Source organism: Inediibacterium massiliense (genome assembly GCF_001282725.1).
In the GTDB taxonomy this organism is placed as follows: domain Bacteria; phylum Bacillota; class Clostridia; order Peptostreptococcales; family Thermotaleaceae; genus Anaerophilus; species Anaerophilus massiliensis.
This window is the reverse complement of sequence record NZ_LN876587.1, coordinates 115344-1038089: the sequence shown is the minus strand read 5'-3', so window position 1 is coordinate 1038089 and position 922746 is coordinate 115344. Positions and strand designations below refer to the sequence as shown.

Sequence of the window (922746 nt, the reverse complement as noted above, 5' to 3'; positions counted from 1 at the left end):
TAAATCCTCGAACTGTCTGAAATATTCACTCAATTCATTTTTAATAATTTCAATTTTTTGCATTACACCTAACCCCTTCCAATTAGATAATTTTAATAAATAATAATATAATTTAGTCAGATTACTCCACAAAAAGAGGACATGTAGCCTTGGAAAGGCGAAATGTCCCTATATAATACAGTTAACAATATATTTGATACAACATATAATAATAACTATCATTGACAATAATTTTAATAAGATATACAATCAAGATAACAATAGTTATAGAGAGAAAAAAAGAGACACGCAGGTTTAGCATTAGCGAAACCTATAATAGTAATTCTAATATATTTATTAATTCTCTTTTTTTTATTAATTCTCTTTTATTTAAAGTGACCCATAAACTGTCTAAATTTGATCAATCTATTCTGCACGAACTGACTGGATTTAATCAGTTTGTTTTGTATTAACTGACTGGATTTGGTCAATTTATACCCCACAGTCAACATGTTGCAAACACTGTTATTTAGCCTGTTTTTATCTAAATTATTGTTTTATATAATATTTGTTTGTTACATCAACTTTTGGATAAACTACATATCTATTAGGTCGCCATTTCTTGACTTCTTCTCCAAATTCATTTGTTTCAAAATATTCCTCTTGTGGCAATATCTTAATTAAATTTCTTGCTTTCTTAATCTTATCTGTATATTTTGAAATAGTTTTTACAGAAGATAGTCCTAAAATTCTTCCTATATGGTCTCTATTTACTTCTGCATAACCTAGTCCATTTGTAGAATCCTGATTTCCATTTTCTTGCCTATGATACTTAAATAGAAAACAAAATATCATAAATCCAATACATTCTAATCTATTAATTTTGTCTGCATATAAGTCTGTAGAAATCATCGCCCAACCTTTTGGATAATCTTCCTCCGTGATAGGTTTTATTTTTACATTCAACAAATCTGTTGGTTTTGTTTTATTTGTCAATGTATTACATTCTATAAGTTTGGCTTTTTTCAATTCCAGCAACATCTTTTTTACCTGCATAGGTCGAGAAAATCCTTTTAAAAAATTTAATTCATCTATAAGTTGTTTAATTTGCAATTGAACAACTTTACTCATATTCATTTCCACACTTACTTTATTAATAGCAAACCATAATGTAAATCTCTTTGCTCCTAACTTACTTATAAAACTATCTCCGCTTTTATCCATTTCATACCATTGATGTGGTACTTTTACAAAACTGTTACTCATATTTAATCTATTCCTTTCGCTTAATTTTCGTATAATTTTAATTACTTACCTTGAATAATTTTTAAATCTTGTTGGATATTACCTTCATTTTTAAAATAAAAAACAGTCTTACCTTCTTCATTTTTGTTTTTCCTTAAGTTTACAATTTGATATTTAAGTTCCAATAATCGTTTTGCAACATATGTTGTGTACACTGCAACATCATCATATCTTTTTTTACACATATTAATTAACTCCCCTTTCGTATACTTATTTGAAAGTTATTTTACACAACTTCCACAAAAAGCGGACATAAGGGATGGAATCCCGTTGTCCCTAACCCTATACCCTTGCCATTACACCAAAATTTTTCTTATTAATGGATTCCGTTCCATCCTTTTTAAGGTGAAATCCAACGATAGTAATGTTTTTTCTATCTTTTAATAAATCAGTAAAATCTTCAAATGCTTCAATTCTTTCATCTTTTAAATTTAATTCATATGCTCCATCTTTCAACCCTTCTCTGATTTCACCAATGATGCTTTCATCTGTCATTCTAAATCTTACTTTCTGTTCTAGTTTTAATCTTATTTTATCTTCTGTAGCAATACGATCTACTACTTTACTATTATCGAATCCTTCTTTTTTTATCTTTCTATATCTTTCATACAAATACTCAATATCACCATTATTACATTTTTGATATCTACATCTAGTCCCTTCGGTTTTTAAGCAGGTAAAAAACAAACTTAATATAAAATTCTCTGTCATTTTCTTCATATTAGAGATAGTTTTACATATAGTCTCTTTATCAAAAGTTTTAACTATCTGATTTGCTACGAGAATATATTTTTTATCTATTTCTTTGTAAGAATCATATTTCTTTTGTTTATTTAATTTTAAGCATAATTGATAATCTCTTTCATCAGTATCAGTCCATATGTCAAATCTGCTTTTATCTCTCTTATACTCCCAGTCTTTTTTGTCTTGTTCTTTACATATTTTTTCAGCTTCTTCTCGCTCTGCATTATAATCTATATATAATTTTTCTATTTCAGCTTTGCATAGCTCATATGTTTCTTGGCAAAATTCTTCATTATCTAAGAATTTTTGTAATATATCTTCCCTTTTTTTAAACTGTGTTTTACTATTGTTTATAATATTTAAAAGATGTCTTTTTACATAATCTGAAAATCTATCTAATAAAGCATTACTTGAATGATAATATTCTCTTTTTCTGACATCTTCTTTGTTTTCTTTATATTGTAAAAAATTTACTTTTCTATCATACTTGTTATCTATAACTTCCATATACTCTTTACTTAGAAATTTTAGTGTCTTTGGTGCATCTATAGCACACATAGAATTGTATAAGCAAATATAAATCTCTTTCTCATTATCATAAAATCTATTCTTGATATATTGTTTTAGCTTATCTTCCATACTCCAACTATTCATAAATATCCCATTCTCTTTTTGTTCGTCAATATGTTCATTAACTTTTTCATTTTTACCTTCTAATTGATCTCTAATCTCTACCCAATCTACAAATTTATTTTCTACAGTGTTATAATAATCTGGAATATGTTGAGCATCAGAATTTATATTGGCTGCCTTCAAAGCTATTCTGCCTATTAGATTTCCTGAAGCTCTAAATGTAGAAATAAATCTATTTTCTTTGTTATATATTAATGACACCTTTTCACCATCATTTTTTGTAATAAAATATTTTCCATCTTGTGGCTTTACCACTGCATTTCTAATGATTTCATTATCAATTTGTGTGATCCCGTCCCCATCACAATCTGCTGAACTCAATAGGCTTAAAATATCTGATTTTTGATTAAAATAAACTAATTCTTTACAATCACTCAACCACCTATCGAGGAATTCATTTTTAACAAAACTTACATTATGTACTTCTGAATAGGCTGATAATGGATTTCTTGAAATTGTTCTTATATCTTCATCATTACAATCATAGCTGTAGAATTGACCTGCATCCAATCCATTTTTACCTTGATCTCTAGTTATGGCAAAATTCATATATGAAATTGGATCAACTGCTATATATTGAAATTTTGCTTTTACTGTAACTTTGCCACATGCAAATTCTCTGACCTTCTTTTCAATTAATTTTTTCAAATTCATTTTTACATAATTTAATTTCACAAATTCGGGATTAATATTAATTAATTCATCTACTTTCTCAACTACATTTTCACATGATTCATTTAATTTTTCTTCAAAATCGTCTTGTTCTTCACTTAAATCTTCACCTACACAATTTTTATAGAATATATTGATATAATCTGTATTGATCACAAATTCTTTGGTATCTTTGATGCAATCATAAGGTTTTAATATTTTTCTAAATAGTTTTAAATCTTGTTTTACCAATTCTTTATAATTGTTTATTGTAAGTGCAAGCACATTTATTAACTGATAATTAGTTCTACGATAATCCTTTATTTCTTTATCAGGTTTATTTACTTTTGTGATATATAATTTATTTAACAAAGCACCATATTTTCTGTATTGCCTTTTATTTAATTTTTCCATTCTATCTCTATACTCTTGCATATTATCAAAATATTTGGCTAGTTTTACCATGCTGTCATTTAACAAGATTGTATTATCTGTTACTGGTTGCCAATCTTTCCAACGATCTAATAATTCATATCCTTTATCAGTTTTTCTGCAAAATTCTGTATCACCTTTATACATATAATCTAAATATTCAATAATATCAAATTTAGTTATAAGCCCTTTTACAGCTATTCCATATGCTCTAATTATCGAAAATTCTATATCATTTCTATTTAATTGTTTTCCAATTGACTCAAATACTTTTGGAGTTGCAATTCCACCACCATCGAAAACATCTATATCATCATCAAAATGAACATCTACAAGATTATAATCAATTTTATCAATCATCTCGCCATCTTCATTTTTTACTTGATGTGTAAATGGTTCTACTGTCTTGTAATCTTTAACAATATGATATGTAGCTTGTGGCAACACTATAAAATTTGGCATATCTATTTCGGCTATTAGATCACTTGTAATAAGGCTTAGACGAGATAATACATCTTTATTAATACAAATTATTTTTTTGGGGTCTGCATCATCTAATTTTTCAATTTCTGCAAATTTGCCCAATGATATTAAATTTTCAACTAACTCACTAAAACCTTGATAATCTTCTCTTATAAATATAGTTTCACATATTCCTTCATACCTTCTTGTATTATCTTCGTTCTTCATGCCACCAACTGTTGCAAACCATGCAATATAATTATTTCCTTCATACTCGATTCCATTAAACCATTGATCTCTTGCTTTATCTTCATCCTTTGGTAAATTAATTTTCAAAAATTCTGTTATTAATTCATTGTTTTTAAATTTTTCACCTTTATACGTTTCTAGTGCATTGATTAAAAAGTTGTATGTACTTTGCTTTGTAATATTTTCATCTGTTATATTTACTACTTTTTTTGCTCTATCTAAATTTCTTTGACTTAATTTTAATACTTTCACAAAATCCATTGTTTTCATATTAAATCCTCCATTGTTTTACGTCCATTGGACTTATTTTATAGTTTGTAAGTTTTACATATATGAAAGGATACTACCCTTCATAAAAAGAGAACATTGCGAATGGAATGAAGCAATGTTCTCAATCATCCATCCCCTATTTAATATTTAAATTTAAAACATACACTTTTTTAAAGCCTGTTTCTGTATCTCATAGGCTAGATTTTTATTTAAACTAGCATGTTGTGGTACTGGAATAGATTTTTGTCCGTTTGAATATATCTTGTGACTTGTTTTTCCTTGCCTTATTGGTTCATAGCCTAAATTATTCAACAACAAATCCATTCTTCTACAATCTGTAATTTTCTTTAATTTTTCATCTTTAGAATCCTTTATTTTTATATAATTTTTCATTTCCTCAGTTTTTGCACTTATTTTTGAATTCATATCTTCTAAAATCTTATTCATACTGTCTTTATATGGACTAATTACTTCTGCTACTATTTCATTTAATAAGTGTGCTATATTGTTAAAAGTTTTTTTGATTTGAAAAAGTAGATTATTTGCTGTTTTTCCAAATTGACAATATTGTGCCATTGCTACAAACTCATATAATCCATCAATTTTTTGTTTTAGCTCGTCTTTTCTCAAAGCAAGAATTTCTTGACTTAATGTAGAAGATGTATCCATGTAGTTTTTTGTATCTATAACATGTTTATCTAATAAATCAAATCTCTTGAAATATTCATCTGCGTATAAAGTTACTGTTTCCCAACTATTTATTTTTTCTAAACTATCTACTATCTCATCAGCTAAATTTTGAGTTATCTTATATCTTTCGTACATTTTTTTATCAACATATTCGCTGATTAGATCATTCATTTCCTCCATCATAAAATTTTCAATTTCCATTTTTTTAGCTTTAAATTTCCTTATAATTTTTAATTCTTCTGGTCTCATTCCCAATTCTCCCCTTTGTAATTTTCAATTTTTGAATATAAAAAGGAAGGGCATAGAAGTTTATACCCTTCTCGGCTTTTGGTACTATGTAGTTTTGTAGGATTTAACCTTTAAATTTTACACCATAATCTATCACATTTTACACTTGATACACTTTCCCTGAAATCTTATTCTTATCCCCTCGAACCTGTGGTTTAATCCATGTCTTTTTACCACTTTTATACGTTCTCCAATGTCCTCTTACTGTCCAACCAAAAGTATGACGTTCATATTGTTTTTTCTCTTCTTCTGTCAATTGAATATGATCTGTATTTAATCTAATGATATTTTGCTTAATCAATTTTATCTTTGATTTCTTACCTGTTTTCTTGGCTTTTTTAGATTGAGATTTTCTTTTGTGAATTTTGATTTGTTTAATTATTTGTTCTTGGTTGAATGATGTATATGCATTAATATATAAAACAGATTGTATATCTTGATTTATCCATGTACGCAAATGTTTTTCAGCCTCATCTTTATCTTTTACTTCATCTTCATTATATTTTATTTCATAATACACCTGATTATTGCATATTATATCCTCTTTTGTTTTCTCAAAATTAAAATCAAATTCATACAATTTAACCAATTCACCAGTTTTTTCATTTTCTAAATAATACATACAAAATTCATTATTTTTCTTGTGAATTATATTATTTGAATATATTATTATCACTTCATCGAATACATCTTTTATTTGCTGAGTATTCTCTTTTAAATAACTTAAATTATCCATATACCACTTTGCTAATATATGTGTATTTTCATCTGTAAGTTCAATTCTATCCAGTTTCGATAATTTTTCTAATGTTGTTTTTTTTCTATCTACCATCAATATTCCCCCTTGGTAAAATAAAAATTTTAAACTTTTTTCAAAAAAAGTATGACATAATATATATTATGTAGTATAATAGTTAAAACGAAGTTAATAATAACAATTAAGAATACATACATATTTGATGCGATGCAAAAACAATATAGCTTGTCTAGTTGCAAAAAACAGGTATTAATTTCATTGTACCATGTTTTTGTTGTGTTTGTACAACTTCAAATTTGGTCAATTTTGGTAATGATATGGATTTATATTACATATTCTCTACTTTTCTTTGTGTTTATTAAAATATCTGAATATTTCACATAAATGACTACTTGTGGGAGTAGTTATTTTTTATGCAATTTTGATTCTATTTTCGCACTCGTTTTTAATCATACATACATCGCAAGATAAACTCTGAATCTCTCTTGGAGCAGCTTGTCTGAATTCACAATCTACCATTTCATATGTACCAAAATCCTCATCCCACTCGTATATTTTATGAAATCTAACGGTCATAAGCGATTCAGTTTCATCATTCCATACCTGAAATAATCCTTTGTACATTTCCTCAACATCATAGTCCCCACTTGAAAAGTTCAAATCTTCTAATGTAGCGACTCTAAATGTTGTACCTTGTTTAGCTTCTTTAATATCAAAAGTAAAATGTGGATGACAGTATTCTTCACCATTTCTAACTTCGTGTTTGTCTGTGTATCTGTACAATGTTCTAATCATTTGTTTTTTCCCCCTTGTGGTTTTTATTATAAACCCATTTTTTTCATTTTACAACGATGGGTTTTTCGACACGATTTGTAAAAGTTTTACAAATGCTTTGTGTTTTGTAACTGCTTAATTGCTCTCAAGTAGATTAGAAATTCCTTTGCAGATCCTGCAAAAGCAAGTATCAATTTATTCACCTCCTGTTTAATATCTCTCTTACAATTCTTAGTATATCACCACTCGTATTATATGTCAACATATATTATTGTATTTTTATATATTATATGTTAGAATATATTATTGTATGTTTACATATAATATGATAAAATATAATGTTAGGCTTTTGTATTGTATATTCATGTATTATATGTTAAAATATAATACGAAAGGGATGATGGACATGGGGAAAATAATATTAAAATTAGAAGAAGTTTTAGATAAGAAAGAAAAAACGGTGTATTGGTTAGCGAAACAAACAGGAATATCTAATAATAATTTACACAAAATTGTTGCTAATGACACTACATCTATTCGATTCGATAAGTTAGTTTCCATTATGGAAGCTCTTGAAATTACTAATATAGAAGATATAATGCAATATGCTTCAAACGAAAAAGAAGACTAGAAATTGATCTAGTCTTCTTATGTCTATATTATTATCTTGGATATATTGTCAATTGTTCGCGAAAATCTTGTACAACATGCTCATCAAAATTTGTTAGCATAACTAGGGTATATTCGTATGTATTTTCATATTTTGCTACATATCTTAAAAACGCTTCAACTCTATGCCATCCATCTATTACATTTACCTCTCCTGAATGGACAGTTACAACATGATCTTTGTATTCAATATTTTCATTACCATCTTTAAAGACATTCAAACAAATAACATATGGAATATACTTCTTGTTTTCGAGTACTTCATATATGAAATCTACTAACTCATATTCTTTTGCTTCTACGATAGTTTTATAACCAGATTTTGTTTTTTTAACTACTTCATGATTCTGTGAGCTAAAATCATAATTTATCTTTCCTAAATGTATTAGATTAACAATATCTTTTATTTTCATCACGCCTATCCATTCATCAGGTTCTGCTTGTAATGCCTTTTCAACCTTAAAACTTCTAAGTGTTCTATTTTTATGTTTTATTTCTCTTTTTTTAAAAATTTCTACACAATACTCTTGTACATTTTTCCCTGCCTTTTTCGATTCTTCTAATAACTCTTGATATACTCCCTTTGGTATTGTAATTTTTGATTTATCTAATTCATCTTTTTTTTCTTTGTCCAAAACTGAATCCTCCTAGTATCTATTTTTTTTTGTACAAGTAATATATTACAAAAAGTCATCTTGATTAGCAACTCTAATTTTTTTATTTTACATACTTTCTGCTATTAGTATTTCAAATCACCTTACAAGGATTTTAAGGTGTTTTATTTCAGAACAAGTATAATCTATCCAATCCAAAAATTAAATTGCTTAAAATTGATTGTAGTGGGTTTTCTTTAAAGGAAGGTTTGGAAATACTAGAGTAAAAAGGGTACAATCTACCAAAATTACTTGCTATAAGTTGAACATATTGCTAATGCTGATGTTTTTGATATAAAACAAACAACAAAACAAACAACAATAACAATACACAAGGAACAAGGTTTTAGGTTGTTGTGAGTTTTTGTGAAAGTTGACCAAAATTTATTTTGGGAAACTTAGAAATGTAAATCTAATATATTATTAAATCTATATTTTATTAAATCTAATATATTAAGAAAGTGGGTGTATTTTTGTCCAAAAATCAGCAAAAATTCTAGAAAATTTGTTCGTTTTTAAACAAAAATTCTAGAAAATTTGTTTAAAAATCAGCAAAAATTACCCATATAGTAATTGCAACGGTTTGAGGGGTGCGAAATGAGATGAAAATTTTACCTGTTCCTAGATTCAAAGGCGACTTTGATTCTCCATTCACTTTATGAGGTTGAGAAATAAAATCTTCACGTTGTTCTTGAGGAATAGAAAGAAGTGAAAAAATTTTACCCGTTCCTAAATTACGCATCGATGCGTAATCTTTATATTCATTTGCTACTCGCATAAACTTATTAGCTGTTTGTTGACTAAATTCAACTCTTTTATCTAACCATTTTCCCCATTCCCCATGAGGTAAACTTTTAAGCCATTTTATTTTTAAAGTGGACTCATTATACCTATTCACTCATCAATGCTCTTAAATTTTTCATAGCGTCATTTTAGACAAATAAACAGGGTATAGATGACTTGATTTTGGGTATACTAAATACACCTTTTCAATATACTTTTTGAAAAAGTTTTTAAATACCCTTGAAAAATCTCATAACTTTGATAAAATTATTTTAGCAACATCTTTTCTAATTCTTCTTTAGAATAAAGAGATGTTCTTTGGAAAAAGTTATGAAATTTGTTTTTACCTTGATACCTAGTGTTGGTGGCACTAGGTATTTTACTTTTTTGAGGTTCTTTGTGTACATCGTGTACATTACTATCTGATATACTAGCAATTAAGTTTAATTGTGCCTTTATATTGACACATAACGTGTTTAAATATGATTTAAGGTTATTTACTATAGTCCCATGTTTTACAGCTCTTTGTAGACATTGTACGGCTTTTTTAACTATATCTATAGAATACTTTTTTTCTAATTGTTTCTTTATAGATTCTACATCTATAGTTTTCTCTACAATCACACTCTTATCAGTATTATTCTTGTTATGTTCCTTTTTATGAACTACCTCATCCCCCTCGTGAACCACATGTTCATAACTTTTCGACTTCTTCTCCTTGTATATTAATTCTGCTTCTTTATAGAAGTAATATTCATTTGTATTATATTCCATTTTTTCTTTGTTAAAGCTTTTCTTTTTAATTAAGAATTCATTTTCTACTAAATATCTAATAGCTTTTAAAACTGTATTCTTTGATCTTCCTGTTTCTTCTACTAAACGTTTAATACTTACAGTAGATTTCATTGTACTAAAATTCATGAATCTTTTAATTTTTTCATATACAAGATAAGGATCACCTTTTAGCATATCCTGTATATCGTGTCTAGTAATTGAGGTGTACATATTATCTAGCACCTCCTCTTAAATTCATGAGTGGGCTAAATTGTTGATAATTTTTTCTAATATCATCATTTGTAAGGTCTAAATATGCTTGTTCTGTGATTTTTACTGAACTATGCCCAAGGATCACAGAAAGTGTATGAATATTCCCACCACTCATAAGGAATCTTTTAGCAAAGTTATTTCTAAGTTGATGAGGATGAATTTTAAGCCCTACTCTATTACCATATTCTTTTATTTTCTTTTCAAAAGAGTGAATTAGAATAGGAGTACCTTTTTTAGAACAAAATAGATAATTTGATTCTGTATATCTATCTTTATATTGAATCCATCTTTTTAGTTGTGTATACATAATTTGACTGAAATATATATATCTACTTTTCTTTGATTTTGTATTCTCTGCTTTTAGAAATATACTCTTATAATTCAAATCTATATTATCTGATTGAATTAATAAACATTCTCCAATCCGCATTCCAGTATCGAGTAATAATTGAATTATAATATAATCTCTATATTCATGAAATTTAGTAGTATCAATGTGTCTAAGCATATTCATAAATTGTTCATCTGTTATAAAATCTTTTGGTTTTCTATCATTTTTTAATTGCTTAATTTTTGAAACAACATCTTTTTGTATATAGTTTTGATCTTTTAAGAAATTAAAAAATACCTTTAAGTTTCTTATGTAATTATTAATTGTAGTAATAGATATTTTTTTTGCATAATCTTTTCTATTACTAGGCATATTATAATGTGAAGTATTTTCGTTAGATACTATAGTATATTTACCTCTTTCTTTGGTATAATTGATATATTCTCTTAATATTTTTTCATCTACTTGTTTTATATTTATAATATTTTTTTCATATTCTAAATATTTAGAAAATAATTTCAGTGTTTGTTCATAACTCATCATAGTTTTTTTAGCTAAATTTTTTGATTCACAATAGATCATAAAATCGTCAATTAAAAAATCAATTTTTTGCATAAAAATAGACTCCTCTCATTTAGCAATAAATAAAAGAAGTCTATTGATATTTTTTTAAAGATTTATTGGTATATTTAAAGGTTTTTTATAGTTTGGACTACTTGCCGATTCCATACAATAGTTGGAAATACCAATTTATACAGCAGTTCTTTCTATTCTTAATTTATCTGCAACCATAGCGATAAATTCACTATTTGTAGGTTTTCCTTTATCATTATGTACAGTATATCCAAATAAATTATTAATAGTATCTACTTTGCCTCTACTCCATGCTACTTCAATAGCATGTCTTATAGCTCTTTCTACTCTACTTGGAGTAGTATTAAATTTTTTAGCAATCGATGGATATAATTCTTTTGTAACGGCACTTAACATTTCTATATTTTCTACTACCATAGAAATAGCTTCTCTTAAGTATAAGTATCCTTTAATATGTGCAGGAACACCTATTTCATGAATAATATTTGTAATTTTTGCTTCTAAACTTTGTGAGACATTATTAGAAGTAGTTGAAGATGGGTTAATCAATAAATTTTTAAATTCATTTTTCTTTTCTGGAACAAATTGTACGTTTCCAGACAATTGACGAATTCTTTTGATAAAAATTTCAAAATCAAAAGGTTTTACCACATAGTAATCTGCTCCTAAATTAATTGCTCTTTGTGTAATTTTATCTTGCCCTACAGCTGATAAGACAATAATTTTAGGTGCTTTTTTCAAGTTCATAGAAGCTAATCTTTCTAATACTCCTAATCCATCAAGATGTGGCATAATAATATCTAATACTAATACATCAGGTAATTCTTTAGACACAAGATCTACTGCTTCTAATCCATCTTTAGCAATGCCTACAACTTCCAAACCATTTTGTTTTTCTAGATATTCACTTAGAATGTCACAAAAATCCTTATTATCATCCGCAATTAAAACACTAATATTCTTCACTGAGTTACCCCCCCAAACATTTTTACACTAAAAAATTTATTTCTTTAAAACTTATTCGACAACGAGATGATATTTCCTTCTATTTTGGAAAAGATTACTATATATTTTTGTATTTTTCTAAAAACTTCCATATTCCTATTAAAATTGCTAATAATATAAATAAAATTTTTTTATTATCTTATTAAAAATAGAAGATACTCTAAAGAGCATCTTCTATTGTGCTAAACCATAATCATCTGCAACTTGGTTATTTTGAAGTAAATCTATTCCTGCTTCTTGCATCATCCATTCAATAAATAGACCGTAACCTTTAGAGGGATCATTTACAAATACATGAGTTACTGCTCCTATGAGTTTGTTATTTTGTATAATAGGACTGCCACTCATTCCTTGTACAATTCCTCCACTTTTTTTGAGTAATCTAGGGTCTGTTACTCTTATGACCATACTTTTTGTATTTGGGGTACGTTGTCTATTAACTTTTTCAATATAAACTTCAAAAGCTTCTACTTTATTATTATCAATAGTGGTTAAAATAGTTGCTTTTCCTTCTTTTACTTGATATTGATATCCAATTTCTATAGGTTTTTGATAAAGCTCATTGATCAAAGGATCATGTGCTTCTCCATAGATACCAAAATTTGTATTTTTCTTTAAGTTTCCAATAGGATTGCTGGTTTCATAAAAAATTCCTTTTATTTCTCCAGGTTTTCCTTTTTTACCTTGTTCTATAGATGTAACCTTAGATTTAACAATTTGTCCATTGTCTACAGTTAATAATAAACCTGTATCTACATCTGTAATGGCATGTCCTAAAGCACCAAATTGATTTGTAGCAGGATGATAGAAAGTTAGGGTTCCAATCCCAGCAGTTTTGTCTCTTACCCATACTCCTATTTTATACTCTTCATCTTCTACAGATTGAATAGGTAAAACATCTACATGAAATACTTCATTTCTACGTTTTACTTTTAAATTCAATTTATGATTTTTATTGTCATTTACTATTTTTGTCACATGATCAGCATCTTTTATTTTTATGTGATTCATTTCAAGAATACTATCTCCTATAGTAAGTCCAGCTTCTTCTGCAGGATTATGGTATTTATGATCTATTCCTTTGATTTCTTCTAATCCAACTACCAAAACGCCTTTTGTATTTAGTCTTACTCCTACGGATTGACCACCAGGAATGATTTTTGTCTTAGGTACTACATCTACTTTTACGCTTCCAAAAGGTATAATCCCTAATAGCTTTACTTGAATATTTGTTTTACCAATGTTTACAGGATCCAAGTATAGCATTTTTTTGTCTTTTTCAGTTTTAGGAGATAATTTTAAAATATTTGTATCTATTTTAGTATGATCAATTTGAAAAGGAAATCTAATATGGAGAGATTGCTTTTCATCCTCCAATATTTTAATTTCCGCAGGAACATTGATTATTTTTTCAAAGCTTAAGGAATAGAAACTGACTAATAACAGTAATACAAAAAATATCAAAAAAATACGATTTGACTTATTGCTGAACAATCAATATCACACTCCTATTTTCCCCTAAAAGCTTTTTTGCCTTCAAAAAGAGTGTTCATGATATATAATTAATTTAGCCTAATTTTAAAAGGTTTATTCTTCATAAAAATTGTAATCTACTTATACACCTTTAAATCAATAGGTTGGATAATATTTCAAAAACAATAAAATCTACCTTTAGAATTTTAAAAGGTAGATTTTTATATTTTATGATTTTTTTTAAAAAAATTGCGATATTTTTTATAACAGGAATTTTTGTTTGAAGGATTTTCCTATTTCTAGCATTTCTTTGGCATGCTCCATTGTTAAGTCAGTTAATGAAGTTCCTCCTAATAATCGTCCCAATTCGGTAATTCTTTCTTCGTGAGATAATTTTTTGATGTTTGTAATGGTCATATTATTTTGAACTTGTTTTTCAATATAAAAATGATGATCTGCCATTAATGCAATTTGTGGTAGATGAGTAATACATAAAATTTGATGAGTTTGAGATATGGTAGCTAATTTTTCACCTACAATATTTGCAGTTCTTCCACTAATTCCCGTATCTATTTCGTCAAAAATTAAGGTCGAAATATTATCAGACTTTGCTAAAATTGTTTTAAAAGCTAACATCATTCTAGATAGTTCTCCTCCAGAAGCAACTTTTGATAATGGTTTAGGTTCTTCACCTAAATTTGTAGAAATTAAAAACTCGATCTTATCTATTCCATTAGCATGAAAATAATTTTCATCTAAATTTTTGGCATCATGAATAAAATGAGTTTGAAATGTGGCTTTATTCATATTTAAACTCATCAATTCTTGAGATATTTTATTTTGTAAACGATCTCCTATGGATCGTCTTGATTCACTTAATTTTATAGCTACTTTCATATATTCTTTTTTGACTTTTTCTATTTGTTCTTGTAACTCTATGGAAATGTTTTCGCTATTTTCAATTTCTTCTAATTCCAAACCAATTTGTTTTCTGTATTTCAGTATTTCTTCTATATTATTTCCATATTTTCTCTTTAAATCATTGATTGTATCTAATCTTTTTTCTACATATTCCAATAATGCAGGATCAAATTCTACCTGATCTCTATAATCCATAATATCTCTAGAGACATCTTCAATAGTATATAAAGATTCTTGAAGGGTTTCAGAAATAAGGCGAAGTTTTAGATCGAAGTCTCTGATGCTTTCTAGATCTTTCACAATACGTCCAATTTCATCAATAATAGATGTATGAATATGATCACCATGGTATAGTTTTTCATGTGCATTAGACATGATATGAAATATTTTTTCACTATTAGAAAGAAGCTGATGCTTTGTAATTAGCTCTGTTTCTTCTTCTTCTTTTAAATTACATGCATCAATTTCTTGAATTTGAAATTTAAGCAAATCTTTTTTTCTTTCTCTTTCTATTTTATTTCCACATAAAGATTCCAATTTATTTTCTAAAGATTTTAATTGATAAAATTTAGAAGAAACTTCCTGTTTGAGTATGTAAATTTCTTTTTCATCAAAAGAATCTAGTATATGAATATGATTTTCTGGATAAAGCAAAGATTGGTGTTGATGTTGGCCATGAATATCAATAAAATGTCTGCTAATTTCTTTCACTAATGAAACTGTAATGACTCTATCGTTTATCCTACAAGTACTTCTACCACTACTATAAATTTCTCTTGTCAAAATAATTGTATGATCTTCTAATAAATCAATGCCTTTATCTTTTAATAAATTTTCTAGATTTTTATCATTACATTTAAAAATTAATTGAATGACAGATTTATCTGAACCTGTTCGAATATAATTTTTATCTGCTCGTTCTCCAATAGCCATATTTACTGCATCTATAATAATAGATTTACCAGCGCCTGTTTCTCCTGTAAGAATGTTTAATCCTTCATAAAAATGAATATCTAAATGTTCGATCAATGCAAAATCATGGATGATTAACTCCAAGAGCATATATATACCCCCAGCCTATTTCATAAGTTGTTTAAAATGTTCTACCAATTCTTCTATTTTTTCTTCATGACGAACAAGAATAAAAATGGTATCATCGCCTGCTATAGTTCCTACAATTTCCTTTAATCCTAGTGCATCAATAGAAGCACATGCAGCATTTCCAGCTCCTACTAGAGTTTTTAAAACAATCATATTTCCAGCGTAATCTATAGATAAAATACAATCTTTAAAAAGTTTTACCAATCTATCAGAAATAGCAGGTTCTTGCTGATGCATAGCAGCATATTTATACCTTCCATTTTTTCCTAAAACTTTAATTAATCTTAATTCTTTTATATCTCGAGATACGGTAGCTTGTGTGACTTGAATATTATTTTTTTTGAGTGCTTCTGCTAATTCTTCTTGAGTTTCGATTTCATATTCATCTATAATTTCCAATATTTTAGCATGTCTTGCATATTTCATAATGTACCTCCTATTATTTATGATTTTGAACAAAGTCAAAAGTTAAATTCAAGAGACTGTGTTCAAATACATAACTTTATACATATAATAAAATTATGTAAGCATATGAAATATTCTACATCTTTCATCTTTATCCTTTATATTTTATACATTATTTATGCAAAAAACAAAATCTTCTAAAAGAAGATTTATAGATAGATCCTTTAAAAGGTTATTTGTCATTAAGGATTTCATGAGAGGCTTTCACGACAGATTCAATTATATTCATATCAAGAGGTTCATTAGATTCAACATTTTCAAGGTATCCAAGATATTCAATGTTTCCTTCTGGTCCCTTAATAGGAGAAAAGGATAATCCTTTTATGGTAAATCCTGCGCTTAGTGCAAAGGAAAGAATATTTTCAATGACTTCTTTATGAACTTTTATATCTCTGACAACTCCTTTTTTTCCTACCTTCTCCCTACCTGCTTCAAATTGAGGTTTGATTAGACAAACAATTTCACCATTTTTTTTCATTAATTTTTTTAGTACAGGAAGTACTAATTTCAAAGATATAAAAGAAACGTCTATCGAAGCAAAATCAATTTCTTCATTGATATCCTCTTTTTCTACATATCTTATGTTGGTTCTTTCCATGACAACTACTCTATCATCTTGTCTTAACTTCCAATCAAGTTGTCCATATCCAACATCAATAGAAAAAACTTTAGTAGCTCCATTTTGGAGCATACAATCCGTAAATCCTCCTGTAGATGAACCAATATCCATAGCTTTTTTATTGGAAAGCTCTATAGAAAATTCTTTCATAGCTTTTTCTAGTTTTAATCCCCCACGACTTACATAGGGAAGGACATTACCTTTTACTTCTATTTCTGCATCAATAGGGACTTTCATTCCTGCTTTATCTATTCGTTGATGATTTACAAATATAATTCCTGCCATAATATTTTTTTTTGCTTTTTCACGGGAATCAAAAAATCCCCTTTCTACCAAAAGCATATCCAATCTGTTCTTTTCTCCCATTTTTATCGCTCCTATTGATTGATCATTTCTTTAATTTGATTTATAATGCCTGATACATCTAGTTTATACTCTCTAAAGAGTTCATCTGTATTTCCGTGTTCTACAAATTGGTCAGGAAGCCCAAGTAAATTTACATTTTTGTCAGTAATTTTTTTTCTTTCAAAGAGTTCTAGAATCTGACTTCCGAATCCACCAATAATTACATTGTCTTCTAATGTAATAATACGATTGATATTAGAACAGGCTGAAATGATTGTTTCTTCATCTAATGGTTTTATAAATCTTGCATTGATTACTGTAGCAAAAATGTTTTCAGACTGTAGTTTTTCTGCTGCTTCATAAGCTATTTGTACCATTTTTCCACAAGCAATCAAACAAATATCTTTTCCTTTTAATAAAATTTCTGATTTTATGCTTTGAATTGGTTCTTGAGCAACTTTACAAAAATTATCACTTGCTCCTCTTGGATATCTTATAGCAACAGGACTATTAAGAGTAGTAGCAAATTTCATCATATCAGAAAGTTCATGTCCATCTTTTGGTGCCATAATGGTTATATTAGGAATATGACTTAAAAATGACAAGTCAAATACACCATGATGAGTTTCGCCATCATTTCCTACTAATCCACTGCGATCTATACAAAAGATCACTGGCAAATTTTGAAGACATACATCATGAACAATTTGATCATAAGCTCTTTGTAAAAAAGTAGAATATACAGCGAATATAGGTTTAGATCCATTAGAAGCAAGTCCAGCAGAAAATGTTACTGCATGCTGTTCAGCGATGCCTACATCAAAGAAACGGTCAGGATAAGTAGCTGCAAAATCATTTAAACCCGTTCCAGATGGCATGGCAGCAGTAATGGCTACAATATTGGGATCTTCCTTTGCTAAGTCCATAATAGTTTTTCCAAATATAGAAGAATAGCTTGGGCTTTTTTTATTGCTTCCAATGACATTACCACTTTCGATTTCAAAAGGACCAATTCCATGAAATTTATCGGGATTTTTTTCAGCATAGGAATACCCTTTTCCTTTTTTTGTAAGAACGTGAATAAATACAGGCCCTTTGATGTTTTTAGCTCTTTTTAAAACAACCTTTAGCTCTTTTATATCATGTCCATTTACAGGTCCTAAATAAGTAAATCCTAATTCTTCAAAAATAATTCCTGGAACTAAGAAGTATTTTAAACTATCTTTTGCCTTTCCAGCTGTCTTATACATGACTTTTCCGAAAGCAGGAATTTTATTCAAAAAGTATTCTACATCATCTTTGACTTTAAAATATTTAGGATCAGATCGAAGTCTATTTAAATATTTGGATAATCCACCTACATTTTGAGAAATAGACATTTCATTATCATTTAATATAACAATAATATCTGTATTCATATGTCCTGCATGATTTAAAGCTTCAAAGGACATACCTCCTGTTAAAGCACCATCTCCTATTAAAGCAATGACAGAGTAATTTTCTTTCTTTAAATCTCGAGCTTTTGCTATACCTAAAGCTGCAGATATAGAAGTACTACTATGGCCTGTTTCAAAGCAGTCATGTTCACTTTCACATCTTTTAGGAAATCCACTCAGTCCCTGATATTGTCTTAGAGTATGAAAAAGCTCTTTTCTTCCTGTTAACAATTTATGTACATAAGATTGATGTCCTACATCCCATACAATTCGATCCTTTGGAGTATCGAAAATACTATGTATTGCTAGCGTCAATTCTACAATTCCTAAATTAGATGCTAAATGTCCTCCTGTTTTTGATACATTTTTAATTAAAAAATTTCTAATTTCATTTGCCAATTGTTTTAGTGAGTCATCGCTAATATGTTTTAATGCTTGAGGAGATTCTATATTAGACAGTAGATCTATCACTTAATTCATCTCTCTTTCCCATCCAGTGTATCGTTTATTTTTTGCTTTTTTTAGGTAAAAAATCTATACCCAGTTTATGGTTCATATAATATAATACCTTTCCAACATAAAAAACAATTTCTTTTGATTTTTTCAAAGCAATTTGTTTACCAAATGCTTTCCCTCCTACTGTAAAAGCTGCTACAAAGGCACTTAAGACTACACTTAAATAGGATAGGTTCATAGAAATTATTTTATTAAATTGCAAAATAATAATGGTAGCAGCGGCACCGCTCACAATACCACAAACATCTCCGATTACATCGTTACAAAAACTTGATACCAATCCTGCATTTCTTACTAATTTAACAGCAAATTTGGCTCCATGAATTTTTTTTGATGCCATAGCATGAAAGGGCTTTTCTATAGATGCAGCCACTGCAATGCCTATAATGTCAAATAATATCCCTGTTAATATAATAAAAATTAGAATAAAAAAAGCTACAATAATATTTACATTTTTTAATATATTTTCAGAAATAAAACTCATTCCAATAGCTAAAAAAAATGTCCATATGGTTATAAAAATAATTCCTTTAATAGGATTGGATTTATTTTTCTTATCATTTTTTTTCCTTTTGGAAACACTGTTTTTCTTTGATTCTGTTTCCATATTCTCACCTTTTTGATCATGACATATTAAAATAATATATTGTAAGTGGCAACATAATAAGTAAATTTTGCGACTTAGGTCTAGTTGGATTTCCCAAAGAGATACTGGTTTGTCGCCAAATCAGTAGTTTCCTTTTCAATCTCTTTTTATCTTGTCGCCAAAGATATGACTAGATTACCACTTAGTTCGCACTGCAATCCTTAATATGCTTCAAAAGAACAGTCTAGGAGTTTTCCTCAACAGTCAAACCATTTCTTAGCCTCTTTTGCAGAATGGGTTTCGAATAGCAATAGTTAATTTTCATGGGCCCCATGAAAGTTTAACCTGTATCTATTATCCGCCGTACTCCACTCAAGGCAGGCTACGCTACATATAACACAAATGTATTATATAATAGGTTTATCCTAAAAATAATTTTTAGGTCTCCACGAAGAGAGGGTCATCGCCCACATGCCATTGTGGATCGCCCCGTTCTTCTTACTCCCAGAATTGACCCCCGACTGGGCGTCAGCAGCCAATACCAGGAACTTCATCGATGTGCCCTTTGACGGATTTTTAGCCCCGCCTTCAAAAATGGTAGATCTGACTAGAATACTGCACCACTTACAAAATAAATTATATTATAGCATATCAAAATATGAATATCAAATTACCAAGTTTGCTATAAAAATTCCTAAGATCGCTCCAGCTATTACTTCAATAGGAGTATGCCCAACAAGTTCTTTAAGTCTTTTTTCACCAATGGGCTTATGTTTTTGTTTATCTTCTATTATTTTATTGAGTATAATAGCCTGTTTACCAACGGCTCTTCTGACTCCAGATGCATCATACATAATGATGAGGGCAAAAGCAATAGAAATAGCATACTCTAAAGAATCCCATCCTTTTTTTAAACCAACAGCAGTAGATAGTCCCATAACTAAAGCAGAGTGAGAGCTTGGCATTCCACCTGAACCTACAAATCTATATAAATTTATCTTTTTATCTTTTATAAGACTAGTCAAAACCTTAAGTACCTGTGCAATAAACCAAGATAGTAAGGCTACGCCAAGCATCTCGTTTTTTAAAACTTGCTGAACAAAGAACAACTTGTCTCCTCCTTAATATTAATAGTCCCTTTTTACCAAGAAATCTGATAATTCGATAAGAAATTCTGATTTTGTTCCGAATCTTTCTATGGAATGGATACCATCTGTAAATAATTTTTGTACTTTTTGTATAGAAGCGTCTAGTCCATAAATAGATGGATAAGTAGCTTTATGATTTTGCTCATCACTTCCAATTTTTTTACCTAATTTCTTTTCATCTCCTATGATATCTAAAATATCATCTGTAATTTGAAATCCTAAACCAATATTTTTAGAAAAATCTGTAAGAGAAGATAACTCTTCATCGTTTGCTCCTCCTAATATAGCTCCCGCACGAATAGATGATATAATTAGTGCCGCTGTTTTGTTTTTATGTATAAACTCTAGGGTTTCTCCATCTATTTTTTTATTTTCACTAAGTAGATCGACAACTTGCCCTCCGATCATACCATAAACTCCTGCAGCTGTAGCAATTTCTTTTATAGCTAAAATCTTTTTATAAGCATCATCTTTATTTTTTAAAGCTCCATCTATCATTAATTCAAAAGCATAATTTAGAAGGGCATCTCCTGCTAAAATGGCCATTCCTTCTCCATATATTTTATGATTTGTAGGTTTTCCTCTTCTAAAATCATCATTATCCATAGCAGGCAAATCATCATGAATCAATGAATAAGTATGAATCATTTCTACTGCACATGCAAATGGTAAAGCTTCGTCTATATTTCCTCCTACAAATTCAGTTGCAGCAAGTAATAAAATAGGTCTTAATCTTTTTCCTCCTGCAAAAATACTATAGCTCATAGCATCAAAAATTTCTTTTTGTAAAGAATCTTCTTGAGGTAAATAAGTATGCATAGCTTTATCAATGTATGTGATCTTTTCTTTCAGTGCCTGTTGTAGATTCATATTCATCCCCCTTTATTTATTCATCAGATAGCTCGAAAGAAGTTTCTTTTCCATTCATGAGTATTTGAATTTTTTGTTCACTTTTATCTAATTGATCATTACAATATCTATAAATATGTATTCCTTCTTCATATAAAGCTAGAGTTTTATCTAAAGATAGAGTTCCTTCATCCAATAAATTTACTATGGATTCTAATTTTTCTATAGCTTCTTCAAATGAATCTTCTTTTTTAAATTTAAGATTTGTGGAAGTGTTCAATGGAATGAGCCTCCTTCTTTTTATGAGTTACAGTACAATCTATATGTCCGTCTGTTAACATAATATTTATATGATCACCTTTTTTGACTTGATTGATCTTATAAATATTATTTCCATTTTCATCAAATGTAATAGAATATCCTCTTAAAATAGTTGAAAAGGGACTTAATGCTTCTAATTTAGATGCATTTTTCATAAGCTGCGATTGATAATTTTGTATTTTTCTATTTGTATAGTTACATAAATTCCTTTGAAGTATATCTAGTCTTTGTGTTTCTTCAATAAGTTTATGCTTTGTTATAGACAATAATCTATTTGTATCTATTCTTATCATTTGGTTACGTTTTTTTTGTATATAATGATTGAATGAAGTATTTAGTTTTCTATAAAAATTATCTAAATGATTTTTAAAGTCTCCTATATGGGGGACAGCTATTTCAGCGGCAGCAGAGGGAGTAGGGGCGCGAAGATCTGCCACGAAATCTGCTATGGTATAATCCGTTTCATGTCCTATAGCCGATATAATAGGGATTTTTGAATCCCAGATACTTCTAGCTACTATTTCCTCATTAAAAGCCCATAACTCCTCTATAGAGCCCCCTCCTCTAGTTACAATGATCACATCTATATCTGTATATTCTTTGTTCAAATAATCTATGGCATTAGAGATTTCTAATGCTGCATTTTCACCTTGAACCAAAACCGGATAGATGAGTAAATCTATATAGTTACTTCTTCTTTTAGAAACAGAAATGATATCTCTAATTGCAGCTCCTGTAGGAGATGTAACTATAGCAATTTTCTTAGGAAAAGAAGGTATTTTTTTCTTACAATCAAATAACCCTTCTTCTTTGAGTTTTATCTTTAGTTGCTCAAAGGCTAAATGTAGTGCTCCGACTCCATCAGGCTCCATTTCTCTAATATACAATTGATATTGCCCATCTCGTTCATAGGTTGAAATATAACCCTTTACTAATATATGCATTCCATTCTGCGGTTCGAATTTTATTTTACTATAATGATCTTTAAATATCACACAATTGATTTTACTTGTCTTATCTTTCAAAGAAAAATACGCATGACCACTTCCATGAAGTTTGAAATTTGAAATTTCTCCTTTTAGATAAATGGAATTTAAAATTGGATCACTGCTTAGTAATCTATGAATATATCTATTTAATTCTGATACACTTAAAGTCCTTATTTGCATTGATCTTTTGCTGCCTTTAATGTATTCTCAAGTAACATAGTTATTGTCATAGGGCCTACTCCACCTGGAACAGGAGTAATCCAAGAAGCTTTATCTTTAGCTTTATCAAATTCTACATCTCCAACTAATTTTCCATTTACCTTTCTTGTTCCTGCATCAATAATTATAGCACCTTCTTTAATCATATCTCCTGTAATAAGATTAGGACTTCCAACAGCAGCTACTACAATATCTGCCATAGTTACATGGCTTTTAAGATCTTTTGTTTTAGAATGGCAAATCGTTACGGTTGCATTTTCCCTTAATAAAAGTATTGAAACGGGTTTCCCTAAAATATTGCTTCTTCCGATGACTACTGCATGTTTTCCAGTAATATCTTCTCCTGTTCTTTTGATGAGTTCCATAATTCCCTTGGGCGTACAAGGAATAAAAGAAGGATTTCCTAAAAAAAGATTGCCTGAATTTACTGCGTGAAATCCATCTACATCTTTACTAGGAAGAATATGCGAATTGATAATATTTTCATCTATTCCCTTTGGAAGGGGAACCTGTACTAAAATACCATGAATTTTAGAATCTTTATTTAATTTTTCTACTAAGTCAATAATTTCATTTTGAGTAGTATTTTGAGGAAGTTTATGTACTTGTGAATAAAAGCCTACATTTTTACAAGCTTTTTCCTTCATAGAAACATATACACAAGAAGCTTCATCCTCACCTACTATGATTACAGCAAGACCAGGAGTAATCCCATGAGATTTTTTTAAATCATTTACTTCTTTTATAATATTTTCACGAATTTGCCCAGAAATTTTTTTACCATCAATAATTTGAGCTTTCATTTATAATTCCTCCTTTTTTATTTTATTGCCTAAAAGAGCTATGCCTACTGCATTATCTGTACAATATTTTGCATTTCCAAAAAAAATATCATATTTTTTATCTTTAAAATATGTATCAAGATATTGCGTGATATATGTACTTGAAGCTACTCCTCCAGAAATTAAAACTTGTGTTATTTTTGTTTCTTGGATTGCTTTTTCTATAGTTTTTGCTAAAGCTGATCCAATACATTTAAAAACAGATGCACAAATGATACTTGTTTCATATTTTTTTTCTAAAAGTTTATATGTAAATGTTTCAGGACCTGAAAAGCTCATATATGTATTTTTTATAGATACAGGAATTAAAATTTCATTAGTTTTCCCCTTACATGCCAATGTATCCATTTCTTTTCCACAAGGAAAAGAAAATCCTAACGCTACACCGATACGGTCTATAAATTGGCCTGCACTAATATCAGAGCTACCTCCTATAATATCTATGATATATCCACCTTGGTCATTGTTTTTTACATGAAGAATTTCTGAAGTTCCTCCTGATAAATGTATAGCCAAAAATTCATTTTTTAAATTATTTTTTATAGACCATATTGCGGCTTCAATATGTCCTTCTTGATGACTAAATTCTTTATATTCACAATCAAGAGTACTTGCGATTACTTTTCCAAAAGATTGCGATGCTTTAAAAACAGGCATATATGAATCTTCTGTAGGTCTAGGTTTATGACTTACACAAACTGTTTGAATGAGATGTCCTATAGATAATTTGGATATTTTTTCAAATAGAAGAGGAAGATTGACAACATGTTGAAAGAGGGCATCAGATTGTCTTAATCCCCTCTTTCCTGTTTGTACATCTAGTAGCTTTCTATCTTCAAATAATAAATGATTATTTTTATCTACAATAGCTATAGAAGTTGTATAATTGCTTGTATCTATTCCTAATACAAGATTTTTCATTTTTATTTATCCTCTAATATACTTCCTAGGACACCATTTATAAATTTACTTGATTCATCTGTGCTAAATTTTTTAGAAAGCTCAACAGCTTCATTAATTGAAACAACTTCTGGAACATCCTCTATATAATAAATTTCTGTAATGGCTATTCTAAGAATGGTAAGATCTACTTTGGCAAGTCTATTTATTTTCCAACCCTTTGAATGTTTTTCAATTAACTGATCAATTTTTTCTTTATTTGAAATAAAACTTGTAGCTACTTTTTTTATATAATTTTCTTGATCGTTTTCAGGTAAGTCTTTTAGAAATTTCTCAATCATTTCTTCAGAAAAATCATTTTGGATGTCCATTTGAAAGCATAATTTCATTACCATTTCACGTGCTAGTTTTCTATTCATAAATTTCCTCCTAATATTATCATCATCTATATTTATTGTTTATACTTTCCTAGAGGAAGTATTTTATCTAATATTTCTATCAAATTTTCTTTGTTATCTAGTTTACTTCCAATAAAATACCCTATATAGATGAATATGCTTATAAAAATTGTTTTGATTATTCCTATAGTTAAAATTAATATACTAGATAGTAAGCCTATACATATACCTATAATTTTCCAAAAATGTTTATGAAATATACAAATTATTTTTTCTTTATCCATGATCATACCCCACTTGTATTTATTCTACTCTTTTTTTGCTTTGTAGTGCAATATCATGAATCATGATTTTTACGTCTGTGACTTTAATTCCTGTAGTGGCTTCAATATGTTCTTTTACCTTTTGTTGAATAGAAATAGAAGTTTCAGGAATATTTGTATCACTAAGGGCAAAAGCTTTTATTTCTATGAAAAGGTGATCATCCTTATATTTTGCTGTTGCTTTTAAGTCTTTTAATCCATGAATACATTTAGAAGCTTTTTCGGCCATATTTTGAATAGCTTCTATTGAAATTTGTATTTCCCCATAATTTGAATGTCTAATGATGGATTTTATTTCTGATTTAGAGTTTTTCGTTCCTGAAAGAAGAAATCTTATACTCATGATAAAAAAGATCATAGGAATGATACTATTTTCCAAATTCATTTGATATTTTTCAAAAAAATAGATGGCCCAATTATAAGTAAACGCATTAAAAGGAATTACTATAAGTACTAAAGATATCACAGCAATGCATAAAGTATATATACCTAAAAAAAATCTGTCTATAAACTTCATCTTCAGTCTCCTTTCTCAAAAATATTTAAACTAACCCTCTGAAATTTCAGAGGGTTAGTTTAAATTCTTATTTTACTCTTAAAGCATTTTCTTCTTTTTCATCTTTATCAATATTTACACCTTGTACATGTATATTGACTTCTACAACTTTAAGACCTGTCATAGTTTCAATTGCTTTTTTTACATTTTCTTGTATTTTCCAAGCAACATCAGGAATTTTTACACCGTATTCTACAATAATGTATAGGTCTATTGCAGTTTCCTTTTCTCCAACTTCAACTTTTACTCCTTTTGCTAGGTTTTTACGACCTAACATTTCTGCAATGCCACCACCAATGCCACCACTCATGCCAGCTACACCATCAATTTCAGTAGCTGCTAATCCTGCAATTACTCCAACCACTTCATCTGCAATCTTGATTTGTCCATTTTCAACTGCATCTACATTATTATTGCTCACTGACGATACCCCCTGCTCTTATGTAAATAGCTTTTACCTTACAAACATTATACCAAAACCTTTTGTGATTTACAAACCTAACTAAAATTTATTTAATATTTTTATATGTTCTGGAGAATATTTTGTCTCTCTCATCACAATATCTAATATTTTTGCTACATCAGAATCTGCCAATTGCTCTATTCCTACAATTACATTTACAGAGTTTTCTGTAATAAATACCAACGCATCTTCAAAACCTTTTGACTGAATCAAGTTTTCAATTACTTTTTCTTTATTCATAATGTCAATCAATTTCATTTTTTCATTTGTAGCTGCTTTTCTGTTTTCTTCATCTGTTTTATCGTTATTAATAATTTCATTTAATAAGGATACCATTTTTTCTCTTTCTAAGTTCATATTTAATCTAGATTCTATAAAATAATTTGTCTTACTTACCTTTTGACTATGGATACTTTCTTTAATATTTTTACTCGTTTTTTGAATAATATCATTTATTTCCTGATTGCTGCTATCTACCACATTTTTTTCTGCTTTTGCAGTTTCGCTTGGATCAGTAGATTCTACTGGATTATTTTCTTTTTTTGAATTTTGTTTAAGTTGTTCTTCTTCATATTTTTGAAAATCTGTAGATGTTTCTAATGCGGTATATTTATTGATTGCATAATTTAAATAACCAATTAAACAAAGTGTAAATGCTAATGATAAAACTAAAACGTTCCTTCCTCGTATTTTAAACATTTTTCATACCTCCTAAACTATTTTTTTTCATACACCATTACTTTATTTGAGGGAACTTGGAAAACAGTTTGTACAGCTTCAATTAATGCTGTTTTAACCATTATATCTCCTGCTCCTTCTGCCACTACTACTACCCCTCGTATTTGTGGCTTTATTTCTTTGATGATCATTAACTTGTCATTTTGTCCACTCATCACCATATTTTGACTGGCATCATCTTGAGTAGTAGTTCTTGTCCCACCTTGCGCATCTTTTTCTTCTGTAATTTGTGTAGATTTGGTTATATTTGAAGCTGGAACAACTTCTGTACTTGATTCAAAGGTAACCATAACCTCAACTTCCCCTACTCCTTTGATTTGACTGAGTATTTTTTTGAGTTGAACTTGGGCAGTATCTTGGTAATTATTTTGCGAAGCAGCTTCTTCTTTTACATTCTCAATAGAAATATCTTGATTTTTGTTGCTTTTTGTAGGGAAAAGTGTGTCCCATGTAATTAATCCTATGATGCATACAATAATAACAATGAGTAAATTGTATACGATTTTTTTGTGGTTATGGTTTGTAAGATACTCTTTTATAGGACCGAATATTTTCATAATGGATCACTCCTTATATCATTTTTCATCATACATAGAAATAGAAATTTGATCTTTATCCATTTGGTATATATTTGAAACACTTTCTTTTATTTTTTTGATAACAGGAATAGCATCGAGAGATTCATAAGTTGCATCGGGTTGCTTTCCTATTGGTAAAATAGAAATGGTTTGAATATTTTTTGTTGTAGAATGATCAGTAGGATTTTTTAAAACAATCTCCATTTTTTTTATAGTTCCAAAGTGATTATGATCTTTAGATGTTTCTATTTCAGCATTGACTTTTAACACTATATACTGTGTATCTTGTTCAATTTTTTCTTTGACATTTGACTCTATTTTTTGTGTATATAAATTCATTACTTGTTGATCTTGAATATTTTCTAGATTATGAGAGTTTAAAGAAAGATTTTTTTTATCTATTTCTAAAGATGTTTTCAAAACTTCTTCTTCTATATTAAAATTTCCATGTACGATTTGTAGCAGTGGGCTTAAAATCACAATCATGACCAAAAGTCCGATAACCATTTTGATATATTTTTTCATATTACTATTGGGCAATAACATTTCTAGAAAAGTAATGAAAATTACAACAGATACAATATTCAGAATCCAAGATCGTAAAAAGTCCATCATGTTCATCACCTACCTCATCATCATGGTAATATTACCAGCTCCTACAATCATAGTTACTGCTAAAAAAAACATAATGGCTACACAGATTACACTTCCTAATATTAAAATCATTGCATTGCTCATATCATTAAGACATTCTATTAATGGATTTTCAGCTATAGGTTCTATGACTGCTGTTGTGACCTTATAGATAAAAATTAAAGATAGTATTTTCAAAAGAGGCATCATTACAATAAAAGCTAAGACAATTAATCCTAAAGCCCCTGTGGCATTTTTAAGAAGCAAAGAATAGCCAACAATGGTATCAAAAGCATCTGATATGAATCCTCCTACTACGGGAATAAATTGATCCGCTGCAAATTTAGCTGTTCGAATAGTGACTCCATCCGTAGTAGAAGCTGTAAGACCTTGAATGGTAATAATTCCTGTAAATATTGTAAGCATAAATCCTATAAGTACAATGCAAACTTGCTTAAGAAAAGATGCAAGTCTAGACACTTGTAATTTAGAGGAAAGATGATTTACTATAGATAGTATCACTGAAAAAAATATAATGGGCATGATTAAATCTTTTATAAGAGTACTGATAATACTTACAGAAGCTACAACAACTGGCTGAAAAAGAGCCGTTGAAGTAATTGCTCCCATAGATATTAAAAATGTTAATAATACAGGAAGCAATGCTTGCATAAAAGAGACCATATCATCAATAGCTTGTATTCCTATGCTTGTAGCAATAGAAAAACTTTTTACAGCAATAGAAATAACCATTAAATAGCAGGCCATATAAGCCATTTTCCCTACTGCTTCACTTTCAAAAGCAGTAGATAAATTATTTAAAAAAGCACAAAGAATAGATAGAACAATAAGTTTTGCCAGTAATGAAGAATTTGCTACAATTTCTTTAAAAATGTATTTAAATAAACCTTGTAATATTTTTTTTAGTTCAAAAGTTTCTTCTCCTTTTACAAAAGAAAGTAATAATTTTTTTATATCTATTGTGGGAAAATAATCTTCTAGATCATGATTCAAACTCTTCACAGATTCTTCTAATCCCTCTAAGTCTGTGTTTTCCAATTGTTCTAAGATCAATTGATCCTTAATGGGTTCTTCATTTTGTGCATAAATACAATGAGGATACAAAAAAGAGAGTAGAACTAATGTGATTAATAATTTTTTCATTTTATTCACATCCTATGGCATTAGTTGTACAATCAAATCAAAAAGTGCAAGTAAAATAGGAATAGATAGTACCATAATAAGAATTTTGCCAGCCAATTCAATTTTAGAAGCAATTGTTGTTTCTCCTGCATCTTTACAAACTTGAGCACCAAATTCTGCTACATATGCAATACCTACTATTTTTAAAATTGTTGTAATATATACTACATCCATATTAATTTTTTTAGCAAACATATTTAACACTTCTAATACAGATGCTAATTTTGTAGCTATGAAGATAAAGATGATGATTCCTGTTGCTATGCTAATTTGTATTGATATTTCTGGTTTTTGATTTTTAAGTACAATGGTTAAGACTGTTGCTATAATTCCCAAAGCTACTATTTTAAATATCTCCATCTAAACCACACCTTTATTAATATAGTTGAAACATTGTCTTTACAGTAGAAAATAGATTACTAATGAGTTGAATAACCATAAAAAGGACTACTACAATGCCTACAAGAGTAGTCATCATAGCTTGTTCTTCTCTTCCAGAATGCTTGAGAACTAAATTTAATACAGATACTAATATCCCTATTGCTGCGATTTTAAAAATTAAATCTACATTTATATTCATCAAAAGACCTCCTTATATCAATATAATAACAATAGCCAAACCAGCTAGAACACCCATATTCTTACATAACTTGCCATTTTTGTTTTTTAATTCATCTGCATTTTGTTGATGTTTTTGCAATTGCAAATAGATCCATTTAAAATTTTTTGTTTGATTTTCTTGATCTGTACATCCTAAATTTTTTCCAAAATCTATTAATATTTCTCTATCTTCTTCTGTTAAAGCTGTGTGATTAAAATGATTTTCGATAGCTTGATACCAAGCTTCTTCTACACTATATCCCATTCTTTGAGAAAGAATTTTATGAACATTTTTAAATATTTGATGAATAGGTTGATTACTTTGATTTCCTATTTTTTGCATAGCTGTAGCAAGAGGCGTAGCTACATAAGTGATTTCTGTTTCAAGAAGCTGAAAGGATATATATAAATCTTTTAATTGCTGCAATCTTTGAAAGTATCGAAGTGAATATAAATATCCTATGGTTGAAGAAGATAAAATAATAAATATAGAACATAAAATTTTAACGATCAAATACATTCCTCCTCTCTTTTAGAGGATAGGTAGTGATTGTTTTTTTTGTTTTTCCATCTATAATCATTTTTATGGTTCCAACTTTAGGATGATTAGAAAGAATAATAATTCTTTCAAACGTTCCTTGAGAAAGTAAATGATTTAGATTTTCTCTTTTTTCTATTTCTTCAATACTTTTTCCATGAACAGTTGTAATAAGTTTAATCCCTGCATGAAGTGCTTCTTCTAGTGCCTCAATATCTTCTTTTTTTCCGATCTCATCTGTAGCAATGACTTGAGGAGACATGGAACGAATGAGCATCATCATGCCCTGAGCCTTAGGACAAGCATTGAGTATATCTGTCCTTATCCCTATATCATTTTGAGCTGTTCCTTGATATACTCCACAAATTTCAGATCTCTCATCTACAACACCTATTTTAAATCCTCTAAAATTTAACGAAGGTATGCCATTGCTTAAATTTCTTATAATATCTCTAAGTAAAGTCGTTTTTCCACACTGAGGAGGAGATACAATCAACGTATTATAAAAAGTTTCTTGATCTAGAAGATAACTCATAATATGATCAGATATCCCTATTTTTTGTTTTGAAATTCTAATATTAAGACCAGAAATATCCTTTATTGTTTTAATTTGATTATTGTTAAGGACAGAGGTGCCACAAATCCCAACTCTATGTCCACCTTTTAGGGTGACAAATCCATTTTTTATTTCTTCTTCTAATGCGTAAACAGAATAATCTGTAATGAGTTCGTATGCTTTATGGATATCTTCTTTTGTAATCATATAACTCTGGGAAGGATCTTTTATAATTTTTCCGTCTTTACTAATGAAAAAATCTTGGTTTTTTGCAAAAAACATTAGAGGCTTTCCATTTCTGAGTCTGATTTCTTCCATATCTTTTATATAGTTAGAAGGAAGTCTAATAAATATTTCTCTTAATTGAATAGGAAGTGATTCTAATATTTCTTTTTTTAATCCGTTACTTACAAACTGCCTATTTTTAAAATTTTTATCTTTTTGTATTTCCATAACATGTCCCCCTTTCTATCATTAATATTTTCATAGGACAAATATTATGATTAAATTTTTCATAAAAAGAAGGAAAAGAGTATGTCATATTTAGACAAAAAAGAGCATAAAAAAAAACTGATACATTATGTATCAGTTTTCAAAAGTATTAGATCTTATTCGTGGTCATGATCTCCACAGCAACAACAATCATTGTCATCACAACATTCATCAATATATATTTGTTCGTGGCAACTTGGACAAACTAATTCGCTGTCTTCGTCATCTAATAACTCATCTTCAAGATAAATAATTTCATGACAATTTGGACATTCAACTTCTACAAAGTCCATATCTTCTTCATCTTCTTCAAAGATTTCATCTTCAACTACTGCTAAGTCTTCATCTATACTTTCAACATATTCATCTAAATCTTCTACTTCTTCATGTAATTCTTCTACAGAGTCAGCAAAATCTTCTAATACGTCTAAAATGTTCAAAAGAAGTTTTCCTTCTTTTGATTCTTCGCTGATTTCCATTCCTTCTGCTAAACCTCTTAGATATGCTACTTTTTCATAAAGATAACTCATTACATAGCCCTCCTTTTTATTTTTAATATATATGCTTATAGTATTTCCTAAGCTCTTGATAAATAATCTCCTGTTCTTGTATCAATTTTAATTCGATCTCCTTCATTGATAAAGACAGGGACTTGTACAACTGCACCAGTTTCTAATGTAGCTGGTTTTGTTACATTTGTTGCAGTAGCTCCTTTTACAGCAGGTTCTGTATATGTAACTTCTAATTCTACAAAATTTGGTGGATCAACTTGGAAAGCTTTGCCTTTGAAGAATTTAACAGTCGCTGTATCATTTTCTCTTAAATAAAGCATAGCTTCTTCTACTTCATCTTTTGTAAGAGGAATTTGATCATAAGTTTCATTATCCATAAAATAATATAAATCTCCATCACTATATAAGTATTGCATTTCTTTTGTTTCTATATGAGCTTTTGGAAATTTGTCATTAGGGTTAAAAGCTTCTTCACGAGTAGCTCCTGTTAATATACTTTTGTATTTGGTTCTTACAAAAGCAGCTCCTTTTCCTGGTTTAACATGTTGAAAATCTAAAACCACATAAGGTTCTCCATTTATTTCAAATGTAATACCTTTTCTAAAATCACTAGCATAAATCATTTGTATCCCTCCATATTAAATTTATTGTGCTATTAGATATTATCTACTAGTATGTCTTATAATTCAATAAGTTTTTTTGAAGATTTTGAAAGAATTTCACAACCTGCCTCTGTAACAAGTATCAAATCTTCAATTCTTACTCCTCCGAACTTAGGAATATAAATGCCTGGTTCGTCTGTAACAACCATACCTGGTTGAAGAATAATATTTCCTTTAGGAGATAATGTAGGTTCTTCATGAATCTCTAATCCAACTCCATGTCCTAAACCATGTCCAAAATTTTCTCCATATCCTCTAGATGAAATGATCTCTCTTGCAATTTGATCTATATCTAGTCCTTTCATACCCGGTTTTATTGCTGCTAAAGCATTTTCTTGTGCTTCTAAAACAATATTATAAATTTCTTTTTGTTTAACATTTGCTTTTCCTAATACAATGGTTCTTGTCATATCAGAACAATATCCATCATAAATACAACCAAAGTCCATGGTAATAAAGTCTCCCTCTTCTATTTTTTTAGAGGATGCGACTCCATGAGGAAGAGAAGATCGAATTCCTGAAGCTACAATGGTATCAAAAGATAATGAAGATGCACCTTTTTTCTTCATAAAAAATTCTAATTCCAAAGCTACCTCATTTTCTGTCATTCCTGATTTTATATATGAACAAACATGTTTAAAAGCTTCATCTGCAATAGATGCAGCTTTTCTTATAGATTGAATTTCTTTTTCATCTTTTATAATTCTTAAATCATTTATGATTCCTTGAATGGGAACAAGATTGATTCCATTCAAATTTTTTTTAAATTCTAAGTATTGATCATATGTAATAAAATCATCTTCAAATCCTATGTTTTTAAGATTTAATTTCTGAATAATAGAATAAATATTATGTTGATAATTATGTTCTAAAATATCATAATCTATACATTGTTTAGATGCTTGTTGTATATATCGAGAGTCTGTAATAAATATGGCTTGATCCATTGTAATAAGTACATATCCATGGGTTCCAGTAAAACCACTTATGTATCTTCTATTTTCAGGTTTGAAAATTAGGATACCTTCTAAATCTCTTTCTTGTAGAACACTTCTTAATTTAGAAATTCTATGTAACACCAAAATCCCCCCCTAAGAAATATATCCATCTATTTCCCAAAATACTAAAGAATCTCTCCTTTTAATCCTATAATATGATAACATAATTTTAGTATTTTGAGTAGAATTTTTCATAGATGAATGCTTGAATGGATCTAAATTTATTTTATTATACCCTATTTTTATGGAAATTTTTCATCTGATTCATAGAACTGAAAATATTCTTGTATTTCTAATGGATGTATTTGAATCATAGGCAATCCTTGTAGATCTTTTCCAATGATCTTTTCTTGAGGGAATAATACTATGGCTTTTATTTGTTTTTTCGAGCGATTATAAATGCCTAAGCTTTCAACAAATATACAAATAGACTCATGAGATTTTTTACATAATATACGTGTTTCATAAGAGTGGGTAAGTTTATAGTTGTGAAAAGGATTAGATTTCTTTTTTTTATAAGATTTTATTTGTGGGATAAAGTTTTTACAAATATAATCATGTAAAATAGGAGGATGATAATCTATCGATATATTTTCATCCATAGATTGTATATAATTTCTTTTGTATTCTTTCAAATCTTTTAAATACAAACAAACAATTTCATCTATTTTATTTGAGCAGTAACATAATCCTTCATCTACTCCAGATTCTGCAAGATAATAAGCTTTGATGCTATCTAAATATGAAGAAATCATATAATAATGATTAAAAAACAATGTAGTACTTAAAATAAATAAAACCAATAAAAGCATACCAATCATAAAAGCGCCTATACTAATGGTTCCTTCATTTTGATAGATATAATTTTTCATAAGAATCTACCTTCCATTTATTCTTAATTGAATAGCTTCATGATGGTATTGTCCAAATACTTCTATCTTTACAAGTTTTTTTGGAATAATTTCATACACAGAAACTTTTTTTATATTTTCTATGAAAACGTTGTTTTCATGATCTTTATTGCTTCTGAGCTCTTCTTTACTTTTATGAAAATATAACAAAGTGTGACGGGAATTTATTTTATGACCACTTAAATCTATAACTCCTATTTTATTTTCACGACTTTTTATTTCAAAAACTTTTTTTTGGGAATCATAGATAATTTGTTGTTGATTACATTCTCTTAGATTGCTCTGTATGATCCATAAGGCTTCATGAACATTTTGCTGATCATTTAAAATTTTTAATTGCTGGTTACAATTTTTAAGTTGAAATAAAAAAAAGTATGTAAAGGATCCTATAATGATAGAAAATAAAGTGAGCGATAATAATGCTTCTATTAAAGTAAATCCTCTATCATTTTTTATATATTTCATTTTTTTTACTCCTTTGAGAATGATTCATAATCATCTTTGTATTTTTTAGGATCCATATAAGATGACAATTCATACTTTTCTTTTGTTTTATGATCTGCAATACGAAAATGGATTTGTATAATACCCTGTATATGAGTTTGTTCTGCTATAATTTTTATTTCATAAGACTGTAAAAAAAATTTCATCTCTTTTTTCATAAAATCATCTAGAGAATATGAATGATTTTCTATGGAAATATTTCCTGATGCTTTAACTTCCTCCATATAACTTTCTGCTAAGTTCCCCAATTCATACTGAACTTTGCTTTTTTGATAGAGTGTATTTATTTGCAAACATAAAGGGAATGTAGTTGTAATCATAAAGCTTAATAGAGTTAAGGAAATTAAGACTTCTATGAAAGTAAAACCCTTTTTATTCATTATTAAAATCTCCTTAATAAATATTAGATATTACTATTTTTCCTGTTCCTATCATGGTTTCAATTTTAATTTTATCTTTTTTAGTATTCATAATAATAAATTTCCCATAAGAAGTCATTCCTCTTCTATTGTAAATAATTTTACGATTACAATTTTTTTCTTGCAAATCAAATTTTATAGAAGGATGAAATTTTTCTATAAAAATAATTTTTCCAGGTATTTTATTTTCTCTAAGACGAAAACCTCTTCCTTCACATACAGATTCTACACAATAGATATTATATTCATCTCTACTTAAATGTTTGGCTAATAATAAGGTACTTTGAATTTTTTGAGCAGTACTTTCTAATATTTTTCTTTCATAAATCTTAGAAGTCGCAGGAAATACAATACAAGAACATATTCCCATGATGAATAGAACCAATATAATTTCAATGAATGTAAATCCTTTTTCTTTTGTATTCAATGAAAACCCTCTATTCTTATAGTTTATTATATGCTTGCAATGTATACAGCATATATACTGCTTCTGCCCTTAAGATGTATTGCTTTTTTCCATGTAAACTCTTTGAACGAGTATATTTTTCATAAAGTATTTTTTGTGCAATATCATCCCAATTAAAATTTTCATTTCCTAGTAATCTTTGCATGATTTTTTCTATTTCCCCATAAGTCATAAAAGAATTAGAATCTACTATTTCATTTACAAAAGAAATATCATCTGATTTTTTGATTCTTTTTAATAAAGCTATAAACTCTTCTTCTGTGATAGGTTGATTGGGTTTGAAAGTTTGATCTATGTATCCGTATATATAATGCCTTCTGACAAATGAATAAATTTCTTCTTTTGCCCAGTGGGTTTGTATATCTTTTAAATGGGGATACATAGGATCATCTAATATAGCATATATTCCTCCTTTATAAGAAACAGGTGGAATATATGTAGATATAGTATTTTCATCTATTTTGCTATAGAGGTATCTCCATTCTCCATGAATAAATTGATAGATGCCTCCTGTACCATCTCCATAGTATGTAAAGCTTAAAAGAACTGGTTTTTTAAAAGAAATTTGATCTATATCATTTTTAATTTTAATTTCATAGGGTGTACTCATATATTCATAATGTGTATTTGAATTTTTAAACCAAGAATAATCCTTTTTTTGCAAGGAGAAAAAAACTTCTTCATAAAAAGTTCCTGGAAGAATAGACAAAGTGACATTTTTATCTAAATTCTTTATATCTCCTCCTTCTATTTTTATATTTGTATAATTACTATTTTCTTTTATATATTCTAGATTTGCATTTTGAAAAGAGTGTATATATCCTTTTTTAAATCCATCTTTATATCCTACTAAAAAAGCATCTCTATATACAGAGGATTCTTTTAATAAATGAAAATTGAATATGATTTCATCATCTTTAGGAAGAGAGTTTTTCCAATTATTATTTTTATTTTTTAAAAAATCAATTTTTCCATAAGTTTGTCCAATGTGATGTCCTGTTTGTGTTCCATGAAGAATACCATTTTCTTTTGAAAGTTTTTGATCATCTATATTTTCCATTTGAAAAGCATATATATAATTTTGTTGATAAGCTATTTTATAAGAATCAATAAAGCTTATTTTATATTCTTCTCCTGTATTATTTAAATCATATGTTTGAAGGATATCTATAGAAGAAGGAATCTTTCTTTGATAGTCATTGGTTTTATGATGATAAAAATCTTCTTTTCCATGAATGGTACCAAGCAATCCTCCAAACCATTCGCCATGTTCTACTCCCAAATTTGAGGATGTTTTTTGTTCATATTTATTTTGAGATATATTTTTGTATCCCAAGTAGAATCCATCTTTAAAGCCTTTTTTAAAATCATTTCTATGGGTATTTGTTTTTTGATTGAAGTAATCCTCTTTTAAGATATTACTTTTTTCATTTTCAAAAACTTCTTCCCAGTTTGTATTTTGATCATAATTTTTATCTTTTTGTTTGTAGAGTTGGCCTATAATTTTTCCCATTGTTTTACCTTCTTCATAGGATCGGCTTGTATTTTTTTCATCATAAGTAAATCCTAAAGAGGGGATTAAAATGACAATTCCTAACAATAAACAAAATCCTCTTATTTTTTTCATATATGAGCACTCCTTTTAAAATACTATTCACAAGTAATTGCTAGATTGTCAAATAAAAAGTTTCCTTTCACTGTAGAATCAAAATTTATACTCTGCATATAAATCCTCTCTACAGTAGCTGGATAGGAGATTTCTGCAGGAAGATTATGTTCTAAATATCTCCACCCTGTCCAATTGATTGTATCTGCTAAAGGAATAGAATAGATTTTTCCATTTATATCTTTTATGACAATCCCAATTTTGTGATTATTTTGTTGAAAGGAATATATAGAAATTCCTAATTTTCCTTTATTAGAAATGGATATTTTTTTATCCTCATATACTACATTTGCAATACTATTTCTTGAAGGACTCATAAAATCATAAGTTACTTTTAATGAATAATTTCCTTCTTCTCTTTGAGAAGATTTTTTAATAGTTCCTTGTATATTTGCATTTGAACCTATGAAAAAAGTATTTATGTTTTCAAATCCATCTAAAAGAATTTTTTTAGAAATATTTGGCTCTTGTTTTGTTTCTTGTACAGTAAGATTCATTTCTTTACTTTTAAGAACTTGCACTTCATCTATCTTTATAGAAGGTGAAAAAGGATCTTCTTTGATAGAATCTATTTCTTTAAAAACTTCTTGATCATGTTGAAAAGAATCTTTCATAGGTACAGATAAACTATAAAAATTTAATGAAATGGATATGGATAATGTGTGATCTTGGATACTTTCTATTTGGAGTTTATCAACAACTATTTTCCTTTTATATTCTCTTATTTTTTTCAAAAAAGTTATTAGATCATTATAATTACATTGCATTGGAAGAGTTACTTTCATACAATAGATTTCTTGATTTTTTAATTTCTCTTTTTTCTCCTTTAAAAATTCAATAGAATCAAATTCTACATTACTATTTTCAAGAATCTCATTTAAAACTGTAAGAATATAATCTTGTTTAATAGATAGAAAGTATTGATTATTTCCTTTTTGTATTTCTTTATTTAACTTTTCATATTCTTTATCAATCATTTCTTTTTGATTTAAAATATTTTTTCTTTTTTCTAGTTTTTCTGTATGATCTTGTAGTGTTTCTTTTAAAAAATTTAGCTTACCTATTTGGGGAGAAAAAATATAAAAGTAATAAAAAGAAAAAACAATCAGTAGGATGAAAGTTTTTATGAGTAAGGTCTTTCTTTTTAAATTCATGATCTCAAAACTCCTTTATAGAAAAAACAAGAGTAAAATCATAATTCCCTCTATTTTCAATATTAGAGATAAATATTTCTTCAAAACAATTTGTAGCTTCTAAATTATGTTCAAACTGTGCGATAGCTATTTGAGTTGTAGCAAAACCTTGTATTTTAATTTCTTTAGAATTCATTTCAATAGTTTGAAAAAACAAATTGTTAGGAACCATATTTTTAAGAGTATATAATAAACAATCATTAACCATATCTTTATTTTTTATATATAATTTAAAATCATTGAATTCATCTATACGAAGTTTTAACTTTTTCATATTTTCTTTTTTCTTCTGAATCATTTTTATTTCTTCATAAGAAAGATTTGAAATTTCTTTGTCAACATACTGTATTTGATGACGGATTTTTTTCATATAGGAAAAATTAAAAAAAGGAACGATTAAGAATATAATTATAAAAATCAGCATCATCATATAAAAAATTATTTTTTTGATATGTTCTTTTCTGTAATCCTGTAAGTGCATAGTAAAAAAGTTAAAAGCATTCACCTTTTATTCCTTCTTTCTATTTTCTAATCATTGCACCTATGGCGTTGATATATCTTTTTATGTCCATATGAGAATCTAAAGATGCTATTTTTATATGATCGATAGAATTCATTTCTTCTACTAAGATTCCAAAATATTTTTCAAGACTTGCTTTCATATGAATGTCATTTGCTTTGCCTCCTATCAAATAGATTTTATGAATTTCATTTCCTAAATTTGTACTACTGTGATAGATAAAAACTCTTTCTATTTCATCTATCCACTGATTTTCATTGTAGGACAGTGTTTTAGTTATTTGAAGAATTCCTTTGTAAAAAATATATATGTGAATCCATTTGTGACCTAAATCTAAAACGGCTATTGTTTCTTGGTTATGAATCAATATCTGATCTAAATAAAACAATTTGCAGATAGAGTGAAAATGGCTATCTAATAAAAGAGGCTGTAATCCAAGATTTTTTCCTAGTTCCCAATAGTCTTTTATAAAAGATTTGGGTAAGCTTGCTAGAATCATACGGCTTTTTGGAATACCATCTATAGATAAATCTTCTAGTTTTTTATATTGTAGGATACGTTCTTTTAATAAACTGGGGAATTTTTGTAAAACTTCATATTCTATCATTTGGGATAGCTGTTTAGAGGGTGCATATGGCAAAATGATTTGACGAGTAATCATCTCTTCGCTTTCTATTGTAAAAATAACTTTTTTGATTTTAATATTTTGAAAGGACAAGGTACTATGCAAAGCTTCTTTTAATTTTATTGGATCTATAATTTTTCCATTTAAAATGCAATTGCTTGGCGTAGGAATACAAATAGCTTGCTCAATGATAATTGTATTTTTTTTATATTTTCCTATGACTATTTTTGTACTGTGATTTCCTATATCTATAGATAAAACACTCTCAAAAATCACTTTCTCACCTCTTATGGATTATCTTTAGGATATAATTTTTCTCCTAGCGTGCCATTCTTGTCATAATGAATAAAAATATTTTTATTTTCATCTATTTTTACTCTAAAAGCTGTCTCTCCAGTTTTTTGAGGCTTTGGAATCGTTTCAAAATATTCTTTATAAGCTACTTCGCCTGATACTTTTTCGCCATTTGCACTGGTTATAAGATCACTAAAAGTTTCTTGCGTATCTATAGAATATAATCTAATGGCATTCACAATGGTTATGGCTGTAGCTTCATCTGCTTTATGAGCTGCACTTTCTTTGAATTTTCCAAAGAAAGGTGTACTGATAGAAGCTAAGATACCTATTATGGCTAATACGATAATTAATTCTAATAAAGTATATCCTCTTTGGTTGTTTATTTTTTGATTCACTTGATTACCTCCCCTCTAAGATATGGTGTATACCATATTGAATAAAGGCAACACGATGGATATGCTTATAAATCCAATAATGATAGCCATGATTATAGTCATACATGGTTCAAATAAAGCAATCATTTTTTGTACCCCTAATTCTATTTCTTCATCATAAAAATCGGCCATTTTATCTAAGATAATATCTAATTGTCCAGAAACTTCACCAATATTTACCATAGATATAAGTATAGTAGGAAAAAATGATGTATTCATCATAGCTTCTTTTAAACTTTTTCCACTCATGATATTTTTGGAGATAGTATTGATATATTTTTTTACATCTGAATTACGAATCACATTTTTTGTTATTTCTAAAGCTTTCATAAGAGGTATTCCACTAGAAAGAAGAATCCCTAGTGTTCTTGCGAACTTATAAAATATAATTTTTTTAATGAGTGTTTTTACAAAAGGTATTTTTAAGAGTAGGTGATGAAATATAGATTTTCCGTTTTCTTTATGAAGAAATCGCTGGATTATATAGACCCATAAAATGCATAAAAATAAAAAATTATATTTATGTTTCATATATAAATGGCTTATCCATAATAAGATTTTAGTAGGAATAGGAAGAGGAATATTTTCTTGTTTAAATATTTCAATAAATGTAGGCATTACAAATTGAACCATAAAAAAACTTACGAAAATACATAAAAAAAAGAGGATCATAGGGTAAAACATAGCTTTTTTAATTACTTCTTTTGTTTTTGTTTCTTTTTCATAATATAAGGATAAATTTTTTAATATTTTTTCTAATTGTCCAGATATTTCTCCTGCTTCTATCATATGAATAAAAAATTCAGGGAAAAATTTTTTCTGTCTTTCCAATGATTGTGAAAAAGACATACCTTTATTCAAATTTTTTATAATATATTTGATTGTATCCTTAAATTTTTTATTTTCTATTTGTTCTAAAATAGATTCAATGCTTTGCAAAATAGGAATTCCTGCATGGATCATAGTAAAGAGTTGTCTGCAAAATACAGATAAATCTTTGGAATGAAATTTATTTTTAAAAAGATTGATTTCAAAAAATATAGGAATTATTTTTATAGGATAATATTTTTTTTGTATCAATATATTTAATACTTCATTTTTATCTTTTGCATAATAAGTTCCTTTTTTATTTTCTCCATCTTCAGTAAGAGCTATATAACGATAGTTAGGCATGAATCCACCTCTTTGAAATTACAACATTTTGTATTATATTTAAATCTTTACCATATTATAAAATTTAATACATAAAAAAACACTATCATGGATATATTTTTGATAGTGTTTTTTAGAAATTCAATTATATCATTAGTTTGCAGATATTGTTTGTAAATTCTACAGGATCATTGATTGCTAATCCTTCAATAAGCAATGCTTGATTATATAATACATTGGTATATACTTTTAGCTTTTCTTGATCATGATCAAAAGCTTCTTTTAGAGCTTTAAATACTTCATGATGAATGTTGATTTCTAAAACTTTTTCTGCTTTAATTTCTTGATTGTTTGGCATAGCATTTAATATTTTTTCCATTTCGATTGTTAATTCCCCATCTGTAGCAAGACATACTGGATGGTTTTTCAGTCTTTTAGATGGTCGAACATCTGTTACTTTATCAGACAAAGCTTTTTTCATAAATTCAAAGATTTCTTTGCTATTTTCAATTTCAGGGTTTTCTTCTTCTTGTTTCTCTTTTTCTTCTATACCTAAGTCTCCACTAGATACAGACTTGAATTCTTTTTCTTTATAATTCATCATCATACGAACAGCAAATTCGTCTACATCATCTGTAAAGTATAAAATTTCATAGCCTTGGTCTGATAGAAGTTCTGTTTGAGGCATTTTATCTATTCTTTCTACAGAATCTCCAGAAGCATAATAAATATATTTTTGATCTTCCTTCATTCTATTTACATATTCTTCTAAGGTAACCATTTTCTTTTCTTTTGAAGAATAAAACATTAATAAATCTTGTAGTATCTCTTTGTTTTGTCCAAAATTTTCATAAACTCCATATTTGATTTGTCTACCAAAGTTTTTATAGAATTCTTCATATTTTTCTCTTTCATTTTTTAGTAAAACTTGTAATTCACTCTTAATTTTTTCTTTAATTTTTTTAGCAATGATCTTTAATTGTCGATCATGTTGAAGTATTTCCCTTGAAATATTTAAAGATAAATCTTCAGAATCCACCATACCTTTTACGAAGCTAAAATAATCTGGTACAAGATCAGAACATTTATTCATAATTAATACGCCATTTGAGTATAATTCTAATCCCTTTTCATACTCTTTTGTATAAAAATCATATGGCATTTTTTCTGGTATGAATAATATGGAATTGTATCTTACTGCCCCATCTGCTTTCATATGAATATAGCTTAGGGGTTTGTCAAAACCATAACGTTTTTCAGAATAAAAGTTTTCATAATCTTCTTTGGTAAGCTCGTTTTTATTTTTACGCCACATTGGCACCATGCTATTTATAATTTTTTCTTCTATCATGTCTTCATACTCATCTTCTGAGCCTTCTTTTAGTTTACTTGTAGTAATATCCATTTTAATAGGATATCTAATAAAATCTGAATATTTTTTGATAATAGATTTTAATCTATACTCTTGCAAAAATTCTTCATATTTTTCATCTTCTGTGTCTTCTTTGATTTTAAGAATAATTTCTGTTCCAATATTTTCTTTTTCATATTCTTCGATGGTATATCCATCTGCTCCTGTTGATTCCCATTTATACCCTTGATTGCTTCCTAATGCTTTACTGATTACCACAACAGATTCTGCAACCATAAATGCAGAATAAAAGCCTACGCCAAATTGGCCTATGATGTCAAATCCATCTTTTAGTTCATTTTCCTTTTTAAATGCAAAGGAACCACTCTTTGCAATTACTCCTAAATTTTCCTCTAACTCTTCCTTTGTCATTCCGATTCCAGTATCGGATATAGTTAAGGTTCTATTCTTTTTATCAGGTGTGATTTTTATGTAATAATCACTTTGATTAAATGTAATATTTTCATCTGTTAATGCTTTATAATACATTTTGTCAATGGCATCGCTTGCATTGGAAATAAGTTCTCTTAAGAATATTTCTTTGTGGGTATAAATAGAGTGAACCATTAAATCTAACAATCTTTTAGATTCTGCTTTAAATTCTTTTTTTACCATTTTCTTTTTCTCCTTTCGTAGAAACTTCTTCCCATGAATTAGCACTCTATTAAATAGAGTGCTAATTATAATTTACCAAATTCATTTTATTTGTCAATTGTTTTATGTATAAAATGGATATTTTCATTTAAATTTTATTATTCTAAATTGGGAAGGGGTACAATATTTACGCTCAAATCATCTGATATTCCCTCAATTTCTACATGATTAACAATACTTATAGGACATTTTTTACTAATAGGATTGAATGTATATACAAAAATATAATTACTATTCATATCATCAATATCTAAATTCATACTATATTGATCATTACCTAAAGAATTTACTTGTATATTTTCTTGAATCAAATGTAATTGATTTTCATGATTTATTTTATAAAGTGAAGCTTTAGGCGTTTGTATTTCTTTTATTTGAGAATCATTATTTTTGTTAAAAGTAAGTATAGCTTTTTTGATTCCTTTTTTATTGGTATGAAATAATACTCCAAATTTTGTCTCATAGCTATTTACAATATTAATGCTATCATCTTTGTTACTTACATTCATATTATTGATGAGAAAGATTCCATGGTTGATAATTTGATTGATTTCATTTTCATAAACAAAAATATCTAATTTTTCAAAAAATCTTTGAGTGTCTTTTCCATTTAAATCTTGATAAGTTATTTGGGTTTGATCTAAAGTATATTTCCCAGTATTTTTAGCTTTTAAAGTAATAAAAAAATCAATAGGTTCAGCTATAAATTCTTTTTTTTCTTTATCCAGTATATAAGAGACACTTCCTATATTTCCTTTAACGGTTTGACCATTTACTTCTAAAGCTTGAGAAGTTCTAATGATTTCAAAATCCTCTGGGAAAGTTTCCTCGTATTCTATTGCATAAATAGGTAAATCACTTCTTATTACATCTGCTAATTCTTGATACACATCCTCTAATGCATTCCCATCTTCTGCTTTTTTATAGTGACCATTAGCAGAGTTAGCAATTTCTTTTAAAATAGATTTATCTGCATCATTACTAAAAGCAATCATATAAGAATAAATATGATGATTACCATTTTTGATTAATTTATTAGCAACTAGCTTTGCATATTCTATATCTTCATATGTAGAATAGTTTCCACCTCCAGCATATCTATACTCCTCAGGAAAGTCTCCATTTTCTATATAAAAATACTGTCTATTTCTATGAATATAATAACTATGAAAAGTAGGTTCTCCATCTGTCATTAATATGATATATTTTTGTGCATCTTTTGAAGATGAAAATTTATAATATCCTTTTCTTAATCCATCGCCTATATTCGTTCCTCCTCTAGATCCAGATACAATTGGATATAAAGATTCAATTTTGTCAATTAAATCATTGTATCTATTTTTATCAGATAATTGAACAGAATCTTGTCCATTTTGAGCATAGCTGTCATAAGGGACCAATGAAATTTTTACTTTTTCTTTTATTCTTTCATCCTTTTGCAATTTTTCTAAAAAGTTTTTTGTAACTTCTTTCATAACATCTATTTTAGGTTTTGTCTTTGTTTTTGTTCCATAACCTATTTTGACATTTGATCTAGTTAGACCTATGACTTTTTTAGAATCCTTATCTAAAGTTGCTATATATAAATAATAAGATTTGTTAGAATTAAAATAATTTCCATTTATATCATGTAAAGCTGGATTGAGCCAAAAATTTTTAGAATAGTAATTTTTTATCCACATTCCTCTAGGATAAAACATCCACCAAGAGTCTGATAAAGTATATAAATCATTTGCATATTTATTGACGATCCAATTTTCTATTTCATTCATATTTTTTTCAGAATAAAATACAAAATATCTCGTATTTTTATTTTCTCCAGTTTCAGGTTTTTTAAATTTTATTCTGTAATCACTAATAAACAGTCCACTATATCTGTTTTGTAATATAACTTCTATATTTTGTGCTGCATTTTTTTTATTAAATTTATTTGAATAAATAGAATCGCCTGGTACAGATGATGAATCTCTTTTATTATATCTAATAAGTTCCTTCATACTTCCAGATGTATCCATAACTAATACAACTTCTTTATCTTTCAAATTATCAATATTAGATACAGGAATAGGTTTAGGTTGTATTTCATAATGAATGGTAAATTCTTCATCTTTTAATATATTTGTATTACTAACTTGACGAGTAAAGTTCATAGGAGCTTCAATTTTAATTAAGTTATTTTTTTCATATGCATAACTGACAGGAATCATAATGCTATAAAGTAAAAGTAAAAAAGAGAAAGTATAAGATAATATTTCAAAAACATCATTTTTTTTCATCTGTATCTTGCCCCTTTATTTCTTTAGAATTTCTAAACCAAAATTGATTCGTAGCTTTATCCTCTTTATTGCCTTTCTTAAAGTATATGGTTACCTTGATTCCGTTTTGAATATCCCTTATGAAAATAGGCTCAATAAAAATAGATTCAATGTATTGCCCGATTTGAGAAAATTCAGTGGAAGTAGTATTATTTTTATAAAACAATTTATGATCTTTACATTTAAAGGTATGTTCTATGGAATTTTTAGGATTGTTTGGATCAGGTGATTTTAGAATTAGTGTATTTGTATTAAATTCAGAGGACACAGATTCCATAGCCTCTTTTTCTATAAAACTCATAACAAATTGTTTTTCAGATTGAATAGATATTTCTTCATGAGAATCTTTAAAAGATCTTAAATTAACAAATAAAAAAGATGCAATCATACTTATTACAATTCCTACAATTCCAAGAGTTACAATAATTTCAACTAATGTAAAACCTTTATGATCTAATTTTTTCATAAAATAAACTCCTTACCTATTTTACAAAGAACCAATTCATCAATTGAATATATTGATCTTTCATATATCCTGATTGAACGATTTTTTCGTCTATATTGCCTTTTAACTCTACATCTATATATGCTATAGAATCTTTGTAATATTCTTTATAAGCTTGGTTATCAAATATTTTATCAAAAAAAATCATATGGTTTTGAATCAATTGAGCTAAAAAGTGTCTATCATGTATGATTGTTTTTTTATTTTTATCATGAATAATAATATCATCTCCTGTGATAATAGTTCCTCTAAAATCTATTGTTCCACTCATATACAATTTTCCTTTTGAAATGATGATTCCATTCACTTCTTGAGATTCTAAATTAATTTTTTGAACTCCCTTAGGAATAGCACATGAATCTCCGTCTTTTCCTATTAAAGCAATATCATTATTTTTATTTAAAAAAATCAATTTATTTTCTTCAGGTTCATAAAAAGATATATTATGAAGGTTTTCAAACTGAATATATCTTTTTATTCCTTGTTTGAAATCGTCTGTATTTTTTTCTAAATATCCTGTATTTTTATTAAATTCATCCTTTTTTTTATTCAATTTTTGTGCTTCATCTTCTACTTTTATATTTCCTGATTTTACAATAGTATCTTTGCCATTTTTGTAAATCACTGCTCCAGAATAAATAAATTCATTAGGTTCAAGATAAATTCCTTCTCCAGACAATCCTGCATCTTTTCCATATTCATCATAATAACATTTAAAATAATCACTTTTATCTTGAAGAAGCATATCTTTTTCCTTTCCAAATTTCATACCATATTTAGAGGCTACTACTAAGGGATCATAATATTCAAATTTTACATTATCAGAACTTAAGCTTTCTTCTGAATCAATTTTTCCGTCTTTTTTTCTTTCTCCATTTTTAATGGGATATGAATAAGCTTTATAGTTTCCTTTGATAGAAATCGATTCTCCTGTTTGATATTTTTTACCTTCATTGTTCATTACATCAATAAAAGATGAACCATGAATCATAATATCTCCTTTAATAGATAAACTTGATCCATCTTTTTTTCCAAGATCTTCTGTATTGATAATAATACTTCCTGATTGATTAGATTTATTGGCATCAGAGCTATCTGATAAAGCATAAAACCCATCTTTAATATCAATATTTGTTCGTAATCCATTTATTTCTAAGTCGTCTAAAGTAAATAAGGAACCATTAATAGAAATATTAGTATCTATAGAATCCTTTTGAGTTAATAAATTTTTTACATATGAATTTCCATGTATTTTAATATTATTATTTTTTCCAGTTACAATGACTCCACCATTATTTTCTCCTCGTACATAGATATCTCCATCAATATTTAATTGAGTATTAGCAAGATCTAAATTCCCATCTGTAGTAATGGCTTTATCCCAAATAATATGGATCATTTGTTTGGATACATTTGTCATAGTATAAAGATTTTCTCCATATTTAGGAATAGTGATTTTATAAGTAGCAACAAGAATTTTTTCTATACCATTTTCTTCATAAGAAGATTGAATTTCTATAGGGAGATATTTTTCTTCATTTTCTTGAATAAATTTTATATTGTTAGATTTTATTATGATAGTAGGATGTTTTTCTTCCTTAATTTTTTTTTGAATTTCATTTATATCTTCTTTAAATTGTTCATGCCATTCTCCTGGTGATTCTTCTAATTTTTTTAATTCATTTGTAATATATTCTTTATATTCATTTTCAAAGCATTCTTGTTTTTTTATTCTTATGTATTTTTGATTAATAGTTCCATCTTCATTAAAATATTCACTTTTTTGCCCTAAAACTATTTTTTCTTTTTCTTGGTTTAAATCTAAATTTTCTATAAATTCTTTAGCTGCTCGATTTCCTTTTTGAATTCCATATTCTATCAATTGAGACATGATAGCATAAGCTTCATCTAATCCTGATTCAGCAAAATAGAAGTTGGTTTTTATCTGACTATCGGTTTTGTTAACTTTATATCCTGCTATGGATAAAGAGAGGATTCCAATACCTAAAATAGATAGTAGACATAAAGTCATAATAACGATCATAAGAGTAGAACCTTGATTGTCTAATTTTTTCAATGGAGTTCCTCCTATTTAAGAAATGTTTTATATCCATTTAGTTCTTTAAGGATTTGACCATTTTTTGTAATGATAATATTAATTTTATATAATCGATAAGCATAAGCACCTAGACTTAAATTTTTATAAACTCCTACCTTTCCTCCAATATTTTCAACGTGTGAATAATCTACTTTTGCATCTTGTGTTTGAAAAAAATATAGATCTAGAGTGGAATTTGCTACTGTATTGTTTGCTTCTATATTGATATTATATTTTTTAGAAGTTTTATAAGTTTCAAATTTAATGAGGATATTTTTTGATTCAATTTCTTCTTTTGTATAAGGAATAGTTATATTTTTTAATTCACCTTCAAATTCAAATAATATTTTATTTTCTTCATGAGTAATACTTATCGTATCTACAAGTGTATCTAAAGTTTCTATAGGTTCATCTTTGTTTTTTAATACAAGTATTTGATCTTCTCTGATTTGAATAGTGGCCAAATAGTTTTCTTTAAATTTAGATTCTTCTATGGGTGTTATATAAATTTTATATTGATATCCAGGTTCTTCTGAATCTTCTCTATATGGATCCATATCTGATGTTTCTGGAAGAATAGGAGCAGATTTAATTTCCTCCATCTTCTTTTGGGCTAATAAAGTAGCTTTTAAAAGATCATCTGATTCTTTTACATTTTTGTGTGCAGACAAAAACAAAGTAATACATGGTATAAGAATTATTCCCAGTATGGCAATGGACAAAATGACTTCTATTAAAGTAAACCCCTTAGTATCTAAGGTTTTCATATATTTCCTCCATTTTATTTTTTATGAATCTTTACTTTCCCTGATTTTTTAGTAATATGAATTCTTGGTTTTTCAAAGTCATCTTCTTGTATTTCAACATAAACTTCTTTATCTGTTTCGTTAAATATTTTAACATTTGCTCCTGAAAAATCATTTGCTCCATTACGATGATGTGTAAATATCAACAAATTAATTTGATTTTCATTAGGAATAAATTCTTCAGAGCTCTCATCTTTAGGGTATGCTTCACGACTTGTTTTATATTTGTAATAATATTGATCATTTTCTTGAGTAAAATAAATCTCTACATTTTCTACTTCATTTTTATCTGCATACACATATGTTTTTCTAGATTCATCTGCTACTTTTCCTAAAGTAAGAGTAGGTAAATCGGAGGTAATAGGCTTTACATTCATAGCAAAATCAAATGAAATTTCTTCTTTTGTAGGAGCAGCATTTTTGATAAAATCATTCCAAAAAGGATTACTTTTTCCGTATTCTCTTTTAAAAGGCCAATCTATTTTTTCATTTTCTTCATGAATCATAGGAATAGAATATATTTCTATAATCATAGTGGCAGACAATTGATTATTTTCATCTCTTACTAAATTTACATTTTTTACAAGCATTCTTTTATCTAATTGATTGATTTTATCAATGAAGTTTGTAATTTGATAATAACTTCCTTGTGTATGAATATTGATTTCCATTTTTTCAATTTCTAGATTTTGATCTTCAGATATAGAATCAGATGTAGAAAATGATTGATTTTTGTAAGTATCTGCAAATTCTTTTAGTACATAAGACTTTTCTTTTTCTTTCTCTTTTTTAATTTCTAAAGGTTTGATTTCAGGTTTCTGAAAGCTAATGGTATGACTTTGAAGCTTTGTTTCATTAAATATTTTATCTAATAAAAGAATATATTTTTCTTGAATTTCATAAGGAAAATATCTATTGGATGTATGGAGTATCTTATCATTAAGTATTTTAAATTCTTCGTCTAATCTTTTCCTTTTCATAAGTTCCACTTCATTTTCATCTATGGTCATTTGATATTTAGCAATTTTCTCTTTAAGATGATTCATTTCTTTTATCTTAGGAGAGATGATCCATATATAAGTACCATAGATAAAAATAAGAATCATAAGAATACTTACTAAAATTTTTTCTCTTTTCGTTAGCTTCATTTTTTCACATCCTTTAGCTTGCAGAGGATGGTAAAGGTATATCCATTTTCTTCATCTGCTGTAATATTGGGAATATGTACATTTTCAAATGTGTCTAAATTTTTTAAATTATGCTCTAATTCTGCAATAGCTGTTCTATTCTTTGAAATTCCTTGAATTTGAAGTTCTTCTAAAGAAAGATTCATAACGTTTAAGGAAATTTCTTCAGGTATTGTATTGGATAAGGTGATGAAGAAATTTTTATGGATAAAAGATAGATCATCTATTTGATCATCTAATTGTATAAGAGTCTTGTAATATTTTTCCATGATGTTTATTTTCTCTTGCTTTTCTTGTATTTTTTGAAGTTGAGCATGTGTTTTTTTAGATTGAATTATATTTTCCATTGTATGAGCTTGTTTTTTCAATTCTTCTATAGTATGGTGATACCAATATATGCTCATAAATAATATACTTATTATAAAGATTCCAATAAAAACTCCATAAGTTTTTTTCTTTTGATATGTTTTTTTTGTATTTATATAAGGAGAGAAAAAATTAAAATCCATTATATACACCTACTTTCTTAACAGAGCTGTACAAGAATTAAAATAGTCTGAAAGCAAAATAGAAGCATCTTTTTTCTGAAATTCAATACTGCTGACTTTTTTTAGTAAAAAGGTAGGAATATTTAAATTCTCTATCAGATATTCTTTCAAATAAGGAATTTTAGAACTTCCACCATATAAATAAATGGAGTCAATTTGTTTCTCTCTTTCCCGGCTGGTATAATATTGAAATACTCTTTGAATTTCTCGAATCCACAAGTCTATAGTTATCTTTATATGTTCATTGACCATATAGGAAGAAGTATTTGTATTGAGTTCATTTAAATTTGCATATTCAATCTTTTTTTGTTCAGCTTCTTTTAAAGATAAGCTAAAGGCATTGGCAATATTTTCATTAATTTCTTTTCCACCTTGAAGAATTAATCGATTAAATTTAAAAGTACCTCGTTCAATAATTGTAATATCTATCGTTTCATGACCTATATCAATAAATGCAAGAGTTTTAGCAAGATGTCCATTTTCTTCATTAATCAATACTTCTTCTTCAAAAGCTTTCATAATTCCATTAAAATGAAGATCTAATGCAATAGGTTTTAATTGTAGAGACTGAATCAACTCTAAATATCTTTCAATAATTTTTTTGGGAAGGGCTACTACTAAGATCCTTTGTTTTTCTATATCTTCTTCTTTGAATGTTTCTAGAATTTTATATTCTACTACATATTGATCTAATTTTACTGGAATATATTTTTCTATTTCAAAATAAATCATAGCATCAAGATCAGATTCTTTTGCATGAGGGAGAGTCATTTCTCTAACAATAGCTGTACTGCTTTGTACTGTACATATAACATGTTTTGTTTTTATTTTATTTTCACTTAAAACAGATTGAATTATCTCTTGAAGAGAAGAAATATTTTTGATATATCCATTTTCGTAAGAATCTGATGGCGTTGAAATCATAAATTGATTTTGTATCCATATATATTCCTTATGCACTTTGCCAATAACTATTTTGGTAGTCATTCTTCCTATATCTATAGATATAATTTGTTTTTTTAGCAAATTTGTCACCTCGTTTATATTTACGGCATAAAAATTTCGTATATTTTAACTTCCTAAGTATAATAAAAAAGATAAGTATCGATTGATGATTTCTGTACCATAAAATATGGCTAAACATACTGCAAGAGATATAAAGGGTCCAAAAGCAATAGGATCTTTTTTATTTTTAATTTTAAATAAAATCAAAAGAATAGAAAGAATAGATCCAATACAAAAAGAAAAAAAAGTAATGAATACAATCATCTTCCATCCAAAAAATAATCCTAAAACTCCCATTAATTTAATGTCTCCGCCTCCCATGGCATTTGTAAGGATAGCAATGATTAAAAAAAATCCTCCTCCTATAAGCAGTCCAAAAAAAGCATCCTTAAAAGATAAAAGAGTAGGATTCTTAAATAAAATCAAAATAATTGCTGTTATAAATCCAAATAGATTACATGCATCTGGTATAATTTTAAATTGAATATCTATCATAGAAATTACAATTAATAAGCTAGTAAGAATCATATATTGTATAAAAAATATAGATGTATCATATTTTATATACAAAAATAAATAAATGAATCCGTTTAATAGTTCTATAAAGGGATACTGTAGAGAAATATTTTCTCCACAGTATCTACATTTTCTTTTATGAAATAAAAAACTAATGACAGGTATTAAATCTATAGGTTTTAAATTCGTATTACATTTGGGACAATGAGAAGAAGGATAAATAATCGATTCCCCTTTAGGAATTCTATAAATGCATACATTTAAGAAAGATCCTATAAACAGTCCAAATATAAAAATGAGTAGTTTCATTTTATCAATCCTCGGATCTTTAAATTATTTTTATTTTGATGATTATTTCGATAAATTTTAATCATCTTTGTCCGTATCATCTTCATTTGAAGTTACTGTGCCATCTTTTGCAACTTTAAACTCAATCTTTCCCTCATAATGTTGAAACTTAATTTCATCAGTATAAGTTTTCAATAATTTTTCAGTATCTATATACTTATTATCTTTGATCCAAATTACATGAGGCGTATATCTGTTAGGTTCCTCCTTTTTTACTGTAACTGTTATAGTAGTATCTTTAATCTTCTCTGTTGCCCAATCCATTTGAAGTCCTTTTTTAATAACTGCGATTAACTGGTCATCCGTTGCTTTTTTTGCCTTATCTGTAAAACCTGAGAATTTTGGAACTGCAATACCTGCTAATATACCAATAACTGCAATAACTACAATCAATTCTACTAAAGTAACTCCTTTTTTGTTTTTTAATTTTTTACTAAACATTTGAATCATTTTATTCCCTCCTTTAATTTTTAATGCTGAAACAACACATGGGTCATTTCTTACAAATTATTTATACTGAAATGGTGTTGACCATATCAATCATAGGCAGAAGCATAGCAATAATAATACTGCCCACAATGACAGCCATCACTACAATCATAAGAGGTTCTATCAGTGTAGTGATCTTTTGAAGAGCTACTTCTACTTCTTCATCATAAAAGTTTGCAGTTTCATCTAATATATCATCTAAAGAACCAGATTCTTCTCCAATACGAATCATAGCGTGAAGCATTGGAGGAAAGACACTGATTTTTTCAATCATACTAGAAAGGTTGATCCCTTTTTTTATATCTTCTTTCGCAATTAAAATTTCTTTTTGAACCACTGTATTTCCAACAATTTCAGATATAATATCTAAGGCTTGCAGTAAAGGAATTCCACTGGCTAATAAGGTGGATAAGGTCCTTGAAAATCTGGAAGTAATAATTTTTTGAGTAGTCCCCTTCACAATAGGAATTTTAAGCTTTAATTGATCTATAAAAAGCTGTCCTTTTTTCATACTTATAGATTTTTTTAATCCATATATAAGTAATACAAAAATAAGAAAAATGATATGTAAATAGTTTTTTATTATGTCTGTTATACTAAGCAATATTTGAGTAGGGATAGGAAGTGCTGTATTACTCTCTTTAAAAAGCCCAATGAAGGTTGGTATAACAAATATAAGTAAAAATACTACCACAGTGATAGCTACAATGCTTAATACAATAGGATAGATCATAGCCCCTTTTACTTTATTTGAAATTTTATTTTCTTTTGCATAGTGATTGGCCATGCGAGCTATAATTACATCTAAAGTACCACTAAATTCTCCAGTTTCTACCATATGGATCAGTAAATCTGGAAATATGTCTTTATGATTTTTTAAAGATTCAGAAAGAGTAAGTCCCTTTTGAACTTCTTCATAAATCTGACCAATTACTATTTTAAATTTTTTATTTTGTGTTTGTTGCCTAAGAGTATCTAGACAATTCAGAATGGAAATTCCTGCATGAAGCATTGTATAAAATTGTCTGCAAAATATAGCAATGTCTTTTATTTTTATTCTATTCCAGAAAGAAAAGGATATTGCTCTTTTTACTTCAAATTTTTCTTCTACATGAATAGGATAATGATTATTTTTTCTTAACATATGAAAAACTTCTTCTATTGTATTAGAAGTATAAACTCCTTTGAGTTTTTCTCCTGTTTGACTCATCGCTTTGTATTCATAAGTAGGCATAAAATCCTTCCTAACCTTTATAATATATGTCTTTCTAAGTTTTCTCTTTCTATGGCATAAGTAAGAGCAGTTTTTTGATCAATAATCATTTGATTGTATAATTCTAAAATAGAATGATCCATAGTTTTCATTCCAAATTTTGAACCTGTTTGTATATTTGTTTGTAATTGATGTGTTTTTCCCTCTCGAATTAGATTTCTTATGGCGGAAGTAGCAATCAAAATTTCCATAGCTGCAATTCTACCTTTTTTATCATTTCTTGGAAGAAGCTGTTGTGAAATAATTCCCTCAAGTACGGTTGACAATTGTACTCTAATTTGTTGTTGCTGATGTGAAGGAAAAATATCAATAATTCTATCAATTGTTTTGGCAGCTCCTACTGTATGAAGGGTAGATAGCACCAGATGTCCTGTTTCAGCCGCTGTTAAAGCAATACTAATAGTTTCTAAATCTCTCATTTCTCCTACTAAGATAACGTCTGGATCTTGGCGAAGAGCAGCCCTCAGTGCATTTTTAAAGCTTTGTGAATCATTTCCTATTTCTCTTTGATTGACAATACTTTTATTATGCTTATGTAAATATTCTATAGGATCTTCTAATGTTAGAATATGACAATTTCTATTTTCATTAATATAATCAAGCATAGATGCCAAGGTAGTTGATTTTCCACTTCCAGTAGGGCCTGTGACCAATATGAGTCCTCTTTGCTTTAATGCTAAATCTTTTAAAACATATGGTAATCCAAGTTCATCAATAGTTGGAATCCTAAGAGATACACACCTTAAAGCCATTCCATAACTACCTCTTTGTTTGTAAATATTTACTCTAAATCTTCCAAGTCCTGGATGTGAAAAAGACAGATCTATTTCTCCTTTTTCTTGTAACTCTATAAAAAGTTTTTGAGTAAGAAGTTCTTGTATCAAAAGCTCCGTGTCTTGAGGTAATAAAGGTTTTTCATCTATTTTCTGAAGATTTCCATTTACTCTAATGACAGGGGGTATACCTACTGTTATGTGTAAATCAGATGCACTTCGTTCAATTGTTTTTTTTAATAGTCCTATAATATTCATAATATCACCACCTAATCTAGGCTATAAGCTACTTTTATCATTTCCTCTACAGTTGTAATTCCTGAGAGTACTAACTCCATACAGTTTTCTTTTAAAGAAATCATTCCTTGATGGATAGCTTTTTGTCTAAGTAGATCAATACTTTCTTCTTTATCAATACTTTCTCTTATTTCTTTGTTGATTCCCATAATTTCATGAACAGCTATTCTTCTTTTATATCCTGTATAATTACATTGACTACAACCTTCTCCTTTATAAGAAACAAAGGGCTTTTCTATATTTAATAATTTTTTTTCATCTTCTGTAAGGGTATATGCTTTTTTACAATGCTCACATATTTTTTTTACAAGCCTTTGAGAGATAATTCCTGTAACGGCAGAAGAAACAAGATAAGGTTCAACTCCCATATCTACTAATCTAGCTATTGTGGCAGGAGAATTGTTTGTATGCATGGTACTTAAAACCAAATGACCTGTAATAGCTGCTCGAACAGCTATATGAGCAGTTTCTGTATCTCTGATTTCTCCAATCATAACAATATCAGGGTCTTGTCTTAAAATAGATCTTAATGTACTCGCAAAAGTCAAATCCGCTTTTGTATTGACTTGTACTTGATTAATACCATGGAGTCTATATTCTACAGGATCTTCTACAGTAATAATATTTTTTTGTAGTTCATTTAATTCCTTTAAAATTGTATACATAGTCGTAGTTTTTCCACTTCCAGTAGGACCTGTAATTAATATCATTCCACTTGGACTTTTCACAACAGAATTAAAAATTTCTAAATTTTTTTTTGAGAAACCTAATTGACTTTTAGATAACAAAAAATTACTTCTATCCAATAATCGAATTACTATTTTTTCTCCATATACAGTAGGAAGGGTTGAAATACGAAGATCAATTTCTTTTCCATCAATATTTGTCTCGACTCTTCCATCTTGAGGAATTCTTCTCTCTGCAATATTCATTTTTCCCATAATTTTAATCCGAGTAACAATAGCTGAGTGAGTATTTTTTTCCGTAGACATAATCTCTTGTAAATCTCCATCGATTCTAAATCGGACTCTTACTTTGTGCTCAAATGGTTCAATATGTATATCACTAGCTTTTGATTTTACTCCTTGACGAATAATAGAATTCATTAATCGAACAACAGGAGCATTATTAATTTCATTTGAAATAGCTTCATCCATTTCTGTAAAATTCTCTATAGGATACTGATTCTTAAAATCTTTAATAGCTTTTTCAGCACTTTCTTTTCCATAATAATAATCAATTGCATTTAAGATAGAATCCTTTGTGGCAATAGTAGGATTTACTTCTAAATTTGTGGCAATTTTTACATCATCTATTGCAAAAATATTAAGCGGATCTGCCATGGCTACTGTTAATCTATTTTTTTCTCTTTTGATAGGAATGAGTATATGTCTTCTAGCTAAAGCTTCACTAATCAATAAAGGAACTTTAGGTTCTATAAAATATTTTTCAATATCCATATGAGGAATTCCTAATTGAAATTCTAAAGCCTCTATAATTTGTTGTTCTGTTACAAATCCTTCATCAATCAAAATTTCTCCAAGTTTTTTTCCCGATGAGCGTTGTAGTTTCAAAACTTCATTTAATTGATCTTGTGTAATAAAATTTGCTTGAACTAACAAATCGCCTAATCTTTTTTTAAACGGTTTCATTCCTTTTCACCTTCAATCTTTTTGGTTTTATAATACAAAAAAGCTAACAACATATGTTGTTAGCCGGTTACGCCGCTACATCTACATGGCATAGGCGTCCAGATATAGCCATGTATCATTTGTTCCAACATTTTTTGGTATATATTTATTATATAGATTCTGATGTTATTTCATAATTCTATAAGAATTATCAAAATCCTTCATGATATATAAATATATACTAATTTTTACATAATAAGGAACAAACTATATGGGTATGAAAATTTTCAAAATTTCAGTTATATATTTTAGAACATTCGATGGATCAATGTTTCAAGGTCAGACTTATTCATATGAGACTCTATCAGAGTAATTGTGTTGGTTTTAGAATTTTTAGCTCTCCATAAACTATCTTTAGTATATAAATGATATTTTTCATAATCATCTAAATCATCCATTAAAGGGACAATTTCATATATCTTTTTTCCCTTATTGTAATATTTATTTACCCATGTAGGTAAATAAGTTACTCTTTCTAATTGTGTTTTATTCTTTTCAAAGTCTTTTTTAAAGGTTACATAAATCATTAAACCATCTTCTGTAGCTCTATTTTTCATAAATTCATAGCGTTGATTAGATAAAAAATTGCCCATTGAATATAGTACTAAAGTCTTTTTATTTTGTTTTTGATTTTCTAAAATCTCAATGGGTTGGAGAACATGAGGATGACTCCCAAAGATTACATCTACTCCTATATCTTTTAAGAAATATGCAATTTTCTTTTGAGTTTTATTAGGAATTTGATGGTACTCTTCTCCCCAATGTAAATAAAATATTATCACATCTACTCCTTCTTCTTTCATCTTGTTCACAGTATTTTTCATTTCTTGGAAGTTTTTTTCTAAATGATTATTATTAAAAGTATGGATGCAATTTTTTATTTCATTAGGAATCGGTAATCCATTTAAAGCTTTGTTTTTTTTATCTGTAGAAATTTCATAAGTATAAGCTGTAATTCCAAATTTTATTCCTTTTACATCTTTAATGATGTAGTCTTTGATTTCTTCTTTTTCCTTTGTACCTATAGTATCTAATTGAAAGTCAGAAAGAGTACGAATTGTTCTTAGTACCCCTTGAGCCCCAGTATCCATAGTATGATTATTGGCAGTTACTACTACATCAAATCCAGCATTTTTTATAGCTTGTCCTAATGCATCTGGACTATTAAATTGTGGATAACTAGAATATCCTTTTTCTGGTCCACCTAATGTAGTTTCTAAATTGCATAATGCAAGGTCTGCTTTTTCTATATAAGGTTTAACCAATTGAAAATTATTATTAAAATCATATTCTTTAGTGTGAGTATTATATTGTGCTTTCAATTGAGGACCATGAACCATAATATCTCCAACAGAAAGTATCGTTGCTTCTACTGGTGGCGGATAACTTATATTTTCTTTTAATGGATCAGGACCTGCTAATACAGTATCTGAATGGATATTGCTACATGCTGTGATGCAAAGTATGAAGATAAGATAAAATGATAATATTTTTTTATTCATATAAAATCTCCTTTTTATTAATGACTATAAAATATGATGAGCAATAATTTTTTAGATATATGATGTAAATGATTTATTTTTCTAACTTCCAGTATATTGTATTTTTAGGTTAAGTAAAATATATTTTTATATTTATTTTATAATTTATTTCATTTCTATTTACTACTCGGAATATAATATGCAAATCTCTTTTCATATCCTAATATATCCATCAAAGATATTTCATTACCCCTAATAGATTCTCCACTTATTATTATGTGTATTTTATTATTCAATTATATTGGCTTTGACAATTTGATTATAAGCTTTGCATATCCTTTATTTTTTCTATATTTGCCATAATTTTATGTCCCCGAGGTGTCAAATGTACTCCATCTATATAAAATTCATATTTATTCTCTTTCGTAACGCATTCATTGATTTCTGAGCAAAAATCAATAATTTTCACACGGTATACAAATGATTCCTTAAATTGCTTATAGGCTTTGGATTTTAAAATATTATATATATATTACATATATCTTCTGAATAAATGCATCATTTCTACAAAAGCTATGAATGAGGTGATTCTATAATGAAAAAATCATGTAAAAAAAATGTAGGCAATATTGATAGAGCAATTAGAATTGTTCTCGGCTCATTATTAATTATGGAAGGAGTCTTTGGATATTGCATTGGTTATGATTTGTTTAATATATCCACCTCTAAGTGTAAAAAATAGGGTAGTATTCATCTACCCTATTAATAGTTTATACATATATCCTTTAATACCTATCTTTGTATGTGGCTTATTAATTTACTACTGCCTTAGGTACTTATTAGGATCTACAGGTATCCCATATTCTCTTACTTCAAAATGTAAACATGGTCCTGTAGTATACCCTGTATTTCCTGATTTTGCAATTTCATCTCCTGCTTTTACCTGACTATCTTCATTTACAAGTAGTTCACTACAATGTGCATAGAGTGTACAAATACCATTTCCATGGTCAATAATTATAGTTTTGCCATATGTACCTAATCGAGCGGAATATATTATCTGTCCATCCGCTACTGAAACAATTGGCATTCCTTGGGGTGCTGGTATAAAAATACCTGTATATAGCTTTTTCTTTTTTAGTATCGGATGAAAATAGAATCCAAAGTTCCTACTTACTTTAGTACACCTTGGTATAGGCCAAATCATTTTTAGCGTTGTAATTGATATTTTTTTGTTAGTATCATCCCAATCTACCTTTCCTCCAAATATCTCAGCAATAAACTTTATTGGAACTAGCATTACTCCATTACTATTTCTAGGAACAACGGGCAAAGTAACTTGTTTATTATTGATCACTGCTAATATGTTCCCTTGTTGCAACCAAACACTAGTATCATTCTTCACAACAAATACAGATTGATCTTCCCCATTCCATGTAACGGTTGCTCCTAAAGTTTCACAAATATCTTTTATAGGAACAAGTATAGTTTGATTTTCAATAATAGGATTAACAGAAACGGTCATCTCTTCGCCATTGAAGGTTATCTCATTAATGTCTAGTGCATATATCTTATAGGTACAAAGTAAAACAAAGCATATTGAAATTGATAATAATTTTTTCATTAATTAATATTCCTCCTTATGAAATATCCAATTTTAGTTTAATAATATATATTTTATCATATTATGTAATATATAGAAATGAAGTAAAATACAAAAAAATTTTTCTTTTTTATATAACTAAATTAAGTTTCTATATAAAAAATAGGTGGCAAAATGATATTGTCACCTATTTTTTTACCCTCTTATTTCACTTAATCCTCTATCTGTTATTTTGATTGATCTATGTATATTATCTCTCTTAGTTATAAATCCTTGACTCTCTAGCTCGGTTAAATGACTATATACTGTACGTTTTGATTTTAAACCTAATAAATCACAGAGATTTCTAATAGAAGGACTCATACCATTTGCATTGTTATAATAATATATTGCTTTTAAAACTTCTTTCTGTCTTTTAGTTAGCATACCCATTCCCCTTTTGTAAAAATTTTTGACAGTTATATTATAACAAAACGTACGTTCGATGTTAAGATGCAAAAAAAGTGGCATTTTATTTCTCTTTATTATATAACTTACGTTACCTACACGTTTAGGATATAAAAACAGGAGCTGTTATGCCTCCTATCCTTAGTTTCCTTGTACCAAATATAATTAGTAATAATCATTTTCTTAGGAAAGTTTCACAAACACTCATTAATATTGGCTTCCAGCAAATAAACCCAATAGGAATCAACACCCATAACAAAACTGGTATCACCATAGCTACAACACATACTCCAAATAGTACACTTATTAACTTTAAAAACTTCATCAGCAGTTCCTCCCTATCAAATATAATACTGGAATATGGATAATGGAAAGTTACTGAGTCACTCATCCATATATTTATGATACACTTACTACTTTATAATTTATATTCCAAACGCAAAAAGAGAGCTTTCACTCTCTTTTTGCTATATTCCACAACTTTCGTTTATAAGTTTCCACAATGCACAATCTCTATGTGTTAAACACACTTTTTATGTATAACAACCTTTTTACTTTCTTTTTCCCTATTTTCAAGTTTTCTAATAATCTTCTTTATTATCGCAATCGTTTTTTCATCCATCTTTGTAACCCCCTTTACTTACTCAATTCGATAAAAAAATTTATAATCCTACTTAAATCGTTCGACAAAAGAAACCTTTTTAGTGAATGTAATATATTTTTCCCTCTTTTCTTCTTTGTTTGAGCTACCATAAATATAATAATGCAAATGAATAAACTCCTCCTTGTATAGCAGATTTCACTCCATTATATAAAACTTTTTTCTTTGTATCAGACTCAGATAACTGTTGATTGATAAAAATAAAATGCTAGCATAAGCTAACATTTTTATCATTCTTCATTTTTTTCTTTTTTATCTAAATTATTGATATAAAAAGCTTTACCTAATTTTTTAATAGCCCTTTTTTCTATTCTAGAAACATAAGATCTAGAAATTCCTAAAAGTTGTGCAATTTCTCGTTGTGTTTTACTTCCTCCATTGGCTAAACCATATCTAAGTTGTAGAACGGTTTTTTCTCTGTTTTTTAATACATTTGCCATTTTTTCATATAATTTTTTTACTTGTATTTTTAATTCTACTTCATCTAGTACTTCATCTGTTTCTGTTCCTAATATATCCATCAAAGATATTTCATTGCCTTCTTTGTCGATTCCAATGGGATCTTGCAAGGATACTTCATTTTTGGTTTTTTTGTTAGAACGTATTGTCATCAATATTTCATTCTCTATGTTTTTTAAATGCCACTTATTTGAGGCTTGTCCAAATATAGAAATAATTAAATACTACTTCATTCCTAGATATTTCATGATTTCTTCTTTTGATTTGTTTTCTTTAATCATACTAATTACTTTTCTTTTAATTTGTTTTTTATAAGTTTCCATTATATTTTCTTTTACTTTTTCTTTTACATCATGAGATAATTCTTCTAATCTTTTATTTTGAATAAAAATTTTTATTTCTATGTTTTTCATACTATCACTCCCCTTTCTAATCTATGAAAAAGAAGATATTATATGCTAAATTTAGTCATTTCTTCTATTATTTTTGAATTGTTTTCTTTCTATAAAGAATATATAATATTGAGTAATTATGATAGGAGGAATGCCTATGAAAAAACGAACACTTTCCTTATTCCTTTCCTTAGGAATACTCTTATCCAGCACATGCGCTTATGCAGATTCTTATATGATGCATACCATTCAATGGAATGATACCTACCAAAAAATAGCTAAAAAATACAATCAATCTGTTGACGAATTAGAAGAATTGAATAATGACTTAGGAAAATCATTATATGCTGGAAACTTAATGAAAATAGAAGCTTTACCAAATCACAAAAATATTTCCATTCAAGTAGATGGAAAAGAAATTCATACAGATACAACCCCTTATTTAGAAAATGGTAGAACTTTTGTACCTATTCGCTTTATTAGCAATGCATTAGGTGTTGAAGAAATTCAATGGGACGCAAATAAAAATACAGTAATCATCCAAAACAACCAATCCACTATTTCGCTTCCTATTCGCTCACAAACTGCAATGATTAATGATCAAAATATACCTTTAGATGCTCCAATTAATATTTACAATGGTAGAACCTTTGTTCCTCTTCGTTTTATAGCTGAGACTTTTCATTGCACAGTAGCATGGGATCCAGAAAAATACATAGTCTATATTCAGACTAAAGAAAATACTACTTATCTTGAAGAAGACCTTTATTGGTTATCTCGAATTGTAGAAGCTGAAGCTTCTGATGAACCCTTTGATGGAAAATTAGCCGTGGCCAATGTAATTATCAATCGAAAAAATAGTGCCGATTTTCCAAATACTATAAAAGAAGTAGTTTTTGATAAAGAGTATGGTTTTCAGTTCACTCCTGTAATGAATAATACTATTTATAATACTCCCTCACAAGAAAGTATTATAGCCGCAAAAGAAGCTCTTTTAGGAAATAATAATATTGGAAATGCATTATATTTTTTAAATCCACGCATTTCAACAAGCTTTTGGATTACTGCCAATAGAACATTTTACAAAACCATTAATCTTCATAATTTTTATCTATAATCTATGCTAAAAAAGAATCTATTTTAAGATAGATTCTTTTTTGTGTTCTGATTTTATACATATTTTTATATACTTCTATAAAGACTTTCAATCAATTCTTTTTACCCTATCTTATTTTTTAAAAAGGTGATCTTATGAATATAGGAATTTATTCTAGAAAATCAAAATTTAGTTCTACAGGAGAATCTATTCAAAATCAAATTAAATTATGTAAAAAATATGCATATGAAAAATTTAAATACATCCATAATTTTCTTATTTATGAGGATGAAGGTTTTAGTGGTAGCAATGCATATAGACCAGCATATGAGAAAATGCTACAAGATGCTCAAAAAAAGAATTTTAGTATATTAATATGTTATCGCTTAGATAGGATATCCAGAAATGTTTCTGATTTTTCTTATCTTATGCAATTACTCAAAAAAAATAAAATAGAATTTATATCCTTAAAAGAGCAGTTTGATACCTCTACTTCTATGGGTAAAGCCATGCTATATATTTCATCTGTTTTCTCACAATTCGAAAGAGAAACGATTCAAGAAAGAATCAAAGATCATTTTATAGAGCTATCACGCACTGGAAGATGGCTTGGAGGAATGACTCCCACTGGATATGAGTCTATTCCTACTTTTTATATAGATCAACACAAATGCAAAAAAAAAATGTACCAACTTACTCCTATTGAAAAAGAATTGAAAACTGTCAAATTATTATTTGATAAATTCTTGGAATTTCACTCTCTATCTCTTTTAAAATCCTATTGTATAAAAAATAGGATTCATACAAAGACAGGAAAAAATTATTCCGAACATTCTCTTAAACTTATTCTCACCAATCCTGTTTATGCCATAGCAGATACACACATATATGAATATTTCTCAAATAACAAAGTTCAAATAAGCAACTCTAAAGAAGATTTTACTGGTGATTATGGAATCATGGTATATAATAAAAAAATAGTTCAAAAAGGGAAAAATATAAAAACAAAAGATATGTCTGATTGGATTTGTGCAATAGGAAACCATAAAGGAATCATAAAGGGAAAAGATTGGATATATGTACAAAAATTTTTAAATTCAAAAAAAACAAAGTATTCTCGTCAAGGTACTTCAGAAACTGGAATTTTATCTGGTCTTCTCATTTGTGCATATTGTAATGAGTTTATGAAAATTAAATACGGTCAGAGGATAAAAAATACAAATCAAAGACATTTCTATTACGTTTGTAGTAATAAAAGTAATTGTCACTGTCCTAATTTATCTGGCTCTTTGATAGATCAATTGATAATAGATAAATTAAAAGAAATTTTATCCTCTCCAATTATTCTTAATATAGATTTTTCTCAAACAAATTCTTCCTATAAAAATTTATTACATCAATTAAACATGAACAATAAAAAAATCGAAAATTTATCTAATCAGGTATCTTTATATCAAGCTTCTTCTGTATCTAAATATGTTCTACAAGAAATTAAAAATCTCTATACAGAAAATAAACAAATAACATTTTTAATAGATTCCTATTTCCAAAATGATAATAAACATTTTGTATATGATTTTCATAATATTTCTATTGATTTTTCAAATCAAATTAATTATTTATTCAATACAGAAAAAAAAATTTTTTTAACAAATATTATCGATCGAATTTACTGGAATGGTGAAGAAGTAAAAATATATTTGTCTACTTGATAGCTTATTGTACACCTTTTTTAATAATATTGATAGTTGCCGTCATATTTTTACTATTACCTCGGAAATACCTTCTTCATTTCCTACTTTGCTCTTTTTTAATTTCCCGTTGGATATTCATCCAAATCATATTTTTTTCTTCTTCTGAAAGAGATAACTCATTTATATATTCTTTCATCATATTTATATGTTGTATAGCTATTTTTTCTTTAAACTTGTTCTTGTCATTTTTACCTTCCGGAAAATATACTCTAACTTTCATAGGATCACCTCTTGGTATGTATATGAATTTTAGAGTTTGTACTATACTGAAAATATCTGTCTAATTTTCACTATTACCTCGGAAATACTAAAACTATTTGTATTTCCCATTCTTCACATATTTTTAGAAATAGAAAAAGAATTAGAGGGGGATTTTATGAATATAGCCATTTATTCAAGAAAATCTAGATTTACTGGAAAAGGTGAATCCATATATACTCAAATCAATCTTTGTAAAGAATATGCTCAAAAAAATTTTGATCCTATTGAAAATTTTATCATCTATGAAGATGAGGGCTTCTCAGGTGGAAATATTGATAGACCAAAATATCAAGAGATGATCCATGATGCTCTTAAACATAAGTTTCAAATTTTAATATGTTATAGATTAGATAGAATATCTAGAAATATTTCAGATTTTTCAAATACGATTCAAATATTACAAAATCAAAATATAGACTTTATATCTTTGCGTGAACAATTTGATACTTCTACTCCCATGGGACGTGCTATGATGTATATGGCTTCTGTTTTTGCTCAACTTGAAAGAGAAACCATAGCTGAAAGAATTCGTGATAATATGCTAGAGCTTGCAAAAACAGGTAGATGGCTTGGAGGTGTTACCCCTACAGGCTTCATTTCAAAATCTTCTCAGACCCTAGACAAGGATGGTAAAACACGTAAAATGTTTCAATTATCACCTGTACCTGATGAACTCAAAATCATTAAAATATTATATAATCAGTTTTTATTGCTCAAATCTTTAACAAAACTTGAAACCTATTGTATTCAAAATCATATAAAAACAAAAAATAATATAGATTTTACACGTTTTTCATTAAAAGCTATTTTAACCAATCCTGTATATGCTACAGCAGATCAATCTCTTTATGATTATTTTATTTCTCATGGTTTTGAAGTATATCCTAGGAAAAGTGATTTTGATGGAAAAAATGGTATTATGGCTTATAATAAAACCTTTCAGCAAAAACATAAAACAAATACCTTAAAAAGTCCATCTGAATGGATTATCTCTATAGGAACTCATCCAGGAATCATTCCAAGTAATATATGGATTCGTGTTCAACAATTAATCTCTCAAAATAAATCAAAATCCTTTAGAAAAATTAAAAATACTCAAGCTCTACTCTCTGGAATATTAATATGTAATCATTGTGGCAGCTTTATGAGACCTAAGATGGGTAGAACGAAAAAAAATGGTGAGAAAGCATATTATTATATATGCGAACAAAAAGAAAAAAGTAAAAGACAAAATTGTAATATAAAAAATCTAAATGGAAATGAACTTGATCAGTTGGTTATTGAATCTATCCAAAAGCTACCTTCTGAAGCTTCAATATTATATGAAATGATAAAAAAAAACAAAGTAACCATTCCACTTATTCCAAATAAAATAAACTCAGAAATCAAAAGAATTCAAAAAAATATAAAGAACAAAGAAAAATCTATTCAAAATCTAGTTTATACTTTATCTGAAGGACAGAATCAGAATATAATAAAGTATATTATGAAACAAATGAATCAATTAAATGAAGAAATTGAACAAATGAAAAAAAAGTTAATCTATTTACAAGAAGAAAGTAAAAATACACAGATCTATAAAAAGAAAACACTCAATAACATATTCATGAATTTTTCTGATTTAATCCATACTCTTACTATTTCTAAAAAAAGAAAATTAATTCAAAACTTAATTGAAAAAATAAAATGGGATGGAGAATATGTTCATATCTTCTTCATAGGATCCAATAAATCAATCTAAATATTGTAAAATGTTTCCATAACGATAGGATAGCATTTTCAATACATCTTGCTGCATAAGTAGCAAGTCTCGTTCCTTTACTTCTATCAAAAGAAGTAATGGCTTTAATGAGACCTATGGTTCCAATAGATATAAGATCATCTACTTCTCTCCCTGTATTATGATATTTTTTGACAATATGGGCAACCAATCTTAAATTTCTCTCTACTAAAATATTCTTTGCTGTTTCATCCCCTCGCTCATATAATTTTAAATAATGCTCCTCTTCTTCTGGAGTTAATGGTTTTGGAAAAGATGTATTACTAGATACATAAGAAACAAATGTAAAAATAGGCTTTGCTAAAATCAATGATAAAGTTGCCATTGTCATCCACATAAAGATGCACACCTCCTAATTTTATGTCATTTTTAATTATATGTGTAATAAGCAAAAGGTGTGCATGTCTTTTCAATAAAATTACTTTATTTGTAAAATTCCTTCTAAAATTTTCTTAAACAAAGGAGCTGCTACTTTTCCGCCTGATTTTCCATCCTCAATCATGACAGTAATGGTATATTTAGGATCATGACTTGGAAAATATCCTGTAAACCACGCATGAACTACCTTTTTTCCTCCATCACTTGATTCTGATGATCCAGTTTTTCCAGCTACATGACCTATTTCATATAATTTGACACGCTTCGCTGTTCCTACTTCAATTACTTTTTCCATCATCCTTTGAATTCTTTGTGCTGTTTCATAAGCAATCACTCTTTGAATAGGTTTTTTTTCTATTTTTTTTATGATGTCTCCATTTTCATTACTAATTCCTTGAATCAATGAAATCCCTTGGTCTACTCCTCCATTTGCAATAATATTAGTCATTTTGGCCATTTGAATTGGAGTCACTTCTAAAGTACCTTGTCCAATAGATAAATTTCCTATTCCTGCTCCTTTTATATGATCTTTTGTAGGAATTTTTCCCTCTATCTCTTCTGCTAAACCTACTTCTGTTTTTGCTCCTAATCCAAATTTTTTCGCCATATCTATAATTTTTTCGCCACCTATTCTTTGACCCATTTGTATAAAAGCAGTATTGCATGACTGAGCAAACGCATCCTCTAAATGAATTTCTCCATGTCCACCTTTCTTAAAACTAGAACATTTTATTTGCACTCCATCAATTTCCTCATATCCTTTACAAAAAAAAGTATCTTCTTTTATATTTTCTTCTAAAAAAGCTGCTGCTACAATAATCTTAAAGATGGAACCTGGTGGATAAGCAATTTGAACAGCTCTATTATAAAGCTCTTGTTTTGTACTTTTTAAATATTTTGCAACTTGATCTTGTTTAAAATTGGGCCTGCTCGCCATGGCTAAAACTTCTCCATTCTTTGAATCTAATACAACAACACTTCCCTTTTTATTTAATTTGTCTAATTCTTCTTCTACTAGTTTTTGAATTTTATAATCCAATGTAGTAACAACATTTTTCTGTGTAGATGAACCATTGATCATCTCATACTTAAGTCCTGGAATACGTCTTTTCTGTGCATCTACAATAGCAGCAACTTTAGACACTTGATTTTCTTTTAAGATTTCATCATAGACCTTTTCTATTCCTTTTTCTCCTCTATTATCAATCGTATTAATGTATCCTATCACATGAGCTGCTAAGCCTATTTTTTCATATCTATCTGTATATTCAATGGGGAACACCCCTTTCATATGTACAGCTTGATCTATGAATTCTTTATTATGGTTTATAATTTCTAATTTTATAGGTTCATATCTTAATATTTTTTTATCTTTAAGTACATTTGCTTTATTTCCACTTATTTTTTTTAGAATTTCTATATTTGGATTAGATGCTACAAAATATTTAGGAAAAACCATCAAATATTCTTTTTTGTGTCGATTGGTTAATAAATTTTGATTTCTATCATATATTTTTCCTCTACTAATTCCTATAGGAATTTCCTTGGTCCATTGCTTTTTAGCAGCTGCATAGTATTCATCCCCTTTTACCATTTGAATATAATAAAGTCTTCCTATTAAAGCCAATAGTAAAAAAGTAGATATACTTCCTATAAATATAATTCTTTTTCTTCTTTCCTCCATATATTGATTTTTCTTTTTACGTTCTATTCTAGATTCCACAAAAAAGAAACACCTCCTTGATCGTTAAAGATACTTTAAGTATCTCCAAGTTCAAAAAGGTGTATACTTATATGAATTTATTTATGATCTTCTCTAGGCTTTCTTAAAATATAATATTTCTCAATAGGCTCCTTCATTTTTATTTTTATAATTTGTTGGGCATGAGGAGCTACAGAAATTTCTTCTCCTTTTTCATTCCACATATATTCAACCTTTTGAGTAAATATCCTCATATTGGGTCCCATAACCTCAATTTCATCACCCTTAAAAAGTCTATTTCTTTGTTCTATAGTAGCTATGCCGCTTTCATGATCATAATCCTTTACCAAGCCTAAAAAATCATATTCTCTTACATAAGAGCTTGTTTGATACAATTGTTCTTTGTGTGTAGGTTTATTCATATAAAATCCTGTTGTAAACTCTCTATGACTTGCTTTTTTAATCTCATCCATCCACTTTGGATCATACTCATATTGATCTTTCTTTTCATAATAAGTATCTATTGCTTTTCTATATACATTTACAATATTTGCAACATAATAAGCGCTTTTCATTCTACCTTCTATCTTTAAGCTATATATTCCAGACTCAATCAATTCAGGAATATATTCAATCATACATAAATCTTTTGAATTAAAGAAATAAGTTCCTCTCTCATCCTCAAACACAGGAATATATTCACCAGGTCTTTTTTCCTCCATTAAATAATACTCCCATCTACATGGATGAGCACATTCTCCTCTATTGGCATCACGATTGGCCATATAATTACTTAAAAGACATCTTCCAGAATAAGAAATACACATGGCTCCATGAATAAAAGCTTCGAGCTCTAAATCAACTGGAATATTTTCTCTTATTTCTTTGATTTCTTCAAAAGCTAGCTCTCTAGCTAATACTACTCTTTTGACTCCTTGAGAATACCAAAATTTAGCACTCATGTAATTTGTATTGTTAGCTTGTGTACTTAAATGAATTTCCATATGAGGCATATATTCTTTTACATACATCAGTGTTCCTGGGTCTGATAAAATAACAGCATCTATGTTGATTCTAGAAAGCTCTTTTAAATATTCATCAAGCTCCTTTAAATCTTCATTATGAGGAATAATATTTAAAGTAACATAAACCTTTTTTCCTCTATCATGTGCAAATTCAACTCCACGCTTTATATCTTCCAAAGAAAAGTTTTTTGCACTGGCTCTAAGGCCAAAAACTTGACCTCCTATGTAAACTGCATCTGCTCCATAAATAATAGCCATCTTTAATCTTTCTAAATCTCCTGCTGGCGCTAATAATTCAATTTTTTTCATTTTATTTCCTCCTCGGCTTTATAACTAATTGCTACACCATCTCCAATAGGTAGGATAGAAGTGGTTAATTGAGGATGCTTCATAATATAGTCTAAATATTTTCTCATTCTTTTTACAATTGTTATTTTTCTTCTTATCACATATTCATTAGAAGCAGTCATTCCCTTATACAACACATTATCTGAAATCAATACCCCACCAGGTTTTAATTGATCAATAGTGGAAGATAAAAATTTCATATATTGTCCTTTAGCTGCATCTAAAAATATAAGATCAAATTTTCCATCTAGGTTAGGTAAAATTTCTTCTGCGTTTCCTTGTATCACTTCTATTTTTGAATTTAACCCTGCTTTTTCAATATTTTTTCTAGCTAAATCTACCATGTCTTCTCTTTTTTCTATACTGATTAATTTACCATCTTCCATAGCATTTGTAAAAACAATAGCTGAATAACCTATAGCTGTTCCTACTTCTAAAATAGATTTTGTTCTATTTATTTTAGTCATCACCTTTAATAATTGTGCTACTTCTGGATGAACAATAGGTACATGATGAATTTGCGCAAATTCTTCCATTTCTTTTAATAGACCATTTTTTTCAGGCAACAACTCTCTAATATATTCTTCTACTAGTTCATTTACTATATTGCTCAAAATTTACAACTCCTTTAATTTTAAATAAACAAAAAGGAATACGTGAAGAGCCTTCACGTATTAGTTTTCCCTATTTGTTAATTAGCATTCTTAGCAGCATTTAAATGTTCTTCATAGGTTTGACTAAAATGATGTGCGCCATTTTTAGAAACTACAAAATATAAATAATTTGTATCTTTAGGATATAAAGCAGCTTTTATAGAAGCTTCTCCAGGTGATGCAATTGGTTTAGGAGGGAGGCCATCATGTTTATAAGTATTGTATGGAGAATCAATAGAAGTATCTTTATTTGTTAAATGAGGTTTTCTCTCTCCTAATACATATTGAACTGTAGCACAAGACCTAAGTCTTATCTTCTTTTTGAGTCGATTATGAAAAACACTAGATACAATAGTTCTTTCCTCGTCTAACTTTGCTTCTCTTTCTATGATAGATGCTAACGTAACCACTTCATTGATATTCATGTTTAACTCTTTTGCTCTTTTATAATATTCATCTTTAAATACATGATTAAAACGATCTAACATTTTAATAATAATTTCTCTTTCGGTTTCTTCTTTTCCTATTTCATAAGTATCTGGAAATAAAAAACCTTCTAATCTATTTTCCCCTTTAGGTATTTCTTTTAAAAAAGGATAATCAAAATCTCCGTAATTTGCCATCTCTATAAACTTATTTCTATCAATTAATCCTCTTGCTTCTAATCGATCCACAATTTGTTTAAATTCAAAGCCTTCTGGAATAGTAATCTTTGTAATAGTTTTTGCTGTTTCTCCATTAGATAAAATTTTTATGATTTCATCTGCTGACATATTTTCCTTTAACAAATATGTTCCTGCCTTCATTTGTCCATCTGCTTCAGACCATTTACTAAGAAGTCTAAAAGTATAAGAACTTTGAATTAAATTTTTTTCTTTTAAAATACTAGCAATATTCCCTGTAGATGCCCCTTTTGGAATAATTACCATAGTTTCACGATTACTTTGCACATCTACAGGTTTAATAGATTGATAAAAATAAAACCTTCCTCCAACTATTCCCAAAACCCCTACCATTAACATCACAATTATTATTCTTTTGATCTTTGATATCATCCACATACCTCCACGAACATATATTCATTATTTAATTATACAATTGTCTACAAGGTTTTACAACATATTCTCATAGAAAAAAGCTATGATAGATTAAATCTATCTATAGCTTTTTAAATGATTGATTCATTTAACTATATTATTTACCCTCTATACTTCCATAATAATTGGTAAAATCATTGGACTTCTCTTTGTTTTTTCATATAAGAAACCTCTTAAGCTGTCCTTTATAGATGATTTTAAAGCTGCCCATTCTCTTACTCCGTTTGCTTGACAGAGTTGCAGAGAATTTCTCACTACTGCTCTTGCTTCATCCATTAGTGCTTCGGATTCTCTTACATATACAAAACCTCTAGAAATAATATCTGGTCCTGAAACTACCAATCCATCCTCTTTGCTAATAGTAACTACTACTACCATTAACCCATCTTCAGATAAATGTTTTCGATCTCTTAATACAATATTTCCTACATCTCCAACTCCTAATCCATCCACTAAAATATTTCCTGCTGGAACATTTCCACAAACTCTTGCATAGTCTTTAGAAAATTCAACAATTTGTCCATTCTCAATTGTAAATATATTGCTAGTTGGCATTCCTAAACTTTCAGCTAATTTTGCATGTTGCTTTAAATGCCTATATTCTCCATGAACAGGAATAAAATATTTAGGTTTAATCAAAGAATGCATAAGTTTTAATTCTTCTTGACATGCATGCCCTGAAACGTGTACATCTGCTAATGCTTCATAAATAACGTTTGCTCCCTTTTGAAACAATTGATTGACTACTCTTGCTACTGTTTTTTCATTTCCTGGTATTGGAGTTGCAGAAAGAATGACCATATCTCCTGGTTGAATTTCTAATTTCCTATGCTCAGAAGATGCCATTCTAGATAGTGCAGACATAGGTTCACCCTGACTTCCAGTAGTAATTACCACTACTTCATCATTTGGATATTTATTAATATCATTGATATCTATAAGCATATCTTCTGGTACTTTTAGATATCCTAACTCCATTGCTACATTTACTACATTGATCATACTTCTTCCTGAAACAGAAATTTTTCTATTGAATTTGTATGCTGCATCAATAATTTGTTGTACTCTATGTACATTCGATGCAAAAGTAGCAACAATAATTCTTTGATGTGCATTTCTAAATATATTTTCAAAAGTCGCACCAACAGTTCTCTCTGACATAGTATAACCTGGTCTTTCAACATTTGTACTATCTGCAAATAATAAAAGTACTCCTTTTTTTCCTAATTCAGCTAATCTATGAAAATCTATAGGTTCTCCATCAATAGGTGTAAAATCAATTTTAAAATCTCCTGTATGTACAATCGTTCCTAAATGCGTATGGATTGCTAGACATACTGAATCTGCAATAGAATGACTTGTACGAATAAATTCAACTTTAAACTCTCCTAATTTCACTGTATCTCCAGGCTTTACAATCTCCATATGTACACTTGAAAACAATTTATGCTCCTTTAATTTGTTTTCTACAAGTCCTAAAGTAAGTTTTGTACCATACACTGGAACATTTAATTTTTTTAATACATAAGGTAACGCACCAATATGATCCTCATGTCCATGAGTTAAAACAATTCCTCTTACTTTATCTTTATTTTTCATCAAATACGTAATATCTGGTATTACCATATCAATTCCTAACATCTCATCCTCAGGAAAACTTAGACCACAATCTATGATCATGATATCATCTTTGTATTCGATGGCCATCATATTTTTCCCTATTTCATTGAGTCCTCCTATAGGAATTACTCTAATTTTTGCTGTTCTTCTTACCACAATGTCACACTCCTTTAATATTTAAGCCGCCCTGACCTTTGTTATTTTATACTGAAAACCCGGACAATTACACCTAATTTATTATACTTTATTTAGTATACATTAGCAATATGTAACAATTTTAATGAAAATATTTATTCCTTTTATATAGTATTACTCATTTTTTTATAACTAAACAATGTATTTCATGTTTTATATATACACAATTTCATTAAATATTTTATATAAAAAGAAATAAATCCTGTACCTACATGGGATACAGGATTTATTTGCACTTAGAACAATATCCAAAGAATTTTACTTTATGATCATGAATCTTAAAATCATAATTTTTTTCTATTTCTTCTTCTAGTGTTTCTAGTAAATCCACTTCTACTTCAATAACCTCACCACATTTTACACAAATGAGATGATGATGCTGATGATTATCCTCATGATTATTTAGTTCATATCTACTACATCCATCATCAAAATTAATTTTTGTAATAATATCCAATTCATCTAAAAGTTGTAATGTCCTATATACAGTAGCCAAGCCAATTTCAGGGCATTCTGTTTTTACCATATCATAAATTTCTTCAGTACTTAGGTGTTTTCCTTGATTATTAATAATTGTATCTAAGGTTGCTCTTCTCTGAGGCGTTAATTTGTACCCTTTCTCTTTTAATCTATCTTTTAATTTCTCCATAACATCATTCACTTTAGCACCTTCTTTTTCAATTAATAATATCTTTTATATGCAATAGTTTACTTGTAAAATCTGTAAAAGTCAAGGATATTTTATATTTCTACTGCTATTTTATATCTTTTTATTACAATTTATTTTTTTTAGAGAACAACCCTTGCAATTTTCACATTTAGGTAACTCTTTTAATAGAGTATAACATCTTGGACATCTATTTACTCTCAAATCCTTTATACGATTTCCACACACTTTGCATATAAGCTCCATACTCTTCACATCCTTAACTTTTATTAATTGAAACATCTTATCAATTAAATTTTACTATATATTTACTATATGGTCAATAATAAAAAATAGAAAAGTCATCCATTTCCTAGGGTTATATAAATTGTTAACTACATAATCTCTAGAAAGGATGACTAAAATAACTTAATAAATATTATATTTAACCTCTAAATCTCATATTTTTGCCCCACCTATGTCTATAATTTATACATCTGTCGCAACATTCTTTATCTGTAAAATCATTACACAGCTTATAATCTCCTCCTTCTATTTTTAATATTTTACCATTTACCAAGCTATCTGCTAATTTTTTACGAGCACTTTCATATATTCTTTGTATGGTTGAGCGTGCAACTCCCATTATATCTGCACTTTGCTCTTGATTCAATCCTTCTAAATCCATAAGTCTTATTGTTTCATATTCCTCTACAGTCATAATAATTGACTGCTCTGTATTTTTACTAAGATCTACAGGACCAAATTTATTCACTTCTGGTAATTGACAAACTCTTCTCCATTTTTTTGGTCTTGCCATTACTTATTTCACTTCCTCAATTTTATTCTTTCTATAATATTGTAATGCTATTGCACATTCAATTCTTTTCCTTTGCATCTTGCAACCTATTTCATAAGGTATTTTTGTATCTCTATTAAAATTATAATTATTAGCTTGACAACCTCCACTACAATAAAATCTTGCAAAGCATTTTTTACACTCTAATTTATTATATATATTAGATTCTCTAAAATTACTTGATATTTTATTATTTTGGATCCCATCATATATAGTTCCCACCAAAAAATCTTTATTTCCTACAAATTGATGACAAGGATATATATCTCCATCTGGAGTAATTGCAACATACTCAAATCCTGCTCCACAACCAGATAATCTTTTATAAATACATGCTCCTCCATTCATATCAATATTAAAATGATAAAAAGTAACATCATTATGATTGATAAGTTTATCTACAATTTTATCATATTGATTAAAAATTTCATCTAAATGTTCTTCTTGAATAGCAAGCACATGATCATCAGGTAATACTACAGGTTCAATTGAAATTTCTTTAAATCCAAGATCTACAAAGTGTTCTATATCCTTAGAAAAATCTAAATTTTGTATAGTAAATGTTCCTCTTATATAATATTGCTTTTTCGATTTATGCCTTCTTTGAACCATACTTTTTATTTTAGGAACAATAGAATCATAAGTTCCTCTGCCGTCTATACTTAATCTTATGCTATCTTGTACCTCTTTCCTTCCATCTATACTTAAAACAATATTAACCATATTTTCTTCTAAATAATCCATAATCTCTTCCGTTAATAATGTAGCATTTGTAGTAATTGTAAACCTAAAATTTTTATTATATTGTTTTTCCTTACCTCTAGCATAATCAACTGTTTTTTTCACAACATCCATATTTAGAAGAGGTTCTCCTCCAAAAAAATCTACTTCTATATTTCTCCTTTTACCTGAATTTTCAATTAAAAAATCAACACTTTTTTTAGCAACCTCAAAACTCATTATTGTTTTTTGTTGATCATAGCCTTCTCCATCTGCAAAGCAATATTTACATCTTAAATTGCAATCATGAGCAACATGAAGACAGACTGATTTTATACAATTAGGTTCATCTTGAAAGCTTTTGGCAAAATCCTCATATATATCTTCAGAATATAACTGTCCTCTTTCTATCAATTCTTCTATTTCATCATAACATTCATTTAATATATTTTCATCATATTTTCCTTTGTATTTAGTTATAATATTATTTCTACTATCTATCCCCTCTTCATCAATGATATCATAAATAATTTTATCTACTACATGAATAGATCCTGAACTTACATCTAAAATAAAATAGTCATCTTTATATTGAAATTTATGTATATCTTTCATTATTTTAAGATCCTTTCTTTACTAAATATTAATATTTCAAATCATTTTATAGGCAATAGAAATAAGAGGTAAAAATCACCTCTTATTTACTTATCATCCTGTAACATATTTAATTGATTATCTATTACATTGAGTCTACTTTTAAGAATTTCTTTTTGCTCCATCAATAAATCTTTTTGATTCATTGTACTCAAGCCACTTCTTTTAAATCCTTTTCTACATCCTAACCCTAGTCCTAATCCTCCCATTATATTTGCACTTTTAGATACATTACAAAAACCCATACCTCTTCCTGTTTTTGATCCCATCCCCATTGGACCCGTACCATCTCTTCTTGGCATAAAGCCACCTCCATTTTTGTTTTGGGTATTTACCCTTTATCACTAGTATATCCTATTTTGGGTATATGTCAATAACTTTTTATAATAACTTTATAAATCTTGTAGTTTTAATTTTTCTCTACATTTGCTACATATTCCTATAAACATAATATTTGAATCGTATATTTCTAGATTATTTTCTTTTTCAATTATTCTATTTAATTTTAAATAATCAGAATTGATCTTTTGACTATCTATATCCATTATTGTATTACATCGATGACATTGAAAATGAATATGCAAGGGCTTGCCACTAAAAATTTTCATTTCATAATAACTGATTCCATTCATGTTTATTTCTTTTACTATTCCTAACTCCACAAATACCTTTAAAGCTCTATATACTGTGGCCAATCCTATATTTTTTTCTTTTATTTTTACTTTTTCATATATCTCTTTTGCATTTAAATGTGTTTTATTTTTTAAAATAGTTATTAATATAATTTGTTTTTGAGGTGTAAATTCATAATCATTTTTTTCTAGAATCTTTTTAAAAGGCATTAAATCGTCCTTCATAAAATCAACTCCTATATTAATATTGGCATTTGCCATTTTAATTCTACTATTGTTTTTAGTTATTGTCAAATGCCCATTACTTATCTCTTGAATTTATAAAAATAAAAGCTGCAACCTAAGGTTGCAGCTTTTATTCTTCCTCCATCATTAATTCTTCATATGCACTTAATACTTGACTTAATTCTTCATCATCTTGAATGTTTTCTAGTACCTCTTCTCCATCTACATCTATAATTTTAAAAATCACTACTCCCTCTTCATCATCTAAGGGTTGTAGTATTGCATATTCTGTCTCTTCAATGTTTAGAGTCGCAATAATCTCAAAATCTATTTCTTTTTCATTTTCATCTATTAAAGTAATTTTATTGTTTTCCATTTCATCACCTCTTTAAAATTTTTGTGCATCTAAATAACCTTGTAAAATATATGTAGCAGCTACCATATCTATCACTTTTTTTCTATTTTCTCGTCTTACATCTCCCTCAATCAAAGTTCTTTCTGCTGCTACAGTTGTAAGTCTTTCATCCCATAAAATAATTTCTACTTTAAATCTATTTTTTAGTCCTTCTACAAAAGATAATACTTTTTCTCCTTGAGGACCTATAGTGCCATTCATATTTTTAGGAAGCCCCACTACAATTTTTGTAACATCCTTTTCTTTCATGATCTCTTCTAATCTTTTGTAATCTGCTTTTTTTCCAACTCTTCGAATCGTCTCTACTCCTTGAGCAATCATCCCCATTATATCACTAACAGCAACACCTATGGTTTTGTCTCCTACATCTAATCCCATTGTTCTCATCATTGATCCTCATCTCTATACAATTTTAATACAAAACTGTGGGCAATAACTACTACAATATCCACACAAGACACATTTTGCTGGATCTACAACTACTTGATTATTCTCAATTTTTAATGCCTTATGCTTACAATGTGCTACACAGCTCCCACATTTTTCACACCAGAAATCTATATGTAATTTTCTTGGCTTTTTAGATATTTTATTTTTAATATGAGAAGGTACTTCCTCTCCACTAAATTTCATAACATTTGCAATGACTTCTTCTTTTGTTTGCATTCCTACTGCTATAGAATGCAATTCTTTAATAGATAAAGCATATTCTAAGGATTCATCTACAGAGGAGATTAAATTTCCTCCTCCAATAGGTTTCATCCCATAAATACCTTTTCCATTTTCATAAGCCATATGAATAGCCTCAAGCATTTGATCCCTTGTACCATCTTGAATTCCAATACCTGTTTTATTAATAATAGGATGAATCACATCAATTTCTTTCATACTTGCTGCTGCTTTTACTGCTCTTATAGTGTGAGTAGAAATTCCTACAGCTTTTATTATACCCAACTCTTTCATTTTTAAATAATACTTTAAAGCTTCATAATGTCCTCTTAAAGTATGTTCACTTTCTTGCTCATGAAGTAAAAATATACCTATTTTATTGACTCCTAGTCCTTTTAAAGCCTTATCTAGACTTTTTTTGGCAGTTTCTTCATCATAAGCATAAGATTTACTAGCAATAATAATATCATCTTTTCCATAAATCTCTAATGCTTTTTTAATATGAGCATAAGTTTCATAAAGTTCAGCAGTATCTATAAAATTTACTCCTCTTAAAAAAGCTTCTGCAATAATTTCTCCTCCCTCATCAGGGGATAAATTTGCTTGCAATGGACCTACTGTCAATCCTCCAAAACACAGTCTAGATACTTTTATTCCTGTGTTTCCTAATGCTTGATACTCCATAAAAAAGACTCCTAACTATCTTGATTTAAACTAAACAAAGTAAGATACAACATACTCATTACTAAAAAAATAATTCCTGTAGCAGCTGCCACAACTCCTGAATCATTTACAAAAAAAGCTACAATAGATGCCATTACAATTCCTGACCATCCAATAGAAAGATTTGGATATTTATTACTTAGCTTACGAATTGTTCCTACTGGTCTGTAAAATAAGGTCCCCAATATAACAATAGCAGATAATAAAACCTTACTCCAAATCGTAACTCCAATAAGCTTTGCATTCATCTCCAATTTTCTTTTTATAATCAGTAAAATAGCACCAGGCCCACTTGACATAATTTGTTCAATGGCTCTAGCTAAATGAGATTGACTTTTAGAAAACTTTATATCAATAAATGCCATAAATGAAACTACTAGTACAACAGCTATTCCAATTACTACAAATTGTTTGAACTTTATTTTTACTTTAAATAATCTTAACAAAGTAAAGATAAACGCTACTACTGCTGCAATAGTTCCACCTACGTTTGCTCCTAATTTTGGATATCCAATGATTAACATAGTCACAAAAAATATACCCATAGACCATTTTTTACTTAGTTTGAATCTATCTAAAATAATAGTTGCAAGTACCAAAGTAGAACCTATCAAAACACCCATATATTCATTTCCTACTCCATAATATCTAGCTCCAATAATAGGGTCATATCCTAAAAGAGAGTCCTTTATTAAAGTAGCATTCGTTAAAATATCTAAAAGCAAGCCTACTGTAGTAATAAAAGACAATATGAATAAGCCATCTAATATGCTTTTACTAAGCTTTTTCGTCATATAAATAATAAGAATAGTCAGTCCTATGATTAAAAGATAAATAACAAAAATATTTTGAATGTGAAATAAAGGTAAAATCAATAAAACAAAAGGAATGACCATAGTACTTAGTAATACATTTTTAAAATGCAATATAATGTTTTTGTTTATTTTTTTCTCAAATAAAATAAACAATAAAGCAACAATAGATACAATGATTTCAAATATAGCAAAAGTAGATAATACAGGAGCTCGATTTACAGATGTACTCACAATTTTGTCTTTAAAATCCATTAAAAAATCAAAAGAATCATTTTTTTCTATAAATGCTATATCTCTTCCACTCATTTGATTTGTATCTGCATGTAAGTAGCTTAAAATAGATGGAGCAATATCTACATTTCCTATAATTCCATCTCTTCTAGTTGTAGAAGAAGTTACTATTCCTTTTACAACTCCATCTCCATAAAAAATTACAGGTGTTAGCTTATCTCCATTTTTAATATTATCTGAAGATGGATAAGGAGTTACAAGAATAAGTCTTGTATGATTAAAATCTATTTTTTCTACTAATTTATGCATATAATCATTTGCATCTTTTAATATCTTTTGTTTCTCCACAATATACATTTCATCAGATAGATTAGGCTTGTATCTTTCTAATCTATTCATATCACCTATATCTATTACAACTAAATCTGACTCATCATATGATTTCTCAAATACATCTATCATTTTAGAAAAATTACTTTTAAGCCCAAAAGGATAGGATTCATCTTTCATTAAAATCTCTTGTCCAACACTTCCATAGTCTACATATCCTCTATCATCCATAGCCACAATTGGAGCTAAGCGACAAAATTCTTCCTCTATGTCTCCATTTCCTATGGCAGCAGTTTTCATACCTTTATCATGCAGTGCTTGTCCTAAACTTCCTACAATAGCTCCATAATCTCCTTCTAAATTTGATCGAGTCAATGCAGGCATATCCACATTGACAATTCCACTATTGGGCAAATTCATTCCTGTTCTTCTTTTGTATATCTTCTTTATTTGGTCATTTACTTCAAAACATCCTATTGTAGTAGCTGAGGCTTCTGCCCCTGTTCCTGCTCCTAAAGTAGCATATGCTTTATATCCATTTGCTCTACCAGAAGTTCTATTGTTTAAAAGTCCAATACTACCATGATCTATTAAGTTTTTTACAGCACTCATCTGATATAAATCCTCATAGTTCACTTCATTCATAAGAACCAATACTACTTTTTCCTTTTCATTTCCATAGGAAAATGAAGTAAGTAAAATCAATATTAAAAGAATAGCCATGTAGATTTTCTTTTTCAATTTTTCTCTCTCCTATTGTTTTTCTAAATAATTTTTTAATAGTTCTTCTAATAGTTCATCTCTTTCTAGTTTTCTAATTAAACTTCTTGCATTATTATAGCTTGTAATATAAGTAGGATCTCCTGAAAGAATATAACCAACCAATTGATTAATAGGATTATATCCTTTCTCTTTTAATGATTGATACACACTTTTTAAAATCTCTTCTGCTTCATTTATATTTTCCTTTTCTACATTAAATTTCATAGTATAGTTGGATGGATCATACATTTTATACACTCCTTTCTCTCTTATATTGTATATATTCTGTCTAATTATACATAATCCTTTTAAAAATTACAAAAATAGAATGGAATGGACGAAAGCATTGATCACCTCCGTCCACATTTTTGATTATTTTTTCTGTTCTTTTACTAAATTTTCTACTATTTCTAAAGCTTCATCTATTTTAGATAAATCTTTTCCTCCTGCTTGTGCCATGGTTGGTCTTCCACCACCGCCTCCACCTGTAACTTTTGCAACTTGTTTAATAATATTTCCTGCATGAATACCTTGTTTTACCATGTCTTCTGTCACCATGGAAATAAAGTTTAATTTATTATCCTTTATACTCGCTAATACAATCACACCTGATTTGATCTTATCTTTTAATTGATCTCCCAAATTTCTTAATTCTTCTGCATCTAATCCTAATAATTTATATCTTATCACTTTTATTCCATCTATTTCAATCATATTTTCTAAAATTTCTTCAACTGCTCCACTGGCCATTTTATTTTTTAGAACTTCCATTTCTTTATAAGCATTCTTTAACTCTTCTACTAAGCTTTCTACCTTACTTACCACATCTTTTGGATTACTTTTTATAATTTTTACAATTTCTTTGATCTTCATTTCTTCTGATTTTATATATTCATAAGCTTTAGGCCCTGTTAATGCTTCAATTCTTCTTACCCCTGCAGCAACTCCGCCTTCACTTATGATTTTAAATAAACCTATGTGACTTGTGTTATTTAAATGAGTTCCTCCACATAGTTCTATGCTATAATCTCCCATAGTTACTACACGAACTACATTTCCATATTTTTCCCCAAATAAAGCTGTTGCACCTCTTTTTTTAGCTTCTTCCATATTCATTTCCTGTGCTGTAACTTTTAATCCTTCTAATATTTTTTGATTTACTAAATCTTCTACTCTTTCAATTTCTTCTTCATTAAGAGGTTGAAAATGGGAAAAATCAAATCTTAATCTTTCTGATGTTACTAAAGATCCAGATTGCTCTACATGCTCTCCTAATACTTCTCTTAAAGCTGCTTGAAGTATGTGAGTTGCAGTATGATTTCTTCCTGTATTGATTCTATTTTCTATATCTATTGCAGCAAAAATAGTTCCTTCTGTAGATAAACTGCCCTCTAATACTTTTCCTATATGAATAATCCTATCTTGATTTACTCTTTTACAATCTAATACTTTAAATACAAAACCTTCTCCATATAAGACTCCTTGATCTCCCTTTTGTCCTCCACCTTCTGGATAAAAAGGTGTCTCATCTAATATGATAATTGCTTCATTATCTTTTGAAATTTCTTGAACCATTTCTCCATCTTTGATGATAGCTAATACTTTTGAAGTAGTTTTGTCACATTCATATCCCTTAAAGTTAGATTTAATTTTTTCATCTAACTTACTATATAAATCTTCCTTCCATCCTACTTCATCGTTATTTTGTCTAGCACTTCTTGCCCTTTGTCTTTGTTTTTCCATCTCTTCTTTAAAAGCTTCTTCGTCTACATCTATATTTTCTTCTTGAAGAATTTCTTTTGTAAGCTCTAATGGAAATCCATACGTATCATATAATCTAAAAGCATTTTCTCCTGATAATACTTTTTTATTTTCTTTTTTCAATAATTCAATATATCCTTTTAATATTTCACTTCCTTGATCAATTGTTTCTTGGAATCTTTCTTCTTCAATAGAAATAATTTTTTTAATATATTCTTTCTTTTCTATAAGCTCTTCATAAGCCTCGCCTGATACTTCTATGACAGAATCTACAATGTTTGTTAAAAAGCTTTCTTTCATTCCTAATAATTTTCCATGTCTTGCTGCTCTTCTTAAAAGTCTTCTTAAAACATAACCTCTTCCTTCATTGCTTGGTAAAATACCATCACTTACCATGAATGTAACAGAACGGATATGGTCTGTAATAATTCTTATAGATACATCTTCTTTGCAATCTCCACCTTTATAATCTTGCTGTGAAATTTTTACTACTTCATCTAATATATGCTTAATTGTATCGATTTCAAATATATTGTCTACTTCTTGCATAATACATGCAACTCTTTCAAGCCCCATTCCTGTATCAATATTAGGATGTGGTAGAGGATTATAATTTCCTTTTTCATCTTTATCAAATTGTGTGAATACATGATTCCAAAATTCCACATATCGATCACATTCGCAACCTGGCTTACAGTCTACATGTCCACATCCATATTTTTCTCCTCTATCATAATAAATCTCAGAACATGGACCACATGGACCCGTTCCAATTTCCCAAAAATTATCATCTTTTCCAAGTTTAACTATTCTTTCCTTTGAAAGTCCTATTTTTTCGTTCCAAATTTTATAAGCTTCCTCATCTTCTTCATATACAGTTACCCATAATTTTTCTACTGGAAGATTTAAATATTTTGTTACAAACTCCCAACCCCAATGAATAGATTCATTTTTAAAATAATCTCCAAAAGAAAAATTTCCAAGCATTTCAAAAAAAGTAGCATGTCTTGCAGTAATTCCTACATTTTCAATATCTCCTGTACGAATACATTTTTGACAAGTAGACATTCTTTTTTTAGGGGGTGTATCTATACCCATAAAATAGTTTTTCAAAGGTGCCATTCCTGCATTAATTAATAATAAACTTTTATCATTCTCAGGAACCAATGAATAGCTTTTTCTCACATAATGATCTTTACTTTCAAAGAAATCTAAAAAACTTTTTCTTATTTCATTTAATCCCATCTTTTTCACTGTATCTACCTCCAATATTTATTTATGCAAAAAAAATAAACTCCTATCCCTATATAGGGACGAGAGTTTTCTCGCGGTACCACCCTACTTACCAAAAAAATTGGTCTCTTTATAATACCTGGCATGATAACAGTTGCCATCTGTTAATCTCTACTTGATTTCAAGACTAATACTCTGAAGCTGCTTCTAAAGATCCTAATCAGAAATCTCTCAGCCTATGGATTTCTTCTCTATAGATTAAAGATCGATGTACTCCTCTTCATCATCGTACTTATCATATGAACTTGAATTGATTATATAAAAATTCATACTTCTTGTCAATTCTTTATATGTCTTATCCTTTGACCATCCAATCCATTATATGTCCTGAAACAATCTTTATAATTGCAGCAATTGGAACAGCAAATAAAAGACCTATTAAACCAAACCATTCACCTCCTAATAATAAAGACAATATCACTGTAATAGGATGAAGTCCTACACTTTCTCCTACTATTTTAGGAGTAATAATCGCACTTTCTATTTGTTGTATAATCGTAAAAGCTAAAATCACCCATAAAGCCTTTATAGGACTATCTAATAAAGCAATAAATACTCCTGGAACAGCACCTATGATAGGTCCAAAGTAAGGAATAATATTTGAAATTCCTGCAATCATACCTATTAAAAAAGCAAAATCTACTTGAATAAATAATAAAGCTATCACACTTAATATGCCTACTAAAAACGCTACAATAAATTGTCCTCTGATGAATTTATTTAATAATAAGTGAATATCTCTAAAAATTCTAATACATTCACATCTACAACTTTTAGGTATACAAAACATGATTTTCTTTTTAAAATATTCTATGTCCTTTAAAAAATAAAAAGAAAATATAGGAATTAACACAATCGTAACTATTTTAGAAAATATATTAAATATACCCAATGTGATATTTTTCATACCTTTTGTAAAAATGTTTTGTATTTTATACAAATTTTCTTCAACACTATCCTTCATAAATCTTAGTTCAGGAGAAAAATGATCTAATTTTTCAATTTTTATATATAAATCATTTAAAAATTGATTTGTTTCTTTTGTATATTGAGGAAATAATTCTACTAATTTTTTCGTCTCTTTCATCATAGCAGGAGTTACTATAAACGATATGAGAAAAATAATCATAATAATAGACAAATACACAATGGTTACACTCCAAACTCTTTTTATTCCTTTTTTATCAATTTGTGTTACGATGGGATTTAATAAGTAAGAAAATACAATAGCCCAAAGAATAGGAATCACTAATTTCCATAAAATACTTCTAAAATGATAAATTAAAAGAATGAATAAAAAACCAATCATACCAATCCATAAATAAAAAAAATATTTTTTTTTCATTTTCAGTCTTTTATGTACATCAATATATTGATTTCCAATATGAATTAAATAATAAATACAAAACCCTAATAACAAAACAAGAAATAAACGAATTCCTATATTTAAAATATAAAAAAGATAATATACAGGTTTACTCATTCTTTTCCTCCTCATACTCATATTCAATCTGACTTTGTAAAAAGCAGCTAGAATTAGCTGCTTTTTGTAAAGTCATCTTAAAATGCTCATAGATTGAACCATATCTATTACATTAGATGCATTCTTTATTAATTTTCTACCTCTCTTCATAATCATTCTTCTTTGTCTAGGACTCATTTTTTTATATGCATATACTCCAGTAGTCATTCCAAGCATACTTCCTGCAATCATCCCTGAAAAAAATCTGTTTTTCATTTGGGACACTCCTTTCTTTGATCATTCTAGAGAAAATTTTTTTTTGATGCCTCCTGTATCATAAAGAATAGAGTGAATCATATTTTGAGGTAACCTAATAGATTTTTCATGAATATCAAAAATATTTGTGACTGGCAAATAGGGTCTTCCTTCCATTAAATCATCAAACAAACTTTCTGCTAAAACTAAATTTACTATTCTTCCAGTCTCTGTTTCTATCATAACATCTTGTACCATTCCTATTGTATTATCATCACTGGTCCTAATATCTAATCCTATAATACTTTGAATAGAATCTACCTTTTCTATCTTCCTTTTGATGGTATGAATATTTTTTTGACTTTGAATCTTAATACTATTTTCATGAATTTCTAAAATATCTTTAAAAAATATCATTTTAGGCTCATAAAAATAGCCACCTTCTTGAACTAGAAAAGAAAAAATATGAAAATTTTGATTACAATAAAGAACATCTTTTACAGTAGTAACTCTACAGCCTTCTTCTAAACATAGTACTGGTAATCCTATACATTCACTTCCTCTTTTAAGCATCTTATCTCACCACACATTTAATTGCTATATTTTTATGATTCCACTTATAAATAAAAAAAATGCACTCAAAAGTGCATTTCAATTATATTACTTTTCTTACAATTGTTCCTCCTCCTAAGAGTTCATCTCCATTATAAAATACAGCTGCTTGTCCAGGTGTAATCGCTCTTTGAGGTTTTTCAAATATAATACGTACTTGATTATTTTCTTCCACATATAAAGTAGCTTCTGAAGGCTTTGCATTGTATCTTATTTGTGCTTTTATATTCATTTTGGGGCTTATTTGACTAGGTACAATAAAATTAACATCTTCTACTAAAAGTTCTTTCCCAAAAACTTCTTCATTTTCTCCTAATACAACTTGATTTTTCTTTGGAATAATATCTACTACATACATAGGTTTCCCTAAAGCAATTCCTAAACCTTTTCTTTGACCTATAGTATAATAAATAATTCCATGATGTTTTCCTAATATATTTCCATCTTTATCAACAAAATTTCCCGGAACAATTTTGTTTGGTTTTCTTTTTGAAATAAAATTTCCATAGTCATTATCTTTTACAAAACAAATTTCTTGACTATCTGGTTTTGCAGCTGTCTCCAGTCCGAGCTCTGCTGCAATTTTTCTCACTTCATCCTTTGATGAAAACTCCCCTAAGGGCATTAGTGTATGCTTTAACTGTTCTTGTGTAAAATTGTATAAAGCATAAGTTTGATCTTTAGCTACTGCATTAGATCTTTTGATTTTATACTCATTATTTTCATATGAAATTTTAGCATAATGTCCTGTAGCTACATAATAAGCTCCTAAATTATGAGCTCGTCTTAAGAGCTCTTCAAACTTCATAAATTTATTACAGGCAATACAAGGATTAGGAGTTCTCCCCTTTACATATTCATCTACAAAATAGTCAATTACTTTTTTTTCAAAAATTTCTTTAAAATTCATAACATAAAAGGGAATTCCCAATTTATCTGCTACTCTTCTTGCATCATCTACAGCAGATAGCCCACAGCAGCCTCCTACTCTTTCTACTTCTTCTTCCTCCATATCTGGCCAAACCTGCATGGTTACTCCAATCACTTCATATCCTTGTTTTTGCAAAACATAAGCAGCTACTGAACTATCTACACCACCACTCATTCCTACTACTACTTTTTTCTTATCTAATAAAGTCACTTGATCACCTGCTTTTATTATTTATTTTTCTATAATATATATATAATTATGTATTCAAATCGTTAATAAATTATATAAAAACAAAGTCTAAACATAAGGAACAATTATTGAGAATTTGTGAAAATATAGAATAAGTGAGAAAATGATTAGCATTACACTGTTTGAGCGCAAGCGAGTTTGTAATGCTATTTTCGATTGTTTCTATATATTTTCCAAATTTGAAAATTAGTGACGTTGTTTATAACTTTGTTTCAAACTTGTCTTCAAAGAATAAGCCCAGGAATTCCTGGGCTTATTCTGCTTCCTCATCATGATGATGATCTTCATTAGGATCAAAATCTTCTAATCCATCTAATTGAATATTGTGCTTTTGTGCATAATCATACAACGCTGATTTGATGGCTTGTTCTGCTAATACAGAACAATGAATTTTTTGTGGTGGAAGTCCTTCTAGTGCTTCTACTACAGCTTTGTTTGTAAGCTTAATTGCATCTTGTATAGATTTTCCTTTGATCATTTCTGTTGCAATACTAGAAGATGCAATAGCAGATCCACATCCAAAAGTCTTAAACTTTACATCTTCAATGATATCATTTTCTACTTTTAAATAGATTTTCATGATATCTCCACATTTTGCATTTCCTACTTGTCCTACTCCATCTGCATTTTCTATTTCTCCAACATTTCTTGGATTTGTAAAATGATCCATTACTTTTTCTGTATACATTATTTTTGACCCCCTTGTACATTTTCATATAGTGGTGACATTTGTCTTAGTCGATCTACAATTTTAGGAAGTTCCTCAAGCACATAATCTATATCTTCTTCTGTAGTAAAATCACCAATAGTAAGTCTTAATGATCCATGAGCAATCTCATGAGGAAGTCCAATAGCCATTAAAACATGAGATGGGTCTAATGAACCTGATGTACAAGCAGAACCGCTTGAACCTGCAATTCCAACTAAATCTAAGCTTAATAAAAGGGATTCTCCTTCAATAAATTCAAATACTATATTTGCATTTCCTGGTAATCTTTTTTCTCTATGTCCATTCACTCTTACATAATCTATTTTTTCTATAACTCCATTTATTAATCTATCTCTTAATTTTATTAATTTTTCAATATGATTGTCCATATTCTCTAAAGCTATTTCACAGGCTTTTCCAAATCCTACGATTCCTGGAGTATTTTCAGTTCCTGCTCTTCTTCTTTTTTCTTGTGCTCCACCATGAATAAAAGAATGTATCTTTACTCCTTTTTTAATATATAAAGCTCCTATTCCCTTTGGACCATAAATTTTATGAGCAGACATAGACATTAAATCAATATTTAATTTTTTCACATCAATCTCTACATTTCCCAAAGCCTGAACAGCATCAGTATGAAAATATATTTTCTTTTCTTTTGCAATTTTTCCTATTTCTTCGATAGGCTCTATAGTTCCTATTTCATTATTTGCAAACATGATAGAAATAAGTATGGTTTGATCTGTAATAGCATTTTTAAAATCTTCTATATTAATTAAACCATCCTCATCTACATCTAGATAAGTAACTTCAAAACCATCTTTTTCTAAGTATTCACAAACATGGAGTACTGCATGATGTTCTATTTTTGTAGTAATAATATGATTTCCTTTTTGCTTATTTGCATAAGCAATTCCTTTAATAGCCCAGTTGTCTGCTTCAGATCCTCCAGCTGTAAAATATATTTCATCTGCTTGAGCACCAATTAAATTAGCCACATTTTTTCTTCCTAAATCTATTGCTTTTTTTGCTTCTCTTCCATAAGAATATATACTTGAAGCATTTCCAAATTCTTCAGTAAAATATGGATACATGGCATCTAAAACTTCTTTTTTGACTGGTGTTGTTGCAGAATAATCAAGATACACTCTTTTATTCATTCCATCATCTCCCTGCAAGTTTATATATAATACATATAAGCATCTTTATTGATTTTTTTGTAATCATTAATCATATCTTGAAGTGTAATATTATCTACCACTTCATTAATACTGTCTCTTATTCTTTCCCATATAGTTCTTGTTACACAATAATCCGCTTTATAACATTCTGTTTTTTCATCCTCTATAACACATTCTGAGGGAGCTACGGGTCCTTCTAAAGTTCTTATGATATCCCCAACAGTAATCTCTTCAGGTTTTTTAGAGAGCATATAACCTCCTTGTGCCCCCCTTATACTCTTAACAAGTCCTGCTTTCCTAAGACTAGCAAAGAGCTGTTCTAGATAATGAACAGAAATATTTTGTTTTTCTGCAATGCTATTTAAAGCTATAGGTCCTTCCCCAAAGGTTAATGCTAATTCAAACATAGCTTTTACTCCATACCTTCCCTTGGTAGATAGCTTCATTCTATCACTCCTTCGGAATCCCAAGTAATTTACTATGAATTCTGTTTTAAGTATATTATACCCAAGTAAATTTGTCAACATTCAACTGAAATTTTTTGAGCTTTTCTACTCATCTTCTTTAAAGTAAGTATCAATAATTTTTTCTGCCAACCTTTTTTGTGCATGAGCTTGTGCTACTAACATAATTACTACTAAAAATAATTCTGCCATTTCTTGGTCTTTTTCTTTTTCTTGAGGATTTTGACTGTTAATATTTTTGGTTTTTTCTAAAATAGCATCTAAATTTCTAGATAACGTATCATTAATTCCTCTAAACTCATCATTTTTAAGATCTATGAAAATAGAATAAATATCCTCTAAAGCAATTACATCATCTTCTGTAGTAGACATATCCTTTAACACTACTTTAAATATTCTTTTTATATCATCTAAAGATAAAATCTGTTTTAAATAATATAACAAAATCATTAAAATAATATGCTCTTTTGTATATTGTTTACTTTTTGTTGGTTTCATTAGCAAATTATCTTTTGTATAATTGTTAATCATAGTCGTAGTTAAAATTTTATCTTTTTTAGATCTCTTTAAATGACTTAACTTATCTGTTAAAAAGTTTTGAACTTGTCCTATATATAAATGTAGATCTGGAATATCAGAAAGCTTTATTTCATCTGAAAAAGATAATTCTTCTACAAGTTTTAGTATTTCATCCTTATGAATCATATTATCACCCCAAATCTATTATACGGTATTTAATACTATCTATAAACATATAAATAAGTATACTTACTAATACTAAAAGATATTCTTAGAAAAACAAAGAATAAAAGAGATATTTTATGATTTTTTCTTATATACCCCCAAAAACATATACATTCATATATTGCAATATATTAAACTAAATAATATTATATCTATATAGTTTGGATATGGTTTTCAAAACTATATCTTTCTACATTTAGATAAGGAGGATAAAAAACATGAAATTTTACAATGGATTAACATCAGAAGAAGTAGAACTTTCTCGTCAGAAGCATGGAACCAATCAACTTACTCCTTCACAAGGAGAAACATTTTGGGACAAGTTAAAAGGAAATTTAAATGACCCTATCATTAAAATACTTATTGTAGCATTACTGATTAATGTAGTCTTTTTTTTCTTTGGAAAATCTGAATGGTATGAATCCTTAGGAATTGCCTTAGCAGTAGTTTTAGCAACACTTATTTCTACTATTAGTGAATATAGTAATGAAAACTCATTTCAAAAATTACAGGAAGAAGCTTCTAAAATTCGTATTAAAGTATTCAGAGACGGATTCGCTCAGGAACTATTAATTGATGAAATTGTAAAAGGAGATCATATTCTTCTACAACCTGGAGATAAAGTTCCAGTAGATGGATTTATTCTTGATGGAAGTATTAAAGTAGATCAATCTACTTTAAATGGTGAATCAGAGGAAGTATCTAAAGTATCTTCTTCCACTCCAATTGATTTTTCAAAAGAAGATTTTTCAGACCCTAAAAAAGTTTATAGAGGTTCTGTAGTCACTTCAGGTGAAGCCATTTTAATTGCTGCAAGAATTGGCGATGCAACTACCTTTGGAAAAATTGCTCAAGAGTTATCTATGGGAGATGACATCGAATCTCCTTTAAAAATCAAGTTAAAGGATTTAGCAGATAAAATTGCTCTTTTTGGATATATTGGCGGAACATTAATTGCTATCTCTTATTTCTTTAAAACTGCAGTAATTGATAATCAGTTTAATACCCAAGCGATATTACAATACTTAAGCAATTGGACAAATCAATATCCTGCCCTTGGAAATCCTTTGAATGATTTGGTTACAGCTTTCATATTGGCAATCGTCATTATTGTTGTAGCTGTTCCTGAAGGTTTACCTATGATGATCGCTATTGTATTATCTCTTAATATGCGTAAGCTTTTGGCTGACAACTTATTAGTAAGAAAGTTAATAGGAATTGAAACAGCAGGAAGTATCAATATTTTGTTTAGTGATAAAACAGGTACTATTACAAAGGGACATCTTGAATGTGTAGAATTTATGACAGGAAATGGAGAAAGCTTCAAATCCTTTGGACAGCTCTCTACACCCCTTAAAAAACTGATGAAAACTTCTATACAATATAATACAGCAGCAGTACTTAGTAATACCCATACAGATCACCCTCAAATAGTAGGAGGAAATGCTACAGATCGAGCTTTAATGAATTTTGTAGATTTCACATTTGATTCTTCAAATACATTTAGTAAAATAGCAGACATTGAATTTAGCAGCAGTAGAAAATTCTCAGCAAGTCAATTAAATGGTGATTTTAATGGTGTCTTAATCAAAGGTGCTCCTGAAAAATTATTAGATAAATGTACACAATATTATGACTCAGAAGGAAATAAACAAACTTTTTCAAAAGACCTTTATGATCGTTTAGATAAACAAATGGAAACTTTAGCAAGTCGTTCTATGAGATTATTAGCTTTTGTTACTTCAGATGGCAAAATTAAAGATGACCAAGTAACAGGAGATTATACCCTTGTAGGAATTATAGGAATCAGAGATGAAATTAGATTAGAATCAATAAAAGCTATAAAAGAAGCCCAAAATGCAGGTATTCAAGTAGTAATGATTACAGGAGATCGTAAAGAAACAGCCGTAGCTATTGCAAAAGAAACAGGACTTTTAAAAAATGATACAGACTTAGCTTTTACTTCAGAAGAAATTAATCATATGACAGATGATGAACTAAAAAAAGTTCTTCCTCATATTCGTGTCATAAGCCGTGCACTTCCTAGTGATAAATCTAGACTTGTAAAAATTTCTCAAGAACTAGGATTAGTAGTTGGTATGACAGGAGATGGTGTCAATGACTCTCCTGCACTAAAAAGAGCTGATGTTGGCTTTGCAATGGGATCAGGTACAGAAGTAGCAAAAGAAGCTGGAGATATTGTAGTACTTGATGACAACTTCTTATCTATTACAAAATCTATTCTTTATGGAAGAACTATCTTTAAGAGTATACAAAAGTTTATTATATTCCAATTAACTATTAATGTAGCAGCTGTACTCGTAGCTTTTATGGGACCTTTTTTAGGACTAGCAGGAGGACTACCTCTTACCATGACTCAAATGCTTTGGGTAAACCTTGTAATGGATACTCTAGCTGCCTTAGCCTTTGGTGGAGAACCTGCACTTTTAAGATATATGCTTGAAAAACCAAAAACTAGAACAGAAGGCATTGTATCTAAATCTATGTGGAACTCGATTTTATTTAATGGAATCTTTGTATCAATAGTTAGTATTTTGTTTCTTTCTTCTGATATGATTCGTAAAGCTTTTAGATCTTCTGAAGGAGACATAGTGTTTTTAACAGGCTTTTTCTCATTCTTTATATTTTTAAATGTATTTAATATGTTTAATGCAAGAACAGAAAAAGCAAATATATTTGACAATATTAGAAAAAATCCTGGTTTTTCAAAAGTTGTACTATTCATCACCTTTGTTCAAATCATGCTTACTTTTATAGGTGGAAAGATACTTCGTACCACACCTTTAAATATACATGAATGGATGATTATAATAGGTTTATCTTTCTGTATCATTCCTTTGAATATGATAAGAAAAAAATTATTTACAAAGAAAGAAACTTCTTATATCGGAGAAGAAATCAAGACAAATATTTAAATGCAAAAAAGATAAGCAAAGACTAAAGTCTTTGCTTATTATTTTTGTAAATGAAAATAGTGAATATCTCTAATACTCCCTCTTTTGATCCATCCTTTTTCGATTTTAAGATATCTTTTTTTAATATATTGAATCATATCATTTAATTCTTTTAAATAAGGTATATAAATATATTTTACAATTTGATCTGATAATCCTTCAAACCAAGAAAGATTAAATTCTTGATCATTGTATATACTTAGTCCTGAAAAATGATAAAAAATTATTTTTTCATCTTCTACATATAGATGATCTTCTTTGGAAGATAACCTATAATTATCTATATTCCATATGGCTACATTGGCTCCTATTGTTTTTATTACATGTACATTTGAAAATTTTTCCTCCCACATTTCTACATATCTTTGATCTCCAAACCTCTTATTTTCTATATCTGCATCTTTATAACACCAAAGAATACATTGTTCCTTCCACCATTTTACTGCCTTAAAACCTATTTTATCATTCCTACATCCTACAAATCCTGTATTATATTTTCCAGTTATATCATAGGTATTTAAAAATTTTTTTGAATTATAATGATCTGTCAAATAAAGAGAGGCTTCATGATTTTCATTAAATATTTTTTCTATATCATCATAAAAATAAAGATCACCATCTAAATGAGCAAAATATTTTGCATCTTTGAAATGTATCATCATATAATGCATCATGGCAGGCTTTAGAGTCCATGCATATTCTCCTTTTGTACGAGCATATTTTATTTTCTTTAAATGAATATCTTCTATACTAGCTACATGAATAGGTACTACATATGAAAGTTTTAAATCATATAAGATGTTATATGCCCATTGGTCTATACACAAAATATATAATTTAAAATCATTACAATACTTTTTAAGACTTTTATACATAACAAGTACTTTATATAAATACTCATTAGATATAACCGTAGAAAAATGAAACTTACTCATATCCTTTCTCCCCCATTTAAGAAATGGTATAAATAGTTACTCCTTGTAATAAACTTTTATCATGAAAATATTTTGGAAAATGCGGAGAAATATTTTTTACTATTTCAATAGATTTTTGAATTTTTTTCATATATGGAAGATATATATGATCTATAAATTCATTTCTAAATCCAACGATAATTGCAAATTCTTGTTCATTTAAAATTCTAAATCCTGCAAAATGATAAAAAATTAAAGGAACATTATTAATATATACCTTATCCTTTACTATACTTGTTTTATATCTTCCATGATTCCAAAAACCTATATTCACTCCGATTGTTTTAATTTCTTCTACTCCATCCCATAAAAGAATCATTTTATCTAAATATTTTTGATCTCCAAATCTCTCTTTTTCAATAACTTCACTACACCATGACAAACACTTTTCTTTCCACCATTTTAATGCATTAAGCCCTTTTTCATCTCTTTTAAAACTAATAAACCCTGAATTATATTTTCCACATATAGCTTCATATTTTTTTAAGCTCTTTGTATAATGATGGTTTGATAATAACACAGAAGTATGGATATTTTCTTCGAAAATAGATTGCATATCATTAAAAAAATAAAGATCAGCATCTAAATAAGTTACCCTTTTTATATTTGAAAAATGCTTGATTACATATTCTAAAAATACAGGTTTAAGCGTCCAGCAATATGCATTAAAGGTTCTTTCTCTTTTTTTAGAAAGAAGTAGTTCATCCTCTATGTCGTCAATAGAAATTACTTTTATATTATTTTTCTTATAATTAGATAAAATTTCATATCCTTCATGATCCATGCACAAAACAAATACTTGGGGACTTTCTATATTTTCAAATAATGATTCTATGAGTACTATTCCTTGATATATCCTATATTTAGATACGACCATACAAAAACCATTATCCATATCTCACCTCTCCTTGAGCATATTTCTTATACCAATTGATAGTTTTTTTCAGTCCCTCATCTAAAGTAAAATGAGGCTTCCAATTTAATATTTGTTTTGCTTTTTCTATAGAAAGATATTGATTTTTAATTTCATGATTTCCTTCATTTAAAATAATAGGTTTTAGATGACTATTCATTACCTTTAATATGAGATTTACAATTTCTAATACAGATAAATATCCTTCACTACCAAAATTAAAAGCTTCTCCATACAACTTAAGTTCACTCATTTTTTCTCCTAACAATAAATAAGCCTCCACTGCATCTTCTACATAAAAATAATCTCTCACAAAAGTTCCATCACTTCGAATAATAGGAGATTTTTGATTTAAAACAAACTCAATCGTCTGAGGAATAATTCGATTAAAGTTCATATCTCCTCCTCCATATAAATTCCCACATCTTGTAACACAAACAGGAAGTTTATAGGTATGATAATAAGACATACTCATTAAATCTGCACAGCTTTTAGATACATCATAAGGATGTTTTCCCATAAGGGCCATCTCTTCTTTATAAGGAAGCTCCTGCTCTCCATATGCTTTATCACTAGAAGCTACAATAATATTTTTAACAGAAGGACTTCTCCTGCAAGCTTCTAGTATATTCCATGTTCCTAATACATTGGATTCAAAAGTAGATATAGGATTTTTATTAGCAATTCCTACAATAGCTTGAGCAGCTAAATGAAACACTGTATCAATTTCATATTCTCCTAGTATTCTTTCTAATAAAGTTCTATCTTTTAGATCTCCTTCTATCCAATTTATATCTTCACTTAATTTTATATTTTGAATGCGATCTCTAAATAAAGCAGTTATATTTGCTCCTTTTTCTATTAATCTATTTGTTAAATATCCTCCTAAAAATCCTGTAGCCCCTGTAATAAATACATTTCTATTTTTCCAATGATTCTTCATTTTTCCATACCTCCCATGGGGCTTTTTTTTGACTGCACATTTCATTAACAAGTACTAATTCTTTATAAGTATCTATTCCTATCCAAAACCCCTTGTGAGGATAAACCGCCAATTGTCCATCTTTTGTAAGATTTATCAAAGGTTCTTGTTCAAATATACAATTTTTTTCATCTGAAATGTACTCAAATATTTTTTTATTCAATACAAAAAATCCACCATTTATGATTTCTCCAGTAGAAGGCTTCTCTTCAAAAGATTTAGCAATGTGATTCTTTACAGTCAATTGTCCATAAGAACTATTCTTTTGAATACCTGCAAGTGTAGCAATTTTTTTATGTTTATTATGAAAATCTAATAAATTTTTAATATGAATATCAGAAAGTCCATCTCCATAGGTAAGCATAAAGGTTTCATCATCAATTAAGCTTTCAATCTGTTTGATTCTTCCACCTGTCATGGTTTCTTTTCCTGTATCTACAAAAGTAATTTTCCACTTTTCATATTCTTCCATAATATGAATTTTATTTTCTCTTCTATCTAATACAAAATTGTTATTTTTCCAATAATCATTCATAAAATATTCCTTTATTTTTTCTCCCTCATATCCTAAAAGTAAAATAAATTCATCCAATCCATAATACATATACGTCTTCATAATATGCCATAATATAGGTTTATCCCCTACCTTTTGTAGAGGTTTTGGAAGATCATCCTCGCCTTTCATTCTTAAGCCTTTTCCTCCACACAAAATAACTACTTTCATACTCCTCCTCCATTCTATATTTCTTTATCTTATGATGAATGATCCTAATTATTTTCTTATTTTATCTACTCAATTTACACTATGTATTCTTTTTAGAAATGGTTACCTATTTTTTAGAATAACCCTATAGTAATGATATGGATTCAACACACAATCTCTTATCATACAAAAAAAAGAACTGACCCATAAGATCAGTTCTTTTTCTGTATCTATCCTATAAACACTTTTATAACTCCATTTGATTTAAAATCTCTCTTAACTTTTTTAATTCTTCTTGGGTAAGAGTGATTCCTTTTCCCATCTTTTCATGCTCTGGAGCCCAATCTCTCAAGTCATATTTTGCTTCTCTACCATTCCAGCTTATTAAATTTAATTCTTTTGTCCATCCTTTAGATGATTCTGAAACAGCTCCAATAGTTTCTTGAATTTCATACTTGATTTCTGCCATTTTTATATCCTCCCAGTCTCATTTTATCAATCAATTATATTTTCAATATATATCGCTATTATATCAAATTTATTTTGTTTTTATATATTGAACATTTTTAAGAGACGGTTTTGGAATATTTAATATTTTTAAACTATCTTCATTAATGTATACATCTGTTTCATCAGATATTTTAATTGGCATTTTAGAAATATCCTCTCCTTTTAATACAGAAGCTGCCATTTTGCCTGTTTCATAGCCTAATTTATAATAATTAATTCCTACAGTAGCTAATGCTCCTGATTCTACACTTCCCTTTTCAGCTGCAATAACAGGTATCTTTGCTTCTAATGTATGCTTTGCAATGATAGGCATAGATGATACAATTAATTGATCTGTTGGTACATACAATACATCTATCTTTTTGATTAAGCTCACAATATTACTATTGACTTCATTTGTACTCGTCACTCCTGCAGGAACAATTTCATAATCCTTTGCAACCTTTTTGAGCTCATTTAATTGAACTTCTGAATTTACTTCACTTGTATTATAGATAAACCCTATTTTTTTTGCCTTCGGTACAAGTTGTTTGATCAACTCCAATTGCTTTTCCACAGGCAAATAATCTGAAGTTCCTGATACATTTGTTTCAGGCTTTTCCATAGATTTTACTAATTCAGCTTGTACTGGATCTGTAACAGAACTAATCATAATTGGTATTTCTTTTGTTGTATTCACTGCCCCTTGGGCTGCAGGAGTACCTATAGCAAAAATCAAATCTTTTTTTTCTGATGAAAATTTCTTTGCTATGGTTTGAGCTACAGCAATATCTCCTTGAGCATTTTGATAATCTATTTGTATATTTTCTCCATCTTTATAGCCACTATCCTCAAGAGCCTTGATAAATCCTTCCCTATTTTGATCTAATGCCACATATTCTACAATTTGATTAATCCCTATATGGATTACTTTCTTTGTATCTTCTGTTTTTGCACATCCTGATAAAATACTTACTATAATTAACATTCCCACAATTATCTTTTTCATAATATTTCCTCCTTTATACTGCATATTCAAATTTTTTTAATATATCTTCCACAGTGATTCTTTTCTTTTGTTCTTCATCTAAATCTAATATAACCTGACCTTTATGCAACATAATAAGTCTGTTCCCATACTGTATGGCATCCTTTAAATTATGCGTTACCATCAATGTAATCATATTTTTTTCTTTTACAATTTTTTCAGTGAGTTTCATCACTTCACTAGATGTTTTAGGATCTAATGCAGCTGTATGTTCATCTAATAACAATACCTTTGGATTACATACACTTGCCATAATTAATGATAAAGCCTGTCTTTGTCCACCTGAAAGATATTTTACTTCTACATCTAATAGGCTTTTTAAATCTAAGGATATATCCTCTAATAACTTTTCTAAATCCTCGGTCTTGTATCTTAAACAATATTTAAGAGTAATCAATTTGCCTTTATTTAATGCTAAAGATAGATTTTCTCTTACTGTCATAGAAGGACATGTCCCTACAGCTGGATTTTGAAAAACTCTACTTATGATTTTAGTTCTTTTATGATTTTGCATGTGGATAATATCTTTTTCTTCAAGTACAATATTTCCTGATGTTTCCTGAATATCTCCTGAGATAATATTTAGTAACGTTGACTTACCTGTACCATTGCTACCAATAATGCTTACAAAATCACCTTTATGAATATCTAAATTGAGATTTGAAAACAATCTATTTTCACCTATATAAGAATTGTAAAAGCTCTTTGATAAATTTTGAATTTTTAACATTTGCAATCCACCTCCCCTCTTTTGTTTTTCATTCCACTAATGGCTAAAAATATAATTATTACTAAAGATGTAATCATCTTTAAATCAACTGGAGTAAGTCCTATATTCATAGCAAAATATATAGTAATTTGATAAATCAATGTACCTATTATTACTAAAGTTGTCTCCTGTATCAATTTTGTCTTTTTTATGATTGATGTTCCAATAATGATAGATGCTATTCCCAATACAAGTGTCCCTATACCCATAGATATATCTGTAAATCCTTGGTATTGTGCCATCATACTCCCTGAAAATGCAATCAGTCCATTAGAGATCATCATGCCTAATATTTTAATTTTTCCTATTTCTATTCCTAATGATTGAATCATCTGAGGATTATCTCCAACACCCTTTAATGTATATCCCAATCCTGTTTTTAAAAATAGGTCTATAAAAATTTTAATGATAACAACAAATATAACAGCAATCATAAAAGGATTAAAATGATAAAATATATTTGTTTCGCTGAAAATAGGAATATTCGCTTTTCCCATAATCCTTAAATTGAATGAATACAAAATTCCCATCACTAAAATTCCAGAAAGTAAATTCGATATTCTAAGTTTTACATGAAGTATTCCTGTTAATAGTCCTGCTATTGCTCCAGCTACTATAGCCAATAAACTTCCTACAATTGGAGATGTCCCCCCCTTTAACATCACAGCTATTATTGCTCCTCCTAAAGTAAAGCTTCCATCTGCAGATAAATCTGGAAAATCTAAAATTTTATAACTTATATACACCCCTAACACCATAATGGATAAAATTAGACTTTGTGCCAATACACTCATTACTATTTCCATAAAAATTCTCCTCTCTATATTTTTGTATGCAAAAAGCCACATGGCACTCCATGTGGCTTTTCAATAAAGATATAAAGAAAAAACGTAAAAGCCACATAGATGATCTATGTGGCTTTCTATAAAATAATTATGAAACACTTATATTTTATAGCCAACATAGATACAAACCTTTGAATTCAAAGAATTTCTGGGTTTGTACCTATGTCAACTTTCAGTACAAACCCTATCTAAATTGGCTATTAAAGACATGTTGGATTGTTATAATTAATAAGTTTTTCATAATTCTTTCCTCCTAAAATTTATATTTGATATCATATCATTTCTATTTATTAAAGTCAATCATTTTTAAATTTATATTTTAAAAATATTTTCCTTCTTATTCATATTCCTATCTCATAAAAATAAATTTGAAATGGTTTTTTGAATATTAAAATTATTACTACATTTTATGTAGATATCATCGTCTCATAAATCTGTTTTACAGTGAATCCTATTTTTTCCCATGTATAATGTTCTTTTATGAACTCTTGTAGTTGAGTATTCTTCTTCTTTTCATAAGCTTTCATGGTTTCTTTATAAATAGAATTGATTTCGTAAGGATTACAATAATCTGCAAAATCCTTTAAAATAGATTTTGCAGTTCCTATTTGAGTAGTAATCACATTACATCCTGCAATCCCTGCCTCTAAGTTTACCAATCCTGGATATTCTAAAAAACTAGGAAGGACATGAACCTTTGCACTTTTATAAATAGAAGGCAGATGACTCCTTTGCGTATTTTTTATAAAATATATATTTTCTCCTGCTTCTTTCATACATTTTCTTAAATATATATCATCATTGACTCCTCCTACCAGTACGATAGGAATTTTTTCTCTTTGAAAAGCTTTGATAAGACCTAATTGATTTTTCTGAATATGAATTCTTCCTACACATAGAATATACTCATCTATTCCGTATTTTTGTTTTAAATAATGAGTCTCTCCCTTATTAAAGTTTTCATCTATTCCATAAGGAATCACTTTATAAGGTGTATTACAATCATATTTTTTAATAATCAGTTCTGCTTCTTCTTGACAATGAGGCAAATACATATCACAATTTTTGAAAATAAACGCTCTTTTTTTTTCGCTCATTTCCCAAAACTTTAGTTTTTCACTCTGCCCTGTTGTTTTGAAATATTCTTTTAAATCCCAATATATAGGAGTAAGTATAATTTTTTTTTCATTTTTTTTAGCATGTCTAATAAATTCATAAGTTTCTCTTACTCTTATGGTATTAAAAATATGGATCATATCATATTTTTGTAAATCAATGTTACAATCTGTATATGCATCTACTTTTATTCCTAGTTGAATCAAATTTTTTCTTAAATTGTTAAAAATCACAGTATCTCCAGCTGGATTTTTTAAATAATCTTTTCTAATTTGGAATAATACTTTCATATTTTTCTCCTTTATTTCTAAACCCCTATATTTTTGTCCTCAAATTCCATTGGAAAAAAATCATATGGAAAAGGTCTTTTTTCAAATTCTCGATACATCTTCTTTTCACATTCTTCATAATTTTCTGCTTCAGGTGGTTCCGTATTTAAAGAATATGCTGCAACTAAAAGTTCAATTTTTCCTACAACCCGAATCACAGAAAGTACTCCTATGGGTATGGTGATATAATCTTTGAATAGCTCTACAGGAGCCAAAACTTCCGAACGAGTTTCTACCACTATTTTAAAATTAAATTCATTTCTTGCTTGAGGCATGTACATAACAATATCCTTTATGATATCTGGTAAAAATCCATTGATATCTATAATTTCTCCTGATAATATATTTCTTAATTGAACAGTAAAAGGTATTTTTAGATGAAATTGAATTCTAGAAAAATTGGGTCGCTTTGCACCTAAAGGAGTCACTTGTAAGGTTCCTTCACATATATAGCCTTCTTGAAAATAAATTCCTACAAATTGAAATTGCTCTCCTTTATACCCTATCTCTACTTTCAATTTTGGAAAACAATCTCTTTGTTGACAATAAGAATATACTTTATCTGCTAATATACATACGGGTTGTAAATCTTTTATATTTGGAGATTTCTTTTTTAATTGTGCATCATTAGCCGTTGCATATGGAGAAGGCTCCATCATTTTTTGATAAGGTGAATTTTTTATCATCTCTCAGCCCTCCTTTTTATAATCATATGAATCATATAGTATTTTCATTATCAATTCTTTTACTCTTTATATACTTTTGAAAATAAAAATTATAATTGAATGAAAATCTCCTCATTCATTGAAAAACAGTTATAATTTTGTATCCATAAAAATACACATACAGTATAATATTAAAATTTTTATAGGAGGTATAAAAATATGAATATACCTTGTACTTCTCAATACATCTGTTATGATTTATCAGGCTTTACATATTATTTTTATATGGAAGAAGATCATCTTTATTTAAAAATTTTCAAAGATCATACCCTTTATGAAACTTCAAAAATTAGTGAAAATATTATTGATTATTGCGTAACTATGGATTCTTTTGGAGTATTTCATCTTGTAAGTATTTCTTCTTATGGAGACTTAAAATATTGTATCTATCAAGACCATAAGTGGGAATATCGCTATCTTACAAAATATGATTCCAAATCTTTTCTATTTAAAAACTTAAAATTATTTATAGTGGATGATCATATTCATATTCTTATGGCTATCTCTAATATTATTCATCCCGAATTATGGATATTAAAGCATCACTATTGGAACGGTTCCTCTTGGAGCAATAGAAAAGTATGCGATATGGTGACAGAAAAATATGATGTTCCATTTTGTTGTGATACTGACCCTGATGGACACATACATATTGTATTTAAATCATCCTATGAAAAACAATATCAATTATATTATTGTAAATATCATATTGTATATGATTCCTGGAGCATCCCTATAAAAATCAGTAGTTCTGATTATGATCATTCTCATCCTTTTATTCTTTGTGACTCTGCTGGATCTACTCATATTATATGGTCTAGCTTTTATGATAATAATCTTACCATATTTTATATGTATCAAGAAAAATCAAATCATCAAAAAAATGATTGGAGCCAGCCTATATGCTTGTCTAATATAAATACAAATAGCACTCACCCTATTCTTATTCAAATAGATGACCAAATTTATATGATATGGAAAGAGAGTAATAAATATTTTGTCACAAGTAGAAATATTTACGAAAAATTATGGAGTCCCCTTGATGAAATCAATATAGAAAATGACCATAAACCTTTTTGTATTTCTGTATTAGGAAATCAATATAAGTCTTTAGAAAAGGTAAAAATTTTAAATAGCTATGGGTTATTCTTTGAAAATGAATTTTTCCTCATAGGAGTAGATCATCATCTTCCATCCTTCTCTCCACAGGAAGATATTTCTTGTGATACAAAAGATTTAGAAGCTGATCTAGTTAATGATACAAATAATGTATTCTCTCAAGAAAATCATCTATTAAAACTCACAGAAGAAATAGAAAATATAAAAACTATGCAACAAGAAATCAAAAAAAATTTTTATACTCTCTATCAACAACAAATTTCACAAAGTAAAAAAACAGATGAGTTGCTTCAATTACATTCCAATCTGTATGCCCTTTTAGAAAACAATCAAAATCATTTTCTTAATAAACTTAAAAATCTATTCAAATAAAAATGCACTGAAAATTTTCAGTGCATTTTTAAAATTATTTAACAATCTATTCCAGGTCCTGTAATAAAATTATCTAATTGTGGTGGGAAGAAATCTGGAGGAAGTTCTTGATTGAATATCTCACAAGGTTCTCCCATTCTTTCACATGGAGCAGGTGGTGGACAGAATCCAAATGCTGGAATAACTAATTGTACAATTAATTCACATTTTATAATGTGATAAATTCCTACTGTAAATACTGCAAAGCATTGATCATCATAAGGGTCACAAGGTGTCTTACAATCATCCCTTATAATTTGTGCATCTAAAACTTTTGCTATAATCTCTAATTTCACAATTTCATCATCTACATCTTCAGCTGGATGAATGGTTCCTGATTGATCTACCTTACTTTCTCTAATAATTGCCAATGACTCTGGACAATATATAGGTCCTACTGTTTCACTTCTTCTTAATAAAAGCTCATTATCTCTAGAGATAGTTCCATCATCAAATACAATATCATATAAAATCCTTAATTGATAAGTGAAAGTAATAAACTTTCTATCTGGATCTGATGACATACTCTTTTTATCCAATACTTTAAAAGATCCTGGTACAATTCCAACTACTCTTGGGTTTACAATACCATCTGCACTACAATCAATTCTTACTTTAAGATCTGGATCAAATAAAATACCTTCTTTTGGGTTTGCTTTTTTAGCATTTCCTACTAAGCATACTCTTAATAGACATGAATCATAAACTTTAGGAACTTGAACACATACTAATTCACATGCATTTCCAAATTGTTCTCTTATTTCCTCTGGAATTACACCTGGAGTGTATATGCTCGTTCCACAAGATGTTGACTTATACATATATTTTCCCCCTTCTACCCATAAAATACTTTTTAAGTAGGTATGAATCATGCTTCTTTACTTGTATATTATGTATCTAGACTTCTTTTGGTGATTCAAATTCATAAATTCTTTATAAAATCTTTTTCATAATATATTTATATCATTAATATATTTAAAATGGGTAGGTGATGATCATGTGCTTTTCTAAAAATATTATTTTAAATACCAATAAAGATATTTTACGATTTTATATAGATGATGGATCTATCCTTCATTATCAATACAAAGAAGAGGATATTATATTATATGAAAAAAAAGTACTAGAATTTGATGTAGATATAACTAAAAGTAATCATATAGGAATTGTACTCTTAGATGAAGAAGGAAAGCTTTTTTATATGTATGAAGAAAACAAAGAATGGTTTTTTTATTTATTGTATGAGGTAAATTTTGAATTGGAAGAATTTAAATATATCAGCATTAAATTTTCATTGGAATTTCCTTATATCTTATTTTGTTGGCATAATCTTTCGTCTCCTTTTGAATGGTCCATTCTCTCTTACTATAAAAAGGATGAAATATGGAAAAAAGATGTCATTCATAGACTTTACTTAAAAGAGAAAATTAAGCCCTATATTCTAATAAAAGATTTTCATAATAATCTTTATTGTATTTACTTAAAAAAACAAAATATGATTTATGATTTAACTCTTACAAAGCTTTCTACCAAAAATGATTATTGGGAAACCCCTATTTTCTTATGTCCTTGTATATTTTTAAAAAATTTTTTAATAGATGCTTTCATAGATGATCAGAATACAATTCATATTTTATTTGCAGATAAAATTAAAAAATCTTATTGTATAAAGTATGTATCTATAAAAGAAAATCAAAATTCTTCTGATGATCCTCAAATTATTATAAGTAGTACTGCCCCCTTTATAAGTTGTATTCTTCTTTTGCAAAAAGATTTACTTACTGCGTATGGAATAATAGATGATACGATTTATTATTCATCTAAACCATTCAAAACTATATCTAATGTTTGGAATAAACCATCTAATATAGATCCTTCTTCTAATGATATTTTTATCCTTAAACTTATTAAAAATGATCAATCTTTTTCTATTCCTTATAAAGGAAATTATATATTGTCAAAAGTTTCATATGATGTGATTCCTATTCATAATCCTTCTTATGTTGATTTGAATACTGAAAAATCCTCTAACAGTTTAAAAGGAGAATTATATAAAAAAAATAATGAACTAGAAAATAAAAATAAACTTTTACAAGCATTACAGGGTAATATCAATTATTTAAAAGAAGAAATCAATCGACTTGAGATACAAAATAAAGAGTATATAGATAGAATAAGAAAAAATAGTGAAATCTATCAAGAAAAAATCAATCAATTTACTCAAGAACATGAAAAAATATCTTCTCTTTTAGAAAAATATAAAAAAGAAAACAATAATTTGAAAATGGAATTAGAAAACAATAATAATAAAAATTGGATTCAAAAGCTTTTTGGATAGGCATCACATGCCTATTTATTTTTTTATATAAAAAATTATGACACAAAAAAAACACTCTAAGTATATGATAAATCAAGAGAAAAGATTGTTTAAATTTTTATATAAAGGAGTAGATTCAATGATTCCAATTGCAAAGCCCAGTATTGGAACTGAAGAAATATTTCATGTACAACAAGTACTAAAAAGTGGAAATATAGCATCCGGTCAAGTCGTTTCAGATTTTGAAAATGATTTTGCAACTTATTTTAAAATGCCTTATGGAGTAGCCACATCATCTGGAACAACAGCTCTTCATGCAGCTATCATTGCATGTAATATCAAAAAAGGAGACAAGATTATTACCACACCTTTTACTTTTGCAGCTACCGCCAACAGTTTATTATTTGAAGGAGCCATCCCTATTTTTGCTGATATTGATCCTAATACATTCAATATAGATGTAAATCATGTAGAAGAACTTCTAAAAGTTCATAAAGATATCAAAGGCATATTGATTGTACACTTATTTGGACTTCCTTGTAATATGGACAGGATTATGGAGCTTGTAAAAAAATACAATTTACTTCTCATAGAAGATTGTGCTCAAGCTCATGGAGCAAAATATAATGATCAATATGTAGGAACCTTTGGCACTACATCTGCTTATAGCTTTTACCCCACTAAAAATATGACCACTGGAGAAGGTGGCATGATTCTTACAAAGGATAAAAGTATTTATGAAAATATACAAAGAATCATCAGTCATGGTCAAAAAGAAAGGTATCTTCATACACAGCTTGGTTATAACTTTAGAATGACAAATATTGCTGCAGCTTTAGGAATTGAACAATTAAATAAATTAAATGATTTTAATGATAAAAGAAAAGAAAATGCCAAATTTTATAATGAAAATATAAAAAATAATCAAATCACACTTCCTTTTGTACCTTCTAAGTGTGATCCTGTATATCATCAATATACAGTAAAAGTAAAAAATCGCACTTCATTCATAAAACATTTAGAAGAAAATAATATTGGATATGGCATTTATTATCCTATTCCACTCAATACTCAACCTTATTATAAAGAGCTTGGATATGATCCTACAACTACTCCTATTGCCCTTCAAATCAGTCAAGAAGTGGTATCTATCCCCGTTCATCCTCTTTTATCTAAAGAGGAAATTTTAAAAATTATTGAGGTCATTAATCTTTATGAATAATTTAAATATAGGGATTATAGGAGCAGGAAACATGGGACAAAAACATATACAACTCTGTAAAGAAATAAAGAATATCAATTTAGTAGGATTTTTTGATATAGATCATAAAAAAGCAAAAGAAATATCAGAACAATTAGATACCCCTTTTTTTTCAGAAATAAATGATCTCTTAAAAAAAATAGATGCTGTCATTATTTGTGTTCCTACTTCTTTTCACTTTAAATATGGCATATTATGTGCAAAGAAACAAAAGCATATTTTAATGGAAAAACCTATTTGCAAAACTCCTGATGAAGCCAAAAAATTAATAGATCTATGCAAAGAAAATAAAATCATTCTGCAAGTTGGCCACATTGAGAGATTTAATCCAGTCATAGATGAGCTTTCAAAGATTCTAAAGGATGAAGAAATTATCTCTTTAGAATTTAGGAGACTTAGCCCTTATACCAATAGAATCTCTGACACAGATGTCATTCATGATCTTATGATTCATGATATAGATATTATGCACTATATTATAACTTCTTCTATAAAAAATATCTTTGCACAAGGCCAATCTATTTATAGCCATGAATCCATAGATTATGCCCAAGCTCTTATTGAATATGAAAATCATATTTTAGTTAGTCTTACAGCTAGTCGTATTACAGAAGAAAAGATACGAGAACTTGTAATTCATACAAAGAATACCTATATTGATGTAGACTTTCTAAAAAGATCCATAACTATTTCAAGATATTCTCATATAAATAATCAAAAAAAATATTCTCTAGATGGAATTGTAGAGAATATTTATATCCCTGATAAAAATCCTCTAAAAAATGAGATTGTTTCCTTTGTAACAAGTATACAAATGAATAAATCTCCTTTTGTAGATGGAAATGATGGTCTTAATAATTTAATCACTGCAAATAAAATTTTAAGTAAAATTAAAAAATGTAAAATCTCTATCTTGTGATAGGGATTTTGCATTCTACAATACTTTTTGTAAAGGAGGTGCTCTATTGCGTATATTTTTTATTGAATCTAGTGTAGTATGGGAATACCTACTACCCCAAGCATTTAAAAATTTAGGCCATGAAATAAAAATTTCTGGAATAGAAGGTCTACAGACAGAGTATCATATTCCTCAAATGATTCATGAATTTCAGCCTGATCTTATCATCTCTATGGGATGGGGAATTTATCAAACTCCTCAATATTATCATTGGATTGCCAAACATATTCTAAAGACAAATATTCCTCATATTTACTGGTCCTTAGAAGATCCTGATCATACAGATACAGCGGTACTTCCTTATATAAGAACTGTTCGTCCTCATTTTGTATTCACTATCTGTAAAGAAAGAGTGGATTATTTTAAAAAATTAGGATTTAAAGCAGCTCATATGGACTATGGATATCTTCCTAGTATTCATTATAAGACAGAGCCTGATCCTAAATATAAGTGTTCTATTGCAGTCATTGCCAATCCTTATCCTACTATATTGAACCAATATCCTTATCTTTATCGTCATCAATCCATAAAAAATTTAATTACCCCATTGATTCAAAAAAATATAAGGGTTGACTTTTGGGGAAATGATTGGGATTTGATGAAAGATATTATGGGTGTTGAAATTCCAAAGGATTGGATTCACGGATATTTACATTATTTAGATGCAAACAAAGTTTATTCTTCTGCTGATATCATTTTAGGTCTCCAAAATAAAAATACACAGCTTACTCAAAGAACTTATGAAATACTAGGTTGTGGAGGATTTTTAATAACCTCTGACACCTTAGGTGTAAGGAAAATCTTCAAACCTGGATACGATCTCATTGCTTCTTCATCTCCTGAAGAAACAATTCATTATATCCATTATTATCAAAAACATCCACAAGAAAGAAAAAAAATACAATCACAAGGTCATACTACTATATCACAACATTCCTATGAAAATAGGATACTCTATATGTTAGATACTTTAAAAAAAGAGGGTATTATTTAATATATTCGCCATTGATTCATCGAATAGATTTTAAAAAAGAAATAAATCTATCATGATCAATGGCGAAATTTCCACTAACAGATTGTCTGTCTCCTACATTTTTCGTGACAACTGCACCTATCTTTATATTCGCCTCATCTCCTATATCAAGCATATTGCTAATGCTTGCAGAAGGTCCAATCCACACATCTTCTCCAATAGTTGTATATCCTGCAATCATAGCATTTGCTGCAACCAAACATCTTTTTCCCATATGTACCCCATGAGCAATATGAACTAAATTATCAAATTTACATTTCTCTTCAATTTCTGTGGCCTCACCAAAAATTCCTTTAGATACACAACAATTGGCTTGAAATTCTACATGATCATGAATAATTACTTTTCCTGCATGAGATATAGGTAAAATATCATTTTCTATTCTTGCAAACTGAAATCCCTCTGTTCCGATCACACATCCTGCTCTTATAATGGTGTTTTCTCCAATATATACATCATTCAATATAGTAACATTTGCCTCTATTTTCACTCCATCTTTAATAATTACATTGTGATCTGATATATATGCTGTTGGATGAATCTGTGCCGTCATACTAATTTGGCTTTTAAACTTTTTTCCATAAAACTCTGTATTTTTTACTAAATCATTATGCAATCTATAAAAGGTAATCTTTGGATCATTGGCTATACATATACCTATATCCTTGTCTTTTATTTTTTCTAAAATATTTTCAGAACAAATTACACAGCTAATATTAGGATTCTTTTCTAAATCAGATAAATATTTTTCATCATTTAAAAATACCAATAAGTCTTCTTTTTCATGTTCCTTTATAAATCCTAAGCTTTTATATATTCCATCCTTATATACTTTTATATTTTTATCCATTTGTAAAATAGAAGATAATCTTCTCTTTTCCATATGATCACCCCTTCTTTTTCCATTCATTATATGATAATATCACAATGGTTATTCCAAAAGAAAAGGTCTATAACAAGACCTTTTCTATCTTAGCAATATTAATATTTGATTCAATGAAATCCTTTCTAATACTCTATATCCTACGGAAGCATTTGTTGCAATTCCATCCTGATTTACTTTACAATATCCATCTATTTTGCAAGTACCATCATCTCTTACAAGAATTTGCCCTAATAGCCCTACATAAATCCATTCTTCTCTATTTCTTCTTGGTATATATTCTTTATTTTCATCCCATTGTTTATTTACTATGGGTATTATTTCATATGAATTGTTTCCTCCTTGATCTGGTGCAATCCATGTATTTTCATATTGAACATTTCCCCATTCATCTGTAGTATATTTATTTCTCCATCTTAATTCTTTATGACCTCCTATTACAGCTAGATTCTTTGTAGTAACCCCTAAAATATAATCATCTTGGTGATTTGCTGTTCTGATTTTTCTTCCTTCTAAAGTTACAAAATATCCTATATCTATGCCTTTCCCATCTATTGTTTCAAACATTTCTCCATACCCATTATAAAAGCTCCCATATGTTCCATCAATATCCATATTTCCAGTTTGCCCTACTATCTTTCCACCAATCCCTTTTATTTGTTCACTGATTCCATTGGCTATATACCAAGAATAAGGTGCATCTGCATCTCCATATTTGCCCATAATATGTGTCCCACAAAAATAATTGGTATTCGTTCCCTTTCCTTGAGCATGAGAATACATACCACTGGCAGTAGTTTTATATCCTTGAGCGTGAGAACATGTTCCTTTAGCTATAGTCTCATCTCCTTGAGCATGAGAATATCTTCCTTCAGCACTAGTTTTCATGCCTTGAGAATGAGAACATATCCCTGTAGCTTTTGTTCCCCAACCTTGAGCATGGGATCCATCTCCCTTAGCTATGCTTTCAATTCCTTGGGCATGAGAAGCAAATCCTTCTGCTTGAGTATGCCATCCTTCTCCATGAGCACTATTTCCATCTACTATTGTTTCTGTACCTTGTGAATGAGATGCTGCTCCATTTGCTTTTGTTGATTGTCCTTCTGCATGGGAGGATTCTCCATAAGCTATACTTAATTGTCCTTCTCCATGTGAAGCCTTTCCCTTTGCCATTCCAAATTGACCTTCTATATGAGCTCCTTCTCCACTAGCATGAGTACAAAACCCTTCTGCATGAGATGCTGCTCCATCTGCTTTTGTTAAAATTCCTTCTGCATGAGATCCATCTCCATTTGCAATAGACTGTATTCCTTCTGAATGAGAATAAGGTCCATTCGCCTCTGTAGCAGCTCCTTGTTGATCCTGTGCCTTTTTACTGTTTCTTTCTATATAGGATCTCTTACTGATACCCTGTCTAGCCAAAATACTTCTCCTTCCTATTTGTATTTAATTTCCAATTTTTTATAATCTAATAGACTTCCCCTAGGAATGATTTCATAAATACCTTGAGGTAATATTTTAGAATTTAAAACAAGCTTTATTGCTAATTCCAAATCCTTTTCTTGTATATAAATAGCTGTATGACAAGACTGCCCCACAGCTCTTGGAGCCTTTCTAAAAGTATTTTTAATATTATTTCTTCTAAATAACTCCTCCATATAGTATCCATGGTAGTTAGATGTAAATACAATAAGATATTTTTCTTTCTCATACACCATACACATCAACTCCAAATACTTTTTTTAATATTATATTCTTCATTATCAATTAATGACATTGTTAAACATAATTCATTTCTGTCTATACTTTTTAATATTTTTAATCTATTTTCTTTACAACTGCTTTTCCCTTTAATATTACTTTCTGTGCTTTGTTCGTTACAATCGTTTCTAATATAATAATGTTTTTATGATCTTTTTTCTCTAAAACTGTTACAGTAGCTGTTAAGATATCTCCAATAAAAGCTGGTGCTAAAAATTGAAGATCTTGGCTCAAATAGATGGTATTCGCACCTGGAAGCTTTGTTCCTAGCACAGCAGAAATAAGAGATGCTACTAAAAATCCATGAACAATTCTTTTTTTAAACATACTTTGCTTTGCAAAATTTTTATCCATATGAAGAGGATTGATATCTTGACTGATTTCAGAGAACATTAAAACATCTTCTTCAGTAATCATTTTTGTAATACTTGCTTTTTGTCCAATTTTTATTTTTTCATAACTTTCATTACAGATCATTTTATCCCCCCTTTTACCATATGAAGAATCCTACCATAAAGTTTCAAAAGAAAGAATAAAACATCTATAATATTATTGAATACACAAAAATAAGACAGGCATAACCTGTCTTATACTATTTTTATAACTGAATGATTTTATTTATATAAGAAGATGTCATAAGCTGAAGTATTCCTCCATAGGAAAGTTTAAATCTTACTTCATCTCCTGCTTCATATTTGTCTTTTGCATCTGTTATATCTAATATTAAATGATCACTACTTGCTCCTAAAATTTTCATATTTTCATCTATAGGAATAATATTTTCTGTTTGAACATCTTGTCTTCCTACTGCTAAAATAGCTCTTTTTCGAATTCCATTGTCTTCAAATATGGGTTTATTACCAAATGCATCCATTCCTATTTCTCCTATAGGAACAGAAGGTTTTTCCTTTAATTCTATAATTTCAGCAACAAAAGTAAAAGCATCTTCATATGTATTTTCTATTTTATCTCCATAAGCTGTTTCTCTTCCTAATACAATCGCTTCACCTAATCTTAAATGATTAATCTTTGATGGCATACGTCCCTTTTCTATTAAATACAAACTACTTGAATTTCCTCCAGATAAAATGGATAAAGAAATATTAAATCTTTCTTCTATTTCTTCCCTAATTTTTATCAATCTACCAAGATTTTCTTCTGATGGAATAACTCCTCCATAACAAGTTAGATTGGTTCCTACTCCTATTATTTCTATTCCTTCTAAATCTTTTATTTCTTTTATTGTATCTATAGGATCTCCCCATATTCCTTCTCTTAGATCTCCTAAATCTATCATCAAAATAATTTTATGCTTTTTATTTTGTTTGATGGCTTCTTTTGAAAGATTTTTTATGGTTTTGATTTCAGAATTGAGACTTATATCTGAATAAGTCACTACTTCTTTTACTTGACTATTCATGGGTAGTCTTAAAAGAATCTTTGGTATATTTATGTTTTCTAATTTCTTTAAATTTTCAATTCTAGCATCTGCTAAAAAATTTACTCCTCCTCTAACTATGGCCTTTGCAATTTCTTCATGTCCACAAAATACTTTAGTTACTCCTGCTATTTGAATATTTTCACATAAATCTACCAACACTTTTGTATTATGCTCTATTTTTTTGATGTCTACTTCAATTCTTGGGCATCGATTCATATTTTTGCCTCCCTTTACATAAACAGCCGGGATATATCCCGGCTCATACTGTTAACAAATTATATTTTAGCAAAGTCATAAAAACAAGGAACAATTACTGAGAATTTGTGAAAATATAGAATAAGTGAAAAAAATGATTAGCATTACACTGTTTGAGCAAAGCGAGTTTGTAATGCTATTTTTGATCGTTTCTATATATTTTCCAAATTTAAAAGTTAGTGACGTTTTTTACGACTTTGTCTGCAAACTACTTAGAGTTATAGTAAGCCTAAACTCTTCTTCATTAAAATTAAAGCAGCTTCTTTATATTTTTTAGATAAAACTCCTAAAGATGCCATAATATAATCATCATCAATAAGTATTTTTGCTTCTTTATTTGGGAGCAAATAATCTCCCTTATTACTTTTTGCTATTTGTTTTAATATTTCTACCCGATGAGGAAGCCTAGTGAGTGCTCCTCCAGTTCCAATAATCCATTTGATATTGGTAAGATCTTTTCCTTCTGCAAATGTCTTCTTTCCCGCAGGACCATATAAATTCCTTAATTTTCCTCCATGGCGATAAACAGAAGTTAAAACTGCTTCTTCCGTCAATAATTCTACAAACTCCTTTAGTTGATCTGTATCTGGAATAGGTTTATGTTGTTTGATTAATTCTTCCACATCACAATTTAGTTTTTTGGATAAAACATCTTTTCCAATCCTATCTACAATATTTTTCATATTTACATAAACTCCCAAGTCTCCTTCTACCGTTCTTTTTGCAGTAGGCTCAGGACTAATTAAAATTCTGCTGATTTCTTCGCTTCCTTCTGTAACAGAATGAATATCTGTTGTGGCTCCCCCTACATCCAGAGTCATTAAATCTCCTATCTCTTCTTGCAATACCTTTGATGCTTCCATAACTGCCCCAGGAGTAGGAATAATTGGTCCTGTAATCATAGTTCTGACCTTACTCATGCCCGGTGCATGGATAATATGCTCTTCAAATGCATCTTGAATAACTTTTCTAGTAGGTTCAATATTTAATTCATCTATTTTAGGATATACATTCTCTACAACATATAGCTTATTTTCTTTCTCTTTAAATATTTCACGAATTTCTTCTTGATTTTCAATATTACCTGCATAAATAATAGGTGCTTTGATTCCTGAATCAGCAATCATTTCTGCATTCAAAAGGGCTGTATCTCTTTCTCCGTAATCTACTCCTCCAGCAATCAATATAAGATTTGGACTGATTTCTTTTATCTTTTTTATATCTGTCCTTCTTAACTTACCTCCTGTTACTTGATGAATAATTGCTCCTGCTCCTAATGCAGCTTCTTTTGCAGCACGAACTGTCATATCATAAACAAGTCCATGTACACTCATTTTGAGTCCCCCTGCTGCACTACTTGTAGCAAGCATCTCTTCATAATCAATGCTAGATAGGTTTAAACTTTTTCTTAAATCCTCAATAGCTCCTTCAAGACCAATGGTTACATCTCCTTCTAATACACTAGTAGGAGCTTGCCCCTGACCCAAAAATTTAGGATCACTAGTGTGAATGCCTAAAAAGGCATTCACTACAGTAGTAGTACTTCCAATTTCTGCTACTAACAGATCAATTTTCATTTTGCATTTCCCTTCTTTTTTTAACTAGGAATGTAGCCATATGAACGCCTTTACTACCTCTTCCAAAACCTGCATCTACTCCTTGTTTTACTGCTATTTCAGGTGTAACTTGTGTTCCTCCACAAGCAATCATTATTTTATCTCTTATACCTTTTTCTACACACAATTCATGAATCCTCTTCATATTCTTATAATGGATATCATCATGACTAATAATTGTAGATGCTAGTATGGCGTCTGCATTTAATTCTATGGCTGCATCTACTAATTTTTCTACTGGAACAGATGTACCTAAATAATGACATTCAATACCATATTTTTCAATTCCTCCATGTTTAATATCAATAATTTCTCTTAGTCCTACAGAATGTTCATCTTCTCCTACTGTTGCAGCAACAATCTTCATTGGAGTTTCTTCAATATCCTGACGAATTTCTTCATCAGACATAATCTCAGGCTCTGGAGGAATAACTAATTGATCTACATCTATACTAAAATCTATTTTTCCTTTTAATTGTATTCTTGTACCTTCACATGGATGCATAATTTCTTTATGAATCACTTCAGGATCTACAAGTCCCATTTTCTTTCCAATTTCTACAGCTGCTACTTCTGCAATTCTTCTACTAGTTGGTAAGAATAAATCCATTTGGACAATTCCATCTCCTAGCCACTCTACTTCTGGCTTGATTTTACTAGATTCTCTTAATTCTTTTGTTTCTTCTAATCTTACATTTACATTATCTGTTTCATCTAATTCATCTATATAGACAATTTTTTCTGGTTTTTCAAAGGTACAGCCTCCAATTAATTTTGCAGGGTCATCTACTGCTGACTCATCATATTGAGATACATTATTGTATCCAAAATGAGCTGTAACTGGAGCAAAATAATCTTCATCTCTCTCATAAACAGTTCCTACTCCTACTCCTCCATCACTCTTTCTTGCAATTCCATCTCCATTTCTTTCAGGATAGCAACCAGAGTCTATAAAAAAACCTTCTTCTATGGCTTTAAAATATCCTCCTACTTTGATCATCTCTTCCATAAATAATACGGCTCTTTCTTTTAATTCTCTAACCTTTTCTGGAAGATATCCTTCCTTTTTAAGATCCACTAAATCTAGTATATTATCCATGCCTACTAATGCTTGTTTTGCAGTATCACAAGCTTCTATATTATAGATATGCCAAGGTACGTTTCTTCCTTCATCAGGAGTAATGGTAGATTGAATATCTGCACTTGTAAGTCTTGAGATCAATAAATTGATTACATGGGTAACAGTAGCTTCTCTTGTAGAAGATTCCATATACTTCGTATTCATTTGAGCTCTCATTCTATATTCAGAGAATAAATCTCTTAAAGCTACTGCATAAGGAAGGTCAATATAAAGACATGGCGCAGGTGGAGCTGTTGGTGGTACAGTTGATAAACAAATATTAGATTTTTTCATACCTGCTCTTACAGAAAAAATTGAGTTTAATGAATGCTGAACCATCAATTCTGGCATTACCTTCCATGCCTCTCTTGCTGTTGCATTGGCATTATGCGCTCCATCAATTTGAGCGATATCTGCCCATTTCATAATTGTTTTAGATTCTGCTGCATCTACAAAAGAACGAATCATATTGATATTTCTATACAAAACATTATATTGAGGATCTTGATGGGCTCCATTTACTCCTTCTTCTGCAAACATAACTGCAATTTCAGGTCCTGCAACACCACTAACATAAGAGTGATAGTTAATAGGTCTTCCTACTTCTTCTTCTATTAAATCAAGTGCTTTTCTTTGAGCACGAACTTGCTTTCTTGTAACAGGAATCCCACCTATTCCTTGTGGCGTTCCTTCTATGAGTCCATCAAAGTGAGATTGTCCTGCTGTTCTAATAACCATGATATGATCTGCTCCATGCCATGCAGCCATTCTCATTCTTCTTATGTCATCTTCAAACCTACCGGATGCAATTTCTGTAGTAATAGAATACTCAGGTTGTGGGTCAATATCTCCAAAATATTTTGCAGATGGCAAAGGAACACTTTGGGTAAGAGGCTCTGAACAGTTTTGATAAGTAAAAGGCCCCATGTGTAGATCATTTTTTTTCTCTCTCCAAACCCAACCTCTTCTATTTGGTACATATTTATCTAGATCCTTTAAAATTTCTTTAATGTCTAATTTTTCATTTTTATCTAGTTTCACTTTGCACACCTCCTTTAAATAAATCTATTACTTCATCCCAGTATTCTCCATTAGAAAGGGCAACTCCTGCATCTCTAATGTCCATGTTCTTTGATTTTGCAAGCTTATAAACTACATGCCCTGCGCCTTTTCCCATAAGTCCTCTGTCTCTTACCCCTTCTACAATAACTTTTGCCTCCATGCTTGAAAATCCCATACGAAGAAGGATAGATCTTTCAATAGATGGTGAAGTATTTTTATATGCAAGATCCAAAAGAGGATCTACCAATTGATTTGCCAATTCCCAAAATCTTAGTTTTAATTCTTCATCTGTTAAATTTTTCAAATGGTCTCTTCGTTTTTCAAAATCATCCGCTCTTTTCATTTTTTCACCCCAATTCTATATTTTGAGAGAAGTTTGGCATACATATGTATGCCAAACAATTTTATTCAGAAATTTTTATATTTTTCTCTTTGAGTATTTCCTTTACAAACTCTATGCTAGATTTTGTATCTTGTACTAAGAAATCTAAATCTTCACTAGAGATTTCTTTTTGTCCATAATCATCAATACAATGATTGATATAAGATCTTCTTAGTTTGTTTACATCCACTTCTTGTGCCTGAATGAGTCTTGGATGTTCTGGTAATATAATGTTTTGTCCTGGAACTTCATCTCTTGGATTTCCAAATCTTATATCGATTCCATTGTCTCTAGCAAAAGAAAGCTGAGGCTGTACATGTTTTCCTGCTCCTGTATATTCTGTTTCTTGTACTACAATAATTTTATCTTCATCTAGCTCTTGAGCTAAACTAAATGCAGCAGTTAGAGATGTATTTCCTGCAGGACCTCTTTCTAATCCTTCAATTTGAGCTAGTGTTTCTGTCATATAGAACACTTCTCCTTGCGCTACTGTTACATATCTATCCATGTATCTAAGTGGTCTTGCAGCAGATCTTGGCACATCAGAACGATCTGGTCCTGTAGCAAAAGGTATTCCAAATCCTGTATGTCCTGTAGTAAATGATTTTTTATTAAACTGACTATCGCTCGCCATATGAAGGCCACTTAAATTCACGCTTGCTGCAACAATTTGAGTTTGATCTGCACCAGCTTTTATAATACCTCTAGCTGTTCCTGTTAAGTTTCCTCCGCCAGCGTTTGTACAAACTACTACATCTGGATCTCTTCCTTCTCTTTCTCTAAACTGCATAGCAATTTCATATCCTAACGTTTCCACTCCTGCAATTCCAAAAGGAGTATATAAAGAAGCATTGAAATATCCTGTTTCTTCTAAAAGTCTTAAGAAAGTATAGAATAGTTCTGGACCTACAGTAAGTTGTACAACTTCAGCACCATAAGCTTCGCATTTTCTAGCTTTCTCAATAATTTCAGGCTGCCCTATTCCTTTGCTATCATAACATTCTTGAACAATGATACATTTAAGTCCATGCATTGCTGCTTGAGATGCTACAGCTGCACCATAGTTTCCACTAGTAGCTGCAATCACACCTTTGTATCCTAATCTTTTTGCATGATATACAGCAGTAGCTGCTCTTCTTGCTTTAAAACTTCCAGATGGGTTCGAAGCTTCATCTTTTATAAATATTCTTGCTCCTTTTCCTTGAGGAGCCACTTTTCTTGCTAACTTTGTTAAATTTTTAAGCTCTAATAGTGGAGTATTTCCAACACCTGTATCTGTTTGTATTTTTTGAATTTCATCCAAACTATAACCTGTATCTCTCATCATTTTTTCATAATCAAATCTTATTTCCCCTGATTCAAAAATATTATAATCAATTCCTACTGCCTTTTTCATAATTTCATTTTTTCTTCCCATTACACTTTCATAACTTGTATTATTCATTTTGTTCCCCTCCCCACAGAATAGATTTTAGTTGCATCCCTACTTGAAGAAGTTCTGGAACAAAATTTCCAAAATTATGTTGATAAGCTGGATTTACCTCCAACAATTTTCCTCTTGCCATTCTTCCGGTAATAGTTTTTATGGTTACTTCATCACCAATTTCTGCATCTTCTTGTAAAAAACCCTTTACCCATGATTCAAGTGAAACCTCTTTTGTATCATCTGGAACCTGTGGTGCCCTTTGATCTTTAGTTAACACAACATGATATGTAAGTACCCAATCTCCTTTTTTAACCTTCATTTTTATCCCTACCTTTCTATCATATCTCTCATGTCTCCCATAATTGCTCTTGGTACAGGAAGATCGATCATAGTTTTTACTCCTGGTCTTGCATTAATAATATGAGGAATCATATTTACACACATAGCAATCGTTCCAATTCCTCCAGGAACTTCTGGATTGATAGCCATATTGATATTTGGTACTCCTGTAATTTCTACATAATCCCCTGTATGAGTTCCTTCTGTTTCAGGTTCAATTTGTTGAGGATGATCCATTTCAATTTTTAGCTCTCCATCTACATATCCAAAGCCTTTCATAGCGCATCCTGCTACATCTCCTGGTTGTACTTCTGCATAAGGTGACTTTCTATATACATTTGAAACAATTGGTTCCATGCTTTGTTTTACTTTATCACTTAATTTCCAACCAATAGCATCTGCAATCATAGTTACAGATTCAGCAAAGCCTACATGTCCTGCCAAAGTTCCCTCTTCTACACCTTTTTTAAATGCTTCTACTGTTATACCTATTCCTTGTTCTTCCATTACTGCAGGTCCAAAAGGAGATAAACTGTTTACTCTCCTTGCTACAATATGATCTACAGATTCACATGCTCCTGTTAAAATGACTACCAATAAATCCATAATAAGACCTGGATTGATTCCTGTTCCTAATACAGATACTCCATTTTCTTTTGCAATTTTATCCATTTCTTTTGCAAGCTCTGGTTCTTGAGCCATTGGATAAGACATTTCTTCTGCACTAGAAATTACATTAATTTTCTTCTCTAAGCAAAATTTAATTTTTTCAAATGCATTTTTCGTAAAAGAATCTGTGCAAATCAAAACTACATCTGCAGCTTTCTCTGTAATCATTTCATCATAAGCCCCTAATAAAATGTCTGGTCGGTCTCCTCTTTCAACAGATAAATAATCATACATACTTGTTCCTATTTTTTTACCTCTTCCTACTACTCCTACTATGTCTACACCTTTCTTTTTAAGAAGCATCTCTGCCATTCCTTTTCCCATTGCACCAAGTCCCCAAATAATCACTTTCACATTTTCCATATGTATCCCTCCCATAAATTAAATAATTTGTATTTGATATTTATTAAAGCAACTTTTATGCCAAGTGTTAAAATAAAAAATAAATCAATTTATGTCTTTTTTGATAGTATTGTGCATATTTATTCTATGACATAAAGAATATTTAATCTATTTAGTCTAAATTTTCCGAAAAATAAATAAGGCTGCAAATGATTTTGCAGCCTTTCGCAAATATTTTTGCGCCTTATTTTGTGGAAATATTATATTTTTTCATCTTATGTTGAAGAGTTTGCCTCTTGACTCCTAATTGCTCTGAAGCTTTCGTAATATTATCTTTACAAGATGTGAGTACTTTTTGAATCATATTTCTTTCCATTTCAGCTAAAGTGGTAGGTAAGTCTTTTTTAAATTCATATTCTATAGGATAAGTAAGCGCAAATATTTTTGCATTGGCTTGAGGAGAAAAATGATCTTGTTTTAATATTCGTTCTTCTTCAATAATATTCATAGCTCCCTCTATGACATTTTCAAGCTCTCTTACATTTCCAGGCCATCTATATCTTTGAAAGGCTTCTAATACAGATTCTTCTACCCCTTTTATTTCCTTTTTTAGCTGTTGATTATACTTTCGTATAAAATAGTTTGTTAATACTTTAATATCATCTTTTCTTTCTCTTAAAGGAGGTAATGTAATGGGTATGACATTAATACGGTAAAATAAATCTTTTCTTAATTGTCCTTTTTCAATGGCCTCATAAGGTTCCTCATTGGTACTAGCAATGACTCTTACATCTATAGGAATATCTTTTACTCCTCCTACCCGTCTAATCATGCCTTCTTGTAAAACTCTTAAAAGTTTAGATTGAAGTTGCATTCCCATAGAATTTAACTCATCTAAAAATAGTGTCCCTCCATTGGCTTGTTCAAATAATCCTGGCCGATCGATAGCTCCTGTAAATCCACCCTTTACTGTTCCAAATAGCATTCCTTCTAATAGAGTTTCTGGTATGGCTGCACAATTTTGTGCTAAAAACGGTTTATTGGATCTTAAGCTTTCATAGTGAATACTTTGAGCTACCAGTTCTTTACCTGTTCCAGTTTCTCCGTATATGAGGACACTTGAAGAAAATTTAGAGGCCTTCTTAGCATAATCAATAGCTTTTTTAAAGTTTTCATTTTCACCTATAATACTTAAAAAAGTGAATCTTTTTTTTATCTTTACATGCTTTTCTGGTTGAGTCAGTTGTTCTTGTAAAGACATAATTTGATCTGATAATTCCTTTATTTTTGTAATATTTTTAGAAATTTCTAAAGCTCCAACTTTCTCATCTTCTAAAAATATAGGAATGGTCGTATTAATAGTAGTAATTTCTTTATCATGATGGTTAAAATAAGTTTGGGGATGATCTATAATACTTTGTCCTGTACCTAATACTTTTAAAAGGGTACTACTATTTTGATTTAAAGTGGGAAATACTTCTAATAATTGCTTTTGTAATACATCTTGTTTTTTCATTCCCTCTAGTTTTTCCATAGTTTTATTATATAAAATAGTCTTTCCATCTTGGTCAATCACATGAATTCCTTCATCAATATATTCTAATAATATTTCTAATATCTGTTTTGTAAAATCTTTCATAAAATTCTTCCTCTCATTTGTACAAGTAAAACATATCTATATGAATAAAACATGACAAAAGTCATGTTTTATTCATATAGTGGAAATCTATCACACAATTTCTTTACCAATTTTTTTGCTTCCTCCATCTTTTCTGGTGAATCAATAATCATTCCTATAATTTGTGCAATATCTTTCATGTCCTCTTCTTTCATTCCCCTTGTAGTAACGGCTGGAGTACCAATTCTTATACCACTTGTTACAAATGGACTTTCAGGATCAAATGGAATGGTATTTTTATTGACTGTCACTCCTGCTTCATCTAATCGTTTTTCAGCTTCTTTTCCTGTTATATTTTTATTCCTTAGATCTAAAAGAAGTAAGTGATTATCTGTTCCTCCTGAAACAAGTCTAAAATCTCTTTTAATTAATTCTTCTGCTAATCTTTTTGCATTTTTTATAATTTGGTTTTGATAAGTCTTAAATTCATCTGTTAAAGCTTCTTTAAAGCTTACTGCCTTTGCTGCAATAACATGCATTAAAGGTCCTCCTTGTATTCCAGGAAAGATTGCTTTGTCTATCTTTTTTGCAAATTCCTCTTTACAAAGAATAACTCCTCCTCTAGGTCCTCTTAGAGTCTTATGAGTAGTAGTAGTTACAAAATGTGCATACTCACATGGATTTGGATGAAGTCCTGCTGCTACCAATCCTGCAATATGAGCCATATCTACCATTAAATATGCTCCTACTTCATCTGCAATTTCTCTAAATTTCTTAAAGTCTATTATTCTAGGATATGCACTAGCTCCTGCTACAATTAATTTTGGCTTTGCCTCTTTTGCAATTTTTAAAACTTCATTATAATCTATCACTTCTGATTCTTTGTCTACACCATATTCTATAAATTTAAAATATGTTCCTGAGATATTTACAGGACTTCCATGAGTTAAGTGTCCTCCATGAGAAAGATTCATACCCAAAACTGTATCTCCAGGCTTTAGCATTGCAAAATACACTGCTAAATTTGCATTTGCCCCTGAGTGAGGTTGTACATTTGCATGATCTGCACCAAATAATTCTTTTAATCTTTCTCTTGCTAAATCTTCTACAATATCTACATACTCGCATCCTCCATAATATCTTTTATGAGGATATCCTTCTGCGTATTTATTTGTTAATTGACTTCCCATAGCCTCCATTACTGCTTCTGTTACAAAATTTTCTGATGCAATGAGCTCAATTTTATTTCTTTGTCTTTCTATTTCTTTTTCAATAGCATCGAATACTTCTCTATCCGTATTCTTCACATTTTCAAAATTCATAATTTTATTCTCCTCCCTATGTATATTTGTTTCATGATAGGTCCTATACTTATTATAATTTTAATTGCTTAATTTTACAAGTTTTGTATAAATTCTATAAAATATAAATCTTCGCTCATACTATATTGTAACCTTATTTCCATTTTGATATAATGTGCTGGAAGAATAAAGGAGTGACAATATGAACTCTAGAGAAAAAGATGTTTTAGTCATGGCTCTTTATGCAGGAGAAATAATGCTCAAAAACGGTGCAGAAACCTATAGAGTCGAAGATACCGTAATAAGAATTTGCAAAGCCTATAGAATTTCTTATGTAGAATCTTTTGTAACACCTACTGGAATATTTGTTTCTGTAGATTGCAGAGAAAAGGGTGGAGATGTACTTACATTCATCAAAAGAATTGTAGAAAGAACTATTGATTTAAATAAAATTTCAAAGGTAAATGATTTTTCTCGCAAAGTCTCTAGTTCTGTTTTGTCTATTGAAGATGCACTAGAAATTTTAAAAGAAATTGATCATCTTCCAAAATATCCAAAGCCTCTTAAAATATTTGGAGCAGGTATTGCATCTGCTTTTTTTGGAGTTATGCTAGGCGCGACCTATAGTGATTTTATTTGTGTTTTCATCACATCAGTATGTATTTATATGTCTATATCCTTCACCGAAAAGTTAAATTCTAATTTTTTTATTCAAAATCTATTTGGTGGAGCCATTGCAGCTTTTTTAGCCATATTGTCTGTTCATATGGGAATAGGTATGCACCTTGATAAAATTATTATTAGTTCTATCATGATATTGGTCCCTGGTGTAGCAATCACTAATGCTGTAAGAGATTATATTTCTGGAGATCTATTATCTGGTGCTGCAAGAACTGCAGAAGCTTTTATTGTAGCTATTGCTATTGCAGTTGGGGCTGGAGCTGTAATGAATACTTGGATTTATATTTTTGGAGGGATTTCATAATGCATCTACAATTTATATTTTCTTTTTTAGCTACCATTGGATTTGCTATTCTTTTTAATATTCCTCAGAAATCTATCATCAAAGCTTCTTTTGTTGGAGGCTGTGGATGGATTGCTTTTGTATATTGGAGAGAAAATTTTGGCTCCTTGATTGCAGCTTCTTTTGTCGGAGCATCCGTTGTAGCTATCATCAGTGAAATTTTTGCTAGAAAATTTAAAGAAACAGTTACTGTATTTGTAATTCCTGGAATTATCCCTCTTGTTCCAGGAGCTGGAATGTATTATGCAATGCTTGCAGCTATGGAAAAAGACTTTAGTAAATTTTCTGTAGTAGGAAGTGAAACCATGTTTATGGCAGGAGGTATAGCAGCTGCCATTTTACTCGTTTCTTCTATTACAAGAATGTTTTTTGAATTTAAAAAATCCCAAAAAAATAGAGATTAATAATCTCTATTTTTCATTCTCTACAACTTTTGATATCACTGGTACATATTTATCTTGTTTTTTAAAAGAATTTTCATTTAATTTAATAAATCCAAAAGCAATAATAGTTAAAATAAATCCAACTACTATAGAATATACTTCTACATTTCCAGTAAACCCTGTTTTAGGGAGTATAAAGCTAGTCCCAATTACCCCTACCAAAAGAGCAACAAGTGGTATTACATAAGCAATAAAAGCTGCTCCTAATACATTTTGTGTCTCTAAATTTACTTCTACTGTATCTCCTTCTTTAGCATTCACTTGATTCATTGCTATAATTTTTAAATTCATATTTTCTTGTCCATACTGACAAGCTCCACATTCTCCACATGCAGAATGTTTTCTCATTAAAACCTGAGCTCTATGATCTTCTAAAACCTCTATTACTTTTCCTACTTGATTCATTTTTATCACCTCTTTTTTATTATACCCATTTTTTATTCAATAGCAAAGTATAATTTAATACTTCAAACGTATGAAAATATATCTTAAGTAATTAATTTTTACAACTCTTAATTTTCCATTATATGCTAAATATATTTAGCTAGCTTAATACCGATTCTATAGCGTTTCATTTTTAAACTCCATTTTTTCTGTTCTTGCTAATGTTAGTTGAAAATGAACTATAGTATCAAAAAATTTAAGTTACTTTTATTCTTGTGGCAGAAATTTTACCTTCAACCTTACTTAAGTTTTTAATCTTTAAAGTTGGGTCTGTTACACCACATTCATGCATAATATTTTCAAATACTTTAAATTCTTTTCTCGTTATAACAACCTCTACCTTATATCTTCTACCGCCATTATTTCCTCGAGCTAAAAAATTATTCACTGTATATCCTTCTTCTCTAAGTTTTTCTGCTATTTCTATCATCTTGCTCTTATTATTTAAAAATACATCTACTTCTAAAATACCAAGTGCAAGTTGTTCTTCGATTTTACTACCAATAAAAACTCCTAATGTTTTCCCTAAAGCATATGCAATCGCAAAATGAAAACCTTTTGAACTAGTAACTTTGCCTAGCACTGTTGCAAAAATAATAGCATCTATAAACACTAAAAGATAAACCGGGTTCATAATATTTTTCGCAAGTAGTATGCTTTTTAATGTTGCTAAAATATTTGTAAATGTTGTTACTAAAAATAAACCAATAAGTGTTAATATTATATGTTGTGTCATTAAAACACCTCCTCTTACATTTTTAATTTTCCTTTAATATAATTGAATTATATTTATTAGCATATTATTTTTTTACATGTAAGTATCATGTAACAAAAAAAGCTAACATAATAGCATGTTAGCAAATAATCAGTGTATTTTATAACTCCATCATTAATCTAAAAATTTAACAATATACATAACCTCCATTAGTAGAAGCATAATGAAGTAAGCACACATATAGCATGAATGAGATTAATCATGTAATTATTTATTTTAATAATTCATATTGAAAATTCAAGAATAGAATAAATCTACTTTTTATTAGATAGTATAAAAACTCTAATATATCTTAAGGAAGGCATCTAGATTCTTATAAACCTTAGACATAAATGAAAAGCATCTTCATAACAATTTTGAAACTAACGATAAAATTATTGCAAAAAATAATCTAATTATACATTAATTAGTTTTGCATAACAAATAAACTAACTTATATATTATAACATATTCTATCACTCTTTGCAAATTTATTCTTTTTCAGTAATAAGTATACTCATATATAAATCTATATTGAGAAAAAGAGTAATGTACTTCCAGCAAGTACAAAGAGATGCCATATAAAATGATGATATTTGAACCAATTAAATACAAAAATAAAACTCCACTACTATACCATCCTCCAACAATTAGTGCTTAATTTCACTAAAAATAAACCTCTATGTTTTTATTTTTAAATTTTTGCTCAAGAATAAGATCCATCCATTCCAACTGATAAGTAACTAAAATACGTCACAGTTTTTTAAATATTAGTTCTACAGAATATTCTTTATTTTTTATGTGCAAAAAATGATGGCTATAATCCATTTCAAAGTTAACAATAGCAGACTGAATATCAATACTTCTTAAAAAATGGATGGTACAAATAGGGTTATTTTTCAATGTACAAAATCGAATCAATATGTTTTTAATCATAGGAAACTGTATTTTTTTACTTAAATAATCAGGTAGATGATCCATATATAAATTCAGTGTTCTATCCTCTATAGGAATTAACAAATCTACATCTTCTCCCACTTCTCTAAGTACTCTTATTTCAAAGTCGCTTTCAATATGAAAATTTCCATTAGTATAAAGCATTTATCTATCCTCCTAGAATCAAAAAGAACTAACAAATAAGTCAATTCTTTTTGAGCATTCTATAACTCTATTTCATTCAATATATCTCTTAATTTCTTTAATTCTTCAGCTTTGATACTAAATGAAACTATACTTATTACCTTCTATTTCACTTCATAATTAGGGCGTTCTTCTGCAATTTCTTCTGTTTCATAAATATCAATTTCCTGCTTAGTTGTCTTATTAAGATATTCCTCAAAATCATCACATAATTTATCTATAACATCTTCTGTCTCCTTGAAGAAAAATTCTCCAATTTCTCTATTATACTTAATTTTAAATTTCCTATATATTTTAGTAAAATCACTATGAATTTCTTCTTCATTAAATTCAGTTCCTATATCTTTCATTTTAGCTATTAGATTTCTACCATTCTCTGGTTTCATAATAAATAAAAATAGTTTTTCAATTTTTTCTTCAAATTCTTTTATTAATTCCCCGATAGTTTCTTCTTCTTGATTTTTTTGTTGAATTATTTTTAATATATCAACCTTCATTTGTTTTCCGCCATCTTCATCATTACCCTTATCTTTGGATTTCTTAGTATTCTCCTCTTTCTCGGGTGGACTAACAATTCCAATTCGATTATCAAAGTATACTTCTACATCATCTTTTATAACTTGATAATCCATCTTCAAAATCCACAATTGATGAATATTTTTTTCTTTATCTAATTTGATACTTAAAAATATTTTGAAGTATTTTTTGTATGATGAAGAATCTCTTAGCACCTATTAGTAAGTCTGCTGTTGCCCAAATATTAGATTAATACTGCATTATATCCTGCTTCATACTTCTACTCCTTCTCTATGTTTTTTATTACTATCTATAATAGTTATATTAATTTTTATACAACAACTTAAGTTAAATTATAACACAATATGAATCCACTTTCCATACGCTGTAAACTGTCAACATATTGAAAAATCTACATTGTAGCATATTGTTGTTTTTTTAGGTTCTATAATAAATGTTGGGGCGCTTTAAACTTCAACATTTAATTTTTTGCAAAAAAATAAAGCACTTACCGAAAATTCCTGCTAAATTATAGTTGCTCACACCAAATTAAAGGAGGCGTTCAATAAGTGTATTCTAATTACGAGTGTCTTTCGGACTTAAAAATTTTCATAAATTTCTTAATAAAATTATTCATTGTACTAACTAATTATGAATTAGATACCTATTACATGACAATAAAAAAGCCTATATTCTAGCTAGGTGTTCTGGTCAAGTAAAATTGTAACATTATGTGCTAGTTTTGATTTCCATACCTAGCTTCGAAGGGTGTCCTTCCTTGATTATGCGAATGTGGTCTTGAAAAATTATACCATTCATAAACATAGTCATTAACAGCTTCATTGAGAAGCTGATCAGTATCAAAACGATATTGTTTAATAAGTTCATTTTTAAATGTATTATAAAATCGTTCCATAACTGCATTATCATAAGGACAACCAGCTTTGCTCATGCTTTGTGTGACACCCTTAGATTCACAGAATTTTACGAATTCTTTTGAAGCAAACTGCGCTCCTTGATCACTATGCAAAATTAAATTATTTTTGATTAGGTTATTTTTTAATGCTATTTTCAACGTATCTATAGCTAAATTTGAATCAATCCATTTACTGTTCAACGTTGCAACTACACTTCTGTCATACAGATCTATGATGCTACAATTATAACGCTTCTGACCATTGCTTAATGTAAGATAGGTAAAATCAGTACACCACTTTTCATTTCGCTTGGAAGCAGTAAAATCTTGATTTAAGAGATTTTTAAAAGTTTTATGAATACTTCCTTTTATATATTTTTGTTTCTTTTTCATAATTATAGCTTTTAAATTTAGCTCTTTCATATACTTATAAATCGTGGGATAACTGCATGATACATTACTTAATTTAAGTAAATCTGCTATCATGCGATAACCTACAGTACCATTTTTACTATGATAAATTGTCTCAATTAATTCTTTTAATTGAGCTTTGTGTTTAAAATATTTTTGTGTTCTCTTTTTAAGATAATTGTAATAGGCATTAGGGGATAATTTAAATTTGGATAATAGCCATCGTAAACCGAATTCATTGCAGTATTTTTTTATGAATTCATAAATTTTTAATCGATTTCTTTCGCGAAGAATGCAGCCGCCTTTTTTAGAAAACGATTCTCCTTTTCAAGTTCTTCCAGCTGTTTACGCAGCTTTTGAATTTCAATATAAGAATCTGTTTCTTCTTTTAAATCAGTATTTGTCTTGCATTCTTCACGGTGCTTGTTTAACCAATATCTCAATGTACCATTCCCTAAATTATATTCTTCAGTTAAGCTTTTTACAGTCCGACCTTCTTCAAGATAAAGACGTAATACTTTCTTTTGTAATTCTGGGTCATATTTTTTATTCGCCATTTTGCAACTCCTTTTCTATGTTTGAATTATAACATCAAACTAGCGTTAGGTGTTACAACTTTAGTATAGCAGGACAAGGTTTATTAAATGTACCCATAACGTTACTTTTATATTGAAATAGTCTCTAATAAAGTAATGGAGCGGGATTATAAACAATCCCACCCCAACTATTAATATAGAGCCCAACAAAAAACACTCAACCCAATGGGATCGAATGCCTTTTCTTCATAATTCATTATATGCAAATGGAAAGTATGAGTATTACCTTCTATATTTTTTAACATTTCATCTTAAAATCTTAAATTAATTTATTTCACTATGAACTTATTCATAATTTTAAATTTTATTTACTAACTACCAATTTTTCAAAATCTATGATAATACCATTTTGATACATAAAATCTACTCCCAAAATAGCATCAAATCCATAATTCTCCTTAGTTATGCCTAGTTGTATAGTAAAATCTCTTAATAAAAAATTTTCAATCTCTAGGTCTGAAACTATTTGCTCATAACATAGTTCACTTTCTCCTCCAACACCATACATACGTCTTGCTTTTCCTTTAATAGGATCAATAACTAAGTCTATGTCTTCTACTGCATCTGTATCAAATATAGTATTAGAACATCCTGTATCTAATAAAACATTTTTAAGTATTTTTTCTTTGTTCATATACTTGATTTTCATCTCTACTAAAGGTAATCCATGCTCCATACGGATTTTCATTAATTGCTCCTCCTTCTTACTCCAATGAATTTCTGCTCAATTACTTCGATTTCTTCATTTGAAGTATGAAAGATATATAGTTCCCTTGATGGCTCACTTAAATGTAAATCTTTATATTGTTTCCATGCCTCCGTAGAATTACTATGATTCGATATAACTGCCATATCTTGAATGATTCTTTTATTATCTATAGAATTAGCTTTCAATGCTTCTACTAATACCCATTTATTGGAATATTGATCTCTGATATCTTTCCATTTCATAAAATTCCCTCCAATCTAAAAGTTTCATTTATTAGTTTTATTATATCATAAGTGAGTAATGCTTATCACAACGTTAAATAAAATCATTTAATAAGCTTATTCTTATTTTTCAGCAACAAAAAGCACTCAACCCACGGGATTGAATGCCTTCTATCATATAAATATTATATTTTTCACTCTATTTTTCACTCTTTAAAGCAATATGCAATTCATCTAATTGATTTTGATCTGCTATACTTGGAGCTTCTGTCATCGGACATATTGCATTTTGATTTTTAGGAAAAGCAATAACTTCTCGAATACTATCATTTCCTGTTAAAAGCATAACAAGTCTATCTAATCCATATGCAATTCCACCATGAGGAGGTGTTCCATATTTAAATGCTTCTAATAGGAATCCAAATTTTGACCATGCTTCTTCTTCTGTAAAGCCTAATGCTTTAAACATTTTTTGTTGAAGATCACTTTTATGAATTCTTATACTTCCTCCACCTATTTCTACTCCATTGAGTACAATATCATAAGCTTTTGCTCTTACTTTATCAGGCTCAGTCTCTAATAAAGGAAGATCTTCTTCTCTTGGACAAGTAAATGGATGATGTTTTGCTACATATCTATTTTCTTCCTCATCGTATTCAAACAATGGAAAATCTGTAACCCATAATAATTTATAATCATTTTTATCTAAAATATTCAATTGTTTTGCAATTTCTACTCTTAAATGACCTAAAGCATCAAATACAACATTTGGTTTGTCTGCTACAATTAAAATTAAATCTCCTGTCTTTGCTTCAAATCTTTCTATGATGTTTTGCAATTCATCCTCACTAAAGAATTTAGCAATAGGAGCATTCATCCCTTCAGAAGTCATCTTAATCCATGCAAGACCTTTTGCTCCATAAGTTTTTACATAGTCTTCTAATTTTGTAATTTGTTTTCTACTAAATTGACTTTCTCCTCCGTCAATTTTAATTCCTCGTACATCTCCACCATTTTTTATAGTATCTGAAAATACTTTAAATCCACAATTCTCTACTAGATCATTCATATTTTTTAATTCAAAGCCAAATCGAATATCTGGTTTGTCTGATCCAAATCTCTCCATTGCTTCTTGATAAGGCATTCTTTGAAGAGGTAATGTAACATCTACATTTAACATTTCTTTAAACATCTTTTGTATTAATTTTTCATTCATAGATAATACATCTTCTACTTCTACAAAAGACATCTCTATATCAATTTGTGTAAATTCTGGTTGTCTGTCTGCTCTTAAATCTTCATCTCTAAAGCATTTTACAATTTGAAAATATTTATCTATTCCAGATACCATTAATAATTGTTTAAAAAGCTGTGGAGACTGAGGAAGACCATAAAATTTTCCTTCATTTACTCTACTTGGAACTAAATAATCTCTTGCTCCCTCTGGAGTAGTTTTTGCAAGCATTGGAGTTTCTACTTCTAAAAATCCATTTTCATCTAAAAAGTCTCTTGTTAATTTTGCTAGTTTATGTCTAAACATAAGATTTTTTTGCATCTTAGGCTTTCTTAAATCCAGATATCTATATTTTAATCTTAAATTTTCAGAAACTTCATCTTCATCTTCTATGTAAATAGGTGGAGTTTGTGCTTCTGAAAATATTTTTAATTCATTTGCAAATATTTCAATATCTCCTGTTGGTATATTTTTATTTACGGATTGTCTATGTTTTACAACTCCCTTAATTCCAATTACATATTCTCCTCTTATGGTTTCAGCTTTTTTAAATGCTTCTTCAGATACATCTTTATCAAATATAATTTGAACAATTCCTGTTCGATCTCTTAAATCTGTAAATATAAGTCCACCTAAATCTCTTCTTTTTTGGACCCATCCCATTAAAACAACTTCCTTGTCTATGTGCTCCATTCTTAGTGTACCACACATATGGGTTCTTTTCATATTTCCTAATGCTTCAGCCATTGTTCTTCCTCCTATAATCTATTTCTTAATTCATCTAATAAATTGCTAAGCTTAATGGTAGTTTGTTCACTTGTATTCATATTTTTTAAAGAAACCATATCTTGATTTAATTCATCATCTCCTAATACAATCGTATAAGAAGCATTACATTTATTTGCATATTTAAATTGAGCTTTAATACTTCTGCTTAAATAATCTTTATCAGCAGAAATACCTTCTCTTCTTAAATTTTGAAGAATTCCTATAGCTTCTTTTTCTGCACGTTCTCCTATGGATACAATAAAAATATCTAATCCCTTAGGACTTGGGATTGGTATTTCATTATTCTCTAAAGTAAGGAGTAATCTTTCTATTCCCATTCCAAAACCAATTCCTGGTGTATGTGGTCCTCCTAATTCTTCTACAAGACCATCATAACGTCCTCCCCCACATACAGTTCCTTGTGCTCCTATATTATGAGAGACTATCTCAAATGCAGTTTTTCTATAATAATCTAATCCCCTTACAATATTTGGATCTATCACATATTCAAGTCCCATTGCTGAAAGACTTTCTTTTAATATTTCAAAATCTTCCTTGCATTCGTCGCATAAGTAATCCAACATAAGAGGTATATTGGTAAGTTCATTTTTACAAGATTCTACTTTACAATCAATAATTCGCATTGGATTTCTTTCATATCGGTCTTTGCAAGTATTACATAAATTAGGAAGCTTTTCTTTTAAATAATCTTTTAATATATCATTATATTTTTTACGACAATGAGGACAGCCAATACTATTGATTCTAAGTTCTAAATTTTTTATACCTAATCTTTCATAAAATACCATAGCAATCCCTATTACTTCTGCATCTATTGAAGGATGATTACTTCCAAAAGCTTCTACTCCTAATTGATGAAAAGCTCTAAGTCTTCCTGCTTGTGGTCTTTCATATCTAAAACATGGAGTAATATAAAAAAGCTTTGTAGGCTGAGTATCTGCATATAATTTATTTTCAATAAAAGCTCTTACTACAGGAGCTGTTCCTTCTGGCTTTAAAGTAATCTCTCTTTTCCCATTGTCTTCAAAGGAATACATTTCCTTTTGTACAATATCTGTAGTTTCTCCTACTCCTCTTTTAAATAACTCAGTATGTTCAAATATTGGAGTTCTAATTTCTTTATATCCAAAATGATCACAAACTTCTCTAAATAAATTCTCAACATATCTCCATTTATACACTTCTGATGGTAAAACATCTTTTGTTCCTCTAGGTGCCTTTGTTAACATATATAACCCTCCTTGAAACAAAGTAAAAACAAAAAATACTCCTATATCCCTATTGAATTAGGGACGAGAAGTATTGAATCCCGCGGTACCACCCTGATTGGAAAATCCCACTTTTATTCGTTAACGCCGAAATACGAACGATCTTACTTTTTTTCAGATCATTTGCTCTAAGGTGTCTTCAGTATAACCTGTATTATTGAGCTCTCACCAAATCTCAACTCGCTTTCAATAGTATTACACTTACTTTTCCTCTTCTTTGCAAATACTATATACAATTGTTTATTATTATAATGAAATGACCTTTATCTGTCAATAGAATTTCCATTTTATATAAAAAACTCTTTTCTCTTTCTTTCGATCATTTCATCAATTCGATTGATATATTCATCTACATTTGTTACATTTGGAACTCTTTCTAATCTATTTTCTTTAGGATAAAAGAATTTAGATACACCTCCTGCTCCAAGGGCAATAATACTTTGTTTTTCTTCAATAATTTGTATATTATAAATGCATTCATAATTCTCTTTTGCATATCCTATATTTTCAAGGTTTCCTAACATATACTTTTGCCTATACATATAATAAGGAGTCAGTCCCATTTTTTGTGCATACTCTTGTGTAATATGAATCATTCTTTGTACTTGTTCTTCTTTTGCTAATTCATAATTTTGAATACTTTCTTTTAATTTAGAGCTTCTTTTAATGGCTAAAGTATGTACTGTTAAATTCTTTGGATCAAGTTTTTGAATTTCTTTCATAGTATGCTCAACCATTTTTTCATCTTCATCAGGAAGTCCTATAATCAGGTCCATATTAATAGACTCAAAACCTATTTGGTTTGCCATATGATAAGTATCTATAATATCTTGCACTTTATGATGCCTTCCTATCTTTATAAGTGTTTCATCATTCATTGTTTGAGGATTGATACTAATACGATTGATTTTATTTTCCTTTAATACTTCTAATTTTTCTTTTGTAATAGTATCTGGTCTTCCTGCTTCTACAGTCATTTCTTTTACAAATTGAAGATCTATATACTGATATATAGTTTTTAATAAAATATTAAGCTGCTCTGCTGTAAGAGTAGTAGGAGTTCCTCCTCCTATATACAGAGTTTCTACTTTTTTATTTAACTTTTTTAAAGTATGTCCAATTTCCTTGATTTCATAACATAAAGCATTTAAATAATTTTTTATTTTCTCTTCTTCATATGGATGAGATGGAAAAGAGCAATAAAGACATCTTGTTGGACAAAATGGAATACTAATATATACACTCACTCTATCTTCTTGTTCACTATGAATAAAATTCTTTTCAATTTGAGCAATACGAGTCACTAAATCTATCTTTTCATCACTCATTCGATATTGACTTTTTAATCTTTTTTGAATATCTTCTATATGAAAACCTTCATAAATTAACTCATGTACAATTTTTGTAGGTCTAATTCCCGTAAGAATTCCCCAAGGAGGAACCACATGATAAAACTCACTTAAAAGATCATACATGACAATTTTTATACTTCTTTTAATGATTTTTTTTAAATTCAAAGGATCATTTGTTATTTTATGCTCTATAGATTTTGTAAGAAGTGCTTTTTCCTTTTGAAACAAAGTAGCTTTTGCAATACATTCATCTTTTATATATTCACTAACTAGCAAAAAGCTTTGGTCATCCTCCAAAGCTTTTTGCTGTACAAATTTGAAATTTTCTTTGTGAATAAATATTTTTAAAAGTTCTCCTACCTCATACTCAAAATTATGTCCCTTTAATAATACATTCATCAATTTTATCACCTACACTAAAAGTCCTTTTTTATTTCGTTTTTAAGCCTCTTTATATATTCCTTATGAACACCTAATTCACTAGCCATTTCTTCATCACAAAGATTTGACTCAACCATATTCATAAAATCATGAAAATCAATTTCTCTAAGAAGCTCTTGATTTTTTTTCATAATATATTTTCCTATACTTTTTTTCATAATAGACCTCCTGAAGAATTGATACTACTATTATTCTCCCAATTCTTCAGGGATATACTACTCAGCCAAAAAAGGATTATAAATTTTTTCTCTTCCTATAGTAGAGCTCGGTCCATGTCCTGGAAATACTTTGACCTGATCTCCTAAATTTAGCAATTTACTTTTAATAGAATGAATAATAGCTTCAAAAGATCCTCCTTCAAAGTCTGTTCTGCCAATAGAGCCTGCAAATAATGTATCTCCTGTAAAAACTACATTCTCTACATAAATAGAGATCCCACCTCTTGTATGACCTGGAGTATGCATAATATGAAGATTTAAATTTCCTAACTTAATTGTGTCTTGATCTTTTAAATATTGATCTGCTTTCATCTCTACAGTGGGTCCACTCATCATACTAGATAAATTCTTATTTGCATCGCTAAATAAATCTTCATCTTCTTCATGAAGATACACAGGCAAATCTATTTTTTCTTTAATTGCAGGAATTCCTCCAATATGATCTCCATGGGCATGAGTCAAAAGAATAAATTGAGGCTTTAAATCATTGTCATTAATATATTTTAAAATTTTCTCCCCATCTCCACCTGGATCAATGATACAAGCTTTCTTTGTTTCTTCACAGGCTAAAATATAGCAGTTTACCGCATAGATCCCTGCTTCTATTTTGTGTATGATCATCTTACCCCTCCTAGAAGTTCTTTTTGCTATCCACAAGCATTGTGACAGGTCCATCATTACATAAATTCACTTGCATATGAGCTTGAAAAACACCAGTTTGAATATTTAATTTAAATTCTCTGCATTTTTTTATAAATTTTATATAAAGTTCATTGGCTTTCTCTGGATGAGCTGCGTTCATAAAATTAGGTCTTCTTCCTTTTCGACAATCTCCTAATAGAGTAAATTGTGAAACTACTAGCATTTCTCCTTTTATATCTAATAGAGAAAGATTCATTTTTTCATTTTCATCTTCAAAAACTCTTAAATTTATAATTTTTTCCGCCATATATATTACATCTTTTTCATCATCGTCTTCTTCTACCCCTAATAAAACTAAAAAACCTTTTTTAATTTTTCCTTTAATATTTTCATCCACTATCACATTTGCTTGACTGACTCTTTGAATGACTGCTCTCATTTTATACTTCCTCCCCTTAAGATGTCACTCTATATACATCTAATACACCTTGCATAGATTTTATTTTTTTAATTAATTTATCTAATTGCTCAACATTTGTAATTTCTATAGTTAAATTTACAATGGCTACTCGATCTTTTGTAGTTCTTGCATTAATAGCAGTAACAGAAAGTTTGATATCTGATAAAACATTTGTCACTTCTGATAATAATCCTTTCCGATCTGATGCAATAATCTGAATTTCTGTCTCATAAGAGTTTTGTCTATCTGCATCCCATTCTACTTCTATGAAGCGGTCAATACATTCTCTTTCTTTTAGAATATTCACACAATCCGTACGATGAATAGATACGCCTCTTCCTCTTGTAATAAAACCTATAATTTCATCTCCAGGAACAGGTGTACAACATTTTGCAAAACGAACCAATATATTATCGATTCCTTTTACCTTTATCCCTTGGGTGTCTTTTTTCTCTTTTTTAGGTTTATTTGTTTTATTTTGCAGAGAAATTGTTTCTTGAAGATTCTTTTCTTCCTTTACCGATTCTTTATAAAGCTGCTTTAACCTTGGAACAACTTGTCCTAATAAAATTCCTCCATATCCAATAGCAGCATATAAGTCTTCTATACTATTTAGTCTCAGTTTTTTTACAATTTCATTGAGCCATGGAGATTTGGCAAGTTCATGAACTTCATAATTATTACGCCTAATTTCCTTCTCAAGCATTTCTCTTCCTTTTTCAATATTTTCTTCTTTTCTTTCTTTTTTAAACCACTGACGAATTCTATTTTTTGCTTGAGTACTTTTTACAAACTTTAACCAGTCTCTACTAGGACCATGGCTATTCTTGGATGCAAGAACTTCCACAATATTCCCATTTTTCAGTTTATAATCAATAGGAACAATTCTTCCATCTACCTTTGCTCCAATACAACTATTTCCTATAGCCGAGTGAATTTTATAAGCAAAGTCAATAGGTGTAGATCCTGCTGGAAGGTCAATGACATCTCCTTTTGGAGTAAACACAAAAACTTCATTGGTAAATAAATCAATTTTAAGACTTTCCATAAACTCTTTAGGATCATTCATATCCCTTTGCCATTCTAATAATTGTCTAAGCCATCTTAATTTATCATCTAAATTGTCTTTATTTTGTCCTGTTTTGCCTTCCTTATACTTCCAATGAGCTGCAATCCCGTATTCTGCAATACGATGCATTTCCCAAGTTCTGATTTGAATTTCAAAAGGCTCTCCATCTGGTCCTATAACTGTAGTGTGCAGAGATTGGTACATATTGGGTTTAGGCATGGCAATATAGTCTTTAAATCTTCCTGGGATTGGCCTCCACATAGTGTGTACAATTCCTAATACTCCATAACAATCCTTTACATTATCTACAACGACTCTTATGGCTGTTAAATCAAAAATTTCTTCAAATGCCTTATTTCTATATACCATTTTTCTATAGATACTATAAAAATGCTTCGATCTTCCATTGATCTCAAATTTTATCTTTACATCTTTTAATGCATTTCCCAATTGTTTAATAACCTGATTGATATATTCTTCCCTTTCTCTTTTCTTTTTGGCTACTTTATCAACCAAATCATAATATCCTTCTGGATCAATATATCGAAGAGATAAATCTTCAAGCTCCCATTTTATTTTTGATATTCCAAGCCTATGAGCAATAGGTGCATAAATTTCTAATGTCTCTACTGCCTTTTCTCTTTTTTTCTCTTCATTCATATATTTTAAAGTTCTCATATTATGAAGACGATCAGCAAGTTTTATGATAATTACTCTTATGTCCTTTGCCATAGCCAAAAACATTTTTCTAAGACTTTCAGCTTGTCTTTCTTCTTTTGTTTCATAAGTAAATCTTCCTAATTTTGTTACTCCTTCAACTAAAATAGCAACTTCTTCACCAAATTCTAATTTTACTTCCTCATAAGTGTACTTCGTATCCTCAATTACATCATGTAAAAGACCTGCAACAATGGTTGCATCATCCATCTCTAGTTCTGCTAATATTTTTGCTACTCTTTCAGGATGTACAAAATATTTTTCTCCTGATTTTCTCACCTGTCCTTCATGGGCAGCCTCTGCAAAATTATAGGCTTTAATAATAAAGCCCATATCACTGTTTGGATTATACTGTTGTATTTGTGCTAGTAAATTTTCTAACATATCATCACCCTATTACTACGTCATAACAATAAGATTATACGCATGATTAAAATATTACATACATTATATAACAAATAAAAAAAAAATCCTAGTACACAATAATAGTTTTGACAAAAAAGAATGAGTGGTTGGAAATCCAACCACTAATCATATTGAATCAATGATTTTACATCGTAATCTTTTAATAATTCTCTTCCACCCAAATAAGTCAATTCAATTAAGCATACGATTCCTACAACTTTACCGCCCAAACCCTCAATCATTTTAATAGTTGAAAGAAGAGTCCCTCCAGTAGCAAGTAAATCATCTACGATAATAACTTCTTGTCCAGGTTTGATAGCATCTTTATGCATTTCTAATGAATCACTGCCATATTCTAGATCATATGTATATTTTACCGTTTCTCCTGGAAGTTTTCCTGGCTTTCTCACTGGAATAAAACCTTTTTGGGTCGCATAAGCAAGAGGTGTTCCTACAATAAAACCTCTTGATTCTGGCCCTACAATTAAATCAAATTGTTTATCTTTGATTTGATCAGCCATTTTATTAATCGTATATTGAAAAGCTTCTCCGTCCTGTAAAAGAGTAGTAATATCTTTAAAACTTATTCCTTTTTCTGGGAAATCCTCAATGACTCTGATCTTATCTTTTAAATCCATAAAAATTCCTCCCTTATTTATAAGGATTATACTGAACAATTCATCATTTTTTATTTAACTGTACATCTTATTATATGATATATACTGTTTCTATTCAATATGATTTGTTTCATTGATTTACTTTATAAATACAAAATAAGTGGCCCATAGGCCACTTATTTAACTAGGATTATATCCATTTTTTTTACTTTCCCATTCTTTTAATGTAACCCAAATAGGGCTAGCAATAAAGATAGAAGAATAAGTTCCTATTGCAACTCCCAAGATTAATGGAAGCGTAAATGCTTTAATCGCTTCTACTCCAAAAATATATAAAACTATAATTGTAATTAATGTAGTCAAAGAAGTATTGATAGTACGAGTAATCGTTTGATTGATACTCATATCTACGACTTCTTCATAATTTCTCTTTTTCATATATCTCATATTTTCTCTAATTCTATCAAAAACTACAATGGTATCATTAATTGAATATCCTACAATGGTAAGCATAGCTGCCACAAAAGAACTATTTAAAGGGATTCTAAAAATAGCAAATATAGCAAGTACCACTAAAATATCATGAATCAAAGCTAAAATAGCAGATGCTCCAAATTTAATTTCAAAACGAAAAGTAATATAAATAAGCATACCTATAGCTGCAATTCCTATTGAAATCAATGCTTTTCTTTGTATTTCACTTCCCATAGAAGGTCCAAATTGCTCTGCTTGTCTAAAATCTTTGTCGTTTAAATTGTATTTAGCTTTTAATACTTCAAATACTTCTTGTCTTTGATTGGTATTTAAATCTTTTTTTGTTTTGATAATAATCTCTTCTTTTTGATCTCCTACATGAATAATTTCTGCATCTAAATCAAATTTTGAAATCTCTGTTTTTATTTCATTTACAGGTACTGTTTTTCCTAAATAAACTTGCATCATAGTTCCACCTGTAAAATCTATTCCTAGATTAAAGCCTTGAAACATTCCCATTATTAATCCTATTACGATCACAGCAATAGAAAGACTAAACCATATCTTCTTTTTAGAAATAATATTCATTTTCTACACTTCCTTTCTATGCTCCATAAAATTTTGTACTTTTAAAAATATTCATATCAATAATTGATTTTAATAGTGTTTTCGTTACTATTACTGCTGTAAACATACTTGCCAATAAACCCACCATTAAAGTTACTGCAAATCCTTTGATAGGTCCTGATCCAAATTGATAAAGAACAATTCCTGCAATTAATGTAGTAATGTTAGAATCTAGGATCGTTCCTATTGCCTTTGAGAATCCTGAATTTACTGAAGCTCTAAGGCTTTTACCATTTCTAATTTCTTCTTTTATTCTTTCGAATATAATGACATTTGCATCTACTGCCATACCTACTGATAAAATCAGTCCTGCGATACCAGGAAGTGTAAGTACTGCACCAAATCCTATTAATACCCATAAAACAATTAAAATATAAATGATCAAAGCAATACTTGCAATAAATCCAGGCACTCTATAATAAAGTAGCATAAATAAGAATATCAATCCAATTCCTATCCCTGCTGCAAAAATACTTTTATTGAATGAATCCATACCAAGAGTTGGTCCTATAGCAGAAGTTTGAACCTCTACTAACTCAACAGGCAATGCTCCTCCTCTAATAAGTGCTGCAAGTTGAGCTGCTTCATCCATAGTAAAGTTTCCTGTGATAGAAGCTTTTCCATTTGGAATTTCATTTTGTACATTTGGTGTAGAAATAGCTTGTCCATCCAATACAATTGCAATGATTCTTCCTGCTGAACCTACTGGTTGAGAAGCTGCTTCTTTTGTTGCGATTTGAAAAGCTTTTGCTCCTTCGCTATTAAATTCTAATGAAACCCCTGGAGCATTTCCTTTATCTTTTTCAAATATTACTTCTGCATTTTTTACTTCTTTTCCTGTTAAAATAATTTCACCTTTTGCATTGACAAATTGAAGCTGAGCTGTTTTACCTATGGCCTTAACAGCTTCTTGGGCATCTTTAGCTCCTGGAAGCTCTACTCTTATTCTATTGCTTCCTTCTCTCATTACATTTGGTTCTGTAAGACCCATTGCATTTACTCTTCGTTCAATGACTTCTTTTGTTTGAACCATAATTTTATCAAGTTCTTTTCCTTTTGCATCTGTTTGTGCTTCAAGTACTACAAATACTCCACCTTTTAAATCCAGTCCAAGCTTTAACATATCTTTAATCGGCTTTATATGAGCACCTTCAAACCCTTTAATCCCTGTAAAAGCTCCTGCTGTAACAAGGACAAGCACTAATAACAAGATGATTGCATTTTTCATTTTCATATTCTCTGATCCTCCTTTTTTGCTCATAGAAATATTATATACTTAGTATATATAACGGTCAATGGTTACTTTTCCATATTATGTTTATGCTTTTTCGCTAAGTTTACATAGTGAAGAGCTGAATCTTTTAATTTTTCATAGTCTTTTTGAGTTAATTCCCTTACTACTTTTGCAGGAGAACCCATTACCAATGTATTAGATGGAATTTTTTTCCCTGGTGGAATCACGGATCCTGCTGCAACAATCACATGATCTCCTATTTGGGCTCCATTTAAAATGATAGCACCCATTCCTACTAACACATAATTTCCCACTGTACAAGCATGTACAATTGCATTATGTCCTACCGTCACATAATCACCTATAATGGTTTGAAAATCCTTAGCAATATGAATGGTGCAATTATCTTGTATATTTGTATTTTCTCCAATAATTACTTCATTATCATCAGCTCTTACAACTGTTCCATACCATATATTTGCATTTTTTTTCAGTGTTACTTTTCCTACAATCGTAGCATTATCTGCTACGTAGCAACTTTCATCAATATTTGGAGTATATCCTTCATAAGATAAAATCATCTTTATACCCTCCTATTTTAATAAACTCGCCTCAATAAACAATGCACACTCAATTCTTTTTTTCTCCATTTCACATCCCATTTCATAAGGCTTATAAATGGTTTGATTGAAATTGTAAGCATTGGCATGACAGCCTCCACTACAATAGAATTTTGCCCAGCAATCCTTACATTTTTCTTTACTATATACATGAGCATGCTTAAAATTTTCTCTTATTTCTTCATTCAAAATACCTGTATCTACACTTCCTAAACGAAAATCTTCATTGCCTACAAATTGATGACATGGGTAAAGATCACCCTCTGGAGTTACAGCTAAATATTCAGTTCCTGCTCCACATCCTGATAATCTTTTTACGACACAAGGACCTTGATTTAAGTCTATCATAAAATGGAAGAAATGGAATCCATTTCCTTCTTTTTTTCTTTTGATATATTCTTTTGCTAAAATTTCGTATTCTTCATAAATTTTATTTAAATTTTCTTCTGATATAGCATACTCTTCTTTAGGATCTGTTACAACAGGCTCTATGGAAGTACTCTTAAATCCTAAATCTGCTAAATGAAGTACATCTTTAGAAAAATCTAAATTGTTTTTAGTAAAAGTTCCTCTTACAAAATAACTTTTTCCATTTCTCATTTCTGCCATTTTTAAAAACTTAGGAATAATCACATCATAAGTGCCAGATCCATCTACAGTACATCTCATATAATCATTTACATCTTTTCTTCCATCTATACTAAGTACGACATTGTCCATATTTTCCTCAATATATTTCATTTTTTCATCATTTAATAATACACCATTGGTAGTGATAGTAAATCTAAATCTTTTATTGGTTTCTTTTTCTCTTTTTCTTCCATACTCTACTAATTTTTTAACCACTTCAAAATTCATCAGAGGTTCTCCTCCAAAGAAATCTACCTCTAGATTTCTTCTACTTCCTGAGTGCTCAATTAAAAAGTCTAATGCTTTTTTACCAACTTCTTCACTCATTAAACTTCTTTGTCCTTTAAAATCTCCTTGAGATGCAAAACAATATTTACATCGAATATTGCAATCATGGGCAACATGCAAACATAAAGCCTTAATGAAAGGTTTTTTATTTAAAAATGCAGGATGATTTTGATAAGAATCCTCTGCATATAAAAGTCCTTCTGATTCTAAAGTTTTTATTTCTTCTATAGCTTCTATAATATCTTCTTTTTTATACTTATTAGATAATAAATCTATGATTTGATCTGTAGATTTTTCTTTATAATAATCTAATACATCATATATGATTTCATCTATAACATGTACTGCTCCACTATTTACATCTAAAACAATTCTTGTATCTTCTTGCATAAATTTGTGTATCATCTATTATCCTCCTTTAATTGAAAACATTTTAAAATTTTAATGTATCTCATATGCTCATGGCACCCATAAAATTTTTTTATTCAGAATTTCCGTTGCTTAAAATTACTAGAAAGTTTAACTTTCTAGAATTGTCCACAGTTTACCTCTAGATATAATTTCCTAACGAATAAAAAACAGTAATATGAAAATATTACTGTTTTTTGAATATGTATTATCTATTTTCACATTCTTGATTTGCAACTGTGCAAGAAGTCTTGCATGCTGACTGACATGAAGTTTGGCACTCTCCACATCCGCCTTTTGCTGCAGTCTCTTTTAATGTTGCTTTTGTTAAAGTCTTTACATGCTTCATCCTTATGCCTCCTCTAATTTGATTTCTACTAAATTATAACACAATCGATTATGATGTCAAAGTTTTTATTTAAAATTTACACCAATCATTCCACCGATACCACCTGCTCCTATTCCCAACATCATTTTGTAAAATGCATACATTTCAAATTTAAAATCCTTTATAAGTAAAAAACTCATACAAACAATAACGATCATAAAAAAAACTCCTACTAAAAGTCCATTTAAAAGTCCTTTTCTTTTTATTTTCACACCTGCATACATACCACTTATAAGCGTACTAAGAATCATAACAATAGATGCAAGTATAGGAATAATAGTTTCAGAAATATCTGTATAAGTAATAAGTAATGCCATAATTACAAACACAAATAACGAAAAAATACAAGCAATCATTATAGATTTTACATAAATACCAATCCTATTTTCACTTACTGATTTCACCTTCTCCACCTCCAAAAACATTCTTATAAAATATTTATGTATGAAAATTTAAAATAGAACTAACAAAAAGAAGATGACCTATGTCATCTTCTTTTATGCTACATCATCAGTTTTTAATACATTACCTACTGCCCATCTAGCAATTTGAAGTTTTGTTTTGTCAGCGCCTACTTCAATTGTAACAAAGTCATCTTTAATTTTAGATATTTTTCCATATATACCACCTATTGTTGTAATTTGATCTCCTATTTTCAAATTATTTCTCATTTCTTTTACTTGTTTTTCTCTCTTCTTTTGCGGTCTGATAATGAGAAAATAAAATATCGCAATAAATATGACCGTCATTAAAATAGGTGAATACATCTGCTGATTCATAATAAAATGCCTCCTTTTCTGATATCTATTACTATTCTACATAAAAATATTAATTCCTTTTAAAATTAGAAAATTTTATAAATCATATCCATACTTTGTAAAAAATTCTTTTCGAAAATCCAAAAGTCTATCTTCCATAATAGCTTGTCTTATATCTTTCATTAAATTTAATAAAAAGTGAAGATTGTGATAAGTGACAAGTCTTCCTGATAAAATTTCTTCTGCCTTATAAAGATGTCTTAAATAAGCTTTTGAATAATTTCTGCAAGTATAACAATCACAATTTGGATCTAATGGAGAAAAATCTTCTTTATACTTAGCATTTTTAATAACTACTTTTCCAGTAGATGTCATAGCCGTACCATTTCTTGCAATTCTTGTAGGCAGTACACAATCAAACATATCAATTCCTCTTATTACTCCTTCTATTAAACAATCAGGACTTCCTACTCCCATTAAGTATCTTGGTTTATCCTTTGGAAGAAGTGGTGTCGTATATTCTAATACTTCATACATAAGGGGCTTAGGCTCTCCTACACTCAACCCTCCTACTGCATATCCTGGAAAATCAATTTCTGTAATTTCTTTTATGCTTTGCTCTCTTAAATCCTTATACATACCTCCTTGAACAATTCCAAACAACGCTTGAGTATCAGTATTTTTATGAGCTTCTTTACATCTTTTGGCCCATCTTGTGGTTCTTTCTAAAGAGTTTTTTACATAATCCCGATCAGCAGGATAAGGAGCACATTCATCAAATGCCATAATAATATCTGCTCCTAATGCATTCTCTATTTCAATAGCCTTTTCAGGACTAATAAAATGCTTAGATCCATCTAAATGAGAACGAAATTCTACTCCTTCTTCTGATATCTTTCTTAAATCTCCTAAACTAAATACTTGAAACCCTCCGCTATCCGTAAGAATGGGTCTATCCCAATTCATAAATTTATGTAATCCTCCTGCTTTTTCTACAAGATCATGACCTGGTCTTAAGTACAAATGATAAGTGTTACTTAAAATAATTTGAGCATTGATTTCTTTTAATTCTTCTGGTGTCATAGTCTTTACAGTAGCTTGAGTTCCTACTGGCATAAATATAGGAGTTTCAATAATCCCATGTGGAGTATGAAGCCTTCCTAATCTTGCTCCACTTTGTTTACATTCTTTAATGAGTTCATATCTAATAGCCATTTTTTACCTCCTGTTTTTAAATGATGAGCATGGCATCTCCAAAACTAAAAAATCTATATCTATTTTTTATAGCTTCTTCATAAGCCTTAAGTGTAAATTCTCTTCCACAAAATGCGCTTACAAGCATGATTAAAGTAGATTCTGGAAGATGGAAATTTGTAATGAGTCCATCAATCATTTTAAATTCATATCCTGGATAAATAAAAATATCTGTCCATCCATTCCCTGCTTGAATCTTCCCTTTTTCCTTTGCAATACTTTCTAGAGTCCTTGTAGAAGTAGTTCCAACTGCTATAACTTTTTTTCCATTTGCTTTTGTATCATTGATTAATTTTTCTGTTTCTTTGCTTACCATATAAAATTCTGAATGCATCTTATGGTTTAATACATCATCTACCTTTACAGGTCTAAAAGTTCCAAGCCCTACATGGAGAGTAATATAAGCTACATTTACACCCTTTTGTTTTATTTTTTCTAATAAATCCGGAGTAAAATGAAGTCCTGCTGTAGGTGCTGCTGCTGAGCCTTCATGCTTTGCATAAACAGTTTGGTATCTATTTTGATCTTTCAAAGTCTCTGTTATATAAGGAGGAAGAGGCATCGTTCCTAATTGATCTAGAATCTGTTCAAAAATTCCTTCATATTCAAATTTTATAATTCTTGAACCTTCTTCACCCATATCTACAATATGAGCTTTTAAAATTCCATCTCCAAAAGAAACAGTATCTCCAACTCTTGCTTTTTTACCAGGTTTAACTAATGTTTCCCATAAATCTTTATCTGTTCTTTTTAAAAGTAAAAACTCTATCTTCGCTCCTGTTTTTTCTTTGATTCCAAAAAGCCTTGCAGGAAGTACTCTTGTATCATTTAAAACTAAACAATCCCCTGGATTTAAATAATCGATTACATCCTTAAATACTTTATGATTGATTTGTTGATTTTTTTTATCTAAAATCATAAGCTTGGATTCATCTCTATTCTTAAGAGGTGTTTGTGCAATTAACTCTTCTGGTAAATCAAAATTAAAATCACTTGTTCTCATTTTCAAAACTCCTTATTCTATATGAATTCCTGTATAATAGTGCTTCAATATTTGCTCATAAGAAAAACCTTGTTCTGCCATTTTTTTAGCTCCCCATTGACTCATTCCAAGTCCATGACCCCAACCTTTTCCAGAAAAAGTATAAGAATCTGATGAATGATTAAATATAGGCTGAGATAAAGATTTTGTTTTTTCTCCATTACTTACATAAATATTTTCATTTGCTTTTTTTATTTTTTCACTACTTATCAGATACAAGGAAGAATCCTCTATAGATTTTGATAGAAAATCTTTATCAGAATTTATAAACAATTGGCCACTATTTTCTTCTCTCAAACCATTTCCATTATTGGAGTTATTTCCTATCATATCAAACCATGTACTTTTAATATTATTATAACCAAATACACTACGAATCTCATCTTTTTGTAAAATTTTTTCTCCATTTGTTCCTTGAATAGATAGCTTTAAAACTCTTCCATTTTTTGAACGTTCTATAATATTTATACTTTGTATATTTCCTACATATATATTTTTAGCCATTAAAATATCTTCTATTTGTTTTTTCGTATAAACAACAGTCCATTCTGAGTTTGGAGCTCCTATAGAATATGGATCATCTACTCCCCTTAAATATCCTATTGGATTTGACCATATATTCTCACTATCTTCTGTATGTCCTCCACTATTGGAATGGTAAAGGGCTGTAACGGCTTTTCCTTCATAAGTCATTATTTTTCCTCTTGTTTGATCTACTGCTTCATTACTTCTTGGTTTCTCACTACTATATCCTCCATACACTTGACAATCTGTACTAGAACATAAATCAAATCCATAGGCTTTATGCTTATTCATATTGACAAGAGTATAACTTCTTGCAGCAACCGCTTGGGCTTTCTGTGCTTCTATAGGCCAGTCTCCTGAAATTTCTTTGGGTAAAACACCATATAAATATTCTTCTAATCCTAATTGATTGATCACTGTAAAATCACTATTTGAATATCTCTTAATCATAATACTGCCTCGATATTTTTTATGATCTACTTGTATGATTCCTGATGCATCCTTGTGTAAACTTTCTCTAAAATGATATTCTCCATCCAAACTATCATATACAAATAAAATCTTTCCTGACTGGTTTACAACTTGAATCCCTTTTCCTAATGAAGAAACTATCATCATATTATATTCTGGTAGAATTGATTTTATATTTTCCAATGAAGCTTGGGCATCTGTAAAGTTTTCATAAGGTCCTGCCCACACCTTTACTCCATTTTTATAGGCTATAAACGAATTATGTACAGATGAAGAGATTTGACTTAAAAAAGTATAAGCTTCATTATTGCTTAAAAAATCTTGTCCTATTTGAATATAAATAGAGTTCTGAGGATCTTTTTTCACAATAACTTCTTTTTCAAAAAAGTCCATTATAATGTTAAATTCATGCCCAACGAAATATCCCATTTCTATGTCATTAGAAGCAGACAATTTTACTTGAGCAGGACAACTTTGTCCATACAGGATTCCAATTTTTACTTCATTATATGATGAGTAAAAATCAGCATACCCGAATGTAGCAAAACCAAAGGATACCATGAGTATTGCAATAGTGATTACTTTGTAAAAATTTTTCATAAATTTCTCTCCTTGATTATTGTTTTTTTAAAAAATTCGACAAAACTAGAGAAATTCCTTTTTTATATGGCTACAAATCTATTTTTACGTATCTTTGTTTATTTATTCCTCTGTAGAAATCCCCAGATGTTTGTATCCTAACTGAGTAATTGTTCTTCCCTTAGGTGTTCTTTGCATAAATCCTAATTGAAGAAGGTACGGTTCATATACATCCTCAATCGTGTTTCTTTCTTCTCCAGTTGAAGCTGCCAAAGTATCTAACCCTACAGGGCCTCCACTAAATTTTTCAACAATTGTAAACATTATATTTCGATCTACTTGATCTAGACCTAATTCATCTATTTCTAAAAGAGCTAAACCATCTTTTGCAATTTTTAGAGTAATGAGTCCATCTCCCTTTACTTGTGCAAAATCTCTCACTCTCTTTAATAATCTATTGGCAATTCTAGGTGTTCCTCTAGATCTTTTTGCAATCTCTATGGCAGCTTTTTGCTCTATTTCTATTCCTAGAATCGATGCAGATCGAATCACTATATTTTTTAAATCTTCTACCTCATAAAGCTCCAGCTTACATATTACTCCAAATCGATCTCTAAGAGGAGAGGTTAACAGTCCCGCTCTTGTGGTAGCACCTATTAATGTAAATCTTGATAAATCCAACCGAATAGACCTTGCACTTGGTCCTTTTCCAATAATAATATCTAATGCATAATCCTCCATAGCAGGATATAATATTTCTTCTACAGTTCTATTAAGCCTATGTATTTCATCAATAAACAGCACATCATTTTCTCCTAAATTGGTAAGTATAGCTGCCAAATCACCTGGTCTTTCAATAGCAGGACCTGAAGTTACTCGAATATTTACGCCTAACTCATTGGCAATAATATTAGATAAAGTAGTTTTTCCAAGACCAGGAGGTCCGTATAAAAGCACATGATCTAGAGATTCATCTCTCATCATGGCAGCATCTATAAAAATTTTAAGCTTTTCTTTGGCTTTATCTTGTCCCATATAATCATCTAGTTTTCTAGGTCTTAGGTTGTTTTCTACTTCATAATCCTCTGTTCTAGGTGCTGTAGTAATAATTCTTCCTTCATCCATATCTTGTATCATATCTCCACCCCCTTTGCTCTACTTCCCTAATATTTTAAGTGCCTTTTTAATCATCATCTCTACACTTTTAGAAGAATCTTTTACAGCTTCTATGGCTTTACTTGCCTCTGCCTTTGTATATCCTAAAATCATTAATGCATCCAAAGCTTCATTTGTATCACAAGATTCATTTGTTTGTATTTGAAGTAAATTTGGTTCAAAGGTAGCTATATTATGGTCTACTTTGTCTTTTAGCTCTAATATAATTCTTTGTGCTGTTTTTTTCCCTACTCCCTGTGCTTTGATTAAAGTATTCATATCCTCTGATATAATCACTCCTACCAAGCTTTTATAATTAATAGAAGAAAGTATTCCTAATGCCACCTTTGGCCCTATTCCATTGACAGTAATTAAAAGCCTAAAAATTTTTAATTCATCTTGATTTGAAAATCCAAAGATACTTATATCATCTTCTCTTACTATAAGTTGTGTATATATAATTATTTTTTCATGAATTTTTTCAAATTCTACTATAGATGAAGAAGTTGTAAAAATTTTGTAACCCATATCATTATGATCTAGCACAATATAATCTTCTTTGATTCCTACAAGGTCTCCCTTTATGTACTCTAACATAAAATATCCTCCATTATCTAATTTTAAACAATCCTTTAAATGCTCCTGAATGAGCATGACAAATAGCTACAGCCAATGCATCTGCTACATCATCAGGCTTTGGTATTTTAGGTAAATTAAGAAGTGTCTTAGTCATTTGTTGTACTTGCTTTTTATCTGCCCTTCCATATCCTACCACCCCTTGTTTGACTTGTAGGGGTGTATATTCATAAATATCTATACCTTTATTGGCCGCTCCTAAAATAAGTACACCTCGAGCATGTCCAACCATTAAAGCAGTTTTGACATTTTTGTTGAAAAATAACTCTTCTATTGCCACTACATCTGGTTTAAACCGATCTAATAAAATCTCTAAATCATCATAGACTTTTTTAAGTCTTTGGGGCATCTCTTCATCAGCATGTGTTAAAATTGCTCCATACCCTAAAGTTTTCATATGATTTCCTTTATATTCTATGACTCCATATCCTACAATAGCAATTCCTGGATCAATACCTAATATTCTCATAAATTTTTCTCCCTTGTACAAACAAATATTCGATCTTTTATATTGTATCATACACAAACAAAAATGTACTCAAAAGAGTACATTTTAGCTACTATAATCTTCTAAAATTTGATCAATTTCTTCTCTGCTTTTTTTTACAATTCCCTCTTCTATATACTGTGAATCTGTCTCACTTAAAGAAGATATCGGAATCTCTGTTTGCTCTAATAAAATTTTTTCACCTTTTTCATTTACTTGATACACACTTATATATCCATTATATTCTTTTACAATATAATAATTAGGTGGCACTTTATTTGTTACTTTATATAATTCTACCATATCTTCATTACATTGTCTTACTTCCCAATCTGTATATTTTTCTTGTAAATAATTTCTAACATCCTCTAAGCTTCTTCCTATACATTCTTTAGGCAAGCTAATTTTCTTTGTAGTTGTGTCTCTCGTCTTTTCATAATATGTATTAAATACAATCTGGGTTTGTTTTGTCATTTTCTTTTCACTTTCTACAATAGGGATAGATTGAATTTCTTCATTGTCTTCATTATTGTTGTTATTGTTTTTATTGTTGTTTTTCTTCGTTATTTGTTTTTCTTCATCTTTTGATGGTTCTAAAATATTAGTTCCCCACTGGGTAGGTTTATTTTCTTCATTGTTATTCAGTTTCCTATCCTTGTATCCATATAAAAATGCTATTGAAAACAAAATGATACATGCTAAAAGAATTTTTCTTTTTCTTTTACGCCTTCTATTCCACATAAAAATCCCTCCTAGTCTATCTAGAAGGGATTATTTCCATATATTATCAAATTATACATGAAGATCAAATTTTATGATATTGGCGGGAGTATGTGGGAATCGAACCCACCTAAGAAGCTATTAACCCCTCAAACTGGTTTTGAAGACCATTTTTTGATTTCAGATAACTTTTTGTTGTATTTTCAATAGTTTCAAAGTTTTTATGTTCAACTTTTTGCATAGTCTACTCTTAATATCAATGTTATACAATAAAACTTAAAAAGTCAAATATTTCTTCATCAAAATACAAAAACAAACCAAGCATGGAATTAATTTTCCCACTGCTATCTTAGCTTAATCTAAAGAATCAGATATTTCTTCTATAGTTTCAATACTTTCTTCTAACATAGGTATTTCCATACCTAATTGCTTAAACAAAATATTTCCACCTTTTAATACTTTAAATGCAGTTGCTCTTTTTTGCTCATCACTAAAAAACTCTTTGATTTTTCTGGTATATTTCTTACACCAATTTCTTTTCGTCATAATAATTGAAGCTGTTTTTAGTTTTTGAAAATCTTCTTTTACCTTATTCAGTTCTTCTTGTAATTTTTCTTGATCTGATATAAGACTATTCAATTCTTTTTCAAATTTGCTCTGCACTTCATTTAACTTATTGTTTAATGCTTCTATTTCTTCATTAGAAAACATTTCATTTGGTATATTTTCATCTATCTGTTTTTCAATATTCTCTAAATCCAATTCATGTATTCTATTTTCATTATTATTTGTATCATCATTGTTTAAATTTATTTTAGGTTTATTTAATTCTTCAAATAGATAGTCTTTCCATAAATTCAATTCATATTTTACTTCTTTAAAATTATTACACTCAAAACTTTCACTATTCGCATATTTACCAGGTGTCAGTTCTCCTTCAAAAAGGTAAACTTTTTTTACTTTTTGTCCAAGTCCAAAATTCACACTTGTCTTGTCTATAATTTCTGTTCTTTGATTTGGTATATAAAATCTAAATATGTAATCTAAATCGCTATATGCATATTTTATAATTATTTTATTCTCACTTTCATATATCTCAAAATCATCTATATCAAACTTATCACACTTTAACATCTTTGTAATTTCAGCATTAATATTAACCCTCACCTAAGCTCCCCCCTGTTTTTCCTCTCATAATATTACATATATTTCTATATTAACATAATTTTATGGATATGTTATAATTTTCTCTCTCAAAAATAAATAACAAAAAATAAATCAAGCAATGGGTAATTTTCCCTTGCTTTTTTGGTAAACTATGCTTGTTGTTTATCACTGTAATAAAACAATTCAGTATTAACCTTATTGATAAACTCACTATTTAATATATTCATTATCTGATCTGTTCTTAAATTCTCTCTAAAAATCTTTCTTTCAAAACACTCTAACCATGAATATATTATTTTACTTGAAATATAAAGTGCAATCAGTTCTAATGCAGGAACAATACCAAATATGTATACGCAGTTTTTAAACATATCTACATATTGAAACACGAATTCCTGTCCTATATACATCATTGACAGAAATAAAATAGCTGAACATATAAATAGAATTCTTCCAACCGTACAGTATCCTTTTTGAATTATAGGTATTTTGCTTTCCATATAATTAAAACACCGTCTATATTTTTCAGCATTTTCCCCCTGCGATTCTATTTGTTCTATAAGTGCATTACTTCTCTCTTTAAATATGTCAATACTATCCCTCTCATTCTCATCATGTTTTCGTAAATAATTGCTACACAGAACCTGTATTTTACTTAAAAACAATATCGTACTATCCGTGAAAAAACAAAAATATGAAATAAAAGCTATTTTTAGCAAAATACTTGATGAACTAATAATTTTTGAAGAATTAACTAAAGGTACAATTATCTCTTTAGCAATACTTATATTCTTATATAAATAAATATTTCCCCCCAAAACCCCTATATCATGAATAAATTCATTAACAAATCCTAATAATAATACTTGTTTATCTAATTTACTGTATTTCTTGATACTTATACCTCTAGTTGTGCTTTTACGAAAAAGTGAATTTATTGAAAACCATCCAATTCTATAAACATTATTTATAGATATTAAAAGAAATACAAGTATATATATTTGTACTGAATCATTTTTAACCTTTGCATCTGATAGAATTGTTAATAATTTATTCCCGACAGTAATAATAAAAATAATTAATGCGGCGATTTTAAATGATGAGAGATTCATCTTCCTAAATTCTTCTACCCTTAATGTTCTTATATACTCAATCAGTTCTGACCTATCAAATTCAGAATCATGTATTTCTTCCATACTATATTACCGCTCCTTTCTTTTTTTACAATATTCATCATATATCAAAAGCAATTATATTACATAATGGAATTTTTTACAATATATTTCATATTCTCTCATCACTATATTCTTCCCCCCACTAAACTAACACCAAATCTCACTCCTTCTTTTTGAACGAGTTTCTTCATTAAAAATCATCCTTTCTTCTCTTTATTTTAATTTTTTTAATTAAATAAATTATCTAAAATACTGTCCAAATCACTTCCTAAGCCTGTAGCGTCTCCAAACAATCCGAACATGATTTATATTCACCTCCTACCATTCCCTCTAATCTGCTGTCTACAACTTTTACAGTACCTTTAAAACTTTCTATAGTAAGTTCTTTTACACTTAAATTTGTGGGAATATCGGCTGCTGAATAATTATCAGCTAAGTTTGTAGCAACATTTGTACCTAAAACTGTTGTAGCAATTAATCCAATAGCAATTTAATTCTTAAATTTCATCATTGTACTCATCCTCTAATAATACCTCCTTCGCTAACCATTCTATATCCTTCTGTTCTTGTCTTTGTTTTATCTTTTCTTCCATTTCTATTCCCCATCTGAGCATTGTATTTTCATATTGTTCTCCTAAAAAAAAATCCATCTTAAATCAATTCTCCTTTTTGAAGTATTGTTCTTTATACGTATTACTACGTAAAAGAAATTAAGGAACGGTAAAAAATTTATAATTTTAATGTTAAAGCAATATCAAAATAGCTGTGATATAGTCATTTCAATGCTTTAACTTTAAAAATAAATTAAAAAATAAAACCCTGCTGTTTATGCAAGGTCTCAAGTACTGGGTATTTAGATATATAATTATTAATTAGTTTCCCAATATTTTAATATAAATTCTCTATAATCTCTTACATTTGAAAAATAATATCTGTCATGAACCTCAACTTTTTCACCAATAGTAGTATTTGTTCCTCTGCAATGAGGACAAATAATAGATTCTTTTTCTTCCTTAAAATAATCTACAGCAAAATCATTAATCATCAATTTTTTTGAACAATTATTGCACTTTACTTTATATACAAAGAAAAATTTTCCCTCATTTACCTTTTGATTAGATAGGTCATTAGTAAATATAATATCAATAGTCCTTTGTATAGCAGTTCTAATAGCAGATAGATTTTTTTCAAGTTTATCATGTAATCCTTTTAAATCATACCATCCCTGCGGATCAATGTTTACCCCCTGAGCAGGCATAATATCAACAGATGCTACCGAAAACTTTGCTCCTAAAGGTCTTCCATGTACAATTTTATTTCTTAAATCAATAATTTTTTTTACATCTTTATTATCATACAAATCTAAAATAAATTGCAAGTTCTTATTTGATGTATACATTTTTTTAAACGCTTTAAGGAAAGAATTCTTTTTACCCTTCAATGAAATATTAAAAAGTTTATTTTCATTTTTTATTGTAGGTTTAATCTCATCAATTATATCATCTGGTAGGCGAGTAATTACTGGTTTATATCCATTTCCATGTTTAACAAAATCAATATTATGACATTTTGCTTCTATTATTTCATTCCTTAATTCTCTACCTATAATTAAATCAGTATATAAAAATTCATTTAAAATGATAAACAAGTACTCCCATATATTTGAAATTCTAAATATCGCATTTTCAGCATAATACGCATGGGTTCTTAAATTAAAGTTAGTACTTTTCAGCACTGCAAAACTTGTTGCTACAGCGATACATAAATCATTATTGTAAAAATATTTCAATTCTTCAATCAATGGAGTAGTACGTAGTAGCATAGCTGTATCTGTAGTGCTGTTTTCCTTTAATAAATTCGGCTTAAAATCATCTCTATAAGTTTTTAAGATTTCACTTACTTGTTTCTTTATCTTATCATCAAAAATAAATTCTTCTATATCATACATTTTATGAGTTTTATAAACTTCCTTATCCCTCTCTTTTTCTTTCCTTTTAAACCATTTTTTCAAAATAAATTCCCCTCCCTATTAACTATTACTCTAATAATGTTTTTGGATTCATTTCTACATATTTACATAAAATTCCTTTATTTTTTCTAAAATAACTTATTATCTATTGTAATATAGTAATCTCCCCAAATTTGCATAACCATAAAAAGCAAAAAAATAAAGAGAGAATTTTTTTATCTCCCTACAATAATACTTCTTTTAAATCACTATATTTTTCCATCTGCTCTAAAACCCTTTTATCCACTAATTTAATATTTTTCCTGTTTTCTTCGATTTTTCTTTTCTGTAAATCTTCTATAGATTTAAAAGAGGTGGTTTCTCTTTCTTTAGTAAATCTCTTTGCACCTTTTTCTCCAAAATATTTTAATGTTACCAGTGGTGGTATTATCCATCCATCATTAACGATAAACTTAGTCTCATGACTTTTAAGAATGCCTACCCTTCTAATTTTAACCCCTCTTTCTATACATTCCTTTAAAGCAAGTAACAGCAGTAGTTGTTTTTTATCATCAATTCTAAATTCATCATCCTCATCAATCGTGATTGAATCATCACTAAAATGTTTCCCCATCCCTAATTTTTCTAAGTATTTAATTCTGTAAGTAATATCTTTAAGATCAATTTCACTTTTCCTTTCTATCTCTTTTATCTTTTCATCTATCTTTTTTATGAACATCTTATTATTTTTATAGATTTTTTTTAATTTATTCAATTTCTCTATTTCTTTTTCTACATCTGCGGTAGGCTTTTTATAGATTTTTTCTATACTTCCTATTGTATTACCAACTATCTCCCAATCAAAACCTTTAGTCTTTGTTGTAAAGAATGCGGAATAAAATACTTCGGAGTGATGTAGCTTCATCCATGCCTGTTTATAAGAATTATTAGTATATTCAACCGCATGAGCTTTAGGAAACATATACTTAATCTTATTACAGGATTGTATATACCAATCTTGAACTCCCTTTTCCTTTAATAAAGGAAATTTTTTTGAGTCTATCCCCTTACCTTTTCTTACTTTATTGGTTATCTCATATGCGATTTTTTCTTCTATTCCTTTACTAATAAGGTCTAGCATAATATCATCTCTACTAGCAATCACTTCTCTAAATTCACAAATTCCCTCTCTAATCAATTTTTGAGCATTATTAAACCATACATCCGTTCCATGCGATAAGCCACTAATACGAATAAGGTCATCAAAATTTTTAGGATTGATTTCTTTCAGCATACCATTTACAAAAGGTGTCATAAACTCGGATATTCCATGTGTTTTGTTCTCTTGGAAGAAAGTTTCTATTACTTTTTTATATTCATAGGTATATTACTGTAATCAATATCTGTCATTTCTTCATACATCTTAGCAATCGTTGGACTTTCGTGACCTAATACATCAATCTTCATGAAACATTCTTCTAAAGAATGATAATCAAAATGAATTGTAAGTGGCTTTTGTTTATGATAATCTAAAATTCGCTCTTTATATAAAAACCCATTCTTCAAATAAGTATACCACATATCTTTTTATACCTACAAAAATACAAAAATAAAAAATAGGGGTATCTCCCCTGCTAACACAATTCTATAACAAAAAGTGGTTTAATATATTGCTCTCTTTATGCTTTTGCATTATATCATCATCATCCAAATACACATACAATATTATTATGCCCCATCATTCTTTGTAATGTAAATATATCTACACCTTTTTTAACCATCTCTGTAGCAAAGGTATGTCGTAATACATAAGGTGTGCATTTACTATCAATTCTTGCCTCTTCTTTATATTTTCTAAAATTATTAAAAATATCTTGTTGTTTCATAGTTTTATCCCCTGCCGTGGATAGAAAAAGATATTGTTGTCTTTGTTCTATTGCTATATCTTTTAATTCTTGTAAATAATCTAATGTTGTTCTTGACAGAGGTAATATTCTTTCTGTTCTAGTTTTACTGACTTTCGCCCTAACAATAAGATATCCATCATTAAAATTAATATCGTGTATAGTTGTTTGAAGTAATTCTCCGATTCTTATTCCACAATCAAGGATGCAAAGAGTAATTGTCAAATCTCTAAACCTTGCATAAGTAGTATTACCAATCGCATTAATTAGTTTTTTAACTTCTATCTTGCTTAATGGTTTTAATCTATCTTCTGGTACTTTTACAAGCTTCAAATGATTATTAAAATTATTTTTTATATATTCATTTTTTAATAGCCAATTTATATATGCTTTTAACGGCCTAAGCCTTACATTTACAGTACATGGAGCATATTTCTTCTCATATATCATGTGTTCTTTATAATCTACAAATAATGTTTTTTTAACATCTTGGTTTATATCAGACCAGTTAGATTGAGCAATCCATCTTGTAAAAAAGTAAATAAATATTTATGATCGTGAATTGTCTTCTCTGATAGATTTTCCAACATTTTATCCCTAACAAATTCAGTATGTAGTTCAATGAATCTTCGTATAGTAATTTCATTATTTGAAGTATGTTCACTTTTTACACTGGTTTTAATTCTCTTTCTTCCTTTCATAGAAATAGCCATTTTCAATACCTCCGTAGATTTTTATTTTAGAACAAACCTACTTGGGCATATTGGTTATAATTGTTTTCAAAAATAAAAAGTGACTCCAACAAATTATATTGGAATCACTGCTAATACTTATATTGGCGGGAGTATGTGGGAATCGAACCCACCTAAGAAGCTATTAACCCCTCAAACTGGTTTTGAAGACCAGAGGGCACACCAGCACCCATCTACCCCCAAATAGTATTTTTTAATATTTACTTTTCAATTATAACATATGATGTCCTTGTGTCAAGGCAACTATCTACATTCTTCATATATTATAAGGCAATCGTATGGTAAAGGTAGTTCCTTTATGTTCTTCACTGCTTACTTCAATCTTCCCTTGATGAAGTTCAATAATTTGTTTGGATATAGATAATCCTAAACCTGTTCCTCCGGTTTGTCTTGACCTTGCTTTATCTACTCTATAAAATCTTTCAAAAATATAAGGAATACTATCTTTTGGTATGCCTATCCCATTATCTTTAATTTTGATTACTACTTCGTGTTCTTCTTCGTAAAGCAATACTTTAATAACTCCTTCTTGATTCGTATATTTGATAGCATTAGATAAAATATTTGTAAGAGCTTGTTGTATCTTAATAGGATCTATTTTTATTTGTATTTTTTCAAAATGAATAAAAGATATATAGATATTTTTTTCATTGGCTAAAGGTTTTAAATTATAGATTAATTTGTCTATTAAATCATTCATATAAGTCAGTTGATATTCTACCTCTAATTTTTCTTTATCAATATCTACTAATGACAATAAATTTTCGATAATCTTATTCAACCTGTCCACCTCTGAGACAATATCTTTTAAAAATTCTTTATACATATGAGGATCTACTGTATCTTCAAGCAATAAAGATTCAGATAAAAGTTTTACAGCACTTAGCGGAGTTCTAAGTTCATGTGAAACATTTCCAACAAATTCTTTTCTTTGTTTATCTACTTGAAAAAGCTTTGTACTCATTAAATTAAAAGCCCGGGCCATATCTGCTAATTCATCATTTCCTCTTATTTCAACTCTTTGTTCTAGATCCCCTTGGCACATTTTTTTGATACTTTTTGTAAATCTTTCAATAGGAGTAGCAATTACATGTGCAAGTAAAAAACTAATAAATCCTGTAATAGATAAACATAATAAAGATAAATAAAAATATCTTCTTTTCATATCTTTAATACTTTTATATACATCTTCTAATGAAGAAGATATAAATATAGATCCATATACTTCATTATCCAATAAAATAGGTATCGCAATATGTATGCTTCTTTCATTTAATGCATATTCTTTTGCAGTAGTTCTTCCTTTTAAAGACTCTTCAATCTCCCAATAGCTTATTTTTTTATTGATAGAAATTTTACTTGTATCATAAAAAACTTTTCTATCCTTACGAACCATTAAAATCCTTGCTCCTAATTCTTTGCTATATTGATCCATAAAATTTATAATCTCATTTTTATTAGTACTTCTAATTGGATACGTACTAGCATGAGAAGCCATCATTTTTCCTTGAGAAATTAAATACATTTTCTTTTCATAAATACTATTGAATCGAATCACTTCGCTCACAAAAGAATTAATCAAAAAAAGGGTAATGACATTTAATAATAAATAGGTAAAAACTAGCTTCCATCTTATACTAATGAATTTTGTCCTTGGATCTAAAATAATAACCCACTCCCCACTTGGTCCGTATATATTCTGGTTTGCTAGCATTTGGCTCTATTTTTTCTCTGAGTCTTCTAATATGTACATCTACTGTTCTTAAATCTCCAAAATATTCATATCCCCAAACTACTTCTAATAATTCTTCCCTACTATATACTTTATTAGGATTCATAGTCAAAAGTATAAATAAATCAAATTCCTTTGCTGTTAAATTAATTTCCTGATTTTTCAAAAATACCTTTCTTCCTAAAGTATTAATAATAAATTCATCTATCTCTATTATATTTGAAGATACAGGTTCCTTTATACTCACTCTTCTTAAAATAGCTTTCATTCTAGCTTTTAATTCTAATATATTAAATGGCTTTGTAAGATAATCATCTGCTCCATATTCCAATCCCAATATTTTACTAGAATCTTCACCCTTAGCCGTTAAAATAATAATTGGAACCATAGAATTTTGTCTTACTTTTTGACAAACCTCTAAACCATCTATTTTAGGAAGCATAAGATCTAATATAATCAAATCATATTCATTCTCAAGTGCTTTGCATAGAGCTTCTTCTCCATCTATGGCTGTATCAATCATATAATTATCTTGTTTCAAACTATATTGTAGCCCTTTTAAAAGAATGGGTTCATCATCTACAATCAATAATTTATAGCTCATCACTACACCTCTTTTATATATTTGTTGTTGCTTTATTATGCGTCCCTCATAAAAATAGCTACCTTCCTTGGTAGCTACTATAGTACTCTTTTTTCTCCTACTCTCTTTGTAATTTTTCTCTGATCAAAAATTTCTAAAATAGGTAGGGCATATTTTCTTGTAGTATTTAGGAGGTCTCTAAATTCACCAAGGGTGATGGATCCATTTTCTTTTATGTAATTTTTTGTAATTTCTATAGCTTGCTGATAATTTTTGACATGCATCCATATATTTTCATCTATTTTTACTAAAATTCCTATATCTATCATACCATATAAAACTTGTGCATATTGTTTTTGATTTTTTATATCTTTGAATATTTCTTGTATAGAAGGAGGCCTAAATCTACTCTCCAGATAAATTTTTTCTATTTCATTTTTTATTTTTTCTTGCTCTTTTGTATATTGTACTTTAAAATCATAAAGAGCAATAAAATAATCATATTGCTGTATTGTCTTTTTCCCTATAAAATATTGGAGCATTTCATCATATAATTTTGATTTTATTTGATTAAATATTTTATTTTTTAATTCTTCTTTTAACATACCCACCTTCAAAGGATTCTTATGATGATATTCATTCAAAATATCCATCATTTTTTCTTCTATTTTCTCTACATAAGACCTATGTAATATAATATTTTCTGCAAATTTTATTAAAATATTGTCCCTCACAAGAATCTCAATAACATTTAAAGTTTCTTCTTTGCTTATTCCAGTTTGCATCTTATAAAAATCAATATTTTCAAATTGACTGCTAAATCTTTTTACTATTTCTTCTAAAATAACTTCATTTTTTCCTTCTTCTTTTGTTTGAAGGCTTTGAATCGTATCTTGTTTAAATCTTTTATGCTTCATAGGATTTGCTTCTAAAACTATCCCTCCTCCGATGGTCTCCATTGGAGAATAAAAACGAATGACTATATGATCTCCTCTTTTTACTACAATCTCTTCTTCTAATCGAAGTTGAGCATAGCAGCTTTCTCCTGGATTTAATTCTTCCCTATCTAATAAAACAATTCTACATAGTATTTCACTTGTTCCATGATAAAGTCTCACTCGATCCCTATTTTTGAGAATTCTATTTGTATGCTTTAACAAACGCATTTTTACATCTATCATCATAGAAGATTCCATAGAACGTACTTGTGCTAAAACATTTCCTCTAAAAATTTCTTCCTTTTTTATATTAGCTAAATTCATAGCAACTCTTTGTCCTGCATAAGATGTATCTACATTTTTTCCATGCACTTGGAGATTCCTTACTCTTACTTGTATATTTTGAGGATATAATGTAATAAGGTCTCCAACATGAACGATTCCTTCCATCTGTGTTCCTGTAACCACCGTTCCAAAACCTGCTATAGAAAAAACTCTATCAATAGGAAGTCTAAAAGGAAGATGCATATCTTTTGCCTCTGTAGTATAAGTCATTTCATCTATGATTTTTATCAGATCTTCTAATCCATCTCCCTTTGTAGCAGATAGGGAAACCATCGGTGCATCTTCAAGAAAACTCCCTTTTATTTTTTCTTTTACTTCTTCTTTTACAAGATCTAGCCACTCTTCATCAATCAAATCTACTTTTGTAAGAACTACAATACCTTTTTTTATTTCTAATAAAGAAAGAATATCTAAATGCTCTTGAGTCTGAGGCATAAACCCTTCATCTGAAGCAATTACCAATAATACAATATCTATTCCCAATGCCCCTGCAAGCATATTTTTAATAAATTTTTCATGTCCAGGTACATCTATTATACCTGCTGTTTTCCCACTTGGTAAATGAAAATGAGCAAAACCTAATTCAATAGTAATTCCTCTCTTTTTTTCTTCTTGTAAACGATCTGCATCTACCCCTGTTAATGCTTTGATCAAAGTAGTTTTTCCATGGTCTATATGTCCAGCTGTACCTATAATGATATGACCCACCTTATGCACCTCTTCTCTTTGACAATACAGCTTCTACTCCCTTTAAAATAGTCAAAAATTCATCTTCATGAATGGTACGAACATCCAAAAGAATATAATCTTCATGAATTCTTGTAATAATAGGTATTTCGTAACTTCTAAGAAGGTATTCAAATTCATTAGAAGAAATTTCACTGCACTTTATTCTAATTAAAATCGTTGGAAGCGTCTCAAGAGGCATAGATCCTCCTCCTACTTGTGAAAATCCATCTGTCTTTTCTATTTGGCAATCCTTTATATTTTCATTTAAAAGATTATATAAAATTTCTGCCTTTTTATGAATTTCTTTTATATCCATAGTTAACATATGAAGAGTTGGAATTTCTTTTATAGCTTTTTCTTCATCTAGATAAATTTTTAGCGTAGCTTCTAAGGCTGCTAATGTCAATTTATCCACTCTGAAAGCTCTTGTATATGGATTTTTTTTCATTTTATCTATATATTCTTTTTTTCCTATGATCATTCCTGCTTGTGGTCCGCCTAATAATTTATCTCCACTAAAGGTTACAATATCTGCACCACTTATAATACTTTCACAAACAGTAGGTTCCTTGAAAAGTCCATATTTAGAAAAATCTATCAAGGTTCCACTACCTATATCTTCAATAACAGGAATATGATATTTTTTACCTAAATGCACAAGTTCTTTTAAATCTACATCTTGTGTAAAACCTAAAATTTTATAATTACTTGTATGTACTTTTAATAAAGCTGCTGTATCCTCTGTAATATTTTTTTCGTAATCAAACAAATGAGTTTTATTCGTAGTTCCTACTTCAACTAAATTTGCTCCACTTTGTTCCATTACATCTGGAATTCGAAAAGATCCTCCTATTTCTACAAGTTGTCCACGAGACACAATTACTTCCTTGTTCTTTGCTAAAGTATTTAATACAAGAAATACAGCTGCTGCATTATTATTGACTACAATAGCTGATTCTGCTTTTGTTAATTTTACAAGCAAATTTTCAATATGATCATATCTTGACCCTCTTTTCCCAAGCTTTACATCATATTCTAAATTAGAATAACTTGAAGCAATCTCCCATACCTCTTCTTTGATAGATGAACTTAGCAGTGCTCTACCTAAATTAGTATGCAGTACAACTCCTGTTGCATTCACTACTTTTTTTAGATTCATTTTATTTTTTTCTTTTACTTTTTGAATAATTCTGTCTTGCAATATTTCATCATCTATATGAAAACTTTTGAGATGATCCTCACACTTTAATATCTCTATTCGAATCTCATCTAAAACCTCTCTAATACTTTCAACAATAATATTTCTTGATTCTTTTTGCAACAGATTCTGAATTTTTATTTTGCTTAACAATTGATCTACTTTAGGAATCGATGCAAGCATTTCTTTTTTCGTAGACATAAAAACGCCTCCATTTTTTATCATACATAAAAGATTATGTACTTAATAAAAATCTAGATAAATCCACAATTTTCATTATTGTCTATAGTTATTTAAAATTATAACATATTATTTGAAAATATTTATCTTTGATTTTATATATATTTTTCAAACTTATTTTCAGATTTTTTTAATTTTTCTGAAAATTCATTGCTTAAATTTAAAAATTCTTTTATAATAATATTAAGGGGTATTATATTATTTTTAAAAGGAGGTTATAGTATGGAATCAATCGCTCATCTTATTAGTGCAATTGCTAACTTTGCCTGGGGACCTATCATGATTGTACTATTAGTAGGTACTGGTTTTATTCTTACTGTAGGAACAAGAATTATTCAATTTAGAAAATTAGGAACTGCCTTTAAGCTTCTTTTTTCAAAAGATGAATGTGACGATGGAGATATTTCAGCTTTTCAAGCACTCATGACTTCTTTGGCTGCAACTATAGGAACTGGTAATATTGCTGGAGTTGCAACAGCCATATCTGTAGGAGGTCCTGGTTCTATTTTTTGGATGTGGGTCACTGCAGCTGTAGGTGGTGCTACAAAATATGGCGAAGCTGTACTTGCCATTAAATATAGAATTACAAATGAAAAAGGTGAAAAATCTGGAGGTCCTATGTATTATGCAAGCATGGGTATGGAAGATCAATATGGTGGGAATTGGAAATGGCTTGGATGGATATTTGCTTTCTTTGGAGTGGTAGCTTCTTTTGGTATTGGAAATATGGTTCAAGCCAATTCAGTTGCATCTTCTCTAAATACTTCATTAGGATTACCTTATTTTGTATCTGGAATCATTATTGCAGTATGTACTGCATTAGTAATTATAGGAGGAATCAAAAGTATAGGAAGTGTTACAGAAAAGATGGTTCCTACTATGTCTATTATTTATGTAATTGGTGCTTTAATCATATTATTTACAAAAGCTTCTATGATTCCTACAGCTTTTTCTTTAATTTTTTCAAATGCTTTTACTGGAAGTGCTGTAGGTGGAGGATTAGTAGGGACAGTCATTCGTATGGGAGTTGCAAGAGGTGTATTCTCAAATGAAGCAGGACTTGGAAGTGCTCCTATTGCTCATGCAGCATCTACTACAAACGATCCTATTCGGCAAGGTATTATAGGGTCTTTAGGATCTTTTTTAGATACAATATTAGTCTGTACTATGACTGCTTTGGTGATCTTAGTATCTGGACTTGTTAATATTGGAAAAGATGGCCTTATGGTTGTTCAAGATAATCTTACAGGAGCATCTCTAACCACTACTGCTTTTAGTCAGTCTCTTCCTGGTTTTGGAGCTTTTATCGTATCTTTTGGATTAATATTTTTCGCTTTTTCTACAATATTAGGATGGTATTATTATGGATCTAAATGTTTAGAATATATTGCTGGTATTAAAGCTGTAGAAGTTTATAAATGGTTTTGGGTTTTATTATGCTTTATAGGTTGTATTGCAAAATTAAATCTTGTATGGGATTTATCAGATGCATTTAATGGCTTAATGGCTATTCCAAACTTAGTTGCACTCATTGGACTTAGTCCTATGATCTTTCGTATGACAAAAGAATATGAAAAAAAACAAAAACAACTCAGTTGAAAAGTTTAAATTTTTCTATATATGTCTTATTTAAACGCTTTTATTTCTTAAAAGATAAAGCTTCATCTTGAAAGCTTTATCTTTTTTGTCTTTTTTTGATATAGTTTCTTTAATTTTCTGTTTATTTGTAAATTTTAAAATTTTAAGAACATTCATTGAACTAATTTCTTCTTTGTTGTATACTTGTAAATATATGAAAAACATAAAGAAAAGGAGGTTTTTTATATGGAAGCCATCAATGGCTTAATCCTAATAATTCGCAACTTTGTATGGGGTCCCATTATGATTATTCTCCTAGTTGGAACAGGTATTTTCCTTACTATAGGAACACGAGCCATTCAGTTTAGAAAGCTAGGATATGCTTTTAAAATGCTGTTTTCAAGAGAAGATAAGGAGGATGGGGATATCTCTTCTTTTCAAGCACTTATGACATCTTTAGCTGCTACTATTGGTACAGGCAATATTGCAGGTGTTGCTACTGCTATCTCTATAGGGGGTCCAGGTTCTATTTTTTGGATGTGGATCACAGCAGCTATCGGGGGAGCTACAAAATTTAGCGAAGCCTTTCTTGCAATCAAATACAGAATCACCAATGAAAAAGGTGAAAAATCTGGAGGTCCTATGTATTATGCAAATATAGGAATGCATCACAAATATGGAGGGGACTGGCATTGGCTTGGATGGTTATTTGCTGTATTTGGATTTTTTGCTTCTTTTGGTACTGGTAATTTGGTTCAAGCAAACTCCGTTGCATCTTCTTTACAGACTTCTATAGGCTTATCTCCTTACATATGCGGAATTATTTTATCCATTGCTGCCGGAATCGTTATTATAGGTGGAATTCAAAGTATTGCAAAAATCACAGATAAAATTGTTCCTGCTATGGGCATCATATACATTCTTGGCTCATTGATCATATTAATCAATCAACATCATATGATTCCAAAGGCTTTTTTTATGATTTTTTCTAATGCTTTTACAGGGAAAGCTGTCAGTGGAGGATTTATCGGATCTGTCTTACGTATGGGGGTAGCAAGAGGAATATTCTCAAATGAAGCAGGCCTTGGAAGCGCTCCTATTATACATGCTGCATCTAAAAATAATAATCCTATCAAAGAAGGTCTTATTAGTTCATTGGGATGTTTTTTCGCTACGTTAGTCATATGTACTATGACAGCTTTAGTTATTTTAGTCTCTGGTCTGATTTCTATAGACAATAATGGTCTTATGACAATATCTAATAATCTTTCTGGTGCTGCTTTAACTACCATTGCTTTTAATACATCTCTTCCGCAGATAGGTGCTTTTACCATTTCTTTTGGATTAATTTTTTTTGCTTTCTCCACTATATTAGGTTGGTATTATTATGGTGCTAAATGTCTTGAATATATAGCTGGTGTCAAAGCTATTGAAATTTACAAATGGTTTTGGATTTTTGCCTGTTTTGTAGGCTGTATCATAAAATTAGAATTAGTATGGAATTTATCTGATGCTTTAAATGGTCTTATGGCCATTCCTAACTTAATTGCACTCACCGCTTTAGGTCCTATGGTTTTTACAATGACTAAAGAATATGAACAAAAAAATAAGATAGATCCTATTGCTTTTTCTATAAAATATAACAAATAAAAATAAGATAAAGTACTTCAATGTGAAGTACTTTATCTTATTTTTATATATTTATCTTCCTTAGTCTTTACTTCTCCTACAATAGCAAATTCAGTAGGTAAATTTTCTGTATAAAATTCTTCTAATTTTTTTGCATTCTCTTTTGGTAATGATATCAATAATCCTCCTGAAGTTTGAGGATCAAACAAAATATCTTGCATATACGTTGGTACATTTTTTTCAAAAAATACAGAATCATGGATATAAGCTGCATTTTTATATGCTCCTGCAGGAACTAATCCCATCTGTGCATTTTCTATAGTCCCCTTTAAAAGAGGGACTTTATCACTATCAATATATAAAGTAACACCACTAGCTTTTGCCATTTCATAGGCATGTCCTAAAAATCCAAAACCTGTTATATCTGTACACGAATTTGCTCCTACTTTTTTCATTCCTTCTGCCGCCCAATTATTTAGGCTAGCCATGACTTTCATAGTATAATCCATTAATTCTTTTGAAAGCATTTCTGCTTTTATAGCTGTATTTAAAATTCCAGTTCCTAAAGGTTTGGTAAGAATCAATAAATCTCCTGGTTTTGATGTATGATTTCCCATTACTTTATTAGGAGATACAATTCCAGTTACAGAAAGACCATATTTAGGTTCATTGTCATCGACACTATGTCCTCCTACTAATAATGCTCCTGCTTGTTTCACCTTATCTGCTCCTCCTTTTAGTATCTGTGTCAAAACATCCATAGATACACAAGTTGGAAAACAAACTATATTCATAGCAAGTAAAGGCGTACCCCCCATTGCATATATATCACTTAAAGAATTTGCTGCTGCAATTTGTCCAAACATATAAGGATCATCTACTATTGGAGTAAAAAAATCCAAACTCTGTATAATAGCTAAATCTTCACTAATCTTATATACTGCTGCATCATCTGAAGTCTCTAACCCTATTAAAAGATTCTTGTCTTCTACTTTTGGTAAGTGACACAAAACTTGTGCCAAGGTCTCAGGACCAATTTTTGCCGCTCATCCTGATGATCTACTCATTTGCGTTAAACGCTTATGAATCGTCATCTTCTCACCCCCTTATCATGAATGATCGTATCATATTTATTTTAAAAACTCAATGAGTACATATTTGATCTTGAATGTTTTCAAATTTTTTCTTTCCTATTCCAGATACATTCATAATATCCTCTATTTTTTTAAAATTGCCATTTTTATCTCTATACTCTATTATTCTTTGCGCTAGAGCCGTACCTATTCCATTCAAAGACTCAAGATCTGTTATAGATGCTGTATTGATATCTAGTTTTTTATCATTTGAATTTTGATTTTCTAAAGCATCACTTTCCTTTATATATTCACCAATTTTAGGGATATAAACTTGTTCGCCATCAGATAATTTTTGAGCCATATTTATTTTTCTTCGATCTGCTGTTTCTTTTAATCCACCTGCAAGTGTAACTGCATCTATGATTCGATCTCCTTTTTTAATCTTTACTACTCCTTCCATATTCACTTCTCCACAAACATCTACCATCATCCAGACTTCTTCCTTGTCATCCTCTGTTGTATCCTCTGAATTTTTTTTTATACTTTCCTCAATAATCATCTCTTGTGATTCATTTATATGTTTATACATTCCTATAAAACATATTCCTACTACCAAAACTCCTAAAAGAATAATCTCCTTTTTTTTAAACTTTTCCATAGCCCTTCCTCCTTATTACTTTATTGATATATTGTTCAATTTTCTTTTTTCTTATAAGCATTAAAATATTTTTATGGTTTTTATTAAGTTTTTGCTTATTTTTTGTTATACTAATAAAGTAATGCTTCTTTCATGTACATTAAATTTTAATATTTCATACGAGGTGGCTTATGAAAAAACGAACTCTACTTTTTATTTTCTTATTGATATGCTCAAACTTATCCATTGGATTTTGCCAACCAATAGAACCTACTATTACAGCCCCAAGTGCTATATTACTAGATGGAGATACAGGCGATATATTATATGAAAAAGATTCTCATACTCCTATGTATCCTGCTAGTACCACAAAAATAATGACTGCTATTTTAACTTTAGAAAATACAAATTTAAATGATAAAGTCATTATTGACAAAGATTCTCCTTATACTGGCGGAAGTAGAATTTATATTATAGAAGGTGAAGAATTTACTGTTGAACAACTTCTTCATGCACTGCTCATTGATTCTGCCAATGATGCGGCTGTTGCATTAGCCATACATATTTCTGATAGTGTAGAAGATTTTACAAAGCTTATGAACAAAAGGGCACAAGAATTGGGCGCAAAAAATACACATTTTACAAATCCTAATGGGCTTCCAGATCCTGATCATCTGACAACTTCTTATGACTTAGCTATGATTGCTAAACATGCTATGACCATCCCTAAATTTAGAGAAATTGTAAAAACTGTAAAGTATGATATTCCTCCTACTAATAAACAAGAAGAAACTCGTCATCTTTATAATTCTAATAGACTTCTTTGGGGAACAGGAAGACGCAATCAAATACTTTATCAAGGAAAGTATGTAAATATCAAATATGATATAGTAGAAGGAATTAAAACAGGATATACTGATATAGCTAGACAATGTTTAGTCACTTCAGCTAAAAAAAATAATCACCGCTTAATTAGCGTAGTTTTAAAAGCGGAAGGAAAAAATATATATATCGATTCAAGAACTCTTATTGACTATGGATTTGATAACTTTAAACTTAAGAAAATCATAGATTCTGGAGAAAAAATTCAATCCATATCTATTGAAAATGGAACAAAAAAAAGCATCGATGTATTGACAAAATCTCCATTATACAAAGTCATTCCCAAAAATGAAAAATTAGGTTCTATTGAACAAACCATTAGTCTAAATAAGAACATTAAAGCACCTGTTGAGAAGGGTCAATCCATTGGAAAGATCACTTATACAACAGATGGTGAAATTTTAGGGAATATTACCCTCATTGCATCAGATTCTGTTTCTGTGGAAAAAATAAGTTCTTTTTCTTGGATAAAAATCATATTATATTTTTTATTTTTCCTATTTATTATTTTTTTAATTCTTAGAACTATCATAACTATCAATCGTATACAAAAAAGAAAGAAAAGATTAACAAGGAGGTTATAAAATGTATCAAAAACTTTTTATTCCTGGACCTGTCAACGTAACAGAAGATGTACTTCAAAAAATGGCAACTCCTATGATTGGACATAGAAGTAAAGATGCATCTGTATTACAAAAGAGTATTTCTCAAAAGATGAAAAAAATAATGTCTACAAATAATGAAATTCTTCTCTCTACCTCTTCTGGTACTGGTCTTATGGAAGGTGCTGTAAGATCTTGTACAAAAAAAAGAGCAGCTATCTTCTCTGTAGGGGCTTTTGGGGAAAAATGGTACGAAATGGCTGTTGCAAATGGAGTTTCTGCAGATTTATTTTCATCTGAACTTGGAAAAGCAACTTCTCCAAAATTAGTAGATGAAGTTTTAGCTACTGGAAAATACGATTTAATTACTATTACTCATAATGAAACCTCAACAGGAATTATGAATCCTGTTGAAGAAATTTCTAAAGTTATTAAAAAATATCCAGAAGTAGTTTTTTGCCTAGATACAGTAAGTTCTATGGGTGGTGTAAACATTAATATAGATGATTTAGGTGTAGATATATGCATTACTTCTACTCAAAAATGTTTAGGTCTCCCTCCAGGAATGAGTATTTGTTCTATCTCACAAAAAGCCATAGAAGCTGCTCAAAATGTAAAAAATAGAGGATTTTATTTTGATCTTTTAAAATTATATGAATATATTCAAAAGAAGGATTATCAATACCCTTCTACTCCTTCTTTGCCTCATATGTTCGCTTTAGATTATCAATTAGATAAAATTTTAGATGAAGGATTAGAAAACAGGTTTGCTCGTCACAAACAAATGGCTCAATGCGTACAGCAATGGGCAAAGAAAAATTTTGATCTATTTGCAGATGAAGCATATGCATCTTATACGGTAACTACTATTAAAAATACAAAAAATATTTCTGTTGCAGAGCTAAATGAAAATTTATCTAAATACGGATATATGATTTCTAATGGATACGGAAATTTAAAAGAAAAAACTTTTAGAATTGGTCATATGGCTGATACTACCCTAAAAGAAGTGCAAGAACTACTTGCTATTATAGAAAAAATCATCCCATTATAAAAATAAAAATGGTGACCATTAGGTCACCATTTCAAACTAAAAACAAACTACATCTTAGAAAAGTCATAAAAATTAGAAACAATTATTGAGAATTTGTGAAAATATAGAATAAGTGAGAAAATCATTAGCATTACACTGTTTGAGCAAAGCGAGTTTGTAATGCTATTTTCGACCGTTTCTATATATTTTCCAAATTTAAAAATTAGTGACGTTTTTTATGACTTTTTCTACAAATAAAATGGTGACCATTAGGTCACCATTTTTATTGGATGAAAGCTACAACTTCTATTTCAACGTCTGCATCTTTTGGAAGTCTTGCTACTTCTATACAAGATCTAGCTGGCTTATCATTTAAAAAATACTGTCCATATACTTCATTGACTTTTGAAAACTCATTCATATCTTTAATAAACACAGTAGTTTTTACAACATTGTCCATACTTGTACCTGCTTCTTTTAAAATAGCTGCTACATTTTCAAGGGATTGTCTTGTAGCCTTTTGAATGTCTCCCCTTATCAATTCTCCTGTTTTAGGGTCTACAGGAAGCTGTCCTGATGTAAATACAAAATTTCCTACCTTTACTGCTTGTGAATAAGGTCCTATTGCCTCTGGAGCGTTATTCGTATGAATCATAGATTTTTCCATAATACCCCTCCTAAAAATGATTTAGTTTATTTAATTACAATATTGACTAATTTTTTAGGAACTACAATTACCTTTATCAATGTTTTTCCTTCTATCAATGCACTAATTTTTTCATTTGAAAGTGCTTCTTTTTCTAATTCTTCTTTTGTAGCATTAGATGAAACTTCTATTTTATCACGAACTTTTCCATTGATTTGAATAACCATTTCTACTTGGTCTTTTAAAGTAGCCCCTACATCATAAGTTGGCCACATTTGTTCATGGACACTAACGTTATTTCCTATATTTTGCCATAATTCTTCTGTCATATGAGGTGCAAAAGGAGATAATAGAATAATAATAGTTTCTAGTCCTTGTCTTAATAGAGGCTTATTGCAACTTTCTCCTAGCTCTTTATATTTATAAATTTCATTTACTAACTCCATTATAGCACTAATAGCTGTATTAAAGTTAAATCTTTCTTCAATATCCTCTGTAACCCTCTTAATCGTTGTATGAATCATATATTCTAAATTTTTATCTTCTTCCTTTAAAGAACCTATTTCTTTTTCAGTTCCAATAAAATCTTTTAATTCATCTACTACTCTCCACACTCTATTTAAAAATCTAAAGCATCCTTCAACTCCTGTATCACTCCATTCAAGATCTCTCTCTGGTGGAGCTGCAAATAAAATAAATAATCTTGCTGTATCCGCTCCATATGTTTTTATAATTTCCTCCGGACTGACTACATTTCCTTTAGATTTTGACATCTTTGTTCCTTCTTTTAATACCATTCCTTGTGTCAAAAGATTGTCAAATGGTTCTTCTATAGGAGAATATCCTAAATCATAAAGTACCTTTGTAAAAAATCTAGCATATAATAGATGCAGTATAGCATGTTCTACTCCACCAATATATTGATCTACTCCCATCCAATATTTTGCATTGTCTTTTTTAAATATTTCTTCTTGGTTTTTTGCATCTGTATATCTTAAGAAATACCAAGAAGAATCTACAAAAGTATCCATTGTATCTGTTTCTCTTCTTGCTCTTTTACCACATTTTGGGCATTCTGTATAAACAAACTCTTTACTTGTTGTAAGAGGAGATTCTCCTTTTCCAGAGAAAACTACATCTGTTGGAAGCATCACTGGTAAATCTTTCTCCGGCACAGGTACAACTCCACATTCTTCACAATACACTATAGGAATAGGTGTTCCCCAATATCTTTGTCTTGAAAGTAACCAATCTCTTAATCTAAAGTTAATAGTTTTTTTGCCTAACCCTTTTTCTTCAAGATATTCAGAAATTTTTACAAGAGCCTCTTTATTATTTAGTCCATTAAATAATTCTGAATTGATCATAACACCTTCATGAGTGTAAGCTTCTTTTAGCTCTTGTATTTCTTCATCTTTTCCCTTTATAACAGGAATAATAGGAAGATCATATTTTTTTGCAAATTCAAAGTCTCTTTCATCATGAGCAGGTACTGCCATAACTGCTCCTGTTCCATAATCCATTAATACATAATTTGCAATATAAATAGGGATTTTCTTTTCACTTACAGGATTAATAGCATATTTTCCTATGAATAGTCCTTCTTTTTCTACATTAGTAGATGTTCTTTCAATTTCTGATAAATGTTGAAGTTTTTCTTTAAACTTTATAACTTCTTCTTCATATTGAGTTCCTTTTGTAAATTGAGACACATATGGATGCTCAGGGGCTAATACCATATAAGTTACACCATAAATAGTATCTGGTCTAGTTGTAAAAACTTTTAATTTTTCATCATGTCCATCAATAGAAAAGTCTACTTCTGCTCCTATACTTTTCCCAATCCAATTTTTTTGCATCAATTTTACTTTTTCTGGCCAACCTTCTAATTTGTCTATATCTTTTAACAAACGATCTGCATAATCTGTAATTTTAAAATACCATTGATCTAAATCTTTTTTTCCTACTACACTATCACAACGTTCACATTTTCCTCCAACTACTTGTTCATTTGCTAAAACTGTTTCACAGGAAGGACACCAATTTACTGGATATTGTTTTTTATATGCTAAACCATGCTTATAAAATTGTAAGAAAATCCACTGTGTCCATTTATAATAATCTGGATGACAAGTTGTCACTTCTCGATCCCAATCATAACTAAGACCTAGTTGTTTTAATTGCTCACGCATCTCTTCAAGATTTTTCCATGTCCATTCATTTGGATGAATACCATGTTTAATAGCAGCATTTTCAGCTGGAAGTCCAAATGCATCCCATCCCATAGGATGTAGCACATTATATCCTTTCATTTTTTTAAATCTAGCTACTACATCTCCAATAGAATAATTTCTTACATGTCCCATATGAAGTTTTCCTGATGGATATGGAAACATCTCTAATGCATAATATTTTTCTTTTTCATTTTCATTGGTTTGAAATACTTTATTTTCGTCCCAATGAATCTGCCATTTTTTCTCAATTTCTTTAAAATTATATTTTGTCATCTGCATTTCCTCCTATATATTTAAAATAATATTTTATGTATTAAAAAAAGTACCTCAGAAAAATTTCATCCCTACATAGGGACGAGGATTCCCCCGCGGTACCACCCTAATTGACAAATATTGTCCTCTTCATTGATTTCAATAAGTAAATTTTATAAAGACAAGTTCAAAAGGTATCTTTATCGATTTACACCAACCATCGACTCTCTGAAAAAGCTTTCCTTCTTACTACTTCTTATTACTTATTTGATGATCATTTTTGATAGAATTTTATCATTATTATAAATGCTTTTTCATAGATTGTCAATATCTACTACAATAGCATCTCTCCATACTCTCTCTATATCATAAAAGCTTCTCTCTTCCTCTATAAAAATATGTACTACTACTTGAATATAATCTAATAAAATCCATCTACCTTCTTGATATCCTTCTTTATGATCAAGGAGGATTCCTTTTTTATCTAATTGATCTTGTATTTCATCTGCTATAGCTTTTACTTGTCTTGTGGAAGTTCCATGAGCAATGACAAAATAATCTGCAAAACTAGAAATATTTTTTATATCTAATATGCGAATATCTTGACCTTTTTTCTCATCTATATATTTGGCAATACCACAAGCAATTTTTCTAGATGTGTTCATATAAAACCTCCTAATTATACCTTTTGTAATAACTTTTAAAAAGAAATTGCGCCCAATAATCCTATATACACTACGTATATTGTAAATAACAACATTCCATGCTTTCTATCAATCTGTTTCTTCATTGTCCCACATAATACCAATATACTCATTAAAAGAAGAGCAAATGGAATATCAAACACTAAAGTTTGAGGAACATGTAAAAGACTTTGATTTAAAAAAGTTATATCTCTAGTAGATAAGTATAATCCATTTTTAGGGATCATACAAGAAGTTCCTAACACCATAGTGATGTTTAACACATTTGCACCTACTATATTTCCCACAGATATCCCTTCATGCCCCTTTAGTGTTGCAGTAACTGATGTAACCAATTCTGGTAAAGAAGTCCCTAAAGCAATCAATGTAAGACTTATGATTTGTTCTGGAATATGAAAAATCTTTGCCATTTCTACTCCATTGTCTACTAATAGTCTTGCCCCTAATACAACTAAAAAACCACCTAAAATAAATTTTATCCCATTAAAAAATATATTTTTCTTATGAATATGCTTACGTAAATCCTTTGAAGTTTTAGACCCTTTATAATTTACTTCTAATATATTGATTATAATATAGAGAATTAATAATAATAGCAACATGAATCCTTCAGTTTTTAAAACCACTTTATCTATTGCAAAGAAATAAAAACATCCTAAAGAAACAATCATCAAAAATCCTTTTATACTAAAAAACCTTCGTCTTATAGAGATGGGAGAAATGCATGCACAAATTCCTAATATAAAGCCTATATTACAGATGGTAGAACCTATAGCATTCCCTACAGCCATTTCTGGATGTCCTTTCAGTGTTGCAATAGTAGAGACAAAAAATTCTGGTAGAGTAGTAGCCAAGCTCACCAAAGTTGCTCCTATTAAAATAGGAGGTATCCCTGTTGCCATAGCAATCTCTACTGCTGCATCTACAAATAAATCTCCTCCTTTGATAATCATGATTAAGCCTATTAGAAACAATCCATAAATCATTAAGTTTTCCATAATATCCTCCCAATTCATTTTATATCACTATATATATACAAAAAAAATTGGTTAGATATTACAAATAAAAATAAAACAATCTGTATATTTCATTAAATATGAAACAATAGCTGAAATATTTCAGCTATTGTTTCATATCTGCTCCTACTATAATAGTAATATCCACCTTTGTATCTGTATGAATATCACTTTCTATTTGTTTGACTCCTAAGATTTTTGCAATATGCTTTGCATCAGATTCTTTGTTCTTTCTATCATAAATATGAGTTTTAGTATACTTAATTCCTTCTACGTTTCCTACTTTGACAACATCATATCCTTCTTCCTTTAATTGTTTCCCTATTTTTGTAGCCAACCCATTAATATTCGCTCCATTTAAAACCTCAACTGTAACTTTCTTTTTATTTTTATTTTGATTCATGTCATTTGTTGTAGAACTATTGTCACTCTTTTTCGTTTCATAGTTCCCACTAAATATTTGTTCTATCATTTTTTCTATATTTTTCATATCAGGTTCATAATAAGAAATTCCGTTGATCATTTTAGGTGTTCCAGGAATGGTAACCATATGAATATCTTCTCTCTTTATATCTTTTGCATACAATGCATAAGAACTAATCTGAGAAACTGACATATTTGTATCTACATAAGTAATAAAAGTACTTAATAATTTCGGTAATCTTATAATCGTTTTAGGAGACAACAATTTATCCGATAATGCCATTAAAAAATTATGTTGTGCATTAATTCTTCCAATATCTCCATCTGGATATCCAGTGCCATTTTTCCCTTTTCTAAATCTCAAAAATTGCATGGATTTATCACTATCTAATACTTGTACACCTTTTTTCAAGTTGATTTTTAATGGTGGATCTGCCTTTGGATCATAATAATTCATATTGATAGGTACATCTACTTCTACTCCTCCTATATCATCTATAATCTTTGCTACTCCTGTATAATTGATTCGAACATAATAATGAATAGGAACACCTAAAAGATCCTTTACTGCCTTCATAGAAAGATCTATCCCTTCATAGGCATGGGCATGATTAATTTTATCTTTTCCTTTTCTTCCTCTTATCAATACTCTTGTATCTCTCGGAATAGAAATCACATCTACCTTTTCTGTATTCGGATCAAAGGTTGCTAACATCATAGTGTCTGTTCTAGCAGTTTTACTAGCTTTCTCATCCTTGGCATCTACCCCAACAACTAATACATTTACTCTTTCTTTTTTCTCTGGCATTTTATCCTCATTGGTGATTTTTTCATCATTATAACTTTGGCCTTTACTAATACTACTAACAAATATATAAGTTCCGGTAACCATAGCAATAGTAAAACAGGTAAACGCTATGATCAGTACTTTAAAAAATTTCTTCACAATCTCACTCCTATCAAAATTACTTTCTCTGTAATAGGAGAAAATTTCTAGCATGAATAGTATCTGGATGCAGAAGTTCTCCTTTTTGTACAACGTAATGAATTGTATGATCGAGTGCCTTTAAAACACCTTCATCTAAGTTTAAAAAAGCAACCTTTCTCAATTCCTCCACTTTTGGAAAGAATCTATTTGGTTCTATATAGTCAGCTAAATAAATAATTTTTTCAAGCACAGACATATCTTTTTTTCCTGTAGTATGAAAACGAATGGCATCTAGAATTTCTTCATCTTCAATATGAAACTTTCTCTTTGCTAGTTCTGCTCCAACCATTCCATGAAGCAATGAGGGATGAAAAGAAAATATACCATTGTGTAGTATATCAAAATCTTTTGCATAATGCAATAATTCATTATTAGAAAAATCTTTTGCCAAATCATGAATAAGACCTGCTATAGATGCTTTTTCAATGGGTACATTATAAATTTGTGCAAGTTTTATAGCTGTTTCTTCTACTCCTAAAGAATGGACATACCTTTTATGAGATAATGAATGTTTAAGTTCCTCTTTCATTTTATTCCTATCTATCAATTTAGACACCTCTTTATATATATAGGTTGTTTTTATAAACATAGTATTCAACAGGCTCAGGTAATAAATATTTAATAGATTGTCCTTTGCTCACTCTATTTCTTATATCTGTTGAAGAAATCGCCAGAGCTGGTAAATCAATTTTTTTGATACAGGTGCCATATTTTTGTTTTAATTCCTTAATTTTTTCATCTACATGAGATGAATTCATTCCAGGCCTTGTAGCTGCTATAAATTTACATAACCTCGATAGTTTGTCTACACTTTTCCATGTTCCTAGTTCACAAATAGCATCTGCTCCTGTAATAAAAAAAAGTTCAGTATCCTCTCTATATATTTTTTTCAATTTCTCTATGGTACGAATCGTATAAGATATTTCATTACTTTCTAATTCAATTTTAGATACTTCAAAATGTGGATTTGTAATGGTAGCTAAAAGAGTCATAAAATACCTATGCTTACCATCTGTTAAACAAGAATCTGCTTTATGAGGCGGGATTCCTGCAGGAATAAAAATAATTTTTTCAAGATCATATTCACAGCGGATTTGCTCTGCAATCACAAGATGACCATAATGAATAGGGTCAAAAGTTCCACCCATAATCCCAATCTTTGTATGCTCTTTTTTAGGCTTTTGAATAATATCTAATCCATGTATGGTTGACATATATTCTCCTCCAGAATATTTATTAAAATTATATTTTATTTCGTAACTCTATTATATATGATTATCGAATTTTGACAATAAGAATCAAAACTTTCACATGCAAAAAATCGAGTATACACTCGATTTCTACTTTGGTATTTGTATTTGTGGATCTTTTTGAGCCTGTCTATATAATACAAACTTATTTCCAATAGCTTGTACAAAATGTGAATTTGTCTTTTTTGCTACTTCATTTGCCGTTTCTTTTGCATCTAAAAGACTATTCTCGAGCACATGAATTTTAACAATTTCTCTTGCTTCTAATGCATCATCTAATTGTTTAATAAAGCTATCTGTAACTCCGCCTTTACCAATTTGCCCAATTGGTTTGATCCCATTTGCAATTCCTTTTAAATAACTTCTTTGTTTTCCTGTTAATATATCAATTTTTTTCATTGAAACCTCCATTAATCATAAAATTCAAATTCAAAATCAAATATTTTTACTATTTCTCCATCTTCAATACCTAATTCCTTAAGCTGATCTACTACTCCATTTTTCATTAAGAAATTTTGAAAATATCTTAATGAATCCATATCTTCAAAATTAGTAGAATAAAAAAGTTTTTCTATTCGTCTTCCTTCTAGAATATAATAATCATTTTCTTTTCGAACAATGATACCATTTTTGTCTTCTTCTGTTAATGTATACTCTTTATACACTTCATCTTCTTCAATGAAAGGAGTATCTTCTATTTCGTCTAATTTTTTACCTACATAACTCATTAATTCTTTTAATCCCTTACCTGTTGCAGCAGAAATAGGAAAGACTTCGTGGCCTTCTTTTTCCATTTTTTCTTTAAATTCATAAAATGTACTTTCATCAGAAAGAATATCTATTTTATTAGCAGCAATCACTTGATGTTTTTGTGCTAATTTTTTTGTATATTGATTTAATTCTTCATTTATTTTGCAAAAATCATCATAAGGATCTCTTCCTTCTACTGAAGAAATATCTACCACATGAATCAAAAGCTTTGTTCTCTCTACATGTCTTAAGAATTCTAATCCTAACCCTACTCCTTCATGAGCTCCTTCAATCAGACCTGGGATATCTGCTAATACAAAGCTATTTTGATTAACAGATACTACTCCTAAATTAGGTGTAATAGTTGTAAAATGATAATTTGCAATTTTAGGTTTTGCACTGGTTACTGTAGCTAAAATTGTAGATTTACCTACATTAGGAAATCCTACTAATCCTACATCTGCTAAAAGCTTTAATTCAAGAATCACCCATCTTTCTTCTGGAAGATTCCCACTTTCAGCAAAATTTGGAGCTTGTCTTGTGGAAGTAGTAAAATGAACATTCCCTTTTCCACCTTTTCCACCCTTTGCAATCACTTCCTTTTGTCCACCTTCTACTAAATCTGCAATAACTTTTCCTGTTTCTTCATCTCTTACAATAGTTCCTGGTGGAACCTTCACAATTAAATCCTTTGCATCTTTTCCAAATTGCTTTTTTCCTTTTCCACTTTCACCATTTTCAGCTATATATCTTTTTTGATATCTAAAATCCATTAGAGTTCTTAATCCTTCATCTACGATAAAGATGACACTTCCGCCTCTTCCGCCATCTCCCCCATCTGGACCTCCTGCGGGGATATATTTTTCTCTTCTAAAGGAGACAGCGCCATCTCCACCTTTTCCACCTTTTATAAAAATCCTTGCTTTATCTACAAACATATCATCACCCTTAAATTTCAACTTATTAATTCTTTTATTATTTCCAAATTTTTTATTTATTATTTACATATTATAAAACCCATGCCGTAAAGCATGGGTTTTAATTATTTTGCAGCTGCAACTTCTCTTGCATATACGCTTACTTGTTTCTTGTCTTTTCCTTTTCTTTCGAACTTTACAACTCCATCGATCTTAGCAAAAAGAGTGTCATCTCCACCAATACCTACATTGTTTCCAGGGTGAATTTTTGTTCCTCTTTGACGAACAAGTATACTTCCGCCGCTTACAAATTGTCCATCTGCTCTTTTTACACCTAATCTTTTCGCTTCACTATCTCTACCATTTTTAGAAGAACCTACTCCTTTTTTACTGGCAAATAATTGAAGATTCATTTGAAATAACATATCCTACACCTCCTCTTCTACAAGACTTATATACTGTTTATAGGACTCTTCTGTCCCTTTCATTCCAATAACCATTGCTTCTAGAATCAAATCTGCCTTCTGTCTTAAATCATCTGTTAAAGAAGGAATATTACAATGTAAATATCCATCTTCCATCTTATAAACAACATCTATACCTAATAATTCATGAAGTGACAGAATAGCAGTTTGTGCAAGAACAGAGATGCTTGCACAAACAATATCTTTTCCATATTCAGAAGCATTTGCATGTCCTATTACAGAATAGGACATAATCTCTTTTTTAAAGTTTCTTTTAATAGAAATAGAAATCATTTATCAAACGACCTTATCCATTAATTTTTTCAACTTTAATTTTTGTGTAAGGTTGACGATGTCCTTGTTTCTTTCTGTAGTCTTTTTTGGACTTGTATTTGAATATAATAACTTTTGGTCCTTTTCCATTTTCAACTACAGTAGCAGAAACTTTCGCTCCTTCTACAACTGGTGCTCCAACAGATAATTTTCCGTCTTTAGATAGAGCTAATACTTTATCGAATTCAACCGCTTCACCTTCACTTACTTCTAACTTTTCAATGAATAAAGTGTCTCCTTCTTGTACTCTATATTGTTTTCCACCTGTTTCAATGATTGCGTACATAATTACACCTCCTCTAACCAGACTCGCCAAATGCTAGGTAACAAAGTTTTAAAACCCGATTTGTGCGGCTACCTACAGATAAGTATGATATCATATTCATTATTAAAAGTCAACTTTATTTTCCAATATTTTATCTATAAAAATTTTTTCTTCCTTACTTAAGTTTTTCCCTTGTATATATTTTCTAAACAAATCCGGTCTATTTTTTCTTGTAGTCTTTAAAGATTCCATTTTACGCCACTGTGCAATTTTTTTATGATTCCCAGATAAAAGTATATCAGGTACCTTAAGATCTAAAAAATCACTTGGTCTTGTATATTGAGGATATTCTAAAAGTCCATCATAGAACGATTCTTCCATATACGACTCCTCTTGTCCTAAAACTCCAGGAAGCAACCTACAAATCGTATCAATCACTACCATTGTAGGAAGTTCTCCTCCTGTAAGTACATAATCTCCTATAGAAATTTCATCTGTTACCCATGTGTCAATGACTCTTTGATCAATTCCTTCATAATGGCCACATAAAAAAATTAAACTTTCCTCTTTTGAAAGATCCATTGCTATCTTTTGATTGAAGGTTGTACCCTTTGGAGACATATATATGACTTTTTTACCTTTTGCACCTATACTCTCCATTGCAGAATAAATAGGTTGAGGTGTCATAACCATTCCCGCTCCTCCACCATAAGGATAATCATCCACCTTCTTATGTTTATCTATACTAAAATCTCTTATATTGATTGTATTTATATCTACTATATTCTTTTCTCTAGCTCTTCCAATGATACTTTCAGTTAATGGTACAAACATATCTGGAAAAAGAGTTAAAATATCTATTTTCATTCTATCAACCCTTCAATAGTGGCAATGGTCATTGTTTTATTTTGTATGTCTACTTCTTTAATAAATTCACCTACAGCAGGAATCAATATTGTTTTTTTAGGATTTTTTGCATCTACTATTTCATAAAGATCTTGAGCAGTATTTTGTATAATATTTTTAACCTCTCCAACAAGTACTTTATCTTCTGTATAAACTTTTATTCCTATTAAGTCTGAAATATAATAAGTATCTTCAGGCAATTCTCTTCGATCTTCTTCATCAATCATTAAATATTTTGTCTTAAGTTTTTCTGCTTCATTTCGATCATCTATTCCTTTAAACTTTAAAAGAACTAAATTATTTTTATACTTTACATGATCAATATAAAACTTTTTATCAGAATCCTCTATATATACAAATTCTAATTCTTCAAATCTTTCTTTATAATCCGTCAGAGGATAAACTCTTATTTCTCCACGAATTCCTTGAACATTTACAATTTGTCCTACTTTAAATAATTTGACCATCACATCACCCTTTTTCTTATATATTACCCACTTCAAAGGATAAGATTCTAAAAATTCGAATACTCCTAATGAATACAAACATTCATCTTTATATTACAAAAGGATTAGGTATCCCCTAATCCTTTTACATTATTGAATGATTTCTACTACTACCCTTTTATTTTCTTTCGTAGCAGCAGCCTTTGCTACAGTTCTTATTGCTTTTGCAATCCTACCTTGTTTTCCTATAACTTTTCCCATATCTTCTGGGGCAACCTTAAGTTCAACAATTAAAGATTGGCTTCCTTCTATTTCTGTAACACATACTTCATCTGGGTTATCCACTAAAGCCTTAGCAATAGTTTTTACTAATTCACCCATTTTTTACACCCCCTGAAAGCCTTACTATGCTTTCTTAGACTGTTCAAATTTTTCTAAAACACCATATTTTTTGAATAGTCCTTTTACTGTATCAGTTGGTTGAGCTCCATTTTGTAACCATTTAATAGCTTTTTCATCATCAATTTTTACTACTACTGGTTCAACTACAGGATTATAGTAACCCACCTCTTCAATGAATCTTCCATCTCTAGGTGAACGAGAATCTGCAACTACAACTCTATAGAAAGGTTTCTTTTTAGCTCCCATTCTTTTTAATCTGATTTTTACTGACATGATCTTCACCTCCTTCAATAGTAAGTTTGAATCTATCTTCCAAAGAATGGAAATTTCATTTTTCCACCCTTTTTCATACTTTTTTCCATACTGGAGAATTGCTTCATCATTTTCTTAGTTTGAGCAAATTGCTTTAATAAACTATTTACTTTATTTACAGTCATACCACTACCCTTTGCAATTCTCTTTCTTCTGCTTCCATTAATAATACTTGGGTCATTTCTTTCTTTTTTAGTCATGGATTGAATCATAGCTTCAATATGCACAAGTTCTTTTTCATCAATCTCCAAACCTTTTAATTGTTTACTATTCACTCCTGGAATCATCTCTAGCAATTGACTCATAGGTCCCATTTTCTTCATTTGCTGTAATTGATCTAAAAAGTCATCAAATGAAAATTCTTGGTTTTTTATTCTTTTTTCAAGCTCTTTTGCTTTTTGAGCATCAAAGTTGGCTTGTGCTTTTTCAATTAAGCTAAGGACATCTCCCATACCTAATATTCTTGAAGCCATTCGATCTGGATAAAAAGGTTCTAAATCATCTAGTTTTTCACCCATACCTACGAATTTAATAGGCTTTTGAGTCACAGCTCTAACAGAAAGGGCTGCTCCTCCTCTTGTATCTCCATCTAATTTGGTAAGAACCACTCCATCTATTCCTAATTTTTCATTGAAATGCTCTGCTACATTGACTGCATCTTGACCTGTCATAGAATCTACTACAAGAAGAATTTCCTGAGGACCAACTTCTTTTTTTATATTTTCTAATTCATCCATCAATTCCTCGTCAATATGAAGTCTACCAGCTGTATCAATAATCACTATATCATTTCCATGTTGATTGGCATGATTCACTCCTGCTTTTGCAATATTTACAGGACTTACTTTATCTCCCATAGAAAACACTGGAATATCTAATTGTTTACCTACCACTTGTAACTGCTTGATAGCAGCAGGTCTATAAACATCTCCTGCAACCAATAATGGTCTTTTACCCATTTTCTTAAGATATCCACCCAATTTTCCTCCAGTAGTTGTCTTTCCGGCTCCTTGGAGTCCTACCAACATATAAACAGTAGGTGGTTTGGAAGAAAAAGTTAATTTGCTTTGGGTCATACCCATGAGATTGGTTAACTCTTCATTTACAATTTTTATCACATGCTGTCCTGGTGTTAAACTTTCCATTACTTCTGCTCCGACAGCTCTTTCTTTTACCTTGTTGATAAAATCCTTTACTACTTTAAAGTTAACATCAGCTTCTAAAAGAGCAAGTTTTACTTCTCTCATAGCTTCCTTAACATCTTTTTCAGTAAGCTTACCTTTACTCTTTAGCTTCTTTAATGCATCTTGAAGCTTATCTGCTAATCCTTCAAAAACCACTTTTCCACCTCCTCAGGGGGCTATTTTTCTAATATGGCATAGGATAGCTTTTTTATAGTTTCAATTTCTTCTTCTATATATGAAATACTACTTTGTATATTTTCATTTTTTTCTATTTTTTCTACAATACTTAAAATTTCTTCTACTTGCTTTTTATTCAATAGAAATTTTTTTAAAAGCCCTAATTTTTCTTCATATGCAAATAATAATTTTTCTGTTCGTTTAATTGTATCATAGATAGCTTGTCTGCTTACTCCTAATTCTTCAGAGATCTCTCCTAATGAAAAATCATTTCCATAATACAATTCAAGTATCTCCTGTTGTTTCTTTGTCAATAATTGACCATAAAAATCATATAATAAACTCATTTGGAGTATTTTATCAAACATGATGACACTCCTTTGACTGTAAAGGTATTTTGCTTTACAGATGTATTGTATACTACATTTTTAAAACTGTCAATAATTTTTTTAATCTTCTTCTCCAAATAATGCATCTACAAAATCTTTAGGCACAAATTTTTGTAGATCATCCATTCCTTCCCCTACTCCAATTAGTTTTACCGGTATCCCTAGCTCTGCACTAATCCCTAGAACTACCCCTCCTTTTGCTGTTCCATCCAACTTAGTAAGAACAACACCTGTAATGTTTGTTACTTCTTTAAATGTTTTGGCTTGTTGAATAGCATTTTGACCTGTAGTTGCATCTAATACCAACAAAATTTCTTGTGTAGCATTGCCATATTCTCTTTCTACAATTTTAGATACTTTTCCAAGCTCATTCATCAAATTCTTTTTATTATGAAGCCTTCCTGCTGTATCACAAATAAGAACATCTATATTTCTAGCTTTTGCAGAAGCAATAGCATCATAAATAACAGCTGCTGTATCTGCTCCCTCTTGATGTTTAATTACATCTACGCCTACTCTATTTCCCCAAATCTCTAATTGATCAATGGCTGCTGCTCTAAACGTATCTCCTGCTGCTAACAATACTTTTTTACCCTCTGATTTAAATCTGTGTGCAATTTTTCCAATAGATGTAGTTTTTCCTACTCCATTGACTCCTACTACTAAAACAATAGCTGGAGAAGGCTCTATATTTACTTCATTTTCTTGCCCTTTATCTAATAATTCAATTAAAATTTCTTTTAATAATCCTTTTAAACTTTCTGCTTCTGTGATTTTTCTTTCTTTAGATAAATCTCTTAATTTTTCAATAATCTCCATAGTAGTCTGAACACCTACATCAGATGTAATTAATATTTCTTCAATTTCTTCAAATAATTCCTCATCTATTTTTTTATAGCTTTTTAAAACTGCATCTACTTTTCCAGCTATTCCTTCTCTTGTCTTTGTAAGACCTCTCTTTAATTTTGCAAAAAAGCTAATTTTTTCTTCAGGTTCTTCTTCTATTGATTCTTCTTTGATCTCTTTTACTGGTTCTTCTTTTATGATTTCTTCTTTGATCTCTTCTACTGGCTCTTCTTTTATAATTTCTTCTTTGATCTCTTCTACTGGTTCTTCTTTTATAATTTCTTCTTTGATCTCTTCTACTGGTTCTTCTTTTATGACTTCTTCTTTGATCTCTTCTACTGGTTCTTCTTTTATGATTTCTTCTTTGATCTCTTCTACTGGTTCTTCTTTTATGATTTCTTCTTTGATCTCTTCTACTGGTTCTTCTTTTATGATTTCTTCTTTGATCTCTTCTACTGGTTCTTCTTTTATGATTTCTTCTTTGATCTCTTCTACTGGTTCTTCTTTTATAATTTCTTCTTTGATCTCTTCTACTGGTTCTTCTTTATTTTTTTTGAATTTTGAAAAAAACTTTTTAAACATATATTTTCCTCCTTAGCTAGCTTGTTCTTCCAATTTTACAGAAACTAGTGTAGACACTCCATGTTCTTGCATAGTCACTCCATATAAAGCATCTACTGATTCCATTGTTCCTTTTCTATGAGTCACAACAATAAATTGAGTCTCTTTCGAAAACTCTTTTAAAAAATTTGCATATCGATAAACATTGGCATCATCCAATGCTGCTTCAATTTCATCTAAAATACAAAATGGAGTAGGTTTTACCTTTAAAATAGCAAATAATAAGGCAATGGCAGTAAGTGCTCTTTCTCCTCCTGATAATAGTGAAAGGTTTTGAAGTTTCTTTCCTGGTGGTTGAGCAATAATCTCTATGCCTGAATTTAAAAGATCTTCTTCATTTTCTAATAAAAGTTGTGCTTTTCCCCCTCCAAAAAGCTTTTGGAACACCTCATTAAAATTGATTTTTATTTTTGCAAAAGATTCAGCAAACTGATCCTTCATAGTATGTTCCATTTCTTTGATTACTTTTTTAAGAGATTCTATAGCAGTTTTCAAATCATCCTTTTGTCCTGTTAAAAATTCATATCTTTCTAATACCTCTTTATATTCTTCTATAGACCCTACATGTACCGTTCCTAATTCTTTTATCTTCTTTTTAATCATTTTAATTTCTTTTCCTGATTCGGTTACATTCACAGGCTCTCTTTTATATTCTAATGCCTCCATATAAGTAATTTCATATTCTTCCAATAATTTATCGCAAAATGATTCTTGTTGCATTTCTAATCTAGCAAGTTTTACTTCAATTTTATGACTACTGTCTTGTAATTCAACTACATTTTGTGTAACATTTTTTAATTTTTCTTGAATTTCTTCAAAGTTTTTTGTGTTTTTATTCTTTTTTTCTTTTTCCTGTGCCATATTGAATTCACATTGTTTTTTTAAAACTTCAGCATCTTTTATTTCTAATTTGAATTGGTTTAATTCTTTTTGTAAAAATTCTTTGTTTTTAATGAATTCTTCAATTTCTTTTTTCTTAATTTCTCTTGTTTCTTTGAATTGACCTAGTTTATTTTTAAAATCTTGGATATTCTTATTTATATGTTCCTTTTTTTCTTCTAAAGAAGCAATTTTTATTTGAAGCTGGGTCACTTCTTGAGAAACCTCTTCTTTTTGAATTTTTTTCTCCTCATATACCTCTTTTTTAGAAGATACTCCATTTTTAAGCTCCATTTCCTCTTGTTGTAATTTTTGGATTTGATCTTCTTTCTGTTGTATCTCATTCTGTGTATGAATGGTATCTGCTTCTAATTGATCCATTTCTAAATGAATTCTTTCTATATTTTCTTCATAATTTTTTATATCTTTATAAAATTGTTCTTTTCTGTTTTTTACATGAATGAGTTCAATTTCTTTTTCTTTTAATTCTTGCTCTTTATTCTTAAATTGTTGTATTCTTTTTTCTAATGCTTCTTTTCTTTCTTGTATTCCTTCATTTTTTTGATCATATTCTTTATAAAGCATACCTAAATCACAATTTAATTCTTCAATTTCTGTCTTTCTACTTAATATATTTAATGTTTTAGAATGATAACTTCCTCCTGTTATAGCTCCACTTGGATTAATAACATCTCCATCTAAGGAAACAATTTTATATTTTGTTTTTTTAGATAATAGAATTCCATTTTCTATTTTGTCTACTAAAATGATTCTTCCTAATAAATATTCAAAAATATTTTTATATTCATTTGGAAAACTTACTAAATCTACAGCAAATCCTATAAACCCTTTTTCATCTTTAAAAGATTCTTTGTGAGAATATGGTTTATCCAAAAAACGATCCATAGGAAGAAAAGTCACTCTTCCTAATTTGTTTTTCTTTAAATGCTGAATCATTTTATTTGCATCTTGAGTTTTTTGACAAACTATATTTTGCATACTATTTCCTAAAGCTACTTCGATAGCTGTCTCGTATCCTCTTGGAACTGTTAAAAGCTTTGCTACGACACCCTCTATACCATTTCCTAAATTTTCATTTTTTTGAGCTTCTAGCAAAGTATTTTTTACACTTTTGTGAAACCCTTCATAGTCTTTCTCCATTTCTTCTAATAAACTTTTTCTTGTTGTCTTTTGCTGTATTTTTTCTTTGCTAATTATATTTTGCTCTTGATCTTTTTGTATGATATTTTGAAATTGTTCTATTTCTTTTTGAAGAACATCCTTCTCTTCTATCATCTTGTTTAAATTTTCTTCTTTTTCTTGCAAAATCTTTTCTAAATGATTTTTCTCTTGAAGCATCCTATTTTTATTTGTCTGTATCTGATTTTTTTCTTCTTCAATTTGACTTTTTCTTTTAAGCATGTTCTTTTGCAAATGGATTAACCCTTGCATATACGTTTTATGAGATGCCATTTCATTTAATATTTCAATGACATTTGTTTTTTCATTCTCCATTTCATCTTCTTGCTGCTTTAACACTTGATTGATGCTTTTAAGTAACTTAAGCTTATCCTCTAAATTTTTTTTGTTTACTTGTGCAAATTCATTTTCTTCTTCATAATCCTTCTTCATGCTTTCTAACTCAATCAAATATTTTTCTTCATCTTTTTGTGTATCTTCTATTTCTTTATTGAGCCGATCTATATTATTCATGTGATTATGAATTTTTTCTTGATAAAGTCCTATTTCCCCATCTTTTTTTTCTATAAAGTGAACGGTATCAAATATATTGTTTTGAAGTTGTCCAATAGATGTTTCTAACTCTTCCATTTCCTTTTTATAATAAATATAAGTTTCTTCAATTTGTTTTTTCTCTTTTGAATAATGATGAAACTGATCTGATATGATTTCTTTTTGTTCCTGTAATTCTTTGATTTCATATTTCAAACTTTCCATCTCATGAACAAATAAATTGATTTCTAAATCTTTTAGTTTTTCTTGTAATTCTAAAAAGCTTTTTGCTTTTTCACTTTGTATCTTTAAGGGATCTATCCTATTTTTTAATTCTTTAATAATATCATCAATACGAATTAAATTTTGTGTTGTATTTTCTAATTTTTTTTGAGCATCTTCTTTTCTTGTTCTATATTTTACAATTCCAGCAGCTTCCTCAAATAAAAGTCTTCTATTTCCTGATTTATTATTTAATATTTCATCTATTTTTCCTTGTCCAATAATAGAATACCCATCTACCCCTACTCCTGTATCCATAAAAAGTTCTTTTACATCTTTTAATCTACATAAAGATTTATTAATCGAGTATTCGCTTTCTCCAGAACGATACACTCTCCTTGTAACAGTTATTTCCGTATAATCTACTGGAAGTTTTCCAGATTCATTACTTAATGTTAGAGATACCTCTGCCATTCCCACAGGCTTTCTTTGTGTCGTTCCAGCAAATATTACATCATCCATTCGACTTCCTCTTAAAGTTTTTGCACTTTGTTCTCCTAGTACCCATCTAATGGCATCAGAAATATTACTCTTTCCACTTCCATTAGGTCCTACAATCCCTGTAACCCCTTTTTCAAAATCTATTTGTGTTTTATTTGCAAAAGATTTAAATCCTTGAAGTTCAATTTTCTTTAGGTACAAATTTGAAACACCTCTTCTTTTTTAGTCGCATTTCATTATTTTATCATATATCAAAAATCAATTACAATGCAATTTAAAGCCTATCTTTCATAGATAAGTTTTAAATTGCATTATCCAAATACTATTTTATGGAATAAAGAATGTTATTGTCTTCATAAAAAATTTGTACTTGGTCTAATTTTAAATCATTATTCTTTGAAATGCTAATCTTATGGATTTTATATTTTTCTTCAATAAAATCTATATTTTCTTTTTTATGTCCCACTATATTTGAAATATTTTTCTCATGAACCCTTAACTTTACAAATGGAATATGGTTTATTTTATGTATAGAAAATGTACGATCTAGCACTTCCTTAAAAATTTTTGATTCTACTAATTGTCTAAAAGCAGGATGAAAAGGACCTGCAATAACCTCTCTTCCTAACAAAATATTCTCTGTAGGCTGTAGTCCTATTCTGATAACCGGAATATTATATTTCATAAAGCTTAGTAATAATTTTTTGCTTATACTTACTGCCTTTTCTATAGACAATGGATCATATTCTCCTCTTTCATACATTTTCTCTAGATATGTGCCCTTAATGACTAAAGTAGGATATATCCTAACGAAGTGAGGTTTTAGCTTAATAATTTCACTTGCTGTATATTCTGCCTTCTTCAGGGTATCCAATGGAAGTCCTATCATCATTTGAAGACCAATTTGTACATTAAATTTTCTCAAAACTTCAACAGCTTGTATGACATCTTTAGGTGTATGTCCTCTATTACTTTTTTTGAGTACTTCCTCATCCATAGATTGTACACCTAATCCTATAATAGATACACCATATTTTTCTAAAAATTCAACAATAGATTCATTGATATAATCAGGACGAGTAGAAATTCTTATATCATTCACAACACCTTTATTCTTCCATTTATATGCTACCTCTAAAAGCTCTTGTTGCTTTTTTTGTTCTATTCCTGTAAAACTTCCTCCAAAAAATGCAATCTCTACATGTTTATCTTCTATATCTTGTATCGTAGCCATATAATCTATAATTTGCTGATTGACTTTCTCTTTTGTAACTTCTTCTTCACATCCAGTAATTTTTTTTTGATTACAAAAAACACAATCAAAAGGACACCCTCTATGAGGAACAAATATAGGAATAATATAGTGTTTCTTTGCCATATTACATCACCTTCTTTAAAGCTTTTTGTGCTGCATTTTGTTCTGCTTCTTTTTTGCTTTTACCTGACCCTTCTCCTAAAACTTCATCTCCTATTTTTACCTGTACATAAAAAATCTTATTATGATCTGGTCCTTCTTCATGAACTACTTCATAAGAAATCTTTTTTGTATTGATACTTTGAATAAATTCTTGTAAATGAGTTTTATAATCTTTAAAAATTTTCCCTTCAATAGCATCTTCTATAGTTTGATGTAATGTTCTTAATATAAACTCACTTACCTTTGTTAATCCACCATCTAAATAAATAGCTCCTATGATGGCTTCAAAAGTATCTGCTAATATGGATACTCTTTCTCTTCCTCCTGTTACTTCCTCCCCTTTTCCTAAAAGAAGATAATTACCCATCTGCATACTCATAGAACAATTAGCTAGTGATGGCTCACATACGATACTTGCCCTAATCTTAGTAAGTTCTCCTTCTTGTAGAGTAGATAAATGATTGTAAAGATAATCACTAATCACAATACTCAGTACAGAATCCCCTAAAAACTCTAATCTTTCATTATAAGGGATCTTCCTTTTTTTATGTTCATTTGCATAAGAGCTATGTGTTAAGGCTTCATTCAAAAGTTCAATATTGTTAAATTCATATCCTAATTTTTTCACTAGTTCCTTTAAAGTTTCTTCTCTTTCTTTTTTTATACGCTGCAATTTTTGTCCTCCTTCGTATTCATACACTTTTTTACCTTAGTTTATTGTACACTTTTTTGATCTATTTTAAAAGTTTCCATTTTTAAAAATGGGAAGTCTTTAAAAGACTCCCCTATTTTACACAATATTTTTTTAATAAAATAGATGCATTATGACCGCCAAAACCTAATGAATTAGATAGTGCATATTCTACATCTGCTTTTCTTCCTTCATTTGGAACATAGTCTAGATCACATTCTTCATCTTTTGTAGTATAGTTCATAGTTGGAGGTATAAAATTTTCTGTAAGTGCCATTACACACGCAATAGCTTCTATTCCTCCTGCAGCTCCTAATAAATGTCCTGTCATAGATTTTGTTGAACTTACTGCTAGCTTATAAGCATGATCTTTAAATAAAGATTTGATCGCCATAGTTTCAAATTTATCATTATATGCTGTTGATGTTCCATGAGCATTAATATAATCAACATCTTCAGGTGAAATGCCTGCATCTTTTATAGCATTTTCCATAGATCTTTTCGCTCCTTCTCCTTCTGGAGCTGGAGTTGTAATATGATATGCATCTCCACTCATTCCATAACCTACAACTTCTGCATAAATATGAGCACCACGAGCCACTGCATGTTCTAATTCTTCAAGAATTAAAATTCCTGCTCCTTCTCCCATTATAAAACCATCTCTGTCTTTATCAAAAGGTCTACTTGCTTTTTCTGGCTCATCATTTCTTGTAGACAATGCTTTCATAGATGAAAATCCTGCTACAGCCAAAGGAGTAATCGAAGCTTCTGCTCCTCCTGTAATCATAATATCTGCATCACCCCTTTGGATGATTTTAAAAGCATCTCCAACGGCATTGGTTGAAGTTGCACATGCAGTTACTACTGTAGTATTAGGTCCCTTTGCTCCAAAAGCAATAGAAACCTGTCCTGCTCCAATATTTGAGATCATCATTGGAATAAAAAATGGGCTCACTCTTCCTGGTCCTTTGTTTAAAAGCTTTTCATGTTCTCTTTCAAAAGTTTCGATTCCACCGATTCCAGAACCTACTACTACTCCAAATCTATTTTTATCTATTTCATCTAAATCTAATTTAGAATCTTCTATAGCCATCTTGCTTGCAGCTACTGCATATTGAGTAAATCTATCCATTCTTTTTGCTTCTTTTTTCTCTATATAATCTGTTGGCTCAAAATTTTTTACTTCTGCTGCAATTTTAGTAGAAAAATCTTCTGTATCAAATTTTGTAATTTTTCCTACTCCATTTTTCCCTTCTCTTAATCCTTTAAAAAACTCCTCTTTTCCAATTCCTATGGGAGTAATTGCTCCAAGCCCAGTCACAACAACTCTTCTATTCAAAATAAAAACCTCCCTATCCTATTTTTAAAAATAGTTTTTTATATTACATAGCCATCCCGCCATCTATATGAATCACTTGTCCTGTAATGTATTTTGCCTCATCCATACATAAAAAAGCTACAGCATTGGCTACATCTTCAGGCTTTCCTAATTCTTTCATTGGAATTTGTTCCATAATTTGTTTTTTTACTTCGTCAGATAAAACCTCTGTCATATCTGTTTGAATAAATCCTGGTGCTACTGCATTTACATTAATCCCTCTTGATCCTAATTCTTTTGCAATAGACTTAGTAAATCCTATGACTCCAGCTTTAGATGCAGCATAATTTGCTTGTCCAGCATTTCCAGTAACCCCTACTACAGATGCTATATTTACAATCTTACCACTTCTTTGCTTCATCATTTTTTTAGTCACTGCCTTTGTGCAGTTGTATGTGCCTTTTAAATTAATGTTGATTACTTGATCCCAGTCTTCTTCTTTCATTCTCATTAATAAATTATCTTTTGTAACTCCTGCATTATTGATTAAAATATCAATAGAGTCAAATTGTTCTTCTACTTCTTTTATAAAATTTGCTACTTCCTCACTATTAGAAACATCTGCTTTTATTGCAATAGCTTCTCTTCCCATATTTTTTATTTCTGCTACTACTTCCTCTGCTCTTTTGGGATTACTTGTATAATTGACAACAATATTTGCTCCTAAATTTGCAAGTGTCAATGCAATAGCTTTTCCTATTCCTCTAGAACCTCCTGTGACAATAGCAGTTTTTCCTTCTAATTTCATTATAATCTCCTCCTATTTCAAAACAGCTTCTATTACTGCTTCTAAAGTTTTTTGATCTTCTACATTATAGATCTCTACTTTTTGATCTTCTTTTTTGCTGATTTTTTTAATAAATCCACTCAATGATTTTCCTGGTCCTATTTCTATAAAAGTATTGATTCCTTCATGAAGCATTTTTGTAACACTATCTTCCCATAATACAGAATTGCTTACTTGTTTGATAAGTAGTTCTTTCGCTTCTGATGAATCTTTATAATAATCTCCATTGACATTTGCAATGACTGGTACTTTTAACTCTTTGATAGAAATATTTTCTAACTCCTTAGATAATTTTTCTCCCGCAGGGATAAGCATTGAACAATGAAAAGGTGCACTTACTGGAAGAATCACTGCCTTTTTAGCACCTAATTCTTTTGCAAACTCACAAGTTTTTTCTACAGCTATAATTTCTCCAGAGATAACAATTTGTCCTGGACTGTTAAAATTTGCAGCTTCTACAATTCCAAATTCTTTTCCTTTTTCTAATGCTTTATATAAATCTTCTCTGTCCATTCCAAGAATTGCAGCCATTGTTCCTACTCCTAGAGGAACTGCTTCTTGCATATATTTGCCTCTTTTTTTCACTAATGCTACTGCATCTTTAAATTCCATTGCACCGGAAATCACTAAAGATGCATATTCTCCTAAACTAAGTCCTGCTGTAACTTGAGGATGTATTCCTTTTTCTTCTAAAACCTTTGCAATCGCTATACAAGTAGTTAATATAGCAGGTTGTGTGTTTTCTGTTTTTTTAAGCTCCTCTTCTGGTCCTTCAAAACACATTTTTTTCATATCATATCCTACAGATAAGGTTGCCTCTTGAAATATTTCATTTGCTACTTTATAGTGTTTTGAAATTTCTTCTCCCATTCCAACATATTGAGCTCCTTGTCCAGGGAAGACAAATGCAATTTTTTTCATAATATCCACTCCTTATTGCCATATATGATTCATTGCTTGGTAATTTTCTTTCATTCCTAACATGATTTCTTCTATGATTTCTTTACAGCTTTTAATATCATTAATCATTCCTGCAATTTGACCTGACATAATAGATCCATTTTCTATGTCTCCATCAATAGCTGCTATTTTTAATTTTCCTGCCCCTAATTGCTCTAATTCTTCTATAGAGCAACCTTTCTTTTCTAACCGATCAAATTCCTTAGCTAGTTTATTTTTAATGATTCTTACAGGATGTCCTGTACTTCTTCCTGTCACTACTGTATCTCGATCCTTTGCCTTTAAGATTATTTCTTTGTATTTATCATGAACTTGACATTCCTTAGAACATACAAATCTTGTTCCTATTTGTACAGCTTCTGCCCCTAGAGAAAATGCTGCCATCATTCCTCTTCCATCTGCAACTCCCCCTGCTGCAATCACAGGAATATTTACTGCATCTGCAATTTGAGGAACTAAAACCATAGTCGTAAGTTCTCCAATATGACCTCCTGCTTCTGTTCCTTCTACAATTATTGCATCTGCCCCAGATTTTTCAACTCTTTTTGCAAGAGCAATCGAAGGAACTACTGGAATAACTTTTGTACCTATACTTTTTAAATCTTTGATATACTTTGATGGATTTCCTGCACCAGTCGTTACAACAGGTACTTTCTCAGAAAAAACAAGTTCCATGATTTCATCTATATAAGGAGACAATAACATGACATTGATTCCATAAGGTTTATCTGTGAGTGACTTTATTTTGTCTATTTCTTTTTTAACAATATGAGCAGGTGCATTTCCAGCAGCTATAATTCCTAATCCGCCTGCATTAGATACTGCTGCCGCTAACTCTGCTGTAGAAATCCATGCCATTGCTCCTTGAAATATTGGATACTCAATTCCCAATAATTTACACACTCTTGAATGGATCATATACACACCCCCTTATTTACTTATTCCAACGTATCACATTGGACCCCCAAGTAAGTCCTGCACCAAATCCTACTAAAACAATCAAATCCCCTTTTTTTATTTTACTTTGTTTTACCGCTTCATCTAAAGCAACAGGAATAGATGCAGCAGACATATTTCCTACTTTATCTAAATTTACAAATATTTTTTCCATAGGAAGATTTAATTTTTTTGCTGCTGATTTAATAATTCTAATGTTTGCTTGATGTGGAATCAAACAATCTACATCATCTATATTATATCCGCTTAAATTTAGGGCTTCTATAGAAGCTTTAGGCATCGTTCTCGCTGCAAACTTAAATACTTCACTTCCATCCATCTTTAGATAATGAAGTCTTTGTTCTATCGTTTCTATAGATGCAGGCATCAATGAACCTCCTGCAGGCATAGTTAAGAATTTTCCTCCTTCTCCATCCGCTCCCATGGTAGAAGATAAAATTCCAAATCCTTCCTCTGTAGGCCCTAAAACTGCTGCCCCTGCTCCATCTCCAAATAAAACACAGGTATTTCGATCCTTCCAATCTAATATTTTAGATAGAGTCTCTGCTCCAATAACTAAAACTCTTTGATACATCCCTGTAGCAATAAATTGTTTTGCAACACTTAATCCATATAAAAATCCAGAACAACCTGCTGCTAAATCAAAAGCTGCTGCGTTTATAGCTTTGATCTCCTTCTGTACAATACAAGCTGTAGATGGAAAAAGCATATCAGGTGTTACTGTAGCTACAATGATAAGATCTATTTCCTCTGGTAAAACTTTTGCATCTTCTAATGCAAGCTTTGCAGCCTTTGTAGCAAGATGAGCAGTAGCTGTATTTTCATCTGCAATATGTCTTCCTTTGATTCCAGTTCTTGCTACAATCCATTCATCACTTGTATCTACTATTTGTTCAATGTCATGATTGGTCATAATCTTTGGTGGAAGATAACTTCCAGTCCCTAGTATTCCTACTGGCCTTATTTGATTTTGCATCCTATTCATCTCCTATTTTCTGAATCTGTACCTTTATGTTTTTGATCACTTCTTCTTGGGCAAAAGCTTTTGCTTGTTTTATTGCATTTTTTATTGCCTTAGCATTTGAGCTTCCATGTGCTTTGATTACTGCACCCTCTACTCCTAATAATGGTGCCCCTCCATACTCTGTATAATCCATTATTTTTTTAAATTCCTTTAAGGAAGGTTTTAAAAGCATAGCACCTATTTTTGTCATCATATTTTTTAAAAATTGTTCCTTTAGCATAGCCATCATATTCATAGCTACACCCTCTGTTAATTTTAATATAATGTTTCCAACAAAACCATCACATACAATCACATCTACAATTCCTGATGGAAGGTCTCTTGCTTCTGCATTTCCATAAAAATTCATAGAAGCTTTTGAAAGCAACTCAAAAGAATCTTTTGCTAAAGGATTTCCTTTTCCTTCTTCTGTACCAATATTTGCAATGCCTATAGAAGGATTTTCTATTTTAAGCACTCTTTGAGCATAAATAGATCCCATTATCCCAAATTCCAATAAATTTCTAGGCTTACATTCTGCATTTGCCCCTGCATCTACTAAAAGAGATTTTCCTTTTTTTGTAGGATAAAAGGATGCAATAGCTGGCCGGTCTATTCCTTTGATTCTTCCAAGTCCAAACAGACTTCCTGCAAGTAATGCCCCTGTATTACCTGCTGACACAAAAGCATCTACTTTTTTTTCTTTCAATAAGTTAATTCCTACTACCATAGAAGAATCCTTTTTCTTTCTCACTGCTGCTACAGGTTTATCTGTATTTTCAATAACCTCCTGGGCATAAATTATATGCAATTGATCTTTATCAAATTTTTTCCCATTCAATGCATTTTTTAGGGCATCTTCTTTTCCTATTAAAAAAATTTCTACATCTAGTTGAGAGATAGCGTCTATACAACCTTTGACAATTTCTATTGGAGCATTGTCTCCTCCCATCCCATCTACAGCAATTTTTATTTTATTCATCTTTTATTCCTCCCCAATAGCTACGAGAATAAATTTCCCCCTAAATACTTGTTCTGTTTTTACATATATTTTCACATGAACAAAGTACTTATTCCCTCTTTGATTTACTACTTCAGCTTTTGCTACTAATTTCTGTCCTGATAAAACAGGAACTCTATATTTCATATTGGCAACTCCTGTTAAAGCTACTTTTGTATTAATGACTGCCATAGCTAAAGATTCAGCCATAGAAAAGATATGATGTCCCTTTACTACCTTTGTCTTTTTAAAAGCCAAATCAATGGTTGTCTCAAGGATAGAAATACCATTTTCATTTAAATTTAAATCAATCAATTCTCCTACGATTTCAGTTTCTCTTAAACTAATAACTTTTGAATAGTTTTTTTGGGCAACCTTTTTAATTCTTTCTCTCAATTCTGGTATTCTAAGTTCTAATCTATCTAAACGAATAGTTTGTATGCTTACTCCAAAATGCTCGCTTAATTCTTCATCTGTTACAAAAGGTTCTTTTTCAATTTTTTCTATTAATTCCAATTGTCTTGCCTTTTTACTTTTTCTTTTACTAGGCATATATTTCACCTCTTTTAGTATCTGAAATTAGTACCTGATACTAACATTAAGTATATAATAAGTTTTTCCACAAATCAACCATTTTAAAAAAAAATAGTAATGATGATGTCATCATTACTATCTTAGATTACTTTACTTCCATTACCTCTTTGTCATTATAAAAACCACATTTTTTACATACTCTATGTTGCATTTTTGGTTCATGACATTGTGGACATTCTACAACATTAATTGCTGTCATTTTTATATTTGATGCTCTTCTTTTATCTCTTCTTGCTTTGGATGTTTTTCTCTTAGGTACTGCCATTTTTTCCACCTCCTTACCATTATTGTAGCAAATCTTTTAGCTTAGCTAGTCTAGGGTCTATATCATCTTTTGAACAATCACATGTATCTTCATTCAAATTTTTCCCACAGACCAAACATAATCCCTTACAATTTTCATCACAAACAATTTTCATTGGAAGTGCTTCCACTAATGTGTTCTCTATAATTTCTGATAACTCTACTTGCTTATTCTTGATTATATAGTATTCTCCAGTTTCAGCTTCAAAAGAACCTTCTGTTACTAGCTTTTCATCCACTTCCCCATAAAAAGTTTGTTCAAATTTCTTTAAACATCTATGACAATGAAATACTCCTGTACTTTGAGCTATTCCTTTTATATAAAAATCTCCATTTGAAATATATACATTTCCTTTAAAAACAGTCGGACCAACTAATACAATTTCATCTCCAAAACTATCTAATTTTTCAATTTCATCTTTCATTTCTATAGATAATTGATTTTTTTGACCATCCATCAATTCTGCTATATTTATTTTCATTACTTTCACCTCATTGTATTAACAGAATTAATTATACAAACGGAGCTGGTATTTGTCAAGTAAAAATACTTGATAGATGTCTTATTATAGATAAAAGGTAGGAAAATTCCTACCTTTTATCCCTATTTTACAAGTTCTAATGTATCTTGTGCAATCATTAACTCTTCATTTGTAGGGATAACTAAAACTTTTACTTTTGAATTGTCTGTGCTCACAACAGCATCTTTTCCTCTGATATTATTTTTTGCAGGATCTACTTCAATACCCATAAATTCTAACCCTTTACAAATATCTTCTCTATTAGAAATAGAATTTTCTCCAAGTCCTGCTGTAAATACTAAAACATCTGCTCCGCCTAATAGTGCTACATAAGATCCTATATATTTTTTTACACGTTGATTGAAAGTATCTAAAGCTAATTGAGCTCTTTCATTTCCTTGTTCTGCTGCATTTTCTATATCTCTAAAATCACTACTTACTCCAGAAATACCTAATACTCCTGATTTTTTATTTAAAAGGTTATTCACTTCTTCAAGATTTAATTTTTCTTTTTCCATAATATAAGTAACAATAGCAGGGTCAATATCTCCACATCTTGTACCCATTACAAGACCTTCTAGCGGTGTAAAGCCCATACTTGTATCCACACATTTTCCATTTTCAATTGCTGCTAAGCTTGCACCATTTCCTAAGTGGCATGTAATAATTTTTAAATCTTCTAATTTTTTACCAAGAAAATCTGCTGCTCTTTGACAAACATATCTGTGACTTGTTCCATGGAATCCGTATCTACGAACTCCATATTTTTCATAAAGTTCATAAGGAAGTGGGTAAATATAAGATGCTTTTGGCATAGTTTGATGGAATGCTGTATCAAATACTGCTACCATTGGTGTATTTGGCATTAATTCTTTACAAGCATCAATTCCCATTAAGTTAGCTGGGTTATGTAGTGGCGCTAATTCTATACAATCTTCTAATGCTTTCAACACTTCATCTGTAATGATTACAGATTCACTAAATTTCTCTCCAGCATGAACCACTCTATGTCCTACTGCAGAAATTTCACTCATATCTTTGATAGCACCATGTTTTTCATCTACTAAAGCATTTAAAACAAGTCCTAAAGCTACCTTATGATCCTTCATAGGTGTTTTGATAACTACTTTGTCCATTCCTTCTATTTCATGTTTTAAAACAGAACCTTCAATTCCTATTCTTTCTACAAGACCCTTTGCTAAAACACTTTCATCACTCATATTAATTAATTGATATTTAAGTGATGAACTACCACAATTAATCACTAGTATGTTCATTTTATATCCTCCTTCATAATTTTATATCATAAACTAAGACTAAATATAGATAGAGTCATTGCACCATCTAAAATCTAAGTTATGTTATCTATGGACTATACAATTCTTATACTACATTTATAAAGTTAAATAAATTAGAACCCTTAGTCATAAGATAAATTTGCTACAAATCTAATGCAATACATCGTTCACCATTTTAATTATAATGGACTATAAAACTTTTTCAAGTAGGAAAAACAATATTTATCTTATTTTTTGATATTATTAACAAAATCTTGTAATATTATATATAAGTTTATCATTTTATTAGGGAGGAATTTTATTGAAAGTATTAGGACTCATTACAGAATATAATCCTTTTCATAATGGGCATATATATCATCTTTTATCCTCTAAGAAAAAAACAAATTCTACTCATACCATTGCCATTATGAGCGGAAACTTTTTACAAAGAGGAGAACCTGCACTATTCAATAAATGGATTCGTGCTAAAATGGCTGTAGCAGAAGGAATTGATTTAGTTATCGAACTTCCTGTTTTATACGCATGTAACAGTGCTGAATTTTTTTCATATGGAGCCATATCACTACTTGAAAATATAGGGATTGTAGACTGTCTTTGTTTTGGAAGTGAATCAGGAGAGCTTTCTTCTTTGAAAAAAATAGCACAAATATTAATAGACGAACCTATCTTTTATCAAAATAATTTAAAAAATTTTTTATCACAAGGAATGTCTTTTCCTAAAGCACGTCAAAAGGCTATAGAGAATTATCTAAAAGATTCCAATATTTATAAAGATCTATTGACGCCTAATAATATTTTAGGAATTGAATACTTAAAAAGCTTGATTAAATTAAATAGCACAATGATCCCTTATACCATTTCAAGAATCAAGGCAGATTATCATTCTAAAAATATAGAAGAAAATATATGTAGTGCTACTGCTATTCGAGAATATCTCTTTCATCATAAAGATTGCATTGACCATTTAAAAAAAGTAATGCCAAAGGAAAGCTTTTCTATTTTAAAAGAAAACATACAAAATCAATATGGTCCTATTGAATATAAAAATTTTGAAGATCTAATTTTATACAAGCTTCGTACAATACCCATAGAAGAACTCATAAAGATTACAGATGTAGTAGAGGGACTTGAAAACAAGCTAAAAGTAGCATCTAAAAGAGCTTATGACCTTGAGAGCTTAATTTCTTTATCTAAGTCCAAAAGATACACCCAAACAAGGCTTCAACGAATTTTCGTTCATGCTCTTTTAGGAATTACAAAAAAAGATATTTTTTCCTTTTCAGGACCTCAATATGCAAGAATATTAGCTTTCTCTAACAATGGAACTGAATTATTGAAAAAAATGAAAAAAACTTCTAAAATTCCTATTCTTACAAATATCAACAAACAGCCTTTGGAAAATACTTTCTCTCAAAAAATGCTTAATTTTGATATTTTAGCTACAGACATTTATGCACTTGGTCATAAAAATATTTCTTATAAAAAAGCAGGGCAAGATTATTATCAAACACCCTTTATTCAATAAATGAAAGCATAAAGATCCTCTTTAAAAATATATATAATATAATCAGACTTTTAGGAGGATCCCTATCATGAATTATAAATGGCGAAATTTTAATTTTGTTTTTAACATAAAGAAATTCTTTATTATTTTTATAGTCTCTTTTTTAGTTTTTAGTATTATAAAATTTCCAAAAGAATCTTTTGAAGCTGCAAAGCTTGGAATAGATACTTGGTTTTATATTGTATTTCCTGCACTTCTTCCCTTTTTTGTTGGAGCGGAATTACTTATAAGCCTAGGTCTTGTAAATTTTTTAGGTGTTTTATTAGAGCCGTTAGTGCGTCCTCTTTTTAACGTTCCAGGAGAAGGCTCTTTTATCTTAGCTATGAGTGTTACCTCAGGATATCCTATGGGTGTAAAACTCATTACACAGCTTCGTTCTAATGGTATATGTAACAAAACTGAAGGGCAAAGACTCCTTTCATTTTGTAGTACATCAGGTCCTTTATTTATGATTGGAGCCGTATCTATTGGAATGTTTAAAAATCCACAGCTTGGTACAAGTATTGCACTTTCCCACTATCTAGGAGCTATTGCAACAGGACTTCTTTTTAGATTTTATCCTTTTACAATACAAAGAACATCTTTTAGAAAAAAAGAAAATACATCTATTAAAAAAGCTTTTTTAGATCTATTTAGTACTTCAAACAAAAACGAAACTACTTTTGGTGTTCTTTTAGGTAAAGCTGTAAAAAATTCTGTCGAAACCCTTTTAAGCATAGGAGGCTTTATTATTTTATTTTCTGTAATCATTAAGCTTTTAAATACTTTAGGTATACTAAGTTATATTTCTTATTGTATACAAAGCCTTTTACCTATCCCTAAAAACATTTGCAATGCATTCATCGGTGGAATATTTGAAATGACTGTAGGCTGTAAAGCTTTATCAGAAATCCCTCATCTTTCTTTTTTACAACAAGCTTTATTTTCTACCATTCTTATTTCTTTTAGTGGTTTTTCTATTCATGCTCAAGCTTCTAGTTTAATTAGTAAAACAGATTTAAGCATCAGTATTTATATTTTCTCCAAAATCATTCATGCAATCTTTTCAGGTATTTTTGTAGTTTTAACTATGCCAGTGATTTTTTTAAGCTTGCATCATATACATATACCTACTTTTTCATCTTCCAAAGCAATATTTTTTGATTTACCTTGGATCTCTAGGCTTATTTTTTCTTCTGAGTTATTTTTGTTTATACTTTTGATATATATATTATTTGCTTTATTGACTAAAATTTTATCTTTTATATCTATAAAATAGAGTCTTCATTAGAAAGATAAATGAGAAAAATATACATGATCAAAACATTTTAGAATGATTATTTGTATAATTTATTTTTATAATAGCTATTTGAAATATACAACGCACTCATAGGATTATGAGCAAGCACTCTATCTTTCACTGCAAAAACAGTTATAGGTGCATCAGAATATTTTATAAATAACGAATCATGTCCTACGCATAATCCTAAAATAATATTTAAATCTGTTTTAGAATGATTCAGAAATATTGCCTGTCCTATAGGATTACACATAGCTTCATAAGTACCTGGTCTTACTTTTTTATGATCTTCAATCTTTAAAAACTCTTTAGGTATACTTCCGTTTTTACATACCACAGAATGAACCTCAAACCCATTATGTTTTAATATAGAAGATAATATTTTCGCCTCATTACTTAACCCAATACAAAAAGCTAGTCCTAACTTTTTAAAATTACATTTGTTTGCAAAATCCATAATCTCTTCAAGTCTTGTCTTTTCACAATACCCTTCTGCTTCAACCAATGCTGAATGATATGCTAATTTATAATTTGCATCTTCAAGATACAATTTTTTTATATTTTCTATTTCTTCTTTTTCATTACAAGGACAGTTTAATGGTACTTTTTCTAGTTCTCCTTTTTTGCAATAATGTTCACTACACACGGCACAAGTATGCATATTCTTCCCCTCCAACCTTTTTAGATAATTTTTGCATTGTTTTTATTATTCTATTTTCATATTATCCCTCTTTTTAGTTATCGTCAAATGCCAATAACTGAAATAAAAATGAAGGGATTATCCCTTCATTCCTCTTAGCTCATTTCGATTATCTTTTATCGTATCTAATATCCTTTCAATGCTTTTTTCTACACTTCCTAATAATTCATCTGTATATTGTCTTGCTCCGAGTCTAACCTCTTTTGCATTCATCTGAGCCTCAGAAATCATTTCTTCTGCTCTTTTTTGTGCTTCTTTTGTAATTTCATCTCGATCTACTAGTTCTTCTATATGTATCTTTGCATCTTCTATAATAGCATCTGCTTCTTTTTGTGCTTCTAGAAGAATTCTTTGTCTTTCTTCTTTAATCCATTGTGCTTGCTTTACTTCGTCTGGTAATTGAATTCTAATTTCCTTAATAAGATCTAATATCTCTTCTTTGTCTACCAAACTCTTTCCCGCAAATGGAATTGAAGAACTATTTTCTATAATATCTTCTAGTTCGTCTAGCAAATGTAGAGCATCCATAATTCTCCCCTCCTTTGCTTTTACTCATATTTTTTCATTAAAGCATCTTTTACTTTATCAGGAACTAGTCCATCAATACATCCTTTAAATTTACATGTTTCTTTTATTACACTTGAACTTAAATAAGAATACTCATTGCTAGTCATCATAAAAATAGTTTCTACCTCTGGACTTAATTTTTTATTCATGAGTGCCATTTGAAATTCATATTCAAAATCTGATATAGCTCTTAATCCTTTTACAATTACATCTATCTTTCTCTCTTTCACATAATCTACTAATAATCCAGAAAAACAATCAATTTCTACATTAGGAATTTCTTTAAGAACTTCTGTTAAAAGCTGTATTCTTTCTTCCACTGTAAAAAGAGGATTTTTATTTGGATTATAAAGTACAGCTACAATCACTTTGTCTACCATTTTAGCAGTCCTTTTGATAATATCTAAATGACCATTTGTAACTGGATCAAAGCTTCCTGGACATACTGCTGTTCTCATTTTATCACTCCTTTGAGTAAATGGTTATCAATGTATTTCCGTATTTTTTTTCTTTCAACTTAGTAAGATTTTGAATTTGATCAGGTAAAAGATCTTCTATATCATGCTCTACAACAATTATACCTTCTTCTTTTAATATTTTATGAATAGATATGTCTTCTATACAAGGTATAATAAAATCCTTTAAATAAGGTGGATCCATAAAAATAACATCAAATTTTTTCTCTTTTTGTCCAAACTCTTTTATCATTTTTCCCACATCTGAAAAAAAAACATTACTTATTTCTTTATATCCAGTATGTTCAATATTGTCTTTGATCACCTGAATACTCATTTTATTATTATCTACAAAATAAGCAGCTTCTGCTCCTCTACTTAAAGCTTCTATTCCTAAACTTCCAGTACCTGAAAACAGATCTAAAACAAAGCTGTCTACTAAGTAAGAATGTATCATACTAAATAAAGATTCCTTTACCCTATCTGTAGTAGGTCTTGTATTTTGTCCTTTTGGTGCCTTTAATTTCATTCCTTTTGCAGAACCTGCAATCACTCTCAAATATCATTCTCTCCTTTCAATAAATATATTGTAGCATATATGTAATTGAGAAACAAAATTTTCTTTTTATATTTTAAAAATCCATACATAATATAATCATTTTATAGCCATATTATAACTAGTACAGAAAAATTTCATTCCCCTTAGAGCTCTTCCTTCATTTCTCCTCTCATAATACTGGTGATTTTTTCACCAGTATTTTTTACATTATAGCTAATTTTTTATATAATAATAAAGAAGAGACATTCTATCTCTTCTTTATTATTATATATGAAGTTTTATTTACCAGACATTTGTTGTTCAGCCATTTCAACTAATCTTTTAGTCATGTATCCACCTACATAACCATTTTGTCTAGCTGTTAAATTTCCTTTATCCATACCTTGGTAGTTGTTTAATCCTAATTCATTTGCAATTTCATATTTCATTTGGTTTAAAGCAGCTTTTGCTTCTGGAACTACCTTTTGATTTGTGTTTGGCATTTTAGAAGTCACCTCCTTATTTCGTTGTACTATTAATTTAACCAATATCGTTAATTTTATATCTAGTATATTTTAGATGTAGTGTAACAGAATGGTAATTGTTTATAAGCAAATTTCTGTTATATGATCTCCAAATTTCTCTATAACTTTATTTTTCAAAGCTACATTTTGAGATAATAATAGACTTGGATCTTCTTTCAAAAGAAGAGCAGCTTCCTGTTGGGCTTGTTTTAGTATATTTATATGTTTAAATAAATTTGCAATTTTAAGCTCTGGAAGTCCATGTTGTCTTGTTCCAAAAAATTCTCCTGGACCTCTTAATTCTAAATCTTTTTGCGCGATCATAAATCCATTATTGCTTTTTTGCATAATATCCATTCTTTCTTTAGATAATTTACTTTTACTATAATTGATTAAAGCACAATAAGATTGATACGCTCCTCTTCCTACTCTTCCTCTGAGCTGATGGAGTTGAGCAAGTCCAAACCTTTCGCTATTTTCAATAATCATAACAGATGCATTAGGAACATTGACTCCTACTTCTATGACTGTAGTAGAAACTAAAACTTTTAAATATCCTTTTTTAAATGCTTCCATTATTTCGTCTTTCTCATAAGGTTTCATTTTCCCATGTAAAAGCCCTATAGGAAATTCTTTGAAATATGTATTTTTAAGTTCTTCATAAAGTTGTGTAGCTGATTTTGCTTCTATATTTTCTGATTCTTCCACAAGTGGTGCTACTACATAAATTTGTCTTCCTTCTACTATTTCTTTTTTTGCAAAATCATATACATCATTTCTTTTTTCTTCTTTTACACAATAAGTTTTTATTTTTTTTCTTCCTGGAGGAAGCTTATCTATAATGGATATATCCAAATCTCCATAAAGTATAAGTCCTAAGGTTCTTGGAATAGGTGTAGCCGTCATAACTAACACATGAGGATTGATTCCCTTGCTAGAGAGAATTTTTCTCTGTCTTACCCCAAATCTATGTTGTTCATCTGTAATCACAAGTCCTAAACTTTTAAAAGCTATATACTCCTCAATAAGAGCATGTGTTCCTATGATAATATGAATTTCTCCATTTTCTAATTTTTCCCGTATATCCTCTTTTCTTTTTTTAGAAACACTTCCTACTAGAAGTTCAATATTGAGTCCTAATGGGGCTAAAAGCTCTTGTGCTGATAGGAAATGTTGCTGTGCTAATATTTCTGTTGGTGCCATTAAAACTCCTTGGTATCCATTTAATACACTCAAATATAGCGAAACAAAAGCAATAATTGTTTTTCCAGAGCCTACATCTCCTTGAACAAGCCTATTCATTATTTTTTTACTTGTCAGATCTTGTATAATTTCATCTAATACTTTATTTTGTGCATCTGTCAATTGATATGGCAATGAGTGAATAAAATCATCTACTTTTTTATCTTTATGAAATAAAATACCTTCTTTGTTATCATGAAATTTATTTTTAATGAGCCACAAACCTATCTGTAAAATAAATAGTTCTTCAAAAACAAGACGAAATTTTGCAATTTTAAGCTTTTTAACAGAATCTGGTCTATGAATATTTAAAAGAGCTTCACAAAGACTACAAAGCCTATTTCTTTTTATAGTTTCTTTTGGAAGGTATTCATCTTCCATATGTAAATACTCTAGTACATGATCTATAAATTTTGACATATCTTTATTTGTAAGGCCTTGTGTTAGTGGATATACACTTAAAATCCCACTATTTTTTGTATCTCCTTCAATAAATTCATAACTTGGATGTAATATTTGTATTTCTCCAAATGCTTTTTTTATTTTTCCATATAAATATAATCTAGCATCTTTTTTAAATATCTTTTTTATAAAAGGAGTGTTATAAAATACTGCATATGCTCTTCCTGTATAATCTTTAATAGGTACTTTATAAACTGTAAGTCCTTTTCTAATAGATTTTTCTACTGTTTTTTCACAAACTGTAACCTTTAATGTAACTTTTTCTTCATCATAAAGAGTAGCTATATTTTTTATCTCCCTTCGATCTTCGTATTCTCTAGGAAAAAAATATAGTAAGTCCTCTATAGTACATATCCCTAAATTTTTAAGATATTGTGCTTTTTTAGGTCCCACACCTTTTAAATACTGTATATCTTTTTTTAGATACTCCATACAATCACCTTCCACATAAAAAACAAGAAATGACTTACGTCATTTCTTTATACTATTAACAAATAATCTTTTATCAAAGCTATAAAAATAAGGAACAATTATTGAGAATTTGTGAAAATATAGAATAAGTAAGAAAATCATTAGCATTACACTGTTTGAACATAGCGAGTTTGTAATGCTATTTTCGACCGTTTCTTCATATTTTCCAAATTTAAAAATTAGTGACGTTTTTTATAACTTTGTGTATAAGCTAAAGAAATGACTTGCGTCATTTCTTATTCTATAGAAAATATGTAATAATAAAGAGGTTGTCCTCCAGAATAAACTTCTACATCAATATCTTCATACTCTTCTTGTATTTTTTGTGCAAGCTCATGAGCACAATCTTCATCTTCATCTTTTCCATAAAAAATAGTAACAATCTCATCATCTTCTTGAATCATATATTTTAGAAGCTTATAAGCCTCTTCTTCAATATCTTTTCCTACCCCTATAATTTCCCCATCCATCATTCCTAAAATATCATCTTTATAAATATCTAAATCATTAAATTTTGTGTCTCTGACAGAATAAGTGATTTGTCCTGTTTTTACATTTTGTAAAGCTTGTATCATATTTTTTTCATTTTCTTTTATATCCAAATCTTCATGATACGCTAAAATACTTGCAATTCCTTGTGGAACAGTCTTAGTGGGGATCACTGTAATTTGTTTTTCACTTAATTGTTTTGCTTGATTAGCAGCTAGTATGATATTGCTATTATTTGGGAATATAAATATATGCTTTGCACGGACTTCATCAATTGCTTTTTTAATATCTTCTGTACTAGGGTTCATAGTTTGCCCTCCTGTAATAACCCTATCTACATTTAAATCTTTAAAAATATTTGTAAGTCCTTCTCCCATAGTGACTGTAATCATTCCAACTTCCTTTATTTCTTCTTTTTCATCTACTTGATCAAAAATTTTATTTTCATGTTGTAGTCTCATATTATCAATTTTTAAGTTCATCAATTCTCCTAATTCAAGACCACTTTCTATAATAATACCTGGATGATTTGTATGAATATGTACCTTTACTAAATTTCCATCTCCTACTACTAACATACAATCTCCAAATTTACCTATTTTATTTTTAAACATATCTATATCGACTTGTTTACCTTTAATAATAAATTCTGTACAATACCCAAATTCAATATTTTGCATTCCTCTATTTTCTGTTTGTACAGGATTTGAGATTTTAATTGGCTCTATCTTTACCTCTTTTCCTGTAATTGCTTCATAAAAACCTTTATAAATAAAAATAAGACCTTTTCCGCCTGCGTCTACTACACCTGCTTCTTTTAACACTTTCAACATATTAGGAGTTTGAGATAATGTATATTCTCCATATTCTATTACAGACTTTAAAAATATATCTATATCCTTTGTCTCTTTTGCTATATGAATAGCTTTTTCTCCCATTTCCCTTGCTACAGTAAGAATAGTTCCCTCAATAGGCTTCATAACTGCTTTATATGCTGTTTCTGAAGCACTCTTAATGGCATTTGCCAAGTCTACTACTGTTAATTCTTCTTTATTTTCACACTCCTTGGCAAACCCTCTAAAAAGCTGTGATAAAATTACCCCGGAATTTCCTCTAGCTCCCATTAAAGATCCATTTGCCATACTCTCTGCTATATCTTTTACATTATTATTTTCTAATTCTTTGATCTCTTTTGCTGCCGAACGCATAGTAAGAGACATATTTGTTCCAGTATCTCCATCTGGAACTGGAAATACATTTAATCCATCTACCTCTTCTTTATTTTCTTCTAATATATTTGCTCCTTGAATGAACATCTTTTTGAGCAATACTCCATCTATTATTTGAACCTTCAAGATCGTACCTCCTCAAATTACTTTTGTACTCTAACTCCTTGCACATGAATATTTACGGTTTCTACCTTTAATCCTGTGATAGTTTCAATATTATATTTTACCTTGTCAATGATATTTTGAGCAACCGTAGATATTCGAATTCCAAACTGTACTACAATAAAGAGATCTATAATAATCTGATCCTCTTCGGATCGTACCTTTACTCCCTTCCCTAAATTTTCTCTTTTTAAAAGTTCTACTAACCCATTTCCAGTTGATTTTTTAGCCATGCCTACTAATCCATAACATTCCATTGCGGATATTCCAGCAATACTTGCCAAAACCTCATCATCTATGAAAATATTTCCTAATTCATTTACTAATTTGGCACTCATTTGAATCCTCCTTTTTTGTCCTTTCTAAAACCTTATCATATCCATACTCTATTTTATATGAATTTATTTAATGATTCAACTGAAATGATATTTCTTTCCATTTTTAAAATGTTTTCCATCAATTTCTTCATAATAGTTGCATAAAACCCTATACATGTGGTAAAATGTTAATGTTTGTAATAGGTGGATACTCACTCGAAGGAGGTGTTATATATGTCAAAAGCATGCGACGTATGTGGAAAAGGTAAAATATCTGGTAATGCAGTAAGTCACTCTAATCGTCATATCAGAAGATCTTGGAGTGCAAATATAAAAAAAGTAAAAGCTATCGTAGATGGTTCTCCAAAGAGAATTCATGTATGCACTAGATGTCTTCGTTCTAATAAGGTCGAAAGAGCTATATAGCTTTCAAGAGCCTGCCTATTTAGGTAGGCTTTTCCTTTATCATCAACAACTACAAAACAATTTATACCCTATATAAATCATAATAATTCCTCCTAAAACAATCCAAGCACTTGGAGGAAGTAACATAAATGCAACAATTGCAATTCCAATACCTAAGAGACAACATCCTATTATTTTTTTTTGTGCTCTTCTATGGATATATTTTCTTCTTCTCAAAATCATTCCTCCATTTCAATGATTTTTAAAAATTCCCATGATCCTATCGAATCAAAAATAATAATATTAAAATAATACATAACACTCCTAATGTAGTATACCAAATCCACAAAGGTACACATTCTATCAACACTACCGCTCCACCTAAAGCTATTAAAATTCCCAATATTTTTTTGATTGAATTTCTTCTTTTCAAAAAAACCACCTCAGTATTCATACATATTATTATATATTATTCATAATCATAAATATTTGCTACAAAAAAATAAAAACCCATTTAAAATATGGATTAGCAGACTATTGAATAAATTTATGTTTTAGCATAGTTATAAAAACAAGGAACATCTTTGGTGACGTTTTTTATAACTTTGCTATAAAGACAAAAGCCCATTTAAAATGGGCTTTTGTCTTTTGCTTTTATAATTAAAATGATTCCTTTTTTAATCTCAATCCTTGCCTTTTTTTCCTTAAATTCATTACTAATGCCAATGGATGATCCCATAGAAATAGTAGCCTCAAAAAGTGGATACTTTAGCCCCTTTAATGTAATTCCTTCTACTTTCTCACATAGGGGAATGATAGAAAGATATTCTCCTTTTTCTCCTTCTATCTCTATATTTTTATTTGTTGCTATGATTTCATTTTGTTCATTAATAATCTTTGCCTTTATTCCTTTTTTTAATAAATCTACCAATAAAGTTACGTTGGCTAGAGTATGATCCATTCTACTTCCTATTGCTCCTAAAAATAAAATTTCTGTTGCACCTTTTTGAAGAGCATATTCTACCGCTAGTTCTGTATCTGTATAATCTTTTTCCTTAGGAAATTTATAAAATATCACTTTTTTCTCTTGAAAATATTTTTTAACCTCTTCGTCAATAGAATCCAAATCACCTACAATAAAATGAGGTACTAGATCCATTTTTAATAGATGTTTTGCTCCTCCATCAGCACAAATTAAAAAATCATAATCTTTCATTTTATTCTTTATGCTTTCATAATGAAGGATCTCTCCATTTGTAACAATGACACACCTCATAATAAACCTCCTACAGGCTTGTCTCTTCTTTAAACCTTCTCACTGCTTTGGATACATCATCTGCTCCAAATACAGCAGAACCTGCAACCAATATATGAGCTCCTGCCTTTACCACATCTTTGGCATTATCTATTTTAACTCCTCCATCAATCTCAATCTCTACATTTAGATTCTTTTCTTGGATCATTTTTCTTAATTTTTTAATCTTATCTATTACAGAAGGAATAAATTTTTGACCTCCAAATCCAGGATTTACGGACATGAGTAAAACCATGTCTACATCCTCTAGGATATATTCAATAGTACTTAAACTTGTTGCAGGGTTTAAAGAGACAGCTGCTTTTACTCCATATGATTTTATATTTTGTATCGTTCTATGTAGATGAGGACATGCCTCTACATGTACTGTAATGATATCTGCTCCTTTCTTTACAAACTCTTCAATATAAAGATCTGGATTTTCTATCATTAAATGTACATCAAAAGGAAGATTTGTTTTTCCTTTTATACTTTGTAAAATCAATGGTCCTATTGTAATATTGGGAACAAAATGACCATCCATTACGTCTATATGCAATAAATCCGCCCCTGCATTCTCTACCTTTTTTATATCTTCTAAAAGATTTGAAAAATCTGCTGATAATATAGATGGTGCTAACTTTGCCATATTTAATACCTCCTCTTTTGACTCATTTCCTGTAATAATTGAATATAGCTTTCGTATCTTGATAAACTAATTTTTCCACTTTCTACTGCATCTTTTACAGAACAATCTGGCTCATTTATATGCTTACATCCATTAAATCTGCATTGTCCTAATAAAGAATTAAACTCTTTGAATAAAAATGGAAGATCTTCTTCTGAAAAATCAAGCTCTAAGGAACTAAATCCTGGAGTATCTAATACCCACCCTCCAAAATCTAATGGAAGCAATTCTACGTGTCTTGTAGTATGCTTTCCTCTTTTATTTTTTTGACTAATTTCTCCTGTTTGTAAAGATAAATTCGGTTGAATAGAATTAAGTAATGAAGATTTTCCTACTCCGGAAGGCCCTGCAAAAACTGTAACTCTATTTTTCAAAGTCTCTATTACATCATCTATCCCCTTATTTTCTTTTACACTAGTAGCTACCACTTTATATCCTGCTTGAGAATAAATTTCTTTTAAATTTGTACATTTTTCTTCACTTAAATCCATTTTATTAAAGCAAATCACCACATCTATTTCTCTACTTTCTGCCATAACTAAAAAACGATCTAATAAAGTAAGATTTGGATCAGGTTTTTTTACAGCAAATACAATCATAGCTTGATCGATGTTTGCAACAGGAGGCCTAATAAGCTCTGTAGACCTCTGTAGTATTTCTTCTACAACACCTTTTTGGTTTTCTTGAACTTGAATCTTTACTTGATCTCCCACTAAAGGAATAATTTTTTCTTTTCTAAACTTTCCTCTTGCTCTACATTCATAAACATCTTTCCCTGATTGTACATAATAAAATCCCCCGATCCCTTTTATAATCCTTCCATCAATCATAATATTTCCCCGTTTCAAAATCTATTTGCTTTGTTGTAATTTTTTCATTATCAAAATAGACTTCAATAGTTGCTTTATTTCTACCTGAAATAGAAATAGACTCTTTTCCGTTATTTGATTTTTTATGAGTACCATTATATATAGTAGTAGAAACTCCATTTTGAATTTTTACGATTTTTAAATCAAATTCTTCTCTCTTTGCTGGATCATAACTAATAGGCAATGATACAGTTTTCATTTGAAGCTCTTCTTCTTCTGACGGCTGTGTTAATCCTTCAGCACCTTTACTTACCAATAGATCTATAACTTTATTTTCTTCTACCTCTGATCCTGCTTTTAGACTTTGTGTAATTACTTTGTTTTTGTCAACACTGTCATCATATTTATATTCAACTTTGCCACATATTAAGTTCTTTGATTCAATGATTCTCTTGGCTACATTTATTTCTTCTCCCTCTACATTAGGTACTTCTACTAATTTCACTTCTGGTCCTTGACTTACAATAAAATTTACTTCAGTTCCTTCTTTGACCTCTTTATAGGCCTTTGGGCTTTGATTAATAATTACTCCATTTGGCAAATTACTATATTCTGGTTTTACAATTCCTTCTTTTAGCCCTGCATTCTCTAATAAATCATCTATTTCATCAATATTTTCATTTACAAAAGAAGGTACTTCTACTAACTTAGCTCCTGTACTTACAGTTAACTTAATGGTATAACCGGCTTTTTTTACTTCTCCATCAGAAGGATCTTGAGCCATTACATAACCATTTTCATATTCAGCACTGCTTTTTTCTGAAGCTTTTTCTACTTTAAATCCAAGATTTTCAAGATTTGTTTTTGCTTCTTCGTAAGGAATACCTACTACATTTGGAACTGGCTTTTCATCTACTGTCAATAAATCTTTTGCATAAAATACTCCTACTGTAAATAAAATCGCTAGTACAAAAGCTGTAATAATTGCACCCCATACAATTTTTTTATTTGTTTTGTTCTTTGGTTTATCTTTTTTTCTATCATCTATTCTTTTCATATCTACAGGCTCTCCTTTAATGGCAGGAATCACTTGTGTTGGACTATCATCATCTTCTTCAAAATTTACAAAATCTCCTTGTGGATATGCTAAAACTTTATCTAAGTCTTCACATATTTCCTCTGTATTGTTATATCTTTTTAACTGATCTTTTTGAGTAGCTTTGATAATAATATCTTCTAATCCCTTAGGAATATTCTCATTAATTAAAGATGGTGGTGCTACCTCTTCATGAATATGCTTTAATGCAATAGAAATAGGACTTTCTCCTTCAAAAGGAACTTTTCCTGTAGCCATCTCATAAAGAACAATTCCTAAAGAGTATAAATCGGATTTTTCATCAATATATCCACCTCTAGCTTGCTCTGGTGAAAAATAATGTACTGATCCTATTACATTCCCTGTATTAGTAACTGTTGAAGAAGTAACTGCTCTAGCGATCCCAAAATCTGTAACCTTCACTCTTCCATCTTCTGTAATTAATATATTATGAGGCTTTATATCTCTATGAATAATATGATTTGTATGGGCATGTTTTAAAGCTAAAGCAATTTGTTTTCCAATATGAATGGTTTCATTAAAATTTAAAATACCTTTTTCTTTGATCAATTGCTTTAATGTTTTTCCTTTTACATACTCCATAACAATATAATAAATATCTTTTTCATCTCCTACATCATAAATATTTACAATATTAGGATGAGATAAACTTGCAGCAGCTTGTGATTCTTTTCTAAAAGACTGAATAAACTCTTCATCACTTGTAAATTCTGGTCTTAATATTTTTACAGCAACGAATCTATTTAGTAGTCTACATTTTGCTTTGTAGACTAATGCCATTCCTCCGCCACCTATTTTTTCAATAATTTCATAACGGTCTCCTAAAATTTTTCCTATCATTTTCTCACCTCGATTCTTTCTATCTATCTATTTTTTATAGCAATAATAGTAATATTATCATATCCGCCTCTTTCATTTGCAAGGTCTACTAAATGTTCACATGCTTTTTGAATGTTTGCACAATCTATTAATGTATCCTTTATTTCTTCAATCTCTATAAGATTTGTAAGTCCATCTGTACACAATACAATAATATCTTCTTTTTCTACATCGAGTGTATACAAATCTATATTAATATCTTCATCTGTTCCTAGAGCTCTTGTAATCATATTTCTTTGTGGATGAATCTTCGCTTCATTTTCTGTGATACTTCCATTCCTTACAAGCTCAGCAACTAATGAATGATCTTGAGTAATTTGAGATATGCTATTTTTTCGAATAAGATAAGCTCGACTATCTCCTACATGAGCAACATAAATCTTTGACGCAATGAGCACTACTGTTAAAGTAGTTCCCATTCCCTCATACTCTTCATTTTGTTGTGCTTTTTTTAAAATATCTAAATTGGCATGAGTAGTGGCATCTTTTAATGCATGGCAAATTTCTTGATCATTTTTTGAAACTACCCCTTTGTTTTTTTCCATAAAATCTTTTATAGAATGAATTGCCTCATTGCTTGCTACTTCTCCTGCATTATGTCCTCCCATTCCATCTGCAACAATAAATAAATTTAAATCTCCACTAGATATACAATAAGCATCTTCATTCATTTCTCTTACTCTACCTTTATGAGAATAAGCTCCAATTTCCATTCAATCACCCCACATAAATCAATAAATATTGATTTTTCGCCTTTTTTTACAAACACTATTATACCACATTTCGATTCATTTCCTTATGATTTCTTTCTTAATTTGCAGATAAAAAATCCATCCGTATGATGAATATGAGGATAAAGCTGTATCATCTTTTCTTCTCCTCTAAACTTTTTAGGAATGTATGGATTTACATCTATGATTTCAAAATTTTTATCATATTCTATAAATTTTTTAATTACTTCTATATTTTCTTCTTTCTCTATTGTGCAAGTACTATAAACTAATACTCCATTGTCTTTTACATATTGACTTGCATTTTTTAGTATTTCTAATTGAATTTTTGTAATTTCTTTGATATGGTCTGGAGTCTTGTTGTACTTTAATTCAGGTTTTCTTCTAATAATTCCAAGACCTGAACAAGGAGCATCTACCAATACCCGATCTGCCTTTTGAATCAAATCGACATCTATCTTTTGGGCATCAAATTCTTGAACTATAATATTTTCAATTCCTAACTTTTTAGCATTTTCTTTAATGAGATTGAGTTTATGAGGGTAAATATCTCTAGCTATAATTTGACCTTGATTCTTCATAATTTGGGCAATATGAGTTGTTTTCCCTCCAGGAGCTGCACATACATCTACAATACATTCGCCACTCTTTGGATTTAATACAAGTCCTACTAACATGGAACTTTCATCTTGAATCTGGAAAAGTCCTTCTTGATAAGATTTTAGCTCTTCTATATTCCCTACATGATCTAGATGTAAACATTCCTCTGCATTTGTATTTTTATCTACCTCTACCCCTTCAGTCTGTAACATTTTTATTAACTTTTCTTTTGTAGTTTTTAGCGTATTCACTCGAATAGACAACTTTGGTGTTTCATTATTTGCTTTTAAAAGTTTCATAGTGAAGTCTTGTCCAAATTCGTTTAACCATTTTTTTACTAACCATAATGGGTGAGAATATTGAATAGAGAGGTGCATTTCTAAATTTTCTTTTAAAGAAGGAATTTTTATTTTCTCTTGATTTCTTAAATAGTTCCTCAAAATTCCATTTGTAAAACCTGCTGCTCTTGGATTGATTTTTTTCATAATATTTACACTTTCTGATACAGCTGCAAAAGCAGGAATTTTATCTAAAAATATAATTTGATAAAGTCCTATTCTAAGAATTATAATCACTTTTCTATCCATTTTATTCATTTTTGTATTAGAAAGTTTTGAAATGATAAAATCTAAATAAATTTTATTCTCCAAAACTCCATATACAAGCTCTCTAATTAATCTTCTATCTACTGATGAGATATCTTTTCCTCTTAATTCTTTATTCACTGCAATATTAGAAAAAGCATTATTTTGTTCAATGTCTAATAATATTTTATAAGCATATTTTCTTGCATTCATATTTTTCCTCCTATATACAAAATCAATGCACCCATATGGGTGCATTACTCGTCTCTATTTCTAAGTAGCATAAGTCTTAATAAATGCGCAATAGACACAGCCATAGCTGCTACATAAGTTAGAGCTGCTGCAGATAACACCTTTTTTGAAGGTTTTATTTCATCTATAGCAATCACTCCTCTTTCTTGAAGTTCATTTATTGCTCTACTGCTTGCATTTAATTCTACTGGTAAAGTAATCACTTGAAATACAACTGCTGCTAAATAAAACAAAATGCCTAAATCTATTAAAGAACCAATTCTTAAAGCAAAACCTGCAAATACAAGTATCCAAACAAACTGGGAACCAAAGCTTGCAATAGGTGCTATAGTATTTCTAAGGATCAGTGGAGTATAGCCATGATCATGCTGTATAGCATGACCTACCTCATGAGCTGCTACACTAATAGATGCTATACTTCTTCCATTGTATACTTGTGGAGATAATCTAAGAACTTTGTGTCTTGGATCATAATGATCTGATAAGTACCCTCCTATAGGCTCAATAGAAACATGGTATATACCATTTTTATCCAAAATCATTCTAGCCACTTCTGCTCCTGTATATCCTCTTGTACTAGCTACATTCAAATATTTATGAAAAGTACTTTTTACTTTCATTTGTGCATAAAAAGCTAAGAGCATAGCAGGAATTAAAAAAATCATTCCTGATGGTAAATAAAGTCCTCTACCATACATACTACTCCTCCTCACCAATAAAATACTTTATAGTTTTTTCTATTTTTTCTACATTCACACAAGTATTCACACAAGGGCCTTCTGGTCTTTCATTAAGAATGCCTATAACTGGTATACTTTGGACATCTTTAATCCCACTACTTAAATCTCTCTCACAAGCTACCGCAATAATAAGTTTTGGTTTTAATTCTTTGATAATCTTTCTTGCCAATGTTCCTCCTGTAGCCACAAATATTTGTACTTTATATTTTTCTTTTAATTTCAGTAATTCATCAATATTACACAACCCACATCTTTTACAGTTCTCAATATTCGTAGTAATTTTATGAGGACAAATTGACTTTTGAATACAATGAGGAAGTAATATTAATATATCTTCTTTGGATACAGATATATGAGACGATAAAATAAGTTTATTATTAATTTGTGCAAAAACACTTCTAATGGAATCTTTATCTATTCTTACAAAAGAAGAAAGATACATAATATTAGAATAAATCACTCGTAATGAATATTTTAACCAATTGATTGAAAAGCTAGAGATTTGTTTATTATATAAAATACGAATCATTATGATCATACTAACAAGAGTAAAAAAACTAAGGAATAAGGTTATAATCAGTATTATAGTCAAAATAAAATCATATAATACTCTGTTGGTAGATTTTACTAAATAAAAAGCTGCTCCTCCGATAAAAACAAATAGTAAAATCATCACAAAAACCATACCCATAAATACTTTATTGTTTTTAGTATTCATATGCATATTATTCACCTAATATGATATTTTCTTCTATGTCATGACCTCTTAAGTAAGCATCTACCGTCATTCTTTTACTATTTGGAAATTGTATCTCTTCTATCAAAAGAATTTTCTCTTTGGTACATACAAACAAGCCTTCTTTATTGACCTTTATAATTTTTCCTGAAATTTCATTACAACTCTCTTGTGTGACCTTTGCTTTCCATATTTTCATTTTTTGTCCATTATAAGTTGTGTAGGCAGTAGGCCAAGGATTCACCCCTCGAATCAGATTATAAATGTCTTGTGCTGTATTTTTCCAATCAATTTTGCCTGTATCTTTATTAAGAATAGATGCATAATTACTTTGTTCGTCTATTTGTTTTTCTCTAGGGGCACATTTCTTTTCAATAAGTACTAGAGTCTCTTTTAATAATTTTGCTCCTTCTATAGAAAGCTCATCATGAAGCTCTCCTGCTATTTTATCTTCAATAGGTACCTCTCTTTTTAAAATCATATCCCCAGTATCTAATCCTTCATCCATGTACATAGTTGTAACACCTGAAATCTTCTCTCCATTGATGATAGCCCAATGAATAGGTGCTGCTCCTCTATACTTTGGAAGTAAAGATGCATGAACATTAATGCATCCAAACTTAGGAATGTCTAAAATACTTTTAGGTAAAATTTGGCCAAAAGCAACTACTACAATACAATCTGGTTTTAACTCTCTTATTTGTTGTACTGATTCTTCTTCTCTAATTTTTTGTGGTTGAAAAACTGGAATATTGTACTCCATTGCTATCTCTTTTACAGGTGGAGATGTCAATTTTTTTCCTCTTCCTTTTGGTCGATCTGGTTGAGTAAACACCCCTATTACTTCATGTCCATCTTGTATAATTTGTTTTAAACAAGGTACAGAAAAATCTGGCGTTCCCATAAATACAATTTTCATTTTTATCACCTACTTTATAACTTTATCTATGAATAATATTCCTTCTAAGTGGTCAATTTCATGACAAAAAGCTCGTGCCAAAAGTTCTTCTCCTTCTAGTTCTACTTCTTGACCATGTCTATTTAAGCCTTTTACTTTAACCCACATAGGTCTTTTTACTTCACCTGTAGCTCCAGGCACACTTAAACATCCTTCATTATCTATTTGTGAACCTTTTCGTTCTATAATCTCAGGATTAATAAGCTCTATAATCCCATCTCCTACATCAATAACGATAATTCTTTTTAAAATTCCTACTTGTGGAGCTGCAAGACCTACCCCATCTGCTTCATACATAGTTTCAACCATATCATCAATAAGTGTTTGAATTCGATCGTCAATTTTATCAACCGTTCTAGATTTTTTTCTTAAGGTTGGATCTCCTTCTTTAATAATATTTCTAATTGCCATACTATTCCTCCTCTACATCATACTAAATGGATTTATATCTATACTTATATTTATACTAGAAAAATGATTTTGTTCATGATATCTCATATCATTTATTATACCTTTTATTGTTTTTTGGTCAACTAATTTGCATTTGATAATAGTTTGCCATCTATATTTTTCCTTTATTTTAGAAAGGGGAGCAGGATGGGCTCCAAAAACTATTTCCTCTGAATTTATATTGTATTTTAAAAGATGATTTTTTAACATTTGTGTAAAATCATTTGCTCCTTCAATGACTTCTTTTTCTTTGTCTCCAGAAAATAAAATGGTAAAAATCACTGTATAGGGAGGATATAAAAATTCTTTTCTAAGTAAAATTTCTTCATGATAAAAAGACTTATAATCATGATATTTTGCGGCTTGAATAGAAAAATGATCTGGTTCATAGGTTTGTACGATTACATTACCTAAAAGATCACCTCTTCCTGCTCTTCCTGCAACTTGAGTAATCAGTTGAAATGTTTTTTCTGCTGCTCTAAAATCAGGTAAATTAAGGCTTGTATCACCAGCAATAACACCTACCAAAGTTACATTTGGAAAATCTAATCCTTTTGCAATCATTTGAGTTCCTATGAGAATATCTAACTGTCTTTTTTTAAACTTTTTTATAATTTGATCCATTGAACCTTTTTTTGTAGTAGTATCTAAATCTAATCTTGCCACATTGGCATGAGGAAAATATTTTTTAGTAATTCTTTCAATCTTTTCTGTCCCTACTCCAAAATACTTAATATATTTACTATTACACTGAGGACATAGAGAAGGAGGATTTTGTATAAATCCACAATAATGGCACTGAGCTTTATGTGTCTGTGCATGATAAGTAAGAGAAATGTCACAATGAGGACATTTTACTACATAGCCACATTTTCTACAGGAAATAAATGTAGAATACCCCCTACGATTTAAAAATAATATAATTTGTTCTTTCTTATTCAACTTTTCTTCAATGGCATCATATAACTTTTTGCTAAAGATGCTTTTATTTCCTCTTTCTAACTCTTCTCTCATATCTACAATTTCTACTTTAGGAAGAGGATTTTTATTAAATCGATCCAACATCTCTATTTTTTCATATTCTCCCTCTAATCCTTTGGTATAACTTTCAAGAGATGGCGTAGCTGATCCTAATACAAGTATTGCATTATTTTTTTGACATCTAAACTTTGCCACATCTATAGCATGATACTTGGGCGTATACTCGGATTTGTAAGTATATTCATGTTCCTCATCCACAATAATAATACCTAGATTCCGAAAAGGTGCAAAAACTGCTGATCTTGCTCCTATCACAATTTTTACTTCTCCTTCTTTGATACGCGCCCACTCATCATATCTTTCTCCTAAAGATAATTTGCTGTGCAGTATTGCAACTTGATTTCCAAATCTTCCTTTAAATCTTTCAATCATTTGTGTAGTCAAAGAAATCTCTGGAACAAGCACGATGGCTTCTTTAGATTTTTTTAAAACTTCATCAATCAATCTCATATATACTTCAGTTTTCCCACTTCCTGTAACTCCATGAATTAAAAAAGTATGATGCATTTCTTTTTTTATAAAAGGAACGATTTTCTCCATTGCATACATCTGTTCTTTTGTAAGAGGAAAATTATATGTTTTTTCTATATCCATATGCTCATAAGGATCTCTTCTATTTTGAACCATAATCATACGAACAATTCCTTTTTTTTCAAGGGCTTGTATGGTAGCCAATGATACATTTGTTTCTTTTCTTAATTCATTCCACTCTACTTGATTTTTGCTTAATAAATAAGATACAACTTCCCTTTGCTTGATAGCACGATTACTTATACACTCTAATACATTTTCTTTTTCACAAAGCTTTATCATTTTTTTAAAGGACGGATTGACATGACTTTTAAAATGATTTTTGATTTGAATAAGCTTCTTCTCTTTTAGTTTCTTCAAAACTTCTTTTGTATCTTTATCAGAAAATGTTTTCATAAATATTTCTTCTTGTATTTTTTTATTTCGAATCAAATAATTCATTATTTTGTATTCTTTATTTGAAAGATCATAATTGAATAAATCACTTTCTTCTATATGTTCAGAAAGAATAATATATTTTTGTAATTTCAATGACTTTCCTGTAGGCATTACACATCCTATAGCATCAATAAATTTACACATATATTCCTCTTTCATCCATTTACATAACTCAATCATCTCTTTTGAAAGAATATGATCTACTACTCTTTGAATATACTTTATTTTATTTTTAGGAATATCTATATGGTCTATTATATCTACTACAAAACCTTCTATAGGTCGATTTCCTTGTCCAAAAGGAACAATCACTCTTGACCCTATCCATATTTTTTCATACATACTTTCTAAAATACCATAAGTATATTCCATATCTGTTTGATTGCTTTTATGATTGATAATAATTTTTGCAAATTTATCCATAGATTTTTCCTCCATGGCCTTATTATATCAAAAGCAATAGGGTATACACAACAAAGGAGCAGGTATCCCTACTCCTGAATCATTAAATTTTTTACTCTATCTAATATAATTTGTGCCAATTCTGTTTTAGACATTTTTTCATAGTGATCTATTGATCCATTTTTATCTATAATGCTTACAATATTGGTATCACTCTTAAATCCTGCACCCTCTTTAGTCAAATCATTTGCAACAATAAAATCCAAGTTTTTCTTTTTGATTTTATCATTTGCATTTTCTAACAAATTTTGAGTTTCTGCAGCAAATCCTACAAGAATTTGATGTTCTTTTTTTGCTCCTAATTCTTTTAATATATCTGGATTTCTAGTAAGAGTAATCGATAAGTCATTATCTTTCTTTTTTATTTTATTTTCTTGTACGTAAGCTGGACGATAATCTGCTACAGCAGCTGACTTAATTACAACATCTGCCCAAGAAAAATGTTTTAACACTTCTTCATACATATTTTTTGTTGTAACTACATCAATCTTTTTTACGCCCTTTGGTGTTTCTAAATTGGTAGATCCTGAAATGAGTAAAACCTCTGCTCCTCTATTTGCTGCACACTCTGAAATAGCATAACCCATCTTTCCAGAGGAATGGTTGGTGATATATCTAACAGGATCAATAGGCTCTTTTGTAGGACCGGCTGTAATTAAAATCTTTTTACCTTTTAAGTCTTGTTCATTTTTCAGTAATAAAGAAGCTTCTTTGACAATTTCTTCTGGCTCTGGAAGTTTTCCTCTTCCCACATCTCCACATGCAAGTCTTCCCTTTGCAGGCTCTATGAAATAATATCCAAAATCTTTAAGTTTCTTTATATTTTCTTGCACAATAGGATTTTCATACATATTTGTATTCATAGCAGGTGCCAAAAGTACAGGTGCTTTTGTTGCCATTACAGTAGTAGTTAACATATCGTCTGCAATTCCATTTGCAATTTTTCCTATTGCATTTGCAGTTGCAGGAACAATCACAAATAAATCAGCCTTCTTTGCTAAAGATATATGCTCCACTTCCCATGTTTTTGGCTCTTTAAACATATCTGTAATCACATAGTTTTGTGATAAAGATTGAAAAGTCAAAGGATTGATAAATTCTTGTGCAGATTCTGTCATGATTACAAACACTTCAAATCCTTGCTTTTTGAGTCTGCTAACTACATCGGCTCCTTTATATGCTGCAATGCCTCCAGTTATTCCCACTACAACATTTTTTTTCATTCCTACACCTCATTATTTTTCGATTTGTTCTCTTCCACTTATACATTTAATTAAATCTTCAGCAATTTCATGAGTTGCAATGGTAACAGGTTTATTTGATGGTGCTGTTGTCATCTTTTCAGATCCATCAATAATTTCTCTTGCTCTTTTGGATGCTGCAATGACTAATGAATACCTACTATCTACTTTTTTCATTAATTCAGCTACAGATGGATTTAACATGAACACTCCTCCTTAAATTTAGAAATTATTTTTTCAATATCTTTTGTCACTTTATATTTATGTGCTGTTATAATATTTATTATTCGATCTACAGCCTTTTTTACTTCATCATTTACAATATAATAATCATATTCTTTTACATATTGTATTTCTTCTATAGCACTGCTAAATCTTTTTTCAATATCTTTTTGTGATTCTGTTCCTCTTCCTATAATTCTATTTTTTAATTCCTTCATAGATGGAGGCAATATAAATAGTAATACTGCTTCAGGATATTTCTTTTTTACTTGTAGTGCTCCTTGTACATCGATTTCTAATAAAACATTATTGCCATCATTGATTTGATCAATTACATATTTTTTAGGTGTTCCATAATAATGATCAAATACTTTTGCATATTCTAAAAATCCATCTTGAGAAATCTCTTTCTCAAAAAAATCTTTGTCTACAAAAAAGTAGTTTTTTCCATCTACTTCCCCTTCTCTGGGATTTCTTGTAGTGGCAGAAATGGAAAGACCTATATTTTTTTGTATTTGTAATAGTTCCTTACAAATAGTACCTTTTCCAGTTCCAGAAGGACCTGACACTACAATTAGCAAACCTTTTTTCATTTCTTAGTCCCCTTTTTATCTATTCTATTGTTCATTCTAAAGTACAGCATCTTTTCCTTCGTCTTTATTAGATAATCTGTGAGCTACTGTTTCCGGTTGAACAGCAGATAATATAATATGATCACTATCTGTAATAATTACAGCTCTTGTTCTTCTTCCATAAGTAGCATCAATTAACATTCCTCTGTCTCTTGCTTCTTGAATAATTCTTTTAATAGGTGCTGATTCTGGACTTACGATAGCTACTAATCTATTTGCAGATACAATATTTCCAAATCCTATGTTAATTAATTTAATACTCATTTGTAAACCCCCTATTCAATATTTTGTACTTGTTCTCTAATCTTTTCTAACTCACTTTTTATTTCTACTACATTATTGGTAATTTCTAAGTCATTTGCTTTTGAACCTATTGTATTCACTTCTCTATTCATCTCTTGGATCAAAAAGTCTAACTTTCTTCCTACTGGATTCTTTTCTTTGAATGTATTTTTTAATTGATCAATATGACTTTTAAGTCTTACGATTTCTTCTGTAATACTACTTTTGTCTGCCATAAAAGCAACTTCTACATTTAACCTATTTTCATCTATTTCAATACCCTCTTCTAATATTTCATGAATTCTATCGTTTAATTTACATTTGTATTCCTCTACTACTTTCGGTCCTCTTTGCTCAACTACATCTACTATTGTCTTTATATATTCACATCTACTTTCTATATCTTCTACTAGTTTTTTACCTTCTGCGATCCTCATTTTCATAAGCATGTCTAAAGCTTTCATAGCTGCATCCTTTAGACAATTCCATACTGCTTCTTCATCTTCTTCTTTGGATTCTATTTTTAATACATCTGGAAACCTTCCTACCAAAGAAACAGAAATATCATCTATTACATGAAATTGTTCTTTAATTTCTTTGAGAGAGTCTATATATTCCTTTGCTAGTGATGTATTTACAGAAATTTTTGTATCTGTGTCCCCTATATTCTCCATAGTTACATAGATTTCTATTCTTCCTCTTCTAATTTCTGTCTTTATAAAATTTTTTAATTTTTCCTCTAAATATGTAAGCCTTTTGGGCATTCTAACTACCATATCATTGTATCTGTGATTTACAGATTTTATTTCTACAATAAATTGTCTATCTAGATCCTTTGCTTCACCTCTTCCAAACCCTGTCATGCTCTTGATCATGCTTTTCATCCTTCCATCTATTTATTTTAAAATGAAATAAATTTATTAGAAATATTCTACTCTCGTAAGTAATGATTATATCACTTTTACATGGAAAATTTAAGACTTCAAATAGATTTTTCTAAAGATTTATCAAATTTTCTAAGAAATACTTAAGATCTTAGCATTTCCATTATACAAAATTTTACTTATTTCATCTACCTATTCTTTATTTTTTACAATATGTATCCTTTCTATGAAAACTTTTAAATCTATACAAACAGTGGTATACTTAGAAAAACAAGAATAAATATTTGGAGGAATATATATGCCTTTTGACGGAATTGTAGTTTCATCAATTGTCCATGAATTAAAAGAAAAAATATTAATGGGTAAAATAGATAAAATTTATCAACCTGAAAACGATGAAATTCATATCTTGATTCGTTGCTTTAAAGAAAAATACAAACTTTTAATTTCTGCAAGTAGCAATCATCCACGAATTCATCTTACCCATACAGATAAAATCAACCCTCAAACCCCTCCTATCTTTTGTATGCTTTTAAGAAAGCATCTTCAAGGAGGAAAAATCATAGATATCTATCAAAAAGAATTTGAAAGAATTGTGGTTCTAAGTATAGAAAGCTATGATGAACTAGGAGTTTTATCTATCAAACAATTGGTTGTTGAGATTATGGGAAAACATAGTAATATTATATTATTAGATCCTTCTCAAAATAAAATATTAGATAGCATTAAAAGAATTTCAGGAGATATAAATAGATATAGAGAAATTTTACCTGGAAAAAATTATATTGCACCCCCTACACAAGGAAAACAAAATCCACTAAATCTATCCTTTGAAGATTTTGTATTCAAACTCAAAGAATCCAGCAATGGAACTCCTATTTACAAAGGAATCTATAAAAGTTTTCAAGGAATTAGTCCTGTAGCTGCACGAGAAATTTGTTTATTATCTCATATAGAAGAAGATAAAGGAGTCATAGAGCTTTTAGATGCAGATTATAAAAATTTATGGAACAATTTTCATAAATTTTTATGTATAAAAAATCAAAATCCTCACATAATCATCTCTAAAGAAAATGGTCAAATTGTTGATTTTTATCCTATCCCTCTTAAGATTTATCAATCTGTTTATACATCTATTGATTTTGATTGCATGAGTGATCTTTTAGAACAATTTTATATTCAAAGGGATTTATTTGACAGAATCAAGCAAAAATCTACAGATTTAAGAAAATTAATCAACCATACCATGCAAAAGCTATTGAATAAAAAGCAAAAGCTAAACGAAGAGCTTTTATCCGCTATGAAAGCTCAAAAATATAGAATCTATGGAGAATTATTAACTGCAAACCTTCACACTATAACAAAAGGAGACAAATCCGTAGAAGTCATAAACTTTTATGATGAAAACTGTGGTAAAGTCACTATTTCATTAAATGAACATCTAACTCCTGCACAAAATGCACAAAAATATTTTAAAAAATATACAAAATCTAAAAATGCACAAAATGAAATAGATACTCAATTAAAAGATGCAGATGATGAAATCCTTTATTTTGAAAATCTTATACAAACTATAGAAAACACATCAGATTTAGAAAATATTGAAGAAATTCGACTAGAACTTATGGAAGAAGGTTATATAAAAAAGAAGAAAATTTCTTCTAAAAAACATACTCCTAGTAAACCTATGTCTTTTATATCCTCAGATGGGTATTCTATATTAGTAGGAAAAAACAATAAACAAAATGATCAGCTCACACTAAAAATAGCTTCAAAAAAAGATTTATGGCTTCATACAAAAGATATTCCTGGATCTCATGTCATTATTGTCACACATAATGAAGAAGTCCCTCAAGCTACTATTTTAGAAGCAGCTGAACTTGCAGCATACTTTAGCAAAGGAAAAATATCAAGTAATGTACCAGTAGATTATACTACTGTTAAATATGTCAAAAAACCTAATGGTGCAAAACCAGGAATGGTTATATATGAAAATAATAAAACTATTTATATTACCCCAAGGTCTAACATAGTAGAAATTCTTCAAAAGAATCAGTCCAAATCTCAATAGATTTGGACTGATTCTTTCTTTTCAATTTTTTATTGATTAATACTCACTCCATTACTTCCATCTATTTCATTAAATTGTACACGAACAATTTCTTCTCTTGAAGTAGGAACATTTTTCCCTACAAAATCTGCACGAATAGGAAGTTCTCTATGTCCTCTATCTATCAAAACAGCTAGCTGTATAGACTTGGGTCTTCCCATATCCATAATAGCATCCATAGCTGCTCTTACAGTCCTTCCTGTATACAAAACATCATCTACTAATACAACTACTTTATTTGTAATATCAAAAGGAATGTCCGTACTATTCAGTACAGGATTTTCATCTACTTGTGTCAAATCATCTCTGTATAAAGTAATATCTAAAATACCCATATTTACATTTACATCTTCAATAGATCTTATTTTCTCTGCAATTTTTTTAGCAAAAGGAATTCCTCTTGTTTTGATTCCCACAAGGACGATCCCTTCTACCCCTTTATTTCTTTCAATAATTTCATGAGCAATTCTTGTAATTGCTCTTTGCATAGCTTTTTCATCCATAATATTTGCTTTAAATTCCATATTGTCACCTCTATTCATTTTTTGAAAGATTATTATTTTCTAAAATTTTTAGGATTCGTGTAAAATGATTTGGAAGAGGTACTTCAAATTCCATAAATTTTTCCTTTGTAGGATGTATAAATCCTAAAATTTTAGCATGCAACATTTGTCCATTTAAATGAAACTTTTCTTTTTTGGGTCCATATACAGGATCTCCTACTAGAGGATATTTGATATAAGCCATATGTACTCTTATTTGGTGGGTTCTCCCTGTTTCTAATCTAGCTTCTATCCAAGTATATTCTTTAAATCTCTTTAACACCTTAAAATGAGTAATGGCATCTTTTCCATTTCTTTGTACAACTGCCATCTTTAATCGATCCTGAGGATGTCTTCCTATCGGTGCATGGATGGTTCCTTCCTCTTCTTTTATATTGCCATGAACAAGCGCTGTATACACTCTTTTAATCGTATGTTCCTTTAATTGCTCTGCAAGGTGTCTATGTACATGATCTTTTTTAGCTACCATTAAAAGGCCACTGGTATCCTTATCAATTCTATGGACAATACCTGGACGGATAACTCCATTAATAGATGATAAATTTTTACAATGATATAATAATGCATTGACTAAGGTTCCATTAAAGTTTCCTGGGGCTGGATGGACAACCATTCCCTGTGGCTTATTGACTACTAAAAGATCATCATCTTCATAAATAATTTCAATAGGTATATTCTCAGCTTGAATATTTAATTTTTCAGGCTTAGGAATTTCTACTTCAATAAGATCATTTTCTTTTATCTTGTATTTTTTTGCTTGTATAGTCTCTCCATTTACTTTCACTTTTTCTTTTTCAATTAACTTTTGTATAAAACTTCTTGAAAAATCTGCTAATTCTTTAGATAAATACAAATCAATTCTTGTTTCTTCATCTAAATCATCCACAATAAACTCTATATGATCCAATCCAATCTTTCCTTTCTAGCTACGATTTTCTAAAAAAATCATATAATAACAAAGTCCTATTGCTCCAAATACAATACACATATCCGCAATATTAAAAACAGGCCAAATTCTAAAATCAAAAAAATCTACTACGTATCCAAATCGAATACGATCTATAAAGTTTCCTATAGCTCCCGCTATGACTAAACTTAGACTACCTGTTAATATTTTATGTAAATTTTTTTGCTTATATATATAAATAAAAATACTAGAAACAATAAAAACAGTAGCTATGATAAAAAACATTTTTTGATTTTTCAATATGCCAAAAGCTGCTCCTACATTTTGAACATAAGTAATATGGAATATATTTTTTACAATAGGTATAGACTCATGGACTGAAAATCTACTTTGGATGATCCATTTAGAACATTGATCTAAAAAAATCAATAAAATAATTAAAAAGTAATTCATTATACACCTCCCTAAAATACATATCTATCTGATTATAACATAACTTATATGGGTTTCGTACTAGCTTTGTCTATTTTTCATACAAAAAGTGAAGCATAGCTTCACTTTTTAGGTATATCTTCTCTTTCTTCGTCCTTTAATTGTCCTTTATAAAAACCATTACTAATTTGATCCACATATTCTACTGTTCCTGATACATTTTCATCATACATATTGTTATCATACCAATCAAGAGCCATATTATGTTCATCTGTTTTATTAAATCGAGCTACAGCTTGCCATGCATCTTCCCCATCAAATCCATTATAATCTTCATTTGTATCCATATAAGTTCTTCCAAAAGGGGGATATAGATTTTGTTCCTCTACAGGTCTTGTACGAACCTCATAATCTACACTTAATTTGTCCTTTTGGCAGTTCATGCATTGTAGTGCAGTAGGAAGCATTTCAAGTCTTTCATTTGGAATATCTCCTCCACAATCTATACATTTTCCATATGTGCCTCTTTGGATTCGATCTAGTGCATCTTCAATTTCTTTTAAATATAGTTCCTCATTATTTTTAAGATTAAAATTCATTTCCATTTCAAAAGTTTCTGTGCCTATATCAGCAGGATGATTGTCATATACAGATAATTCATCATAATATTCCTGCAAAGAAGCATTGGGTTCATTTTCATTCATACGTTCAATAGTTTTTATGGTTTCTTCTTTTTCATTCAATAACTTATTTTTATAATAATTTAATTTCTCCCTTTTCAAACTCAATTCCTCCTTTACTTATAATTTTCAATAATTTTAATCAATTGGGCAATATATTTTCCTATAAGAGGTAAATCTACTGTACTCTTTAGCATATAAAAAAATACGGCTGCCAATATAGTAAGTCCTATAGCTGTTCCTAATCCTCTTGCTAAACCTGCTATAAAGTTTATATACAACAATCTTTTAGAATCATTCATGATGTTTACATATTCACATATTTTCGTTTTTTCTAAATCTGTTGCTAATTTTTCTATATTTTTTTCAAATTTCATTAATCTTTTATCATCCATTATTATTCCCTCATTTTAAAAAGATTATTTTATGCTATTTTTCCCTCTTCGTGATTCTTATATGTAAAAATTTCTTCATTATTCTATCCACAAAAAAAGATAGAATGTTTTCACATTCTATCTTATAGTTTTTAATACATGTATTACAATATCAACAGAATTTCTTGCTGCCGTATGAACAAATTCATTAAAATTTACATCTGCTGTTCCATCTGCTTTATCAGACATGGCACGAATAATTAAAAAAGGAATATTACTTAAATAACAAGTATGTCCAATTGCAGCTCCTTCCATTTCCGCACAATATCCACTAAATTCTTTCCATAGAAAATCTTTCTTTTCTTTTGAAGCTACAAATATATCTCCTGATACTATTCTTCCCCTCTTTACTTCATAATTCTCATTTTTCTGTGCTTCTATAGCTGCTTTTATCAATTTCTCATCTGCTTTAAATATGTATTCCTCCATTCTAGGAATTTGTCCTAGTTTATATCCTCCAAATGCTGTCACATCAAAATCATGTTCAATCACGTCTTCTGATACTACAATGTCTCCTACTTCTAATTCCTCAAAAACAGCTCCAGCAACTCCTGTATTCATAATAGCATCTACAGAAAAATTACTAATCAATATTTGTGCACAAATAGCTGCATTCACTTTTCCAATTCCACTTCTTACTAAAACAATTTCTTTATTTTCTAAGTTTCCTTTATAAAATTTCATTCCTGCAAATACAGTTTCTTCTTTTAATTCCATTTTATCTTTTAAAATTTCAATTTCCTCATCCATTGCTCCTATAATTCCTATAGTATTCATTATATTTCCTCCCTATATCTTATTTTAAAAAACTTTATCAATTCTTTCTTTATTATACTTAAGATCAAATCCTTTTCAAGGATTTTATTTTTCATATCATATATCAAAAAATAAAATCCTCGCCGTAAACGAGAATTTTCAATTATATGGATTCAGTTTCTTCTACAAGTTCTTCTGACTCTCTATCAATGGTTTCAAGCTGTGCTTCTAAAAGCGTCTTAAATCTAGTTTTAAAAATTTGCAACTGCTTTTTCCCTTGTTCATATTCTCTTTGAATTTTTATTATTTCATCTTCTGCATTTTTTATAATTCTAGTAGCTTTACTTTGTGCTTCTTCTATAATTAACTCTGCTTTTTTTTGTGCATTTTGAGCTACTTCTTCAGCTGTACTCTGTGCAAAAACTAATGTATTGTTAAGAGTTTTTTCTAAATTTTCATATTTATTCACTTGATCATTTAAAAGAACAATTTTATCTTTTAATTCAATATTCTCTTTGTATAAATTTTCATAATCCATAATCACTTGGTCTAAAAATTCATCTACTTCACTTTCTTTATAGCCTCTTAATACTTTTTTAAACTCTTTATTTTGAATTTCAAGTGGTGTAATCATGTTATCCTCTCCTCTAGATCATTCTTTTTATGATCACCCTATATCTGTCCTTTTTTGTCTTATTTTCAATTTGATCTAATATAATCCTGCCCTTTCCCTTTACCGAAATCAAATCCCCTTGTTTTAAAATATATGAGGACTGATTGACAGGCTTGAAATTCACCTTCACTTTATCATATTGAATATTTTTTCCTATGGAACTTCTTGATTCTTTAAATCCTGCACTTAAAATACTATCTAGCCTTAGAGAAGCCACTGTAGTATGTATCCACTCCACTTTTTCTTCTATATCTATGATATTAGAAAAAGGAATAAGCTCTACATTTACTTTATACTTAGATATTTTCTCCAAATTCATTTGAATATACTCATATAATTCTTTAAATATAATTACATGGGCTTGTCCATCGTCAATTAAAATATCTCCTATTTTCTCTCTTTTTAATCCTAAATTTAAAATCGCTCCTAAAAAATCTCTATGACTAATATCTTCTTTGCTAAACTTTCCATAAATCCGAATAGCACAAATGGGACAATCTTTTTCTTCTAATGTCAAATATTCCGGATAAAAAATCATTACTTTTCTCTCTGCTTTTTCATATCCTCCAAATATTTTATAAGTAATATCATGAAAATGATGAAAAATAGGAACACAGAGAGAAATCTGATACGGATCATAAAAATCGCTAGATTTTATAGTATGTCCTCTAAATGTACTTTCCATTTTATTAAGTACTTTCATGACTACTTTTCTTTCTTCGTCATCTTTTATATGTTTGATTATCATTTCTTTGTCAATCAAAAAATCACACTTTCTAATAAAGTAAGCTAAGAATAACTTTTCTAATAAGGTCTAAAAATAATACAGCTAAAATAGGAGATATATCTATCATTCCCATTCCTATATTAAAATTTTGAAGTAATTTTCTAAAAGGTGCTAATATAGGCTCAGTTAATTGATAAATAACTTTTGTAATGGTTCCATATCCATGAGGCTGAATCCAAGATAATAAGATTCTTACTAAAATTAAAAAGTTTAATACTCTAAAAAAATACTCAACAGATCGCACCATCATCCACATTTTTTCACCACCTAAGGTCTATTTACTCCATGGAAATAAAGCTTTATTTTTTATTTCTTCATTAATATTGGCAGATATATCTACATTGCTAGGAGCTAAAATAAAAATACCCTTTGAAACTTTTTGAATACTTCCATCAAGTGCATAGACTGCTCCATTTACAAAATCAAATATTTTTTTTGCTAATTCTGAATCTAAATTTTCTAAATTGACCACTACAGGCTTTCTGTTTTTTAGATTATCAACAATACTTTGAGACTCTTCAAAATCAGTAGGTTCGTAAAGTACTACTTTCATTTGAGTCGTTGTATGTATATTAACAATTCTATTTCTTTTAGTAGGGAAAGGTGTAATATTATCTTCTTCTTCTTCAACAGTAGTTTCCATTACTTCTTCTTCCTCTTCTTCATAATCATCTAAACCCATAAAATATTTTACCTTTTCAACTAATTTACTCATATCATATCTCCTCTCTATTGATTATAATTTCTTTTTCCAAAAATTCCAGTTCCTACTCGGATGAAATTAGCGCCCTCTTCAATGGCAATTTGAAAATCATTTGTCATTCCCATGGATAAATATTTCATTTCTACATGAGAAAAATCTTTTGTCTTAATTTCTTCAAATATTTCTTTAAGTTCTTTAAAATATTTTCTTACCTCCTCAGGATCTTCCTCATAAGGAGCAATCGTCATCAACCCTTTCACCTTTATATTCTCAAAACATTTTATTTGTTCTAAAAAATCATATACCTCTTCTTTATACATACCAAATTTAGTATCTTCTTTTGCCACATTAATTTGAACCAGTACATCCATAACTTTATTATTTTGTTTTGCTCTTTTGTCAATTTCCTTTGCCAAACTGATTCTATCTAATGAATGAATAAGTTTTACCTTATCTATAATATATTTCACTTTATTCGTTTGTAAATGACCAATCATATGAAAAGAAACTGGGGATACTTGATCATATTTGTTGATAATTTCTTGAACTTTATTCTCTCCTACATCTTCTATTCCTTGTGCAATTGCTTCATTGATTTTAGAACTATCTACTGTCTTTGTAACAGCAATGAGTTTTACTTCCTCTGGATTTCTGTTAGATTTTTCACAAGCCTTATGAATTTCTTGTCTAATATGTATAATATTTTCCTCAATAGACATTATATATTCCCTCCATTTAATAAATCATTTGACCTTCCTTTACTTTGGAAGCATTTCTAGCTACTTCATCATATAATTTTACAGTGGATACAGCTTTTATTTCTTCTCCTTCTTTTTCATAAAAAATATTATTTTGAATAATTACATAATCTTCATCATAACCAATCACTTTTACTGGCTTAAATTTTGCATATCTATTAATATCTAAAACATAAACTCCTTGTTTTCCATCTTTTTGTATCAAACTATCTTTATAAAGCTTTAATCCCTCATAGTTGATGGCAATCACATCTAAATCAACTTTTCTTGTATTAAAAAATTTTTCAGCATATTGATCTATTTGAAATACAATCATACTCTTTTTTTTATTTTCTATAATACGACATACTTTTCCTTTTACTTCCCCACTAGAGAATTTAAAGGTTACTGTTTTTCCTTCTTTATAATTTTCTAACTGCTCCTCGTCTACATAGGTAATCATATACCATAAATTATTATTGACTACTTTAAATAATGGCTGATTTTGAATCACCTTTTCTACTTTCAAATCTGTTACTTCACTTTTGATATCTTTTAATTTATTTAATTCTATAGTAGTCATATTCTGAGGAGTCAATACACCCTCATATCCATCTATATTATAGCTAATTATTCCAGATATTGGACTTTTCATTCTTAAAACAGAAGCATTTATTTTTTCTTCTAATTGTTCTTGTTCTGCTGTCAATGTCTCTAAATTTTTTCCTGCAAAGCTTTTATCTCCTGAAATAATTTTCATCTTCTCTACTTTTGTATCTAATTCTTTTTTTAATTGTTCAATTTTAAGCAAATCATTTTTTTCCTTACATTCTTGAATAGATTTAATAATTTCTTGAATATCTTGATTAATTTTTGTTACATCGCTTTGAAATAAATCATTTTCATCATTTTTAATATTATCAATTCTTTGATTGACAACTTCTAACTTTCTCCTTGTAGTATAATCTACTGTATCTTTATAAATTTCTGCAATTCTATAACCTTTCTCAACTTTTTCTCCTTCTTGTGCAAAATATTTTATATCTCCCTCTACAGAACTCTTTACAAGCCTTTCATCTCTAATGATATAGCAGGAGAGTTGATCTATAATTTGAATAGTTCCATATTCAGCAATACTTGTTTCTTTTGTCATAGACCACATCATAGGCAAAAATTTAATCATTAAATATAAAATAATAATGCCAAGAAAAAAAGTTCTTAACTTATTCTTTTTTCTTTTCTTCTGAGTCTTTTTTTTCACTTCCTTCACCTGCACGCTTTCTTTTATTTAAATAATTCTTCACTTTTGTTGATTTTCCTGCATATTATTTATATTTATTAAAATTAGTTTTATAGTCCTACTTTACATTGGAAAATTATTACTTTCACGTACTTGTTACTCAAAGAAATTAAAAAATTTTCCATACCGACTAATAATTTTTATATCTTTAATTTCATCTACATTTACAAATTCAACTTCATCTTTAGGATTCACAATAAGCAAACGATTATCCTTTAATTTTGCTCCCACTATAATTCCTTTGGTTACATTTTTATTATGAAAATAAATTTTCATTTCATCTCCTGCCATAATTCTTATTTTCCCAATCTTAAAATATCTTGTTTCTACTTCATCAATATGCTCTTGTGAGATGGCTTTGCTATCTATAAAAATAAAATGATTCCATAAATAATATTTTTCTTTTAATATAGTAAAAATATAACCTAAAAAAAATATAATAAAAATAGCCCATAGGATATTCATTAGATACATCCACATAATCCTTCTCCTTAAATTTCAATATATTCATTTTACTGTATCTATTTTACTTGTATACTATTTTTTAGTCAACATCAACAAAGCCGATCTATTCTACTATTTTAACAATAGTGTAATAAATCGGCTGTCAAAAAAGTAAATACTTTCATACCTACTTTCCTATTTGGTCTGAGTGGGGAGACTTGAACTCCCGGCCTCTAGAACCCCATTCTAGCGCGCTACCAAACTGCGCCACACCCAGATAGCTCATAAGCAACTGATTTTTCATTTAAATATTATTATAAAATATATATCCATAAATTTCAAGTCATTTCTAATATGAATTCAATAAAAGAGTTAGATTTTTGCTAACTCTTTTATTGAATATTTATTTTATAAAATGATACAAATCAATCCACCACTACCATCATTAACAATTTTTTGCAATGTTCTTTGCATTTTCACTCTTGTATCCTCTGGCATAGTAAACAATTTATTTTGCATTTGCTCTTTCACCATATCATGAAGAGACTTTCCAAACATATTCGTCTGCCATATTTTTTTAGGATCTGATTGAAATTCATCTAAAAGATATTTTAATAATTCTTCACTTTCTTTTTCTGTTCCTACAATAGGAGATACTTCTGTCTTTATATCTGTTCTAATTAAATGTAGGGATGGAGCATTGGCTCTTAATTTTACACCAAATCTATTTCCATGTTTGAAGATTTCAGGTTCTTGAAGCTCTAATTCTTCAAGAGTAGGAGCTACTAGTCCATACCCTGTTTCTTTTACATTATTTAATGCTTCTTCTACTCTATCATATTCCTTTTTCGCTCTAGAAAATTCTTTAATGAGTCCTAGTATTTGATGATCTCCTTCTATTTTATATCCTGTAATTTCTTGCAATATATTATAAAAAAGTCCATCTTTCATTTTCATTTGAATATGGGCAATTCCTTCTCCTAATGAAATATCACTTAAACTTACTTCAGATACAACTTCCATATCTATAAATTTTTCTACATAACTTCTAATATGATTAATTTTTTTAACTTCTTGACTCCATTCTTTTACTGCATAAATGATTTTATCCTTTAACCAATGGGTCATATCTAATCCTTCTACCCATCCAGGAAGATGAATATTAATTTCTTTAATTGGAAACTCAAATAATACATTCTCTAATATTTGATTAATATCTTCTATCTCCATTTTTGCACAATCTGTAACCACTACTGGTACATTATATTTTTTTTCTAATTCTTCTTTTAATACTAAAGTTTCTTCTGCATAGGGTTGAATTGAATTTAAAACTAAAACAAAAGGCTTTTCAATCTCTTTTAGCTCTTTTATGACTCTCTCTTCTGCTTGTATATAGCTTGCCCTTTCAAGATCTGTCACGCTTCCATCTGTTGTAATTACCAGTCCTATCGTAGAATGATCCTTAATAACTTTTCTTGTGCCTATTTCTGCAGCTTCTTCAAAAGGAATTTCCTTTTCATACCAAGGAGTAGTTACCATTCTAGGCTTTCCATTCTCTTCATGGCCAATGGCTCCCTTTACTAAATATCCTACACAATCTACTAACCTGACTTTAAATTTTGCATGATCTTTTAATGTTAGCTCAATAGCTTCATTAGGTACAAATTTAGGTTCTGTAGTCATAATTGTTTTTCCTGCTCCGCTTTGTGGCAATTCATCTGTGGCTCTTTCTTTTCTATATGCATTTTCAATATTGGGTAATACTAGTAATTCCATAAATCTTTTGATGAAAGTAGATTTTCCTGTTCGAACTGGACCTACAACTCCTATATAAATATCTCCTTGTGTTCTTTCAGCAATGTCATTATATATATCGAATTTCTCCATTCCGTTCACTCCTTTATTTAAAAATATTTATAAAAAACCTTTCTTTACAAACATCATAAGTAAGCTTTTTTAATACATAAAAAATTACAATTTGATCTACTGATCATTATTATAGTTTTATTTAATAATTGTACTAACAGTATATATATATGACCTCTTTATAAACATTATGACTAAAAAAAAGATAGCCTAAGGCTATCTTTACCAATTAAATTTTTCATTTGCAACTACTTCTTCAATTTCATGAGTCCTACTTCTCATCATAAGATTGACTACAGCTTCTTTTACATTATGGTTATGATATAAAATATTATAAATTTCAGAAGTAATAGGCATATCTATATTATATTTTTTAGAAAGTTCATAAGCCACCTTTGTAGTTACCACTCCCTCTACAACCATACCTATAGATTCAATGGCTTCTTCTAGCTTTTTTCCTTCTCCAATTTTAATTCCACATCTTCTATTTCTACTATGCATACTCGTACAAGTTACAATCAAATCTCCAATACCTGTAAGTCCTGCAAAGGTACTCATATCTGCTCCCATAGCTGACCCAAGTCTTGCTATTTCTGTAATTCCTCTTGTCATAAGTGCAGCTTTTGCATTATCTCCAAACCCTAAGCCATCTGACACCCCAGCCCCTAATGCAATGACATTTTTAAGAGCTCCTCCTAGTTCTACTCCTACCACATCTGGATTTGTATATATTCTAAGCTTTGGAGAAATAAATATATCTTGTATATACTCAGCAACTTTTTTTGACTTGGATGCAACTACTAACGTAGTGGGCATATCCCTACATACCTCTTCTGCATGAGAAGGTCCTGATAAAACAGCAAATGAATTTTTGGGTAATTCCTGTTCTACTACTTGAGAAATTCTAAGTAATGTATTATTTTCAAGACCCTTTGCTGCGTTGACAATAATTTGATCACTAGAAATAATTTCTTTGCATTGACCAATTACTTTTCTAACAGCTTGAGATGATACAGTAAGTAAAATGACTTGGGTATCTTTTACTGCTTCATGAATATCAGAAAATAGATGTATATTTTCTGGTAAAAGTACTCCTGATAAATACTTTATATTCTCTCTCGTTTTTTGCATTTGTTCAAATTGTTCTTTATTTCTCATCCATAAATTTACATCATGTCCCTTTTTAGAAAGAGAAATAGCTAAAGCTGTTCCCCAACTTCCAGCTCCAAGTACACAAATATTATGTTTCATAACAAGGCCCCCTATATGATGAAAAGTTACCTTATTTTAGATTCAATCCCCTTCATCAGTCTTTCTATATTTTGTCTATGTCTATACAATGCCATAATAGCGATTACTAAACCAAAAATAAAATAATTTATACCTTTATCAAATAACAGCAAAAAAGGAAATATACTAATAGCTGTAATAGACGCTAAAGATACGTATTTACTTTTTATTAAAATCATAATTCCTATAAATATACAAATCATTGCAGCAAGAGAATGGACAGAAAGTCCTACTCCTATGGCTGTAGCAATTCCTTTTCCACCTTTAAATCCAAATAGTACTGGCCAATTGTGACCTATAATCACTAAAACGCCACAAATCAACGCAGTATTTTCTCCCCCTAATGCTCTTCCCAAAGCTACTGCAACCACACCTTTTAAGGCATCTCCTAAAAGTGTTATAATAGCAGCCTTCGCCCCTAAAGTCCTATATACATTGGTAGCTCCAGCATTTCCACTACCATAGTTTCTAATATCTATATTTGCCAACACCTTTGATACAATAACAGAAGTTGAAAAATTTCCCAATAGGTAACTGATAACCATAGCAAGTATTTTAAACATTAAATTTCTTCACCCTTTTCTCTATATAAAATACTTATTGGTGTTCCTTCAAATCCAAATGCTTCTCTAATTTTATTTTCAAGGTATCTAGAATATGAAAAATGTGTAAGTTCCTTATCATTTACAAAGATCACAAACATAGGAGGTCTAACAGATGCTTGAGTGACATAAAATATTTTGAGTCTTTTTCCTTTATCTGATGGTGGCTGATTGAGAAGGATTGCTTCTCCTATTACATCATTTAATCTACCTGTTTGCACTCTCAAAGCATGTTGATTAGAGACAAACTTAATCGTCTCTAGAATTTGCCCAACCCTCTGCTTAGTAACTGCTGAAACAAATAAAATAGGCGCATACGACATAAATGCAAGTTCATTTCTAATATCTTTTGTAAATTGATTCATAGTATTGGTTTCTTTTTCTAAAAGGTCCCACTTATTTACTACAATTACAGTTGCTTTTCCTGCTTCATGCGCATATCCCGCAATTTTTTTATCTTGTTCTGTAACTCCTTCTGTAGCATCAATCATAAGCATACATACATGAGCTCGATCAATAGCATTTAAAGAACGGATCACACTATATTTTTCTATATTCTCATTTACTTTACTTTTTCTTCGAATTCCTGCTGTATCTATAAATACATATTCATCTTCTCCATGCATAAAAGGAGTATCAATAGCATCTCTTGTTGTTCCTGCAATATCACTTACAATGACTCTTTCTTCTCCCAAAATAGTATTGATAATAGAAGATTTTCCTACATTTGGTTTTCCAATTACAGCTACTGTTATTCTTTCTTGATTCTCTTCTTCTCCATGTTCATCAGGAAATCTAGCTACAATTTCATCTAATAAATCTCCAAGTCCTAATTGATTGGTTGAAGAAATACATATAGGATCTCCAAGTCCTAATTGATAAAATTCATAAAATGAATCTGGCAATTTACTAGTATCTACTTTATTGACCACTACTAAAACAGGTTTTCCAGTTCTTCTAAGTAAAGTAGCAATGGCTTCATCATCTGCTACTAGTCCTGTTCTTCCATCTACCATAAATACTATTACATCTGCAGTTTCTATAGCCATCTGGGCTTGATTTTTCATTTGAGATAAAATAATATCTTTTGTATCTGGTTCCATTCCTCCTGTATCAATTAATGTAAATGAATGATTTAACCACTCTACATCTGTATATATTCTATCTCTTGTAACTCCTGGATGATCTTCTACAATAGATATTCTTTTTCCTGCAAGTTTATTAAAAAAAGTAGATTTTCCTACATTGGGTCTTCCTACAACTGCAACTACTGGTTTAGACATATACGCACCTCCCATATTTATTGAATAATTTTATTTACAAAATCTTTTCCTTCTACCTCAGAAACTACAACTTTAATATTTAATTCTTTTTCTACATCTTGTAGTGTTACATCATCTAAAAAAATTTCTTCTCCTGTCTTTAACATACTTGTAGGTATAAGCAGCTTCTCCCCTAAAGATTTTTCTCTTAACTGATAGATTAAATCTGTACCTGTAATTAATCCTGCTACCGTGATTGTTTCTCCAAAGAAAAAGTTTTTAATTTCAAACACATTGATTTCTACAGATGAGAATTTTTTTTCAACTTGTCGTGCTATTTTTTCTATAAATTCTTTCGCAGATTTTCCTGTAGCAATAGATACTTTTTTATGTACTTTAGGATCTGATTCTAATTCTTTAAGATAATGGATAACTTCATGTTGAAATTTAGCCATAAGTCCTACTCCATTTTCTATCTGCAAAAATTGTTCATATTTTTCATAGGATGGAAGCGGCTCCTTTGCCACTACATAAAATTCATCTGAAAGATAAACAAATCGAGTTCCTATCTCCTTTAACAAAATATTTTGTAACTTTTCTACTTGCTTAATCACTTCTTTAGATGAATTTTCATCATATATTTTAAGTGGATACAACCCTTCTCTAAATTTTGTAATTCCAACTGGAACTACTGCAACACTTTCCATATGAGGATATAAGCTAGATAAGTCTTTTATTGTTTTTTCTAACTCATCCTTATCATTAATATCTCTACAAAGAACAATTTGTCCATTCATTTTAATTCCTGCATGAGCTAATTTTTCAATTCTTTCATATATATTTCCTGCTTTTTTATTATGAAGCATTTTAACACGTAAAGCAGGATTTGTAGTATGAACAGAAACATTCACAGGACTAATTCTATATCTAATCATTTTTTCTATATCTTGATCTGCCATATTGGTTAAGGTAATAAAATTTCCTTGAAGAAATGAAAGCCTTGAATCGTCATCTTTAAAATAAAGAGTTTCTCTCATGTCGGGTGGTAATTGATCTATAAAACAAAATACACATTTATTTTGACAACTCTTTGCTTTATCAATAATAGGATTTTCAAATTCCATTCCTAAATCTTCATCAAAATCTTTATAAAGAGAATATTTTTGAATAGATTCATCTTTCTTTTTAATTTCTATCTCTATATATTCATCTGCCATCAAAAACATATATTCAATAATGTCTTCAATCTCTTCTCCATTTATTTTTAGAAGTTGATCTCCTTCTTCAATTCCTAATTTTTTTGCTCTACTTTGATCATATACTTTTGAAATGATGTTTTTATGCATTATATCCACCCACTTAAAATCTAGTTTTAATACCTGCTACTAATATTATATCATAATTTTTGCTAACCTTCACCACAATTAGTAATCATATCACGGTAGTTTATTACACGTCAAGAATCTTTAATGCTTCACAATGACATAAGAACCATTTTCTAAATCATGAACCATACCCATTGTAACTTTTGCAACCAAAAGAGCAGTTTTTTCTTGTTGTTCTTGTGAATTGGCATAAAAAACAGGTACAGTTGTAGTAGAAATCATATTTTTATCTGTAGTGACAATTGCAACAATATTATCTTTAATTCCAAAATCCATTAAAGTTCTCCTTTCAATTGATTATTTTCTGCTGTTCCTTTTTTAGATTCTAAAGGTTTTCTTTTTGCAGTTTCTAAAACTGGTGTTCTTTTGACTGCTTCTACTAAAAGATCTATATCAGGTTCCATAGGAATAAGAGAGAATACAATATTTCCATTATTAGGATTTCTTCTAAGCATAGGAGTAAAATCAGGCTCATCTACATCTTTTCTTATTCCAAGCTGAACAGCCGTATTATGTGCAATAGCTTGTCTTTGTCCTAGATTTGCTAAAGTCTCTCTTCCATTGGCATCATGAGGAATAATTTCTACAGCTATTCCTACCTCTTCATATATTTTTCTAGAACCTTTTAGTCCTATATTCATAATCACTACATCATTTACCATAAGAAGGGGTCCTTCAAAATGTATTTTGGCAGGTTTAACTTCTGCAATTTCTTCGACCAACTGTCTTTTTAATACTCTTTTTAATATAGCTGCCATAATCATTCCTGTCAAAACTCCTAAAAAAATTTGCCCGTAAATAGGAAATTTCATTTTTTGGCCTATATAAAAAAATATGCTCGTAGTAAGAGATGTAATGATTACCATATAATTTCTTGCTTCAAAGGCTTTTGCAATTTCTTCAATGTATGCTGTTCCTCTAGGTACTAACTCTGTGCCTTCAATATTGTCAAGACTCTGTCTTTCCATATTTCTAACATCTCTAAATTGTTGAGCAGCTAATGCTAAAAAAGTAACTGCACTATATTCTTTTTGAAGTAAAGATGGTAATGCCACTGCTCCTAAAGATGATGCAATCACTCCTAATGTTAAATGAGAAATCAATCCTTGTGGATAGCTTGGATATTGTCTTTGATCAATTCTAATCATATATATTCTAGCCAAAAGTCCCATAAATAGAGCTACCATAATTTGAACACTAAATTTTCCCATAAAAGTCCTCCTATTTTTATATGATAACTCTATTATTTGTTATTTTTAAGGTTTTATGAAAAAAACAGCCTCACTGGGCTGTTTTTAATCCATCTTCATATTATAATTACCCGTCTGAATATACACTACCTTTTCACACACATTTTTTGCATAGTCCGCAATTCTTTCTATATGAGAACAAATAAATAAAAAATAGGTAGATTGAGTGATTTTTTTAGGATCTTCTAACATATAAGTTAATAGTTCTCTATACACTTGCTTATAAATTTCATCTACTGTTTCATCCAAAGCCCAAGTTTCTTTAGCCAAAGCAATATCTTTTTTTACAAAAGCATCTAATGATCTTTTTACCATATGAGTAGCTAAATCTGCCATCCTAGGGATATCTATAAGAGACTTCATATATTTTTCTCCTGATAATTTAATAGTTATTTTGGCAATATCTTCAGCATGGTCTGCCATTCTCTCTAAATCTGCAATGAGTCTTAATATAGAACAGATCTCTCTTAAATCAATAGCCATAGGTTGTTGAGTTGCAATTAATTTTATACATTTGTCTTCTATAGCTTCTTCTAATATATTAATATTTTTATCAAAATCAATTACCTTTTGAGCAAGAATATTGTCTTGATCTTTTAACGATTTAATGCTGTCTAATATAGCTTCTTCTGTCATACTCCCTAACTTTAATAAATCATTATGAAGTTTTTGTAGTTCATGAGATAATTGTAATCTTGGCATACTCTACTCTCCTCGTATAATATATTTAAATTTAAAAATTTTCATCTATCGACTTGGATATTGAGTCCTATTCCTAGATAATAGAAGTATGGAATAAGGATCTATCTGGATTAAGGCTGTTCTCTCCTGCAGCAAGACTGCATTTAAAGACTGTCTCCCAGCCAACAGGTGTACTGCAAACTCACAAGCTGTATCTCTTGCCTATCATACCGAATGTTAGTAGCTTCGGGCAGCTTATGGTGGACAAGTATTGAATACTCATACGCGAGGTTGTTGCCATCCGGTTGGTAACTAGGGATAGGTTTCAGTATCCAAGCCGTTCCAAATTCATAGAAAGGAGGTCCTATCCATGAAATTATTTGTTGGTATTGATGTTAGTTCTGAAAAACTTGATACTTGTTTTCTCACCAGTGAAGATCAAATTTTACTAGAAGTTTCTCTACCCAATAATGTTGTTGGTGCTAGTAAAATCAAAGAACATATTAGCCATTTCACTGATCTAATTCAGTATGATCGTATTATAATCGGTATGGAAGCAACTTCTATTTACAGCTTTCACCCTTCAACTTTTCTAGCAGAAGACTGTGAGCTTAAGTCTTTAGGAGTCGAAGTTGTTGTTATGAATCCTAAGGCTATACATCGGTTTAAAGGCCTATTTGAAGAAGATAAAACCGATAAAATAGATGCTTATCGTATTGCTGACTTTCTTCGCTTTGATCGTTTCAATACTTCCTTGATTAAAGAAGAACAATATATGGCTTTACAAAGATTAACTAGATCACGTTACCAGCTCATTGGCCAATTGACTGAAATGAAGCAACATTTTTTAGAAAATATTTATTACAAGTGTAATACCCTCACTAAAGAAATTGATACATCTGTCTTTGGTACAACCATGATGGACTTAGTAACCGACTCTATGACTCTTGAAGACATCGCCAATATGTCTTTAGAGGATTTGGCTGCTATTTTACAAGAAAAAGGCCGTGGTCGATTTAGCAATCCTGAAAAGCTTGCGAAATCACTTTCAAAAGCCATTAGAGACTCTTATCGACTAGGAAAAGTCATGCAAAATTCAGTCGATGTTATTTTGGCTTCATATGCTATGATGATTAAAACCATAAAAAAACAGATCAAAGAACTTGATAAAGCAATTCAGCAATTATTTGAAATTTTACCTGAATCCAAATCATTGCTTAGTGTTCCAGGCATTGGACCAGTTTATGCTGCTGGCATAATAGCCGAAATTGGTCAAATTCAACGCTTCGAAAATGAAGCCAAAATTGCCAAGTATGCAGGTCTTTACTGGAAGCGAAAACAATCTGGTAATTTTGAATCTGAAAGAACTACAATGACTAAAACAGGGAATCATTACCTTCGCTATTACTTGATTGAAGCTGCCAATTCACTTATGCGTAATGAACCTGTTTATAGAGAATACTATCTCAAGAAATATCATGAAGTTCCTAAGCATCAACATAAAAGAGCTCTCGTCCTTACTGCAAGAAAATTTGTGCGCATGGTGGATGTGCTGCTACGCAATCACCAACTTTATGCACCAGAAAGGAGTGTATAATATCGAATAATCTTCGATGCGCAATCTTTTCGTTTTAATCCTAATTTACCTTAGGTTTATTAAGTGCTGACTTTTTTAGAAAATATTATTGTAAGTTTAATCAAAACCTATCTTTTTCTATCTTGACTTATTACCACAAGTCTTTTTAACCAAATCTTCCAGTAATATAATCTTCAGTTCTTTTATCTCTTGGTTTTGAAAATATATTATCTGTAAGGTCAGTCTCTATAATTTCTCCATTTAAGAAAAAAGATGTATAATCTGATACCCTTCCTGCTTGCTGCATATTATGAGTAACAATAACAATGGTATAATCTTTTTTCAATTCCTCTAATAAATTTTCAACCTTTAAAGTAGAAATAGGATCTAATGCGGAAGTTGGCTCATCCATTAAAATAACATCTGGTTCTACTGCTAAGCATCTAGCAATACAAAGTCTTTGCTGTTGCCCTCCTGATAATCCTAAAGCAGGCTTGTTTAATCTATCCTTTACTTCCTCCCAAAGTGCAGCCTTCTTTAAACTTTTTTCTACAATTTCATCTAATACTGATTTTTCCTTTATTCCATGAATCTTAGGTCCATATGCAATATTCTCATAAATTGTTTTCGGAAAAGGATTTGGTTTTTGAAAAACCATTCCTACTCTTTTTCTTAAATGTATTAAATCACATGAAGAATCATAAATATCCATTTCATCTATAAATACATTTCCTTTAATTTTCACATGATCTATCAAGTCATTCATCCTATTTAAAGTTCTTAAAAAAGTTGATTTTCCACAACCTGAAGGTCCTATTAAAGCTGTAACCTTATTTTCCATAACATCCATATTAATATCCATAAGTGCATGAAATTCTCCATAGTACAGTTGGAGATCTTTGACACGAATCTTTACATTGCTCATAATTTATCTCCCTTCTATGAAACTTTTGTATTCTTTATAAATTTATTGACAACTACATTAGATAAAAAATTGATACATAAAACCAATATAATGAGTACTGATGCTGTAGCAAAAGTCTTTTCTTTAGATAGTCCTTCAGATGCCAATAAATATAAGTGCACCGACATAGTTCTCGTAGGATCTAGTATAGAAGTAGGAACTCCTAATGAGCTTCCTGCTGTAAGCATCACTGCTGCCGTTTCTCCTACAGCCCTTCCAATTCCTAAAATAAGTCCTGTTAAAATTCCTGATATACTACTTGGAAGAACTACTTTTACTATAGTTTGCCATTTTGTAGCACCTAGTGCTAAACTTCCTTCCCTAAATGATCTCGGCACAGTTTTGATGGATTCCTCCGTTGTTCGAATGAGAGTTGGCAAAATCATCATAGCTAGAGTGAGTCCACCTGATAAAATAGACCACCTAAATCCTAAAAAAATAACAAAGAATACAAATCCAAACAATCCAAATATAATAGATGGAATTCCTGCTAAAGTTTCTGTTCCAAACCGAATCAATTTTACAAACTTATTTTCTTTTGCATATTCTGTTGAATAAATAGCTGCACAAACTCCTATAGGTGTTGCAATTCCAATAGATACTACTGTTAAATAAATTGTTCCTACAATAACTGAAAAAATTCCACCTTCTCTTCCCATGCTTTTTGGCTCTTGAATAAAAAACTCAAGATTTAAATGTTTGATTCCATTTATGAGTATATAACCAATAATAGATAATAACGCTAAAATTGTAAGAAAAGCTATCGCATAAATCCATATAGATACAATTTTTTCTTTTATATTTAATTTATTTTTTTTAAACAATACATTTGGTGTATGAACTTTTGTATGAACTACCATATTTTATTTCGCCCCCATTCTCTTCATGGTAAAAGTTGCTGTCATATTTAAAAGCATAATAAATACAAAGAGGAGGATTCCTGTAGCAAATAAAGCCTTTTGATGAGTAGGGGTTGCATAACCCATTTCCATGGCAATGGTTCCTGTTAGTGTAGAAACTGAATCTAATATTCCGCCTGGAACTTTTGGCATATTCCCAGTGATTAATATAACTGCCATAGTCTCTCCTACCGCTCTACCCATTCCTAAAACTACAGATGCTATGATTCCTGATTTAGCTGCTGGAAGAATAACTTTTGTAATAGTTTCAAAATGAGTTGCCCCTAGAGCTAGTGATCCTGCTTTATACTCATCTGGTACTGATCTTATAGCATTTTCTGAAATACTTACGATAGTTGGTAGAATCATAATAGCTAGTACGATTGATCCTGCCAAAATACTATATCCAGATGTATAAGCATCAGCATTAAATTTTTGTACAATAGGTAATATATATACTCTAATAAAAGGTACCAATATAGAAAGTCCAAATAATCCATATACAACAGATGGAATACCTGCTAACAACTCAATAGCGGGTTTGAAAATCCTTACAATCGATTTCGGTGCAATTTCTGCTAAAAATACTGCACAAGTAATTCCCGCTGGAATTCCAATCACTAATGCTCCTAGTGTAACGGATATAGAGCCTACAATCATAGGAAATGCTCCATATTGTCCATTTGTAGGGCTCCAATCTTTCCCAAATACAAAGGAAAATAATCCATAACTTTTAATCATAGGCATTCCTTCTTTGAAAATAAAAAAAGTAATTAAAAAAACTGATAAGGTTGCTATGGTGGCACAAACAAATAAAAAGATTTCGATCCATTTTTCATATATTTTCATTTTTATTTCCTCCCACTATGAAATCTCTCATTTTCATTTTATCTAGAATTTTCATTTACTTGTTTATGGAACCATTAACTTTTTGTTAATTTCATGTTAATTCATAACCAAAATACAAAAGATGGATTTCTCCATCTTTTGTATTTTATTCCATATCTATTTAATTGAGATAAATTCCTCTTTTACAATCTCTTGTCCTTCATTCATTACAAAATCTATATATTGTTTTACTGCTTCTGATTTCTCTCCCTTTATTAGATAATTAAAAGGTCTAGAGATCTTATAGATTCCTGCTTTTGCATTTTCCTCTGTAGCGTCTACTCCTTCAACTTTTATACTCTTTATTGTATCATCTTTTGCTCCCATAGATATATATCCAATTGCATTTGGTGTATTTGCAACTGTCTGTTTTACTGCTCCTGTAGATGGTTGTACTAATGCTTTTTTAGTAGTTTGATCTATTTTTTCTCCATTTGCATCTTTAGCCTCTACTCCTGTAATTTCTACAAAAGCTCCTCTTGTTCCAGATCCTTCTTCTCTACTTACGACTATAATTTCTTGATCGTCTCCTCCAACTTCTTTCCAGTTTTTAATTTCACCTGTAAAAATCTTTTTAATTTGCTCTAATGTCAAATCTTCTACTTCATTAGATGGATTCACCGAAACAGCAATACCATCTTTAGCTATAGTATATACTTCTAGCCCCAAATCTTTTTCATCTTCTTTTAATTCTCTTGAGCTAGCTCCAATATCTGCAATCCCATCATTTGCAGATTTCACTCCTACACTTGATCCTCCACCTTGTACTTCAATAGATACGTCAGGATATTTTTGATTAAATGCATTGACCAATTCCTCAGATAATGGTTGTACCGATGTAGATCCTGCAATAATAATTTTACCCGATACTTTTGATTCTGATTGTTGATCTTTTGGTTCTTCCTTTTGTCCACAAGCTGCTAAAACTCCCAAACTTAAAATAAGTACCATCATTAAAGATAATATTTTCTTCATCTCACTTTCCCCCATTTTTATAAAATTTAAAGTTTGCTATTTCATTTTTCTTTCAAACTTTACATTCTTAGTATATTGTTCTCTTGTTAAAAACAAATAAACAGATTGTTAAATATGTGTAAAAAAAATTCGCATATTCCTCTCGAAATTGCTCATATCGCCAACGAAATTCTTTCATTTCATTCAGAATTTCCGTTGCTTAAAATTTGATGAAAATCTAACTTTCTAAAATGATCTACAATTTATTCATTTATATAGTTTCCTAATGAATAAAAAAAGAGAAAACTAGTTTGTTTTCTCTTCAATAGGAATTCTTACAGTAAACTCTGAACCTTTCCCTACTTTACTATTTACTTTTATATCACCACCAAAAGATAGAACAATATGCTTTACAATAGCAAGTCCTAATCCAGTTCCCCCTACCTTTCGAGATCTTGCTTTGTCTACTCTATAAAATCTTTCGAATAATCTTGGAATATGTTCTTTAGGTATTCCAATTCCTGTGTCCTTTATCATGATAAAGATATTATTGTATCTTTCATATACAAAAACCTTCACCTTTCCTTTTTCCCCTGTATATTTAATTGCATTTTCTATTAAGTTTAAAATCATTTGTTTAAACCAATCTCGATCTCCATAAATTCTAGGTAAATCCACCTCTATTTCTGTAGTATAATCAATCTCTTTGTGATCTGCTAATGATTTCATCATGACATGAATTTCTTGAAATACTTCATGGATACAGAGAGGGTCTTTTTTTACTGCAATCTTATGATTTTCAATAGAAGATAAGGTAAGCAAATCATCAATTAATCTTTTGAGTCTCTCTGTTTCTATATCGATAATGTCTAAAAAACGATTTCGTACCTTCTCATTATCCATCGCGCCTTCTTTTAGTGTTTCTATAAATCCGCTAATAGAAGTAAGAGGGGTTTTTAATTCATGAGATACATTTGCAACAAATTCAGAACGCATATTCTCGAGCTTTCTCATATCTGTTACATCTTGAATGAGTGCCATTACACCAATAATTCTTGTAGGGTCCATATCTAATCGAATAAAATTGGTATGAATTTTAAGTATCTTAGTATCCGGATAATCTATACTAATTTCCTTGCTTCCAATCCAATTATTATCTAAAATATTTTTTAATATATCATGAATTTTATTATTTCTGATGACTTCTAATATGTGCTTTCCATCCACATCTTTATCTTCAATATGAAAAAGCTTCATTGCAATAGAGTTCATAAGCATAATATTATAATTTTTATCAATTGCAAACAATCCCTCATTCATACTTTCTAATGTAGATTGCAATTTTGTATTTTTATCTCTTATCTCCGATATAGTATGATTAAGCTTTCGTGCCATCAGATTAAATGTATCTGCTAAAATACCTATTTCATCATTACTTTTTGTATAAACTTTATGATGAAAGTGTCCATTTGCTATTTTTTTTGCACTCTTTGTAATTTCTTCAATAGGTTTTGTAACTTTATTTACAAATCTATATCCTAATATAATCGTTACCAAAAAACCACACAAAGCAGCAATCAATATACTTTGCAAAAGCCTACTATTTAACTCTCTTAGTTCTATAAATGGAAAAGCCAGCCTTGTTACTCCATATACCTCATTATCTACTATAATAGGAACAGCAATATACAAATAATCTATATTTGTAGTAGTACTTCTTCTTTCATTTTTTCCTATCTCTCCTTTTAATGCACTTTTAACCTCTGGTCTAGATAAATGATTTTCCATATAACTTATATCTTTTTCTAGTACTTGGGAATCACCTATGACATTTCCATTTTTATCAATAAACGTTACTCTTGCATTGATTTCTTTTGAATATTTATGTGCAAAATCATAAAATTTTATGGGATTAGATGTTTTATTTTCAATTTTTTCTTCTATAAAACAATTCATTAAGTTGGCATTTGTTATCAATTTGTTTTCTATATGCTCTATATACCCTGTTTTGATAAAATTAAGAGTCAATGCTCCTGTTAAAATAATTCCTAAACAAATTAATACCATATAAGTTGCAAAAATTTTTTTTTGCATTTTCTTCACCTATTTCATTTTGTATCCTATTCCTCTGATGGTTTCTATGTAGATAGGATATTTATCATTATCTTCTATTTTCTTTCTGAGATGTCTAATATGAACATCTACAGTTCTAGTTTCTCCAAAATAGTCATATCCCCATACCTCATCTAATAAGAAATTTCGTGATAAAACTTTTCCTCTATTTTTAGCTAATATCTTTAACAATTCAAATTCTTTTAAAGTTAATTCTAATTGCTTTCCATCTTTGATGACCTCATGTTTTTGTGTATCAATTACAATATCATTAAATTTAATGACTTGAAGAGTTTCTTTTGAAGGCTCTTCAAATCTTCTCAAAACAGCTTTCATTCTAGCAATTAATTCACGAACACTAAAAGGTTTTGTAAGATAATCATCTGCACCTAATTCTAACCCTAAAACTTTATCTGTTTCTTCTCCTTTTGCTGTAAGCATAATAATAGGAATTTTACTAGTAGCTTCATGATTTCTAATTTGTTTACAAGCTTCAAATCCATCTATTCCAGGAAGCATCAAATCTAATAAAATCAAATCTGGAATTTCCTTTTGTGCAATCTTGATAGCATCTTCTCCATTTTCACTAGTGATTACAAAAAATCCATTTTTTTCTAGATTGAATTGAATAAGCTCTATGATATGCTGTTCATCATCTACCACTAAAACTTTTCTTTTAGGCATTTGATCTCTCCTTTCACCCATCATTTTAATTCTATGATGGCAGCCATCCTTCCAGTTATACCCTGATCTCTTCTATAAGAGAAAAATTTTTCACTATGACACATGGTACACATATTACTTATGCTTATGTTTCTTTCTAAAAGTCCTATTTCCTTTAAAGTAATTTGATTTGCTTTCCATAAATCTAGCATATACTTTCCATTCCCCTTGGAAAATACAAACTTATTGAGATTTGTAAAATCTTTGTTAAATTCTTTTATAACATTTTCATCTACTTCATAGCAACACTTTCCAATTGATGGTCCTATAGCTGCTAAACAATCCTTTGGATTTGTTTCATAGACGTTTATCATTTTTTCAACAGTTTTTTTTCCAATTTTAAGAACAGTACCTCTCCATCCTGCATGAGCTAAAGCAATAACCTTCTTTACAGGATCTAATAAAAAAATAGGTACACAATCTGCATAAACAGTTGCTAAAGCTACATTTGTTTCATTGGTAATGAGTGCATCAATCTCTTTTATATCACTTTCTTTTATGATTCCCTTTCCACAATCTTTTTTTGTAACAATTTTGATATGATCTTTATGAACTTGATCAGAAAAAACTAGATTTTCTATAGAAATATCTAAAGCCTTAGCTATTTTTTTATAATTATTTTCTACCTTTTCGTTTGAATCTTCTGTTTTAAATCCTAAATTTAAGCTTGCATATTTTCCTTGACTCACGCCTCCTATTTTGCTACTAAATCCATGTTTTACAAGATTCGTTTGTTCAAAACTAGGAATGGTAAAAAAAACTACTTCATCTGTACTTTTATTTTCTATAAAAGGATACATATTTTTCCTCCTTCTTTTATTCTATACAAAAAATTCGCATGTTCCTATGGTCACTGCTCATATGGCCAACGAAATTCTTTCATTTCATTTAGAATTTCCGTTGCTTAAAATTTGATGAAAATCTAACTTTCTAAAGTTATCCACAATTTATTCATTTATATAATTTCCTAAAGGGCAAAATAATAGCAAGTTATTTCATAACTTGCTATCTACACTATTTTTCATTAAGCATTTTTCTTAATTCTTCCATAAATGTATTAATATCTTTAAATTGTCTATACACAGAAGCAAATCTTACATAAGCTACTTCATCTAAGTCCTTCAAATGATTCATAACTTGTTCTCCTATATAAGTACTCCTTATTTCCTTCTCCATAGTATTATGAAGATTCTTTTCTATATCGTCTAGCATCATTTCAATCTCTTTCATAGGTACAGGTCTTTTTTCACAAGCTCGTATAATTCCATTTAAAACTTTATTTCTATTATAAGCTTCTCTATTGCCATCTTTTTTTATAACGATTAACGGAATCTCTTCTATTTTTTCATAGGTCGTAAATCTCTTTTTACACTTTCCACATTCTCTTCTTCTGCGAATTGCTTGTCCTTCCTCTGTAGGTCTTGAATCTACTACTTTTGTATCAAAATATTCGCAAAATGGACAATTCATCTCTCTCCCCCCCCTATACAACTGGAAACTTGATTATCTGCTGTTATCCCAATTATAATATGCTTAATAGGGGATGTCTACTCATTTTTTCCATTTTCCTCATCTTTTACGATGATTTCATCTCTTAATGCAACCAATATTACATCTACTCCAATTTTTTTTATTTCACTCCATGTAATTAAATAATCATTCTCTTTTCCAAAAAAATTTAATATTTTTCCTGGACCTGGTAATACAAGTGCTTCTATTCTTCCCTTTTCTAAGTTTACCTCTATATCTGATACATATCCTAATCTTCTTCCATCTGTTATATTGATAATTTCTTTTTCTCTTAAATCATAGGTACTAATCATTTTCTCACCCACTTTTACTTATATTGTCTTTTATACCATTATATAATCTGTCCATAAAATATATGCATTAAAAAACAAAAGCATCGAAATGCTTTTGTTCATACTATTTAAAAAATTATATTTTAGAAAAGCTATAAAATACGAAACATTTATTAAAAATTTGCGAAAATATAGAATAAGTGAGAAAATGATTAACATTACACTGTTTGAGCATAAGCCAGTTTGTAATGCTATTTTCGATCGTTTCTTTATATTTTCCAAATTTGAAAATTAGTGAAGTTTTTTATGGCTTTTTCTATAAGCTAAACAAAAGCATAAAAATGCTTTTGTTTTAAACATATTTGCGCATATGTTTTAGTGCTGTTTTTTCAAGTCTAGACACTTGTGCTTGAGATATTCCAATTTCATCTGCCACCTCCATTTGAGTTCTTCCTTCGAAAAATCTTAAGGTTAATATATGTTTTTCCCTTCCAGTTAATTTTCTTAAAGCATCTTTTAGAGCAATACTCTCTAACCACGTTTCATCTTCACTTTTTTCATCACTCACTTGATCCATTACAAATATCGCATCTCCACTATCATGATATATTGGTTCAAACAAAGATATAGGATCTTGTATGGCATCTAGTGCAAATACTACTTCCTCTCTTGGAATATCTAATTCTTTTGCAATATCTGATACAGTAGGTTCTTTTGAATTTTTACTAATTAATTGATCTCTTACTTGAAGTGCCTTATAAGCTGTATCTCTTAGAGACCTACTTACACGTATAGAATTATTATCTCTTAAATATCTTCTGATTTCTCCTATGATCATAGGAACAGCATATGTAGAAAACTTTACATTGTGACTTAAATCAAAGTTATCTATAGCTTTAATCAAACCAATACATCCTACTTGAAACAAATCATCTACATGCTCTCCTCTATTGTTAAATCTTTGAATTACACTTAAAACCAATCTCAAATTTCCTCTTATAAACTCCTCTCTTGCTGTTAAATCTCCCTGATAGATTCTTTCAAATAGTTTTTTCATTTGTGCATTTGTTAAAACTGGTAACTTTGCTGTATTTACTCCGCAAATTTCTACTTTATTAATATGCATGACAATGCCTCCATTTCTATGGATTATTGCCCCCTTACAATAGAAATTATTGCCTCATTGCTTTTTCTTTATACTTTCCGTTTTATACCATAAAAAAAAGAAGTCGTATGACTTCTTTATGTTAATCTCTTAATTTCCTTTCTTAACCTTGTAATAATCCTCTTTTCTAACCTTGATATGTAAGATTGAGAAATTCCTAATAAATCTGCAACTTCCTTTTGAGTTTTCTCTTCTCCATTATTTAGACCAAATCTAAGTTCCATAATTTTCTTTTCTCTTTTAGACAACTTCTTTAATGCAATTCCTAATAATTCTTTATCTACCTCTTCTTCAAGAAACTTATAAATCAAATCGTTTTCTGTTCCTAATATATCTGAGAGCAATAATTCATTTCCATCCCAATCAATATTAAGTGGCTCATCAAATGATACTTCTGATTTTGCCTTACTATTTCTTCTTAAATACATTAAAATTTCATTTTCAATACATCTAGATGCATACGTAGCTAATTTAATTTTTTTCTTAGGATCAAAGGTATTCACAGCTTTAATAAGTCCTATCGTTCCAATAGAAATAAGATCTTCTACTCCAATTCCAGTATTTTCAAACTTTCTTGCAATATACACTACTAATCTTAAGTTTCTTTCTATTAATATACTTCTTATTTCACCATTATCTTGCTCCAATCGATCCATTAAAATTAATTCTTCATCAGGAGTCAATGGAGGAGGCAATGCCTCACTGCCTCCTATATAAAATACACTTTCTTCATCTATCCATTTTAATTTTTTAAATAATTTTACAATCAATGCTCTGAAGAATCGCTTTGTTTTTTGGATAACCCTAATCACTGTAACTCCTCCCCTTTAATCCATCAGCTTATTTTAATAGATCTGGATGTAATAAGGCTTCATAGTCTCCATCCTGAGATAACTTTTTTGTATATACGCCTATAATAATATTTTGGATACATTTTAAATTCTTTTCATCTTGCATTTTGACTTGATCCGGTTTAAATCCCATGAGCATTCCATTTTCTTGCCCTAAAGACTTAAATGGAATCATTCTAAATCGATGAATCCATTTAGAACCGTCAATAATCTGAGTAATCAAGTCTAAATTCCCACTCTCTCCCTTAGAAAATACATCTTGTATATCTGTAGGAAACAAATCCTTAATGGCTGTATATTCTACAATAATCACAGGAGATTTAGATAATGGATCAAATAAAGAATTTCCTGTATCTAATAAAGCATTTAATTTACTACTATGATTTTCTACCTCGATACAAATGGGAATATATAGCTCATCTCTTGAAATCCTTACTTGAATATATTCTAGACAAAACTTTATCAATATGTATGCAACAATTCCAGAATAGATTAAAAGCTTCATTGTAAAATTTCCCATATAAAAAATACCATTACTAACCATTCCATGAAAATCTGTAAGATAAAACAATGCAAATGCTGCCCCTCCAAACATGAAGGAAATCAAATAAAAAATACCTAAAAGCTTTGCAAAATCTTTAAATTTATAAGGTGTAAATGTAACAATAATAATAAATATAGAAACAATAAATTTCATTAAAAAAGAATATAAAAAACTTAATGATGGGAAAAAAATTACAAAAGCATAGCATGCCCCAATAGAAGCTCCAACCCAGATTTTCCATTTCTTCATATCATATTTGCTAAAATATCCAGTCAGATGAAGGATCAGCCAATTCATTAATAAATTTTCAATAAACAAATATTCTCCATATACTTCAAACATATACACGCCTCCAACAAGGAGATACTCTACTTGTTATAGAAATATTCAATTGTCCTTTTACTTATAACTATTATATATAATTTTTGATTCAAACTTTGTCATTCTCTGAAGTCGAAAAAGACTATTTTATGATAAAAAAATCTATATTCCTAAGAGAATTGTTCTTGAAATCAATAAAATTCTTTATTTCATTGAAAATTTTCTTTACTTAAAATTTTATGAAAATCTAATTTTCTAAAATTATCCACAATTTGTCCTTTTATATAAATTCTTTTTAAAAAATACATTCAATTTAACTACCATATTTAAAAGGGAAAAAAGGGATGATTAAAGGGGATTAAAAGGGTAGATTTCCCTTTTAAAGAGAAAATCATAGTACAAGTTTATTGTATAATGATTACTATACTTCAAAATAATCAATTGCAAAACGCAGAATATTCTGGCATATTTATTGCATATTAATGAAATCAGATGTATTTATAAATAACTATATTAAGGAGGATTTCTGATGGAGAAAAGTATGGGAGAGAAAAATGGATTATCGAAAGAAGAAAAATCAAAAAACAAAAAAAGGTTTGTCATGCCAGATACTTACATAATTGTAGCATTTATTGTTATGTTAATGGCACTACTAACTTGGATTGTTCCTCCTGGAACATACGATTATCAGGAAGTGGATATTAACGGAAAAATGAGAACCATCGCCATCGATGGTACATTCCATTATTTGGCCAGATCTGAAGCAAATCCAACAGGATTCCTTGAGTACTTCAAATCCCTTTATGCAGGATGTGTAGATGCTGCTGATATCATCTTTGTAATTTTTACTTGCGCAGGGACTTTTGGTATTTTAGTTAAGACAGGGGCATTTCATGCAGGTATTGGATCAGTTCTTCGGAAGATGGGTAATAAAGATATCATACTTGTACCAATTTTGATGTCTATATTTGCGCTGGGTGGATCCATGTTTGGAATGTTGAGTGAATTTTATGGCTTTATTCCCCTTATGGTAGGACTCGGTGTTGCCATGGGCTATGATGCCATGTTTGGATTTGCAATAATCGTGCTGGGAGAGTATGTTGGATTCATGGGAGCTACTTTGAATCCGTATACTGTAGGAGTATCCCAGGCCATCGCAGGTGTCCCCATTTATTCTTCTACAGGTTTTCGAGCATTTTGTTTAATATGCTTTATCCTTGCATGCTCTGTTTATGTTATTCTTTATGGTAAAAAGATAAAGAATAATCCAAAGTTATCTGTTGTATATGGAGAAAGGTCTGTTCATGAATTTAAAAAGAAAGATTTGGATCAATACCAAATGAACAAAAAATCAATACTGATCATGATTGACGTAGTGATTACCCTTACTTTTTTAATGTATGGTATGATGAAGCTGGGATGGGGTTATGGTGAGCTTTGTGGTCTATTCCTTATCATGTCCATGGTGGCTGCTGGTATTGACGGATGGTCTCCAAATAAATATGTAGATGAATTTATGACAGGAGTAAAAACTGTTGTATGGGGTGGTCTTTTAACAGGGGTTGCAAAGGCAATCGTAATTGTAATGAAAGATGCTTCTATTATGGATACAATTATTTATACATTGTCCAATTTATTAAAAGGATTTCCAAGCATGCTGTCTGCTCAAGCAATGCTAGTTTTCCAGACAATATTAAACTTTTTCATCCCATCAGGAAGTGGGCAGGCTGCTGCAACCATGCCAATCATGGCTCCCCTTGCTGATATGTTAGGCGTAAGCAGACAAATAGCTTGTCTTACCTTTCAATTTGGCGATGGACTTTCAAATCTAGTGTGGCCCACATGTGGATGTGTCATTGTTTGTGGGATAGGTGGTATTTCACTACAAAAATGGTGGAAATGGTTTTTACCTCTTGCAGGTATACTATTCGCAATGCAAGTAGTCTTTATAGGTGTGGCTATGATGTTAGGTTTATAGTTTAGCTATTAGAAATAACCATATCTAGATATAGATGAGATCATAAAACCGAAGGTCTTCTTGAAGATGCCCCTTCGGTTTTATTGTATTATTGTCTGGACTTTAGGTAGTCAATGCCAGCAGCTGTTATTTTTGCACCAGCCCTACCAATACGGATCTCTATCCATTGATTGGATGCTAATTCTCTCATAATTTTCCTGATTTCTGATTCCGAAAGATTTACAGAATGTAGTTTAGATTCCTTTAGAATACTTCTTCTTCCTATAGATTTTTTCTGACAATTATAGTAATAAATTGTATCCAGAACAAATAATAATAGGTCAGGTTGTTCAAGGTTGTAGATGATTTCTTTTGGTAGCTCCAGCAATTTAGACAGAGCTCCCCGTTGTTGTCTTAAATTTTCCTTGTGAAAGGATTTAGGTAGATCTTTCTTTGTAATAATTTCTTTATCTAGACAATAAAAATATTCAATGCAGTTTTCTAGCTCTCTAATGTTGCCGTTCCAAGGATGATTACGAAATGCATCCAAAACATCTTCTCTTAGGATAAAGTGAAAGTTGTTCTTATGGATAAAATGATTTGCAAGGAGTGGAATATCTTCTATGCGCTCACGTAGAGGTGGAAGCTCTAGCTGCAATGTATTTAATCTATAATACAAGTCTTTTCTGATAGCGCCATTTTTCACCATTTGGTCTATCTCTACATTGGTTGCTGCAATAATTCGAACATCCACATTGATGATTTTATGACCACCAATACGCATAACTTCTTTTTCCTGTAATACACGAAGAAGTTTTACCTGTAGAGACGGACTCATGTCTTCAATTTCATCAAGAAAAAGAGTTCCTCTATGGGCATACTCAAAGAGTCCAAGCTTTCCAGATTTTTTAGCCCCTGTGAATGCACCTCCTTCATAACCAAACAATTCACTTTCCAGAAGATTCTCAGGCATAGCTGCACAATTTATTGCTATATATGGATGGACTGCTCTGGTAGAGGCATTATGAATTGCACTTGCAAGAAGCTCCTTGCCCGTACCACTTTCTCCTGTAATGAGTATTGCAGAGGATGTTTTTGACATCTTCTGTGCCAGTTGCAAAGTAGCAGTCATTTTTGAACTAATGCTAAGAATATCTGAAAAATAGTATTTAGCCTGATGACCTTTCTTAAGGATTTGAGCTCTCGCTTTTTGCTGCTTGTTCTCCATTTCCATGAATTTTTCAAGAATGACGAAGTGACCACGAAATTTGCTGTCAATGACAATTGGATGAATAGTCACCATAATATCTGTGTGAAGATAATGGACAATTTTATTTATCATTTGAAGCTGCTTTTTGCTCGTCGATTCGAAGTCAATAAAAGGAAGTATAGATTTGTAATGCATTTCCTGCTCTTTTTTGCCATCCATTTGCAATATATTTTTCGCCTTTTGATTAATGCAAAATACGCGACCATGTTCATCAATACCAATGACACCTGTATCCATGATTTCCATCAGATTATTCAGCCATATTTCCAGCTGGGATGTTTTCTGAAATAGAACAGATGAATTATATGTATTGGAAGGAAATTGTTCAGAGTAGTCACTAAATTTTTCGTTTAGCAAGAGATTTTCAATATGTAATTTCAGAGCGATTTCCAGCAAGGTACGTGGAGTCAGATACCGATAACCGAGGTCGATCACCTCATTTACAAAGGACGGGACTAGCTGATGTTCTCCTGGTGTTAGAGCAAAGCTGATATCCTCCCAGATTTCCATTCCAGGTGCATAGGGATAAAGTGCAATGTTGTGAATGCCACGGTGGCGCAAATTTACAATACCTTCTAGAGATAAGTTTTCAGACGTATTGACGTAAAGACATTTCTTCCCTTTTTTAATGCTACGGAGCACCTTGATAGAATCTTCCTTGTAATCAACTTTGAGGTCCACCACAGGAACACCAAACGGAATAGAGCAAGTGATATCACTGGCACCTTCAATTGCGTTTTTTGAAATAAGATACAAATCAATATGTGACAATGGCGTTTCTTTTGTATAGGAAACAGGCGTGTGAACCACCACGTCAATACTATTGGGCGGAAAAAGTTCTAGTAGTGTCTCCTTATAAAAATTTCCGGCTTTTGTATTCATCGTAAGAATAAGAATGTGTTTTGTATCCATTTCAATCACCTAATTCCATTATTGTATAAAATACTTATCCGATACATTTACTTACATTATATCATAAGCGAGTGATTAAATATTATTTAATAATTGGCATAATAATTGCAAATATATCTAAGTAAATTAAGGTAAATAAAACAGTTATATATAGATTGGAGGAAACTATAAAATGAAAGAACGTATTATAGATATGGCGGATGAGATATTTGAAGAAATTGTAGAAATAAGGAGAGACTTTCATCAACATCCTGAACTTAGTGAACAGGAATTCAGAACATCCCAAAAGATCTGCGAGCATCTTGAATCTTTTGGAATAAAATACCAAAATGACATCGCACAAACAGGTGTGGTAGGAATAATTCACGGGGCAAAGCCTGGAAAAACTGTGGCTATTCGTGCAGATATAGATGCTCTACCTATTTCTGAAAACCATAATATACCCTATAAGTCAGTAAACGATGGCGTCATGCATGCTTGCGGCCATGATTTACATACCAGTATTCTCCTTGGAGCTGCAAAACTGCTAAAGTCTATGGAGAAGGATATAGAAGGAAATGTCAAGCTATTTTTCCAGCCAGCTGAAGAAACGGTAGGAGGGGCAAAACGTATGGTACAGGAGGGTTGTATGAAAGATCCAGACGTAGATTATGTAATAGGTCTTCATGTGATGCCTTATCTGCCTACTGGATGGATTGAAATACGTCATGGAAAACTAAACGCTGCATCTAACGAATTTTATATTAAGGTAAAAGGTATCTCTGGTCATGGAGCATATCCTGAAAAATCAGTAGATAGTCTTTTGGTTGGGTGCAATATAGTAAATGCTCTTCAGAGCCTTGTCAGCAGGAATGTTTCACCGCTGAATTCTGTTGTCTTATCTGTTGGGAAATTTAATGCAGGCACACGCAACAACATTATACCAGGAGAAGCCACTTTTTCAGGCATATTTAGGACGTTAGATCCTGCTACAAGACAGCAGACAAAGGATAGAATCAAAGAGATATGCGAAAACACAGCTAAGGCATACGGTGCATGGGCAGAAGTACGTATTGAAGATGGCTATGCATCTCTTATTAACGATGATGATGTTTTAGATGTTATTGTTTCTTGTGCAGAAGATTTTATAGGGAAAGAGCATATTCAATATAAGGAGTACCCAAGCCTTGGGGTAGAAGACTTCTCATTTTTTAACGAAGTGGCGAAAGGTGCTTTTTTTCACTTGGGATGCGGTTTTAAAGAAAAGGAAAATGCACCCCTTCACAATGATCAATTTCTCCCAGATGAAAATTGTATAAAATACGGAATAGTTTTGGAAGTAATGAGTGTATTAAAGCTTTTGAAAAAATAAAACAGGAGGCGTTTAGATGAACCCAATATTAAGAGATACCATTGTAGAAATCAATCTTGATCGAATTGCTCATAACGTTAGAAAAATCAAAGAAATGGCAGGAAAAAATGTAGCTATAGCAGCTGTAGTAAAAGCTAATGGGTATGGACTTGGGGCTATAGGAATAGCTCAAACCATTATGGAAAACGGAGGGGATTATCTAGCTGTTGCAGCACTCAATGAAGGATTGAACTTAAGAAAGGTATATGGAAACTATCCTATTTTAATTATGGGACATACACCAGATAGCAATCTTTTATATGTTGTAGAAAATGATCTTACTCAAACAATCTTTACGCTACATCAAGCAAAGCTGTTGAATGCATTGGGGAAAGAATATGAAAAAAAAGTAAAGGTTCATATCAAGTATGATACAGGATTTAATCGATTAGGATTTAAAGACAATAAAAAGAGCCTAGAGGATATTGAAAAAATTAGTAAGTTAGAATTTTTAGAAATAGAAGGAATATTCTCTCATCTAGCACTGAAAAATGATGAAGAAAATAAAATTCAATATGAAAAATTTACGAAAGCTTTAGATTATTTAAAAGCAAAAGGCGTTACTTTTACCTTTAAGCATATTGCTGATAGCATTGCTTCAGTAGATTATCCACAATATCGTATGAATATGATTCGTCCAGGTGCCATTCTTTATGGATTGAAAGGGTTTCACAAAGGAGAGCTAAATATTTATCAGGCTTTTACTTTCAAAACAAAGATTTCTTATATCAAGGAACTATCTAAAGGAGAGGGTGTCAGCTACGATTATCTATGGAAAGCAACAAGAGATAGTATCATTGGCACACTACCATTTGGATATGCAGATGGTTATCCCCGCAATATGAGAGATAAGGGATATGTTACAGTCAATGGCAAAAAAGCGCCCATTATTGGTGTAATTTGTATGGATCAGTGCATGGTAGATTTAACAGATATAGGTCCTGTAAAAGAAGGAGATGAGGTGATAATTTATGGAGATGGAACAGACAATACCATGAGCATCCAAGAGGCCTCTGAACTAGCCCAAACAAATAAAAATGAGATTGCAGCACGTATTACAATGAGACCCCCTAGAGTTTACGTTAAAGGGGGTAAAATAGTAAAAGTAACGAATTATCTATAAGTAAACGTTATAAAAATAAAGACGAATAGCGTAAAAGGATACCTCTAGTTTTCGTCCATACTATTAAACACCTTTTAAAAAAAGATCGTTTAGTAAACTAAACGATCTTTATCTTCTTCTTCTTAAAAAAGTTGGTATGTCTAAATCATCTGAAATTGGATTTTCAGCTACCTCTTTTTCAACTATTTGTTCATTTGGCTTAGGCTGTTCATTTTGCTTTTCTATGATTTTTTTATTAATTGTTTTTTTACTTTCAAATCCTGTAGCAATAACTGTAATAATCAATTCATCTTTTAAGTTTTCATCAATAACAGCACCAAAAATGATGTTTGCCTCTGGATCTGCTGCTTGTGCTACCAATTCAGCTGCTTCATTCACTTCAAACAATCCTAAATTTTGTCCTCCTGTAATATTTAAAAGAACTCCCTTAGCTCCCTCAATAGAAGTTTCTAGAAGCGGACTTTGTATTGCTTGTTTTGCTGCTTCTGCAGCTCTATTTTCTCCACTTACTCTTCCTACTCCCATATGAGCAAGGCCTTGTTCAAACATAATGGTCTTTACATCCGCAAAGTCTAAGTTTACAAGTCCAGGAACTGCTATTAAATCAGATATACCTTGTACACCCTGTTTTAAAACATCATCTGCAATCTTAAAAGCATCCATAATAGATGTTTTCTTTTCTGCAACCTGTAAAAGTCTATCATTTGGAATCGTTACCAAAGTATCAACTTTATCTTTTAATTGTTCAATTCCCAGTTCTGCATGCTGTAGTCTTCTCTTTCCTTCAAAAGTAAATGGCTTTGTTACAACACCTACTGTTAAAATACCCATTTCTTTTGCAATTTGTGCCACTACAGGTGCAGCTCCTGTTCCAGTTCCTCCACCCATTCCAGCAGTAACAAATACCATATCTGCTCCTTGTAATGCTTGACAAATGTCTTCTCTACTTTCCTCAGCAGCTTTTCTTCCTATTTCAGGATTTGCACCAGCTCCTAAACCTTTTGTAAGTTTGTCTCCTATTTGTATTTTATACTCAGCTTTAGATGTAAATAAAGCTTGCTTATCCGTATTAATGGCCACAAATTGTACACCCTTAAGTTGAGATTCTATCATTCTATTGACTGCATTATTCCCACCGCCTCCAACACCTATTACCTTAATTTGTGCAAATTGTTCCATATCTACGTCGAATTCTAACATAAGTTTACCTCCTCCATACAGCTATGAAAATATTCAACTAGCCTAATAAATTACTATTCTTTACTTTTATGTATTAAGGATTCTACGCTACTCTCATCCATCCTCTTACTTCTAAATTTCATAAGGGCATAATGTCTCATCCATTATAACTAAATTCAACGTAATCGTAAAATATCCTTTTTTTTTTAAATAAAAAGTTTATTTTTGTCCTATTTTTTCAATAAATAATCTTCGAATCACTGCGAAGTTTTGGAATAACCTTCCTCCAAATGTAAATATAGCAGCGTAATACAATGGAACCCCTAATCGATCTCCAGTATATGCTAAAAATCCAGCTAAAATAGCATTTCCAAAAAAACCTGATATAAATATAGCACTATTAAACTTTTCTTCCATATATGCTCTAATCCCTCCAAATACGGAATCTAGTGCAGCTAGTATTGCTACAGACATATATAGAGAATAGGATGTAGGATAGGTAACTGGAAGATACCATCCTAAAGATACTCCTATAATCAAACCTATAATTGCAATGATCAACTTTATTCACCCTCTTCTACAACTTTTAAATATTTAAAATCTACTTCTTCAGAAAACTTAGGTATTTTTATGTTGATACTTGTATTCACTTCAACATACAATTCATAAATTTCTTTTATATACTGAGCAGTACTTTCAGGTGCCAACATTGCTGCTTCTAACTTTTTAGGATCTCCAATGGCTTTGATAATAAAAGGTTGGGCAAAAACTTGGTTGTTAATTCTTATGGTATGTCCTGCACATACCATTTCACTCATAGAAAGCAATCTCTGTCCATTTATCGATATAGCCTCTGCACCTGCTACTTTTAAATCATTTACAATATTTAGAACATATATATCATGAACTATTACATCTTCAGCTTTTTCTCCTTCATATAGTTCTCTAGTACTATCATCTAAAGTTATCACAACACCAGATCCTTCTACATCTGTAAAGCCACTAATCAATTTTTGTTCTTCTAATTCTTTGATCATCGTCTCTTTAAATTTACCACCTTCTTCTTTACTTTGTTCGTATTCATGAATACTTTTTGTTCGGTCTTTTAACATTTCTTTTAATTTTTCTACTTCTTTATTTTGACTCTCAATAGATAACTTATAATCATGAATCACTTTTAATGGTACATACTGATAATGTCCTTGGACATTTTTAAGCTGCATTGCAATAACTACTCCTAATAATATACAAAACATTAAAATATTGATTCTCCACATATTGTGCTTCATGAGTTCACCTCAATCACTATTCCTTATCTTCAACAGGCTTAGCATATCTAAATTTTATCACTTCATTATATCTAGGAATTACAATCTCATCTTTCTTTTTTACAGACACAGATAGATTATATGCTTCACTTTTCATTTGCTCTACAATTCCAAATCGAATATTTAATGCCGATTCTAGTGTATCTGCATTTCCAATGGCTTTGATTTCAAAAGGAGGTGCTGTAGGTACAGAATTAATATTTACATTATTTCCTGCAAGACTAATTTCTGTTCTTGATACAATTCTTTGTCCATTAATAGAAATGGCTTCTGCCCCTGCATCATTGAGTCTATTAATTAAACTTAATAAAAGATCAAAATTATACATAATGACACTTATATCTGATGGAAATTCTGGATTAGCCGGTGGATCATCTACTACTACAACTACCCCTGGTCCTTTTACTTCTCTAAGCCCTGAAATAATCTTGTATTTCTCCAATTCTGCACTTATACTTTTTACCAAAACATCTTCTTTGGATTCTGATTCTTCAATTTCTTTTAATTTAGCTTCTAATGAATTTACTTCTCCTACTAAAGCATCTTTTTCATCTCTTGCTTTTTTTAATTCTGCAGCTAGTTCTTGAGCCTTTTGGCCAGAAGCTATTCCTCCTAAAATATTATTTTGTACAGTTCTAAATTGAAGGGTTAGAACAAGTCCTAATATAATACATATTCCTCCAATAGCCAATTGTGCTTTGACTTTTTTCATACTACTTCCTCCTACTCCACAGGCCTATAGGTTGGATAGCCTTCATGACTAATATCCACCACCCCTCTTGTAATTTGTCTTTTGCTTAAATCTTTTAATATTTCATTTAATGCTTCTAATCTATAATCTAAATCATTTCCTTTTCCTATTTTACAAATCAAATCATTTGTAATCTTAATTTTAATATCTTTTTTATTGCTAATATCTAACTCTTGAATCATAACTTTATGTCTGTTCAAACCTCTTACAATTTCAAGTGCTTGTTTAAATTGGCTCTTATCCTTTACCTTTAGTATAGATCCTGCCATAAAATTTGAAAAAGCCAAACCCTTTATTACTTTTAAATTCTCCATTTGAGAAGATGATCTTAAAACCATGCCATCTTCATCAATAATAAGGTATTCATTCATAAATTGAATGAGCGCTTCTTCTTTTCTTTCTGTAATATGAATCACAATTTTATTTGGAAACTTTCTCTCTATTTCAACCGTTTTAATATATGGATCTTTGTACAAATTTATTTTTGCATTTTCTAATTTTTCTTTTAAAATATGATTTCCTATGGTAATAGCTGATTTTGAGATAATTGCATTTTCTGAAATTTGCTTGTTTCCTATTACTTCTACATTTTTAATAGTAAATACATCCGTTTTAAAAATAACAATAAAAGCCACAATTCCTATGAGTAACAAAATTAAAGAGAATAGTTTTTTATTGCTCCTATGAACTTTTTCTTCTAGCATGAATTTTTTCATATTTTCCACCCTCACTGCAAGGTTGTCCTATGTTTTTTCTTGTTTAAGAGGCGTAAAAGCCACCTCTTAATCCATTCTATGAACATTTGCTCCTAAACTCTTAAGCATACAATCTAAATCTTCATAACCTCTATCTATGTGTTTAATATTTTCAACGGTTGTAAATCCTTCAGCAGCTAAACCTGCAATCACTAAAGCTGCTCCTCCTCTTAAATCCTTTGCATACACTCTTGCACCCGTAAGCTTTTTAACTCCTTGAATTACTGCTACCCTACCATCAATTTTGATATTTGCTCCCATTCTTATTAATTCATCTACCTGTTTATATCGGTTTTCAAAAACTGTTTCTGTAATAATACTTGTTCCTTGCGCTATAGTCATAAAAGCCATAAATTGAGCCTGCATATCTGTTGGAAATCCGGGATAAGGCAATGTTTTGGTCATCTCTATTGCTTTAGGTCTGTGTATCATTTTTATTTTTAAAGCTTTATTTTTTTGAAGTATTAGACATCCTGCTTCTTTTAACTTTGCAATAATAGGACCTAAATGATCTGCTATTACATTGTCTAAGACAGCTTCTCCTCCTGTAATCGCTACTGCTGTAGCAATGGTTCCTGCTACAATTCTATCAGAAATAATTTGATGTTCTACATTATGCAGTTTTTCTACTCCCTCAATAATAATTTCACTCGTACCTGCCCCTACTACTTTAGCACCCATTTTATTTAAATAATCCTGCAAGTCTATTATTTCTGGCTCTTTTGCCGCATTACGTATTTTTGTAGTTCCTTTTGCCATCACTGCAATAAGCATGGCGTTTTCAGTAGCTCCTACACTTGGATAATCTAGATGAATTTCTTTTCCTTCTAAGCTTATTACTTCACATTCTAAAAAGCCATGGACTTCTGTAATTTTTACTCCTAATTCCCTTAAAGCTTTTAAATGAAGATCTATAGGTCTAGGACCTATTTCACATCCCCCTGGATAACTAATTTTTATTTTACCACATCTAGCTAACATAGGCCCCATTAAAAATATGGAAGATCTCATTTCTCTTACCAAATTCTCTGGAATTTCATAAGAAGATAAAGTGCTAGAATCAACTGTAAGTGTAGATTGGTCAAAATGTACTCTACAACCTATAGATCTTAAAATTTCAATCATAGAATGGACATCTCTTAAATTAGGACAATCAAATAATATACTTTCTCCTCCATTCATGACAGTCGCAGCTAAAATTGGAAGAACTGCATTTTTAGCTCCTCCAATTCTTATTGTACCCTTTAACGGATTTCCCCCTTCTATTAAAAAACTACTCACAAACTTCACCTCCGAGATATATCCTTTAAGGCAATCATTCCTTTTATACATAAATAATCAATAATATATTAATCATTTTATGCATAATTCTCAAAGGTGTTCCCATAGAAAGGGAAAAATCCTTTAGGATTCTATGATTTGTAAAATATTGTCATAAATCAAATCTGTTGCATTTGATTTTGCCAATAATTTACTTTTATGAGCCATATCTTTTAGTTTTTTTTCATCCTTATATAAAGTATCTATTAAATTTATCATTTCATTGGATTGTAATGTTTTTTCAGAAAGCAATACAGCCGCTCCATTTTTTTCGATTGCTTTCGCGTTATGTTCTTGATGATTATTTGTTACATAGGGAGATGGAATCAAAATAGAAGGAAGTCCCATTGCTGCAATTTCTGCTAATGCAATGGCTCCTGCCCTACTAATAATTAAATCACTCGCTCCCATAAATTTTGCCATGTCGTAAACATATTCTTTAATAATAATATTATTTTCAATCTTTAACCCATTTTCTTTCAACTTATGAACTGTTTTTTCATAATGTTTACTTCCTGTTATATGAATCATTGTGATATTTTTGTTCCCGTTAAATTTTTTTAATACTTCTATCATAGTATCATTAATTTTTTCTGCTCCTCTGCTTCCTCCAAATGACATAATGACAAATTGATCTTCTTTGATATCTAAAGACTTCCGACACTGACTTTTATGAACATGGATAAAGTCTTTTCTAACTGGATTTCCGGTTATTACAATTTTTTCATTATGATTAAAATAGGGCTTAGACTCTTCAAAACTAGCAAAAATCCTACTTACAAATTTGCCTAATATTTTATTTGTCATTCCTGGAATTACATTTTGCTCATGAATTACAGTTTTAATATTGAATAAAGAAGCAATAAATACAACAGGGCCACATACATACCCACCTGTTCCAATCACTAAATTCGGTTTGAAATCTTTAACAATTTTTACAGCATCTTTTATTCCTATCAATAAATCTTTTACAGATTTTGCTGTATCTAAAGATATTTTTCTTTTAAACCCACTTACAGTAATGGTTTTTAATGAATAGCCAGCTTTAGGAACCAAATCACTTTCTAGACCTTTTTTTGTGCCTACAAATAATATTTCTACCCCTTTGATTTCTTCTTTTATTTTATTAGCAATTGCAATAGCAGGGTAAATATGTCCTCCCGTTCCTCCACCTGAAATTAATACTTTCATTGCTTCAACTCCTATCTAAATGTGAATACCTAGAAATATTTAATAATATTCCTATCGCTGCCATAAATATAGCTAATGAATTTCCTCCCCAGCTAATAAAAGGTAGTGGAATCCCTGTAACAGGCATAGAAGAGGTTGCAACTGCAATATTGATAACTACTTGTACAGCAACCATAGCTGTAATACCTGTTGCAATCAGACACCCAAATAGATCTGGTGCATTAATGGCAATTTTTACTCCCCTCCAAATAAGTATAAGAAATAAAGTAATCACTACAATGCATCCTATAAATCCTAGTTCTTCTCCTATAATGGCAAATATAAAATCATTTTGAGGTTCTGGAATATAAAGATATTTTTGTATGCTTTTTCCAAGACCTACTCCAAATAATCCTCCTGATCCTAATGCGTACAAAGACTGGATCACTTGATATCCTGTATCTTGAGGATCTGCAAAAGGATCTAAAAACCCTGTTAGCCTTCTCATACGATAAGGTTCCAAGATGATCATCACAATAATTAATCCTACTCCACCTAGTCCCATCATACTAACATGAAGCCATCTCATTCCTGTTACAAACATCATAGATGCTATAATTAAACTAATAGTTAATGCTGTACTCATATTAGGCTGCAGTATAATTAAAACAAAATATATTCCTATAATCATCAGAGTTGGAACTACCCCTGTGAAAAAATCTTTAATTTTTTCAGGTTTTCTAGAAAGATAAGATGCCGCAAATAAAATTCCACAAATTTTTGCCACTTCTCCAGGCATAATGGTAAAGCCTCCTACTCCTAACCATCTTTTGGCACCATTAAATTCCTTTCCTAGAGGTGTAAGTACTAATATCAATAACACTAAACTTACTATGTAAGCATAAGGTGCTAGTTTTTTATATTTCCAATAGTCAAAATTCATAGTAAAAAACATAGCTACAAGACCAAGTCCCGCCCATATCAATTCTTTTTTTAAAAAATGATAGGAATCATTCATCTTAGACAAAGCATAATAATGACTTGAGCTAAAAACCATTACAACTCCTACTACCACCAATACTAAAACTGTAAGCATAAGGGTAAAATCACTTGTCTTTTTCTTGGGCACTATTTATTACCCCCTTAATTTTTTCACACTTTCTTTAAAATGTCTTCCTCTTACCTCATAACTTGGATACATATCCCAGCTTGCGCAAGCAGGTGATAATAACACACAATCTCCTTCTTTTGCAATCTTTGCTGACAATGAAACTGCTTCTTCCATATCTCTTACCATACTACATTCTAAAAAATTATTTTCTACTGCTGTGTTTTTAATTTTTTCTGATGTTTCTCCAAAAAGAATCATATGTTTTACTTTGCCATTAAAGCTTTGAATAAACTCTGTAAAGTCACTTCCTTTATCCATTCCTCCAGCAATCAAAACAATAGGACTTTTCATAGCTTCTATAGCTCTCATAGCTGCATCTGGATTGGTTCCTTTCGAATCATTTACAAAGCGTACTTTATGAATTTCATCTACAAATTCTATCCTATGCTCTACTCCCATAAAACTTTTTAATGTATCTTCAATGATGTTTTGATCAATTCCTGCAAAATGGGCAATAGCTACAGCTGCCAGTGCATTTTCTAAGTTGTGTTTTCCTGGAATTTTTAAATCATCCACTTTACAGATTCTTTCACATTCCTTATTTTCTTCTTTTACAACAATATATTCATCTTTTACAAAAACTCCATTGTCTAATATTAGTTTTCTACTAAAAGGAATGACTTTTGATTTTGCTATCTCCTTTAAGTCATAAGTCGTAGAATTATCTAAATTTAGAATGAGTATATCATCTTTGTTTTGATTTTTAAATATATTGGCCTTTGCATTTATATAATTTCCCATTGTCTTATGTCTGTTTAAATGATCTGGTGTAATGTTAAGAATAGCTGCAATCTTAGGCTTAAAATCAATAATGCTTTCTAGTTGAAAACTACTTACCTCTGTGATCATAAAGGCGTATTCACTGGCCTTTTGTGCTTTAGATACAGCAGCTACACCAATATTTCCTACCACATAAGTTTCTTTTTGTGCATTTTTAAAAATTTCTCCTACTAAAGAAGTTGTGGTAGTTTTTCCATTGGTACCTGTAATGGCAATAAACTGTCCCTTACATAACCTGTAAGCTAGTTCTAATTCTCCAATAACAATCATTCCTAATTTTTTAGCTTCTTGAATAAAAGAAAGATCTGTAGGGACTCCTGGACTTAAAACAACTACATCAAACATTACCATGTTTTCTGGATGCTTTCCTAAAATAAAATCTACTTTATCTTCTTTTAAATCTTTTGTAATTTCTTTTAACTCTTCTTTTGTTTTTTGATCATTTACAGTTACCTTTGCCCCTAAATCTATGAGTGTATTCACTGTAGGAATCCCAGAAGTTCCAAGCCCTACTACTAAAACCTTTTTATCTTTAAGTTTCATGATCTACACCTGCTTTCCTATTTTAAAATTATTTAATTTAAGCCAAATAAGCCTATGATACATAATAATAAAGTTATAGACCAAAATACAGCTACCACTTTTGTCTCCTTCCATCCTATAAGCTCAAAATGATGATGAAGAGGACTCATTTTAAATATTCTCTTTCCTGTAAGTTTAAAAGACGTTACTTGTAAAATAACAGATAATGCCTCTACGAAATAAATTCCTCCTACAATTGGAATGATTAAAGTTAAATTCATTAAAATGGCTATCGTTGCAATAGCCCCACCTAATGCCATAGATCCTGTATCTCCCATAAATACTTTTGCAGGATGAGCATTAAATCTTAAAAAACCTAAACAAGCACCTGTAAGTGCTCCACTAAACACAGCAATACTAGTAAATCCTAAGTTCATAGCTACCAAGCTAAAAAAGGAAGAAACAATCAACGTAACTCCTGCCGCCAATCCATCTAAGCCATCTGTAAGATTTACACTATTGGCTGTTGCTACTACCACTGTAGCAATAAAAGGAATATATAAAATACCAAGGTCTAGATACTCGTTTATAAAAGGAACTAATATTTTTGTTCCTGATATAGATATAGAAGATTGATAAATAGCTATAATAATTGCAACAATAATTTGACCAATTAACTTTTGATAAGCTTTAAGTCCTAAATTTCTTCTTAGAACAACTTTTATAAAATCGTCTATAAAACCTATAATCCCAAATGAAATAGTAGCAAACAAAACTACATATAAATCTTTGTTTTCATTTCCTGAAGTCAATGTTGTAATTAAAATAGCAACAATCATAATTAGGCCACCCATAGTAGGAGTCCCAGATTTTTTCATATGAGATTTTGGTCCTTCATCTCTTATACTTTGTCCTACCTTTAATCTTTGTAATATAGGTATTACTAGAGGCCCTAAAATTAGTGTAATGAGGAAAGATGTGATAATTGTAATAATAAGTTGTTTATACTGCATCATTTATTTAACTCCTCTCTTGTATATAGTCTACGATCTCTTCCATATGTATTCCCCTCGAACCTTTAATAAGTATTGCATCTTCTTTTTGTAATAATTTTTTTAATACTTCTATCGCCTCTTGATTATTTTTGCATACATAGGTTTTTTCCTTCTTAAATCCATTCTCTGTGGCCCCCATAACCATATGTTCTCCTTGATTTCCTACAGCTATCAAATAATCTATATTTGCTTTTGCTACATCACTACCTACATGATAGTGCCCAATTTGAGCATATTCTCCCATCTCTAGCATAGTTCCTAAAACAGCAATCTTCCTTTTGCATTTCATTTTATCAAGGACACATAAAGCTGCTCTCATAGAGTCTGGACTTGCATTGTATGCATCATTAATCACTTTTATTTCTTCTTTAGTAGTAAAAATATGAAGACGCATATTGCTTCCTTCAAATTCTCTAATCCCTTTCTGGATCAAATTCATATCTACTTTAAATAAGATTCCAACTGCAATAGCACACAAAGCATTATATACATTATGAATTCCAGGTACTTTTAAAAAGAAAGAATATTCTTCATTGTCAAGGATCAAATCAAAAGATATTCCTTTTTCCCCCAAATCCTTTATATTGCTTACTCTATAGTCACATCTTTCTCTTCCTACAAAATATTTCTTGTAATGAGTTTTCTTTCCCTTTAATGTCTTTAAAAGATCATCATCTCCATTGACAATAAGTATATGATCATCTTGAAAGTAGTTAGTAATCTCCATCTTCGCCTTCATAATATTCTCTTGAGTTTTTAAATGTTCGATATGAGAAAGTCCTACATTTGTAATCACCCCTACATGAGGCTTTACTAAACTAGCAAGTAAATCTATTTCACCAAGTGCACTCATTCCCATCTCTAAAATAGCCATCTCATGTTCTTTCGTCAACTCAAAAATAGTCAAAGGAAGACCAATATGATTATTAAAATTCCCTTTATTTCTTAGAACTTTATACTTTTTAGATAAGACACTATAGATCATATCTTTTGTAGATGTTTTTCCAGTACTGCCTGTCACTCCTATAATAGGAATAGAAAATTTTGATGCATAATATCTTGCAAGATCCTGAAGTGCTTGTAAAGTATTTTTAACTTTAATAATAGATATGTTATCTATTTCCTCAAAATTCCCTTCACTAGTTAGTACTGCACAGGCCCCTTTTTCGATTGCATCTTTTATAAAATCATGTCCATTAAAATTTTCTCCCACTAAAGGAATAAACAATTCATCTTTTACTACCTTCCTTGAGTCTATACAGATCCCTTTTATTTCTTTTTGTATGTCTCCTTCTAAAAGGTCTCCTTTGGTAGCCTCTACAATCTCTTTTATGGTTAATTTCATATTTACATTTCCTCCCTAAGTATTTCAGAAGCTACTGCTTTATCATCAAAATCAATAATTTTATCTTTAAGAATTTGATAAGTTTCATGACCCTTTCCTGCTATTAAAATTACATCTTCAGGCTTACTCATTTTAATAGCTTCTTTGATTGCTTCTTTTCTATCTACTATCATTTTATATTTACATGAAGTCTTTTTTATTCCTACTTCTATATCTTTCATAATTGCATCTGGATCTTCTGATCTAGGATTATCACTTGTAATTACACAATAGTCAGAAATTTTCCCAGCAATTTCTCCCATCATAGGTCTCTTTGTTCTATCCCTGTCTCCTCCACATCCAAAAACAGTAATAATTTTTCCCTCTACAAACTCTTTTATAGTATCTAATGCATTTTCTAATGCATCAGGAGTGTGAGAATAGTCTACAATAATTGTATGATCTTTTGTATCAGGAACTGTTTCAAATCTTCCTGGTACTTTTACTGATTCTATCCCTAACTTTATTTCTTCAAAGCTATATCCTAACACATAACATACACCCATAGCCGCCAAAGCATTATATACAGAAAACATTCCTGGAGTCTTTATAGAAATTTTTCCATTAAATTTAGGTGTCATCAAAGTAAAGGTTGTTCCCTTTGAAGAAGTCTCTATGTCTTTTGCATAAATATCTGCTTGATTATAAACTCCATAAGTAACAATCTTTGTATCTAATTTTTTTACTTCTTGTACAATTTCATGGCCATATGGATCATCTACATTGATGACATTTGCCTTTGTAGTTTGATAAAAAAGCTTTGTCTTGGCTCTTTTATAATTTTCTATCGTCTCATGAAAATCCATATGATCTGGTGTTAAATTTGTAAATATTCCTATTTCATAAGGTATGCCTGCTACCCTATCTAAATCTAAAGAGTGAGAAGATACTTCCATCACACAAGTATTTACTTTGTTGTCTACCATTTCTTTAAAAAGCTTATGTAGATCTAAAGATTCAGGAGTTGTATTATTTGCCTTATATTTTTTATCTAAAATCTCATGAGCTATAGTTCCAATCAGTCCAGTAGCTACATGATTTTTTTCTAATATGCTTTTTATCAAATGAGTAATTGTAGTTTTTCCATTGGTTCCTGTCACCCCAATAATACGCATCTCTTTGGTAGGATTATCATAAAACTGAGATGAAATATAAGCTAATGTCTTTCTGCTATTTTCTACTTGAATGATGGTAACCCCTTCTATAGGATTTATATTTTTTTGAACAATCACTACTTTGGCTCCGTTTTTTACTGCTTGATCAATATACTCATGTCCATCTGCCTTAAACCCCATAATGGCTACAAAAGCATATCCTTTTTGTACTTGTCTTGAATCATAAGCAATTCCTTTTACTTCTACATCTTTTTTCCCTATAATTTTAGTAACATTTAATCCTTCCAGTAATTGATCTATTTTCATATGATCTCCCCTTAGTCAATAATTTGGTATCTTCATATTATAGACTTTTATTTTATTTCATAAACAAAACTCAGCAAAAGGCAACTTCATCCCAAATAATTTTACTATGAATGAAGTTGCCTTTTATATAGTATTTATTTTCATTATAGCACATAATTTTTATCTTTCTTTAAAATTATTATGGATTCACTAAATAAATTCAGTTGTTTACTGTTTTTTTAGATATAAAATAATTACAGATTGTTCTGGAATACTTGCTCCTGGTTTTGGAAATTGATCTACAATAATTGTATCTGGATTGTCTACTTCATAAGGCTCTGTTTCATATTGCAACTTATGTTCTCCTAATACTTTCGCAGCAGCAGTTAATGTCTTATTTCTCACTTCTGGAACTACTACTTGATTTTTCTTGTATTCCTTAGCCTCTACATCATTAAATTTTGGTTCTACATCTAAATATCTTAGAGTGTCTTGTAAAATATCATGAGCCGCAGGCGCTGCTGTTTGACTTCCAAAATGCACTCCTTGTGGTTCATCAATTACTACTAAAACAGCAATTTTAGGATCATCAACAGGTGCAAGTGCTATAAATGAAGAATATACTTTTCCTTTAGCATACTTTCTATTTTCTATTTTATCTGCTGTTCCAGTCTTTCCACCAATTCTATACCCAGGAATATATGCATTTTTTCCTGATCCACTAGATACTACAGATTCCATAATTAATCTTAAATCTGCTGCTGTTTTTTCAGAAACTACCTGTCTAATCATTTTAGGTTCATATCGATGCATAACATTTCCAGAATCATCTACTAATTCTTTTACAATTCTAGGTTGCATGAGTTTTCCATCATTTCCAATAGCAGATATAGCATTGATTAGTTGTAGTGGTGTCACAGAAATTCCGTGCCCATAAGACATGGTAGCTAACTCCACAGGCCCTACATATTTTTTATTTTGTAAAATCCCACCACTTTCTCCTGGCAAATCAATTCCTGTAGGCTTTTTAAATCCAAAAGCTTCTATATAATCATAGTATTTATCTACTCCTAATCGTTGAGCTACTTCTATAAAAACTGGGTTACATGAATTTTGAACCGCTTGTGTAAAAGTTTCTGCTCCATGAGGATTATAATATCTCCAACATCTTAATCTTTGCCCTGCTACCATAATATATCCCTTGCAATAAAAAGGAGAATTTGGAGTCACTACTCCTTCTTCTAACCCAGCTGCGGATGTAATCAGCTTGAAGGTAGACCCTGGTTCATAAGTATCACTAATAATTGGATTTCTCCACATATCATTCCATATTTTACTTTTCCCTTTTTGATCTGTATTTTCATATTCTCTTTTTTGATTTTCATCTAAAGGGGTTCTCGGATCATTTGGATTATAATCTGGCTTTACGGCCATAGCCAAAATATCTCCTGTTTTAGGTTCCATAACAATTCCAAATACTCTTTTAGCTTGAGTCTTCATAGCAGCATCTTCAATTGCTTTTTCTACAAAATGTTGTATTACTTCATCTATAGTTAATACAACATTTAATCCATTTTCTGCTTCATAATACTTATCTGTTCCATAATGTAGCTGTCTTCCTGCTGCATCTGTATTTTTAATCCATCTTCCTGGTAAACCACTTAAATATTTATCATATTGAAGCTCTATACCTATAAGTCCCTGGTTATCATAAGTGGTATGACCTAAAATATGAGACGCGAAATCTCCAAAGGGATAATGTCTTCTATTATCTTCTGCAATCCATATGCCCTTTAATTTTGCCTTTCTAACTTGATCTGCTTTATCTTTGTCAATCCACATTTTAAGTTTTATAAGTCCAACATTTCTTTGAGATAACTTTTCTTTTAATTCTTTCTCATCCATTTCAAGAATTTTAGCTAGTTTCTTTACTGTTGCATCCAATTCTTTAGATTCAATCACTTCTACTGGTCTTGCCCACACTGTATTGGTACTTGCGCTAATAGCTAATTCCTTTCCTTTACGATCATAAATAGTTCCTCTTTTAGCCGGAATAGGAATATCCCTTGTCTGCTGAATATGTGCAAGCTGTCTATATTTTTCTCCATTTACAATTTGAATCCATCCAACTCTAAAAATCAATAAAAACAATACAGTGCTTACTACAAATAATAAAAGAACTAATCTTTTTTTATTAGCAATAGTAGGTGTTGCCAATGATACTGCCCCCTTATAATCAAATACTAATCTAATAACCCTATTATTTTGCTTGCAGTTTTTTTGATGACTGCTACTAGACCAGTCTGATCTCTTTCTTCATATTTTTGTGCTTTTTCTTGTGTATTTAAAGCATTTTGTATGCTATTGCTATTTACATGAATAAATTCCATTTGTGATTTTTCAGGATACTGCATTCCTAGTTCTTCTGTTGCTTTTTTTTCAATCCAATCACTTCTTTTGATTTCTTCCACTTCTACTTTTAAATTTTCTATTTGTGCCTCCATTTGATGAATATCTTTATTCATTCCATTAATTTTATATTTTAATTCTGTTAGTTTCGCATATCCTAATAAAATTCCTATACATAAACTTCCTACTATTAAAAGTCCAAAAATAATTTGTAGCTTGTGACTTGCTTTGATTTTTTTCTCTGTATTTTTCTTTCTCTCATTTTTAGGTTCAGGTTGTAAATATTTCTCATTCATATGCTTATATTTCCGCTGTGCTATTATCAAACTTATTCCCCCCCCTCTTTTTTTAGAACTTTTAAATCTTCTCTGCTACTCTTAATTTCGCACTTCTAGATCTTGGATTTTCCTCCACCTCTGTATCAGATGGTAAAATAGGTTTTTTAGATATTCTTTTTAAAACAGCTACTCCTCCACATTGACATATAGGATACTCTTTAGGACATTTGCAAGCCGTACTCAAATCTTTAAAAACATTCTTAATAATACGATCTTCTAAAGAATGAAATGTAATAATACAAATTCTTCCTCCTTCATTTAATTTTTCTGAAACATCTCGTACTGTATCTTCTAAAATTCCCAATTCATTATTTACTTCTATTCTTATGGCTTGGAAAGTTCTTTTGGCAGGATGAGGCCCTTCTCTTCTTGCTGCAGCAGGAATTGCCTTTTTAATGACTTCTACTAATTCCCCTGTAGTTTCAATAGGCTTTGATGCTCTTTCTTTTACAATAAAGCTTGCAATTCTTTTAGCCCATCTATCTTCACCATATTCTTTGATAATTCTTGCTATCTCTTTTTCATCATAATCATTGACAACATCTCTTGCAGTAAAATTTCCTCTTCGATCCATTCTCATATCCAAAGGAGCATCGTGCATATAAGAAAAACCTCTACTTTCTTCATCAAGTTGATAAGAGGAAACCCCTAAATCTAATAAAATACCATCTATTTTTTCTATTTGATTGTCTTCTAATATCTTTTTAATATTAGAAAAATTATTATGTACAAAAAGTTTTTGATTATCATAGATGCTTAATCTATTTTGAGCTGCACATAAAGCTTCTTGATCTTGATCTATCCCAATAAGGAGTCCATCTTTTCCTAATTTTTCACAAATTTTTTGCGAATGACCTCCTCCCCCTAATGTTCCATCTACATAAATGCCATTAGGCTTTATATTCAAATTTTCAATACATTCTTCTAATAATACAGAAACGTGTTTAAAATCCAAAACTACACCTGCTTTCTACTTTTTAACATATTATCTACACATAGGATCTAAAATATTTAAATTCCTAGTTCAACCATTTTTTCTGCTATATCATCATAGCTTAGATCTGCCATATCATTATAAGTTTCCCATTCTTCTTTACTCCAGATTTCTACTCTTGTAGATACTCCAATAATAATTACTTCTTTTTCCACCTTTGCATGAGATCTTAGATTCGGTGCAATGGTAATTCTCCCTTGCTTATCTAATTCGCATTCAGTAGCTCCGGAGAAAAAAAATCTTACAAAAGCTCTCGCCTCTTTATTAGTGAATGGCAAACTTTTTAATTTTTCCTCAATTTCTCTCCATTCCTTAAGAGCATATACAAATAAGCAATGATCTAAACCTTTTGTCATAATGAATTTTTCCCCTAATTCATCTCTGAATTTTGAAGGAATAATCACTCTTCCCTTAGTATCAATTGTATGAAAATATTCTCCAATAAACAAATTTTTTCACCCCATTTTAGGAAAGAGTCCCCACTTCTCACCACTTCTCACCACTACTATTTCTATAGGAATAGAAAAAATCCTTCTAATAAAATATATTTTTTTATAGGTAGATGCTCCTATTTTTATAAGAGTAATGAAATTTCTTCCTAAATTAGCATTTTTTATTGTATAAAACAAAAATACCTTTTAGCTCATGCTTAAAGGTATTTTTGTTTTATACAACTACTTCTTTATTTTGATTTTTATAAAATGTAGTAATTAATTCATCTAATTGAACGCTAACTCTATAAATTTGCTCGTAATTTGACTCTACTTGTATAAGGTCATTTAATCTCTGTCTTAAAATTTCTATTTCTTTCTTCACCATCTCTACACCCCATGTTTTGTAAAATTCATACGTGTATATACTATTACAATTTCCAATTCATGTCAACAGCATTCTATGACAATATAATTACAGTTTTATGACATTTCTATGTATTCATGAAAATTCATTAAAATATATACTCTATTCGACTTTTTTAATTACTTGTCTTTTTCGACCTATATACAGTAAAATTCCACAAATCATAACAGCACCAAGGCTTACCAATTGTGCAACTCTAAAGGAACCAAGCATTAAACTATCTATGCGAAGACCCTCAATAAAAAATCTTGCTACAGAATATAACATTGCATAAAGTAGGAATATTTCTCCATTAAATTTTTTCTTTTTATCATACCAAAGAAGAAATATAAATACACATAAATTCCATGTAGATTCATATAAAAAAGTAGGATGTACTCGTACACCATCTACTGTAATAGCCCATGGAAGATTTGTAGGCCTTCCATATGCTTCTTGATTCACAAAATTCCCCCATCTTCCAATGGCTTGCCCTAAAATAATACTTGGTGCAAATAAATCTGCCATCTTTCTAAAGGAAAGTTTATGTTTCTTGCAATAAAAGTATCCTACTAAAACTCCTCCTATAACACCTCCATGAATGGCCAATCCTCCTTCTCTAATATTGACCATATGATAAATATTTCCTGCATAATCACTAAAGTTAAAAAGAACATAGTACGTTCTTGCTCCTATAATAGCTACAGGAATAGCAAAAAGAAGAAGATCAAAGATATGATCCTCTTTAATATTTTCTTTTTTTGCTCTTTTTAATACTAAAAGAGTTCCTAATACCATTCCTATAGAAATCAAAATTCCATACCATCTTATTTCTAATCCAAATAATTGAAAGGCAATGGGATCCAATAAAATCAACTCCTTTTCCAAATCGTATACATATTAAAATTCATATTTTTTATTCAAAGTCTTTTGGAGAAATAATAGATAATACGCAACGATCTTGATTAAAATGTTCTTTAAATCTTTTTTGAATATAGTCAAATTCCATTTCTTTAAGAGTCGTAATATAATCAAAAATATTAATCCCCTTAAAATGATAAGCGACAAAAGTAGTAGCAATAAATTCTACAGAATTGTAATAACTTACATGCTCTCCAATATGTTTTCTTTTGATTCTTTCAAAATCTTCTTGATTAAGACCTGACATTTTAAGATTTTCAATGTGATCTAAAACTTTTTTAAATACTTCCTTTGGATTTTTAGATTCTCCTCCAATCATAGAATGTCCATAGCCCATTTCTCCTGTATATTCATTTTCAAATGTATCATTGATAAGCCCTTCTTCATAAAGCTTTGTATAGAAGGAGGAACTTCTTCCAAATACCATATCCAATATTATTTTTGTAGCAATATCTTTTTTTAACAACTCTTTTCCATCTAAAGAATTTTCTATATCTTTAAATGCAATATTAAAAAGAGGAATAGAAACATCTAAATGTTCTTCTATGGTATTTTGTACAATAGTATTTGGCTCATCAGGATAAATTCTTTCGATCTTTTCTTTTATCTTCTCTTTCTTTTTTTGATTTTTTTCAATAATAGAAAATACCTTATCACAATCTAGATCGCCTACCACAAATAAAATCATATTCGAAGGATCATAAAAAGTATTATAGCACTTATATAAGTCTTCCTTTGTTATTTTAGAAATACTTTCTATCGTACCTGCAATATCTATTTTTACAGGATGATTGTGATACATTGCCTTTAGAGAATTAAAAAACACCTTCCAATTTGGGTTATCATCATACATTTTTATTTCTTGCCCAATAATCCCCTTTTCTTTTTCTACATTTTCATCTGTAAAATAAGGAGATTGCACAAAATGAACCAAAAGCTCAAGATTTTCATAAAATTTGTCAGTTGAAGAAAAAAGATAGCAAGTAGAATTAAAATTTGTATATGCATTTACATTAGAACCTAATTCAGAAAATTTATCAAATATACTTCCCTCTGGTTCTTCAAATAATTTATGCTCTAAAAAATGGGCAATGCCATCTGGAACTTGTGTTACTTCACTTTCTCCTGGAATGATAAACTTACTATCATTTGATCCATAGTTGGTAGCAAAGATCGCATATTGTTTCGTATATCCTTCTTTGGGCATAAAGAAAATCTTAAGTCCATTGGATAATTCTTTTACAAACATTTTTTCTTTTAATACTTTACTGTTTATTTCATTTCCACTCATTTATTTAACCTCCTCTTTCCCTGTAAGGAAGTATATAGTATCTAGCTTTATATTTTGTCCTACTTTTATAATATCTTCTTTTGTGACACTCCTAATTTTTTCTATCATCTCTTCTATCGTATCTTCGTTATGAGAAATAGCTTGGGTATAATAAAAATCAGAAAGCATATAAGGACTGTCTGTCATAGAGCGAATAGAAGTAATAATAGAATTTTTTGCACTTTCTATATCTTCTTGTGAAAACTCTCCTTTATTCATAGATGATACTTGTTCTTTTACTAAAGATAAAGTTTTCTCATAATTTTCAAATTCTATTCCAGAGCTTATAAGCATAAGTGACTTAAACTTGTCCACTCTAGAATAAATATAATAGCAGAGGCTTTCTTTTTCACGTATATTTCTAAATAATTTGGAATTGGCTCCTCCTCCTAAAATATTAGAATAAACAATTAAAGGCTGATAAAGCTCACTTTCAAAAGGAATATTTGTTCTATATCCTAAAGAAAGCTTTCCTTGGTTTACATCCATAGGTTCTTTTATAAGTTTTACTTCATATAGGTCTTTCTCTATTTTTTCTCTTTCTACCAAAACAACTTCCTTTTGATCAATTTTAATATTTTCTTTGATCATTTTCTCCATATTGTCTGGATTAAAATCTCCCACTACACAAATGTCCACAACAGATGTATGAAGAATTTCTTGATAATGTCTATAAAGTTCTTCTTCAGATAATTTTTCTAATTCTTCTACACTTCCATAAACATATAAAGCATAATTTTCATCTTTGCACATTTCTTCTACGCAACGGTCATATGCATACTTCATTTTATCATTTTTTCTGCCTTCAATTTTTTCTTTTAAATTTTCTTTTTCTTGATTTACATAATCTTTTTTAAACAAACCATTTGTGATATAAGGATCATTGATAAATTCATTTAAAATATTCATTCCCTTTTGAAAAATTTCTGGGTCCTCTATATAATTTCCATTAGGAAGCTTCATAAAAAATTGTAAAATATTTCTTTCTCCTTTTTTAGCTACATCACAACCTATATATGAGCCATACAAATACTCTAATACTTTTGCGATCTCTTTAGAAGTAGGATATGTTTTGGTTCCTCTTGGTAGAATCATAGAGAGTAGTGCATTTTGGGTAACTTCTTCTTTTTTAAGAGGTCTTTGAAAATATACACTAATCAAATTGGTTTTAAATTTGTCTGTTTGAATCATATGTAGATTTATATGCTCTCCTATTTGAATAGGTTTTAATTTTTTTAACAAATAAACTCCCTCCTTAAATTTATATTTCCTTATATATTTATATCTTAAAACCTGCATATTGTCACTACTTATTATGGTTAATTTTTTCCAATCTATTCATTTAAATCATCTATGCTCCAATCATCTACATTCATCAAACGTATCCTAAATTCTAATTCTTCAGTGACTTGATTTGTTTTTCCCCAACCCTTCATATATTCAAATTCTATACTTTCTGTCTTTTTTTCCTTTATAAAATCTTTAAGATAATGTTGATCTTCTATTTTATCTACAATGTCATCTACTCCAATCAAAAATATTTTACCCACTCCATATTGTTGCAATTGTTGTATACTGTCTTCTATCTCTTCTTTTTTTGATCTCATTTGAACAAATTTTATTTTTCTTTCCTCATATCCAATACTTATTAGTTCCTCTTTGATTTTATCCATAAAAACTCTTTCCTGCTGAAGAGCTTTAGGATTGATGGAACGATCCATCTTTTCAAAAACACTTCCCATAAGTATGATCCCTGTTTCTACTTTTTTATATTCTGTATCTACTATTTTGTTTGCAATAGACTTAGGAATTTTTTCACTATCCCATAGTGAAGGCATAAATTTAATTTGATCATTTGCTTTATAAAGATTCTCTACCTCTAAAGTATGTACAATATATTCATAATCTTTTGTTTCTGTCAAAAAAACAGGAGCTACCACTATTTTTTCATAATTTCCCTTTATAATCATCTGAATCACCTGAGAATAATAAGGCGTATTATTCAAATAAGATACATACACATCATATCCATGATCCAATTTATTTTTAAGTTCTGTATGAATCTTTTGGGCAGTATCTATATATCTACTCATCCCTGCTTCTTCATATATTCTTTTATAAGAATAAAGTTCATAGGGCATAAGGATCTTATCCTTTATATTGGGTTTTCTATTCATATTATATAATAATATAGGGATATTATATTGCATAGGTTCTCCATCAAAAATTAACAATACAGCTGTATTATGATTCTTCTCTATAGAGATACCCTCACTTTGCACATTGGATTCATATTCAAAAAAATGCAAATTATATCCGCCTATACACATACCTATTATTATTCCTAAAATAGCTACCCATAAAGAATATACATTTTTTATTTTTATATTCTTTATAAATGTATATAAAAATATAGTAATACATACTATACTTACTCTCTCTATATGACAATCCCCTACAAGATACACAATAATGAGTATTCCAAATAAAATAGATAAAGACAAATCCTTCATACTTTTACTAGATATCATAGTCTCACCCCTTATTGTATTGTATTGAAGCTTTTTATAAAATATGTGAAGAATATAGAGGATTGCCTTCTCTACATTTATCCGTTATAATTGAATTTGTATAAAAACACAGATCGTTTGAAAGGAAGAATTATAGATGAAATTAGGTATCGTAGGTCTACCCAACGTAGGAAAAAGTACATTATTCAACGCTATTACAAAAGCTGGTGCTGAATCTGCAAATTATCCATTTTGTACGATAGAACCAAATGTAGGTGTAGTTTCTGTTCCAGATCACAGATTAGATGTATTACAAAAAATGTATGATTCTCAAAAAATTGTTCCAACTGCTATAGAATTTTATGATATTGCAGGCCTTGTAAGAGGAGCAAGTAAAGGCGAAGGTTTAGGAAATAAATTTCTATCTCATATTCGTGAAGTTGCAGCAATTGTTCATGTAGTAAGATGTTTTGAAGATGAAAATATTGTACACGTAGAAGGATCTGTAGGTCCCCTACGAGACATTGAAACTATCAATCTTGAACTTATTTTTTCAGATATTGAGGTAATTGATCGTCGTATTCAAAAGACTAGAAAATTACTTAAAGGAGATAAATCTCTTCAAAAAGAATTAGAACTTCTAGAACGTATTAAAGAAACACTAGAAGAAGGAAAATCTGCTAGAACTCTAGATTTAACAGATGATGAAAGAGAAGTAGTAAAAGGATATAGCCTTCTTTCTTATAAACCTATTATCTATGTTGCTAACGTTTCTGAAGAAGACCTTTTAGAAGGTGCAGAAAATGATATGGTAAAAGAAGTAAGAGGTCATGCTCAAGAAGAAAATGCAGAAGTAGTAGTAGTTTGTGCAAAAATAGAAGCTGAAATATCAGAGCTTGATGATGAAGAAAAACAACAATTCTTAGAAGAATTAGGACTTGAAGAATCTGGACTTGATAAATTAATCAAAGCTGGATATAGATTATTAGGTCTTATGAGCTTTTTAACTGCTGGTCCTCAAGAAGTACGTGCATGGACTATTAAAATAGGTACCAAGGCACCACAAGCTGCTGGAAAAATCCATACAGATATTGAAAGAGGATTCATTCGAGCTGAAACTATTTCCTTTGATGATTTAGTACAAGCAGGAAATATGACTACTGCAAAAGAAAAAGGCGTTGTAAGACTTGAGGGAAAAGAATATGTTGTACAAGATGGAGATGTAATATTATTTAGATTTAATGTGTAAATAATATTGAAGTTAAAAACAAATGAATATCATCTATAAATAGCTTGATATCAACCATATAACACATTATTTTGTTGGTTTATAAAACAGTAATTTAATAATTTACTGCAATTTTACTACAACCGGTTAAAAAACACCTCTAAATTCAACTTTAGAGGTGTTTTCCTATTTGAAAATCGTATTAAGTTTTTCAGCAGCTTCTTCTTTCATATCTAATGAAACATGAGAATAAATATCTAAGGTTGTTGTGATACTACTATGTCCTAATAACTCTTGAACTACTTTCGGATGTTCATTCATTCTCAATAATTCTCTAACTTAGGCAGATGTCTAGATGCTATTTCGAAAATTTCGGATTTTGTCCAAATCTCGTAATCACCAATAATATAAAATCGATACTTTGCTCTTGTTGCTGCTACATTCAGTATGTTTCTATTCACCCACTTAACAGCGCCCATTGCATTTTTATCACAACCTAGTGCAAAAATCACTTCATTTGCTTCTTTGCCTTGAAACTTATGAACAGTACCCAGACTCTCATCAAGCCAGTCCTCAAAGTAATCAAATTTAGATAAACTTTTGTCTTTACTTAGTAAATCTCTCAATGCGTTAATTACCGTAGTAAATGGTGAAATTATATATAGACTAGGCTTGCTAGAATCTCCAGCCGTACTACTATATGTATTAAAACTCTTCTTAACCAACTCCAATATTGCCTTCCCTTGCTCTCTGACATAATGATTCTTATGCCCTACTTCTGTACCTTTAATATCTATCCAACACGAGTTTAAGATCAGGAATTTATTACATGATGATTCATCAGGCTGATTCGTCTGATACTTCATAGTTTTTCCATAGGAAAGTTCATTCGAAATATCAAACATAGGATTAATACATCTTCTATGTACAACCAGTGGACAACCCACCCAATCCCCTTTACTTTCTATCAATGATTGATCTTTTATAAAAGATCCAATTGGATTAATCGCATCCGCAAAGCCTTGTACAGAAAGCGTCTTATTCTGATAGGAAGATAAAATATCATCGGAGAATGCCTTCATAATGATTTCCGTATCTGATGTAACAACAGGTTCAACTTGTTTAGGATCACCAACTATGATTGCTTTCCTAGATCTCCAAAGAGCACCTAACGCAATTTGTGGGGTTGCCTGACCTGCCTCATCAACAATAAGCAACCCTATACTATTTCCTTGTTTTACATTTTTTAAGAATCTTCCTACTGATGCAAATGTCGTTGAAAAAACTGGTGTAAGCAAAAACAATGTATTTAACAAATGAGGAAATGCCTGGTCTTTATGTTCAGGATAAAAAACCTTAATTTCATTATTTTCATCACCTACATATCCCCATAACATTCCAAGTAAGTTGAAATTACATCTACACGATTTTGATGATAAAATAAAATTTTTATGCAGCTGTAGAGCATAGTAAAATAACTTCTCTCGTTCTCTATTAAAATCACTAGTAATCCAAGGGTTAGTAAGTTGAGCCTTGGTAGACGCTTTCTCATCTTTTGAGTTCAAATTTTCCCAAAATTCATTGTCAATAATAGCTCTAGTTGCTTTTATATAATCAAGCTTTTCATTCAGAACTTTCATTGCTTGCTCAATTTTTTGATGTAATTCTAATTTTGAACTGTCAATTTCATTTAACTTCTTTCTGTACTCTTCTAAAACATTCAAATTATCATCAATACTATTATCAATTTTTTTAATTTTCTTTTGAAGATCACGTTGTTGTCTCAAGAGTTTTTTTATCTCACCTTTATGTTCCTTTAGCTTTTTTCTTACTTTCATTAGATCATTGTGAATCTCAGTGCGCTTTACTTTTTCTCTATCTACTTCATTCATCTTTTCTGTTTTATAGAATTTGTAGATAAGCTTATCGATAAGTCCAATGTTTTCTTCCATTTTTTTAATCGTGTCACTAATATTTTTTAGGTTCTCTTCATTTTGAAATACATCGGCTTCTAACAATTCAACTTCGACATATTCATCCTGCCTCTTCTCTTCAATCTTAGAAACCTCAATCTCTTTAATTTTTTTACTCCTTGATAAGTTATTATTCTCATCTATAACTTTATTGATCTGTTTCTTTAACTTATTCTCAGAGTCTTCAAGATCGCGAAGTTTCTTCTCAATTTTCTTTTTCCTAATTTCAAAATCTTTTTCTGCTTTTAAATCTAATATTAGCTCTTTCTTTAGCTTCTCTACCAGTTTTAATTGACTAAGAAACTTCTTTCTAGAAACTTCATACTGAATTAACCGTTCACTACAGGTTTTTGTATATTTCATTGCGGTTTTAACAAAGTGACTTAAAACATTATAGTAATAAGTATTTAAATTAGATTTTTTTCCAAGAGGAGCTGAAATTAATCCCCATGTATTGATCTCTTTTGGATCTGTTCCGTTCTCCCCATTAGTGAGCCTTTTGTGGGCTAACCAGGAAAAGTATATATCTTCTTTAAACTCTTTAACTTCAATTTTTTTCTTAGCATTCTTATCTTTTTCAGCTTCAGGATTATCTCTATATTCACTGTACAATTCTTTGGTCTTGCATTTCGAAATATCAAACAAATCATGATTTTGTCTTAATTTCATTGTGTCTTTAGTATTATCAGATAGACTTGGACTTAACCCTTTTAGCAGGCTGTTTGAGTTCGGAAGTTCAACAGTAATATTTTCGACTGCAGCATTATTGTTAGATGCAACCAACATACTATGATGATTAATAGACTCATCTTTAAATACATAATAGTTAGGAAAAAATTGATGATATACTTTTTTCTTCCCTTGATCATCATAAAATGAAATGGGAAAAAATGCGTCATCTGGATTATCATATTCAGATAACTTTATTGCTCGCTCAACAATATTGTGTGCAATTATTTCTTTTAACAGTGTTGTTTTACCTGTTCCGGGAGGTCCATTTACCGAAAATATATTCTGCAATTCATTTTCAAACATTCCATAATTAATTGCTACTTGTTGCATCAACGCAGGATTAAACTTCGAAGGCCATTTACCCAGTGAAATATTTTCAATAGAAAGCACAGATTCCAGCTCATGCTTGTCAGTACGTATATTTATTTTATTTTCTTCAATATGTTTTGGTTTCTTATCTGAATAATATCGATTTATTATATATTCAATAACATCATTTTGCATATCATTAAACGAATCTAGTTGACTTAGCTCGCTACTTATCATTGATAAATCATCTGAGTAAAAGCTCTTGACTAGTTCACTGACATCTTCTAGTTTCTCCTCTTCCTTTTCTTTTATCTCCTCATTTTTAAATCTTGAATAAATGAATACGCCCACTTTTTTCGTGTATGATTCTAGTTCCAGTGGCACAATATATTTGTCAAACAGTAACTTGTAAATCTTATCGATGAACTCATTATTAACCTTTAAGTCATCACCAAATTCTCGCTCAATCAATTCAACTTCATCTTGATAATCATCATGAGAAATCCCTTTATGCTTCTTATCCTTATTTGCATAACATTTGTAGACGCCCCAAATGAGTGGGGACACTTGCAAGCTTTTTTCCTCATATTCCCCGGTGAAAGAACTTTTAAATGTGAATAAACAAATATCATCAATTTCCTTCTCCTGTCTTTTGTCCTCAACCTTTAACACCTCATAGAGTTTTCGGACTATACCCTCACGCTGCACTTTGCCGTAGCATATATGACCTATGCTACTAACCTCTTGATGAAACTTATAATTCTCATCATCTTTTTTTACCTTATCACTGATTTCACATTGACCTTTCAATTCAGTATAGATCGTGAATTTGTTATACTTAATACCTTTAGGATCAGTATTTTTCGTATTAATTGAATATTCTCTGACCCTATCTGTGATTTTCCGGCTTATATAATCTTGTTTAGGAAACTTCTCTTGAGTCAAAATCTCAATTATATACCAAAAATTTACTATTTTTTTTGTTACTTTCTTTTTTTCCAACAGTATTCTCCTCATCATCTATAGTAATCAATCCAATTAACCGCCATTATCCCCATTACCCACTTCCATAACTCAAATAGAAGCGATTCCTCAAAACCCGAACTTACTTGTGATACGGTTCTCCATTTCATATCTTAAACAACTACATACCTTCGCTTCTCATTATGGACATACTAAGTATATGTGATATTAAAGAACAATCATTTATAACAAAATAATACAATACTCTTTGTCATTATTAATACTGCCATGATTTCAATTTAATCTACATCTAATATATTAATTAGATGAATTTTGTAGAATTCCTTTGACTATTATTGTCGTTTTTTCCCTTGTTTCGTCAATTCAAAAACGAGAATCACTTCACACATCAACTCCCAATTCTTGTTAAATACTGAATATTTTTCGTTTGTTATATAAGCTAAATTATCATTCTTTAATGCATATTATCATAATCTCATTCAGACAAATATCACTGTAAAGTATGAACTTATAAAATAAACTTATAACTCCAATTTTATAATCTTTAATCGTCTCTCATAACATTTCTAAAAAAATAGTAGAAATTAGCGTTATTTGAAACTATGCTGACTCCTAAATAAGCTCAAATCTTTATTGATTGAAATATAATTTTTCTCGCCTAACACATCATCTATCAAACCAGCCTTAATTAAAATATTAATGTATACTGCATTTACTGCAATTTTACCACAAATACGATACTCTATAATAGATTTATTGATATATAATAGATACGTCATGGACATAAAAATACTTATTATCATCCTTTTTCATCTAAAAAATTCTATAAATCAGGTTCAATGTATAATAATTTCAAAATATATTAAAAACTCGATTCAGAACGAATCGAGTTTTTCTCTTAAATAAAAAAATTTTATTCCACTTTTTTAATAATCAACTTTACCTTAAGACATTCTTGAAAATCGAATAGGTTTATCATATCTACAATGCATTCAATCATATATTTTTTTTCTATAGCCATAGATACAGTTTTACTGAAATATCTAGGAATATACCCTAATTTTATTTTTTGATCATTACATACTATTACTGCAAATTGATCAAACTCATTGTTATTTTCTTGAAATAATTTAAGTTCAAAGCCCTCTTTAATATTTAAATCTTGAAAGTTTGTTTTAGATTCTTTTAGATAATATCTCGTACCTGCTACATAAAATTTTCTCTCAATTTTTTCAAAATCATAGCTTAAAAAAATAGGCTCAACAAACTCTAATGTATCAATTGGTAACTTACCTCCATTTTTCTTTAAGAATTCAAAAGCATCATATCTCTCTAGTCCATATTTCTTCAAAATTTCATCAATATTTCTTCTTCTCTTATCTGGAAGTCTAGTAGAAAATACTGGAAACATTTTGTCATTTTCATATGTGCTGTTTAATTGTGAAAAAGATGGTAATAATTCGAAGTTGTATTTTTTTGCTTCCTTTACTCCTTCTAAATCATATCTAAAATAATACATTTCATTTTCTTTATACAATTCTCCAATTTTATAACGTTGTCTCTTTACTGGATCTTGCCAAATTAACCAAAGAATTTCTCTACTTTTATTCATTTTTAACACCTACCATCAAATCTCTTCTATCTAATAAAAATTTGCATATTAGTCTTTTTCTATTCAAATAGACTCCAATTAAATATAATATGCAAGCCCAAGATCATCTATTTCTTAGGCTTTACTTATATAATTAAGAGCTATTTAATTTTTTCTTTAAGTACTTCCTTAAGTAATTCAAGAGCACTTTCTTCTGTAGGATCGTTTGTTCCTAATTCTCCTCTAAAGACTTTTAATAAGATTGATTTTTTTATAAGTTCTATTTGGTCTTCTAGTTGGGTTAGTTCGTCAAGTAAATTTTCCTTATCGAGTAAATTTTCTATTATATCCACTATTTCATCTTGTTCTTCTCTAGATGGTATTGCTATAAAAATACTCCTGACTGATTTCTTATCAATTGATTTGGTTGTTACACCTCTAACATACTGCATGATATCTTTTTTGGAACTTATTGTCTTTAGATGATAATAAATATATTTTGAATTTATATGTGATGAAATTCTTAAGGCAAATAAATTCATTGCCAAAGAAGCTGGGTGGTTTAAATTTGGCATATAATACACCGTACCTGCATTTCCAATTTTACTAATAAGTATCTCTCCACCAAACAATTTACTTTTGCTAAGGAATTCATAGGCTTGCTTCGATATATATTTCATTAATGTAGTAAAATTATTTTGTTCAAAATTTGTTGCACGAATCATAAATGCGTAGTCTTTCTCATCTAACAGTTCAACATTTTCTTTTAATACTTTATAACTTCCATTAGCATGATAATCGGTTAAGTCCTCAATAATATCTGCTATTCTGCACCACTTCCAATTATTTGGAATCTTAACATCAGGATATTCATTTTCTATATATGAAGTATCTAATCTTTTGGGCCTTTTTCTACCTACTTCGTTTGCTTCTAAACAAGCCTTATTATAATTTTCTTCTTGTTCATAGCAAATTTTGTAAATAAGTTTCTCACCAGTTCCTACAATTTTATGTTCTTCCCGCCATTCTTTTGTCAATTCACCTCTAAATGCCTTTGTAAGAATAGCAGCTTTTCTATTTTCAAACCCTTCCCTTGCTTCCTCTATCAGTTCTTTTGCTTTGTTTATTTTAGAGAAAAGGCATTCTATTTTGTTTACGATGCGTTGTTGTTCTGCCAAAGTTGGGATGGGTATAGGAATCTCTTTCATCTTACTCTGCGTAAGTTTTAATCTAGTAGTACCATTTACATAGCCATGATAATTAAACTGATTTAAATAATGCATCAAATATAAATTACCATAATTCCCAAAATACGATTTTAGAATATGTGCATGATTATTTACCCAAGCTTTACCCTCAATAATGTATGCTTTATTTTTAAGCAGTTCATAAAATGGCGCTCCGTCTTCTCCTACTAATACTAACTCTTCGTCTGTCAAATAATCATCTATCCACCCTACCTGCCCAGTAGCACCATAGTAAGGAACATCTCCTTTTCTATTCTCTCTTTCTGTTGCATTAACAGGTTTCCTAAATCTATCTAGACACTCAGCTCCACCGTCTAAAAGCTTAACCCACACCCAATTACTTGGCACTTCATAAGGCTGGTCATCTTCTGGCACTATAGCTTCTTCTAGTAGTTCTTCTAAAGTTTTTTTCTTCTTTGCCATTACTTACCCTCCTCCAAGTGTTTAAGCTCTTTTATAACACTCATAAGAAGGTCTGTAGCTTCTTCAAGCTTTACTACTGCGTCTTCAGCACTTTCAATAGGATCTGGCAACTCATCATAATCTGTTAAGGATTCATCCTTAATAAGTCCTAAATCTAATGAATATCCCTTAGCTTTTATTTCATCTCTAGTGAATACATTCCATCTTTCATCTTTGATATTACTTCTATCCTCTGCTGTATAAGCTTTTATAAAATTCTCAAAATGCTCTTCTTTTAACATATTTCTTTTTCCAAAGGACTCCATATTGGTTCTTAAATCATAAAACCATACTTCCTTTGTGTTATCTTTATCTGTAGTTCCTCTCGTAAAGAAAAGTACATTAGTCTTTACTCCTTGAGCATAGAAAATACCTGTAGGTAACCTCAATATTGTATGAAGGTTACATTTATCCATCAAGTCTTCTCTAATTTTTTGTCCATCGCCATCTTGAAACAAGACATTATCAGGTAACACTACAGCTGCCCTTGCTTTACCATCCTTCTTTAATGATCGATAAATATGTTGAAGAAAGTTTAATTGTTTATTAGATGATAAATAAGTTAAATCATCTCTACTTGGTCTTTCTCCACCTTTTTTTGTTCCAAAAGGTGGATTTGTCATAACTACATCAAAATCCTTCATCTTTTTCCCAAGGTTAGATAAGCTATCTCCTAAATAAAGCTCTCCTTCTATCTCATGAAGCATTGCATTCATTAAAGCTAACCTATGGGTTTCATGTACTAGTTCACAACCTGTAAAAGCATCCTTTTTTTGAAACTCTTGCAGTTTTTCGTCCAAATCAAATAATTCATCTGTCTTATCTTTTATATATTGATCCGCAGCAATCATGAATCCAAAGGTTCCAGCAGCAGGGTCATTACATTTTTCCCCTGGTTGTGGATCTATTAACTGAACAATTACATTAATTAATGGTCTAGGAGTAAAATATTGTCCTGCCCCTGATTTTTTTTCATTGGCATTTTTCTCTAATAATCCTTCATAAAGATTTCCTAGTCCTTCTTCTTTTGCACTATACCAATCTAAGGCATCAATAGATTTTATGATTTTTTCTAAGTTTTTAGGCTCGTCTATATTAGAATTGGCATTGGTATAAATTTCTTTAATTTTTCCTTCTCCCTTTGTACCTAACTCTAATAATAATTTTCTATAAAAATTTTTAAGCTCAATCCCTTCTTTTTCAATCAATTTATCCCATCTATATTCTTCAAGGATATTCTTTTCTCTATTTGTTTCCTTTGCCATTTTTAAAAATAAGATATAGGTTAACTCTGTAACATATTGATGATATGTAATCCCATCATCCCTTAATACATTGCATAAATTCCAAAGTTTATTTACGATCTCTTGATTGTTCATATTTTATGCTGTTCCCCTTTCAGTGTATAAGTTTTGTTTAATTGATTGAATGATTTCTTCTAATTGGCCACCAAAATACTTATTAATTCTATCATATCCCCCGTTACTTTTAAATGCACCTGTTTCAAAGGATTCTCTATCAATAATATACTCCTTTAGTAGCTGCTTTTCTATCCTATTTAGCCATTGAAATTGTACTTTTGTCCAGTTTTGTAGCTTTTTAACTTTTTTCATAGCCATTTTAATTCTTTCTTCATGATCCATAAGTGCACTACCTATTGCTTGTTGTCTTATAAAACTAATAATATCAGCAGTTATATCTGCATTTGTCATTTGATTATACGCACTATTTAAATTCATCTCTGTAAATCCATTTTTATTTAACTCTAAAATTAACGATTTTAATGTAGCTCTTGTAAGCTCCTGTGGTCTTTGACATACAATTTCAAGGGCAGGGATTTTATTAATATTATCATTAATAAATGCTTTAAATTCTTCTAAATAATCCTCTGGCCTTGTAGCATTACCATATCCTATAGAATGCTCCATAAGCCTATCTTCATGATTAGATATAATTATTTTTCTAGGAGTATAGCTAGAATCATCTAACGAGCTAAACAACTCTTTATTTCTTTCAATTGTTTCAACGATTTCATCTATATCTTTAGTCTTTAAATCCTTTATAAACTCTTCTGGAGTTTTTCCATTTGTATACGACTTAAACTCCTCTAGCTTTGCATCCTTTATCTTATTTTTCCTTCTTTGTAGTTTAGCAATAATTTCATCAATATGATTTTTCTTTTTCTCTTGTGTATCTAGCTGTAATAATTCATCCACAAGTGCACTAAATTTCACACTACTCTTTGCTACTACTGGCTTCATATTAGTTACTTTTTCTAACCCCTCATAAAGTCTTACAGCATCAAATATATTAAAATGGTTTTTTTCTATATCATCACATAATCTTGTAGCACGTCCTAGCATTTGCTCATATAATATTCTGGATTTTACTCTTCTTAAAAATACCAAATTACAAATACTTGGAACATCTACCCCAGTAGAAAGTAAATCTACGGTAACTGCTATAGATGGATACTGTTCATTTTTATATTTTTTAATGGCAAGTAGTGGATCTTTAATAGACCCTGTAATCTTCATTACAGCATCATCGTCCATATCTATTCCCTTTTTTTCATAGATCTCTTTAATTAATCTTACAATTATATCTGCATGATTGTCTGTTGCTGCAAAAATTAATGTCTTTTCAGGTCCTTCTGGAGAAATATAGTCTAATATTTCTTCTAAAGCAACTCTATTGAAATTTTCATTTAAAACCTTTTTATTAAAATGATCTATCTCTATATTTAAATCATCAGGTAATTCTGCACTATTTATGATTTGATTTGTAACAGGATCATATACAGGCACTACCTCTCCTGCTTTATAAGAAATTCCTTCTTTGCTTAATTCCGTTACAATTTGATGAGGTGGTTCATGGTCAACTAGGTAGCCATCCACTACTGCTTCTCTATAAGAATATTCAAATACTGGCTTTCCAAAAATAGCTGTAGTATGTAGAGCTGGTGTAGCTGTAAGAGCTACTTTCACAGCATCAAAATACTCTAGCACATTTCTATATTTACTAACATAATCATCTTGATTTCTAAATTCTAGTTCTACTTCTCCCATTTCTTTGTCTAGTAAATATCCCCTATGGGCTTCATCCACTATAATACAATCATAATCATCAATAGCGGGCACCCTATCATCTGAATACATAATTCGCTTTACCATTCCTTGTACAGTTGCAATATGTAGTTTTGTAGTAAACTCTGGTATTTTTTCTTCAAGCCCTTTTATATCATACATTTCATTGAAGGTCTGCAAATCTTCAATAATGGTTTCTTTAAAGGTATCCTCTGTTTGATTTCCTAAAGCAGATCTATCTACTAAAAATAATATTCTCTTAAATCTTTTTGTTTTAATCATTCTATAGACTAATCCTAAAATTGTTCTTGTCTTTCCTGTACCAGTTGCCATGGATAATAATATGTTTTCTTTTCCATTAGCAATAGCTTTCTCTGTAGCTTTTATAGCATTAATTTGATACTGACGGAGACTTAACCCCTTTGGATTTTTTAAATAATCAAAAGATTCCTCTTCAAGGCTTTTCGTAGCTTTTTCTATATCCTTATCTAATAAATCCTTAAGTCCCTTGGGAGTATACCATGACTGTAAAGCCTTTGGATGATTTGTAGGCTTTCTACCATCTAAAAACCATATTCCTGACTTTTCCTCTAGTTGCTTTAAATATTTTCTCCCATTAGTAGCAAATAGAAATGGTGCCTTATAATCTCCCCATCTATTGATTACATATTCATTATGTTCTTCTTTAATTTTTTTTGCATAATCCTTACAATCATCTATATCAGAAGGAATATCTTTGCTCCCTCTTTTGGCTTCTACTAATCCTACTAACTTAAGTCCTACAAACAATGCATAGTCAGCTCTGCCACTTTTTCTAGAGCCAACAGCATCAGTAGGCCACTCAGCGATTGCCATATTCTTATTTTTGTGTGGTCTTGTTCCATTAGAATATCTAAGATTTTTAGTATCTGCTTCCCATCCACAGCTTCTTAGTTGCTCATCTATAAGCTTTCTTGTTTCTTCTTCATTTAATTTGATTAAAGAAGCTGCCTTTGCAGATTTTTGTTGTCTTTCCTTAATATCCTCATCAGTATTTTGACTTCTTAGTTGATTAAGCTCCTCTTGTAGTTGATTTAATTTATTCTCATAATCTTTAGTTAAATCTTCACTTTCCTTCTTTAACTGATCTATGTACACCTTCTCATTACTTTCTATTGGCATAACAAACTTTTCTGGCTCAAAGCTCCACTCTCCATAGGTCTGCATAAACCAAACTCCTAATTTAAAAGCAAAGCTTGTATTGATTTTAGCATCCTCAACACTACTATAATTTTCATGTGCTGCTTTATTTCTTGATACTCTCAATGTATAAAGTATCTGGTCTATCTCATAAGGTAACAAATCATTTTGTTTCAAAATTTTTATTTTATTTACTTGAGTATTGCTATAAGGATCTTCTAGGTTATCATATGCAAACATATAATCAACCATTAACTCTGCAAACATACCTAGTTTTATTAAAGTTGTATTTGAATCTTGATAAATATTCTTTTCAGCTAACTTTCCTAAGTCACTAAGCATAGGCCATCTTTGTTCTAAAAATTTAAAATTACTAGCAACCATATTCTCACCGCCTTATGTTACTGTATTAATATTTAAACCCCTGCTAAAATATTCAGTTTGTTCCATACTGATTCATAAATTAAATCTTCCATTTTTTATGATATAGATTTATTTTACCTCTATTTTACTTAATTTTCAAATTTAAAGAAATCTATATAACCATGATCTATACCTACCATACTTTTCCTAGGATTTATTCAAATTCATATCCTTCATCATGCCAAAAGGAACCTTTCTATGGTGCTTGGATGATTGAAAAACTTAGTTCATACCCTTTCCTTTACACTATAGAACCTACATGACTTCTAGAGAAAGAATAGAAAGCTGTAGATGGTAAGATTAGAAAATACTACAAAATTACTACACTAGGAAATGCAAACTTAAGATAATCTCAAAAAAGCCTATGAATTATTTAAAGAAATTAAAAATGAATAAAAGGGAGAGATTTTGTATGTTTTTATTCAAACAAGTGAAGTAGAGTGTTAAAATTCAGTGGATCGTGGACAATGCAGTTAATATGATTTCATTTGTGTATAAATAAAAAAGCTCTTTTCTGATAAAAATCAAAATAAGATTTTAACCAGAAAAGAGCTTTGATACGAGTGTTATTATTTTCATTCTTTATTATCAATGATTTTATACTAATAATATGAAACAACTTCTTATAATTTATACAGTAGCATAGATAATAAATACTCAATGATCTCAAAATCAATATCTTTTCTTTATATCATTTAACTATCTCTCCCCTTCAGATCATTCCATTATTTTAAAAAGAGAAATTCTTTACATGATATTTTTATTTCCAATCTTTAAACTTGTTTCTTATTTCTTTTATATTTAATTTTAGTTTAGATATCTTGTTATTTTTTTGCATTTCATGAATACTTGCTGTTGTAATGAGCACTATACCTGTAATTAATAAATAACCCCACCAAGGAATATTTGCCCATAATTTTTGATTTTTAATGATAACATTTATTATCAAACTTCCTATTCCTACAAAAAAATAAGATTTTTTCCTAAATTGCATACCTCCTATTACAGAAATAAGAGACAGTACTCCAAATATTAAAGCATCTTTCGTATCACCATACACCACAATATCTGCTAATAAAATTGTAGATATTACAATCAATATGCCCCACTCTACTTTTCTCATTAAAGATTCATATTTTGTCCATATTTTACGAGAAGACATCACCTGTATTCCTATCCATGGTAAAATATCCAATTCCCTTTGAATCACTTTTGGTATGGATATATTATTTAATAATCTATAGTATGGAATCATTAACACTATTAAAGTTATTGTTTTCATTATTTTTTTAGCCATTTCCTCTTCCACTCTCTTAATTTGTGAATAGAAGAAATATACCATAAGTACAGGTACTATTAATTTTCCTGCTATACCCCAATTATCTACTGTATCATAAAATACTGAAATAAGCATATATAATGAAAATACTGAATACCAATCTATGTGAACAATCTTTACTTTCATTCCATCTTTGTTGACTGTATACAATTTATTAAATAATAATTTTCCTGCTATTTTAAGAACCATAAACACTACAATAGATATTATAAATATTTTGCTTTGATCAGCATCAAGTCCCTCTTCATAAAAAACATATAAAGATGCGGTAAATAAACTAAGGGGTAAGATATTGAATAATTGTAGTTTCTCATAATGTAAAATAGTAAGCATCAATATCGTGTACCCTAAAATAAAAGAGAAATCTATAATTGGATGTTTAAAATAATAGTTTATATAACAAATACTCACAATATTAAATGGAATTAAAAACATTGTAATTCTTTTTTTCCAAAGATCACTACATTTAAACCAAAGTGCAACTACTAAAATTCCTACTATGAAAGGAATGTAGTAATCTAAATTTTTCATCACATGAAAATATACTGACATATCTGAAATGAATTTTCCAAAATAAATGAATGATGCATATAAAAACATTCTAATGAAAAACTCTTCTTTGTATTTAAATATGCTATATATATATGCTCCTATTGCAACTATAGATATGAAAGAAAAAATATTTGTGCTTGTTGGACAAATAGCATTTGTAACTAGTATAAATATTTGGGAAACCATAAAAAATGATTTTTCTAAAGGATTATTTTTCTTTTCAAAAAATATACTGAGTCCAAATAAAAGTACTAAACTCAAAGCAAAATGCTGCTCAAAATAATATATTTTATTATACAATCGCAAAGATTCATATATTGTAACTGTTCCAAATAATACTACAAAAGGCATGATCCACTGAATTATTTTTTTACCTATTAAACTTATACTATTTTTATGCAGTATATATAATACACATGCATATACATAAGACAATAAAGAAATCATCATATATTGTTCTTGGGATAATATTTCCATCATACAAAAAGGAAAATATATAGAAGTTACAACAGCAGCCCCTTCTTTTAATACCCTAGTATATTTCCAATTGTTTTTATAATAAAAAATAATAAATATAGTAAGGGTTGCTATAAACATAAATAGTCCATAATAGTGCTTGGTTTCTGGCCAGAAAATAAAATATTTTTCACGTCCTGCTATGAGTAAAAATATACTCGTTAGATATGAAAATATCTTGTTTTCAGTTTTATAAGACAAATACATATAATTAAAAGCAATCAATATATAAGAAATCCATCTTACTATTGAACCTTCTTCTATATTTCCTGCTAGTCCCTTAAAATGTATGTATACAAATACCAAAATCTGTACGATTGCACTTGTATATTTAAAATTCTTTTTAAGCATTTCATTCTTTATTAAATACTTATCTAATCCTAAAAATACAAATCCCACCGTTGCAAAAATAACTATATCCCATTCTTTCAATTCTAAATGACCAACAAATTGATAGATTCCATAAATTAATAATATACTAAAGACATAATGATATTCTTTTTTGTTATAGATCAGCATAATACCAAAATATAAGATTGAAGCAAGAATAATATTAAGTCCATAAAAAACTGTATTCTCAAATAAAATCAACATCCCTAATGCACTAAGTCCTAAATTAAATTGTATAAATAAAAAAAGCTCATTGATAAATAAAGATATATTTTTTCTTTCTTTTAATTTCCTATATCCTAATAGTAGTAGACTATTATAAATAATAATTCCTAAGTAAAATAGATCTCTTGGAGGATATAACGAAGCCAAAATAAAATTCACATTGAAACTTAGAGTAATAAAACTAAACCAAACATAAAGCCTATTCTTATATTTAAAAGAACTATATACATATACTCCTAAGCAAATAAACGATCCTATGATTCCAAGTACATATTTACCTTCTCCAAAAATAGAAAGCCATGAACCAAATAGTTTAAAAAAACCTGCTGATAATATGGAGATAGGAATCATCAAGCTCCCCAATGCCCAAAATGCAATGGAAGTTTTCTTGATTTTTAATTTTTTTTCTGCAAACACACTTATTCCAAAAAATATTACTGAAACCATAGTAAGAATGATGGTTTTCGTCATATTATTCATTATACTCCAATTTGTAGTAGCCAAAATAAGGCCAGCCATTAAAATAAAAAACACACCTAAAAATAATACTAAGCTAATGTTTTTTTCTCTTATTTCTTGAGAAGATAATACTTTTTTAGGTTTTGGCTGAACTGTCGATATTCGTTCTTTATCAGATTTCTTTTGTTTTTGCTTCTCTTGTATTTGCATGTTTCTTACATGACAATAATTTGAATAAGCATTTTTAACTTTCTCATATTCTTCTGTAGAAATAAAATCTCCTTGTTTCATATTCCATAATTCTTCGTGAAAAATTTGATTTCTCATAGAGTTCATACATTCCTCCATCTTCTAAATTTATGCAATGCATTATTTTTTTCTTCGATATTTTATAGAATGGTTCTGCATACATTTTACCTTGAATTACTAAATTTTTCAAATTAATAATGCTTATGAAATGTGATATTCAAAAAAATGCTTATAGACTAAAATAGTTCAGTCTATAAGCATTTCAATTTAAAAACCTTTCTATAGAAGGCTTTTTTATATTTATATATCAATGTCCTTTATGTTTTTCTTTTTTCTTTTGTTGTTTCATCTCAAATCTTCTTCTTTGATCTTCTTCTTTCTTTTCTTTGGATCTCTTTTTTCCTTCTACTTTATTTTCTTGGTATTGAAGTTTTATAGCCAGTTGAGCCTTTGTTTCTATTCCATTGTTTTCTACCTGTTTTTTTATTTTCCTCTGCAATCTTTTAGGATTTATTTTTTTATCTATTTTTTTATCCATAAAAATAGGTTTCGTAAATTTTATATTGTAAAATTCTTTTAATATAAAATCATATACATCATAATCTTTAGGCTCTGAACCAAATACGATTCTTGAAACTTCATATTTTTCATCATAATTTCTTTCAAATACTCCTATCCAAAAAGGATCTTCAAATAAAACAGTCAACCCAATACTAATTTTCATTTTTAAATACCTCCTGATTCAATCATCATCAATGAAGAATGGACAACCCCAGGAGGGAAGGTTACTGCTATCTATTTATGATAGATAGGTTCGGACTACCAACCGAAACTGTGTTTTTATCTCCACCACTTACTATATGTTTTTACTGAGCATCATAAGCCTTCAGTGCTATTGGAAGGAATGAAATGTTCTGGTGCTTCATTCATAAAAGTCTCAAATGCATTACTAACTAAAGATTTTTCCATACTATACATCTCCTCTTTCAAAATTTTCTTTAATAAAGTTTTCAATCCAATTCATTTCAGCATCTATGCATACAATAGGTCTTTCAAATAAAGCCTTTATATGTGGTCTTGTTTGAGCTGTAGGATGCTGGTGATATTTTTTCAAAATAAAATCCTTCCTTTTTATCAAATTCTCTTTACGTTTTACAATAGATTTGTAAAATTCTTCATTTGAAATCAAATAAGAAAATGCCATGCCTACATCAAATTCACTTGGGTCACGACTATACTCACTTAGTTTTTTTATAATATTTTTCTTAAGAATTTCCTTTGTTTCCTCTTTTATAAAATATACTTTTCTTTTAGGAGAACCATATTCTTTTTCATATCTCGAATCTATTAAATCTTTTTTTTGAAGTTTATTTAAAGAATTGTAAATAGAAGAAAATCCTATATCTGTCCACTCTCTCATATTTCTTTGTTCTATAATCAATTCCATTTCATACCCATAATAATCTTTATCATATAAAAGGGATAACAGTACAACTTCAATTTGAGTCATAAGCTTCCTCCTATTCTATATATAGAATAGCATTTTATAATATATTTGTAAATCATATATTTATCATTTACAAAATAAGTTCTATGCCATGAACCTTTAACCACTCTCTTCTTTTTTTATAATCAGGGATGATACTTTCTACCAATCCCCAAAAGTTTTTTGAATGATCCATATGTATAAGATGGCACATTTCATGAACTACTAAATAATCTATGATTTCAATAGGTGCTATGATAATTCTAAAGTTAAAATTTAGATTTCTCTTTGAACTACAGCTTCCCCAACGGGTTTTTTGATTTTTTATTGTAATTTTATTAGGTTTTACTTCAAAATACTTTTGAAAATCATTTACTCTCTCGACTATTTTTTCTAAAGCTTTTTGTGCATACCAATTTATAACTATATCTTTTAAAGCTTGTTGATCATTTTCTTTCATTGTTACCACCAGATTTTGATCTATTCCTTCTACTGTAGAATTTTTGACAGTAGAATTTATGATTATTTTCAATAAATAGTTTTTTCCTAAATATAAAAAATTTTCTCCATTTATGTATTGCTTTTGTAGACAATTTATTTTCTTTAAAAGCTGTAATTTATTTCGGATCCACTTCTCTTTTCTTTTTAAAATTTTTATAATATCTTCTTCTTTAGCTTTTTTAGGTGCTTTTAAAATAACTAAATCTGGTGGTTCTATTCTTATTTCAAAAGTTTTTCTATCACTTTTCTTTACTATATGTGAAAATTCAAATTCTTTATATATCATTTTTATATCTAATCTCCTTTTTTCTATTTATTATATCTTATCTTATTATATTTTCGAATCATTTTATCTCTACGATCATCTATTCTTTTAAAAATTTTAAGTATGTTCACTTATGTAAAAATAATATTTTTTAGAATTAATTTATAATTTTTTTATATTACGCTTGAATTTTTATTCATTAATAAGTATAATTATAAAAAATGAAATATTTAGGAGGAATTAAAGATGTTTAAAAATGTTATTGTAAGAAAACCAGGTAAATCTATAGTAGATGGAATAGGATCTGAATGTTTGGGCAAACCAAATTATGAAAAAGCATTAAAACAACATAACTTTTATGTTGAAGCTTTAAAGAAAACAGGAGTAGAAGTAACTATCCTAGAATCTCTAGAAGAGTATCCCGATTCTTGTTTTGTAGAAGATACAGCTGTATTAACTAAAAAATGTGCAATCATATGTAATCCAGGAGCTGATTCAAGAAATGGTGAAAAAATATTTATGCATGAAACTCTAAAAAGTTTTTATGAAAATATAGAAGAAGTAAAAGCTCCAGGAACTATTGATGGCGGAGATGTTATGATGGTTGGAGATTTTTTCTATATAGGATTATCCAACAGAACTAATAAAGAAGGGGCTATACAATTTATAGAATTCCTTAGAAAGTATGGTTATAGCGGAACTATAGTACCTCTAAAAGAAGTACTTCATTTAAAAACAGGTTTAGCCTACTTAGAAAACAATAACCTATTAATAGCTGGTGAATTCATAGAAGATCCAAGATTTAAAGATTTTAATAAAATAATCATTCCCGAAGATGAAAGTTATGGAGCTAATTGTATTTGGATGAATGGTTATGTATTAGTCCCACAAGGATATCCAAAGACTAAGAAAGCTATAGAAGATTTAGGGTATGGTGTGATTGAAGTAGACACATCAGAATACAAAAAATTAGACGGAGGCCTTAGTTGTTTATCTCTTAGATTTTAATAAGGAGGCATATGATGTTCTTAAAATTTTTAGAAGTTCTCGTTTGGGAATATATGTGGGGTGTACCTCTTATTGTGATAATATTAGGAGCTGGTCTTTATTTTACAATATCTACAAATTTTTTTCAATGTAGATATCTATCTCATGCCTTTAGAAAAACAAAGGAGGAGGTATTTAAAAAAAATCCTGATAAAACAAGCGATGGTGTAGTTTCACCTTTACAAGCTATGAATATTGCAATAGGAACAACAGTTGGAGTAGGAAATATAGGAGGAGTAGCTACTGCTATTGCATTTGGAGGTCCAGGAGCTATATTTTGGATGTGGGTTGCTGGTCTTGTTGGACAAATCATAAAAATGACAGAAATCACTTTGGCAGTTCATTATCGCTCTAAGAATACCTATGGTTATGCATATGGTGGTCCAAATTACTATATGCAAAAAGGTATTGGCGCAGAAAAGAAAATGAAATCACTATACCATTTCTTGAGTTTTCTTTTTGCTTTTGGATTTCTTGTAGCTTTCTTTATCAATATACAAACCTATACTGTTGCTGAAGCCATTGCAGATACCTTTAATATTAATATGATCACCTCAGGGATCATATATACCGTATTACTATATATCATGATAGCAGGTGGGCTTACATCTCTTGGTAAAATTGCTTCCATTCTAGTTCCTTTTATGGTTTTATTTTATTTAAGTAGTGGACTTTTTATTATATTTAAAAATATAGTTCAATTGCCTTATGCCTTTGAATTAATATTCAAAAGTGCCTTTACTGGTACAGCTGCAACAGGAGGATTTGCAGGAGCAGCTTTTTCTCAAGCTATAAAAGTTGGGATGTCACGTTCTGTATTCAGTAATGAAGCAGGTTGGGGTTCTGCCCCTATGATACATGCCTCTGCAAAGACAAATCATCCTATAAATCAAGGTATACTGGGAGTATTTGAAGTTTTTATTGATACTTTTGTAATATGTTCTATTACAGCTTTAACTATAATTATGACAGGTCAATGGTCTTCTGGTTTAGATGGAGCTACTCTTACTCTTTCTGCCTTTGAAGTAGGAATAGGAACACCAGCTAAAATTATCATAGCTATAGGAGTATTTTTATTTGGTCTTACCACATCCTCTGGTATATATGCTCAAATGGAAGTTGTTGTAAGATATCTTGTAGGAGAAAATAAAAAGAAAGATTTATTATTAAATTTGTATAAATGGCTTTACCCAATACCAAGTTTAGCTTTAGTATTTATTGCAGTTTATTATGAGTTTCCAGGTACTATAGTTTGGCTATTTTCAGATGCATCATCAGCTTTGCCCATTTTTGCTAATGTTATAGCTTTAGTATTATTGTTCCCTAGATTTATGGAATTACTAAAAGACTATAAAGCTAAATATTTAGGAATTGGTAAGGTTGATCCTGATTTCAAAGTATTTTATGAAGATAGGAATAAACTAAATACACAAAAATTCAAATAATTACATTGCATAAAAAAACCATCTCTATTCTAGAGATGGTTTTACTTTATGACAATATGGCACTAATCACATCTTTGAATGAATTGATTAGAATGATAAAAACTGCTGGTGGAACAATAAATTTTATTAAAAATTTCCATATAGGCGCTAAAGAAAATTTTACGCCTCCTCTTCTGATCTCCTTTATTGCATTGTCTGCTCCCCATATCCATCCTACAAATATAGAAAGAAATAATCCTCCTGAAGTAAGAAGTATATTAGAAGTTAGTTTATCATAAAAATCAAAGAAATTTAAACTTCCAAGAATACGAAGATCACTCCAAGGTCCCATAGATAAAGATGCTGGCAATCCTACAAAGTATATGATAATTGAAATAATAATAGAAGATTTTATTCGGTCTGCACCTTTTTCATCCACAAAATAGGATACACATACTTCTAACATAGATATAGAAGAAGTAAGAGCTGCAAAAAGTACAAGTATGAAAAATAATATACAAAATATATTTCCCAAAGGCATACTAGCAAATACTGCTGGCAATGTAACAAACATCAGCCCTGGTCCCTCAGAAGCTTCAAATCCTAGCGCAAATACTGCTGGCAATGTTGCAAATCCTGCTACCATAGCTACAGCAGTATCTAATAGTGGAATAGAATTAGAAGGTCCTAAAAGATTCGTATTTCTGTCTAAATAACTTCCATAAGTGACCATAACACCCATTCCTATACTTAAAGAAAAGAATACCTGCCCTAATGCGTTCATAATTACATTCATATCTATTTTTGAAAAATCAGGTACTAAGAAAAATTCTATTCCTTTCATAGCTCCAGGAAGTGTTACAGATCTTATAGCTATCATAATTAATAAAATAAGAAGTGCTGGCATCATTATTTTACTGGCTTTTTCTATTCCTCCACTAATTCCTCTTATCACAATGAGTAATGTGATCAAAAGAAATATTCCTTGATAAGCAATACTAGCAGTTGGAGAAGATATAAATCCTCCAAATATTTCTCCTAAAAGTTTTGGATCCTTAATAGCTAAACCTCCACTTAGTGCTTTTACCAAATAATAAATTACCCATCCTCCTACAGTACTATAAAACGCTAATATAAAGAATCCACATACAACACCTAATCCTCCTACAAAAGCCCAATTCTTTTTAATACTTCTATATGCACCTACAGCAGAAAGCTGAGTTTTTCTCCCTATTGTAATAGCAGCAAGCATAAGAGGAAAGCCTATCAAAACTAAAAATATAAAATAAAGCATAACAAACGCTCCACCACCATTTGTTCCCACACTATAAGGAAACTTCCAAAGGTTGCCTAGACCTACTGCTGAACCTGCTGCAGCAAGGATAAACCCTATCTTAGATGTCCATTGATCTCTTTGCTTTCCTTGACCTTTTTCTATGATATCCATTTTAACCCTCCTCTTTTTTAAACAAATATATTTTTTCACATTTGACCAGTCACATTTCGTTTATATTTTCTAATACAAAGCGCTTTTTGAGAAAATAAAAAAGCCTCGCCCCTATATAGAGGCGAAGCTTGGATTCACGGTACCACTCTACTTGATCTATATGATAAAACCATCTAGATCATCTCTTTTCCAGTCTGCCCTTAAAATATATTGATCAAGTATATTTAAAAGCTAAACTGTAGTCTTGATAAGGGAGACAACCCTTTGCTCCTACTTGGAAACCTTTTGGAACAAAAACTCTAGAGTGAATATTCACATCGTCTTATAACATCAGGCTCTCATCTACCCTGACTCTCTGTAGTTACAGTTTCAATGCTTTTCTCTCTGTCATAATCTTTTTCTATATTATTTTTATATATTTTATCATATTCTAAATCTATAGTCAATTATTTTGAAATATTTTTTATTCAATTTTAAATTTGTCAATCATATCATTTAAATGACCTGATAAATTAGATACTTCATTTACCTGACTTAATATATTTTGCATATGACTATTTTGCTCTTCTATGGAAGCTGTAGTTTCCTCTACACTTGCTGAACTTTCTTCTGTGATAGACGCAATATCTGAAATAGATGTATTGATCTTTTGACTATCGTTAGTAATTTCTATTAAACGATTAGATATTTCCTTAATCCTATCTCCCATATAAGAAACCTTTTGATTAATTTCCTCAAAAGTTTTTCCTGTATTTTTCACAAGAGCAGTTCCTTCTTCTACTTGCAAATATCCTTTTTTCAAAGATTCTCCCATTGATTTAGATTCATATTGTATTCCTACTACTATCTTTGTAATTTCTTCAAGGGATTGCTCTACTTGTTCAGCTAACTTTCTAATTTCTTCTGCAACAACTGCAAAGCCTCTTCCTGCTTCTCCTGCCCTTGCTGCTTCTATAGCAGCATTTAATGCCAATAAATTAGTTTGTCCAGCAATTTCATTGACTACTTGCACTAATGTAGAAATTTCTTCTGATTTTTTTTCCAATTCTTCTACCTTTACAACAGAATTTTTAACTGTATTATTTACAGAATTCATTTGTTCTACCGATTCTATCATCTGATCATTTCCCTTTTGAGACATATTTAAAACAACCATAGATAAATCATTCAATTCTTGCCCATCTTTATTTGCTTGTTCAATTAATCGATTAAAGCCTTCTACTGCATAAGAAACTTCACTAGCTGAATGCGCTTGTTGCTCTATTCCGGCTGCCATCTCTTGCATGGTAGCAGATATTTGTTCATTTCCTGTTTGTACTTCTTGTGAGGATTGGTTTAATATATTGGTATTGTTGCTTACATTTTGTGACACTTGAGAGATGGATTGAATCATCCCCCTTAAATCTTGTAAAAATCTATTGATTGCATAAGCCAATTCTCCCATTTCATCTTTACTATTTATATTGATTTCTTGGGTTAGATCTCCCCCATTTTCTACTAGTGCATTTAATTCTTGTTTTAATATGTTAATAGGACGAATAATACTTTTAATAATTAAAACCGCCATGATCACTGCTAATATGAAAAATGTGATAATTCCCCCCGACATTTTTTTCATAGAACTTTTATAAAGATGATCTCCATATTCACTAGATCTTTTAGCACTATCTTCATTATATTGTAAAAGCTCTACCAATTTACTTGATATGTCATAAAATAATTTTCTAGATTCATTAGACATTATATATACTGCTTGTTCTTTATTAAATTCTCTACTTACATTTATAATTTGATTATGAATATCTATGTATTGATTCCATTTAACTTTTACATCTTCAAATATTTTTCTTTCTTCTTCTTGTTTAATATATTTTTTATAATCCTCTAATTCTTTTTGAATCTTTCTATTATTTTCATTCATCTCTTTTTCTAAATCTTCTTTTTCTTCAATCGTTGCAGAGGCAATATGATCAAATTCTTTGATTCTAAAATCAAAAGCCATAGTATTAATAGAATGTAATAGACGAATACAGGGTATTTCTTCACTAGCAATGATAGAAGATTGATCGTTCACATCATTCATAATGCTTTGCATATATACTAAAAACCCTATAAAGATGATGAATAGTATTATAAAGCTTAAAGATAATTTTGATTTAATATTTAGTTTCATACTTTTTCTTTCCTTTCCTTAAACCCTTTATTATATATTTTAATGAAATTGCGAATCTTGTTATATTTTATCATATTTTGTATAATTGTATATTTCTATTAAGCTTTGTAGCATCCTTTATTTTTATAAAAATTTTGTGTATTTTTTATATATAAAATAAAGCTTCCTCTAAAGAAGATGTTGAATTTATATAAATGCAAAGTCATTTAACTGCTCTTTATAGTATATAATATAACCTATTATTTCATATTGTGTGTTGTACCAATAGCCAAGCTTCTTGATTAAACACTTAAAAAAGGAATTCCTTTAAAAGGAATTCCTTTTTTACATTTTATAAACAGCCGAAATATTGTTTTTTTTATTATTTAATTACTTCAACCATTTGTCCATTTTTCATTGCTCCTGCATTTCCTTCATCCATATCTACATGTAATTCAAGAGCATGTGTATCTCCTACTCTTGCCAAGACATTTTCAAAAATCATTCCTCTTTCTCCATCTACTTTGATTTTTACAATGTCTTTATCTTTGATTCCAAATTTTTCTCCATCAGAAGTATGCATGTGAAGATGTCTTGCAGCTACAATAACTCCTTCTTCTAAATCTACTTCTCCTTTTGGTCCTACAATTTTTGCACCAGGAGTTCCTGCTAAATCTCCAGAAGCTTTGATTGGAGCCTTAGTTCCTAATACAAATCCATCAGCAAGTGAAATCTCAATTTGAGTTTTTTCTCTTGCAGGACCTAATACTCTCACACCTTTTAATGTTCCTTTTGGACCTACAATATCAACTTTTTCATCACAGGCAAATTGAGCAGGTTGTCCTAAGTCTTTAATTGGTGTTAATTCATGACCTTCTCCAAATAAAATATTAATATGTTCTTTGCTTAAGTGGATATGTTTATTGGATAATCCAACAGGTACTAAAATTTTTGACATAAAAAACACCCCTAATCTATAAATAGTATCGCATTACTTATATATAAAATGCTCACATTACTATGATATATGTATCAGTTCAAAAAATCAATGAAAAAATATTTTTTTGTCTTATTTTGAAATTTCAGCCAATTTTTTTCCTATTTCAAAAGCTTCTTGCAATAATTTAGGTCTATCCCCTGTAAATACTTGATCTGTGTCTTGTGCCAAAAGATTATACATATACTTTGTATTGATAGCTTTGAAAAATAAGTCCATTACAAGAGTTGCTCCTAAAAATTCTTGCCCTTTTTGTATACTTCCACAAGTAGCAATAAATACACCTCTTCTTTTTTTATTTTGATTGATAGATGGTTGATTTAGAACATATTTGCTAGACCAAAACATCTGACATCGATCTACCATAATTTTTGTTAAACTACTGATAGAATTAAAATAAATAGGAGAAGCTATGATCACAATATCTGCTTCATCAAATTTTTTATAAAGCTTACTCATATCATCCTTTATGATACAAAATCCTGTTTTTTCACAAGCCCCACATGCAGTACAAGGATGAATTTGTAAATCTACAAGTGCTACTTTTTCTACTTCTATATCATTCTCTTTCATTCCTTCTATTGCTTTATTTAAAAGCGTATCTGTATTCATGTTTTTTCTAGGACTTCCTAAAATCACTAATGCTTTCAATTTTTTCACTCCTCTATTTTATATATTTTTTATTATATATAAACTTTCTATTCAAAACAATCTTTGTTATTTTTGAATTTTATTCTAAATTTTTATAATTTTTATAATATTCGGTAATAATAGTAATAGTTCAATAGAGGAGGTTTCATTGTGCAAACGTTAAATTTACCAGATCACACCAAAGTTGAATTACAAAATCATATCAAAAAAAATATTAGAAGATATTATAAAGGATTAAAAAATGGTTCTTTAAAATATGATTTTTTTGTAGAAACCATTTTAACAAAAAAACCAAAGCCTTCTTGGCTACAAGATTATCCGAAACTTGAAAAGGATCAAAAATTTAAGAATCATCTTATTGAATACATAAATAGAGAAATCACAAGATATATAGAATTAGAAGAAGAAAACAAATACAAACATGCATACAAAACTGCTGTATTATGTAAAGATCGAGAAATAGAAAAAGTGATCCCACTCTACATCAAAGAAAAGCATGAACTAAAAAAAATACTATCTCAAAATGGATATACTTTATGTATTCCAATAAAATTTTTAAGCCATACTGAATCCAACTATTTAAAGGAATATATCCTTTATGGACAACCCATTCCTTTAGAATGGTCTAAGATATTGAATTATAAAAAAAAAGTATAGTCAAAATGCAAATCAACCCGTACTTTATGAACCATAAAGTATGGGTTGATTTGCACTCTTATAAAGACTACGCCATGGCTCTTTCTAATTTGTCTAAATACTGAAGAGGAAACATCTTTAAAAGTTCTTTAAATTGTTCTACTGTTAATCCTTCAGTAGTTGTATATATTCTTATCTTTTCATCTACATCTGCATTTTTAAATTTTTGTTTTACCTCTTCAAAATTAGTGTTCATATTATCACTCCTATAGAATATAAATAGTTTCTATATTATTATGAGGAGTAATTTTTTTTTTATTCTTGTCATATTTTATTTTTCATATACTTCTCTTTTAAGTATAGCCACATAAGGAAGATTTCTATATTTTTCAGCATAATCAATTCCATAACCAATAATAAATTCATCTGGTATGTCAAATCCCTTATAATCTACCTTTAAATCTATTTTTCTTCTTTCCGGCTTATCTAATAGTGTACATATTTTTAAGCTCTTAGGCTTTCTTGAAAGAAGGTTTTTACATAAATAATGAAGGGTAAGTCCTGTATCAATAATGTCTTCTACAATCAAAACATTTTTTCCTTCTATACTATCATCTAAATCTTTTATAATTTTTACTACACCTGAACTAGTAGTAGAAAATCCATAACTAGAGACAGCCATAAAGTCAATAGATACTGGAAGATCTATTTTTCTTATCAAATCACTCATAAATACATTTGCACCTTTTAAAACCCCTACAACTAAAAGATCTTTATCTTTATAATCCTTTGCAATTTGTTTCCCTAACTCTTCTACTTTTTCATTCAATACTTCTTCACTAAATAATATTTGTGCTATATCCTCTTTCACAACTTTCACCTCTTTTATTTTTTCATACTGATATTATAGCATAGTTTCTTATAAAGTGTACATTGATTTTTAAATCTTCTATATCGTTCGTCTTTTTCACTTAAAATAAAAGCTATCTATTTAAAATAGTAGACATTTTATAGATCATATATAGAAAAACCATCTATTTTGATGGTTTCTCAAATTTTACATATGCTAGATCTGTTTCCAAAAACCTTCCTAACGCATAAATCAAATCAGACAGTCTATTTACATATTTAATCAAAATAGGACTTACTTCCTCTTGTCTACTCAATGTAAGTATTCTTCTTTCTGCTCTTCTACAAACGGTTCTTGCTACATGCAAATAAGCGCTTTCTATATTACTTCCTGGAATAATAAACTGATTTACAGAATCCATTTTTCCTACATAAACATCAATTATTTTTTCCAATTGATTGATATGTTCTTCCTTTATTTTTTCTGGAAATTTTTCACGATTCTTTGTAGCAAGCTCTCCTGCTACATCAAATAATTGCCTTTGAACATCATATATAATATCTCTTATTTCTTGATCTTTTATATAACTTCTTGCTACTCCTAATATAGAGGTTAATTCATCAATCGTTCCATAGCTTTCAACTCTTATACTATCTTTATCTACTCTTGTGTTATCATATAGACTAGTTTGTCCTTTATCTCCTGTCTTTGTATAAATCTTCATAATCATTACCTCCTATACCTTTTTTTATTATATACCCAACCTATTCCATATAATCACTCACTACTTCATGCATTATTATTTCTCATCATCTATTCTATAATCTACATCCTCAATAATTTTCCCTTTTTTAAACGATACCGAATCCTTTTCTATATATTTATCTAATTCATTAGAAATTCTAGAAATTATATAACCTATGACTATACCATCATCTATCCATCCTAAACCAAATACAGGATCTGGTATTAAATCAATTGGACTGATTACATATACAATAGCTCCAAATATCATTATTTTTTTCCATTTGGAAACCTCAGGATCTTTAATGAATTTATAAATTCCTTTTGTTTTTTTGAATACTTTTATAGATTTCTTGAATAATTTCATAAGAATAAATCCTCTCTTTATTTTTACTCTTTTATAATATATTTATTATTTCCTTTATTTAAAATTAAGTGTATAAAGGAATAATCCTTTTTATTCCTTCATATATAATAACAGAGACAAGCTTTTAAAACAGGAGGTTTTCTCTATATGAAAAAACAAAAGAATCCTATTCCCATCTACGAAAAATTTTTTCCTATGAAATGGATGCAACTTACAAAAACATTTGAAAAAATGACAAATCAAAAGTTTTCTTGCCAAGTACTTACTCATTCTTTACAAGATCATTGGGAATTTATTTATCATTCTAAAGATGGTATAAAAATTGTTCTTGCTTTTTCTTATGAAAAAATTTATTCTTATGTACATATTAAAGATTTTTGTATTCCTAAAATATATGTACAAAGAAATTTAGATCAAAAAATTCTAACTACTCTTATTCAAAATATACTTCCGCTAGATTTTCATATGATTTTTTTTCATATAAAAAATTCACATCATCTAGAACTTTGTATCAAAAATAAATTTCAAAAGAAAGATTTATGTACTATGATTCTTTCCATAAAACCTATATTTATAAAAAAAAGATAAAAGTTTTCCTTTTATCTTTTTGTTGCCCATTTTATTCCAGGCATGACTACTTTGAAAATATTTCTTTTTTCTAAATTTAAGAATTTCACTTTTCCTATCGTTTCAAAAATTTTATTTATTTTTTCTAATCCAATCCCTGTCCTTAGAAATTGATTGTGATCATCTAATAATAAAAGTCTATCATAAAGCCAATGGTTTCTTTTAGATGGATTTGCATCTCTCATAATCGTATGGATATTACTTCCCTTAGGAAGAGTTCCAGGATTGCTTATTTCTATCTTTTCATCTCCTATTAAAACTACAATATCTCTTAATATGTCTGTATAGTCTCTATGAACTACAGCATTTGCAATACATTCATAAATAGCTTCCTTAGGATAATTTATATCTTTTAGATAATTGCATATAAATTGTTTACTTTTATTAAGCATATCAATGATATTACCATTTATCATATGAATGACTTTTTTTCCTTTATCAAATGTAATAATCTTAATCCCACAATAACTTAAATATATCTGAGGATTATCACAAAAAAGCAAGAGTCCTCCAATAGTAGGATGCATTTGGTTTGTTTCATTATCTAAATAAATAATACCCAGACTGCTCCAAATCTGTTTTTCAAGATCCTTATAGGCTTTCATCCCCATTTTATTCATATATTGGCCAATAGATACTCTATTTAAAACATCTATATCTAAATTGTATAAAGGTGTAAGTTCATTATGGATCAATCCTACTTCTTGAAATATACTTGCAATCTCATCTCTTCTTGCTATATCTGTAGTAGATCCTCTTCTTATATAAAAAGCTCCAGTTTGTCTCATTTGATGTGGTCTTTGAAAACTTTTAAAAATAGTAATAACTCCTATATATTTTTCATCGTATAAGACATTTTCTACTCTAATATTAACAGGTGGATCACATCGTTGACTAATAATTTGTTGCAATCTTTCTTCCATCAGATGATTTGGATGAATTCCTATAATCTTCTTTTCTTTATCTTTTATTCCTATAATTAAATATCCTCTTCCCCCAATACTATTAGCAATGGCAATAACATCCTTTGCAAATTCTTTTTTTTGAGATTCTGTCTCAAGATGAAGACTTTCCTTAAAATCTAGTTTCATTCCTTCTCTTTGTTTAAGCAAAATTTTAAGTTTTTGCAGATTCATAAAATCATTCCCTTCAAAGATGGTAAAATGATTGTTATACTATCATATGCTTCATTTTATGTATTCAGTATACCTTATTTTTTCTAAAAAAAACAAATATTTGATAATTATTCTAGTAAATGATACTATTAACATAGACTATAAACTTAGGGGGTGACCTAATGGACTTTAGACAACTGGAAACTTTTATAACTATTGCTAGGTTAAAAAGTTTTTCCAAAGCAGCGGATGCCCTTTTTTTAACCCAACCTACTATCAGCAATCATATCCAAAATTTAGAAAATGAATTAAGTACAGTACTTATCAATAGATCTAATAAAAAGGTAACCTTAACAAAAGCTGGTGAAATATTATTTACACATGCTATAGAAATTTTAAACAAAAGAGAACAAGCCTTGTTTTCTTTAGAATCTTTTAAAGATAGAATAGAAGGTACCCTAGAAATTGCTTGCAGTACAATTCCTGAACAATATATATTGCCTCCACTACTTCAATCCTTTCATAAAAAATATCCTGAAGTACAATACAATCTTTTACATTATGATTCTGAGCAAGTAGTACAATCCATTTTAAATGGTAAAATAGATTTTGGCTTTGTAGGTGCAAAAATCGATCACAAGCATCTAGAATATATTGAGGTATTCCAAGATAATCTAGTACTTATTGCCCCTAATAAAGATCTTTACAAAAATATAGATCATGTATCTATTGATTTTTTATTAACAGAAAATATTATATTGAGAGAAAAAGGATCTGGTACTCGAAAAATATTTGAACAAATCCTTCATGATCATGATTTATCCTTAGATCAATTACATATAGTAGCTTACATAGAAAATACAGGGGCTCTAAAACAATGTGTAAGAAATGGATTGGGTATAAGTATCATTTCTAATTTAGCTATACAAGATGAAATGAAATTTAATCTTCTTAAAAAAATTGAACTCATTCATATAGATACTTTGCGTAAATTTTATTTCGTATATTATAAACCTAGAACTTTATCTCCTTTAGCAGAAACTTTCAAAACCTTTATGCTCACATCTCAAAATGAAAGCATATTATAAAAATCGGGTATATACCCGATTTTTTTGTTCTACCTTTATTATAATTTATCTATCCAAAAAAGCATGATAAGCCTTATAGGTCATGTAAATATCAAATTTACTAGCAAGCTCCATAGGAGCATGCATACTTAAAAGAGGGGTTCCACAATCTATGACTTCTGCTCCATATCCAGCAAGAATATAAGCAATTGTTCCTCCTCCTCCTTGATCTACTTTCCCTAATTCTCCAATCTGCCATAAAACATTACGATCATTAAAGATATTTCTTATTTCTCCTAGGAATTCTGCATTGGCATCATTTGAGCCTGATTTTCCTCTAGCACCTGTATATTTAGACACTAAAACTCCTTTACCTAAAAAAGCTGCATTTCTTTTATCTAAAACATCAGGAAAATTAGGATCAAAAGCAGCTCCTACATCTGCAGATAAAACTTTAGAATTGGATAATGCTCTTCTTAATTTTAGATCTACTAACTCTATTTCTTGTAAACTGATGAGTTCTGCAATGGCATTTTCAAAAAATCTTGATTGCATACCAGTATTTCCTACACTTCCTATTTCTTCCTTATCCGCAAATAATGCAACTGCTGTTTGAATAGGATGATCTACATCAAGTATAGCTTCAAAAGCAGTATAAGCACATACTCTATCATCTTGACCATAAGCTCCTACAAGACTTCTATCGATACCTACATCTCTTGCTTTTCCAGAAGGAACAATTTCAATTTCAGCAGTTAGAAAATCTTCCTCTTTCATATTATATTTTTCATATAATAAATGAAGCACATTATATTTTATTTTTTCTTTTATATCTTTATCTTCATAAGGAATACTGCCTATAACAACATTCAATCCTTCCCCTGTAATTGCATCACCTAATTTTTTTTCATTTTGATCTTTTGCAAGATGTGGAAGTAAATCTGTAATATAAAATACAGGGTCTGTTTCTTCTTCTCCAATACACATATGTATCTTTTCTCCATCTTTATTAATAAAAACTCCATGAATCGCTAGAGGAATAGTTGTCCATTGATATTTTTTAATTCCTCCATAGTAATGAGTTTTTAAAAGAGCTAATTCTCCATCTTCATATAGAGGAAAAGGTTTTAAATCAAGTCTTGGAGAATCAATATGAGCTGCAATAATATTCATTCCTGATTGTATGCTTTCTTTTCCTATTACAAATAGTGCTAGAGCTTTTCCTTTTTGATTGACATAAATTTTTTCTCCTATTTGAATTTTCTCTTTTCCGCTTATGTATTCTTCTATATTTTTATATCCATGCTCTTTTGCTTTTTGAATCATTTCTTCAACACATTTTCTTTCTGTTTTTCCTTTATCAAGGAATTTTTTATAGTTTTCACAAAAACCAAATACTGTTTCTTTCCTTTTCTCATCAACTGTTTCCCACCCCTTTTGAAAAGAAAAAGAAAGAACATCTCTTGTACTCATAATACTCCCTCCTATATTTTTTTAATATTATGCTTATAAGCATAAATGGCAGCTTGTGTTCGATCACTTACTTCAATTTTTCTAAATATATTGGATACATGATTTTTTACTGTTTTTTCACTTATAAACAAATTATCTGCAATCTCTCTATTATTTTTTCCCTCTGCAATCAAACTTAATACCTCATATTCTCTTCTTGTCAACTTATCTTTTTTATACCCATCGTCTGATTTATCGTGTTTGTTGTATTCTTTCACCAAGTTGGAAGCAAGCGAAGGATGAATATAAGAATGGCCTGTATAAACATCTCTTATAGCTTTCACCAAGCTAGAAGATTCTGCATCCTTTAATACATACCCTGATGCACCTATATTGATGGTTTCAAATAAGTATTCTTGATCCTCATGAATGGTTAACATAATGATTCTAGAATCTGTCCCCATATCTTTTAACCTTCTTAAGGCTTGAATTCCATTCATATTCGGCATATTGATATCTAGTAAAATTACATCTGGCTTGAATTTTTGAGATTTCTTAATAGTATCCTCTCCATCTACTGCTAATGCTACTACTTGAATATCATCTTCTAGCTCTATAATTTGTTTTAACCCTTGTCTCATCAATTCATGATCATCTGCTATTAAGACCCTTATTACATCATACACTTATTTTCCCCCCTCGTCATTTAAGGGAATGGTTACTTTTATTCTTGTTCCCATTCCAACACTACTTTGAATGTCTATTTTTCCTTTCAACAGTTCTACTCTCTCTTTCATAATAAATAAACCAAATCCACTTTCTTGTTTATTTGTAGGTGACATTTTTTCCATATCAAAACCTACTCCATCATCCATAATCAAAAGATTAATTTTGTGATCAATAGATTCTAGCTTGACAATCACAGTAGATGATTTGGCATATTTTCTTATATTATTTAAAGCTTCTTGAATAATTCTAAATAGAGAAAGTTGTACTACTGTTCGTTCTACCTCTTGAATACAATTAGCAGAAAAATTTACAGGTATTTTTGTTTCTTCTTTAAAATTTATAATCAATCTTTCAATAGTAGGAACCAATCCTAGGTCATCTAACGACATAGGTCTTAAATCATATATAATCTTTCTTACATCCTTTAGACATCCTCTTACAATACTTTTTAACTGTCCTAATTCATATTTTGTTTGATCTATATCCTTTTGGAGAAGTTTTTCGCAAATCTCTGCTTTAATCACTACATTTGCCATAGATTGTGCAGGTCCATCATGTATTTCTCTAGCTACTCTTTGTCTTTCTTCTTCTTGTCCTTTGATGATTCGAATGCCTATTTCTTCTTTTTGTTGAATTCCTTCTAAATGTTCCATTACATCTTTTAAATTTCCACTTAGATATCCTAATGCAACTCCTACTTGGGCAACTAACTTCTCTGCACTTTTTACTACTTCATATGCACTTTTTAATCTTTTTTCTAAATCTGATCTTTGTCTAAGTAACTCTTTTTCTTCATTTCTTTTTAGTTTTATATTTACCTGCAATTCACTTGCTTCCTCATAAGCTGTTTTAATATCTTTTTCAGAGTATTTGCTAAAATTTTTACTCACCATAGCCAATCTATATCTACTCTTTCTTTCTAGCACTTCTAATGTATCTACTTCATTAATGATATGAAGTGTCTTTTTTTTAATAAGCTGAAGTTCTTCTTCTAATGCTTGACATTCTTTTCTAGCCCTTTCAGCAATTTCAAATATTTCGTTTTTGCCTTTTTCAATGGCTTCAATAGTATGCCCTAATATTTCATTCATTTTTTTTGCACTTAATGCAGGTTTATACATAGTACACCTCTATTATATACTTTTTAAAAAATAAGATGTAATTAAATCTCTATTCCACATCTTTCTATAAAAATCATTCTTCATAGTTTATATTATATACACACAAATAATAAACTGTCTATATAGACAGTTTTATTCATTTACATTATAATCAGAAATCTTCCAACGTCCGTCTTCTTTATTTAGAAGAACAGTATACGTGATTTCCTCTTTGTATTTTTGATCCAAACTTTCCATTTTCCATAATATATTCACTTTAGCTTTGATCTCATTTTTTTTACATACTACATCTCCTATATTTAAAATCTTTACATCTAATACTTTATCCATATCTGTGGGGTATTCATATACTTGCCTAAATGCTTCTTCATCAAAAGATAATAAAGGATCTGTCACAATTTTTTGTAATTCTTCGATCCAAGTTTTTTGATCCATATCTTCTTTATAAATTTCATTCCACAAACGAACTCTTTCTTCAAACAGTTGTTCAATTAAATTTTTTTCTCGTTCAAAGTTATTTTGTGTAGGGACTTTTGCATTTGCATCTACAAAACCTATTTTCCCATAAATCATAATCGTCACTAATATTAAAAAAAACAGCAAAGTCTTTTTCATGGTAAAGCTCCTCCTATATCTTGTGTATTTGCATTTATTATACACTAGCTATAGTTTGAAATTTGACCTTTGCTGTTGTCAAATACTTTTTTTTTATCTACACAAAAATCTATTTTTTTAAATTTTCATCATAAATCCATGATAAATTATAGAATTATTATAATTTTTCTCATTCTCGTCAATAAATATTAGTTTTCAGAAATTTCTTGTATTTTTTCCTTTTCTTCATCTGTCAAAACATATTCTAAATCTAGAAGTAAAACAATCTTATCTTCTAGTTTTCCAACTCCAGTAATATATTTTTTATCTACTCCTGTAATCATATCTGGTGCAGGTTCAATATTTTCTTCTGTAATTCTTAATACCTGTGAAGCTTCATCTACAACAAATCCTACTTGTTTCTCCTTTAGATGAATTACAATTACTCTTGTATCTGAATGAACTCCTGTATCCTCTAAATGAAATCTTTGTTTCAAATTAATGATAGGAATAATCTCTCCTCTAAGATTAATAATGCCATCTACAAAATCAGGTGTATTTGGAACTTTTACAGTTTGTTTATATTCTGTAATTTCCTTTACATTCATAATATCTACTCCATAAGATTCTCCCGAAAGTTTAAATATTACATATTGACATTCTGCCAATTTTAAGTCCCCCTCTCTATGTATAAAACATTTATGAACTAGCTACCATGGTAGCATGGAAGTTTTTAATATACTCTTTTCATAATATATATTCTATACAACTAAACATTTTCCTTTTTCTTTTACAAAAAAAGAATAAATTTACATTTATTCTTTTTTAGTCTACCAACTCAATATTGTCTAATTGTTTTCTAAAATTCTCACGAAAACCTTTTAAATAGGCTTCTCTTAATTTTTTCTGTTCGATTTTCTCTTCCTCTGTCAATCCCTCTTGTTTGGACTTTTTGGCTAAAAAATTAATACGATCTATTAATTCTTTTGTAATCACAATTTTCCACCTCTCTTTGTTCTCTTAATATTTTATAAGAAATAAAATTTTTCGTCAAATTACTTTCTTTTTCTTCTATGTCTTTTTCCTTTAAAATCTTTTGTTTTAGAATCTTTTCCTTTAAAATCTTTTGTTCTTATCTTTTGTTTATCTTCTCCTTTAGGTTGAATCAAAGCTTTAGGACCATATCCTATCAAATCTTTTCTTCCTGCTAAAAGAAGTGCTTTTTTTACTAATTCATAATTTTTAGGATTTCTATATTGAAGCAATGCCCTTTGCATAGCTTTCTCTTCTCTACTTCTTGGAACATATACTTCCTTCATAGTTCTTGGATCTACTCCCGTATAAAACATACAAGTAGATAAAGTTCCAGGGGTAGGATAAAAATCTTGTACTTGTTCAGGATGATAGTGAATATCTCTTAGATATTCTGCCATCTCAATAGCAGCTTCTAAATCACTTCCTGGATGACTCGACATTAAATAAGGAACTAAAAATTGTTTTTTTCCTATCTTTTCATTAATTTTATAATATTTATCTACAAATTTATCATATATTTCTCTTCTTGGTTTTCCCATTAAGTCTAGTACCTTAGGGGATACATGTTCCGGAGCTACTTTTAATTGTCCACTGACATGATGTTTACATAGCTCTTCTAAAAATTCATCTTTTTTATCTGCCATAATATAATCATAACGAAGTCCTGATCGAACAAAAACTTTTTTTATACCTTCTATGTTTCTTATTTTTTTCAAAAGATCTAAATATTCTTCATGATCTACATCTAAATTTTTACAAGGCTTAGGATATAAACATTGTTTATCTTTACATGTTCCATGTTTTTTTTGTTTTTCGCAAGCTACATGTCTAAAATTTGCAGTAGGACCTCCTACGTCATGAATATAACCTTTAAAGTCTTTATCTTCTACGATTTTGTGTGCTTCTTCTAAAATAGATTCTTGACTTCTACTTTGAATGACTCTTCCTTGATGAAAAGTAAGTGCACAAAAAGAGCAACCTCCAAAGCATCCTCTTTCACTAATAATACTATGCTTCACCTCTTGAATAGAAGGAACTCCACCCATTTTTTCATAAACAGTATGATAATTTCTCATATATGGAAGATCATATACTCTATCTAGTTCCACTTGACTCAAAGGAAGTACTGGAGGATTTTGTACAATATAAACATCTTTATGCTTTTGAATCAATACCTTTCCTCTGATGCTATCTTGCTCCTCATATTGGATTTTAAAAGCTTTTGCATAAGCCTTTTTATCTGTAGACACTTTCTCATAAGAAGGGACCTCTATATAATCATAGACTTCTTCTAAACTTTCTACCGTATAACATGTACCTTGAATATGTCTAATGTATTTTATATCTAATCCATTATTTAAAAGATCGGCAATTTCAATAACTTGTCGCTCTCCCATTCCAAATATTAAAAGATCAGCTTCACTGTCAAATAAAACAGATCTCCTTACCTTATCACTCCAATAATCATAATGAGCAAATCTTCTTAAACTTGCTTCTATTCCTCCTAAAATAATAGGTACTTTTTTGTATGCTTGTTTGACCATATTGGTATAAACAATAGTTGCCCGATCAGGTCTAAGTCCCATTTTTCCTCCTGGGGAGTATAGATCTTTATCTCTTCTTCTTTTACTCACTGTATAATGATTGACCATAGAGTCTAGATTTCCAGCATTGATTAAAAAAGCGAGTCTTGGCCTTCCTAACTTTTTAAAATCAGAAGTACTTCTCCAATCTGGCTGAGCAATAATTCCTACTTTATATCCTGCATCTTCTAATACTCTTGAAATAACAGCCGTTCCAAAGCTGGGATGATCTACATATGCATCTCCTGTAATAATAATAAAATCTAATTGTTCCCAACCTCTTTTTTTCATATCCTCTTTGCAAATAGGTAAAAACTCACTTTTTATCATCTTTTCTCTCTCTCCTATCATGACAATACCTATATTATAATATGTTTTATACAAAATGACTACAAAAAAAGACCTCCAATGAGGTCTTTAGCTGAAACGATTATTTAACTGATTCGCCACATCTTCTGGAGTCATACCTGCTGCATTGATTACAGATGCTTTTGTATTGGTATCATGCATTCCTAGTAAATTGCTATTTTGTCCTGATACAATAATAGCATCAAAATTTTTTAGATTTCTTCTACTACTTTCTAAATCTCTTACTTCATATCCTTGTATACTTAAATAACTTTTTATATTTTTTAATGATTTTTCGACAGCTACTTTTTTCAAAGCTTATACACCTCCTAATGTAGGACTTTGCAATTTTATTATTCCTACTTAGAAGAAAAAATATACTTTATATTTTTTTACTGCTTTCTCTCTCAATAAGCTCATGAGGAAGAGTCACTGCTTTACGATCCACTTCTTCTCCATTAATTTGTTTTACAATCATTCTCATAGCTACTGCACCAATATCATAAATAGGTTGATGAATAGTTGTAAGCTTTGGTCTATATATAGATGCTAGTTTAATATCATTAAAGCCTACTACTGAAATATCATCCGGAACTTTATATCCATGATCGAATAAACAGTTTATGGCTCCTACAGCCATTACATCACTAGTGGCAAAAATTGCACTAGGAAGATTTCCTTTTTCTATAAATTCTTTTACAATTTCATAGCTATGATCTAGCTTTAGATTTCCATATTGGATCAAATCTTCTTCTAATGGCAGATTATATTCTTCTAATGCTTTTTTGTATCCTCTATATTGATCATATCCAAAAGCATCTTGATCCAAAGTATTTCGAATGAGTGCAATTCTTTTATGTCCATTTTCAATTAAATATTTTGTCATTTCATAAGCAGCCTCAAAATTATCAATAGATACAGAAGGAATTTCCAATTCACGAGTATTTCTATTTATTGTAACCATTGGAATATCTATATGCTCTAAATCATCTACAATATTTTGAAATTTCCATGTCATAAATATAATTCCTTCTACTTGCTTTGATTTTAAAAAGTTTAGATACCTTTTTTCCTGCTCTACATCTGCATATGTATTACATAAAATCATATCATACCCATACATTTTTCCTACTTCTTCTATTCCATTTAATATTTCTCCAATAAAAAAGTTCGATATATCTGGAACAACTACTCCAATTAATTGACTTTTTTTCATCACTAGGCTTCTTGCTACAGGATTGGGGCGATATCCTGTTTCTTCAATGACTTGTAATACCTTTTGTCTAATTTCACTGCTTACAGGTTTAGATCCATTAATCACACGAGAAACGGTAGATATAGACACACCTGCCTTTTTTGCTACATCTTTAATTGTTATACTCAAAGTATCCACTCCCATTCCCATATATTTTCATTTATATTTTATATTTTTCTACAACTCATATACAATTTCCTTCTTAGTATATAACTATTTTTTAAGGTACAAAAACTTCTAAAGCTTTTGGAATCACTTCAATAGTTGCAGGAAGAGACCCTCCTTCTTCTCCATCTATATCTAAATTTACTTTTGTATAGTCTTTACATTCTAATTTTATTTTAGGAGATTGTAAATAAACTACTTTAGGATGATAAATATGTTCTCCTTTCATAGCTTGAAAAAACAATCCAATAAATTCAGGTATATCAGATTTTTTTATAATACATATATCAAGCATTCCATCATCAATCTTAGCCTTTGGAGCTAATCTTTTAAATCCTCCTACCATAGGAGTATTGCTAATAATAAACATAAAAGTATCTTCTTCTTTAAGCCATTTTTCTGTCTCCATAGAAAGTTTAATACTTTTAAACATTTGCTTAGGAATTTCTCTCATTCCTTCTACATAATAAGCATATTTTCCTAGCCATGTTTTTACATTAGAGGAAACCTTGTATCCTACGTCTGTTAAAATTCCACCCGCTAAAACATTTATAAAGTATTGGTCTCCTATTTTCCCTACATCTACTTTTTTCTTTTTATTTTCTTTTAACATATTGGAAAATCCTCTTACATCTGTAGGAATTTCTAGATAATTTGCAAAATCATTTACAGTTCCTGCTGGCAAAATAGCAAGGGGAATTTGATTGTTTCCTACCATAAGCCCATTGATTACTTCGTTGACTGTTCCATCTCCTCCTACAGCCACTACATAATCATATTCATCCTTTTTTAATTCTTTGACCCCTTCATAAGCATCCCCTTTTTTCTTTAATGTAAGTACATCTATGTGATTAAGAATCCCTTCTAATATTAAATTCCCAATAATTCTATCTAAATTTTTTTGAACCATCTGCTTTCCTGACGAAGGATTAATAATAAACTTTGCCTTCAATTTTATCACCTCATGTTTTTGTTCATGATTTCTTTATTATAAAAGTGGTGTATATCCATCTGATGCTTTTATTTGTGAAGAATCTTTTTGAATAAACATATCTAGTACTTGAGCTAATTTTTTCATTCCTACTTCAATGTCTTTAGGATATACAGAAGCAATACTCAGTCTAAAAAATCTACTTTCTGCTTTCGTAGGAAAAAATATAGATCCAGGTAAAATGAGTATGTTGTATTTTGCAGCTTCTAAATAAAGCTGATCTGCATCATATCCTTGTGGAAGGGCAAACCAAAAATTTAACCCTCCTGATGGAAGAATATATTCAATATCTAAGGATTTAAAATATTTTTCTATACAAATTTTCATTTGATCAAATCGTTCTTTATATATTTTTTCCATATACTCAATATGCTTTTTCCATATTCCTTGTCTTAAATACAAATCAAATACTCTTTGGTTAAGCCCCGAAGTTGAAATATCTGATGTATGTTTGGCTGCTAAAATCTTATGATGTATTTTTTTAGGAAGAACCAAAAATCCTAATCTCAATCCAGGCATAAAAATTTTTGAAAAACTTTTAATATAAATTACACAATCCTCTGTATCAAGACTCTTTAAGGTCGTATTATCTTTACTATAAAAACTCAAATCACTTAAATAATCATCTTCTACAATAAACACTCCATATTTTTTAGCTAATTCAATAATCTTTAATTTTTTCTCTTTACTATAAGAGTATCCTGTGGGATTTTGAAAATTAGGCATCAAATAAATTAATTTTGGATGATGTATTTTAATACTTTCTTCTAAAAGTTCTATATTGATTCCATCTCCTTCAATAGGAACACTTAAAATTTTTGCTCCTCTTGACTTAAAGGTTCCAATAGCACCTGTATAAGTAGGATTTTCTGCAATAATAGTATCTTTATAATCTACAAAAGCTTTTGAAATCACATCAATCCCTTGTTGGGCTCCAGAAATAATTTGAATATTTTCAAACTTCGTATGGATACCAATCTCTTTTAAGTAATCTACTAACGCTTCTCTCAATGGATAATATCCTTGACTTTCTTGATAACTAAATGCATCTCCTTTATCTCGATCCAACACTTCGTTTAAAAGCCTTTTGAAATCTTCTACTGGAAATAAATCTGACGTAGGCGTAGCACTAGCAAAACTAATCATATTCTCCTTAATTTGAATTTGTCCCCGATCCATTAATTTAAAATCTTCATCTAAAGGATATTTTTCAAATAACTCTCCTGAAAAGCTTTCTTCTTTGATAGGCGCTACAAAAGTACCGCTACCAATTTTTTTATGTACAAACCCCTCTTTTTCTAAAAGATCATATGCATTTACAATTGTGCTTGTATTCACTCCTAAAGTATGAGCAAGTTGTCTAATGGGTGGAAGCTTTTCATTGGCGCTTACTTTTTTATCTAAAATGAGTTGGCGTACCTTTTGAAATAACTGTATATAAAGATGCTGAGAAGCTTCCTTATCTAAAGAAATATTTTTATAAACGTCCATTGTAACCTCCTGTATCTAAACATTTTATTAGATTTTACTTTGTTATGGTACATTTTATCTGCTTACATACATTATACAAGACTTTATCATATTTTGCTACAAATTAATAAAGTGCGGTATTCCGCACTTTATTAATGTTTATCATATTTATCTATTAATTGTTGTAATCTTCTTGCTTGCATTCCTGACTCTTCTGCAAATTTTTTAAAAGTACTTGCAACTTCTTCGTTTTCTACTTTCTTTGAAAACATTTCATAATCACGAACATTTTCCTGAGCATCTAGTAATTTTTTCATAATTGTATCTCTTGTATTCATTTCCATCCTGAGCACCTCCTTACCTTTTCACTATATTTTTTTCTTTTTCCATATTTATTATGTACATTTTCACAAAATATATTTTTATTTTAAAATCAAAACCCCTAAAAATTATTAGTATTTTTACATTTCTACATAATGAATAGGAACTCTTTTGTCATAGTGACAACCTTCACAATAAAATAAATGCATACAATGATTTTTATCTGCACCATCACTTAATTGTGTAATTTCTATAGGTAAGTATGGACTATAATCATCTAAAAAATCAGTCAATGGTCCTTTATTTTCCATTTGTTTCCCACATATAGGACATTTTAATAAATACACTGCCATACCATTACAAATAGGACAAACCAGCTCCATTATTTTGCCTCCATTTCTTTATCCTTTCTTATATTGTTTGCCCAATTTCTAATCTTTTTATTAATCTTTTTTTAGGGTCTAGATCTGGATACCATAGTTCTAAATGGTCAATCAGAGATGATTCATTCAATTTAAAATCTCTTACTTTTTCCCAAGCCTGTTTCATCTCTTCTTCACTCCATTCTCTTCCATGTATCCCCGCAAGGCTAATATGAAAAACCATTTCCTCTGGACTAAATTCCCTTACTTTAAAACCTTTCTGCTGCATATTTTTATGAATAAAGCCATAAGTCTTTTTTAATTCTTCAGTTTTTACAATATGTAGAGTAATGCATTTATGTGGACTGGGAATATACCCAAACCCATTTGATCTTATTTCAAAAGGATCAATTTTTGAAATAAGCTTTTCTAAATTTTTTTGTATTTCATCTAGTTCTTTCTCATCATCATAATAAAATCCATCTATTGTCAGATGAATCTGTGGTAATAAATCATTTCCTAGATCATACTCTTTCCAAAGAAATTTTTGTATTTTCATACAACAATTATAAAGAGGTCCCTTTGGAACTGCAACTAAAAAAACTATATTATCCATATTCGTTCTCCTATTTTTAAAAATTATATATTCATCATATTATATATCTATACCCTCTTATAGACATTTGTAACACTTATCATCTCATTAAAATGCTATAATTTTGTAATATAACCCCTCTTATTAGAATATGTATAAACAGTAAATTGCTATACAAAGAGGGGTTTTCTATGCGAAAAAATTCATTTATCTATGCTACTTTTGTTTTAGTAATTGTAAATTTCATTGTAAGATTTTTAGGATTTGCCTATAAAATTTTTCTCTCTCGTATGATTGGAGCAGAAGGAATAGGGATTTTTCATTTAGTTTTCCCTATATTAATGATCCTGATTACTTTTACTACGGCTGGAATTCCTGTGGCCGTATCTAAACTTACAGCTCATTATTCTTCTTTACATGATGAAAAAACATGTAGAAAAATTTTAAAAACAGCTTTGGTCTTAGGTCTTTTCATAAGCACCATTCTTTGTATATTCCTAATTTTATATGCAAAACATATAAGTTTTTATTTTATTAAAAACAAAGATACTTATGAAAGTCTTATAGTACTCCCTCCTGCTATTATTTTTATTACATTATCATCTATCTTTAGAGGATATTATTATGGTATAAAAAATGTAGAACCACCTGGCGTATCTCAAATTTTAGAACAAATTATGAGAATTGCTTTTGTATTAGGGAGTTTATACTTACTTTCTCCTTTAGAAATGAAATACGCCTCCATGATCGCAGTCATAGGAATAGCTATTGGAGAATTGGCAGGTTTATTGTGGCTTATTTTTAAATTTCAATCTAATAAAAATATTCATATTCCAAGTCTGCAAATAAAAAATACAAATAAAAAACTATTGGGAAAAATTATATATATCTCTCTTCCTATTACCCTTACACGACTGATCGCTGTTGTTATGCAATCTATAAATGCAGTACTTATTCCACAAAGATTACAACTAGCAGGCTATAGTTTACAATCAGCTATCACTACCTTTGGCAAAATCACGGGAATGGCTATGCCTCTTTTATTTCTCCCTTTCATTGTGACTTCTGCATTGGTAGTCAATATTATTCCATCTGTATCTGAAGAAATGGCTTTGAAAAATTTTAGGGACATACGTTTGAAATCTCATATTGCCATTCGGATTACTTTACTTATTGCGCTTCCTATCATGGGTGTATTTTTATTTTTTTCAAAACCCATATGTAGCTTTTTATATGATGTAGATTATGTAGATCAGTATCTATCTTACCTTTCTTATGGAACCGTGTTTTTGTGTCTGCATCATACTGTATCAGGAATCCTTCATGGAATGGGAAAACAAGTAGTAACAACAATCCATCATCTCATTGGAACAATGATTCAATTATTTTGTACCTATTATCTAGTCGCAAATCCTTCTTTTGCAGAAAATGGATTTATCTTAGGTTTCATTCTTTCTACAGCTATTATTTGTATATTAAATATAAAAAGTCTAAATCACTTTATGCGACTAGACTTTCATTTTCTCAATCATATTCTAAAACCTATATTGGCAACGATTATAATGATTTTTTCCATAAAATTTACTTATGCTCAATGTATCCGTATGGATTGCATTCCTTTTATCAACATTTCCTTAAGTATGGGAATAGGATTTATTGTTTATATAAGTATCATTATATTATCTAAAAGCATTAACTTTGAAACCTTAAAATGGATTATTACAAAAAAATAGAAGAGGGCTATATAGCCCTCCCCAGAATGCCGTTTACCTGAAAATTCACACCCGCCACTCACCTAAGTGGGTGATCTATCCTTTACTTTTGAAGTCCTCTCCTTGGAGGCATTTCATCCGCAAAGGAACACGAGCTCCCGTATGTCCTTTGTAGGTTGAATTTTAAGGTTTTAACGCACACTCCAGGATTCATTAAATATATTATACACTATTTTGTGACATTTTAAAAGAGTAGATATGCATGAATCTTTATATTTTCCTTAAGCAACTCTTTTAATAATCTCTTCGATATTTTCTTCATTTAAAGTTTCTTTGCATAGAAGTTCTTGTGCCAATTGATCTAAAACTTCTTGATGAAACTTTAATAATTCTTTTGTTTCTTGATACAAAGTCTCCATAGTCTTTGTACATTCTTCTAATAAGTTTTGATCTATACTTCCCTTGTTTCCATAAAGCACATCATAATTAATCATACCTATTTTTTTGTTCATACCAAATTTCTTCATCATAGCTACAATGATTTCTGTAGCTTTTTGTATGTCATTGCTTGCACCTGTAGTAATATTTTCTTCTCCAAAGATCATTTCTTCTGCACATCTTCCTGCTAAAGCAATTTTTATATGGCTAAGCATTTCTTTTTTCGTTTGATACATTCTATCTGGAGGAATATTCATACTAAAACCTCCAGCTCCTTTTGTGCTTGGAATAATAGTCACTTTTGTCACCTTATTTTCAGGCGCAACAAGCTTTGTAACAAGTGCATGTCCAGCTTCATGATAAGCAGTAATTTTTCTGTCTATGTGAGAGATTGTGCTTCTATCTTTTTTCTCTTCTCCTGCAATTACTGTATAAAAAGCTTTATCTATATGGTTTGCATCAATTTGTTTTGCATCTTCTTTAGCCGCTAAAATAGCAGCTTCGTTTAAAAGAGCTTCTAATTGAGCGCCACTAAAATAAACTGTTTCATGGGCTAAATTCTTTAAATTAATATTTTTTGAAATAGGCTTTGTTTTACTATATAGTTTTAAAATTTCATACCTAGCATTTACATCCGGAAGTGAAACTTCAATTTGTCTATCAAATCTACCTGGACGAAGAAGTGCTTCATCTAAAGTATCTAGTCTATTTGTTGCTGCCATTACAATAATTCCTTCATTGTCATGAAATCCTGACATTTCTGTTAATAAGGCATTTAAAGTTCGATCTGTTTCATCATTTCCACCTAGTCCATCTCTTTTTTTGCCTAGAGCATCAATTTCGTCAATAAATATTACACATTTCTCTTTTTCTCTTGCTTTCTTGAATAAACTTCTTATTCTTCCTGCTCCTAATCCCGCATAAATTTGTACAAAATCTGATCCAGAAACTGCATAAAAAGGAACATTCGCTTCTCCTGCTAAAGCTTTTGCAAGTAAAGTTTTTCCTGTCCCTGGAGGTCCATAAAGAATCACTCCCCTTGGAATTCTGGCTCCATATTTTGCATATTTGTCTGGATTCTGTAAAAAATCTCCTAAATCTTTTATGCTTTCTTTTGCTTCTTCATTTCCAGCTACACTTGCAAAAGTAACTTTTATACTTCCTTGATCAATAGCTTCCATACTAGACATTTTGGAAAACTCTCTAGAAGTTTGTCTTGACGATTGTCTAGATAAAAAAATCCCCATAGCACCAAAAGCTATAATAAATCCTATAAAGCTAATAATATTTGTCACCATAAGGCTTCCCTTATTTTCATCTACTAAAACATTATTAGTTAGAAGAATTTCTTTGAAATTTTCCGTTCTTGGATTATCTGTTATAAACTCTTCCCCATCCTTTAACGTTCCCTTAATTTTGGGCTCATCTAACAAATATACTTGTTTCACCTTATTATTTTCAATCAAATTCATAAATTGATTATAAGATAGCTTTTGGGGTTCTTTTTGATTCCATAATGTAAAATAAGCTGTAATAGCCACTAAACCTATTATAATACTAGTCACTATTAAAAATAATTTTTTCTTATTCTTTAAAATAATAATACCCCCTTTAATAATCATTTCGAGCCGGGCGGTTTACATAATGTATTATAGCATAATTTTATGTGATTTCAAAGAATTGATTTTTTCCTATATATGGAGCTTATTTGAGATTCTTTCCAAGTATAAGGTTTTTTTTTCTACAAAAACTATTACTGAAAGGATTGATGCATTATGAAAAAAAAGACATTTAAAAAAAATGGAAAAGCTTTTACTACCTATGATGCCGAGATTTCTAGTGAACTAGTAACTCAAAAGGTAACAGACGAAAATGATCTTACCTATCGTCAAAATAGTGGAGATTATGTAGGTGGAAAGTCTATGGAAGATTTAATACAATTTGCTGAGGATCAAGTTATAAAAAAATAGTTTATCTAGACATTATAAATATTCAAAATCAAAAGTCGAGTTTCTCCTTTCGAACCTCGACTTTTGTATTTTTTAAATCAATATTTATAAATATATTTACATTTTAATTGTAAACCTTATTTTTGTTTTTAGTTTACAATTAAAATTGTATATGTTATACTTTTTTAAAAATAGGAGGTAGAATATATGTCACTCAAAACCAATGAACTTATTTTATGTGCATTGTTTTCAGCACTCATAAGTATAGGAGCATTTATTAAAATTCCAGTTCCTATGGTTCCCTTCACACTGCAATTTTTATTTACAAATCTTTCTGGCCTTCTTCTTGGAAAAAAACTTGGATCTCTTTCAGTAGGTATATACATAGTAATAGGACTTTTAGGACTTCCTATATTCACAAGTGGCGGAGGAATCGGATATATTTTTGAGCCCACATTTGGATATATTATTGGAATGGCTTACTACTATTTTATTGCAAATTACTATATACACTCACCTATAGGGATTAATGCTTTACTGTGGTATTGTTTTGTCTTGGCAGTACCAGGTGATATAATCATTTGTTTTATCAGCGCTATTTTAAGTAAACGTTTATTGCCAGTTATTTTAAAAGGAGGTATATATAGATGATACAAAAGTTAAAGAAAAAAGTATTAAATGAGCATGAAATAAATAGACAAGATGCAATGAAACTAATCCATACAGATTTAGACGAGTTATGCTTTTCCGCTGATGAAATAAGAAAATATTTTTGTGGGAATGGATTTGATATTTGTACCATCATCAATGGAAAAAGCGGCAAATGCTCAGAAAACTGTAAATATTGTGCACAATCTTCTCATTATACAGCTTGTGTTGAAGAATATTCACTACTTGATCATGATCGTCTTCTTAAAGAAGCTGTTTATAATCATAGCAGAGGAATTCTAAGATACTCTGTTGTAACATCTGGTAGAAAATTAACAGATGAAGAAATAGTTCATATATGCAAAAGTTATAAACATATAAAATCAAACTGTAATATTGCTTTGTGTGCTTCTCACGGATTATCATCCTATAAACAATTTGTCCAATTAAAGGAATCAGGCGTAAAAAGATATCACAATAACCTTGAAACTTCACGAAGAAATTTTATCAATATCTGCACAACTCATACCTATGATGATAAAATCACTGCCATAAAAAATGCTCAAAAAGCAGGACTTGAAGTATGTAGTGGAGGTATTATGGGACTTGGAGAAACTATGAAAGATAGAATTGACATGGCCCTTGATTTAAGAAGGCTTTTTATAAAATCTATTCCTATTAATATCTTAAATCCTATTCAAGGAACTCCATATGAAAAATCTCCAATACTTACAATGGATGAAGTACGAAGAATCATTGCAATTTTTCGCTTTATCCTTCCAAAAGCTACTCTACGTCTCGCTGGAGGAAGGGGACTTTTAGAAGATAAAGGTAAAAGTGTTTTTAAATCTGGAGCAAACGCTGCTATATCAGGTGATATGCTCACAACAAAAGGTATTTCCATTGATGAAGATATGAATATGATTTCAGAACTTGGATTTGAGGTGAAAATCATATGAGCAAAGGAATATTTATAACAGCTACAGGAACAGACAGGTAGATATATGCCCATGGCCCTTGCAGTTACTACAGATCATATCTATAATGCCTTTTATGCAGATTATAATGAACAAAAAGCATTTATGCATAGTCATACTTATTGTGGAAATCCCCTTGCCTGTTCAGCAGCTTTGGAGGTTTTGAATATTCTTGATGAAGAAAATATTTTAGCAAAGGCAAAAGAAAATGGAAAATATTTTCATGAATTAATTCAAGAAACATTCTCGAATCATCCATATGTAGGAGACATACGAAGTATTGGATTGATTAATGCTATTGAACTTGTAGAAGATACCTCAAAGAAAAAATCCTTTGACAGTAAAAAACGTATAGGGTATGAAATTTATAAGAAAGCTCTTAAAATGGGTATTCTCTTACGCCCCCTTGGAGATGTCATTTATTTTAACCCTCCTCTTATTATAGAAAAAAAGGATATGGATATTGTAACTCAAATTTGTAAAAAAGCTATTGACAACATATTAAAATAAATAGAACAAAGTCTTTCTTTGAAAAATTTATTAATAGACCATAATTTCGTATGTATTATAAAAAAGGATACACAATATAAACATATTATGTATCCTTTTGTTATCTGAAAAAACATATTGATAAAATTTCTTATTCTTTTTCTGATTCCATCATCTCTGTATAAATAAATCGATCAATAATAATTTCTTCTATCCCAGGATTATTTTTTTGAATCACTCCATATACAAATTCAAATAAATCCTCTGATAAATTTTTATACGTATGATGAATATTAATAATTACATGAATGATAGGTTCACAAATATTTTCAAAAAATTTTTCTTTTGTAGACTCATCTCTTAATTCTTCATCAATATAACTTTTCCATAAGGGTTGTTCCATCATCATCTGTTTATTATTTTCTGGAGATATGTAGTGAATATATACTTCACAAATCCCCTCTTCTTTTTTTGTATTACTAAAAATCCAAGATTGCGAAGTATCTGTAATAAAATGAGCATTCATACGAATAGACATTTTATTTAAAACTGTTATATTTTGTTTTTTTATATCTAGAAAATTCAACATTTTTTCTCCTCCTTATCTTTCTTGAAAACTTCTTACATTTTTAATAATGATACTTACAGTACCATCACCATTTCTTCTGATTTCAAATTTCATTTTGTCTTCTATATCTTCATATTCCCCTTTGATTTCTAAGCCTGTATCTGTTTTGATGGTTCTTTTTTTCATTTTTTTTTCTACCCATTTTTTATCAATATCAAAATTTTCTAAAGGAAGTCCTTCTTGATCTAGATGTTGAATAAAATTTTCCTGCATTTTTTGATCATTTCCAAATATATTTTGGGTAAATTTTTCTACATCTATTTCTGCACCATTCTTCAAAGAATTTATAGCTTCTTCACGTACTTCTTGAGCTTTATCTATATCTTCCTTTAAATTTCTTCTTGTCCATTTTTCAGTGGCTTTCTTAAATAGCTTTGTTTTATCTCTATTATCTACTAGTATACTGCAATTTAAGAAATTTTGAATAAAAAATTGAGCAATTTCTCCATCTTCCTCATTTCCATAACTTTGTTTATCTAAAACAATCAAATCATAGTCATCGTCTTCATTGATTTCTTTTATAAAAGCACATTTTTGAAGTCTCTGACTCATTCCAGGTAAACTAATGGTTTGAGGTATAATAGAAACTTTAAGCTTATCTTCTACAAATTCCACTTGATGAATAAAAGACTTCTTATAATCAAGCTTTAAAATTCCTATGTAATTTTTTTCAAAGGATTCATACAAACAAATCACTAAATCAGAAGAAGAAATATTATTATTGCTTTTCATAGCTTTAAATAAGTGAGCTGCTATTTCTTTTGAACATTCTATAAAATCTTGTTCATCTGTAAAAATTTTCATACATGCGTCTTTCACAACTGTCACTCCACCACGAAATTTTCCTTTTCTATTTTCTTCATCCTGTAAAGATTTAACAATATGCTTTTCTAAAAATTCATGCACATCCTCTTGTATCTCTTGTTCAAAATCCGTAAAAATGGGTTCATCACTATTTCGATCTAGTACATGAACAATTGCTTTTTTAATGATTACTGCATCCGTATTTCTCATACATTTCTCTCCTCTAAAACAACTTTCAAGCTATTTTTATTATACTATAGTTATCTATAGAATAAAAGAATTCCTCTATTTTTTAAAAATAGAGGAAGAGATTAAACTTTTTTAAATTCCCCAGAAGGTCTGAATCACTTCTTTTGATGGTTTTTCTGTACTCAAACTCACGATAACAAATGCAAATAAAGACAATACCAAAGGAAGTACGATGGTATGCATTCCTAATGGTCTTTCCCATATTTTGCTAAATAAAATATAGCTTCCTACTCCTGTGATAATAGATGCAAATGCTCCTTTTGTATTGGCACCCTTCCAATAAAGACCTAGTAAAATAGGCCATAAAAAAGTAGATATCAATCCTGCATTAGCATAAAGATTGAGCCATACCATAATAGGTGGAGGATTAAAAGCAGTAATAAACACTAAAATTCCTACTACAATGGTACTTACAAAGCTGATCTTTGCCATCTTCTTACTATCTTTCTTTGCAGCAGGATTGATATAATTAGAATAAACATCATTTACAATAGCTCCTACTACAATCAATAGTTGTGAATCTACAGTAGACATAACAGCCGCTAATGGTCCTGCTAAAATAACCCCTGCAATCCATGCTGGAAATAGCTTTGTAGTAATAGTTGGAATAACCAAATCTCCTGAATCAATTCCTGGTACTACTGCAATTCCAAACGCTCCAATTAAATGCATTCCAAGCACTAATACAATAGAAACTACCGTTCCATAAATAATCCCTCTTTTTAAGCTTTTACTATCTTTATAACTCATAGCACGCATTCCCACACTAGGAAGACCTACAACAGCAAATCCTACTAAAATCCAAAAAGATGTAACCCACGCCTTTGTTGCAAAACCTTCTTTTATGCTATATGGAGTAATGAGTCCTGGATTGATTTGATACATTTTTTGAATAACAGAAGAAATTCCTCCTCCTGCATGAATGGTAGCAACAAATAATGCTATAGTTCCTATGGTCATAATAATACCTTGTAATGTATCTGTTAAAGCTACTGCACGAAACCCTCCAATAGTTGTATACATTAAAACGGTTATAGCAAAGAAAATCAGTGCACTTTTATATGAAATTCCAACAGATCCTTCAATCAGTCTTGCTGCTCCAATCCATTGAGCGCCCATAGCTGCAATAAAAAAGGCAACAATAGATAAGGAACAAACCATAACCAAAGCATCACTTTTATAACGAGCTCTAATAAAATCTGTAATCGTCACTGCATTAATTTTTCTAGCTACAATTGCAAATTTTTTCCCTAAGATAGCTAAAGTAAAATATCCTGTTGGCATTTGACTCATAGCAAGAAACACCCATGCCATTCCAAATGTATAAGCTGCTCCTGGTCCTCCAATAAAGCTTCCTGCACTTAAATAGGTAGTTACTAGAGTCATTGCAAGTACAAACCCTCCTAGATCTCTACCTCCTGCTAGATACTCCGATAAGAATCCATTTTCTTCTCCTTCAGATTGACTTGCTTTAGAAACAAATTTCATACTATAAAATCCGATTGCAAAAACTCCTATAAAATATAGTATCAAAGGAATCAATACATTAAAATTAATATGATTCATCTAATTTATCTCCTCTTTATTATATTTCATCTTCATCCATTTTATCTAAATGCATATCCTTAAAAAACTTTGTTACCATAACAATAGTAAGAATTGAAAAAAGAACAGCTCCTACTATACAACTCATAAAAAACCACATAGGTAATCCAAATACATAAGTATACTTTTCAGGAGATTGTGATCCTAATCCATATCCCCATGCATACCACCAAATTAAATTTAAAATCCCAAGACCTATCCCCATTAATGCTTCTTTATTACATTGTTTATAACGTGGATCTTCTACAAAATCTTCTTTTTTATATTCTTTCATCTTCTGTCCTCCTTCCATTAAAAAAACCTTTTTATGACCAAATGGCATAAAAAGGTTTTCATCAAAATATGACTTCATACATAAGATTTCACAAATATATGATCTTATGCAAAAAATTCAAAAATACTTTGACACAATTTTCCCCTTCGCCGCTTCAGTCCCTGTCTTATAGATCAGAGCAGAAATTTGCTATAGGTATATGCAATTAAATGGATAAAATGAGTGGGTTTGACTGTCTCCATGTCAACCGAATTTATATTACCATATTTTTTTTTGAAATACAATATTCATTTTACTTTTTTTATATAATTTTACATTAGACTTTCATATCTGTAACTACCTTTATATATTATTCTCTTTATTAGATGCTAAAATGCAAATCATGTTGTAAAAATACATCCACTTCATAAGTGAATGTATTTTGTATTAATTGATATTTTTTACTTATTTTAAGTCAATTCGGATATATCCCATGTTGCAAATTTACAATAAAAAATATTTTTACATTTATAGCAAATGAACTAAACTCCTTATAATACCAATATTTATAAACAAAGTAATATATTGGCATGATTTTTGCACTGTAAATTGCTAAAATCTAATAGAAAGGAGCTATACATTTATGAACAATCAAAAACTTCCTGTTGGAAAATTTCCAATCTACAAAAGATCATATGGAGAAGAACAGCCATATATTTCTATAGGTCCATTTAAAGTTAGACTACCCCTTATTCATTATGAATGGGAATGGACAGAATGTTTTGCAGCTATGTTTTTAGGAGTAGCTTGTCTAGGCTCAGGAGTAGCTGTAACAATGGATGTTTTAGGAATTAATAGTTTTGAGATTGCTCTTACATTTGGTGTATTAAACGCTATTTGTTATGCACTTCCCGCTCATTTAGGAGATCCTGTTGTACCTGGATGGATCACACCTGCTTTACCTTTAACAATAGGATATCTAAGTAAATATGCTATTGGTGTTGAACGAATTGAAGCTATGATTGCATTACAAATATTAGTAGCTTTATTATTCTTTTTAATGGGTGTTACAGGTATTGGGAAAAAATTAATAAGCTTAGTTCCTGTATCTATTAGAGGAGGAATTATACTAGGTGCAGGTCTTTCAGCTGCCATCAATGTTATGAATACAAAATTAAAGCTAGCACCTCTTACAATCATTTTATCTACTATTCTTGCTTACTTTTTCTTATTTTCAAAAAATTTTGAAAGAATGGCAAGTCACAACAAATGGATTCGAATTTTAAGAAATCAAGGAATTGTCCCTGCTCAGGTTTTTGCAATCATTGTAGGTCCTTACATATTAAAAGAATTACCCAAGCCAGAGATTCTATGGGGCTTCACACCTATAAATTTTGGAGTCGTCTTTAAAAATTATACCCTATTTGGATTAGGATTCCCGGAATTAAAATTATTTTTAGCAGCAATTCCTATGGCAATTACAGCTTATATTATTGCCTTTGGAGATTTTATTCTAGCCAAAGAAATTGTTACAGATGCAACAGCTACTCGTGATGATGAAAAAGTAGAATTTGATGCTTCTCGTTCTAATTTAGTTTCTGCTTTAAGAAATATGATTATGGCTTTATTTGCTCCTTGGGTTCCTATGAATGGACCTTTATGGGCATCTGGACTTTTAACGATTACAGAAAGATACAAAATGGGATATAAAACCTTACCTTCTTATTGGGGAGGCGTAGGTACCTTTAGAGCAGCTACTGTACTTGCTGTTATGTTCATGCCTTTAGTTACATTAATCAAGCCTGCTTTTGGTATTTTCTTTGCACTCACTATGGTAGTTCAAGCCTTTGCTTGTGGATATATTGGTATGAAAATGCTAGAAGACAATCAACAAAGAGGAATAGCTATGGTCATTGCTTGCGTATTAGCTGTAGAAGGTGCTACTTACGGACTTTTGACAGGAGTTATTTTATTTTTCTTAATTGAATATAAATTATCTAAACAAGTAAGTAAACATACAAATTAATAATTATTTTTAAAAAAATACACCTTTTCTAGTTTTAAATAAACTATAAGAGGTGTATTTTCTATTTTGACTATTTTAAAAATAATTGTGCCTCATTTAACAACAATTCTTTTTGGTTTAATTTAGGATTGTCTAGTACCTTTTCTAATAATTTATTTAGTATTCTTCCTATTTCTTTCCCTGGTGGAACACCTAAATTGATTAAATCTTTTCCATTAATCTCTAAATCCTTTACATTTAATGGTTGCTTTTCAGTTAATATCTTTTCACATGCAAATTTTAACCTGTAAATTTCTTCAAAATCATAAGGTGGCTTACTGCTTACTCTATCTGCAACAAACAATTTAAATAAATCATCTAATTTATCTACTCCAACTTTGTTAATAAATTTTTTCACTGAAGATGATCTTAATTTTCTATACCTTGCCATATGATGATAGACTAGTTCAGAAACATACTCTATCTCCTTGTTTGAATATTTTAAATCCACCATAATTTTTCTACATATTCTTGAAGATTCTTTATGATGAGAATAAAAATGACCTATTCCATTTTCATCCATAGTAAATACATTTGGTTTTCCTATATCATGAAATAAAGCAGCTAATCTTAACATAAGCTTTGGTTCTATATGATCTATAACAGATAGTATATGTTCAAAAACATCTTTATTATGATTAGGATTATGTTGGTTAAAATCATAGCATTTAGAAATATCAGGTATGATTTGTTCTAATAATCCAAATTCCCTCATCTTTATTAGCCATACACTAGGTTTTTCACTTACTATAATTTTGTTTAATTCTTCTCTAAGGCGTTCTTTACTTAAATGAGAAATATCATTATCTATCAAAATAGCATGAGTTATTTCATCACTTATAGTAAAATTATATCTACTTGCAAATCTAAAAGCTCTCAGAATTCTCAATTTGTCTTCTTTAAACCTCTTTGTTGCATCTCCAACACATTTTATTTGCCTATGATATAAATCATCTTTTCCACCAAAATGATCTATGATATTTCCTTCTATATCCATTGCCATAGAATTAATAGTAAAATCTCTTCTTGACAAATCCTCTTTTAATTCATTAGAAAATTGAACAACTTTAGGTCTTCTACCATCATAATCACATTCAAGTCTATATGTAGTTACTTCATATCCTTCATTCTCAATCATTACAGTAATAGTTCCATAGTCTTTTCCAGTAGGTATGGTCTTGTCAAATATGGTCTCTACTTGTTCAGGAGTTGCATTGGTACATAAATCATAATCTTTTGGAACTAAGCCTAATAACATATCTCGAACACATCCACCCACTAAAAAACATTCATATCCATTCTCAATTAATTTTTCCATTATTATTTTTGCATTACTTGAGATTTTATTTTTATTGATCAATTGCAAATCACCTTCTTATTTACTTCCATTACAAATTCTTCTACCTTTTTCATATCTGGAGATTTTTGCAATACAGTATTTTTTTTGGCATATTGTAACTTTTCATCTAAATCATTAACCATTTCAAAAAATTCTTGTCTATAACTTCCATCTTCTTTCATGTACGTTCCACGTCTTATAGATAGAAGTAATTCTCTATCATTTTCTCTATAAGTATGTATTCCTTTTCCTTCTAATATTTCAATTGCCATTAAATACAATCTAATTAAATGTTGAGCATGTTTATTTAAATGTAACTCATCTTTTTTCCTATTTCTATGATTTAATTTTCCATATTCTTTTACTATATTATTCATTTCTGCATAAATGCCTTTAAAATCTCTTAATGGATAATGTTTTGTGTTGATATCCATAAAAATTTCATTTTCATAATCTTCCTTATCCGATTGATCTATATATAATATTATTCCATGTTCTTGCGCATAAGTTCTTTCAAAATGAGCCATCTGATTATTTATACTATTTAATATATGTTGTTCTTTTTCAGCTTGTGGATAATGATCTCTTGCTAATGCATTTTGTAATCTTCTTAATTGTCGGGTAGGTCAGAAGTATCACTACTTCCTTCCCCCCTAAGAACCGTACTTGTGAGTTTCCCCACATACGGCTCAAGCCCACTTTTTATCTAAAAGACATTACATTCTATCGTCCAGTTATAACTCTCAATTTCTTTCTATTTCTTAGAACATCTTTTATAGTTGGTATTGCTCCCTTTATTGGATATATCCTATGGAACTCTGTGTGGCATGATATGTGCACTAATGCTAAGTTCTTTATGTCATCTTTACCACCTCTGGATTTTGGCACTTTATGATGAATTTCTGTCCCCTCTTTTCCGTCAACTAATTGGCAACCACACAGGTAGCATTTATAGTCTTGGAATTTAACCATTTTCTGTCTTGATTTAATATTGTTTTTGTTGAACTCTTTAATATCTCTTTTAAAGAAATATTCTTCAAGTTCTTTATTAAATGGCGAATTATTCATCTTAATTAAAGTGTGTCGCTCAATGTTAGTCCATCCCATTTGTTGTAATTGTCTATGTTTATTGTTTGGATCAGTTAAAATCCATTTATTTTTACTTTGCCCTGTTACATCTGAATAGAAGTATCTTTTAACTTTCCACTTCCATGATTTTGTAGGGTGAAGTCTTTTTAGGAATTTAACTATTTTTCCAAATATATAACTATCCATAGACGAGAATATTTCACTTGAGCAAGTTGTTTTCCAGTAGTTTGCAGTTCCTCTGATTATAGGGTTTAATTTATTGATTAGATGGTCTACGTTTTTACCATGACTTTCTTTAAAAGTATCTTTAACTTTTGCTTTAAATTTCTTGATACTTTCTTTAGATGGTTTAATTAGTAGCTTTGTTTTGTTATCAGTATCTTTATAACTTCTAACATTAAATCCTAAGAAATCGAAGCCTTCTGAAATATGAACTATTTTAGTTTTTTCACTTGCAAGTTCTAAACCTCTATCCTTTAAATAAGGTTTAAGTTTATCATACATTCCTTCTGCTTCTTCTTTCTTTTCACATATTATAACAAAGTCATCTGCATATCTAATAACACTTACGCTACCTCTATTTTCAATTTCTTCAACACCTTTTCTCTTATACTTATAATATTTAACACCTACTGCTTCTTCTAAGCCATGTAAGGCTATGTTAGCTAATAATGGTGATATTATACCTCCTTGTGGAGTTCCATTTTCTGTTGTGTTGAATACTTTATGATCAACAAATCCTGCTTTTAACCATTGTTTGATTATATCTTTTCCGGGGAAGTCCCCTAATTGTTCAAGAATATAATCATGGTTAAGATTATCAAAACATCCTTTGAAATCTCCTTCAAAAATCCATTGTTTCTTTTTAGGAGCTAACTTATTAAATATTGCTTCTATTGAGTCATGAGCACTTCTTTTTGGTCTAAAACCATATGAAGTAGGTTCAAATTTAAATTCCCATTGTGGCTCTAAAGCTAATTTAATTATGTTTTGATATACCCTATCTTTGATTGTAGGAATACCCAAAGGTCTTAATTTACCATTTTTCTTTTCTATATAAACCCTTTTTGCAGGTTTAGGTTTATGGTATACAATTGTTTCTTTCACCATTTTGTTATAAAGATTAGTTCTTTCTTTTGGTGTAAGGGCTTTGTATCCGTCCACCCCAGAAGTTCTTTTTCCTTTATTATTTTGAGTTACCTGTTTTATAGATAAAAGTAACGCAGATTTACTTCTAATGAGTAATCTTTGTAAATCTCTTACCTTTCTATGATTTCCTTGTCTTTCAGCATTAAATATCCGTTGTTGAAGTTTCCTTACATATCTTTCAACCTTATCCCATTCAACCTGCGATAAGTCAGATATATGAGAAGTCGTGGACTTGCTGTAGACATATTTAATTGTTCTTTCCGAAGTATTCATCACTAACTCCTCCTTTTAAAATTAACTTCTTTCCGTTTTAATAATGTTGTGAACCAATCTAAAGTCAGCACTCTTTCAAGTTGTACCATAGGGTACTATCCAGTAGGTTATTTCCATTCCCTTTGTCTTTCGACTTACTGGCATTAGCTTATTTAGAAATCCTCTACCCTCTAAAGAATTGTATCTCCCTTACGGTTGACCTACATAGTTTCCTATGACTTTATAGGGCTTACCTTGTTTAACTACTGTCAGATACAAGTAGGTTAGGTTTATCCAATACACCGATGAGTATTTAGGTTATCACACAAGAGTCCCAACATTCTCTTTTTCTTGACTCATGCTAAAGGTATCAATTCCATTTCCTTTATCTATGCTTACGATGATTATAGATATTCACTTAACGTTAACCATACTACTTTTTCCCTCGCCCGTATTTCATTGGAATTACTCAATACTTAGACTTTCTCTCATGCAACCCACATACCAATTACTTAGTATGCAGTTTCGAGTAGGAATATCACGATAACTGTGACACCTTATATCTCTATAAGGACTGACGACTGTTGGAAGTAGTTACTTACAAGTCGCACATTGGATTGTTTATCGAAAAAAGCTAGTGTAACTGCTAATACTACACTCTTATCATCTAGAAAATTAGGATATTCTGTTCTGGTCAAGTAAAATTGTAACATTATGTGCTAGTTTTGATTTCCATACCTAGCTTCGAAGGGTGTCCTTCCTTGATTATGCGAATGTGGTCTTGAAAAATTATACCATTCATAAACATAGTCATTAACAGCTTCATTGAGAAGCTGATCAGTATCAAAACGATATTGTTTAATAAGTTCATTTTTAAATGTATTATAAAATCGTTCCATAACTGCATTATCATAAGGACAACCAGCTTTGCTCATGCTTTGTGTGACACCCTTAGATTCACAGAATTTTACGAATTCTTTTGAAGCAAACTGCGCTCCTTGATCACTATGCAAAATTAAATTATTTTTGATTAGGTTATTTTTTAATGCTATTTTCAACGTATCTATAGCTAAATTTGAATCAATCCATTTACTGTTCAACGTTGCAACTACACTTCTGTCATACAGATCTATGATGCTACAATTATAACGCTTCTGACCATTGCTTAATGTAAGATAGGTAAAATCAGTACACCACTTTTCATTTCGCTTGGAAGCAGTAAAATCTTGATTTAAGAGATTTTTAAAAGTTTTATGAATACTTCCTTTTATATATTTTTGTTTCTTTTTCATAATTATAGCTTTTAAATTTAGCTCTTTCATATACTTATAAATCGTGGGATAACTGCATGATACATTACTTAATTTAAGTAAATCTGCTATCATGCGATAACCTACAGTACCATTTTTACTATGATAAATTGTCTCAATTAATTCTTTTAATTGAGCTTTGTGTTTAAAATATTTTTGTGTTCTCTTTTTAAGATAATTGTAATAGGCATTAGGGGATAATTTAAATTTGGATAATAGCCATCGTAAACCGAATTCATTGCAGTATTTTTTTATGAATTCATAAATTTTTAATCGATTTCTTTCGCGAAGAATGCAGCCGCCTTTTTTAGAAAACGATTCTCCTTTTCAAGTTCTTCCAGCTGTTTACGCAGCTTTTGAATTTCAATATAAGAATCTGTTTCTTCTTTTAAATCAGTATTTGTCTTGCATTCTTCACGGTGCTTGTTTAACCAATATCTCAATGTACCATTCCCTAAATTATATTCTTCAGTTAAGCTTTTTACAGTCCGACCTTCTTCAAGATAAAGACGTAATACTTTCTTTTGTAATTCTGGGTCATATTTTTTATTCGCCATTTTGCAACTCCTTTTCTATGTTTGAATTATAACATCAAACTAGCGTTAGGTGTTACAACTTTAGTATAGCAGGACATATGTATATATATTCTCTTTTGTATACAAATCTATATACTTACTATCATCAAAGAAATTTTTACTATATATATAGAAGAAATATTCAATCTCATCAAAATCATTCTTTATAATAAATGAGTTTAAGGGATTGTATATTTTAGATTTTAAAATATATTTTTCCCCTGCAACACTCGAAGGAACATAATATAGTAGTTTATATGCTTCTCCAAAAATTCCAACATGTCTTAATAAATTAAGATAACAATTCTTGCTAAATCCTTTAATATATCTATATAAAGTATCTATATGTAAATTGTCTTTAGTTGTACTTGTAAAGCATATAGGATTACTAGCTACATATGAGGATTCTTCATCTACGAATTTTTGAATATAATTACTTATTATGATTTCATTACTTCTCTTACTACCTTTCAAAATATTATAATCTCTAACAATATCATGCTCACCATTATAATATTTCATTTTTTTACCATATTGATAATCTTTTGCTGTCTGCAATTTATTAAAAGTATCAAACATCATGTTTAACATATCATTTGTTATTATGTTATCCGACATTTATTACACCTTCCTTTCTAAAGTATAAATGAAGTATCTATTTTTATATATTGAGTTGTTTTAATCTCGTCAATATTATTGATTAACATTTCTAAACTATCTATTGCATCATCATTTTCACTAAAGTTCTGACCTCTGAAACTTTTTACTTGTTTCCAATAATCTTCATCCTCTTCGCAAAATATAATTTGTGCATTATTTATTTTTGGACAAATAGTGCTAATTCTTTCATCTTTATTCTTTGTATTAAAAATCAAATGAACTTTTATTCTTCTTCTTTTTAAATCTTTATCTTTTTCTATAGCTTGTTCAAGTCTTGTAGCATCAACACCTTTAAACACATTCTTTTCTAAAAACACATCAGTTATAGGATATTTTCGCAATAAATCAACCAACGTATCTATATAAAGATCAAATTCGGTTACACTATCAAATTTTTCTAATAATCCTTTTCTAATATAATAAAAATCATTATATTTTGAACCTATCGTTATAGCAGTAAAGTCACTTGATTTTTTATTACCTGTTGATTGGTCTACACTCATAGCAGTTTTAGAAAATTTCAACTCTTCTATTTTATTTCTTTTCTTAGTAACTAATGTAGTTACCCATTCTTCACATATAGAATCAAGGTCTGATTGTACTTCTTGTTTAAATTTACTTGGATTATCATAATAATCCTTAGCTAATTCTACCTTATCCCAAAATGATTCCCATAGGACTGGATAATTCATTTCTTCTTTATTATCATAGAAAAATTGTCTTGCTTTATATAATCTTTCTTCATCACTTTGTAATGTTTCATCAGATAATATAGATTTAAATTCTAGCCACTTAGGACTGTTAAATAATTTATCTACATCATCCACCAACACACCTTTTTCAACTCTAAAACTCCATGAAATACTATTATATAATCTCATATAGAAATCAGATTTATGCTGAACTGTTCCAAATGCAAGGATTACTGTGCCTTTCTTAACCACTTCACCATTTGCATTATATAATGTTCTTTGTTTAGCATATTTTAAATCAGAACAATATCTATCCCATTTATTTTCTCTTCCTTGCTCTGTTTTAACATCAATTTTTGAATCCTGATAATCGTCTAATATTATTAAATCTGGTCTTAAATTTAACTTTTCATTTTTGACACCACGTAAACTAGACTCAGAACCATAAGCTTCAATTTGAACACCATTCAGTAATTGAATTACCTCATCATTACATTTATAGTCTCTACTTTTTAAATCTATTAATTTACCAAAACTTCCTTCTATTTTTTTGTTTCCTTTAATGCATTCTTTTATTTGACTTAAAAACTTCTTGGCTAATTTTGCTGTAGATGAACATATAACTATCATTTTTTTAAATCCATAACAAGCACTCCAAACACTAGCACTTAAAGTCCCGAAGGTTGATTTCCCCGTACCTCTTGGCAAAATATATCCTTTTTGGTCTATATTTTGACCTAATATAATATCATTAACATCTTTCCATATTTCTTTATGTATTGGTGCTATTTCTGCATTTCCTTTAGCACAAAATATCTCACTCAAAAAATACAAACAGAAATATTCTAAACTCTTTTTACCTACACTCCATGCTAACCCATGATATCCAAATACATTATCTGTTTCCTCTACCGTTATAATAGCTTCTTTTACTGCTTGTTCTTGTGTTAATCCTATTGTCATATACTCTATAGCTAAATATTTTATTAATAGTTCCAGATCATCTAATTCACTTACTTTTTTATTGAATATATCCATTTTTAAATCACATCCTTTTATTAAAATTTTTTATATTTATATTTTTAGAACTAGGTAATAACAGGGTACCGTTATACTACTCCGTATAACAACTTCTTGCCTTAAAAATTATTGTACATTTACCATTATTATGATATTGTGTATAATAATAAATGGAATTATGGATCATTTTGACAAAGGAGTGAGATTTATGAAAAAAATATTAGGACTATTTGTTATAATAGCAGTTATTAGCACATTTTTTATTCAATTTGAAACAACCAGCAATAAAAAAATCAACTTGGAAAAAGAAGGTATTGGCGATTTAATTGAACTGTCAATGATAGAAACTGACTTTGACGTAATAGCCTATCTTGTAGGAAACCAAGATAATAAATATCATGAAAATAATAATCTATCATTTATAGATGGACTAAAGAATGGATTTCTTGTTGTAGCAAGTTATTTTAGAGATGCAATAGTAGGAACTATTTGTGGTTATTTATCAGGTTTTTATGGCAAAGGTGTTATAATGAAGATTGTATGGGCAATTTTTGGAGTACCTATAGAACTTATCAAAAATGTTATAACCTCTTTTATTGGAACAATTATACTTATGTTTCAATTATTAACGCAAAAAGGATCATTTATGTATTATATAGGGTATGTATTATCCTTAATTATAGCAGCAGCAATAACTAAAAGAGCATCTGTCGAAGATTAATCTAATGATGATAGCTACCGTCATACTACCCCATATAGTGGAAATTTTTATATTTTTAAAACAATAAGATTAAAAATAAGTAGGCTATTTGAATATATCAGGTAGCCTACTTATAAAGAGAGGGATTATGTAAAAAGAGTTTGAGTAAGTACTCTTACTCTTTTAAAAATATAAAATTACTTGGTTTTATTTTTTGTTATGAAAATGTTCTGAGGTTACTCTAGCCTATATTTTATTTTCTCAAATAGAAGTACCCCTATTGTTGCAATAAAAAAAGATACTAAACAAATTAGTACCTAATTATTTCCTATTATTTTAATGTATTTATTTAAACTCGGTCTGCTTATATCACACATTCTAGCACATTCAGATTTATTTATCTTTCCACTTTTTAATAATTCATATGCTTTTAATACATTTGCTGGTATATCCTCAATAGTTGTTTGTGGTCTACCTATTACCTTCCCCTTAGCTCTAGCATTATTCATGCCACTTTTAACCCTTTGACTTATCATATTACGTTCTAATTCACTAAATACACCCATCATTTTAAGCATACCTTCAGTCATTGCATCTAGTTCCTTTGTACAATCTACTACAAAATTACCTAATATAAGTTTAATTTTATTTTCCTTAGCAAATTCTATAATCTCACAAAGCTGTTTTGTACTTCTTGTTATTCTGCTTACTTCTGTTGCAACTATTGTATCACCTTCAGTAACTTTATCCATTAACCTTTTTAACTCTATTCTATCTGTTTTAGTACCACTTTCATATTCAAAGTATATATTATCTTCACTTACCCCTAATTGCTTTAATTCTCTTGTTTGTCTTGTTATATCTTGCTTAATATTATCAGTAGAACATCTTGCATAACCGTAAACCATATTATCACCATACCTTTTCGTTTACATTTTATATTATTATCATAACATATAACAATATGTTTGTAAACAAAAAGGTGATAACAATTTCTTTTACATTTTTAAGTATAAAATATACTTATAACTATTGATTTACAGTTAATACATGATGTCAATGATATAGATATTAGTTGTAAACAAAATCATTTGTTTTCTTTTACTAACATACGTTCGTTAAACTATTTAAAATTACAATAAATATTATTCTTCTTCATCTTCTACATCATTATCGGATATACTATTATTAGATAGATTATATTTCTTCTTCAATTCATTTAGTCTATCTGAATCAATATTATCATTGTTTATATCCTCTACTGTTACATGTGATTCTGATCTCGGAGAACCTAACAAATATGCAAGTAATGTTTCTGTTGCTTTTAAAGAACTTCTTACATCTGTTGATTTTGAAGCTATCTCCTTTAATTTATCAATGTAGGTCATTCCATCCTTTACCAGCTCGTTTTTGACTTGGTTTTTTACATAACAGCGTAAACTTTCCAGTTCTTTAATACAATAATCACTTTTCAATAAATTATATATTGTTCTTCTTTTCATTCCGGTTTTCTTTTCAATTTCAGAAACTTCGTAACCTTTCATATACAATCCTAACATCTCATCTATATCTTCTTTTGGAGTTGGCACACCTCTAGCCATATGTATCACTTCCTTTCTGCATAATAAAAGACACCCTCTCGGATGCCTTAATATTTACACTCTAAATATATATAATCTATTTGTTTATTTAAATCATCTTCTTCCAACTCGATTTGTTGTTCTTCATAGTTACAAACTTTAACTTCATTACCAAAATATAAATCTATTCTTACACCATTATTATAGTCAATACCATGTTTAAATTTTCTCATAACTTCACTATTTTTTAATTGCTCAATGTATTCTCCAAGAGTAGGATAATTTAACTTGTTTTTTATTTTCTTCACAACTTCTATATTCTTAACTTCATATTTTTCTTCATTACTAAATATAACTTGATTATCATCTTCATCCATAAATATTATATTGTCTCCATCATAAGAACAAGAATATTTTTGTTGTTTCTTAATTTCTAAATTTTTAAGTATAATATATAAAGTTAAAGATTCTGATACTAGTTCCTTTAAATAATCTATAAACTTGGGATCACTCACTACCTCTTTAAAATTTCTCCTACAAAAATCTTTACCTTTTAAACCTCCCATTTCTTGAATTGTTATATATTCGTCACCTGATTTATACATATTATTTTGTTTGCTTTGTTGCTCATAATTCCTTAAATATTTATTTACTGCATAAGTACATTTGACATCTAACTTTTTACCCTCTTCAATAATTTCACTCATTCTCTACCACTCCCTATACAGAATATTTTTACACATTTTACAATATTCTACATATACCCTATATATCCTGCTATTTATTCATAAATAACTCCTTATAGAATTAATTCATCACTAAATATTTAAAATCAATATCTTCTCCTTCATCAATAAAAAAAGGAATAGTCATTGTCTTGATGCTATCCCTCTCAATACATACTGTATTTTTAGTTTTATAATCATCAAAAAAGTAGAACTGATTATCAAACATTTCCTTTTCAGCCCTACTCATCTTTTTAAATTTATTCTTATTTAGCCAATTGACAAAATTACAGGCTTCAGTTGCTATCGTATGTACTGTAAACATTTGTCTATTACCCTTCAGTACAAATTTCAGTTCTACTAATGTAGTATCTAAATCAAGCATATTCTTTTTTATTTTAGCCATAATATCCTCCTTTACAATCTCATCAATTCCTCTTTTGTAATTTCTTGTATCATACCATTTTGTTTTCTATGATATATATGTTCAATAGCATCTGCATCTATATTATCGAATACAAAATACTCGTAAAAAGGAATAAATGTATATGTATTATATTTAAATAAATTTAATGCAAATATAATTCCTTCTTCATTATTATCTGTTTTACAGAAAGTATCTTTATACATAGGATTAAATAATTTAGCCCCCGTATCTCCTAATTTAGCATACCAACATGCAGTAAAAAAATATGCAGTAACAAATATTTTTTTATAGTCAAAATCCTCTACATTATCACGACTAGATATTATTTTTCCTTCTTCCATTATATTTTTAGCATTATTTACACTCGTGCCATGAAAAAGAAGAGTAGGGATTCTAATTTCTTTATTTTGTTCTCTTCTCTTTTGTTCATCCTTACTCAAACTAACTTTTTGTATAATATATTTAATTGCCTTTCTTAACTTGTTTGGAAAAAAGCAAAACTTATTAAAATATCCATCCGAAAAATACTTATCTTCCATATCCTTTAGACAATCTACAATACTATTTAATCTATACATTTTTTCATTTTCATTCAATTCCTCATCCATCAAAACTTCTTCTACTTCTTGTATAATCCCATATACAAAACTTTCAATCGAATCAATTGAATCTTTAAAATGTATATCTTCTTTCATTAACCTTATATAATCATGTATATCTTTACATTTTTCTTTAAACTCTTGTAAGTAGTCCATAACCTACCCTACCTTTTTTCTTATTCTTATAATCATTTCTTTTCTTATCTTCTCTACACTTCAATTGTTTTAATTTTTCATTAGATTCTTGTTTGAACTGCCTCAACATTTTTTCAAACTCCATATATATCAACCTTTCAAGTATTATTTTCAAAAGAAATAGTAGCAGTCATTTTAACTGCTACTTTGACTATATATCCTCGTATAGCCTCAGCATCTAAGCACTTTAATTAGGCGGAGTAGGCAGGGTTCGAACCTGCAAGTAGATGCACTTTTCCATGGTAATTTTGAAATTTACATATATAATAAAAAAGAACACATACTAATGTATCCCTTCTATTATCGAATTTAATTAAAATAAGTTCATATTTTTATATTACTACTCAGAAATAAAAATATATAAAAGGAGATACTAAACTAATAGTATCCCTAATTGATCGCAAATTCTCCGAAATATTCCTTTTCGGCTTCCATTCTAGCTATTCTTGCATCTTCAATATCGTCAAAGTAGCCAAGATTGATATATCTATAATTTACACATATTCTTGATATGTATTTTTGATATGTATTATCCCAACTTACTCCGTTAACTCCAGTACTGTTTCTTGCAGAAATTCTTCGATTCCTTGCGTTGTCTTGGCTTGTTACTATCCTTAAATTTTCATCTCTGTTATCTAAAGTATTTCTATTGATATGATCTACAACATCTTCATCATTCTCTACACCCATAACAATTCTGTGTAAATAAGCACGTTCCCCTGTAAAAGAGTTATATCCATGCACATACCCTTCTCCAAGATTTTTATTATAGTACCATTTATTATATTTTTTTACCTTATTCAAATGTTTTGTATTAAATTTTGTTATAATATGTTCACCTTTAAGATTAATTATTTCAAGCTGTGTTACACCGTTTTCTAAATTCTTGTATATATTTTCTACACTCATTTTGTCTTCTTGATTCTCCTATCATCATCTTATTTTTCTNACTTGATAAAGCAATTCAGCAATTATTTGAAATTTTACCTGAATCCAAATCATTGCTTAGCATTCCAGGCATTGGACCTGTTTATGCTGCTGGCATAATAGCCGAAATTGGTCAAATTCAACGCTTCGAAAATGAAGCCAAAATTGCCAAATATGCAGGTCTTTACTGGAAGCGAAAACAATCTGGTAATTTTGAATCTGAAAGAACTACAATGACTAAAACGGGAAATCATTACCTTCGCTATTACTTGATTGAAGCTGCCAATTCACTTATGCGAAATGAACCCGTTTATAGAGAATACTATCTCAAGAAATATCATGAAGTTCCTAAGCATCAACATAAAAGAGCTCTCGTCCTTACTGCAAGAAAATTTGTGCGCATGGTGGATGTGCTGCTACGCAATCACCAACTTTATACACCAGAAAGGAGTGTATAATATCGAATAATATTCGATGCGCAATCCTTTCGTTTTAATCCTAATTTACCTTAGGTTTATTAAGTGCTGACTTTTTTAGAAAATATTATTGTAAGTTTAATCAAAACCTATCTTTTTCTATCTTGACTTATTACCACAAGTCTTTTTATTGTTGAATTTTTAAATTAACTATCATTTTAAAATTAATCTAATTCTTCAATAATTTCTTTTAATCTTTGTTTACGTTTTTCATTAAAGTCATTATTAATTTCTTCTAAATCTTTGTAGAAATCTCCAGCAACCTCAAATACAAATACACTAGATTTTGGATATTTTCTATGTTGTCTTACATCCACAATCGTATAACCTTTTCGCAATAACTTTCTAGCAATCATGCCCTTTTTTACTACCTTAACTTCTTTTTCTTCCATCTTTTTCACCTCTCTTTTATTGTTTTTAGATACTAAAATAGCATCTATTTTACACACCTTTTCGATGTGCAAAATACATACATCCTCCCTCAATTTTTTAATTTTTATAGTAACCTAAGAAAAGCTACTATAAAGAAGAGACTATAATTGTTCTAATCTCTTCTCCTATTAAAGTGGAGGGGGATGGATTAGAATAGATATAATCTACTCTTTATAATAGCTTTATATAAATATGAATAGGATAGCCGACCTATCCTACTCACCTAAAAATTTTTCTATCTTATCTAAATTATCTTTTGTCAAATTTCTTTTATTTGCTAAGAACATGCTTATCGAAGTTTGCGAAATGCCAACATTTTTACTTACAAAACCTTGCTTAATTCCATTTTTAAATAGATGTTCTTTTAGCCGTTCCCTCAAACTATCATTCATTTCATCAAGATTCATTTTTTCACACCCTTTTTTAGTTATTTTTTAAAATTTATTTTTATGTATTGACTTTATTTTGTATTAGTTATATAATAAAATTGGAAAAATATTTTCAAAATTCCAAGTTATACCCTTCCACTATGTAAAACATGATTTTTTAAAAATAATGTCAATTTTTTCTTGTTTTTATTATACTTTTTGACGTTTCAATCTATTAAATTGTAAAATATTTTTTCTTAAATATGCCCCTCAAACCATTGGTGTTACTATATTTGAAGTCAATTTTTAAAAATTTTCTATTTACGACATCACGACTCAAATAAAAAAGAGATAGTCTATTTCAACTATCTCTCAAAATTAATCTTGACATAATCTTCTTAAATTTATTTCCTTAATTTTATCTTCATATTTACATATGTTATCAATTAATTTTTCCAACTCAGTATCTGAATATTTAAAACCCAATATATCATAACATTGAAGAATTTTATGTACTGCGATTTCATATTTTCCTAATGCCTTTTCCATTTCAATAATATCATCTCTATGAAGTGGATATATTTCGTTATAATAATTTATTGAGTATTCTACACCTCTTATAATATTATCTATATCTTCCGTTGTAGTAATTTTTGCAAATAAATTGTTATCTTTTAAAAAATACTTGTTTGAATATTTTTTTATTGATTGATCGTACATATATTTATCAATTATTTCCTTTATCTTATTCATCTAATCTATCCCCTTTTATTTATTTTTTCAATATCTCTTGTCCTTTAATATAAGCTTTTGCCATATTAATTTTAATTTTCAAATGTTTTATTGCGTCTTCTTCATCTTCCCCATGAGAACTTTCTCTAAAATTTCCATTACGACCTTCAGCTAAATATCCATTTCCATATTTTTTAGTAATTATTAGATAACCCTCATATTCCATAGAAACACCTCCTAAATTTTATTGTATTATATTATATAATTCTATTAATTACTTATATGAAAAGGAGGATTATACTAAATCTCCCCCTATATAAACTTATAAATTTGCAGCTCTCTTCTTAGCAACTCTTTCCCTATCCTTTATTCTTTTAGCTTCTTTTTTACATTCATCTGAACAATATTTTTGTTTGTTTGACGAAGGATCAATAATCTCTTTCTTACAATAAGAACAATATTTTTTCTTAGTTTCTTTCATTTTCTTTTTACAACTATTACAATATTTTTGATTATTAGAATTACTTTTAACTCTTTTACCACATTCAGAACAAGTTATATATCCATCATCTAAATCTTTATTGATATTTTTTCTAAGATTCTTAACTATCTCTTCACCAAATACTGTAAATAACAATGTTTTTCTTCGATTCCTTAGTTTCTTATCTATATAGATATGTTTAATAATCATATCTACAGCATCTTCATATTTAATATAATTATCTGTAATGACTTGTATAAATTCATTTTTAATGCTTGTATAAATCGAATTGCTTACATCTTGTTTTTCATGTTTTGTAGATTTAAATAACATATTCTTTTTACCATCTAATACCTCATAAGCTTTAATAATATTTTTATTTATTTCAATTTTAGGATTATTCATTAATATTTTGTATGAAAATCTACCAACTTTACTAAAATCAAAGTTTTGTTTGTTAAGTGTTTCAATCTCTTTAGCAATTCTATCAACTACACTACTTCCACATTCGTTTGTTTGACGTTCTTCCTTATCTTTAGCAAACAAAAAGAAATATGGCAATTTTTCCTTTTCAAGTTGTTTAATTTCTTTATCAACTTTATCAACTGCTTCAGCTGATATCAAAGTTTTTGCACTATCAATTTGGAAATTATTTTGTGCTGTAATTATTTTATGTACTGTTAAATCGTCACCTTTTTTCGTTTTTGCCCATAATTTTGTTAATTGATTACTAAACTTACCTATATTACTACTTGTAAAAGCACTCTTAAGCGATTTATAAAAATTATCTGCATTTAATTCCTGACCTTTAGCAATCGACATCTCATAATAAAGTGGAACTATTTTCTCCATATTCCAATTACCTTCACTATCTTTATATGGTAAATCCTGCCCCATATTTCTTTTAGCTATTTGAATGAGTTTTGGTTCATCTATACAAAGTGCCAAATCGCCGTCCTCATCATACATTAAGAGCAAACTCAAAAGATCATGGCAACTTACATATATAGCATTTGTATCTAACCATTTCTTAGTATCTTCATTATTAATATTCTTTCTGATTCCCCACTCTCTGTAAAGATGAGGTGATCTATTAACAATTAATTCATCTGACTTAAATAAGCTACAACTAACTTCTCCATCTCGCAGCAATCCTATTTTCCCTTTTTTTGATAACCTGTCAAATTTTTCTTTACTATAAAAAGTATATTGCATCCAACTAAATAAATCTGGAACAATGAATGTATTATATGCTGATTTCATTTCAAATTTACCTGATTTATATTTTTTCATCTTACTAGATATTTTATTTTGTAACTCACTTTTACAATGAGCATCTTTTAGCAATTCTGGATATATATTTAAAGCTTGTTGAAAATAATTCTTCTTTTTATTTTCCTTATCTGCTTTTAGCTCATGAATCATGGTATCTTTATCAATATAGATACTTTTTAAATATTCCTTTGCAGGATTAGTAAATTGTTTTATTTCTTCATTTGTAATATCAGTAAGAGTTTGCCACATCTGATAATTCAGTTTGGCTTGTTTAAAATCTTTTTTTCTTGTTGGCTCTACATTACACATATTAGCTTTACAATTGTATGTTTTAAATGCTTCTTTATATTTATCCCAACCATATTTAATTAAATTTCCATTTTTATCATATTCATTTTTATAAAATTTCCATAATTTAAATTGAGATTTTGAAAATACATATTCAATTTTATCAGCTTTTAAATCCCATTCCTTACCATATATATCTATTATTTTATAGCTGCCATCATTGTATTCATCACACCATTCAAACACCTTATTATTTTTAGCCATCAACCCTTTAATCCAGGGTAATCTGATCATGTGATTAGTTTTTCCTTTCAGAGTCCATCCACAGCCATCAGAATGTTCTATATTAATAGTCATTTCTTTTCGTTCAATATTATCTTGTAATTCTAATACTTTTTTAGTAACTTTCTTTTTTTTCTTCTTACCATTTTCATCTCTATAATCTTCATATTTATTTCTTTCAACTTCTTTTTTATCTATATAATCTACAACTCCTGTAACTCCCCCCTCAAAATCAGCTATAACAATACATTTATCTATATCAAATCCTTTAATTTCCTGTAAATCTTTATCTTTTAATCTTTCTTCATCTTCTTCAATATCTTCTATTTCATCTTCTAATATTTCTTTAACTGCTATAATCATTTCTTCTGTTCCACTTGAATTAAGTGCAACATAACTTAAAAATTTATTTGTATTAATCATTCCCATATTATTAATATCTTCTCTTGTAAGTCCACATAAGAAGGTTTTTTCAAACTTATTGTATACAGATTCTTTCATCATAACAATTTTCTTTTCTCTTATTTGTCCTGCTGAAGCTGTAAAGAAAATATATTTTTCATTGTTATATGTAAATCCATTTTTAATTAAACTATTCATAATATCATAGTGAAATATGCTAACAACCATAATATCTAAACTCAATTCATTTGTTTCTATTCCAAGTGTCCTTGTTAGAGCTGATTCAAATATGCTTATTTGCTTATTTTCTTTCAACTCAGCTTCATTTAATTTCCTTGTTATATCTCCTTTTAAATTTTTATATATCATATTTCCTAATTTTTTCTTATAAACAGTATATTCTTTTGATAAATCTTTACATATTTCATTTGAGTTTCTAAACTTACTATACTCACTACTTTTCAGCTTGTAATATTCTTTCCCTTCTGCATCTTCCTTTTCTTTATTCCGATTCTTGCGAGGTTTATCTTTATTTATTAGTTTTCTCATTTTTCTTTGTTCATCTGCAAATTCATAAAATAGTTTATTCATTTCGTAGATTTCATCTAAACTATATGCTCCATGTAAATATTTTAAATGTTTCATTCTTTTGCAATTGTAAATATAATCTTCTATATCTTTTTTAATAACTTCTTTTTCATTAGATAAATAACAATATTTTAAATATTCATCTGCAACCTTCATATCTATTTTAGCTTCTACCATCTTTTTATTTAATTCTTGTTCTTCCTCTGTATAGAAAGCTTTTGTATCTAAAGAATAAATTTTCACTTGATTTTTTAGCATTAACATTCCTCCACCTATCATATTTTTAAAAAATGTATATAAACGATCCTAATTGACAATAATTACAATAAGATATATAATATAAGAAATTAAATTGTATATTTTACATAAAGCTGAGTATAATAATAGTAACCAAAATTACATAATACTTATCTTCACAATCAAACTATTGACGACCACCTTTGCTAAAGCAAAGATTTCTTGAAGTGTGGATTTCCTTCCACATCAGTAAATTTTTTACTTTTTAAAACAGCTGAAACCATTGGAATTTCAACGATTATTTTTTAAAACTGCTTAAATGTTGAAATATCAATGTTTATTAGTGTTTTTTGGTGTGAAAATAGTCCATTTTTAAAACTACTTTTTTATATCCAAAGTAGCATAAACGTTGAAAATTACACATTTTACAATGAATTTTCGAGGTGTCTTCATTGATTCTTATATAAAGAACTACAAATGACGATACCTTTTTTTATTATGTTATAGTATTCTATACTATACTACATTAAATGTTTTAAGCGATAGCGAAAAACATACAAAGTTAATAGTATGATTATGACGATACTAACTAGCTTTAATAAATATATACGGTCTATCTATTACTTCTCCACTTGTATAGAAATCATCATTGAACCATTTCCATTTTTTTATTTCTCTTGATAAATTCTTTTTATTTAATTCTATCCGATCACATAATTCATCTTTTAAAACTTTATTTTTGCCATCTTCTTTTTCTTGATACAACCATTCTTTAGCAACTTTTTCCCTCTTCATCCCTTTGGTCTTTTTCTTACCATTATTTTTTCGTTTGTCTTGTTTTAATTCTAATTGAAATGGCAACTCCTGTTTTTCTATTTTCTCTACATTCTTGAATTGTTTTGCAACTAATCTAAATATACTTACATTATCTATTGCAACATGCATAGTACACTTTGTAATTGTATCTATCCTTGCAATTCTTTTTAAAGCCTGATATATCTCCCCTGCAACAATCGAATTTTTAAGCCGATCAAATTTTTTATTATCAAATATCGAATATTTATTTTTAAATCCATCTGTTCTTTCCATTCTCTCAATCTTACAGTTTTCATTACCACTGAAATAATCAGTCGGAGAATAATACATATACATTATCAGATAACTATGCCATGCATAATACGATGTAGATAAAATCCATACATCATTACAATGCTTCCAATCATTTTTTCCTATAATAAAACCAAAATGAGTATAATAGATACCATTAAATAATCTTTCCTTCTCAAGTTGTATATCAGTAAGATTCATTTTACCTTCTACTTTTTTTGAGCATACCAATAGTGTATCTATTTTTTTCTCAAATCCCACTTTCTTTTTTTCTAATAAATATTTTCTAGTATCTTCAATAATATTCTTTGTCCCATTCAATGCCCTTTTTGTAGTTGCAACTTGATATAGTGTTATACTACTGTTTGTATAATCAAATACTTTTGATTGCTTATCTAGCTTAAATAAAGGACTTAATTGATACCTTTCATCAAAACCACCATTTGCATCGAGCATTATATTTGCTTTTTTTGCTAATAGATACTTATATCTATTGTCATATGTGTAGAATGATTTTTTAATCTCCTTTTTCTTTTTATCTTCTTCTCCAGCATACAAACATGTTCTTGTTAGTATTTGTCTACACACATACAGCACTTCTTTTATATCTTCGAGAGTATTGTCCTTCTTAGCCATTTCTTCTAACTTTTCTAATATCTCCATAATCTTTTTTGAAGGTCTTAGATTGACAAAACTCATATCATTAGTACCATAGATTTTATATTTCTTATCTATTTCTTGCTTAACATAATCATGCAGCTGTAATATTTCTTTTCTATAATCTTTAAAAATACTCGTTGCTGAAGATAATATTTTCAATTCCTCATCGCTTATTTTCAATTCTTTGCATAAATCTATAAATTCATCGCATATCAATATATCTGCATTTGTGATAAAATTGCTCTTTCCTTTGCAAGATTCTATATATTTTCTATGTGTAATGCAGATAATAGGATACTCTCTAGTAATTTTATTGTGATCTCTTTTATTATCCGATGCCAAATAATTTACCATTTTTTCCTTACCTTTAGTCCATTTGCTTATTTGTTTTACGGTTTCTTTTATTTTCTCTGCATCCTGCTTATCTGTATCCTCATTTGCAAATTTTTGAACATATACTACTTTGTATCCTTTCAATGCTATATCTGCAATTGCTTCATAACTTGTATAACTTTTTCCAAATCCTGCTTCATTATTTAATACACGAAACTTATCATTATACCAATATTTTTCATTTGTAATAATATCTTTAATATGTTGTATTTGTTTTTGTTTTGTTTTTTCATTGATTATTTTCAATTCGTTGATCACCACCAAACAATTAAGCTAACAATGCTTTGAACTCATTATATTTTTCCATGCATTGTCTTAATTCTGGTGTATCATTAAATATATATATTTTCTTACCATTATTCTTCCAATCATTTTTTTCATCTACTTTTCCAAATCTATTAAACATAAGCCATCCAGCCATAGTGCTTGATAATATTACAATTGTATTTTTCTTCATAGAAATTAAATCCTCACCTTTCATTACATTTTAGGGTATGCCCCTATAAAGGGACACACCTTTATAGAAATCGCTTTAATGTTTTTAGTTTCTTTTTCTTTAATTCGTCTTTACTGTCATTATCTACTTTCACTTCTACTACTTCATCAGAAAATTGAGATAAATCTATTGTAAAATCATCCGTATTCTTTTGTACCTCATTATCCCATTTTGTATCAATTTCTACCTTTTTATCATCAATTGCCTTTTCTACCTTTTGGGTGTTATCTGCACCCTTTTGTACCTTATTATTACTTAACTTTTTAGTATTATTTTTCATCTTATTATCACCTTTAGATACTATTTGCACCTTTTCGATACTATTAGTATCATTTTGCAACGATTGGGTATTATTAGTTGCTAATCGGTATATAGCTTCTTTTATAGCATCTTTTTCTGAATATGATTGAGAAAGATAGGTTTCTATTATCCTATCCTTCTCTTTATTATCATTTAATGTTATATAGATTCTTCTACTTGCCATCTATGCCACATCCCATGCAAGTTTACTTGCTTCATATGCTCCATATACATTTGAATTTAAGGCATCTTCATGAATTTTGTAACTAATAATTGAAGAAGGAAGTTTATTGATACACTCATCTAACATCAATGAAGTTCCACCAGTAAATATATTATGATATGTCTTAATGTTCACATAAGGCTTGATATAGTTTAGAATATCATTAAAAAACTCACCATACTGTTTCTGTGTTACTTTAATTGTTCCGTTCTTTATTAGTCTTGGAATATCTTCCTCTTTGTAATCTTCACCTTTTGCTTGTTCTAAAACTCTTAACTTATTATAGAAGTCAAAAGCTCCAAATTTTACGGTTTGTAATAGTTGAATCTCTTGATCTACCATACAACAAATATTGATAGTCCTAGAACCTAAATCTAATATACATACATCTTTTTCTTGTTCTTCCTCATTTAAACTATAGAATGAAGCAAATCCTTCTGGTAACACCATCATTTCATTAATTTTAACGATCTTATCTATCCCATTGAATTTAAATGAAAACTCATTTCCTTTTAAATTGTCAATCATTTTTTGTTTATTGTCCATTTGTAAAGAAGGCAAAAGTAAAGTCAGATTTGTTTCAATAACATCTTCTCCTTCATTAGCTTTACATATTGCATATATCAATTGAGCCATATAGTCCCTTTCACATTTGTTAAATTCTCTACTCAGCTCTCCTATACCGATATATGTAATTCTTCCATCAATTTCTACTCTTTGCAAACCCTCTTGATAAGCCTGATAATCTGTGCTGATTCTACTACTGAAGTTCTCTTTATTTTCTCCATGTTGTCCAATATATTTGATATTCATATTTCCTAAATCTACAACTGTGATTTTCATTTCATTTTTAATATTTTCCATCTATAAATTCCCCCATTATCTTTTTATTTTTTCTTATCAATTTATTGAATCTGTTGTATTTTCCGTTCTTGTTGTATATACTATTTATAAATACATATTTCAAACCGTACTAGGGGAGGTGAGAGTCCCCATAGTACAAGTACACTACATATTTAGAGAAAAGGCTTATTTAATAAGTCCTTTTTTCATTAAAAATCCACTTTTGAAACACATGGTGGTATTTTACTTAAATCAATTTTTTCTTCAACTTCCAAATTGATAATTTCACTTCTCCTTAAAACAATTCTGTCATTAATTTCTTCGGTTAAATCTCCAGTCTCCCAATCAGAATCAAAAAGTATAAATGTGAATGTTTCTGTGCCTTCTTCATGATTTACTTTATGAAAGGTAAAACTTCTATTCTTTTTTTGCTGTCCTTGCCTATAAATAACTCTATAATCATATTTTTCATTATTGCATTCTAAATTTTTTAATTGGTCAATTGTTTCAACCCAATCTTTATCATTCATTAAAGCTAATATCTTTTCTCCTTCTTTGTAATCCATATTTACATTTCCTCCTTTAATTCTGTAACTTCTTGCATTCCCTTTTCTGTTAATCTTCCTTCTATTGTTATAGCAGAAATAGTATCATGACCTTCAAAACGTGGATCTTCATGTAATATTATTTCTTCTCTAGATATTAAATTGTTTAATTTATCAAATATTCCTTGTACTTCATATTCATTATCAACTTTAAACTTGTATTTAAATGTACTACCCACACTTGATGCTCTCTTTAGTGATTTCAACAATCCTGCTTCTTGTACTAAATATCTATACAATTTCCCATAAAATTCTTCTGCTTCTATACTTCTATTACCGAAACCATCTATTGGTATTTGTAGTTCATGTATTTTTTCACTCACTGCTTCTATCATCTGACCTAAAGATAATCCATCTTCTTTCATTTCTTCAATCTCTTGATCTATTTCTCTTTGATCTTCTTTAGTTACATACATACTTCTTTCATAGTCTGCATGAGCATGTATTATCTTATTTGCACTACTAACAACATCTTTTAACAGTTCTGTAATTGCATCTATGCTCCCTGCATACTCTAGAAATTCATCATCCGTTTCTCCTTTATAGATATAATCAATAATACCCTCTGCTGTAATATTTGCATTACTATATCTGCGTAAATTTTCTACAAACTCTTTAGTTTCATCCATAGTCTCATTTTCATTTTCTTCATAAAAGTTGAAAATCTTCTCGTATATCTCACAAGCAATATCATCATCTTTTATATATTCTTTACAATCATCTGCTGTTTTGCATCCAAATTCATTCATTGCCCACAATCCACCTGCATCCCACGCAACATCTATTGCTTTGTTATTTACAACTCTATCAGTATTAATAGCTGAAATATTAACTTGATCATCTGTACAATTTAGCATAAGAACTGCATCAACTATCGATCCTTGGATACCTTCAATCAACTCTCTGACTTCCTTTGCATTATCTGAATTATATGTTTTAATTACTCTTTCAATTTTTTCCTTAATCCAATCAATCTCTTTGTCTGTAAATTTTAAAATTCTTGTATTTTCCATAACATATTCCTCCTTATTTTTTCTCTCTAATAAAATTTCGATTTTACTTTCATATTCCAATTCTGTAAAATATTTCTGTAGCATGGTAAAAAAATTTAAGTACCTTGTGATTTTATTACTCTCTTCATCAAATTCACCTCCTTTCTAAGCAACCATATTATTCAAATAGTTTATAACCTTCATCTGTAAATTCTCCAAATAATTCTTCCATTTCCTTTCTTTGTTTTTCTATCCTTTCTTTTTCTAATTTCAATACTTTTATTAAATCTAGTGTCAACTTATTAGAATCAAAACCTTTAGTAATTCCAAATGTCAGTTCAATTGCTCTTAGTGCTGACTTTAATACATTAATACCGACTTTATCGCTATTAATAATTTTCAATAATTGTCCATAAACTTTCAATGTTTCGTCTGGAAATTCTAGGTATCCAAATTCTTTATTTTCTGTTGGTTGAAGAGTTCCTTTTATTTGCTCCAATATTTCAGATTTATTAATATCAAATTGATTTATTTGACTATGCAATATTAAACCTTCATCTAAATATGGTCTATTTATGGTTATTTCTTCTCCAGTCGCTGGATCAATAACTGTATCTTCAAACTCTACATAACTTTCTTGAAGCAATTCATCAATTTCTTTTCTTTCAATCTTCAATTTCTTTCTATCAATATAACTTTTATCTTTTTCACTTAATTTTTTATCAAAATATTCTGGTGGGATATCAAATATTTCAGATAAAGTTTTTAAATGTTTTTTAGGAATACTTCTAGTTCCTTTTATCCATATACTTACGTTTTGCCTTGAAATCCCTAAATCCTTAGCAATATCACTGTATTTTTTATCAAATACTTCGCAGATATATTCAAGCCCTTTCATAGAACCACCTCTTTGTTTAACTTTCTATTCATATATTATAATATTTTTTAAATTTTGTCAACATATTGTTTTACATTTTTTTATTTTGTTAAACAAAGTTTATTTTTATCCATATTCTTATGATGCAATTTGCACCCTATTCTTACACTCATTTCTAATTACACACTCATCACAACTCAAACTCTGAATTTCCTTCGGAGTAGCTTGTCTAAATTCACAATCTACTAAATCATAGGTATTATCTGAATCATCAAACTCATATACCTCCTGAAATCTAACTATCATAGGTGATTCAGTTTCCTCGTTCCATGCTTGAAATAATCCTTCATACATTTCATCTACATCATAGACACCGCTTGAATTGTTCAAATCTTCCATAGTAGCGACTCTAAATGTTGTACCTTGTTTAGCTTCCTTAGCACTAAATGTGAAATGTGGATGATAGTATTCTTCACCGTTTCTGACTTCGTGTCCATCCTCGTAATAAAACAATGTTCTAACCATTATCAAATCCCCCTTTTCATTCGTTGAAAATCATCATCATGCTCGGAAACCATTTACATATATTTGATTTTTTCTAAGTCTCTTAGTGCTTTTAAATAGACTCTCAGTTCCTTTACACTTCCACTAAATGATAAAAACATATTTTCACCTCCTGTTTAATATTAGTATATAGTTCAATAACCTATTCGTCAATACCCTATTGAAAAATATTTTAAGCTCTTTTATACTAGGTATAGGAGGGGAACTAATATGAAAATATTGCGTGTGAAAACGGAAAATATACGGAAAATAATGGGTAATAAAAACATATCTCTATATAAATTAGAAAAAGAAACTGGTACATCTGCAAATAATATAAAAAATTGGATGTATAATAAAACAAAAAATTGTAACTATGAAGTTGTTGGTAGAATATGCACTGTATTAGAAATAGATGATATGAATGATATACTAGAAATCACACCTAAGGAGTAGATATTAAGTCTACTCTTTATTCAATTTGTTAGCTTGTCCACCTGTTCAACTAAAACTGTCCCTTCACTAACTAATTTTGCCCCCCCTTATAACTATTTTTGTCCACTTTAATATTAATTTTCTTAAAAACAAAAAAGACGATAAAACAAGAATACACACATAAAAAATTTCATCTAAAGTAGACCTCAAAATAACGCTTTGACATTAATGCTCAAAACATTATTCTTAGTTCCATATTCCCTTTACTCAGATGTAATTTAATTTTTTATGTATTCTTGTTTTACCGCCTTTGCGATAGAACGAAATAATAAAATAACTATTTATTATATATTTTAAATATTATGCTAATAATGTATTTATCTTCCAACAAGTTAAATATTACCACTCTCTAATATAAAAGTCAACCATTTTTTCTAAATTTTTATTTGTAATATCTTTCATGGTAGCTTCTTTTTTAAGAAAGCTTGTAGTATCAATGACTAAATTATATAATTTGATCTTAAAACTATACGATAATAACAAATTATATTGATATCTAGTCCCAAAATATTGATATTGAAGTCAAAATTTTATTATTTTTATTGATATCTAATCCCATTTTTTAATTATCTAGTCCGAAATATCTATTAATCTAGTCTAAAATCCAATATTTTCGCTTATATTTTCTAGATATTCAGTTCCAAATGTATATTGATATTCAGTCCCAAAATTTATAATAGTCGCTATTAACGACAAAATCACACCCAAAAAGAGACAAAAACAATTGTTAAAGTGGCATACGTTAATAGAAATGCCACCGTTAGGATAGGTTTTGTCTTAATCAAAGCTGAATTTTATAATATATCCATATAAAGGTGTAAATTTGTCCTTAATAATTATTTTTGTCCACCGTTGGAATGAATTTATACAAGTAAAATATTACAAAATGAAAAACTGCCTTGATTGGCAGTTCTGTAATTTTTATCTTATTTAATATAGGTAATACTATTGACCAATTTATTCACTTACATTTTCTTCAAGTATTTCAACTTTTATTTTTTTAATCATATTATATTTTTCGTCGCTAAAACAATAGTAATCCCCTCCTTTATCAGATAATATTGAATAGTGTAGTTCTTTATATATAGGTGCTATTAATACATCTTTCATTTCATTCATTACCCCATACTTATTATTGAATTTTATTTTTATAAGACCACTATCATAAGTTTCAATTATCTCTACTTGTTCTAATATTTCTTCTTCACTCATAGTTTCTATTTGCTTTAATGCTTTCTTTTCACTTATATTATTAATAATTGATTCATAAGGAATAAAAGTACCTATTAATAAGGTAATGCCTATTAATGAAGCAATACCCAAACCTATTTTAGTTAATTTATTTTTTCTTTTTGCTTGTTCTTCGTTTTTTTTATTTGCTTTAGCTAATTCAGCTAATTCAGCTAATTCAATTAACTTATTTGTATTTGCATAATTTTGAAATACATATTCTTTTTTTCTGTCACAACCGATGCACTTCATATAATTTTTTCTGTTAACTATACCACAAACACAAACCCAAAATTTTTCATTTTCTTTTGGATAGCATTTTGAATCATTTCCTGCAACAAGTTTTAAATTTTCTAATTCTTCTTCTGATAATGTTTTTATATTAATCATATCTTCTTTTTCATAATATTGTTTTTCCCAAATAGAATTGTCTTTAAATAGAATCTTATCTATCGTTACTTTTATTTGTCGTGTGTCTGTGTAATTTGGGAGAGGTATTTTTTTATTTTCTCCAAAATATGTTTTAGGATATCCTAATTCATCTTGTATAGTAAAGTTTTTTTTATTATTTTCTAATCCATTTACAGGTTCTCCAAAGGAATTGAAACATTCAAAAGTACCTTTTATAGAACTGATTATTTTTGCTGATAAATTAAAAAACTTGATTGAACAATATAATATATTTGTATTTTCATTAATTTCAATTTTTAAACTATCAGCTTCAACAGGACAAGTAATATCATTATCTCTTATTTTTGTTTTCAATTTTCTCCAATTCATGACAGTTTTCATCGATTTTTCTTTAGATTCAGGCAATATTATTGCATGTATCATAGCAAAGAAAAATAAAAAAGCTCCGTATAAATACCATATTTTAAAATCTCTACCTTTTGATTGAGCTATAAATGCAGGTATAATTCCTAAAATTAAACAAGTAATGCATATAACTAACCCATACTCTGTTAAATAAAAATTCATGTAATTTTTCCTCCTATTTATAATGATTTTATTTTTCAAAAAATAATATTATGAAATTTATAAACCCTATCTATTATAAAATATATCATAATTTCATGGATGAATGTACCAAATTTTGATCTTTTATACTTTTGTTGCAATGAAACTATATTTAGAAAGAAAGGATAGCAAGAGATTAATCCTACTATCCTTCATTAACACTTTGTAAATAATTTAATAATTCTTTCTTTTCTTCGTGCAATAAATCTAAAAGATCAATCATATTGTCAATTTGTACATCTAATATTTCACATTTATTTATAAATAAATACTGATTTGCATTTTGCTCTCGTTGCATAATTTCATTTAATTCATTTAGAATAACAGCTTTTTCATATGTCCTGAAATACATCCTTTTTTAGTGTAATTATTGACGAAAAGGATATACTTTTTACATATTTTAAATAGATAGTTTTTTACGACCTTTAAATAGTTGAGTATCATTTTTTTCAACAAAGTGTGCTATTGTCGTTAACTATCAATTAAATTACCCTACGAGGATTTTAAGACGTTTAATTTTGGAATAGGATAAATAGTATCTCTCAACTATTTTAAATTAAATTTGAGCCTGTTTTGTGGATTTTGCTATCTTATCTCAGCTATTTCCGCTGATACAGATTTCCAACCTTCACGCTTAGTCATTTTCGTTAACACTTGACTAGCACCTGGTTTTATATCCGAGTTATCATTTGTCCATTCACTTTTGACAACTTCTTCATTTTCATTTTTATAATATAAATTTATTTTTATATAGCTTACCGATGTCTCTCCTCCATTGTTTACAGTAACATTGATATCCACATAATCACTCGAATAATCCTTTGAAACAATATCTACATTTGTTATTTTTACATTTTCATAATCTGATATACTCCTGCCATATTCATTTTCAAAATCTTGATTAATTTTTTCTATACATAAGGACAAAACCTTCCCCTTATTCTCTATATTTTTTTCTGTAAATAAACCTAAGAATCCACCGTCTTCAGGATAAACTTCATCCAAATAAGCCATTATATCATCATTTTCATAATTTTTTATTTTCTGAAATACGTCTTCTGCTACTGGAGGTTTAACTATTGCATATCCAATAATAAAAATCAATACTAAAATACCACCTATTGCAAGTATTTTATTTTCTTTAAACTTTGCCTTTATATTCACTTTAATCCTCCTTTAATTCTTCTATTTCAGATTCAGATGTTTTATTTTTATTTAATTTATTAAGGCTTTCTATTATTAACGCTGTAGATCCCAAAATAGTAAATGATAACGCCAGTACAAAATATCCAGTCGCATAATTGCTGTTGATAATATAATTGTAGGCATCTCCACCCACATATGCATTTACAGGGTCTTTAGTATAGCTCTCACCACTATCGTAACAAAACATCTTATAAAATCCAGTACATATAAAAATTGCACTTATCGAATAGAAAATACCTGCTAATTTTTTACCATTACTGAAGATGTAGTCAAAAAATATATTCATAAATAACCCCTCCCCAAATACAAATTATACCTTATTTATATAGAATATTTTGTAAAACACTGTCGTTTATGTAAAATAAAGCAGGAGTTATCTCCTGCATATAATATCTATGTTACTAAAGTTCTCATGTATTTGTATTACTCTAAATTCTTCTACTTTTGGTACTTTCTTATCTGTAACCAATATTAAAGTTGGCATAGTATTAAAATACTTTTTATACTGTCCTGTCTTATAGAATTTTCTATAGGCATCTATTTTCTTTGATATTGGATTGTTGGATATCTCTATTTCAATACACCCTATATATTTATTACCTTTATATTCATATGCCATTATTGCATCTGGAATAATTGAGCCTACAGCTTTCTCGACTACAAAATGTTTTATATCTACCATTTGATTTAATCGGTTATAAAAATCACTTAATAGTAACTTATGTTGAAATTGCTTAGGCTTTTTTAGATAATAAATATACTCCTTTATTACATATTCACGGGATCTCTTGATAACTTTATTGTCATGTAGCCATTTTAACCTTATTTGTGCTGTTCTAAGATTACTAAAGAATAATCGTTTTATAGTAGATGTATTTGCAACCTTAAAAGCAGTTATAAAGTTGGTTATTTCTTTGTCCCTTTTAGTCAGCATAATAAATCATCCTTAAATATTTCTAAATTTAAATCATCTTCTTCAACTTTTACATTTTGTTTAGGAATAAATACAGCTTTTTTATCCTTACTTTTCTTGAATTTATCCTTTAAAATGTTTCTTGCTTGATCTGCATCTAAAAACATAAATTGTAATTCTGTATCCTTTCCTTCAAACTGAAGTATTGAATGACCATTACCTCGTAATTTTTCTAATCCTTCAATACCTATAATTCTGCTATTTACATTATCTCTAGTTTTTAAGCCAATCACAGTTGGACAGTTTGCCTTAATACGTGGACTTAATATCTTAGCATCTGGTCTTTGAGTACATAATATTAAATGTATTCCTGAAGCTCTTGCCAAAGCTCCCAAATCTTCAATTACTTTGATTAAATCTTTTGTATCTTTATCATTTCCTAATACAGAAAACTCATCTATTATTAAAAATTCCCTTGATAATTGATTCTCCTTATGTTTACGGTTATACTCATCTATATCTACACAATTTGATTTGAATAATAAATCATATCTTCTCTCAACTTCTTCTTTGATCTTGTATATAAGCATTTCAGCATTCTCTATATCCTTTACAAAAGTTTTAACATATTGCTGAAATAGTCTACCCTCAACCCCTCCTTTAAGGTCTATTAAATGTACCTTTGCATTAGTTTTTTTGACCAAATAAGTAAGTAATAATCTTAATACAGAAGATTTCCCTCCACCTGTTTCAGATGCAATTAAAATATGAATCGCTTTCCTTAAGTCTAAGGTAATCAATTTTTCTCCAAATCCATACCCCAAAGGTACTATATATGGTTTAGTTTCAATATTTTCATAAGGATACATCTTCTTTAATTCATTCTCAAATACTTTAATAACTGCATTTTTTCCGTTATCATATCCAATCTTTACCCTATGTTTTAAAAATGATTCTATTGCTTTTTGATGCTTTTCAAAATCATCTAATGATAATCCTATAGGTATACTAAATCTTAATTCATGCCCATATGAAGTATCTTTTTTACTTAGCTTGATTGGATATGACCCATCTTTATTACACAAACCTAAATTCTCAAACAGATTAGTATATTCACTTTTTCTATTGCTAATAAAATTACATACAATACTCCCAATCCCTGCTGAATATAAAGCATCTGCATATAATGGATTTGCTACAAAAGCACTACACATAGCACCTACAATAATACTTCCTGTTCCTGCAACTAGCAATGAATTTTCTGGATTCATTTCTTTATTCATTATTTTTCACCTCTAAAAAATCTGACATATGCCTTTAGGTGATCTGTTTCTTTTTGAATATCTTCTAATTTCCTTTCAACTTTATCGCTTAAAATCTGATTCTTTCGTGTAAAATTAATATCTTTGTTTTGTTGCTTGTATGCTGTTTGTTCATCATCTAATTTTTCTATAATGTTATTTGCCAGATTAGGACATTTTTTATTGATAAATTTAGCCGATCTATTAATAATTTTATCTGCTTCATGAAATACATCTATATGTTTTGCAGGAGTAATCATCCACTCTGGTAACTTTCCTGAAAGATAATTTTCAATATTTTGTTCACTATCTTTTGTATATTGCAAAATTGTAAGTATAGTAATAGGTTCTTTCGCTTCGTAAGCATATACACAATGCGTTGTAATACTAAAAGCAATAATACTAGCAATAAACATTCTTTTCATTTCAAATCCCCCTTTTGGCATATAAGACAATCGCCAAGACTATACTCTTTTTTGTCTCCTTCTTTCCCTCTCTCCCCCTACATTTTCTGCCGCCTACCTTCTTATATCGTTGTTTTTAGCATCTCAAAACATTGGAAAATCCACATTTATCCTTTCGTTAGGAGTTCATGTAAAAGTGATCGTTTAAAAGAGTTACAATGTGATTGTCTTTTATACTATTAATATATGCTGAATATGATAAAAATTGCTTGTACAATATATTGTTTTATCATTTTGTGATAAATAAAAGCAAAAAAATATGATACTCACTTTTCTAAGTACCATATATCATTTACAGTTTTATTTAATTTTTCCGATACTTTTAATGCTCGTTCTATGGGTGGTACTGTATCACCATTTTCCCATTTTGTATAGGTTTGAATATTAACTCCGATCATTTTAGCAAATTCGCTTTTATTATCCATTAAATGTTCTTTTAGTCTGATCTCCTTTAATTTATTCTTTACTCCCATAATTAATTATCCCCCTGTTTTGTCTTTTGTAATAATTTTAATACATTTTACATCAAATAGTGTAATACTTGTAATAATATTAATAATTTTACATTTATGAGGATAATCCTTTTTAAATTAAAAAATACTTGCTAAATCAAATGCTTTTATAGCATATAAAATCAATCCAACTATTCCTACTACAGTTATAATATCCATTTTCCTTCTAAATTTCTTTTGACTTAATTTCTGCAATTCAGCTTCTTTGCTTTTAGCCTGATCTTGTTTTATTTTTTCTTCTATCTTCTTTTGTATCCTACTATCCTTTTCATCTAAATAAATGTTTATCACTTCTTTTGCTATATTTTTAACTTCTTTTTCATCCATATCATCACCTCATTGAAATATATGAGGACAAAATATCAAGTATACATAATAAACAAAAAGAAAAAAAAAGGATAGCAGGAGATTTTCCCACTATCCTTTTATACTTTGCAAATAGTTTAATAATTTTTTCTTTTCTTCGTGCAATAAATCTAAAAGATCAATCATATTGTCTATGGATATTTTTTTACGACCAATGGATAGAAATAAAGTGGCTTAAAATCCTCATAGAGTCATTTTAGATGAATAAATAAGACACTATCATCATTGATTTAATTTTTTATTAACGACAAGTTCACACCTTATCCAAGACAAAAACACACCCTATTACTTAATTTTGAGTACACTAAATACACCTTTTCAATATACTTTTTGAAAAAGTTTTTAAATACCCTTGAAAAATTCACTAACTTTGATAAAATTATTTTAACAACATCTTTTCTAGTTCCTCTTTGGAATATAAAGATGTACGTTGGAAAAAGTTATGAAATTTGTTATTTTTAGAGAATCTACTGTTTGCGGCAGTAGATTTTTTCTTTTGTTGAGATTGAGGTGGGTAGTGACCACCTTGGACATTACTATTGTCGTTTGCTACACTAGCAATTAACTGTAATTGTGCTTTTATATTGATACATAACGTGTTTAAATATGATTTAAGGTTATTTACTATAGTCCCATGTTTTACGGCTTTCTTTAAGCATTGTACGGCTTTTTTAACTATATCTATAGAATACTTTTCTTCTAGTTGTTTCTTAATAGATTCTACGTCTATAGTTTTCTCTACAATCACACTCTTATCAGTATTAGATAGTTTCGGCTCACCTGCTTGACTAGATTCATTATTTTTTTGAACTAGGTGTGTAAAAAAATATTGGTTTATATCGAATGCTTTTTTAATTGGATTATAATTAGTACGTTTTATAATAACTTTTTTCTCTACTAACTTATTTATATATTTGAGGGCAGTATTTTTAGATACTCCCATTTCTTCTGAAATACGTCTAACTCCTACTTTTGCAATTTGAGTTCTAAAATTAACAAATTTCTTGATTGCTATGTAGCAGGTTATTTCTAGACCTGCTAGTTTATCGAGTACAGTATTATCTATTGAGGTGTACATTATTTTCTGCCCCCTTTCTTGTTTAAAGTAACAAGGGGACTATTTATACCACCATCTTTTATTATTTCGTCTTGTGATAAACTTTGTAAGTAAATTTGCGTCACTTTTAAATCTGAGTGTCCGAGAAGTTTAGAAATTGTCATAATATTATTAAATTTAAGCATTTGACATGCCCAAAAATGTCTGGCTGTGTGAGGTGAACATCTTATTTGTTTTCTTACATTAGCTTTTTTTCCTGCTATTGTAAAAATCCTTTCCATAGCCTCTACAGTTAAAGGTCTTCCTGTTCTACTTAGAAAATAATTATTATATTCTAATTCTTTTCCCATGAAATATATTTTTTTCCACTTATCATATTTTTTCATTTCTTTTTTAAGTTTTATTGACATTGATGCAAAACGTTCTTTTTTTCCTTTACCATAGATGTAAATTCTATCATCTTGAATATGATCATTTTGTATATTGCAACATTCAGTATTTCTTATACCTGTATCGAAAAAGGTAGCCAAAATACATCTATTACGAGAGTTTAAATAATTATCATGTTTGTATACTTCTAACATTTTTTTTACTTCTTCTTCATTAAAAGTTTCTATTACTTTTTTTGTATCTTTTACATTAGATACTTTGTCAATTATGTTATTTACTACATATTCCTCTTCTTCACAAAATTTAAAAAAGGATCTTAATGTCTTGATGATTGTATTGACATATCTTGTGCTTTGTTCATTCTCTAATTTTTCAGATATAAATTTTTTTACATGCACAGATTTAATTCTGCTTACTTTCTCAATTCCAAATTCTTCGTTGCAGTAATTAAGAAAAAACAAAGTATTATTTCTATAACTTTTTAATGTCTTTTTAGTTAATCCTTTCGCTTCACAATCTAGTAAAAAATCTTCAATTTCTATTAACATAAAAAACACACCTTCCTTAGTTTTTTAGTTAACTAAATAAAAGGTGTGTTCATCATTAATCACATGACATGAAGTATGCTATATGTCCAAAACGTCTATAACCGTTCAAATATCAACGTTTATTCCATATCCCAGTTGTGGTAAACGTTTTGTACGTCATCATCTTCTTCAAGCATATCAATAATTTTATTCATAGCTTTGATTTGTGCTTCATCAGTAAGCTCTACCATAGTTTGTGGAATCATATTTACATCTGATTCTAATAATTCATATCCCTTTTGCATTAAAGCTTCTTTGACTTCATAAAAATCTTCTGGTGCTGTAAGAATTTCATAAATTTCTTCATCATCTGAAATAAAATCCTCAGCTCCTGCTTCTAATGCTGCTTCCATGATTTCATCTTCATTGTACTCATCTTTTTTCTCTATAAGTATTTGACCTTTTCTATCAAACATATATCCTACACATCCAGGGGTTCCTAGATTTCCACCATTTTTATCAAAATAGTATCTAATGTTGCTTCCTGCTCTATTTCTATTGTCCGTAAGAACTTCAACAATTACTGCAATTCCATTGATTCCATATCCTTCATAAGTAATTCTTTCAAAGTCCTCTCCAGCTCCTGCGCCTGCACCTTTTTTGATAGCTCTTGTGATATTATCATTGGGCATATTAATGGATTTTGCTTTATCTATTGCATTTTTAAGATTTGCATTATATTCTGGATCTGCTCCTCCTTCTTTTGCTGCAACAGTAATTAGACGTGCATACTTTGTAAAGATTTGTGCTCTTTTTGCATCTTGCTTGCTTTTTCTATTGGCAATCGTTCCGTGTCTTCCCATGTTTTATTCATCTCCTTAGTCATACATGACGAAATTCCAATGTTTATTTTATCATATTAAAAAAAAATAGTAAATAATCCAACAAAAATGAATACAAAAAGCACCTATATTTATATACAGGTACTTCTTATAAAATATTAATATATTTTAAGTAAATCAATCCATGATTTCTTCATTATCTATTATAATTTGAGACTCAAGTACATATGCATTATTCATAGGAATTACTTTTTTAAAAAAGCTTAGAGGAACATAGGTTCTTCCCTTTACTATTGTTGGTGCTGTTCCTAACTCTATAGGTGCTGTTTTCATGTAGTTATATTGATCTTTTCCTATTGTTAAAGAAATGCCTTTTCCTATCATAACGCTTTGTGACTCTTCATTCCACACTAAATCATATCCTAATGCTTTAGAAATTGCAGCTACTGGAACCATCACCATACCTTGCTCATCGGTATAAGGTATAGGCGCCTCTATTTTTTCATTGTTCACAATAATGTCCATAGTAGAAATATCCTCTGGAAGAGTAACTGCTTTTTCAAACAATACAATTATTTTTGTTGGCGTTGTTTGTGCTGGGATACTTCTTGTAGATATATCATAAAATACTATAAGTTTTCTGTTTTGTAGATCTCCTGTAAACTCTTTCTCATCTTGTGTAATGATTTTAGTATCCTTAGAAATATTTAATTTCAATGAATAGTCTGCACTTATTAAATCTTTATCAAATTCATCTACCTTTAAGTTTTGTTCTTGATCATTCACAACAATCACTTCTGCATTGTATTGTGGGGGATAAATCATAATCATTGGTGCATTAGCTTTATAAAATCCAGTGATCGTAGCTCCTACTTCAATTTTCTTATCATCTACAATATACGTATCCTCAGATACAATCATATTGCCTAATGATCCATCTTTATTTTCTATCATAATAGCTTTACGATTTTCTAAATCTCTTATTTCTTTTACAACTCCAGTAAAAGAATTAAAATACGATTGTGCTTTTGCATTTAAATCAGCATGTATAGGCATAATGTTCTTAATTTGTCCTACATCATTAATTGGTTTTATATTTTCTATATTAGCAGCAAACCCCGTAACAGATGCAAGGGACAAAATACCAACTGATAAACATCCTGCAAGTAATTTTTTTGATTTCATAACGTCATCTCTCCTTTTTGTTTTGTGTTACACATGATTAGACGCTCATTATAAAAAAAAGTTCCACGTTATACTAAAAATTTAAAAGCTGCTTTTTTCAAAGCAGCTTTTAATTATACATCATAAAAATATTTCTTTACCTCTATCATTTTTTCTGGAGACATAGCATCAATATGATCAAGCTTATAAGGAATATTCATCTCTTTATATTTATTTACACCTAACTTATGATAAGGCAAAAGCTCTATCTTTTCTACATTAGGAATTTCTTTCACAAAACTTTTAAGCTCATCTAAATATTTATAGGTATCTGTAATTTCAGGAACAATCACTTGCCTCATCCACATAGGAATATTTTTCTTACATACTATTTTAAAGAATTCTTGAAAAGCATTCATATCTTTTCCTGTAATTTTTTCATACCCATATTTTGTAACATGCTTGATATCTAATAAAATCAAGTCTGTATAAGAGAGGATTTCTTCATAGTTTCCTACTCCTACACCTGCTGTATCCAGTACTGTATGAATATTATGTTCTTTACAAAGCTTAAAAAATTCCATTAAAAAATCTGGCTGCATAAGGGGCTCCCCTCCTGAACAAGTTACCCCTCCTGTTTTTCCAAAATAAGGTTTATATCTTAATACTTTTGTGAATAAATCTTTTGGACTAATTTCTATTCCTTTTTTAAAATCCCATGTATCTGGATTATGACAATACATACATCTTAAAGTACATCCTTGAAAAAATACAACAAATCTTATACCAGGGCCATCTACTAGCCCCATACTTTCATAAGAATGAATTCTTCCCATTTATCCTACCATGCTTTCATGAAAAGTTCTTGCTATAACTTCAAGCTGTTGTTTTCTTGTTAATCTATTAAAATGAACTGCATATCCAGATACTCTTATGGTCAAAGTCGGATATTTTTCTGGATGATCCATTGCATCTAACAAAGTCTCTCTGTTTAGTACATTTACATTTAAATGGTGTGCACCTTGTGAAAAATATCCATCCATAATTTGTACCAAATTCCTCTCTCTATCTTCTTCATTTGATCCTAAAGCTTCTGGAACAATAGTAAAAGTATTAGAAACTCCATCTTGACATATTTCTTCATATGGAATCTTTGCTACAGAATTTAATGATGCCAACGCTCCCCTTTGATCTCTTCCATGCATAGGATTTGCCCCTGGTGCAAAAGCCTCTCCAGCTTTTCTTCCATCTGGAGTTGCTCCTGTTTTTTGTCCATATACTACATTTGAAGTAATGGTAAGAACAGATAAAGTATGTTCTGCATTCTTATATGTTTGATGTTTTTTAAGTTCTCCTGAAAAATATTTTAAAACTTCTATAGCTAATTCATCTACTTGATCCTCATCATTTCCATACTTAGGAAAATCCCCTTCTATTTGAAAATCTACTGCAATATGATCTTTTCGAATAGGTTTTACTTTTGCATATTTAATAGCACTTAATGAATCTGCTACTACAGAAAGTCCTGCTACTCCAAATGCCATAAATGGATGTACCTCTGTATCATGCAAACTCATTAAAGCAGCCTCATAAGCATATTTATCATGCATAAAATGAATAATATTCATAGTATTTACATATAAATTGGCTACATAAGACAATACTTTAAAATAATTTTCTTTTGTTTTTTCAAAAGATAGTATCTTATCTTCAATAGGATCAATATTAGGTACAACTAAAGTTTTCTTTTTTTCATCTACACCACCATTAATAGCATACAAAAGAGCTTTTGCTAAATTACATCTTGCCCCAAAGAATTGCATTTCTTTTCCCATTCTCATAGCAGATACACAGCATGCAATTCCATAATCATCTCCATAAATTGGTCTCATCAAATCATCATTTTCATATTGAATAGAGCCTGTTTGAATAGACATTTTTGTGCAATATTTTTTGAAGCCTTCTGGCAAATTCTCTGACCATAGTACTGTCATATTAGGTTCAGGCGCTGGATTTAGATTGGTCAAAGTATGAAGTATTCTAAAAGAAGTTTTTGTAACTAAAGTTCTTCCATCTAACCCCATACCTCCTATTGCTTCTGTGATCCAGTTTGGATCTCCTGCAAACAATTCATTGTACTCAGGAGTTCTAAGGTGTCTTACCATTCTTAATTTGATTACAAATTGGTCAATAATCTCTTGTGCCTCATTCTCTGTAAGAATCCCTTTTTCTAGATCTCTTTTGATATAAATATCTATAAATGTACTTGTCCTTCCCAAAGACATAGCCGCTCCATTGTTTTCCTTAACGCCTGCTAAATATCCAAAATATAAAAACTGTACTGCTTCTTTGGCATTTTTTGCAGGATTTGAAATATCTATTCCATAACTTAAAGCCATATTTTTTATCTTTTTAAGTGCATTGATCTGTTTTGCTACTTCTTCTCTTTTTCTAATGATCTCTTCGCTCATAGGCCCTATTAAATCATCGTAATCCTTCTTCTTATCTTCTATTAAAAAGTCAATTCCATATAAAGAAATTCTTCTATAATCTCCTATAACCCGTCCTCTTCCATAAGCATCAGGAAGACCTGTCAAAAGACCTGCACTCCTAGCATTTCTCATATCTTGTGTATATACATCAAATACTCCTTCATTATGAGTTCTCATTCCATTTTCAAAGAAGTAATCCATTTGTTCATCCATTTTATATCCGTAATCATCTAATGCACCTTTAACCATTCTGATTCCCCCAAAAGGATTAATCATTCTCTTTAGAGGCTCATCTGTTTGTAGTCCTACAATAACTTCATTTTCTTTATCTATATAACCTTTTTTAAAATTGTCTATTCCTGAAATATGATGAAGGTCTACTCCTAAAATCCCCTTTTCAAGCTCCTCTTTTAGAAGTACCTCACACTTTTCCCATACTCTTAAAGTCTTTGAAGTAGGCTTTTGTAAAAAACTTTCATCTCCTTCATAAAGCATATAATTTTTTTGTATAAAGCTTCTTACATCTACTTGTTTTGTCCAATTTCCTTCTTCAAATCCTACCCATTCTCTTTTCATCATAAAAAACCCCTCCTTGACTATTTTTGTATCAAGTCCGGGGGCTTTTCAAAAAAATATAAGACCCCCCGGACGTTTAGCCCAGGCGGTCGGCTTTTCTTCTGATCACACTCCATGTGGTTTATTCCACTTCCGCCAGTCATGTGATAGATTTCATAATTACTATATTGGATAAATTTATATTACCAACTTATATTATGCTTGTCAATAAAAAATTAGTTCTTTTCATAGACCCATATGGTAATCCTTATTGAAAATATTATCTATACTTCTTTTAATATAATAATCTTTTTTGATTTTAAACTTTCTTTTACATCTATTATTCTTTGATTTGTAGACCCTACATATTTAAAAGCATCATTTTTTAGATTTTCATTAAATTTTCCATCTATAAGAACATCTATATGTTTTAATAAGTTTAGTTTGTGTGCATCGTTACTTTGTAATATTTCTTCATATGTATATCCTGTATAACACCATAAATTTAACTCCTCATCTTTAATTTTTTTAGCAAGAGTAGCTAATGGTTGTGCTTGATCGAAAGGTTCTCCTCCTGAAAAAGTTACCCCTAAAATTAAAGGGATATTATGTTGGATTCTATGAAATATATGATCTAAAGATACCTTATCTCCATAATTACAATCTTGCATATCTTTATTATGACATCCAATGCAATTATGATTGCACCCAGATACAAATAAAACACTTCTAAGTCCTTTGCCATTTACTGTAGAATTATCTAAAAAACCTGCAACTTGAAGCATCTATAGACTCCTCCTGTCTACAACAAAAAACCCCTTTACAATCATAAATATTGTATCAGAGCTTTTGTTTGTTAAAAATTTCATATATTTAAATATGGTAAGTATTGATGTGCACTTCATTATTATGAGAAGTTCTATCTTTTCTTTCAGCAACTTTTCCGTTTCCAAATCTTTCATCTAGCGAAAGATAGCCTGTAACCCTTGATATACCTTGTATATTTTCACTTTTACATTTAGGGCATGTATGTTTAGAAGCTTCTACTCTTTCTCCACAATCTCTACAATACTTCATATGAAAATTTATACCCATATAACTAATATTCGTGTTCTTATAAGCATAATCAATAATCCTTTTCACATCTTCAGGTTCTGGATATCCATCCATTTCGATGTAAGTTATATGTCCACCATTACATAATTTATGAAACGGTGCTTCTAAATCTATCTTATCTTTTATAGATATTTTGTATGAAACAGGGATATGATAGCTATTCGTATAATAATCTTTATCTGTAACTCCTTTGATATTTCCAAATACTTTTTTATCTTGAAGGATAAATTTTCCTGAGAGCCCTTCAGCAGGAGTTGCATAACATGACCAATTTAGTTTATCAAGTTCTTTATATTGATCACAAAATTCTCTTATATGAGTAATGATTTTTAATCCTAATTCATGAACATTTTGATCTTCCCCATGATGTTTACCTGTTAAAGCTATTAATGTTTCAGCAAGTCCAATAAACCCAATCCCCCATGTACCTTGTTTTAAAATAGGTTCTATAGAATCATCAGGAGATAAGTTTTCAGACCCCTTCATTAAGTGTTCACCTGCTACAAAAGGTAAATCTTTTACCTTCAATTTTTTAAGAACATTATATCTATGTAACAATGACTCTCTAGCAATAGATAATCTGTTATCTAAAAGAGAAAAGAATTTATCTATGTTCCTTTTAGCTAATATTCCTATACGAGGAAGATTTATTGTAGTAGGAGCAATATTTCCTCTCCCTGCAGGACCAGCCTCTCCATTTACATTAGACATTATATAAGTTCTACATCCCATAGTAGCTGCAATAGTACCTTTGTCATAGTACTCTTTATTAAAGTCAGCATCTAAATTCATAAACATAGGATTCATTCTTTTGCTTGCAACTTTACAAGCAAGTTCATATAAATAGTAGTACGGATCCTCTTGTTCCCTATTTACACCTTTTTTTACTCTAAATATTATATTTGGAAATATAGGTTGCTCTCCTTTACCTAAGCCTTTTTCATATTCTTGTAAAAATATTTCGCACACCATAGCTGCATCTTTGCTTCTAGGAAGTCCTAGGTTAATTGAACTAAAAGGAACTTGACTTCCAGCTCTAGAATGCATAGTATTCAAATTATAAACTATACCTTGCATAGATTGATGAACAACTTTTTTTAATTTTTTTTCTGCTATTTTTTCTATATCTGCTCCTAAATCTCTAAATTCCTCATTATATTCTTGTAGTATTTCTTGTCTTGTCATATTCACAAAGTCTGCCATATCATTATCAAAATCAACATGTGCTTGACCACCAAACATATCATTTTGAGTACTTTGAAGTAATATACAAGATAATTCTGCAGCAGATTCTATTCTTTTTGCAGGGAGAATTGTACCATATCCTGTATTAAAGCCTCGTTTTAATATTTTACCCGTTTCTATATTTAAACAATTGGTAGTTAGATTATAACTATCTAAATCATGATAGTATATATCTCCATTCTCATGTGCTTTAGCCAAATGTTTAGGCATAGCAGCAAGATTATACCATTTATTAGATTCACTGGCGATTCTTAAAAGCTTGGAACTGAAATTATTCCCTACATTTGCATTATCTCGATCTGTTTCAATTCCTATATTTTTAATACTTCGCATTAAATCTGATTTTATTTCTCTTAATTTTGTTCTTTCTTTTCTATAGTTTGAATATGCTAGTCCTATAGGTCTGTATCCATTTTGTAATAAAATGTCTTCCACAATATTTTGTATTTCTTCTACTTTTATTTTAGTATATCCTTTTTTTTCAATACACTCTATAACTCTTTGAGTAGCTTCTATGGCTTCGCTTTCTTTTAACGTAAAAGCTATTTCATCTGCAGAAGCTTTAATAGCATTAGTAATTTTAATCGAGTCAAAAGGTACTTCTCTATCATCTCTTTTAACAACATATAGCATTTCATCCACATCCAATCACAACATATTGTACAGTGGATATTATACCTTACAAAGAATTTTATGGCAATTTTAAAATATACTAAAAAAATTAATACAAATAGTTTTAGTCAATATACCTTCTTTTTCTGCTAATTTTTACACCTATATTCATGTTGACATGAATAATTTGTAGTACCCATTGAAATATCAATTTTTTCATGAATAAAATAAAACAGAGATTACATCATTCATTGTAATCCCTCAAAATCTACTTTCCTCAAAGATTACCAATATAATACTCTCTCTTCTTTATAGATTTTCCTACAAGTACAATTCCTATAAGTAAAATCAATGTTGCTGCCAGTCCTGCTTCTGGTCCAAACGCCCCCCCTGTGATCCACTGAATCCCAGTTAATTTCGTTTGAAAGAAACTGACAGAAGGAATAGAATTTCCACTGACTTCTAGTCCAAAAATATTTCCTTGAACCCAATTCCATGCACTATGGGCACCACAAGCGCCCCAAATATTATCTGTTTTTAAAGCATAAAGTCCAAAAAATAGCCCGACTAAAATAATATTTAAAATAGCTAAGAAACTTACATGATTATTCAATAAATGTAAAACGCCAAACAACGATGAGGATACGAAAAGGCCTGCAGCCATGTTATATCTTGCACTAAGAACATTCATCAGCCATCCACGGGTAACTACTTCCTCTGATCCACCTTGAATCATCCACCCTGGCAAAACAATCAAAATACCTGAAATAGTAGAAATTCCAAATGAAATAGTGGTATCTAGATTTATTTTTGCCTGTCCTGAAACAAAGAGCAAAATCATAACTGCAAAAAACATGAGTGCACCTACTCCAAATCCAATCAAATATTGAGAAATTACATTTTCTTTAAAAAATCCAATAGATGAAAATGATCGTTTTTCAACCAATTTTACCCATGCAAACACACACATAAAAACAAAACCACATGATAAAATCATAAAGATCGTAAAATTCAACTCCTCATGTAGTATGTATGGTACAAGCATTTTATATGAAATGACTCCAATAATTTGACCTACAATAATAAAAATAATGGTTAAAATAGGGGCTACAAAGAAATTTGGTAAAAATCTTGAATCTAACGCACTTGATATGAGTTTGAATTGATTTTTTTTCATAAGATTCTCCTTATTTTTTAGTGTATAGTATACATTTTTTATTTCTTCTATTATATTCCATACGTTTTATTATATCTATATATATAACATTTTACAAATCCTCCCAAAAGTAACTTTCATAAAATTCATCCTATAATTCTAGTAAAAAGAAGTATAATAAACTAAAGCAAAATAAAATAGGAGGATTCTATTTTGAAAAAATCTATAAAATTTTTTATGATTCGTATAATCCTTTTTATTCTCAATTTAAGTATTCGTTACACAGCATCATTTTATCCCTTCTGGATAGAAAATTGGTATTCTAATGGTTTATATAGAATGATTAGCATGATTTTAAACTTTTTTAATCGTATTTTTGATTTTTCTATAGGAGAATATCTTTTTATATTTTTGATTTTATTTATTCTATATAAAGTTATCATTTTTATAAAAAAAATAATTACTTACAAAAAAAATAGAAAATCTATTCTTTTGTCTTTTTTCATTTCAATTTTTATTTCTATTAATATCATTTATTTTTTATTTATGCTTCTTTGGGGACTAAATTATTATAGACTTCCCCTTTCAGAAATCACTCATCTTTCGATAGCTCCTTATTCTGTTGAAGACCTTGAAAATTTATGTGTTATTCTTACAAACAAAGCTAATATTCTCAGAACAAAGGTAGATGAAAATCATCAAGGTATTATGACTTTGAAAAAAGAAGGTAACAATTTATTAGAAAAAGCGAATACGGGATATATTTTAGCATCCAATACTTATCCTATTCTTAAAGGTAAATATTCAACACCAAAAGAAATATATTTTTCTAATGCTCTTTCATGGATGGGTATATCAGGAATTTACTCTCCTTTTACAGGAGAAGCCAATATCAATAAAAAAGTACCTGACTGCATGATTCCTAGTACCATCTGTCATGAAATGGCACATCAAAGAGGCTTTGCAAGAGAAGATGAAGCAAACTATATAGCTTATATTACCTGTAAGATTCATCCCGATGAAAATTTTCAGTACTCTGGAGTTTTATTGGCACTCATTCATTCTATGAATGCTCTTTATACCTATGATGAAAAAAAGTATGTAAAGATTCGCAATACCTATAGCATTGGAGTAAAAAAAGACTTAGAAAACATTCATGAGTTTTGGGAACAATACAAAGGACCAATAGAAGAAACCTCTTCAAAGGTTAATGATGCCTATTTAAAATCCAATCAACAATCAGATGGTATTCATAGTTACGGAAGAATGGTCGATCTTCTTTTAGCAGAAACTCAACAAAAATAAAGGAATTTATATTTTTAACTAGAACTTAATTTTTAAATATCATTTCATTCATAGAAAGGATTGATTCTATGTACTTTGCTACTTTTATTTATCAAGAAAAAGAAACTTTTGGTGTATTAACAGAGAGTAAAACCCACGTTATTCTTATAGAAGATGTTTTTGAGTATATTCAAAAAGAGTGTCCTAAAACTTTAATGGATTTCATAGAATGGGATCATAAAAATTTGGGGGTTAAAAAAATAAAAGATATTTTAGAGGAAAATCAATTTGCTGAAATCTCTTTAGAAAATATTAAATTACATGCCCCTATTCCTTATCCTAAAAGAAATCTCTTTTGTCTAGGGAAAAATTACATAGATCATGTAAAAGAAGTATCTGGGCTATCTGGAGCTGATGACTCTATTCCTAAATTTCCTATTTATTTTTCTAAAGTTGCAAACCCTGCCATTGGCCATAAAGATTTTATTAATTCTCATTCTGATCTTACAGATAAACTAGATTATGAAGTGGAATTAGCTATCGTCATTGGCAAAGACGGAATCAATATTAAACCAGAAGATGCACAAGATTATATTTTTGGATATACCATTGTCAATGATATATCTGCTAGAAATATTCAGAGAAAGCATATGCAGTGGTTTAAAGGCAAAAGTTTAGAAACCTTTTGCCCTATGGGTCCTTACTTAGTTCATAAAAGTGAAATTCCTTTTCCTATTAAATTAGATATAAAATGTATGGTAAATGGAGAAGTAAGACAAAATTCCAATACAAAGAATATGATTTTTGACATTTCTCACATTATTAGTGATTTATCTAAAGGAATGTATCTAAAAGCAGGAGATATTATCATTACGGGCACGCCTTCAGGAGTAGGTCTTGGTTTTACTCCTTTTAAATTTTTAAAATCAGGAGATCAAATAGATTGTTTTATCGAAAAAATAGGAACACTCACTAATTTTGTAAAATAAGGAGTATTTTATGATTTTATTTAAAAAATATTATAATAAACAATTTTTAAATCAAATTCGAAAAGCCATTGATGATTTTAATATGATTCAAAAGGGTGATTCTATTGCTGTTGGATTATCAGGTGGAAAGGATAGTATTTTTCTTTTATTTTGCTTAAAGCTTATTCAACTTACTTATATAAAAGATTTTGAGCTTATAGGAATCCATATTGATTTAGGATTTGAAATGGATATGAGACCTTTAAAAGACTTTTGTGAAGAAAATAATATTCCACTTATTGTTGAAAAAACAAATATTTCTCATGTAGTATTTCATGAAAGAAAAGAAAAAAATCCATGTTCTCTTTGTTCTACCCTAAGAAGAGGCGCTCTTTCTAGAGTAGCAAAAGACCATCATATCAAAAAAATTGCACTTGGCCATAATACGGATGATGTAATTGAAACTCTTTTTATGAATGTACTCAAGGTAGGAAAGCTAGGGACCTTTCATCCTAATACATATAATCCTAAAAAAGATATGCATATTATAAGACCTTTGATTTATCTCAGAGAAGATTTGATTGAATCTTTGACCAATCAATATGATCTTCCTATCATCCAAAGCACTTGTCCTATGGATAAAAAAACTACTAGAGAAGAAATGAAGCATTTACTTTTTAGTTTAGAAAAAACTTATCCTGATGCTTCTCAAAAAATATTATCTTCTTTGTCTAATGTTGATTTAAATAAATTTTGGAATAAAGCAAATCAATAAAAAATACAGCATAGTTTTATACCATGCTGTATTTTTTAATTCATATCCATAAAATAAACCACTATAATTTTCATCTAATAAGTACTATATTTTAGTGATTGCAATCATGATGATCACATGTCATCAAGTTATCTTTAACCTTTCCTTCTAGCCAATCCTTTACAACTGTATCCACATCTCCTGAGCATCCTCTTACAACCTTAATATTTTGTGAAGCAAGAACATTTACTGCTCCTTGCCCCATATTTCCTGCTAACATCCACTCTACCCCTATCTCTGATAGAGTATATGCAATATTTGATTTACAACCACAACCTTCTGGTGATTCTAATGTTTCTTTTGAAACAACTTCTTTCTTGTCATTGATTTCAACAATAGTATAGTATTCACAATGTCCAAAATGACTATCTATCTTTCCACCTCTAGTTGGTAACGCTATTTTCATTTATATTCCTCCTTATCATATTCTTTTAAATTATATTATACACTATTTATTGCCAATAGATAATAAATTATGTTTTAAAAGAATATATTTCATTTTCTACTCTAAAGTTTCTTTTAAAATATTATAGGTATACTCTATGATTTCATTGCAAGATACACCTTTTTTCTTTAACTCCAAACAATCAAATGTACCATATTTTTCTTTTATTTTGTTCATGATTTCTTTTGTATATTTTCTTGATTCATTCTTATCTTTTGCTTCTTTTCTCCCTTTAAGTGATCCTACAGCAATAATAGCTCCTGTAATTGCTCCACAGGTACTTCCTACTGTCATACCACTTCCAAAAGGACTTGCAATAGAAACTGGAATATCTGTACCTTTTTCTTCATTTAATGCCTTTACTATAGATTCCGCACAATTATATCCTTCCTTATGATATTTTGTTGCATCTATCATTGGTATATCCTCTCCTTTTTTATATATCATATTATTTCTTTGGTACTATAACCTTCTATATCTTATTAAAAATAGACTATACTTTTGTATCCAAGCATATTCTATATAAATATTCTCATTTTGTCACCTTTATATTACTATTTTCTATAGTTATTGTAAAATGCCAATTATATGTTTAAAAAATTTATTTTTTATTATATATTTAAAAAAACAGGTGTGACTGCACCTGCTTTTTCGATACCCATTTTACTCTATTGATTAAGATCATGATACCTGTGTTTTGGGCAAAATATCAAAATCCGTATTTCTATAGCTTATCACAATATCTCCAGCCTCTTTTCCATATCTGTCGGTAAAATTCTTCAGCCCAGTTGCCATGACTTTTTCTGCTCGTTGTCCTAACTCTTCACCAACTACTTCTCCCATAGTCTTATACAAATGTCCCGAATGATATTCCCAAGACATAATGGCTTTTTTCCCTGGTTTAATCAGCTTCTTATAAATCAATTTAATTATATTTAAGGGTGTCAAATAAGCATCCTTAAAAATTAGATCACAACACTTTGCATTATTAGGCTGAGTACCCTTCACATCGATTGCTAACTCTTCATTAAATCCTTCTACTAGGGCTTTATCTACTTCCATACAAAAATAACGACCATATGTCATTAAATTATTTTCTTTCCAAGCTGTATGCCATGGGCATTTAAATACATTCACCCTAGTGTGGGGACTTCTTTGAACTAACTTTTGTTCCATTTCCCCTTTTTGAGGCATCCACTCTATATAAGCCATATAATTTGCCATTGTCAGTGGATCTCCATTAGCCTTGGCCCGCAGTGCCATTCTTTTACCTCTTTGATGTGCATATTTTATTACTGCCCTTCGAAGGATCCTCTCTCCCTCTTTTTCACCTACTGCTTGCACTACAGCTTTAGATATCCAAGCAAATAAAAGCGCATGATGAGTTGCTGTAAATCCGTCCATAATATTCATCTCCTTTTAATCCTTTCAGATCTAGTTTTCTTTCTACAAACTTGAATTTTATAATAATGAACGATATAATAAATGAAATTGAAAATCATTACCTCGCTTCATATTATAATTTATGCATTATATGAGGTAAATAAAATTTATGTATATAAGTCTCTTTGTGATATTTTTTCGTCCAATCATGCCATAGGTGGTGAATAAAATGAAAGATCTCATGAATCAAGTGTATATTCCTTATTTAATAGAAAATGGATTTTATTTAGATAATGATACTAAGCAATATAGCAGCGAAGGAAGTTGTTTTTCTCTTTCCCCTGAAAAAGGAAAAGGTTATTATTGGGTGTATACTCATGACAATCTTTTCTCTATTTCTATTATGGACTTTGTCTTTTATGAAGATTTATTTTTACAATGTCAACAACCTAAACATTTAAGTGTAAATTATTATGATTCCATTTCAGGTGAAGAATTAAAACCATACAAACGCTTATTCTGTAATTGCATTAAGGGTCATATTGGCTATAATACTCTTTATCAAGCTGTATATCATAAAAATATCCCCATTCGTTCCACAGGAATTACCATTATGCCAGAGTATTACGAAGATTATTTAAAAAAGAAATATCCTGGAGAATATAAAGATCCTCATTCTGCTTTTATTAGTATAGATGGATCAAATAATTTTTTAGAGATGGTTTTTCTTTTAAAACAGATTAAAAACTTTAGAGGATCTGGTATATCCGCAAAGCTATATTATGAAGGAAAAGTATCAGAAGCTATGTCTCTTATTATTGAAAAAACAAAGCAAGAACAAATATCTTATCCATTTAAAAACCTATATAGACAAGATTTAGATAGTTTAGCATCCGTTACCACATACATAAATGATCATTTTGCTTTCGATATCACACTTAATCACCTTGTAAAAATTGCTTGTATGGGAACGACAAAGCTGAAATCTACCTTCAAAAAGGTTTATAAATGCACCATTACAGAATATATACAAAACAGACGCATAAGTCATGCAGAGTATTTACTTACAAATACCGACTTAGCAATTCATCAAATCTCCCACATTGTAGGCTATAAAAATGCCAGTAGATTTTCTCAATTATTTCGAAAAAATACAGGACTATTGCCTAGCGAATATCGAAAACTATCTCTATCAAAATAAAATACACCCTATCTTTATGGTGTATTTTTCATTTAAATTATCTAAATTATTTTTTATATAAAATTCAAATACATCTTATGTTAACAACTTTATATTCAGCTTCTATAAATACATTCTCATTTAAATACATCTTATGTTGAGGTTTACTACAAATAATATACTAATATTGAAATTTTGTATTGAATAAATACCTTCTATTATGGTATATTATAAATAAGTAAAGAACACTTATCGAGACAATAAGGTTCAAAAACAAAATAGAAAAGCAGGTGTTGCCGCACCTGCTTTTCTATTGCTTACTTTACTGCATTTATTAGAGTGGCTATTAAAGTTGCTACTGCTGTAATAACTTTTGCTATGTACTTCTGCTTCTTCTTTTGTTATACGAGACAATAAGGTTCACCTCCTTTCACAGAGGATAAAATTATTATAGCATATATTATGAATATCTTTAAAATACAAAAATAGTCAGAATACATAAATGTATCCTGACTATTTCTTTTCTTATTTTTATTATCCTAAAAATATATCTAAATCACCATCTACAGTTCCCATGCCTGCTATCCCAAAATTCTCTACTAAAACTTTCGCTACATTTGGAGATAAGAATCCTGGTAGTGTAGGTCCTAAATGAATATTTTTAACTCCTAAATATAATAATGCTAAAAGAACAATAACAGCCTTTTGTTCATACCATGCTATATTATAAGCGATAGGAAGCTCATTGACATCATTTAACTCAAATATTTCTTTTAATTTTAAAGCAATTACTGCTAATGAATAGGAATCATTACATTGTCCTGCATCTAAAACTCTTGGAATGCCACCAATATCACCTAAATTCAATTTATTATAACGATATTTAGCACATCCTGCTGTTAATATTACTGTATCTTTTGGTAATTTTTCTGCAAACTCTGTGTAATAGTCTCTAGATTTCATTCTTCCATCACAGCCAGCCATTACAAAGAATTTTTTGATTGCTCCAGATTTTACAGCATCTACTACTTGATCTGCTAAAGCAAATACTTGAGCGTGAGCAAAACCTCCTATAATTTTTCCATTTTCAATTTCTGTTGGAGATTCTAATCTTTTTGCATGTTCTATAATTTCACTAAAGTCTTTTGTTGTTCCATCTTCTCTATCTTTGATATGTTTAAACCCTGGGTATCCCGTTGCACCTGTAGTATACACTCTGTCTACATAGCTTTCTTTTGGAGGTATAATACAATTTGTTGTAAATAAAATAGGTCCATTGAAAGATTCGAATTCCTCATTTTGTTTCCACCAAGCATTTCCATAGTTTCCTATAAAGTTTGAATATTTTTTAAAAAAAGGATAATAATGAGCAGGTAACATCTCTCCATGAGTATATACATCTACTCCAGTATCCTTTGTTTGTTCTAATAATTCCTCTAGATCTTTCAAATCATGTCCTGATATTAATATAGCTGGGTTGTTTCTAACACCAATATTTACTTCTGTTATTTCTGGGTTCCCATAAGCTCCTGTATTCGCAGCATCAAGCATTGCCATCGTATCTACACCATATTTTCCAGTTTCTAATGTAAGTTTTACTAAGTCATCTGCACCCAACGTATCATCTAATGTGGCAGCTAACGCTTTTGACATAAAATGATAAACTTCTTCATTTTCTTTTCCTAAGTTATAAGCATGCTCAGCATAAGCTGCCATACCTTTTACACCGTATATAATTAATTCTCTTAGTGAACGAATATCTTCATTTTCAGTAGCTAAAATTCCTACTTCATAAGAATTGGCTTTTTGTTGAATTTCTAAGTCAGATTTTGCCATCCATGTAGCTGCATCATGTAATGCATCCAATATGATCCCTTGATCTTTTAGTTCTCTTTTCATTTCTTCTCTTAATTCTAAACCTTCTTTTATTTTTTCAATAAACTTAGAATCATCAAAGTTTGCATTTGTGATAGTCATAAACAAACCATTCATCATAAAATGATTTGAATGTGGGAATTGAATCCCTGCCTTTAACCCTTCTTGCTCAATTAATGCAATACCTTTTAATGTATAAATCATCAAATCTTGTAAATTTGAAACTTTATCTGTCTTTCCACATACTCCTCTTACTGTACAACCTGTCCCTTTTGCTGTTTCTTGACATTGATAACAAAACATACTCATCTTAAACTGCCTCCCCCTTATAAATTTAATTTTTTTATACTTTACACGTTCAATAATATAGGATATTGATTTCGAATTCCGTATCATATATCACCAAATTAAAAATTTTTTAATTTTTCACCTTTTCTTAATTGAGATCTAAAATCTTGTATAAGCTGATCCATTTTTTCCAGTTTTTTAAGAACTTCTTTTTCTTCATGATCCGTCTCTATGATTTTATATATTCCTCCATTTTGAATGACAATTCTCTTGTCTGCCATTAAAGCCAAATTAGGATCATGGGTCGCCATTAATACTATTTTTTCTTCATTTACCAAAAGATTTAATGCTCTTTTTCTATCTATTCCTGCATTTTCTATCTCATCAATTAGTACTATAGGTGAAGTACTTAATATAGCTGTATCAGCAATCATTAAAGCTCTAGATTGTCCACCACTTAAGCCTGTTATAGGTGTATCCAAATTAAATTTTTCACCTGCCAATTCATTAGCTGCATCTATGATTTTTTTCACAACCTCTTCTTCATGATCAATCATTCTACTTTTAGCATGTAACTCTAAAAATTCTTTTACCGTTAAATCCATTACAAAATTCATATTTTGAGATAATTGTGCAACTAATTTATTACTCATTGAAAATCTAAGACTTTTATCAGGTACCTCTCCATTGATTAAAATTGTTCTTTCTGTAGGAGTATCCTTATTAGCAGCCCATTCTATATCTGCTAATAATCTACTTTTACCAGAGCCTGTAGGACCTACAATTGAAATAATTTGACTCTTATAAATGGTAAGTTCTTCAAAGTTTTCTTTATTTCCATATTTATCTTTACCCGCAATGATCGTTAAATAATCTACTTTATCATTTTCCAGTCCCAAAAATTCAATCATTTGGTTGATATATATTTTAAGATCTATTTTCATTTTTTCTATATCTATTGCCCATTCTTCTACATCTTCTTGTGTAAAATGATTTAAATAATCTTCAAAGGTACAATCTTCATATCCAGTAGTATTTAATTTGTTGTTTTCAAAGAAAGATAATATAAAAGGATATTTTTTCTCTAATTCTTTTATTGTAAGAAAGTCTAGCTCATTTTTTCTAATCATTTTCATCACCTAATTTCATTTTTCTAACATTTCCCATTTGATAATCTTCTCCAATTCTTGTTTCTCCTAAGCAATAAGAGCAAAGAGCAGATGGCATTGAAAATCTTAGTTGTTTTCCTTTTACTGTTTCAATATGATTTTTCTCATCATATAATAGTGTGCTCAATTCAAATGCTCCTTGACCTGTTAGTCCATTCACATGTATGGTTATAGCTTTAGGATTTACCAAGTGAACCTTTGAAGCAAATACTTCTCTTTCTGCTTGAGATACAATATCACCTTTTGTGATCACTACAATATCTGCAGATTTTAACATGGGCCCTATTTTTTTAGGAGTATTGATACCACTTAAATTATCTATAACACATATGGACTTTATATCTTTAATATAAGGTGAACATCTATTACAAAGACCTGCACTTTCAGTAATTAACAAATCTAAGTTTTGTTTTTTACCCCATTTTACAACTTCTTCAATATTACTTACAAAATAATGATCTGGGCATAAAGATCCGGATAATCCTTTTTTCACAGGAACTCCTGCTTTTTCATATAAAATATCATCGTCTGTATATAAACAATCAAACTTTACAACTCCTACTTTTAAACTCCTTTTTTGTATAGCATCAATAATTTTTAATATAACTGAAGTTTTTCCTGATGAAGGAGGTCCTGATATAGTTACTAAATTCATTTTTGATCATCTCCATTCACAACTTTATTAAATATTTCTTCACACTTATGAATTAAAAGTGATATATCATTACTTTTGATATAATCCCAACCTAGCCACATATATTTATTATTCTTTGAAATTCTATTGTCTACCTCTGGATGAATACTAGGAAATTTTCCATTATGAGATAAAATTTCTCCTACTTGTTTAGAGCCAAAGAAATCTACAATTGGTTTTAATTGTTCTTTTTTATTTTTTTTAGTAAGCATAAAGATAGGACTTATAATTGCTCCATCCTCTGGCCACACAAAAGACATAGGTCCTCCTTCTTTTACCATCCATGTGAAAAAATAAGGCATAATTGTTACCACAGGTTTTTCTGATTTTTTCATATGTGATTTTACCATTTCTGATGGATGCATACTTTTTTGAAGGATTTGACCTAATTTTTTGACTCCTTTCTCCCCAAATGTTTTAAATATATTTAATAATATAGAATTAAATAAATCTAAATCCCCTACTGGAAGACTTACACTGTTTTCAAATTCATCACTTAATAAATCCCCCCAGCTCTTTGGCATATTTCTTTCACCTAATTCTTCTGTATTTACTAAAAATACAGCAGGAACGACACCTAACATGGAGTATTGATGTTGCGGATCTTTTAATGTGATATATTCATTGTCAAAATCCTTGTTATAATGTTCAAAACCAGTAAAATCTTCAAAAACATTTTGAGATTTAAATTTTCCAAATAATTTTTCATCAAAAAACATATCAAATCCAGCAGATATAAATAAATCTGGTATTCCTTCTTCCCTATGATCTGTTATAGATTCTTTTAACCAATCTAATCCCATTGAAGCTGCTTTTAATTCATAATCTATATCTAAATTGAATTTTTCTTTATTTTCATATAGCCAATGATCAAATGCTTCTGTTAATGGGACTCTTACCGGACAAGGGAGTACCCCTGCTATTTTTAAAGAACCCTCTTTATTTGAATCTTTCTCGTAAAACACTTCACCTGAATTGTTTTGATTGCTTTCAATTCTTTCTATTAATTGCTGTTCAAAATGATCAACATTAATTTTTTTTATTTTTAAAGCATTTTCTAGTGAAATAGCTTTTCCAAATGTTTTTCTTTGATTTTCATCTTTTATATTTTCAAATCCAATAGATATTAACAAATCAATGGCTTCATTATATCTTTGAGTAATTTCGTATAAACTATCTTTTCTATCAAAATATTTGTTATTCATTTCTAGTCCCAACTCCTTTACATGCATTTTTATTTCTTGATCCTTAGTTTATCATCATATATCCTATAAATTCGGTATCTTATGTTACAAAATAAATAAAAAAGCAACATAAGTATTCAAATCAACTTATGTTGCTTCAGCTGCTTATACAATATATTGTATCCAAGTTATAAAAGTCGGAACAATTATTGAGAATTTGTGAAAATATAGAATAAGTAAGAAAATGACTAGCATTACACTGTTTGAGCATAGCGAGTTTGTAATGCTATTTTCGATCGTTTCTTTATATTTCCCAAATTTGAAAATTTAGTGACGTTTTTTATAACTTCGCCTACAAACTAAAGCAACATAAGTATTTCAATCAAACTTATGTTGCCCACTATGATTCTATTTCATCTATAAACATTCCTTAAGTCCATCAAGATTTAGTATTTTAAATGAATTTCTATGAAAGTCTAAAATCCCTTCTCCTTTCATTTTTATAAGCTCCCTCGATAATGAAGGTCTTGATACAAGCAAGTATTCTGCTAATTCATTTCTTTTTAGTGGAATTTCAAATAAAAGACTTCCCTTCATAGAATATTGTTTTAATAAATAAGTACTTATTTTTTTTCGTATGCTTTTTAAAGATAACATTTCAATTTTTTGATTCAACATCAATGCTTTTTGTGAAACAATCTGTAACATGTTTTGTATCAAAACTCTATGTGCCAAACAAGCTTTAGGACATACCCCTATAATTTTGTCAGAAGGAAAAAAAAGTATCACACAATCCGTATCAGCAACAACTGTTGCTGGCCATTTATGATTTGCAAAAGCTGCTACTTCACCAAACATATTTCCTTTATTGATTTTCGCCATAATCACTCGGTCACCTGCCATGGTTTCTTTTGTAATCACAGCCTCTCCTTTTAAAATAATTCCTATTGCAGTAATTTCACTTTGTTCTAGTGTGATCAGCTCCTTTTTTTTATAAGAGGAGATTGTAGGCATCACACAAGATAACACAGTATACAACTCATCTTCTGGAATGTTTTTAAACAATTCAACCTTCATCAATATGTGTATCCATTTTCTATACATTTCATCTCCCCTTATGATCTATTATTTACTTGGAAAAGTATTTTCCCATTTCTCTACATAGCTTGCTGTAGCCCATTCTGCCATTACAACTTTTTCTCCTTCTTGTAATTTTATTTTTTCAGTAGGCTTTAAAGCAAGCGTTTTGTTCTCAATCATATAAACATATATTTCTTCATTAGTTATAATCACTGCAAAATCTTTATTCGGAGAAGTATAGGCATCTATTGCCTCTGGTACTCTTCCCTTTATTTCATTCCATGATACATGAAGTTCATCATAATGAACCATTTTATAAGGCGGAAACATATTGATATTAAATTCTAAAGATTCATCTTTTTTTGTATTTATTTTTCCCTTTAAAATCCAATGCCCGTTTCTTCTAGCCAAACTAAAATTTTCTTCATTCATTTCATAATGCTCTTTTGGTTTCCAAGAAAAATTTAAATAACTTTGAGCCGATTGTGTATATACTTCTTTTCCATGTTCTCCTACCACATCAGATAATTTGATTCCTTTACTTCCCTGTATATGATCAATCAAAAGTACTTGGAATTTTTTTGTATCGTTTTGATATTCTAATGCTACATAATCATTTCCTACAAACTTTATTTTTCTATATATATCTTGATTTATATCTTCTTCTTCATCATAAGGTGGCTCTTCTGTCTTCTCAAGAGGAATAGAAAATAATTGATCTCTCACTTTATCATCATAGAATTTTCTATTTTCACCTATCATCCAAAATCCACTTTTTCTAGGCACAATTAAATGGGGCATTTCTAAGATAGAATGCATTTTTCTATTTTGAGCTGCAATCCATAAGGTTCTGTAAACTTCATTTTCTTTTGTAGGATCTAATACATCCTTCCTTAGTCCTATAAGTACTCCTGAAGAAAGGATATCTGGTTCCTTTGTTTGCAAATCTATATTATCTCGGTTGATTTTATTTTTATCTTTAACAAATATTTGATTGGTTGTATCAGAAACTTTCTCCAAATAATAAAATACATGATCTATATAAACAATTAATCTATGCTCATCTATTTTAATAAAATCATAGAAATGTTTTTCTTTTGAACTAATAGAGATAATTTCTATTCTCTTATTTTGGACATTTAATTCTTTCTCACTTATTTTATGAGTATATAAAAAATATTCTTTTGCATCCACATTTTTCATTTTGTATTCTGGTGCTTCACTGATCTCATCTGCGAAAACAGCATAATGCTCATGAAAAATAGCAGTTTTTCCTATCCACTCATTGACTTGTGCTTGTTGTACTTTTTCATCTACTATTTTATATTTCTCTACTTTCCAAGTTCCTCCAACAGGAATCCTCTTATTTTTAGGAGGAACAATACTTTGTCCTACATCTAATTTTACATCTATACATCCTTGTAAAAATATACTCATGATCATCATCAAAATTAAAAAAGTTTTTTTCATATCTTTTGTCTCCAGATCTATTCAATTGGTAATAAAATTTGTATTCTCGTACCTTTATTAAGCTCACTTTCTATATTGAATTCTCCTTTATGAAGCTTTATGATCTCATCACAAATAGATAATCCAATACCATTTTGAGATTTGCTGTTTTTACCCTTATAAAATTTTTCTTTTACCTTAGGAAGATCTTCTTTACTAATACCACATCCATTATCTTCTATATTCATACATATATATCTGTCTTGATAAAAAGTATAAAAATTTACTTTTCCACCTTTTGGTGTAAATTTAAAAGCATTGTCTAATATATTAATTAAAACCTGCTTCATTCTATTTTCATCTAAATTCATAGAAGGCATATTATCTTCACAATCTACTACAAACTCTATTTCATCTCTTTGTGCTCTTGGTCTTATATACTTTTCAATATATCTAACTAAAGTTTTTATATTTACATTTTCTTTATTTAGTGTAATCCTCCCTGAAACAAACTTTGAAAAATCTAAAAGTTCTTCTACCATAAAGGTTAGTCTTTCACTTTCTTTTTCTATAATGTTTAAACCTTCTTTCATAGTTTCTTTGTCTTCAAAATTATCTTGATTTAAAACAATAGCCCATCCCTTAATGGCCGTAAGAGGAGTTCTTATTTCATGAGAAATGGAAGATATAAAATCATTTTTGAGTTGATCTTTTTTAATAATCTCTTCTGCCATAAAATTTAAGGTGTCTGAAAGCTTTCCCATCTCATCATCAAATTTTTTGTGGCTTTTTATTTTAAAATTTCCTAAAGCCATTTTTTCTGCTACCTTTGTAACTTCTTTGATGGGTCCTGTAATGGTATTGGCTAAGAAAATACTAACCATACCACAAATAATGGTTACAAAAGCCCCTATGCTTAAAAAGATCAATGAAATTCTCTTTATCCCCTCATTCACTTCTTTTAAAGATGTAGTAAATCTTAATACTCCAACAATTTTTTTGTCAGATTGTAAAGGATAAGAAACAGACATTACATTGTAATCATCATAATTTACAGATCCAGTCCATGTGCCTTTTTGTCCTCCTAGAGCTATCTTTACATCTTCTGTTTCTATTTTTTTATTATAATCTACACCAATAGAATCCATTAAAACTTCTCCTGAAAGATTGATAATTTGAACTTGAGCAGGAGTCTGTCTCCAAAATACATCTACATTATCTAATACATTATCCTCTAAATTAGAATTTGAAAAATATCTAGAATAAAATTCAGAAGAAATCATGATCTGGTTGGTAAGCACATCTTCTACATTTTTATAATAATATTGTCGTACAAAACTAATTAACAATATTTCTAAAAATAAAACACTAATAAAAATTACCAACATAAAATTAATCACTAATCTTTTTTTTATACTTTTCATAATTTCTCCCTAAATTAATTCTTCATCTATTTTTTTCCATCTATATCCTACTCCCCAAACGGTTTCAATATAAAAAGGTTTAGAAGAATCTTCTTCTATTTTTGTTCTGAGTCTTCGAATATTTACATCTACAATCTTTGTATCTCCTACAAATTGCCATCCCCATACACAATCTAATAATTCATCTCTTGTAAAAGCTTTTCCTTCATTTTCTAAAAACAATTTCATAAGTAAATATTCTTTGGGTGTCATGTCAATAACTTTTTCATTTTTATATACAAGATGGGCATGTGTATCAATATGAAAAGGTCCACTTTTCAAGATACTCGTATCATTCTTTTGTTCATGGCCAATACGTCGAATCAATGCTTGTACCCTTAAAACTAGTTCTGTAGGATTAAAAGGTTTAATCATATAATCGTCTGCTCCTAATTGAAGCCCTGATATTTTATCCATGTCTTGTCCTCGGGCTGTAAGCATGATAATTCCTATATTTTGAAATTCTTTTCTTAATTTTTCACATACTTCAAATCCATCAATCCCTGGTAACATAACATCTAAAAGTGCTAAGATAGGTTTTTCTTCTCTTGCCTTTTTAAGACCTTCCTCTCCACTTTGTGCTTCTATCACATCATAGCCATTTGTCCTAAATGTAACTTTTAATAAGCTTCTTATACTACTCTCATCTTCTACAATCAATATCTTTTGTTTCATTTTAAAACTCCTTATCTATAACCTTATTGTATTTCATTTTATCATAAAATATATTATCCTAAAAATATAAAAATATTGTACAAATATCATTTTATTAATATCTATTATAAGATATTCAGATTATTGACAAATTTTATGACTTGATCTACAAACTCACTATCTATTATAAGATATACATCACTTGTAAATAATAAAATTAACTTTATTTCATGATTTTTTTAAAACTCTATTCACAATATTCTCTTTTTCCGATAGGATTATAACATATACATGATTATCCAATTATAGAAATGGAGGGATACATATGAATCTTGCATCCATGATTGATCATACTTTATTAAAACCAGATGCAACCAAAGAAAATATTCACAAAATATGTGAAGAAGCAAAAGAATATCATTTTGCATCTGTATGTGTAAATAGTTGCTTTACAGAATATGTAGCACATGAGCTTAAAGGTACTTCTATTGGGGTAACTACTGTAATAGGATTTCCATTAGGAGCAGTAGCTCCAAAAGGAAAAGCTTTTGAAGCTTCTTTAGCTATAGAACTTGGCGCTACTGAAATTGATATGGTTATTAATATAGGAGCTTTGAAAGAAAAAAAATACGATTTTGTATATAATGACATTAAAGGAGTGGTAGATGCAGTAAATCATAAAGCCTTAGTAAAAGTTATTTTGGAAAACTGTCTTCTCACCAAAGAAGAAATTGTAACAGCTTGTGAGATCTCAAAAAAAGCAGGTGCTCATTTTGTAAAAACTTCTACAGGTTTTAGTACAGGAGGAGCAACTATAGAAGATGTGGCTTTAATGAAAAAAACTGTAGGAGACTCAATGGGTGTCAAAGCATCTGGAGGAATTCGCACACAAGAAGATGTATTAAAAATGATCGAAGCTGGTGCTACTAGAATTGGTGCGAGTGCATCTGTTGCCATTTTAAAAAATGAAATGACAAATACTAACTATTAAGGAGGAAAATTTATGCAATTATATGAAAGAATCCAAGAATCAGCTAAGTATATATTGAATCAAACAAAAATAAAACCTGAAATAGGTTTAATATTAGGATCAGGACTTGGATCCTTAGCAGATCAGATCGAAGAAAAAGAAATATATCCTTATAGTAAAATTCCACATTTCCCTATATCTACTGTAGAAGGTCATGCAGGACAATTGGTAATAGGAACTTTGGAAGGAAAAAGAGTCATTGCTATGCAAGGGCGTTTTCATTTTTATGAAGGTTATAAAATGGAAGAAGTTACTTTTCCTGTACGAGTTATGAAGCTTTTAGGTGTAGAAACTTTGATCGTTACAAATGCTGCTGGTGCCGTAAACACTTCTTATGAACCTGGCGACTTGATGGTTATTTCTGATCATATAAATCTTTCTGGAGATCATCCTTTAATTGGAAAAAACCTAGCACAATTCGGTACAAGATTTCCTGATATGTCTAATGCTTATGATAGAGATTTAAGAGAAAGAGTAAAAGGAATTGCAAAATCTTTAAGTATTCCTATCAAAGAAGGAGTATATGCTTGTATGAGTGGTCCTACCTACGAAACTCCTGCAGAGGTAAAAATGGTTCGAATACTGGGAGCAGATGCTGTAGGTATGTCTACTGTTCCAGAGGTAATTATTGCTATACATAGTGGAATCAAAGTTGTAGGTATTTCTTGTATGACCAATATGGCGTCAGGAATACTTGATCAGCCTTTAAATCATGATGAAGTAATGGAAACTTCACAAAGAGTACGAGAACAGTTTCTCATTCTCATGAAAAATGTAATCAAAAATATATAGAGGTGAAGAAAATGAGAATGTATGACATTATTATAAAAAAAAGAGATGGAAAAGAATTAACTACAGAGGAAATAAACTTTTTCATAGAAGAATATACAAAAGGAACTATTCCAGATTATCAAGTATCAGCTCTTATGATGGCTATTTATTTTCAAAAGATGAACAAAAGAGAAACCGTAGATCTAACAAAGGCTATGGTCAATAGTGGAGATACCATAGATCTTTCAAAAATAGAAGGTATAAAGGTAGATAAACATAGTACAGGTGGTGTAGGAGATACTACTACTCTTATATTAGCTCCTTTAGTAGCAGCAGCAGGTGTTCCTGTTGCTAAAATGTCTGGAAGAGGTTTAGGTCATACTGGAGGAACAATAGATAAATTAGAATCCTTTGAAGGCTTTTGTACAAACTTACCTATTGAACAATTTATCGAAAATGTAAATAATATAAAAATATCTTTAGGAGGACAAACTGGAAATTTAACTCCTGCTGATAAAAAACTCTATGCCCTTAGAGATGTAACAGCTACTGTTGATAATTTATCATTGATTGCAAGCAGTATTATGAGTAAAAAAATTTCATCTGGTGCAGAGGCTATTGTATTAGATGTAAAAACTGGTAGCGGTGCATTCATGAAAGATTTAGATAGTTCTTTTAATCTTGCAAGAGAAATGGTAGATATAGGAATAGGTATGAATAAAGATACTATTGCTGTGATTACAGATATGGATCAACCTCTTGGCTTTGCTGTGGGAAATATATTAGAAGTCAAAGAAGCCATTGATACATTAAATGGAAATGGTCCAGATGATTTAACAGAGCTTTGCTTAACTTTGGGCTCTCATATGCTTGTATTAGGAAAAAAAGCAAAAGATACGCAAGAAGGAAGAAATATCCTTCAAAATATTATTTCTTCTAAAAAAGGAATTGATAAATTAAAAGAATGGATTCATATGCAAGGTGGAGATGAGAAACTTGTAGATAATCCTGATCTTTTTCCTACACCAAAATTTGTTACTGCTATTTCTTCTTCTTGTGAAGGATATGTCAATCGTATTCATGCAGATTCAATAGGAATGGCATCTCTTGTATTAGGAGCAGGTAGAGAAACAAAGGAGAGTCCTATTGATTTGTCTGTTGGAATTGTTCTTCATAAAAAAATAGGAGATTTTGTAAAAAAAGGAGAAAAGATTGCTACCATTTATGCAAATGATTCTTACAAACAAACACAAGCTACAGCTATGATTATAAATGCCTATGATATGATTAAAGAAAAGGTATATAAAAAACCACTAATTAAGGGAATCGTAACAAAAAATGATTCTATTCGGTATTAAACACACAAGGAGCGTAATTTTATGAAAATATTAATTCAAAATGGATCTTTACTATTGTTTGAAAATGAAGAAGTATCCATACAAAAAAAAGATATTGGTATAGAAAATGGAATCATCTCAAATATTGGAAATGTACATGAAATTTCCTATTATGATAAAGTCATAGATGGATCGGATAAAATTATTATGCCAGGACTTATCAATACTCATACCCACCTACCTATGTCTTTAGTAAGAAATTATGCAGATGACCTCCCCCTTTGGGAATGGCTTACAGAAAAGGTGTGGCCTGTAGAAAAGAATTTGACACATGAAATGGTATACTGGGGAAGTCTACTAAGTATTGCAGAACTTATCTTATCAGGAGTTACTTGTTTTAATGATATGTATAATTTTGCAGATGCTGTAGGATGTGCCGCAAAAGATTCAAAGATGAGAGGATTTATTTGTGAAACATTATTTGACCATTCAAAGGATAATACCTTTAAAGAAAGTAAGTCTTTATATAAAAAATGGCATGGATCTAATCATAATAGAATCAAAACTTTTATTGCACCTCATGCTCCTTATACTTGTTCTTCTGATTATTTGAAGAAAATGATTCCTATTGCCAAAGAATTAAAAACAGGAATTCACATTCATCTTAGTGAAAGTAAAAAAGAAGTAGAAGATAGTTTTAAGGCATACGGTAAATCTCCTGTAAAACACCTTTACGATCTTGGGTTGTTTGATGTTAGAACCTTAGCTGCTCATTGTGTTCATTTGTCTGAGGAAGATATACAGATTTTAAAAGAAAAAAATGTTCATGTACTTAATAATCCTGTAAGTAATTTAAAGCTTGCAAATGGCTTTGCTCCTATACCTAAGCTTTTAGATACAGGTGTAAATGTAGCTTTAGGAACAGACAGTTCTTGTAGTAATAATAATTTAAATATGTTTGAAGAAGTAAAATTGGCATGTATTCTTAATAAAGCAGTTACAAATAATAGTACTGTTCTCCCTGCTCATACCGCCCTTAAGATGGCTACCCTAAATGGGGCACGCGCTTTAGGAATAGAGGATCAAGTGGGATCTCTTCAGGTAGGAAAATGTGCTGATTTAATTTTAATTGATTTAAATCAACCTCATTTATTTCCTAAGCACAATTTAATTTCCGCTCTTGCTTATTCTGTTTATCCATCTGATGTAGACACCGTTATAGTAGATGGGAATATATTATTAGAAAATAGAAAACTCACAACCATTGATTTAAATTTAGTTTATGAGAATGTAGAAAAATGCTGTAAAAAACTAATCCCATAAAATCCAAAATTGGAGGCAAGATCATGAAGCTTGTTCTTATGGCTTTATTAACAGGAGCAGTAACCGGAAGTATTTTTCCATGGTTTAAACTTCCATTACCTGCTCCTCCTACTTTGGCAGGAATAGCTGGAATTGTTGGTCTTTTTCTTGGATTTAAAGGTACTGAATACCTTATGAAACTTTTCATCAAATAAACTCAAATAGCCAAGATAAATTTTTATCTCGGCTATTTGAGTTTATTACATATTTTCAGTTACATTTCTAATCCATTTATTGGATAACAATCTTGGAAGACCCAAACTAAATTTGACTATTTCTTCTACCGTCACTAATGCTGCTACATAATGAACAGGTAATTTAAAATAAAAAGCTCCTAAAAATGCTAGTGGCACACCAATACACCACATACTAAAACCTTCTATTAAAAGGGCAGTCTTTGCATCTCCCCCAGCTCTTAAAATTCCTACGATCAAAATACAATTAAATACCCGTATAATTAAAACCCCAGAATTAATATATAAAATCATAAGAGCACTATGATATACCTCATAGGATATCTTAAAAAAAGATAATATAAAAGGAGCGCTAATTGCCAAAATGGATGCCAAACCAATTCCCGCTAAACATGCTAATAAAGAAAATCTCTTTGCATAGATCTTAGCTTGTTCTTCATGTCCTGCTCCTATTTGATTTCCAATCATAACAACTGATCCATTTGACATACCAAATATAAACACCATAAATATATTGATTATAGTATTACAAATTTGAACAGAAGCCATAGCCTGCATACCTATTCTTCCATATGCTACAGAATATATAACAAATCCTAAGGCCCAGCACCCTTCATTTAAAACTACAGGAATGACTGTATCAAAAACTTTCTTAATAAAATCTTTAGTTAAAGAAAACATTTCCCTAGCTTTAGCTGCCAACACTCCCTTTGTAAAATAAATATATCCTACCAAAAGACCTGCTTCAATGATTCTTGCAAGCAGTGTTGCCAAAGCTGCTCCTTCGACACCCATAGCCTTTGATCCAAAATTTCCAAATATAAATACGTAGTTGAAAAACGTATTAAAAAGAAGGGCAAAACTACTAACGACCATTGGTAAAATCGTATTTTCTATACATCTTGATGCAAAACCAAAATTAAAAGTAATAGCAGTAAATATATAACTTATACAAACAATTTTTAAGTACTTAGCACCTTCTAATATAACTTGTGGGTCTGTATTAAAAATATGAATGATCTGATTTGGCATACAAGAAGCTATGACTGTAAAAATAGTAGATAAAGCTGCTCCTGCAATCATACCAATTCCTAATACTTTCTTTATATTTATAGTATCTCTTTTTCCCCAAAATTGAGAAATAAAAATACCACAACCACTACATATCCCTATGAGCAATAGATTAAATAAAAAAAAGTATTGATTTGCAATACCTACCGCTGCAATTTGAATTTCTCCTACTCTCCCAATCATCATGGTATCTACCATATTTAGGGAAGAAGCAATAAAGTTTTGTATAATAATGGGTAAAGCAATTTTATATAAGTTTTCATAAAATTTTTTATCTTGAAATAAATACTTGTATAAATTCTGAATCATTCTTATTTACTCCTTTCTTCCTAATTTTCAAAAATAAAACCACCTTGAAGTTTTTTCAAAGTGGTTAGCTTCTTCACTTGTCTATCGTTAATCAAAACTTTTTTAAATATCAATTTACATTTTACTAATAATTGATAAATTTGTCAATGAGTTGTCTTAAAAATTATAGATACAAAAAGAACCCCAAAGGGTTCTTTACTATATACACACTTAGATTACATCTGAGTATACATCATTTTCAATCTTATTCACAAACCAATCTGGTACATCTGAACAGCTAGAACAATAAAAATAAGGTTTGATTAAATGGATCCTAGCTTTTTCTCCATCCCACTTCTCCGGGTGACTTTTTAAAAATGTTATAAAATGATCAGGTTTAATTTGAAATACTTTCTTTTTCCCAAATCTTCTTCCTTTCATAAATCCTTCTCTAATCCATCTATAAATCAAACTAGGATTTTTATTTAAAAGATATCCGATATCTCCTGTAGTCAGAAACTCTCCATTTGCAATAATTTCTGGTCCTAATTTTAATTCAATAGCTTTTTTTCTAATAGAAACAAGACTTCGATCTAACTCATTGGCAATAAACTCTGCAGTCTTTTTTCCCCATTTGTCTAATAAAAATTCTACCTCTTCCTCTGACCAATATCTTAATTCTGTTGTAAGGCCTATTCTTTTTGCTTTTTTAAACACTGAGTCTTTTGTTCGATCTAAGTCATTTGCAATATTCATAATACTTTTTTTACTATAATTACAAACTAAATATTCTATTTCTTCTTGCATCCATTTTTTATATGCCATATTTTTTTCCCCCTTAAATCCCATAATCATATTCTGTATTAATTCAATATGACCCTTAATTCTTTAAAAAAGTTTTTATATTTTCATCTCCGGAGATTATTTTTATCTACATACTTTCTAAAAAAACAAAAATGGCCCACAATAAAAGATCTAAAAATCTTTTATTATGGACCATTTAAATTGCAAATATATTATTTGATTCAAATAGTTGTTCCATAATTGAATTTATTTTATTTTTATACTATGTATGATATTCTTAAGATAAAAACAGCTTATATATACATATATCTATTTTTATTCATTAAGATATATTGTTCTTATGTGTGTCTTCCTTGTAAATATAATATCATATATTATGATATTTTGTCAAATGTTTCTTGTATATTAGTATATATTTAATAAAAGTCTTTCATATTTTTCCCTTGGGCATATTTCTATTTTTTTTACATTTACTTTTCGATTGATTAAATCTCCTATTTCTTTTTCAACTTCTTTGATTGTATGTTCGTAAATGGTTGTTCGAATCACTTCTATACTTTTAAAATGATCTCCTGTCCTTAAAAGATTTTCTTCTAATGTAGTTAAATTTTCTTTTAAAAGGATTTCAATCTCTTTACCTTTTATAAATACTTGAATCAATTTTGCTCCTTTTCCTGTAACCTTTTTTAAGTATTTTGAATATAAATTTCTAATTTCAAGCTCTAATTCAATTTTTTTATCATCTGTTAAAATAAATTCATGATTGACTACTAATAAGTCTTCTTGCTCCTCTAATTCTTCAATGGCAATTTCTATTAAATTTTTCATCAATATATTTATATCTATAGGTTTAATTAAATACTTTTCTATTTTTAAATCTACTGTTTCCAAAATAGTATTAGAATCTGATAAGGCAGAAGTAATAATTACAGGACAACGATGACCATCCCCTCTTATTTTTTTCATCATCTCAATCCCACTCATATCTGGCATCACTAAATCTGTAATGATTACATCAGGTTGATGTTCTATAAACTTTCTAATACCATCTTCTCCGTTTTCTGCTGTAATTACTTTTCCAATCCTCTTTTTTAAGAATCTAAAAACTTGACTTCTTGTGATGGGTTCATCCTCTACATATAAAACTTTTATATTTTTTAGTGCATTTATTCCTTCCATATCCCATTCCCCCTTATATCTAAAGGAAACCGTATCATGACCTTTTTATGATCCTCATCGTTTTTTAATTCAATAGCACCATTCATATTTTTCCTTATAATATTATCAAGCATAGATAAATGATTTAGATTCAGTAAAATATCTTTGTATTTTTCTTGATCATATTCATTTTCAATCATAATATATATATGTTCTTCATTTTCTTCAATTTGAATATTTAAATTTCTATCATAAATATCAAAAACTTCTTTACAATATTCTAGAATATCAAAAAATATATAATACATAAGTTGTACAAATTCATTGGGCGAACCATACATTTTTATATCTTCTTCTGTTAATATATTTATTTTTATATTTTCTTTTTTGATCTTTTCTTCCATGATTTCAAAAACTAAATCCAGATATTTTTTTATATCAAAAAATTCCTTTTTATAATTCATTTCAAAAAATGATTTGAATTTTTCTATTTTTCTAGATAAATTCTTTATAATCTGCCATATTTCTTGGTAATATTCATCTAAAATTTCACAATCTTCTGGCTCATTTCCTATTTCATCTATAAGATTAATAATAGAAAAGTTTAGACTATTTAAAGGTTGTCTCCATGCATGAGACAAATTAGAAATCATATCTGACATACTCATAATTTTATCATTATAAATTTCTATATCCTGTATCGTTCTTTTTTCCTTCATGCTGTTAAAATCGTTACTCATATCCTTTATTACGATAAATAATTTGATTAGATCCGTTTCTCTTCTAAAAGGATATGCCATGACCTGCCAGAAATCACAATCCTCTTGCATAATTTCTTTAAAATCTACAATTTCTGGAGTTTCGTTCTTTTTCTTCACATATATGCTAATACTTTCTTTCATAGGATTTTGAAATAAGTAATTTCCTACTTCATAATAGATATTGGCAAAGCCATCATATATATGAGAAATGTTTTTTCCTATAATATCACTTCTTTTTACCTTTAAGTGATTAATATAAGGACTATTCATATTATTTACATAAAATTGTAATTGACGATTTTCTATTTTACCTTCTATTTCTATGGTAAAATCTAAAGATTGATTCATAGAACTCATTGGATCTTCTATCAAAATACTTCCTCCTTTTATCTCCTAAAATAACTTATCTTTCCTTTATTGTATTCAAGAAACACCCATTCGTCAATAAAGTAAATGGGTGTTTCGCTCTTTAATACTTTTTCCCTTTTGTATTTTTATTTCTTTTAGAAGCACTTTCTTTTCTCCATTTATTATTTCTTTCTGTTTTAATTTTCTTTCCTTTTGCTGAATTTTTCTTCTTAAAATCATCACTTTTCTTATTTTGTCTATCTCTTGTTGTGTTATGATTTATATCTTTTTTAGGAACATTCTTCTTTCTATTTAAATTCATTTTTATTCCTTTTTCAATGATATGCAAAGCTTCTTTATCCTTTGGAGTTACAAAAGTAATAGCAATACCAGCTTGTCCTGCTCTTCCTGTACGACCAATTCTATGAATATAGCTTTCTGCATCCTGTGGGATATCATAATTAAACACATGAGTAATTCCTTCAATATCTAATCCTCTAGCTGCTACATCTGTTGCTACTAAATATTGTATTTCAAATTTTCTAAAAGCTTTCATGACCTTTTCTCTTTTTGCTTGACTAAGATCTCCATGAAGTTCATCTGACTGATATCCTTTACTTTGTAGTGCTTCATTTAATGATTTTGCTCTTCTTTTCGTACGGCAAAAAATCATTGCCATGAAAGGCTTATATTCATCTATAGCAGTGCAAAGAGCATCCTGCTTACCTCTATCAGTAGTTTCAATAACAATTTGCTTAATTTCATCTAATGTAATTTTTTCTCCTTCTACCTTTATTACTTTAGGTTCTTTCATATATCTTTTAGCAAGAGATTGTACTTTAGAAGGCATAGTAGCAGAAAAAAGCATAGTTTGTCTTGCCTTTGGTGTATGATAAATGATATCCTCAACTTCTTTTAAAAACCCCATATGTAACATTTGATCTGCTTCATCTAATATAAGAATCTTTAGTTTACCAAAATCAATAGTTTTTCGTCTTAAATGATCTAATAATCTTCCAGGTGTACCTATTACCATATGAATACCACTTTTTAATTTTTTTATTTGTCTCTCTACATCTTGTCCACCATATGCAGCCAGTAAGTTAATGTTTTTTGCATGAATCAATTTTTTTGCTTCATCTGTAACTTGAATCGCCAGTTCTCTAGTAGGAGTTACAATCAATGCTTGTATATAAGGTTTACTTGTATCTATCTTTTCCATAGTGGGTAGTATAAAAGCAAGGGTTTTTCCTGTTCCTGTTTGAGCTTGGCCAATGATATCGTGTCCTCTTAAAAGCTCTGGAATAGATTTTTGTTGTATAGGAGTTGGTTTTGTAATTCCATTTTGTTTTAATACATTTACTAATTCATCTTGTATTCCAAGTCCTTTAAAATCAGTTGTCATATTCTTGTCTTCCTCTCTTCTTTCATATAAAATATCCTCTTTTCTAATAATATTCCCAATAATTGAATTCTTACCATTATATCATTAACTTCATAGATTGGATAACAAAAAATCCTCCTTAAAGTATTTTCTTAAGAAGGATTTTAGAGTTATACATTTTTGAGTTCTGCCAAAATGAGTCCCCCTATAATAAAACAGCATCCTATAATGCTTGAAATGGTAAGGATCTCATGTAAAAAAATAAAAGCTAGAATAGCCGCTGACACAGGCTCTAATAAAACGATCATTCCGATTTTAGTAGGAGTAGTATATTTTTGACAAATCATTTGTGCTGGAATTACTAATGCTGTTGAAAATATCCCAACAAAAGCAAGAATATACCAAGAATCAATAATTGGAGCTAGAGCAATTTTTTCTGTAAAGAGAGCAATGATAAGACTTAATACTGCTGCCGTCAACAATTGAATAATAGATAAATTAATACCATTTAAATGTTTTCCTTTTCGATCAATTAATAATGTATAAAAAGAATAAGAAATAGCACACAACAAGCATAAAAAATCTCCAAAATTAAAACTACCACTCCATCCTGTAAGTAAATATAATCCTATGACGCACAAAAATACACTTATAAAAAGGGTTCTATGGGGTAATTTTTTCTTTAAAATAGATTCAATAACAGGAATAATGATTACACTTAAAGCTGAGATGAAAGTTGCATTGGTTACAGTTGTATACAAAAGACTGACTACTTGAAAAGAATATGTAGCACATATAGCAATACCTGAAAGAACACCTATACTCCATTCATTTTTACTTACTTTTATAAAACTCTTATAGAAAATAACAGCTAATATGAAAAATGCAATTGAAAATCTTAAAGTTTGAAATGTAAAGGGTGATAAATTTACTAATGCTACTTTTGTTATTACTGTACTGGTTCCCCAAATAATAGCTGCTACAACCATTCCCAAATCAGCGTACATTTGACTTTTGGTAGTTGAAGTCTTTAAAACATTTGTTTTGTCCATAAACTTTCCACTTCCCCTTCATAATAAATGGCATCATTCAAATTCATTTTTTAGATTATTCTTAATTTTTATTATATCAATAATTTCTTCATATGTCCTCTAAATCCTATTTTCTTTATACATTTCATATAACCTTTTCATTTGGTTATACTAATAAAAATACTTCATAAGCAAGGTGGTTATATTATGGATTTACAGACAGGAAAATTTTATTGGGATACAACACTGAAAAACCCTCCTACTTATCCTCCCCTGCAAAATGATATTACATGCGATGTATTGATTATAGGAGGAGGAAGCTCTGGAGCTCAATGTGCTCATTATTTGAGTGAATATGATTTGAATGTAGTTGTTGTAGAAAAAAATAAAGTAGGATATGGAAGTACTCGATCTAATACATCCCTAATTCAATATGCAGGAGAAAAAACATTTTTGCAATTGATCAATAGTTTCGGAGAAGATTATGCTTTAAGACATATATTATTATGTAAAGATGCAATCAATGAAATTGAAAAAGCATCTTCATCTTTAGAAATAAATCCAGATTTTATTCGAAGAAATAGTCTTTATTATGCAAGTTATAAAGAAGATGTTTCAAAACTAGAAGAAGAATACAATCTATTAAAAAAACATAATTTTTCTGTTGAATTTTGGACTGAAGAGCAAATCATAAAAAAATTTCCTTTTAGAAAATATGCAGGCTTATATTACATAAACGATGCAGAATTAAATCCTTATAAATTTACTATTGGTCTATTGGAAAAAGCAAGAAAGAAGGGTGTTCGTATTTTTGAACAAACAGAAATACAAGGAAAAAATTTCAAAAAAAATCACAATATTTTTCACACAAAGAATGGAAATGTTATTCATGCTAATTATGTCATTATAGCTGCCGGATATGAATGTTTAGATTTTAAAAATGAAAAAAATGCAGTTATGGTAAGTTCTTATGCCGTCATTACCAATCCAGTAAATGACTTTTCCACTTGGTATAAAAGGTCTCTTATTTGGGAAAGCGCTCGTCCTTATGTTTATATGAGAACTACACCCGATAATCGAATTATTATTGGAGGTCTAGATGAAAATACACTGTTTCCTCAAAAAAGAGACTCAAAACTTATCCATAAAAAAGACGAGTTAATTGCAGAGTTTCAAAAACTTTTCCCAAATATAGAGGTCTCTTCTGAGTTTTATATAGCAGCCCTTTATGGAGGCACTCATGATGGATTACCTATCATAGGAAAATATGAAGAATTTCCTAATTGCTATTTTTTAATGGCTTATGGAGACAATGGTACAGTTTACAGTATGTCTTTGGCAAAAATAATTTCTCAAACTATTACAAAGGGACATCATAAAGATTTAGATCTATATCTTCAAACTCGTCCATTTTTAAACTCATAAAAAACCACAAATTTAATATTTGTGGTTTTTTACATGTAAGTTTTTTCAATCTATCTCATAAGCATAAAACAATCTAGTGCATCCTTTGTAATAATCTCTTCATCTGCAAATAATGATAACAATGTAAGAAGCTTTTCTTTATTGTAAGGAATGATCCAGCTCTTTTTCTTTTCATTCCAATAGCTTCCTTCAATAGATTTCATTTTTTTTACTCTTTCAAAATCATAAGGAAAACTAATAACTAAATTTTTATCCTCTTCTTTTTCAATTTGAATTGTCATGTTTATACACCTCTTCTTTACTTTAAAGAAATATTTTTTTCAAAATGTTGATAATCCTTTAAAGACTTCCACTCTCCACCCCAAGTCCATCCTCTATTTTTAAAAGCTTTATAGCAAATATCATCTTTCACAATCATTCCCTTTTGAATATGGAGTCTATTCATATATTGTTTTCCTTGTAATGGGGCCACTTTTTTTCCCTTTATGTAAGGATTTTGAATAGGATTAATATCAATAGCTATTCCATAACTGTGCTTAGACAAATTTTTATTGTTTCCTGTCACTTCTCTAAAACAAAATGCAGATGTATTATTATCTGCCATAGATAATTCATCACTCGCTCCATATTCATCAATTAGTTTAATTTTTTCTATAGGAAATTTAGATTTATATAATTCTTCGAAAATTTCTACTACTTCTTTTGCAACCTTTTTATGTACAATTAATTCCCCTTGATGATCTTGATTATCAAATCCAACATAGCAAACTCTTGCATAAGCCAAATCATCTAAAGATATATAAGGATTTTTCTTCCATGATACGCCTTGTATTTTCTGTTTGATCTCCTCAGGCAAAGGCTCATATGTAAATTGATTTATATCTTCTATAGAAGCTTGTTCATCTATAGAATTTTCTTTGTTATATTCATTCATAATTTTTATTTGCTCCTCCAACTTTCCTTTTATTTGTATATCTTCTGAATAGGTAAAACTACTTAAAATAGCAGTACTTCCTATAAGCAAAATAGATTTATGGAAAAGTGTAATCCATTTTTTATTTTTCATACCTCACCTCTATCCTTTATTCTTAATAATTCATTATAACACACAAAGAGAGTGTATAAACACTCTCCAAACTATCTAAAAATTATACTTTATGAATTTATATTTTCCAAAAAATAAAGCATCATGGTTACTGCCAAAAGATCTGCAGACCCTCCCGGACTAATATGTTTACTAATAAATTCAGAATCCATATGAAAAATTCTTTGTCTACCTTCTTTTGTAGATATTCCTCCTAGATTTAATACCTCTTTTGCCATCCTTTGAACATCCTTTAAAGTATTTACATCATGTCTTCCTAAAATATTACTATCTTCTGTTACACTCATAAGATGTAACAACACCTGAACCAAAACATCATTCATATTTTTATTTTCTCTCATAAGTTTTTTACATATAGGTAAAGAATATTTTCTAACTGTTAAAAACCCTGATTCTACTTCTCCACGTATTCCTTTTATTCCATATTTTTTAAATAGATTTTCTCCATAAGTTAACTTTTCCTTTTTTTGTACATCTCCTAATTCCTGTTGAGAAATTCCTTGGCTCATTTTTTGAATGATTCTGCAAATCTCTTCTACATTCATGGATAAGCTTTTTACTTCTTTATATTTATAAGCAGAAGCTGCACAAATAATTCCTAAAGAAAAAATGAGTCCCTTATGGGTATTCACTTTATTCGTTGCACAAAACATTTTATTTTCGCCTTTTATTCCTATTGGACGAATTTTATTTAATAGTTTTTTAAGATCATCTTCTTCAAAAGTAAAGCCTTCATAAGCACATTCATGAAAAGTATGTGCTAAAGATGCACTACTCGCCATAAAAGAGTAAAAGTCCATATCTTTATGCGCTCCTGAGTTGTTTCGATCTACAAGCCCAGGCTTTGGTGTAGCAGATACTTCAAATAACATAGCCTTCAGTGCCATTTCACTAATATACTGACAAATTTCAAAATCTTTCTGCAAACTTTCTTCCTCCATCTATTTCAGGCTTTCATGTAATTGTATATACTCCTCAATCATTTGATCTACATGATCTAGTACTTCTTTTGTACTATGACGTTTTGTTTTTATGCATACCCTAGCATCTTCATGGCAAAGCATACAATTTCTGCCTTTCATCCCTATATTTTTCCGATCTAGTGGAGCTCCATCTTGTTTATACACATCTATATCAAAAGCTCTACCTAAGAAATGATTGTCTTCTATACTTACTGCTATTTTTTTCGCTTCTTCCATATTTAAATTTACTACGATTAATATACTATTTCCATCAGATCCAGAAAGAATTTCCTTATATACAATAAAATCATTTAATTTTGAAATCAGTAATTTTTGTAATACATCAAAAGCTATATAAGCTTTTGATGTATTTTTATCATTTCCTGGATAATTTATTTTTCCACAAACTACAGATAATTTATATTGTTGTATAAGCTGTAGTATTTTGTCATATCTTTTTTCTCTATCTTCTAATACTTCTTTCATCAATGGGGAGAGTCACTCCTTTTTATTCTTTGTATGATCTCTTGTGCATCATGAGATTTTAAAAAATCATAGGTACTTTCAGGAAGAAGTTTTTTCATATCCTCCCAATTTTCTTCTTTAATCAATTGCCTCACAAAAGAAGCACTAATAGGATGATTATTCTTAAGAATTCTATCTACTTCTATTACTTCTATTCCCTCTTTTGGAAGTACTTCATGAAGTGTTTTATTGTATGCATGGGTTACATTACAATAAGGCTCTGTTCCTACATATCTTTTTTGTATATTAAAAATAGGAGCAATAAATTTGGCAAATATTCCTGCATCTAGCTTTGTATAAGCTTTTAATCTTTCATCTGCCTCTCTTATAAAATAAGATGGGAAAGTAGCAGATGAAATAATATAATTTCCTCCTGGTAATATATGAACGTTCTTCAAATCTTTTGTTCCTTCTTTTACCAAATTCATTCTTACATGAAAAGGAAACAAAGATCTATTTTCTTCCACAATAAATACTACAACCTCATCATTCTCCTGAGAAGCTTTTTCTATAATATACCTATGGCCTAATGTAAATGGATTACAATTCATCACTAAAGCTGCTTTTTTTTCACTTCCAAGGCCGCTTTTTTTTAACATATTTTGTATAGCCTTCTTTATATTCGCCATTCCACCTTCTAATAAAACAACTTCATCTGTAGCATAAACTTCATGATAATGAAGTCCTTTAAATATATTTTTATTTTTAGGTTTTGTAAAAATAAATGTTTCATAAATCCCTTCATCAAAAAGCTTATTGGTAATATGAGTAATCAATTTTGAAGCAATACCTTCTCCTTGTATTTCTTCGTTGACTGCAAAACATTTTAATATTTTTCCAAAATGAGAACAGGTTCCTACAATTTCTTCTTCCTTTTTGGCTACAATTGTATATTCTACATCTTTATCTAAAAATAGGTTAAAAGTTGAAAGAAAACTTTCAACCTTTAACCTTTGTGAACTATTTAAATTGATTTTTTCAATTCTTATATCATTCATAAAATCAATCCTTCACTCTTTTTACTGTATCAATAATGGTACCATCTCTATATTCTACTACGGCTACGATTTCATTGCCTTTTTCAATTTTTTCTGGTACCCCTGTCATATTTTCTGCCATTTCCTTTAAATCTTTTATAGATAAAATTGGCAAATTAGTTTTTTCTAATTTTTCTATTAAATCTTCTCTTTTTGGATTCACTGCAATTCCTCTTTCTGTTACTAATACATCTATAGTCTCTCCAGGGGTAGTTACAGTCGTTACCTCATCTACAACAATAGGAAGTCTTCCCTTTACAAGTTGTGTTACTACAATAGCAAGCTTTGCTCCCGCTGCTGTATCACTATGTCCTCCTGAACCTCCCATAATCATTCCATCTGATCCAGTAGTTACATTTACATTGAAATCTACATCAATCTCTGTTGCCCCTAAAATCATTACATCCAGATTATTTACAACGGCACCTTTGTTATGAGGATTTCCATACATAGAAGCTGACATTCCTTGATGTGCTTTATTATTTTTATAAGATTCGATTGCTTTTAAATCAAAACATTGTACATCAAAGATTCCATTAAATAACCCTTCTTCAAACATTTCAACCATATATCCTGTGATACCACCTGCTGCAAAACTTCCCTTTATTTCATTTTTTTCCATAAGTTCTTTTACATAAGCTGCAACAGCTAGTGATGTTCCTCCTGCTCCTGTCTGAAAAGAAAATCCATTCTTTAAAAGTCCAGAAGCTTCTATGACTTGAGATGTCATCTTAGCAATTTTTAGTCCTACAGGATCTTTTGTAATTTTTGTAGTTCCAGATACAATTCCTTTTGGATCTCCTATACTTTCTACTTCTACAATATAATCTACATATTCTTGACTAATCTCAATTGGACATGCAGGATAAGGTATAAGATGATCTGTAATCGCTACTACATTTTGGGCATATAAAGCATCTGGAATCGCATAACCTAAACTTCCACATGCAGCTTTTCCCTCTACTCCATTGATATTTCCATAAGTATCGCATGTAGGAGCTGCAATAAATGCTATATCTATAGAAAGATCTCCGGACTCAATAGCTCTTGCTCTTCCTCCATGAGTATGCATAATAGCTGGATTTTTAAGCTGTCCTTTTGAAATAGCTTCAGCTACAGGTCCTGACATATAATTTGCATATATACCTGTTACTACACCATTTTTCATATGCTCAACAAGGGGAGCATGAACCGGAAAAATAGAGCTTGCTGCAATTTTTATATCTTTAATATCCCTTTTTGAAATCTCTTCCATAACCATATTGAGTACATAATCACCATTTCTTAAATGATGGTGAAAAGAAATAGTCATACCATCTTTTATATCACATTTTTTAAGTGCTTCTTCAATAGATTGCACGATCTTTTCTTCTCCTGGCATTACGCTCTTTAGTAAAACTTCTTTCTTTTTTACCTCTCCTAAACCTACAAAAGCTCCTTGAAATGGTTTGACTACTTTATACCCTTGGATCTCTTCTGGAATATTTCTTCCAAGTATATTTTTCATATTCTTCACCCCTTTAAATCAAGCCCGCAAGCTTTGCTTTTGTGATTGTATTTTGCGCTCTTGCAATAATAGGTGCGTCAACCATTTTTCCATCTAATGAAAATACACCTTTACCTTCTCCTTTTGCTTCTTCCATAGCATAAATGACTCTTTGAGCATGAATAATTTCATCTTTAGAAGGGGCAAATACTTCATGAATGGTATCTACTTGACGGGGATTAATAGCAGCTTTTCCAGTCATTCCTAAAGATTTTGCTGTTTGAATATCTTTTTCAAAACCTTCTAAATCATCCATATCTGCAAAAGGTGTATCGATTGCATCCACTTTACAAGCTTTACAAGCAGTAGCAATTCTACTTCTTGCATAAAAAATTTCTTTTCCTTCTCTTGTTCTCTTAATAGAAAGATCTGCTGTTAAATCTTCTGCTCCTAATAAAATACCTATTACTCTACTTGATGATTGTATAATAGAATATACATTTTCAAGACCATAAGCTGTTTCAATCAAAGGAAAAAGCTTAATGCTTCCTTTTTCAAAACCTTGTTCTTCTTCAATTTTTGTAAGCATTTTACAGACTGTTTCTATATCCTCTTCTGTAGCTTTTGGTACCATAATTACATCTGGTTTTGCTCTTCCTATTACATCTACATCTTCCATTCCAAAATCAGAGGAAAGAGGATTAACTCTTATAACTACTTCTACACCATAAAAGTCTACCGTTTTTACAGCATTTCTTACTAGAATTCTTGCTGAATCCTTTTCTGTAATGCTTACTGCATCCTCAAGATCTAGTATAATACTATCCGCTCCTAGAATTCCAGAATTCTGCAACATACCAGGATTATTTCCTGGCATAAAAAGCATAGTTCTTCTTAATCTCTCCATGAAATCACCCCTACATTCCTCTTTTTACTGCTGTCTCTATTCTTGCTTGAATGGTACAATCTAGTGCACCTCTATCTTTTGCCATAACATATATATTTTCAATTCCTAAATCTTTTAAAGTACTTAAAATGATCTTCTCAATTTGTTTTCCAAATTGTTTCATTACAATACTTTCGAGATCAATGACAATACCACCTTCATCATTTGGTTTTACCATTACATATATGTCATTAGACTCCATAGTTCCTGCTTTTGCCGCAGTCTTAATATTCATAGGTCCCACCTACCTTAGTGTTTTTAAATATTCCTCTTGTCCTAATTCATAATAGTTATTTCCATCTTTATCTATTACTACAATAACAGGAAGGTCTTCCACATAAAGTTTTCTAATTGCTTCCGCTCCTAAATCTTCGTATGCAATTACTTCGGCTTTCTTTACACACTTTGCCATAAGAGCTGCTGCACCACCTATAGCTGCAAAGTAAACTGCTCCCACTTTTTTTATAGTCTCTATAACCTTTTCATCTCTTTTTCCTTTTCCGATCATACCCTTTAATCCTTTTTCTAAAAGAATTGGAGCATAAGGATCCATTCTATAGCTAGTCGTAGGTCCTGCTGATCCTATAGGATGTCCTTCTTTTGCTGGTGTAGGGCCTACATAATAAATGACTTGATCCACTATATCAAATGGTAACTCCTTCCCTTCTTCTACAAGCTCTACTAATCTTTTATGAGCTGCATCTCTTGCTGTGTAAATAGTTCCTGTAATAAGTACACTGTCTCCAACTTTTAAATCCTTTACTTTATCTATGGTTAGGGGCATAGTTATTTTTTTACTCATCCTAAAAACCTCCTATATATGAGCCTTTACATGTCTTGTTGCATGACAATTGATATTCACTGCAACAGGCAATCCTGCAATATGAGTTGCATAAGTCTCAACATTTACAGAAAGAGCTGTGGTTTTTCCTCCAAAGCCTTGCGGTCCTATTCCCAATTCATTAATCGCCCCTAATAGTTCCTTTTCTAGATTTTCATAAAAAGGATTTTTGTTTCTTTCATTTGTAGATCTTAATAGTGCTTTTTTTGCAAGAAAAGCTGCTTTATCAAAAGTACCACCAATACCCACACCTACTACAATAGGTGGGCATGGATTTGGACCAGCTTCTTTAACTACTTTTAAAACAAATTCCTTTACTCCCTCTATACCATCTGCTGGCTTTAGCATTTTTAACTGGCTCATATTTTCACTTCCAAACCCTTTTGGAGCTACTGTAATGCTAAAGTCATCTCCTTCAATGATATTATAATAAATTACCGCTGGAGTATTGTCCTTTGTGTTTATTCTTTCAATGGGATCATTTACAACAGACTTTCTTAAATAACCTTGTGTATAGCCTCGTCTAACTCCTTCATGAATCGCTTCTTCTAAGCTTCCTCCTACTACATGTACATCTTGGCCCATTTCTATAAATACCACAGTCATTCCAGTATCTTGACACATAGGTCTTTGTTCGTCTTTTGCTATATCTGCGTTTTCAATGAGTATATCTAAGATATTCTTTGCAGTAGAGAAATTTTCATTTTCCTTTGCTTCTTCTAGTCTTTCTCTCATATCATCTGTAAGATAATAATTTGCATCTATGCAAAGTTTTTTTGTCGTTTCTACAATTTTAGAAACATGTATTTCTCTCATAATTTAGCACTCCCATTTATTTTTTTCTTCTATTTGCTAAAGCTAGTACTCTGTTCATTTCATTATACACGATCATAAAACCTTCATCAACGCCCATTCCAGGTTTTGCAAGACATTGGTCTGCTCCACAAGCGATAGCTATATTTGTACAAATTTGTGCAGATCTATCTGTTTCATTACAAGTTCCTCCACTATATGCTCCAATGCCTTTTTCTTTACAATATAAAATAGATTCTACTATATTGTTAATTCCTCCAAGGTCTGGTGTTTTGATTTGAACCATATCTGCTGCTTCTTCATCTACAAATAATTTAATATCTTCCCAAGTATTACACCATTCATCTGCAACCAATTCCACTTTAATATTTTTTTCTTTTAGAGCTACTCTTAATGCTTTTAATGCTTTTACTTGTCCTTCTCTGTTTTCTACATCCATAGGTCCTTCTATTCTTAATTTAAGAGGAGATGCAGCTTCTTCAAGTTCGCCTAAGTAATTTGCCATTTTTTCTGTATCATTGTCAAAAGCAATACCAATAGTTCCATAAACATCTATATGAAGAACAAAATTGTCTTCTTCTGAAGCTTTTAATTCTTGTATTCTATTTTTTAACCAAATGACATATTCTTTTAATTTTTCTCCATTATTTCCAAGCTTTGTTTCAACATGATTAATCAAACCATGTGGAAGTACATCTGCACCTTTTATAATCATTTTATCTACATTATTATATCGATCATCACCAGATTGAGTAAAGATAGGAACTCTTTTCCATTCCTTTGGTGTATCGTATTCATTTCTAATCACTTCAGCCATAGTCATTTTATTTGCTTTTGAAGTTGCATCTAAAATAGCTTGTGTAATCCCATATCTAATAGCCGTATGAAGTCTTTTTCCATCTATAGTCATATGATCTACTTCTTCCGCTAATTCTTTAAATCTATTCACTTCTCTTCCAATTAATTTTGGTGCAATTTTTTCTTGTATAATTGGAATAAACTCATCTGCAAGAAATAATGGATCTCTTCCTCCTGCACCTGAATATTGTACTGCTGCACAATCTCCATAAGCTACTTGTCCATCTTCTAAAACAAACATTACAGAAATACATTCTCCTGCTTGTCTAATTTTTGTAAATCCTTCTGTAACAGGGTCTCCTACATAAGTGAATCCATCATGATCTGCTCCTTGTTTAATAGCTCTTTGGTCATCAAAATAAAATCCTGTTCTTCCCTTTGCACATACAATATCCATAATTTTCATTGTCATAGCCCCCAGTTTTATTTTATTATTTATTGATCACTCATCGTCTTTTAATGTTTAGATGGAGTTTTCCCTCCATCTAAACCAAATGAATATTCTATTTATTTTCTGGTCTTCCTACTAACGTTCCTTTTCCTACAGCATAGATATCATCTACAACCATTTGGAATCCAACTTTTCTACCTTCTAAATTTGCTCTTTCTTCTAATAATTGTCTATTGAAATCTTTAATGTCTTGTGACATTGGAATATTTCCAAATTCTAAGAATCTTACAGCCCCATTATTATCTCTTGCTGGAAGTATTTTTCCTGCATTATAATTACTTGGAGCAAAAGGAATGTCCATAACTCCTGTTTGGAAAGCTTTTACTGTACCTACTGCTAAATCTCCTTTGCCTAGTTCAAATACTTTATCTAATATACACTTAGTCTCTGCTTTGATTAATTTTATTTCAGCTTCTAATTCTTTAGACATTGGCAATCTTTGACCTTTTAGGAGATTTAGAGTTTGTTTTGTAGCTTTTATTCCTTGTGCATTTGCTTCCATTGTTGGAATTCCAACTGCCTCATGTGGAGTTTTTACAATTACTTTTGTAGCTCCTGCTAAAGCTGCTGTAGCTGATCCCCAAGAAATTACTCCAAATGCTTTTGATTCATCAGCTGGGAATCCTCCCATCCATTGATGGAAAACAGTTGTTAATTCTACATTATATCCATAAGCTCTAAAATACTCTCCTGCTTGCTCTACTAAAGCTCTAATAGCTGCTACGTCTTGTACTAGATTTCCACATTGTCCATATCCTAAAGTAATATTTTTTACTCCTTGCTCTGCTGCTAAAAGTCCTTCAATAATAGCTACAACATTAGAAATACTTGGAGGCACTAAAGTTCCTGTTAATGGTCCAAAAGGCTCTCTATTGATTTCTACTCCCATTTCTTCATACATTCCTGCTAACCTATCACAATATTGCCAATCTAGAATTGTTTTTTCTAAGCTCACGCTCTTTGCATAAGGAATATTATAAGATATTCCTCCTCCTTCATTAGATGTCCATCCTCCAGCGTGAATAATTTCTGATAATAATCTTGAATCCGGTGTACCATGTCTTGCTTGAAGTGGAAGATTTACAGATTCTAATACTTTTCTACAATTTTTCACTCCATGATTTACTGCAGGAAATCCATTTAACATAGAACGATTTTCTTTAATACTCTCCTCAATGCCTACTTCGCACTCATGATATCTATTTTGTCTTGTATAACTATCAATGGTACTTGGAAGAAGATCTGCTCCACCTTCTCTTTCAAGATATCTTAAAAGTTTAATATGCTCATCTACTAATGCTACTCCAGCTCTAGGTTGTGCCAAAGTAATTCCTTCTTGACTTGCTTTTCTAAGCTTTTTAGCAAAATTTTTCTCTTCAGGAAGTTGTTTTATATAGTCTGCTGCTTCTTTTAAATCCACATCTTTTCCAGTAGACCATTGCTTTAATACATCTTCTCTTATTTTTAAGAATTCTTCTTCAGTCCATTTTTTATTTTTAAGCTCCATTATTTTTCCTCCTATTATACATTCATAAGATTTTTTTTGAGTATTCGAATTGCTATATCTGGATATTTTTCTGCCATCAGTCCCATGGATGAAAGAATATAATCTTTATCGATCAATAACTTAGGATTCATAGGTTTTAAATACTTTGGATTCTCTTCATTATACAAACCTGCTCGTAATATTTTGGCTGGATTCTTACTATGAACAAGTACTCCTCCTGTACCTATAATATACTTCGTATCTAATAGATCCTTTCCTACTTGAGAATAAATTTTTCCCATAGGTGTATATACATCTTCTATAACTCCTACATGTCTTTCCATAGCTACCTCTGTTGCAACCATACTTAGCGCTTCATCAAACTCAATTTCTTCAGGAGTATTTGGAATTTCATTTACATGTTGAGTAAGATACTTGCACCTTTCCTCGATATTATATTTTATATTAGGTGCAAATTTCATAATTTTCTTATTAGATACGCTATGACAAAGAGATTCAGCACTTACACGCATTCCCAAATCTCCCTCAACAGTTCTCTTTGCATAAGGTTCTTCTAATCCTATTTTCATAACACCTGGCTTTGTAGGTTCTCCATCTGCTATAGAATGAATATCTGTAGTCGCTCCTCCAATATCTACAACAACTAAATCTCCAATCCCCTCTTCTGTATTGGTTCCATCTGCTAATATTTTAGCTGCATTTAAAACAGCTGCAGGAGTTGGCATCAATATTCCATTGATCATAGATTCTGCACTTTTCATTCCTTTTGCCTCTACAATCTTTTGCATAAAAATTTGTCGAATGGCTTCTCTTGCAGGTTCTACATTCAGTTTATTTAATTTAGGCATTACATTATCTGTAATTTCATAATATACTTTATTTTCTTGAAAAATCTCTTCGATTTCATCACTAGCTTTTATATTTCCCGCTACTACTACGGGTACATCTTTCATATTCTTTGCAATCATTTTTGCATTATGAATAATGCAATCCTTATTGCCTCCGTCTGTTCCTCCTGCTAATAAAATGATATCTGGTGTTTGCTGCATCATATTTTTCATTTCTCTTTGAGTAAGTTCGTGACTATACACTCCCAACACTCTAGATCCTGCACCTAAAGCTGCTCTTTTTGCAGCTTCTGCTGTAAGCTCTGGAACAAGACCAACAGCTACCATCCTTAATCCTCCTGCTGCACTACTACAGGCAAGTATTTCATCAAAATGCATATCCCTACATTTTTCTTTTATCTGATCATAAGCATTTTGAAAGCCTATCATAATATCCGTTTGAACAGTAGTTAAAGATTTGGCATTAGCAATAATTTCTTCATTCTTCATATCTACAGCAGTAAGCTTTGTATACGTACTTCCAAAATCAATCAATAATAGTGCATTCATATAATCACCTTTACTAACAAATTTTTAAGTCCTCTTTTAAATGTTCTATATCTACTTCTGGTGGAGTACCTGGTGCATATACTCGGTCAAATCCCATGTCTTCGAATCTTTTTTTCACCTCATCAAAGTCTTGTTTTCCTACTACAAGATTTCCACCTACATAAAGCAATATATCCTTAAGACCTGCTTCTTCACATTTTTCTCTTAATCCTCTACAATCAATCTCTCCATGTCCATAAAGAGATGATACAATGATTGCAGATGCATTTGTTTCAATTGCTGCATTAATAAAATCTTCTTGTGAACTTAATACTCCAATGTTTACCACTTCAAATCCAGCTTCTGTAAGAGCAAAATCTAAAACTTTATTTCCAACTGCATGACAATCTGCTCCTATAACACCTAGCACAATGGTTTTTTTCATAAATTTTTCCTCTCCTTATTCTCTCTTTTTTTCTATATTCTTTTTTTTATAATATTAGAGATGATGGCATTGACAGATCCTTTATCCAGAACATAATCAAATCTTATCACCTCTTTTGAAACCTCTACCATTTGTTGCATTTCTTTGCCTCTTCCAGGCGAAACAATAATCACATCTGATTGATTAATAATTCTTTGAAGCTCTTTTGGATCTTTACTAGTAGTAGCCTCAATGAAAAGGTTTTCTAACCCTGCTAACCTTAATGCATATTCAACCTTAAAATGAAATTCTTTTGAAAGACTAATTAGTGCAAATTTTGTTCCTTTAGGATACTTTGCAATCTTTACTATAGTTTCCATATTAGGATTGATGGTGACTCCAAATATTTCTTTTTGAAAATCTCCTATTAAGTCTTTCACTTCATTGATATGATTAAAAGTAGTAATAATTATTTGACTATCCTTTATTGTTGTTTCAGTTTCTTCATTTCTTTCTTGCAGTTGTGGGATCGTCATTGGTTTTACATTAGTATTTGTAATTCTACTCAATTCATCAGAGAAAATTTTGGCTTGTTCTATATTACATTCTATAAAAATGACATCTATATTTTTAACTAATTTTTCTTTTTCTTTTACTCTATCTTTTACAATAGATAAAAACTCTTTTGTATTTAGTCCTGTTTCCATAGCTTCTTCTAATGCTAAATCTATATTTTCAATTACTTTATGATTGATATGATGGCATTTACATATCTGAATATCTTGTGCAACAAAAGTACCTCTTCCTTGATAGGAGACTAGAATACCTTCTTGTTCTAGCAAGTTGTATGCTGTGGAAATAGTATTTCTACTTACTTTTAATATTTGAGACAGTTCTCTTTCTGTTGGCAATTTATCACCTATCTTAAGTACTCCATTTTTTATATCTTCTAAAATATGATTTTTGACTTGTATATAAATAGGTATGCCACTTTTTCTTTCAATCTTCATTTCCAAACAATCCCCTTTTTTGTTGCATTGGACCAATCCAATTTATACACATTTTAACATGGTTTTGAAAATTTGTTTAACTCTATATTGAGCTATTTTCATCTATTTTAAAGAATGAGCAGTGTTTAGACAAATTTTGATACATTATTGTTTCTTTATTACGCTCTTATACTTAGTTATCTCCAGTTTGAAACAATTGAAATTTCAACATTCTCATCTTGCATTTATATTTTTTTGGTTTTTTGCAAGTTTTTTATAAACTCTTCCATTATTAACAGTGCCAATTTAAAAAATTGGCACTGTTATACTTTTTTTATTTTTTGAATTTTTAGAATGAATTTTACTATATTCTTCTCGTTTACTCTCATTGATACACATCCTAAATATAAATTGTATATTTTAAGTTTAGATTGTATATATGCTTCTTATTTTTATCATGCAAGAAACACACATTCTTCCTGTCATTATTTTGTCATTTTATTTTCAAATATATTGAATACTCTCTTATAAAATTTTTTATTTTTTTATATTCTTTTTCTTTTTTACTTTATCAAAAATTAACTCCTCTGAAGATTCCATCTGCCACTTAGGAAGAACTGTATCTATTCCTTTTAAAAGATTTCTCTTCTTTGCAGCTTGTAAATTCTCACTAAGCCTTTTTATATAATATTTTTTCATAAAATAAAATCCTATATATAAAATAGTTAAACCAAGCCCTGCCATCAATCCTGATCCTTGACCTTTAACTAGTGGCATACTTAAAATAATCAAAACAATACTAATCATAGCAATCCAAGATACAAAGGGATATCCTTTTAACTGACATTTTCCATTAGGGGGACAACCATTCTTTTTTCTAAACTTATAATGAGTAGCCAATATAATAAGATAAGTAAATAAAAGAGAGAATCCTCCTGAACTGACTAAAAAGATATACACTTGCTCTGGCAAGATAAGACCCATAAACAATCCTATGAGCATTGCTCCTCCAGAAAATAAAATTCCACGATAGGGAATATCTCCTTTATCCTGTAACCAAGAGGGAGCATGTCCTTCATCTGCTAAAGACCTCATCATCCGTCCTAATCCAAACATGGCAGCTAACATAGTAGAAAGAATTGCGCTAATGAGTACAATATTCATTACATTTCCCGCCCAACCTAATCTCCATCTAGTTAAAGCAAGAACCATCGGACTTTCTTCTGAATTTAAAATATCTGTAGGAATCAAAGGAAGTAATACAACTATAGCTGTAATATATAATCCTACTAATGCCAATACAGTATAAAAAATTGCCCTTGGCACAATTACCTGAGGTTCACTAGTTTCAGAAGCTGCAAGTCCTATCACTTCAAATCCTGCATAAGTAAACATCACAATAAGCATACTTCCTGCAATCCCTCCAATTCCACCAGAAAACAATGGTTCTGTATAAAGGGCACCTGCTCCTACTGTAGGTGAATTGGGAATCATCCCAAAAATCAATCCGATTCCTAATACAATAAAACCTACAATAGCTAAAAGCTTAATAGCAGCTAATCCACTTTCTAATTTGCTTAACTTATCTGCTCCTAATAAATTCATAAGGGTCACTATAATAATTACACTAGATCCGATAATAGGTAATGAAATTTTAGGAAACCACGTTCTCAAAAAAATAGATACAGCAGTAGCTTCACTAGACATAGCTAAAATAATTCCTGTCCAATAAACCCATCCAACCACAAAGCCCACTCCTGGTCCATACATATTTTCTGCAAAGGTTCGAAAAGACCCAGGATGAGGACTTGCTACAGTCATTTCCGACAAAGCAAATAAAATAAAATAGATTAAAATACCTCCTAATATATAAGAAATAACCACTGAAGGACCTGCTGCTTGAATAGCTACAGAAGAACCTAAAAAAAATGATCCTCCTACTACTGTTCCAAGGGCCATCATAGTTAATTGCCATGCTGATAAACCTTTATGATTCATATCAATGCCTCCTTATGCACTTCTTTTACAATAGTATTTACAAATCTATATTTAGTTATCATATAAATTTATATACAAAAAAGCTGAAAGAATTTATCTCTCAGCTTTCATATCTATATCTTTTTTTGATTTCTTCCCATTTTTTATCTCTTTCCTCTGTAATAAGTTGAATATCTTTTTCATCTAAATGTTTAAATCTTCCTTGTTTCAAAAGATAATCTTGAATAGATGTAAACTCTTTTGGCTTTTTATTTAATATAAATTCTCCACCTTCATATTCTGCCAAATACCAAAGGCCACAATCCACTACATCTCTTGCAATTTGGACCATTGAGTCAGATTCTATTCCCCATCCTGTAGGACATGGTGCATACACATGTATATAAGAAGTCCCTTTTATATTTTTTGCTTTATTTACTTTTTTAATAAAATCATGAATATATCCTATACTTGCTGTAGCTGCGTAATCAATTCTATGAGCTGCAACAATTTCAAACATATTCTTTTTTTTATTCAAAGATCCATGTATGTTCTGCCCAACAGGAGTAGTCGTAGTCTTTGCTCCATAAGGGGTAAGTCCACTTTGTTGAATCCCTGTATTCATATAAGCTTCATTGTCATAACAAATATAGATCATTTCTTCTTTTCGATCAATGGCTCCTGATAAGGCTTGTAGTCCTATATCTGCAGTTCCTCCATCTCCAGCAAATCCCACTGCATGAAAATCATCAACCCCTAATGCTCTAAGTCCTGCTGCTACACCTGATAGCATAGAGGCTGTTCCAGCAAAGGTAGATATGGCTGCATTTACTGTAAAAGATAGCTGAGGATAAATAAATCCAACTGCTGACATACAGCCTGCTGGTAAAACTGCAAAACTCTTTTGACCTAAAACCTTTAAAACTGTTCTTACAGCAAGACTTCCTCCACATCCTGCACATGCTTTATGTCCATAAAAATACTCCTTTTCATCTAATAATTTAATGCTCATCCGTATTCACCCCCAAATTTATAAAATTAACTTTTTTTAATTTTTTTCCACGTAATGTCTCTTTTAACTCTTTAAAAATTTTGTCTATATCTTCTTTAGAAATATTCCTTCCTCCCAATCCTCCTATGAAATTATAAGCCTTTGGACTTTTTTCTAACTTGGCCAATGTAGAATTAAAATTTGTATAAACCGTTCCTTCATATCCAAAGGAAATATCTTTTTCCAAAACTCCAAAAACTTTTGTTTTCTTTGCAATTTCTATAATCTCCTTTTCTGGAAATGGTCTTACAAATCTTATTTTTAAAAGTCCAACCTTTTCTCCACTTTTTCTCAGTTCATCCACCACTACTTTAGCTGTACCTGTAATGCTTCCTAGAGTTACTAAAACAACTTCTGCATCTTCACATAGATATGTTTCTATCATCCCTCCATATTTTCTTCCAAATACTTGGTAAAACTTTTCATCTACTTCATCAACTACATCTACTGCATTGACTAACGCCATATGTTGCTGGTATTTAAATTCCATATTATCTTTGGGAGTTGAACTAAAAAACAAATTTTTAGGATTTTTTAAGCTCATGGGATAAGAAGGTTCAAATTTGGGTAAAAATTTTTGTACATCTTCATCACTGGGAACCTCAACAGATTCATAGGTATGAGTAAGTACAAATCCATCTAAATTTATCATAATAGGAGTAAGAACTCTTTCATCTTCTGCAATGGCATAAGCTTGCAAAATCATATCCAAGCTTTCCTGAGCATCTTCTACATATACTTGTATCCATCCGCTATCTAAAAGAGAAAGGGAATCTCTTTGATCCCCATATATGCTCCATGGAAGAGCTAAGGAACGATTTGCATTCATCATTACAATTGGAAGTCTTCCTCCACTAGCATAATGAAGGCATTCTGCCATATATAAAAGTCCTTGAGAAGACGTTGCTGTAAAGGTTCTTGCTCCTACAGCACTGGCTCCAATACATGCAGACAATGCTGAGTGTTCTGATTCTACATGCAAATACTCACATTTTAATTCCTTTTTCTCTACCATCTCAGATAATCTTTCCACTACTATTGTTTGTGGGGTAATAGGATAGGCAGAAACCACATGGGGCTTTGCTAATTTTACTCCTATAGCTACTGCTTCATTTCCTGAAACAAATACTCTCTCCTTCTTCATTTTCTCTCCTCCCTTACCATCTGGATAGATCCAGCCTTACATTCCTTTGCACAAATGCCACACCCTTTGCAAAAATCATAATCTATTTGAATTTTTTCATTTTCTTTAAATATGGTTCCTTCAGGACAATAAAGATAACATATCATACACTTTACACATTTTTCATAGTCTATCACTGGCTTTATAGTTCTCCATCCTGCATTTTTTTCCACTAAATGACCTGCTTGAAAACTTGTTCCAATAGGATAATCTTTAATATGCTTTGGTGGATGAAACTTTTTTATTATTGGTCTATTCAATTCTTTTCCCTCCCTTTATACAATCAAAAGCTCTTTGTAAAACCTCAATATTTTTATCTAATATTGAAGGTGAAAGACCTTTTTTAAATCCTTCTATGCCAGCTTTTAAAGATATGATTTCACTTATCCCTATCAACGCACCTAACATGGCTGTATTGGTAATAGGTCTTTTTAAAACTTTTAATGCTATACCCGTTGCATCTATGCCTTTTATTTTATAATCCTTGTATAATTGATATTTTTCAACATGAGCTGTATTAATTAAAATCTTGCCATCTTTTTTTACATCTTTAAAAATATCTTTATGAATAAGACTTTCATCTAAAACAATTAAATAGTCACATGTATTGCTTTGACTTCTATCTGTAATTTTTTGATCATCTATCTTTGTAAAAGCCTCTACAGGAGCTCCTCTTCTTTCTGGTCCAAAGGAAGGAAATGCTAAAGCATATTTATTTTCAAAGAGAGCCGCTGAAAGACCTAAAAGTCTCGCAGCTGTAAATGCTCCTTGTCCTCCTCTACCTAGCCACTTGATTTCTATCATGAAACAGTCCTCCTTGCTTTTTCCTTTAATTTTTTTAATCTTTTGATGGCTTCTTTTAATGTTTCTTCTTTTTTTGCAAAATGAAAACGTACATAATCATTAATTTCCTCTTTAAAAAAGCTAGAGCCAGGTACTGCAGCTACTCCAATTTCTTTGATCATCCATTCACAAAATTGATGATCATCTTGAAATCCAAATTCAGAAATATCAACCATCACATAATAAGCTCCTTGAGGAGGAATATATTTTAAACCGGCTTCATCTAATCCTTGTAAAAATAAATCTCTCTTTTTGGTATACTCCCTTTGAAGATTTATATAATATTCATCTGAAAATCTAAGTCCTGCTACTGCTGCCTTCTGAAGAGGTGCCGCTGCACCAACGGTTAAAAAATCATGTATCTTTCTTGCTCCGTCAATAACTTGTGATGGACCTATAATATATCCTAATCTCCATCCTGTAATAGAATAAGTTTTAGAAAGAGAGCTACAAGATAAAGTTCTGTCTTTCATTCCTTTTAGTCCTGCAAAATAAATATGCTCATAAGGCTCAAAAACAATATGTTCATACACTTCATCTGTAATCACAAAAGTATCAAATTCTTCAGCCAGTTCTGCTATGTATAAAAGCTCTTCTCTTGTAAATACCTTTCCTATAGGATTAGATGGATTACAAAGAATAATTGCCTTTGGTCTTTCTTCAAAAGCCTTTCTTAATTCATCCTTACGAAATTTAAAATTAGGAGGACAAAGGGGAACATAAATAGGCTTGGCACCCGTTAATATTGTATCTGCAGCATAATTTTCATAAAATGGAGAAAATACAATCACTTTGTCATTAGGATTACAAACTGTCATCACAGCTACCATCATAGCTTCTGTACTTCCACAAGTAACTACAATATCTGTATTAGGATCAATATCTATCCTCATAAGCTTTGATTGTTTTTTAGCAAGAGCCTCTCTAAATTGTTGTGAACCCCATGTAATCTCATATTGGTGCGGTCCTTCTAATGCTCCTTTTATAAGCTCATTTTTTAATTCCTCTGGAGGGTCAAAATCAGGAAATCCCTGTGAAAGGTTAATAGCTCCATATTCATTACTAATCCTAGTCATTTTTCTGATAATAGATTCTGTAAACTTTTCTAATCGATTTGCTACTTTAGGCATATAATCACTCCTTATCTTTCATCAATCAACCTCTTTGCTTTATGAGTTGCCCTTGGAAGTTCTCCTTCTCTTAAAACATCAACTACTTTTGGTCTAACACCAAGATGTGCCTTTATTTTATTAGAAATTCTATGAGCAATTTCCTCTTTATCTATCAATGAACTATTTGATTTTTCAATTTCCACTCTAAATTTTGTAATATGGTTTTCATTAAATACAAAGATCCTATATTCTCCTGTAGTATCTTTATCATTTCTTACAATAAATTCAATATCACTTGGAAAAACATTCACCCCTGCTGCAATAAACATATCATCTAATCTTCCTACTACATGAATTCTTTTATGAGTTCTTCCGCATATACATGGTTTAGACGTATATGTCACAATATCTCCTGTTCTAAAACGAATCATAGGTCTTGCTTTCTTTTTAAGAGTAGTAAGTACCATCTCGCCTCTTTCTCCATCGGCTACAGGATTTAATGTTATAGGATCTAATACTTCCAATAAAATTTGGTCTTCAGCCAAATGGAGTCCATCTTTTGCTTCACACATTCCTGCACAAGCTCCAAATATATCTGAAATACCATAAAAATCAAAAACATCTGCTCCCCAAAGTTTTTCTATTGCACTTTTTGTTACATCAATAGAGCCTCCTGGTTCTCCTGCTACAATAATTTTTTGAATAGATAAATCTTTTGCTGGATCTATACCTTGTTTTTTGGCCGTTTCTCCTAGATACCACGCATAAGAAGGTGTGGTCCAAATTGCTGTTGGTTGAAACTCTTTTAAAATAAACAAAAGTCTATCAGATGGAAGAGTTCCTGCCCAAATACATAAAGCTCCAAGATTTTGTGCTCCTATTACATCTGGTCCCCCAACAAAAAGGGAGAAATTTAATGCATGGACATATCGATCCGTTGATCTCATACCTACTCCCCAAAATAACCTGCTCTCTATATCTTGGAATTGTTCAAAATCTTCCTTCGTAAATGGACTTACTGTAGGAACTCCAGTAGAACCGCTAGATGTAGACATAAATACAATCTCTTTTTCATCAACTGCACACATATCCCCTAAAATAGGCTTTTTCTTTTGCCTTTCTCTTTCTACTTGTTTATTTACAAATGGAAATTTCCTCAAATCGTCTAAAGTTTTTAAATCCTCAGGTTTCACACCTACTTGATCAAAAGACTCTTTATAATATGGAGAATTTTCATAGGCAAACTTAATTTCATTTCTTAATTCTTTAAGTTGATAATCTTCTAATTCTTCTCTTGTTAAAGTTTCAATTGCTTCATTCCAGTATTTTCCTTCCATTTGACAACCTCCTAGGTATTTGTTTGAATTCTTCAAATTGATTTAGCGTATTTTTTACTCCATAAAAAAAGCTGCTTCATAAGAAAGCAGCTTTTTAAGATACTTTCTTATCTATCAGAATGAAACACATTCTGCAGGATTTAGCACATTTCTTAGATTTCTTACAATCTAAGTTGTTGCTGGGCTTCATTGGGCCAGTCCCTCCGCCTCTCTTGATAAGAATTTTATTATTTAATTTATTTTGTCGATGCATCAACAACAAAAGTCCTCTTCTGATATCAGAAGAGGACTCAATATATATACTTCCTCCTCTTATCTATCAGAATGAAATCACATTCTGCAGGATTTAGCACATTTCTTAGATCTCTTATAGTCTAAGTTGTTGCTGGGCTTCATTGGGCCAGTCCCTCCACCTCTCTTGATAAGAGTATACTATTTAGTTTCGAAACTTAAGATTAATGGAATTATAACAAAAGTACTTAATTACGTCAATACTATTTTTGAAAAAAGTACAAATTTTTCCTATGCATAAAATATCTCATTAGGATACAAACTGTAAAAATTCATCCATAGAAATAGAATATTGAATTTCTTTTAGTAATTCTTTATCTTGTGTAAAACCTACTTTTTTAAAAGCTTTTCTGGATCGTTTGTTTTTAAAATTAATTTTTGCTATTACTTCCTTTGCTCTCCAATTGAAAAATGCTTGTTTAAGCCCTTCAAAAATTGCATTTGTACCTAAACCTTTTCCCCATTCTTTTCGCTCTCCAATAACTACTACTATTTCTACATTTTCCTTTTTAGGTACAAGTCTTAAAAATCCTATAGGTTCTTTTTCATCTTTGGTAATCATAAAAAAGCTTCCATTTTGATTAAATAAATGAGTAAGAATAGGCATATTAATTCTATGAATCATCTGCTGAATACTTTGATTTACATTATGTTTTTCATTTAAATATTGAGTTACTTCATGGTCCTTTAGCCAATCCACAATTTTCCATGCATCTGATTTAAAAACTTCTCTTCGTAATTTTATGTAATGATTATTCATGATTAAAAAGTCCTCCTTAAACTAAAAAAACCTGTTATAAACACCTTTTCGTGTCTATAATAGGTTTTCAAACCAAACCATGAAGATTATATCAAAGTAAGCAATTTCAATCAAATTGAATATTTATGCTTTTAAATGAGTTACTGATGTTTATATAAGCATACCCATCAAAAGGGGTTCTTTCCTTCTCTTTTCTTCATAATATTAACTATTTTTACTTTTATTTGTTCTTATGGATTTCATTTCTATAAAATGTATTTTTTATTCTTATACAAATTGAATTAAATTTTTATCTAATCTAGCAACTCTAGCCAAAGAGTACACATCATATCCCTGATCTTCTAGCTTTTTACGTCCAGGTTGAAAAGATTTTTCAATAACAATCCCAATGCCACAAACCTTGGCTCCTGCTTCTTCTACTAAACGTACAGCTCCTAATGCTGCTTCTCCATTCGCCAAAAAATCATCAATAATTAAAGTTCGATCTTCTGGCAAAATATATTTTTTAGAGAGCGTTAACTCATAATCTACTCCTTTGGTAAAAGAATGTATTGTTGTTTGATAAATATCATCCTTTAAAGTTTTTGATTTGCTTTTTTTCAATATAATCATAGGTACATTCATTTGCATAGCAGTCATAACAGCAGGTGCAATACCAGAACTTTCAATTGTCAGTATTTTTGTAATATTATATTTATTGAAATATTTTTTAAAATAAGTTCCCATTTCATACATCAATTGAGGATCTACTTGATGATTTAAAAAAGCATCTACTTTTAATACAGTTTCACTTAGTGCCTGTCCATCTTCTAAAATTCTTTTTTCTAATTTTTCCATTTCTATCACCTTATCCTTTTCACAATATATCCTATTATAGAAGTATTTTCCTCAAAAAATAATATAAAAAAGCACCTTAATTTAGATTAAGGTGTTACATTTTATAGATAGCTATAAACACTATACCTTATGGTCTGATAATTAATATCACCAATTAGGAACTTTTAAATGTCTATCCCTTATTCCATTGCACATATATTATATAGCATTATAACATATTTTTTGACCAATAGGATAATTTTTCTTCCTTCCCTTTTAAATGATTTTCATATTGAATAATAAATCACCAAAGGGATATTCCTTTGGTGATTATTATCTAAAACTATTTTTTAATACTTTGGCATTTTTATAATAGCTTTGAATAAATCTCCGTCTACTTCTATACGAAAACTTCCTCTTTGAAGATCAACTAAACTTTTAGCAATGGATAATCCCAGTCCACTTCCTTGAGAAGTTCTTGATTCATCGCCTCTCTTAAAACGCTCCATAAGTTCATCTGAGGAAATATTTAGTTCATAAGCTGATATATTTTTAACAGTTAAAACAACCTCATTTTTTAACTCTTCCATATCTATATATACCCTAGAACCTTTAAGAGCATATTTAAAAATATTAGATAATAGATTCTCAATAGCTCTCCATAATAATTTTCCATCTGCTTTTACATATACTTTATCTTTAGGATGGTTTATTTTAAATTCTAGATTAGATGCTTCTATCTTATCATTTAATTCCCCTAACCCCTGAGTAATCAAAGATGTCATATCTATTTTTTCGTAATTTACTGGCATATCCCCACTAGAAGCTTTGGAGGCTTCAAACAAATCATCTGTCAATATCTTTAATCTTTGAGATTTTTGATCTATGATTTCTATATATTCCTCTCTCTTAGATTGATCCTTTTCTTTTTTTAATAAATCCACATAGGTAATAATAGAAGTAAGAGGTGTTCTAATATCATGAGATACATTTGTAATCAATTCTGTTTTTAATCTTTGACTTTTTAATTCATTATCTACTGCTTTATTTAATCCCTCCGTAATACTATTAATATTAGAAGCAAGTGTTTTAAACTCTCCACCTTTAGATATATCTATAGTGTGATGGATATCTCCATTTTTTATTTTTTCTACACCTTCTTTGATTGCATTAAATTCTTTTACTTTCTTTAATGCTACCCAAGCTCCTATTCCTATGGTAATAGGAGCCATAAAAAATGTTAAACCAACTAAAATTGGATATCCTATGACAATCACTACAATCTTTACAGCTGTGCTTCCACTATCAAAAATATCTTTTATAAATGCATAAAACTTATATAATACCTTAAAAGTAAGTGTATGCTTTATAAGAGTTTTATTTTTAATATGTTTTGCTAACGATAAAATCAATATAAGTCCAAATGTACCTATCAAAAAAGTAATTGGAAATATAATTTTGTATAAGTTGTTATGAAATACACCCTGCATAAATGCAAACCATAATATAATAAGAGACAAACACATAGCTATATTGATATCATTATATATTTTGTCTACAAAGTTTAAATGAACTTCCTTTTCTTTAAAATAATCTTTCCCTATAATCCATATTAAATAAATTAAACTAGCTAAAGTAGCAATTACAAATACTATAATCTTATATAAATAGTCCATTACAATTGCTTTATCTTTTTTCCACTTTTCTATTTTGTCATGAGCAGAATCCTCTTTAAGTGCAATATACATGACTTGATTTTGTGGGTTTACTTCATCCATTGATAAATATCCATAACGATACATTGTTTTTTCAATATTTTGTGGATAAATTTCTTCTTCTGATGAGTCAATTATAATATAAGAAGGATGAGATTTAAAATACTCTTTACTTATATTTTCACTATTGGAATACACTTTTTTTATATCATCTACATAAGTACTTAAATAATATATAAAGTCTTTATTTTGTTCCATTCTATTTAAACATGATTTATATTCTTCTAAATCTTTTTGAATCAATTCATCTTTTATTTTTGAAATTTTATCTACATATATCTCCTGAAATCTTTTATAATTTTCCACATCAGATAACTCATAATTATAAAGTTTTTCATCATATTTAAAATCTGAATATAAATTTTCTTCTTCTGTCTTTATATCTTCTTCCGTAACAGTCCTACCACTTAAAATATACTCTTCACTTTTATATTCATTCATCAATTCAATAGCATCCTCAGTTATAGACTCTAATTGACGCCTATATTCTTTTCCACTATAGTAATTGTTTTCAAAAGCAAGCTCTATATCTATTTCTTTAACACCTATTAAATTTAAAATCAGTGTTACTGCACTACTAAAACAAAGTATTACTATCATAAAAACAATAATTTTTGTAATCCATGAATGACTATAATTTTTCCACTTTATATCCAATCCCCCACACCACCTTTAAATATTTTGGATCTTTTGGATTGATCTCAATCTTTTCTCTTATTTTTCTTATGTGTACAGCTACTGTATTTTCTGGATTGAAGGCAGTTTCTTTCCACACCTTTTCATATATTTCATCTATAGAATATACTCTTCCTGCATTTTGAGTTAAAAGCTTTAAAATTTTGTATTGTACAGGAGTCAATTTTACTTCTTCCCCATCTACTGTTACAATCTTACTTTCATCATCAATCTCAAGGCCTCCTGTTTGAAATACATTACTTCTCATTTCAAAACTTCCTAAAGAGGTATATCTTCTAAGCTGAGATTTTACCCTTGCAATAAGTTCTAATGGATTAAATGGTTTGGTTATATAATCATCTGCTCCCATATTCAATCCCATTATTTTATCCGTATCTTCAGATTTTGCAGAAAGCATAATAACAGGTATATTCTTATCTTCTCTGATTTTCATGGTAGCTCTTAATCCATTCATTTTAGGCATCATAATATCCATAATAATCAGATGAATTTCATTTTCTTCTATGATCTCTAAAGCTTCTATTCCATTAGACGCTTTAAAAATTTTATAGCCTTCATTGCTTAAATAAATTTTTATAGCATCTAGTATTTCTTTATCATCGTCACACACTAATATGTTCAAGAAGGATCACCCCTACATATAATTTTGTACATATTATACCACATCCTTTATATTTTTCTTTAAAGACATAATATCATCTAAATCTTAACAAATTCTTGATACAATTCTTAAGATTTCCTTAAGATTAAAAGAATGAGCACAAAATCACTAAATTAGTAATTTTATGCTCATTCTTTTTTAAATCTTTATTTACTTATTTTCCATCTTTTCAGGGTAGGTAAAAATTCCTTTAAATTTCTTCTTGCCTCTTCTTCACTCATATGAGGATGTGCATTAACCATATGTGGTACACAAAATTCAATCATCTGATTCATTGTCATATCTCCTCTAAATTTACCTTCTCCAAAACAATACACACAATAGTCCTTATTTTTGCTTCCATCCTCATTAAATCCCATTTCTTTTTCATCTAAAATAGGCATTCCACAGCTTTGACAATACATTGTTTTCATTATAGACACACTCCTTTTTCTTATTTGTATCTATAATAGCAAAATAAATATGACATCTATATGTCATATTTTATATTTTTTTACTATATTTTTAAGTCTTATCTTTATTTCTTCTTTTACAAACTCAGGTTCAATAACCTCTACATGATCCCCATAAGACAATATATGAGAATAAATCCACTCATCATATGGAAATTCTGCTTTTATTATATAAGTCCCATCGGGTTGTTCCAATATTTGATCTTCACTATATTCATCAATAATTCTATACAGCATATTAGAATCAAAAAGAAGCTTTAATTGAACCATAACCAATCCATCATTGTTTTTGATACCTTCAAAAAATTTTTCAATCTCTTTTCTTTCAAAAGATACATTTGTCATTTTTACATCTCTCATCCTTGTGATTTTAAATATTCTCCCACATTTTTTTTCGCAACAAAATCCTAACAAATACCAAGCTCTACTTTTAAATATGATTTTAAAAGGCATTACTCTTCTTTCCCTTTTAATATTTTTAGAATTTACATATTGAAATTCTAAAATTTTTTGCTCTAAAACTGCTTTTTTGATCATCTCAAATCTTTCATCCATATTTCTTTTACTTCCCCAATGGGTAAAATCAACTTCTAACCAATCCAATCCATTCATATTTCCAAAAATACTTTTTAATTTTTCTAAAGTATGATCTATTGATAGGTGGTTTGTAGCTTGTAGAGTTTTTAGTCCTAAAATCATGTGATCTCTTTCCTCATTTGAAAGAATAACTTTGCTTACAGTATAATGCTTTAAAAGAGAAATTCCTCCCCCTCTTCCTTTACTCATATATACAGGTACTCCTGCACTAGACAATATATCTATATCTCGATAGATTGTCCTTTGTGATACTCCAAACCTTTCTGAAAGCTCTTTGGATGTTATAGTTTCTCTATTTAATAAAATAATTATAATTTCCATGAGTCTATTAATTTTCATTTTAATCACCTATTATATTATAACAAAAATTTAAAAACAAAAAAGAAACTGACAACAATAGTCTAATTTTCATTATAGAACTTCTCTAATATCTTAATCATCTCTTTTTCTGATCTTATATTGAGGCTATGATTCCATTCCCTGGGAAATATTTTTTTATAAGTAATATAATTAAATCTTTCATCTATTAAAAGTACTACCCCTTTATCCTTTTCTGTACGAATGACCCTTCCTGCTGCTTGTAAGACTTTGTTCATTCCTGGATAAGTATATGAATAATGAAATCCATTATTGTTTTTTTCGTTAAAATAATCTTTTATGATATTTCTCTCTAAACAAATCTGTGGAAGTCCTACCCCTACTATAATTGCCCCTATTAATCGGTCCCCTTTTAGATCTATTCCCTCACCAAATATTCCTCCCATTACAGCAAAACCAATGAACGTATTTTCAGGATTTGTCTCAAATGCTGATAAATATATTTCTCTTTCTTCTTCATTCATGGTATTGGATTGTATGATTGTTTCATATTCAGGATAATTTCTTTGGAATATTTCATAAACATCCTGCATATATTTATAGGATGGGAAAAAAATTAAATAATTCCCCTTTCGTTTAGATGCAATTGATTTTATATAATCTGCTATAGAATCATAGCTATTTTCACGATCTTTATATTTAGTTGAAATGTTACTTCCTATCATAAGACAAAGATTCTCTTGATGAAATGGAGAAGGCAGTATGATTGTCTGATCTTTTTCATCTCCACCTAAAATATTCTTAAAATATTCTATAGGTGTTAAAGTAGCTGAAAAAAATATGGCTGATTTTCCTCTCTTGATTGCTTCACTTAATAAATAAGAAGGATCTAGACAAAACATTTTTAGTAACACATCTTTATTTTCCTTCTCTACATAAGTTACATATCTCTCATCGTAAAGATCGGCGATTCTTATAAATGTCAAACAATCAAAAAATATTTCCAATAATTCTTGGTAGCCTTTCTTTCCCTTTTTTTCTGCTAAAAATTCTTCACTTTCAGAAATGAGTCTATTTAATAAATACAATATATCCTCAAACATTTCTTTTTGAACATAGTGATTTTGATTCTCACAAAGTTTTTTTATCTTTAACATATATCCATTGATTTTATCTAATGCTTTTGCAATCCTAGGCTCTTGATCTTTAAATATTTTTTTCAGTTCTAAAAAAGGCTGTTTATAAAGAGTAGCTGAAAACATTTCTCTTGCTCTATCTACTAAATTATGTGCTTCATCTATTAAAAAAGTACAATCATTATGATAAAATTCAAATAAGCCTTTTAAATATACTCTAGGATCAAATATATAATTATAATCACAAATCAATGCATCCACCCATGTAGCTAAATCTAGGGAAAGTTCAAAAGGACAGACATGATATTTTCTTGAATATTCTTCTATTACTTTTCTTGATAATTCATCTTCCTTTTGAAGTATGTGAAAAATAGCATCATTGACTCTATCAAAATGTCCTTTTGCATATTCACAGTATTCTGGTTCACACATTCTTTCTTCCTTAAAACAGATTTTATCCTTTGCTGTTAATGTTAGAGTCTTAAATCTTAATCCTCTTTCCCTCATTTTTGTAAAAGCCTCCTCAGCAACTTGACGTGTAATGGTCTTTGCTGTCAAATAAAAAATCTTTGCAGTATGACCTTCACTAAATGCTTTTACAGTAGGAAAAAGAGTAGATATGGTTTTTCCTATTCCTGTAGGGGCTTGTACAAATAATTTTTTCTCATCTCTAATAGTTCTATAAACTGAAATAGCAAGTTTTCTTTGTCCAATCCTATACTTTTCAAAAGGAAATGTTAAGTCTTTTACTGAACAATCACGAATATAAGCCCAATCAGAAGTAAAATTTGCAAAGATCATATACCTGTCTATGATTTCATAAAAAAAACTTTCTAAATCCATAAAGCTAAAACTTTTTTTCAAATATTTAATTTTCTCAGTCTCCAAATGAAAATAAGTTAACTGAACATCTATCTTGTCTAATTCATTTTGAAGAGCATAAATATATGCATAGCATTTTGCTTGTGCCCAATGAACTTCATTGTAATTTTCATCTATCATTTCAAGGGGCTTTGTAGTAGATTTTATTTCATCTATACAGATAGAAGTATTTTCTTTGATGATTCCATCTGCTCTTCCTTCTATTAAAAATCTATAATCTTTATATTCAAATTTATGTTTTAGGGTAACTTCTGCTTCATAATTTTCATCTTTAGAGTTTTGAACTTTTTGATGAGCTTTTGTTCCCTCTACAGCCCTTGTCATACTTCTAAAGCTTGTATCTAAGTCTCCAGAACGAAGTATAAATTCAACTAGATTTCTAACAGATATTTTTATTTCTTTTGTATTACTCATATTCGTCAACCTCTCACTTATTTGGAATATATGGTTTTTATAACTAAAAAGAATTTTTCTAGTTTATTTCTTATTTATGAAGAAATATAAGATAAATTATTTCTTTACTTGCTTTTCAAGATATTCAATTTGTTTTTTTAGATATTCAATCTGCAATTGAATCTGCTCATTTTGCTGTTGTTGCTCTTGTTGTGATTGTTGTGATTGGGCTTGTGCACTAACAGTCAATATAGTTTGTCCTAGCTGTTCAATAAAATTTCCTAATGAATTTTGTTGGTTTAAATCTAATCCGTTGGCTATTCCTAATCCAAGTAGTGTAGCTAATATAGAAAATGTATCAGGGGGAAGATTGAAAAAAGACATGATCTATTGCCTCCTAAATAAACTTTTCTTTTTTATTTTAATATACTCATACTTTCAGCCATATGTGCTACAATCTCCCTTGTCTTAAGCACTAAATTGTTTGAGTACACTACATAGATCATTTTATCCATTATTTTTTTCCATATTTTAAGAATATCATAAAAATTTCAATACAATATATTGAATCACTAGTGTTCAAATTTTAGATAATATTACTATTGACTTTTATAAGTTCTATGCGCTCATTTAAAGAACTATACTGTTTTTACTACAAGGAATATATTTCCATTAAAAACAGACGCACTTATCTGCAGAAACGTTAGCTTAATTATTTTTATGGAATTATTTCTCAGTTAACTTCCAAGCCAAGTATTCCATCTGAATGTTGTAGTATTTACTAACTTAGTTATGGAGTGTTTGATTAAACGCTTAATTTTCAATAATCCGTAGGATGTCTTTGTAGTTTGTTGAATTAATTGCAACATGATAAAAGCAATGATACCCGTTATGATTTGATTCATTACTGCATTTAAGCTATAACCTATAAATTTTTTGATTTTTAAATGTTGCTTAATCCATTTGAAGAATAATTCTATCTCCCAACGTTTTTTATATAGAAAGGCTATTTCTTCACTGGATAAATTAAAAATATTTGTTACAAAGATTAATTCTTTTCCTTTGGTATCAATAATTTTAATAATTCTATACTGCTTTTTGGTTTTGTTTATATATTCATTACCAAGAAACACAATTTTATCATAGATAATTTTTACTCCATTGTCCAAAAGATTAATTTCAGAGTAAGTAATATTAAGCGCTTCAACTTCTTCTATTGCAGCATTAGCTTTTAATCTTGTAATAAAGTATTTTTGATTAATAGTAAATTTGTGTATTTGTCAATGGATGTTATATTCATTTATTGAACACTAGTGGAAAATAATATAAAATATTATGTCACTTATACAACAAATCCTCTTACAGGATGGAAAGTACTTGGAATTATAGAAGAAGAAAAAATTTATGAAAAAACAAAAAAGATCATCCAAGAAATATTTACAAGCAGTTTTATTATTATTCTTATAGGAATGATGTGTATTGCATATGCTAAAAATGTCTGCAAAAGATTTAAATGGCTTTTTAAATAAAAATGAAAATAATTCTAATATTTTTGTAGATTCAAACCATAATTTATCTAACAAATTTAATCTTTTACTTGAAAAAACAAAAGAAATCAAAGAAAAAAACATGGCTATCCCTCTGAAGTACATGAAATTGTAAATAAAATTGAACAACAAATTATTATACGTAATAACAAACACAAATAAAAGTATTAAAAATCAGATTGTTTAGTACTCATAATGGTACCAAACAATCTGTACATATAGTAAATTTTATTGAATTATATTATCTGATTATTATTTAAATACCATTTTATAGTATTTATAATACCTTCATCAAATAACATCTTCGGTTTCCAATATAATTCTGTAGATATCTTTGTTGTATCAAGAGCATATCTCCTATCATGTCCCTTTCTATCTTCAATATATTTAATTTGATTGTCACATATAAATTTTTTTCGTGTATCATCATTGGACAAAATATTTCTCAATGTATTTATAATTATTTTTACAATCTCTATATTAGTTTTTTCATTACCTGCTCCTATATTATATACTTCTCCTAACTGACCTTTATGAATTACTAAATCGATAGCCTCAATATGATCCTCTACATAAATCCAATCTCTAATATTTTTACCATCTCCATAAATAGTTAAATCTTTTCCATATAAGCAATTATTAACCATTAATGGTATTAATTTTTCGGGAAATTGACGAGGTCCATAATTATTAGAACACCTCGTAATATTGATAGGCATTTTATATGTATGATAATAGGACTTTACTAACATATCTGCAGAAGCTTTACTAGCAGAATAAGGATTTCTTGGGTCTAATGGTGTTATTTCAGAAAAATATCCTGTATCTTCTAAAGATCCATATACTTCATCTGTAGACACCTGAAGAAATTTCTTTCCTTTTTTCCATACATCTTTGTTTAACCAAGCTTTTTTTGCACCTTCTAACAATTGAAAAGTTCCTTTAATATTCGTCTTGATAAATTGCACAGGATTTTCTATACTTCTATCTACATGGGTCTCTGCTGCAAAATTGATAACATAATCAATATCATGCTTTTGAAACAAAGAATTTATCAGTTCTGTATCAGTAATATCACCTTTGATAAATATATATTTCCCATTTTTTTTAATATCTTTCAGATTCTTAAGACTTCCTGCATAAGTAAGCTTATCAATATTAATAATAAAAACATCATTATATTTTTTAAACATATAATGAATAAAGTTAGAACCAATAAAACCCGCTCCACCAGTTATTAGATAAGTTTTCATTATATTCTCTCCCATTATTATGGACTAAAACTTATAATAAAACTCGTCATCATAAAAAAGAGGATAATTTCTATCCTTTTCTGATAACAACAATTTCCTTATTCTCTCTATAGGCCATATAATATTAAACGTAGGATCATCCCAACGATACCCACCTTCATCTTCTCGATAATAAAAATCCGTACATTTATAATTAAATACAGCCTTCTCTGATAATACTAAAAATCCATGTGCAAAACCTTTAGGGATATACATTTGTTTCCTATTCTCTTCACTCAATACACATCCAAACCACTTTTTAAATGTAGAAGAATTTTTTCTTAAATCAACTGCAACATCAAAAACTTTTCCTTGAATAGTTCGTACTAGTTTCCCTTGTGGATATTGTTTTTGAAAATGTAATCCCCTTAATACCCCTTTTTTAGATTTAGACTGATTATCTTGCACAAATTTTATATTTAATCCTTCCTCCTTAAATGCTTTTTCATTATAGGTCTCCATAAAATACCCCCTGGCATCATTAAAACAATTTTGCTCTATAATATAAAGACCTTTCATTTTTGTTTTTATAAATTTAAAATTACTCATTAATCTATCTCCTAAATCTTTAAAACATTTTTTATAAAATCATACAGTGCTTCTTCCCAATTCCTCATATTATCTCCTATCGTACTTCTTAACATCATATTATCTAAGCAAGAATAAACAGGTCTTTTAGCTTTTGTGTTATACTTCTCTGAATTAGCAGCTTCAATTATACATTTGATTCTAGTATATTCAATAATTCTACGTGCAAAATCATACCAACTTGCCACCCCATTTCCTGTACAATGATAGATCCCATATTCCTTTGTAGCACTTATTTCTAGAACATGTTTTGCCAAATCCTCTGCATTTGTGGGATTTCCTACTTGATCATTAACCACCTGTAACTTTCCATTTGCTTTGGCTGCCTTAATAATAGCTTTAACAAAATTTTTCCCATGTTTCCCATAAAGCCACGATGTCCGTATAATAAAATACCTACTACAAAACTCCCTTACATAGTTTTCCCCTAATAACTTTGTTTTTCCATAGACATTAATAGGATTTGGAATATCATATTCTCTATAAGGAACTATTTTACTATCTAATACAACTCCTTTACCATCAAAAACATAATCTGTAGAAATATGAATAAGCTTTGTTCCCACAGCTTCACAAGAAATAGCTAAATTTCTAGGTCCCATAGCATTGACTTGAAATGCTCTTTCATATTCTGTTTCTGCTTCATCTACATTAGTATATGCAGCACAATTTATAATAACATCTGGTTTTACTTCATCTATAAATTTAAAAATAGAAATATTATCCGTTATATCTAATTGATTTGAATATATTTTAATTACTTGAATATCATTTCTACAAAAATGCTTTTTAAACCATGTATTAGAATCCAACTGTTTTAAAATTGTATATCCCAGTTGACTATTCGCACCTATTATTATTAATTTCATTTTTATAATCCTTTCTTGCTAAGACAATATACTAAGATGATACTAATTATTTTAAATATTGCACTCATTCTACTTTAAATATATGCTTTATATTATGAAATATATGAATGATTGTATTTCTTTAACAAGCTTAAATGTAAAATAATTTGATGCATATAAATGATTTGTTTTATCAACATTTCAATTTAAAAGGCCCTTACTTTATTATATCTACAGTAAGCCATTTCTCTCCTGCTAATTTTACTCCTAAAGCTCCTAAAGGTGCTGTAATGATAATAGCTAAAACAGCAATGGCCAATATCACTTCTCCTGAATCAACTCCTGCTGATAAAGGTACCGCTCCAATAGCTGCTTGTACAGTAGCTTTTGGTACATACGCAATAATGCAAAACAGCTTCTCTTTTAATATTAGATTTGTACCCTTTATAGAAATAAAAACCCCTATACTTCTTGCAATTAATCCTATAAAAATAATGACAAATCCTATCAGTCCAAAGTGTAGCGCAACATGTATATTTACTTGAGCTCCTACTAAAATAAATAAAAGTAATTCTGCAAATACCCAAATTTTATTTAATTTCTGAGACAATCGCTTCCCTACATTTGAATATTTTTCTAATATCACAAATCCTATTGTCATGACTCCTAAAAGGCTAGCGATAGGTATGATTCCTTTTAATACATCTTCTAAGGAAGTCATAAGAATTGCTACTCCAATCAATATTAATACTTTTTTTGTATCTCTTATATGAAACTTGTTAAATAAAAATACCATAACAATGCCTGCTATAAATCCTAACAAAATTCCCAACAAAATAGAAATTGGAATTTCAAATATTTTTGAAAAAATATTTATATTTTTACCACCATATAAGCCTAAAAAGGTAGAAAACAAAGTAATTGCAAAAACATCATCTATAGATGCTCCTGCCAAAATTAAGGTTGGAATTCCTTTATCATATCCTCTTTTATCATTTATAAAATTGAGCATCTGAGGTACAATTACAGCTGGAGATACAGCAGCAATAATAAATCCAAGCATTCCAGCTTCAATTTTAGATATACCTAACAAATAGCTTCCCACAAACATAATGGTAAATCCTTCACACAATCCTGGAATACAACTCATTTTCACAGCAGGTATTCCTATCTTATTTAAAGTTTCTCTTTCAATTCCGAGTCCTGCACGTAATAAAATCACAATTAAAGCAATTTTTCTTAAATCTGAAGATATATTCAAAATATCCTCACTAATAAAATTGAAGCCAAAAGGTCCTATAGTCACGCCTAAAATCAACATTCCTAAAAGCCCTGGAAGCTTCATTTTTTCAAACACTTTGTTAAATATCAACCCCAAAATAATAATCAAACTCAAACTTAAAGCCATTTTAAATCTTCCCTTCTCTATAATATTGTCTTTAATATGATTCCCACAATACAAAAAACTCCTACAAGCAATAAAAATATATTACTTGTAGGAGTCATCAGCATTAATGCATTTAAAGGCGAACTCCATCACCTATTCTCATATTCTTCATTTATTATATTACTAAAATAAATTTTTATCAATTATTTTTTAATATAAGATGTGCTTTCTTCATTTCCAAAAACTATTCGCATTGCATTATATAATTATAAAAATGTTTCTATGATAAAAGCCAAATACAAATTATAATATGATCCCTAGCTTTTGTATACTTCTTCTTTTATTTTCATAATTTTATCATGATTTTTTAAATAATATTTATTAATCTTATCCAATTTTTCATTAGATAAAGTAGCTTGTATACAATGCTCATTGATTTTTTTAATTTCAGGATTTTTGTCTATATAATCTACAACATCATATAAATTGATTATATCATTGTACTGTAATTTATTATATAAAATTCTAAAAAGTTCATAATCTTCCTCATAATCTAAAGTTAATCTTAAATCCGGTCTTTTTAATTTATTTTGAACCTCTATTTCCTTAATATTAAATACTTCAGGCCTATCTATTAATGCTCCCCAGATTTCTGTATCTATCACATTTTTTATATTGCACACTGTCTCAAGAGTCTTTACATTTACACCATAAGTAGCACATCCTAATGGAAGCCCTTTAATTTTTATATAATCATATTTATTTTTTTCTATCTCATTAACTATTAAATTCGAATAATCTATAGTAAATAATGGATCATCTGCAGTTATTCCTACAATATAATCTAATCTAAAAAATTTAGCTGCATCTAATAATCTTTGTACAACATCCACATCATTTCCATTAAAATAATAAATATCATTTTTCTTAGCAATCTCTATTAATGGTTTGTCTTGTGGATTCATGGAAGTACATAATATGATTTCTGATATTCCTTGTACTTTCTTAGCTCTGTCAATAATTCTCTCAATAACCATTTTTCCACCTAAATCTTTAATTACCTTAAATGGTAATCTAGTTGATTTTAATCTAGCTATGATTATAAAACCTATTCTCATTGTATTTCCTCCAACCCTCCAGTTAAATTTGAATATGATTTTTGATGAAACTTATATTTCACTTTACTATAATCAATCATTTCATCTTCTTTAATATTTACTAGTGCTTCTAAGCCTATTAGCCCTAAAAAATCCTTCTGCATAATACTGCCTTCCCTTTTTGTTCTTTTAAAACATAGATTTTCTAGACTTAGTCGTTCTCCTTTTTTTATATTTCTTTTTGCAACAACTGCTTTTTTCATAGGGCCAACATTTCCATATTGGCGCTCTAATTGACTAAGCTCTAACATACCATCTCCAAAAACTTTCAAATAAAGCTCCATTTTTATCTGTATTGCTTTCATTTGTTCTTTTCCTACAGCCGCATGATAATCTAATCGCTTTTGGCCCATATTAGGTGTATAATGCTTTTCTAGTACATAAATTCCCATTGCTGCTGCTATAGCGGATATATCTACATTGTTTTTATCATCAAAAGATGTGTGATCTGCATACCCTACAGGCACATCAAATAAATCTCTTATCTTTAATATTTTTGATAAATTAACATCTTCATATCTTGTTGGATATGATTGAAAGCCATACATAAGCCATATATTTTTTTTCCCATTTTTCTTTAAAAAATTAACTGCAAAATCTACTTCATCTAAAGTTGACCCTCCTATGCCTAAAATGATTAAATTTTCAAACTTCAAAGCCTCCTTCAACATATAGTATTCATTTAAGCTTGATGAATGAATTTCAATAGCTTTAATATCTTTATGCTCTTTATTAATATACTGAATAGATTCTATATCATCACACAATGCAATTACATCTAAATTATTTTCTTTAGAAATCTCAAACGCTTCATTCCATTGTTTCTGACTAAACATCCATTTTTCAATATGCTTATATAGGGGATGTTGTTTTTGAAAGTAACTATCTAAATTAAATAACAAATGAAATTTTACCGCATTTAAATTCATCTCACCTATATCTAAAATCATCTTCTTTAAATACTCAAAATCCCCTTCATGATGATATGCAGTTTCCCCAATAATATATGGTTTCATAATTTAAAATCCCCTTTATAAATTGGATTTATCTTTGTTGCCTTATCCATTTTACCCTCATTTTTAATTCATCCACTGTACTTATATCATAAAAATCCTTACCATAAAATTTTTTTAGTACATAAGTAAAATCTTCAAATCTTGGATCTCCAATAGGAATTTTACTATATTGATCTATTACCTTTCTCAATCGTATAGCATAATGATTAATCCCTAATTTACTTAAAAAAAGATGAGTAGTAATCAGGGTGTCTGAAAAATATGATACAAAAACCTTGTTTTGTACATTATTTGCTCTAATCTCATTTAAAAGTACAACTTCCCATGGAACTTTATTTTCATTAATGACCTTTACGTGAAAATCCTTATATTTATTTTCCAAACTAGAACGAGGATGATTTTTTACAGTAACTTTCATACCTTGAAATTCATTTAAAAGTTCTTTAAAAATCATCTTTTCAGTTTTTTCATCTAATAACCTTCTAAGAGGTTGATCTAAAAATAAAACATCATATTTCATAGGAGTATATTTATACCCAAATATCATATTCAATTCATAACAAAATTCTTTCAATAGAGCTTTATTACGGAAATATTCTCCAATCTTAATCTCTTTTATAGGTCTTTTCAATAATCTATCTATATATAATCTCTTATCATAAAGCCAAATCTCGGATACTCTATCATAATTTATATTAATTTTGATATTACGCCCTTTTAATAATTTTTTGACATATAAATAATATTCTTTGACATAGTAAGATGATGCTGTAAAAACAGTCTGTATAATCTTTGTTTTTTTTGGAATATAATCAAAAAGTGTTAACAAATAAGAATTTTGATTAATCTGAAAATAATGGACAATATCAGCATTTTTTATATTTAAACATATAAGTTGCTTTTTAATCTCTAAAAGACGTTCATCATATCTTTTAGCTCCTGCTTCTTTCATAAGTATTACCTTATCCCATATATAATTTCCATTAATAATTCTTTCATATATTTCTTTACAATTCCAATCAGATAAAATTAATACTTTATAATCATTTTTATATACAGTCTTTGACAATATATATGAATTAAATATATTGGGTGCGGTAAAACATGCAAAGCACACTACCTTTTTACCAGCTACCTTTTCTATTGTATGATTACTCATTTTTTCCTCTTGACAATTTTTCACTGGCGCTCCTCCTACACATATAATTTTGTCATATATCTTATTCTAATAAATATAAAAATATCTCACTCATATATGTTCAACACCAACTACTACAAAGAAATTTTTATATCATAAAATGATTTTTTTATTTGAATTTCCATTTTTAAATAATCTTTTAAAATATTCATTACTTTCTCAGAAACATTACCATCTCCATAAGGATTATCCTTATTTATCAATTCTTTTCTAAAATTTGACGATAATGCTTTTAGAATAGAAGTTATAATACAATTCTTACTAGGATTACAATTAATAATACTACATCCTTGTATTCTTCCTCTTTGTCTATCACCTATATTCACAGTAGGAACACTAAAGTAAGGAGCTTCAACAAGTCCACTAGATGAATTTCCTACAACTACATCTGAATACTTCATAGCACTTAAATACCTAAGGTAACCCATATTTATAAAATAAATTGCTTTATGACTATTTTCACTTGCATATTTCTGAATCAATTGGTTCATCATTCTTCCATCTGTATCTGAATTGGATCCAGTAAATATAATTTTTAAGTTCTCTATCTCATCTAAAGCATCTAAAAGATTTTTCATATGATGAAAATTATAACTTTCATCTAAAGTTGTTGAATGAAATGTGACTAAAGCAGTTCTTTTCCCAAATTTAAATCCAATCGTTTTCTCTAATTCTTCCTTTGAAAATAGTTTTAATTTTTTTATATTTTCTATACCCATTGCTCCAACAGTAAAGACCCTATCTGGATGTTCTCCAAGTTGTATTACTCTTTTTCTATATTCTTTTGTGCTCGTAAAGTGTAAATAACTCATTTTGGTTATAGAATGTCTAAACCCTTCGTCAAATGCCCCTTGTGTAGTTTCTCCTCCATATAGATGTGCTACTGGAATTTTGGCTATATAAGCAGTACTCACTGCTGCAAATATTTCATATCTATCCCCTAGTACTACTATAATATCTGGCTTTAATCTTTCATAAGCTTCTGAAAAACTTATCATTGCAAGTCCCATAGATTTTGATATTCCTATAGATGTATCTGAACTCAATAAAATTTCAATTTTTTCATCAATATCATAGCCATCCTTATTGATTTCTTTATACGTACAATCAAATTCTGGTGATAAGTGCATTCCTGTAGCTATTAATTGTAATTTTATATTTTTATCTTTTCTAATTCTTTCTATCAATGGTCTTAAAAGACCATATTCTGCTCTTGTGCCTGTCACTACACATATTTTTTTCATATCTGTATCAACTCATCTTCTTCATAGTCTCTATCTGCTATTTTATTAACTACTTCATACCATCTCATTGGTGATATTCCATTTCCTGGTCTTTTTGTAGTAATATTATTTTGTGAAAAGATCTCACCTTTTTTGATCTTACAATTTGCTACTATACTTTTTCTCACTAAACAAATATTTTTTCGTTCAGATTCTGATGGATGTTTAATACCATCCCCTAAAGCCATCTCTATATTTCTAATAGTCTTTACCATTTCTTTGAACTCATTTGGTTCTAAGCTCGCTTTATGATCTGGTCCATACATATTTTTATCAAGTGTAAAATGCTTTTCAATGACCTTAGCTCCCATAGCCACTGCTGCTATTGGAATTTCTATTCCTAAAGTATGATCTGAATAACCTACCTCCCTTTTAAATGCTTCTCTAATAGTTCTCATTGCTCTTAAATTTACATCTTGCATAGGAGTTGGATATTGTGTATTACAATGAAGAATCGTAATATCTTTCGTCCCATTTTCTGTAAGAATATTTAAAGCAGCCTCTATCTCTCCAAGAGTGCACATACCCGTTGATAATATAACTTTCTTTCTTATTTTTCCAACAGCTTCTAAAAATGGTCGATTTGTAAGTTCTCCAGATGCTATTTTAAAAGCTTTTATTCCTAATGATTCTAAGAATTTCATACTTTCTATATCAAAAGGAGTAGATAAAAATATTATATTCTTTTTATCACAATAATCTTTGATGCCTTTAAAATCATCAAAAGAAAGTTCTATTTTTTTTACCATATCTAGTTGTGATTCTTGATCATTTGTAGTTTTTTTTTGATAATCTGCTTTTTGTACATATTTAGAAATAACCTTTTCGGCTTTATAGGTTTGAAATTTTATTGCGTCTGCTCCTGCCTCTACAGCTCTATCAATCATTTTATATGCTAAATGAATATCCCCATTATGATTTACTCCTGCTTCAGCTATTATAAAAACTTTTTGTTTATTCATTAAATCAACCTCTTTTCAATACCTTTTTATAATACTTTTAGCAGGAACTCCTACTACTACATCCTTCTCTTTTACATCTTTTATTACCACTGCTCCTGCTCCTATAGTAGTATTATTTTTTATTGTAATTCCTTGCAATATTTGTGCACCCGTACCTATTAAGCACTGATCTGTAATAGTTACATTTCCTGATATATTTGAACCTGGATTGATTATATTAAAATTTCCTATTTTTACATCATGTCCTACAGTACAGTTTAAATTGAGTAAATTAAAATTTCCTAATTCTATATTACAAGTCAATTTCACCCCTGAAGTAATCACATTACCTTGACCTAAAAAAATAGTATTTCTATTTAGAACTACATTAGGATGTATAATATTTGGAAAAATGATATTTTTTATATCTTTTATTTTATGATAAATGTTTTTTTTCACCTTTGGATTACCTATAGGAATTACTACTCCCAATATGGGATATTCTTTTGTAAATTCTTCAAACTCTTCATCATTGGTAACAATCTTATATCTATCTATAATCTCTTTGCCTATTTGTCTTTTATCATTATCTACAAATCCCAAAAAATCAAACACGTTCATTTTACATTGACTATTTATTTCTTCAATTAAATGAAATACTTCCTTAGATATTCCCCCACTTCCAAAAATAACAGTTGGTATACCGTTCCAATACATATCTTTCACCTCTATTTTTCTAGACCTAACATATGCATCATATTCTTTAACTCATTAAACTGTCCCATATCCAACCAATCATCTTCTCTTATAGAAAAAACTCCTACTCGCTCTCCTCTATTAACATATATTTTTATCAAGTCCGTAATGTGAAAGAATTGATTTTTAGGTATATCTTCAAGTATTTCTGGTTCCAAAATATACATCCCTGTATTTACCAAATAATCATACTGTGGTTTTTCAGCTATTCCTTTTACAAATCCTTTATCATCTAACTTTATAACTCCATAAGGAAGTGTTAAAATCTTGCTACATGCTACAAGTGTTATTTTATTCTTATTTTTTTTATGAAATTCTAACATTTCACTATAGTCTCCATCTATTAATATATCGCAGTTACTAAGAAAAAATGAAATTTTTATCTTATCTTTAAGCATATATAGACTTCCTACTGTTCCTAATGGTTTTTCCTCTTCTATATATTTGATATCATAGGTTTTCTTCATATGATTAAAATAAGCTTTAATTAAATCCTTCTTAAAATTTATGGTTATATAAAAGTCAGTACATCCAAACTTTAAAAATCTATTAATAATTCTCTGGGCTATAGGAATATCTCCTATAGGTATTAAAGGTTTTGGCAATACTTTTGTTATAGGCTCAAGTCTTTTTCCCTCTCCTCCTGCCATAATTACAACTGGATTATTCATCTACATCCCTCTTTTATGGTTCTGATTTAATATGTCTACTATTGTCATAATATCTTTTTTCATAAGATCGGTACTACATGGTATATTTAAAACTCTTTGTATATAATATTTTGCTCTTTCAATTTTGTAGCTTTGATTTTCATAATAAGGTTTTTGTTCATGAATAAGACCCCATATCGGTCTTGTTTGTATCTTCTCCTTATACAATTTTTTTAGGATTTCATCTCTGTTAAGTCCATATTTTTCTTTATCTATCATTAAAGAATAAAACCAATAGTTTGACCTTATATTCTTGTTAAAATCTAATAAGCTTAAACCTTCAATTTTTTTTATCTCATTTTTATAGGTATCATAGTTTTCTCTTTTTATTTTTATGAAATTTTCAATCTGTTCTAGTTGTGCAATTCCTAATGCAGCCTGTAAATTTGTCATTCTATAGTTATATCCAATCTCATCATGTATATAATATAGTGGATCATTCTTAGCCTGAGTTGACAAGTAACTTGCCTTTTTCAACAAAGATATATCCTTTGCTACTAACATACCTCCTCCACCAGTAGTTATAATCTTGTTTCCATTAAATGAATATGCCCCAAAATCTCCTATGGTTCCTGCAAATTTTCCCTTATATTTTCCTTTTATATAAAAAGTCCCAAAAGCTTCTGTAGCATCTTCTATAACCTTTAATCTATATTTTTGGGCTATCTCCATTATCCCTTCCATATTAGCCATATTGCCAAATATATGCACAACAACGATTGCTTTTATTGCTCTTTTTGTTTTTTTATTGATTAGTCCATCTTTACTCAATAAACATTCTCTTTTACAAAATTCATCTAATTTTTCTATATCCATATTCAAACTATTGTCACAATCCATAAATATTGGATATCCCCCTTGATATTTAACTGGATTCACTGCAGCTATAAATGTAAGAGTAGGTACAATTACCTCATCCCCTACTGTGATCCCTGTAAGCCTTAATGCTAGATGTATAGCAGCCGTACCACTTTGACAAGCTACAGCACTTTGAACATTTAAATAATTTGCTACCTTTATTTCAAATTCATTTATATAACTGCCTGATGTAGATACCCATTCTTCCTTTAAGGCTTTCATTACATATTCAGACTCTTTTCCTATAAAATTAGGTACTGATAATGGTATCCCTTTATCCATAATTCATCTCCTTTATGCAACTAAATATTATATATATCTACCTTATATCGATCTAAATGATTCTTTAACCAAGCTATACTTTCTGACAATCCATTTCTTAGTGAATATCTAGGCCTCCAGTTTGTTAACTGTTTAATTTTTTCATTTGAACCCAATAGTCTATTGACCTCACTATTTTGTGGTCTTATTCTTTCTTCTTCACAAATAATTCTTGCATTGGGATTAATTTGAGATATTAATTCATCCGCTAATTCTTTTATAGATATTTCTCTTTCACTAGCTATATTAATTTCTTCACCTATGGAAGCCTCTGATTTTGCTATTTCTATAAATCCTCTTACAGTATCTTTTACATAATTAAAATCTCTTTTAGTTGTAATACAACCTAACTTTATCTCTTTTTTTCCTGATAATAATTGGGTAATTATTGTTGGTATTACAGCCCTTGCCGATTGTCTTGGTCCATACGTATTAAAAGGTCTTACAATTGTTATAGGCATATCAAAACTTCTATAAAAAGATTCAGCTAATTTATCTGCCCCTATTTTCGTTGCTGAATATGGCGATTGTCCCTGCAAAGGATGTTTTTCATCTATAGGTATATATTTTGCACTTCCATATACTTCTGAAGTAGATGTTATTAAAATTCTTTTTGTATCTAAATTTTTCGAAGCCTGAAGTATATTTAAAGTTCCCTTTATATTTGTATCTACATATAAATCTGGAGAATAATAACTAAAAGGTATTCCTATCAGTGCAGCCAAATGATATACTTCATCTACTCCTTTTAAAGCTTCTCTTACTCCATTTGGATCTCTAACATCTCCTGTAAATATTTCTATTTCCTTTAGTTTATGCTTTGGAATTGTCTCTAGCCATCCCCATGTATTTAAAGAGTTATAATGTACAAATGCCTTTACTTGATATCCTTCTTCTACTAATTCTTCTACCAGATGACTTCCTATAAATCCACCTGATCCAGTAACTAAAACTGTCTCCATGATTTTCCTCCCATCTGCAAAGCCTTACTTTTTTTAATACATTTATACTCAAATACACATTGAAATGTTCATCATAAATTATCCATAAAACTTTTCTTTATCAAAGATATAATAAAGCTATAGCAAAGAATAAATCTTTGCTATAGCTTTATTATATCTTTGATCTCTTCTATGGAATTTATATCATACATATATTCAGAGTAATATGATTTGAAATTATACATAAATTTTTGAAATGCTAAATCAGAAACAGACTTTTGTATAGATGGTTTGATAAGCTTATACATAAAAATAGATGTACATGGTATTTTAAAAATATTATAAAGTATTCTTGTATTGATTAACGCAGCTGAGTTATATGATATAAAAACTTTCCCATATAAATTAGCTTTATTATTTATATATTCATTTAAAAGTACTAGCTCCCATGGAATATCTTGATAATTCATAATTTTAACACCTATATTGCCATATTTATCATAAGAATCAGAAGGATGCTTTTTAACTAAAACTTTATATTTCATGAAATTATTAAGCACTGTATATAACAGCTTTTTCTCTTGTTGTTCATTTATTATTCTTGTCTTTGAAAGAGGTTGATCAAAAAAAACTACGTTTGAATTTATAGGCTTATGTTTATATCCAAAGATTTTATTTAATTTTTTACAAATATAGCGTAATTTTACTTTATCCCTCACACACGTTTCTAATTCTATATTTTGAACAGGTTTATTCAGTGTGCTTATATACAATCTTTTATCTAAAACTAAAACCTGCGATACCTTTTCTATATCCCATCCTTGAATTTTCCTACATTCTAAACACTCTTTAAAAATATATGTCATAACGCCCTCATCCGTTAGTATTATTTTTGTTCTTTCTTTCACAAAGGGAAATAATAAAACATTATAAGATGAATACGTAAAGTAATGGATAATGTCTATAGAGTCGAAATTTATTTTATTTAGTTGTTTTCTTCTTTTCACTATACTATTATCTTCTATTAAAATAACTTGCTTCCAAATTTTAGACTCCAATAATATTTCATTATATGCCCTTTTTAAAATACTATAATGACCTGAAAGGATAAGTATTTTGTCGTCATTTTCATATCTTATATTTGATAAAATATAAGATATGAACAAATGGTAAGCATTTAAACATGCAAAACATACTACTTTTTTTTCATATGATTGACCCATGGAGAACCCCCCTAAGTTTATTCATACTCTATATTATTATATACAAACAAATCTCCATGTTTCTTTAATCATCATCTACTCTAAATAATCCATGTACCTCTCAATAAATATTTCTCTATATTTATCATAATCTTTATATGTTTGATGATCATGTCTTTTACAGTTATGAACACACCATACTTTTTCCATTTTAGGAACAACCACATCATACCCAGCCTTTATAAACTCCATACTCTGAGAAATATCATAAAAATGCCATCCTGTAAAAAGATCTTCCCTCCACTTAATATCATATTGGGTAATCATCATTAATCCATCTATACATTTTACTTTTTCATAATCATTTTTAAAATAACCGAATTTCCAATATATTTTCTTTCCAGTTGGCGAAATGATATGCATTAGATTTCCATATTTAAATCTTGATTGTGAATATACGCCACTTTTGGGTATTATTTTAGACCCTGCCATACCTATCATGCCTATATTGATGTTAGACTTAAAAATATTGATCACATCATATATAAAATTTTTATTTAAAATATTAACATCTTGATGCATATATACTTTATATTTTGCATCTGTTCTTTCCATAGCCCTATTATATGCCTCTGTCATAGATCTTGCATCATCTATACATATTTTTTCTACCTGTATACCTTCTACATTCTTTATTAAATTTATATAATTTAAAGCAGTCTTATATTTTTGTTTATCATTGACACAGGTTATAAAACAAATTTTTTTTAAATCCATCCTTTTCTCCTTCTTTTCTTATAATCTATTTCCTATATCTACCAAATATCTTCCATACTCCGTCTTTAAAAGAGGCTTAGCTAGTTCTAGTAACTGTTCTTTATCTATATATTCCATTCTATATGTAATTTCTTCTAAACAAGCAATATGAATTCCTTGCTTTTTTTGAACACTTTCAACAAAATGAGAAGCTTCCATAAGTCTGTTATATGTCCCTGCATCTAACCACACTATCCCTCTTTCAAGTATTTTTACATTTAGTTTTCCTCTTCTTAAATATTCTTTGTTGACAGAAGTTATTTCAAGTTCTCCTCTATGAGATGGTTTGATATCTTGAGCAATTTGAACTACTTCATTATCATAAAAATATAATCCTGGCACTGCATAATTTGATTTAGGCCTCTTCGGCTTTTCTTCTAAAGATATACCTTGACCTCTATAATCTATTTCAACAACTCCAAAATCAGTGGGATTTTTGACATAATATCCAAATATAATAGCTCCTTCCTTTAAAAGAGTAGCTCTTTGAACGATCTCTGTAAATGTGTATCCAAAAAATATATTGTCACCTAATATTAAAGCTACCTTATCTTCACCAATAAATTCTCTACCTATTATAAAAGCTTCGGCAATCCCCCGTGGCTTTTCTTGAACCGCAAATGAAAAGGAAACCCCTAATTGACTCCCATCTCCTAATAAAGTTTTAAACATATGTAAATCCCATGGGTTTGAAATAATTAATATTTCTTTTATTCCTGCCCACAATAAAACTGATACGGGATAATATATCATCGGTTTATCATATACTGGTAACAGATGTTTTGATATTACCTTCGTAATTGGATATAATCTCGTTCCTAAACCTCCTGCTAATACAATTCCCTTCATGATATCCCTCATTTATTATTTAAACTTAAGTATTATAAATTATATGTGGGTATAATATTTATTATTAATAAAATCTATTAATCTATTTTTTGTCTAAGATAAAAAATCTTTTCCTACTCTCTTCATTTTTAAAATGCTCAATCCACTAAATATCATTACAAATACAATGCAGGAAATCATAAAAGTAATCATATCATATTCCATATTCCCAGATGGATTGTTTGAACACATTCCAATTGAAAATAAAGAATATGGAAAATAAAGTCCAAATCCCTTTGCACTAATTACAAGACCTAAAATACCGCCAATCAAAGCAATCCCTATTGGTATAGAAAAACTACGCATTACAAGTGAAAATGCAAGCTGAAGAGACGAAATAGCAATACTTGCAAAAAAACCAAATAACAACCATAAAAACAATTCGTTAGGCATGGGAATATGAAACCCTACTATTCTTCCAGAAATATAGAATAGTATTCCTACAAGAATTTGTGTACACAATGTGATTTTTATAACTGTAATAAGCTTTGAAAAATAAATAGTGCTAATTTTAATTGGCATTGTCATAACACCATTCCAATTGTTATTCATATGCTCTAATCTACATATGTATGAACAATAAACTCCTATTAAAGCTGGAAAACAAAAGTAACAATAAAATAATGTATGTTGTGTCCAAAGACTATACCATTCTTTACTTAATACCTCTGTATTGTTTAAATAGTTAAAGGTTCCCATAACCGCTGAAATAAATGGTATGATAAAAAATGCCATCCATATAGGAGAGTTACGAAGTTTTAATTGTTCTGCTTTTAATGCTCGTACCAGCATATCTAAATCTCCTTCCCTATAAAAAGTTTTTTTCCAATAATATATAATAAAACAAATACTCCAAGTAATATGAAACATTCTCTTAATGGAATAGACGTCCAATAAAGATTTAAGATACGGGTACTTCTATTCCAATCTATTCTCACTGGTGATAACAAACCATAGTAACCCCATAATACGAATCTAGCTATATTTTCAGAAACAAACAATGAATATAAACCTAAAAATGCACCAGCAATTGCTATAATAAATGCAATCATTTGATTGATGAATAGTAAAGAAAATATAAACTGTAACAATAACAAAGTTAAATTCGTTAATAAAGTAAATAATATATAGTAGAAAAAATAACCAATTGGAAACTCTTGAGTAAATCCTCTTAAATTGTCCATAAAAACCATAATTCCAATCTGTAAAATCACAGTAATGATCATATAAAATGTACCACATAAAAATTTTGCCATAAATAGTTGATGATCAGGCATAATAGTTTTTAGTAATTTAAGAGTACATCCTTTATGCTCAATATCACTCAACCGCGATGCTACAACAGCCACTACAATTGGCATCATGATACAATTAATTTGTGAAAAAATATATATACAATACATCCACCCTTGTGATAATTTATGAGCGTCCATATTTCTCATTGCCCATAAAGCCCACATAAACTGCACACCCATGATCATAAATACAGTAAGTCCTATTCTACGACAACGTATTTTATAAAATTCCATAGAAAGTGCTGTAATCATAAACTCACCGTCTTTCCTGTTAACTCTAAGAAAATATCTTCTAAACTTTTCTGACGCTCTTCTATACGCAAGGTTATAATCTGATTTTCATACAAAACTTTAGTACATCTTACAATAAACGAATCAGAAGTATTTGGTAATAATAAATAGTCATTCTTTTCTTCACAAAAAATACCTTGTCTACTGAATATATTTATTGCCTCCTTGTTATTCAAAGTTTTCATTGCAATCTTATGTTGACTTCTTTCATGAAGTACTTCAAGGTTATCTTGAAAAATCAGTTCTCCATGATTAATAATTCCAACAGTAGTTGCCATTTGATCAATTTCACTTAATAAGTGACTTGATACCACAACTGTCATGTCATATTTTTTAGGAAGAGAGCATATTAATTCCCTCATTTCTTGTATTCCAGCTGGATCAAGTCCATTTGTAGGTTCATCCAAAATAAGAAGTTTAGGAAAGTTCAGTAGTGCACAAGCAAGACCTAATCTTTGTTTCATTCCCAATGAATATTGATTTACTTTTTTATTTTTTTCATTTTCTAATCGAACAATATTGAGTACTTTTTTTATATTTTCTTGTGGTACATTACGTAGAGTTTGAACAACTTTTAAATTTTCTTCTCCTGTTAAATGTCCATAATAGCTAGGAGATTCAATCAAACTTCCTACATTTTTTAGAATTTCTAATCTATTTTTATCATTTGAAGTTTTACCAAATACACTTATCTCACCATTTGTTGGTTGAACAAGCCCTAAAATCATTTTTAATGTTGTAGATTTTCCTGCACCATTAGGACCTAAAAAACCATAAACAGCACCTTTTTGTATTTTTAAATCAACATCTTTTACTCTAAAAACATTTCCATATTTTTTGCAAAGATGATTTGTTATAATGATATGTTCCATATTTTAAAACTCCTTTCAATACATTTTCATTTACTTAAAATATAAAACACCTACATTACATCTTAATGAAATTTACCTTACATTTACCTTAACATTATAAATATAATTTCTGATCAATGAATGTTCATGTATAATATATTCAGTTACTATATACACTCAGAAAGGCAAGGTAGTTGAATATGGATGATATTAAAAACTCTAAAATATTAATAGTAGATGATGAGCTTCCATTATTGGAAATGGTTAAAAGTATTTTATTAAAGGAAGAATTTCATAATGTATTTATAGCATCAAATTGCCATATGGCCATAGAACAATTTGAAAAGATCAATCCTCATATTATTATTTTAGACGTGATGCTCCCTGATGGAGATGGTTTTTCTCTTATGCAAAAATTTCGTGAAACTTCTATGCTTCCTATACTTTTTTTATCAGCTAGAGATGAAGATGAAAATAGATTATTAGGACTGGGTCTTGGAGCAGATGATTATATTACAAAACCATTTCTTCCTAGGGAACTCATTCTTAGGCTTAGCATTATCCTTAAAAGAACCTATTTTCCATACATCACACAAACAAATAAAAAGCCTGCTTTTTATTTAGGAAATAGATTCATAGATTTAAATAGCGGTACTATAAAAACACAAGAAGAAGAACTCACCCTTACAGCTAAAGAATATACTTTATTAGATAAGTTATATTCTAATAAAGGAAATATTGTAACTATTGATGCTCTATGCAGAGCTGCTTGGGATGGTAATTTGTTTGGATATGAAAATACATTAATGGTTCATATTCGTAGATTAAGAGAAAAAATAGAATCAGAGCCTTCTCATCCAAAATATCTTTTAACAGTAAGAGGCCTTGGATATAAGCTCGTATTGGAGAAATAAAATGAAGGGTTTTATGAAAATAATAATGCGCTATGTACTATCTGCAGGAGGAATTGCCGTATTATTATTATTAACTAATTTTATTGTTTTAGTTGCATGGATCACGTCATCTATGCAATATGCCAATACAAAATATAAGGTCTCTGAAATTAGTCAAGGACTTATAAAAGAAAATCATAATTTTGTATTATCTGATGAAGCTTCCTTTGCGATTGACCATAAATATAAATGGGCAATGCTTTTAGATGATGATGGAAAAGTTGTTTGGAGTAAAAATTTGCCAAAATCTATTCCATTAAGTTATACTTCTTCCGATATTGCTTCTTTTAGTAAATGGTATTTAAATGACTATCCCGTTCATGTATGGAAACATCCTAATGGGCTTTTTGTCCTTGCAAATAATAAAAATAGTGCTTGGAAATTGCAGCTTGAAGTACCACAAAAAAATATGGAAGATAGTGCAAAATGGTTATTCGCTTCATTAATCATAAATTTTGCAGTTGCTATACTTCTGACATTTTTATTTGGAATTCGCTTTTTTCTTTCTCTTCGTATAGTTATAAAAGGCATAGATAACCTAGCTAAAAAGAAACCTATTTTTATTAATCCCAAAGGTGTATTCAAAGATCTAGCATATAATATCAATGGCACCTCTAAGGAACTTTTAAGACAGGAAAAGTTAATAGAAAAGAGAGATACAGCTCGTAACAACTGGATTACTTGCGTATCCCATGATATTCGTACTCCCCTTTCTATGATTATGGGCTATTCTAGTTCCTTAGAAGATAATGAAAAATTTTCTGAAGAAGAAAGAAAACAATTTAGTATCATAAGGTCACAAAGTGAAAAAATAAAACAACTCATCAATGATTTGAATCTGACTGTAAAACTTGAATATGATATGGAGCCTCTACATATAGAACCTTTTTATATTTCAGAACTTATAAGAAAAGTAGTTGCAGATTATTTAAATAATCTATCTGATGAAAAATATACCTTACAACTTTCCATTTCTAATGAAACTCAAAATTATATGATCGATGGTGATATGAGATTATTTGAACGTGCCCTTTGTAACATTATAGGAAATAGTATAAAGCATAATGAAGAGGGATGTGATATCTACATTAAATTAGAAAAAAAAGATGATGGTTGTTTAATTGAAATTAAAGACAACGGAATTGGGTTTAAAGATGATATTTTAGAAAATCTAAATTTCTCTAATGAAATTCCTAATGATACTTCTCATGGCCTTGGACTTTTTATTGTAAAGCAAATTATGAAGGTACATCATTGGAAAATTCATTTTAAAAATTGGGAAAACGGTAGTAGTATAGTTTTGAAGATAAAATAATAAGAGAAACTTTCATTATTCCAAAGTTTCTCTTATTATTTTATTAAGCTTCTTCATCTATTTTATATCCTATTTCAGCATTTCTATATTCATAACTTATATTAACCATATACTCACATCATTTTATTTCATAAAGTTTTTTACTTTCTCTTTGAAAGATTTATGCGTACAATCTTTTTCACACATCTCTAACAATTGCTCTGCAATATTACTATTTCTATTTCCAAAATCCCCATATACAGTTTCTGTGCCTGTTATGGCAACCATTACTTGCGTTTGATTATCATTCATCTCTGTCAATTTAATATAGTATGGAACATATCCGCCTCCATGGCTTATAAAGGAAAGTAAGTTTACTCCCCCATAAGATGAAGTGACACCAAAATAAATTTTAACTTTATTCCCTTCTATAGTTCTTAAATCTTCCATATGCTCAATTTCCCATTCCAGACCTATCAAATTAGTTTTTAGTTGTTTTTCGATATATTCTAAAGATTGAGCTATAGTCCTTTCCATAATTTTAGCTATTTTCATTTATATTTATCACTCCTAATCTTTTGTATTGATTATATATTAACATAATTTTTCCTATTATTCATGTGATTTCCAAAATTACTATTTACCATTGTAAAAGTTGCTATTTTTTAATTATTTCTTACTATATTTTTATATCCTAAATACGTGGCATAAGCATATCCTCCATAGATTATTATAGTCCCTATAGCTGCTATCATCCCAGTTACAAACTTAATATTAAGGAGTAATATTCCATTTTCCTGTAATCGCTTTACAATCTGTAAAGCTGCTACAGAATGTACACATGCTAATCCTAAGGGTAACATGAAATATATGAAAACCTGTTCTGGTCAAGTAAAATTGTAACATTATGTGCTAGTTTTGATTTCCATACCTAGCTTCGAAGGGTGTCCTTCCTTGATTATGCGAATGTGGTCTTGAAAAATTATACCATTCATAAACATAGTCATTAACAGCTTCATTGAGAAGCTGATCAGTATCAAAACGATATTGTTTAATAAGTTCATTTTTAAATGTATTATAAAATCGTTCCATAACTGCATTATCATAAGGACAACCAGCTTTGCTCATGCTTTGTGTGACACCCTTAGATTCACAGAATTTTACGAATTCTTTTGAAGCAAACTGCGCTCCTTGATCACTATGCAAAATTAAATTATTTTTGATTAGGTTATTTTTTAATGCTATTTTCAACGTATCTATAGCTAAATTTGAATCAATCCATTTACTGTTCAACGTTGCAACTACACTTCTGTCATACAGATCTATGATGCTACAATTATAACGCTTCTGACCATTGCTTAATGTAAGATAGGTAAAATCAGTACACCACTTTTCATTTCGCTTGGAAGCAGTAAAATCTTGATTTAAGAGATTTTTAAAAGTTTTATGAATACTTCCTTTTATATATTTTTGTTTCTTTTTCATAATTATAGCTTTTAAATTTAGCTCTTTCATATACTTATAAATCGTGGGATAACTGCATGATACATTACTTAATTTAAGTAAATCTGCTATCATGCGATAACCTACAGTACCATTTTTACTATGATAAATTGTCTCAATTAATTCTTTTAATTGAGCTTTGTGTTTAAAATATTTTTGTGTTCTCTTTTTAAGATAATTGTAATAGGCATTAGGGGATAATTTAAATTTGGATAATAGCCATCGTAAACCGAATTCATTGCAGTATTTTTTTATGAATTCATAAATTTTTAATCGATTTCTTTCGCGAAGAATGCAGCCGCCTTTTTTAGAAAACGATTCTCCTTTTCAAGTTCTTCCAGCTGTTTACGCAGCTTTTGAATTTCAATATAAGAATCTGTTTCTTCTTTTAAATCAGTATTTGTCTTGCATTCTTCACGGTGCTTGTTTAACCAATATCTCAATGTACCATTCCCTAAATTATATTCTTCAGTTAAGCTTTTTACAGTCCGACCTTCTTCAAGATAAAGACGTAATACTTTCTTTTGTAATTCTGGGTCATATTTTTTATTCGCCATTTTGCAACTCCTTTTCTATGTTTGAATTATAACATCAAACTAGCGTTAGGTGTTACAACTTTAGTATAGCAGGACAACCTGAACGAATATGCTTTTATTAATCATATCATCTGATACACCTATTTTTTTTAATGCAATATATCTACTGATACTATCACTAGCTTCTGTTAATTGTTGAATGGCAAGTACTGCAGCACTTGCTATTAGAAATACAAAGCCTATATATATACCTATATACACAAGGGTTCCTATGACCCCTTTTGCCTCATCATATATTTGCATTTTTGTATCTGCATACATAATAAAGCCATATTGATTGAAAAGCTCGTCATAATGATATGATACATCTTTAAACTTTGTCTTTATCTCTTTAATCTGCTCTTCCAGTCTCTCTTTATTTTTTTCATTTGCTTTTATCTCCATAGTAGAAAAAGTTTTTATCATATTTTTCGTGGCATCATCATCTACTATTGCTATCAGACGACTATCTATTCCTTTGATTCCTATATTGTTTTTTATACTATAGGATTTTTTATTTATATTTATTGTTTTTTTACTTTTTATTATATTCTGTATTGCTTCGTTTTCATCATCATTATTTGTTAGGAGTAAAATCTCATTCTCTTTTAGATCTATTGGCTTCTCTCCTTTTAATTTCCTCATTTCATTATATTGTGATATTTTTCTTAGCCCTAAAATTCCATGATAGTCTGTCAGCTCTTTTTTTAGATTTTCATTTGCATAGTCATTTAGTAAAGTTGCTATTTTCATATTTGTTACATAATCATCTAAAACCACATACTCAAAATCATTATATTTAAACCCTACTCTCTTTAAAGCTTCTTTAATATCTCTCACTTCCTGCTTTTCATCTATATTAAGCTCAATTTTTGCATCCAAGGACATACTATTTTTAAATATTTTTTCCGTTTCATATTTCATCATTAAACTAAATGATAATAGATTAATAGTTGTAAATAGCATAAGACATATGATTGACATAGATATAAAATTTGTATTGATCTTTCTAGCAAACTGTTTGATAACAAACATATTTAATTGTTTAAAATATATTTGTTTCCGATTTCTAAGCACTATAAATATAAAACCAGCCAATCCAAAGAAAAACAATAATGTCCCAAAGCTTCCCCATAAAATAGATGCTGGAAAATTTATATTTTTAGGAGTAAGTGAATATTTCCATGCTAAATAATAGCCTCTTCCTAAAACCATTAATGATAAAATAAATATAATTACAGAAATGATAGGATTTTTGACCTTTATCTCTTCATTTTTCTTTGAAGCATAAATCATATCAATTAATTTATGTCTAGACACAACTATTTTATTAAAAATCATCACCAGCATGAACATGATGCCAAAGTACATACAGGTTTTATATATTGCACTCATAGATATAATAAATTGATACTCACTCATATTAAATTCAAACAACTTACCTGTAAGAGCTGACATACCTTGTGATAGTAAAATACCCATAAGTATCCCTATGATTAATGACATACCCCCTACTATTAAAGTCTCGTAGATCAATATTTGGGATACCTTTCTCTTTGTCATTCCTAAGATAGCATAAATTCCAAGCTCTTTTTTTCGTTTTTTGACTAATGCATTATTGGCATATAGCATTAATCCTCCAAAAATAATAGAAATAAATATAGAAATATAAGATATTGCTTTCATTAACATCTTTACTTTATTGATATTTTCCATTGCTGCTTGATTGTCTATTGAATTGAAATTATAAAATATACATACAGCTAATGTAAGAGTTATAAAATATATGGCATAATTCTTAAAACTCTTTTTTATATTATTCATGGCTAGTTTAAAATACATGGTCTATATCTCCTCCTAGAAAAGTTACTACTTCAATAATTTTGTTAAAAAATTCCTTTCTAGAATCCTTTCCTCGAACAATTTCATTAAAAATCTTCCCATCTTTTAAAAATAGAATTCTGCGGACATAACTTGCAGTAAAAGCATCATGGGTTACTAGTAATATAGTAGCATCTAATTCTTTGTTTAATCTTTCAAAACTCTCTAGTAATAATCTTGCAGATTTAGAATCTAATGCTCCTGTAGGTTCATCTGCTAAGATTAAGGATGGATTGGTGACCATAGCTCTAGCGCTTGCAACTCTTTGCTTTTCTCCTCCGGACATTTCATAGGGATACTTATTTAAAACAGATGATATTTCAAGGGCCTGTGAAATTTTTTTGATTAAACCATCTATTTCCTTTGGATCTTTCTCCTGTATGGTTAAAGCCAAAGCAATGTTTTCATATCCTATTAAAGTATCTAGCAAATTAAAATCTTGAAAGATAAACCCTAGCTCATCTCTTCTAAATTGATCTAAGTTTTTAGACTTTAATTGTGTAATATTTTGCCCATTGATGATAATTTGACCTGTTGTTACGTTATCAATCGTTGAAATACAATTAAGCAATGTAGTTTTCCCACTCCCTGATGGCCCCATAATCCCTACAAATTCTCCTTGATCTACTTTAAAACTTATATGATCTAATGCCTTAGTAACATTTCCTTTTCTTCCGTAATACTTTTCTATTTTTTCAACGCTTAAAATATTGCTCATATTCATCTCCTCCATATCGCTATTTACAACTCATTTGTTCTTTTAAAAGCTTGCTTATAGAGTTATTATAATCTACTATATAAAAATTACATATTGCATTCTCTTTCATTAAAGTTACATTTTCGTAAGATAACTTTTGTAAAATAAAAAAGTGTAAATATTATAATTCACACTTTTTTAAATCTCTAAGTTAAATTGCCCCAATGGAAATACAATATGTACCTTTGTTCCTACTCCCAATTGAGATGTAATATTTATTTCTAGCCCTAGCTTATGACAAAGCTTTTTGCAAAGATATAGTCCCATGCCTGTAGATGTATTGTACTTTCTTCCATGTTCTCCTGTAAATCCCTTTTCAAAAACTCTATGAATATCCTTCTCTGAAATACCTATTCCATTATCTTCAATTGTCAATATCACATTCTGCTTATGACTCGTAGCATATATTTTTATTTTGCAATCATTGTCTTGCATATACTTTATTGAATTGTTCATAATTTGATGAAGCATAAATTGCAACCATTTTATGTCACTATATACAACTATATCCATTTCATCATCTAATTCCAAACTAATCTTTTTAGCAATAAAATCTTTAGCATTTCTTCTAATGGTATTATGAATAGCTGTTATTAATTTAAATTTTTTTATTAAATAGTCTTTACTCACATCATTACTTCGTGCATAATATAAGGCCTGCTCTACAAACCCATCTATTTTCTTTATTTCTTGACCGATATTATCCGTAACCTTACTTTTATTATTTTCTATCATTAGCATACTTGATGCAATAGGTGTTTTGATTTCATGAACCCAAGCCTCTATATATTCTCTATACTCTAATTGAAGATCTTTGTACTCATTTACATCTTCATGCATTGCTTTATTACATTCTTTTAATATTTCATAAAGAAGCTTTCCTTCTAAACTTGTAGATCTTTTCATAACTTCTGATAGTAAATACTTCTTGTCAAGACTTTGAAGTACATCATCTATATGATCATAATATTTTTTACACTTTATAAATTCTATGAATATATAACTTGTCAATGGGAAAAACCATATGATAAAAATTGAAAATATTATCTTATTTTCAATATCTAATATAAAGAATATAAAAGCCAAAATAAAAAATCCTATGAAGTTTATAAATAAGTATAAAAACCTTTCTTTCAAATAATCTCTTAAATTCATGGTATGATATATCCTAATCCTCGTCTTGTCTCTATTACATCTTGTACACCTATTTGTTCAAGTTTTTTTCTCAATCTTGTTATATTTACAGATAATGTATTGTCATCAATAAAAACATTTGAATTCCATAAAGATTCCATTAATACATCTCTTGATATAATATTCCCCTTATTTTTTATCAAATATGAAAGGATCTTTAGTTCATTCTTCGTTAACTGCTCTTTTTCTCCTTTATAGGTAATACAACTATTTGATAGATTTAATTCTATATCTTTATACAACAATATGTCTTTATACTGATCTTTACTGGTTCTTTTTAAAACTGCTGCAATACGTGCTAATAGTATTTGTGTATTATATGGTTTTACAATAAAATCATCTGCACCAAAGTTCATGCTCATCAATTCATCTACTTCGCTATCTCTACTTGTAACGATGATGATAGGTATATCAGAATTTTTTCTTACTTCTCTACATATGTGGTATCCATCAAAAACAGGCAAATTAATATCTAATAGTATCAAATCAGCATCTGCTTCGTATATATATTCTATTATATTTTCAAATCTATCTGGAGCATCCACCTCATATCCATACTTAGATAAAAATATTTTTAACTCTTCTTTTATAGCTTCTGTATCTTCTATGATCATAATTTTTTTCATATTTAACCTCCACTATATGTTTGAAACTATCTACTGACTTATTATTTATTATATCAAAAATGTATATTTAATAAAAATATTAAGTCTTCTATCCATTCTTTATCTAGTAAATCTCCATATTTTGTGCTCAGTATAAAATATTCTTTCATAAATGTAAGAATACTGTCATCAAAATCAATATGAATGAAAAAAAACACATGTTACTATCAAATAGAATTAAATATTGTATACCATTTTATATAAAAAATTTGACTTACTTAAAAAGGAGGAATTTTAATGAAAAAATATCTTTTGTCTTTCATATCATTGATTATAGGGATCAGTTGTTTAGTGACCTATCATATCATAGGATCAGAAGTAGCTCCAGATGGTACTCTTTTAGAACCATTTTTTTTGATACCAATAAGTTACTTCTTCATAGCTATTGGTATTATTCTTGGATTAGTCATAGGTATAGTATCATTTTCTCGTAACCATAATAAATGTGATTAAATATATAATAAATGTTAAGAGGAACTTTTTTATCAAAGATTTATTTCTATATAATCAAAATGATCATAAAATTACTAAATTAGTAATTTTATGATCATTTTTTCATACCACTCAAAGTATTCGATTACATCGTATATCTATTCCTACTATATACTTTCCATATAAAAATTGTATAAATCCAATCATAAATAAATATAGCTATAGAGACAATTGTGATCAAACATGATCTAGAATACATAAAAAAAGCAATAGATGCTAATAAAGTTCCCATCATTTTAAAAACTGCTATGTACCTAGATTGACCTTTCAAATTGCCTCTTCCTATGAATAATAAAATAAATAGACCTGACATCATTAAATTTTGTAAAAAAACAGTCATAAACCTCATAAGAATTCATATCCATATAACTAAAAAACCGTATCACTTGTTTGTGATACAGTTCGTCATTATCCTGTATTAGAATTTCTGACATTCTAATACATAAGCTGGCGGAAGATTTATAAGTACTTTTTTTCTTTTAATATTTCTAAAATAGTCTCTAAAAAGTTGCTCTTTTAGTAAAGTATACTGAAAAGTTATAAAGTTCCCTTCTCTACTAAGAATATCTTTTGTAATAGCTAATATATTCTCACTCATAGCCTCTGGTAAACTAGCAAAAGGAATACCCGATACAATATAATCTACTTGCTCAATGTTATATTGATGAAGATGTTCTTTTAAATTTTCTACTGAATCATTTATAAGTATAAAATTTTTTTTATCTCTAAACTTATTTTTTAATATTTCATAGAAATCTTTATTATATTCTATGGCTATAAATACAGTTTCGTCTTTCTTATTTTCCAATATTTTCTCCGTAAACACTCCGGTACCAGGGCCATACTCAACAATACAGGCAGTATTAAAAAAATTAATATCTTCAATCATTTTATATGCTAATTTTTTTGAACTTGGAGCAATAGCCCCAACAGTCCTAGGATTTTTAATATATTGTTTTATAAAATTCTTCCATTCCATTATATGCTACCTCCTTTTTGATATAAAAGTAGTATATAATATAAATCTTAAAATATCACTAAAAAAATCTTAATTTTCTCTTAAAATTTAAAAAGATCAGCTCATGGATTTTATCCATGAACTGATCCTAAATTTGTATTTTGTAAAATCTACTTCATTGAATCAATAATACTATCCGCAATAGAATCCATTAAGTCTCCATCATCTTCTTTCATACTAGAGCTTACTGTTAGATCACTATCTAAAATAGTCATTTCTTTCATCCCATCTAAAAGCTCACGCATCAATTTGCCAGATTGAGGAGCCCATGATCCATTCTCTATAATAGCAAAAGTACGTTTTTGAAGATTTAATGCCTTCATATCCATTAAATAATTTAACATAGGTGGATAGATATTTAAGTTATAGGTTACTGAAGCAAGAACCACATGACTATATTTAAATGTCTCAGAAATCAAATGGGAAACATGCGTTGTTGAAACATCATGCATGACTACATTAGTCATTCCCTTTTTCACCAACCTTGTTGCTAAATCATTAGCAGCGGCCTCCGTATTTCCATACATTGTTCCATAAATAATCATTACGCCCTTTTCCTCAGGTTCATAACGACTCCACTTATCATATTTGTCTAAAAAGTATTCAAAATCATTGCGCCATACGAGTCCATGTAGTGGACAGATCATCTTAATATCAATACTGCCTGCCTTCTTCAAAAGAGATTGAACATGAGGACCATACTTTCCTACAATATTTGTATAATATCTTCTAGCCTCATCAATCCAATCTCGATCAAAGTCCACTTCGTCATTAAATAATTTACCATCTAATGCACCGAAAGAACCGAAGGCATCCGCAGAAAATAGTACTCCATCAGTAGTATCATATGTCACCATAGCTTCTGGCCAGTGTACCATTGGAGCAGCCACAAATACAACGTTATGTTTTCCAAAAGACATCGTATCGCCTTCTTTAACTTCTATTAATTGGCTATCGATTTGAAAACCAAACTGATTCATAAACATAGAAGCTTTTTGAGTACATATAATCTTTACATTCGGATAACGAAGAATGATTTCTTCAATACACGCTGCATGATCTGGTTCCATATGGTTAATTACCATATAATCTAAAGGTCTATCTCCCAAAACTCCTTTAATATTTTCAAGGAACTGACGACAAATTGACCAGTCCACCGTATCAAAAAGTACTGTCTTTTCATCTAAAAGTAAATAAGAGTTATAAGAAACACCTCGTGAAATAGGATGAATATTTTCAAAAAGAGCAAGACGTCGATCGTTTCCACCAACCCAATAAAGATCTTCCGTTATATTTCTAACACAATACATAATAAAATCCTCCTTTACATTAAAGCACATTATAATATTTATCTATAAGAATCATACTTCTATAAACATGTCTTTTTCTTCACCACAAGCAGGACAAGTCCACTCTTCAGGTAGATTTTCAAATAGTGTACCTGGCATTATTTCCCCTTCTGGATCTCCTACGCTAGGATCGTATTCATAACCACATCCGTTGCATACATGATATTTCCAAGTCGGAGCAACTTTCTTTGGAACTACTCTTTTCATCTTCTTCATTGGTGGAGCCTCCTTCTTTGGTTCTCCATTATCTAAAGCAGCAGTAAGGAGTGGTAATATTTCCATTAGATCACCAACTATACCATAATCTGAGTTCTTAAAAATTTTCGCATTCGGATTAATATTTATAGCAACAATTGTACTAGCATCTTTTATACCTTTCAAATGCTGACCTGCACCTGAAATCCCGCAGGCAATGTAAAGATTTCCTTTAAACTTTTGACCAGACATACCTACATAACGATTGAGGGGTACATATTTAAGGGTTTCAGCTACTGGACGAGAGGAACCTATAGCCGCACCAGCTTGAACTGCTAAATCTTCTATAAGTTTCATATTTTCTTTTTCCCCTATGCCTAAGCCTACACTAACTACCCTTTCAGCTTTACTAATAGGAGTATCCAAAGGAATTCCAACAGTAAAATCATATCCATCTTCCTTAAGAGCTTTTACTAGAGCATTTACTCTTTCTTCAGGAGTTCCTTCTTTGAAAATCACTTTCTTACGATAACCTGTAGCAGGTTCTTTTCTAGAAATCTTACCTGTGTTATCATTCTTAGGCATTTTACCTATAATATTAGCAGCAATCACTACTCTCTGAATCTCATTTGTACCTTCATATATTGTACAAATCTTAGCATCTCTGTAAGCACGCTCAACTTCCATACCTTTCATATAGCCACTTCCACCAAATATTTGGAGAGCATCATTAACAATCTCAAGACAAACGTCTGAAGCATATTGTTTCGCCATAGCAGATTCCATACCATAATGCTCATGATTTTCTTTAAGCTCTGCCGCGCTATAAATAAGCATTCTAGCTGCTCTAAGCTTTGTAGCCATATCAGCCAACTTAAATGCAATAATTTGTTGTTGACAAATAGGTTTACCAAACTGAATTCTTTCTTTTGAATACTCTAGTGCATGCTCATAAGCACCTTGAGCGATTCCAAGAGCCTGGGCTGCAATACCAATACGACCACCATCTAATGTAGACATAGCAATCTTAAAGCCTTCTCCTTCTTTTCCTAATAAGTTTTCTTTAGGAACTTTCACATCGTTAAAAATCAACTCTCCAGTAGCAGAAGAACGGATGCCCATCTTGTCGTAATGTTTGCCAAAGCTAAATCCTTCCCATCCCTTTTCCACAATAAAAGCACTAATACCACGAGTACCTATATCGGGTGTAGTAACGGCAAAAATAATATAAGTATCAGCTTCACCTGCATTGGTAATAAAAATCTTTTCACCATTTAAAATATAATAATCTCCTTCTAAAACAGCAGTAGTCTCTGTACCTCCTGCGTCACTACCAGCATTTTCCTCCGTCAATCCAAATGCTCCAATTTTTTCTCCCTTTGCTAGAGGAATCAAGTATTTTTGTTTTTGCTCTTCTGTCCCATAAGCAGCAATTGGATATGCACCTAAAGATGTATGAGCAGAAAGAATTACACCTGTACCACCATCTACTCTTGATAATTCCTCAACGGCAATTGCATAACTAATTACATCCAGACCTGCTCCCCCGTACTTTTTTGGATATGGAAGTCCCATCATACCCATATGAGCTAACTTTTGAATTGCTTCTGAAGGAAATTTATTTTCCTGATCTAACAAAAATGCAATCGGTTTTACTTCCTCCTCGGCAAACTCTCTGATTTTTATTCTCAAATTTTCATGCTGTTCTGTAGTCTTAAAAAACATACATATACCTCCTCATAATAAAGCCATTTCATAAATGTATTTAACTAATGAATTACAACAATCCAAATTCATTAATCTATATTAATTCCTTCAACTCTTTTTTACCCCTTTATAAATCATCTAATCAAATCATTTGTTATTTTTTATCATATTTTAGTAATGTTTACTAAATTTATAGAAGCATTACATGATTGATTGTCCTGTTTAATGACAATAAAATTCCCCCAAACCTAAGTTTGAGGGAACATAAAACATACTTGCATTTTTAGTTAAAATTCTTCAAGGTATTTGAGTTGTCTTTTCAAATTCAGACTCTGTAGCGGTTATTCTTATAAGATTATTCTTTTTTTGCCCATGTCATTATATATTCCATAAAGCCTGAATCTTCATTTTGTTGCTCTTTTTTCACCACAAAACCACAATGTTTATAAAAATTAACTGAAGATACATTTTCAGTATAAACCGCTAATTCTAAACTTGGATATAAAGATTTACAATAGTTTAGTAGTTTTTTCCCTATGCCTTGTCCTTGATAATCCTCTAAAACAAATAATGCACCAATAAATGAATGATCTATCATACTTATAAATGCTTTAATTATACTATCCTCTTTATAAACAAAAGTTTTAGAAACGGGTATATATTCATCTTTAACAAGGTTATAATTTTTAATCCAATACTTTTCTGGTATAAAACTATGAGCAGTAATGTTAGTCTTTAACCAGATATCCATAATTTCTTCAATTTCAGACTTCTCTAATGGTTTAATCATATTTTTGTCCTTTCTTCTTTCTATAAATTACTTATATTTTTGTCTTCTAGTTTTTCAGTCCATAGTTCCAGCAAAGTACTTACATCATCTGAAAATTCACGTGCTGTTTGTGTTTCCTTCTTTTGAATTTCCTCAAGTATTTCAAAGGAAAAAGCAGATGCCCCAAACTGATTCCATGCTTCAATCATGCATCCTTCAGGACAAGAATTCGTAGACACAGAAAATACAAAACGATTCTTCGAACCTTGCATGTCTGTTGTCGCTCGAATCCAAAAATTAGTATTGGCATTACATTTAATACAATATATTCCTCCAATGATCACTCTGTTTTTATACTGTTCTTTCATAGCTTTTTTTGATAGTTTATCCATTAATGAATCCCCATCCTTCTAATGACAAATTAAAAATATATTTATTCAACTTTGTTATTCTTCATCATTCCTCCTCTTTAAAATAATTGTATCGAAACTTCGTTGATCGTTCAATAAACACTCCGTAGAGTTCCAAAACGAGTAGCAAATATCACATTAAAATTTTTCAACTTAATATTGATAACACTTTTTATAATACTATATATATAAAAGTTGCCTACTGCATTTCAAAGCAAGCAACTTTTTATTGTCATATTCATTTACATTTTGCATTATGATGTTGATATTTTTGTACATATTCATCTTTTAACATTGACATTAAATGAACATCATACAATTTTCCATTTTTTCTACAATTGTTTCTCAAAACGCCCTCATACTTAAAACCTAGTGATTGATATAAGAAGGAAGCAGGATTCCCAGTATAATGATCAAGATATATTCTCTCAAGATTCCACTCTTCAAAACAAAGTTTCATAATTGCCTCCATAGCTTGCCTGCCATAGCCTTTATTTCTCAATGCTAGATCACCAATATAAATTCTAAACACTTCAACTTTCCAACCCTCAATTAAATCTCCAAGTACAATTCTTCCTATTGGCATTCCTGTCTCTTTAAGGACTATAGTATACTGTCTCTGGCTAGGATTATCATCATCATGGATATATGTACGCACAACCATTTCATAGCTTTGATTTTCAGAAATACTAAAAAATTCATTCACCTCAGGTGTTAATTCCCACTTGTAGAAAATATCAAGATCATCCCATATAGAATTCCTAATGATTAAGTCTTTTGTTTCCATACTATTCTCCCCCATATTTTAATTGCCAATTATAATTTATACATACAGTATATCATAGTTATGTGCTATTCATTTCATGAAACAATAATTCTATCCTTTGTACCGATAGTTATAAGAGTTATATTCAATTTACTAGAGATTTTTCATTAGAGCATAAGCATATACAAAGAAAAAAACATGATGTATCAGTAATTATATGTACTGATTCAAATGGGTACAATTATTTGAAAATCATTTTGTTTAACGATATACAGTATATGGAAATTAATGTTACAATATAGATATTCTACAATTTAGTACACGCTTGTAGAATAGAAATAAGGTAATTTATAATTTGTGGGGTGAACATTTTTGGGGAAAGCAAAGGATTTAAAAAAGGAATTAGGTGAGCAATGATGACAAAGAATGAAATTATAACATACCTAAATAAGATTAGTTCTAATAAATTTAAAAATAATGTAGTTAAGATGGGGATTCCCAAAGAAAATAGTATAGGTGTATCTACAGCAGATATAAGAAAACTTGCAAAAAAACTTGGAATATCTCAAACACTATCTAATGAGTTATGGGAAACAGGATACCATGAAGCAAAATTACTTTCTGTCTTAATTGCTGATATAGACATGATTAATTTTACTTATATTGATAGAATTATGAAAGATGTTGTATCATGGGATTTGTGTGACCATATATGTAAAAATCTGATTATAAATATACCCAATTACGAACAACTTATTTTCCAATGGTGTGATGATAGCAGACTATATTATAAAAGAGCCTCATATTGCCTCATAGCAACTACAGTAATACATAATAAAAATCTTGCTACAGAAGAAATTGATAGATATTTAGATTTAATCAAATCTTATGCTGAGGATGGTAGATCTCATGTCAAAAAAGCAATTAGTTGGGCATTAAGAGAAATTGGAAAAAGGGATTCTCTTTGTCACGATAAAGCAATTATATTAGCCTATGAATTTTGTGAAAGTTCAAGTAAAAATGTAGTCTGGATAGGCAAAAACGCTCTAAAAGAATTAGAAACTTTAGTCTCTGTTAAAGAACGTGGTCGATTCATAATATCAAATTCTAAAATGGGCAAACAAAAATAGATTATTGGTATAATCCATATCCTCAAATTGATATATAATTTTCAAAGACATACACACATAAGTAGTATATAATAGATACAATGACAAAATATTCATTTTAGCATTATGGCTAAGAATGTTTAGGGGGATAAACCAATGGCATTGACAAAAATTACAATTACAAGAGGTTTAGTAGAGTTAAAGCTACTAGATAAAAGAATACTTGATCGAATAGGATCTATTCATTTCGTTGGAGCTATTCAAGGTAAAAAAGATATCACAACAAAGCTTTTGAAAAAAGAAACATTAGAAAAAGAAGCAAAATCCGGATTACAAAGTATAAAAGATTTAATTGAAAGAAGAAAAAAGATCAAATCTGCAATTGTAGCATCAAATGCAGAAACACATGTTACAATAGCTGATAAGAAATATACCGTTGCTGATGCCATTGAAAGAAAAAATAGTATCGGCTATGAAAAAGAACTTTTAAGAGAACTTAAATCTCAGCTTGAAAAAACAGAATCAGAAATAATCAGACAAAATAAAAACATGGAAGAAACACTAGAAAGTCTTTTAGGCCAACAATTAATGTCTGAAAAAAAGAAAACAGAAGATGCTGAGATGTTTATTAAATCATATAAAGAGTTAAATGAGCATAAACTCTTTGATCCAATATCAATTAGAAAAACAATCAAAAAGCTTGAAGAGGAAATAGATACGTTTTTAGCTGAAGTTGATTTTATTTTAAGCGAATCTAATGCGACTACATTTATTGAAGTAGATTAATCATACCAGGGCTAATTATACGAAAATCTAAAAATATATCCCCTTGTGCTTAGGGTTACAAAGCACATTTTATCTATAGACGATTAAGAATAAATAAAACGTTTAGCGATAAAAATCCAAAGAAAAAAGATTAAGATTAAAAGATCTTCTTTTTAACGTTTACATTTCAAATATAAAAAATCGATAAAATCCTAGGGCAAGGTTTTAAGTGCTGATATATTTTACTTTGGTATTCCACTAGGCTGTATCGTTAGCTTTAAAAGTTAGATACGATGTAAATTTGCATCATATCTAATTTTTTATTGTTAAAATGATGATCCATTAAACAATAAGCATCTACCTTGAATTGAAACTTCTTTTGATATTTTTGAATTAACTTAAAATATTTAATCTTGTCTTGATCCTCTAAAGATAAATTGGCTTCGCTTATACTACGAAACATAATATGGTAAATTCCTTCTTCACTTTTTATTCGGGCTACTCTAGGCATAAAAAACTACTCCTTTCTTCTTTATAAAAGTAGTTTTTGTATGTTTTCATTCATTATTCTTAATGTTTAACTGTCCCCTTTCACACCATTTCACATTGCCGGAATTCAATTTAAAAGAAGGTCTGCGTAACTATACCATAAGTGAAATTTTAGTGAATGATTGTAATATTATTTTATACATACAGGTAATTTTCAACAAACATAGATGGGTATCACCATCTATGAAGGCTTTTTTATCAATCACTTCTAATTATTTTTATCACACTGGTCTATAATGAACAATTTTCTTATTTAACGTCATAACAGCCACAAGAAAGTATCTCCATTTTTTAATTATGGAAAATACTGTCTTGTGGCTGTTTTTTACACGAATGGTTGTCGTATCCCAAACTTTCTCAATAGCAAAAGAAAAATTACGTCTCCCTTATCCATTACTTTAAACGTACCTGATTTTATACTATTTATAAATAGAATCTAAATTTGAAGATAACCCTTTCTAAATATTTGACGTAATTTATATTAGATAGCTACAATAGTTTTTAAATTTTTATTTCCATGCATAAACGAAACAATTTTAGCATCAATATCAAAAAATCTTTTTATATTCTTTTCTGTAATGATTTGTTTTGTATTTCCAACAATATATTCGCTAGTACCTAAAAATAGCGTTTTATCTGAAATTTTCAAAGCATGTTCTGGATAATGAGTATTTATTATACAAGCCAAATCTTTTTCTTTCGTCAATCTTTTTACAAGTTTCAATATCATTAGTTGATTTTTAAAATCCAAGTGTGATTCTGGTTCATCAAGTATCAAGACCTTTGGATTTGCTACTAAAGCTCTTGCAATATACACCAGCTGTAACTGTCCTCCACTTAACTCTGTGCATGGACTATTTTTTATATGTTGTATTCCAATCTCTTCAATAGTTTCTTCTACTTTCATCTTATCTTCTTTAGAAGGCATAGAAAATAAGCCAATATGCTTAGCTCTTCCCATAGCTATCATTTCACTTACAGTATAGGGAAAAGGTAAATTATGAGCCTGCGGTACATATCCAATCTCATTGATGTTCGACCTAAAGCTAATATTTTTACCGTTAATAAAAGTCTGTCCTCTTTCCCATTTTAATATGCCGGTTAAACACTTCAACATGGTAGTTTTTCCTGTACCATTTTGTCCCAAGATAGTCATTATTTCACTTTTATTTAATGAGAATGAAATGTTTGCTAAAAGCATATTTTTACCTGGGTATCTATAATAACAATTCTTTAACTCTACCATCATTATAATTCCCCTCTTGATTTTCTAACACGTTTTAATAAGAATGCAAAAAATGGCGCTCCTAATAAGGCTGTAATAATTCCTATTGGTATCTCAACACTAGACGCTGACCTTGCTATAATATCAACACTTGTCAAAAATATTGCTCCAAGTATACATGATGCAGGGATTAAATCTTTATGATCGACGCCTACAAGCAATCTACTGATATGAGGAATAACTAAACCAACCCATCCTACAATTCCTACAACTGTAACTGATGCTGCTGTTAGTACAGTTGACATCACAATTGCTACAATTCTTATTTTCACTGGATTTATTCCCATCGATAAGGATTCTTCATCACCCAAAGATAAAATATTTATTCTCCATCTTAAAAGATTCAACACTGTAATTCCCAATATCATAGGAATAACAACTAGTTTTAGATCTTCAAAGGTAGCTTTTGAGAAGCTTCCCATCAGCCAATACGTTATAGCTGGTAATTTATCATATGGATCAGCAATATACTTAACTAATGAAATCAACGCAGAAAATATTGATGAAACAATCATACCAGATAGAACTAAAGACATCATTGAAATTTCTTTTCTTGCTTTAGCGAAAAAATATGTTATAAAAACACTGATAATTCCAAGTCCAAAAGCATATAACGAAGTAGTACTAGAAATACCCGATAAAAGAATTCCTAAAACCGCTCCGAATCCTGCACCGCTACTTACTCCTAATACATCTGGACTAACAAGAGGATTTCTAAATAACCCTTGATATGTAGCCCCTGAAACCGCTAAAGCTGCCCCAATTAGCATACTTAAAATAGTCCTTGGTAGTCTAATTCCAATAACAATGGATGATTCCATTTCAAAGGTATTCATGTTTATATTAAACATACTGTTAATAAGTACATTTAATACTGTTTTTGGAGGGATAATATATCTCCCTAAAAACAGTGATACAAAAAATGTTATAATTATTGCAATGCCCATAAAAATCCATTTTGTAGTATTATTTCCCTTAAAAATATCCAATTTAATCATTTCCTTTTATTTACCATTTAATTCTTTTTGTAGAATTGAATCCATTTCTTCTTGAGATAAGTCATAGTTTAAATACTTATTATAAAAACTTTTGATATCACTTTCTAAATCGAAATCATTAAACACTTCTGGTTGTAATTGCTTAGCGATCCATTTTGTCATAAGAGGTGTTTCAGCACAAGGCGCATCCCATCGATATATTCCCATAGGTGCTTTCAACACTTTCTTATTTTTTACTGCATCAACCTTACTCCAATCTTGTCCTTCAATTTTATTGTTCAATAAATCTTCTGGTTGGAAATTAGAAAAATTGCTCATAACAATGACTTCCGGATTCCACGCCATTATTTGTTCCATAGTCACATTTACCCATTGACCAGTTACTTCTTTTGCTACGTTTTCTCCACCAGCCATCTCAATAAGAATTGTATTAACAGCTCCACCACCAGCTACTTTAAGTTGCTCATCCCTTAAATATAGGACTCTTGGTTTTTTAGTACCTTCAATTTGATTCTTTTTTGAATTAAAATATTCTATGCTTTCTTTATGATAATCAACTAACTTTGTCGCCTTATCTTCTTTTCCAAGCATTTTACCGATGACTTTCATTCCATTTTGTAAATCTTCTAAAGTACCATATTTTAAAGACACTGCTGGAATACCCAAGCCTTTTAATTGTTCAATTTCTTTTTCCTGATAATCCCATACAATCATAGCATCTAATTTGAGTTTTCCGCTTTCTTCCATGTGAATTGTAAAGTCTTTACCCACAAAATCAGTAGAGGCATTACTTAATTTAGGTTCCATAGTCTTTAAAATACACTTTTCGTAAGATGTTTTTGCTGTAGGATGCATCCCGACAATTCTATCACCAGACCCATCTACAGCGTATACAATAGATGTCCATGGAATTGGCACAACCGCAATTTTTTCTACATTTTTTTTCAATTTAACTTCTTTACCAGTAGTATCTGTTATTGTTACTTTTTCTTCATTGTTGTTAGTATTTGTATTTGCAGTGTCATCTACCTTCTGATCTGACGAATTAGCTGTTTCAGCATCTCCTGTTTTTTGTTCTGTTGAACATCCCCCTAAAGTAAATAGAGTAACAATCAAAATTATTACAAACAGGTTTTTCAAAAATCTGTTTCTTATTTTCATATCACATTTCTCCTTTTTTATTTAAATCCTTGGATTTAGATATTTTTTAAAATAGCCAAATCCAGTTTTTCCAATGTATTCATATTCCATGCTTGTAAACTCTCTACCGCTTAAACCTATATGAGGGAACGGTATAAAAAGCTTTTTTTCCTCCTCTCTAATAAAATTTCTATATAATGGATCTGCAATGATAATATCAGCTTCCTTTATATATCTCATTATGTTTTCTTCATCTTCTACAAATATCACTTGCGAGAACAACTCTTCATTGTAAATCCTTCTGGCTTTTCTAGTAGAATTAAAATTTGATATTGCTTTCACTTTGCTGATTCCAAAATCTCCCCTCAAACATTTGTAAACCCCAATGCAAGTCAATGGTTCTCCAATCACTAAAACACTTTTATCAAGATATTTATGAGAATTCGCTAATTCCAATACTGGGCTTATAGATTCTTCGATTCTAGATCTATCAATATTAAGTTGAGTTTCAATTAATCTGAATACTCTTGATATTCCATTTAATCCTATAGGCAGATCCATTAAAAAAGGAATCTGAAACTCTTCTTTAAAATATTCACCAACACCCATTCCTTCTGGTGTTATCACAAGATTAATTGCTGCTTTAGTTGCCTCTGTGATGCTTTTTAAAGACCGCTCTGCAAAAAATGTCACTTTCAATCCCATGTTTTCTAGTGATTCCACCAACTCATCTAAATGATATTTATAGCCCAAGGAAAGCGGCGAATAGCCTATCACATTCACATGTTTTGGATTCGTAACTGCCACCTTAGAAAATCGTTTAGCAAGCTGTAATAAACCTTCATAAATTCCAATATTATAGCTTTCGAATCCATTCGTATCAAAAACAATTACAGGTTTATTCGTTTTTTTCTCAAGCTTTTCAGCAATTTTTTGAAAATCAACATTTGTAATATTAGAAACTGGTGTTCCAATAATTGAAATAAATTCTACCCTTGGATTATTTGTAACGAGCAATTCAACTTCTTTTAAAAATCTATCTTCCACACCCATAATGACATCAATATCGCTCAGATTAGTTTTATAAAAAAACATATCATTAGGACTTCTAATCTCATCCACTTCAACAATAGGATGAATACATCCACTTGGAGTATACAATATATTCAATGAATTTAATTCAAATAGCATTGAACAAACACCAGAATAGTCACTCGTTAAAGGAGGAATACTGTTCCATATTTTATTCATTATCTCTCCTCCTTATTTTTAATCGCATTATTAAATTCTTGCTCAGAACACTCTATTGAAATACTAGCGTAGGGAATTTTGAAACGCTCTTTTAGATATTTAGCTAGATTGATTCCAAATTTATCAGTAACAATACTAAAAGTTGCTTTGCTTAAATTTTTAAAGTCACTAAAAGAATTGCACGCTATGAATTCCTGAATTTTGAAATATCCTTTATTTTTTAACAATGTTTTTAATTGACATTGCTCAATTAATTTTTCTTCTCCAAGAATATTAATAATGGGATTTTCGATGTTTTTTCCATCAATGTTATTGTCAAGATAAGTATCCAATATCTCTGTAAAGATCAAACTTAGTCTTTCTTTTGGTGTTATCCGCCTTTTAGAAAGTGGTCCTCTTTTAAAAAGTTTCACTGGAATGCTATGGCTTCTTTGTATAGACTTTAAAATACTGTCAAAGTCACTTCCTATAAGCATATCACTACATGAAATATAAACAATCACAGCTTTAACTTTTCGATCATTATGATCTATAATTTCTCTTAGTGCCATCTCTGCCACATCTAAATGCTGAGATGATGCTAAGTCATTTTGGCTCATCGTCTGAAGATATAACCTTTGATTTTGCTTCTTTCTTAAAGCTCTAAAATAGAGAACTCTTAAGCATGATTCTGGTCCTATGGCTAAAACATATATATCAGGAATACTCAATGCTAAATTAATAATTTCCATACAGCTTTTTTTATAAAAAACTTTACTTAAAAAATCATTACCATGATTTGTGTTTGAAATATTATTGATACTCATTTTTTTATCTCCATATGCAACATTTCTTTTCTAAATCGCTCTAATTCATCATCATCCATAGGACTTGGTACATTAACATTTTTATTGTTTTTGATAACATGAGCTAATCTTATAAAAATTTCGTAAGATTTTGATTCAGGTAATGTTTCTATGACTGTTTTTCCCATTAATTCAGATAAAACAATTTCATTAGTGTAGGGGATATTCTCCAAAACTTTAGTGTTTGTATTCTTTGAAAAGTTTTCTATTATATGAACTTTTGAATTCTCTGTTCTTTGATTATGAATAAGTCCACCAAAAATATTCTTTTCTTTATCTGAAAACCTACATACACTTTTTAGGATATTATTAGCAGCATATATAGACATAAATTCTGAGGATGATACAATATATACTTGATCAACATATTTTTCACGCATAGGGACTGCAAATCCACCACAAACAACATCACCTAACACATCATAAATAACAATATCCCATGACTTATTCAATATTCCTAGTGTATGTAATTCTTCAGTCATCGTTGTTATCCCCATACCTGCACAACCCATTCCAGCCTTTGGTCCACCTGCTTCTATGCATGCAACATTATTAAATCCATAATGCACAATATTTTTTTCTTCTATGCTTGTCCCCTTTTTTTGAATCACTTCCATCACTGTTGGAATCTTTTGCCCTGCCAAATTCCTTGTAGAATCACCTTTTGGGTCACAACCAATATGTAAGACCTTTAATCCAATTTTTGAAAAAGCAGCAGATAGATTAGTCGCTATAGTAGACTTACCAATTCCTCCTTTTCCGTAAAAAGCAATTTTTAATGTTTTATTATTTAACATAATTTCAACCTTCTCTTTTATTATTTTGCAAAACTTAAAACGAACATCACCACTTCTTGTATTTTGCTGAATTAAATAAAATAGATCTTTACTTACATTATCTCAATGTTTCTTTAAAAACATCAAAAAAGCCACCTTATCTCATAGATAAGTGGCTTTAATCTACAATGAAATCATAATAGTAATAGTACAAGTACACTTCATTTTGCAACCCCTATCATCCGTAAAGTTATTAGCAAATTAATACAGGCAGGTCTTCTGACTTAAGCTTCAACACTATTTATACCTTCCCACCTTATTAAGGCAGTGGCTAAACATAAATAGCTCCACTATTACAGCGGCGGGACCGTGCAGGATTTTCACCTATCTTCCCAATTATCCATAAACTTCTTTTATGGACCTGTATCATAAATATTCAATTCATATTTCCTAATTATATATGATTCTAATATGTTTGTCTATAAGTCAATTGTTCTGGTTAAGCAAAATGTAACATTATGTGCTAGTTTTGATTTCCATACCTAGCCTCAAAGGGTGTCTTTCCTTGATTATGAGTATGTGGTCTCAAAAAATTATACCATTCGTAAACATAGTCATTAACAGCTTCATCAAGAAGCTCGTCAGTATCAAAACGATATTGCTTAATAAGTTCATTTTTACATGTATTGAATCTTTCCATTATGCTTTAAAGAAAGAAGAAATACATCATCATAAATATTATGGTTTCAAAATAGCTAGCAGAGCAATCTTTGAATATATTGAATCTTGGTACACTATAAATTCAATTGATTATATGACCCCTCAATCAGTATATGAAGCTGCTTTGAGAGTAGCATAAATAGTTAAACTTTCTGTGTCTATTCTATTGACATAAGTCCAAACTTAATGTCTTCTTTAAACATATTCATCAAATTATGCTCCTTCCAAAGATGTTGAACTTTTTATCTAATAGTAATAGTATATTAGTTTCGAACTATTATTTCAATTAAAACTGTTTTCCAAAAAACCGCCGTCACTTATGATACAATTCCCCTTTTCTAATACTAAAAGCTTAACTAAGTCTATTAAATATTTATAAATCTAATACATATTTTCAATCAATTAATATCAAACTAATATTAGAACATACGTTTGGAGGTTTTCTGCATGTTGGACTGTGAAAAATCTTATATCGCTGGTATTATCGATGGAGAAGGAAGTATCATGCTCATTAAATTTCACAAAAATCAATTTCCATCTCCCTGCATTACTATTGCTTCTACTACTTTAAATTTATTACAATGGATTCAAGAAAAATCTAAAGTAGGACATATTAAATCTAAAAAAAATTATAATCCTCAAAAACATAAAGACTCCTATACCTATATTGCTAAATACGAAGATGCCATCTATTTATTAAAAGCAATAGAACCTTATCTTATTATCCCAGAAAAGAAATTAAAAGCTAGAATGATTATTTATGAATACAAACAAGTAACGCCTAGAAATGGAAAATATTCACAAGAACTTCTTGAGCAAAAAGAAGATTTTTATAAAAGATTTGTTTCTATATAACAAAATAAGCATAAAATTACTAAATTAGTAATTTTATGCTTATTTTTTATTGGTGGAGGCGAGGGGACACTATATTCCATTGTTGTCCAATGGCGCTGACTATATCTTGAAGTTATATATTTAAAACTTCTCTGGCGTATTATAAAAGTCTTAATATAGTTTATGACTTCTATCCTAGTACATCCTATAGGATGCCTATAAGTCGATACAGAGCTGTTGGATTTCTCCACATACCCCTCGGTATTGCCGTCGTCTTTACGTTACGGTTTCACCGATTAAGCCAGATTTTCACTTATAGTTCACACTATAAGGCGACTCTTTTTGAATCGAACCCCTGTCCGAAAGTCCTTCACAAACAGATTCTCCGAGTGCAGTCATTGTTTTGATTTCTCGTCGCAAGATTCGCCCAATGACAGGCTAACCTCTTGACCAGTCCCAATTAGTCTGCTATTGGATCGAGACACCTCCAAGGCAGTTCCCCACTTGGTTGACGCCCTAGTCTAAGCCGTGGGTAACTTAGGTAGGACGAGCTGCGCTATTAGGCAGCTAATGCGTAATTATCGTTTGCGTTTATCTTTAATTCCCCAGTTTTTTAAGGCGGACCCCAAGGAAAAACCTCCACTCGCTACTGCAGGCTCCAAACCCCCGTCGAGACCTGTACGCCCCCATGTCATTAATACTCTTTTTGCCTTTGTCTTAACTCTTGTTGAATCCTTCTATTGGCTTCTTTTTGAGCAATATCAGATCTTTTGTCATACAATTTCTTTCCTTTTGCAACAGCAAGCTCTAATTTTACAAGTCCTCTAGAATTAATATACACTTTAAGAGGAACTAAAGTCAATCCCTTTTGAGTTGTATATCCTAATAACTTGTTGATTTCTCTTTTGTGCAAAAGAAGTTTTCTTGTTCTTGTAGGATCAACATTGTAGATATTTCCCTGTTCATAAGGACTAATATGCATATGATGGACAAATATTTCTCCATGATCTATTTCTGCATAACTATCTTTTAAATTGATTCTTCCCATTCGAATAGACTTTACTTCTGTTCCTGTCAATTCAATGCCAGCTTCGTAAGTCTCTTCAATAAAATAGTCATGTCTTGCTTTTTTATTATTTGCAACTAATTTACCTTGTCCCATGCAAACACCTACTTTATATTGATCTTAAGATACAAATATAATGTTAACATAAAAAATATATACTGTCAAGCATTGAGATTCTCACTAGCTTGCTCTAATACAAGTTCTTTAATGTTATCAATTTGTCCATATAAAATTACTTTGTCTCCTTCTTGAAAAACAAATTTGCTACTTGGAAAATGTACAATATGAGAGCCTCGATCTACATTGAGTACTTGAATATATTTTTCTTTTAGTCCTGAATCTTCTAATGCCACATGAATCAATTTGTTATTTTCCTCTAGTACAAATTCTACTACACCATATTCTTCATTGAGTTTTAAAACCTCTTCTACTGTTTTATATTTTTTATTTCTCTCCATTTGTATAGAAAGCTTTTTTTCAATAACAGTTTCCATTTTATGTAATACCCATTTATTTCTAGACAAAAATAATATAAAAAAAACCAATTCCTATAATTCCTAACACTCCATATAAAAATCTTTCACCTCTAGTAATAGCATTGACAATCCCCATGATAAGACCTATTAAGGTAGCTGTTCCTACATAGCTTATGAGCATTAAAAGTTCTGCAATTTTCCTTCTTGTTGGATGCTGAGTAATCAATTCTGCTTCCTTTGTAGTAAAACCAGTTCCTGTAATAATAGATATGACTTGAAATCTTGCTTTTTCCATCTCAAGTCCTGTAATCTTTAAGGCAATGGCTAAAATCTCTACAAAAACAAGAAGTACTAAAATAATGAGAACGACATACAATATGCCCAAATAAATCTCCCCTTTTTTATCTCTTTCTACATATATATGCTACAAAACAAATTTATATAAAGCTTTTGCTACCCCATCTTCATCATTTGTAGAAGTTACATAATCAGCACTTTTTTTTACAATTTCTTCAGAATTCCCCATGGCTACCCCTAATCCTGCATAAGTAAGCATGCTAATATCATTTTCATTATCTCCAAAGGATATAATTTCTTCTTGTTTTACTCCTAAAGATTTTGCCAATTGTTCAATAGCATTTCCTTTTGAAACTCCTTTGTTCATCACTTCAATGTTATTATACCATGATTTACTTATTTCAAGAGTCTGTATACTCTCTAATTCTTTTCTAGCTTCTCTTAAAACATTTTGGTCATCACTCATTAAAGACATCTTATAAATTTTTTCATCATGATTTTGAATATACTGATAGCCATCTTGAATGACTTCTATACGCACACGATCTTCTTCTTTTAATGTTTTATTCCATTCAGAATATTTTAAAGAACTATAAGCTAACTTTTCTGTAAAAAATGTATCTTCATTATAAAACTGATAATATAGTCCATATTTTTTGCAAATCTCTATGACATTTAAAACATCTTCTTTTTTCATATAACTTTCATATAAAATCTCATCGTTCTTTAGATCTTTTACAATAGCACCATTACAAGCAATAATAGGTGTTACAACATCTAAATATTTTGCATAAACCTTTGCTGAAGTATAAATTCTTCCTGTAGCAATAGCTATATGAATATTTTGATCTATTAATTTTTGAAATGCTCTTTTATTTTCTTCTGAAACTATATTTTTACTATTAAGTAAAGTTCCATCCATATCACTCACAATTAGTTTGTACATTGCAATCTTCCTTTCCTGCTATTCTTTAAAAAAGAAGATACATATGTATCTTCTTTTTTTATTGTACTACTGAATAAGAGTAAAATCAATTTCTCGTTGAGCTATATCCGCTCTTGTAACTTTTATTTTTACTTCATCTCCTATTCGATAAGTCTTCTTTGTTCTTTCTCCTCTAAATAAATGATTTTCTTCATCATAAATATAATAATCATCTACTAATGAACTAATTCTTACTAATCCTTCAATAGTATTTTCAAGCTCTATAAACATACCAAAAGATACTACACTGCTAATAATCCCTTCAAATATTTCTCCTACATGATGAGTCATATATTCTGTTTTCTTTAAATCATCTGTTTCTCTTTCTGCTTCAATAGCAATTCTTTCTCTTTCAGAAGAAATATCAGATGCATTTTCTACAATTCCTTTTAATTTTTTAATTCTCTTTCCATTTAGATCTCCTGATAGTGATTCCTTTATAATACGATGAATCTGAAGATCTGGATATCTTCTAATAGGAGATGTAAAGTGGCAATAGTTCTCTGCTGCAAGTCCAAAATGTCCTGTATTTTGTGGTGAATATCTAGCCTTTTTTAGAGATCTTAACATAATAGTATTAACAATTCTTTCTTCTTTTTTTCCTTCTACTTTTTTGATTAAGTCTTGAAGTGCATGTGGATGAATCTGATTGTTTACACCCTTTAGATGATAACCAAAATTGTGAATAAACTTGTTAAAGTTTTCTATTTTTTCCATATCTGGATCTTCATGAATTCTGTACACAAATGGAATATCTGCCCAATGAAAATGTTCGGCTACAGTTTCATTACAAATAAGCATAAACTCTTCAATAATTCTATTTGCAATTCTTCTTTCTGCTTTCCTAATTTCCACAGGAACACCTTTTTCATCTAGTATAATTTTAGATTCATCAAAATCAAAATCTATACTGCCTCTATCTTCTCTTCTCTTTCTTAATTTTTTAGCTAACTGCTCCATCATTTTAAAATCTTCTAGTAAATAATCATATCTTTCTTTTAATGTTTCATCATCTTTTTCAAGTAGATCTGATACATCTGTATAAGTCATTCTCTCACTGGTTTTAATCACACTTTCATAAATTTCATGTTTCACTACATTTCCCTTTTGATCAATTTCCATATTTACAGATAAAGTTAATCGATCTACCTTAGGATTTAAACTACAAACTCCATTGGATAACTTTTTAGGAAGCATAGGAATTACTCGATCTACTAAATAAACACTTGTTGCTCTTTTTAATGCTTCCTTATCTAATGGACTATGTTCTCTTACATAATGAGTTACATCAGCGATGTGTACTCCTAATAGATAGTTTCCATTTGGAAGAATCTTCACACCCACAGCATCATCCAAATCTTTTGCATCTGCTCCATCAATCGTTACAATTCTTTCTTCTCTTAAATCTCTTCTTCTTTTTATTTCTTCTTCAGAAATCATTTCTTCAATATTTGCTGCCTCTTCTTCTACTTTTTTTGGAAAATTTAATGGAAGTTTATATTTTTTGATAACAGAAATAATATCTGTCCCTATGTCATTTTTGTGACCTAATACTTCTATAATAGTTCCTTCTGGATTTCTTCTCGGTTGAGGCCATTTTGTAATTTTAGCCACTACCTTGTATCCATCCTTTGCATCTCCTATTTCAGCTTTAGGGATAAATATATCCATGTTAATTCTAGGATCATCAGGAACCACAAATCCAAAATTCTTACTACTTTCAAAGGTTCCTACGATTTCATCATTGGCTCTATGAATAATCCTTATGACTTCTGCTTCTCCATTTTTTCCATCTGTTCCCTTCTTTACAATTCTACCAATGACTCTATCATTATGCATAGCTCCATTTAAATCATTTGCAGAAACAAACATGTCTTTATATCCTTCTAGTTCAGATAAAATAAATCCAAATCCTCTTCCATGAATTTGAATCTTCCCTACGATCAAATTCATTCTCTCAGGTGCAGCATATCTATTCTTCTTTGTTTTAATAACTTGACCTTCTCTTTCCATTTCATCTAAGATAGTATAAAATTCTCCTATTTCTGTAGATTCTATTTTAAATACATCAGCAAGTTCTACATCTAACATAGGACTATATGCTTTTTCTCTCATAAACTCTAATATCTGATCTTTAATATTCAATAAAATTCCTCCCATCTATTTTTATCAATTATGCTTATTTTACCCATTTCATTTATTTTTAAAACTTTTATATTTCCTAGGAAATGGCTTTTCTATATAACCAAAATAAAATACCTACAATATGTAATAAATAAATGAATGGTATCCCTATATAAAAGCTTTTATGTTGAGTTTTATGCCGAAATATACTCATTCCTATCATCACACCTACAGCTCCGCCAAAAAATGATACGATAAAAAAAGTTCTTTCTCTGATTCTCCATCCATCCTTTTTTGATTTATATTTATCTATAAAGGTGAGTAAAAAAGAATAAATATTGATAAGAATCAAATAAATGATAAAGTAAAATTCTTTCATTTTTAATAAAATCTTTATATGATCCATATTATCCCTCCAAAAAAAATAAATACCATCTGTATTATATCACAGATGGTATTTATTTTGACTATTTCTAGCCTTATCCTTAGAATAATTTTCCGCCTATTTTTAAGAACAATGGTGCGAAAACAACTGCAACGATTGTCATTAATTTGATTAAGATATTGATAGATGGACCAGATGTATCTTTGAATGGATCCCCTACTGTATCTCCAACTACAGCTGCTTTATGTGCTTCACTACCTTTTCCACCATGATGTCCTTCTTCAACATATTTTTTAGCATTATCCCATGCTCCACCAGCATTTGCCATCATGATAGCAAGTAATACTCCTGATACTAATGATCCTGCAAGTAATCCTCCTAATGCAGCAGTTCCAAGAAGTAAACCTACTGCTAAAGGTGCTACAACTGCCATAATTCCAGGAACCATCATTTCTTTTAATGCAGCCCCAGTACTGATATCCACACATTTTGCATAATCTGGTTTTGCTTTTCCTTCCATAATTCCAGGAATATCTTTAAATTGTCTTCTTACTTCTTCTATCATTTGGAAAGCAGCTTTTCCTACTGATTCCATAGTCATAGCAGAGAATAAGAACGGAAGCATACCTCCGATTAATAAACCAATTACTACTAATGGATCTAATATATCAATAGATTTTAATCCTACTACTTGCGCATAAGAAACAAATAATGCTAAAGCTGTTAATGCAGCAGATCCGATTGCAAATCCTTTACCAATAGCTGCTGTTGTATTTCCTACAGCATCTAGTTTGTCTGTAATTTCTCTAACACCGCTTGGTAATTCACACATTTCAGCAATACCACCAGCATTATCTGCGATTGGACCATAAGCATCTACTGCTACAGTGATTCCTGTTGTAGATAACATACCTACTGCTGCTAGGGCAATACCATATAATCCAAAGAAGTTATATGCTACTAAAATACCCACTGCAATTAATAAAACTGGAATAGCCGTTGAATACATACCTACTGCCAAACCACTAATAATTGTTGTAGCAGGTCCTGTTTCTGATTGATCTGCAATTTTTTTAACAGATGCATAATCTCCTGAAGTATAGATTTCTGTAACCTTACCAATTGCCATACCTACAATCAATCCTGCAATGATTGCAAAGAATGCATTTAAATCTCCAAAAATCTTCTTACTTAAAAAGAAAGTTCCTATAATTACAATAGCTCCTGCAATATAAGTTCCTCTATGAAGTGCTGCTGCAGGGTTTGTATTTTCATCCCCTCTAACAAATAAACTTCCTATGATAGATGCAATAATTCCTAAAGATGCTAATGCTAATGGGAATATAGATCCACTTTGTGGATCAATGTTTGTCATTACAACTCCTAATGTAATAACTGATATAATAGAACCTACATAAGATTCAAAAAGGTCAGCTCCCATACCTGCTACGTCTCCAACATTATCTCCTACGTTATCTGCAATAACAGCTGGATTTCTTGGATCGTCTTCTGGGATACCTGCTTCTACTTTACCAACTAAGTCAGCTCCTACGTCAGCTGCTTTTGTATAAATTCCTCCACCTACACGACCAAATAATGCAATAGAGGATGCTCCTAAACCAAATCCTGTAATAATACTTGGATCTCTAAAGATATAATATAGAACACCTACTCCTAAAAGTCCTAGTCCTACAACACTCATACCCATAACAGCTCCACCACTGAAAGCTACTCCTAATGCCTTATTCATTCCACCTTCTCTTGCTGCATTAGCTGTTCTAACATTTGCTTTTGTTGCAACTTTCATACCAAAGAATCCTGCTAATGCAGAGAAACATGCTCCAACTAAGAAACATATTGCTGTTTCTAGTCCAACACCAAAAATCAATGCTACAAATAAAACGATTACAAAAATAACTAATGTCTTATATTCTCTTGATAGGAAAGCCATGGATCCCTCATAAATATATGTAGAGATTTCCTTCATTCTTTCTGTCCCTACATCTACTTTATTGATTTTTGCTGCAAGCATATAAGCAAAAATCAATGCAACTACACCTATAATAGGTGCTAGTATTTCAAAATTCATTTTCTATTTCCTCCTTTGTGTCCCCATCACTTTATGATATTATTGAATGCTAACTAAAATAATAGAAGTAATGATAAATATAACTGCACCCACAGTAGTTACTTTACTTAACATTCCTTCATAACTTCTTCCCTTTTGTTTCCCCATTAACTGTTCCGCTCCACCAGCAATAGACCCTGATAAACCAGCACTTTTACCAGATTGTAGTAAAATACTTCCAATTAGTATAAGACTAGCAATTACTTGTATAATCATAAATACAGTCTTCATATTCACACCTCCTCCGTCTCATTAACATACCTATTTTAACACAGGTATTTTTTAAAATCAATAATAATTATACCCCTCTGTCTTATAGCATATTTCACGCATACAAGATTTTTGCATAGATTTAAAAAGCCGTAAGAAAAGGGTAGAGATTCTACCCTTAATGTTTTCCAAGTTCTACTAAATCTATACCTTTATTTTAAATTATAAAAGGCCTTCATTCCTGCATATTTTCCTGTAACATCAAGCATCTCTTCAATTCTTAATAATTGATTGTATTTTGCTACTCTATCTGTTCTAGATGGAGCACCTGTTTTGATTTGACCAGCATTTACTGCTACTACTAAGTCTGCAATCGTTACATCTTCTGTTTCTCCAGATCTGTGAGATATTACTGCAGTATATCCAGCTCTCTTTGCCATTTCAATAGCATCTAATGTTTCTGTAATAGTTCCTATTTGATTTAATTTAATTAAAATAGAATTAGCTGTTTTTCTTTCAATTCCTTTTTCAAGTCTTTGAGTATTGGTTACAAATAAATCGTCTCCTACTAATTGAACCTTTCTTCCTAGTTTTTCAGTAAGAAGCTTCCATCCTTCCCAGTCCTCTTCATCTAATCCATCTTCTATAGAAATAATTGGATATTTGCTTACTAATTTTTCATAAAACTCTACCATTTGTTCTGATGTTTTTACAACACCTTCTCCAGCCAAATTATATTTTCTTTCTTCTTTATCATATAATTCTGTAGCTGCTACATCAAGTGCTAGCATAATATCTTCTTCTGGCACATATCCAGCTTTTTTGATAGCTTCTATGATTACTTCTAAAGCCTCTTCATTAGAAGTAAGATTTGGTGCAAATCCACCTTCATCTCCTACTGCAGTATTAAGCCCTTTATCTTTTAATACTTTCTTTAAATTATGGAATACTTCTGCTCCCATTCTTAATGCTTGTCTAAAAGAATTTGCTCCAACAGGCATAATCATGAATTCTTGAATATCTACATTATTATCTGCATGTTTTCCACCATTTAAAATATTCATCATAGGAACCGGAAGAGTTTTTCCATTTACACCACCTATATATTGATAAAGTGGTAATCCTAAATATTCGCTAGCTGCTCTTACTACTGCCATAGATACTCCTAATATTGCATTTGCTCCAAGTCTTCCTTTATTATCTGTTCCATCTAATTCGATCATTAACAAATCTATTGCTACTTGATCTAATGCATCCATACCAATAATTTCATCTGCTATTTCTTCATTTACATTTTCTACTGCTTTTCTTACACCTTTTCCTAAAAATCTTTCTTTGTCATCATCCCTAAGTTCTACAGCTTCAAATGCCCCAGTAGATGCTCCAGAAGGCACAATAGCTCTTCCCATACTTCCATCTTCAAGATACACTTCTACTTCTACTGTTGGATTTCCTCTAGAATCTAAGACCTCTCTCGCATAAACATCTATAATTGTACTTGACATATGTACTACTCCTCTCTCTTAAAAATTTACAAGTTTTACAAAATCTTCTGGATTTAAACTTGCTCCACCTACTAAAGCTCCATCAATATCTTCTTGATTCATAATTTCTTCTACATTAGAAGGCTTTACACTTCCTCCATATTGAATACGAATCTCTGAACATATATCTTCTCCATAAAGTTCCTTAATTCCTTCTCGAATGGTAAAAATTACTTCATTTGCTTCTTGTGGTGTTGCAGTTTTCCCTGTTCCTATAGCCCATATAGGCTCATATGCAATTACAATTTCCTTTACATTTTGTGGACTGACATCTTTTAAAGCTTTGATTACTTGATTTTTTACGATATGATCTGTTTCATTTTTTTCTCTTTGTTCTAAAGTTTCTCCTACACAAAGGATAGGATTGATTTTATACTTTAAAGCTGTATGTATTTTTTTATTTACTGTTTCATCTGTTTCATTAAAATACTGTCTTCTTTCAGAATGGCCAATAATACAATAGTCTATACCTATTTCCCCTAACATAATAGGAGAAATTTCTCCTGTATATGCACCATTTTCTTCCCAATGCATATTTTGAGCTCCAACTTTTATATTTGTTCCCTCTGCTGCTTTTTTTACTGTTTCTAAAGATGTATAAGGTACACATAAAACAACCTCTACGTCTGTACCTGCAACGTCTTCCTTAATTTTTTCTACAAATTCATTTGATTCTTTTATTGTTTTATGCATTTTCCAGTTTCCCGCAATAATCGGTAATCTCATATTTACTCCCCCCTATTTTTCTTCTATTACTGCAATACCTGGGAGTTCTTTTCCCTCTAAAAATTCTAAAGAAGCTCCTCCTCCTGTAGAAATATGTGTCATTTCGTCCTTAAACCCTAATTGTTCTACAGCTGCTGCACTATCTCCTCCACCAATTATAGTTGTTCCACAAGACTCTGCCATAGCTTTTGCAACTCCTTTTGTACCTAATGCAAAGTTAGGCATTTCAAATACACCCATAGGACCATTCCATATAATTGTTTTTGCATTTTTTATCTCTTTAGCAAATATTTTAACACTTTCTTCTCCTATATCAAGCCCCATCATATTTTTTGGCATTTCTTCTGATTTTACTGTTTTATGTACTGAGTCTTCTTTAAATTCCTCTGCCACTACTACATCTACTGGTAATAAGAATTTTACATTTTTATCTTTTGCTTTTTCCATAAGCTCTTTTGCAAGGTCAATCTTATCTTCTTCAAGAAGTGAATTTCCAATCTCATATCCTTTTGCTTTTAAAAAGGTATATGCCATTCCTCCACCTACAATAAGTGTGTCTACTTTTTCTAATAGATTTGTAATCACACCTATTTTATCAGATACTTTAGCTCCTCCTAAAATAGCTACAAAAGGCTTTTCAGGATTTGTCAAAGCTTTTCCTATAATATCTATTTCCTTTTGAATCAAATATCCTGATACACATGGTAAAAATTTTGCAATGCCTGCTGTAGAAGCATGAGCTCTATGAGCAGTTCCAAACGCATCATTTACAAATAACTCTCCAAGACTTGCTAAATCTTTTGAAAAAGCTTCATCATTTTTTTCTTCTTCTTTTCTAAATCTTACGTTTTCAAGTAATACAATTTCTCCATCTTTCATTTGATCTACAGCTTTTTTAGCACTTTTACCCACTACTTCTTCATCAGCAGCAAAGGTTACTTCTTTTTGTAAAAGTTCTGCAAGTCTTTTAGCTACTGGCTCTAATGTATATTTCTCATTCGGTTGTCCTTTTGGTCTACCTAAATGAGACATTAAAATTACTTTTGCACCCTCTTTAATTAAATATTGTATAGTTGGAAGAGCTGCTTTTATACGAATATCATCTGTTATACTCTTATTCTCATCCATAGGCACATTAAAATCACAACGTACTAATACTTTTTTTCCTTTTACCTGAACATCTTCAATATTTTTCTTTTTCAATTTTTTCACCTCTGCTTTTAATAATTGTATACTCCTATTAATATATGTAACATACTATTTAACGCTAGTCAATGATTTATGTTATATAATTTTAAAGAAAGGTTCAACCTAAATAAGATTGAACCCTGTTTGATTTATAATCCTTTTTGTATTACATATTTTACTAAATCTACTACTCTAGTAGAATATCCCCATTCATTATCATACCAAGAAACAATTTTTGCTAAATTTTTATCCATAACCATAGTAGAAAGTCCATCTATAATAGAAGATCTACTATCCTGTCTATAATCTATTGATACTAAAGGTTCTTCACTATAACCTAAAATTCCTTTTAATTCATTTTCTGAAGCTTCTTTTAAAGCTTGATTGATTTGTTCTGCTGTTGTCTCTTTTTCTAATTCACAAACTAAATCTACTACTGAAACAGTAGGAGTAGGTACACGCATGGCCATACCATTTAATTTTCCTTTTAATTTTGGGAGCACTAGTGCTACTGCTTTTGCAGCTCCTGTAGTAGTAGGAATAATAGATTCTGCTGCAGCTCTTGCTCTTCTTAAATCTTTGTGAGGAAGATCTAGTATTCTTTGATCATTTGTATATGAATGTACTGTTGTCATCAACCCTCTTTGAATACCAAATTTTTCATCAATAACTTTTGCAAAAGGAGCAAGACAATTTGTGGTACATGAAGCATTAGATATAACATGATGATTTTTTGGATCATAGTCTTTTTCGTTTACTCCTAATACAATTGTAATATCTTCATTTTTAGCTGGAGCACTAATGATTACTTTTTTTGCTCCTGCTTTTATATGCTTTATTGCTTTTTCTTTATCTGTAAATACTCCTGTAGATTCTATTACAATATCTACGCCTAATTCTTTCCATGGAATATTTTCAGGATCTCTTTCTGCATAAATTTTAATTTCTTTTCCATCCACTACAATAGAATTTTCTTTTGCTTCTACAGTCTTACTGAATTTCCCAAAACAACTATCATATTTTAATAAGTGCGCTAAAGTACGAGCATCTGTTAAATCATTAATGGCTACAATTTCAAAATCCTTTTTTTCTTGTTCCATAGCTATTTTAAAAGCGTTTCTTCCTATTCTACCAAATCCATTAATACCAACTTTCACACTCATGTAAAATCCTCCCTCATAGTCTATTTATTTTAATATTTCTTTTGCTAGCCCTTCATCAATGATCAATGTAAGATTTTTATTTAATCTGCTTATAGACATAATTGCTTGAGCCTTTTCCCTTCCTGCTGCTACACCAATAGGATTTTTTAATTCTTTATAAGTTTCTAAACTTACTCCAACAGTATTAACTTCTTCTATAATTTTTCCTTCTAGGTTAAAGTAATACCCAAAAGCTTCTGCAACAGCACATTTTTTGTTGAGATCCTCAATTTCTTCATCAGAAAGACCTCTTCTCTTAGCCATTTTGTCAGCTCTTCCTATACCAAATAATAATATATTGATTTTTTTAATATAATCTACAACCTCTTTTGTATTAGGATCTTTTGAAAGAGTTTCTAATAAATCTTTTGAAATATTATCAGGCATATGTAAAAGTTCATATGGGCAATTTAATTTTTTTGCAATTTTTGCAGTAATATGATTTGCCTGACTTTCAGCGTTTTTACCTAAACCTCCTCTAGCAGGAACAATCATCACATTATGTTTTATATCTGCCTTCACCATTTCATCGGCTACCATAGCCATGGTAGTGCCTCCTGTAACTCCTACAATGACATGATCTTTAAGAATCGTCTTAAAATAATTACTGGCGACTTTTCCTACTTCTCTTAAAATCAATTCATCTTCATCATAAAAACCTGGAACAACGATCACATTTTTAATTTTTAGCTTTTGTACGATTTCTTCTTCCATAGAATTTAAGTTTTTAAAAATATGGATAAAACTTCTTAATACTTCTAAACTAGTGTAACCAGATTCAGTAATGTTCATTCCCTCAGCCTTAATCTCTATAAGCTCCTGTTCTTTTAAAATATTTACCTCTTTTCTTATGACTCTTTCACTCATTTGTAAAAAAGCAGATAAACTTCTTCTTCCTATGGGCTGATGATAGGAGATCATACGAAGAATATGATACCGATCCATCAAAAGCTCAATTATTTCAGGAACTATTTTCTTTTGTGTTTTTATAAACTCGGCAGCAGAAAATTCTTCTTTATTAACCATTTGTTGTCTCCTTATCATATATTTTACTTGTCGGGACCACATCGGTCCCTATAGACATTTTTAGTCCCGTTTATGCTAAAAAAATATTCACCTATAGATTAACATAATTTTCTAAAATTATCAACAAAAAAATGACGTGATCTTCACGTCATTTTAAAATCTTTTTCTCTTAGATGAAGATAATATATGCATCTCATCTCTATATTTTGCAACTGTTCTTCTAGAAATTTGGATTCCTTTTTCTTGTAACACATCAGATATAACTTGATCACTCAAAGGCTTTTTCACATCTTCTTGTTCAATTAAATCTTTAATCATAGTCTTAATACTTTCTGATGCAATTCCTTCCCCCATATCATTGGCAACCCCACTGGTGAAGAAGAATTTTATTTCAAATACTCCTCTAGGTGATTGCATATACTTTCCATTGACTGCCCTGCTTACAGTAGATTCGTGAATTCCTACTTCATCAGCTATTTGTTTTAAAGTAAGAGGTTTTAAATATTTTCTTCCCTTTTCAAAAAAGTCTATCTGATAATCTACAATAGCTTTTACTACATTATAAATCGTTTGCCTTCTTTGCTCTATACTTTTAATCAACCACATGGCCGAATTTAATCTTCCTGTTAAAAATTTTGAAGTATTGGAATCTTTACTTTCATGCAAAAGCATTTTTCTATAATAAGGACTAATAGAAAGTCTAGGAGCTGTTGTATCATTGACTAAAATTAAATATTCTCCATCTATTTTTTCAACTGTTACATCTGGAGTAATATATTTGATTTCTTCTCCTGAAGCAAAAGATCTTCCAGGTTTTGGTTCTAATGTTTTTATAAAATCTGTTATTTTCTGTACTTTTTTTGTAGAGATGTTTAGTACCTTGGCAATGTTAGAAAGTCTATTTTCAGCTACATCATCTAAATGCTCTGAAATAACCTTTATAATATATGGATCTTTTATTCCTTTTTGTCTGACTTGGATTAATAAACATTCTTTTAAATTTTGAGCAGCAATTCCAATAGGCTCAAAGGTTTGAATGATAGATAAAATATTTCCTACCACCTTTTCATCTGTATGAAAATACTCTGCAACCTCAAAAATACTTGTATTTAAATATCCATTTACATCTAAACTTTCAATAATATATCTTCCAATCCTTTTATATTTTTCTTTTAATACAGCAAACTGTAGCTGAAATAATAAATGCTCTGTTAAAGTAATATCCGCTGATACAAACTGTTCAAATGATGTTTCTTCTTTTTCTTGATAAAAATTATATTGTTTATAGCTTATATCATCATATTCTCTAATATATTCTTTCCAATCTACATCTTCTTTTTCTCTTTTTTCTACTGTCTCTTCTTTCTTTTTTATATCTATATCTTTAGGTAAACCTACTTCAAGAACAGGGTTGGTGAGTACTTGTTCATCAATAAATTCATTTAATTCTTGATGATTGAATTGTAAGATTTGAATAGCTTGTTTTAATTCAGGAGTCATCACCAACTTTTGTACCTGTTCAATATTTAATTGGAATCCTAGTCTCATCTTAAACCCTCACCCACTCCCTTGTTCGAATAAATATAATTTTTTTAAATGATTTGATTGATATTATTATAACATTAAATAGGCTGTAAAGAAAGTTTCAAGAAATAATTGTATACTAACATTCTACTATAATAAAAAAAATAGGCTTTATTTTGCCTATTTTATCTTTTTCCTTTTTCATAAGGTATACCATTTGCAGTAGGTCCTGTGGATCTCCCTACAAATCCCATTAATACGATCAATGTAATAATATATGGAATCATAGATAATAAATGAGTAGAAATTTTAAGTCCTACCGTAGGACTTCCTAAGTAAATCTGCAAAGCTGTTGTAGCTCCAAATAAAAGACATGCCCACATGGCACCCTGTGGCCTCCACTTCCCAAAAATCATAGCTGCAAGTGCTATAAATCCTTGGCCTGATACAAGTGTAGGTCTAAAATTAGCAATAATAGCCATACTTAAAGATGCTCCCCCAAGGCCTGATAAAAATCCAGATATCATAACAGCTATATATCTAATCTGGTATACATTTATTCCTAAAGTATCAGCAGCTTTAGGATGTTCTCCTACAGCTCTCATTCGAAGTCCAAATTTAGTTTTGTATAAAATATACCAAGATATACCTACTAATAAAAATGCAATATATACTGAAATATATTGATTCAATATAAGCCCTAATAATGGTCTTCTTTGTAATATACTTTCAAAGGGCCTTATTAATTTTGCTTCTAATGGAATAGTAGGAGTTGTACCTGAACCCCCAAATATTCTTCCTCCCAAAAACATAGCTAGTCCTGGTCCTAAAAAATTGATAGCGATTCCTGATACTACTTGATCTGCACGAAAAGTAATAGAAGCTATCGCATGTAATAGTGCCAAAAAACATCCTGCTAACCCTGCAATCAAAAAACCTGCCCAAGGTACCCATAAAGCATTACCATATAATTCTGATAGTATAAAGGTAGATGCTGCTCCACTAAAGGCTCCAATTGTCATCATGCCTTCGATTCCAATATTTACAACTCCACTATTTTCTGAGAATACCCCTCCTAAAGCCCCATACAACAAAGGGGTAGAATACATAAAAGTAGTTCCAAGTATAAAAGCTATATCCTTTAGCATCACTCATCCTCCTTTTGAGGTTTTTTATGATTGAAAAATATAGTAACAAATTGAAATATTCTATAGGTAGCAACAAAGAAAACAATAGATCCAATTACAATATTAATTACTTCTGTAGGTATTCCTAAAAGCTGCATATTTGATCCACCATAAGTAATACCTCCAAATAAAAATGATGAAAGAACAACTCCGAATGGAGAATTATTGCCAATAAGAGAAACCGCTATGCCGTTAAACCCATATCCTTCCATAGCTGCTAATGTAGATACATGATAAGAAACTCCCATCACATGAACAGCTCCTGCAGCTCCTGCTAAAGCGCCTGCAATACTCATAGAAAGAATCGTATTTCTTTTGATATGAATTCCTCCATATTCTGCTGCATCTTTATTGTAACCTACAGCTCTCAATTCATATCCTAAAGTAGTTTGAAACAATATATAATAAATAACAAAAGCCGCCAATACTGCAATGACAATTCCAAAGTTTACTTTCGTAGATGCTCCTATGATTCCTTTAAACCAATCTATACTAATTCTCGCAGTTTCTAAAATATTATAAGAAGATTCAGTTGCAGGCATTTTCACTTTTTCTAAAGACACTATATAATTTGACGTATAAAGAGCAATCCAGTTTAACATAATAGTTGCTATAACCTCATGTACACCAAATTTTGCCTTAAGATAACCTGCAACCCCGCCCCAAATAGAAGCCATCAGTATAGCACCTACAAATACAATAGGAATATGAAAAATCATAGGTAGATGTATAAAGTATCCTAACAAAGCTGCCGTTAATGCTCCTATAATAAACTGTCCTTCTGCTCCAATATTAAAAAGCCCTGTTCGAAAGGCAAAAGCTACAGACAAACCCGTTAAAATTAATGGAGTAGCTCGAATAATAGTTCTTGCTATATACTTAGATTTTGAAAAAATTCCTTTCATCATAAGCCCATAAGCTTCAATAGGGTTGTATCCAGAGATTAAAATCACAATAGCTCCTACCAAAAGTCCCATAACAATGGCTAAAATAGTAAACATAAAAGTTTCATTCATGATCTTTTTCTTCACTTATGCCCACCTCCTGCCATCATCAATCCTAATTCATTCTCATTTGTTCTTTTAGCATCTACAATGCCTACAATTTTTCCCTCGTAAATTACTGCAATTCTATCTGAAACACTCATCACTTCATCTAATTCGAAAGAAACCAAAAGTACAGCTTTATTTTTATTTCTCTGATCTATTAAAGATTTGTGGACAAATTCTATAGCGCCTACATCAAGACCTCTTGTAGGTTGAACTGCGATTAAAAGTTCTGGATCATTGGTTACTTCTCTTGCAATAATTACCTTTTGTTGATTTCCTCCTGATAAAGAACGAGCTAAATTTTTTTCATTCCTTGGACGTATATCAAATTCTTCCATTAATTTTTTTGAAAAATTTATAATATTGTCTTTTTGTAATTTCACTCCCCTTGAAAAAGGCTCTTTTCTGAAATTTTCTAAAATCATATTCTCATAAACTGTAAAATCAAGAACCAATCCATGTTTTTGTCGATCTTCTGGAATATTTGAAATTCCAGATTCAAAAACTTCTCTTGGTGTTTTATTTGTAATATCTTTATCTCCTATTAAAATCTGTCCAAATTTTGCTTTTCTAAGTCCTGTAATAGTCTCTATAAGTTCTGTCTGTCCGTTCCCATCTACTCCAGCAATTCCTAAAACTTCTCCTGCTTGCACGAATAAATTAAGTCCATTTACTGTAGAAATACCTCTATTGTCTTCTACGATTAGATCTTTAATTTCTAATATAACTTTTCCAGGTATTTTTTCTTCTTTAGATACTTTAAAATTTACTTCTCTCCCTACCATCATAGCTGCTAATTGATTTTCATCTGTCTTAGATACTTCTACCCTATCTATTTTTTTGCCTCTTCTAATAATAGTACAAAAATCAGCAGATTCTTTTATTTCTTTTAATTTATGCGTAATTAAAATAATAGATTTTCCTTGTTTCGTTAAATTTCTCATAATTTGAATGAGTTCTTTAATCTCTTGAGGTGTAAGGACTGCTGTAGGTTCATCTAATATTAATATTTCTGCTCCTCTATATAAAGCCTTTAAAATTTCAACCCTTTGCTGCATACTTACAGAAATATCTTCTATTTTTGCTCTTGGATCTACATACAATCCATACCTCTTTGAAATTTTTTCTACATCTTCAATAGCTTTTTTCATATCCAATTCATGAAAAGAATTAATAGGTTCCATTCCCAATACAATATTTTCTGCTACCGTAAAAGGTTTGATAAGCATAAAATGTTGATGTACCATTCCTATTCCATGATGAATTGCCACGTTAGGATTTTTAACATCTACTTTTTCACCTTTAATGTAGATTTCTCCACTTGTAGGTGTGTATAAGCCATATAATATGTTCATAAGTGTTGATTTTCCTGCTCCATTTTCTCCTAACAGAGCATGCACTTCTCCTTTATGAACTTTTAAATCAATAGAATCATTTGCAACAAAATTTCCAAATTTCTTTGTAATCTTTTTCATGTCTATTACTATTTCTTTTAAGTCTATGTGACTTTTTGAGTCATTCAAATCGAACCCTCCTTTTCATCATTTATTATGTCCTCTACTCTTTTTAAAAAATCTATACCTTCTAAGGAATAAACCCAGAACTATAGTTCTGGGCTATGAAACTATTTCATTGCTTTATATTCCTCTTCATTTTGAGGAATTTTTATTTCTCCATCTATAATTTTTTGCTTTAATTTTTCTACTTCATCTAAAATTTCTTTTGGAACATGTTTGTCAGATGTAGGAGCAATATCTACGCCACCTTCTGATAATCCATAAACCGTGGTTTCTCCTCCACTCCATTTTCCTTCTTTTAAATCTTTAGCCACATTAAACATAGCATTGTCTACTCTTTTTATAGCAGAAGTAATCACATGATCTGGAGCTTCTTTATTTTGATCTCTATCTACTCCAATAGCATATTTATTTTTTTCTTTAGCTACTTCAATCATTCCATTTCCTGTATCCCCTGATGCATGGAAAATAATATCTGCTCCATTTCCATACATAGATTCTGCAATACTTCTTCCTATTGCTGGTTTATCAAAAGCCCCAGCATATTGTGTTAATACTTCACAATCAGGATTTGCATATTTTACCCCTGTCATATATCCATATTGGAATCGATCAATTACATCACCTTTTACTCCTCCAATAAAACCTACTTTATTTGTTTTTGTCATCTTACCTGCAATATATCCTACTAAAAATGAAGACTCTTGGTCTTTAAATATTACAGGTTGTAAATTTTTTGGAATTTCATCATATGTATTGTCAATAATACCAAATTTTATGTCAGGATAATTGAGTGCTGCTTCTTTTACTTGGTTTGCCATAATATAGCCAACACCCCATACCAAATTATTTTCTTGTTCTACCAATCTTTCTAAATTATCCTCATAATCTGCCTCTTGTTTAGATTCTTGATATCCTACATCAATTCCCAATTCTTTTTCAGCTCTTTGTAATCCTTCCCAAGCAGATTGATTGAATGCTTTATCATGAACTCCCCCTACATCTGTAACCATTCCTATTTTTAAAGCTTCCTCTGTTTGCTTATCTGTAGGTTCTTTTTCTTCCTGTGGAGCTTGATTTGCACAACCTACAAATAAACTCATTGTTAAAAGTAACACCAATAATAAGGCACACCCCTTTTTGAACACAATAAATCCCTCCCTTTTTTTTCATTTCTTACAATATTAGTATTCTTCAAAATATTTAAAATTCCTGCCCTTTTCCTATCTTTTGTTATTATGTACAAAATAAACTTCGGCTATGCCGAAGTTTTAAACTGTTCACAAACTGTATTTCAACAAATATCTCCTCTTTTTGCAACAAATCCTTCTTTTTCTAAAGTTTTTGTAGCAAACTCTATCTTTTCTTCATGAACCAATACAATAGGTCCTGTACAACCCATTCCACTCTCTGCATAAATTCCTGCTTTCCATAAAGCTTTTACTGCATCCTCTAAATCCATAATATCTATTCCTGCTATAGAGCCTGTAACTACTTCTTTTTGGGGTATTTTCATATCTTGTTCATCTTCTTTTTTGTTTTCTTTGACAAAGGATTTTAAAATATCATCTAATTTTGCCTTTTTTGCTTTTTCTAATTCTTCTTTTGCTATATTTACTAGATTTCCTTGAGCAAGCTTGGATGCATATTGAATGGCATTACAAACTACAGGAGCCCCCGATGCTCTTGATAGAATCAAAATTACTCTTTCATAATCTTTTCCTATTCCAGGTCCATAACCATATCCTAAAGCTTCATAACTTCCTCCTGTTGTATAAGAGGAAAATACTTTCATCATAATATTTCCTGTTAATGTATCTGTTACCATCACATCTGCACTCCCACATAATAAATCATTCCCTCTCATAATTGCTCCACCATCTAAGCGCATAGACTCTGCAAAATACATTTCATATCCATTATGATTTAATTCTTTTAATGCTCTTTCTACTTGTCTTCCTCCATCGAGATTTAAAATTCCCACAGTAGGTTTTAAAATACCCATGGCTTTTGCGGTGATTATCCCATAAAGAGCATTTTTTACCATAGCTTCTGTTCTATGAGTAGCCGAAGTTCCTGTAGTAGTTGCAAGATACATTTCTTTTCCAAGTCCAGGAGTAATGACCTTTCCAACAGTAGAAACCCCTATAGGAAAATTGTAGTGCATTGTGACACAACCTTGAATATACTTATTGTCTAAAAGTTCTTCCATTCTTTTATGAGCTTCTTCTTCTGTTTTTGCTTCTATGATTTCTAATGAAGTGTCCACCTTTGGTCCTATAAGTACAACATCAATATTTTCTTCTTTTTTAGCTAACTCTGCACCTTTTACCATATTTTTTATTCCATGCTCACTACCTAAAGTAGTTATCCCTATTTTTACTTTTTTACCAAATTTTCCTGTTTCTATAGACTCTGCAATCTCTAAAAATGTTTTTCCGATCATTTGTTTTAATAGTTTTTCATTCAAACCCATCACCTCCTATTCTTGAAGCAGATGTGATGCAAAATCTCTCATAGCCTCTGCTATGAAACTTTTAATTTGTTCCTTTGATATTTCTTTATGATCATCTTCTACTTTTCCATTATTTCTTTCTATTACAATAGATACTCCATCAAATAAATTCGTCATACGACCTAAAAACAAACTACCTTTTCCTATAATCATAACTTTGTTCAATTCTCCATTTGTCAAATCTTCTTTAGCAAATCCAATATATGGAACACCAGACGGAATATGTCCTTGGGTAGGAGCCCATCCAACCATCCCATGTTTTTTTACAAAGGATAAAAGGTCTTTTCTATCTAATTCTTTTCTTTTTACACCTAATGCACCTATCATCTTGTAATTTGCTTCTGGTACATCTCCTGCTCCTGCTGGTTTTGTAATATCAGGATTTTGCATTTCTACAGAATATTTATCTATGTCTGTTATTTTCAGTCCTCCCTTATCTAATGGGGCCGTAACTAAAGAAGTAATCACAGCTTGTGGTGATGAACCGGTTCCTACTGTATGTCTTCCCACTAGATCTGTACGAAGTATTGGATGAATTCCATCATTTTTACTTACTAAAATTGCAAATGCCCCAACCACATCTTCTAATATAGGTATTCCTTTTTTTACATGATCCTTTCCATTCATGCCAAGCTTTGCAGTAGCTCCTCCAGCTACAATCACTACATTTTCATAAGTTCCTGCCTTTACCAGTGAAGACGCTAAAATTAAAGCATGAGTAGGCGCTGCACAAAATCCTCTTGTATCTGACCCTGTTGCATGAATAGCTCCTGAACATTCTGCAATAGATTTTGCAAAGTTTCCTCCTCCTCTTTGGTTCATATCTCCACAAGCTTCCTCTGAACATTCAATGACATAATCTATATCTTCAATAGAAATATTATTTTTATCAATCAAATGTTTAAAAGCTAATACTCCAGATGCTTTCACAACTAAATTTTCAAATAAAATATGACTTGTTAAATTGATATCTACATCATGAGCCCTTTTTACACATCCTACTAATTTCCCTTCATGATAAATGGCCTCTGCATGTTGCTCTTTCACATATTTTTCTATTTCTTCTATGGCTTCTCCCTCTTTTAATTTTCCAATATCCTCTTTAAACAAAGGATGGTTTGAAAGTTTTTTCTTCATATCTTCCATAAAATGATTTTCAAGTTTTACCAAATCAAAAGCATCTACTACTTTCATCAAAGCAATAAATTCATCCTGAGGCATTATTTCTCCGAATTTTCCAAATCTTTCATTTGTCTTAGCTTCTTTATCATACCATGGCATTTCATAAGTAGCTAAATCACTAGGTGTCATATTTCCTATATAAACTTGATTTGGAGGATATTTTAGTACTTCTTCATAGTCTCTTATGTGATTTTTTAATTCTTTTAGATATTCAGAATTAGGATTTGTGATTCTCTCAGTAGTTTGAGTTGTTCCATTATGTACAATCATATCCGGTGTATGGATCAGTGCATATCCAGCACCTTTTATTACTGCATAACTCATTTTTTCTACACCTCCATATAGTTTGGAAATTTCATATGCCGCAAGACCTAAAGCAGCTCGCAGCCACAGACTACACTTTTTAAATATTGAAATTTCTGATAATTATTGCGATAAAAAATCTTAAATAAATGGGTGATGAAAACCCACCCATTTATTTTTAGTCAAGTAGCTGCCAGCTGCCAAATGCAGCTGGCTTTTATGATTAATCTTCAAAAACAGTTTGATCCACAACTTCTGTCTCTAATGCTTTTAATGCTTTTTCAATTAATTTTCTTCTTAATTTTTTCTCATCTGTTGGGTCTAAGGATGGATTTCCTAATGGATGTGGTATAGCAATAGTAGGTACAATCCTGTTGGCTCCAACTGTCAATGAAATTGGAACAACTGTGCACATGTGTACTACAGGAATACCTGTTCTTTCTATTTCTTTTACCATTGTTGCACCGCAACGTGTACAGGTACCTCAGGTAGATGTGAGAATAACAGCTTTTACTCCATCTGCTATTAATTCTTTTGCATATTCTGCTGCAAACTTTTTAGCATTGGCAACAGAAGTACCATTTCCTACAGTAGTATAGAAATATCTATGAAGTTCTCCAATTCTTCCTTCTCTTTCTAGATCCCTTAAAACATCTACAGGAAGTACTCTATCTGCATCTGCATTGGCATAAACAGGATCATATCCACCATGAGCTGTTTCATGAGTTTGTTCTGTTAAGTCATTAAATCCTTCAATAGAATATTTTCCATATTTGGATGCGCTTGAAGATTCAATATGGTCTGGATTTCCTTTTGGAACAATCCCACCAGAAGTAACTACTGCTATTTTTATTTTAGAAACATCGTCAACAGCTTTACCTGGTGTCACATGATCAAAGTTTGGCATTGGATATTCTGTGACAAATTCTTCTCCTTTGAGTTTTTGAATCAACATATCTACTGCACGTTTCGATCCTCTTTCTTCTCTAAAAAGATTTTTTCTTACACCTCTAGAAATATATCCCTCTTCACTAGGTGAACCAATTTCTTCGTTCTTTCCTAACTTTAAAGCAAGCTTTGCTAAAACTGGAATAGCTTTTCTCATAGTAGCAGCTGAATTTCCTGTTTTTATGATATAAACATCTTTTTTAAATAAATCTACTCCTGGATTTTCAGGATACATAGCCGTTACAACAGGAATACCTAATTTCTCTTGTACAGCTTTACTAATTGTTCCACAAGCCACTCCATATCTTCCTGCATTAAAAGCAGGTCCTGCAATAAATAAATCTGGGTTGTATTTTTTTACCATATCTAAAACAACAGTTTTGGCTTCTTCTAGGTTTTCATTAAAATAAGAGTCTCCACAAATAACTGTAGCCACAATTTCTGCTTCTTCTTTAAATGCAGCCTTTAAAGCCATCCCTGGTCCTACTATCCCTTCTCTTAACTCAGGTTTTAGATCTGCTTTTTCTTCTCCACCAATTCCTGCAAAGAATTGATTTATATAATGAACAACTCGAATTTTGCTCATGTTTCCCCCCCTCTCAGCTTTTTAACGGGAATGATTAATATTTACAAAATTGTTCTCTAATAGATGTCATTTCAGAAATGATCTCTTCTACATCTAAAACCATCTCCATCATTCCTATTTGTTCTTCATATACATCTTCATCTACTGCTTCTTTAAACTCTGGCTCTACTGCATGATATACTCTGAGTCCTAACTGGACTCCTGCCAATGAACCTGCAAAAGTAGGGTCTCCATTTGTAACAGTTTCAGCAGCTAATCCTGCTGCTTCTGCTTCTGCTGCACCTAAAAGTACGATGATATTTTCAGCACCATACTTTTCAGTCATATTTTTTACCCTATTTTGATTTTCTAGGTCCATTGCCCCTGCAGCCGTTCAGACAAAACATTCAGTAGAAGAAAATACCACTTCTGCTTCTGTTGCCTTTAGACATTCTTCAATAGCAGGTCCTGGTATCCCATCTCTGTCACCGATGATAATAACTTTTTTACCATCAAACATGCTCATATTTACCATCCTTTCTTTTTTTATTAAAACTCTGTAGTAGATAACTTGTTAAATCCTAATTCATTTGTAGCGCCTGTAATCACTTGAAGCTCTACTTCAATACTTCCATTTTCTCTTAAACTTCCATCAAAGCCTCCAGCTATTTTATCTACATAATCTAACATTCCAATGACTTTTTTCATAGGAGGGAGTACAATGATTTCATTCGCATTTCCACCTGTTACAACTGCATTAGCCAAAGGATCTGCATCTGCTAAAGATTGAGATGCACCATCTCTTCCTGCATATTCATCTGTAACAATAACAGTTTTTACTCCTTGAGATTCTATTTTTTTACAATTCATAATTAAATCTGTATCTGGATTGCCAAAACCTTCTTGAGATACAATCACTCCATCTAATCCAAGATATCTACAAAGTTTTGCAGTCCAATTAGAAGATCTCTCTTTATCCGCAAGATATACATTTTCATTTGTAATAATTACACCTACAAAGTTGATATCTTTTCCATGCCTTTCATATAAATCATGGATAATAGGGTTATTTTGATGGTGATAAGAGGTATTTTTGTCACAAGCTGATACACAATTACCACTAAGAATAGCTCCATCCATTATTTCTGTTGGATAAAGAATAGTCGGAACAATTTTTTTAGCATCTACCCCGTATACATACGTATCATGCAAAAGTCCTTGTGTTTGAAGCATATATACATATCCCACTTTAGGTAGATTAGGATATTCCTTGATACTTTCTAATAATGGTTTTGTTTCATAAATTTCTATTTCATTAGGTTCTACTTCTTTTCCTGCCTTTCCTATTAATGAAGCTACTTTTAATCCTGCCATTCTTACAGCAGCTTCATATTCATGTTGTTTGAGTTCATCGATAGGTTCAATCACTAAACAAATATTGTTAAGCTTTGAAAACGGAGTATACTCTGCACCAGGGCCACTCATATCAATAATACCTTCCTGAAAACCTACAATCTTACCGCAGGTAACTACTGCAGCTCCCTTTAATACATGTGTGCGGCCACCACCTACTGTAGTCACTTTACTTACAATACCAGGAAATATCCCTCCTTCTCCTGAAACCTTCACTCTAGGTTCAATAACATCTTTTACAGGAGTAATCCTAGTTTCTTCCCCTGGTTTTGCCAGCTCTACCTCTACATGTTTGATGTGATCATCTTCCATCACAAGACTAATGACCTCATCCTTATTCACATATAGGGTCTCATTTTCCACTTTGGTAGTACTTCCAAACTGGACATCTGAAATATTAATTTTTCCTAACTCTAGGCGCACATCATTCACCTCCCTTTATATTTTAACCTGCAATAGGGGAAGTAATTCCCCTATTACAAGTTATTGTCTAATCTACATATTTTTGAAGCATAGAAAGAATATTTGCTTTTGTTGCATCTTCTTTGGTTACTTCATCTACCTTTTCTCCATTTTTATATAAAGCAATAGTAGGAAGTCCTAGTACCTTTTGAGATATAGCCAATCTTCTAGCTTTTGTAGTATTCAACTTTGTAAATTTTACTTTTTCCTCGTATTCCTTAGCAAGCTCCTCAACATCAGGCATTAATGCTTTACAAGGTTCACATCCATCACTCCAATAATCTACTAAAACATAGCCCTTAGCTTCTAATACCTCCCCTTGAAAAGTTTCTTTGTCTACAGATAACATAATCCCGCCTCCCTTATTATTCAAAATGACTTTCTATGTATTTCTCTGCATTTACAGCTGCTAGTGCTCCATCAGCTGTTGCAGTGACTACCTGTCTTAATGATTTTTCTCTAATATCCCCTGCTGCAAAGACACCTGCTATATTTGTCTTCATTTCTACATCTGTAATAATATAGCCTGCCTCATTCATTTGTATCTTATCCTTATATACTTCACTTAATGGTTGATATCCTACAAAAGGAAATATTCCAAAAGTACCATCTTCTTCATTGGCATGATATTGTGTTACTTCCCCAGTTTTTTTGTTTTTAAACACTACAGATTCTACAATTCCATCTCCTTTGATTTCCTCAATACCTGTATCCCACATAAATTCAATTTTAGAATTTTTAAATGCTTTTTCTTGAATAGATTTTGCAGCCCTTAACTCATCTCTTCTATGTACAATCGTTACTTTTCGTGCAAATTTAGTAAGATAAAGAGCTTCCTCCACAGCAGAATCTCCTCCTCCTACTACAAATACTTCAAGATCTGTAAAAAAGTCAGCATCACAAGTTGCACAATAAGATACGCCTTTTCCAGTTAATTCTTTTTCTCCAGGGCATCCAATCAATTTAGGCTTTGCTCCACTAGCTATAATGACAGCTTTAGCATGATATTCTCCTAGTTCTCCTTTAATTACTTTAATCTTTTGTGTAAAATCTACATCTATTACTGTATCCTTTTTTCTCTCTACTCCAAATTCTTCTGCTTGTTCAACCATTCTAGCAACCAAACTAGGTCCTGTAGCATCTTTTATAGACCCTGGGTAATTAGCCACCTCATTGGTGGTAACAATTTGCCCACCTACTCTTTCTTTTTCTAGTATTAATGTTTTCATTTTTGCTCTTGCTGCATAAAGCCCAGCTGAAAGGCCAGCAGGCCCTGCTCCAATAATTATTACATCGTATAAGTTTTCCATTTTATTACCTCCTTCATATTGAAATTTTACTAAAATTGCTTCATACTTTCAATTGCACTTTGAATCAAACAATAATCGATCAGTTGAAAGTCCTTTAAAATTTTTTTTGTCCAACAAGGAGTTTTTTTTGTCCTTAAAAATTTTTGAACCGTTTGAATACTTTCTTCTATTATTTTTATAGAATCTATATCTACTTCTCCCTTCTCTTTGGTTATTGCAATAGATTTGTAAGGTGTTTCATTAGGTTTTACACTTCCAGATAAAGGATGTGTCAAAAGTTTATATCCTTTATGAATCTTATCTCTCGCCAATAAAAGTACTGAAAGATAAGGGACATCCTCTAAATAGATTATATCCGTTTTTCCTTGATTTCCTTCAAAAACTTTAGGATTATTTGTGATAATGGTTTCTTTCATCTTTTCACCTCATTTTAGGAAAAGGTTTCTTCATTTATACAAAAAAGACACATGACAAATATAGAATTGCCATATGTCTCTGTCTTTAACTTAACAGTCTCTCCTTAATTGAAATCATACTCCTTTGATGCTTTATAAGCTTTCCAGAGTTCCGTCCAAATACGGTCCTTTAGCCTGAGAATTTCACAAAAAGATAGGCAATATCTTTCGCTTGTCCCTTCGGCGATCCTTTATGGATTCTCTCCCGCATTTTTCACCCAGAATTAAGAATTTTTATTTAATTTTTTTTATTATTAATTATCTTTATAATCATTATATTATAAAATCATTACTATTGACAATATGTTTTTAACATTTTTTTCATATTATTACTTTTATATGATTTTGATTTATTCATTTTTTATATATAAAATAGCTAATAAACCTGGTCCTGTATAAGTTCCTATGGTACATCCTATTTCCATTTCTATCATATTTTTAGGCTCAAATACTTTTATGATTTCTTCCTTTAATTTTTTAAAATTTTCTTTATTTCCTCCATGAGCTACACAAATATAATCAGATCCCTTCTTAAGACCTCTTTCTTGTGCAAGCTCTATCATTCTTGGAATAATTTTTTTGCTTCCTCTTACTTTATCAAAAGGTTCTACTTTTCCATCTTCTATAGTTAATATAGGCTTTACATTTAAAATTTTTCCTATAGTAGCCTTTGTAGGACTCAGCCTTCCTCCTTTTTGTAAATAATCTAATGTATCTACAGAAAAGATATGATCTACCTTCTCTTTCATTTCTTCTACCCTGTTAACAATTTCTTCTTTTGATTTTCCTTCCTTGGCCATTTTAGCCGCTTCTACTACAATCATTCCACATCCATAACATAAAGCTAAAGTATCAATAATGGTGATATCTTCGCTTCCTATTTCATTTTTAGCCATAATAGATGATTCATGGGTACCACTTACTCCAGAAGAACCATTAATTAAAATGATTTGGTATCCTTCTTCTAAAATAGCCTTCATCTCTTTTATAAAAATAATTGGAGAGATTTGAGAACTTTGTGAAACTTCTCCAGTATCTTTTAGTCTTTGAAAAAATTCTTCTCCATGTAAATCTACACCATCTTTAAATTCTTCCTCTCCAAATCTTATACAAAGTGGTAGTATTGTAATATCGTATTCTTTTGCTAATTCTTTTGGCACATCTGCTAGACTCGTAGTCATAATTTTTATAGGTTTCACGTTAATCTCCTCCCCTAGTACATTGTTTTCTTCTTCTATTTTATTATTTATGTAGAAATTTTACAACAAAATAGACTTCTTTATATAAAGAAGTCTATCTTTTATCTACTGAATCAATAACTGAAAAAGCAATTTTTGCTGCATGATCTCCTATTCTTTCTAAATTACTAATAATATCTAAAAATATAATTCCTGCACTTGGTGCACATTGTTGCTTATTTAATCTTGCAATATGATTTGCTCTCAAGAATTTTTCCATATGATCAATTTCTCCTTCTCTTTCTACAACTCTTCTTGCAAGATTTACATCTCCTATTCTTAATGCTAGTATTGCTTGCTCATAAGACTTAATTACTCGATCATGCATATCTTTTAAATCTTTAAAAGCTTTTTCACTAAACATTAACCTATTGTCTGAACTAAATATAGCAAGTTCTGCTAAATTTTCTGCATGGTCTCCTACTCTTTCAATATCATTAATGGTATTAAAAAGACCATCTATCAATTCATGTTGCTTTCCAGACAAAGGAGTGTTAGATAGCTTTACTAAATATTCAGCAATTTGTCTTTCCATTCTATTGATTATTTTTTCTGTTGCAAAAGTTTTATCTGCTAACTTTTCACTTTGTGCAAAGAAAGCTTCCATAGAAGTTTTATAACTTTCTAACACTAAATCTCCCATATTTAAAATTTCTTTAATCACCTGCACAATAGCAATAGATGGAGTTTCTAACATTCTATCATCTAAATGGCTTACACCTATTTGATCTCTTTGCTCTGCTGCATTTACAGGAATCACCTTATTTGCTAATTTCACTAATAACGGTGCAAATGGAAGCAATAAAAAAGTATTCATAATATTAAATAATGTATGAGCATTTGCCAATTGTCTTGCTGCATCTGTTGGAGAAAATTTCTGTACAACAACTACTGTTACATTCTTAAAAAGTAACATAAAAAGAATCGTTCCAACTACATTAAAAGTAAAATGAATAAATGCAGCTCTTTTCGCTGTACGATTTGCCCCAATACTAGATAACATGGCTGTCACGCAAGTTCCTATATTGGTTCCAAATATAATTGGCAAAGAAGCCTCTATAGGAAGAAGTCCTTCACTCGCCAAAGCAATTAAAACTCCTGTAGTAGCACTACTACTTTGCACAACTGCAGTAATAAAAAATCCTGTAAATATGGCCATTAAAGAATCTGTAAAAGTACCACTGCCAAAGCTTAATAACATGTCCCTAAATCCTGCATATTCACGAAGAGGCTTCACAGCTTCTTTCATAAAATCCATACCTATAAATAATATCCCAAAGCCTATAAAAATTTCTGCCATATTTTTCGTCTTTTTATTGTTTGTAAAAAGCCAAATTACTACTGCAAGACCTACTACAGCAGGAGCAATATAACTAAGTTCTAATGATGCAATCTGAGCTGTTACAGTTGTCCCAATATTGGCTCCCATAATCACTCCAGTAGCTTGAGTAAGATTCATAATCCCTGCATTTACAAATCCTACTACCATTACAGTAGTCGCACTACTACTTTGGATAATCATAGTCACTAATGATCCAATAATGACGGCCATAATTCTGTTATTTGTAAGTACCTCGATGATTCTCTTCATCTTATCCCCAGCAGATTTTTGTAAACCATCTCCCATTATGGTCATTCCATAAAGAAACAAACCTAATCCTCCAAGTACTCCAAAAAATATTTCCATTTATGCCCCTCCTATATTCTATTGTGCATTCACACCTTATCTATAATACACTATTTTGTATTATTTTTGTTAAATCTATGTTAAATTTATTAAAATATGTCGAATTAAAAATAATGTTTATAATCATTATTATTCTCTTTGCTTTATTGTTTTATATCATACCATAAATACAAAATAGTATTTTTATTTTTTAGAATTTTAAGAATTATTTATATTCCATAAAAAAAGAGAGTTTTACCTCTCTATTTTAAATGCATAAACCCAGTTTGTCTTAAAGCCTCATAGAGCACAATATTTACTGAATTTGCAAGATTTAAAGATCGAGCCTTTTCATTTTCAATCATGGGAATTTTAATAGCTTTGTCCATGTTTTTATGAAGTAGCTCCTTGGGTAGCCCTGCCGTTTCCTTTCCAAATACTAAAAAGCACTCATCTTCATAAGTCACATCTGTATAGAATTGGTTTCCTTTTGTTGTAGAAAAGAAAAATTTTCCTTTTGGATGTATTTCAAAAAATTCTTCTAAATTTTGGTAAATATGTAAATCTAACAAATCCCAATAATCCAATCCTGCTCTTTTTAAATGCTTGTCATCTACTGAGAATCCTAAGGGTTCAATTAAATGAAGACTGCTCCCTGTAGCAGCACAAGTTCTTGCAATATTTCCTGTGTTTGGGGGTATCTCCGGTTCAAATAAAACTACATTAATCGCCATACTCATTACTCCTTTATTGCAATATCTAGCTCAATTATACCATAATCTGTATTTAAAGGTACAGTAATTGTTTGATTAGAATTTGTAGAAATTGAAACTTTTTTTCCTACCAAGAGCGTTGGAGGCGTAATATCTACCTCAAAACCTTGATCACTAAGGAGGGTAGCGGTATTTCCTAAAATCATATTTCCAAGTTCAGATATGGCACTTTTTGCCATTTCATCTAAGTCATTTACAGGCATCCCACACATCATATGAGAAGCAATTTCCTTTGCCAGTTCTTCATTCATTCCTAAAATAGCTTGCCCTTTCAATTTCCCTGTAAGTCCTATTAAAATCATCACATCAGGAGCATCAAAAGATCCATCTTTTACATAAATTTTTCCTTTATCACAAGATATATTTGCCATTTGCTCTAAGATCATTTTACTCGCTTCAATAAAAGGATTAATCCATTCTACCTTCATCTTGAAATCCCCCCTCTTCACTTATCCTATATGCTTTTGTCATTATATCATATTTTTATCTCTTTTTTCTACATTTTTCACACTATGTTCATGCAGTTTTACTAAAAATTCTTTTAACTTCTTCTTTTGTATCTTTCATAATAGTAGCACTAGGTTCTTTTATTCTTCTGTCTTTTCTCAAATGATCACCCCTTTTATCATTATCTATACACTAGCCATATCATCATAAAAATATACAAGATCAATAGAAAAGCTGAGGAAAATCCTCAGCTATTTTTTCTCTATCAATTGCCATTCTATTGCCTCATAAGAAGTTGGAGCTGCAATGATATTTTTAAGTCTTTTATTATATACATATTGTACTTTAGGATAATATAAAGGTACTGTCACAGCAGATTCTTCTATATATTTAAAAATTTCATCATATTTTTTCTGTCTTTCTTTTTCATCCATAATGGTAATTACTTGATCTAAATTTTTATTTAAATCTTCGTCATACCAACATACACTTTTTTCACCTTTTGATTGATAAAATAATGATCTTAAAAATCCATGAGGATTCCATGAATCTTCATAAGTACGATAAATAATCAAATCATAATCACGAGTCTTCCAAATGGCATCATAATAAGCCGCTGACTCCAAAAGCACAGGTTTTACTTCTATTCCAATTTTTGCATATGCCGATTGCAAATACTCACACAAAGATTTCCAAGAAGCATATTCTTCTGTTTGAAATACAAGACGAATAGACAATTTCTTTCCATCTTTCTCTAATATTCCATCTTTGTCTGTATCCTTGTATCCTGAACTTGCAAGTAGCTCTGCTGCTTTTTTTGTATCAAATGGATATCCTTTACTATTTTGGTTCGTTACATAAGGAACTGTTTGTGGCAAAAGTCCTTTCGCCTCTGTTCCTTCTCCATTTAAAAGGTCATTTCCTATACTTTTTTTATCAATTCCATAATTCAAAGCTTTTCTAACATTTATATCTTGAAAAATAGGATTTTCATAATTCATAATTAAGTAAAATCCCATAGTTCCCTCTTTTTCAAAAATATCTAGATTTTTATCATCCCTAACTACTTGATAATTTTCAGTAGGTATAGAAGCTATAGAAATATCAGCTTCTCCACTTTGAAGTGCCATAAGACGAGATTGCCCATCAGGTACTTCTTTTAAAACAAGCTTTTCTACTTTAGGCTTTTCTCCATAATAATAAGGATTTGGCACCAATACTACTTCTTGATTAGACTTATAACTTTCAATCATCCATTGACCTGTTCCAATCATCCCTTTAAATTTTCCAGTTTTATCATCATAAGCATTTGGACTAGAGATACGATAAGGTCTAGGATAAGTAAATTCTGTCAAACATGGATAGCTCTTTTTCTCAAAACTAATTCGAATAGTATAATCATCTATCTTTTCAATCCCAGTCATAGGCGAAGAAAAGCTATGAGGATCCCATCTTTTGGCACTTAAAATAACACTATCTGCATTAAAATCTGCTCCATCAGAAAATTTAACATCTTTTCTCAAATAAAAAGTATAGGATTTACCATCTTCACTCATTTCCCATCTTTGCGCAAGAGCAGGTTCATATTTTCCTTTTTCTCCATACTTTATCAAAGGTTCATAAATAGCTTCATATAAAGAAATTGCAGCTGATCCAGTATGTGCTTCTCCTACGTCAGGATTTAGCGCCCTGCTTTCTAGTATGGTTATAGTTTTATCTTCATTAGGAGTATTACTTGAACTTACATTTTGCATAGATGTGCACCCTACTGTAGCAATCATCATTAAAGATATTACTCCTAAAGCTAATTTTTTAACCCATTGTTTTTTTCTCATATCTTATCTCCTCTCATATTTTTTTAGGAAATATCTACGCTTACTTCAACTTACTCTTATATATATTCCATATTATGACAAGCAATTTTATGTCCTTTTTCAAACTCTTTTAAAACTGGCTGCTCCATTTTACACTGATCTGTTTTGTATGGACATCTTCCATAAAACTTACAGCCTCTTTCATGCAATATATTTTCTACATCTTCCAATATAATAGGTAATTGCCTTCTTTTTCTATGCAAAGGGTCTTTTACAGGTATAGAATGGAATAATAGTCTTGTATATGGGTGTCTTATAGACTTATCCATATTATTTGTCCAATCTATATACTCTACAATACTTCCTTTATACATAATTGCCACACAATCGCTTATATATGATACATTGGATAAATCATGGGTTATAAATAAATAGGTAGTATTGAAACAATCCTTCATATCATTGAGCAAGTTTAATATTTGTTTTCTAAGAGAATAATCTAAACTTGATACAGGCTCATCACACACTACAAATTCAGGATGAATCATTAAAGCTCGTGCAATATTAGCTCTTTGTTTTTGTCCCCCACTTAATTCATTGATATACCGATGTACATAAGTTTGATTCAATCCCACAGCACAAAGCATTTCTTCTACTTTCCATTGACTTTCTTTTTTAGACATATGGAAATAATTTTTTAGAATCTCTTTTAAACTCTCTCCAATTGTATAAGATGGATCAAATACTCCTGCACTATTTTGAAAAATAATTTGCATATCCTTTCTAATAGGCTTCATTTCTTTTAGCGATAATTGGGTAATATCTTTTTTTTTAAAACAAATTTGTCCCCCTGTAGGTTTTTCTAATCCAACTATCATTTTTCCTAAAGTAGTCTTACCACTCCCACTTTCTCCTATAAGAGCAAGTGTTCTTCCTTTTTCAATTTTTAAAGAAACATCATCTACTGCACAAATTTGATTCTCTTTTTTTAAAAATGACCTTTTTTTGGGATAATATTTTGTAACTTTATTTATTTCTATCAAAGCAGACATATGATTTAACTCCTTTAGAACAAAATCTTTCATTCAAAAGATTTATAATTTAAAATAATTTTATCCATTACATCATTTTCTATAGATTATAAAATAGAATGAATGAGTTGTTTTGTATATGGATGTGTTGGTTTATGAAAAATTTCATATACACTTTGATTTTCTACAATCATTCCATCCTTCATTACAAAAACTTCATCTGCTATTTCTGCTACTACACTCAAATCATGTGTTATAAACAACACTCCAGTGTTGTTTTTTCTACTCATATTATAAATTTGCTTTAAAATTTCAGCTTGTACAGTGACATCTAAAGCTGTTGTAGGTTCATCTGCAATAAGTAGTGATGGCATAAAAATCGTAGCCATTGCAATCATAACACGCTGACACATGCCTCCACTCAGTTCAAAAGGATATTTATGCATAAGACTTTGAGGATTATGAAATTGCATTTTTTTTAGATGTTCTATAGCTTTTTTTAAAGCCTCTTCTTTAGACATTTCTTTTCTAGCTAAAATACTCTCCATCAATTGGTTTCCAATAGTATACAATGGATTTAAAGAATTTAATGGATCTTGAAAAATGATTCCTGCATAAGAGGAACATATTTTTTTTCTATCTTTTTTTGAAATAGAACTTATTTGAATTCCATCTATATAAATTTCACCTTTGGTAACCTTTGCATTTGAATCCATAAGCCCCATTATGGCTAAAGCTGTAGCTGATTTACCACTACCACTTTCTCCTACTAAAGCTGTTATAGTTCCTTTTTTTACTTCTAAATTTACACCTCTTACTGCTTGTATGCTACCCTTTTGCACTTTAAATTCAATATGAAGATTATTAATCTTTAAAACATCACTTTGTTGTCTGCATTGCATTTCTCATCCCTCTTCCTAAAAGATTAAAGGACATTACCGTCACTACAATAACAATTCCAGGATAAAACATAAGCTGTGGATAAGATTGTAGATAATCTTTGCTATCACTTAGCATAATTCCCCATTCAGGAATAGGTGGTTGAATACCTAGTCCAATAAATGAAAATGTTGCTATAGCCAATATGATAGATCCTATCTCCAATGTGGCCAATATAATAATAGGTGGAATCATATTTTTCAATAAATGTCTAAAAATAATTTGAATATGACTACATCCTCCTGATATAGCAGCCATTATGTAATCACTTTCTTTCATTTGTATAGTAAGTCCTCTAAAAAATCGAGCATACCCAGACCACCATACCATACACATGGCTAGTAACATATTTTTTGTACTAGGACCTAATACACCTGCAATAGCAAGTGCCACCATAAAACTAGGTAATGCCAATACCAAATCAATTATTCTCATCATTACCAAATCTACTTTTCCACCTATATATCCCGAAACCATTCCAATAGGAATACCAATCCCCAATGTAATAATCAGTACAATCACACTATAAAACAAAGAATTTCTTGTTCCAAAGATCAGCCTTGAAACCACACATCTTCCTAAGTTATCTGTCCCCAACCAATATTGAGCATTGGGATGTTGCAATTTGTTTGCAATATTTACCTCTAAAGGATCATTTGGAGCAATCCACGGTGCACATAATGCTGCAAAGCATAAAATAATAATAATACTAAATCCTAAAATACTTTTTTTCTGTTTAAAAAAGAAGTACCAAAAATCTGATTTGAAAATTCGTTTTGTTATTCTAAACAACTTATTTCCTCCTTAATCTAACTTAATACGAGGATCAATCATTTGATATAAAATATCAATCATAAGATTTATAAGTACAATAAAAATGGCTATAAGCATTACAAAAGCTTGAATGACAGGAATATCTTTTACAGCAACTGAATCTAATATGAGCTTCCCAAGACCTTGTACCGAAAAAATAGATTCAATAATAGCAGAACCAGATAAAAAACTGCAAAATATCATGCTCATTTGTGTCATAACAGGTAAAATAGCATTTTTTAGACTATGTTTGAATATAATTTTCCACTCTCCAATACCTTTTGCTCTTGCAGAACGAATATAATCTTGTTTTAGAACTTGCCTCATGCTGGTGTTTATAAGTCCTATCACAATACCTATATAACTAAAAGCAAGTGTAAAAGCTGGAATCATAATATAATCTTGCATACAACCTAAAACAGAAATACATTGTAGCTTTACACCAAAAATATAGAGTAGAATAAGTCCTACTAAAAATGATGGAATGGAAACACTCGTAAAAGACACTACTTGACACATTTTATCCAATAAACTATTTGGATAGAGAGCACAAAATATTCCCATAGGTATAGCAATACCTATTAGAATTAAAAATGCTACCAAAGATAACTTTATAGTAATTGTAACTCTTTCTTGTATTTCTTCCATAACTGGTCTCGATGTTTTATATGAAATACCAAAATCTTTATTTAATACTTTTTTCATCCAAAAAATATATTGCTGATAAAAAGGTTTATCTAATCCATGCATTATTCTTATTTTTTGAATTTGTCCTAATGTTGGTCTTCCATACTCTTTTTCTGCAATCACTCTAGCTGGATCACCTGAAGAAACATGACTCAAAGAAAATGTAATAATAGATAAAAGAAACAATATTGGAATCAAAAGAAGTATTCTGTGAAATATATATTTCATTATCCCATCACCTCAATAGGCATTTTTGCATTGACTTTTTTAAATTGAGAGGAAATCATCTGTCTGTAGAATCCATCTTTTTTCATTAATTCATCATGAGAACCTATTTCTTCAATTTTTCCTTCCCGAATAAATATAATACGATCAGCTTGTTGAATCGTAGACAATCTATGTGCAATAACTAAAATTGTCCTATCTTGAAAATTTGTTTTTAAAGCTTTTTGTATTTCTTTTTCATTTTCTGTATCCAAACTAGACATAGCTTCATCTAATATTAAAATAGGAGCATTTTTTAATATAGCCCTAGCAATTGCAATTCTTTGCCTTTGTCCTCCTGATAAAGACGTTCCTCTTTCTCCTACTACAGTATCATAACCCTTTGGAAATTTCATAATAAAATCATGTGCTAAAGCAGATTTACAAGCTTTCTCTACATCCTCATTTGTAGCTTCAGGATTACTTAGTTTAATATTTTCGCGTATGGTTGTATTAAATAAATAAACTTCCTGTAATACAGCTGAGGTTATTTGACGCAAATTTGATAATGAAATATTTTTTATATTTTTATCACCAATACATATTCGTCCTTCTTTAACATCCCAATATCTTAAAAGTAAATTCATACAGGTAGTTTTTCCTGCTCCTGATTCTCCTACTAACGCTACCGTTTCTCCATGATCTACCTTAAAACTTATATTTTTAACAGCTTTTTTTTGTTTCTCTTGATACCAAAAAGATACATTTTCAAAACAAATTTTAGGATATATATCCTTATTGTTTATATGTTCTCCTTCATCTTTTACTAAAGGCTCTGCCTCTAAAACTAAAAACACTCTATTGGCTGCAGCAAATATAAGTCCAAAATTGCGTGCTGTATTACATATTTCAATCACTGGATTAAATGTCATACCTGATAAAATCACAATTACTGGAAACCATTCAAATTCCATTTTCCCCTGTACTACTAACATAGCAGCAACTCCCATTATACTAAGTGTTGCAATCCCTAATACCCCTTGTATCAAAGCTCCTTCTGTTCCTAACCTTTTTCCATACTCCAATTGGCTAGTATACATTTTTTTCATATAATTTTTATTTTTTTCTTTATATTTTTTTAGATAATTCAATGTCAAAATCTCTTTCATCCCTTGTATGCCTTCTACCGTTACTGCACTTGCATCTCCTAACTGACACCTTACTTTTTCGCCTTGACGATCAGCCTTATCCTTTAATAAACAAGGTATACTAACAAGTACTCCTAAAAATATAAGCATCATGATTGGAAATATGGGATGAATCCATCCCATAAAAGCAATTAAAACCATAGGTACGATCACAGCAACAAGGGTACTTCCAAAAGAATGGGCAAAAAACCATTCTAATAGTTCTACATCACTCATTAAAGTAGAAGCTAGCTGTCCTGATCTCATATCTAATAAAATTGCTGGTGAAACTTTCTCTATGGACTGAAAAAGCATAATTCTAAAATCAGCTAATACTTTAAATGCCACATCATGAGCAAGCCACATTTCACTAAAATATGCAATCACTCTCATAATCAAACAAATAACCATAGTACTTGCAAGAACAAAAAAACAATCCTTTAATTTATCTTGTACAGCTAAACCAACCATGTAAGCAGATATAGCCGCTATCGCAATAGTAAAAAGATGGTTTAAAATTCCACTTACAATTGCCCCAATCACTCTCGGTAGATAAACATGTAGTTTTTTAGAAAGTTTCATAATATAAGTAAATCGATATTTATTACTTTTTATAGTTTTTTTATTCGTATTCATATGTTTTCTCCTATATTTTCCTGTGCACGAATAAGTCCTTGATACGTTTCACAGTTGCATAAAAGTTCTTCGTGTGTTCCTTCCCCTTTGACCTTTCCGTCTTTTAGCACATATATTTTATCTGCTTTTTCTATGGTAGATAATCTATGAGCAATTACAATAGTTGTTTTATTCTTCATCAATTTTTCTAAAGCATCTTGAATTAATTTCTCACTTTTCATATCCACACTTGAAGTAGCTTCATCCAAAATTAAAATAGGTGCATTCTTTAAAATTGCTCTTGCTATAGAGATTCTCTGTCTTTGTCCACCAGATAAAGTAGCACCTCTTTCTCCTACCACAGTTTCATAAGCATTTGGAAGATTGATAATAAAATCATGTGCATTGGCAACCTTGGCTGCATCTATGATTTCTTCTTCTGTTGCATGGGGATTTGCCATACGTAAATTCTCTTTAACTGTCCCATAAAACAAATATGTATCTTGAAATACTGCTGCAATTTGATTTCTTAAATACGAAATATCATATTCTTCAATATCTATAGAATCTAATTTGATTTCTCCTAGTTCTGTATCAAAAAATCTCAATAGTAGATTGACAATAGTTGACTTTCCTGAACCAGATTCCCCTACAATTGCAGTCATACTTCCAGGCTGCATATCCATATTTACATCTTTTAATACATAGCCTGAATCTTCATTGTATCTAAAAAATACACCATCTAACTTTATATTAAGGTTCTTACTAGATACAACCTTATTCTTCGTATGATCTCCTTGCTTTAATGGTTCATCAAGAATCTGGTATAACTCTTCTGCAACAGAAAAACCCAAATAACTTCCATGCCAATACGTATTTAACTCATAAAAAGGCTTCATACACTCACCAGATAAAAATAATATAATCAATAGCTCATTATATCCAAGTTGTCCATTTGACATATGAAAAGCTCCTATCAATACTGCCAATGCTGTACCTAACATAGTAAAAAACACAATTATTGCAGAATCTGCCAAAGACATTCCTGTATTTTTTATAGATTCCTTCGCAAAATCTCGGGCATCACTAGCCAATTGTTTTCCTATTCTTGTACTAGCATCAAAAGCTTTTAAAGTGCTCATTCCTTGCATAGAATCAATATATTGTGCATTTAAAAATGCATAAGACTTCCAATACTCAATCATAATTTTAGAAATGGCTGGCATAAGGAAATGAGGTATCAAAATAGATAAAAGCCCCATGAATATAATCACAACCCCCACAATCTTGTCTAATTGAATCATATATGTAATCGCACAACTTATTGCAATAAATACAACTATCCCATGGGGAATGTAATACACTAGAAAAGTTTCAAAAGATTCCACTCCATCTGTAATTAAAGATTGGATATTGCCACTTCTTTTCTTATTTTGATATGCGGGACCTAATACCATTAACTTATCTAGTAATTTTTCTCTAATCATTCCTTTAATCTTTGCAGCCATTTTTTTTGCATAACCTTCTTGATATCGTATCAAATAACATTTTGTTATAATTACCAAAACAATCATCATCAAATAAGTAATCATCTTCATAAAGCTACATCTTTCAATGACATTACTAATACCTTTTGCAAGAAGCATTGCTTGCATAAAATTTAAAGCAATTATAGACAGTCCCAAAAAAACTTTACACAAAGTTTCTTTTTTCGCTTGTTTTAAAAAAGTCACTAATCTTAAATAGTTTCCACCCATCTTTAAGCCACCTTGCCTATTTTTCTGCTCCCACTAAAAATTGTGGAGTCGTTGCATTTAATTCTTTTCCCATATCATCCCAAACTTGATCTACGATATTAATTTCTGAAAAGACTTTTGAAAATTTCATTTGAATCAATTGATTCAAATCCCATTGTGGTCGAACTTTATTACTCATAAACAACTTTTTGCTAAGCGCATCTCCTTCTACATTGTTTTTATGATTATGTGTTTTTCTTCCGTATTTTTCAATAAGTTTTTTTTCATTTTCTTCGTATTTTTCTCTTAGCTTCTCATCAAATAAATGCAAGTACCAATTGGCATCAAAAATTAATAATCTTCCTGAAGGTTTTAATACTCTATGCCATTCTTCATAGGCTTGAATAGGATTATCTAATGTCCAAGTCAAATTTCTACACACAATCAAATCAAAAGTATCATCCTCAAACTCTAAATTATGACAATCCATTGTTAAAAGATTTGCTTTACTTCCAGCCCTCTCAACATTTTTTCTTGCATAAGAAATCATATTTTCTGTTATATCAATTCCTGTTACATGATGTCCTTCCTCTCCAAGAACAATAGGAAAAAATCCTGGGCCCGTTCCGATATCAAGGATATCTAAACATTGTTTTTTGGGTGCATACTCTAATACTATTTTTTTCCATGCCTCTCTTTGAAAGTTTCCTAATTCCTCTTCTATACAAACACTATAAATATCTGCTTCCCCTTCCCAATATTGTTTAATTCTTTTTCCAAAATCCATATATATTCCTCCTATTTTATTATTTTTGTGCACAAATCATAAATGGTGGTGTCAAATGATTTAATTCAATAGTCTTTGAATCCCATATAATGTCAGAAACACTATGTTGAATTTGAATATTATGAAAACCAATACTTTTGAGTACATCTATATCCCAATCTGGTCTATACTTATCACTTAAGTATGTTTTTTTATCAATTTCTTCTCCATAAAATAAGTCTTTATATGTATGTGTCCCTCTGCCATATTTATGGATTAGATACTCTTGGTATTGTTGATACTTCTTTCTTTCTAACGGGTTATACCGCCATAAATTCCAATTTGCATCCAATACTATTAACTTTCCTTGAGGCTTTAGTACTCTATACCATTCTTCATAGGCTTTGACTGGATTTTCAAGAGTCCAAACAACATTGCTTCCAACTAATAAATCAAATGAATCCTCTTCAAATAGCATAGAATGTACATCCATCTGATACACTTCAATAGGAACATTTAAAATTTTCCCATGATCTTTTGCTATTTTTAGCATATTCCAAGATATATCCACTCCCATTACGTTGTGATGAGTTTTAGATAATTCTATCAACAACCTTCCTGTTCCACAGCCTAACTCTAATATATTTAATGATTGTTTTTTTTCAATATCTGGAATATAAGAAAAAATATAGTTAGCCAAACCTTTCAATAGATCCTCATATTTCACATTTGAAGGAAGCGTTTCATCATACCAATCTGCTTCTTCTTCCCAGTAATTATAAATATATTTCTTCATATTACCATCCTTACTTTTTACCTTAACAATAATATTTAGTATCATTATCAATGTTAAAAATTCTTGTATACCCCCTCCACCATCTCCTGCCCTTATAAAATAAAAAAGTACCCTTTTACAAGGGTACAAAAAATCAGAGACACTATCTCTCTAAGATTTTTCATCGCTCGTAAAAAATCTTTTATACAAATCATAAACCAGGTATTCCGACTCAAGCTTTGTCACTTTATGCGCCTTCCCAGTATTTCCAGTGGCATCTGCATAAGCTAGCTTATACGGCAGCGGGACTGTTCAGGATTTTCACCTGATTCCCTGAAGATAGATTGCTCTATCAAAATTTATGATCCTATAAAATTGTCTACTACAAATATACCTTTATGAATTTCATTTGACATTATTCATTATAAACTATATTGTTACTATATAGTCAAATATTTTAAGGAGGAATTATGTCAAATTTTCATTTTTTATCTGGACAAATATGTAAAATATTTAATATCACCAAACAAACACTTATTTTTTATGATAAAATCAATCTAATTAAACCTTCCTATGTAAATGAAAAAACAAAATATAGATATTATTCCTTAAACCAATTCCCTAAATTTTACTTAATACTGTCTTTAAAAGCCAGTGGTTTTTCATTAAATGATATTCAAACTATATTAAGTAATCATTCATTAGAAACAACAAAACAAATGCTCACCACTCAAATTGAAACATTAAGTACTGAAATTAAAAAACTAAAAACAATGAAAAAATCTTTAGAACATAATCTTTCTCGTATCAAAGAAGGAGAAACTTTATATGATCCCCATAAAATTTATCAAAAGTATATAAAAGATCAATATCTTTTCACATTAGATATTGATCCTAATGATCATACCAATGATTTTTCTTTAACATTTTCTAAATTGGCACAATATCATTTTAAAGGCTATACACAAATGCCCTGGTCTTATGGATGGGTTGTAACTTTAGATCCCAATAGAAATTTTTTAGTCAAAAAAATTTCTATTAAACTAGACAACCCTTATAAGTCAAAAAGTTGCTTATACAAGCCAGAAGGACTTTATTTATGCGCCTATCACTACGGATCTTATGAAAATCTACATGAAACAAGAAATACTTTATTGTCCTATGCTCGAGAAAAAAAGCTTGCTATTACTGGATTTATCTACGAAACACAAATCATTAACAGTTTTTTCACAAATGATCCTTCAAACTATGTAACAGAGGTATCTATATCTATTTATTAAAAAACAAAGCTGAGGAAAATCCTCAGCTATATTTCTTTTGCTACAATATCTTTTTTTAGTTTTACATCTGGTTCAGATGGAAGCTTAAATAGAGGAATAAAACGATCCCATCCTGTAATCGTAAGAAGTAGCATAGATCCTACTGCGATAAATGCCATGAAATTGTATTGAATGATATCAATTGGTACAAAATTATGAAGTGGATACACTGCTTTTGCAATAGATACATAAAAGAGTACAAAGCAATGCCATGGAATAAGTTGTGATCCATATACACCAAATGCATCTGCAAATGTTGCATTTCTAAGTCTTAAGGTATACATATCCTCTTCACTTGCTTCTACATTTTCATCTGTAATGGTCTTGATAATAGGACTGATGGTAACAATTTCTGCCGTTTCATCTCCAAAAGCTGCATTTCCAATTAAACAAAGTAAAGAATTACAAAACATAAGTTGTTTTACACTTTTTACTCCTTTTACAATAGTTTTTGACAAAGGTTCAAAAGCATGCATACTATTCATAATTCCACCAAAAGATGCTACCCACATCATCATCACAATAGACCAACTTCCAGCTCCTGAAAATCCTGTATAAATAAGGTCTAAAAAACTTACAATACTTGTTACAGTTCCTGCTACAAATCCTAAAATCAAAGAAGAAATAATTCCAGCTCCTAAACAAATCATTGTTTGAATTCCCTTTATTGCCATTCCAATTACTATAATAAGAGGAATGACCATAAATATTGGTACACCTGTCTTTACTTGATCTAATAAAGTTACTGCTGACGGTCTTGCTTCATTGAGTGCATCCCATGCTTCTTTTGGAATAGAATTAATAGCCTCTGTTGCACTACCTACTGTATCAGGAAGTCCCATAGATGATCCTACTAAAAAAATTACTATAGCTGTTATAATCAAACAAATTCCTGACCAAACACCTTGATGTCTAATTCTATGAATCACTTCAACCTTTTGAAGTCCTGAACTTAATACAGTAGTATCAGATATAAGTCCAATATTGTCTCCAAAACAAGCTCCCCCTGCAATAGAACATACAGTTAAAATAAGGTCTCCTCCTACAATATGATTGAGCCATAAAAATACTGGAGCACAAGCTGCAAAAGTTCCCCATGAAGTACCTGTTGCAATAGATAATACACAAGTTACCAAAAATCCAACCAAAGCTACTGTCTTGGCTGTGATCCCTAAATTTAAAGCAATATTGATAATAGCTGCTCCTACTCCTGTTGCCATAAAAGATTCTGCTAATCCATAAGCAAACATCAAAATAAAAAATACAATGACTATTTCTCTTACGTTGTTAAATGCAAACTCTAAAAGTTCATTAAACTTATACTTTTGTGTAAGCATAGCAACCATAATCGCATAACAAGTTGCTATAGGGGCAGCTACCAAAACATCTAATCCACTAATCATAAGTCCTGCTAATAAAAATACAGGTGAAATTTTAAACAATCCTAACATACAATAATTCCTCCTTTTAGGTTTTCACATTTTTCATTTCACTGCATTTTTGTGAAACTAAAAATAATTTTCCTGCAATATCCTCTCCTTTCTTTCCGTTTATGTACTTTTGCTTACGTTCTTTAGCATGATATGAAATTTTATCTGTTTTATGAATTTATCGTTAGATATATTTCAATATTATAAATATAATGAATTATCTGAAAATTTTAGTGAAAAAAAATTATTTTTCCCATTAAATATCTATTTTATATACTACTTGTTCTTTATATCCAATCGTTACTTTTATATATCCTTTTAATCTCTTATCAAGATTTATATCTCCTGTATCTACTAAAAAAGGCCTATGCTGTAACGTTCGTAGTTTTCCATTGGTAGCAATCACAATAATATTTTCTTTTCCTACTTTCTCTATAACAAGAGGACTTAATTGCTGATTTCCTCTTCCAAATAAATAACCTTGCCCACCAATAGGAGTGATAATCATTTTAGCTTTTCTACCCTTAATGATCTTTAATATTTCTTTTTCTGTAAGGTCTTTTCCCACGATCTGTTTATTATATATAATATCAACACCTAATAGTGTATACGGTAAATCTAAAAGCTTCATAATAGGTCTTGTAGTAGATCCTGGTCCTATAATATAATATACATTTTCCTCCATATGATCTACTATATTATATGCAATAGCTTCTTGAGAAGTTTGATCATCCATCATACTTCCTGATTTTTTACCTTGTAAAAATCTTTTCTCAAAAGGAATTTTTAAATATCCATACAGTTTTGTTTTTACCTCTCCTTTTCTAAAAGCATCTTCATCAATATCCATCACTTCTACTTCTAAAACTTTAGGGACACTTTCCTTTAAATATAACAAAGCCAGATCTCCTGCCTTTTGAGGACTACTTGCATAAACTGCTGAATGTATCTTGACTCCTGCTGGAATCCCTATTACTGTTAAACAGTCTCCTACAGCTTCATAAATGTCTCTTGCTGTTCCATCTCCTCCCGCAAACATTAAAAGATCTACTTTTTCTTTTATCATTTTTTGTGCTGCATAGATTGTATCTTCTCTATTTGTATCATTTTTTGTACTTAAGATGACTTTTGTTTGGAATCCTAATTTTTTTGATTCATTTTCTCCCATATCACCAAAACATGTAATGATTTCTATTTCATCTTTTAATTCTTCTAAAACTTCAAGTGCTAAGATACTTCTGTATGGGGCTTGAGGAAGGGCCCCTAAGGCCCTTGCTTTTTCAATTACACCATCTGTTCCTTTAATCCCAACTCTGCCTCCCATTCCAGCGATGGGATTTACAATAAATCCTAGTTTTTTCAATTGATCCCATCCTTTTCATCATTTATTTTACATTTGTTTTTTTCAAATAACTTCTCCAAGTAATAGCCCATTGATCTTTATCGTCTAAACTTGATTCATCTATTTTATGACAAACACTTCTGTGAGGTGCAGTTTTTATAATTTCAGGATTTTCATAAGCTTCTTTAAATATATGTTTTAATGTTTCGATATACTCGTCAAGGTCTTCTTTAGATGGGGTTTCTGTTGGCTCTAAAGTAATAGGTTCTTCCACATAATATGGATGATGACTGGTCCAGTAATGCATACCAAAATCCATCATTCTTCTTTGTATATCTTCCGTTTTAATGCCTGTATCATTTGCTAATTTTTCTATAGTGTATCTTACTTGTTCTATTCTTTGCTTTCCTTTAATATATGGTGCATCTACCACATCTAATTCCATTAATTTTTTAAATAAATAATTATTATTCAAAACTGCGATCTTGGCTACTTCATATAAACCTTCTGCTCCAAGGCTCATAATCCAAGCATAGGTTTTTAGTATAACTGGTGCTACTCCATGGAAAAGTCTTACTTTACCAAGAGCATAAGGATTATTTGTTACTTCATAATTTAGAAAATATTTATTTTGGTCATAATCCACAAGTGGTCCTGGAAGATATTTTTCTAATCCCTCTCTTACTCCCATTGCACCTGTAGCAGGTCCTCCACAACCATGAGGAGTTGAAAATGTTTTATGAAGATTAAAATGGCACATATCAAAGCCTGCTTCTTTTGCTCTTGTGACTCCTAAGAGTCCATTGGCATTAGCTTGGTCATAACAGCAAAGTCCTCCATATTCATGGACAAGATCTGTAAATTGTTTGATTCTTTTATTGTATACTCCTGTATCTTCTGGGTTGGCTACAATAAATCCAGCAGTTTTTTCTGATACTGCTGCTTTAAATGCTTCAAAATCTGGATATCCCTCTTCATCTGGATGAATATATATAATTTTATATCCCATCAAAGCTGGCGCTGCCGCATCAGATGGATGAGAATAAATAGTTGTAATCATCTCATCTTTTTCTTTATTTCCTTTTTCCTTATGATAAGCTCTGACTAAAGATGCCATTGCCATAATAGCTTGGCTTCCTCCTCCTGGTTGAAACGTAAATCGATTCATTCCAGAAATTTCTCTCATAAATAAATCTGTTTTATATATAATTTCTAAAATTCCTTGTACAGTATCTTCATCTTGAAGAGGATGAAGCTCTGTCATCTCTTTTAATTTTGCCAATTCTTCATTCACTTTTGGACTATATTTTACTGTACAAGTTCCCTGTCCTATTTCTATATTCACATCTGCTCCTAAAGTTTCTTGTGAAAGTCTCATGTAATGTCTTAATACTCTAGGTTGTGAGATTTCTGGCAACTTTGGTGCTTCTTTTCTTATCATAGACTTAGGAATTTTAGATACTCCATCTCCAATAGCTTCTACAATTTCTTCTTCTGCCTTAGGTACTAATATTCCTTTTTCCCCTTTTTTGCTAAGTTCAAATATAATAGGTTCATCCCATTTTGCTTGATGAAAATTTCTTACTTTATAATCTCTATGAATTCTCTTCACGATCATCATCCCTTTCTAGTATACTTATGCTCTTATACATTCTTTTATTTGTGTAATCAATTGATCAATATCCATCTTTGTATGCACTTCTGTCACACAATACAAAGCACTTTCTCCTAGCTCTGGGAAATCACAAGATAAATCCTTTCCACCAAAAATTCCTTTTTTCTTTAATAGTTGATTTATTTCTTTTACTGTTTTACCCGTTTCATTAAAATCTACTACAAATTCTTTAAAGCTTAGTGAATTGAAACGTGAACCCTTTATTCCTTTTATTTCATTTAATTTTTTAATTGCATATTGAGATTTTTGTAAAATATTTTGCCCTAATTCATACATTCCAGCAGGTCCCATAGTTGCAAGATAAACCCCTGCTGTAATTCCCCAAAGAGCAGATTGAGTTCCTACATATTCTTTTCCTTTATGTCTATGGTGTCCAAAGGATGTTCGATCATAAGCAACATCACCAAATCCATATTCTCCTTCTACACAAGTAGGAGCAATTCCAAATAATCTAGATGGAAATTCCATCACAAATTTTTCTTCATCTCGAGTAGCCATAAATCCAGATTGGCCTCCCCCATAATTCATATGCATACCAAGAGGCTGTAAATCTCCACAAACAATATCTGCACCATATTGACTAGGAGGTGCTAATACTCCTAAAGAACTAGGATCTACATATACTACACTTAATGCTCCTACATTATGAGCAAGATCTGAAATCATTTGTCCTCCCTCTTCAATAAAACCTAGAAAACTAGGGTTTTCAAAATATACTGCACAAGTTCTTGAAGATAATTTATTTTTTAAATCGTCAAGATCTAACATACCTGTTTCTTGTTTGTAATCTACTATAACAAAAGTAATATCAGGAGCACAATAATTTTTAATAATCAAAAGCTTTTCATAATCCATAAGCTTTGGTACTAAGACCTCATATCTACCATTAATTCTAGATGCCATTCGAATAGCAGTAGCAGAAGCTTGTGCTCCATCCATGGTAGGTACGTTTACAACATCCATATCTACTAGTTCTGCAACTAAGCTTTGATATTCAAATAAAGCTTGAAATCTTCCATGATCATTATAGGGTTCTCCTCCATAGGCGGTTAAAAATTCTCCTCTTGAATTTATTTCATCACAAATTGCAGGTACATAATGTTGGTAACATCCGGCTCCTAAGAAATTCAAATTTTCTTTACATGTTTTATTTTTATTTAAAATTCCTTCCACATGTCTTTTTAATTCATATTCTGACTTTAATGGTTTTGGAAGATTCATATTTTCCTTTAATTTAATTTCATCTGGAACTTCTGCGTGAAGCTCTTCTAAATTATTTAATCCTATTTCTTTTAGCATTTCTTCTTGTACCTGTGGTACTGAATTTGGAATATATGGATGTGATTTAAATCCTTTAATAGTCATTTTATCCCCTCCTGAATTTATTCTTTTAATTATGCAATGCCTCCACCGTCTACTACAAGTGCTGTACCACTAACCCAGCTAGAAAGATCACTAGCTAAAAATAATACTGCATTTGCAATATCTTCTGGCGTTCCAATTCTTCCTAGGGGTCTATCTTTCCCACAAGCTTTTAAGTATTCATCTTGAGATGCTTCATCTTTTACAACTCCAGTTTGGCGTCCTTCATCTCTTAACATGGCCGTATCTGTATCTCCTGGATTTACGCTATTGACTCTTATATTTTTAGGTCCATGGTCAATAGCCATTGCACGAGTTAAATTTACAATTCCTCCTTTAACTGCACAATAAGCTGCTGCATCATCTCCTCCTTTTAGTCCCCATCCTGATCCTGTATTGATGATACTGCCTCCACCACATTCCTCCATTACTGGAATCACATATTTAGATAATAAAAATGTTCCTTTTAATCCTACATCTAATACAAAGTCCCATTCTTTTTCTTCTAATCCTACTACTGTCTTTCTTACTGTAACCCCTGCATTATTAAATAAGATATTGATTTTCCCGAATTTTTCTTTTATTTTCCTCACTGTTTCTTTTACTTCTTCTTGATTGGTTACATTACATTTAAAAAACTCAGCTACTCTTCCCTCTTGTCTAATTTTTTGTGCTTCTTCTTCTCCCTTTGGATTTAAATCAATCATTAAAACCTTTGCTCCATAAGCAGATAAAAGCTGTGAGGTAGCCAAACCTATTCCCCCCGCCGCTCCTGATACAATAGCTACTCTTCCCTCTAAAGATAAAATATCTTTTTTATATAACACAAAATCTCCTCCTCATATATAAAAGTTTCCTTCCTATTTCTAAAAAATGAATGGATACGTTCTATGTATATTTTTATACACCCCCTTGTATTCTTACTTTTGCAAGATCCCTGCCAAAAACTTCATTTTATAAAAAGAAAGATAAAATTTTTTACTTTTACTCATTCTCCATAGTCATAGTCTTGTTTTTGATGAAATATTTCATAGATCTTTATTCAATTGATCTAACATTTACTTCAAACTAAATATTTATTTGCCAACTTTGTCATGATATTTGCCAATATTTTCAATATATTTTATAATAAAAATAATTCATCTTATTTTTCAGAAAAAGAGGTGTTTTTATGGTTTCTTTACTATCTCTCCAACCAACTTTAGAGAAAATTGTAAACAGTCTGTCCAATATCATTCATGTAGAAGTTGCAATTTTTGACAGACACTATCATTTGATTACAAGTACTAAAAATTATTTAGATAAAAAAGGAAATACCGTTCATACTCCTTCTTTAGAAGAAGTTTTATATGAAGGAAATGTATTGGTCAATAAGCCTGGATATATGAAATCATGTATAGGCTGTCGCTTTAAAGATCATTGTCCTGCAACAATAGAAATATTAAGCTGTATCCATCTTAAAAATGATCCTATAGGAGTCATTGCTCTTACCTCCTTTACAAAAGAAGGTCATGACATTCTTTTAAAAAATATAGAAACTTATCTAAACTTATTAAAAGAAATTTCAGATCTCATAGGAATGATTGCTTTTCATAGATCCTATAAAAATAAAATCATTCATCTAAATACATCTCTTCAAACAATCATAGACCTTTCAAAAAAAAGTACGATCATTATTGATAAAAAAGGATTGATCACTCATTCTAATGATTCTGCACTAAAATTATTCTCATTTTGTAATTTATACACCCATTCTCTTGATACCATTTTTCCTCTCAGTTTAGTAGAAGATATTTTAGAAGGAATACCTTTCTCTAAAAAGTATGTTAAAAATAAAAGTTTAGAAGGTTTTATATCTTCTTATCCTATTCAAAATAATAATTCTTTAGAAGGCGCCATCATTGCAATAGATCAGAAAACACCTTTGAATAAGGATATAAAAATTGAGCTTTCAAATTCTTTAGATCGAATCAAAGGAAATAGTAAATCTATTTTACATGTAAAAAACATTATTAAGAAAATATCAAAGAGTACTTCCTCAGTCTTAATTACAGGTGAAACAGGAACAGGAAAAGAGCTTCTTGCTAAAGCTATTCATGAAAATAGTAATAGAGCTAAACTCCCTATTATTTCCATAAATTGTGCAAGTATTCCGGACTCTCTATTTGAAAGTGAATTATTTGGCTATGAAGAAGGGGCTTTTACTGGTGCAAAAAAAGGAGGTAAAATAGGAAGAATAGAACTTGCACAAGGTGGAACTTTATTTTTAGACGAAATTGGAGAACTACCTCTTTTCATGCAATCTAAACTTTTAAGAGTTCTTCAAGAACACTCCATAGAAAAAGTTGGGGGTACAAAAAGTATTCCTATCAATGTAAGAATTATTGCTGCTACCAATAGAAATCTAGAAGAAATGATTGAAAAAAAAGAATTTAGAGCAGATCTTTATTATAGATTAAATGTAATTCCTTTAAAAATTTCTCCACTACGTCATAGAAAAGAAGATATAGAAATATTAGCTCTAGACTTCCTAAAAAAATATAGCCATCAATTAGGAAAGCACTTGGTCTCTTTTTCTGATGATGCACTAAACCTATTCATAAACTATGATTGGCCTGGAAATGTTAGAGAACTTGAAAATGCTATTGAATATGCTGTAAATATGGAAGATGACTCTATCATTCATACTCATAGTCTCCCTCATTCTATTATAGATGCACAATATATACCTAAAAATCAAACTTCCATAAAAGGAAAAATAAAGGAATTAGAGATAGAAGTCATAAAAGCTACCTTAGATCAATATGGATGGGATGTAGCAGGAAAAACAAAAACAGCCAAAGAATTAGGTATAGGACTTAGAACTTTGTATAGAAAACTAAAAGACTTTGAATCTATTTAAAGAACACAAATGGTGTTCTTTTTTTATAAAATCTATTGTCTATCTTGTTTAAATATGGTACTATTAATCCTATAGTTTTCAAAATAAATACATTTGTTTTTATTATGCATACATTTAGAACAGGAGGCCCTAATTATGAAAACAATAAAAATAGGATTATTAGGATTAGGAAATATAGGAAAAGGTGTATGGAATATTACTCAAAAAAATATGTCACAAATTCAATCTTATACAGGTGCTCAGTTAGAAATAAAAAACATACTTGTACGAAATCCAGCTAAACATAATGAAGTCCCTAAAGAAATTTTAACTACAAATGCTGATGAAATATTACTAGATCCTGAAATAGATATAATTATTGAGCTTATAGGAGGAATCGAATCTGCTTTTTCATATATAAAAAAAGCTATTGAAAATAATAAGCATGTAGTTACAGCAAATAAAGCTGTTATTGCAACTTATGGAGAAATTCTGCACACTCTTTCTAAGGAGCATAAAGTAGCTTTAAGATATGAAGCAAGTGTAGGTGGTGGAATCCCTATTATCAACACTTTAACTAAAAGTCTTGCAGCCAATGAAATTGAAGAAATGGTAGGAATTATTAATGGAACAACAAATTATATTCTTACACAAATGACAGAAAATGGAATGGATTTTGATGAAGCTTTAAAACTTGCACAAGAAAAAGGATATGCAGAAGCTGATCCTACATCTGATATAGAAGGAGAAGATGCTGCTTTTAAACTATCTATTTTAATGTCCATAGCTTTTGGAATATATATTTCTCCTAATCAAATTCAAAGAGAAGGAATTAGAAAAATATCTAAAAAAGATATAGATTATGCAAAACAATTAGATTATAAAATCAAATTATTTGCTACAGCTAAAAAAGACGATGACCACTTAGAGTTTTATGTATATCCTACATTGATTCCTAATGACCATCCATTAGCTTCTGTAAATAATGAATTTAATGCTTTATTTGTAAAAGGAAATGCAGTAGGAGAATTAATGCTTTATGGAAAAGGAGCAGGCTCTATGCCTACAGGAAGTGCAGTTATGGGAGATGTATTAGAAATTGCCAAGGGTATTGTAAATAAAGATCATCTTTTAATTTCTCCTATTCCTTGCGAAAATCTTCCAAAAATAGAAGAAGGATTGAGTCAATATTATATAAGAACTCTAGTAGATGATGAGCCTGGAATACTTGGAAAAATTTCTTCTACTTTCGGAAAATATGGTATTAGTTTATCTTCTGTTGTTCAAAGAGGAAAGGGAGGTTTCTCTGTTCCTTTGGTATTGATTACTCATGAAGTAAAAAAATCAATATTAAATGAAGCTTTAGAAGAAATACTTAAAAACCAAATGGTAACTGAAATCTCTAGCATATTAAAAGTAGAAAATTTAGACTAAAAAGTCAGCTTATGCTGACTTTTCTTTATAAAATATCGCTTTTATGCTATTATAAAATTTAAGGAAGTGATTAATATGTCATTAAAATCTATATTAAAACCCTTAAATAATATAATATCCTGTGCAGTTGCAATTGCAGTAATAAGTGTTGCTATTTTTCATTTTTTTGTTCATAAAATTCACCTTGATAAATCAGGTTTTATTATTTTATGGTCTTGTATGGCTTTATTAAGTTTATCAAACGTGATAGATGCAAAATTCTTTCAAGATGATTCTTCAGTTAAAGTACAAAAAAAAGATATTTTTGTACTCTGCATATATAGTATATTTATTATGATTGAAATTATATTATAGAAAAACCTAGGAAAAACTAGGGACGGTTAAAGATTTTCTGGAAAAAAACTAGGGACGGTTAAAGATTTTCTGGTAAAATAAAAATGAAATATTAATTGAAAAGAAAATTTCTTAAATAAGGAAGTGGTCTAATATGCAATCTTTTTATGAACATATTATTGATGATGTACTAGGCAAGAAAATTCCCAAATCTAATGCTAGTAGCGTATTTCATTTCACTTCTGTACCAGCTTTATATTCAATGATCAAAACCCATTCTTTAAGATTAACAAATTCGATGTATTTAAATGATAGAAATGAATTTGCAGATTTTTTGCATTCCATGTGTGATACTGTAAGAAATTTGATTGATACAGAAAAAGATGAGCAGACTAAAAATAATTATAAGATTTTACTTGAGGAGTATAAAAAAGCCTTAGAAAAAAATGAACAAAAACGTACAGATTATTATTATCATGCTTCGTACTTTATATTTTCTGCGTCAGAGTATGATAATTCAATACCAATGTGGAATTATTATTCTCAAAATTCAGGAATATGTATAGAATTTGATTTGAACCTATTACGTAATTTTTTTGAATACTGTATCAAAGATTGTGGCGAATCAATATTTATAGATTACAAATGCATTTATGAAAAACAAGAAAAACATAACATCTTAAAAACATACATTATAGAAAGAATCAATGAAATCCAGCCTCAATTTTGGAAATCTGCATTAAAATATTCATATGCATTCAAAGATAAGATTTTTAAATATGAACGAGAAACAAGATTTGTAATTCGATTAGATAAGAAATATTTTGAAGAACAATGTGATTTTGATAAAGAAGAAAAACAAATTACCAAAAGATTATCACTAGGTTTTTATAATGCTAATGATACCATAAGACCAGTAATCAAGCTTCGAGGAAATAAACAGCTTCCCATCAAAAGAATTATTATTTCTCCCTTTAATGAAACAGAAACTTTGTATAGTGGTTTGAAGAGATTTTTAGATTTTCATGGATATTCTAATGTGATAGTAGATACGGTAGAAACAAGTATGAGAAAAGATTTTTAGACATTATAAACAACCCCTTAACTTTATATCGTATTTTTTAAAACTTAAGCACTTCTTAAAAATTCATCTAATAATTCCTGTTCTTCAAATGTCATCTTCATCCCTATCGTAGATAAAGTAGAAACTTGAGTCTGAGTAATATTCCCTATTAATTGACATATACTTTTTTGATTCATATTACAATAACAGCTCATTAAAAAACAACTAATGGCTCTTAATTTTACATATTGCCTTTTATACTTTATATGAACTCTACTTTTATCCATTTTTAAATATTCCGCTACGATCTGTATAACTTCTTCTCCTGTATAATGTCTTGGAATAATTCTTCTTTCACTTTTGTATACATTTTCAACTTTTTCAAATTCTACATCCATAACATCTCTTTCACTCTCGCATTTTTTAACAAATTCAATATAAGCCTTTTTATTGTTCTTATTTCTTAAATTAAGTAAATCACTTAAAAAAGAAGTATCTAATATTTCAAAGGTATTGCTCCCTGTTATATAATCATTTAAACTAGAAAATTGATATTTCTCTACTTGTTCTTTATAATCAGGTAAATCTTTAGGATTATTGTGAATATAAGCAGATAAAGTAATTAAATATTTTTCATCTTTAATTATTTTACTTTTAAATCTATCTTGAAACAAATGCCCATGTCTTTTATATTTTCTATTGAAATATTGAGCATAGCAAAAATTAATACTATGCATAATTCTCGATATATCTGCTCCATTGCAATCTATGATCATATGTCCATGATTATCCATTAAACAATAGCTATATACCTTAAATTGAAACTTTTTTTGATATTTTTGAATCAATTTAAGATATTTGATTTTATCTAAATCATCTGAAAATAATTTTACTTCACTTATGCTTCTAAACATAATATGATAAATTCCTTCTTCACTTTTTACTCGAGCCACTCTAGGCATGAAAAACTACTCCTTTCTTTGATATGCTCCCTTTCTATAAGGGGAGCATATCACTTTTAAGAGTAGTTTTTGCATTTTTTTATTTATTATTCTTAATGTTTAACTGTCCCGTAGTCCATTTTAACCTTTCAACAATATTTTTTTCATATCCGTTTTCTTTAGGAAAATAATATTTTGTGTTCTTTAATGGATCAGGCATATATTGCTGTTTTACATATGCTCCTTCATAGTCATGGGGATAAAGATAACACCCTTTTATTTTATCATTATATTTATTTTGTATATTTTGAGAAGTCATATCTCTTAAATGAGGAGGAACTTGTCCAATATCCTTTCTCTCTATATCTTTTAATGCTTGATTGATTCCTTCATATGCCTTGTTGCTTTTAGGAGCAGTAGCTATATATAATGAAGCCTGTGATAATATAATTCTAGCTTCAGGCATTCCTACAAATTTTACAGCTTGTGCTGCATTATTGGCAATAACTATTGCATTTGGATCTGCAAGTCCTACATCCTCTGCTGCTGCTATTACTATTCTTCTTGCAATAAATACTGGGTCTTCACCTGCATATAACATTCGAGCCAAATAATGTAGTGTTGCATCTGGATCAGAGCCTCTCATACTTTTAATAAAAGCTGAAATCACATCATAATGTTCGTTTCCATTTTTATCATAAGTCACATGCTTCTTTTGAACACAGTCTTGTAAAACATCTAAAGTGATATGAATTTTTCCATCTTCTCCTTTTGGCGTAGTAAGTACTCCTAACTCTAAAGTATTTAACGCTCTTCTTCCATCTCCATTTGAAATATCTACTAAAAATTCAAATGCATTTTCTTCCATATAAATAGGAAGCATACCTAATCCTTTTTTTGAATCTGTTATTGCTTTTTGAATCATTTTTTTTATAGATATTTTATCTAAAGGCTTTAATAAAAAAAGCATAGATCTAGATAAAAGTGCAGCATTTACCTCAAAATATGGATTTTCTGTAGTTGCCCCAATCAAGGTTAAAGTTCCATTTTCTACATATGGAAGCAATGCATCCTGTTGTGATTTATTAAATCTATGAATTTCATCTATAAAAAGAATTGTTTTTTTATTGTACATTCCTAGTATATTTTCTGCTTCTTTAACAACTTCTTTTAATTCTTTTATACCTGATGTAACTGCATTTAAATTTACAAAATTTGCTTTTGTAGAATTTGCTATCACTTTTGCCAAACTTGTTTTTCCTGTTCCAGGTGATCCATATAATATTAAAGAGGTAATTTTATCTGCTTGTATGGCTCTTCTTAACAATTTTCCTTTTCCTAATATATGTTCTTGCCCAAAAAACTCATCTAAAGATTCTGGCTTCATTCTCTCTGCCAAAGGAGCATCTTTTTTTATATTTTTTTCTTTTAACATTTCAAATAAGTCCAATCTTCTCACCTCGTATAAAAAAATCTATTTTAAGTGTAACACATATCTTTGTTATTGCGTATTTTAATATAGAAGAAAATATTTTATCTTCTTGAAAAGGGGTGCTAAATGATGGCTGATCAACAATATGGTATTGGCGGATTATTTGGGGGATGTGATAGTAGTTTACTTTTCTTTTTCTTATTGCTTGTAATTTTATTCTGTTATCCATATTTCTATGACAGATGTTAATATGTTACTTTCATTTTTCTGTCTTTTAATATAATAAAAATCTCCTTAAATGGAGATTTTTATTATATCTTTTTTCTTGACTGTATCATCATGTTTTGCTAATATAGTAATGTTACATATTTTACATTATTCTTTATATTTAGACTAAATCGTAACAAATTACAAAATATTATATCAATTAGGAGGTCCTATGAAAAATTTTTCTAAAAGAATCATGACTATGGAAGCATCTCCTATTCGAAAGTTAACTCCTTATGCTGAAGCAGCCAAATCGAATGGGAAAAAAATCTATCATTTAAATATTGGACAACCAGATATTGTTACCCCTGAAGGATTTATGAAAGCCATTAAAAATTTTGATGAAAAAATACTAGCTTATTCTTTTTCTCAAGGAATGCCAAAATTAATTTCTGCCATGATAGAGTATTATAAAAAATATAATTTATTTTTTGAAGAAGATGAAATGTTAATTACAAACGGAGGAAGTGAAGCTTTATCCTTTGCTCTTCAAGCTGTAGCTGACCCTTTAGATGAAGTAATTGTACCTGAACCTTTTTATTCTAATTATGCAGGCTTTTCTACTATTGCAGGAATCAAAACCATTCCTCTTATTACAAAAGCCGAAGATGGTTTTCATCTTCCACCTAAAGGAGAAATTGAAAAATTAATTACTTCTCGTACAAAAGCTATTCTTCTTTCTAACCCAGGAAATCCTACTGGAGTAGTTTATACAAAAGAAGAAGTTAGACTTTTAGCAGATGTAGCAAAAGAACATGGTCTTTTTATTATTTCGGATGAAGTATATAGGGAATTTGTTTATGACGGCTTAGAATTTACAAGCTTTTGTGATATGAAAGATATTGAGAAGCAAGTCATTTTAGTAGATAGTGTATCTAAAAGATTTAGTGCTTGTGGTGCAAGAATTGGTGCTGTTTTAAGTAAAAATAAAGAATTAATTGCACAAATTTTAAAGCTATGTCAAGGAAGACTTTGTTGTCCTACCCTTGAACAAATAGGAGCTACAGAGCTTTATCATGTAGAAGAAAATTACTTTGATAAGGTTTTATGTGAATACCAAAAAAGAAGAGATGCAGTTTATGAAGGTCTTATGAAGATTCCAGGAGTTTTTTGTCAAAAACCAAAAGGAGCTTTTTATGTAATAGCCAAACTACCTGTACAAGATGCTGAAGAGTTTGTAATATGGCTTTTAAAGGACTTTGACTTGAATAATGAAACAGTTATGTTCGCTCCTGCTCAAGGTTTTTATACCACTAAAGGTATGGGAAAAGACGAAGTAAGAATTGCACATATTCTAAAAGAAGAAGATTTAAGAAGAGCTATGGAAATTTTAAAAGTAGCCCTTGAAAAATATCCAAACAAAAAGACTATTTCCTTGGATTAAAACTCCAAAGGCAATAGTCTTTTTTATATCAGACTTTCTATTTACCACAACATTTTTTGTATTTTTTTCCGCTTCCACAAGGACAAGGATCATTTCTTCCAACCTTATCTCCTTTTACTACAGTTTTAGCAGTTCTGTGCTCTTTTGTAATTTCTTTTCTTTTTTCTTCATCTAAAATAACATCCCACTGTGATAATGTATAAAGATAATCAGCTTTTGCTTCTAACATATTATAATAAAGTTTTTCAAAATCAATTTCAAGATGGATTGAAGTATCTTCATTAATTTCTTCTATTTCTAATGGTTTTTTTAAACTTTCATTGATTCCATCTAAAAATCCCATAAAATACGGTCCTGTAGTTTCATATTTTTCTATAAGATCTTTTACAACACCTTCTACATTTTCTTTATAATTTTCTAAAACATCTGCATAAATTCTTTTTTCTGTAATAGCATATTGATTCCAAAATTTATTAAAACTTTCTTTACTTTCGTGTTCATAGGCAACTGCCTTCCATTCTTCATATAAGCTCATATTGAATTCTCCTTCTTCCTTAAATTTTCATCATTCATTATATCATCTATTTTAGATCTATAAAATAACTTTTTTTAGTGCATGATAATTTGCTTCAATGGTTTTTTGTATTTCTTCTTTCGTATGAACTGCACTCATGAAGGTTGCTTCAAATTGAGAAGGTGCTAAATAAATTCCTTGTTTTAACATTTCCTCAAAATAAATAGCAAATTGATTTGTATCACTTGTCATAGCAGATGAAAAATCTACCACTTCTTTTTCAGTAAAGAACATACAAAGCATAGACCCTACTCTATTAAACGTAGCTTTTACTCCTAATTTTTTTACATTTTCTTTAAAACCAATCTCTAACATTTTAGACTTTTCTTCTAATTCTTTATAAATATTAGGATTGTCTTTTAATATTTTTAAAGTCTTATATCCTGCTGTCATAGCTAATGGATTTCCAGACAAAGTGCCGGCTTGATAAATATCTCCCCTTGGAGAAATATGCTCCATGATTTCTCTTTTTCCTCCATAAGCTCCTACAGGAAGTCCTCCTCCTATGATTTTTCCAAATGTTGTAATATCTGGATCTACATCATATAAGCTTTGAGCACAATGAAAAGATACTCTAAAACCTGTCATTACCTCATCTATAATGAGAAGTGAACCATATTCTATTGTAATTTTTCTAAGATGATCCATAAATTCCTTTGTAGCAGGAACTACTCCCATATTTCCTGAGATGGGCTCAATAATCACACCTGCTATATCTTTTCCATACTTTTCAAATATATCCGTAAGTCCTTCTATGTCATTATATTTTGCAGTAATTGTATTTTTTGCAATAGATTCTGGAACTCCAGGGCTATTAGGAACTCCAAAGGTTAAAGCACCAGATCCTGCTTTTATGAGTAAACTATCTGAATGTCCATGATAATTTCCTTCAAATTTAACAATAATATCTCTTTTTGTATATCCTCTTGCTAATCTTAAAGCACTCATAGTTGCTTCAGTTCCAGAATTTACCATTCTTATCATTTCAACAGATGGTACTGCTTCACAAACAAGCTTTGAAAGTTTTGTTTCAAGCTCTGTAGGTGCTCCATAGCTTGTTCCTAAATCCATAACATCTTTTAATGCACTCATAACTTCAGGATGAGCATGTCCTAAGATAAGGGGCCCCCATGACCCTACATAATCAATATATTCATTTCCATCTACATCATATATTTTACTTCCTTTACCTCTTTGGATAAAAGGAGGATCTACATTTACAGAAGGAAATGCTCTTACAGGTGAATTTACCCCTCCTGGAATAAACTTTTTTGCTTCTTCAAATAAAGCTTTTGATTTTGTAAAATCCATATGATCACTCCTCTCTTAACCATCTAGCTGCATCTTTTGCATGATAAGTAATAATAATCCCTGCTCCTGCTCTTTTCATAGATAATAATTTCTCTAATACAATTCCTTTTTCATCAATCCATCCTCGTTCAGAAGCGGCTTTTACCATTGCATATTCACCACTTACATTGTAAGCCGCGATTGGAACATAAAATTTTTCTTTTACTCTTCTTACTACATCTAGATAAGAAAGTGCAGGTTTTACCATAACAATATCTGCCCCTTCTTCTATATCTAATTCTACTTCTCTTATGGCTTCATCCGTATTAGCAGGATCCATTTGATAAGTTTTTCGATCTCCAAAGCTAGGAGTAGAATGAGCCGCAGCTCTAAAAGGTCCATAAAAAGCTGAAGCATATTTTGCACTATAAGCCATAATGGATACTTCCTCGAATCCATTATGATCTAATTCTTCTCGAATAGCTCTTATTCTTCCATCCATCATATCAGATGGTGCTACCATATCTGCTCCTGCTTTTGCATGAGATAGAGCAATCTTTGCAATATATTCTAAAGTCATGTCGTTTTGTACATAATCATTTTGTATGATTCCACAATGGCCATGGTCTGTATATTGACACATACAAACATCTGTAATAACAAGAATATCTTTATTTATTTTTTTTATCTCTCTTATAGCTCTTTGCACAATTCCGTCATCACTATAAGCTTCACTTCCATAAGGATCTTTTTTAGTTGGTAATCCAAATAAAATAACCCCTTTTATTCCAAGACTTACAATCTCTTTGATCTCATCTTTTAACATATCTATTGAAAAGTGATAATTATTTTCTAAGCTTTCAATTTCTTCTTTAATTCCTTCTCCTTCCACTACAAATAAAGGATAAATCAAATCATCTACATGAAGTACTGTTTCTCTTACTAAACTTCTTATAGCTTTGTTTGTTCTTAACCTTCTAGGTCTAGAAATTAAATCCATTTTTTGCCCCTCCTATTCATTCCATTTTAAAATGGAATTTACAAGTCCATCAATGGTAAATTCATCTGCACTGATATCTACATTCATTCCAATATCTTTTACAGTTTGTGCTGTAATAGGTCCAATCACTGCAATTTTTATATCTTTTAATAATTCTTTATTTTCTTCTCCTAAAATCGCTATAAAATTTTTAGCTGTAGAAGAACTCGTAAAAGTAATAAAATCTATTCCTTCTTGTAATATATGGACTAATTTTTCTCTATCAGAATTTGGAATAGTTGTATGATAAATATCTATATGATCTACAATTGCATGCATTTTTTCTAATTCTTCAATAAGAATCGTTCTTGCAATATCCGCTCTAGGTAGAAGAATATGATCTCCTTTATTAATTTTATCTTTTAATCCTTCTACAATAGCTTCTGCACGAAAAACCTCTGGTACATATTCTACTAGTAGCCCTTTATCTTCTAAAACTTTTTGAGTAGCCGTTCCTATAGCAACCAGCTTAGCGCCATAAAGACTTCTCACATCTAATTTTAGTTCTTTTAATCTTTCAAAGAAAGCATGTACTCCATTGACACTAGTAAATATAATCCATTTATATTTTTGTATTTGTTTGATGGCCTCATCAATTTTTGTATAATCTTTAGGTTTTTCAATTTGAATGGTAGGAAACTCTATGGCATTTGCTCCTAAATCCTCTAATTGTTCAGATAAAACACTTGCTTGCGTTCTCGTTCTTGTAACTAATATTTTTTTCCCAAATAGAGGTTTATTTTCAAACCAATTTAGAGTTTCAGATAAATTTACTACTTCTCCTACAATAATAATAGATGGATTTTGAATGTTATTTTCTTTTATCATTTGGTATATATTGGATAATGTGCCTTTTGCCATTTTCTGATTTGCAGTAGTTCCTCTCATAATTACTGCTACAGGTCTATTTGGATCTTGTCCAAATTTTATAAGACTACTACAAATCTTATCTAAATTTTTAATCCCCATTAAAAAAATAAGTGTACCCTCTACCTTTGCCAATGCTTCATAATCAATTACATTTTCTTCTTTTGTAGGATCTTCATTTCCTGTAATCACATGAAAGGAAGAGCTTACATTTCTGTGAGTTACTGGAATTCCAGCATAAGAAGGAACAGCTATAGAAGATGTAATGCCTGGTACAATTTCAAAATGTACCCCATGATCTTTTAGAACCTTTGCTTCTTCTCCACCTCTTCCAAACACATAAGGGTCTCCCCCTTTAAGCCTTGCAACAACTTTTCCTTCTAAAGCTTTTTGTAAAATCAATTCATTGATTTCATCTTGAGTATAGGCATGATTATTAGGAGCTTTTCCTACATAAATCATTTCTGCATTTTCTTTTGCAAAAGATAAAAGTCTAGGACTTGCTAATCGATCATAAAGTACTACATCTGCCTTTTGAATACACTCTAACCCTTTTATAGTAATGAGTTTGTAATCTCCAGGACCTGCTCCAATTAAAAAAACCTTTCCTTTATTCATCTTATCACCTGCCTACAAATTTTTTAATATATCTTGACCACCCATTTTTAATGTTTCTTGTGCCATTTGGACTCCCAATTGCTCTGCATCCCATTTTCTGCAAGAATTTTCAAGTTTTATTATCTTTTTCCCATCTTCACTTGCCACTACAGTAGTCATATGAATTTTTTCTCCATCTACTTTTGCATAAGCTCCCATAGGTACATGGCAACCACCATTTAACTTTTTCATAAAACTTCTTTCTGCAGATATGCTCATTTGAACTTCTTTGTTGTTTAATGCTTTTACAATAGATTGAATCCATTGATCATCTTTCCTGATTTGGATAGCTAATGTTCCTTGTCCTACAGCAGGAGTAGAAATTTCTGTAGAAATATATTCTGTAATTTTATCTTCCCATCCCATTCGAATAATTCCTGCAGCAGCTAAAATAATTCCATCTAGCTTCATAGTTTCCATTTTTTCTATTCTTGTTTTAATATTTCCTCTAATAGGTTCAATAACAAGATCTGGTCTATAAGCAAGAATTTGAGCTGCTCTTCTTAAACTACTTGTACCAATTCTTGCTCCTTGTTTTAATTGATCTAATTGAATATGATTTTTACTAATAAGTACATCTCTTGGATCTTCTCTGTCTGTAACAGCACCAATAATCAATTCATCAATCATTTGATTGGGAACATCCTTCATACTGTGTACTGCTAAATCTATTTTGTTTTCAATAAGTGCGGCTTCAATTTCTTTTACAAAAAGTCCTTTGCCTCCAATTTTATTTAATGTTTGATCTAAAATTTTGTCTCCCATTGTTTTAATTTTGACTACTTCATATTCAAGATCAGGAAATTTTTCTTTGAGGCATTCTACAATCCAATACGTTTGCTTTAAAGCTAGATCACTTGCTCTAGAACCAATCACAATCCTTTTTTTCATAATTTTCACCTTTTCACTTTATATTTTCCTTATACAGTTGAATCAAAGCTTCCTTTATATTTTTAATTTCTTTGTTTTTGTATTTCTCCAATACATCATTATACACTAATTTTTCAAAAATTTCCTTCCTTAGATGAATATCTTTTACTTCTTTGATCATCATTTTCCTGATCTCTCCTAATACATAGATAAACTCTTCATATTCTTTAGGAAAAAGCTCCTTTAATTCTTCTTTAATTTTCTTAGTAAGCATAGGACTTTTTCCATTGGTAGAGATACACACTTGAAGATCTCCTCTATGAAATACTGCCGGTATAAAAAAATCACATTCTTTTGGATGATCTGCTATATTGACTAAGACGCCTTCTTTTCTTGCTTCCTTTATGCATAATTCATTGACTTTTTTATAGTTGGTAGTAATATAAGCTAAAAAATATCCTTTTAAATCTCCCTCTTTGTATTCTCTTTTTATATATTTTATTTTTCCTTCTTCTACAAGACTATTTAATTTTTCCGTTATATGAGGACTGATTAATGTTATATTTGCACCATAGCTTAAAAGGGAGGATATTTTTCTTTGGGCAACTTCTCCTCCTCCTATGACTAAGCATGGTTGATTATAAATATTTAACATCATAGGATAATATTTATTCATAAATTTTTCTCACTTTATCTATAATATAGTCTATATGATCAAAAACATGAGGATAATTAAGCTTTGGTCTTTGAATCATTACTACAAAAACATTCATTTTCTTAGCTGCTTCTAACTTTTGTATTGTTCCTCCATAATCGCCACTATCTTTAGATACTAAAATATCAATTTTATATTTTTTTATAATTTCCATATTCATTTGGGTAGAAAAAGGTCCTTGCATAGCAATAATATGAGAAGGTTTTATATTTAAATCTTCACATTTTTGAATTACGTTGCTTACAGGTAATACTCTTGGAAAAAGTCTATCTATATCTATCTTTTTTGTAAAAACTTCTAGTGTTTTGCTTCCAGTAGTAAGAAGAATATTTCCATTTAAAGTATTTAATTTATCTGCTGCTTCTTCATAATCAGAAACATAATCAATGATCTCTTCATATTGAAACAAAAGACTTTCTTTTCTTTGAAATCGAAGGTAGCATATATTCATTTTTTTACAAACATCTATTGCATTTTGTGAGACTTCTACTGCATAAGGATGAGTAGCATCAATAAGAATTTTTACATTCTTATTGATGATGATCTCTTCCATTTCCTCTTTGGAAAGTTTTTTGTGAATTACTGTGGATGTGTTGTTCTTGGGAATAAGTTCTGCTCCATAAGCAGTCGCCGTGGTAACTAAAAGTGGATATCCTAAATTTTGCAATTGATCTACAATCTCTCTTCCATCTTGGGTACCACTAAGAATCATGATCATAGTGTATATCCTCTAGGTGTAATCATTTTTCCATTTTTTACATATGTCTTTTGATTTCCTATAATCACAACCGTGAGCATATCAATAGGATAACTCAACATATGTTCTAAATCTGTAATGAAAATTTCTTCTTCTTCTCTTTTGGCATTTCTTACAATTCCAACAGGAGTACTAGGCGATTTATATTTTAACATAATTTCTCTTGCTTCTTCTATTTGATGAATTCTTCCTTTACTTTTAGGATTATAAATAGATATAATAAAATCACCCATAGAAGCACATTCAATTCTTTTTTTGATCAATTCCCAATCTGTGAGTAGATCACTTAAAGAAATTACAGCTGAATCATGCATAATAGGAGCTCCTAAACTAGATGCTGCTGCATTGGCAGCTGTAATACCAGGAACTACCTCTACCTCTACTTCTTCATCTCTTTCATGAACTACTTCTAGCATAATTCCTGCCATTCCATAAATCCCTGCATCTCCACTGCTGATAATACAGACATTTTTTCCTTTTAAAGCTTCATCCAAAGTAATATTACATCTTTCTACTTCTTTTCTCATTCCAGAGTCAATCACTTCTTTTTCATTTAATAAATCTTTGATTAAATCTATATAAGTTTTATACCCTACAATTACTTGCGAATCCTCTATTGCTTTTTTCGCTCTATCACTCATATGTTCATAACTTCCCGGTCCTAACCCAACTACATATATTTTACCCTTATGCATTTTTTTGCCTCCTATCTTTTTTACAGCTATATATATTCACTCCAAATAATTCACTTGCAATTTGAGCATATAAAATTCCTTTTCGATCTTCTCCAGCTCTTTTTAAATTAAGAATTGGCCTTTTTAACAATTTTTTAGTCAAACTTTTCATAACAATTTGAATTAATTCTTTATCCTTTTGTGAAGCATCTTCAAGTCTGTCCATTAAACTTTCAATCTCTGTTTCTAAGATTTCCGTACTATGCTCTTGAAGCTCTTCTATGACAGGAAATACCGAAAGACAATTGTACCAATTCTCAAATTGAATACATTCTTCAATAATCATTTTCATAGCATCTTTTGCTGCTTCTAATCTTGATTCCATATTTTCAAGAGACACTCTTTTTAATGCATCTAATTCATATAAAGATACCCCTTCTTCTTGTCCAATTTTAGGATCAATATCTCTAGGTATGGCAATATCCACCATGCATAATTTTTCTCCCCCATGATATTTTATAAACTCATCTTTCCTTAACACATAATGTGGTGCACTTGTAGAGCTTATAATAATATCTACTTTTGGAATCCATTCATATCTTTTAGAAAACTCTACTACCTGAATTTCTTTATATCTTTCTGACAAATCCATCACATGTCCTACTGTTCGATTGGTAACATGTATTTCTTTAACGCCCTTATCAATTAAATTTTCTATAGCAATACGACTCATTGTTCCAACACCAATGACTAAAACTTTTTTTTCTCTTAAATCCTTAAATATTTCTTCAATAAATTTTACTGCTATAGAGCTAATAGATAATGAGTTTTGAGAAATAGCAGTTTCTCTTTTGATTCTTTTTGCAGTTGTAATGACTTCTCTATAAAGTTTATTTAAAACTTTCCCTGTTTTTCCTATTTCTAAAGCATACTCATGGGCATTTCTTACTTGTCCTAATATCTGATCTTCTCCTAAAATTAAAGATTCAAGGCCTGCAGCTAGTTGAAATACATGTTTGACAGCTTCATTAGAATTTTTTACAAAGAAATAATCATCTATCATATCTTCTAATGAAAAAAAATCTTTATAAAAATTTTTAAGAACTTCTATTCCTTTATTTTCATTTTTCACAAAAGCTGTAATCTCACTTCTATTGCAAGTAGATAATATGACAACTTCTTCAATGTAAGGGTTTTCTCCTAAATATTCATATGCTCTTTCTAAATCACTTTTACTAAAAGATACTTTTTCCCGAATCTCAACCGGTGCATCTTTATGATTTACACCTACTACTACGATCTCCATTATTATCACCTTCTTCAAAGACTGCTATGGTTATTCCATCATAAGCTTTTTTATTTTGAATAAAATTTCCACCTTTACTACTTAAATAAGCTACTGGTTCACAAACGGCTCCCACCCCAGTAATTTTCTTTACAAATTCAGATGTTTTAAATTGATCTTGTACTTTTTTGATTTCTTCTCGATCTATAATGACCAATGGAATCTTTAATTCTTTTGCTGCTTCTATGAGTCCTTTTTCATCTTTTTTTAAATCTACTGTTGCTATATGCTTGATAGATTTTTGTGAAATGTTAAGCTTTATTAAGCTATCCTCAATAGCATTTAATATTTCTTCTTTTGATTTTCCTCTTCTACAACCTACCCCTAGTATAATGTTTTTGAGCCTTATAATTACTTGATCTATTGAATTAGATTCTATTTTTTCTTTGTTTGTAACATATATAATTCCTTTACAGTCCTCTATATCATTTTGAATGAATACTATATTTTCAGGTAGCGGGATCTTTATGGGAATATCTGAAGTAATCCCTACTTTTTCTTTATTGACAATATGAGCTGTAACTTTGGTAGCATCATAAAAACTTTCAATTTCTCCACCTATCATTATAGACAAAGTATCTACTGCAATAGAATCATTTACATCAGATGCTGTTGTAATTACAGGGTTGGCTCCTAATATTTTAGCAATATTTTTTGTATACTCGTTGGCTCCTCCAATATGTCCTGATAAAAGACTAATGACATTTCTCCCTTTTTCATCTAAAACAAGAACCGCTGGATCTATTTTTTTATCTTTTATATGTGGAGCAATAGATCTTACTACAATTCCTGTAGCCATAATAAATATTAAACATTCATACTCATGGAATATATGGGATACAAAATCAGAAACCTTTTCTTCAATAGGATAAATATTATCTTCTTTTATGATAAATTTAGGATTTACATATAATACGGTTTTGTCTAAATTTTTTAATAATCTATATCCTAGATTTGCCCCACCTTTTGTAAGGGTAATAATTGCTTTCATTCCTTTGCAGTCCTATATTCATGAGAAAAAGTTTTATCATAAAGTTTAGAATATTCGTATTCATTTCCTAGGAAATGTCCTACCAATATTTGAGCTGTCTTATTAATATCTGCTTCTTTTACCTTTTCCTCAATATTTTCTAATGTTCCTAAAACAATTTTTTGATCTTCCCAAGTAGCCTTTTGAATCACTGCAATAGGTGTATGACTTTCATAATGAGTCAAAAGTTTTTTTACTACTTCCCCAATCATATGAACTGATAAGAATATGCACATGGAAGCCTTGTGTTTAGCTAAACTTTCTAAGCTTTCTTTTTCTGGGACAGGAGTTCTTCCTTCCATTCTTGTAAGAATAACAGTTTGAGTCACCCCTGGCAAAGTAAATTCTTTTCCAATAGCCGCAGCTGCCCCTACAAAGGAACTAACACCTGGAATCACTTCATAAGAAATATTTTTTTCCTCTAATATATCTATTTGTTCTCTTATAGCACCATAAATACTTGGATCTCCTGTATGAACTCTGGCTACTAATTTTTTTTCTTTTTCTGCTGTTTCTATAACTTCAATCACTTCTTCTAATGTCATAGACGCACTATTATAAACTTGTGCTTCTTCTTTTCTACAATTAATAATTTCTTTATTTACTAAAGACCCTGCATAAATAATTACATCTGCTTTTTCTACAATTTTTCTTCCCTTTACTGTAATTAAATCTGGATCTCCTGGTCCTGCTCCTATAAAATACACCATTATATTTCCTCCTTTTGTTTTCTAGCTGATATCACATAAATAGGATTTAAAGCTTCCATAAGTGTATATTTTCCTAATGCTCTTCCTTTTGATATATTGATAGAAATTACATCTATATCTTTAAATCCTGTAGCCTTTAAAAGTTCCATAGACTTGTATAAAGTCTCAATAGTAATACAATTGATTACACATATTCCTTGATCTGTTAATTTTTCATAGCATAACTTTATAATGTCTTCTAATTCTCCTCCACTTCCTCCAATAAACGCTCTATCAAAGGTATTGATTTGTTTTAGAGCATCTTTTCCATTATTGTGAATGATTTGTATAGGCACATTAAATTTTTCACTATTCTTTTTAATGAGTTCTATTCCCTCTGGATTTCTTTCAATAGCTATGACCTTTTTACATATATGAGCCGATTCAATGGAAATTGATCCTGTTCCTGCTCCTATATCTACCATAACTAGATCTTCTTTTAATCTCAGTTTTGAAATGGTAAGGGCCCGTACTTCTTCTTTTGTCATAGGAACTTTCCCTCTAATAAAATACTCATCTGGGATTCCTGGCGTTTTAAATTTCCAATTCATCTACAATCACCACCACGCACATATTAAATTCACTGATATGAATTACTTCTTCTAACGATGCAAAAGTAATTTTTTCATTTGGATAAGAAAGATTTTCTCCTATAATCATGATTTTTCCTTGTATATGATTATTTAGCATTTTTCTTGCAATTTCCTTTGGAGAATATTTCTGATCTGTCAAAAGAATGACTTTTTTATATTTCTTTACAACGTCTAAAAAATCAAATTCTCTTCCATGAAGACTTCCTATATATGCATCATGCCAAGTCTGTCCTACTTTTGCCATCAAATATTGATAAGAACTAATTCCTGGAATCACTTCTAACTCATTTGATTTAAAATGCTTTTTTAAAAATCCTAACATACTATAAAAGCCTGTATCTCCTGAAAGAAGATAAGCTATTTTTTTGTTTTCTTTATTTTGTTTTGTATATTCTATAAGCTCTTTTAAATTAGATCCTATATAAAGCATTTCTTTCTCTAAATCTTTAAAATCCTCTAAATGCCTTTTTCCTCCAATTAATACATCACAATTGTAAATTGCATTCTTAACCGCAGGCAAAATGTAGTCTTTATGACCAGGGCCTATTCCAAGTATATAAATCTTACCCATTTTTAAATTCCTCCAGTAATTTTTTTGCCACTTGTCCTTGTCCTAAAATTTTTCGACCCATGCCAAACATAATCACTCCTATTTCTAATTCATTATGTACCCTAATCGTACATCTTTCTTCTGCTTTGTTACATAATTTTTCATAAATTTCTTCGTACCCTCTTTTTTCGATGATTTCTATAGCAGCTTCTGTTGTGACACACTCAAATAATTCTTCGATCACATGAGTAGGTGCACCCATCAAAGCAAGATTAGCTGCTAATATTTCTATTCTTCCATCAGAAACCTTACTATGAGTATGAAAAATACCTCCTGCTAATTTAACAAACTTACCTATATGTCCAATCATCAGCACTTTTTTAACTTTATATTCTACACATTTTTCTAATATAAATCCTATAAAATTGCTTGTTTTTGCTATTTTTTGTTTTGGTAAATGATAATAATGAATGGCTAAATCCTCACCAAAATTTCCTGGCACCAAAATAAGCTTTTCTGGATTTTCATAGATAGCCGCCTTCATCTCAATAGCTAAAGATTCTCTATAAGCTTCTTCGGACATGGGAACTACAATTCCAGAAGTTCCTAAAATAGAAATACCTCCTACAATTCCCAGTCTAGGATTAAATGTTTTTTTTGCAATTTCTTCTCCTTTGGGTACAGAAATAGTAATAATTGCTCCTTTATCTTTTGGTAAAACTTCTGAGACTTCTTTTTGAATCATCTTTTGAGGGACTGGATTAATGGCTGGATTTCCAGGAGCTATAGAAAGTCCAGGTTTGGTCACAACTCCTACTCCAACTCCACCTTTTATTTCTATTTTAGGTTCATCGATAATTTCTACTACTGCATGAATAAATATGCCATGGGTATTATCAGGATCATCTCCTGCATCTTTTTGTACTGCACAAAAGGCCCAATCCTTTTTTATTTCATATTCTTTCACCTCTATGTCTAGATCCCATCCCTTAGGAGTATGGATTCTTACAAAATCTACCTTTTTTTCAGTAATAGCCATCAAAGCAGCAGCTTTAGAAGCTGCTGCTGCACAAGAACCCGTTGTATATCCATATTTCATTTTTTTACCATTTTTTATAATATACTTATCCATTTTCTCTCCTTCTTTACAGCATATATAAAATGGCATTTACAATAGCTGCTGCTACTGTACTTCCACCTTTACGTCCCTTTACAATAATATATGGAACATCTAATTTAGAAAACTCATCTTTTGATTCAGCCGCTCCTACAAATCCTACAGGAACTCCAATTACAAGCTCTGGCTTTACTTCCCCTTTTTCTATACATTCTTTTAAAGTAAACAGTGCTGTAGGAGCATTCCCTATTACAAATATTTTATTTTTAGGGTCTTTTATCGCTTTTTTCATAGCTGCCATAGCTCTTGTTGTTCCTTCTTCTTTCGCTGTTTTTGCCACATCTTCATCAGAAATAAAACAATGTACTTCTCCACCATATTGAGACAGTCTATTTTTATTAATTCCTGACATTGCCATCTTTGTATCTGTCACAATATGAGATCCTGATTGTATAGCTTCTTTGGCTTTTTCTATTGCATCAGGAGAAATGACTGTGAGATCTGCATATTCAAAATCCGCAGTAGTATGAATAATACGTTTTACAATTTTTCCAATCTCCTCTGGAAAAGTTTTATCTCCTAGTTCCTCCGTAATAATTTCAAAGCTTCTTTCTTCAATTAAATGTGGTATTTTTATATATTCACTCATTTTATTCCTCCTAATTATTTAAATAAAATTTTAGGTCCACCTTTTACCATTTTTGTAAAATAATCCTTGTAATAAATTTCAAAAATGCTCTTTTTTTCCATTTCATTTGCAAATTTCTCTATATCTACTTTATCTTTTTGAAATAATATGCCTAGTACAGTCCCACTATGAGCTACATTGACTCCATAGCAATTCATTTTCAAGGCCATATCCATGATTTCTTCTAATTTATCTTTATAAAGTATATTTTGGTTTGTCATAGCACTTATATTTGCAGCTTTCCCTAAAAGATGAAAATCTTTCTTTACATAACTTTCCTCAAAAACTTTATATGCTTTTTCTACATTCTCTTTATTTTTGATTCTTAAACTTTCATAATTATTTTTTCTAAAAGTCTGGGTATTTACTTGACCTCTTGATTCTAATACCCATATGTCAAGATGGGGATTCCAATCAAAGCTTTTTACTTTTACACCATTTAGATGATCAAATAAAGTTAGTTGTTGAAAAATAGTACTATCTGTAGGTTCTATTTGAGTACATATTTTTGCTAATGCTTCATCTGTTATTTCTTTCCCTAAATAAGCTGCTGTAGCTATAATAGTTGATGCTAAATCAGCTGTACTACTCGCCATACCTTTTTCTATAGGAATATTGGAATCAACATCTACACTTAGCTCATCTCCTATTTGATCACTTTCTCCAAAAAAATCTAGAGTTTTATACATAGCCTTTATAGCTTTTTTCTTATTTGGATCTCTTATAGGATTTTTACATTCTTTCAAAGTCACTACAGAATACATGTCTATAGGATAGGATATTAATTTTTCTCCATCTTTTATATATCCTTGTAATAATTCCCCACAAGAAGCAGGACAAATTCCCTTAATCTTCATAAGATACCTCTTTTAATGCGTTTAATAATTTTAGATTAGACTCTTCGTCTTTAATAGCAATTCTATAAAAGGAATCATCTAAATTTTTATAATTATCGCAACTTCTAATCAATATTTTTCTTTTGAGTAAAGCCTCTTTTAAATTTTTATTAGATTCCATATATTTGAATAATATATAATTTGAGCTTGGAGGATAAACTTTTAGATTCTTGATCTTTAAAAGTTCTTCATAAAGTTTTTTTCTTTCCTTTATAATCCATTCTTTACTTTTTTGTATATAATATTCATCTTTTAGAACCATTCCTGCCATTGCTGCATAACTATTTATACTCCAAGGCTCTTGATTGTTTTTGATCTCTTCTAATATTTTTATATTGCTACTTAATCCGTATCCTATTCTTAGTCCTGGTAATGCATAAAATTTTGTTAATGCTTTAATAATATATAAATGATCATAATCTTTTAGAAGGGAAATCACACTTTCTTTCTCTCCATTTTCTACAAATTCCATAAAAGCTTCATCAATCATTACATGAATATTTCTAGATTTACATATGTTTAATATCTTTTCCATTTTACTTTTTGCAATCAACTGACTTGTTGGATTGTTAGGATTACAAAGAATCAATAAATCTATAGAATCATGTAAAATATTAAAAAAGTCATCATCTATTTGAAAATTATTTTCTTCTTTTAATAAATAGTATTCTACATTGCTTCTTGCTTTTTTAAGTGCTCTTTCATATTCTAAAAAAGTAGGTGCTAAAATTAAACTATTTTTTGGTTTTATTTCACGAATCATAGAAAAAATCACTTCTGTTGCACCATTTCCTACAACAATCCAATTAGAATTAATTTTATGATATTCTGAAATATCTTTGATCAAATCCTTATATTTAGGATCTGGATACTTTTGAATTGTATCTATATTCAAAATCATACATTCTTTAAAATCTTTTGGAATTCCTAGTGGATTAATATTTGCACTAAAATCTATGATTTCTTCTTCCTGTATCCCTAGTCTCTGTGCAATTTCATATATATTTCCGCCATGCTCTACTCGCTTCATCCTACCTCTCCCTTTGTCCTTTTAGGCAAACATAAAATAAAATACTAAAAATCCTACTACCGAGGATGCATACATTATTTTTATTGATTTTTTTATATGCTCCTCTTCTAATGAATAGATTTCATCTCCAATAGTAGGCTTGTATATTTCTTGTCCAAAATAAGTATTGGTTCCTCCTAATTGAATATTCAGTGCTCCTGCTGTAGCAGCCTCTGGATATCCACAGTTTGGACTTTTGTGATTTTTATGATCTCTTCTTACTATTTTAATTGCACTTTTATAATCATAAAAAAGATAAAAAGAACCTATAATCATAAAAATAGCCGTCAGTCTTGCAGGTATATAATTGAGTAAATCATCAAATTTAGCAGAAGCCCATCCAAAATGAATATATTTCTCGTTTTTATATCCTACCATAGAATCTAGTGTATTGGCTGCTTTATATGCCATCCCTAAAGGCGCTCCTCCTATAAAAATATAAAAAAGAGGGGCAATTACTCCATCAGAAGCATTTTCTGCAACAGTTTCTACTGTTGCTCTTATAATTTCTTTTTCATTTAAATGACTTGTTTCTCTTCCTACAATATAAGATAAATACTTTCTCGCCTCTAGAATATCATTTTTTTCTAGTGCATTTAAAACTTTTCTGCTTTCTTTATCCAAACTTTTAGATGCAAGAATTTGAAAAATTAAAAAACCTTCCACTGCATATCCTAAATAGATATTTATGTATTTTGCCAAAAATACAATAGAAAAAGTAATGCCATAGGTAGCTCCTACAATAACCATCGTTAGAAAGATCCCGAGTCTTTTTTCATCTTCACTATTTTTCACGAATTTCCTTAAAAAAGCTTCTGTTTTAGAAATACATTTCCCAATCAAACATATAGGATGGGGAATAAAATAAGGATCTCCAAACAAAAGATCAGCTACATAACCGATTAGTATATGAATCATTTTTTATCCCCTTGTAAAATTTTATATATTTTATCTAAATCTACATTTTCGCGAACAATCTTTGCAAGCTTTTCATATTCTTTTTCTTTAAACTCTTTAAAGGTTTCCACACTACTTTGTTTCTCATCAAGGCCTTTAGCCTTTCTGATATTATTTAATATTTTTCTTGTAAATCCGATATTATCAAAAACTCCATGGATATAACTTCCCATTACATTTCCTTCTTTATTAATGGCTCCATCTTCTATATTGACTTCTTCACCTAGTCTCTTTATGATTCTATGAAATGGAGTAGCTTCTTTTCCTAGCTTTGTTTGACCCATATGAATTTCATATCCTTCAATATCCATATCCAATACTTCTGAAAATAAGTTTTCTTCCTTAGCAATAACTTTTGCTTTTACTTGCGTTGTAGTTTTTTCTAGTTCAAATATAGTCTCTGTATCTAAAAGTCCTAATCCATTGATTTCTTTTATACTACTTTCTGTTTCATGAGGATCTGATATTTTTCTTCCAAGCATTTGATATCCTCCACAAATGCCTATAATGAGTTTTCCTTTTCTATGAAGTCTTAAAATTTCTTCTTCTAATCCTGTTTCTCTTAAATAAGCCAAATCTTCAATAGTATTTTTAGATCCCGGGATAATTAAAAGATCTGGATCTCCAATTTTCTCGCCTCTCATAATATATCTTAAATGTACATCTTCTTGTGTTTCAAATACATTAAAATCTGTAAAATTTGAAACATGGGGAAGATACAATACACCCACTTCTATTTGTCCACCTTCATTTTTTTTATATCTAAATCTTTCAGCCAAACTATCTTCATCTTCAATTTGCACATTAGAATATGGAACAACTCCTAATACTGGAATATGAATAAGATCTTCAAGCATTTTAATTCCAGGCTTTAATATATTAATATCTCCTCTAAATTTATTGATAATCACTCCCTTTACTCTTTTTCTTTCTTCTTCTGTAAGAAGCATAATGGTTCCATATAAAGAAGCAAATACGCCCCCTCTATCTATATCTCCAATTAATATAACTGGAGAATCAGCAATCTCTGCCATTCCCATATTTACAATATCTTTATCTCTTAAATTGATTTCTGCTGGACTTCCAGCCCCTTCTATAACGACAATATCATTTTCACTTGAAAGCTTATGAAAAGTTTTTTGAACCATTTCTAAAAGTTCAGGCTTAAAGTCATGATATTCAGCAGCAGACATATTTTTATATACTTTCCCATTTAAAATAACCTGACACTTTTTATCTGTTGTAGGTTTTAATAAAACAGGATTCATTAAAACACTAGGCTCTATAGAAGAAGCCTCTGCTTGTACCACCTGAGCTCTTCCCATTTCTAGTCCTTCTTTTGTAATGTAAGAATTAAGTGCCATATTTTGAGATTTAAAAGGTGCTACCTTATATCCATCTTCATAAAAAATTCTACAAAAAGCAGCTGTAAGAAGGCTCTTTCCTACAGAAGATGCTGTTCCTTGAAACATTAAAGATTTATTTTTCATAGGTTGTACAACTCCTATCCTTATAATTCGAACAATTTTTTAAAAAAGATTGTGCAATATTTTTATTGCTATAAAAATGAATATGAGCATATGCTCCTAATGCATTATATTTTTTCACTCCACATCCCCAGCTTTTGATCTTTTTTTCATTTTTTATTTTATCTACAACATAAGCATATTCCATTGTTTCGTTTTCTTCAATCAATGAACGATGAAATTCATGAGCTTTGATATAACTTTTCTCTTTAGAAATACTACACGGTTTATCTATATTTACATGGACATATCCAAATCTTTGAAGCCTTGTTGTCATCTTTGCTATTGTATCAAATACACCCACCATTTCATAAGTTTCTTCCTCTAATGTAGTAATAGCTTTTGTAAGATACATAAGCCCTCCACATTCTGCATAAGTAGGAACTCCATTTTTTATATGCTCTTTTATAGATTCCCTCATTAAAACGTTTTCTGATAATTCTTTTGCAAATACTTCTGGAAACCCCCCGCCTATATACAAACCGTGAATATTCTTAGGAATGGATTGATCTTTTAAAGGACTAAAATAAATGAGATTTGCTCCCATCTCTTTTAAAAGATCTAAATTATCTTCATAATAGAAATTAAATGCTTCATCAAAAGCTACTCCAATATTTACATTCTTCACAATTTTTTCTTCTTCATATGTAAAATCTTCTAAAGCTTCTGCCTCTTGAGCAATTTTGATTAATGCATCTAGATCAATGGTCTCTTCTACCATATCTGCAATAGTATTTATTTTGTCTTTTAGATCTTTTACTTCTACACTAGGAATAAGTCCTAAATGTCTACTTTCAAGGGAAATATTTTGATTTGGCTTTAAATATCCAACGCATTTTATATTTGTATCTCTTTCAATACTTTCTTTTAAAAGCTCATAATGAGCATCCCCTGATATATTATTTAAAATAACTCCTTGAATGTTTACATCCTCATCATATATTTTATATCCTAAAATTTGTGCTGCTGCACTGGTGGAGACACCTTTTCCATTTGCAATCAAAATAACAGGTGATTTTAATATTTTAGATACATGAGCTGTACTTCCCTCGTCTTTACTTGTACCATATCCATCATAAAGTCCCATAACACCTTCTATGATAGAAATTTTTCCTCTTGCATTTTTTATAAATAGTCTTTTGATTGTGTCTTCTTCTAAAAGCCAGCTATCTAAATTTCTTGATTTATTATTTGTGACAAATGTATGAAAAGCTGGATCTATATAATCTGGGCCTACTTTAAATGGAGCTATATTTATCCCTCTTCTTGTAAGAGCCGCCATAATCCCTATAGATACAGTGGTTTTCCCAACTCCACTTTGAGTTCCAGCCAGTACAAATCTAGGTAGGTTCATATTGATCATCCCTTCATAATAAAATACCCTAACCATCAATGGCTAGGGCACGAACATACAATCGTTCTTTTCCCTTCCCGCCGAAGGTACAAAATCCATAAAAACAGGAAAGTCTCCTGACTCGTGAATCACCTTACTTTCGACGCCTTCCTTGGATCATCCAAGTGACATTTTGTCGATTTCATCCTCACTTACAGTAGCGGGGGCTGTATCGGATTTTCACCGAACTTCCTTTTTAAGCCTTTCGGCACCTGTTCTCATTTATTTGTCTTATCTCATGGTATCAAAATATCTTTTTCATTTCAATATTTTTCACATATGTATTTATTTTTATTACTGATTTAAAGCTGTTAGGACTGGAAAATCGTCTACAATTTCTATTTTGGTTATTCTACAATTTTCTATTTTATATCTCCAATAATCTTTTACTCCATTTCCTATTAAATAAGATACAATAGCACGAATACATCCTGCATGAGATACTATTAAAATATTTTGATTTTCATATTCTTTTTGTATTTTTTCGATGACTTTTACCACTCTTTCATACATTTGCATCAAACTTTCTCCTTGTGGAACTTGATACTCTACCCAATCTTTTTGCCACTTTTCAAGCTCTTTTGGGTATTTTTCTTTTATAGTATGATAATCTAATCCTTCCCACAGCCCAAAATTCATTTCTCTTAGATTTTCATCTTGGGTCATTTTTATAGAATGATGCTTATGAATCATATTTGCTGTTTCTATTGTTCTTTTTAAATTACTACTGATAATCATATCGATCTTTTCTTCTCTTAATTTTTCACTCATTTCTTTGGCTTGTAAAATCCCTCTTTCTGTTAAAGAAGAATCTATAAAACCACAATATAATCCTTTATGATTCTCCTCAATTTCTCCATGTCTTATCAAAATTAAATTCATAAAATCACCTTTTCCAAAATTAAAAAATAAAATAAATAAACAATTTCTGCAAGTTCAGATATGGCTCCTAAGGTATCTCCTGTCATTCCACCAATCTTGTCTGTAATATGTTTTACATATCCTATACTGAATAAATACCCTACTAGTACAAAAGGAATCGCCTTTATATAAATCAACCCAATAATTATAGATGAAACAATAGCAATTATAAGATGTTTATTGTTTGTTTTTCCTATAAAAAAGTTTCCCATACCACTTTTTCTTGCATAAGTAGAAAATCTTGCTGCATATACAACACATAATTTTGAAAAAGTAGGCATGACAATAAGTACACCATACACATATGGAACAGGAAGTGAAAAAATGAATGATATTTTCAATAAAAGAGTTAAAAATATAGCCAAAGCAGCATTTGTTCCAAGTCTACTGTCTTTCATAATTTCTAATATTTGATCTTTGGGACGATTGCTATATACTCCATCAAAGGTATCTCCTAATCCATCTAAGTGAAGACCTCCTGTAATAAAAACCTCTCCTGTTACACAAAGCACACTTCCTAATAAAATTCCTCCTAATTTATATCCTATGTAATATAACGATACGATAAACATTCCAATAATAAGCCCTACAAGAGGAAAATAAACAATTCCCTCTGAAAAATCTTCTTCTGTTACTTCTAAATTTACAGAAATGGGTATTCTTGTGAAAAATTGAATCATTAAAATTAGTCTTTTCATAATTTCCTCCTACTTAATCTTCATAGGAATACCAGATACAGTAAAATATACTTCATCTGCTTTTTTCGCTATCATTTGATTCATTCTTCCTGCTATATCTCTAAAAATACGAGACATTCTGTTTTCAGGAACAATACCCATTCCAACTTCATTGGTAACCATGATACACCAAATATTATTTTTTCTAATCTCTTCTATAAGTTTTATCATTTGATCCTGAATATATGTTTCTATTTCATCTATTTTTTCATGACTTATATTTTCCCAATCCTCTTCACATTCAAACATTAAATTTGTTGTCATAATGGTTACACAATCTAAAAGAATGGTTTGATGCTTTAAACCAATCTCTTTTATTATTTTGTATACATCCTTATATCCTTCATAAGTTGTCCACTCACTAGGCCTTGAAGCTTGATGTTTTTTGATTCTATCTTTCATTCCCTCATCAAATGCAATCGCTGTAGCTAAATAAGCTACGAATCCCTGTGAAGTTTTTGCAAGATGTTCTGCATAGCTGCTTTTTCCACTTCTTGCTCCTCCTGTTACAAGGGTAATTTTCCCTGCCATAAAATCACCTCTTACTTTCTTAAATCATCTATTATTTTAAAATTTTAGATTCCCTAGATATTCAAAAAAATATGTCCCCATGAGGGACAAAATGCCTTCTTAACTATATCAAATTTTTTATACACATGCAATTCTAGGATAAATTAATTTTATAAGCTTGTTGCATATATCCTTTTCTTTCTTGAATTTTTTTCTTTCTCCCTAAATGATCTCTGATCACAATCTCTATAGGCTCTTTCTCCATAGGTGTATATTCCATATATAAATGCTTATCTGAGAAACCTTTTATAAGTATCCATATATTTTTCTCATCCGTCTTTTGTACATATATATCTTTGTGGCGCTTTGTTCCATCATATAATAAAATATTATTCCCTCTCTCATAAGTTTTAATCCGAATTTGTCCTTTGCCACTCACTAAAACACTTACATAGTCATCTACTGATGGCATGCTTTCCTTATACGATATATCTTCTTTTATTCCTAGTTTTTCTTGAAGGATAAATTTACATCTTTGTAAAATTTCAGTATGAGTTGCCTCAAAAACATAAGTATCTCCTTCTATTTCACATAAACTATCTAAAAGGACTGTTCCATCCCCTTCCTTTGACTGATATGAACCTACTACTTTTCCATCCTTCCATCTCTCATCTTCATTTTTATATCTTCTATCTATTTGTAATTTTTGATTGGTATTGATACTCTTTCCTCCAATTAAAGTAACTTGTATTTTTCTATTTTTAAGAATACCTTTTTTATCATTTAATTCATCTAAAAATTCATTATGATAATTCATTTCTTTATATGAGATATAATTGGTATTTTGCTTGTTTCCTATATAATAAAGGTAATTTCCATATGTCTTGCTAGGCAAAAGATCCTTTACCCCTTGTAGATGTTTACGAATTACCTCCATAGTATTTTCATTTTTATATTTTTTTTCTAATATCCACAGATATCCTTCTAATAAAGTAGTAAATATACTAGATTTTATATTTCTTTCATATGGGAGCTCTCCTCCTGCCCAAAAATAATAAGCATTTGCAGATCCTCCATTAGGTGTTCCTATAAAAATCAATTGATCTACATCATAACCATACTGATTTCCTTGTACATAAGCTCTTGCTACCAATCCTCCCATACTATGGCAAATTAAGTTTACTTTTTTACTTCTTGTTTGAGCTTTTGCTTGATAAATTGTCTTTTGAAGATATTCCTCTGAAGAAAATCTACAATCTTTTCTCCAATCATAAAAACATATAAATAAATCTTTTTCCTTTTCATAACCCATATTGGTTAATATTTCTATAAACGGCTCATAAACAGAAGCTGCCATTCCAAATCCCCATTCACCAGTTCCAGGAATAATATCTTCTCCCATAGATCCATAAAGACCCGGTACAAATACAATAGGCTTTTTTATTTCTTGTGTTCCCATCCTCATAAGCTCTAACATTCCTACGGTAGCTAAAAGTGGATGCATCCTTCTCCCCCCTTGTATCCTCTCTCTATTTCCACCCCTCTAATACATATATACTACAAATTTGTTCTTTATATTTCTAAAAAAATAAAGTTACTACTTATTTGTAGTAACTTCAGACTGAAGACAAACTATCTTTTAGCAAAGTCATAAAAATTAGAAACAATTATTGAGAATTTGTGAAAATATAGAATAAGTGAGAAAATGCTTAGCATTACACTGTTTGAGCATAGCGAGTTTGTAATGCTATTTTCGAGCGTTTCTTTATATTTTCCAAATTTGAAAATTAGTGACTTTTTTTATGACTTTATCTATAAGCTAGAGTGACTACTTATTGTAGTAACTTTTTTATGCTCCTTCTTCTTTTTGTTGTCTATATGCTTCTTTCGCAATTCTCCACTGTTCTCTTGCTTGTGTATCTAATTTCTTTTTTTGCTTGATAGCTCTATTATTCACTGTTTTATTAAACCAATCAATAGATTCATCATATTTTTGAAGTCTTCTATTGAGTTCACCTAATAAATACAGTAAGGATACTTCATCCATATTTCCTATGGGTAATGGTTCATAAAGAAATGCTTGTTCAAAACAAATTGTTGCATGCTCTATAAAATGTATTTCTCTTGCATTATGAATATACCTATACATCCAAGCTAGCCTAAGACATAGTGTTCCTAGAATCCCATTTTTTTGATTTAACAATTGAGCACAAACTATAGCAAGTTTATAGGTTTCAATAGCTTCATAAATAGTTCTTTCTTCTCCATAACTTCTTTGTACCCAATACTTTGAAATATTTTCTTCAATTGTTTTTCTTCCTGAAGGACTCATTTCTCCAAATACACTCTCTAGTGCACTATATCCACAATTAGGACATACAAATACCCCATAATAAATAGGGTTTACTCCTTTATAATAAACACAAAAGTCTGTGTCTCTTTTATCTATTCGAATGGCTGAGCTTCTTACCTTTTTCGTAGAAAATACATTTTTACACACAGGACAATGTACTTCTTTATCATATAATGGTGGTACTGCCATTCCTTCACCTCTTTATCTTTTGTATCAATAAATAGTTTGATCATGAGAAGGAATATTTGTTTCCTTATGATCTTCCTTTTTCTGAGTCTTTACAGAATTAGATGGAGTTGCTTTTTTAGTTCCTTTTACAACAACCTGAGTTTTAGGCTTATAATAATCATTTGAAATTTGTTTTCTCTCTATTTCTTTCCCATTTTCACATACAATTTTATAGGTACTAACTTTATATCCATCTCTTCCTTTTTGCTCTATTCTTTCTTTTCCTTCTGCAAGTGTAGAATCATATTTGACTTCTATTGGTCTTTTGATCACTTCATTTTCTATAGATTGAATTTCTACTCTCCTTGAATCTGCTTTATGTCCATAAATTCTAAATTTAACCTTATTTCCACCTACATAGCTTTCTATATAAACTGGATTTGCAGTTGAATTTTTAAATTTAAAGTCTAATACTCCATAAGATACGGTTGCATCTCTTCCTTTTGGAACATAAGTAGATGGAATAGTATGTTTTACTCTTTGTACAGTATCTAAATTACTTAAAAGTACTGCATTATATAAAGTACTAGAAGTCTGACAAACGCCACCTCCTAATCCTTCTACAAATTCTCCTTCAAATATCACAGTAGCTCCTTGATATCCTTTTTCTTTACTTCTTGGTCCTACAACATCATTAAAAGAAAAAACTTCTGTAGGCATTAAAACAGTTCCATTGATTGATTTTGCAGATAATCTTATATTTTCACTTCTACTTGCATTAGAAGCATTGAAAGTAGTTTCATACTCTCCTAATACATCTTGGATCGTGCTTAAACTTTCTGCACTTACTTTAGGAGAAATACTTGATACAGATAACTGAATATATATATCTTCTTTAAGTTTCGTATTTTTCAATGATTCCCCTACAAGCTGTTGTGTTTTTTTTACATCTAACTGTAATCCCACCACTTCATTGGTAATATGAAATCTGCCACCACTTCTTGTAATCGTTGCATCTTTTTCCTTTTTATTAATTTCATTTTCAATAGTATCTATAAATTGATTCATTTTTTCATGATCATAAATAGGTTTTAAGCTTATAGAATAAGGATTTTTATACAGGGAAAGAATAGTCTGTAATCTTTCAAAATAACTTCCCTCTCTTCCCACTTGATAAGCCTCTTGGACAGCTTTTGTATAATCATAAGTATATCCAATGTCTTTACTACTTACCTCCCAATTTTTATCTCCATAAGAAAAACAAATTTTGCCATCTATCCCTATAGTATCAAAATGATTTCTTGCTTTCTCTTGAGCTTCCATGATAGAAATTCCACCTACATCTAGATTCTCTATATTTACACCATCATAAATAGTATCTTGATATAGTAAAAAGAATCCAATTGCCGTAATAGACAAAAGAAAACTTAATAATACAATAATAAGACCAGTACCAAGCTTTAACTTCTTTTCTTTGCTCTTTATATTTTCGCTCAAAATAACTCCTCCTTCCTATTCTGCGATAAATATTATATATACTATTGTATTAAATGACTTATATCTGTAGTACAAATAATATAGTTTCCCTTATTACTATACATCATATTTATTTTCTAGCATAGAGGATACTTTTTGATCCATTTTCCATTTTGTGTAACGTTTTTTTTGTACATGCATACTATGTAGTGAACAAAAACCCACAGTTTTTTCCCCCTTTTAAGATGAGGGAATTTTTTCCCTCTCTTTTTTATCTCACAAAAAATTACTAGAGCTATGCTCTAGTTCATTTTTTCCAATATATTTCTATTCTATCTCCATCTTGAATAGAATCTGTATAAGCCGCTCTTTCTCCATTTAACTCCATAATCAGTGTTCCTTGAGCTTTTGTTCTATCAAAATCAAAATAATCAAATATATCTACAAAAATAGGTTCTTTTCCTTTTTTAAGCATTTCTATTTCTTCATTATTTACTGTTATTTTTATTGTATCTTCTTTAATAAGTTTTGCATCGTTAGATATTTTTTCTCCTTTTTCACAAATCACAATCTCATCTTCACTTTTTAGTATAAAATATGGATCTGCCTCTATTCCATTTACATATATATGATATTGTTCTTCCTCTATATTAAATTTCTTTAAAACCTCTAATACATTATGGATCTCTGTAGTAGTGATTTGATCCCCATCTTTTAAAATATAATCTACATCTTTTTTCTCTTCATTGACTAATACATGATTCACCAAATGAATCTCTACATCATTCAATCGTACAACTCCTGTTTTTTCTATAAAATCTTTTAAAGATAACACTCCATCCTGTCCATTTACAGCAGGATGAAAGATAATTTGATCCATATGATAAATTCTTTCATCTAAATTAGACAATTTTCCATTCACATAAATTTGAGCAGCTTCTCCAAAAGTACCTTTGATCAATTTCTTTTCACCATTTATAAATAGATTTAAATTTTTTCCACTTCTTCCAATTAACTGTTTAGCATTCACTCCTGCTTTAATTAAAGCATCCGATACAAAAAGCTCTTTGGTCTGAAACAACTTTACTACATTCTCATTGACACCTACCTTGATAAAATTTTCAGCTTGTTCTTTTGTACTAATCATACAAATTCCTATTGGTGTAATAAACTCTGGTCCTTGTAATTTTTCACATAAAAACTCTACATTTTGTATAATTTCTGTTCCTCTTACTACAACCCTTTCTTCCTTTAATCCTAAATCATCGGCTATATATTGAGTAAGTGTTGGAATTTGGCTTCCTCCTCCTATACAAAATACTGCACTGGGAGCTTTTCCATTATATTCTATAATCTTTTGAGAAATTTCTTTTGCAAGATTTTCTATAGCCAAAGCAATTCTTTTTACAATTTCTTCTGTAGTCATAGTATAAGAAATTCCTACAATATCTTCAAAAGTATGACTTTCATTTTGATTTAAATCTATTTTTAACTTTTCAGCTGTATCAAAATCTAGTAAAAATTCTTTTGCAATAGCTTCTGTAATTTCATCTCCTGCAATAGATGCCATGGCATAAGATACAATTGTACCATCTTGTGTGATGGCAATATCTGATGTCCCTGCCCCAATATCTACTAAAGCTAAATTTAAAAGCCTTACTTTAGGGGGTATAGCCACATGAATCGCTGCAATAGGCTCTAGGGTTAAATAAACTACTTCAAGTCCTATCTTATCCATTACTGCATACAAGCTATCTACAACTACATGAGGAAGAAATGTAGCCAATATATCTGCTTCTATTTTATCTCCTCTATGTCCTTTTAAGGATGTAATCATACTTCCATTTAAATAATAATGGATCACTGTATGTCCTACACAATAATATTTAACATCTTTCATATTTTCGCCATCTAATATTTTTTGAGCTTTCTGAATTCCTTCTATTTCTAGGCTTTGAATAGTAGCTTGATCAATTTCTTTTGTAGAATCAATATCCATACCTACTTGAACTCTATGGGTTTTCAATGCTCTACCTGCTGCTGCAATAGCGACTTCTGTTAACTGAAATCCCAGTCTTTCCTCTAGTTTCTCTTTTACAATGGTAGCTGCCCTAGCTACTTTATCAATATCATGAATTTGTCCATCATACATAGCTCGCTCAGAATATTCCATAATCTCCGTATCTACTATAATAAACTTTTCATCTTGTTTCTTTGCAACAATTCCAGTTATACTCTTTGTTCCAATATCCAATGAAAAAACAGCTTCATAAGGAGCAATTTTTCCCATTATGGATTTTGTCATAATTCGCACCTCTTTCAACTTCAAACCTTCTTTTTACTTAATTTTATTATATTCTTCATAATTTTACAATTTCCTTTTTTCCTTTTTACTCTCATTATCTAAAAAATATCCTTTAGAATACTATTTTCTAAAAGATATTTTACTTATAGATTAAAGTCTATAGTCTTAAAGTACGATTTTTAAAGTTATTAGTTATATAATAATTCAGCTTATTTAAGAGTCGTTTTTTGAATCAGTTTTAGATAAAATCAATCTAATCAGTAGTTGTATAGTTGATCTCATAATTATGATCCTCCATCCTTTTTTCATTTATCCATAATTGTTCTTTCTTTAAAATACGATCATGTATTTTGCTGAGAAAGATCAAGGAAATAACAGCTCCACATAATGCCATAAACATGTCCCACTGTGTATCCCATACATCCCCTTGTGTTCCTAAAAATGCTTCTGCAGCAGTACCTGTTAATTCTGCCACAAACCATTCTATCAATTCATAAATTGCACTAATGGCTAAACAAATAGAAACAATAATAAAATTCAATAACTTTCCTTTCTCTAATGTAGATTTACGCAAAAGTATTTCTCTTGTAATCATAGCAGGTACAAATCCTTGAAAAAAATGACCAAATCTATCATAATAATTTCTACTTAAATCAAAACTATCCTTAAGCCAATTAAATAGTGGCATCTCTGCATAGGTATAGTGACCTCCAATCACCAGAATAACTGCATGTATCCATATTAATCCATACAAAAGAGTAGATAATCTAAACCTTTTAAAAGTAATGAATACCACAATCAGCCCTATTACCGCTGGAGCCACCTCCAAAAACCATGTAAACAAATCCTTAGGATTGATAAAAGACCAAATAAATACCCCCATAAAACTTGTCAGTAAAATAGAAAATATGATTTTATTATTTTTATCCATATAAAAATTCCTCTCGCAAAGATACCATATAAAACCTTTGCTTATATTTTTCACCAAAAGGTTTATATGAATATTTTTATTGTATTATCTTACTTGATCAATATAATATTTAATTTTATCTGTTTTATAATAAGATTTGTAAGTTTCAAATGGAACCTCAACATTATTAATCATTCCAAATGTAACCGCCCTAAACAACAATACAGGAAAACCACTTCCTAAATTCAAGTGTTGTGATACATGTTCTGGAGCAATAACAGCCTCTAAACTTTGGGTTGCTCTAGTAATCTTTAGATGATAAAAATTTTCTAAAATTGCATATAATGAATGATTGGAAAAGTCGAAACATTCTATTTTAGGAAATAATTTATAAGGCAACATGGCTTTTGTAACACAGATAGGATCTTGATCCGCATAATAAATACGTTCTAAAACAAACAGATCCTCTTCACTTTGTATATTAAATATATTTCTTCTTTTTTTATCAGGTTTTTCTATATTGGAATATAAAACTTTCCTGCTAGGTTTCATCCCCTGCTGTTGTATACTTTCTGTATAGCTATGTACTTTTGTAAGACCTTGTTTTAAATGATCTCCTTTCACAAAACTTCCCTTTCCTTGTATTTTGTATATATATCCTTCCTTTTCTAATTCCTCAATAGCCCTTCTGACTGTTATTCTGCTTACTTTATATTCTTCCATAAGCTCTCTTTCTGAAGGAAGAAGCTCATTGACATATATCTCTTCTTTATTTATTTTATTGATAATACTTTCTTTTATTAAATAATACTTGGGTAACATACTTTTCATATCATAATCTCCTTATTGATATTCCTTATGTTAGTATTATACCTACCTATTGTATAACATTTCAAGCTAATAAAATACCTGTTTTATAATATAACAAATTCGTACTCAAATTTATTGACATAAAAACAATCTATTATTATAATATATGTTGTTATCTTCATAATACAACTTGTTATATTTATATTAATTAGATTGAGGTGATCAACGCATGATAGATAAAATAGCAGGCACTCTATACGGCATGGCATTGGGAGATGCTATGGGAATGCCTTCAGAGCTGTGGAGCAGAAGAAAAGTAAAAGCATATTTTGGAAAAATAGATGGCTTTTTAGATGGTCCTAAGGAAAATGAAGTAGCTTGTAATTTTATAAAGGGACAATTTACAGATGATACATCACAAGCTCTCATCTTATTAGATTCACTATTTGCAAATCATTTTAAAATCAATGTTTATGATATAGCCCAAAGAATGCTTAAATGGGCAGAAAAAGAAAATGCCTTTGACAATAACATTTTAGGTCCTACTTCCAAGGAAGCATTACTAAAATTTAAAGAAGGTAAAGACGCAAGTATTATAACTAACAATGCACAAACAAATGGAGCAGCTATGAGAATCGCACCTATAGGCTGTTTATTTGATCCTAAACAAAAAAAAGAACTTGCTGACTATGTATATCATATTTCTAAAATTACTCATAGTAGTGATATCACTATTGCAGGAGCTTCTATGATCGCAATGGCTGTAAGTTCTGCATTTTATAATAATGAATTTAAAGATATCTTACAAGATGTCTTTGAGATAGAAAGTCTTGCCTTACGTTTAGGAAACGAGACCTTCAATCCTCTGTTAAGTTCAAGAATTAAATTGGGAGTACAACTTGCACACAAATATAAAGGAGAAGATGAAAAATTCTTAGAAGAAATATATAACACTATAGGTTCTGGAGTTTTAATGAGTGAATCTGTTCCTACAGCTTTATCTATAGCTTATTATGCTCAAGATCCTGTAAAGTGTAGTCTGCTTTGCGCCAATTTAGGTGGAGATACAGATACTATTGGAGCTATGGCAACAGCTATCTGTGGAGCCTTAAAAGGATATAAAAGTATTGATCAAAAATATATTGATCAAATCAATGTATCTAATGATATAAATTTATTTCATTATATAAATACATTAAACGAAAAAAGAGGTGAGCAACATTAAAACTTTAGTTTTAGGAGCTGCCATAGTAGATATTGTAATGAAAATACCTATCCTCCCCCAAACAGGAGAAGATATTACAAGTAAAGAACAAACCATAATGGTAGGCGGTTGTGCTTATAATGTTTCCAATATATTAAAAAATTTTCATGTGGATCATAGCTTAATTGTCCCTGTAGGCAATGGTCCTTACGGAGATCTTGTAAAAAAAGAACTAAAAAGAAATGATTACAAAATATTTATTGAGGATCATCAAAAGGATAATGGCTATTGTCTATGTTTAGTAGAAGATACTGGTGAAAGAACTTTTATCACACTTCAAGGAATAGAATGTGATTTTCAATCCCAGTGGTTAGAAAATTTAGATACGAGTTTATATCAAAATATTTATATATCTGGATATGAAATAGAGGGCCCAAGCGGTCATGTAATATCTTCTTGGCTATGCAAACAAAATATAAAAAATATATATTTTGCACCTGGACCTAGAATTACATATATTGCCAAACCTGTTCTAAAGAAAATATTTGATTTATCACCTATTATCCATTTAAACGAAAAGGAGATTTTAGATTACACTGGTGAAAAAACAGTTGTAGAAGCTTCTAATAAATTATATGCACAAACAAATAATATTGTATTTGTAACCCTAGGTCCTAACGGAGTAATGTTTTTTAATGGAAAAGATCATAAATTGATAAAAGGAAGATCAGCCAATGTTGTAGATACAATAGGAGCAGGTGATAGTCATATAGGAACTATTATTGCAGCCACTTCTATGGGATATGATTATGAAAATGCTTGTAAAATTGCAAATATGGTCTCTGCTAAAATAGTGGAAACTCAAGGACCCATAATGAAAAAAGAAGAATTTTCTAAGGAGGATTATGTATTGTGATGAATAATAAAAAAAGTATTATAAGTTATTTTGATGACTGGTCGAAATTTGAAATTGTATGGCTAGTATTATCTACTTTAATAATGATTAGTCTAAGTTTTATTTGGAAAGATAGCTTAATTGCTCTTATAAGTGGAGTTACCGGAATTATTGGCGTAGTTCTTTGTGCAAAAGGTAAAATCTCTACATATTTTTTTGCTACAATAAATGTTGCTTTATATGCTTATCTTAGTTATCAAAACAAACTATTTGGAGAAGTCATGCTCAATGCAGTTTATTTCTTGCCTATGAATGCCATTGGCTTTTTTCTTTGGAAAAATAAAGAAAATGAAGATGGTAATGTAATTGCTAAAGAATTAACAAAAAAATCCCTAGCATTATTATTCATTACTTTAATTTTATGTATACTTGGATATTGGAAGATTTTAAGCATGTTAGATGGAAATCTTCAATTAATAGATTCCATTACAACCATTTCATCTGTAATGGCACTTATTCTGCAAGTTTTAAGATATAAAGAACAATGGCTGTTATGGATCATTGTAAATATTGTATCCATCGTAATGTGGACTTTATTATTAAATACTCCACAGGGAAGTATCACAATGATTGTTATGTGGGTAGCTTATTTATTTAACTCTGCATATGGCTATATAAACTGGACAAAACTAAGTCATCAAGAAAACACGAGTCTATAATAAAAAACTTCAGCAAATTGTGTGGATCAATGATAACACATATGCTGAAGTTTTTTGCAACTAAGAACCTATTTTAAGAGTCTTTCTCTCATTTTATCATTTCTTTATAATATAAACATTCCTCACAAAGAGAACATTCCTCACATAAAGGCTTTCTTGCCTTACATACTCTTCTTCCATGATAAATGAGCCAGTGATGTGCATCAGACCATTTCTCTTTTTCTATATTTTTCATAAGCTGCTGTTCTGTTTCCTCTACATTATTACTACTGGCGAGACCTATTCGATTTGACACTCTAAATACATGAGTATCTACTGCAATAGCAGGCTTTGAAAAAGCATTGCTCATGACTACATTTGCTGTTTTTCTTCCTACTCCAGGAAGTTTCATAAGTTCTTCTCTACTTGATGGAACTTCTCCATTATATTCTTCTATTAAAATTCTACAAGTAGCCAATATATTCTTTGATTTTGTTCTATAAAATCCACAGCTTCTAATTTTTTCTCCTAACTCTTCCTCTGTTAATGTAATAAAAGCTTGGGGCGTATTGTATTTTTTATATAATTCTTTTGTCACTTTATTAACACGTACATCTGTACATTGAGCAGACAATATGGTAGAAATCAAAAGTTCAAATGGACTTTGAAATACAAGCTCACAAACAGCTTCTGGATACATTTGATACAATTTATTTAATACAGTATGAATTTCTTTTTTTGTAAGAGATTTTTTTTTCATTCAGCTTTCTTCCTTTCGTTTACAATATTTCCATGTCCCACTTTACAATTTCTACCCGATTATCTCCTTCTATAAACTTTATAATATTATTAATCATTTGATTGGCATGTTTTGTAGTATTCGTTACACAAGCAAATCCAATCAATGCACTTCTCCATTTTTCATTCTCACCTACTTCTGCTACTGATACATTAAATCTTGATTGTATTCTTCCTATCAAGCTTTTTATAATGTGTCTTTTTTCTTTTAAAGAATTCGGTTCATACATCAATAATTCTACACTACAAGCACCTATAATCATGTAACCACCTCTTTTTAAAATACTATCTCTATTATACATGAAAATATAAAATCTTTTATATTGTATACATCCAAATATTTGTATTTTTTCCTTGACTTCTATATTCTATGTATATACAATTAAACGTGAAATATTTTGACCGACTGGTCAGTTTTGGAGGGATAAAATGAACAAAAAAATGATTTTATTAATCTCAGCAATCCTTTGCATCACATTATTTTTCACTGGATGCACAAAAAAAGAAACTGTTGCTGCAAAAGAAGAAAAATTAGTTACTGTAAAAACATCTACTGCACAAAAAAAATCTATTATTCTAAAAACAACTCTATCAGGAAAAATAAAACCTATGGAAGAATCAAGCATTGCTCCAAAAACTCCTGGAAAAGTAACCAAAGTACATATTGAACTTGGTGATCAAGTTCAAAAGGGAGCTGTTTTGTTTGAATTAGATAAAGAAGATGTAATCAATTCTATAAAACAATCTAAAGCTGCATATGAAGTAGCTTTGGCAAATTTAGCTCGTACTCAAGAACAAATGGATATGGCAAAGAAAAATTTTGAGAGAAATAAGAATTTATACGAAGAAGGAGCCATATCTTTGCAGCAATATGAGCAAGCTGAGTTTTCCGCTTCTGATACAAATCTTTTAGTAGTTAAAGCACAGCTCGCTCAAGCAAAGGCTGCTTTAGATTCTGCAAATTCTCGTCTTACAGATTGTACCATTACAGCCCCTATTTCAGGTTTTGTTACTTCTGTAAATATTAATGAAGGAGAGATGGCATCTGTAGGTGCTCCTGCTCTTACTATTGCAAATATTCATACAGTTATGATCGAAACAAATATATCAGAAAATATGATCAACAAAGTTCATCTAGGAGATACAGTAGATGTATTCATAAAATCTGCAAACGAAAAACCTTTTAAAGGAAAAATATCTGCTCTTTCTCCTGCTCCAAATAAAAATGAATTGACCTATCCATTAAAAGTCTCTTTAGAAAATAAAGATACTTTGATTAAAGCAGGGATGTTTGCAGAAATTCATATTGTTTCTGAGAAAAAAGACAATATTATTATCATTCCATCTGATGCAGTTATTACGAAGGAAGGAAATCAAGTAGTATTTGTAGTAAACAAAAATACAGCAAAAGCTAAAGAAGTACATTTAGGATTAGACAACGGAAAAGAAGTAGAAGTTACAAAAGGACTCAAAGAAGGAGATGTAATTGTGACAAAAGGTCAAAACTACTTAGATGATGGCAATAAAGTAAAAATTAAAAAATAGGAGTTGATTATATGAATGTATCAAAAACATCTGTAAACAGACCTGTCACTACTCTAATGTTTATGCTTATTGCTGTATTATTAGGTACCGTATGTCTTACACTACTTCCTATAGATCTATATCCAGAAATGGAAATTCCAGTAGCTATTGTATCTGTAAACTATAGCGGTGCAGCTCCTGAGGAAATTGAAACATTAATTACTAAACCTATTGAACAATCTGTAGCAACTGTTAGTAAACTTAAGAAAATTTCTTCTTATTCTAGAGAAGGAAGTTCTATTGTAGTGGCTGAATTCGAATCTAGTGCAGATATGGATATGGCCTCCCTTGAGATGAGAGAAAAAGTTGATTTAGTAAAAAAAATGCTCCCTGATGATGCATCTACTCCAATGGTATTAAAAATAGACCCAAATGCTCAGCCTATTATACAATTAGGTGTTTCTTCTAATTTAGAAGAAGGCAAGCTTCAATCTCTTGTAGAAGATGAAATTGTATCTAGGTTTGAAAGAATTGACGGTGTAGCCTCTGTAGATACTTATGGAGGAAATGAGAAAGAAGTAAAAATTAAAATTGATCAAGATAAATTATCTGGCTATGGACTTTCATTGTCTCAAATTCAAAATGTATTAAGATCTGAAAATATGAATCTCCCAGGAGGAAAAGTTCATACAGGTTCTAAAGAGCTTTTGGCTAGAACCACAGGAGAATTTAAATCTGTAGAAGATATTGAAAATGTTCCTATTGTTCTTAAAAGTGGGGAAATCATCAAGCTTTCAGATGTTTCTACGATTACTTTAGATTACAAGGACAAAGAAAGTTTAATTCGCGTGAATAATAAAAATGCAATCGGTATTGCTATCAAAAAACAATCTGTAGCAAATACTGTTAAAGTTGCTCAAAAAGTATTACAAGAAATAGCTGTTGTAGAAAATGACTACCCTCAAATTAATATTACAGTAGGAGTAGATCAATCAGAATTTATTAATAAATCTATTCGTAATGTTACTGAAAATGCTGTTATAGGAGGACTTTTAGCCGTTGTAATTCTATACCTTTTCCTACGAAATCTACGTTCTACTTTTATTGTCGGTATCGCTATTCCTATATCTATCGTTGCAACCTTTGCTCTTATGTACTTTGGAGGCTTAACCATCAATCTTATTTCTTTAGGAGGATTGGCATTAGGTATAGGAATGCTTGTAGACAACTCTATTGTTGTTTTAGAAAATATTTATCGTCTTAGAGAAGAAGGTACATCTATCAAAGAAGCTGCAATCTATGGAGCCAAAGAAGTAGGTATGGCAGTATTTGCTTCTACAATGACTACTATTGCCGTATTTTTACCTATTGTATTTGTACAAGGATTCACTGCTATTGTATTTAAACAATTGTCCTTTACAGTTACATTTTCATTAATTGCATCTTTACTTATATCTTTAACCATTGTACCTATGCTTTCTTCCAAAATTCTAAAAGTAGGAGAAGTAAAATCGAGAAAACATTCGGGTTTATCTATCGGAAAATTATTAGATCTATTTTCTCTTTTTATTGATAAATTAGGAGATATTTATGGAAAAATATTAAATTTTTCATTACACCATAGAAAAACAACTATTTTCATAGGTCTTTTTATATTTGTTGCGTCTTCTGCTTTAGTTGGCCTCATTGGAGCTGAGTTTTTTCCAAAAGAAGATGAAGGTATGTTTACTGTAAATATTGAAGTTCCATTTGGAACAAGTCTTGAAGATACCAACCATATTGTTGCACAGGTAGAAAACATTGTAAAAGCAATCCCAGAAAAAGAAAAAGTGTTTACGATGGTTTCTTCTAGTGAAGGCTTTTCAACTTCAGCTTCTAATAGCTCAACAGTTATTGGGGCCCTAAAAAAACAAGAAGAACGAAAAAGATCTACAGAAGAAATTGTCAATGAAGTAAGAAAGAAAGTTGAAATGATTCCTGGAGCAGATATTAAAGTAAGTGAATCTTCTTCTATGGGAGGAGGCGGTCCTCAAAGTTCTGCTATACAAATTGAAATCAAAGGAGATGATATAGATCTTTTAAAATCTATTGGTTCAGACTTTGAACAATTTGTAAAATCTGTACCTGGTACAGCAGATGTATCTTCAGATACAGAGGAAGGTGAACCAGAAGCACGAATTATTTTAAATAGAGATGTAGCTTCCTTTTACGGAATTACAACCTCTGACTTGGCAAATATTTTAAAAAGCTCAATAGATGGATCAAAAGCTACTACTTTTAAATTCGATGGAGATGAAATCGATGTAAATGTTTCTTTACAAGATCATGTAAAGTCATCTATTGAAAACATGAAACAAATTTTGGTTAAAACTCCTACAGGTATGGTAGTTCCCATCGGTCAGATTGCAACCATCGAATATGGGAACTCTCCTACTCAAATTAAAAGAATTGATCAAGTAAGAACAGTTACTATTTCTTCGGACTTACATGGAAGAGATTTGAAATCTGTAACAGATGATATCAAAAGAAAGCTTGATGATTATAATCTTCCATCAGGATATAGATATAATTTTACAGGACAACAACAAGATATGATAGAAGCCTTTTCAAGCCTTGTAAAAGCGTTAATTCTTTCGATTATTCTTGTATATATGATATTAGCCTCACAATTTGAATCTTTATTGCATCCTTTTACAGTTATGCTTTCTGTTCCATTTGCTTTATCTGGAGGATTTATAGGCCTTTTCTTAACACATAGAGCTTTATCTGTTCCAGCTTTTATAGGTATTATTATGCTGGCTGGAATTGTTGTAAACAATGCCATTGTTTTAGTAGATTATATCAATCAATTAAGACAAACCGGAGTAGCTAGGACAGAAGCTATTCAAAAGGCTGCTTCTACAAGATTTAGACCTATTTTAATGACAACACTTACAACGGTACTTGGATTACTTCCTTTGGCTTTAGGAATAGGAGAAGGTGCTTCTACTCAAGCACCAATGGCTACAGTCGTAGTAGGAGGTCTTAGTTTGTCTACAGTTCTTACTTTATCTTTTATTCCTGTTGTATATACTATCTTTGATGATTTATCATCCAAGATAAAATCCAAATTTAAAAGAAAAAAAGAACCTATTAAAGAAATCCATTAGTATTATAAAGTTGGAGGTTATTATGTCTAATTTGAATAAAAAACAAATAATGATTATTCAATCAGCCATGAAAGTATTCTGTAAAGACGGTTTTCATAAAGCCAAAGTAAGTACCATTGCTTCGGAAGCAGGTATTGGTAAAGGTACAATTTATGAATATTTTAAAAATAAACAAGATTTATTTTTAAAAATGATTCAATATTATACAGATGTGTATTTTCGTAACCTTGTAACATCTATGAAAAACGAAGAATCTGTTATTGAAAAATTAAGAATATATATTGTATTAGAAGAAGAATGTATGAAAAAATTTGGAGATCTGGCACATATATTTATACATGAATCCCAATATATTGGTGTAGAGATAACAAAAATAATGCAAAGACAAAGAGAAGCAACCGTCCAATTTATTGCCACAATCATCGAGGAAGGTATTCATAAAAATCTTTTTAGAAATATAGATCCATATCTTTCTTCATTGATCTTTATAGGAAGTGTTCATCAAATTTTGGTTAGTAAATTTTGTATGAAAGATAATTTTGCAAAACAAATAGAGCTTACTAATTTATATGATGCTCTTTTAAATGGCATCAAAAATCCTAGTGTTGATCTATCCATCTCTCTTGAAAACAAAAAGAAGATAGAAACTAAGTAAAGTTTCTACCTTCTTTTTATTCTCTTTTCTTTATGATTTTTATTTTCTATATTGCTTCTAAATTTATTTAATTTTTCTCTACATCTTTTACAAATTTCATTAAAGGATATTCCTGTTAGAATTTCTATCCCTTCCTCAATATTAGAAATAGGATAAATATGAAACTTTCCTTCTTTCACTGCATCAATTACTTCATCAAATAAGACAAGATCATCGATATTTTGATATGGAATCATTACACCCTGTTTTCCTGTTAAGCCAAAATGCTTACATAATGAAAAAAAGCCCTCTATCTTTTCACTTACTCCTCCTACAGGTTGTATTTCACCTTTTTGATTTACAGATCCTGTTACTGCAATTTCTTGAAAAATAGGAACATCACTTAAACTAGATAAAATTCCATAAAGTTCTGTACTAGAAGCACTATCTCCATCTATTCCACTATAGCTTTGTTCAAAGCAAATTTTAGCAGTTACACTTAAAGGATACTCTTGAGCGAACTTTTCACTTAAATAGCCTTCTAAAATCATGACACCCTTATCATGAATACTTCCACTCATTTTGACTTCTCTTTCAATATTAATGATGCCTTTTCCTCCACAGAAAGTGGTAACAGTGATAGCCGTAGGCTTTCCACACATCAAGTCTCCAAGATCAAGAACTGATAAACCATATATTCTGCCTACTTCTTTTCCTTTTAAATTAAATAAAATTTTTCCTGTATGATACATTTCTTCAATTTTATCTTCTATTTTATTATTTCTATATATTTTTTCCAAATATGCCTTTTTTATATGATCTCTTGTAATCAACAAACTTTTGTCTAGTTCTGCCCAAACATCTGCTTCAATCAATAATTCCACAATTTTATTAAATCTTGTAGTAAATTTTTTCTGGCTTCCAGCTATTTTATGGCTATATTCTAATATTTTTGCTACTCCACTAGGATCTAAATGCCTTATATTTTCTTTTGTACAAAAAAATTTACAAAATCTTGCCATTTTTTTTGCACGGCTCATGGTAGCATCCATGACAGAATCAAAATCTACCTTTATTTTAAATAGTTTTTCAAAATCCTCATCATAAGCATATAAAAGACTATACAGGTATGGATTTCCTACTAATATTACTTTCATAGAAATAGGAATAGCTTCTGGTTTTAAAGAAACAATATCTACAACACCCAGTTGGGTTCTTAAACTTTCTATCTTAATTGTCCCTGTTCGCATAATTCTTTTTAAAGTATCCCAAGATTTTACATTCATTAAAATTTCACTAGCTTGCAAAATCAAGTATCCTCCATTAGCCTTATGAATAGCTCCTGGTCGAATCATAGTAAAATCAGTTTTTAAAGATCCTTGTTCATTTTCATATTCAACCTTACCTATAAGATTATTATAAGTAGGATTGTATTCAATCACTACAGGAGCTCCTTCATTTTCACTATTATCAATAAAAATATTTACTTTATATCTCTTTAAAAAATTCTCTTCTTTCTCTTCTCTTTCACTTTCTGATAAATCAAAATCATATATATTTTCTATCATATCCTCTTGTACATCTTGTAAATAGTTTATAATTTTTTTATATTCCTTATATTTATTGAATAATACATCCATATAAGGTTTTATAATTTCTTTAGCTACTATTTGATCAAGCTTTAAAATTTCATCCTTTGTAATACTTTCTATTCCTTTTATTTTTTTCAAAAATTCTAAAGCTTTCTTTTCAACATCTTGTGCTTTTTTTTCTATTTTTTTTCTTTCTTCTTCATCTAATTTTTCATACGCCTCATCACTCATTGCTTCTCCATCTTGAGTAGGTGTTAGGGCAAATCCTTTAGTTGTGCTTTTAATAGTAAATCCATTTTCTAAACAATATTTGGATAACTCATCTAAAAGAAGCTCCCGACTTTGCTTGTATTCTTTTATAATTTCTGCTTTTTCTAATTCATATTCTTCATCAGAAAAAGCCTTTGGAACTTCTTCTAGAAGCTCTTTTACTAATTGATCCATATCTTCTGAAAATATTCTTCCCATTCCAGCAGACATATGAATGGAAATAGGACTATTAGGATCATAGAAATTATATACATAACACCAATCATCTGGAATATCCTCTTTTTGAGCTTTTTCTCTCACTATTTTTTGAATATAGCTTTTTTTCCCTGTTCCCTTCAGTCCAGTAACAAATATATTATATTTTGTATTTTTTACACGAAGTCCAAACTCCATTGATTTTTCAGCTCTATTTTGTCCTATAATTCCATCTAATGCATCTAATTCTTCTGTAGAATAAAAAGAAAAATCCTCGGGGTTATAACTTTTTTTTAATTGTAAATAAGAAAGTTCTTTCCTCTGATTCATAAACTTCCCCCTTTATCATGATCCATACCTTTAGTATAGTTTATTCATAATATATTCATATTTTCCTTGATTTTTATAATTTTTCCTTTTACTTATCTTTATGCATATTTTTTAGAAAAGTTCATGGATTCTTTATTTGTAAATAAAAAAGAAGACTAATTTGTCTTCTCAGTATTTGAAAAAGTTTGTATAGCATCCATAGGCCATATTCTTATATTTGCTTTTCCTTTTATATTTTTTTTAGGAACAAATCCAAAACATCTACTATCATTGCTGTCATTTCTATTGTCTCCCATAACAAATACCATACCTTTTGGTACCTGCCCTTTTGTCACTTCATAAAACCTTTCTTCATAGTTTTCGTGCTGAATGTAGGATTCCTCTATTTCTTTTCCATTAATGTATAATTTTCCTTCTTGAATTGAAAATTCATCTCCTTCTACTGCAATGACCCTTTTAATAAAAAGCTCATCTTTTCTTTCATCAATAGGAGGATTAAAAATTACAATATCTCCATGATGAGGATTTTCCAAAAAATATGCTATTTTATTCACAAAAAGTTTATCATGATTGTGAAGGGTGGGTTGCATAGACATACCTTGTACAATCGTTAATCCAAATATAAATTTTTCAATTACAACAAAAATAGTAAGTCCTACAAAAATATATTTAATCCACTTCAATAATCTATCCATAAAATGATCACATCCTTATGTATATTTGTATAGATTATTACCATTTCTTTAATTTATTATATGCACCTTATGTGTTAGAATATCCTTGGAGGTGTAAAAATGATTAAAATTACTGTGCCAGGAAAACCCATTAGCAAATCAAATTTTAAACTTAAAAATATTCATGGACAAGTATGGATGCCCAAGGAAGGGAAACACAGTAAATATATTGCCTATGAAAATAAAATTGCAGGATATATCAATCAACAATATGATGGATCTCCTTTAACAGGAAATATTATTACCATTATTAAATTATATTTTCCAGACAAAAGAATGGGAGATCTACACAATTATCCAAAAAGTATTTGTGATGGCATAGAAAAAAGTGGAATTATTGAAAATGATAAACAATTAAAACCTGTCCTCCTTTTTGATTACATAGATAAGAAAAACCCTAGAATTGAAATAGAGTTATATGAAACCAGTAAATATAAAGTTTCTTACCAAATTGATTGTATTGAATAAAATAAGGGTATATATCTTAAAAATACATCATTAAAAAAGAGGAATTCTTTCCATTTATATAGAATACTTCTAAATAAGAAGCAATAAAGGGGGATTTTTTTATGATCGTAAAAGAAATTATGAGTTGCCCTGCTATTACCTTTATGATAACAGATACCGTATTCGATGTTTTAAAAATCATGAATGAAAAAAATATCAATGGCGCTCCTATCGTCAATAAAGAAAATGAGTTAGTAGGAATGATTGTAAAAGCAGATATTTATAGATTTTTAATAGATCCAGGACACTATGGAAGTTGTCCTATCGAATGGGTAATGAGTAAAAACGTAGTTACTGCACAAAGGGATGAACATATTTTATCTATTGCAAAGCGTCTTAGAGAAAATAATATTGTTGCCATGCCTGTTATTGAAAATCATAAGGTAATAGGTATTATTTCTTTTGAAGATATTATTGATTATTTTATAAAAAAACAATCTTCACAAATATAGGACTGCAAATTGCAGTCCTATATTCCTTTATTATTTTCACTTATATCTAATGGATTTCTTAATGTATCATCATATTTGTCTACATATAACTTTCCATATTCATCTAAGCTTGCATACATGACCTCATCTATTTTTTTTACTCCATACATTTTTAACTGATCCATCAAGCCTTTTCCTGTTATTTTTCTTTTTCTTAAATTCTCATAAATTATTTGTCCTCCTATAATGATTTCTGTAGGAATACTTTCTTGCTCTCCTGTTAAATTCAAATCCCCTAATGTAACATTTCTTTTATCTACTCTTTTTATAATGCTCATTTCTCCGTTGATCTCTAAAAGTCCATAGGCTACTTCATCTATTGAAAAACAATCCTTTCCTCTCAAAAGTTGATTGATATCATCTATACTGTATCTCGTTCTTTTTAAATTTGTCTCTAATATTTTTCCATCTTGAATCACAATAACAGGCTCTCCATCTACTAATTTTCTAAAGTTTCTTTTCTTTAAAGAAATATAAGCTACAATCCCCGTTAAAAGACCAAATAGAGTGAGTCCTACCAGATGCTGATACGTTTTTTGATTTACATCTGTAGCTAAAGTTGCTGCAATAGAACCAAATGTGATTCCATTTATATATTCATACAAGGTTAATTGAGATACCTGTTGACGACCTAATAATCTTGTAATAAACAGTATTGAAAAAAAAGCTAAAAAAGTTTGAATGATTACTTCTATTAATATTTTCATTTTTATACCTTCTATTAACATTCTCATTTTTACACCTTCTTTATCATCTTCACTTAAGTCTTAGTTTATTTTGTTTCTATTTGCAAATACTATACATAAAAGAAGGTGTTTTTATGAGTTTATTGTATGAAGGTATTTTTACAGCTATATTTATAGTAGTAGGATTTTTTATCATCTACATTCTTCACAAAAAAGAAATGCTTTAAATTTTCAATGTAAAAAAGAGATATGATTTGACTCATATCTCTCTTATTATAAATATACTTTTTTTCTATTTTATTGAATAGATTCAGCAATTTTTACACTTTCATCTGTACCTAAATTATACGTATACATTAAATATCTTACTCCATTGGCTTCCCAAACAATTCCTTCATCCCCTACAATAGCCTCTTTACCATTTACCTTTACTTTTTTAATGTTGTTAAATGCAGTTTCCGCTGATGATTCTTCGCATATATAGGTTTGAGATATAAATATTGTTTCTTCTGTCTTGTGGTTTATAAAATATAAAGCACATGCTTCATCAAAGATCTCTCCATTATCATCTTTGTAAAACTCACCATAATCAAATTCAAAACCTTTTGGTACATAAGCTGGTAACTTTACATCAAAGCGAGTATATCCATTTAACTTTTTAGAATCCTTTACAATGACATCATCTACTGGATTCTCTTGAGCATTTCTTTCTAAATTTTCCCTTTGTACTGCTTCTGTTATTAATGTTCCATCAGGATCTACACCAAAAACCTTTTCTCTATTTGCATTGTACATTTCATCTTTATTATCTAATGTAATTTTTTCTATTACATGCCCATCTTTATCAAATACTTTTCCTTTAGCTGATTCTGGTATTTCTTGATCCTCCCACTTATAATCTTTATTCTCAAATATTGTTATATTATTCAAAGATAAGCTTTTAATAATCTTATCAACAATCTCTTGAGCAAATGTAGTTTGCATAATAATTGTAGATGCACACAATACACACACAATAGATGCAGCTATGACACCTACTCTTTTTTTGTGACTTACTTTTTTCATATTGGAAACCTCCTTATTTTTAATCCATGTTAAAGTATGTTCGAATTCTTCATTCATATTTTGGGGAATTTCAAAAACTTCCTTTTTAAATTTTTCTTTCATTTTTCTATCAAATAACTTATCATCATTCATCATCATTATTCATCCTCCCCTAATATTTCTCTAAGCTTTGTTCTTGCTCGATTCAGTCTTGATTTAACAGTTCCTTGGGGAATTTCTAAAATTTGTGATATGTTCTTAACAGAAAGATCCTCAAAATAAAATAATGTAATGGTCACTCTCAATTCTTCATTTAATGAATGGAGTGCTTGAATCAAATCCATATTTTGATAACAATCATTATATTTTTCATTTAGAGGATTTATATTTTCATTTAGAGAAATACTTCTTTTGTTTTTTCTTATGGTTTCATTGCACTCATTGATTAAAATTCTTATTAACCAAGTTTTAAAATACTTATCTTTTTTTAAAGTGCATATATTCTCAAATGCTTTGATTAATGTATTTTGAATAGCATCTTTTATATCTTCTTCATTTTTTAAAATTCCTCTAGCTACTCTATACATATTTAATCGATTTTCATCTATGAGTGATAAAAACGCTTGTTGATCTCCACTCTTTGCTTTAGATACGGATGTCTTTTTTCGATGATCGAAAAATGATATAATTTCCATCATATGATCCTCCTATTTTCTACTTAGCTAAGTATTACACTTATTAGATGGATATGATCTGCATAAGGTTCCATATATTTGAAAAGCATTTTAAAAATTTCCATAGTGATTAAAATTATCTTATCTTTCCATATACAATAAAAAATGACTAAGAATTTTATTTCTTAGTCAGTCTGCTGACAAACTATATTTTAGCATTTTTATTTCTTCTCCATGACCTTCTACATCATTCGGTGTTTCTAGAATAAACGGAATATGAGATAGTTTGGGATGCGTAATAATATTTACAATAGCCTCTAACCCAATTTTTCCTTTTCCTATCAGTTCATGACGATCTTTATTACTTCCTAGTTCATGTTTACTATCATTTAAATGAAATGCCTTTACCCTATCTATCCCTATTCTTTGATCAATCTCTTCAATCACCCCATCTAAATCATTGACAATATCATACCCACTTGAATACAAATGACAAGAATCTAGACATAAACCTATTTTATTATATTGGACTCTATCTATAATTTGTTTCATTTCTTCAAAGGATCTTCCCACTTCGGTTCCTTTTCCACTCATAGTTTCTAATAAAATCCAAGTCTCTGTATCATTTGTGATCGTTTCATTTAAAGCATCAATAATCTGCTCTATACTCTTTTCTACTCCTTGTCCTGTATGAGATCCTGGATGGAAATTATATAGACTATTCGGTATATATTTTAACCTTTCTAAATCATCTTTTAACATATTCTTTGCAAATTCACGAATATCTGGTTTAGATGAACATAAATTCATTGTATAAGGAGCATGAGCCAGAATCGGTGCAAAATGATTTTGTTTCATAAGTTCATTTAATTTTTTGATATCCTCTAAATCTAAATCTTTTGCATTTCCTCCTCTTGGATTTCTCGTAAAAAATTGAAAAGTATTTGCATCAATACTTAATGCCTCTTGTACTGCTTTGTAAAAACCTTTGGATATAGATAAATGACAACCAATATGAATCAAAATATTTCCTCCTATTCTATCTACAAACTTTTTTATCCTAAGAACCTTCTTTATCATCATTTAAAGTATTCTAATTTATTAACCATTATAAGCTTAATTTTATCAATATCTAAAACAAGTATATCATTTCTGTACAATAATTTTATATTATATTTTTATTTTCATAATATTGCTTATCACATTTTCAATCAATATAATACCCAATTATTTTATATAAAAATCTCCTCCTTAGTTGATATTTTCTAAGGAGAAGATTTCTCATTTATTTGCAAATATTCTTCCCTTTTATTAATAAAGTAATATTCTTAAATACGGTTCTCTTATCTTCAAGTAATTGGAAAAATACATCTTCTACTATCCCTTCTACTTTAACCAAACCACAGTTTTTACAATCTTGTGGCAATACTAAGAAAGTACTAAAAGGAACATGAAAATGAGCTGCATGTACTGACTGAGTTGGTTCATCTGCTATATATAATACTTTTTGCTTTAATGTTCCTTCTACAATTAGTTTATTTCCTGTCAATACTTGCCCTTCATAAGAAGTTACAACAGGTGTTTTTATATAATAAGTTTCGTCTATTTCAACCTCTACCTTAACTTCTAATATTTCTTCTGCATCTGGCTTTTGAGGAGGGATCACAACATTTTCCTCTACACTTATTTGTTTAAATATTTTAAGACCAGCATCTATAATTACCTCATTACTTTGGGCACTTGCTGTTTGAATCTCTCCAGATGATCCTACTTGAAAATTAAAATCAACTGATGCAATGTTGATTAGTTTTGGTAAACATGGAATAAAATCTACCATGACTTCAAATTCAACTACAATAGATTTTCCAGGCGATAAATCTCCTATATTTACACCCAATAATGGATTTTCTCCTGGTCTTTGTATACCGTTTACTTTGACACTATCTTGAATAAATGATGTTCCTTCTGGAATAGTATCTTTAAATATAATATTTTGAGCGATCAAAGTTCCTGAATTTGTAATAATTACTCTGTAAGTTATAGTATCTCCTATATCAACAACTTTTTTATCTGCACTTTTCACCAAATCTAGTCTTGCTAATTCTACTTGGGTTGTTTCTGTTGACGTATTATTTGTTGGGTCTGGATCTGGCGTTGGACTACTTACTCTGGCTGTATTGGTTAATGTTCCTGCATAGGATGCATCTAGTGTTCCTCTTATGAATATGGTTATACTTGCTCCTGCTACTAAAGTTCCTATACTATATGGGCTTACCCATGGACTAAAGATTATTCCTCCATCTAGTGAAAATTCTGGATTTAATATTTCTACTGGTACTATATCTGCTACACTTACATTTTGGGCATCGGATGGTCCTCCATTGGATACGTCTATTGTATAAGTTAACAACTCTCCTGCCAATATTGGATCTGGACTTGATATCTTTACTACTGATAAATCTGCTAACGTATCGATTGGGGTTGTTATTGTTGTTTCATTGTTTGTTGGATCTGGATCTGGTGTTGTACTATTTATTCTGGCTGTATTCATGACTACTCCCCTACAAGCTGGGTCTACTGTTCCTCTTATTAATATGGTAACTGTAGTTCCTGCTACAATCGTTCCAAGATTTACTGCTCCTGGCCATGCTACCCATGTTAAGCCTCCATCTAGTGAATACTCTGGGTTTAGTATACATACTGGTATTGCATCTATTAATGTTACATTTAATGCATCGGATGGTCCTACATTGGATACTTCAATTGTATAGATTGCTTCTTCTCCTGCTACTACTGGAGCTGGACTTACGGTTTTAGTTATAGATAGATCTGCTGAAGTATCTATTGGGGTTACTATGGTTGTTTCATTATTTGTTGGATCTGGATCTGGTGTTGTACTATCTACTCTTGCTGTATTTGTTATTGTTCCTGTGCAAGATGGATCTACTGTTCCTCTTATCAATATCATAACTATAGCTCCTGCTGCTAAGCTTCCTATATTATAAGGGCTTACCCAGGGACTAAAGGTTACTCCTCCATCTATTGAAAATTCTGGATTTAGTATACATGCTGGTATTGCATCTGTTAATGTTACATTTAATGCATCTGATGGTCCTGCATTGGTTACTTCTATTGTATAGGTTACTTCTTCCCCTGCTACTACTGGATCTGGATTTATTGTTTTAGTTATAGATAAATCTGCTGAAGTATCTATTGGGGTTACTATGGTTGTTTCATTGTTTGTTGGATCTGGATCTGGCGTTGGACTACTTACTCTTGCTGTATTCGTTATTACTCCTGTACATGATGGATCTACGGTTCCTCTTATTAATATGGTAACGGTAGCTCCTGCTGCTAAGGTTCCTATATTATAAGGGCTTACCCATGGACTAAAGGTTACTCCTCCATCTATTGAAAATTCTGGATTGAGTATACATGCTGGTATGACATCTGTTAATGTTACATTCAATGCATCAGATGGTCCTGCATTAAATACTTCTATTGTATAGGTTGCTTCTTCTCCTGCTACTACTGGAGCTGGATTTACTGTTTTAGTTATAGATAAATCTGCTGAAGTATCTATTGGGGTTACTATGGTTGTTTCATTGTTTGTTGGATCTGGATCTGGTGTTGTACTATCTACTCTTGCTGTATTTGTTATTGTTCCTGTGCATGATGGATCTACGGTTCCTCTTATTAATATGGTAACGGTAACTCCTGCTGCTAAGGTTCCTATATTATAAGGGCTTACCCATGGACTAAAGGTTACTCCTCCATCTATTGAAAATTCTGGGTTTAATATACATACTGGTATAATATCTGTTAATCTTACATTTTGCGCATCTGATGGTCCTGCATTAAATACTTCTATTGTATAAGTTGCCTCTTCTCCTGCTACTACTGAAGCTGGACTTACTGTCTTTTCTACTGATACATCTGCTGATGTTTCTACACGTGTCTCCACTGTTGAAGTATTATTTGTTGGATCTGGATCTGGTGTTATACTACTTACTGTTGCTGTATTACTTGTAGTTCCTCCTGTATAAGATGGGTCTACGGTTCCTCTTATTAATATTGTAACTGTAGCTCCTACTGCTAAGGTTCCTATATTATAAGGGCTTACCCAGGGACTAAAGGTTATTCCTCCATCTGTTGAAAATTCTGGATTTAATATTTCTGCTGGTACTATATCGGCTAAACTTACATTTTGAGCATCGGATGGTCCTGCATTTGATATATTAATTGTATATTCAATTTGTTCTCCTGCTACTACTGGAGCTGGACTTGCTGTCTTTACTACTGATACATCTGCTGAAGTATCTATTGGAGTTACTATGGTCGTTTCATTATTTGTTGGATCTGGATCTGGTGTTGTACTATCTACTCTTGCTGTATTGGTTATTGTTCCAGTACATGATGGATCTACGGTTCCTCTTATTAATATAGTAACTGTACCTCCCGCTACTATTGTACCTATATTGTAAGGACTTACCCATGGACTAAAGGTTACTCCTCCATCTATTGAAAATTCTGGATTTAGTATACATGCTGGTATTACATCTGTTAATGTTACATTCAATGCATCTGATGGTCCTGCATTAAATACTTCTATTGTATAAGTTGCTTCTTCTCCTGCCACTACTGGGTCTGGATTTATTGTTTTAACAATAGATAGATCTGCTACTGGATCTATTTGTAAATAATAATCTTCAACTTCTCCATCTGATGCTGGCCCTATACTTCTTGTATCTTCATCTGTTGGTAAAGGATTTTGATTGATTAGCTCATCTGTTGTAAGTCTAACTCTTGCAAAGGTATGATCTGGTGTTAATATAACACCTACAGGTACTGTAAAGTTTAATACTACTTGTTGCACTCCTGGAGCTGATGGTACTACTACAACTGGTGCAGCCTCATTCCCCTGGAATACCCCATCTTGATTAAAATCTATCCATCCATATACATTGGCTGGCAATCCTGTTTCATTTACCACATCTACTGTTAAAGAATAACTTGTATCTGTTGCCAATAATGGCGTAAGTGGTAAAGTAACACCATCATCTTGTATTCCCTGTGGTATATCATCTCCTGTAGCATCTGTAGTTAAATTGGCATAAGCATCTGCTTCACCTGTTACTTGAGTTCCTAAAGTTAATCTATTTAGTATTAAATGTCTAGGTCCATTATTAGCAAATAATGTGTTATAGTCATCTGGTCCAGTTCCTGGTGTTAAATCTGGAGCATCCCCATAGTCTACTAAAACTTCAGCATTGCCACACAATGCTCCATCATTTAGCTCTGCTGGTATACTTTGAGCAAAAGCTATACCTGTAGCCGTATTACCTGAAATTGTTATACGATAAACAACTCCGGTATCATTATTTATTGCATACAGGGTACCATCAGCCCCCATGAAGGTAGCTCCATAAGCACTCCCAGTAGGAATACCATTTGTTGTTAATACTGTAACAGCCCCTGTTGTTGGATTAACCATTACTACATTACCAGTAGCGCCATTTACACCATACAGCATACCGTCACTTACACTATAGGACCAATCCGCTACATTAGTAACTTCTGATAATGTTACTGTATTTATTACTTGCCCAAAGGTTGGTGAGTTTTGATTTACATCAACTACATACATTGTTGTCTGAAGTTGTCTAGTTACATACATATTCCCTTGATCATCTATATCAGCTACATTATATCTTCCTGGTGATGGTGATGGTAATCCTGTAATAGCTCCAAAATTAGTTATACTTCCATCTTCTGCCACCCTTACAAGATTTGTACTATTATCTTCTATACCATATATCATATCATCTAGAATATTATATCCAATTGCATTAATGTTGACTCCCATATCAGGATTTACTACAGTTGCAGTACCTGTTACTAAGTTAATCCTTACCAATTGGCTATTGGTAGCTCCTGCTTCTACAGCAACTTGATACGCAATGGGTCCACAAAAGAAGATATTTGGATTATCATGACCATAATTTCTTCCATTAATAATAGCATCATTATTTATCTGGGTTTGAGTTACATTTATTGTTTGTGTTCTAAAAGTACTGGAGTTTGTAAATCCTGCCGGTTGTCCGAAGGTTGTAGGTGGACAAGTAGCACCTGGATCTATATCAGTTTCATAAACAGTATAATTACCAGCTACAGTAAGATTTGAAAAAGTATATACTCCAGCTAAATCTGCTTGTACTGTGGTACATACTCCATTAGGATCACGTATAACCACATAAACATTAGGTATCCCGGGTTCTCCTGGATCTAATACACCATTATTATTTAAGTCATTAAAAACTATTCCAGTAATAGTTGCAGCCATATATTACCCCTCCCATCTAATATTTTTCATCCTTTTGTATATAATAGCCATATTCGCTACTTAAGTTTCTAACTTATCCTTGTTTCATTTACTTACTTGGTTATTCATTTAAAATTCAACTTAATAAAATAATTACCTACTATATAATATTTATAATGACTGCTTATGTGTATAGTAATTTTGTACATAAGCTTCATTTATAAACAAAGGACATACAATAAATAACACCTTATTGTATGTCCTAATCAATTAACATTATTTTAATATTTTCCAACGAGAAGATTTCTCATTTATTTGCAAATATTCTTTCCTTGTATGAATAAAGTAATATTTTTAAATACGGTTCTCTTATCTTCAAGTAATTGGAAAAATACATCTTCTACTATCCCTTCTACTTTAACCAAACCACAGTTTTTGCAATCTTGTGGCAATACTAAGAAAGTACTAAAAGGAACATGAAAATGAGCTGCATGTACTGACTGGGTTGGTTCATCTGCTATATATAATACTTTTTGCTTTAATGTGCCTTCTACAATTAGTTTATTTCCTGTCAATACTTGCCCTTCATAAGAAGTTACAACAGGTGTTTTTATATAATAAGTTTCGTCTATTTCAACCTCTACCTTAACTTCTAATATTTCTTCTGCATCTGGCTTTTGAGGAGGGATCACAACATTTTCCTCTACACTTATTTGTTTGAATATTTTAAGACCAGCATCTATAATTACCTCATTACTTTGTGCACTTGCTGTTTGAATCTCTCCAGATGATCCTACTTGAAAATTAAAATCAACTGATGCAATGTTGATTAGTTTTGGTAAACATGGAATAAAATCTACCATTACTTCAAATTCAACTACAATAGATTTTTTAGGCAATAAATCTCCTATATTTACACCCAATAATGGGTTTTCTCCTGGTCTTTGTATTCCGTTTACTTTGACACTATCTTGAATAAATGATGTTCCTTCAGGAATAGTATCTTTAAATATAATATTTTGAGCGATCAAAGTTCCTGAATTTGTAATAATTACTCTATAAGTTATAGTATCTCCTATATCAACTACTTTTTTATCTGCGCTTTTCACCAAATCTAGTCTTGCTAATTCTACTTGAGTTGTTTCTGTTGATATATTATTGGTTGGATCTGGATCTGGCGTTGTACTACTTACTCTGGCTGTATTGGTTAATGTTCCTGCATAGGATGAATCTACTGTTCCTCTTATGAATATGGTTATACTTACTCCTGCTACTAAAGTTCCTATAACATATGGGCTTATCCATGGACTCCAGATTATTCCTCCATCTAGTGAAAATTCTGGATTTAATATTGCTGATGGTACTATATCTGCTACACTTACATTTTGGGCATCGGATGGTCCTCCATTGGATACTGTAATGGTATAAGTTAGCAACTCTCCTGCCAATACTGGATCTGGACTTGATATCTTTACTACTGATAAATCTGCTGAAGTATCGATTGGGGTTGTTATTGTTGTTTCATTGTTTGTTGGATCTGGATCTGGTGTTGTACTATTTATTCTGGCTGTATTCATGACTACTCCCCTACAAGCTGGGTCTACTGTTCCTCTTATTAATATGGTAACTGTAGCTCCTGGTACCATTATTCCTATATTATAAGGACTTACCCATGGACTGAAGGTTACTCCTCCATCTATTGAAAATTCTGGATTTAGTATACATGCTGGTATTACATCTGTTAGTGTTACATTTAATGCATCTGATGGTCCTACATTGGATACTTCAATTGTATAGATTGCTTCTTCTCCTGCTACTACTGGGTCTGGATTTACGGTTTTAGTTATAGATAGATCTGCTGAAGTTTCTATTGGAGTTTCTATTGTTGTTTCATTATTTGTTGGATCTGGATCTGGTGTTGTACTATCTACTCTTGCTGTATTGGTTATTGTTCCTGTGCAAGATGGATCTACTGTTCCTCTTATCAATATCATAACTATAGCTCCTGCTGCTATTGTACCTATAACATAAGGATTTACCCAGGGACTAAAGGTTACTCCTCCATCTATTGAAAATTCTGGATTTAGTATACATGCTGGTATTGCATCTGTTAATGTTACATTTAATGCATCTGATGGTCCTGCATTGGTTACTTCTATTGTATAGGTTACTTCTTCCCCTGCTACTACTGGAGCTGGATTTATTATTTTCACTATAGATAGATCTGCTGAAGTATCTATTGGAATTACTATGGTTGTTTCATTGTTTGTTGGATCTGGATCTGGTGTTGTACTATCTACTCTTGCTGTATTTGTTATTGTTCCTGTGCATGATGGATCTACAGTTCCTCTTATTAATACAGTTACGCAGTCTCCTTCTGCAATAGTTCCAAGATTTACTACCCCTGTCCATGCTGCCCAGGTTACTCCTCCATCTAGTGAATACTCTGGATTTAAGATACATGCTGGCATTGCATCTGTTAAACTTACATTTTGTGCATCTGATGGTCCTGCATTACATACCACCATTGTATAGGTTGCTTCTTCCCCTGCTACTACTGGATCTGGATTTATCGTTTTTACTACACTTACATCTGCTGATGTTTCTACACGTGTCTCCACTGTTGAAGTATTATTTGTAGGATCTGGATCTGGTGTTGTACTATCTACTCTTGCTGTATTTGTTATTGTTCCAGTACATGAAGGATCTACAGTTCCTCTTATTAATATGGTAACTGTACCTCCTGGTACCATTGTTCCTATATTATAAGGGCTTACCCATGGACTAAAGGTTACTCCTCCATCTAGTGAAAATTCTGGATTTAATATACATACTGGTATAATATCTGTTAATCTTACATTTTGAGCATCGGATGGTCCTGTATTGGATACTTCTATTGTATAGGTTGCTTCTTCTCCTGCTACTACTGGATCTGGATTTATCGTTTTTACTACACTTACATCTGCTGATGTTTCTACACGTGTCTCCACTGTTGAAGTATTATTTGTTGGATCTGGATCTGGTGTTGTACTATCTACTGTTGCTGTGTTTGTTATTGTTCCTGTGCAGGACGGATCTACCATTCCTCTTATTAATACAGTTACGCAGTCTCCTGCTGCAATAGTTCCAAGATTTACTGACCCTGTCCATGCTATCCAGGTTACTCCTCCATCTAGTGAATACTCTGGATTTAACAAACATGCTGGCACTGCATCTGTTAATGTTACATTTTCTGCATCTGATGGGCCTGCGTTACATACTTCCATTGTATAGATTGCTTCTTCCCCTGCTACTACTGGGTCTGGATTTATCGTTTTTACTACACTTATATCTGCTGATGTTTCTACACGCGTCTCCACTGTTGAAGTATTATTTGTTGGATCTGGATCCGGTGTATCTGAATCTACTGTGGCTGTATTTGTTATTGTTCCTGTGCAGGACGGATCTACTGTTCCCTTTATTAATACCGTTACACAGTCTCCTTCTGCAATAGTTCCAAGATTTACTGACCCCGTCCATGCTATCCAGCTTACTCCTCCATCTAGTGAATACTCTGAATTTAACAAACATGCTGGCACTGCATCTGTTAAACTTACATTTTCTGCATCGGATGGGCCTGCGTTACATACTTCCATTGTATAGATTACTTCTTCCCCTGCTACTACTGAACTTGGATTTACTGTCTTTACTACACTTATATCTGCTGAAGCAACATCTATCTGAAGCCCTAATAAATTTGGAACATATGCATCGTTTACTGTAGAAAGTCTCAGTAATGCACTAGTTTGAGAATTCACCATAGTTGAACTTACATCTACATTTGTTATATCATATCCAATACGTCCACTAGCCAATCTATTCGCTGTAGATGTAGGATGTGGTTGATTGGCAGTACCAAAAGTTCCATTTGTGTCTAATTGTCCTACATTTGCACTTTCTGAATCACCGTTGTTTATTTGAGAAGCAAAGAAGTTATCAACATCATTATTAGGTCCTGATAATGTTGTTAAACTTCCAGAATCAGGTCCAAATTGTACTATATCACCATTAACATCTGGATCTCCTTCTCCTGCACTAATCATCAACCTAGCCTCTATAGGACCAGAAACCGGCGTAAAAAATCCTGATACTGGTACATCAACACTGGTATTTGGTGTTACAGGATCATATGCTGTCCATATAGTCATATTTCTATATGGTAAATTAGGATCTGAATAAATTATTCCAAGAGTCCAACCTAAATAATTATTTTCAACTGGAGGATTATTAGGAGTACCTCCAAGTGCACCTGGAACTTGCTGAACACTATAAAATCCTGAACTTGATATTAAATTAGTTACATTTGCACTCCTAAAATATTGTTCAACTCCTTGATCTGTTATATTAATACCTGCTGTTGCTGGATCTGGTGCTACTAAACTACTTCCGCTTGGTGTATTAAAGATAATAGAATTATCAATAAAAGCTGTAGCATCTTGTTCCCCTGTTAAATAAGTTCCTGACCAACATAATTCTGCATACAAAACTGTTGCTGTAGGTGGAATATTTATCAATGAATTTGAACCATTTTCTCTCCAATCAAAAGTAGTTCCTAATGGATAAGTTGTTGCTTGCAAACTATTATTTAAACTTGTAAAAGTTCCAATACCATTTGCATTAACACTTGTACTACTTCCATCTGGTGGACTAAACAATCCTAAAAGACCTAAAGTATTACCTGCAAAAATCATAGATCCTTTAGTAGTTGTAGTATATCTTAAAATTGTTGCCACGGTATCATCTCTCCTTTTTCATAAAATTTCAAATTTAACTCAATAAAATCCTTGGCTACTATATAATATTTACAATATCTAGTTGTGTGTATAGTAAGTTCGTATATAAGCTTCATTTATAAACAAAGAACATACAATAAATAAAACTTATTGTATGTCCTAATCAATTAACATTATTTTCATATTTTCTAATGAAGAGATTTCTCATTTATTTGCAAATATTCTTTCCTTTTATTAATAAAGTAATATTTTTAAATACGGTTCTCTTATCTTCAAGTAATTGGAAAAATACATCTTCTACTATCCCTTCCACTTTAACCAAACCACAGTTTTTACAATCTTGTGGCAATACTAAGAAAGTACTAAAAGGAACATGAAAATGAGCTGCATGTACTGACTGAGTTGGTTCATCTGCTATATATAATACTTTTTGCTTTAATGTTCCTTCTACAATTAGTTTATTTCCTGTCAATACTTGCCCTTCATAAGAAGTTACAACAGGTGTTTTTATATAATAAGTTTCGTTTATTTCAACCTCTACCTTAACTTCTAATATTTCTTCTGCATCTGGCTTTTGAGGAGGGATCACAACATTTTCCTCTACACTTATTTGTTTAAATATTTTAAGACCAGCATCTATAATTACCTCATTACTTTGGGCACTTGCTGTTTGAATCTCTCCAGATGATCCTACTTGAAAATTAAAATCAACTGATGCAATGTTGATTAGTTTTGGTAAACATGGAATAAAATCTACCATGACTTCAAATTCAACTACAATAGATTTTCCAGGCGATAAATCTCCTATATTTACGCCCAATAATGGATTTTCTCCTGGTCTTTGTATACCGTTTACTTTGACACTATCTTGAATAAATGATGTTCCTTCTGGAATAGTATCTTTAAATATAATATTTTGAGCGATTAAAGTTCCTGAATTTGTAATAATTACTCTGTAAGTTATAGTATCTCCTATATCAACAACTTTTTTATCTGCACTTTTCACCAAATCTAGTCTTGCTAATTCTACTTGGGTTGTTTCTGTTGACGTATTATTTGTTGGGTCTGGATCTGGCGTTGGACTATTTACTCTAGCTGTATTGGTTAATGTTCCTGCATAGGATGCATCTACTGTTCCTCTTATTAATATGGTTATACTTGCTCCTGCTACTAAAGTTCCTATACTATATGGGCTTACCCATGGACTAAAGATTATTCCTCCATCTATTGAAAATTCTGGATTTAATATTTCTGCTGGTACTATATCTGCTACACTTACATTTTGAGCATCGGATGGTCCTCCATTGGTTACTTCTATTGTATAAGTTAACAACTCTCCTGCCAATACTGGATCTGGACTTGATATCTTTACTACTGATAAATCTGCTGAAGTATCGATTGGGGTTGTTATTGTTGTTTCATTGTTTGTTGAATCTGGATCTGGTGTTGTACTATCTACTCTTGCTGTATTCGTTATTACTCCTGTACATGATGGATCTACTGTTCCTCTTATGAATATGGTTACACTTGCTCCTGCTGCAATCGTTCCAAGATTTACTGCTCCTGGCCACACTACCCATGTTAAGCCTCCATCTATTGAAAATTCTGGATTGAGTATACATGCTGGTATTGCATCTGTTAATGTTACATTTTGAGCATGGGATGGTCCTGCATTAAATACTTCTATTGTATAGGTTACTTCTTCCCCTGCTACTACTGGAGCTGGATTTATTATTTTCACTATAGATAGATCTGCTGAAGTATCTATTGGAATTACTATGGTTGTTTCATTATTTGTTGGATCTGGATCTGGTGTTGTACTATCTACTCTTGCTGTATTTGTTATTGTTCCAGTACATGACGGGTCTACTGTTCCTCTTATTAATATGGTAACGGTAACTCCTGCTGCTAAGCTTCCTATATTATAAGGGCTTACCCATGGACTAAAGGTTACTCCTCCATCTATTGAAAATTCTGGATTGAGTATACATGCTGGTATTGCATCTGTTAATGTTACATTTTGAGCATCGGATGGTCCTTCATTGGTTACTTCTATTGTATAGGTTGCTTCTTCCCCTGCCACTACTGGAGCTGGATTTGCTGTTTTCACTATAGATAGATCTGCTGAAGTTTCTATTGGAGTTACTATGGTTGTTTCATTGTTTGTTGGATCTGGATCTGGTGTTGTACCATCTACTCTTGCTGTGTTTGTTATTGTTCCAGTACATGACGGGTCTACAGTTCCTCTTATTAATATGGTAACTGTACCTCCTGGTACCATTGTTCCTATATTATAAGGACTTACCCATGGACTCCAGGTTACTCCTCCATCTATTGAAAATTCTGGATTGAGTATACATGCTGGTATTACATCCGTTAGTATTACATTTAATGCATCAGATGGCCCTGCATTAGATACTTCAATTGTATAAGTTGCCTCTTCACCTGCTACTACCGGATCTGGACTAACTGTTTTAACTACTGATACATCTGCTGACGTATTAATTTGTGTTACTATTGTTGAAGTATTATTAGTTGGATCTGGATCCAATGTATCTGAACTTACTGTTGCTGTATTTGTTATTGTTCCTGTGCATGATGGATCTACGGTTCCTCTTATTAATATAGTAACTGTACCTCCCGCTACTATTGTACCTATATTGTAAGGACTTACCCATGGACTGAAGGTTACTCCTCCATCTATTGAAAATTCTGGATTTAATATACATGCTGGTATTACATCCGTTAATACTACATTTGTTGCATCGGATGGTCCTGCATTAGATACTGTAATTGTATAGATGGCTTGATTTCCTGCTACTACTGGATCTGGATTTACTGTTTTAACTACAGATATATCCGCAACTGGATCTATTTGTAAATAATAATCTTCAACTTCTCCATCTGATGCTGGCCCTATACTTCTTGTATCTTCATCTGTTGGTAAAGGATTTTGATTGATTAGCTCATCTGTTGTAAGTCTAACTCTTACAAAGGTATGATCTGGTGTTAATATAACACCTACAGGTACTGTAAAGTTTAATACTACTTGTTGCACTCCTGGAGCTGATGGTACTACTACAACTGGTGCAGCCTCATTCCCCTGAAATACCCCATCTTGATTAAAATCTATCCATCCATATACATTAGCTGGCAATCCTGTTTCATTTACCACATCTACTGTTAAAGAATAACTTGTATCTGTTACTAATAAAGGAGTAAGTGGTAAAGTAACACCATCATCTTGTATACCCTGTGGTATATCATCTCCTGTAGCATTAGGATTTTGATAAGCATCTGATTCAGCTGTTACTTGAGTTCCTAATGTTAATCGATTGATAATTTGATGTCTAGGTCCATTATTAGCAAGTAGTGTAGAATAATCACCAGGACCATTTCCAGATGATATATCCGGTGCATCTCCAAAATCTATTTCAATTCTTGCATTAGCACATGCAGCTCCATCATTTCCACTTGTTGGTATAGCCTGTGAAAATTCTTCCCCTACTGCATTGTTTCCTGAAATTGTTATACGGTAGAGTCTCCCTATAAAGTTGCTTATAGCATATAAATACCCATCTGCGTCCTGAAAAGTAGCACCATAGAAAGATCCACCTGGTAATCCTACTGTTGTTAAATTGGTAACAGTACCAGTAGTTGGATCTACTCTTACTACAATTCCAGTATTGGTTACACCATATAATTGTCCATCAATGGGATTCCATGACCAATCTGCTATAGGAGTAGACGCTATTGGTATAGTATTTATAACCTGGCCAAAAGTAGGAGAATTTTGATTTACATCAATTTCATAAAAAGTTGTTGAACCATTTGCATATGCATACATACGCCCTTGATCATCTATATCTCCTGTTGTATAAACAACACCTGCTGGCAATCCTGTAATAGGTCCAAAATTTGTTATACTTCCATCTTCTGCAACTCTTATTAAATTATTAGAACCATCTTCTATACCATATATCATATTATCTAAAACATTATATCCTATAGCATTTATCTGAATTCCCATATCTGCCTCTATAATAGTCACATTACCTGTTACTAAGTTTATTTCTGCAAATTGACTATTTGCACCTGGAGTCGGTATAGCCACTTGATATCCAACCGCTATACAAGTAAAAGTTTGTGGATTATCATGACCATAATCTCTTCCATTAATAATAGCATCATTATTTATCTGTGTTTGAGTTACATTTATTGTTTGTGTTCTAAAAGTACTGGAATTTGTAAATCCTGCTGGTTGTCCAAAGGTTGTTGGTGGACATGTAACTCCTGGATCTATTGCCGTTTCATAAATAGTATAATTACCTGCTACAGTAAGATTTGAAAAAGTATATATTCCAGATGCATCTGTTTGAACTGTTGTACATACTCCATTCGGATCACGTATAACCACATAAACATTAGGTATCCCGGGTTCGCCTGGATCTAATACACCATTATTATTTAAGTCATTAAAAACTATTCCAGTAATAGTTGCAGCCATATATTACCCCTCCAATCTAATATTTTTTATTCTTTTGTATATAAACGCCATATTCGCTACTTAAGCTTCTAACTTATCCTTGTTTCATTTACTTACTTGCTTATTCATTTTCAATTGAACTAAATAAAATTCTTATCTACTATATAATATTTATAATGCTGATTTATGTGTATAGAAAAACTCCAGCTAATAATGTTAACCTATTCTTAATAACAATCAAGAAATTAAGATAGCAGGATAACATATGCTGGAGTTTACGAATAAATATTCTATTTAAAAAATTTGTAACTTAAAAGACTTTATAACTAGGAGTTAATTTATGCACATTGTTGCACATTTACAAATAAAGCTGTGCATTTAAATACATGTCTTTCATCTAACATAACACCACATATATCTTCTACATATGGTTTAATAACTAATTTTTCTTGGACTAAAAGATCTTCTATAGGAGTAGTTCCTATAGTATCTGGCACTACTACAAAAATACTATATGGTTTTTCAAAATGAGCAGCATGCACAGATTGAGTCGGCTCATCTGCTACATATGTAACCTTTTGTTTTACTAAAACTTCTATAATTAATTTTTTGCCTAGTAGTATTTGGCCTTCTTCTGAAGTACCCTCTCCTGTATCTACTATTTTAGTAGATACTACATCTACTGTTTCTAATATAGATACCAATTGTTCCATATTTGGCTTTTGTTCAGGTATTGTAACACTCTCAGGAATACTTACTTGACTAAAAATATTGCCAGTAGCATTAAGTGGTGGAAATGAACTATCAATACCAATTCCTGTTACAGGCTCTGATACACAATTACATATATTTGTTTTCAAACTAAATCCCTCCTTCTTTTACTAACAGAATGATGAAATATCTAATAATACAGTAATATTTTTAAAAATATTTCTTTTATCTAATTGATATACAAATATATCTTCTATATATCCAGTAACCTTTGGCAATGGTTGTGTATTTGGATTAAATGTAGCAGGCAATACAATAAATGAACTAAATGGCTTAGCAAAATGAGCAGAATGCACAGATTGAGTTTCTTCATCTGCTACATACTCTATCTTTTGACATAACAGTGCTTCTACGATAGCTTTATATCCTGTTAAAGTTTGACCATCTGGTGCAGTTCCAACTGGTGTTTCCACCACTCTAACATTTAAAATTTTTATAGATACAGATGCTTGAATAATTTGTTCTATATCAGGCTTCTGTTCTGGGATTTCAACATCTTCCATTACACTTAATTGTTTAAAAGTGGTTGCATTTTTAGGTAAAACATTCGAATTTGCAATGCCTACATAATCAATTAAATCTACAGCTGTCCCTAGCATCCTCTTACCCCCTTATGTTTTTTGTATTAATTTCCAATCAAAACATCTAGCAATATTGTTACATTTTTAAATATGTTTCTATTGTCACATTGAAGAGCATAAATATCTTCAATATAAGGAATTACCTTCACCCCTTGATCTGGTGTAAAGCTAAGTGGCAATACAATATGTGCACAAAATGGAATGGAAAAATGAGCAGAATGAACAGATTGAGTTTCTTCATCTGCTACATATTCTATTTTTTGATCTATTTTTCCTAATACTCCAACCTTATATCCTGTCAAAATAGTTCCATCTACTGCTTCTGTCTCAACTCTCTCTCCAGTAGTTGCATCTACACTTACTGGCGTTTCAATAATTTTTGTGCATAAAATATTTGCTTTTGCAATCACTCGAATAATTTGTTCGATATCAGGTTTTTGTTCTGGAATTTGTAACATTTCATCTACATTGATTTCTTTGAACGTTGGATTTGTTCTAAGTGAATAATCTGGTAACGTATCTGCTAATCCAGAATATGCAATTAGATCATATACTTTTGTTCCCATTAAATAACCCCCTTATATTTTTTGTTACTTCTCTATCATCATATGCTGGAAGAATTAAATTTGTGCATGTACTTCTAAATTTTTTTAGCAAATTTTTCCTTCTACTATAAAAGTAATATTTTTAAATATATTTCTTTTGTCTAATAACTTGACAAAAACATCTTCTACGCAAGCTGTTACCTTAATAGGATCTCCACAATTAAAATTTTCTGGCAATACTAAAAATGTACTAAAAGGAACATCAAAATGCGCAGAGTGAATATTTTGAGCTGGTTTATCTGCTATATACTGAACTTTTTGTTTAATAATACCTTCTACTACTAGCTTCCAGCCCGTTAGATTTTGTCCCTCATAAGATTTAGATTTTGCCGTTTTAATAGGATAACTCCTTGTAATCTCTATATTCACAATAACATGATCTACATCTTCTGCATCAGGCTTGACTTCTGGAATTGTTACATTTTCTTGTATACTTAATTGCTTAAATACTGTATTCTTTTTAATCACTAATACAACATATCTCAAAAAAATCTTTTCTCCCTCTACACCTTTTGCCTCAATCACAAAAAAATCTTCGCCTACAAAATTTTCTTTAGGGGTATATACAAATTTCCTATCTTCACAAATTTGCAATGTACCATTTTGTGGCTGTTCTTTAATAGTAAATGTAGGATCTTCAATTTTTACTTTCATAGTTCCCTTAAAGCATTTATTCTTATACGTCCATTCACTACAATCTACAATTTTTGTCATATTATTTTCTTCATTACATCCACATATATTAAATTTTACATCTACTAACAAAGTAATATTTTTAAAAATCGTTCTTTCATCTAATTGCTCTGCAAATATATCTTCTATATAAGGGGTCACTGAAATTTTATTTTGTTGAAGTAAAGATTCTACTGGAACTCCATTGATTTTACTTGGAATAATCACAAATACACTTGTCAATACATCATCATAATGTGCTGCATGAACAGATTGGGTAGGTTCATTTGCTACATATTTTACTTTTTCTTTTAATTGAATTTCTGCAATTAATTTTTTCTTACTCAGAATTTGTCCTTCATAGGATCTTGATATACATGTATCTACAATTCTTAAAGATATAATTTTTGCATCTACTATCACAGATAAAAGTTGTTCCATATCTGGTTTTTGCTCAGGAATCTTAATTGTTTCCATAACAGATGTCTGAGTAAAGTATGTTAGATTTTCTGGAATACAATCACTAATTCCAATTCCTTGAATATCACCACACATGCAAATTCCCATCCTTATCCCTCCTTTTTCTAATATTGAGTAGCATCTAACAATATGGTAATATTTTTTGTAATTTTTCTTTTATCTAATTGTGCTGCATAAATATCTTCTATATATGGCACTACATTTAAAATTTTATCTTCACAAAAGTCTTTTGGCAAAATAATAAACTCACTAAACCAAACGCTAAAGTGAGCTCCATGAACACTTTGTGTAGGTTCATCTGCTACATATTGAATCTTTTGTTTTAATTCTCCTTCTACAATAAGCTTCCATCCTGTCAAGTTCTGTCCTTCCATAGACTTCCCCTTAGCTGTTTTGATGACCTTTGTACTTTTTATGTCAACATCTACAGACACTCTTACAATTTGTTCTATATCAGGCTTTTGTGTTGGAATTTCAAAACATTCTTGTATATTAAATTGTTTAAATGAACTAGGATTTTGTGGAATGCAATCTGCTACACCTACATATTCTATTAAATCTCTTACCACACTTGCCACCTTCATAACCTCCTTTCATACATTCTATTTCTATTCCATTAAGCAGGCTTGTAATACCAATGTAATATTTTTAAATATATTTCTTTTGTCCAATTGTTCAAAATAGATATCCTCAATACAAGATTTAATCTCAATAGGAGTACATGGTTTAAAATTTTTAGGTAATACTAAATATGTACTAAACGGAACTTCAAAATGAGCACAATGCATAGATTGAGTAGGTTCATCTGCTATATACTCAATTTTTTGCTTAAGAAGTCCTTCGATAATCACTTTCCAGCCTGTTAACATTTGACCTTCATAAGATGTAGCTACTGGTGTTTCAATAATGGTTTGATCAACCACTTCCACATCAGCTATAACTTTTACAATATCCTCAGCTTCTGGTTTTACTTCTGGTATTGTTACATTTTCCATCACACTAAATTGCTTAAAAACTGTTTTGGGAGGTGTTGCTGCAATAATAATATTAGAAATTGCAGTTTTTCCATTTTGATCATCTATTAATATTTCAAAAACATCTACTCCTACAAAATCTATATTGGGTTGATAAATCCAGTTTCCATTTGTTTCACTTAAGGTTAATTTTCCATGCTTAGGTTCTTTTTTTACAATAAATATGAATTCATCTCCATCTAAATCTTGTGTATCCGTTACTCTACCCACGGCAATATTTCTAGGTGTTTGAACAATTTCATTTTTAATAATAGGTATATCATGAACTGCAGTGATGGTAATCTCTACTACAGAAATAGCTCTACCACCTTTTTGATCATCTACCATAACCTCAAAAGTATCATTTCCTATATGATTAGGATTCGGAATATATGTCCATTCTCCATTAGAAGCTACTACACTTACCCCATTTTCTGGAGATTTAGACAAAGTATATATCAATGCATCTCCATCAGGATCTACTGCTGCTATCCTTCCAGTGACTGGAATATTTTCTTGTGTAGTCTTTGTATAATTATCTACAATCGGAGCTTCATTAGCCATAAATTTCACCTCTTTTTATTTAATAAAATTCACATCAAGTAACAAGGTAATATTTTTAAATATATCTCTCTTATTCCTCATCTGTGCAAATATATCTTCTATATAAGGTTTTACAACTACCTTATTATGATCTAATAGAGTTTTTACAGATATACCATTGATATGACAAGGTACCACAATAAAAATACTATTAATACATTTCTCAAAATGTGCTGCATGTATACTTTGTGTAGGTTCATCTGCTACATATTTTATTTTTTGTAGTAACTGTATTTCTACAATCAATTTTTGACCACTTAAATTTTGTCCTTCATAAGAATAAGCAATGCAAGTATCTGCTGCTCGAACAGATTTAACCTTAGCATCTACCATTACAGAAAGTAGTTGTTCCATATCTGGCTTTTGCTCCGGTATGGTTACTAATTCTGGAATAGAAATTTGTGTAAAATAAATAGGATTTTCTGGCATACAATTACCTACGCCAATTCCCTCTACGCCCTTATGAACACAATTAGCCATGTATATTCACCTTCCTATTTTTGAATTGCATCTAACAAGATAGTTATGTTTTTAAATATATTTCTTTTACCTCTTTGCATAACAAAAATATCTTCTATATAAGGAACAACCATTACAGCATCTTCCTGTTTATGATTTCGTGATAAAACAATAAAAGTACTAAAAGGCATTACTTTATGAACTGCATGCACCTTTTGTGTAGGTTCATCTGCTACATACTCTATTTTTTGATGAACTTCCCCCTCAACCACCAACTTCCAACCTGTCAATTTTTGTCCTTCTAATGACATAGAAACAGGTGTTTGAATTACTGTTTTATCTATAATTTCTATTTTTGCCGAAACCTTTACAATTTGTTCAATATCAGGTTTCATTTCTGGTATTTCAAATTCTTCTTCGATGATAAATTCTTTAAAGGCCTTTGGATTTTTAGGTAAAAAATTTGTTAATCCATCATATTCAATCAGACCTTTTACAACAGTAGCCATTTTATCCCTCCTAAGTTAAATTTTTCATTTCTTGTTTTACTGATATCTAATTTCCTGTTTATTTTTATCTTTTGAATACTTCATTTTTTATGTTGTCCTTAAGTCATACTAATAAATTATATAGATCTTGCGTCCACCTTATGCCTTTTATTTTCATAAAGTATAAATTAATTTTTAAAAATACTATTTCTTAGACATTCTATTTGTACATATGAAAAGACTCTATATATTGCAACTTTATAAAAATTGCTACTTATAGAGTCTTGTATATTAATATTGTTGTGATTGGTACCAAATATTAGCTTGAATTTTCTCATTCCTATCCATTGTTTTTATTTTTAATCTTATATATTTTGCATATATATAAGGAACCAGTGCTTTTAATTCATTAGAATCTACTATGATGCTTTCATTTTGGTCTATAAAGGTTATCCCATCAGGACTTATTTGTAGTTGTACTTGTATAGGTCCACTTCCTAAATTTTTTATAAAATAGGTAAGCATTTTATATAAGGAAGTATCTTGTATATCCGTAAAATATTCTTCTGCATCCACTTCTAAATTTTCCATCTTCTCCATAAATCCAACACTCTTCATTTCACATATACATTTTAACTTATAACAAATTTCAACTACTGGTTTGTATCCTCCCTGCAAACAAGTTAATATATATGCATAATTCACTTCGTTTTCTTGATCACTTTTTAAAATAAATCCTACATTTTTTTCCCTTTTTTTATATAAATTTTGAATAATTTGTGTAATATCATAGCTATAGTATCCACAAGTTTTCATATCTCTACTCTGTCCAAAAACATTTTCATTATAGATAGGCTGATTATTCCAGCTTACTGTATCAATAGACCATTCGGATATAATAAGATAAGGTATAACTTTTAAACTTTTTTCTTTTACTACCGTAGTTGTATACATCTTAAGTCTAGCATTTATAATTACTATATCTTGTGGTAAATCACAAAAATCAAATTGGATGAGTATTCTATATATATTATTTTGATCATCATTTCCTATCTCCATCAATCTGCAATTGATCCTATTCTCATCTGGATACTTTGTAGCAATTTGTACGATATTTAACTCTGGATAAAATATACTTTCATCCATATTAATCACTCCTCTCTTTCAAAAATTCGTCTAATCCCACTAATAATATATTATACATACCTCTTTTCTGCACCTTCATCTGCTCCTCTATACTAGTTTCACAGGTTAAATCACATGTGTCTTATTCTTCTATATTACTAAAAATTTACACATTCTATATAACTAAAAAAAGAAACGTACCTTTAAAAATAATACGTCTCTTTTTTATCATAGTAATACATAGTATACATACAAGATGTAATTACCTATAGATTGCAAAGTCAGTCAAAAAATATCACCTTTATAAACTAACAAATAACCACATCTATAAGCATAGCAATATTCGTAAAAACAGTCCTTTTACTTCTTAATTCGCCATATACATCTTCTATATAGGGTTTTACAATTAATCTATCTGTATAAAATAAATCTTGTATACATATATCATCTATTTTTTGAGGCATTATAACAAAAACACTTTTTAAATTTTCAAAATGAGCTGCATGAACACTTTGAGTTGGTTCATCTGCTACATACGTAATCTTTTGCTTTAACTTTAACTCTATCACTAATTTTTTTCCACTTAACAATTGTCCTTCTAAAGATTTCATACACGGTGTATCAATAAGCCTCATAGATACAATCTCTGGATCTACCATTACAGAAGTTAATTGTTCTATATCTGGTTTTTCATTTGGTATTTGTAATTCTCCAAAAACAGAAAATTGCTTAAAATATTTAGGATCTTCTGGAAATTGAGGTGCTCTCCCAATACCTTTACATGAATTTTCCATAATTATTCCTCCCTTACTCGCTAATCAGTCCTACTAGTAAAATAGTTACATTTTTAAATATCTTTCTTTTTCCTATTTGTTTGGCAAATATATCTTCAATGTATCCCTTTACACTCACACTCATAGTGTCTTCGAAATCAGCAGGCAAAATAATAAAACTACTAAAAGGAACATTAAAATGTGCTGCATGAACACTTTGAGTTGGCTCATCTGCCACATACTGAACTGTTTGCCTAAGCTCCCCTTCTACAATAGCTTTCCAACCTGTTAGAGTTTGTTCTTCCAAAGATACTCCTATAGATGTCTGAATAACTTTAACACTAGTAATACTCAGCTCAGATTTAATTTTAAGCAACTGTTCTATATCTGGCTTTTGTAATGGAATATCCAAACTTTCTTGAACATTCAATTGCTGAAATGCACCTATTTCACTAGAAAAATTTGGTATATAATCTGAAATACCTTCATATTCTATCAAATTTTTAACGATATTCATGTTCAAACCTCCTCATTCATCATTTACTTTTCACTAATAGTATATTCGGTATATCTCTTTTCGGTTATATATAACAACAATACATTTATCATAAAACGCTTTTATTCATTGTGCCTAATTTTACGAACCATATTCTCTCATATTTTACACACAAAAAAAAAGTAGAACTATATTCTACTCTTCAATCTATTAATCCTTTTATTCTATTTTTAAATCTATCTATATATTTTTCCTATAGCATAAATATATACCAAGCTCTTATTTAACAAGTTCTTCCTTCTACTAGCAATGTTATATTTTTAAATATATTTCTTTTATCAATTTTTTGATAAAAAATATCTTCTACAATGGGATGCACTACAACAGGAAATAATTTACAATAATTTTTAGGTAGGATAATATAAGTACCAAATGGAATATTAAAATGTGCTCCATGAACACTTTGATTCGGTTGATCTGCAATATATTCAATATGTTGTTCCAAAAATCCTACTACTAAAAGTTTGTATCCAGTTAATATTTGTCCTTCATAAGATCTTCCTTTGGATGTTTTTACAATATTTGTATGTACAATATTTACATCTACACAAACATCTATGATTTCTTCTATATCTGGTTTTATATCTGGAATTTTTACATATTCTTGAATGCTAATTTGTTTAAAAGCCTCTTTTTTAGGAGCAACAGATATAAGAATTTTAAATATCTTTTTTTGTTTTTGTGTACTACAATACAAAACTTCAAAATAATCAAATCCCTTATAATTATCATTTGGTGTATATTTCCAAAATCCTAATTCATCTATACATACCTTTCCATACTTAGGTGGCAACTTTATGTATAAAGAGCCACAACAAAGCTCTTCTTCTTTTAGCTCAACTTTTCCACAACTTGATTTTCCCATCGTAGTAATATAACAATAATCTGCTATATTACTATAATTTTTAATTTTTTCACATTCTTTTATTGTATACATAGTCTATCCTCTTTTCTCGCTATGTATTTTTTATTATGATCCATACTACATCTACATATTATTACAACATCTATCAACATAGTAATCCCTTTATAAATAGTTCTTTCATCTATCTTTTTTGTATAAATATCTTCTATATATGGAGTAACCACTATTTTTTTATTTTCTAATAAAGTCTCTACTTTGATATTATGAATCTTAGAAGGGATTACTATAAATATACTTTTATATTTTTTTTCATAATGAGCTGCATGAATACTTTGAACAGGTTCATTTGCTACATATTTTATTTTTTCAATAAGTTCAAGCTCTATAATAAGCTTTTTCCCTGTTATATTTTGTCCTTCATAAGAATATCCTATTGAAGTATTTACAATCCTCGTAGATACAATGTTAGGTTGGATAACTGCTGAAATAATATGTTCTATATCTGGTTTTTGATCAGGAATTGTTAAAATTTCAGATATAGATAATTGTTTAAAGCAAATAGGTTTATCTGGAAAACATTGAGAGACCCCTACTACATTTTCATTACCATACAACATCATCTCACCTCATTTTAAACATATTGACTAGCATCTAGTAATATAGCAATATTTTTAAAAATCCTTCTTTTATCTATTTGAAGAGCAAATATATCCTCTATATATCCTGTGACATTTACTACTGTATTCGAATCAAAATCTGGAGATAAAATAATGTAAGAACTAAAGGGTGTATTGATATGTACTGCATGAACACTTTGAGTAGGTTCATCTGCTACATACTCTATTTTTTGTTTCACTTCTCCTTCCACAATCAATTTCCATCCTGACAAACTTTGCCCTTCTATAGATTTTGCAACAGGTGTACGAATTATTTTTGTACTTATTATCTGTATATCTGCCATCACACGAATAAGCTGTTCAATATTTGGCTTACTATTAGGAATTTCAAAATGTTCTTGTATATCCATTTGTTGAAAAGCACAAGGGCTCTCTGGTAGGTGCATTGCAATACCTGAATACTCTATCAAATCTTTTACAATTGGCTTCATTTTCATAATCTCCTTTCTACATTATTCTCTTTTACCATTTTATGAATTGTCCTTTCTTTTATTCCTACAATATTAACCGTACATAGCTTTTTCATAAATCTGTACAATTTTTTTTGTAGCATGCCCCCAATTGTATTTTTGTGAAAACCTTCTTCCTTCCTCTGAAATTTTTTTATATTCTTTTTGATTATTTTTTAGTTCTAAAATTTTATTTTTTATTTTATTGGGATCATTTTCATCTACATATATAGGAGACTGTTTTAAAATTTCTTGCATAAAATCAGTTTTTCTACATACAACAGGCACTCCACAAGCTAATGCCTCTAAAGCTGAAAAAGGAAATCCCTCATATTTAGAAAAATTAAATAAAAAAAGGGATTTTCTATAGATAGATACCATATTTTTATAAGAAATCTCTCCTGTAAATACTACATGATCTTGTATATTTAATTGATGAGCATAATATTTTAATCTCAAATAATCTTCTTCTCTTTTTCCATCATTTTTCCCTACAATAAGCAATTTTAATTCTTTATTTTCTTTAAAAATTAATTCACATACATCCATAATTTTTTCTATATTTTTTCTTGTATGCATGCTTCCTACATGAAGTAAATATGTTTTTTCCATATTTTTTGTTTGATTTTCTGTTTCATAAAAACATTCTCCTATGCCAGGATATATGGTTACTACTTTATTCTTTACTTGTGGATATTGTTGTACAATTTGTTTTTTTAAAAAATCTGATACTGCAATAATATAATCTGACTTTTCCATGGCGTTTGGAAATTTTCTAAAAAAATTATTTTCATATTTTGAATCTATATCATATCCTTTATAAAACGGTGATACATCATGAACTGTTGTAATATATGGACATACTTTTTTATTAGGTATGCTAAACCCATTATGTAGAGAATGATATAATTGAATATTTTTTCCTTTTAAATAAGTTTCTAATATTCTATAATCATTTTGTATTCTATTAATAGGAATATCTTCAAAAGTTAATTTTTTATTTTTTTCCCAACTAGATACCAATTCACTATCATCCCAAATAATATGATAGTTTGGCTGTCCATATAATCGAAACAAATGATTATATAATTCATAAGCATAAGTATACAATCCTGTTCCCGTAAGATGCGTAATACATAAACCGTCTAAGCATATTTCCATACCCTTCACCTCATAAATATTCTTCCTCAACATCCACAAATGAATTTGGAATTATTTCAGTCAAGCAATTTTCTTGCAAGGATAACTGACTTTTATAATTAAAATTTTTATGATTCTCTTCTTTTATCAATATTAATTTTTCATTATAAAGAGGATTTACTTTATAAACTATATGTTCATACAAAGTATGAGAATTTAATATTTGATAGTATGCATCTAAAATAATTACTTTGACTTCTAATAAATTTAAATCTTCGTGTATAAATTGTATATATGTATTATACGGCATTTGAAATTCTTCAATGGCTACCTGCTCTTTTTCATTATCTTGTGCATATACAATTTTATATTTTTTTATTCCATCTATTACAACGATTTGATCCTTTATGCTTTCAACTCTTCTCCATGATTTTATTTCCAAACTAATCATTATTTCAAATATATTTTTAACTGGAGGAGAATCTTTTGGAATGAATATATAATTGGTATCTGAATAATATATACCATTCTTATGATCGTCTTGACTATTATCCTCTTTTATTCCTTCAATACGAATACAATTTCTTACAATTGCCATAAGTTTGTCCCTCCTTGAAATCATCATATTCATATTATAAAAAAATTATTCCAAATTATTTTTAAATTTTAGTCATTTCATCATAGGGTTATCCATATTTATATAGTAACAAGATCAATCATCATATTTTTGTAGCTACAATCAATTAATCTCANTTCAAATAGGCCTTTAAACCGATGTATAGCCTTAGGATTCATAACAACAACTTCGACTCCTAAAGACTTAAGCTCAGAGTCTTCTGATAGGAAAGTTGAAGGATGAAAGCTGTAAATAGAAGTTGCTTCCATACCGATTATAATACGATCATACCGAATTAGATCAGCGAAATGGCTAATATGTTCTTTGATTTTACTAGCACCAACAACATTATTGGGTAGAGAAACTTCTAGTAAAATTTGATCTTCACTGGTGAGAAAACAAGTATCAAGTTTTTCAGAACTAACATCAATACCAACAAATAATTTCATGGAGAGGACCTCCTTTCTATGAATTTGGAACGGCTTGGATACTGAAACCTATCCCTAGTTACCAACCGGATGGCAACAACCTCGCGTATGAGTATTCAATACTTGTCAATCATAAGCTGCCCGAAGCTACTAACATTCGGTATGATAGGCAAGAGATACAGCTTGTGAGTTTGCAGTACACCTGTTGGCTGGGAGACAGTCTTTAAATGCAGTCTTGCTGCAGGAGAGAACAGCCTTAATCCAGATAGATCCTTATTCCATACTTCTATTATCTAGGAATAGGACTCAATATCCAAGGCGATAGATGAAAATTTTTAACTTTAAATATATTATACGAGGAGAGAAATATATGTGTGCAAATATATTTACAAAAAATAAGTATACAGATCATACAAATTCCATAAATCAATTTGAAAACATGGATATTTTTAAGCAATTTCAGATGAAAGAAATTACTTCTTTACAAAAAAACAAACCGAATATAGATAAAATTTTAACATCTATTATCGATCCTGAAGTCTACTCTATGTCTATATTTAATACTATAAAAGGTGAATCTTTTGAGGGGAAAAATCTTACAGGGAAAAAACTTTGTATTGTTTTTAAAATACGTAAAAAAATTTTATATGTTGCTGATCTTGATAATCAATCTGTTCATGCTACTGAAAATATTTCTTTTGTATCTACTAGTCTATCTATCCCTAATACAATAGAAGGTTCTTGTCCCGAAATTTTAGTGAAAAATAATTTTTTCATTCCAAATATTTATATTGAAGATTCATCTATTAAAAAATTAAATGATCGCATCATTATTAACAACTTACATATTTGTTTAAGTATTAAAATCATTCCTACTTATTCATTATGTCTTAATGAATATATCAATAATAAAAAAAGCAATCTCTTTTTATTATTCAAAAATGGAGCTAGGAAAAAACAATTAACCGATGACACTTTCAAAAAATGTATTCTCCCTAAATGGTCTCCATGTGGTCAAAAAATAGCTTTTTTATCTAACAAAGAAGATACAAATCTTTTATATTTATCAACCTTATCTGGTAATTTGCGTAAGCTTTCTTTACCAAATTATATTGAAGAAGTTATAGATTTTTGTTGGGGAAAAAATTCAAGCATTATTTATGTATCTGCTAGATCTTTTGAAGGATTAGAAATATATGCTTTAAATATTTTTAATCAAAAATGTACTCGTCTAACTTTTAGTCATCATAAATATATGAACAAATCCCCTAAATATCATTGTATTGCAAACAAACTCATTTTCAAAAAAATAGATCATCATGATTCAGATCTTTATGCTATGAATGAACATGGTCTTCATTTACAGCAATTAACACACATGAAAAATATAAAAAGTTTTGATTGTTCTAAAATCAATAGTCTATTAACTTATATTACGGAGAAAGATATGTCCGATACATGTCAAAATACTATTTGTTTATTTGATTTATCTCAAAATAAGAGTCAATGCATTTTTCAATCTAATTACTTTATTATTAAAAAAGTTAAATTCTCTCACGATAGTCGTTATTTAGCTTTTATTTTATGGGATTATGATATCTATAATCTATATATTTATGATCTTCAAAAAGACACGTATGATAATTATACTCATTTTTCAAATCCTAATATGATCTATGATCTTGAATGGGATCTAAATAATAAAAATATATATTTTTCAATGGTTCAATCTTATGTATGTAATATATTTTCATTAGATATAAAATTAGGTACTATACAACAAATTACAAATAGTAATTCTTCTAAAATAGATATATCTTATCGTTCTAAAATAAAATAGTGTTCATATATTCTAATGATATGAATATATTGATATAAACTTGTTATAAGTTTTTGAATGTTTTCTAAGTTATATTACTTTCTATTTATTAAAGGAGGCTTTTATATGGGTTATCGATTAACAAAATTTGACTTTATTCCAGAAGAAAATGAACAATTAGAAGCTACGCTAAAACTTCAAAAAGAATCAAGAAGTGTTATTCATGGAGTTGTAAAAGATGAATGCGGTAAATTGGTGAAAGATGCAGTTGTTAAACTTTTCAAAGTAAAAAAAATTCACAATTTGGAAAAATTAATCCCCATCACCCATACTTTTACAGACGAACATGGCCAATTTCTTTTTGGTCCATTATGCGCACATCAAAAATATCTTATAAAAGTTTGGGTAAATCATGTGAAAATACGTGAATTAGAAATCTGTCCTGAACCTATAGACCCAGATTGTTTGGGAAAAGATCAACAACCTTGTACTCCTTGTAACGATAATCAATGTGAATGTTCTAATTTAAATGGAGAAGAATAGCATAAAAATATTGGGAAAGTGTAATATTCACTTTCCCAATATTTTTATAATAGTTTATAATAGATTGTCCAAACAAAAGCTTCACACAAAAGAAACATCATTCAGTAAAACATTAAAATTATCTTACCGAAAAACTTTCCATAAAAATAAACTAATCATACTCACTCCTATAGTTATATTTAAAATGACTCCTAATATAAATCCTATAACTGTTCCAACTCCTGAAAAAATAGAATTTTTCAGTTCCTGTCCATAATACATCTCTCCTATTAACGTTCCTAAAAACTGTCCTAAAATCATTCCTGGTAAGCTTAAAATAAATATGCCTAGAATACCACCTAAAATACCTCCAATAATCCCAGCTTTTGTAGCTCCAAACTTTTTTGCCCCCATCATACTAGATATATAATCTAATAGAAAAGCTAATCCTGTAAGAATTCCAAAGATGATTATCATAGTTATACTAATTTTTTCAAAATGAGTATAAAATCCATATCCTAAAATAGATAAAAAAATCAATCCATTACCAGGAATTCCTGGTATGAAAATTCCTAATAGACCTATCAACATAAGAAGTATTACTACATAAATCATATCTATATCCCCTTTCTACTATACCCTATCTTTTTTATTTTAACCTTTATGAACCCATTTTATCTTTTTTGCATATTGTATAATAGTCTTTCACTATTATAATAACGGAGGGATAAAATGACAACTCCTATCGTTCCTAAAGTATTTGATTTTAAAGATATAAAAGGCATATCTAACAATCAGCTTACCCAACATTATACCCTATATAAAGGATATGTAGAAAAAATTAATTTAATTTGGAGAAAACTAAAAGAAGAAAAATTTGAAAATCCAAACCCTACCTATAGTCCTTATAGATGTTTAAAATTAGGAGAAAGCTATTCATTAAATGGAGTCAAACTTCATGAATTATATTTTGAAAACTTAGGAGGATATTGCCATATACCCTATGGCAATTTATTAAAAAAATTAATCCATGACTTTGGAAGTTACGAAAACTTTCAAACAGATTTTTTAAACGCAGGAAAATCAGCAAGAGGTTGGGTTGTAACAGCTTATGATTTGATAGATCACACCATTAGAAATTATATGTGTGATAGTCATGATCAAGGAGGTATATGGAATGCACTTCCTATCCTTGTTTTAGATGTCTACGAGCATGCTTATATGATTGATTTTGGCATTGATCGAGCTAAATATCTAGATATATTTATTAAAAATATCAATTGGGATATTTGCGAATGCAGGTACAATCAAATTCTAAATCTTTTGTATAACCAACCACCTATGCCAATTCCGATGCCCTATAGAATGTTCTAGCTAAAAAAATCCATTACATAAATGTAATGGATTTTTTTATTTAATCTGCAAAACAGCTTCCACCTATAAACTCTCTGATAATAGAAGTTTGAGGAATTACTTCTTCTTCTTGAATGGAAGAAAAATAATGTAAAAATTTTAATAACCTTTTGGCTTCTGTATATCCTGGGTCCTCCTGTTTAATTTCTAATAAAAGAGGCTCTGCATATTTTTTTAAAGTAGCTAATTCATATACTAAAGCAGAGTTGAACATAATATCTGCTTCCTCTTGAAATGGAAATATATTTCTTTTTTCTCCTCTACGAACAGATTGCCATAATTTCAAAGTAGTAAGAGCAGAGTGGCCTCTATATTTACTATCTCTTACAATTCTTCTAATCAATCTAGTATCTGTAGTAGGAATTCTATTATGATCATCAATATTTAATTGAGTCAAGGCACTAATATAAATTTTAAATTTCTGATCTTTTGAAATATCCTCTGTAAGCTTATTATTTAGTCCATGTATACCTTCTATAATAATAGGCTGATCTTCATTAATTTTCATAAATCTTCCTTTATATTCTCTTTGCCCCTTTTGAAAATTAAAAGTAGGAAGTTCTATTTCCTCTCCCTGAATTAATTTTTTGAGGTGCTCATTAAACAACTCCAAATCTACTGCTTCTATGGCTTCAAAATCATACTCTCCATTTTCATCTTTTGGAGTATGTTCTCTATTTACAAAATAATCATCTATAGATAAAGCCACTGGCTTTAGACCATTTACTTTTAATTGAATAGATAATCTTTGGGCAAAAGTAGTTTTTCCTGAAGAAGAAGGCCCAGCAATTAATATAATTCTTTTATTTTTTTGTGTAATCATATCTGCAATTTGTGCAATTTTCTTTTCATGCAGAGCTTCTGCAATACGAATAATGTCTGCATATTCTTTGTTTAAAATCACTTTATTTAAATTGGCTACATAAGGAACTTCTAAAATTTCTCCCCATTTTTCAGCTTCTCTAAATATAGTAGCTAATTTTTTTTGTTCTTCAAACACAGGAATCTCATTTGGATGAGTTTTCTCAGGATGTTGTATAATCACTCCTGGTGCATAATATGTTAATTTAAATAATTTTAAATATTTTGTACTTGGTACCATATATCCATAAAAATAATCTCTTAACCATCCACAGCTATATATATTCATTTCATCATTTTCTCTAAAATCTAAAAGCTCTGTTTTTGATTCCATACCAAGATCTTTAAATATTTTTTTTGCATCTTCTACTGCTATACTGCTCTTTGTAAAAGGCACATCTTCATCAATAATTTCTTTCATTCTAACTTCAATTTTTTTTACATCTTCTTCTGTAATAGGTCTTTTGTAATGAATTTCACAATATAATCCTTTACTTAAAGAATGCTCTACAGTAACCTTACAATCTGATAGAATTTCCTTAGCGGATCTTATGAAAACAAAGGAAAGACTTCTTTGATAAATACGAATGCCATCTGATGAAGTAAGATCAATAAATTCAATATTACAATCCTTATGTATGGTGTGCGTTAATTCTCTTAAGTCATGATCTACCTTAGCTGCTACAATGGTAGACGGATAAAAATCTTTAAATTGATCGCTGAGTTGTTCTAGTGTAATTCCTTTTTGCACTTGTATTTTTTCTTGATTGTTTACTATAATATTTATTTTATTCATTCATGCTCCCCCTTATGAGAAAGTCCTTATATAATCATACTATTATATTATACCCAATATTTCAAATTAAAACTGCTATCTAAAAAAAGTCCCTGAAATTTCAGGAACTTTTTTGATTACATAATAGGTCTACTTGGTTGAGATATAGTACTTAGTGCATCCCCTGCTTCGTTGACATAAATATTAATAGTTGCTAAATCTCCGATGGCCAACATTCCTACTAACTTTCCATTTTCTACAACAGGCAATCTTCTTATTTGATGTTTGGCCATAATATTTGCCGCTTCATGAGCATCCATCTCTGGTGTTGCATAAATCAAATGATTCGACATTACACTTTGAGCATCCATATTAATATTTCCTGTGGATACACCTTTTAAAACAATATCTCTGTCTGTAACAATCCCAATCGCCTTTTTAGATCCATCACAAACTGGAATAGAACCTACATTTAATTTTTTCATTTTTTCTGCTACTTGAGTAAGTGGTGTATCAGGATTTGCCATTGCAATTTTTTTTGTCATTAAATCTTTGACTTTCATACAATACCTCCTTTCTATTTTCACTATTTAGCATGTACAAGTTTTACAAAAAATAAACAAAAAACCTAGACCCAATTGTCTAAGTTTTTTTACTCTTTTAATAAACTTTTCCTATTGTATTAAATGGATACAAACGAACAAGTACTTTTCCTCTAATAGTATGAATATCTACAGGTCCTACGCTTTCATCACGACTATCTAAACTATTAAGTCTATTATCTCCCATGACAAAGACCATATCTTTAGGAACTTTCATATCTATTTCTCCCGATGTATAATCTCCATTAATATAAGATTCATCTAATTTTTGGCCATTTACAAAGACATCTCCATCTTTTACTTTTATTTGGTCTCCTTCTACTCCTATCACTCTTTTGATCAAATCCTTTTCTTTTCCATCTTCTGTTAAAAGATGTGATTGAAATACTACAATATCTCCCTTTTCTGGATTATGCATCATATATGGTATTTTATTAATAATCAAATAATCATATTCATGTAAAGTAGGATACATAGACTCTCCCTTTACTAAAGTAGGTCTTATAAAAGTTGTAATGACCAGTGCAATTACCACAGATACAACAATTGTTTTAATCCATTCTAAAATTTCTTTCTTCATTCCGATCTCCCCTTATTACAAATTTCATATTCTTTATTGTATCACTTCTAATTCATGTACACAATTACAAATCTTCTTTTGAAAAAGTTATCAGAATATGTCTATTAATTTTATTATATTTATTTTGACTAATCCTGAGTCCAATTTTTTCTAATACATGACAAAAATCCTCTAAAATGAAATAAGGATCTTTATATACTTTTATAATATCTTTTTTATTTACACCTTTAAAACCATGTCCTGCAATACAATCATGTCTCATTTCAATAATTTCATTCATTTTGGGATCATTAATCACTTCTAAAGCTTCTATATATCTTTTGTCTTTTGAAAGATGTTTATGAATATATGCAGTAATAGAAAAACTTAAATTTGGATTATAGATTTTATATTTTCTTTTTAAAACTTTCAAAATCATTCTTTTAGAAGCTACATCACTCATAAAAGAAAATTTATCTTTCTCTACATGATGAATTGCAAAAATATATTTTAAAATAGCTTCCTTTAATCGATACACTCTACTCAAAAAATCTATATATTTTTCATTCTGAAGCTGTATTTTAGTATTTTCTATGAGTTCTGAAAAAATTGCATCTGGCTTTCCTTCTCTTAAATCCTTTAAATTGTTTTTTAAATATTGTAATCTTTTATGAAAATGATCATCTTCCACTTCTAAAAGTTGATAATATGCTGATTGAAAATCGAAATTCATACTGTCCTTGCAAGCCAATAATAACGAATTTGTTCGATCATAATTTTCTTTTTGAATAAATGCTAACGCCCCTGTATAATTATATTGGTTGATCAATTGTTCCATTACAATATACTTCATTTGATCCATTTATTTTCCCCCTTTTGCCTCATCTATTGAAATAATTTAATCTTAATTTTCTTAAGTTCCTCTGGCAATGGGCTATGAAAGCTTTTCCCCTCCAAATATTTTAAATTTTCATTGCAATTTACAAAATCAATTTTATAAGCATGTAAAAATTGATGTTTCAGATTTTTAAAATTCTTATTTGTTTTTAAATCTCCATATTTTTGATCTCCTATAATTGGATGTCCTATACTAAAAAGATGTGCTCGAATTTGATGACTTCTTCCTGTAATAATCTCTACCTCTAGTAAACTATATTCTTGATTCCATTCAATTGGTGTATAAATAGTATGAATTTCTTTTGCATTCATAGTCTTTTTAGAAACAATTTGTACTTTATTGTTTTTTTCATCCTTTACTAAATATCCTTTTAACTCCTTTTTATGATCTACTCTTCCTTTTACAATAGTTAAATAATATTTTCGAATACAATCCTTTTTTCGAATCATTTCATTTAAGCTTTGTAATCCATAATAGCTTTTTCCTATCATGACAATCCCACTCGTATTTCGATCTAATCGATTGACACTTGCAGGCACAAAAGTTTTTTCCTGATTTGGATCATATTTTTTTTCATCATATAAGTACTTAAGTACTTGATTGATTAATGTATTTTTATCTTTGCTATGGTCTTCATGAACCAATAATCCTTGTGGTTTGTCCACTACAATCATATTTTCATCTTCATAAATAATGTGAAATGTTCTTTTGACTTGATGAATTTGTTTTTGCTCTATAAAACCTTGTATGGTTTCTTCACTCAAAAACAATTCTATGTAATCTCCCTCTTGTAAAATATAATCATTAGCAATCTTTCCATGATTGACTTTTATATTTTTTTTTCGAATCATTTTGTAAATAAAACTTAAAGATGCTTTATTCATGTATTTGCGAAGAAATTTGTCTATTCTTTGATTGGCTTCATTTTTTCCTATGTATATTTTTCTCATGTGTCTCACCTCTACTTTATTATGCCATAAACTACTTTTCTTTAATAGTCTCCTCTATTTTATATTGAAAAGTATACCTTACTTGTGCTATCCTTATTAATATAAATTCATATTTTACTTGAAAACAAAAATGGAGGTATTTGATATATGTGGGAAAAATGTAAAGATGTATTATATGAAACCAGTGATTTGCTTTTAGCACTAGTGATTATACTTTTTATGTCTACTGTAATCACTTGGAAAGTTACAGATTCCTTAGCTTATTCAAACGAAGAAAATGTAGAAAAAGAATCTATAAAAACAGAGCAATCCGCTGATGTAGATGTATCACCTAAAAAAACTACTGAAAAGACTCCTGAAAAAATCTCTACTTTACATATTAACATTCCAAATGGAACTTTTGGAATGGGCATTGCGCAAATATTAAAAGAAAATGGCTTAATTGATGATCCTCAAGAATTTATTAATCAAGTAACAAAATTAGGTATGGATTCTAAACTCAAATCAGGTGAATTTGACATTCCATCTAACAGCTCTTTAGATGACATTATTTATATTATTACAGGAAGTAAAAAATAGGCTAAATATTAGCCTATTTTTCATTTAAGAAATCCATCACTTTTTCAAGTTTCTTTTTTTGTTCTTCATCTAAAAAATCTTTTAATTGATTTAATGCTTCCATTTGTTTTTGATATTTTTTAGTATTTTGCATCATACTATCTTTTAATTTTTTCAATTCCTCTAACATATCTTCTTCATTTGTATCTTTATATTTTTCAGATAGTCCTTGCATCATTTTCATCTGCTCATCTGTAGGTTTTATATTACCCATATTTTTTATTAATTTTTCCATCTTACCTTTATCAAAGGGATTCATTTATGCACCTCCATATTTAAATTCTTATTCTCCATTCAATCTATGATGATTTTTATACATTTATTACAATCAAATCTTTTTCATTTTAGTCACACTATTTTTTATAGAGCATATGATAGAGTAAGATTTGATTTTTAGGAGGCAGAATATGAATGAACTGATTCCTACTCAAAAAAAAGAGAGTTTTGTACCTGAAGAAGAACTAAGTATTTCTAGTTTTCCATTTTTAAACAACAATATTTTTATGTTTATGATTCCATTTTTTCTTTTTATTTTTCTAAAAAACAGAAATTTTTCTCCTGCACTAAATGTAACCCATTACGAAAAACCAAAACTTCCTGCTTTAAACGAAAATACTTTAGATCGAGTTTATCATCTTTTAGAAAATCTAAAAAAAGCTAGTCATTTACATGATCTTAAAAAAAATATGTCCCACTCTCCATCTTCTTCTATGAAACGTAATCTTACTATGTTTAAAGAAGTACTTAATATTTTGGGTGACTCTATGGATGAAAACAGCAAAACAAATCTTGAAAATATACAAAATGTCATATCTATGGTAGATAAGATGAAAGATGTAAAAAATGTCATGAAAATAAAAAAAGCAGTACAATCTGGTGGAGAAGATCTTTCTGCTCAAGTCAATAATATTATTGAAGCTATAGGACCTATGTTACCTAATGATCAAGCTAAGAATTTAGACAATTTCAAAAAAATTGCACAAATGATGAAACTTATGTCTTTATTTGATGGAAACGAAGATAAAAAAGATGAGATCTCTAATGAAAATGAAATACCAGTACTTACAGAAAATACACAAACAGAAACACTTGAAGTACTAGAAGAAAAAGATATTCTACCCATAGAAGACGAACAATAATATATTAAAATTTCTTATGTTCCTAACGCATTAAAAAGGATAGTTATTTAACTATCCTTTTTAATGCCATCATAGCAAGTACATAACCATATATACCCATTCCACATATTTGCCCTACACAAGCTGGAGCTGTAACAGATATCTTTCTATAATCTTCTCTTTGATGAATGTTTGAAATATGAACTTCTATAGCTTTTATATTTACCGCTTTTAATGCATCATAAATTGCAATGCTATAATGAGTGTATGCTGCTGGATTAATAATGATTCCATCATACTTTTGATAAGCTCCTTGAATATAATTAATGATGTCGCCTTCTATATTGCTTTGAACAATCCCTATGTCTATATCCATTTTATCTGCTTCTGTATACAAATATGTACATAAATCTTCATAAGTGGTTTCTCCATAAACTTCTTTTTCTCTGATCCCTAAAAAATTTATATTGGGACCGTTAATAATTAGTATTTTCATTTTTCCAACTCCCAAAGTACTAATATTTTTTCTATTACACCTTCTAATGTATTATCATTTTTCACTTGATAATCACAATATTTTATGTATAAAGAATATCTTTCTTCATACAATTGATATATCTTTTCTTTTCCTTCCTTTAATAAAGGTCTGGTATTTGTATTTATATCTTCAATAATATGATCAATAGGCCGATCAATAAAAAAAACAACTCCATTTTCTTTTAAATGATCTATATTCTCATGAAATTTTACGACTCCTCCTCCTGTAGAGATGACCATATCTTTCTTTTGACTCATTTCTTTAACTGCCTTTTTTTCTATTTCTCTAAAAAACATTTCTCCATTTAGAAAAATTTCTTGGATTGTCTTCTTTTCTATTTTTTCTATATACTCATCTATATCAATAAATTCTTTGTTGATTTTTTTTGAAAGAATTCTTCCTATGGTACTTTTTCCACACCCTGGCATGCCTATTAAAACCATATTTTTTTTATTCATACCATCACCGACTTTATTTTCTCATAAATTTCATTTCTTTCTTTTTCTGAAAAAGTCATATGATTCCAAATCTCTTGGGATTTCATAGCTTGTCCAACTAACATATATAATCCATTTACTGCTTTTACATTATTTTTATTTGCATAACTTAAAAAAAGGGTTTCATATGGATTATAAATGAGATCTATTGCAGTATGAAATTTTACAATAATATTTTCTTTCACTGGAGAAACATCTATCTTTGGATACATTCCACAAGGAGTACAATTGATAATCATATCTTTTGACTCTAAATTTTCTAATTCATCATAAGAGATAACAAAAACCTCTTTATGTGCTTGAAAAACCTTTTGTGGTGTTCTACTCACCATAATAATTTCTTCTATTCCTTTATCTAAAAGATACTGAATCACTCCATGAGCCGCTCCGCCGCTTCCTAATATTACAGCAGACTTTCCTGCTACATCTATATCATAATGTGTAAGCATCATTCCAAATCCATAATAATCTGTATTGTATCCGATCATCTTATTATTTTCAAAAGAAATAGTATTGACGGCACCTATTTTTTTTGCTTCCTCTCCTATCTCATCTAAATTCTTCATTACCTCTATTTTATATGGAATCGTTACATTTACTCCTTTTATTCCTAACGCCAACAGTCCTTGCAGTGCTTTTTTTATATCTTCTCTTTTTACTTCAAACAAATGATAATGTCCTTTTTTCTTTACTTTTTCAAAAATATTTTCATGAATCATTGGAGAAAAGCTATGACATAAAGTCTCTCCTAAAAGTCCATAAAGCTCCATTTCATCACCTATTCTTTTTCTAAAATTTTTTCCTTTTGTATACTTTTGCTAATATCCATCAAATTTTTTAGAAATTCTTTTGCCCATTTTTCATAATAGGAGTCCTTTAGATAAAGCATATTTTTACGAATAACCTCTTCTTCTCTTTTTACATGAAATATAGGAATATGATTTTCTTTTTTGTATGCAGCAATTTTTAGAACAATGTTCATTCTTTCTTCAAATAATTTTACAAGTTCTTCATCAATTCGATCAATTTCTTTTCTTAAATCCTCCATACATGATCCTCCATCATCAAATCTAATATAGCTAAAGCTGCCATAGCTTCTACTACTGGAATCACTCTTGGCACAATACATGGATCGTGTCTTCCTTCTATTTGTATTTTTGAATTTTTCATAGTTTCTATATTAATACTTCTTTGAATTTTTCCAATAGAAGGTGTCGGCTTACATGCTACCTTAAATACGATAGGCATGCCACTGCTAATTCCCCCTAAAATCCCCCCATTATGATTAGTATGAGTCTTGACTTGTTCATCTTTTATATAGAATTCATCATTTCCATTTTCCCCTGTCATCAAACTCATTTTAAATCCTTCTCCAAATTCTACTCCCTTAATTCCTGGAATAGAAAAAAGAAGCTGAGATAATTTACTTTCTATAGAGTCAAAAAATGGAGATCCTATACCCGTAGGAACATTGATGATCCCTGTTTCTATGATTCCTCCAATAGAATTTGATTCCTTTTTTACATTTAAAATCAAATTCTTCATATCTTCTCTTTTGGAATCATTCAGTACTGGAAAACTTTCTTTTGCAAGCTTTTGTAATAAATCTTTTGAAATATCTACATAATCAAAAGAATCATCTTCTACATTTCCAATTCCTTTGATATGACTTCCAATAAAAATATTTTTTGTATTTAAAATTTGTTTGGCAATGGCTCCTGCAAAAACAATAGAGGCTGTAATCCTTCCTGAAAAATGCCCTCCTCCTCTATAATCATTAAAACCTTTATATTTTATATAACCTGTATAATCTCCATGAGAAGGACGCATAATAGATTTTGTTTTTTCATAGTCTTTTGACTTTTGATCTTTATTATAAATGATAGCACAAATAGAGGTTCCTGTAGTTTTTTCATTAAAATAGCCACTTAAAATTTCTACTTCATCTTTTTCTTGTCTAGGAGTTGAAAAATCACTTTTCCCTGGTGCTCTTCTTTGTAATTCTTCTTTTATTTTTTTCATATCTAATGATATCCCTGGAAATATTCCATCTATGACTACTCCAATGGCTTTTCCATGAGACTCACCAAATATAGAAATTTTTATATTCTTTCCCCACATACTACTCATGAATTTTTCCTCCTAACCTCTTAAAATCCTCCCAAAATTCAGGATAAGATTTTTTCACTGCATGACTATTTTTGATTACAACAGGATGCTTACATCTTATAGATACAATCCCCAGTGCCATGGCAATACGATGATCATTCCAGCTATCTACTTCTCCACCTATAAGACTCTCTTTTCCTACAATTTCAAGACCATCTTCAAATTCTTTGACACAACCTCCTAATTTATTTAATTCTGTTGCCATTGCCTTTAGACGATCTGATTCTTTTATACGAAGCCTTTTTGCATTGACTATTTTGGTTGTTCCTTTGCTAAGAGAAGCCAGTACACAAATAGCTGGAACAAGATCCGGACATTGAGATACATCGATTGTGATCCCATGTGTTTTGGATGCTTTTGTAACAATATCATTCCCCTCTACAAAGATTTCTCCTCCCATTTTTTTTATGATATCTATGATTGCTTTATCTCCTTGTAAAGAATCGATTAAAAGATCCATACACCTTATATTTCCTCCTAATATTCCTGCAACCATAAAAAAAGCTCCTTGAGAAAAATCTCCCTCTACTTTATATGTACTAGGCTTAAATTCTTGATTTCCTTGAATCCAATAGTCCTTTTTATCTTTTTTTATATCCACTCCGAATTGACTCATCATTTGAATGGTCAAATCTATATATGATTTTGATTCTAATGAAGTAGTTACAATAATCTTGGAATCTTCTTTGAGTAATGGTAAAGCAAATAAAAGTCCTGTAATAAATTGAGAACTAACATCTCCTCTTACTTTAAAAATATCTCCTTTTAAATTTCCTTTTATCGTTAATGGTAATTTCCCATTATCCGTATCATATTTTATATCCTGCTTTTCAAATATTTTATAATACTCATGAAGTGGACGCTCCATCAATTTTCCTCTTCCTGTAAAAGTCATTTCATCCTTTGTCAAAATCCCTATAGGAATTAAAAATCTCAAAGTAGATCCAGATTCTTTACAATCAATCTTATTTTTTTTACATATTATCTTTTTTGCCCCTTCAATCCTTATAGAATAAGTTTTATCGTCATCCATTCTTTTGTTTACTTTTGCTCCTAAAGCTTCTACTCCTTCTAAGGTTGCCAAAATATCATCCGAAAGAGAAACATGGGTAATCAAACTTTCTTCATGGGCTAAAGCTGCACATATAATAGCTCTATGGCTCATACTCTTTGAGGGAGGAATTTTTACCTTTCCATTTAAAACAGAAGGAAGTATCTTTATCGTATCCATTGGTTCATCTCCTTTAAAGATATGCATGCATTTCTTCTTCCTTTATATTTTGAATAAAGCTTTCTCCAATTTCTTTTAATAAAATAATATAGATAGATTTTTCTTTTCTTTTCTTGTCTACTCCAATATGCTTTATCATATTTTCTTTTTCCATCAATGGCATTTCAAAAGGAAGATCATATTTTTTGAGTACTTTTACTAATTCACCAAATGTGCCCATCTTTGTTATTCCCAATTCTTCACTTCTTTTTGTAATATGAGCCATTCCCATAGCTACTCCTTCTCCATGGGTATATGTAGTATAATCAAAATATTTTTCTATTGCATGACCAATCGTATGTCCAAAATTTAAAAGCATTCTTTCTCCATGATCTTTTTCATCTCTTTGTACAATTTCTTTTTTTATTGTACAACATTTATAAATAATAGACTCTAAATTCTTATATAAGTCTTGTTGAGTACCTTCTAAAAGATCATAAAATAAAGTTTTATCTTTAATACATGCATATTTTATCACTTCTGCCATTCCATCATTAAAAAATCTTGGATCTAATGTTTTTAATACCTCTGGATCAATAAAAACTGCTTCTGGATGATAAAAGCTTCCTATTAAATTTTTTCCCCTTTCTAAATTAACAGCCACCTTTCCTCCTATACTACTATCTATTTGTGCAAGTAAAGAGGTAGGAATTTGTATAAAAGAAATTCCTCTTAAAAAAGTAGCTGCTGCAAACCCTCCTACATCTCCTACGACTCCTCCTCCCAAAATAATCATCACATCATCTCTTGTCATTTGAAAGTCTAGTAAATTTTCATAAATACTCATCAAAGTATCTATAGATTTGCTTTTTTCTCCAGGAGGGATAGAAATGACTTTTACTAAAAAATCATTTTTCAAAAGATTATTTTTGAGATTTTCTCCATAAATTTTTTCTACATGATAATCTGTTAGAATGGTTATCTTTTTTTTTGAATATCTTTTTTTCATCTCAATCCCAATATTTTCAAATAATCCATTTTGAATATAAATAGGATATTGATGATGAATCAAATTGATTTCTAGATTATACATTTTTCCCCCGCCTTTTTTGAAAAAAAGAAGACTACTAAAGAATCTTCTTTTTAAAATATTTTATCTATTTTTTAATTTTTCTAATTCTTCTTCTGTAAGCTCTTTATATTCTCCTAATTCTAAATCTTCATCTAAATATAACTCTCCCATAGATATTCTTTTTAAATAAGTTACTTTTTTACCCACAGCCTCAAACATTCTTTTTACTTGATGAAATTTACCCTCTACAATAGTTAATTCAATTTCAGAGGTATCATCACTTTTTAAAATGTTAAGCTTTGCAGGTAAAGTTTTGTATCCATCATCTAATATCACTCCTTTTTCAAAGGAGTCTATATCCTTTTGGTTTACTACTCCATCAATACATGCAAAATAAGTTTTAGGTACATGTTTTTTAGGAGACAGTAGTTCATGAGATAACTTTCCATCATTTGTAAGAATAAGTAACCCTTCTGTATCTTTATCTAATCTTCCAACAGGAAAAGGATCAAATATTTGATGCATTGGCTCAAGTAAATCAATTACTGTCTCGTCCTTGTGATCAAATGTTGCAGATACTACTCCTTGAGGTTTATTCATCATAATATATATATATTCTCTATACTCTAGCACTTCTCCATCTACCTCTATTGTATTTTCATTAGGACTTACATGGATGCTGCTACTTTTTACCACTTCTCCATCTACTTTAATTCGTCCATCTTTAATCATATATTTGACTTCTTTTCTTGTTCCATAGCCCATATTGCCTAATATTTTATCTATTCTTTGGGTTTTCATCCACATCGCTCCTATTTTACATTCTTGTTTTTGATTTTGACCATAAATTCTATTTTTATCCATACTCCAATGAAATTATACCATATTATTCATCATCTCTTTATCTCTTATTCAAAACCTCAATTATTTCTTTCATAGAGAATTTATTCTGACTACCCGTCTTCATATCTTTTAATGTAAAAAATCCTGTTTCTACTTCTTCTTTTCCTACTAAAACAATATATGAAACTTCCAGCTTATTGGCATAATTAAGCTTTTTACCAAGCTTATTTTCTTCTAGATATAATTCACTTCTCACTTTTTTATTTCTTAACTCATTCACCAAATGGATAGATTCATTTATATATTCTGTATCCATTGGAACTACAATGACTTGTGAAGTTGTCGAACTACTATCCATCTTAAGAAGATTGGCTTCTTTTAGCTGATAAAATAAGCGAGTCAGTCCTATAGAGATTCCAACTCCTGATAATTTTTCTGTAGTATAATTCTGAGCCAAATCATCATATCTTCCTCCAGAACATATAGATCCTATATTTAAATAGTCATTCAACATGGTCTCATATACTGTTCCAGTATAATAATCTAGTCCTCTTGCAATCTTTAGATTGATATTATAAAACTCTTTTGGAACTTTAAAACAACCTATATAATAAACTACTTTTTCAAGCTCATTCAATCCTTCTTGAAACAACTCATTTTCTACTCCTAAATTTTTTAGTTTTGTCAATATTTCATTATTATCGCCATTTATTTTGATAAATTTTAATAACTTTTCAATCACTTCATTTTCTATGCAAAGTAACTTAAGCTCCTCCTTCACTTGATCTTCTCCTATTTTATCTAATTTATCTATTGTTCTGAGTACCTCTTCTTTATTCTTGATTTTTAGATATTCAAAATAACCATTTAAAAGCTTTCTATTATTGATATATATGGTAAATGAATCAATATCTAATTCTTTAAATACAGAATAGATAATACTTGGAATTTCTGCATCATTGATAATATTTAATTTCCCACGATTGATAATGTCTATATCACATTGATAAAATTCACGAAAGCGACCCTTTTGATTTCTCTCTCCTCTAAATACCTTTCCGATTTGATACCTTCTAAGAGGAAAAGTTAGATCCTGACTATACTGAGAAACATACCTAGCAAAGGGTACCGTCAAATCAAATCGAAGGGAAATATCATTTTTCCCTTTATTAAATCTATAAATCTGCTTTGTTGTCTCTCCTCCCCCTTTCGCAAGGAGTATCTCTGATTTTTCTATAATAGGTGTATCCATTGGAATAAATCCAAACCCTTCATAATTATTTTTAATCGTATCTAGTATTTTATTAAATAATATTTGATCTGATGGAAGCAACTCCATAAAGCCTGGTAATATAGATGGTTTTACAATTTGATTTTTCATACAATCTCCTCCTATTTTCAAAAAATTAAAAAACCCATATAGGCTAAAACCTATATGGGCAAGTCCGTTTAATCCAATAAAGACATTCACCACCATAGATACTTAGCCTACCAAAACATGAATAGACCTGTATCTATGGATCTCCATAGGAACAAGTCTCTAACGGTGATGATGATGTAATGCATTGTATTGGATATAGATATTCATAATAAAAATCTCCTTTTTATTTACATAATGATTATATGATTTGATTCTAGCATATAAAAAAATAGTTATCAAGGGTTAATATATTGATCTTTATTGATTTATACATAATTTTACAATATACTAATTTTATAACCAAGAAAAGAGGGATATAAATGAAAAAAATAATCAAAAAATCTTTATGTACTTTACTCACAACTTGTTTGATAGGAATCACCTTACTTCATCCCATACAAGTTGATGCACAAGAAAGCGATTGGGCTAAGCCTTATATCGATGACTTAAAGAAAAATCTTGATTTATCAGAAAGTTTAATCGACCCTGCTAAGTTCCAAACCAATATTACAAGAGAAGAATTTGCAGAATTAGCAGTACTATTATTTGCTAAAGCAAAAGGAATCGACGTAAAAGACATGGATTCAAAAGAACCATTCACCGATACTGATAATCCATATGTAGGAAAGGCTTTCAACGCAAAAATTCTTAAAGGGTTTAGTGATACAGAGTTCAGACCAAAAGCCCATATCACTCGTGAACAAATTGCAGTAATGTTAACACAAGAACTTGAAGGTTTAGGAGAAAAAGGTACTAAAACAGCTCCTCCTGCTAATTTTAGCGATATGTATGCAGTAAGCGATTGGGCAAAATTCGGTATCAACTATATTACAAAAGATTATATTATGAATGGTGTTGAAGGAAATAGAATCAACCCGCAAGGAACTACTACACGTGAACAAGCTATGACATTACTTGACCGTTTGGCAATTGTAAAAGGATATTTCCCAAAAACTGAAACTACACCAGAGGTAAAACCACCAGAACAAGAAATACCACCAGTTCCAGAAAACCCAGTATCAATTTTCGATCAAACAAGAGAAGAAGTTGCAAGAATTGATAGGTTTATTACAGTGGACGGTTATCAAGTACCAAGTGATTATAAAAAAGATATGTCAGTAAGAGTAATTAATAGAAAAGACTGTGCTGAAATAAATCTTTTACTAGGTCACTTCAACGCTACTGACAAACCTAACTATAATTTAGGTATGCTTGATAAATTTACAGCAATAATGAGAGAAAATGGCGTTGAAGAACAACATATACAAAAGGTTAAAGGTGATTTAGAAAAATCTATAAATGCATCAATGTATAAAGAATTTATAGGTGGTTATCATTACTCAGTTCATCAACCTAATGGTTTAAATGTAAAAGTTACTGTTACTGATGGAGTTCATATAATGCTATCTAGAAACTAAGTTATAGAATATCTCATCTTAAAAGGAGGATTCATATGTTAAAAAGAATTTTAGGTTTAGTATTAGTAATAAATTTAATTTTATTGAGTATTATTCCTAGTTTTGCATTAGATGATACATCAGGATTTGACCCAAAAGTATTTTTAGATGCAAATAAGCATTTAACATTTTCAGAATTAATGGTTAATATAGATAATTTATTAACTCCAGAAAATAAAAAAGCTGTTTTCAAGTATATAGAAACATCTGGAAAATCTTTAGATCAATTAAAAGATGATTATGATGACAATTGGAGAGAATTTATAACAGATATATATATTGAAAATGGAGAGAGTATTATAGAAGGTATCAGACCTGCTAATATGTATGAACTCCAAAGAAAATGGATTAAAACATATAATGAAACAGCAGTAGAAAAAAAGAGTAAAAGTGCAGATAAAATGATCGAAGAAACAAATGATTTTATTGAAGATTATTTTAATTTAAAAGATTATAATGTATGCACTGTACTAGGTTTAGGACAAGGACAAAAATATATAAGAAAAGTAATAGAAACTTATGATAGTAAAGGAAATTTTGTTACTACAAGTTTAAACACTCAACTTTTTATGGATGCACTAAATAGGTATGACATTCTAAACGGAGAGATCGCACAACAAACTTATCCGATGTTCATATATGGAGAACCATGGGAATTTGATTCAAAAACTGGAAGGTTTAGATACTTAGGAGTAAATGAAACTTTAATTCCAATAACAAATCCTAACTTCCGTAATGATGAAAATAGTAACCATAAGTTTGATGATAAATCAAAACGTTTATTTGTAGAAAGATTTTGGTTAGAAGATTATGATGAAATGTTTGGTAGCAGTAAAAATGTAGATCGTAATTTATGGAGAGAATCTCGAATAGATAAATGGGTAAAATACTTAGACACTAATGGCAAAGATGACTTCGCAAGAGATATATTAAACGCAGCAGTTATTAAAGGAATGAAAGATTATTGGGGACAAGGTAAACATAATAGGTTATCACAAAAATTTGGTGAGCAAGGAACAGATTATCAAGACTTCTTACCTTATGTACATATTTTCGTTCCACCTTCACTATATTCATTCGGAATGGGTATGACTGTAACACAAGTAGCAGGGTCTAAATCCTTATGCACCACTACCTACTTTATGGTATAAATATCCATACTGATCAAATTCTTTTATCTATAGATTATTTCATTTCTACATCAATGCATTTTAATAAATATCAAAAAAGAATTCATCCCAAAGGATAAATTCTAATTAGTGTACTTCCTTTTTATATTCTCTATATCTTCCTTGGTAAATCCTGAAGCTTTTATAATTTTTTCTATATCTACTCCAACTAATAATAAATTTTTTACTAACTCAACTTTACCTTCTTGTCTCCCTTTTTCTATTCCTTCTTCTCTAGCTACTTTGATCCTTGTCATTTGGTCATGAATTTCTGCTTCTCTTGCTTCATATGCCATTCTTGCTTTTTCATCTTTACTAATTACTTGAAGTATATCATATGCTTTTTTTATATCTTTATTTTTACGAGAAAGCATTTCCATCACCTCCCTAGATTGCGTATCTATAAATTCCATCCATTGAGTTATTGCTTCATTTTCATCTTTTATGATATTCCTATTTTCAAGTTTTGGTAGTTCTAAATAATGAATCTCAAGTACATCTGTCAATCTATATCCTGTTTCATCTTCTATTATGTGATAACTTGTATGTATTTTATCTAATGGAATACATTCAAAATCTATTATATTAATGGTTATACATTTTTTAAGTTTATCATAAGTATCTCCTGATTTTATTTGATTCGTGTACATCTTTGACCAATAATATGCCGTTCTTTCTGCCATGTATTTCGTTGCTAACACTTGAATCTCTATATCAATTTCTTTCCCATTTTTTGTCTTTCCTCTTACATCTAGTATTCCTTTTTTATCTTCTGCAAATTCACGTGGTAATTCATTATTAATAATCTTTAAATCTTCAAATTCATTAGATGGTACTTTTAATATTGCAATTAATAACGCTTTTAACAAGTCCATGTTTTTAGGATCTCCAAATAAAAGCTTAAATGCGAAATCTATTTTAGGTGACATGATGAAATTATCATCCACCACTTTTTTCTTATGCATTCATATCACTTCCTATTGAATTATTATTCATTCTATTCTTACTATTATTTTATCAGAAAGAATAATTTTATTCCAATACTTTCTCTCTTGCTTTTTAATAAATTGATATATTCACTCACGTCAACGTTTTATGGAACTTTATTGATTTATACATAATTTTACAATATACTAATTTTATAACCAGGAAAAGAGGGATATAAATGAAAAAAATAATCAAAAAATCTTTATGTACTTTACTCACAACTTGTTTGGTAGGAATCACCTTACTTCATCCCATACAAGTGAATGCACTGATAAGTGATTGGGCGAAGCCTTATATTGATGACTTGAAGAAAAATCTTGATTTATCAGAAAGTTTAATCGACCCTGCTAAATTCCAAGATAATATCACAAGAGAAGAATTTGCAGAATTAGCAGTACTATTATTCGCTAAAGCAAAAGGAATCGACGTAAAAGACATGGATTCAAAAGAACCTTTTATAGATACTGATAATCCATATGTAGGAAAGGCTTTCAACGCTAAAATTCTTAGTGGTACTAGCCCTACTACATTCGACCCAAAAGCAAATATCACACGTGAACAAATCGCAGTAATGTTAACACAAGAACTTGAAGGTTTAGGAGAAAAAGGTACTAAAACAGCCCCTCCTGCTAATTTCAGTGATATGTATGCAGTAAGCGATTGGGCAAAATTTGGTATCAATTATATTACAAAAGATTATATTATGAATGGTGTTGAAGGAAATAGAATCAACCCACAAGGAACTACTACACGTGAACAAGCTATGACACTAATTGACCGTTTGGCAATCGTAAAAGGGTATTTCCCAAAAACTGAAACTACTCCAGAGGTAAAACCTCCAGAACAAGAAAAACCTCCTGTACCAGAAATACCAGTATCAATTTTCGATCAAACAAGAGAAGAAGTCGCAAGAATTGATAGGTTTATGAATTATGAAGCTCCAAATGTTCTCTCAGAAAAAGAAAAATTAGAAGCAATGATCAATGAAACAAATTTTAGTAGTAAAACAAATTATTTTGTATGGGTAGATACCAATAAATATAAGACTTATATTTTTGAAAGAAAAAATAAAAATTGGAATCTTTCTAAAATAATGCCCTGTACAGACGGAAAAGCATCCACACCAACTGTAAGAGGTAATTTTGAAATTTGTGGCAGATCTCCATGGATAACTTCTTATAATGGAAAAGTAAAAGCCAAATATAAAGTAAGATTTTTTCAAAATTATTATTTTCATTCTATTTTATTTGATTCTAATGGGGAAAATATTATCGATTCAAGACTTGGTGAATCTCTTTCTCGTGGGTGTATCAGACTTAGTGTAGATGATGCAAAGTGGATATATGATCATATCAAGGATGGTACAAAAGTATATGTAAATTAAAAAACAAGGAAGTTATAACCCGATCCTAAACAAATAAAAGACTATGAGGAATGATATCTAAATTCAATCGCTGTCATTCCTTTTTACTTTCTCTAAAGTATCTGGTTCCATATTCAATACACTTTCATTCAATTTATGGAATATATATCCATTTTCATCAAATTCTTTTATCTATAGATTATTTCATTTCTATATCAATGCATTTTAATAAATATCAAAAAAGAATTCATCCCAAAGGATAAATTCTAATTAGTGTACTTCCTTTTTATATTCTCTATATCTTCCTTAGTAAATCCCGAAGCTTTTATAATTTTTTCTATATCTACTCCAACTAATAATAAATTTTTTACTAACTCAACTTTACCTTCTTGTCTGCCTTCTTGTCTCCCTTTTTCTATTCCTTCTTCTCTAGCTACTTTGATCCTTGTCATTTGGTCATGAATTTCTGCTTCTCTTGCTTCATATGCCATTCTTGCTTTTTCATCTTTACTAATTACTTGAAGTATATCATATGCTTTTTTTATATCTTTATTTTTGCGAGAAAGCATTTCCATCACCTCCCTAGATTGCGTATCTATAAATTCCATCCATTGAGTTATTGCTTCATTTTCATCTTTTATGATATTCCTATTTTCAAGTTTTGGTAGTTCTAAATAATGAATCTCAAGTACATCTGTCAATCTATATCCTGTTTCATCTTCTATTATGTGATAACTTGTATGTATTTTATCTAATGGAATACATTCAAAATCTATTATATTAATGGTTATACATTTTTTAAGTTTATCATAAGTATCTCCTGATTTTATTTGATTCGTGTACATCTTTGACCAATAATATGCCGTTCTTTCTGCCATGTATTTCGTTGCTAACACTTGAATCTCTATATCAATTTCTTTCCCATTTTTTGTCTTTCCTCTTACATCTAGTATTCCTTTTTTATCTTCTGCAAATTCACGTGGTAATTCATTATTAATAATCTTTAAATCTTCAAATTCATTAGATGGTACTTTTAATATTGCAATTAATAACGCTTTTAACAAGTCCATGTTTTTAGGATCTCCAAATAAAAGCTTAAATGCGAAATCTATTTTAGGTGACATGATGAAATTATCATCCACCACTTTTTTCTTATGCATTCATATCACTTCCTATTGAATTATTATTCATTCTATTCTTACTATTATTTTATCAGAAAGAATAATTTTATTCCAATACTTTCTCTCTTGCTTTTTAATAAATTGATATATTCACTCACGTCAACGTTTTATGGAACTTTATTGATTTATACATAATTTTACAATATACTAATTTTATAACCAAGAAAAGAGGGATATAAATGAAAAAAATAATCAAAAAATCTTTATGTACTTTACTCACAACTTGTTTGGTAGGAATCACCTTACTTCATCCCATACAAGTGAATGCACTGATAAGTGATTGGGCGAAGCCTTATATTGATGACTTAAAGAAAAATCTTGATTTATCAGAAAGTTTAATCGACCCTGCTAAGTTCCAAAACAATATTACAAGAGAAGAATTTGCAGAACTAGCAGTACTATTATTCGCTAAAGCAAAAGGAATCGACGTAAAAGACATGGATTCAAAAGAACCATTCACCGATACAGATAATCCATATGTAGGAAAGGCTTTCAACGCAAAAATTCTTAGTGGTACTAGCCCTACTACATTCGACCCAAAAGCAAATATCACTCGTGAACAAATCGCAGTAATGTTAACACAAGAACTTGAAGGTTTAGGAGAAAAAGGTACTAAAACAGCTCCTCCTGCTAATTTCAGTGATATGCACTTAGTAAATGATTGGGCAAAATTCGGTATCAACTATATTACTAAAGATTATATTATGAATGGTGTTGAAGGAAATAGAATCAACCCACAAGGAACTACTACACGTGAACAAGCTATGACATTAATTGACCGTTTAGCAATCGTAAAAGGATATTTCCCAAAAACTGAAACTACACCAGAGGTAAAACCTCCAGAACAAGAAATACCTCCTGTACCAGAAAAACCAGTATCAATTTTCGATCAAACAAGAGAAGAAGTCGCAAGAATTGACAGGTTTATTACAGTAGATGGTTATCAAGTACCAAGTGATTATAAAAAAGATATGTCAGTAAGAGTAATTAATAGAAAAGACTGTGCTGAAATAAATCTTTTATTAGGTCACTTCAACGCTACTAACAAACCTAATTATAATTTAGGTATGCTTGATAAATTTACAGCAATAATGAGAGAAAATGGTGTTGAGGAAAAACATTTACAAAAGATTAAAGGTGATTTAGAGGTTGATATTACAGGAAATCACAATAAGGGCAGATTTGTAGGTGGTTACCATTATTCAGTTCATCAACCTAATGGTTTAAATGTCAAAGTTACTGTTACTGATGGAGTTCATATAATGCTATCTAGAAATTAAGTTATAGAATATCTCATCTTAAAAGGAGGATTCATATGTTAAAAAGAATTTTAGGTTTAGTATTAGTAATAAATTTAATTTTATTGAGTATTATTCCTAGTTTTGCATTAGATGATACATCAGGGTTTGACCCAAAAGTATTTTTAGATGCAAATAAGCATTTAACATTTTCAGAGTTAATGGTTAATATAGATAATTTATTAACTCCAGAAAATAAAAAAGCTGTTTTCAAGTATATAGAAACATCTGGAAAATCTTTAGATCAACTAAAAAATGATTATGATGACAACTGGAGAGAATTTATAACAGATATGTATATTGAAAATGGAGAAAGCATTATAGAAGGTATCAGACCTGCTAACATGTATGAACTCCAAAGGAAATGGATTAAAACATATAACGAGACAGCAGTCGAAAAGAAGATTAAAAGTGCAGATAAAATGATCGAAGAGTCAAACAAGTTTATTGAAGATTATTTTGACTTAAAAGATTATAATATATGCACTGTACTAGGTTTAGGTCAAGGACAATGCCTGTAACATAAGTTACAGGTTCTAAGCTATGATGCACCACTACTTACTTTATGGTATAAATATCCATACTGATCAAATTCTTTTATCTATAGATTATTTCATTTCTATATCAATGCATTTTAATAAATATGAAAAAAGAATTCATCCCAAAGAACAAATTCTAATTAGTGTACTTTCTTTTCTATATTCTCTATATCTTCCTTAGTAAATCCTGCAGCTTTTATAATTTTTTCTATATCTACTCCAACTAATAATAAATTTTTTACTAACTCTACTTTACCTTCTTCTATTCCTTCTTCTCTAGCTACTTTGATCCTTGTCATTTGGTCATGAATTTCTGCTTCTCTTGCTTTTTAATAAATTTATATATTCACTCCCGTCACGCATTTATTTTTCTCTATTGATTTAAACAATTTCTTAATTGCAATTGACTTTTAATATCATTTGTAATAAAATAACATTGTTATATAACGATGTTATTTTATTTTGGAGGTGGTATTTTGGCAAGACCGTTCTCAGAAAATTACGATGATGTAATGAAATATGCAAAGGAAGAATTTTTACAAAAGGGATTTAAAGATGCTTCTTTAAGAAATATCGCACAAAAAGCTAGGGTTACAACTGGACTCATATACTCACGTTTTTCAAACAAAGAGGAATTATTTTCTGCCGTGGTATCTCCTGTACTTGACAAATTTAACAAAAGTTTTTTTGAATCTCTAGAAGATTTTAACCAAAAGGAAGTGTACGAAGAAATTGAAATAAGAAAAGATTATTCAACGGGAGAGCTATTTTGTATGATTGAATACATATATGAACATTTTGATATTTTTAAAATTCTCGTTACAGGCTCTGACGGAACAAAGTATAAGTATTTCATAGACAAAATGGTTGAATTAGAGGAAGAATACACCAAACTCTATATCAAAAAAACTGGAAACGACTGTTATGAGAAAGGTAGACTTTCAGATGAATTACTTCATATTTTGACAACTGCATTTTTTAACGGTGTATTCGAAGTTGTAAAACACCATATGCCAAAAGATCAAGCTATTGTGTATATAACTCAATTAAACGAGTTCTATAATTACGGTTGGAAGAACATATTTAAAGAATAAAAAAGGCAAAATCTCTTTTTAAACCCACATAAAGTTAACATAAACTAATAAAGGAGGAGTTTAAATGAAAACTAAAAAAGAAAGTCCACTATCCTTTATAGGACAATTTGCAAAACCTTACAAAAGCGGTTTTGCTGTAGCTATTTTACTTGCCATTTTAGGTGTTATGGGTGGTATGATACCTTATTTTGCAGTAGCTAAAATTATTACTGGATTAGTAGCAGGTATTGCAATAAAAGATTTTTATATGAAATGGGTACTTATTGCTTTTATGGGCTATATTATAAAAGTTTTAGGTGCCAATTTGTCTACAGGTAAATCTCACGAAATGACCTTTACAGTTTTAAAAGACATAAGAAAAAGATTAATGCAAAAATTAGAAAAAGTTCCTATGGGTTTACTGTTAGATACTCCTTCGGGTAGACTTAAAAACATTATTGTCGACCTTGTAGAAAGGCTTGAAACCACTTTTGCACACCTTATCCCTGAAATGACTGCTAATATTTTAGGGCCACTATTTTTACTTATGTATTTATTTTATCTAGATTGGCGAATGGCACTTATTTCTCTGATCACACTTCCTGTTGGAATGGCGTTTATGGGAGTTGTAATGAAAACTTATCCCATTCAATACGAAAAATCTGTAAAAATCGGAAAAGAAATGAATGATGCAATCGTAGAATATATAGGGGGAATTGAAGTCATAAAAGCTTTCAGTCAAAGTGCAAGCTCTTATGACAAATATTCCTCTTCCGTAACTAACAATGCTTCTTTTTATTATAATTGGATGACAATTTGTATGTGGCCAATTTCCGCAATGCGTATCATATGTCCTGCCGTTCTTGTGACGGTACTTCCTATCGGATTTTTATTTTATTCATCAGGAAGTCTTACAGGCCTTGAGTTTATAAGTATTATAATTGTTTCAATGAGTATAATAGATCCCATCATCAATGCAATGGATTATGTAGATAGTTTAGCTATAGGAGAAACTACAATAAATATGGTAAAAGAAATACTTTCTTGGGAAGAACTAAAAAGACCTGCTAAAAGCAAAGAAATAAAATCAAACCATATAGAATTTAAAAACGTAGGATTTTCCTATCACGAAAAAGACTTATTAGTTGTAAACAATATATCCCTTACTATTCCTCAAAATTCCTTTACCGCATTTGTAGGTCCATCTGGCTCTGGCAAATCCACTCTTGCAAAATTACTTGCAGGATTTTGGGATGTGACAGAGGGTAAAATTACAATCGGAGGTATTGACTTAAAAGATATATCTCAAAAAGATTTGGCGAATAAAATAGCATATGTATCACAGGACAATTTTTTATTTGATGATACGATCATGAATAACATTCGCACAGGCAATCCCTACGCAACAGATCAAGAAGTTTATCAAGCTGCAAAATCAGCAGGATGTGATTTTATAGATCAGTTACCTAATAAGTACAATACAATAGTAGGAGGAAAAGGCGGTCATCTTTCTGGAGGAGAAAGACAAAGAATTGCTATAGCAAGAGCAATTCTTAAAAATGCACCTATTATTATTCTTGACGAAGCAACGGCATATATCGATCCGGAAAATGAGGCGATTATTCAGCGTTCAATCAATCAGCTTGTAAAAGGAAAGACCCTTATAGTCATAGCTCACAGATTATCAACTATCACTTCTGCCAATCAAATAGCACTTATCAATAATGGTAACCTTGAAATGACAGGAACACATGAGGAACTTTTGCAGAAATCAGAACTTTATAAATCCATGTGGACTGCACATATTGGAGGAAAGGATGGCGATATAAATGATTAATGTAATAAAAGAGATTTGGCGATTCTCAGAATCAGGAAAAAATAATATTCGCAAATCTATCCTATTGGGATTTATTCGTGCAATTTTTAATAGCCTTTCAATCGGAGCAGTATTTGTAGTCATCAAAGCCATCCTATCAAATAATACAAATAAACAAACGTCCCTTTACGCACTAGGACTTATGCTTATAAGCATTATAGGTCAGATTATCATTCAATATTTTTGGCAGCTACAAATGACACATATAGGTTACTTTATGGTAGCTGAAAAAAGAGTTTCAATAGGCGACAGATTAAGAGTAATGCCTATGGGATATTTCAATAAAAATTCTGTCGGAGATATTACGGGGGTTGCAACAACAGTATCAAGTGATTTGGAAAATTCAGCACCCCGAATACTTATTTTGATGTTAGGTGGACTTTTTAATACCCTTGTATTTTCATTAAGCATTTTGTTCTATGATTATAGAATAGGACTTATAGTATTGGCAGGAATCATTGTTTATCTTTTTGCAACATCAGTTACCGAAAAGAAATCAAGATATGCTTCTGTAGATAGGCAAACTGCACAGTCCAATCTTCTTGAAAGTGTACTTGAAGCAATACAAGGAATGACAGTAATAAAAGCATTTCATTTGACAGATAGACAAAGCAGTAAGGTGAACAAGGCTATTGATGACAGTTGCAAATATAATATAGCTATGGAAAAAAGAATGCTACGCTATATGCCTATACAACAATTCACCATTGATCTTTTTGCCATCATCATGATAGTCACTTCTATAACTTTTCATTTAAACGGAAGTATGGAGCTTTTAGACTGCATAATGATGATTGTTGCCTCATTTATGATTTTTGTACCCCTTAAAAGTGCAGGAAGTGTCATAGTAGAGCTTAGAATTACAGAACATTCCATGAACAAAATAAACGAAACATTGAGTACTTCCGTAATGCAAGACGGAAATGAAACAAAAGCAAACGATTCAAGTATAGAATTTAAGAATGTAAGTTTTTCTTATGACAAAAAACAAGTGCTTGACAATATAAATCTTAAGATTCCTCAAAATACTATGACAGCAATAGTAGGTCCATCAGGCTCTGGTAAAACAACACTTTGCAATCTCATAGCAAGATTTTGGGATACGGACAGTGGAGAAGTATTTGTTGGAGGAAAAAATGTCAAGGATTACACCCTTGACAGCCTTATGGAAAATATAAGTATGGTATTTCAAAACGTATATTTGTTTGAGGATACTATTGAAAATAATATAAAATTCGGAAGTCCTCATGCAACACGCGAAGATGTAATCAAAACTGCTAAGAAAGCACAGGCACACGAATTTATATCAAACCTTCCTCAAGGGTACAATACTGTCGTTGGTGAGGGTGGAGCAAATCTATCTGGAGGGGAAAAACAAAGAATATCTATTGCAAGGGCAATGCTTAAAAACGCACCCATTATCATTTTTGATGAAGCAACCGCAAATGTAGATCCAGAAAATGAAGGCAAACTCCAAGATGCAATGGAACAGCTTACAAAAGATAAAACTGTTATCATGATCGCACATAGGTTAAAAACCGTACGAAATGCAGATCAAATCATAGTACTTAAAGATGGTAAAGTTGATGCTAAAGGTACTCATGAAGAATTGATAAAAAAATCTCCTCTTTACAAAGCCTTTGTATCCAACAGAAATGAAGTAAATAGCTGGCAAATATAATGGTCATTAAAAAATAGATCATACTAAATGATAAAAATAAAATCCAGTAAGAGCATTGACTCTTACTGGATTTTATTAATCCATCCATCTCCAAGCAGGAGGATAATAGTTCTTTAATATACTTCCTGTATGCTTTGCCCATCCTAACGGATATCCATCTACACATACTAATGTCCATCCTTTTTCCCCTTGTGTATGAAGGGTTTCTCCCTTTAAATATTTAATCACTTCAAAATCATCTTTATTAAAATTTACAACTCTTTTTGCATCCTTCATACAAAGTCCCATAGCCAACGCATGACTAGGTTCAAATCTATTTTTTTTAAATGTTCCTAAGAGCCATCCTGATCTTAATACTTTTAGCCCCTTCATATTAGGCAATCCTTTTGGAACTTTGTAAAGATTATCCTTATGGATTTGAAAATCTCCTTCTATAGAAATAGTAAGATTTTCAGTGACAAAATCATAAAACTCCTTTGGAATTTTTATTTTTTCACTTTTATAAGTATATTTTTCTTCCTCTGATGTTTTCTCCATAAAAGCTAAAAAATGTCCTTCACCCTCTACTTTATGTGGCCAAAGCCTTGCACATTTTCCAAGTTCATCTCTATTTGATATCCCTTTAGATATACCATATTTCTTTTCAATATCTATGATATGAAAATCTTCATTTTCTTCTAAAAACTCATTGATTATTTCTTCATTTTCTTCTGGTGAAAAAGTACAAGTAGAATAAACCACTCTTCCATCTCCTCTTAAAAGTTCATCTACATTTTTGATGATCTCCCTTTGTATCGGAACATAATAAGTATGATCATGCTTTTCCCAGCTTTTGATCATAGATGGATCTTTTCTAAACATTCCTTCTCCTGAACAAGGAGCATCTACCAATATTTTGTCAAAATAATATGGAAAATATTTTTTGATTTTTTCTATCGATTCGTTCATCACAATGGCATTTTTAATACCAAACAATTCTATATTTTTAATCAAAGCCTTTACTCTACTTAAGTTTATATCATTTGTAATAAGTACTCCTTCTCCTTTTAGTGCATCTGCAATTTGAACAGATTTTCCTCCTGGCGCTGCACATACATCTAATACATATTCTCCTTTATTTGGAGATAAAAAAGATACGGGTGCCATTGCACTAGGTTCTTGAATATAATAAAGCCCTGCATGATAATAAGGATGTTTTGCAGGACTTTCTTCTTCAAAATAAAATCCATCTTTACACCATGGAATAGGTTTTAGAGAAAAAGGAGAAATCTTTAAAAATTCTTCTACAGAAATTTTTAACGTATTGATTCTCAATCCTGTGAAATATTTTTTTTCATAAGAAGCTAGAAAATCTCCATATTCATCTTTTAGTAAATCCTTCATTTTATCTATAAACTTTTGAGGTAATCTCATATGTAAACTCTCCTTTTTTCTAGCATTTCCATTTTCAGACAAAAGGATACCCACCATTATAGGTGGGTTTTTTACTATCTTTTTTTGAGTCTGATCTTTTTACTAATCATAGCATAGGATAAAAATAACATAGTAATTAACAAAAAGTTTAAATTTGCTACATACTTGGTAGAATATAATGACATAAGTGCTACAAGTCCTCCACAGATGGTAATCGGAATACCTAAGTACACTCCTTCAAAATCTGTAATATTGTATCTGGCAAGTCTTATGGTCCCACAAACAACAAAAATAAGTGTTACTATAATTCCTATATCTCCTAGTTCCATTAAGTTTAAATGCCACATTAAAAGAGCAGGTGCCAATCCAAAGGAAATAAGATCACATAAAGAATCTAATTCCTTTCCAAAATCACTTACTACATCAAGCTTTCTTGCCATCTTACCATCCATTCTATCCATCATTCCTGCAATAATAATCAAAACAGCTGAGACTACATAACTTTCTTCAAATATAAAAAGAATTGACAAAATCCCTAAGATCAGATTCAAAAGTGTAAATAGATTGGGTATTTGCCTTTTATACATCACTTTTCATCCTCCTATCATTTTACACTTTTATTTTTAGTGCATGTATTTTTTTCCTTTTATCTTATTATACTATAATATTATAAGATCATAAAGTTTATATCTATCTATTTACTATTTTACCTAAAAACTTAAGAAATTCAAAGTACTTTTTGTGGTATTTTTAAATTTATTGTTATATAATTACAATTAGATAGGTTATATGGACAATAATGTACATATTTCTATTTTCTCGCTTAAATAGTATATTCTATATAACTTTTGTGTTATACTTTATATAGATATCTATCATATTTAATATAGGAGGGTTATATTATGCCATTAGTTACATCTACTCAAATGTTTAAGGATGCACAAAAAGGACAATATGCTATTGGTGCATTCAATGTAAATAATATGGAAATCATTCAAGGAATCATAGAAGCTGCAAAACAAGAGAAATCTCCTCTTATTTTACAAGTTTCTGCTGGAGCAAGAAAATATGCAAGTCCAATTTATCTTAAAAAATTAGTAGAAGCTGCTATAGAAGATAGTGGACTAGATATTGTTCTACACCTTGATCATGGAGAAGATTTTGAAATTTGTAAAGCATGTATTGATGATGGTTTTAGTTCTGTTATGATTGATGGATCTAAGTATCCATTTGAAGAAAATATCGCTGTTACTAAAAAGGTTGTAGAATATGCTCATGCAAAAGGTGTTGTAGTAGAAGCAGAACTTGGAAAACTTGCAGGAATTGAAGATGCAGTAAAAGTAAATGAAAAAGATGCAACTTTTACAGACCCAGATGAAGCTGTTGAATTTGTAGAAAGAACAGGTGTAGATTCTTTAGCTATTGCCATCGGTACAAGTCATGGCGCTTATAAATTTAAAGGAGAACCAAGATTAGACTTTGAAAGATTAGAAAAAATCACAAAACTTCTTCCAAATACACCACTTGTTTTACATGGAGCGTCTACTGTTTTACCTGAATTTGTAAAAGCTTGTAATGAATTTGGAGGAAATATCCCTGGTGCTCAAGGAGTTCCTGAAGAAATGATTAGACAAGCAGCAAATCTTGGTGTATGTAAAGTAAATATTGATACAGATTTACGACTTGCTATGACTGCTGCTGTTAGAAAATTCCTTATCGAGCATCCTGAAGAATTTGATCCTAGAAAATATCTTGGGCCTGCTAGAGATGCGATCCAAAAGATGGTACAACATAAAATTAAAAATGTTTTAGGTTCAAGCAATACATTGAAATAAATGAATAGCCAGGTTTTCCTGGCTAATTCTTTTAAGAGGTGATCAATATGCAAACTGCAGGTCTTGGTATTGTAATCAAAGAAAATAAAATTTTATTGGTTCACCGTAAATGGCATCCTATGATTTGGGGTCCCCCTGGAGGTTTTTCTGATCCTGGCGAAACCATTGAAGAAACGGTTTGTAGAGAAGTATTTGAGGAAACTGGAATAGAATGTAGAGCCTTAGAAGAAATTCATCATTTTACTTATGAAGATCAATATAGTCATTCTTATATTCGTGTTTATGCATGTGAATATATATCAGGAGAAATACAATGTAGCTTTGAAAGTACGGAAGTAAAATGGTTTACTATAGATACCCTTCCAAAACCTCTATCGCCTGAAAAAGAGGTTTTTCAAAAGGCTATAGAAATGATCAAACAAACCATATAAAAAGCTGGCATGTGCCAGCTTTTTATATGGTTTCAGGCTCTTTATATTCTTCTCCAAATAATTCTACAATTACTTTTTCCATTTTTTCTTCTTCTAATGGTTTATCTTGAAAATTCGTTCTTGCCTTTGCAATTCTATCTACTTCTTCTATTCCTTCTATAACTTTTCCAAAGGCTGCATATTCTCCATCCAAATGAGGAGAATCCTCATGCATAATAAAAAATTGTGATCCCGCTGAATCAGGATGAGCAGCTCTTGCCATAGAAATAACTCCTCTTTGATGTTTTAAAGCATTAGAAAATCCATTAGAGCTAAATTCACCTTTTATAGTATATCTTGGTCCTCCTGTTCCAATTCCTTCTGGGCATCCCCCTTGAATCATAAATCCTGGAATGACCCTGTGAAAAATGAGTCCATCATAGAAACCTTTTTGTACTAAAGATATAAAATTATTCACTGTATTTGGTGCAATTTCTGGATATAATTCTACTTTAATTTGTCCCCTATTCTCCATTTGTATGGTTACTATAGGATTTTGCATATGTAATCATCCTTTCTTTTTTCTACACAAATTATATACTAGATATAATTTCAGAGCAATCCTTTAGACTTTTCAATCTATATTTTGTTATTATCTTTTCACAAAATGTTTGAATACAACAAATCCAATGATTCCCACCAAAAACATTATTCCTAAAAAAAGAATCAATGTCCTTTGAGCAATATCTATAAAAAATTCTAATGGCAGAATTTGAATCAATAGATCTGTTTTAGGATTTAATAACCATAAATCATTGTTAAAAAAGATTTTATGAAAATATGTAAAATATCTATAAAAATTGATTTTCATCAATACATACAAACAAAATACAAAAACAAAAGATAAGACACTTGATTTCATTAAACTTTTACCAAGGACTTTCTTCCAAATACCTGAACATCCAATCATCACAAAAAAAGCAAACCCTATGAAACAAAAACCTAGATTCTTCAAAAAATATCCTCTTTGAAAAAGAACTTTCACATCTTTCATATGAAGTTTTTCCTTATGATTAAAAGCTTCTATTCTTTTTCCATTTTTTTCTACAAAGATTATTAAATCTTTTTGATCATCTTTTAAATAATCTACAATTCCTTTTGCAATTTCATGTAGTGATTCATCATCTATATTTGTATTTTGACCAATATGATATTTTTTAAATTCATTCATATAAAAATTTTCATTCAATGCGTATTCCTTTAAACTACAAAGTAAAATAACCACAGGAACAAATACAATAATTATGACCTTACTCATCATCATAAATTTTTTTTTCATATTTTACTCTCCATTTCATATGAATTCATCGAATAAAATATTCTATATTAGGACTTGTTTTTTTCCATTGTTGTTTTGTATATAATACAGTATATTCAGTAACTTGCATTTTTTTTGATAAAAACTCAATAATATTTTCTATCTCTTCTTTTTCTCTTCCATGAATCATTCCAAATAAATTGTATGGCCAATCTTCATTTATTTTTCTTTCGTAAATATGACTAATATTTTGTATTTTTTTCATTTCATAAAGGATTTTGTCCATCTTGCTTTCAGATATTTTCCATGCAGTCATAGCATGATGCTTATATTCTGTATTCTGATGATAAAGGACAGGAGCAATTCTTTTTATATATCCTTCCTTTTCCATATTTTTTAATCTTTTTAGGAGTTCCTCTTCTGATAAATTTAATTTTTTTGCCAATGCTCCATAAAAATCCATACAAATTTCTATATCCTGTGATATTTCTATGAGTATTCTCTGATCTATTTTGTCCATGATATGATCCCCTTTATTCAAACTTAAAAAATACATTGGTTTTGTGTTTTTTTTCAGAAGGAAGATGAATCATTTCTACCTTTGTTCTTTCTTTTATTTCTTTTAACGTTTCTTCTAATTTTTCATGGGATGATTCCATCAATGTAAACCATAAATTATAAATGTGATCTCTTTCATAATTATGGGTAACACCTTCATAGGAACTTACTATATTTGCTACTTTTTCCATATCTTCTTTTCTTACCTTCATTCCCACAAGGGTACTTTTAACACCTAATTGATTGACATCTACAATGGCTCCAAACCTTCTTATATATCCTTTTTCCTGTAAAGAATAAATCCCTTGGATAATCTTTTCTTCACTTAATTGAAGTTTATTTGCTATTTTTAAAAAAGGTCTTTTTTCTAAGGGAATGCCCTTTTGCAATTCATTTAAAATCATTTTTTCTTCTTTTGTCATTTCATTTCCTCTTTTACAAAACAATATTTCCCTAAAGGATCTCCCATCATATAATCTCCTGTCTCCTCATAAGCTCTTGCTCTACATCCTCCACAGATGGAAAAATGATCACAACTTCTACATGAACCTTTATAATTTTCTTTTTCTCTTAACTTTTGGAATATCGTACTTTCTTTCCATATCACATGAAAAGGTGATTTTTTTACATCTCCTGCTACAATAGGCAAATAGGGACATACATGAACTTGTCCATTTGGTAATATACAACAATATCCAATTCCTGCAATACAACCTCTACTAAATCTCATACTTATATTTTTTCTTTTTGCAAAGGACATAAATTGAGGTGCACAGGTTGGCTTTAGTTCTATATCGACATTTAATTGTTGGTCTATAATTTTATGAACAAGTTTTATATATTCTTTCTCATCCAAAGCTTGACTTTCTATATTTTTCCCTCTTCCTACTTTTACTAAAAAAAATGGATGACAAGAAGAAGCTTTCATCTCTTGTGCCCAATTTATTATTTTTATAATTTCATTTTGATTATTTTTTGTAACGGTTGTATTGATTTGTACGCGAATTCCTGCTTCTATACAATTTTTAATTCCTTCTATTGCCTTTTGAAAACTTCCCGTTACTTTTCTAAAATCATCATGTTTTTTTTCGTCTATACTATCTATGCTAATAGCTGCTGCTTGTATTCCTGATTTTTTTAATTCATAAGCCTTGTCTTTGCTAATGAGTGTTCCATTTGTTCCAAGTACAGGAATCAGTCCACACTTTACTGCATGATGAGAAAGCTCACATAAATCTTTTCTCATCAAAGGTTCTCCTCCACTTAAAATCAAGATTTTAAAACCTGCTTTTGATATTTCTTCAATCAATTTTTTTCCTTCTTGCGTACTAAGTTCATCAGAAAAATATTCATTTGATGCATCTCTATAACAATGATCACAATAAAGATTACATCTCTTTGTAGTATTCCATGAAATAATCATATTTCTTTATCCTCCAAATAACAGGCTGGATCTTCTGCCCACAAGTTTTCATAAATGGCATATGCCCTTGCTCTTAAATTTCCATTACAAATACTTAGCCATTTACAGTTTCTACATCTTCCTTTTAATTTTTCTTTCCGGTTTCTTAACTCATATAATACTGGATTTTTGATCCATATTTCTTCAAAACTATGTTGTCTTATATTTCCTAATAATAAAAATTTACTAAATTGATCTGGATAAACATTTCCTTGCCAATCTATGTTGCAAATAGCCATTCCTGAGCGATTACCTCCATTTTTTAGTAGATGATCATATATATTTTGAGCTTTAGAAGGATCTTCTTTCTTCGTCTTTAAATAAATATAAGGGCCATCTGTATGATTGGCAACTGTTAATACTTCTCTTTTACCCTTTACCTTCTTTGCATATTCATAGATCGTATCTACTACTTCCTTCGTCTGTTCATGAGATAACATTTGATCTTTTATTTCTTTTCCTCTTCCAGATGGAACTAAGTGATAAAAACAAATTCTTTGTATATCCATATCTTCCATAACTCTTAGTATATCCTTTACTTCTTTATAATTAGACTTTTGAAGGGTAAATCTAAGACCTACCTTTTGTCCTGCTCTTTTACAGTTTTCAATGGCTTTTATAGAATTTTCAAAAGCTCCTTTTGTTCCTCTAAAAAAATCATTTGTATCCTTTGTTCCATCCATACTAATGCCTACATAGCCAATTCCTAATTTTTTTAAAGAAAAGGCAGTTTCTTTGTCAATTAAACTTCCATTTGTAGATAAACTTACATGAATTTTTTTATTTCTTATATACTCTATAATAGAAAATATATCATCACGAATTAAGGGCTCTCCTCCTGATAGTAAAATTACAGGGGTATTGGCTTTTTTAAATTGATCTATGATATTCTTTATTTCATATAAACTTAATTCATTGTCTCCCCTTTGATTATTGGAGGCAGAATAACAATGTTTACATGAATAATTACATCTCTTAGTAATATTCCAAGCCACTACAGGCCCAAATCCTTTATTTGTTCCTGTATGCATATTTGAACAAGTATCTGCATATCTTATAGACTCTTTCTCAATATGTGTAGATAATAATTTGGTGATGTCAATCATATCTATTCTCCTATTCCTGTGTGATCTTTATAATGATACCCTATTTATTTTATCATAATATCAATTTTTTTTATTTTATCATTATTTGGATATTCTTGTATTACAATAGTATCAACGATATAATTATGGAAATATATTCATTTTTTGTAATTATTTTATAACATTGCATATGCGTACATTCTTCTAAATATCATTTTATATTTATACGATTGATCTCTTATTTATAAATTTTTTTCTTATTGTATTACATTTTCAAGGTAATTTACCTTTATTTTCACAAAATTATTACCTTTTTCCTATATCTTTTTTAAGATTTATTTTATAAAATGTATTAAACTAAAAGTGAACAATTAGCCATTAACTTATAAGGAAAGGGACTTAAATATGCCTAAAAATTATATGGAAGATGTAGTAAATCATCTCTTACCCTCTATTTTAGAAAATTTCGAAAATATATGTTTATGCAAACAATGTGTAGAAGATATTAAAGCACTAGCCCTAAATCATCTTTCTCCTTTATATGTATCTAGCTCTGAAGGTTATTCTTATGCAAAATCTAATGAATTAGATAGACAATTTCAAATTAATGTTACTCAAAAAATTGTAGAAGCCATTGAAATTGTTCAAAATAATAAAAGACATGACTAATAGATCATCCATCGATCAAATAAATTTATAAACATTTTCAATAATATATGAAAGATAAAAAAGAGATTCATAAGAATCTCTTTTTTATCTTTCATATATTATTTTACCCCCTACAATAGTCATTAAAACATCTACATTCTTAATCTCTTCTTCCTTTATTGTATACAAATCCTCTGATAGAATAACCATATCTGCCAATTTACCTACTTCTAAAATTCCTTTTTGACTTTCTTCAAAAGATGCAAATGGAGGATATTTTGTAAATAATTTTATTCCTTCCTCTATTGATAATTTTTCATTAGGAAGCCATCCTCCTTCTGGATTACCCTTTAAATCCTGTCTCGTTACAGCAGAATAGATATTTTTCATAATATTAAAATCTACTACAGGCGCATCAGATCCTCCTATGACTTTAACTCCTTTTTCAAGCATAGACTTCCAGTTATATGTTTCTTTTGCTTTTTGTACTCCTACTCGATCTTCTACGATATGTAAATCATAATCTAAAAATATAGGCTGAATATAAGCAAGAATATTTTCCTTACTCAATCGGTTTATAATTTCTTTATTGGTAATCTGACAATGAACAATTCCATGTCTTGAATCTTCTCTTTTCAATCTTTGATTTGCATATAAAAAACTATCTAAAGCCATATACATAGCTTCATCTCCAATAGCATGTATAGCAATCTGCATCCCATTTTCATGAGCATAAAAAACAATTTTATTTAATTGATCTTGAGTATAAACACAAATTCCCTTAGTTGAAGGATCATCTGCATATCCATCTCTCATAAAAGCAGTTCTTGCTCCTAATGATCCATCTAATAAAAGCTTTAACGGTCCTATCCTAAATTTTTCATTTCCATATCCTGTATGATACCCTAAATTCAAAAATTCTGTTAATTGTTCCTTTCTCGGCAAAAGGCATTGTTCATACACCCTAATAGGAAGTTTATCCTTTTGGATTAATCCTTCATACGCCTTTAATACTTTTTTAAAATCTCGATCTGGCATAGCATCAAAATCATCTGTTTGAACTGAAGTAATCCCACACTTTATTAAATCTAGTGATGCATCCATAAGCATTTTTTCAATGTCTTCTACACTAGGTATATCAATCATTCCATAAAGCATTTCTAAAGCACTTTCTTTAAAAATTCCTAATTCCCAATCAATATTTTCATTATCTATTTTTCCATATCTATTTTTTAACATATTTATTGCATAAGTATTAGCAACAGCTATATGACCACAAACCCTTGTATAACAGATGGGATGTTCCTTAGAAATTTCATCTAAATTCCCTTGATTAGGAAATACTGGATCTATAAAATAATCTTGATTCCAGCCCCTTCCTAAAAGCCATTTTCCTTTTTGAATATTTTTTGATAATATGAATTTTTTCCCTTTTTCTATTAAATCTTGAATAGATGCACATTCATTTAATATAAGCTTTTGTTTCGTATATCCATAATTGAGCATATGCATATGTCCATCTTGAAATCCTGGTAAAACTAATTTTTGATCTACATCTATAACTTTTGTATCTTTCTCTTTATATTCTAAAACTTCATGATTTTTTCCAAGTACTATAATTTTGCCATCTTTCACACCTATTGCTTCTACAATTGAATTTTTTGAATCTAATGTTGCAATTTTTCCATTTTTTAAAATTAAATCCATACCATTTACTCCTCCCTATTATTTTTGAAGCAAGCTAAATGTTTTTATTTTTATACACCTTTTATTATAAAGCTGAAAATATTGACATATTTTTCATACAATACTACAATAGAATCAAGCTTTACATAACAGAAAATCCTACTGAAATACTTGAAACATCTCTATTCTTTTAAGTGAATATTCTGATAAACAAAAGATGTATAAATCAATCATTAGTCTCGCTTTTTTGAAAGGAGAAGGTTCTATGGAAAGAATCTTAGACACATTGGTAAGTTATTTATGGGATGTTCCTTTAATCTTTGCAATTTTATTTACTGGACTTTATTTTACAATATGTAGCAATTTTTTTCAACTACAATATTTTCCACATATTATCAAAGAAACCTTTGGAAAATATTTAAATCTATCAAGAAGTCATCATTTCAAAGGAATGATCTCTCCTCTTGAAGCTGTAAGTACAGCTATTGGAAGTTCTGTTGGTGTGGGAAATATCGGAGGAGTTGCCACAGCAATTTCCGTTGGAGGTCCTGGCTCTGTATTTTGGATGTGGATTATAGCATTTATTGGAATGATTATTAAAACAGTAGAAGTAAGTTTATCTGTTTATTATAGAAATACAGATGAAGAAGGAAATACTTATGGAGGACCTACTTATTATATTGAAAAAGGTATTGGAAGAGAAATGAACTTTCATCATTGGTTTTTACCAGCCTTCATCTTTGGATTAGGTATTTTTTCTACTTTTTTTATTACTCTTCAAAATTATAGTGCTTCTGAAGCTTTAAGCTCTACTTTTCATCTAGATATGACTAGTGTGTCCATGGCTTATGTCCTATTTACATACCTTATGATCTTTGGAGGCATTCGCCATCTTGGGAAAGTATCTAGTATCGTTGTCCCTTGTATGTGTTTATTTTACATATTTTCAGGAATCATCATTATTTTAAAACATTATTATAATATTATTCCTTCTATTCAATTAATTTTTACTAGTGCGTTTTCTGGTACTGCCCCCATAGGAGGTTTTAGTGGTGCTGCTGTTTCCCAAGTAATTCGCATGGGAGTGGCTCGATCTGTATTTAGTAGTGAATTTGGATGGGGTACTTCTCCTATGATTCATTCTACTGCAAAGACTGAACATCCTGTTAAGCAAGGTCTATGGGGAGCATTTGAAGTTTTTGTAGATACTATGATCATTTGTACTACTACTGCTTTAGTAATTATTATTACAGGCGAATGGTCCTCGGGCCAAACAGGAGCAGTGCTTGCTTTAAATGCTTTTGAAAAAGGGATTGGTTCCTTTGGAAGAAATATTGTTGCCATAGGTGTATTTTTATTTGGCATTACTACTTCAAGTGCTTGGTATTCTTATTATGAAATTCTTTTAAGACATTTTTTTCATGGACAAATCCATCAAAAAAATGTCATCCTAAAATATTATAAATTTCTTTATCCTTTTCCTGGACTTTTTATGGTTTTATATGTAGTAAACTATGGACTTCCTGGAAAATACATATGGTATTTTGCAGATGTTACAACTGCTATTCCTACTTTCATTAACATTTTTTCTATTCTTATTTTAAGCAACAAATTCCTTGAGCTCTTAAAAGACTATAAAGCTAGATATCTTCACAAAGGAACTATTGATTCTGAATTTCATATTTTTTATGAAGATGATGAAATTTTGTGAATTTCCACACCATTTTCACATAATTTCACATATTTATTTGATATTTATTCTACAATCTTCTTTTAAAATATTGTCAAAAGAAAAAATATTTAGAAAGGAGATTATTATGGAAAAAATTCTAGATTCAATTGTAGGTTTCTTATGGGGACTTCCTCTAATTATCACAATCTTATTTACTGGTTTTTATTTTACTTTTGGAAGTAAGTTTTTTCAATTTCGCTACTTTGGTCATATTATGTCTCAAACTTTTTTTAAATTATTTCAGAAATCTAAGGAAGAAGAAAACGTTTCGAAAGGGATCATTTCTCCTCTTGAAGCAGTAAGTACAGCTATTGGAGGATCTGTAGGTGTAGGAAACATGGGAGGAGTTGCTACTGCCATTGCCGTAGGAGGTCCAGGTGCTGTATTTTGGATGTGGCTTATGGCACTAATTGGAATGCTTATTAAAACTGCTGAAGTTACCTTGGCTGTTTATTATAGAAATACAGATGAAGAGGGAAATCCTTATGGTGGCCCTACTTATTATATGGAAAAAGGTCTGGGGGAAGAAAGAAATTTTAAATTTTGGATCATTCCTGCTATTATATTTGGTTTGGGTATTTTTTCTACTTTTCCTATTACGCTTCAAAACTATACTGTTTCAGAAGCTGTAAGTTCTACTTTTAACATCAGTATGGTCAGCGTGGCTATTGTTTATGTAATTGTTAATTATTTCATGATATTAGGTGGTATTAAACATCTTGGAAAAATTGCAAGTAAAATTGTTCCAATCATGTGTTTATTCTATATTCTATCTGCACTTTTTATCATATTAAAAAACGCATCCTTAATTCCTTCCACCTTTGCACTAATTTTTTCTAGTGCTTTTAAAGGAACAGCAGCTATTGGTGGATTTGCTGGAGTTACTACAGCACAAGTTATTCGTCTAGGCATTTCTAGATCTGTATTTAGCAACGAAGCTGGTTGGGGTACATCTCCTATGATTCACTCTACTGCAAAAACCGATCATCCAATAAAGCAAGGACTTTGGGGTGGCTTTGAAGTATTTATAGATACTATGGTTGTCTGTACAGTTACAGCATTACTCATTATTATTACTGGTGAGTGGTCTTCTGGTCTTAGTGGTGCAACTCTTACCTTAACTGCTTTTGAAAGTGGTGTAGGTACAATTGGTAGACAAATTGTTGCTATTGGTACATTTTTATTTGGTATTACTACTTCAAGTGGATGGTATTCTTATTATGAAATTATTCTTAGACATTCCCTTAAAGAAAAAGTTCAGCTTAAAAATAATATATTAAAATTTTATAAAGCTATCTATCCATTCCCAGGATTATTTATGGTTTTATATGCTGTTAAAAATGGTCTTCCTGGAAAATATGTGTGGTACTTTGCAGACATCACTTCTGCCATTCCAACCTTTGCAAATGTATTTGCCATTTTATTACTGTCAGGAACCTTCTTTAAATTATTAAAAGATTACAAAGCAAGATACCTAGGAATTGGAAAAGTAGATCCAAATTTCAGATTATTTTACGAAGACTTACAAAAATCAAAATCTACACATATGTAGACCAAAAGCCTCTTATACTTTAAAAGAGGCTTTTTTTCTTCATTTATATTCTCATATATAATATAATGAATACAGTTTTATAATACAAATAAAATTTTAATCATCATCTATAAGAAGATTGTCATATTCCTATGATATCCACAGTTTATCCCTTGATATCATTTACTAAAGAATACAAAGGAGATGAAAAAATGGCTTATCAAGTTTATTTAGTAGAAGATGAAGAAAACTTAAATTCTATTTTAAAAATGTATCTTGAAAAAGAAGGATATGAAGTAAAAAGTTTTTTAGATGGCAAAACTGCTCTAGAAAAAGTATGTAATCCTCCTCATTTATGGATTCTAGATATTATGCTTCCTGATATTAATGGCTATACTCTATTAAAAAAAATAAAAGAATTCGATTCTTCTACTCCTACTATATTTATTTCTGCCAGAAATCAAGATTTGGATCGAGTAATTGGATTGGAACTTGGTAGTGATGATTATATCTCAAAGCCTTTTTTACCAAGAGAATTAGTCATCAAAACTCAAAATCTTTTAAAACTTACTTATGAACCTAATTGTCTATCTTATAAACCTTTCATTCAACTTAACAATTACTCTATCAATTATGAAAAACATATGGTCACATACAATAATCAACCTATTGACCTTTCAAGCAAGGAATTTGACCTTTTAATACTTATGGCTAAGAATTTAAATCATGCCTTTTCAAGAGAACAAATTCTAGAAAAAGTATGGGATGACAACTATTATGGATCTGATAGAGTGGTAGATGATACCATTCGAAGATTACGAAAAAAATTACCTCACCTATCTATTGAAACCATTTACGGATTTGGATATAGGATGTTAAATAATGAAGGATAAACCACTAGGCTTTCAAATTTGGATCATTATTACCTTATTTGTCATCTTAGTCACTTTTGTTGTAACACTGGTAGTATTGTTTACAATTCATGAATTTTTTTCAAGTGGAACTTACCAATTTATATTAAATGTTCAACCAAAAGAAATTATAAGTCATTTATCAAAAAGAATATGTAAAGTACTCATTGTCATCTCCATCATCAATATTACTACAGCAAAATTTATTGCACACTATATTACAGCTCCTTTAAGATATCTGGAAAAGCAGGTACGAAAAATTGCAAATAAAGAGTGGACAACACCTATTGCTTTAGACCGAAAGGATGAAATTGGAAAGTTAGCTGTCTCTATTCATTCTATGCAAGAATCTTTAAAATCAAAGGATCAGGAAGAACAAATTTTTCTTCAAACAGTTTCTCATGATTTAAAAACTCCTATTATGGTTATTCATAGCTATGCACAAGCGGTTTTAGATGGGATTTATTTAAATAACTCTCTTGAAGATACAGTTCATATCATTTTAAAAGAATCTAAAAATCTTGAGAACAAAGTAAAAAAACTTCTATATCTAAATAGTTTAGATTATATTATGAAAAGAAAAATAGAACTTAATCCTATATCTTTAAAGGAAGTTCTACTACATATTGTCAATCGTTTATCTTTTCATCATACACATATTCATATCCACACCTCTGTAGAAGATATTTACATGTTAGGAAATGAAGAAGAATTAACTATCGCTTTTGAAAATATTTTAGAAAATAATCTCAGATATGCTAAATCTCAAATTTATGTTCATTGTAAAAAAGTAAACCATAATATAAAAATTACTTTTGAAAATGATGGTCCCCTTATTGATTCATTGATCTTAGACAATTTATTTCATAGATTTTATAAAGGAAATAATGGCCACTTTGGTCTTGGATTATTTATTACTCAAAAAATTGTTCAATTTCATAAAGGAAATATTTATGCTAAAAATATTCAAAATGGTGTAATATTTACCATTCTCTTTCCTGAGAGCAGATAATTATCTGCTCTCTTTGATATAATTTTTTATTCCTTTGTAAATAGATTTTGCTATTTTATTTTTGTATTTGTTATTTTGTATTAATTTTCTCTCCTGTGAATTGGTTATAAAACCTATCTCTACTAATACCCCTGGACATTTGGTCTCTCTTAAAACATAATAGTCCTCTTTTAAAATTTCTGCTTTGATAGAGCTATCTTTATATACTATTTTATTTACTTCTGTTCTTATAGACTGAGCTAATTTTTTACTTTCATCTGATGTGGGATAATAATAAATTTTAACTCCTCTGGTACGTGAATTATATGGATCAGCATTCACATGAATACTTACAAATAAATCACCATATTGGTTGATCATAGTCTTTCTAGCATGTAAATCTTTTTTATATCTTGAATCATTTAAATCACTTTTGCTTTCTAAAGAAGTATCTTTATCTCTTGTCATAGTTACTTTAAAATCTCTTTTTATTAATTTTCTTAGTCTAAGTGCTACATCTAGATTGATTTCTTTTTCATAAATACCAAATTTCTCTCCTGTTCCACTATCTACTCCTCCATGTCCTGGGTCTATTACAATTCTTCCTTCACAAGAATAAAATACCGTTTGTAAAAAATTTATTTTAGATAGTAAGCATACTAATACAATCACTATAAATAAAAACAATAAAAATATAACTTTTCTATTCATTTTGATAGTATATATATATATTCTCTTTTTCACAGAATCACCTTTTCCACATTACTCCAATGATATATATGTAAATATTTCAAAAATTAGAACCAAAAAAGTTCGCACATTGCTATAGCAACGTGCGAACTTTTATATATCCATAGATGAAATCACATTAAAATCTAAATCTTTTATTTGTATTTTTTTATTTTTTAATATACCATAGGTAGGAGGATTATTTTCTTTTGGTAAAGAGATAGACCCTGGATTAAAAAGATAAAAATCATCTAGTTTTTCTAATACTGGAATATGCGTATGTCCATGAATAAGTACATCTCCTTTAGACAATTTAGGAAGATTGTTTTTGTGATAGATATGCCCATGAGTTAAAAACAATTTTTTATTTTCATAAAAAACAATAGCATACTCTCCCATCATAGGATAATCAATCATCATTTGATCTACTTCACTATCACAATTTCCTCTTACTGCTATAATTTTTTGTTGATATTGATTTAAAACTTTTGCTACTTCTTTTGGATCATAGTCCTTTGGAAGAGCATTTCTAGGACCATGGTATAAGGCATCTCCTAATATTACTATATAATCTGCTTCTTCTCTTTCATAAGCCTCTAAAGCCTTCTTTAGATAATATAATGAACCATGTATATCAGAAATAAAAAACAATTTCATATTCTTCCCTCTTTTCTATAGGTTTCTTTTTTATTATAGAATATCTCTCTTTATGGATCAATCAAATAAAAAAGTTGTCCTTTGAAAAATTTACAAATATACTTTTTTGCAATATATAACGGAACTTATAGAACGATCCATAATTTTATGCATTATGTCATTTCCTATGTATTATGAAAATGCTTCTTTACTCCATATCCTCATAGTGCTTATGATTGTTTACATCTATAAAAATTTTAGTAATCGCATACTACAAAAACCATATTCTATATAGAAGAAGTAGAAACTTTCTTATATAATAGAATAAAGAAATAAGGAGGCACTATAATATGATTAAAAAATTCATTTTAGGATTATTGATAGGAACACTTCCCTTTACTTTTATCGGTTGTTCTAAAAAAGAAAAAAATCCATTCACTCAACCTAGCCAAACTCAATCTAAAAAAAACCATTTTGTTGAACTTGCAGAGTTAGGTTTTAGCTTTACTATGCCTAAAGAATGGGATAATAATGAAAAATATATTGATGGTATTGTTTTAGGAGCTTCTCCGGATAGTTCTGATCCTTTATATGGGGGACTTAAACTTTCTTATATTCCAAAGGAAAGTGTAGAAAAAATGCAATCCTTTACTACGGATGTCAATTCCAAAAACGAAAAAGAATGGAAAGACCTTTTAAATACATTAAAACCTCTAGTACATTTTAATATTTACCATAAAGATAAAATAAATTCTACTTCTATAGAAAATTTATCAGGACTTGCTCATAATATTTTTCTTGGAGAACAAGAAGATCTAGTATATTACTTATGTTATCCAGATCCTAATACAATTGTAGGTTTATCCCAATCATCACAAAAAATGTATGATCAATTTTACAAAGATATTGCAAATATAAAAAATACTGTGAAAATTTTCAAACCTACTCTTCCAACACATGATGAGCATACTGCTGAACTAATGGGAGCATTTCCTTCCTTTGAAGCTATGGATATCAATCATAATAGTATAAGCAGCAGTATATTTAAAGATTATCCACTGACTATGATCCATATATGGGCTACCTATGAAGACCCTTGTATTGACCAAATACCTGATCTTCAAAATCTCTATTCTGAAATGAAAAAGCAAAATGTAAACATCATAGGAATTATTGAAGATGCACAAGACCATGAAGAATTGGCACAAAAAATATTATCTCAAAATAAAGTTACTTATAGTAATATTATTCCTGATAAAATTCTTCAAACTAAATTTTTAAATACACTCTCTTCTTATCCCACTAGTATTTTTGTAGATCAGCAAGGAAATATAGTAGGAAAGCCTATTATAGGCTCAAAAAGTAAAGAAGAATACAAAAAAAATATTATAGAAACATTAGAACTAATCAAAAAACAAAATATAAAAACTCCTTGAGTCTAAACTGCCCCCCTTATAATAAACAGTCGTATTATTTTAACTGTCTACTATAAGGGGAGCATATCAAGTCCAAGGAGCTTTTATATTTTAGTTTTTCAATTTTTCATATAACTTTACTATTAAAACAGCCGCTTCTTCTCTTGTTAAAGGATTAGAAGGCTTAAAAGTACCGTCCTCATATCCTTTCATGATTTCTAATTCATACGCCTTTTGTATATAAGGTGCAGACCATTTTTTTTCATCTACATCTACAAAAATTTTTCCCATATTTTTAACCTCCTCTAAAAATAATTTTTTATCAATTGAATTTCCTGGACAGGTCTTTGTTACAAAAGGTCCTTCTCTATGAAATTTAATACAATCATATCCAAATCGATCTGCAAAATATTTAGATAACATTAATATGCTTTTCTTTTGCTCTCCTTCTAATTTCTCCTTTCCCACATCGAAATTGCCAATCATCTCAACTGCAAATGCCCCTTTGTTCCATCCAGCAATACTAGCAGGTGAAACATTAAAATCCCTTCCTGTAATAAGTTTTCCATCTGGTGCTAACGTCACATGTTGTGCAATATCTGACCATTTTTTAGTCTCAGTATGATAACGATACATAGCTTCTTGTAATTCAATATGGTTGTTTCCATTAAAATTACTATGATCTGGTTTATAAGTATGATGTATATGAAGTTGCTTAAAACTATAATTGTTTAGCATCTTTATCAATTCTTCAATTGTAACAATTTTAAAATTCCACATGTTCTTCACCTCTCATTATTCTTTATATTATAAGTTATTCTATTTCTTATATGATGAGAACTATAAAAAATGATATCTAAAAAAGCCCTTAAAATTTTTATATTTTAAGGGCTTTTTATCCTAAGAATTTTATATTTTAAATTGTTCAATAGACTTTTGAAGTTCTTCTGCAAGTTTTGCTAGTCCTTCGCTGGCATTTGCAATTTCTTCCATAGATGCAGTTTGTTCCTCTACAGAGGCAGTAACCTCCTCTGTACTAGCTGCATTTTCCTGTGCAATGGCAGACAAGTTTTGGATCGTATCTACAATTTCAGATTTTTTCTTTTCCATTTCTTTTCCTGAGAAATTTAATTTTTTTACAATTTCTTCAGATACTTTAATAGCTTTTGCAATTTCTCTGTATTTATTTTCAGTGTCTTTCACACTTTCTCCTTGATCTTTGATGATCATAGATACATTTTGAATCGTCTCTTGTGCAAGTTTTGTATTGTCCACAAGTTCTCTTACAATTTCATCAATTTTTGTAGTAAATAAACTAGATTGCTCTGCTAACTTTCTAATCTCTTCTGCTACTACTGCAAATCCTCTTCCATGTTCTCCTGCTCTTGCTGCTTCTATAGCTGCATTCAGTGCTAAAAGATTGGTTTGATCTGCAATGGATGCAATCATATTACTAGCCTCTCCTATTTTATTAGAACTTACACTTGCTTTGCTAATAACCTGTATAATATCTTTTGTTGCTCCATCTGTCTCATGTGTTTTCTGAATCAAATCCTCAATAATATCTAGTCCATTTTGAATTAATTGAACCACAGATCTAGATGAATCTGTCATTTCTTTTATATATTCTTGATCTTTTTCTATCAGTTGCCCTAATTCTAAAGAACGTTCTGCTCCAATTTGTGTATCTTGTGCTTGATCAGTAGCCCCATTTGCAATTTCCTCTATGGTTTTGGCTACGTCTTCTCCACTAGATGCTGCTTGTTGTGAAATAGCCGTTAATTCTTCTGAAGAAGCCGCCACTTGCTCGGAGGATTCTATAATGCTTCCAATTAATTTTCTAAAGTTATTTGTCATTCCATCAAATGCTTGTACCAAATCTCCTACTTCATCTTTCTTATCTAAAAGCTTTTGTGGAATTTCTTTTGTTAAATCTCCTTTGGATAATTCTTTTGCATGCTCTGTTGTAAATTTTAAAGGTGCCAAACTCTTTTTAATAATAACATATGCAATCAATATTAAAATCAGTGCACCTGCTACATAAAGATAAATAATTCTTAATGTAACTTCATTCAATTTTTCCAATGCTTCTTCTTCATCGATTAAAAGCCCTATAGACCATTTGTTAAGAGGTATCGGCTTATAAGATATATAATAATCTTTATTTTTATATGTAATTTGTTTAATATCTGTCTCTCCATTAATCATATGAGAAGCAATATCTTTCAACTCTGAATCTTGCAAGATATTTTCTTTCATGATTTTTTTAGAATCTTCTGCATATACATAAGTACCATCTTGTGCAACTAAAAAATTTGATCCACCTTTTCCAATTACATAGTGTTTCATAATCTTAGGAATGGATTCAAGAGAAATGTCTAAAGCTACAAATCCAACCACTTTATTTTCATCTCGGATAGATTGCATAACCGATACAATCATTTTTTTTGTATCTGCATCTACATAAGGTTTGATAAATACTGTTTGTCTATCATTCATAACTACTTCATACCAATCTCTTGTTTTTACATCATACTCTGGTTCAGAGACACTATGCTCACTATCAATGTAAAAATTTCCTCTATCATTTCCTACCCAAGCAGAAAGAATATAAGAATCTTTTTCTTTTATTTTTTCTAACGTATGAGAAATAGACTCATAAAGGACATGGGATTGGATCTGATCATAAGTATTGACTTCTTTAAGATATTTTTTAATTTCTTGATTTGTACTCATCTGCTGTGTAATGATTTGTTGATTTTGAAGTATTTGTTGTATTTCTTGAGTTGCAAGTCTAGATTTTAACTGAATTTCATTTGATATACTCTCGGTGATTATATCTTTTGTATAGTGGTAGAAATAAATACCTGTACTCATAAAAATCAATATCACCACTAAAGTTATTGCCAAGAGAACCTTTTTGGTTATACTAAAATATTTCTTTTTTAAGAACGTTTTCAATAATCTTCTTCCTTTCTCTCTTAATTGATTTATTATTTTTCCACACATGATTCTTCTTTAATGTCTAATATATAAATCTATCATATTAAATAATATTATATTATTTTTTATTACTTTTTTCTACAGTTTCTGTACAATTTAGTTATAATTTACCATATAAACATTTTAAAACTTTACTAATCATTTAACAATTCTATAATTTTTTAAAAAAAGCAGTCGATTTCTCGACTGCTCATCTAGATCACCTTTGCTTTCGCAATAGATGTCTTTTATTTATCATATGTAATACACATTATATTTGTAAACTTGGCTACTTGTATTGTAAATAAAATATTTTTTACATATATATAAAGTAAATAAAAAGTATTTCACTTAATCATAATATAATTCACTCATTTGATATCTATGGGAAAAAAATACTTTGTTGTAGTATAATAAGATCATACATCATATAAAGGGGGACTTCTCATGCAAATACAATTTTTAGGAGCATCAAAAGTAGTCACAGGTTCTAATTATTTAATTACTACAGATAAATATAAGCTACTGCTTGATTGTGGTATGTTTCAAGGAAGCAAACAACTAGAAAAACTAAACTTTGAAAATTTTCAATTCAATCCTGCTGAAATAGATTTTGTAATCCTTAGTCACGCTCATATTGATCATAGTGGAAGAATTCCTAAATTAGTGAATGATGGATTTAAAGGTAAAATCTTTAGCACAAAAGCTACAAGAGATCTATGCAATATTATGTTAGTAGACAGTGGTCACATACAAGAATCTGATGCCAATTGGGAAAACAACAAAAGAAAAAGAGCAGGTCTCCCGTTTGTAAAACCTTTATATACAGCTGAAGATGCACTGATTAGTCTAAATTATTTTTCTCCTGTTTTATATGATCAAAAAATTGAAATTAATGAAGATATTGCTCTTCGTTTTAGAGATGGTGGCCATATATTAGGTTCTTCCATTATAGAACTTTGGATTACTGAAAAAGGAAAGACTGCAAAAATTGTTTTTTCTGGAGATTTAGGTATTAAAAATAAACCAATTCTTAAAAATCCTGAATATATAGAAGAAGCAGATTATCTTATTATTGAATCCACTTATGGAAATAAAATTCATGAAAAACAAGAAACAAGCATAAAAAGACTGATTGAAATTATCAATGAAACAACTTTAGATGGCGGAACTGTAATCATTCCTAGTTTTGCAGTCAATAGAACTCAAGAGCTTGTCTATGAGTTAAATAAATATTATGCTCATACTAAAGAACTTGAAGCTTTTATGAGAGTTCCCGTCTATGTAGATAGTCCTATGGCTGTATCTGCTACACAAGTTTATAGAGAAAATACAGATTGTTTTGATGAAGAAACCAAAAGACAAATATTAAATGGCGAAGATCCTTTTAATTTTGAAAATCTCTATTATGTCAAAAGCCAAGAAGAATCCATGCGATTAAATACTCAGCCTTACCCTAAAGTTATTCTTTCTGCTAGTGGCATGTGTACAGCGGGACGAATCCTTCATCATTTAAAACACAATTTGTGGAAAAAGAAAAATAGTATTGTATTTGTAGGTTACCAAGCAGAAGGAACTCTTGGCAGACAGTTAAAAGAAGGGGCAAAAAAAGTAAAATTATTGGGCGAGGAAGTTGTAGTAGAAGCACAAGTTTATAGTATTGAAGGTTTTTCAGGTCATGCAGATCAAAATGATTTAATAGATTGGATCAAAGGCTTTAAAAAACTTCCCAAAAAAGTTTTTATTGTTCATGGGGAAGAAGAATCGTCTCAAGCTTTTTCAGATCTTATACAAGAAAAATTTCATATAGATACGATTATTCCAAATATGGGATATGTGTTTGAGATCAAAGATAATATGCTTAGAAGCTATTCTCAGGAAATACTAGAACCTATTAAGAAAAAAGAAAATATTATTAAAGAATTACAAGAAATATATACTGTATTTGACAATTTAGTATATAAAACAGATCTTTTAATTGATGAGAAAATGCTAAAGAAAGATTATGATAAATTAAAAAACAAACTTTTAGAATTAAATCAAAAGCTTATGGATATTAATATGTTTTTAAGCAAATAAAGATAGGCATCTATTTTGATAGATGCCTATCTTTTTCACTATTTTTTGATCCTTTTATAATTCCATATATAGATAAAATAATCATGAGACTCCCAATCATTGTACTCCAAGTAATTTGATCTCCAAATAAAATCGAACTGAGAATTATACTTGTAATAGGCTCAAATGTACTTAATATAGATGTATTAGAAGGTCCTACAAGCTTAATCCCTATAGAAAAATTTAACAATCCTAAAGTAGATGCCAAAGCAATAGCAACAATAGGAATACAAGAATATATATCCTTTGGAATTATCAAATTATCTGTAAACATTCCAAATAAAAATATACTTCCTGCAGAAAAAATAGAAATATAAAAGGTTAAAATAATACTATCCATATCTTTTATTTTTACATTATGTCCAATTTCTAATATATAAATAGAATAAAAGACTCCAGAAACCAATGCCAGCATAACTCCAAACATATTTAGCTTTATAGAGTTAAAACCTATCAATACATAAACTCCTATAATAGAAAGAATCAAAGAAATGATTTTGCTCCTATAAAGCTTTTCTTTAAATAATAAAAAGGATAAAAAAATCACTGCAGCAGGATATATAAAATGTAATATAGTAGAAAGTCCTACTGAAATGTAATGATAAGATAAAAATAAGGTTAAAGAAGTTAAAGAAGACCCTACAATACCCGTAAAAATCAAACTCATAAGAGTATCCTTTTTAACTTTTATATTTATTTTTTGTTTTAAAAAATAACAACTTAATAAAATACCTGAAAAAAGAAATCTTAAAAATACAACTGTTATAGCATTTGTACCTCCTTTATAAGCATATGTTGCAAAAATAGGCATAGTTCCAAAAGAAATTGCTGAAAAAATAGCACATAAGGTGCCCTTCATATTCATTTGATTATTCATTTTGATTACTCCTCTATATGTATCATTCCTTTCTATTATACCTTTTAAATACATAAAAAGCATCTTTTTCAAAAAAAATACCCTTACGGGTATTTTTTATAATACATAAGAAATTATATACTGAATAAAATTGTGAAAAAGTCTATAGTTTTCATTATGTATTTCAAAAAGTCTACTTACAAATCTTTTGAAGAAAGACTTTTTTATATTTTAAATTGAGCAATGGTTTTTTGCAATTCTTCAGCTAATTTTGCTAATTCTTCACTTGCATTCGCAATTTCTTCCATAGATGCACTTTGTTCCTCTACAGAAGCTGTAGCCTCCTCTGTACTTGCTGCATTTTCTTGTGCAATAGCTGATAAATTTTGAACGGTTTGTAAAATCTCTACTTTTTTCTCTTCCATTTTTGTTCCTGAGTCATTTAATTTTACAATGACCTCTTCTACATTTTGAATGGCATTATTTATTTCTTTATATTTCTTTTCTGTTTCTTTTACACTTTCTTCTTGATCTTTTATGATCATAGATACATTTTTCATAGTTTCCTCTGCAAGCTTGGCATTTTTTACTAGTTCTGTTACAATTTCATCTATCTTTGTAGTAAATAAATTGGATTGCTCTGCTAATTTTCTTATTTCTTCTGCTACTACAGCAAAACCTCTTCCATGTTCTCCTGCTCTAGCAGCTTCTATAGCCGCATTGAGCGCTAAAAGATTGGTTTGTTCTGCAATAGACGTAATGACATTAGTAGCTTCTCCAATTTTATTAGAACTCTCGCTTGTTTTTGTAATCACATGAAAAATATCTTTTGTTGCATCATCTGTCTGCTCTGTCTTATCAATTAATTCTGTGATAATTTTTAATCCTCCATGAATCAATTCTATCACTTCATCTGAAGTTTTATTCATATCTTTTGCAAAACATTGATTGTTTTCTATAAGATTTCCTAATTCTTCAGATGTTTCAAGTCCTCTTTGGGTATCCTGTGCTTGATCTGTAGCTCCTTTTGCAATTTCTTCTATGGTCTTGGCCACTTCATCTGATGCAGATGAAGCTTGTTGTGAAGTAGCTGTCAATTCTTCTGAAGAAGCTGCTACTTGTTCAGAAGATTCCACAATATTTCGAATCACTTCTTTAAAACTTTGAGTCATATTGTCAAAAGCATTTGCTAAATCTCCAACTTCATCTTTTTTGGATAATAAATTTCTTGGTATGGCTATGGTTAAATCTCCTTTTGCAATTTCTTTAGCATGCTTTGTCAAAATATAAATAGGATGAATGCTTTTTTTTATGATAAAATATGCTACTCCTATTAAAAGCAGTGCACCCAATAAATATAAGATAAAAACCCTTAAAGAAACTTCTTTTAATTCTCCTAAAGCTTCTTCTTGATCTACCAAAAGTCCTACTGCCCATTTGTTTATTGGAATAGGCGTATAAGAGAAATAACATGGTCTTCCTTTATATATAATTTCCTCTACATGTTGATCCCCTTGAATAAACTGTTCTCCCTTTCCTTTTACAAATTCTTCTTTTAAAATATTGTCTTTCATGATTTTTTTAGAATCTTCATGATAAAGATAATCTCCTTGTCTCGTAACTAAAAAGTTGGAACCTTTTTGACCAATCACATTTTGTTTCATAATTGGAGGAATAGCATCTAAAGAAATATCCATTGCTACTACTCCTATTACTTGATTATCTTTTTTAATGGGTTTCATTACAGAAAGTACTAATTTTTTTATGTCATTATCAATATATGGATCTGTAAACACTGCTTGATCCGCCTTCATAACCATATCATACCAAGGTCTGCTTTTTAGATCATAATCTCTACCAGATACAGCTCCATCTTGATCAATATAAAAATTTGCTTTTTCATTTCCTACCCATACAAATAAAATAGATGGATCTTTGGTTCTGATTTCTTCTAAAGTTTTTGCGACATCTTTATATAATGGATGTACTGTAATTTCATCATAGGTTGTTATTTCTTCTAAATATTGTTTGATTTGTTGATTTGTACTCATCTGCTCTGTTATAGTTTGTTCATTTTTTAAAAATTCTTCTATATTTTGAGCAATTCCATTAGATTTTAGTTCTATTTCTCTAACAACACTTTGAGTTAACTTATCCTTTGTATAATTGTGAAAATAAGTACCTGTTACACTAAATACAAGAAGAATCACCATACTTATAACTAGCAAGACCTTTTTTGTTAATCCTAAATGAGTAATTTTTCCGTAAATTTTCATAACTTTTCTCCTTTTCTCAATAATATAATATGTCGCATTTTTGCTAATACATTTTTATTATAGTACTTTTTGTCATATTTTTCTATAATTGTGCATAATTTGTATGTATTTTCACAATATATTTTTTGAAAAGTTAGCATTATTCAGTCTTATTTCTTTGTAAATTTGCATTTTTGTATCAAAATTCGAACATTCCTATGGAAATTGTCCATGTCGCCAATTCCTATATAATAAAAAACATCTACTCTTTTAAGTAGATGTCCGACTATTGACAAACTATATTTTAGCAAAGTCATAAAATTTGAAATTTTAGTGACGTTTTTTATGACTTTGTCTACAAGCTTACATCTATTCTTTTAAGTAGATGTCCATTTTAGAATGTAAAATATATGATCAATCAATTATAAATATTTTTAATTTCCATTATAAAGTTTTTTATCATTTATATTTAATCATTTTATTGAATATAATATAAAATCATATAGATATATACTCTACCAATCGCCATTTGAATTTTTATTTCAAATTATATTTTTTCTATTCCTCGATCTGTAAATTTAATTTTGCCTTCCTTTAATAATCTCCCAATAGCTCTTTTAAATGCATTTTTACTCATATTTAGTTCTTCTTTTATTTTTGTTGGAGAACTTTGATCATTAAGATAAAGCACCCCCATAGATCTGTCTAATTCCTCTAAAATAATATGTACATCTTCATCCATTTGCTTATAAGCTTTTTTTCTTAAACTCAAATCTAATTTTCCATCTTCTTTTACTTTAATAACTCTAGCTTCTACTTCATCTCCACACATATAATGTCCATAAAATTCATTTTGTGGAATGAGCCCATGATATTTCAAATCAATTGCTACAAAAGCACCTATTTCTCTTTTCACTTTATATATAGTACCACTTACTTTATCATTTTCTTTATAAGGTGATTGTTCTTCTAATAATTTATAAACATCCATCGTAGCACATAATCTATCACTTTTATCTATATATAAAGAAACTAAATAACTTCTTCCTACTTGTACCTTATTGGTTTGTTCCTTAAAAGGCAAAAATAAATCCTTCTCTAATCCCCAATCTAAAAAGGCACCTATTTGGGTAGTCTCTATCACTTTTAATTTGGCTAACTCTCCAAGGGTTATTTTAGGTTTTTTAGTGGTAGCAATCATTCTATCCTCAGAATCTCTATAAACAAATACTTCTATTTCATCTCCTACTTTGATATCCTTTGGTACTTGCTTTTGTGGCAATAAAATATCATCATGATCTTCATTCTCTTGTTCATTTAAATAGACCCCTATAGACGTACTTCGAATTACTTTTAATACTTGTATTTTTCCTAATTGAATCATATGACACCTTCTTTCCTATACTCTATTTTTTCCTTATTTTTATAAAATAATCAATCTTTCACAAAACTTCCTCTATTGTATCATACTCCACTAAAACCACAAAATTATTTTTCTTTCTCCTCTCTTCCTGATTTATTACTATGAAAGATACCCACAATGATACTATTATAAAGATAAATTTTCATTAACTTATTATTTTTATTTTTTATAATGTAAAATATTCCATAAATTGAAGGATTTATTTAATTTTTATAGAATAACTAACTATATATAATATGATATTTAATGATGGAGGGGATTTTATGAATAGAGAAGGTTTTAATCAATTTTTATTAGAATCTAATCAAGAAGAAAGAGAAAATTTAATCCAAGCTGCTGAAAGCTTAGAATCATCCTATGAAAAAAGTTTAGATGAAATTACTGCAACTGAGGAAGATGCACAAAAATTCCGTATTACTTTATATCTTGACGAAAATTTAACTCCTGCAGATAAAAGATTATTTCCTGACGTAGTAAAATTATATTATGAATTCATACATAAAAAACCACTACCACCTATCAAAGCTAGAGGAAAAGGCCAAAAACAAGGATAACAATTAAAACCCGTAGATAAAATAATATATCATCTACGGGTTTTATTGTTTCTAGTGAAGTAAAAACTTTTATTTTATATAAATAATTCTGGCTCTTTTCTAAAAGAATACTCTTCTTCTAATTCATATTTGTGTCTTAAATAATCTTCATCATCATAATATTTTGCATGAGCAGGACATTTTTTAATACATGCTCCACATTTAATACAAATACCGTTTAATTTAGAAACATCTTCAAAATCAATAGAACCCATAGGACAGACATTTACACAAATTTTACAATTCTTGCAATGATCATTTGTTTTTGGCTTTACCTTTCTAATATCTACAGGAATACCATTTTTATTTTTAGGCATATAATATTTCCTATAGGGTGTATTTCCTTTTACCTTTACACTTTCAGCTAAAGATTGAGTTGTAATTTTTGTATATATTTCATCAGCAAACTTACTGACTAAATCCATATCTTTTTCATCCGGTCTACCTTTTGCAAGTATCTTAGAAAAAGAATGTTCTCCTATAAATGCTGCTCCTGCAATTACATGAAAACCATTATTCTGAAGAATATCTTTTAACTCTATCAACGCATCATCATAATTTCTATTTCCATAAACAACTACAGCAATTGCCAATGCCCCATTTCCTTGGATAGAATTTAGATATTTTAACAATATATTAGGAACTCTTCCAGCATATACTGGCACTCCTACAATAACAACATCCTCTTTTGTAAAAGCTACTTTAGCTTGTCTTACTGTAGGCAATGTAAAATCAATATTGTTCATACTTTCTTCATATCCTATACTTTCTAAAATTTTATTTCCTATTCCTAATGTTATTTTTTTCGTTGTATCTGTAGGACTAAAATACATTGTATGAATTTTTTTATTCATCCCAACACCCCCTAAGTATTTTTTCCCAGTTTTTAAAACATCCTGCCTATCCAAGTAACTTCTATTATCGGTATTACTTATATCTTTCTACAAATACTTCTAATCCCTTCACAGCACTATTAATTTGTTCCATACTAGATGATATTTCTTCTGTTGAAGCTGCCTGCTCTTCACTAATAGCTCCTGTACTTTCTATGGTATTGCTAATTTGACTTACAGTACTATTCATTTCCGTAAGTATATTTTGAATGTTTTTAACAGCATCCTGAGACTGATCTGCTAATTTTCTTATTTCCTCTGCTACTACTCCAAATCCTCTTCCATTTTCTCCAGCTCTAGCTGCTTCTATAGCAGCATTTAAACCTAATAAGTTTGTTTGAGTTGCAATTCCTTTTATAAATTCTAAAATTTCTGTTGTATCTTTTTGCTTTTTATTTAATTCTTGGACACACATAATAGCATTTTGTCCCGTTTCAGCTAAGCTTTCTGCAGATACTGAAACTTGATTAATACTTTCTGTTGCCTGTTTTACAACTTTTGCTAGGTTATTAATACTCTCTACAAGATTCTTATTATTTGCAAAATCTATTCCAGAGCTTAAGGTTCCGATCACTTCATGATTTATACCATATATAGGCGTAAAGATGGTTTTTATGGCTCTTCCATATACCTCTTCTGGCACATCTGCAAATGTTTCTTTTTCATAACGAATACATTCTTCTATGGTCTTGATTCCTTTTATAGGTTTTCCCTCTGATAAATCTAGCTCAAATTCATTTGCTCTATGGTATCCTACATACTTTTCTAAATCTGTAAGACCTACTACCATATCTTCATGAACAATTTTATTCAAATAGGGTAATACTAATTTAAGTGCTGCTAATATATCTTCATTTGTTTCAAAAGTGTGAGAATTATTCATCCTTTGTATTCCTCCTTATGTATTCATCAAAACATATGCTACTTTATGATTATATAATATCAAATTATCTGCTAATCGTCTCCAAATCATATAAAACTTAATATAAAAATTTATGTCATCTAATTTTGTATACTAAAAATAGCTAAAGATTCCTTAGCTATTTTTAGTAATACTCTTCAATCATATATGTACTATTTTAAAAGATTCATAATTGTTTCATATACTAGCTTTGGAGCTATTTCATATGAATATTTTTTTTCTAATCTTTCTGTAAATTTATGAGCATCTTTTCCAAAAGGTCCAATATTGACTACTGGTAAATTTAATTTTTGCATATCTTCTAAAGGAAGATCATACTTTACTCCAAATGCTGGCATATTATTTTTAAGTGCTGCTATTACCCTATCGTCATTTGGTGCAGAAGCATAACTTAAATCTGATATATATGGATAAAATTTTTTACATACTATGTTATAATTTACATCCATACTATTTACTGCTTGATCTACTGATTCTAATAATAATTTATCTTTTTCTTCTACTCCCTCCACATATATATGAGGGTAATAAGGTGGAGCAAAATATACAATCACAATAGGGTCTTTATCTGACCACATACTATGTACTTCTGATACTACTTTCAAACTAAAATCTCTATCATCTACTGTCTTATCTTGTAATAATCTTTCTTCTAACTCTTTTATATGTTCATCTAATCCATCACCCATTTGTTCTTTTACTTTTTTATACAATTCTTGATAAGACATGACTCTAGCCTTCCATGGTAACTCTCTTTGTGGAAATTTACTTTTTTCACAGAAGGTATCATATTGTTTTTGTAAATAATGGATGACTTCTTCAAAAGCATCTTTTGCTGCCCCTTTCATTTTTTCCATTACTTCATCAGGACCACTCATATGAGTAGCATAGTTAAAATATAGATTTGCTGTTTTTGCAATTTGTGCAGAATATTCTTCTTTCATATCTTGTTGTCTTAAAGTAATAGGTGGAAGAGATACTTCCCCTTCTGCTATATCTGAGTATTCTACATTTAAATTGATTTTTTGTGTAATTGCTGCTGCCAATTGATTTGGATCTATTCCCTTAAATGGCTCTCCTACATGAGTTTCTTTTCCGACTATATAAAATGAGGGCATTAATTTTCCTACTGTTCCTATGTATATATATTTGCTATCATCATCTTCATATCTTTCTGCACTGTAATCTGTGTCAATAACTGCTACATATTCAAACCCTTCTTTTTCTTTCATTTTCACCAATTCTGGTACTACTGATAACATACCTCCGGAATTAGCTTCTTCATCTCCTACAGCTGCAAATACTAAATTTCCTTCAAATTCATCTAACCTTTGTGACAAATATTCTATTAAAACCATAAAGATGGCTACTCCACATTTCATATCAAAAATTCCTCGACCAAATATCCATTCTCCTGATTCTAAATCTTTTCTTGCATCTTCTGATAAAGTTACATTCTTTAGCTTTTTTGCTAATTCATAGGGCTTCGTAGCATATTCCTTGAGATTTCCATAATCTGATATACCCACCGTATCTATATGTCCTATTAAAACAACTGTTTTTTTGCTGTTTCCTTTCTTTCCTTTTAATGTTGCTACTACACTTTTTCTGCCTAGTTTATCATCTTTAAAATCTACATATTTTAAAAGTTGAGGATTCTTTTGATAATACTCCATTTTCATAAATTCATCATAAACTTTTTTACTAATCTCTAATTCTGCTTTTGTACCTACTACACTCAATACTTTTGTCAACTCCATATTTAAGGATTCAATTTTTTTAGCTAACCTGTTATTCATGCTTTTTCCCCCTTATTATTTTCATAACATGTAATATATTTCTATTCATACCATATATATGTCTAGTCCATCTTCTTTATCAGTAAAAAATATTATTTATATATTTTCCAATCATTATATACTCTAAAAAAACCCTCTTTTCATATAAAATTGAAAAGAGGGTTTTTTAAATAAGGCATTATTTCATTCAATACAATATAGAATGATTTAATTTTTAGTGAAATTGATTTAATTTCTCTCCTAATATATTAACTTGTTTTTTTATATTATCTAATGATTTTATCGTACCTTCCATTAAACTTCTTTGATGTTGTGTGAAATTGTGAATTTCTTCACCAGAAGCTGCAGTTTCTTCGGATACAGCTGCCATATTTGTAATTGATTTTTCTATTTCTGAATTTTTTATATTTAACTCATTTAATTGCTCATAGATTTCTTTAAAAGATTTTTCAAATTGAATATATATATCACTAGATACTTCAAAAGATTTTTCTACATTCTCAGAAGATACAATCTGCTCATCAATAGCCATATTTACATCACCAATAGACTTAGACACCTTTTGAGAGATATCTTGAATAGAATCTACAATTTTTCCTATCTTATTCGTTGATTTTCCAGTCTCTTCTGCTAGGTTACGAATTTCATCTGCTACGACTGCAAATCCCCGACCTGCATCTCCTGCCCTTGCTGCTTCAATAGAAGCATTAAGTGCTAATAAATTAGTTTGTGAAGCGATGCCATCAATTGTTTCTACTATGTTTCCTATGTTTTGAGTATTTTCTTTTAGCTCAGATACAATAACTGTAATTTCATCAGAAACGTTTCTAGCACGATTGGATTTATGTCTTAATTCCTCTAGATTCTTCTGATTCTCTTTATTTATTGTATTGACTTCTTTTGTTTTGGATACTAAATTCGTAGTATTCAAATTAATATCTTCTATTAATTTAGAAATATTTCCTACATAAGAAGCTCCTTTTACTGCATCCTCCGATTGTTGATAAATTCCACTTGATACATCTTCTATTGTCATTTCTACTTTATCAGAAAAATTCTTTACATGATCTAGGTCCTTTTCTGTAATTTTAATATTTTCAAATACCTCATTAAATGTATTCTTTGTATCCTTTAAAGCTTTCTCTACACTTTCACTAGCCCTATTTAATTTATCAAATACCTCTTTAAATGATATATATTTTGAATTCGTTCTAAATGAAAAATGTCCCTTTGACATTTCATCAATATGATTTGTAACGACATTAAGGATATTCATTGAACGACGATATACCAAAAATATTAAAATTGCAAGCAATGGAAGAAAAATATACATAATCGTTACAGAAGCTTTATTTACTTCTTTTGAATAAGCTAAAACATCCTGTTTATCTACCATTCCTACGAGTGTCAAATTTGTGTCAGGTAACTTAATAGCTATTGCCTTATAATCTCCTGGATACATCTTAGATTTTAGTTCTTCTGTAAAAATATAAAAAGGTATATTATCTAATAATTTACCATCTCCATTTAAATCTTCAATTTGATTTTCAAATTCTCCTAAATCTTCTATTGTTTTTGCTTTTTTTAATTTTTCAGGTATATAAACTTTTGAATCTTTATCTATATCAAAAAACTTAATACCCCTTTGATTATGATCCTTGGCATAATTAACAATCTCTTGGTTAAAATGCCATCTTCCCACAGATGATTTTTCTTGTTGGGTATTAAAATTTTTATCTGAAACGATTTTTCCTTCACAGTCTACTAATTGATAAAAACCATTTTTCAAAAGTTTTTTTGAACCAATAGATTTATTAACTTCATTTGCATAATAATCTATTCCCATAGATCCAACAGCTTGATTGTTATGATCCATAACAGGTACAGCAACGGTAATCATCTGCACATTTGTCAAAACGTCTCTATAAACATCAGACCAATATGTCTTATGATCGTCTACAGGCATAAAATACCAATCTTTTTTGTCTCCATTGTCGCTATATTGAGGATCATAGCCCTCTAACTCTTCATTAGGAGTGATAGCAGACAACATTCTTTTATTCTTGTCTCCTATGTAAATATCTACAATATCTTTTTCTTTTGTATGATAAGCATTGAGTAAAATATTTTCTACTCTATTTTCATACTCTACAGAATCAGAGAAATTTTTTATCTCTGGATTACTAGCCAGCATATAAGCTGATTCTTCATATCCTCTAAAAATATTTTCAATACTTTCTTTAGATGCATTGATTTCATCCATTAGAACATCATTGAGCATAGTATTAATTTGTGTTTGAGTCTTTATGGAATAAGTAAAATAAATTCCTGTAAACAAAAAAGCTAAAGTCACACATATTAAAATCACAGCATTTTTCTTAAATCTTCTTAATTTCATTATTACATATCCTCCCCTTTTTTAAACCCTTTCTCTTATGTTCCTTATAAATCCCTTTTATATCCCCCCTTTTGTAATATTATAACAAAAATAACCAACAAAAAAAATGGGCATAAAGATATAGTCTAAAAAAATCCCCTAAAGGGGACAAAGATTGACTTTACTGAAGAAATATTTTATATATGGGAATGATCAGTAAGCTTAGTATAGTAGTAATGGTAATCATAATAGCTGAATATTGACAATCTGCATGATATGATTTAGATACTATAGCAGTATTTGTCATCACTGGCATAGCAGCTTGAATCACAAATACTTTTTGCATAAGTTCTGGCAAAGGAAAGAATGTACATAAACCTATTACTAAAAGAGGAGATATAATAAATCTGCCTAATAAAACACCCCAAACATCTTTGTCAAATGAAATTCCTTTCATATCAATATAATATATTGTGTTTCCTATAAATAACATAGATAAAGGCGTTGTTAAATTTCCTAAATATTTGCAAGTATCCATCATAAATTTAGGGACAGGGATAGATAAAACGATTAAAAAGATCGCTACTATAAATCCCATCAGTGGAGGGGAACATATTCTTTTAATAGTATCTACGGACAAAAACCTCTTAGGTTCTTCTTCCCCATCTTTACTAATCTCAAAAACACCGATAGTCCAAAAAAAAGTCGTATTCGCTATATAATATAATAAAACATAAGGAACGCTTTCTGATCCAAATAAAGCTAAATTCACTGGCAAACCAATAAATATTGTATTAGACACAAAAAACATAGATAAAAAAGACCCCCGTCTATTGGGAGTAATATTAAAAATTTTTATAAATATTTTACCTAATACATAAGCCAATGCTATAGAAACAAAAGGAATGATTAACCCTTTTCCAAGACTTAAAAGTTTTGCTCTATCAAAATCTGACATAAGATTATAAAGCATCATAGCTGGTAATGATATATGAATAACAATTTTTGAAAACAATCCAGCACCTGATTTGTCCATCCACCCTTTATAGGTTAGAATATATCCGATTCCTATCATAATAATAATGCTAAAGATACTACCAAAAGCCGTTAAAAGTTCCACCTAACTCCCCCTTTTTTCTCATGATATATTTTAACTATAAAACATATCACATTAAACTCTCCTTTAATCTTTTTACTAACGGCACATCTGCTGGTGCAAAATCAAATGTATCCATTTCTTTAATATTAACCCATTTCACTTTATCATGAACAGATAACTTCATTTCCCCTTCAATGATTATAGAAAAATATGCTAACAATCTTATTTCACCATTAGAATATTTATAAATACTTTCGCCTAAAAAATCCCCTACTTCAATTTCTATATTTAACTCCTCTTGAATTTCTCTTTTCAAGCATTGCTGTGGTGTTTCATCTTTTTCGATCTTTCCCCCTGGAAACTCCCATTTTCCTTCTAAATTTTCATTTTTACCTCTTCTAGCTATTAAAATCAAATCATCTTTTATAATAACGGCTGCTGTTACATCCTTCATACCATTCGCTCCTTACAAAAAAATATTCACGTACATTGTATATAGTATATCATTCTGAAATTATTTTACACAAACATTAGTATTAAAGTATTAGGACAGTTAACAACATGGTATACTTCTTTGTACAAATTAAAATATGCTAACCTAAATTTTAAACTTAGGTTTATCAATTATGCCTAAAAACAAGTCCATAGTATATAGTTGGCCCTAAATATAGAAATAGAGTAAGATTCAAATACTCTCATTTCAATTATTGACATAGAACCTAATCCAATACAAAATTTTCTTATAAACAATTTGCTTCCCTAAGCTCAACAGGTTCAAAGAGGCAAGCTTTACCTTCTCAACTATAATTAGTTCCCTATAAACACCTAAAATTATATCAAATAAAATATAGTTTATTCAGAAACAGATGTCAGTTCTCCTGTAACAGAATCCATTATATATCCATATATACAGACATCATCTGGAATAAGTGGATGACGGCGTAACAATGCTACAGAATTTTTTACTGAAGTATTCACATCCTCAAATCCTCTTAACCAAGCATCTACATTCACTCCAAAATCTCGAGCTAGTTCAATTCGTTCGGAAGGAATTCCTCGCCGTTTCATATGATCCAGTATTTTTTCACTATCCATATGTTGAACTCCACAATCCGTATGACCAATAACAATAATTTCATTAACATTCAGTTCATATATGGCAACTAACAAACTGCGAACAGCACTTCCAAAAGGATGAGAAATGATTCCTCCAGCATTTTTGATAATTTTAGCATCACCATTCTTTAGCCCTAATGCTGCAGGGAGCAATTCTATTAAACGAGTATCCATACAAGTAACAATAGCAACTTTTTTATTTGGATATTTGCTTGTTCTATAAGTCTCATATTTTTTCTCAGATACAAACGTACGATTAAAATCTAATATTTTTTCTATCATTTTATTCTCCTTTTTGGGTATAAAAGTTATCGAACAATTGATTATTGATTTGTAATATTCAAAATGATTTTTGAGTAAAAACATTTTCAAAGCAATTATACAAAATATTTACCACTGAGTCTACCTCCCACATATGATATCCTCTTTTCATTCCCATGGTTAAATTAGTATATATAGATATTTTAATATTTAACTGTCCCTTTTTTGCTTACTATGAATACTATGTACTAAGACAGGCTTTCTTGAGTAATTTATCCTTCTCTCTTGATCCAAACTATTCATAATAGCTGTCTATATAGGTTATAGTAAAGGAGTAATATTTATGGACTATCACCCTAACATAAATTATCAAGGACAATATTCCAATTCATCTAATTGTATATCTTGTAGCTCAATAAACTGCCATAATCAACACTGTGGATGCTATCACTCTAAGCCATCAATCTTTACCCCATCGCTACAATATACAGTTGACGTTCCAATTAACCTAGCAAAATCTCTTGAAGGAAAATATTTTGTAGGCTATGCAGATAATCTAACCTTTGGAATGGGTACAAGTGCTTGGGCTAGATTATATAATCCACCAAACTCTGGTGTTAATTTGCATTTAGCCGTCTGGACTGTAAGTGATGTAGTAGATTCTTCATTTCGAGCTCAGATTTGGTTTAATGCATCTGCGCCTGGAGTACCTCAAAAATCCACTCTAATCACACCAGCTAATACTGCTCTTTGTCCTCTGCCACAACCTCGAATAGAACTTCAGTATGCAGTAAATGTAACAGGAGAGCCTACAGGTGGAATTAAAGCTTTTGTTCGACGTGCTCAACCTGAAAGTACACTAGTAGATGATGAGCAAGGTAAGTTTATATTCCCACCTTGCGGGTCTTTTCTCATATTTTTATCTAATCCAGAATCTCCTGACCTATCATCCTCAGGTAGAATTGCTTTTGGCTGGTGGGAAGAACCCCTTAAAATCTAACTTTTAGCTTGAATTGGCGTCCAGCTTTTCTGGACGCCATGTGTTTTTTTATTTACTCATAAACTTCTTCAATTCACTCTATTGATCTTATTCACTCTTTAGGATGAGTTAATTTTCCTCCAAGCACGCATCCCACTTTTTTCTTAATATCCATAAAGCCACTGGTTTTTCTAAAGATTTATTTTTCTTACTGTTTTTGATTGCATTATCTTATATTTAATAAAAATTATTTTGTTATTTGTATTGAATTTCATTATTTTTTTATGTATAATCAATTCATAGTATTCATACCAAAATACTATGAATTGATTATAAGAAGAGGAGAATGTATATGAAAAAATCAATCACAAAAATATTTAATGTACTTGCATTACTTACAATTTTATCAATGATATTTGTTGGCTGTAGTTCAAAACAAGAACCACAAAATGTAAATCTACTAGATCAAATTAAAAACTCAGGTAAAATGAAAGTTGGATTAATGGGAACATATCCTCCATACAATTTTTTGAATAAAAATAATGAAGTAGATGGTTTCGATGCAGATATTGCTAAAGAAATCGCAAAAAGAATTGGCGTAGAAGCAGAGTTTATTACAACTGACTGGTCAAGCATGGTTGCAGGTCTTGAAAAAGGAAAGTTTGATATTGTAGTAAGTCAAATGACTATCACAGATGAAAGAAAACAAACAATGGATTTTTCTAAACCATATATTAAAAACACTGTAAATGTTATTGTACGATCTGATAATAATACAATTAATTCTGTAGAAGATTTTAAAAATAAAAAAATCGGTGTTGGATTAGGAACAAATGATGAACAATATCTTAGAGATGATGTAATGCCGAAAGTAGGTAACTTTGAAATTATTACTTATAATGATGTTATTACTTCTTTAATGGATTTAAATACTGGAAGGATTGATGCAACAATTAACAATATCTTTGCAATCAAACCTGAAGTAGAAAAAAATAATATTCATATTAAAACCGTTGGAAAACCACTTAAAGAAGATTTTGCAGGAATGGCAATTCGTAAAGAAAACCCTGAATTTCTAAAAGCAGTGGATCAAGCTTTAGAAGATATGAAAAATGATGGAACATACAAGAAAATATTTATAAAATGGTTTGATGTTGAACCAAATATATAATTTAAAATAAATGGAGGAACAATCATCATGGACTTAGTACTACAAGACATCAATCTCCTTTTAAAGGGAGCCTATTACACTATGTTAATCACCATAATTTCTATGACATTTGGATTAATGATTGGATTATTGGTTGCTCTGGCTCGTTTGACAAAACATCAAACACTAGCTACATTTGCAAAGGGATATGTTTCTATTATTCGTGGTACACCTTTGTTAGTACAAATTTTTATTATTTACTATGGACTCCCAGATATAGGAATACTTTTAGATCCTCTTACAGCTGCCTGTATCTCTCTTAGTCTTAATATTAGTGCATATATATCTGAAACTTTAAGAGGTGCTATTCTTTCTATTCCTAAAGGACAAATGGAAGCAGCAATGTGTATAGGAATGACACACTACCAAGCAATGCGAAGAATTATTCTACCACAAGCAGCAAGAGTTGCTATTCCTCCATTAGGAAATACATTTATTGGTATGCTTAAGGAAACATCTTTAGTTTCTGTTATTACAGTAACCGAATTATTACGTACTTCCCAATTGTTAATATCAAAACATCTTGTTGTAATGCCATTTTATATTGCAATTGCTCTTATGTATTGGATCATGAGTACATTATTTTCTATAGGACTTGGGTTTATTGAAAGAAAACTATCAAAAATTTATTCATCTTAAGGATGTGGACTATAGTGATTAAAGTATGTAATTTAAGTAAAAAATTTGCAGATTTAGAAATTTTAAAAGAAATTGATCTTTGTATTCATCCTAAAGAAGTAGTCGTAATTATAGGACCTAGTGGCTCAGGTAAAACTACATTTTTGCGATGTTTAAATGGACTCGAAAGAATAGATCATGGACGTATTGAGGTCGGAGGCGTTGCCATTGACTCTGATGTGACTCATAAAAAACAAATCAAAAAAATTCGTCAACTCCGAAAAAATACAGGAATGGTATTTCAAAATTTTAATTTATTTCCTCATATGAGTGTTATAGAAAATGTAATAGAAGGGCTTATTATGGTTAAAAAAATGCCTATAGATGTTGCTATATCACTGGGAGAAAAACTTTTAAAAAAAGTAGGCTTACTTGACAAGAAAAATGAATACCCTTCTCGGCTTTCAGGAGGTCAACAACAACGAGTTGCCATTGCACGTTCTTTAGCTATGGAACCTAAGATTATGTTTTTTGATGAGCCAACATCTGCACTCGATCCAGAATTAGTTGGAGAAGTATTAACTGTAATGCAAGATTTAGCTAAAGAAGGAATGACAATGGTAGTAGTTTCTCATGAAATGGGATTTGCTCGTGAAGTAGCTGATCGAGTAATTTTTATGGATGAAGGTAGAATCATTGAAGAAGGTATTCCTAAAAAATTATTTAGCAACCCTCAAACAGAAAGAGCACAAAAATTTTTAGGGCAAATATTAAAATAATAATATGAAAAGATCTTGTTTTCTAAAATATAAACAAGATCTTTTTCTTCTTTATCACTTTCTAATGTTTCGCCATACGCCTATGTAATTGAAATCTTCAAAATACCTCCTAAAATCATAGAGTTTATTAGGATTCTTTACTAATCTTTTCATCTGTAAAATTTGTATTTTTAATAATGCTGTTGTAGAGAGTTCTTCAAATCATCATCTGGAGTACTTATGGGTTTTATATCAAATGTATCTACTAAGTATTGTAATACATTTGGAGATATAAACGCAGGTAAACTTGGTCCTAAGTACATTCCATTGATTCCAAGAGATAATAATGCTAATAAATCAGCAACTGCCTTTTGTTCATACCAGGAAAGTACTATAGTTAGAGGTAGAGAATTGACATCTGTGTCAAATGCATCTGCAAGAGCCGAAGCAATTTTAACTGCTGAATATGCATCATTACATTGTCCCACATCTAATAGTCTAGGTAATCCTGCTACTGTTCCAAAATCTAATTTATTAAATCTATACTTCCCACAGGCTAATGTTAGAATGACACAATCTTTAGGAACTTTTTCAGCAAATTGAGTATAGTAATTTCTTCCTGGCTTTGCTCCATCACATCCACCTATTAAAAAAAAGTGTTTAATCTTTCCTTCCTTCACTGCATTGACTATAGTTTCAGCATGAGATAAGGTTTCATGATGTCCAAATCCTACTAAAATTTCCTTTTCTTCTTCATCTTCTTTAAATCCACCAAGTTCCAACGCTTTATTTATAATTTCACTAAAATCTTTTGTACCCTCTTCATTCACTTTAATATTCTTAACGCCATCCCAGCCTACAACATTAGTAGTAAATATTCTGTCTTTATAGGACTCTCTTGGTCTCATTAAGCAGTTAGTAGTCATCAAAATACATCCAGGTATATTATCAAACTCTTTTTGCTGGTTTTGCCATGCAGAACCATAGTTCCCTACTAGATGCTTGTATTTTTTTAGTGATGGATATCCATGAGACGGTAACATTTCTCCATGAGTATAAACATTAATGCCTTTTCCTTCTGTTTGTTGAAGGAGCATTTCTAAATCTCTCAGATCATGCCCTGATATAACTATAAATGGTCCTTTCTTAATGTTTACATTAACTTTATGTGGAGATGGATTTTCATATGTCTCCGTATTGGCTTCATCTAAAATTCTCATTACTTCTACACTCATATCTCCTGTTCTCATTGTCATACGAATCAAATCTTCAAGAGTTAAATTATCATTTGTAGTAGCTTCTAATCCTAAGAAGTAAAACTGATCTACTTGATCACTATGATAATTAATAAACCTTGCTTGATGACCATAGGCACTTATACCTTTTAATCCATAAAGTATAGTGGATCTTAATGAACGAATATCAGCATCTAGTTCTTGATCATACATAATACCAGCTTTTATTGAGTCCTTTAACATTGATTCTTTAGTGTCACTAAGATCATACATAGCAGGATCAGGATATTGTCCAATAGGTGCTTTTTCCCTTAGAGCTTCTTTTATTTTTTGTGATTCTCTTAATAATTTCACATGAACCTCTGCATCAAAATTTACATTTGTTAGAGTAGTAAACAATCCATTCTCTACAAATTTTACAATTTCTTTATCTATAATTTCTCCCTTTTCAATTAAAGGTTTTGCATAACATGATATACCTTTTAATTGGTATATCAATAAATCTTGTAAATTGGCTATTTCTGGTGACTTTCCACATACTCCATGTTTTGTACAACCTTTTCCTCCCATTGTTTGTTCACACTGATAACAAAACATTGCATTTTCCAAGCTTTTCACTCCTTTAATTATTCTCTAATTTATATCGCCCAGCTCATTAGAAAATATGTATTCGTTTAAAATACATTGCAGATTATACAATTTAGATACCGTTATCTTAACCATATTTAATAAAAAAATACCAGCCAAGGTCAACTCACCTCAACCGGCATATTCTAATCTATTCAATTTCTCGTGTTTTCTCAAATAATTGTGGTTGGCAAATCCACTTTTATTTTACATAAGAGGCTTATTTTTTAGAATCTATATTATTCGTTACACAATAAGAATCAGTGATTTTTTTACACAACTTCACAAAACATTTCAATTCTTTTTCTGATAAAGTATCTTCAATTAAGTCCATAATTTCATTTCTAAACTTTTCTGATCTTGCAAGAAAGTTCTTTCCATCTGTCGTAATCATAATGTCATAAATTCTACGGTCTGTGTCCCTCCGTTGTTGAATGATGTAGTTTTTTTCCAAAAGCCTTTTAGTTAATTTAGACATACCCGCTTGGGAAATTCCACGAATTTCTGCTAACTCCTTTGTGGTCTTTGCTCCTTGCTTATCTAAGATATCTAGTATAGTATATTGTGCTGTTGTCACTCCTTCTATATTAAAGCGATTAATACTACTGATAATCATACATTGAAAAGGAATATAATTATCTTCTAATTCTTTTTTAGCCATAGCTATTCACCTTCCTTAATATATTTCTTTAAATATTGTCCTGTTATTGAGGACGTACAATTTACTAAATCTTTTATTGTTCCTTCAAATATTAGATTCCCACCTTGTTGCCCAGCAAGTGGTCCTAAATCAATAATCCAGTCAGCTTGACTCATCACGTCTAAATTGTGCTCTATTACAATTACAGTGCTGCCTTGGTCCACAAGACGGTTCAAAATTTTAAGTAGCTGCCATATATCTGACATATGAAGTCCTGTTGTAGGCTCGTCCAATACATAAACATTTCCCCTGTTTTCCAATTCTGACGCAAGTTTTACTCTTTGCAATTCACCCCCAGATAATGTGTTTAAGGGTTGTCCTAATGTAATATAAGTGATTCCTACATCTTTCAATTTTTTCAGCATATCTAATATGTCTTTTTCATAGAAAAAATCTAAGGCTTCATCAACTGTCATATTTAAAACTTCACTGATACTCTTACCTCTCAATTTATAATTTAATACTTCGTCTGTGAATCGTCTACCTTGACATTCCTCACATACTGTTACAATAGTATCCATAAATGCTAAATCCGTATAGGTTACTCCTAACCCTTTACAGTTGGGACAGGCTCCTTGGGAATTGAAACTAAATAATGGAGATTTAACATGATTTGCCTTGGAAAATAGTTCTCTTATTTTATTAAACATTCCAGTAAAAGTGGCAATGTTAGATCGTTTTGAAGTCTGTATTGGTTTTTGGTCGATAAAAATGGTATCAGGATAAACTTTTGGCAAAACCTGATTGATTAACGTACTTTTGCCTGATCCTGCAACTCCTGTTACAACTGTCATAACACCTTTGTGGATATCCACGCTGATATTTTTGAGATTATGTAAATGTACGTTTTTTAAAGATAAATGCCCAATTGGGGTTCTAAAGTTTTCTTTCAGTTGGATTTTTCTACTAAAAGTTTTACCTGTCAGCGTGTCAGAACGTTTCAGACCATCTAATGAACCTTGGTACATTATTTTTCCACCGTTTATACCTGCATTCGGTCCCATATCAATAACATGATCTGCAATTTTAATAACATCAGGGTCATGCTCCACTATCAAGACCGTATTTCCTTTTTCTCGTAAAAGGTTTAAAAGTGTATTGATTTTATCTATATCATGGGGATGTAAGCCAATGCTTGGCTCATCAAAGATATAGGTAAGACCAGTCAAACTACTTCCTAATTGTCGGACCATCTTTATGCGCTGAGATTCACCTCCAGAAAGTGTTGAAGTTTCTCTGTTTAAGCTTAAATACCCTAAACCAATGGAAACTAAATGGTTAAGTCGGTCAATTATGGCTTTCACCATAGTAGTGGCTTTTGGTTCGTTGATGGTATAGATAAACTCTATTAAATCTGTAACTTGCATTTTAACACAGTCCGCAATATTCTTACCGTTTATTTTACATTGTAAAACAGTCTGTGCTAATCTAGCACCCCCACAAACAGGGCATGTTTTTTTACTAACAATCTTATCAATTTCTTTTTTATATTTCTTTGCTTCTCCATCTTCCTTTTTGAGAAAACTTCTCTCAATTCTAGGAATAAGTCCTTCATAAAGGGAAGTCTTAGGCCATTGGGGGTCAGAAGTTGTTACTTTAATATCTGATTGGTATAAAAGTAGCTCTAATTCTTTCTCTGTAAAGTCTTTGATTTTTTTATCATTGTCAAAAAATCCTGAATGAATATATCTTTTTAATCGCCATCCTCCTGGCTCAAAGGTAGGAAATAGAATTGCACCTTCATTAAGAGACTTATTTTTATCTAACAGCCGATCAATACTTATCATATCTATTTTCCCAATCCCCTCACACTTAGGGCACATTCCTTGAGGATTATTAAATGAGAAAACATCGGAATAACCAACAAATGGCTTTCCTATACGAGAAAATAATAATCTTAACAATGAATATATATCCGTAATTGTTCCAACTGTTGACCTTGCATTTCCTCCAATACGTTTTTGATCAATAATAATTGCCACAGATAAATTTTCTATAGCATCCACATGTGGCTGTCCATAATGTGGCAGACGATGGCGAATAAAACTCGAATACGTTTCATTGAGTTGTCTTTGCGATTCTGCCGCTATTGTATCAAATACCAAAGATGACTTTCCTGAACCAGACACACCAGTGAATACAGTTATCTTTTTCTTTGGAATTTTTACATTTATATTCTTGAGATTTTTTTCTCTTGCCCCAACTACATGTATATATTCTATATCATTTTTTTTATCCATCAAATCACCTTTCAAATAATGTATTTTTGATAATTATTTATATAACATAGTTATTATATAACCTAGTTATATATTTTACTCCTTTTTATTTTAGTTTTCAATAGTAATTTAATGTTCACTTTAATTTATTTATCATTTACAATAATTTCTACTTCCATAGAAATTATTAAAATTTTTATATTAATATTGACAAATTCCTACTACACATGTAGTATTTAAATATAAACTACGCTTGTAGTTAATTGATTAGGGAGGCATATATATGGAAAAAAAAGCATTTGAAATCAGCGAGGCAGAATTAGAGGTTATCAAAATCCTTTGGAAAACTGGTAAACCAATGACAGTCCAGGAAGTATGTAACACCGTTGTTAATAAGAAGTGGAAATACACAACTGCTTCTACTTTGCTTAGTCGATTGGTAGAAAAGGGTGCGGTTGCATACGAAAAAAAAGGAAAGTCATATCTCTATTATCCAATTATCAAAAAGAATGATTACAAGCAATTGCAGACAAAAAACCTTGTATCAAAGTTATATGACGGCTCTGTAAAGAATTTAGCGGTTTCTCTATTCAAAACAGGAGAGATGTCCGCAGATGACATTGAAGAAATCAAAAAGATGTTTAATCTTTAGGGGGGCGACAGATTTATGTTATTACAGATTTTCAGAGCAATACTTATAACATCGGCAGTAGGAAGTGTTTTAGCGGCATTGTTGCTGTTGTTAAAGCCTATAACAAAGAGATGTTTTGGCTCTACATGGCAATATTACGCATGGGCAATTGTACTTATTGTTATGATGTGGCCTGTCACTATACGTCTACCACAGGTCGCCACTAATATAGCACCCGATGTTTCACTAAACATGGAACAGAATTTCAAAGACGAAACAGTACAAGCGGAATTCGAAAATGTACAACAAATACCCCTTCCAGCAGTTGACACTAAATCGCTCGAGCAAAGCACAGTAAATGTATTAAAGGATATTTCATTTGGAATAACAGATATGATATGTTATGGGTGGCTGGTCGGATTGATGTTGATATTTGGAATCAACCTGATTAGATATTTAATATTTTTGCGGGCAATTCACAAAAACTCCGTCATTATTTCCTGCCCTGGAATAGACGCAGATAAAATTATAACCCGAAAAACAAGCATGATTGACGCACCGCTTATGGTGGGGATTTTCAGTCCCTTGTTGCTCCTTCCCGATATAGAAATGTCGGAGGAAAATCTAAAATATATACTGTTACATGAGCTTACCCATTACAGGCGACATGACCTTTGGTATAAATGGTTTGCAATGCTTGTAAATACTGTTCATTGGTTTAATCCTTTCTCCTATATCATATCGAGGCAGATTGATCAGGAGTGTGAAATCTCTTGCGATCTATCTGTTGTGGCACATATGGACGAAAAGGAACAAAAAAACTATATGAACACAATATTAACACTTGCTTCACAAACAAGAACAAATACTAAACTGTTTACCACGGCAATGGCAAGCAATAAAAATGATATTAAAAGGAGATTTACCATGATTAAAAATGCTACAAAAAAAAGTAAAATAGCAATTTTCTGCTCAGTAATTACGGCTTGTGTAATACTTGGTACTTCTATTTTTGCAAGCGGAGTTTTGAGTGATAAAACCCAGTCACAAGATTTACATAAACCTCTGGAGATTGGGAATGTGACTGAAAATCAGACGAATATACTATTAATCGGCGTTGACGATGATGAGCAAATGCGTGCAGATACTTTAATGTTGCTCTCACTTAATAAAACTAATAACAGTCTAGCGGTGTTGTCAATTCCGCGAGATACCCTTATTACATCAGATAAGCAAGATAATAAAATATCTACTTTAATGACCGATGGTGATGCCCAAAAAATAACTGATGCAGTTACTAATAATCTTGAAATACCTGTTAATTATTACGTAAGAATAAATTTTGAAGGTTTTAGAAATATTGTGGATATTTTAGGTGGCGTGGAGTTTAATGTGCCTATTGATATGCTTTATGATGATCCTGCACAGAACTTACATATATCTTTAGAAAAAGGATTGCAAATATTGGATGGTGAAAAAGCAGAGCAATTAGTCCGTTATCGCACGGGTTATCACGAAGGCGACATTGCTAGAATACGAATGCAACAAAATTTTATTACACAACTAATAAAGCAAAAATTTGACACTAAATATCTCGCAGAAATAAGTGGATTGTATAACGAATTATCAAAAAACGTTGTAACAAATTATCCTTCTGTGAAAATTGCCGAAGATCTAAAGGCTTTAAATAAAATAAACATCAATGATATTGAGACTTTTATTTTACCTGGCACAACAGAATTACGTCAAACAACATCATATTTTGTAGTTAATGATACAGAATTAAAAAACCTAGTAGAGAAAAAATTTAATAAAATAGATTGAGTGAATGCTATGGAACAAAGAGGAATGGCTATTTTACTTATTACCCTGTACATTGTCTAGTCTCTCTATTCCATCTGAATTTAAATCTATTCGCAAGTTTTAAATTCTTTCCTTTTAAGTATTAGAAAAGACGTGAGAATCACTTTCACTCACGCCTTTTTGCTAATTTCTATGCTATTTTATTTACCAACCCGTTGCAACTGGCATACAACCTCACAATGCGGCGTGTGAGGAAACATATCCATACATTTTACCTTCTTCACTTCATAACCTGCTTCTTGAAGATCTACAAGATTTTGAGCTAATGTTTTGGGATTACAAGATACATAAACAATCTCTGGTGCTTTGTATCTGATAATCTTTTGTAATGCCTTTGGATGAACTCCTACTCTTGGAGGGTCTAATATGATAATGTCAGGCTTTACCTTTAGCTCGTCTATTTTTTTGAATACATCACCTGCTATAAATTTACAATTTTTCAGATTATTCATTTTCGCATTTTCATTAGCTGCTTCTACAGCTTCTTCTACAAGTTCTATTCCCATTACTTTTTTTGCTTTTTGTGCAACAATTTGTCCTATTGTACCTGTGCCACAATATAAGTCAAATACGATTTTATCCTTTGCATCTTCCATAAAATCTAATACCATACTGTATAATTTTTCAGCACCTAATGAATTAGTTTGAAAAAATGAAAAAGCTGATATTTTAAATTTTAGTCCTAATAATTCCTCTGTAAAATAATCTTCTCCCCAAATGACTTTTGTTTCATCTGGAATTACTGCATCTGCCAAATTGTCATTTAAAGTATGTAAAAATCCAACCATATGGCCTTTTAAATCTAAATTTTTTATTTTTTCTACAAGATCTCTTAAATCTAAACTCATTTGAGTGCTTGTAATCAAATTCACAATAATCTCTCTTGTTTTTTTGGCTTTTCTTATGATTAGATGTCTTAGATATCCTTCATGACTTCTATTGTTATAGAGTGGTATTTCTTTTTCTCTACAATAAATAAGAATCTCTTTTAAAATTTTATTAAAATCATCATCTACAATTTTACATTCATCTACTGTCACTACATCATAGAATTTTCCTTTTTTATGCATTCCTAAATTCAATTCTCCACCTTTTTCTTCATTTCCAAAGGAATACTCCATTTTATTTCTATATTCATAAACTTCAGGACTTTCCTCTATTCCTAAAAATTCATATCCTTCTATATTAGCTTCTTCTAATAATTTTTTTACAGCATTTTCTTTTATTTTCAATTGTTCTTCATAAGGTAATGTTTGACGAGCACATCCTCCACATCTTCCAAAATGAGAACAAAAAGATTCTGTCTCTACCAAAGAAGGCTTTACGACTTCCATAAGTTTTCCTTCTGCATGATCCCTTCTGACCTTTTGAATATAGACACGTACCACTTGTCCTACTACTGCATTCTTTACATAAACCTTTTTATCTTCATAAAATCCAATCCCTTTTGCTGGAAATTCTAAATCTTTGATCTCAATATCTATTATATCTTTTTTCTTCATGTTTTCCTCCTAAACCCATCTTAATCCTTTGGGATAATGATTTTTAAGTATTCCATCTGATATTTTTCCCCATCCAATAGAATATCCATCTATACAAGCAAGATTCCATCCTTTTTTTCCTTCTATTTTTATAGATTCTCCTTTTAAATAATCAACAATTTGAGAGTCATTCATATCTATTCTTTGCTTTACTTCTTGTGGTTTTAAATATAGGGCCAAACTATGAGAAGGTTCAAATCTATTTTTTTTAAGTGTTCCTAAATGAAGTCCTGCTCTTAAAACTTTGATTCCTTCTAGATCAATCCATTCATCTGGTAAAAGATAGAGCTGATCCTTAAATAACATGAAATTTCCTTTTAATGTCTTTAATAGATATTCATTAGCAAAATCATAGTAATCTTTTAAGAGCTTTTCATCTATTTTCTTTTTAGTTCCTTTTTTCTTTTCTTTTCTATGGATTTCTTCTTCATCTGTCTTTTGCAAAAGTGCTATAAAGTGCCCTTCTCCCTTTAATTTATGAGGCCACAATCTTACAGTATTTTTTATCTCTTCATTAGAAGAATGAATCCAGTCTACTCTTCCCTCTTCAAATCCTTCATATCTATGTATTTTAATCAAATGAAACTCTGGATGTTTTTCTAAAAATTGATCAATTACTGCTTCATTTTCTTCTGGTGAAAATGTACAAGTAGAATAAAGTAACACACCTTTAGGTGTAAGCATCTTTTGAGCTTCCTCTAATATTTCTATTTGACGATTGGAACACATATGCACATTTTCAAGACTCCACTCATTGCAGGTATTTTCGTCTTTTCGAAACATACCTTCTCCAGAACAAGGTGCATCTACTAAAATCCTATTGAAAAATCCACTAAATTTCTTAGATAGTTTTTGTGGACTTTCATTAGTCACAATGGTATTCTTTATACCCATTCTTTCTATATTTTGAGATAATATTTTTGCTCTTTGAGGATAAAGCTCATTAGATACCAATAAACCCTCTCCTTTTAATCGAGCAGCAATGTGAGTAGATTTTCCTCCTGGCGCTGCACATAAATCCAAAATTTTTTCCCCTGGCTGCGGATTTAAAATATTCCCTACTGCCATAGCACTAGGCTCTTGTATATAATAAAGACCTGCTTCATGATAAGGATGTTTTCCTGGTCTTTGTCCTTGTCCATAATAAAATCCTTCTTTTATCCATGAAACTTTATCTATTTGAAAAGGATTAATTTTTAAGAAATCTTCTATATCTATTTTTAAAGTATTGACTCTTAATCCTTGAATTTTATTTTCTTCATAGCTTTTAAAAAAATCTTCATATTCTTCTTTTAAAAGCTTTTTCATTTTGTCTTCAAAATCAATTGGCATCCGCATACGCATCACTCTCCTACTCTTATAGTATTTACATTTTTATCATTTTATAATAGTTAGAAAAAGCCGAGGTTTACTCGGCTTATGCAATCTCTTCAAATCCTTCTATAAAATGGTCTGCCAAATTGCTAATGTCTTGTTTGTATGCAAAAGAACTTTCATCTGCAATGGCAAATACCTTCATTCCGGCTCTCTTTGCAGCAAGTACTCCTGCATAAGTATCTTCAAAAACTAAGCAATTTTTAGGTTCTACTCCCAAATCATCTGCCACTTTTAAAAACACGTCTGGATGAGGTTTTCCCTTTTGTACCTCACAGCCTGTTCGGATACTTTGAAAAAAATCTATAATATTATTTTTTTCAAGAACTAACTGTACTAGTTCTTTATCATTGCTGGTTCCTATTCCTATTTTGATTCCATTGTTCCTAAGTTCCAATAATAAAGGATATACTCCCTTTTTTAATGGAATCTTTTTTGCATAATAATCCTTTGTCATTTTCATCCATTCTGCTTTTATTTCTTCAATAGATTCTTTCAAATGAAATCTTTCTTTAAAATAGTTGGCCGTTTCTGTAAAACTCATTCCTTCTATTGTCTTTTGAAGATCATCTGGTAAATTAAATCCTCTTTTCCCTAGATAATCTATATCGATTTTTTTCCAAATCCACATAGAATCTACTAACGTCCCATCCAGATCAAATATAACTGCCTCTATCCCCTTCATCAAATTAATCCCAACCTTTAATCCAAATTTACTCTTTTTAGATTACCATATTCTATTGAACTGTTCAATATAAATTGAATATGCTTCCTGTATTTGCAAGTTCTACTTCTCCTTTAAACTCTTCTTTTGCCTCTTTTAAAAGATTTTCATGCTTTCCAAAGTGGGGCAAATGAGTAAGTACCAATTTTTTTGTATTACACATATGACCAAGTTTTCCTGCTTCTTTTGCTGTCATATGCCCTGGAATGAGTCCGTAATTTTCATTGTAAAGACTTGCTTCACAAAGGATCATATCTGCATCTTGAGAAAAAGAAACCAATTCATCATACCATCCTGTATCTGCCGTATAAACAACTTTTTTATTATCCTTTTCTATTTTTATACAAAAACATGTTCCAGGATGAACATTCTTTTGAAAATGAAAAGTAATGTCTTTTATTTTTAAAGAAATTTCTACTCCTATAGGATACCCTTTTACATATTTCTCATAAGTTAAGGTTGAATATTTATCATCTTCTAGATGGCCATAAATAGGTAGAGGATCTTTTCTTTTCCCTAAATCTGTTAAAATTCGAATCCCATATTGAAGTGGATAAACATCTGCTATATGATCTGCATGATAATGAGATAGCACTACTGCATCTAATTTTTCTAAAGCTATATAATTTTGTAATTTTGATAAAGCTCCTGATCCACAATCTATTAATATATTTGCTTGTTCTGTCTGTAAAAGATAAGAAGAAGTTGCTTCATTTTTTTGTGGATAAGCTCCCCAATATCCTATCACTGTAATTTTCATTTTATTTCTTCCTTTCTCTAGCTTTTACTTTATTTTTATCCACTTTCTTTTTTACATACCCACTTTTTTCAATTTATCTTATATTCCTAAAAAAGAAGATGCTAATGAAAAATAAATAACTAAAGCTACTGCATCTACAATAGTAGTAATCAGCGGACTTGCCATAATAGCAGGATCTACATTGATCTTTTTTGCAACAATAGGCAAAATACCTCCCACAATTTTTGCTAATACAATGGTAATAAATAATGTTCCTGTTACAGTAAGTGCCACATAAAAATCTACCTTTTCTATATAATAAATTCTTATAAAATTGATTCCTGTTAAAACAATTCCTACCACTGTACTAACCGTAAATTCTTTCCATATAACCTTTAAAATATCTTTTGTTTCAATCTCTCCTAATGCCAGTCCCCTTATAACTAACGTAGAAGATTGAGCTCCTGCATTTCCTCCTGTATCCATAAGCATAGGAATAAAAGCAGCTAAAATAACTACGGATTGCAACACAGCTTCAAATTTTTGTATAATTCTCCCTGTAAAAGTAGCAGAAATCATAAGTATTAAAAGCCAAATGATTCTATGCTTTGCAAGAGAAATAAAAGGGGTATCTAAATAAGCTGTCTCAGATGGCTCCATTCCTGCCATTTTTTGAAAGTCTTCTGTATTTTCTTGTTCAATAACCTCTACAATATCATCTACTGTTATAATTCCCGTAAGACGCTCTTCTTTATCTAAAATAGGTATGGCAATGAGTCCATATTTTTTAAACAAATTTGCTACATCTTCTTGATCGTCATGGGTATATGCATAAATAACATCTGTGCTCATCATTTCTTCTATTGTGCTTTCATAAGAACTTGTTACTAATTTTCTTAAGGATAAAATTCCTTCAAGCTTTCTATTTTCATCTATTACATAACAAGTATAAATAGTTTCTTTATTGATTCCTGTTTCTTTAATATGATCTAGAGCTTCCTTTACTGTCATATTCTTTCTTAAATCTACATATTCAATAGTCATTAAGCTTCCAGCAGAATTTTCTGGATAATTCAAAAATTGATTAATTAATTTTCTTTCTTCTTCTTTTGTATTTTTAAGAATTTTTTTTACTATATTTGCAGGCATTTCTTCAATAAAATCTATCATATCATCAAAAAACAATTCTTCCATAATATATTTGACTTCTTTTTCTGTAATAGAATTAATAATTTCCTTTTGTTGTTCTGTAGAAAGATAAGAGAATACATCTACAGCCATATCCTTTGGAAGCATTCTAAATAATACAATAGCATCATTTATATCTAATTCTTCCATTAAATCTGCTATATTTACTTTATTAAGCTTTATAATTTCTTCTCTTACCTCTTGATATCTCTTCTCAGTGAATAAATTTAATATTTTTTCTATCATAGCCACTCCTCCTTAGAAGAGCCTCTATCTTTATAAGGTGATTGTAGCTCTTCTGTGATATTTTGTTCTATTCTTTTGATAACTATGTTTCGGACCAGAATCCACAATCACCACCACCTTTCTGCAATAAAAAAATCTCTACCCAACAGTAGAGAAAAAATTTGATTTCTATATTGTTGAGCTTTAGCACTGGAAAGCTTTGACATTTCGTCAGCTACATTAAAAATAACCTTCCCGATTATTCTTGTTAACCCATTGGAATCTCTCGATTTTTCTGGGCAGTAGCATATATCTTTACAGGAGCCTCACCTAACAAACCATATGATCTTTTTACCATTATACTATATGTAAAGGAAGTTATTCAAGTTGATATCGTAAAAACATTAAATTTATGTATGTTTTCCCACATTTACCCAAAATATAAAGCCACAAACTAAATCATAGCTTATGGCTTTATATTTTTAATAATATGTTTTACATTGATAGTTTTCCTCTACATCTCTTAATGCTTCTCCAAATCTTTTAAAATGAACCAATTCTCTCTCTCTTAAAAATTTTAAAGAATCCATAAGTAATGGATCATCTGTAAGTTTTAAAAGATTTTCATATACGGCTCTTGCCTTTTGCTCCGCTGCTAAATCTTCATATAAATCTGCTTTTACATCTCCTATAGATTGAATATATGCAGCCGTCCATGGATTTCCTGTAGAATCAGCAGGATAAATAGCTTTATCCCTTATGGCATAATAAGGTCCCATACCATCTTCTTTAATTTCTTCTATATTTGCATCTTTCGTGAGCTTATAAATCATAGTTTGGATCATTTCAACGTGAGCCATTTCTTCTGTTCCTATATCTGTTAAAAGTGCTATTGACTTTTTTGTAGGCATTTTATATCTTTGATTTAAATATCTTATAGCTGCAGACAATTCTCCATCTGGCCCTCCTAATTGAGTCATTACATATTGTGCCATTCTTGGATCACAGCCTGATACTCTTACTGGATATTCTAATTTTTTCTCATAAATCCACATATTTTTTCCCCCTTATGTCCTAGTATTGAATTTCCCAAGGCCATGGACCTTCTATCCATTGAAATGGATATTGACTCTGTGAAAATCCAAAGTTTAAAATAGGTCCATACATACATTCGTATTGTTTTTTTAATACATCTAGCTGATAAGCACATGTATTATATCTCATAAGTGCCATTTGATCTTGTGGATGAGTATCTAAATATAAGTTGAGATCAATACAAGCAAACTCTACTTCTTGAAGTTTTGAAAGCATTTCTAATTGTTCTCTATTCATGTTTCCTCCCCCTATTTATTAATCTTAGACAGTACCATTTTATGCAGAAAAGCAAATTTTGCTACTTTCACAATTTGTTCTATAAATTAAAAATAAGAAAGCCTTTTGAAAAATTTTCAAAAGGCTTTCTTATTTTTTTCAACAATTTCAATTTTAAAAACATCTTCACAATTATCATTTTACATTTTAAAGCGTAAAGCAATATTTTTAAGTTTATTGGAATTTTCTAAATTTTCTCCCGTACTTTCTTTCACATGAACTAATTCTTCAACAATATTTGAAGTTTTTATAACCATATCTTCCACTCCAGTTGCTCCTTCATTTACAGTTATAGACACTTCTTGCATAGCTGTATATATTTCCTGAATGGACTTTCTTATTTCCCCTATTGTAAGATTAAAATCCATCATCAAACTGTTAAAACCTTGTGCATCCTTACTATATTGCTCTCCCACTTGAATCATCATTTTATAGTCTGCATTAATATCATTTTCTATAAATTTAAGAATTCTTTGAGAACTTTCTACCAAATTAGAAACAGAAAAATTGACTACTCCAACTACATTTTGAATATCTTCAATAGCTCTAGAAGATTGCTCTGCTAGCTTTCTTATTTCATCTGCAACAACAGAAAATCCCCTGCCGTCTTCTCCTGCTCTTGCAGCCTCTATAGACGCATTTAAAGCTAATAAATTAGTTTGTCGTGTAATCTGTAAAATAGTATCTGCTAGCATATTGATTTTTTCTACATTTCTTGCTTGAGCTATAGCCAAGTCCATATCTTTCTTTGCCTGATAGTAAATATCATGATTTTTTTTAACAGAAATACTAACATCATTTTTTAATTGATTTGCTCTTATATTTATATCATTGGCTGCCTCTACTCCTTTTTCTGTCTGATCTACTATCAAATTTACAATATGATTCATTTCATCAGTAGAAGCATGTACCATCTCTGTAATTGTAGCTGTTTCCTCCATTCCTGCAGATAATTCTTGAGTAATTGCAGCATTATTATTTACTTTATCCTTTAAAGCATCTGTCAATCTTTCTACATTATAAGCATTATTCGAAATGCATTCAGAAGTATCGATAAGTTCATTTGCAAATTCTCTCAATGATTTTCTAAGGATGTTCATAGATTTAAACATTATGCCTGATTCATCTTTATAATCATAATATTTCTCATATGCTTTATCATAAGCCAAATCTAATTTTTCAGTTCTATCGATTAATTCAGTAATTTTAACAATTGGTTTAGATATAGACCTTCCAATATATAATCCTATTATTACAGATAATATAATTCCTAAAAGTATAAAAAGAGCTATCTTGAATCTCAATTGATCTACAGGTTTAAATATTTCTTCTATAGAAGGCACTAATTCAAGTATCCAGCCATTAGATAAATGAGCATATCCTATTATTTTTTCTTGGTCTGTCCATTCATATTCTATTACCCCTGAATCTTTTTTCTCCATATGTTGAGCTATAAAACCTAATTTTCCATCTTCTATCGTTTTTAAGTTATCTTTCATTGTAAAAGTAGGATGCATCAAATAGTCATATTCACTATTATACAAAACTGCATATCCTGTATCATATACATTCATATCATCAATTGTATTTTTTATATGGTCTATATCAATATCAATCCCTACTACTCCAATCAAAATATCATCTTTATACACTGCTTCTGTATAAGAAGCTACCGTTTTATTGATTTCTTCTTCTAAAGAAGGGTCATCCCATACACCCTTTTTCATCTTGATTGGATTATAATACCAAGACATATCTTCGTTTTCTAGATAGAACTCATTTATGTATGAATTTTGTGAATCTAAATCGCAATCTACTTTTTCAAATTTTCCATCTTCATTAATATACCAAATCTCATACGCTTTTCCAGTTAATTCTGGATTGAAAGTAAAATAAATTCCCTGTACCTCATGAGTTTTTAATGCAAGACTTTGAATCATAAAATCAATTTCTTTTTGATATTTTTGAATATAACTAGGATCTTTTTTAAATTCCTCTATATCAAAAGTGGAAAATATATTTGAATTTAAACCAGTTATCCAGCCTTCAACTTCTTTTAGGTCTTTACTAAAATCATTGGCATAACTTTGAGCCATAAATAACAATGTATCATGGGCTTCTTTTTTAACATATTTGGAACTTTCGAATAAACTTATAGTTCCTAATAATAGAGCTATTATTAAAGAACATGCTATAATACTTATTGTAATTTTTGAACTGATTTTTTTCATAAACTAAGCCTCCTTACACTGAATAATCGTTTCGTAAAACCTTTGTACCTATCCTCAGTTTTTCTCTTTTAAAAAAGAATACCTTGAAATTTAAAATTTGTAAATATTTTTTAAACAATTTAAAAAATCGAAATATATCTTCCCTTCTCATGAAAACAATAAAATATGCCAAGGTTAACGCTTAATTTATTTTACATATTTTTTATAAAAAAAATCCACTCTTATGAGTGGACTTTATCCATAATATTAATAAAAACTTTCATTTTTATTCTAAAGGCTCTTTTTTATTCTTCATATTTTTGTAAATACTTCTAGATTCATGAGTATATTCATTGAGTCTCCTTAAATTAATGACCCAAAGATAAATCACAAACGGAACTAAAAAGATCATTAAAATTGGAATCTTTGACATTAAAATAAAATCAAATATACCATGTAAAATGACAGGTAATAATAAGGATTTTCTTAAATAATTTTTTCTGATTCCTTCATGCATTGCAAACTTTGATAAAGACAAGTAATACCCCATTGTAATACCAAAGAGCATATGCGCAGGAACAGATAAAATCCCTCTATACAATCCTACATAAGGATTTGTTGCAAATCGAAATACTACATACATAACATTTTCTACAGTGGCAAATCCTAATGCGGCAAAAGTAGCATACACAATACCATCTAATTTTTCATCAAAAGCTTCATGATGATAAGCAGTTTTTAAAACTACTGCTCTTTTAAAAAATTCTTCTGTAAATCCAGCTACAATAAAAGCTGTATAAGCTGCTGCGAATACTCCAGAAAAAATATTAAACCTTTGAAGTATTCCTTCCACAAAAGCTGTAGGAATAACAGATAAAGCTCCTAGAATAAATGCTTTTAATAAAAGAGAAGTAGGCTCTTTGTCATATCGATCTGTTAAATAAATTCCTAAAGCAAGAGCAATTCCAGGAGATACAGCAATAATAAAAAGTCTTGTTGTCATTTTTTACATCCTTTCTTATTATGACTCTACTTATTATTTGTATATAGATCATTTTTTAGAAAGGATATTTTTTCAAGATTTAATATCTTTCATTAATATATTGATCAATTAAAGATTTTCTTTTTTTTGATATAAAAACTCCTTCTTCTTTTAAACGGACTAACAACCATTCACTTATTGAATGTAGTATTACATGTTGATAATCCTTTAAAACAATCTCAAATAATTTATTCTCTAATGCTTTGGACTCTACTTTTACAAAATAGGCTTCTACATTTTGAAAATCAAGATATTCTAGTAATTTTAAAGTAGTCTTATCTTTTTGACTATAATAATATTGAGAATCTTTTCTTAACTGATCTATCAGTTGAGGATGTTTTTGTTGAAGTTTTGAATCCTTTGACTTCATATAACTATATTTGGCAAGCATATTATAATATTGATAGTTATAAATTCCTTTTTCAAAAGAATTAATTCCATTTTTAAAAGGTTTTAATTTTAATCCTTTTATGAAAAAATAATGTTCTTCAATAAATTCTTTCTTTGTGATATCACCCTTTTTAAACTGACGAATCAACGCCTCTCTATTGTCAAAAAATTTATCAAAAACACTTTCTTTCATTTTGTAATTCATTTTTCACACCCAATTTCTAATATAATGTATTTTCTATTTTATTATATCATTGATATAATAAAATCGCATATTTTATTCAGTTTACAAAAAAACAAAGTGATATTCACTTTGTTTTTTAATATTTTTTGTCTAATCTCTATTTCTATGTTTAATATGCATTTTTGCTTTATCATGATCATTCATAGACATCTTTAATTGTGTTTTAGCTAGTTCTATTTCCTTTTCTAACTCTTTTCTACAACGTGGGCAATACTTATGATGGGCAGATAAAAGAAGACACCCACACCTTTTACATTCAAAATTTAAATATTCATTTGGAATCTCAAGAAGTCTCCCATCTCTTATAAAATTATTAATCACATAATAAGGAACCCCTGTTTCTTGTTCAATTTCAAACGCAGTTGCTCCTGGATATTCACTTAAATAATCTTCGATCTTATCAAAGACTTCTTCAATCCTCTTAAAACAATCTGGACAATAATCATATAGTGAATTTTCATTAATTGGCTTTTTACATCTCTTACAAGTTCTAATCTGAATTCCTTTAGTATATTTTCTTTGATTTGTCATAGTCCACCTCTCATGAAAGATGCATTTTTTCTATTATATCATAGCTTTATAAATTATAATATTCTTAATGGCATAAAATCAATATAATCACAAGAAACTAAATGATACTCTACTCCATTTAAAAATCCTTGTAATCCCATTTTAAAAGATTCCTTCCCATGTAGATGCCCATATATTACTTTTTTGACTGAATAAGATTCATAAATATTTGTAAACTCCGATGGCTCTATTTTATCATTTGTAGGAGGATAATGAGTCATTACAATAATATTTCTATATCCTCCTTTAGTCGCTTCATCCAATGATAATTTTAACCTATGAATTTCTCTTTCGTATATTTTTTGATCATGTTGGGTAAATTTTTTATCATTAGGACAAATCCATCCTCTTGTTCCACATATAGCTAAATCCTCATAGACCAAATAATTATTTTGTAAAAATTTCATATTCTCAAACATATTATTAAGCTTCGTTACAGAGCTCCACCAATAATCATGATTCCCTCTTAAAAGAAATTTTTTTCCCGGAAGATCCTGTATCCATTGCAAATCCTCCATAGCTTCTTTTAATGTCATTCCCCAGGAAATATCTCCTGGAATTAAAATAGTATCTTCTTGATTAATCGTGTTACACCAATTTTCTTTAATCTTTTCATGATGATTTTCCCATTGATATCCAAAAATATCCATGGGTTTATGTACAGATAAACTCAGATGTAAATCTCCTATTGCAAATAATCCCATTTGTTCACCTACTTTTTATAAAGTACATAAATATTATACCCTAAATCAAAATAATTTTCTTAACAAAATTCTATCCCATTGAAGAAAGTTGAAAAATGCTATATAATAGCAAATAACATACACAAGACAAAGGAGGAAGAATATTGAAAAATTTAGATTTTATTTACAAAAGACACAGTGTACGAAAATTTAAAGATGTATCTGTTCCTATAGAAGATATTCACAAAATTATTGAAGCTGCTACCTTTGCACCATCAGGTAAAAATATTCAAAATTGGCGTTTTGTAGTAATTTCAAACAAAGAAAAAATAAAACAAATTGCAAATATTATAGAAAATAAAAATGCTGATCTTGCAACTCATTTAGAAAATGAAGAAGAAAAAGTGAAATTTACAAAATTTGTAAAATACGCAACCTTCTTCACAAAAGCTCCTGTACTTATTTTAGTATATGCTGGTCCTTATGAAGCTACTGGCCTTGATGTACTTAAAAAAATTAAAGCTCCTACAGATGAAATTCATGATCTTTTAAAACGAAGTCCTTTAATTCAAAGTGTGGGAGCTGCAATGGAAAATATTATGCTTTCTGCTACTCATCTTGGTTATGGAACTTGTTGGATGACAAGTCAAAATTATGCTGCCAAAGAAATTGAAGACTTTGTTGGATTTAAAGAAGAAGGATATTTTCTAGCCGCTATGACTCCACTAGGAGTTCCTGATGGAGAACCAAAAAGTCCTTCTAGAAAACCAATTCAAGAAGTAATGACGATTATAGAATAAAAATATATTATAAGGGGACATGAATATGTCTCCTTCATTTTTCATATGAAAAGGAGAAATGTGTATGACAAAATTAACTTGGAAACCTGGAACTATGGTCTATCCTGTTCCTGCTGTTTTGGTATCCTGTAAAGATGAAGAAAAATATAATATCATTACAGTAGCATGGACAGGTACTATATGTTCTGATCCTGCTATGACTTATATTTCTTTAAGACCTGAGAGATATTCTTATGATCTAATCAAAAAAACAAAAGAATTCGTCATCAATCTCACAACAGAAGATTTAGTATATGCTACAGATTTTTGTGGTGTCAAATCTGGAAGGGATGTAGATAAATTCCAAACTCTAAATTTAACACCTCAGAAAGCTACAAAAGTATCTGCTCCCTTGATTTTAGAAAGTCCTGTCAATATTGAATGTAGAGTCGAAGATATTGTTCCTCTAGGTTCTCATCATATGTTTACTGCAAAAGTTTTAGCTGTAAATGTAGATGATCAATATATGGATGCTAAGAATAAATTTCATCTTGAAAAAGCAAAACCTATTTGCTATTGTCATGGAGAATATTATAATCTAAAAAAACCCCTCGGCCATTTTGGATTTTCTATAGCCAAAAAAAAGAGAAAAAGATAAAGAGATGTAAAATTTTACATCTCTTTATTCTAAGGATTCATATTTTTCAATTGCATATTTTATATCTTCAGCAAGATCTTTTAACTCTAAAATATTTCCATGTTCTAAAAGATCATCAAATTTTTCTCTAAATTGATTCACTTCCTCTTCATCCCCTATGGGCTTTAAAATCTGTATATTATTTACAATACTTGAAACTGTACTAGATTTGGCTTCAAATAATCTTTGTGCATTAATTACTTCATCTCGAATTCCCCACATTTCCATATCTAACCGATATGCAGCTTCTGCAGATCTTTTGAGTCTTTCTTGAATATGATTCGGAACATCTTTTTTATACTTATAATTTAGAGAATGCTCAATAGTAGCCCAAAAATTCATAGCCAAAGTACGTATTTGAATCTCAGCCAAAATTTTTTTAAGTCCAAAAGCCGTTTGAATAGGATATCTTATAATCATATGATAACTTCTATATCCACTTTCTTTTTGATCTTTTATGTAATCTTTTACATATAAAATTTCTAAATCTTTACCATCTCTTTGTTCAATAAGCTCTACAACTTTGTAAATATCATCTACAAATTGGCACATGATACGGATTCCTGCAATATCTTCCATTTTCTCTTCTATTTCATCTTCAGAAATTTCATATTTTTTCGCTTTTTCTAGTATACTAGATACTTTTTTTACTCTTCCTGTTACAAATTCTATGGGAGAATATTCGCTCATTTCCCTTAATTCATTACGAATTCCTTTAAATTTTACTTTTAATTCTTCTACTGCTTGTTGATAAGGTATTAGAATTTTTTTCCAATGTCTCATCCTATCTCACCTCTTACGTCTTTATACCCACAAAAATTTTTATGATAAAACTTTATGTTTTTTATAGTTTTAAAATAATCTATCTTTACAATACCATTTTATTGTAATCTTTTCAATGACTACGCCATAGAGTCCTTATAAAAATAAATCAAAAAATTTTTGGATGTCTCCTAGATTTTCAAACAAATAATCTGGTTCGTCTTTGAATAATTCTTCTTTTGTATCAGACCCTGTAGAAACAGCAATACTACGCACTCCTAATTTTTTTGCACAATAAATATCTTTTGTAGTATCTCCTATTACATAAATATTTTCATTTAAATAATTTATTTCTTTAAACTTTTGTGCTTTTTCTATTGCCTTTTGAACCATTTGCCATCTTTGTACTTTGTCATCTCCAAAACCTCCTAGAAGAAAATATTCATCTATTTCATGAGCTTTTAATTTAATTCTAGCTCCTCTTTCAATATTTCCAGTTCCTAAAATATGAAAAATATGATCTTGATTTTCACATTGAAGAATTTCTTTGATTCCTGGCAATATTTGTATATATTTTTTATTTTTTATAACATCTTCTAAAATTTTTACATATGTATCAAAAAACAAATCCATGTTTGCATAAGAAATATTATTTTGTTTCAATGCATCTTCAACAATACAAGCATCTAGTCTCCCTGACAAAGAAACCCCTCTAAATCCATTCTCAATTCCAAATATCTTATAAAATGTTCTATTTAAAGCTTCTCTTCCGCAATCTTTTGCATCAATCAAAGTGCCATCTACATCCCATACAACCAATATATCTTTCATAACACCTTCCCCCTATAAATCATTTCTTTTATTATATCATGTTATTACATAGACAAAAAAATAATCCTGCTTATTAAAAGCAGGATTATTTTTTAGCATCCCATTTTTCCCATATATTCAGCTAAATCAATCACTCTGTTAGAATATCCCCATTCATTATCATACCAAGATACTACTTTTAACATATTCTCTCCAACCATCATAGTAGATAATGCATCTACAATAGAAGATCTATAATCTTTTTTATAATCTATAGATACAAGTGGCTCTTCACAATATCCTAATACTCCAGATAAAGCTCCTTCAGAAGCTTCTTTTAATTTTTGATTTACTTCTTCAGCTGTAGTATTTTTTTCTAATTCAACAACTAAATCTACTACAGAAACTACTGGAGTTGGTACTCTCATAGCCATTCCGTTTAATTTTCCCTTTAAATCTGGTAATACTAATGCAACTGCCTTTGCAGCTCCTGTTGTAGTTGGAATAATAGATTCTGCCGCTGCTCTTGCTCTTCTTAAATCTTTATGTGGTAAATCTAATATTCTTTGATCATTTGTATATGCATGTACAGTTGTCATAAGACCTTTTTTAATTTTAAACTCGTCGTTAATAACTTTTGCAACAGGTGCTAAACAATTTGTTGTACAAGATGCATTAGACACAACATGATGTTTTTCTGGATCATATTCTGTATGATTTACACCCATTACAATAGTTTTATCTTCATTTTTTCCTGGAGCAGAAATAATTACTTTTTTTGCTCCCGCATCAATATGTTTTTGACAATCTTCTCTAGCTGTAAACTTTCCTGTTGATTCAATTACAATATCTACTCCTAATTCCTTCCAAGGAATTTGTGCTGGATCTCTGTATGCTGTAAATTGAATCTCTTTTTCTCCTATAATAATAGATTTTTCAGTAGCTTTTACATCATAAGGTAAAATTCCATATAAAGAATCATATTTAAAAATATGTGCATGCTTTTCTGGTCCACTTGTACTGTTAATCGCCACAATTTCTATATCCATTTCTCTTTCTAACCAAGCTTTTAATACATTCTTTCCGATTCTTCCAAAACCATTGATTCCTACTTTAATTGACATTTTATTCCCTCCATTTTCCCATATGTACACATATATCCTAAGATATGCGCTAATTGTATGTACTATTTATTATTTGTGTTATATTATATTATAATAATACCATAAATTATATAAATTGTATATATAGTTATATTTTTTTTCAAAAAAAGAATACTCATTTCTCATAGAGTATTCTCTTTTTTATGTATATTCTTTAATCCTTTACCATTTAAATAATCAAATCTTTTTCCTTGATAGCTATCTAGCTTATCCATCTTCTCCTCTAACATATCCTTAATTTTCCACCAACTTGTATTCCAATTACAAAATAAAGTATTTTCCTTTGGCGCCCTTCCAATAATTCTTTGAAAAACAATATTAGGATCAATATATTCTAAAAAAAGAATCACTCTATGGATATAATCCTCTAAAGGCATCATTTCAAATTCTTTATCTTCATACATTTTTCCCATAGGAGAATCCTTTACAATATACAAAGAATGGAGCTTTACTTGATCCACTCCTAAAGAAGATAATATTTTAGCTCCTTCTATTACATCTTCTTCCTTATCCCATGGAAAATTTAAAATCATATGAGCGCAAGTTTCAAAACCATATTTTTTAATACGCACAATGGCATCAATAAATTCTGCAAGGGTATGCCCTCTATTAATTTTTTTTAGCGTATGGTAATTGACACTTTGAAGTCCTAATTCAATCAATATATTTATATTTTTCTTATCCTTTATCTCTTTTAAAAAAGATAAATAATCATCATGAATACAATCTGGTCGTGTAGATATAGAGATTTCTACTATATTTTCCTCACAAGCTTCTAATATATATTCTTTAAATATAGAAAGAGGAAGATAGGTATTTGTGTAATTTTGAAAATATGCAATAAATTTATTTGCTTTATATTTTTTTTGTATATAAGAAATGTTTTGAACCAATTGCTCTTTTATAGATAAACTACTGGGCAGATTTTCAAAACCTGCCCCTTCTTCTCCACAAAATATACATCCTCCACATCCTAAAGTACCATCTCTATTTGGACAAGTAACGGGCAGATGAATAGGAATTTTATATACCTTTTCTTTATATTTTTCTTTTAAATAACTAGAATAGATCCTATACCGATTTAGCATAAAAAATTCTCCTTAACTTACTTTTTCCTTCTTTTGTACAGGTACAATTTCTATTTCAATACCTTCTGACAACTTCTTTTGTAATTTGTTTACTACATTTTTATCTTCATTTTCATAGGATTCCCCTAAAATAATCAAATGTATGTTATTTTTTTGAGCTAACTCTCCTAAAGTTGTTAACACATCATGAGATCTTACTACTGTAAGATTTGCCCCATAAGCTTTAGATTTTTCAAAAAGATATTCTAAAGCATCTCCTTCTTTAGATTTTCCTAAAAAATGCTCTCCTTCTTTTGCTACATGAATAACAAATAATTCTCCATCCTGTTGATCTCTTATTTGTGCACCTCTTCTAATTAGTCTTTCACAGGTCTTTTGCTGGGTTACACATACCATAATATTATATTCTGTATTCATTTTAAGACCCCTTTCAAAAATGAGAAGTATTTATTTGATGGATTTTCTCTCATTTCATTATACTATAAAGGTCTGTTTCCTGCTAGTATACCTAAAAGCAGAATATATCATACAGTCTTAATTAAAATAGATATCCACATAGATAGAGGCTGAATCATTAAATTTTTTTTATATATCAAAATAAAAAGTGGCATAAGCCACTTATACTAATGGTGCTAATAAAAGTATTTCTTCATTTTCCTCATAAATCCTTGGAAATTGTTCTATAGGAAGAGGATTGACTCCTTTTCCTGCCTCAATAGTATATCCTGGTCTTTTGTAGTCTTGTATAAACCAATCTTTATATCCTGCATAAGAAGTAATTCCATAAGTTTGTGCTAAATCATATCCACTTACCTTTGAAAACAACTCTCCAATTTCCTTTGCTACAGGAGGTGCCATATTTTCAAAGTTCCAATAAATTACTTCTCCTTGAGTATGATAAGCCAGTACCAATCTAAAATTGTGATTTCTTGTAAAATCTGCTACTGCCTTTGATTCTGGTTCTGATTCTGGATAAGGTCCTGAATACCTTGTAGGCCCTGGTCCATATACACCATATGCAGGCTCCATTTCCTTTGAAAGCTCCCATAATGCATTATAATTATGATTTAAATCTACACCTCTTATATTTGCTTGCCAGTTTTTAGAAAAATCTGTACTTCCATTATTCCATTGAATCAAGTTTTCATAGTATGGATTATTTGGATCTAGACCATTGAGTACTAAATTCACACCATCTGGATTGACCATAGGTAAAATATAAATCGTACTTTTCTCCCATATATCTTGTACATCATATGCTCTGATTTTTTCATTCTTTATATAAGCCTTTGAAAAATTTTCTACAAACTTCATTAAAAGTGGAGAAGTAATCCATTCTAGTGAATGATGGGCTCCATTATAAAAAACTTGATTTGGCCCATTTCCAATTTTAATATAGTATAGATTTTTTCCTAAAACACTTTTTCCTGCTACTCCTACTTGTAAAAATGGATATCTTGCCTTTAGTCCTAAAATATCCCTTTCTAAAATTTCATAAGTATAATCAATATTTGTATCTACTACATCTATTCCGAAGGGAACAATAAGCTTTTGTCCTATTTGAAGGTTATAAGGATTAATATTTGGATTAGCAGCTACTATATTATTTACATTTGTATAATATTTTTTTGCAATCTTATACATAGTATCTCCAGGCTGTACTATATATTCATCATATCCTAATAAAAGAGGTTCTAAAGCTTTGTATGTTTGAGGTCCAATAATTCCATCCGGAGTTAGTCCATTATCCCTTTGAAAATTTTTAACTGCTTCTTCTGTTTTTGTTCCAAATATACCATCTATAGGACCCGGATCGTATCCTATCTTTTTTAAAAGAGCCTGAATTTCCATTACATCCGTTCCCTGTGATCCTCTCTTTAGAATTCTCAAAATTTTCGCCTCCTCTCTTTATCATCATATCCTGTTTATCTCTAATATGTGCAGATCATCTTTTAAGAAATGAAAAATATGTTATACTAATAAGGAAAACAGTAATAGGAGGCAGAATATGAATCAATATACAAAAGTAATCGGACTTACAGGTACTTATTATACAAAGGAATTTGTAAAAAAGAAGCATCATAAAAATAAAGTAAGAGAAGTAAAACCAGAAACTGTTGCAAAAGTATTTTTAGAAGGAAATGCAGAAGTTTTAGTTTATTTTTTAGAAACGGATAAAGAAATTCTCATCACTCCATTGAGCAGTCCTGAAGATATTAAAAAATATTTAGGAAAAGAATTTATATCATAAAAAAAATGTGTTCATAACTTAAATCCTTTTATTTTAAGTTATGAACACATTTTATATGGATTAATTATTTTTTAAATATCTTCTTCTTAATTGTCCACAAGCAGCTTGAATATCTCTTCCTAATTCTCTTCTTATGGTAGCTTCGATTCCTTTTTTCTTTAATATATTTTGAAAATTTCTTACTCGATCCATATTTGCTCTTTCATATCCTCTTTCATCTACTTGATTGAGAGGAATCAAATTCACATGACACAATATATTTTTTATTTTTTTTGAAAGTTCTATTGCATCTTTTTCTCGATCATTTACATCTTTAATTAATGCATATTCAAATGTAATTCTTTTATTTGTTTTTTCTGTATATGATTTGCAAGCCTTTAATAATTCTTCCAAAGGATATTTTCTATTAATAGGCATCATACTGCTTCTTAGTTCATCATTGGCAGCATGTAAAGAAATAGCAAGAGTTACTTGAGGTTTTTTTTCTGCGAAATCTAAAAGCTTAGGTACAAGTCCACAAGTAGATATAGTGATATTTCTAAGTCCAATATTTAAACCATTCTTATGATTTACAATTTCTAAAAATTTTAAGACCTCTTCATAATTATCAAAAGGTTCTCCACTTCCCATTAAAACTACATTAGATACTCTTTCTTTTGCATCCTTTTGTATAGATAAAATTTGATCTAGTATCTCTCCTGCTGTTAGATTTCTAATCACTCCTTCTAATGTAGATGCACAAAAACTGCATCCCATCTTACATCCTACCTGAGTCGATACACATACAGAATTTCCATGTTTATACTTCATCCATACACTTTCTATGATGTTTCCATCTTCTAATAAAAATAAATATTTTCTAGTTTCATCTATTGTAGATATCAATACATTTTCAATTTTAAGTGTACTAATATAAGCTTTTTCTTTTAATTTTTCTCTTAAATCCTTAGAAAGATTTGTCATTTCATCTAAATCTTCTACTCCTTTATGAATCCAACTAAAAATCTGCTTTCCTCTAAATTTCTTTTCATTTAATGTTTCTAAAAAATTTTCTAATTCTTCTATGGTACAACTTTTTAAGTCTATTTTTTCTTGCATATTCACCCATTTCACTCCTTGATAAAAACCTTAGTGATTTTCACCAAGGTTTATTCTTCATCAAAATAAGATTCATATTCTTCTAATACCATATTAAATTCATCATCATCTTCTACAGGTATGTATTCTTCTTTTCCATCTTTTTCAACTACTTTATATACATAAGCATCTTCATCTTCTCCAATAGGTGCCAAAAGAGCATATTTATTTTCTTCCATCTCTATAGTATCTACTACTTCCATATCCTCTTTTTTTCCTTCTTCATCTAAAAGAGTTACTATTTTTTTATTTTCCATATAGATTCTTCCTTTCTCTTATTTATTTAATATTGTAAACAATATGTAAATAATTTAAACCTACCTACAAAAGGACCTCTGTATCACTTACAAACAGTTATCAAAGTCATAAAAATTAGGAACAATTGACGGATTTTATGACTTTGTCTACAAAAGGGCCAATATGGCCCTTATTTTAGTAAATCTTCATGTGTTGTAATTTCATATTGATCTCTTAATCCATCTGCATAAGATTTATATGTATCATTTTGTTTCATTCTTAACATATAGTCTTTGATTGTATTTTTTACTTCTTCAAAAGGAATCTCTTTTTTATCTTTTTTATCTTCTACTAAAATCAAATGATATCCAAATTGAGTTTTTACCGGTTCACTCACTTTTCCTATTTCCAATTCAAAAGCTACTTTTTCAAATTCAGGAACCATTTTTCCTTTTTCAAATTCTCCTAAATCTCCACCATTTGCTTTAGATGGACACTCTGAATACTCACTTGCTGCATCTTCAAATTTTTTACCAGCTTTTATTTCTTTTAAAATATTTTGTGCTTGTTCTTCTTCTTTTACTAAAATATGCTTTGCATGTACACAAGGTCCTTTTACAAATTGCTCAGGATTTTTTTCATAATATTCTTTTACTTCAGCTTCATCTACAACAACTGTATCTAATAATTTTCTTACAGCATATTGCTTTAAAAGATTTTCTCCTACAGCTTTTAACTCTTTTAAAAATTCTTCATCTTGATCTAATCCTTTTTTCTTTGCATCTAAATAAAGCATTTGTTGTGTAATCATTTCATTTAAAAGATATTTTTTTCCTGCTAAAGTATTCAATTGCATTTTTTGTTCTGCTGGTGCATGTTGTACCACTAGCTCTAAATCTTCTTTTGTAATTTCACATCCATTAACAGTAGCTAAAACTTGTTTATTCATATAAATTCTCCTTTTTATTAGTATCTTATTTATCATAACATAATATAAAAGTCTAGTCTAATGATTCCTTATGTCTTTATTTGTAGGTAATTGATGTTTTTTTTCTCCATAATAATTTGTACCCCATACCCCTATAAGAATCATGCCTGTTCCTATGAATTGATAGATTCCAAAGGGCTCTTTTCGAATCAATACCCCAGCTACAATAGAGACTACCGTAATCAAATTAGAAAAGATTACAGCTCTGGAGGCTTCTAATTTTGATAAATTATAATTGGTAAGGAAAAAAGCAACCACTGAAGATAATATACCTAGATAAAAAATAGCAATCATGACTTTTGGTTCTTTCAATGACAAAAACATTTCTTCTACGTTTCCCTTTACTAAATGAGAAATGAAAGATATTCCTCCAAAGAACACGGCTCCTGTACACATCATAAAAAATGTTATTTCAACAGGTTTAAAGCTCATGGATAATTTCCTTGATAAAATATTTAAAATGGATGCACATAAAACACCACATAATAATAATAATAATCCTATGAAGCTTCCACTTCCATCTGTACTCTTCATTAAAACTACCAAAATGACTCCTAAAACAGATATACTTATGGAAAAAACTTGAGGTTTTGATGGAATTTCTTTTAAGAATATAGCAGCTAAACAAGTTACTACAATGGGTATGAGTGCCATCATCACCCCTGCTTCTGAGGTAGTCGTTTTTTGTATACCTAGTGTTTCGAATATAAAATAAAATGATGGTTGGAATAAAGCCAGTATAAGTAATGCTCTTACATTTTTTCCTTTATAATCTATTCTTATAATTCCTATACATCTCAAAATAATCAAAGCAAGAGCTGCTGTTCCAAATCGAAAAGTCAAAAGATCAAATGGATTGATCGTATCTAGTGCCTCCTTTGTAAATAAAAAAGAAAACCCAAATATAAAAGAGGTAACGAGACCGGCTATAATTGGTAATATTTTTTTTTCTTTCATTTCCTTCCTTCTTTCATTATTTTATCATTTCTTCTCTTTCTTCCCATCTTACTTGTTTGATTCCTTCTATTTTTCTAATGCTTTCAAATAATGCATTGGCTTCAAAGTGTGTAGGAATTTTTATGGTCATATCAAGATGAAGATCATAATCCTCATCTTCTGCACACATTTTGATATGCTTAATGGTAGCACAATATTTTCCTACTACTGTCCCTATTTCTCCTACCAGTCCTGGTCTTTCTTTACAGATGATATGAATGGTCTTATATTTTGATTGAAAAAGATTTTTTTCAAACAATCCTAAACTTACTAACGAAAATAATACAATGACAGCAGTAGCTAATCCTCCTATATAATATCCATTTCCTATGGCAAGACCTATACAAGCACATACCCATAGACTTGCTGCTGTAGTAAGTCCATGTACACTATTTCCTTGTCTTAAAATAGTTCCCGCACCTAAAAATCCTATCCCACTTACTACTTGTGCTGCTAATCTTGCTGGCTCTCCTCCAGATCCTCCTACTCCAAATCCATTAAAGCCATACATAGAAACAAGCATCACCAAGGCTGATCCTGTAGTTACTAAAATATGAGTTCTAAATCCTGCTGGTCGATTATTAGATTCTCTTTCTAGTCCAACTAATCCTCCTAATATACTTGCTAATATTAAGCGAAAAATAATTTCTCCATTACTAATCATTTTATTCTCCCCTTTAAAAGCATATCAATTTAAAAACATATACTATATTATGTCTTTTTACAAAAAAAGGAACGTAACGTTCCTTTATATTCCTCTTTTAGATAGCTCTACTAAAACGCAACTTTGTATCACTTTCATATCATGTTCTTTACAAAATAATAATATTTCTTCACTTTCAGCTCCTGGTTGAATAAAAATATGGTCTATTCCTAAATTATGTGCTTTCTTTACTATATCTATTCCTAATTTTGGATTAATACAAAGATCTATTACATCTACTTTTTCTTTTATTTCTTGCAGAGAATGAAATACTTTATGTTCACTTTCTCTTGGATTGACTAATGAAACAATGTATCCTGCATCTATAAGTCTATTTTTTATTTTATAAGCAAACTTTCTTTGATTGAGTACATCTCCTACTACTGCCCAGTTTTTATATTTTAGCATTTCTTGACCTGTCATACTCATNATTTTACCTGAATCCAAATCATTGCTTAGCATTCCAGGCATTGGACCTGTTTATGCTGCTGGCATAATAGCCGAAATTGGTCAAATTCAACGCTTCGAAAATGAATCCAAAATTGCCAAATATGCAGGTCTTTACTGGAAGCGAAAACAATCTGGTAATTTTGAATCTGAAAGAACTACAATGACTAAAACGGGAAATCATTACCTTCGCTATTACTTGATTGAAGCTGCCAATTCACTTATGCGAAATGAACCCGTTTATAGAGAATACTATCTCAAGAAATATCATGAAGTTCCTAAGCATCAACATAAAAGAGCTCTCGTCCTTACTGCAAGAAAATTTGTGCGCATGGTGGATGTGCTGCTACGCAATCACCAACTTTATACACCAGAAAGGAGTGTATAATATCGAATAATATTCGATGCGCAATCCTTTCGTTTTAATCCTAATTTACCTTAGGTTTATTAAGTGCTGACTTTTTTAGAAAATATTATTGTAAGTTTAATCAAAACCTATCTTTTTCTATCTTGACTTATTACCACAAGTCTTTCTTTTTATATGTATACCTCTTTTTTATTTACTATTCTTTCTTTTAATAACATCCTTTATAAAAACTATTTTTCCATTTATTACATCTACATGTTCTACTTTGATATTCAACTTTTTCATCATCTTATACAAAATAAATTTTTCTCGATCTCTAACAATATTGATCACTGTTCCTTCTTGTCCAATTCTTCCTGTACGTCCTGCACGATGAAGATAATCTGTTTCATTAAAAGGAAGATCCATATTAAATACATGACTTACCTTTTGAAAGTCCATCCCCCTTGTAAAAAGATCTGTTGTAACTAATATTTTTATTTTTCCTTTATTAAATTGTGTAAGGGTATTTTGTCTATCTTGATTTTTTGTTCTCGTCTGAATGCCTCCTACTAAAAATCCTAAGCTTTTTAATTCTTTTACAAAACGATCTACATTTTCATTTCGATTAATAAAAACCAAACTCTTTGAAGGCTTGATTGATTTTAAAATTTGTTCTAGGGCATCTGTTTTTTTAGAAGCTTTTGTAACCATATATTGATGATAAATTTTAGATGGAATAGGCTCATCTTTATCTAAATAAGTGACAACAGGGTTTTTCATCCATTTTGTTAATACATCTTTTGCTTCTTTAGAAATAGTTGCAGAAAAACTTAATATCTGCTTGTCCTTTAAAGTATGATTCATAATAAATTGAACTTTATCTAAAAGCCCTGCTTTTAATATTTCATCTACTTCATCTAGTGCAACAATCTTTACTTCATGAAGTTTTATTTTTTTTATACTCATAAGATGAACAAATCTTCCTGGTGTTGCAATAATTATATGAGGCTTATTTTTCATTTGGTCTAGCTGCTTTTCTATCTTCATTCCCTCTACAATAGCTTCTATACGAATAGAAGTTCCCTCTATAATTTTTTGTGCCTCATTTTTAATTTGAATACTTAATTCTTTTGTTGGTGCTAATACTAAAGTTTGTATATCTTTTGAAGAAGTATCTATTTTTTGAATCATAGGTAGAAGATATGCTAATGTCTTTCCTGTACCTGTTTTTGCCTTTCCTATTAAGTCTATTCCTTCTAAAGTATGAGAAAGTGTTGTCTCTTGAATAGGGGTAGGACTTACTATATTATTTTTTTGTAAATTATTAATGATAAAATCTTTTAATGTATAATTTGAAAATGTTTTCATCCATAACGCTCCTTTTTTCATTTATAGATCTAAATCAATTGTTACAGGACAATGGTCTGATCCTTCTACCTCATTTAGAATTTGTGCATCTTTTACTTTATTGATCAAATTATCTGATACAAAATGATAATCGATTCTCCATCCAGCATTATTTTTTCGTGCGTTAAATCTATAACTCCACCAAGAATATTTTATTGTCTCTGGATAAATATATCTAAAAGTATCTATGTATCCATAAGAGATAAATTTATCAATCCATGCTCTTTCAATAGGTAAAAATCCTGATCGATCTTCATTAGCTTTTGGATTTTTTAAATCTATGTCTTTATGTGCTGTATTATAATCTCCACAAATGACTAACTTTTTCCCTTGTTTTTTTAGTTTCTCACAATACTCTAAAATAAAATCATAAAACTCTAATTTGTAAGAAAGTCTTTCATCATCTTTTTGTCCATTTGGAAAATAAATATTAAGAAGTGTAAAACACTCATATTCTAAAATAAGAATTCTTCCTTCTTCATCAAATTTATCAATTCCTATTTTCTCATGTACAAATTTAGGTTTTTCTTTTGTATAAACAGCTACTCCACTATATCCTTTTCTTTTGGCACTATGAAAATATGAATAATATCCTTTAATATGAATAAGTGTGTCCTCTAATTGCTCAACATTTGCTTTCGTTTCTTGTATACATAAAATATCAGGCTCTTCACTTTGCACCCACTCTACAAATCCTTTTTTTTGAACAGCCCTTATTCCATTTACATTCCAAGAATAAATTTTCATTTCTTTCACTCCTAAATCTATTTTTATATACCTCTTTTAAAAATATATGATTTTCTATTCTTTTTCAATGATTTTATATATAATTCAGTAGCAATTTTTTATTTGGTGCATAAATTGATAGTATCATTATGAAATTTTTCATATGCTGAAAGTAAATCTTCATATAAATGAGGTGAACCAAATATGGCTTATTCAGACAGAGAACTTTTAGCTAGAATTATCCGATGTGAAGCTGGCGGAGAAGGGGAAAACGGAATGAAAGCTGTAGCTACAGTAATTATGAACCGTGTACGAGTTCCCTATGGAGAATATCATCGGATAGGTCAAGGAGATATTCGAAAAATTATTACTCAACAAGGACAATTTGACTGCATGCGTTCTGTTTTAGCAGGAAAACCCAATCCCCAAACTATTTGGTCCAATCCACCAGAGCAAATTCATTATGATATAGCCGATTGGGCAATAGCAGGAAATAGATTGTTTACGATAGGATATTCCCTATGGTATTTTAATCCATTTAAGCCTGCTTGTCCAAACATTTTCCCAAGAAATGGAAGCGGAAGCTTTCAAGTTCGAGTTCTACAGCATTGCTTTTATAATCCTACAGAGCTTTATGCACAAACTTAATTTCATATATTAAAATTACTTAATTTAAGGAGGCCATTTTATGTTTAATGATTTTTACTCTAATTATTATCCAATGATGCCACAAATGCCAATGGAACCTAATGTTCCCATACAACCAGATCGACCTATGACTCCCCCTGTTCAACCACCTATAGATATGCCCACTACTCCAGCTCCTCCCGAATTTGTAATAGGACCTAGTACACCTATTCAAGATGATATCAATTATACACAAGGGTACTTAAGAACGCAAATTGGTCAATATGTAAAAGTAGAATTTTTAATTGGAACAAATATGCTAATTGATAGAGAAGGGACTTTAATGGATGTAGGAATTAGCTATATTATTCTTCAAGAACCTGAAACGGATGATCTTGTTTTATGTGATATTTATTCTATTAAATTTGTAAGAATATTCAAATGATCATTGATAGACTACTTAACTTTTCGTAAGTAGTCTCTTCTTTTGTCACACAATTGTTATTTTTTTCATATTTATATGGTAAATACAAAAAGAGGTGATCAATCATGATGTATTATCCTTATATGCCCTACTATCAAATGACTCCTATGCCTAGCTATGTTAGAGTATTTCATGCATCTCCTGATGCTCCTGGTGTAGATGTATATGCTAATGGTGCATTAATTGCAAAAAATCTTAAATATAAAGAATTTACACCATATTTGTCTATCATTCCTGGGAAATATACAATTTTGGTTTTTCCTACTGGCAAAAAAGACACACCTGTAATAAATACCGTTATAGATGTCATGCCGAATCAAAATTATACTATTGCTGCTACTGGAACATTACGAGATCTTCGCCCTCTTGTCATTCCTGACACAGCATCTCCTATGCTTCCTGGGAAAACACAAATTAAATTTGTTCATTTATCTCCTAACGCCCCTAAAGTAGATCTTACTTTAGGAAATGGAACTATTTTATTTAGAAATATAGGATTTAGAGAAATTAGCTCCAATCTTGCTATCAATCCCGGTAATCATACTCTCCAAATTAGATTGGCTGGCACAAATAAAATAGTCCTTACAGCTCCTAATCAAAACCTAAAACCCAATAGATACTATACGGTATATGCTGTAGGTCTTGGTAATAAAAAAGCTCCTCTTCAAATCATCACAGCATTAGATAAAAGTTCTTATTAAAAATAGTAGCATAATGCTACTATTTTTTATGTAAAAAATTTAGTTTTCTCCATTGTTAATTGCCATAGCTACATTAGAATTTTTGTATAGTTCTTCAAAAGATTCTGCTGATATAGGAGGGCTATAAAAATATCCTTGTATTTGCTCACATTCATATTCTATTAAAAGATCTAGTTCCTCTTGTGTTTCTACTCCTTCTGCAATACAAGATAACCCAAGGCTTTTAGCAATTTTTATAATAGCTAAAACAACCGCTTTATTTCTTTCATCACTCCATATGTTTCTAATAAAAGATTGATCTATTTTCATCTTATCTATAGGAAATTTAGTAAAATACGACAATGAAGAATATCCGGTTCCAAAATCATCAATGGCAACCTTTATATTCATTTTTTTCATCTCTTTTAAAAGGTCTATTGTAAATTCTGGATCAATCATAGCACCACTTTCAGTAATTTCTACTTCTAAATTCTCTGCCTTCATGCCTGTGTTTTCTAATATCTTTTTTATTTTCTCTATAATATTTTTTTGTTGAAATTGTAAAGGCGACAAATTTACTGATATTTGTACTCCTTCGATCCCCTTTTCTTCCCAAATTGTACCTTGTCTACAAGCTTCATAAATAACCCATTCTCCTAATGGAACAATAAAACCTGTTTCTTCTGCTAGTGGAATAAATTCTCCCGGGCCAATCATTCCTCTTTTGGGATGATTCCACCGAATCAAAGCTTCTACTCCTATGATTGCTCCTGTAATAGCTTCTACTTGTGGTTGATAATAAAGAACAAATTCTTTTTGTTCTAATGCTTTATACATATCATTTTCTATAGTTAACTTTTCTAATGCTTTTTGATTCATCTTTGCTGTATATAGTTGATATCCATTTTTTCCTTTTGCTTTTGCTCTATACATGGCTGTCTCTGCATTTTTTATTAAATGATCTGCATTTTCTCCATCTGATGGATAAATACTAATCCCCATACTAGCTGTAATATAATTTGTATATCCATTTAATAAAAAAGGAGTATGAAAGATGTCTAAAACTTTTTGTGCCTTTTTAATGATATGATTAGCACTTTCTTCCTCTTCCAGTATGATGATAAATTCATCTCCACCTAATCTTCCTACTGTATCCTCTTCATCCATACATTCTTTTAATCGTTTTCCTATTTTTTGAATTAATACATCTCCTACATGATGTCCTAATGTTTCATTAATTCTCTTAAACCGATCCACATCTAAAAAAAAGACAGCTAATATTTTTTTATTCTTACAAGCATGAGTCAAAGCACGATCTATTCGATCTTTTAAGAGATACCGATTTGGAAGGCCTGTCAGTGCATCATAATTTGCTTGATACTTAATATATTCTTCTTTGAGCATGGATTCTGTCAAATCATGAAATACTGAAATGTAATGAGTAATTTTTCCCCTATCATTTAAAACCGATGCTATGGTTAGCCACTCTAGGTAAGTTTCCCCATCTTTTCTTCTATTCCAAATTTGATTTTGCCAAAAACCTTTTTGACTAATACTTCTCCACATATTTTTATAAAATAATGAATCATGTCTTTTAGATTTTAATATTCGTGGGTTTTTTCCCAACACTTCTTCCTTTTCATATCCTGTAATAATTGTAAATGCAGGATTTACCCACTCTATATCCCCTTTAACGTTTGTAATAACAATACCTTCCTTTGTATTCTCTAATATTTTTTCAGCAATTTTTATTTTTTTTTCATCAATTCCACACATAATATCCCCCAACATCGCTTCTTTGTTTCCAAATATTTTACCATAATGAAAATTATTCTACAATGCAATTCCTCAAACTTTAAAAAAAATCAGCACTAAGGCTGATTTTTTTATAGTCTTTCTAATTTCATTCCGGTATCATGACCATTTAAATTTTGTTTTTCAAAAGTATCATCTGAGGCTTTTTCAATTTTTTCTGCTAATGTCTCACTCATAATGTAATCTTTATGAATTTCTATAGCATTAGTAATTTCATCATCTCCATCAAAGAAGATATGAATTTTGTCCATCATTTCATAGCCATTATTTTTTCTCATTTGTTGTACCTTTGAAATAAATTCTCTTGCATATCCCTCATCTATTAATTCCTTTGTAAGAGTTGTATCTAAAATGACAAATAAATTATTCATCATTTCAACAGTAAAACCTGTCTTTGCAGCTATAGTAATTAAAACATGATCCTTTGTAATTTCTAATGTTTCTCCATCTACTAAAGCCTCTATGCTTTCTCCATTTTCAAGCTTTGGTACCACAACGGAAGCATCCATTTGACCTAATGCTTTTCCTAAAAGCTTTATTTTTGCTCCAAATATTGGTCCTGCTACTTTGAAGTTTGGTTTTAAACTATAGTTCATATATTGATTTAATTCTTTTTCAAATACTACATCTTTTACATTTAGTTCTTCCTGCATTAAAGGCACCAAATCACTAATTAATTCTTCATATTCACCATCAATCATAATCTTTTGTATTGGTTGACGTACTTTTATTTTTTCTTTTTCTCTTGCTGCACGTCCTAATCCTACTAAGTCTCTTACTAAATCCATTCTTTGTTCTACTTTTTCATTGATTAATTCTTCACTTACCTCAGGATAATATGCAAGATGTACAGAAACTTCTCCTGTTAAATTTTTATAAATCTCTTCAGATAGAAATGGTGCAAACGGTGCAACCAGTTTGGAAATTCCTACTAAAATTTCATAAGTTGTATTGTATACTGCTTTTTTATCTTCTGAAAGTTCAGTATCCCAAAAACGTCTACGAGAACGTCTAATATACCAATTAGATAGATCTTCACTTACAAAATCTTGAATTTTTCTTACTGTTTTTGTTAAATCAAATTGAGCAAGTTCAGCTTTCACACCTTTGATTAGGTTGTTATATTTAGATAAAATCCATTGATCTAATTCTGGGCGATTTTCATAAGGTACAAAGAATTCCTTTGGATTGATTTCATCTGTATTAGCATATAATGTAAAGAAATTATATACATTTTTGATTGTTCCAAAGAATTTACTTTGTACTTCTTTTAGTCCATCTTCATCAAATCTTGTTGGTGTCCAAGCAGGAGATACATAAAGTAGGTACCATCTTAATACGTCTGCTCCATACTGATCAAACAACTTAAATGGATCTACCGTATTTCCTTTGGATTTTGACATTTTTCTTCCTTCTTTATCAAGGATTAAATTATTTACCAATACATTTTTGTATGGAGATTTTCCTTTTACAAAGGTAGAAATAGCAAGTAGTGAATAAAACCATCCACGCGTTTGATCAATTCCTTCACAAATAAAGTCTGCTGGGAATAATTCTTCATCAAAATTTTCTTTGTTTTCAAATGGATAATGTTGTTGTGCATAAGGCATAGCACCACTGTCAAACCAACAGTCAATTACTTCTGTTACTCTAGTCATACCGCCTCCACACTTTTCACATTTTAAGTGAACGTCATCTACATATGGTCTATGTAGTTCTATAGACTCATCAATATTTTCTATTGCTTTTTCTACAAGTTCTTTTCTTGATCCAACAGATGTAGTATGTCCGCATTCACATCTCCAAATATTAAGAGGCGTTCCCCAATATCTATTTCTAGATAATGCCCAATCATTTAAGTTGTCTAACCAATTTCCAAATCTCTTTTCTCCTACATAATCTGGATACCAATTGACAGAATTATTATTTTCAATTAATTGATCTTTTAGTCTTGTCATCTCTATATACCAGCTTGGTTTTGCATAATATAAAAGAGGTGTAGAACATCTCCAACAATGAGGATAATTATGGGCTACTTTTTCTTTTTTGAATAATTTACCTTCTGCGTGAAGCCATTTGATAATATCTACATCTACCTCAGGATCCATTACAAACTTTCCTTCCCAAGGAGTAGTTGTATATTTACCACTTTCATCAACTGGCTGAATCACTGGAAGATTATATTTTCTCCCTACTTGATAGTCATCTTCACCAAAAGCTGGTGCAATATGAACAATACCTGTTCCATCATCTGTAGTAACATAATCTGCTACAGTCACAAAGAATGCTTTTTTATCTGGTTCTACAAAAGGCATTAATTGTTCATACTCCATATATTCTAAATCTTTTCCTTTTAGTTTTTCAAGTACTTCATAATCTTCTCCCAATACTTTATTTGCAAGCTGACTAACTACATAATAAATATTTCCTTGTGCTTTTACTTTTAAATAAGTCTCTCCTGGATGAACAGCTAATGCAACATTTGAAGATAATGTCCATGGAGTAGTTGTCCATACCAAGAAATATTCATCAACATCTTTTCTTTTGAATGCCACAATAACAGTATTAGATTTTATTTCCTTATATCCTTGTGCTACTTCATGAGAAGCAAGTCCTGTTCCACATCTTGGACAATATGGTAATATCTTGTGTCCCTCATAGATATAATCTTCTTTAAAAAACTTATTTAAGATCCACCATACAGATTCAATATAATTGTTATCAAGAGTAATATATGGATTGTCTAAATCAATCATATAACCCATTCTTCTTGTCATTTCTCTCCATTGTCTTTCATAAGAAAATACAGATTCTCTACATTTTTCATTAAATTTATCCATTCCATAATTTTCAATTTCTTGCTTATTAGATAAATTTAATTGTTTTTCTACTTCAATTTCTACAGGAAGTCCATGAGTATCCCATCCTGCTTTTCTTTTTACTTGATGGCCTGTCATTGTTTTATATCTACATACAGAATCCTTTAAAGTTCTTGCAATAACATGGTGAATACCAGGTCTTCCATTTGCTGTAGGAGGTCCTTCATAAAATATAAAAGGCTTACCTTCTTTTCTTGTCTCTACACATTTATGAAGAATATCTTGTTTATCCCAATCATTAGAAATATTATTTTGAACATCTGCAATGGATAAATCGGACAAAGCTTTAAATTTTTCCACGTATAGTCACCCTCTCGTTTATTTTTTTGTATGCAAAAAGTCCCTAAGCATATGCTTAGGGACGAATCATCCGCGGTACCACCCTAGTTATAAGACAAAAAATCTTATCACTTGATGCACGATAACGCATGCCTGCGAAAAATCTTACTCCTATTTTCAGATTTTTAACTCCGAGATGATTTTCATAAAAAATACCATAATAATCTCTCACCAAATGATTAATTCTCTGTAAATGGATCTTTTTTATTACTCTTCTCTTCAATGTTTTTATATTCTTCTATTTTTACATTCTATTTTAACTATAATACGACAAGGTTGTCAAGGTCATATTTTTTCTTTGTTGGAACTTTTTTTAAAATTTGGACATAGTATGTATTGCAAGGAGGTGATGTTTCAATGAGAAGAATTTATAATAACAATATTCCTAAAATGATGAATCAATTCGTTTTAACAGATGAGCAAATGAAAGAATTTAATGAATTAATGGATCAATACGGTAATCTTCCAGATAGAGCTCTCTTTAGAGAAATAGATAAAGCAAAAAATCAAGTATCTGATGAGCTATTAAATCAACATGTGAAAAATTTAGAACTTGCAGAAAAAATGCAAGGATTTGTAGGAGAAGAACACATAGGAAGAATTGAAACTGTAAAAAGAATCTTAACTTCTCCAAAACCTCCTCAAATGAAAAAAGAAGTAACCGGACAATACTTTTATGGAGGCACAAGCCTTCTTTTATGGTTTTTAACTTTAGTTGCAATTTGGCGTAGACCTTACTTTTACTAAATTTTAAAAATATTTTAAGCCCCCACTCCTCATTATAATAGATAAAAATATAAAGACCCTAAAATAGGGTCTTTATGTTTTGCCGTCATTTTTATACATCTCATGTTTAGGTTAAATAGATCTTACATTAGATGCCTATGGATCAAAATCATCGTTTCAATACATCTCATGTTTAGGTTCAATTAATATGTCGAATTTGAAAACTATATAAAAATATGTTTCAATACATCTCATGTTTAGGTTAAATTAAATACGAAGATATATATATAAATAGATTTAATAGGTTTCAATACATCTCATGTTTAGGTTAAATGAAAGATTGCTGAAGTTATCTATAGAAGATTACATCCGTTTCAATACATCTCATGTTTAGGTTAAATAATAGCTGCTTCAAGATCAACTGTTAATTCTAATGGTTTCAATACATCTCATGTTTAGGTTAAATAAGATTAGATGAGGTTTTAGGGTTAAACTATTCTTTGTTTCAATACATCTCATGTTTAGGTTCAATAGGGCTTGTATATGAGAAGGCGAATATAGCTTTATCGTTTCAATACATCTCATGTTTAGGTTCAATTATACCAATAGGGCATGAATCTCACGAAAGAATGTTGTTTCAATACATCTCATGTTTAGGTTCAATTGATGCAGGAGGTACATCAACTGTATTTGGCCGATGTTTCAATACATCTCATGTTTAGGTTCAATGGTTTCCAACTACTGTAGATGTCATAATACTTTCACTGTTTCAATACATCTCATGTTTAGGTTCAATTTTCTTTTGTGATATATCTCCGAAAAATGGTACTGCGTTTCAATACATCTCATGTTTAGGTTCAATCCTCCTTGGCCTGATGCTATAATCCATGCCAACCCCGTTTCAATACATCTCATGTTTAGGTTCAATCTCAACACACTTTCAACATTTTCAATTCCTAAACATGTTTCAATACATCTCATGTTTAGGTTCAATTTATTTTTAATTTTATAAAAAGTGTATCGTGAAAGTTTCAATACATCTCATGTTTAGGTTCAATTGCACGTTATGTAGGGTTAGTCAATAAGGCTAAAATGTTTCAATACATCTCATGTTTAGGTTCAATTGGATTGAAAGAAGAATTTTTCAATACTGTTGAGACGTTTCAATACATCTCATGTTTAGGTTCAATTATAAAGCAGATATTATAGAAGAACTAGAAAGAATGTTTCAATACATCTCATGTTTAGGTTCAATTAATAATTGAACTAGAACTGTAACTGATCCTGCAAAGTTTCAATACATCTCATGTTTAGGTTCAATTACAGGCTTAAATGATTCTAAGCCTTATGCTGCAAAGTTTCAATACATCTCATGTTTAGGTTCAATTGGACTTAATGTTGCCTAAGTTTTTAAGAGATGTTTGTTTCAATACATCTCATGTTTAGGTTCAATAACAATGTCAACACTTTTGCATAAAACCTAGTAGTTTCAATACATCTCATGTTTAGGTTCAATTTATTAATGATTCAATTAGTATATGGACTAATGATGGGTTTCAATACATCTCATGTTTAGGTTCAATACTAACCATTGTCCATCCAATTCTATTAAACTCTGTTTCAATACATCTCATGTTTAGGTTCAATAACTACAGTTTCGCCATTTGCAAATTTTATAAACGAGTTTCAATACATCTCATGTTTAGGTTCAATAGTATGACATAATATGTATTATGTAATGAAATTATAGTTTCAATACATCTCATGTTTAGGTTCAATTGCTATGGGTACTATGAACGCATTTAAAATGCAAGCGTTTCAATACATCTCATGTTTAGGTTCAATACTAGTAAAATAGCTATTCTCAAATATTAGTGTACACTATAAATAGCTATTTTTCAACACTTTATAAAAAATTTACCATCTAATTTTACTATATAATTTTCATCTTTAAAAATCTATGCAATCTATTGCAAATACTCATATTTATATCAAAATAACACATAATTGCCTGGTAAAATGTATACTTCAAAAAAATTTATTTTAACAAGTCCTTTAGTTTCTACCTATACAAAATAGCAAGATGTACAAATGTGTACATCTTGCTATTTTGATTTTCATTATACATTCAATATATCTATCACTTTAATTCTATTTAAAAAAATTTGCATATGCAAAATGTGGAAACAACATAGGATTATTAATCAGCATAAGCAATTGATTCAGTTGAAAATTCAAAGATAATAATGGATTGTTTTCAATGTTAAGAGATTCTAAAGTATTTTTTAATATTACTTCATTTTTTTCATCTTTATAATCAACTTCAATATAATTATTATATCTTTCTTCGTTTAGTTTTTCATATTCATCCTTAGTTGCCTTATCTAATACCAATCCTTCATCTTCATCACTAGAAGTATTATTATTCAATCTTGCTCCCCACCAACCTAAACTTTTATCTTTATTAGGAATATCAACCTTTAAACTAATATTATCACTTTCTTCTCTTTCATAAATCAAAATATCAAAATATTCATTTATATTTTCAATCGTTTTATCTTCAGCATTTTTACGAATACTAGCTAATATTTTAATTGGACTAGTTCTTTGTTGAGATCCATTTGTTAATCCAATTATATATCCATTCACCATTCTTGATATACCTATTGGCATAGCCTCCAATTCATCAATAGACTTACTCCAATTTTTCAATCCCTCTGGTGTCCAACTAGTGCTTTTACACTCTATGACTATTGAAACTGCTTCAATAGGAATAAATTTCAAGCTACCATAGTTAAATAAATAAGGTGTGTACTGATTGTCAAATACTACTATATCTACTTCATTAGAAATATTTCCTTCAGAATCAATAATCATAACCCCTGTTTCTAATGTGAATTTTTGTGGAATTATTTTTCTAAAAAACCCTATCCAATATTCTTCTCTACAGTGTCCTGTTATTCCTGGATGTTTTGAAGCCATTTCTAGCTCTCCACAAATAACTCTTTCCATATTTTTATAATTATCCTTAATCTTAGCTTTCACTATTTCTTTTAGCTTTTCTTTTTCATCTTTCGCAGTTTCACTCATCAATATTTTATCCCCTTATTTTTTAGAATTTGATTTTTATTTTCTTCCATATTTCTTCATTAGTCTTTCTAGATTTAACTTTTCTTCACATTTTTTAGATTTTTTAATTTCAATTTTCCATTTTTTATCATACCCTACAGATTTACCCCTCTGTTTTTGTAAGTTATCCCAATTAATTTCAGGTTCTTCCTTTATTTCTTTACTACGAACATAAGCTTCTAACACTTTATCTTCAACGATACTTTTTTCATAATATAGATCTATACATTCTTGAATATTTTCTTTTGTATATTCTTTTTTTCCTAACCAAAACTCTATATTTGAAGGTTTTACATTGGAATCTAAATCGTAATCTATTATTACTTTTTCTATATTTACTTTTACCCGTCCATAACCATAAGGCTTTGCTCCACCAATACTATCAAATAATTGTTCACAATCTTTTAATCCTACTTTATCTTTAATAAGATTGGCATCCAAACTACTTAACAATAGACCTAATTCAACTTTACTGATATTTTTAAAATAAATACTTCCAGTTATTTTTTTTATATTGTCTTTCTTCATAATCAATTTATCACATTGATAACTCTCTTTATTATTATCTTGTTTTGGTTTTATAGGTTCATCTAGAAGTTTGTAGTATTTATAACCATTTAATTTAACATCTTCATCTTCATATGTAACTATTTTATATTTTTTCTTTTGCTCAATATACATTGCACAAGCAGTAGGAGACGGTGTCATTAAAATAAAATTTTTTATTAGTTCTGGATCACTTTTGGCTTCAATATCCATATGTGAAAATCTTAATCTTGATTTATAATTAGACATAGATTTGACTTTTTCATCATCTAACTCATATTTAAAATCATTATTTACATATCCAAATAATGCTCTAGCATAATCAATATACTCATCTTTTTTATTTTCTGCATTTTTTATTAAATTTTCTATTTGATTATTATAACTCACTCTCATATGAGGAGTTCTTCCTATATCTGTTACTTTATTTTCTCCATCCGTTCTATAAAAAACAATAATACCTTCTTTATATTCTTTTTGTAATTTTCTATAATTTTCTTCATCAAATATATCATAAAATGCTTTGAGTTTCTTTTGATATTTTGAAGATACTCTGAAATTTTTCATGATTCCTTTATAACCTACTATAATAGATTCGTCTATTTTCAAAAAACTCTTAGTTTCTCCATTTCCCATAAATTCAAAAGAATGATCTACCTCTCCAATAATATAATGTGATCTTTTCGAACTGGCATTTGTTGAATTATATAGATAACCTTTTAAAAATCCATTTTTTTCATTAGACCCTATTTCAGTTTTTATTGCCTTTAATCCATTATTTTCATTTAATTGATAAAATATATTTTTTTGATATGGATGAAATTCACAATTCATTTTCATTTCTGCATATCTTAAATATAAGGTAGCTTTTAGAGCCATTCTCTTCTCATACAGCCTAAAAAATTCTTGGAGATCTAATTTTTGAGTAGGTATTTCTTTTAATTTTCTACTTAATTCTTTTTTTATATTATTTGCTTCTTGCTCTATGTCCAATACTTTTTTATCTTTCTTGAATTTTTCCATAAAATCAAAATCTTTTTTAAAAATCCCATCCATTCCTTTTACTATTTCTTCAAATCTTTCTTTATCTTTATTACTTTTATTACCTTTTTTAAACTCTTTTTTTATTGTAATAATTTTTTCTGTATATTTATTTATTTTTTCTCTTAATTTTTTAAACTCTTTTTTACTATCATTATCCCATAAAAAAATTGGTTTAAACTTTTGTTGTGATATGTATCCTATAATTTCATCTTCTTTAATTGTTTTAAACCATCTATCTCCAATTTTAGTTGCAGGCTGAATATAATAATCTCCATTAATTTTTTTCAAAAACCCTGTATGAATAATTTTTTCAATATTTCCTTCTTTATTCACCTTATTTGTATATTGTGAATCAAAGATATTTCTATATGTCATATTTCGTCTTTCAATCATACAAGGATAACCCATGCTTAATACTTCCAAATTGCTCCTTACTTTTCCCTTCATTGAACTTCCACTAACTTGATAATGCTTACACCTTTCATCTTTATAATCCATTGCTTTTCTAAACTCCAATGAAATATCTGTTTGTGGATCTAGACTATAATCAATTCTCCCACTTAGACCTACTATTTGATTATGTTTTGGTAATGTATTTTCTTCATAAACATAATGCCAATTTTGTTTTTCAGGGAATGGAATAAAATCATACGGCAATGATACTTCTTTCAATTCTTTGTTTTTTTCTGCCATTTTATTTTAATCCTCCCTTGACATTTTCATCATATATCAAATCTAGTAAAACTGTTTTATCTACATATGGCAAATGTGAGTCTTGATCTAATTTAATATACTCTCTTATGCTCAACATATTGTATTGTTTCTCTCTTTGAAATTGTTTTTCTAGTATATAATTTCTGTCAATTATTTTTACTACTTTATTTCTAGTATCTTGTTCTTGGAGAATTTTTTCATGCTCTAATACTTTATAAGGTTTTAGTCCTCCATTTATCCTTCTATAAAAAACCTCTTTTTTTTCATTAAATATATGTAGTTCCAGTAACCATTCTTCTTTAAGTTGGTTTCTTATTTCTTCCCCTTCTGATACATTTTTATCAATCTTGCCTACAATTACTTGATCTAATCTATGGGCTATGAAATTAAATGTTTCCATGTTGTGATCATTTTTTATTCTTGTAATCATTTTTTACACCACCTAACAAATTTTTCAAAGTAATCTTCTAAGTCCTTTTTTATATCTAAATCTTCATGATCTCCCATAGATACTTTTATTTCATTCGCAGTAAATGTTCCTAAGCCAATAGAAGTTCTTCCTCCTAATGGAACCTCCCCTTTCTTGATTCGATCCAGCGTATAAAAAACAGGAAATATATAATTTGTATAATCAACAATTTCTTCTTCTCCCAAATCATTTTTAACCACATATTCTTTTTGCATAGATATTTGTATTTTGGCTATCCCTCTATTTTCTCTTTGTTTTAACAAAGCTTGATTAAATGTTCCCCCTGTGAATCTATCAATCTTTACATAACTAGGATCTTCTTCAATTTTTGAAAACTCTTTATCAATATGTAATACTTGTGATATGTTTTTATTATCTTGATCAGATATACTTACATCTGTACAACAAATTTTTCCCAAAAAATTGTTCCCACCAAATATTTGTTCTATTTTGTTTTGAATGTAAGCTTTATTCATTGATTCTCTAATCGTTCTAATCATTTTTTCTACTTCACTTCTTAATATCCCTTTTATACTTGATGCCGGTATAGAGTTGTTTTTTATTCCTGTTACTCCATTATCTAGTTTATAGTTTTGATACACACCATAATCAAATTTTCCATTCATTTCAAATGTGATTTTATTAAATTTATCTTTTACTATGTATGTATCTATTTTTTTATCTTCATCCAATGTTTCTACTTTGATATATTCACTTTTAATGGTTTTGTTAGCAATATAATCTTCAATAGCTTCTATAGTAGATAAATCACATGTTTTCTTTTCTAAACATTCTAATTTCATACGTCCAAAGTCATTATTTTTATGTCCTCCTAGACGAATATTTTTATTTTCAAATCCGTGTGCAATAGTATATATAATTTTGTTGAAAATTTTTTCATCCTCAATATCAGTTATATACTTTTCTATATTAAACTTCACTTTTGTTCCTAAGGGTAAATACTCCAGACTATATTTATTATTTTTTTCAGCCGAACCATATTCACTAGAAATTTTAGTTCCTTCCTTAACTTCATATTTATATTCGATTAATATTTTAGCATCACTAATATAAACACTACTTTTTATGAATTCTCTTTTTTCTTTCTCTTCTGATTCTCCACCCATAAACTCATGTATCGTTTTAATTTCTGCAGTTGTTTTTTCTAAAAAGCTTCTGATTATACCTCCAATAGTTGTTCCCAATATTATAGGTTCATTTTTTGCATTTTTAACTATCCCCTTTTGATCTTGACCATCACCAATTCGGAGGGCTGTTTCACTAATAAGATGAAAAGTATATGTCACTATTTTATTATTCACTTTTTATTCCCTCCCATCATTTAATCTATTGGTCATATAAAAATATTCATATAATAATTCATTTAAAAATAAACTTTTTGCTAATCGATTGTTTTCTAGGTATTTAAAATAGAAATGTATTCCTTTAATACTGTTTAACTGATTTTCTATGTATTGATCAATTTCTATGTATTCACCCACTTTTTCCTCTTCAGATTCAACAGTAATTTCTTTTTGAATATACTCTAAGCACTTTTTGAAATTTTTTTCTTTAAAACTAAATATTTCATTATTATCAATATAACTTCTAATATCTATATATTTTTTTGTTTCTTCAGTACTTTCTATTTTAAAATTTTCTTTTATCAACTTATCTTTTGTTTCATTGAAAATTCCCATAATCTTATCTTCTGTTTCCTTTAGAATTTCCATCATCTTTCTTCTTCTACTTTGAGTTAATTTACTTTTATCTTCTATAAACAATTTCTTGTTTTGGTTATCTTTTTCAGTTGAAGATTCTTTGTTATCAATACTATACTTAATTATGCCTTGAAGCCACTTTTTTCTATTATCACCTAAGCCATCCAATATAATTTTAATAGAGGGATACTCTTCTATTATCTTTCTAGCCTCTGATAAATCAATCTGCTTCGTTTTTTTTGAAATTGAGTTTAATATTTCCATTTCATTAAATACAAATTCATTAGGATATTTCAGATTTACAGCCAACCATCCATATCCTTCTTGAGTTTTATCTCCATGTAATATACTTTCAAATTGAATAATTTTATTTTTAAATTTTTCTTTTTCCTCAGCGTCAATATTATATACCCATACAGAACCCGCCCTAATAGTTGCTTCCTTTGGATTTCTAGCTCTCCATTTAGAATTGTAACCTTCTGTTTGTCCTATATCTAAATACACCTCTTCAAGTTTTGCATTTGAAAAATATCTTTCTATCTCTTCTTTGGGAATTTCTGATATTGGTTGTCCATATTCATCCCTAAAAAGACAATCTGACAAAGCTAAAACAACTAACCGAGAATCATCAAGTTCTCTTTGATTATTTTTAAAAATAAATTGTGAAGGGCTTGTAGCATCTATCTTTTGTATTTTAAACTTACAATGCCCATACCCTGTTGTTTTAGCTCCTCCCAAATAAATATTTTCACTGTATCCAAAGCAAGCTTCTATTTTTTGATCTAAACACGAACTATTTTCTTCAATTTTTATAAAACCTCTAAACATTTGTCCTTTGTCAATAGATTCATACCGAAACAAGTTATCTTTTTCTTCTGTATTATTGTTTCTGTTTTTTCTTGTATCATGGTGTAATTTATAAGTTTTCTTTATATTGATTCCTTTTAGTGACTCTCCTATCATTACAAAATTATAACTTATATTATTTTTAGCAGGTTGTTTTGTTGTGCTATGTTCTTTCTCATATTCCAAACTATCATTTTTCGATTCGATAAGATTATCAATTTGACAACTAATCTTATTTTCTATATCTTTAAATTTCTTATATTGCTCAAATTTATTTTTTTGACTTCTCCATATATGTTTATCTACTCTTAAATTTTTTGGAGTAGGAACATATATTTGCTGTTCCTTATCTATTGGATACAAATTATAAAACTTAATTTTAGTTAAGATCTCTATTTGTTCAATTTCTGTCAAATTAGGATACTTATTAAAAATTCTACTCACAATTGCTCCTCGTAATGTAGATCCTGGTATATGCTCAAGTGTAGCCTCTGTTTGATTTGCTTTACTTCCTGATGCCCCTATTTTTAGTGGCTCTAGATTTTCAACATCTATAATATAAAAAGCCATATTAAAATTTCCCTCCTACTATTTCACCAGATGCTCAATTGAAGGTAATCACCTAATTTTCTAAAACTGCTTCTATTTCACCTCTTCCTCTATGTGTATTCGCCCCTATTCTATGAAATGTTTTTACAATTTTTTCAAGTACTTCCCAACATTCTTCATTGCTAGGCTCTACTTTCTTCAAATCATTTTTTACATCTGACTTATTCTCTAGTAAATTCAATTCAGAATAAAATACTAATCCTTCTTTTACGGTATGATATGTCACTAATCCTCCTTGTTCTGCAACTCCATCTTTCAATCTTATACTAGTTCTTATTTGTGTTTGAGCTTGTATCAAATCATTTTGTGTCAATCTATAGTAACTGCTTTGTTTATCTTCTTTAAATAAATTTATAAAATACTCTCTAACGGGCTTTTCCAACTCCAAATTGCTAATCTTCAAAGAACCTTCTACATATTTGTAAAGTTTACTTTCTTCTTCTAAATTTCTATATTTCAATTCAGCTTCTGTAATTCCAAATAATTTCACTATACATTTAAACCAATGTTTGGATTTTTCAATTCTCTTATCTTTTTTTTCAGCATATTTATACAATTCATACAACCAAAAAGCATGATCTTTTAATTGTCCTTTTAGTGTTTTGCTATGAAAATAAACAAATCCAAATTCATCAGTAAGTGCTTTCATATGAACCATATTACTTTCAGCTTCTCCACTATTAAATATCGCTTCAGATTTTAAAATAATCTTTAGTTTCTTATTCATTCTGCCCCTCCCATTTTTACAGGTTCCATAAAATCTAAAACATCTATTATATCATTCAATATATAAATACTCTCATTTTTTTCCTCATCTTCTTGACATGGTTTATTAAATATACAATATCTTTTTTCAACAGATGAATTTTCTTGATTCAATTCTTGATTTATCATTGTTTCTAAGTTGTTTATACCTGTTGTTTTTTGCATATCAAAAACTAATTCATATTGTTTCTCTCCAGAATACATGGCATTTTTTATCTTTTGTAACTCTGATGAACTTATTTCTCCTTTTTTCTTCATTCCTTGAATTTTTTCTACAATATTTTTAAATCCTTCATATAAAAATGTCCCTTCTTGATAAAACTTATTTCCTTTATATCTTGGTGTAGTTATCCAAAGTGGTTTAATATGATACGTTTTAATTTTTGATCCTTCTGATATATATTCAAGGTAATCAATTTCTTCTTTATCAGAGCCTTTCACTATTTCCCAATCAATCATAGATACATTAGCTACTTTAGGACTATCTCTCTTATTGTCTTGATCGGTTTCTATTGTCTTTATTTTATGCATACTTGTTTTTCCAAAACTTTGTCTTGATTCTGCTATTTTTATACTTTCGAAAAATGGATATCCTGGTTTTACTATACAAACACCTGCAGCTGCCGTTAAATTTTTTATATTTTTATTTTCCATCAATTTTTTTAATATACTTTTTTTATCCAATTTAGATGTATCTGATAGAATATGTAATTGATTAATCATTTCTGCTGCTAATTCAATTGCTATAGTTCCTTGTGTGATTAAACAAATATCATCTCCTGCTAACACAATTGGAGTTATCATAATCCCATTTCTTTTTTTAGCAACAGTCAATAGTGCATTTTTTACAGATTCATAATAAACCTTACTTATTTCTTTACTCATTTGTTTTAAATAATAATAATATGACTTTTCTTTATCCATCGTTTTTATTGCATTTACTAATTCTCCCATTTTGTTGCCATCAATAGCTATTACTCCCATATGATTTTTAACTATACTATCATCTTTTAATGCTTTATTAATTTTTTTATAACTTTCAAGCTCATATGTAAATTCTATATTTTTTTCATTTAAATCCTTTTTAAGTTTTGATTGCAAAAAATTTTTAGCTTCTTTAAAACATTTTTTCTCACTTAAATTTTGTTTTGGATAACCTAATTCATCTATTTGCTCAACACCGTAAGTCAACCTTTTTATTTGTCCCCTTCTAGCATCTTTAAGCTTATCTGCTCTTTTATGTAATTCTTTATGAATTTTTTCTTCATCCATATCAAATTCACTACCCTCTACATAGCTTATATAAAGTTCTAATTGTGGAAATTTTTCATAAATCTTTAAAGAATAATTTTCAATAAATTGTATAGCAGTTTTTTTGTCTTCAAATTTGATAATACTATTTCCCCCACCGGAATACATCGTCTCTATTATTTTTCCTTCTTCTTTTAATTTATCTAGTTCATATTTCAAAAATATCATTTCTTTTTTTAATTTTTTATATAAAATCTTCATATCATTTGTCATATTCTCTTCGTTTAAATCTTCCTCTAGGGTTTCTGTTATAGCTTTTATAATTACCGAATTATAAACATTATCTTTTAACCTGTTATTTTTATATATAAATGATTGTTTTTTAGATACATCTATAAAGATATATGTTGAATGATCCTTACTCATTTGCAATCCACTTCCTTTTATTTATTACAATTTTTGTTTATACTGGATAAATTTATTATAGTATACTTTGTTATCAAATTAAAACTTAATTTTACATTTTTCTTCATATTAAGTAAAATTTATATTTTAACAAACAAAAAAATCACATTCATATCATTTACTATAAGTTAATATTTTTTCAATACAAAATATACTTAAATTAAATGATTGTCTGTGATTAACAAATATTTCAATATATTTTATTGAAACATTTATCTTGATTTAAGAATCAAGCAAAATCAGTGTATTTATCCCTTTAATTCTTTTGTTTCTGCCTCTCATGCTTAGACTAATTTGATAGCTCTGTAGATAAGGTTGCTAAAGTTCTGTTTGAATACATCTCATGTTCAGGTTCAATGATGGCTTATGATACAGTTCGATATGAAAATGACTTGTTTCAATACATCTCATGTTTAGGTTCAATGAATAAGGTAGAGGAAAAAGCAGTAGAAGAATGGAGTTTCAATACATCTCATGTTTAGGTTCAATTCTCTATCTACATTAGAATTTACTTCCACAGAATGTTTCAATACATCTCATGTTTAGGTTCAATAGAATCAGATATAGACAGTATGAAACTAATTATTCAGTTTCAATACATCTCATGTTTAGGTTCAATTCTATGCCTTCCTAGAATCCATATATCACCCTGCGTTTCAATACATCTCATGTTTAGGTTCAATTACAGCGGTACAACCATTTAGATTAGACGATCGAAAGTTTCAATACATCTCATGTTTAGGTTCAATTTGCTCATATAAGTATTAACAGAGAGGTAAAATTTTAGTTTCAATACATCTCATGTTTAGGTTCAATCTTCTCTTATCCCCAAATAGAAAGGAGCGATATAAAGTTTCAATACATCTCATGTTTAGGTTCAATATTTCAGTAACTATTTTGTACCCATATGATTTGCCAGTTTCAATACATCTCATGTTTAGGTTCAATTCTTTAAATCTATTATTAACAGCCTTTTCAACGGCTGTTTCAATACATCTCATGTTTAGGTTCAATATGAATATTTTCACGAAGTTATATACCTATATATGTTTCAATACATCTCATGTTTAGGTTCAATATCTAATGATCTTGCAATTCGTTTCATTACACTAAAGTTTCAATACATCTCATGTTTAGGTTCAATATGAAAATTACAGTGGTGATGAAATTGGATTTCGAGTTTCAATACATCTCATGTTTAGGTTCAATTTGAAAAGCCATCTACACCGAACTTTAAAATATTTGTTTCAATACATCTCATGTTTAGGTTCAATTAATTGCCCTTCTGTAAGTCTTTTAAAAGCATCTTCGTTTCAATACATCTCATGTTTAGGTTCAATTTGTAGAGAAATATCAAAGCAGAACAATCTCATATGTTTCAATACATCTCATGTTTAGGTTCAATCTAAGGTACTCTTTCTTTATCATAGTTCTAAAAAAGTTTCAATACATCTCATGTTTAGGTTCAATAGCCTTTCCAACTGGTGCTGTTAAATTTACAATAGTGTTTCAATACATCTCATGTTTAGGTTCAATGATAAACATTATTTTGAACTTAAAGGAGAAGATTGTTTCAATACATCTCATGTTTAGGTTCAATTAGATATATCTGGCAAAGAAGAACACATGGAACTCAGTTTCAATACATCTCATGTTTAGGTTCAATACTAGTAAAATAGCTATTCTCAAATATTAGTGTACACTATAAATATCTATTTTTCAACACTTCACAAAAAATCTACCAGCTAATTTTCACTATATAATTTTCATCTTTAAAAATCTATGCAATCTATTGCAAACACTCATATTTTTATCAAAGCAATGCATAATTGCCTGGTAAAATTTATACTTCAAAAAAATTTATTTTAACAAGTCCTTTAGTTTCTACCTATACAAAATAGCAAGATATACACATTTGTACATCTTGCTATTTTATTCATATTCTAAAAATTTAGTTTGCATTGCAATAACCTGCTCCAATAGAAGAATTTTTTTCTCCCATTCCAATAGCCATAGCCATAAAAGCAATCTTCTGTGCTGTATCATTGTCTTTAATCTCTACATTTATCTTATTGCCAAGAAGCTTTATGCCTTTGTATTTAAAATATATTGGCAGTTTATTTTTAAACTCTAAACTCTTTATAAATTTATCTTGAATGTCTATATCTTCCCCAAAAAAATTTTTATACTTTTTCTCCAAGTTTGCTTCTAAACGTTTTTTAAACTCCTCTACATCGTCTCCTTGTAACCATGGTTTATTATCTTTAGTGATAATGATAGGAGTTATGCTATATAGTTTATTAATATGCTTTTGTTTTACTTCACTTGTCGCAACGGAAATAACTTCAAAATCATAGCTTTCTAATTTTTGTAAACATCTTTTAAATTTTTCCATATATTCACAATCTAGGCCTCTAATTTTAAATACATATACTCTTCCCTTTATATAAGTTTTATTTTTCTCCAGAGGATAAAAACTATTAAAAATATAATACTTATATTCCCTTCTAGGATGTAATATTTTTAAATCTTTATCCAACAACATAGCTTTATTTATATTTTTTCCAATTATGTATCCACTCTCTACAAAAAATATATCTTTCTTCAACATAACTGTTACAGTTAATTCTATAAACATCATAAGTATAACCCTCTCTTTTATTTGGTTTTTGTAATTACAAGCTATATTGTATCATCAAATAAAATTATATGGGTATACAATACACTTAAATCATTCCTATGTGTATTTTTATTTTAACTCTTTAAGATCGAATATAAACTACATTATAGCAAAGTCATAAAAATTAGGAACAATTATTAAGAATTTGTGAAAATATAGAATAAGTGAGAAAATGATTAGCATTACACTGTTTAAGCATAGCGAGTTTGTAATGCTATTTTCGAGCATTTTTATATATTTTCCAAATTTGAAAATTCTGTGACGTTTTTTACGACTTGTAGAGTAAAATGGTGGATTTGATTTAATCTCTTCCACCATCTCCTCATCAAACCGTACGTGAGGTTTTCCCTCATACGGCTTTCCGATGTTCTTCTTCCATCTGCATTACGAGTTTTTAAGCAACATATTTTAGGCCCATATCATTAAATCGACTTACTATTTCATAAAATTCTTTTCTCTTTCGTGCCTGTCTTTTGTTGTTAAACCAAATGACTAGCCGCTTTCTTATATATTTATCAATCTTCACCAGTTTATTGAATGGTGACAATCCATAATAGTTTCGCCATCCTATAATCTTTCGATTTAATGTCTTAACCATTTCTTTACTAGAGACATATAGGGTTTTCCTATCTAGAGTCTTCTTAACTTTGTCATATATTTTCTTTATTGATTGATTACTAATCCACTGGATAAGTGTATAGTAGATTCTACCATCTATAGTCTTTGTCTTAACCTTACGATTATGAAACCCTAGAAAATCAAAACCTTCTTTTCCTTCCCATAAAGATATAATTTTCGTCTTGCTTTTATTTAGATTCAATTCTAATCTTTGCATTATAAGGCTTATAGCTTTATGTGTATGTTTTACATCTTTATAGTTCTTGCAAACAACTACAAAGTCATCACAAAATCTAATTAGTTTACCTAAATGCTTGTAATGTTTCTCCCATACCGTATCTAGGTAATCTAAGTAAATATTTGCTAGTAATGGAGATATCACACCTCCTTGAGGACTTCCCAGTTCACTTTGAACAACTATCCCATCCTTCATTACTCCTGCTTCTAGCCATTTTCGTATAAGCTTAATTACTCTCCTATCACTTATTCGTCTTTCAACTAGCAGTAATAATTTCATATGATTTATATTATCAAAGTATCCTGATATATCTGCATCTAACACCCACATTCCTTTGTTATTACAAGCTCGCCTTATTTTATCAAGTGCTTGATGCTGATTTTTCTTAGGTCTAAATCCATAAGAACATTCCTTGAAATTAGCTTCAAAAACAGGTTCTATCACTATCTTTGTTGCTGTTTGTATTATTCTATCTTTTACTGTGGGAATTCCTAGAGGTCTTACCTTTCCATTATCCTTCGGAATTTCTTTTCTTAATACTGGTGGTGGATTATATGTTCCTTTTGATATTTGAATTTGTATTTCCTCTAATATCTTTTCTACCCCAATATCTTCAATGTCTGCTATAGTTTGTTCATCTACTCCTGCACTTCCTTTATTAGTTTTGACTTGTTTCCATGCCTTCTCAAGTACATCTTTTCTATATATCTTATCGTATAAAGCATGAAACCTTCTGCTTTTATTACTCTTGGCTGATTGGTATAGTTTCCTTTGAAGTTGTCGAACTTTATCTATGGTGTCGTTAGTCTTTTGGACATTCACTCACTCTTACCTCCTCAGAAAACGTGAACAAAGTAGGGAACCTTTCCTAAGAATGGTTTTGTTGTCCATTCCATATTTGGTACTATGTTCCCCTCCGACTCCCTCCCTACTAGAATGTAATTTCACCTATCGGCTTATATGCATCTGCTTTACAGCTATCGCTGTGTAAAGTAGGGTCTCCCCAGTTCCATAATTTACTTTCGATACATACCGCTCCCCATACACCAGAGGATTCTTCTGTGCTGTAATCCAAGTTCTTCACACATTCCATGGACTTCATCTTAAGACAAGAGACTCGTCTTCCTCTTTTCTCCCTAACGGGTTGAGATAACAGTGCTGCAGGATTCACTTTATGTTACGGTCTGCATCTTTGCTAGCACTACTAGAGCACATTTTCAAGACGCTTCAGTATTACCATCTCTGATAGCACTGGTCTTATAGCTACTAGGCTTCTTGGCAATTACCTAGACTGAACTTTCATCAGCAAGTAAATTACAGCTTCGCTGGGCACGCTGTCTACAAGCTCAAATATAAAGACCCTTATTTAGGGTCTTTATATTTTTATGCTTCCGATCAAATCTTTTAGATCCTCTATATTATTTTTAATCATGTAACTTTTGATTCCTTCTACAATTTCAACCATTATATTAGGATTTACAAAATTATAAGTTCCCACTTGCACAGCACTAGCTCCTGCTATAATATATTCTAATGCATCTTCATAATTTGAAATTCCACCTATTCCAATAATAGGAATATCTATCTTTTGTGCTGTCTGCCAAACCATTCTAAGAGAAATAGGCTTAATAGCAGGACCTGAAAGACCCCCTATGATATTACCAAGCTTTGGCCTTTTGGTATGAATATCAATAGCCATTCCAATATAAGTATTTGTAAGAGCTACAGCATCTGCCCCTGCTTCTTGTGCAGCTTTTGCAATAATTGTAATGTCCTCCACATTTGGAGTCAGCTTTGGAACAATGACCTTTTGTGTATTTTCCCTAACTTTTTGTACAATCTCATAAGTATCATCTGCACTCATTCCAAATGCTTTTCCACCCTCTTTTAAATTAGGACAAGAAATATTAAGTTCGATCATCGGAACATTCGTTTGATTTAATTTTTCTATCATCACTTTAAATTCTTCTACACTATAACCAGATATACTAACCATAATAGGCACATTATACTTTTCATAAAAAGGAAGGATATTTTCTATAAAGTCATCAATCCCTTTATTTTGTATTCCTACTGCATTTAACATTCCTGAAGCTGTTTCTACTACTCTTGGGAGTTTATTTCCTTCTCTGGGATGAAGAGTTACACTCTTTGGTACAATCAGCCCAATTTTTTCTACATCACAAAGCTCACAAGATTCTTTACCAAAAGTCCCTGAAGCAGGCATGATTGGATTTTTCAACAAAATATTTCCTATTTTTATAGATAAATTTGGATCTTTCATGATCATTCTCTCCTCTTTAGTCTAGGTATTTTATTTCTCCACCAACCATTGTCATAACTGCCTTACCCTTTAATTTCTGTCCATGAAATGGGGTATTTCTTCCTTTTGAAAAAAACTTATTTTTATCTACAATCCATTCTTTATTCAAATCAATCATGGTAATATCTGCATCCATACCAACTTTTAAAGTGCCTTTTTCGATATTTAAGAGTTGAGCTGGAATCGTACTCATCTTTTCAATAAGATTCATTAAATCCATCTTTTTCTTGTGTATCAATTCTGTGAGGGCAATCCCTAATGAAGTCTCTAATCCTACAATTCCATTAGCTGATTCTATGATGTTTTTTTCTTTATCAGCTTTTGTATGTGGAGCATGATCTGTTGCAATCACATCTATTGTTCCATCCTTAAGTCCTCTTAAAATTTCTTCTACATCTTCTTTTGTTCTTAAAGGAGGACTCATTTTTGCATTTGTTCCTTGACTTAAAATCGCTTCATCTGTCAGAGAAAAGTGATGGGGTGTTACTTCACAGGTTACTCTTACTCCTCTTTTTTTTGCATCTCTTACAATCTTCACTCCATCTTTTGTAGAAAGGTGTTGAATGTGCACTTTTGCTCCTGTTTTTTCAGAAAGAAAAATATCTCTTACAATAATGCTTTCTTCTGCTACCTTTGGTATGCCTTTTAAATTAAGCTTTTTAGATATCTCTCCTCTATGAATAGATCGATCATATATTAAATTGACATCTTCACAATGAGTACTGACTAATAAATCAAGATCTTTTGCTACTTTAAGAGCTTCATACATGACTTTTGTGTCCATTACAGTCTTTCCATCATCTGTAATTCCTACAATTCCTTTTTCTAATAATTCTTTATAAGGACTCATTTCTTTTCCTTCTAATTTTTTTGTAATACTTCCCATCATATAAACATTGCAAGGTGCATTTTTTGCCTTTTGATAAATATATTCTATGGTTTGCAAATTATCGATAACAGGATTTGTATTAGGCATACATACTACACTGCTAAATCCACCTGCTACTGCTGCATGTGCCCCTGTATAAATTTCCTCTTTTTCTTCAAAACCTGGTTCTCTAAAATGCACATGCATATCAATAAGTCCTGGTACTACATATTTTCCTTTTCCATTCATAACCTTACAGTCATCTTCACAAATATTTTTATCTATTCTTTTTATTTTTCCATTTTCAATAAGAATATCTAATACTTCATTTATATTTTGAGATGGATCAACAATCCATCCCTCTTTTATCAAAATCTTCATCCAATCCCTCCCCTGTTTCTTTATCTATAGTTTTATCCAATATATAACTTTTTACTTAATATGAAAGACCTTTTGCTAGAGGCAAAAGGTCTTTTTTAAAAAAATATATAACAATACTAAGTTATATTTTCAAACATCCTTTTTAGCCTCACAGGACTCATTTAAAGGAGATATTCACTTTTCGTTTTAGATTAACATATATTTTATCTTTATGTCAATATGAATCTATTTATTTTTTTGAAATAGCTAGCACCAATTCCCTTATGATTTTGCAAGCAACAGCTGTAGATACTCCACTATTATCATAATGAGGAGAAAGCTCAACCACATCTGCCCCTACAATATTTAATGGCATAATGGTCTTGATTACCTCCATCATTTCCTTAAAAGATATTCCTCCTGGTTCAATTGTACCTGTACCAGGAAAAATAGACGGATCTAAAATATCTAAATCAATGGTTATATATACAGGAGCTTGTCCAATTTTTTTTACTGCTTCTTGTAACCCTTCACAATTAAACTTCGTAAGCTTTGTATGCTCTTTTGACCATTCAAACTCTTTTTTTTCTCCTGAACGAATTCCAAATTGATAAATCTTACCGTCACCTAAAAAATCCCATATTCTTTTGATTACTGTTGCGTGAGAAAATTTCTCTCCCATATAATCTTCTCTTAAATCTGTATGCGCATCAAAATGTAAAATATATAAATCTTTATATTTTTCATATACAGCTTCTACAGCTGGAAGAGTCACCAAATGCTCTCCTCCAATCATAACAGGGATTTTTCCATCCTCTACAATATCTTTCGTAAAAGAATGGATCATATCTAATACTTTTTTAGGATTTCCAAATGGAAAATCTAAATCTCCTGCATCAAATATAGCTACATCTTCTAAGTCTTTATCTAAATAAGGACTATATGTCTCTAGTCCATAAGATTCATTTCTCATAATAGCTGGTGCAAATCTAGTTCCTGGACGAAAAGAAGTGGTTCCATCAAAAGGACTTCCAAAAACTACAATTTCAGAAGTTTCATATTCATTATCAAACCCTAAAAAGGTTTGTACATTTTTAGATGGTTTCAGCTTCTATCATCTCCTTTACATAATTTGGTAGTGCAAAGGAACCTACATGAAGATCTGTATTATAATATTTTGTTTTTAACCCTAAATCATTCCACTTTTTAGAATCTAAATCCTTTACTGGATGAAGCTTTTTAGATGCAAATCCAAACAGCCAATGTCCAGAAGGATAAGTTGGAATATGAGCTTGATAAACTTCTGCAATAGGGAAAATGTTTTTAATTTTTTTACTTGCTCTTATCATTTCTTTTGCATCTTCTTCATAATAAGGGCTTTCATTTTGATTTACTAAAATTCCTTCTTCTGTTAATGCTTTATAACAATTTTTATAAAATTCTGTAGTAAATAACCCTTCTCCAGGTCCAATAGGATCTGTTGAATCTACAATAATTAAATCATATTCATTTTCTTTTCCTTCCACAAATTTGATCCCATCTTCAAAGTATAACTCTACTCTTTTATCATCTAATTTGTTTGCTGTAAAATCTAAAAACTCTCTTGAAGCTTCTACTACCACTTCATCAATTTCTACCATATGGATTTTTTCTATATTTTTATATCTTGTAAGCTCTCTGACTGTTCCTCCATCTCCTGCTCCTATTACTAATACACTTTTTATATTAGGATTTGTTGCCATAGGAACATGAACAATCATATCATGATAAATAAACTCGTCCTTTTGTGTTACCATAACCAATCCATCTATTGTAAGTACTCTTCCAAAATCATAAGTATCTAAAACATCTATTTGTTGAAAAGGACTTGTCTTAGAATAAAGATGTTGTTTTACTTTCATAGATAATCTTACATTTTCTGTATGTTCTTCTGTATACCACAATTCCATATTATTTCCTCCTTAACTTTATGTATCTTTATAATATCTTTTGTATTTTCCAATCCTTCATACATATATTTTTACAAGCTAAAATGATGGTGGAGAAGAAATCCAAAGAACCACTGCATTTCTTTTGGAATTATTTTTTAAATAATGTTCTTGATCCGACTTAAAATAAAAACTTTCTCCTTTATTTACTTTATATTGATTCTCTCCCAAACAAACATAGACACTTCCTGAAAGAACATATCCAAATTCTTCTCCTTGATGAGGTTTTTCAATATTGCTAGTCCCTCCATATTTTAAAGTCATTAAAATAGGCTCCATACTATTTTTTTGTGCATTTGAAATTAACCAATCTATGGTATTTCCTAACTTTTCATTTTCACTAGAAACAATTTCGTCTTTTCTATACACAACTTTCGGCTCTTTTGATTCACTAAAAAATCTGCGAATATCTGTTCCCAATGCCTCTAAAATATCCATAAGTGTGGCAATAGACGGAGAAGTTAAATCTCTTTCAATTTGAGAAATAAATCCTTTTGTAAGATCTGTTCTTATGGCCAGTTCTTCTTGAGTGAGTCCATTTAGGATTCTAAGGCTCTTAATTTTACTCCCAATATCCATTTTTGCACTCCATTCGAAATTATTATTTTATAAACTTTTATTAGATGATTTCTTTAAAATATTTAATATTAGTAAACTTTTAGTTTACTAACTTTAAAGTTTAACTATATTCAATATACTATTTTTTTCCCAAATGTCAAGAGTTTTATCTCTGTAAATATTGATTTTTACTGACTTTAAAGGAAAATATATCAGAAAAATAGCGTCTAGAATTAGACGCCCCTATAAACCCAAAACCTTTATATGCTCTACATATGGATCCTCAGTATCTGTAAGCATACTATGTTGGCTTTTCAAAAATTTAATATATTGAATCATCTCTTTACTAATTCTTTCTCCTGGTGTAACAATAGGAATTCCTGGAGGATACGCCATAATCGATTCTCCACTAATTTCTCCCTCTGAATCTTCTAATCGAATGATTCTTTTTCTTGCATAAAAAGCATCCCTTGGAGATACGATCACCTCAGGGTTTTCAAGAGCAATTTTTGTATATTCAATATGGCTACCTTTATACTTTATACTTATATCTTTTAAAGCCTCAACTAAAGCTTTTAGTGATTTTTCATCATCTCCTACACTTACAATTGCCAATATATTTAATACATCTCCTAATTCCACTTGAATATTATACTCATCTCTTAATAAATCATAAGCCTCAAATCCAGTAATTCCAAGTCCAGCTACACAAATACCTAATTTTGTTTCGTCAAAATTTATCACTCCTGGTTGACCAATCAATTCTTTGCCAAAAGCATAAAAGCCTGGTATTTGGTTAATTTCTTCTCTTGCCCATCTAGTAATTTTAAGTATTTTAGAAATCACTTCATTTCCTTTTGTTGCTAGCATTTTTCTGGCTGCATCCAAACTTGCCATTAAAATATAGGATGCACTTGTTGTCTGAGTAAGATTTAAAATAGTCTTTACTGTATTTCTATCAATCAGTCCTTCTTTTAGTAATAAAGCAGAACTCTGGGTTAATGATCCTCCTGTTTTGTGCATACTAACAGCAGCCATATCTGCTCCTACTTCCATAGCTTCACTAGGTAAATCCTCATGAAATCTAAAGTGAGCACCATGAGCTTCATCTACTAAAACTGCCATACCATGTTTATGCGCAAGTTTTACAATTCCTTTTAAATCTGAAGTAGCTCCATAATAGGTTGGATGAATAATGAGTATAGCTTTTGCATCCACATTTTTTGCAATAGCCATCTCTATACTTTCTAAAGACACTCCCATAGCAATCCCTAATTGATCATTTGTCTCAGGTTGAATATATACTGGAACTGCTCCACTTAAAATCATTCCATTTGTAACGGATTTATGAGCATTTCTTGGTAAAATAATTTTTTCTCCAGGCTTACATACACTCATAATCATGGCTTGGACTGCAGAAGTAGTTCCATTTACTATAAAAAATGCATGATCTGCATAGTACGCATCCGCCATTAATTGTTCTGCCTCTTTGATTACACTAATTGGATTGCTAATATTATCAAGGCATTTCATAGAATTTACATCTAGTTGTAATACTTTCTTTCCAATAAATTGTCCAAATTCTTCCATTCCTTTTCCATGTTTATGTCCTGGTACATCAAATGGAATTACATTTCTTTCATGATATGCTTTTAATGCATCTAATAAAGGTGTAACATTTTGATTGTATAGCATTTTTCACCACCTTCTTTTCAAAAAAAAGTTAGTCTGGAATATGTTATATCATCCTTTTTTCATTGTCAATATACTAATTTATTACAAAAAACTTTATATTGTATTATTCCAATATTCATAAAATATAATCATTGATAAAAAATGAAAATGAATTTTTTTTTAATCTCTCAACAACATTCTACAGATTTCTAATATTCTTTTTAGTATAATAAAAAGAAAATGTTTTATTAAATTTTTGTAAAGGGGAGAAAAAAATGACAAAACTGCAAATACATTCAAATAATGTTTCGTCTATAGTCTATGATTCTGAAAAAGAAGTATTAGAAATTACTTTTGTTTCTGGTGAAACCTATCGGCATCATGGTGTCCCCAAATCTGTATATGATAGTTTGATTCACTCACAACATATTGGATATTATCTCAATTATTTTATTCGCACTACTTATCCCTATATAAAAGTACATTAATTTTTAGACATACAACAAACTCATCTAATCATATTATTATATTGTCCTTATTATAAATAATAACGACATTGAATTGGGTTGATTCCCAATTCTTTTTTTATAATCCATAGGAAATCATATAATGATTTGATCACACATCCTTAAATTGTGCATAATTTATAGTGCAAAAAGAAAGGAGGACCCTTTTATGTGTCAAAGATACCCTTATAACGATTTTAAGAATCCAAACTATGATACCACTCCATTCAATCCTATGATGCCTATGCCATACCCTGGTTATTATCCATATAATCCTTATATGCCTTATAATCCAAATCCTTCTAGACCTAGAAGACCAGGCTCTGGCCCCAATCCTTACTGCCCTTATAGATAATGAAGAAGAATAGAAAGGATTCTCCTTTCTATTCTTTTCATTATCTTGTAAATATTTTTGTCAATTCACTTTCTTCTACAATTTGTTTTAAATTTTTAATTCCTAATTGGTCAAAAATCTTCATTACATTCATATTATCAAAGGGAGTCATAATCAAAGAATCTTCTCCAAACTCATTTACAATTTCAGTTGCTCTTTTTACATCTATATTCGTTCTCGGTCCTCCTACACACCCTCCTTCACAACCCATTCCTTCTATAAAATTAGATTCTATTTTTTTCCCCATAGACAAATCATCTAGTATTTTTTTACATTCCTTCACTCCGTCTATTTTCTTTGATCTAAATTTGATTAATCTTTTAGGAGCAATTCTATTTACTACACTCTTTACAGAAAAGCTTACTCCACCAGTTCTTGCATATACTCTTCCTGCAAAAGATGCTTGATCCTTTTCATCTGCATAAAGCTCTTTCAAATCAATATCTAATGCAGAAAATATGCTTTTTAATTCTCTAAAAGTAAGTACAAAATCAATATCTCCTTCATACCTTTTATCTTTTGCTTCAGATTTTTTGGCAATACAAGGTCCTATAAAAACTACTTTTGCCTTATTATAAAATTTTTTCAATATTCTCCCTGAAAGAATCATAGGAGAAACAGATGGTGACATTTTTTCAAACAATTTAGGATAATTCTTCTCTATTAAGCTTACCCAAATAGGACAGCAACAACTAGTAAGAAAAAAATCATTTTTCCCTTTTACCAAATGATTAAATTCATAAGCCTCTTTAATAGTAAGCATATCTGCAAATAATGCTACTTCTATCATATCCTTAAAGCCCATCAGTTTAAGGGCTGTCCTAATCTGTCCCATAGTTATATTGTCTCCAAACTGACCTATTATAGAAGGTGCAACCGTAGCATACACTTCTGTATTTGAATCCTTTAAAAGATCTATTAATGGAATAAATTCGATTTTATCTGCTATAGACTCAAAAGAAAGACTACTTACTTCTTCTCCACAACTTAAACACTTATTATTAATAATTACAGGCTCTTTTGTCCTTTTATAAATGGAAGAATCATATTTAGAAATATCTTCAAACTTTTTATAGCATGGGTCATTCATCTTTGTAACAACAGGTGGTTTTATCCCTTTAATATTCTTTATAATATCCAGTTCGTCTGAAAATTCCATATTTCCTCTTGGATCTAATCCCATAGCCAATCTGATTTGATCTTTTACATATCCATAATCCTCTTTTATTTTATATTTTTCTTTGAGATCTTGTTCTAATTTAGAAAGCTCCTCATTGCTTTTTAATTCTCCAAACCATTTCTTTTTGACTAATTGTTCTAATAAATCCATTCTCCTTTTTTGAAATTCACTAAATTCATTAAACATTTCATCACCTCTGCTTTGATTCTTTTATTCATATTGTATCCAAATTTATATTTTTTTACTTTTTATATCCTTTTTTTATAAAAATCCTAATCTATATTTTTATTTCTTTTACAAATAATAATTCCATGGAGGTGATAAAATGAAAGCTAAAAAATTTAATCTTTCTTTATCAGAAGACATAAAAAATATACAATCCAAAATCAAATCTATTCAAAATTCCATTAAAGAATTAGATGGAGTCAATTCTGTTCGAGTAGATATTTTAGCTAATAATATAACTGTTGATTACAATGATCAAAAAATTTCTCCATCTGAAATTGAATCCAAATTAAAACAAAATCAGCTTATGTAAAATCCATCATATACCAGAGAAATCTCTGGTATATTGATTTTTATACCATTATTTTCTACTTGTTATATGATTTGAATTTATTTACTTTATTTGAAAATAATTGATTTATCATCCTATTTCGAATTAGAATTTTTAGAAGTACAGTAGGTAAAATCTAAAATATTACAAAGGAGGTTGAAAAATGAAAACAGATGATTATAAAATCAAGAATATAAAAAATGAAATTGAACATACTCGATCTAAATTAAACCAATTAGTACAGCAAAAAAAAGGAAATCTTTTAGATACGGAAGTCATTCATTTAAGTCAAGTATTAGATCAATTACTTTCAAAATATAATCATATAAAAAATAATTAATCTATAGATAACCAAGTTTACCTACTGTACCAAAACAAAAGGCACTCTTTATTGAGTGCCTTCTAAAATTTTTATGACATGAAATTTTTTACATTCTTTCTATCAACATATTCTGGATCTGTTTTAGGTCTTTTATCTTTATCTCCTGTTGCTTCTACCTCTGTATTCCCATATTCATTTAATATATTGGTAATTTTCACCTTTGATAATTTTGCTGGAGATTTATCTATATTTTGTAGTCTCATTATACATCCTCCATTCTTAATATTCAGATGCATTTATATTATTCCACATAAACAGATCCTTTATTTATCTATATTTTTACAATAACTTTTTATTTTGTCAATTTTTTAATTAAACTTTCCATATCTTCTGGTATGGAAGAATTTACCGAGATTTTTTGATTGGTTCTCGGTTGATAAAACACGAGACTTTGTGCATGAAGAGCTTGTCTCCCAATGAAATCTTTATTTTCTATACCATACAATTCATCTCCAATAAGAGGATGTCCTATATAAGACATATGTACTCGAATTTGATGAGTTCTTCCTGTTTCTAGTTTTATTTTTACTAAAGATGCATCCTGAAACTCTTCTATAACTTCATAATGAGTAATAGATTCTTGTCCTCCTTCGTATACTTCCCTTTTTATGTTTTCTGGCTCTACTCTTCCTATGGGGGCATTAATTGTTCCTTTTTTTTCTTTGAATTTTCCAGCTACAACAGCTACATATATTTTCTCTACCTTATTTTCTTGCATTTGTTTAGAAATTTCTTGTTGGACAAATGGATTTTTAGCAATCATAATAAGTCCTGAAGTATCTCGATCTAATCGATTAATAAATCGAATTTTAAAGTGCTCTCCTTTTTCTTGCATATAATAGACAATGGCATTAGCCATTGTTCCTGTAGGATGACCCTTTGTAGGATGCACTACAATTCCTGGATGTTTATTTACAATCAAAAGATCTACATCATCATACACTACTTCTATAGAAATAGGCTCTGGTTCAAATTGATTAGCTTCTTCCTCCATGATCACTTGTACAAGATCTCCTTTCCTCAAAATAGCATGAAACGGGATTTTATTTCCATTTACAAGAATATTTTTTTTCGATTTTAGCTTCCTTACTAATCTACTTGATAACTTCATTTCATTATATAATATTTCTTTTAAAGAAAGTCCTACAGAATCTTTTGCTACACAAAAGGTTAATATATTTGTTTTTGAGTTCATATTATCCACCTACTATCTTAAAATATTCTTTTTTATTATAGATGCTGATTTTTTATGAGTCAAATTTTTGACTCATTTGATACTTTTTTCTTCTTTAATAGAATTTTTCCCTTTTCTATATCTAATATGTTATTTCGATGAAAAATTCAGACTATTTTTACGCCTTTTGACTAATAATCCATATATATGAGGACTTACCATTCTTTTATAAATAACTCAAATATGTTACAATAAATTGAACCTTGTAAAATATTAAAATGAGGTGAAGTTCATGACAAACATCCAAACACGTATCATAAATATTGTATCTAATGATAAACCTATTTCAAAAGAAACTAGCAGAGTACTAAGGCAAAAGCTTGAAAAAAACGGTTTCTTTGTACCACAAGATTTTGATCAAAAAGCAGATTTAATTATTTGTGTAGGAGGAGATGGATCTTTTCTTCGAACCATTCATCAAAACAATTTTCCAGACATACCAGTCATAGGAGTCAATACTGGTCATTTAGGATTTTTTCAAGAATTATCTCCTTATCAATTGGATGAATTTATTTTCCGCTATGAAAAGGGAGATTATATTACTCAAGAACTCACTCCAGTAGAAGCTTTAGTCTGTACAAAAAAACATTGTGTAGAAATTATAGGAATCAATGAAATCACTATAAAGGGAGATAAATCGAGAACCATTCATTTAAATATTTCATTAGATGATAGCTTTCTTGAAAAATTTAGCGGAGATGGTGTATTAGTCTCTACTCCTACAGGAAGTACTGCTTATAATTATTCCTTAGGAGGAAGCATTGTAGATCCTAGACTTTCATTACTTCAAATTACTCCTATTTCACCTATTTCTACTACAGCTTATCGATCCTTTACCTCTAGTATTATTGTTCCTGAATATTCTACCATTAAAGTTTATCCAGAATATACTTTTGAAAACTCTATTTTAATAGTAACAGATGGAATGGAACATAAGTATTATGAAATTGAAGAAATTCACTTAAGAATGTCTGAAATGAAGGCAAAAATTCTTCGTCTAAAAGATTATGATTTTTGGAGCAAGGTCAAAGAAAAATTCTTATAGAAAAAAGGGAAATGAAAATAATCATCTCCCTTTTTTTTACAAATTTTTAAACTTGATAATATAATATTAATTCTGCTCCTGTAGATTTTTCATTCACAATTAAAAAATGTTCAAAATGCATTGTACAATAATCTGAAAAATCTTTCATAGAACAATTTCGTTCTTTCACTTCTAAAATCTTTACATTTACTTCATCCCATCCAAAATACTTAAGCCTTTGTGCTTCTTCTTTGGGAATTAACTCTAAAGGCATAGATCCAAATACATTTCCCCTTAACACTTCATAGGTTTTCCAAAATTTATTATGAAGATCTAATGCTTTGGCATCTTTTAATTCCATGGTTCTTCTTTCAGAAAATTCTTCTAAATAAGTACCTTCATAATAATTTTTTTTAAGAATAGGCTTATATACAAAAGGAATTCTATTGATTTCTTCTAATTGAATAGCATGAAAATTTTTCTTTTTTTCTTGTAGCTCTATTTTTATATGATTACAAGTTTGCATCATCTCATGAACTAATCTTTCTAAATGAACTTTATTTCCTAATTCTAATGCCCTTTCAATTTGATCTGCAAGTCTTTTTATTCCATACTTATTACTCATGCCCATTTGCCTCCATTATACCCTCTATACAATATTTATTTTTATTATAGCACTAAAGTATAAAAAAAAGGTGATTTTGTAAAAATAGAACTATATATCCTTTTAGAAATGAAAAAATATTTTTTATGTTATATTAAATAAAAAAAACAATAAAGGAGTCTTATTTATGAAATGTCCTGCTTGTAACTGTGGAAAGCTATTCTTAAAAGATATTGTAACTTATGAATATTTATATGATATTGAGGAAAATGGAGAAGTAAAATGGAAGGATCAAGAAGGTTATACCTCTTATCTATTTATAGATAGAAGACAAAAAGATTTTAAACAAATTGTACAATGTAATCATTGTCATAAAATCTTTGATCATAATATTGAAAATAACTCCAATAAAGACATCATTATCCTCAAAAAAGCTATTCATTCTAATGGCACTATTTCTAATGAATTCTTTGTATAAAGATATTGAAAGAATCAATTCTTTCAATATCTATACATTTTCACTTTGCTTGATTTCAGAAAAAATCGACATTACTTCTTCCTTAGACCAGCTATGATAAAATTCATTCATTTTATAAAAATAAAGTTCTTGGGTATCTCTTATAAACTCCCACCTTGCTGATAAAAAAGTATATTTTCCAAAAGATAATATTTCTTCTATAATACGCATATTTTCATGATATAATTCTTCATAGGTTTCTTGCAAAGTTTTATAATCTGTTCCCATTTTTTTATAAGTATCTATAGCCATAGCTTCTAGTATCCAATGATAGTATTGCATTCCTTTTATAAGCATTTTTGTATAATACTTATTTTTAACAAATATATAAGTATTTATATCTTCTGTAGGCTTATATCCTTTTTCTATTTCTGAAAAGAAATATTGGTTCACAAGTACATATTCTTTTCTTTCAAATACAGGTACTAATCCCTTAATCATTTCTTCTAATGTAATTTCACATAAAAACTGATCTATTATTTTTTCGTCATAAATATGATCTAATTTTAAATTATATAAAATATCTCCAAATATTTCTTCATTGATCCAAATCCATTCTGCATCCTTGAGATCTTTTAAATCTAAAATATCCTGTAACGAACTTTTAGATATATGATCTAATATTGCTTTTTTCAAATCATCACCACCATAATATTATTATACAAATGATCAGATAAAACATATTTTAACATAGAGTTGTGTAAAATACTATATAGAAACATTTAATAATCATTCTTAAAAATGTGGAGGTAATCATGTATAAAGCTGTTTTTCTAGATAGAGATGGAGTCATCAATGATAATAAAAATCCTGTAAACAAACCTGATGATCTAGTTTTCTATTATTTTACTATAGAAGCTTTAAAATTATTACAAGATGCTCATTTTTTACTCTTTGTTGTAACCAATCAAGGCGGAATTGAAATGGGATATTTTACAGAAAAAGATCTACATGAAATTCATACAAAAATGCTAAAAGATTTTAATAAAGAAAATATTCATATTCATGAAGTGGCTTATTGTCCTCATTTTAAAACAAAATGCAATTGCCGAAAGCCCGCTCCTGGAATGATCTTAGATTTAGCAAAAAAATATCATATCAATTTAAATGCTTCTTATATGATAGGAGATCGTCCTATGGATATAGAAGCTGGTTTTAAGGCTGGATGTATCACTATAAAAATAGGACAACCTTGTAAACATGCAGATTATGTAGTCAACAATCTTTTAGAAGCTGCAAAGCTTATTACTACAAAAAAAAGTTTTGATAAATAATAGAATTTTTTTACAAACCTGATATAATATTCAGTTAGGAGGTGCATTGATGAACATATTATTTTTTACAGTATCCGCAGGAGCTGGACATAATCAAGTAGCAAAAACAGTATCTGACTATATTCAAACTCATTACCCACAAAATAACATAAAAATGATTGATACCTTCAATTATATTCACCCACATCTTCATAAAATGATTATTGAAACTTATGTAAAATCTATTAAATATATACCTGCTTTATATAGATTCATCTACAAACGTTCAGAATTCACAGACAGTTCCATATCTGATGTAAGTGAATTTTTTAATCAAATCCTATTATCCAGAAAACTTTCAAAGCTTTTGTCGGATTTTCAACCAGATGTCATTGTATGTACCCACCCATTTCCTGCTGAAGCCCTTTCTGTAATGAAAAGAAAGGGTAAAATGAACCTGCCCATTGTGAGCATATTAACAGACTATACTATCCATCCTAGTTGGATTAATAAAGAAGTCGATTATTACGTTTTTCCTAGTGAAAACTTTTCTTATGAATTTCATTATTGGAATATTTCAAAAGAAAAAGTAAAATTCTTTGGCATTCCTGTAAATGAAAAATTTAATATTTATTATGATCGAGATCTTCTTTGTAAGAATCTTCATATAAAAAATACATTTACAGTTCTTATGATGGGTGGAGGATTAGGATTAGGTATGTCAGAAGCCATTTCTGATTTATTATCTTATCCTTTAGATTTACAGATTTTAGTAGTAACAGGTAAAAATGAGGAATTATATTATGATATTAAAAATCTTAATCTTCCTAATGTAGCAGTGTTTGGTTTTATAGATAATATTCATGAATTAATGAGTGTATCAGATTTAATCATTACAAAACCAGGAGGAATCACCGTTACCGAAGCCCTTATTAAAGAACTCCCTATTATTGTAACTTCAAAACTTCCTGGTCAAGAAGNTTTAATATTTATTATGATCGAGATCTTCTTTGTAAGAATCTTCATATAAAAAATACATTTACAGTTCTTATGATGGGTGGAGGATTAGGATTAGGTATGTCAGAAGCCATTTCTGATTTATTATCTTATCCTTTAGATTTACAGATTTTAGTAGTAACAGGTAAAAATGAGGAATTATATTATGATATTAAAAATCTTAATCTTCCTAATGTAGCAGTGTTTGGTTTTATAGATAATATTCATGAATTAATGAGTGTATCAGATTTAATCATTACAAAACCAGGAGGAATCACCGTTACCGAAGCCCTTATTAAAGAACTCCCTATTATTGTAACGTCAAAACTTCCTGGTCAAGAAGAAAGAAATACGGAGTTTATTTTAAATAATGGGATCGGAATGATTGCTACCAGTTCCAATACACTCATTTCTTGCCTTAGTCTTTTAAAAGAAGATATCCATAAATATAATATCTATAAAGAAAATATGAGAAAAATTAAAAAACCCTATGCTGCAAAAGATATTGCAAATTTTTTACTATCATTAGGACAAGCTTCTCATCCTATACAAAAAAATTAAAGAGCCATAAGCTCTTTAATTTTTTTCATACTCTCTAAAGCTTCTTTTTGTGTCATAATTTGATCTTTATGAAAAGATCCATCTTCTAAATCCATAAGATTATAGTCAATAATCATTTGAATCATTCTTCCATTTTCTACTTCTCCTATATCTTTGATCACTACATGTTTTTCTTTTTCTTTTAAGTCCATCATCATAAAAAGTGATTTTGCAAATTCTTCTTTTGTAACCTTCTGATCTGGATCAAATTTTTCACTTTCTGATTCTATATATCCTGATAATACTGCTGTTTCTATATAGTCAAAATTAGGATGATCTATAGAAACATCTTTAAAAGTACCATAAACATGTCCTTTATGATTTTTTTCATAATACTTAGATGTAGGAGCAAAAATACCTTTATGTGTACTCATCATCACCATACTAGCTAATGTATCTCGATCTAGTGGCACATCTTGATCAAATGCATCCATATTATCCATCATATCTGGATAAAATATTCTTGCAAGCTCTTTGACTCCTTTTGAAAATCTAAAAGTAGGACTAGAAACTAACTTTTCATTCATTTCATATACTCTTTTTTCTTTTACTGCTTTAATGGCATCAAACCCTTTTCGAATAGAAATAGAATGTTCATTTCCTCCAGCATTCATAGCTCCTCTTTGAGAAATATATACATCTATATCCTTTGCTTTTTCTAATATTTTTTCTTCTCCATAAGAAGCAATACTTGTGCCTTCTCTCATAGCTTTGGCATCTTTTGCAATATTATTTCCTCCTGCTAAAGATATAGCTTTTGCTGCCATAGAATCCTTTGTAACGGTTCTATATTCCGTTTCTGTTGCTTCAAAGAATACATTGGGTTTATCTTTTATATCTTTCGTCTTTTCTTCTATTTCTTTTAAGTCTTTTGTAAATTGATTTAAAAGCTCTTTAGCTTTTTCTTCTTTTCCTGTTAATCTTCCTAATTTTTCTATATACTCAGGAAATTTATCAAAAGTTTCTGGATATAAACATACTACTTGAATATTTGCTTGTTGTAATGCCTCTATAAACTCTGGATAACTTTTTTGGATAAAAGGACGAATGAGTACTGCATCTGGACCTGCTGCAATTACTTTTTCTGGATCAGACTTATAATCATAAATCTTTTTTGTTCTCACCTTTTGTGGATACGCATCACTTTTTCCTACTCCTATGATTTCTTCATCTAACCCCAAAGCAAATAAATTTTCTGTATGAGCTGAATACAAAGAAATTATTTTCTTTGCAGGTTCATTCATTTGAATCGTATTTCCCAAATCATCCTCAAATTCTATCTTAGCACTAGATGAATTGACTACTTCTTTTTCTTTACTACATCCTATCTGAAAAATTAATAAAACAGATAATAAGACCATTAAAACTTTTTTCATATTTTTCCTCCTTTTACTTTTATAAGAGAAAACAACAAGCAAATACAGTCTATTTACTTGTTGTCTTTCATTATTCACAAATTTATTTTTCTATTGCTTCTTTTGCATGATTTACATAAATTTCTTGATATTTTGGATTTTCCCCTAATCCATGAAGATAAATATTTACTGTAAATCCTTCTTTTTTAAGAATTGTTTTCCAAGAATCATCTTCATCTCCTGCCATATCATTTTGTGCATGGTCTCCTGCTACTAACATGTATGGCATTAATGTTACTTCTTTGATATTATCTTTTTTCAATTTTTCAATAACACCTTCAAGCGTTGGATATCCTTCTACTGTTCCTACATAAACAGATAATTTTGCTTCATCAATTGCTAATTGAAGATTAGAATAACTTGCATTTCCTGAATGATTTGGACTTCCATGTCCCATAAGTACTACTGCTTGACCTTGTGATAATTTTGGAAGTTGGACTTTTAATGCTTCTACCGCTACTTTGTAATCTTCTGAAGTATTTAAAATAGGTGTTCCTACTGTTATTTTTTTGAAAGCTTTTTCATATGGTGCTACATCTCTTAATAGATCTGTGTATTCAGCTCCTGCAATCACATGTAATGGTTGTACGATTATTTCTTCAAAACCGTCTTCTTTCATTTTCTTTAAAGCCTCTTTTGGATTATCAATTTCAATTTTATCTCTTTCTTTTAATTTTTTAATGATAATCTCAGATGTAAATGCTCTTCTTACTTCATAATCAGGATATGCCTTTTTTATTTTTTCTTCTGTTGCATCAATCGTTACTTTTCTTGTATCTGCATAACTTGTTCCAAAACTTACTACAAGCATTCCTTTTTTACCTTCTTGCATATTTCCTTTTTCTTCATAAACTACAGGTTTTGGAATCTCAAATCCATTTCCTTCTATAGCTTCTTTTGTATGATTTACATAAATATCTTGATATCTTGGATTTTCTCCTAATCCATGAAGATATGTATCTACACTAAATCCTTCTTTTTTAAGAATTGTTTTCCAAGAATCATCTTCATCTCCTGCCATATCATTTTGTGCATGATCTCCTGCTACTAACATATATGGCATTAATGTTACTTCTTTAATCTTATCTCTTTTCAATTTTTTAATTACATTTTCTAGTGTTGGATATCCTTCTACTGTTCCTACATAAACAGGTAATTTTTGTTCATCAATAACCATTTGAAGATTAGAGTAACTTGCATTTCCTGCATGATTTGGACTTCCATGTCCCATAAGTACTACTGCATGTCCTTCTTTGTTTTGTGGAAGTTGTTCTTTTAAACCGTCTACTGCTATTTTATAATCCTCTGGAGTATATAAAATAGGTTTTCCAAGTGCTAGTTTTTTGAAAGTTCCATCATTAAATTTAGAAACTTCATCTACAATATCATTAAATTCTTCTCCTGCAATGACATGTAATGGTTGTACGATTACTTCTTCAAAACCATCTTTTTTCATTTTTTCAAGACCTTGTGCTAAAGTATCTACTTCTATTTTATCTCTTTCTTTTAATTTTTTGATAATAATATTAGATGTAAATGCTCTTCTTACTTCATAATCAGGAAAAGCCTTTTTTATTTTTTCTTCTACTGCATCAATAGTTACTTTTCTTGTGTCCTCATAGCTTGTTCCAAAGCTTGTAACTAAAATACCTTTTTTCACTTTATTACTCTCCTCTTTTGTTGTTTCTGTTGTAGTAGTTTTTCCACAGCCAGCAAAAACTCCTGCTACCATAAGTATTGCCATTAATAAACTTAAAATTTTAATTTTTTTCATATTCCCACTCCTTTACATATAATTTATTACTTTTTACATATTTGGAAGGACCACAAGTCCTTGTTCCCCAGTTTTTTTAACACATATTCCAAATAATTCTTTGATTAATTCAGGTTGAAAAACCTCCTTAGTCAACCCATATTCTACAACTTGTCCATTTTTAAGTGCCAATATATGATCACTAAAAAGATCTGTTAAATTCAAATCATGCATAATAGAAATTACTGTTAACCCCTTTTCTTTGATCATTTTCTTTAAAAGATTTAAAAACTTTATTGTATATTGAATATCCATATTAGAAAAAGCTTCATCTAAAAATAAAACTTTAGGTGTTTGAGCGAATGCTTTTGCCATCATCACTCTTTGTTTTTCTCCTCCACTTAAATGGGTGATGGGAATATGTGCAAACTGTAATGTTTGTGTACTCTCCATACTTTCATACACAATATCTAAATCTTCTTTTTTAAAATTTTTCATTCTTTCTTTAAAAGGGGTTCTTCCCATCATAACTATTTCCATACAAGTAAATGGAAATTTTATTTGTACATTTTGAGAAATGATAGCTATCTTTTGGCTTAATTCCTTTATATCATAATCTTTAATGTTTTTTTCTAAAAGAAAAATTTCTCCTTTATATTGGTCGAAATAACCATTCATTACATTCAAAAGGGTAGTTTTTCCAGAACCGTTTGGTCCAACAATTGTAGTCATTTTTCCTTTTTCAATATGAAAATCAATACCTTTTAAAACTTGTTTATTGTCATAGGAAAAAGATAAATTATTTATCTGATACATAACTATTCCCCCTATCTTAGGGATTTATTTCTCGTCATAAATATGTAGATAAAAAATGGTCCTCCTAATAAAGTAGTCAATACTCCAACAGGAATTTCCACATTCATAAGAGTTCTTGCACCCGTGTCTGCTAAAAGTAACAATTCTCCACCTAAAAGTGCGGACAAAGGAATCAAAATCCTATTATCTGATCCTACTATAAATCTTAACATATGAGGAACAATAAGTCCTACGAAACCAATCACACCACTTACAGATACACACACAGCAGTAATCAAAGATCCACAAATCAAAAATATTTTTTGAATTTTTTGAGTATCAATTCCTAATGCTTTTGCTTCCTTTTCACCTAAACACAAAAGATTTAAATCCTCTGAAAAATATATACATACCATCATACAAAATATAATAATTGGAACACTAATGATCACATGTTCCCAGTTTCTTGCAGCCAAGCTTCCCATAAGCCAATTGACAATAGCTGAAACATTTTCCCCTGCCATGCTTTTCAAAAGCTTAATTCCTGCAGATAAAATAGAACTTACAATAATCCCTGCAATAATTAAGTTGGTAGTACTTAAATAACCTTTTACTTTCGCAATGCTCATGACAATTCCTAGTGTTAAAAATGCTCCTATAAAAGCAAATACAGTTACAGAAACATGAAAAGAGTCTACAAATAAATTTAGATAAATTGCCATAGTAGCTCCAAAGGCTGCTCCTGAGGAAACCCCCATTGTATAAGAATCAGCTAATGGATTCATCAAAAGAGATTGAAAAACAACTCCAGAAACTGCCAAACCACTTCCTACTATGATAGCAATTAAAGCTCTTGGAATTCTTATATTCCACACAATTACTTCATAAGATTGTTCAATGTTTGTATACAGTTGCATATTTCCTGTGATTTTTCCAATAATAATTTTAACTACATCCATAGGATCTATAGATGCTTTTCCTAGATTAATCGAAAATAGAAAAGTACAAAATAATAAAATAATAAAAACAATGGCTACAACTTTTTCTTTATAACGTTTTTTTTGTAATATATGTATAAATTTATTTTCCATTTTTCCTCCAATCTTTCAGTTTTTTATGCATACAAAAAAGAGCTTTTGGAAAAGCTCTCGGATATACATAAAAATGGAATAACCATTTTCAAGCATATTCCACTTTCCCTCCGAAAGATGGATATTATTAAATATTAGGCAGGTCTCCTGGCTTAGCTTCATTTTACTTCTTTTCCTTCCCGGATTGATTCCAGTGGACACTCAAAGTTTCATCTGCTTTACAGTAGCGGGGGCTGCAGTGGCTTTTACCACTTTCTCTTTTCATTCTTTTTAGAAACCTAATATTAATTTATTCAGTTTTGATCATCTAAATTATACAGAATCATTTATGTTGTGTCAATGCGATTTGTCTTTTTTAATTGATATAAAATGTCATAAATTTATAATCTTATATTGATTAATTAATTTGATTCTGTTAGAGTTATAGGAGAATTTTATTCAAAGAAATGGGGCGAAGTCTGTGGACCACATCATTTCAATAAAAGATGTAACCAAAAAATATGAAAATTTTATTGCTGTGAATCATCTGAATCTAGATATTGAAAAGGGTAGTTTTTTAGGACTTTTAGGACCTAATGGAGCAGGAAAAACTACTTTAATCAAAATGCTTGTAGGTTTACTCAAGCCAAATAGTGGGAACATATACATTAAAAATCAAAAAATGTCTAGATCTAATTCCTTTTTAAAAAACACCATTGGAATTGTACCTCAGCATATTAATTTAGATAAAGAACTTTCTGTCAAAGAGAACCTTATCTTTGCTGCTAAGCTTTATAAATTAAAAGGAAAAGTAAGAGAAGAGAAAATAGAAAATCTTTTAGAGTTTTCTGATCTTAAAAATATCCAAAATAAAGCAGCTAAACATTTATCTGGAGGTATGCAAAGAAAACTAATGATTACAAAAGCTTTAATCAATGATCCTGAAATCTTATTTTTAGACGAACCTACTGTAGGAATTGATTTAAATACAAGAAGAAAAATATGGGACATGCTAAAGGGTATGAAAGATATGGGAAAAACGATTCTTCTGACTACTCATTATATTGAAGAAGCGGAATGTCTTTGTGATAAAATTGCTTTAATGGATCAAGGAAAAATATTTTATTGTAATACAAGTGAAAATTTAAAAGGAAACTTGGGCACTTTTACTGTAGAACATTTTAATGATCATAATATTACAGAATATAATTATTTTGATTCTTTAGACGAAGCAAAATTATATGCACATTCTCTTTGTGATGAATACATATTAAGAAATACAAATTTAGAAGATGTCTTTTATAATTTTACAAATAGGAAGGTAATATAGATGGAAATTTTGACAATACTATGGAGAGAGTTTGTTTTTTTTAAAAAAAGAGCCTTTAAAATTACTTCAGCTGCTGTCATAACCCCTCTTTTGTATCTTCTTGCATTTGGGTGGGGATTAGGCTCTAATGTGTCTATAGAAGGATTTAGCTATCTACATTATATTATTCCTGGTGTGATTGCTATGTCTACTATGCATACAAGCTTTAATGCCGTATCTTTAAGAATATCTGTAGCAAGACTGCATGAAAAAAGCTTTGAATATTATATGACTGCTCCTGTAAATATGTGTTTGCTTACTTTAGGATATGTACTTTCAGGAGCATTAAGAGGAATGTATGCAGGATTGATTATTTTAATCGTATCTTATATGTTTGGTGCTTATATTCATATCTCTTTTTCATTTTTATTTATATGTTTTCTAAATAGTATGTTATTTGCAGCTTTTGGATATTTTGCAGCCATGATCATTAATACTCACTATGATATGAATAGATTTACAAGTTTTATTATTACTCCTATGACTTTTTTATGTGGTACTTTCTTTTCTTTACAAAAAATGCCTCATATCATTAGAGGTTTTATTAATCTTCTTCCTCTTACCCATGCTATATCAGGTCTTAGAAATATAGCATTAAAAGGAGAGAGTAGTTTATTTTCTATCATGATTTTATCTTTATATTTTATAGTGTTTTACGCCTTAGGTGTTTATACAAGTTACAGAGAAATATAAAAAATTCGCATATTCCTTCGGAATTGCTCATGGCGCCAACGAAATTCTTTTATTTTATTCAGAATTTCCGTTGCTTAAAATTTGATGAAAATCTAACTTTCTAAAATTATCCACAATTTATTCATTTATATAATTTACTAAAGAATAAAAAGTCTTCTTTAGAAGATTTATAAGTCGACTTTTTTGAAATACATAACGAAAATTATAGACTGATCTATAAGCTTATTAAGTATATAATTTCCTATGTATTATAAATAATAGGAGGGGGGAAATGCAAATACTTAAATAGTATTTGCAAGCGATATGGCAAAATTTTATGGAATTGGTACAGGTCCTGGAGACAGCACATTAGTTACCATCAAAGCAGTAAAAACAATAGAAAAATTAGATCTTTTAGTTACACCAGAACCAAAAGAAGGAGGAGATAGTCTCGCTTTATCTATCGTAAAAGAATATATTCTTCCTACTACGGAAATTCGTCAAAGACATTTTCCTATGAATTTCAATGATGAAGAAAAAAATAAAGCTTGGCAAGAAATTGCTGATGAAATCGAAAAAGAAGTTAAAAATGGAAAAAATGTAGGATTTATTACTTTAGGTGATCCAATGCTTTATAGTACCTATGTATATATTTTGAATCTTTTAAAAGAAAATATAGAAATAGAAACGATTCCTGGAATTAGTGCTTTTTCTAATATTGCATCTAGTCAAAACTTTCCACTTGTCATGGATAGAGAAGCATTAGTCGTACTTCCTTGTACTGCTGATGAAGAAAAAATTGATTTTACTCTCCAACACTATAATTCTATTGTACTGATGAAAGTATATAAAAACTTTAAAGAAATTATTGAAAAACTAAAAAAATATAATTTAATTCAACATGCAATTTTAGTAAGCAATTCTTCTTTAGACAAAGAAGTGGTCTTTACAGATTTAGAAAATATTACACAAGAGCAAATTTCTTATTTCTCTACTATATTGATCAACAAAGAAAATTAACAATTAATATGCTCATAAAAAATGCAGGCTGATTACACTCAACCTGCATTTTTTAATATCCTAATATATTATATCCTCCATCTACATGAATAATTTCTCCTGTGATTCCACTACTTAAATGACTTGCTAAAAATACAGCTGTATTGGCTACTTCTTCTGTTGTTACCAATCTCTTTACAGGTACCTTTTCTTCAAATTCCTTTAACATCATATTAAAATCTCTAATTCCTTTTGCTGCTAATGTTTTAATAGGTCCTGCTGAAATCCCATTTACTCTTATATTATACATTCCTAAATCTGCTGCTAAATATTTGATACTCGCATCTAGTGAAGCTTTTGCAACTCCCATTACATTGTAGTTTTTTACAACTCTCTCTCCTCCTAAATAAGTAAGAGCCATAATACTTCCACCCTCATGCATAAGAGTCTTTGCATATCTAGACACAGCTACCAAAGAGTAAGAACTAATATCTTGTGCCATCTTGTATCCTTCTCTTGAAGTATCTATGTACATTCCTTCTAATTCTTCTTTTTTAGCATGAGCAATGGAATGTACAACTCCATGTAACACGTTCCATTTACTTTTTAATTTATCAAATGTATTCTTGATTTCTTCATCATTTGTAACATCACACGGCAGAAGATAAACATCCATATCTTCTGTTAATCTCTTTATTTTATCTAATACTTTCTCTCCTTGATAAGTAATACAAATATTTGCTCCTGATTCATAAAATGCTTTGGCAATAGCCCATCCAATACTTCTTTGGTTGGCAATCCCCATAATCACAATGTTTTTATCTTTTAATAATTGATACATTTATTTCTCCCCTTTATTTGAGTTTATTCAAGGCAGCAATCATTAAATCTCTTGCAATAGGTGCTGCACTTGACCCTCCAGTTGATCCAATATTTTCAAGTACTACTACTACACAGACATTTGGATCATCAGCTGGAGCAAATCCTACAAACCAAGCATGCTCCTTATCGGATTCATTCTCTGCAGTTCCTGTTTTTCCTGCAACTTTTATATTTCTAATTTTTGCTTTTTTTCCTGTTCCTTGATCTACTACATTTACCATCATATCTTTTATTTCTTGAGATGTCCACTCATCTGTCACACTTCCTAGAATTTGTGGACGAGCATTTTTAATGGTTCTTCCATCAGAACTAAGAATCTCTTTTACCAAATACGGCTTCATTATTTTTCCATCATTCGCAATCGCACTAGCCGCCATAACCATATTCAGTGGAGTCACTAAAATTTTACCTTGTCCAATAGCTGTAGCTCCTAATTCTGGTTTCGTTAGCATTTGTTTTGGAAATATAGAGTTTTTTGTTTTTAAATCAAAAGGAATTTTTTTATTAAACATATATTTTTCCGATGTTTTTTGTAATGTCTCTTCTCCTAACTCGAGTCCCATTCGAGCAAAAGCTATATTACAAGATACTCTCATAGCCTCTTTTAAATCAATTTTGCCATGAACATTTCCTCTATAGTCTCTTAATACATAACCATCAATATTCATACTTCCTCTACATTCAAAATGTTTACTAATATCATTTTCCATCGCTGCCGTCGCAGTAATAATTTTAAATACAGATCCTGGAGTATAAAGCCCCATTGTAGCTCTATTCAGCAATGGACTATTTTGGTTCTCTGTAATTTCATCCCAATGGTCCTTGATTGTAGCTGGATCAAAATCTGGATTACTAACCATTGCATATATTTCACCATTTTTAGGATTCATAAGTATAATAGAGCCTTTTTTACCACTTAAATACTTATGGGCATTATTTTGTAAATCATGATCAATGGTAAGTATTAAATTATTTCCTTTTTCTTTAGGTCCTGTAATTTTTTGTGTAATCTCTACAATAGGATTTTGCTCAATATTTAATAATTCTTTATTGTAAGAAGACTCTAAACCTGATTTTCCATATTCTTTTAAGCTATATCCAATAATATGACTATAAAGATTTCCAAATGGATAATAGCGTACCTGTCCATTTTGAGTTTTTTGGCTATAAGCCAATGTCTTTCCATTTCGATCTGCAATAATTCCTCTTAAAATATGCTCTTCATTGACCCATTGTCTTTTATTGTAATTATTGGTAACCACCTTCGAAGCCTGAAAAACTTCAAAATAACTTAGATAAACTACTAAAGCTATAAAAAGCATAGTAAGTACAATTAATACTCTTATGATTCTTTTATCTGTCTTATCCATTTTCTTCCTCCTGCCTAGGATCCATCTCTTCAGAAGCTACTTGTAAAATTCCTAAAGCAGCAAAACTTGAGATTAAAGAGCTTCCTCCATAACTTACAAAAGGAAGTGTCACTCCCGTTAGGGGAATCATTTTAATAACTCCCCCAATAATAATAAACGCTTGAAGTCCTAGTAAAGTTGTCATTCCTATAGCAACAATTTTAAAAAATAAATTTTGTTGATACAAAGCAATTTTAAAGCCTCTATATACTAAAATCAAAAATAGCATAATCACTCCAATTCCACCAAATATACCCATTTCTTCGCAAATAGCAGAAAAAATAAAATCCGTATGGACTTCTGGAATAAATTCTGGATACCCAAGACCAATACCCGTTCCAAAAAAACCTCCTGATGCAATAGCAAATAAAGACTGAGTAATTTGATATCCTTTATTATCAATATACGTCCAAGGATCTAGCCAAGTAACTACTCTAATCTGCACATGGTGTACCATAAAATAACTTATAACAGCAATAAAAATAGCTCCCACTATATTATAATAAATTAGTTTTCTATTCTTTTCAAATATATAAAAAATCGTCATAAATATAAAATAAAAAATCATAGCTGTTCCTAAATCTCTTTGAATAAATAAAAATCCTATATAAGTATACACAATACCTATGAGTCCATAAGAATTGATCATTTTTTCTTTTTTCCCATAATAAGAAGCCAAAAAAAATACAAATATTATTTTTATAAGTTCTGCAGGCTGAAATCCAAATTTTCCTACTTTGATCCAATTGGTAGCCCCTTTAATTTTCACTCCAAAAATAAGAGTAGACAAAAACAATATAAAACATAAAATCATATAAACTTTTGTCCAATCTTCCCATCCCTTTATCTTTTTAATCAAGCCATAAAATATAAAAAAAGTGGTCATTCCCACACCAAACCAAGTAATTTGCCGAAACCCATAAGAGGGATTAATCCGATAAATCATAATAATTCCTATACTTATAAGCATAGTCATAATCAAAAAAATGTAATGATCTCCAGATGAAGTTTTTAATAGTATAAAATTAGAAATATAGATAATACAAGTAAGAAGTATCCCTGAAATTAAAATAAAATCATCGAAGTTCTCCTTATAAAAATACAAAAGAAATAAAGCCATAATATCTATTAATAAAATTAAATTTTGTGGTGTTTTATAACTCAACAATTTTTTAACCATCTAGATTACTCCTCTATAAATAAAAATTCAATTTGTCCTAGCCTTATACGATCTCCACTTTTAAGTTTTACCACATCTATCATACGATCTCCATTTAAATAAGTTCCATTTGCACTATCTAAATCCTCCACAAAAAAATTTCCTTCATCCCATATAATTTTTACATGTTGATTAGATATGTAAGGATCATTGATTACAATATCATTTTCTTTTTTTCTTCCAATCGTCATAGTTTTTTCAATTGTATACACTTCCTTGACTTTAAATGGAAGCTGCTCTTTACGGTTAATTAATTTCAAGTATGGACGTGACTCTTTTACTTGAGTCATTCCTTTGATATCTAAATAAATCAACCGAATAATTGCAAAAACAAATAAATAAATTACAAAAATAAATAAATATCTAAATATTAATGATAACAAATGAAACATAGACTCACCTACCATATTTTCATTATTTTATTCTACAATATCATGATATAGAATGAAAATCTATAGAACAACAATTTTTTTGTAAGTTTAACCATTTCCAATTACATACATACTCTATATAATAGAAAAGATGCTATTTCTATAGCATCTTCTCCATTTCTTGTACTAGGCTTTCAAAAACTTTTAAAGCTTTATGAATAGGCTCTGTAGTCTTCATATCTACACCTGCACCTTTTAAAAGGTTGATTGGATAATCAGATCCTCCTCCTTTTAAAAACTCAACATAATCTTTTACTGCATTTTTTCCTTCTTTTAAAATTCTTTGTGAAAGGGCAATGGCTGCAGAATATCCCGTAGCATATTTATATACATAAAAAGCATTGTAAAAATGGGGAATTCTTGCCCACTCCATTTTAATTTCATCATCTATTACTACATTTGGCCCATAATACAACTTATTTAAATCTCCATAGATTGTACAAAGTTCCTCTGAAGTTAATGCTTCACCTTTTTCTAACTTTTCATGAATGATCTTTTCAAATTTTGCAAACATGGTTTGTCTATACAAAGTTCCTCTAAATTGCTCTAAATAATGATTCATTAAATATAGCTTTTTATTTTTATCTTCTGTATGATTTAAAAGATACTCCATAAGTAATGCTTCATTTACAGTAGAAGCTACTTCTGCTACAAATATAGCATAAGACCCATAGATATAAGGTTGGGTTTTATGTGTATAATAAGAATGAATAGAATGACCCATTTCATGGGCTAATGTAAATACATCATGAACTGTATCTTGATAATTTAACAAAACATATGGATCACTTGTATAAGTACCAAAAGAATAAGCTCCTCCAGTTTTTCCTTTATTTTCATATACATCAATCCAACCCTCATCAAAACCTTTTTGTAAAATTTGAGTATATTCCTCTCCTAAAGGAGATAATCCTTTTTTTACTATATCTTTTCCCTCTTCATAAGGAATGTGTATTTTTACATCTTTTACAATAGGTGTATACAAATCATACATATGTACTTCATCAAGCTGTAATGCTTTTTTTCTAAGCTCTACATAGCGATACATAGTAGGTAGATGCTCTTCTACAGCATTTATTAAATTATCATAAACAGATACAGGAATATGATCTGTATCTAAAGAAGCTTCTAAAGCAGAAGAATATTTTCTAACTTTTGCATATAATACATCTTTTTTTACACTATAATTCAAAGTAGATCCAATGGTATTTTTTTGATTTTCATAAGAACTATACAAAGCCTTAAATGCATCTTTTCTTACCCTTTGATTGGAACTTTCTAATAATTTTATATATCTTCCTTTTGTCACTTCTATTTCTTCATTATTTTCATCTTGAATTACAGGAAATTTTATATCTGCATTATTAATCATTCCATAAATACTTTTAGGAGCCTGAGCCAATTCTCCCATCTGTGCTAAAATTTGTTCTTCTTCTCTTGAAAGAATATGTTCTTTTTGTCGTAGAAGTTCTTTTAAATAAAAATCATATAATTTTAATCCTTGATTTGTATTTAAAAATTCATTTATTTTCTCTTCTGATATACTTAATATTTCTGGAACCATAAAAGATAAACTACTTTGCACAAAAGTAGCTAAACCTTGAGCTTGATCTGTCATGGCTTGATATTTAGTGATCGTATTGTCTTCGTCTTTTCTCATTTTTGAATATACATATACATTTTCAAGCTTTAAAGATATTTCATCTTGTAAAGTAAGGGCTTTAAATAAAGAATCTGAAGAGTTACCTAATTTCCCTTGGTATTTTACAAAATCATCTGTTAATTTTTTTACATCATCAAAATCCTTTTTCCAAAGGTCATCATTTTCATACATTTTTTCTAATTTCCATTTTAATTCATCAGAAATATCTTTTCTATTTGGAATATTTTTATTCTCTACCATCAAACACTTTCTCCTTTCATATCTTATGATCTTTTTATACACTTATTTTTATTATAACCTTTCTATTCTATTTATCCAATGTTTTCCTTATTTTATGCTATCCTTCCTATAATAATCCATGTCTACCCAACATATAATGATATATCAATATGTTTAGGAGTGTTTTTATGGATAACCTAAAAGAATATATTCCTTTACTTACTCGAATTTTAATTTTATGTATTGCTTTAGGAATCATCTACTTTATATCTACTACTTTAGTTTTTTATATCTTGCCCTTTATTTTAGGCTGGATGATTGCTTCTTTTCTTGATCCTGTCATTATATTTTTCTCTAATGCACTCAAAATTTCTAGGAATCAATCTACTATCATTACTTTATTTTTATTTTTATTTCTTACAGGATCATTTTTTATTTTAATAGGTGGGATTATTATTGTTCAACTTACAAATTTATCTATGTATTTATCTCAAGTATACACTCAAAATCATAATTTGATTCATGAAATTGAACATCTCTATATTCAACTTCCCCCTACTTTTATAAATTCTTTTATTACAAATATTACTGGTTTATTAGAAAATTTTACAATAATCATTGGCAAACTTATTTCATCACTTTTAAGTTTCATCTCAACGATTCCTCAATTCTTAGTATTTCTTTTTGTTACAATTATCTCTACATTCTTTATGGCTAGAGATAAACCTATCATTAAAAAATTTATTGTAGCACAACTTTCTCAAAATGCTATTTGTAAAAGTAGACTCATAAAAAGTGGTCTTTTCTCTGCTTTAACAGCTTATATAAAAGCTCAACTTATTTTGATGCTCATTACCTTTTTAGAAAGTACTATTGGTCTTATGATCATAGGAATTGATTATTTTATTTTAATTGCTTTTTTAGCAAGCATTATTGATGCTCTTCCTATATTAGGTACTGGATGTGTATATATTCCTCTTATTTTGTGGAAACTATTACAAGGATCTTTCATACAAGGTATGGGCTTACTCTTTCTTTATTTACTTATTTTACTAGTAAGACAAATTCTTGAACCTAAAATTTTAGGAAGCCAAATGGGTATTTATCCTCTTATTACTCTTATGGCTATGTATATAGGTCTTAAATTATTCGGTATATTAGGTTTGATGATAGGTCCTGTTTCTGTGGTTATTTTTATAAATTTACAAAATACGGGTCTCATTCCTCCTTGGAAAAAATATTAATTTATCGAACATTTACCTATATAATTATTTTTTTATTCGTATTTATTTATGCATATATATTTTTTTGTATGAATATTTATTTATTTTCAGAAATTTATTATCTTTATTGTATTTTCATCAATAAATAATCTTTACATATTTTAAAAAATATTTTTTTGTTTTTTATCTTTACAAAAAGTTGTATTATGCTATAATTATTCGATATAATAACTTTTTAAGTGACGAGGTGATCTTATGTCAAAAGATATATTATGTTCAGAAACGGATAAATTATTATTTTTACTTTCTCCATCTTCTCATACTCCTGAAGCTATTACTTCTGCTCTTCAAAATCATCCTGAAGTAAAATTTGTATCTTTAGTGGGCGTTGACTTAGGTGGAAACGATACAGACGAAAAAATTCCTGTCGAATTATTTTTAAAAGATATCAAAACCTTTTTAGCACACGGTGTTCAAACAGATGGTTCTAGTGTAGTTCTTCCAAAAATCGCTATTTTAAACAACGCTCAAGTAGATATTATTCCTGATCTATCTGTAAATTGGTTTGTAGATTATAATCTTGATCATATAGATAAAGCTACAAATCTTCCTGTAGGTACCCTTAGAATTCCTTCTTTCCTTGTACACAACGGGAAAAAAGTTGATTCTCGTTCTATCCTTGCAAAAGCAGCAAAAAACTTTAAAGAAAAAATTCTTTCTCTTATCAAAAATAATCCTTATATTATTAAAGAATTGGGACTTACCTCTTTTGAAGAAATAGACGAAGTTGTCCTTACTGCTGCTACTGAACTTGAGTTTTGGGTAAAAACACCTGATGATAAAACAGATAAAGAACAATTATCTACTTCTCAAGTGCTAAAAGAACAGTATTGGAAAAGAACTGTAGGTCCTGTTCGAACTGCTATGGAACAATCATTGATGTGTTTAGATCTTTATGGACTAGAAGCTGAAATGGGTCATAAAGAAGTAGGTGGTGTAAAAGCAAAACTTACAGGAGATGGAAACTTTGATCATATTATGGAACAACTAGAAATCGACTGGAAATATAGTACCGCTTTACAAGCAGCAGATAACGAACTCATTGCTCGTTACATGGTAAAAGATACTTTTATTGCAAATGGTCTTGAAGTTACATTTTTAGCAAAACCTGTGGATGGAGTTGCTGGCAGTGGAGAACATCATCACATTGGTGTTGCCTTAAAACTTAAAAATGGAAAACTTAAAAATCTATTTGCACCTCAAGATATGAAAAAAGATTTTATGAATCCTATGGGCTTTGGTGCTCTCATGGGCCTTCTAAAAAACTATGAAGTCATTAATCCTTTTGTTACCTCTACAAATGATGCATTTAATCGTTTAAAACCAGGTTTTGAAGCTCCTGTATGTACCGTATGTTCTATTGGTCACACTCCTGATTCTCTTTGTAGAAATAGAACTGTTTTGGTAGGACTCATCAGAGATTTAGAAAATCCTTTAGCAACTAGATTTGAATTAAGAGCTCCTAATCCAACAAGTAATACTTATTTGGTACTTGCATCTTCTTATCAAGCTATATTAGATGGAATCACTTCTGTTTTAGAAAATAGTAAGACTTCTAAAGAATTAGAACATATCCTTTCTAAACAAGCTGGAGAAGAAGCTTTCTATCTTGAAAAAGATAGAGCTTATAGAAGTGAAGAAGATGTCTTTGATGACTACACAGAAGAAGAAAGAAATGAATTATTTGGTCAACCTCCTGCTACTGTATGGGATAACTTAGTAAATTTTGATCATCATCCAAATAAAAAAGATGTTTTATTAAAAGATAATGTATTTAATGAAGATATTATTGAGTCTTATAAAACGGCTATATTAACTCAATGGACAACAGAACTTTATAACCGAATTATTCCAGAAAATATGGAAATCGTAAGATGTTGTAAAAAAATTCATGAAAATGAAAATGTGTCTGATTTAGATGTAGTCAATTGGGAAAAAATTAATTATCTACGTTATAAACTCATGAAAGATAATTTAAATAAAAAATCTCTTTTTACACAAATTCGAGAAGCTATAGACGCAAAAGATTATGCTACAGTTTCTAAACTACAACTGAAAATGAGAAGAAAAATAAATGAATTAAGTACATTATATACTCTTTATAAAAGAAATTTATTCGAATTAAAATAAATCCTAGAACCTTCTAGGATTTATTTTTTATAGAATATTTTTTCATATTATTAGATAAATATTGTATCTTTTTTTCCATATCCATAAGAAGCATATTCATCTCCTCAATAGCTGAATTCATTTGCTGCATAGTAGCTCCTACTTCTTCCTTACGACCATCATTTCCTTTAGATACAGTTGAAATCATAACTTGTCCAATCTGTTCCATTCCTGCCCTCATTTCCTCTATTCCCGTTGTAAGTAAATCTCGATCATGATTGATTTGATTGGTAAATTGAACAGTTTGATTTAAAACCTGAGAAAATTGTTCCATGAGCAAAGTCATCATTTTTTCAAGTTTTCCATCTTTATTTTCTGTTTCTTTTATTTCATAAATATGCTCCATCATATCATAAATTTCTTCATAGCTACATCCTGACTCTTTTTTTTTGAATTCATGATTAAATTCCATCCATATATTTTTTGTATCTTTAATAATTTTATTAATAGTTGCTATTGTAATTCCAACAGTAATTAAAACTCCTGTTATACTATTCACCAAAGTATTTTTTTCTATTTTAGATTGTTGACTTTTATACTCACTTAAAATTTCCTTTAATTGCTCCTCTCCATATACGGTATAAGAATTTTCTGACATACAATGATTAATTTTTTCATAAGTTTGCTCATCTAAACTATTCATTAAATTTGTTTTATAAAAAAATAATCCCAAAAAAATAGCCGTAAGAATGAAATAACCTATGAGTAAATAGGTCATCAATACTTTTTTACGCCCTTTCAATATAGGCATATATTCACCTCCTATCCCACCCTCCTTTGTACTACATCATATTCTTGTACAAAAAATATGTGAACTATTTATGAGCTATTCAATTTTAGAATAACTCATCTCCTATTTGTGCAAAATATGAGATAAGTTAAATATTTTAAAGGAAGTGAATCTATGGATCTTACTTTTTTGAAAAATATTCGTATACATTATAGTATTAAGCCTTTTATCACTTCATTGATTATATTAGTGATTTCATTTTGCTTGATTAGATTTGTTATGTTCTTAACTCAAAAAATTATAGAAATTACCAAATTTAATGAACAACGAGAAATGACAATCAAAAGTATAGTAGATTCCTTGTTTGCATATTTTATTTTAATTTTAGCCGTTTTGAACATATTAAGTGAATTTGGATTAATTAAAGAGTCTACCATTGTAACAGGAGCAGGAATTATTACACTTGTTGCTGGCTTTGGTGCTCAAAATTTAATCAAAGACATTATTAATGGCTTTTTTATATTATTTGAAAGGCAAATGAAAGTTGGAGATTATGTAAGCATCAATGAACAATACCTTGGAACTGTAGAAGAAATAGGACTTCGATGTACGGCTATTCGAGAATGGTCTATGAAAAAAATTTATATTCCAAATGGACAAATTAAGACATTAAAAAATTATTATAAAGAAAAATCAAGAGTTATTGTAGAAATTGTAGTACCCTTTGAGGAAAATCATGAATTGGTCAAAAAAATATTGCAAAAAGTTTGTGATGATTTGAATCATCAATATGACGATAAACTTTATAAGATGGGTAATGCAAACTACTCAGAATTTAGCCTTTTAGGGATTGTATCTTTAGACGGTAAATACGGAGGAGCAAAATATATATTAATAGGAGTTGTTCATCCTCACTTTCAATGGTTTTTAAGAAATAAAGCCAATGAATATATATTACAAATTTTTCAGGAAAATAATATTCAAATTGCCTATCCTAAAATTTATACATATTAAAATCCCCATCACAAAGATGGAGATTTTTTATTTTTTTAGCACACATTTTTTATAAAAGCATAGTATAAAAAGAGAAAATCATTAGCCTTGGCTAACTTTTATTTATTAGCCTCAGCTAATAGAAGGAGGCCATTATGAATCAAGGAGAAAAAATACCTCTTTGTAATCTATCTATAGGAATGAAAGGGAGGGTTTTAGATTTATTAAGTACAGGATTACCTAGAAGAAGAATGTTAGATCTAGGTTTAGTTCCAGGAACTATTGTAGAAGTTTTAAGAAAAAGCCCTCTTGGAGATCCTGTTGCTTATTCTATTCGAGGAGCTACTATTGCTTTAAGAAAAGAAGAAGCACTACAAATACTAGTAAAGCCTATTTAGAAGGGAGGATCATTATGGGATCTAATTGTAAATCTTGTGAAAAATGTATATTACATGAAAAATTTAATATCAAGGCCCAGCAAGACGAATTCATTATTGCTCTAGCAGGAAATCCAAATGTAGGAAAAAGTACTGTCTTTAATGCTTTAACAGGATTAAAGCAACATACAGGTAATTGGCCTGGAAAAACAGTTTCTAACGCACGAGGAAACTATACTTATAAAGATAAAAAATTTATTTTAGTAGACTTGCCTGGGACTTATTCTCTTTTGTCCAATTCTATAGAAGAAGAAGTAGCAAGAGATTTTATATGCTTTGGAAAACCAAACGCTACAATTGTTGTAGCTGATGCCACTTGTCTTGAACGAAATTTAAATTTGGTTTTGCAAGTAATGGAGCTTACCGATAAAGTCATTCTTTGTATTAATTTAATGGATGAAGCAAAAAGAAAAGGGATTTTCATAGATAGCCATGGTCTACAAAAAAATTTGGGCATTCCTGTAATTACAACCTCTGCTCGTTGTGGAGAAGGTCTAAAAGATCTTACAGATGCAGTTTATCATATGGCTTTAGGAAATACTCTTACAAAACCTAAAAAGATTATTTATGAAGAAAAAATAGAAATAGAAGTTCAAAAGCTCATTCCACGTCTAAAACCTATACTCAACAACAGATTAGATGCCAGATGGGTAGCTTTAAAGCTTATTGAAGGAGATCTAACCATATTACATTCTATACAAAAGTTTTTATATGATGAAATCTCTTTAGATTCTCAAACGGAGGTGGCTTGTTTTTATGAGTAATCCTGTCCATATATTATTAGATCTTCAAAATGAAATTTCAAACAAAGATCATTCTATCTTTAGAGATAGTATGGTCAGCAGTATATACAAAGAAGCAGAAAACTTGAGTACTCAATTTGTCTATAAAAATGAAGAAAAAAAATATAATTGGGATGAAAAACTTGATAATATTCTTACTTCTAAAATATTTGGTTATCCTATTATGTTTTTACTTTTAGGATTAGTTTTTTGGATTACCATCACAGGAGCAAATGTCCCTTCTTCTTTATTAGCAGACTTTTTGTTTGGTATAGAAGCTCATATTACTACATTTTTTATGGAAATAGGTGCCCCAAAATGGGTGCACGGAATCTTAGTTTTAGGAATGTATCGTACCCTTGCATGGGTTATATCTGTTATGTTACCTCCTATGGCTATATTTTTTCCATGCTTTACTCTTTTAGAAGACTTAGGATATCTTCCTAGAGTTGCTTTTAATCTTGATAAATTATTTAAAAAAGCTGGCGCTCATGGAAAACAGTCTCTTACTATGAGTATGGGATTTGGATGTAATGCTGCTGGTATTATTGCTTGTAGAATTATAGAATCTCCAAGAGAAAGATTGATTGCCATGATTACAAACAACTTTGTTCCTTGTAATGGACGTTTTCCTACACTTATTGCAGTTTCTAGTATTTTTATAGGAAGTATAGTAGCCAGTCAATATAGCACCATGGTTGCATCCTTTTTTGTATGTATTTTAGTCATCATAGGTATTTTAGTAACTTTAGGAGTTTCTTTTGGACTTTCTAAAACTTTATTAAAGGGTGTTCCTTCTTCCTTTACATTAGAACTACCTCCTTATCGAAAGCCTCAGTTTGGAAAAATACTCTATCGATCTTTAATTGACAGAACCATATTTGTATTAGGAAGAGCTATAGTTGTTGCAGCTCCAGCAGGTCTTGTAACTTGGATTTTAGCCAATGTATTTATTGGAGGAGAAAGTATTTTATCTATTGTTGCAGGTTTTTTACAACCTTTTGCCCATCTTATAGGTATGGATGGATTTATTCTTATGGCCTTTATTTTAGGTCTTCCTGCAAATGAAATTGTACTCCCTATTTTGATTATGAGCTATATGTCCAAAGGGGCTATGCTAGAGTTAGATAGTATAGAAGCTATGGGTAACTTATTTGTAGCAAATGGATGGACCTGGCTTACTGCCTTAAATGTAATGTTATTTTCCCTTTTACATTTTCCATGTGCAACTACTCTTTGGACTATAAAAAAAGAGTCTGGAAGCTTTAAATGGACATTTCTATCAGCTATTATTCCTACTTGCATAGCTATTGCTACATGTTTTATACTTACACAATTTGTAAGACTTATAGGATTAGCATAAAAAACACGCTGTTGCGTGTTTTTTTATGTATCAATTTCTTCACTCCAATGCTTTTCCTCTTTTTCTTTGCAAAATTTTATAAAATCTTTTTGAATCTCTTGATTCTTATTCATAAATTCAACTAAATTTTCAATGGCCAAAATCGTTGGCGAACTTAAATAATGCTCCATAGCTTCAGCTTCTTCTTCTTTATTACATTTACTATATATGACAGTTAAAAATTCTTGAAGTACTGTATTTCTCTTCACTAATAAACATCCTAATTTATTTCCTTCTTCTGTAAGATAAATACCTTCATATCTTTTATATATAATATATCCTTGTTTATTTAATTTTCGGAGTGCTTTCACAACAGATGGAGAAGATACATTTAATTTGGTAGCTACATCTAACACTCTTATTTCTTTATTATTTAAAGATAATCTATATACCTCCTCCAAATAATCCTCTAAACTCGGTGATAACATTTTAAATCTCCTTCCTAAAAAAGTCCTTATTGGATTGAAAATACCTTCTAAAAATAATAGACTTATACAAAATTCTATTCAGTACATTCTTTTCTATGTATTAAAATGGATATAAAAAATAAAAAACCATAAAATATTTCTCAATTTTAGATATAGATTGAAAAAAGTCTTATGAATAAAAATCATTTAAATTCACAAAATAAAGATGATTATTAAATTATTATAAAAAATGGAGGAAAAAAGAATGAGAAAACTTGCTGAAGGTGAAATATTATCACTAACAGGATTATTAAAAATGGAAAAAGACGGATTATCTGTTGCAAAGGCTATGCAATCTTTAATTACTGATAAAGACTTAAAGCAACAAGCAGAATCTGCTATTTTGGCAACAGAGGGTAGAATTAAAGGCATTCAACAATTTATTAATGAAAATCAAATTACTACAACAGGGGAGGTAAAATAATATGGCTTCTTTTTTAGGTAATAAAATCAAAGATAATACAGATATTAATGATGAAGTGATCGCAAATAACATGATTGCTAGTGCTACAGCTGGTGCACAAGCTTATCTAAATGCTACTATCTCTTCTGCAACACCAGAGTTAAGAGCAATGTACTCTGCAAGTTTAAATCAGATGGTAGGAGGCCATACTGCAATAACAGAGTTGTCTATTAAAAAAGGTTGGGAAAAGCCTTATAATTCTCCAAGTGAACAATTATCCGATGCTTATAGCAAATCTAAAAATACATTAAATTAATCATTCACCTCTTATTTTGTGGATTTCCCTTATATTGTTCATAAATATTTATAAAAACACCTCTTATACCATTTAACTTATAAGAGGTGTTTTTACCTTAGATGAATTCATATCTTATCATTTATTATTAGTCTCTTCTAATACTCATTCAGCAAATTAGGATTTTTAAGCAATTTTTGTAAATTTTTTAATTGTATCTTCATTATATTTCTGTATTATTTTTTCTATATCATTCCAGTTATATACTCGTGTAATCCCACAGATCAATGGATGCCTATTATAATAACAATCCATTAATAAAACTTTAAAACCAGCTTGAGCTAATTGAATGGCATTTTCATATCTATCTTCTATAAAAATATTACAATTCAATTCTTTTGCTTTATCTACTTTATAATGACTTCCTAATAAATGTATTGGTCTATCTGGTAATCCATTCATCCCAAACCATTGATGTGTTACCTCTTTCATCTTTTCTTCCCTTGCAGTAACATAGTATAGATAATGCATTTTATCTAGTTTCCACAAGATTTCTTTTGCTTGTTCTCTTAAAATTGCATTTAGATGTATTTCTTGCCCATACATTTCATAAAATTTCACATAATCTTGCTTAGGTATTTTTAACACTTGATGAATATCATACACTGTCACTTCATGGGGTTTTACATTTGTATCAAAATATTTATTTGCAATATCCAGCCAATAATATGCATCTGTAATGGTTCCATCAATATCTATACATATATTTAATTTCATTTTGATCCACCCCTTTCTTCATCTTCAATTATAATTATATAGTCACGTCTTTAACTAAAAATTAAAGACATATTAATTTTATGTAAAAGGAAGTATCTTATAAATTTGCACTCCTATAATTTTCAAATAAATCAACAAGGGACAATGAACTTGTCCCTTAAATTTAAAATTCTTCTCGTAAAGCATCTATTAAATTATCTTTTTTAATCCTTCTAATGGGCATTAATACAGAAATATATCCAATCAGCATAGCTCCTATTGTTGCTATTAATATAGCATCTAATGGTAGTTTATAACTTTGTTCTCTAATATCACTAATTCCCTTAAATAATAAATAAGAAAGACCAGAGCCTGCTACAGATCCATAAAAGCTTCCCACTATTCCATAAAGAACTCCTTCTAGAATAATCATTTTCTTTAATCCCTTTTGCGTTAGTCCTATAGACTTTAATGCTGCAAATTCTTTTCTTCTTAATATAATATTTGTAGTTAAGGTATTAATAATATTCACACTTCCAATTAAAGCTACTACCACAACAAATCCATAGAGTAGTATTTTGACCATTAATATAGCTGATTTTGCTATTCTATTTTCATCAATAATATTGATAAGCTTTAAATCATTAGAATCATTTATTATATTTTCTATTTCTTTTTTCGTCACATTTTCAAATTTGACATCTTTAATCTTTATATTTAATCCAACAGGATTTATACTTTTATCAGTTAATCTTTGAGCCATCTCCTTTGTAGTAATCATTTTTATTTTACTTTCCCCTCCCCTAAAATAAAAAGGATTGCTTTTTAAAACGGCTAACACTTTAACTTTATAAACCTTTTTTTGTCCAAACTCAAGTTTTTCATTATTTTCATTGGCTTGAAGAAGTATTTCATCTCCTACCTTTAAATCTGTAATTGGACCTACATAAGTCCTCTGGGTTTTTTGATTATATAATCTATTTTTTCCAATAATGATAACTCCATTTTCCCTATTTAACTCTTCTATATCAATATTTCCTTCTTTTAAATATTTCTTTGCAATTTCTAAAGATGCTTCATCATAAGTAACTAAAGAGGAATCCATTAAGGTTTTATTTTGATTCTCATATTTTATATCCTGATATACTTTTCCTATCTCTTGAATATCCTTAATCTCTTTATTTTTATTGACAACAGCATCAAAATAGTATGGTTGAAATACCTCATAACAATTGTTTATATATGATATGTCTTTGATATGGTCTATGATCGGATCTTCTATACTTATATTATCTTTACTTGCTACAGCAAAATGTATATTTTTAGATTCATTGGTTTCCCCATATATATTTAAAGACATATCCATAAAAGATTTGAAACTTATAAATAATGTTACACTGATTACAATTGAAAATACAGTAATCCAATATCTTTTTCTATTTCTTTTTATATTTTTAGAAGCCAATTCTCCTTCAAAACCAAATATTTTACCTATCATATAGCTTTTTCTTTTTTTGATCTTCTCTTTTGTTATAGAATTTCTAGTACTGATAGCAATTAATGGTGATATTTTTCCTGCAAATATAGCAGGAAGTAAAGCGGAAATATAAATAGAAATGAATCCAATGACTATACTTAAAAAAACAACATCTGTTGAAATAGTTGGAGATATAAATACTATATTTTCTCCTCCAATCCATCGAAAGGTTACATCTATTCCATAAAGTGCTACGATTCCAAAACAAATTCCTATAGGTATACCTATGAAAGCAAGAAAAGTAGCTTCTCTTAATATAATTTTTCTAATTTGCTTTGGTGTAGTCCCTACAGCTCTTAAAAGACCAAATTGCTTTACTCTTTCTACTACGCTTATTTGAAAAGCATTATATATAACTGCTATTGTTGAAATTACTACAATTCCAATAATAACAATTAAGACAGAAATCATACCTTCTGGCATATTTTGTCCTTGTGCCACAATAAGATATTGATTTTCTACTATGGATTCTTCATCCAATAGTTTCTTTAGTTCATTCATATTTTTGTTGAAATTTTTCTTTGGATTCAATTCAACTAATAAATTTGTATTTTGATTACTTATATTAGAATCATTTGTTACAAGCTCTCCTATGTTATCATTTTGATTATTATAGGTATCATTTAAAATTCCTACTAAAGTGTATTCTTTACCTATAAGTTTTATATGTTCTCCAATCTTTCCGCCCTTTTTTATTTGATCAAGAAACCATTTTTCCATAGCTACTTCTTTATTCGTTTTAGGCAATCTACCTTCTTGCATCTTATATGGTAAAAGCTTTAATCCATCACCGCTTCCACATACTTCTCTCACTTTAAGATGATCGTCTACATTTACTTCATTTCCTATAGTATAGGTGCCACTTCTTACAACTACTGGATTACTTTTTATCTTTGTTACCAAAGTATCATCTACTTTTTTATACATAATATGCCATGATCCATAATTATTTTTCATATCTTGTATCTGAGTTTGCTGCATACTCTTAAGGAAAAATCCAATAGATGATATTAATGCTACAGATAATATAATACCTATCAATGTCAATATTGTTCTTTTTTTATTTGATCTTAAATATTTTCCTGTAATTTGTTTATAGTTATTGATCATATAAATCACCCCCTAACTTTGTTTCAAATATTTATCTGAAACCACACAACCATCTACAAGTGTTATAATTCTATCTGCTAAAGACGCTATATTCATATCATGAGTAATCAATATGAGAGTTTGATTATATTTCTTTGCAGAAAACTTTAATAACTCGATGACTTCCTTGGAATTTTTACTGTCTAAATTTCCAGTGGGCTCATCTGCAAGTACTATAGCTGGCTTGTTAAGTAATGCTCTTCCTATAGACACCCTTTGCTGCTGACCTCCCGATAATTCAGATGGTAAATGATTTTTTCTATCTTCTAATCCCAAAAGTCTTATAATATCAGATAAATATTCTTTATCTACTCGATCATGATCTAACAGCGCAGGAAGTGCAATATTTTCTTCCACATCTAACACAGGTAGTAAATTAAAAAATTGAAATATAAAACCTATCTTCCTTCTTCTAAATATAGCAAGTTTTTCTTCTCTATATCCATAAATATCCTCTCCATCAATCATCACTTTTCCTTCTGTAGGTCTATCTAATCCTCCTAAAAGATGCAGTAATGTACTTTTACCAGAACCTGAAGCCCCTACAATCGTCACAAACTCCCCTTTATTGATACTTATATCTATACCTTTAAGTGCTTCTACCTGATTTGCTCCCTTTCCATAAATTTTTTTTAAGCCTTGAACCTTCAAAATTTCCATACTACTCCTCCTAATCTTTCTGTATTTTTCATTATATTTTCTATACATATCATCTTTGATAGCTTTATTATATCCACCTTATTTATAAACCTCCATGACTCTGCCCTTACAAAGAAAAATCTATCTTACACTTTTGTAAGATAGATTTTATTTGTACAAAGTACATTTGCATTATTAAATGAATATATTAAATTTGTAAGCCAATTTTATACCGAAAGGAGAACTTCAATGTCTGAAAACTTTGTATATAACAATCTTCATTCTCCCTGCTCACCTTTATTAATGACTGTGCAGAATTGTGAAGCAAATTATGAACATATGACCACCTTCTTAAAATGTAAAAAAGATGTTCAATCAAGAGTGATTCAGCTTCAATTATTACGTGATTGCGCAGATATTTGTACTTTAATGGCAAAATATCTTGCACGTAATAGTGTATTTTCAAAATGTCTTGCTAATTTATGTGCATACATTTGTGAAGTTTGTGGAACAGAATGTTCAAAATTTCCTGACCCTGAATCACAACATTGTGCGCAAATATGTTTTCATTGTGCAAGAGAATGTCGAGCTTTTGCAATGATGGCATAAAACCTTGGAGCTTACTTCCAAGGTTTTTCTATATATCATTCACAGCATCATATATGCACCATGTTTTTTTAAAAAATAGAATATCTTTTTATACTGACAAAAGGTAACCATTATATTTTTATTCATTGATGCTTATTTATAAAATTATTTAAATATCAAAACTTAAAAAAAGTGATCATAAAGCTTGTCCCTTCATCTATTTTACTTGTAACATCAATATATCCTCCATGTTTTTCAACGATAGACTTTGCTAAGGACAATCCTATCCCGATAGAATCACTTTTTTTAGAATGAGTACCTTTATAAAATCTTTTAAAAATATTAACCAAATCTTCTTCTAAAATAATATCTCCCTTATTATGAATTGTAATTTTTGTATAAGCTTTATTATCCTTTACATCTATTACAACATGACTACCTTCTTTAGCATGTTCTATTCCATTTTTTAATACATTCACAAAAGCCTCTTGCAGCCATAACCGATCATGACTTAATTTTATATCTTTACTTGAAATAAAATCTACTTTTATATTTCTTTCTATAGCTTTATTTTCTAGTATTTCTATTACTTCCCCTATAGTCTTATTTAAACTTTGTTCCTTAATTTCAAGTTCAATGGCATTGGCATCTATTTTAGCAAGTTTCAGTAAATTTAAAATAAGCCATTTCATTCGATTTAATTGATCCCTATTATGGATTAAAAAGGTCTTTTCTTGCTCCTTAGTTAAATCTTTGCTCAGCATAATATCGTTATATAAAATCATAGTAGAAAGAGGAGTTTTTAACTGATGAGAAATATCTGAAAGAAGCTCTACTAAAAAATTTTTTTCCTTTTTTAATGCAAAAATATTTCCCCTAATAACTTCTCCCATGGCATTGAAAGATTGTGCCAATTTAGATAAATCTCCTTCTTTTGTTTCATTGACTTTTAAATTGTACTCTCCCTCCACTATCTTTTTAGCAGCCATGCTAAAACTTCTCATATTGCCATAGAAATAATCATATTGTATGTAGTTTAGTATAAAAAGAATTCCTGTTAAAATAATTCCTAACAACAATATATTCATCATACTATTTCTAAAACTATCTTTTATATATGGAAACAAACTCACTTCTAAGCTTTCATTTAATCCATATTGTCTTAAAATTTCCTTTCCTCTTTCTTCCTCCTCCTTAGTTGATTCTCTTGTCATAAGGGGAACAATCTTAGTTTCTAGCTGTGGGTTTTCTTCAATAAGCTTGGCTGTCATTCCTCCTAAAACCTTTATATAATCGCTTCTGATATTTTCATAACTCACTTGTATCGTTATATAATTAGCAATTAAAAATATCACCATAACCATCATAAAAATAATATAGCTTTTCTTAATCTCTGGATTGTTAAAATATTCCTTCATATTTATACTCCTTTGTCACTTCATAGTTCCATTTATAACCTAAACCCCTTTGTGTAATAATATACTTAGGATCTTTAGGATTATCTTCTAGCTTTTCTCTTATTCTTTTTATATACACAGAAAGAGTGTTTTCATCAAAAAAAACATCTGCACCATCTAATAATTCCTTAAGGATTTCTTCTCTTTTTATTAAAATTTTAGGTTTTGACATAAATATTAAAAGAAGCTTGTATTCCTGTGACGTAAGATGAATCTCTATGTTATTCTTCTTAGTAAGGGCCATAGATGTATCTACTACGATATCTCCACTGATTAATTGATTACTCACAAAAGCTGTTTTAGAGTTTCTCCTTAAAATTGCTTTTATTCTAGATATCAGTTCCTTTACTCTAAAAGGCTTTGTGATATAATCATCTCCTCCTATTTCAAATCCAAGTACTACATTTACCTCCTCATCTAGGGCAGTCAAAAATATGATAGGTACATTACTTGTTTTTCGAATATATTTACAAAGCTCATACCCATTTCCATCTGGAAGATTTACATCTAATATGATTAAGTCAAAGCTTTCATTTTCAAATAAACTTTTTCCTTCCTCTAAAGTTGAAGCTTTTAGCACTTGATAACCTTCATCTACTAAAGTAAACTCTATTCCTAAAGCTAAAGCTTCATCATCCTCCACTAATAATAATTTATTCATTTTTTCCCCTCTCTTATTCTAATGTCTTTATTTATTGTTATTATTTTACATGACCTCCATTTTATTGTCTAGTTATAGAAATATCTCGTTTGTAACATGCAAATTGTTTATTGATCATACATTTAATTTTAAAACAATACATTGTATTACTATGTACTATATGTTAAAATGTAGTTAAAAATGAGAGAAGGTAAATTTATGGATCGAGAAATAAAAAAGGGTATAACAGATATATTGGTACTATCGCTGATTGCTCCCAAGGATATGTATGGATATGAAATTGCCAAGAACATAAAAGAAAAAAGTGAAAATTTGTATGAAATGGGAGAAGGAACATTATATCCTGCCCTTAAAAGGCTTGAAAATAAGAAGTTCTTACAATCTTATTGGGGAGAATCAGAAGGAGGAGGTAGAAGAAAATACTATAAAATCACAGATGAAGGCCAAAAAGAATTAAATAGAAAGATGGAAGACTGGAAAAAAGTAGATTACTTTGTTAGAAAGTGTTACGAGGGGGTATAAGAATGGAAAATTTTGAAAAATACATAGAACATCTATTAGAAAAATTAGAATGTACAAAATCCGAAAAAGAAGATTTACAATCAGAACTACTAGATCATTTAAATCTTTTAAAAAAAGAATACATGCAAAAAGGATATAGTGAGCAAAATGCTATAGATATGGCAATAAATGACTTTGGAGATTTACAAATTATTAGTGAAGAATTAAAGAATACAGTAAAACCCTATAATAAGTTCTCTAGAAGATTCTTTTGTGTCTGCTTTTTCATGTATTCATTAATGGCTTGGTTTTATCTACTAAATCCTTTTAGATCCGTAGCTCGTTATATACATCATCGCGAGGAAGAAGGATTGATGTTGCCAAAAGATGCTCTAGCAAATACAATTCCATTTAAAACGATTACCATGTATATTATTAATTTTAACCATTATAATTTCGATATATGGTTTAATAATATTTTTGGAAATATGATTGTATTTATGCCTTTTGGATTTTTACTTCCTTTTGTTATCAATAAAGGAAATAGTCTAGGACAAAATATTAAGATATCTTTTTTAGTAAGCAGTTGTATAGAAGTATTACAGTTCATATTTAGATTAGGAATATGTGATATAGATGATATTATTCTAAATATAATCGGCTCTACAATAGGGTTTTTCCTATATAAACTATTTATAAAAGGGTTAAAAATAATAAATAAAGAAAAGATTTTAGGATAGAAATCTGTAAATTTAAATATACCTTTAAAAAGTACAACCTAATTAAAATTTATGCTCTATTTAAGAATAATATTGATATAGTAAAATTTTTTAAGGGAACCTCCTTCTAGGTTCCCTTAAAGCCATTTGAACCAATACATATAATTTGAAAGATACTTAATTTATAATAGTATCATTGATCATTATATATTGAACCTTAGAAATATCAAGTGGCAAAAAAGATACAAATTTAAGTTTTATTTCTTCATCTTCACTATAACTCATCATTGAATCAAAGGTTTGAATACTACCGTCTGTCATTTTTGCAGAAACAGTAATATCATCTACATCTTCACTTTCACCTCTCCCTAATAAAGTAATTCCCATGGGTGATAGACAAATACGATTGATCCTCCCATTATCCAATTGAATATTACAATCTTTTTCCTTTGTTTCTCCTACAGACTGAATTTTAAATGTAGTTTCCCAGTTTCCTTCTACATAATTTCCATTTGAAACAAAATACCCCATAAGCTTTAATTTGTCAACTTCTATATCTCCCATATCAAAAATATATTCTATATAATCACTACCATATTTAGTATTTCCTTCTGGATCTGTTCCAAAATGAATATTAGCTGATTTCATATCTATCTGATTTCCTAAAGAATCTGCAAAATACATATATCCATGATCATCTATTCCATCTCCTATACACTTGGTTTGAATATGAAGTTTTCCATCAATATATCCTATATTAGAAATATGCACAAAATCTATTTTAGGAATAGCAATATTCATTTGATCTGTCTTTAAAACATTTATAGATCCTTTTTGTTTAAACTCTTTATATAAAGTCCCTCCTCCCCCTGAAATATGACTCATATCCAGAGGTATCTTTTGTGATGAATTTGCTATTTTTATATCAGAAATATCAATTCTTTTATCAAATGTTTTTTTATCGCTAAGGAATGAACCTATACGAAAGCTTACCTTCTTCCCATTTAGCTTTTCTCCACCATTTGCTTGCATACGTAAAATAGCTGTTTTTGTAACTTCATCATAGTTAATGATTTGACAATTAAACATATTGGCTCCATTTAGTGAGTACTCATAAATATCTAATGTTTTATCTATTCGATTTCCTGTGAGATCCTGCATTGTAAAATAAACGACTGCCATTTCATCATCATTCATAGCTCCTAATACTTCCATTTTTATTCCTTGATCTTCACTAATTTTTTTCACTGGTTGAAGTAATAATCCTATATCCGTACTTACAATAGATAAAAGTTTTTGAAAAGATGGAATTGTCTCTGCCATAACACCCACAGAAAAAATCAAGCATAAACAAACTACTAAAGGAATCGCTCTTTTAAAGTTTATGTAAGTTTTCGGATTATTTATTTTCTTTTCTACTTCCATAGCCATATTATATTTAGGTGTATGAATAGTACTAAGAGCATCTTTTATGATTTTTTCATCAGAATCATAATTCATTTGATCTCCTCCAATTCTTTATAGTATGGATTCGTTTCTTTTAATACCTTTGCTACCTTCTTTTTTGCACGTTCATATCTTTTTCTTAATGTATCAGAAGAAGTATTGTAAATATCTTCTAAATCTTTATAACTTTTTTGATCTATAATCCGACTAAATACCAACGCTCGATCTTTAGGAGATAAAGTCAAGAGTGCTGCTTTTAAATCATCTCTGATAAAATCATCTTCTATGTATAATTCATTCTTATTTGTTTTATATTGTGGCATAAAAAACAATAATTTTTTCTTTCTTAAAAAATCCATACAAGTAGTATATGCAATACGATAAAGCCATGCAGATAAAGATGTTCCTCTTTTGAAGCTTTTCCTTTTTTTATAAGCTTTTATAAATGTTATTTGTACAACATCTTGAGCCTCAAAATAATCGCAAAGTATGTTGTGACAATATTTTAAAATGGAGTAACCATATAACTCTATAGCACAACGTAGCTCATCCTCACCACCTGTATCAAAAGTATCATCAAGATTACTTTTTTCCATTTTCACATCTCCTTTCATTTAAAATCTATATTCACTTCTATAACGTAAATCCATATCATTTTGTGACATAATATGAAAATGAAACTCTAATTTCCTATTTATAAATGAAAAGATTGCTCAACAGATATATCTATTGAACAATCTTGATGGATCTAAATATATTGATTCTATATATTAATCTTTTTTTCTCTTTGCTACTACAACACCCATACCGAGTTATAGTCCATAGAAAAATCTCATGTCTAAGTATATATTATACATTTAAATATTTAATTTCATATAATAATACTTTAACTTTGGTTTTTTATTTACTAAAATTTTTATTAATAGTACGATTATTTATTTTATTTTCCATTTGCCATATTTCACAATTCGTATCCATAAATAGTGAAGGATCTTTACTTTTCATCAATATTTGTGTTGGATAAATACTTTTATGTCCAACAATGATATAGCCTATTACGCATACTATAGAAGCATACATTCCAACTTGTGACCCAAAAAGTTCCATACACATAATAATTCCTGCTAAAGGTGTATTTGAACAAGTTGCCATGAATGCCACCATACCTACTGCAGCATAAAAAGTCGAACTTCCTTGAATTATATTTGCCCATATATTCCCCAATGTAGCCCCTACATAAAGCATTGGTGTAAGAATTCCTCCACTTCCCCCTGAACCTAATGTAGTAGCTGTAGTAATTGTCTTCCATACAAAATCCGTATTTCTTACATGTTCTCCCATAACAGCTTGATGTATAATCTCTCCGCCTATACCTAGATAATCTGTAGTTCCTGTTATTACTACAATCAATATAATAATCACCCCTCCTATGAACCCTTTAGCTGGAGGATAGATATGAATTTTCTCAAATAATTTCTCTATAAGATTTACAATTCTTATAAATATAGCAGAACAAACCCCTATAAGTAATCCAAATACTATCATTCTAGTAATAATTATGCTATTACTAAAAGGACTTATATCGAAAAAATAAGTCACTAAAGGTTTTGTTCCTAAAAATCTTCCTACCGAAAAACTTATAAAAGCTGATATTAAAGATGAAAATAATGATACATAATTAAACGAACCAATATACAATACTTCCGAAGCAAAAACTGCTGCTCCTACAGGAGCACCAAAAACTCCAACAAATCCTGAAGCTACTCCACATATTGCCAATATTTTTCTATCTATGTCTTGTAGTTTAAACAAATCTGATATTTTTGAAGCTATACTTGCTCCAATTTGTGTGGATGGACCTTCTAATCCAACTGAACCTCCAAAAACTAATGTTATAATTGTAGTTAATAATTTTACTGGAGCTATTTTTACATTCATTTTTCCACTTTTTTGATTAATTGCTTGTATTGCTTTTTCTGTTCCATGTCCTTTAGCATCTGGAGCTAATTTTAATATTATAAAACTACTCAAAAATAATCCAAAAGGTATCAATAAATAATAATATTGAAATCCATAAGAAAAGCTCGTACTCATATCTACTAACTTAATAAACAACGATGTAGCTAAACCTACGATCAAGCCAATACATACAGACAATATAAGCCACTTGACCATACTTATTAGCAAAACATAACTTTCTTCTAAATCTTTTTTTAATATAACTTTCATTTTTTCATGACAATTCTCTGTATTGTCACAACACACCTCCTAACTATATCTATCCTACTAACTATACTATCATAAAAAATATTTTTCTCTCAACCTTAACTTTATTTCTATAAGGCATAAACTTATCCATAATTATTTCTTTTTTTAAAATTCCCTTCTCTTATAAATCATTATTGAAAATGCAAAAGATATTATTCCTAATGTAATAATCACCATTATAAAAAATAACCCTACTACAAAATCAGTCTGATTACTTAAAAACTGAATTCCCTTGTCTATCCACAATGGTTTTTGTGTTTCCTTTAAAAGGGTTCCAATAAGCATAGGTACTCCAAAAGCTATGGCAAAAAGTATTAAGTTAAACATTTTAGCCTTTATATATCCATACTTAAAATATATAGGTAAATATAAAAATGAAATAAAACATAATGCAAATATTGCTCCAAACAAATCTTCAAATTCTATCATTTTACTTACATGTAAAAGATGAAAGCTTTTTAATATGAAACCTGCTATCATCATGCTCAATACACCAACTCCAGCAAATATAAATATGGAAAGATATCTTGAAAGTACAATATTGCTTCTTGAAATAGGCAAGCTATTTAAAAGAACTTCGCTATTATTTTTATCATCATAAGCCGTTGTGTACATCATCATTGTATACCCAACCATACAAATCCCTGCAGTATACGCCATTGAATGATCATGATTTCCTTGAGCATTAAATATAAAAAACATAATAAAACCATAAAATATAATAAATTTCACACGTTTTTTTATAAGATAGAAATCCTTTACAAACAGATTATACATTTTGTTCACTCCCCCTAATAGCAAAAAGCATAATATCATCAAGTGTCGCTTGATCAAAAACTAATTCTTCCCCATACTCTTTTTTTAGTTTACTTACTTGTGTTGTTAAAGCTTTAAAACCAAATTTATTATTTTTGATTCCTATTAAATTTTCTTTTAATTTTTCAGTTAAAATTTCTTTCCCTCCCTTTACTATTTTGTAGTTTTCCAAAATTTCATCTTTCATCTTTGAAAAAATCAAATTTCCATCATGTATAAAAGTAATATAATCTGCTATTTTTTCTAAATCTGTAGTAATGTGAGTAGAGAAAAAAATTGCTTTATTCTCATTTTGAATAATCTCCATCAATATATCCAAAAGCTCACTCCTAAAAACTGGATCCAATCCTGATGTAGGTTCATCCATGATAATCAACTGTGCATCATGAGATAAAGCAAGAGCCAAACTAAATTTCATCTGCATTCCCTTTGATAATTCTTTAACCTTTCTATCTTCTTTCAAATTAAATTTTTTCATATATTGGTTATATAAATTATTATCCCAATTCTTATAACAACCAGAGATAGAATTTTTCATCTCCTTTAATGTCAGTTCATCATAAAAATAATTTTGATCATATATAAATCCTATTCTTTGTTTGATCTCCTTCTCATGCTTCACATGATCTAAACCAAAAATCTTTATTTCTCCAGAATCCTTTTTTAAAAGATTCATTATGAGCTTTATCGTTGTACTCTTTCCAGCACCATTTGGTCCTATAAATCCCATAATATAGCCTTTGTCTAAGGTAAATGATATATCATTTAATGCAAAATCCTTGTATTTTTTAGTAACATTTTTTAGTTCTAAAATATGCTCCATATTTACCCCTCCTTAAATAATATCTCAAGAATTTCCTCAATGTCCTCTAGTGTAAGTCCTAAAAATTTACTCTCCTGCACTACTTCAAAAAGCTTTTCCTCTATTTTTCTCATTCTTGCCTCTCTTAATAGTTCTTTATTTTGACTAGCTACAAAGGTTCCCTTTCTAGAAACTGTATTGATCAATCCCTCTTTCTCTAGCTCCTCATAAGCTCTTTTTGTTGTAATAACACTAATTTGTAGCTCCTTTGCAAGCCCTCTAATAGAAGGTAGCATCTCATTTTCTCTTAAATTTCCATTTATAATTTGATTTTTTATTTGACTCACTATTTGTAAATATATAGGGTCCTTATTTGAATTAGAAATGATAATATTCATATCTTTCTCTCCTCTATTTGCAAAAATCCCAGGTGTATATACTGTATATGTATAATATGTACAGTATATACACCTGGGATTTCTTTGTCAATAAAAATAACAGAACTTTTGTTAACTAACTATTTTTTCTTTTTATCATATGCTTTTGTAGTTTTAAAGTAATATCTATAATGACAATTTTCTCTCATGATTACTAAATTTTACCTATTTTTATTATAGCATAATGACATAAACATTTTTGCTCTTAACTTGATATTTTTACATTAACTTCATTAAAAACCCTTTTTTCCCGGGTAATATTCTATCTATTCAAAATTACAATGTATTACAAATTTATAATGAAATATTAATTTTTCTTAATATTTAATATTTGTTTTGATATTTTCATTCTATCTCACATAACAATATTATATAATCCAAATCTGCAAATTGAAAATATATAACTTTAATTTTCTAAACATTTTTTATATTCAAACTTCAATTTTTCCTTTGATTTAAATTTTTATCTCAAGATAAAATTTAAATAATAATTTAAATTAAGAAAGGAGCAATGAAATGAGAATGAAAAAAATGGCAGTATTTCTAAGTTTTATCCTTATTCTATCTCTATTAACAGTAGGATGTAGTAATAATCCATCATCTGGAGGTAATTCAGAACCAAATACTCCTTCAGACAAAAAAGATGTCCTGGTAGTAGGTCAAGGAGCAGATGCTGTTTCATTAGATCCTCATGCTACAAACGATCAACCCTCTTCAAGAATCGCTAAACAAATATATGAGACTCTTGTAACCCAAGATGAAAATATGGAATTACAACCAGCACTTGCTGATTCTTGGGAGTCCATTGATGATTTGACCTTTGAGTTTAAACTAAAGAAAGGAGTAAAGTTCCATAATGGTGAAGCCTTTACTGCAAATGATGTAAAATTTACTCTACTTAGAGGATTAGACTCTCCTCACATAGGCCACATTATCGGTTCTATAGATCCTAATGGTATCCAAATTATAGATGATTATACCATTAGAATATCAACCAAAGAACCTTTTGCCCCTTTACTTGCACACCTTGCTCATACAGCTACAGCCATATTAAATGAAAAAGCTGTCAATGAATTTGGAGATGACTACGGGCAACATCCTATAGGAACTGGTCCATACAAATTTGATAAATGGATAAACGGAGATAAAGTTGAACTTGTAAGATTTGAAGATTATCATGGCGAAGCACCTGCAATTCAAAGAGTAATTTTTAGAAATATTCCTGAAAATACGAATCGAACCATCGAGCTAGAAACAGGTGGGATTGATATCGCTTATGAAATTCCTCCTACAGATGTAAGTCGTGTGGAGGATAATCCTGACCTTATTCTTCAAAGAAATATGAATTTATCTACTACGTATCTTGGTTTTAATTGCAATAAGGAACATTTCAAAGACGTAAGAGTACGCCAAGCTATTAATTATGCTGTTGATATGGAAGCTATTGTAAAATCTGTTTATAAAGGTGTTGGAGCGCCTTCCAAAGGTCCTCTAGGCCCTAACGTTTGGGCATCTAATCAAAAACTTAAACCTTATGAATTCAATGTAGAAAAAGCGAAAAAATTAATGACTGAAGCAGGCTATCCAGATGGATTTAAAACAAGTATTTGGACAAATGACAATCAACAAAGAATGGATGTAGCTGAAATTGTTCAAAATCAACTCAAAGCAATCAATATAGATGCAGAAGTAAAAGTAGTAGAATGGGGAGCTTTCTTAGATGGAACAACTGCTGGAGAACATGATATGTTTATTCTTGGATGGGTTACTGTAACAGGAGACCCTGACTATGGTTTATACCCATTATTCCATTCTTCTCAACATGGCGCAGGGGGTAATAGATGTTTTTATTCTAACTCAAAAGTAGATGAATTACTAGATAAAGGAAGAACTTCTGTAGATCCAGCTGTAAGAGAAAAAGCTTATATGGAAGTACAACAAATTATCAGAGATGAAGCTCCTTGGGTGTTTACTTGGTTAGGAGAAGATTTAGCTGGAGTTAGATCTAATGTAAAAGGCTTTAAACAACATCCTGCAGGACATCACAAAGTATATACCGTTAACTTTGAATAAAATATGGTTACCCTATTTTACTAAACAATAATGTAGGGTATTTACCCTACATTATTGTTTTTAAAAGGAGGCTTATTATGCATAGATATATATTGAAAAGATTGCTTATGTTAATACCTGTAATTTTAGGTGTTACTTTTATCATCTTTACAATGATGTATTTTACCCCTGGAGATCCCGCTAAAATAATGCTTGGAGAATCCGCTCCTCATACTGAGGTACTCAAACTTAGGGAAGAATTAGGTCTTAACGATCCTTTCTTTGTTCAGTTTGGAAGATATGTAAAAAATGCAGTGATTCATCAAGATATAGGTAGATCTTATACAACCAAAAGACCTGTTTTAGAAATGATTATGACTAGATTTCCAGCTACATTAAAGTTAGCCGCATTAGGTGTTTTAGTAGCTGTTTTAATCGGCATTCCCACTGGAATTATATCTGCCACCAAACAATATTCATTGTTTGATAATATTGCAATGGTTATCGCCTTACTTGGTGTATCCATGCCCAACTTTTGGCAAGGACTGATGGGTATACTTGTATTCTCTGTCTATCTAGGTTGGCTTCCTTCATCCGGATTTCATACTCCTGCCCATTGGATATTGCCTGCTCTTACTATAGGTACAAGTACAGCTGCAATTATAACTAGAATGACTCGCTCCAGTATGCTTGAAGTAATAAGACAAGATTATATACGAACTGCAAGAGCAAAAGGACAAGTAGAATCTAAAGTTATTATCAGACATGCCTTAAAAAATGCATTAATTCCAATTATAACCGTCGTAGGTCTTCAGTTTGGATATTTACTAGGTGGAGCTGTTCTTACTGAATCTATTTTTGCAGTTCCTGGTGTAGGAAGATTGATGGTTGATTGTATAAAAGCTAGAGATTTTCCAGTCGTTCAAGGAGGAGTTTTGTTTATTGCTGTTACATTTAGTTTTGTAAATCTTATAGTGGATATCTTATATGCTTTTGTAGATCCAAGAATAAGATCTCAATATAAATAAGGAGGGTCCTCTATGACAGTAAAAATATCCAATGAAAAGAATTCTAAAATGATACAATCTACTAAAAAAAGAAGTCAATATCTTGAAGTCTGGAGAAGATTAAAGCAAAATAGATTTGCTATGATAGGACTATTTATTATTATCATGCTTATACTTAGTGCTATTTTTGCATCTTTTATTGCTCCCTATGGTATAGATGATCAAGATCTCCTAAATACCCTTCAAACTCCTAGTAAAAATCATTGGATGGGAACAGATAATTTTGGAAGAGATATATTTAGCAGGATCATATATGGTTCAAGAATTTCCCTTCAAGTTGGTTTTATTAGCGTAGGTATTGCCATGATCATAGGGGGTGCTTTAGGTGCTATCGCTGGCTATTATGGTAGAAAACTTGATAATATCATCATGAGAATAATGGATATATTACTTGCTATTCCTTCTACATTGCTTGCAATCTCCATTGTTGCAGCTTTAGGACATGGCCTTAAAAATGTTATGATTGCAGTAGGGATCGCAAGTATCCCTTCTTATGCAAGGATTGTACGCGCCTCTGTTCTCACTTTAAAAGACCAAGAATTTGTCGAGGCTGCCAAAGCTGTTGGAGCAAACAATACTCGTATTATCCTAAAGCATATTATCCCCAATTCTATGGCACCTATTATCGTTCAAGCTACCTTAGGAGTTGCAAGCGCTATACTATCAGCAGCAGGTCTTAGCTTTATCGGCCTTGGAATTCAACTTCCTACTCCTGAATGGGGAGCAATGCTTTCTTCTGGAAGACAATTTATCAGAGATTATCCTCATATGACTGCTTTTCCAGGACTTGCAATTATGATCACCATTTTTGGACTAAATCTATTAGGTGATGGATTAAGAGATGCTCTTGATCCAAAACTTAAGAATTAATCGAGGAGGAAAAGAAATGAGTGAAGAAAAAAAATTGCTTCAAATCAAACACTTAAATATACATTATATAACTCACGAAGGAACTGTTAAAGCAGTAAATGAGATGAGTCTTGAAGTAAAAAAAGGTGAAACTTTAGGATTGGTAGGAGAAACTGGAGCGGGTAAAACCACTACAGCACTTGGAATTATGCAGCTTATCCCAACTCCTCCCGGTAAAATTATAAGTGGAGAAATCATTTATAATGATGAAAATTTATTAAAAAAATCTCCATCAGAATTGAGAAAAATTAGAGGAAATAAAATTTCCATGATATTTCAAGATCCTATGACTTCTCTCAATCCAGTCCTTACTGTTGGAGAACAAATTGCTGAAGTCATCAAACTTCATCAAAATATAGAAAGTACTCAAGCTAGGATAAAAGCAGAAAAAATGCTTGAAACAGTAGGTATTCCAAAAACTAGATCTAAAGACTATCCCCACCAGTTTAGCGGAGGTATGAAGCAAAGAGTTGTCATCGCTATTGCCCTTGCATGTAATCCAGAGCTTCTTATAGCTGATGAACCTACTACTGCACTAGACGTTACGATTCAAGCACAAGTAATCAATCTTATGAATAAACTTAAAAAAGAACTAAATACCTCTATGATTATGATTACCCATGATTTAGGTATCGTAGCAGAAGTCTGTGATAAAGTAGCTATCATGTATGCCGGTCATGTTGTTGAATATACAAATACCAAAAATCTTTTTACAACCCCAAAACATCCTTACACCATAGGACTTTTCTATTCTATACCTAATATAGAAGCTGATGAAGATCGCTTGCAGCCAATAAAAGGTTTAATGCCAGATCCTACAAACCTTCCTCTAGGATGTCCTTTTTATCCAAGATGTCCAAAAGCTATGTCTATATGTTCTCAAAAAAAACCAAAGAAAACAGAAATCAGTGAGGGTCACTTTGTAAATTGTTTCTTGTATGAAAAGATAGATCATAAAGATGAGGTAGGTGATAAAGATGTCACAAAAACTGATAGAAGTAAAAAATCTTAAAAAATATTTCAATACCAATAAAGGGTTACTCCATGCAGTTGATAATGTAAATTTTTATATCCATAAAGGGGAAACTCTAGGTCTTGTTGGGGAATCTGGTTGTGGAAAATCTACAACTGGAAGAGTTTTACTTCGATTAATTGAAGCCACTTCTGGAGAAGTATTCTTTGAAGGCAAAGATATACTAAAACTAAATTCTTCTGAGATAAGAGAGCTTCGAAAAGAAATGCAAATTGTTTTTCAAGATCCTTTTGCATCTTTAAATCCTAGGCTTAGTTTGTCAGAGATTATAGCAGAACCTCTTATTGTACACAAAATTTATAAAAACAAGATAGATATGAATAAAAAAGTAAAAAATCTTATGGATACAGTAGGACTTGCTCAAAGATTAATCAATACATATCCTCATGAATTAGATGGAGGTAGAAGACAAAGAATAGGAATCGCTAGAGCTCTTGCTCTCAATCCAAAATTTATTGTTCAAGATGAACCTGTATCCGCTCTAGATGTTTCCATACAAGCTCAAATCTTAAATTTAATGGCAGATTTACAACAAGAATTCAATCTTACTTATCTTTTTATATCTCATGATTTAAGTGTTGTAAAACATGTTAGCAATAGAATAGCTGTTATGTATCTTGGTCAAATCGTAGAATTATCTGATTATAAGTCTATGTTTACTCATCCTCTGCACCCTTACACCCAAGCATTATTATCTGCAATTCCTATACCTTCATTAGATGTAAAAAGAGAAAAAATTATCCTCCAAGGAGATGTTCCAAGCCCTATCAACCCACCTGATGGTTGTAGATTCTATGGTCGATGTATACATAAAAAAGATATATGTCTTTCTAAAACTCCTGAGCTTAAAGAACTTTCTCCTGAAAGATTTGTAGCTTGTCACTTCGCACAAAATTTAAAATAAAACCCATCATTTATTCCACAACAATAACCAAGCTCCTACCAGTATTAAAATGGAGCCTGGTATCTTTTCTTTAATATTTTCTTTAAAAAATATATAAGAAAGAACCATAGTAATAATCATAGATACTTGCGTAAAAGGTTCTGCAATACTAAGTTCTATATGATTTAGAGCGATCAATAAAAACAGATAAGCAAAACCATTAATGGCCCCACTAATAATAGATATTCCTTTTTTAGCATGAAATACTTTATAAATATAATTTTGCTTCTTTTTTATGAATAGAAAAATCCATATATTCAGTGCAATAAAAAAATACAAAACTGTAGAATAAATAATTGGTGAAGAAGATACATAAAAATATTTATCTATTATTCTTCCTAAAGATTGCAATATTACAAATAAGAGCATCCATCTACATGGCTTATTGTGAAGAATAAATAAAATAGATTTAAGTGGTGATCCTATTCTTTTTAATATGGATAATCCCAAAATCATAATAATTACTCCAAGCACTTTCTGGATGGTAATCATTTCTCCTAAAAATAAAAAAGATAATATCATCAGGAACAATGAATTTAAGCTATGAATAGGTGTCACAAGAGAAACTTCCCCTGTAGCTAAGGCAGTTACATACGCTACAAATCCTACTGAATATATCAAACTACTTATATAACAAGGCAGTAAAAATTTAAGTCCTTCTACTTTTACAAATAAATTAAATGGCAGTAAAAATAAACCTCCTATAAAGAAAAACAAAAAACTTGCAGCAATATTGCTATAATTGTCTTCATCATTGTTTCCTAATAATCTTACTACAATTCTTTCAACAGCCATCAAAAGCATTCTCATCATTAATGCAATATAAGATAGACCCATTTGTCCCCTCCTCATCTAACCCATTCACTTCTATTACTTTTTTAACTTAAAAACTTTTGATCGACTGATTATATCTATTTTTCATATTATTGTCAAATTTTTCTTAAAACAAATACTTTAACCACAAAGACTACTCCTTTCTTCTTTTAGGAGTAGTTCTTATAATTGATATTTTATTATTGATACTCTTTAACCGTCCCACACTTTAATGACTTCCACGAATTACTTCAAATCCTTCATTTTTTAAGATTCTTTCATGTTTTTCATATTGTTTACATTCCACTATATCATCGCAAAAAAATAAGCACCTATTTTAGGTACTTATCTCATAATTTCATTTCACAAACATGATCCAGTAGTATTCTATTATTTTGAAATACTTCATCAATTTTAAGATAATACATAACTTATTTTAATTTTTTTAGTATTTGGGTGTGTCTCTATCTCAACATCAACTCCATATAATTCTTTAATCAACTCTGCATTTAAAACTTCATTTGGAGTTCCACTTTTTACGATTCTTCCATCCTTTATTGCATATATCCTATCACAATATTCAGCTGCCATATTCAGATCATGCAAAGATATTACAATTGTCTTTTGTAATTTTTTAAGGAATTTAAGTATTTTGATCTGATAACCTATATCCAGATGATTCGTAGGTTCATCGAGTATCAAAAATTCTGTTTTCTGCGCCATTGCACGCGCTATTAATATTCTTTGTTTTTCTCCTCCTGAAAGCTTTGAAAAACTTTTGTCCTCTATATTCTCCATTCCTACTTTTTTTAATGCATCTTTTGCAATTTCTATATCTTCATGATTGCTTCCCTCAAACAACTTTTTGGTAGGATATCTCCCCATTAAAACTATATCTCTCACACTAAAATCAAATGCTATATTATTCTCTTGTGCTACAACCGCCATTTGTTGAGCTACTTCTCTATTTGAAAGCTTAAGTAGATTATGATGATTTAAATAAATAGTTCCTCTTTTAGGCTTTAGTACTTTATATATATTTTTCAAAAGAGTAGATTTTCCACTCCCATTAGGACCTATTATGCCTACAAATTCTCCTTTCTTGACATAAACACTAATTGTATCGCATATCTTTTTATCCTCTATCTCATAGTCAAGATTCTCAATTTTTAGGTACATATGATTCACTCTCCAAATGAATATTTATTACGTTGAAGTAACCATATAAAAAATGGCCCTCCTGTAAGTGCAGTAACTATTCCTATAGGTAATTCTTGTGGTGCTACAACCATTCTAGCTACAACATCTGCCCAGATTAACAACAAAGCTCCTAAGAGCGCAGAAACTGGAAGTACTTTTCTATGATCTGATCCTACAAAACTTCTTGCAATATGAGGTACTATTAATCCTACAAAACCTATTGAACCACTTATAGAAACTAATGTTCCTGTGAGTAATGCACAAACTAAAACTATTATTGTTCTTATCAGTTTTATATTTATTCCTAATACTATTGCTGTCTGCTCACCAATTAACATCACATTTAATGCATTACTTAAAGAAAATGTAATTAAAATAGATATCATAAGTACTACCATAGGAATAGGAATATATTCCCATTTAGACCCTGCCAGTCCACCCATCATCCAAAATACCGCATTTCTGATTCCGCTTTCATTATTAGAACTATAGATCAAATAATTTGTAAATGCAGAAAAAATTGAAGATACTGCTAGTCCTGTAAGAATAAGTCTAATAGGTAATATTCCTTGCTTGGTTCTTGATAACCAATAAACCAGAACTATTGATATTAAAGATCCTGTAAAAGCACCTATTGGCATAGCAAAGACCCCAAAATTTTTAAGTATTCCCATAAGCGATACCAAAACTGCTCCTGTGGATGCCCCTGATGATACGCCTAATATATACGGATCTGATAGAGGGTTTTTAGTAAAAGCCTGTATGCTCATTCCTCCTATAGCTAGTCCACTTCCAACAATAGCACCTAGTATTACTCTAGGAAGTCTTAAATACCATACTATGCGTTCAACATTGCTATTCATTTGTTGTATATCTATATTTCCCACTAGTCTATAAAATATTATTCTCCAAACATCAATAAAATCAATTTGTACAGGGCCAATTCCAATAGAAAATATCATTGACAAAATCATAGCCACAAACAATCCTGCAATAACCAGATATGTCTTTTCTCTGAAAATGCTTGTCAATTATTTCACCTACCATCTAAAATAAATCCGGATAAAATTCCCTTGCCAAATTTTCTACTGCATCTGCATTTCTAATTCCAGTAAATACACTTGGTAATTGTACCACTACAAAATTGTCATTTTTTATTGCATCTATACCACTTAGTGCTGCATTACTCTTCAAAAATTTTATTTTTTCTTCAGCAGATACCTCTTCATAATCATTTATAATAATACATTGAGGATTTCGTTGTACAACAGCTTCCCAATTAACCTTTTCCCATGTCTTGTTTAAATCAGAAAATATATTTTGTCCACCAGCAAGTTCAATAATATTGCTTTCAAGACTTTTACCCGCTGTATACGCTTGATCGCTTCCACTGTCATATACAAAAACTCTAAGCTTTTCATCTACTTTTGAGGTTTGTTCTTGTACTTTTTTCACTTTAGTTTTCATCTGATTTACTATTTTATCTGCTCTATCCTCTACATTGAAAATCTTTCCCAAGTTATAAAAATCTTCATATGTATCTTCTATTGTAGCTCCTTCTGTATAAGTAGCCTTTGAAACATATGCAATTATTCCATTATCTAACATATCTTGAACAGTTCCCGCACCTTTTTCTTCAAAAGCAGAACTTCTTCCGTATACAAAATCAGGGTTTGCTCCGAGCAAAGCTTCCATTGAAGGATATTTTTCTGCTAGAACTGGTATTTTGTCAAATTTCTTCTGATATTTTGGAAGTATTTCTCCACTCTTAAAAGATGTTCCAATGATCTTATCTTCTAATCCTAATGCAAATAAATTTTCTGTAGTATGAGTATTGAAACTTACTACTTTTTGTGGAACTTTTGTATACTGTACAACTGTATGATAAGTTTCAAGCTCAAAAGGAGTAAATTTGTCATCTTTACTTTCTACAGCTTTCTGCTCATTATTAAATGTTGTTTGATTGTTACTAGAACATGCTGATAGTGACATTCCTAAGATTAATCCTATAACACTTGTTGCTATTACTTTTTTCCAATTTAAATATTTTTTCATATATGCCTCCTAAACTAACTTTTTCAAATAAATAATTGTTAAACAATGTACTCATATTCCTAAGATTCTCCTCTTGCAATAAAAAAACTCCTTAACTACAAGTCGTTAAAGAGTTACATGTATCTCATAAGCTACAATCGACACCCCCTATTACTCGTAGAGTTACAGTGCAAAAAATAGGCAGGTATTCTGGCTTAAGGATCATTATTTTCTTCAGCCTTCCCATTATGAAACAGTGGCATCCTAGAAGAAAACTCCTCTTTTACAGCGGCGGTACCGCGTGGGATTTACACCCAACTTCCCTTTTCATGAAATATCATTCAACCTATTTTTATCTACATATTTTGTCAAATTATTTTAACACAAACATATTTTGATATCAAGCTATACGTATAAATGATTCAATCACTACAGACTTTAACATGTCATCATAAAGAAAATAGGCACCTATTTCAGGTACTTATCTCTTAATTTCATTTCAAAAATATGATCAAAATGATACAATATAAAATAAATTTATTAATTTCCAGTTTAAAGGTGGGAAAATGGATGATCAATAAAAAAAATCATTTATACATTATGATTCTTATTTTACTAAGTTGTTTCATCATGGCATGGATCGATGGTGTACTTTCCCCTAACTATGCTATCAAATCTATTATCAAACTATTTTTATTTTTAATGATCCCTTTTGGTTATTACTACTATCATCAGATTACTTTGTATAATCTGTTTCGCTTTCGTAAACAAAATATTCTTTTTTCTTTACTTTTGGGTATTGGAGTATATTTTTTTATTATTGGTGCGTACTTTACCATAGGGAAGTATTTTGATTTTTCTAATGTAACCACTACTTTAGAAGACAAAATTGGTGTAACTAAAAATAATTTTGTCTTTGTATCTCTTTATATTTCTTTCATCAATTCATTTTTAGAAGAATTTTTCTTTCGTGGCTTTGCTTTTTTAACCTTAAAACAATTCACTACTAAAAAAATTTCTTATATGTTTAGTGCATCTGCTTTTTCTTTATATCATATAGCCATTATGTCAAAATGGTTTACCCCTCTACTATTTGTTTTATTAATTATAAGCTTATTTATTGCAGGACTTTTATTTAATTGGCTCAATGAAAAAAGTAATACTATTTATACTTCTTGGTTTGTTCATATGTGTGCCAATTTTTCCATCAATACCATTGGTTTTATCTTATTTGGAATACTTTAAAATAAAAAATAAAGGACGGTGAATATTGTAGATTCATTTCTACTAATATTGCTTAACCGTCCCTTTTTGGCTCCTTTTTTACAAGTTCCAACCTATTGCTTTTCTCCTGATTTGAATAAATTCATGATAAATTCCATTTTGTTCCATTAACTCTTCATGTTTTCCTTCCTCTACAATTCGTCCACTACTTAATACAAATATACGATCTGCATTTCTAACAGTAGAAAGTCTATGGGCAATCATAATTACAGTCTTTTGTTTTGTCAGCTCTTCTATAGCGCGCTGTAGCTGTTGTTCATTTTCTGGGTCTACACTTGATGTGGCTTCATCCAAAATAATGATGGGAGCATCCTTTAAAATTGCCCTTGCTATGGATATTCTTTGTTTTTCTCCACCAGACAAACTTCCCCCACCTTCACCTATAACCGTATCATATCCATTTGGTAAATTCATAATAAATTCATGACATCTTGCCTTTTTTGCTGCTGCTATCACTTCTTCCATTGTAGCTTCTGGACGTCCAAACTTAATATTATTTACAATACTATCTTGAAATAAATATACATTTTGAAATACCATGCTAATATTTTTGAGTAAACTTTCTCCCGTATATTCTTTTACATTATGCCCTCCTAACAAAACTTCTCCCTCGTCTACATCCCAAAATCTTGCAATTAAATTGCATAGTGTACTCTTCCCTCCCCCAGATGGGCCTACAATAGCCACTGTTGTATTTTGTGGAATCGTAAGACTTATATGATCAATTATTTTTCTTGTGTCGTAAGAAAAAGATACATTTTTGAATTCTATATTATAATTATTGGGTTGAATTTCTGTTCCATTTTCATCCATAAGAGGTGTATGTTCAACTTCTTCAATTTTATTTATGCTACTATCGATCAACTGTAATATAGAAGTATTGATTCCTATTGTCTCAATATATGAATAGGTAACAAAACTTGAAATAATCACTCCCAAAGTGTGAATAAGTAACAATTCTTCTCCTCTAAACAGATAACCAGCTAATAAAATCATCCCACATGAAGCAATTTTAAATATATAGCTATAGATTGCTCCTAATTTTGTAAAAATACTTTCAAGTCTTATATTACGATTACGACTTTCTTCAATAGCCTCATCTACAGCACGGTTTGACTTTTCTCCCAATCCATAGGATTTGATTACAGCTATCCCTTGTATATATTCTAATATGGCAGTTACCAGACCTCTTTGAGCTTGTTGTCTTTTGGGTGAAATAGCCATACTCTTTTTTTGCAATATAGAGTTTACAAATAACCCTAATACAATAGCTGAAATGGAAAGAGCTCCTATTTTCCAGTTAAAAAATGTAATCATCATCGTAATCACTACAGCATGAACAATCCCTACAATCACATTTGTCATGGCATCTCCTGTCATTACTTCTATATCTCCAATAGTTGTTGTAACGGTCGATGCAATTTCTCCCAAACGATTTTTATTAAAATACCCCATAGGCATTCTTTTTAACCTATCGCCAATTTCTATTCTTTTGTCCGAACACATATAAAAACAACCCATACTGATTTTGCTATTTCCAACATATCCAAATACAATTCTACCTATTACACTTATAAGCATCATGAAAAATGCAACCCCTATTGTTTTCATTGTAATATTTGTTCCCTGCTCTTTTGCCATAATAATACAATTTAAACTGTATAAAATGACAAGAATCGGTATCGCTTCACAAATAGAATAAATGACCTGGATTATGATAGACTGAATCAATTTGTTTTTATATTTTCCTGCAAAGTTCAATAATCTCTTCACTGTCTTAAGCATAACATTTCCTCCTTTCTATAGAATCTGTATCTTTAGCATCAATATGAGCTTGCCACATATCTTTATATAAAGGACATTTCAAAAGTAATTCTTTTTGTTTTCCCTGTGCTACTACGCTACCTTGATTCATTACAACAATATGATCTGCTGAAGAAATAGTAGACAACCTATGAGCAATAACAATTAAAGTCTTTCCTTTTACTAGTTTTGATATAGACTCTTGAATAATTGCCTCATTTTCTGGATCTGTATAAGCCGTTGCTTCGTCTAAAATAATGATTGGACTATTTTTCAAAATGGCTCTTGCGATGGAGATACGTTGTCTTTCCCCTCCTGAGAAATGATTTCCTCCCTCTCCTGCTAAAGTATCATATCCATTTTCTAGTGACATAATAAATTCATGACAACTAGCTTTCTTTGCTGCCTCTATTATTTCTTCATCTGTTGCATTTTTTTTACCAATTCGTATATTTTCTTTTATAGATAAATTAAATAAAAAATTATCTTGAGATACATAAGAAATCACATCACTAATCTGACTTAATGAAATATTTTTTACATCTATGCCTCCAATTGTAATTTTTCCATCTTTGCAATCCCAAAAGCTTGCCATAAGTTTAGCCACAGTTGATTTTCCAGAGCCAGATGGTCCAACGATAGCAGTCATTCCATGAGGTATAGTTTCAAAGGATACTTTATGAAGAATTTCTGTATCATTATATCCAAAAGTAACACCTTTAAATTTGATCTTATAATCTATTAATTTTTTGTATTCTATTGGACGATTCATTTCCTCTGCATCAAGTATTTCACATACTTCATGAATTACCGTTCCCATAGATGCTATATTATCTGTATATTTCATAGCATGAATCAAAGGCCCACCCAATCCAAAGGATAAGATAATACAAGTAATGAATGTAGCTAAACTCAAAGTTTGATTCATATAGAAATATAGTCCTGCTGGAAGAACGAAAAGAAGTGTAGATGGCATAATATTCATAACAGCTGTATATTCTAATAAGGTTTTTATGAAAAATTTTGTTATAGCATCACAGCTATGCTTTACAGAATCTGAATATTTTTTATAAGAAGCAGCTGACTGATTAAATGCTTTAATAGCTTCTATTCCATTTACATACTCTATCACTTGAGCATTCATATCATTTCCAGTCTCTACATTTTTAGGATAATAATATGCATATTTTTTCATCAAAGGTATGTAAAAAATAATACTCATAGGAATGGTAATCAATGCAATCAATGCAATTCTAAAATCAAGATAAAACAAATAAACTAAAATACATATTGGTACCAAAAGATTAGACGTCATTTCAGGAATGAGATGCGCAAGAGGTGGCTCTAATTTTTCAACCGTATCTACTATAATCGTTTTCATTTCACCAGATGGTCTATTAAGCACATATCCTAAAGGAACCTTCGATAATTTTTTAGTTATAGAAGTTCGAATATTTTGAATAATACTATATGCTGACTCATGAGATAAAGAAGTAGATATTAAATTGCATAAGACTTTTATGGTATATCCAATCAAAGCTATAAAAACTGCAAATGTCATACCTTGCACCGTATAATGATCTTCAACAAGATCTACTGTTATGTGGGCTATAGAAAAATAAGGTACCATACCACCTGCAATACCTATGATTGCAAATATTACAGAAGCAATCATTTTGCCCTTGCATTGTGATGCAAAGGATAATAATCGTATTAATGGGTTTTCCTTTTTTTCATTCATTTTAAATCCTCCTTTTTAAATGGAACTTATAATCATTCTCAATCACCCTACAAAACAGTATTATAGTCATTTAAGTTTTTCTTTTCCACTCTGGTTTAACAGATTTGCTCCATTTAGGTGATAAGTTTTTCTATATTTTAAAGGTGTGATATTCATCACCGCTTTAAAAGCTGCTGAAAATTTACTAGAATTTTCGTAGCCTACTTTTAAAGCTATAACTGTCACACTATCATGACTATGACGAAGCATCTTAGCCGCCACTTTCATTCGATATGAACGCATATATGCATAGATAGAGGTCCCATAAACTCCTTTAAAACATTGTTGCATAGCAGTCACTGAAATATTAAATCCTTCAGATAATTCTTCTAATGTAAAATGCTTTTCCATATTTTCTGTCATATATTTTTTCATTTCTTTAATAATATCCACTTGGTTTTTTTGAAAATATCTTCTTTTTTCGCATTGATCTTTTAAATCAAACGACATTAAAAAAAGAAACAACTCCATTATTTTAACCTTAAAATAGCCAAATTTTAATTCATTTGGCACAGAGTAAAGTTCATTAAAAATATGCTGTATAGAGTCCTTCGCACGCATAATAAAACATCTATTTTCAAAACAAAGTTTATCTCTAAGTTCATACAAATCAATAGTCAGTTCATTAAGTAAAGGAGATATAAATTGACTCGCTTCCTGAAGATGAATAACAATAGAAACTCCATGATAATGTGCCAAAGGAAAATGTGAAATTTTAGTTATATTACTGAGCATATTCACAGCTAAATCCCCTTCTTCTAAATAAATATAAGTACCATTTAAAAATTCACATTCAAATCTTCCTTCTCTACAATGATTAATTTCCATTGTATCCTCTTCCATACGCTTATTATGAATACATTGTTCCATATGGATGTCATTATAAATGAGTTTTATCCCCGGAAATACTTCATAACTTGTCATGGTCCCTTCTCCATTATGATTTCTCATCTTAAACACAATACTATCATCCATTTTTTCCTCTATCAGAACCTCTGATTCATATAAATCTTTTATCATTGGTGACTTATTCATATACAACACTCCTAAAAATATCTTTTCTCATATGGTATTATATAACATGCTCATATTCATTATAAATCAAAATAGTAGGCACTTGTATTAAATGCCTACCTTTTTGAAGCACAATTCTTTACACTAAAAATTATATGCTTTCTTTATTATCTATTGTTTTCTTTCGTAAATAGATCCTTTAATTCCTGGGTTACTGATTTTATATTAGACTGAGAAATAATAGCAGAGACTACTGCAACTCCATCAATACCTGTTCCTCTAAATGCAGTAATAGTAGTTTTATTGATTCCTCCAATCGCTACAATAGGTAAAGAAATGCTTTTTCGTATTCTCATAAGCTCTTCCATTGGGGTAAATTTTGCATCTGTCTTTGTCCCTGTTGTAAACATTGCTCCAATCCCAAGATAATCTGCCCCATTTTTTTGTGCTTCTATTGCTTCTTCAAGGGTAGAAGCAGATATACCCATAACTTTATCATTTCCAATCAATTTTCTTGCAATTTTTGCAGGTATATCACTTTGCCCAATATGTACTCCATCAGCGTCTACTGCCAATGCAATGTCAATTCGATCATTAATAATCAGTGGTATACCATAACAATCTGTAATTTTTTTGATCTTTACAGCAGTTTCGAAAAACTCTAGAGATGAACAATCTTTTTCGCGTAATTGTACCAGAGTACATCCCCCTAATATAGCTTGTTCTACGGCAGTTTCCAATTTTTGTGTACTCATTAAATTTCTATCTGTCACAAGATATAACGTATAATCAATATTTTGTTTCATCTATTTTCGCCCTTTCTACAAAACAATCCCTATTCATATTGGATAAAGCGTCAATGATTCCAATATGGAAACTACCTGTACCCACTGCTCCTGCTTTTTCATATGCAAGATCCCCTGAAATTCCCATTGATGCAATCCCTGCAACCGTAGCGGTATAATAATCTTTTGTTACACCACAAAAACTACCTACAATGGCAGAGGTCATACACCCTGTCCCTGTTACTTTAGTCATCAATTGATTGCCGTTTGCTATTTTAGCAACTCTAACACCGTCAGAAATAGTATCTACCTCTCCAGTAATCCCTACTACACAAGAGAGCTTGTCAGCTACCATTTTTGCAATATCTGTTGCATCATTTTTTTGATCCTCCTTAGCTGCATCCACACCTTTTGTAGAAACACTTAACCCTGCTACAAAAGATACCTCTGATAAATTTCCACGAAGTACATCAATTTTAACTTGTGAAAGAATTTCTCTTGTAGCTTTGTTTCTAAGTGAGGAAGCTCCAGCTCCAACAGGATCTACAACTACAGGTATCTGTAGTGTGTTTGCTTTTTTTCCTGCTGTAATCATAGATTCTATGGTTCTTTGATTTAATGTTCCGATATTTATAACCAGTGCTGAAGAAATAGATACTATTTCCTCTACCTCTGATAGATCATCTGCCATAATAGGCGATGCTCCCATTGCTAAAACAGCATTTGCACAATCATTTACTGTTACATAATTGGTAATATTATGTATAAGCGGAGTTTTTGTTCTTACATCATCTATCAAGTCCATACACTCTTTTGTTAAATAATTCATGATTATTTCATCCCTTTCTTTTATTTAAAATCAAATCCGAAAAACTACTATTTACTTTGTTTGTAAACCATTTTTATACAAATCATAAAAATGATGTGTAGGTCCATGACCTTTTCCTATAGCAAGAGAATGTTTGATTGCTGTTGTAATATATTTTTTTGCCTGCTGAACCGCTTGTGACATTGACATACCAAGAGCAAGATTAGAAGCAATGGCTGAAGAAAAAGTACACCCTGTCCCATGTGTGTTTTTTGTATCAATACGTTCTGTTTCAAAATGATAAAAATCTTTTCCATCATATAAAACATCTAGTGCATCTCCAATGGCATGACCACCTTTTACCAAAACATTCTTACAACCCATATCATAAATAAGCTTTGCCGCTGTTTCCATATCCTTTGTATTACTTATCTTAATATTTGATATTTTTTCAGCTTCTGGAATGTTTGGAGTCAGTAAATCTGCCATAGGAAGTACAACTTCTATCAATGTTTCTATAGCATTAGGATTCATTAAAGGGCAACCATTTTTTGCATACATCACAGGATCAATTACAACATTGCGTGGCTTGTACTCCTGAAGCTTTTCTACTACAGCCTTCATACAAAGAGGCGTAGACAACATACCAATTTTTATAGCATCTACCTCAATATCCTCAAATACCGCATCCATTTGCTTTTTTATCATATCAGGAGTAACATCCTGTATGTCAATTACACGGCTTGTATTCTCCGCTACCACTGAAACAATTACACTCATACCAAATACCCCATGGGCTGAAAAAGTCTTTAAATCTGCTTGTATTCCTGCCCCTCCACTACAATCTGATCCTGCAATCGTCAGTACCTTTTTCATAAAACTACCTCCTTTTTTAAACTCTTTTGAAATGCATAACAAAAATTATAAGATTATTTACAAATCTATAATTTCCTATGTATTATAAAAAAATAAGGTGCTTTTCCTTTACAGGAAAGCACCCTTTAATCCAATACAAAATAATCTTGTAAATGATTCGCTTCCCTACGTAAGTATTAACCAACAGGTTCAAAGGGTCAGGTTTTAACCTTCTCAACTACAACTAGTTCCCCCGCAAATAATAATATTTAATTTTATGGGTTAAAAAAATAGAGTACAATCCTCTGTGGAAAGCACTCTAATCATATACAAGTATCCTAAATGATTTGCTTCCCTACGTAAGTGTTAACTAACAGGTTCAAAGGGTTAGGTTTTAACCTTCTCAACTACAACTAGTTCCCCCGCAAACATATAAGAATTATATCAGATAAAATATAATTTGTAAATTTTCACAAATCAAATAAATGTGTAAATTTTTTAATACTTACATCTATTCTTTCCTAAAAATAAATACTTTCCTCTTTTTACACAGAGGAAAGTATTTACATATGTTCTTTACGATAAAGTTATTTTGATAATCTATCTGTTTGAATCATCTCATGCTTATTTTGCATAATCCTCATATATATTTTCAATTTTTGACCAGTCTATCAAATTCCATATATTTTTAACATAATCCGCTCTAACATTTTTATATTTCAAATAATAAGCATGCTCCCAAACATCTATAGTTAATAATGGCTTTTTCTTTATGCTCAATGGTGAATTTTGATTGCTAGTTGTAATGATTTCTAACTCTTTATTTTCATCTAGAACAAGCCATCCCCAACCTGAACCAAAATGAGCTATAGATACATTATTGATCTTTTCTTTCATTGCTTCAAAACTACCAAATTTATTATTTATAGCTTCTAAAAGCTTTCCTTCTGGTGCTTTTTTAGGTTTAGGTGATAAAATCGAAAAATAAAAATTATGATTTGCTACCCCTCCACCTTGATTGATTACACCTTGTCTTATCTTCTCAGGAATACTGTCGATATTTGATAATAAATCCTCTAGTGTTTTACCTGATGTAATTTCATCATAGCCTTTTAGTAAGGCATTTAAATTATTCACATATGTTTGTAGATGCTTTGCATAATGAGTTTCTACAGTTAATGCATCTATATATGGTTCTAGTTCATTATATCCATAATTTAATTGTACTTTATCAAATTTCATAATCCCACTCTCCATTCTAATCATTTTTCATTGAGATCTTAACTCTTTTATATCTATACCCACAATGATTATGTTTTAACATTATTATTTATTCTTTTTTTGACTTATAAAAATTTAAAATCTGTATGGGCTATATATCTTCATCTTGCAATACTCCTTTCTTCATAAAAATTTTTATTTAGGGTATTCTATATAAATAAAATCAGAATACAAAATGAAAGGAAGATTAGAATGAACCCAATTCAAATTGGTACAGATGCACCCGAATTTAGTGTGAAAGATAATAAAAAACAAAATATCATCTTATCTGCTTATAAAGGGAAAAAAGTACTTCTTTCCTGGCACCCTCTTGCTTGGACTCCTGTATGTACAGATCAAATGAGGGCATTGGAAACTAATTTTCAAAAGTTTCAGAATCTAAACACTATCCCCCTCGGATTTAGTGTAGATCCTCAACCTTGTAAAGAAGTATGGGCAACAGCTCTTTTGATTAAAAATGTAAGCCTCCCATCTGATTTTTGGCCCCATGGCAAAATAGCCCGTGACTATGGAATATTCAATGAAACTAAAGGCGTATCGGAACGTGCGAATATCATTATCGATGAAAATGGTAAAATAAAATGGGTCAAAGTTTATCCATCCGAACAGTTACCTGATATTAATGAAGTTTTTCAGATTTTATCCAACAGCTAATGAATCTCTTCAAATCATCCATATCTTTATAGAAAAAGGGCTCATAAAAATGCCCTTTTCCCTATAATAGTTATTTTGAATTTTGTTAGCTCATTACGCTTATATTAAGTACCACAAAAGGTTTTATAACAACGTGTAGATGGTGGAGGTAGTGTAGCGTATTCGGCCTGTTCTTTAGAATGTTCATATGGATTCGACAAAACATCAAGAAACTTCTCCATCACACTATAGTCTCCTTGTCTTACGGCAGCTTCTAATGCTTCTTCTACTCTATGGTTTCGAGGAATAATTGCTGGATTGGAGTTTCTCATTAATTGTTGAGAAGAGGTTTTGGATTCTTTTTGTCTACTCAATCTATCCTTCCATAGCTGATGCCACTGATCAAATTCCTTTGTATCAAATAATTTCATATCCTCTAACTTATCAAAAGTTAAGGCTAGAAAAGTATTTGTATAGTCTGCACTATACTTATGCATTATACTAAGGAGGCTTTCAATTAAAGATTCATCCTGGGATTCTTCATTAAATATTCCTAATTTTGCTCTCATTCCTGCAAGCCAATGATCATGATATAGCTTAGTAAAATCTGAAATGACATCTTGAGCTAATTGAACAGCTTTCTCCTGATTTACATGTAATAAAGGCAATAAAGTTTCAGCAAACCTAGCTAGATTCCACGCTGCAATAGGAGGTTGATTCTCATAAGCATAACGTCCATGAAGATCAATAGAGCTAAATACTGTCTCTGGATCATAAGTATCCATAAAGGCACAAGGTCCATAATCGATAGTTTCTCCACTAATAGCCATATTGTCCGTATTCATGACCCCGTGAATAAATCCAACCAACTGCCATTTTGCAATCAGCATAGCTTGACGCTTGATAACTTCCTGAAGTAAAAAAAGATAGGGATTTTCATCATTATTAATATTTGGAAAATGTCTTTTTAATGTATAATCAGCCAAAGCTTTAAGATCATCTATGGTTCCCCATTTTGAAGCATATTGAAAAGTGCCTATACGTATGTGACTCGCTGCTACTCGTGTTAAAATAGCACCAGGTTGTTCCGTGTCTCTGATTATAGACTCACCTGTTGTTACAACTGCTAAACTACGGGTAGTAGGAATACCAAGAGCATACATCGCTTCGCTAATAATGTATTCTCGTAGCATGGGCCCTAGTGATGCTTTTCCATCACCGCCGCGAGAATATGGAGTTTTTCCTGATCCTTTAAGCTGAATATCCATTCTCTTGCCTGATGGAGTCATTTGTTCCCCAAGCAATACAGCTCGGCCGTCCCCTAACATGGTAAAATGTCCAAATTGATGTCCTGCATAAGCTTGAGCAATGGGCAAAGCACCTTCTGGAATTTGGTTTCCAGCAAATACAGCTACTCCATTATCGCTTTTTAATGATTCAACATTTAACCCTAAAGATGTTGCCAAAGAATCATTGAAAATAATCAATTTCGGTGAACATACAGGACTTGGATTGAGAATGGTAAAAAATATGTTTGGCAATCGAGCATAACTATGATCTAAATTCCATCCTGCTTTCATAATTATTTTTTTTTCTATCATCATATCTCCTTTTTTTATTTTTTTATCTTGGTTTTTTCTTTTACAAAAAATAAATATCATAAATATTTTATGATATTTTTAGTATCTACTTTATATCATTTATTATACCCTTTCAAATTGTTTCTAAGAGGTTTATATGAAAATGTTTTTTCATAAAACGACCCCCTCGTTTTTGAATATTCATTAAATATCTATTCAATCATAACATCTTTTTTCCTGGTTACATTTGACAATTGAAATAATTCTCAATTATAATGAATAGGGTAGTAATTATTATATAAAGGAGGCTAAATATGCGGCATCAAACTACGGATTGTGAAATTATTCATGCAGATGTTTTTGATAAAGTAAAGAAAGAGATGCCACAAAAAGCTTTGGCAGATAAACTTTCCGCTTTCTTTAAAATTATGGGAGATGGCACTAGAGTTCGTATCCTTTGGGCACTAGATAAAAACGAAATGTGTGTATGTGATCTCGCCGTATTACTAAATATGACAAAATCTGCTATTTCTCATCAATTAAAACTTTTAAGGGATACCAAACTTGTTCGTTTTCGAAAAGAAGGTAAAAATGTTTTTTATTCATTAGATGATGAACATATTCAAGATATTTTTGAAAAAGCAGTAGAACATGTTACCGAAGAAAAATAATCTTTTCCAACCTACACAAGAATACGAAAAAGCAGACCCTATTATTGAATATAACATGTCTGCCTATTTTGTATTTCTTTTTTATTTCAATATCATTTCCTCATCCATAGTCCATGTTGACTGCAATAAGCATACAGCTTACCTCTATGCATTTTAGGAATACGTACTTCCGCATTTTGTTCTGGGTATAATTTCACAAGTAACACTCTATCATAACCAACATAAGCAATAAATGAAATATAATGAGTTTTACTCATTTCATGCTCAATAGTAATATAATAATCATCTTCTATTTCCGTAAAAGTTATATCATGATCTTTATCTTGTATCTTCGCAACTAAAGAATTTAACTTTCTACCACAACAAGAAACTTCAGCTTCACCTGTACTGTTTATTACATTTCCACAGCTTGGACATACATAAAATTTAATTTTTTTCATATTTCCTCCATTTGCATCGTTAGGATCTAAATCTCCCAATAAAATTTTTTCAATATTTACACCTAATATATTAGAAAGCTCACCCAGCAAAGACACATCTGGACAACCTAGCCCTCTCTCCCATTTTGATATAGTCTTATCACTAATGTTCATAGCAATCGCAATGTCTTTTTGTGTCATATTTTTTTCCTTGCGCAAGCTCAAAATTAACTTTCCAATCTTATTACAATCCATCCCACTCACCTCCATATATTAAGAGTAACTTCTAGCACACTATTTTTCAATAAACGCTCCGTAGAGTTCTATCTTTTGTAAAACCTAAGTATGTATCAGAAAAGGTAAAAACATCTTTGCAAGACCTAAAAATAAAAAGAATCCAAAAACATCTGTTGCTGTTGTTAAAAAAATAGCTGATGCTAAGGCAGGATCTATCCCAAACACCTTTAATAATAAAGGAATCAAAAATCCAAAAAATCCTGCGATTACTAGATTTCCAATCATGGCAGCAAAGATGATCAAACCCAAATAAAGATTTTCATATTTCATATAAAGTATCATGCCTGTTATAGCCCCAGTAGCTGCACCATTTATAACACCTAAAGCTACTTCTTTAAATACCAACCTCCAATTTTTTTTAAGACTTACTTCTCCAAGGGTAATACTTCTTATCATTACTGATAATGTTTGTGTTCCTGCATTTCCTCCCATTCCTGCCACAATAGGCATAGCAGCTGCCAAAGCAACTACTTGTGCGATAACATCTTCAAATAATCCTACAGTAAAAGAAGCAAAAAAAGCAGTTACAAGGTTTATAAATAACCAGGGCAATCTCTTCTTAATAGATGTGATTAATGTAGTATCTACTCTTTCTTCTTTACTGACACCTCCAAGTCTTAACACATCCTCTGTTTGTTCCTCCACAATCACATCAATAATATCATCTACTGTTATAATCCCTAAAAGAGAATTTTTATGATTAATAACTGGAATAGCCTTTAAATCATATTTTGAAACAAGTAAAGCTACTTTTTCTTGATCCACTTCAGGATAAACAAATATTATATTATCATTCATTATTTCAATTAATTTTTTATCTTCAGGTTCTACTAATATATCTCTCAAATCTGCCATTCCAATTAGCTCTGTATTTTGATTTAATACAAATATAATTTCAATCACTTCCGTTTTGGGCCCAATTTCTTTAATCTTTTTTAAAGATTCTCCTATAGATAAATCTCCCTTTAAGGCAATATACTCTGTTGTCATGATTCCGCCAGCGCTTTCTTCATCATAACCTAACAGTTCTTCTAATTGTTTGATGTCTCCTTCCTTCATCATTTTTAATAAATCTTTTCTCATATAGATAGGAAGCTTCCCCAAAATATCAGCAATATCGTCTTTAGACATATAAAAAAACAATTTGACTATAGCCTCAAAATCAAATAATTTAATCATTCTAACTTGTAATTTTTCACTAGCTTGCTCTAAAATTTCTGCCATTCTTTGATTATCTACAAGCTTATAAAATTTTAATAAACTTGTATCACTTAACTTCTCTAAAATGATAGCCATATCTACAGGATATCTGTCATTCATTATCTCATATATTTTTTCTTTATCATTTTCTAGCAAGCTATAGATCAATTCTTTTTGTACTTCGTCAAACATACCTTTACGCCTCTCTCTTATTCAAATCTTTTCACATAGTCCCTAAGATTCTACTCATAAATAGTTTTTACTAACATACAAAAAATATAAGATCCTTAAAAAAGAGAAATTATAATAAAAACACAGTAACATTTCTATCAAAGGCTACTGTGCTTTCATTATTTTTGAATATAAAAATATAAAATTTAATATGGATAAACATACTCTTCTTTCGGTTTATCTGCTTCTTCGATGCTAATTACTTCTATAAACGGTATATTATTTTCTTGAAATTTCTCTTTGCATATAGTTCCCTTTACTTTAACCCACGAATCAACCTCTAACTCTTTAGCTTTTTCATATCTACATAAAAATCCTACAGGAACCATATCCGCTGCACAGCAAACCATCATCAAACGTGCAGGCACAAACTCATTATCAGCAAATTCTTTATTATCTTTAAATACAAATCCTACAATCTCTATCTTGTTTCCTTCATATTTATCAATATTTTCATATATTTCATTTAAATATTGATAATAATTACTACTATCTATCACAATAATGCCATTTTGTAATTCAATTTCTTCTTTATGAATATATTTTGTATTTTCATTATATAATTTATTATTCCCAACACTACTTTCTATAGGCATCTCTTTTTGATTAAGTGACTTAAACGATTCTTGTGTATTTTTAGTAATATTTGTTTCAGATGAAATGTCAAGATCTCCCGCTGTTCCTATACTTGAATCAAAAGTTTTCGCAGGGAAAGTAATAGCCATAATTAATGGAATGATAAAAAAAAGTAATGTCCAAGAATTTTCTTTTATATTTCGTTCTCTAAATAATTCTCCTAATAATACCCATACAATTATGCCCATTATTATTGATGCACATATCATATAAGGAATCATCCTAGGATGTACATATTTCCTTACTAAACCTGTAAATACACTATATATATAAAAATATGCAAATCCAAATAACACAAGTATTTTCAAGCTAACATTTATATTTACTCTATATAGTTTTATTTTCATAGTTCCTCTCCCTTAAAAAAATAAAATCGATAAAAAATTCAAAATTAAAAAATTTAAAATAACAATAAGTAATGAAAGTTTAATCACAAAACTCTTTCTAAAATTAGCAAAGAGCATTAATAAATTTTTCATATCCATCATAGGTCCAAAAACCAAAAATCCCATAATTGATCCCACTGAAAATCTACTTAAAAAGCTTCTTGCAATAAAAGCATCTGATGTAGAACAGGCTGAGAACAAAAATGCCATACTCATCATAACAATAAGAGCAATGCCTCTTTTTGCACCAAGTTGTACAAATACATCCCTTGGAATCATCATTTGAATTAAACTTGTAATGAAAGCTCCCAAAATAAGATATTTACCTACACTAAAGAATTCTTCTCCAGCATGCAAAAACAAATTTTTAATTTTTCCTTTCATTCCTTTTTCATTACATCTTTCTTCATCATGATTATGGCAACTGCATCTAACACTATCATGTTTTGTTGTATTACTATGATTCGAACAATCATCCAAAAATATAGATACACTGTTACTAGATCGTGCCATAACTAATCCTATAATTAAGGCAATAAATAATCCTAATGACACTCTCATAAACATGATTTGAGGATGATTAGGAAAAGCATATAAAGTAGATAAAATTACAATAGGATTTATAATGGGAGCAGAAAGCATAAAAGTTATAGCAATAGGTATAGGTACTCCTTTTCTTACAAGACGATTCATAACTGGAATAATAGCACATTCACATACAGGAAGGAACAGTCCTATAAACATTGCTGTCAAAAATCCCAAACCATATTTTATTGGAAAAATCTTGACTATCCATTCATCTGGTACAAAAAAATGCATTATAGAAGAAACCAGTATACCAATCAACATAAAAGGAAATGCCTGCATAAGTATACTAGTAAAAACTGTGTTAAACACTTCTAATCCTGATAAATCAACTTCAATAGATCTCATAACAGAAAATAGAAAATACATAACTGCAAAAAGAATGATCCCAAAAGAAAATACATTTGATAAGTTTTGTTCTTCTTTTTTCTTTTCTATCATTAAATCAGTCCTTTCATTTAATTTTCTGTGAATATGCAAATAAGATATATCCAACAATTGCAACTTTTTTAATCTTTATTGAAAATGCAAGTCAATTGCATCTAGAATTTTACCTTAGTAATTATCTTTTGTCAATATTGTTATCTGAAAATAAATTACAATCAATTAATATGCATATTGATATTTCCAAAAAATAATAAAAGTACCTATTTAAAAATAATTAATCTAGGTACTTTATTTGTTTATATAAAATTTTCTTTCTTGTAAATAACCAAATAACTACTTAATTTTATATCTGGATTATAAAATACTCCCTGTGGAAGAACAGAGACAATCTTTTCTATAAGTTTAGGCTCATTTCCATCAATCTTATAATCTCGTTCCTCTACGACAGTGCCTTCTTCATTTGTTTTCCTAAAGGTTATCACATCATACCCATCACTGGTTTTAGTCTGTAGGGTTTCATAAATATACCTTCCCCCATTTTCAATCCTCTCTCTTGTTCCAATCCAGTAGGGACAATTATTAAGAAAAGTATCATATTTTGTAAACTCTGTAAATAATTTATTACTAGCCTCAACATTAATATTTGCAAGTTTCTTGTCTACATAAGATTCCCTTACTTGTGCCTCTCTACCAATGCTTTTTAAATATTTTTCTGCCTGAGCCTCCTCCTGCTTAGCAAGCTTTACGTATTCATCTTGTCCAGAAAACACTTTATTATAATATTTTTTAGGAAACATTTTCTTAACGGAAGCAACATAATCAGTTCCATCCATTGGTTCCTTATATTCAATAAGATTATATTCTCCATTTTTATTTATAGAAAAAATCATAACAGTAGGTATTGCTCCAGTTCCTCCAACCTTTGTAAATATACCATTTTCAAAAGCAAATTCCCCAACACTCGCTAAAGTATACACCTTCACTTTATTTTCTATTTCTTCTGTTCCAAGAATAATATGTCCTTCTGTTGTATATTCACCATCATTATAGAATTGACCTCTTTCCCTAATTGCATGACTTACAACATCTCCTATATATTGAGATCTATCTTTCAATAAATCCTCCTCTTTATAAGTAGCATGAGTACTATAGTCTTCATTTCTATTACTTATACCATTTGCTCCACCTAAAACTACTAAGCAAATTATGCCAATCATTATTGTCACATTTCTTTTACTCTTAAAAAAGTCAAATCTTGTTATCATCTTAAACCTTCTTTCTATTATCGATATACGTAGCAACACGAAATTTGTTTGAAACTCCACTTCTGAAATCTGAGGTATAATTTTATTAAATAATTCATCCTCTTTTAGATTACACTTGTAATTATGTTTTAAGATTACATTTATATTCCAAAATTGTCAATAATTTTTCAAATGATTTGTATCCGTCAAATACAGCCCATATATAGTACAAGTCCTATCTATGAGATAATAATCATAAATAGGACTTTTCTTTATTTTTGAGATTTTAGTTCTGATTTACATTCCCTCAGAAGGTTTTCTGCCCATGGAAGAAGGTAATCTAAAGAATCTTCTTTTCTTGTTTCTTTCATAAGTAATCTTTTCAAACTTAGGTCCTCTATTCCAGACCTTTGATTAATTTCTCTTATTGTTATATTTACAAACAAAGCTTACGTCTTATCCATTACTAGTTCTATAAAATATCGTAGCACTGTACTTACTTCTGCACGAGTTGCTGTTCCCTTTGGAACAAATTTATTTTCATTTTTTCCAGAAATAATACCTGCCTGTTGCATTTGGGTTACAGCCTCCTTCGCCCACGTGCTAATATTTTGTTCATCTGCAAAAGAAACCATTTCCTTTGATTTAGGAAGGGTATTTCCCATAACTTTTGCGTAATTATTCATAATCACTGCCATTTCTTCACGTGTAATAGGTCTTTCAGGTGCAAACTGACTATTTCCAACACCACTTACAATGCCTTTTTCATTTGCCCACTCCACATAAGCTGCATAGTAGCTATCTTTTTGTACATCTGTAAAACTATTGGTTTTGTAATTGCTTATATCCACTCCATTTAGTCTACCAAGAGCTGTTACACACATACCTCTTGTCATAAAAAGATCTGGTGAGAAAGTATTTTTACTTGTTCCTGTTAAAATCCCTTTACCCACTACAAAATCAATATGATCTTTTGCCCAATGATCAGCTGTATCTATAAAAGAAGGATCTATAGCTTTTATAGTTTCTTTTACATTTTCTTTTACTTCCTTGTATCCAATACCATAAACTGAAAAATGATCTGCTTTTCCAATGGCCATTTTATTTTTTTCATCATAGTAAGAACCTTCTACAACATGTGCATTGCCCTTTTCATCTATATATGCCATAAAAATGCCATTTGCTTTTTCGTCTTTAGCTAGCTTGTAAGGAATTCCAATTTCTACCTTTCCTTTTCCAAAGTCACTTATATTTAGTTTATTTTCTCGTGTCAATTTAAAATCATACACAGGTCTATCTCTAAGCACTGCTTTTGCTTCATTAGATAAAGACAACTTTGTACCTTTAGACACAGACATTTCAACTTCTCCTACTGCCTGTTTTCTAATTTCTTTTAAGCTTTCTTTATCAAATTTAGCTGAAACATTGTCACTCATAATATCTAAACTTTTCACATCTACATCAATCAAAGATTTTTGTACCTCTATTGGAAGTTTCACTTTCATCGTATCTAATGATTGAGTTTTTACTTTTAATTGCACTACAAAATCCTTATTCGATCTTCCTACTTTTTTTGCTTCTTGAATAGCTGATGTTATATCATCTTTAGAAACACTTAATACCATACTACCATTGTGATTCACTTTTTCTTCTAGTTTTATTGTAGCAATTACAGCATTGTTCACTTTGCTTTCAGTAATATTTACTATGGATTTTGAATTCACACTTCCTTCATTAGAGCTATGATTAGAAGATCTATTGGATTTGCTTGATGAACTAGAATTACTTTTTTTAGGCTTTCCAGTCAACATGATTATATCACTACGTCCAATCACATTTACTGCATATAATTTTAAAGTATATGTTGTATCATTTTTCAATTCATCAATATTTATATGATTACAATCACCAGAAACTCGCATAGTCTTGACAAACGTATCTCCCTCAAAAACATCTACAATATATTCTAATACCTTAGGAGTATTTTCTTGATTTTCTGCTTTAGGCCAACTAAGTAGGATTGTATTGTTCCCAGCTGAAATACTAGGCGAACTTACAGCATTTGCTCCTTTTAAATGTGCTTTTGGTAAAGAACCAAAAAATTTATCAGATCCTGTTACAGTTACGGACAATTTTAAAAGGTCATCCAAAGTCATTCCAGTGACATAAGATTCTCTAGAACCATTACTCCATAAATATGTATAGGTTGCATTCTCAGGAGCTCCTACAACAGAAGCCTTTACAGTATATGTATCTTCTATTTGAATACAATCTAGAACAACACGACCCACCATCTCAATTCTTCCTGTCAAATCTAACATAGCATTTTTTAAATTAGTAGCTGCATTTTGAAGGTCAGAAAGAGCAGGCTCAACAGAAGTTAATACATCCAGAGCACCTTTTAATTTTTCTTGAAATAATTCCCACTTTTCAGAATCATATCCATCCTTATTGAACTCTTGTGCTTTTTTGACTAATTTGTCTAACTCTAATAAAGCCATGAAAACTTCATGTTCGTCTGCAATGTCCCCAATCAACTGTTTAAATGTCCAATCTTTATTTGTATCTGTTACTGCTGCTTTATGATTAATACGTAAATTTTGCTCCATCATAGCATATAAAAAAGCATCTAGCTTTGATTCGCTCAAAGCACTCATAATGATAAATTCTGTATCATAATCATCACCATTATAAGGATTATTTGCTGTTTCATATTTATCTAATTCAGCCAAATACCCTATTGTTTCATTAATGTGTGATTTTTCAATGGTTTTTACTTCAATATTTAAATCTTTAAGAATTTGTCTGACTTTAGAACCTCTCGCACTATCTTCCCCAAGTTGATATAATAATACCATGGCTTTGGTTTCTTTTGTATTTTCACCAATAATATTAGCAAAACCAGAAAGATAATCTACTTCTTCTCCTTCCCATTCTACATGTGGAAGACGAAGCTTAGCTATTAATTTATAACCTTCTTTTAATTCTATATGATTCATTATAGGAACTTCAATGCCTTCACCACGAATAGGCTTTTCTACTGTTCCATTTAATGTTCCAATACGCTCTGCATATGACTCTTCATAGTCAAAGTCCGTAATATTTGCTGGATATTGATATAAAGTTACATTACAATAAAATTCATCCAAAGTATGATATCCCTCGTTGTAACGGATCGTTACAGGTACACTTTTGGCATTTGTTTTGATAGATGCGGCTTCTAATGCAATTGTAGAAGTTTCCCAATCTGGACGTGCACCAACTGTAATTACATTAGAATTGTATTCTATTGTTTTGTTTTCATCTGTTATAACCTTTAAAACAACAACAATTTTTGAACCTGGCTTTAAAGGTCTTTGATCTACTAAAAAATTAATAGGAAAGCGAGTCCATTTTGAAGCTATGCCTAAATTAAGAATTTTAGTAGTCGGTGCCTCTTTGTTTAACGTCTCCCCTTCATATTCATATACTGTATATGTAGCACTTTTTATATTTTTATCATAGGTTACAGATACATTCATCTTTGTATCACCTTCAGTAATTTCCTTTTCATTGATTGTCACTGTAGGAGTTTTTATTACTGGTGCTGTCTGAATTTGAATAGGTTCAGAATACTTAAATTCAGGATTAGGATAATTTCCTTTATCTGTTAATAAAAGAGCAGCCTTTAAATTCCAGCCTCCTTTTAATGGAAGTTTCTCACTATCAAACACAACCTTTTTGCTATTTTTTGAAGGGGATACAGCGTCACTATACAATATTACATTACTTGATTTAGATGGATTAAATTCATTTCCTTCATATTCGTAAATAATTAATCTTCCATTTTTACTTATTTCATCAAAATCACTAGTCACCCATATACTACTATCCCCTACTCGTACATTAGATGTTGCGATTTCAACCTTAGATGGAACTACTTCCCCACCTTCAGAAATAATAGATACAGCTTTTGAATATTTGGTCTTAATATGATCTGTAGCCTCATCATATTTATATAAATAAGCAATTACTTTATTTCCAGCTACTAATGGTGTATTTTGAGTAAATTCATAAGTATTTTTTCCTTGTTTATTAAATGTTGTCTGATAAATACGCTTTGTGCTAGGATGATCTGGATCAAATTCATTTTGAGATGAAGGATATTGGCAAATAATTAATTGCCCACCAATATATTCATCGCATCCATTAATTTGTACAGTTGCGAAAGTAGAATCTTTTTTAAACTCTGTATTCACAATAGAAATACCTGCTTGGGTTTTCTTAGGCTGAATCGTAATTTGTTTTGTTGTATAATATTTGTAAACATCCTCTGTACCAGGCTTACAATAATAAATAGATGCAGCTATTTTTTTACCTGCCACTAGCTTATTTTCACCTGATACCCTAATCTTAACATTTTCACCCTTTTGTAATGAAACATTAGCAATTTGATGATCCAAATTAGGAGAAGAACTATTTGTATCATCTTGATGAAGCAGTAAACGTCCCCCTGTAATTTTATCATCATAACCTACTTTTAAAGCTACAGAGGTATCTCCTTCATAAATATCATCCACAAATTCTAATACAAATGGATCGAATGGATCAGAGGTATGAGATGAAATAATTTCTACTGGTTGTGATTGAGCAATAACTTGGCCACTGTTTAAGATTACAGCAATCAATTTCTTATCTGTAGTCATATTACTAGTATTCACTATAGAAATGTTTTGACCTACTCCATCCATCAATGGACTTTTATTAGCTACAAATACGCCATTCCCATCCGCACCAAATTTATAAGTCTCATCTTTAGGATAGCTTTGAATAATTAGTATGCTTCCATCAGGAATATGTCCAGATATATCTACTGTAATAGCAGATGCCCCTTCTTTTACATTAGAAGATGCAATAGAAACTAAAGGAGTATCCCCTTCTAAAAATTTGCCCTCCTTTTCTAAGGTTACAGAGCAATTCTCTAATATACTCTTTTTCATATTTTCATCATGAGTTTCTTTTGCAAATGCTGATGTGGGCCATATTCCAATCGACATCATAAATACAATTAAAAAGGCAATTGACCTGTTTTTTAGTATTGTCATAAAAAACATCCTTTCTTTTTTACAAATTAGAGTTTAATAACCTACTCCTATTAAAATTACACCCTATTACAAGATGATTGTTTCACCGTTCCAATGTTATTATCAAAACCATTCATCATGGAAATTGATATATATACTTGCATATTCTTTTCTCACCCATACAATCTTCCTTTCTATCTTTATTAAGTTTTTTAGATAATACTTGTCTTTTAATATTGATAATTATTATCATTCAAGTCATATAGTAGCATAAATTTTCCAACTTTTCAACATTTTATTCCAATTTTCAACTTATTATGATATCACCTGACTTGCAAATCTGTTTTATTACAGAAAAACCTTTTTGAACATAATAATGATAAGCATCATATTATATTGTTATAGTAAATATTGTGTGGTGGAGGGATTCAATGAATAGATTAAATCCTGAAAAACTTTCAGTGGAATTTAGAAAAGGAGTTACCCCTACAGAACCTATTATACCTAGACGATACACACTTACTCATTCTGATATAACTGCTGAACTTTTTTTGACTATTGGACTAGGATATGCCTATGATCAAACTAATGCTATGAGAGATGAAGTTTTGGGTGAGTGGATTCAAATAGGAGAAAAATACTTTTATAATGTATATCTATATATAGATGGGATATTCGGATTCTATACAGCAGCTACACGAAACTCAATATTTAGACGTGAATTGCCACTTGCTCTAGAAGCTATTCGTTATGGTGATAAAGAATTTTTCAATATTCATTCTAAGTTAGACCATTCTCCTATCATTGTTTATTTTCATTCATCTATTCCGTATTTTAATAGAATAGAAAATTGGGGAACTTTTTCAAACTATAAACTTATACCGAATAATTCATCAAGAACAGACCATAATAATAGAAATAAGTCCATATCATCAAAAAATAATTGACAGCTAGATGAACTGTCAATTATTAATAATATATTTATTATGTCATTAAATAATATATTTGATCTGAAAAATTTAAACCTCTAGGATTCCATTTTCTTATATTACAATCAACAACTTTATATGGTAATTTTAAATCATAAATAAATTTTGAAAATTTTTCATCAAGCCACGGCGGAGTCCACGCTCCTGACCTACATATATGAATTGCAGGTACATCTACTTTTTTTTCTAATTTATCTATTGACATAAATTCTACATCATATGCACTAGAAATATCTTTAAAATCTATAGGTTTTTCATGAGTAAAAGGACTATAAACAATATATGCATTTTTTACGTAATTGTCCTTTAATAATTTACCTAACCAATTTGCACAGTTCACTTCAAAATCCAATGAAGATATCCCACCATAACCCAAATCAGCATGAGCATCAAAAAGACATACACTATTACAATCATTTTTCTTTGCTACTTCATAAGATAAAGCATGGGAATCAGAAATATAAACATTTGTATCCTTAGAAATTTGAAAATATTTTTTTATCTTCTTCCAAAAGAAACCTACATCCGAAGACAATTTAAAAAACTTTTCAATATTATCTCCCTTTGTCTTGAACTGAATGTAGCGCTTATACCATAGATTGATAATATTTTTTTTGTTTTCTGTACAAGATTGAAAGATTTTTGTGTATATGAAATAATCCCAATCAATAGATAATAAACACCTTTCCATTCAACCACCCCTAAAAAATAGAATTGAATATAAAATGATTGTTATAAATAACCATTGATTTACATTCAATTCTATCACTGAGTGCTTTTTATTTCAAATTTCCAAAAAATGTATTAAATCAACTACAAACTTATATCATTGTCAATATATAAAAATGCGTATTATGTAGAAAAGTATAAGAAAATATAAATTCTCCCTTTTACAATAATTATTTCTTTTTTCCATCTTTATCACTATAATAAGAGTCAAAAGTTAAGGTTGTAATATCTCATTCCATTTAGATCTTTCTACTCTATCATTACTAACATCTTTAATTATAATAGGATTTTTAAATTCTTTAATTTTCTCTCTAGTCATACTTGCTGTTTTTAGCACGTATTTATTCTTCGATGTTGACGTTCCTCTAATTTGCTCATTTAAGGCTGCATCATTAATCACAATAGTTATCTCTTGATCTTCATATTTTTCTAATTCTGCCAATACCTCTATTAATGCAAACAGACTTACAACTGCTGGTTTTTTGTATTCCTTTAGTATAGATTTTTTGCACACTAGCTCTTGATTATCATATATACTATATCTAATCTCTATATCCTCATCCTCATGATACCCTGAAATTCCCACTACATAAGCTGTAATCATTATAGCCCTCCATTTTAATTGAATTTACCCTTTAGTTTATTTTTAACATTTTCAATCATAATTAATCTATTCCATTATCCTTCATAGCTTTAATTTTTTCAATCATTTTTTCTATCCCCCTAAACACATTGAATTTTTAAAATTTTCAATTATTTCTTTTACCTTCTTTTCCACCGCCTTCATCATTTTATCATGGTCTATATTATCACATAATCCAACAATCTCATATTCAATCAACCATAGCATTTGCCAGCAACACTCTCTCAATTTTTGTTGTAATAAAAAATTGTTATTAGCTAAATAATATATCCTCACATACAGGGGTAAGGCAACCATTCGTGTAAAATAGGGCCACTTTACAAAATCTGTAAAACAACCCTATTATATTAAATTTTAAATCTATCTATAATAGACTAATATTAAAATCTAATTTTGGAGTAGCTCTCCCTTTATCCAAGCTATATCTACCAAATCTATTAATATGTTGATTTATATATGGGGAAAGAAGGGATAATATATCACTATCAATGAGATATCCTTTCTTTATAAGTTCTTGAATCGCTATAGACATATTATAAACATTATAAAAGATTACACAATTAGCAATTAAATGATTGTATTTAACTACTTTTCTTTGTTCTGATCTATCATTTTCAGCAATAACCCCTTCTCCTCCAAAGAATAACCACTTAGTAAAACCATTAAATGCTTCACTTTTATTAGTTGATTTCTGTATTGTGCTTCTAAGGTCTACATCTGATATATATTGAAGCAAAAAGCATGTTCTCTCCACTCTACCAAGTTCTCTAAAGGCTTGATAAAGTTTATTTTTCTTACTATAACTAGATAATTTTTTTAGAATGGTTGATGGTGTTATTTTTCCCATTTTTATGGAAAGTGTTACTCTTAACATATCCGGTAAATATGTTTCTATTAGATTCCAATCAATTTCATTTGAAAAAATATCATCTATATGTTCATAAATGTACGTTTTATCTGCTTTAAAAAAGGTTAAATCTTTCCAATTCCTTATTCTAGGCATTAATTTTATTCCAAGTAAGAATGAAAGTCCAAATATGCTTGTGTTTTGCCCTTGTGTATCAGCATGATATGTGTTAGGACGTATATCAGATTCATTTTTGATATTCTCGTCTAATATATAGACTCCTTCCCAAACCCCACATGGTATAAAATTACTAAATAATGCTATATATAGATCCGATACATGATAATAACCTATTCCTCCATATCCGCCATAGCGAATATGGTATTCAGAAACAAGATTTTTTTCATATAAATCCCATTTTGTACCATCAGCTGATGCTCTTTCACCTGTTCCCCAGTATTTAGGTAATGAAAAACAATTATAAGCATTGATTATACGATTATTAGCTTTATCTAGTTTTTCTTCTGTAATGTGTTTTTGATTGATCCAAGCTACTTGTTTTCTATTTATATCTTCTAAAGACCTTGAAGTTTGTGTTGGACCCAGATTACATCCATAACAAAAGCTTGTGATTATATACCGTTCTATAGGATTATCAATCTTAGAATCAAGCCCTGAAATAGGCCCAAAATATTTTGTCCAATTAAGCCATTGTTCAGTGTCAGATAAAATATCAAGAATATTTACTGGTTGTAAAGTGTCTGCCAATAAGGATTCAATTTGTTTTAAGATTTCAGGATCTTTTTTTCTTTTAATTTTTGACAAAATTGGTTCTCCTTTTTCAATTCTAAGATACTGGTTGTCAATAAAAGATTTATCTGCATTTGATGCCGTTTGTAATAATTTTTCTTTAGCAAATTCTATAAAATGTTTACCTTCAATAGGAATATTAACTTGTTCTCCAAATAAAGATATATTTTCTTTATATTCTTCCCACGTTATTAATTGCTCTCTATAATCTGAATATACATCACTATGTTTTATACATAAATCTCCTGATTTTAGATCATACATTATTTGATAGAATAAACAAGCTTCAAAATGCCTTCTATCTATTTTAGCAGGATAAATTTTTCTAGTTGTATGTCCAGTTAATAATTTCCACCAGTTATCAGTTACCCATGATAAATCAACTTCGTCTTTAACAAGGGGAATGTAATCAAGTTTATTTGAATTTTTATATTTTTTTATTATTTCTAATGCAATTTCAATAGTTTTATTTTGGGTAGTTGAATATAGCTCAATGGAATCAAGTAATTTGAAAAGAATCGATCTTTTACCTTTCAGACAAGTCCAAGAAAAGTGAAAGTAATTATTACCGGAGTAAGCATTGTGGTTATCGCATTCTTCAATAATCTCATCAATATCTTTGTTACCCATTACAGACTCAATAGCTTGGATTTTTTCATCGCTTGTTTCTTTACTATTATAGGCAATTAATATTTTTCTAAGTTTAGATATCAAATTGTCCGTAACTTGGGAATTATGTAGTTTATATTCATCCAGTTTATCTTTTGCTTTGTTTTGAGAGCTTTTTATAAATTTTATAAACATTTCACCAAAATCATCAAGAATACTAGAAAGTTTGTGTTTTAAAAAACAAATTGCTAAAGTATATCTTTTATATGGTTCTAATCTTTTCATTTGTGCAGAATTTAAAGTTTTTGCTTCAGATGCAAAATGCTTAACTTTTATATCTGGGATTATAGAAAGTATAGACAAATTTATTTTAAATGCCTTTATACTTTGATAATAAAGAATTATTTGTTTTAAATTTTTATTGGTAGGTTTTCCAGTTTCTTTTTTTAAAAGACTCCAAAATGAATATGTATCTTTATCTTCTACATTAAAAAAAGTATCAATCTTTTTTATAGTTTCTTGGCTTAAATTTTCATAGATATACTTGTAATAGGACTTATATACATTATGCCTAGTATTTCTTGAGATTCTTACTAATGTGCTAAAGGCTGGAAGTTCATATCGGTGTTTTATTAATTCTTCAAGAATTATATTTATAATATCCGCATCATTATCTTTTGTTTTTGATGCTTCCGTTGCTACTTTTATTATAAGGTTACGTGTTTTTTCTCCATAGGAAGTTATTTTTAGATACTCTCTAATTATAACTAAATGTCTTTTTTTAGAACTTGATTTATTATAGTTTTTTAAAATACTATCATTAAAAATCGCATTACAATAAGTAGTAATATGTTTTATAATAACTTGAGGAATAGCTGTAATATTAATAAAATACCCTAATCGCTGAAAACATTTGAGTGTTGCTAGAAAGCATATTTTTGATAAGTCTCCATTTGTATTTGAGTTTGCTAACTTTATTTCTTCATCTGAATGTGTATAAATTTTATATAATTCATCTTCAGTGATATAACTTCTTAATCTAGGGTAAGCAGTTTCAGTAATATTGGCCAAAATAAGTCCTCCCTCTGTAAATTCAAAAAAGTTTTTTTAAATAGTAGTCCTACTTTTAATAAACCGATACAAAGATGTTTTGCTAATACCAGTGGCATCTGTAATTTCTGAAATACTATATTCTTTGGAAGTATACATTTTTATAGCTAATTCTATTTTAGAATTCGAATAAATTTTAGGTCGTCCTCCTTTTCTTCCCCTAGCTCTAGCAGCTATGAGTCCTTCCTTAGTTCTTTGAGATATAAGATCTCTTTCAAACTGACTTATACCAGCAAATATGGTAAACATGAATTTCCCTTGTGGGGTAGTTGTATCAACCCAATTTTCTTTAATCGATTTAATGTTTGCTCCTTGCTTTTCAATAATATCTATTAATCTAAATAATTCCTTTGTACTTCTGCTCAACCTAGTTAAATCGGTTGTAACAATTGTATCCCCTTCCCGAAGCTGCTCAATCATTTTTTCAAGTTGTATTCTATTGGTCTTAGTTCCTGAAATTTTTTCTTCAAAGATTTTTTTGCAACCAAACTCTTTTAGTTGATCAATCTGTCTATCTAAGCTCTGATCTTCCGTACTTACTCGTGCATATCCTATAAACATGATATACTATACCTCCCTACATAGAATTAGTTTTAATAGTACCATAAACGATTAGTTGTGTATATATAATTACTTTGATTATAGCACCAAGTTATGGGACGTCCAAAATACGCATCCATTAGTTTAAAAATCTAGGATAAAAAAAGAACCATAAACGTCCGTTTACAGTTCTTTTTTAGTAAAAAATATTCTAAATTTATTTTGCAAAACTAAATTTTTTACATAAATTCAATATTGTGGAAAATTTAAAAGGGAATCTCGCTTTAAAATAGAATAATAAATAATAGAAACGCTATACATAAAAAAATCTTATATGTGCGAAATATAAGATATAAAACGGAGGTTTACAAATGAAAAAATTCAAAAAAATTACAAGTATGGCTTTGCTGGCAACTCTTTGTTTAGCTTCTAGTGTACCTTCTTTTGCAGCAGAAGGAAATGCCTACGTAGAACAAAATAAAGATAAAAATATGATACAACTTTTGTCTGAAACTAGAGGTATACACTATGAAGATGTTAAAGATCAACGTATAGTAAGAACATATCTAGATTGTGCTTATGGTTGCACAAGTGAATATTATACTTATAAGAGTATACGCTATTCCAACGGATATAAATGCACTGGCACTTCAAAAACAACCAGAACTGGTGAAGATGAAGATGGAAAATATAAAGAAGTTGTATATACATATTCCTATAAAACTTGGTAAATAGGGTATGTTTAAAAATTTAGAATGAATTTATTTAAGTGATCTGTCTATAAAAAATGTATAGCGTTTCTTTAATCATGATCTGCTCTTTTTACAACATTTCCTTTTTCATCTAAACCATGAATACATTCTACTTGTCTATTGTATGATTTAATATAGTGTTTTTCTGTATACGATTTTTTTATATTAGACTTAAAAGACATAATGAAGTAGCCATCTTCGTTCACATCTGTAAAAAGAGGTTCACTTTCAAATCGTTTTACCCTAATTTTTTTGATAGGAGTTTCTATATTCATTACTTTTCCACCAATAACAAATATATCATAATTTTTGTCATAAAATATATGATAGTTAATTCCTTCGCATTTAGCTAAAACTTCACTAGGCCAGACTTGTTTAGTGCTTTGAATCATATTGTCTTTTAGATTGATGTCGCATATATCTGTATATCCTAGTAATTTATCATTTATTTCTTCTAGAAACTCTTTTCCACAATATGTAATTAGATGATCTGTGTTAAATTCATATGTTGCATAGAATGTATCTTTATATTTCATTACTTTACCAATTTTAAAATCTGTAAATTTACAATTATATTTATCGTTGTATTTTTTTTCTAATTCATTTTTTAAAAGCGAAGATTGGATACTAGTGATATTTGTTAAATTATCTGGTTTGTTTTTGAATCCACAAAATGTTATTATAATACATACTAATAAAATTAGTACAAAGCAATTCTTTTTCATAAATAGCTTACCTCCTAAAGAAAGTGTTTTTATAGGATTAGTCTATATATTGCTATTATATTCATATAAACTATAATATATTCATCATTTTACCAATATAGGTAAATTATATAAATGTGTAAAATAGGGCTACTTTACAAAATTTGTAAAGTAGCCCTATTTTACACGCATGGTTGCCGTACCCCATACATACCATTCATATGAATTTAATCACTTTCTATATTAACAAAACATATTATATTATAAAGTTTATGAAAGGAATGAGTAATATGAATAATTATTATAGATCATATCCATACCCTTACTATGTTAACACACCCTTGTATAATGATTATAGAATGTATCCATATCCTTACTATAATAATGACCCAAATCAATGCATTCCATTGAAGGATTATGGACCCCAGCCCTTTGTAATAAATATTGAAGAAGCTACAAAACAAAACAACAATTTCCGTCTCGCTTTATGGACAGGTGATCATTTACAACTCACCTTGATGAGTATCAATGTTGGAGAAGACATAGGTTTAGAAACTCATCCAAACCTTGATCAATTCATACGTATTGAAGAAGGTCAAGGACTTGTAATGATGGGTGATAGTAAAGATCATTTAGATTTTCAAAGAAGAGTGTTTGATGATTATGCCTTTATTATACCCGCTGGAAAATGGCACAATTTAATCAATACAGGTAATACCCCACTCAAATTATACTCTATTTATGCACCACCTCAGCATCCATATGGCACAATTCATCCAACAAAAGAAGATGCAGAAGCTGCTGAATAGAAAGCCCCTACTGCAAATAAAAAATGCTTCATGCACCCTGCACTAAGCATTTTTTATTTGCTAGCTTTATTATGAGTATATTTCTTATTTTATTCAAAACTTCTACAGCACCTTAGATTCAATATTTATATAATAATCATTTTTATTAGCATATTCTTGGTAACATAACGCCCTCTAATGGTCCTATAATTCTTTTCCCTCCAATAAGTGTTTCCATAAATACTATAGATTGAATACCACTGTTAACAAAGCTTCCAATTATCGCAGCATCTTTACACCCTTCACATTGTCTAATTTCTTTTAATATATTTTTAGATTCATTTTGATCCACTACTAATATCATACGACCTTCACATGCTAGGTAAAGGGGGTCTAGTCCAATAAGTTGATTAACAGAAACAACTTCTTTTTTTATGGGTATCTGTTCCTCTAGTAAGCGAATTCCCATTCCAGCAAATTCTGCAACTTCATTTAATGATGTGGCCAGTCCTCCCCTTGTTGGGTCTTTCATTAATTTAATTTTATTTGCGTATTTTGAAAGTTTTTCAATCACCTTATTGAGTGGCATACAATCACTCTTAAGATCTCCTTTGACTTTTATTTCGTATCGTTGTATAGCTATGGTTGTACCATGCTCCCCGATGCCTCCAGTAACAATTACTCTATCTCCTTCTTTGATTGGTTTTTGTTCATATTCTCTGTTTAATACGCCAATTCCCGAAGTATTAATAAACAATCCATCTACTGCTCCCTTTTCTACTACCTTTGTATCTCCGGTAACAATTTTAACTCCAGTTTCTTTACACATTTTACCCATTGATCCAACAATATTCTCAAGTAAATCTATACTAAATCCCTCTTCAATAATAAATCCACAACTAAGATAAAGTGGCCTAGCTCCAGATACAACTAAATCATTTATAGTTCCACACACAGCTAATTTACCAATGTCTCCTCCTGAAAAAAATAGAGGATTTACTATAAATGAATCTGTTGTAAAAGCCAGTTTACATTGACTCACTTCAAATACAGAAGCATCTAGTGAATTGATTAATAAGTTATTACTAAAATGCTTATAAAAAATTTCCTTAATTAATATACTTGTATCCTTACCACCATCGCCATGTACTAATTTAATATTATTACCCACTCTACACTTCCTCCCTATATCGGTAAGCAATAGCACAAGCTCCTTCTGTAGATACCATACAAGGCCCATGAGGAGTTAGGGGATTACATCCTCTATGAAAAAGTTCACATTCTCTCGGTGTCTTATTTCCTAATAAAATGTCACTACATACACATTTGGTGATGTGTTTTTGGCTTTTAATTTTTACTATAAAGTTTTTTTCAGCATCAAGATCCTCATACTTTTTCTGAATTGTTAAAAAAGAGTTCTCAACCTCTCCAATTCCCCTCCACTGTCCATGGGAAACTTGAAATACTTCTTCTAACAATCCATTTGCAACAGGATTTCCTTGATGTTTTACACATCTTTTATACAAATTTTCAAAGTGTCTCTTTTCATTATTGCTAATCTGTTTGACTAAATAATAAATGCATCCTAAAATATCAAGAGCTTCAAATCCACATACAGTAGCTGGAACATTGTAATCATCTACTATAAACTTAAAGTAGCTAGCACCTTTTATAGAAGCTACATGTCCTGGACAAATCAATCCTTGAATTTGACTTTTTGGTTGTTTTAATATGTGATGCAAAATTGGTGGCATTAACTTTATGGATGTAAGAAAGAATAAATTATCAATACTTTTCTCAAAAGCAGTTTTAATAGCTAATGCAATAATTGGTGCAGTAGTCTCAAATCCTACCCCAAGAAATATAATTTCTTTCTCTTTATGGTCTTTTGCCATTTCTATTAAATCTAAAGGAGAGTGAATGATCATCACATTCTTTCCCTTACTTTTCTCATCTAGTAAACAATTTTTCGTTCCTTTGACTCTTAATAAATCTCCAAAAGTCGCAATAGTAACATCATAATTATTTAACATTTCAATTGCTGTATCAATATATTTCTCATCCGTTACACATACTGGACACCCCGGACCTGACAGTAGTTTTATTCTAGGAGACAATAATGACCTAATCCCTAGCTTAGATATCATTTGTGTATGGGTCCCACATACCTCCATAATTTTAATTTCTTTCTGAGCCATTTTATTAATCTCATTCACTAAATATTTTATTAATTTTTTATCCATATTTTCTTTCATCCTTCTCCAAAATACATTTAAAAATATTAGATAAATCATTAAAGTATGCTTGATCCACCTTCTCAATAGCACAGCCTGCATGAACTAATACATAATCTCCAACCTTTGGCTTATGAATCAATTGTATATTCACTGTTGTTTCTACATCCATTATATTTACTGTAGCCTGTGTATTAGATATATCAATAATTTGGCCAGGAACTGCTATACACATTCTACCCCTTCCCTCCTATTACATCTGCTATAGCTAATTGTCCTACTGAAATACCACTATCATTAATAGGAATCTGCTGATTATAATAAACAACTAAATCCCTTTCTTTTAATTTTTTTGATACATATAATAATAAATAGTTATTCTGAAAAACTCCTCCACTTAAAACAACTTGTTTTATGTCATACCTTTTACTTATTTTACAAACTAAATCTACCGTTGCATTACCAATTGTGTTATGAAATTTAGCTGAAATAACAGAAGTGGGGATTTCCTCTTTTAGATCTCTTAAAACACCCAGTATAATACTGTCATAATCAATTTGATATACATGATCTTTATGGATAATGCAATACTCATAATCTTCTTCTATAGAAGGGTTTACTATATTTTCTAATTCAATAGCTCCCTGTGCATCATAAGTAATTCTATGACATAAGTTAAGTATAGATGACACACAATCAAAAAATCGTCCCATACTAGATGTTTTAAAACAATTTATATTTTTATCTAAAGCCTGTGTTACCATATATATTTCTTCTTGATTGATCCCTTTTAATACTTTATTTGCATCATAATTCATTGAATGTAAATAGCTTAGAGCAACTCTCCATGGTTCTTTGATTGCTTGATCTCCCCCTTGGATTGTTACATATTTAAGATGTCCTACCCTATCAAAGCTTTTCCGTGTGCCAACTAAAAATTCTCCACCCCATATGGTTTCATCTGTACCTAAACCCGTTCCATCAAAAACCACTCCAATTACAGCATCAAAGAGATTATACTCTACCATACAACTTACCATATGGGCATGATGGTGTTGTACAATAACTTTTCTCTTGAATTGATACTTAGGGTCTTGTAAACACGGATACCGTGACTGTAAATCAAAGGCTAACATATTTGGTGTAGAATCTAATAGTTCCGTCAGATTATCTATTGCTTTTTTATATGTACTGTAAGCATCAAAATCCTTTAGGTCACCTAAATACTGACTCAGATAACCATAGCCATTTTTAGACAAACAAAAGGTATTTTTCTGTTCTGCACCAAAAGCTATTATTTCATTATTTACCTTCATATCAATAGCATAAGGAGTATATCCCCTAGCTCTTCTTATAACAACTTCCTTATTATCTATAACCACTGCTACTGAATCTTCAACAGGTATATGAATTTCACGATTATGTACTAAAAAATAGTCAGCAATATTTCTTAAATAATCTACAGCTTCATCATTCTCATACTGAATGGGTCCTCCACTCACATTCCCACTAGTCATTACCATAAAGGAAATACCATCCTTAAATAACAAATAATGTAAGGGTGTGTATGGAAGCATAATACCTATTTTTTTTGTATTAGGAGCAATTATATCTGGTAATATGCTAGATTCTTTTTTATTTAAAATTACAATAGGACTTTTATTACTTAATAATACCTGCTCCTCTTCTTTACTAATATAAGCTAGTTCTTTGGCAGTCTCTATATCTTTTACCATAATAGCAAAAGGTTTATGGGGTCTATTTTTTCTCCTTCTCAAGACCTCTATCCCTTCTTCATTTTCTGCTTGACATGCTAGATGAAACCCTCCCAATCCTTTGATAGCAACTATTTTTCCCTGCTTAATAAAATGAATCGTATCTTTAATTTGATGCTCACTTAATAAATCTTCTCCTTTTGAATTTAATAATTGTAAAGAAGGTCCACACTCAGGGCAACAATTAGGTTGAGCATGGAATCTTCTATGATTTGGATCATTATATTCTTTTTCACATATAGGACACATTTTAAAAGACTTCATAGTAGTATTTATTCTATCGTAGGGTAACCTTTTAATAATAGAATAACGTGGACCACAGGATGTACAGTTTGTAAAAGCATACTGATATCTTGGATTTGAAGGATCAAGAATATCACTAAGACACTCTGAACATATAGAAACATCCCCTGCAACAAATTGAGTCTCATTTTCACCTGATGAGCTTTTTACAATATTAAACTCTTTATATCCTGTAAGTTTTGTAGGTGTTATTTTAATCTTTTCTATATGAGCAAGTTTAGGAGGTTCTTTTATTATTCTTTTCAAAAACTCTTTGACGTTATTTCTTTCTCCCTCCAAATCCACCACTAAAGCACTTCCCTGATTACTTACCCATCCCTTAATATTAAAAATAATTGCTTGATTATATACATAAGGTCTATATCCTACCCCTTGGACAACTCCCTGAATTTTAAGAAAATATCTTTTTTTATTAGGTTTATCCCTATGCTCCAAATGTCTCACCTTGAATACTTTTAATAATCGCAGTCTGTTCTTCTATTTCTTCCCTTTGTATTTCAATTTTTAGTTCATTGGCTATTATATCTAAATTATGAAGTTTTAAATGCTCTAGTAAGTTTTCTTCATTTATATGACTATCATGATTTACAACTAAAGTAAATTTCTCAATTCTATTTATTTTATTTTCATTACATATTTCCTTTAATGAATGTGAAATCTTGTTCAATAAAAAAGTATCATGCATCTTAACTCCCCCTTATAACTTGATAAATAAATTTATGAATTTCTTCACATATACTTAAAAACTTTTTTCTAAGTGTTTCACTTAAATCTAAACTAAAGTGTATTTTTTCTACTTCAATTCCTACAATATACCCTTTGACTGACTTCTTATATGTGTTTAATAGGTCAATTAAACTAGGCTGATGTTGAGAATAAATTTGTCCCTGCCTCTTCATTGCTTTTTCAATAGGAGTAAATGTTACTGTTCCAGGAGCTATATTAAAATAAGTTGAATCAATAATAAATAGCAAATCTTCATCATCTATTTTACTTAGAGAATAATCAATATCTGTCTCTCCAAAGATCACTTGTATTTTTTCTTTTTCTAATTCTTGTGAAAGATTCTCTAAAACTTTAATCCCTATGCCATCATCTCCCATTATTCTATTCCCTATAGCTATACATTTTATCTTCATATTAAACAACCCTAATCTCAACTGAAGAATATCCATCACCAAATACATGGGTAGCACAGGAAACACATGGATCAAAGGATCTAACGATTCTTCCAATTTCCACTGGATTCTTTATATCTTTAATAGATGTACCTATTAATGCTTTTTCAATTACTCCTTTCATTCCTCTAGAGTCTTCTGGTGAAAGATTCCATGTGGTCGGGGTAATAATTCCATAGTTCTTAATCACTTGATTATCAATAGACACCCAGTGTCCCAGTCCACCTCTTGTTGTATCTATTAATCCTTTCCCTCTAGCCTTTTGAGGGAATTCATATCTATCTTGCTGTGCTGGTTTTAACTCTACTTTCTCCAATAATCTTTCCATAATTTCTATAATTTTTTTTGCTTCTAAAACTCTAGCAATCGTTCTATCCATTGTTGAAATTCCCCTAGTATACCCACCACTTAAATACATTCTAGCTAATGGTCCAACTTCCATAGGGTATCCTTCATATCTTGGGGCTTTAATCCAACTATATGCTTCTTCTTTATATACATTCTCATCTACAGTTGGATCAAAAGGCCTTTGTTCCACCTTGTTTGCCTCATACCAAGCTCTATAGATATTTTCTGTTATATTATCAGGGTTAAATTCATGTTTCTGACCACTAATCAATACTTGTGGTGCAATATAGAAAAGATCTTTTTCTGTGTAGGTATCAAATACACCATAGGACATCAAATTTTTATATCCTACTCCATTATGAAAATAATCCTGATAATACTCTGATATTATATAAACATCTGGAATCATTCTATTGATTACAAATTCTTTTATAGATTTTAGAATAGACTTAACCTTGATAAATTTTGAAACATCTAAATTTACCGTTACTCCACCTACAAATATTCCATGATTATGGGGAGCTTTTCCTCCAAGAACAGCCAACATTTCATGGGCTAAACGGCTATACTCAACAGATTCAATATAATGATTGGATAATTTTAAATTTAACTTTTCAGGTAGTCTGTAATCATTGTGATTTTCCCTATACAATGGTTGAATTTCAGGACCTTTCACAAAGTCTGGAAGCGTATATTGGTAAAAGTGCCTTAAGTGATTCTGTATAAATTCACATCCATGCATAAAATCCCTGATCATTTTGTCATTTTCGTTTGGAACAATATCTAATATATTTTCTAAAGCTAATGTAGATGCCATAGAGTGTGCTGTAGAGCATATTCCACAGATTCTTTCTGTAAAATATATAGCATCTATAGGGGGTCTACCTTTTAACATTTTTTCAAATCCCCTAAAAAGCATTCCACTACTTTTAGCATCAATAATTTCATTTTTCTCCACTTCTACTTGTATTTCTAAAAATCCACTAATACGAGTAATTGGATTGATTGTAATTTTATTTCCCATAATTCCCTCCAAAATACTTAATATCTTACAAAGGGTTCCATCCCATCTGGAAATCTTTCTTGAGCACATCCAATACAAGGTGTATTATCCTCTATAGGCCAATTGACATAGCCATTCCACTGCCTTACTGGACAATCAGTTCTCGTCACAGGTCCTCTACAGCCTAGTTTGAACATACACTCCTGATCCCCTAGTTTCGTAGCAAAAATCCCTTTATCAAAATAAGATCTTCTACTACATCTATCATGAATAGTGATTCCATAAAAAATAATCGGTCTATTTTTTGCATCTAAGGTAGGTTTTCCAAAAGCAACAATACTTGCTATAGTTCCAATAGCCCAATCAGGATGACTAGGACATCCTGGAACCTTAATTACTTCTTTATCTAAAAACTGACTCACACTTACACTTCCTGATGGGTTTGGTTTCGCAGCAGATGGCCCTCCATAGGAGGCGCATGTTCCTACTGCAACAATATATTTAGCTTTTTCTCCAGCCATTTTTACTGCTTCCATAGCTGTGATTCTCTTTCCTTTGTAATTAGCAATAATATTATAAAGACCGTTATCCTTTGTAGAAACTGCCCCCTCAACCACAAGGATAAAATCTGTATCTAAAGTATCTAAAAATTGTTTAAAAGCTGCTTCTCCCTCTGCTGCCATAAGACTGTTATTATATTTTAACGTGATTATCTCTTGTAATAAATAAATCACATCAGGGTTTTCTGCATTTAAGAGAGATATAATATTACCAGAACATCCAGTAGCTTCTAACCAGATCAAATTTAATTTTTTATGCTTTGAACTCCTTACTTCTTTTATTGCAAGATGAATCATTTTTTTAGCTGTCATATCCTTAGAATCAAGGATTGGACATCTGGTAGATATTCTATTCAAGTGATTACCTCCCAAACTATTCTTCTAAAACACCTATTGGATCAGATCTATATAAATAGACACAATTTAATCTTTATAATCTGGCTTTAAGTCCTAGTAGTTACTTTTTTGCAATAATCACAAACATTTCATCATTATCAATCTCAGTAGTTGTCTTTAAACCTAAATTTTCTAAGTATTCCTTAATCACATTCATTTTTTCTAATTGATCTTTTGATACTGCCTTAGAAACCTTTTTATGAAAATTATTAATTTCTCTTCTACTTTGAGAATGACAAATTGTAAACTTACCATCTTTTTTTAAATACTTTACTATAGTTTTAATTGCTAATTGCTTATTTGAAAGGTGTGGAAAAACTGAATAACAAATGATCGACTCAAAGTATTCTATTGGTAAAGAAGTTTCTAAAATATCACCACAAATAAAAGAAACATTGTCATTTGGATATTTTTTCTTTGCAATTTCAAGCATTTTATCTGAAAAGTCAATGGCTATGATTTTGCCTTGCTCTCCAATCTTCTCTCTTAGATACGGTATAAGAATACCTGTTCCTGTGCCTACATCTAATACCTTTGATCCCTTTTCAATATTAAGTAGGTTTATAATATGCTTAATTTTATTCGTATCATGCTTACAAATCAGATCCCATTCTTTAGCCATAGAATTAAAAAAATCTTTTTGAGTAATCAAACTTAATACCTTCTCTCTTTTTATGAGATTCCTATTCAATCAAGATGATTCTTTAAATACCCCTACTTTCGATAAATTTCTTAAAACTTCTAATCTACCATTATGACATCCATTAAATTGGGCAGTCAAATCTTTTCCAGCATATAACCCAAAATGAGTTCCTCCTCCCCAGGTTGGCTCTAAGCTTACATCATAAACAATTCCATTTACAGCTACATAAGCAGGTTTTCCATTTGACCCATCATACTGTGCTAAATCCTCAACGGTAAATATTCTTTCTTCAGGTAAATTTCTTTGACTTGGCTGTGTCCTTTGATTTAACTGATTTTCTCCATTGTTTATATAATGATAGTAATAATTTTGCCAATAATAAAGATGCATTCTTTCATTATAAAGCTGAATTTCATAAAACATCCTTTGATATGGGTTGTTGCTGAATGTAATCATATCTTTGTAGTATTCTATATTTCTATATATGGATGATAATATTGAATAGTAGCCATTTTTATTATTCATTTCATCCCTCCAATATGCAATTCTCTAAATTATATGCTAGTAAATAATGTATGATTAGATAATATTTATTATGATTCATTTATGGATCATAATAGATTTCATATAATCCTTCAATCAGCAGACGAATTAAGAAAACCTTATTCTTTGGGTAATCACAAACAATCAATCCATGCATAATATAAAACAAAAAATATTATTTATCAGTGTAAATATTAAATAGGTTAAAGAAATTGTCTTCAACCTCTTTTTAGAGGAAATTTCTAAATAAGAAAAAGAATTAGAAATTCTTAAAATAAGTTAGTTTGCAGATGCAATATAAGATCAAACTTTAAAAGACAACTTCTATTTGATGAGTATTTGAAATTGATTAAAAATAATGTATTCTATATATGAAAAGGACAGCACCAAAAATGCTGTCCCTTTCATATTAATACAAGCCTAGTAATTTGCTTACTATTAAAAACCACTTTTATTTCTTTTCTACAAGCTCTACAAAACATTTTAGCACTGCACTAACCTCGGCTCTAGTTGCTATACCTTGAGGATCAAATCGATTGTTATCCTTTCCTGCAAGGATACCTGCCATTTGCATTTGCTTCACTGCTGTTTTTGCATAGCTTGAGATTTTTGCATTATCTGCAAAGGTATTTTCTTTGTTTACTTGTGGTAATTCAAAGCCTATTGTCTTTGAGTAGTTTGCCATAATTACAGCCATTTGCTCACGAGTGATAGATTGGTCTGGTGCAAAATTAGTGACTGATATACCATTCACAATACCATTTTTATTTGCCCATTCTATATATGGCATATAATAGGTATCTATCTTCACATCTGCAAAACCGCTATCTTTATAGCCACTTACTTCAGCTTTAGCAAGTTTTCCAAGTACTGTAACAAACATTCCTCTTGTCATAGACATATTTGGAGAAAATTTTCCTTCTCCTGTACCGCTAAAAATTCCTCTTGCAGTTACAAACTCAATATCGTCCTTTGCCCAATGATTTGCAATATCTTTAAAAGTAGTTGTTGTAGAGATCATTGTTGTATCTTCTTTATATCCTACTGCAAATTTAGAGAAGTGGTATGTCACAAAAGACAATGTTTTTCTTTTCTCGTTATAAACAGAGTTTGGCATTTCATGAACCTTGCCATCATTATCAATGTAGTAAGCTATCACATTTTCTGCCTTTTCCTTTTCACCCAAGGTATATGGAATAGAAACAGAAATCTTTCCCTTACCAAAATCAGTTACTTTCTTGCCGTTTGTACCTGTAATGGTAAGATCAAATACAGGACGATTGCCTACAACAGCTTTTGCTTCAGCAGAAAGTGTGCTATTATCTACCTTTTTCGCTGACACATTAACATCAGCACCTATTTCCTTTTGGATTGTTTGTAATGTTTCAATATCTAGATTCATTGTTACCACACCACTGTTAATACAAAGTTCTTTCTCTTCTTCTTTAACCAATTTATCTATCGTTGTCTTTGGTAAATTTGCAGAAAGATTACTTGCAGTACTATTGGAGGAAGAACCACCTCCAGACGAACCGCCTCCAGAGTTGTGCTTTGTAACTGCCAGCTTCCCTTTACCTATTTGAATGTCATAGTTTTTCTCAGTATTACCACTTTGGTTAAAGATAGGTGCTGTAGTAAACACAATATCAAAAGTACCTACCTTTACAGCCTTCAATTTTGTGTTGTTTTCTTGTGCTTCCATCTCAACACTTTCTGCATTGATTGATGTGATAGTTTCTCCTATAATCCCTGTATCAATACTCCAAGTAAATGTAGGAAAAGAAGCATTGGATTTGATACTCATATCATTAGGTTTAGCCATGATTTGCTTCTTTGTGATTTCAAAGCCTATAGTAGTTGTACCCACATAGGTATTAACACTTTCACCGCTAACAGTCAGTATAAGGTTATATTTTCCTGCATTGGTTGGTGCGTTTTCACTTTTGTCATAGGTTGTGCCATCTCTGCCTATATATTTTGCTGTATATGTAATCCCTGACACGGCTTCTGTACCGTCTTTGAAAATTGGTGTACCTGTATAAGCATACGGCTTTCCATTATACATTCCACCTGAAAATACAGCTTCAACATTAAGCGGTATCTTATCTATGGTTTTTACATTCAAATCAACAGTAAATTCTTTGTAATTCTTAGATGCTACTTTAATTTGTATGGTTGCTGTTTTGTCCTTATCAGATACCTTTGCAACCTTTAGGGTAATTTTACCATTCTTTATATCCCCGTCTGTAGGATTCTGTGCCAAAACTTTATCCGTGTTGGTTACTGTTCCTACTGTATAAGTAATATCTCCAAAGCTTTTACCCTCGAAAAGCGCTGGTAGTAGTTTAGTTAAATCAAAGGAGTATTCCTTTTCTAAACCGTTTACAACCTGCATTTCTTGATTTACTCCTGTAATAGTTGCCTGTGTGATAGATACATTTCCGCTGACATCTGTTGCTGCAAGATTATAATAGTCCTTATGGTCACCATCCAAAATAATGCTAGTTGCAGTAAAGGACTTTCCTGTGCCAACATTGACGTCTGTGACTGTGCCGCTTGCTGTTGCAGTTACGGTGTCACTGCTTTTTACACCTATCAAAGTTGTAAGCGCAACATTTGTAAAACTATTTGTTCCATCATATTCCTTGCTTGCAGAAGCATCGGAAGTATTCACCACTGCAGAGGTGATAGCCTTTTTATTCAACGTAACAGTTACGTTTTCATTGTAATCAGCCATGTTGCTGTTGCCTACATATTTTGCAGTAATGATATTATCTCCAATTACAAGGTCTTTTTCTGATGTATCATAAGTCATAGTGTAAATGTCGTTTGTTGCATTAACTGGCTCTGTAATCTGCTTGTTTCCTACAAACAATGCCATCTGGTTTGCTGTTGGTGCAGAAAAACTACGAGCCATCTTCAAACCGTTTGTTGCAGGTTTAGTTCCTGTTGCTTTTGGTGCTACTTTTACAGTAATGGTATCCCCATAGTTAAAGGTATTAGTTTCAGTATTATCCTTATAGGTTTTAATGCCGCCATCAAAGGTTGTATCAGATTGGGTGATGGTAAACGGAACATAGGCTGTCGTTGCCGCATAATCATTATCTGCTGAAACACTTACCTTTGCATAATAAGTTCCTGCATTCTTCGGCGCACCACCATTAGTTGTCGCACCGCTGTTTGTTTCGTTTGTCTGAGTACTACCAGTATTGTCCGTATAGTAACCGTCAATGTTTGCAGTTCCTGTGCCGCTCCACGTAAAGTACTTTCCTTTTATTGTAGGCAATTCAAATGCAGTTCCATCGTAGACTCTGGAAATACTTTCCCCTACCAATGTCAAGCAGTTTTCTAATTTTACAGGAACGGATACAGCCACACCATCATCACTTGGCATAGTAAAGCTAAAGGTGCAGGTATTCTGTAGCGAAGTATAATCTCCCTGTGTCTTTTCCACGCTAAGAGGTGTACTGCCTTTTGTTACTGATGCAATGTCAGAAATCACATACCCTGCCTTTGCTGTTACAGTAAAGCTTACTGTTTCGTCTTTTTTTCCATAAAGCAAGTTATCATATTTTGGGGTATTATCCCCTGCAATAAACTCTATTTTATTATTGTTGACAGCATTTTGGATCGCATCGGTATTGATTCGATACCATGTATTTCCTGTGGTGGAAACACCGTCATTTGCCGCATTAAAATAAATATTAGGTGCCTCAATAGAACCCTCTTTCATAATCACACCAGGCTTATTGATAACAACATTTCCATCTCTAACAAAAATAATTTTTTTGGCAGTATCATTCTGTAAGGTTCCACCATCTATGATAATATTACTGCCAACATCTTGAGCAAAAACAACGGTAGACCCATTAGATGTTATCAGTTTCGCATTCCCTTTGATGTGTAAATCAGCTCCACCCCCAAGATAAACAACTCTACTTTTAGTTGTGACAATTTGAACATTATCTTCAATGGTAAGCTTTCTATGTGGTGCACTTGAAAAGTATGTAATTGCGCCTCCAAGATTGTTTTCCTCACTATAGCTAATGGTTCCAGCCCCTGTTATAGTAAGGGGATAACTTTGACTACCATATGGCGCTATGACACCATTACTTCCTGAGCTTGACAAGGTCTTTCCATTTAAATTTAAAGTGATATCTCCTTTCATATTATGATCGGGTACAGAGCTAGTTCCCAGGTCAATATCTTTAAGCAGGGTGATGGTTGATTTTTCACCTTTCGGTACTGCTGCAAATGCAGAATTCAAATTATCATAATAGCTATTATTTCCGTCAATCACTACACCTGCAACTGCATCCACTATTTTCACTGTGGCGATACCGCTGTATATAGAATAATCTCCGCAAGTAACATCACAATAATAAGTATATTCTCCTGCTACCTTGCCTATAGGTATGGTATAGGAAGCTTCTGTAGCTGATGGAATTTTTTTACTGTTCTCGTACCACTGATAAGTAATCGTGTCAGTAGATTGAGCTAAATCCGTCTTTTCTGCCGTAATACTAAATTTTGGTGGATTGGTATAGCCTTGAGGCAGGGCAGCATTGTAAGAAAGATCAGATATAATTTTCACAGTTGCATCTGTTGTAGAACGAAAGGAAGAGGTTACCACATCCCATTTGTATTCATAAGCAGTGCTGCCAATTGTAATCTTTTGGTCATAGCCGTTTCGAATCCAAAGGGTAATCTTCCCATCTGTCTTTTCAGAGTCTGCAGTGTTCCAATCCTGAGTACCAAAAAAGGTATTCTCTATACTAATCTTCTCTCCCTCCTGATAAGGAAGCTGAATCTTTGTATAGTCGGTAACGGATCCGTTAATTCTTCCACCCTGGATTTTGATTCCGCCATCTGCCACATCGCCATTTAGCACACCACCATTAATTCCGTGAGACTTGGTGCTCAACTTTCCAACTGTTACTGTGCCACCATTCAGAGTTAGGAGCATAACCCCCCTGGTAGTGCTTAAATTTCCAATCTCTGCTCCCTCCCAAGTGAAGGAGCCAGCGTTAATGGGGATACCGGTAGATGTGAAAACCTTTCCCGTTTGTGGAGAATACACTTCTCTAGGAATAATCACATCTGCTCCATCAATGGACATCTCTCCGAAATGGCTAGGATCTCCATTTATTCCAATGAAATTTCCTTTGGGATCGATGGTAATCCTGCCTTTTTTGAATTTAATATTTCCATAAGGCGCCTTTCTCCCTTCAGCATACAATCCGCCGTTAATGGCAAGGGACCCTCCGCTTTTAGAATCTGTGACTTCCATATTCGTCAACACAGCTGTTCCAAAGTATTTTTCCAAATCCGCCGAACCAGTGTAGGTGAGGGAGTTTGCCTTACCATTTAGATCTACAATCACCTGTAAGCGATTCTTATCTTTATAGTTCGTGTCTTTTGCCTTTAAACATTCATTGGCAGTTTCCACGGTAATGCCGTCTAAAATTAGGTTTACTGTACCCTTTTCAGCTGCAACCAATATTCCTGTGCTAGAAGAAGCTGCCCCATCCATACTTAAGGTGTAGCTTCCGCTTGAGGTAATGGTAATCAGTCCTCCATTATCTGTACTTGTTTCAAAGTTACCATCTGAAGATGTAATCTTAAGATGATTTACTGTTTTAGTATTACTACCTGTAGCAAGTTCCCCTACTTTATCTAAAGAATATACCTGTTTCTCCAAAGAATCCACAGATTCTTTTACAACAGTTTCTTCCTCATAGACAGTGTGTCCCACCGTTGCTGCTACATTTTTGGGTAAAAGCAATTCTTCTTCCAATGTTCCCATCGGAGTGGTGATAGTTTTTGTTTCTTGTGTTGAGTTACTTTCTTCAGCATATGCCACCGGAATACTCATCTGAAGCATTAAGCTAACAGATAGGATTCCCGAAAGAACTTTCTTTGCAATTTTAGATTGCATGTTGTCTTCCTCCTTTTTCTTAAATCCATCCTAAATCTATCTTGCTTAAAGTAAAAATTTTTTTAAATTCCAATTCCTAGCCTCCTTTCAAGGTGTGGAACAATGCTTTTTGTTTGTCAATATTATTTTAGAGAAAATTTATATTTCTTTCCAGTACGAAACTTGCATCTATTTGCTTCAAAATTCGTACTTGACAAATTGACGCATTCGTGAATTTATCTTATAATTAAAGAAAAATAGCAGAGAGGATTATAATATGGAACAATTTCAAATTGCTATCTGTGAGGACAACATTGAGGAACAAAATCACCTCCTCTATCTTATTGAAAATAGCGATTTTCCCACAAAAATCACTATTTTTAATAGAGGAGAAGAATTACTTAAAGAATACAAGGTAGGAAAATTTGATCTTATTTTTATGGATATTTATATGAACGGTATGTCGGGCGTGGACGCTGTTACCTCAATTCGGAAGATTGATGAAAATGTACCTGTTGCCTTTACCACCACCAGCACCGACCATACCTTGGAAAGCTATCGCTTAGAGGCACTGAAATACCTTGAAAAACCTGTAAAAACAAAGGCAGTCCATGAACTTTTGGAGTTGGCACGATTTAAAAAAGAAAATACCCCACGGTTAATACTTAAAATAAAGGGAAAAGATATCTTTGTTTCCTTTAATCGAATTTTGTATGCTGAACAAAAATCTCATACCCTTTCTCTATTTTTAACAGGTGGCGAGGTATTACATGCAAATGAAAAACTGGATAATATTGAAAAACAATTTGATGGACAGAATTTTTTCCGTTGTCACAAAAGCTATCTAGTGAACTTTTTCTATGTAAAAAATTTAGATAAAGAACTGATGGTTTTTACTATGAAGGAGGGCAAGAACGTACATATTCGCAGAGAAAGTATGTCAAAAGCACGAAAAGCCTTTGAAGCCTACCTTTTTGACATGACAAGGAGGATGGACAATGAATAAAAAAAGAGTCCTTTCTATTTGTATAGCCGGTATCTATTTTGTTTTATTAATTTTACTTAATATAGATACTTTTCAATTTGATAACACGATGTCAACAAATATTCCATCCGCAGAAATACTTACAGAGGTTATAGCAACTATTGAGGGCAAGGAGCAAAAGGTATCTCTGCCAAACAGTTTTCAAACCTTATCTCCCAGAACACCGGTCACCATTACATCAAAACTTAAGGCAAAACAAGAAGATTGTCTATATATCAAAAGCGTGTATGCACCACTGAAGGTTTATGCAAATGACAATTTGATTTACGAATACGGGCAGGAAAACACCTACCCTAAATTTATGCAGGATCCTGCTACAGCAGTAAAAATTGTACAACTTCCCAATACCCAGCAAAATATTAATCTAAAAATGGAATATTTATCTCCTATTGCTCGTGATGTTCTAACTGTGCATCCTGTTCTAGTAGGTAGCGAAACTGCCATTATGAAAAATCTTTTCAACACTATGGGATTTTCATTTATTTTTTCAATTATTCAGATATTTATTGGTGTTTTTCTAATTTTGATAGCAGTATTTGTGGTTTCCTTTGAGCGAAAAGGCATTGCTTTTTTTTGGCTAGGGTTATTTTCCATTGCCACAGGCGGATGGACATTTGGAGAATGTAATCTGACAGGTCTTTTTTTTCATAATTATACCGCACTTTATCTATTGGCATTTTTGGGATTGTTTTCATTTCCTATCCCTCTGATTTACTTTGGTCTTAGTGTGGTTAATTTTCATAGCAAAAAACCGATTGTGATATATGCTTTATTTCTTAGCTGCACTTGCTGCATAACAATGTTTCTACAGCTTTTGGGCATCGTTTCTCTTTCAAAAAGTATGTATTTGTTTCATATTCTAGTACCCTTGTCACTATGCTTTTTTGCAGTTTTTATTTTGCATGAGAGTATCAAGTATAAAAACAAAGCTGCAATACGTTTATTTTTCCCTGTAGTTACACTTCCGATATTTGCTATATTGGAAGTTATCAACTATCAGCTGCGTTTTACCAATGTACTATCATTTTTCTTTCAAATGGGGATTATCTTTTTCATTTTTATGACAAGTATGATAGGTGGTATTTTTATTAGGGATTCTCTTGTTTTGAAGGAAGAAAAGCAACGACTTGAATATGAAGTAAGCCTTATGGAAAAGCAGGTGGAGGCTCAGAAAAAACATCATAATCTGCTTTTGGAAAATGAAGAAAAAATCAAGGTACAAAGGCATGATTTACGTCATCAACTTGCTGTTATACGTAGCTTGAGCGAAAATGAAAATAACAGCAGACTTACAAGCTATCTTGATACGCTCATTACAGAAATTCCGTCAGAGTACGGCACAATATACTGCAAAAACATAGCTGTCAATGCCATCGTTTCTCATTATGCTGCTTTAGCAGAAAAATATAGTATCGAGCTAACCATTAAAATGAATATTCCGGAACATACAGAACAAATCAGCGACAGCAACCTCTGCGTTATCCTTGGCAACCTATTTGAAAATGCCATTGAAGCCTGCAACCGTATGACAGATGGACATAAATTTATTCGTTTGCACAGTCGTTTGCAATATGAAACTCTGACCATCACCATGGATAACAGTTTTGATGGTAAATTTATCGAAAATGATGGTAAATTTGTTTCACGAAAGCGTGAGGATATTGGAACAGGACTTACTTCTGTAACGGCAGTCGCAGAAAAACACGGTGGCGGCTCGAGGTTTGAAGTAGACGGGCTAGTATTTTTGTCCTCGGTTTATGTGAGGGTATAAAATTTTCAGTGCTATTAGATATATCATTCTTCTCTGCCTATAAATAATTCTTAGGGTGATATTCAGACTATTATCAATAAAAAGGGTTACGTCAAGTTAGTACCTAAAAACTCAGTGTAAGTTTAGAAGTTCCTACCCTTTCTAATCTAAATAATATATAATCACTTTCTGTATCAACAAAACATATTATATTATAAAGCTTATGAAAGGAATAAGTAATATGAATAATTATTATAGATCATATCCATACCCTTACTATGTTAACACACCCATGTATAATGATTATAGAATGTATCAACAATATTGGGGATTCCTGTTTTAACCATTTCAAACAATCTCTTTTTCGATAAAGTAAAATACCTAATAGATATTTTGATACTGCTTTTATTACTGCAAAAAATCTCACCAATAAATATGAAATTTATTTTTTTATAATCTTAACAGCAGTTCCATTAACTATTACTCCTATTCTATTATTGCTAAACTCTACATAGTCTATATCTATACCAATAACTGCATTTGCTCCTTCCATATACGCTTTATATTTTAAGTTATTTAAATTTACTTTTTTTGCATAAGAAAGCTTTGTTTCAAATTCACCTGATCTAATGCCAAAAGTATCCTTAATACCCGAAGTTAACTCGCTTATTACACCAGTTCCTATTACATATTCAGAACTTATTACATCAATATACTCACTAATCATATGACCATCTATATTGTTGGTAGTAGTTAATATTATAGCTGTAATCTTCTCCAGCGTTTCTTCAGCCATGTAATTTTCTGGTACTATACCTTGTTCAACCATTTCATACATTTGAATTTTATTTTTAGTAAACTGACTATTATCAGTAATTTCTTCACCTGTATTAGAAGTTCCACAGTTCCAACATGAATCAAAAACATCCTCTAAATCTTCTCCACATCTTTTACATTTCCACATTAGCCTTCACTCCTTGTTCTGTAGCTTTACAAACTATTTCTATAAAAGTTCAATATTTCCTTTTCAATAATTTATTCCATGATCTCCTTCCAAATCTTCTTTCTATACTCTATGCACTGTTTATCTAATTTTTATTTCACAACATCTATACATATAACAGAGCAACTAAATATCAATACTGTCTATTTGAATGTAAATTAGAACTAAAATCCCAAAAATAAAGAAAGTCCTATTTATGATTATTATCTCATAGATAGGACTTGTGCTATATATGGGCTGTCTTTGACAGATACTCCCAACGATAAACATGACAAGGTTAAATGCTATCATTAGTGACTAGAAAAATAAAAAACAGGCTGTGAGCTTTTTAACTCGCAGCCTGTCTTTTAAACATTTATATGACCTACTTTGCTAACAAATTATACAACACCTGTGCCATTTCCCCTCTGGTAGTGGTGCGAGTGGGAGTCAACATTCCATTATTTCCTCCGATAGTTCCAGTTTCAACCATTCGCTTCATAGCATCCTTAGCCCAAGAATCAATCTGTCCTGCATCGCTGAAGCTAGAAAGCAATTTGTCAGAATCGCCCTGCGGAAGTTTCCCAATAGCTTTAAGGGCATTGTACAGTAAAGTGAACATCTCCTGACGGGTAATGGCCTGCTCCGGTGCGAATTTATTGTCGCCAACGCCGTTTGTGATACCAAAACGCTTGGCTGCAGCTAGATATCCGGTATAGTAGGTGTTAGCAGCATCAGAGAAGTTATCCATGGGATTTGCGTCCGGCTCAATACCGTAAGCACGCATGAGCATTACGATAAATTGTCCACGCGTAAGCGTTGCCTCAGGACTGAATTTGCTGTCACCTATTCCGGTGGTAATGTCCTTTTTCGCAATAAAGCTCACAGCATCATAGTACCACGCACCAGGAAGGACATCGCTAAAGCTCACAGATGCAGCGGAAGTCTTATACCCCACAGCGTAATAGTTGAAATGGGTGGTGGTGAATACAATACTCTTAGTCATCGGATCATACTTTGCATCCTTCATCTCAATCATGTTATTATCCTTGTCAATGTCCCAAGCTGTGATACTATCGAGATTTTTCAGTTCCTCAGCAGTAGGAGTGTAAGGAATACTTATCGTTACCGGAGCATCAGAGTTGTTCCATACGGTGGTTTTTCCATCGATAGACAGACTGAGGAAAATAATTGGGCGATTTCCCACTGACGTCTGTGCATCCCTAGGCAAATCACTCGTATTGACAGCACCGATATGTACCTGTGCCTTACTTCCTAAGGTAGCATCAGTTCCAGTAAGCATATCAGATGGCAACGTAATATTGCCGTTATCTGTGTTTAGTGTAACGGAACCCTTCCCTCTTTTCGTAGATAAGCTGGATACGGGAATTCCAAGGTTATAGCTATTCACACGAAAAATCTTTGGCATGTTGATTGTAATATCCTTATCACTAGTTATCTGTGCAGATGTCAAGTCTATCGATGCCTGGTTTTCATCCACCTTGATCTCGACCTTCCCAGAACTATTGCCACAGATCACATTGGCTTCATACTTAGGAGTGGATGGAGTACTACCACTACTACTACTGCTACCTCCATTACCGCCACTATTGCCGCCTCCCGTCCAGTAAGCATATACGGTTATGTTGGAAGTAACTAGCGTGGAAACGTTAAAACTTGTTTTGCTGCCACCTGTACCTGTATACCATCCACTAAACATATACCTACCATTAGTTGGATTCACAGGCAAAGTGTCTATGGTTGTAGCAGGTGAAACAACGGTTTTCGTTGCGTATACTGAGCTGCCATTCATAAATGTAACAGTATAGGTATAGCTCGGCTGTAATTGTGTCACCGTTACAGTAGCCGTGTCATATTTTGATGTGTCAGCCACCGATGTAGCTCTAACCGTGAGTGTCGTTGCCGTTTCATTGTCTGCAATCGTCAATTTACCGTCAGTACCTATAGCAGTTGTGCCATTGCCGCCTTCAACTGTCCATGTCACGCTCTGAGAGGGACTGTTGTTTCCGTCTACAATTGCGTTTAAGACGTAGCTATCGCCCTTGTTCAAAGTGATTGTGTTCGGTATCACAGTTACGGAGGTTACTGTCGGATTGGGTGGTGTACTATCGCTTACTGTCACTGTAGCTGTACCAGTTTTTGTGCTGTCAGCCACTGATGTAGCTATAGCAGTAAATATTGTCGCCGTTTCTTCAGCTGCTACTGTCAACAGACCAGAAGAATTGATTGAAGTACCTCCATCATTATTGCCATACACGCTCCATGTCACTGTCTGGCTTGGATTGTTTGTTCCATTCACCATTGCTCCGAACTGGTAGGTTGTGCCTTTTTGCACTGTCACAGTAGCCGGATTGACTGTCACACTGTCTACAAGGATCGGCGCATATTGTTCAAAAATTGCTTTTACCGTCACATTACCTGCTGGCATCGTAAAGCTCGTACCACTAATATCATGATCTGTTCCATCATTATATTTTAATGTACCCGCTTTTAATCTCTTTCCACTGTCAGGTGTAATTGTCAAGTTAACTACTTCTCCTGCCACTGCAGTTGATGGTGTAGCTTCTATACTCCCACCCATAATAGTCGTATCAATTAATACTTCATATTTCACACCATTTGCTGTATAGTTCTGAGCTGTCTGGTCAGCAATAACGTTTGAATAGGATTTACTCTCTGGCAGAAATGTGAATCCATTCTTGCTTATTGTTACAGCTCCACTCCAGTCATATGGTACAGTAAAGCTATAAGCTCCGGTATCATCTGCTGTAACTGTTTTATCTACTCCATCGGTATATCTGAGGATAGCTCCCGCCACTCCAGCATTGCCCGATATAGTTCGACCAAACTGTATCTTTTTTACCAAATGATTAATATCAGAGATGTATAGATGACCTGCACTATCAACTGCTACACCCTCGCAGTAAGTACCATTATCTATAACTGTACTTATAATTCCATCTGAATCAATCTTTCTTATGCGTTTGCTCTTATCCGAAACATAAATATTATCTTTACTATCAACCGCTATTCTGTAGGGTAAAACCATTGCTGCAAATATGGCAGGGCCTCCGTCACCGGAATACTCAGAAATACCATTGCCTGCTATGGTATTTATAATTCCTGTAATAGCATCAATTTTTCTTATGCGATGGTTATTCATATCTGCAACATAGATATTACCAAAGCTGTCAACGTCTACTCCATATGGCATATCCAATTGTGCCGAAGTTGCAGGGCCTCCGTCACCTGAATACCCAGAAGTACCATTGCCTGCTATCGTATTTATAATTCCTGTAATAGCATCAATTTTTCTTATGCAATGGTTTTTAGTATCCGCAATATAGATATTCCCGCTACTGTCAACCGCCACTCCGCTTGGTAAGCTCATTTTTGCCAAGGTGGCAGGCCCTCCGTCACCAAAATACCCTGAACCATCTCCTGCCACTGTTGTGATTATGCCCTTGGTATCGACCTTTCGTACTTCGTTAAATCCACTATTTACTATGTAAACATTACCATTTGAATCAACATCTACTCCATAAGGCATATACATCCCAGACGATGTAGCAGGTACATTGTTTTTCCAATTTAGTGTACCATCCCCTGCAAATGTACTTATGTTTCCTAATGTGTCAATCTTTCTTATCCGTCTGTTAGCAGACTCTGCTATGTATATATTTCCATCACTGTCAATTGCAATATCTCGCACATAATTCAATTGTGCTGAAACAGCCGGTCCCCCATCACCTGAAAATCCTGCAGTCCCATTACCTGCAACAACAGTGACTGTGTCGCTATCAGAAGCATATACAACGTCTATCAGAAGAATACCCACCGAGGTAATTACCAAACATACCGCAACCATTATTCCTAATATATCTTTGACTAATACCTTTTTTGCATTTTTCACTCTACATATCCTCCTTATATTCAATAGTTTTAAGCAAAATAATTTAATATTGTGTTAACAGAAATCTCTAATTGAATATTAGAATCTTGCCAAAGCAACGAATGTTCTTTCGCTTGCATTGTTTTCCACAGTCCCTTTTGATAAAGCGGCGCAAACACTGAAAATTGCAGAAGCTGGCTCATATCCATATTCACCTGGTTTCCGTTGTCAAGTTCAAGATGCAGCAGCCAGTTTTTCTCCGATACAACCTTGTCTATTGCCGCATCTTTGCCAAATTTCAGCCCCATTTTGAATAATCCCAGCAACCTGTCTATGGAAAGCTCAACGGGAGATTTACCAATCCACCTAAGAAAAGTATCTTGCATCTCTACACTTTTCCATACTGCCTTATCCTTGAGCGGACAGAACTGCACAGTTTCCAACTGCGGTACCATATTCAAAAGCAGGCGGTTTCCATTGGTCATGGTAACGTCTAGCTTATAATCCTCTCTTGGTACAACACTTTGAAAGCAAACAATCATAAAAATCCTCCTTTCAAAAAAATCCCTATACCTAAGTATAGAGAATTGATTCTAAAAATGATATTGGCCAAAAGGCTAATTTTTTAGGATATTGAATTCCTGCGCTTTTTGTACCGCCCTTATTTTATTGTTGACATTAAACTTTTTGTAGATATTCTCCAAATGCTTTTTGATGCTTGAAACTGAAAGACAGAGCCGCTCTGCCATCTCTCGCTGTGTCAGTCCCTGTGCCAGCAAATGCAGCACTTGTATTTCTCTATTAGTCAAATGAACCGTAGAGGCTTGTTCCACCTTCAGATTTTCAGTGTACTGCTCGCAAAGCTGTATCAACTTCTCCAAATAGCACAAGTCTAGCTTTTCACTTTTGTGCAGTTCATAGAGCATTGGCAAAACAAAGTGGGCGTTTTCAGCAAAAGGCATCATTATCTCGTCCATTTGTGCCTCACAAAGCGCCGGAAGAATTGCGGTCACTCCTGCCTCCATGCCATAAAGATTTAATTTTGCTATTGCGGTATAAATTGAATTGTACAGCAAACCGAGCTGATTATGGAAGATGGAAAAATTTGCTTCAAAGCTCTCGCAGAGAATTTCAAGCTCAATCCAATTTTTTGTCAGCAAGACCGCTTTTCCATAAACAATATAAGGATAGGCCATGCCATGCAACATTAAAGCTCTAGAACCGAAATTGCCAGTGCGAATCCATTCCGGTATCAAATCAGGAGTGTTCAGACAACCATATAAATAGCCTTCACACATATCAATTGTAACATTATAGATGATGGTATTTTGAAGATTCATTTCCTCACCCAAATCTAATAGTAAATTACGCATAGTGGTAATCTGCTCCTTTGCAGTGGAAAAATCTCCCCGAAGCAAACAAAGCCGCATAATAGTAAAATAGGCACATAAACTGATGCTTGTTTGTCCCATAGTTTTCGCCTTATAAATTGCCTTATTTGCAAAAAATTCGGCGTTCTCCAAATCACCTGTCTCTAAAGAGTATTCAGCATGAGCCACGAATTCACAGCCAGTACCGCAGCCGTCAAACACCTTGGGCGGAAATCCTGATTGAATGCAGTTAACGGTTTCTTTGAGCTTTCCCGCCTCACGATAGTAGGTATAAAGAAAGTGAGGTATGCCGAAGGAGAATATATTGTTGCGCAAAACAACAGTGGACACTTCACCCCCGAGCAGTTTTTCAGCACTTTTTGAAAACTTCACCATTTTATCTGCGTCGTTGACCACTAGAAATATCTTAATAATCTCGACCTCACCAAGTATCCGATTACGCAATTTCTCTGGAATTCCTTGTGTCTGACTATAATATTTCTCGAGGACAGTAATTATTTTTATACTTTCATTGACTTCAATTTTATAACCGCTGAGTACAAAACTACGAGCAAAGTGGAGCATTGGAAAAGGATACTTAACATACCACTCACTCGGCAATTCCTGATAGATTTTTCTCAACAAATTAATTCCCAGAAACCAGCTCCCTATATTTCTAATTCTATTAATACGATCAAGAAGCTCCTCAAGCTGTCCAGCACGGTAATAATAATCAAAAGCAGAAATCGTTTCCCCATGCTCAAAAAACCATTTCCCTGCATGATGACATACACTACGCATGTCCATATTATTTGTTATAACCTTATCTCTTAAAAAATCCAGCAGAACATTATGCAGTTTATAAACTCCTGTTTTTTTATCATATTCAACAAAAGCATTTTTCGCAATCAGCCGTTCAATAATTTGCGGCACCTTTGGATTTTCCAGTATTTTCACCGCCTGTAGCAAAGTGAAACTATCCAAGATGGAAAGATTTAAAAGAACTTCCTGAACTGAATCGTCGAAAGTTGAAAATAGATTGTCGCTTACAAGCTGAGTAATATTCGAAACCTCTGTCAAGGGCAACCCTTTTCTTATTCCCAGCATGAGCAGATAAACAGCGGAGATCCAGCCTTCAGTATAGCTGTATATCTTTTCAATATCTTGTGGAAGGGCACAGAAATCCATTAAATCTAAATAGTCCTTGATTTCCTGCATAGTAAAAGACAACGTATCTGTTTCTAGATAGTAACAAAGCCCTTTTGATATTAAATTTATGTGATTAAATTTCGGTCGAGTACGGGTGAGCAGTACAATATGTAAATTAGGAATTTCCTCTTCTGCTAGCAGCTCTATCACTGTCCCAAGCTGTGTACTCTGATTAATTAGGTGATAATCATCAACGACTATCACCATTGGTTCTTCTTTGTTTAGTTTCCAAACTAAATCTATCATTGCTGTAGTCTGCCTTGCATCCATGGGGAAACCCAGCCGTTCAAGACGCTTGCCCAATTCCGGATACATTTTTCCAACAGACATTGACAGCTTATGCCAGAACACCATTTCGTCACCGTCACAACCAAGCAATGGAATCCATATGGTTTGTAAGTTTCTTGCATTCAAATAGGTGCGCACAGAAGTAGTTTTTCCATATCCCATGGCAGCTGAGACTATGGTGAGGGGGTAGTTTATCAGATTGTCCAATGCTTCTTCAACCCGTTCGCGCTTCAATATTTTGCTGTCCTTCAATCCAGTTTCCCCTTTCCTTTATTGAGTGTCCCTTTATATAATCATTATACTGTTCTCTCAAAATAACAAGATTTATTTTATTATACATCTTTATCTCTGTTATTTCTACAAAGATATAAAGCAAACCATAAATATGGATATGATCATTAAAAAGTAATCTTCCAAACTCATCTTTTCATCCAGAAACAACCCTATTTTTGAATATTTCTGTGTCATTTTTTCGTTCACCAATAGTTTTATCTTCGTCATATAACTCAATTAATCTTTTTAAATGATGCAGTATGTACCTGGTGGTTCCAAGGATGATTACAAGCAATTGCAGACAAAAAACCTTACATCAAAGTTATATGACGGCTCTGTAAAGAATTTAGCTGTTTCCCTATTCAAAGCAGGAGAGATGTCCGCAGATGACATTGAAGAAATCAAAAAGATGTTTAATCTTTAGGGGGGGATAGATTTATGTTATTACTTTTCAAAGCAATACTTATAACATCGGCAGTAGGAAGTGTTTTAGCGGCATTATTGCTGTTATTAAAGCCTATAACAACCAGATGTTTTGGCTCTACATGGCAATATTACGCATGGGCAATTGTACTTATTGTTATGATGTTGCCTATTACTATACGTCTACCACAGGTCACCACTAATATAGCACCCGATGTTTCGCTAAACACGGAACAGACTTTCACAGAAACAACAGTACCAGGGGAATTAGAAAATGTACAACAAATACCCATTCCAGCAGTTAACACGAAATCTCTCGGACAAAGCACAGTAAATGTATTAAAGGATATTTCATTTGGAATAACAGATATGATGTGTTATGCGTGGCTGGTGGGATTGATGTTGATATTGGGAATTAACCTGATTAGATATTTAATATTTTTGCGGGCAATTCACAAAAACTCCGTCATTATTTCCTGCCATGGAATAGACGCTGAGAAAATTACAACCCGAAAAACAAGCATGATTGACGCACCGCTTATGGTGGGGATTTTCAGTCCCTTGTTACTCCTTCCCGATATAGAAATTTCACAGGAAAACCTAAACTATATACTGTTGCATGAGCTTACCCATTACAGGCGACATGACCTTTGGTATAAATGGTTTTCAATGATTGTAAATACTGTGCATTGGTTTAATCCTTTCGCCTATATCGTATCGAGACAGATTGATCAAGAGTGCGAAATCTCCTGCGATCTATCTGTTGTGGCAGATATGGACGAAAAGGAGCAAAAAAACTATATGAACACAATATTAGCACTTGTTTCGCAAACAAAAACAAATACTAAACTGTTTAGCACGGCAATGGCAAGCAATAAAAATGAGATTAAAAGGAGATTTACCATGATTAAAAATGCTACAAAAAAAAGTAAAATAACAATTCTTTGCTCAGTAATTACGGCTTGTATAATACTTGGTGCTTCTATTTTTGCTAGCGGAGTTTTGAGTGATAAAACCCAGTCACAAGATTTACATAAACCTCTGGAGATTGAGAGCGTGACTGAAAATCAGACGAATATACTATTAATCGGCGTTGACGGTGGTGAGCAAATGCGTGCAGATACTTTAATGTTGCTCTCACTTAATAAAACAAATAACAATCTAGCGGTGTTGTCAATTCCACGAGACACCCTTATTACATCAGATAAGCAAGATAATAAAATATCTACTTTAATGACTGATGGTGATGCCCAAAAAATAACTGACGCAGTTACTAATAATCTTGAAATACCTGTTAATTATTACGTAAGGATAGATTATGAAGGTTTTAGAAATATTATAGATATTTTAGGTGGAGTAGAGTTTAATGTGCCCGTTGATATGCTTTATGATGACCCTGCGCAGAACCTACATATATCTTTAGAAAAAGGATTGCAAATATTGGATGGCGAAAAAGCAGAGCAATTAGTCCGTTATCGTGCGGGTTATCCCAAAGGCGATATTACAAGAGTACGAATGCAACAAAATTTTATTACGAAACTAATAAAGCAAAAATTTGACACTAAATATCTTACAGAAATAAGTGGATTGTCTAACGAATTATCAAAAAACGTTGTAACAAATTATCCTTCTGTGAAAATTGCCGAAGATCTAAAGGCTTTAAATAAAATAAACATCAATGATATTGAGACTTTTATTTTACCTGGCACAACAGAATTACGTCAAACAACATCATATTTTGTAGTTAATTATACAGAATTAAAAAACCTAGTAGAGAAAAAATTTAATAAAATAGATTGAGTGATTATTACAGAACTCCACAAATCCATTATAGTAGTAAAGCTTATCAAGGAAAGTTATCTAAGGAGGGAGTAATTTCTAATATGAGTAGACCAGGAAATCCTTATAATAACGCTCTTATGTAATCATTTTATAAATTATTGAAAACAGAGTTATTAATTGATAGTAAATTTGATACTATACAAAAGCAAAGAATGCAGTATTTGAGTATATAGAGATGTTCTATAATACCAAAAAGCTATATTCTTCATTGAGTTACATTTCGCCAAATTAGTTTGAAATGCAAATTTAAAATACATACATTACCATGTATGATTTAAGAAGTCTACTACATATTTCTGACACAAATCAAATGAGATATACTGTAGATGAGTTGTGATTAGGCTAAACATTACTAAGGGTCATCAATATCTGTTTATGCAGCTGCAGACTGGGGATCATAGATAAGAAGTTTGACTTTATGCGCTTTACTATGTTATAATCACATTGCTTACTCGGAGGGTGAATCGTTCATTAGAAGCGACGAGCTGGATAAGGTAGCAGGCTGGAATGCCTGCTGGTTTATCCAGCTCGTTTTGTTTTGTAGGAGGAGAAAATATGGATTTACTAAATGGAAATGTAAAACAAATCTACCTAAAGTACTTAGCAGCATCTTTTGGAAGTGCTTTAATCACATCAGTCTATGGAATGGTCGATATGATAATGGTTGGACAATATCACGGTCCGTCCGGTTCTGCTGCCATGGCGGTAATTGCGCCTATATGGAATATATTGTATAGCTTCGGTTTGCTTACGGGTATAGGTGGCTCTATTTTGTTCAGTACAAGTCGCGGGAAAAGCAATAATTCCGATAGCGGAAATGAATATTTTTCAGCAGCTATTCTATTCACGGCATTGTTTGCTACAATACTCTGGGTTTCTTTAATTTTTTTAGAGGATCAGCTTCTGCTTTTGTTCGGTGCAGATTATACATTGCTTCCTTTGGCAAAAAGATACTTAATTCCAGTTAAATTTGCCGCACCAGTATTTCTTTTTACTCAACTGTTTTCTGCTTTCTTACGCAACGATTCCAATCCTGCGCTTGCTACAAAAGCTGTAATGCTTGGTGGCGTTATTAATGTAGCGGGAGATTACTTACTTGTATTTACCTTTGACTTAGGCATACTAGGGGCTGGCATTGCGACTGTTGGCAGTGCAATCATATCAGTTCTTGTCATGCTAACACATTTTTTCAATGCCCGAAATACACTTAAACTTAAACGTCCAACCCATTTGTATGCAAAAGCAAAGCAAATTCTTACGACTGGCTTTTCGACATTTTTTATTGACATCGCCATGGGTATATTGACAATGCTGTTTAACCAACAGATTATGAAATATTCAGGATCAGATGCGCTTGCAATCTATGGCATTATTGTCAACATAAGTACATTTGTCCAGTGCTGTGCTTATGGTATCGGTCAAGCAGTTCAACCGATTTTATCGATTAATTTTGGTGCTCAAAAACTAGACAGAATTCGAAAACTGTTACGTTACAGTTTCATTACTGTTGCAGTTGTGAGCAGTGTATGGGTTTCATTAACCATGTTACTTCCTAATGCGTTCGTCCACTTATTTATGACACCTACGCAGTCGGTTCTTAAAATTGCTTCGATGATAATACGTTGTTACTGTTTATCATTTTTGCTTTTGCCATTTAACATCTATTCAACATACTATTTTCAGTCTGTGATGCAACCTCGCATTTCATTTATAATCTCACTTTCTAGGGGAATTATCATCAGCGGAGCTCTCATTCTACTCCTTCCGGTATTTCTCGGTGGTAATGCTTTGTGGATGGCTATGCCTGTGACAGAATTAGTTGTCGCAGTATTTATCGTACGTTGCATGATCAGCACATCAAAAAATCAAGCAGTAATTTATGAGCGTGATTGTAGGATACATCATTAACCAAATTATCGAAATTATTCTATAATTTTAAAAATACAAAAGCATGGAATTATTACAGTCATTTCTGAATTATCTTCGTTTTCGTGAACGTGTCAAACAAATTCGTCTTTGAATTTTGCTAATTTTACATATGAATCGTTTGCTTCATCAATAATCTTTGGTTCCCACTAATTATCAATTAATCTCACTTTTTCTTCTATGTTAATTTTATGCATTTATACCTCCTCATTCAAAACTTCATTTGCCTTTGCTCGACGTTTTTCCACTCGTAATTCAATTTTTTCTCTATAGGAATAAATAAGCAGTCCCACGATTATTATGACAATTCCTCCGATTTGTTTATTCGTAATTCTTTCATTAAGTATCAATATTGACAATAACGTCGCCCAAATAACTTCTGTTAAAATCACAACAGATACCGTTGTTGTATTCAACCATTTTAATACCCAATTGATGAGCATTTGACCAAATATGGTTGAAAATATAGCCATACATAAAAATAGAACCCATGTTTCTCTGGTGTACCCAATAAACGTCGTCTGCTGCAAGATTCCATAAGCAAATAGAATCATTGAGCTACTAAAATATCCAAGTAAAGAATACCCTAAAACACTTATGTGCCGACGTAACGATTGACCAACAAAAAAATATCCTGTTATGAGTATAGCTGCTAGAAGCGCTAAAAAATCACCATACAAAGCTAATATGCTACTTTGAAAATCTTGCCACCCAATAAAAGCACTACCGAAAATTGAAAAAAGTATACCTATAATCCCTATATGATTGACTCTCTCCTTCAATAAGAGATAACTAATGAGTACAGCAAAAATAGGCTGAAGCGTTACAATCACAGTCGAGCTTGCTACCGATGTATAGTTCAATGATTCAAACCAGAGCACGTAATGACTCGCTAATAAGAGACCTGAAATACAGCCCAGGAAATACTGTTTCGTGGTAAGGGAAATTAACTCATTTCTCAAACTCTTATTGAATAAAACTACTGGCAACATCATCATTCCAGAGAAAAATAGCCTATAAAAAGCTATGACAGCTACAGGAGCATCTAATACTTTGACAAATATTGCAGATGTTGATAGAAAAAATACACCAATCATCAATATGATTATTTTGAATTTTAATTTATTCATAAAAATCCCCCTTTGTTAATTATAATAAACATGTTACAATATATTGTACAATCACAGTTTAAACCATGTTAAAAAGTATTTCAACCATGTACACAGGGTTACAACAAAACAGTAAAAATACATATTATTCTAAACAAGAGGAGAATGAAATGAACACTTACTATCTAGGCCAAACTGTAATGAGCTACAGAAAGAAAGCTAATATGACTATAAGACAATTTTCTGACTATTCCGGTATAAGTACTTCTCTAATCAGCCAAATTGAAAGAAATCAGGCCAACCCTTCCTTAAGTGTATTAGAACTCATCAGCAAAGCATTAAATGTCCCTTTGTATACTTTATTTATAAATGATATAGATACTGATACATTAATCTCAAGAAAAAAGAACCGAAAAAAAGTCTATAGAGAAAATCCTGAGCACATTGTATATGATGTCCTCACTCCTGATTTTATGAAAGCACACATCGAAGTATTAATGATGGATATTAACGGAAACTCCTGTACGACGGCATCACATTACTCACATCTCGCTAAGGAAGAACTCGCAGTAATAATGACTGGTGATGTTAGTGTTGAACTTAACGGTAAAATCTACGAATTGAACGAAGGAGATGTAGTACGAATCCCTCCTAATGTCAAACATAAATTCATTAACAATAACAAGCATGGTGCCAGTGTTTTATTCATTTTGACACCTGCATTAATTTGATAACCGACCATTGTTGTTCAATAAAGTAAAAAAAGACCTTTATCATCTTGTTTATACCACCAAAAGTACCCGCCAAACTCATGTTTTTTTATTTGGCGGGTATACTTTTTATCTGTATTCAAAAAACTATTGATTAAGCTAACTAGCCTTTTGCAACATGACTTTTTTGTACATGTAAAATCCTAATAAGTCTGACAAAAACCATCCTACAACAATGGCCCAACAAACACCCGAAAATCCTCTGATAGGTGCAAATGAATAAGCTAACAATACTCTTAATCCTTGTGACACTATGGTCATCAAGATTGATATTTTAATGACTCCAAGGCCTCTAAAAAATCCATAAAACATAACAATAAAGCCTAGCAATACATAAAATACGGAAACAATTCTAAGATAACCAACACCGACAGCTATTACCTCTGTTGCATCTTTATTTACGAAAAGAGTAATTAAGTTTGGGGCGAAAATAAATGCGACAATGCTGATTACTGCCGACAGGATTATGATAATCCTTGAAGTTGCCCGAAATCCCTCCCGAATTCTTTTTGTTTCTCCAGCGCCTTCATTCTGCGCAGTATAAGTAGAAAAAGAATTACCTAGATCTTGCAAAGGAGCATTGGCAACAGAGTCGATTTTGGAGCAAGCTGCAAATGCAGCCATGACAGTTGAGCCAAAGGTATTCACCAACCCTTGAATAAGCATCATTCCGAAACTGGAAATTGACTGTTGCAGCGCTGTCAATACGGAAAAAGTAGCGATCTTATTAAAAGAAGACATACTGAATATTAAGTCTTTCCCCTCGAAATTCAAAAATTTCATCCGTTTTATTGTATAAATCCCGCATCCCACAGCAGCGAAAGCTTGAGTAAGAAGAGTAGCAATCGCTGCGCCAGCAGTCCCCATGTGAAGCACCACTATAAATAGTAAGTCTAAAATGAGATTCGATATGCATGAGGCAATCAAAAAATATAACGGTGTTTTTGAGTCTCCAAATGCTCTTAGTAGAAATGCAAATACATTATACATACCAACAAAAATAAAACCATAAAAAACATATTTTAAATAGTCTGTAGCATAGACGGCTACTTCCTTTGGCATTTGATAAAGGGTAATAATCTGCGGTAAAAAAACTGATGTTACAATCGTAATCAACACGCTTATACAAAATAAAAATATTAAGGCAGTAGAAATCGTCTTTTTCAGTTCATCGTACTGCCTGCCGCCATAGAGTTGGGAAAAAATTGCCGAAGCACCCATAGCAAGCCCTAGTAAAATAGAAGTTATAAATACAGTTACAGCACTTGAAGAGCCAACTGCTGCAAATGCATCTGTTCCTACAAATTTCCCTATTACAATTGCATCAATAATACTATAAAATTGTTGAAGCAAATCTCCGATAAACAGCGGAATGAAAAATTTTAGGATAATCCGTGAAGGATTTCCTTTGGTCATATCAAGTTCCATTTTTTTATTCCCTCCTAGTACCTATTATTAGAGGACAAATATGCGATTGCTAAATCACCAGTAATGGGATTAGAGTAAATCTCACAATCTATTTCATAAACCTGCCTTATAAGTTCTTTCGTTAGCACTGCTTTTGGAGTTCCTGAAGCTATGACCTGTCCGTCTTTAACTACGTAAAGAATATCGCAGTAAACAGATGCCATAGACAGATCATGTAGAGCTGCAAGAACGCCGATATTTAATGATTTTACAACAGATAAAATCTGAAGCTGGTATTTGATATCCAGATGGTTGGTCGGTTCATCGAGGATTAGCAATTTAGGCTCTTGAGCAATTGCTCTGGCCAATATTACTCGTTGTTTTTCACCACCAGATAATGTTAAATATCTTCTGTCCGCATACTCCCCCAAGTTAACTCTTTCTAACGCATCGGCTACTATTCTATAATCCTCTATATTGTTAGATTCCATTAAGTGTTTGTGTGGTGTTCTCCCCATCATCACCATCTCGTAGACAGTAAAATCAAAGCTCAATTCATTAAATTGGCCTACCACACCCATATCTTTTGAAATAGCACGCGCAGATGATTTTAAAACATCCTTATCTCCTAAAAAGACAATGCCTTTTTGCGGTCTGATAACTTTATAAATACTTTTCAGCAAGGTGGATTTTCCACACCCATTTGGTCCAATGATCCCAACAAACTGTTTATTGTCCACTTTAATGCTGATGTCTTTTACAATATCTACACCCGATAAGGTGACTGATATGTGATCTGCTTTTAAATTCAATTTATCTCCCTCCAAACCCATAGCTTTTTTTAATCAACATATACATGAACACAGGTGCACCAAGAAGTGAAGTAACAATTCCAATTGGCAGTTCTCCATTTGGAATTACTGTTCTGCCAAAAACATCTGTCCACATCATAAATAAAGATCCGAAAAGAATCGCCGTAGGGACTAGTCGTTTATGATCTGACCCCACAACACTTCGTACAATATGAGGAATGATAAGGCCTACAAACCCAATAATTCCGCAGGTAGAAACTAAAATACCTGTTACCACGGAGGAAATCACCATGTACAACCGTCTGTAAAAATTTAAATTCACACCCAAGGTGATTGCGGTTTCTTCTCCCATTAGCATAGTGTTCATCACTCTTGATTGGAACAGGAAAAAGACTATTGCTGCAATTACCACCGCAGACACAAGAGGCAAAGTATCCCATTCTGCTGATGCCAGACTTCCCATTGTCCAAAAGGATACAGAACGTATACCCTCTGAGTTTTTGGCAAAATAAATGATAAAGTTTGAAGAAGCACTGCATAGGGCATTGATTACAGTTCCCGCTAAAACTAGCTTGACAGAAGATGTTTTCCCTCCAATACTGGCAAGTCCCAAGACAAGTAATGCTGCACCCAACGCACCAATAAATGCCCATGACGCAACCCCGAATTCTCCTAGTATTCCTCTAGCCCCAAATCCAAGCATAATTGAAAAGGTTGCTCCTAAGACACCTCCAGATGAAATTCCTAATATATAGGGGTCTGCCAAGGGGTTTTGTACAGAAGCCTGCATTACTACTCCGCAAAGTGCCAGCCCTGCCCCTATAATCATTGCCAACAAAACCCTAGGAAACCGGATTTGCCAAATAATATCCACAAACATATCGTTTACCAACTCACTAGCATCACCAATTTGACACCCAGTCAGTTGATGTATCAATATCTTAAAGGATTGCTGAAAGGGTATAGATACTTGTCCAATAGATACTGAAATTACGCCCGATACAACGATAGCAGCTAGCAAAATGATACAAATTATTGAGAACGCAGACCGCTTTTGTGAACTACCTCTAAAAGTTTGAGTGATATTCTTTTTTTCTCCTTTTTGTGCTGAAACCATGATTATTCCTCCTTAAACAATTCGGGATGAACAAACTCGGCAACATCCTCATATAAATCCGCAAGATCAAGGCTTCCGCGAACGGCATTCGTATAATCAGCCACCATTACATTACCTTTTTGAATAGCAGTAACGTTTTTTAGGCTTGAATTGTCAAGTAATAAATGCTTTGCTACATGGCTATCAGATTTTTGGAATTCGGTGACAATAATTTTATCAGGATTAATGGAAAGGATCGATTCGGCAGACATTTCTACATAAGTATCCTTTGATACTTTTATGTATTCACCGCCTGCGCCTTCTACCATTTCATCAATGACACAGAGGGTAGGACCATAATAGTAGTAAGTATCATTTTGACCACCAGCAAACAGCAAAACCCGTGGCTTATTTGTTGCCTGTGAAACCTTGTCCTGAATAGCTTTAATTCGCATTTTCTGATCCTCTATAAAGGTATCTGTTTTATCACTAATATTTAGTACCGCTCCCAAATTGTTGATGTCGTCAAAAAAGCTTTCAATTGTACGGCCCCTGGTATAGTTAATACCTGAAAGAACAGGAATTCCTCTTTCATTCCAAAATGAAATGTCACCAAGGCGTTCATCGGTGAATGCCGAAGACATAGCAACAATTAAATCCGGTTTTAGAGCGATAATAGATTCCTTAGAAGGCCACATATCTGTGATCAGCGGAAGCTGTCTGACCTTCTCCTCATATTTGGAATAGGAGTTGTCTAGATAGGCCAGTCCTACAATCCTGTCTTTTTCTCCAAAGTGAATCATTAACTCTGCAAAGCCCTGCCCAATTACGACAATTCTCTTTGGCTCCTCATTAACAGTTTGCTGAACTTCGTTTCCTGTATTGTCATAAATAGTAAACCTCAAGGGATAATAACTGTCCTGTTGTAAGATACTAGTCTGGCTAGTCGATACCGGATTAGAAGCTTCATTTTCATTTGTTGACTGTTGCGAGCAAGCCGCCAATGAGGTAAAGCAGATAATTGTCAATAAAATAGATGTTGTTTTTTTAAGCATGTATGCCCTCCTGTATTAAGATTAGTTAGCTTCAACTAACTTATAGTATATTGTACAGCATAAACTCTTATGGACTATATTGCTTACGATGCTGTTTTATGTTGAGAAAAAGGCTATCTTTAAAAAATAAAAAACCACAAGTATAAACCTGTGGTTAAAATACATCGTATTTAGATCATTGTAAGAGTAACACTTATTCTGCATTACGCAGTAAAGAGGATTCCCGATATTTTAATGGGGTAATACCATATTGCTTTTTAAATGCTGCACAGAAATTGCTAGAGCTTGAATAGCCAATTTCATAGGCAATTTCATTAATTGATTTCTCTGTGTTCAACAGCATTAAAGAAGCCTGTTGTAAAGAAAACTTCCTGTGATAGCTGAAAATAGTATCTCCATAAACAAGCTTGAAACCTTTAGTCAGTTTTTTAGGATTAATGACCAACTTTTTAGATAGTGAACGAATGCTTGGTAATTCAAACGGCTGTTCAAGCAAGATTTGGGGAATTTCCTTGATTTTTTGTAATTCATAAGGGGTGAGTGCTGTTAAGTCATATTTTTCATGCTTCATAACTTCGTTCGATGCGATCATTGATAATATTTCCATAACCTTACTTTCGTAAAATAAAGTGCGAGTTTTTTCAGGAAGGCGGCAATTAAATATTTGCAAAAAAGCAGCAGCTATTTCAGGAGGAGTGTTTAAACCTAAATAATACTCCGGGCGAAGTTGATCTTCCAGTTTTTCTATCGTATCATTCCATACACCGACTCCGGCACTTCCAAAATAAGCGGAAAGTACATGCCTGTTGGCTGTTATCGAAACTCCCTGATACTTTTGACCCGCACAACGCTTGATTATACCTTTCATATCCTGTGATAAAGAGAGGGATAAATTATTTGGGCCAAAGCAAGTATCTCCTGCTTTTTCTTCTTCTATATACATACATCCATCTATACAGTATTCAATTTCAAAATAATTGTTGGTTAAATCAAATACCGTTACTATATTCTCAGAAAACACAAAATCATAGATAAGCAGCATAACATTGCCGAGCAAACTATATATTTGTATAGTTCCCTTACCATACTCTGGTTTTATATCATAAACGATGCCCTTGCTCTTATCGTGGTTAGGCAAGAAACGAGCATTCCCAATTTGCTCATGCATAGCTCTATATTGCTCTAGCATAGCATCATACCTATTTCTTGAATTTATATAGAATTTATGCTCCATTTACACGCTCCTTTCTTGTCTTAATACTATCAAAAAACTATATCTGAGCAACCTGTTAGAATAAACTAACTATATTACTTATACTATACTGTACTATTTATTTCTAATCAAATTTAAAATACATATGTTGTTTTATAGTTTCTTCTCTGTTATTTTACTCTTAATTATTTCAATTAATGTTTTAAAACTCTTTGTTTGAAATTTATCTTTATGAAATACAATATGATTTACATTAACTAATTCAAAATCATTTATCTTTATTTCGAAGATTTCACCACTCTCAATTTCTTCTTCTACTAGTATTTTAGGTAACACACTTATTCCTAAATTTTGTTTTACTGCGTAAATAAGAGCTTGTGAATTTATACTTGTCCACTCTGGATTTACTCTTAAATTATGTATTAATAATGCACTATCAAAGACATCACGAATTGCACTGCCTTTTTCTCTAAGTAATAACCTTTCTTGTATTAACTTATTGATATCTATAGGTTCTTCTAAAGCTAATTTATGTTTAGGTGAACATATTATTGCTAATTTATAGGACGAAAATGGAATTTTTATTAATTCTTCATTATAGATAACTCCTTCAATTAGACCCAAGTCAATTTCATTATTATATAACATCTCTTCAATTTTTCCAGCATTTCCAATTATAATTTTTGTCGGAGTATTATTATAAATTGTTTCAAAATCTACTATTGCTTTAGGTAAAATAAAGTTCGCTATAGTTATACTTGATCCAATTTTGATAGTTGCATTGTCTTCTAATTCTTTAACATTTTGTTCTAAATCATCATACAAATCTAACAACTTTATTACCTTTGTTAAGAATAACTTGCCTATTTCATTTAAATAAATTCTTCTTGAAATTCTATCAAATAAATACACACCTAAATGATTTTCTAATTCACTAATTGCACTAGAAACTGCTGGTTGGGTTATGTATAATTTTTCTGCTGCTTTTGTAATACTTTCTTCCTCACATACCTTTTTAAAAATACGGAGATGTCTTATTTTCATATCTAACTCCTTGTTCATAACAATTTAGTTATGTATTATATAAAACTATACTATTATACTTATGTTAAATCAAGGTGTATAATGAACGATGTTGAAGATTAATCTATTGGAGGTACTACTATTATGAAGATTAAAAAATTCAAACTATACTTTTCACTCTTTAGAGTCACATTTTATATCAATACTTTTACTTTTGGAGGGGGATATATAGTTATTCCTATGATGCGTAAATATTTTGTTAATGACCTAAAATTAATTAGTGAGCAGGAACTATTAGAGATGGCTGCTATCGCACAATCCACTCCAGGTGCTATTGCAGTTAATATTGCTGTATTAGTAGGTTATCGCATTTCTGGAATTGCAGGTGCAATTATTAGTTGTATTGGAACAATCTTGCCTCCCTTGCTAATATTATCAATTATATCCTTTTTTTATAAAGCTTTTAGATATAGTAGGGTTATTTCTGCAATCTTAAAGGGTATGGAAGCAGGAGTTGCTGCTACAATTGTAGATTTCGTAATCGATATGGGACAAGGAATTTTAAAAGAAAAAAATTTGCTATTAACATCAATGACTCCTATTGCATTTTTAGCTAGTTTTATTTTTAATATCAATGTGTTAGTTATTATTATTTCCTGCTCTATTCTATGTTTTGTCCAAACTTATATAAAAAGCAGACAAGGGAAAATCCAAGATGAATAAAACTATTATTGCATTATTTATTAGCTTTTTACAGATTGGCTCATTCAGTATTGGTGGTGGATATACTATTATACCGTTAATACAAAAACAGGTGGTAAATTATCACAACTGGCTTACGCTCCAAGAATATACAGACATTATTACAATCTCCCAAATGACACCTGGACCTTTAGTTGTCAATACTGCTTCTTTTGTAGGAATACGTATCGCTGGTATACCTGGAGCTATAGTGGCTACCTTAGGAAGTATTATATCTGGATTTATTATTTCTATATTTTTATACAAATTTTTTAAAAAACATAAGAATATAGATAGCATTTCTAACATATTAAAAGGATTACGTTCTAGTTCTATGGGGCTTATTGCATCTGCTGCATCTACTATTATTTTGATTACGTTTCTTGGAACTTCACCATTTAATGTTAAAGATATTAGCATAAATATTACCGCTATAATTGTATTTTTAATTTCTCTATTTTTATTGAGAAAGTATAAATTAAATCCCATATTTGTTATGATTATAACTGGTGTGATAGGTCTGTTTTTTTATTAATAACACACACTAAATAGGCCTACCAAGATTTCTCTTAAACTATCGACCGTGAGAGCATAAACACACAGATGGGACGACATGAAAGTCGTCCCCTATAATTACATTTCAACCTATTTCTTCTCTATCCTCACAACTGCCTCAGCATGTGTCGGAACTACTATAGAAATGCAAAGATTGAACCTCGGTCTTATCAAAGGTATCTTCAAGCCGCATATCAACCAGTTTGCTTTTCTTTCCTTCGATTGATTCAATCTCTTTATCTAGTTTGAAAAGCTGCTTATTTACGATGCTTTTTCAAAGACTTCCTCACTGATCATCGGCTCATAATGTTCATGAATGTAAAACTGATCTTCACTATCTGTACTAACCCTGCAATATGCCGCCACTCTCTGCCGTTCAAGAATTTTTCCCATTACCTGAGACGTTTTTTCACGAGTAAAAAAAGAAAATATCGGTTTTGAATTAAGTCATGTCATCTCGAAGCGCGTCAATAATATTTTCTTTTTTTATCTTGCTAATGGCGTACAGCATTGTAATGAACACCACAAAGAGCACGCTGAACACACTAATTCCGATACTGTCCCACGGGAATATAAAACCAATGTCCGCCCCGCCGACGACCATCCCTTTGTAAATCAGCCAGGAAGAGATTACCGCTATGGGAAGCCCAAAGAGCAACGCCCTCATACCATAAAAGGCACACTCGAAATTCATCATCTTTTGGAAATCGCGGTCAGACATCCCCACAGAGCGGAGCATGGCAAGCTCTCGCCTGCGCAACTTGATATTCGTGGAAATGGTGTTGAACACATTGGCAATCGCAATCAGCGAAATCATAATGATAAAAGTATAAGCGAACACGTTGATAATAAATATATAATTGTTGTTCTCATCAAGCATTTTGTGCGTGTTGTACATGGTATATGTGGATTTAATTCCTGCACCTTTAATCATCGCTTCCATTTTAGCCACCGATTGCGATGGAGTCTTTGAGCGAAAAGTCAAGCCCTTAATAGCCACATGGGTATCGGGGGTTTCAAACTTCTCTTTGATCGAATAGGGAGCCATCACCCTAAAAATGAACGGATTATTCGACTCGGACTTTTCTAGGATCGGGAGTGTATCAGGCGGTACGATATTGACAAACTTAATGCTTACATTTCGCCCCTGTTCCATCTTAAGCTTGCCATTTGTTTCGGGAGCAATGGTAAAATCCATGGAAGAACTTTTGAACATATCAATAAACTTGTCAACCTCCTGATTAGCTTCCATGTGGTTTGTTATTTTGGCAACGGCGATCATTTTCGCATTTTGCCCAGTATATTCCTCTGCGGGCAAGCCCAAGCCTTTGATAATATTCAGATAGGTGCTGTCATCAAGAAACTGAAGGTCCATTGGCAGATTATCCTTTTTATCCGTCGAATGTAAACCTACGTATTTCCGATAAGCGTCTGAAAGATCGCTTGCTTCGACAGCGCATGAATACTTCATAAGTGCTTGATACGAGCTTTCATAAACACCATCGGCAGTTTTTAGTTTGTCGTAAAGCTGCAACATTTTGCTATCCTCCATGTCCTGCGTGGCCAAACCGATATCATAGGTAGTAAATACTACTGCCCTCTCCGACAACTGTTTCAAATTCGTTACAAAAGCACTGGTTGATATAAACAACACTACGCTTAAAACAAGTGATAGCACAATGCTGCGATAACGTTTCTTATTTCTTTTAAAATTCTTTAGTGCAAGGGTTCCCTCCAAACCATAAATACGTTGCGCCAGTTTTGACGTTTTCACAGCTTTGGATTCAACTTTGACCTCGTTTGTCTGGCGAATACTCTCCATAACGGGAGTGCTTGCGGCCTTTCGAGCCGGTATATAGGCCGAAATCAAAATCGTAACCATGCTGACCGCCGCCGCACCGACAATCACGGGAATGGACACCGTCAAGGTTAAAGGTACGTTGCTGTACATAACGTTCCCAAAATTCTTGGCCACAACAGAAATCACAAGCCTGATACTGCCTATGCCGACAATAACGCCAATAGGTATGCCGACCGCACCTATACAAAGTCCCTCAAACAGCACCGAATTTCGCAGTTGCTTTGCTGTGGCTCCCACCGACGAGAGAATCCCGAACTGGTGTGTACGTTCATTCAGCGATATGTTGAATGAATTATAAATCAGAAAAATTGAGCCTATCATAATCAAGGCAACCAAAATGCCACCAACCGAGTACAGAAACGTGTTGAAGATCTTATCCTCCGAAAGACCCATGAATCGCAACACATTATCGTTAAAAACATAGCTATGACTTCCGGATGTGCTGCTTACGTAAGCATGAACTTGTCGCGGATTTTTAAGCGTGACAAATAAGTTTAAGCTGTCCGCTTTGTCTTGTTCATCTGCTTTCGTTATCAAGGTACATCCCGGCGCAGAAGATTCTTCAAAACCGGGTAAATAGCAGATACCGACAACCGTGTAGGTTTTCTTGGCTTTTGGCACAAGAGTCTCTTTCCCTGAAATGTAAGGGTCGTGTTGACCAAGATTCTTGTTGCCATTTATGCGGCTTCCGACAGCAAGTGAAAGCGTGTCACCCACCGCGAATTTAACGCCGCCTTTTACTTGAACGTTCATCGAAACAAGAATCTCCTCACTATTTTTCGGCAATCTGCCTGAAACCAGATTTATAGGCAAGGTATTAAAGGCTTCCTTGCTAAATCCGGCTATAAAAAGATACGGCTTGTTAGGGTTTTTCCCTCCGTCAAGTTTAGCGTAGCCGATATTTTCAAATGTTGCGGTGTTTGCAACTCTATCGTCATGGGTTCGCTCTTGTACAAAAGAGGAATCAACGTTCAAAAACTGGACGTGCCAACCGCCGTATTTCTGGGCCGCACCGTTTGCCAAATAGTTCAGCAAGGAAACACCAAAGGTAGCCACTCCCGTAATCATGGCTGCGGATAGGATAACTCCGATAATTGTTACAATTGTTCGTGTACGGCTTTTTTTCATGCCTTGCAGTGTAACTTTGTTGAAAATATTCATGGTCTCACCCTCTCGTCTCGCACTACTTTTCCGTCGGATATGCCGATAATGCGGTCTGCTTGTAGTGCGATATTTTCGTCATGTGTGACGATGATAAGGGTCTGCCCATATTGTTTATTGCTTAATTTCAGCAATTTGATAATCTCATGTCCATTCCGGCTATCCAAACTGCCTGTGGGTTCGTCGGCAAGCATGACCGCCGGGGCGTTCATCAAAGCGCGTCCTATAGAAACACGCTGTTGCTGACCGCCCGAAAGCTGATTGGGTAAATGCGTTCTTCGGTCTTTTAGCCCCAGCAGTTCCAACAAGTCATTCAGTCGTTCCTTGTTAACCTTCCGTTTGTCCATCAGTATAGGCAAGGTCATGTTTTCCACCACATTCAGAGTGGGAATGAGGTTGTGAAACTGGTAAATAAGCCCGACCTGCCTCCTGCGGAAGATGGCGAGTTTTTCATTGCTTTGGGCATATACATCCTGCCCATTCAAATACACTTTTCCGCTTGTGGGCACATCCACACCGCCGATGATGTGAAGCAATGTGGATTTGCCGGAGCCGGAGGAACCGATGATTGCGGTAAACTCCCCTTTTTCAATTGTAAGCGAAACATGGTCGAGGGCGGTAACTTGGTTTTCTCCCTTTCCGTATACCTTACATAGATTTTCAATTTTTAAAAATTCCATTATGTAAGTCTCCTTTCTTATAGTTTACCCATATTATAGAACCTTCAACTTACATCTCTGTGACTTTCCGATGAGAGATTCGTCACTTTGGGAAACGAATGGCAAATATCGCGCCACCCTGCAGGTGATTTTGGGCGGTAATCGTCCCACCCTGCCGTGTTATAATCATCTTGCAAAGAGCCAATCCGATCCCATATCCTGTCGCATCTGCGTTTTTCCCACGATAGAACCTGTCAAACAAGCAAGGTAAATCTTCTTTTTCAAAGCCCGCGCCGCTGTCGTGGATGGCAATCTCGGTAAACAATGGGTTGTCCGTGCAAACAATCTCAATCTTCCCGTTATTGCCTGCGCTTTCTATGCAATTTTTGAGGATGTTTTGAATTGCTTCCGAAAGCCAACCAGAATCGCCCTGAATGATTATCCCTTTCGACACGTCTATTTGTAAAACAATATTGTGCAGCTCTATTGGGATCAAAAATGGGTGAAGCGCAGCGCTTATCAAAGTATTCACATCTATCTGCTTGCTTTGGAACACCACAATGCCCGCGTCCAGGCGGGATAATTTCAACAGGGAAGTAAGCAGCCAATCCATCTGTACAAACAATTCCTTTGTTTCCCGTATCAATGCTTTCCGTTCATTTTCATCAGAGTTATTCTCTAACAATGACAGAATAAGGCTCACGGATGTAAGAGGGGTGCGGAGTTGGTGAGCTATGTCAGCCAGCGAATCGGCAAGATGTTCTTTTTCTTTTTTCAGTGCATCGTTTTGCTCCCGAATACGTAGTGTCATTTTTGTTATCTCACTTTGCAAAATAGAAAGTTCTCCCTCTTCCGATTCACCAATATACAGATGGTCAGCGTTATGAAGTACAAGATCGATTTGATCTGAAATCTGCGCAATACTTTTATATCGAGCTTTGGTAAACGCAAAAAACACTGTTCCAAAGGCGACAGCAGAAGCAATAGCAAGGATTCCAGCTGCCGTATTAATTGCAAATCCCAGAGTTACAGTGGTGGCAACTATTAAGGAGAACAAAATTGCAAGCTGACAAAGCTCTCTATTCCGAAGCATATCCATGCCCCAATCTATATCCTGTCCCGCGAACGGTCAGAATTATTTGCGGGCTTGCTGGGTTGTTTTCTATCTTCTCCCGCAAGCGTTTGATGTACACGGTCAATGTATTGTCATTGACAAACTCGCCCGCCGCTTCCCACAATTCGTCAAGTAGCCTGCCCCTCGTGATAATACTTTTGGGGTTGCTAATAAACACCAGCAACAAGCGGTATTCTAATGCTGAAAGAAAAACCTCATTGCCGTTTTTTTTCACAACGCCGCTTGCCGTATCGACATGAAGCCCGCAGATTTCAAAAGCCGATGGAGAACGTCCACTTTTTCGCAGGGCGGTTCTGATTCGTGCGATTAATTCACGCGGACGAAAAGGCTTGGTGATATAGTCATCCGCGCCCATGTTCAGCCCGGTAACAACACTTGCTTCATCACCAGAAGCTGTCAAAAAAATGACAGGAATATCTTGCGTTTCTTTGATTTCCGTGCAAACCGTAAAGCCATTTCCATCAGGCAAAGAAATATCAATCAATGCCACGTCAAATTTATTCCCGGCAAGTGCGGCAAGGGCTTCACTCCGCGTAGGGGCGTGAGTGACTGTAAATCCCTCTGAGCGGAGCAAAAGCACAAGGTTTCTCGCGATTGCCTTATCGTCCTCAACCAAAAATATCCGTTTCATTTATTTTCACCATCCTTTACTTTACTGCTCCTGTATCGTCTGTCAGGCGGTTTTTCAGCGTCAATCGGAACAAGCCATGTATTTCCCATTTTTTTAGCTCCCTTAATCCGTCCAGCAGAGCAATGGTACACTACCATTCTGTCTGTAATTCCCCAATTTTTCGCTGCTTCTTTTGTCGTTATATAATCCACGCATAACACCTCCATCATTTTATTATATTTCTTTTGACAGAAATATACAAGCTGAGGTATAAAACAACGCAGGGCAGACAACTTGAAAGCCTACTTGTCAATATAAGCGATAAGGAATTGCGAATAGTCACCGGCATGGAACATGCGGTTATTTCCCTAGGTTCTATAATAAATGTTGGGGTAAAAAACTCCAACATTTAATTTTTTGCAAAAAAATAAAGCACTTATCGAAAATGCCTGCTAAAATATAGTTGCTCAGACCAAATTAAAGGAGGCGTTCAATAAGTGCATTCTAATTTTATCAATAAATTACTAAATTTAAAAGGGGTAAAAGCAAATAAAATTTCTCATGGAGATTCTTTTGTAAAAATCTATATAAAGACTAACCCACGTGAACATACCTATCCTATTTGTGGAGATAAGACTTCTAAATTTGCCAAAACGCTGATCTTGTTTTTGAGCAGCTCTCACTTTTGTTCATTACTTTATTTTTTCCTGTTTTGTTCCTGGCATAATATTGATTCTGCTTATTTCAATACTATCCATATAAATAGTATTAATAGGATATACTAGCTCTAATCAAATCAGCCTTTCTATTTTCTTCATTATATATTTTAAAATTCAGGTCACTAAAATCGTCTTTAGGTGTTATCAAAACAATATCGCCTTCATACAAAGTAATCATATCATCAGCCGAAATCTTTATTTTTATTTGTCCATTGACACAATATATAGCTTGAACGTTTTGTGAAAATTCCTTCTTATTATCAAAAGAAATGATATTAGATTGTTCTTTCTCCAGATGTATAGCCTCTAATTCACCTTCACAACTTTCATTCATCATCAAATTAAAATCTATCACTTTTCCAAAACTTTTTGTTTTCCAGCTCCCACTAAAGCGATCTTGATTAAATGATTTTAAAATACTTCTATGATGACCTTCATGCTCTAATATCAGCTCTCCTTCAATAATCATAATAATCCTATTAATATTAGGAAGTGATGTGAAAACAGATTCTTCTACCTCCACCTTTGCTGAGCTTAAGCGCCATTTAAAATTGCGTTCACTATATATGGCATCCTTTGGAAAAATTGCAAGTTGAGTTGTAGTCCCACCTGACCATTTTGAAACTTCAAGCTGATCTCTTCTGATTAATTCAATTTCATATGACATGTTATCAACCTCATTCATTTAAGTTTAGTTATTATAACCTATTTGTTTTACTATTTTCAATATATCTACTTCTTATATATCCTTACAACTGCCTCAACATGCCCTGTTTATTGATATTGTAGACTATTCTATATTTAATTATATATTTTTATACTCTATAGCAATATAGAAATGTGTAAATATCAGAAACATAAGCTTTGTTTATATATTATCATATTTTTTTGTAAAATAATAAATAATATGGATGGGTGGAAAATAGGTGGCAAAAATCAATATTTCCACCCGTTTCCTCTACCCTCTTATTTCACTTAGTCCTGTATCTGTTATTTTGATTGATCGAAATATAGTACCCCCCTTGGTTATAAACCCTTGACTCTCTAGCTCATTTAAGTAACTATCTACTGTACCTTTTGATTTTAAACCTAATAGATCACAGAGATTTCTAACAGATGGACTAATTCCATTTGCATTAATGTAATAATAGATTGCTTTTAATACTTCATTCTGTCTTTTAGTTAACATACCCATTCCCCTTTTGTAAAAATTTTTGACTATTATATTATATCAAAACGCAAATTGGTTTTAAGATGCAAAAAAAGTGGCGTTTGTTATTACTTTATGTATTCTTTAAATCTTTTTACTTTTAGTTTATATGCTTATGTAACATATTTCCTTTAAGGTACATAATCTATATTGAGAAAATAGTAATTTACATCTTTAAAAAAGGGAGGGGGTTTTTTCATGGCTGATGCACAATGTGGTGGTATTGGTGGAATCTTTGGAGGAGGTTGCGACAGTAGTTTGCTTTTCTTCTTCTTGTTGTTAGTATTAATATTCTGTAACTGTGGTGGGTATAGTCGTTACTAACTCTTAGAAAAAATTTGGATTTTTCTAATTTTTATACATGATTGTATTTTTTATTGCTATTTCCTTTATTTCATGATGGTATCAATAAAGATTTTGCGTCCTCTATTATAGAACACAGGTGGTAGTATTCCATCTGTGTCTTTTCTATTCTTTACCTTCTAATAACTCTCTAATATTAATTTTAATAGGGTACTCTATAAAATCTTTATCCATAGGTTTGAAAATTTCTTTAGGATTAAAACCTTTCTCCCTAAGAATATCAATAAGATTTTTTAAAGCTTTCACTCCCATATTCCTAGATAAATATATATCCTCTATAGTAAATTCCTGCAAATCTTTTGCTTGTTCTATATGGAGTTTGTTGTACAAAAAAGAAATTTCGCACTAACCACACGGTTTTTGCATAAAAAATACCACACAATTCATTTCTGAATAATACGGTATTTTAAATAATTATTTATTTTTATCGTTGATACATCTAATAAGAATGGTGCGAATCAGTTCAACTCTATACTTCAATCATTTTGTATTGTTTTCTACTGCTGCTACCGCTTCAATTTCCACCAATTGATTTGTATATCCTAATACTGTAACTCCAAATAAAATGCTTGGAACATCATGATTATCAAACTTTTTTCTTATTGTTTCCCATGCAGTTACCAAATCTGACTGATCGTGAGATGCTACAAGGACTCTGGTATATACTACGTCTTCCAAAGTAGCCCCACAGTCTTTCAGTGCTTCCTTCAAATTTTCTACACAAAGTTTTGCCTGAAGCTCATAATCACTCAAGCTAGGTACTTCTCCGTTTTTATCAATAGGACATGCCCCTGCCAAAAATAATAAGTCCATTCCTGAAGGTATACGTCCAGCATAAGCATAATCTACTGGAGCTAAATTTGTAGAATGAATTAATGATATTTTTTTATTCACTTCGATTCTCTCCTTTTGTTATAATATCTACGAGATGAATTTTATCTTCAATATCATTTTAAAACTTCTACATTTTTTAAGAAAGATAATAATCATTTCTATATCATTTTTTACACAAAAGCTACCACACATTACAAGAGTGGTAGCCTTAACCTACTTATCTTTTTTATATACAATTTTCTTAATACTACTATCTGAAAGAAAGAATTCTTCAGCTAGACTGCTAATTGATTGTCCACCTATATATTGGTTCAGAATCTTTGCATTTCTGGCTTTTAGATAATCTCGAATTTTAGATTTTTCACCCCATCTTTTTCTCTTTTCAGTAGGGGTAGGAATGTATACATATTCACCGTGGATATACTTTTGAATTTCTTTAACTAAATCATCTGGTAATATTCTATCAATTCTTACATATTTCAAAAAGCTCACTTCCTTAAATTTATTATTTAATTAAGGAAACAAAGCCTGTATATGTATGAATTTATTTATCAAAAGCGACTAAATATCTATCCCTGTGCAAATTATCGCCCAAATCATACCTACAGACTTTGCACAGGGCATTTTAATCATTTTTCTATCCATGAGATTAATATTCATGATATCACACTCCCTATTTGTATTAAATCAACTATATTCTTTATTAAGAATATAGGCAATTCATTACTAACCTGACTTATCACACAAGAAGATTATACCATATTTCTTGCATTGTAGAATAATGTTTCCATTTTCAATACAGTATTATTCAGCTTTCAAAGAACATTATTCGTATTTTAAATCTTAATAATTACGTCGCATAATAATCAGATTGTGCAAAACTAACATTTAGTATGTTTTTGATTCTAATTCTCTTTGATTTTACTATATAAACACAACCACGGAAATTACATTCTCCAATCAGGACCGAATAAACCTCCAAACCGTACCCATCCTTCTTTTTTTATGCCATCAACTTCATATTCTATTCTATAAATCATTCGCCCTTTACCCACAATCGTAAATGGGCCAATCCCTGAAAAAAAACCACGTTTTTCATAGTTAATTAAACGTCCTCCAATAGAATCAATCTTATTTGCAATACTATCTTTATGACTTTCAATTCTTGCAAAATATATTACTACACCAATTATTACAACAAAAACTAAACCTAAACCTTCCATACTGATTTCTCCTATATAATATATTTTTTATTCATATTATATCATATCTGTTTTTAAAAGATATATTTCTATCCATCCACCTACGCTAACTTAAGTTTCTGTCCGAAAAATAAAAAAACAGGAGCATTTAAGCCCCTGCATCTATTTTAATATCTTTATTCAATTCTAAAACTGCTGCTTCTATTAATGGATCTAATTGCTCTATACTAATTTTAATACCTTGTGTTTCTAGAAAATTAATTACATATTGCTTTTTCTGCTGCCCTCGGTTCTTTTCTTGGAAGATTTGTTCTGCTGCATTTACTGCAATTTTTACCCAAAATTTAATATTTTCTTGTTGCTCTGCTGTAGTTTTTGATTTGATGTAAGGAATAATCATATATGTAATTATTGCTCCTATTAAAGCGATTACTGCTGTTCCTATCTTTACGATAGTATGTGCCCTTACAAATCGCTTTTCATACTGATATGAGAGCATCTGAGGTATGTGGTTTAACGTGGGATTGTGTAGACTTAGAAAAAAATACTATTACTGTAGAAAAAATTATAATAAAAAAAGAAAGAGAATGGGTCTTTGATACTCCAAAAACTCCATCCTCAAATAGAAAAATATTAATAGGTAATACATTAATAATGTATACTAAAAAAACATAGAAAGTGGCAAATAGAAAACAAATTAAAATACGGTAAATACTATACTAATAATAATTTCGTATGCACCAAAGAAAATGGTGATCTAGTCACTACAAATATTTAAGTCGCATAGTCAATTACGAACTAGGCATAAGATTTAATTTTCATTCCCTTAGGCATACTCATGCTACTATGCTTTTGGAAGCAGGAGCAAATATAAAAGATATCCAAGAGCGACTTGGACACTCTCAATTATCAACAACCATGGACACGTATTCACACGTAACTAGCAACATGAAAAACGATAGTGTAAATATATTTGAAAATATCCTTTCCACCGAGTAAATTTTTAGGTGGAAGAATGGTGGAAAACATAAAATTTCCTATTGATAAAACGTTTATAATTGAGTTATTTCAATGATAATTTTACAACACATTCAACATGTGTATAGACAAACCGTAAATACAAATACTCATAACTTTAAAAAAGACCCCTGGGTCTATTTCGCATGAAGTGAGAGCCCCTTTTTAAAAGATATGCATTAGGTTATCACCATAGCTGTAAACTGCCATTTATCAAGACTTTTAGTTAAACTATTGTACATTTTGATACAATTTTTGCCTTCATATGCTTACTCGCCAATAAACCCTTATGCGTTTTAAAATTTTTTATACCCCCACAAAAACTTCTCTATTCTTCTAAATTAGAAAGCAATAACTCCTTCAACCATTTTGGTATATGTTCGACTTTTTCTCTTTTTAAAATCTTTTCAACAATTTGAGCTGCATCTTCTTTTCTCCAGAACCTATCCCTTACATAGCACTCATGACTACAGTATTTACGATTTTTATTACCTAATGACTTATACTCTTTTCCACAATACTCACATTGAAAAATATAAATTTTGCGATTAGTTTTTTCCCACTCACTTTTACATTTTGTTCCACAAAATTTTTTCCTGCGACCTCTATTATTTTGTTCTAGCTTTGCACCACAGTGTAAGCAAAAATCATAAACAAATTCATCTACCATTGATTGTTGATGGATTGAATTAGCCTCTGAAGCATAACCATCTAATCCATTTCTTTTGCAATAACCCCTAACTGAATCTCTCGATATACCAACAGCATTTGATATTTTCTTATAACCCCATCCTTTACAACGCAACAATCTTATTTGTTTCTTTTGATCCTCTGTCATTTTTATATCACTCCTTGGCAAATAGTAATCTAGTAATTACTCTAAATTAGCTATTTGTCAAGGAATTATTTATAAGATAATATTCAACTGCGTTATCATAAAATGGTAAATACAATAGTTAATAGAAAGATTTCCAAGTATCTGATAGTTTAAATCCATTATATTTTAAATACTTAGAATGTAAAATGAAAGGAACTCTCCTTTTGGAATACAGTACAACTAACCCTACTTTTCCTTTAAATTTTCCTGATACCCACGAACAATCAATAACCCTAAACTTCTTTTACCATATATCGCAATACTGTTTTCAGCTTATCTTTTTCCACTTTTCTTGCATCATTAAGATAAATCTCTCTATGAATCATTGATTTTATTTCAAGGTTACTCTTATCGATAAATTCTTTCATCTTTGCAAATATTTCTGGTTCATCATTATAAGAACCCTTGTGTAGCATTTGAACACTTAATCCATCTTCTATATCATCAAATACAATCTCATCTAAAAGCGGATGTGGTTTTTTCTTACGAACAATTTCAAATGCCTTTTCTACTACATCTTCATTAACAAAATCAGGCTGCCTAATCATAATAGTATACAATAGCTCATCCTTACTGAAAGCTTTTAGCTTCCTTCCTTCTTCTGTTAAATCCCACAAACCTTCTAGTGGATATACTGTATATTCAAAATATCCATCTGGTGTGAACCCTTTTTTAGGCATCATTCTAACAGCATATGCCATAGTATACAATACACCTATTCGTTCTACAAAATCTTCATTGTTAGGATTTCCTTTTCCTTTTATCATAAAGAATTTATGTCTTGGAACTTGAATTAATGTAGGAACTTCTTTAGGTAAATATACTTGCTTTTCACTTTTTCTCCATTCATATTTCATATTAACTCTCCTCAATTTCCTTTTGAATTTTTTTAGTTAAACCTTTAAATACCAATTGGTATGATTGTTTTGTAATATCCTTCATAAGATCATCAGGTACAGCTCCTTCTAAATTAATAGAATTCCAATGTATTTTATTCATATAATATCCAGGTTTAATATCTTGGAATTGAGTTCTTAAAAAATCACCATCTGCAGGATTTAGTTTTATAGTAATTATAGAATCTTTACCTGATTCATCTTTACATATAGCTGCAAACATTTTATTTCCTATCAAGTATCTAGTCCACTGCCATTCTTCTTTAAAATCTTTTGTAACACCTTTCATAGCTAATAAATATTCATCTAACCATAAGTAATTCATATTATTTTGCTCCTTTACACCAACATTTACATTGCTTTATTCTGGCACCATCATCTCCTTGTTCCTCATCATAAGAAAATTGTTTTAATATATGGCATGGAAAACTATTACAAAGTCCGCAATTTGCAATACCTTTATCCTCACAACATGACTTTACAGTACAACTGTTACCCCAAAATGGCTTTTCAATATTAATGCATCCTGTGCAATTTATTTTTTCTTTATACTCACATACACTGCATTTTATTCCACATCTCGATTCTATCATTATAATAATCTCCTTTTCTTTTTATATAGTATAGCAAAAGAAACACGACAACTGTATGTCATGTTTCTAATATATTCTTTTAATATTTTCTATTATTTTTATAAATTCTTCTTTAATTGATGCGGGGCTAATTATTTTAACTTTATCACTAAAACTTAATATTCATCCGAATAAATTATCTTTACTTGCAAAATCAAACTCAAAATGTATTTTCCCATCTGCAAGTACACTAAAACTATCTATTCCATATTCCTCAATCAATCTCCACTTTACTGAAGTATCAAACTCTGCCACTAAATGAATTTTATTTTCAAAAACTTGCTCTATCTGCTTTTGTATAGAAGGAACTTTTCGTTTTGTATAAATTTCTGATATACTTCTCAAATTCAATAAACGGTTAAGTTTAAAGAGTCTGAAATCTTTTCTATTTCTACAAAACCCCCATATATACCAACTTGACCATTGAAAAACTAATAAATATGGTTCAACTACTCTAGTACTTTCTCCGGAATAACAGTAATAGTCAAATTCTATCAACTTACTTTCATCTATTGCCGCTCTAATTAGTTCTATTTTAGGAGCAAGTGTCCCTTTATAATGAGATGCTAAATCAATTAATATATGTCCAAGCTTCCATTGTCATGGGTATTTTTCTTTTTGCTTGGTTTTCAGCATAATCAAGATACATAGTTACTATTCTATTTAATGAATCTATTTCATCTAAAGTTAGATAATTTTTAGCAACATAAACATCTCTCTTTACTATTTTACCTTTAGGTGCATTTCTCCAAGTAGTTAATCCCATATTTTCTTTTCCTGCATTTGCTCTATCCATTATAAGTTCTGCTGCTGTTTTACCATGTATTGCAAAGTGTAATTTATTTTGAACAGTTTTAAAAAATGTTTTTGTTGTTAAAGCATTAGCCGAATAATCCATTGCTGTTGCATAAATATCTGTTATTTTTTGATAGAATCTTCTTTCACTTGCTCTTATTTCTCTAATTTCTTCAAGCAAATGATCAAAATAATCTTCATTTAAAAATGTTCCATTTTTTAACCTTTCCTTATCCATAACATAACCGCGAATAGAAAAATCTTTAAGTACAGAAGTTGCCCACTGACGAAAAACTATTGCCCTCTCAGAATTAGTCCTAAATCCAATTGCAATAACCGCTTCTAGATTATAAAATTTAATTTTATATTGTTTTCCATCAGAACCAGTTCGTCGGAATTTCCGACATACTGAATTTTCATCTAATTCACCATCTAAAAAAATATTTTTTAAATGCTCTGTAATGGTTGAACGACCTTTTTCGTAAAGGGTTGCTATCATTTCTTGTGTTAACCACACATTATCATCTACAGCCATAACTTCAATGGAATTTGCTCCTGCTTGTGAAGTAAAAATTAAAAATTCTGCTGTACTGTTTCTTATTTGAAGTTTATTATTATTTTTATTCATAATCATTTTCCTCCTCTACATCAGGTATATAATCAACTATATCTCCAATATTACATTCTAACTCTTTACAAATCCTTGCAAGGATCTGCATATTTACAGACTGACTTTTACTAAGTTTAGCTGGTGTAATATTAATCGCATCTCTAAGTGCAACCTTATTCATATTTTTATCTATAAGTAATTTCCAAAGTTTATTATAATTAAATGCCATAACATTACCTCCACTCTTTCATTATTTAGTAATTATATATGTTCCTATTAAACATTTCAATACCATTAATACACATTTATGTACCAATAATATATTTATATTATCAATTTTTTTAATTTTAAAATCTAAAAAAGCTAACTAAGAAAATGAACTTTCTCAATTAGCAGTCAGCTTAATTTCTATTCAATTACAACCTCAATCTCCGTCTCATCAAGCAAGCTTACAATAATCTTCTCACCATCAAACACTTCCATCTTCTCCACTATACTAAAAAACAAATCCGTATCAAACTTTTCTATCGATTTTGCATTTTAAAAAATCTTTATGAACTGCTTTGCCTTATACCTTACTAAAACATTGTCACTTTCTAAATTCTTCTTCCACTTCTCCATAAAATAATCTTTGTTTTCAATCATGGCATTAAAAGCATTTATAAAGGCTTGATATAAAACCTTATCATATACATGTTTATTATTACAGCCTTTCTTCCCTTTTACTGCATACCGTTTATTACACATCCAAACAACTTTTCTAAATCTTTCATCATTAGAATTCCAAACCTTTCTTCCAAAAACACTACCACAATGTCCACAAATAACTTTTCCTGCAAAAGGATTAGTGATTGTAGCATAATCCACTTTAACTATTCCATGTTCTCTTGCAAAGTTTCTTCTTCTCTCTATTTCAAGCTGAACTGCTTCCCACATTTCTTTATCAATAATTGCAGGATGACTTTCCTCTACATAGTATTGTGGAACTTCACCGTTATTTTCCACTCTTTTCTTTGTAAGAAAATCAACAGTATATGTCTTTTGCAGTAATGCATCTCCTTTATATTTTTCATTCTTTAATATTCCTAAAATGGTAGTATCATGCCATTTTCCTTTTCCTATGGTAGGTATTTTATCTTCATTCAGTTCTTTTGCTATAGTGAAACTTCCTTTTCCACTTAAGTATTCATTTTAAAAATTCCTCTAAACTCAATCCGACTAAACAGCTTTTCCCAAAGTTCTGAAAATGGACATGAAAAAGAAGTAAAACATATAGTTCTACTCCCCCACAAATGGAATATTTGGATTCAGGCATTAGCCTTGCTTTTCAAGCTTAATGATTTTGACGCAAAATAGAGGTATTTTACTTATACTTCTTCAGAATCTATCTTTGCTTGCTTCTCCATATATTCTTCTCGTATCTGTGCTAATGTCTTGCCACTTTCTTTATGTACTGCAAATACATAAGTCTGAACGCTTGACCATCCATACAGCTCTTTTAACCATACCTGCATAGACATTGCTTTTCCATCTACCTTTACATTTCCATTAGCCAAAAGAGTCCCTTCATCGTCTCTATCTTTTGCAACAATAACATCTCCCTCTTTTACAACTCCCCAATCAAGCATAGCATCAATTTTAGGTAGTGATCTTCGTGTGATATTTTTATTTTCCTTCACAATAGAAGAAACTGATTTATCCATTAGATTTACATAATAATCATCGTAATTAGTCACTGGTAGTAATTTTTCTGTATGTAAATAAATTTGTTCATTTATCTTATAAGGAGTAAGCTTATAACAGCTCATATCAACATGGTTACTATTAAGCCATGCCACAGCTGAAAGAGTCTGTTCATCAAAATCAGATGCTACAAGAATGATCTTTTGCTTTTTATTAAAAGTATTTTCTGCCTCATTGACCTTTAAAAATTCATTTAATTTCCTGATTCCTAATTCATATGAAGTAAGTTCTCCAAGTTCAAATTCACTGCGGTATTTCTCAATATAAGGAGCATAAACTTTTTTCACAAGATCATCGGTACTTTCAATCGTTGCATAACTTGCAGCATAACGAATAGCCTGAAATTCAAAAGCCTCTTTCCTATTTTCAATATCTCTACGATCTCTCTTAATTTCTATCAATACGATATTTCCGTTATTATCAACAGCAGTTAAATCACTTCGTCCCAATTTTTCATTTTGAACTTGTCTACCTACAATAAGCATTGATTCTTCATCGTCACAAAGCATATCAATACTACATCTTAAAATCTCCTCTATATCATTTTCCTGCATACCAAGTTCATAAAAAGTAACTGATTCAATTTTCTCCGCTTGTTTATTTTTGATAATGTACATATTACCTACATCCCCTGTCTTATTGCTTTTGATAATACACTGGCACCTTATAAATCCATATTATTTAATACATCTCTAAGCTTCTTTAATTCCTCTGTCCAACCTTTTGATCATTCTAAAATTGCTCCTATTGTTTCTACTATTTCATATTTAATATCTTCCATTAATTGCTCACTTCTCTTTCTTTATAATATTATCTATTTGCCTCATCATATATTCTTGCAGCTAAATAGTGAACCATAAAGTTTTGAAGATTTGCATTAGTTAATATTTCTTTAACTAACCTGTCATTTCTATTTTTGGCTTTGACAATACCTCTTTTAAAATAGCTCTTAGCAAATGTATTTACTAAGTCTTCGTAACTATTCGCCTTAGCTATATCCATAATATTTTTATCCTGTTTAAACATTTCTTCATAGTGGTCTATAACTATTTTATCTTCTTCTGTAAGTCCTATTCCAAATACATCATTGATTCTTTTTATTATATCATCTAAATACTCTTCTTGATCTTCTTTAATACGAGACGAAGCATTTTCTGATATTCCAACTAATTCACCATCACCATAAGTTAATGATATATCTGAACCTATCTTTTCATCCTTACCCAACTTTTGCAATTTGTAATAATCTAAACTTAAAATATCATCAAGTTTTATCCTTTCTTTACCTTTCTTAGGTAACTTCTTCAATAAAGCTACTAAATACACCTGTAATCTTAAAAGATTTAGGTTTTTTAGAGGATATATTTGAAGTAAGAAATTATAAAAAGTTATGTACTTCTGGGCTTTTTTCTTAAATTCATCTGCTTCTTTTTCATCTTGCTCTTCTAAAAAGCAGTATCTTTCAACACCTTTATCTATTATGTTGTTCATTTTTCCATCCTGAGAATTAGTTCTTTTATCTTTATAAAAAAGAATTGCAAAATCATTTACTTCTTCATCATGATATATTCCATATTCGTGTAACTGATACCATAAATCATTTACTACATTTGGATCTGTAACTCTATCAATATTAGTCATTTCGAAATAAGGCTTGTATGCTTCTTGAATATCTTCTACTGAATTCTGAAAATCTAATATAAATGTTTGTTTATCAGGATAAATTCTATTTAATCTTGATAAAGTTTGTACAGTTTTTACACCATCTAACTTCTTATCTACATACATAGCACAAAGCTTTGGTTGGTCAAATCCCGTCTGATATTTTTCTGCAACAATAAGAATCTTAAACTCATCCTTATCAAATATTTTAGGTAAATTTGTTTCCGTAATATCTAAAGCTACTTCTTTATTCATAGATACTTCAGTATATTCTTCCCCTTCATCATTAACAGTTCCTGAAAAGGCCACTAATGCTTTTATATCATATCCCTTTTCTTTTATATATTTATCTATTGCTATTTTATATCTTACAGCATGAAGTCTACTGGCAGTAACAAGCATTGCCTTAGCCTTTCCACCTATCCACATCACTCTGTTTTCCACAAAATCATCTACTATAGTTTCAACCTTTTGTCTTATATTATGTGCATTTAAGCTAACAAACTTATTAATAGCTCTTTTAGCTTCACCCTTATCAAATTCAGGATTATCTTCTATTTTCTTTCCAACCTTATAATAAACACTCACTGGCATATAATTCTTTAGGACATCTAATATAAATTTTTCTTCTATTGCTTGCTTCATAGAATATAAGTGAAATTCATGGGGCTTTCCATCTTGTCCAATTCTTCCGAATATCTGCATTGTCTTATTTTTAGGTGTTGCAGTAAATGCAAAGAAACTGATATTTTTCAAATCTGTCCTTTTTTCAATTAACTCAGACATCTTATCCATACTAGATTTTTCATTTTTTTCTTCATCTGCCTGCTCTCTAGCCGCTTCATCTAAAGTCTTACCAGCCAAAGTTTCTTTTAAAGCACTCATATTTTCACCTGCTGTAGAGGAATGAGCCTCATCAATAATCACAGCATATTTTCTCTTTTCTAATTCTTTAATCTTTTCAAGGGCATAAGGAAACTTTTGTATTGTAGTAATGATAATCTTAATACCACTTGTTATAGCATCGGCTAAATCTGTTGAATTTTTCTTATCATCTATTTTAATAACTAATCCATTTTTATGCTCAAGCTGATATATAGCATCTTGAAGCTGTTTATCCAGTACCTTTCTATCCGTAACTACAATAACTGAATCAAATATTGCATGATCCTCTTCATCATGTAAACTTGATAATCTATGGGCTGTCCACGCTATTGTATTGGTCTTGCCACTTCCTGCACTATGCTCTATAAGATAATTTAGTCCTGCCTTATGAACTTCTAAATCAGCTACAATTTTTCTTACAGCATCTAGCTGATGATACCTCGGAAAAATAGCCCTTTTATTTTTCTTTGAATCCTCCTGTATAAAATAAAATCTCTTAATAATATCTAGCAAACTATCCTTTGTTAATATATCCTCCCAAAGATAGCAAGTCTTTTCCTTGCCTTCTACTGATGGATTTCCTTTACCCCTATTATATCCTTTATTAAAGGGCAAAAAGAAAGTCTTAGCTCCTTTAATCTGTGTAGTCATATATACTTCATCCGTATCTACAGCAAAATAAGCTAATACTCTTTCATTAAATCCAAATAACTTTTCCTTTGGATCTCTATCCTCTTTAAACTGTCTTATGGCATTATAAACATTTTGTCCTGTAAATTGATTTTTAAGTTCCATAACTATAATAGGAAAACCATTTAAAGATAACACTACATCTAAAGTATTATTATTTTTAGTACTATATTTAAGCTGCCTTGTAATTTTAAATATATTTTCTTTATAATTCTTCAAATCTGTTTTATTGGAACTTAAATTAGGCTTATTATAAAATAGCTTAAAATTACCGTTCATCATGATATCTTCAATACCATTTCTTAAAACATGAATGAGTCCTCTTTTATTTATATTTGAATTCACTAAATCTAAAAAAGCCTTCTTCCAGTTAGTTCCTCTATTAAATCTAAACTCCTCTAATAATTCCCTTTGAGTCGCTTCTAAAAATCTGAATAAATCCTCAGGAAATAAACAATATTGTAAATCAAACTCCTGAGAATGTCCTTGTTCATATCCTGCTGAAACTAAACAATTCTCAATGCTTTCTTCTAAGTTTCTTTCCTTAGGTAACATATTATCCCCCTTCTACAATTGCATATATAATTTTATTAAACTTGGAAAGTTATGACCATCATCTAAAAAGAATTGTAAATACTCCTTATATTCATCATAATTTTCTCTATATACCTCTAGTATATCTATCAAAGCTTTTCTAGCTTCCTTTAACTCATAACAATTCAAGTTTAAAGTATTTATTGTATAGTCTGCCCTTATATATTTATTACTGTTTTCATCATTGATTTTTGGTATTAGCTCTCCATTGGCAATATTGTAATTAAAATAATCCTCTGGATTTTCTATAACTGGATTTATAAACTCATCATCATACTCATTTTTTTTATACATTCCACAACTATTTTTTTGATTACATGACACTAAAAGATTATCATAATTCTGAAACTTATTTGGATATTTATCTCTTGGCATAATATGCTCTATATGACCATCATGATTGTCATATATTCTCTTTTCACAATAAGGACAATATTCTTCTTGCTCTATAACTAATATATTTTCCTTGATTTGATTTCTAATATTGTCCTTATCGTAATCTATCCATGATTTAGGAGTATATTTTTTCTTATATTCTAATAGAAAGTTTGGTTCTTGTTCTTTATTAACCTTCAGCATTTTTCTTATTCCTAACAGATATATCTAGTCTTATTCTCATAATATCTTTATCTAAATCTCCTAAATATTTTCTTAGATAATTAAATATTTCATTAAATTCTTCTGTATCATATAAATTTTTATTTAACAATTCATAAGCTTTATTTAGTTTACTAGTAATATCCTCATTTCTTAAGCTATCCACTCTCATAGTTGTGCTTAATATATCACCTATGTTTTTTCCATAAGTTTCATTTAACTCATTATTGTCAACAAGTTTAATACCCTCTTTTTCTTTCTTTATAACACGCAATTGTTTTGATTCTATATCACCAATAATATGTGGAGAATGTGTTGCAATAATTAATTGATTGTTCTCACCTATATTTTCATATACATCAATGATCTTTCTTTGCCACCCTGGATGCAGAGATATTTCAGGTTCATCAATTAAAATCACCGAATTATTTACCTCTAAAAATTTTAATGATAATGCACGTAAAAATAATTGTTTTTCCCCTGAAGATAATCCAGTAATATCAAATTCAGTTCCTAAGCTATTTCTAAATATAGGCTTTGTTTCATTAGTTTCAGAAAGCCCTACTAACTGAACATCTAAATCCATAATAGAAAATATGCTATTTATGTCCTTACAAACTTTATCTATAACCTCACCTATGGTTTTATCTCTATTTTTAAATATTTCTTTATTTATTTTAGTGGCTATGAATGATGGTATATTTTGAGTCATATTTTGATCAATTATATTTCTAAAATCTGGTGTGAAATTTAACGTATTATCCACTTTATTAATCTTTTCAAAATTAATTTCTGTTGGCATATATACAATCTTAGGATCATTTTCATTAGCATCTATTCTAGATCCTAGTAAATTATTATATAACGTTCCAAATTCATTATCCTCTAACTTCACAGTTGCTGTATATAATGCAGGAGTTAATTCCACTTTATTATCTTCTAATTCCTTATAACCTCGTTCATCTATATCAAAAGCATCATAAATGCTTTTTAATAAAGTAGTTTTTCCAGCTCCATTTTCACCAATAATAACAATGGTATTTAATATATCTTCATTGGAATCTTTAAAATCTATCTCTAAATTATTAAATAATTCATGCCCATTGTATTTTATTTTTTCTACCTTCATTCCCATACCTCTCCTTTCCTTAAAACTATTATATCAATAGATTTTCCATCAAATACAAAAGAGATTTAAATATATATAACTAATCTAGTATTTCAATTTTTCCTGTAACTGCTTCACTTATTAAGCTTTGTTTGGCTTCTTTTAGTTTTTTTATTTGACTTTGAATTTTTTCTACTGCACGTTCTATTTTAAGTATTTTTTCATTTAATATTTTTGAAATTATTTTTTGTTCGTCGACTGTTATAAAGGGAATTCTTAAATTTTCAATCATTCCAATGGCTAATCCTGGTTGAGCTGCAGATACGGAATATTGATTTAAATTCATACTTCTAAATAATTCACCCAACCATATGAAATCAACTCCTACTAGAGGATTTACCACAATAGCATGTTCTGATGCCCAAAATTTATTATAAGCATAATTAATATTTCCACATAGTGCCCCTTGTCTTCCTATCAATATATAAGTTCCATCATGTGTGTATTTATTTGTGTATCCTCTTAAACCATTTCCACCATATACAGGATACTTACCTATATCTTCAATATCCTCTGATATAATACTATCACCACTTCTTAATGATGTTACATGCTTTATCTTTTTAACTTGCCACTCCTTAGGTATCTCTCCCAGCCACTCAACTCCACTATCCTTCATTTCTTCTTTTTTTCTTTCCACCAGCTCATATCCATCAGAAGTTTTAACGACCTTAACCTTACCCGTTACAACCTCACTTATAAGACTTTTTTTAGCTTCTTCTAATTTTTGAATTAAAGCTTCTTTTTTTGAAATTATAGAATCAAATTGAGCTGTTTTTTGATCTAGAAAGTTTGCTATTTTAATTTGTTCATTTATATTTGGAATAGCAATATTTCGCTTAAAGTAAGCTTGTGAATCTAAGTTCTGTATACCTGTAGTTTGATTTATTGAATCCAAATGCACTCTTTTAGAATAAATATCTGAACACATATATTTAACAAATCCAGAATTAGCTAATTCTTTATTTAATGATACTTTAGCCATAAAATTAGCATATACTGCTGGCAATTCATAATCATACTTAGCAACAAATCCAACAGGACTTTTTTCTCCTCCACCAGATTTCTCTATTAACAAATCACCTTTTTCCAATAAATATTCCTTCCGCTTATATATTGGAATATTTCTGAATGTAAGATCATCAAGCTTTATTTCCATTTTACTTCTATCAAAATTTAATATTCTAATACATGGAATATCATCTCCATTATTTTTAGGTTCATCACCCCATATTCCATTTTTAACACTTTCTATAACTCTTTTAAACATTAAAACATTCCAATCAAAAGATATCTTCCCTATCCACTCAACCCCACTATCTTTCATTTCCTTTTCATTTCTATATCTGTACTTCATTAGTCTAACACCTTCTTTATTTCAACTGCTATTTCCCTTTCAAGCTCCTCAACCTCTTTCATTATTTCAGCAAAAGGTCTTAGTTTTTTATATTTATAGAAATGTCTAGTAAATGGTATTTCATAGCCTATATTATTAAAAGTATGCTCATCCATATAAGCATCAGGAACATGAGGTTTTACTTCTCTTTTAAAGTATTCATTTATATCTTCTTTTAGTGAAATTGATTCTGTATCTCTTAAAGTCGAATCACTTTCTATATTTCCTTTAGAATCCCTACAAATATCTGCTTTTTCATTTCTTTCTCCAATAGCTGTCCATATAGCTTTTAAAAGGGCTGCTCTAAGTATAACTCCATATTCTTTGGCTTTTTCTTTTAACTCTTTTATAAATATTTCTCTATTTAAGTATTCTTTATCATTATCAAAGCTTTCTAACATTCTTATTATTTTTTCTTGTTCATCTTTTCCGGCTGCTTCTTCCTCTGCCTTAATTTTTTCATTCTTTTTCTTAGATACTGCAAGGTTTATAAATTGAGTAGTTTCCTTTACTCTTTCTATTGCATCTTCATTTACTTTAAAGCTTAATTTAAGTGGTCTTTCTATAGTTATTTTTCTATATCCAAAGTCTTCGTTATCAAATATTTTACAGTTTTCATTTTCTTCAAAGCTTGCATATAATGCCTTAATTTCCCTCATTTGATCTTTTGATATTTCTTTTCTCTTATTACCTAAGCTTTTTCTCATACTTTGGTAATATTCTATTGCATTAACAAGTTGTATCTTCCCTTTTCTTTTTTCTTCTTTTCTATTAGTGAGAATCCATATATAAGTTGCTATACCAGTGTTATAGAACATATCTGTAGGAAGTGCTATAATTCCTTCTAATAAATCATTCTCTATAATCCATTTTCTAATGTTAGATTCTCCACTACCTGCATCACCTGTAAATAATGGTGAACCGTTAAATATTATAGCTATTCTACTTCCTTCTTCATCATCATACATCTTGCTTATCATATTTTGAAGGAATAGTAATGAACCATCACTTACTCTTGGAGTTCCTGCCCCAAATCTACCATCAAAGCCTAAATCAGCTTCTTCTTTAACCCTCTTTTCTTCATCCTTCCAAGTTACACCAAAGGGAGGATTACTTATAAGAAATCTCATATATTCTCCCTTAAATCTATCTTCTGTTAAAGTATTTCCAAGTCTTATGTTATCTGGGTTTTGTCCTTTTATAAGCATATCCGCCTGACATATTGCAAAAGATTCATCTAATAATTCTTGCCCATATACGTTCACTATTGCTTTTGGATTTAATTTCTCAATATAATCTTCGCCAATGGATAACATTCCCCCTGTTCCACAGCAAAAATCTCCTATAGATATTACCTTCCCTTCCTCAGTAAGAAAGCTCTCTTTGCCTAAAAATAGCATTTCCATACAAAGTCTAATAACTTCTCTTGGAGTGTATTGCTCTCCTGCTGCTGAGTTTTCCGTAAATCTTCTAAGCATTTCTTCATATATGTATCCCATTTTATTATTAGATACTGCATGTATGTGAAGATCTACCTCATACATTTTTTGAAGCACTGCATATAGTTTATTCTTTCTATCCAATTGAGCTATCTCATCTTTGAATTTAAACTTACCTATTATCTCTTTTACATTATTAGAAAATCCATTAAGATACTCTTCAAAATTTGATCTTATATTTTCACTATCATCTATAAGTTTCTTCCAAGTAATATCAGATACATTATAAAATTGTAAATCCATACCATGATTTTCTTGTAAATCTGCTATAACTATTTCATCTTTTTCTTCTTCTGGCAAATAGTCATATTCCTTATACACTTTTTTTATTATTTCTCTATCATAATTATCTAAAAGACAATCAAATCTTCTTACTACTATCATTGGAAGCATTACTTTTCTGTAGTCTTCTTCTTTATAAGTTCCTCTTAAGCTTTCTGCTATATTCCATAAAAATGAAACATGATTAAAATTATTATCCATTGCTTGTTCTCTCCTTTAACTTAGCTATATATAATTATTTCAATAATTCTGAAGTATAGACCGCTGTATCAACATTTTTAGTTTATCAAATTTAAAGCTTTATTTATAGATTTTTGCTCTTCATTATAAATTTTTTTAGCTTCTTCTAATCGATTATTGTATTCTTCATTAGATTTTCTTATTTTATTTACTACTTCTGTTTGAACATCCATATGAATTTCACTCTCTAAATAGTATTTTAACACTTCAGGAATATATTTGTCCTCATAAGCCCTTACTATAAATTTCTTATCAATCTCTTTATTCAATTTTTCTAAAATGAAAATCTAAATATCTCTTTCACAAATACTCTCCATTCTGCATATTTGTTAGACCCCCTAACCCAAAATTTCCTCAAACCGTAGTCTGAGGAAACATAAAACACACATCCATATTTAGTTAAAATCTCTCTAACCCTTTGATTTCAACCTATTTCTTCTCTATCTTCACCACGCACTCCACGTGCCTTGAGTAGACAATAATGATGTCGTGAGGAACTGGTGGTTCCTTGGTGGAACAATATTTCTTTAAGAAAACACCAAATCCCCAAGATTTTCTTCCAACATCTTATCTACTTAAGCCATAGTAGTCGTAAACAATCTTATCAAAAGTAAAATTGTACGCAATAAAACTTTTAAATGATGATACTGTAATTTAAAGGCTTTATTCTGTGCAATTTATTAAATTGTTATCATAAAGTTTGGTCTATTATTAGGCCTGATTTAAAGTGGATACTTATTTGCTCTTTATCTAGCACATCGATTGAACTTATTATACTATTTAACTTTACTTCTTCAATTGTTTCTATGTTAATTTCAGTACCATTAAATAGATTTACGATAGAAGCTTTAGACCGCAAAAACAGGGAAGATGCTGTTTGTATTTTATTAGCAATAATTGTATTTAGCACTTTAGAAACTGCATTGAGCAATGCAGTTTCACTTACACTACTTGCATTGCTGCACTGTGTGGTGTCACTTTTTTATTGCCGTTTACATCTCCAAACGATTGTATTATGGTGCTTGTTATACCAAGTAACTCCTTCAAGATATTTTTGATTTTATATTTAATATCCGTGAAAAAAACAAAAGCTTTAGTATTTTTAGGTATTTTCAATAAAATTGTAAAAGTGCTTGATAATCTTCCATTGTGTTTCGATTATAATAAAAAGCTGTTGAATAAAATATTTTTAATAATTATTCAACAGCTTTTTAATTTTTTAATCTAGCTTTTACAATTAAAGTAGTAATTAACCTTGTTGTCCTAAAATTGCTCCCAAATCTTGTTCAGGTGTCGAAATAGGTTTTAAATCAAATTTGTCAACTAATACTTGCAGTATATTTGGTGTAATAAATGCTGGCAGTGTTGGTCCAAGTCTAATATCTTTTATTCCTAAAGATAATAAAGCAAGAAGTATTCCAACTGCTTTTTGTTCATACCAAGAAAGAACTAAGGAAAGTGGCAATTCATTTACTCCACAGTTAAATGCTTCTGCTAATGCAATTGCAACCTTAATAGCTGAATATGAATCACTACATTGACCACAATCAAGTATTCTTGGGAAGCCTGCCACTGTTCCTAAATCAAGTTTATTGAAACGAAATTTACCACAGGCTAAGGTTAAAATAATCGTATCTTTTGGAGTTTTTTCTGCAAATTCTGTGTAGTAATTTCTGCCCGGTCTTGCCCCATCACAACCTCCAATTAAGAAGAAGTGTTTAATGTCACCATTTTTAACTGCATTTACAATTTCATTTGCATGACTTAAAATAGCATTATGTGCAAAACCAATTGGTATTCTCTTTTCAGGTTCATCTTCCTGCCACCCACCTAATTCCAATGCTTTTTCCATAATAGACGTAAAATCTTTTTTTCCACTATATTCGTCTATATGTGGGCAGTCAGGCATACCAACAATACTTGTTGTAAACAATCTATCTTTATAGCTTTCTCTTGGTTTTTGTACACAGTTAGTAGTCATCAATATACATCCAGGGATTCCATCAAATTCTTCCTGCTGTTTCTGCCAGGCTCCTCCAAAGTTTCCTATTAAGTGCTTATATTTTTTCAATTCAGGGTAAGCATTTGCAGGAAGCATTTCACAGTGAGTATATATATTTATACCTTTGCCTTCTGTTTGTTCTAACAGTTCTTTTAAATCTTTTAAATCATGTCCTGATACTATAATAAAAGGGCCCTTTTTCTTAGTAATCAATACTTCTGTTGGTTCAGGATTACCATAAGTACTGGTAACTGCAGAATCTAGTATTTCCATGCATTTTAGATCTATTTTTCCAAGTTCCATATTTAGATTAAATAAGTCTTCAACCGTTAAGCTATCATCAATAGTCCCAGCTAACCCTTTATAAAAGAAATTATTCACTTCATCATCAAATTTACCGAGTATATAAGCATGATGGGCATAGGCGGCCATTCCTTTAAATGCATATATTAACAGCTCTCTTAAGGAACGTATATCCATATCTAAACTTTCATCAGACATTATACCTATATTCTTCGCTTCTTCTACCATTTCTTCCATAGTTTCTGGTGCTTTGTATTTTGCCGCTTCAGGTACATTTTCAATCTCACCAACTGCATTTTTAAGTTCTTCTTTTATTTTCTCTGCCTTTTTAATATACTCTACAAATCTGGTTGGGTCAAAATTAACATTTGTAAGTGTAGAAAACATACTGTCTACTACAAATTTATTTATTTCACTTCTAATCTTTAGACCTTTTTCTAAATTTTTTTGACCATAGAACCCAATACCTTTTAATTCATGAATCAGTATGTCCTGCAAATTGGCAACAATTGGATTTTTGCCACAAACTCCTGATTTCACACAACCTTTTCCACCTAATGTTTGCTCACACTGATAACAAAACATTGAATTTTCCATTATTAAACCTCCTTAGAGTACTTTTGCTCCGCTTGTATTAGTTTTTCTAGCTGAGTGAAATTTATTCCAAAATATATTAAAAAATTAATAATCACAGTGAGATTTATTTTCAAACATAAAAGGCAAAGATTCTGATTTCCAACCAGAATCTTTGCCTTTTATCTAAAACATCAATATCAATTATTAACCCATAAATAACTTAATATCATCTTCAACTTGTCCGATACCTGCAATGCCAAACTTTTCAACAAGGACCTTTGCAACGTTCGGAGATAAAAATCCTGGTAAGGTAGGACCAAGATGAACATTCTTCACACCTAAATAAAGTAACGCAAGTAAGACAATTACCGCTTTTTGCTCATACCATGCGATGTTAAATGCAATCGGCAGATCGTTAACGTCCTCAAGTTCAAATATCTCTTTCAGCTTCAATGCGATTACTGCAAGAGAGTAGGAATCATTACATTGGCCAGCATCAAGAACTCTTGGAATACCACCAATATCTCCTAACTCAAGTTTATTGTAACGGTACTTGGCACATCCTGCAGTAAGGATAACCGTATCCTTAGGTAGTTTTTCTGCAAACTCAGTGTAATACTCACGAGATTTCATTCTGCCATCACAGCCTGCCATGACGAAAAACTTCTTAATTGCACCTGATTTTACTGCATCAACTACTTTGTCTGCAAGAGCAAACACTTGGTTGTGAGCAAAACCACCAACAATATTGCCTGATTCAATTTCTACAGGAGGCTTACACTGCTTTGCCATCGTAATAATTTCAGAAAAATCTTTTTTGCCATTTTCATCAGCTGTGATGTGAGGACATCCGGGATAGCCTGATGCACCGGAAGTAAAGATTCTTTTTCTGATTTCCTCGCTTCTTGGAGGTACGATACAGTTTGTAGTAAACAGAATTGGTCCATTGAAAGTTACAAATTCAGTAACTTGCTGCCACCATGAACCGCCGTAATTTCCCGCAAAATTGTCATACTTCTTGAAGAAAGGATAATAATGTGCAGGAAGCATTTCACTATGGGTATAAACATCAACGCCTGTACCTTTTGTTTGCTCCAGTAGTTGCTCTAAATCAGTGAGGTCATGACCTGAAATCAGTATTCCGGGATTGTTTCTTACACCAATATTAACACTAGTGATTTCAGGATTTCCATATTTAGAAGTATTGGCTTCATCTAACAGTGCCATGGCTTTAATACCAAACTCACCTGTCCTTAATGTTAAAGCTACGAGATCATCTGCCGACAATGAATCATCAAGGGTTGAAGCAAGTGCTTCATAGATAAATGCATTAATAGCAAGATCTTCTTTGCCGATATTAAGGGCATGATGTGTATATGCCGCCATACCTTTCAAACCATAGATAATCATTTCTCTAAGAGAACGGACATCTTCATTTTCGGTTGAAAGAACACCTACTTTTGATGCTTTGTCTAACATAGATGCTCTATCGCTTACTTCAAACTCCGCTGCATCACCAAGATTAACACCGGAAACCTGTTTTTTTAGCTCGTTTCTTAAGCCAATCATTTTATAGATTTGATTTTCAATTGCACCATCATCAAAATTAGCATTTGTAATGGTGATAAAAAGGCTTTTTAGGACTTGATGATTTACTTCGCTTATGGATTTAACATCCAGTTTGCCTTTTATAACAATTTCAGAAATCCCTTTTGTAACATAAATCAGTAAGTCTTGCAATTTTGCAACTTCTTCATTTTTGCCACATACGCCTCTTACCTCACAACCGGTACCTTTTGCAGTTTCTTGACATTGATAACAAAACATACTCATAATCGTTCCCTCCTTCAGATTATTCCTTAACGGGTTCGAATTCATCTTTACCCACAAAACAAATTGGACAAACCCAATCATCAGGGATATCTTCAAAAGCAGTTCCCGGGGCTATTCCACTATCTGGATCACCTGTTTGTGGGTCATAGATATATCCGCATGGGATACATATATATTTTACCATTCTGCGTTTCTCCTTTCAACATTTTTATACAATATTTTACTATTTTAGAGGTGCAGGTGCTTTTACAACTATTAACTCTAATATGTTATTAGATGAATTTTTTACATTCATCTTCGTATTAACAGGAATTTTTAAAAGAGTTCCTTTATCATATTGGTGAACCTCTTGGTCATTTAGCCCAATAGATAAAGTCCCTCTTACCACTGTCATGTAAACGTTCGAGTTAGAAAAATGTTCTGGGAGGCCTTCATCCTTATTAAAGACCATATGAATATAATGAATATTTTCATCCTGAATAACTCTTTTAACCGCTTTTTCATCTCCAGTTGACATTTTAAAAATTTGCTCAATCATTTTATACACCTCCATAAATTTGTGCCTACATATTAGATAGCATAACCAGATAATCCCATCAAATTTGTTATTTCGATTATATCTTTATAAAATTGGTTTGTATGTTGCATTTACAACAAAATCAAACTATTTAAATTTTATTCAATATAATCAATGGCTCTGACAGGGCAAGCCAATATTGTTTGACTAAGCCTTTCTTTGTCTATTTCAGCATCAAAAGATTTTATATATGCTTTTTTACCTTGCATACCAAAAATCTCAGAATATTTCTTAGTACACAATGTGCAGCCCATACATGATTCCCTGTTTAATGTAAGTCCACTTGTTTTTTCTTCTTTCTGTACTATATCCTCGTCCTTAACAATTTTTGCAGCAATCCACGAAAATACTACGATAGCAATTACAGTTAATACCCAACGGATTGCCATAAACTTCATGCCCAAAAATTTTGCTTCGTTTAAAAGCATGGGAACCTTTATTACCGCCCAGGAACTTAAAATAATAACTAAGTTTCGTACAGAAGCCCCCTTTTTGTGGAGCATGACACACATGGGAAATGCTGCATATATGGGTCCAGCAGATATGCTACCGAGAACAAACGACAATACGATACCTTTAATTTTGGATTCTTTTCCTAAGTACTTGGTGATTTTTTCTTTTGCAACCCATGTATCCAAAAGCGCCGTAAGAACAAATATCACCGGCATTATCATAAACATTTCTTTAATGTAATAAGCACTGTTTTTAATTGATGTAACACCCATACCTGGTTTAATTACAAATATCAAGGTATAGGCAACAGCTACCACTATTAAGAAAGCATTATCTTTTGCTTTTTTTAAGATTTTCATACAATCACCCCCATTACCATAGCGATAATTATGGCAAATAAAAAGCTTAACCCATTTCTGATAGCAGTAAATTTAAACCCAAATTCTCGCTTTTCAAGCGGGAATGTTACGACCCCTACCATGGTAAGTGTAGTTAAAAATGCTACGGAAGGAACAATACTAACCCCGGCATCAACCAGTGTGCCGACAAGGGGAAAAGCAATAAAGGCAGGAATCAGAGTTACTGTTCCAAATGCCGCTGAACC

The 922746-nt window shown here is 30.1% G+C and carries 897 protein-coding genes, 2 tRNA genes, 2 other RNA genes, 5 pseudogenes, 2 CRISPR repeat arrays, 14 riboswitches and 5 other annotated features (2 of these 927 running past the window's edge); of the genes and pseudogenes, 154 read left to right on the top strand and 752 right to left on the bottom strand.

Annotated features, from left to right (window positions below):
- From BN2409_RS13560 to BN2409_RS13530, 7 genes are all read right to left on the bottom strand, one after another.
- Positions 1-63, bottom strand: the start of a protein-coding gene (locus BN2409_RS13560) for a hypothetical protein (RefSeq protein ID WP_053957148.1). Its footprint begins 369 nt before the window's first position; the window shows 63 of its 432 coding nt (coding positions 1-63); its start codon is at positions 61-63; its stop codon lies beyond the left edge, outside the window.
- A gap of 465 nt (positions 64-528) precedes the next feature.
- A complete protein-coding gene (locus BN2409_RS13555; RefSeq protein WP_053957147.1) occupies positions 529-1245 on the bottom strand; it encodes a hypothetical protein in 717 nt (238 codons plus the stop codon).
- A gap of 41 nt (positions 1246-1286) precedes the next feature.
- Entirely contained in the window at positions 1287-1469 is a 183-nt protein-coding gene (locus BN2409_RS13550) for a hypothetical protein (protein WP_053957146.1), read from the bottom strand.
- Between the two features lie 97 nt (positions 1470-1566).
- Entirely contained in the window at positions 1567-4785 is a 3219-nt protein-coding gene (locus tag BN2409_RS13545) for a hypothetical protein (RefSeq protein ID WP_053957145.1), read from the bottom strand.
- Between the two features lie 153 nt (positions 4786-4938).
- Complete coding sequence (locus BN2409_RS13540; RefSeq protein WP_053957144.1) at positions 4939-5724, bottom strand: hypothetical protein; 786 nt, start codon at positions 5722-5724, stop codon at positions 4939-4941.
- A 139-nt stretch (positions 5725-5863) separates the two neighbouring features.
- On the bottom strand, positions 5864-6595 hold the full coding sequence (locus tag BN2409_RS13535; RefSeq protein WP_053957143.1) for an AcrVA2 family anti-CRISPR protein: 732 nt from the start codon (positions 6593-6595) through the stop codon (positions 5864-5866).
- Between the two features lie 336 nt (positions 6596-6931).
- Positions 6932-7315 carry a hypothetical protein gene (locus BN2409_RS13530; protein WP_053957142.1) on the bottom strand — a complete coding sequence of 128 codons (384 nt, stop codon included), beginning with the start codon at positions 7313-7315 and terminating at the stop codon, positions 6932-6934.
- A gap of 385 nt (positions 7316-7700) precedes the next feature.
- On the opposite strand from BN2409_RS13530, the gene BN2409_RS13525 reads away from it, so the two are divergent.
- Complete coding sequence (locus tag BN2409_RS13525) at positions 7701-7925, top strand: helix-turn-helix domain-containing protein (protein ID WP_053957141.1); 225 nt, start codon at positions 7701-7703, stop codon at positions 7923-7925.
- Positions 7926-7956: 31 nt separating this feature from the next.
- Here the strand turns inward: BN2409_RS13525 and BN2409_RS13520 are convergent, their stop codons facing one another.
- The 62 genes from BN2409_RS13520 to BN2409_RS13225 form a co-directional block, all read right to left on the bottom strand.
- On the bottom strand, positions 7957-8598 hold the full coding sequence (locus BN2409_RS13520; RefSeq protein ID WP_053957140.1) for a hypothetical protein: 642 nt from the start codon (positions 8596-8598) through the stop codon (positions 7957-7959).
- A 559-nt stretch (positions 8599-9157) separates the two neighbouring features.
- Positions 9158-9514 carry a DUF3102 domain-containing protein gene (locus BN2409_RS13515; protein WP_053957139.1) on the bottom strand — a complete coding sequence of 119 codons (357 nt, stop codon included), beginning with the start codon at positions 9512-9514 and terminating at the stop codon, positions 9158-9160.
- Between the two features lie 152 nt (positions 9515-9666).
- Positions 9667-10404: a hypothetical protein gene (locus BN2409_RS13510; RefSeq protein ID WP_053957138.1), complete on the bottom strand. Its 738-nt coding sequence runs from the start codon at positions 10402-10404 to the stop codon at positions 9667-9669.
- 1 nt (position 10405) lies between these two features.
- Positions 10406-11392, bottom strand: a complete 987-nt coding sequence (locus BN2409_RS13505) for a tyrosine-type recombinase/integrase (RefSeq protein WP_053957137.1) — start codon at positions 11390-11392, stop codon at positions 10406-10408.
- A 135-nt stretch (positions 11393-11527) separates the two neighbouring features.
- Complete coding sequence (spo0A, locus tag BN2409_RS13500) at positions 11528-12337, bottom strand: sporulation transcription factor Spo0A (RefSeq protein ID WP_053957136.1); 810 nt, start codon at positions 12335-12337, stop codon at positions 11528-11530.
- Positions 12338-12550: 213 nt separating this feature from the next.
- Complete coding sequence (gene spoIVB / locus BN2409_RS13495) at positions 12551-13870, bottom strand: SpoIVB peptidase (RefSeq protein ID WP_110943139.1); 1320 nt, start codon at positions 13868-13870, stop codon at positions 12551-12553.
- A 240-nt stretch (positions 13871-14110) separates the two neighbouring features.
- Entirely contained in the window at positions 14111-15832 is a 1722-nt protein-coding gene (gene recN / locus BN2409_RS13490; RefSeq protein WP_053957135.1) for a DNA repair protein RecN, read from the bottom strand.
- A gap of 15 nt (positions 15833-15847) precedes the next feature.
- Positions 15848-16297: an arginine repressor gene (locus BN2409_RS13485; protein ID WP_278320226.1), complete on the bottom strand. Its 450-nt coding sequence runs from the start codon at positions 16295-16297 to the stop codon at positions 15848-15850.
- Between the two features lie 211 nt (positions 16298-16508).
- The gene (locus BN2409_RS13480) at positions 16509-17321 is read right to left on the bottom strand and encodes a TlyA family RNA methyltransferase (RefSeq protein ID WP_053957134.1); all 813 of its coding nucleotides are present in this window, start codon (positions 17319-17321) and stop codon (positions 16509-16511) included.
- Positions 17322-17332: 11 nt separating this feature from the next.
- Positions 17333-19207: a 1-deoxy-D-xylulose-5-phosphate synthase gene (dxs, locus tag BN2409_RS13475; protein ID WP_110943138.1), complete on the bottom strand. Its 1875-nt coding sequence runs from the start codon at positions 19205-19207 to the stop codon at positions 17333-17335.
- A gap of 34 nt (positions 19208-19241) precedes the next feature.
- The gene (locus BN2409_RS13470) at positions 19242-19859 is read right to left on the bottom strand and encodes a hypothetical protein (protein ID WP_242847966.1); all 618 of its coding nucleotides are present in this window, start codon (positions 19857-19859) and stop codon (positions 19242-19244) included.
- Between the two features lie 644 nt (positions 19860-20503).
- Positions 20504-20947, bottom strand: a complete 444-nt coding sequence (locus tag BN2409_RS13465; RefSeq protein WP_053957133.1) for a divergent PAP2 family protein — start codon at positions 20945-20947, stop codon at positions 20504-20506.
- An 18-nt stretch (positions 20948-20965) separates the two neighbouring features.
- A complete protein-coding gene (locus BN2409_RS13460) occupies positions 20966-21856 on the bottom strand; it encodes a polyprenyl synthetase family protein (protein WP_053957132.1) in 891 nt (296 codons plus the stop codon).
- A gap of 16 nt (positions 21857-21872) precedes the next feature.
- On the bottom strand, positions 21873-22115 hold the full coding sequence (locus BN2409_RS13455; RefSeq protein WP_053957131.1) for an exodeoxyribonuclease VII small subunit: 243 nt from the start codon (positions 22113-22115) through the stop codon (positions 21873-21875).
- Positions 22093-23325, bottom strand: a complete 1233-nt coding sequence (gene xseA, locus BN2409_RS13450; protein WP_053957130.1) for an exodeoxyribonuclease VII large subunit — start codon at positions 23323-23325, stop codon at positions 22093-22095. The genes BN2409_RS13455 and xseA overlap by 23 nt, the downstream gene beginning before the upstream one ends.
- Positions 23316-24167, bottom strand: coding sequence for a bifunctional methylenetetrahydrofolate dehydrogenase/methenyltetrahydrofolate cyclohydrolase FolD (folD, locus tag BN2409_RS13445; protein WP_053957129.1), 852 nt, complete (start codon positions 24165-24167; stop codon positions 23316-23318). The genes xseA and folD overlap by 10 nt, the downstream gene beginning before the upstream one ends.
- Positions 24168-25127 (bottom strand): Kae1-like domain-containing protein, encoded by a 960-nt coding sequence (locus tag BN2409_RS13440; RefSeq protein ID WP_053957128.1) that lies wholly within the window; start codon positions 25125-25127, stop codon positions 24168-24170.
- Positions 25128-25129: 2 nt separating this feature from the next.
- Positions 25130-25525, bottom strand: coding sequence for a transcription antitermination factor NusB (nusB, locus tag BN2409_RS13435; RefSeq protein ID WP_053957127.1), 396 nt, complete (start codon positions 25523-25525; stop codon positions 25130-25132).
- Positions 25526-25557: 32 nt separating this feature from the next.
- Positions 25558-25794 (bottom strand): DUF2273 domain-containing protein, encoded by a 237-nt coding sequence (locus BN2409_RS13430; RefSeq protein ID WP_242847965.1) that lies wholly within the window; start codon positions 25792-25794, stop codon positions 25558-25560.
- Positions 25795-25807: 13 nt separating this feature from the next.
- Complete coding sequence (gene amaP, locus BN2409_RS13425) at positions 25808-26344, bottom strand: alkaline shock response membrane anchor protein AmaP (RefSeq protein ID WP_053957125.1); 537 nt, start codon at positions 26342-26344, stop codon at positions 25808-25810.
- Between the two features lie 67 nt (positions 26345-26411).
- A complete protein-coding gene (locus BN2409_RS13420) occupies positions 26412-26804 on the bottom strand; it encodes an Asp23/Gls24 family envelope stress response protein (protein ID WP_053957124.1) in 393 nt (130 codons plus the stop codon).
- A gap of 81 nt (positions 26805-26885) precedes the next feature.
- Positions 26886-27545, bottom strand: coding sequence for a SpoIIIAH-like family protein (locus tag BN2409_RS13415; protein ID WP_053957123.1), 660 nt, complete (start codon positions 27543-27545; stop codon positions 26886-26888).
- Positions 27546-27562: 17 nt separating this feature from the next.
- Positions 27563-28141, bottom strand: a complete 579-nt coding sequence (locus BN2409_RS13410; RefSeq protein WP_053957122.1) for a hypothetical protein — start codon at positions 28139-28141, stop codon at positions 27563-27565.
- Positions 28142-28159: 18 nt separating this feature from the next.
- Positions 28160-28783, bottom strand: a complete 624-nt coding sequence (gene spoIIIAF / locus BN2409_RS13405) for a stage III sporulation protein AF (protein ID WP_110943137.1) — start codon at positions 28781-28783, stop codon at positions 28160-28162.
- Between the two features lie 3 nt (positions 28784-28786).
- Complete coding sequence (gene spoIIIAE / locus BN2409_RS13400; RefSeq protein ID WP_110943136.1) at positions 28787-29959, bottom strand: stage III sporulation protein AE; 1173 nt, start codon at positions 29957-29959, stop codon at positions 28787-28789.
- A 12-nt stretch (positions 29960-29971) separates the two neighbouring features.
- Positions 29972-30358: a stage III sporulation protein AD gene (spoIIIAD, locus tag BN2409_RS13395; protein ID WP_053957120.1), complete on the bottom strand. Its 387-nt coding sequence runs from the start codon at positions 30356-30358 to the stop codon at positions 29972-29974.
- A 16-nt stretch (positions 30359-30374) separates the two neighbouring features.
- Positions 30375-30578, bottom strand: coding sequence for a stage III sporulation protein AC (spoIIIAC, locus tag BN2409_RS13390; protein WP_330375461.1), 204 nt, complete (start codon positions 30576-30578; stop codon positions 30375-30377).
- A 12-nt stretch (positions 30579-30590) separates the two neighbouring features.
- Positions 30591-31112 (bottom strand): stage III sporulation protein SpoIIIAB, encoded by a 522-nt coding sequence (gene spoIIIAB / locus BN2409_RS13385; RefSeq protein ID WP_053957119.1) that lies wholly within the window; start codon positions 31110-31112, stop codon positions 30591-30593.
- On the bottom strand, positions 31102-32145 hold the full coding sequence (gene spoIIIAA, locus BN2409_RS13380) for a stage III sporulation protein AA (protein WP_110943134.1): 1044 nt from the start codon (positions 32143-32145) through the stop codon (positions 31102-31104). Before spoIIIAA ends, spoIIIAB begins: the two co-directional genes overlap by 11 nt.
- Positions 32146-32300: 155 nt before the next feature.
- Positions 32301-32714, bottom strand: a complete 414-nt coding sequence (locus tag BN2409_RS13375; protein ID WP_053957118.1) for a CD1247 N-terminal domain-containing protein — start codon at positions 32712-32714, stop codon at positions 32301-32303.
- Between the two features lie 47 nt (positions 32715-32761).
- Positions 32762-33319, bottom strand: a complete 558-nt coding sequence (gene efp, locus BN2409_RS13370; protein ID WP_053957117.1) for an elongation factor P — start codon at positions 33317-33319, stop codon at positions 32762-32764.
- Positions 33320-33375: 56 nt separating this feature from the next.
- Positions 33376-34437 (bottom strand): M24 family metallopeptidase, encoded by a 1062-nt coding sequence (locus tag BN2409_RS13365; protein WP_330375460.1) that lies wholly within the window; start codon positions 34435-34437, stop codon positions 33376-33378.
- Between the two features lie 161 nt (positions 34438-34598).
- The gene (locus BN2409_RS13360; protein WP_053957115.1) at positions 34599-35228 is read right to left on the bottom strand and encodes a hypothetical protein; all 630 of its coding nucleotides are present in this window, start codon (positions 35226-35228) and stop codon (positions 34599-34601) included.
- Positions 35229-35234: 6 nt separating this feature from the next.
- A complete protein-coding gene (locus tag BN2409_RS13355) occupies positions 35235-35732 on the bottom strand; it encodes a prepilin-type N-terminal cleavage/methylation domain-containing protein (RefSeq protein WP_053957114.1) in 498 nt (165 codons plus the stop codon).
- Between the two features lie 5 nt (positions 35733-35737).
- Positions 35738-36151 (bottom strand): type IV pilus modification PilV family protein, encoded by a 414-nt coding sequence (locus BN2409_RS13350; protein WP_053957113.1) that lies wholly within the window; start codon positions 36149-36151, stop codon positions 35738-35740.
- A gap of 13 nt (positions 36152-36164) precedes the next feature.
- Positions 36165-36617, bottom strand: a complete 453-nt coding sequence (locus BN2409_RS13345) for a pilus assembly FimT family protein (protein ID WP_053957112.1) — start codon at positions 36615-36617, stop codon at positions 36165-36167.
- A 16-nt stretch (positions 36618-36633) separates the two neighbouring features.
- On the bottom strand, positions 36634-38283 hold the full coding sequence (locus tag BN2409_RS13340) for an S-layer homology domain-containing protein (protein WP_053957111.1): 1650 nt from the start codon (positions 38281-38283) through the stop codon (positions 36634-36636).
- A gap of 23 nt (positions 38284-38306) precedes the next feature.
- Positions 38307-39476 carry a hypothetical protein gene (locus tag BN2409_RS13335; protein ID WP_053957110.1) on the bottom strand — a complete coding sequence of 390 codons (1170 nt, stop codon included), beginning with the start codon at positions 39474-39476 and terminating at the stop codon, positions 38307-38309.
- A gap of 4 nt (positions 39477-39480) precedes the next feature.
- The gene (locus BN2409_RS13330; protein ID WP_199873030.1) at positions 39481-39885 is read right to left on the bottom strand and encodes a PilN domain-containing protein; all 405 of its coding nucleotides are present in this window, start codon (positions 39883-39885) and stop codon (positions 39481-39483) included.
- Positions 39886-40036: 151 nt separating this feature from the next.
- Positions 40037-40936 (bottom strand): type IV pilus biogenesis protein PilM, encoded by a 900-nt coding sequence (gene pilM / locus BN2409_RS13325; protein ID WP_053957108.1) that lies wholly within the window; start codon positions 40934-40936, stop codon positions 40037-40039.
- Positions 40937-40947: 11 nt separating this feature from the next.
- A complete protein-coding gene (locus tag BN2409_RS13320) occupies positions 40948-41352 on the bottom strand; it encodes a type II secretion system protein (RefSeq protein WP_053957107.1) in 405 nt (134 codons plus the stop codon).
- Positions 41353-41367: 15 nt separating this feature from the next.
- Positions 41368-42564 (bottom strand): type II secretion system F family protein, encoded by a 1197-nt coding sequence (locus BN2409_RS13315; protein ID WP_053957106.1) that lies wholly within the window; start codon positions 42562-42564, stop codon positions 41368-41370.
- A 124-nt stretch (positions 42565-42688) separates the two neighbouring features.
- The gene (gene htpG, locus BN2409_RS13310) at positions 42689-44569 is read right to left on the bottom strand and encodes a molecular chaperone HtpG (RefSeq protein ID WP_053957105.1); all 1881 of its coding nucleotides are present in this window, start codon (positions 44567-44569) and stop codon (positions 42689-42691) included.
- A 137-nt stretch (positions 44570-44706) separates the two neighbouring features.
- Entirely contained in the window at positions 44707-46884 is a 2178-nt protein-coding gene (locus BN2409_RS13305; RefSeq protein ID WP_053957104.1) for a vWA domain-containing protein, read from the bottom strand.
- Positions 46871-47389 (bottom strand): PilW family protein, encoded by a 519-nt coding sequence (locus BN2409_RS13300; RefSeq protein ID WP_053957103.1) that lies wholly within the window; start codon positions 47387-47389, stop codon positions 46871-46873. Before BN2409_RS13300 ends, BN2409_RS13305 begins: the two co-directional genes overlap by 14 nt.
- A 16-nt stretch (positions 47390-47405) precedes the next feature.
- Positions 47406-49505, bottom strand: a complete 2100-nt coding sequence (locus BN2409_RS13295) for an S-layer family protein (protein ID WP_053957102.1) — start codon at positions 49503-49505, stop codon at positions 47406-47408.
- 11 nt (positions 49506-49516) lie between these two features.
- Positions 49517-50293 carry a type IV pilus modification PilV family protein gene (locus tag BN2409_RS13290; RefSeq protein WP_053957101.1) on the bottom strand — a complete coding sequence of 259 codons (777 nt, stop codon included), beginning with the start codon at positions 50291-50293 and terminating at the stop codon, positions 49517-49519.
- A gap of 14 nt (positions 50294-50307) precedes the next feature.
- Positions 50308-51480, bottom strand: a complete 1173-nt coding sequence (gene pilO, locus BN2409_RS13285) for a type 4a pilus biogenesis protein PilO (RefSeq protein ID WP_053957100.1) — start codon at positions 51478-51480, stop codon at positions 50308-50310.
- The gene (locus BN2409_RS13280) at positions 51477-52028 is read right to left on the bottom strand and encodes a PilN domain-containing protein (protein ID WP_053957099.1); all 552 of its coding nucleotides are present in this window, start codon (positions 52026-52028) and stop codon (positions 51477-51479) included. The genes pilO and BN2409_RS13280 overlap by 4 nt, the downstream gene beginning before the upstream one ends.
- Before the next feature lie 9 nt (positions 52029-52037).
- Complete coding sequence (gene pilM, locus BN2409_RS13275; RefSeq protein ID WP_053957098.1) at positions 52038-53093, bottom strand: type IV pilus assembly protein PilM; 1056 nt, start codon at positions 53091-53093, stop codon at positions 52038-52040.
- Between the two features lie 45 nt (positions 53094-53138).
- A complete protein-coding gene (locus BN2409_RS13270) occupies positions 53139-53897 on the bottom strand; it encodes a prepilin peptidase (RefSeq protein WP_053957097.1) in 759 nt (252 codons plus the stop codon).
- Between the two features lie 57 nt (positions 53898-53954).
- Positions 53955-54386, bottom strand: coding sequence for a type II secretion system protein (locus BN2409_RS13265; RefSeq protein WP_053957096.1), 432 nt, complete (start codon positions 54384-54386; stop codon positions 53955-53957).
- A 61-nt stretch (positions 54387-54447) separates the two neighbouring features.
- Entirely contained in the window at positions 54448-55659 is a 1212-nt protein-coding gene (locus BN2409_RS13260) for a type II secretion system F family protein (RefSeq protein ID WP_053957095.1), read from the bottom strand.
- A 17-nt stretch (positions 55660-55676) separates the two neighbouring features.
- Positions 55677-56729 (bottom strand): type IV pilus twitching motility protein PilT, encoded by a 1053-nt coding sequence (locus tag BN2409_RS13255; protein ID WP_053957094.1) that lies wholly within the window; start codon positions 56727-56729, stop codon positions 55677-55679.
- Positions 56730-56740: 11 nt separating this feature from the next.
- Entirely contained in the window at positions 56741-58420 is a 1680-nt protein-coding gene (locus tag BN2409_RS13250; protein WP_053957093.1) for a GspE/PulE family protein, read from the bottom strand.
- 52 nt (positions 58421-58472) lie between these two features.
- Positions 58473-58555: riboswitch (cyclic di-GMP riboswitch) on the bottom strand.
- 152 nt (positions 58556-58707) lie between these two features.
- Entirely contained in the window at positions 58708-59961 is a 1254-nt protein-coding gene (locus BN2409_RS13245; RefSeq protein WP_053957092.1) for a CapA family protein, read from the bottom strand.
- A 298-nt stretch (positions 59962-60259) separates the two neighbouring features.
- Complete coding sequence (locus tag BN2409_RS17300; RefSeq protein ID WP_199873029.1) at positions 60260-60409, bottom strand: SGNH/GDSL hydrolase family protein; 150 nt, start codon at positions 60407-60409, stop codon at positions 60260-60262.
- A 351-nt stretch (positions 60410-60760) separates the two neighbouring features.
- The gene (locus BN2409_RS13240) at positions 60761-61564 is read right to left on the bottom strand and encodes a peptidoglycan DD-metalloendopeptidase family protein (protein WP_053957091.1); all 804 of its coding nucleotides are present in this window, start codon (positions 61562-61564) and stop codon (positions 60761-60763) included.
- 174 nt (positions 61565-61738) lie between these two features.
- Positions 61739-61969, bottom strand: a complete 231-nt coding sequence (locus BN2409_RS13235) for a LexA family protein (protein WP_053957090.1) — start codon at positions 61967-61969, stop codon at positions 61739-61741.
- 196 nt (positions 61970-62165) lie between these two features.
- Entirely contained in the window at positions 62166-62315 is a 150-nt protein-coding gene (locus BN2409_RS17295) for a hypothetical protein (RefSeq protein ID WP_199873028.1), read from the bottom strand.
- A gap of 566 nt (positions 62316-62881) precedes the next feature.
- Positions 62882-63262 carry a sigma-70 family RNA polymerase sigma factor gene (locus BN2409_RS13230; RefSeq protein ID WP_110943128.1) on the bottom strand — a complete coding sequence of 127 codons (381 nt, stop codon included), beginning with the start codon at positions 63260-63262 and terminating at the stop codon, positions 62882-62884.
- Positions 63263-63334: 72 nt separating this feature from the next.
- Positions 63335-63523 (bottom strand): hypothetical protein, encoded by a 189-nt coding sequence (locus tag BN2409_RS13225; RefSeq protein ID WP_053957089.1) that lies wholly within the window; start codon positions 63521-63523, stop codon positions 63335-63337.
- Between the two features lie 136 nt (positions 63524-63659).
- Between BN2409_RS13225 and BN2409_RS13220 the strand changes: the two genes are divergently transcribed.
- Positions 63660-64619 carry a stalk domain-containing protein gene (locus tag BN2409_RS13220; protein WP_053957088.1) on the top strand — a complete coding sequence of 320 codons (960 nt, stop codon included), beginning with the start codon at positions 63660-63662 and terminating at the stop codon, positions 64617-64619.
- 134 nt (positions 64620-64753) lie between these two features.
- Positions 64754-66310 (top strand): recombinase family protein, encoded by a 1557-nt coding sequence (locus BN2409_RS13215; protein WP_053957087.1) that lies wholly within the window; start codon positions 64754-64756, stop codon positions 66308-66310.
- A gap of 76 nt (positions 66311-66386) precedes the next feature.
- Here BN2409_RS13215 and BN2409_RS13210 read toward each other — a convergent pair whose 3' ends face one another.
- A complete protein-coding gene (locus BN2409_RS13210) occupies positions 66387-66572 on the bottom strand; it encodes a hypothetical protein (RefSeq protein ID WP_053957086.1) in 186 nt (61 codons plus the stop codon).
- A 156-nt stretch (positions 66573-66728) separates the two neighbouring features.
- Here BN2409_RS13210 and BN2409_RS13205 point away from each other — a divergent pair, with 156 nt between their 5' ends.
- A complete protein-coding gene (locus BN2409_RS13205; protein ID WP_053957085.1) occupies positions 66729-68354 on the top strand; it encodes a recombinase family protein in 1626 nt (541 codons plus the stop codon).
- Here the strand turns inward: BN2409_RS13205 and BN2409_RS13200 are convergent.
- The 25 genes from BN2409_RS13200 to BN2409_RS13080 form a co-directional block, all read right to left on the bottom strand.
- On the bottom strand, positions 68329-68730 hold the full coding sequence (locus BN2409_RS13200; RefSeq protein WP_053957084.1) for a sigma-70 family RNA polymerase sigma factor: 402 nt from the start codon (positions 68728-68730) through the stop codon (positions 68329-68331). The genes BN2409_RS13205 and BN2409_RS13200 overlap by 26 nt on opposite strands.
- An 81-nt stretch (positions 68731-68811) precedes the next feature.
- Positions 68812-70494, bottom strand: a complete 1683-nt coding sequence (locus BN2409_RS13195; protein WP_053957083.1) for a peptidoglycan D,D-transpeptidase FtsI family protein — start codon at positions 70492-70494, stop codon at positions 68812-68814.
- A 77-nt stretch (positions 70495-70571) separates the two neighbouring features.
- Positions 70572-71807 (bottom strand): peptidase U32 family protein, encoded by a 1236-nt coding sequence (locus BN2409_RS13190; RefSeq protein WP_053957082.1) that lies wholly within the window; start codon positions 71805-71807, stop codon positions 70572-70574.
- Positions 71804-72460, bottom strand: a complete 657-nt coding sequence (locus tag BN2409_RS13185) for an O-methyltransferase (RefSeq protein WP_053957081.1) — start codon at positions 72458-72460, stop codon at positions 71804-71806. Before BN2409_RS13185 ends, BN2409_RS13190 begins: the two co-directional genes overlap by 4 nt.
- 77 nt (positions 72461-72537) lie before the next feature.
- Positions 72538-73554 carry an endolytic transglycosylase MltG gene (mltG, locus tag BN2409_RS13180; RefSeq protein ID WP_053957080.1) on the bottom strand — a complete coding sequence of 339 codons (1017 nt, stop codon included), beginning with the start codon at positions 73552-73554 and terminating at the stop codon, positions 72538-72540.
- 150 nt (positions 73555-73704) lie between these two features.
- Positions 73705-75372, bottom strand: coding sequence for a ribonuclease J (locus tag BN2409_RS13175; protein ID WP_053957079.1), 1668 nt, complete (start codon positions 75370-75372; stop codon positions 73705-73707).
- 265 nt (positions 75373-75637) lie between these two features.
- Positions 75638-76060, bottom strand: coding sequence for a Fur family transcriptional regulator (locus BN2409_RS13170; RefSeq protein ID WP_053957748.1), 423 nt, complete (start codon positions 76058-76060; stop codon positions 75638-75640).
- Between the two features lie 442 nt (positions 76061-76502).
- Complete coding sequence (locus tag BN2409_RS13165; protein WP_053957078.1) at positions 76503-76877, bottom strand: DUF134 domain-containing protein; 375 nt, start codon at positions 76875-76877, stop codon at positions 76503-76505.
- A 3-nt stretch (positions 76878-76880) separates the two neighbouring features.
- Positions 76881-78251, bottom strand: coding sequence for a thioether cross-link-forming SCIFF peptide maturase (scfB, locus tag BN2409_RS13160; protein WP_053957077.1), 1371 nt, complete (start codon positions 78249-78251; stop codon positions 76881-76883).
- Positions 78252-78337: 86 nt separating this feature from the next.
- Positions 78338-78592: a DUF5320 domain-containing protein gene (locus BN2409_RS13155; protein ID WP_053957076.1), complete on the bottom strand. Its 255-nt coding sequence runs from the start codon at positions 78590-78592 to the stop codon at positions 78338-78340.
- Positions 78593-78682: 90 nt separating this feature from the next.
- A complete protein-coding gene (locus BN2409_RS13150) occupies positions 78683-79183 on the bottom strand; it encodes a Fur family transcriptional regulator (protein ID WP_330375458.1) in 501 nt (166 codons plus the stop codon).
- 94 nt (positions 79184-79277) lie between these two features.
- A complete protein-coding gene (locus BN2409_RS13145; protein WP_053957074.1) occupies positions 79278-79523 on the bottom strand; it encodes a DUF1292 domain-containing protein in 246 nt (81 codons plus the stop codon).
- A gap of 12 nt (positions 79524-79535) precedes the next feature.
- Positions 79536-79952, bottom strand: coding sequence for a Holliday junction resolvase RuvX (gene ruvX / locus BN2409_RS13140; RefSeq protein ID WP_053957073.1), 417 nt, complete (start codon positions 79950-79952; stop codon positions 79536-79538).
- A gap of 12 nt (positions 79953-79964) precedes the next feature.
- The gene (locus tag BN2409_RS13135) at positions 79965-80915 is read right to left on the bottom strand and encodes an aldo/keto reductase (protein WP_053957072.1); all 951 of its coding nucleotides are present in this window, start codon (positions 80913-80915) and stop codon (positions 79965-79967) included.
- An 11-nt stretch (positions 80916-80926) separates the two neighbouring features.
- Entirely contained in the window at positions 80927-83071 is a 2145-nt protein-coding gene (locus tag BN2409_RS13130; protein ID WP_053957071.1) for a hypothetical protein, read from the bottom strand.
- Positions 83072-83083: 12 nt separating this feature from the next.
- Positions 83084-83341, bottom strand: coding sequence for an IreB family regulatory phosphoprotein (locus tag BN2409_RS13125; RefSeq protein ID WP_053957070.1), 258 nt, complete (start codon positions 83339-83341; stop codon positions 83084-83086).
- Positions 83342-83464: 123 nt separating this feature from the next.
- On the bottom strand, positions 83465-86107 hold the full coding sequence (gene alaS / locus BN2409_RS13120; RefSeq protein WP_053957069.1) for an alanine--tRNA ligase: 2643 nt from the start codon (positions 86105-86107) through the stop codon (positions 83465-83467).
- 52 nt (positions 86108-86159) lie between these two features.
- Positions 86160-86382 (bottom strand) — a binding site (T-box leader).
- A 59-nt stretch (positions 86383-86441) separates the two neighbouring features.
- Positions 86442-87629 (bottom strand): AI-2E family transporter, encoded by a 1188-nt coding sequence (locus BN2409_RS13115; RefSeq protein WP_053957068.1) that lies wholly within the window; start codon positions 87627-87629, stop codon positions 86442-86444.
- A gap of 72 nt (positions 87630-87701) precedes the next feature.
- Positions 87702-87884, bottom strand: coding sequence for a hypothetical protein (locus BN2409_RS13110; protein WP_053957067.1), 183 nt, complete (start codon positions 87882-87884; stop codon positions 87702-87704).
- A gap of 21 nt (positions 87885-87905) precedes the next feature.
- Entirely contained in the window at positions 87906-88436 is a 531-nt protein-coding gene (locus BN2409_RS13105; RefSeq protein WP_053957066.1) for a PRC-barrel domain-containing protein, read from the bottom strand.
- Between the two features lie 82 nt (positions 88437-88518).
- Positions 88519-89616, bottom strand: a complete 1098-nt coding sequence (gene mnmA / locus BN2409_RS13100) for a tRNA 2-thiouridine(34) synthase MnmA (RefSeq protein ID WP_278320224.1) — start codon at positions 89614-89616, stop codon at positions 88519-88521.
- A 292-nt stretch (positions 89617-89908) separates the two neighbouring features.
- Complete coding sequence (gene nifU, locus BN2409_RS13095; RefSeq protein ID WP_422723684.1) at positions 89909-90346, bottom strand: Fe-S cluster assembly scaffold protein NifU; 438 nt, start codon at positions 90344-90346, stop codon at positions 89909-89911.
- On the bottom strand, positions 90343-91524 hold the full coding sequence (nifS, locus tag BN2409_RS13090; protein WP_053957064.1) for a cysteine desulfurase NifS: 1182 nt from the start codon (positions 91522-91524) through the stop codon (positions 90343-90345). The genes nifU and nifS overlap by 4 nt, the downstream gene beginning before the upstream one ends.
- Positions 91525-91544: 20 nt before the next feature.
- Positions 91545-91991 (bottom strand): RrF2 family transcriptional regulator, encoded by a 447-nt coding sequence (locus BN2409_RS13085; RefSeq protein ID WP_053957063.1) that lies wholly within the window; start codon positions 91989-91991, stop codon positions 91545-91547.
- 105 nt (positions 91992-92096) lie between these two features.
- Positions 92097-92714 carry a DUF1836 domain-containing protein gene (locus tag BN2409_RS13080; RefSeq protein ID WP_053957062.1) on the bottom strand — a complete coding sequence of 206 codons (618 nt, stop codon included), beginning with the start codon at positions 92712-92714 and terminating at the stop codon, positions 92097-92099.
- Between the two features lie 257 nt (positions 92715-92971).
- Here BN2409_RS13080 and BN2409_RS13075 point away from each other — a divergent pair, with 257 nt between their 5' ends.
- Positions 92972-95689 carry a calcium-translocating P-type ATPase, PMCA-type gene (locus BN2409_RS13075; protein WP_053957061.1) on the top strand — a complete coding sequence of 906 codons (2718 nt, stop codon included), beginning with the start codon at positions 92972-92974 and terminating at the stop codon, positions 95687-95689.
- 38 nt (positions 95690-95727) lie between these two features.
- Here the strand turns inward: BN2409_RS13075 and BN2409_RS13070 are convergent, their stop codons facing one another.
- The 10 genes from BN2409_RS13070 to BN2409_RS13025 all read right to left on the bottom strand — a co-directional run bounded on the left by BN2409_RS13070 (position 95728) and on the right by BN2409_RS13025 (position 104582).
- The gene (locus BN2409_RS13070; protein ID WP_053957060.1) at positions 95728-96663 is read right to left on the bottom strand and encodes a hypothetical protein; all 936 of its coding nucleotides are present in this window, start codon (positions 96661-96663) and stop codon (positions 95728-95730) included.
- A 16-nt stretch (positions 96664-96679) separates the two neighbouring features.
- Complete coding sequence (locus BN2409_RS13065) at positions 96680-97597, bottom strand: glycosyltransferase (protein WP_053957059.1); 918 nt, start codon at positions 97595-97597, stop codon at positions 96680-96682.
- Entirely contained in the window at positions 97590-98558 is a 969-nt protein-coding gene (locus tag BN2409_RS13060; RefSeq protein WP_053957058.1) for a GDP-mannose 4,6-dehydratase, read from the bottom strand. The genes BN2409_RS13065 and BN2409_RS13060 overlap by 8 nt, the downstream gene beginning before the upstream one ends.
- Positions 98536-99321 carry a sugar phosphate nucleotidyltransferase gene (locus BN2409_RS13055; RefSeq protein WP_053957057.1) on the bottom strand — a complete coding sequence of 262 codons (786 nt, stop codon included), beginning with the start codon at positions 99319-99321 and terminating at the stop codon, positions 98536-98538. Before BN2409_RS13055 ends, BN2409_RS13060 begins: the two co-directional genes overlap by 23 nt.
- 226 nt (positions 99322-99547) lie before the next feature.
- On the bottom strand, positions 99548-99769 hold the full coding sequence (locus tag BN2409_RS13050; RefSeq protein WP_053957056.1) for a YdbC family protein: 222 nt from the start codon (positions 99767-99769) through the stop codon (positions 99548-99550).
- Positions 99770-99838: 69 nt separating this feature from the next.
- Positions 99839-100798, bottom strand: a complete 960-nt coding sequence (locus BN2409_RS13045; RefSeq protein WP_053957055.1) for an ABC transporter substrate-binding protein — start codon at positions 100796-100798, stop codon at positions 99839-99841.
- Positions 100799-100811: 13 nt separating this feature from the next.
- Positions 100812-101567 carry an ABC transporter ATP-binding protein gene (locus tag BN2409_RS13040; RefSeq protein WP_053957054.1) on the bottom strand — a complete coding sequence of 252 codons (756 nt, stop codon included), beginning with the start codon at positions 101565-101567 and terminating at the stop codon, positions 100812-100814.
- A complete protein-coding gene (locus tag BN2409_RS13035) occupies positions 101561-102412 on the bottom strand; it encodes an ABC transporter permease (protein ID WP_110943124.1) in 852 nt (283 codons plus the stop codon). The genes BN2409_RS13040 and BN2409_RS13035 overlap by 7 nt, the downstream gene beginning before the upstream one ends.
- Positions 102413-102858: 446 nt before the next feature.
- Complete coding sequence (locus BN2409_RS13030) at positions 102859-103857, bottom strand: glycosyltransferase family 4 protein (protein WP_053957053.1); 999 nt, start codon at positions 103855-103857, stop codon at positions 102859-102861.
- Between the two features lie 17 nt (positions 103858-103874).
- Positions 103875-104582: a hypothetical protein gene (locus BN2409_RS13025; protein WP_053957052.1), complete on the bottom strand. Its 708-nt coding sequence runs from the start codon at positions 104580-104582 to the stop codon at positions 103875-103877.
- A 198-nt stretch (positions 104583-104780) separates the two neighbouring features.
- Here BN2409_RS13025 and BN2409_RS13020 point away from each other — a divergent pair, with 198 nt between their 5' ends.
- Positions 104781-106112 (top strand): hypothetical protein, encoded by a 1332-nt coding sequence (locus BN2409_RS13020; RefSeq protein WP_053957051.1) that lies wholly within the window; start codon positions 104781-104783, stop codon positions 106110-106112.
- Positions 106113-106150: 38 nt separating this feature from the next.
- Here the strand turns inward: BN2409_RS13020 and BN2409_RS13015 are convergent, their stop codons facing one another.
- A complete protein-coding gene (locus tag BN2409_RS13015) occupies positions 106151-106972 on the bottom strand; it encodes a hypothetical protein (protein WP_053957050.1) in 822 nt (273 codons plus the stop codon).
- A 170-nt stretch (positions 106973-107142) separates the two neighbouring features.
- Between BN2409_RS13015 and BN2409_RS13010 the strand changes: the two genes are divergently transcribed.
- The 4 genes from BN2409_RS13010 (at position 107143) to BN2409_RS12995 (ending at position 111681) form a co-directional block, all read left to right on the top strand.
- On the top strand, positions 107143-108489 hold the full coding sequence (locus tag BN2409_RS13010) for a hypothetical protein (protein WP_199873026.1): 1347 nt from the start codon (positions 107143-107145) through the stop codon (positions 108487-108489).
- Positions 108490-108607: 118 nt separating this feature from the next.
- Positions 108608-109690 carry a DegT/DnrJ/EryC1/StrS family aminotransferase gene (locus BN2409_RS13005; protein WP_053957048.1) on the top strand — a complete coding sequence of 361 codons (1083 nt, stop codon included), beginning with the start codon at positions 108608-108610 and terminating at the stop codon, positions 109688-109690.
- The gene (locus tag BN2409_RS13000) at positions 109683-110648 is read left to right on the top strand and encodes a Gfo/Idh/MocA family protein (RefSeq protein WP_053957047.1); all 966 of its coding nucleotides are present in this window, start codon (positions 109683-109685) and stop codon (positions 110646-110648) included. Before BN2409_RS13005 ends, BN2409_RS13000 begins: the two co-directional genes overlap by 8 nt.
- A gap of 46 nt (positions 110649-110694) precedes the next feature.
- Entirely contained in the window at positions 110695-111681 is a 987-nt protein-coding gene (locus tag BN2409_RS12995; RefSeq protein WP_053957046.1) for a CgeB family protein, read from the top strand.
- 16 nt (positions 111682-111697) lie between these two features.
- On the opposite strand, the gene BN2409_RS12990 is transcribed toward BN2409_RS12995, so the two are convergent.
- The 13 genes from BN2409_RS12990 to BN2409_RS12930 all read right to left on the bottom strand — a co-directional run bounded on the left by BN2409_RS12990 (position 111698) and on the right by BN2409_RS12930 (position 125956).
- Positions 111698-112603 (bottom strand): UDP-3-O-(3-hydroxymyristoyl)glucosamine N-acyltransferase, encoded by a 906-nt coding sequence (locus tag BN2409_RS12990; RefSeq protein WP_199873025.1) that lies wholly within the window; start codon positions 112601-112603, stop codon positions 111698-111700.
- A gap of 84 nt (positions 112604-112687) precedes the next feature.
- Entirely contained in the window at positions 112688-114025 is a 1338-nt protein-coding gene (locus BN2409_RS12985; protein ID WP_053957045.1) for a peptidase G2 autoproteolytic cleavage domain-containing protein, read from the bottom strand.
- A gap of 14 nt (positions 114026-114039) precedes the next feature.
- Positions 114040-114321, bottom strand: coding sequence for a putative Se/S carrier protein (locus tag BN2409_RS12980; protein WP_053957044.1), 282 nt, complete (start codon positions 114319-114321; stop codon positions 114040-114042).
- Positions 114322-114421: 100 nt separating this feature from the next.
- Positions 114422-114841, bottom strand: coding sequence for a MaoC family dehydratase (locus tag BN2409_RS12975; RefSeq protein WP_053957043.1), 420 nt, complete (start codon positions 114839-114841; stop codon positions 114422-114424).
- A 121-nt stretch (positions 114842-114962) separates the two neighbouring features.
- Positions 114963-116021 carry an ornithine racemase Orr gene (orr, locus tag BN2409_RS12970; protein WP_053957042.1) on the bottom strand — a complete coding sequence of 353 codons (1059 nt, stop codon included), beginning with the start codon at positions 116019-116021 and terminating at the stop codon, positions 114963-114965.
- A gap of 257 nt (positions 116022-116278) precedes the next feature.
- Positions 116279-117637, bottom strand: coding sequence for a GlmL-related ornithine degradation protein (locus tag BN2409_RS12965; protein WP_053957041.1), 1359 nt, complete (start codon positions 117635-117637; stop codon positions 116279-116281).
- Positions 117627-119837, bottom strand: coding sequence for a D-ornithine 4,5-aminomutase subunit OraE (gene oraE / locus BN2409_RS12960; RefSeq protein ID WP_053957040.1), 2211 nt, complete (start codon positions 119835-119837; stop codon positions 117627-117629). The genes BN2409_RS12965 and oraE overlap by 11 nt, the downstream gene beginning before the upstream one ends.
- The gene (locus tag BN2409_RS12955) at positions 119824-120201 is read right to left on the bottom strand and encodes an ornithine aminomutase subunit alpha (protein ID WP_053957039.1); all 378 of its coding nucleotides are present in this window, start codon (positions 120199-120201) and stop codon (positions 119824-119826) included. Before BN2409_RS12955 ends, oraE begins: the two co-directional genes overlap by 14 nt.
- Before the next feature lie 61 nt (positions 120202-120262).
- Positions 120263-121684, bottom strand: a complete 1422-nt coding sequence (ortB, locus tag BN2409_RS12950; RefSeq protein ID WP_053957038.1) for a 2-amino-4-oxopentanoate thiolase subunit OrtB — start codon at positions 121682-121684, stop codon at positions 120263-120265.
- Positions 121677-121985, bottom strand: a complete 309-nt coding sequence (gene ortA / locus BN2409_RS12945; protein ID WP_053957037.1) for a 2-amino-4-oxopentanoate thiolase subunit OrtA — start codon at positions 121983-121985, stop codon at positions 121677-121679. The genes ortB and ortA overlap by 8 nt, the downstream gene beginning before the upstream one ends.
- 8 nt (positions 121986-121993) lie before the next feature.
- Positions 121994-123037 carry a 2,4-diaminopentanoate dehydrogenase gene (gene ord / locus BN2409_RS12940; protein ID WP_053957036.1) on the bottom strand — a complete coding sequence of 348 codons (1044 nt, stop codon included), beginning with the start codon at positions 123035-123037 and terminating at the stop codon, positions 121994-121996.
- A gap of 223 nt (positions 123038-123260) precedes the next feature.
- Positions 123261-124655, bottom strand: coding sequence for a sigma-54 interaction domain-containing protein (locus tag BN2409_RS12935; protein WP_053957035.1), 1395 nt, complete (start codon positions 124653-124655; stop codon positions 123261-123263).
- A gap of 68 nt (positions 124656-124723) precedes the next feature.
- Positions 124724-125956, bottom strand: a complete 1233-nt coding sequence (locus BN2409_RS12930; RefSeq protein WP_199873024.1) for a serine hydroxymethyltransferase — start codon at positions 125954-125956, stop codon at positions 124724-124726.
- Between the two features lie 181 nt (positions 125957-126137).
- Here BN2409_RS12930 and BN2409_RS12925 point away from each other — a divergent pair, with 181 nt between their 5' ends.
- A complete protein-coding gene (locus BN2409_RS12925) occupies positions 126138-126920 on the top strand; it encodes a threonine/serine exporter family protein (protein WP_053957033.1) in 783 nt (260 codons plus the stop codon).
- Positions 126920-127363: a threonine/serine exporter family protein gene (locus BN2409_RS12920; protein ID WP_053957032.1), complete on the top strand. Its 444-nt coding sequence runs from the start codon at positions 126920-126922 to the stop codon at positions 127361-127363. The genes BN2409_RS12925 and BN2409_RS12920 overlap by 1 nt, the downstream gene beginning before the upstream one ends.
- Positions 127364-127369: 6 nt before the next feature.
- On the opposite strand, the gene BN2409_RS12915 is transcribed toward BN2409_RS12920, so the two are convergent.
- From BN2409_RS12915 to selA, 42 genes are all read right to left on the bottom strand, one after another.
- Complete coding sequence (locus BN2409_RS12915; protein WP_053957031.1) at positions 127370-127807, bottom strand: SoxR reducing system RseC family protein; 438 nt, start codon at positions 127805-127807, stop codon at positions 127370-127372.
- A 235-nt stretch (positions 127808-128042) separates the two neighbouring features.
- Complete coding sequence (locus BN2409_RS12910) at positions 128043-128582, bottom strand: DUF5698 domain-containing protein (protein ID WP_053957030.1); 540 nt, start codon at positions 128580-128582, stop codon at positions 128043-128045.
- Positions 128583-129353: 771 nt separating this feature from the next.
- On the bottom strand, positions 129354-129701 hold the full coding sequence (locus tag BN2409_RS12905; protein ID WP_053957029.1) for a hypothetical protein: 348 nt from the start codon (positions 129699-129701) through the stop codon (positions 129354-129356).
- A 143-nt stretch (positions 129702-129844) separates the two neighbouring features.
- Positions 129845-130372, bottom strand: a complete 528-nt coding sequence (locus BN2409_RS12900) for a hypothetical protein (RefSeq protein WP_207642565.1) — start codon at positions 130370-130372, stop codon at positions 129845-129847.
- A gap of 620 nt (positions 130373-130992) precedes the next feature.
- A protein-coding gene (locus BN2409_RS16960; protein WP_110942847.1) for an IS3 family transposase occupies positions 130993-132140 on the bottom strand; the annotation gives its coding sequence in 2 pieces (ribosomal slippage) (positions 130993-131879 and positions 131879-132140; 1149 coding nt in all).
- A 343-nt stretch (positions 132141-132483) separates the two neighbouring features.
- Positions 132484-132867, bottom strand: coding sequence for a retropepsin-like aspartic protease (locus BN2409_RS12885; RefSeq protein WP_053957027.1), 384 nt, complete (start codon positions 132865-132867; stop codon positions 132484-132486).
- Entirely contained in the window at positions 132867-133130 is a 264-nt protein-coding gene (locus tag BN2409_RS12880) for a hypothetical protein (RefSeq protein ID WP_053957026.1), read from the bottom strand. Before BN2409_RS12880 ends, BN2409_RS12885 begins: the two co-directional genes overlap by 1 nt.
- A gap of 178 nt (positions 133131-133308) precedes the next feature.
- Positions 133309-135090, bottom strand: a complete 1782-nt coding sequence (aspS, locus tag BN2409_RS12875; RefSeq protein WP_053957025.1) for an aspartate--tRNA ligase — start codon at positions 135088-135090, stop codon at positions 133309-133311.
- An 11-nt stretch (positions 135091-135101) separates the two neighbouring features.
- Positions 135102-136361, bottom strand: coding sequence for a histidine--tRNA ligase (gene hisS / locus BN2409_RS12870; protein WP_053957024.1), 1260 nt, complete (start codon positions 136359-136361; stop codon positions 135102-135104).
- Positions 136362-136417: 56 nt separating this feature from the next.
- Positions 136418-136627, bottom strand: a binding site (T-box leader).
- 60 nt (positions 136628-136687) lie between these two features.
- Positions 136688-138151 (bottom strand): coproporphyrinogen dehydrogenase HemZ, encoded by a 1464-nt coding sequence (gene hemZ, locus BN2409_RS12865; RefSeq protein ID WP_330375456.1) that lies wholly within the window; start codon positions 138149-138151, stop codon positions 136688-136690.
- Positions 138152-138168: 17 nt separating this feature from the next.
- Positions 138169-138351, bottom strand: a complete 183-nt coding sequence (locus BN2409_RS12860) for a hypothetical protein (RefSeq protein ID WP_053957022.1) — start codon at positions 138349-138351, stop codon at positions 138169-138171.
- A gap of 57 nt (positions 138352-138408) precedes the next feature.
- Positions 138409-139032, bottom strand: a complete 624-nt coding sequence (locus BN2409_RS12855) for an MBL fold metallo-hydrolase (RefSeq protein WP_053957021.1) — start codon at positions 139030-139032, stop codon at positions 138409-138411.
- Between the two features lie 10 nt (positions 139033-139042).
- Positions 139043-139492, bottom strand: coding sequence for a D-aminoacyl-tRNA deacylase (gene dtd, locus BN2409_RS12850; protein ID WP_053957020.1), 450 nt, complete (start codon positions 139490-139492; stop codon positions 139043-139045).
- Positions 139493-139508: 16 nt separating this feature from the next.
- Positions 139509-141683 carry a RelA/SpoT family protein gene (locus tag BN2409_RS12845; protein ID WP_053957019.1) on the bottom strand — a complete coding sequence of 725 codons (2175 nt, stop codon included), beginning with the start codon at positions 141681-141683 and terminating at the stop codon, positions 139509-139511.
- Between the two features lie 143 nt (positions 141684-141826).
- The gene (locus tag BN2409_RS12840) at positions 141827-142342 is read right to left on the bottom strand and encodes an adenine phosphoribosyltransferase (protein ID WP_053957018.1); all 516 of its coding nucleotides are present in this window, start codon (positions 142340-142342) and stop codon (positions 141827-141829) included.
- A 159-nt stretch (positions 142343-142501) separates the two neighbouring features.
- Positions 142502-143383 carry a protein translocase subunit SecF gene (gene secF, locus BN2409_RS17560; RefSeq protein WP_053957017.1) on the bottom strand — a complete coding sequence of 294 codons (882 nt, stop codon included), beginning with the start codon at positions 143381-143383 and terminating at the stop codon, positions 142502-142504.
- A gap of 16 nt (positions 143384-143399) precedes the next feature.
- A complete protein-coding gene (gene secD / locus BN2409_RS17555) occupies positions 143400-144656 on the bottom strand; it encodes a protein translocase subunit SecD (protein ID WP_053957016.1) in 1257 nt (418 codons plus the stop codon).
- Between the two features lie 65 nt (positions 144657-144721).
- Positions 144722-145237, bottom strand: a complete 516-nt coding sequence (locus BN2409_RS12825; RefSeq protein WP_053957015.1) for a gamma carbonic anhydrase family protein — start codon at positions 145235-145237, stop codon at positions 144722-144724.
- A gap of 12 nt (positions 145238-145249) precedes the next feature.
- Positions 145250-146599 (bottom strand): thioether cross-link-forming SCIFF peptide maturase, encoded by a 1350-nt coding sequence (gene scfB, locus BN2409_RS12820; RefSeq protein ID WP_053957014.1) that lies wholly within the window; start codon positions 146597-146599, stop codon positions 145250-145252.
- A 211-nt stretch (positions 146600-146810) separates the two neighbouring features.
- Positions 146811-146957, bottom strand: coding sequence for a six-cysteine ranthipeptide SCIFF (scfA, locus tag BN2409_RS16950; RefSeq protein ID WP_110943121.1), 147 nt, complete (start codon positions 146955-146957; stop codon positions 146811-146813).
- Positions 146958-147016: 59 nt separating this feature from the next.
- Positions 147017-147394 (bottom strand): TIGR04086 family membrane protein, encoded by a 378-nt coding sequence (locus BN2409_RS12815; protein ID WP_053957013.1) that lies wholly within the window; start codon positions 147392-147394, stop codon positions 147017-147019.
- Positions 147395-147487: 93 nt separating this feature from the next.
- Positions 147488-147769, bottom strand: a complete 282-nt coding sequence (yajC, locus tag BN2409_RS12810; RefSeq protein ID WP_053957012.1) for a preprotein translocase subunit YajC — start codon at positions 147767-147769, stop codon at positions 147488-147490.
- Positions 147770-147844: 75 nt separating this feature from the next.
- On the bottom strand, positions 147845-148963 hold the full coding sequence (gene tgt, locus BN2409_RS12805) for a tRNA guanosine(34) transglycosylase Tgt (RefSeq protein ID WP_053957011.1): 1119 nt from the start codon (positions 148961-148963) through the stop codon (positions 147845-147847).
- Between the two features lie 16 nt (positions 148964-148979).
- Positions 148980-150005, bottom strand: a complete 1026-nt coding sequence (gene queA / locus BN2409_RS12800) for a tRNA preQ1(34) S-adenosylmethionine ribosyltransferase-isomerase QueA (RefSeq protein ID WP_053957010.1) — start codon at positions 150003-150005, stop codon at positions 148980-148982.
- Between the two features lie 12 nt (positions 150006-150017).
- Positions 150018-151640 carry a SpoIID/LytB domain-containing protein gene (locus BN2409_RS12795; protein ID WP_053957009.1) on the bottom strand — a complete coding sequence of 541 codons (1623 nt, stop codon included), beginning with the start codon at positions 151638-151640 and terminating at the stop codon, positions 150018-150020.
- Between the two features lie 102 nt (positions 151641-151742).
- Positions 151743-152744 (bottom strand): Holliday junction branch migration DNA helicase RuvB, encoded by a 1002-nt coding sequence (ruvB, locus tag BN2409_RS12790; protein ID WP_053957745.1) that lies wholly within the window; start codon positions 152742-152744, stop codon positions 151743-151745.
- A gap of 30 nt (positions 152745-152774) precedes the next feature.
- A complete protein-coding gene (gene ruvA, locus BN2409_RS12785; protein WP_053957008.1) occupies positions 152775-153371 on the bottom strand; it encodes a Holliday junction branch migration protein RuvA in 597 nt (198 codons plus the stop codon).
- A gap of 13 nt (positions 153372-153384) precedes the next feature.
- On the bottom strand, positions 153385-153879 hold the full coding sequence (gene ruvC / locus BN2409_RS12780; protein WP_053957007.1) for a crossover junction endodeoxyribonuclease RuvC: 495 nt from the start codon (positions 153877-153879) through the stop codon (positions 153385-153387).
- Between the two features lie 84 nt (positions 153880-153963).
- Positions 153964-154638 carry a BofC C-terminal domain-containing protein gene (locus BN2409_RS12775; protein WP_053957006.1) on the bottom strand — a complete coding sequence of 225 codons (675 nt, stop codon included), beginning with the start codon at positions 154636-154638 and terminating at the stop codon, positions 153964-153966.
- A gap of 333 nt (positions 154639-154971) precedes the next feature.
- Positions 154972-155784 carry a hypothetical protein gene (locus BN2409_RS12770; RefSeq protein ID WP_053957005.1) on the bottom strand — a complete coding sequence of 271 codons (813 nt, stop codon included), beginning with the start codon at positions 155782-155784 and terminating at the stop codon, positions 154972-154974.
- 149 nt (positions 155785-155933) lie between these two features.
- Positions 155934-156980: a hypothetical protein gene (locus BN2409_RS12765; protein ID WP_053957004.1), complete on the bottom strand. Its 1047-nt coding sequence runs from the start codon at positions 156978-156980 to the stop codon at positions 155934-155936.
- Between the two features lie 476 nt (positions 156981-157456).
- Positions 157457-157609 carry a hypothetical protein gene (locus BN2409_RS17290; protein WP_199873022.1) on the bottom strand — a complete coding sequence of 51 codons (153 nt, stop codon included), beginning with the start codon at positions 157607-157609 and terminating at the stop codon, positions 157457-157459.
- A gap of 218 nt (positions 157610-157827) precedes the next feature.
- Positions 157828-158970, bottom strand: a complete 1143-nt coding sequence (locus tag BN2409_RS12760; protein WP_053957003.1) for a hypothetical protein — start codon at positions 158968-158970, stop codon at positions 157828-157830.
- A gap of 181 nt (positions 158971-159151) precedes the next feature.
- Entirely contained in the window at positions 159152-160222 is a 1071-nt protein-coding gene (locus BN2409_RS12755) for a helix-hairpin-helix domain-containing protein (protein ID WP_053957002.1), read from the bottom strand.
- Positions 160223-160269: 47 nt separating this feature from the next.
- Positions 160270-160473 (bottom strand): hypothetical protein, encoded by a 204-nt coding sequence (locus BN2409_RS12750; protein WP_199873021.1) that lies wholly within the window; start codon positions 160471-160473, stop codon positions 160270-160272.
- A 137-nt stretch (positions 160474-160610) separates the two neighbouring features.
- Entirely contained in the window at positions 160611-161261 is a 651-nt protein-coding gene (locus tag BN2409_RS12745) for a tyrosine-type recombinase/integrase (protein ID WP_053957000.1), read from the bottom strand.
- Positions 161262-161305: 44 nt separating this feature from the next.
- Entirely contained in the window at positions 161306-161524 is a 219-nt protein-coding gene (locus BN2409_RS12740) for a hypothetical protein (RefSeq protein WP_053956999.1), read from the bottom strand.
- A 123-nt stretch (positions 161525-161647) separates the two neighbouring features.
- A tRNA-Sec gene (locus tag BN2409_RS12735) sits at positions 161648-161744 on the bottom strand.
- A 75-nt stretch (positions 161745-161819) separates the two neighbouring features.
- On the bottom strand, positions 161820-163088 hold the full coding sequence (locus BN2409_RS12730; RefSeq protein ID WP_242847964.1) for a sensor histidine kinase: 1269 nt from the start codon (positions 163086-163088) through the stop codon (positions 161820-161822).
- 112 nt (positions 163089-163200) lie between these two features.
- Entirely contained in the window at positions 163201-163899 is a 699-nt protein-coding gene (locus tag BN2409_RS12725; protein ID WP_053956998.1) for a response regulator transcription factor, read from the bottom strand.
- A gap of 77 nt (positions 163900-163976) precedes the next feature.
- Positions 163977-165869, bottom strand: coding sequence for a selenocysteine-specific translation elongation factor (gene selB / locus BN2409_RS12720; protein WP_053956997.1), 1893 nt, complete (start codon positions 165867-165869; stop codon positions 163977-163979).
- Position 165870: 1 nt separating this feature from the next.
- On the bottom strand, positions 165871-167289 hold the full coding sequence (gene selA / locus BN2409_RS12715) for an L-seryl-tRNA(Sec) selenium transferase (protein ID WP_053956996.1): 1419 nt from the start codon (positions 167287-167289) through the stop codon (positions 165871-165873).
- A 261-nt stretch (positions 167290-167550) separates the two neighbouring features.
- Between selA and BN2409_RS12710 the strand changes: the two genes are divergently transcribed.
- Together BN2409_RS12710 and BN2409_RS12705 are read left to right on the top strand one after the other, a co-directional pair.
- On the top strand, positions 167551-168927 hold the full coding sequence (locus BN2409_RS12710) for an alanine/glycine:cation symporter family protein (protein ID WP_053956995.1): 1377 nt from the start codon (positions 167551-167553) through the stop codon (positions 168925-168927).
- Positions 168928-169209: 282 nt separating this feature from the next.
- The gene (locus BN2409_RS12705) at positions 169210-170556 is read left to right on the top strand and encodes an alanine/glycine:cation symporter family protein (RefSeq protein ID WP_242847963.1); all 1347 of its coding nucleotides are present in this window, start codon (positions 169210-169212) and stop codon (positions 170554-170556) included.
- Positions 170557-170588: 32 nt separating this feature from the next.
- Here the strand turns inward: BN2409_RS12705 and selD are convergent, their stop codons facing one another.
- Both selD and BN2409_RS12695 read right to left on the bottom strand, forming a co-directional pair.
- Positions 170589-171629, bottom strand: a complete 1041-nt coding sequence (gene selD, locus BN2409_RS12700) for a selenide, water dikinase SelD (protein ID WP_110943119.1) — start codon at positions 171627-171629, stop codon at positions 170589-170591.
- 49 nt (positions 171630-171678) lie between these two features.
- Positions 171679-172269, bottom strand: a complete 591-nt coding sequence (locus BN2409_RS12695) for a helix-hairpin-helix domain-containing protein (protein WP_053956992.1) — start codon at positions 172267-172269, stop codon at positions 171679-171681.
- A 170-nt stretch (positions 172270-172439) separates the two neighbouring features.
- Here BN2409_RS12695 and BN2409_RS12690 point away from each other — a divergent pair, with 170 nt between their 5' ends.
- Both BN2409_RS12690 and BN2409_RS12685 read left to right on the top strand, forming a co-directional pair.
- Complete coding sequence (locus BN2409_RS12690; protein ID WP_053956991.1) at positions 172440-173714, top strand: D-alanyl-D-alanine carboxypeptidase family protein; 1275 nt, start codon at positions 172440-172442, stop codon at positions 173712-173714.
- 1 nt (position 173715) lies between these two features.
- Positions 173716-174786 carry a pyridoxal-phosphate-dependent aminotransferase family protein gene (locus BN2409_RS12685; RefSeq protein WP_053956990.1) on the top strand — a complete coding sequence of 357 codons (1071 nt, stop codon included), beginning with the start codon at positions 173716-173718 and terminating at the stop codon, positions 174784-174786.
- Between the two features lie 262 nt (positions 174787-175048).
- On the opposite strand, the gene BN2409_RS12680 is transcribed toward BN2409_RS12685, so the two are convergent.
- The 32 genes from BN2409_RS12680 to BN2409_RS12525 form a co-directional block, all read right to left on the bottom strand.
- The gene (locus BN2409_RS12680) at positions 175049-175432 is read right to left on the bottom strand and encodes a RidA family protein (protein WP_053956989.1); all 384 of its coding nucleotides are present in this window, start codon (positions 175430-175432) and stop codon (positions 175049-175051) included.
- Positions 175433-175458: 26 nt separating this feature from the next.
- Positions 175459-177918: a leucine--tRNA ligase gene (leuS, locus tag BN2409_RS12675; RefSeq protein WP_053956988.1), complete on the bottom strand. Its 2460-nt coding sequence runs from the start codon at positions 177916-177918 to the stop codon at positions 175459-175461.
- Positions 177919-177992: 74 nt separating this feature from the next.
- Positions 177993-178169, bottom strand: a binding site (T-box leader).
- Between the two features lie 42 nt (positions 178170-178211).
- Positions 178212-178562: a ribosome silencing factor gene (rsfS, locus tag BN2409_RS12670; RefSeq protein WP_053956987.1), complete on the bottom strand. Its 351-nt coding sequence runs from the start codon at positions 178560-178562 to the stop codon at positions 178212-178214.
- Positions 178563-178597: 35 nt separating this feature from the next.
- Positions 178598-179599 (bottom strand): calcium/sodium antiporter, encoded by a 1002-nt coding sequence (locus BN2409_RS12665; protein ID WP_053956986.1) that lies wholly within the window; start codon positions 179597-179599, stop codon positions 178598-178600.
- A 124-nt stretch (positions 179600-179723) separates the two neighbouring features.
- Positions 179724-180986 carry an LCP family protein gene (locus BN2409_RS12660; protein WP_053956985.1) on the bottom strand — a complete coding sequence of 421 codons (1263 nt, stop codon included), beginning with the start codon at positions 180984-180986 and terminating at the stop codon, positions 179724-179726.
- Positions 180987-181005: 19 nt separating this feature from the next.
- The gene (gene yqeK, locus BN2409_RS12655; RefSeq protein ID WP_242847962.1) at positions 181006-181575 is read right to left on the bottom strand and encodes a bis(5'-nucleosyl)-tetraphosphatase (symmetrical) YqeK; all 570 of its coding nucleotides are present in this window, start codon (positions 181573-181575) and stop codon (positions 181006-181008) included.
- 13 nt (positions 181576-181588) lie between these two features.
- Positions 181589-182242, bottom strand: coding sequence for a nicotinate-nucleotide adenylyltransferase (gene nadD, locus BN2409_RS12650; RefSeq protein ID WP_053956983.1), 654 nt, complete (start codon positions 182240-182242; stop codon positions 181589-181591).
- Positions 182243-182368: 126 nt separating this feature from the next.
- Positions 182369-182677 (bottom strand): ribosome assembly RNA-binding protein YhbY, encoded by a 309-nt coding sequence (gene yhbY, locus BN2409_RS12645; protein WP_330375454.1) that lies wholly within the window; start codon positions 182675-182677, stop codon positions 182369-182371.
- A gap of 11 nt (positions 182678-182688) precedes the next feature.
- Positions 182689-183966, bottom strand: a complete 1278-nt coding sequence (obgE, locus tag BN2409_RS12640; protein ID WP_053956982.1) for a GTPase ObgE — start codon at positions 183964-183966, stop codon at positions 182689-182691.
- Between the two features lie 104 nt (positions 183967-184070).
- A complete protein-coding gene (rpmA, locus tag BN2409_RS12635) occupies positions 184071-184370 on the bottom strand; it encodes a 50S ribosomal protein L27 (RefSeq protein WP_053956981.1) in 300 nt (99 codons plus the stop codon).
- 3 nt (positions 184371-184373) lie between these two features.
- Positions 184374-184703: a ribosomal-processing cysteine protease Prp gene (locus BN2409_RS12630; protein ID WP_053956980.1), complete on the bottom strand. Its 330-nt coding sequence runs from the start codon at positions 184701-184703 to the stop codon at positions 184374-184376.
- A 13-nt stretch (positions 184704-184716) separates the two neighbouring features.
- Positions 184717-185028, bottom strand: coding sequence for a 50S ribosomal protein L21 (rplU, locus tag BN2409_RS12625; protein WP_053956979.1), 312 nt, complete (start codon positions 185026-185028; stop codon positions 184717-184719).
- Between the two features lie 102 nt (positions 185029-185130).
- Positions 185131-185874, bottom strand: coding sequence for a tRNA (guanosine(37)-N1)-methyltransferase TrmD (gene trmD, locus BN2409_RS12620; protein ID WP_053956978.1), 744 nt, complete (start codon positions 185872-185874; stop codon positions 185131-185133).
- Positions 185871-186380: a ribosome maturation factor RimM gene (gene rimM / locus BN2409_RS12615; RefSeq protein WP_053957742.1), complete on the bottom strand. Its 510-nt coding sequence runs from the start codon at positions 186378-186380 to the stop codon at positions 185871-185873. Before rimM ends, trmD begins: the two co-directional genes overlap by 4 nt.
- Positions 186381-186509: 129 nt before the next feature.
- Complete coding sequence (locus tag BN2409_RS12610) at positions 186510-186740, bottom strand: KH domain-containing protein (RefSeq protein WP_053956977.1); 231 nt, start codon at positions 186738-186740, stop codon at positions 186510-186512.
- A gap of 24 nt (positions 186741-186764) precedes the next feature.
- On the bottom strand, positions 186765-187034 hold the full coding sequence (gene rpsP / locus BN2409_RS12605) for a 30S ribosomal protein S16 (RefSeq protein WP_053956976.1): 270 nt from the start codon (positions 187032-187034) through the stop codon (positions 186765-186767).
- Positions 187035-187066: 32 nt separating this feature from the next.
- Positions 187067-188413 (bottom strand): signal recognition particle protein, encoded by a 1347-nt coding sequence (ffh, locus tag BN2409_RS12600; protein WP_053956975.1) that lies wholly within the window; start codon positions 188411-188413, stop codon positions 187067-187069.
- Between the two features lie 20 nt (positions 188414-188433).
- Positions 188434-188802 (bottom strand): YlxM family DNA-binding protein, encoded by a 369-nt coding sequence (gene ylxM / locus BN2409_RS12595; RefSeq protein ID WP_053956974.1) that lies wholly within the window; start codon positions 188800-188802, stop codon positions 188434-188436.
- A gap of 81 nt (positions 188803-188883) precedes the next feature.
- Positions 188884-190251 carry a signal recognition particle-docking protein FtsY gene (gene ftsY / locus BN2409_RS12590; protein ID WP_053956973.1) on the bottom strand — a complete coding sequence of 456 codons (1368 nt, stop codon included), beginning with the start codon at positions 190249-190251 and terminating at the stop codon, positions 188884-188886.
- 12 nt (positions 190252-190263) lie between these two features.
- On the bottom strand, positions 190264-193824 hold the full coding sequence (gene smc / locus BN2409_RS12585; protein ID WP_053956972.1) for a chromosome segregation protein SMC: 3561 nt from the start codon (positions 193822-193824) through the stop codon (positions 190264-190266).
- Between the two features lie 121 nt (positions 193825-193945).
- Positions 193946-195001, bottom strand: coding sequence for an elongator complex protein 3 (locus BN2409_RS12580; RefSeq protein ID WP_053956971.1), 1056 nt, complete (start codon positions 194999-195001; stop codon positions 193946-193948).
- A 1-nt stretch (position 195002) separates the two neighbouring features.
- Positions 195003-195713, bottom strand: a complete 711-nt coding sequence (rnc, locus tag BN2409_RS12575; protein ID WP_053956970.1) for a ribonuclease III — start codon at positions 195711-195713, stop codon at positions 195003-195005.
- Between the two features lie 112 nt (positions 195714-195825).
- Positions 195826-197070, bottom strand: a complete 1245-nt coding sequence (gene fabF / locus BN2409_RS12570; RefSeq protein ID WP_053956969.1) for a beta-ketoacyl-ACP synthase II — start codon at positions 197068-197070, stop codon at positions 195826-195828.
- Positions 197071-197113: 43 nt separating this feature from the next.
- The gene (gene fabG / locus BN2409_RS12565; protein WP_479691179.1) at positions 197114-197860 is read right to left on the bottom strand and encodes a 3-oxoacyl-[acyl-carrier-protein] reductase; all 747 of its coding nucleotides are present in this window, start codon (positions 197858-197860) and stop codon (positions 197114-197116) included.
- A 9-nt stretch (positions 197861-197869) separates the two neighbouring features.
- Entirely contained in the window at positions 197870-198817 is a 948-nt protein-coding gene (fabD, locus tag BN2409_RS12560; RefSeq protein WP_053956967.1) for an ACP S-malonyltransferase, read from the bottom strand.
- Between the two features lie 12 nt (positions 198818-198829).
- Positions 198830-199774, bottom strand: coding sequence for an enoyl-[acyl-carrier-protein] reductase FabK (gene fabK / locus BN2409_RS12555; protein WP_053956966.1), 945 nt, complete (start codon positions 199772-199774; stop codon positions 198830-198832).
- Between the two features lie 16 nt (positions 199775-199790).
- Positions 199791-200789, bottom strand: coding sequence for a beta-ketoacyl-ACP synthase III (locus BN2409_RS12550; protein ID WP_053956965.1), 999 nt, complete (start codon positions 200787-200789; stop codon positions 199791-199793).
- A gap of 1 nt (position 200790) precedes the next feature.
- Positions 200791-201789, bottom strand: a complete 999-nt coding sequence (gene plsX, locus BN2409_RS12545) for a phosphate acyltransferase PlsX (protein ID WP_053957741.1) — start codon at positions 201787-201789, stop codon at positions 200791-200793.
- A gap of 12 nt (positions 201790-201801) precedes the next feature.
- Positions 201802-202368 (bottom strand): transcription factor FapR, encoded by a 567-nt coding sequence (gene fapR, locus BN2409_RS12540; RefSeq protein WP_053956964.1) that lies wholly within the window; start codon positions 202366-202368, stop codon positions 201802-201804.
- Positions 202369-202495: 127 nt separating this feature from the next.
- Positions 202496-202675, bottom strand: coding sequence for a 50S ribosomal protein L32 (rpmF, locus tag BN2409_RS12535; RefSeq protein WP_053956963.1), 180 nt, complete (start codon positions 202673-202675; stop codon positions 202496-202498).
- A 19-nt stretch (positions 202676-202694) separates the two neighbouring features.
- Positions 202695-203195, bottom strand: a complete 501-nt coding sequence (locus tag BN2409_RS12530; RefSeq protein ID WP_053956962.1) for a YceD family protein — start codon at positions 203193-203195, stop codon at positions 202695-202697.
- Between the two features lie 122 nt (positions 203196-203317).
- Positions 203318-204511, bottom strand: a complete 1194-nt coding sequence (locus BN2409_RS12525) for an acetate/propionate family kinase (protein WP_053956961.1) — start codon at positions 204509-204511, stop codon at positions 203318-203320.
- Between the two features lie 322 nt (positions 204512-204833).
- On the opposite strand from BN2409_RS12525, the gene BN2409_RS12520 reads away from it, so the two are divergent.
- Entirely contained in the window at positions 204834-206060 is a 1227-nt protein-coding gene (locus tag BN2409_RS12520; RefSeq protein ID WP_053956960.1) for a nucleotidyltransferase, read from the top strand.
- Positions 206061-206127: 67 nt separating this feature from the next.
- A complete protein-coding gene (gene ylbJ, locus BN2409_RS12515) occupies positions 206128-207357 on the top strand; it encodes a sporulation integral membrane protein YlbJ (protein WP_053956959.1) in 1230 nt (409 codons plus the stop codon).
- 58 nt (positions 207358-207415) lie between these two features.
- Here the strand turns inward: ylbJ and BN2409_RS12510 are convergent, their stop codons facing one another.
- The 8 genes from BN2409_RS12510 to BN2409_RS12475 form a co-directional block, all read right to left on the bottom strand.
- Positions 207416-208039, bottom strand: coding sequence for a DUF1847 domain-containing protein (locus tag BN2409_RS12510; protein ID WP_053956958.1), 624 nt, complete (start codon positions 208037-208039; stop codon positions 207416-207418).
- Between the two features lie 117 nt (positions 208040-208156).
- Positions 208157-208606, bottom strand: coding sequence for an ATP synthase subunit B family protein (locus tag BN2409_RS12505; protein WP_053956957.1), 450 nt, complete (start codon positions 208604-208606; stop codon positions 208157-208159).
- Positions 208607-208626: 20 nt separating this feature from the next.
- Positions 208627-209103: a pantetheine-phosphate adenylyltransferase gene (gene coaD / locus BN2409_RS12500; RefSeq protein WP_053956956.1), complete on the bottom strand. Its 477-nt coding sequence runs from the start codon at positions 209101-209103 to the stop codon at positions 208627-208629.
- Between the two features lie 4 nt (positions 209104-209107).
- Positions 209108-209653 carry a 16S rRNA (guanine(966)-N(2))-methyltransferase RsmD gene (rsmD, locus tag BN2409_RS12495; RefSeq protein WP_242847987.1) on the bottom strand — a complete coding sequence of 182 codons (546 nt, stop codon included), beginning with the start codon at positions 209651-209653 and terminating at the stop codon, positions 209108-209110.
- Positions 209654-209937: 284 nt separating this feature from the next.
- Positions 209938-210141 (bottom strand): alpha/beta-type small acid-soluble spore protein, encoded by a 204-nt coding sequence (locus BN2409_RS12490; protein ID WP_053956954.1) that lies wholly within the window; start codon positions 210139-210141, stop codon positions 209938-209940.
- 102 nt (positions 210142-210243) lie between these two features.
- Entirely contained in the window at positions 210244-212298 is a 2055-nt protein-coding gene (gene recG / locus BN2409_RS12485) for an ATP-dependent DNA helicase RecG (protein WP_053956953.1), read from the bottom strand.
- A gap of 275 nt (positions 212299-212573) precedes the next feature.
- Positions 212574-214181 (bottom strand): DAK2 domain-containing protein, encoded by a 1608-nt coding sequence (locus tag BN2409_RS12480; RefSeq protein ID WP_110943116.1) that lies wholly within the window; start codon positions 214179-214181, stop codon positions 212574-212576.
- 17 nt (positions 214182-214198) lie between these two features.
- Entirely contained in the window at positions 214199-214555 is a 357-nt protein-coding gene (locus tag BN2409_RS12475; RefSeq protein WP_053956952.1) for an Asp23/Gls24 family envelope stress response protein, read from the bottom strand.
- Between the two features lie 213 nt (positions 214556-214768).
- Here BN2409_RS12475 and rpmB point away from each other — a divergent pair, with 213 nt between their 5' ends.
- Positions 214769-214960 (top strand): 50S ribosomal protein L28, encoded by a 192-nt coding sequence (gene rpmB, locus BN2409_RS12470; protein WP_053956951.1) that lies wholly within the window; start codon positions 214769-214771, stop codon positions 214958-214960.
- A 42-nt stretch (positions 214961-215002) separates the two neighbouring features.
- Here rpmB and BN2409_RS17285 read toward each other — a convergent pair whose 3' ends face one another.
- The 18 genes from BN2409_RS17285 to BN2409_RS12390 all read right to left on the bottom strand — a co-directional run bounded on the left by BN2409_RS17285 (position 215003) and on the right by BN2409_RS12390 (position 230501).
- The gene (locus BN2409_RS17285; protein ID WP_199873019.1) at positions 215003-215176 is read right to left on the bottom strand and encodes a hypothetical protein; all 174 of its coding nucleotides are present in this window, start codon (positions 215174-215176) and stop codon (positions 215003-215005) included.
- Between the two features lie 43 nt (positions 215177-215219).
- Positions 215220-215372 carry a hypothetical protein gene (locus BN2409_RS17280; RefSeq protein ID WP_199873018.1) on the bottom strand — a complete coding sequence of 51 codons (153 nt, stop codon included), beginning with the start codon at positions 215370-215372 and terminating at the stop codon, positions 215220-215222.
- 195 nt (positions 215373-215567) lie between these two features.
- Complete coding sequence (locus tag BN2409_RS12465) at positions 215568-216215, bottom strand: thiamine diphosphokinase (protein ID WP_053956950.1); 648 nt, start codon at positions 216213-216215, stop codon at positions 215568-215570.
- A gap of 10 nt (positions 216216-216225) precedes the next feature.
- Positions 216226-216882: a ribulose-phosphate 3-epimerase gene (rpe, locus tag BN2409_RS12460; protein ID WP_053956949.1), complete on the bottom strand. Its 657-nt coding sequence runs from the start codon at positions 216880-216882 to the stop codon at positions 216226-216228.
- A gap of 2 nt (positions 216883-216884) precedes the next feature.
- Positions 216885-217751, bottom strand: a complete 867-nt coding sequence (rsgA, locus tag BN2409_RS12455; RefSeq protein WP_053956948.1) for a ribosome small subunit-dependent GTPase A — start codon at positions 217749-217751, stop codon at positions 216885-216887.
- Positions 217744-219687: a Stk1 family PASTA domain-containing Ser/Thr kinase gene (gene pknB / locus BN2409_RS12450; protein ID WP_053956947.1), complete on the bottom strand. Its 1944-nt coding sequence runs from the start codon at positions 219685-219687 to the stop codon at positions 217744-217746. Before pknB ends, rsgA begins: the two co-directional genes overlap by 8 nt.
- A 23-nt stretch (positions 219688-219710) precedes the next feature.
- Positions 219711-220439 carry a Stp1/IreP family PP2C-type Ser/Thr phosphatase gene (locus tag BN2409_RS12445; RefSeq protein WP_053956946.1) on the bottom strand — a complete coding sequence of 243 codons (729 nt, stop codon included), beginning with the start codon at positions 220437-220439 and terminating at the stop codon, positions 219711-219713.
- A gap of 83 nt (positions 220440-220522) precedes the next feature.
- The gene (gene rsmB / locus BN2409_RS12440; RefSeq protein WP_053956945.1) at positions 220523-221854 is read right to left on the bottom strand and encodes a 16S rRNA (cytosine(967)-C(5))-methyltransferase RsmB; all 1332 of its coding nucleotides are present in this window, start codon (positions 221852-221854) and stop codon (positions 220523-220525) included.
- A gap of 44 nt (positions 221855-221898) precedes the next feature.
- Positions 221899-222591, bottom strand: a complete 693-nt coding sequence (locus tag BN2409_RS12435; protein WP_053956944.1) for a zinc metallopeptidase — start codon at positions 222589-222591, stop codon at positions 221899-221901.
- Between the two features lies 1 nt (position 222592).
- The gene (locus tag BN2409_RS12430) at positions 222593-223351 is read right to left on the bottom strand and encodes a DUF116 domain-containing protein (RefSeq protein WP_199873017.1); all 759 of its coding nucleotides are present in this window, start codon (positions 223349-223351) and stop codon (positions 222593-222595) included.
- A 7-nt stretch (positions 223352-223358) separates the two neighbouring features.
- Positions 223359-224288 (bottom strand): methionyl-tRNA formyltransferase, encoded by a 930-nt coding sequence (fmt, locus tag BN2409_RS12425; protein ID WP_053956942.1) that lies wholly within the window; start codon positions 224286-224288, stop codon positions 223359-223361.
- A 9-nt stretch (positions 224289-224297) separates the two neighbouring features.
- Entirely contained in the window at positions 224298-224738 is a 441-nt protein-coding gene (gene def, locus BN2409_RS12420) for a peptide deformylase (RefSeq protein WP_053956941.1), read from the bottom strand.
- A 12-nt stretch (positions 224739-224750) separates the two neighbouring features.
- The gene (priA, locus tag BN2409_RS12415; RefSeq protein ID WP_053956940.1) at positions 224751-227210 is read right to left on the bottom strand and encodes a primosomal protein N'; all 2460 of its coding nucleotides are present in this window, start codon (positions 227208-227210) and stop codon (positions 224751-224753) included.
- Between the two features lie 68 nt (positions 227211-227278).
- The gene (gene coaBC / locus BN2409_RS12410) at positions 227279-228472 is read right to left on the bottom strand and encodes a bifunctional phosphopantothenoylcysteine decarboxylase/phosphopantothenate--cysteine ligase CoaBC (RefSeq protein ID WP_053956939.1); all 1194 of its coding nucleotides are present in this window, start codon (positions 228470-228472) and stop codon (positions 227279-227281) included.
- A gap of 12 nt (positions 228473-228484) precedes the next feature.
- Positions 228485-228694 carry a DNA-directed RNA polymerase subunit omega gene (gene rpoZ, locus BN2409_RS12405; RefSeq protein WP_053956938.1) on the bottom strand — a complete coding sequence of 70 codons (210 nt, stop codon included), beginning with the start codon at positions 228692-228694 and terminating at the stop codon, positions 228485-228487.
- Positions 228688-229305: a guanylate kinase gene (gmk, locus tag BN2409_RS12400; RefSeq protein WP_053956937.1), complete on the bottom strand. Its 618-nt coding sequence runs from the start codon at positions 229303-229305 to the stop codon at positions 228688-228690. The genes rpoZ and gmk overlap by 7 nt, the downstream gene beginning before the upstream one ends.
- Positions 229306-229341: 36 nt before the next feature.
- Positions 229342-229608, bottom strand: coding sequence for an extracellular matrix/biofilm regulator RemA (gene remA / locus BN2409_RS12395; RefSeq protein WP_053956936.1), 267 nt, complete (start codon positions 229606-229608; stop codon positions 229342-229344).
- A gap of 11 nt (positions 229609-229619) precedes the next feature.
- A complete protein-coding gene (locus tag BN2409_RS12390) occupies positions 229620-230501 on the bottom strand; it encodes a YicC/YloC family endoribonuclease (RefSeq protein WP_053956935.1) in 882 nt (293 codons plus the stop codon).
- 307 nt (positions 230502-230808) lie between these two features.
- Between BN2409_RS12390 and BN2409_RS12385 the strand changes: the two genes are divergently transcribed.
- A complete protein-coding gene (locus tag BN2409_RS12385) occupies positions 230809-232581 on the top strand; it encodes an Rqc2 family fibronectin-binding protein (RefSeq protein WP_053956934.1) in 1773 nt (590 codons plus the stop codon).
- Between the two features lie 29 nt (positions 232582-232610).
- Here BN2409_RS12385 and pyrR read toward each other — a convergent pair whose 3' ends face one another.
- The 22 genes from pyrR to phoU all read right to left on the bottom strand — a co-directional run bounded on the left by pyrR (position 232611) and on the right by phoU (position 249393).
- A complete protein-coding gene (gene pyrR, locus BN2409_RS12380; RefSeq protein ID WP_053956933.1) occupies positions 232611-233144 on the bottom strand; it encodes a bifunctional pyr operon transcriptional regulator/uracil phosphoribosyltransferase PyrR in 534 nt (177 codons plus the stop codon).
- A gap of 10 nt (positions 233145-233154) precedes the next feature.
- Positions 233155-234090, bottom strand: coding sequence for an RluA family pseudouridine synthase (locus BN2409_RS12375; RefSeq protein WP_053956932.1), 936 nt, complete (start codon positions 234088-234090; stop codon positions 233155-233157).
- A 15-nt stretch (positions 234091-234105) separates the two neighbouring features.
- Entirely contained in the window at positions 234106-234543 is a 438-nt protein-coding gene (gene lspA, locus BN2409_RS12370; RefSeq protein WP_053956931.1) for a signal peptidase II, read from the bottom strand.
- Between the two features lie 101 nt (positions 234544-234644).
- Complete coding sequence (locus BN2409_RS12365) at positions 234645-235304, bottom strand: TraR/DksA C4-type zinc finger protein (RefSeq protein ID WP_053956930.1); 660 nt, start codon at positions 235302-235304, stop codon at positions 234645-234647.
- Positions 235305-235318: 14 nt separating this feature from the next.
- The gene (locus BN2409_RS12360; RefSeq protein WP_110943114.1) at positions 235319-235597 is read right to left on the bottom strand and encodes a DUF5665 domain-containing protein; all 279 of its coding nucleotides are present in this window, start codon (positions 235595-235597) and stop codon (positions 235319-235321) included.
- Positions 235598-235714: 117 nt separating this feature from the next.
- Entirely contained in the window at positions 235715-236413 is a 699-nt protein-coding gene (locus BN2409_RS12355) for a 5'-methylthioadenosine/adenosylhomocysteine nucleosidase (RefSeq protein ID WP_053956928.1), read from the bottom strand.
- 142 nt (positions 236414-236555) lie between these two features.
- Complete coding sequence (locus BN2409_RS12350; RefSeq protein ID WP_053956927.1) at positions 236556-237026, bottom strand: DivIVA domain-containing protein; 471 nt, start codon at positions 237024-237026, stop codon at positions 236556-236558.
- Between the two features lie 13 nt (positions 237027-237039).
- Entirely contained in the window at positions 237040-237813 is a 774-nt protein-coding gene (locus BN2409_RS12345; RefSeq protein WP_199873016.1) for a YlmH family RNA-binding protein, read from the bottom strand.
- Positions 237814-237841: 28 nt separating this feature from the next.
- The gene (locus tag BN2409_RS12340; protein ID WP_053956925.1) at positions 237842-238108 is read right to left on the bottom strand and encodes a YggT family protein; all 267 of its coding nucleotides are present in this window, start codon (positions 238106-238108) and stop codon (positions 237842-237844) included.
- An 18-nt stretch (positions 238109-238126) separates the two neighbouring features.
- Entirely contained in the window at positions 238127-238567 is a 441-nt protein-coding gene (locus BN2409_RS12335) for a cell division protein SepF (RefSeq protein ID WP_053956924.1), read from the bottom strand.
- Between the two features lie 14 nt (positions 238568-238581).
- Entirely contained in the window at positions 238582-239277 is a 696-nt protein-coding gene (locus BN2409_RS12330) for a YggS family pyridoxal phosphate-dependent enzyme (protein ID WP_479691178.1), read from the bottom strand.
- Between the two features lie 13 nt (positions 239278-239290).
- Positions 239291-240553, bottom strand: coding sequence for a biotin/lipoyl attachment domain-containing protein (locus BN2409_RS12325; RefSeq protein WP_053956922.1), 1263 nt, complete (start codon positions 240551-240553; stop codon positions 239291-239293).
- Positions 240554-240688: 135 nt separating this feature from the next.
- Positions 240689-241072 carry a hypothetical protein gene (locus BN2409_RS12320; protein ID WP_053956921.1) on the bottom strand — a complete coding sequence of 128 codons (384 nt, stop codon included), beginning with the start codon at positions 241070-241072 and terminating at the stop codon, positions 240689-240691.
- A gap of 164 nt (positions 241073-241236) precedes the next feature.
- Positions 241237-241313, bottom strand: a tRNA-Pro gene (locus BN2409_RS12315).
- 131 nt (positions 241314-241444) lie between these two features.
- On the bottom strand, positions 241445-242923 hold the full coding sequence (gene spoIVA, locus BN2409_RS12310) for a stage IV sporulation protein A (protein ID WP_053956920.1): 1479 nt from the start codon (positions 242921-242923) through the stop codon (positions 241445-241447).
- Between the two features lie 201 nt (positions 242924-243124).
- Positions 243125-244153, bottom strand: coding sequence for an NAD(P)H-dependent glycerol-3-phosphate dehydrogenase (locus BN2409_RS12305; protein WP_053956919.1), 1029 nt, complete (start codon positions 244151-244153; stop codon positions 243125-243127).
- 26 nt (positions 244154-244179) lie between these two features.
- Complete coding sequence (gene plsY, locus BN2409_RS12300) at positions 244180-244755, bottom strand: glycerol-3-phosphate 1-O-acyltransferase PlsY (RefSeq protein WP_053956918.1); 576 nt, start codon at positions 244753-244755, stop codon at positions 244180-244182.
- The gene (gene der, locus BN2409_RS12295) at positions 244755-246077 is read right to left on the bottom strand and encodes a ribosome biogenesis GTPase Der (protein WP_053956917.1); all 1323 of its coding nucleotides are present in this window, start codon (positions 246075-246077) and stop codon (positions 244755-244757) included. Before der ends, plsY begins: the two co-directional genes overlap by 1 nt.
- A gap of 17 nt (positions 246078-246094) precedes the next feature.
- The gene (locus BN2409_RS12290; RefSeq protein ID WP_053956916.1) at positions 246095-247402 is read right to left on the bottom strand and encodes a DUF512 domain-containing protein; all 1308 of its coding nucleotides are present in this window, start codon (positions 247400-247402) and stop codon (positions 246095-246097) included.
- Between the two features lie 120 nt (positions 247403-247522).
- Positions 247523-247717: a capping complex subunit for YIEGIA gene (locus BN2409_RS12285; protein WP_053956915.1), complete on the bottom strand. Its 195-nt coding sequence runs from the start codon at positions 247715-247717 to the stop codon at positions 247523-247525.
- Positions 247717-248652, bottom strand: coding sequence for a YIEGIA family protein (locus BN2409_RS12280; protein ID WP_053956914.1), 936 nt, complete (start codon positions 248650-248652; stop codon positions 247717-247719). The genes BN2409_RS12285 and BN2409_RS12280 overlap by 1 nt, the downstream gene beginning before the upstream one ends.
- 84 nt (positions 248653-248736) lie before the next feature.
- Positions 248737-249393, bottom strand: coding sequence for a phosphate signaling complex protein PhoU (gene phoU / locus BN2409_RS12275; protein ID WP_053956913.1), 657 nt, complete (start codon positions 249391-249393; stop codon positions 248737-248739).
- 349 nt (positions 249394-249742) lie between these two features.
- On the opposite strand from phoU, the gene BN2409_RS12270 reads away from it, so the two are divergent.
- Positions 249743-250969 (top strand): IS110 family RNA-guided transposase, encoded by a 1227-nt coding sequence (locus BN2409_RS12270; protein ID WP_053955734.1) that lies wholly within the window; start codon positions 249743-249745, stop codon positions 250967-250969.
- Between the two features lie 145 nt (positions 250970-251114).
- On the opposite strand, the gene pstB is transcribed toward BN2409_RS12270, so the two are convergent.
- The 12 genes from pstB to spoIIGA form a co-directional block, all read right to left on the bottom strand.
- Positions 251115-251873, bottom strand: coding sequence for a phosphate ABC transporter ATP-binding protein PstB (gene pstB, locus BN2409_RS12265; protein WP_053956912.1), 759 nt, complete (start codon positions 251871-251873; stop codon positions 251115-251117).
- Between the two features lie 14 nt (positions 251874-251887).
- Entirely contained in the window at positions 251888-252772 is an 885-nt protein-coding gene (gene pstA, locus BN2409_RS12260) for a phosphate ABC transporter permease PstA (protein ID WP_110943113.1), read from the bottom strand.
- Between the two features lie 3 nt (positions 252773-252775).
- Complete coding sequence (pstC, locus tag BN2409_RS12255) at positions 252776-253660, bottom strand: phosphate ABC transporter permease subunit PstC (protein ID WP_053956911.1); 885 nt, start codon at positions 253658-253660, stop codon at positions 252776-252778.
- 156 nt (positions 253661-253816) lie between these two features.
- Entirely contained in the window at positions 253817-254674 is an 858-nt protein-coding gene (locus BN2409_RS12250) for a phosphate ABC transporter substrate-binding protein (RefSeq protein WP_053956910.1), read from the bottom strand.
- 285 nt (positions 254675-254959) lie between these two features.
- Positions 254960-256747: a two-component system histidine kinase PnpS gene (pnpS, locus tag BN2409_RS12245; RefSeq protein ID WP_053956909.1), complete on the bottom strand. Its 1788-nt coding sequence runs from the start codon at positions 256745-256747 to the stop codon at positions 254960-254962.
- A gap of 9 nt (positions 256748-256756) precedes the next feature.
- Positions 256757-257449, bottom strand: coding sequence for a response regulator transcription factor (locus BN2409_RS12240; RefSeq protein ID WP_053956908.1), 693 nt, complete (start codon positions 257447-257449; stop codon positions 256757-256759).
- Positions 257450-257469: 20 nt separating this feature from the next.
- On the bottom strand, positions 257470-258288 hold the full coding sequence (gene pgeF / locus BN2409_RS12235; RefSeq protein ID WP_053956907.1) for a peptidoglycan editing factor PgeF: 819 nt from the start codon (positions 258286-258288) through the stop codon (positions 257470-257472).
- A 214-nt stretch (positions 258289-258502) separates the two neighbouring features.
- Positions 258503-258958 (bottom strand): transcriptional regulator NrdR, encoded by a 456-nt coding sequence (nrdR, locus tag BN2409_RS12230; protein WP_053956906.1) that lies wholly within the window; start codon positions 258956-258958, stop codon positions 258503-258505.
- A gap of 77 nt (positions 258959-259035) precedes the next feature.
- On the bottom strand, positions 259036-259323 hold the full coding sequence (locus BN2409_RS12225; RefSeq protein ID WP_330375449.1) for a YlmC/YmxH family sporulation protein: 288 nt from the start codon (positions 259321-259323) through the stop codon (positions 259036-259038).
- Between the two features lie 319 nt (positions 259324-259642).
- Positions 259643-260416, bottom strand: a complete 774-nt coding sequence (sigG, locus tag BN2409_RS12220) for an RNA polymerase sporulation sigma factor SigG (RefSeq protein ID WP_053956904.1) — start codon at positions 260414-260416, stop codon at positions 259643-259645.
- 116 nt (positions 260417-260532) lie between these two features.
- Positions 260533-261255 (bottom strand): RNA polymerase sporulation sigma factor SigE, encoded by a 723-nt coding sequence (gene sigE / locus BN2409_RS12215; RefSeq protein WP_053957738.1) that lies wholly within the window; start codon positions 261253-261255, stop codon positions 260533-260535.
- Positions 261256-261295: 40 nt separating this feature from the next.
- On the bottom strand, positions 261296-262192 hold the full coding sequence (gene spoIIGA / locus BN2409_RS12210; protein WP_053956903.1) for a sigma-E processing peptidase SpoIIGA: 897 nt from the start codon (positions 262190-262192) through the stop codon (positions 261296-261298).
- 508 nt (positions 262193-262700) lie between these two features.
- Here spoIIGA and BN2409_RS12205 point away from each other — a divergent pair.
- Entirely contained in the window at positions 262701-264149 is a 1449-nt protein-coding gene (locus tag BN2409_RS12205) for a YfcC family protein (RefSeq protein WP_053956902.1), read from the top strand.
- An 88-nt stretch (positions 264150-264237) separates the two neighbouring features.
- Here BN2409_RS12205 and BN2409_RS12200 read toward each other — a convergent pair whose 3' ends face one another.
- Positions 264238-266310 carry a sigma-54 interaction domain-containing protein gene (locus BN2409_RS12200; protein WP_053956901.1) on the bottom strand — a complete coding sequence of 691 codons (2073 nt, stop codon included), beginning with the start codon at positions 266308-266310 and terminating at the stop codon, positions 264238-264240.
- Positions 266311-266482: 172 nt separating this feature from the next.
- On the opposite strand from BN2409_RS12200, the gene BN2409_RS12195 reads away from it, so the two are divergent.
- Positions 266483-267661: a M20 metallopeptidase family protein gene (locus BN2409_RS12195; RefSeq protein WP_053956900.1), complete on the top strand. Its 1179-nt coding sequence runs from the start codon at positions 266483-266485 to the stop codon at positions 267659-267661.
- Positions 267662-267677: 16 nt separating this feature from the next.
- On the top strand, positions 267678-268823 hold the full coding sequence (gene alr, locus BN2409_RS12190; RefSeq protein WP_053956899.1) for an alanine racemase: 1146 nt from the start codon (positions 267678-267680) through the stop codon (positions 268821-268823).
- A gap of 108 nt (positions 268824-268931) precedes the next feature.
- Here alr and ftsZ read toward each other — a convergent pair whose 3' ends face one another.
- The 21 genes from ftsZ to BN2409_RS12090 all read right to left on the bottom strand — a co-directional run bounded on the left by ftsZ (position 268932) and on the right by BN2409_RS12090 (position 290998).
- Entirely contained in the window at positions 268932-270023 is a 1092-nt protein-coding gene (ftsZ, locus tag BN2409_RS12185; RefSeq protein WP_053956898.1) for a cell division protein FtsZ, read from the bottom strand.
- Positions 270024-270221: 198 nt separating this feature from the next.
- A complete protein-coding gene (locus BN2409_RS12180) occupies positions 270222-270563 on the bottom strand; it encodes a small basic family protein (protein WP_053956897.1) in 342 nt (113 codons plus the stop codon).
- A 2-nt stretch (positions 270564-270565) separates the two neighbouring features.
- Positions 270566-271291: a DUF881 domain-containing protein gene (locus BN2409_RS12175; protein ID WP_110943112.1), complete on the bottom strand. Its 726-nt coding sequence runs from the start codon at positions 271289-271291 to the stop codon at positions 270566-270568.
- A 16-nt stretch (positions 271292-271307) separates the two neighbouring features.
- On the bottom strand, positions 271308-272042 hold the full coding sequence (locus BN2409_RS12170; protein ID WP_053956895.1) for a DUF881 domain-containing protein: 735 nt from the start codon (positions 272040-272042) through the stop codon (positions 271308-271310).
- Between the two features lie 11 nt (positions 272043-272053).
- On the bottom strand, positions 272054-272797 hold the full coding sequence (locus tag BN2409_RS12165) for a cell division protein FtsQ/DivIB (protein ID WP_053956894.1): 744 nt from the start codon (positions 272795-272797) through the stop codon (positions 272054-272056).
- Between the two features lie 66 nt (positions 272798-272863).
- On the bottom strand, positions 272864-274117 hold the full coding sequence (gene murA / locus BN2409_RS12160) for a UDP-N-acetylglucosamine 1-carboxyvinyltransferase (protein WP_110943111.1): 1254 nt from the start codon (positions 274115-274117) through the stop codon (positions 272864-272866).
- A 123-nt stretch (positions 274118-274240) separates the two neighbouring features.
- The gene (gene murG, locus BN2409_RS12155; protein ID WP_053956892.1) at positions 274241-275347 is read right to left on the bottom strand and encodes an undecaprenyldiphospho-muramoylpentapeptide beta-N-acetylglucosaminyltransferase; all 1107 of its coding nucleotides are present in this window, start codon (positions 275345-275347) and stop codon (positions 274241-274243) included.
- A 4-nt stretch (positions 275348-275351) separates the two neighbouring features.
- A complete protein-coding gene (gene spoVE, locus BN2409_RS12150) occupies positions 275352-276455 on the bottom strand; it encodes a stage V sporulation protein E (RefSeq protein ID WP_242847961.1) in 1104 nt (367 codons plus the stop codon).
- A 6-nt stretch (positions 276456-276461) separates the two neighbouring features.
- Positions 276462-277820, bottom strand: a complete 1359-nt coding sequence (gene murD, locus BN2409_RS12145) for a UDP-N-acetylmuramoyl-L-alanine--D-glutamate ligase (RefSeq protein ID WP_053956891.1) — start codon at positions 277818-277820, stop codon at positions 276462-276464.
- A 32-nt stretch (positions 277821-277852) separates the two neighbouring features.
- Entirely contained in the window at positions 277853-278815 is a 963-nt protein-coding gene (gene mraY / locus BN2409_RS12140; RefSeq protein ID WP_053956890.1) for a phospho-N-acetylmuramoyl-pentapeptide-transferase, read from the bottom strand.
- Between the two features lie 4 nt (positions 278816-278819).
- A complete protein-coding gene (locus BN2409_RS12135; RefSeq protein ID WP_053956889.1) occupies positions 278820-280199 on the bottom strand; it encodes a UDP-N-acetylmuramoyl-tripeptide--D-alanyl-D-alanine ligase in 1380 nt (459 codons plus the stop codon).
- 2 nt (positions 280200-280201) lie between these two features.
- Complete coding sequence (locus BN2409_RS12130; RefSeq protein WP_053956888.1) at positions 280202-281659, bottom strand: UDP-N-acetylmuramoyl-L-alanyl-D-glutamate--2,6-diaminopimelate ligase; 1458 nt, start codon at positions 281657-281659, stop codon at positions 280202-280204.
- 207 nt (positions 281660-281866) lie between these two features.
- On the bottom strand, positions 281867-283855 hold the full coding sequence (locus tag BN2409_RS12125) for a stage V sporulation protein D (protein WP_053956887.1): 1989 nt from the start codon (positions 283853-283855) through the stop codon (positions 281867-281869).
- Between the two features lie 26 nt (positions 283856-283881).
- Positions 283882-284373 carry a septum formation initiator family protein gene (locus BN2409_RS12120; protein WP_053956886.1) on the bottom strand — a complete coding sequence of 164 codons (492 nt, stop codon included), beginning with the start codon at positions 284371-284373 and terminating at the stop codon, positions 283882-283884.
- Positions 284374-284404: 31 nt separating this feature from the next.
- On the bottom strand, positions 284405-285340 hold the full coding sequence (gene rsmH / locus BN2409_RS12115; RefSeq protein ID WP_053956885.1) for a 16S rRNA (cytosine(1402)-N(4))-methyltransferase RsmH: 936 nt from the start codon (positions 285338-285340) through the stop codon (positions 284405-284407).
- A 56-nt stretch (positions 285341-285396) separates the two neighbouring features.
- Positions 285397-285828 carry a division/cell wall cluster transcriptional repressor MraZ gene (mraZ, locus tag BN2409_RS12110; RefSeq protein WP_053956884.1) on the bottom strand — a complete coding sequence of 144 codons (432 nt, stop codon included), beginning with the start codon at positions 285826-285828 and terminating at the stop codon, positions 285397-285399.
- A 217-nt stretch (positions 285829-286045) separates the two neighbouring features.
- Positions 286046-286198 carry an aspartyl-phosphate phosphatase Spo0E family protein gene (locus BN2409_RS16945; RefSeq protein ID WP_110943109.1) on the bottom strand — a complete coding sequence of 51 codons (153 nt, stop codon included), beginning with the start codon at positions 286196-286198 and terminating at the stop codon, positions 286046-286048.
- Between the two features lie 141 nt (positions 286199-286339).
- Positions 286340-287083: a prolipoprotein diacylglyceryl transferase gene (gene lgt, locus BN2409_RS12105; protein WP_053956883.1), complete on the bottom strand. Its 744-nt coding sequence runs from the start codon at positions 287081-287083 to the stop codon at positions 286340-286342.
- 49 nt (positions 287084-287132) lie between these two features.
- Complete coding sequence (gene yfmH, locus BN2409_RS12100) at positions 287133-288428, bottom strand: EF-P 5-aminopentanol modification-associated protein YfmH (protein ID WP_053956882.1); 1296 nt, start codon at positions 288426-288428, stop codon at positions 287133-287135.
- Positions 288429-289709 carry an EF-P 5-aminopentanol modification-associated protein YfmF gene (gene yfmF, locus BN2409_RS12095; RefSeq protein WP_053956881.1) on the bottom strand — a complete coding sequence of 427 codons (1281 nt, stop codon included), beginning with the start codon at positions 289707-289709 and terminating at the stop codon, positions 288429-288431.
- 92 nt (positions 289710-289801) lie between these two features.
- Positions 289802-290998, bottom strand: coding sequence for a hypothetical protein (locus BN2409_RS12090; RefSeq protein ID WP_053956880.1), 1197 nt, complete (start codon positions 290996-290998; stop codon positions 289802-289804).
- A 136-nt stretch (positions 290999-291134) separates the two neighbouring features.
- Here BN2409_RS12090 and ychF point away from each other — a divergent pair, with 136 nt between their 5' ends.
- On the top strand, positions 291135-292226 hold the full coding sequence (gene ychF, locus BN2409_RS12085) for a redox-regulated ATPase YchF (protein WP_053956879.1): 1092 nt from the start codon (positions 291135-291137) through the stop codon (positions 292224-292226).
- A 165-nt stretch (positions 292227-292391) separates the two neighbouring features.
- On the opposite strand, the gene BN2409_RS17670 is transcribed toward ychF, so the two are convergent.
- From BN2409_RS17670 to BN2409_RS12035, 11 genes are all read right to left on the bottom strand, one after another.
- On the bottom strand, positions 292392-292526 hold the full coding sequence (locus BN2409_RS17670) for an integrase (protein ID WP_053956878.1): 135 nt from the start codon (positions 292524-292526) through the stop codon (positions 292392-292394).
- Positions 292527-292528: 2 nt separating this feature from the next.
- Positions 292529-296221 (bottom strand): AAA domain-containing protein, encoded by a 3693-nt coding sequence (locus tag BN2409_RS12075; RefSeq protein WP_053956877.1) that lies wholly within the window; start codon positions 296219-296221, stop codon positions 292529-292531.
- 572 nt (positions 296222-296793) lie between these two features.
- A complete protein-coding gene (locus BN2409_RS17275; protein WP_199873015.1) occupies positions 296794-296982 on the bottom strand; it encodes a hypothetical protein in 189 nt (62 codons plus the stop codon).
- Between the two features lie 134 nt (positions 296983-297116).
- Positions 297117-297815 (bottom strand): HIRAN domain-containing protein, encoded by a 699-nt coding sequence (locus BN2409_RS12070; protein WP_053956876.1) that lies wholly within the window; start codon positions 297813-297815, stop codon positions 297117-297119.
- 140 nt (positions 297816-297955) lie between these two features.
- Positions 297956-299464 (bottom strand): restriction endonuclease subunit S, encoded by a 1509-nt coding sequence (locus BN2409_RS17270; protein WP_053956875.1) that lies wholly within the window; start codon positions 299462-299464, stop codon positions 297956-297958.
- Positions 299464-300882: a class I SAM-dependent DNA methyltransferase gene (locus tag BN2409_RS12060; RefSeq protein WP_053956874.1), complete on the bottom strand. Its 1419-nt coding sequence runs from the start codon at positions 300880-300882 to the stop codon at positions 299464-299466. The genes BN2409_RS17270 and BN2409_RS12060 overlap by 1 nt, the downstream gene beginning before the upstream one ends.
- Before the next feature lie 3 nt (positions 300883-300885).
- Complete coding sequence (hsdR, locus tag BN2409_RS12055; RefSeq protein ID WP_053956873.1) at positions 300886-304152, bottom strand: type I restriction-modification system endonuclease; 3267 nt, start codon at positions 304150-304152, stop codon at positions 300886-300888.
- 799 nt (positions 304153-304951) lie between these two features.
- A complete protein-coding gene (locus BN2409_RS12050) occupies positions 304952-308008 on the bottom strand; it encodes a hypothetical protein (RefSeq protein ID WP_053956872.1) in 3057 nt (1018 codons plus the stop codon).
- Between the two features lie 220 nt (positions 308009-308228).
- Positions 308229-308645, bottom strand: coding sequence for a YjdF family protein (locus BN2409_RS12045; protein WP_053956871.1), 417 nt, complete (start codon positions 308643-308645; stop codon positions 308229-308231).
- 246 nt (positions 308646-308891) lie between these two features.
- Positions 308892-309431: a PadR family transcriptional regulator gene (locus tag BN2409_RS12040; protein ID WP_053956870.1), complete on the bottom strand. Its 540-nt coding sequence runs from the start codon at positions 309429-309431 to the stop codon at positions 308892-308894.
- A 67-nt stretch (positions 309432-309498) separates the two neighbouring features.
- Positions 309499-310194: a M48 family metallopeptidase gene (locus tag BN2409_RS12035; protein WP_053956869.1), complete on the bottom strand. Its 696-nt coding sequence runs from the start codon at positions 310192-310194 to the stop codon at positions 309499-309501.
- A 225-nt stretch (positions 310195-310419) separates the two neighbouring features.
- Between BN2409_RS12035 and BN2409_RS12030 the strand changes: the two genes are divergently transcribed.
- Both BN2409_RS12030 and BN2409_RS12025 read left to right on the top strand, forming a co-directional pair.
- The gene (locus BN2409_RS12030; RefSeq protein ID WP_053956868.1) at positions 310420-311181 is read left to right on the top strand and encodes a dimethylarginine dimethylaminohydrolase family protein; all 762 of its coding nucleotides are present in this window, start codon (positions 310420-310422) and stop codon (positions 311179-311181) included.
- Between the two features lie 14 nt (positions 311182-311195).
- A complete protein-coding gene (locus BN2409_RS12025; RefSeq protein ID WP_242847960.1) occupies positions 311196-312665 on the top strand; it encodes an alanine/glycine:cation symporter family protein in 1470 nt (489 codons plus the stop codon).
- 46 nt (positions 312666-312711) lie between these two features.
- On the opposite strand, the gene BN2409_RS12020 is transcribed toward BN2409_RS12025, so the two are convergent.
- The 4 genes from BN2409_RS12020 to BN2409_RS12005 form a co-directional block, all read right to left on the bottom strand.
- Positions 312712-314091: a sodium-dependent transporter gene (locus BN2409_RS12020; protein ID WP_053956866.1), complete on the bottom strand. Its 1380-nt coding sequence runs from the start codon at positions 314089-314091 to the stop codon at positions 312712-312714.
- 114 nt (positions 314092-314205) lie between these two features.
- Positions 314206-314491, bottom strand: a binding site (T-box leader).
- A 63-nt stretch (positions 314492-314554) separates the two neighbouring features.
- Positions 314555-316264, bottom strand: a complete 1710-nt coding sequence (locus tag BN2409_RS12015) for a methyl-accepting chemotaxis protein (protein WP_053956865.1) — start codon at positions 316262-316264, stop codon at positions 314555-314557.
- Between the two features lie 361 nt (positions 316265-316625).
- Complete coding sequence (gene pduL, locus BN2409_RS12010; RefSeq protein WP_278320222.1) at positions 316626-317201, bottom strand: phosphate propanoyltransferase; 576 nt, start codon at positions 317199-317201, stop codon at positions 316626-316628.
- A gap of 111 nt (positions 317202-317312) precedes the next feature.
- On the bottom strand, positions 317313-317891 hold the full coding sequence (locus tag BN2409_RS12005; protein WP_110943106.1) for a flavodoxin family protein: 579 nt from the start codon (positions 317889-317891) through the stop codon (positions 317313-317315).
- Positions 317892-318041: 150 nt separating this feature from the next.
- Here BN2409_RS12005 and BN2409_RS12000 point away from each other — a divergent pair, with 150 nt between their 5' ends.
- Positions 318042-318548, top strand: a complete 507-nt coding sequence (locus tag BN2409_RS12000; RefSeq protein WP_053956864.1) for a hypothetical protein — start codon at positions 318042-318044, stop codon at positions 318546-318548.
- A 67-nt stretch (positions 318549-318615) separates the two neighbouring features.
- Here the strand turns inward: BN2409_RS12000 and BN2409_RS17265 are convergent, their stop codons facing one another.
- The 4 genes from BN2409_RS17265 to BN2409_RS11985 all read right to left on the bottom strand — a co-directional run bounded on the left by BN2409_RS17265 (position 318616) and on the right by BN2409_RS11985 (position 320488).
- Positions 318616-318783, bottom strand: coding sequence for a hypothetical protein (locus tag BN2409_RS17265; RefSeq protein ID WP_199873014.1), 168 nt, complete (start codon positions 318781-318783; stop codon positions 318616-318618).
- 75 nt (positions 318784-318858) lie between these two features.
- Positions 318859-319398: a hypoxanthine phosphoribosyltransferase gene (gene hpt, locus BN2409_RS11995; RefSeq protein ID WP_110943105.1), complete on the bottom strand. Its 540-nt coding sequence runs from the start codon at positions 319396-319398 to the stop codon at positions 318859-318861.
- A 163-nt stretch (positions 319399-319561) separates the two neighbouring features.
- On the bottom strand, positions 319562-320101 hold the full coding sequence (locus BN2409_RS11990; protein WP_053956862.1) for a cob(I)yrinic acid a,c-diamide adenosyltransferase: 540 nt from the start codon (positions 320099-320101) through the stop codon (positions 319562-319564).
- Positions 320102-320176: 75 nt separating this feature from the next.
- Positions 320177-320488, bottom strand: coding sequence for a YkvA family protein (locus BN2409_RS11985; RefSeq protein WP_053956861.1), 312 nt, complete (start codon positions 320486-320488; stop codon positions 320177-320179).
- A gap of 147 nt (positions 320489-320635) precedes the next feature.
- On the opposite strand from BN2409_RS11985, the gene BN2409_RS11980 reads away from it, so the two are divergent.
- Positions 320636-321076, top strand: a complete 441-nt coding sequence (locus BN2409_RS11980; RefSeq protein WP_053956860.1) for a hypothetical protein — start codon at positions 320636-320638, stop codon at positions 321074-321076.
- Positions 321077-321087: 11 nt separating this feature from the next.
- Here BN2409_RS11980 and BN2409_RS11975 read toward each other — a convergent pair whose 3' ends face one another.
- Entirely contained in the window at positions 321088-322227 is a 1140-nt protein-coding gene (locus BN2409_RS11975) for an RNA-binding domain-containing protein (RefSeq protein ID WP_199873013.1), read from the bottom strand.
- Between the two features lie 185 nt (positions 322228-322412).
- Here BN2409_RS11975 and BN2409_RS11970 point away from each other — a divergent pair, with 185 nt between their 5' ends.
- A complete protein-coding gene (locus tag BN2409_RS11970; protein ID WP_053956858.1) occupies positions 322413-323318 on the top strand; it encodes a selenium metabolism-associated LysR family transcriptional regulator in 906 nt (301 codons plus the stop codon).
- A gap of 45 nt (positions 323319-323363) precedes the next feature.
- On the opposite strand, the gene BN2409_RS11965 is transcribed toward BN2409_RS11970, so the two are convergent.
- The 14 genes from BN2409_RS11965 to BN2409_RS11905 all read right to left on the bottom strand — a co-directional run bounded on the left by BN2409_RS11965 (position 323364) and on the right by BN2409_RS11905 (position 335339).
- Positions 323364-324770 (bottom strand): aminopeptidase, encoded by a 1407-nt coding sequence (locus BN2409_RS11965; RefSeq protein ID WP_053956857.1) that lies wholly within the window; start codon positions 324768-324770, stop codon positions 323364-323366.
- Positions 324771-324781: 11 nt separating this feature from the next.
- Positions 324782-325435, bottom strand: a complete 654-nt coding sequence (locus BN2409_RS11960) for a response regulator (protein WP_278320221.1) — start codon at positions 325433-325435, stop codon at positions 324782-324784.
- Positions 325436-326599, bottom strand: coding sequence for a sensor histidine kinase (locus BN2409_RS11955; RefSeq protein WP_053956856.1), 1164 nt, complete (start codon positions 326597-326599; stop codon positions 325436-325438). It lies immediately after the preceding gene.
- A 132-nt stretch (positions 326600-326731) separates the two neighbouring features.
- Positions 326732-327214, bottom strand: coding sequence for a hypothetical protein (locus BN2409_RS11950; RefSeq protein ID WP_053956855.1), 483 nt, complete (start codon positions 327212-327214; stop codon positions 326732-326734).
- Positions 327215-327402: 188 nt separating this feature from the next.
- Positions 327403-327861 carry a chemotaxis protein CheW gene (locus BN2409_RS11945; RefSeq protein WP_053956854.1) on the bottom strand — a complete coding sequence of 153 codons (459 nt, stop codon included), beginning with the start codon at positions 327859-327861 and terminating at the stop codon, positions 327403-327405.
- Between the two features lie 157 nt (positions 327862-328018).
- The gene (locus BN2409_RS16930) at positions 328019-328189 is read right to left on the bottom strand and encodes a DUF896 domain-containing protein (RefSeq protein WP_110943104.1); all 171 of its coding nucleotides are present in this window, start codon (positions 328187-328189) and stop codon (positions 328019-328021) included.
- 59 nt (positions 328190-328248) lie between these two features.
- Positions 328249-330141, bottom strand: coding sequence for a YgiQ family radical SAM protein (locus tag BN2409_RS11940; protein ID WP_053957733.1), 1893 nt, complete (start codon positions 330139-330141; stop codon positions 328249-328251).
- Positions 330142-330228: 87 nt separating this feature from the next.
- On the bottom strand, positions 330229-330474 hold the full coding sequence (locus tag BN2409_RS11935) for a YkuS family protein (protein WP_053956853.1): 246 nt from the start codon (positions 330472-330474) through the stop codon (positions 330229-330231).
- A 67-nt stretch (positions 330475-330541) separates the two neighbouring features.
- Entirely contained in the window at positions 330542-331543 is a 1002-nt protein-coding gene (locus BN2409_RS11930; RefSeq protein WP_242847959.1) for a LacI family DNA-binding transcriptional regulator, read from the bottom strand.
- A gap of 91 nt (positions 331544-331634) precedes the next feature.
- Positions 331635-332531 (bottom strand): diacylglycerol/lipid kinase family protein, encoded by an 897-nt coding sequence (locus tag BN2409_RS11925; RefSeq protein ID WP_053956851.1) that lies wholly within the window; start codon positions 332529-332531, stop codon positions 331635-331637.
- A 36-nt stretch (positions 332532-332567) separates the two neighbouring features.
- Positions 332568-334061, bottom strand: coding sequence for a MocR-like pyridoxine biosynthesis transcription factor PdxR (gene pdxR, locus BN2409_RS11920; RefSeq protein WP_053956850.1), 1494 nt, complete (start codon positions 334059-334061; stop codon positions 332568-332570).
- A gap of 131 nt (positions 334062-334192) precedes the next feature.
- Positions 334193-334384: a hypothetical protein gene (locus BN2409_RS11915; RefSeq protein WP_053956849.1), complete on the bottom strand. Its 192-nt coding sequence runs from the start codon at positions 334382-334384 to the stop codon at positions 334193-334195.
- A gap of 117 nt (positions 334385-334501) precedes the next feature.
- Complete coding sequence (locus BN2409_RS11910) at positions 334502-334744, bottom strand: hypothetical protein (RefSeq protein WP_053956848.1); 243 nt, start codon at positions 334742-334744, stop codon at positions 334502-334504.
- 28 nt (positions 334745-334772) lie between these two features.
- Positions 334773-335339, bottom strand: a complete 567-nt coding sequence (locus tag BN2409_RS11905; protein WP_053956847.1) for a 2'-5' RNA ligase family protein — start codon at positions 335337-335339, stop codon at positions 334773-334775.
- A gap of 170 nt (positions 335340-335509) precedes the next feature.
- Here BN2409_RS11905 and spoVB point away from each other — a divergent pair, with 170 nt between their 5' ends.
- Complete coding sequence (gene spoVB / locus BN2409_RS11900; RefSeq protein WP_053956846.1) at positions 335510-337051, top strand: stage V sporulation protein B; 1542 nt, start codon at positions 335510-335512, stop codon at positions 337049-337051.
- Between the two features lie 14 nt (positions 337052-337065).
- On the opposite strand, the gene ssrS is transcribed toward spoVB, so the two are convergent.
- A non-coding RNA gene (gene ssrS / locus BN2409_RS16925) (6S RNA) lies at positions 337066-337243 on the bottom strand.
- Positions 337244-337311: 68 nt separating this feature from the next.
- Positions 337312-339090 (bottom strand): ATP-dependent metallopeptidase FtsH/Yme1/Tma family protein, encoded by a 1779-nt coding sequence (locus tag BN2409_RS11895; protein ID WP_053956845.1) that lies wholly within the window; start codon positions 339088-339090, stop codon positions 337312-337314.
- Between the two features lie 153 nt (positions 339091-339243).
- Between BN2409_RS11895 and BN2409_RS11890 the strand changes: the two genes are divergently transcribed.
- The 4 genes from BN2409_RS11890 (at position 339244) to BN2409_RS11875 (ending at position 341552) form a co-directional block, all read left to right on the top strand.
- Positions 339244-339438 carry a hypothetical protein gene (locus BN2409_RS11890; RefSeq protein WP_053956844.1) on the top strand — a complete coding sequence of 65 codons (195 nt, stop codon included), beginning with the start codon at positions 339244-339246 and terminating at the stop codon, positions 339436-339438.
- A gap of 186 nt (positions 339439-339624) precedes the next feature.
- A complete protein-coding gene (locus tag BN2409_RS11885) occupies positions 339625-340068 on the top strand; it encodes a biotin transporter BioY (protein ID WP_053956843.1) in 444 nt (147 codons plus the stop codon).
- The gene (gene bioB / locus BN2409_RS11880; protein WP_053956842.1) at positions 340065-341024 is read left to right on the top strand and encodes a biotin synthase BioB; all 960 of its coding nucleotides are present in this window, start codon (positions 340065-340067) and stop codon (positions 341022-341024) included. Before BN2409_RS11885 ends, bioB begins: the two co-directional genes overlap by 4 nt.
- A gap of 51 nt (positions 341025-341075) precedes the next feature.
- Positions 341076-341552, top strand: a complete 477-nt coding sequence (locus BN2409_RS11875) for an aminotransferase class III-fold pyridoxal phosphate-dependent enzyme (protein WP_053956841.1) — start codon at positions 341076-341078, stop codon at positions 341550-341552.
- A gap of 130 nt (positions 341553-341682) precedes the next feature.
- On the opposite strand, the gene BN2409_RS11870 is transcribed toward BN2409_RS11875, so the two are convergent.
- From BN2409_RS11870 to BN2409_RS11855, 4 genes are all read right to left on the bottom strand, one after another.
- The gene (locus BN2409_RS11870; RefSeq protein WP_053956840.1) at positions 341683-342120 is read right to left on the bottom strand and encodes a hypothetical protein; all 438 of its coding nucleotides are present in this window, start codon (positions 342118-342120) and stop codon (positions 341683-341685) included.
- A 12-nt stretch (positions 342121-342132) separates the two neighbouring features.
- Positions 342133-343173 (bottom strand): nucleoid-associated protein, encoded by a 1041-nt coding sequence (locus BN2409_RS11865; protein WP_053956839.1) that lies wholly within the window; start codon positions 343171-343173, stop codon positions 342133-342135.
- A gap of 111 nt (positions 343174-343284) precedes the next feature.
- Positions 343285-344778 carry a sodium/pantothenate symporter gene (gene panF, locus BN2409_RS11860; protein ID WP_053956838.1) on the bottom strand — a complete coding sequence of 498 codons (1494 nt, stop codon included), beginning with the start codon at positions 344776-344778 and terminating at the stop codon, positions 343285-343287.
- Positions 344779-344797: 19 nt separating this feature from the next.
- On the bottom strand, positions 344798-345091 hold the full coding sequence (locus BN2409_RS11855) for a YhdT family protein (protein WP_053956837.1): 294 nt from the start codon (positions 345089-345091) through the stop codon (positions 344798-344800).
- 622 nt (positions 345092-345713) lie between these two features.
- Here BN2409_RS11855 and BN2409_RS11850 point away from each other — a divergent pair.
- Positions 345714-347096, top strand: a complete 1383-nt coding sequence (locus tag BN2409_RS11850; protein WP_053956836.1) for a permease family protein — start codon at positions 345714-345716, stop codon at positions 347094-347096.
- A gap of 70 nt (positions 347097-347166) precedes the next feature.
- On the opposite strand, the gene BN2409_RS11845 is transcribed toward BN2409_RS11850, so the two are convergent.
- The 6 genes from BN2409_RS11845 to BN2409_RS11815 all read right to left on the bottom strand — a co-directional run bounded on the left by BN2409_RS11845 (position 347167) and on the right by BN2409_RS11815 (position 355239).
- Positions 347167-348453, bottom strand: coding sequence for a CCA tRNA nucleotidyltransferase (locus BN2409_RS11845; protein WP_242847958.1), 1287 nt, complete (start codon positions 348451-348453; stop codon positions 347167-347169).
- A gap of 38 nt (positions 348454-348491) precedes the next feature.
- Positions 348492-349001, bottom strand: a complete 510-nt coding sequence (locus BN2409_RS11840; protein WP_053956835.1) for a hypothetical protein — start codon at positions 348999-349001, stop codon at positions 348492-348494.
- A 196-nt stretch (positions 349002-349197) separates the two neighbouring features.
- Positions 349198-350985 (bottom strand): group II intron reverse transcriptase/maturase, encoded by a 1788-nt coding sequence (ltrA, locus tag BN2409_RS11835; RefSeq protein ID WP_110943100.1) that lies wholly within the window; start codon positions 350983-350985, stop codon positions 349198-349200.
- Between the two features lie 698 nt (positions 350986-351683).
- A protein-coding gene (locus BN2409_RS16920; protein ID WP_110942847.1) for an IS3 family transposase occupies positions 351684-352831 on the bottom strand; the annotation gives its coding sequence in 2 pieces (ribosomal slippage) (positions 351684-352570 and positions 352570-352831; 1149 coding nt in all).
- A 60-nt stretch (positions 352832-352891) separates the two neighbouring features.
- On the bottom strand, positions 352892-353440 hold the full coding sequence (locus BN2409_RS11820) for a phage portal protein (RefSeq protein ID WP_199873012.1): 549 nt from the start codon (positions 353438-353440) through the stop codon (positions 352892-352894).
- Positions 353441-353484: 44 nt separating this feature from the next.
- The gene (locus tag BN2409_RS11815) at positions 353485-355239 is read right to left on the bottom strand and encodes a hypothetical protein (protein WP_053956832.1); all 1755 of its coding nucleotides are present in this window, start codon (positions 355237-355239) and stop codon (positions 353485-353487) included.
- A gap of 190 nt (positions 355240-355429) precedes the next feature.
- On the opposite strand from BN2409_RS11815, the gene BN2409_RS11810 reads away from it, so the two are divergent.
- Positions 355430-355942 (top strand): hypothetical protein, encoded by a 513-nt coding sequence (locus tag BN2409_RS11810; protein WP_053956831.1) that lies wholly within the window; start codon positions 355430-355432, stop codon positions 355940-355942.
- A 296-nt stretch (positions 355943-356238) separates the two neighbouring features.
- Here BN2409_RS11810 and BN2409_RS11805 read toward each other — a convergent pair whose 3' ends face one another.
- From BN2409_RS11805 to BN2409_RS16915, 7 genes are all read right to left on the bottom strand, one after another.
- Positions 356239-356829 (bottom strand): recombinase family protein, encoded by a 591-nt coding sequence (locus BN2409_RS11805; RefSeq protein ID WP_053956830.1) that lies wholly within the window; start codon positions 356827-356829, stop codon positions 356239-356241.
- Positions 356830-357066: 237 nt separating this feature from the next.
- Positions 357067-357522: a hypothetical protein gene (locus BN2409_RS11800; protein WP_053956829.1), complete on the bottom strand. Its 456-nt coding sequence runs from the start codon at positions 357520-357522 to the stop codon at positions 357067-357069.
- Between the two features lie 47 nt (positions 357523-357569).
- The gene (locus BN2409_RS11795; RefSeq protein WP_053956828.1) at positions 357570-358208 is read right to left on the bottom strand and encodes a hypothetical protein; all 639 of its coding nucleotides are present in this window, start codon (positions 358206-358208) and stop codon (positions 357570-357572) included.
- A 100-nt stretch (positions 358209-358308) separates the two neighbouring features.
- Entirely contained in the window at positions 358309-358632 is a 324-nt protein-coding gene (locus tag BN2409_RS11790) for a hypothetical protein (RefSeq protein ID WP_053956827.1), read from the bottom strand.
- 11 nt (positions 358633-358643) lie between these two features.
- On the bottom strand, positions 358644-359408 hold the full coding sequence (locus BN2409_RS11785; RefSeq protein ID WP_053956826.1) for a hypothetical protein: 765 nt from the start codon (positions 359406-359408) through the stop codon (positions 358644-358646).
- On the bottom strand, positions 359386-359532 hold the full coding sequence (locus BN2409_RS17260; protein WP_199873011.1) for a hypothetical protein: 147 nt from the start codon (positions 359530-359532) through the stop codon (positions 359386-359388). Before BN2409_RS17260 ends, BN2409_RS11785 begins: the two co-directional genes overlap by 23 nt.
- A 305-nt stretch (positions 359533-359837) precedes the next feature.
- A complete protein-coding gene (locus tag BN2409_RS16915) occupies positions 359838-360356 on the bottom strand; it encodes an HNH endonuclease (protein ID WP_110943099.1) in 519 nt (172 codons plus the stop codon).
- Between the two features lie 92 nt (positions 360357-360448).
- Between BN2409_RS16915 and BN2409_RS11775 the strand changes: the two are divergent.
- Positions 360449-360832 (top strand): annotated as a pseudogene (locus BN2409_RS11775) (transposase); the annotation flags it as partial.
- 182 nt (positions 360833-361014) lie between these two features.
- Here the strand turns inward: BN2409_RS11775 and BN2409_RS11770 are convergent.
- The 13 genes from BN2409_RS11770 to BN2409_RS11710 all read right to left on the bottom strand — a co-directional run bounded on the left by BN2409_RS11770 (position 361015) and on the right by BN2409_RS11710 (position 372956).
- Positions 361015-361314 carry a hypothetical protein gene (locus BN2409_RS11770; RefSeq protein ID WP_053956824.1) on the bottom strand — a complete coding sequence of 100 codons (300 nt, stop codon included), beginning with the start codon at positions 361312-361314 and terminating at the stop codon, positions 361015-361017.
- Between the two features lie 183 nt (positions 361315-361497).
- Positions 361498-361689: a helix-turn-helix domain-containing protein gene (locus BN2409_RS11765; protein ID WP_053956823.1), complete on the bottom strand. Its 192-nt coding sequence runs from the start codon at positions 361687-361689 to the stop codon at positions 361498-361500.
- Positions 361690-362028: 339 nt separating this feature from the next.
- Complete coding sequence (locus BN2409_RS11760) at positions 362029-362403, bottom strand: hypothetical protein (protein WP_053956822.1); 375 nt, start codon at positions 362401-362403, stop codon at positions 362029-362031.
- 19 nt (positions 362404-362422) lie between these two features.
- Positions 362423-362608 carry a hypothetical protein gene (locus BN2409_RS11755; RefSeq protein ID WP_053956821.1) on the bottom strand — a complete coding sequence of 62 codons (186 nt, stop codon included), beginning with the start codon at positions 362606-362608 and terminating at the stop codon, positions 362423-362425.
- Positions 362609-362704: 96 nt separating this feature from the next.
- Positions 362705-365956 carry a hypothetical protein gene (locus BN2409_RS11750; protein WP_053956820.1) on the bottom strand — a complete coding sequence of 1084 codons (3252 nt, stop codon included), beginning with the start codon at positions 365954-365956 and terminating at the stop codon, positions 362705-362707.
- Between the two features lie 564 nt (positions 365957-366520).
- Entirely contained in the window at positions 366521-368341 is a 1821-nt protein-coding gene (locus tag BN2409_RS11745) for a hypothetical protein (protein ID WP_053956819.1), read from the bottom strand.
- A 22-nt stretch (positions 368342-368363) separates the two neighbouring features.
- Entirely contained in the window at positions 368364-368552 is a 189-nt protein-coding gene (locus BN2409_RS11740; RefSeq protein ID WP_053957730.1) for a DUF5659 domain-containing protein, read from the bottom strand.
- Between the two features lie 61 nt (positions 368553-368613).
- Complete coding sequence (locus tag BN2409_RS17255) at positions 368614-369075, bottom strand: hypothetical protein (RefSeq protein ID WP_053956818.1); 462 nt, start codon at positions 369073-369075, stop codon at positions 368614-368616.
- Complete coding sequence (locus tag BN2409_RS11730) at positions 369076-369978, bottom strand: ParM/StbA family protein (protein ID WP_242847957.1); 903 nt, start codon at positions 369976-369978, stop codon at positions 369076-369078.
- A gap of 188 nt (positions 369979-370166) precedes the next feature.
- A complete protein-coding gene (locus BN2409_RS11725) occupies positions 370167-370523 on the bottom strand; it encodes a hypothetical protein (protein WP_053956817.1) in 357 nt (118 codons plus the stop codon).
- A gap of 2 nt (positions 370524-370525) precedes the next feature.
- Complete coding sequence (locus BN2409_RS11720; protein ID WP_053956816.1) at positions 370526-371575, bottom strand: hypothetical protein; 1050 nt, start codon at positions 371573-371575, stop codon at positions 370526-370528.
- 157 nt (positions 371576-371732) lie between these two features.
- A complete protein-coding gene (locus tag BN2409_RS11715; RefSeq protein ID WP_053956815.1) occupies positions 371733-372452 on the bottom strand; it encodes a helix-turn-helix domain-containing protein in 720 nt (239 codons plus the stop codon).
- 117 nt (positions 372453-372569) lie between these two features.
- Entirely contained in the window at positions 372570-372956 is a 387-nt protein-coding gene (locus BN2409_RS11710) for a hypothetical protein (protein WP_053956814.1), read from the bottom strand.
- Between the two features lie 249 nt (positions 372957-373205).
- On the opposite strand from BN2409_RS11710, the gene BN2409_RS11705 reads away from it, so the two are divergent.
- The gene (locus BN2409_RS11705) at positions 373206-373430 is read left to right on the top strand and encodes a helix-turn-helix domain-containing protein (RefSeq protein WP_053956813.1); all 225 of its coding nucleotides are present in this window, start codon (positions 373206-373208) and stop codon (positions 373428-373430) included.
- Positions 373431-374426: 996 nt separating this feature from the next.
- On the opposite strand, the gene BN2409_RS11700 is transcribed toward BN2409_RS11705, so the two are convergent.
- The 18 genes from BN2409_RS11700 to BN2409_RS11615 all read right to left on the bottom strand — a co-directional run bounded on the left by BN2409_RS11700 (position 374427) and on the right by BN2409_RS11615 (position 391655).
- A complete protein-coding gene (locus BN2409_RS11700) occupies positions 374427-375677 on the bottom strand; it encodes a hypothetical protein (RefSeq protein WP_053956812.1) in 1251 nt (416 codons plus the stop codon).
- A gap of 184 nt (positions 375678-375861) precedes the next feature.
- Positions 375862-376068, bottom strand: a complete 207-nt coding sequence (locus tag BN2409_RS11695) for a hypothetical protein (protein ID WP_053956811.1) — start codon at positions 376066-376068, stop codon at positions 375862-375864.
- 233 nt (positions 376069-376301) lie between these two features.
- Positions 376302-376880 (bottom strand): hypothetical protein, encoded by a 579-nt coding sequence (locus BN2409_RS11690; RefSeq protein WP_053956810.1) that lies wholly within the window; start codon positions 376878-376880, stop codon positions 376302-376304.
- 1 nt (position 376881) lies between these two features.
- On the bottom strand, positions 376882-377208 hold the full coding sequence (locus BN2409_RS11685; RefSeq protein ID WP_053956809.1) for a hypothetical protein: 327 nt from the start codon (positions 377206-377208) through the stop codon (positions 376882-376884).
- A gap of 87 nt (positions 377209-377295) precedes the next feature.
- Positions 377296-377856, bottom strand: coding sequence for a hypothetical protein (locus tag BN2409_RS11680; RefSeq protein ID WP_053956808.1), 561 nt, complete (start codon positions 377854-377856; stop codon positions 377296-377298).
- The gene (locus BN2409_RS11675; protein WP_053956807.1) at positions 377850-379118 is read right to left on the bottom strand and encodes an FtsK/SpoIIIE domain-containing protein; all 1269 of its coding nucleotides are present in this window, start codon (positions 379116-379118) and stop codon (positions 377850-377852) included. Before BN2409_RS11675 ends, BN2409_RS11680 begins: the two co-directional genes overlap by 7 nt.
- A complete protein-coding gene (locus tag BN2409_RS11670) occupies positions 379118-379561 on the bottom strand; it encodes a hypothetical protein (RefSeq protein ID WP_053956806.1) in 444 nt (147 codons plus the stop codon). Before BN2409_RS11670 ends, BN2409_RS11675 begins: the two co-directional genes overlap by 1 nt.
- Positions 379562-379866: 305 nt before the next feature.
- Positions 379867-380073 (bottom strand): helix-turn-helix transcriptional regulator, encoded by a 207-nt coding sequence (locus BN2409_RS11665; RefSeq protein WP_053956805.1) that lies wholly within the window; start codon positions 380071-380073, stop codon positions 379867-379869.
- A 117-nt stretch (positions 380074-380190) separates the two neighbouring features.
- Complete coding sequence (locus BN2409_RS11660) at positions 380191-380439, bottom strand: hypothetical protein (protein WP_053956804.1); 249 nt, start codon at positions 380437-380439, stop codon at positions 380191-380193.
- Between the two features lie 418 nt (positions 380440-380857).
- A complete protein-coding gene (locus BN2409_RS11655) occupies positions 380858-381556 on the bottom strand; it encodes a hypothetical protein (protein ID WP_053956803.1) in 699 nt (232 codons plus the stop codon).
- On the bottom strand, positions 381556-382473 hold the full coding sequence (locus BN2409_RS11650) for a tyrosine-type recombinase/integrase (protein WP_053956802.1): 918 nt from the start codon (positions 382471-382473) through the stop codon (positions 381556-381558). Before BN2409_RS11650 ends, BN2409_RS11655 begins: the two co-directional genes overlap by 1 nt.
- 119 nt (positions 382474-382592) lie before the next feature.
- Positions 382593-383315: a YebC/PmpR family DNA-binding transcriptional regulator gene (locus BN2409_RS11645; protein WP_053956801.1), complete on the bottom strand. Its 723-nt coding sequence runs from the start codon at positions 383313-383315 to the stop codon at positions 382593-382595.
- A gap of 156 nt (positions 383316-383471) precedes the next feature.
- A complete protein-coding gene (locus BN2409_RS11640; RefSeq protein ID WP_053956800.1) occupies positions 383472-384479 on the bottom strand; it encodes a copper amine oxidase N-terminal domain-containing protein in 1008 nt (335 codons plus the stop codon).
- A 113-nt stretch (positions 384480-384592) separates the two neighbouring features.
- Positions 384593-385294 (bottom strand): pyruvate formate-lyase-activating protein, encoded by a 702-nt coding sequence (pflA, locus tag BN2409_RS11635; protein ID WP_053956799.1) that lies wholly within the window; start codon positions 385292-385294, stop codon positions 384593-384595.
- Complete coding sequence (pflB, locus tag BN2409_RS11630; RefSeq protein WP_053957728.1) at positions 385295-387526, bottom strand: formate C-acetyltransferase; 2232 nt, start codon at positions 387524-387526, stop codon at positions 385295-385297.
- 72 nt (positions 387527-387598) lie between these two features.
- Positions 387599-387679: riboswitch (ZMP/ZTP riboswitch) on the bottom strand.
- A gap of 110 nt (positions 387680-387789) precedes the next feature.
- Complete coding sequence (gene nrdG, locus BN2409_RS11625) at positions 387790-388290, bottom strand: anaerobic ribonucleoside-triphosphate reductase activating protein (protein WP_053956798.1); 501 nt, start codon at positions 388288-388290, stop codon at positions 387790-387792.
- An 88-nt stretch (positions 388291-388378) separates the two neighbouring features.
- Positions 388379-390499 carry an anaerobic ribonucleoside triphosphate reductase gene (locus BN2409_RS11620; RefSeq protein ID WP_053956797.1) on the bottom strand — a complete coding sequence of 707 codons (2121 nt, stop codon included), beginning with the start codon at positions 390497-390499 and terminating at the stop codon, positions 388379-388381.
- A 256-nt stretch (positions 390500-390755) separates the two neighbouring features.
- Positions 390756-391655 (bottom strand): CPBP family intramembrane glutamic endopeptidase, encoded by a 900-nt coding sequence (locus BN2409_RS11615; RefSeq protein WP_053956796.1) that lies wholly within the window; start codon positions 391653-391655, stop codon positions 390756-390758.
- A 192-nt stretch (positions 391656-391847) separates the two neighbouring features.
- Between BN2409_RS11615 and BN2409_RS11610 the strand changes: the two genes are divergently transcribed.
- The 3 genes from BN2409_RS11610 (at position 391848) to BN2409_RS11600 (ending at position 394661) form a co-directional block, all read left to right on the top strand.
- Positions 391848-392939 carry a DUF3810 domain-containing protein gene (locus tag BN2409_RS11610; protein ID WP_053956795.1) on the top strand — a complete coding sequence of 364 codons (1092 nt, stop codon included), beginning with the start codon at positions 391848-391850 and terminating at the stop codon, positions 392937-392939.
- 68 nt (positions 392940-393007) lie between these two features.
- On the top strand, positions 393008-393907 hold the full coding sequence (locus BN2409_RS11605) for a fumarylacetoacetate hydrolase family protein (protein ID WP_053956794.1): 900 nt from the start codon (positions 393008-393010) through the stop codon (positions 393905-393907).
- Between the two features lie 10 nt (positions 393908-393917).
- Positions 393918-394661: a tRNA lysidine(34) synthetase gene (locus BN2409_RS11600; protein WP_053956793.1), complete on the top strand. Its 744-nt coding sequence runs from the start codon at positions 393918-393920 to the stop codon at positions 394659-394661.
- Between the two features lie 91 nt (positions 394662-394752).
- Here the strand turns inward: BN2409_RS11600 and BN2409_RS11595 are convergent, their stop codons facing one another.
- The 3 genes from BN2409_RS11595 to BN2409_RS11585 all read right to left on the bottom strand — a co-directional run bounded on the left by BN2409_RS11595 (position 394753) and on the right by BN2409_RS11585 (position 396549).
- A complete protein-coding gene (locus BN2409_RS11595) occupies positions 394753-395106 on the bottom strand; it encodes a NifB/NifX family molybdenum-iron cluster-binding protein (protein WP_053956792.1) in 354 nt (117 codons plus the stop codon).
- Positions 395107-395202: 96 nt separating this feature from the next.
- Positions 395203-395562, bottom strand: coding sequence for a C-GCAxxG-C-C family (seleno)protein (locus BN2409_RS11590; RefSeq protein WP_053957727.1), 360 nt, complete (start codon positions 395560-395562; stop codon positions 395203-395205).
- A 264-nt stretch (positions 395563-395826) separates the two neighbouring features.
- Positions 395827-396549, bottom strand: coding sequence for an L-2-amino-thiazoline-4-carboxylic acid hydrolase (locus BN2409_RS11585; protein ID WP_053956791.1), 723 nt, complete (start codon positions 396547-396549; stop codon positions 395827-395829).
- A 208-nt stretch (positions 396550-396757) separates the two neighbouring features.
- Between BN2409_RS11585 and BN2409_RS11580 the strand changes: the two genes are divergently transcribed.
- The gene (locus BN2409_RS11580; RefSeq protein WP_053956790.1) at positions 396758-397729 is read left to right on the top strand and encodes a helix-turn-helix domain-containing protein; all 972 of its coding nucleotides are present in this window, start codon (positions 396758-396760) and stop codon (positions 397727-397729) included.
- 246 nt (positions 397730-397975) lie between these two features.
- On the opposite strand, the gene BN2409_RS17250 is transcribed toward BN2409_RS11580, so the two are convergent.
- The 9 genes from BN2409_RS17250 to BN2409_RS11540 all read right to left on the bottom strand — a co-directional run bounded on the left by BN2409_RS17250 (position 397976) and on the right by BN2409_RS11540 (position 407585).
- Positions 397976-398122, bottom strand: a complete 147-nt coding sequence (locus BN2409_RS17250) for a hypothetical protein (RefSeq protein ID WP_199873010.1) — start codon at positions 398120-398122, stop codon at positions 397976-397978.
- Positions 398123-398242: 120 nt separating this feature from the next.
- Positions 398243-399892, bottom strand: a complete 1650-nt coding sequence (gene hcp, locus BN2409_RS11575; RefSeq protein WP_053956789.1) for a hydroxylamine reductase — start codon at positions 399890-399892, stop codon at positions 398243-398245.
- Positions 399893-399990: 98 nt separating this feature from the next.
- Complete coding sequence (locus BN2409_RS11570; RefSeq protein ID WP_330375445.1) at positions 399991-401007, bottom strand: ATP-binding cassette domain-containing protein; 1017 nt, start codon at positions 401005-401007, stop codon at positions 399991-399993.
- Positions 400994-401695, bottom strand: coding sequence for a GTP-binding protein (locus BN2409_RS11565; protein WP_053956787.1), 702 nt, complete (start codon positions 401693-401695; stop codon positions 400994-400996). The genes BN2409_RS11570 and BN2409_RS11565 overlap by 14 nt, the downstream gene beginning before the upstream one ends.
- A complete protein-coding gene (locus BN2409_RS11560; protein WP_053956786.1) occupies positions 401692-402939 on the bottom strand; it encodes an ABC transporter substrate-binding protein in 1248 nt (415 codons plus the stop codon). The genes BN2409_RS11565 and BN2409_RS11560 overlap by 4 nt, the downstream gene beginning before the upstream one ends.
- 396 nt (positions 402940-403335) lie before the next feature.
- Entirely contained in the window at positions 403336-404022 is a 687-nt protein-coding gene (locus BN2409_RS11555; protein WP_053956785.1) for a Crp/Fnr family transcriptional regulator, read from the bottom strand.
- A gap of 21 nt (positions 404023-404043) precedes the next feature.
- On the bottom strand, positions 404044-405468 hold the full coding sequence (locus BN2409_RS11550; RefSeq protein WP_053956784.1) for a hypothetical protein: 1425 nt from the start codon (positions 405466-405468) through the stop codon (positions 404044-404046).
- 17 nt (positions 405469-405485) lie between these two features.
- Positions 405486-406871 carry a sensor histidine kinase gene (locus BN2409_RS11545; protein WP_053956783.1) on the bottom strand — a complete coding sequence of 462 codons (1386 nt, stop codon included), beginning with the start codon at positions 406869-406871 and terminating at the stop codon, positions 405486-405488.
- 9 nt (positions 406872-406880) lie between these two features.
- A complete protein-coding gene (locus BN2409_RS11540) occupies positions 406881-407585 on the bottom strand; it encodes a response regulator transcription factor (RefSeq protein ID WP_053956782.1) in 705 nt (234 codons plus the stop codon).
- A gap of 304 nt (positions 407586-407889) precedes the next feature.
- Between BN2409_RS11540 and deoC the strand changes: the two genes are divergently transcribed.
- The 5 genes from deoC to BN2409_RS16905 are packed head-to-tail and all read left to right on the top strand — an operon-like array spanning position 407890 to position 412219.
- Entirely contained in the window at positions 407890-408555 is a 666-nt protein-coding gene (deoC, locus tag BN2409_RS11535; RefSeq protein ID WP_053956781.1) for a deoxyribose-phosphate aldolase, read from the top strand.
- A gap of 12 nt (positions 408556-408567) precedes the next feature.
- Positions 408568-409386 carry a purine-nucleoside phosphorylase gene (locus BN2409_RS11530; RefSeq protein WP_053956780.1) on the top strand — a complete coding sequence of 273 codons (819 nt, stop codon included), beginning with the start codon at positions 408568-408570 and terminating at the stop codon, positions 409384-409386.
- Between the two features lie 11 nt (positions 409387-409397).
- Positions 409398-410723, top strand: a complete 1326-nt coding sequence (locus BN2409_RS11525; RefSeq protein ID WP_053956779.1) for a pyrimidine-nucleoside phosphorylase — start codon at positions 409398-409400, stop codon at positions 410721-410723.
- A 21-nt stretch (positions 410724-410744) separates the two neighbouring features.
- Positions 410745-412025, top strand: coding sequence for an amidohydrolase (locus BN2409_RS11520; RefSeq protein ID WP_053956778.1), 1281 nt, complete (start codon positions 410745-410747; stop codon positions 412023-412025).
- A 23-nt stretch (positions 412026-412048) separates the two neighbouring features.
- Entirely contained in the window at positions 412049-412219 is a 171-nt protein-coding gene (locus BN2409_RS16905) for a XapX domain-containing protein (RefSeq protein ID WP_110943096.1), read from the top strand.
- 45 nt (positions 412220-412264) lie between these two features.
- Here BN2409_RS16905 and BN2409_RS11515 read toward each other — a convergent pair whose 3' ends face one another.
- From BN2409_RS11515 to BN2409_RS11490, 6 genes are all read right to left on the bottom strand, one after another.
- Entirely contained in the window at positions 412265-413638 is a 1374-nt protein-coding gene (locus BN2409_RS11515) for an MATE family efflux transporter (protein ID WP_053956777.1), read from the bottom strand.
- A gap of 210 nt (positions 413639-413848) precedes the next feature.
- Complete coding sequence (locus BN2409_RS11510) at positions 413849-414442, bottom strand: hypothetical protein (protein ID WP_053956776.1); 594 nt, start codon at positions 414440-414442, stop codon at positions 413849-413851.
- A 384-nt stretch (positions 414443-414826) separates the two neighbouring features.
- Positions 414827-415600, bottom strand: coding sequence for a response regulator (locus BN2409_RS11505; RefSeq protein WP_053956775.1), 774 nt, complete (start codon positions 415598-415600; stop codon positions 414827-414829).
- The gene (locus BN2409_RS11500) at positions 415588-416712 is read right to left on the bottom strand and encodes a histidine kinase (RefSeq protein ID WP_053956774.1); all 1125 of its coding nucleotides are present in this window, start codon (positions 416710-416712) and stop codon (positions 415588-415590) included. The genes BN2409_RS11505 and BN2409_RS11500 overlap by 13 nt, the downstream gene beginning before the upstream one ends.
- A 97-nt stretch (positions 416713-416809) precedes the next feature.
- A complete protein-coding gene (locus BN2409_RS11495; protein ID WP_053956773.1) occupies positions 416810-418093 on the bottom strand; it encodes a DEAD/DEAH box helicase in 1284 nt (427 codons plus the stop codon).
- Between the two features lie 149 nt (positions 418094-418242).
- A complete protein-coding gene (locus BN2409_RS11490) occupies positions 418243-419124 on the bottom strand; it encodes a DMT family transporter (RefSeq protein WP_053956772.1) in 882 nt (293 codons plus the stop codon).
- Positions 419125-419310: 186 nt separating this feature from the next.
- On the opposite strand from BN2409_RS11490, the gene BN2409_RS11485 reads away from it, so the two are divergent.
- Complete coding sequence (locus BN2409_RS11485; protein ID WP_053956771.1) at positions 419311-420528, top strand: NAD(P)/FAD-dependent oxidoreductase; 1218 nt, start codon at positions 419311-419313, stop codon at positions 420526-420528.
- Positions 420529-420578: 50 nt separating this feature from the next.
- On the opposite strand, the gene BN2409_RS11480 is transcribed toward BN2409_RS11485, so the two are convergent.
- The 31 genes from BN2409_RS11480 to BN2409_RS11330 form a co-directional block, all read right to left on the bottom strand.
- Positions 420579-420809 carry a hypothetical protein gene (locus BN2409_RS11480; RefSeq protein WP_053956770.1) on the bottom strand — a complete coding sequence of 77 codons (231 nt, stop codon included), beginning with the start codon at positions 420807-420809 and terminating at the stop codon, positions 420579-420581.
- Positions 420810-420826: 17 nt separating this feature from the next.
- The gene (locus tag BN2409_RS11475) at positions 420827-421594 is read right to left on the bottom strand and encodes a M15 family metallopeptidase (RefSeq protein ID WP_053956769.1); all 768 of its coding nucleotides are present in this window, start codon (positions 421592-421594) and stop codon (positions 420827-420829) included.
- An 89-nt stretch (positions 421595-421683) separates the two neighbouring features.
- Positions 421684-422559 (bottom strand): triphosphoribosyl-dephospho-CoA synthase CitG, encoded by an 876-nt coding sequence (gene citG / locus BN2409_RS11470; protein ID WP_242847956.1) that lies wholly within the window; start codon positions 422557-422559, stop codon positions 421684-421686.
- A 15-nt stretch (positions 422560-422574) separates the two neighbouring features.
- On the bottom strand, positions 422575-423081 hold the full coding sequence (gene citX / locus BN2409_RS11465) for a citrate lyase holo-[acyl-carrier protein] synthase (RefSeq protein WP_199873009.1): 507 nt from the start codon (positions 423079-423081) through the stop codon (positions 422575-422577).
- Entirely contained in the window at positions 423081-424118 is a 1038-nt protein-coding gene (gene citC, locus BN2409_RS11460; RefSeq protein WP_053956766.1) for a [citrate (pro-3S)-lyase] ligase, read from the bottom strand. Before citC ends, citX begins: the two co-directional genes overlap by 1 nt.
- Positions 424119-424122: 4 nt before the next feature.
- On the bottom strand, positions 424123-425664 hold the full coding sequence (gene citF / locus BN2409_RS11455) for a citrate lyase subunit alpha (protein ID WP_053956765.1): 1542 nt from the start codon (positions 425662-425664) through the stop codon (positions 424123-424125).
- A gap of 13 nt (positions 425665-425677) precedes the next feature.
- The gene (locus tag BN2409_RS11450; RefSeq protein WP_053956764.1) at positions 425678-426550 is read right to left on the bottom strand and encodes an HpcH/HpaI aldolase/citrate lyase family protein; all 873 of its coding nucleotides are present in this window, start codon (positions 426548-426550) and stop codon (positions 425678-425680) included.
- Positions 426551-426560: 10 nt separating this feature from the next.
- The gene (citD, locus tag BN2409_RS11445) at positions 426561-426824 is read right to left on the bottom strand and encodes a citrate lyase acyl carrier protein (RefSeq protein WP_053956763.1); all 264 of its coding nucleotides are present in this window, start codon (positions 426822-426824) and stop codon (positions 426561-426563) included.
- A gap of 9 nt (positions 426825-426833) precedes the next feature.
- A complete protein-coding gene (locus BN2409_RS11440; RefSeq protein WP_053956762.1) occupies positions 426834-427391 on the bottom strand; it encodes a Fe-S-containing hydro-lyase in 558 nt (185 codons plus the stop codon).
- 12 nt (positions 427392-427403) lie between these two features.
- Positions 427404-428246 (bottom strand): fumarate hydratase, encoded by an 843-nt coding sequence (locus BN2409_RS11435; RefSeq protein ID WP_053956761.1) that lies wholly within the window; start codon positions 428244-428246, stop codon positions 427404-427406.
- A 16-nt stretch (positions 428247-428262) separates the two neighbouring features.
- Positions 428263-429507 carry a methylaspartate ammonia-lyase gene (locus BN2409_RS11430; RefSeq protein WP_053956760.1) on the bottom strand — a complete coding sequence of 415 codons (1245 nt, stop codon included), beginning with the start codon at positions 429505-429507 and terminating at the stop codon, positions 428263-428265.
- 97 nt (positions 429508-429604) lie between these two features.
- Complete coding sequence (locus BN2409_RS11425) at positions 429605-431059, bottom strand: methylaspartate mutase subunit E (RefSeq protein WP_053956759.1); 1455 nt, start codon at positions 431057-431059, stop codon at positions 429605-429607.
- A gap of 14 nt (positions 431060-431073) precedes the next feature.
- Positions 431074-432456, bottom strand: coding sequence for a methylaspartate mutase accessory protein GlmL (glmL, locus tag BN2409_RS11420; protein WP_053956758.1), 1383 nt, complete (start codon positions 432454-432456; stop codon positions 431074-431076).
- A 13-nt stretch (positions 432457-432469) separates the two neighbouring features.
- The gene (gene glmS, locus BN2409_RS11415; protein WP_053956757.1) at positions 432470-432880 is read right to left on the bottom strand and encodes a methylaspartate mutase subunit S; all 411 of its coding nucleotides are present in this window, start codon (positions 432878-432880) and stop codon (positions 432470-432472) included.
- 32 nt (positions 432881-432912) lie between these two features.
- Positions 432913-433869, bottom strand: a complete 957-nt coding sequence (locus BN2409_RS11410; RefSeq protein ID WP_053956756.1) for a GntR family transcriptional regulator — start codon at positions 433867-433869, stop codon at positions 432913-432915.
- Positions 433870-434385: 516 nt separating this feature from the next.
- Entirely contained in the window at positions 434386-435846 is a 1461-nt protein-coding gene (locus tag BN2409_RS11405) for an amino acid permease (protein ID WP_110943095.1), read from the bottom strand.
- Between the two features lie 100 nt (positions 435847-435946).
- On the bottom strand, positions 435947-436837 hold the full coding sequence (locus tag BN2409_RS11400; protein ID WP_110943094.1) for a thiamine pyrophosphate-dependent enzyme: 891 nt from the start codon (positions 436835-436837) through the stop codon (positions 435947-435949).
- Positions 436827-438020, bottom strand: coding sequence for a transketolase C-terminal domain-containing protein (locus BN2409_RS11395; protein WP_053956753.1), 1194 nt, complete (start codon positions 438018-438020; stop codon positions 436827-436829). Before BN2409_RS11395 ends, BN2409_RS11400 begins: the two co-directional genes overlap by 11 nt.
- On the bottom strand, positions 438017-438319 hold the full coding sequence (locus tag BN2409_RS11390) for a 4Fe-4S binding protein (protein WP_110943093.1): 303 nt from the start codon (positions 438317-438319) through the stop codon (positions 438017-438019). The genes BN2409_RS11395 and BN2409_RS11390 overlap by 4 nt, the downstream gene beginning before the upstream one ends.
- Positions 438312-438863: a 2-oxoacid:acceptor oxidoreductase family protein gene (locus tag BN2409_RS11385; protein ID WP_053956752.1), complete on the bottom strand. Its 552-nt coding sequence runs from the start codon at positions 438861-438863 to the stop codon at positions 438312-438314. The genes BN2409_RS11390 and BN2409_RS11385 overlap by 8 nt, the downstream gene beginning before the upstream one ends.
- Positions 438860-440032, bottom strand: a complete 1173-nt coding sequence (locus tag BN2409_RS11380) for a pyridoxal phosphate-dependent aminotransferase (RefSeq protein ID WP_053956751.1) — start codon at positions 440030-440032, stop codon at positions 438860-438862. Before BN2409_RS11380 ends, BN2409_RS11385 begins: the two co-directional genes overlap by 4 nt.
- Before the next feature lie 11 nt (positions 440033-440043).
- Positions 440044-441351 carry a phenylacetate--CoA ligase family protein gene (locus tag BN2409_RS11375; RefSeq protein ID WP_053956750.1) on the bottom strand — a complete coding sequence of 436 codons (1308 nt, stop codon included), beginning with the start codon at positions 441349-441351 and terminating at the stop codon, positions 440044-440046.
- A gap of 104 nt (positions 441352-441455) precedes the next feature.
- Positions 441456-441573, bottom strand: a riboswitch (SAM riboswitch).
- 87 nt (positions 441574-441660) lie between these two features.
- Positions 441661-441779, bottom strand: a riboswitch (SAM riboswitch).
- A gap of 113 nt (positions 441780-441892) precedes the next feature.
- Complete coding sequence (locus BN2409_RS11370; RefSeq protein WP_053956749.1) at positions 441893-442402, bottom strand: GNAT family N-acetyltransferase; 510 nt, start codon at positions 442400-442402, stop codon at positions 441893-441895.
- Positions 442403-442669: 267 nt separating this feature from the next.
- A complete protein-coding gene (locus BN2409_RS11365; protein WP_053956748.1) occupies positions 442670-443239 on the bottom strand; it encodes a xanthine phosphoribosyltransferase in 570 nt (189 codons plus the stop codon).
- A 329-nt stretch (positions 443240-443568) separates the two neighbouring features.
- A complete protein-coding gene (locus BN2409_RS11360) occupies positions 443569-445650 on the bottom strand; it encodes a HAMP domain-containing sensor histidine kinase (protein WP_053956747.1) in 2082 nt (693 codons plus the stop codon).
- A complete protein-coding gene (locus BN2409_RS11355; RefSeq protein WP_053956746.1) occupies positions 445625-446311 on the bottom strand; it encodes a response regulator transcription factor in 687 nt (228 codons plus the stop codon). Before BN2409_RS11355 ends, BN2409_RS11360 begins: the two co-directional genes overlap by 26 nt.
- A 185-nt stretch (positions 446312-446496) precedes the next feature.
- Positions 446497-446763 (bottom strand): zinc ribbon domain-containing protein, encoded by a 267-nt coding sequence (locus tag BN2409_RS11350; protein ID WP_053956745.1) that lies wholly within the window; start codon positions 446761-446763, stop codon positions 446497-446499.
- Between the two features lie 63 nt (positions 446764-446826).
- On the bottom strand, positions 446827-447738 hold the full coding sequence (locus BN2409_RS11345; protein ID WP_053956744.1) for a helix-turn-helix transcriptional regulator: 912 nt from the start codon (positions 447736-447738) through the stop codon (positions 446827-446829).
- Between the two features lie 62 nt (positions 447739-447800).
- Positions 447801-450149 carry an ATP-dependent DNA helicase gene (locus BN2409_RS11340; protein ID WP_053956743.1) on the bottom strand — a complete coding sequence of 783 codons (2349 nt, stop codon included), beginning with the start codon at positions 450147-450149 and terminating at the stop codon, positions 447801-447803.
- A gap of 96 nt (positions 450150-450245) precedes the next feature.
- Entirely contained in the window at positions 450246-450512 is a 267-nt protein-coding gene (locus tag BN2409_RS11335; protein ID WP_053956742.1) for a hypothetical protein, read from the bottom strand.
- A gap of 353 nt (positions 450513-450865) precedes the next feature.
- Complete coding sequence (locus BN2409_RS11330) at positions 450866-451372, bottom strand: transposase (protein WP_278320242.1); 507 nt, start codon at positions 451370-451372, stop codon at positions 450866-450868.
- Positions 451373-451441: 69 nt separating this feature from the next.
- Here BN2409_RS11330 and BN2409_RS11325 point away from each other — a divergent pair, with 69 nt between their 5' ends.
- The gene (locus BN2409_RS11325) at positions 451442-451657 is read left to right on the top strand and encodes a hypothetical protein (RefSeq protein ID WP_053956740.1); all 216 of its coding nucleotides are present in this window, start codon (positions 451442-451444) and stop codon (positions 451655-451657) included.
- A 254-nt stretch (positions 451658-451911) separates the two neighbouring features.
- Here the strand turns inward: BN2409_RS11325 and rfbB are convergent, their stop codons facing one another.
- From rfbB to BN2409_RS11230, 19 genes are all read right to left on the bottom strand, one after another.
- Positions 451912-452928 carry a dTDP-glucose 4,6-dehydratase gene (gene rfbB, locus BN2409_RS11320; RefSeq protein WP_053956739.1) on the bottom strand — a complete coding sequence of 339 codons (1017 nt, stop codon included), beginning with the start codon at positions 452926-452928 and terminating at the stop codon, positions 451912-451914.
- 24 nt (positions 452929-452952) lie between these two features.
- A complete protein-coding gene (gene rfbC / locus BN2409_RS11315) occupies positions 452953-453516 on the bottom strand; it encodes a dTDP-4-dehydrorhamnose 3,5-epimerase (protein WP_053956738.1) in 564 nt (187 codons plus the stop codon).
- A gap of 11 nt (positions 453517-453527) precedes the next feature.
- Positions 453528-454424: a dTDP-4-dehydrorhamnose reductase gene (gene rfbD / locus BN2409_RS11310; protein ID WP_053956737.1), complete on the bottom strand. Its 897-nt coding sequence runs from the start codon at positions 454422-454424 to the stop codon at positions 453528-453530.
- A 196-nt stretch (positions 454425-454620) separates the two neighbouring features.
- Positions 454621-455811: a cation:proton antiporter gene (locus tag BN2409_RS11305; protein WP_053957725.1), complete on the bottom strand. Its 1191-nt coding sequence runs from the start codon at positions 455809-455811 to the stop codon at positions 454621-454623.
- Positions 455812-455892: 81 nt separating this feature from the next.
- Positions 455893-455953: riboswitch (Fluoride riboswitch) on the bottom strand.
- Positions 455954-456107: 154 nt separating this feature from the next.
- Positions 456108-456908, bottom strand: coding sequence for a cytidylyltransferase domain-containing protein (locus BN2409_RS11300; RefSeq protein WP_053956736.1), 801 nt, complete (start codon positions 456906-456908; stop codon positions 456108-456110).
- Positions 456905-457963, bottom strand: a complete 1059-nt coding sequence (locus tag BN2409_RS11295; protein ID WP_053956735.1) for an N-acetylneuraminate synthase family protein — start codon at positions 457961-457963, stop codon at positions 456905-456907. Before BN2409_RS11295 ends, BN2409_RS11300 begins: the two co-directional genes overlap by 4 nt.
- A gap of 28 nt (positions 457964-457991) precedes the next feature.
- Complete coding sequence (locus tag BN2409_RS11290; protein WP_053956734.1) at positions 457992-459146, bottom strand: polysialyltransferase family glycosyltransferase; 1155 nt, start codon at positions 459144-459146, stop codon at positions 457992-457994.
- Positions 459147-459235: 89 nt separating this feature from the next.
- Complete coding sequence (neuC, locus tag BN2409_RS11285) at positions 459236-460405, bottom strand: UDP-N-acetylglucosamine 2-epimerase (protein ID WP_053956733.1); 1170 nt, start codon at positions 460403-460405, stop codon at positions 459236-459238.
- Entirely contained in the window at positions 460402-461406 is a 1005-nt protein-coding gene (gene neuB, locus BN2409_RS11280; RefSeq protein WP_053956732.1) for an N-acetylneuraminate synthase, read from the bottom strand. Before neuB ends, neuC begins: the two co-directional genes overlap by 4 nt.
- A 15-nt stretch (positions 461407-461421) precedes the next feature.
- The gene (locus BN2409_RS11275; protein ID WP_053956731.1) at positions 461422-462102 is read right to left on the bottom strand and encodes a NeuD/PglB/VioB family sugar acetyltransferase; all 681 of its coding nucleotides are present in this window, start codon (positions 462100-462102) and stop codon (positions 461422-461424) included.
- 11 nt (positions 462103-462113) lie between these two features.
- Complete coding sequence (locus BN2409_RS11270) at positions 462114-462812, bottom strand: nucleotidyltransferase family protein (RefSeq protein ID WP_053956730.1); 699 nt, start codon at positions 462810-462812, stop codon at positions 462114-462116.
- Complete coding sequence (locus BN2409_RS11265) at positions 462813-463991, bottom strand: LegC family aminotransferase (RefSeq protein WP_053956729.1); 1179 nt, start codon at positions 463989-463991, stop codon at positions 462813-462815.
- Between the two features lie 20 nt (positions 463992-464011).
- Positions 464012-464992 (bottom strand): NAD-dependent 4,6-dehydratase LegB, encoded by a 981-nt coding sequence (locus BN2409_RS11260; protein WP_053956728.1) that lies wholly within the window; start codon positions 464990-464992, stop codon positions 464012-464014.
- Between the two features lie 140 nt (positions 464993-465132).
- On the bottom strand, positions 465133-466194 hold the full coding sequence (locus BN2409_RS11255) for a hypothetical protein (RefSeq protein WP_053956727.1): 1062 nt from the start codon (positions 466192-466194) through the stop codon (positions 465133-465135).
- 75 nt (positions 466195-466269) lie between these two features.
- Positions 466270-466950, bottom strand: coding sequence for a glycosyltransferase family protein (locus BN2409_RS11250; RefSeq protein ID WP_053956726.1), 681 nt, complete (start codon positions 466948-466950; stop codon positions 466270-466272).
- An 18-nt stretch (positions 466951-466968) separates the two neighbouring features.
- Positions 466969-467838 (bottom strand): glucose-1-phosphate thymidylyltransferase RfbA, encoded by an 870-nt coding sequence (rfbA, locus tag BN2409_RS11245; protein ID WP_053956725.1) that lies wholly within the window; start codon positions 467836-467838, stop codon positions 466969-466971.
- 93 nt (positions 467839-467931) lie between these two features.
- The gene (locus tag BN2409_RS11240) at positions 467932-468669 is read right to left on the bottom strand and encodes an ABC transporter permease (protein WP_053956724.1); all 738 of its coding nucleotides are present in this window, start codon (positions 468667-468669) and stop codon (positions 467932-467934) included.
- Positions 468670-468671: 2 nt separating this feature from the next.
- Positions 468672-469424 carry an ABC transporter permease gene (locus BN2409_RS11235; protein ID WP_053956723.1) on the bottom strand — a complete coding sequence of 251 codons (753 nt, stop codon included), beginning with the start codon at positions 469422-469424 and terminating at the stop codon, positions 468672-468674.
- Positions 469421-470335 (bottom strand): ABC transporter ATP-binding protein, encoded by a 915-nt coding sequence (locus tag BN2409_RS11230; RefSeq protein ID WP_053956722.1) that lies wholly within the window; start codon positions 470333-470335, stop codon positions 469421-469423. Before BN2409_RS11230 ends, BN2409_RS11235 begins: the two co-directional genes overlap by 4 nt.
- A 179-nt stretch (positions 470336-470514) precedes the next feature.
- Here BN2409_RS11230 and BN2409_RS11225 point away from each other — a divergent pair, with 179 nt between their 5' ends.
- Both BN2409_RS11225 and BN2409_RS11220 read left to right on the top strand, forming a co-directional pair.
- Positions 470515-471228 (top strand): response regulator transcription factor, encoded by a 714-nt coding sequence (locus BN2409_RS11225; protein WP_053956721.1) that lies wholly within the window; start codon positions 470515-470517, stop codon positions 471226-471228.
- A gap of 13 nt (positions 471229-471241) precedes the next feature.
- Entirely contained in the window at positions 471242-472582 is a 1341-nt protein-coding gene (locus tag BN2409_RS11220; RefSeq protein ID WP_242847955.1) for a HAMP domain-containing sensor histidine kinase, read from the top strand.
- A gap of 123 nt (positions 472583-472705) precedes the next feature.
- Here BN2409_RS11220 and BN2409_RS11215 read toward each other — a convergent pair whose 3' ends face one another.
- The 7 genes from BN2409_RS11215 to BN2409_RS11180 form a co-directional block, all read right to left on the bottom strand.
- Positions 472706-473116 (bottom strand): hypothetical protein, encoded by a 411-nt coding sequence (locus BN2409_RS11215; protein ID WP_053956719.1) that lies wholly within the window; start codon positions 473114-473116, stop codon positions 472706-472708.
- A gap of 110 nt (positions 473117-473226) precedes the next feature.
- On the bottom strand, positions 473227-473424 hold the full coding sequence (locus BN2409_RS11210; RefSeq protein ID WP_053956718.1) for a hypothetical protein: 198 nt from the start codon (positions 473422-473424) through the stop codon (positions 473227-473229).
- A gap of 49 nt (positions 473425-473473) precedes the next feature.
- A protein-coding gene (locus BN2409_RS16900) for an IS3 family transposase (RefSeq protein ID WP_110942847.1) occupies positions 473474-474621 on the bottom strand; the annotation gives its coding sequence in 2 pieces (ribosomal slippage) (positions 473474-474360 and positions 474360-474621; 1149 coding nt in all).
- Between the two features lie 60 nt (positions 474622-474681).
- The gene (locus tag BN2409_RS11195; RefSeq protein ID WP_053956717.1) at positions 474682-476481 is read right to left on the bottom strand and encodes an FtsX-like permease family protein; all 1800 of its coding nucleotides are present in this window, start codon (positions 476479-476481) and stop codon (positions 474682-474684) included.
- A complete protein-coding gene (locus tag BN2409_RS11190) occupies positions 476471-477238 on the bottom strand; it encodes an ABC transporter ATP-binding protein (RefSeq protein WP_053956716.1) in 768 nt (255 codons plus the stop codon). Before BN2409_RS11190 ends, BN2409_RS11195 begins: the two co-directional genes overlap by 11 nt.
- 177 nt (positions 477239-477415) lie before the next feature.
- On the bottom strand, positions 477416-478288 hold the full coding sequence (locus tag BN2409_RS11185) for a sensor histidine kinase (protein WP_330375441.1): 873 nt from the start codon (positions 478286-478288) through the stop codon (positions 477416-477418).
- A gap of 140 nt (positions 478289-478428) precedes the next feature.
- A complete protein-coding gene (locus BN2409_RS11180) occupies positions 478429-479097 on the bottom strand; it encodes a response regulator transcription factor (RefSeq protein ID WP_053956714.1) in 669 nt (222 codons plus the stop codon).
- A 276-nt stretch (positions 479098-479373) separates the two neighbouring features.
- On the opposite strand from BN2409_RS11180, the gene BN2409_RS11175 reads away from it, so the two are divergent.
- A complete protein-coding gene (locus tag BN2409_RS11175) occupies positions 479374-479589 on the top strand; it encodes a DUF3955 domain-containing protein (RefSeq protein WP_053956713.1) in 216 nt (71 codons plus the stop codon).
- Positions 479590-479713: 124 nt separating this feature from the next.
- Here the strand turns inward: BN2409_RS11175 and BN2409_RS11170 are convergent, their stop codons facing one another.
- From BN2409_RS11170 to BN2409_RS11140, 7 genes are all read right to left on the bottom strand, one after another.
- A complete protein-coding gene (locus BN2409_RS11170; RefSeq protein WP_199873008.1) occupies positions 479714-479899 on the bottom strand; it encodes a hypothetical protein in 186 nt (61 codons plus the stop codon).
- A 147-nt stretch (positions 479900-480046) separates the two neighbouring features.
- Complete coding sequence (locus BN2409_RS11165; RefSeq protein WP_053956711.1) at positions 480047-480607, bottom strand: class I SAM-dependent methyltransferase; 561 nt, start codon at positions 480605-480607, stop codon at positions 480047-480049.
- Positions 480608-480756: 149 nt separating this feature from the next.
- Entirely contained in the window at positions 480757-481956 is a 1200-nt protein-coding gene (locus tag BN2409_RS11160; protein ID WP_053956710.1) for an FprA family A-type flavoprotein, read from the bottom strand.
- A 51-nt stretch (positions 481957-482007) separates the two neighbouring features.
- Positions 482008-483915 carry an acyl-CoA dehydrogenase family protein gene (locus tag BN2409_RS16895; RefSeq protein WP_110943091.1) on the bottom strand — a complete coding sequence of 636 codons (1908 nt, stop codon included), beginning with the start codon at positions 483913-483915 and terminating at the stop codon, positions 482008-482010.
- 337 nt (positions 483916-484252) lie between these two features.
- Positions 484253-484687 (bottom strand): N-acetyltransferase, encoded by a 435-nt coding sequence (locus tag BN2409_RS11150; protein ID WP_053956709.1) that lies wholly within the window; start codon positions 484685-484687, stop codon positions 484253-484255.
- 20 nt (positions 484688-484707) lie between these two features.
- Positions 484708-485058 carry a GIY-YIG nuclease family protein gene (locus BN2409_RS11145; RefSeq protein ID WP_053956708.1) on the bottom strand — a complete coding sequence of 117 codons (351 nt, stop codon included), beginning with the start codon at positions 485056-485058 and terminating at the stop codon, positions 484708-484710.
- A 256-nt stretch (positions 485059-485314) separates the two neighbouring features.
- Positions 485315-485863, bottom strand: coding sequence for a GNAT family N-acetyltransferase (locus BN2409_RS11140; protein WP_053956707.1), 549 nt, complete (start codon positions 485861-485863; stop codon positions 485315-485317).
- Positions 485864-486258: 395 nt separating this feature from the next.
- On the opposite strand from BN2409_RS11140, the gene BN2409_RS11135 reads away from it, so the two are divergent.
- Positions 486259-486972, top strand: a complete 714-nt coding sequence (locus BN2409_RS11135) for a DNA alkylation repair protein (RefSeq protein ID WP_053956706.1) — start codon at positions 486259-486261, stop codon at positions 486970-486972.
- Between the two features lie 135 nt (positions 486973-487107).
- Positions 487108-487737, top strand: a complete 630-nt coding sequence (locus BN2409_RS11130) for a lipocalin/fatty-acid binding family protein (RefSeq protein WP_053956705.1) — start codon at positions 487108-487110, stop codon at positions 487735-487737.
- Between the two features lie 256 nt (positions 487738-487993).
- On the opposite strand, the gene BN2409_RS11125 is transcribed toward BN2409_RS11130, so the two are convergent.
- The 8 genes from BN2409_RS11125 to BN2409_RS17850 all read right to left on the bottom strand — a co-directional run bounded on the left by BN2409_RS11125 (position 487994) and on the right by BN2409_RS17850 (position 495260).
- On the bottom strand, positions 487994-488227 hold the full coding sequence (locus BN2409_RS11125) for a transposase (protein WP_053956704.1): 234 nt from the start codon (positions 488225-488227) through the stop codon (positions 487994-487996).
- Positions 488228-488746: 519 nt separating this feature from the next.
- Positions 488747-489514 carry an ABC transporter ATP-binding protein gene (locus BN2409_RS11120; RefSeq protein ID WP_199873007.1) on the bottom strand — a complete coding sequence of 256 codons (768 nt, stop codon included), beginning with the start codon at positions 489512-489514 and terminating at the stop codon, positions 488747-488749.
- Positions 489514-490497: a FecCD family ABC transporter permease gene (locus BN2409_RS11115; protein WP_242847984.1), complete on the bottom strand. Its 984-nt coding sequence runs from the start codon at positions 490495-490497 to the stop codon at positions 489514-489516. The genes BN2409_RS11120 and BN2409_RS11115 overlap by 1 nt, the downstream gene beginning before the upstream one ends.
- 57 nt (positions 490498-490554) lie before the next feature.
- Positions 490555-491709, bottom strand: a complete 1155-nt coding sequence (locus tag BN2409_RS11110; protein ID WP_110943089.1) for an ABC transporter substrate-binding protein — start codon at positions 491707-491709, stop codon at positions 490555-490557.
- Positions 491710-491730: 21 nt separating this feature from the next.
- Positions 491731-492939 carry a nitrogenase component 1 gene (locus BN2409_RS11105; protein WP_053956702.1) on the bottom strand — a complete coding sequence of 403 codons (1209 nt, stop codon included), beginning with the start codon at positions 492937-492939 and terminating at the stop codon, positions 491731-491733.
- Positions 492939-493745, bottom strand: coding sequence for a nitrogenase component 1 (locus tag BN2409_RS11100; RefSeq protein ID WP_053956701.1), 807 nt, complete (start codon positions 493743-493745; stop codon positions 492939-492941). Before BN2409_RS11100 ends, BN2409_RS11105 begins: the two co-directional genes overlap by 1 nt.
- A complete protein-coding gene (locus BN2409_RS11095; protein WP_053956700.1) occupies positions 493742-494581 on the bottom strand; it encodes a nucleotide-binding protein in 840 nt (279 codons plus the stop codon). The genes BN2409_RS11100 and BN2409_RS11095 overlap by 4 nt, the downstream gene beginning before the upstream one ends.
- A gap of 231 nt (positions 494582-494812) precedes the next feature.
- Positions 494813-495000: riboswitch (cobalamin riboswitch) on the bottom strand.
- A gap of 83 nt (positions 495001-495083) precedes the next feature.
- On the bottom strand, positions 495084-495260 hold the full coding sequence (locus tag BN2409_RS17850) for an IS3 family transposase (RefSeq protein ID WP_110943088.1): 177 nt from the start codon (positions 495258-495260) through the stop codon (positions 495084-495086).
- Positions 495261-495727: 467 nt separating this feature from the next.
- On the opposite strand from BN2409_RS17850, the gene BN2409_RS11085 reads away from it, so the two are divergent.
- Complete coding sequence (locus BN2409_RS11085; protein WP_053956698.1) at positions 495728-496135, top strand: LAGLIDADG family homing endonuclease; 408 nt, start codon at positions 495728-495730, stop codon at positions 496133-496135.
- A gap of 322 nt (positions 496136-496457) precedes the next feature.
- Here BN2409_RS11085 and ssrA read toward each other — a convergent pair.
- The 40 genes from ssrA to BN2409_RS10885 form a co-directional block, all read right to left on the bottom strand.
- Positions 496458-496794: a transfer-messenger RNA gene (gene ssrA / locus BN2409_RS16885) on the bottom strand.
- Positions 496795-496808: 14 nt separating this feature from the next.
- Positions 496809-497276 (bottom strand): SsrA-binding protein SmpB, encoded by a 468-nt coding sequence (gene smpB, locus BN2409_RS11080; protein ID WP_053956697.1) that lies wholly within the window; start codon positions 497274-497276, stop codon positions 496809-496811.
- Between the two features lie 65 nt (positions 497277-497341).
- Positions 497342-497704, bottom strand: coding sequence for a TrkA C-terminal domain-containing protein (locus tag BN2409_RS17550; protein WP_242847954.1), 363 nt, complete (start codon positions 497702-497704; stop codon positions 497342-497344).
- A complete protein-coding gene (locus tag BN2409_RS17545) occupies positions 497697-498041 on the bottom strand; it encodes a hypothetical protein (RefSeq protein ID WP_053956695.1) in 345 nt (114 codons plus the stop codon). Before BN2409_RS17545 ends, BN2409_RS17550 begins: the two co-directional genes overlap by 8 nt.
- A 39-nt stretch (positions 498042-498080) precedes the next feature.
- Positions 498081-498899 carry a Cof-type HAD-IIB family hydrolase gene (locus tag BN2409_RS11065; RefSeq protein ID WP_053956694.1) on the bottom strand — a complete coding sequence of 273 codons (819 nt, stop codon included), beginning with the start codon at positions 498897-498899 and terminating at the stop codon, positions 498081-498083.
- 66 nt (positions 498900-498965) lie between these two features.
- Complete coding sequence (rnr, locus tag BN2409_RS11060; RefSeq protein WP_053956693.1) at positions 498966-501083, bottom strand: ribonuclease R; 2118 nt, start codon at positions 501081-501083, stop codon at positions 498966-498968.
- A gap of 76 nt (positions 501084-501159) precedes the next feature.
- On the bottom strand, positions 501160-501468 hold the full coding sequence (locus tag BN2409_RS11055; protein ID WP_199873005.1) for a DUF1294 domain-containing protein: 309 nt from the start codon (positions 501466-501468) through the stop codon (positions 501160-501162).
- Between the two features lie 79 nt (positions 501469-501547).
- The gene (locus tag BN2409_RS11050) at positions 501548-503536 is read right to left on the bottom strand and encodes a sodium-translocating pyrophosphatase (protein WP_053956692.1); all 1989 of its coding nucleotides are present in this window, start codon (positions 503534-503536) and stop codon (positions 501548-501550) included.
- Between the two features lie 39 nt (positions 503537-503575).
- Complete coding sequence (gene secG, locus BN2409_RS11045; protein WP_053956691.1) at positions 503576-503806, bottom strand: preprotein translocase subunit SecG; 231 nt, start codon at positions 503804-503806, stop codon at positions 503576-503578.
- A 191-nt stretch (positions 503807-503997) separates the two neighbouring features.
- Positions 503998-505290: a phosphopyruvate hydratase gene (gene eno / locus BN2409_RS11040; protein ID WP_053956690.1), complete on the bottom strand. Its 1293-nt coding sequence runs from the start codon at positions 505288-505290 to the stop codon at positions 503998-504000.
- An 18-nt stretch (positions 505291-505308) separates the two neighbouring features.
- Positions 505309-506055 carry a triose-phosphate isomerase gene (tpiA, locus tag BN2409_RS11035; RefSeq protein ID WP_053956689.1) on the bottom strand — a complete coding sequence of 249 codons (747 nt, stop codon included), beginning with the start codon at positions 506053-506055 and terminating at the stop codon, positions 505309-505311.
- 12 nt (positions 506056-506067) lie between these two features.
- Positions 506068-507267 carry a phosphoglycerate kinase gene (locus BN2409_RS11030; RefSeq protein WP_110943087.1) on the bottom strand — a complete coding sequence of 400 codons (1200 nt, stop codon included), beginning with the start codon at positions 507265-507267 and terminating at the stop codon, positions 506068-506070.
- Positions 507268-507392: 125 nt separating this feature from the next.
- Complete coding sequence (gap, locus tag BN2409_RS11025; protein ID WP_053956687.1) at positions 507393-508406, bottom strand: type I glyceraldehyde-3-phosphate dehydrogenase; 1014 nt, start codon at positions 508404-508406, stop codon at positions 507393-507395.
- A gap of 24 nt (positions 508407-508430) precedes the next feature.
- On the bottom strand, positions 508431-509471 hold the full coding sequence (locus tag BN2409_RS11020) for a sugar-binding transcriptional regulator (RefSeq protein WP_053956686.1): 1041 nt from the start codon (positions 509469-509471) through the stop codon (positions 508431-508433).
- Between the two features lie 153 nt (positions 509472-509624).
- Positions 509625-511019 carry an RNA polymerase factor sigma-54 gene (rpoN, locus tag BN2409_RS11015; protein WP_053956685.1) on the bottom strand — a complete coding sequence of 465 codons (1395 nt, stop codon included), beginning with the start codon at positions 511017-511019 and terminating at the stop codon, positions 509625-509627.
- A 161-nt stretch (positions 511020-511180) separates the two neighbouring features.
- Positions 511181-512143 (bottom strand): ABC transporter permease, encoded by a 963-nt coding sequence (locus BN2409_RS11010; protein WP_053956684.1) that lies wholly within the window; start codon positions 512141-512143, stop codon positions 511181-511183.
- Positions 512143-513213: an ABC transporter permease gene (locus tag BN2409_RS11005; protein WP_242847953.1), complete on the bottom strand. Its 1071-nt coding sequence runs from the start codon at positions 513211-513213 to the stop codon at positions 512143-512145. The genes BN2409_RS11010 and BN2409_RS11005 overlap by 1 nt, the downstream gene beginning before the upstream one ends.
- Positions 513210-514706 carry an ABC transporter ATP-binding protein gene (locus BN2409_RS11000; RefSeq protein WP_110943205.1) on the bottom strand — a complete coding sequence of 499 codons (1497 nt, stop codon included), beginning with the start codon at positions 514704-514706 and terminating at the stop codon, positions 513210-513212. The genes BN2409_RS11005 and BN2409_RS11000 overlap by 4 nt, the downstream gene beginning before the upstream one ends.
- 149 nt (positions 514707-514855) lie before the next feature.
- Positions 514856-515896, bottom strand: a complete 1041-nt coding sequence (locus tag BN2409_RS10995; RefSeq protein ID WP_053956682.1) for a BMP family lipoprotein — start codon at positions 515894-515896, stop codon at positions 514856-514858.
- Positions 515897-516042: 146 nt separating this feature from the next.
- Positions 516043-517194 (bottom strand): glycine/sarcosine/betaine reductase complex component C subunit alpha, encoded by a 1152-nt coding sequence (gene grdD, locus BN2409_RS10990; protein WP_422723683.1) that lies wholly within the window; start codon positions 517192-517194, stop codon positions 516043-516045.
- A gap of 36 nt (positions 517195-517230) precedes the next feature.
- Complete coding sequence (gene grdC / locus BN2409_RS10985; RefSeq protein ID WP_053956680.1) at positions 517231-518769, bottom strand: glycine/sarcosine/betaine reductase complex component C subunit beta; 1539 nt, start codon at positions 518767-518769, stop codon at positions 517231-517233.
- Positions 518770-518971: 202 nt separating this feature from the next.
- Positions 518972-520282 carry a glycine reductase complex selenoprotein B gene (grdB, locus tag BN2409_RS10975; protein ID WP_110943086.1) on the bottom strand — a complete coding sequence of 437 codons (1311 nt, stop codon included), beginning with the start codon at positions 520280-520282 and terminating at the stop codon, positions 518972-518974.
- Positions 520283-520316: 34 nt separating this feature from the next.
- Positions 520317-520787: a glycine/sarcosine/betaine reductase complex selenoprotein A gene (gene grdA / locus BN2409_RS10970; RefSeq protein ID WP_110943085.1), complete on the bottom strand. Its 471-nt coding sequence runs from the start codon at positions 520785-520787 to the stop codon at positions 520317-520319.
- Positions 520788-520810: 23 nt separating this feature from the next.
- A complete protein-coding gene (locus BN2409_RS10965; RefSeq protein WP_053956676.1) occupies positions 520811-522097 on the bottom strand; it encodes a glycine/sarcosine/betaine reductase component B subunit in 1287 nt (428 codons plus the stop codon).
- 67 nt (positions 522098-522164) lie between these two features.
- Positions 522165-522485, bottom strand: coding sequence for a thioredoxin TrxA (trxA, locus tag BN2409_RS10960; RefSeq protein ID WP_053956675.1), 321 nt, complete (start codon positions 522483-522485; stop codon positions 522165-522167).
- A 16-nt stretch (positions 522486-522501) separates the two neighbouring features.
- Positions 522502-523446 (bottom strand): thioredoxin-disulfide reductase, encoded by a 945-nt coding sequence (trxB, locus tag BN2409_RS10955; RefSeq protein WP_053956674.1) that lies wholly within the window; start codon positions 523444-523446, stop codon positions 522502-522504.
- 29 nt (positions 523447-523475) lie between these two features.
- A complete protein-coding gene (locus tag BN2409_RS10950; RefSeq protein WP_053956673.1) occupies positions 523476-523862 on the bottom strand; it encodes a GrdX family protein in 387 nt (128 codons plus the stop codon).
- Between the two features lie 152 nt (positions 523863-524014).
- Positions 524015-524119, bottom strand: a riboswitch (glycine riboswitch).
- Between the two features lie 132 nt (positions 524120-524251).
- On the bottom strand, positions 524252-525100 hold the full coding sequence (locus tag BN2409_RS10945) for a DegV family protein (protein WP_053956672.1): 849 nt from the start codon (positions 525098-525100) through the stop codon (positions 524252-524254).
- 94 nt (positions 525101-525194) lie between these two features.
- On the bottom strand, positions 525195-526826 hold the full coding sequence (locus BN2409_RS10940) for a Na/Pi cotransporter family protein (RefSeq protein WP_053956671.1): 1632 nt from the start codon (positions 526824-526826) through the stop codon (positions 525195-525197).
- A gap of 242 nt (positions 526827-527068) precedes the next feature.
- Complete coding sequence (trmL, locus tag BN2409_RS10935) at positions 527069-527539, bottom strand: tRNA (uridine(34)/cytosine(34)/5-carboxymethylaminomethyluridine(34)-2'-O)-methyltransferase TrmL (RefSeq protein WP_053956670.1); 471 nt, start codon at positions 527537-527539, stop codon at positions 527069-527071.
- 5 nt (positions 527540-527544) lie between these two features.
- Positions 527545-528006, bottom strand: a complete 462-nt coding sequence (locus BN2409_RS10930; RefSeq protein WP_053956669.1) for a chemotaxis protein CheX — start codon at positions 528004-528006, stop codon at positions 527545-527547.
- 270 nt (positions 528007-528276) lie between these two features.
- Positions 528277-529860 (bottom strand): nickel ABC transporter substrate-binding protein, encoded by a 1584-nt coding sequence (locus tag BN2409_RS10925; protein WP_053956668.1) that lies wholly within the window; start codon positions 529858-529860, stop codon positions 528277-528279.
- 56 nt (positions 529861-529916) lie between these two features.
- Positions 529917-530891 (bottom strand): oligopeptide/dipeptide ABC transporter ATP-binding protein, encoded by a 975-nt coding sequence (locus tag BN2409_RS10920; RefSeq protein WP_053956667.1) that lies wholly within the window; start codon positions 530889-530891, stop codon positions 529917-529919.
- An 86-nt stretch (positions 530892-530977) separates the two neighbouring features.
- The gene (locus BN2409_RS10915) at positions 530978-531772 is read right to left on the bottom strand and encodes an ABC transporter ATP-binding protein (protein ID WP_053956666.1); all 795 of its coding nucleotides are present in this window, start codon (positions 531770-531772) and stop codon (positions 530978-530980) included.
- On the bottom strand, positions 531750-532601 hold the full coding sequence (gene nikC / locus BN2409_RS10910) for a nickel transporter permease (protein ID WP_242847952.1): 852 nt from the start codon (positions 532599-532601) through the stop codon (positions 531750-531752). Before nikC ends, BN2409_RS10915 begins: the two co-directional genes overlap by 23 nt.
- A gap of 12 nt (positions 532602-532613) precedes the next feature.
- The gene (locus tag BN2409_RS10905) at positions 532614-533537 is read right to left on the bottom strand and encodes an ABC transporter permease (protein WP_110943084.1); all 924 of its coding nucleotides are present in this window, start codon (positions 533535-533537) and stop codon (positions 532614-532616) included.
- Positions 533537-535336 carry an ABC transporter ATP-binding protein gene (locus tag BN2409_RS10900; protein ID WP_053956664.1) on the bottom strand — a complete coding sequence of 600 codons (1800 nt, stop codon included), beginning with the start codon at positions 535334-535336 and terminating at the stop codon, positions 533537-533539. The genes BN2409_RS10905 and BN2409_RS10900 overlap by 1 nt, the downstream gene beginning before the upstream one ends.
- On the bottom strand, positions 535333-537072 hold the full coding sequence (locus BN2409_RS10895) for an ABC transporter ATP-binding protein (RefSeq protein WP_053956663.1): 1740 nt from the start codon (positions 537070-537072) through the stop codon (positions 535333-535335). Before BN2409_RS10895 ends, BN2409_RS10900 begins: the two co-directional genes overlap by 4 nt.
- Positions 537073-537088: 16 nt before the next feature.
- Positions 537089-537838, bottom strand: coding sequence for a class I SAM-dependent methyltransferase (locus BN2409_RS10890; protein ID WP_053956662.1), 750 nt, complete (start codon positions 537836-537838; stop codon positions 537089-537091).
- Positions 537839-537857: 19 nt separating this feature from the next.
- The gene (locus BN2409_RS10885; protein WP_207642564.1) at positions 537858-538613 is read right to left on the bottom strand and encodes a class I SAM-dependent methyltransferase; all 756 of its coding nucleotides are present in this window, start codon (positions 538611-538613) and stop codon (positions 537858-537860) included.
- Between the two features lie 179 nt (positions 538614-538792).
- Positions 538793-538969: riboswitch (cobalamin riboswitch) on the bottom strand.
- Between the two features lie 93 nt (positions 538970-539062).
- Here BN2409_RS10885 and BN2409_RS10880 point away from each other — a divergent pair.
- Positions 539063-539872, top strand: coding sequence for a MerR family transcriptional regulator (locus BN2409_RS10880; protein ID WP_053956660.1), 810 nt, complete (start codon positions 539063-539065; stop codon positions 539870-539872).
- Between the two features lie 26 nt (positions 539873-539898).
- On the opposite strand, the gene BN2409_RS10875 is transcribed toward BN2409_RS10880, so the two are convergent.
- The 5 genes from BN2409_RS10875 to BN2409_RS10855 form a co-directional block, all read right to left on the bottom strand.
- Positions 539899-541362, bottom strand: coding sequence for a Na+/H+ antiporter NhaC family protein (locus tag BN2409_RS10875; protein WP_053956659.1), 1464 nt, complete (start codon positions 541360-541362; stop codon positions 539899-539901).
- A 235-nt stretch (positions 541363-541597) separates the two neighbouring features.
- Positions 541598-542704 carry an ATP-NAD kinase family protein gene (locus BN2409_RS10870; RefSeq protein ID WP_053956658.1) on the bottom strand — a complete coding sequence of 369 codons (1107 nt, stop codon included), beginning with the start codon at positions 542702-542704 and terminating at the stop codon, positions 541598-541600.
- A gap of 22 nt (positions 542705-542726) precedes the next feature.
- On the bottom strand, positions 542727-544295 hold the full coding sequence (gene gcvPB, locus BN2409_RS10865) for an aminomethyl-transferring glycine dehydrogenase subunit GcvPB (protein ID WP_199873004.1): 1569 nt from the start codon (positions 544293-544295) through the stop codon (positions 542727-542729).
- A gap of 24 nt (positions 544296-544319) precedes the next feature.
- Positions 544320-545723, bottom strand: a complete 1404-nt coding sequence (gcvPA, locus tag BN2409_RS10860) for an aminomethyl-transferring glycine dehydrogenase subunit GcvPA (RefSeq protein ID WP_199873003.1) — start codon at positions 545721-545723, stop codon at positions 544320-544322.
- A 29-nt stretch (positions 545724-545752) separates the two neighbouring features.
- The gene (locus BN2409_RS10855) at positions 545753-546547 is read right to left on the bottom strand and encodes an SDR family NAD(P)-dependent oxidoreductase (RefSeq protein ID WP_053956656.1); all 795 of its coding nucleotides are present in this window, start codon (positions 546545-546547) and stop codon (positions 545753-545755) included.
- A 344-nt stretch (positions 546548-546891) separates the two neighbouring features.
- On the opposite strand from BN2409_RS10855, the gene BN2409_RS10850 reads away from it, so the two are divergent.
- From BN2409_RS10850 to BN2409_RS10835, 4 genes are all read left to right on the top strand, one after another.
- Positions 546892-548622 (top strand): sigma-54 interaction domain-containing protein, encoded by a 1731-nt coding sequence (locus BN2409_RS10850; protein ID WP_053956655.1) that lies wholly within the window; start codon positions 546892-546894, stop codon positions 548620-548622.
- A 135-nt stretch (positions 548623-548757) separates the two neighbouring features.
- Entirely contained in the window at positions 548758-550035 is a 1278-nt protein-coding gene (locus BN2409_RS10845) for a homoserine dehydrogenase (protein WP_053956654.1), read from the top strand.
- Positions 550036-550110: 75 nt separating this feature from the next.
- A complete protein-coding gene (locus BN2409_RS10840) occupies positions 550111-550389 on the top strand; it encodes a hypothetical protein (RefSeq protein ID WP_053956653.1) in 279 nt (92 codons plus the stop codon).
- 133 nt (positions 550390-550522) lie between these two features.
- Positions 550523-551452, top strand: coding sequence for a DUF2971 domain-containing protein (locus tag BN2409_RS10835; protein WP_053956652.1), 930 nt, complete (start codon positions 550523-550525; stop codon positions 551450-551452).
- 44 nt (positions 551453-551496) lie between these two features.
- On the opposite strand, the gene BN2409_RS10830 is transcribed toward BN2409_RS10835, so the two are convergent.
- Together BN2409_RS10830 and BN2409_RS10825 are read right to left on the bottom strand one after the other, a co-directional pair.
- Positions 551497-552393, bottom strand: coding sequence for a transposase (locus tag BN2409_RS10830; protein WP_053956651.1), 897 nt, complete (start codon positions 552391-552393; stop codon positions 551497-551499).
- Between the two features lie 79 nt (positions 552394-552472).
- Entirely contained in the window at positions 552473-553822 is a 1350-nt protein-coding gene (locus tag BN2409_RS10825; RefSeq protein ID WP_053956650.1) for a replication-associated recombination protein A, read from the bottom strand.
- 421 nt (positions 553823-554243) lie between these two features.
- Here BN2409_RS10825 and BN2409_RS10820 point away from each other — a divergent pair, with 421 nt between their 5' ends.
- Complete coding sequence (locus BN2409_RS10820) at positions 554244-555455, top strand: pyridoxal phosphate-dependent aminotransferase (RefSeq protein ID WP_053956649.1); 1212 nt, start codon at positions 554244-554246, stop codon at positions 555453-555455.
- Between the two features lie 37 nt (positions 555456-555492).
- Here the strand turns inward: BN2409_RS10820 and BN2409_RS10815 are convergent, their stop codons facing one another.
- The 29 genes from BN2409_RS10815 to BN2409_RS10675 form a co-directional block, all read right to left on the bottom strand.
- Positions 555493-555990, bottom strand: coding sequence for an SEC-C metal-binding domain-containing protein (locus BN2409_RS10815; RefSeq protein WP_053956648.1), 498 nt, complete (start codon positions 555988-555990; stop codon positions 555493-555495).
- 57 nt (positions 555991-556047) lie between these two features.
- On the bottom strand, positions 556048-557340 hold the full coding sequence (gene hemL / locus BN2409_RS10810; protein WP_053956647.1) for a glutamate-1-semialdehyde 2,1-aminomutase: 1293 nt from the start codon (positions 557338-557340) through the stop codon (positions 556048-556050).
- A gap of 4 nt (positions 557341-557344) precedes the next feature.
- Positions 557345-558319: a porphobilinogen synthase gene (hemB, locus tag BN2409_RS10805; protein WP_053956646.1), complete on the bottom strand. Its 975-nt coding sequence runs from the start codon at positions 558317-558319 to the stop codon at positions 557345-557347.
- 12 nt (positions 558320-558331) lie between these two features.
- Positions 558332-559843, bottom strand: coding sequence for a uroporphyrinogen-III C-methyltransferase (gene cobA, locus BN2409_RS10800; protein WP_053956645.1), 1512 nt, complete (start codon positions 559841-559843; stop codon positions 558332-558334).
- 12 nt (positions 559844-559855) lie between these two features.
- The gene (gene hemC / locus BN2409_RS10795) at positions 559856-560773 is read right to left on the bottom strand and encodes a hydroxymethylbilane synthase (RefSeq protein WP_053956644.1); all 918 of its coding nucleotides are present in this window, start codon (positions 560771-560773) and stop codon (positions 559856-559858) included.
- Between the two features lie 13 nt (positions 560774-560786).
- Complete coding sequence (locus tag BN2409_RS10790; RefSeq protein ID WP_053956643.1) at positions 560787-561428, bottom strand: precorrin-2 dehydrogenase/sirohydrochlorin ferrochelatase family protein; 642 nt, start codon at positions 561426-561428, stop codon at positions 560787-560789.
- A complete protein-coding gene (locus tag BN2409_RS10785; RefSeq protein ID WP_053956642.1) occupies positions 561421-562185 on the bottom strand; it encodes a cobalt-precorrin-6A reductase in 765 nt (254 codons plus the stop codon). Before BN2409_RS10785 ends, BN2409_RS10790 begins: the two co-directional genes overlap by 8 nt.
- Complete coding sequence (gene cobJ / locus BN2409_RS10780) at positions 562182-562919, bottom strand: precorrin-3B C(17)-methyltransferase (RefSeq protein WP_053956641.1); 738 nt, start codon at positions 562917-562919, stop codon at positions 562182-562184. The genes BN2409_RS10785 and cobJ overlap by 4 nt, the downstream gene beginning before the upstream one ends.
- On the bottom strand, positions 562912-564204 hold the full coding sequence (gene hemA / locus BN2409_RS10775) for a glutamyl-tRNA reductase (protein ID WP_053956640.1): 1293 nt from the start codon (positions 564202-564204) through the stop codon (positions 562912-562914). The genes cobJ and hemA overlap by 8 nt, the downstream gene beginning before the upstream one ends.
- Positions 564173-565234: a cobalt-precorrin 5A hydrolase gene (gene cbiG, locus BN2409_RS10770; RefSeq protein ID WP_053956639.1), complete on the bottom strand. Its 1062-nt coding sequence runs from the start codon at positions 565232-565234 to the stop codon at positions 564173-564175. Before cbiG ends, hemA begins: the two co-directional genes overlap by 32 nt.
- Positions 565231-565983 (bottom strand): precorrin-4 C(11)-methyltransferase, encoded by a 753-nt coding sequence (gene cobM / locus BN2409_RS10765; RefSeq protein WP_053956638.1) that lies wholly within the window; start codon positions 565981-565983, stop codon positions 565231-565233. The genes cbiG and cobM overlap by 4 nt, the downstream gene beginning before the upstream one ends.
- Entirely contained in the window at positions 565983-566573 is a 591-nt protein-coding gene (gene cbiT / locus BN2409_RS10760) for a precorrin-6Y C5,15-methyltransferase (decarboxylating) subunit CbiT (protein ID WP_053956637.1), read from the bottom strand. Before cbiT ends, cobM begins: the two co-directional genes overlap by 1 nt.
- Entirely contained in the window at positions 566557-567186 is a 630-nt protein-coding gene (gene cbiE / locus BN2409_RS10755; RefSeq protein ID WP_053956636.1) for a precorrin-6y C5,15-methyltransferase (decarboxylating) subunit CbiE, read from the bottom strand. Before cbiE ends, cbiT begins: the two co-directional genes overlap by 17 nt.
- Positions 567179-568297 (bottom strand): cobalt-precorrin-5B (C(1))-methyltransferase CbiD, encoded by a 1119-nt coding sequence (gene cbiD, locus BN2409_RS10750; protein WP_053957718.1) that lies wholly within the window; start codon positions 568295-568297, stop codon positions 567179-567181. Before cbiD ends, cbiE begins: the two co-directional genes overlap by 8 nt.
- 13 nt (positions 568298-568310) lie before the next feature.
- Complete coding sequence (locus BN2409_RS10745; RefSeq protein ID WP_053956635.1) at positions 568311-568931, bottom strand: precorrin-8X methylmutase; 621 nt, start codon at positions 568929-568931, stop codon at positions 568311-568313.
- Positions 568932-568945: 14 nt separating this feature from the next.
- Positions 568946-569827 (bottom strand): GHMP family kinase ATP-binding protein, encoded by an 882-nt coding sequence (locus tag BN2409_RS10740; RefSeq protein ID WP_053956634.1) that lies wholly within the window; start codon positions 569825-569827, stop codon positions 568946-568948.
- Positions 569817-570896, bottom strand: a complete 1080-nt coding sequence (gene cobD, locus BN2409_RS10735) for a threonine-phosphate decarboxylase CobD (RefSeq protein WP_053956633.1) — start codon at positions 570894-570896, stop codon at positions 569817-569819. The genes BN2409_RS10740 and cobD overlap by 11 nt, the downstream gene beginning before the upstream one ends.
- A gap of 21 nt (positions 570897-570917) precedes the next feature.
- The gene (cbiB, locus tag BN2409_RS10730; protein ID WP_053956632.1) at positions 570918-571853 is read right to left on the bottom strand and encodes an adenosylcobinamide-phosphate synthase CbiB; all 936 of its coding nucleotides are present in this window, start codon (positions 571851-571853) and stop codon (positions 570918-570920) included.
- Entirely contained in the window at positions 571850-573382 is a 1533-nt protein-coding gene (locus BN2409_RS10725; protein ID WP_053956631.1) for a cobyric acid synthase, read from the bottom strand. Before BN2409_RS10725 ends, cbiB begins: the two co-directional genes overlap by 4 nt.
- Entirely contained in the window at positions 573372-574772 is a 1401-nt protein-coding gene (locus BN2409_RS10720) for a cobyrinic acid a,c-diamide synthase CobB (RefSeq protein WP_053956630.1), read from the bottom strand. The genes BN2409_RS10725 and BN2409_RS10720 overlap by 11 nt, the downstream gene beginning before the upstream one ends.
- 89 nt (positions 574773-574861) lie before the next feature.
- Positions 574862-575042: riboswitch (cobalamin riboswitch) on the bottom strand.
- Between the two features lie 63 nt (positions 575043-575105).
- Entirely contained in the window at positions 575106-575693 is a 588-nt protein-coding gene (gene cobC / locus BN2409_RS10715) for an alpha-ribazole phosphatase (protein WP_053956629.1), read from the bottom strand.
- Positions 575690-576430 (bottom strand): adenosylcobinamide-GDP ribazoletransferase, encoded by a 741-nt coding sequence (gene cobS, locus BN2409_RS10710; RefSeq protein ID WP_053956628.1) that lies wholly within the window; start codon positions 576428-576430, stop codon positions 575690-575692. Before cobS ends, cobC begins: the two co-directional genes overlap by 4 nt.
- A gap of 9 nt (positions 576431-576439) precedes the next feature.
- Positions 576440-577000: a bifunctional adenosylcobinamide kinase/adenosylcobinamide-phosphate guanylyltransferase gene (gene cobU, locus BN2409_RS10705; protein WP_053956627.1), complete on the bottom strand. Its 561-nt coding sequence runs from the start codon at positions 576998-577000 to the stop codon at positions 576440-576442.
- A 133-nt stretch (positions 577001-577133) separates the two neighbouring features.
- Entirely contained in the window at positions 577134-578483 is a 1350-nt protein-coding gene (locus BN2409_RS10700) for an esterase/lipase family protein (protein WP_053956626.1), read from the bottom strand.
- Between the two features lie 345 nt (positions 578484-578828).
- Positions 578829-579521, bottom strand: a complete 693-nt coding sequence (locus BN2409_RS10695) for a DUF2225 domain-containing protein (RefSeq protein ID WP_053956625.1) — start codon at positions 579519-579521, stop codon at positions 578829-578831.
- Between the two features lie 24 nt (positions 579522-579545).
- On the bottom strand, positions 579546-580997 hold the full coding sequence (locus tag BN2409_RS10690; protein WP_053956624.1) for a VanW family protein: 1452 nt from the start codon (positions 580995-580997) through the stop codon (positions 579546-579548).
- 286 nt (positions 580998-581283) lie between these two features.
- Positions 581284-583281 carry a cell division protein FtsA gene (locus BN2409_RS10685; protein WP_053956623.1) on the bottom strand — a complete coding sequence of 666 codons (1998 nt, stop codon included), beginning with the start codon at positions 583279-583281 and terminating at the stop codon, positions 581284-581286.
- Between the two features lie 253 nt (positions 583282-583534).
- Entirely contained in the window at positions 583535-584212 is a 678-nt protein-coding gene (locus tag BN2409_RS10680; protein WP_053956622.1) for a DUF2238 domain-containing protein, read from the bottom strand.
- 84 nt (positions 584213-584296) lie between these two features.
- Positions 584297-585022 carry a GntR family transcriptional regulator gene (locus BN2409_RS10675; protein WP_053956621.1) on the bottom strand — a complete coding sequence of 242 codons (726 nt, stop codon included), beginning with the start codon at positions 585020-585022 and terminating at the stop codon, positions 584297-584299.
- A 208-nt stretch (positions 585023-585230) separates the two neighbouring features.
- On the opposite strand from BN2409_RS10675, the gene BN2409_RS10670 reads away from it, so the two are divergent.
- The 3 genes from BN2409_RS10670 to pnuC are packed head-to-tail and all read left to right on the top strand — an operon-like array spanning position 585231 to position 587819.
- Positions 585231-586226 carry an ADP-ribosylglycohydrolase family protein gene (locus BN2409_RS10670; protein WP_053956620.1) on the top strand — a complete coding sequence of 332 codons (996 nt, stop codon included), beginning with the start codon at positions 585231-585233 and terminating at the stop codon, positions 586224-586226.
- A complete protein-coding gene (locus tag BN2409_RS10665) occupies positions 586213-587121 on the top strand; it encodes a PfkB family carbohydrate kinase (protein ID WP_242847951.1) in 909 nt (302 codons plus the stop codon). The genes BN2409_RS10670 and BN2409_RS10665 overlap by 14 nt, the downstream gene beginning before the upstream one ends.
- A complete protein-coding gene (pnuC, locus tag BN2409_RS10660) occupies positions 587121-587819 on the top strand; it encodes a nicotinamide riboside transporter PnuC (protein ID WP_053956619.1) in 699 nt (232 codons plus the stop codon). The genes BN2409_RS10665 and pnuC overlap by 1 nt, the downstream gene beginning before the upstream one ends.
- Before the next feature lie 88 nt (positions 587820-587907).
- On the opposite strand, the gene nth is transcribed toward pnuC, so the two are convergent.
- Both nth and BN2409_RS10650 read right to left on the bottom strand, forming a co-directional pair.
- On the bottom strand, positions 587908-588558 hold the full coding sequence (nth, locus tag BN2409_RS10655) for an endonuclease III (RefSeq protein WP_053956618.1): 651 nt from the start codon (positions 588556-588558) through the stop codon (positions 587908-587910).
- A 19-nt stretch (positions 588559-588577) separates the two neighbouring features.
- A complete protein-coding gene (locus BN2409_RS10650; protein WP_242847950.1) occupies positions 588578-588898 on the bottom strand; it encodes a DUF503 domain-containing protein in 321 nt (106 codons plus the stop codon).
- Between the two features lie 127 nt (positions 588899-589025).
- Here BN2409_RS10650 and BN2409_RS10645 point away from each other — a divergent pair, with 127 nt between their 5' ends.
- From BN2409_RS10645 to BN2409_RS10635, 3 genes are read left to right on the top strand one after another with little or no spacing between them, the layout of a single operon-like run.
- Positions 589026-590141: an efflux RND transporter periplasmic adaptor subunit gene (locus BN2409_RS10645; protein ID WP_053956616.1), complete on the top strand. Its 1116-nt coding sequence runs from the start codon at positions 589026-589028 to the stop codon at positions 590139-590141.
- An 11-nt stretch (positions 590142-590152) separates the two neighbouring features.
- Entirely contained in the window at positions 590153-593269 is a 3117-nt protein-coding gene (locus BN2409_RS10640; protein WP_053956615.1) for an efflux RND transporter permease subunit, read from the top strand.
- A gap of 22 nt (positions 593270-593291) precedes the next feature.
- On the top strand, positions 593292-593924 hold the full coding sequence (locus BN2409_RS10635; RefSeq protein ID WP_053956614.1) for a TetR/AcrR family transcriptional regulator: 633 nt from the start codon (positions 593292-593294) through the stop codon (positions 593922-593924).
- Between the two features lie 5 nt (positions 593925-593929).
- Here the strand turns inward: BN2409_RS10635 and BN2409_RS10630 are convergent, their stop codons facing one another.
- A complete protein-coding gene (locus tag BN2409_RS10630; protein ID WP_053956613.1) occupies positions 593930-596290 on the bottom strand; it encodes a Lon protease family protein in 2361 nt (786 codons plus the stop codon).
- A 155-nt stretch (positions 596291-596445) separates the two neighbouring features.
- Complete coding sequence (gene lepB, locus BN2409_RS10625) at positions 596446-596985, bottom strand: signal peptidase I (protein WP_053956612.1); 540 nt, start codon at positions 596983-596985, stop codon at positions 596446-596448.
- Between the two features lie 99 nt (positions 596986-597084).
- Between lepB (BN2409_RS10625) and BN2409_RS10620 the strand changes: the two genes are divergently transcribed.
- Positions 597085-597492 carry a RusA family crossover junction endodeoxyribonuclease gene (locus BN2409_RS10620; RefSeq protein ID WP_053956611.1) on the top strand — a complete coding sequence of 136 codons (408 nt, stop codon included), beginning with the start codon at positions 597085-597087 and terminating at the stop codon, positions 597490-597492.
- Positions 597493-597593: 101 nt separating this feature from the next.
- The gene (locus BN2409_RS10615) at positions 597594-597983 is read left to right on the top strand and encodes a CBS domain-containing protein (RefSeq protein ID WP_053956610.1); all 390 of its coding nucleotides are present in this window, start codon (positions 597594-597596) and stop codon (positions 597981-597983) included.
- Positions 597984-598000: 17 nt separating this feature from the next.
- Here BN2409_RS10615 and BN2409_RS10610 read toward each other — a convergent pair whose 3' ends face one another.
- From BN2409_RS10610 to BN2409_RS10495, 24 genes are all read right to left on the bottom strand, one after another.
- Positions 598001-598756: a YetF domain-containing protein gene (locus BN2409_RS10610; protein WP_242847949.1), complete on the bottom strand. Its 756-nt coding sequence runs from the start codon at positions 598754-598756 to the stop codon at positions 598001-598003.
- 249 nt (positions 598757-599005) lie between these two features.
- Entirely contained in the window at positions 599006-599911 is a 906-nt protein-coding gene (locus BN2409_RS10605; RefSeq protein ID WP_053956609.1) for a DUF4367 domain-containing protein, read from the bottom strand.
- A complete protein-coding gene (locus BN2409_RS10600; protein WP_053956608.1) occupies positions 599911-600447 on the bottom strand; it encodes an RNA polymerase sigma factor in 537 nt (178 codons plus the stop codon). Before BN2409_RS10600 ends, BN2409_RS10605 begins: the two co-directional genes overlap by 1 nt.
- A 168-nt stretch (positions 600448-600615) precedes the next feature.
- Entirely contained in the window at positions 600616-601449 is an 834-nt protein-coding gene (locus tag BN2409_RS10595) for a deoxyribonuclease IV (RefSeq protein ID WP_053956607.1), read from the bottom strand.
- Between the two features lie 262 nt (positions 601450-601711).
- Positions 601712-606769, bottom strand: coding sequence for a DUF7507 domain-containing protein (locus BN2409_RS10590; RefSeq protein WP_053956606.1), 5058 nt, complete (start codon positions 606767-606769; stop codon positions 601712-601714).
- Between the two features lie 290 nt (positions 606770-607059).
- Positions 607060-611520, bottom strand: coding sequence for a DUF7507 domain-containing protein (locus BN2409_RS10585; protein WP_053956605.1), 4461 nt, complete (start codon positions 611518-611520; stop codon positions 607060-607062).
- Positions 611521-611728: 208 nt separating this feature from the next.
- Positions 611729-616027 (bottom strand): DUF7507 domain-containing protein, encoded by a 4299-nt coding sequence (locus tag BN2409_RS10580; protein ID WP_053956604.1) that lies wholly within the window; start codon positions 616025-616027, stop codon positions 611729-611731.
- Between the two features lie 317 nt (positions 616028-616344).
- Entirely contained in the window at positions 616345-616866 is a 522-nt protein-coding gene (locus BN2409_RS10575) for an SPOCS domain-containing protein (protein ID WP_053956603.1), read from the bottom strand.
- A 21-nt stretch (positions 616867-616887) separates the two neighbouring features.
- Positions 616888-617376, bottom strand: a complete 489-nt coding sequence (locus BN2409_RS10570; RefSeq protein ID WP_053956602.1) for a DUF3794 domain-containing protein — start codon at positions 617374-617376, stop codon at positions 616888-616890.
- Positions 617377-617402: 26 nt separating this feature from the next.
- Positions 617403-617924 (bottom strand): SPOCS domain-containing protein, encoded by a 522-nt coding sequence (locus BN2409_RS10565; protein ID WP_053956601.1) that lies wholly within the window; start codon positions 617922-617924, stop codon positions 617403-617405.
- 84 nt (positions 617925-618008) lie between these two features.
- The gene (locus BN2409_RS10560; RefSeq protein ID WP_053956600.1) at positions 618009-619202 is read right to left on the bottom strand and encodes an SPOCS domain-containing protein; all 1194 of its coding nucleotides are present in this window, start codon (positions 619200-619202) and stop codon (positions 618009-618011) included.
- 17 nt (positions 619203-619219) lie between these two features.
- Positions 619220-619693, bottom strand: coding sequence for a DUF3794 domain-containing protein (locus tag BN2409_RS10555; protein ID WP_053956599.1), 474 nt, complete (start codon positions 619691-619693; stop codon positions 619220-619222).
- 30 nt (positions 619694-619723) lie between these two features.
- A complete protein-coding gene (locus tag BN2409_RS10550) occupies positions 619724-620692 on the bottom strand; it encodes an Ig-like domain-containing protein (protein WP_053956598.1) in 969 nt (322 codons plus the stop codon).
- A 15-nt stretch (positions 620693-620707) separates the two neighbouring features.
- A complete protein-coding gene (locus BN2409_RS10545) occupies positions 620708-621211 on the bottom strand; it encodes a hypothetical protein (RefSeq protein ID WP_053956597.1) in 504 nt (167 codons plus the stop codon).
- A gap of 14 nt (positions 621212-621225) precedes the next feature.
- Positions 621226-621699, bottom strand: a complete 474-nt coding sequence (locus BN2409_RS10540) for a DUF3794 domain-containing protein (RefSeq protein ID WP_053956596.1) — start codon at positions 621697-621699, stop codon at positions 621226-621228.
- A gap of 270 nt (positions 621700-621969) precedes the next feature.
- Complete coding sequence (locus BN2409_RS10535) at positions 621970-622824, bottom strand: DUF6385 domain-containing protein (protein ID WP_053956595.1); 855 nt, start codon at positions 622822-622824, stop codon at positions 621970-621972.
- A gap of 287 nt (positions 622825-623111) precedes the next feature.
- Positions 623112-623597, bottom strand: coding sequence for a DUF3794 domain-containing protein (locus tag BN2409_RS10530; protein ID WP_053956594.1), 486 nt, complete (start codon positions 623595-623597; stop codon positions 623112-623114).
- Between the two features lie 13 nt (positions 623598-623610).
- On the bottom strand, positions 623611-624093 hold the full coding sequence (locus BN2409_RS10525) for a DUF3794 domain-containing protein (protein WP_053956593.1): 483 nt from the start codon (positions 624091-624093) through the stop codon (positions 623611-623613).
- Between the two features lie 262 nt (positions 624094-624355).
- Positions 624356-625069, bottom strand: a complete 714-nt coding sequence (locus BN2409_RS10520) for a DUF3794 domain-containing protein (RefSeq protein WP_053956592.1) — start codon at positions 625067-625069, stop codon at positions 624356-624358.
- Positions 625057-625614 carry a hypothetical protein gene (locus tag BN2409_RS10515; protein ID WP_053956591.1) on the bottom strand — a complete coding sequence of 186 codons (558 nt, stop codon included), beginning with the start codon at positions 625612-625614 and terminating at the stop codon, positions 625057-625059. The genes BN2409_RS10520 and BN2409_RS10515 overlap by 13 nt, the downstream gene beginning before the upstream one ends.
- Positions 625615-625628: 14 nt before the next feature.
- Entirely contained in the window at positions 625629-626105 is a 477-nt protein-coding gene (locus BN2409_RS10510) for a DUF3794 domain-containing protein (RefSeq protein ID WP_053956590.1), read from the bottom strand.
- 72 nt (positions 626106-626177) lie between these two features.
- Positions 626178-627284 carry a glycosyltransferase family 4 protein gene (locus tag BN2409_RS10505; protein ID WP_199873002.1) on the bottom strand — a complete coding sequence of 369 codons (1107 nt, stop codon included), beginning with the start codon at positions 627282-627284 and terminating at the stop codon, positions 626178-626180.
- Positions 627285-627294: 10 nt separating this feature from the next.
- The gene (locus BN2409_RS10500; RefSeq protein ID WP_053956588.1) at positions 627295-627861 is read right to left on the bottom strand and encodes a hypothetical protein; all 567 of its coding nucleotides are present in this window, start codon (positions 627859-627861) and stop codon (positions 627295-627297) included.
- 98 nt (positions 627862-627959) lie between these two features.
- A complete protein-coding gene (locus BN2409_RS10495) occupies positions 627960-628328 on the bottom strand; it encodes an IS110 family transposase (RefSeq protein WP_053956587.1) in 369 nt (122 codons plus the stop codon).
- 349 nt (positions 628329-628677) lie between these two features.
- Here BN2409_RS10495 and BN2409_RS10490 point away from each other — a divergent pair, with 349 nt between their 5' ends.
- Positions 628678-630147 carry a TolB family protein gene (locus tag BN2409_RS10490; protein WP_053956586.1) on the top strand — a complete coding sequence of 490 codons (1470 nt, stop codon included), beginning with the start codon at positions 628678-628680 and terminating at the stop codon, positions 630145-630147.
- Positions 630148-630252: 105 nt separating this feature from the next.
- Positions 630253-630669 (top strand): hypothetical protein, encoded by a 417-nt coding sequence (locus tag BN2409_RS10485; protein ID WP_053956585.1) that lies wholly within the window; start codon positions 630253-630255, stop codon positions 630667-630669.
- 123 nt (positions 630670-630792) lie between these two features.
- On the opposite strand, the gene BN2409_RS10480 is transcribed toward BN2409_RS10485, so the two are convergent.
- On the bottom strand, positions 630793-631263 hold the full coding sequence (locus BN2409_RS10480) for a DUF456 domain-containing protein (protein WP_053956584.1): 471 nt from the start codon (positions 631261-631263) through the stop codon (positions 630793-630795).
- 117 nt (positions 631264-631380) lie between these two features.
- Here BN2409_RS10480 and BN2409_RS10475 point away from each other — a divergent pair, with 117 nt between their 5' ends.
- A complete protein-coding gene (locus tag BN2409_RS10475; protein WP_053956583.1) occupies positions 631381-632022 on the top strand; it encodes a superoxide dismutase in 642 nt (213 codons plus the stop codon).
- Between the two features lie 40 nt (positions 632023-632062).
- On the opposite strand, the gene BN2409_RS10470 is transcribed toward BN2409_RS10475, so the two are convergent.
- From BN2409_RS10470 to BN2409_RS10450, 5 genes are all read right to left on the bottom strand, one after another.
- Positions 632063-633718, bottom strand: a complete 1656-nt coding sequence (locus BN2409_RS10470) for a nucleoside kinase (protein ID WP_053956582.1) — start codon at positions 633716-633718, stop codon at positions 632063-632065.
- Between the two features lie 116 nt (positions 633719-633834).
- Complete coding sequence (locus tag BN2409_RS10465; protein WP_053956581.1) at positions 633835-634260, bottom strand: CBS domain-containing protein; 426 nt, start codon at positions 634258-634260, stop codon at positions 633835-633837.
- A 97-nt stretch (positions 634261-634357) separates the two neighbouring features.
- Positions 634358-634879, bottom strand: a complete 522-nt coding sequence (gene lepB / locus BN2409_RS10460) for a signal peptidase I (RefSeq protein ID WP_053956580.1) — start codon at positions 634877-634879, stop codon at positions 634358-634360.
- Between the two features lie 64 nt (positions 634880-634943).
- Positions 634944-635720 (bottom strand): hypothetical protein, encoded by a 777-nt coding sequence (locus BN2409_RS10455; protein WP_053956579.1) that lies wholly within the window; start codon positions 635718-635720, stop codon positions 634944-634946.
- A gap of 23 nt (positions 635721-635743) precedes the next feature.
- A complete protein-coding gene (locus BN2409_RS10450) occupies positions 635744-636706 on the bottom strand; it encodes an RluA family pseudouridine synthase (protein WP_053956578.1) in 963 nt (320 codons plus the stop codon).
- 147 nt (positions 636707-636853) lie between these two features.
- Between BN2409_RS10450 and BN2409_RS10445 the strand changes: the two genes are divergently transcribed.
- On the top strand, positions 636854-637285 hold the full coding sequence (locus tag BN2409_RS10445) for a hypothetical protein (protein ID WP_053956577.1): 432 nt from the start codon (positions 636854-636856) through the stop codon (positions 637283-637285).
- Positions 637286-637298: 13 nt separating this feature from the next.
- On the opposite strand, the gene BN2409_RS10440 is transcribed toward BN2409_RS10445, so the two are convergent.
- Positions 637299-637583 carry a hypothetical protein gene (locus BN2409_RS10440; RefSeq protein ID WP_053956576.1) on the bottom strand — a complete coding sequence of 95 codons (285 nt, stop codon included), beginning with the start codon at positions 637581-637583 and terminating at the stop codon, positions 637299-637301.
- Positions 637584-637731: 148 nt separating this feature from the next.
- On the opposite strand from BN2409_RS10440, the gene BN2409_RS10435 reads away from it, so the two are divergent.
- Entirely contained in the window at positions 637732-638463 is a 732-nt protein-coding gene (locus BN2409_RS10435) for a hypothetical protein (protein WP_053956575.1), read from the top strand.
- A gap of 43 nt (positions 638464-638506) precedes the next feature.
- On the opposite strand, the gene aroQ is transcribed toward BN2409_RS10435, so the two are convergent.
- The 9 genes from aroQ to hisS (BN2409_RS10390) form a co-directional block, all read right to left on the bottom strand.
- On the bottom strand, positions 638507-638938 hold the full coding sequence (gene aroQ / locus BN2409_RS10430) for a type II 3-dehydroquinate dehydratase (RefSeq protein WP_053956574.1): 432 nt from the start codon (positions 638936-638938) through the stop codon (positions 638507-638509).
- Positions 638935-639438 (bottom strand): shikimate kinase, encoded by a 504-nt coding sequence (locus BN2409_RS10425; protein WP_053956573.1) that lies wholly within the window; start codon positions 639436-639438, stop codon positions 638935-638937. Before BN2409_RS10425 ends, aroQ begins: the two co-directional genes overlap by 4 nt.
- Positions 639435-640247 (bottom strand): shikimate dehydrogenase, encoded by an 813-nt coding sequence (gene aroE / locus BN2409_RS10420; protein ID WP_053956572.1) that lies wholly within the window; start codon positions 640245-640247, stop codon positions 639435-639437. The genes BN2409_RS10425 and aroE overlap by 4 nt, the downstream gene beginning before the upstream one ends.
- Positions 640248-640255: 8 nt before the next feature.
- Positions 640256-640525 carry a chorismate mutase gene (locus BN2409_RS10415; RefSeq protein WP_053956571.1) on the bottom strand — a complete coding sequence of 90 codons (270 nt, stop codon included), beginning with the start codon at positions 640523-640525 and terminating at the stop codon, positions 640256-640258.
- Positions 640513-641607, bottom strand: a complete 1095-nt coding sequence (gene aroC / locus BN2409_RS10410) for a chorismate synthase (protein ID WP_053956570.1) — start codon at positions 641605-641607, stop codon at positions 640513-640515. Before aroC ends, BN2409_RS10415 begins: the two co-directional genes overlap by 13 nt.
- Positions 641600-642877: a 3-phosphoshikimate 1-carboxyvinyltransferase gene (aroA, locus tag BN2409_RS10405; RefSeq protein ID WP_053957715.1), complete on the bottom strand. Its 1278-nt coding sequence runs from the start codon at positions 642875-642877 to the stop codon at positions 641600-641602. The genes aroC and aroA overlap by 8 nt, the downstream gene beginning before the upstream one ends.
- A gap of 13 nt (positions 642878-642890) precedes the next feature.
- Entirely contained in the window at positions 642891-643949 is a 1059-nt protein-coding gene (aroB, locus tag BN2409_RS10400; RefSeq protein ID WP_053956569.1) for a 3-dehydroquinate synthase, read from the bottom strand.
- Between the two features lie 60 nt (positions 643950-644009).
- Positions 644010-644729, bottom strand: coding sequence for a pseudouridine synthase (locus BN2409_RS10395; protein WP_053957714.1), 720 nt, complete (start codon positions 644727-644729; stop codon positions 644010-644012).
- A gap of 100 nt (positions 644730-644829) precedes the next feature.
- Entirely contained in the window at positions 644830-646152 is a 1323-nt protein-coding gene (gene hisS, locus BN2409_RS10390) for a histidine--tRNA ligase (RefSeq protein ID WP_053956568.1), read from the bottom strand.
- A 359-nt stretch (positions 646153-646511) separates the two neighbouring features.
- Here hisS (BN2409_RS10390) and BN2409_RS10385 point away from each other — a divergent pair, with 359 nt between their 5' ends.
- Positions 646512-647609 carry an S-layer homology domain-containing protein gene (locus BN2409_RS10385; protein WP_053956567.1) on the top strand — a complete coding sequence of 366 codons (1098 nt, stop codon included), beginning with the start codon at positions 646512-646514 and terminating at the stop codon, positions 647607-647609.
- Positions 647610-647644: 35 nt separating this feature from the next.
- A complete protein-coding gene (locus BN2409_RS10380; RefSeq protein ID WP_053956566.1) occupies positions 647645-648799 on the top strand; it encodes an Athe_2463 domain-containing protein in 1155 nt (384 codons plus the stop codon).
- A 101-nt stretch (positions 648800-648900) separates the two neighbouring features.
- Here BN2409_RS10380 and BN2409_RS10375 read toward each other — a convergent pair whose 3' ends face one another.
- The gene (locus BN2409_RS10375) at positions 648901-649782 is read right to left on the bottom strand and encodes an Rpn family recombination-promoting nuclease/putative transposase (RefSeq protein WP_053956565.1); all 882 of its coding nucleotides are present in this window, start codon (positions 649780-649782) and stop codon (positions 648901-648903) included.
- A 200-nt stretch (positions 649783-649982) separates the two neighbouring features.
- Here BN2409_RS10375 and BN2409_RS10370 point away from each other — a divergent pair, with 200 nt between their 5' ends.
- Positions 649983-651188 (top strand): S-layer homology domain-containing protein, encoded by a 1206-nt coding sequence (locus BN2409_RS10370; RefSeq protein WP_053956564.1) that lies wholly within the window; start codon positions 649983-649985, stop codon positions 651186-651188.
- 245 nt (positions 651189-651433) lie between these two features.
- Here BN2409_RS10370 and BN2409_RS10365 read toward each other — a convergent pair whose 3' ends face one another.
- Positions 651434-652327: an Rpn family recombination-promoting nuclease/putative transposase gene (locus tag BN2409_RS10365; protein WP_053956563.1), complete on the bottom strand. Its 894-nt coding sequence runs from the start codon at positions 652325-652327 to the stop codon at positions 651434-651436.
- 200 nt (positions 652328-652527) lie between these two features.
- On the opposite strand from BN2409_RS10365, the gene BN2409_RS10360 reads away from it, so the two are divergent.
- Entirely contained in the window at positions 652528-653628 is a 1101-nt protein-coding gene (locus BN2409_RS10360) for an S-layer homology domain-containing protein (RefSeq protein ID WP_053956562.1), read from the top strand.
- 35 nt (positions 653629-653663) lie between these two features.
- Positions 653664-654167 carry a hypothetical protein gene (locus BN2409_RS10355; protein WP_053956561.1) on the top strand — a complete coding sequence of 168 codons (504 nt, stop codon included), beginning with the start codon at positions 653664-653666 and terminating at the stop codon, positions 654165-654167.
- A 158-nt stretch (positions 654168-654325) separates the two neighbouring features.
- Here BN2409_RS10355 and BN2409_RS17245 read toward each other — a convergent pair whose 3' ends face one another.
- On the bottom strand, positions 654326-654484 hold the full coding sequence (locus BN2409_RS17245; RefSeq protein WP_199873001.1) for a hypothetical protein: 159 nt from the start codon (positions 654482-654484) through the stop codon (positions 654326-654328).
- Between the two features lie 177 nt (positions 654485-654661).
- Between BN2409_RS17245 and BN2409_RS10350 the strand changes: the two genes are divergently transcribed.
- The 3 genes from BN2409_RS10350 (at position 654662) to BN2409_RS10340 (ending at position 658815) form a co-directional block, all read left to right on the top strand.
- The gene (locus BN2409_RS10350) at positions 654662-655279 is read left to right on the top strand and encodes a TetR/AcrR family transcriptional regulator (protein WP_053956560.1); all 618 of its coding nucleotides are present in this window, start codon (positions 654662-654664) and stop codon (positions 655277-655279) included.
- A gap of 64 nt (positions 655280-655343) precedes the next feature.
- Complete coding sequence (locus tag BN2409_RS10345) at positions 655344-657095, top strand: ABC transporter ATP-binding protein (RefSeq protein WP_053956559.1); 1752 nt, start codon at positions 655344-655346, stop codon at positions 657093-657095.
- Complete coding sequence (locus tag BN2409_RS10340) at positions 657088-658815, top strand: ABC transporter ATP-binding protein (protein ID WP_053956558.1); 1728 nt, start codon at positions 657088-657090, stop codon at positions 658813-658815. Before BN2409_RS10345 ends, BN2409_RS10340 begins: the two co-directional genes overlap by 8 nt.
- Positions 658816-658890: 75 nt before the next feature.
- On the opposite strand, the gene BN2409_RS10335 is transcribed toward BN2409_RS10340, so the two are convergent.
- Both BN2409_RS10335 and pssA read right to left on the bottom strand, forming a co-directional pair.
- Positions 658891-660228 (bottom strand): RsmF rRNA methyltransferase first C-terminal domain-containing protein, encoded by a 1338-nt coding sequence (locus BN2409_RS10335; RefSeq protein ID WP_053957713.1) that lies wholly within the window; start codon positions 660226-660228, stop codon positions 658891-658893.
- Positions 660229-660302: 74 nt separating this feature from the next.
- Entirely contained in the window at positions 660303-660815 is a 513-nt protein-coding gene (gene pssA, locus BN2409_RS10330) for a CDP-diacylglycerol--serine O-phosphatidyltransferase (protein ID WP_053957712.1), read from the bottom strand.
- Between the two features lie 315 nt (positions 660816-661130).
- On the opposite strand from pssA, the gene fba reads away from it, so the two are divergent.
- Together fba and BN2409_RS10320 are read left to right on the top strand one after the other, a co-directional pair.
- Complete coding sequence (fba, locus tag BN2409_RS10325; protein WP_053956557.1) at positions 661131-662063, top strand: class II fructose-1,6-bisphosphate aldolase; 933 nt, start codon at positions 661131-661133, stop codon at positions 662061-662063.
- A 47-nt stretch (positions 662064-662110) separates the two neighbouring features.
- Positions 662111-662494 (top strand): NUDIX hydrolase, encoded by a 384-nt coding sequence (locus BN2409_RS10320; protein ID WP_053956556.1) that lies wholly within the window; start codon positions 662111-662113, stop codon positions 662492-662494.
- Positions 662495-662516: 22 nt separating this feature from the next.
- On the opposite strand, the gene BN2409_RS10315 is transcribed toward BN2409_RS10320, so the two are convergent.
- The 6 genes from BN2409_RS10315 to BN2409_RS10290 form a co-directional block, all read right to left on the bottom strand.
- The gene (locus BN2409_RS10315) at positions 662517-663035 is read right to left on the bottom strand and encodes a peptidylprolyl isomerase (protein WP_053956555.1); all 519 of its coding nucleotides are present in this window, start codon (positions 663033-663035) and stop codon (positions 662517-662519) included.
- Positions 663036-663125: 90 nt separating this feature from the next.
- On the bottom strand, positions 663126-663812 hold the full coding sequence (locus tag BN2409_RS10310; protein WP_053956554.1) for a TIGR01906 family membrane protein: 687 nt from the start codon (positions 663810-663812) through the stop codon (positions 663126-663128).
- A gap of 25 nt (positions 663813-663837) precedes the next feature.
- Complete coding sequence (gene ahbB / locus BN2409_RS10305) at positions 663838-664311, bottom strand: siroheme decarboxylase subunit beta (protein ID WP_053956553.1); 474 nt, start codon at positions 664309-664311, stop codon at positions 663838-663840.
- Between the two features lie 13 nt (positions 664312-664324).
- On the bottom strand, positions 664325-664771 hold the full coding sequence (gene ahbA / locus BN2409_RS10300) for a siroheme decarboxylase subunit alpha (protein ID WP_053956552.1): 447 nt from the start codon (positions 664769-664771) through the stop codon (positions 664325-664327).
- Positions 664768-665772, bottom strand: a complete 1005-nt coding sequence (locus tag BN2409_RS10295; protein ID WP_053956551.1) for a radical SAM/SPASM domain-containing protein — start codon at positions 665770-665772, stop codon at positions 664768-664770. The genes ahbA and BN2409_RS10295 overlap by 4 nt, the downstream gene beginning before the upstream one ends.
- Entirely contained in the window at positions 665769-666917 is a 1149-nt protein-coding gene (locus BN2409_RS10290; RefSeq protein WP_053956550.1) for a radical SAM/SPASM domain-containing protein, read from the bottom strand. The genes BN2409_RS10295 and BN2409_RS10290 overlap by 4 nt, the downstream gene beginning before the upstream one ends.
- Before the next feature lie 384 nt (positions 666918-667301).
- Between BN2409_RS10290 and BN2409_RS10285 the strand changes: the two genes are divergently transcribed.
- Complete coding sequence (locus BN2409_RS10285; RefSeq protein WP_053956549.1) at positions 667302-667565, top strand: late competence development ComFB family protein; 264 nt, start codon at positions 667302-667304, stop codon at positions 667563-667565.
- Positions 667566-667649: 84 nt separating this feature from the next.
- On the opposite strand, the gene BN2409_RS10280 is transcribed toward BN2409_RS10285, so the two are convergent.
- Complete coding sequence (locus tag BN2409_RS10280; RefSeq protein WP_053956548.1) at positions 667650-669251, bottom strand: amidohydrolase; 1602 nt, start codon at positions 669249-669251, stop codon at positions 667650-667652.
- A gap of 244 nt (positions 669252-669495) precedes the next feature.
- Here BN2409_RS10280 and BN2409_RS10275 point away from each other — a divergent pair, with 244 nt between their 5' ends.
- The 4 genes from BN2409_RS10275 (at position 669496) to BN2409_RS10260 (ending at position 674416) form a co-directional block, all read left to right on the top strand.
- The gene (locus BN2409_RS10275) at positions 669496-670941 is read left to right on the top strand and encodes an alanine/glycine:cation symporter family protein (protein ID WP_053956547.1); all 1446 of its coding nucleotides are present in this window, start codon (positions 669496-669498) and stop codon (positions 670939-670941) included.
- Between the two features lie 106 nt (positions 670942-671047).
- Entirely contained in the window at positions 671048-672514 is a 1467-nt protein-coding gene (locus BN2409_RS10270) for an alanine/glycine:cation symporter family protein (RefSeq protein WP_053956546.1), read from the top strand.
- A 191-nt stretch (positions 672515-672705) separates the two neighbouring features.
- Positions 672706-673386: a response regulator transcription factor gene (locus tag BN2409_RS10265; RefSeq protein ID WP_053956545.1), complete on the top strand. Its 681-nt coding sequence runs from the start codon at positions 672706-672708 to the stop codon at positions 673384-673386.
- Positions 673376-674416 (top strand): sensor histidine kinase, encoded by a 1041-nt coding sequence (locus BN2409_RS10260; protein WP_053956544.1) that lies wholly within the window; start codon positions 673376-673378, stop codon positions 674414-674416. Before BN2409_RS10265 ends, BN2409_RS10260 begins: the two co-directional genes overlap by 11 nt.
- On the opposite strand, the gene BN2409_RS10255 is transcribed toward BN2409_RS10260, so the two are convergent.
- Together BN2409_RS10255 and yfcE are read right to left on the bottom strand one after the other, a co-directional pair.
- Positions 674417-675106, bottom strand: a complete 690-nt coding sequence (locus tag BN2409_RS10255) for an N-acetylmuramoyl-L-alanine amidase family protein (RefSeq protein WP_199873000.1) — start codon at positions 675104-675106, stop codon at positions 674417-674419. It lies immediately after the preceding gene.
- 132 nt (positions 675107-675238) lie between these two features.
- Positions 675239-675781 (bottom strand): phosphodiesterase, encoded by a 543-nt coding sequence (gene yfcE / locus BN2409_RS10250; RefSeq protein ID WP_053956542.1) that lies wholly within the window; start codon positions 675779-675781, stop codon positions 675239-675241.
- A 329-nt stretch (positions 675782-676110) separates the two neighbouring features.
- Here yfcE and BN2409_RS10245 point away from each other — a divergent pair, with 329 nt between their 5' ends.
- The gene (locus BN2409_RS10245) at positions 676111-677196 is read left to right on the top strand and encodes a TlpA family protein disulfide reductase (protein WP_053956541.1); all 1086 of its coding nucleotides are present in this window, start codon (positions 676111-676113) and stop codon (positions 677194-677196) included.
- A 90-nt stretch (positions 677197-677286) separates the two neighbouring features.
- Here BN2409_RS10245 and BN2409_RS10240 read toward each other — a convergent pair whose 3' ends face one another.
- A complete protein-coding gene (locus BN2409_RS10240; RefSeq protein WP_053956540.1) occupies positions 677287-677955 on the bottom strand; it encodes an S-layer homology domain-containing protein in 669 nt (222 codons plus the stop codon).
- A 129-nt stretch (positions 677956-678084) separates the two neighbouring features.
- The gene (locus BN2409_RS10235; protein WP_207642563.1) at positions 678085-680067 is read right to left on the bottom strand and encodes a methyl-accepting chemotaxis protein; all 1983 of its coding nucleotides are present in this window, start codon (positions 680065-680067) and stop codon (positions 678085-678087) included.
- A gap of 537 nt (positions 680068-680604) precedes the next feature.
- On the opposite strand from BN2409_RS10235, the gene BN2409_RS10230 reads away from it, so the two are divergent.
- Positions 680605-682236 carry an MBL fold metallo-hydrolase RNA specificity domain-containing protein gene (locus tag BN2409_RS10230; protein WP_053956538.1) on the top strand — a complete coding sequence of 544 codons (1632 nt, stop codon included), beginning with the start codon at positions 680605-680607 and terminating at the stop codon, positions 682234-682236.
- A 10-nt stretch (positions 682237-682246) separates the two neighbouring features.
- On the opposite strand, the gene BN2409_RS10225 is transcribed toward BN2409_RS10230, so the two are convergent.
- The 3 genes from BN2409_RS10225 to BN2409_RS10215 form a co-directional block, all read right to left on the bottom strand.
- Positions 682247-683152, bottom strand: coding sequence for a DMT family transporter (locus BN2409_RS10225; RefSeq protein ID WP_199872998.1), 906 nt, complete (start codon positions 683150-683152; stop codon positions 682247-682249).
- A 203-nt stretch (positions 683153-683355) separates the two neighbouring features.
- Positions 683356-685407 (bottom strand): methyl-accepting chemotaxis protein, encoded by a 2052-nt coding sequence (locus BN2409_RS10220; RefSeq protein WP_053956536.1) that lies wholly within the window; start codon positions 685405-685407, stop codon positions 683356-683358.
- Positions 685408-685933: 526 nt separating this feature from the next.
- Positions 685934-686770: a CvfB family protein gene (locus BN2409_RS10215; protein ID WP_053956535.1), complete on the bottom strand. Its 837-nt coding sequence runs from the start codon at positions 686768-686770 to the stop codon at positions 685934-685936.
- A gap of 302 nt (positions 686771-687072) precedes the next feature.
- Here BN2409_RS10215 and BN2409_RS10210 point away from each other — a divergent pair, with 302 nt between their 5' ends.
- Positions 687073-687363, top strand: a complete 291-nt coding sequence (locus BN2409_RS10210; RefSeq protein WP_053956534.1) for a hypothetical protein — start codon at positions 687073-687075, stop codon at positions 687361-687363.
- A 74-nt stretch (positions 687364-687437) separates the two neighbouring features.
- Here the strand turns inward: BN2409_RS10210 and BN2409_RS10205 are convergent, their stop codons facing one another.
- The 7 genes from BN2409_RS10205 to BN2409_RS10175 form a co-directional block, all read right to left on the bottom strand.
- The gene (locus tag BN2409_RS10205) at positions 687438-688256 is read right to left on the bottom strand and encodes an EFR1 family ferrodoxin (protein WP_053956533.1); all 819 of its coding nucleotides are present in this window, start codon (positions 688254-688256) and stop codon (positions 687438-687440) included.
- A gap of 73 nt (positions 688257-688329) precedes the next feature.
- Positions 688330-689178, bottom strand: a complete 849-nt coding sequence (locus tag BN2409_RS10200) for a methyl-accepting chemotaxis protein (RefSeq protein WP_053956532.1) — start codon at positions 689176-689178, stop codon at positions 688330-688332.
- A gap of 191 nt (positions 689179-689369) precedes the next feature.
- Positions 689370-691016 carry a M20/M25/M40 family metallo-hydrolase gene (locus BN2409_RS10195; RefSeq protein ID WP_053956531.1) on the bottom strand — a complete coding sequence of 549 codons (1647 nt, stop codon included), beginning with the start codon at positions 691014-691016 and terminating at the stop codon, positions 689370-689372.
- A gap of 214 nt (positions 691017-691230) precedes the next feature.
- A complete protein-coding gene (locus BN2409_RS10190; protein ID WP_053956530.1) occupies positions 691231-693414 on the bottom strand; it encodes a methyl-accepting chemotaxis protein in 2184 nt (727 codons plus the stop codon).
- A 160-nt stretch (positions 693415-693574) separates the two neighbouring features.
- Positions 693575-694513 carry an AEC family transporter gene (locus tag BN2409_RS10185; protein WP_053956529.1) on the bottom strand — a complete coding sequence of 313 codons (939 nt, stop codon included), beginning with the start codon at positions 694511-694513 and terminating at the stop codon, positions 693575-693577.
- A 46-nt stretch (positions 694514-694559) separates the two neighbouring features.
- A complete protein-coding gene (locus BN2409_RS10180) occupies positions 694560-694946 on the bottom strand; it encodes a (deoxy)nucleoside triphosphate pyrophosphohydrolase (RefSeq protein WP_053956528.1) in 387 nt (128 codons plus the stop codon).
- A 398-nt stretch (positions 694947-695344) separates the two neighbouring features.
- The gene (locus BN2409_RS10175; RefSeq protein WP_053956527.1) at positions 695345-695890 is read right to left on the bottom strand and encodes a beta-class carbonic anhydrase; all 546 of its coding nucleotides are present in this window, start codon (positions 695888-695890) and stop codon (positions 695345-695347) included.
- A 322-nt stretch (positions 695891-696212) separates the two neighbouring features.
- Here BN2409_RS10175 and BN2409_RS10170 point away from each other — a divergent pair, with 322 nt between their 5' ends.
- The 4 genes from BN2409_RS10170 (at position 696213) to BN2409_RS10155 (ending at position 699455) form a co-directional block, all read left to right on the top strand.
- Entirely contained in the window at positions 696213-696869 is a 657-nt protein-coding gene (locus BN2409_RS10170; protein ID WP_242847948.1) for a DUF6143 family protein, read from the top strand.
- A 331-nt stretch (positions 696870-697200) separates the two neighbouring features.
- Complete coding sequence (locus tag BN2409_RS10165) at positions 697201-698019, top strand: transporter substrate-binding domain-containing protein (protein WP_053956526.1); 819 nt, start codon at positions 697201-697203, stop codon at positions 698017-698019.
- Between the two features lie 27 nt (positions 698020-698046).
- On the top strand, positions 698047-698697 hold the full coding sequence (locus tag BN2409_RS10160) for an amino acid ABC transporter permease (RefSeq protein ID WP_053956525.1): 651 nt from the start codon (positions 698047-698049) through the stop codon (positions 698695-698697).
- A 14-nt stretch (positions 698698-698711) separates the two neighbouring features.
- Positions 698712-699455, top strand: a complete 744-nt coding sequence (locus tag BN2409_RS10155; RefSeq protein ID WP_110943078.1) for an amino acid ABC transporter ATP-binding protein — start codon at positions 698712-698714, stop codon at positions 699453-699455.
- A gap of 170 nt (positions 699456-699625) precedes the next feature.
- Here BN2409_RS10155 and hcp (BN2409_RS10150) read toward each other — a convergent pair whose 3' ends face one another.
- From hcp (BN2409_RS10150) to BN2409_RS10140, 3 genes are all read right to left on the bottom strand, one after another.
- Positions 699626-701266 (bottom strand): hydroxylamine reductase, encoded by a 1641-nt coding sequence (hcp, locus tag BN2409_RS10150; RefSeq protein ID WP_110943200.1) that lies wholly within the window; start codon positions 701264-701266, stop codon positions 699626-699628.
- 250 nt (positions 701267-701516) lie between these two features.
- Positions 701517-701957, bottom strand: a complete 441-nt coding sequence (locus tag BN2409_RS10145) for a MarR family winged helix-turn-helix transcriptional regulator (RefSeq protein WP_053956522.1) — start codon at positions 701955-701957, stop codon at positions 701517-701519.
- 2 nt (positions 701958-701959) lie between these two features.
- Complete coding sequence (locus BN2409_RS10140) at positions 701960-704236, bottom strand: ATP-binding cassette domain-containing protein (protein WP_053956521.1); 2277 nt, start codon at positions 704234-704236, stop codon at positions 701960-701962.
- Between the two features lie 262 nt (positions 704237-704498).
- On the opposite strand from BN2409_RS10140, the gene BN2409_RS10135 reads away from it, so the two are divergent.
- Positions 704499-704867 (top strand): BlaI/MecI/CopY family transcriptional regulator, encoded by a 369-nt coding sequence (locus BN2409_RS10135; protein WP_053956520.1) that lies wholly within the window; start codon positions 704499-704501, stop codon positions 704865-704867.
- Positions 704868-704882: 15 nt separating this feature from the next.
- The gene (locus BN2409_RS10130) at positions 704883-706670 is read left to right on the top strand and encodes a M56 family metallopeptidase/LCP family protein (protein ID WP_053956519.1); all 1788 of its coding nucleotides are present in this window, start codon (positions 704883-704885) and stop codon (positions 706668-706670) included.
- Positions 706671-706849: 179 nt separating this feature from the next.
- Here the strand turns inward: BN2409_RS10130 and rlmD are convergent, their stop codons facing one another.
- From rlmD to BN2409_RS10070, 12 genes are all read right to left on the bottom strand, one after another.
- A complete protein-coding gene (rlmD, locus tag BN2409_RS10125; RefSeq protein ID WP_053956518.1) occupies positions 706850-708211 on the bottom strand; it encodes a 23S rRNA (uracil(1939)-C(5))-methyltransferase RlmD in 1362 nt (453 codons plus the stop codon).
- A 9-nt stretch (positions 708212-708220) separates the two neighbouring features.
- Positions 708221-709588 (bottom strand): RsmF rRNA methyltransferase first C-terminal domain-containing protein, encoded by a 1368-nt coding sequence (locus BN2409_RS10120; RefSeq protein ID WP_053956517.1) that lies wholly within the window; start codon positions 709586-709588, stop codon positions 708221-708223.
- 79 nt (positions 709589-709667) lie between these two features.
- Positions 709668-710309 (bottom strand): HAD family hydrolase, encoded by a 642-nt coding sequence (locus BN2409_RS10115; RefSeq protein WP_330375434.1) that lies wholly within the window; start codon positions 710307-710309, stop codon positions 709668-709670.
- Between the two features lie 64 nt (positions 710310-710373).
- Complete coding sequence (locus BN2409_RS10110; RefSeq protein ID WP_053956515.1) at positions 710374-711108, bottom strand: MBL fold metallo-hydrolase; 735 nt, start codon at positions 711106-711108, stop codon at positions 710374-710376.
- 78 nt (positions 711109-711186) lie between these two features.
- The gene (gene mgtE, locus BN2409_RS10105) at positions 711187-712521 is read right to left on the bottom strand and encodes a magnesium transporter (RefSeq protein WP_053956514.1); all 1335 of its coding nucleotides are present in this window, start codon (positions 712519-712521) and stop codon (positions 711187-711189) included.
- A gap of 158 nt (positions 712522-712679) precedes the next feature.
- Positions 712680-712845: riboswitch (M-box (ykoK) riboswitch) on the bottom strand.
- A gap of 137 nt (positions 712846-712982) precedes the next feature.
- Positions 712983-713555 carry a manganese catalase family protein gene (locus BN2409_RS10100; protein WP_053956513.1) on the bottom strand — a complete coding sequence of 191 codons (573 nt, stop codon included), beginning with the start codon at positions 713553-713555 and terminating at the stop codon, positions 712983-712985.
- A gap of 19 nt (positions 713556-713574) precedes the next feature.
- Positions 713575-713832, bottom strand: coding sequence for a spore coat protein CotJB (locus BN2409_RS10095; RefSeq protein ID WP_053956512.1), 258 nt, complete (start codon positions 713830-713832; stop codon positions 713575-713577).
- A 179-nt stretch (positions 713833-714011) separates the two neighbouring features.
- The gene (locus tag BN2409_RS10090) at positions 714012-716102 is read right to left on the bottom strand and encodes a methyl-accepting chemotaxis protein (RefSeq protein ID WP_053956511.1); all 2091 of its coding nucleotides are present in this window, start codon (positions 716100-716102) and stop codon (positions 714012-714014) included.
- Between the two features lie 265 nt (positions 716103-716367).
- The gene (locus BN2409_RS10085; RefSeq protein ID WP_053956510.1) at positions 716368-717084 is read right to left on the bottom strand and encodes a PrsW family intramembrane metalloprotease; all 717 of its coding nucleotides are present in this window, start codon (positions 717082-717084) and stop codon (positions 716368-716370) included.
- A 79-nt stretch (positions 717085-717163) separates the two neighbouring features.
- Positions 717164-717718 (bottom strand): DUF6648 family protein, encoded by a 555-nt coding sequence (locus BN2409_RS10080; protein WP_053956509.1) that lies wholly within the window; start codon positions 717716-717718, stop codon positions 717164-717166.
- A 129-nt stretch (positions 717719-717847) separates the two neighbouring features.
- Positions 717848-718288, bottom strand: coding sequence for a hypothetical protein (locus BN2409_RS10075; protein WP_053956508.1), 441 nt, complete (start codon positions 718286-718288; stop codon positions 717848-717850).
- A 53-nt stretch (positions 718289-718341) separates the two neighbouring features.
- Entirely contained in the window at positions 718342-719031 is a 690-nt protein-coding gene (locus tag BN2409_RS10070) for a metallophosphoesterase (protein ID WP_053956507.1), read from the bottom strand.
- Between the two features lie 143 nt (positions 719032-719174).
- Here BN2409_RS10070 and BN2409_RS10065 point away from each other — a divergent pair, with 143 nt between their 5' ends.
- The gene (locus tag BN2409_RS10065; protein WP_053956506.1) at positions 719175-719810 is read left to right on the top strand and encodes a nitroreductase family protein; all 636 of its coding nucleotides are present in this window, start codon (positions 719175-719177) and stop codon (positions 719808-719810) included.
- Positions 719811-719874: 64 nt separating this feature from the next.
- The gene (locus BN2409_RS10060) at positions 719875-720447 is read left to right on the top strand and encodes a flavin reductase family protein (RefSeq protein WP_053956505.1); all 573 of its coding nucleotides are present in this window, start codon (positions 719875-719877) and stop codon (positions 720445-720447) included.
- Between the two features lie 24 nt (positions 720448-720471).
- Here BN2409_RS10060 and yjbM read toward each other — a convergent pair whose 3' ends face one another.
- The 6 genes from yjbM to BN2409_RS10030 all read right to left on the bottom strand — a co-directional run bounded on the left by yjbM (position 720472) and on the right by BN2409_RS10030 (position 726199).
- Positions 720472-721269 (bottom strand): GTP diphosphokinase, encoded by a 798-nt coding sequence (yjbM, locus tag BN2409_RS10055; protein ID WP_053956504.1) that lies wholly within the window; start codon positions 721267-721269, stop codon positions 720472-720474.
- A 135-nt stretch (positions 721270-721404) separates the two neighbouring features.
- A complete protein-coding gene (locus tag BN2409_RS10050) occupies positions 721405-722079 on the bottom strand; it encodes an HAD family hydrolase (RefSeq protein WP_053956503.1) in 675 nt (224 codons plus the stop codon).
- A gap of 92 nt (positions 722080-722171) precedes the next feature.
- Positions 722172-723182, bottom strand: coding sequence for a type I glyceraldehyde-3-phosphate dehydrogenase (gap, locus tag BN2409_RS10045; RefSeq protein WP_053956502.1), 1011 nt, complete (start codon positions 723180-723182; stop codon positions 722172-722174).
- A 161-nt stretch (positions 723183-723343) separates the two neighbouring features.
- Complete coding sequence (gene mnmL / locus BN2409_RS10040; RefSeq protein ID WP_053956501.1) at positions 723344-724309, bottom strand: tRNA modification radical SAM protein MnmL/YtqA; 966 nt, start codon at positions 724307-724309, stop codon at positions 723344-723346.
- Between the two features lie 12 nt (positions 724310-724321).
- Positions 724322-724726, bottom strand: coding sequence for an adenine nucleotide alpha hydrolase family protein (locus tag BN2409_RS10035; RefSeq protein ID WP_053956500.1), 405 nt, complete (start codon positions 724724-724726; stop codon positions 724322-724324).
- A 201-nt stretch (positions 724727-724927) separates the two neighbouring features.
- Positions 724928-726199, bottom strand: a complete 1272-nt coding sequence (locus tag BN2409_RS10030) for a M14 family metallopeptidase (RefSeq protein WP_053956499.1) — start codon at positions 726197-726199, stop codon at positions 724928-724930.
- Positions 726200-726317: 118 nt separating this feature from the next.
- Here BN2409_RS10030 and BN2409_RS10025 point away from each other — a divergent pair, with 118 nt between their 5' ends.
- Positions 726318-726560, top strand: a complete 243-nt coding sequence (locus tag BN2409_RS10025) for a hypothetical protein (protein ID WP_053956498.1) — start codon at positions 726318-726320, stop codon at positions 726558-726560.
- 60 nt (positions 726561-726620) lie between these two features.
- Here the strand turns inward: BN2409_RS10025 and rlmN are convergent, their stop codons facing one another.
- The 6 genes from rlmN to BN2409_RS09995 all read right to left on the bottom strand — a co-directional run bounded on the left by rlmN (position 726621) and on the right by BN2409_RS09995 (position 731029).
- A complete protein-coding gene (rlmN, locus tag BN2409_RS10020) occupies positions 726621-727658 on the bottom strand; it encodes a dual-specificity RNA methyltransferase RlmN (protein ID WP_053957710.1) in 1038 nt (345 codons plus the stop codon).
- Between the two features lie 50 nt (positions 727659-727708).
- On the bottom strand, positions 727709-727954 hold the full coding sequence (locus tag BN2409_RS10015) for a DUF1292 domain-containing protein (protein WP_053956497.1): 246 nt from the start codon (positions 727952-727954) through the stop codon (positions 727709-727711).
- Positions 727955-728124: 170 nt separating this feature from the next.
- Positions 728125-728883: a peptidylprolyl isomerase gene (locus BN2409_RS10010; RefSeq protein ID WP_053956496.1), complete on the bottom strand. Its 759-nt coding sequence runs from the start codon at positions 728881-728883 to the stop codon at positions 728125-728127.
- Between the two features lie 57 nt (positions 728884-728940).
- On the bottom strand, positions 728941-729879 hold the full coding sequence (locus BN2409_RS10005) for a DMT family transporter (protein ID WP_053956495.1): 939 nt from the start codon (positions 729877-729879) through the stop codon (positions 728941-728943).
- Between the two features lie 16 nt (positions 729880-729895).
- Positions 729896-730582, bottom strand: coding sequence for an MgtC/SapB family protein (locus tag BN2409_RS10000; RefSeq protein ID WP_053956494.1), 687 nt, complete (start codon positions 730580-730582; stop codon positions 729896-729898).
- A gap of 84 nt (positions 730583-730666) precedes the next feature.
- A complete protein-coding gene (locus tag BN2409_RS09995) occupies positions 730667-731029 on the bottom strand; it encodes a CoA-binding protein (protein WP_330375503.1) in 363 nt (120 codons plus the stop codon).
- A 34-nt stretch (positions 731030-731063) separates the two neighbouring features.
- Between BN2409_RS09995 and BN2409_RS09990 the strand changes: the two are divergent.
- Positions 731064-731456: pseudogene (locus BN2409_RS09990) on the top strand (transposase); the annotation flags it as partial.
- 168 nt (positions 731457-731624) lie between these two features.
- On the opposite strand, the gene BN2409_RS09985 reads toward BN2409_RS09990, so the two are convergent.
- Positions 731625-732785: a DEAD/DEAH box helicase gene (locus tag BN2409_RS09985; protein WP_053956492.1), complete on the bottom strand. Its 1161-nt coding sequence runs from the start codon at positions 732783-732785 to the stop codon at positions 731625-731627.
- 21 nt (positions 732786-732806) lie between these two features.
- Positions 732807-733571 carry an exodeoxyribonuclease III gene (locus BN2409_RS09980; protein WP_053956491.1) on the bottom strand — a complete coding sequence of 255 codons (765 nt, stop codon included), beginning with the start codon at positions 733569-733571 and terminating at the stop codon, positions 732807-732809.
- Between the two features lie 183 nt (positions 733572-733754).
- Here BN2409_RS09980 and BN2409_RS09975 point away from each other — a divergent pair, with 183 nt between their 5' ends.
- The 3 genes from BN2409_RS09975 to BN2409_RS09965 all read left to right on the top strand — a co-directional run bounded on the left by BN2409_RS09975 (position 733755) and on the right by BN2409_RS09965 (position 735362).
- A complete protein-coding gene (locus BN2409_RS09975; RefSeq protein WP_053956490.1) occupies positions 733755-734198 on the top strand; it encodes a cell wall hydrolase in 444 nt (147 codons plus the stop codon).
- A gap of 40 nt (positions 734199-734238) precedes the next feature.
- Positions 734239-734622 carry a hypothetical protein gene (locus BN2409_RS09970; RefSeq protein WP_053956489.1) on the top strand — a complete coding sequence of 128 codons (384 nt, stop codon included), beginning with the start codon at positions 734239-734241 and terminating at the stop codon, positions 734620-734622.
- Positions 734623-734726: 104 nt separating this feature from the next.
- The gene (locus BN2409_RS09965; protein ID WP_053956488.1) at positions 734727-735362 is read left to right on the top strand and encodes a DUF4397 domain-containing protein; all 636 of its coding nucleotides are present in this window, start codon (positions 734727-734729) and stop codon (positions 735360-735362) included.
- Between the two features lie 39 nt (positions 735363-735401).
- On the opposite strand, the gene BN2409_RS09960 is transcribed toward BN2409_RS09965, so the two are convergent.
- Together BN2409_RS09960 and ileS are read right to left on the bottom strand one after the other, a co-directional pair.
- Positions 735402-737117 (bottom strand): sensor domain-containing protein, encoded by a 1716-nt coding sequence (locus tag BN2409_RS09960; RefSeq protein ID WP_053956487.1) that lies wholly within the window; start codon positions 737115-737117, stop codon positions 735402-735404.
- Between the two features lie 110 nt (positions 737118-737227).
- Positions 737228-740335 carry an isoleucine--tRNA ligase gene (gene ileS, locus BN2409_RS09955; RefSeq protein ID WP_053956486.1) on the bottom strand — a complete coding sequence of 1036 codons (3108 nt, stop codon included), beginning with the start codon at positions 740333-740335 and terminating at the stop codon, positions 737228-737230.
- 54 nt (positions 740336-740389) lie between these two features.
- Positions 740390-740606, bottom strand: a binding site (T-box leader).
- 125 nt (positions 740607-740731) lie between these two features.
- On the opposite strand from ileS, the gene BN2409_RS09950 reads away from it, so the two are divergent.
- Entirely contained in the window at positions 740732-741121 is a 390-nt protein-coding gene (locus BN2409_RS09950; protein WP_053956485.1) for a hypothetical protein, read from the top strand.
- 87 nt (positions 741122-741208) lie between these two features.
- A CRISPR array of direct repeats spans positions 741209-742945; the repeat unit is 30 nt; unit sequence GTTTCAATACATCTCATGTTTAGGTTCAAT.
- Positions 742946-743251: 306 nt separating this feature from the next.
- Here BN2409_RS09950 and BN2409_RS09945 read toward each other — a convergent pair.
- The 15 genes from BN2409_RS09945 to BN2409_RS09875 all read right to left on the bottom strand — a co-directional run bounded on the left by BN2409_RS09945 (position 743252) and on the right by BN2409_RS09875 (position 763987).
- Positions 743252-744190 carry a DUF6602 domain-containing protein gene (locus tag BN2409_RS09945; protein WP_053956484.1) on the bottom strand — a complete coding sequence of 313 codons (939 nt, stop codon included), beginning with the start codon at positions 744188-744190 and terminating at the stop codon, positions 743252-743254.
- Between the two features lie 36 nt (positions 744191-744226).
- Complete coding sequence (locus BN2409_RS17240; RefSeq protein ID WP_053956483.1) at positions 744227-746512, bottom strand: hypothetical protein; 2286 nt, start codon at positions 746510-746512, stop codon at positions 744227-744229.
- Position 746513: 1 nt separating this feature from the next.
- Positions 746514-746963 (bottom strand): hypothetical protein, encoded by a 450-nt coding sequence (locus BN2409_RS09935; protein ID WP_053956482.1) that lies wholly within the window; start codon positions 746961-746963, stop codon positions 746514-746516.
- On the bottom strand, positions 746960-748324 hold the full coding sequence (locus tag BN2409_RS09930; protein WP_053956481.1) for an RAMP superfamily CRISPR-associated protein: 1365 nt from the start codon (positions 748322-748324) through the stop codon (positions 746960-746962). The genes BN2409_RS09935 and BN2409_RS09930 overlap by 4 nt, the downstream gene beginning before the upstream one ends.
- A 3-nt stretch (positions 748325-748327) precedes the next feature.
- Complete coding sequence (locus BN2409_RS09925) at positions 748328-750139, bottom strand: RAMP superfamily CRISPR-associated protein (protein WP_053956480.1); 1812 nt, start codon at positions 750137-750139, stop codon at positions 748328-748330.
- 52 nt (positions 750140-750191) lie between these two features.
- Positions 750192-750905 (bottom strand): RAMP superfamily CRISPR-associated protein, encoded by a 714-nt coding sequence (locus tag BN2409_RS09920; RefSeq protein ID WP_053956479.1) that lies wholly within the window; start codon positions 750903-750905, stop codon positions 750192-750194.
- Positions 750902-752620 carry a hypothetical protein gene (locus BN2409_RS09915; protein ID WP_053956478.1) on the bottom strand — a complete coding sequence of 573 codons (1719 nt, stop codon included), beginning with the start codon at positions 752618-752620 and terminating at the stop codon, positions 750902-750904. Before BN2409_RS09915 ends, BN2409_RS09920 begins: the two co-directional genes overlap by 4 nt.
- Positions 752621-752987: 367 nt before the next feature.
- Positions 752988-754325: a CRISPR direct-repeat array (repeat unit 30 nt; unit sequence GTTTCAATACATCTCATGTTTAGGTTCAAT).
- Between the two features lie 285 nt (positions 754326-754610).
- Complete coding sequence (gene cas6 / locus BN2409_RS09910) at positions 754611-755300, bottom strand: CRISPR-associated endoribonuclease Cas6 (RefSeq protein ID WP_053956477.1); 690 nt, start codon at positions 755298-755300, stop codon at positions 754611-754613.
- A gap of 433 nt (positions 755301-755733) precedes the next feature.
- Entirely contained in the window at positions 755734-757017 is a 1284-nt protein-coding gene (gene ltrA / locus BN2409_RS09905; protein ID WP_053955014.1) for a group II intron reverse transcriptase/maturase, read from the bottom strand.
- Positions 757018-757570: 553 nt separating this feature from the next.
- Entirely contained in the window at positions 757571-758479 is a 909-nt protein-coding gene (locus BN2409_RS09900; protein WP_053956476.1) for a dihydroorotate dehydrogenase, read from the bottom strand.
- Positions 758480-758495: 16 nt separating this feature from the next.
- Positions 758496-759767, bottom strand: coding sequence for a dihydroorotase (locus BN2409_RS09895; RefSeq protein ID WP_053956475.1), 1272 nt, complete (start codon positions 759765-759767; stop codon positions 758496-758498).
- A 229-nt stretch (positions 759768-759996) separates the two neighbouring features.
- Positions 759997-760854, bottom strand: coding sequence for an agmatinase (gene speB, locus BN2409_RS09890; RefSeq protein WP_053956474.1), 858 nt, complete (start codon positions 760852-760854; stop codon positions 759997-759999).
- Complete coding sequence (gene speE, locus BN2409_RS09885) at positions 760841-761695, bottom strand: polyamine aminopropyltransferase (RefSeq protein WP_053956473.1); 855 nt, start codon at positions 761693-761695, stop codon at positions 760841-760843. The genes speB and speE overlap by 14 nt, the downstream gene beginning before the upstream one ends.
- Positions 761696-761773: 78 nt before the next feature.
- Complete coding sequence (locus BN2409_RS17770) at positions 761774-762313, bottom strand: helix-turn-helix domain-containing protein (protein ID WP_053956472.1); 540 nt, start codon at positions 762311-762313, stop codon at positions 761774-761776.
- Between the two features lie 222 nt (positions 762314-762535).
- Positions 762536-763987 carry an aminotransferase class I/II-fold pyridoxal phosphate-dependent enzyme gene (locus BN2409_RS09875; RefSeq protein WP_053956471.1) on the bottom strand — a complete coding sequence of 484 codons (1452 nt, stop codon included), beginning with the start codon at positions 763985-763987 and terminating at the stop codon, positions 762536-762538.
- Positions 763988-764241: 254 nt separating this feature from the next.
- Between BN2409_RS09875 and BN2409_RS17845 the strand changes: the two genes are divergently transcribed.
- Both BN2409_RS17845 and BN2409_RS09865 read left to right on the top strand, forming a co-directional pair.
- Entirely contained in the window at positions 764242-764454 is a 213-nt protein-coding gene (locus tag BN2409_RS17845; protein WP_053956470.1) for a KTSC domain-containing protein, read from the top strand.
- 187 nt (positions 764455-764641) lie between these two features.
- Positions 764642-764827, top strand: coding sequence for a hypothetical protein (locus BN2409_RS09865; protein WP_053956469.1), 186 nt, complete (start codon positions 764642-764644; stop codon positions 764825-764827).
- A gap of 40 nt (positions 764828-764867) precedes the next feature.
- Here the strand turns inward: BN2409_RS09865 and BN2409_RS09860 are convergent, their stop codons facing one another.
- On the bottom strand, positions 764868-766232 hold the full coding sequence (locus BN2409_RS09860; protein ID WP_053956468.1) for a [Fe-Fe] hydrogenase large subunit C-terminal domain-containing protein: 1365 nt from the start codon (positions 766230-766232) through the stop codon (positions 764868-764870).
- A 139-nt stretch (positions 766233-766371) separates the two neighbouring features.
- Here BN2409_RS09860 and BN2409_RS09855 point away from each other — a divergent pair, with 139 nt between their 5' ends.
- Together BN2409_RS09855 and BN2409_RS16860 are read left to right on the top strand one after the other, a co-directional pair.
- Positions 766372-766584 (top strand): heavy-metal-associated domain-containing protein, encoded by a 213-nt coding sequence (locus BN2409_RS09855; RefSeq protein WP_053956467.1) that lies wholly within the window; start codon positions 766372-766374, stop codon positions 766582-766584.
- A gap of 181 nt (positions 766585-766765) precedes the next feature.
- Positions 766766-766942 (top strand): aspartyl-phosphate phosphatase Spo0E family protein, encoded by a 177-nt coding sequence (locus BN2409_RS16860; protein WP_110943073.1) that lies wholly within the window; start codon positions 766766-766768, stop codon positions 766940-766942.
- 71 nt (positions 766943-767013) lie between these two features.
- Here the strand turns inward: BN2409_RS16860 and BN2409_RS17235 are convergent, their stop codons facing one another.
- Together BN2409_RS17235 and BN2409_RS09850 are read right to left on the bottom strand one after the other, a co-directional pair.
- On the bottom strand, positions 767014-767187 hold the full coding sequence (locus BN2409_RS17235) for a hypothetical protein (protein WP_199872997.1): 174 nt from the start codon (positions 767185-767187) through the stop codon (positions 767014-767016).
- Positions 767188-767276: 89 nt separating this feature from the next.
- Positions 767277-768179 carry an RluA family pseudouridine synthase gene (locus BN2409_RS09850; protein ID WP_053956466.1) on the bottom strand — a complete coding sequence of 301 codons (903 nt, stop codon included), beginning with the start codon at positions 768177-768179 and terminating at the stop codon, positions 767277-767279.
- A 271-nt stretch (positions 768180-768450) separates the two neighbouring features.
- Here BN2409_RS09850 and BN2409_RS09845 point away from each other — a divergent pair, with 271 nt between their 5' ends.
- Complete coding sequence (locus BN2409_RS09845; protein ID WP_053956465.1) at positions 768451-769263, top strand: NAD(+)/NADH kinase; 813 nt, start codon at positions 768451-768453, stop codon at positions 769261-769263.
- Between the two features lie 46 nt (positions 769264-769309).
- Here BN2409_RS09845 and BN2409_RS09840 read toward each other — a convergent pair whose 3' ends face one another.
- Positions 769310-769867, bottom strand: a complete 558-nt coding sequence (locus BN2409_RS09840; RefSeq protein WP_053956464.1) for a hypothetical protein — start codon at positions 769865-769867, stop codon at positions 769310-769312.
- A 166-nt stretch (positions 769868-770033) separates the two neighbouring features.
- Here BN2409_RS09840 and BN2409_RS09835 point away from each other — a divergent pair, with 166 nt between their 5' ends.
- Positions 770034-770324: a hypothetical protein gene (locus BN2409_RS09835; RefSeq protein ID WP_053956463.1), complete on the top strand. Its 291-nt coding sequence runs from the start codon at positions 770034-770036 to the stop codon at positions 770322-770324.
- A gap of 30 nt (positions 770325-770354) precedes the next feature.
- On the opposite strand, the gene BN2409_RS09830 is transcribed toward BN2409_RS09835, so the two are convergent.
- Positions 770355-770999, bottom strand: a complete 645-nt coding sequence (locus tag BN2409_RS09830) for a hypothetical protein (RefSeq protein ID WP_053956462.1) — start codon at positions 770997-770999, stop codon at positions 770355-770357.
- Between the two features lie 119 nt (positions 771000-771118).
- On the opposite strand from BN2409_RS09830, the gene BN2409_RS09825 reads away from it, so the two are divergent.
- The 3 genes from BN2409_RS09825 (at position 771119) to BN2409_RS09815 (ending at position 773173) form a co-directional block, all read left to right on the top strand.
- The gene (locus tag BN2409_RS09825) at positions 771119-771637 is read left to right on the top strand and encodes a D-glycero-alpha-D-manno-heptose-1,7-bisphosphate 7-phosphatase (RefSeq protein WP_053956461.1); all 519 of its coding nucleotides are present in this window, start codon (positions 771119-771121) and stop codon (positions 771635-771637) included.
- Between the two features lie 49 nt (positions 771638-771686).
- A complete protein-coding gene (locus BN2409_RS09820) occupies positions 771687-772646 on the top strand; it encodes an MGDG synthase family glycosyltransferase (protein WP_053956460.1) in 960 nt (319 codons plus the stop codon).
- 23 nt (positions 772647-772669) lie between these two features.
- On the top strand, positions 772670-773173 hold the full coding sequence (locus tag BN2409_RS09815; protein WP_199872996.1) for a glycosyltransferase: 504 nt from the start codon (positions 772670-772672) through the stop codon (positions 773171-773173).
- Here the strand turns inward: BN2409_RS09815 and BN2409_RS09810 are convergent.
- From BN2409_RS09810 to BN2409_RS09795, 4 genes are all read right to left on the bottom strand, one after another.
- Positions 773170-774588 carry an ABC transporter substrate-binding protein gene (locus tag BN2409_RS09810; RefSeq protein WP_053956458.1) on the bottom strand — a complete coding sequence of 473 codons (1419 nt, stop codon included), beginning with the start codon at positions 774586-774588 and terminating at the stop codon, positions 773170-773172. The genes BN2409_RS09815 and BN2409_RS09810 overlap by 4 nt on opposite strands.
- An 82-nt stretch (positions 774589-774670) precedes the next feature.
- On the bottom strand, positions 774671-776401 hold the full coding sequence (locus BN2409_RS17715) for a sirohydrochlorin cobaltochelatase (protein WP_330375429.1): 1731 nt from the start codon (positions 776399-776401) through the stop codon (positions 774671-774673).
- A gap of 33 nt (positions 776402-776434) precedes the next feature.
- On the bottom strand, positions 776435-777196 hold the full coding sequence (locus tag BN2409_RS09800; protein WP_053956457.1) for an ABC transporter ATP-binding protein: 762 nt from the start codon (positions 777194-777196) through the stop codon (positions 776435-776437).
- An 11-nt stretch (positions 777197-777207) separates the two neighbouring features.
- Positions 777208-778266 carry a FecCD family ABC transporter permease gene (locus BN2409_RS09795; protein WP_053956456.1) on the bottom strand — a complete coding sequence of 353 codons (1059 nt, stop codon included), beginning with the start codon at positions 778264-778266 and terminating at the stop codon, positions 777208-777210.
- 120 nt (positions 778267-778386) lie between these two features.
- A riboswitch (cobalamin riboswitch) is annotated at positions 778387-778563 on the bottom strand.
- 163 nt (positions 778564-778726) lie between these two features.
- On the opposite strand from BN2409_RS09795, the gene BN2409_RS09790 reads away from it, so the two are divergent.
- The 3 genes from BN2409_RS09790 (at position 778727) to BN2409_RS09780 (ending at position 781306) form a co-directional block, all read left to right on the top strand.
- Positions 778727-779575, top strand: a complete 849-nt coding sequence (locus BN2409_RS09790) for an ABC transporter ATP-binding protein (RefSeq protein WP_242847947.1) — start codon at positions 778727-778729, stop codon at positions 779573-779575.
- A complete protein-coding gene (locus BN2409_RS09785) occupies positions 779576-780307 on the top strand; it encodes an ABC transporter permease (protein WP_053956455.1) in 732 nt (243 codons plus the stop codon).
- A 303-nt stretch (positions 780308-780610) separates the two neighbouring features.
- Positions 780611-781306 carry a cobalt-factor II C(20)-methyltransferase gene (locus BN2409_RS09780; protein WP_053956454.1) on the top strand — a complete coding sequence of 232 codons (696 nt, stop codon included), beginning with the start codon at positions 780611-780613 and terminating at the stop codon, positions 781304-781306.
- Positions 781307-781358: 52 nt separating this feature from the next.
- On the opposite strand, the gene BN2409_RS09775 is transcribed toward BN2409_RS09780, so the two are convergent.
- From BN2409_RS09775 to pepF, 5 genes are all read right to left on the bottom strand, one after another.
- On the bottom strand, positions 781359-782126 hold the full coding sequence (locus BN2409_RS09775; RefSeq protein WP_053956453.1) for an enoyl-ACP reductase FabI: 768 nt from the start codon (positions 782124-782126) through the stop codon (positions 781359-781361).
- A 13-nt stretch (positions 782127-782139) separates the two neighbouring features.
- Positions 782140-783537 carry a peptidoglycan D,D-transpeptidase FtsI family protein gene (locus BN2409_RS09770; protein WP_053956452.1) on the bottom strand — a complete coding sequence of 466 codons (1398 nt, stop codon included), beginning with the start codon at positions 783535-783537 and terminating at the stop codon, positions 782140-782142.
- Positions 783530-784756, bottom strand: a complete 1227-nt coding sequence (locus tag BN2409_RS09765) for an FtsW/RodA/SpoVE family cell cycle protein (RefSeq protein WP_053956451.1) — start codon at positions 784754-784756, stop codon at positions 783530-783532. Before BN2409_RS09765 ends, BN2409_RS09770 begins: the two co-directional genes overlap by 8 nt.
- A gap of 5 nt (positions 784757-784761) precedes the next feature.
- Positions 784762-785187 carry an FHA domain-containing protein gene (locus tag BN2409_RS09760; RefSeq protein ID WP_053956450.1) on the bottom strand — a complete coding sequence of 142 codons (426 nt, stop codon included), beginning with the start codon at positions 785185-785187 and terminating at the stop codon, positions 784762-784764.
- Between the two features lie 139 nt (positions 785188-785326).
- Positions 785327-787129, bottom strand: coding sequence for an oligoendopeptidase F (pepF, locus tag BN2409_RS09755; protein ID WP_053956449.1), 1803 nt, complete (start codon positions 787127-787129; stop codon positions 785327-785329).
- Between the two features lie 167 nt (positions 787130-787296).
- Here pepF and ytvI point away from each other — a divergent pair, with 167 nt between their 5' ends.
- Entirely contained in the window at positions 787297-788352 is a 1056-nt protein-coding gene (gene ytvI, locus BN2409_RS09750) for a sporulation integral membrane protein YtvI (protein ID WP_053956448.1), read from the top strand.
- A 234-nt stretch (positions 788353-788586) separates the two neighbouring features.
- Entirely contained in the window at positions 788587-790521 is a 1935-nt protein-coding gene (locus tag BN2409_RS09745; RefSeq protein WP_053956447.1) for a type I glutamate--ammonia ligase, read from the top strand.
- A gap of 13 nt (positions 790522-790534) precedes the next feature.
- Here BN2409_RS09745 and BN2409_RS09740 read toward each other — a convergent pair whose 3' ends face one another.
- Entirely contained in the window at positions 790535-791311 is a 777-nt protein-coding gene (locus tag BN2409_RS09740) for a hypothetical protein (protein ID WP_053956446.1), read from the bottom strand.
- Positions 791312-791464: 153 nt separating this feature from the next.
- On the opposite strand from BN2409_RS09740, the gene BN2409_RS09735 reads away from it, so the two are divergent.
- From BN2409_RS09735 to BN2409_RS17705, 4 genes are all read left to right on the top strand, one after another.
- Positions 791465-792304, top strand: a complete 840-nt coding sequence (locus tag BN2409_RS09735; RefSeq protein ID WP_053956445.1) for a mechanosensitive ion channel family protein — start codon at positions 791465-791467, stop codon at positions 792302-792304.
- Between the two features lie 134 nt (positions 792305-792438).
- Positions 792439-792681 carry a FeoA family protein gene (locus BN2409_RS09730; RefSeq protein ID WP_053956444.1) on the top strand — a complete coding sequence of 81 codons (243 nt, stop codon included), beginning with the start codon at positions 792439-792441 and terminating at the stop codon, positions 792679-792681.
- Between the two features lie 14 nt (positions 792682-792695).
- Positions 792696-793484: a FeoB small GTPase domain-containing protein gene (locus tag BN2409_RS17710; protein ID WP_053956443.1), complete on the top strand. Its 789-nt coding sequence runs from the start codon at positions 792696-792698 to the stop codon at positions 793482-793484.
- The gene (locus BN2409_RS17705; RefSeq protein WP_053956442.1) at positions 793477-794865 is read left to right on the top strand and encodes a nucleoside recognition domain-containing protein; all 1389 of its coding nucleotides are present in this window, start codon (positions 793477-793479) and stop codon (positions 794863-794865) included. The genes BN2409_RS17710 and BN2409_RS17705 overlap by 8 nt, the downstream gene beginning before the upstream one ends.
- 23 nt (positions 794866-794888) lie before the next feature.
- On the opposite strand, the gene BN2409_RS09715 is transcribed toward BN2409_RS17705, so the two are convergent.
- Positions 794889-795332, bottom strand: a complete 444-nt coding sequence (locus BN2409_RS09715; RefSeq protein WP_053956441.1) for a metal-dependent transcriptional regulator — start codon at positions 795330-795332, stop codon at positions 794889-794891.
- 244 nt (positions 795333-795576) lie between these two features.
- Between BN2409_RS09715 and BN2409_RS09710 the strand changes: the two genes are divergently transcribed.
- Positions 795577-795795: a hypothetical protein gene (locus BN2409_RS09710; protein ID WP_053956440.1), complete on the top strand. Its 219-nt coding sequence runs from the start codon at positions 795577-795579 to the stop codon at positions 795793-795795.
- 1 nt (position 795796) lies between these two features.
- Positions 795797-796090, top strand: coding sequence for a spore coat protein (locus BN2409_RS09705; protein ID WP_053956439.1), 294 nt, complete (start codon positions 795797-795799; stop codon positions 796088-796090).
- 165 nt (positions 796091-796255) lie between these two features.
- Here BN2409_RS09705 and BN2409_RS09700 read toward each other — a convergent pair whose 3' ends face one another.
- From BN2409_RS09700 to BN2409_RS09690, 3 genes are all read right to left on the bottom strand, one after another.
- The gene (locus tag BN2409_RS09700) at positions 796256-796846 is read right to left on the bottom strand and encodes a 5' nucleotidase, NT5C type (RefSeq protein ID WP_053956438.1); all 591 of its coding nucleotides are present in this window, start codon (positions 796844-796846) and stop codon (positions 796256-796258) included.
- Positions 796847-797009: 163 nt separating this feature from the next.
- Positions 797010-799472, bottom strand: a complete 2463-nt coding sequence (locus tag BN2409_RS09695) for an ABC transporter permease (protein WP_053956437.1) — start codon at positions 799470-799472, stop codon at positions 797010-797012.
- A gap of 12 nt (positions 799473-799484) precedes the next feature.
- Positions 799485-800171 (bottom strand): ABC transporter ATP-binding protein, encoded by a 687-nt coding sequence (locus BN2409_RS09690; protein ID WP_053956436.1) that lies wholly within the window; start codon positions 800169-800171, stop codon positions 799485-799487.
- Positions 800172-800399: 228 nt separating this feature from the next.
- Here BN2409_RS09690 and BN2409_RS09685 point away from each other — a divergent pair, with 228 nt between their 5' ends.
- Positions 800400-800759, top strand: coding sequence for a four-helix bundle copper-binding protein (locus BN2409_RS09685; RefSeq protein ID WP_053956435.1), 360 nt, complete (start codon positions 800400-800402; stop codon positions 800757-800759).
- A gap of 155 nt (positions 800760-800914) precedes the next feature.
- Here BN2409_RS09685 and BN2409_RS09680 read toward each other — a convergent pair whose 3' ends face one another.
- Positions 800915-802156 (bottom strand): HAMP domain-containing sensor histidine kinase, encoded by a 1242-nt coding sequence (locus BN2409_RS09680; RefSeq protein ID WP_053956434.1) that lies wholly within the window; start codon positions 802154-802156, stop codon positions 800915-800917.
- Positions 802140-802856: a response regulator transcription factor gene (locus BN2409_RS09675; protein WP_053956433.1), complete on the bottom strand. Its 717-nt coding sequence runs from the start codon at positions 802854-802856 to the stop codon at positions 802140-802142. Before BN2409_RS09675 ends, BN2409_RS09680 begins: the two co-directional genes overlap by 17 nt.
- Positions 802857-803054: 198 nt before the next feature.
- Between BN2409_RS09675 and BN2409_RS09670 the strand changes: the two genes are divergently transcribed.
- Both BN2409_RS09670 and BN2409_RS09665 read left to right on the top strand, forming a co-directional pair.
- On the top strand, positions 803055-803378 hold the full coding sequence (locus tag BN2409_RS09670) for a PadR family transcriptional regulator (protein ID WP_053956432.1): 324 nt from the start codon (positions 803055-803057) through the stop codon (positions 803376-803378).
- Between the two features lie 2 nt (positions 803379-803380).
- Entirely contained in the window at positions 803381-804097 is a 717-nt protein-coding gene (locus BN2409_RS09665; protein WP_053956431.1) for a VanZ family protein, read from the top strand.
- 156 nt (positions 804098-804253) lie between these two features.
- On the opposite strand, the gene BN2409_RS09660 is transcribed toward BN2409_RS09665, so the two are convergent.
- From BN2409_RS09660 to BN2409_RS09635, 6 genes are all read right to left on the bottom strand, one after another.
- Positions 804254-805576 carry a DUF4179 domain-containing protein gene (locus tag BN2409_RS09660; protein WP_053956430.1) on the bottom strand — a complete coding sequence of 441 codons (1323 nt, stop codon included), beginning with the start codon at positions 805574-805576 and terminating at the stop codon, positions 804254-804256.
- Positions 805573-806118 carry an RNA polymerase sigma factor gene (locus BN2409_RS09655; protein ID WP_053956429.1) on the bottom strand — a complete coding sequence of 182 codons (546 nt, stop codon included), beginning with the start codon at positions 806116-806118 and terminating at the stop codon, positions 805573-805575. Before BN2409_RS09655 ends, BN2409_RS09660 begins: the two co-directional genes overlap by 4 nt.
- Positions 806119-806422: 304 nt before the next feature.
- Entirely contained in the window at positions 806423-807751 is a 1329-nt protein-coding gene (locus BN2409_RS09650) for a chloride channel protein (protein WP_053956428.1), read from the bottom strand.
- Between the two features lie 144 nt (positions 807752-807895).
- Positions 807896-808567 carry an ABC-2 transporter permease gene (locus tag BN2409_RS09645; RefSeq protein WP_053956427.1) on the bottom strand — a complete coding sequence of 224 codons (672 nt, stop codon included), beginning with the start codon at positions 808565-808567 and terminating at the stop codon, positions 807896-807898.
- Entirely contained in the window at positions 808560-809429 is an 870-nt protein-coding gene (locus tag BN2409_RS09640) for an ABC transporter ATP-binding protein (RefSeq protein ID WP_053956426.1), read from the bottom strand. The genes BN2409_RS09645 and BN2409_RS09640 overlap by 8 nt, the downstream gene beginning before the upstream one ends.
- Positions 809430-809431: 2 nt before the next feature.
- The gene (locus BN2409_RS09635) at positions 809432-809806 is read right to left on the bottom strand and encodes a GntR family transcriptional regulator (protein ID WP_053956425.1); all 375 of its coding nucleotides are present in this window, start codon (positions 809804-809806) and stop codon (positions 809432-809434) included.
- A 555-nt stretch (positions 809807-810361) separates the two neighbouring features.
- On the opposite strand from BN2409_RS09635, the gene BN2409_RS09630 reads away from it, so the two are divergent.
- The 5 genes from BN2409_RS09630 (at position 810362) to BN2409_RS09610 (ending at position 815810) form a co-directional block, all read left to right on the top strand.
- Positions 810362-811918: a glutathione ABC transporter substrate-binding protein gene (locus BN2409_RS09630; RefSeq protein ID WP_053956424.1), complete on the top strand. Its 1557-nt coding sequence runs from the start codon at positions 810362-810364 to the stop codon at positions 811916-811918.
- A gap of 77 nt (positions 811919-811995) precedes the next feature.
- Positions 811996-812925, top strand: a complete 930-nt coding sequence (gene nikB, locus BN2409_RS09625; RefSeq protein ID WP_053956423.1) for a nickel ABC transporter permease — start codon at positions 811996-811998, stop codon at positions 812923-812925.
- Positions 812926-812937: 12 nt separating this feature from the next.
- Positions 812938-813834, top strand: a complete 897-nt coding sequence (locus tag BN2409_RS09620; RefSeq protein WP_053956422.1) for an ABC transporter permease — start codon at positions 812938-812940, stop codon at positions 813832-813834.
- 16 nt (positions 813835-813850) lie between these two features.
- The gene (locus BN2409_RS09615; protein ID WP_053956421.1) at positions 813851-814885 is read left to right on the top strand and encodes an ABC transporter ATP-binding protein; all 1035 of its coding nucleotides are present in this window, start codon (positions 813851-813853) and stop codon (positions 814883-814885) included.
- A complete protein-coding gene (locus BN2409_RS09610) occupies positions 814851-815810 on the top strand; it encodes an ABC transporter ATP-binding protein (RefSeq protein WP_199872995.1) in 960 nt (319 codons plus the stop codon). Before BN2409_RS09615 ends, BN2409_RS09610 begins: the two co-directional genes overlap by 35 nt.
- 6 nt (positions 815811-815816) lie before the next feature.
- Here BN2409_RS09610 and BN2409_RS09605 read toward each other — a convergent pair whose 3' ends face one another.
- From BN2409_RS09605 to BN2409_RS09590, 4 genes are all read right to left on the bottom strand, one after another.
- Entirely contained in the window at positions 815817-816686 is an 870-nt protein-coding gene (locus BN2409_RS09605) for an EamA family transporter (protein WP_053956420.1), read from the bottom strand.
- Positions 816687-817076: 390 nt separating this feature from the next.
- Complete coding sequence (locus BN2409_RS09600; RefSeq protein ID WP_053956419.1) at positions 817077-817841, bottom strand: ABC transporter ATP-binding protein; 765 nt, start codon at positions 817839-817841, stop codon at positions 817077-817079.
- Positions 817842-817846: 5 nt separating this feature from the next.
- Entirely contained in the window at positions 817847-818893 is a 1047-nt protein-coding gene (locus BN2409_RS09595) for a FecCD family ABC transporter permease (protein ID WP_199872994.1), read from the bottom strand.
- Between the two features lie 16 nt (positions 818894-818909).
- Entirely contained in the window at positions 818910-819917 is a 1008-nt protein-coding gene (locus tag BN2409_RS09590; RefSeq protein ID WP_053956418.1) for an ABC transporter substrate-binding protein, read from the bottom strand.
- Between the two features lie 162 nt (positions 819918-820079).
- Positions 820080-820261, bottom strand: a riboswitch (cobalamin riboswitch).
- Between the two features lie 205 nt (positions 820262-820466).
- Between BN2409_RS09590 and BN2409_RS09585 the strand changes: the two genes are divergently transcribed.
- Positions 820467-821141, top strand: a complete 675-nt coding sequence (locus BN2409_RS09585; protein WP_053956417.1) for a CPBP family intramembrane glutamic endopeptidase — start codon at positions 820467-820469, stop codon at positions 821139-821141.
- Positions 821142-821219: 78 nt separating this feature from the next.
- On the opposite strand, the gene BN2409_RS09580 is transcribed toward BN2409_RS09585, so the two are convergent.
- The 7 genes from BN2409_RS09580 to BN2409_RS09550 all read right to left on the bottom strand — a co-directional run bounded on the left by BN2409_RS09580 (position 821220) and on the right by BN2409_RS09550 (position 829467).
- Entirely contained in the window at positions 821220-822965 is a 1746-nt protein-coding gene (locus BN2409_RS09580) for an ABC transporter ATP-binding protein (RefSeq protein ID WP_053956416.1), read from the bottom strand.
- Positions 822958-824724, bottom strand: coding sequence for an ABC transporter ATP-binding protein (locus BN2409_RS09575; RefSeq protein WP_053956415.1), 1767 nt, complete (start codon positions 824722-824724; stop codon positions 822958-822960). Before BN2409_RS09575 ends, BN2409_RS09580 begins: the two co-directional genes overlap by 8 nt.
- A 66-nt stretch (positions 824725-824790) precedes the next feature.
- Positions 824791-825798 (bottom strand): helix-turn-helix domain-containing protein, encoded by a 1008-nt coding sequence (locus BN2409_RS09570; RefSeq protein WP_053956414.1) that lies wholly within the window; start codon positions 825796-825798, stop codon positions 824791-824793.
- Positions 825799-825944: 146 nt separating this feature from the next.
- Positions 825945-826583, bottom strand: coding sequence for a thiamine phosphate synthase (gene thiE, locus BN2409_RS09565; RefSeq protein ID WP_053956413.1), 639 nt, complete (start codon positions 826581-826583; stop codon positions 825945-825947).
- Positions 826567-827391 (bottom strand): hydroxyethylthiazole kinase, encoded by an 825-nt coding sequence (gene thiM, locus BN2409_RS09560; protein WP_053956412.1) that lies wholly within the window; start codon positions 827389-827391, stop codon positions 826567-826569. The genes thiE and thiM overlap by 17 nt, the downstream gene beginning before the upstream one ends.
- 51 nt (positions 827392-827442) lie before the next feature.
- Positions 827443-828246, bottom strand: coding sequence for a bifunctional hydroxymethylpyrimidine kinase/phosphomethylpyrimidine kinase (thiD, locus tag BN2409_RS09555; RefSeq protein WP_053956411.1), 804 nt, complete (start codon positions 828244-828246; stop codon positions 827443-827445).
- A 144-nt stretch (positions 828247-828390) separates the two neighbouring features.
- A riboswitch (TPP riboswitch) is annotated at positions 828391-828490 on the bottom strand.
- A 69-nt stretch (positions 828491-828559) separates the two neighbouring features.
- Positions 828560-828659: riboswitch (TPP riboswitch) on the bottom strand.
- A 190-nt stretch (positions 828660-828849) separates the two neighbouring features.
- Positions 828850-829467 carry a superoxide dismutase gene (locus BN2409_RS09550; RefSeq protein ID WP_053956410.1) on the bottom strand — a complete coding sequence of 206 codons (618 nt, stop codon included), beginning with the start codon at positions 829465-829467 and terminating at the stop codon, positions 828850-828852.
- Between the two features lie 231 nt (positions 829468-829698).
- Between BN2409_RS09550 and BN2409_RS09545 the strand changes: the two genes are divergently transcribed.
- The gene (locus tag BN2409_RS09545) at positions 829699-830160 is read left to right on the top strand and encodes a redoxin domain-containing protein (protein WP_053956409.1); all 462 of its coding nucleotides are present in this window, start codon (positions 829699-829701) and stop codon (positions 830158-830160) included.
- Positions 830161-830264: 104 nt separating this feature from the next.
- Here BN2409_RS09545 and BN2409_RS09540 read toward each other — a convergent pair whose 3' ends face one another.
- Positions 830265-831800, bottom strand: a complete 1536-nt coding sequence (locus BN2409_RS09540) for a protein adenylyltransferase SelO (RefSeq protein ID WP_330375427.1) — start codon at positions 831798-831800, stop codon at positions 830265-830267.
- A 233-nt stretch (positions 831801-832033) separates the two neighbouring features.
- On the opposite strand from BN2409_RS09540, the gene BN2409_RS09535 reads away from it, so the two are divergent.
- Positions 832034-832390: an ArsR/SmtB family transcription factor gene (locus tag BN2409_RS09535; protein ID WP_053956408.1), complete on the top strand. Its 357-nt coding sequence runs from the start codon at positions 832034-832036 to the stop codon at positions 832388-832390.
- Between the two features lie 92 nt (positions 832391-832482).
- Here BN2409_RS09535 and BN2409_RS09530 read toward each other — a convergent pair whose 3' ends face one another.
- From BN2409_RS09530 to BN2409_RS09505, 6 genes are all read right to left on the bottom strand, one after another.
- The gene (locus BN2409_RS09530) at positions 832483-833064 is read right to left on the bottom strand and encodes a helix-turn-helix domain-containing protein (protein WP_053956407.1); all 582 of its coding nucleotides are present in this window, start codon (positions 833062-833064) and stop codon (positions 832483-832485) included.
- Positions 833065-833148: 84 nt separating this feature from the next.
- On the bottom strand, positions 833149-834498 hold the full coding sequence (gene mgtE, locus BN2409_RS09525; RefSeq protein ID WP_053956406.1) for a magnesium transporter: 1350 nt from the start codon (positions 834496-834498) through the stop codon (positions 833149-833151).
- A gap of 185 nt (positions 834499-834683) precedes the next feature.
- Complete coding sequence (locus BN2409_RS09520) at positions 834684-835520, bottom strand: TIGR03943 family putative permease subunit (RefSeq protein ID WP_053956405.1); 837 nt, start codon at positions 835518-835520, stop codon at positions 834684-834686.
- Between the two features lie 12 nt (positions 835521-835532).
- A complete protein-coding gene (locus tag BN2409_RS09515; RefSeq protein WP_053956404.1) occupies positions 835533-836585 on the bottom strand; it encodes a permease in 1053 nt (350 codons plus the stop codon).
- Positions 836586-836827: 242 nt separating this feature from the next.
- Positions 836828-837796 carry a hypothetical protein gene (locus tag BN2409_RS17230; RefSeq protein ID WP_199872992.1) on the bottom strand — a complete coding sequence of 323 codons (969 nt, stop codon included), beginning with the start codon at positions 837794-837796 and terminating at the stop codon, positions 836828-836830.
- A gap of 428 nt (positions 837797-838224) precedes the next feature.
- On the bottom strand, positions 838225-842859 hold the full coding sequence (locus BN2409_RS09505; protein ID WP_053956403.1) for a DUF3783 domain-containing protein: 4635 nt from the start codon (positions 842857-842859) through the stop codon (positions 838225-838227).
- Between the two features lie 410 nt (positions 842860-843269).
- Between BN2409_RS09505 and BN2409_RS09500 the strand changes: the two genes are divergently transcribed.
- Complete coding sequence (locus tag BN2409_RS09500) at positions 843270-843785, top strand: staygreen family protein (RefSeq protein WP_110943068.1); 516 nt, start codon at positions 843270-843272, stop codon at positions 843783-843785.
- 37 nt (positions 843786-843822) lie between these two features.
- Here the strand turns inward: BN2409_RS09500 and BN2409_RS09495 are convergent, their stop codons facing one another.
- From BN2409_RS09495 to BN2409_RS09480, 5 genes are all read right to left on the bottom strand, one after another.
- Entirely contained in the window at positions 843823-844518 is a 696-nt protein-coding gene (locus tag BN2409_RS09495) for a hypothetical protein (RefSeq protein WP_053956402.1), read from the bottom strand.
- Between the two features lie 252 nt (positions 844519-844770).
- Complete coding sequence (locus BN2409_RS09490; protein ID WP_053956401.1) at positions 844771-845160, bottom strand: hypothetical protein; 390 nt, start codon at positions 845158-845160, stop codon at positions 844771-844773.
- A 111-nt stretch (positions 845161-845271) separates the two neighbouring features.
- Complete coding sequence (locus tag BN2409_RS17660) at positions 845272-845406, bottom strand: hypothetical protein (protein WP_278320214.1); 135 nt, start codon at positions 845404-845406, stop codon at positions 845272-845274.
- 157 nt (positions 845407-845563) lie between these two features.
- A complete protein-coding gene (locus BN2409_RS09485) occupies positions 845564-848536 on the bottom strand; it encodes a Tn3 family transposase (protein ID WP_053956400.1) in 2973 nt (990 codons plus the stop codon).
- Between the two features lie 36 nt (positions 848537-848572).
- On the bottom strand, positions 848573-849136 hold the full coding sequence (locus BN2409_RS09480) for a recombinase family protein (RefSeq protein WP_053956399.1): 564 nt from the start codon (positions 849134-849136) through the stop codon (positions 848573-848575).
- 350 nt (positions 849137-849486) lie between these two features.
- Between BN2409_RS09480 and BN2409_RS09475 the strand changes: the two genes are divergently transcribed.
- The gene (locus BN2409_RS09475) at positions 849487-849846 is read left to right on the top strand and encodes a hypothetical protein (protein WP_053956398.1); all 360 of its coding nucleotides are present in this window, start codon (positions 849487-849489) and stop codon (positions 849844-849846) included.
- A gap of 71 nt (positions 849847-849917) precedes the next feature.
- Here BN2409_RS09475 and BN2409_RS09470 read toward each other — a convergent pair whose 3' ends face one another.
- Entirely contained in the window at positions 849918-850592 is a 675-nt protein-coding gene (locus tag BN2409_RS09470; RefSeq protein WP_053956397.1) for a hypothetical protein, read from the bottom strand.
- 251 nt (positions 850593-850843) lie between these two features.
- Between BN2409_RS09470 and BN2409_RS09465 the strand changes: the two genes are divergently transcribed.
- The gene (locus tag BN2409_RS09465; protein WP_053957704.1) at positions 850844-851380 is read left to right on the top strand and encodes a cupin domain-containing protein; all 537 of its coding nucleotides are present in this window, start codon (positions 850844-850846) and stop codon (positions 851378-851380) included.
- A 145-nt stretch (positions 851381-851525) separates the two neighbouring features.
- Here the strand turns inward: BN2409_RS09465 and hypE are convergent, their stop codons facing one another.
- The 11 genes from hypE to BN2409_RS09410 form a co-directional block, all read right to left on the bottom strand.
- Entirely contained in the window at positions 851526-852530 is a 1005-nt protein-coding gene (hypE, locus tag BN2409_RS09460; protein WP_053956396.1) for a hydrogenase expression/formation protein HypE, read from the bottom strand.
- 1 nt (position 852531) lies between these two features.
- Entirely contained in the window at positions 852532-853602 is a 1071-nt protein-coding gene (gene hypD / locus BN2409_RS09455) for a hydrogenase formation protein HypD (RefSeq protein WP_053957703.1), read from the bottom strand.
- Positions 853595-853828, bottom strand: coding sequence for a HypC/HybG/HupF family hydrogenase formation chaperone (locus BN2409_RS09450; protein ID WP_053956395.1), 234 nt, complete (start codon positions 853826-853828; stop codon positions 853595-853597). Before BN2409_RS09450 ends, hypD begins: the two co-directional genes overlap by 8 nt.
- Before the next feature lies 1 nt (position 853829).
- Positions 853830-856106 (bottom strand): carbamoyltransferase HypF, encoded by a 2277-nt coding sequence (gene hypF / locus BN2409_RS09445; RefSeq protein ID WP_330375425.1) that lies wholly within the window; start codon positions 856104-856106, stop codon positions 853830-853832.
- A complete protein-coding gene (locus tag BN2409_RS09440) occupies positions 856096-856356 on the bottom strand; it encodes a hypothetical protein (RefSeq protein ID WP_053956393.1) in 261 nt (86 codons plus the stop codon). The genes hypF and BN2409_RS09440 overlap by 11 nt, the downstream gene beginning before the upstream one ends.
- Position 856357: 1 nt before the next feature.
- Positions 856358-856810, bottom strand: a complete 453-nt coding sequence (locus tag BN2409_RS09435) for a hydrogenase maturation protease (protein ID WP_053956392.1) — start codon at positions 856808-856810, stop codon at positions 856358-856360.
- Position 856811: 1 nt separating this feature from the next.
- Positions 856812-858221, bottom strand: a complete 1410-nt coding sequence (locus BN2409_RS09430; RefSeq protein ID WP_053956391.1) for a nickel-dependent hydrogenase large subunit — start codon at positions 858219-858221, stop codon at positions 856812-856814.
- Positions 858222-858238: 17 nt separating this feature from the next.
- On the bottom strand, positions 858239-859117 hold the full coding sequence (locus BN2409_RS09425) for a hydrogenase small subunit (protein ID WP_110943066.1): 879 nt from the start codon (positions 859115-859117) through the stop codon (positions 858239-858241).
- 100 nt (positions 859118-859217) lie between these two features.
- The gene (locus tag BN2409_RS09420; protein WP_207642562.1) at positions 859218-859808 is read right to left on the bottom strand and encodes a class I SAM-dependent methyltransferase; all 591 of its coding nucleotides are present in this window, start codon (positions 859806-859808) and stop codon (positions 859218-859220) included.
- 39 nt (positions 859809-859847) lie between these two features.
- Positions 859848-860324, bottom strand: coding sequence for a cytochrome b5 domain-containing protein (locus BN2409_RS09415; RefSeq protein WP_053956390.1), 477 nt, complete (start codon positions 860322-860324; stop codon positions 859848-859850).
- A 469-nt stretch (positions 860325-860793) separates the two neighbouring features.
- Positions 860794-866280 (bottom strand): S-layer homology domain-containing protein, encoded by a 5487-nt coding sequence (locus BN2409_RS09410; protein WP_053956389.1) that lies wholly within the window; start codon positions 866278-866280, stop codon positions 860794-860796.
- Positions 866281-866536: 256 nt separating this feature from the next.
- Here BN2409_RS09410 and BN2409_RS09405 point away from each other — a divergent pair, with 256 nt between their 5' ends.
- A complete protein-coding gene (locus tag BN2409_RS09405; protein WP_053956388.1) occupies positions 866537-867265 on the top strand; it encodes a LytR/AlgR family response regulator transcription factor in 729 nt (242 codons plus the stop codon).
- Complete coding sequence (locus tag BN2409_RS09400; RefSeq protein WP_053956387.1) at positions 867258-869075, top strand: sensor histidine kinase; 1818 nt, start codon at positions 867258-867260, stop codon at positions 869073-869075. Before BN2409_RS09405 ends, BN2409_RS09400 begins: the two co-directional genes overlap by 8 nt.
- A 421-nt stretch (positions 869076-869496) precedes the next feature.
- Here the strand turns inward: BN2409_RS09400 and BN2409_RS09395 are convergent, their stop codons facing one another.
- The 4 genes from BN2409_RS09395 to BN2409_RS09380 form a co-directional block, all read right to left on the bottom strand.
- Complete coding sequence (locus BN2409_RS09395) at positions 869497-870018, bottom strand: YbjQ family protein (RefSeq protein ID WP_053956386.1); 522 nt, start codon at positions 870016-870018, stop codon at positions 869497-869499.
- 403 nt (positions 870019-870421) lie between these two features.
- On the bottom strand, positions 870422-873970 hold the full coding sequence (locus BN2409_RS09390) for an NHL domain-containing protein (protein ID WP_053956385.1): 3549 nt from the start codon (positions 873968-873970) through the stop codon (positions 870422-870424).
- Between the two features lie 29 nt (positions 873971-873999).
- Positions 874000-874491: a DUF2442 domain-containing protein gene (locus BN2409_RS09385; RefSeq protein WP_053956384.1), complete on the bottom strand. Its 492-nt coding sequence runs from the start codon at positions 874489-874491 to the stop codon at positions 874000-874002.
- Between the two features lie 75 nt (positions 874492-874566).
- A complete protein-coding gene (locus BN2409_RS09380) occupies positions 874567-877068 on the bottom strand; it encodes a LuxR C-terminal-related transcriptional regulator (RefSeq protein WP_053956383.1) in 2502 nt (833 codons plus the stop codon).
- A gap of 271 nt (positions 877069-877339) precedes the next feature.
- Here BN2409_RS09380 and BN2409_RS16850 point away from each other — a divergent pair, with 271 nt between their 5' ends.
- The 4 genes from BN2409_RS16850 (at position 877340) to BN2409_RS09370 (ending at position 881262) form a co-directional block, all read left to right on the top strand.
- A complete protein-coding gene (locus tag BN2409_RS16850) occupies positions 877340-877513 on the top strand; it encodes a BlaI/MecI/CopY family transcriptional regulator (protein WP_110943065.1) in 174 nt (57 codons plus the stop codon).
- A 14-nt stretch (positions 877514-877527) separates the two neighbouring features.
- Positions 877528-879312, top strand: coding sequence for a M56 family metallopeptidase/LCP family protein (locus tag BN2409_RS09375; RefSeq protein ID WP_053956382.1), 1785 nt, complete (start codon positions 877528-877530; stop codon positions 879310-879312).
- Positions 879309-879437: a hypothetical protein gene (locus BN2409_RS17655; RefSeq protein WP_278320213.1), complete on the top strand. Its 129-nt coding sequence runs from the start codon at positions 879309-879311 to the stop codon at positions 879435-879437. Before BN2409_RS09375 ends, BN2409_RS17655 begins: the two co-directional genes overlap by 4 nt.
- A gap of 472 nt (positions 879438-879909) precedes the next feature.
- On the top strand, positions 879910-881262 hold the full coding sequence (locus tag BN2409_RS09370) for an MATE family efflux transporter (RefSeq protein ID WP_053956381.1): 1353 nt from the start codon (positions 879910-879912) through the stop codon (positions 881260-881262).
- 215 nt (positions 881263-881477) lie between these two features.
- Here BN2409_RS09370 and BN2409_RS09365 read toward each other — a convergent pair whose 3' ends face one another.
- Positions 881478-882410: a DMT family transporter gene (locus BN2409_RS09365; protein WP_053956380.1), complete on the bottom strand. Its 933-nt coding sequence runs from the start codon at positions 882408-882410 to the stop codon at positions 881478-881480.
- Between the two features lie 65 nt (positions 882411-882475).
- On the opposite strand from BN2409_RS09365, the gene BN2409_RS09360 reads away from it, so the two are divergent.
- Entirely contained in the window at positions 882476-883120 is a 645-nt protein-coding gene (locus BN2409_RS09360) for a helix-turn-helix domain-containing protein (RefSeq protein WP_242847946.1), read from the top strand.
- 138 nt (positions 883121-883258) lie between these two features.
- Here BN2409_RS09360 and BN2409_RS09355 read toward each other — a convergent pair whose 3' ends face one another.
- The 6 genes from BN2409_RS09355 to BN2409_RS09330 form a co-directional block, all read right to left on the bottom strand.
- On the bottom strand, positions 883259-884587 hold the full coding sequence (locus tag BN2409_RS09355) for an MATE family efflux transporter (RefSeq protein WP_053956378.1): 1329 nt from the start codon (positions 884585-884587) through the stop codon (positions 883259-883261).
- Between the two features lie 14 nt (positions 884588-884601).
- Positions 884602-885378 carry an ABC transporter ATP-binding protein gene (locus tag BN2409_RS09350; RefSeq protein ID WP_053956377.1) on the bottom strand — a complete coding sequence of 259 codons (777 nt, stop codon included), beginning with the start codon at positions 885376-885378 and terminating at the stop codon, positions 884602-884604.
- A gap of 1 nt (position 885379) precedes the next feature.
- Positions 885380-886495 carry a FecCD family ABC transporter permease gene (locus tag BN2409_RS09345; protein ID WP_110943063.1) on the bottom strand — a complete coding sequence of 372 codons (1116 nt, stop codon included), beginning with the start codon at positions 886493-886495 and terminating at the stop codon, positions 885380-885382.
- A 2-nt stretch (positions 886496-886497) separates the two neighbouring features.
- Positions 886498-887529: an ABC transporter substrate-binding protein gene (locus tag BN2409_RS09340; RefSeq protein ID WP_053956375.1), complete on the bottom strand. Its 1032-nt coding sequence runs from the start codon at positions 887527-887529 to the stop codon at positions 886498-886500.
- A 193-nt stretch (positions 887530-887722) separates the two neighbouring features.
- Positions 887723-888763, bottom strand: coding sequence for a helix-turn-helix domain-containing protein (locus BN2409_RS09335; protein ID WP_053956374.1), 1041 nt, complete (start codon positions 888761-888763; stop codon positions 887723-887725).
- A 132-nt stretch (positions 888764-888895) separates the two neighbouring features.
- The gene (locus BN2409_RS09330) at positions 888896-889786 is read right to left on the bottom strand and encodes a LysR substrate-binding domain-containing protein (protein ID WP_053956373.1); all 891 of its coding nucleotides are present in this window, start codon (positions 889784-889786) and stop codon (positions 888896-888898) included.
- A 123-nt stretch (positions 889787-889909) separates the two neighbouring features.
- Between BN2409_RS09330 and BN2409_RS09325 the strand changes: the two genes are divergently transcribed.
- Both BN2409_RS09325 and BN2409_RS09320 read left to right on the top strand, forming a co-directional pair.
- Positions 889910-890488, top strand: a complete 579-nt coding sequence (locus tag BN2409_RS09325; RefSeq protein ID WP_053956372.1) for a chromate transporter — start codon at positions 889910-889912, stop codon at positions 890486-890488.
- Positions 890481-891041 (top strand): chromate transporter, encoded by a 561-nt coding sequence (locus tag BN2409_RS09320; protein ID WP_053956371.1) that lies wholly within the window; start codon positions 890481-890483, stop codon positions 891039-891041. The genes BN2409_RS09325 and BN2409_RS09320 overlap by 8 nt, the downstream gene beginning before the upstream one ends.
- A gap of 462 nt (positions 891042-891503) precedes the next feature.
- Here BN2409_RS09320 and BN2409_RS09315 read toward each other — a convergent pair whose 3' ends face one another.
- The 5 genes from BN2409_RS09315 to BN2409_RS09295 all read right to left on the bottom strand — a co-directional run bounded on the left by BN2409_RS09315 (position 891504) and on the right by BN2409_RS09295 (position 896699).
- Positions 891504-894083: an ABC transporter permease gene (locus BN2409_RS09315; RefSeq protein WP_053956370.1), complete on the bottom strand. Its 2580-nt coding sequence runs from the start codon at positions 894081-894083 to the stop codon at positions 891504-891506.
- Positions 894080-894763 (bottom strand): ABC transporter ATP-binding protein, encoded by a 684-nt coding sequence (locus BN2409_RS09310; RefSeq protein ID WP_053956369.1) that lies wholly within the window; start codon positions 894761-894763, stop codon positions 894080-894082. The genes BN2409_RS09315 and BN2409_RS09310 overlap by 4 nt, the downstream gene beginning before the upstream one ends.
- Before the next feature lie 82 nt (positions 894764-894845).
- Positions 894846-895841 carry a sensor histidine kinase gene (locus BN2409_RS09305; RefSeq protein ID WP_330375424.1) on the bottom strand — a complete coding sequence of 332 codons (996 nt, stop codon included), beginning with the start codon at positions 895839-895841 and terminating at the stop codon, positions 894846-894848.
- Positions 895822-896508 (bottom strand): response regulator transcription factor, encoded by a 687-nt coding sequence (locus BN2409_RS09300; RefSeq protein ID WP_053956367.1) that lies wholly within the window; start codon positions 896506-896508, stop codon positions 895822-895824. The genes BN2409_RS09305 and BN2409_RS09300 overlap by 20 nt, the downstream gene beginning before the upstream one ends.
- Entirely contained in the window at positions 896505-896699 is a 195-nt protein-coding gene (locus tag BN2409_RS09295; protein ID WP_053956366.1) for a helix-turn-helix domain-containing protein, read from the bottom strand. The genes BN2409_RS09300 and BN2409_RS09295 overlap by 4 nt, the downstream gene beginning before the upstream one ends.
- Positions 896700-896732: 33 nt before the next feature.
- Between BN2409_RS09295 and BN2409_RS17840 the strand changes: the two genes are divergently transcribed.
- On the top strand, positions 896733-896900 hold the full coding sequence (locus BN2409_RS17840) for a hypothetical protein (RefSeq protein ID WP_199872989.1): 168 nt from the start codon (positions 896733-896735) through the stop codon (positions 896898-896900).
- A 355-nt stretch (positions 896901-897255) separates the two neighbouring features.
- On the opposite strand, the gene BN2409_RS09285 is transcribed toward BN2409_RS17840, so the two are convergent.
- On the bottom strand, positions 897256-897873 hold the full coding sequence (locus BN2409_RS09285; protein ID WP_053956364.1) for a HutD/Ves family protein: 618 nt from the start codon (positions 897871-897873) through the stop codon (positions 897256-897258).
- Between the two features lie 291 nt (positions 897874-898164).
- Positions 898165-898395, bottom strand: a complete 231-nt coding sequence (locus BN2409_RS09280; RefSeq protein WP_053956363.1) for a LexA family protein — start codon at positions 898393-898395, stop codon at positions 898165-898167.
- 219 nt (positions 898396-898614) lie between these two features.
- Between BN2409_RS09280 and BN2409_RS17650 the strand changes: the two genes are divergently transcribed.
- Positions 898615-898740, top strand: coding sequence for a hypothetical protein (locus BN2409_RS17650; RefSeq protein ID WP_278320212.1), 126 nt, complete (start codon positions 898615-898617; stop codon positions 898738-898740).
- 144 nt (positions 898741-898884) lie between these two features.
- Here the strand turns inward: BN2409_RS17650 and BN2409_RS09275 are convergent, their stop codons facing one another.
- The 5 genes from BN2409_RS09275 to BN2409_RS09255 all read right to left on the bottom strand — a co-directional run bounded on the left by BN2409_RS09275 (position 898885) and on the right by BN2409_RS09255 (position 901314).
- Positions 898885-899109 carry a hypothetical protein gene (locus tag BN2409_RS09275; protein ID WP_053956362.1) on the bottom strand — a complete coding sequence of 75 codons (225 nt, stop codon included), beginning with the start codon at positions 899107-899109 and terminating at the stop codon, positions 898885-898887.
- A 150-nt stretch (positions 899110-899259) separates the two neighbouring features.
- Entirely contained in the window at positions 899260-899673 is a 414-nt protein-coding gene (locus BN2409_RS09270) for a RidA family protein (protein ID WP_053956361.1), read from the bottom strand.
- Positions 899674-899826: 153 nt separating this feature from the next.
- Positions 899827-900105, bottom strand: coding sequence for a CD3324 family protein (locus tag BN2409_RS09265; RefSeq protein ID WP_334291715.1), 279 nt, complete (start codon positions 900103-900105; stop codon positions 899827-899829).
- Positions 900106-900560: 455 nt separating this feature from the next.
- Positions 900561-900836 carry a hypothetical protein gene (locus tag BN2409_RS09260; RefSeq protein WP_053956359.1) on the bottom strand — a complete coding sequence of 92 codons (276 nt, stop codon included), beginning with the start codon at positions 900834-900836 and terminating at the stop codon, positions 900561-900563.
- Between the two features lie 127 nt (positions 900837-900963).
- A complete protein-coding gene (locus tag BN2409_RS09255; RefSeq protein ID WP_110943060.1) occupies positions 900964-901314 on the bottom strand; it encodes a phage holin, LLH family in 351 nt (116 codons plus the stop codon).
- On the opposite strand from BN2409_RS09255, the gene BN2409_RS17835 reads away from it, so the two are divergent.
- Together BN2409_RS17835 and BN2409_RS17765 are read left to right on the top strand one after the other, a co-directional pair.
- On the top strand, positions 901305-901490 hold the full coding sequence (locus BN2409_RS17835) for a site-specific integrase (RefSeq protein ID WP_199872988.1): 186 nt from the start codon (positions 901305-901307) through the stop codon (positions 901488-901490). The genes BN2409_RS09255 and BN2409_RS17835 overlap by 10 nt on opposite strands.
- 105 nt (positions 901491-901595) lie before the next feature.
- Positions 901596-901814 (top strand): annotated as a pseudogene (locus tag BN2409_RS17765) (tyrosine-type recombinase/integrase); the annotation flags it as partial.
- Positions 901815-902160: 346 nt separating this feature from the next.
- Here the strand turns inward: BN2409_RS17765 and BN2409_RS09245 are convergent.
- From BN2409_RS09245 to BN2409_RS09145, 24 genes and pseudogenes are all read right to left on the bottom strand, one after another.
- Entirely contained in the window at positions 902161-902670 is a 510-nt protein-coding gene (locus BN2409_RS09245; protein ID WP_053956357.1) for a terminase gpP N-terminus-related DNA-binding protein, read from the bottom strand.
- Positions 902671-902942: 272 nt separating this feature from the next.
- Complete coding sequence (locus BN2409_RS09240; protein WP_053956356.1) at positions 902943-903566, bottom strand: GyrI-like domain-containing protein; 624 nt, start codon at positions 903564-903566, stop codon at positions 902943-902945.
- Between the two features lies 1 nt (position 903567).
- The gene (locus BN2409_RS09235; protein ID WP_053956355.1) at positions 903568-903930 is read right to left on the bottom strand and encodes an MmcQ/YjbR family DNA-binding protein; all 363 of its coding nucleotides are present in this window, start codon (positions 903928-903930) and stop codon (positions 903568-903570) included.
- 1 nt (position 903931) lies between these two features.
- A complete protein-coding gene (locus BN2409_RS09230; protein ID WP_053956354.1) occupies positions 903932-904198 on the bottom strand; it encodes a DUF3795 domain-containing protein in 267 nt (88 codons plus the stop codon).
- Between the two features lie 162 nt (positions 904199-904360).
- Complete coding sequence (locus BN2409_RS17890) at positions 904361-904588, bottom strand: hypothetical protein (RefSeq protein WP_479691176.1); 228 nt, start codon at positions 904586-904588, stop codon at positions 904361-904363.
- A pseudogene (locus BN2409_RS17885) lies at positions 904589-904762 on the bottom strand (helix-turn-helix transcriptional regulator); the annotation flags it as partial.
- Positions 904763-904808: 46 nt separating this feature from the next.
- A complete protein-coding gene (rhuM, locus tag BN2409_RS09220) occupies positions 904809-905660 on the bottom strand; it encodes a RhuM family protein (RefSeq protein WP_110943058.1) in 852 nt (283 codons plus the stop codon).
- Positions 905653-905871 carry a helix-turn-helix domain-containing protein gene (locus BN2409_RS09215; RefSeq protein WP_053956352.1) on the bottom strand — a complete coding sequence of 73 codons (219 nt, stop codon included), beginning with the start codon at positions 905869-905871 and terminating at the stop codon, positions 905653-905655. The genes rhuM and BN2409_RS09215 overlap by 8 nt, the downstream gene beginning before the upstream one ends.
- Before the next feature lie 311 nt (positions 905872-906182).
- Positions 906183-906578, bottom strand: coding sequence for a recombinase zinc ribbon domain-containing protein (locus BN2409_RS09210; protein ID WP_278320240.1), 396 nt, complete (start codon positions 906576-906578; stop codon positions 906183-906185).
- Positions 906555-906821: pseudogene (locus BN2409_RS17645) on the bottom strand (recombinase family protein); the annotation flags it as partial. The gene BN2409_RS09210 and the pseudogene BN2409_RS17645, both read right to left, overlap by 24 nt.
- A 188-nt stretch (positions 906822-907009) precedes the next feature.
- Positions 907010-908002, bottom strand: coding sequence for a hypothetical protein (locus tag BN2409_RS09205; protein WP_053956351.1), 993 nt, complete (start codon positions 908000-908002; stop codon positions 907010-907012).
- A gap of 193 nt (positions 908003-908195) precedes the next feature.
- Entirely contained in the window at positions 908196-911177 is a 2982-nt protein-coding gene (locus BN2409_RS09200; RefSeq protein WP_053956350.1) for a type I restriction endonuclease subunit R, read from the bottom strand.
- A 12-nt stretch (positions 911178-911189) separates the two neighbouring features.
- Entirely contained in the window at positions 911190-911795 is a 606-nt protein-coding gene (locus BN2409_RS09195) for a retron system putative HNH endonuclease (protein WP_053956349.1), read from the bottom strand.
- A complete protein-coding gene (locus BN2409_RS09190) occupies positions 911782-912942 on the bottom strand; it encodes an AAA family ATPase (protein WP_053956348.1) in 1161 nt (386 codons plus the stop codon). The genes BN2409_RS09195 and BN2409_RS09190 overlap by 14 nt, the downstream gene beginning before the upstream one ends.
- Positions 912943-913021: 79 nt before the next feature.
- A complete protein-coding gene (locus BN2409_RS09185) occupies positions 913022-914338 on the bottom strand; it encodes a restriction endonuclease subunit S (protein ID WP_053956347.1) in 1317 nt (438 codons plus the stop codon).
- A complete protein-coding gene (locus BN2409_RS09180) occupies positions 914338-916359 on the bottom strand; it encodes a type I restriction-modification system subunit M (protein WP_053956346.1) in 2022 nt (673 codons plus the stop codon). The genes BN2409_RS09185 and BN2409_RS09180 overlap by 1 nt, the downstream gene beginning before the upstream one ends.
- 77 nt (positions 916360-916436) lie before the next feature.
- Positions 916437-916667 carry a hypothetical protein gene (locus BN2409_RS09175; RefSeq protein WP_053956345.1) on the bottom strand — a complete coding sequence of 77 codons (231 nt, stop codon included), beginning with the start codon at positions 916665-916667 and terminating at the stop codon, positions 916437-916439.
- A 673-nt stretch (positions 916668-917340) separates the two neighbouring features.
- On the bottom strand, positions 917341-917514 hold the full coding sequence (locus BN2409_RS17210) for a hypothetical protein (protein ID WP_199872987.1): 174 nt from the start codon (positions 917512-917514) through the stop codon (positions 917341-917343).
- 133 nt (positions 917515-917647) lie between these two features.
- Positions 917648-919300 carry a hydroxylamine reductase gene (hcp, locus tag BN2409_RS09165; protein WP_053956343.1) on the bottom strand — a complete coding sequence of 551 codons (1653 nt, stop codon included), beginning with the start codon at positions 919298-919300 and terminating at the stop codon, positions 917648-917650.
- 183 nt (positions 919301-919483) lie between these two features.
- The gene (hcp, locus tag BN2409_RS09160) at positions 919484-921112 is read right to left on the bottom strand and encodes a hydroxylamine reductase (RefSeq protein ID WP_053956342.1); all 1629 of its coding nucleotides are present in this window, start codon (positions 921110-921112) and stop codon (positions 919484-919486) included.
- 19 nt (positions 921113-921131) lie between these two features.
- Positions 921132-921296, bottom strand: coding sequence for a rubredoxin (gene rd / locus BN2409_RS16845; RefSeq protein ID WP_084727828.1), 165 nt, complete (start codon positions 921294-921296; stop codon positions 921132-921134).
- Between the two features lie 39 nt (positions 921297-921335).
- Positions 921336-921650, bottom strand: a complete 315-nt coding sequence (locus tag BN2409_RS09155; protein WP_053956341.1) for a cupin domain-containing protein — start codon at positions 921648-921650, stop codon at positions 921336-921338.
- 137 nt (positions 921651-921787) lie between these two features.
- A complete protein-coding gene (locus BN2409_RS09150; protein ID WP_053956340.1) occupies positions 921788-922501 on the bottom strand; it encodes a permease in 714 nt (237 codons plus the stop codon).
- Positions 922498-922746, bottom strand: partial view of a permease gene (locus tag BN2409_RS09145; RefSeq protein WP_053956339.1) — the 3' portion only. The gene runs 234 nt beyond the window's last position; 249 of the gene's 483 nt are visible here — the last part of the coding sequence; the start codon falls outside the window, past its right edge; it ends in the stop codon at positions 922498-922500. The genes BN2409_RS09150 and BN2409_RS09145 overlap by 4 nt, the downstream gene beginning before the upstream one ends.

What these genes read in the sequence shown, in the direction of transcription:
- BN2409_RS13555 (WP_053957147.1), bottom strand. Translation starts at nt 1,245, where the DNA reads ATGAGTAACAGTTTTGTAAAAGTACCACATCAATGGTATGAAATGGAT.
- BN2409_RS13550 (WP_053957146.1), bottom strand. Translation starts at nt 1,469, where the DNA reads ATGTGTAAAAAAAGATATGATGATGTTGCAGTGTACACAACATATGTT.
- BN2409_RS13545 (WP_053957145.1), bottom strand. Translation starts at nt 4,785, where the DNA reads ATGAAAACAATGGATTTTGTGAAAGTATTAAAATTAAGTCAAAGAAAT.
- BN2409_RS13540 (WP_053957144.1), bottom strand. Translation starts at nt 5,724, where the DNA reads ATGAGACCAGAAGAATTAAAAATTATAAGGAAATTTAAAGCTAAAAAA.
- BN2409_RS13535 (WP_053957143.1), bottom strand. Translation starts at nt 6,595, where the DNA reads ATGGTAGATAGAAAAAAAACAACATTAGAAAAATTATCGAAACTGGAT.
- BN2409_RS13530 (WP_053957142.1), bottom strand. Translation starts at nt 7,315, where the DNA reads ATGATTAGAACATTGTACAGATACACAGACAAACACGAAGTTAGAAAT.
- BN2409_RS13525 (WP_053957141.1), top strand. Translation starts at nt 7,701, where the DNA reads ATGGGGAAAATAATATTAAAATTAGAAGAAGTTTTAGATAAGAAAGAA.
- BN2409_RS13510 (WP_053957138.1), bottom strand. Translation starts at nt 10,404, where the DNA reads ATGTACACCTCAATTACTAGACACGATATACAGGATATGCTAAAAGGT.
- BN2409_RS13505 (WP_053957137.1), bottom strand. Translation starts at nt 11,392, where the DNA reads ATGCAAAAAATTGATTTTTTAATTGACGATTTTATGATCTATTGTGAA.
- recN (WP_053957135.1), bottom strand. Translation starts at nt 15,832, where the DNA reads ATGCTCTTGGAGTTAATCATCCATGATTTTGCATTGATCGAACATTTA.
- BN2409_RS13485 (WP_278320226.1), bottom strand. Translation starts at nt 16,297, where the DNA reads ATGAAATATGCAAGACATGCTAAAATATTGGAAATTATAGATGAATAT.
- BN2409_RS13480 (WP_053957134.1), bottom strand. Translation starts at nt 17,321, where the DNA reads ATGGGAGAAAAGAACAGATTGGATATGCTTTTGGTAGAAAGGGGATTT.
- BN2409_RS13470 (WP_242847966.1), bottom strand. Translation starts at nt 19,859, where the DNA reads ATGGAAACAGAATCAAAGAAAAACAGTGTTTCCAAAAGGAAAAAAAAT.
- BN2409_RS13460 (WP_053957132.1), bottom strand. Translation starts at nt 21,856, where the DNA reads ATGAATCTACAACAGGCACTGAAAGAAAAGATCACATACATTGATAAA.
- xseA (WP_053957130.1), bottom strand. Translation starts at nt 23,325, where the DNA reads ATGCAAATAAGGACTTTAAGTGTATCAGAATTAAATAGATATATTCAT.
- folD (WP_053957129.1), bottom strand. Translation starts at nt 24,167, where the DNA reads ATGAAAGCTCAAATTATTGATGGTAAAAAAATTTCTGGGCAAATTCGT.
- BN2409_RS13440 (WP_053957128.1), bottom strand. Translation starts at nt 25,127, where the DNA reads ATGAAAAATCTTGTATTAGGAATAGATACAAGCAATTATACAACTTCT.
- nusB (WP_053957127.1), bottom strand. Translation starts at nt 25,525, where the DNA reads ATGAATAGAAAACTAGCACGTGAAATGGTAATGAAATTATGCTTTCAA.
- BN2409_RS13430 (WP_242847965.1), bottom strand. Translation starts at nt 25,794, where the DNA reads ATGATCATGGATAAAGAAAAAATAATTTGTATATTTCATAAACATTTT.
- amaP (WP_053957125.1), bottom strand. Translation starts at nt 26,344, where the DNA reads ATGAAGTTTATAGACAGATTTTTTTTAGGTATATATACTTTATGCATT.
- BN2409_RS13415 (WP_053957123.1), bottom strand. Translation starts at nt 27,545, where the DNA reads ATGTTTAAAATACGAGGAAGGAACGTTTTAGTTTTATCATTAGCATTT.
- BN2409_RS13410 (WP_053957122.1), bottom strand. Translation starts at nt 28,141, where the DNA reads ATGAAAATATTCGGTCCTATAAAAGAGTATCTTACAAACCATAACCAC.
- spoIIIAF (WP_110943137.1), bottom strand. Translation starts at nt 28,783, where the DNA reads ATGAACATGATGGACTTTTTACGATCTTGGATTCTGAATATTGTATCT.
- spoIIIAE (WP_110943136.1), bottom strand. Translation starts at nt 29,959, where the DNA reads ATGAAAAAATTATTAATCACATTAGTTCTACTCTCTTTTTTGTATCCT.
- spoIIIAD (WP_053957120.1), bottom strand. Translation starts at nt 30,358, where the DNA reads ATGGAGATATTTAAAATAGTAGCTTTGGGAATTATAGCAACAGTCTTA.
- spoIIIAC (WP_330375461.1), bottom strand. Translation starts at nt 30,578, where the DNA reads ATGAATATAAATGTAGATTTAATTTTTAAAATCGCAGCAATAGGGATA.
- spoIIIAA (WP_110943134.1), bottom strand. Translation starts at nt 32,145, where the DNA reads ATGGAAATACAAAAAGATAAAAATTTTAAAAATAGGCAGTTTGTAAGT.
- BN2409_RS13375 (WP_053957118.1), bottom strand. Translation starts at nt 32,714, where the DNA reads ATGAGTTATCTTTATGAAAAAGTAGCATATCTAAGAGGTTTAGCAGAA.
- efp (WP_053957117.1), bottom strand. Translation starts at nt 33,319, where the DNA reads ATGATTTATGCTAGTGATTTTAGAAAAGGTATTACATTTGAAATAAAT.
- BN2409_RS13360 (WP_053957115.1), bottom strand. Translation starts at nt 35,228, where the DNA reads ATGAAAAATTATATCTATCAAAATGAAGGAACCATTAGTATAGGCGCT.
- BN2409_RS13355 (WP_053957114.1), bottom strand. Translation starts at nt 35,732, where the DNA reads ATGAAATATATAAAAAATGATAGAGGATTTACTTTAATAGAAGCATTA.
- BN2409_RS13350 (WP_053957113.1), bottom strand. Translation starts at nt 36,151, where the DNA reads ATGAATAAAAAGGGTTTTACTTTCATAGAAGTCTTAATTTCCTTAACT.
- BN2409_RS13340 (WP_053957111.1), bottom strand. Translation starts at nt 38,283, where the DNA reads ATGAAAAAAATAAGAGGATTTTGTTTATTGTTAGGAATTGTCATTTTA.
- BN2409_RS13335 (WP_053957110.1), bottom strand. Translation starts at nt 39,476, where the DNA reads ATGAATTTAAAAAGAAAGACCTTACTCATAAAAACTTTCATCCTACTG.
- BN2409_RS13330 (WP_199873030.1), bottom strand. Translation starts at nt 39,885, where the DNA reads ATGAAAAAAATCCGTCATCAAATACAGTATGTTGACAAAGAAATTTCA.
- BN2409_RS13315 (WP_053957106.1), bottom strand. Translation starts at nt 42,564, where the DNA reads ATGCCTAACTATCGTTATATAGCTCTTACTGAAGATGGAGAAAATAAA.
- htpG (WP_053957105.1), bottom strand. Translation starts at nt 44,569, where the DNA reads ATGGTAAAAAAAGAATTTAAAGCAGAATCTAAAAGATTGTTAGATTTA.
- BN2409_RS13305 (WP_053957104.1), bottom strand. Translation starts at nt 46,884, where the DNA reads ATGAAAAAAAATGATGTTTTTGAAATATTATCTTATACTTTCTCTTTT.
- BN2409_RS13300 (WP_053957103.1), bottom strand. Translation starts at nt 47,389, where the DNA reads ATGAAAAAATTAGATCATAAAGGTTTTACATTAGTTGAAATTATTGTA.
- BN2409_RS13290 (WP_053957101.1), bottom strand. Translation starts at nt 50,293, where the DNA reads ATGAAAACCTTAGATACTAAGGGGTTTACTTTAATAGAAGTCATTTTG.
- pilO (WP_053957100.1), bottom strand. Translation starts at nt 51,480, where the DNA reads ATGAAGCTAACGAAAAGAGAAAAAATTTTAGTAAGTATTCTTATGATT.
- BN2409_RS13280 (WP_053957099.1), bottom strand. Translation starts at nt 52,028, where the DNA reads ATGGATTTTAATTTTTTCTCTCCTTATATAAATACAAAAAAAACATAT.
- BN2409_RS13270 (WP_053957097.1), bottom strand. Translation starts at nt 53,897, where the DNA reads ATGAAACTACTCATTTTTATATTTGGACTGTTTATAGGATCTTTCTTA.
- BN2409_RS13265 (WP_053957096.1), bottom strand. Translation starts at nt 54,386, where the DNA reads ATGATTCAAATGTTTAGTAAAAAATTAAAAAACAAAAAAGGAGTTACT.
- BN2409_RS13260 (WP_053957095.1), bottom strand. Translation starts at nt 55,659, where the DNA reads ATGCCTACTTATGAATACAAAGCGATGAGTCAAACAGGAGAAAAACTC.
- BN2409_RS13255 (WP_053957094.1), bottom strand. Translation starts at nt 56,729, where the DNA reads ATGAATATTATAGGACTATTAAAAAAAACAATTGAACGAAGTGCATCT.
- BN2409_RS13250 (WP_053957093.1), bottom strand. Translation starts at nt 58,420, where the DNA reads ATGAAACCGTTTAAAAAAAGATTAGGCGATTTGTTAGTTCAAGCAAAT.
- BN2409_RS13245 (WP_053957092.1), bottom strand. Translation starts at nt 59,961, where the DNA reads ATGAATAAAAAAATATTATCATTTTATCTTATCTTCATACTTTGCATC.
- BN2409_RS13240 (WP_053957091.1), bottom strand. Translation starts at nt 61,564, where the DNA reads ATGAAAAAATTATTATCAATTTCAATATGCTTTGTTTTACTTTGTACC.
- BN2409_RS13235 (WP_053957090.1), bottom strand. Translation starts at nt 61,969, where the DNA reads ATGCTAACTAAAAGACAGAAAGAAGTTTTAAAAGCAATATATTATTAT.
- BN2409_RS17295 (WP_199873028.1), bottom strand. Translation starts at nt 62,315, where the DNA reads ATGAAGTTTTTAAAGTTAATAAGTGTACTATTTGGAGTATGTGTTGTA.
- BN2409_RS13230 (WP_110943128.1), bottom strand. Translation starts at nt 63,262, where the DNA reads ATGACAATACGTTCTAACAAAAAAACCAAAAATGAAGTATCCTTGCAA.
- BN2409_RS13225 (WP_053957089.1), bottom strand. Translation starts at nt 63,523, where the DNA reads ATGAAAAACATAGAAATAAAAATTTTTATTCAAAATAAAAGATTAGAA.
- BN2409_RS13220 (WP_053957088.1), top strand. Translation starts at nt 63,660, where the DNA reads ATGAAAAAACGAACACTTTCCTTATTCCTTTCCTTAGGAATACTCTTA.
- BN2409_RS13215 (WP_053957087.1), top strand. Translation starts at nt 64,754, where the DNA reads ATGAATATAGGAATTTATTCTAGAAAATCAAAATTTAGTTCTACAGGA.
- BN2409_RS13210 (WP_053957086.1), bottom strand. Translation starts at nt 66,572, where the DNA reads ATGAAAGTTAGAGTATATTTTCCGGAAGGTAAAAATGACAAGAACAAG.
- BN2409_RS13205 (WP_053957085.1), top strand. Translation starts at nt 66,729, where the DNA reads ATGAATATAGCCATTTATTCAAGAAAATCTAGATTTACTGGAAAAGGT.
- BN2409_RS13200 (WP_053957084.1), bottom strand. Translation starts at nt 68,730, where the DNA reads ATGTGGATGACAATGGCAACTTTATCATTGATTTTAGCAAAGCCTATT.
- BN2409_RS13190 (WP_053957082.1), bottom strand. Translation starts at nt 71,807, where the DNA reads ATGAAAAAAATTGAATTATTAGCGCCAGCAGGAGATTTAGAAAGATTA.
- mltG (WP_053957080.1), bottom strand. Translation starts at nt 73,554, where the DNA reads ATGATATCAAAGATCAAAAGAATAATAATTGTGATGTTAATGGTAGGG.
- BN2409_RS13170 (WP_053957748.1), bottom strand. Translation starts at nt 76,060, where the DNA reads ATGGAGAAATTAAAAGATAGATTAAAAGAGAAAGGGTACAAATTAACG.
- BN2409_RS13165 (WP_053957078.1), bottom strand. Translation starts at nt 76,877, where the DNA reads ATGGCAAGACCAAAAAAATGGAGAAGAGTTTGTCAATTACCAGAAGTG.
- scfB (WP_053957077.1), bottom strand. Translation starts at nt 78,251, where the DNA reads ATGAAAGATATACATAAATTTCAATATAAAGATGACTATTTTATTTTA.
- BN2409_RS13155 (WP_053957076.1), bottom strand. Translation starts at nt 78,592, where the DNA reads ATGCCAAGAAGAGATGGTACGGGTCCAATGGGGATGGGATCAAAAACA.
- BN2409_RS13150 (WP_330375458.1), bottom strand. Translation starts at nt 79,183, where the DNA reads ATGGCAAATGCCAATATTAATATAGGAGTTGATTTTATGAAGGACGAT.
- BN2409_RS13145 (WP_053957074.1), bottom strand. Translation starts at nt 79,523, where the DNA reads ATGGAAAACAATAAAATTACTTTAATAGATGAAAATGAAAAAGAAATA.
- ruvX (WP_053957073.1), bottom strand. Translation starts at nt 79,952, where the DNA reads ATGATGAGAACAATGGGATTAGATGTAGGAGACAAAACCATAGGTGTT.
- BN2409_RS13135 (WP_053957072.1), bottom strand. Translation starts at nt 80,915, where the DNA reads ATGGAGTATCAAGCATTAGGAAACACAGGAATAAAAGTATCTAGACTG.
- BN2409_RS13125 (WP_053957070.1), bottom strand. Translation starts at nt 83,341, where the DNA reads ATGTATGATCCATCCAACTATACTATGAAATTTAATGTAGAAAAGGAA.
- BN2409_RS13115 (WP_053957068.1), bottom strand. Translation starts at nt 87,629, where the DNA reads ATGAGTAAACCTGTATATTATCTTTTTTATATTTTAAATATAGGAATT.
- BN2409_RS13110 (WP_053957067.1), bottom strand. Translation starts at nt 87,884, where the DNA reads ATGAAAAACAGATTTTTTTCAGGGATGATTGCAGGAAGTATGCTTGGA.
- BN2409_RS13105 (WP_053957066.1), bottom strand. Translation starts at nt 88,436, where the DNA reads ATGCTTAAAAGAGGAAGTGAATGTATAGGATTACCAGTACTATGTTTA.
- nifS (WP_053957064.1), bottom strand. Translation starts at nt 91,524, where the DNA reads ATGAATAAAAGAGTGTATCTTGATTATTCTGCAACAACACCAGTCAAA.
- BN2409_RS13085 (WP_053957063.1), bottom strand. Translation starts at nt 91,991, where the DNA reads ATGAAGCTATCTACCAAGGGAAGGTATGGAGTAAAAGCTATGTTTGAA.
- BN2409_RS13080 (WP_053957062.1), bottom strand. Translation starts at nt 92,714, where the DNA reads ATGATTCATAAGGATGAAATACTAAAACTTGTAGAAGAATTATCTTTT.
- BN2409_RS13075 (WP_053957061.1), top strand. Translation starts at nt 92,972, where the DNA reads ATGAAATTTTACAATGGATTAACATCAGAAGAAGTAGAACTTTCTCGT.
- BN2409_RS13070 (WP_053957060.1), bottom strand. Translation starts at nt 96,663, where the DNA reads ATGAGTAAGTTTCATTTTTCTACGGTTATATCTAATGAGTATTTATAT.
- BN2409_RS13065 (WP_053957059.1), bottom strand. Translation starts at nt 97,597, where the DNA reads ATGGATAATGGTTTTTGTATGGTCGTATCTAAATATAGGATATATCAA.
- BN2409_RS13060 (WP_053957058.1), bottom strand. Translation starts at nt 98,558, where the DNA reads ATGAAGAATCATTGGAAAAATAGAAATGTATTTATTACAGGGGCTACA.
- BN2409_RS13055 (WP_053957057.1), bottom strand. Translation starts at nt 99,321, where the DNA reads ATGAAAGTAGTTATTTTGTGTGGAGGAAAAGGCTTAAGAATGAAAGGC.
- BN2409_RS13050 (WP_053957056.1), bottom strand. Translation starts at nt 99,769, where the DNA reads ATGGCAGAAATCAAGTATGAAATTCAAGAAACTATTGGAGCTGTTTCA.
- BN2409_RS13045 (WP_053957055.1), bottom strand. Translation starts at nt 100,798, where the DNA reads ATGAAAAAGATAATTGTGGGAATGTTAATTATAGTAAGTATTTTATCA.
- BN2409_RS13040 (WP_053957054.1), bottom strand. Translation starts at nt 101,567, where the DNA reads ATGTTAAAAATTCAAAATTTATCAAAGAGCTTTTACAATTCTTATATA.
- BN2409_RS13035 (WP_110943124.1), bottom strand. Translation starts at nt 102,412, where the DNA reads ATGGAAATAGTAATGAGTGTATTGGCACAAAGTCTAATTTTATCCATT.
- BN2409_RS13030 (WP_053957053.1), bottom strand. Translation starts at nt 103,857, where the DNA reads ATGAAAGTATTATTCCAAATTAGAAAAGATTATTTAAAAAATCCAGCT.
- BN2409_RS13025 (WP_053957052.1), bottom strand. Translation starts at nt 104,582, where the DNA reads ATGATAAAAAATTCACCTTATCAAAAAATGATGGAGCCTTCTCCATAT.
- BN2409_RS13020 (WP_053957051.1), top strand. Translation starts at nt 104,781, where the DNA reads ATGAATATACCTTGTACTTCTCAATACATCTGTTATGATTTATCAGGC.
- BN2409_RS13015 (WP_053957050.1), bottom strand. Translation starts at nt 106,972, where the DNA reads ATGTATAAGTCAACATCTTGTGGAACGAGCATATACACTCCAGGTGTA.
- BN2409_RS13010 (WP_199873026.1), top strand. Translation starts at nt 107,143, where the DNA reads ATGATCATGTGCTTTTCTAAAAATATTATTTTAAATACCAATAAAGAT.
- BN2409_RS13005 (WP_053957048.1), top strand. Translation starts at nt 108,608, where the DNA reads ATGATTCCAATTGCAAAGCCCAGTATTGGAACTGAAGAAATATTTCAT.
- BN2409_RS13000 (WP_053957047.1), top strand. Translation starts at nt 109,683, where the DNA reads ATGAATAATTTAAATATAGGGATTATAGGAGCAGGAAACATGGGACAA.
- BN2409_RS12990 (WP_199873025.1), bottom strand. Translation starts at nt 112,603, where the DNA reads ATGGAAAAGAGAAGATTATCTTCTATTTTACAAATGGATAAAAATATA.
- BN2409_RS12980 (WP_053957044.1), bottom strand. Translation starts at nt 114,321, where the DNA reads ATGGTGTATGAGAAAGAAAAATATCTTATTGTATTTACATCTAACTAC.
- BN2409_RS12975 (WP_053957043.1), bottom strand. Translation starts at nt 114,841, where the DNA reads ATGATCTGTAATGAAAGTTATGAAAAAATAAAAATTGGACAAAAAGCA.
- orr (WP_053957042.1), bottom strand. Translation starts at nt 116,021, where the DNA reads ATGAATCGATGCCCAAGAATTGAAGTAGACATCAAAAAAATAGAGCAT.
- BN2409_RS12965 (WP_053957041.1), bottom strand. Translation starts at nt 117,637, where the DNA reads ATGAAAATTGATCTGTTAGTAGCAGAAATTGGAAGTACTACTACTGTA.
- BN2409_RS12955 (WP_053957039.1), bottom strand. Translation starts at nt 120,201, where the DNA reads ATGAAAAGAGCGGATGATTTTGAAAAACGAAGAGACCATTTGAAAAAT.
- ortB (WP_053957038.1), bottom strand. Translation starts at nt 121,684, where the DNA reads ATGAATAATACAAGTTATGAAAGTGTAATGGGAAGAAAAAATGAAATT.
- ortA (WP_053957037.1), bottom strand. Translation starts at nt 121,985, where the DNA reads ATGAAGGTTAAAAAAGGAGATTGGGTACTTACATATCATGTTGTGTTA.
- ord (WP_053957036.1), bottom strand. Translation starts at nt 123,037, where the DNA reads ATGGAAAATGTGAAAGTGATTATTTGGGGACTTGGTGCAATGGGAAAA.
- BN2409_RS12935 (WP_053957035.1), bottom strand. Translation starts at nt 124,655, where the DNA reads ATGAAAGATTTTACAAAACAGATATTAGAAATATTATTAGAATATATT.
- BN2409_RS12930 (WP_199873024.1), bottom strand. Translation starts at nt 125,956, where the DNA reads ATGAATTTTGAAAATGTGAAGAATACGGATAGAGAAGTATTCGATGCT.
- BN2409_RS12925 (WP_053957033.1), top strand. Translation starts at nt 126,138, where the DNA reads ATGAACTCTAGAGAAAAAGATGTTTTAGTCATGGCTCTTTATGCAGGA.
- BN2409_RS12920 (WP_053957032.1), top strand. Translation starts at nt 126,920, where the DNA reads ATGCATCTACAATTTATATTTTCTTTTTTAGCTACCATTGGATTTGCT.
- BN2409_RS12915 (WP_053957031.1), bottom strand. Translation starts at nt 127,807, where the DNA reads ATGAATCAAGTAGGAAAAGTAATAGAGGTTTTAGAAGATCATAGAGCT.
- BN2409_RS12910 (WP_053957030.1), bottom strand. Translation starts at nt 128,582, where the DNA reads ATGACACAACATATAATATTAACACTTATTGGTTTATTTTTAGTAACA.
- BN2409_RS12905 (WP_053957029.1), bottom strand. Translation starts at nt 129,701, where the DNA reads ATGCTTTATACTAATGGAAATTTTCATATTGAAAGCGACTTTGAAATA.
- BN2409_RS12900 (WP_207642565.1), bottom strand. Translation starts at nt 130,372, where the DNA reads ATGGATTATCAAGTTATAAAAGATGATGTAGAAGTATACTTTGATAAT.
- BN2409_RS12885 (WP_053957027.1), bottom strand. Translation starts at nt 132,867, where the DNA reads ATGAAAATCCGTATGGAGCATGGATTACCTTTAGTAGAGATGAAAATC.
- BN2409_RS12880 (WP_053957026.1), bottom strand. Translation starts at nt 133,130, where the DNA reads ATGAAATGGAAAGATATCAGAGATCAATATTCCAATAAATGGGTATTA.
- aspS (WP_053957025.1), bottom strand. Translation starts at nt 135,090, where the DNA reads ATGGCTGAAGCATTAGGAAATATGAAAAGAACCCATATGTGTGGTACA.
- hisS (WP_053957024.1), bottom strand. Translation starts at nt 136,361, where the DNA reads ATGTTAACAAAGGCACCTAGAGGAACAAAAGATGTTTTACCATCAGAA.
- hemZ (WP_330375456.1), bottom strand. Translation starts at nt 138,151, where the DNA reads ATGAATGTATTATTAAAGGGACATAATTTTGAGTATGAGGTAGGAGAA.
- BN2409_RS12860 (WP_053957022.1), bottom strand. Translation starts at nt 138,351, where the DNA reads ATGAAAAAAAGTATAGGAAAATATATTATGAAAAAAAATCAAGAGCTT.
- BN2409_RS12855 (WP_053957021.1), bottom strand. Translation starts at nt 139,032, where the DNA reads ATGATCATACACAAAATAGAAGCAGGGATCTATGCGGTAAACTGCTAT.
- dtd (WP_053957020.1), bottom strand. Translation starts at nt 139,492, where the DNA reads ATGAGAGCAGTCATTCAAAGAGTCAGTCAAGCAAATGTGATAGTGGAT.
- BN2409_RS12845 (WP_053957019.1), bottom strand. Translation starts at nt 141,683, where the DNA reads ATGTTAGAAAATTTACTAGCACAAATACAACAGTATAATCCAAACAGT.
- BN2409_RS12840 (WP_053957018.1), bottom strand. Translation starts at nt 142,342, where the DNA reads ATGGATTTAAAAGATAAGATCAGAGTCATTGAGGATTTCCCAGAAAAA.
- secF (WP_053957017.1), bottom strand. Translation starts at nt 143,383, where the DNA reads ATGAATATTATTTCTAAAAAGAAGATATGGTTTAGTCTTTCTATTGCT.
- secD (WP_053957016.1), bottom strand. Translation starts at nt 144,656, where the DNA reads ATGAAAATGAAAAATGCAATCATCTTGTTATTAGTGCTTGTCCTTGTT.
- BN2409_RS12825 (WP_053957015.1), bottom strand. Translation starts at nt 145,237, where the DNA reads ATGATTTTATCTTATGAAGGATATACTCCAAATATTGATGAAAGTTGC.
- scfB (WP_053957014.1), bottom strand. Translation starts at nt 146,599, where the DNA reads ATGATACACAAATTTATGCAAGAAGATACAAGAATTGTTTTAGATGTA.
- yajC (WP_053957012.1), bottom strand. Translation starts at nt 147,769, where the DNA reads ATGAATCAGCAGATGTATTCACCTATTTTAATGACGGTCATATTTATT.
- tgt (WP_053957011.1), bottom strand. Translation starts at nt 148,963, where the DNA reads ATGGCTATTAGATATGAACTCATTAAAGAATGTAAACAAAGTGGAGCA.
- queA (WP_053957010.1), bottom strand. Translation starts at nt 150,005, where the DNA reads ATGAGAACAAGTGATTTTAATTTTGATTTACCAGAAGAGTTAATTGCA.
- BN2409_RS12795 (WP_053957009.1), bottom strand. Translation starts at nt 151,640, where the DNA reads ATGAAAAATTTTTACAAAGTAATCACTATTGCAATACTCATGGTATCC.
- ruvB (WP_053957745.1), bottom strand. Translation starts at nt 152,744, where the DNA reads ATGGATGAAGGAAGAATTATTACTACAGCACCTAGAACAGAGGATTAT.
- ruvA (WP_053957008.1), bottom strand. Translation starts at nt 153,371, where the DNA reads ATGTTAGAGTACATAAAGGGAGACCTTGTAGGAATCAAAGAAGATTAT.
- ruvC (WP_053957007.1), bottom strand. Translation starts at nt 153,879, where the DNA reads ATGAGAATATTAGGTATTGATCCAGGAATTGCTATTGTAGGATATGGA.
- BN2409_RS12775 (WP_053957006.1), bottom strand. Translation starts at nt 154,638, where the DNA reads ATGTGGAATAGAAGGCGTAAAAGAAAAAGAAAAATTCTTTTAGCATGT.
- BN2409_RS12765 (WP_053957004.1), bottom strand. Translation starts at nt 156,980, where the DNA reads ATGGAAGAAATACATGATTCTGAATTTGATAGGTCAGAACTGATTGAG.
- BN2409_RS17290 (WP_199873022.1), bottom strand. Translation starts at nt 157,609, where the DNA reads ATGGATTTTTTTTTAGGAGAACAATATGAAAATACAATGCTCAGATGG.
- BN2409_RS12755 (WP_053957002.1), bottom strand. Translation starts at nt 160,222, where the DNA reads ATGACACCTTTTGTAAATGGTATGCTGAAAGAAATCAATCCTAAAAAT.
- BN2409_RS12745 (WP_053957000.1), bottom strand. Translation starts at nt 161,261, where the DNA reads ATGATATATGAGAAGAAATATGCTCCATGTACTGTAAATGTAAGGCTT.
- BN2409_RS12740 (WP_053956999.1), bottom strand. Translation starts at nt 161,524, where the DNA reads ATGGCTATTTCTATGAAAGGAAGAAAGAGAATTAAAACCAGTGTAAAA.
- BN2409_RS12730 (WP_242847964.1), bottom strand. Translation starts at nt 163,088, where the DNA reads ATGTATTTAATTTCTCAAGGAAAAATGATGGCTTCTCATGCTAGTACG.
- BN2409_RS12725 (WP_053956998.1), bottom strand. Translation starts at nt 163,899, where the DNA reads ATGAGCTATAAATTATTGATTGTAGATGATGAACCCATTCTTTTAAAA.
- selA (WP_053956996.1), bottom strand. Translation starts at nt 167,289, where the DNA reads ATGTCTACGAAAAAAGAAATGCTTGCATCGATTCCTAAAGTAGATCAA.
- BN2409_RS12710 (WP_053956995.1), top strand. Translation starts at nt 167,551, where the DNA reads ATGGAATCAATCGCTCATCTTATTAGTGCAATTGCTAACTTTGCCTGG.
- BN2409_RS12705 (WP_242847963.1), top strand. Translation starts at nt 169,210, where the DNA reads ATGATTATTCTCCTAGTTGGAACAGGTATTTTCCTTACTATAGGAACA.
- BN2409_RS12695 (WP_053956992.1), bottom strand. Translation starts at nt 172,269, where the DNA reads ATGGAAAAGTTTAAAAAAAAGGAGATTATTCTTTTAGGAGTTTTGGTA.
- BN2409_RS12690 (WP_053956991.1), top strand. Translation starts at nt 172,440, where the DNA reads ATGAAAAAACGAACTCTACTTTTTATTTTCTTATTGATATGCTCAAAC.
- BN2409_RS12685 (WP_053956990.1), top strand. Translation starts at nt 173,716, where the DNA reads ATGTATCAAAAACTTTTTATTCCTGGACCTGTCAACGTAACAGAAGAT.
- BN2409_RS12680 (WP_053956989.1), bottom strand. Translation starts at nt 175,432, where the DNA reads ATGGAAAAATCTATGATTCATACGAATAACGCTCCAGAGGCAATAGGA.
- leuS (WP_053956988.1), bottom strand. Translation starts at nt 177,918, where the DNA reads ATGACAAAATATAATTTTAAAGAAATTGAGAAAAAATGGCAGATTCAT.
- rsfS (WP_053956987.1), bottom strand. Translation starts at nt 178,562, where the DNA reads ATGAACACATCTAGAAAAATTGCTTGTGGTATTGCCAAATATATAGAT.
- BN2409_RS12665 (WP_053956986.1), bottom strand. Translation starts at nt 179,599, where the DNA reads ATGGAAAACTTAATGATTTATGGATTGTTTCTAATAGGCTTAATCATG.
- nadD (WP_053956983.1), bottom strand. Translation starts at nt 182,242, where the DNA reads ATGTCAACCATACATGGATTAGATATTATTCAAAAGCCTAAAAAAGAG.
- yhbY (WP_330375454.1), bottom strand. Translation starts at nt 182,677, where the DNA reads ATGAAAAAAATTGATATATTAACAGGAAAACAAAGAAGTTATTTAAAA.
- obgE (WP_053956982.1), bottom strand. Translation starts at nt 183,966, where the DNA reads ATGTTTGTAGATAAAGCAAGGATTTTTATAAAAGGTGGAAAAGGTGGA.
- rpmA (WP_053956981.1), bottom strand. Translation starts at nt 184,370, where the DNA reads ATGTTATTTCAAATGAATCTTCAATTATTTGCCAGTAAAAAAGGAGTA.
- BN2409_RS12630 (WP_053956980.1), bottom strand. Translation starts at nt 184,703, where the DNA reads ATGATTTCTATTTCTATTAAAAGAAACTTTAAAAAAGAGATTATGTCC.
- rplU (WP_053956979.1), bottom strand. Translation starts at nt 185,028, where the DNA reads ATGTACGCAATCATTGAAACAGGTGGAAAACAATATAGAGTACAAGAA.
- trmD (WP_053956978.1), bottom strand. Translation starts at nt 185,874, where the DNA reads ATGAAAATAGATATTTTAACTCTTTTTCCAGATATGTTTGTACCATTA.
- rimM (WP_053957742.1), bottom strand. Translation starts at nt 186,380, where the DNA reads ATGGTCAAATTATTTAAAGTAGGACAAATTGTAAATGTTCAAGGAATT.
- BN2409_RS12610 (WP_053956977.1), bottom strand. Translation starts at nt 186,740, where the DNA reads ATGGGTGAATTAGTAAAAACTATTGCTAAGGCTTTAGTGGATAACCCA.
- rpsP (WP_053956976.1), bottom strand. Translation starts at nt 187,034, where the DNA reads ATGTCAGTAAAAATCAGATTAAAAAGAATGGGAGCTAAAAAGAAACCT.
- ylxM (WP_053956974.1), bottom strand. Translation starts at nt 188,802, where the DNA reads ATGTTTGATAAAATACTCCAAATGAGTTTATTATATGATTTTTATGGT.
- ftsY (WP_053956973.1), bottom strand. Translation starts at nt 190,251, where the DNA reads ATGTTTAAAAAGTTTTTTTCAAAATTCAAAAAAAATAAAGAAGAACCA.
- BN2409_RS12580 (WP_053956971.1), bottom strand. Translation starts at nt 195,001, where the DNA reads ATGGCAAAGAAACACTATATTATTCCTATATTTGTTCCTCATAGAGGG.
- fabD (WP_053956967.1), bottom strand. Translation starts at nt 198,817, where the DNA reads ATGAAAAAAATTGCATTTGTCTTCCCTGGACAAGGAGCTCAATATGTT.
- fabK (WP_053956966.1), bottom strand. Translation starts at nt 199,774, where the DNA reads ATGATCCATTCAAGAGTGTGTAAATTATTGGGAATTGAGTATCCAATA.
- BN2409_RS12550 (WP_053956965.1), bottom strand. Translation starts at nt 200,789, where the DNA reads ATGCAAAATCAAATAAGGCCAGTAGGAATACTAGGGACTGGAAGTTAT.
- fapR (WP_053956964.1), bottom strand. Translation starts at nt 202,368, where the DNA reads ATGCCTAGTAAAAGAAAAAGTAAAAAGGCAAGACAATTGGAATTAATA.
- rpmF (WP_053956963.1), bottom strand. Translation starts at nt 202,675, where the DNA reads ATGGCAGTACCTAAGAGAAAAACATCCAAAGCAAGAAGAGATAAAAGA.
- BN2409_RS12530 (WP_053956962.1), bottom strand. Translation starts at nt 203,195, where the DNA reads ATGAAAATAAATATAGCAGAATTGATGGATGGTCAAAAAAATCAATTA.
- BN2409_RS12525 (WP_053956961.1), bottom strand. Translation starts at nt 204,511, where the DNA reads ATGAACATACTAGTGATTAATTGTGGTAGTTCATCACTTAAATATCAA.
- ylbJ (WP_053956959.1), top strand. Translation starts at nt 206,128, where the DNA reads ATGAATTATAAATGGCGAAATTTTAATTTTGTTTTTAACATAAAGAAA.
- BN2409_RS12510 (WP_053956958.1), bottom strand. Translation starts at nt 208,039, where the DNA reads ATGCATACTTGTGCCGTGTGTAGTGAACATTATTGCAAAAAAGGAGAA.
- BN2409_RS12505 (WP_053956957.1), bottom strand. Translation starts at nt 208,606, where the DNA reads ATGGATGCTCTACATTTGCTAGACGAACTAGAAGATATTATAGAAAAT.
- coaD (WP_053956956.1), bottom strand. Translation starts at nt 209,103, where the DNA reads ATGAGAACAGCAGTATGTCCAGGAAGCTTTGATCCAGTTACAAATGGT.
- BN2409_RS12490 (WP_053956954.1), bottom strand. Translation starts at nt 210,141, where the DNA reads ATGCCAAACACAAATCAAAAGGTAGTTCCAGAAGCAAAAGCTGCTTTA.
- recG (WP_053956953.1), bottom strand. Translation starts at nt 212,298, where the DNA reads ATGGAGTATCTAAAAAAAGATATACAGTATTTAAAAGGTGTGGGACCT.
- BN2409_RS12475 (WP_053956952.1), bottom strand. Translation starts at nt 214,555, where the DNA reads ATGAGTGCCAAATTAGTAAATGAATTAGGAAATATTTTCATAGATGAT.
- rpmB (WP_053956951.1), top strand. Translation starts at nt 214,769, where the DNA reads ATGTCAAAAGCATGCGACGTATGTGGAAAAGGTAAAATATCTGGTAAT.
- BN2409_RS12465 (WP_053956950.1), bottom strand. Translation starts at nt 216,215, where the DNA reads ATGAGGTGTGTCATTGTTACAAATGGAGAGATCCTTCATTATGAAAGC.
- rpe (WP_053956949.1), bottom strand. Translation starts at nt 216,882, where the DNA reads ATGGCAAAGTTAGCACCATCTATATTATCAGCAGATTTTTCAAATCTT.
- rsgA (WP_053956948.1), bottom strand. Translation starts at nt 217,751, where the DNA reads ATGATTGATGGAAGGATTATAAAAGGGATCGGGGGATTTTATTATGTA.
- pknB (WP_053956947.1), bottom strand. Translation starts at nt 219,687, where the DNA reads ATGATAGGAAAAATTTTAGGAGACCGTTATGAAATTATTGAAAAAATA.
- BN2409_RS12445 (WP_053956946.1), bottom strand. Translation starts at nt 220,439, where the DNA reads ATGGAAATTGGAGCTTATTCTCATAAAGGTAGAGTAAGAGAAATGAAT.
- rsmB (WP_053956945.1), bottom strand. Translation starts at nt 221,854, where the DNA reads ATGAATGCAAGAAAATATGCTTATAAAATATTATTAGACATTGAACAA.
- BN2409_RS12435 (WP_053956944.1), bottom strand. Translation starts at nt 222,591, where the DNA reads ATGTATGGTAGAGGACTTTATTTACCATCAGGAATGATTTTTTTAATT.
- BN2409_RS12430 (WP_199873017.1), bottom strand. Translation starts at nt 223,351, where the DNA reads ATGAATACTAAAAACAATAAAGTATTTATGGGTATGGTTTTTGTGATG.
- fmt (WP_053956942.1), bottom strand. Translation starts at nt 224,288, where the DNA reads ATGAAAATTGTATTTATGGGAACGCCAGATTTTTCTGTACCTTGTTTA.
- def (WP_053956941.1), bottom strand. Translation starts at nt 224,738, where the DNA reads ATGGCAATTAGAAATATTATTAAAGAAGGAGATCCAACCTTAAGAAAA.
- priA (WP_053956940.1), bottom strand. Translation starts at nt 227,210, where the DNA reads ATGGATAAATTTGCAAAAATTATTATCAATCATAAAAGCAATCAAACA.
- coaBC (WP_053956939.1), bottom strand. Translation starts at nt 228,472, where the DNA reads ATGAAAAAAAATGTTGTAGTGGGAATAACTGGAGGCATTGCAGCATAT.
- rpoZ (WP_053956938.1), bottom strand. Translation starts at nt 228,694, where the DNA reads ATGTTAAATCCATCTGTAGCTGAATTAATGAAAAAAGTAGATAGTAGG.
- gmk (WP_053956937.1), bottom strand. Translation starts at nt 229,305, where the DNA reads ATGAAAAAAGGTTTGCTAATTGTAGTGTCAGGTCCTTCTGGAACTGGA.
- remA (WP_053956936.1), bottom strand. Translation starts at nt 229,608, where the DNA reads ATGAGTATTAAATTAATTAACATAGGATTTGGAAATATTGTATCTGCA.
- BN2409_RS12390 (WP_053956935.1), bottom strand. Translation starts at nt 230,501, where the DNA reads ATGATCAAGAGCATGACAGGGTTTGGAAGAGGTGAAGCAAAGGATCTA.
- BN2409_RS12385 (WP_053956934.1), top strand. Translation starts at nt 230,809, where the DNA reads ATGCCTTTTGACGGAATTGTAGTTTCATCAATTGTCCATGAATTAAAA.
- pyrR (WP_053956933.1), bottom strand. Translation starts at nt 233,144, where the DNA reads ATGGAATTTAAAGCAAATATTATGGATGAAAAAGCTATGCAAAGAGCA.
- lspA (WP_053956931.1), bottom strand. Translation starts at nt 234,543, where the DNA reads ATGAATTACTTTTTAATTATTTTATTGATTTTTTTAGATCAATGTTCT.
- BN2409_RS12360 (WP_110943114.1), bottom strand. Translation starts at nt 235,597, where the DNA reads ATGGATGATAAAAGATTAATGAAATTTGAAAAAAATATAGAAAAATTA.
- BN2409_RS12355 (WP_053956928.1), bottom strand. Translation starts at nt 236,413, where the DNA reads ATGAATACTATAGGAATTATAGGAGCAATGGATGAGGAAATTGAAATT.
- BN2409_RS12350 (WP_053956927.1), bottom strand. Translation starts at nt 237,026, where the DNA reads ATGATTACACCACTTGAAATTCAAAATAAAGAGTTTAAAAAAGTATTA.
- BN2409_RS12345 (WP_199873016.1), bottom strand. Translation starts at nt 237,813, where the DNA reads ATGATAATCAAACATATAAAAGATGACGAAGAAAGAAAAGTAGTCATG.
- BN2409_RS12340 (WP_053956925.1), bottom strand. Translation starts at nt 238,108, where the DNA reads ATGTGGATGATGGTGCGATCTGTTGAGTATTTTTTTAGAGTATTAAAC.
- BN2409_RS12335 (WP_053956924.1), bottom strand. Translation starts at nt 238,567, where the DNA reads ATGAGTAAATTAGTTGAAAAGGTAAAATATTTTATGGGTTTAGATGAT.
- BN2409_RS12320 (WP_053956921.1), bottom strand. Translation starts at nt 241,072, where the DNA reads ATGTGGATGTATCTAATGAATATCCTATGGGCTATTTTTATTATATTT.
- spoIVA (WP_053956920.1), bottom strand. Translation starts at nt 242,923, where the DNA reads ATGGAGAAATTCGATATATATAATGACATTGCTGAAAGAACACAAGGA.
- BN2409_RS12305 (WP_053956919.1), bottom strand. Translation starts at nt 244,153, where the DNA reads ATGAAACATAATATTTGTGTACTTGGAGCTGGAAGTTGGGGAACAGCT.
- plsY (WP_053956918.1), bottom strand. Translation starts at nt 244,755, where the DNA reads ATGTTTAAAATACTTGCTATGGTTATCAGTTACCTATTGGGAAATTTT.
- der (WP_053956917.1), bottom strand. Translation starts at nt 246,077, where the DNA reads ATGTCTAAACCAGTAGTTGCAGTTGTAGGAAGACCCAATGTAGGAAAA.
- BN2409_RS12290 (WP_053956916.1), bottom strand. Translation starts at nt 247,402, where the DNA reads ATGCATAAAAACATCATTTCAAAAGTATATGATCAAAGTAGAGCAAAA.
- BN2409_RS12285 (WP_053956915.1), bottom strand. Translation starts at nt 247,717, where the DNA reads ATGGATTTTGGAATTAAAGATAATATTGTTGCAATTGTCACTACAGAT.
- BN2409_RS12280 (WP_053956914.1), bottom strand. Translation starts at nt 248,652, where the DNA reads ATGGGAAAATTTAGTGTTCAAATTATGGTAGCTCTATTTATGGGACTT.
- phoU (WP_053956913.1), bottom strand. Translation starts at nt 249,393, where the DNA reads ATGCCAAGATTACAATTATCTCATGAACTACAAAAACTTCATAATGAT.
- BN2409_RS12270 (WP_053955734.1), top strand. Translation starts at nt 249,743, where the DNA reads ATGAAATTATTTGTTGGTATTGATGTTAGTTCTGAAAAACTTGATACT.
- pstB (WP_053956912.1), bottom strand. Translation starts at nt 251,873, where the DNA reads ATGAGCAATGTAAAGATTCGTGTCAAAGATCTCCAACTGTACTATGGA.
- pstA (WP_110943113.1), bottom strand. Translation starts at nt 252,772, where the DNA reads ATGGTAGTTCATACAAAAGTTCATACACCAAATGTATTGTTTAAAAAA.
- pstC (WP_053956911.1), bottom strand. Translation starts at nt 253,660, where the DNA reads ATGAAAATATATGAAAAATGGATCGAAATCTTTTTATTTGTTTGTGCC.
- BN2409_RS12250 (WP_053956910.1), bottom strand. Translation starts at nt 254,674, where the DNA reads ATGAAGAAAATATTATCTTTAATGATGGTACTTATTTTAAGTTTGGGA.
- pnpS (WP_053956909.1), bottom strand. Translation starts at nt 256,747, where the DNA reads ATGCAAAAAAAAATTTTTGCAACTTATATGGTATTAATTTGTTTAGGA.
- BN2409_RS12240 (WP_053956908.1), bottom strand. Translation starts at nt 257,449, where the DNA reads ATGCCTAAAAGAAAAGTTTTAGTGGTAGATGATGAACAGCATATCATA.
- pgeF (WP_053956907.1), bottom strand. Translation starts at nt 258,288, where the DNA reads ATGTATCCTTTTATAGAAAATAAAAGTACAGATGAAGTAGTTTTTTTT.
- nrdR (WP_053956906.1), bottom strand. Translation starts at nt 258,958, where the DNA reads ATGAATTGTCCATTTTGCGAATATTTTGATACAAAAGTAGTAGATTCA.
- sigG (WP_053956904.1), bottom strand. Translation starts at nt 260,416, where the DNA reads ATGCATATTAATAAAGTAGAAATTTGCGGAGTAAATACAGCAAAGTTA.
- spoIIGA (WP_053956903.1), bottom strand. Translation starts at nt 262,192, where the DNA reads ATGTTTGAAGTATATGGAGAATATTTGTTTATTGAAAATTTATTAATG.
- BN2409_RS12205 (WP_053956902.1), top strand. Translation starts at nt 262,701, where the DNA reads ATGGAGAAAAGTATGGGAGAGAAAAATGGATTATCGAAAGAAGAAAAA.
- BN2409_RS12200 (WP_053956901.1), bottom strand. Translation starts at nt 266,310, where the DNA reads ATGGATACAAAACACATTCTTATTCTTACGATGAATACAAAAGCCGGA.
- BN2409_RS12195 (WP_053956900.1), top strand. Translation starts at nt 266,483, where the DNA reads ATGAAAGAACGTATTATAGATATGGCGGATGAGATATTTGAAGAAATT.
- alr (WP_053956899.1), top strand. Translation starts at nt 267,678, where the DNA reads ATGAACCCAATATTAAGAGATACCATTGTAGAAATCAATCTTGATCGA.
- ftsZ (WP_053956898.1), bottom strand. Translation starts at nt 270,023, where the DNA reads ATGTTAGAATTCGACGTAGATATGGAACAATTTGCACAAATTAAGGTA.
- BN2409_RS12175 (WP_110943112.1), bottom strand. Translation starts at nt 271,291, where the DNA reads ATGAAGCACAATATGTGGAGAATCAATATTTTAATGTTTTGTATATTA.
- BN2409_RS12170 (WP_053956895.1), bottom strand. Translation starts at nt 272,042, where the DNA reads ATGAAAAAAGTCAAAGCACAATTGGCTATTGGAGGAATATGTATTATA.
- BN2409_RS12165 (WP_053956894.1), bottom strand. Translation starts at nt 272,797, where the DNA reads ATGAAAAAATTCATGCTAGAAGAAAAAGTTCATAGGAGCAATAAAAAA.
- murG (WP_053956892.1), bottom strand. Translation starts at nt 275,347, where the DNA reads ATGAAAGTATTAATTTCAGGTGGAGGAACGGGAGGACATATTTACCCT.
- murD (WP_053956891.1), bottom strand. Translation starts at nt 277,820, where the DNA reads ATGAAACTTAAAGATAAAAAGGTTTTAGTAGTAGGGCTTGGAACTTCT.
- mraY (WP_053956890.1), bottom strand. Translation starts at nt 278,815, where the DNA reads ATGATGCAGTATAAACAACTTATTATTACAATTATCACATCTTTCCTC.
- BN2409_RS12135 (WP_053956889.1), bottom strand. Translation starts at nt 280,199, where the DNA reads ATGAAATTAACCATAAAAGAGATTGTAGAGGCTACCAAAGGAGACCTT.
- BN2409_RS12130 (WP_053956888.1), bottom strand. Translation starts at nt 281,659, where the DNA reads ATGAAAATAGATCAATTACTGGAAGGATTAAATGTTACTAAAATTATA.
- BN2409_RS16945 (WP_110943109.1), bottom strand. Translation starts at nt 286,198, where the DNA reads ATGGTGAAGAAAGAAATAGAAATTTTAAGACAGAGATTAAATGACCTT.
- yfmH (WP_053956882.1), bottom strand. Translation starts at nt 288,428, where the DNA reads ATGAGTGGAAATGAAATAAACAGTAAAGTATTAAAAGAAAAAATGTTT.
- BN2409_RS12090 (WP_053956880.1), bottom strand. Translation starts at nt 290,998, where the DNA reads ATGATATCTAGTAAAAGTATGAAGGATTTGTCTTTATCTATTTTATTT.
- ychF (WP_053956879.1), top strand. Translation starts at nt 291,135, where the DNA reads ATGAAATTAGGTATCGTAGGTCTACCCAACGTAGGAAAAAGTACATTA.
- BN2409_RS17670 (WP_053956878.1), bottom strand. Translation starts at nt 292,526, where the DNA reads ATGAATGAACATCCGAAAGTAGTTCAAGAGTTATTAGGACATAGTAGT.
- BN2409_RS17275 (WP_199873015.1), bottom strand. Translation starts at nt 296,982, where the DNA reads ATGACGTATCTATTATATATCAATAAATCTATTATAGAGTATCGTATT.
- BN2409_RS12070 (WP_053956876.1), bottom strand. Translation starts at nt 297,815, where the DNA reads ATGAATAAAAGTAGAGAAATTCTTTGGTTAATTTGGCAAGATCCAGTA.
- BN2409_RS17270 (WP_053956875.1), bottom strand. Translation starts at nt 299,464, where the DNA reads ATGGCAAAGAAGAAAAAAACTTTAGAAGAACTACTAGAAGAAGCTATA.
- BN2409_RS12060 (WP_053956874.1), bottom strand. Translation starts at nt 300,882, where the DNA reads ATGAACAATCAAGAGATCGTAAATAAACTTTGGAATTTATGCAATGTA.
- hsdR (WP_053956873.1), bottom strand. Translation starts at nt 304,152, where the DNA reads ATGGTTGCTAGTAATTTTAAATTTTTAGAACAAAGATGGCCTATGCTT.
- BN2409_RS12050 (WP_053956872.1), bottom strand. Translation starts at nt 308,008, where the DNA reads ATGAACTCTATGAGAAATCAAATTTTTCACGAAGAATTATGGAATATG.
- BN2409_RS12045 (WP_053956871.1), bottom strand. Translation starts at nt 308,645, where the DNA reads ATGAAAATTAGTATTGGGTTGACTGTTTTATTTGAAGATCCTTTTTGG.
- BN2409_RS12040 (WP_053956870.1), bottom strand. Translation starts at nt 309,431, where the DNA reads ATGACTCAAATTGAAGTTGTACTGTTATCCCTTTTATATGATAAAGAT.
- BN2409_RS12035 (WP_053956869.1), bottom strand. Translation starts at nt 310,194, where the DNA reads ATGATATATAAAGAATTTGAATTTTCACATATAGTAAAGAAAAGTGAT.
- BN2409_RS12030 (WP_053956868.1), top strand. Translation starts at nt 310,420, where the DNA reads ATGTTTAAAAATGTTATTGTAAGAAAACCAGGTAAATCTATAGTAGAT.
- BN2409_RS12025 (WP_242847960.1), top strand. Translation starts at nt 311,196, where the DNA reads ATGTTCTTAAAATTTTTAGAAGTTCTCGTTTGGGAATATATGTGGGGT.
- BN2409_RS12020 (WP_053956866.1), bottom strand. Translation starts at nt 314,091, where the DNA reads ATGGATATCATAGAAAAAGGTCAAGGAAAGCAAAGAGATCAATGGACA.
- BN2409_RS12015 (WP_053956865.1), bottom strand. Translation starts at nt 316,264, where the DNA reads ATGAAACTAAATATTAAATCAAAATTATCTTTAAGCTTTATAATACTA.
- pduL (WP_278320222.1), bottom strand. Translation starts at nt 317,201, where the DNA reads ATGTCAAAAATTTTAGTACCTGTTGGATTATCCAATAAACATATCCAC.
- BN2409_RS17265 (WP_199873014.1), bottom strand. Translation starts at nt 318,783, where the DNA reads ATGAACACTAATTTTGAAGAGGTAAAACAAAAATTTAAAAATGCAGAT.
- BN2409_RS11990 (WP_053956862.1), bottom strand. Translation starts at nt 320,101, where the DNA reads ATGAAGATTTATACAAAGACAGGAGATAAAGGACAAACTAGTCTATAT.
- BN2409_RS11985 (WP_053956861.1), bottom strand. Translation starts at nt 320,488, where the DNA reads ATGAAATTATTCAAGAAATCTATAAAAGTATTCAAAAAAACAAAAGGA.
- BN2409_RS11980 (WP_053956860.1), top strand. Translation starts at nt 320,636, where the DNA reads ATGAAAAAACAAAAGAATCCTATTCCCATCTACGAAAAATTTTTTCCT.
- BN2409_RS11970 (WP_053956858.1), top strand. Translation starts at nt 322,413, where the DNA reads ATGGACTTTAGACAACTGGAAACTTTTATAACTATTGCTAGGTTAAAA.
- BN2409_RS11965 (WP_053956857.1), bottom strand. Translation starts at nt 324,770, where the DNA reads ATGAGTACAAGAGATGTTCTTTCTTTTTCTTTTCAAAAGGGGTGGGAA.
- BN2409_RS11955 (WP_053956856.1), bottom strand. Translation starts at nt 326,599, where the DNA reads ATGTATAAACCTGCATTAAGTGCAAAAAAAATGAATGAAATATTAGGG.
- BN2409_RS11950 (WP_053956855.1), bottom strand. Translation starts at nt 327,214, where the DNA reads ATGAAAAAGACTTTGCTGTTTTTTTTAATATTAGTGACGATTATGATT.
- BN2409_RS11940 (WP_053957733.1), bottom strand. Translation starts at nt 330,141, where the DNA reads ATGATAAAAAGTGAGTTTTTACCTATTTGCAAAGAGGATATGAAAAAA.
- pdxR (WP_053956850.1), bottom strand. Translation starts at nt 334,061, where the DNA reads ATGGACGTTTATAAAAATATTTCTTTAGATAAGGAAGCTTCTCAGCAT.
- BN2409_RS11915 (WP_053956849.1), bottom strand. Translation starts at nt 334,384, where the DNA reads ATGGAAATGAATACAAGAGATACAATTATGAAAAAATTACTAGATGCT.
- BN2409_RS11910 (WP_053956848.1), bottom strand. Translation starts at nt 334,744, where the DNA reads ATGGAGCTGGTTTGTCCTATTTGTAATGGTATGGCAGTGTATTTATTA.
- BN2409_RS11905 (WP_053956847.1), bottom strand. Translation starts at nt 335,339, where the DNA reads ATGGATAATATAGTTTTTTTAGTTGCAGTTCCAAAGGGACCTCTTTAT.
- spoVB (WP_053956846.1), top strand. Translation starts at nt 335,510, where the DNA reads ATGCGAAAAAATTCATTTATCTATGCTACTTTTGTTTTAGTAATTGTA.
- BN2409_RS11895 (WP_053956845.1), bottom strand. Translation starts at nt 339,090, where the DNA reads ATGATTATTAAAGGGGGTATTATTATTTTAAAGAATAAGAAAAAATTA.
- BN2409_RS11890 (WP_053956844.1), top strand. Translation starts at nt 339,244, where the DNA reads ATGAAAAAAAAGACATTTAAAAAAAATGGAAAAGCTTTTACTACCTAT.
- BN2409_RS11885 (WP_053956843.1), top strand. Translation starts at nt 339,625, where the DNA reads ATGTCACTCAAAACCAATGAACTTATTTTATGTGCATTGTTTTCAGCA.
- bioB (WP_053956842.1), top strand. Translation starts at nt 340,065, where the DNA reads ATGATACAAAAGTTAAAGAAAAAAGTATTAAATGAGCATGAAATAAAT.
- BN2409_RS11875 (WP_053956841.1), top strand. Translation starts at nt 341,076, where the DNA reads ATGGCCCTTGCAGTTACTACAGATCATATCTATAATGCCTTTTATGCA.
- BN2409_RS11870 (WP_053956840.1), bottom strand. Translation starts at nt 342,120, where the DNA reads ATGTTGAATTTTCTAGATATAAAAAAACAAAATATAACAGTTTTAAAT.
- BN2409_RS11865 (WP_053956839.1), bottom strand. Translation starts at nt 343,173, where the DNA reads ATGAGAAATACGGATGCAGTAATCATTAAAAAAGCAATTGTTCATGTA.
- panF (WP_053956838.1), bottom strand. Translation starts at nt 344,778, where the DNA reads ATGAATCATATTAATTTTAATGTATTGATTCCTTTGATACTATATTTT.
- BN2409_RS11855 (WP_053956837.1), bottom strand. Translation starts at nt 345,091, where the DNA reads ATGAAAGAATATAAAAAAGAAGATTTTGTAGAAGATCCACGTTATAAA.
- BN2409_RS11850 (WP_053956836.1), top strand. Translation starts at nt 345,714, where the DNA reads ATGAACAATCAAAAACTTCCTGTTGGAAAATTTCCAATCTACAAAAGA.
- BN2409_RS11845 (WP_242847958.1), bottom strand. Translation starts at nt 348,453, where the DNA reads ATGGAAAAATTAATTGAGAATGGATATGAATGTTTTTTAGTGGGTGGA.
- BN2409_RS11840 (WP_053956835.1), bottom strand. Translation starts at nt 349,001, where the DNA reads ATGGCTCATTTTGAAAGAACTTATGCGCAAGAACATGGAATAATATTA.
- ltrA (WP_110943100.1), bottom strand. Translation starts at nt 350,985, where the DNA reads ATGAATACTTCGGAAAGAACAATTAAATATGTCTACAGCAAGTCCACG.
- BN2409_RS11820 (WP_199873012.1), bottom strand. Translation starts at nt 353,440, where the DNA reads ATGTTAAACATGATGTTTGATACTTTTAATAAATTGCAGACAGCAAAA.
- BN2409_RS11815 (WP_053956832.1), bottom strand. Translation starts at nt 355,239, where the DNA reads ATGGATATATTCAATAAAAAAGTAAGTGAATTAGATGATCTGGAACTA.
- BN2409_RS11810 (WP_053956831.1), top strand. Translation starts at nt 355,430, where the DNA reads ATGAAAAAAATATTAGGACTATTTGTTATAATAGCAGTTATTAGCACA.
- BN2409_RS11805 (WP_053956830.1), bottom strand. Translation starts at nt 356,829, where the DNA reads ATGGTTTACGGTTATGCAAGATGTTCTACTGATAATATTAAGCAAGAT.
- BN2409_RS11800 (WP_053956829.1), bottom strand. Translation starts at nt 357,522, where the DNA reads ATGGCTAGAGGTGTGCCAACTCCAAAAGAAGATATAGATGAGATGTTA.
- BN2409_RS11795 (WP_053956828.1), bottom strand. Translation starts at nt 358,208, where the DNA reads ATGAGTGAAATTATTGAAGAGGGTAAAAAGTTAGATGTCAAATGTACT.
- BN2409_RS11790 (WP_053956827.1), bottom strand. Translation starts at nt 358,632, where the DNA reads ATGGCTAAAATAAAAAAGAATATGCTTGATTTAGATACTACATTAGTA.
- BN2409_RS11785 (WP_053956826.1), bottom strand. Translation starts at nt 359,408, where the DNA reads ATGGACTACTTACAAGAGTTTAAAGAAAAATGTAAAGATATACATGAT.
- BN2409_RS17260 (WP_199873011.1), bottom strand. Translation starts at nt 359,532, where the DNA reads ATGGAGTTTGAAAAAATGTTGAGGCAGTTCAAACAAGAATCTAATGAA.
- BN2409_RS16915 (WP_110943099.1), bottom strand. Translation starts at nt 360,356, where the DNA reads ATGAGTGTAGAAAATATATACAAGAATTTAGAAAACGGTGTAACACAG.
- BN2409_RS11765 (WP_053956823.1), bottom strand. Translation starts at nt 361,689, where the DNA reads ATGAATCTTGATGAAATGAATGATAGTTTGAGGGAACGGCTAAAAGAA.
- BN2409_RS11760 (WP_053956822.1), bottom strand. Translation starts at nt 362,403, where the DNA reads ATGAATAAGATAAAGGAAATAATTGATAAATATATGTACGATCAATCA.
- BN2409_RS11755 (WP_053956821.1), bottom strand. Translation starts at nt 362,608, where the DNA reads ATGGAATATGAGGGTTATCTAATAATTACTAAAAAATATGGAAATGGA.
- BN2409_RS11750 (WP_053956820.1), bottom strand. Translation starts at nt 365,956, where the DNA reads ATGCTAAAAAATCAAGTGAAAATTTATTCTTTAGATACAAAAGCTTTC.
- BN2409_RS11740 (WP_053957730.1), bottom strand. Translation starts at nt 368,552, where the DNA reads ATGAAGAAAAATACAATTGTAATATTATCAAGCACTATGGCTGGATGG.
- BN2409_RS17255 (WP_053956818.1), bottom strand. Translation starts at nt 369,075, where the DNA reads ATGGCAAGTAGAAGAATCTATATAACATTAAATGATAATAAAGAGAAG.
- BN2409_RS11730 (WP_242847957.1), bottom strand. Translation starts at nt 369,978, where the DNA reads ATGGAAAATATTAAAAATGAAATGAAAATCACAGTTGTAGATTTAGGA.
- BN2409_RS11725 (WP_053956817.1), bottom strand. Translation starts at nt 370,523, where the DNA reads ATGGATTACAAAGAAGGAGAAAAGATATTAGCTTTAATGAATGATAAA.
- BN2409_RS11720 (WP_053956816.1), bottom strand. Translation starts at nt 371,575, where the DNA reads ATGGAAAATACAAGAATTTTAAAATTTACAGACAAAGAGATTGATTGG.
- BN2409_RS11715 (WP_053956815.1), bottom strand. Translation starts at nt 372,452, where the DNA reads ATGAAAGGGCTTGAATATATCTGCGAAGTATTTGATAAAAAATACAGT.
- BN2409_RS11710 (WP_053956814.1), bottom strand. Translation starts at nt 372,956, where the DNA reads ATGGTTAGAACATTGTTTTATTACGAGGATGGACACGAAGTCAGAAAC.
- BN2409_RS11705 (WP_053956813.1), top strand. Translation starts at nt 373,206, where the DNA reads ATGAAAATATTGCGTGTGAAAACGGAAAATATACGGAAAATAATGGGT.
- BN2409_RS11700 (WP_053956812.1), bottom strand. Translation starts at nt 375,677, where the DNA reads ATGAATTTTTATTTAACAGAGTATGGGTTAGTTATATGCATTACTTGT.
- BN2409_RS11695 (WP_053956811.1), bottom strand. Translation starts at nt 376,068, where the DNA reads ATGTATTTCAGGACATATGAAAAAGCTGTTATTCTAAATGAATTAAAT.
- BN2409_RS11685 (WP_053956809.1), bottom strand. Translation starts at nt 377,208, where the DNA reads ATGAATATATTTTTTGACTACATCTTCAGTAATGGTAAAAAATTAGCA.
- BN2409_RS11680 (WP_053956808.1), bottom strand. Translation starts at nt 377,856, where the DNA reads ATGCTGACTAAAAGGGACAAAGAAATAACCAACTTTATAACTGCTTTT.
- BN2409_RS11675 (WP_053956807.1), bottom strand. Translation starts at nt 379,118, where the DNA reads ATGAATAAAGAAATGAATCCAGAAAATTCATTGCTAGTTGCAGGAACA.
- BN2409_RS11670 (WP_053956806.1), bottom strand. Translation starts at nt 379,561, where the DNA reads ATGAAAAGAATGTTTATTGCTAGTATTATTGCTTTTAGTATTACAACG.
- BN2409_RS11665 (WP_053956805.1), bottom strand. Translation starts at nt 380,073, where the DNA reads ATGGGAGTAAAGAATAAATTAAAGGAGATCAGACTAAAAGAACATTTA.
- BN2409_RS11660 (WP_053956804.1), bottom strand. Translation starts at nt 380,439, where the DNA reads ATGGATGAAAAAGAAGTTAAAAATATAGCAAAAGAAGTGATAAACATT.
- BN2409_RS11655 (WP_053956803.1), bottom strand. Translation starts at nt 381,556, where the DNA reads ATGTACACCTCAATAGATAATACTGTACTCGATAAACTAGCAGGTCTA.
- BN2409_RS11650 (WP_053956802.1), bottom strand. Translation starts at nt 382,473, where the DNA reads ATGTTAATAGAAATTGAAGATTTTTTACTAGATTGTGAAGCGAAAGGA.
- BN2409_RS11645 (WP_053956801.1), bottom strand. Translation starts at nt 383,315, where the DNA reads ATGGGAAGACACGGAACGATTGCCAATAGAAAAAGCAAGCAAGATGCA.
- BN2409_RS11640 (WP_053956800.1), bottom strand. Translation starts at nt 384,479, where the DNA reads ATGAAATCAAAAAAATTACTTGCAGGATGTTTATCAGTTGGTATTTTG.
- pflA (WP_053956799.1), bottom strand. Translation starts at nt 385,294, where the DNA reads ATGGGAAGAATTCATTCTTATGAAAGTATGGGGCTAGTAGATGGCCCT.
- pflB (WP_053957728.1), bottom strand. Translation starts at nt 387,526, where the DNA reads ATGAAAAGAGAATGGGTAGGATTTGAAGAAGGAAATTGGACAAAACAA.
- nrdG (WP_053956798.1), bottom strand. Translation starts at nt 388,290, where the DNA reads ATGCTTCAAGTTGCAGGTTTTTTAGATAATTCTACAGTAAATGGCAAA.
- BN2409_RS11620 (WP_053956797.1), bottom strand. Translation starts at nt 390,499, where the DNA reads ATGCTATATGTTGTTAAAAGAGATGATAGAGAAGTACCTTTTGACTCG.
- BN2409_RS11615 (WP_053956796.1), bottom strand. Translation starts at nt 391,655, where the DNA reads ATGAAAAAAAATCAATTCAAACTCATATCAAGTGCGTTAGATTCAAGA.
- BN2409_RS11605 (WP_053956794.1), top strand. Translation starts at nt 393,008, where the DNA reads ATGTACTTTGCTACTTTTATTTATCAAGAAAAAGAAACTTTTGGTGTA.
- BN2409_RS11600 (WP_053956793.1), top strand. Translation starts at nt 393,918, where the DNA reads ATGATTTTATTTAAAAAATATTATAATAAACAATTTTTAAATCAAATT.
- BN2409_RS11595 (WP_053956792.1), bottom strand. Translation starts at nt 395,106, where the DNA reads ATGAAAATAGCGTTACCAACTAGAGGTGGAAAGATAGATAGTCATTTT.
- BN2409_RS11590 (WP_053957727.1), bottom strand. Translation starts at nt 395,562, where the DNA reads ATGATAGATGCAACAAAATATCATAAGGAAGGATATAATTGTGCGGAA.
- BN2409_RS11585 (WP_053956791.1), bottom strand. Translation starts at nt 396,549, where the DNA reads ATGGACGGATTTACAGCAACTCATCATGCGCTTTTATTTGCTTGGATA.
- BN2409_RS11580 (WP_053956790.1), top strand. Translation starts at nt 396,758, where the DNA reads ATGAAAGATCTCATGAATCAAGTGTATATTCCTTATTTAATAGAAAAT.
- hcp (WP_053956789.1), bottom strand. Translation starts at nt 399,892, where the DNA reads ATGAGTATGTTTTGTTATCAATGTCAAGAAACAGCAAAAGGGACAGGT.
- BN2409_RS11570 (WP_330375445.1), bottom strand. Translation starts at nt 401,007, where the DNA reads ATGAAAATGATTAGAAAAAATGAGCTAGACTTTCTTACAATAAAAGAA.
- BN2409_RS11565 (WP_053956787.1), bottom strand. Translation starts at nt 401,695, where the DNA reads ATGAATTTAGTAACTATATCAGGACCTCCTTCATCAGGAAAAACTTCA.
- BN2409_RS11560 (WP_053956786.1), bottom strand. Translation starts at nt 402,939, where the DNA reads ATGAATAACAAATATTTTGATAGAAAAGATAGTTTATACGAAATTACT.
- BN2409_RS11555 (WP_053956785.1), bottom strand. Translation starts at nt 404,022, where the DNA reads ATGTATAGAAAATGGATACACATATTGATGAAGGTTGAATTGTTTAAA.
- BN2409_RS11550 (WP_053956784.1), bottom strand. Translation starts at nt 405,468, where the DNA reads ATGAAAAAAACTTTTTTAATTTTGATGATGATCATGAGTATATTTTTA.
- BN2409_RS11545 (WP_053956783.1), bottom strand. Translation starts at nt 406,871, where the DNA reads ATGAAAAGTATAAAAAAAAGATTAGTGATTAATTTTATGTTGGTAATT.
- BN2409_RS11540 (WP_053956782.1), bottom strand. Translation starts at nt 407,585, where the DNA reads ATGAAACAAAAGATATTGATTGTAGAAGATGAGAGTAGTATAAGAAGC.
- deoC (WP_053956781.1), top strand. Translation starts at nt 407,890, where the DNA reads ATGAATCTTGCATCCATGATTGATCATACTTTATTAAAACCAGATGCA.
- BN2409_RS11530 (WP_053956780.1), top strand. Translation starts at nt 408,568, where the DNA reads ATGCAATTATATGAAAGAATCCAAGAATCAGCTAAGTATATATTGAAT.
- BN2409_RS11525 (WP_053956779.1), top strand. Translation starts at nt 409,398, where the DNA reads ATGAGAATGTATGACATTATTATAAAAAAAAGAGATGGAAAAGAATTA.
- BN2409_RS11520 (WP_053956778.1), top strand. Translation starts at nt 410,745, where the DNA reads ATGAAAATATTAATTCAAAATGGATCTTTACTATTGTTTGAAAATGAA.
- BN2409_RS16905 (WP_110943096.1), top strand. Translation starts at nt 412,049, where the DNA reads ATGAAGCTTGTTCTTATGGCTTTATTAACAGGAGCAGTAACCGGAAGT.
- BN2409_RS11515 (WP_053956777.1), bottom strand. Translation starts at nt 413,638, where the DNA reads ATGATTCAGAATTTATACAAGTATTTATTTCAAGATAAAAAATTTTAT.
- BN2409_RS11510 (WP_053956776.1), bottom strand. Translation starts at nt 414,442, where the DNA reads ATGGCATATAAAAAATGGATGCAAGAAGAAATAGAATATTTAGTTTGT.
- BN2409_RS11505 (WP_053956775.1), bottom strand. Translation starts at nt 415,600, where the DNA reads ATGGAAGGAATAAATGCACTAAAAAATATAAAAGTTTTATATGTAGAG.
- BN2409_RS11495 (WP_053956773.1), bottom strand. Translation starts at nt 418,093, where the DNA reads ATGACAACTGATTTTAAAGGACTTGGAATACAAGATGAATTAGTAAAT.
- BN2409_RS11490 (WP_053956772.1), bottom strand. Translation starts at nt 419,124, where the DNA reads ATGGACAAAACAAATGTTTTAAAGACTTCAACTACCAAAAGTCAAATG.
- BN2409_RS11485 (WP_053956771.1), top strand. Translation starts at nt 419,311, where the DNA reads ATGGATTTACAGACAGGAAAATTTTATTGGGATACAACACTGAAAAAC.
- BN2409_RS11480 (WP_053956770.1), bottom strand. Translation starts at nt 420,809, where the DNA reads ATGACAATTCAAATTGAAAAAGAAGAGGATAAAAATTTAGTTATTAGT.
- BN2409_RS11475 (WP_053956769.1), bottom strand. Translation starts at nt 421,594, where the DNA reads ATGAAAAATAAAAAATGGATTACACTTTTCCATAAATCTATTTTGCTT.
- citX (WP_199873009.1), bottom strand. Translation starts at nt 423,081, where the DNA reads ATGAAAGAAGTATTAGAAGATAGAGAAAAAAGATATGACAAAATACTA.
- citC (WP_053956766.1), bottom strand. Translation starts at nt 424,118, where the DNA reads ATGAATGATATAAGAATTGAAAAAATCAATTTAAATAGTTCACAAAGG.
- citF (WP_053956765.1), bottom strand. Translation starts at nt 425,664, where the DNA reads ATGAAAAATATACTTGGAAGAAATATTCCAGAAGAGATCCAAGGGTAT.
- BN2409_RS11450 (WP_053956764.1), bottom strand. Translation starts at nt 426,550, where the DNA reads ATGGAGAGATTAAGAAGAACTATGCTTTTTATGCCAGGAAATAATCCT.
- citD (WP_053956763.1), bottom strand. Translation starts at nt 426,824, where the DNA reads ATGAATATTAAGACTGCGGCAAAAGCAGGAACTATGGAGTCTAATGAC.
- BN2409_RS11440 (WP_053956762.1), bottom strand. Translation starts at nt 427,391, where the DNA reads ATGAGTAAAAAAATAACTATGCCCCTAACCATAGATAAAGTAAAGGAT.
- BN2409_RS11435 (WP_053956761.1), bottom strand. Translation starts at nt 428,246, where the DNA reads ATGAGAGAAATACATGTTTCTAAAATTGTAGAAACGACAAAAAAACTT.
- BN2409_RS11430 (WP_053956760.1), bottom strand. Translation starts at nt 429,507, where the DNA reads ATGAAAATTATGGATATTGTATGTGCAAAGGGAAGAACAGGATTTTAT.
- BN2409_RS11425 (WP_053956759.1), bottom strand. Translation starts at nt 431,059, where the DNA reads ATGGAGCTTAAAAATAAAAAATGGACTGAAGAAGAATTCTTAAAAATA.
- glmL (WP_053956758.1), bottom strand. Translation starts at nt 432,456, where the DNA reads ATGAATGCACTATTATTGATTGATTTTGGAAGTACGTATACAAAGCTT.
- glmS (WP_053956757.1), bottom strand. Translation starts at nt 432,880, where the DNA reads ATGAAAAAAACCATTGTGCTAGGTGTTATAGGAGCAGATTGTCATGCA.
- BN2409_RS11410 (WP_053956756.1), bottom strand. Translation starts at nt 433,869, where the DNA reads ATGAAGATTGAAAGAAAAAGTGGCATACCTATTTATATACAAGTCAAA.
- BN2409_RS11405 (WP_110943095.1), bottom strand. Translation starts at nt 435,846, where the DNA reads ATGAATCATAAAGGTTTATCAGCATGGCAATTAACTATGATGGCCCTT.
- BN2409_RS11400 (WP_110943094.1), bottom strand. Translation starts at nt 436,837, where the DNA reads ATGAGCATTAAATTATTAGATGAAAAGGAGTATTTTTATGGACATAAA.
- BN2409_RS11395 (WP_053956753.1), bottom strand. Translation starts at nt 438,020, where the DNA reads ATGAAGAAGGAGAGAGTATTTGTTTCAGGAAATGAAGCAGTAGCTATA.
- BN2409_RS11385 (WP_053956752.1), bottom strand. Translation starts at nt 438,863, where the DNA reads ATGATAGAAATCAAGTGGCTAGGTAGAGGAGGACAAGGAGCATTTACA.
- BN2409_RS11380 (WP_053956751.1), bottom strand. Translation starts at nt 440,032, where the DNA reads ATGCCTAAAGTAGCAAATCGATTAGAAAAGTTTACAGAATCTATTATC.
- BN2409_RS11375 (WP_053956750.1), bottom strand. Translation starts at nt 441,351, where the DNA reads ATGGAAGGAAAATACTGGAATGAAGCAATTGAAACTTTAACAAGAGAA.
- BN2409_RS11370 (WP_053956749.1), bottom strand. Translation starts at nt 442,402, where the DNA reads ATGAATAATCATTACATAAAATTACGAAGAGAAGTTTTTAAATCAGAT.
- BN2409_RS11365 (WP_053956748.1), bottom strand. Translation starts at nt 443,239, where the DNA reads ATGGAAAAATTAGAAAAAAGAATTTTAGAAGATGGACAGGCACTAAGT.
- BN2409_RS11350 (WP_053956745.1), bottom strand. Translation starts at nt 446,763, where the DNA reads ATGAAAACAATGTATTGTCAAAGCTGTGGAATGCCTATTTTAGATGAA.
- BN2409_RS11345 (WP_053956744.1), bottom strand. Translation starts at nt 447,738, where the DNA reads ATGAAAATTAATAGACTCATGGAAATTATAATTATTTTATTAAATAGA.
- BN2409_RS11340 (WP_053956743.1), bottom strand. Translation starts at nt 450,149, where the DNA reads ATGAGTAATACAAAAGAAATAAAAATATCTGTTAGAAATCTAGTTGAA.
- BN2409_RS11335 (WP_053956742.1), bottom strand. Translation starts at nt 450,512, where the DNA reads ATGTCTTTTTTCAATCTTCCCCCTGATACATTTTCTATATTAGCTACA.
- rfbB (WP_053956739.1), bottom strand. Translation starts at nt 452,928, where the DNA reads ATGAAAACTTATCTAATAACTGGTGGAGCGGGTTTTATTGGTTCTAAC.
- rfbC (WP_053956738.1), bottom strand. Translation starts at nt 453,516, where the DNA reads ATGAGTAATTTTAAATTTATAAAAACAAAAATGAAAGGTCTTTATATT.
- rfbD (WP_053956737.1), bottom strand. Translation starts at nt 454,424, where the DNA reads ATGAAATTAATAATAATAGGTGCGAATAGTCAACTGGGATATACAATT.
- BN2409_RS11305 (WP_053957725.1), bottom strand. Translation starts at nt 455,811, where the DNA reads ATGGCTTTAAGTTTGAGTTTGATTATTATTTTGGGGTTGATATTTAAC.
- BN2409_RS11300 (WP_053956736.1), bottom strand. Translation starts at nt 456,908, where the DNA reads ATGAGAATAGGTTTTATAATCATAGCTAGATTAAAATCAACTAGATTA.
- BN2409_RS11295 (WP_053956735.1), bottom strand. Translation starts at nt 457,963, where the DNA reads ATGAAACCATATATTATTGGGGAAACTGCATATCATCATGAAGGGGAT.
- neuC (WP_053956733.1), bottom strand. Translation starts at nt 460,405, where the DNA reads ATGAAAAAAATATGTGTAGTGACAGGCACAAGAGCAGAATATGGTCTT.
- neuB (WP_053956732.1), bottom strand. Translation starts at nt 461,406, where the DNA reads ATGAATAAACAAAAAGTTTTTATAATAGCTGAAGCAGGAGTAAATCAT.
- BN2409_RS11275 (WP_053956731.1), bottom strand. Translation starts at nt 462,102, where the DNA reads ATGTATTGGAACGGTATACCAACTGTTATTTTTGGAAGTGGGGGAATA.
- BN2409_RS11270 (WP_053956730.1), bottom strand. Translation starts at nt 462,812, where the DNA reads ATGAATAATCCAGTTGTAATTATGGCAGGAGGAGAGGGAAAAAGACTT.
- BN2409_RS11265 (WP_053956729.1), bottom strand. Translation starts at nt 463,991, where the DNA reads ATGGATAAAGGGATACCATTATCAGTACCTAATTTTATAGGAAAAGAG.
- BN2409_RS11260 (WP_053956728.1), bottom strand. Translation starts at nt 464,992, where the DNA reads ATGGAGACAGTTTTAGTTACTGGATCAGGTGGATTTATAGGAAGTCAT.
- BN2409_RS11255 (WP_053956727.1), bottom strand. Translation starts at nt 466,194, where the DNA reads ATGGGTCAATCATATGAAAAAAAAGTAGTATGTTTTGCATGTTTAAAT.
- BN2409_RS11250 (WP_053956726.1), bottom strand. Translation starts at nt 466,950, where the DNA reads ATGGATTTAAAAAAAATTTGTTTTATAACCTGTGTCAATGATAAACAA.
- rfbA (WP_053956725.1), bottom strand. Translation starts at nt 467,838, where the DNA reads ATGAAGGGAATTGTATTAGCAGGAGGTTTAGGAACGAGATTATATCCA.
- BN2409_RS11240 (WP_053956724.1), bottom strand. Translation starts at nt 468,669, where the DNA reads ATGCTGGTACGAGCATTAAAAGCAGAACAATTAAAACTTCGTAACTCT.
- BN2409_RS11235 (WP_053956723.1), bottom strand. Translation starts at nt 469,424, where the DNA reads ATGATTACAGCACTTTCTATGGAATTTTATAAAATACGTTGTCGTAGA.
- BN2409_RS11230 (WP_053956722.1), bottom strand. Translation starts at nt 470,335, where the DNA reads ATGGAACATATCATTATAACAAATCATCTTTGCAAAAAATATGGAAAT.
- BN2409_RS11225 (WP_053956721.1), top strand. Translation starts at nt 470,515, where the DNA reads ATGGATGATATTAAAAACTCTAAAATATTAATAGTAGATGATGAGCTT.
- BN2409_RS11220 (WP_242847955.1), top strand. Translation starts at nt 471,242, where the DNA reads ATGAAAATAATAATGCGCTATGTACTATCTGCAGGAGGAATTGCCGTA.
- BN2409_RS11215 (WP_053956719.1), bottom strand. Translation starts at nt 473,116, where the DNA reads ATGAAAATAGCTAAAATTATGGAAAGGACTATAGCTCAATCTTTAGAA.
- BN2409_RS11210 (WP_053956718.1), bottom strand. Translation starts at nt 473,424, where the DNA reads ATGTTACCCTTAGGATTAGCATGTGTACATTCTGTAGCAGCTTTACAG.
- BN2409_RS11195 (WP_053956717.1), bottom strand. Translation starts at nt 476,481, where the DNA reads ATGTATTTTAAACTAGCCATGAATAATATAAAAAAGAGTTTTAAGAAT.
- BN2409_RS11190 (WP_053956716.1), bottom strand. Translation starts at nt 477,238, where the DNA reads ATGAGCAATATTTTAAGCGTTGAAAAAATAGAAAAGTATTACGGAAGA.
- BN2409_RS11180 (WP_053956714.1), bottom strand. Translation starts at nt 479,097, where the DNA reads ATGAAAAAAATTATGATCATAGAAGATACAGAAGCTATAAAAGAAGAG.
- BN2409_RS11175 (WP_053956713.1), top strand. Translation starts at nt 479,374, where the DNA reads ATGAAAAAATATCTTTTGTCTTTCATATCATTGATTATAGGGATCAGT.
- BN2409_RS11165 (WP_053956711.1), bottom strand. Translation starts at nt 480,607, where the DNA reads ATGGAATGGAAGAATTTTATAAAACAATATATTAAAAATCCTAGGACT.
- BN2409_RS11160 (WP_053956710.1), bottom strand. Translation starts at nt 481,956, where the DNA reads ATGTATTGTGTTAGAAATATAACGGAAGATCTTTATTGGGTTGGTGGA.
- BN2409_RS16895 (WP_110943091.1), bottom strand. Translation starts at nt 483,915, where the DNA reads ATGTTTTTTAAGACTACAGAACAGCATGAAAATTTGAGAATAAAAATC.
- BN2409_RS11150 (WP_053956709.1), bottom strand. Translation starts at nt 484,687, where the DNA reads ATGATTAAACCATTAGAGAAGTCTGAAATTGAAGAAATTATGGATATC.
- BN2409_RS11145 (WP_053956708.1), bottom strand. Translation starts at nt 485,058, where the DNA reads ATGGATAAACTATCAAAAAAAGCTATGAAAGAACAGTATAAAAACAGA.
- BN2409_RS11140 (WP_053956707.1), bottom strand. Translation starts at nt 485,863, where the DNA reads ATGGAAACAAAAGACTTAATCATTAGGAATTCTATATGGGATGATCTT.
- BN2409_RS11135 (WP_053956706.1), top strand. Translation starts at nt 486,259, where the DNA reads ATGACAAAGAATGAAATTATAACATACCTAAATAAGATTAGTTCTAAT.
- BN2409_RS11130 (WP_053956705.1), top strand. Translation starts at nt 487,108, where the DNA reads ATGGCATTGACAAAAATTACAATTACAAGAGGTTTAGTAGAGTTAAAG.
- BN2409_RS11125 (WP_053956704.1), bottom strand. Translation starts at nt 488,227, where the DNA reads ATGCCTAGAGTAGCCCGAATAAAAAGTGAAGAAGGAATTTACCATATT.
- BN2409_RS11120 (WP_199873007.1), bottom strand. Translation starts at nt 489,514, where the DNA reads ATGATGGTAGAGTTAAAGAATTGTTATTATAGATACCCAGGTAAAAAT.
- BN2409_RS11115 (WP_242847984.1), bottom strand. Translation starts at nt 490,497, where the DNA reads ATGGGCATTGCAATAATTATAACATTTTTTGTATCACTGTTTTTAGGG.
- BN2409_RS11110 (WP_110943089.1), bottom strand. Translation starts at nt 491,709, where the DNA reads ATGAAAATAAGAAACAGATTTTTGAAAAACCTGTTTGTAATAATTTTG.
- BN2409_RS11105 (WP_053956702.1), bottom strand. Translation starts at nt 492,939, where the DNA reads ATGAATAAAATATGGAACAGTATTCCTCCTTTAACGAGTGACTATTCT.
- BN2409_RS11100 (WP_053956701.1), bottom strand. Translation starts at nt 493,745, where the DNA reads ATGAGTATCAATAATATTTCAAACACAAATCATGGTAATGATTTTTTA.
- BN2409_RS11095 (WP_053956700.1), bottom strand. Translation starts at nt 494,581, where the DNA reads ATGTTAAATAATAAAACATTAAAAATTGCTTTTTACGGAAAAGGAGGA.
- BN2409_RS17850 (WP_110943088.1), bottom strand. Translation starts at nt 495,260, where the DNA reads ATGGAAAGATTCAATACATGTAAAAATGAACTTATTAAGCAATATCGT.
- BN2409_RS11085 (WP_053956698.1), top strand. Translation starts at nt 495,728, where the DNA reads ATGTTGGACTGTGAAAAATCTTATATCGCTGGTATTATCGATGGAGAA.
- smpB (WP_053956697.1), bottom strand. Translation starts at nt 497,276, where the DNA reads ATGGGACAAGGTAAATTAGTTGCAAATAATAAAAAAGCAAGACATGAC.
- BN2409_RS11065 (WP_053956694.1), bottom strand. Translation starts at nt 498,899, where the DNA reads ATGTACAAACTAATTGTGAGTGATATGGATGGAACTTTACTTAATAGT.
- BN2409_RS11055 (WP_199873005.1), bottom strand. Translation starts at nt 501,468, where the DNA reads ATGGATCATATAAAGATTTTATTAAAAATGAAAGAATTTTACTTTATC.
- BN2409_RS11050 (WP_053956692.1), bottom strand. Translation starts at nt 503,536, where the DNA reads ATGAATTTTGAAATACTAGCACCTATTATAGGTGTAGTTGCATTGATT.
- secG (WP_053956691.1), bottom strand. Translation starts at nt 503,806, where the DNA reads ATGAAGACTGTATTTATGATTATACAAGTAATTGCTAGTCTTATACTA.
- eno (WP_053956690.1), bottom strand. Translation starts at nt 505,290, where the DNA reads ATGTCAAGTACAATTATAGATGTTTATGCGAGAGAGGTCTTAGATTCT.
- tpiA (WP_053956689.1), bottom strand. Translation starts at nt 506,055, where the DNA reads ATGAGATTACCGATTATTGCGGGAAACTGGAAAATGCATAAAACAATA.
- gap (WP_053956687.1), bottom strand. Translation starts at nt 508,406, where the DNA reads ATGAGTGTGAAAGTTGGTATTAATGGATTTGGTAGAATAGGAAGAAAC.
- BN2409_RS11020 (WP_053956686.1), bottom strand. Translation starts at nt 509,471, where the DNA reads ATGGTTAATAAAGAAGAATTTTCTGCTGCCGAGTTTATAAAAACACAA.
- rpoN (WP_053956685.1), bottom strand. Translation starts at nt 511,019, where the DNA reads ATGAGACTAGGATTCCAATTAAATATTGAACAGGTACAAAAGTTGGTG.
- BN2409_RS11010 (WP_053956684.1), bottom strand. Translation starts at nt 512,143, where the DNA reads ATGCTAAAGGATATAGCTTTTATACTTGGAACTACTTTTATGTATTCT.
- BN2409_RS11000 (WP_110943205.1), bottom strand. Translation starts at nt 514,706, where the DNA reads ATGAAAAAGATTACAAAGAAATTTGGAAATTTTGTTGCAAATGATTCT.
- grdD (WP_422723683.1), bottom strand. Translation starts at nt 517,194, where the DNA reads ATGATCGGAAAAACATTTTTAGAGATTGCAGAGTCTATAGAAACAGGA.
- grdC (WP_053956680.1), bottom strand. Translation starts at nt 518,769, where the DNA reads ATGAGTTATGCAGTAATAAAAGGTGCTGGATATGCACTGATCCATACA.
- trxA (WP_053956675.1), bottom strand. Translation starts at nt 522,485, where the DNA reads ATGTTATCTGTAGACAAAGAAACTTTTCAAGGGGAGGTATTAGAAGCT.
- trxB (WP_053956674.1), bottom strand. Translation starts at nt 523,446, where the DNA reads ATGGAAAACTTATACGATGTAATAATTATTGGAGCAGGGCCTGCTGGC.
- BN2409_RS10950 (WP_053956673.1), bottom strand. Translation starts at nt 523,862, where the DNA reads ATGAAAGAAACCATTATCACAAATAATCCTAAAGTTTTTGAAGGAAAT.
- BN2409_RS10940 (WP_053956671.1), bottom strand. Translation starts at nt 526,826, where the DNA reads ATGGAAATATTTTTTGGAGTACTTGGAGGATTAGGTTTGTTTCTTTAT.
- trmL (WP_053956670.1), bottom strand. Translation starts at nt 527,539, where the DNA reads ATGGCGATTAATGTAGTTTTATTTGAACCGGAGATACCCCCAAACACA.
- BN2409_RS10930 (WP_053956669.1), bottom strand. Translation starts at nt 528,006, where the DNA reads ATGAAGGTAGAATGGATTAATCCTTTTATTGAAGCGAGTAAAATGATC.
- BN2409_RS10925 (WP_053956668.1), bottom strand. Translation starts at nt 529,860, where the DNA reads ATGAGAAAAAAACAATGGGTTAAAAAATTAGCTTTAGGAGTAATATCT.
- BN2409_RS10920 (WP_053956667.1), bottom strand. Translation starts at nt 530,891, where the DNA reads ATGTCTGCTTTGATAGAAATAAATAAAGTTACAAAATATTATCCCAAA.
- BN2409_RS10915 (WP_053956666.1), bottom strand. Translation starts at nt 531,772, where the DNA reads ATGCAATGCAGACAACAAAGTGATGTTTTAAAGATTAATAATCTTCAT.
- BN2409_RS10905 (WP_110943084.1), bottom strand. Translation starts at nt 533,537, where the DNA reads ATGAAATATATATTTCACAGAATACTTCTTTTGATTCCAATATTGTTT.
- BN2409_RS10900 (WP_053956664.1), bottom strand. Translation starts at nt 535,336, where the DNA reads ATGAATACGAATAAAAAAACTATAAAAAGTAATAAATATCGATTTACT.
- BN2409_RS10895 (WP_053956663.1), bottom strand. Translation starts at nt 537,072, where the DNA reads ATGGGTGGAAACTATTTAAGATTAGTGACTTTTTTAAAACAAGCGAAA.
- BN2409_RS10890 (WP_053956662.1), bottom strand. Translation starts at nt 537,838, where the DNA reads ATGGATTTTGGAAAAAGAATTAAACAATATTGGGAAGGGGAAGCAGAT.
- BN2409_RS10885 (WP_207642564.1), bottom strand. Translation starts at nt 538,613, where the DNA reads ATGAAGAAATATATTTATAATTACTGGGAAGAAGAAGCAGATTGGTAT.
- BN2409_RS10880 (WP_053956660.1), top strand. Translation starts at nt 539,063, where the DNA reads ATGTCAAATTTTCATTTTTTATCTGGACAAATATGTAAAATATTTAAT.
- BN2409_RS10875 (WP_053956659.1), bottom strand. Translation starts at nt 541,362, where the DNA reads ATGTTAGGATTGTTTAAAATTTCACCTGTATTTTTATTAGCAGGACTT.
- gcvPA (WP_199873003.1), bottom strand. Translation starts at nt 545,723, where the DNA reads ATGACTATTAAAGGATTTAAATCACATCCATATATTCCAAATTCAGTA.
- BN2409_RS10850 (WP_053956655.1), top strand. Translation starts at nt 546,892, where the DNA reads ATGGTTTCTTTACTATCTCTCCAACCAACTTTAGAGAAAATTGTAAAC.
- BN2409_RS10845 (WP_053956654.1), top strand. Translation starts at nt 548,758, where the DNA reads ATGAAAACAATAAAAATAGGATTATTAGGATTAGGAAATATAGGAAAA.
- BN2409_RS10840 (WP_053956653.1), top strand. Translation starts at nt 550,111, where the DNA reads ATGTCATTAAAATCTATATTAAAACCCTTAAATAATATAATATCCTGT.
- BN2409_RS10835 (WP_053956652.1), top strand. Translation starts at nt 550,523, where the DNA reads ATGCAATCTTTTTATGAACATATTATTGATGATGTACTAGGCAAGAAA.
- BN2409_RS10830 (WP_053956651.1), bottom strand. Translation starts at nt 552,393, where the DNA reads ATGCCTAGAGTGGCTCGAGTAAAAAGTGAAGAAGGAATTTATCATATT.
- BN2409_RS10820 (WP_053956649.1), top strand. Translation starts at nt 554,244, where the DNA reads ATGAAAAATTTTTCTAAAAGAATCATGACTATGGAAGCATCTCCTATT.
- BN2409_RS10815 (WP_053956648.1), bottom strand. Translation starts at nt 555,990, where the DNA reads ATGAGCTTATATGAAGAATGGAAGGCAGTTGCCTATGAACACGAAAGT.
- hemL (WP_053956647.1), bottom strand. Translation starts at nt 557,340, where the DNA reads ATGGATTTTACAAAATCAAAAGCTTTATTTGAAGAAGCAAAAAAGTTT.
- hemB (WP_053956646.1), bottom strand. Translation starts at nt 558,319, where the DNA reads ATGGATTTAATTTCTAGACCTAGAAGGTTAAGAACAAACAAAGCTATA.
- cobA (WP_053956645.1), bottom strand. Translation starts at nt 559,843, where the DNA reads ATGAATAAAGGAAAGGTTTTTTTAATTGGAGCAGGTCCTGGAGATTAC.
- hemC (WP_053956644.1), bottom strand. Translation starts at nt 560,773, where the DNA reads ATGAAAAAAAGGATTGTGATTGGTTCTAGAGCAAGTGATCTAGCTTTA.
- BN2409_RS10790 (WP_053956643.1), bottom strand. Translation starts at nt 561,428, where the DNA reads ATGAATAAATATTATCCTATGATGTTAAATATTTATAATCAACCATGC.
- BN2409_RS10785 (WP_053956642.1), bottom strand. Translation starts at nt 562,185, where the DNA reads ATGATCATGATTCTTAGTGGTACCCAAGATGGAAGAGAGATTGTAGAT.
- cobJ (WP_053956641.1), bottom strand. Translation starts at nt 562,919, where the DNA reads ATGCATAAGGGTAAAATATATGTAGTTGGGTTAGGACCGGGAAGTTAT.
- hemA (WP_053956640.1), bottom strand. Translation starts at nt 564,204, where the DNA reads ATGGAGATCGTAGTAGTAGGTGTAAATCATAAAGATGCACCGGTTGAG.
- cbiG (WP_053956639.1), bottom strand. Translation starts at nt 565,234, where the DNA reads ATGAAAGCAATTATTACCCTTACAAAAGGTGGGGCAAATCTAGGATAT.
- cobM (WP_053956638.1), bottom strand. Translation starts at nt 565,983, where the DNA reads ATGGTGTATTTTATAGGAGCAGGACCAGGAGATCCAGATTTAATTACA.
- cbiT (WP_053956637.1), bottom strand. Translation starts at nt 566,573, where the DNA reads ATGAATTGGAAATTTAAAACGCCAGGAATCCCAGATGAGTATTTTATT.
- cbiE (WP_053956636.1), bottom strand. Translation starts at nt 567,186, where the DNA reads ATGGGTAAGATTTATATACTTGGAATAGGCCCTGGTCATAAAGACTAC.
- cbiD (WP_053957718.1), bottom strand. Translation starts at nt 568,297, where the DNA reads ATGGATAAGTATATTATAAAAAATGGTAAAAAAATGAAATATGGATAT.
- BN2409_RS10745 (WP_053956635.1), bottom strand. Translation starts at nt 568,931, where the DNA reads ATGAGTGAATATATAAAAATACCACATTTAATTGAAGAAAGAAGCTTT.
- BN2409_RS10740 (WP_053956634.1), bottom strand. Translation starts at nt 569,827, where the DNA reads ATGAAGATTAAGGGAATTTGTCCTGCTTCTTGTGGGGAATTATTACAA.
- cobD (WP_053956633.1), bottom strand. Translation starts at nt 570,896, where the DNA reads ATGAAGCGAGTAGAGCATGGCGGAAATATATATGAAATTGCACAGAGA.
- cbiB (WP_053956632.1), bottom strand. Translation starts at nt 571,853, where the DNA reads ATGATTCATATACTAATCGGTTATGTAGCTGATCTTTTGTTTGGAGAT.
- BN2409_RS10725 (WP_053956631.1), bottom strand. Translation starts at nt 573,382, where the DNA reads ATGAAAAATAAATCTTTAATGTTTCAAGGAACAGCATCTTCTGTAGGA.
- BN2409_RS10720 (WP_053956630.1), bottom strand. Translation starts at nt 574,772, where the DNA reads ATGAACCTACCTAGATTTGTACTGGCTGGAACTCAAAGTGGAGTTGGG.
- cobC (WP_053956629.1), bottom strand. Translation starts at nt 575,693, where the DNA reads ATGAATTTAATTTTGATAAGACATGGAGAAATTGAGGAGAATCATAAA.
- cobS (WP_053956628.1), bottom strand. Translation starts at nt 576,430, where the DNA reads ATGAAAAGACTAATTTTAATGATTCAATTTTTCACAAGAATACCCATT.
- cobU (WP_053956627.1), bottom strand. Translation starts at nt 577,000, where the DNA reads ATGGCAGGGAAAATTACCCTTGTAACAGGAGGAGCAAGAAGTGGAAAA.
- BN2409_RS10700 (WP_053956626.1), bottom strand. Translation starts at nt 578,483, where the DNA reads ATGCATCCACTTTTAGCTACCGTAGGAATGTTAGAGCTTATGAGGATG.
- BN2409_RS10695 (WP_053956625.1), bottom strand. Translation starts at nt 579,521, where the DNA reads ATGGCAGTACCACCATTATATGATAAAGAAGTACATTGTCCTGTGTGT.
- BN2409_RS10685 (WP_053956623.1), bottom strand. Translation starts at nt 583,281, where the DNA reads ATGACAAAATCCATAATGGGAAAAATTGCTCCTTATGAAGCTGTTTTT.
- BN2409_RS10680 (WP_053956622.1), bottom strand. Translation starts at nt 584,212, where the DNA reads ATGGATAAAAATAATAAAATCATATTTTCTATTTTACTGACAAGTTTT.
- BN2409_RS10675 (WP_053956621.1), bottom strand. Translation starts at nt 585,022, where the DNA reads ATGAAAAGTATGTTACCCAAGTATTATTTAATAAAAGAAAGTATTATC.
- BN2409_RS10670 (WP_053956620.1), top strand. Translation starts at nt 585,231, where the DNA reads ATGATAGATAAAATAGCAGGCACTCTATACGGCATGGCATTGGGAGAT.
- pnuC (WP_053956619.1), top strand. Translation starts at nt 587,121, where the DNA reads ATGAATAATAAAAAAAGTATTATAAGTTATTTTGATGACTGGTCGAAA.
- nth (WP_053956618.1), bottom strand. Translation starts at nt 588,558, where the DNA reads ATGAAAAAAAAATCTCTTACAAAAAAAGAAATTCATACTGTATTAAAT.
- BN2409_RS10650 (WP_242847950.1), bottom strand. Translation starts at nt 588,898, where the DNA reads ATGTATAATAGAGATAGTATTTTAAAAAGAGGTGGTTACATGATTATA.
- BN2409_RS10645 (WP_053956616.1), top strand. Translation starts at nt 589,026, where the DNA reads ATGAACAAAAAAATGATTTTATTAATCTCAGCAATCCTTTGCATCACA.
- BN2409_RS10640 (WP_053956615.1), top strand. Translation starts at nt 590,153, where the DNA reads ATGAATGTATCAAAAACATCTGTAAACAGACCTGTCACTACTCTAATG.
- BN2409_RS10635 (WP_053956614.1), top strand. Translation starts at nt 593,292, where the DNA reads ATGTCTAATTTGAATAAAAAACAAATAATGATTATTCAATCAGCCATG.
- BN2409_RS10630 (WP_053956613.1), bottom strand. Translation starts at nt 596,290, where the DNA reads ATGAATCAGAGGAAAGAACTTTCTTATTTACAATTAAAAAAAAGTTAT.
- lepB (WP_053956612.1), bottom strand. Translation starts at nt 596,985, where the DNA reads ATGGATAGATTATTGAAGTGGATTAAATATATTTTTGTAGGACTTACT.
- BN2409_RS10620 (WP_053956611.1), top strand. Translation starts at nt 597,085, where the DNA reads ATGATTAAAATTACTGTGCCAGGAAAACCCATTAGCAAATCAAATTTT.
- BN2409_RS10615 (WP_053956610.1), top strand. Translation starts at nt 597,594, where the DNA reads ATGATCGTAAAAGAAATTATGAGTTGCCCTGCTATTACCTTTATGATA.
- BN2409_RS10610 (WP_242847949.1), bottom strand. Translation starts at nt 598,756, where the DNA reads ATGAGAATGTTAATAGAAGGTATAAAAATGAAAATATTAATAGAAGTA.
- BN2409_RS10605 (WP_053956609.1), bottom strand. Translation starts at nt 599,911, where the DNA reads ATGATGATGAATGATGATAAGTTATTTGATAGAAAAATGAAAGAAAAA.
- BN2409_RS10600 (WP_053956608.1), bottom strand. Translation starts at nt 600,447, where the DNA reads ATGGAAATTATATCATTTTTCGATCATCGAAAAAAGACATCCGTATCT.
- BN2409_RS10590 (WP_053956606.1), bottom strand. Translation starts at nt 606,769, where the DNA reads ATGGCTGCAACTATTACTGGAATAGTTTTTAATGACTTAAATAATAAT.
- BN2409_RS10580 (WP_053956604.1), bottom strand. Translation starts at nt 616,027, where the DNA reads ATGGCTGCAACTATTACTGGAATAGTTTTTAATGACTTAAATAATAAT.
- BN2409_RS10570 (WP_053956602.1), bottom strand. Translation starts at nt 617,376, where the DNA reads ATGCTAGGGACAGCTGTAGATTTAATTGATTATGTAGGCATTGCAAAT.
- BN2409_RS10565 (WP_053956601.1), bottom strand. Translation starts at nt 617,924, where the DNA reads ATGGGAACAAAAGTATATGATCTAATTGCATATTCTGGATTAGCAGAT.
- BN2409_RS10560 (WP_053956600.1), bottom strand. Translation starts at nt 619,202, where the DNA reads ATGGGAATTTGCATGTGTGGTGATATTCAAGGAATTGGAATTAGTGAT.
- BN2409_RS10550 (WP_053956598.1), bottom strand. Translation starts at nt 620,692, where the DNA reads ATGGCTAATGAAGCTCCGATTGTAGATAATTATACAAAGACTACACAA.
- BN2409_RS10545 (WP_053956597.1), bottom strand. Translation starts at nt 621,211, where the DNA reads ATGGCTAATTGTGTTCATAAGGGCGTAGAGGGAATTGGCGTAGGTAAT.
- BN2409_RS10540 (WP_053956596.1), bottom strand. Translation starts at nt 621,699, where the DNA reads ATGGCTACTGTTGTAAAAGGTCTGATTGAATATGATGGATTAACAAAT.
- BN2409_RS10535 (WP_053956595.1), bottom strand. Translation starts at nt 622,824, where the DNA reads ATGGATGAAAGTATATTTTATCCAGAGTTAAATATCGTACAAATTGCT.
- BN2409_RS10530 (WP_053956594.1), bottom strand. Translation starts at nt 623,597, where the DNA reads ATGGAAAATTCATGTAAAGGTATTGGGAGAGCACCTCAATTTCCAGAA.
- BN2409_RS10525 (WP_053956593.1), bottom strand. Translation starts at nt 624,093, where the DNA reads ATGAATATCGTTAAAAATTTGATAGAATATGAAGGTATTTCAGATTAT.
- BN2409_RS10520 (WP_053956592.1), bottom strand. Translation starts at nt 625,069, where the DNA reads ATGTATACAATAAAAGAATGTGAAAAAATTAAAAATTATAGTAATATA.
- BN2409_RS10515 (WP_053956591.1), bottom strand. Translation starts at nt 625,614, where the DNA reads ATGTTGTATGGTAATGAAAATGTAGTAGGGGTCTCTCAATGTTTTCCA.
- BN2409_RS10510 (WP_053956590.1), bottom strand. Translation starts at nt 626,105, where the DNA reads ATGAAGCCAATTGTAAAAGATTTGATAGAGTATTCAGGTATTGCAATG.
- BN2409_RS10505 (WP_199873002.1), bottom strand. Translation starts at nt 627,284, where the DNA reads ATGGAAATATGCTTAGACGGTTTATGTATTACGCATCTTACGGGAACA.
- BN2409_RS10500 (WP_053956588.1), bottom strand. Translation starts at nt 627,861, where the DNA reads ATGGCAATTGTAAGAAATTGTATTCGTATTGAAGGAATAAAAGAGGAT.
- BN2409_RS10490 (WP_053956586.1), top strand. Translation starts at nt 628,678, where the DNA reads ATGTGTGCAAATATATTTACAAAAAATAAGTATACAGATCATACAAAT.
- BN2409_RS10485 (WP_053956585.1), top strand. Translation starts at nt 630,253, where the DNA reads ATGGGTTATCGATTAACAAAATTTGACTTTATTCCAGAAGAAAATGAA.
- BN2409_RS10480 (WP_053956584.1), bottom strand. Translation starts at nt 631,263, where the DNA reads ATGATTTATGTAGTAATACTTCTTATGTTGATAGGTCTATTAGGAATT.
- BN2409_RS10475 (WP_053956583.1), top strand. Translation starts at nt 631,381, where the DNA reads ATGACAACTCCTATCGTTCCTAAAGTATTTGATTTTAAAGATATAAAA.
- BN2409_RS10470 (WP_053956582.1), bottom strand. Translation starts at nt 633,718, where the DNA reads ATGAATAAAATAAATATTATAGTAAACAATCAAGAAAAAATACAAGTG.
- BN2409_RS10465 (WP_053956581.1), bottom strand. Translation starts at nt 634,260, where the DNA reads ATGAAAGTCAAAGATTTAATGACAAAAAAAATTGCAATGGCAAATCCT.
- lepB (WP_053956580.1), bottom strand. Translation starts at nt 634,879, where the DNA reads ATGAAGAAAGAAATTTTAGAATGGATTAAAACAATTGTTGTATCTGTG.
- BN2409_RS10455 (WP_053956579.1), bottom strand. Translation starts at nt 635,720, where the DNA reads ATGGATCAAATGAAGTATATTGTAATGGAACAATTGATCAACCAATAT.
- BN2409_RS10450 (WP_053956578.1), bottom strand. Translation starts at nt 636,706, where the DNA reads ATGAGAAAAATATACATAGGAAAAAATGAAGCCAATCAAAGAATAGAC.
- BN2409_RS10445 (WP_053956577.1), top strand. Translation starts at nt 636,854, where the DNA reads ATGTGGGAAAAATGTAAAGATGTATTATATGAAACCAGTGATTTGCTT.
- BN2409_RS10440 (WP_053956576.1), bottom strand. Translation starts at nt 637,583, where the DNA reads ATGAATCCCTTTGATAAAGGTAAGATGGAAAAATTAATAAAAAATATG.
- BN2409_RS10435 (WP_053956575.1), top strand. Translation starts at nt 637,732, where the DNA reads ATGAATGAACTGATTCCTACTCAAAAAAAAGAGAGTTTTGTACCTGAA.
- aroQ (WP_053956574.1), bottom strand. Translation starts at nt 638,938, where the DNA reads ATGAAAATACTAATTATTAACGGTCCCAATATAAATTTTTTAGGGATC.
- BN2409_RS10425 (WP_053956573.1), bottom strand. Translation starts at nt 639,438, where the DNA reads ATGAATAAAAAAAATATGGTTTTAATAGGCATGCCAGGGTGTGGAAAA.
- aroE (WP_053956572.1), bottom strand. Translation starts at nt 640,247, where the DNA reads ATGGAGCTTTATGGACTTTTAGGAGAGACTTTATGTCATAGCTTTTCT.
- BN2409_RS10415 (WP_053956571.1), bottom strand. Translation starts at nt 640,525, where the DNA reads ATGGAGGATTTAAGAAAAGAAATTGATCGAATTGATGAAGAACTTGTA.
- aroC (WP_053956570.1), bottom strand. Translation starts at nt 641,607, where the DNA reads ATGAGTAGTATGTGGGGAAAGAATATAAAAATTTCTATATTTGGTGAG.
- aroA (WP_053957715.1), bottom strand. Translation starts at nt 642,877, where the DNA reads ATGGATACGATAAAGATACTTCCTTCTGTTTTAAATGGAAAGGTAAAA.
- aroB (WP_053956569.1), bottom strand. Translation starts at nt 643,949, where the DNA reads ATGTATAATCTAGAAATCAATTTGATTCATCATCAATATCCTATTTAT.
- BN2409_RS10395 (WP_053957714.1), bottom strand. Translation starts at nt 644,729, where the DNA reads ATGAAAACCCAAAGAATAGATAAAATATTAGGCAATATGGGCTATGGA.
- hisS (WP_053956568.1), bottom strand. Translation starts at nt 646,152, where the DNA reads ATGAAAAATCAAATTGTAAAACCATCTATATTACCAGGCTTTATGGAG.
- BN2409_RS10385 (WP_053956567.1), top strand. Translation starts at nt 646,512, where the DNA reads ATGAAAAAAATAATCAAAAAATCTTTATGTACTTTACTCACAACTTGT.
- BN2409_RS10380 (WP_053956566.1), top strand. Translation starts at nt 647,645, where the DNA reads ATGTTAAAAAGAATTTTAGGTTTAGTATTAGTAATAAATTTAATTTTA.
- BN2409_RS10375 (WP_053956565.1), bottom strand. Translation starts at nt 649,782, where the DNA reads ATGCATAAGAAAAAAGTGGTGGATGATAATTTCATCATGTCACCTAAA.
- BN2409_RS10370 (WP_053956564.1), top strand. Translation starts at nt 649,983, where the DNA reads ATGAAAAAAATAATCAAAAAATCTTTATGTACTTTACTCACAACTTGT.
- BN2409_RS10365 (WP_053956563.1), bottom strand. Translation starts at nt 652,327, where the DNA reads ATGCATAAGAAAAAAGTGGTGGATGATAATTTCATCATGTCACCTAAA.
- BN2409_RS10360 (WP_053956562.1), top strand. Translation starts at nt 652,528, where the DNA reads ATGAAAAAAATAATCAAAAAATCTTTATGTACTTTACTCACAACTTGT.
- BN2409_RS10355 (WP_053956561.1), top strand. Translation starts at nt 653,664, where the DNA reads ATGTTAAAAAGAATTTTAGGTTTAGTATTAGTAATAAATTTAATTTTA.
- BN2409_RS17245 (WP_199873001.1), bottom strand. Translation starts at nt 654,484, where the DNA reads ATGACAAGGATCAAAGTAGCTAGAGAAGAAGGAATAGAAGAAGGTAAA.
- BN2409_RS10345 (WP_053956559.1), top strand. Translation starts at nt 655,344, where the DNA reads ATGAAAACTAAAAAAGAAAGTCCACTATCCTTTATAGGACAATTTGCA.
- BN2409_RS10340 (WP_053956558.1), top strand. Translation starts at nt 657,088, where the DNA reads ATGATTAATGTAATAAAAGAGATTTGGCGATTCTCAGAATCAGGAAAA.
- BN2409_RS10335 (WP_053957713.1), bottom strand. Translation starts at nt 660,228, where the DNA reads ATGAGATTACCTCAAAAGTTTATAGATAAAATGAAGGATTTACTAAAA.
- pssA (WP_053957712.1), bottom strand. Translation starts at nt 660,815, where the DNA reads ATGTATAAAAGGCAAATACCCAATCTATTTACACTTTTGAATCTGATC.
- fba (WP_053956557.1), top strand. Translation starts at nt 661,131, where the DNA reads ATGCCATTAGTTACATCTACTCAAATGTTTAAGGATGCACAAAAAGGA.
- BN2409_RS10320 (WP_053956556.1), top strand. Translation starts at nt 662,111, where the DNA reads ATGCAAACTGCAGGTCTTGGTATTGTAATCAAAGAAAATAAAATTTTA.
- BN2409_RS10315 (WP_053956555.1), bottom strand. Translation starts at nt 663,035, where the DNA reads ATGCAAAATCCTATAGTAACCATACAAATGGAGAATAGGGGACAAATT.
- BN2409_RS10310 (WP_053956554.1), bottom strand. Translation starts at nt 663,812, where the DNA reads ATGAAAAAAAAATTTATGATGATGAGTAAGGTCATAATTATTGTATTT.
- ahbB (WP_053956553.1), bottom strand. Translation starts at nt 664,311, where the DNA reads ATGGACAAAATAGATCAGAGAATACTCATAGAAATATCACAGGATATA.
- ahbA (WP_053956552.1), bottom strand. Translation starts at nt 664,771, where the DNA reads ATGACAAAAGAAGAAAAAATGATTTTAAATGAATTGCAAAAGGGCATT.
- BN2409_RS10295 (WP_053956551.1), bottom strand. Translation starts at nt 665,772, where the DNA reads ATGATTATTTCATGGAATACTACAAAGAGATGTAATCTTTATTGTGAT.
- BN2409_RS10290 (WP_053956550.1), bottom strand. Translation starts at nt 666,917, where the DNA reads ATGATTGACATCACCAAATTATTATCTACACATATTGAGAAAGAGTCT.
- BN2409_RS10285 (WP_053956549.1), top strand. Translation starts at nt 667,302, where the DNA reads ATGCCTAAAAATTATATGGAAGATGTAGTAAATCATCTCTTACCCTCT.
- BN2409_RS10280 (WP_053956548.1), bottom strand. Translation starts at nt 669,251, where the DNA reads ATGGATTTAATTTTAAAAAATGGAAAAATTGCAACATTAGATTCAAAA.
- BN2409_RS10275 (WP_053956547.1), top strand. Translation starts at nt 669,496, where the DNA reads ATGGAAAGAATCTTAGACACATTGGTAAGTTATTTATGGGATGTTCCT.
- BN2409_RS10270 (WP_053956546.1), top strand. Translation starts at nt 671,048, where the DNA reads ATGGAAAAAATTCTAGATTCAATTGTAGGTTTCTTATGGGGACTTCCT.
- BN2409_RS10265 (WP_053956545.1), top strand. Translation starts at nt 672,706, where the DNA reads ATGGCTTATCAAGTTTATTTAGTAGAAGATGAAGAAAACTTAAATTCT.
- BN2409_RS10260 (WP_053956544.1), top strand. Translation starts at nt 673,376, where the DNA reads ATGAAGGATAAACCACTAGGCTTTCAAATTTGGATCATTATTACCTTA.
- BN2409_RS10255 (WP_199873000.1), bottom strand. Translation starts at nt 675,106, where the DNA reads ATGAATAGAAAAGTTATATTTTTATTGTTTTTATTTATAGTGATTGTA.
- yfcE (WP_053956542.1), bottom strand. Translation starts at nt 675,781, where the DNA reads ATGAAATTGTTTTTTATTTCTGATATACATGGTTCATTATATTATCTA.
- BN2409_RS10245 (WP_053956541.1), top strand. Translation starts at nt 676,111, where the DNA reads ATGATTAAAAAATTCATTTTAGGATTATTGATAGGAACACTTCCCTTT.
- BN2409_RS10240 (WP_053956540.1), bottom strand. Translation starts at nt 677,955, where the DNA reads ATGTGGAATTTTAAAATTGTTACAATTGAAGAATTGATAAAGATGCTA.
- BN2409_RS10230 (WP_053956538.1), top strand. Translation starts at nt 680,605, where the DNA reads ATGCAAATACAATTTTTAGGAGCATCAAAAGTAGTCACAGGTTCTAAT.
- BN2409_RS10225 (WP_199872998.1), bottom strand. Translation starts at nt 683,152, where the DNA reads ATGAATAATCAAATGAATATGAAGGGCACCTTATGTGCTATTTTTTCA.
- BN2409_RS10220 (WP_053956536.1), bottom strand. Translation starts at nt 685,407, where the DNA reads ATGAAAATTTACGGAAAAATTACTCATTTAGGATTAACAAAAAAGGTC.
- BN2409_RS10215 (WP_053956535.1), bottom strand. Translation starts at nt 686,770, where the DNA reads ATGATTCAATTAGGAAAAATACAAGTATTAAAAGTAATTCGAAGTACG.
- BN2409_RS10210 (WP_053956534.1), top strand. Translation starts at nt 687,073, where the DNA reads ATGAATAGAGAAGGTTTTAATCAATTTTTATTAGAATCTAATCAAGAA.
- BN2409_RS10205 (WP_053956533.1), bottom strand. Translation starts at nt 688,256, where the DNA reads ATGAATAAAAAAATTCATACAATGTATTTTAGTCCTACAGATACAACG.
- BN2409_RS10200 (WP_053956532.1), bottom strand. Translation starts at nt 689,178, where the DNA reads ATGAATAATTCTCACACTTTTGAAACAAATGAAGATATATTAGCAGCA.
- BN2409_RS10195 (WP_053956531.1), bottom strand. Translation starts at nt 691,016, where the DNA reads ATGAATAACAGGTTAGCTAAAAAAATTGAATCCTTAAATATGGAGTTG.
- BN2409_RS10190 (WP_053956530.1), bottom strand. Translation starts at nt 693,414, where the DNA reads ATGAAATTAAGAAGATTTAAGAAAAATGCTGTGATTTTAATATGTGTG.
- BN2409_RS10180 (WP_053956528.1), bottom strand. Translation starts at nt 694,946, where the DNA reads ATGAAGGATGTAACAGCAGCCGTTATTATAAAAGATGATTTGATTTTA.
- BN2409_RS10175 (WP_053956527.1), bottom strand. Translation starts at nt 695,890, where the DNA reads ATGATAGAAAAAATATTAGATTTTAATCGTACGTTTGTATCTGAGAAA.
- BN2409_RS10170 (WP_242847948.1), top strand. Translation starts at nt 696,213, where the DNA reads ATGGACTATCACCCTAACATAAATTATCAAGGACAATATTCCAATTCA.
- BN2409_RS10165 (WP_053956526.1), top strand. Translation starts at nt 697,201, where the DNA reads ATGAAAAAATCAATCACAAAAATATTTAATGTACTTGCATTACTTACA.
- BN2409_RS10160 (WP_053956525.1), top strand. Translation starts at nt 698,047, where the DNA reads ATGGACTTAGTACTACAAGACATCAATCTCCTTTTAAAGGGAGCCTAT.
- hcp (WP_110943200.1), bottom strand. Translation starts at nt 701,266, where the DNA reads ATGTTTTGTTATCAGTGTGAACAAACAATGGGAGGAAAAGGTTGTACA.
- BN2409_RS10145 (WP_053956522.1), bottom strand. Translation starts at nt 701,957, where the DNA reads ATGGCTAAAAAAGAATTAGAAGATAATTATATTCCTTTTCAATGTATG.
- BN2409_RS10140 (WP_053956521.1), bottom strand. Translation starts at nt 704,236, where the DNA reads ATGGATAAAAAAAATGATATAGAATATATACATGTAGTTGGGGCAAGA.
- BN2409_RS10135 (WP_053956520.1), top strand. Translation starts at nt 704,499, where the DNA reads ATGGAAAAAAAAGCATTTGAAATCAGCGAGGCAGAATTAGAGGTTATC.
- BN2409_RS10130 (WP_053956519.1), top strand. Translation starts at nt 704,883, where the DNA reads ATGTTATTACAGATTTTCAGAGCAATACTTATAACATCGGCAGTAGGA.
- rlmD (WP_053956518.1), bottom strand. Translation starts at nt 708,211, where the DNA reads ATGAAGAAAAAAGATATAATAGATATTGAGATCAAAGATTTAGAATTT.
- BN2409_RS10120 (WP_053956517.1), bottom strand. Translation starts at nt 709,588, where the DNA reads ATGCGGATGCCAATTGATTTTGAAGACAAAATGAAAAAGCTTTTAAAA.
- BN2409_RS10115 (WP_330375434.1), bottom strand. Translation starts at nt 710,309, where the DNA reads ATGAAGGGGATAGAGGCAGTTATATTTGATCTGGATGGGACGTTAGTA.
- BN2409_RS10110 (WP_053956515.1), bottom strand. Translation starts at nt 711,108, where the DNA reads ATGAAAATTACAGTGATAGGATATTGGGGAGCTTATCCACAAAAAAAT.
- mgtE (WP_053956514.1), bottom strand. Translation starts at nt 712,521, where the DNA reads ATGATAGAAAAAATATTAAATTTATTCACTGAGAAGAGATATCAAGAG.
- BN2409_RS10100 (WP_053956513.1), bottom strand. Translation starts at nt 713,555, where the DNA reads ATGTGGATTTATGAGAAAAAATTAGAATATCCAGTAAGAGTATCAGGC.
- BN2409_RS10095 (WP_053956512.1), bottom strand. Translation starts at nt 713,832, where the DNA reads ATGAATAGAGAACAATTAGAAATGCTTTCAAAACTTCAAGAAGTAGAG.
- BN2409_RS10090 (WP_053956511.1), bottom strand. Translation starts at nt 716,102, where the DNA reads ATGAAAAAAATCAGTTCAAAAATTACAATAAGTATTATAGCATGTTCT.
- BN2409_RS10085 (WP_053956510.1), bottom strand. Translation starts at nt 717,084, where the DNA reads ATGACAACAAGACTTTTTATTATTGCTGTATCTCCTGGAATTGCTCTT.
- BN2409_RS10080 (WP_053956509.1), bottom strand. Translation starts at nt 717,718, where the DNA reads ATGAATTACAAAATGAAAGAAAGTGTTTTTGATAAATTTTTTGACAAT.
- BN2409_RS10075 (WP_053956508.1), bottom strand. Translation starts at nt 718,288, where the DNA reads ATGACAAATCAAAGAAAATATACTAAAGGAATTCAGATTAGAACTTGT.
- BN2409_RS10070 (WP_053956507.1), bottom strand. Translation starts at nt 719,031, where the DNA reads ATGGGATTATTTGCAATAGGAGATTTACATCTGAGTTTATCTGTACAT.
- BN2409_RS10060 (WP_053956505.1), top strand. Translation starts at nt 719,875, where the DNA reads ATGACAAAATTAACTTGGAAACCTGGAACTATGGTCTATCCTGTTCCT.
- yjbM (WP_053956504.1), bottom strand. Translation starts at nt 721,269, where the DNA reads ATGAGACATTGGAAAAAAATTCTAATACCTTATCAACAAGCAGTAGAA.
- BN2409_RS10050 (WP_053956503.1), bottom strand. Translation starts at nt 722,079, where the DNA reads ATGAAAGATATATTGGTTGTATGGGATGTAGATGGCACTTTGATTGAT.
- gap (WP_053956502.1), bottom strand. Translation starts at nt 723,182, where the DNA reads ATGTCAATTAAAGTAGGAATCAATGGTTTTGGAAGAATCGGAAAGAAT.
- mnmL (WP_053956501.1), bottom strand. Translation starts at nt 724,309, where the DNA reads ATGCTAAATCGGTATAGGATCTATTCTAGTTATTTAAAAGAAAAATAT.
- BN2409_RS10035 (WP_053956500.1), bottom strand. Translation starts at nt 724,726, where the DNA reads ATGAATACAGAATATAATATTATGGTATGTGTAACCCAGCAAAAGACC.
- BN2409_RS10025 (WP_053956498.1), top strand. Translation starts at nt 726,318, where the DNA reads ATGAATCAATATACAAAAGTAATCGGACTTACAGGTACTTATTATACA.
- rlmN (WP_053957710.1), bottom strand. Translation starts at nt 727,658, where the DNA reads ATGCAAGAAAAAATAGACTTAAAAAGTTGTACCATAGAAGAATTAGAA.
- BN2409_RS10015 (WP_053956497.1), bottom strand. Translation starts at nt 727,954, where the DNA reads ATGGAAAATAAAAAAATAGTAACTCTTTTAGATGAAGAAGGAAAAAAA.
- BN2409_RS10010 (WP_053956496.1), bottom strand. Translation starts at nt 728,883, where the DNA reads ATGAATAAACAAGTTTTAGCTACTGTTAATGGATGTGAAATTACAAAA.
- BN2409_RS10005 (WP_053956495.1), bottom strand. Translation starts at nt 729,879, where the DNA reads ATGAAAGAAAAAAAAATATTACCAATTATAGCCGGTCTCGTTACCTCT.
- BN2409_RS10000 (WP_053956494.1), bottom strand. Translation starts at nt 730,582, where the DNA reads ATGATTAGTAATGGAGAAATTATTTTTCGCTTAATATTAGCAAGTATA.
- BN2409_RS09995 (WP_330375503.1), bottom strand. Translation starts at nt 731,029, where the DNA reads ATGCTAAAATATAAAAACTGGGCAGTAGTAGGAGATGTACTCAATCAA.
- BN2409_RS09985 (WP_053956492.1), bottom strand. Translation starts at nt 732,785, where the DNA reads ATGAAAACATTTTCAAATTATACATTAAAAGATTTTATCATTAATAAT.
- BN2409_RS09980 (WP_053956491.1), bottom strand. Translation starts at nt 733,571, where the DNA reads ATGAAAATTTATTCTTGGAATGTAAATGGAATAAGGGCTGTTCAAAAA.
- BN2409_RS09975 (WP_053956490.1), top strand. Translation starts at nt 733,755, where the DNA reads ATGGCTTATTCAGACAGAGAACTTTTAGCTAGAATTATCCGATGTGAA.
- BN2409_RS09970 (WP_053956489.1), top strand. Translation starts at nt 734,239, where the DNA reads ATGTTTAATGATTTTTACTCTAATTATTATCCAATGATGCCACAAATG.
- BN2409_RS09965 (WP_053956488.1), top strand. Translation starts at nt 734,727, where the DNA reads ATGATGTATTATCCTTATATGCCCTACTATCAAATGACTCCTATGCCT.
- BN2409_RS09960 (WP_053956487.1), bottom strand. Translation starts at nt 737,117, where the DNA reads ATGTGTGGAATTGATGAAAAAAAAATAAAAATTGCTGAAAAAATATTA.
- BN2409_RS09950 (WP_053956485.1), top strand. Translation starts at nt 740,732, where the DNA reads ATGAGAAGAATTTATAATAACAATATTCCTAAAATGATGAATCAATTC.
- BN2409_RS09945 (WP_053956484.1), bottom strand. Translation starts at nt 744,190, where the DNA reads ATGAGTGAAACTGCGAAAGATGAAAAAGAAAAGCTAAAAGAAATAGTG.
- BN2409_RS17240 (WP_053956483.1), bottom strand. Translation starts at nt 746,512, where the DNA reads ATGGCAGAAAAAAACAAAGAATTGAAAGAAGTATCATTGCCGTATGAT.
- BN2409_RS09935 (WP_053956482.1), bottom strand. Translation starts at nt 746,963, where the DNA reads ATGATTACAAGAATAAAAAATGATCACAACATGGAAACATTTAATTTC.
- BN2409_RS09925 (WP_053956480.1), bottom strand. Translation starts at nt 750,139, where the DNA reads ATGGCTTTTTATATTATAGATGTTGAAAATCTAGAGCCACTAAAAATA.
- BN2409_RS09920 (WP_053956479.1), bottom strand. Translation starts at nt 750,905, where the DNA reads ATGAATAAGAAACTAAAGATTATTTTAAAATCTGAAGCGATATTTAAT.
- BN2409_RS09915 (WP_053956478.1), bottom strand. Translation starts at nt 752,620, where the DNA reads ATGAGTAAGGATCATTCAACATATATCTTTATAGATGTATCTAAAAAA.
- cas6 (WP_053956477.1), bottom strand. Translation starts at nt 755,300, where the DNA reads ATGATGTTTATAGAATTAACTGTAACAGTTATGTTGAAGAAAGATATA.
- BN2409_RS09900 (WP_053956476.1), bottom strand. Translation starts at nt 758,479, where the DNA reads ATGAAAGATCCAAATTTATCTATAAAAATAGGAAATATTTTGTTGAAA.
- BN2409_RS09895 (WP_053956475.1), bottom strand. Translation starts at nt 759,767, where the DNA reads ATGAAGATTTTGATAAAAGAGGGATGGATTGTTGATCCATCTCAAAAT.
- speE (WP_053956473.1), bottom strand. Translation starts at nt 761,695, where the DNA reads ATGGAATTGTGGTATACAGAAGAACATACAGAAAATGTAAGATTATCT.
- BN2409_RS17770 (WP_053956472.1), bottom strand. Translation starts at nt 762,313, where the DNA reads ATGGATATTGGGAGTAAAATTAAGAGCCTTAGAATCCTAAATGGACTC.
- BN2409_RS09875 (WP_053956471.1), bottom strand. Translation starts at nt 763,987, where the DNA reads ATGCTATACAATCAAAATGTTACACCTTTATTAGATGCATTAAAAGCA.
- BN2409_RS17845 (WP_053956470.1), top strand. Translation starts at nt 764,242, where the DNA reads ATGACAAAACTGCAAATACATTCAAATAATGTTTCGTCTATAGTCTAT.
- BN2409_RS09865 (WP_053956469.1), top strand. Translation starts at nt 764,642, where the DNA reads ATGTGTCAAAGATACCCTTATAACGATTTTAAGAATCCAAACTATGAT.
- BN2409_RS09860 (WP_053956468.1), bottom strand. Translation starts at nt 766,232, where the DNA reads ATGTTTAATGAATTTAGTGAATTTCAAAAAAGGAGAATGGATTTATTA.
- BN2409_RS09855 (WP_053956467.1), top strand. Translation starts at nt 766,372, where the DNA reads ATGAAAGCTAAAAAATTTAATCTTTCTTTATCAGAAGACATAAAAAAT.
- BN2409_RS16860 (WP_110943073.1), top strand. Translation starts at nt 766,766, where the DNA reads ATGAAAACAGATGATTATAAAATCAAGAATATAAAAAATGAAATTGAA.
- BN2409_RS17235 (WP_199872997.1), bottom strand. Translation starts at nt 767,187, where the DNA reads ATGAGACTACAAAATATAGATAAATCTCCAGCAAAATTATCAAAGGTG.
- BN2409_RS09850 (WP_053956466.1), bottom strand. Translation starts at nt 768,179, where the DNA reads ATGAACTCAAAAACAAATATATTAACCTTTTGTGTAGCAAAAGATTCT.
- BN2409_RS09845 (WP_053956465.1), top strand. Translation starts at nt 768,451, where the DNA reads ATGACAAACATCCAAACACGTATCATAAATATTGTATCTAATGATAAA.
- BN2409_RS09840 (WP_053956464.1), bottom strand. Translation starts at nt 769,867, where the DNA reads ATGAGTAATAAGTATGGAATAAAAAGACTTGCAGATCAAATTGAAAGG.
- BN2409_RS09835 (WP_053956463.1), top strand. Translation starts at nt 770,034, where the DNA reads ATGAAATGTCCTGCTTGTAACTGTGGAAAGCTATTCTTAAAAGATATT.
- BN2409_RS09825 (WP_053956461.1), top strand. Translation starts at nt 771,119, where the DNA reads ATGTATAAAGCTGTTTTTCTAGATAGAGATGGAGTCATCAATGATAAT.
- BN2409_RS09815 (WP_199872996.1), top strand. Translation starts at nt 772,670, where the DNA reads ATGGGTGGAGGATTAGGATTAGGTATGTCAGAAGCCATTTCTGATTTA.
- BN2409_RS09810 (WP_053956458.1), bottom strand. Translation starts at nt 774,588, where the DNA reads ATGAAAAAAGTTTTAATGGTCTTATTATCTGTTTTATTAATTTTTCAG.
- BN2409_RS17715 (WP_330375429.1), bottom strand. Translation starts at nt 776,401, where the DNA reads ATGAAAAAAATTAAAATTTTAAGTTTATTAATGGCAATACTTATGGTA.
- BN2409_RS09800 (WP_053956457.1), bottom strand. Translation starts at nt 777,196, where the DNA reads ATGTATCAGATAAATAATTTATCTTTTTCCTATGACAATAAACAAGTT.
- BN2409_RS09795 (WP_053956456.1), bottom strand. Translation starts at nt 778,266, where the DNA reads ATGGAAAATAAATTTATACATATATTACAAAAAAAACGTTATAAAGAA.
- BN2409_RS09785 (WP_053956455.1), top strand. Translation starts at nt 779,576, where the DNA reads ATGGAAATTTTGACAATACTATGGAGAGAGTTTGTTTTTTTTAAAAAA.
- BN2409_RS09780 (WP_053956454.1), top strand. Translation starts at nt 780,611, where the DNA reads ATGGCAAAATTTTATGGAATTGGTACAGGTCCTGGAGACAGCACATTA.
- BN2409_RS09775 (WP_053956453.1), bottom strand. Translation starts at nt 782,126, where the DNA reads ATGTATCAATTATTAAAAGATAAAAACATTGTGATTATGGGGATTGCC.
- BN2409_RS09770 (WP_053956452.1), bottom strand. Translation starts at nt 783,537, where the DNA reads ATGGATAAGACAGATAAAAGAATCATAAGAGTATTAATTGTACTTACT.
- BN2409_RS09765 (WP_053956451.1), bottom strand. Translation starts at nt 784,756, where the DNA reads ATGGTTAAAAAATTGTTGAGTTATAAAACACCACAAAATTTAATTTTA.
- BN2409_RS09760 (WP_053956450.1), bottom strand. Translation starts at nt 785,187, where the DNA reads ATGTTTCATTTGTTATCATTAATATTTAGATATTTATTTATTTTTGTA.
- pepF (WP_053956449.1), bottom strand. Translation starts at nt 787,129, where the DNA reads ATGGTAGAGAATAAAAATATTCCAAATAGAAAAGATATTTCTGATGAA.
- ytvI (WP_053956448.1), top strand. Translation starts at nt 787,297, where the DNA reads ATGGATAACCTAAAAGAATATATTCCTTTACTTACTCGAATTTTAATT.
- BN2409_RS09745 (WP_053956447.1), top strand. Translation starts at nt 788,587, where the DNA reads ATGTCAAAAGATATATTATGTTCAGAAACGGATAAATTATTATTTTTA.
- BN2409_RS09740 (WP_053956446.1), bottom strand. Translation starts at nt 791,311, where the DNA reads ATGCCTATATTGAAAGGGCGTAAAAAAGTATTGATGACCTATTTACTC.
- BN2409_RS09735 (WP_053956445.1), top strand. Translation starts at nt 791,465, where the DNA reads ATGGATCTTACTTTTTTGAAAAATATTCGTATACATTATAGTATTAAG.
- BN2409_RS09730 (WP_053956444.1), top strand. Translation starts at nt 792,439, where the DNA reads ATGAATCAAGGAGAAAAAATACCTCTTTGTAATCTATCTATAGGAATG.
- BN2409_RS17710 (WP_053956443.1), top strand. Translation starts at nt 792,696, where the DNA reads ATGGGATCTAATTGTAAATCTTGTGAAAAATGTATATTACATGAAAAA.
- BN2409_RS17705 (WP_053956442.1), top strand. Translation starts at nt 793,477, where the DNA reads ATGAGTAATCCTGTCCATATATTATTAGATCTTCAAAATGAAATTTCA.
- BN2409_RS09715 (WP_053956441.1), bottom strand. Translation starts at nt 795,332, where the DNA reads ATGTTATCACCGAGTTTAGAGGATTATTTGGAGGAGGTATATAGATTA.
- BN2409_RS09710 (WP_053956440.1), top strand. Translation starts at nt 795,577, where the DNA reads ATGAGAAAACTTGCTGAAGGTGAAATATTATCACTAACAGGATTATTA.
- BN2409_RS09705 (WP_053956439.1), top strand. Translation starts at nt 795,797, where the DNA reads ATGGCTTCTTTTTTAGGTAATAAAATCAAAGATAATACAGATATTAAT.
- BN2409_RS09700 (WP_053956438.1), bottom strand. Translation starts at nt 796,846, where the DNA reads ATGAAATTAAATATATGTATAGATATTGATGGAACCATTACAGATGCA.
- BN2409_RS09695 (WP_053956437.1), bottom strand. Translation starts at nt 799,472, where the DNA reads ATGATCAATAACTATAAACAAATTACAGGAAAATATTTAAGATCAAAT.
- BN2409_RS09690 (WP_053956436.1), bottom strand. Translation starts at nt 800,171, where the DNA reads ATGGAAATTTTGAAGGTTCAAGGCTTAAAAAAAATTTATGGAAAGGGA.
- BN2409_RS09685 (WP_053956435.1), top strand. Translation starts at nt 800,400, where the DNA reads ATGTCTGAAAACTTTGTATATAACAATCTTCATTCTCCCTGCTCACCT.
- BN2409_RS09680 (WP_053956434.1), bottom strand. Translation starts at nt 802,156, where the DNA reads ATGAAGGAATATTTTAACAATCCAGAGATTAAGAAAAGCTATATTATT.
- BN2409_RS09675 (WP_053956433.1), bottom strand. Translation starts at nt 802,856, where the DNA reads ATGAATAAATTATTATTAGTGGAGGATGATGAAGCTTTAGCTTTAGGA.
- BN2409_RS09670 (WP_053956432.1), top strand. Translation starts at nt 803,055, where the DNA reads ATGGATCGAGAAATAAAAAAGGGTATAACAGATATATTGGTACTATCG.
- BN2409_RS09665 (WP_053956431.1), top strand. Translation starts at nt 803,381, where the DNA reads ATGGAAAATTTTGAAAAATACATAGAACATCTATTAGAAAAATTAGAA.
- BN2409_RS09660 (WP_053956430.1), bottom strand. Translation starts at nt 805,576, where the DNA reads ATGAATTATGATTCTGATGAAAAAATCATAAAAGATGCTCTTAGTACT.
- BN2409_RS09655 (WP_053956429.1), bottom strand. Translation starts at nt 806,118, where the DNA reads ATGGAAAAAAGTAATCTTGATGATACTTTTGATACAGGTGGTGAGGAT.
- BN2409_RS09650 (WP_053956428.1), bottom strand. Translation starts at nt 807,751, where the DNA reads ATGAAAGTTATATTAAAAAAAGATTTAGAAGAAAGTTATGTTTTGCTA.
- BN2409_RS09645 (WP_053956427.1), bottom strand. Translation starts at nt 808,567, where the DNA reads ATGTATAATCTGTTTGTAAAGGATTTCTATCTTATAAAAAAACGTGTG.
- BN2409_RS09640 (WP_053956426.1), bottom strand. Translation starts at nt 809,429, where the DNA reads ATGGAGCATATTTTAGAACTAAAAAATGTTACTAAAAAATACAAGGAT.
- BN2409_RS09635 (WP_053956425.1), bottom strand. Translation starts at nt 809,806, where the DNA reads ATGAATATTATCATTTCTAATTCAAATAAGGACCCTATATATTTACAA.
- BN2409_RS09630 (WP_053956424.1), top strand. Translation starts at nt 810,362, where the DNA reads ATGAGAATGAAAAAAATGGCAGTATTTCTAAGTTTTATCCTTATTCTA.
- nikB (WP_053956423.1), top strand. Translation starts at nt 811,996, where the DNA reads ATGCATAGATATATATTGAAAAGATTGCTTATGTTAATACCTGTAATT.
- BN2409_RS09620 (WP_053956422.1), top strand. Translation starts at nt 812,938, where the DNA reads ATGACAGTAAAAATATCCAATGAAAAGAATTCTAAAATGATACAATCT.
- BN2409_RS09615 (WP_053956421.1), top strand. Translation starts at nt 813,851, where the DNA reads ATGAGTGAAGAAAAAAAATTGCTTCAAATCAAACACTTAAATATACAT.
- BN2409_RS09610 (WP_199872995.1), top strand. Translation starts at nt 814,851, where the DNA reads ATGTCACAAAAACTGATAGAAGTAAAAAATCTTAAAAAATATTTCAAT.
- BN2409_RS09605 (WP_053956420.1), bottom strand. Translation starts at nt 816,686, where the DNA reads ATGGGTCTATCTTATATTGCATTAATGATGAGAATGCTTTTGATGGCT.
- BN2409_RS09600 (WP_053956419.1), bottom strand. Translation starts at nt 817,841, where the DNA reads ATGTACCTAAAAATTGAGAATCTTGACTATGAGATAGAGGATAAAAAG.
- BN2409_RS09590 (WP_053956418.1), bottom strand. Translation starts at nt 819,917, where the DNA reads ATGAAAAAATATTTAAATTGGAAAAAAGTAATAGCAACAAGTGTTATA.
- BN2409_RS09585 (WP_053956417.1), top strand. Translation starts at nt 820,467, where the DNA reads ATGATCAATAAAAAAAATCATTTATACATTATGATTCTTATTTTACTA.
- BN2409_RS09580 (WP_053956416.1), bottom strand. Translation starts at nt 822,965, where the DNA reads ATGCTTAAGACAGTGAAGAGATTATTGAACTTTGCAGGAAAATATAAA.
- BN2409_RS09575 (WP_053956415.1), bottom strand. Translation starts at nt 824,724, where the DNA reads ATGAATGAAAAAAAGGAAAACCCATTAATACGATTATTATCCTTTGCA.
- BN2409_RS09570 (WP_053956414.1), bottom strand. Translation starts at nt 825,798, where the DNA reads ATGAATAAGTCACCAATGATAAAAGATTTATATGAATCAGAGGTTCTG.
- thiE (WP_053956413.1), bottom strand. Translation starts at nt 826,583, where the DNA reads ATGAAACAAAATATTGATTATACGTTATATCTTGTGACAGATAGAAAT.
- thiM (WP_053956412.1), bottom strand. Translation starts at nt 827,391, where the DNA reads ATGAATTATTTAACAAAAGAGTGTATGGACTTGATAGATGATGTAAGA.
- thiD (WP_053956411.1), bottom strand. Translation starts at nt 828,246, where the DNA reads ATGAAAAAGGTACTGACGATTGCAGGATCAGATTGTAGTGGAGGGGCA.
- BN2409_RS09550 (WP_053956410.1), bottom strand. Translation starts at nt 829,467, where the DNA reads ATGAAATTTGATAAAGTACAATTAAATTATGGATATAATGAACTAGAA.
- BN2409_RS09545 (WP_053956409.1), top strand. Translation starts at nt 829,699, where the DNA reads ATGAACCCAATTCAAATTGGTACAGATGCACCCGAATTTAGTGTGAAA.
- BN2409_RS09540 (WP_330375427.1), bottom strand. Translation starts at nt 831,800, where the DNA reads ATGATATTTATTTTTTGTAAAAGAAAAAACCAAGATAAAAAAATAAAA.
- BN2409_RS09535 (WP_053956408.1), top strand. Translation starts at nt 832,034, where the DNA reads ATGCGGCATCAAACTACGGATTGTGAAATTATTCATGCAGATGTTTTT.
- BN2409_RS09530 (WP_053956407.1), bottom strand. Translation starts at nt 833,064, where the DNA reads ATGGATTGTAATAAGATTGGAAAGTTAATTTTGAGCTTGCGCAAGGAA.
- mgtE (WP_053956406.1), bottom strand. Translation starts at nt 834,498, where the DNA reads ATGTTTGACGAAGTACAAAAAGAATTGATCTATAGCTTGCTAGAAAAT.
- BN2409_RS09520 (WP_053956405.1), bottom strand. Translation starts at nt 835,520, where the DNA reads ATGAAAATAAAACTATATAGAGTAAATATAAATGTTAGCTTGAAAATA.
- BN2409_RS09515 (WP_053956404.1), bottom strand. Translation starts at nt 836,585, where the DNA reads ATGATAGAAAAGAAAAAAGAAGAACAAAACTTATCAAATGTATTTTCT.
- BN2409_RS17230 (WP_199872992.1), bottom strand. Translation starts at nt 837,796, where the DNA reads ATGATAACAAGATTTGACTTTTTTAAGAGTAAAAGAAATGTGACAATA.
- BN2409_RS09505 (WP_053956403.1), bottom strand. Translation starts at nt 842,859, where the DNA reads ATGACAATACTAAAAAACAGGTCAATTGCCTTTTTAATTGTATTTATG.
- BN2409_RS09500 (WP_110943068.1), top strand. Translation starts at nt 843,270, where the DNA reads ATGAATAGATTAAATCCTGAAAAACTTTCAGTGGAATTTAGAAAAGGA.
- BN2409_RS09495 (WP_053956402.1), bottom strand. Translation starts at nt 844,518, where the DNA reads ATGGAAAGGTGTTTATTATCTATTGATTGGGATTATTTCATATACACA.
- BN2409_RS09490 (WP_053956401.1), bottom strand. Translation starts at nt 845,160, where the DNA reads ATGATTACAGCTTATGTAGTGGGAATTTCAGGGTATCATGAGGATGAG.
- BN2409_RS17660 (WP_278320214.1), bottom strand. Translation starts at nt 845,406, where the DNA reads ATGCTATGGTTGATTGAATATGAGATTGTTGGATTATGTGATAATATA.
- BN2409_RS09480 (WP_053956399.1), bottom strand. Translation starts at nt 849,136, where the DNA reads ATGTTTATAGGATATGCACGAGTAAGTACGGAAGATCAGAGCTTAGAT.
- BN2409_RS09475 (WP_053956398.1), top strand. Translation starts at nt 849,487, where the DNA reads ATGAAAAAATTCAAAAAAATTACAAGTATGGCTTTGCTGGCAACTCTT.
- BN2409_RS09470 (WP_053956397.1), bottom strand. Translation starts at nt 850,592, where the DNA reads ATGAAAAAGAATTGCTTTGTACTAATTTTATTAGTATGTATTATAATA.
- BN2409_RS09465 (WP_053957704.1), top strand. Translation starts at nt 850,844, where the DNA reads ATGAAAGGAATGAGTAATATGAATAATTATTATAGATCATATCCATAC.
- hypD (WP_053957703.1), bottom strand. Translation starts at nt 853,602, where the DNA reads ATGGATAAAAAATTAATAAAATATTTAGTGAATGAGATTAATAAAATG.
- BN2409_RS09450 (WP_053956395.1), bottom strand. Translation starts at nt 853,828, where the DNA reads ATGTGTATAGCAGTTCCTGGCCAAATTATTGATATATCTAATACACAG.
- BN2409_RS09440 (WP_053956393.1), bottom strand. Translation starts at nt 856,356, where the DNA reads ATGCATGATACTTTTTTATTGAACAAGATTTCACATTCATTAAAGGAA.
- BN2409_RS09435 (WP_053956392.1), bottom strand. Translation starts at nt 856,810, where the DNA reads ATGAAGATAAAATGTATAGCTATAGGGAATAGAATAATGGGAGATGAT.
- BN2409_RS09430 (WP_053956391.1), bottom strand. Translation starts at nt 858,221, where the DNA reads ATGGGAAATAAAATTACAATCAATCCAATTACTCGTATTAGTGGATTT.
- BN2409_RS09415 (WP_053956390.1), bottom strand. Translation starts at nt 860,324, where the DNA reads ATGAATAATAAAAATGGCTACTATTCAATATTATCATCCATATATAGA.
- BN2409_RS09410 (WP_053956389.1), bottom strand. Translation starts at nt 866,280, where the DNA reads ATGCAATCTAAAATTGCAAAGAAAGTTCTTTCGGGAATCCTATCTGTT.
- BN2409_RS09405 (WP_053956388.1), top strand. Translation starts at nt 866,537, where the DNA reads ATGGAACAATTTCAAATTGCTATCTGTGAGGACAACATTGAGGAACAA.
- BN2409_RS09400 (WP_053956387.1), top strand. Translation starts at nt 867,258, where the DNA reads ATGAATAAAAAAAGAGTCCTTTCTATTTGTATAGCCGGTATCTATTTT.
- BN2409_RS09395 (WP_053956386.1), bottom strand. Translation starts at nt 870,018, where the DNA reads ATGTGGAAATGTAAAAGATGTGGAGAAGATTTAGAGGATGTTTTTGAT.
- BN2409_RS09385 (WP_053956384.1), bottom strand. Translation starts at nt 874,491, where the DNA reads ATGATTGTTTGCTTTCAAAGTGTTGTACCAAGAGAGGATTATAAGCTA.
- BN2409_RS16850 (WP_110943065.1), top strand. Translation starts at nt 877,340, where the DNA reads ATGATGCAGTATGTACCTGGTGGTTCCAAGGATGATTACAAGCAATTG.
- BN2409_RS09375 (WP_053956382.1), top strand. Translation starts at nt 877,528, where the DNA reads ATGTTATTACTTTTCAAAGCAATACTTATAACATCGGCAGTAGGAAGT.
- BN2409_RS09370 (WP_053956381.1), top strand. Translation starts at nt 879,910, where the DNA reads ATGGATTTACTAAATGGAAATGTAAAACAAATCTACCTAAAGTACTTA.
- BN2409_RS09365 (WP_053956380.1), bottom strand. Translation starts at nt 882,410, where the DNA reads ATGAATAAATTAAAATTCAAAATAATCATATTGATGATTGGTGTATTT.
- BN2409_RS09360 (WP_242847946.1), top strand. Translation starts at nt 882,476, where the DNA reads ATGTTAAAAAGTATTTCAACCATGTACACAGGGTTACAACAAAACAGT.
- BN2409_RS09355 (WP_053956378.1), bottom strand. Translation starts at nt 884,587, where the DNA reads ATGGAACTTGATATGACCAAAGGAAATCCTTCACGGATTATCCTAAAA.
- BN2409_RS09345 (WP_110943063.1), bottom strand. Translation starts at nt 886,495, where the DNA reads ATGGTTTCAGCACAAAAAGGAGAAAAAAAGAATATCACTCAAACTTTT.
- BN2409_RS09340 (WP_053956375.1), bottom strand. Translation starts at nt 887,529, where the DNA reads ATGCTTAAAAAAACAACATCTATTTTATTGACAATTATCTGCTTTACC.
- BN2409_RS09335 (WP_053956374.1), bottom strand. Translation starts at nt 888,763, where the DNA reads ATGGAGCATAAATTCTATATAAATTCAAGAAATAGGTATGATGCTATG.
- BN2409_RS09330 (WP_053956373.1), bottom strand. Translation starts at nt 889,786, where the DNA reads ATGAAAATAAGACATCTCCGTATTTTTAAAAAGGTATGTGAGGAAGAA.
- BN2409_RS09325 (WP_053956372.1), top strand. Translation starts at nt 889,910, where the DNA reads ATGAAGATTAAAAAATTCAAACTATACTTTTCACTCTTTAGAGTCACA.
- BN2409_RS09320 (WP_053956371.1), top strand. Translation starts at nt 890,481, where the DNA reads ATGAATAAAACTATTATTGCATTATTTATTAGCTTTTTACAGATTGGC.
- BN2409_RS09315 (WP_053956370.1), bottom strand. Translation starts at nt 894,083, where the DNA reads ATGAATATTTTCAACAAAGTTACACTGCAAGGCATGAAAAAAAGCCGT.
- BN2409_RS09310 (WP_053956369.1), bottom strand. Translation starts at nt 894,763, where the DNA reads ATGGAATTTTTAAAAATTGAAAATCTATGTAAGGTATACGGAAAGGGA.
- BN2409_RS09305 (WP_330375424.1), bottom strand. Translation starts at nt 895,841, where the DNA reads ATGGATATGCTTCGGAATAGAGAGCTTTGTCAGCTTGCAATTTTGTTC.
- BN2409_RS09300 (WP_053956367.1), bottom strand. Translation starts at nt 896,508, where the DNA reads ATGAAACGGATATTTTTGGTTGAGGACGATAAGGCAATCGCGAGAAAC.
- BN2409_RS09285 (WP_053956364.1), bottom strand. Translation starts at nt 897,873, where the DNA reads ATGTCATATGAAATTGAATTAATCAGAAGAGATCAGCTTGAAGTTTCA.
- BN2409_RS09280 (WP_053956363.1), bottom strand. Translation starts at nt 898,395, where the DNA reads ATGTTAACTAAAAGACAGAATGAAGTATTAAAAGCAATCTATTATTAC.
- BN2409_RS17650 (WP_278320212.1), top strand. Translation starts at nt 898,615, where the DNA reads ATGGCTGATGCACAATGTGGTGGTATTGGTGGAATCTTTGGAGGAGGT.
- BN2409_RS09260 (WP_053956359.1), bottom strand. Translation starts at nt 900,836, where the DNA reads ATGGAAGGTTTAGGTTTAGTTTTTGTTGTAATAATTGGTGTAGTAATA.
- BN2409_RS17835 (WP_199872988.1), top strand. Translation starts at nt 901,305, where the DNA reads ATGAGAGCATCTGAGGTATGTGGTTTAACGTGGGATTGTGTAGACTTA.
- BN2409_RS09255 (WP_110943060.1), bottom strand. Translation starts at nt 901,314, where the DNA reads ATGCTCTCATATCAGTATGAAAAGCGATTTGTAAGGGCACATACTATC.
- BN2409_RS09245 (WP_053956357.1), bottom strand. Translation starts at nt 902,670, where the DNA reads ATGACAGAGGATCAAAAGAAACAAATAAGATTGTTGCGTTGTAAAGGA.
- BN2409_RS09240 (WP_053956356.1), bottom strand. Translation starts at nt 903,566, where the DNA reads ATGAAATATGAATGGAGAAAAAGTGAAAAGCAAGTATATTTACCTAAA.
- BN2409_RS09235 (WP_053956355.1), bottom strand. Translation starts at nt 903,930, where the DNA reads ATGAATTACTTATGGTTAGATGAATATTTATTAGCTATGAAAGGTGTT.
- BN2409_RS09230 (WP_053956354.1), bottom strand. Translation starts at nt 904,198, where the DNA reads ATGATAGAATCGAGATGTGGAATAAAATGCAGTGTATGTGAGTATAAA.
- rhuM (WP_110943058.1), bottom strand. Translation starts at nt 905,660, where the DNA reads ATGAATAAAAATAATAATAAACTTCAAATAAGAAACAGTACAGCAGAA.
- BN2409_RS09215 (WP_053956352.1), bottom strand. Translation starts at nt 905,871, where the DNA reads ATGGCATTTAATTATAATAAACTTTGGAAATTACTTATAGATAAAAAT.
- BN2409_RS09210 (WP_278320240.1), bottom strand. Translation starts at nt 906,578, where the DNA reads ATGTGGGAAGCAGTTCAGCTTGAAATAGAGAGAAGAAGAAACTTTGCA.
- BN2409_RS09205 (WP_053956351.1), bottom strand. Translation starts at nt 908,002, where the DNA reads ATGTACATTATCAAAAATAAACAAGCGGAGAAAATTGAATCAGTTACT.
- BN2409_RS09200 (WP_053956350.1), bottom strand. Translation starts at nt 911,177, where the DNA reads ATGTTACCTAAGGAAAGAAACTTAGAAGAAAGCATTGAGAATTGTTTA.
- BN2409_RS09195 (WP_053956349.1), bottom strand. Translation starts at nt 911,795, where the DNA reads ATGCTGAAGGTTAATAAAGAACAAGAACCAAACTTTCTATTAGAATAT.
- BN2409_RS09190 (WP_053956348.1), bottom strand. Translation starts at nt 912,942, where the DNA reads ATGAAGGTAGAAAAAATAAAATACAATGGGCATGAATTATTTAATAAT.
- BN2409_RS09185 (WP_053956347.1), bottom strand. Translation starts at nt 914,338, where the DNA reads ATGAAGTACAGATATAGAAATGAAAAGGAAATGAAAGATAGTGGGGTT.
- BN2409_RS09180 (WP_053956346.1), bottom strand. Translation starts at nt 916,359, where the DNA reads ATGGATAATAATTTTAATCATGTTTCATTTTTATGGAATATAGCAGAA.
- hcp (WP_053956343.1), bottom strand. Translation starts at nt 919,300, where the DNA reads ATGGAAAATTCAATGTTTTGTTATCAGTGTGAGCAAACATTAGGTGGA.
- hcp (WP_053956342.1), bottom strand. Translation starts at nt 921,112, where the DNA reads ATGAGTATGTTTTGTTATCAATGTCAAGAAACTGCAAAAGGTACCGGT.
- rd (WP_084727828.1), bottom strand. Translation starts at nt 921,296, where the DNA reads ATGGTAAAATATATATGTATCCCATGCGGATATATCTATGACCCACAA.
- BN2409_RS09155 (WP_053956341.1), bottom strand. Translation starts at nt 921,650, where the DNA reads ATGATTGAGCAAATTTTTAAAATGTCAACTGGAGATGAAAAAGCGGTT.
- BN2409_RS09150 (WP_053956340.1), bottom strand. Translation starts at nt 922,501, where the DNA reads ATGAAAATCTTAAAAAAAGCAAAAGATAATGCTTTCTTAATAGTGGTA.